Genomic DNA, 902,159 nt, shown 5'->3' with positions numbered 1-902,159 from the left:
GAGACCGCCGAGACCGAAGCCGCCGTAGCCGGGGGCCTCGTCCAGGGAGCCGAGGTAGGCGATGACGTCGCGCTTCTCCTCGGGCGAGAGGTTGCCGTTGGAGAAGTTGTCCATGGCCTGCGGGCCGGTGAGCATCGCCTCGTAGATGTACTTGGGCTCGACGCCACGGATCTTGGGGGCGTAGCCGCCGCGGGGCATGGCGCCGCCGGAGCCCTCGAAGTTGTGGCACGCCGTGCAGTTGGTGAGGAAGATCTGGCCACCGCGGACGATGGCCTCCTCACGCTCGGAGTCGCTGAGGCCCTCGATGCTGTAGTCGTCCTTGGTCGGGACCGACGGGCCGGGGCCGAGCGAGGCGACGTACGCCGCGAGCTGGGCGATCTCCTCGTCGGTGTAGACGACCTTCTTGCGGGGCGCCTGGGCGCCCGGCTGGGCCATCGGCATCCGGCCGGTGCCGACCTGGAAGTCGACCGCGGCGGCACCGACACCCACCAGCGAGGGGCCGATCTGGTTGCCGTTCTGGGTCTTCACGCCCTCGCCGTTCTGGCCGTGGCAGAAGGCGCAGCCGACGAGGAAGAGCTCCCGGCCCTTCGCCGCCTGGTCGGCGTCGCTCTCGGCCTGGTCGGCCTGGGCGGGGGAGAAGGCGGCGTACAGGCTGCCGGTCATCAGCAGCCCGAGCAGCAGCACGACGAGCCCGGCGAGCGGTCCGCGACGGTGGCGTGAGAGTCGACCGGCGGAGCGGTTCAGGAGACGCACATTGAGTCCTTGCTGGGAGTCCTGGTGGGGTCCGACGTGGGGATCACTTGACGAGGTAGATGGTCGCGAACAGACCGATCCACACCACGTCGACGAAGTGCCAGTAGTAGGAGACGACGATCGCGCTGACCGCCTGCTCGTGGGTGAACCTGCGGGCCATGAACGTGCGTCCCAGCACGAACAGGAAGGCGATCAGGCCGCCGGTCACGTGGAGTCCGTGGAAGCCGGTGGTCAGGTAGAACATCGTGCCGTAGGCGGAGTCCTGGATGGTCACGCCCTCCTTGACCAGGGAGGCGTACTCGGTGGCCTGGCCGCCGATGAAGACCGCGCCCATGACGTAGGTCAGCACGAACCACTCGCGCAGCCCCCAGCCCTTGATCTTGAAGATCGAGCCGGAGCGACCGACCTGGCCGCGCTCCGCGGCGAAGACGCCGAGCTGGCAGGTGAGCGACGACAGCACCAGGATCGTGGTGTTCACCGACGCGAACGGGATGTTCAGCTTCTCGGTGTTGGCCGCCCACAGATCCGGGCTCACCGCGCGGATCGTGAAGTACGACGCGAACAGGGCCGCGAAGAACATCAGCTCGCTGGAGAGCCAGATGATCGTCCCGACGCTGACCATGCTCGGTCGGTCGTGGTGCCCGTGCAGTCGGGATGCCGGAATCGCAGTTGCAGTCGCCACGGACGCCATTATGTCGTGGCGCGTCAACGAGGGCACCCCGACCCCCTCCTGTTGCGGGGTCGTAATGTTCACACCGTGCTGAGTGCCTCGTCCGTCACCCTCTGGGACGCCGCGGAGGCCCTTCCCAGGTTCACGTTGGGGCGGGTGTTCACGGAGTGGTCGCTCGAGCCGCTGCCCTTCGTCATCACGGTCTGGGCGGCGGGCCTCTACCTGCTCGGCGTGGTCACGCTGCGCCGCCGCGGCGACCGCTGGCCGGTGGGTCGGACGCTGTCGTTCGTGGTGGTCGGGATGGGGTCGTTCTACGTCGCCACGGCCTCCGGGCTGGGCGCCTACGACCTGACCCTGCTGAGCGTGCACATGGTCCAGCACATGATGCTCTCGATGCTGGTCCCGCTGGCGCTCGCGCTCGGCGCCCCGGTCACCCTCGCGCTGCGGACGCTGCCGGCCCGGCCGCGGGCCTGGCTGCTGGTGGTCCTGCACTCGCGGGTCGCCCGGGTGCTGTCGTTCCCGCCCCTGACGCTCGCGCTCTACGTCGTCTCGCCGTGGGCGCTCTACTTCTCCGGCTGGTACGACGCCTCGCTGCACTCGACGTACGTCCACGAGATGATGCACGTCCACCTCGTCGTGGTCGGTGCGCTGTTCTTCTGGCCCCTGATGGGCATCGACCCGGTCCCCGGACGGGTCGGCTACCCGGCGCGGATGCTGCTCGTCGTCCTCACGCTGCCGTTCCACGCGTTCCTGGGCGTCACGATCATGGGTCAGGAGGGCCTGATCGGCCACGACTGGTACCCCTCCCTCCACGACGGTCCGATGGGCTCCTGGCTGCCCGACCCGCACGACGACCAGCACCTCGCGGGCGGGATCCTGTGGGGCTCCGGCGACCTGATCGGCCTGGTGTTCTTCGGCGTGCTCTTCGCGCAGTGGGTGCGCTCCTCGATGAAGGAGGCGGCGCGCGAGGACCGGCGCCTGGACCTGCTCGAGGCCCGCGCGGCCGCACGCGCCTCTGGTGCGGCGGCGACCAGCCCCGTCACGCCCGGCGCGGACCGGTAGCATCGCCGCCGTGAGCGACTCGACCTCGACCCGGACCGCGCCCCTGAAGGTGCTCGTCTACAGCGACGACGTCAACACCCGCCAGCAGGTGATCCTCGCCCTGGGCCGTCGCCCCCATCCCGACCTCCCCGAGGTGGAGTACGTCGAGGTGGCGACCGAGCCCGTCGTGATCGCGAACATGGACGCGGGCCAGATCGACCTGGCGATCCTCGACGGCGAGGCCGTGCCCGCCGGCGGCATGGGGATCGCCAAGCAGCTCAAGGACGAGATCTACCAGTGCCCGCCCGTGGTGGTGCTGACCGGCCGCCCCCAGGACGCGTGGCTGGCGACCTGGTCGAGGGCCGAGGCCGCCGTGCCGCACCCGATCGACCCGATCCAGCTCGCCGAGACCGTGGTGACGCTGCTGCGCTCGCGCGTGCCCGCCACCAGCTGATGGCCCCGCGGGCCGCCCGAAGGACTCTGCGATGACCACCTGGCCCGAGGTTCTGGGCGCGCTCGTCGACCGGACCGACCTCTCCGCCGAGCAGACCGCCTGGGCGATGGAGGAGATCCTCGAGGGGCAGGCGACGCCGGCCCAGATCGCCGGCTTCGCCGTGGCGCTGCGCGCCAAGGGCGAGACCACCGAGGAGGTGCTCGGCCTCGCCGACGCGATGTATGCGCGCGCCACCCCGATCAGGGTGCCCGGTCGCCTGCTCGACATCGTCGGGACCGGGATGGACCGGTCGATGTCGGTCAACATCTCCACCATGTCGGCGATCGTCGCGGCCGGCGCCGGCGCGCTCGTGGTCAAGCACGGCAACCGCTCCGCCTCCTCGAAGTCCGGGTCCGCGGACGTGCTGGAGTCGCTCGGCATCCGCCTCGACCTGCCCGCCGCGCGCGTGGCGGAGGTCGCCTCGGAGGCCGGGATCACCTTCTGCTTCTCCGCCGCCTTCCACCCGGCGATGCGGCACGCGGCCGTCCCGCGACGCGAGCTCGGCATCGGCACGACGTTCAACTTCCTCGGCCCGCTGACGAACCCGACCCGTCCCCAGGCCCAGGCGATCGGCTGCGCCGACCTGCGGATGGCGCCGGTCATGGCCGGCGTCTTCGCGCGCCGTGGGCTCGACGCGTGGGTGTTCCGGGGCGACGACGGGCTCGACGAGCTCACGACCACGTCCACGTCGTCGGTGTGGATGGTGCGCGACGGCCAGGTCACCACGGCGACCGTCGACCCCCAGCGGCACGGCATCGCGCTCAGCAGCGCCGAGGCGCTGCGTGGCGGCGACGCCGCCCACAACGCCGCCGTGGTCCGGCGGCTGCTCGAGGGCGAGCAGGGCGCGGTGCGTGACGCCGTGCTCCTCAACGCGGGTGCGGCCCTCGCGGTGTACGACGAGGTCCCGGGCAGCGTCGACGACGCGCTCGCCGCCGGCCTGACGAAGGCGCGCGACGCCATCGACTCCGGCCGGGCGAAGGCCGTCCTGGAGCGCTGGGTGGCCGCGTCGGCCGCCTGACCTCCGCCGGGGACGTTGCCCGGTGTCGCGGAACGCGGACCCTGCGGTCAGGCCAGCTCGAGCACCCAGGAGTCGCCGTCGCGGCGGAAGCCGAGCCGGTCGTAGTAGGCGCCGACCATCGCCGGCGGCGTCACCACCCGGTGGAACCCGTGCTCGCGCAGCAGGCCGCTGCGCCGCCAGACGAACTCACCGGGGGAGAAGTCGCGGAACCGGGGCGTGACGTAGTCCAGCACCACCCGCGCCACCTCGCCCTCGGCACGCAGGAGCACCACACCGACGGTCTCGTCACCGGTGACGACGACGAAGGCGTGGTTGTCCGCGTCGGTCGGGTCCCACAGGAAGTCGGGCTGGAACTTCAGGATGTCGGCGCCGTGGATCCGCAGGACATGGCGGAGGTACTCGTCACCGGGCGCCACCTCCACGGCGCCGAAGACCGTCTCGTCGTGGCGCTGGCGCAGCAGGCGCACGATGAACCACACGTTGATGGCCGCGAGCACGGCGTTCATGCCCACCATCGGCCACACGCCGATGAGGGCGTTGAAGGCCAGCAGGATCAGGCAGGCCAGCAGGTTGAGCGTGCGGAACCGCAGCACCCGCGCCTGCAGCAGCGAGAAGACCAGCAGGGCGCTGCCGCCCCAGCCCAGGACGTCGAGCCAGTGGTCGGAGAACCAACCCACGTGATCAGTCCAGGCCGAGCGAGAACGCCGACTCCAGGTCGTGGCGGGAGTAGGCGCGGAAGGCGATGTGCGTCTCGGTCGAGGTGACCCCCGGGACCTTGTTGAGCCGGTCGGCGACCACGTTGGCCACGTCGTCGTGGTCGCGCACCCGCACCAGGGCGATCAGGTCGATCTGGCCGGTGACGGAGTAGACCTCGCTGACGCCCTCGAGGGCGGCGATCTCCTCGGCGACCTCGGGGATCCGGGCGACGTCGGCCTTGACGAAGACGATGGCGGTGATCACCCGCCGACCCTATCCGGTCTCGACCCGTCGGTCGCGGAACGCCGTCGCGAGGGCGACCACTAGCGCGCCGGCTGGTGCACGGGGGCGAGACCGCGCCGGTCGTCGAAGGGCACCAGCGACTCGCGCGACTGGTGCACGGCGTCGTGGATCGCGAGGTGCCGGGTGGCCCCGGCCACCGGACAGGTCCACTCGCCGTCGACCTCGACCAGCCTGATGCCCGGGGACTCCAGCCAGCGCAGGACCTTCTCGGTCTCCTCCGCGGTCGCCGCGGGCACCGGGCCCGGGGCGCCCGCGACGGTCTCGGCACTGGCCCGCAGCTCGGCGACGTACTGGTGGGCGTCGGCGCCGGGCGGGATGGTGCCGGCGGCCGCCAGCCGGCCGAAGCGCACGACGTGGACGGCCCACCGGCCGTCGTCCTCGCGGCGCGCGGCGACGACCTCGGGGCAGCGGGTGAGCGCGGAGAGCCGTTGGGTGCGGGCGGCGGCGCGCACGAACGCCGCGAGCCGGTCCCGGTGGATGCCGGCCTCCTCGAACCGCTCGTCGGCGGCCAGCGCGGCCATCCGGGTGTTGATGGCCTCGACCACCTCGTCGGGGCGGCGCAGCAGCGAGTCGCGCAGCTGGCGCACCACCGCGGCGTACGTCGTGGGGTCGACGCTGCCGTCGCAGGGGGAGAGGCAGCGCCCCATCTCGGCGAGCACGCAGGCGGCGCGGGACGGCTCGCGGGCGAGCCGGTCGGAGCACTGCCGGACCGGGAAGGTGTCGTGCAGCGCGGCGAGGCACTTCTCGGCGGACTTCTTCGACGAGAACGGGCCGAGGTAGTCGGCGTCGTCGTCGAGGACGCGTCGGACCAGCGACAGGCGCGGCCAGGGCTCCCGGGTGAGCTTGATGAAGTGGACCTTCTCGGGGAACCGGGAGCGCCGGTTGTAGCGCGGCTTGTGCTCGGCGATCAGCCGCAGCTCACGCACCTCGGCCTCGAGCGTGGTCGCACACTCGATCCCGTCCACCCGCGAGGCCAGTCCCACCATCTCGCCCATCCGCGAGCGGGTCTCGGAGGCGGTGAAGTAGGAACGGACGCGGGTGCGCAGGTCACGCGAGGTGCCGACGTAGAGGACGCGGGCGCGCTCGTCGCGGAAGAGGTAGACCCCCGGGGAGTGGGGCAGCGCCTCGGCGAGGTGGCGCTTCTTGCGCTGGGCGGTGGTGACCCGCGAGGAGAACGTCTGCAGCTCCTCCAGCGTGTGCACGCCCAGGCCGCCGAGCCGCTCCATCAGGCCGTGGAGCACGTCGACGGTGGCCCGGGCGTCGGACAGCGCGCGGTGGTTGGGCGTGGTGGCCGAGTTGAACACCCGGGCCAACGACGAGAGCTTGCAGTTCGGTGCGTCGTCGCGGGTGATGACCCGGCGGGCCAGCTTGGCCGTGTCGAGCACCTCGAACCGCGGCCACGGGCGGCCCTGCTGCTCGGCGAAGTGCTTGAGGAAGCCCACGTCGAAGGGGGCGTTGTGGGCGACCAGGACGGTGCCGGCGGCGAACTCCAGGAACGCCGGGAGCGCCGACTCGATCGGCGGCGCGTCGGCGACCATGGTGTTGCTGATGCCGGTCAGGACGGCGATGAAGGCGGGGATCTCGGCGCGCGGGTTGACCAGCGTCTGGAACTCCGAGAGGACCTCGCCGCCGCGCACCTTGACCGCACCGATCTCGGTGATCATCGAGCCGCCCTGGGCGGAGCCGCCGGTCGTCTCCAGGTCGACGACGCAGAAGGTGATGTCACGCAGCGGTCGTCCCAGCTCGTCGAAACTTCGTTGCGACTCCCACCGGGAAGGCGCACCGTGGGTGGCGCTGCTCATGTCCTCGACGCTAGAGGCGCGCACCGACAGTCCGCCGGCGACGCGCGGACTACCCTGTCGACGAGAGCCCGACCAGCCGTACGACCAGCCACCCGACCACCCCACCGGAGCGAGGAGTGCCGTGACCACCGTGATCCCCGACGCGGCCCACCGCTGGCGCTGCTCCGGCTGCGGCAACCTCACCCGCTTCGACGTGGCGCGCACGCGACGCACCCGCGAGTTCTGGCACTTCGACCTCGCCGGTGACCACCGGGTCGAGGAGACCGAGGTGGTCGCCGAGTCGGTGACCACCGTCGTGTGTCGCTGGTGCGGGCGCGACGACGCCGTCGAGCTGGTCCCGAGGGCCGAGCTCGTGGACGGCCCGGGGAACGGCCCGAGGAACGGCCCGAGGAACGGCTGAGCGTGACAGCCGTGTCCAGCACCCCGCCCACGCTCGGCGGGCTGCCCGACGCCGTGCGGACGCGCGTCGTGGCGCTCACCGCCGACGCCCTGCCCGACGTCGTGCGCCTCCCGCCTGCGTTGCGCCGGGTCGCCGGCTTCGCCCCGCAACGGCGGGCCCGGCTCGGGAGCACCGCGATCGTGGCGTCCCTGGAGTCCGACGACGAGTTCCGCGAGCGGGTGGGCACGCAGGTGCTCGGCCGCACGTCGTACGACGCGGCCGCGCTCGCCTCCGGGTCCGAGGCGGCCACCGGCGACCCGGTCGAGATGGCCGCGGTCGTCTGGCTGGTCCGCCCCGAGGGGTGGGAGGACGCGGTGGCCTCGCTCAGCCAGGACCTGCGCGGTCCCGACAGCGCGGAGCGGGAGGCGGCCGAGGCCGCGCGGCTGCGGGACAAGCTGGCCGACGCCGAGCAGGCGCTGCACGATGCGCGGGCCAGGCTGCGCGCCCAGGTGGAGGAGTACAAGACCGAGAACGCCTCGCTGCGCCGCAAGCTGGGTGAGTCGCGGAGCGCGGAGCGCGCGGCCCGGGCGGCGCACGAGGAGCTCGCGCGCGCCGTCGAGGAGTCTCGCGCCTCCGACGCGGACCGCTGGGCGAGCCAGGACAAGGAGCTGCGTCGGCTCCGGGCCCGGGTGGCGCAGCTGGAGGCCGAGGCGACGGCCGACCGGCGGGCGGCGCGCTCGGACCGCGACGAGGTGACCGTGCGGGCCCGGCTGCTGCTGGACACCGTGATCGACGCCGCCTCCGGGCTGCGCCGCGAGCTGGCGCTGCCGGGAGTGGAAGGAGCGCCGGGGGACCGCCTCGAGGCGGAGCTCACCCGGGTCGCCGAGGGCCGCGCGGCCGGGTCCGCGGCCGGTGGGCCGGCGCTGTTGGAGCGGATGCTGGCGATGCCACGTGCGCGGCTGATCGTCGACGGCTACAACGTCAGCAAGACCGCGTGGCCGACCTCGCCGCTGGACGCCCAGCGGACGCGGCTGCTGCAGGGGCTGGCTCCGCTGGTGGCCCGGTTGGGCGTGGAGACGACCGTGGTCTTCGACGCGGCGTCCGCCACGGCCCGCACCGTCGCCCCGGCGCCGCGGGGGGTGAAGGTCGTGTTCAGTCCCGAGGGCGTGATCGCCGACGACGTGATCCGCGACCTGGTCGCGGCCGAGCCCACGGGCCGGGTGGTCGTGGTCGTCAGCAGCGACCAGGAGGTCGCCGCCGACGTGGCCAGGGCGGGGGCGCGGGCCCATCCCGCGGAGGCGCTGGTCGGCCTGCTGAGCTGACCCGGGGACCGGCCCGGGGCCCTCGGCCGGGATGCCCGACACGCCGGGGCCCGGCCGACGCGGACCGGAGTGTCGGTGCCGGGTGGCAGCGTCACCGGCATGACGACGCGAATCGACTGCGACACCTGCGTGGTGCGTGGCCTGGCGTGCCACGACTGCGTGGTGACCGTGCTGCTGGGGCCGCCTCCCGAGCTGACCTTCGACGACGACGAGCGCCGTGCGCTCGACGTCCTGGCCGAGGGTGGGCTCGTGCCTCCCCTCCGGCTCGTCCAGCCGATCGCCGGCCGCGACATCGAGTCGGCGTGACCACAGTGACGAATGTGACAGGAGTGCGCTCCTGAGGACCGACCGTGGCCAGAAACACGGCACAACATGGGGAGGGGAGTTTGATGCTCCGCCGGACGCCCCACTAGTGTGTGGCGCTCAGGTGTCCGTGAACGTGGATCAGACCGGATCCACGCGGGCACCGCGCTGAGTCTCGGGCCGTCTCGGAGGCCTGGGAACCGGGGAACCAACCCATCTGGGGTGAATCGCCCGCAAGGCGCCGGCACTCGTGCCGGCGAGGAGCGGGAGTAGGGCCTGTCGTGCCCGAACCCGTCAGCTCACCCGGTAGGCGTACGACACGCAAGGGAGACCGCCCGCTCGTGCTGAACGGTCGGAAGCGCACCATCACGCGCCCCATCGGCGCTGCCCTGTCCGGACTCGCCCTCGCGGCCGTGGTGGGGGTCGTCCCCTCGACGCCCGCCGGCGCGGAGCCGAGCATCGACGACGTCAAGAGCCGCGTCGACACGCTGTACCACCAGGCCGAGCAGGCCTCGGAGCGGTACAACGACGCCCGGCTCGAGCTCAAGGAGCTCAACCACGAGCTGGTCTCGCTCAAGGCCGACCAGGCTCGCCAGGACAAGCGCCTCGGCGCCGTCCAGGAGCAGGTCAAGGACTCGATCGTGCGCCAGTACGAGGGTCAGAACCTGTCGGCGGTCGGCGAGGTCGTCGTGTCCGACGACCCCCAGGCGTTCCTGTCGCAGCTGTCCACCATGTCGGCGTTCAACGACATGCAGGGCCAGCTCTTCGACGACTACGCCACCGAGGCCAAGGCGCTCGACATCCGCCGCACGGCGACCGAGAAGCGCGCCGCCCGGATCGCGGAGCTGAAGAAGGGCCTCGCCGAGGACAAGGCGGCCATCGACGACAAGCTCTCCGAGGCCAAGTCCCTGCTCGGCAAGCTCGAGGCCGAGCAGCGCGACGCCGTCACCTCGCGCAGCACCACCCGCACGCCCGACGTCTCGGCCTCCGGCCGGGCCGCCGCCGCGGTCCAGTACGCCATGGCCCAGGTCGGCAAGGCCTACGTCTACGGTGCCGCCGGCCCGAGCGCGTTCGACTGCTCGGGGCTGACGATGATGGCCTGGGCGCAGGCGGGCGTGGCGCTGCCGCACTCCTCCAGCGCGCAGTACAACACCGGCCCGCACATCCCGGAGTCCGAGCTGATGCCCGGCGACCTGGTCTTCTACTACAGCCCGATCAGCCACGTCGGCATGTACATCGGCAACGGCATGATCGTGAACGCGGAGAACCCGAGCGTCGGCGTCAAGGTCACCAGCCTCCACGCGATGCCGTACGTCGGTGCGGTCCGCCCTGGCTGATCGCTTGTCCGTGAAGGCCGGTCGCCCCCTGGTGTGGGCGACCGGCCTTTCGCTGTCCCTGGTGCTGGTCGCGGCGCTCGTGGTCTGGCGGGTGCTCGACGACGACCCGTACGTCGCCACCCCCGCCGCCGGTCCGGCCGCGCGGGTGGAGCCCGGCGCGGCGGCCGCGACGCTGCACGACCTCGAGTCCGCGGTGGCCTCTCGCGACGCAGCCGCTGCGCGCGCCCTCGCGCCCGCCGACGACGAGGCGGCCGCCGCGTCGCTGGCCGCCGTGGTCGGAAACGCCCGTGCCCTGCGCGTCGAGGACTTCTCGCTGCGCTACGTGGACGAGGAGGGGGCCGTCTCGGCCGACGGGTCCTGGTCGGCCGCGGTCGCCGCGACCTGGCGGTTCGCCGGCTTCGACCGGGCCCCGGCCCGGGCCGAGGTCACCGTCCGCTTCGTGTCCGACGGCGACCGGGTGGCCGTCGACGGCTTCGGGGGCGGGGACCGCCGCGACCCGCTGTGGCTGCACGAGCGGCTCCGCGTGCTCCGGCCCCCGGGAGCCCTGGTGATGGTCGCCGGTTCGTCGCGGCAGGCCGAGCAGTACGCCCAGCGCGCCCGGGCCGCGGTGCCCGTCGTACGCCGTGTGCTGCACGGCTGGCGCGCGGGGCTCGTCGTGGAGGTGCCCGCCACCGCCCGCGACCTCGATGCGGCGCTGGCCGCCGACCCGGGGGAGTACGCCAACATCGCGGCGGTGACCGCCACGGTGGACGGGTCGCTGAAGCCCTCGTCGCCGGTGCACGTCTTCGTCAACCCCGAGGTCTTCGGCGACCTGCGCCCCCAGGGCGCGCAGGTGGTGATGAGCCACGAGGCCGTCCACGTCGCCACGAACGCGGCGACCAGCGGCATGCCGCTGTGGCTGCTCGAGGGGTTCGCCGACTACGTCGCGCTGCGCGACGTCGACCTGCCGCTGTCCACCACGGCCGGCCAGATCACCCGGCAGGTGCGCCGTGAGGGTGCCCCGGCCCGGCTGCCGGGGGCCTCGGAGTTCGACACCACCACCACCCACCTCGGCGCGTCGTACGAGAGCGCCTGGCTGGCCTGCCGCCTGCTGGCCCGGACCGGGGGAGAGGCCGCCCTGGTGCGCTTCTACGAGCGGGTCGATGCCGGCACCGAGCTCGGCCCCGCCCTGAGGTCGACCTTCGGCCTGGGCGTCGCCGAGCTGACCGCGCGGTGGCGGAAGCTCCTGACAGACTTGGCTTCGTGACCCCCGAGGACCGCAGGACGTCCGTCGTCGTCCTCGTCGTCGGAGGGGTCCTGCTCGCCGGGCTGGCCGCCTGGCTGGTGCCCTGGCACCCGGTCCCGGGCGGCACGCCCGGCCCCGCGGCCGCCGGCTCGGTCTTCACCCGGGCCCAGGTCGACCGGGCCGAGGCGTTCTCGTCCGGCGCGCGGTGGTGGAGCTGGAGCTCGCTGGCGATCTCGCTGCTGGTGGCCTGCTGGTTCGGGTTCACCCGGGTCGGCGCCGACCTGGTGGCCCGGCTGCGCGGCCCGTGGTGGTGGCGGGTGGTCCTCGCGGTGGTCGGCCTCGAGCTGGTCGGCCGGGTCGTGACCCTGCCGTTCGCGGTCCTGATGCACCGGCACCTGGTCGCCTACGGCCTGACCACACAGCCGTGGAGCGGCTTCGCCGCCGACGTGGCCCGCAGCGAGCTGGTCATGGTGGTGACGACCTCCCTCGCGCTGGTGGTCCTGGTCGGCTGCGCGCGGCGCTGGCGACGCGCCTGGCCGGCCGTGGCCGGCGGTCTGCTGGCCTGCCTGGTCCTCGCCGGGTCGTTCGTCTACCCGTTGCTGGTCGAGCCGCTGTTCAACTCGTTCACCCCGCTGCCCGACGGCGACCTGCGCACCCGCATCCTCGCGCTCGCGGAGGCCGAGCACGTGCCCGTCGACGACGTGCTGGTTGCCGACGCCTCGCGTCGTACGACGACCCTGAACGCCTACGTGTCGGGCTTCGGGGGCACCCGACGCGTCGTCGTCTACGACAACCTGGTCCGCGACCTGCCCGAGGACCAGGCGTTGTCCGTGGTCGCCCACGAGCTGGCGCACGCCCGGCACGACGACGTGCTGGTCGGCTCCGTGCTCGGCGCCGCCGGAGCCCTGGCCGGGGTCGGCCTGCTCGGGCTGCTCGTCGGGGCGCTGGGCCGGCGCCGGTCGATGGCGGACCCAGAGGTGGTGCCGCTGGTCCTGGCCCTGGTGGCCGTCGGGACGCTGCTGGCGAGCCCGGTGCAGAACACCGTCAGCCGGATGATCGAGACGCGAGCCGACGTCGACGCCCTCGAGGCCACCCACGACCCGACCGCCTTCGAGGCGATGCAGCGCGAGCTGGCGTTGAAGTCCCTGGCCGACCCGACCCCGCCCGCGTGGTCGCAGCTGTGGTTCGGCAGCCACCCCACGACCCTGACGCGGATCGCGATCGCGCGGCAGCTCGGCGCCGGTACGGCGGGCGAGCAGTAACCGGCGAGGAGCAGCCGGTCAGGAGTAGAGCGCGGCGACCTCGTCGCGGAACTCGCGCATCACCACGTTGCGCTTGAGCTTGAGGCTGGGCGTGAGCTGGCCGCCCTCCTCGGTCCACTCGTCGGGGAGGATCGAGAACTTGCGGATCGACTCGGCCTTGGACACCGCCTTGTTGGCCTCGTCGACCGCGGTCTGGATCTCGGCCTGCAGGTCGGGGTCGTCGAGCAGGTCGACGACCGAGCCGGACTTCCCGTGGGCCTCCGCCCAGGCCGGCAGGGACTCGGTGTCGAGGGTGATCAGGGCGCCGATGAACGGCTGGCCGTCGCCGACGACGACGCACTGGTCGACGAGGTGGTGGGCGCGGAGGCGGTCCTCGAGCACGGCCGGGGCGACGTTCTTGCCGCCCGCGGTGACCAGGATCTCCTTCTTGCGCCCGGTGATCCGCACGAAGCCCTCGTCGTCGACCTCGCCCACGTCGCCGGTGTGGAACCAGCCGTCGCGCTGGAGGGCCTCACGGGTGGCCTCCTCGTTGTTCCAGTAACCGGCGAAGACCTGGCCGCCCTTGAACAGCAGCTCGCCGTCGTCGGCCACCCGGACCGTGGTGCCCGGGAAGGGCCGGCCGACGGTGCCGATCTTGACGGCGCCGGGCACGTTGGCGCTCAGCGCTGCCGTGGTCTCGGTCAGGCCGTAGCCCTCGAGGACGGTCAGGCCGATGCCGCGGTAGAAGTGGCCGAGCCGGTCGCCGAGGGGCGCGCCGCCGGACACGGCGTACTCGCAGCGCCCGCCGAGGGCGTCGCGCAGCTTGGCGTAGACCAGGCGCGAGAACACCGCATGGCGGGCCCGCAGCGGCAGGGAGGGCCCGCCCCTGCCCGGCCTGAGCCGCCGAGGGACGACGCTGGTCGACGGGTCCTGGGCGCGGGACCACGCGATCGCGGTCTCGGCGGCCAGGTCGAAGACCTTGCCGCGTCCGTCGGCGGTGGCCTTCTGCGAGGCGGTGTTGAAGACCTTCTCGAAGACGCGGGGGACCGCGAGGATGAACGTCGGGCGGAACTCCTGCAGGTCGGCCAGCAGGTTCTTGATGTCGGCGCTGTGCCCGAGCCGGGTCCGCGACTTCACCGCGCCGATCTGGATGATCCGGGCGAACACGTGGGCGAGCGGGAGGAACAGCAGGGTGGAGGCGCCCTCGGTCGCGAACAGCCGCTCCATCTCCTCGACCGCGACGCCGAGCTCGAACATGAAGTTGCCGTGGGTGAGCATGCAGCCCTTGGGCCGCCCGGTGGTGCCCGAGGTGTAGATGAGCGTGGCGAGGTCGAGGGGCGTGGCGGCGCGGCGCCGCTCCTCGAGCACGTCATCGGCGATGTCCTGGCCCAGCCGGGTCAGCACGTCCACGGCGTTGTCGGCGATCGACCAGACATGGTTGAGCTGGTCGAGCTCGGCGCGCGCCTCGGCGACGCGGGCGACGTGGTCGGCGCCCTCCGCCACGACCGCCCGGGCGCCGGAGTCCTTCAGGATCCAGGCGATCTGCTCGGCCGAGGAGGTCTCGTAGACCGGCACGGTGACCGCGCCCGCGAACCAGATGGCGTAGTCGAGCAGCGTCCACTCGTAGCGGGTCTTGGAGATCAGGGCCACCCGGTCCCCGGCCTCGATCCCGGCCGCGAGGAGCCCCTTGGCGACCCCGGTCACCTCGGCGAGGAAGGTCGCCGCGGTGACGTCCTCCCAGCCCGCGGCGGTGTGGCGGCTGAAGACCACCGCGTCCGAGGCCTCCTGGGCGTTGTTCACCACGTCGTCGGTGAGGTTGCCCGTGGCCGGGACCTCGATCGTCAGGGGCGTGGAGAACTCACGCACGGTGCCTCCTCGGGCTGTCCCGCCGAGCGGGCCGTCACGGGCGACGGCGCGGCTGCAGCACTCGGGGAACGCGGGTCATCGACGGAGGTTACCGCTGCCGGACGGGCCGCTCGCATCCGGTACGCTCGCTCCCCGACGCGACCACGCGGCCGGGGCCGGTGCCCCTGCCGCGACGACGGACAGGCCCACCACCCAGCCGAGGAGCCCCATGGCCGAGCAGACGACGTCCTCGATCGAGATCGAGGCCGCTCCGGCCGACGTCATGGCCGTCATCGCGGACTTCGACGCCTACCCCCAGTGGGCCAAGGGCGTCCGCACCGCCGACGTGGTCTCCGCCTACGACTCCGGCGCGGCCGCCGGCCGGGCCGAGCAGGTCTTCTTCGAGCTCGACGTGTCGCCGATCAAGGACGAGTACACCCTCGCCTACGAGTGGGACGCCGACCGGACGGTCACGTGGACGCTCGTCGAGGGCAAGATGCTGCGCGCGCTCGACGGGGCCTACATCCTCCAGGAGCGCGCCAGCGGCCTGACCGAGGTGACCTACCGGCTCGCCCTCGACGTCTCCATCCCGCTGATCGGCATGCTCAAGCGCAAGGGCGAGAAGATCCTGATCGACACCGCGCTCAAGGGCCTGAAGAAGCGCGTCGAGACGCTCGGCTGACCCGGGCGGCGACCAGCTCACCGTGCGCATCCTCCTGTTCACCGGCAAGGGCGGCGTCGGCAAGTCGACCGTCGCCGCCGGGACCGCTGCGCTGGCCGCGGCCGAGGGGCACCGCACGCTGGTGCTCTCCACCGACCCGGCGCACTCGCTGGCGGACGCCTTCGGCGCCGAGGTCGGCCCCGAGCCCACGGCTGTCGCCGACCACCTCTTCGTGCAGCAGGTCGACGCGCAGCTGCGGTTCGAGCAGTCGTGGGCGGAGATCCAGCGCTACCTGCTCTCGGTGCTCGACGTCGCGGGCGTGGACCCGCTCGCCGCCGAGGAGCTGACCGTCATCCCGGGCGCGGAGGAGGTCCTCGCGCTGCTCGAGCTGCGCCTGCACGCGCTGTCGGGGGACTGGGACGTCATCGTGGTCGACTGCGCCCCCACCGCGGAGACGCTCCGGCTGCTCGCGCTGCCCGAGGCGCTCGGCTGGTACATGCACCGCGTGCTCCCTGTCGAGCGCCGCGTCGTCAAGGCCCTCAAGCCCGTCCTGTCGCGGGCCGCGGGGGTGCCGATGCCCGGCGACAGCGTCTTCGACGCGGTGGAGCGGCTGCACGCCGAGCTCGACGAGGTGCGGGCGCTGCTGTCCGGCCCGGACGCGAGCGTGCGGCTGGTCCTGACCCCCGAGAACGTCGTGCTCGCCGAGGCGCGCCGCTCCTACACCACGCTCTCGCTCTACGGCTACCGCGTCGACGGCGTCGTGGCGAACCGCGTCTTTCCCGCCGGCGGGAGCGACGACTGGCGCAACGGCTGGGTGAGCGCGCAGGACCAGGTGCTGGCGGAGACCGCCCAGTCCTTCGCGGGGCTGCCCATCTGGCGCTCGGTCTACCGCACGGGCGAGCCGGTCGGCGTGGAGACGCTGATCACCCTCGCCCGTGAGCTGTACGACGGCGACGACCCGCTGCGCGCGCCGGCCGGCGGAGGCCCCTTCCGCGTCACCCGCAACAGCCGAGGGGCGGTGCTGAGGCTGGCGCTGCCCAACGTCTCCCGTGCCGAGGTCGATCTCGCGCGCCATGGCGACGACCTCGTCGTGACCGTGGGGTCGTATCGTCGTCTCCTCACGCTGCCCTCGGGACTCTCCCGGCACCGGATCGCCGGCGCCCGGATGGACGAGGGTGAGCTGCAGGTGAGGTTCGAGGCGACCGGAGCAGGAGCACAGACGTGAGCGAGGCAGGCGGCCCGGGACCGGGCGACCCCACCTCCGGGGAGCACGTGGGCAGCGTCGCCGAGGAGGCGCTGAAGCTCGTCGGTGCGCTCTCGGACTGGGCGCGCGACCACGGTGCCGACCTCGGGCAGGGTCTCGGTCAGCAGGTGGGCGGCCTCGTCGACCAGGCGGTCGCCGCCGCCCACGACGTCGACGAGCACATCGCCACCGGTGCGCCCGAGTGCACGTACTGCCCGATCTGCCGCGCGGTGCACGTCGTGCGCCAGACCAGCCCGGAGGTGCGCGCCCACCTCGCCACGGCGGCCTCGTCGCTGCTGCAGGCCGCGGCCGGGATGCTCGCGACGGCGGTGCCGGACGAGGGCCGGGGCAACGACGCCGGGGTCGAGCGGATCGACCTGGATGACGACACGGACGGGGCCTGGCCCGAGGAGGACGACGAATGACGCTGGCCTGTGGGATCGACGTCGGTGGCACCAAGATCGCCGGCGGGGTCGTCGACGAGGACGGGAAGGTCCTCGAGGAGCTGAGGGTGGAGTCGCCGGCGACCGACGCCGAGGCGATCGAGTCGGCGATCGCCGACCTGGTCGCGCAGTTCGCGTCCCGGCACCGGATCGAGGCGGTGGGTGTGGGTGCCGCCGGGTACGTCGACAAGGCGCGCTCGGTGGTCCTGTTCGCCCCCAACCTGGCCTGGCGCAACGTGGACCTGCGAGCCGACCTCGAGAAGCGCGTCGACCTGCCGGTCGTCATCGAGAACGACGCCAACGCGGCGGCCTGGGGCGAGTTCCGCTTCGGCGCCGGCCACGACGTCGACGACCTGCTGCTCGTGACCGTCGGCACCGGCGTCGGGGGCGGGCTGGTGCTCGACGGGTCCCTCTACCGCGGTGCGTTCGGTGTCGGTGCCGAGATCGGCCACATGCGCGTCGTACCCGACGGGATCCTGTGCGGCTGCGGGAAGCACGGGTGCTTCGAGCAGTACGCCAGCGGCTCGGCGCTGGTGCGGGAGGTGCGGGCCGCCGCCACCCGGGGGTCCGCCTCGGCCGGGGGGCTCCTGGAGCGTGCGGGTGGCGACCCCCATCAGATCACCGGGCCGCTGGTCACCGAGGCGGCCCGGGCCGGCGACGCCTTCGCCGTCGGCCAGCTCGCCGTCCTCGGCACCTGGCTCGGCGAGGGCATCGCATCGCTGACCGAGGTCCTCGACCCGGCCGTGGTCGTCATCGGCGGTGGGGTCAGCGAGGCCGACGAGCTGCTGCTGGACCCGATCCGGGCCGCCTTCGCCGCGCAGATGCCCGACCGGGACTTCCGGCCCAGCCTCGAGATCCGCAAGGCGCGGCTGGGCAACCGCGCGGGCCTCATCGGCGCCGCCGACCTCGCGCGGAGCTAGCCGTGCCGCTGTTCATCGGCGTCGACGTCGGGGGCACCAAGGTGCTCGCCGCGGCCGTGTCCACCTCGGGCCGGCTGGTGCGCACCGCCCGCCGCTCGACCCCGGGCCGCAGCGTGGACTCCACGGTGGTGGAGGACGCGCTGACCGAGGCCGTCCGGGACGTCGCGCGCGGTCGCCGCGTCGACGGCGTGGGCATCGCCGCGGCCGGCTTCGTCGACGCGGCGGGGGAGCGGGTGATGTTCGCCCCGCACCTGCCGTTCCGCGGCGAGGAGGTCCGGGCCCGGCTGATGGAGCGCTGGGACACCACGGTCGTGCTCGACAACGACGCCAACTGCACGGCCCGGGCCGAGTGCGCGTACGGCGCGGCGCGGGGCGCCAGCGACAGCATCGTCGTGACGCTGGGCACCGGCATCGGCGGCGCCGTCGTCATCGACGGGCGTGTGCACCGGGGCAGCAACGGCATGGCGGGCGAGTTCGGGCACATGCAGGTCGTGCCGGACGGACTGCCCTGCGAGTGCGGCGGCCGTGGCTGCTGGGAGCAGTACTCCAGCGGCAACGCCCTCGCGCGCTACGCGCGGGCCCGGCTCGCGGGATCGGCTCGGCTGCAGGAGCTCTGCGGCGGGGACGCCGACCGGCTCACGGGCCCGATGGTCACCACCGCGGCCGAGGCCGGCGACGTGGTGGCGCTGGAGGCGTTCGCCTCCGTGGGGGACTGGCTCGGCGTCGGGCTGGCCAACCTCGTCGCCGCCTTCGACCCCGAGGTCGTGGTGGTCGGCGGCGGGCTGTCCGCGGCGGGAGAGCTGCTGCTGGACCCGGCGCGCACCGCGCTGGGCGGCTCGCTCGTCGGGGTGGGCCACCGGGTGGTCCCGCCGGTGCTGCGGGCCACGCTGGGGCCCGAGGCCGGCGCCGTGGGGGCCGCCGACCTCGTGCGGACCGTCGTACGCGGTGAGAGCCGCTTCTTCAGGAGCGCCGGTAGTCGGGGACGAGCTCTACGGCGAGCTGCTCGAGGAACAGCCCCACGTCTGTGACGATGCCGCGGGCCTGGGAGGAGCCGCGGTCGGCGAGCTTGGTGACGGTCGCCGGGTTGATGTCCACGCACACCAGCGGGATCGAGGCCGGCAGGATGTTGCCGGTCGCCACCGAGTGAAGCATGGTCGCGACCATCAGGCAGAACCCCACGTCGGTGAGGTGTGCCCGCATCGCGCGCTGGCCCTCGATGACGTCGGTGTGGACGTCGGGCAGCGGGCCGTCGTCGCGGACCGACCCCACGAGCACGAACTCCTTCTCGTGGGTGACCAGGGCGTGCATGATGCCGCCGGTCAGCACGCCGGACTCGACCGCCGCGCTGATCGAGCCCTCCTTGCGGATGGTGTTGAGGGCGCGGATGTGGTGCTCGTGCCCGTGCTCGACGCCGCTGCCCATCGCGAGGTCCACGCCCAGGCTGGTGCCGTAGAGGGCGGACTCGATGTCGTGGGTGGCCAGCGCGTTGCCCGCGAAGAGCACGTCGACGAAGCCCGCGTGGACCATCGCGACCATGGCCGGCGCGGCGCCGGTGTGGACGACGCCGGGGCCGCCGACCCAGAGGACCTTCTTGCCCGCGGCCTTCGCCTCGCGCATGCCGTCGGCGACCTGCCGCACGAGCACGGCCTGCGGCTTCTCCGAGGACACGTCGGACTCCATGAAGCCGAAGCTGCCCGCGGTCTTGTCGGGCTTCGGCACGCTCACCTGGACGCCCGCGGCGCCGCAGACGACGAGCATGCCGGCGCGCACGTCGGACATGGGCAGCGTGTAGACGCGGTGCGGCGCCCCGTGGGCGTCCCGCTCGAGCACCAGGCCGCAGTCCATCTCGGGGTTGCCGACGTTGAGCCAGCGTCCGTCGACGCGGACGCGCGTCTCGAGGTTGGTCGTGGAGTAGAAGCCGTCGGGGAAGACACCGTCGGTCTCAGTCACCGCCACGTCGGCCTCGCCGGGGTCGACCATGTTGACGCCGCGGGTCTGCAGCCGCATCAGGAGCCGCTGCAGCGCCTCGTCGTCGTCAGCGGTGACCGTGATGACCGCGTGGGAGGTGTCGTCGGTCTCCCGGCCGACGTCGAACCTGTCGATGGTGTAGTCGCCGCTGTACTCACGGATGTCGTCCAGCACCCGGGACAGGATGCCGTGGTCCATCAGGTGGCCGCTGATCTCGACGGTCTCGCTCTCGCTCACGGGGCGAGCCTAGGGCACGCGCGGGGCGGGCTCCCAGGGACTACAGTCGCGCGCCGTCGTCGAACGGGTCGCGCGGCTCTCGGGGCATCCGCACGACCAGGTAGACGAAGCCGCCGACGAACCACGCCACCAGCAGGTAGCCGATCCACGAGGTGAGGTGGAGCCCCGCGAGGAGCGCCACGAGCAGGATGGCGGGCGCGCCGAACACGCCGCCCCAGGCGACCAGCCGGTCGGGAGCCACGTGGGGGAGCGGTGGCGGGGGCGGCGGGACGAAGCGCTCGGCCTCCGGGTCCGGCTCGGGCTCCGGCTGGGGCCGCTCGACGTCACCGGAGGGGCCGGGGACGGGCTCGGCAGGCTCGACGTCGCCGAGCTCGGGACGGTCGCCGTAGTTCTCGACGATCGCGCGCCAGGCCTCGTCCTCGCTGTCGGGTTGCACGCGTCGAGGGTAGGTCCTGGCTGGGCACGGGACCACCGCACCCACCCCGTTTTCCTCAGGATGCGGTCACGCGGGCGACGAAGGCCGCGGCCTCGTCGAAGATCAGCTCGGCGTCGTTGTCGAGGGTCGCGACGTGGTAGCTGTTCTCGAGACGGCGGACCGTCACGTCGCGCGAGGACACCGCGCCCAGGATCTGCGGCTCGGAGGACTCGTCGACGACCTTGTCGACGGTCGAGCGGAAGTAGAGCAGGGGGGCGGTGACCCGCGGCAGGTCGGCCACCAGCGTCGGCCAGGCGCGGAACATCGAGTGCGCGGCCCGCAGCGGGGTGCGTTCGTAGCCGTGCTCCTCGACGCCGGGCTTCTTGATGTCGTTGGTGATGCCGGGGAACGACGGGACCACGTGCTTGAGGACCGGCAGCAGCTTCACGTCGAGGCGCTTGGTGGCCACGGCCGGGTTGACCACGACCACCCCCGCGACCCGGTCGGACCGGTCCGCGGCCAGCCGCAGCACCAGCGCGCCGCCCATGGACAGGCCGGCGACCACGACGGCGTCGTTCTCGGCGGCGAGCTTGTCGAAGGCGCGGGTCAGCTCGGCGTACCAGTCCGCCCAGGTGGTGCGGTTCATCTCCTGCCAGGTGGTGCCGTGGCCCGGGAGCAGCGGCATCTCCACGGCGTACCCGCGCTCGGCGAGGTGCTCGGCCCACGGCCGCATCGAGGCCGGCGAGCCGGTGAACCCGTGGCTGAGCAGCACCCCGACCCGGCGCCCGCCGGTCAGCTCGGGTCGGGCCGCGGCCGAGAGGGGGGAGTGGAGGGGGTCGATCGCCATGCGCTGATTGTGCCCCAGCGCACCCCTTCGCGCGCGCAGGTCCGGACGAGTGCAACTCGGCAGTAGGCTTCGCAGCAACGGTCCGATCGGGCGGCAGCGCAGGGTGTGGAGGTCAACGGTGTTCTACTGGTTCCTGAAGTGGGTCGCCCTCGGTCCGTGGCTCCGGCTGGTCTTCCGGCCGCGGGTCTCCGGCGCCGAGAACGTCCCCGCGGAGGGGCCGGCGATCCTGGCCAGCAACCACCTCTCGTACGCCGACTGGCTCTTCATGCCGCTCACGCTGCCGCGCCGGGTCACGTTCGTGGCCAAGGCGGAGTACTTCACCGGCCGCGGGGTCAAGGGGTGGCTGCAGAAGACGTTCTTCTCCGGCTCGGGCCAGGTGCCGATCGACCGCTCCGGGGCGGACGCCGCGGCCGGCGCGCTGATGTCGGCCAAGCGCGTGCTCGGCGAGGGCGGGCTCTTCGGCATCTACCCCGAGGGCACCCGCTCGCACGACGGCCGGCTCTACCGCGGCAAGACCGGGGTCGCCCGGCTCGCGCTGGAGACGGGCGTGCCGGTGATCCCGGTCGCTGTCGTCGGCACCGACGTGGTCGCCCCGCCCGGCAAGAAGTTCGGCTCGTTCACGCGCCCCGTCGTGCGCTTCGGGACGCCGCTGGACTTCTCGCGCTACGAGGGCATGGAGAACGACCGCTACATCCTGCGCTCGATCACCGACGAGATCATGTACGAGATCATGCGGCTCTCCGGGCAGGAGTACGTCGACATGTACGCCAGCCGGGCCAAGGAGGAGTCCAAGCGGCTGGAGAAGGAAGCCGCCGACGCCACCGCCGCCGACGCGCAGAAGAAGGCGTCCTGACCGCCACCCGTCCCGGACCGGTCACTCCCGGGTCCGCACCCCCCGGACCTGCTCCTCTGGGGTCGGGCCCGGCCGCGGTCGCCGTCGAGAGCCGGCTGCTGCGCGCCCTCGCCGTCCTGCGCGTGGTGGTCCTGCTCAACGCGGTCGCGCTGAACCTCTGGCGCGCCGACAACTTCGAGCACCCGGCGGCCGGTGTCGCGTGCGTGCTGGTGATGGTGGTGTGGACCGGCGTCGCCGTCTGGGCGTACGCCGAGCCTGCGCGGCGTACGCCTCTCCTGCTGGTCGCGGACCTCGCCGTGGCGGTGGCCCTGTTGCTGGTCTCGCCGGTGGTCAAGGGCGCGGACCTGCAGGCGACCATCCCCGGCTTCTGGGTGATGGGCGCGCTGCTGGCGTGGGCGCTGCACTGGCGGTGGGTGGGCGGCCTGGTGGCCGGGACCGCGCTGTCGGTCGCCGACCTCGCCGTGCGCACCCACCTCACCCAGGCCAACTACGGCAACGTCTTCCTGCTCATGGTCGGCGGCCCGGTGGTCGGGTTCATGTGCGCCTCGCTGCAGCAGATGGCCGACGAGCGTGACGTGGCCGAGCGCTCCGCGGCGGCCGCGGCCGAGCGGGCCCGGCTGGCGCGCGCCGTGCACGACGGGGTGCTGCAGGTGCTGGCGTTGGTCCAGCGGCGCGGCGCGGAGCTGGGCGGTGAGGCCGCCGAGCTGGGCCGCCTCGCCGGTGAGCAGGAGGCGGCCCTGCGGACCCTGGTCCGCAACCAGGACGCCGTCGGCCCGGCGCCCGCCGGGGCCGGTGGGCCGGTGGACCTGGCTGCCGCCCTGGCCCGGCTCGAGGCGACCCGACCGGTCAGCGTGGCCGCGCCCGCGGACGCAGTACCGCTGCCGGAGCCCGTGGTGCGCGAGCTGGTCGCCGTCGTCGAGGCGTGCCTGGACAACGTGGCCCGGCACGTCGGCCCCGACGCACCCGCGTGGGTGCTGCTCGAGAGCCTGCCCGACCGGCTGGAGCTGAGCGTCCGGGACGAGGGGCCGGGGATCCCGGAGGGCCGGCTGGCCCAGGCCGAGCGGGAGGGACGTCTCGGAGTGGTCGAGTCGATCCGGGGGCGCGTCGCCGACCTCGGCGGCACGGCCACGCTGACCACCGGCTCGTTCGGCACCGAGTGGGAGATCTGCGTCCCCCTGCGCTGAGGATCAGGCGCTGGTCGCCAGCAGCCGCGCCAGCTCGTCGCGGTCGTGCAGCCCGTCCCTCCCCGGTGGTGGGGGTGGGTCCGCGGGTGGCAGCCGGACCAGCACCTCGCGGGCGAGCGCGGTGGTCTCCGGGCGGGCGACGACCCGGTCGTCGTCCATCACCATCGCGGCGCGCAGGACGATCCGGAACAGGTCGGGGTCGTTGCCCGCGGCGCGCTCGAGGTCGCGGGGGGTGACCGGGTGGCCCTCCGGGAGCTCGACGTCGGGTGCGTTGGCCGGGGCCGGGGCGCCCTCCACGGCGGCACGGAGCTTGCGGCCCACCGCGGCGTCGGTCGCGGTGGCCTCGCGGTAGTAGACCGCGAGCACCCGCTGCTGCCAGGCGGCGAGGGCGAGCGTCGCGTCGTCGTCCGGCCCGGTCGCCAGCAGGTCGTGCAGCGCCCCCGCACCGGCCAGGCCCATGGCGATGCCGCGGCCCCGCGTGGGGTTGGTCATCGCCAGGGAGTCACCCACCTGGTGCAGGCCCAGCACCACCGGCCGGCCGTCGCGGACGGTGCTGCGGAGGCGGTTGTCGAGCGATCCCAGGCAGAAGACCGGGCTGGTCGGCTGCATCGCGTCGAGCCACGCCGCGAGGCCGGCGTTGCCCCGGGCCACGGCCGTGTAGGCGCCCTCGTCCCGGACCCGCTTGAAGAGCGGGTCGCCGTCGTGGACGCAGAGCGCGAGCATCGCGGTGTCGTTGTCGCCGAGGAAGAGCAGCTGCAGGAAGCTCGGGTACTCGTGGGCCTCGAGGTAGCCGCGGTTCGGTCTCGGAGCTCGCGCCGGATCGACCCGGAAGTGGCGGGTGTAGTAGCGCACCGTGCTCGGGTCCACCTGCTCCACCAGCGGGTGACCGAGCCCGGCGAGCCAGCCCGGCACGGGCGAGCGCCGGCCACCGGCGTCGACCACCACCTCGGCGTCAACGCGCCCGCCGTCCGCGAGGCCCAGGCCCCGGGCCCTGGGGAGCGGGCCGCTCTCGTCGAGGACCAGGCCGGTGGCGCGGGTGTGCAGCACCTCCACGCCCGGCTCCGCGGCCAGCGCCCGGCCGACCACCCGGTCCAGCGTGACCCGGCGGCAGCGCAGGGTGGTGAGCTCGTCGTCGCCCGGGCGGCCACCGTCGAGGAGCGGCGGGGGCACCATGTCGGCGAGCCGGACCACGGGGGCGCCGGCGTCCGTCACCGCCGCCGCCACGTCGGGAAGCCCGGTCGTCAGCTCGTGCCAGGCCCGGGCCATGAAGCCGTGGGCCTGCACCGCATGGGGTGCCCCGGGCCGCGGCTCGACGATGTCCCGGGCCGCGCTGAAGCGGCTGTGCTCGGGGTCGACCACGGTCACCTGCCAGCCGCTGCGGGCGAACAGCAGCGCCGTGGCGGCACCCACCACGGACCCGCCGAGCACGGCCAGCCGGGGCATGCTCCGACGGTAGGTCCGGCCTGCGGGGGTGTCGATGGTCCAGGTGGGCCACCCGGGGTCGCGCGCAGGGTACGCCGCCCGCCGTACCCTCACCTGCGTGACGATCCACAGCGAGCACCCGTTCCTGGACCCCGAGCCGGATCCGGTGCGCCGGTGGCGCGGCCGGCTCGGCGGTGCGGTCAGCCTGTGGACGTCCGGGGACGAGCAGGGGCGGGCGGGGCTCACGGTGTCGTCACTGATGGTCGCGGGCGGTGACCCGGCGCGGGTGCTCGCGCTGGTCGACCCCGACTCCGACCTCGCCGACGAGCTGGGACGGACCGGGCGGGCCGTGGTGCAGCTGCTGGGCTGGGCGCACCGCGACCTCGCCGAGGCGTTCGCCGGGACGGCGCCGGCACCGGGCGGGCCGTTCCGGACCGGGGAGTTCGGGCCGACCCGGTGGGGGCCGCGGCTGCTCACGGCGCCGACCTGGCTGGGCGTCGTCCTCGAGACGACGACCGAGGTCGGCTGGTCGAGGCTGGTCACCTGCACCGTCGAGCACGTGGAGGTCGGGGAGGACGACGTACCCCTCCTGCACCGGCGGGGTCGCTACAGTCGCGGCCAGTGACGGACTACCAGTGACAGGCTGCCAGTGACGAGCGGCCCGGGACGGGCGGGCGGCGAGGCGTGAGGGGCGACGGGGTGGACGAGCCGGTGAGGGTCATGGTGGTCGACGACCACCCGATGTGGCGCGACGCGGTCGAGCGCGACCTGGCTGCGGCCGGGTTCGACGTCGTCGCGGTCGCGGCGAGCGGGCGCGAGGCGTTGGTGCGGTTCACGGCCACGCGGCCGAAGGTGGTCGTGCTGGACCTGCAGATCCCCGAGCCCGGCGGCGTCGAGGTGACCGCCGAGGTGATCCGTCAGGACCCGGGCGCGCGGGTGCTGATCCTGTCCGCGTCGGGGGAGCAGGCCGACGTGCTGGCGGCGGTCAAGGCCGGCGCCACCGGCTACCTGGTGAAGTCCGCCTCGCGGGAGGAGCTGCTGGCGGCGGTGCGCCGCGTGGCCGCCGGCGACACCGTGTTCACGCCCGGCCTGGCCGGGCTGGTGCTCGGCGAGTTCCGACGGCTCTCGGGCGTCGGACCCGTGGCCGGCGACGACGACCCGGCCCACCGCCCGGAGCTGACCGAGCGCGAGACCGAGGTGCTGCGGATGGTCGCCAAGGGGCTGTCCTACAAGCAGATCGCCGAGCGGCTGGTGCTCTCCCACCGGACCGTGCAGAACCACGTGCAGAACACCCTGCGCAAGCTGCAGATGCACAACCGCGTCGAGCTGACCCGCTACGCCATCGAGCAGGGGCTCGACGAGCCGGCCGGGGAGCCGGGACGTGGCTGACCCGGAGCCGGACGCGCTGCTCGTCGTCGCCGACGAGCTCTACGGCCTCGGCCTGCCGGAGTTCACCCCGGCCCGCGACGCCCGCGCGAAGGAGCTGAAGGGCCCGGACAAGGAGCTCTCCGCCCGGGTCAAGGCGCTGCGCAAGCCGTCGATGGCCGCCTGGGTGGTCAACCTCCTGGTACGCCGCGAGGCCGAGCAGGTGGGCCAGGTGCTGGCGGTGGGTGGCGCACTGCGCGCCGCCCAGGCGGGCCTGGCCGGCGACGAGCTGCGGGCGCTGACCCGTCAGCGCCGGCAGCTGACCGCGGCCGTGACCTCGCGCGCCCGGGCGGTCGCGGCGGAGGCCGGGCAGAAGGTCACGCCGGCGGTGGCCGACCAGGTCGAGGCCACGCTGACCGCGGCGATCCTCGACGAGGACTGCGGACGCGCGGTGCGCAGCGGCCTGCTGGTCACCGCGCTCGCGGCCACCGGGGTGGACGCCGTCGACCTCACCTCGGCGGTGGCGGTGCCGGAGGCGCTCGGCTTCACGGCGACGCCCCGCGACGCCGAGCCCGCGCCGCGGCCCGAGCTGCACGTCGTACCCGACCCCGAGGCGGACCGGAAGGCGCTGGCCGCGGCCCGCGAGGAGCTGGCCGACGCCGACGCCGCGCTGGAGGCGGCCACCGGCGAGCTGGAGAACGCGTCGGCGAGGGTCGCCGAGCTCGAGGCGCGGGGGCTGCAGGTCCAGGGCGAGATCGACGAGCTGCGCCGACGCCTCGCCGCCCTCGAGGCCCAGGCCGAGGAGGTGGACGACGAGGTCGAGGAGGCCGAGGACGCCCGCTCCGAGGCCGAGTCCGCCGTCGCCGACGCCACCCGCCTCCGCGACGCCGCCGCGGCGGCGGTCGCCAGGTTGAACGGATAGTCCGGCACGCTTCTGACGTGACTGCACGGTCGTGACTCTCCTGATGTTCGATCAGTGACCCCGCAGACGTCAGAAACGTGCCGGACTATCCGGTCGGATCGGCTCGGGGGCGGTCCGGGTCGGGGTCGAAGCGACGGTCGAGCCGCCAGGTCCCGCGCAGCTCGTCGGTGGAGGACCAGACCCCGGTGCCGAGACCGGCGAGGAGGGCGGCCCCGTGGGCGGCGGTCTCGATGACGGCCGGACGCTCGACCGGGACGCCGGTCTGGTCGGCCAGGACCTGGCAGAGCAGGTCGTCGGCGGCGCCGTCCACCCGCAGCGCGGTGGGGGCCGGCAACGTCCCGAGCACGTCGCGCAGCCGCTGCACGGCTGCGCCGGTCTCGCCCAGCGAGCCCTCCAGCGCGTAGGTCAGCTCACCGACGGGGGAGCGCCAGGCCGGCGTCGACAGCAGTCCCGCACCCGGGCGTTGCAGGCTGGTGCCGGTGTTCGTCAGGACGGCCGACCCGGTGCCGAAGGTGCACGTGGTGTCGCCCTCGGCGAAGCAGGTCTGGCCGAAGAGGGCCGACTGCAGGTCGCCGGCGATGCCCGCGATCGGCAGCGACAGGTCGAGGAACGACCGGGGGTCGGTCGTGGCCACCTCGCCCCAGCTCGGCACCAGCTCGGGCAGCGCGTCGCGCGGGACACCGAACAACGAGCAGAGCTCGTCGGACCAGTCGCCCTCGGCCAGGTCGAGCAGCAGCGTGCGGCCGGCGTTCGAGACGTCGGTGACGTGGTAGGTCCCGCGGGTCATCCGCGTGACCAGAAAGGAGTCGACGGTGCCGACGGCGTACCTCCCGGAGTCCACCAGGGCCCACGTGTGCGGCTCGTGCTCGGCGAGCCAGGTCAGCCTGGTGCCCGGGAAGCACGGGTCCAGCCGGAGCCCGGTCAGCTCGGTCACCCGCTCCTCGTGGCCCGCGTCGCGCAAGCGGGCGCAGACGTCGGCCGTACGGCGGTCCTGCCCCCCGATCGCCTGGCGCGGCGAGCCGAGGGTCTCCCGGTCCCACAGCAGGATCGTGTCGCGCTGGTTGGTGATGCCGAGGCCGCGCAGCTCGCCCCCGTCGACCCGGCCGAGCACCTCGCGGGTGGCCGCGAGCGTGGCCTGCCAGATCTCCTCCGGGGCGTGCTCGACCCAGCCGGGGTGAGGGGAGTGCCGGCCGAGCTCCTGGTGGCCGGTGGCCACGACCGAGCCGGCCTCGTCGACGACGACCGCGGTCACGCCGGTGGTGCCGGCGTCGATCGCGAGCACGCTCATCCGTCGCGGCCCCCACGCACGATCGAGAGGATCCGCCGGTCGATCCAGGACAGGTCGGGCGCGACCCGCATCTCGTAGTTCTCGGTGCCGACCCAGGCGTGGAAGTCGCGGTGCCCGCCGGCCTGCGCGAAGTCCTCGAGCTCGCGCTCGATCTCCGGGGTGACCGGCACCTTCTCCTCCTCGGTCGAGGCGGTCAGGTAGAGGTCGCTGAGGTCCAGCAGCCGGGCCAGCTCGTCGATCGGGTCGCCACCGCTGGACCCGGCGTCGTCGACGCGCAGGTCGACCGCGATGTCGTCGAGCCCGCCGTAGCCGGCCCCCTCGCGCACCACGAGCAGCGCCGCCGACTGCCGGCCGCGGCTGTCGCCGCCGGCGGCATCACCCGCCGCCAGCGCGGCGAGCAGCCGCTGGGCCAGCGGGGTGTCCTCGGCCGAGGCCAGCCAGGCCTGCTCCATGGCCTCGACGACCTCCGCCCCGGCGAGGATGTTGCCCTGGATGGCGTAGCCGTCGCCGGTGACGCCGCCGGCCCAGTCGAGGCAGGCGTGCCCGGTGTGGGTGGCGGCGTTCCCGTCCAGGTCGACGATGCCGACCTGGCGGTGGTCGCGCCCCTCGTCGTCCTCCAGCAGCCGCTGCAGGGCCACCGGTGCGGTGGCCCCGTCGTCGAGGTGGGCGAGGGCCTGGCCCTTGTAGGCCACGTTGGCGTCGGCCTGGGTCGCGATCGCTCCGACACCCGCGACGGCCGCCGGGACCAGGGAACCCACGGCGAGGAACTTCGAGGCGACGGCGACACCCCAGGACTCACCGTCGGCGGAACGGGCCACGATCGAGAACGTCATGACGCGACCCTAGTGCGGACCCTGCGATATCCGCTTGCCCTCACCTGGGGTTGAACCAGGAGGATCCAGGGGTGCTCGACAGACTCGGCTTCCCCTCCGTCGGCGACCACCGCCGCTTCGTCACCGCGATCGCGGTGGACGCCGTCGGCAGCGGGGTCTTCATGCCCGTCTGCGTGCTGTACTTCCTGGTCACGACCGACTTGTCCCTCGTGCAGGTGGGTGCGGCGATCTCGCTGGCCTCGGCCGTCGCGCTGCCGGCCGGTCCGCTGCTCGGCGGACTCGTCGACAGGTACGGCGCCAAGCACGTGCTGCTCGCCGGCAACGCCCTGCAGGCGGTCGGCTACACGGCGTACCTGCTCACCGACTCCTTCGTCGCCCTCACGCTGTGGACGATCGTGGTCACGGTGGGACGCACGGCGTTCTGGGGCTCCTACGGCAACATCGTGGCGGCGATCTCGGTGCCCGGGGAGCGCGAGAAGTGGTTCGGCTTCCTCGGGGCGCTGCGCAACGTCGGGTTCGCCCTCGGTGGCCTGCTGTCGGGGCTCGCGATCACGATCGGCACGACCACGGCGTACGCCGCGGTGGTGGTCGCCAACGCGGCGTCGTTCGGGCTCGCGTTCGTGCTGCTGCTGGCGGTCCCGCCGACACCCCGGACCGGGCACCGCAGTCCCGAGGGCGCCTGGCGGGTGGTGCTCGGCGACCGGCCCTACCGGCTGCTGTGGTTCACGCAGCTGGCCTACTCCACCTCGATGATGGTGCTGAACTTCGCGATGCCGGTGTACGCCACCACGGTGCTCGGCCTGCCGGGCTGGGTCACCGGCGCCGTGTTCACGCTCAACACGGTGATGGTCGGCTTCGGCCAGGGCCTGGCGGTCCGGGCCATGACCGGCGCCCGGCGCTGGCGGGTGCTGGTGCTGACCAACGCCGTGTTCGCCTCGTCGTTCGTGGTCATGCTCGGGGCCAGCAGGCTCTCGGTCGCCGTCGCCACGATGGTCGTCCTCGTCGGGTCGGTGGTCTACACGGTGGGGGAGATGCTCGGCGGCCCGGTCCACGGCGCGCTCTCCGCGGAGGCGGCGCCCGAGCACCTGCGTGGTCGCTACCTCTCGCTCATCCAGCTGGCGTGGAACCTCGCCAGCACGATCGCCCCGGTGGCGTTCGCCTGGCTGCTGGACCGGGGGGCTGCGCCGATCTGGCTGGCCATGGTCGCGGTGGCCGTCGTCGGCGGCCTGCTCGCGAGCCGGCTGGGCAGCACGCTCCCGCACGCAGCGCGACCGGTCACGAACCACGCCGAGGAGGCGGTCGCGGCCTGACGCTGGTTTGTGTGCTCCGGCAGCGGGTAGGCCCGGGCTGTGCTGAACGACCTCTCGGGCCAGACCCGTGCCTACCTGTTCGGGCAGATGCTCGGCTTCGGGCTGATGTTCGGCAGCGTGCTCGCGGTCAGCCCGGATCGGCTCCGGCTGGTGGTCGCCCTGCTGGTCCTCGGGTTCCTGGTCGCGGTGGGGTCCGCCGTGGCGTTCACCCTCCGGATCCGTCGCGCCGACCGGGCCCTGCGTGCCGAGGTGGGTCGCGGGAGCGGCGAGATCGTGGCCGGCCGGGTGCCGGCCGTGCCCGTCCCGGCGCGCGTCGTACGACGGAGGGTCGCCCGCCGCTCGCCGGCGTTCGTGGTCGGCAGGGGCGAGCCGCTGCCCGCACCGGCGCTCGTGGTCGTCGCGACCGCGCTCGCGCCCGCGCCCGGGGCCGCGCGCCGGGTGGCCGCGCTGGTGCCCGCCGACCTGGGTCTCCACCTGCGCGCGGGCGGGCCCGTGCCGCTGGTCCTGCACCCGGACCTGCCGGACGTGGCCGTGCTGGACCCCGTGGCGACGCCCGACCGGCTCGCCGCGATCGAGGCCGACCCCCGCTGGCGCACGGAGCCGCTCCCCACCGACCGGTCCGTGGTCGGCGGCTGCCTGCCCGTCGCCGCAGCCGCGGTCCTGGGGCTGGTCGCGGGACTCGGGGTGGACGCCGCCGTGGTCGCGCTCGCGGGCTGAGCCGGGCTCTGGCCGGGCGCCCGCGCGCCCACTAGAGTCGAGAACTCCCTCTTGAACGATCAAACCGAGCAAACGATCCAACCGAGGAGTGCACATGCGTGTCGGAGTGCTGACCGGAGGCGGGGACTGCCCCGGACTGAACGCCGTGATCAGGGCGGTGGTGCGCAAGGGCGTGCGCCAGCACGGCTTCGAGTTCGTCGGCTACCGCGACGGCTGGCGCGGCCCGCTCGAGGGCGTGACCATGGAGCTCGGGATCGAGCAGTGTCGGGGCATCCTGCCTCGCGGCGGCACCATCCTGGGGTCCTCGCGGACCAACCCGTTCAAGATCGAGAACGGCGTCGAGCGGATCAAGGAGAACCTCGCCCGGGACGGCGTCGACGCGCTCGTGGCCATCGGCGGGGAGGACACCCTCGGGGTCGCCACCAAGCTGGCCGACCTCGGCGTGAACGTGGTCGGTGTGCCGAAGACGATCGACAACGACCTGTCCGGCACCGACTTCACGTTCGGCTTCGACACCGCGGTGAACATCGCCACCGAGGCCATCGACCGCCTGCACACCACGGCGGAGTCCCACCACCGGGTGCTCGTCGTCGAGGTGATGGGTCGCCACGCGGGCTGGATCGCCCTGCACTCCGGTATCGCCGGCGGCGCGAGCGCCGTGCTGATCCCCGAGCAGCCCTTCGACATCGACGCGCTGTGCGCCTACGTCGAGGAGCGTTTCGAGACGCGCTACGCCCCGATCATCGTGGTCTCCGAGGGCGCGGTGCCGGCCGAGGGAGGCGACATGACGCTGCTGACGGGGGAGAAGGACGCCTTCGGGCACGTCCGCCTCGGCGGCATCGGCGAGCGGCTCGCCTCGGAGATCGAGACGCGGACCGGCAAGGAGGCGCGTGCGGTCGTGCTGGGCCACACCCAGCGCGGCGGCACCCCGACCGCCTTCGACCGCTGGCTGGCCACGCGCTTCGGCCTGCAGGCCATCGACGCGGTGGCGGAGGGTGACTTCGGGAAGATGATGGCGCTGCGCGGCACCAAGATCATCCGCGTTCCCCTGATCGAGGGCACCGGCGAGCTCAAGCTGGTCAGCCCCGAGGAGTACGCCGAGGCCCAGGTCTTCTTCGGCTGATCCGTCACCCCCGGACCGGATCCTCCAGCTCGACCGCCAGCGCCCGGTGGTCCGACACGGGCAGCAGCGGTGCCTCCACCGCGGCTGCGCGGAACGGGCCGTCGACGAGCGCGTGGTCGAGCTGGCGGTCCGGCCGGTGGGCTGGGTAGGTCGCGACGTCGGCCAGGCTGCGCAGGCCGGAGATCAGCTCCACGCGCGCCCGGCCGGCGTTCAGGTCGCCGAGCAGCAGCAGCGGCCGGCGCGCGTCGGCGGTCTCCCGCACCAGGGCCCGCAGCTGGCGCCCCGTCGTCCAGGGCACGAAGGACAGGTGCGTGGCCACGACGGTGAGCGGCCCACCCGGGGTCGACGCGTCGGCCACCAGCCCCACCCGCGGCTCCTCGCGCCGCGGCGCGGGCAGCCGGACAGTGCGCCAGGCCCGGACCGGGAGCCTGCTGAGCAGGGCGATCCCGTACGCCGGGGAACCGGCCGGCTCCGTACCGGTCGTGGCCACCCACTCGCCCGGCAGTCCGGTCAGCGTCGGTGCGAACCGGTGGGCGAGGGCACCCATCGCCTCCGCCGCGACCGCCGTCAGGTCGACGCCGCCCGAGCGGGGCTGGTCCCGGTCGACCTCCTGCAGCGCGAGCACGTCGGCGTCGAGCGCGCGCACCGCCGCACCGAGGGCGCCCGGGTCCACGGGGCCGCGCGCACCGGCCCGGCCGTGCAGGATGTTGAACGTCGCGACGCGCATCACGAGCACGCTACGACGCAGTGCGGGTACGCCCCCGGGTGCCCGATGCTGGGGCTCACCCCGAACACACGCACGCACCCGCTGGAGGCACACTGATGGATCTCGGAATCAAGGGACGCACGGCGCTCGTGCTGGCATCCACGGGCGGCCTCGGCGCCGCGATCGCCACCGCGCTGGGTCACGAGGGCGCGAACGTCGTCGTCTGCGGGCGCAATGGCGAGCGCGCCGAGGAGCTGGCCGCCTCGCTGCCCTCGGCGATCGGGCTCACCGTCGACCTCACCGAGGACGGTGCGGCCGACGCCCTGCTCGACTCGACGCGCTCCGCGTTCGGTGACCCCGACATCGTGGTCCTCAACGGTCCCGGCCCCGCGCCGAGCCGGGCAGAGGACCTCGACGCGGACGGCGTCCGGGCGGCCGCCGAGCTGCTGCTCCTCCCACACGTCGCGATGGTCCGGGCGGTCCTCCCGGCGATGCGTACGCGGGGCTGGGGGCGGATCCTCGCGGTCGGCTCCAGCGGGGTCGAGGCCCCCCTGGCCAACCTCAGCGCGTCCAACGTGGGGCGCGCCGCGCTCGCGGCGTACCTCAAGACGCTGGCCTCGGAGGTCGCGTCCGACGGCGTCACCGTCAACATGCTGCTGCCCGGCCGGATCGGCACCGACCGGCTGACCCGGCTCGACGAGGCGGCGGCGGTCCGCCAGGGGCGGCCGGTCGAGGAGGTCCGGGCCGCGTCCCGGGCCGCGATCCCGGTGGGCCGCTACGGCGACCCGGCCGAGTTCGGCGCCGTCGGCGCGTTCCTGTGCAGCGCGCTGGCCTCCTACGTCACCGGCAGCCTGGTGCGCTGTGACGGGGGCCTGCTGGCCCATCTGTGACCAGCCATCGACGGGTGCCGAGCGCGCCGTACCTGAGGGAATCCTGAGACCGAGCACCCCCGGGGGGTTTCCGGCCCCCACCCGCCGGGGAAAACTGTCCGGTCAACCGGCCGAGCGTCGAGCCGGTCCGATCAGGAGGCGAGCATGACCAGCAGTGCCACCGAGGACGTGGACGTCAACGGGCGCGAGCCCGATCTGAAGCGGGTGATGGGGCCGGGGCTCCTCCTGCTGTTCATCGTGGGCGACATCCTCGGCTCAGGCGTGTACGCCGTGACCGGCAAGCTGGCCGGGCAGGTGGGCGGCATCGCCTGGCTGCCGTTCCTGGTGGCGTTCGCGGTGGCCACCCTCACGGCGTACTCCTACCTCGAGCTCGTCACGAAGTACCCGCAGGCCGCTGGCGCGGCGCTCTACACGCACAAGGCGTTCGGCATCCACTTCGTCACCTTCCTGGTTGCGTTCACCGTGGTGTGCTCGGGCATCACCAGTGCCTCGACGTCGGCGGGCCTGCTCTCGCAGAACCTGCTCATCGGGCTCGACGAGCTGCTGCCGGGCATCCCCACGGGTGACGGCGCGACGCTGGCCGTGGCGCTGCTGTTCATGGTGGTGCTGGCGATGATCAACCTGCGCGGCGTCGGCGAGAGCGTGAAGTTCAACGTGGTGCTGACGCTGATCGAGATGTCGGCCCTCGCGATCGTGATCGCGATCGGGTTCTGGGCGATCGGCAGCGGCGACGGCGACACGTCGCGCATCACGGTCTTCGAGAACCCCGACGACAAGGGCCTCTTCATGGCGGTCACCATCGCGACCGCCATCGCCTTCTTCTCCATGGTCGGGTTCGAGGACTCGGTCAACATGGTCGAGGAGGTCAAGAACCCGGAGCGGATCTTCCCGAAGATGATGCTCACCGGGCTCGGCATCGCGGTCGTCATCTACATGCTGGTCGCGATCTCCGTGGTCGCGGTCATCCCCGCCGGCGACATCGCCGCCCCGAAGAACCCCGAGGCCGGGATCCTGCTCGACGTGGTCCGGGTCGGCGCCCCCGACCTGCCGATCGACAAGATCTTCCCGTTCATGACGGTGTTCGCGGTCGCCAACACCGCCCTGATCAACATGCTCATGGCCAGCCGACTCATCTACGGCATGGCCACCCAGGACGTGCTGCCCCGCAGCCTCGGCCGCGTGTCGCGCAAGCGCCGTTCGCCGTACACCGCCATCGCGTTCACGACCGTGCTCGCGCTGGCGCTGATCCTGGTCGTGCGGCTGCAGGCCGAGAGCACCATCGTCGTGGCCCTGTCCGGCACGACCGCCCTGCTCCTGCTCGCGGTGTTCACCGTCGTGAACGTCGCCTGCCTCGTGCTGCGCCGCGACCCCGCGCGCGGCACCTTCCGGGCACCGACCGCGGTGCCGGTGCTCGGCGCCGTCTGCTGCGCCTACCTGCTCGGCCCGTGGGCCCGGCTGGAGGCCGACTTCATCCAGTACAAGATCGCCGCCGGCCTGCTCGGTCTCGGCGTCGTGCTGTGGGCGCTGACGTGGGCCACCAACCGCGGCGTCCGCGCCCAGAAGACCGGCTTCCGCGACATCGACCACCTGGAGGACTGACCCCTCGGGTAGTCCTCGTCACAGCCGTCTCGCCGGCGTCCCGCCAGTTCGGGGCGCCGGCGCGTCGCGCGTACCCTTGACCGGTGAGCACCCTTCGAGACGGCTCGTCCCTCGCCTCCTCAGGGACCGTCCCCGACCTGGCCGGCCTGCACGATCTCGGCCCGGCCCAGCAGCCGACGTACCCCGACAAGGGTGCCGTCGACGCTGCCGTCGCCCGGCTGCGCACCATGCCGCCGCTGGTCTTCGCGGGTGAGTGCGACGACCTCAAGGCCAAGATCGCGGCCGTGTCCCGCGGCGAGGCGTTCCTGCTCCAGGGCGGTGACTGCGCCGAGACCTTCGCCGGCGTCACCGCCGACAACGTGCGCAACAAGCTGCGCGTGCTCCTGCAGATGGCGGTCGTGCTGACCTACGCCGCGTCGGTGCCGGTCGTGAAGGTCGGCCGACTGGCGGGCCAGTACGCCAAGCCGCGCTCCTCCGACTTCGAGACCCGCGACGGCGTCACCCTGCCGGCCTACCGCGGCGACGCCGTCAACGGCTTCGACTTCACCGAGGCCGCGCGCATCCCGGACCCGCAGCGCCTCGTCGACGTCTACAACGCCTCCGCCGCGACGCTGAACCTGGTCCGCGCCTTCGTGACCGGTGGTTACGCCGACCTGCGCCAGGTGCACACCTGGAACACCGACTTCGTGCGTGAGTCGCCCGTCGGCCAGCAGTACGAAGCGATGGCCAACGAGATCGAGCGCGCGCTCACGTTCATGAAGGCGATCGGCGCCGACCCCGACGAGTTCCACCGGGTCGACTTCCACTCCAGCCACGAGGCGCTCGTCCTGGAGTACGAGCACGCGATGACCCGCATCGACTCGCGCACGGAGATGCCGTACGACGTCTCCGGCCACTTCGTGTGGATCGGTGAGCGCACCCGCCAGCTGGACAACGCCCACGTCGAGCTGCTCAGCCACATCCGCAACCCGATCGGCGTGAAGCTCGGCCCGACGACGACGCCGGACGACGCGCTGGCGCTGGCCGCCAAGCTCAACCCGACCAACGAGCCGGGCCGGCTCACGTTCATCACCCGGTTCGGCGCCGGCAAGATCCGCGACGGCCTGCCCCACCTGGTGGAGAAGGTCAACGCGGCCGGGATCGACGTGGCCTGGGTCTGCGACCCCATGCACGGCAACACCTTCGAGGCGTCGTCGGGCTACAAGACCCGCCGCTTCGACGACGTCATCGACGAGGTGCAGGGCTTCTTCGACGTGCACCGCTCGCTGGGCACCTGGCCCGGCGGCATCCACGTCGAGCTGACCGGTGACGACGTCACCGAGTGCGTGGGCGGCGGCGAGGAGCTGGCCGAGATGGACCTCGGCAACCGCTACGAGTCGGTCTGCGACCCGCGGCTTAACCGGGTGCAGTCCCTCGAGCTGTCCTTCCTGGTCGCGGAGATGCTCCGAGCCCGCTCGGCGTGAGCCTGCGAACGCCGGGCGCAGGCGAAGGGGGTTGAGCAAGCCCCGAGCCACGGGCGCGTCGAAACACACGGTCTGCGTTTGGATAGGTTGACGTCGTGATCGACCTGCGCAGCGACACCCTGACCCGGCCCACCGAGGCGATGCGCCGGGCGATGGCCTCCGCCGAGGTCGGCGACGACGTGTACGGCGAGGACCCGACCGTCGCACGGCTGGAGGAGCACGTGGCAGGCCTGCTCGGCCACGAGGCGGCGCTGTTCACCCCCACCGGCTCGATGGCCAACGTGCTCGCGGTCCGTTCGCTGGTGTCGGTGGGCCAGGAGGTGCTCTGCGAGGCCAGCGCCCACATCGCCCGCGCCGAGCTGGGCGCCCACGGCGCCTACACCGGGCTGACCATGCGGACCTGGACCCACCCGCGCGGGCAGGTCGACCTGCCGGCCATCCGCTCCATGCACGCCCCCGACATGGGGCCGTTCTTCGTGGCCACCGCGGCGTTCTCGGTCGAGAACACCCACAACTTCGCCGGCGGCGCCGTCCTCCCGCTGCAGGACCTGCGCGACCTGCGCGAGCTCGCCACCGGGCTGGGGGTCGGGATCCACATGGACGGTGCCCGGCTCTGGAACGCCCACGTGGCCACCGGCGTCCCGCTCGCGGAGTACGGCGCGGTCGCCGACGTGCTGGCGGTCTGCCTCAGCAAGGGGCTTGGCGCGCCGGTGGGCTCGCTGATGGTGGGCGGCGCGGACGCCGTCGCCGAGGCGCGGATCTGGCGCAAGCGGATGGGCGGCGGGATGCGGCAGGTGGGCATCCTGGCCGCCGCCGGCCTGCACGCCCTCGAGCACCACGTGGAGCGGTTGGCCGACGACCACGCGCACGCGCGGCTGCTGGCCGAGGCCTGCGGGGTGGACCCCGCCGGCGTCGACACCAACATCGTCGTCGTCCCGCGCTCCGACGCGACCGACTTCGTCGCCGCCGCCCGCGAGGCGGGGGTCCTGGTCTCGGCGGTCGGCCCGACCGCCGTACGCCTCGTCACACACCTCGACGTGACCCGCGACGACGCCGAGAAGGCCGCCGCCACGCTCGCCCGGCTCGCCTGATCCGCCGCTCACGCGTCGAACCGGCTCAGGAGGCCGGGCGTAGATTGCGGTATGACCAGATCCCGGCGCTGGGCGGTCGTCGCCGCCCTCGTGCTGCTGGTCGTGGGCGTGCCCCTGGGCTGGCAGGCGCGTCCGGCCGGGGATCCTTCGGTGGGCGCCGCCGAGCTGCTGGCCAGGGTCCGGGCTTCGGAGGACCGCGGCTACTCCGGGTACGTCGAGACCAGCGGGACCCTCCAGCTGCCGGTCACCGACCGGTTCACCGACATCGGGGCCCTCTTCGGTGAGCAGAACCGGCTGCGTGTGTGGTGGCGCTCCGCCGACCACTGGCGCGTGGACCGGCTGCTCACCGCCGGCGAGACGGACCTCGTCCACGACCTGAACCTCACCACCGAGTGGGACTACGAGCGCGGGGCCGCCCGGCGCAGCGTGGACCCCGGGATCCGGCTGCCCCGCACCGCCGACCTGCTGCCGACGACGCTGGCGCAGCGGCTGCTCGACGACGTCGACGCCGCGCAGGTGACCCGGATCCCCGCCGTACGGGTCGCGGGACGTGACGCGCCCGGGCTCCGGCTGGTGCCCGGCTCACCGCAGAGCAGCATCGACCACGTCGACGTGTGGGCGGACCAGGGGAGCGGGCTGCCGCTGGCCGTCGAGGTGTACGACGCCGCCGACGCCGGCCCGGTCTTCGCCACCCGGTTCCGCGAGCTCTCGACCACCGCGCCCGACCGGAGCCGCACCCGATTCTCCCCGCCGCCCGGCGCGGACGTGTCGTTCCAGGAGGTGCTCGACATCGCCGACGCCGCCGACCAGTTCGCGCCGTTCCTCCCACCCGCCTCGCTCGCCGGGCTGGCGCGGTCGGCGAGCTCCCGGGGCGCGGTCGGGGTGTACGGCGCCGGCCTCACCCAGGTCCTCGCCATCCCGCTGTGGAGCCGAGCCGCCGACCCCCTGCACGAGCAGCTGGACCGGACGCCCGGAGTCAGGTCGGTCGACGAGGGGACGGTGCTGCGGGTGGGCCCGCTCGGCGTCCTGCTCACCGACCGGATGACCAGCGAGGCCGGATACGGCGGGGGCTGGTTGGTCACCGGGACCGTCACCGACAAGACCCTGCTGACCGCGGCCGACGACCTCCTCACGGGCACCCGGTACGACGAGGACCGGTTCCCGTGATCCGCACCCGGGGGCTGACCAAGCGCTACGGCCGGATCGTGGCGGTCGCCGACCTCGACCTCGACGTGCGCGAGGGCGACGTCTACGGCTTCCTCGGCGCGAACGGGTCCGGGAAGACCACCACGGTGCGGATGCTGCTCGGGCTGGTGCTGGCGACGTCGGGCTCGATCGAGGTGCTGGATCGGCCGATGCCGCGATCGGGCCGGGAGGTGCTGCCGCAGCTGGGTGCGCTGGTCGAGGGGCCGGCGGCGTACCCCCACCTGTCGGGCCGGGCCAACCTGGCGCTCTTCGACGCGATGGGGCGCGGCGGGGGGCGCTCCACGCGGGCCGCCCGGGTCGACGAGGCGCTCGAGCGGGTGGGGCTCGGCGGCGTGGACAAGCGGCCGGTGCACGCCTACTCGCTGGGCATGCGGCAGCGGCTCGGCCTGGCGAACGCGCTGCTGCGTGCGCCCCGGCTGCTCGTGCTGGACGAGCCCACGAACGGGCTGGACCCCCAGGGCATCCACGAGATCCGCGACCTGCTCCTGGAGCTGAACGCGGCCGGCACGACCGTCTTCCTCTCGAGCCACCTGCTCGCCGAGATCGAGCAGATGTGCACGCGCGTGGGCGTGCTCGACGGTGGCCGGATGGTGCTCCAGGAGCAGCTCGATGTGCTGCGCCGGCCGACGGGGCGCGTGGTCGTGCACACGCCGGACGCCGACCGGGTCCGCGGCCTCCTGGACGGCCGGGTGGAGCACCAGGACGGCCACCGGCTGCTGGTCCGGGTGGAGGACGTCGCCGCGCTCAACACCCGGCTGGTGCAGGCGGGCATCAGGGTCGAAGGGCTGGCGCCGGAGCGGCGGACCCTCGAGGAGGTCGTGCTGGCGGCGACGGGACCGAGCGGGGACCGGGCCCGCGAGCGCAGTGGGCGCGAGGGCGGGGGGCCGGACCGGTGATCGCCGTCGAGCTGCGCAAGCTGGTGCTGAGCCGGCGCACCTGGGTGACGATCGCGCTCATCGACGCCCTGCCGACGCTGGTGGCGGTCCTCCTCGCCGTCACCGACCTGGGGCCGCGTCCGGGGACGGGGCCGGCGTTCCTGTCCGCCGTGCTCACCGACGGCAGCCTCTACCCGCTGGCCGCGCTCGGGATCGTGCTCCCGCTGTTCCTGCCCATCGCGGTGGCGATCACGGCCGGGGAGGCGATCGCGGGGGAGGCGCAGGCCGGCACGCTGCGCTACGTGCTGGTCCGGCCGGTCGGGCGCACCCGGCTGCTGGTCGCCAAGCTGGTGAGCGTGATGGCGTTCGTGGTCCTCACCGTGCTCGTGGTGGCCGTGACGGCGTACGTCGTCGGCACGACGTTGCTCGGCCGGGGCGACGTCGCGGCGGCGACCACCAGCGTGTCGGGCACCTCGCTCTCCACCCAGGAGCTGCTGGTGCGCACCGGCCTGGCCCTGGCCTACGCCATGCTCTGCATGCTGGGCGTGGCCGCGATCGCGCTGTTCCTCTCCACGGTCACCGAGTCGCCGCTGGGGGCTGCGCTGGGCACGCTGGCCGTGCTCATCGCGTCCACGATCCTGCTCACGCTGGACGCGGCCGAGGCGCTGCGGCCGTGGCTGCCGACCCGTTACTGGCTGGCCTTCGTCGACCTGTTCCGCGACCCCATCCTGTGGCGCGACGTGGTGCGCGGGGTTGCCCTGCAGGGGGTGTACGTCGTGGTCTTCCTCGCCGCGGGGTGGGCGAACTTCGCGACCAAGGACGTCACCGACTAGCCCTGGTCGGTCGCCTGGCCGCGGCAGACGCCCGGGCCGGGGACCTCGGGCAGGTCCGTGCCGAGCTCGAGGACGACCATCGCGTCGACGGTCGGGTCGCTCGGCACGTCCCCGTGGGCCAGCGTCTCGCGGCAGACCGACTGGACCGAGAACGCCACGGATCCGTCGAGGCGGCCGGACTCTGGTGGCACCACCACCTGGTCGTCGATCGTCCAGATCGACACCCACTCGGGTCCCGGTGGGGTCTCGTCCTCGGTCGCCAGCCGGCGCATCAGGTCGCTGTCGGGCGCCAGCTGCTGGCAGGCCGCGGGGCACGCGTCCGGCGCGAGGTCCCCGCCGAGCGCGGCGATGTCGGTGCCGTGGTGGGGGGAGGCCAGCGTGACCGCGCGGCGCACGACCTCGCCCCCGCCCTCCTCTGCGACCCAGAGCCGCACCACGACGCCGCCGGCGGAGTAGCCCACCACGTCGACGGACCCGGCGCCCGAGCGGGCGAGCACGCCCGCGGCGGCGTCGGCGAGCGCTCGGGCCTGGGCCTGCAGGTCACCCGTGCCCCCGTCGATGGCGGGCACGATGGTGACGTCGCGTCCGGCGTCCCGCAGGCGGGCAGCCAGCACCTCCAGGCCGTCCGTGGAGCCGCCGTAGCCGGGCACGAGAAGCACCGGGCCCGGGTCGGACTGGGGTACGGCGTGGACGGGCTCGTCCCGGCTGCGCGCCACGGCGACCGCAGCACCCGCGAGCAGCCCGGTGACCACGAGCGCGGCGAGGACGAGGAAGAACCGCCGGCGCGCCGGGGACAGGGCATCGAGCACGTGGCCAGTCTGCCCCCGGCGCGCTCAGCGCGTGCGGGTCACTCCTGCCCGGGCGGCGGCGTGATCGGTCGGATCCGGGTGCGGCCGTCGTCCGGTCCGGCGTCGGCCGGCGGCCAGGTGGGCTGCTGCGGCGACTGCGGGTTCGCGTGCGGCTGCGGCCAGGGGGTGCCCGGAGCGGGAGCCGGGTCCCCGGTCGGGGGCGGCGGGGGCTGGGTCGCAGGCTGCCAGCCCTGCTGGGCCGGCTGCTGCTGCGGCTCCCAGCCCTGGTGGGGGTGCTGGGCCTGCGGGTGCTGGGCCTGGGGGTGCGGGGCCTGCGGGGCGCCCGGCTGCCAGGCCGGGGGAGGACCGGCGGGCTGACCGGGGTTGGACTGCATCCGGCCGGCGAGTGCCGAGGCCTGCGCGCGCAGGGCGGAGCCGTCCAGGGCCCGGCTCATCAGCGCCACGAGGGCGGCGCAGACGAGGGCGAAGAGGGTGAGCAGCAGGGTCGCCTGCCAGCCGACCTGGCCCACGAAGTAGCTGCCCCGGTAGTCCTCCTCCTCCAGGCTGAGCCCGGCGTGCGCCGAGGTGACGCGCGACATCAGCGGCAGGGCGACCAGCAGCAGGGCCACGAACACGCCCAGGTTGCCGAGGATGCGCTGCGGCGCCGCGGTCTTGCGGGCCACCGCGAACGCGGCCAGGAAGAGCACGACGAGCATCACCACCGGCGCTGCCCACAGGCCGGGGGTGTCCTCGGCGTAGTGCGCGAGGTGGTGCAGCTCGCTGCTGTCACCGCCGCTGGGGCCGGACTCGTCCGAGGTGGCGCCGTACGCCGCCCCCGAGCCGAGCGAGATCAGCCAGAAGCCGCCGCTGGCGATCAGTCCGAAGATCAGCGCGATGCCCGCAGACAGGTCGTCGTCGGTGGGGTCGTTGTCGTGGAGGGTGTCGCCGGTGAAGATCAGCAGCAGCAGGCCGACGATGCCGGCCACGGGCAGCATCGCGAAGATGGTGCCGACGCCGTACAGCGGCGCTGCCGTCCAGTCGTGCACGCGCTGGACCGGTGCCGGCCACCAGTCACGCCGCGACGCGTAGAGGACCGCGACCAGGGTCACGAGCAGGACCAGGAAGGACAGGAAGAACGCGCCTGCGATGCTCGGTCCCCAGCTCGCGTCGAACCCGATCTGGCGCGATGCGAGCTCCGCGCCCCAGCCGCCGCCCAGCTTGTCGTTGTCGCCACGGAAGACGATCGCGAACAGCATCACCGCCAGGCCGAGGAGCAGGGAGGCACGAGCGGCGTCACCGATCGCGTCCGACACCCGCTGGTAGCGCTTGGTGACCCGGCGGAAGACCAGCGCCGCAGCCACGAGCGCGATGATCGTGACCGTCAGCGGGAACATGCCGAGGTGCGCGGACGCGCTCTCGTTCCCGAAGTCGAGGTCGAGGACGAGGTCCGCCCCGAAGGTCGCGGCCAGCAAGGTCGCCACCAGCGTGAGGCCGTTGTCGACACCGAAGTCCTCGGGCTTGGACATCAGGGCCAGCAGGGTGGAGAGCACGCCCGCGACGCCGAGAGCCGTGGCCGCGGTGAGGCCGGCGCCCAGCCAGTTGCCGACGAGGACCCGCTGCCAGTTGACCGAGGCCAGCGAGGGGGCGGTCGGCCCCTGGTGTGCGCGCTGTTCCGGATCCGGGGGTGAAGTCTGGGGCGCACCTTGGGGGGCGCCGTACGGCGCACCAGCCGGCGGCGGGGGCAGGACGGGCGGCGCGGCCGGGGGCGCCGTGGGAGGCGCCGCCATCGGGGCCGTGGGCGGAGCCGCGGGAGGAGCCGTGGGCGGAGCCGCGGGCGGGGCCGCGGGAGCGGCTGCCTGCAGCGGGGCGGTCGGGGTGTCCGAGCCGAGGGGCTGGCCGCAGCCGCCGCAGAAGCGACTCGTCTCAGGGTTCTCGGAGCCGCAGTGGGCACAGGTGGGCATGGGTTTCCCGTCATCACAGGTGAGATGTGTCGCGCGGAAGGCTATCCCGCGGGCACCCCGCCCAAACCCACGCGGCGCGCGGCCGGCGTACGCCGTTCTGAGGTGGATCCGCCCTCAGGCGGGCGCGCCCCGCAGCGTCACGTCGCTGATCGGGGTGTAGTTGCGCGCCGCGCGGCCCTTGCCCGGCTTGGAGACCGAGAGCAGCCGCAGCGTGACGGTGCGGGTGGTGACCGGATCGATGCGCAGGGTCTGCATCTGCATGGTGTCGCGCAGGCCCTGGGTGACGGTCGTGCCGTCGTCAAAGGCCCACTCGACCGTGAGGACGCGACGGTTGCCGTGGTACCAGTCCAGGCTGCGGCCGCGCTGGTCGGCGGCGACCTTGGCGTAGCCGTTGATCATGCCGACCGCGGTCAGCCGGGTGTCGGCGGGGAGCTCGAAGGTGATCTCCTCGCCCGAGCCGTCGCCGGCCATCCGCCAGCAGGTCGAGGCGACGCCGTCGAGCATGTTGCGGGCGTCGTAACGGACCATGTTGCCGCTGGTGTCCTGGTTGGGGGGCGCGGTCGCGGGCACCTTCGCGGTGGCCTCGCGCGCCAGGTCGCCGGGCTCGCCGGACGGTTGGTCGGGCGTCGGGGTGGGCTGCTTCCCGGAGCCACCGGGCTGCTTCTCGGCGGCCGGCCTCGCGCCGGCGCCCGCGGGCTGCTCGTCGTCACCGCCGAGGAGCAGCCAGCCGCCGAGGGCAGCCACCAGCGCCAGGACGGCCGCGCCGACCGCCCACGGGAGCCAGCCGCGGCCTCCACGCCGGCGCTGGTCGGCGGCCGGCTCGGGGGCCGGGACCACCTCGTCGGCGAAGAGAGGGAAGCGGGGGCCGTCGCCGCCCGTCGCAGGTGGAGGCGGTGCGGTGGGCGTGCCGGCGGGCCGCGGGCCGGCCGGAGGCGGGCCCGTCGGCCGCGGCGCGGCCGGTCCTGCGCCCGGGGGTGGCGTGGTCGGGGGTGGCGTGGTCGGGGGGACTGTGGTCGGGGGTGGCGTGGTCGGCACGGGCGGGATCCGACGGGTCGTGGTGCCGTCGACCGCGGGCCGCTCCGCGGTGCCGGTGCGCCAGTCATCGGGGGTGTCCACCTGGAGCCGCGGGATCTGCCGAGTGCGTTCGTCGTGGTCCTCGGCGACGTCGGCCCGGTGCTGCCCGGCGCCCGCGGCCGCAGCCTGGGGTCGGGGCTCCTGCGCCTGGGCGCCACACGCCGTGCAGAACCGGCCACCGCCGAGCTCGTGCCCGCAGCTCGCGCACGTATCCACGTCACCCTCCTCCGGTCGATCTGGTCCGCAGGCCAGCGTAGGGGAGTGCCTGATCCCGGGCCGCGGCTGTCTCCGCGGGCGGGCATCGGGGGCGGGTGGTAGGGGCGCTCGCCGGGTGCCGCCGGCTTCGGCTCCGGTCGTCGCCCGGCTTACGGGTCGGCGCTGCCGACGACACCTTGGCCTCCGTCCCGGCTCGGTGGTTGAGGTGCGAGGAGCGCCAGCGACGAAGCCTCGAAACCCCGCCGGCGGATCGGTGCCGCCGACCACCACCTCGGCCTCCGTCCTGGGCCGGTGGTTGAGGTGCGAGGAGCGCCAGCGACGAAGCCTCGAAACCCCGCTCAGGATGCACGACCCTCCGGCTTCCGTCCCGTCTCGGCGGTTGAGGTGCGAGGAGCGCCAGCGACGAAGCCTCGAAACCCCGCCCGGCGGATCGGTGCCGCCGACCACCACCTCGGCCTCCGTCCCGGGCTCGGCGGTTGAGGTGCGAGGAGCGCCAGCGACGAAGCCTCGAAACCCCGCCCGGCGGATCGGTGCCGCCGACCACCACCTCGGCCTCCGTCCCGGGCTCGGCGGTTGAGGTGCGAGGAGCGCCAGCGACGAAGCCTCGAAACCCGCCCAGCCGATCGGCGCCGCCGACGACCACCTGGGCCTCCGTCCCGGGCTCGGCGGTTGAGGTGCGAGGAGCGCCAGCGACGAAGCCTCGAAACCCCGCCCAGCCGATCGGCGCCGCCGACGACCACCTCGGCCTCCATCCCGGGCTCGGCGGTTGAGGTGCGAGGAGCGCCAGCGACGAAGCTTCGACAACCCCGCCCAGCGGATCACGTTGGGAGGGACTCGCGCGGTCTCCCCAGCCCAGAGATTTTACTCGAAAACATGCTCGGATAGTTGTAGAATGAGGCATGGCCGTTGACCCGACCCCGATCATCCACCCGATGGTGGGTGACGTCGGCGCGCTCGCCGCGCAGGTCGGGTTCCTGGCCGAGTACGACCCCGCCTACCTCGATGCCGCCGACAAGGAGGTCATCCTGGAATGGCTGGACCGGGCCGCCGAGCAGCTGGCCGCGATCCAGGCGCGGGTGTTGGCGAACGCCGAGGACCTGGCCGTCGCGACCGGGGACCGCAACGTCGCCGCCTGGGCCGAACGCACCCGGTGTGCGGACTACTCGACGGTGGCGCGCCAGGCCCGGCTGGGGCAGGCGTTGGACCGCCGTTGGCCCCAGCTGCAGGCCGCGTGCCTGGACACCCGCGTCAACCAGGCCCAAGCACAGGTGATCGTCAAGGCGCTGGACGGGCTGCCCGACCGGCTCGGCCCCGAGCTGAAGGCCAAGGCCGAGGCCCACCTGGTCGAGCAGGCCGCGCACTTCAGTCCCCGGGCACTGAAACGGCTCGGCGAGCACCTGTTGGAGGTCCTCGCCCCCGAGATCGCCGACGCCGAGGAGCAGCGGAAGCTGGAGGCCGAGGAGCGTGCCGCCCGCCGGACCACCCGGCTCACCATGCGGGTGCGTGGGGACGGGTCCACCGACATCGCGATCAGGGTCCCCGACCACGTCGCGTCCCGGTTGAAGGTCTACCTCGAGTCCCTCTCCGCACCCCGCCGTCAGGAACAGCACACTGGTGACAGTGAGGTGGAGCAACTCCCGTACCCGCGCCGGCTCGGGGAGGCGTTCTGCACCCTCCTCGAACAGCTCCCCACCCAGGCGCTCCCGCAGCACGGCGGCACCGCGACCACCGTAATGGTCACCATCGACCTCGACCAGCTCACCACCGGCCTCGGCGCCGCGGGGCTGGCCACCGGCGACCGGATCACCGCCGCCGAGGCCCGCCGGCTCGCCTGCACCGCCCAGATCATCCCCGTCGTCCTCGGCGGCGACTCCGAGATCCTCGACCTCGGCCGCTCGCGCAGGCTGTTCTCACCCGCGCAACGCAAGGCCCTGGTCATCCGCGACCGACGCTGCCGCGCCCAGGGCTGCGAGATCCCCGCCGCCTGGTGCGAAGCCCACCACGCCGAGACCCCCTGGGCGAAGGGCGGCAAGACCGACCTCAAGGACGGCGTACTCCTCTGCAACTGGCACCACCACCGCGCCCACGACCAACGCTTCACCACCGACCGGTTGGCCAACGGAGACGTCAGGTTCACCAGACGCACGTAGGCCGACCGCCGACCAGCGCAGACACAGATCCGACGGACCCGCAGCCGTGGCCCGCCGTACTCACGCGCCCGCAACCTGGCCGTGGCCGATGTGCCGCGAACGCTCGCCCTGCGCCCTAGGCTCCGGTCATGCCCGAGGACGTCGAAGCCGTGATCACCGAGCTCTTCGCCCGCCCGGCGCACGAGAAGCCGCGGGCCCGACGTCGGTCTGCACGCCGGCTGGATGGCATGGACCGGCTCGACCTCGGCGTCATCGCCGTCGACTACGGGGACGAGGATCACGCGTTCCAGATCACCGTCGAACGCGTGCCCCGTCACCGGTGGGAGCCCGAGCAGTCGTTGCGCATCGGTCACGTGGACGGGGTCGATGTGGAGCTCGTCGGGGTGACCGTCGACAACTTCGTGCACGTGCACCTGGTCGCTGTGCGTTCCGACGAGCGCGACCGGCTCACCCGGGGCTACAACGAGGCAATGGAGTGGTGGGCTGCCACGCCCAGGGAGGCTCGTGGAGAACTGCCCGAGGACCCGGCCGGCCGCCTGGCACGGATCACCATCAGGATCACGGACGATCTCGGCACGGTGTACGGCCTTGACGGTGGCGGATTCGGTGGGACGGGGACCGAGTGGGATGCGCGCCAGTCCTACCGCCCCCGACCGCCGGCCGATGCTCATGAGCTGTACCTCGAGCTGGCGGCTCCCGGCATGGCGGCGATCTCCCTGACGGTGCCCTTGCGATAGCGCGCCCGGACTGCGTGGCCGGCCCGTGTGACGAAGGCCCCGTGACGGCGACCCCCACCCGGATCACGATGGTGGAAACGCAGCACCCCGGGAAGGAGTCGAGATGAAGGCCATCGTGCAGCACCGCTACGGCGGGGCGGACGCGCTCTCAGTGGGGGAGGTGCCTCGACCCGACGTGGGTGAGCACGATGTCCTCGTCCACGTGGTTGCCGCCGGGGTGGACAGGGGTGCCCTGCACTTCATGACGGGGGAGCCCTACCTCATGCGGCTCGGGACGGGTCTGCGCTCTCCCCGGCAGGAGGTGCCCGGCGTCAGCTTCGCCGGTCGGGTCGAGGCGGTCGGCAGGGACGTGACCCGGTTCCAGCCCGGGGACGAGGTCTACGGCGCCGCGAAGGGTGCGTTCGCGGAGTACGTCGTGACTCCGGCGGACAAGGTGGCGACCAAGCCTCAGGGGCTCAGCTTCGAGGAGGCCGCGGTGCTGCCCTACGCGGCGTTCGCCGCCGTGCAGGCCGTGCGTGACCACGCTCGCGTGGTTCCCGGCGACCACGTGCTGGTCGTCGGCGCCACCGGCGCCGTGGGGAGCATCGCGGTCCAGACGGCCAAGGCGCTGGGCGCGGAGGTCACCGGTGTGTGCGGCACCCGGGGCATGGGCGTGGCCACGTCCTTGGGCGCCGACCACGTCATCGACTACACCCGCGAGGACTTCGCCGCCGGCGACCGCCGCTACGACGTCATCATCGACGTCTTCGGCCGCACTCCGGTCAGGCGGCTGCGGCACGCGCTGAATCGAGGGGGCCGTCTGGTGATCGTCGGCGGAGAGGGTGATCGGTGGATCGGGGGCATGAACCGGCAGCTCGCGGCCGCCATGCTCTCGCCGTTCGTCAGCCAACGTCTGGGCTTCTTCGTCGCGAAGGAGGATTCCCAGACCCTGGAGGCGGTCAACGACCTCGTCGTCGCCGGGAAGGTCCGCCCGGTGCTGGACCGCAGCTACCCGTTGGTCGCGGCCGGTGACGCCGTCAGGCGGTTGCAGGAAGGGTCGGGGTCGGGGCGGGTCGCGCTGGTCGTCTGACCACCGCGGGCCGCTCGCCCGGCCGGCGACGGAACCGTCACCAACGTCCCTGCCGAGTACACCTAGCCGCGGATCCGCTCGCGCGCGTCCAGCCGCCCGACGACGGGCGGCAGCCGGCGTACCGCCTGGGCCAGCTCGCGCAGCTCGGTGCCCTGCAGCGCCTGCGGTCCGTCGCACAGGGCGGTCTCCGGATCGGGGTGCACGTCCACGATGACCCCGTCGGCGCCGACCGCGATCGCCGCCCGGGAGAGGGGCACGACGAGGTCCTTGCGCCCGGCCGCGTGCGAGGGGTCCACGATGATCGGGAGGTGGCTGGCGGCCTGGACGACCGGTACCGCGGAGATGTCCAGGGTGTTGCGGGTGGCCGGCTCGAAGGTCCGGATCCCGCGCTCGCACAGGACCACGTCGAGGTTGCCGCGCTGGGCGATGTACTCCGCGGCCATCAGCCACTCCTCGATCGTGGCCGTCATGCCGCGCTTGAGGAGCACCGGCTTGCCGGCCTCGCCCACGGCCTGGAGCAGGCCGAAGTTCGCCATGTTGCGGGTGCCGATCTGCAGCATGTCCGCGTGCTCGGCCACCACCGGCACGTCGCGGGCGTCGACCACCTCCGTGACGACCGGCAGCCCGGTGGCCTCTCGGGTCCGGCTCAGGATCCGCAGCCCCTCAAGGCCGAGCCCCTGGAAGGCGTACGGCGAGGTCCGCGGCTTGAACGCGCCCCCGCGCAGCAGGGAGGCCCCGGCCGACTTCGCCATCCGGGCGGTCTCCAGGGTCTGCTCCGCGGTCTCGACCGCGCACGGCCCCGCGAGCAGCGTGAACGTGTCCGGGCCGATCGGCACCTGGTGGCCCTCCGGACCCACCCACACCGTCGACCGCTCGGGGTGGTGCTGGCGGCTGACCAGCTTGTAGGGGTCGGAGATCCGGTGCACGTCCGCGACGCCGGGCAGGGTGCGCAGGTTGAGGTGGTGGAAGGAGTCGATGTCCCCGACCAGGCCGATGATCGTGCGCACCACACCGGTGGAGACGAAGGCCTCGCCGCCGACCTCCTCGACCCGCGCGACCACGCGCGCGATGTCCTCGGGGGTGGCGTCCGGCGACATGACGACGACCATGGGCGGAGTCCTCTGCTTCGGGGCGACCACGTCGTCGGGGTCGGGGTACGTCGTCCCTGACGCTAGGCGAGGCAGGTGCGGCGCCGCCGGGGGAGCCCATGATGTGGACCCGCGCGGGCCACGGGTCAGACGGTGAGGTGCTGGACCTCGCCCTCCACCTTGCGACGCGGCGCCAGCTCGACCACCAGCATCGCGGCGAGCACGAGCAGCCCGCCGGTCAGCATCCGCAGGGTGAACGACTCGCCGCCGAGCAGGACCGCGAAGAACGCCGCGAACACCGGCTCCATGCTCATGATGATCGCGCTGCGGGTCGGCGGCAGGTGCGCCTGCGCCCACGTCTGGCCGAGCAGCGCCAGCGCCCCCGCGAACAGCGCCATGTAGACCAGCGACAGCCAGTCGGCGCGGGTCTGCGGCAGCACGATCCCGTCCGGCGCGGTCGCGGTCAGGCACACCAGCGCGATCACGACCAGCTGCACGATCGACATGCCGAGCGCCTCGTGCGGGGTGGACCAGGCGCCCAGCCCGACGATGTGCAGGGCGTAGAGCCCCGCCGCGACCAGGGTGATCGCCTCGCCGTACCCGACGGAGAGCCCGTTGAGGGTGAGGACGGCCAGCCCCGCCATTGCCAGCAGGACCGCACCCCAGGTCACCGCCGTGATCCGGGTCCGCAGCAGCACCGCCGCGAACACCGGCGTCAGCACGACGTACATCCCCGTGATGAAGCCCGACACGCTTGCGGCGGTGTGCGCCAGGCCGGCGGTCTGCAGGATCTGCGCGACGCCGTAGAGCAGCCCCAGCACGACGGCGCTGCGTCGTGCCCGGGGTGAGAGCCGCCCGACCGCGCGCGGCGCGACCACCAGGACCGCCACGCTGGCGACCGCGAACCGGACCGCGAGGAAGTCCAGGGTCGGGACCCGCTCCAGCAGGTCGTGGATCAGGAAGAACGTCGATCCCCACATCGCGGTGATCGCCAGCAGCGCACCGGTGGCGAGCAGGGAGGTACGACGGTTCATCCGGCGGCGGTCAGCGTCAGGGCCTGCCGGCGCAGCTGCTTGAGCAGCGGGATGTCGACGTTGTCGGCGTCCCGGGAGCCCGGCGTCTCCAGCACGAACGGCACGCCCGCCGTCGCCGGGTGGGCGAAGAGCTCCTCGAACGCGCCCGTGCCGATGTGGCCCTGGCCGATCAGCTGGTGCCGGTCCTTGAAGGCGCCGCGCACGTCCATGGAGTCGTTGGCGTGCACCAGCCGCAGCCGCCCGGGCCCGCCGATCTCGACGATCCGGTCGACGGTCGCGGTCGCGCCACCCGGCTCGTCGAGCGGGGCACCCGCCGCGAAGACGTGGCAGGTGTCCAGGCAGATGCCCGCCTTGGGGTGGCGGTCGAGCGCGGCCAGGTAGGGCTCGAGGTCGTCCACGCCCGCGCACAGGGACCGGCCCTGGCCCGCGGTGGGCTCCAGCAGCAGCCACGGCGCGTCGTCCCCGGCCACGGCGTCCAGCAGCGGCAGCAGGCCCTCGCGGACCTGCCGCATGGCGGCGGCGTACCTCGCCTCGCCCTCGGCCGGGTCGGTGGAAGGGTCGACGAACGAACCGGTGTGCACGACGACGCCCTCGGCGCCGATCTCGGCGGCACGCCGCAGGTTGTGGGCCACCGACGCGACCGACTTCTCGTAGGTGGCGGGCGTGGGGGAGCCGAGGTTCACCAGGTACGGCGCGTGGATGAAGGCCCGCATCCCGCGGCGCTCGAGCTCGGCCCGGAAGCGCGCGTCGTCGGCGGGCCTGCCGGCGCTCAGCGCCCAGCCGCGCGGGTTGCCGACGAACACCTGGATGGTCTCGCAGCCGAGCAGCTCGGCGTTGGCCAGCGCCCCGTCGACGAGCCCCTTGCCGACCAGCACGTGGGTGCCGATCGGGTTGCGGGCAGCGTGGTCCACGGTCGGGTCAAGGGGCATGGGAGAAGCCTAGGTCGGCGCGTCGGGCCGGACGGAATCGCCCTCAGCGGCCGGGCCGGCGCGGTCGCGACCGGGGTGGGATCAGAGGATGGAGAGCGTGATGGTCGACCCCTTGGGCACCATCGAGCCCGACCCCGGGTCGACCGAGTAGACGTAGCCGACACCGATGTAGTGGTCGTTCTCCTTCACCTCGACCTTGAAGCCGAGCGCCTCGAGCTTCGCGGTCGCGGCCTCGACACCGCTGGCGACCAGGCCGCCGGGGACCTCGACGAGCTCGGGCCCCTTGGACACCACCAGCGTGACGGTGTCGCCCCGGTGGAGCGTGCCGCTCGTGGGCGTCTGGGAGATCACGTCACCCTCGGGGACGGTGTCGGAGAACTCCCCGGAACCGCGGTCGACCTCGAGGCCCTTGGCCTGGAGCGCCTGCTCGGCCCGGTCGGCGTCCTTGCCGGTCCAGTCGCGGACCTTGATCGGCCGCGGGCCCTTGCTGACGATCAGGCTGACCGCGGTGTCCGGCCGCAGCGTGGTGCCGGCCTTCGGGTCGGTGCCGAGCACGGTGCCGTCGGGCACGGTCTCCGACCAGCGCTCGATGGTGCGGCCGTAGGACAGGTGGGCGCCCAGGATGGCGTCCTGGCCCTCGTCCTCGCTCATGCCCTTGGTGCGGGGTACGTCGTACCGCTCCTTGCCCAGCGACAGGACCACGGTGACGGTGCCGCCGTCGAGGACCCGGGAGCCGGCGTCGGGGTCGGTGTCGATCACCCGGCCCGCCGGCACGGTCTCGGAGTAGGCCTTGTCGCCCATCTCGGCGTCCAGCCCGGCCGCCTGGAGCTTCTCGACCGCGGCCGACCTCGCCAGCCCGATCACGCCCGGGGTGGAGGTGTAGCGGGCCCAGCCGAACCACCACGCGCCGGCGCCCGCAGCCGCGACGAGCAGCAGCAGGAGCACCAGCAGCAGCGGTCCACGCCGCGAGCGCCGCGGGCGTCGCGGCGTGCCCCCGCCGGGAGTCCGGGTGGGGGGCGCCGGAGGGCGCTGGTCGGGGCGCGGGATCAGGCTGGTGCGCTCCGCGGCGTCCTGCCCGACGGCGGCCGCGGCGGGCGCGAACAGGGCCGCGAGCTCGGCGCCGTCGAAGGGGTCGGGGGCGGTGTCGTGGCGACCCCGCGGGACCTGGACGGCCACGGTGTCGTCGCCCGCGGGCCGGGCCGGGGCGAGGTCGGCGGTGAGCTCGGGGTCGTCCTGCACACCGTCGGCGAGCGCGTGCGCGACCCGGCGCACCTGGTGCAGCAGCACGCCGGCGTCGGCCGGCCGCTGGGCGCGGTCACGCGCGGTGGCGCGGGCGACCAGCGCGTCGACGTACGCCGGGATGCCCGGGACGAGCCGCGACGGCGGCGGGACGTCCTCGTGCACGTGCTTGTAGGCGACCTGGATCGGGGACTCGCCCTCGTGGGGCTTGACGCCGGTGAGCAGCTCGAAGAGGACGACGCCGGCGGCGTAGACGTCGGCGCGCGCGTCGGAGCGGCCGTCGATGACGAGCTCGGGTGCGAGGTAGGAGACGGTGCCGATCAGCACGCCGCCGGTGGCGGTGTGCTGGGTGTCGGCGCTGACCGCCTTGGCCAGCCCGAAGTCGGCGACCTTGACCCGGCTCGCGCCGGAGCCGGGGTCGGTGGCGATCAGGACGTTCTCGGGTTTCACGTCGCGGTGGACCAGCCCGGCCCGGTGGGCCGTCGCGAGGGCGGAGAGCACGGGCTCGATGAGGGCCAGCGCACGCGCCGGGCTCATCGGCGCCTCCTTGCGGACCACGTCGCGCAGGGTGTGGCCGGGGATGAGCTCCATCGCCAGGTAGACGGTGCCGTCGTCCTGGCCCTGGTCGTAGACCGCCACCACGTTGGGGTGGGAGAGACGTGCGGCCGCCCGCGCCTCACGGACGAAGCGGGCCGCGAACTCCTCGTCGTCGCCCATGCCCGGATGCATGATCTTGACGGCGACGGTGCGGTCGAGGCGGAGGTCGGTGGCCTCGTAGACGCTGGCCATCCCGCCGCGGGCGATCCGCGGCCCGATCCGGTAGCGGCCGTCCAGGAGCCGACCTGTCGTGGGGTCGCCGACGACGGCGTCGGTGCCCATGGGGGCGTGCCGATCTGACTGCCGACGTGGCTGCACAGCGACCCTCCTGCGGCCGGATGGGGAAGGATCCGGTGGCCCAATCGTACGGATCCGGCCGCCTCGCCCCGCGTCCAGGCGGCTCCCGGCGTGGCGCGGGACACGCGGGGCCCGGCGGGGAGCCCCTCCGGGCGGATCGGTCCCGGCGGCCCGGTCAGGCCGGCGGGCGGCCCGCCTCGAGCCGGTTCTTGATGGCGAGCACGTTGGCCACGTAGTGCCTGGTCTCTCCGTAGAGACCGTGCGATCGCACGGCCCCCAGCCCCTGGTAGTACGCCGCCACCTGGTGGCGCCGGGAACCGGTCTCGTCGCCGAGGACGCGCAGCAGCTGGACACCCGCGGTGGCGTTGTCGGCCAGCCGGTGCAGGTGCAGGCGCCGGCCGGCGTACATCGACATCCACGAGCCGGTCGCGGGCAGGACCTGCATCGCACCGATCGCGCCGGCCTCCGAGCGCCGGTCCATCTGCCAGCCCGACTCCTGCCAGGAGACCGCGAGGGCGAGCTGGGGGTCGACGCCGTGGTGCACCGCGGTGCGCGCGACCGTACGCCGCACGGTGGCGGTCCCCGGGTCGGGTGTCGGCGCGCTGTGGTGCTGGTGGTGCCGCGTCTGGTGGTGGCTCTGGTGGTGCCGCGTCTGGTGGTGCCCGGGCGCATGGGGCAGCGCCGAGAGCACCTGCGGGATCTCGAGGTGCTGCCCGACCCGGATGCCGGCGCCGGACCCGAGGTGGTTGTGCGAGATCAGCTCGGCGGTCCAGGCGTGGTAGCGCACGGCCAGGCCGGTCACCGTCTCGCCCTGGCGCACGGTGTGGTCCAGGATCCGGCGGCCGGGTGGCAGGTCGCCGTCGGTGGCGCCGGCGGGCGTCGGCAGGAGCAGCAGGGTCAGTCCGGCCAGGCCGGCCGTGAGCAGTCGTCTCGTCGATGCCATCGGGGTCGACTCCCTTCGCGCCGCGCGGCACCCGGACCCGAGCGATCCGGTGGGGGAAGCCGCGGACGACGATCGACCGTAACCCGGCTGCTCCTGTGTCTCAAGTGACTGCAGTGACGGGGGAGCCTTCCGTCGGCTCGGGTTTTCGTCCCGGCACCGAGCAGTGGAAGAGTTGTCCCCATGAGCGAACCGAGACTTGCCGACGCCGACCTGGCCGCGCTGGTCCCCACCTGGCTGGACTGGGCCGAGGCCGCCCGCCAGCTCGGGGTCACGGTGGGCAAGGTGCGCACGATGATCCGCGACCACGAGCTCGCCGCGGCCGTCCCCGCCCCCCGCGCCGGCCAGCAGGTCCCGGCCGACTTCATCCAGGACGGCCTGGTCGTCAAGGGCCTGCCCGGCCTGCTCACCGTGCTGCACGACGGTGGGTACGACGACCGCGAGTGCATCGCGTGGCTGTTCACCGACGCCGACCTGCCGGGCCGGCCGATCGACGCGCTGCGTGAGAACCGTGGGTCCGAGGCCAAGCGCCGGGCCCAGGCGATGGCGTTCTGACCCGTTCCTGACGGGACGCCGTTCCCGAGGACGCCGCCCTCAGACGGCGCGGTCGGTGGCGGCGGAGGCGAGGTCGCGCAGCACGCCCCGGGCCCGCTCGTCGACCTCGGCACGGTCCAGGGCCGTGACCGCCCGGCCGGCGAGCTCGGAGATCACCGTCTCCACCTGGGCGTGCGCGCCGGAGGCGTCGATGATGCCGCGCAGCCGCTCCACGGCCGCGACGTCCAGCTGGGTGCCGAGCGAGGCGTGCAGCAGCTCGGCGTCCTCACGCCCGGCCGCGTCGAGGGCGAGGGCCACCAGCACCGTGCGCTTGCCCTCGACCAGGTCGTCCCCGGCCGGCTTGCCGGTGGTGGCGGGGTCACCGAAGACGCCCAGCAGGTCGTCGCGCAGCTGGAAGGCCTCGCCCAGCGGCAGCCCGAAGCCGCTCAGCTCGCGCATCGTGTCGACATCGGCCCCGGCCAGCGCGGCGCCGATGTGCAGCGGCCGCTCGATGGAGTACTTCGCCGACTTGTAGCGCAGCACGGTCATCGCCGCGTCCACGTCGGCCAGGCCGCGCGCCTGCACGGACACGTCGAGGAACTGCCCGGCGATCACCTCCGAGCGGCACCGGTCGAACACGTCCAGCGCGGGAGCCACCTGCGCGGCGGGCAGTCCGCAGCGACGCAGCAGCTCGTCGGCCCAGCTGAGCAGCAGGTCCCCGAGCAGGATCGCCGCGGCGGCGCCGTACTGCTCGGGCACGCCGCGCCAGCCGGCCCGGCGGTGGTCGGCCTCGAACTGGCGGTGCGTGGCGGGCCGGCCGCGCCGGGTGTCCGAGGCGTCCATCAGGTCGTCGTGGACGAGGGCGCTGGCGTGCAGCAGCTCCAGGGAGGCGCACGCCCGGATCAGGGCGTCCTCCTCGTCGGGACGGGACGCGACGCCGGGGGAGACCGCCAGGTGGCCCCAGTAGCAGAAGGCCGCACGGAACCGCTTGCCGCCGGAGACCGACGCCCGCGCCTCGTCCAGCAGCCGGGTCGCGTCGGGCCCGAGAGGGGCGAGCCGTTCGGCCTGCTCGTCGAGGAACGCGTCGAGCGCGACCTGCACGCGGTTCCGGAAACCGGCACTGTCCCACCCGCTGCTCGTCACGCCGACGAGGGTAGCCACGCCCTCTTGCCCCGTGGACAACGCCCCGGTGCCCGCGGCGCGGAACCTTAGACTCCAGCCATGACCGAGGACCGCGCCCAGAGCATCGGGGAGCTCATCCGCACGGGAGGACGATCGTTCTCGTTCGAGTTCTTCCCGCCCAAGGACGAGGCGGGCGAGGAGCAGCTGTGGCGTGCGATCAGCGCTCTGGAGCCGCTGCGTCCGACCTTCGTGTCGGTGACGTACGGCGCCGGCGGCAGCACCCGTGACTCGACCGTCCGGCTCACCGAGCGGATCGTGCGCGAGACCTCGATGACGCCCATGGCGCACCTGACCTGCGTCGGCCACACCCGCGGCGAGCTGGAGCGGATCCTCGACTCCTACTCCGCCGCGGGCGTGCGGCACGTGATGGCACTGCGCGGCGACCCCAGCGACGGGCCGCGGGCGCCGTGGACCGCGACGCCGGGTGGGCTGACCTACGCCAGCGAGCTGGTCGAGCTGGTCAAGGAGCGCGGGGAGTTCACCGTGGGCGTCGCGGCGTTCCCCGAGGGCCACCCGACCGCGGAGTCCCTCGACCACGACGCGGACGTGCTCGTGGCCAAGGTGCGTGCCGGCGCAGAGTTCGCGGTGACCCAGATGTTCTTCCGGGCCGCGGACTACTTCGGCCTCGTTGAGCGGGTGCGCGACCGCGGTGTCGACGTGCCGATCCTGCCCGGGATCATGCCGATCCTGAACCTCAGCGCCATCCGTCGCCAGGGCGAGCTGATCGGCGCCGACGTGCCCACCGAGGTGGTCGAGCGGATCTCGGCCCACGACGGGGACCCGGCCGCGGTGCGCGCCGAGGGGATCGCCGTCGCCGCGGAGCTCTGCGACGAGCTGCTGGCCGGTGGCGCGCCGGGGCTGCACTTCTACACGCTGAACCGCTCCAAGGCCACGCTGGAGATCTTCTCCGCCCTCAACGTCACGGTCTGAGCCCGGTTCCGGGCCGGATCTAGGCCGGGACCCGGCCGGTCAGACCAACCAGCCGGCCGGACTACCGCTCGGCGGGGCCGATCGCCTGGGCGACCAGCGCGGCGGACAGGCCGACGAAGGCCAGTCCGGACCCCGGGGTCGCGTGCGCGCCGGCGGCGTACACGCCCGGGACCGGCGTGGCGGGGCCCAGTCGGCGGCGCACGGTCGCCCGGCCCTGCCAGAGCACGCCGAGCGGCGAGCCGCCCCACTGCTCGACCAGGTCGCGTGGCGAGCGGTCCACCCGGGCGACGACCTGCCCGCGCACGTCGATGCCGTGCCGGGCCAGCGCGCGCAGCATGTCCTCGGCGAGGCGGCCGCGGCCGTGGACCGTCCACGCGGCGTGCCCCTCGGGTGCCCGACCGCCGGTGCGCACGACCAGCATCGGGTCACCGTGCAGGACGACCTCGGGGGGCAGGTCGGGCACCTGCCCCTCCAGCCCGACATGGGCGACCACCGGGGGGATCGCCGGCATGGTGCGCTCCACGAAGCCCGCGAGCGCCGGCAGCCGGCGCGGGTCGACCGCGCAGACCACCACGTCGGCCTCGACCTCGCCGTCGGCGGTCGCCACCGCCACGACCCGCCCGCCGCGCAGGACCAGGTCGGTGACCTCGGTGGAGGTGGCCACCTGCACCTTGCGGGTCTCGAGGCGGCGGCCCAGGGCGGCGGCGAGCTCGCCCATCCCGCCGGTCACGGTCCAGGCGCCGAAGCGCTGCTCGACGTACGCCGTCACGCCCAGCCAGGCGGGCACGTTGCGCAGGTCGTGGCCCTCGGCGACGAAGGGGTGGCCGGCCACGAGGCGGAGCCGCTCGTCCTTGAACGTCCGGCGCAGCCGCTTGTGCAGCACCTCCCGGCTGTCCAGCCGGGCCGCCACGTCGCGGGGCAGGTCGTCGGGTCGCCAGGGGCGCTCGAGATAGCCCTGGCGCAGCACCTCCCAGTCGTCGGCGTACGCCGCCGCGTGGTCGGCCCACCGCCGGCCGAGCCCGGGCTCGAGGGCGTCGAAGGCGGCGATCTGGGCAGCCCGCGAGCCACCGGGCAGCCGGACCGAGGTGTCGTCCTCGAACCGGTGCTCGCGGATGACGTCCAGCGGCACCAGCTCCAGCTCACGCTCGAGCGGCCGCCCGGACTTGCGGAACAGGTCGCGAACCACGGCGGGCAGCAGCGCGGCGTGCGGGCCGGCGTCCCAGGCGAACCCGTCCGCGGTCTCCTCGACCAACGCTCCGCCGAGCCGCGCAGAGCGCTCCAGCAGGGTCACCTCGTGACCGAGCTTGGCCAGCCGCGCCGCCGACGCCAGGCCCCCGAACCCGCCACCGACCACCACGACCCGCGCCATGGCGTCACACCCTACGGCCCGGGCTACGGCGTGGCCGCGGCTCCCGCCGTGCGCAGGTCCGGGGCCGCCTCGAGGTCGCCGAAGTCGGCGCCGTACTCGCGGTCCACGAAGCGCAGCAGCGCGAGGTTGACCTCGGCCAGCCGCTCCCCGGGCGCCAGCGCGACACCGGGGTCGACCTTGGCGAAGAACCCGGCGGGGGTGTCGGCGAGCACCAAGGTGCTGCCGGTCTCGGACGCCTCGCGGGTGAACTCGCGGCCGTCCCACCGCACCGGGTGCGAGAACGGGCCGCCGAGCGACACCCCCTCGCCGAACGCGACCGCCCGGCCGGCCCGCTCGGCGTCCATGAGGGCGACCAGGGCCTCGACGTCGGCGACGGTCAGCCCAGGGTCGACGCCGGCCACGAGGGCGGCCTGGAGGAACGTGAAGAACTGACGGTCGACCTCGGCGACCGTGGTCGCGCCCGCCGACATCCGGGTGTTGAGCTCCGTGGGGCGGAACCCGTCGACGGTGAGGACCCCGTCGACCCCGAACGCGCCGCGGTAGCCGTGTGCCCGCTGCAGGTGTGCCCCCACGCGGCGCACGACGTCGCGCATCTCCTCGCGGTCCTCGGGCGGCGGGTCCCAGGAGGTGCCGAGCCCGCCGTAGACGAACCGCCGGCGCACCGGGTCGCGCAGCATGGCGATCTCGACCGGGCGCAGCGCCGCCGTGCCGTCGGGGAGCACGAAACCGTGGATCGAGCACGGCACGCCGTCCAGGAACGGCATCACCCGCACCCGGTCGCAGCGCGGCCGGAAGAACCCCAGAGCCGCTGCCCGGTCGCCTCCGTCGCGGATCCAGCGCACGTAGTTGCCGCCGCCGTTGAAGCCGTCACGGGCGTCGCCGGACCAGACGGCGCCGAGCGGCCCGGCGAGCCGGTCGGTGGCGTCGTCGAGCGCGGTGTCGTCGACGGGCACGATGAGGTACGGCGCGTGGGCGACGCCGGTGGCGGCCCAGACCTCGTCGGCGAGCATCTTGTCCTCGAGCGCCAGGAACGAGGCCGGCCGGCCGCCCGTGACTGGACGTCCGAGGATCGGCTCGTCGGTGGTGACGAACGGAGTGGTGGACCAGATCCCGCGCCGGTCCGGGTCGAGCTCCTCCACCGCTGCCACCACGTGGTCCGGCAGGTTGTGGGCCAGCCGGTCGTGGACGCGGAGCTCGTCGGTCACCGACGCCGTCGGCGGCGGTGCGACCTCGACCACGACGCACTCGCCCTCGGCCGGGACCGGGCCCGCCCCGCGGGTGGTCGAGACGACGAGGACCGGGCAGCCCAGCTCGCGCAGCCAGCCGACGAGCGGAGTGAAGCCGGCCAGAACTCCCGGCCCGAGGAGGACCGGGCGGCCGGCGAAGAGCTCACCGAGGCGCGCGGTCGCCCGCGCCCGGGTGGCGGGGTCGGTGAGGTCGGTCGACGGCTCCATGCGCCGACGTTAGTGAGCGCGTGGTGGCCCGGCCACCGGAATACCGCCGCCCGGGCGCGGGTCGCCCCGACGCCGCCACCGGCGCCAGCCGCGCCGGACCAGCCGCGCGAGCAGGAGCAGCAGGAGCAGCCCGGCCGCCAGCAGCACCGCCGCGATCGCGGCAGCGGCGCGCGGGTGCTGGATCGCGAACCACACGACCGCGAGCACCACCACGTCCTCGGCGATGCTGGCGGTGATGTTGGTGACCGGCTCCGGCGAGGAGTTGAGCGCCAGCCGGCCGCCCGCCTTGGCGAGGTGGGAGAGCAGCGCGGTCCCGCCGCCGACGACGCCGAGGACCGCCTCGTCCAGGGAGTCGGCCTGCCCGGCGATCAGCACGCCCACCACGGCACCGGCGGTGGGGCGGACCGCGGTCGAGATCGCGTCCCACGTGGAGTCGACGTAGGGGATCTTGTCGGCGACGAACTCGAAGGCGTAGAGGAAGAACGCCACCGCCAGCACGTCCCAGCGGCCGACGGCGTCGGGGATGTCGGCGAAGCCGCCGACGCGGTCGGAGATGCCGAGCACCAGCACGACCAGGTAGCAGTTCACCCCGCTGGCCCAGCCGCTCGAGAACGCCAGTGCGAGTGAGTCCACGCCGGGAGTCTAGGAGCGCGCGGCCGCGTCCCGGGCTAGCAGGAGGACGTCACCCCGGAGTCCGGGACCGTCCACGGCCCGCAGCCGCTGGCGTCCGTGGGCGGCTCCGGGATCACCAGCACCGGGTCGGTACCGAGCTCGACGAGGTCGTCGACGGGCACCTGGAAGTCCGCAGTGGCCAGGTCCGGCGCGTGCATGGTCTCGCTGACATAGGTCACGAAGGTCTCGGAGTGGATCACCTTGGCCTCGCGCTGGAACCAGAGCCGGTCCGGGTCGATCTTGTCCAGCCGGTCGCGGGGCACCGCCATCCAGCCGGACCCGTGCATCGGGCGCAGCGCCATCACCTTCGTGATCGCCAGGCTCCCGCTCGGCCCCGCGGTCACGTCGCAGCTGAGGTAGTAGCCGCCGGACAGGCCGTCCTCGCAGTAGCGCCGGGCGCTGCCCTCGGCCTCGCTGCGGGCGTGGCTGAGGTCGATCGAGAGCTGGTGGTCGGTGCCGGTGCCGTAGGAGATCGACATGCCGCTGGCCTTGTCGTACCACTTCGGTGGCAGCTCGTTGCCCTGCCCGTCAAAGGCGCCGAACTCGCCCTTCGGCAGGTCGGGGACGCTGCGCCCGAACACCGCGGAGGCGTGCTCGTCGAGCAGCCGTGGCATCTGCTGGGGGTCGTAGTCCTGCAGCGCGCGGCGGGTGGCCGGGTCGACGGCGGTCGTCGGGCCGTTGCCGCCCGAGCCCGGCAGGACCTGCGCGGCGGTGACCCCTGCGGTCGCGACCACCGCGGCCGCGGCCACGCCCGCGACCAGGCGCTGTCCCCGGAGTCGTCGCCGGCCGGCCCGGAGCGCCGCGCCGGAGTCGGGGGAGTGGCCCGGCTCGTCACGGGCGACGTGCTCGCGCAGCAGGGTGGCCAGGTCGTCGTTGCTCATCGGGTCTCCTCGGTGGCGATCAGCTCGGGCAGGTGGCTGCGCAGGGTGTCCAGGGCTCGCGCGGTCTGGCTCTTGACCGTGCCGTCGGCGATGCCGAGGAGGTCCGCGACCTCGGCGACGGAGAGGTCGTCGAGGAAACGCAGCGCGACGATCGCGCGCTGTCGAGGCGGCAGCAGCGCCAGCGCGGCGCCGAGGTCCAGCGTCGTGGGCGGGTCGTCGCCGGCTCGGTCCGGCAGCTGGTCGGTCGGCGTCTCGGGCCGTCGGCGGCGCAGGTGCGAGAGGCACTCGTTGACGACGACCTTGCGTGCGTACGCCGTCCGGGTGCTGGAGTTCACGCGCGGCCACGCGGCGTACAGCTTGGCCATGCCCTGCTGGGTCAGGTCCTCGGCGAGGTGCCAGTCGCGCACCACGAGGTAGGCGGTGCGCCGCAGGCCGGAGCCGTGGACCGAGAAGAACTCCGTGAACTCCTGCTCACGCTGGTCGCGTCGCACGTGGGCTGCCTCCGGTCCGAGATGGGCGCCGCGCCACGGGTGGGCGGCGGTCTACCCGTTGTACGCCGCCCGCTGCTCTCGAGGTTCGCAGCGGCGGTGAGAATTCTCAGGCAGGCGCCCGGCCGGACTTCTGGGCCGTCTGCTGGGCCGTCTGCTGGGCCGTCTGCTGGGCCGTCTGCTGGGCCGTCTGCTGGGCCGTCTGCTGGGCCGCCTCTTGGGCCGCGGTGACCCGGGCGAGCGAGTCCGCGTCGCGGCCGACCACGGTGGTGCCGTCGGCGGCGGTGAGGATCGGGCGCTGGATGGTGGCCGGGTGCGCGACCATCGCCTCCAGCCACGCCGCCCGGTGGTCGGGCTCGCGGGGCAGCTCGATGCCCGCCTCGCGGGTCTCCTTCGGCCGGGCGACGTCCCACGGTTCGAGCCCGAGGCGCGCCACCACCTCGCCGAGCTCGGCCGCCGTCGGCGGGTCGTCGAGATAGCGACGCACGGTGTACGCCACGCCGGCGGCGTCGAGCTCCGCGGTCGCGGCACGGCACTTCGAGCAGGCGGGGTTGAGCCAGATCTCCATCGCTCGACGCCCCTCAGTCGACGTCGGTCTCGGTGGCCCCGGTGAGGGCGACCAGCTCGTCGTACGTCGTGGAGAACACCGCGGCGGGGTGGCCGGCGGCCGCCCACACCACGTCGTACTTCCGCAGCCAGGGGTCGAGGTAGGTCGGCACCGGCGCCGGGTGGCCGATGGGGGAGACACCGCCGATGACCTGGCCGGTGTGCTCGCGGACGAACTCGGGCTTCGCGCGCCGCAGCTCGGTGACGCCGATGCGCTCGGCGACCTTCGCGGTGTCGACGCGGTGGGCGCCCGAGGTGAGGATCAGCACCGGCGCGCCGCCGGCGTCGAAGAGCAGGCTGTTGGCGATCGCGCCCACCTCGCAGCCGAGTGCCTCGGCGGCGAGTGCGGCGGTGTGGACCGAGTCGGGGAGAATGACGATCTCGCCTTGGCCGCCACGGCGCCGGTGCTCGTCTCGAAATAGGGTGATCGTGGGGTGCTCGGTCGTCATACTGCGACCCTAGCCAGAGGCGGGGCCACCGGTCCGGTGGGTTTCGTGGTGCGTGCGCCGGCTGGTCCGGCGCCTGAGAGGAGACTGGATGAGTCGGCAGCAGCCGCGCTCGGTGAGCGGTGCGACCTGGGTCCTGCTGGGGTTGGTCCTGCTGAGCGGGTTCACGGCCCTGCTCACGGTCATCCTGCGTGACGACCTGGTCAGCTCCTGGGCGTCAGGGCACCCCGACTCGACGGGCGACCTCAAGCCGCCGGCGTTCGTGCCGGTGGCGATCGTGCTGTTCGTGGTGTTCGCGCTGCTGGCGGGCGTGCTGGCGATGTTCCTGCGCAGCGGTCACAACTGGGCGCGGCTCTCGCTGACCGCGCTGGTCGCCTTCATGGCCGTCGCGACCCTCGCCGGGCTGCGCAGCGACCCGCCCGCCCTGTTCGTCGTCCTCACGGTCGTCTCGGTGGTGCTCGACGCCGCCCTGCTGTTCTTCCTCTGGCACCGCGACACCAGCGCCTACATCCGCGGCGTCCCGCTGTCGTCGCGCGCCGTCACCCGGCGCTGACCGCGGCCGGCGCCCGGGGGCGCCGGTCATCCCTTGACGGACTGTCCGTGCCGAGGTGTAGCGTTCGGGGTGTTCGAACACGCGTTCGAACCCCGCTCGGCGGGGACGATCTCGACCCCGTCCCCGCCGGGCCGGCCGCAGACCTGCGGCCGGTCGGCGCGGGCCGGGGTCGGTGTCCGGGGTCGAGGGTGTGGTGAGAGGCGGCGGCCAGATGAGGCGGTACGACGACCCCGTGGAGGTCCGCAAGGGCTTGGTGACGGGCGTGGAGGGTCCCGAGCAGTTCCTGTGGCGCGGGCGGTTGTGGAAGGTGCGGGCCGTGGTCGCGCACTGGGTGGAGACGTCGCCGTGGTGGCAGTCGTCGGGAGCGCGAGCGGCGGTCGGTTCCGACGACGTGCCCCCGGGAGCTCCCGCCGGCGACCTGCTCGTCGAGCGGGAGATGTGGCGGGTCGAGGCCGGCCGGGGCATGGGGCTGGCGACCGGCTCCGGCGAGGGCGACGGCGGTGGCGTCTTCGACCTCTCCTTCGACTGGTCCGACGGTCGCTGGCAGCTCGTCGGCTGCGTGGACTGAGGGGTGGAGTCGATGAGCGTCCCCAACCCCTACGCGCTGCCGGCCACCACGCACTCCTACCTCGCCCGCTCGGCCGAGTCGCTGAGTGAGGCGATGGCCGCGACCGAGGTGCCCACCCGCTACGCCTGTGCCCACGTGGCGGCGCTGCGGGCCACGGCCGCCCTGCTGGCCGCCCGGGCGCACCCGGCGCCCACGCGGCGCCGCCCGCAGAAGAATGCCTGGGTGCTGCTGGCCGAGGTGGCCCCCGAGCTCGAGGAGTGGGCCCGGTTCTTCGCGGCCGGCGCCGGCAAGCGTGCCGCGGCCGAGGCGGGCTCGGCGCGTGCGGTCACCGAGCGCGAGGCCGACGACCTGGTCCGCGACGCCGACCGCTTCCTCGCGGTCGTCGAGCAGTGCCTCGGGCTGGTGCCGCACGCGCCGGCGCGCGGCCAGGTGGTGCGGCACGTGAGCTGAGCCCGGCCGGTCCGGGCCGGGTTGACGTCTCCTCGGGGAGGCGTAGACTTCAGGTGTTCGAACATGTGTTCGACAAAACAGTCAGGGTCGAGCCGGCTGAGCGCGCAGGAGGCGACCCGTGCCCGATCCCTTCCCCCATCTCCACGTGGCCTCGGGCTACTCGCTGCAGTACGGCGCGTCCCACCCGCACACGCTGGTCGAGCGGGCCGTCGAGCACGAGATGGACACCTTGGCGCTGACCGACCGCGACGGCACCTACGGCGCGGTGAAGTTCGCCAAGGCGTGCCTGTCGGCGGCCGTGCGGCCGGTGCTGGGGGTCGACCTCGCGCACCGGCCCACGCTCACCACGACGTCGTCCGGCGGGGCCGACCGGGCGACCGGTCCGTACGTCACCCCGGCCGGGCGCCCCCGGACCCCGGTGCGGGGCGGGGCGTTCCGGGACCTGCGGCTGCCCCGGGTGACGTTGCTGGCCAGCGGCCGGGCGGGGTGGGCGGCGGTGTGCCGGCTGGTCTCGGCCACCCACCTCGCCGGGGAGCGGGGGGCCCCGGTGCTCGACCCCGGCCTGCCGGAGGTGGCCGAGCTGCTCGGGTCCGGCGACCTGGTGGTGCTGCTCGGCCCGGCCTCCGAGCTGGGGGTGGCCGCCACCCGCCGCCGCGACGACCTCGCCGAGGCGGTGCTCGCGCCGTGGCTGGCCCGGGTGCCCCGCGAGAACCTCGTGGTCGAGCTGGTCTCCCACCGGCTCGGCGCGTCCGGTGCCGGCTGGGGGCCCGGGACCACCCCGCACGCCGCCCGGATGGCCGGCGCGGCCCGCCGGGCCGGGCTGGGGACGGTGCTCACCAACGCGGTCCGCTACGCCGACCGTCGCGACGCCCCCACCGTCGACATCCTCGACGCCGCCCGCCGGCTGGTCCCGCTCGACCGCCGACATGTCGATCGGGGCAACGCCGAGGGCCACCTCAAGTCCGGCAAGGAGATGGCCGAGGTCGCCGAGGAGATCTGCCGGCTCGCCGGGCTGGCCGCCGACCCGGCCCGCGAGGCCCGGCAGCTGCTGGCCCGGACCCGCGCGGTGGCGGACCGGTGCGCGCTCGACCCGCGCTCCGACCTGGGCCTGGGGGAGGTGCACTTCCCGGAGTTCGAGCTGGCCGCCGGGGGAGTCACCCCGCGGCCCACGCCGGGAGCAGGTCCGGCCGACGCCCTGCTCCGCGCCCGCTGCGAGGGCGCGGTCGGGGACCGCTACGGCTCGGGGCCGAGGCAGGTCGTGTGGAAGCGGCTCGACGACGAGCTGGAGACGATCCGCGAGCTCGGCTACGCGTCGTACTTCCTCACCGTCGGCGACGTCACCGACCTGATCCGCGAGATGGGGGTGCGCTGCGCCGCGCGCGGCTCGGGCGCGGGCAGCCTGGTCAACTACCTGCTCGGCATCTCCGGGGTCGACCCGATCCGGCACGGGCTGCTCATGGAGCGGTTCCTCTCCCCGCTGCGCCAGGCGCTGCCCGACATCGACGTCGACGTGGAGTCGGCGCGGCGGCTGGAGGTCTACGAGCGGGTCCTCGACCGGTACGGCGGGGAGCGGTGCGTGTGCGTCTCGATGATGGACACCTACCGGGTCCGCCACGCCGTCCGCGACGTCGGGGCCGCGCTCGGCATGCCGCCCGGCGAGATCGACGCGATCGCCAAGGCGTTCCCGCACATCCGGGCCCGCGACGCCCGGGTCGCCCTGCGCGAGCTGCCCGAGCTGCGGGCGTCGGGCCTCGGGGAGGAGCGGCTCGACCTGATGTTCCGCCTCGTGGAGCGGCTCGACGGGCTGCCGCGGCACATCGCGGTGCACCCGTGCGGGGTGCTGCTCTCCGACGCGACCCTGCTCGACCGCACCCCGGTGGAGGCGTCGTACGCCGGCTTCCCGATGAGCCAGTTCGACAAGGACGACGTGGAGGACCTCGGCCTGCTCAAGCTCGACGTGCTCGGCATCCGGATGCAGTCCTCGATGGCCCACGCGCTGACCGAGATCCGGCGCGTCGACGGGGAGGAGATCGACCTCGACGACGAGGAGCAGGTGCCGTTCGACGACCCGGAGACCTACGCGATGATCTCGTCCGCGAGGACCCTCGGCGTCTTCCAGATCGAGTCGCCCGGCCAGCGCGAGCTGGTCGGCAAGTCCGGCATCGAGTCCTTCGAGGACATCATCACCGACATCTCGCTGTTCCGGCCCGGCCCGGTCAAGAGCGACATGATCACGCCGTACCTCGACGTCAAGCAGGGCTGGAAGGCGCCGACGTACCTCCACGACGACCTGCGGCCGATCCTGGCGCAGACGCACGGCGTGGTGGTCTTCCACGAGCAGGTCATCGAGATCATCGCCCGGTTCGCCCGGATCACCAACGCCGAGGCCGACGAGAAGCGGCGCGCGCTCGGGGACTTCGAGGGGATGGCCGAGACCAAGCTGTGGTTCTTCCCCCGCGCCCTCGGCCACGGCTACCCGCTGCCCGTGGTCGAGGGGATCTGGAAGATCCTCGAGGCGTTCGCGTCGTTCGGCTTCTGCAAGGCCCACGCCGCGGCGTTCGCGCTGCCGACCTACCAGTCGGCCTGGCTCAAGGCGCACTGGCCGGCGCACTTCCTCGCCGGCGTGCTCACCCACGACCCGGGCATGTACCCCAAGCGGCTGATCCTCGAGGACGCCCGCCAGCTCGGCATCGCGATCCTCGGCCTCGACGTGAACGCCTCGGAGAAGGAGTACGTCGTCGAGCGACTCGGCGACGGCGCGTACGGCATCAGGCTCGCCCTGGCGGAGGTGAAGGGGATCAACGAGGGCGAGGTGGAGCGGATCGTGGCCGCCCGCCCCTACCCCTCGCTCACCGACTTCTGGCACCGCGCCCGGGTGTCCCGGCCGATCGTCGAGCGGCTGGTGCTGGCGGGCGGGTTCGACTCGGCCTACGGCATCGGCTCACCGCAGCCCGGCGAGGTGCGCCGCCGCGGCCGGGTGACCCGGCGCGACCTGCTGCTCCAGGTCGCCGAGCTGGACCGGCACGCGCGGGCCGTGGAGCGGGCCGGGCGTGGCCGCGGGCTCGCCCGGCGACGGGTCGCGACGGCCGGCGTCGCCGCCCGGGCCAGGGCCGAGGACGCCGCCGCCCGCAACAGCTCCGACCCGGCCGCCCGCGAGGGTGCCGCGGCGCTGGAGCGGCACCCGCTGGCCGACGCCGGGGTGTGGGCGAAGGCCTCCGCCCAGTCCCGGGCCACCCCGCCGCCGCGGCCGGTCACCTCGGTCCAGCTCGCCCTCGACCTCGGCGACGCGCCCGGGGAGGGCGGCGAGATGGTGAGCGGTCTGCCGGAGATGGACGCCGAGGAGAAGATGCGCGCCGAGCTCGAGATCCTCGGGCTCGACGCCAGCCGGCACGTCGTCGACACCTACGCCGGCTTCCTCGACGAGCTCGGGGTGACCCGCAGCCGCGACCTGCTGTCCCGGCGGAGCCGGGCCGAGCTGCTGGTCGCGGGGGTCAAGGTCGCGACCCAGACCCCGCCGATCCGGTCCGGGCGCCGGGTCATCTTCCTGACCCTCGACGACGCCACCGGCCCGGTCGACGCGACCTTCTTCGAGGACGCCCAGGGCCCCTACGCCGCGACCGTCTTCCACTCCTGGCTGCTGGTGGTCCGCGGTGAGCTGCGACGTACCGGCCGGCGGGGCGTCTCCCTGCGGGCCACCGGGTGCTGGGAGCTGCCGGCGCTGTTCGCGCTGTGGCGGGCCGGGGGCATGGACGCCGTCCACGAGGCGATGGCGGTCGTGCCGGACGGCTTCGCCGGGGTGGGGGAGGCGGCCGTCGCCGGCGCCGCGGAGAGCCGCGCCAGCCGGCCGGTCATGGCCCGCCCGCAGTCGTTCCCGGCGACGGGGGAGGGAGAGGAGCCCGAGCACCACCACAGCGCCGCCGGCGGGATGGGGCGGCGCCGGGTGCTGGTGCACTCCAGCGGCTTCAGGCTCTCGCCGTACGCCGACATCAAGCCGGCCGGAGACTCCACCAAAGACGTCGCGCGCAAGCTGTGGCACCGCAGCCCCGGGAGCGCCGGATGACTCCCCTAGGGTGTGAGGCATGCCAGCGAGTGATCGACCCAGCGAACGCCGGGGCGCTGCCCGGACCGCCGTGGTGTGGGAGGGCCTGCTCCCCGTGCTCGGGGACGACCCCCGCGACGTCCTCGACATCGGTGGCGGCACCGGCGGGTTCGCGGTCCGGGTCGCGGAGCTCGGCCACCGGGCCACGGTGGTCGACCCCAGCCCCGACGCCCTGGCCTCGCTGGACCGGCGCGCCCGGGAGCGCGGGGTGGAGGTCACCGGGCAGCAGGGCGACCTGTCGACCCTGCTCGACCTCGCCGGCCCCGACAGCGCCGACGTGGTCCTCTGCCACGGCGTGCTCGAGGTCGTGGACGACCCCGCCGCCGCGCTGGCCACGATCCGCGAGGTGCTGCGCCCCGGCGGCACCCTCAGCCTCCTGGTCGCCCAACGGCACGCCGCCGTCGTCGCCCGGGCGATGGCCGGGCACTTCGGTCAGGCCCTGGCCCTGCTCGACGACCCGGCCGCCACGGGTCGCTCCGGGCGTCGGTTCACCGCGGACGAGGCGACCGGGCTGCTGGCCGGCGCCGGCTTCGAGGTCGTCTCGGTGCACGGCGTCCGGGTCTTCGCCGACCTCGTCCCCGGGTCGCTGCTGGACCTCGAGCCCGGTGCCACCGCCGCGCTGGTCGAGCTCGAGCACGCCACCTCCGAGCGCCCCGAGTACCTCCCGCTCGCCACGCAGCTGCACGTGCTCGCCCGCTGACCCGGGCTGGGGTCGCGCCCTCCTGTCCATGTCGACGGGAGGATCGGCGTGACCTCCGCTGACGCTCCGGCCACGCCGATCCTCCACGTCGACATGGACGCCTTCTACGCGTCGGTGGCGACCCGCGACCGGCCGGACCTCTGGGACGTCCCCGTCATCGTGGGCGGTGGGAGCCGGGGGGTGGTCCTCTCGGCCAGCTACGCCGCACGGCAGTACGGCGTGCGCTCGGCGATGCCGATGACCCGGGCCCGCCGGGTCTGTCCCCGGGCCGTCGTGCTGCCACCCGACTTCGAGCTGTTCGGGCAGGTGTCGGCCTCGGTGGCCGAGAGCTTCCGGCGGGTCACCCCGCTGGTGGAGATGCTCTCCCTCGACGAGGCGTTCCTGGACGTGCGGGGGTCGACCCGCCGCCTCGGGTCGCCCCTGGAGATCGCCGAGCAGCTGCGCGCGACGATCCACGACGAGCAGGGCATCACCTGCTCGGTCGGGGTGGCCGCCGCGGTGGCGGTCGCCAAGCTCGCCAGCCGCCGGGCCAAGCCCGACGGGGTCGTCGTGGTGCCGCCCGAGGAGATCACGTCCTTCCTGCACCCGCTCGACGTCGGTGAGCTGTGGGGCGTGGGGGAGAAGACCCAGGCGATGCTCCACCGGCTCGGACTGGTCACGGTCGGCGACGTGGCACACACCCCGCTGCGGACCCTGCAGCGCGCGGTGGGCGACGGGCTCGGCAGCCACCTGCACGACCTGGCCTGGGGGATCGACCACCGGGTGGTCACCCCACGCCGGGGCCCCGACGAGCCCGAGCGCTCGATGGGCGCCGACGAGACCTTCGGCCGCGACACCGACGACCGCGAGGTGGTGCTGCGCGAGCTGCTGCGGCTCTCGACCAAGGTCACCGGTCGGATGCGGGTCGCGGGGGTCGCGGGACGCACCGTCACCCTCAAGGTCCGGTTCGCCGACTTCACCACGATCACCCGCTCCCGCACCCTGCCCGAGGCCACCGACGTGACCCAGGACGTCTACCGGACCACGGCCCGCCTGTACGACGCCCTCGGGCTGCAGCGGGCCCGGCTCCGGCTGGTGGGGGTGCGGGTCGAGGGGCTGGTCGCCCGCGAGACGGTCCACCGGCAGCTGGTGCTGGGGGAGCGCGAGCACGGCTGGTCGGACGCCGACCGTGCGGTCGACCGCGCGACCACCCGGTTCGGGTCGGCCGCGGTGCGCCCGGCGAGCCTGCTCTCCTGACACATTCCGGACGCGGAGAGGAGAGTTGGCACGAGTTGGGTACTAATTTCGTGAACCCGGCTACCGGGATCACCAGCCGCTGCCTAGACTTGAGCCAGGCCTAGGCCGCATCCGTCGAATGGCTTGAGTTAGACCCGTGGAGGACCCGGTGCCACTCTCCGAAGAGGAGCTCCGACTGCTCGAGCAGATGGAGCGCGCCCTCGTCGAGGAGGACCCCAAGCTCGCCTCGACCCTGCGAGGCACCTCGTTGCGTCGCTCGGCCCGTCGTCGGGCGATCGTCGCCGGCGTCTGCTTCGCCCTCGGCGTGGCGGTCCTGATGACTGGCGCGATCCTCTCCGGCAACGACTCCAGGTTCTGGGCGCTCGGCATCGTCGGCTTCATCATCATGCTCGGCTCGGCCACCGTCGCCGTGACCGCGGTGCGCGGCCAGCAGGGCCACGCCAGCGAGTCCCGCTCCGCCGGTCGGCCCGCCCACGGCTTCACCGTGATCGACGGTGGACGCACCGGCAAGACCAAGAGGTCGCGCCGGCACCATTCCTCGGGCACCTTCATGCAGCGCATGGAGGACCGCTGGCGTCGCCGCCGCGAGGAGAACGGCGGCTTCTGACCCGCCGACCCGTCGCTCGTCGACGCTGTCAGCTCTCGACCCGTCGTGAATTCACGACGGGTCGATGCGTTGTGCGGTGAAGCTGCGACGGGTCGATGCGTTGTGCGGTGAAGCTGCGACAGGTCGACGTGCTGTGCGGTGAAGCTGCGACAGGTCGACGGGTCAGCCGACGTGGTCGACGACGCCGCCGTACCGCGCCTGCACGGGCGCCTGGGCCCGCACGGCGTGCTCGCGCCGGCGCCCGGAGACGACCGTCCGCGGCCACCACTCGGCACGTCGCCGGGCGCCCCGGGTGGCACCTCCGTGCAGGGCCGCCAGGCAGGCCTCGGCGTCGGCTCGCAGGGCGTCGCCGGACGACGGCGTCCGCGAGTAGCGGGACAGCTCCAGCACCCCGACCAGCCGGTCCAGCGCGGCCACGGCCTCGGGTGCCACGTCGGCCCCGTGACGGGGGCGTTCGACGGTCTCCCGGTCCACCGGGGTGCCGAAGTGGCCGACCAGGCGCTGGCGCGTCTCCCGGGGTGAGCGGGCCTCCGGCCAGGGCACGCCGAGGTCGACGGCGCTCGCGCGCAGCTCGGCCCACACCTCCTCGATGCCCCCGCTGAGGCGGCGCTCGCGGCGGCTGCGGCGCACCGTCCGCGGAAGCAGGGCCAGACCGGCCACGACCACCAGGCCGGCGAGCCCGCCGCCCACCGGCAGCCACGGGAAGCCGGAGTCGCCGCCGGAGGCGGACCCCGCGGCGTCGGACTCGCTGGGGGAGAGGCTCTCGCTCGGGCCGCGGCTCGGCAGGCTCTCGGTCGGCCGGGACGCGGACGGGCTGAGGGTGGGGTCGTTGACCGGGACGTCCTGGGTCGTGTACGAGGGCACGGTGGTGCCGGCTCCGGCGGGCGTGGGCTCGAAGAGCACCCAGCCGGAGCCCGGGATGAACAGCTCGGGCCAGGCGTGCAGGTCGTGCGAGCTGTACTCCCACACCCCGGGACCCACCTCGTCCGGCTCCAGGAAGCCCACCGCGACCCGCGCCGGGATGCCGAGCGTGCGGGCCATCACCGCCATGGCGGCGGCGAACTGCTCGCAGTAGCCGGTGCGGCCGCCGTCACCGGTGCTGAGGAAGGCCACGAGGTCGTCGACCCCGTTGCCCGGCTGGGCGTGCAGGTCGTAGGTGAACTTCCCGGTGCTGCTGAACCAGTTCTGCAGCGCGACCGCCTTCTCGTAGCGGCTCGGGGCGTCGCGGGTCACCTCATTGGCGAGGGTGCGGACCATGGGTGGCAGGTCCTTGGGCGTCTCGAGGTAGTCCTTGCTCACCAGGCCGTACGACGACCCGGCGCGGGCCATGTCCGCGGCGTCCAGCTCGAGGTCGACGCCGGTCATGGAGTACTGCATGCCCGCCGTGGTCACCTCCTTGTCGCCGGAGATGAAGTCCATCGTCGAGGTGTCGTAGCGCCAGTCCCCGGAGGCCACGATCCGGCTGATCGGGGCCTGGGTGGGCAGCCACGACGAGGCGAACTCGCGGTTCACCGTCACGTCGTAGCCGTACTCGCGCCGCGGCACGGTCCCAGCGACACCCACCAGGGAGGGCATCTGCCCGTCGGCCGTGTTGCTCGACGGGACGTCGCGATCGCCGGAGCTCCACTCGTTGTCGGAGAAGCGGTTGAGGACCGAGATCCGCAGGTAGTCGGGGGCGGGGTCGTCCGTGGTCACGCGGACCAGGGGGATGTCCTCGGGCCGGCTGAGGTCACGGCGCAGGTCGATCATGGGGTTGCGGATCGAGATGTCGGACCCGCCGCCCGGGCCGCGTCCACCGTCGAAGACGTGCAGGTCGAGGGTCGGGATGAGCAGCGGCACCACGAGCGCGAGTGCGGTGGCGACGGACCCGATCGTCCCGGCGCTGGCACGGACGGCGCCCTGCGGCCCGAAGGTCGAGGATCCCGCGGTGTCCGGGTTCTCCACGAGCGGGCGGCCCCAGCGCGCGACCTGCTCGCTCTCCTGCAGGAAGAGCAGGGTCATGAAGCCGATCGCCGTCGGCACGAAGACCCACCACGAGACGCCGCCGCCGACGAGGCTGACCGGCACGCTGTAGAACATCAGGAGCGGGAGTCCCGCGAGCGGGACCCGGCGCAGCGTGCAGACCAGCACGTCCACGAGCAGCAGGCACAGCAGCCCACCGGGGATCAGGAGCGGGTGCACGCCGGGGGCGTCCGAGGGGACCGGCGCGGCGTACTGGTTGGCGGTGTCGACGGCGTCGGCGAACGCCTGGGTCATCCTGGACCAGGCGGCTCCGACCGGGAGCGGGGAGCCGCTGATGACCATGCTGCAGACCAGCCCGGAGACGACGACCTGCAGGCCCACGACGGCAGGGCCGGGGGCACGCAGCCACCGGGCGAGCACGCCGGTGCCCGCGACCACGACCCCGAGCAGGAACAGCGGGCCGAGGAACCGGCCGGGGACCGTCGTGAAGCTGGCCCACGACCACATCGCCACCCAGGTGGTGGCGGCCGCGGTGGCGGCGAGGAGGACGTCGGTGGCGAGGCCACCGCGGCGCGGGCTCATCGCAGCCCCTGGGCGGGTGCGGCCGGGCCACCGACCCGGGACAGCTGGGCGCTGCTGCGCCCCAGCTCCTGCCACACCTGGTCGAGCCGGTCGCGGGGGCGCAGCGTCGCGACCCGCCAGCCCTGCTGGGCCAGGAGCGGGGAGGCGCCGCCCTCGGCGGCGGGGGAGACCCACGCGTCCACGTCGAGCGCGATGGCGAGCGCCGAGCCGGCGTGCAGCTGCATCCGGCGGAGGATGGGTACGTCGACGGCCTCGACCTGGCCGAAGACCGCCACGGTCAGCCCGCCGTGCCCGCCCTCGGAGAGCCAGCTGGTGTCGAGCTGCGGCTGGTGCACGGCCTGCACCACGGCCAGCGCCTCGAGCAGCGGGCCGGTGTTCAGGTCGGAGTCGCGGAAGTGCCAGGCGCTGCTCGGCTCCTCGCCGGTGGCGGTGACCAGCCGGACCGTGAAGCCGCGCTGGCTCAGGTGGACGGCCACCGACGCCGCTGCGGACACCGCGGCCTCCAGGGACGAGGCGATGCCCTGGCCGCGGTGGGCGCGCAGCCGGTTGTCGAGGAACAGCGTGGCGCGGGACTGCCAGGGCTGCTCCTCGCGCCGGACCATCAGCTCGCCGACGCGTGCCGAGCTGCGCCAGTGCACCCGGCGCAGGTCGTCGCCACGGCGGTACTCGCGGACGGTCACATCCTCGGCGCTGCCCGTGGCGAAGGCGCGGGGCCGGTTGTCGCCGGACCCCGTCCAGGCGCCACCGAGCGGGATGCCGGGCAGCGGCACGGTGCGGGGGGTGACGGTGAGCGGGACGGTCGTGCGGAAGGAGCGGCCGAGCTCGACGAGGCCGAAGGGGTCGCTGACCCGGACCGTCATGGGACCGATGTCGAAGCGGCCGCGCACGTCGGACCGGACCTGGTAGCCGACCTGGCGGTGCCAGCCCTGGCCGATGCCGTGCAGGACGAAGCGGGGTCGGGTGCCGAGCACGTAGGGGACGTGGTCCTCCAGCAGGAGCACCCCGCTGGGCGTGCGCCCCTCGTTGGTCAGGGTCAGGCTGACCCGGGCCGGCTGGCCGGCGGCCACCAGCTGCGGTGTCACGGTGCGCACCAGGGCGAGCTTGTACCGGCTCCGGGCGATCAGGAAGGCGGTCACCAGCGGCAGCGCGAGGACCAGCACCCCGACCCGCGTCAGCGCGGACTGCCCGAGCAGCACGGCGCAGACGATCGCCGTGACGCCGGCAGCGAGGAACGCCCGTCCGCGGACGGTCAGGCCGGCGAGCGCCTCACGCACGGTTCCCCTCGGGAACGGGCACGCCGGCGACCACGCCTTCGAGGATGGCGGTCGTCGAGCGACCGCTCATCGCCGCCTCGACGCTGGGCAGCAGGCGGTGCGCCAGGACCGGCCGGGCCAGCGTGTGCACGTCGTCGGGCAGGACGTAGTCGCGCCCGTGGATCGCCGCCATGGCCTTGGCCGCCCGCACCAGGTGCAGCGTGGCGCGGGGGGAGGCGCCGAGGGTCAGCTCCTCCGAGCGCCGGGTGGCCGCGGTCAGCGCCACCGTGTAGCGCTGCACGGCGTGGGAGACGTAGACCTGGTTGACGATCCCGATCAGCTTCTGCACCTCGCCGGCGTCGGTGACCGACTCGAGGTCCTCCAGCGGGTTGCTGCCGGTGTGGGAGTCGAGCATGGCGAGCTCGGCCGCCTCGACGGGGTAGCCGACCGACACCCGCGCCATGAAGCGGTCGCGCTGCGCCTCGGGCAGCGCGTAGGTGCCCTCCATCTCGATCGGGTTCTGCGTCGCGATCACCATGAAGGGGGAGTCGAGCTGGTACGTCGTGTTGTCGACGGTGACCTGGCGCTCCTCCATGCACTCGAGCAGCGCCGACTGCGTCTTCGGCGAGGCCCGGTTGATCTCGTCGCCGACCACGATGTTCGCGAACACGCCGCCGGGGCGGAACTCGAACTCGCGGGTGTTCTGGTTGAACACCGAGACCCCGGTGACGTCGGACGGCAGCAGGTCGGGCGTGAACTGGATGCGCCGCACCGAGCAGTCGATGCTGCGGGCCAGCGCCTTGCTCAGCATCGTCTTGCCGACGCCGGGCACGTCCTCGATGAGCAGGTGGCCCTCGGCGAGCAGCACGACGAGCGCGGACGTCACGACGTCCGGCTTGCCCTCGATGACGCGCTCGATGTTGTGCCGCACCCGGCCGACGACCCGGGCGAGAGTCTCGAGGTCGGCACCTCCCGTGCTCGGAGCTCCCACTTCCGGTCCTTCCCAATCGTGCGCGCCACGCCCCCGCGGCGCCTGCGTCCCCACACCCAACCGTAGGGCGTCCCGGAAAGATACGCGGCCGGGTCGACACCACGTCCGACGTCGGTGGTCACGGTTTGGTTGCGGATTTGGTTCAAGTGTCCTCTGCCGGGAGCCCGGTGCACGAGCCGCGCACGACCTGGCGCTCCCCGTTCCTCCACCTTTCGCTCCACTTCCCCCCACCACGGGTGCCTGTCTCTCCCCACCGGCGCTCCACTCGCGGGTGCCAGGTGCACCGACAAGGCGTTGACCTGCGCAAACGGCGTACGTCCAGCGTCCTGCACCGCCGGGCTGAGCGGGGGAGCGGACCTGCCGAAATCATCCGAATCGGGCGTGGCAACACGCTCGATATGGTTGACGGTGGAGGGAAGTGGAGTAAAGTGGTGCGCAGTGGAGGAACCGCCCAGTCACAGGGTGGAGGGGAGGTGCTCGATGTTCTTCATGGGCACCTACACCCCGAAGCTCGATGACAAGGGGCGGCTGTTCCTCCCGGCCAAGTTCAGGGACCAGCTCGCGGAGGGGCTCGTGGTGACTCGAGGGCAGGAGCGCTGTCTGACGGTGTGGCCGATGGCCGACTTCGTCGAGCTCACCCGTCGGGCGCAGGAGGCTCCGGTCACGGTGAAGGGGGCGCGGGACTACACCCGCTTCCTGTTCGCCGGCGCCTCGGAGGAGACCCCCGACAAGCAGGGCCGCATCACGATCACGCCGATGCTGCGCGAGTACGCCTCGCTCGACCGCGACGTGGTGGTCATCGGGGTGATGAACCGGGTCGAGATCTGGGACCCGACCCGCTGGCAGCAGTACTCCGCGGAGCAGGAGGAGAAGTTCTCCGAGCTCAGCGAGGAAGTCTTCCCCGGGGTCTGACCCCACCCGCACCACCGCAGCAGCACAACTCCACAGCGATCCGCAGGGCGAGGTCTCGGGCCCGCTCCCTCACACCATCGTCATCTGGGGCACCTTCCCCGGTTCCAGAGGACGACTTCCCACCAGGGGAGCGGGCAGGGACCTGGTCCTGCGGATCCAGCAGTACTCACAGCACCTTTGGAGGGGGGTCGAGTCCATGAGCATCACACCAGTCGCACCGGTTCGCCGGGTGCGCCACCAGGCCCGCGAGGCCGCCACGCTGATGGCGTTCTCGGCCGCCACCTCCGTCGGGCTGGCCACCGCGCTCCTGCTCCTGACGAACCTGGGTCGGTAGGCGCCGCGACCATGAGCAGCCCCCGCCACGTCCCGGTCCTCCTCGACCGGGTCGTCGCTCTTCTGGCGCCCGCGCTCGAGCGCGACGGCGCGACCCTCGTCGACGCGACCCTCGGCCTCGGCGGTCACTCCGAGGCGGTCCTGACCCGGATCCCCGGCGCCCGCGTCATCGGCGTCGACCGCGACCCCGCCGCCCTGGAGCTGGCGGGGAGCCGGCTCGAGCCGTTCGGTGACCGGTTCACCGGCGTCCACGCGGTCTACGACGAGATCCCCGACGTCCTCGCCGAGCTCGGGCTCGCCCACGTCGACGCCGTGCTCTTCGACCTCGGGGTCTCCTCCATGCAGCTCGACGTCCGCGAGCGCGGCTTCGCCTACGCCGAGGACGCGCCGCTCGACATGCGCATGGACAAGACCACCGGTCAGACCGCCGCCGACGTCCTCAACACCTACTCCGCGGCCGACCTGACCCGCGTCCTGCGCGAGTACGGCGAGGAGAAGTTCGCGCGCAAGATCGCCGCTGCGATCGTCCGCGAGCGCGAGGTCGAGCCCTTCACCACCTCGGCGCGCCTCGTCGAGCTCCTGTACGCCGAGATCCCGGCGCCGGCGCGTCGCACCGGCGGCCACCCCGCCAAGCGCACCTTCCAGGCGCTGCGGATGGAGGTCAACGACGAGCTCGCGGTGCTGCGCCGGGCGATGCCGGCGGCCATCGAGGCGATCGGCACCGGTGGCCGCGTGGTGGTCGAGTCCTACCACTCGCTGGAGGACCGGCTGGTCAAGCAGGCGTTCGCCGAGGCCACCCGCAGCGACGTCCCCGTCGACATGCCCTTCGTGCCGGCCGGCCACGAGCCGACGTACCGCCTGGTGACGCGGGGCTCCGAGAAGGCCTCCGCCGAGGAGATCGCCGAGAACCCGCGCGCGGCGTCGGTCCGCCTGCGCGCCATCGAACGACTTGCCACCACCCGAGGAGACGCGTCATGAGCAGCCCTGCCGTCCAGTTCCGCTCCCGCATGCCGCGCATCGCGGAGGCGGCCGTCGAGCGGGCCCGGCTCACCGTCGTCCCGCGCCGGCGGGTCCGGGCCGCGCGCGTGCCGTTCGTGACCCTGGTGTCGCTGCTCCTCCTCGGTGGCGTCGTCGGGCTGCTCCTCTTCAACACCTCCATGCAGCAGGCGTCCTTCGCGGCGACCTCGCTCGAGGGCCAGGCCAGCTCGCTCTCGGCCCGCGAGCAGACCCTGCGCATGGAGCTCGACGTCCTGCGCGACCCCCAGCACGTGGCGGAGCAGGCCCGGAAGATGGGCATGGTCACCGCCGGCAGCCCGGCGTTCCTGCGGCTCTCGGACGGCAAGGTCCTTGGCGTGGCGACGCCGCCCGACCCGGCCCAGAACGTGCAGGTCGTCCCGCCGGCTCCGCAGCTGCCCGCGGTCCTGGACCCGGCGCCCACCTATGTCGACGCCCCGCCCGCCGACGACGGCGCGTCCTCGGGCTCGCGGGATGGCGGGGACGGTAGAAAGAACCACAGCAACAACTCGAGCAACAGGGACCACAAGAACAACGTGAGCCACAGCTCCCAGCGCTGAGACCGGAGACCCACGTGCGACCCACCCGCCCCCAGGGACCGGCCCGAGGATCGGCCCGAGGATCGGCGCAGCCCGGCCGCACCGGTCAGCGGCGGCCCCAGGGCAGCCTGCGCGGCTCGGCCCGCATCCGGCTGCGCGTCGGCTTCCTGGTGATCGCGATCATCCTGTCGGTCTTCGCCGGCCGGCTCGTCCAGCTGCAGGGCATCGACCCGAACTCGTACGCCGCGATGGCGGCCGCCGAGGGCATGGTCGAGGTCGCGCTGCAGGCCGAGCGTGGCGACATCCTGGACCGCAACGGCAAGCCGCTGGCCGACTCGGTCGACGGCCTGATGGTCGTGGCCGACCCGTACATGACCAGCGACCAGGCGCCGGAGCTGGCGAAGTTCCTAGCAACCCGTCTGAACATCGACTACTTCACGACGCTGAAGAAGCTGCGGGAGCCGGGCAGCCGCTTCGAGTACATCGCGCGCCGGGTGCCCGCCACGGTGGCGAGCGACGCGGTCAGCGCCGCCGCGGACGCGGGTTTCAAGGGGCTCGCGACCCGGCCCGACCCGATCCGCGACTACCCGGCCGGGGACGTCGGCGCGAACCTGGTCGGCTTCATGGGCACCGACGAGGCCCTCGGCGGCCTCGAGCGCACCTTCGACACCCAGCTCGCCGGCCAGGACGGCTCGGCCCGCTACGAGGTCGGCGGCGGCAACCGGATCCCGCTGGGCGAGAGCACCATCGAGCGTGCCGTCGACGGTCAGGACCTGCAGACCACGATCGACCTCGACCTGCAGTGGTACACCCAGCGCGTCCTGGCCCAGACGGTCCGCAACGCCCGCGCCGAGTCCGGCTTCGCGGTGGTGATGGACACCCGCACCGGCGAGATCCTCGCCGAGGCCGACGACCCGACGTTCGACGCCAACCACCCGCTCTCCTCGCCCGACGCCGACCGCGGCGCGCGGTCGATGAGCGACGTCTACGAGCCCGGCTCCGTGGAGAAGGTGCTCACGCTGAGCGCCCTCATGGACGCCGGCAAGGTCACGCCCCGCACGAAGCTCAAGGTGCCGGGGGAGCTGGACCGCGAGGACCGGCCGATCCACGACTGGTTCCCGCACGGCCTGATCCGTCTCACCCTGGCCGGCGTGATCGCCAAGTCCTCGAACATCGGCACCGTCCTGGCCGCCGACAAGTTCGACACGGGCGAGCTGCGGTCCTACCTGACGAAGTTCGGCCTCGGCCAGCGCACGGACATCGGCGTGCGCGGCGAGACGCCGGGCATCCTGCCGGCGGACAGCCAGTGGACCCACCAGGTCCAGGACCGCATCGCCTTCGGCCAGTCCCTCTCGGTCAACGCGGTGCAGATGGCCGCGGCCGTCAACACCATCGCCAACGGCGGCGTGCGGGTCTCGCCGAGCCTGATCCGGGGCTCCGCGACGACCGACGACGGCACCGTCGTGGGGACCGACCACACGACCACCCGTCGCGTCGTCAGCGCGAGCGCCGCCCGCGACATGGCGCACATGATGGAGCGCGTCGTCGACCCCGACGTTGGCGTCGCGCCCGCGGCCGCGATCCCCGGCTACCGGGTGGCCGGCAAGACCGGCACCGCGCAGCGTGTCGGCACCGCCTGCGGCTGCTACGACGGCACCTTCACGGTCTCCTTCGCGGGCTTCGCGCCCTCCGACGACCCCCGGTTCACCGTCTACGTGGTCGTCCAGAACCCCGGCAACGGGGGCGGCGGTGGCTCGGTCGCCGGTCCGGCGTTCGCCAAGATCATGAGCTACGCCCTGCGCCGCTACGCCGTCCCGCCGACCGGCGCCAAGCCCTCCCGGCTCCCCGTCGAGTGGTGAGGCTCACGGGCGCCCTCCGGGGGCTCGCGGAGCACCCCTCGACGGGCGATAGCCTCGCGTCGTGCTGAGCAAGGACCTGGTGGCGTCGGCCCGCCCGCGACATCCCGTCCGGACCCCTCTGGTGGACCTGGCCGGCTGGTTGGGTGACCAGCCGGACGGCACCGCTGTCGTCACCGGCGGCGACCTCGGTGACGTCGTGGTGACCGGCCTGTCGCTGAGCTCGCAGCGCATCCTGCCGGGTGACGTGTACGCCGCCCTCCCGGGCGCCCGCGCCCACGGCATCGACTTCGCGGGTGCCGCGGTCGAGGCCGGCGCGGTGGCCGTCCTGACCGACCCCGACGGAGCCGGCCGGTCGGCCGCGCGCTGCGGCGTGCCCCTCCTGGTCGTGGAGCATCCCCGGGCGCTGCTGGGTCGGCTCGCCGCCCGCGTCTACGGCGACCCGGCCACCGGCCTGCGGATGATCGGGGTCACCGGCACCCAGGGCAAGACCACGACCACCCGGCTGGCCGAGGGAGGCCTGCAGCAGGCGGGCGTCCCGGCCGCCGTGGTCGGCACCGTCGGCACCCGCGTGGCCGGCGTCGACCTGAAGACCGCGCTCACGACCCCCGAGGCGCCCGACCTGCACGGCCTCTTCGCGATGATGCGCGAGCAGCACGTCGCGGCGTGCGCCATGGAGGTCTCCAGCCACGCGCTGGTGATGGGCCGCGTGGACGGGGTGGTCTTCGACGTGGCCGTCTTCACCAACCTCGGGCGTGACCACCTCGACTTCCACAAGGACGTGGAGGACTACTTCGCGGCCAAGGCCTCGCTGTTCACCCCGGAGCGGTCCCGGCTCGGGCTGGTCAACGTCGACGACGAGCACGGCCGGCGGTTGGTCGAGGAGGCCGGCGTGCCGATCCGCACGTTCTCGCCCACGGGCCGGGAGGCGGACTGGCAGGCGGTCGACGTCGTGCTGGAGGCGACCGGGTCCCACTTCACCGTCCTCGGCCCCGACGGCCTCGCCGTGGACGCCGTCGTGCCGCTGCCCGGGGACTTCAACGTGGCCAACGCGCTCGCCGCGGTCGCTGCCTGCGCCGAGGCCGGCTTCGACACCGCCCGGGTGGCGGCCGGGATCGCGCGCGGCGGCGGGGTGCCCGGGCGGTTCGAGCGCGTCGACGCCGGCCAGGACTTCGCGGTGGTGGTCGACTACGCCCACAAGCCCGACGCGGTCGAGGCGGCGCTGCGCACGCTGCGGCCGCTCACCGACGGCAAGGTCCTGGTGGTGCTCGGCGCCGGCGGCGACCGGGATCCCGGCAAGCGGCCGATCATGGGCGAGATCGCGGCCCGGCTGGCCGACGTCCTCGTCGTGACCGACGACAACCCGCGCAGCGAGGACCCCGCGGCGATCCGCGCCGCCGTCCTGGCCGGCGCCCGCACCGGCAGCGCCGAGGTGCTCGAGATCGGCGACCGCCGGGCGGCGGTCCGCGAGGCAGTCCGACGCGCCCGGGCCGGCGACATCGTGCTCGTCGCCGGCAAGGGCCACGAGACCGGTCAGGAGGTGGCCGGCGCGGTCCACCCCTTCGACGACCGCGAGGTCGCCGAGACCTGCATCCGCGAGGAGATGGCAGCACGATGATCCCGATGACCCTGGCCCAGGTCGCCGCAGCTGTCGGTGGTCGCGTCGACGGCGAACCGGAGACGATGGTCACCGGCGCCGCCTTCGTCGACAGCCGGGAGGTCGTGCCGGACGGCCTGTTCGTCGCGGTGCCCGGGGAGCGCGTCGACGGCCACGACTTCGCCGCCCGCGCGGTGGAGGGCGGCGCCGCGGCGGTGCTCGCCAGCCGGCCGACGGGCGTCCCCTCGGTGCTCGTGGAGGACCCCGTGGACGCGCTGGGTCGGCTGGCGCGCCACCTGGTCGACGCGCTGGACGTCCCCGTGCTGGCGCTGACCGGCTCCCAGGGCAAGACCGGGACCAAGGACTACCTGACCCAGGTGCTCGCCACCGCCGGCCCGACCGTGGCGACGCGCGGCAACAACAACAACGAGATCGGGGTGCCGCTGACCGTGCTGCGCGCCGACCGGGACACGGCGTACCTCGTGGTCGAGATGGGTGCCCGGGGGATCGGCCACATCGCCTACCTGTGCGGCATCGCGCCCCCGAGGGCCGCGGCCGTGCTCAACGTCGGGACCGCCCACGTGGGTGAGTTCGGGAGCCGCGAGGCGATCGCGGTCGCCAAGGGCGAGATCGTCGAGGCGCTCCCGCCCGGGGGCACGGCGGTCCTGAACGCCGACGACGAGCTCACCGCGGCGATGACGAGCCGTACGCCGGCGCGCGTGCTCACGTTCGGCCGGGCCGGCGACGTCAGCTGGCGCGGCGTCGAGCTCGACGACCTCGGCCGTCCGTCGTTCGAGCTCGGCCACGAGGGGGAGTGGCAGCCGGTGCGGCTGACCCAGTCGGGGCTGCACCAGGTCGAGAACTCCGCGGCCGCCGCCGCGCTGGCCCTCGCGGTCGGGCTGTCCCTGGCGCAGGTCGCCGCGGGCCTCTCGGCGGCGCAGTTGGCGTCGCGGTGGCGCATGGAGGTCCAGGAGCGTCGCGACGGCCTGATCGTCGTCAACGACGCCTACAACGCCAACCCGGCCTCGATGGTGGCCGCCATCGACGCGCTGGTCGCGATCGGTGGCCGGCGCGGACGACGCACCGTCGCGGTCCTCGGCGAGATGAAGGAGCTGGGGGACCGTGCGGCCGACGACCACTTCGCCGTCGGCCGGGCCGCGGCCGAGGCGGGCGTGGACCTGCTGGTCGCCGTGGGGGAGCCCGCCCGCGGCATCGCGGTGGGAGCACGCGCGACAACCGGCTGGACCGGTGAGGCGAGGCTCACGGCGGGGCGTGACGAGGCACTGTCGCTCCTGCGGGAGAATGTCTCGGCGCACGACGTGGTCCTGGTCAAGGCATCGCGTGGTGCCGCGCTCGAAGCCATCGCCGACGGACTGCTCGAGGAAGAGGGAAACCCGCCCGTGACCCCAGAGGTGAACACCGAGGTGCCGAAGCCATGAGAGCCATCCTGCTGGGCGGCGGCCTCGCGCTCCTCATCTCCCTCCTCGGCACGCGCACCGCCATCCACCTCTTCACCAACTGGGGCTACGGCCAGGAGATCCGCGACGACGGGCCCACGACCCACCACACCAAGCGCGGCACCCCCACCATGGGTGGCGTGGTGATCATCCTCGCCACGGTCATCGCCTACTTCGCGGCGAAGCTGATCACCCAGAGCATGCCCTCGGCCTCGGCGCTGCTGCTGCTCTTCCTCTTCGTCGGCATGGGCCTGGTCGGCTTCCTCGACGACTTCATCAAGATCTCCAAGCAGCGCAGCCTCGGCCTGCGCAGCAAGGCGAAGATGATCGGCCAGACGGTCATCGGGGTGGTGTTCGGCATCCTCGCGCTCTCGCCGGCGCTCGAGGACGGGCGTGGCAAGACACCCGCGTCGGACCACATCTCCTTCATCCGCGACTTCGACAAGTTCACGGTGCCCGCGGTGGTGCTGATCCTGCTCTTCTGGCTGATCATCACCGGCACCAGCAACGCCGTGAACCTCACCGACGGCCTCGACGGACTCGCCACCGGCGCCTCGGTGATGGTCTTCGGCGCCTACACGCTGGTGAACATCTGGCAGAACAACCAGTCGTGTGCGATCTCCCCGAGCGGCACCTGCTACGAGGTGCGCGACCCGCTGGACCTCGCGGTGATCGCGTCCGCGATCACGGGTGCCTGCTTCGGCTTCCTGTGGTGGAACGCCTCGCCCGCCCGGATCTTCATGGGCGACACCGGCTCGCTTTCCCTGGGCGCGGCGCTGGCCGGCCTGGCGATCCTGACCCGGACCGAGCTGCTCCTGATCATCCTCGGCGGCCTGTTCGTCATGGAGACCGTGTCGGTGATGATGCAGGTCTCCTTCTTCAAGCTGACCAAGGGGCGCCGGATCTTCCGGATGACGCCGATCCACCACCACTTCGAGATGCTCGGCTGGGAGCAGATCACCGTGGTGATCCGGTTCTGGATCATCACCGGGCTCTGCGTGGCCACCGGGCTGGGCGTCTTCTACGCCGAGTGGGTGGCCGGCTCGTGAACCCCGACCACCTCGGCCGGCACGACTCCTGGGAGGGCGTGCGCGCGGTCGTCGCCGGCTTCGGCGTCTCCGGCTTCGCGGCGGCCGACAACCTCAACCACCTCGGGGCCACGGTCACCGCGCTCGACGAGTCCGACGGCGGCCCGGACAGCGACAAGCGCGAGAAGGCCGAGCTGCTCGAGGTGCTCGGCGCCACCGTCCGCCTCGAGCCGGGCGCCACCGCGACCCTGCCCGACGACGTGGACCTGGTCGTCACCTCGCCCGGCTGGAAGCCGTCGGCGCCGCTGCTGGCGCAGGCGCAGGCGCGCGGCATCCCCGTGTGGGGCGAGGTGGAGCTGGCCTGGCGGCTGCGCGACCCGAACCACCCCACGCCGTGGCTGTGCGTGACCGGCACCAACGGCAAGACGACCACCGTCCAGATGCTCGACGCCATCCTCAAGGCCGCCGGCCTGCGCTCGATCGCGGTGGGCAACGTCGGCCTGCCGATCGTGGAGGCCGTGATGGACCCCGAGCCGTACGACGTCTTCGCGGTCGAGCTGTCCAGCTTCCAGCTGCACTACACCGAGTCGATGGGCGCGGAGTCCGCGGCGGTGCTGAACCTCGCCGAGGACCACCTCGACTGGTACTCCTCGATGTCCGACTACGCCGCCGACAAGGGCCGCGTCTACGAGCGGGTCGAGCGCGCCTGCGTCTACAACGTCGCCGACCCCGAGACCGAGCGCCTGGTCCGCGAGGCCGACGTCCAGGAGGGCGCCCGGGCGATCGGTTTCACCCTGGGCATGCCGGGCGTGGGCATGCTCGGCGTCGTCGACGACATCCTCGTCGACCGGGCCTTCATCGAGCAGCGCGACACCAGCGCCGCCGAGCTGTGCACCCTTGCCGACCTCACCCTCCCCGGCCAGGCAGTGCCGGCCCCCCACTTCGTGGCCAACGCGCTCGCCGCGGCGGCGCTGGCCCGCAGCCACGGGGTCACCCAGGCCGCGGTCCGTGAGGGGCTGCGCTCGTTCCGGCCCGACGGGCACCGGATCGCGACCGTCGCCGAGCTCGACGGGGTCACCTGGGTCGACGACTCCAAGGCGACCAATCCCCACGCCGCCCAGTCCTCGCTGCAGGCCTACGACCCGGTGGTCTGGGTCGCGGGCGGGCTCGCGAAGGGGGCGCGCTTCGACGACCTCGTCCTTGCCGTGCGTGGCCGGTTGCGTGGCGTCGTGCTCCTCGGACGCGACCGTGACGTGATCGGCGCAGCGCTTTCGCGACACGCGCCCGATGTGCCGGTCATCGTCGTGGCCGACGGCGAGACTGGTCGGGAACATGGCCCCATGGAGCGCGTCGTGGAGGCCGCGGCCGAGTTGGCCCGACCCGGCGACACGGTCCTGCTGGCCCCCGGATGCGCCTCCATGGACATGTTCACCAGCTACGCAGCGCGAGGTGACGCGTTCGCCGCCGCGGTGCGCAGGAGACAGCAGCAGTAGGTCCGAGACAGGGAGGGGAACGCAGGATGACGACCGCGAACCCCGAGCAGTCCCGCGGCAAGGCCCACGCCACCGGCCCCTTGAGCTGGTACGCCGCTCTCCGGGACGCCCTGGACCGGCCGCTGACGTCCTACTACCTGCTGCTCGGTGCCTCGGCGCTGCTGCTCACGATCGGCCTGATCATGGTGCTGAGCGCGTCGAGCGTCTACTCCTACGAGAACAACGGCGGCGACTCCTACGCGGTGGTCAAGCGCCAGCTGATGTGGGTCGCCATCGGCCTGCCCGCCGCCTGGGTGGCCAGTCGGCTGCCGCAGCGAGGGATCCGCCGGCTCGCCTGGGTGGGCTACGGCGTCTCCGTCGTGCTGCTGCTGCTCACCGCCAAGTTCGGCGTGCTGATCAACGGCAACAAGAACTGGCTGGCGGTCGGGCCGATCGTCATCCAGCCCGCCGAGATCGCCAAGCTGGCGCTGATCCTGTGGGCGGCCCACGTCTACGCGCACAAGGACCGGCGGCTGGGCAACCTGCACCAGGTGCTGATGCCGGTGGTCCCGGGCATGCTGCTCGCCACCGGCCTGGTGGTGGTCGGCCACGACCTCGGCACCGCCCTGGTCCTGTTCGCGATCATGCTCGGGATGCTCTGGGTGGTCGGTGCCCCGGCCCGCTTCTTCGTGCTGTTCCTCTCGGTCGTCAGCGTGGCCGTGATCTTCCTGGCCTCCACGAGCCCGGAGCGGCTGGCGCGCATCACGAACTTCGCCGACCCGTTCAAGGACTTCCACGACACCGGCTGGCAGCCGGCCCACGGCCTCTACGCGCTCTCCACCGGCGGCTGGTTCGGCCAGGGCATCGGCGCCAGCCAGCAGAAGTGGGGCGACCTGCCCGAGGCCCACACCGACTTCATCTTCGCGGTGCTGGGCGAGGAGCTCGGCCTGGTCGGCACGCTGCTGGTGATCGGTCTGTTCCTCACCATCGCCTTCGCGGCCCTGCGCGTCGCCCGGGACACCAAGGACCCGTTCGTGCGCTACGCGACGTTCGGCGTCGTGGTCTGGCTGATCGGCCAGATGATCATCAACGTCGGCATGGTCCTCGCCCTGCTTCCGGTCATCGGCATCCCGCTGCCGCTGGTGTCGTACGGCGGCTCCTCGCTCATGCCCACGCTGGTCGCGCTCGGCCTGCTGATCGGGTTCGCCCGCCGGGAGCCGGACGCCGCTCGGGCGCTGGCCCAGCGTCGGCGCAGCCGCTCCGCGGGGCTCTCCGCCGGCCGGGTCACCGGGCGCGGTCTCTAGGTCCACCACCGGTAGGTTCTTCCCGATGCGCGTTCTTCTCGCCGGCGGCGGTTCCGCCGGCCACACCTCGCCCCTGCTCGCCACCGCCGACGCCCTGCGCCGGGCGGTCCCCGACGTGGAGATCACCTGCCTCGGCACCCCCCGCGGCCTGGAGAACCGGGTCGTCCCCGAGGCCGGCTACCCCCTCGAGCTGATCCCGCCGGTGCCGATGCCGCGCCGACCCGGTGCCGACCTGGTCAAGGTGCCCGCGCGCTTGCGCGGGGCGGTCAAGGAGGCGCTCGCCGTCATCGACCGGGTCCGCCCCGACGTCGTCGTGGGCTACGGCGGCTACGTCTCCGTGCCGGCGTACCTCGCGGCGCGACGCCGCAAGGTGCCGTTGGTCGTGCACGAGCAGAACGCCGTGCCCGGCCTCGCGAACAAGCTCGGCGCCCGCGTCGCCCAGCGCGTCGCGGTGAGCTTCCCCGACACCCCCCTGCCCAGGGCGGAGTACGTCGGCCTGCCGATCCGCCGGATGATCTCGCAGCTCGACCGGGCCGCGAGCCGGGCCGAGGCGCGTGCGTTCTTCGGGCTCGACCCCGACCGCCCGACGCTGCTGGTGACCGGCGGCTCGCAGGGCGCCACCCGGCTCAACCGGGCCGTGTCGGCGTCCGCCCGGGAGCTGGCCGGTGCCGGCGTCCAGGTGCTCCACGTCCAGGGCAAGCACGGCGGCGCCGAGCCCGAGCCCACCGACGTCCCCTACGTCGTGCTCGAGTTCGTCGACCGGATGGACCTCGCCTACGCCGCCGCCGACCTCGTGGTCTGCCGCGGCGGGGCCAACAGCGTCACCGAGGCGGCCGCCACCGGCCTGCCCGGCATCTACGTCCCGCTGCCGATCGGCAACGGCGAGCAGGAGCACAACGCCCGTCCGGTGGTCGACGCCGGCGGCGGGCTCCTGGTCGCCGACGCGGCGGTCACGCCGGAATGGGTCGCGGCCACCGTGCCCGCGTTGGCCGGCGACACCGACCGGCTCGCCGCGATGGGGGCGGCCGCGGCCGCCCTGGTGCCGCGCGACGCGGACGACAAGCTGGCCCGGATCGTCCTCGAGGCCGCGGGAGCGGTCCGATGAGGGTCCCGGTCCCCGACGAGATCCTGCCGGCCGACCGGCTCGGCCGCGTCCACTTCGTCGGGATCGGCGGCGCCGGCCTGTCCGGCATCGCCCGGATCATGCTGGCCCGCGGCATCGCCGTCAGTGGCAGCGACGGCGTCGACTCCCCGGGGCTGCGCGCGCTGGCGGCGCTCGGCGCCCGGGTCCACGTCGGCCACGACGCCACCCAGGTGCACGACAGCGACACGCTGGTCGTCTCCACGGCCGTGCGCGAGGACAACCCCGAGTACCTCGAGGCCGTGCGGCAGGGACTGCGGGTCCTGCCGCGGTCCGCGGCGCTCGCGTCGGTGATGGCCGGTCGGCGCGTGCTGGCGGTCGCCGGCACCCACGGCAAGACCACGACGACGTCGCTGCTCACGGTCGCCCTCCAGGCGTCCGGCGCGGACCCGACGTACGCCGTCGGCGGCGACCTCGCCCAGACGGGTGTCAACGCCCGGGAGGGCGGCGGCGACCTGTTCGTCGCGGAGGCCGACGAGAGCGACGGCGCCTTCCTGGTCTACCGCCCGCACGCCGCGATCGTCACCAACGTCGAGGCCGACCACCTCGACAACTGGGGCACCGAGGAGGCCTACCGCGCCGCGTTCGGGGAGTTCGTCGACCGCATCGACGCCGACGGCTTCCTGGTCTGTGTCGTCGACGACCAGGGCGCGCGCGACCTGGCGGCCACCGCCCGTGCGCGGGGCGTCACCGTGGTGACGGTCGGGGAGTCCGCCGACGCCGAGGTCCGCGCCTCCGGCCTCGTCTTCGAGGGCACCACCTCCGCCTTCACCGTGCACGACGGTGACGCCGAGCTCGGCCGCGTCACGCTGCAGATCCCGGGCCGCCACTACGTGCTCGACGCGCTGGCCGCGCTCACCGTCGGGCTGCGGCTCGGCCAGGACTTCGACGCCCTGCGGCGGGGCCTCGAGGGCTTCACCGGCACCCGGCGCCGCATGGAGCTCAAGGGCGAGGCCGGCGGCGTCCGCGTCTACGACAGCTACGCCCACCACCCCGTCGAGATCGCCGGCGACCTCCAGGCCGCTCGCGCGGTCGCGGGGGAGGGGCGCCTGGTGGTGGCCTTCCAGCCGCACCTGGTCTCGCGCACCCGCATCTTCGGCCGGGCCATGGGCGAGGCCCTCGGTGCGGCCGACGAGGTGGTGCTGCTCGACGTCTACCTCGCCCGCGAGGACGCCGACCCCGACGTGACCGGCGCGATGGTGGCCGACGCGGTGCCGCTGCCGCCGGAGCGGGTCGGCTTCGTCCCGGACTTCGACGCCGTGCCGGCCGAGCTCGTGCACCGGGCCCGCCCGGGCGACCTGGTGCTCACCCTGGGCGCCGGCAGCGTGACCGAGCTGGGCCCACGGGTCCTGGACCTGCTGCGAGGGGCGCCGGATGCGTAGCCCCGCGCGCCGCCGGGACGACGCAGCTCCCGCCGGGGACCGCACCGCCCTGCGCACCCGCCGCCGGTTCGCGCGTCGCCAGTGGGCGCGGCGCTGGCTGACGTGGAAGTACGTCGTGGCGCTGGTCGTCGTGCTGGGCCTGCTCGCCACGGGTGTGTGGGCCGTGTGGTTCTCCTCGCTGCTGGCCGTCCAGGGCGTGCAGGTCACGGGTGCGTCGACCCTCGGTGCCGCCCAGATCCGGGAGGCCGCTGCGGTGCCGACGGGGGAGCCGCTGGCCACCCTCGACCTCGGCGGCGTCCAGGCCCGGGTCGAGTCGCTCGCCGGCGTGCGCAGTGCCGACGTGAGCAGGCAGTGGCCCGACGAGGTGCTCATCACGGTGCACGAGCGGGTCGCCGTCGCCGTCGTCGAGATCGGGGGACGGGTGCGGGGCATGGACGCCGCCGGCGTCGTGTTCCGCGACTACCGGCACCCCCCGGCCGACCTGCCTCGTGTGCAGACGTCGACCGAGACGCACAGCGACGCACTGCAGGAGGCGGCCCGGGTCATCTCCGCGCTGCCGTCGGACCTGGCCGCGAAGGTGGACCACGTCGAGGTCGAGACCGTCGACCAGATCTCCCTGGTGCTCGGTGACGGGCGACGGGTCGTGTGGGGGAGCGCGGACGAGTCCGAGGAGAAGGCGCAGGTGCTGGCCGCCCTGCTGCCGCACCGGCACCAGGAGTACGACGTCAGCGTCCCGGGCCAGCCCACCACCACCGGCTGACCTTCCCCTCGCCCCTGGCCGCTCGTCGGCTGGCGCCACGGGCCGGTGCACGGCCCCGCGCAGAAATTCTGCACGGATCCGCGACGCGTCCGCGTGTCGGCGTCGATCCGTGCCGTGGCGTGCCTAGTGTCTTCACCACGACGAGGTTGACATAACTATAACCCTCAGCCTGAGGGTCAGGGTTCAGACCGAGTCGCTTCCCCACGAGACAGACCGAGTCGTCCGACGAACCGGACACGATCAGCGAGAGGCGAATCCGCCGTGGCAGCAGCACAGAACTACCTGGCCATCATCAAGGTCGTGGGCATCGGTGGTGGTGGGGTCAACGCCGTCAACCGGATGATCGAGGTCGGCCTCAAGGGCGTCGAGTTCATCGCGATCAACACCGATGCGCAGGCCCTGCTCATGAGTGACGCCGACGTCAAGCTCGACATCGGTCGCGAGCTGACCCGCGGCCTCGGCGCCGGCGCCAACCCCGACGTGGGCGGGAGGGCCGCCGAGGACCACGCCGACGAGATCGAAGAGGTCATCAAGGGCGCCGACATGGTCTTCGTGACCGCGGGCGAGGGCGGCGGCACCGGCACCGGCGGCGCGCCCGTCGTGGCCCGGATCGCGCGCTCGCTGGGCGCGCTGACCATCGGCGTCGTGACCCGGCCGTTCGCGTTCGAGGGCCGGCGCCGCGCCAACTCCGCGGAGGAGGGCATCGCGCGGCTGCGCGAGGAGGTCGACACCCTCATCGTCATCCCGAACGACCGCCTCCTCTCGATCAGCGACCGCAACGTGTCGGTGCTCGACGCCTTCAAGCAGGCCGACCAGGTGCTGCTCCAGGGTGTCTCCGGCATCACCGACCTGATCACCACCCCGGGCCTGATCAACCTCGACTTCGCCGACGTGAAGTCGGTCATGGCCAACGCCGGCTCCGCCCTGATGGGCATCGGCTCGGCCCGTGGCGAGGACCGCGCGGTCGCCGCTGCCGAGATGGCGGTCTCCAGCCCGCTGCTCGAGGCCTCGATCGACGGCGCGTACGGCGTGCTGCTCTCCATCGCCGGTGGATCCGACCTCGGCCTGTTCGAGATCAACGAGGCCGCGGCGCTGGTCGCCCAGGCCGCGCACGCCGAGGCCAACATCATCTTCGGTGCGACCATCGACGACGCCCTCGGCGACGAGGTCCGGGTCACGGTCATCGCCGCCGGCTTCGACGGCGGCCAGCCCAAGAAGCGCGACGAGGGCACCGTGCTGCGACGCGACGCCAAGCCGCAGCAGACCCAGGAGGAGACCCGTGCGGCCGCCGCGCAGGTCGCCACCCGGCGCCCCGAGGAGAAGGTCTCGGCCGGGGTCACCTTCCGTCCGTCGAACCCTGCTCCGTCCACCGAGCGCCGCGAGCAGGCGCCGGCTCCGGCTCCGGCGGGCCAGGGTCACCAGACGAGCCAGGCCAGCCAGCCCGCCCCGCCCGCCCGGCAGCCGCGACAGGTCCAGTTCGACGACGACGACCTGGACGTGCCCGACTTCCTCAAGTGACGGGTTGTACTCCCACCGCGACGCCCTCGGCCCCGTCGACCTGGCCTTCACGGACAGGTTCGGCGGGGTCAGCGGTGTCCCCTTCGACTCCCTCAACCTCTCGATCACCGGCGCGGACGACGAGTCCGCCCGCGCGGAGAACCTCCGCCGGGTGCTGGCCGACTTCGCGCCGGGGGCGGCCTTCGCCGACCTCCACCAGGTGCACGGCGCGCGGGTCCACGTCGTGACCGACGCCCCTGCCGAGCGGCGCCCGGAGGCTGACGGCATCGTGACCGACCGGCCCGACGTCGTGCTCGTGGTGCGCGCCGCTGACTGCGTCCCGGTGCTGCTCGCCGATCCGCGGGCCGGCGTCATCGGTGCCGCCCATGCCGGCCGACCGGGGCTGGCAGCCGGTGTCGTGCCACGCACGGTCGAGCGGATGCGCGACCTCGGGGCGCAGGAGATCACCGCCTGGGTCGGGCCGCACGTGTGCGGCCGGTGCTACGAGGTGCCCGAGGAGATGCAGACCCAGGTCGCGGCGCTGGAGCCGGCGAGCCTGGCCACCACCTCGTGGGGCACCCCTGCCCTCGACATCGGCGCCGGGGTCCGCGCCCAGCTCGAACGCGCCGGCGCCACCGTGGTCGACGTGTCGCGGTGCACCCGGGAGTCGCCCGACCTCTTCTCCTACCGGCGCGACGGCGAGGGGGCGGGGCGCCTGGCCGGGCTGGTCCGGCTGCGTCCGACCACCCTCGCCGAGGAGGCGTGATGAGCCGTCGCGAGCAGATCGCGGGCAACCTCGCCACCGTGCGGCGCCGGATCGAGGGTGCGTGCGCCGAGGCGGGGCGTGACCCCGCCGAGGTGCGTCTGGTCGTCGTGACCAAGTTCTTCCCCGCCTCCGACGTGCGGCTGCTCGCCGACCTCGGGGTGACCGACGTGGGGGAGAACCGCCACCAGGAGGCCCGGGACAAGGCCGCCGAGTGCGCGGACCTGCCCCTGGTCTGGCACTTCATCGGCGGGCTGCAGAGCAACAAGGCCGCGGCCGTCGCGGCGTACTCCCACGTCGTCGAGTCCGTCGACCGGGTCAAGCTCGTGGTGCCGCTGGCCAAGGGGGCGCACGAGCACACCCGCCCCCTGGACGTGCTGCTCCAGGTCAGCCTCGACCCCCCGGGTCGTGAGGGGCGGGCGGGCGCCGCGCCGGAGGAGCTCGACGCGATCGCGCAGGCGGTCGGGGACGCGCCGTCGCTGCGATTGCGCGGGCTGATGGCCGTCGCCCCGCTCGGGGAGGACCCGGGCGCCGCGTTCGGCCGGCTGGCCGGCATCAGGCAGGACTTCCTCGCCGGACACCCCGGGGCCGACTGGCTCTCGGCGGGGATGAGCGGGGACCTCGAGGAGGGGGTGCGGGCCGGTGCGACACACGTGCGTGTCGGCAGCGCGATCCTCGGATCGAGGCCCCGTGTCAAGTAGGGTCGAAACCACCAGGGAGCACCCGGGACACCGGGGGTTCGTGATCACCGGAAGGCAACATTCATGAGCGGCGCGATGCGCAAGATCGGCGAGTACCTCGGCCTGCTCGAGGACACCGGCCGGTACGACGAGTACGACGGTGAGTACGAGACCCAGGACGTGCCGGCCGTGGCGCCCGCGCGCGCGCCCAAGGTCCGCGAGCCCCGCCCTGCCCCCGTGTCCGACCTCGCCGAGCGGCGCCGCCCCGCGCCCGGGCCCACCGGAGTGGTAGCCGAATTGTCCAAGATCACGACCCTGCACCCGCGCACCTACAACGAGGCGCGCACCGTCGGCGAGAACTTCCGCGACGGCACCCCGGTGATCATGAATCTCTCGGAGATGGACGACAACGACGCCAAGCGTCTCGTCGACTTCGCCGCCGGCCTGGTGTTTGCCACCCGTGGCACCATCGAGCGGGTGACCAACAAGGTCTTCCTGCTCTCGCCCCCCAATGTCACGGTTGCCGCCGAGGACAAGCAGCGGATCGCCGAGGGCGGCTTCTTCAACCAGAGCTAGGACGCCCCCCACGTGCACGTTGCCGGACAGGTCATCGAGGGCCTGCTGTGGTTCTTCATCGCGCTGCTGTGGATCCGCTTCGTCGTGGACTGGGTGCAGGTCTTCGCCCGCTCCTGGACCCCGCGCGGACCGCTGCTGGTGCTGCTCGAGGTGGTCTACTCGATCACCGATCCGCCGATCCGCGCGCTGCGCCGGGTGATCCCGCCGCTGCGCCTGGGCAGCATCGCGCTGGACCTGAGCTTCCTGATCGTGATGATCAGTGCCTATGTGTTGTTGCGCATCAACCGCGGGATCTTCTTCTGATCACGCAAGCGCTATTGTTCGACCGGACAGTTCTACTTACTGCGATCAATGAATGGGTGAGGTCATGCCGCTGACGCCTGAGGACGTGAGCAACAAGCGCTTTACTCCCGTCCGGCTCCGCGAGGGCTACGACATGGGGGAGGTCGACCAGTTCCTCGATGAGGTGGAGGCCGAGCTGGCGCGGCTCACGAAGGAGAACGACGACCTGCGGTCGAAGTTGTCCTCGGTGCAGGCAGGCGGGGCCGCCCAGGCGCCCACGCCGGCCCCGGCTCCCGTGAAGCCGCCGGAGCCGAAGGTCGAGGAGGCTCCGAAGGTCGAGAAGGCCCCCGAGCCCGCCACGGTCTCGTCCTCGGTCGAGACCATCCGCGTCGAGACCGTGCCCCAGGCGTCCAACGCGGCCGCTCGCCTCCTGGAGATCGCGACCCGCAACGCCGACGAGCTCGTCGAAGAGGCCAAGAACGACGCCGACCGCATCGTCGGCGAGGCCCGGACCAAGGCCGAGCGCCTCGAGTCCGAGTCGAAGGGCAAGGCCGACCGCCTCGAGGCCGACGCCCGCACCCGCGCCCAGATGCTCGACTCCGAGACCGCCGAGCGTCGCCAGCAGATGTTCGGCGACCTGGAGAAGGAGCGCGACAAGCTCAACGCGGAGGTCGAGAACCTGCGCTCGTTCGAGCGCGAGTACCGCTCCCGCCTCAAGAGCTACTTCACCCAGCAGCTCGAGGCGCTGAACTCCGGCGAGACCGCCGCGCCGTCCGACGAGCAGCCCGCCCCGAAGCGGCTGCGCTCGATCCTCGGCGAGGACGACGGCTGAGTCGTCCTCCGTGGGGCCTCGGGGCCCCTGATCGCCCACCACGGCCGGCCCTCCGGGGCCGGCCGTGCGGCATTTCGCGGAGTGGCTCCTTTGAGACGGCCCGTTCCAGCGGCTACCCTCCGTCCACACTGTGGCTTCCGCCACGTGTGTCCCGGCCCGAGGGAGGCTGAGTTCGATGGCTCGCAGCACCCGCAAGTCGCTTGCCGGTCAGGCAGCCTCGGCCGCCCGCAAGGTGATCGGCAGGCGCTCGTCGACGACCACCGCCACCAAGGCGCCACCGAAGAAGGCGGCACCGGCCAAGAAGGCAGCACCCGCCGCCACGAAGTCAGCACCAGCGAAGAAGGCAGCACCCGCCGCCACGAAGTCAGCACCAGCGAAGAAGGCAGCACCCGCCGCGAAGAAGGCTTCGCCGGCCAAGAGGGCAGCATCCGCCGCCAAGAAGGCGGCGCCGGCCAAGAAGGCAGCACCCGCCGCCAAGAAGGCAGCACCTGTCACGCAGAAGGCGGTGCCCGCCAAGAAGGCGGCGCCGGCGAAGGCCGTGACGACCAAGTCAGCGCCGGCGAAGAAGGCGGCGAAGAAGACCGTGGCCCAGAAGGCCGCGCCCGCGAAGAAGGCGGCACCCGTGGCGAAGAAGGCAGCGCCCCCCAAGAAGACGGCACCAGTGAAGGCGGCACCCGTGAAGGCGGCACCGACGAAGGCCGTGGCGGCCGGGTCGGCGCCGGCGAAGAAGGCGACCGCGAAGGCGGCGCCGGCCCGGAAGAGCGCACCCACCAAGAAGGCGCCGGTCAGCGCCCTGGTCGTCAAGGAGGACGAGGAGGCCTGGACCAAGGCCGAGCTCGCCGAGGTCCTCACCGAGCTCCACGAGCAGCAGGCGCACAGCTCCGACATCGTGACCAAGCAGGAGAGCGAGCTCTCCGGGCTGATGCGCGATGCCGGCGACGGTGCCGGGCACGACCAGGCCGACCTCGGCGCCACGAGCTTCGAGCGGGACCACGAGCTCACCGTGCTCAACAACGAACGCGACAAGCTCGCCCAGATCGAGCGGGCGCTGGCCCGCATCGACGACGGCACGTACGGCGTGTGCGAGTCCTGCGGCAACCCCATCGGCAAGATGCGGCTCATGGCGTTCCCGCGTGCCACACTGTGCATGACATGCAAGCAGCGCGAGGAACGTCGCTGAGCGACGACACCGTCCCCGGTCCCACCCGATCCACGAGCCCCCGGCGAGCACGCCTGACCGTGCTCTTCGGCGCGGTGGCGGTGGCGGCGTACGCCGTCGACCTCACCACCAAGCTGCTCGCGGTGTCGCGGCTGACCGACCGCCCCGACGTGAAGGTGCTGGGCGACCTCCTGGTCCTCCACCTGACCCGCAACCCGGGTGCGGCGTTCAGCACGGGCACGGAGTACACCGTGGCCCTCAGCTGCGTGGCCATGGTGGCGGTGCTGGTCGTCGTCTACCTGAGCCGTCGCGTCGGCAGCGTCCTGTGGGCCGTCGCCCTGGGGCTGCTGCTCGCGGGTGTGGCCGGCAACCTCACCGACCGGATCTTCCGGGCGCCGGGGCCGCTGCGCGGTCACGTCATCGACTTCGTGATGCTGCCGCACTGGCCGGTCTTCAACGTCGCCGACATGTGCATCAACGTCGCCGCGGCGCTGATCCTCCTGCAGGCCTTCCGCGGGATCCGGATCAACGGCGAGCCCACCTCCGACCGGGAGGCGAAGTCCCGGTGACCACCGCTTCCGACCACCGGGTGCTGCCCGTGCCGGAGGGCCTCGCCGGGGAGCGGGTCGACGCCGCCCTCGCGCGCCTCTTCGGCCTCTCCCGCACCCGCGCCGCCGAGCTGATCGCCGCGGGCCACGTCCTCGTCGACGGGGCCGGCGTCGGCAAGAGCGACCGGGTCGTGCCCGGCTCGATGCTCGACGTGACCATCCCGGCGACGGTGGACCCGCTCGCCGTGGTCCCCGAGATCGTCGAGGGCATCAAGATCATCCACGACGACGACTCCATCGTCGTGATCGACAAGCCGGTGGGGGTTGCGGTCCACCCGTCGCCGGGCTGGTCGGGGCAGACGGTGGTCGGGCACCTGGCCGCGGCCGGGTTCCGGATCGCCACCAGCGGCGCGTCCGAGCGCCAGGGCATCGTCCAGCGCCTCGACGTCGGCACGTCCGGCGTGATGGTGATCTGCAAGTCCGAGCACGCCTACTCGCTGCTGAAGAACGCCTTCCGCAACCGCACCGTCGACAAGACCTACCACGCGCTGGTCCAGGGCCACCCGGACCCGTTCGAGGGCACCATCGACGCCCCCATCGGGCGCCACCCCCGGGCGGACTACAAGTTCGCGGTGATGGCCGACGGCCGACACAGCGTGACCCACTACGAGACCCTCGAGGCGCACCGGTTCGCGAGCCTGCTCGAGATCCACCTCGAGACCGGCCGCACCCACCAGATCCGCGTGCACATGGCGGCGCTGAAGCACCCCTGCGTCGGCGACCTGACCTACGGCGCCGACCCGGTCCTGGCCCGCAGGGTGGGGCTGGAGCGGCAGTGGCTGCACGCCGTACGCCTCGGCTTCGAGCACCCCGACAGCGGCGAGCAGGTCGAGTACGAGTCGTCGTACCCCGATGACCTCGCGCACGCGCTCGAGGTCATCCGTGACGCCCACTGACGGTGCGGCTCCTCTCGGAACCGACGCCGGGCCCGAACCGGTGGTGACCGACCTCTCGGTGCGGCGCGCCGAGCCGGCGGACGCCGCCTCGGTCGCGGGCCTCTACACGCGGGCGCGGGTCGCGGCCGTGCCGATGATGCCGCCCGCCGGGCACACGGGGGAGGAGGACCGCGCCTGGTTCGCCGGGCAGCTGGGCCGTCCCGACCTCGAGTGCTGGGTGGCCGAGCGGTCCGGCGAGCTGCTGGGCTATGCCCTGATCACCCCCGTCTGGCTCGACCACCTGTTCATCCGTCACGACGCGACCGGTCAGGGTGTCGGCACGGTGTTGCTGGACCTGGTCAAGTCGCTGCGCCCCGACGGCTTCTCGCTGTGGGCCTTCGAGTCCAACACCGGCGCCCGGCGCTTCTACGCCCGGCACGGCCTGGTCGAGCTCGAGAGGACCGACGGGTCGGGCAACGAGGAGCGCGCACCCGACGTCCGGATGGCCTGGCCGGGCACCGACCCCGACGGGTTCTTCCGGCTCCAGCTGGCCGATGTCGACGACCAGCTGGCGTCCCTGCGCGACCGCCGCGAGGCGCTGCTGGCGGCCCAGCGGGCCTGCTCGGCGTCGCCCGGGCGCTGAGCACGGACTGTCGGTGCGCCCTGCCATGCTGGACCGCACGGTTCGCGTAGGCTGGCCCTCTTCCCCGAGCTCGAGCCAGGCCACCGGCCGTGGCCGATGCTGCACGCCCGCACACGTCTGACCCCGAGGAGCGCCCGCGACGATGGCGACAGGTTCCCAGGACTCCTTCGTCCACCTCCACGTCCACACCGAGTACTCCATGCTCGACGGTGCGGCGAGGCTCGGGGCGCTGACCGAGCGCGCGGCGGAGCTGGGCATGCCGGCCGTGGCGATGACCGACCACGGCAACGTCTTCGGGGCCTACGAGTTCTACAAGAAGGCCAAGTCCGCGGGCGTGAAGCCGATCATCGGCATCGAGGCCTACTTCGCGCCCAACATCTCCCGCTTCGAGAAGCGCGGCGTGAACTTCTACGACGGCGGCCCCGACGACGTCTCCGCCCGCGGCGCCTACACCCACATGACCCTGCTCTCGGAGTCCACCGAGGGCATGCACAACCTGTTCCGGCTCTCCACCGGCGCCTGGCGCGACGGCTTCTTCAAGCACCCGCGCATGGACCGCGAGCTCCTCGCCCAGCACGGCAAGGGCATCATCGGCACCACCGGCTGTCCCTCGGGCGAGGTGCAGGTGCACCTGCGCTACGGCAACTACGACGCGGCCCGCAAGGCTGCCGGCGACTTCCAGGACATCCTGGGCCGGGAGAACTACTTCCTCGAGCTGATGGACCACGGGCTCCCCATCGAGAACCGGGTCCGCGACGGCCTGCTGCGGCTGGCCAAGGACCTCCAGATCCCGCTGCTGGCCACCAACGACTCCCACTACGTCAACCGCGAGGACGCCCCGTCCCAGGAGCACCTGCTCTGCATCAACTCCGGCAGCACCATGGACATCCCGGCCGGCGACGGCCCGGGCCAGCGCTTCGCGTTCTCCGGTGACGGCTACTACATCAAGTCCGCGGCCGAGATGCGCGAGCTGTGGCGCGACTTCCCCGAGGCCTGCGACAACACCCTGCTCATCGCCGAGCGCTGCGACGTGCAGTTCTCCGAGGCGATCGGCAAGTACATGCCGAAGTTCCCCTGCCCGCCCGGGGAGAACGAGGACTCCTGGCTGGTCAAGGAGGTCGAGAAGGGTCTCCACCACCGCTACCCGGGCGGCATCCCCGAGAAGGTCCGCAAGCAGGCCGAGTTCGAGATCGGCGTCATCACCCAGATGGGCTTCCCCGGCTACTTCCTCGTGGTCGCCGACTTCATCAACTGGGCCAAGGACAACGGCATCCGGGTCGGCCCGGGGCGTGGCTCGGGCGCGGGCTCGATGGTCGCCTACGCGATGCGGATCACCGACCTCGACCCGCTCGAGCACGGCCTGATCTTCGAGCGCTTCCTCAACCCCGACCGCGTCTCGATGCCCGACTTCGACATCGACTTCGACGAGCGTCGGCGCGGCGAGGTCATCAAGTACGTCACCGAGAAGTACGGCGACGACCGGGTGTCCTACATCGTCACCTACGGCACCATCAAGGCCAAGCAGGCCGTCAAGGACTCCTCGCGCATCCTGGGCTACCCCTTCGCGATGGGCGACCGGATCACCAAGGCGATGCCCGCCGCGGTGATGGGCAAGGACGTCCCGCTCCAGGACATCTTCGACCCGCAGCACAAGCGGTACGGCGAGGGCGGGGAGTTCCGCACCCTCTACGACGGCGACAAGGACGTCCAGCGCGTCGTCGACACCGCCATCGGGATCGAGGGCCTCAAGCGCCAGTGGGGCGTCCACGCCGCCGGCGTCATCATGTCCAGCGAGCCGCTGCTCGACATCATCCCGATGCTCAAGCGGCCGGCCGACGGCGCGATGATCACGCAGTTCGACTACCCGACCTGCGAGACCCTCGGCCTGATCAAGATGGACTTCCTGGGGCTGCGCAACCTCACGGTCCTCGACGACGCGGTCAAGAACATCAAGGCCAACCGGGGCGAGGAGGTCGTGCTCGAGGAGCTGCCGCTGACCGACGAGGCGACGTACAAGCTCCTCCAGCGCGGCGACACCCTCGGCGTCTTCCAGCTCGACGGCGGCCCGATGCGGGCCCTGCTGCGCTCGATGCGGCCCGACACCTTCGAGGACATCTCCGCGGTCGGTGCGCTCTACCGACCGGGTCCGATGGGTGCTGACTCCCACAACAAGTACGCCCGCCGCAAGACCGGCCGCGAGCCGGTCGAGGCGATCCACCCCGAGCTGGCCGAGCCGCTCGAGGACGTGCTCGGCGAGACCTACGGGTTGATCGTCTACCAGGAGCAGGTCATGGCGATCGCCCAGAAGCTCGCGGGCTACTCGCTGGGACAGGCCGACATCCTGCGCCGCGCCATGGGCAAGAAGAAGAAGGAGGAGCTGGACAAGCAGTTCGCCGGCTTCTCCGGGGGCATGAAGGAGCGCGGCTACTCCGACGCCGCGATCAAGACGCTGTGGGACATCCTGCTGCCGTTCTCCGACTACGCGTTCAACAAGGCGCACTCCGCGGCGTACGGCCTGGTGTCCTACTGGACGGCCTACCTCAAGGCCAACTACCCGGCCGAGTACATGGCCGCGCTGCTGACGTCGACCAAGGACGACAAGGACAAGTCGGCGATCTACCTCAACGAGTGCCGGCGGATGAAGATCCAGGTACTCCCGCCCGACGTCAACGAGTCGGCGGCCAACTTCACCCCGGTCGGCAACGACATCCGCTTCGGCCTGACGGCGGTCCGCAACGTCGGCTCGAACGTCGTCGACAAGATCGTCGAGGCGCGTGAGGCCAAGGGCCGCTACGAGGACTTCAACGACTTCATGGAGAAGGTGCCGCTGCTCGTCTGCAACAAGCGCCTGATCGACTCCCTGGCGCGGGCCGGCGCCTTCGACGACATGAAGCACAAGCGGCGCGCCATCGTGGCCATCCACGAGGAGGCCGTCGACCGCTACGTCGACTCGAAGAAGAACACCGACACCGGCCAGGACTCCATGTTCGACATGCTGGACGCCGCCGACGTGGGCTCCGCGGGCAACGCTGTCGAGGTGCCCGACCACATGGACGAGTGGGACAAGATGACGCTGCTCAGCCACGAGCGCGACATGCTGGGGCTCTACGTCTCCGACCACCCGCTGCTCGGCCTCGAGCACGTCCTGTCCAACGGCACCGACTGCACCATCGGCCAGCTGATGCTCGACGAGGAGCGCGCCGACGGCTCGCCGATCACGATCAGCGGGTTGGTCACCTCGGTGCAGCGCAAGATCACCAAGCGCGGTGACGCCTGGGGCATGGTCACCCTGGAGGACCTCGACGGCGCGATCGACGTGCTGCTGTTCCCGAGCGCCTGGCAGCTGGCGGGCCACATGGTGGCCGAGGACGCGATCATCACGGTCAAGGGCCGGCTGTCGCGCAGCAAGGACCAGCCCGAGATCATGGGCCAGGAGGTCTCCCTCCCCGACCTGACCGAGGGTCCGTCGGGCCCGGTGGTGATCAGTCTGCCCTCGACCCGCTGCACCGCCCCGGTGGTGGAGCAGCTGCGCGACGTGCTCGGCACCCACCCCGGCATGACCGAGGTCCAGCTGAGGCTGCTCAACCGGAACGCGACTACGCTGATGAGGCTCGACGATCGACTCCGGGTCACGCCGAGCCCCGCCCTGTTCGCCGACCTCAAGCAGCTCCTGGGACCTGGATGTCTGACCAGCTGACCGCGCCCCCGGCGCCCTCCCCGCGTGCCGACCGCGCGCGCTCCACGTGGTCCTTCCTCGCGCCCTACGCGGTGCAGGCGCTCCTCGCGGTGGCGATCCTGGCCGCGGTGGGCGCCCTCGCCGGCGTCCTGTGGGAGTGGTGGTGGAGCCCGCCCGTCGGTGTGGTGGTCCACCACCACTGGCTGCAGGACGAGGAGGCGCTGCGTGGCTCCTTCGACGCCACGGGGACCTACGTGATCGTGGCGGCCGTGGCCGGACTGGTGGGCGGTGCCGCGGTCGCCCTGCTGCTCGACCGCTCCGAGCTGGTGACCCTGGTCGCCGTGCTGGCGGGGTCGCTGCTGGGCGGCTGGCTGATGTACCGCGTGGGCGTCGCCCTGGGCCCCGCCGACCCGCGACCGCTCGCGGCGTCGGCCGCCGACGGCACCCACCTCCCCGCCCGGCTGGTGGTGTCCGGGCTGAGCCCCCGCCGGGTGTTCCCCGGAGCCGCCCTGCTCGGGGTCCTCGTCGTCTTCCTCGGCTTCTCGCGCAGGCGCGCGGCTGGCGGCTGAGAGGGGCTCCCGGCAGGTAGGCTCAGCGCTCGACGACACGACGGCGCCAGGGCCGTCGGCAGCATCAGGGGGTTCACGTGTCCAGCACCTTCCCGCCCGGAGGCCCGCAGGGCCCCGAGTACCTCGAGCAGGGCAGTGGCCGGCTCCCGTCCGAGCCCTCGGGCAAGTCCCGCAGCGGCCGGCGCGGCGCCGTGGTCGCCAGTGGAGCGATCGCCGGCCTGCTGCTCGTCGGCGGCGGCATCTGGGCGGCGACGTGGTACTTCGGTGCCGGCGCCCAGCCGGCCCAGGCCCTCCCGGACTCCACCCTGGGCTACGTCTCGATCGACCTCGATCCCTCCGGGGCGCAGAAGATCGAGGCGGTGAAGATGCTGAACAAGTTCCCGGCGATCAAGGAGCAGCTCGGCGTCAGCACCGACGACGACCTGCGCGAGCGGCTCTTCGACGAGATCCAGAAGAGCGGCGGCTGCGAGGACCTCGACTACGGCGACGACATCAAGCCCTGGCTCGGTGACCGCGCCGCCGTGGCTGCCGTCGACACCGGGGAGGACACCCCGGTGCCGGTGTTCGTGGTCCAGGTCAAGGACGAGGACAAGGCCGACGCCGGCCTGTCCAAGATCCGCGACTGTGCGGCCGGCGAGGGTGGTGACACCAGCGGCGGCTGGGCGATCGACGGCGACTGGGCGGTGATCGCCGAGACCGACAAGATCGCGCAGCAGGTCGTCGACGACGCAGCGGACGCTCCGCTGGCCGATGACGACGACTACAAGAACTGGACCGACGAGGTCGGCGACGCCGGCATCATCAACATGTACGCCGCGCCCGGTGCCGGCGACTACCTCGCCGAGAACTTCGCCGACCTGGGCGGCATGTTCGGCAGCTCCGACTACGCCACGTCGTGCGAGGCGCTGCCCGACGGCTCGACGGACCCGTTCTGCGACGACACGGGCATGGACTCCTCGACCGACACGGTCCTCCCCAGCGAGATGACCGACGCCCTCAAGGACTTCAAGGGCATGGCCGCGACCATCCGCTTCGACGACGGCGCCCTCGAGCTCGAGGTGGCCGGCGACCCGGGCGTGACCCAGAAGCAGCTGTACGCCAGTGACGCGGGCGCCGACGTCGTCTCGACGCTGCCCGAGGACACCGCCGCCGCGATCGGTGTGGGCTTCGAGGACGGGTGGTTCGCCGACGCGGTGGACCAGATGTCGTCGTACTACAACGGCGAGATGAGCGCCGAGGAGATGCTCAGCCAGATGGAGGACGAGTCCGGCCTCGACCTGCCCGACGACGCCGAGACCCTCGCCGGTGACGCGATGTCGCTCTCGATCGGCAGTGACTTCGACCCTGAGACGTTCTTCAACTCCGGCGACGGCAGCGGCGTCCCGGTGGCCGCCAAGATCAAGGGCGACGCCGACGGCATCGAGGGGGTCCTCGACAAGGTGCGCGGCCAGATGGGCGAGGAGGCCAACCTCTTCGGCTCCGACGCCGACGGCGACATGGTCGCGATCGGCCCCGACTCCGACTACCGGTCGCAGGTGCTGGAGGACGGCAACCTGGGCGACTCCGACGTCTTCAAGAACGTGGTCCGCGAGGCCGACAAGGCCAGCGTCCTGATGTTCGTGAACTTCGACGCCGGCGACTGGCTGGTCAACCTGGCCGGCGGCGACCAGGAGGCGACCGACAACCTCGAGCCGCTCGAGGGTCTCGGGATGAGCGCCTGGCAGGAGGACGACGCCGCGCACGCGGTGGTCCGCCTGACCACGAACTGACCCCAGCTTCCCGAACGGGGCGGCGACCCACAGGGTCGCCGCCCCGTTCTGCAGCCCCGCCGTTCCGTCGGTCGAGGAGCGAGCGTGAGCGAGCGTCCCCGCCGGTGGTCGAGCAGCGAGCGCAGCGAGCGAGTGAGTCGTCGAGACCCCGCAGCCGTGGCAGGACAGCGACAGGGGCGACGATTCTGGGCAGCACGGCAGGCCCGATGACCCGGTGGGTGCCGGGTGATCGGGCCTGCTGGTGCTTGGGTGCTCAGTTGGTGTCGAGCCGGATGGTGCCGTGGGGTGTGACGAGGTAGCTGCGGCCGTGGGGTCCGTGCCACTGATAGGTGCCGTCGGGTCGTCGCCGGTATCGCCATCGGCGGCTGGTCTTGGCTCGGTGATGTCGCCGGCACAAGGGTGCGAGGAGGTCGGGTGCGGTCTGGCCCGGTGGTCCGCCGTCGTCGATGGGGACGTAGGGCTCGATGTGGTCCAGGTCGGCGTGTCTGGCGTCGACGGGGCACCAGGGGAAGACGCAGTGCCCGTCGCGGAGGATGACGAGCTCGGCCATCCACGGTGGTGGGTCGTGCTCGTCCACCGCGCGGGTAGAAGCGAGGTCGATGACGGGTTGGATGGTGACCCGGGTGCGGCCGACCCAGTCCTTGATCAGGTCGATGGTGGCCGGGCCGAGCCGCTCGACCGTGCCAGTCGCCGTGCCGGCCCCTTCTCCGTCGGAGCCGAATGTCGGGCAGTTGATGGCGAGGTCGGCGAGGGAGAGGTGGAGGTAGAGCCGGGTCTTGGGCGGCCTTGGCTTCGCGGGGGTAGCGGGGGCTTCGGGCTGCTGTCCGGTGAGGGTGAGGAGGTCGAGGGTGGCCTGTTGGGCGGCGATGACGCCGAGGGCTTTGGCCTTGCGGATCTCGAGGTCGTCCTCATCGCCGAGTGCTTTGAGCTGGGCGGCCTGGTCGCAGACCAGGTCGTGGAAGGCGGTGAGGTCGAGGGTGTCGCCGGCGACGTCGAGGTAGCTGGTGCCGTCGAACTGGCTGGGGTGGTCGTGGCGGAGGGTGACGTGCCAGCCCTGCCGGCCGCGCTTCTCCTTGGCCTCGATGAGGTCGGGGTCGAACTTGGCGATCGCGTGCGCCACGGTCGTCTCGACCGCCTTCCACCCGCACGAGGACAATCGGGGGGCGAGCTGCTCGTCCACGTAGGCCGCGGCGGCCTGGGAGAGCTGGTGGGTGGCCTTGGCGACCTGCCGGGCCTTGTAGGGCTCGACCGCGAGGGCCTGGACGAGGCGCCAGATCCTCGGCAGCCGGAACTGCAGGTCGAGGGCGTCGGCGATCAGCGCCATCCCCACCTGGGTGGAGACCTCCAGGGTCGCGGCGAACGGCTCGGGCGCGAATGCCGCCAACGCCGGCGTCCCCTCCCCACCCAGCGACTCGTCGGTCAGCAGGACGCTGGGTCCGCCCCAGGTCGCCACTCCGGTGTCGGCGGTGGCGGGGTGCAGCACCGCCCAGTGCAGGGCCAGCCGGAGCTTGCCGCGCTCCTCGGCGCGTGCGCCCTGCTTGCGGACCTCGAGGAGCTCGAGCACGCCGCCTGCGTCGAGGTCATCGACCTCGACCGCGTCCCAGTTGGCGTCGGTTTCGAACATGAGTCCATGATCTCACCGACCGCCGACAGTCGACCCCCGGAAAGGGCCCGATCCGGGGGTTCTGGGGAAACCCGAAAGTAAAACTTTGGCCGCTACCGGCTCGGGGTCGCGGTCCTGCTTCGGGTGCCGGGGTCTCGACGACGCTCGCTGGCGCTCGCTGCTCAACCACCGGGGCGGACGGCGAGCCGGGAGGCAAGCTCGTGTCTCGGCGTACCCGTCCCGTAGTTGCCGAGACCGTCACCAGCCACGACCCGCGGGCCCGACGCGGGGGTTGAGGCCCTGCCCGCGCTGCGGGGGTCTCGACGACGCTCGCTGGCGCTCGCTGCTCGACCACCGAGGTGAGGGCTCGCTGGCGCTCGCTTCTCGACCACCGACGGCCGCCCACCGCGAGCCGGAAGTCGGGGAGGCAGTCCGCGCCACGACGTACCTCCCCCGTAGCTGCCGAGACCGCCACCACCCACGCCCCGCAGGGCCGACGCGAACAGCGGGCACTTCCTGCGCCGCGGGTCTGGACGACGCCCGCTGCTCACCCACCGGCGATGGGAGGCACCGAAGCGCTCACGCCCTCCTGATCGCCGCCGTGATCGCGTCAGTCACCCGGACCAGGTCGGCGGGAGAGATCTCGAGGTCCAGGCCTCGTCGCCCGCCGGAGACGAAGACGGTGGGGTGGTCGAGCGCGGTGCTGTCGACGACCGTGGGGTGGGGGCGCTTCTGGCCGATGGGGGAGATGCCGCCGGCGACGTACCCGGTGGCGCGCTCGGCCGCGGCGACGTCCGCCATGGCTGCCTTGCTGCCGCTCAGCGCGCGAGCCAGGGCCTTCAGGTCCAGCTGACCCGAGACGGGCACCACCGCAACCGCGAGCCGGCCGTCGACGGAGGCCATCAGGGTCTTGAAGACGCGCGCGGGGTCCAGGCCGAGGGCCTCGGCGGCCTCCAGCCCGTAGGACTCGGCGCGTGGGTCGTGGGCGTACTCGTGCAGGGTGAAGGGGATGCCCGCGCGGGTGAGCGCGACCGTGGCCGGTGTCCCGCCGGCTGACTTCTTCGCCATGCCGGGAGCCCTCAGTTGGGGGACCAGCGGGTCCGCGCCACCTCGGTGGCCGGCAGGGACGGGATGACGTTCATCGCGCGCAGCTCGCCGCGCAGCAGCTCGGTGACCATGACCAGCCGCTCCGCGGCGTCCTCGGCCTCGAGCAGCGCCTGCCGCTCGTGCATCGGCAGGGGAGCGACCGCCGCGAGCGTCCAGGAGAGGTAGCCGGGGTCCTTCGGCAGGCTGCCCGTGTAGGGGTCGCTGCGGATGTCGGTGAGCGCCATGCGGTACGCCGAGAAGGTCGCCCGCGCCCGGTCCAGGATCTCCTCGGGGACGTGACCCGGGGTCTCCGGCCGCTCGACGACGTGCCCGACCGGGAAGGTGCCGGTGGTGTCCAGCCGCTGCAGCTCGATCCGCTCCAGCCCGACGGCCACGATGTCGAAGGTCCCGTCGGGGTGCGGCTCCACCTCGGTGAGCTGGACCCGGCAGCCGACGCGGTAGAGCGACTGCGCCCCGTGGTCGCCGACCTCGTAGCCCTCCCGGATCCCGACCGAGCCGAAGACCCGGTCCGCCGGGTCCTCCACCCGCAGCAGGTGGTGGACCAGCGCGCGGTAGCGGTCCTCGAAGATCGTCAGCGGCACGCTCACGCCGGGGAACAGCACCGCGTTGAGCGGGAACATCGGCAGGGGAGCGGTCACACAGCCAACCTAGGGCACGCGGGGGCATCGTCCAGCCAACGTCGCGGGTTCGGTCGCGGCGCGCCGCCCTCGTAGAATCGGACCCATGATTCGCCGGATCGACCTGCGTGGAGCCGCCGCCGACGGCGCGGCTCCCGTCGACTACCGCGCCGCCGTGCCGCGCGCCGAGTTCGACGTCGAGGCCGCGATCCATGTCGTCCGCCCGATCTGCGACGCGGTCCGCGACCGCGGCGTCGAGGCGATCGCGGAGTTCAGCGCGAAGTTCGACGGCGTCGAGCAGACCGACATCGCCGTCCCGGCCGAGGCGATCCGACGGGCCCTCGACGAGCTCGACCCGGCCATCCGCGCCGGGCTCGAGGAGTCGATCCGCCGGCTGCGCGCCACCTGTGAGGCCGAGCTCGAGCGCGATGTCGTCACCGACCTCGGCCCGGGCGCCCGGGTCACCCACCGCAAGGTGCCGGTCCAGCGGGTCGGTCTCTACGTGCCCGGCGGCCTCGCCCCGCTGGTGTCCAGCGTGGTCATGAACGTCGTGCCCGCCCAGGTCGCGGGCGTCGAGTCCATCGCGTTGACCTCCAGCCCCCAGAAGGCCCACGGCGGCCTGCCGCACCCGACGATCCTCGCCGCCTGCGCGCTGCTCGGCATCGACGAGGTGTACGCCGTCGGTGGCGCCCAGGCGATCGCGATGTTCGCCTACGGCGCCGGCCCCTGCCGCCGCGTCGACCTGGTCACCGGGCCCGGCAACATCTACACGGTCTCGGCCAAGCGGCTGCTCAAGGGCCTGGTCGGCATCGACTCCGAGGCCGGGCCGACCGAGATCGCCGTCCTCGCCGACGACACCGCCGACGCCGCGCACGTCGCCGCCGACCTGGTCAGCCAGTCCGAGCACGACCCGATGGCCGCCAGCGTGCTGGTCACCCCGTCCGAGCGCCTCGCCGACGAGGTCGAGGCCGAGCTCGACAAGCAGGTCTCGGTGACCCGCCACGCGGAGCGGATCCGCACGTCCCTGGCCGGCCGCCAGTCCGGCATCGTGCTGGTCGACGACGTCGAGCAGGGCCTGGAGGTCGTCAACGCCTACGCCGCGGAGCACCTCGAGATCCAGACGGCCGACGCGTCGGCGGTCGCCGCCCGGGTGCGCAACGCCGGCGCGATCTTCGTCGGCTCCTACGCCCCGGTGAGCCTGGGCGACTACTGCGCCGGCTCCAACCACGTGCTGCCCACGGCCGGGTGCGCCTGCCACTCCTCGGGCCTGTCGGTCCGCGCCTTCCTGAAGTCGGTGCACGTCATCGACTACACGCGCGAGGGCCTGGCCGAGGTCGCCGATCACGTCGTCACGCTGGCCGAGGCGGAGGACCTGCCCGGCCACGGTGCGGCGGTCCGTGTCCGCTTCCAGGGCTGACGCCATGGGTGAGTTCCCACCGCTCCGCGAGGAGCTGCGCGGTCTCGCGCCGTACGGTGCCCCGCAGCTCGACGTGCCCGTCCAGCTCAACGTCAACGAGAACCCCTACGGACCCTCGCCGGAGTGCGTCGCCGACATCGCCACCGCGGTGGCCGAGGCCGCGGGCACGCTGAACCGGTACCCCGACCGCGAGTTCACCGAGCTGCGCGAGGCGTTGGCGGCGTACCTCTCCCGGGATCTCGACGGGGCTCGATCGACGAAGTCACGGATCGCGCCCGAGCAGGTCTGGGCCGCCAACGGCTCCAACGAGGTGATGCTGCAGCTGCTCCAGGCCTTCGGTGGCCCGGGGCGGGTCGCGCTGAGCTTCGCGCCGACGTACTCGATGTATCCCGAGTACGCCCGCGACACGATGACCGAGTGGGTCCAGGGCCGGCGCGAGGACGACTTCTCGCTCGACCTCGACCGGGCGCGTGCCCTGATCGAGGAGCGCCGCCCCAGCGTCGTGCTGCTGCCCTCGCCCAACAACCCCACCGGCACGGCCCTGCCTCCCGAGGCGGTCACCCTGCTGTGCGAGGCCGCGGCCGGGCACGACGGGATCGTGGTCGTCGACGAGGCGTACGGCGAGTTCCGCCGCAGCGGCACGCCCAGCGCGCTGGAGCTGCTGCCCGAGCACCGCAACCTCGTCGTCAGCCGGACCATGAGCAAGGCCTTCGCGCTCGCCGGGGCGCGGGTCGGCTACCTGGCCGCGGCGCCGGAGATCTGCGACGCGATCCGCGTGGTGCGCCTGCCCTACCACCTCTCGGCGGTCACCCAGGCCGTCGCGCTGGCGGCGCTGCGGCACGCACCGGAGCTGCTCGGCAAGGTCGACGAGCTGCGCGCGGAGCGGGACGCCACCGTGGCCTGGCTGCGCGGCCAGGGGCACACGGTCGCCGACACCGACGCGAACTTCGCGCTGTTCGGCACCTTCGCCGACCGCCATGCTGTCTGGCAGGGGCTGCTCGGCCGGGGCGTGCTGATCCGCGAGGTCGGCCCCGAGGGATGGCTCCGGGTGTCGATCGGCACCCCGGAGGAGATGGACACGTTCAAGAAGGCGCTCGTCGCCGTCACGGAGGAAGGACTCACATGAGCTCCCAGGGATCGGGCAGGGTCGCACGGATCGAGCGGCAGACCAGCGAGTCCAAGGTGCTCGTCGAGGTCGACCTCGACGGCAGCGGCCGTCACGACATCTCCACGGGCGTCGGGTTCTACGACCACATGCTCACCGCCTTCGCGCGGCACGCGCTGGTGGACCTGACCGTCCAGACCGAGGGCGACACCCACATCGACGCCCACCACACGGTCGAGGACACCGCGATCGTGCTCGGCCAGGCGCTGCGCGAGGCGCTGGGGGACAAGAAGGGCATCCGCCGCTTCGGCGACGCCACCGTCCCGCTCGACGAGGCGCTCGTGCAGGCCGTCGTGGACGTCTCCGGGCGCCCCTACTGCGTGCACACCGGCGAGCCGGACGCCCAGGCGTACGTCGCCATCGGCGGCGACTCGGGCCCGGCCTTCCAGGGCTCGCTGACCCGGCACGTGTTCGAGACGATCGCCTTCCACGCGCACCTCGCGTTGCACGTCCGGGTGCTCGCCGGCCGCGACCCGCACCACCTCGTCGAGACCCAGTTCAAGGCCTTCGCCCGCGCCTTCCGCGACGCGGTCGCCCTCGACCCGCGCGAGACGGGCGTCCCCAGCACCAAGGGCACGCTCTGAGCCCCCGGGTCGTCGTCCTCGACTACGGGTCGGGGAACCTCCGCTCGGCCGTGCGTGCCGTCGAGCGCGCCGGCGCCGAGGTGACCCTCACGGGTGACTTCGAGGCGGCCCTGGAGGCCGACGGGCTCCTGGTCCCCGGCGTGGGCGCGTACGCCGCGTGCATGGCCGGGCTGCGCGCGATCAAGGGCGACCGGATCATCGGCCGCCGGCTCGCGGGCGGCCGGCCGGTGCTCGGCATCTGCGTGGGCATGCAGGTGCTGTTCGCCCGCGGCGTCGAGCACGGGGTCGAGACCGAGGGCTGTGACGAGTGGCCGGGCGTCGTCGAGCGGCTCCGGGCGCCGGTCGTGCCGCACATGGGCTGGAACACCGTCGAGGTCCCGGCCGGGTCGCGCCTCTTCGAGGGCATCGAGGGCGAGCGGTTCTACTTCGTGCACTCCTACGGCGTGCGCGAGTGGACCCTGGAGACCAACGACCGCACCCGCGCGCCGCTGGTCACGTGGGCCGGCACGGGGGAGCCGCAGGACGGCGGTGACCGGTTCGTGGCCGCGGTGGAGAACGGCCCGCTCACCGCGACCCAGTTCCACCCCGAGAAGTCCGGCGACGCGGGCGCGGCGCTGCTGCGCAACTGGGTCCGGACCCTCGGGTGAGCAAGGAACGCCAGGCCCGTCGCGCCGAGCGCGAGCGCGAGGCCGCGATCAGGGCTGCCGCCCGGGCCCGCGAGGAGGAGCGTCGGCAGCGTTCGCTGGCCCGCCGCCGGGCGCTGACCGGCTGGCTGCCGAGCCCGCGGCGGACGCCGGGGCTGCTGGCCCAGCGCCGGCGCCGTGAGCTGACGTTCACGATCTGCCTTCTGGTCGCGGTCAACGTCCTCGTCTGGGTGGTCACGCCCGAGTGGGGGCTACGGATCCTGGCGGTGATGGTGAGCCTGCTCGTGGCGCCCGTGATCCACACCCTGCTGTTCCGCCGGCGATGAGACCCGGCGCCGACGTACCCGACCCCATACCTAGGATTTCCCCCATGGCTGACTACCTCGAGCTGCTGCCCGCCGTCGACATCGCCGGGGGCCAGGCCGTCCAGCTCGTGCAGGGCGTCGCCGGCTCGGAGAAGCGGTTCGGCGACCCGGTCGAGGCCGCGCTGCGCTGGCAGGAGGCCGGCGCGGAGTGGATCCACCTCGTGGACCTCGACGCCGCCTTCGGCCGCGGCCACAACCGCGAGCTGCAGGCGAAGATCGTCGGCACCCTCGACATCCGCGTCGAGATGAGCGGCGGCATCCGCGACGACGAGTCGCTGGCCGCCGCGATGGCGACCGGCTGCCGTCGCGTGAACATCGGCACCGCGGCGCTCGAGCAGCCGGAGTGGTGCGCCCGGGCGATCGCGGAGTACGGCGACCGGGTGGCCGTCGGGCTCGACGTCCGCGGCCGCACGCTCGCCGCCCGTGGCTGGACCCGCGAGGGCGGGGACCTGTACGACGTGCTCGCCCGCCTCGACTCCGAGGGCTGCGCGCGGTACGTCGTCACCGACGTCAACAAGGACGGCATGCTGCAGGGCCCGAACCTGCAGCTGCTCAGCGACGTGTGCGCGGCCACGGACCGGCCGGTCGTCGCCTCGGGCGGCGTCACCACCCTCGACGACATCCGGGCCCTGATGTCGCTGGTGCCCGAGGGGGTCGAGGGTGCGATCGCGGGGACGGCGCTCTACGAGGGCCGGTTCACCCTCGAGGACGCGCTTGCCCTCACGAGGCCGGTCGCGCCGTGAGCCTGGCGGTCCGGGTCATCCCGTGCCTCGACGTCGACGCGGGGCGCGTGGTGAAGGGGATCAACTTCAAGGAGCTCCGCGACGCCGGTGACCCGGTGGAGCTGGCCCGCACCTACGACGCCGAGGGGGCCGACGAGCTGACCTTCCTCGACATCTCCGCCTCCCACGAGGGCCGCGCCACCACGATGGACATCGTGTCGCGCACCGCCGAGGAGGTCTTCATCCCGCTCACCGTCGGCGGGGGAGTCTCCAGCGTGGCGGACGTCGACCGGCTGCTGCGGGCGGGAGCGGACAAGGTCGCGGTGAACACCGCCGCGATCAACCGGCCCGAACTGGTGGCCGAGATCGCGGACCGCTTCGGCAACCAGGTGCTCGTGCTCTCGGTCGACGCACGCCGGGTCTCGACAGGCTCGACCAGCGATTGCCCGTCGGGGTTCGAGGTCACCACCCACGGCGGGCGCAAGTCCGCCGGCCTCGACGCGATCGAGTGGGCCGCACGCGCGGCCGAGCTCGGTGCCGGCGAGATCCTGCTCAACGCCATGGACGCCGACGGCACCCAGGACGGTTTCGACCTCGACCTGATCCGCGCCGTGCGTCGCGAGGTCAGCATCCCGGTCATCGCCTCGGGCGGCGCCGGTCGCGTGGAGCACTTCGCGCCCGCTGTCGAGGCGGGTGCGGACGCGGTGCTCGCCGCGACGGTGTTCCACTTCGGCACGCTCCGGATCGCCCACGTGAAGGCCGCGCTCGCCGCGTCGGGCCACCCCGTGCGCTGACCGCCTCGGGTCAGTGGCTCAGAACGGGCCGCCGAAGTTCGGGCCGCTGGGGTTGTTGTAGTTCTCGACCTTGCCCTGGAAGGTCTGCACGTCGCTTCGGGCCTTGCGGTCGCTGATGCCGCCGCGACGTGGCCAGAAGGCGTACGCGCCCAGGCCCACGACGACCACTGCCACCAGAATCCACCAGAACATGTGCTTCCCCCGCTCATCCGCCGATCGGCTGCTGCCAGCGTATCCGCGTGCGAGCCGACGACCCGGGAGCTTCCCGGCGCGGTGTCACCCGCCGAGCAGCTCCAGCGGCACGTCGTACAGCCGTCGTCCCTCGGGGTGCGACACCCACAGGTGACCGTCCTGCAGGACGGCGTCGACGTTCTCGGTCGTCCTCGGCTGCGCGTCGAGCACCAGCTCGCCGGTGACCTCCTGCGTGCGGGCGTCGATCGTCCACACAGTCGGGCCCTGCTGGCCGACGACGTAGACCGTGTCTCCGTCAGCGACCACGGCGTCGGCGGTCGCGAGGTCGGGGAGGTCCGCCACCGGCGCCAGCGTCCGGGCGTCGAGCCCGACCACCCGTCCGTCGGTGGTGCAGGCGACCCAGAGCACGCCGGCGGCCTCCACCAGTCCCTGCGGTGACGTGCAGCCCGCGACGTCGCGGGTGGTCGCCCCACCTTCGGCGACCCGTGTCACCGACCCGGCGACGTAGCTGCTCACGTAGACGCCGTCCGGTCCGGCCGTGACCAGCCGCGGCCCGATCCCGACGTCGACCGCCTCGCCCGGCTTCCCGGTGGCGGGGTCCAGCGGCAGCACCCGGTCGCCGGCCTGGTCGACCACCCAGACGCGCTCGCCGTCGTACGCCAGGCCCTCGGGCTCGCTGCCGGCGGGCCGCAGCGTCGTACGCCGGTCGACCTCGCCGGTGCCGGGGTCGACGCGGACCACCGTCCCGTCCCCGATCACGCTGACCCACACGCCCTCGGGGGTGCCGACCAGCCGCAGCGGCAGCGACCCCACCTTCACCGTCCGGTCGCGGGACGCGAGCACCCGCCCGGCGTCGGGCAGTGCCGCCCAGACGTCCGCGCCGACCTCGGCGAGCCCCACCGGGCGGTCGTCGAGCTCGGTCACCGCCACGCCGTCCGGGACCGTGGCGGTGCTGTCCTCATCGGTCGGCTCGGCCGGGGTCGCCGGTGCATCGGTCGGAGTGGCGTCGCCGTTGCTGCATCCTCCGAGCAGCAACGACCCGACCAGGGTCGGCCCGACCAGGGCGGCGACCAGCGCCGGGACACGGGCGGGGACACGCGATGCGGACGGGGTGAGAGGGCCTCCCATGGACCGACCGTACGGCTCCCGGACCTCGGGCGTCCGGGACTCGCGGTCACGGTTCGGGCACGGCTCAGATCCCGAGGTCGGCCCTCCGCAGCCGCGCCACCCGCTCGGCCGGCCCGTCGAGCCGGATGTCGGCCACCCGGTTCCGGCCGAAGAGCAGCAGCACGATCTCGGAGGGCAGCCCGGTCACCACGACCGGGTCGTCCCCGCGCCGGAGCACTACAGTGGCCCCGGTGTCGGTGCGGCGCAGCTGCACCGGCACGCCGGCCGGCCGCACCAGGCCACGACCGGCGACCTTGATCGCCGACCACAGCCGGGACTGGTCGCGCTGGTCGAGCTCGCGGGCCTCCCAGCCGGGCTGCGCGCGCCGGAGGTCCTCGTGGTGCACGAAGTACTCCAGGGTGTTCAGGAGCCGGTCCACGGGTGGGAGGGCGTACGGCGTGAACAGCGGGTGGCGCAGCTTCTCGACCAGCACGGCGAAGTCCGCCCGGCACACCTTCGCCATCTCGTGCTCGGCGAGCCCCTCGAGGCGGGGGAGGGCGATCCCGAGCGCACCGAGGGGACGGTTCTCGCGCACCAGCAGGTGCGCGACGAGGTCCTTGGCGTCCCAGCCGTCGCACAGCGTCGGTGCGTCCTCGCCGAGAGCCAGCGCGGTGTCGCAGAGGGCGCGCCGTTCACGCCGGGCGAGGGAGGGGGTGCTCATGGTCGTGAGCATAGGTCGATGCCCCGCCGCGGACCGTGCGTGATTCGCTGGGTGTCGGTGACGGCGAATAGCCTGAGCCGGTGACAGACGTTCGGGTGAGGCGGCGCGGGTCGACGACGCGCGAGGGGTTCGCGGTGCTCGGCGTCGCGATCCGTCGGGAGCCCTGGATCTTCACGGTCTCCACCATCGGCAGCCTGCTGTTCGGCGCGCTCACCGTGGCCGACGCGTGGGTGCTCGGCTGGTCGACCGACCACGTGGTGCTGCCGGCGTTCGAGCAGGGCAGCATCGACGCGAGCCTGCTGTGGGCGGTGCTCGCGCTCTTCCTCGGCGTCGCGATCCTGCGTGCCGTCGGCATCGTGGCGCGCCGCCTGGGCGCCGGTGTCATGCAGTACCGCATGCAGGCGCACACCCGCCGCGCCGTGACCCGGCAGTACCTCTCCCTCCCCATGGAGTGGCACCAGCGCCACCCGACCGGACAGCTGCTCTCCAACGCGAACGCCGACGTCGAGGCCGCCTGGGGACCGATCGCGCCGCTGCCGATGGCGGTCGGCACCCTCGCGATGATGGTGATCGCCATCGCCCAGATGTTCTTCGCCGACGTGGTCCTGGCCCTGGTCGGCCTGCTCGTCTTCCCGGCGGTCATCGTCGCCAACCTCGACTACCAGCGGCTCGCGTCTCCGCTGATGACGCGTGCCCAGCAGCTGCGCGCCGAGGTCAGCGAGATCGCCCACGAGTCCTTCGACGGCGCCCTCGTGGTCAAGACCCTCGGGCGCGAGGAGGAGGAGACGCGGCGGTTCGCCGACCGGGCCCACGAGCTGCGCGACGTCAACATCCGGGCCGGCCGGGTGCGCGCGGCGTTCGACCCCATCCTGGCGGCGCTGCCCAGCGCCGGCGTGCTCGTCGTCCTCGCGGTGGGCGTCTCCCGGGTCCTGAACGGCGCCACCGACGCCGGTGACGTGGTCACGGTCGCCTACCTGCTCACCATCGTCTCCTTCCCGATCCGCTCCATCGGCTGGCTGCTCGGGGAGTTCCCCCGCAGCGTCGTCGGCTTCCGCCGGGTGACCGCCGTGCTGGAGGCGACCGGCGAGATGCAGTACGGCGACCGGTTCCTGGACCGCGACGCGGGCGGCGCCCGGCTCGTCGTCGACGGCCTGACCTACGCCCACGACCCGGAGCAGGGGCTGCTCGAGGACCTCACCTTCGAGGTCGAGCCGGGCCGCACGGTGGCGCTGGTCGGCGCCACGGCCTCCGGCAAGAGCACGATCACCACCCTGATGACCCGACTCGTCGACCCCGACGCCGGCCGGATCCTGCTCGACGGCACCGACCTGCGCGACCTGGCCCGCGGCGAGCTCGCCCGCTCGGTGGCGATCGTGCCGCAGACCGCGTTCCTCTTCGACGACACCGTGCGCGGCAACGTCACCCTCGGGGCCGACGTCTCCGACGAGGAGGTGTGGGCCGCGCTGCGTGCCGCCCAGGCGGACGGTTTCGTCGCCGCGCTGCCCGAGGGGCTCGACACCCGGCTGGGGGAGCGCGGCACCTCCCTGTCCGGGGGCCAGCGCCAGCGGATCTCCCTGGCCCGGGCGCTCGTGCGCCGGCCGCGGCTGCTGATCCTCGACGACGCCACGTCCGCGGTCGACCCGGAGGTGGAGGCGCGGATCCTCGAGGCGCTGCGCTCCGGCGACACCGGGGCCACCCTGGTGGTGGTCGCCTACCGCAAGGCCACGATCGGGCTCGCCGACGAGGTGGTCCACCTCGAGGGCGGACGGATCGTCGACCGCGGCACCCACCAGGAGCTGCTGCGCCGCAGCCCGTCGTACGCACGGCTCGTCAACGCCTACGAGCACTCCGAGCACCCCGAGGCGCTGCCGGACCACTCCGGCGAGCTGGCAGGAGACACCCAGTGACCGCCACGACCAGCGAGCGCACCAGCGGCACCCGGATGGACTCCGGTGAGGAGATCGCCGCGATCGAGACGATCCGCCGGGGCGTCGCCTTCTCCCCGGAGCTCAAGGAAGGGATCGGCTGGACCCTGGTGCTCGCGGTGCTCGCCTCCGTGGGCCAGGTGATCGTGCCGATCGCGGTCCAGCAGACGCTCGACCGCGGCCTGAACGGCCCGGACGGCCCCGACGTGCGTTTCACCGTGCTGATGGGCGTCGCGGCCTTCGTCGGGCTGATGGTGACCAGCTGGGCGTCGTACGCCATGACCAGCCGGCTGTTCACCGCCTCGGAGAAGGGGCTGGCGACGCTGCGGATCAAGGCGTTCCGCCACGTCCACGACCTGCCGCTGCTCACCCAGAACACCGAGCGCCGCGGCGCGCTGGTGGCGCGGGTGACCAGCGACGTCGACCAGGTCAGCCAGTTCCTCGTCTTCGGCGGCCTGATCTTCGTGGTCAGCATCGGCCAGATGCTCGTCGCCACGATCATCATGCTGGTCTACAGCTGGCAGCTCGCGATCGTGGTGTGGGTCTGCTTCGCGCCGCTCTTCCTCTCGCTGCGCTACTTCCAGCGCAAGCTCTCCGACGCCTACGGCACGGTCCGCCGCCAGGTCGGCCTGCTCCTCTCGGCGGTCTCCGAGCCGGTGGTGGGCGCGGCGGTCGTCCGGTCGTACGCCGTCGAGGACCGCACCCAGCGCCGGATCGACGACGCGATCGAGGCCCACAAGGCCGCGAGCACCCGCGCCCAGGGCTTCACGGCTTTCTCGTTCTCCCTCGGCGGGGTTTCCGCCGGCCTCGCGAACGCCGGCGTGCTCATCGTGGGCATCTGGCTCGGGTTCGCCGGCGACATCACGGCCGGCAAGGTGCTGGCGTTCGCGTTCCTGGTGACCCTGTTCGTCGGTCCGGTCCAGATGGGCACCCAGATCCTCACCGACGCGCAGAACGCCATCGCCGGGTGGCGACGGGTGATCGGCATCCTCGACACCCCCGCCGACCTCGTCGACCCCGGGCCCGAGGGCGAGACCCTGCCCCGCGGGCCCATCGACGTCCGCTTCGAGGACGTCACCTTCGCCTACCCGGGCGGGCCGCCGGTCCTGCGGGACGTCACCCTCGACATCGCCGCGGGCACCCGCGTGGCGATCGTGGGCGAGACCGGCTCCGGCAAGTCCACGTTCGCCAAGCTGCTCACCCGGCTGATGGACCCCTCCCAGGGGCGGGTCCTGCTCGACGGGGTCGACGTGAGCACGATCGCGCACTCCTCGCTGCGGCGCGGCGTGGTGCTGGTGCCGCAGGAGGGCTTCCTCTTCGACGACACGCTGCTCGCCAACGTCCGCTACGGACGACTGGACGCGGTCGAGGCCGACGTCCTGGCCAGCGCCGACGAGCTCGGCCTGGGTGACTGGCTGGCCGGCCTGCCCGCGGGGCTCGCGACGCGCGTGGGCCAGCGCGGGGAGTCGCTGTCGGCCGGCGAACGACAGCTGGTCGCGCTGCTGCGGGCCCACCTCGCCGACCCGGACCTGCTGGTGCTCGACGAGGCCACCAGCGCCGTCGACCCGGCCCTGGAGATGCGGATCGGCCGCGCGCTCGAGCGCCTGATGAGCGGCCGGACCTCGGTCACCATCGCGCACCGGATGTCGACCGCCGAGAACGCCGACGAGGTGGTCGTCGTCGACAAGGGCCGCATCGTCCAGCGCGGCCCCCACCGCGAGCTGGTCCAGCAGCAGGGCAGCGTCTACGCCGGTCTCCACGCCTCCTGGGTGGCCCAGCAGGGCGCCTGATCGTCGAGCTGGGCCGAAATCAGCGTTGAGCTGGGCCTTGTTCGGTGGGCGGTTGTCGCCCGCATCGAATCCGGCCCAGTTCGACACCGCATCCGGCCCAGTTCGACACCGAATCGGGCCCATCTCAACAGGCCCGCGATACTGGGAGGGTGACTTCCCTCGACCCCGCCATCGCCGGCCGACTGAAGCGTTCCCCCGACGGGCTGGTGCCCGCCGTGGTGCAGCAGCACGACACCGGCGAGGTGCTGATGCTCGGCTGGATGGACGACGAGGCGCTGGCGCGGACGCTCACGACCGGCCGGGCGACGTACTGGAGCCGGTCCCGGCAGGAGTACTGGATCAAGGGCGAGACCTCCGGCCACGTGCAGCGGGTCAAGGAGGTCCGGCTCGACTGCGACGGCGACACCATCCTGCTCCGCGTCGACCAGGAGGGCGTGGCCTGCCACACCGGCGACCGCACCTGCTTCGACGCCGACGTGCTGCTGGCGAGCGCCGATGACTGACCCCGAGACCGCAGGCGAGACCGCACCGGACACGGAGCCCACCTCGGAGCCCACCCCGGATCCCACCTCGACGCCTGCCCCGGGACCGCGCGACCCGGCGCGCCGTACGTTCGGGCCGGTCGTCCTCCTCGGCCTGGCCGGCGCCGGCCTGGCCGCGGTCGCCGGCAACAAGCCCTGGGCGCACGCGGAGGGTGGCTCCGCGGGCCAGCTCTCCTCGCTCGCCCTGTCGGTCGACTCCGGCAAGGCCCCGGCCGCCGGCGCCCTGGCACTGGTGGTGCTCGCGTGCTGGGGGGTGGTGCTGGTCACCCGCGGCCGGGTCCGACGGGCCGTCGCGCTGCTGGGTGCGGTCGCCTCGCTCGGCACCATCGCCGCGGTCGTCGCCGGGTGGTCGTCGGTGGTCGACTCGCTCCGCTCGGACTACGCCGCGGTCGGCATCACCGACGTCACGGTCTCCCACACGGGATGGTTCTGGGCAGCCGCGGCGGGAGCGGTGCTGTCGCTGGTGGCGACGGTGCTGGCCGTCCGCTGGGCGCCGGCCTGGCCGGAGATGGGCAGCAGGTACGACGCCCCCGCGGGCGGGCGTCCCGCGGCGGCGGTCGCGCCCGAGGAGCAGTCCAACCTCGAGCTCTGGAAGGCGATCGACGAGGGTCGTGACCCCACGGCCGGACCGATCGCCGAGGGTCGCGACCCGGGGGCCGGAACGGCTGAATAGACTGTGTCCCGCACGACCGACCCCCGCGTTTCGAGGAGCCTGCATGTCTGACAACCACGGCAACACCCCCGCAGCCTGGAGTGCTGTCGCGGTCGCGCTGCTCGGCTTCGTCGTGGGGGGAGTCGGTCTGATGCTGGACCCGATCAGCATGACGGTCTTCTGGGTCGGCGTGGCGCTCTGCGTCGCCTCGCTGGTCGTCTACGTCGTGATGGCCAAGATGGGCCTGAACGCCTCCAGCCACTGACCGTCGCCCGACGGGAGAGCCCGTGACCCTGCCTGTGACCGGCGCCACCGCACCGCCGCCGCTCGCGCGGCCCGGTCGCCTGCAGCGGCTGTCCCTGCCGCTGGCGGCGGGCGCGCTGGCCGTGGCCGGCACGGTGGCGCTCCACCTGCGTGATCCCCACACCTCCGGTTCGTGGGGTTTCTGCCCGGTCGCGCTGCTCGGGCTCAGCTGCCCGTTCTGCGGCAGCCTGCGGGCGGTCAACGACCTCACCCACCTCGACCTGGCCGCGGCCGCGTCGAGCAACCTGCTGCTGGTGGCGGCCGCGCCGGTCGTCGTGGCGCTGTGGGCGCGGCGCCTCGTGGCCTGCTGGCGCGGGGGAGCGGTGGTGGCGCCGGTGCGCGTCCCACGCGCGACCTGGCTCGCGTTCGTCGCGGTGCTGGCGGTCTTCACGGTCGCTCGCAACCTGCCGATGGGCGGCTGGCTCGCCCCCTGAGCCCCCGCGCCCACGCTCACCGTCCGGGTGAGAGGCTTGTCCCCACACCCTCGTACCGACCAGGAGGTCCCATGTCCGTGCTCGACGACATCGTCGCCGGCGTGCGGACGGACCTCGCCGCGCGCGAGTCCGAGACCCGCCTGGCCGACCTGCGCGCCGCGCTCGCCGACGTGGATCCGCCCCGCGACCCGATGCCGCACTTCCGCGCGCCCGGATCGAGCGTGATCGCCGAGGTCAAGCGACGCAGCCCCAGCAAGGGGGACCTGGCCGACATCCCGGACCCGGCCCGCCTCGCCGCGGCGTACTCCGCCGGCGGGGCCGGCGCGATCAGCGTGCTCACCGAGCAGCGCCGGTTCGGCGGCAGCCTCGACGACCTGCGCGCGGTGCGGGCCGCGGTGGACACCCCGATCCTGCGCAAGGACTTCATCGTCACCGAGTACCAGCTCGTCGAGGCCCGCGCCGCCGGCGCCGACCTCGCGCTGCTCATCGTGGCCGCGCTGGCCGACGACGAGCTGCGCCGGCTGTACGACGTGGCCGGCGAGCTCGGCCTGACCGTGCTCGTCGAGGTCCACGACGAGCCCGAGACCGAGCGCGCGGTCGCCCTGGGCGCGGAGCTGGTCGGTGTCAACGCGCGCAACCTCAAGACCCTCGCCGTCGACGGCGAGACCTTCGGCCGGCTGGCGCCCCTGATCCCGGACGACCGGGTCAAGGTGGCGGAGTCGGGCATCTTCGGCCGCGACGACGTGGTCCGCTTCGTCTCCGAGGGCGCCCGTGCGGTGCTCGTGGGCGAGGCGCTGGTCAAGGACGGGGACCCCGAGCAGGCCGTGCGAGCCATGACAGGAGTGCAGGCATGACGACCAACGTGGAGAGGCCGACCAGCTACGACGCGGACGCCCAGGGCTGGTTCGGTGGACCCGAGGCGGGGTGGGGCGGCCGCTTCATGCCCGAGGCCCTCGTGGCGGCCCTCGACGAGCTCACCGTCGCCTGGCACGACGCCATGGCCGACCCGACCTTCGTCGCGGAGTTCGACGCGATCCTGCGCGACTACGCCGGCCTGCCCAGCCCGCTCTACCTCGCCGAGCGGCTCAGCGAGAAGGTCGGCGCCCGGATCCTGCTCAAGCGCGAGGACCTCAACCACACCGGCGCCCACAAGATCCGCAACGTGCTCGGCCAGGCCCTCCTGACCAAGCGGATGGGCAAGACCCGCGTCATCGCCGAGACCGGCGCCGGCCAGCACGGCGTCGCCAGCGCGACCGCGGCGGCCTACTTCGGCCTCGACTGCACCGTCTACATGGGCGCGGTCGACACCCGTCGGCAGGCGCTCAACGTCGCCCGCATGCACCTGCTCGGCGCCAAGGTCGTCCCGGTCGAGTCGGGCAGCGCCACGCTCAAGGACGCGATCAACGAGGCGCTGCGCGACTGGGTCGCCAGCGTCGACCACACGGCGTACCTCTTCGGCACCGCGGCCGGGCCGCACCCGTTCCCCAGCATGGTCCGCGACTTCACCCGCGGCATCGGCGACGAGGCCCGGCAGCAGTGCCTGGACCGGTACGGCCGGCTGCCCGACGCCATCGCGGCGTGCGTGGGTGGGGGGTCGAACGCGATCGGCCTGTTCACCGCGTTCCTCGACGACCCCGAGGTCGCGATCTACGGCTTCGAGCCGGGCGGCGAGGGCGTCGACACCCCGCGGCACGCGGCCACCATCCACGCCGGCGCCAAGGGCGTCCTGCACGGCGCCCGCACCTACGTCCTGCAGGACGAGGACGGCCAGACCATCGAGTCCCACTCGATCTCCGCCGGCCTGGACTACCCGGGGGTCGGGCCCCAGCACGCCCACCTCGCCGCGACCGGGCGGGCGACGTACCTGCCCGTCACCGACGACGAGGCGATGCAGGCCATGGCGCTGCTGAGCCGCACCGAGGGCATCATCCCGGCGATCGAGTCCGCGCACGCGGTCGCCGGCGCGCTCCGGGTGGCCGAGCGGCTCGCGGCCGAGAAGGGTCCCGAGGCGACCATCCTCATCAACCTCTCGGGTCGCGGGGACAAGGACATGGGCACCGCGATCGAGTACTTCGGGCTCGGTGACCCCGACCAGGTCACCGAGGAGCCCGTGGGCGAGCCCGAGGAGGGTGAGGCGTGAGCACCGCACTGGCGTTCGAGAAGGCCAGGGCCGACGGCCGGGCAGCACTGGTCGGCTACCTCCCGGCCGGCTTCCCCGACGTCGCCGGCGGCATCGACGCGCTCCGGGCGATGGTCGACGCCGGGTGCGACGTGATCGAGGTCGGCCTGCCCTACAGCGACCCGGTGATGGACGGCCCCACGATCCAGGCGGCGGCGCAGCAGGCGCTCGACCTCGGCGTGCGGACCACCGACGTGCTGCGCACCGTCGAGGCGGTCGCCGCCACCGGCACACCCACCGTCGTGATGACCTACTGGAACCCCGTGGAGAGCTACGGACGCGCCAGCGGCCGGAGACATCAGGAGAGTGGCGTCGAGCGGTTCGCCGCCGACCTGGCCAGCGCCGGGGGAGCGGGTCTGATCACCCCCGACCTCACCCCCGACAGCGGCGGCGAGTGGATCGCGGCGGCCGACCGGCACGACCTCGACAAGATCTTCCTGGTGGCGCCGTCCTCGACCGACGAGCGCATCGCCATGACCACCGCGGCCTGCCGCGGCTTCGTCTACGCCACCGCGGTGATGGGCGTGACCGGCGCCCGGGCCACTACCAGCGACCTCGCCGGCCCGCTGGTCGAGCGCACCCGTCGGCACACGTCGCTGCCGATCGGTGTCGGCCTCGGCGTCAGCAACGGCGACCAGGCAGCGGAGGTGGCGTCGTACGCCGACGGCGTGATCGTCGGCTCGGCGTTCGTGCGCACCCTGCTGGACCACCCCGACGACCGGGCGGCGGGCCTGCGCTCGCTCCGGGCCCTCACCGAGGACCTCGCCGCCGGCGTGCGTCGTGCGTAGGGGGCCGGGGCGGCGCGCCCTCGCGACGGTCCTCGGCGTCGGCCTGCTCGCGCTGGCCGGGTGCGGCGGGGAGGCCTCGTCGGCCGGCGGTTTCAACGGCAACCGCCTCGACCCGCCGTTCGAGGTCTCCGGCATCCCGCTGACCGACACGAGCGGCGCGTCGTACTCCCTCACGAAGAGCACCGACAAGCCGCTCACCCTCGTCTTCTTCGGCTACACCCACTGCCCCGACATCTGCGGGGTGGTCATGGCCAACCTCGCCTCGGCGATGACCCGGCTCAGTGACGCCGACCGGGAGCGGGTCGACGTGGTCTACGTGACCACCGACCCCGCCCGGGACACCGAGACGGTGCTGGCCCGCTACCTCGAGCACGTGGACCCGGACTTCGTCGGCCTGACGGGCGACCTCGCCGACATCGTCAAGATCGGCAAGCCGCTGGGTGTCGGCGTGACCCAGGGCAAGAAGCTGCCCTCCGGGGGGTACGACGTCACGCACGGCACGACCATCACCGGCATCGACAGCCACGACGAGGCGCCCGTCTACTGGTCCCAGGAGACGTCGGCCGCGCAGTTCGCCCAGGACATCCACACGCTGCTCGCCCAGGGGGACTGACCCATGCTCACGGCGCTCTCGATCCCCAGCCCCTCGCAGGGCGTGTGGTACCTCGGCCCGCTGCCGGTCCGCGGCTACGCGCTCTGCATCATCCTCGGCATCGTCGCGGCCATCTGGATCGGCGAGCGGCGCTGGGTGGCCCGCGGGGGACGTGCGGGAGAGGTCAGCGACCTCGCGGTCTGGGCGGTGCCGTTCGGGCTGGTGGGCGGCCGGCTCTACCACGTGCTGACCGACCACGACCTGTACTTCGGCGAGGGCAAGCACCCCATCGAGGCGCTCTACGTGTGGCGTGGCGGGCTCGGCGTCTGGGGTGCGATCGCGATGGGCGCGCTGGGCGTCTACATCGGCGCCCGCCGCAAGGGGATCCGGCTGCTGCCGGTCCTCGACGCGATGGCGCCCGGAGTCCTGGTCGCCCAGGCCCTCGGGCGCTGGGGCAACTGGTTCAACCAGGAGCTGTTCGGCAAGCCGACCGACCTCCCGTGGGGCCTCGAGATCTCGCCCGACAACCGACCCGTCGGCTACTTCGACTACCAGACCTTCCACCCGACGTTCCTCTACGAGTGCCTGTGGGACCTCGGCGCGTTCGGCTTCGTCGTGTGGGCGGACCGCAAGTTCCGGCTCGGCCACGGTCGGGTGGTCGCGCTCTACGTGATGGCCTACACCGCCGGCCGGGGCTGGATCGAGATGCTGCGCATCGACGACGTGGAGCTCAAGGACGTCGGCGGGCTGCGGTTCAACGTCTGGACCTCGATCGTGCTGTTCGTCGCCGCCGCGATCTACTTCGTGGTCAGCACCCGGCGCCACCCCGGACGCGAGACCGAGGTCTACCGGCCCGGGCACGAGCCGGAGCCGGCCGAGGTGTCCGACGAGCCCCGGAAGACGCCCGGCACGGTCGACTGACCGGCGCCGGAAGCGGGGCCGCAGGCGGGACCGGACGGGGCTGTCCGTCAGGGGAACAGCCGGTGCTGCGGGGTCGAACTCGGTGGTAGCCTGAGGCCTCCGCTAGGGCCAATGTCGTCCCCTGCAACGCCTGACGCTGCATCTCACTTGCACGGCCGAACCGCCGGTCCGCCTTCCGGGGCAACCCGGGGGACGCGCCGGCACGACGACGGGAGAATGCCCGGTGCCCTACCAGCACGCATTCCCGCCGCCCCAGGGTCTCTACGACGCCAGCCACGAGCACGACGCCTGTGGCGTGGCCTTCGTCGCGACCCTGACCGGCAACGCCAGTCACGACATCGTGGCCAAGGCGCTCACCGCGCTCCGCAACCTCGACCACCGCGGCGCCGCGGGAGCCGAGCCCAACTCCGGCGACGGTGCCGGCATCCTCATGCAGGTCCCCGACGCGTTCCTGCGCGAGGTGACCCGTGAGGCGGGCTTCGAGCTGCCCGCGCCGTCCTCGTACGCCGTGGGCACGGCGTTCCTGCCCGGCGACGACGGGCAGGTGGCCAAGACCCGCCGGCAGATCGAGGAGATCGCCGCCGAGGAGGGCCTCGCGGTCCTGGGCTGGCGCGACGTACCCACCAACCCCGACATCCTGGGCGCCACCGCGCTGGGCGTGATGCCGGCCTTCAGCCAGCTGTTCGTCGCCGGTGCCGGCTCCCGCCTGACCGGGATGGCGCTGGAGCGCCTGGCGTTCTGCCTGCGCAAGCGCGCCGAGCGCGAGACCGAGGTCTACTTCCCGTCGCTGTCGTCGCGCACGCTCGCCTACAAGGGCATGCTCACGACCGACCAGCTCGACAACTTCTTCCCCGACCTCACCGACGAGCGGATCGCCTCGGCGATGGCCGTGGTGCACAGCCGCTTCTCGACGAACACGTTCCCGAGCTGGCCGCTGGCCCACCCGTTCCGCTTCATCGCCCACAACGGCGAGATCAACACGGTGATGGGCAACCGCAACTGGATGCGGGCCCGCGAGGCGCTGCTGAAGTCCGACCTGATCCCGGGCGACCTCGAGCGGCTCTACCCGATCTGCACCCAGGGCGCCTCGGACTCCGCGTCGTTCGACGAGGTGCTCGAGCTGCTGCACATGGGCGGTCGCTCGCTGCCGCACTCGGTGCTGATGATGATCCCGGAGGCGTGGGAGAACCACGCCGAGATGGACGCGAAGCGCCGCGCGTTCTACGAGTTCCACTCCTCGATGATGGAGCCGTGGGACGGACCGGCCTGCGTGGTCTTCACAGACGGCTCCCAGATCGGCGCGGTCCTCGACCGCAACGGCCTGCGCCCCTCGCGCTACTGGGTCACCGACGACGGGCTGGTCGTGCTGGCCTCCGAGGTCGGCGTGCTCGACCTCGACCCGGCCACGATCGTGCGCAAGGGCCGGCTGCAGCCGGGCCGGATGTTCCTCGTCGACACCGACGAGCACCGCATCATCGAGGACGAGGAGGTCAAGGCCGGCCTCGCCGCGGAGCACCCGTACGACGAGTGGCTGCACGCCGGCCTGATCCACCTCGACGACATCCCCGAGCGTGAGCACGTCGTGCACACCCACGCGTCGGTGACGCGGCGCCAGCAGGTCTTCGGCTACACCGAGGAGGAGCTGCGGGTCCTGCTCACCCCGATGGCGAACACCGGGGCCGAGCCGATCGGGTCGATGGGCACCGACACGCCCATCGCGGCGCTCAGCGAGAAGCCACGGCTGCTGTTCGACTACTTCGCGCAGCTGTTCGCGCAGGTCACCAACCCGCCGCTGGACGCGATCCGCGAGGAGCTCGTCACCTCGCTCAACGGCACCATCGGCCCGGAGGCCAACCTGCTCCAGCCGACGCCCGCGTCGTGCCGCCAGGTCGTCCTGCCGTTCCCGGTCATCTCCAACGACGACCTGGCCAAGATCCGGCACATCAACCGCGACGGCGACATGCCGGGCTTCATCACCCACGTCGCGCGCGGCCTGTACGACGTCGAGGGCGGCGGCGAGGCGATGGCGGCCCGGATCGACGAGATCTGTGCCGAGGTGTCCGAGGCGATCGCCGGCGGCGCCCGCATCATCGTGCTCTCCGACCGGCACTCCACCGCGGAGCTGGCGCCGATCCCGTCGCTGCTGCTCACCGGTGCGGTCCACCACCACCTGGTGCGGGAGAAGACCCGCACCCAGGTGGGGCTGCTGGTCGAGGCCGGCGACGTGCGCGAGGTGCACCACGTGGCGCTGCTGGTCGGCTACGGCGCGGCCGCGGTGAACCCCTACCTGGCCATGGAGTCGGTGGAGGACCTCGCCCGCGAGGCCCACTACGTCAAGACGGACGGCGAGAAGGCCGTCGCGAACCTGATCAAGGCGCTCGGCAAGGGTGTGCTGAAGGTGATGTCCAAGATGGGCGTCTCCACCGTGGCCTCCTACACCGGCGCACAGATCTTCGAGGCGGTCGGCCTGTCGCAGGCGGTGGTCGACCGGTACTTCACCGGCACCACCTCCAAGCTCGGGGGCATCGACCTGGACACGATCGCCGAGGAGGTCGCGCGGCGCCACGCCACGGCGTACCCCCGCGGCGGCATCGCGCCGGCGCACCGCGAGCTGGCCATCGGCGGCGAGTACCAGTGGCGCCGTGAGGGCGAGCCGCACCTGTTCGACCCCGAGACCGTGTTCCGGCTCCAGCACGCCACACGCACCGGCCGCTACGACGTCTTCAAGCAGTACACCCAGCGCGTCGACGAGCAGTCGCAGCGGCTGATGACGCTGCGCGGCCTGTTCCGCTTCAAGGATCGGCCCTCGATCCCGATCGAGGAGGTCGAGCCGGTCTCGGAGATCGTCAAGCGGTTCTCCACCGGCGCGATGTCCTACGGCTCGATCAGCCAGGAGGCGCACGAGACCCTCGCGGTCGCCATGAACCGGCTGGGCGCGAAGTCCAACACCGGCGAGGGCGGCGAGGACCCGGACCGTCTCCACGACCCCGAGCGCCGCAGCGCGATCAAGCAGGTCGCGTCCGGCCGCTTCGGCGTCACCTCGGAGTACCTCACCAACTCCGACGACATCCAGATCAAGATGGCGCAGGGCGCGAAGCCCGGCGAGGGCGGCCAGCTGCCCGGCCACAAGGTCTACCCGTGGGTGGCCCGGACCCGGCACTCCACGCCGGGTGTCGGCCTGATCAGCCCGCCGCCGCACCACGACATCTACTCGATCGAGGACCTGGCGCAGCTGATCCACGACCTGAAGAACGCCAACCCGCAGGCCCGCGTCCACGTGAAGCTGGTCTCCGAGGTCGGCGTCGGCACGGTCGCGACGGGTGTGTCCAAGGCGCACGCCGACGTGGTGCTGATCTCCGGCCACGACGGCGGCACCGGCGCCTCGCCGCTGACCTCGCTCAAGCACGCCGGTGGTCCCTGGGAGCTCGGCCTCGCCGAGACCCAGCAGACCCTGCTGCTCAACGGCCTGCGCGACCGGATCGTGGTGCAGACCGACGGGCAGCTCAAGACCGGTCGCGACGTCGTCATCGCGGCGCTGCTCGGCGCCGAGGAGTACGGCTTCGCCACCGCGCCGCTGGTGGTCTCGGGCTGCATCATGATGCGGGTCTGCCACCTCGACACCTGCCCCGTGGGTGTCGCGACGCAGAACCCGGTCCTGCGCGAGCGCTACACCGGCAAGGCCGAGTTCGTCGTGAACTTCTTCGAGTACATCGCCGAGGAGGTCCGCGAGCTGCTGGCCGAGCTCGGCTTCCGCACGCTCGAGGAGGCCATCGGCCAGGTCGACGTCCTCGACATCGCCGAGGCGGTGGACCACTGGAAGGCCGCCGGGCTCGACCTGTCGCCGATCCTGCACAAGCCCGAGCTCCCCGAGGGGGCCGCGCTGCGGAACACGACGGGGCAGGACCACGGCCTCGAGCGGTCGCTGGACGTCACCGAGCTGGTCCCGCTGGCGCAGGACGCGCTCGAGAGGGGCGAGCCGGTCCGGGCCCAGGTCGCGATCCGCAACGTCAACCGGACCGTCGGCACGATCCTCGGTCACGAGGTGACCAAGCGGTACGCCGGCGAGGGCCTCCCGGACGGCACGATCGACATCACGTTCACCGGCTCCGCCGGCCAGTCGTTCGGCGCGTTCGTCCCGAAGGGCATCACGCTGCGGCTCGAGGGCGACGCCAACGACTACGTCGGCAAGGGGCTCTCGGGCGGCCGGATCGTCGTACGCCCCGACCGGGCAGCGACCTTCGACGCGCGCGAGCAGATCATCGCCGGCAACGTCATCGGGTACGGCGCCACCTCGGGCGAGATCTTCCTGCGCGGGGTCGTCGGTGAGCGCTTCTGCGTCCGCAACTCCGGCGCCCGCGCGGTCGTCGAGGGCGTGGGCGACCACGGCTGCGAGTACATGACCGGCGGCATCGTGGTGATCCTCGGCCCGACGGGCCGCAACTTCGCCGCGGGCATGTCCGGTGGCTATGCGTTCGTGCTGGACCTCGACGAGGGCCGGGTCAACCACGAGCTGGTCGACCTGAACAAGGTCGAGGGCGACGCGGTCGACGAGCTGCACGCGCTGGTGACCCGCCACCTCGAGGAGACCGGGTCGACCGTCGCCGAGGAGCTGCTGGCCGACTGGCCGGCCGCCGTCGCGCGGTTCACCGAGGTCATGCCCAGTGACTACAAGCGGGTCCTCGACGCTCGCGCCGAGGCCCTCGAGGAGGGGCTCGACGAGGAGCAGGCCGCGGCCCGGATCATGGAGGTGCTCCATGGCTGAGCGAGGCGCGGAGACGGACTTCCAGCACAGCATGGTGGGCGGTTGCTCGCCGACGAAGGAGGCCTGCCATGGCTGACCCCAAGGGTTTTCTGAAGAAGGGCCGGGAGGTCGCCGAGCGGCGACCGGTCGACGAGCGGGTCCGGGACTGGAACGAGGTCTACCCCGGGAGCGCGGGGCGGGCGCTGCTGCCGATCATCACCGAGCAGGCTGGTCGCTGCATGGACTGCGGCATCCCGTTCTGCCACCAGGGCTGCCCGCTCGGGAACATCATCCCGGAGTGGAACGACCTGGTCTGGCGCGACGACTGGGAGGGCGCGATCGAGCGCCTGCACGCAACCAACAACTTCCCGGAGTTCACCGGTCGCCTCTGCCCGGCCCCGTGCGAGACCGCCTGCGTCCTGGGCATCAACCAGGACCCGGTCACCATCAAGAACGTCGAGGTCTCGATCATCGACAAGGCGTGGGAGTCCGGCTTGGTGCGGCCCCAGCCGCCGGAGTGGCTCTCGGGCCGCACGGTCGCGGTGATCGGCTCCGGCCCGGCCGGCCTGGCCGCCGCCCAGCAGCTGACCCGCGCCGGTCACACGGTCGCGGTCTACGAGCGCGCCGACAAGATCGGTGGCCTGCTGCGCTACGGCATCCCCGAGTTCAAGATGGAGAAGCAGCACCTCGACAAGCGCCTCGACCAGATGCGCCGCGAGGGCACCGTCTTCCGCGCCGGCGTCGACGTCGGTGGTGACCTGACCGGGCAGAGCCTCAAGGACCGGTACGACGCCGTCGTGCTGGCCATGGGCTCGACCGAGGCCCGCGACCTGCCGGTCACCGGCCGGGAGCTCGGCGGGATCCACCAGGCGATGGAGTTCCTCCCGCAGGCCAACCGGGTCGCGCTGGGCGAGGCTCTGCCGTTGGAGGAGGGCGAGGCCCAGATCACCGCGGAGGGCAAGCACGTCGTCATCATCGGCGGCGGCGACACCGGCGCGGACTGCCTCGGCACCTCCACGCGCCAGGGCGCGGCCTCGATCACGCAGCTGGAGATCATGCCCGAGCCTCCGGGCCAGCGTCCGGCAGGCCAGCCCTGGCCGACGTACCCCATGGTCTTCCGGGTCTCCTCGGCGCACGAGGAGGCGGGGGAGCGGGTCTACTCCGTCTCCACCCAGGAGTTCCTCGGCGACGAGGACGGCAACGTCCGGGCGCTGCGCCTGGTCGACGTGAAGTTCGAGGGCGGCAAGCTCGTCGAGCTCGAGGGCACCGAGCGGGAGATCCCGGCTGAGCTGGTGCTCTTCGCGATGGGCTTCACCGGGCCGGAGAAGGCGGGACTCGTCGAGCAGCTGGGCGTCGACCTCGACGAGCGCGGCAACATCGCCCGCGACGCGTCGTACATGTCGTCGGTGCCGGGCGTCTTCGTCGCCGGTGACGCGGGCCGCGGCCAGTCGCTGATCGTCTGGGCGATCGCCGAGGGCCGCGCCGCGGCCGCGGCGGTGGACACCTTCCTGACCGGCTCCACCACGCTCCCCGCGCCGATCAGGCCGACCGAGCGCCCGCTGGTCGTCTGAGGTCGGGCTGAATCGCCGGTGCACCGGTGACTCCTGACGTTCTCAGCCGTTGCATCGGCTGAGAACGTCAGGAGCTGGCTGAGAAGTACGTGCTGCAGTGAGTGTTGGAACGATCTAAGAACCCGCTAGGGTGAGGGACGTGCGTAGAGCCAAGATCGTCTGCACCCTCGGCCCGGCAACCTCCTCCCCGCGGCGCATCCGCGAGCTGGTGTACGCCGGCATGGACGTCGCCCGGCTGAACATGAGCCACGGCAGCCACGCCGACCACGCCGAGTCCTACCGGTTGGTCCGGGAAGCCTCGGACGCCAGCGGCCACGGGGTCGGCATCTTCGCCGACCTCCAGGGCCCGAAGATCCGCCTGGCGACGTTCTCCGAGGGGCCGGTGCTGCTGCGCCGCGGCCAGGAGTGGACGATCACCACTCGCGACGTCGACGGGAACGACAAGGAGTGCGGCACGACGTACGCCGGCCTCCCCGGTGACGTGAACGTCGGCGACCCGATCCTCATCGACGACGGCAAGGTGCGGCTGCGGGTCACCGCGGTCGAGGACCAGGACGTCCGCACCGAGGTGCTGGTCGGCGGCAAGGTCAGCAACCACAAGGGCATCAACCTGCCCGGCGTCGCGGTGTCCGTGCCGGCGCTGTCGGAGAAGGACATCGAGGACCTGCGGTTCGCGCTGCACCTGACGGTGGACTTCATCGCGCTCAGCTTCGTGCGCGACGCCAAGGACGCCGACGACGTCCGCAAGATCATGGACGAGGAGGGCGTGCGCCTCCCCGTCATCGCAAAGATCGAGAAGCCCCAGGCGATCGAGAACCTCGACGAGGTCATCGCCGCCTTCGACGGCTTCATGGTGGCTCGCGGCGACCTCGGCGTGGAGTGCCCGCTCGAGGACGTGCCGTTCCTCCAGAAGCAGGTCATCGAGAAGGCCCGGCTCAACGCCAAGCCCGTCATCGTCGCGACCCAGATGCTCGAGTCGATGGTGTCCAACCCGGCGCCGACCCGGGCGGAGGCCTCCGACGTCGCCAACGCCGTGCTCGACGGCGCCGACGCAGTGATGCTGTCCGGCGAGACGAGCGTGGGGGAGTACCCCGTCCACACCGTCGAGACGATGGCCAAGATCATCTCCGCGACCGAGCGGCACGCCCTCGAGCAGGACGGCCCCGGCCAGCTGCGCGAGATCGACTGGGACCCGCACACCAAGGGCGGAGTGATCGCCAAGGCGGCCGCGGAGGTCGCCGAGCGCGTCGGCGCGAAGTACGTCGTCGCCTTCACGCAGAGCGGCGACTCGGCCCGCCGGATGTCGCGGCTGCGCGGCCCGGTGCCGCTGCTGGCGTTCACGCCGGAGGCGGCGGTGCGCTCGCAGCTCGCGCTGAGCTGGGGCGTGGAGACGTTCAAGACGGCGTCCGTCGAGCACACCGACGAGATGGTCCGCCAGGTCGACGAGCAGCTGCTGCGCATCGGCCGGGTCGAGGAGGGCGACCTGGTCGTCATCATCGCCGGCGCGCCTCCCGGCATCCCGGGCTCGACCAACGCGCTGCGGATCCACCGGATGGGGGACGCCATCAACGGGGTCGCGCCCGCCTACCGTCGTAGCTGAGGATCGGCGCCGGGCCACTCGCGTCCGGCGACCATCCGGGTCGCCCAGTTGCGCACCCGTGAGCCGTCGGAGTGGAACAGGCCGCGCAGGAACTCGGCCGGGTGCTCCTCCACGATGTCCCGCTGCCAGTCCTCGAGCACGATGGGCCGCTCGTGCTTGCGGCCCGGACCGTGCTGCGGGAACAGGCAGGGCCAGTGCTTCCAGTGGGACTGGAGGACGACGCACCCGGGCGCCGGCACCCGGAACACCGGGCGTCCGGGATGCACGTGGGTGACGACGTCGACCACGTCCTCGATGGTCGCGGGGTACGTCGCGTCGCAGGTGATGCGCAGCGCGTAGTGGCGCGCGGCCCGGCTGACCTCCGACAGTGTCGCCCCGGTCGCCAGGTGCTCGAGCGCCTGCTCCTGGACATGGCGCGAGTACATGCGGGGAGGCTGCCAGGATGCGCCGACACCGCACGTCCGACGGGTGCCCCGGGTGGGATTCGAACCCACACTGGATGGTGTTTGAGACCACTCTCTCTGCCGTTGGAGTACCGGGGCCGGCGGAGCCAGACCTTATCCGATCAGAAATCGGTGAGAACTCTTGGGCAATCTCTACTAATCCGATAGACTTAAACTTCGGCAAGGATGGGGAGAGTGCCATGGTGAGGTTCTGGCTCTGGGGGCGACGGAGCAACGAGCGGGCGGTCGACAACGCCCGCAGCGCGGCGACCGACCTGAGCCGCCTGCGCGTCGAGCGCGACGAGGTCGAGATCTTCCTCGCCGAGCTCGGCCGACGGCGCACCGCCGCACCGCAGCCGGCCTGAGCGACGACACCGGACCGGGCGGCGCGGGTGGCCCCCGGCGGCTGCCGATAATCTTCTGCTCGTGACCGAGCCCGCAGCCGCCACCCCGCGCACCGTCGTCATCGCCGAGGACGAGGCGCTGATTCGCATGGACCTCGCCGAGATGCTCACCGAGGAGGGGTACGACGTCGTCGGCCAGGCCGGCGACGGGGCCCGGGCCGTGGAGCTCGCCGAGCAGCTCCGGCCCGACCTGGTGATCCTCGACGTCAAGATGCCCGTCCTCGACGGGATCGCGGCCGCCGAGCGGATCGCCGGTCAGCGCATCGCGCCGGTCGTGATCCTGACGGCGTTCTCCCAGCGCGACCTGGTCGATCGCGCCCGCGACGCCGGCGCGATGGCGTACCTGGTCAAGCCCTTCACTCAGGGCGACCTGGTGCCGGCCATCGAGATGGCGGTGAGCCGGTTCGCCGAGCTCAGTCAGCTCGAGACCGAGGTGGCCGACCTGCAGGACCGCCTGGAGACCCGCAAGGCGGTCGACCGGGCCAAGAGCATCCTGCAGCAGCAGCTGCAGCTCACCGAGCCCGAGGCGTTCCGCTGGATCCAGAAGACCGCGATGGACCTGCGGCTCTCGATGCGCCAGGTGGCCGAGGGGGTCGTCACCCACGGTCCCGGCATCGCCGGCTGAGGGCCGTCAGCAGCCACGCGCGCCGACGCTCATGACACGGCCGCGTGTCGCCGATGTCACGACTCGGTAAAGGCCGGAACGACTCGTCGTCTCGGCGTGGGGATGTGGCACGGCCCACGTTCTGGACCCCTAGACTGCCGGGCAGCGCCCGCCGGGTGCCTGGATCGGAGGACCGAGTTGACGTCTCGAAAGTCAGTCCATGAGCGGGGAGCGGAGAGGGGTGTTCGGCAGGGCTTCGCCGGCGTCGTCGTGACGCTGCTCCTGGCTCCGCTGGTCCTCCTGCTGGGTGCTCCACCTGCGAACGCGGTCGGCACCCTGTGCCTTCCCTCGCAGGACGCCGCCTGCATCGCGGGCACCGTGCGGTCCGACGAGGGCGTCGTCCCGGACGTGAAGCTGACGATCACCGACGAGGCGGGCAACGCCGAGGAGGTCACCACGGGCGACGACGGCAAGTGGAGCCTCCAGGTCAAGAAGGAGGGCCCCTACACGGTGGCGCTCCAGGAGGACAGCCTGCCCGACGGGACGGCCGTGTCCGGCAAGTCCGAGATCACCGTCCAGGCCAAGTTCGCCAAGACCGTCCCGGCACTGATCCCGGTGCGGACCTCGGCGTACGTCTCCTCGACGAGCAAGTTCGACGAGCTGATCCAGAGCTCGGCGAACGGCCTGCGGCTCGGCCTGCTGCTGGCCCTCGCCTCGATCGGGCTCTCGCTGATCTACGGCACGACCGGCCTCTCGAACTTCGCCCACGCGGAGCAGGTCACCCTGGGCGGCATCCTCGGCTACGTCCTCATCAACGAGCACGGGCTCAACATCTTGGTCGGTGGCCTGCTCGTCGTGATCCTCTGTGGCTTCACCGGCTGGTTCCAGGACCGGGTGATGTGGATGCCGCTTCGGCGTCGGGGCCTCGGGCTGACCCAGATGATGATCGTGACGATCGGTCTCTCGCTGGCCCTGCAGTACACCTTCCAGTACACCATCGGCGCGCGCACCGTCCGCGTCGTGCAGGACAACCCCTCGGTCCGCGAGATCGGCCCGATCACGATGACCAACCAGTCGTTCGTGGCGATGGCCATCTCGATCGTGGTCATCGCGGCCGTGGGCTACGCCCTGCTGCGGACCCGCGTCGGTCGCGCCACCCGCGCGGTGTCCGACAACCCGGCTCTCGCCGCCGCGTCCGGCATCGACGTGGACAAGGTGATCCGGCTCGTCTGGACCGTCGCCATGGCGCTCGCCGGGCTCTCCGGCCTGCTCTACGCCCTGGTCACCAACGGCATCAAGTGGGACTCCGGCCTGCAGATCCTGCTGCTGCTCTTCGCGGCCGTCACCCTCGGAGGCCTGGGCACCGCCTTCGGCGCCCTGGTCGGCTCGCTCATCATCGGCCTGGTCGTCGAGCTCTCCCCGGTGCTCGGCATGCCCGGTGACTTCAAGTACGCCACCGCGCTGTTGATCCTCATCCTCCTGCTGCTGGTCAGGCCCCAGGGTCTGCTCGGCCGCCCGGAGCGGGTCGGTTAGGAAGGACGCGTCATGGACACTCTCCAGTCGATTCTCAACTCGATGCTGCGCGAGGCGATCTCGCCGCAGACCGCTGCCGTGGCGATCGCCGCGATCGGCCTGAACATCCACTTCGGCTTCACCGGGCTGCTCAACATCGGCCAGTCCGGCTTCATGCTGCTCGGTGCCTACGGCTTCGCGATCTCGATCGGCCACGACCTCCCGCTCATCGTCGGCATCATCATCGGCTTCGCCGCCGCGTTCGTGTTCGCACTGGTGCTGGGAGCCCCGACGCTGAAGCTGCGCGGCGACTACCTGGCCATCGTGACGATCTCGGCCGCCGAGATCATCAGGTACGTCGGCAGATCGGCGCTGCTGACCGACTTCACGGGTGCGGCCCAGGGCCTGCAGGGCGTCACCTACCGCTCCCCGTTCAGCAACCTGTCCTTCTTCGGTGGCGGCGACTCCACGCTGAGCCCCTACAACTACCTCGACGTCGCGAACGGTGCGGGCTGGGTGCGCCTGATGGGCTGGCTGGTCCTGGTCGCGACGGTCGCCGGCATCGTGGCCCTGGTCCGCTCGGGCAGCCGCGCCGGCACCACCGCACGGCGTACGGCGGTCGGCGCCCTCATCGCCCTCGGCGTCTTCATGCTGTTCTTCCTGATGCCGGTGAACTACCAGAACACCGGTGTCAGCGGCTGGTGGGTCCGGTTCGTCGCCTGGCTGCTGGTGGGCGTCTGCCTGCTGGTGGTGTTCCTGCTGGTGCGCAGCCCCTGGGGCCGCCTGCTGCGCGGGATCCGCGAGGACGAGGACGCGATCCGCAGCCTCGGCAAGAACGTCTTCGCCATCAAGATGCAGGCGCTGGTCATCGGCGGTCTCTTCGGTGCCCTCGGCGGCATGCTCTACGTGCTGCCCGCCTCGGTGCAGCCCGACTCCATGGGCCGCTCGCTGACGTTCTTCTGCTACACCGCGCTGCTGCTCGGTGGCGCGGCCACCATCTTCGGGCCGGTGCTCGGGTCGATCATCTTCTACTCGGCACGCATCATGATCAAGGGCATCGCCAACGGCTACGTCCCCGACAGCATCATGAACGGCCAGCAGACCGAGCAGTTCTCCTACATCGTCGTGGGTGTGGCGCTGATGCTCATCGTGATCTTCCGGCCACAAGGGATCCTCGGGAACAAGAGGGAGCTGCGGTTCAATGTCTGAGTCAACGGTGAGCAGGTCCGACCTGTCCGACCCGGAGGCACGCCGTCTTCTGATGTCCGGGGTCGACACCTCGCCCGGGGCGGCCAAGCCCGACCCGATCCTGGTGGTCGACAAGATCGTCCGCCAGTTCGGCGGCATGACTGCGGTGGACGTCGAGCACCTCGAGGTCCAGCGCGGCATCATCACCGCCCTGATCGGCCCCAACGGTGCCGGCAAGACGACGTTCTTCAACCTGATCACCGGGTTCGACCGGCCGACGTCGGCGAAGACCGGGGCCCACTGGTCCTTCGACGGCTCGAAGCTGGACAAGACGTCCGCCTCGAGCGTCGCCAAGGCCGGCATGGTCCGCACCTTCCAGCTCACGAAGGCGTTGAGCCGGATGACGGTGATGGACAACATGATGCTCGGCGCCCAGGACCAGGCGGGGGAGAACCTCCTCAAGTGCGTCTTCCGGCCCCTGTGGAGCCGCCAGGAGCGCGAGATCGAGGAGAAGGCCAAGGAGCTGCTCGCGCGCTTCAAGCTGCTGGAGAAGAAGGACGACTACGCCGGCAGCCTGTCCGGCGGCCAGCGCAAGCTCCTCGAGATGGCCCGGGCCCTGATGAGCGACCCGAAGATGATCATGCTCGACGAGCCGATGGCGGGCGTGAACCCCGCGCTCACCCAGTCGCTCCTCGGGCACATCCAGAGCCTGCGCGACGAGGGCATGACCGTGCTCTTCGTCGAGCACGACATGCACGTCGTCCGGCACATCTCGGACTGGGTCAACGTGATGGCCGAGGGGCGGCTGGTGGCGGAGGGTCCGGCCGACTCGGTCATGTCCGACACGGCCGTGATCGACGCCTACCTCGGCGCCCACCACGACACCGACCTGGGCGACGACGCGCTGCTCAGCGACGAGGTCATGGAGGAGCTCGAGGCGCAAGTGGCCGCCGAGCGCGAGGAGGAGTCCCAGTGAGTGCAGAGCCCCTGCCGGGCAACCAGAAGGCGGTCGTCGAGGCGAAGGACGTCGTGGCGGGCTACCTCCCCGGCGTCAACATCCTCAACGGCTGCAGCCTGGTCGCCTACCCCGGCGAGATGATCGGGATCATCGGCCCCAACGGAGCCGGCAAGTCCACCCTCCTCAAGGCCATGTTCGGCCTGGTGAAGGTGCACTCCGGCACCGTCATGCTGGGGGACCGCGACATCACCAACCTGCGCACCAACCAGCTGGTGGAGATGGGCGTCGGCTTCGTGCCGCAGACCAACAACGTCTTCCCGTCGCTCTCCATCGAGGAGAACCTCCGGATGGGCCTGTTCCTGCGCCCGAAGAAGGTCTCCGAGCGGCTGGCCGCCATGTGGGACCTCTTCCCGGTCCTGCACGACCGGCGCAACCAGAGCGCCGGCGCCCTGTCCGGGGGCGAGCGCCAGTCGCTGGCGATGGCGCGGGCGCTGATGATGGAGCCGTCGGTGCTGCTGCTCGACGAGCCGTCCGCCGGCCTGTCGCCGGTGCGCCAGGACGAGACCTTCCTGCGCACCCGCCGGATCAACAAGACCGGCGTCTGCGTGGTCATGGTCGAGCAGAACGCCCGTCGGTGCCTGCAGATCTGCGACCGGGGCTACGTCCTGGACCAGGGCCGCGACGCCTACACCGGCACCGGCCGCGAGCTCGCCAACGACCCCAAGGTCATCGAGCTCTACCTCGGCACGCTGGCCAAGGACGTCGAGGAGGAGCACCCCAAGCACTGAGCCGCCCAGTCAGGTCCCAGGAGGTCGGAGCGGTGAAACGCCTGTCCGTCGTGCTGCTGGTCGACGCGCGAGGGAGGCTGCTGCTCCAGGAGCGCGATGAGCATGCCCCCGTCGCACCCGACACCTGGGGCATGGTCGGCGGACAGGTGGAGGCAGGTGAGGATCCCGAGCAGGCTGCTCACCGGGAGCTCGCCGAGGAGACGGGACTCGTCCTGACGCGAGGTCTGCAGCTCTGGCGTGAGACGACGTGGAGCTACCCATTCGCCGAGCCCAACCACTACTTCCTCTGGACCGCCCCCACCGACGCCACGGACGAGGACGTCGCGGTCGGCGAGGGTCGCCAGATCGTGTTCCTGGCGCCCGAGGCGATCGCGGGTCTCGCTCTCGGCGGCTCTGCTGCGTACTTCGTGCCCGCGTTCCTCGAGTCGCGGACGTACGCATCGCTGCGCCCTCTCGCCTGAAGGGCTGGGCGCGCCACCGAGCCGCCGGCCGCACGCAGAAGGGCCCCGGACCGTGAGGTCCGGGGCCCGACTGGTGTGTGTGTCAGTCAGACGAGCGTGCGGGTCAGGAGGATCCCTCGACCGAGTTGCTCAGCTCGTTCTTGTTGTCGCCGTTGAAGGTGTAGATGCCGATGAACGCCGAGGACGGGTCGTTCTTGTCGTTGATCGGACCGATGCCCGACGGGCCGGCGTACCGGATCTCCTTGCCTGCCTTGAGCAGGTCGAGGCAGTCGGCGTAGGTCTTGCACTCCTCGCCACCGGTCGCGCCGGAGACCGCCGCGTAGTTCTTCTGGATGGTCTCGGAGTCGGTCCCGCCGCCCTTCACCGCGGCGAGCGCGGCGAGGATGGTGGCGTCGTAGGACTCGGCACCGTAGGCGTAGTCGGTGAGCGGCTTGCCCTCGCCGACCTCGGCCCACCCGCTGAGGCGATCCTTGAACGCGGCGTCGGGGTCGGCGCCGGGGATGGTGCCCTGGGCGCCCTCGAGGGTGCCCTTCTCGAACGTCGAGCTGTAGTCAGCCGTGTTGCCGTCGGAGAAGTAGGTCTTCGACATGTCCCAGCCCTGCGAGGCGAGCTCGGGCACGATCTGCTTGGTCTCGTCGAACGCGAGCACCACGATGGCGTCGGGCTTGGACGCGAGCGCCGCGCTGACCTCGGACGAGAACGTCGTCTGGCCGGCCGGGAACTCGTCGCCGTCACCCTTGCAGCCGTAGACGCACTCGCCGCCGGAGCCCGTGATGGTCTCCTCGACGGCGTTGCGCAGGCCGGTGCCGTAGGTGTCGTTGAACACCAGGAAGGCAACCTTCTGGTAGCCGTCGGTGCTGATCAGGGTGCCGAGCGCGTTGCCCTGGATGCCGTCCGGCGGGGCGGTGCGGAAGTAGTACGGCGAGTAGCCGCTCAGGTCCACCGCGGTGTTCGCGGGGGAGACCTCGACGATCTTGTTGTCGGCGAAGGTGTCGACGACGTTCAGCGACACGCTCGAGGACGCGGCACCGATGACGACCGACGGCTTGTTGGCGATGAGGGTGCCGGCCGAGGAGGTGGAGACCGACATGTCGGTCGAGTCACCGGAGTCCTGGATGTCGTGGCAGGCCTTGGCGCCGTCGACGCCGCCCGCGGCGTTGATGTCCGACACGGCCAGGCCCACGCCCGCGACCTCCGGGGGACCGAGGAACGCGAGGTTTCCGGTGAGCGGCAGGATGCCGCCGACCCGCAGCGCGTCGGCGCTGGTCTGGCTGCCGGAGCACTTGTCGTTGGTGAACTTGTCGCTCGAGGAGGCCGACTCGGACGAGGACGAGGACGTCTTGTCCGAGGCGTTGGTGTCGCCGGAGTCGTCGGAGCCACAGGCGGTCAGGGCGAAGCTGAGCGCGGCGGTGCCGGCCATCACCCTGAGCCAGGTGGCGTTGGTGGATCGATTCACGGGGTGAACCTTTCTGTCGCGTGGAGGTGCACTTCTCCGCAGCCCGTCCCCGAGAGGTTGGGCAGGCGATGCCACGGTAGGTGCGGCTGGAGTGTGCCGGGTCACAGGGCACCCTGTCGTGACCGAACCGTTACCTCAATGGATCCAGGCCGCAAACTGCACGAAAAAGGGGGCGACGACCAGCGCCGGAAGCAGGTCGGCCACGGGGATCTCCCGCACCCGCAGCAGCCGGAGGGCCACGCCGACCAGCAGCAGGCCCCCGGTGGCGGTCAGCGCGGCGAGGTGCGGCGCGGGCAGCACGTCGCCGAGCAGGAAGCCCACCACGGTGAGGCTGCCCTGCACGGTCACCACGGTCACGACGCTGGCCGCGACCCCCCAGCCGAAGGACGCAGCGAAGGCGATCGCCGCGAAGCCGTCGAGGACCGCCTTGAGGAACAGCTGGTCCGCCCCGTTGCCGAGCCCGTCGTTGAGCGAGCCCAGGATGGTGAGCGGGCCCGTGCAGAACAACAGGGAAGCGGTCACGAAGCCCTCGATGAACCGGTGCCGCTCCACCGACCCGGCCTCGCCGGACAGTCGTCGCTGCAGCCAGCCGCCGAACCGCTCCACCCGCTCCTCGAGGCGCAGCAGCGAGCCGGCGATCCCGCCGACCAGCAGGGAGCCCAGCACCACCAGCATCGGGGCGCTCGACCCGACCGCGTCGGAGAGGTCGCCGTCGAGCACCACCATCGCGGACGTGCCGGCGATCAGCAGGGTGACGAGCCCGAGCGCATCGGTCACGACGTCGCGGGTGCGCACCGGCAGTCGGTTGCCGAGCAGGACCCCGGCGGTGGCCCCGACGAGGACGGTGAGGACGTTCACGACGGTGCCGATACCGGGGAACACGGGACTCCTCTGACAGGTCGGGGACCCTGAGCGTAGTCTCGCCCTTTGGAGTCGCGCCGCGGGGGACCGAGCGGCGCGACCACCCCCGGCACGACGGCCTGAAAGGCTGACGAGATGACCCGCTCACTGGTGGCGCTGCGCTGCGCACTGCCGTCCGACGCACCCCTGCTCACCGAGCTGTGGACCGAGGTGCTGCGACGGGTCGACCGCGAGGAGCAGCTGGCTGACCTGGTGACGATCATCGAGCGTGCCGCCGCGTCGCCGACCGAGCGGATCGTGGTCGCCGAGTACGACGGCGAGGTCGCCGGCGCCGTCCACCTGCAGGTCACGACGATGACGCCGCTGAACCTCGAGCCGACCGTGCTCGCGGTCTCGCCCCACGTCTTCCCCCAGTACCGCCGCCACGGCGTCGGCCGGGCGCTGATGGACTCGGCGGTGGCCTTCGCCGAGGACCGGGGGATCGGTCACGTCGCGACCGCGGCCGCGGCCGGCTCGCGCGACGCCAACCGGTTCATGGCCCGGCTCGCGCTGGGACCGCAGGCGGTGCTGCGGGTGGCGACGACCCACGCCGTACGCTCCAAGCTCACCGCGCAGCGGCCGGCCACCGCGCACCGCCACGGCGGCCGTCAGCTCACGCAGGTGCTGGCCGCGCGACGCTCGATGCGCCGCAACCAGTCCTCCACCGTGGGCGACGCCACCGGCTGAGCCCGTCCTCGGTCGAGCCCCTCAGCGGGTGAGCTTCTCCCGGGGGATCAGCGCGCAGGTGATCCGCGACGTGCAGACCCGGCGCCCCTCCTCGTCGGAGATGACCACCTCGTAGGTCGCCGTGCTGCGCCCGAGGTGCACCGCCGTGGCCACACCCGTGACGGTGCCCGAGCGGGCAGAGCGGTGGTGGGTGGCGTTGATGTCGACGCCGACCGAGAGCCGGTCGGGGTGCGCGTGCGCGGCCGAGCCCACCGAGCCCAGGGTCTCGGCGAGCACCACCGAGGCGCCGCCGTGCAGCAGTCCGTAGGGCTGGGTGTTGCCCTCGACGGGCATGGTGCCCACGACCCGCTCGGCCGAGACCTCCACGAGCTCGATGCCCATCCGCTCGTTGAGGCTGCCCATGCCCTCGGGCATGGAGGAGAGGTACTCGGCGACGGTGGTGTCGCCGGGCGCGGACGTGGTGGCGGGGTCGGTCATGGCGCCATTGTGGCGCACGCCGTTGCCGCCCCGGGGGCCGTCCCCGCCGCCGGATAGAGTCGCGCCGTGCCTGAGCTCGCCGCCACCCCGACCGCCACCGACCGCCCACGCCTGCTGCTCCTCGACGGCCACTCGCTGGCCTACCGGGCGTTCTTCGCGCTGCCGGTGGAGAACTTCTCGACGACCACGGGGCAGCACACGAACGCCGTCTACGGCTTCACCTCGATGCTCATCAACGTGCTGCGCGACGAGCAGCCGACCCATGTCGCGGTCGCGTTCGACGTCTCGCGCCAGGGCTTCCGGATGGACGAGTACCCGGACTACAAGGCCAAGCGCAACAAGACCCCCGACGAGTTCAAGAGCCAGCTGCCGCTGATCGAGGAGGTCCTCGACGCGCTGCACATCCCCTTCCTGAAGAAGGAGGGCTACGAGGCCGACGACATCATCGCGACCCTGGTCACCGAGGCGCTCGCCGCCGACCTCGACGTGCTCATCCTGACCGGCGACCGCGACAGCCTCCAGCTGGTGACCGACCACTCGACGGTGCTCTACCCGATGCGTGGTGTGTCCGACCTGTCGCGGATGACGCCCGAGGCGGTCGAGACGAAGTACGGCGTCCCACCGCACCGCTACCCCGAGCTCGCCGCGCTGGTGGGCGAGGACTCCGACAACCTGCCCGGCGTGCCGGGGGTGGGGCCGAAGACGGCGGCGAAGTGGATCGCCCAGTTCGACGGCCTCGACAACGTGATCACCCACGCCGACCAGATCAAGGGCAAGGCCGGTGACAACCTGCGGGCCCACCTCGGCGACGTGATCCGCAACCGCCGGCTCAACGCCCTGGTCCGCGACCTCGACCTCGAGCTGCACCCGACCGACCTCGCGGTCCGCCCCTGGGACCGGCAGGAGGTCCACACGCTCTTCGACAGCCTCGAGTTCCGGGTGCTGCGCGACCGCCTCTTCGAGACGCTCCAGTCCGAGGAGGAGATCGACGACTCCGGCTTCGAGATGGTCGGCGCCCGGCTCGGCTCGGGCGAGGTGGCCGCCTGGCTGGCCGAGCACGCCGCGCCGGGCGACCGGCGTACGGGCGTGACCGTGCAGGGCACCTGGCGCGCCGGCACCGGTGAGGTCTGGTCGGTCGCCCTCGCGGCCCAGGACGGCACCGCCGCCTGGTTCGACGCGGCCGAGATCACGCCCGAGGACGACACCGCGGTCGCCGGCTGGTTCGCGGACGCCGCGGCCGCCAAGGTGCTCCACGACGCGAAGGGCCCGATGCTGGCGCTCTCGGCGCGGGGCTGGCCGCTCGACGGACTGGTCTCCGACACCGCGCTCGCGGCCTACCTGGTCCGGCCCGACCAGCGCTCCTACGACCTCGCCGACCTGACGCTGCGCTACCTCAAGCGCGAGCTGAAGCAGGAGTCCCAGGACAGCGGCCAGCTCAGCTTCGACACCCTCGACGGTGCCGACACCGGAGCCGCCGACACCTCGATGCTGCACGCCCGGGCGGTGCTCGACCTCGCCGAGGCACTCGACGACGCGATCGAGGCGCACGGCGGTGCGCGCCTGCTGGCCGACATCGAGCTGCCGCTGGTGCACCTGCTGGCCCAGCTCGAGCGCACCGGCATCGCGGTCGACACCGACCACCTCGAGAGCCTCGAGAGCCACTTCGCGGGCGAGGTCAAGATGGCCGCGGACGACGCGTTCGCCGTGATCGGCAAGGAGATCAACCTCGGCTCGCCCAAGCAGCTGCAGGTGGTGCTGTTCGACGAGCTCGACATGCCGAAGACCAAGCGCACCAAGACCGGCTGGACCACCGACGCCGACGCGCTGCAGCAGCTCTACGAGAAGACCGAGCACCCGTTCCTGCTCGCCCTGCTGCGGCACCGCGACGTCACCCGGCTGCGGCAGACGATCGAGGGGCTGCTCAAGACCGTCGCCGAGGACGGCCGCATCCACACCACCTTCAACCAGACGATCGCCGCCACCGGTCGCCTCTCCAGCACCGATCCCAACCTGCAGAACATCCCGATCCGCACCGAGGAGGGACGACGCATCCGGGAAGGCTTCGTCGTGGGCGCGGGCTACGAGTCGCTGATGACCGCCGACTACAGCCAGATCGAGATGCGGATCATGGCCCACCTCTCCGAGGACGCGCTCCTCATCGAGGCGTTCCGGTCCGGCCAGGACTTCCACTCGATCACCGCCGCCCGGGTCTTCGACGTGCCGCCCGACGAGGTCAACGTCGAGATGCGCGCCAAGATCAAGGCGATGAACTACGGGCTCGCCTACGGCCTGTCCGCCTTCGGCCTGAGCCAGCAGCTGCGGATCGAGCCGAGCGAGGCGCGCGGCCTGATGGACGAGTACTTCCAGACCTTCGGCGGGGTGCGCGACTACCTCGCCGGCGTCGTGGACGAGGCGCGCCGCTCCGGCTTCACCGAGACCATCTGGGGTCGCCGGCGCTACCTTCCGGACCTGACCAGCGACAACCGGCAGCGGCGCGAGATGGCCGAGCGGATGGCGCTCAACGCGCCGATCCAGGGGTCGGCCGCCGACCTGATCAAGGTGGCGATGCTCAACGTCCAGCGCGCGATCGAGGAAGCTGGGCTGCGCTCCCGCATGCTGCTCCAGGTCCACGACGAGCTCGTGCTCGAGGTCGCGCCGGGGGAGCGGGAGCCGCTCGAGACACTGGTACGCCGCGAGATGGGCGCCGCCGCCGACCTCGCCGTGCCGCTGGACGTCTCGGTCGGCACCGGTCACAGCTGGCACGAGGCCGCGCACTGACCCACGCCGAGGGGCGCGGCCCGACCGGGGCCCGGGTCAGCCGGCCGGGCCCAGCGGCGGCTCGACCGCGGCCGGCTCCGTGCCGGTGCGGCGCAGGCCGAGCGCCAGCAGGACGACGAACAGCGTGGCGTCGACGAGGATCACGACGGTGAGCAGCTGCTCGAACTCCGTGGTGAGCAGCCCCAGCACCACCAGGGCCACCAGCGCGAGCCAGACCAGCAGCACCGACCGGTGCGCCTGGCGGGCCAGCACGGAGTAGACCAGCAGCTGCAGCATCGACAGCACCGTGCCGAGCACCGCGAAGACCGCGAGGTTGTCGGTGATCTCGGTGTAGTCCGCGCCGCCGACGAAGACCAGAGCCAGCCGCGGCAGCGCGGCGGCACCCAGCGTGACGGCGATGCCGATCCCGGCGACGACGCCCAGGCTGGTGGTCAGCGCCTGGCGTCGCTCGGCGATCGTCGACATCGACGGGAACGCCACGACGACGACGAACTGCGGCAGGAACAGCACGGCCTTGGTGAGGATCAGGCCGCCGGCGTACAGGCCCGCGTCGTGCTCGGGCAGCACGTTGCGCGCCACGATCACGTCGACGTTGGACAGGGCGAAGAACGCGAGCAGCACCTGGGAGTTGCGGAACGTCTCGATCATCACCGACCGGAAGCCGTGCAGCTCGCTGCTGACCCCGGGCTCCCGCTCCCGGCGCAGGAACCACCAGCCGGCGAGGACGGGTGCCACCGCGCCTAGCGCGGTGCCGATGAGGGCGTTGGTCTCGGTGGGGGACCACCAGATCAGCGCCGTGCCGATCACCAGCCGCGGCACGCCGCTGAGCACGTAGAGCACCGACAGCTGCCACCACCGGCGCTCGCCCTGCAGGATCCCGGCCTGGCCGCCCATGATCGTGAACGGGATCGAGGTCAGGGCCACCAGGGCGGCGGTGGGCAGGCTGTCGAGCCGCAGCAGCCGGTTGATGAGGGGGGTGAGGACCAGGAGCAGCACCGCGAGCGCGAGCGCCGCTCGGTAGGTGACGCCCAGGATGGTGCGCTCGATCTGCGCCACGTGGTCGGGATCGGCGGAGATCCGTCGGGCCGCGGTGGCCTGGAGCCCCAGCTGGAGCACCGTGACCACCAGCAGCGTGGCCATCAGGCCCGCGAGCGCGCCGTACGCGGGCGGGCCGAGCAGGCGGGCGGCGACCATCGTGAAGCCGTAGGTCGCGACGTTCATGATGCCCATCGCGACCGCGATCGATCCGCCCCCGCCCAGCAAGGTGGCCAGACGGCCGGATCGGGAAACCACGGGTGGAGCGTAGTGGGCGACCGGACACGCAGGTCTGCCCCGCCGCCTTCCTCGGAGTGTCCCGGCGGGGAGCGGGCTGCGGCGACGACCGTCTCTTAGACTCCGCGGGTGACTCTCCCTGGTGCCGTGCTCCGGTCGATGCGGCCGAAGCAGTGGACCAAGAACCTCCTCGTGGTCGCAGCACCCCTCGCGGCGGGGCAGGTCACCGACGCCGACGTCCTGACGGCGACCCTGGTCGCGTTCGTGGCGTTCTGCCTGGCGTCGTCGGCGATCTACCTCGTCAACGACTGCGCCGACGTGGCGGCGGACCGCCTGCATCCGCGCAAGCGCCACCGCCCGATCGCGGCCGGTCAGCTCGGCGTGCCGACGGCGCTGGCGGTCGCCGGCTGCCTGGCGGTCCTCTCCCTCGCCGCCGCCTTCGCGACCCGGTGGGAGCTCGGGGTCCTGCTGGTCGCCTACCTGGCCGCGCAGGCGCTCTACTCCTTCTGGCTCAAGCACGAGCCGGTCCTCGACATCACCCTGGTGACCGGCGGGTTCCTGATGCGCGCGGTCGCCGGTGGTCTGGCGGCGGGGCTGCCGATCTCCGACTGGTTCCTCCTGGTCGCCGGCTTCGGCTCGCTGTTCATGGTGGCGGGCAAGCGCTACTCCGAGCTGCACACCCTCGGCAGCGAGGCGGGCACGCGCCGCTCCCTGGTGCGCTACACCGACACCTACCTGCGGTTCGTCTGGAGCATCGCGGCGGCCGCGACCACGATGTCGTACTGCCTGTGGGCGTTCGAGAACTCCGGCAGCTCGCAGGTGCCCTGGCACACGCTCTCCATCGTCCCGTTCGTCGTGGGCCTGCTGCGGTACGCCGTCGACATCGACGCGGGTGAGGCCGCCGAGCCCGAGGACATCGTCTGGGGCGACCGGCTGCTGCAGGCGATCGGCCTCACCTGGCTGGTGCTGCTGACCCTGGGGGTCGTCGATGTCTGAGCACCGCGCGCTCTCCGGCTGGGGCGGCACCGCGCCCACGGTGGCCGAGGTGGTCTCGGCCGAGGAAGGCGGCGTTCCTGCGGTGGTGCGCGCGGCCGGGTCCCGGGGACTGATCGCCCGCGGCCTGGGCCGCTCCTACGGCGACCCGGCCCAGAACGCCGGGGGCGCCGTGCTCCTCCCGGTCACGGGGCCGGTGGACGTGGACGCCGCGACGGGCGTCGTGGTCGCTGCGGCCGGCACCAGCCTGCACGACCTGATGACCGTGCTGCTGCCGCACGGCCGCTTCCTCCCGGTCACGCCGGGGACCCGCTACGTCACCGTCGGCGGGGCGATCGCGTGCGACGTGCACGGCAAGAGCCACCACGTCGTCGGCAGCTTCGGTCAGCACGTCGACTGGCTCGAGCTGGTCACCGCGGACGGGGAGACCCGCCGGGTCGGGCCCGACACGGACGGCGAGCTCTTCTGGGCGACGGTCGGCGGCCTGGGCCTCACCGGGGTGATCACCCGGGCCGCGCTGCGGACGATCCCCGTGGAGACGTCGTACGTCTCGGTGACGACGACCCGGCTCCCCGACCTTCGCGCGACGATGGCGGCGATGCGCGAGACCGACGCCGACCACACCTACTCGGTGGCCTGGATCGACACCCTCGCCCGAGGTCGCCACCTCGGCCGCTCGGTCCTGTCCCAGGGCGAGCACGCGACTCGCGAGCAGCTGGGCGGGGGTGCGGCGCGCCGACCCCTCGCGACGCCCCGGGCGCCCCGGCTGGCGGCGCCGCAGCACCTGCCCGGCGGGCTGGTCCGGCCCCTCACGGTGCGCGCGTTCAACGAGCTCTGGTTCCGCAAGGCGCCGGAGCACCGCACCGGCGAGATCCAGTCGCTGTCGACCTTCTTCCACCCGCTGGACGGGGTCGGGGGCTGGAACCGCCTCTACGGCCCGCGCGGCTTCGTGCAGTACCAGTGCGTCGTGCCGGACGACGCCGAGGACGTCATGGCGCGGGTCCTCGAGCGGATCACCGAGCAGGGGCACGCGTCGTTCCTCTCGGTCCTCAAGCGCTTCGGGCCGGGCAACCCCGGTCTGCTGTCGTTCCCGATGGCGGGGTGGACCCTCGCCCTCGACCTGCCCGCGCACCCGGCGCTGACCGGGCTCCTCGACCATCTCGACGAGCTGGTGGTGACGGCGGGCGGGCGGGTCTACCTGGCCAAGGACGCGCGGCTGGCGCCGGAGCGGCTGGGCCGGATGTACCCCCGCCTCGACGACTTCCGGGACGTACGCCGACGCGTCGACCCGGCCGGCGTGTTCCGCTCGGACCTGTCCCGGCGGCTGGAGCTGTGACCCGGTGGATGTGGCCTCGATGAGGGAGAGACGATGATCAACGCGCTCGGACAGCCGCAGACGGTGCTGCTCCTCGGCGGGACCAGCGACATCGCGCAGGCGGTCGTGGCCGCCTGGGCGCGCACCTGCCGGCCCCACGTCGTGCTCGCCGCGCGGCCGGGACCGCGCCGCGACGAGGCGGTCGCGGGCGTCCGCGCCCTGGGCCTGACCGTGGACGCCGTCGACTTCGACGCCGAGCAGACCGACGCGCACCCCGGCCTGATCGACGACATCGCCCGCGAGCGGGACATCGACGTGGCGGTGGTCGCCTTCGGCCTCCTCGGTGACGAGGAGCAGGCCTGGCAGGACCACGACGCCGCGGTCTCCCTGGCCCGGGTCAACTACGTAGGCGCGGTGAGCGTCGGGGTCTGCCTGGCCGAGGTGATGCGGCGCCAGGGCCACGGTGTCGTGGTGGCGCTGTCGTCGGTGGCCGGCGAGCGGGTGCGCCGCTCCAACTTCGTCTACGGCTCCACCAAGGCCGGCATGGACGGGTTCTTCCTCGGCCTGGGGGAGGCGCTGCGGGGGAGCGGTGCCCGGGTTCTGGTGGTGCGGCCCGGCTTCGTGCGGACCAAGATGACCGAGGGCCGCTCGCCGGCTCCGCTGTCGGTGACGGCCGAGCAGGTCGCCGAGGCGGTGGTCGCGGGCGTGGCCCACGGCGACGACCTGGTCTGGGTGCCGCGGGCGATGCGCGGCGTGATGTCGGGGCTGCGCCACGTCCCCCGGCCGCTGTTCCGTCGGCTGCCCCTTTGAGATGGGCACTGTGAGCCGGGTCCAGTGAGTCGGACACCATGAGTCGGACGCCGTGAACCCCGTGCGGATGCTGCCGCGCGCCTGGGCCGTGGTCCTCCCGCTGCTGCTGCTGGGGCCGGCGCTCGGTCGGGGCTTCGTGCTCACCTACGACATGGTGTGGGTGCCCGACCTGGCGCTGCGCGCCGACTTCCTGGGGCTCGGCACCGCCCTGCCGCGCGCGGTCCCCTCGGACGCGGTCGTGGCGGTGCTCGACGAGGTCGTGCCCGGGATGCTGCTGCAGAAGCTGGTGCTCGTGGGCAGCCTGGTGCTCGCCGGGCTGGGGATCCTGCGCCTGGTCGAGCGGAGTGCGCTGGCGGGCTGCGTCGCCGTCAGCGTCTATGTCTGGAACCCGTTCGTGGTCGAGCGTCTCGCCATCGGGCACTGGCCGGTGCTGCTGGCGTACGCCGTCCTGCCGTGGCTGCTGGTCGAGGGTGCCCGCTACCGGCGCGGCGCCCGCGTCGCGCCGGCGCTGCTGCTGCTCCTGCCCCTGGGCAGCCTGAGCGCGAGCGCCGCGCTGCTCGCCTCGCTGGCGCTGCTGGTGTCCGGCGTCTCGCGTCGTGCGCCGCGGCGGAGCGCGGTCCTGGTGGCGCTGTGCGCCGCCGCGAACGCCCCGTGGGTGGTGGCCGGACTGCTCCACCTGTCCACGGCGACCTCCACGGGCGCCGGCTCGGTCTTCGGCCTCGGCGATGAGGGACCGCTCCCGGGGCCGCTGGCCGCGCTGAGCCTCGGCGGGATCTGGAACGCCGAGGTGGTCCCGGGCTCGAGGCAGAGCCTGCTGCTCACGATCCTGGCCACCCTCGCGCTGGTCGTGGCCGCCCTGGCGGGCGCCCGTCCCGCGCTCCGGCGGCTGGGGCGGCGTGACACCGCCTCGCTCGTCGCGCTGTGGGTGGTCGGCTACGCCCTGGCTGTGGTCACCTGGCTCGCTCCCGGTGCGACCGGCTGGGTCGCCAGCCACGTGCCCGGTGGGGGACTGCTGCGCGACGGCGGCCGGATGCTCGCGCTGTGCGCCCCGCTGACCGCGGTGCTGGTGGCGGCGGCGTCCGAACGACTCGCCGAGCGGCTGACCAAGCGGCCCGACCAGGGCCCGCGGGTCCTCGTCGGGATCGCCGGCGCGCTGCTCCCGCTGGCGCTGATGCCCGACGTGGCGTGGGGGCTCGGCGGGCGGCTCGAGCCCGTCGACTACCCGGCCGACTACGCACGGGCCCGGGCTGTCGTCGCGAGCAGCGCGGCGCCGGGCGACGTGCTGCTGCTGCCGTTCACCAGCTACCGTGCGCCGGCCTGGAACGGTGGCCACAAGGTGCTCGACCCGGTCGGGCGCTACCTCACCCGCGACTACCTCGCCAGCGACCAGCTGAGCGTGTCGGGTCGCGTGCTGGCCGGCGAGGACCCGAGGGTGCCCGAGGTGCTCGCGGCGCTGCGTGCGCCCGGCCCTGCGGCCCGGTCCCGCCGGCTGGCGGACCTCGGGGTCGGCCTGGTGGTCCGCGAGCACGACGTGGCCACGACCCGGGACTACGACGCCCCCGTCGCCGGCACCACGCTCCTCGACGGCGCCGACCTCGAGGTGGTGCGGCTCGACGAGCCGGTCGCCCGGCGGACGTCCTCGGTGGCGAAGGATGTCGTGACGGGCGCGGCCTGGGCAGCGTTCCTGCTGCTGCCGTTGGGCGGAATCGTTACCGTCGCTTGGCGAAGAACCCGCGTCGTAGCGGGTTCTCGGTCCCAGAGGTGATACTTTCCGTCCCGTAGAGGGAGGATCCACCGTGCACCCAATCCTGTTGTCCGTCGTCGGCATGGTCGTCGGCGGCACGCTGGCAGGCGTGACCCTGGTCGGCGTCATCGAGTCGCAGACCGACGGAGCCAGCAACTCGCCGGCCAACGTCAGCGAGCCGGTGATGGACTACGGGTCGACCCAGTAGGTCCGACCTCACTCCTCGACGGCGTCCTGGCTGTCGACCCTCTCGCCCCGCAGTGCGGACGCGACGACGTGGGCGAACGCGGACTGTGAGTGCCCCCAACTGAAGCGCACGCTGTGCAGGCGCGCGCCCTCAGCGAGCTCGCTGCGGCGTCGGGAGTCGCGCAGCAGCTCCCCGATCGCGTCGGTGAACGCCTGCTGGTCGTCCACGAGCAGGCCCGAGACGCCGTGCGCGATCGACTCACGGGTGCCGCCGGCGCTGGCGTAGGCGACGGTGGGGGTGCCGTGCGCGGCGGCCTCGCCGACGACCAGGCCCCACCCCTCCTTGACCGAGGGCAGGGCCATCACCCAGGACTCCTCGTAGACCTCCTGCTTGCGGACCTCGGACACGTGACCCTCGAAGACCACCGCGTCGCCGGCTCCGCGCTCGGCCACGTAGCGGCGCAGCTCGGCGTCCCACCAGCCGCTGCCGACGATCCGCAGGCACAGGTCCGGGAACTCCGCACGCAGGGCGAGGACCGCGTCCACGGCGTGCTCGACCTGCTTGTGCGGCACCAGCCGCCCCACCACGCACACCGTGGGGCGGGCGCTCTTGCGGGCCTGCACGGCCACCACCGGGTCGGTGCCGTTGTGCACGACCGCGACCCGGGGGCCGTGCACGCCGAGCCCGCGCAGCTCCTCCCGGGTGGCCCGCGACACCACGACGTACTGGCACCGGCGGTAGAGGTACGGCGCGAACCGGCTCTCGATCCACCAGCCGACACGTCCGGTGAGCCCGGGGTAGACGACCGGCCACTGCTCGCGGTGCACGTGGTGCACGAGCACCATCACCGGCCGCCGGGTGACCGCGGCGGCGAAGAAAGGCAGCCCGTTCTGGACGTCCACCACGGCGTCGACCCGACCGAACCGGCGGGTGGCCAGCAGGCGCATGCCCTGCAGGTAGACCGAGAGCTTCGACCCGCGGCGCACGTGCCGGACGCCGTCGACGACCTCGTCGGGCGCCCCGCCGGCGTACGCCGCGCTGAAGACCGTGACCCGGCAGCCTCGGGCGACCAGCCCGGCGGCGACCTTGGCCAGGTAGCGCTCCGCGCCGCCGCCCTCGGGGTTGCCGGTGTCGCGCCAGCTGAGGAAGACCACGTGCCGGCCCTCGAGCATGCGGGCGTCGGTCGTCGGCGTCGGCATCCGGCGAGGCTATCGCGGGGTCGGCGATGAGGCCGTCGGGACCCCGCCGGTGCTCGGATAGGGTCTGCGCCATGCCCACCCGCTCCACGCCGTCGCCGCGCGCGTGGACCCCGGACCTGCGCCGGTCGGTCCGGCTCTTCGGCGACTTCCGCGTCGAGCAGAGCGACCCCGACCGGTTCTACTCGGCGCTCGCCGAGGACTCGGTCGGGCAGCTGTCGACCTACCTCGACCTGACCGGGCGCACGGTCCTGGACGTGGGCGGAGGGCCCGGCTACTTCCGCGCGGCCTTCGAGGCCGCGGGCGCGGAGTACTGGGCCCTCGACGCCGACGTGGGTGAGCTGTCCGGCACCGGCACGATCGCCGCCGGCACGGTCGTGGGCGACGGGATGAACCTGCCGTTCCGCGACGCGAGCGTGGACCTCTGCTACTCCTCCAACGTGCTGGAGCACGTGTCCGACCCGTGGCAGATGGCGGACGAGATGCTGCGGGTCACCCGGCCCGGTGGGGTCGCCTTCATCTCCTACACCGTCTGGTTCGGGCCCTGGGGCGGCCACGAGACCGCCCCCTGGCACTTCCTCGGCGGCCGCTTCGCCCGGCGGCGCTATCTCGCACGGCACGGCCACGAGCCCAAGAACAGGTACGGCGAGTCGCTGTTCCCGGTCACCGTGCGGGCGGGTCTCGCGTGGGCCGGGCGGCAGACCGCCGGTGAGGTCCTCGACGTCGTGCCCCGCTACAACCCGCGCTGGAGCCACTGGCTCACCCGGGTCCCGCTCCTGCGCGAGCTGGTGACCTGGAACCTCGTCATCGTGGTGCGCAAGGCGTGAACCGGCCGGAGGAACGGCCGGCGCGTGCGTCGGCCACGTCGCGCTTGCGCATGTGGGGCTACGCCGCCGTGCTCACGGCCTTCTGCTTCGCGCAGTCCGCGGGGAGGATGGTCGCCGACACCAAGTTCGACCTGGTGACAGCGCCGGGCAAGTTCCTGCGCGGCGGCCTGCACCTGTGGGACCCGTCCGCGGCCTTCGGCCAGCTGCAGAACCAGGCCTACGGCTACGCCTGGCCGATGGGTCCGTTCTTCTGGCTCGGCAACGTGGTGCACCTGCCGCCGTGGGTGATCCAGCGCCTGTGGTGGAGCCTGCTGCTCTGCCTGGCGTTCTTCGGCGTCGTCAGGCTGGCCCAGCGGCTCGGCCTCGGCTCACCGGTCACCCAGGTGGTCGCGGGCTTCGCGTTCGTGCTCACCCCCCGGATCACGACCCTCCTGGGCGGCGTCTCCGTCGAGGTGTGGCCGATGGCGCTCGCGCCCTGGGTGCTGCTGCCGCTGGTGGCGGCGAGCGAGCGCGGGTCCGTGCGCCGCGGTGCCGCGCTCAGCGCGCTGGCGGTCGCGACCTGTGGTGGCGTCAACGCGGTCGCGGTGGCCGCGGTGCTGCCCCTGGGGCTGCTGTGGATCCTCACCCGCTCCGGTGGCCCGCGGAAGTGGCGGCTGCTCGGGTGGTGGGTCCTGTTCACCGGCCTCGCGACGGCCTGGTGGTCGGGACCGTTGCTGCTGCTGGGGCGCTACTCCCCGCCGTTCCTGGACTACATCGAGAACGCCACGATCACCACGGTCCCCACGGGGCTGGCGCGGACCCTCCTCGGCACGTCCGACTGGGTCGCCTACTTCGCCGGCATCGACTACCCCGCCGGCCAGCACCTGGTGACGACGCCGTTCCTGATGCTCGACGCGGCCGCCCTGGTGGCCCTGGGACTGGTGGGGGTGCTGCTGCGCAGCAACCCGCACCAGCGGTTCCTGACGCTGGGCCTGCTGGTCGGGGTGACCCTGGTCGGGTTCGGCTACTCCGGCGACCTCGCCGGGTGGTGGGCAGCGGACCGGACCGGCCTGCTCGACGGCGCGCTGGCGCCGTTCCGCAACCTGCACAAGTTCGACGTCGTGCTGCGGATCCCGCTGGTCCTCGGCGTCGCGCACGCCCTGCACCTGATCCCGCGGCTGCTCCGCGGGCCCGGCGCCCGGCCGGCCCTGCGCGCGCTCCAGGTGGCCACCGCGCTGGCCCTGGTCGCCCTGGCGCTGCCCTGGGCCCAGGACGAGATCGCGCCCCGCAACGGTGTGACGGCGGTGCCCGGCTACTGGTCCGCGGCGGCGGACTACCTCGCCGACGAGGACGACGGCTCGGTGGCCCTCGAGCTGCCCGCCTCGGCCTTCGGCGTCTACGACTGGGGCAACGTCCACGACGACGTGATGCAGGGGCTCGCGCAGAGCCCGTGGGCGGTGCGCAACGTCATCCCGCTCGCCCAGCCCGGCAACGTCGTGTTCCTCGACGCCGTCACCCGGGTGGTGGAGTCGGGCCGTCCCAGCGACACCCTCGCCTCCTTCCTCGCGGCCAACGGCGTGAGGCGGATCGTGGTCCGCAACGACCTGGCCCGCTTCCAGACCGGCAGCCCCGACCCGGCGTACGTCCGCAGCGTGCTGACCGCCTCGGCGGGCATCACGCCGGCCCGGTCGTTCGGCCCGAGGGTCGGCTCCGGCGCCTGGACGACCAGCGACGGGGGCACCCGGCTGGTCACGGGCAACGGGCTGGCGGCCCGCACCGGCTCCATCGACGTGTACGACGTCGCGGCGCCGGCCGGAGCGCGGCTGACCACCGACCCGCAGGTGCTGATGGGTGACCCGGGCAGCGGGCTGCGTGCCGGGCTGGCCGGATCGGGGCAGCGGGTCCTGGCCGAGGACGCGTCCGGCGACGAGGCCGGCCTGGTGCTCACCGACGGCGCCCGCCGCCGCGAGACGAACTTCGCCGCGGTCCGCTGGAACCGGTCGGCCACGATGTCGGCGGGTGAGCCCTACCGACTCAACGGACCCGAGCACAGCCACCGCTTCCTCGCCCACCCGGCCCGCTGGCAGACGACGGCCGTGTGGAGCGGTGACGTCAGCGCCGTCACCTCGACCAGCTCCGAGGCGTACGCCGACGCGCTGCCGCCGCTGCAGATCGGCTCCCACCCCGGGGCCGCCCTCGACCGGGACCCGGCGACGGCCTGGCGCTCGGCGCGCCAGGTGGACCCCACCGGCCAGTGGTGGCAGGTGGCGTTCGGCCACCCCACCGACGTCGCGCAGGTGCGCATCACCCTGCCTGCGGACTCGGCGCCGGTGCCGCGGCTGCGCCTCGGGTCCGGCGAGGACACGCTGGTCGTCGCCGCGCCCGCGCCCGGCCGGTCCCGGACCTACCGGACCGGTTTCACCGGCGCCACGGTGCTGCGCGTGACGGCGGCCGGTCGCGACCTCCGGCTGCCCGGGTCCTTCGGCCTGTCCGAGGTCGAGGTGCCCGGTGTCCCGGCGCAGCGCTACCTGCAGCTGCCCCGGGTCGACGACCGCTACCCCCTCGACACGATCTCGCTGACCCGGGACCCGGATCGCGCCGCCTGCGTGAAGGTCGGGCACGCGCTGCCCTGCGACGACGCGCTCGTCGCTCCCGGCGAGGACGGGGACGTGCTGGCGCGCCGCTTCACCCCGGCCTATGCCGAGGACTACGACCTGTCCGGCACGGTCTCGCTGCGCCGCACCACCGACGGACGCGGCCTGCTCCGCTCCGGCGTCGTCGCGACCGCGAGCGGTGACCGGGCCGCCGACGTCGCGGAGGGGCCGCTGGCCGCGGTCGACGGGAACCTCGCCACGACGTGGGTGACCGACGGTCCCCGGGAGCGCCTGCACGTCGAGCTGGGCGCGCCGCGCGTCGTGCGCGAGCTGCGGGTGCGGCTCAACCCCGCCGCCGCGTCGATGCCGACCCGGCTGCAGGTCCGCGCCGACGGACACACGCGCGTGGTCGACCTCGACGAGGACGGCCGGGCCCGGCTCCCCGGCTGGCGCACCGACTCCCTCGACCTCCGGGTGCTGACCACCGAGCCGGCCTTCTCCGTGGTCGGTCAGCAGTTCGTGGAGATGCCTGCGGGCATCAGCGGGCTCCGGGTGAACCGGGAGTCGCTCGCGTTCCAGACCGCGGTGCCCCGCTCGTTCGGCTGCGGCAGCGGGCCCTCGGTGCGTGTCGGCGACCAGGTCCTCCGGACCCGGCTGCAGGCCAGCACCCGGGCGCTGGTCCGGGGTGAGAGCGTGCCCTTCGAGGTCTGCGGCGGCTCCGACGTGTCCCTGGCCGCCCGCACCACCGACGTGCTCGCCACGCCCTCGAACCTGTTCCGGGTGGACTCCCTGCTGCTGCGCCGCACCGGGGCCACGACCGCCCCGACCACCCGGGACGTCCCGGTCGCGCGTGACGGCCGTGGCGAGCCGGTGTCCGTCACGGTGCCGGAGCGCTCGGGCGCGTCGCTGCTCACCGTGCCGCAGAACTTCAACGACGGCTGGGTGGCGACCTGGCAGGGCCAGGAGCTCACGTCCCAGCGCGTCGACGGCTGGAAGCAGGGCTGGCGGCTGCCCCCGGGCGCGGCCGGCAGCGTGCAGCTGACCTACCGCCCCGCGGGGACGTTCACCCTGCTGCTGGCCGTGGGGGCGGTGCTGGTCGGGGCGTGCCTGCTCGTCGTGGCGGGTTCGGTCCTGCGGGCGCGCCGCTCGCCGGCCCGGCGGGAGCTGCCCGCCCTCGGCACCGGGCGACCGGGGCTGCTGGACCTGACCGTGGCGGTGCTGGCCGGAGGCCTGCTCTGCGGGTGGTGGGGCCTGGTCGGGGTCCTCCTGGCGACCGCCGCCGGCCTCGGGCTGCGTCGGTTCCAGGGATGGCCGCTGCTGGCGGGGCTCGCGCTGCTCGTGGGCAGCCTGGCGCTGTCGTGGTCGGCGATCACCGACCGCAGCTGGGCGGTGGGCTGGAGCCAGGCGTGGAGCCTGGTGGCGATCTGCCTCGCGGTCGCGGCCCTGGCCGGCCTGCGTCGGTACGACGCCCTCCCGCACGTGCACCGGGCCGCCCCGCCGGCGGACTGAGCAGCGGACCGGCCGGCGGACCGACCGCCGCCCTACCTGCCCGCCCGCGACGGGGCCGGGTTCAGAGCACCGAGGCGCGCTCGGGGCGACTGGCGGTGTCGAGACGCGCGAAGAACCAGACGTTCTTGGCGCGCAGGATCGGCCGCTCGAACCAGCGGAAGGACGCCGTCGCCACCGGGATCGTGATCAGCAGCGTCGCGAGCGCGACGGTGATGAAGTGACCGGTGAAGATCTCGATGTCGAGGACCCGGAAGACCAGGTTCAGGAAGAACATGTGCATCGCGAACACCCCGTAGGAGATGTCGCCGAGCCACACCGGGACGGGGCTGCTGAGCTTGGCACGCAGCCACCCCTCGCGCTCCGGCCCGAAGACCAGCGGGAGCAGGAAGAACGCCCCGGCGATCGTGTAGAGCACCACCTTGGAGGCGGCCTCCCAGCCGCCCGGGGTGAGCAGCGTCCGCGGGCCGGCGACGGGCGAGCAGGCGATCGCGAACACGGCGGTGGCCAGGATCCAGCAGCCCGGCAGGTCCCGTCCGAGGCGCTCGACCGGGTGCTCGCGCGGGTGCACGACGAGGTCGGCCGAGAGTGCCGCGAAGCAGGTGCCGACCAGGAACCACGGCAGGTAGCCGGGCAGCCACTGGGCGTAGTGGCCCTCGTGGCCGGGGATCTGGGCCACGACGGCCTGCCAGACCACGCCGAGGATCCCGAGCACCGCCGCGCGGCCGTAGATCGTCGGCAGGTGCATGCCGTCGCGCTGCCGCCGGCCCCACACCAGTGCGTGGCACAGGAACGGCAGCAGCAGGTAGAACGCGACCTCCGTGCACAGGCTCCACATCTGCGTCAGCGAGCTGGCGAGCAGCTCGGGCCGGTAGAGCTGGGTCAGGGTCAGGTGGCTGAGCCAGTCCTGCCACGTGGCGTCGTCGTTGGCGGGGTCCAGGAGCAGGGAGACCACGACCACGACCCAGTACAGCGGCAGGATCCGCAGGGCCCGCTTCCACCAGAAGTGCCGCGTGGAGGGCCAGGGGCGCCCGAGCTCCCGGGTGAGGAAGTAGGGCCGGCTCAGCAGGAAGCCCGAGAGCACGAAGAAGAGCGTGACGCCGAAGTCGAGGCGGGCCAGCGCGGCCCCGGTCCACCCGTGGTTGATCTGGCCGGTGTTGAAGGCCGCGTGGGTCAGCACCACCATGATCGCACCGGCCGCGCGCACCGCGTTCAGCGTCGGGAAGGAGCGGTCCTGGAAGGTCACGGGGCGAACTCCGTCCTGGGAACTGGGCGGCCGACGGTGATGTCGTCCGTGCACAATGAGACACCCTCGGCCAGGGCGGAGAGCCCGATCTCGTCGAACCGGCCGCCGCCCGCGACGTACAACGCGTGCAGCCCTGCCTCGACCGTGGTGGTGTGGGTGACGTCGCCCGTGGTGATCCGCACCGGGCTGTCACCGGTGGCGATGTAGCCGATCCGGACCCACCAGCCGCCGTAGGCGACCGGGCCGTCGAGCCTGATCGTGACCGGCCGGTCGGCGACGCGGTAGCCGCACTCCTTGCGCGGGCCGGGACGGCCGCGGCGGGTGTCGGGCACGATCGTCGGCACCACCCGGCCGTGCTTGTCGACCATCGACAGGTGATCGGTGGCGACGTCCACGAACCGGGCCGGGCCGGGGTCGTCGTGGAGCAGGTGGCTCAGCGTGTTCTCCGGGTAGCCGAGACCCCACATGACCTGTGGCGGCAGGGTGCGGTCGATGAGCGGGACCGGGTCGTCCCGACGGGACAGTGCCCCGAGGAGCGTGTCGAAGTAGGGCTTGGCGGGCTCGCTCTCCTGCCAGTGGCGGACGTAGTCCGCGGAGGAGACGAGTCCCAGGGCCGCCACCACGCAGGAGACGGCGATGACGCGTTGCGGCTGGTCGAGCAGCGAGCTGGAGCGGATGACCTCGACACGCTCCCGCGCGCCGCGGATGGGCAGGGTCGCGCAGCCCAGCGCGATGGCGGACACGGCCGCCATCTCCGCCTGGAACCGGTAGTCCAGGCTGATCAGGGGACCCACGAAGGACGCCCTCGCGGCAACCACGAGAACGATGTTGCTGCCCATGAAGAAGGCGGGCAGCCACCAGGCGCGCAGGCTCCTGGCCCGCGTGCGGTGGAGCTCTCGCACCAGCAGGCACAGCAGCACGAAGCACAGCACCATGACGCCCCTGCCCGGGGTCGGCAGGGCCCACTGGTCCAGCTTCCACCAGGACTGGACGCCGCCCATGACGCCGGGCAGGTAGGCCTGGAAGACCATGTTCGAGACGACGCCCCCCAGCGCGCTGTCGCCCGCCCGCTTGGGGCTGAACGTCAGCGCGAACGAGGCGTAGAGGGCCAGGTAGGCGCCGCCGACGACGACGTACAGGCAGATGCCGGGGAGGTAGTCGCGGCCCAGGCTCCGCAGCCGCTGCGAGAGCCGGCCCTCGGTGAAGTAGTTCAGCGACACGATGGCGATGGCCCCGAACACCAGCAGGGTCTTCTCGTAGAACAGCAGTCCCAGGACCAGCCAGGCGCTGGTGGCCAGCGCGTGTCGGAACCGTCGGCTGCGGAGGTAGGTGACGTGGGAGGTCACCGCGCAGAACAGTGCGATCTGCATCGGCAGCTGGTTGACGCCGGCGGCCCACCAGATGGCCACGGGGACCGTGATGACCGAGAACAGGTAGACCGCGAGGGCGGGCAGGATCCCCGGCCGGCTGCCGAAGAGCTTGATGAGCAGCACCAGGAGGCTGAGATCGGCCAGGCCCTGCATGCCGAGCAGCATGGATGCCGTGACCCGGAAGTCGAACGGGGCGAACGTGTTGGCGAGCCAGGACAAGTACATGCCTCCTGGCATGACGTGCCCGGAGTACTGCCGCGCCGCCACACCCGGGCTCAGTCCCTCGTTCATCATCCGCGACATGAAGTTGAAGTCGTCGTAGTGGAACCAGGAGCCGTACGTCGCCCAGGCGCGGAAGGCGAGCTGGGCCACGATCATCGCCAGGGCCGCCTGCAGCACCCGGTCGTGCTCCAGCGCATGGGCCAGCCGGGACAGCCGGTGGCGGGTGCCCGTGGCCGCGGCCACGGCGGGGGAGGTGCGGGTGTGCGTTCCGGTCACGAGGTGGCCGCCACGGGGATGGGGACGCCGAGCGCGAGCTCGGCGACACAGGCGTCGCTGGAGCGTGGGTACCCGCTCACGGTCACCTCCTGGAACTCGCCGGACGCCTGGACGAACACGTTGTGCAGCCCCGCCGGCAGGTCGAGGTCGTGGACGTCGTCCCCGGCCGTGACCCGCAACGACAGCGCCCTGCGGCTGGCGTACCCCAGCTGGATCCACCATCCGCCCCCGATGACGGGTCCGTCGAGGGGGATCACCGTCCGTCGACCCTTGAGGGGGTAGCCGCAGCCCGTGCCGGGGACCATCTGCCGGGTGGGCGGCACCACGACGGGGGCGAGGTGGCCGCTGTCGTCGAACATGTAGAGCCGGTCGACGGCGTGCCGCGGGTAGGTCGTCTCGTCCGCGAACGGGCGCAGGACGTGGCTGTAGGCGTTCTCGGGGTAGCGGAACGCCCAGAGCAGGGTCTGGGGGATGCCGGTGTCGATCAGCGGCACGGGTTTGTCGTCGGCTGCGGCGAGGCTGCTGCGCACCGAGGAGATGTAGGCCTCCGTGGGGTTGCGGTCCTGCCACAGCTCGACGTAGCGGTCGCTCGAGGTGAACGCCGCGGCCGCGACGGCCAGGGAGAGGAGCACCACGAATCGCTGGCGCTCGTAGGGACGGGGCACGTCGGGGCGCACCTCGTTGACCTCGTCGGCGCCGAGCAGCGGCAGGAACGCCAGCCCGACGCACAGCACGAACAGCGCGCCCGACTCGGTCTGGTAGCGGTACTCGCGCGCGATGTCCGGTCCGACGATGTTGGCGCGCGCCGAGGCGAGCAGGGCGACGTTGGCCAGGAGCGTGAACATCAGCGGTGCCCAGGCCCGGCCGCTGCGGGTGCGCGTGCGGTAGGCGTAGAAGACGAGCGCGCCCACCAGCGCCCAGGAGACCAGCTGGACGAGCTGCGTGGGGTCGGCGAAGGAGCCGACCGTCAGGGGCTCCCAGGTGATCGGACCGCCCACCAGCCCGGGCAGCAGCGCCACGGCGACCAGGTTCCAGGCGATCGGGGACCACGGCTGGTTGCTGCTGTCACCGGGGGAGAAGTTGAGGCCGTACTCGACGTACAGGGCGAGGTACGCCGCCGCGACGACCGTGTGCGCCACGATGCCCGGGCGGTAGCGGGTCCACAGCGCGAGCAGCCGCTCGGGCGTGTTGCCCCGGCAGAACCAGCCCAGGGCGACGATCGCGTAGATGCCGAAGAGGAGCAGCGTCTTCTCGTAGAACGCCAGCCCGGCGACGGTCCAGGCGAGCGTGGCCACGAGGTGGCGCACCCGGGCGGTCCGCAGGTAGGCGAGGTGGGAGGTGAGCCCGAACGCGAGGGCGATCTGGAGGGGCAGCTGGTTGATCCCGGCCGCCCACCACAGTCCGGCGGGCAGCGTGAAGACGTAGCAGAGGTAGCCGGCCAGCAGCACCAGGACCAGCCGACGGTGCCCGAACATCGAGAGCAGCAGGCGGAGCATGCCGACCCCGGCCACCGCCTGCAGCACCAGCAGGGTGGCGGCCCAGGGCCACCAGTCGTAGACGGCCCAGTCGGTCAGCACCCACGCCGCCGCGAAGCCGGCCGGCATCAGGTGCCCGCCGTACGACTCGGTCAGGTAGCCGAGGTCGAAGGGCTGGTTCATCGCGCGCGACATGAAGGCGAGGTCGTCGAAGTAGAACCACGACCCCGCCAGCGCCCAGGCCCGGTAGCCGAGCTGGACGGCCACCAGCGCGAGACCGACCATGACGATCCTGCGGTCCGCGGCCCCGTTTCGGACGTACCGTAGGAGGCGGGCGAACACGGGGCGGACTATCTCACAGGTCCGCACCCGATTCCGGTGACGTCTGCTCGAGTGGCCACATGTGGCCCCTACTGACTGGTACGGTTCGAGCCGTCTGACGCTCCCGGGGAGGGGATTCGTGAAGTTCAAGTGGTTGGCGCCCGTGCTGGTCGCCCTCGGTGCCTTCTTGATCGTGGCGGCTGTCGTCGCGCAGGTGTGGGCGCCGGACAAGGTCAAGCGGACCCCCATCGACGTCAACACCACGACCTACCTCGAGGGGCAGGCCGACAAGCTCAACCCCGAGACGGGCAAGCTGGAGAGCTCCGACATCTACGCGATCGACGTGAACAAGTCGGACAGCGACAAGTCCGACGGTGACGTCGCCGTCTTCGTGCAGACCACGTGCGTGGTCGTCGACGAGGGCCAGGACCGGGTCTGCGTGGACGACAAGGACCCGCGCCTGATCACCGCCGAGATCGACACCTTCGCCACCGACCGGCACACCGCGGAGTCCGTCGCCAACGACGGCTACCTCCCGGACGACGCCGTCCAGCACGAGGGCCTGGTCAACAAGTGGCCCTTCGACTCCCAGAAGCAGACCTACCAGTACTGGGAGGGCACGCTCGGCAAGGCCGTCGACGCGGTCTACGAGCGGACCGACGAGGTCAAGGGGATCGAGGCCTACGTCTACAAGGTCACGACCAAGGACGCGAAGACCGACGTGCTCGAAGGGGTCCCGGGCGTCTACGACGACGTCAAGGAGATCTACGTCGACCCCAACACCGGCAGCATCCTCAACCAGGTCGAGAACCAGCAGCGCTACCTCGAGGACGGCACCAAGATCCTCGACCTGAACCTCGAGTTCACCGACGGCACCCAGCAGGCCAAGGTCGACGAGGTCGACGAGAAGTGGGGCATGATCCAGCTCGTCCTGAAGACCGTGCCGCTGGTGGGCTACCTCGTGGGCATCCCGGTCCTGCTGATCGGCATCGCGCTGCTGCTGCTCCAGCGACGCAGCCGCGGTGGTGACCACACCGCCACGGCGAGCGAGCCGCGCACCCCGGCGGGGACCGCGACCCGCTAGGCACCTAGCGCAGGTCGGCCACGAAGATGGCCGTGCCGGGGGTGAACTGGCCGCGCGTGCCGGACCAGCCGCCCCAGACCCGCTCGTGCCCCTCGGGCCACTCCGGCTCGAGGAGGCGGGTGAGCGCGAAACCGGCGTCGGCCAGCAGCCCCACCCAGTCGCCGAGCGTGCGGTGGTGCTCGACGTACGACACCACGCCGGTGGCGTCGTCGACCTCGACGTAGGGCGTGCGGTCCCAGTAGGACTGGCTGGCCAGCAGCCCGGCCTCCGACGGGTCGTCGGGGAACATCCAGCGGGTCGGGTGGGTGATGGAGAAGGCGAAGCGGCCCCCGGGCCGCAGCACCCGCGCGGCCTCGCCCACCGCCCGGTCGATGTCGCTGACGAACTGCAGCGCACCGAAGGACGAGAAGACCACGTCGAAGGAGCCGTCCGCGAACGGCAGGTGCGTCGCCGTCCCGAGCACCGAGGGCACCGTCATGCCGCTGTCCATGTCGATGCGCCGGGAGTGCTGGAGCTGGCGGAAGGACAGGTCGAGGCCGTAGCCGCGCCCACCCCGGGCGCGGACCCAGCGCGAGCACTGACCGGCTCCGGAGCCCACCTCGAGCACGTCGCGGTCGCGGACGTCGCCCAGGACACCGGCCTCCGCCTCGGTCAGGCCCTCGGGGCCCCAGACGAAGCCGACGTCGCCGAGGAACTCCCCGTGGGTGGCCTGGTACTCGTCGGCGTAGCGGTCCCAGTCGGGACCGTTGGCCCGCCGGGACTCGGCCTCGTCGACGGGGCGGCGCTCGACGCGGACGGGCGGGTGGCCGGATGACTGCTCGGCGCTCACGTTCGGCAGACTACTGCCATGGACCTCACCTCCCTGACGCCACTGGCCGGGGGCTGGTCCGGAGAGACGTTCGTCGCAGAGGTCGCGGGGGAGCGGAGCGTCGTACGCATCTATGCGCGCCCCAGCCACCGGGGCGATGCCGCGCACGAGGTCGACGCGTCCCTGCTGCGGCTGGTGCGTGGGCTGGTGCCGGTGGCGGAGGTGCTGGAGGTACGCCGCGCCGACCCGGCCACCGAGATGCCGGCGCTGCTCGTGACCTCGCACCTCCCGGGCGTGCGTGCGGAGGTCCTCCTGCCGGAGCTCGACGCCGACCGGCGCGCGGTCCTGGGCGCCCATCTCGGTGAGTTGCTGGCCGACCTCGGTGGCATGCCCCAGCTGAAGGCCGGCCCGTTCGTGGACGGTGACCTCACCATCGGTGCCTTCACGATCGACGGGCAGGCAGTGGACGGCCTGCCCGCGCTGGTCGAGCACGTGGAGCCCAGCCTGGGCTGGTGGACCCCCGAGGAGCTAGCCGGGCTCCGGGAGGTCGCGGTCGAGGCGCAGGCGCTGCTCGACACCGTGACCCGCCACTGCCTGGTGCACAGCGACTTCAACCTCAAGAACCTCCTCGTCGATCCCGAGACGCTCGAGGTGACCGGCCTCGTCGACTGGGAGTACGCCCACGCGGGGCACCCCTTCACCGACCTCGGCAACCTGCTCCGCTTCGAGCGCGACCCGGCCTTCGTCGACGCCGTGCTCGACGCGTACGTCGCCCGCCGCGGCGGTGACCCGGCCGAGGCGCTGGCCCTGGGCCGCGCGGCCGACCTGTGGGCGCTGCTCGACCTGGCCCCGCGTCGCTCGCAGAACGTCGTGGCCGAGTGGGCCGACCGGCTGCTGCGCGCGATCGCCCGGGCCGGCAGCCCCGACGTACCGCTCCGGGACGAGGCTCAGCCGTAGACGCTGAGGATGACCGGGAACGCTTCCTCGATGGTGGCGACGGGCACGACCTCGAACTCGATCCACGGGCCGTACTGCAGCGTCACCTTGAAGGTCTCGCTCGGGTCGTCATTGTCCTCGGAGACCACGAACCCACCCCGGCCGTCGAGGGAGGCGTAGTGGGCGATGGTGCCGGGGGCCGTGCCGATCTCCATGAACTGCTTGGTCAGCTCCCGCAGCTCGTCTGCTCCCAGCCCGTCGCGGAACCGGTAGGTCGTCATGTAGAGACGCTTCATGGGGTACCTCGCTGCTCCTCCGTGGGGTGCGAACGACTCACGCTAGGAAGGCCCGGCCGGGCGTCGCCAGAGGCGAAGGTCACGCTGCCGGGGTAGGGGAGCGCCGGTCCATGGTCGAGCAGCGAGCGGTCATCGGGACCCCCGCAGCGCGGGCAGGGCCGCCACGCCCGCGCCGGGCCTGCGGGTCGTGGGTGGTGGAGGTCTCGGCAGCTACGGGGGAGGTGCGTCGTGGCGCGGGCTGCCTCCCGGCTTCCGGCTCGCGGTGGGCACACCCGACGAGGGGCCGCGGACTCGAGCGGCCACGCCCTGAAAGTTTTACTTTCGGATATCTGCAGAATCCCCGGATCGGGCCCTTTCCGGGGGTGACTGTCGGTGGTCGGTGAGATCATGGATCCATGTTCGAAACCGACGCATCCGGGGAGCCGGTCGAGATCGAGGACCTCGATCTCGACGGCCTGCTGGGCGTGCTCGAATACAAGCGCCTCGAGTCCCGAGCGGCCGAGCGGGGCAAGCTGCGGGTCGCCGTCGAGTGGTGCGTGCGGCACCCCGCGACCGCCGACACCGGGGTCGCGACCTGGGGCGGACCCGGCGTGCTGCTCGCCGACGAGTCCCTGGGTGGGGACGGCACCCCGGCGTTGGCGGCATTCGCGCCCGAGCCGTTCGCCGCGACCCTGGAGGTCTCCACCCAGGCGGGGATGGCGCTGATCGCCGACGCCCTCGACCTGAGGTACCGGCTGCCCCGGATCTGGCGGCTCGTGCAGGCCCTGGCGGTGGAGCCATATCGGGCGCGGCAGGTCGCGAAGGCCACCCACCAGCTCTCCAGGGCCGCCGCGGCGTATGTGGATGAGCAGCTCGCACCGCGGCTCGCGTCGTGTGGGTGGAAGGCGGTCGAGACGACCGTGGCGCACGCGATCGCCAAGTTCGACCCCGACCTGATCGAGGCCAAGGAGAAGCGCGGCCGGCAGGGCTGGCACGTCACCCTGCGTCACGACCACCCCGGCCGGTTCGACGGCACCAGCTACCTCGACGTCGCCGGCGACACCCTCGACCTGGTCGCCTTCCACGACCTGGTCTGCGACCAGGCCGCCCAGCTCAAGGCCCTGGGCGATGAGGACGACCTCGAGGTCCGCAAGGCCAAGGCCCTCGGTGTGATCGCCGCCCAACAGGCCACCCTCGACCTCCTCACCCTCACCGGACAGCAGCCCGAAGCCCCCGCTGCCCCCGCGAAGCCAAGGCCGCCCAAGACCCGGCTCTACCTCCACCTCTCCCTGGCCGACCTCGCCACCGGCTGCACCACCACCGAGGGTGAGAGCACCGCGACTGGCACGGTGGAGCGGCTGGGGCCGGCGACCATCGACCTGATCAAGGACTGGGTCGGCCGCTCCCGGGTCACCATCCAGCCCGTCATCGACCTCGCTTCTACCCGGGCCGTGGACGCGCACGACCCGCCAGCGTGGATGGCCGAGCTGGTCATCCTGCGCGACGGGCACTGCGTCTTCCCCTGGTGCCCCGTCGACGCCCGGCGATCCGACCTCGACCACATCGAGCCCTACGTCCCCATCGACGAGGGCGGACCACCGGGCCAGAGCGCACCCGACAAGCTCGCACCCCTCTGCAGGCGACATCACCGAGCCAAGACCAGCCGCCGATGGCGATACCGGCGACGACCCGACGGCACCTACGAGTGGCACGGCCCCCACGGCCGCAGCTACCTCGTCACACCCCACGGCACCATCCGGCTCGACACCAACTGAGCCCCTGCAAGCACCAGCAGGCCTGATCACCCGGCACCCACCGGGTCATCGGGCCTGCCGTGCTGCCCACAGTCATCACCCGGCCGCTGCCCCGCCCGCCCGCGGTGGCCTCGACGACGCTCGCGGCTAGACCGCAGGCCCCCGCGGCCGGCGACCCTGCGTCTTGGTCGCCGCCCTGCCCGGTCGCGGAGGTCGCGAAGTACCCTTGCCATAGCGCCACGAGGCCCGCGTGGCCAGAGCCCTTCGCCGGTTGGACGCGGTGACACGCCGCGGCGTACGCTGGCTGTTGCGCCTGATGTCTGCCTGCGTCCCGGACGGAGTGGACTCTCGCTCGCTATCAGCCCCGTCAGTCCGGCGGGGCATCTCACCGGTAGTGAAACGCGACGTCCGGCGTGCCCGCACGACAACTGACCATCCAAGGATCTTTTTCCCTTATGACGAGCACCATCTCCACTCTTCCCGATTACGACGCGCCCCAGGTGGCGGTCAACGACATCGGTTCCGAAGAGGACTTCCTCGCCGCGATCGACGCGACCATCAAGTACTTCAACGACGGTGACATCGTCGACGGCACCATCGTCAAGGTGGACCGCGACGAGGTCCTGCTCGACATCGGCTACAAGACCGAGGGCGTCATCCCCTCGCGCGAGCTGTCGATCAAGCACGACGTCGACCCCTCCGAGGTCGTCGAGGTCGGCGACAAGGTCGAGGCCCTGGTCCTCCAGAAGGAGGACAAGGAAGGCCGCCTGATCCTGTCCAAGAAGCGCGCCCAGTACGAGCGCGCCTGGGGCACGATCGAGCAGGTCAAGGAGGAGGACGGCGTCGTCGAGGGCACCGTCATCGAGGTCGTCAAGGGTGGCCTGATCCTCGACATCGGCCTGCGCGGCTTCCTGCCCGCGTCGCTGGTGGAGATGCGTCGCGTCCGCGACCTGCAGCCCTACGTCGGCCAGACGCTCGAGGCGAAGATCATTGAGCTCGACAAGAACCGCAACAACGTGGTCCTGTCGCGTCGTGCGTGGCTCGAGCAGACCCAGTCCGAGGTCCGCCACGGCTTCCTGACCCAGCTCCAGAAGGGCCAGATCCGCAAGGGCGTCGTCTCCTCGATCGTCAACTTCGGTGCGTTCGTGGACCTCGGCGGCGTCGACGGCCTCGTCCACGTCTCCGAGCTGTCGTGGAAGCACATCGACCACCCGTCCGAGGTCGTCGCCGTGGGCGACGAGGTCACCGTCGAGGTCCTCGACGTGGACATGGACCGCGAGCGTGTCTCCCTGTCGCTGAAGGCGACGCAGGAGGACCCGTGGCAGCACTTCGCCCGCACCCACCAGATCGGTCAGATCGTCCCGGGCAAGGTCACCAAGCTGGTGCCGTTCGGTTCGTTCGTCCGCGTCGAGGAGGGCATCGAGGGCCTGGTCCACATCTCCGAGCTGGCCGAGCGCCACGTCGAGATCCCGGAGCAGGTCGTCCAGGTCAACGACGACGTCATGGTCAAGATCATCGACATCGACCTCGAGCGTCGCCGGATCTCGCTGTCCCTCAAGCAGGCCAACGACACCGCGGCCGCGACGGACGTCGAGGAGTTCGACCCGACCCTCTACGGCATGACCGCGACCTACGACGAGCAGGGCAACTACGTCTACCCCGAGGGCTTCGACCCGGAGACCGGCGAGTGGCTCGAGGGCTTCGAGGAGCAGCGCGCGACCTGGGAGGAGCAGTACGCCAAGGCGCACGCTCGCTGGGAGGCCCACGTCAAGCAGCAGGCCGAGGCCAAGCAGGCCGAGGTCGAGGCCGGCGAGGCCACGTCGTACTCCAGCGGCAACGACGACGTCAGCACCGAGTCCGAGGGCGGCTCGCTCGCCTCCGACGAGGCCCTGCAGGCGCTGCGCGAGAAGCTCACCGGCGGGGGCAACTGACCCACTGGCGGCTGACCGCCTGATCTGACACACGCCGACCCGCCCGAGATCCTCGGGCGGGTCGGTGTCATTTCACGACTGGTCGGCGGCGTGGAGGTCGGCGTACTCCTTGGCCAGCGCGATGACCGCGCCGCGGTCGGCCCGGCCGGGTTCCTGCCGCACCGACTCGATCTTCACGTCGATGTAGAAGTGGGTGTCGGGGTCGAGGACGATGGAGTCCGCCTCGCCGTCCTCGCCGAGGCTGATCATCCGGATGACCCCGGGCGGCCCGTCGAACATGTCGACGTGGTTGGGGTTCTTCTTCGTCTGGTCGTAGAACGACTCGAAGGCCTCGTCGGTGAGGTGGAAGGCCCGCAGGCTGAGCTCGGACGACTTCTTCTGGTTGATGTACAGGCACCAGTAGCGGCCGTCGCCGTCCTCGCCGCCGCGCGCGAAGTCGACCGCGCCGTACGCCGCGGAGACCTCCTCGGAGCGTGCCCCCGGGCAGCTCTCCGGGAGGTCGATCCTGGTCTGCTCCGCCAGCGGGATCTGGCTGCCCAGCTCCCGCAGCACCCGCACCAGGTCGCGGTCCTTGGTGCGGGTGTCGCCGTGCTTGATCGAGTTCAGCTTCTCGTCCACCGACACGAAGAACGCCGTGGAGCTGTTGAGGCCGATCGCCTGGCTCGAGGTGAAGTCGCCCGTCGTGAAGGCGGGATAGCTGAACGAGGGGATGCGGGTACCGCCGGCGCCCTCGAGCACCTTCTCGAGGTCGTGGGGGCGGAAGGTCTGGGGGAAGTAGCCCCACCTGATCCCGGGTGACTTCACGCCGTTGTCGTAGGTGATCTCGCAGGCGAACCGGGCGTAGTCGTCCAGGAGGAGGATGCCTCTCTGGGTCACGAAGTCGGCGGTCAGCACGACGTGCGAGCGCTGCTTCGCGGGGACCAGCGCCTCCCAGGACTTCTCCGGGGTCATCGCGCACGGGTCCAGCGGGGTCGGCTCCTCGGGGTCGGTCGAGGGTGACGCCGAGGATGACGCCGAGGAGGAGGAGCTGGCACCGGTGCTGCCGCGCGCCTCCGGCTCGGCATCCGAGCTGCTGCAGCCGGCCAGCGCCACGGCCAGCAGCGCGGTCATCAACGTCGTCCCCCGAAGCCTCATGCCGGCACGCTTCCCCCGGACGGGGGTGTCGAAACAGGTGCGGTCAGGGTTCCGCGGGGGAGCTCAGTGGGGCAGGGCGGGGGAGTGGAAGCGCGGGTCGTCGAGGTGGGAGCGCGGCGGGCGCTGGGGGCCGCGGCCGTCACGGACGGCCAGGCGGACGGTCTCTGCGCTCATCAGCACTGCCAGCGCCAGCAGGATCATCAGGAAGGTCATGGCAGTAAGTCTGCGCCGATCGAGATCCCGCCACCAGTGGCAGAAAAGTCATCGGGCGTTGTTTTTCTGCCAACCATGCGGCAGGCTGGCCCCATGTCCTCCAGCGTGACCAGCGTCGCCGTGCTCGTGCAGGACGGTGTCGAGCCCTTCGGCCTCGGCGCGATGTGCGAGGTCTGGGCCGAGCCCTACCACCCCGAGGACGACAACCCGGTCTTCGACTTCGTCGTGGCGACCCCGCGGCCGGGCCGGGTGCGTGGTCCCTCGGGCTTCGACCTCCACGTCGAGAACGGCCTCGAGGCGGCCGCCGACGCGGACCTGCTCTGCATCGCTCCCAAGCGCGACTACCTGGCTCCCTCGCCCGAGGTCGTCGAGCTGGTCGCGGCCGCGCACGCCCGCGGCGCCTTCGTCTTCGCGCACTGCACGGCGGCGTTCGTGCTCGGTGAGGCCGGGCTCCTCGACGGTCGCCGGTGCACGACCCACTGGCGCCACGTGGATGCCCTCGCCGAGCGCTACCCGCTCGCCCACGTCGACGAGAACGTCCTCTACGTCCAGGACGGCACCATCGTCACCGGGGCCGGCTCCGCCGCGGGTCTCGATGCCGCGCTGCACCTGATGCGCCAGCAGTTCGGCGCCCGCACCGCGGCTGCGGCAGCCCGCCGCATGGTCGTGCCGCCGCACCGCTCCGGCGGGCAGGCGCAGTTCATCGCCCGCGCGGTCCCCGACTGCGACGCCGAGACGCTGGGCCCGCTGCTCGCCTGGATCGTGGAGAACCTCGGCGACGACCTGAGCGTCGACGAGCTGGCCCGGCGCTCGCACATGTCGCCGCGCACCTTCGCCCGCCGGTTCCGCGCCGAGACCGGCACCACCCCGCACACCTGGGTGACCGCGCAGCGGGTGCAGGCCGCCGAGGAGCTGCTCGAGCTGACCGACCACTCGGTGGACTGGATCGCGGACGAGGTCGGTTTCGGCAACGCGGCCACGCTGCGCCACCACTTCACCCGGGCGCGGGGCGTGAGCCCACAGCAGTACCGCCGTACCTTCTCCGGGGCGGCCGCCGAGCGGAGCGCCTGACCGCGACCGTCGCCCCGTCCGGTTGTCACGGCCAGTTGTCACTGCCCGTGGACCGGCTGCCTACGATGACCGGGGTGGAAGGGGGCCGGATGTCGCGACAGCGCGCCCTGCCCGTCTACCTCGTCGTCCTCCTCCTGGGCCTGCTTCCCCTCGCCGCGGCCTGCCGGTCGGCCGACGATCCGGTCCGCATCCTCCTGGTGGGTGACTCGGTGACGCAGGGCTCCGCGGGTGACTGGACCTGGCGCTACCGGCTGGCCCAGCACCTGGTCGACGCCGACGTCCCGTTCGACTTCGTCGGGCCCGACGACGGCCTGCTCGACAACCTGACGGGGAAGCAGGGGTCGCACGCCTACGCCGACCCGGACTTCGACCAGGACCACGCCGCCCGCTGGGGCATGAAGTTCGTCGACCAGGACCAGCCCATCGGGGACCTCGTCGACACCTACCACCCCGACGTCGTGGTCGAGATGCTCGGCTTCAACGACCTCGCCTGGGACCACGCCGCGCCCGCCGACGTCATCGACCACGCACGCGATCTCGTGGAGGACGCCCGATCCGCCGACCCCGACGTCTCGGTGGTCCTCGGCGGGCTGCCGCAGACCTGGTTCCCGGGCGTCGAGGAGTACGACGCCGACCTGCAGGAGCTGGCGGCCGACCTCGACAGCGAGGACTCCCGGGTGGTGACGGCCCAGCCCGTCCAGCCGTACGTCGAGGACGTCGACACCTACGACCCCGCGCACCCCACGGCCACCGGCGAGGTCAAGATCGCCGCGGGGGTGGCCGACGCCCTCGCCTCCCTCGGGATCGGGAGCGACTACCCGCGCCCCCTCCCGGTCGTCCCGAACGGGCCGCGGGTGACCGCGGTGCTCTCCGCCGTCCCCGGTGACGGCGAGGCGACGCTGCGCTGGGAACCGCCGCCCGGGGCGACCGGCGAGACCGTGTGGAGGCGCGACGCCACCACCGGGGAGGACTGGGCCCGGCTCCCGTTCCCGGTGTCCGGGTCTCCCTGGGTCGCGGGCGGGTTGACCAACGGCCACCGCTACGAGTTCCGGCTGCAGGCCCAGAAGGGGTCCGCGGTGGCCGAGGACCTGTTCTCCAACGTGGTGTCGGTGGTCCCTGCCCGGCAGCGGGCCGAGCGCCCGGGAGCTACCGGCGGTCCATGAGGTCGGGCAGCCGGTCGCGGAGCACCTTCCCGGTGAGCGTGCGGGGGAGCTCGTCGACGAACGTCCACGTCTTCGGGCGCTTCGGTGGCGCGAGCCGCTCGCGGGCGTACGCCGCCAGCTCCTCCTCGCGGGCCGGGCCGACCACGGCGGCGCAGACGCGCTGGCCCCATTGCTCGTCGGGGACCCCGTGCACGGCCACGTCCTCAACGCCGGGGTGCTCGCGGAGCGCGTTCTCCACCTCCAGCGGGTAGACGTTCACCCCGCCGCTGATGATCAGGTCCTCGCGCCGGCCGTCGAGGTAGAGGTAGCCCTCGTCGTCGAGCCGGCCCAGGTCGCCCACCGTGAAGGCCGGGCCGTCGACGGTGCCACCCCAGGCCGCGGCCGTCTTGCCCGGGTCGCCGAGGTAGGAGAACCGGGCGTGCTGCGGCACGGTGCACCAGATGGTGCCGTCGTCGTCGACCGCGAGCGAGCGGCCGGGTCGCGCGCGCCCGACCGTGCCGGGCCGCTCGAACCACTCCTCGCTGCGGCAGGCGGTGAACTGGCCCTCGGTGGAGCCGTAGAACTCCCAGGTCGACCCCGCGGGGAACTCCGCGACCAGCCGGTGCTTGACCGCCACCGGGCAGGGCGCCCCGGCGTGCGCCACCAGTCGGAATGACGACAGGTCGGGCGTGCCGACCTCGTCCCAGTGGGCGAAGAGCCGCTGCAGGTGGGTCGGCACGCAGAACATCGTGGTCGGCCGCTCCTGCTCGATCGCGGCGGTCACCGTCGCCGGGTCGAACGGCCCCGGGACCACGATCCGGCCCCCGGCGAGCAGTGTGCCCATCGCGAAGCGGAGGGGTGCCGAGTGGTGGAGCGGGCTCAGCACGAGGTTGACGTCGGACGCGCAGAACCCCCACAGGTCGCGCTCCTCGGCGACCAGCGCGTCCGCCTGCTCAGGGCTCAGCAGCCCGCTGAACACGCCCTTGGGTGTCCCGGTCGTGCCGCTGGTGACATGGATCGGCCGACCTCGCGGCACGCCCCGCTGGGCGCCCGGCCCGGTCGGGCCCGTCGACACCCGCTGCGCGAGCGAGGCCAGCTGCTCGGGCGTCTCGACGACCAGGTCCGGGTCGAGGCCGACGAGGATGCCCTCGCGCTCGTACGCCGTCAGCCGCGGGTCGAGCGGGATCGGGAACACCCCGTCCGCGAGCAGTGCCATCACCAGGTCGACGTAGTCCGCCGACCCGGGCACCAGCAGGGCGACGCGCGACCCTTCGTGCAGCTCGACGTGGTCCACGCGTCGCAGCCTACGGCGACCCTCTACCCTCGCGGCATGCGTGTGGGACTGACAGGTGGCGTGGCCTCGGGGAAGAGCACGGTGTCGGCGATGCTCGACGAGCTGGGCGCGGTCGTCATCGACGCCGACCAGCTGGCGCGTGAGGTGGTGGCGCCGGGCACCGACGGCCTCGCGGAGGTCGTCGCCGCGTTCGGGCCCGAGGTGCTGACGACCGAGGGCGGGCTGGACCGGCCGGCCATGGGGGCGATCGTCTTCGCCGACCCGGAGAAGCGGCGGGTCCTGGAGTCGATCATCCACCCCCGGGTCAGGGCCCGAGGTGCGGAGATCGAGGCGGAGGCGCCCGCCGGCGCGGTCGTCGTGCACGACATCCCGCTGCTGACCGAGACCGGCCAGGCGGCGGCCTTCGACGCGGTGATCGTGGTGGACGTCCCGACCGACGTCCAGCTCGACCGGATGACCCGGCTGCGGGGGATGAGCCCCGAGGACGCCCGCGCCCGCATCGCCGCCCAGGCGAGCCGCGAGCAGCGGCTGGCGATCGCGACGTACGTCATCGAGAACACCGGGACGCTCGCGGACCTCCGTCGCCGGGTCGCCGAGGTCCACGGGCAGCTGGAACGACACTGACCCGCCCGGACAGCCGGGCGGGTCAGCGTGGGGGGCCAGTGGTCAGGCCGCCAGGTCGGGGTCCCCGAGGCGACGCAGCTTCTGCAGCGCCTCGCGCTCGAGCTGGCGGACCCGCTCGGCCGAGATGCCGTGCTTGGCGCCGATGTCGGCGAGCTTGTGCTGGCGCCCGTCGACCAGGCCGTAGCGCGACCGGATGATGTCGGCGGCCCGGTCGTCGAGCTGGCCGACGAGCGTGTTGAGGCGCTCGCGGGACTCGACGTCGAGGACCGTCAGGTCGGGGCTCGGGGACGTCTCCTGGGCCATCAGGTCGCCCAGCGAGGTGTCGCCGTCCTCGTCGACGGGGGAGTCGAGGCTGACGTGCTCACGGCCCCAGGCGATCAGGTCGAGGACCCGGTCCACGTCCATGCCGAGCTCGGTGGCGATCTCGTGCGGCTCCGGCTCGCGGCCGAGCTGCCGCTCGAGCGTCCGGCGGGCGCCGCCGACCTGGTTGAGCTCCTCCACCACGTGGACGGGGAGGCGCACGACCCGGGCCTGCTGGGCGATGCCGCGGGTGATGGCCTGGCGCACCCACCAGGTGGCGTAGGTCGAGAACTTGTAGCCCTTGGTGTAGTCGAACTTCTCGACCGCCCGGATCAGGCCGGTGTTGCCCTCCTGGATCAGGTCGAGCATCGGCATCTGCGCGCGGCCGTACTTGCGGGCGATGGAGACCACCAGCCGCAGGTTGGCGGTGATGAACGTGTCGACGGCCTTGCGGCCCTCCTCGGCCAGCCACTCGAGCTCTTCCTGCGTCGCGGACATCGGGGCGCCACCCTTGCGGCGGCCGACCCGGCCCTCGGCGAGCAGGTGCTCGGCCATTAGGCCGGCCTCGATGGTCTTGGACAGCTCGACCTCGCTGGCAGCGTCGAGCAGGGGGTTCCGCGCGATCTCGTCGAGGTACAGTCCGACGCTGTCCCGGCCCTCGATCTCGCGTGATCCGACCCGCGCGCCGACCGTTGCGGTGCGTGTCGTCATGGGCGCCCCTCCTCAGCTCCGTGGCCCGCCATCGGCAGCCCCACACGTCCTGTCCAACGCCCCGACGTACCCGGAGATTCCCGGACCTATCCCGACGGTTCGTATGAACTCTTCGTAGCCAAGGACGGTTGGCGATGGGTTGGAGTTGCGTCCCAGCGAAAATCTCAGCCAGTTCTCAGACGTCGGACCCGTCCGTCGCCGACCCGGCCGTCGGCGGGGACCACGCCGGGGTCGCGTCCGCGAGGCCCATCCGGTCGAGGATCCAGGCCAGCGTGAAGGCCCGGTCGTGCCACGACTTGTAGCGCCCGGAGACGCCGCCGTGACCCGCCGACATCTCGGTGCGCAGGAGGAAGTCCCGCCGACCGACCGCGGTGGCCCGCAGCCGGGCGACCCACTTGGCCGGCTCCACGTAGAGGACGCGCGTGTCGTTGAGCGAGGTCTCGGCCAGGATGGGCGGGTAGTCGACCGCCGCCACGTTGTCGTACGGCGCGTAGCCGGCCATGTAGGCGAACACCTCGGGGTCCGCCTCCGGGTTCCCCCACTCGTCGTACTCGGTGACCGTGAGCGGCAGCGAGGAGTCGAGCATCGACGTCAGCGCGTCGACGAACGGCACCCCGGCGACCACCCCGCCGAAGAGCTCCGGGGCCTGGTTGACGACCGCCCCCATCAGCAGCCCACCGGCCGAGGCGCCCTCGGCCACCAGGTGCTCCGGCGTGGTCCACCCGGTCTGGACCAGGTGCCGGGCGCAGGCGATGAAGTCGGAGAAGGAGTTCTGCTTGCGCATCAGCTTGCCGTCGTCGTACCACCGCCGGCCCATCTCGCCGCCACCACGGACGTGGGCGATGGCGAAGCCGGCGCCGCGGTCGAGGAGCGAGAGCCGGGGCTTGGAGAAGTAGGGGTCCATCGACATCTCGTAGGCGCCGTAGCCGTAGAGCAGCACCGGGATGGGGCGCGAGCCCCCGCCTTCGTCCTCGCGGGCGCCGCGGCGGCACACGATCGAGATCGGCACCTGCTCGCCGTCCTCGGCGGTGGCCCAGAGCCGGTGCTCCTCGTAGTCGGCCGGGTCGTAGCCGCCCAGCACGGGGGTACGCCGCAGCAGCGTCAGCTCGCGGGTGCGGACGTCGTAGTCGTAGACCGAGGACGGGACGGCCATCGTCGTGTAGCCGAGCCGGACCACCGGCTGGTGGTAGTTGGGGTTGCTGCCCGAGCCGACCGTGTAGACCTCCTCGTCGAACCGGACGAGGTAGTCGTCGGTGACCGGCTGCGCGGGGTCGTCGCCGAGCTCGAGGATGCGCAGCTGGGTCAGCCCTTCGCTGCGCTGGTGCACGACGAGGTGGCCCGCGAACGCGTCGACGTCCTCGAGACGCACCGCCGGGTCGTGGGGGACCAACGCCGTCCACCGCTCCACCGGGGTGGGCTCGAGCGGGGCGGTCGCGAGCTCGAAGTCGGGCCCGGTGGCGTTGTGCAGCACGAGGAAGAGGTCGCGCCCGGCGAGGACGCCGTGGTCCAGGCTGTACTCCAGCCCCTCGCGTCGCTCCGCGAACACCCGCCAGCCCTGCTCGGGGGCGTCGGCGTCGAGGTAGCGGTACTCGCTGGTGGTCTTCGACCCCGAGGCGATCACGAGGAACCGGTCGGTGCGCGTGCGTCCCACACCGACCCAGAACCGGCCGTCGGTCTCGTGGAAGACCAGCTCGTCGTCCGCCTGCTCGGTCCCGAGCCGGTGCCGCCAGATCTTGTCGGCGCGCCAGGACTCGTCGACGGTCGTGTAGTAGAGGTCGGTGCCCTCGCGGTTCCAGGTGGCCCCGCCGATCACGCCGGTGATCTCGTCGGGCAGCAGCCCTCCCGTGCCCAGGTCCTTGACCCGCACCGTGTAGCGCTCGTCGCCGGTGACGTCGGTGGAGTAGGCGAGCAGGGTGGCGTCCGGGCTGACCGCCGAGCCGCCGAGGGAGAAGAAGTCGTGCCCCTCGGCGAGGCTGTCGAGGTCAAGCAGGAGCTCCTCGCCGGGCAGCGCCGGCTCGCCGGCGGCACAGTGCTCCGCGGGGCGGGGCGGGGTCCAGTCGTCCTCGTCGTGCACGGGCACGCGGCAGGTGGCGCCGTACTCCCTGCCCTCGTAGGAGCGGCCGTAGTACCAGTGCCCCCGGACCCGGGTGGGGACCGAGAGGTCGGTCTCGAGGGTGCGCGCCTTGATCTCCTCGAAGATCGACTGACGCAGGTCGGCGAGGTGCGCGGTGCGGGTCTGCGTGTACTCGTTCTCGGCCTCGAGGTGGGCCCGCACCTCGGGGGAGTCCTTGTCCCGCAGCCACTCGTAGTCGTCGGTCCGGGTGGTCCCGTGGACCTCGCTGGTGACAGGTCGGCGCTCCGCGATCGGAGGGGCAGCGGGTTCGGTCGTCGCGGGGGAGTGCTCCATGGGGTCGAACCTAGCGCCGTGTCAGGCGGGCGGGTCGTCCGGCTCCTCCGGCACCCAGGCGCTGAGCACGGGGTCGTCGTCAGCGAACGAGCGGACCGGCCCTGCCGGCGACTCGGCCGTCTCGAACCGGACCGTCACCACCCCGCGGCCCGACCCCCACACCCAGCCCCGACCCAGCTCGGCGTGCACGACGTCCATGCCGGGTGCCCAGGTGCGGCGCTGACGGCTGGTCGGCACCAGCTCCTCCTCGGGCACCGCGTCGTCGGCCTCGTCGGCCTCGTCGCCGAAGAGGTCCTCCTGGATCCAGTCGGCGAGCCCGGAGACCCCGACCCCGAGCAACCGCACCCCTCCGGAGGTGTCGAGGTCGGTGAGCAGGCCACGCGCGAGCCGGGCGATCGTGGCGGTGCTGTCGGTGGGCGAGGCCAGCGTGGTCGACCGGCTCAGCGTCGTGAAGTCGTGGAGCCGGACCTTGATGGAGACGGTCCGGCCCGAGAGGCCGTGCTTGCGCAGGCGCTCGGCGACCTCGCGGGCCTGACGGGTCAGCAGTCCCTCCATCAGCCGGCGGTCGGTCAGGTCGGTGTCGTAGGTGCCTTCCACACTGACCGACTTGGCCTCGCGCTCCGGCACCACCGGCCGGTCGTCCTCGGCGCGGGCGAGGTGGAAGAGGCCGCCGCCGTGTGCCTTGCCGAGCAGCCGGACCAGCTCTTCGAGGTCGACCGACTCGAGGTCGGCGACGGTGTGGATGCCGGCCCGTCGCAACCGCTCGGCGGTCGCGGGCCCGACCCCCGGGATCACCGAGACGTGCATCGGGCGCAGCAGCGCCTGCTCGGTCCCGGGTGGCACGACCGTCAGCCCGTCGGGCTTGTCGAGGTCGCTGGCGACCTTGGCGATGAACTTCGAGGTCCCGATGCCCACCGACGCGGTCAGCCCACCGGTCGCCTCGTGCACGCGGGTCCGGAGGTCCTCGGCGAACGCGGTCACCGTGTCGACTTCGAGGTCGGGGAGCAGGGCGTGCTCGAGGTCCACGAACGCCTCGTCGAGCGAGAGCGGCTCCACGAGGGGCGAGGCGGACCGCAGCAGGGACATCACGATGCGGCTGGTGTCCCGGTAGGCGTGGAACCGCCCGGACAGGAACGCCGCGTGGGGGCAGCGGGACCGGGCCTCGCGGGTCGACATGGCGGAGCGGACGCCGTACTTGCGGGCTTCGTAGGACGCCGTCGCCACCACGCCGCGGCCACCCACGCCGCCCACGACGACGGGCTTGCCGCGCAGGGAGGGCTTGTCGCGCTGCTCGACCGCGGCGAAGAACGCGTCGAGGTCGAGGTGGAGCACCGAGGCGTGCGCGCGCATCAGCGGCCTCCGGGTCCGGCGGGCATGCGGGCAAGGTACCGCGGCCCACCGACACGGCCCGGACGGGCCACGAACCGTCCACAGGAAGCCCCGTCGCCGGCTCCCTCCACAGGTCTCACCGGACAGCGGCGTCGATGTCGGCACGGGCGGGGACCGTCCCAAGCATGACCACACCCACCACTCCCACCCAGCCGACCACCTTCGTCGCCCGCAGTCCCGAGGACGTGCTCGCGGCCGTCCCCGTCGTGCTCGGCTTCGTCCCGCAGCGCTCGATCGTCATGCTCACCTTCGGCGCCGCGGCCACGTTCCACGCCCGGGTCGACCTGCCCCCGCCCGCCCACGTCGACGGAGCGGTCGAGGCGCTCCTCGGGCCGGCGAGCCGCCACCTGGTCCGCGGCGTCGTGTTCGTCCTCTACTCCGACGACGCCGACCACGCGCGGCGGGTCTCCCGTGCGCTGGTGCGGGCCTTCGAAAGGGCCGGGATCGACGTGCTGGAGTCACTGCGGGCCGACGGCCGGCGCTGGTTCGCGCTGCTGCCCGGGCGTCGCGGCGTCCCGGCGCACGGCGTCCCCTACGACGTCTTGGCCCACCACTTCGTCGCGCAGTCGGTCCTCGACGGCCGGGTGACGCTCGCGAGCCGCGACGAGCTGGCCGCCTCACTGGCTCCGGACCCCGACCGCGCCACTGCCCTGGCCCGGCTGGCCGGGGAGGAGACGGTGGACCCCGGGCAGCTCGCCGCCGAGGCGGCCTGGGTCCGCGCCACGGTCGAGCGTCAGGTCGCCGCCGGGGCGGTGCCCACCGACGAGGAGGCGGCCCGGCTGCTGGGGGCGCTGCTGGACCTGCGGCTCCGGGACGTGGCGTGGTCGCTGATGACCCGGGAGAGCGCCCGCGAGCACGTCGGCTACTGGACCGACCTGGTCCGCCGCAGCCCCGACGACCTGCTGCCCGCCCCGGCCGCCCTGCTCGGCTTCGCGGCCTGGCTCGCCGGCCACGGCGCGCTCGCGTGGTGCGCGGTCGAGCGCTGCCAGGAGGTGGATCCCGGCTACGGTCTGGCCGACATCCTGGGTCGACTGCTCGACCACGCCGTGCCGCCGACCGCCTGGGACTTCGAGACCGGGTGGTCCGACATGTTCGACGACCCTGCCTAGCGTCCCGCACCGCCCGCACCGCCCGCACCGCGCGCACCGCCAGCAGCGCCTGCGCCGCCTGCCCCGGCTGCTGGCGGCTCACCCGCAGCGGGCGAGCGGCCCGCCGGGATCCGTGCTTACGATGCGCCATGGGTGTCCGCACGGTGGGCGTGGAGGAGGAGCTGCTGCTCGTCGACCCCGCCACCCGGCTGGCCAGCTCGCGATCGCGGGAGGTCCTCGCCGAGCACCACCGCGAGCACGGCGTGCGCCCCGTCCGGGCCAGCCACGGTCTGGACAAGGAGCTCTTCCAGCACCAGCTCGAGACCCGGACCGAGCCCGCGACCGACATCGCCTCGGTGCGGCAGCAGCTGCTGGTCGCGCGCACCATCGCCGGGCGGTCCGCCCGGCGAGTGGGCATGGCGGCCGTGGCCGTGGCGACCGTCCCGCTGGCCGAGGAGCCGCGGCTGACCCCGGACGACCGGTACGAGGACATGCTGTTCCGCTACGCCGAGATCGCGCGGCACGCCGGCACCTGCGGCATGCACGTGCACGTGGTGGTCGAGAGCGACGAGGAGGGTGTCGGCATCATCGACCGGATCGGCCCGTGGCTCCCGGTGCTCCGGGCGGTCAGCGCGAACTCGCCGTTCGCCGAGGGGCGGGACACCGGGTACGCCTCCTGGCGCTCGCAGGTGTGGTCGCACTGGCCCACCGCGGGCCCCACCGGGACGCTCGGCTCGGTGGCGGCCTACCGGCAGCTGTGCGAGGAGCTGCTGGCCTCCGGGGCGGCCCGGGACCCCGGGATGCTCTACTTCGACGCGCGTCTCTCCGCCCACCAGCCGACCGTCGAGGTGCGCGTGTTCGACACCTGCACCGACCTCGACGACGCGGTGCTGATCGCGGCCCTGGTGCGCGCCCTCGTCGAGCACGCGGCACGGTCCTGGCACCGGGGCGAGGACCCACCGCTGTGGCGGACCGAGTCGTTGCGGGCCGCCCACTGGCGTGCCTCCCGGGTCGGGCTCGCGAGCACGCTGGTGCACCCGGTCACCCGGAGGCTGGTCACGGCGCGGGAGGTGGTGGAGGCGCTCCTCGCCACGCTTGCCACCGAGCTCGAGGAGACCGGGGACGCCGAGCTGGTGCGGGCCGGTGTCGAGCGCGTGCTGTGGGGCGGGGGAGCGGTGCGGCAGCTCGAGGCCTACCGGCGGGCCGGGTCCCTCGACGGCGTGGTGGACGACCTGGTCGTGCGCAGCGAGCACGTCTGGTCCCGGGACGCGACGTCGGGGTGAGCCCGCCGCGGGGTGCCACACCCTAAGGTTTCGTCATGGGCGAAGAGGTGGACCAGCAGGAGTTCTCCAGGGCTGACCGGACGCGGCACCGGGAGAAGGTGCGTCGCTGCCTCGACGTCTTCGCCCGGATGCTCCGGGAGGCCCGGTTCGACACCGACGACCCGATGACCGGGCTCGAGGTCGAGCTGAACCTGATCGACGACCGGGGCGACCCGGCTCTGAAGAACGCCGAGGCGCTCGCGGCGATCGCCGACCCCGACTTCCAGACCGAGCTCGGGCAGTTCAACGTCGAGATCAACGTGCCGCCCGCCAAGCTCCGGGAGGGTGGGCTGACCACCTTCGAGGACTCGCTGCGGGCCAGCCTCAACCAGGCCGAGGAGAAGTCCTCCGACGTCGGCGCCCACATGGTGATGATCGGCATCCTGCCGACCCTCGCCGAGGGGCACATGAGCCTGGCGAGCCTGAGCGCCAACCCGCGGTACAAGCTGCTCAGCGAGCAGATCCTCAACGCCCGCGGGGAGGACATCACGATCTCGATCTCCGGGCCCGAACGGCTCGAGACGACCGCCGACTCGATCGTGCCCGAGGCGGCGTGCACCAGCACCCAGTTCCACGTGCAGACCTCGCCGGACCAGTTCCCGGCGTACTGGAACGCCTCCCAGGCGATCGCCGCGGTCCAGCTCGCGGTGGGCGCCAACTCGCCGTACCTCCTGGGCAAGCAGCTGTGGCGCGAGACCAGGATCCCGCTCTTCGAGCAGGCCACCGACACCCGCAGCGAGGAGCTGAAGGCGCAGGGGGTGCGTCCCCGGGTGTGGTTCGGGGAGCGTTGGATCACCTCGATCTTCGACCTCTTCGAGGAGAACGTCCGGTTCTTCCCGGCGCTGCTGCCGGTCACCGAGGAGGAGGACCCGCTCGAGGTGCTCGAGTCGGGCGGCACGCCCACGCTGCACGAGCTGCGGCTGCACAACGGCACGATCTACCGCTGGAACCGGCCCGTCTACGACATCGCCGCCGGGGTGCCGCACCTACGGGTCGAGAATCGGCTGCTCGCCGCCGGGCCGACTGTCGCCGACACCATCGCCAACGCGGCGTTCTACTTCGGGCTGGTCCGCGCTCTCGCCGAGAGCGAGCGGCCCCTGTGGTCCCAGATGTCGTTCAGCGCCGCCGAGGAGAACTTCCACGTCGCGGCGCAGCAGGGGGTCGAGGCCCAGATCTACTGGCCGGGAGTCGGGCAGGTCCGGGCCACCGAGCTCATCCTGCGGCGCCTGCTCCCGTTGGCGCGCGAGGGCCTGGCGTCGTGGGGCGCGACGACGGAGGAGAGCGACCGGCTGCTCGGGATCATCGAGCAGCGCTGCCTCACCGGGGTCACCGGCGCCGAGTGGTTCGTCCGCAGGATGGCCGACCGCGCCGACATGGACAGGTACGACGCGCTGCGGGCGACGCTGCTGGAGTACCGCCAGGGCATGCACACCAACGAGCCCGTCCACACCTGGGAGTGATCAGCGGGGGCGCAGCCGGCGCCAGGTGCGGGAGGCTCCGCTGCGCGGGTCCCACCAGCCGCTGCGGGTCACGACCACCAGCGTGAGCGGGAGGGCCGCCTCGCCGGCCGCGGCCCGGGCCGCGGAGAGCCAGGCGGCGTCGACGTCCTGCAGGGTGAGCTCTCCGGGGCGTGTCAGCCACACCAGCGGCGCGGCCGACCAGCCCCGTGCCCGCCGCAGCAGCGCCGCCATCACGTCGGTCCGCAGTCCGTGGTCGAGCAGTCCGTGGTCGACCACGGGGTCGAGCGGCTCGTGGTCGGGCGACACCTGCTCGTGCGGGTCCTCCGGCTCGTCCGCCTCAGGGGCGAAGAGCGCCTGCGGGCCGTCCGGGACCCCGACGTGGACCAGCGGGGCGTAGGTGCGCCGCGGCTCCGAGGCAGCGTGCTCCAGCACGGCACGGCGCAGCTGTGCCTGCAGCTCCCGGCCGATCGGCTCGACGATGCCCTCCACCCGGCCCCTTCCGACTGCGGTCCGACACGGTCTCGACCAGCCTGCCCGAACTCGACACCGGCGCGCGCGGCTCGTCCACAGGCTGCCCCGGAGCACGAGTTACCGGTAGCGTGAAAAGCACGGGCCGCGCATCCGCGGCCGACGCGAGACGAGGAGGGCCGATGGGGACCGTCGTGGTGGGCTACGTGCCGAAGCCGGAAGGCGATGCAGCGCTGAGCAAGGCGATCGACGAGGCGAAGCTGCGTGGCACCAAGCTCGTGGTGGTCAACTCGCACCGCGGCGGCCAGGAGTTCGACGGCGAGGCCGCGATCCGGGCCGAGAAGGACATGGACGCCGTGCGCGCCCGGCTCGACGAGTCCGGGGTCACCTACGACCTGCGTCAGCTGGTCCGGGGCTTCGAGCCGGCCGAGGACCTGATCAGCATCGCCGAGGCCAACTCCGCCGAGCTGATCGTCATCGGCCTGCGCCGGCGCTCGCCGGTCGGCAAGCTGATCCTGGGCAGCAACGCCCAGCGGATCCTTCTCGACGCCCACTGCCCCGTGCTGGCGGTGAAGGCGGGCGACTGACCCGGGTCGCGCCCCGGGCACAGCGGGGCCGGTCGAGCAGTTCGCAGCTCGTCGGGCCACCGGATGTCGAGAACCCGGGCGTGGCTCCGTCCCCGGGGCGAACACGGCCACGACGGGCCGTACCGCATCGAGGAGAACACGATGGCCAAGTACCTGTTGCTCAAGCACTACCGCGGCGCGCCGGCACCGGCGAACAACGTGCCCATGGACCAGTGGACGCCGGCGGAGGTGTCCGCGCACATCACGTACATGCAGGACCTCGCCGCCCGGCTCGAGGGCTCCGGTGAGTTCGTCGACGCGCAGGCGCTCGCCTTCGAGGGCATGTACGTCCGGTACGACGGCGAGGGCCGGCCGCCGGTGACGGACGGCCCGTTCCCGGAGACCAAGGACCTGATCGCCGGGTGGATGGTGATCGACGTCGACAGCCAGGACCGCGCCCTCGAGCTGGCCGGGGAGCTGTCCGCTGCTCCGGGCGCCGGGGGGAGGCCGATCCACGAGTGGATCGAGGTGCGCCCGTTCCTGGCCGAGCCGCCGACCATCACGGAGTGACGCGGTGGCGGACGAGGTCCTGCTGCGAGCCCTCACCCCGGCCGTGATCGGGATCCTCGTCCGCCGCGGGGCCGACTTCGCGGCGGCCGAGGATGCCGTCCAGGACGCGCTGGTCGAGGCGGTCCGGGTGTGGCCGGACGACCCGCCCCGGGACCCGAAGGGCTGGTTGGTCACGGTGGCGTGGCGCCGGTTCCTCGACGCGACCCGTGCCGAGGTCTCGCGCCGCCACCGGGAGGACCGCGTGACGAGCGAGCCGGCGCCACCCGCCGCAGCGAGCTCGGTGGACGACACGCTCCAGCTGTACTTCCTCTGCGCCCACCCGTCGCTGACGCCCACATCGGCGGTCGCGCTCACCCTGCGTGCAGTCGGTGGCCTGTCCACGCGGCAGGTCGCGCAGGCCTACCTCGTTCCCGAGGCGACCATGGCGCAGCGGATCAGCCGGGCCAAGAGGACGGTGTCCGGGGTCCGGTTCGACCAGCCCGGCGACGTCGCCACGGTGCTGCGGGTCCTCTACCTGGTCTTCAACGAGGGCTACTCGGGCGACGTCGACCTCGCCGCGGAGGCGATCCGGCTGACCCGCGAGCTGGCGGCCAGGATCGACCACCCGGAGGTGTCCGGGCTGCTGGCGCTGATGCTGATCCACCACGCACGGCGCTCGGCGCGCACCCGCGAGGACGGGAGCCTCGTGCCCCTCGCGGAGCAGGACCGGGGCCGGTGGGACACCCGGATGATCGCCGAGGGCGTCGACGTCCTCCAGCGGGCGCTGGCCCGTGACGACCTCGGCGAGTTCCAGGCGCAGGCCGCCATCGCCGCGCTGCACGCCGACGCCCGGACGGTGGAGGAGACCGACTGGGTGCAGGTCGTCGAGTGGTACGACGAGCTGGTGCGGCTCACCGACAACCCGGTCGCCCGCCTGAACCGGGCCGTCGCGGTCGGTGAGGCCGACGGTGCACGGGCCGGCCTCGCGGCCCTGAGCGGTCTCGACCCGTCGCTGCCGCGCCATGCCGCGGTCGCGGCGTACCTCCACGAGCGGGACGGCGACCTGGAGGGCGCGGCTCGCCTCTACGTGGAGGCGGCGCGGCTGGCGCCCAACCTGCCCGAGCGCGACCACCTGACGCGCCAGGCGGCGCGGCTCAACGTCGCCCTGCGCGGCTGACCCTGGCGGTCAGGAGGCGGGGGCCTCCGACAGGCGACCGTCGTGCTCGACGTACTCGCGACCGGTGACCGGGCACCCGAACCGGCCGCCCGAGAGGTCGTCGAGGGGCACGCCGGCGTGCCCGACCCAGCGCGACCGCCTGGCCGGCACCCCCGCCACCAGCGCGAAGTCCGGGACGTCCCGCGTCACCACGGCACCGGCCGCCACCATCGCCCACCGGCCGATGGTGATCGGGGCGACGCACACGGCGCGCGCGCCGATGCTCGCGCCCTCGCGCACGGTCACGCCGACCGCCGTCCAGTCGTCGGGACCCTTCAGCCGGCCGTCGGGGGTCACCGCGCGCGGGAAGGAGTCGTTGGTGAGCACGACCGCGGGGCCGATGAAGGCGCCGTCCTCCACGATCGCCGGCTCGTAGACGAGGGCGTGGTTCTGCACCTTGCACCGGTCACCGAGCACCACGCCCGGGCCGACGTACGCGCCCCGTCCGATCGTGCACCCGCGGCCGATCCGGGCGTCCTCGCGCACCTGGGCGAGGTGCCAGACCCGGGTCCCGTCGCCGATCGTCGCGGTCGCGTCGACGTCCGCCGACGCCGCGATGCGCTGCTCCGTGGTCCCCGTCATCGTCTCCCCTCCGCAGCCGGTCCCGCCGGACCGCCTCGGACCGACGATCGGCCGCCACACCGACGGTTGGGGCGGGCCGGTGGCGAAGTTCCCCACAATCGGGCACCGACCGGCTCGCCAATTTCAGGGAACGTGGCCGCCGGTCGACGCTGCGCGACGACCCACCGCGCGACGCTCTGCCTGCATGGGGCGAGGCGGGATCAGAGCGGCCGTCGTCCCGGCGTCGGACAGGGGGAGACCGGATGGGTGCCAGGGGGACCGGAACCACGGGGTGCGGCTGCGCATGACGCCGGCGGCCAGCGTGATCATTCCCGCCCACAACGAGGCGCGGGTGATCGGGCGCAACCTCGCGCTGCTCCGCCGCGGGGTCGACCCCGATGAGCTGGAGGTGGTGGTGGTCGCCAACGGCTGCACCGACGACACCGTGGCGATCGCGGAGCGGGTGCCGGGGGTGCGGGTGCTGGAGATCGTGCACGCGTCCAAGACCGACGCGGTCCGGTTCGGCAACCTGTCCACCGACGTGTTCCCCCGGGTCCACCTCGACGCGGACGTGGCGATGAGCGGCGCCGACGTACGCGTGCTCGTCGCCCCCCTGCGGGAGGAGGGGCTGCTCGCGACCGCACCCCGCCGGATGCTCGACCACTCCCGGTCGCACTGGCTCGTGTGCTGGTACTACGACGTCTGGGAGCAGCTGCCGCAGGTCCGCCGCGGTCTCTTCGGACGCGGGGCGATCGCCCTCTCGCGTGAGGGCCAGGCGCGGGTCGACGCCCTGCCGGACGCGATGAGCGACGACCTGCTGGTCTCGGAGGCGTTCGCGGACCACGAACGCCGCATCGTCGAGGGTGCGACCGTCACGGTTGTCGCCCCCGCCACGGTGCGCGACCTGGTGCGCCGACGGATCCGGGTCGCCACGGGCAACAGCCAGGCCGGGTCCCTCGGGATGCGGCGGCCCGAGTCGGTGACGTCGCCGCGGTTCCTGTGGCAGCTGGCCCGCAGCAACCCGCGTCTCGTCCCGCGCGTCGCCGTGTTCCTGGCCGTCGCCGTGGTCGCGCGCATCGCGTCCCTCCGGGCGGTCCGAGCCGGCGACTTCACCACCTGGCTGCGCGACGACAGCTCCCGGGCCTGACCGCTCCCGGTCGGCTCCGAGAGGCGTCTCCCCGGCATGTCCTGAGTGACGCCTCGGTGGGTGGCGTGCGCCAACCGGGGCAAGGTCCCCAAGTTCGGGTAACCGCGCGGCCGGGGCTACCGCTCGCAGGTCCGGACACGTGGAATCGAGGCATCGACGTCTGGCTAGAGGGGACACGGACAGATGAGATCGACGATCAGCCCTGCGCGACCACTTGGCGTTGCCGTGGTCGGAGCGGGGTACTGGGGACCCAACCTGGTCCGCAACTTCCGGAGCGCCGAGGACTGGCAGCTCGCCGCGGTCTGCGACCTCGAGCTCGAGCGCGCTCGCCGGGTCGTGGGGTACGACGACGCCACGGCCGTCACGGACCGGCTCGAGGAGGTGCTGGAGCGCGACGACGTCGACGCCGTCGCGATCGCCACCCCCGCCCGCAGCCACCAGGCGATCGCCGAGGCGGCGCTGCGGGCGGGCAAGCACGTGCTGGTGGAGAAGCCGCTGGCCCACGACCGGGCCTCGGGACAGGCCATGGTCGACCTGGCCGAGGCGCAGGGCCGGGTGCTGATGGCCGACCACACCTACTGCTACACGCCCGCGGTGCTGAAGATCCGCGAGCTCGTCGCTGCGGGGGAGCTGGGCGACATCCTCTTCGTCGACTCGGTGCGCATCAACCTCGGCCTCGTCCAGCCCGACGTCGACGTCTTCTGGGACCTGGCGCCGCACGACCTGTCCATCCTCGACTTCATCCTGCCCGGCGGCCTGCGCCCGGCGACGGTCTCCGCCGTCGGCGCCGACCCGATCGGCGCCGGAAAGTCGTGCGTCGGCTACCTGACCCTGCCGCTGGCCGGCGGTGGCATCGCCCACGTGCACGTGAACTGGCTGAGCCCGACCAAGATCCGGCAGATGGTCGTCGGGGGCAGCCGCCGCACGCTGGTGTGGGACGACCTGAACCCGCAGCAGCGGCTCAGCGTCTACGACCGCGGCGTCGACCTCGCCCAGCAGTCGGTCGATGCGGTGGACCGGGCCACCAGCCAGGTCTCCTACCGGCTGGGTGACACCTGGGCGCCGGCACTGCCCGAGCACGAGGCGCTCCGGGCGATGGTCGCCGACTTCGCGCTCAGCATCCGCGACGGTTCGGATCCCCGGACCGACGGCGCCGCCGGGCTGCGGGTGCTGACGGTGCTCGACGCCGCGCAACGCAGTCTCGAGGACGGCAGGCCGGTCGCCACGGACCTGATGGAGGCGGTCCGGTGAGCGCCCTGCAGGGAGCCCGGGTGCTGGTCACCGGGGGAGCGGGCACGATCGGCTCGACCATCGTCGACCAGCTCCTCGACGCCGGCGCCGGGCACGTGGACGTGCTGGACAACTTCGTGCGCGGGCGCTGGGAGAACCTGGGTGCCGCGATCGCCTCGGGGCGGGTGACGGTCGTCCACGGAGACATCCGCGACCGCGACGTGGTCGGGGACCTGACCCTCGGCAAGGACCTGGTCTTCCACCAGGCCGCGATCCGCATCACCCAGTGCGCCGAGGAGCCACGACTGGCGCTCGAGGTGCTCGTCGACGGCACCTTCAACGTCGTGGAGGCCGCGGTCGAGGCGAAGGTCGCCAAGGTCGTCGCCGCCTCGTCGGCGTCGGTCTACGGCATGGCCGAGGAGTTCCCGACCCCCGAACGCCACCACCACCACGCGAACGACACGTTCTACGGTGCCGCGAAGTCGTTCAACGAAGGCATGCTGCGCAGCTTCCGGGCCATGCACGGTCTCGACCACGTGCTGCTTCGGTACTTCAACGTCTACGGGCCAAGGATGGACGTGCACGGGCTCTACACCGAGGTGCTGGTCCGCTGGATGGAGCGCATCGACGACGGGCTCCCCCCGCTGATCTTCGGTGACGGCAGCCAGACCATGGACTTCGTCCACACGAGGGACGTCGCGCGGGCCAACCTGCTCGCGGCGGGGAGCGACGTCGTGGAGGGCGTCTACAACGTCGCCAGCGGCACCGAGACCAGCCTGCTGGAGCTCGCGGAGGCGCTGCTGCGCGTGATGGGGTCCGACCTCCACGTCGAGCACGGTCCCGAGCGCGCGGTCAACGGCGTCGTACGCCGGCTGGCGGACACGGGCGCGGCCAGTCGCGACCTGGGCTTCGAGGCCGAGGTCGGGCTCGAGGAGGGCCTGTGCGAGCTCGTCGAGTGGTGGCGGCCGCAACGTGCCGAGATCCGCCGCGGCCGTCTGACGGTGGTCCCGTGAACCGCGTCAACGTGATGCAGCCCTGGATGGGCGAGGAGGAGATCGCGGCGGTCTCCGAGGTGATCGCGTCCGGATGGGTGGCGCAGGGTCCCCGGGTCTTCGAGTTCGAGCACGCCTTCGCGACGAGCCAGGAGGCGGAGCACGCCGTCGCGACGTCGAGCTGCACCTCGGCGCTGCACCTCGCGATGCTGCTCGCCGGGGTCGGCCCGGGCGACGAGGTCGTGGTCCCGTCGTTCTCCTTCATCGCGACCGCGAGCGCGGTCATGAACGTCGGCGCCACGCCGGTCTTCGCCGACGTGGAGCCGGTGACCGGCAACCTGGTCCCGTCCACGGTCGCGCCCGCGCTGACGCCCAGCACGCGTGCGGTGATCGCCGTCGACCAGGGCGGCGTCCCGGTGGACCTCGTCGCGCTGCGCGAGCTGTGCGACCCGCTCGGTGTCGTGGTGGTCGAGGACGCCGCGTGCGGTGCCGGCTCGACGTACCGGGGAAGGCCGGTGGGGGCGGGCGCCGAGGTCACGGCGTGGTCGTTCCACCCGCGCAAGCTGCTCACCACCGGTGAGGGCGGCATGATCACCACCTCGAACGCCGAGTGGGCGGCGCGCGCCAGGCGGCTGCGCGAGCACGGCATGAGCGTGTCGGCCGCGGCGCGTCACGTCAGTGTCCTGGCCCCCGCCGAGGAGTACCTCGAGGTGGGCTTCAACTACCGGATGACCGACCTGCAGGCCGCCATCGGGCTGGTGCAGCTCGACCGCCTCCCGGAGGTGGTGCGACGGCGCCGGGAGATCGTGGAGGGCTACGCCAAGGTCATCGACGACATTCCGGGGCTGCGCCTGGTCGCCGACCCGGCCTACGGCACCAGCAACTTCCAGTCCTGCTGGCTGGAGGTCGACGAGGACCACGCGCTCGACCGCGACGGGCTGCTGGCCCGGTTGGCCGACGCGGACATCTCGGCTCGCCGCGGCATCATGTCGATCCACCGGCAGCCGGCGTACCGCGACGCTCCCGGCACGCGGTTGCCGCTGCCCGTGACCGAGCGGCTCACCGACAACACGCTGGTCCTGCCCGTCTACCACCGGCTCTCGGACTCGGAGCAGCAGCGCGTGATCGACGTGCTCACCCGCCCGTGGGACCGGCCGTGAAGTCTCCCTCGCACGCCGCGCAGGCGACGATCGGCTCCGCGGTGACCGGCACCGTGACCTCGATTCCCCCGCCCGACGAGCAGGGGCGGACCCGACCCGGGTACGACCTGGACCGCCTCGTCCGCCTGATGCGGTCGGCGGTGGCGGAGTGCGACCTCGACCTGGCCGGCCGACAGGTCCTGACCGAGTCGGCCACGGGGGCGTACGTCGTCACCCCGGTGATCGCCGCGCTGGCCGGTGCGTCCCGGGTGGTGGGGGTGACCCGGGGGAGCCGCTACGGGACGGTGGCCGAAGTGTGTCGCCAGACGATGGCGCTCGCCACGGCCGCGGGTGTTGCCGAGCGGATCGAGGTGACGGACCGCAAGCGTCCGGGCGACCTGGCCGCTGCCGACGTGGTGACGAACTCGGGCCACCTGCGCCCCATCGATGCCGGTGACATCTCGATCATGAAGGACAGCGCGGTCGTCCCCCTGATGTTCGAGGCGTGGGAGCTCCACGCCGGGAGGGTCGACATCGATCTCGACGAGCTTCGCCGGCGGCGGATCGCAACTGCCGGCACCAATGAGCGTCACCCGCACGTGGACGTGTTCTCCTACCTCGGTCCCATGGCGTTGTGGCAGTTGCTGGGCGCCGGGCTGGGCGTGCACCGTTGCCGGATCGTCGTCCTGTGCGACAACCCGTTCGCCTCCTACGTCGTGGGTGGGCTGCGCGCGGCCGGTGCCGACGTGACCGTGCACCCGAGGCTCGACGACCTCGTCGACGAGCCCTGCCCCGACGCGGTGCTCGTCGCTCTCACGCCGACGGGCAGGCCGGTGGTCGATGCGAGCGCCACGTCGATCATCGCAGAGCGCTGGCCGGGGACGACGGTCGTGCAGTTCTGGGGCGACCTCGATCGTGAGGCGCTGCGCGCGGCCGGTGTCGCCGTCTGGCCGCCGAGGGGGCCGCGGCCGGGGCACATGGGCGTCCTGCCGTCCGACATCGGCCCGGACGCGATCATCCGGTTGCAGACCGGGGGGTTGAAGGTCGCGGAGGTGCTCCTTCGTCCCGCCCACGAGCGGACTGCTCGGGACATGGCGTACGTCGATGCGGTCTGACGCCCGGATCCTGGTGCTCGGCACGGGACCGACCTCTCGGTCCGCGCTCGAGTCGCTGGCCCCACGCTACGAGGTCTGCGGGCTGGTGCGTCCCGGGCAGGACGAGGTCGTCACGTGGGCGCAGGGCCTGGGGATCGACGTGTTCGCGGACAAGCGGCCCGCCGCCGTCGCAGGGCTCGTCCGGCGCCTGGAGCCCGACGCCGTGGTGGTGTCGTCGTACGACCGGATCCTCGACCCTGACCTGGTCTCCCGGTGCCCCTTCGTCAACGTGCACTACGCGCCGCTGCCGCGCTACCGCGGTCGGGCCACCGTCAACTGGGCGATCATCAACGGGGAGACCCGGACGGCCATGACGGTCCACTGCCTCGAGCCGGAGCTGGACGCCGGCGGGATCCTGGTCCAGGAGCCCGTCGCGATCGGTCCGCGCGCCACGGTGGCAGAGCTCTACGAGCAGCTGAACCGCCTGCAGCGCGAGACCCTGGCCGACGCGGTCGCGCGTCGTCTCGCGGGTGATCGCGGCACTCCCCAGGACGAGGGCCTGGCGAGCTACTGCTGCTCGAGGGTTCCCGAGGACGGCGAGATCGACTGGACTCACTCGGCGGTCCGGATCGACCGCCTGATCAGAGGACTCAGCGGTCCGTTCCCGCCGGCATTCACCTTCGTCGACCTGCTTCGGGTGCACGTCCTGCGGGCGCACCCGGTCGAGACCGGGCAGCGGTTCGAGGGGGCTGTCCCCGGACGTGTCATCAGGGTCCGCCGGGCCTCGGGTGCGGTCGAGGTCCTGACCGGAGACGGTGTGCTCAGCATCGACGCGGTTGCCGGTGAGCAGGGCGCGGAGCTCGAGCCGGCGACCCTCATCCGGTCCGTGCGTGACACGTTGGGCATCCGACCCGGAGCGCTGCTGCGTCGGCTCGAGGAGCTGGAGGCCAAGCTCCACGCGGAACCCGGGTCCCGATGATGGTGCTGCGACCGCGACCGGTGCGAGGGCCGGGCTCGTGAGGATCCTGGTCTACCCCCACCTGATGGAGATCGGCGGCAGCCAGCTCAACGCGATCGAGCTGGCCTCCCGGATAGCGCGCCGAGGGCACGAGGTCGTCCTCTTCGCCCCACGGGGGCCACTGGTCTGCGTCGCTGAGGAGCTCGGGCTGGACGTCGTGCCCGTGCCCCGTGAGAACGCATGGCCGTCGGTGCGCAACGGCGCTCGCCTGCAGCGACTGGTCACCGAGCGTGGCATCGAGGTCGTCCACGGCTACGAGTGGGGGCCCGCGCTGGACGTCGCCTTCGGGGTGGAGTCCTTCGGCCGGATGGGTGTGGTGACCACCGTGCTGTCGATGTCGGTGCCCCACTTCCTGCCGCGCCACTCAACGCTGGTCGTCGGCACTGCGAAGCTTCTCGAGCGGCAGGCGCCACGCCGCCCCGGCCCGACCCTGCTGATGGAGCCGCCGATCGACACTGACCTCAACCGGTCGCGCGATCCGGCCGGAGCGCGCTCGCGGCTCGGTGTCCTGCCCGGTGAGCTGGTGGTCTCGGTGGTCTGCCGGATGACGAAGGACCTGGACAAGATCGACGGCGTGCTGGCGGCGGCACGGGTCTGCGGATCGCTGGCCGCCGAGGGTGTGCCCGTACGACTGGTGGCGGCGGGCGACGGTCCGGAGCTCGGCAGGCTCCGCCGGCTGGCAGCCGGCGTGAACCTCGGGGCCGGCCGCGACGTCGTCACGGTCACGGGTGGGCTCCTGGACCCGTCGGACGTGTACGACGCGGCCGACGTAGTCATCGGCATGGGCAGCTCCGCGCTGAAGGGCATGGCGTTCGGCAAGCCACTGGTCGTCCAGGGAACGGCAGGGTTCTGGCAGCTCTTCGACGAGAAGAGCAGGGACCTGTTCCTGGACCAGGGGTGGTTCGGTGACGGGGGAGCCGGGGCGGACGACCTGGTGGCCGCGCTGCGCCCGCTGCTCGCCGACCCCGGTCGGCGGGCCTTCCTGGGGAGCCTGGGGCGCGACCTGGTCACGTCGCGCTTCGGGCTCGAGGCGGCCTCCGACCGGCTCGAGGAGGTGTACGTCGAGGCGGCCGGTCGTCCACCGGAGCGATCGGTGCTCCGCAGGGAGCTGACCCGTACGGCGTACGAGTTCGCCAAGTTCCGCGCGGTCCGCTTCAGGCAGGAGCACGTCCAGCCGCGGTTGCGGGCGGCTCCCGTGGCCGGGAGCCGACGATGAGCAGCTCGTCGCGGGACCCCGGGCTGACGACGGCGGTGCGTCGCGGCGTGGCCTGGAGCGCGATGAGCAACGTGGTGCTTCGTGCCGGGTCGTTCGTGGTGGGCATCGTGCTCGCCCGGATCCTGACACCCGGCGAGTTCGGGGTCTACGCCGTCGCCCTGACGGTGCAGGCCGTGCTCATGACGTTGGCCGACCTCGGCCTGAGCGCGGACCTCATCCGCGCCGACGACCCGGAGCGGCGCGCGCCCACTGTGGGAGCGCTCGGCCTCGCCTCGGGCGGGGTGCTCGCGGCGACCATGGCGGTCACCGCCGGCGAGGTGGCGGGGCTGCTGGGCAGTCCGGAGTCCGCCGACGTGATCGCGCTCCTGTCGGTCACCCTGCTGCTGGCCGGTGCGGGGGTCGTCCCGTACGCCATGCTCCAGCGCGAGTTCCGGCAGCGGGCGCTCTTCGGGATCGCCGCCGTCGACTTCGTCGTCTCCACGGTGCTGACGGTGGGGCTGCTGCTCGCCGGGTGGGGCGTCATCTCGCTGGCCGTCGGCCGGATCGCTGCGCAGAGCGTGGCGCTGGCCCTCCAGTTCCGGGTCTCCGGGGTCCGTCCCCGCTACCGGGCCGACCGACAGGTCGCCCGGTCCGTGCTGCGCTTCGGTCTCCCGATCGCGGGGGCCAACATGCTCTCCTGGGCGCTGCTCAACCTGGACAACGTCGTGATCGCCCGACTCGCGGGACCGGTGGCTCTCGGGTTCTACGTGCTCGCCTTCAACGTGTCGAACTGGCCGATGAGTGCCATCGGCCAGGTCGTGCGCTCGGTGGCCCTGCCGGCCTTCGCGGTGACCCGGGACGGACCCTCGCGTGATGGTGACCTGGCCCGGGGCACGGCTGTGACCTGGGCGCTCGCCCTGCCGAGCGGGGTGGCGCTCGCCGCTCTCGCCTCCCCGCTCGTGCGCGTGGTCTATGGAGACCGCTGGGCCCCGGCCGTCCCGGTCCTGGTCGCGCTGGGCCTCTTCGGTGCCCTGCGAGTGGTGTTCGACCTCGTGGTGGCCTTCCTGCTCGCGAACGGCTCCTCCCGCTCGGTGCTCGCGATCCAGGCGCTCTGGCTGGTCGCGCTGATCCCGGCCATGGTGGTCGGTACCCGGTGGCAGGGCATCGCCGGCGGCGGCTGGGCACATCTCGTGGTGGCGGTCACCGTGATCGTGCCGGCGTACCTGCTGGCGCTGCGCCGCGTCGGCGTCCGCGTCAGGACCGTGCTGGCGGCTTCCTGGCCTCCGCTTCCCGCGGCGTTGCTGGCCGGCCTGGCGGGTCACTGGGTGAGCTCGCTCGCCGCCGACCCGGCGGCCGGCCTCGCGCTCGGTGCCCTCGCCGGTGCTGCGACCTACGGCCTGGTGCTCGGTCCCTGGCTCCGCGGCCTGGCGCGCGCGGCGGCGCCGTCGTACCTCGTGCCGCCGCCGCGCGTGAGCGTGGTGATCCCGTGCTACAACTACGCCGACTACCTGGCGGACGCGGTGGGCAGTGCGCTCGGGCAGCAGGGTTGCGACGTCGAGGTCGTGATCGTGGACGACGCGTCGACCGACGAGAGCCTGGCCGTCGCCCGGCGCCTGGCCGCGGACCCGCGGGTGCGCGTTCTGGCGCACGACACCAACCAGGGACCCGTCGACTCGTTCAACCACGGACTGGAGCGGGCGACGGGGGAGTACCTCGTGCGCCTCGACGCCGACGACCTGCTCACACCCGGCTCCCTCGCGAGGGCGGCCGCGGTGTGCCGCGCCAGACCCGAGGTCGGGCTGGTCTACGGCCATCCGATCCACTTCGAGGGGGACCCCCCGCCCGCGAGGACCACCGGGGCCAGGCTCCGCGTCTGGCGTGGCAAGGACTGGCTGGAGATGGTGTGCCGCACCGGAGTCAACGTCGTCACTGCTCCGGAGGCGTTCATGCGGATGTCCCTGGTGCGCCGGCTCGGCGGTCAGCGTCCGCTCGCTCACACGCACGACATGGAGATGTGGCTGCGCCTCGCTGCCTTCTCCGACGTGGCCTACCTCGAGGGGGTCGACCAGGCCTGGCACCGTGAGCACGCCGCGAGCCTGTCCCAGCAGGCGGGGAGTCCGCTGGGCCTGACCATCCTGCGGGAGCGGCTGGCGGCGTTCGACGTCCTGTTCGACGGGCCTGCAGGCTGCCTGCCTGAGGCGCCGCGCCTGCGGGCGCTCGCACGGCGCACGCTCGCCACCGAGGCACTCGAGCGAGCCTGCTACGAGTACGACCGTGGTCGGGCCCCCAGCCGCGACGTCACTCCGTTGCGTGACTTCGCGGCCGCCACCTGGCCGGACGCCCCCGACCTGCCGGAGTGGCACGCCCTGGCTGCGCGCGTGGAGCAGGGCGACCGCTGGGCTCGCCGACGGCCATGGCTGCGGCTGCTGCCGGTCCGCCGGACCCTCGACGACTGGTGGTGCCACCGCCGGTGGTCCAGCAGCGGCTTCTTCCGCCATCCCCGCACGACGGCCGTGGGCCGGCGGGTCAGGGCGCACCGATCCAGGCCGCCGGTGGGAGACACCGATCAGGCCGACCAGCTGGAGGGAAGCACCCCATGACCCGCGAGTCCCGTCCGCCTCAGGACGTCACCACCGTCCCGTTCCTCGACCTGCAGCTGCAGAACGACGCAGTGATGGACGAGGCGAGGGCAGCGATCGAGGAGGTCTGCCGTTTGGGCGCCTTCGTCCTGGGGCCGCGCGTCGAGCAGTTCGAGTCGGAGTACGCCGACTTCTGCGGCGTCGACCACTGCGTGGGTGTCGGGAACGGCACCGACGCGGTCGAGCTCGCCCTGCGCGCGGCCGGCGTGGGGCCGGGCGACGAGGTGGTCGTGCCGGCCAACACGTTCGTGGCGACGGCGGAGGCGGTGCTCCGGGCGGGGGCCGAGCTGGTGCTCGCTGACTGCGACGACGACCTGCTCATCGACCCCGAGGACGTCGCCCGTCGCGTCACTCCTCGCACCCGGGCGGTGATCGGCGTGGACCTCTACGGTCAGGTGGCGGCCTTCGAGCGGCTGCGTGCGGTGGTGGACGAGCGGGTCGTGCTGGTCGAGGACGGCGCCCAGTCCCAGGGCGCGGCTCGGCACGGCCGACCCGCGGGCTCGTTCGGACGCGTGTCGGCCACCAGCTTCTACCCCGGTAAGAACCTCGGGGCCTTCGGCGACGCCGGGGCGGTGACGACCGACGACGGCGCGATCGCCGAGAAGGTCCGCGCCCTGCGCAACCACGGCGGCGTCCGCAAGTACGAGCACGGCGTCGTCGGCACCAACTCCCGGCTCGACTCCATCCAGGCGGTGGCGCTGTCCAGCAAGCTTGCGCGCCTGAAGGGGTGGAACGACGAGCGTGGGGATGCGGCTGACCGCTACGCGCAGCTGCTGTCCGGCCTCGAGGAGGTCCGGCCTCCTCGCGTCGTCGATGGCAACGAGCACGTGTGGCACCTGTACGTCGTCCGGGTCGCCGACCGGGACCGGGTTCTCGCGCAGCTGGGTGCTGCCGGCATCGGGACGGGGATCCACTACCCCGCCCCGGTGCACCTCCTGCCCGGCTTCGCGCACCTCGGCATCGGAGCGGGTTCGTTCCCGCGCGCGGAAGCAGCGGCCCGGCAGATCCTGTCGCTGCCGATGTTCCCCGGCATCACCGCTCGCCAGCAGGAGCGTGTGGTCGAGGTGCTCCGCGCGGCTGTGGGGCGGCCTTGAACGCGCTGGGCGTCACGTGGACCGCGCCGGGAAGGCGGCTGGCCCAGCGGGTGGTGCGGCGGGCCTACCACCACCTCCAGGCCGGGACGCTGGACTTCCCCCTGCTCCCCGGCGAGGTGGCCGACTCGACGAAGCTGACCGACTTCAATCCGGTCCGGGTCCCTGCCGGTACGCCGCTGACGGTGGGATGGCTGTGCGCCCCACCGGGGGCCGGGTCCGGTGGCCACACCACGATGTTCCGCATGATCGAGGCGCTCGAGGCGGCTGGCCACCGGTGCGTCCTCCTCGTCCACGACCGGCACGGCGGTGACGTGGCGCGGCACCGGGCGGTGGTGCGCAGCGCCTGGCCGTGGGTGTCCGTGGACGTCGTGGACCTCGCGCACACCCCACCGCTGGACGCCTGCGTCGCCACAGGGTGGCCGACCGCGCACCTCCTCGCGCGCAGGCCCGACCGGGTGAGCAGGTTCTACTTCATCCAGGACTTCGAGCCCTTCTTCTTCGCCCGAGGTGCGGAGTACGAGCTCGCGGCCGACACCTACAGGTTCGGGTTCCACAACATCGCGCTGGGGTCGATGGTGCAGCGACGGCTCAGGGAGGAGGTGGGCGTGGTCGCCGACCTGGTGCCCTTCTCCTGTGACACGGAGGTGTACTCGTTGGCGAACGCGGGGCAGCGATCCGGCGTGGTCTTCTACACCAAGCCCGATGTCGCTCGACGCGGCTACCGGCTGGGGGCGTTGGCCCTGGAGGAGTTCCACCGACGCCACCCCGAGCAGGAGATCCACGTCTACGGAGAGCCGGCTCCCGACCTTGCCGTGCCGGCGACCCGGCACGGGCGCCTCAGTCCCCAGCAGCTGAATGACCTCTACAACCGGTCGTCGGCGGGCATCGCGATGTCGTTCACCAACATCTCCCTGGTCGCGGAGGAGATGCTGGCGGCCGGGTGCGTGCCGGTGGTCAACGACTCCCCGGACGCACGGGCGGACCTGCCCAGCCCCGCGGTCGTGTGGACGCCGGCGACCCCCGGGGCCGTGGCCGATGCGTTGTGCCGGGTGGTCGAGAGCTCGGCAGCGGGGCGTCAGGCGGAGCTCGCAGCGGCCAGCGTGCGTCGCGACAACTGGCGCGTGGCCGGCCGTGAGGTGGTCCGGATCATCGAGTCGGTGGTCCATGAACGGTGAGTACCGAGCACCGGGCACCGGGCACCGGGCGGCGTCGGCTCACCGAGGCACGAACCTGCCCGACATGCCGAGCTCGGGCGGTCGACTACCGGGGTGCACGAGTGCGCGGACGGAGGCGATGGAGTCGCGATGGCCTCTGAGTACCCACGAGAGCTCGCTCGCGATGCTGAGCAGGTAGTAGGCCAACGACGCGGTCCGGCCGTGGCGTCGGCTGAACAGGCGGACCCGGTTGAGGATCTGCATCGAGTGGATGCGGGGGCTCTGGCCTGACTGGCCGCCGATGTGGGTCGCCGTGGCCGTGGGGACGTAGCGCGTGACCCAGCCGGCATCGCGCGCGCGCAGGCAGAAGTCGGTCTCCTCGGAGTAGAGGAAGAACGACTCGTCCCACCCGTCCAGGGTGTCGTGACACCGGCGGTCCACGAGCAACACCGCCCCCAGCGCCCAGTCCGCGGTCTGCGGGTGCAGGTAGGCCTGGGGGTCGGTGACGTACTCGCTCAGCGCCGGACGCCCGGTGCCGCCGAGACCGAGCGCGCGGGGCAGCGTGGGCTCGCGGCGGAGCGACGGCACCAGCGTGCCGTCGCTCTCGAACACCTTCGGCGCGACGATGCCGGTGCCGGGCAGCGCGAGTGCCTCGACCAGCGTCCGGATCGAGCCGGGATGCATCCGCACGTCCGGGTTGAGCACCAGGATCGGCTCGCCCCCGCCGAGGTGCTCGACGCCGCGGTTGATGCCGGCGGCGTACCCGTCGTTGGCGGCACGGACGAGCTCGCAGTCGCTGCGGCCGGCGACGATCGTGCAGGTGTCGTCGGTGGAGGAGTTGTCGACCACGACCGTGCGCGACGACAGCCCGTCGAGCGCGGCGGGCAGGCTGTCGAGCAGGTCCTCGATGACGTGCGCGCTGTTGTAGGTCACGACCACGGTCGCCACGCCGGAGGTGTCTGCTGGCACAGCGACATGCTAGGTGCCGAAGACTGGGGACCTCAGCCGTTTGGGTCCGCAGCGTGGATGCCGCGAGGTTACCGTTGCGCGTGGTTTCCGTCCTCCTCGTGGCGCCGGGCGTCGACGCGACCGACGTCGGTGAGGCATGGGTCGCGCACCAGTGGGCCAGCCGTCTCAGCCGCCGCCACGACGTGACCCTGCTGACGCACCGCAAGCGCACCCGGGCCTCGGCGCGAGACCAGCTGCCGGACGTCGAGGTGGTCGAGTGGCTCGAGCCCCCTGTCATCGGCCGTGCCGAGCGCTTCAACAGCCTGGTCAAGCCGTGGTACCCCTACTTCCACCTGGCCTGTCGTCGCTGGATCCGCGCGGCCCAGAGAGCCGGCCGGACCTTCGACATCGGCCACCAGCCGGTGCCGGTGGCGATGCGGTACCCCTCGCCGCTTGCCGGCACCGGGGTGCCGTTCGTCATCGGCCCGGTCGGCGGGAGTTTGCAGACACCTCCCGGTTTCGCGGGCGAGGACACCGCGCCCTGGTACGTCGACCTGCGCCGACTCGACTCCCTGCGGTTGCGTGGGGACCCGATGCTGCGGCGCACCTACGAAGGTGCCGACATGGTGCTGGGCATCGCGCCGTACGTCGAGGAGTCGTTGGCGTCGTTGCGTGTGCGTCGCTTCGCCGTCATGAGCGAGACCGCGCTGGAGCGGCTGCCGGCCGCAGTCGACCGTTCCGGCCGCCAGGGACCGGTGCGGCTGCTCTTCGTGGGGAGACTGATCCGGACCAAGGGAGCACGCGACGCGATCCGAGCGCTGGCCCATCTCGGGGACCTCCCGGTGTCGCTCGACGTCGTCGGCGACGGCTTCGACCGCCCGGCCTGCGAGGCCCTGGTCCGTGAGCTGGCGCTGGGCGACCGGGTGACCTTCCACGGCTCGCAGCCGCGGGACGAGGTGGAGCGGTTCTACCGCGAGGCCGACGTGTTCGTGTTCCCCAGCTACCGCGAGCCGGGAGGCAACGTCCAGCTGGAGGCGATGGGGCACGGGCTACCCGTGGTCGTCGCAGACCGGGGCGGCCCGGCCGCGGCTGTCTCGGACGACTGCGGATTCCGCGTCACGCCGACGACACCCGTGGACTACGCCCGGGCGATCGCCGCTGCGTTGCGACCGTTGCTGGTGGACCCGCAGCTGCGCCGTCGGATGGGGGCCGCGGCCCGGGAGCACGTCGAGCGCACCGGCACCTGGGACCAGCGGGTCCGTCAGATGGAGACGGTCTGGTCCGAGGTCGTCGGGTCTCCCGTCTAGGCGTGGAAGCCGCGGGCCATGGCAGCTGCACGCTGACGGGCGGTGTCAGCGTGGTCGAGCAGGGTTGCCCGCCGTCCCACCGTCCACGCCTCGAGCGGGGTGCCCAGGAACGTTGCGTGGAAGCGGCCGGCGCGCAGGGCGGCCACGACGGAGGCGGGGCTGGGCCTGCCATCGACGTCGAGGACAGTGGCCAGGGGGTGGAGCTGTCGCCGGCGGTGGAAGTCCAAGGAGGCGACCGTCCCGACGCGCCAGGCGGCCGCGAGCTCGACAGCCGTCCTGGAGGGTCGCCAGCCGTCGTACTTGCGGTTCCAGGCCTCGACCCCGACCAGGTGGCGGCCCCACCCGGGGTCCACCGAGTCGAAGGCGTCATGACGTGCTGGATGTGCCAGTACGGCGGCTCCGCCATTCTCGCTCACCTCCTCGAGGAGGGAACCGATGTCGCGACCGTCGCCCAGATGGGGAAGGTCGCCCCACGCAGGCACGTGCACGACGTTGGAGGCGTCGCGGTACTCCATGCCCGGCACGACCAGGAAGTCCGCCGTGGAGAGGTCCGCACAGAGCCGCCGGTACCCCTCCCATGAGCCCTCGTCCATGCTCTGCGAGTGCTCGGCCGTCAGCGCGGCGTCGTAGCCGCACCGACGCAGTGTGCGCATGATGCGGGGGAGGTCCCAGACGCCGTCGAAGGACCAGGTCGAGTGCACGTGCACCGCCGCCCGGATCTCAGGCATCCTCCGCTCCCTTCGCGCGCTCGTACGGACCTCGCCATGGTGGCCGCGTGTCCATCGGGCCACTCGGCCGCGGCTACGAGGTACCCGGAATTGGTGGCACCGGCCCGACTTGGAACCACCTGACGACCCTGCTTCGTACGCTCGTCAACTCACGCACTCGTCCGCGTGGAGGGGGTCGCAGAAGTGCCGACCGGTCGCAGCATCACCCCGGTCCTGTCTGTGGACATGGACTTCGCTCGTTACGCCCGGGACCACACGCACGGGCGCACCCCGGACCGCTATCCCTACGGCCTGGAGTCGCTGCCTCCGGGTTGGGAGCTTCGCTACGCCGCTCCCCGCCTGACGGGGCGAATGACCGAGTGGCTGCGCCGAGCCGTCCGCAAGGTCACCGGTGCGGACGTCGTGGCCGCGTTGCAGCGCTCCCGGGCGATCCGTGACGCCGACGTCCTCTACGCGCACAACGAGGCCGACTATCTCGGAGCCGCCTTCGTGCTCAAGGTCTGGCGCTCGCGCCGGCCCTACCTGGTGGGCCACACCATCTGGCTCTTCGCATGCTGGGACGCGCAGCCCCGATGGCGACGCCTCCTCCACCGCTGGCTGATGTCCCGGGTCGACCTGTTCGTCTACAACGCCGCCCCGAACCTCGACCTGGGAGTGGAGATCTTCCCGCAAGGCACCCACGTGTATGTCCCCTTCGGCGTCTCTCCGGCCTTCGGGGCGCACGGCACCTGGTCGGGCGAATCCGCGCTGGTCCTCTCGGTCGGCAACGACAGGTCCCGCGACTGGGACACGCTGGCACGAGCCGTCGCACGGCTCCCGTCCCACCTCGAGGTGCGGCTCGCGACGAGCCACCGCCCGTCCGGGATGGAGCGTGCCGTCGTGCGTCCGACCGAGACGATCGAGGAGCTCTGCGAGCTCTACCGCACTGCGCGCTGCCTGGTCGTGGCGCTGCACGCGAACGCTCACGCCGGCGGCATCACCACGATCCTCGAGGCAGCGGCCGTCGGCACGCCGATCGTGGCCACGAGCGTGGGTGGCCTGGAGCGCTACTTCGCCGACGACCAGGTCTCCTACGTCCCGGAGGGTGACGACGAAGAGCTGCTCGCACGCATCCTGGAGCTGACCCAGGACCGCAGGGCTGCGGCCGGACTGGGAGCCCGGGCGCGGGCTGAGGTCGCGTCCTCGGGCTACACCAACGAGGCGTACTGGAGGCGGATCGTCGCCTGCATCGAGGCCCACCCACGGGTGGGACGGTCCGGGTCAACCTCCTCCGGGGGGCGTTCCACCGGCGTCAGGTCCTGACCCGGCGCGACGTGACGCTGCGCAGCGTCCCCATGGTGTCCTCCCACAGGACTGCCGCCCGACCCCGGCGAGCGTTGTAGAAGCGATCGCCCGGATGCCAGGCCAGCACGCTGCGGGCGGCACCGGGCAACGAGGGAAAGGTCTCGAGCAACGGATCCACAGGTGCACCGTCGCGTCGGGCCTGGTGCAGCTGCCGGCGGCCTCGCGCCACGAACGCGAGATGCAGCAGCTCGCGGCCGACGTGCCTGACCACCACGTGCGGCCCGACGGAGACAGGGGACGGACAGAAGGCAGGATCGAGCGCTGCGGCCACCGCCCAGGCCGGGTAGTCGAGCCCGCGCCGGGTAGCCAGCGCCATGCTGCCCCAGGCCCTGCCGTTCAGCTCCATGAACCAGTGTCGGCCGTCCCCGTCGGTCAGCAGCTCGATCATGAAGAGGCCGTCCCAACCGGCGTGTCCGATGAAGCGCCGCGCCGCGTCCTCCAGCTGGGGAGCCACGTCCACGGAGCGGCACGCGCTCGAGCCCGAGCCGGCGGGATTCATCATCCGGAGCCTGCGATGAGCGCTGAGGTTCATCACCTCGCCCCGACGGGCATGGCCGAACACTCCTGCTCCCGTCCCGAGGAGTATCGGCTGGACCAGTACCGGGTCGGTGCGTCCGACCATGAGGAGTGCAAGTGCCTCGCGGTTGTGGGCCACCGAGGACGCGCCCTTGCCGACACGACCGTCGCTCACCGTCACGGCCAGCGCGGACTTGGCGATCCACGGTCCGGGCTCGTCGAGGTCCGGCAATGGCTGCCGGGGTTGCAGGACGGTCGTGACCGGAACCAGCAGCCCGGCCGTCCGTGCAACTTCGATCTGCCGCTGCTTGTCGAGTGCGAGCAGTGCGTTCGACCCCGTCGGGCCCGCCACCGGCAGTCCGGTCTCCTGACGAACGTGATCGGCCACATCCACCGCCACGTCGTCGAAGGGCATCACGACGTCGCAGCCCAGATGTGTGGCCATCCGGCCGACCTGGCCGCACGTCGCGGCGTGGTCCAGCTCCGGGGGAGTGACACGGTGCAGGACGACTCGTGGGTCCCGCGCGAGGGCCGGGGAAGCTCCCTCCCGGGTGAATGCGTGGACGTCGTAGCCGTGGTCCAGCAGGTTCCAGGCGGACTCGATCGCAGCGAGCGACTCCGCGAAACCGACAAGTACGCGCGCCCCGGGCTGAGCGGTCACCTGAGGCTCTTGGCGAGGATGCGGACGTCGTTCCTGGCCCTGCGCCAGGCGGCTCGAGCGCCGATCAGCTGCCGCTCGACCGAGGCCACGTCGTCGTCTGCTCGGATGCTGAAGCGGGGCTGCAGCCACGTCCCCGGGTCGGCAGTCGCCCGGTCGCTGGTCATCACACGGCGGTATTCGCGCCTGCGCAGCTCACCGAGGACCCTGCGGTCGTAGCCGCCCAGGGGGCAGGCCGCCGTGTCGACCTCGGCCTCGAGGGCGGCTGAGATCACGTCTCGAGCGCGCCCGAGCTCTTCGTCCAGATCTGCATCGGAGATCCCTCGCCACGAGCGGTGGTGCATGCCGTGCGAACCGATCGACATCCCGGCGTCCCGCAGGGCGCGCACGTCCTCGACCGCCAGGCTTCCGGGCTTTCCGAGACGGGCGGCCAGGACGAAGAATTCCGCGGTCAGCCCGCGCTCGAGGAGCCCGGGCAACGCGGCCGTCAGGTCGGACGAGTTGCCGTCATCGAAGCTCAGCCGGACGTCGCTGCGGCCGGCAACGAGGTCGAGCACGTCCAGGAAGCTGCGCTCGTCGACCCAGTAGCCGGCCTCGCCCGGTTCCAGGGTGCGACCGGGCGCGCCGATGCCGTGGAAGCACAGGTTCACGACCTGTGAGGTCTTCCGGGCAGCCATGGTGCCTCGCAGGTGTCCGTTGTCGGAAAGGACCGCGCCCCCGTTGACCCGGCGCCGTTGTCGCGAGTCTATGAAGCGCCGGCAGCGGCGACTTCGCCCACGTTGGCGATTCGTCATCGTCGCCCGTCGAGTTCGATGGACACATCGGGGGAGGTGTGATGACGGTCGGCTTGCTGTTCGCCGTGGTGGTGCGACGTTGGTATGTCGCAGTCCTCGGCATGTGCGTCACGTTCGCCACCGCGCTCGCCGTGCATCAGGGTGCCGGCCTGTACTGGACCCAGGTCGACGTCGTCTTCCTCGCTCCCGCGAGCGCGCGCTACCCCAACAAGATCGAGCAGACCTTCTCGAGCCTCATCGTCACCGCAGGCATGGTCGAGGCACAGCTGAACAACGGTCACCGCATGGCGGCGACCTCCTCGGCGGGGGCCACGCTGGCCGGCCAGGGCGTGCGCGACGGACACCTCATCCGGGTGCCCAACTCCGGCGGGCAGTGGGCGCTCAACTTCGACCGCCCGGTGCTCGACGTGCAGGTCATCGGTCCGAACCGGGACGAGGTGCGGACGCGCTTGCGCGAGATCACCCGGCGCATCGACACCCAGCTCTACCGGATCCAGGCTCGAGACGGCGTCGCTCCGGGCAGCTTCATCACCACGACCTCGGCACCTGACAGTGCGCAGATCTTCTACCTCAACGGTCGCCCTGGTCGTGCGGCCGTGGCGACGCTGCTGCTCGGGACGGCCGCCACCGCGCTGGCCTGCGTCATCGTCGACGGACTGCTCCGCCGACGAGCCCTGGCACCGGGCCGCCGAGGTGAGCGGCTGCGGGAGTCGTTGCTCACCCGGTGACCGGGCCGCCGGCATCCGGCGCAGGGCTCAGCGGCGCCGGGCCCGCATGGGAGCTGTCGCGTCCTCCCCATTCCTTGCCGGTGTCGGTCCCGGAGTGTTCGCGGGCGGTCGCCGTCGTTCCGGTGCACCGGACCCGGGGCCCGCGGAGGTGGGCCGCTTCACCGCGGCGGCCGTCCTCGGTGCGGTGCGGCCGCGTCGAGCGGGGCCGTCACCCCCCCGGTCCGGTCGCCCCTCGTCTTTTCCCGTCCGCCCCGCTCGTCGCACGAGCAGGCCGTCCACGGCACCGATCAGGAACACCAGCAGGGCCAGTGTGCCGCCACCGACGGCGATGCCGGCGCGGATGCGTGCCTTCTGCAGGACAGTGGGCTCACTGTCGCGAGTGATCTCGATGGCGACGATCCGTGCGTCCGGTGCGATGCCGAGCCGCTCCTGCAGGTCGGCGAGCACCTTCGGAACCTGGTTGACCACGTCGCGCGCGAGCCGGGACGTCGCAGTCGAATGATGACCGGTGGTGGTGATCAGCAGGATCGGCGCACTGGTGGTGTAGTCAGGGGCCACGACGTAGTCCGCCTGGCCGCTGTCGATCGCAGCGTGCGTCGCGTCGCTGTTGAGTGCGCGGATCATGACACTGGTGACCTGGGTCAAGCCACTCAGTGAGAGGTAGCGGTTTGCCGTCGGGTCCTCCGTGCTCTTCGGAGGCACGAGCACGACGCTCGCCTCGGTCTGGTACGTCGGCGCGACGCTGTGCACGGTCAGTGCTGTCGCGGCGGCGGCCAGGAGCACCGCGACCAGCACGAGGTGCCAGCGCCGTCGGAGGCTGGCAAGGAGCTCTCGGGAGTTCATCCGGAGCCTGCCGAGGACTGATGTGTCTTGCAGTGCTGAGTCACGAGCTGGCGATCTCCTCGAGCGTCTCGTCCCACATGTTCCCGGACCATTGGTTGCCGGTGCCGTCCTCCCACTTGGCGACGGGTCCGTAGGAGCCGCCGTGGGGGAAGTACTTGCGGGAGATGCGGTTGTCGGTGATGACGATGTGGTGGGTGGTGCCGTGGGTGCCCTGGCCGCCGGCGTAGATGGTGTAGCCGCCGCCGGCGAGGAGGTTGTCGGTGATGGTGCGGTTGGCCTCGAGTCCGAAGTCCTGGAAGAGGCTGATGGCGTCGGTCTGTCCGTGGGGGTTGAAGATCGTGTTGTGTCGGATGGTCATGGGCACGGTGGAGCCGTTGGAGGTGGTGCCGTTGACGTGGTCGCCGGGCTGTTCGGCCAGGGCGTGGATGTAGCTGTCGGCGATGAGGCCTTCGTGGGTCTGGATGCCGGTGGTGGTGCGGGCGATCTCGGTGCGTCGGATGCGGGTGCCGCGGGCGTCGCCGTAGACGTCCTTGATGCCGACGAGGAGCCGGGGTCCGTCGGGGAGGATCTCGGTGTCGGTGATGGTGGCGTTGGTGCTGTGGATGAGGCCGAGGCCCCAGTCCTCGCCGGTGTTGATGATGCGGACGTTGCGGACGGTGACATCGTCGGCCCAGATGTTGAGGTGCCCGTGGATGATGGCGTTCTTGAAGACCTCGCCGTCGGTGCGCAGATCGACGTTGTCGTTGATGGTGCGCAGCTTCGACTCGCCCACGGTGACACCGGTGTTGGTCGCGTCGGGGTAGCCACACACGTGCGGACGCCACGCACAGTTCCGCTCGGGTCGGGGTTTCCCGGGCGCCGCTGAGGGCGAGCCGGCGGAGGGGCCGGCGGTCGCCGATGGTGATGCCTGGGCGGACTGGCGCGTCGCCGTCGGCTCGTCGGATCCGCTGCAGCAGGCCACCATCGACTGCACCGCGACCAGCCCGAGTGCCGCGGCTGTCAAGCGACTCACGGCACCACCACCACCTGTCGTGACGCGCGTTCTTCGACGCGGACGAGACGCCACTGCGCCCCCGAGACACCCAACACCAGGAACAGGAAGCCACCGGCCATCGGGAAGCCGAGTCCGTCGTAGAAGGCGAGGCCGAGTGCTCCCGCAGCGACCGACGCCATCAGGGCCTGGCCCAGCTGCTGACGGCCCGCTCCGGTCGAGGTCGTGCGCACCAGGCGAGAGCAGACCATGCCCGTGACGAGAAGTCCGAGGAACGCGGCGAGCCCGACGAAGCCGACCTCGATCATCAGCCCGAGGTACTGGTTGTCCAGGATCCGGTACTTCGGCAGGAACGTCGAGTAGCCCCGCCCGAAGAACGGGGAGCGGTCGATGAACTCGCCGGCGATGGCGTACGAGTCGACTCGTGAGATCGCGCTCGAGTCCGAGCTGATGCTGGTGAACAGGCCCGTCAGGGTGCCGAGCATGCCGGGGATGGTGACGAAGATGAAGGTGCCGAAGACGAGGAACGCACCCGCGGCCAACTTGCGCACCTGGGAAGGCCACGCGACTGCGACCAGGATGGTGCCGAGGGCCACGCACAGCAGCGTCGAGCGGGAGATCGCCAGCACCGCGGCGAAGTAGATGGCTGCCACGGGGTACCAGCGACGCAGCGCCCCGCGCGACGCGTCGGTCAGCGCGAGGTTGACCGCGACCGGCAACGCCATGGCCAGGACGGCGCCGAACTCGATCGCGTGCAGAGCAGTGCCCGGCGGGCGGTCGAACCCACCCCTCATGGTGACGGCGCCCAGGGCTTGCGTGGCGCTCAGGCCGGGGATGTGGATCCTGTCCACCAGGGTCTCGCCCGTGAAGAACTGGATGATGCCGACGGTTGCCTCGACACCTCCGGCGAACGCCACCCGACGCAAGAAGGTGTCCAGCCTTCCCGGGGAGGCTATGCCGTCGTTGGCGAGGAGCAGCACACCCAGCCAGGACAGCAGTACGACGACCCCCAGCTGCGCCGTGCTCGACTCCTCCGGGTCTATGGCGCGCGTCATCGCCACCACGTAGCTGATCGTGAAGGAAGCGAGCAGCAGGAAGGCGGCCGTCCGGACCGGTTGACGTCCCTGCCCCGAGGGCAGCGGACGGCGGACCTGCGAGTACCCCCACCATCCGAGGCATCCGAGCCCCACCAGAACGGCTGGAGCGCCCGCCCCGCCCACCGGCGCGATGACGAGGCGGGAGGGCAGTGCGACCAGCAGCACGAGGTAGAGGGTGAGCACTGACACCGCGTCGACACCGATGGGCGCCCGCGAGGGACCGGTGTTGCTCGACGAGTCCATCTCGGAGCCCCCTACAGATGCCTGCAGCCGTCCAGTCTCCGACGCTAGTCCGACCTCCGGGCTCGGGCTCCGGGACGCGGTGATTACCCCAACATGCGGTACCCGTTCGTCACCGCTCGGCGATGCGCTCCCCGCTGTCGTCCCAGACGTTCCCGGACCATTGGTTGCCGGTGCCGTCCTCCCACTTGGCGACGGGTCCGTAGGAGCCGCCGTGGGGGAAGTACTTGCGGGAGATGCGGTTGTCGGTGATGACGATGTGGTGGGTGGTGCCGTGGGTGCCCTGGCCGCCGGCGTAGATGGTGTAGCCGCCGCCGGCGAGGAGGTTGTCGGTGATGGTGCGGTTGGCCTCGAGTCCGAAGTCCTGGAAGAGGCTGATGGCGTCGGTCTGTCCGTGGGGGTTGAAGATCGTGTTGTGTCGGATGGTCATGGGCACGGTGGAGCCGTTGGAGGTGGTGCCGTTGACGTGGTCGCCGGGCTGTTCGGCCAGGGCGTGGATGTAGCTGTCGGCGATGAGGCCTTCGTGGGTCTGGATGCCGGTGGTGGTGCGGGCGATCTCGGTGCGTCGGATGCGGGTGCCGCGGGCGTCGCCGTAGACGTCCTTGATGCCGACGAGCAGCCGGGGTCCGTCGGGGAGGATCTCGGTGTCGGTGATGGTGGCGTTGGTGCTGTGGATGAGGCCGAGGCCCCAGTCCTCGCCGGTGTTGATGATGCGGACGTTGCGGACGGTGACATCGTCGGCCCAGATGTTGAGGTGCCCGTGGACGATGGCGTTCTTGAAGACCTCGCCGTCGGTGCGCAGATCGACGTTGTCGTTGATGGTGCGCAGCTTCGACTCGCCCACGGTGACACCGGTGTTGGTCGCGTCGGGGTAGCCACACACGTGCGGACGCCAGGCGCAGCCGGGCACCGACTGGACCCGGCTTGCTTGGCTGCGCCACCTGCCCGTGCCGTCTGCCGCCCGGAACACGGCCCGCAGGCGGTGCTGCCCGGGCCGCAAACGGTCCAGTCGAAGCGCGACCGAGGTGCGTGCATCCCGGTCCACCTTCGTCTTCGCGAGCACTCGCCCGCTGCTGGTCTTCACCAGCATCGTGCCCGCGGGATGATCCGGCGAGGCCTCGACGGCCGCACGGGCCCGAGGACGCACCGAGGAGGAGACCTTGGCGCGGATCCTCAGCGAGGTCGTGACGGACCGTGCCCGTGCGTCGGGGGAGGCCGCGGCCGTGCCGTGGGTGTCGGCCGCCGTGGCGTCGGAGAGCAAGAGCGTCGGAGAGCACAGAGCCGTGGCCAGTGCCGTGCAGAGCATCAACAGGCGGTGTGGGCGGAACAGGGGCATGCGGAACTCCCGGGCTGGACCGTCCGGCGCCGGGGAGTACGCCGGATGACCGCCGAGCCCGGTCTCAGGAGTGCTCGACCCTGCTGGGCGATCGCGGCCAAGAAACTAGCCCGATGCGGACCCGTGCCGGTGGCGACGTCCCCCAGATGGGGGATGGGCTGACCGTAGCCGTCAGACCTTGTCGGCCCAGATCAGATAGCTGCCGTACAGGGAGTGAGCCGGGACGAGCTCGCCCAGGACGCGGGAGATCCGCCCTGAGCCTCGCACCCGGACCGACCGGAAGCCGTGCATCTTCAACCGATGACGCAGCACCGGGATGTGGTGCTGCGTCAGGTGCCCAGGTCCGTACACGCTCATCCCCGACAGCCTCAGCCTGAGGTAGGCGGGGTTCGGCGTGGTCAGGAGGAGGCGACCGCCGACGGCGAGGACGCGCTGGAACTCGCAGAGGGTGGGGTCCACGTCGCGTGGATAGAGGTGCTCGAGGAACTCGCCCGCGACGATCGCGTCGACCGACCCGTCGTCCATGGGCAGGTCCGTGGTCGTGCCTCGGAGCGTGTGCGCGTAGACAGGGGGGAGTGCGTCCAGGCGGCTCTGCACCACGTCGACGCCCCACAGCTCGAGGCCGGGCCTGAGCGCCGCCATCGCCGCGCCACCGCGCCCCGTGCTGCACCCGACGTCCAGCACGGTCCTAGCCGACGTAGGCAGGTGTCGCAGGAACTGCTGGTAGCGCTCGACCGTGAAGACGTCGTGCTCGCCCTCGGGCTGCGTGAGGTTCTCTGCCTCGTACCGGTCGAGCGACGAGTCAGTCATGAGTGCTCCAGTCAGGGAGTCGGTGGCCCAGTCCGAAGAAGCTCTGCACGGCAGCCGCGATCCGCGAGGCGGCGTGCCCGTCGCCGTACGGGTTCACCGCCCGCGCCATGGCGTCGTACGCCGCCGGGTCGGTCAGCAGCGTGGTCACCTCGTCGACGATGCGCTGCTCGTCGGTGCCGACGAGGCGGACCGTGCCGGCGTCGACCGCCTCCGGCCTCTCGGTGTTGTCCCGCAGCACCAGCACGGGCTTGCCGAGGCTGGGTGCCTCCTCCTGCACCCCGCCGCTGTCGGTGAGCATGATCGTGCTCGAGGCCATCGCCCGCGCGAAGTCGGCGTAGCCGAGCGGTTCGGTGATCGTGACGTTGTCCATGCCCTGCAGCGGCGGCAGGAGCACCTCGCGCACGACCGGGTTCAGGTGGGCGGGGAGCAGGAAGCGGACGTCGGGGAACTCCTTGGCCAGCCTGGCCACCGCGGTCGCGGTCCGACCCATCGGGTCCCCCCACGACTCGCGACGGTGACTCGTGACCAGCACCGCCGGACCGCCGTCGAGGACATCGACGGCCGGGTCCTCGGCCGGGAGATCGAGCGAGAGCACCGCGAGGAGCGCGTCGATCACGGTGTTCCCGGTGACGACGACGTCGGCGGGGTCGATCCCGTCGCGCAGCAGGTTGTCGCGTGACAACGGGGTGGGAGCGAGGTGCAGGGAGGTGAGCTGCGAGGTGAGCCGGCGGTTCATCTCCTCGGGGAACGGGTTGTAGCGGTCCGTGGTCCGCAGGCCGGCCTCGACGTGGAAGACGGCGACCTGCTCGTAGAACGCGGCCAGCGAGGCGATGAAGGCCGTCGTCGTGTCACCCTGCACGAGTACGGCGTCGGGCCGGACCGCGCGGACGGACTCGGTGAGCCCGTCGAGGATGCGCTGGCTCATGGTGTGCAGCTGCTGGCGGGGCTGGATCACGTCGAGGTCGAGCTCCGGCACGATCCCGAAGAGCTCGTTGACCTGGTCCAGCATCGCCCGGTGCTGGCCGGTCACCGCGACCACCACGCGCAGCCCCGACACCTCGCGCAGCGCGATGACCACCGGCGCCAGCTTGATGGCCTCGGGCCTGGTCCCGTAGACCACCATCACCGTCGGCACTCGTCACCTCCACAGGCCGCGGGTGTCGTAGACGACCTTGCCCGCCAGCCGCGACCGGCTCAGCGAGCGGAAGTGGTCGTGGTCGGTCAGGAGGACCACGATGTCGGCCTCGTCGATGGCGGTCGAGGCGGGCTCCAGCCGGATGTTGGGGAACTCGGCCAGCTCCGCCGGCAGCACGTGCGACAGTGGCTCCGCGATCCGGATGTCGACCTCCGGGAGCGCGCGTGCGATGGCCACGACCACGTCGACGGCCGGGCTCTCGCGCAGGTCGTCGATGTTCGCCTTGTAGGAGAGCCCGAGACAGGCCACGGTGGGGTTGCGGAAACGCTCGGTCTTGCGCACGACCTGCTCGGCCACGTGCTGGGGCTTGACGATGTTCACCTCGCGCGCGGTGCGGATCAGCCGCGAGCGCTCCGGCGCCGCACCCACGATGAACCACGGGTCCACGGCGATGCAGTGCCCGCCGACCCCCGGGCCCGGGGTCAGCACGTTGACGCGGGGGTGGTGGTTGGCGAGGCGGATGACCTCCCACACGTCGAGCTGGAGGTCCTCGCTGATGAGGGACAGCTCGTTGGCGAAGGCGATGTTGACGTCGCGATAGGCGTTCTCCACCAGCTTGGCCATCTCGGCGCTCGCGGCATCGGTCAGGATGATCTCGCCCTGGGTGAAGACCCGGTAGAGGGAAGCGGCCTTCGCCGCGCATCGCGGAGTGACACCGCCCACGACCCGGTCGTTGGTGACCATCTCGATCATGATCCGGCCGGGCAGCACGCGCTCGGGGCAGTGCGCGACGTACACGTCCGGCACGCCCTCCGAGCTGTGCGGGAAGACCAGGTCGGGTCGCAGGTCGGCCAGCCACCGGCTCACCTTGTCGGTGGTGCCCGGGGGAGAGGTGGACTCGAGGACGACGACCTCGCCGCCGCGCAGCCGGGGCGCGATCTGGCCGACCGCTGCGCGGACGTACTGGAGGTCGGCCTGGTGGTCGCCCTCGAACGGCGTCGGCACGGCGATGATGAAGGCGTCCGCCTCGGGGGTCTCGGTCGTCGCGGTCAGCCGCCCCTGCGCGACGGCCCCGCTCACGGCGGCGGAGAGGTCCGGCTCGACGAACGGCACCTCTCCGTTCGCGACGGCCTTGACGGTGGCCTCGTTGATCTCGACCCCCACCACCTCGATGCCCCTCGTGGCGAGCACGGCGGCTGTCGGCAGCCCGATGTAGCCGAGACCGAGGATTGCGACGCGGCCCTCGAAGACGGAGTCGGTCATGGTGTTGCCCCCTTGAGATGGTGGATGCGCTTCGGCGCGTGCGGGTACGCCGGGCGCCGGTGGACCAGCTCGAGCACGACGAGCCCGATGAACGCGCAGTTGGTGACGAGGTAGCGGCGCCAGAGCCGACGAGGCTCCTGGGCCACCCGGTAGGCCCACTCCATGCCGACGCGCTGCCACGCGCGTGGGGCGCGGCGGGTGACCCCCGCGAGCACGTCGAAGGAGCCGCCCACGCCGTGCATCACGGGCACGCCGAGCCGGTCGCCGTGCTCGCCGAGGAAGATCTCTTTCTTCGGCGTGGTCATGCCCAGGAAGAGCATGTCCGCGCCGCTGGACGCGATGTCCTCGGCGACCCACGCCGACTCGGCATCGGTGAAGTAGCCGTCGCGGCTGCCGACGACCGTGACCCCGGGCCAGCGTCGGGCGATCTCCCGGCGGACCCGCTCCAGCACGTCCGGCCGGGCGCCCAGCAGGTAGACCCCGAGCCGGTCCCGGTCGGCGAGCGCGAGCAGCTCCTCGAAGAGGTCGATGCCGGTGACCCGCTCCGGGAGCGGTCGCCGGAGCACGTGGCTCGCCCAGACCACCGACTGGCCGTCGGCGACGAGCACGTCGCACTCGAGCAACGAGTCGCGCAGGACCGGGTCGGCGGTGAGCTTGGCGATCTTGGCCGCGTTGACGACACCCACGAGGCAGCGTTCCTGGCGGCGGATCGCCTCGCCGGCCAGGGCGACCGTCTCCTCGAGGGTGAGCGGATCCACCTCGAGGCCGAAGAGCACGCGGGGGTCGGTCCGGAGGTCACTCATCGGGCGCACCCCCTGCCCGGGTGCCCGGCACCGGTGGGAGCCAGGCGTAGAGCAGCCAGCCCAGCTCGTAGGGCCGGCACTCGTGGTCGACGACCGACGGAGGGAGCAGGGTGTCGATCCCGGGCGCGTGCAGCCCCGGGCGCAGCGCGGTGGTGAGCGCGCCGATGCCCCGGGCCGCCTTGGGAGGCTCCCGTCGGCCGACCTTGCGCCAGACCAGCCCGAAGCGGTCGCTGACGAGCTCCTCCACGACCTCGGGGTGCTGGTCCAGCCAGGCCAGCCCCGCCGCGACCTCGGTCCGGCGGTCGGCGCCACCGGCCTCCCACAGGTCGAGCAGGGCCATCGGGGCCATCGCGTGCTGGTGGACGCTGTAGACCGGGTAGCGCTCCACGATCCGGCCGTCGCGCGCGTCGTAGTGCCACCACCACTGGCCGGCCGGGCCCTGCAGCCGGCAGATCCGCGCCGCCGCCCGATCGGCCGCGGACAGCAGGTCGGTGCAGCCGGTGAGTCGCGCCGTCCGGGCCAGCGCCTGGAGGGGGTAGACCTGGTCGGCGAAGCTGCCCACGTGGGCCCGCCACCGGGGTTGCGTCCGGGCAGGCAGGACGTGCGCCCACAACCCGGAGCTGCCCTGCTCCCGCAGCAGCCGTGCCGACGCGGTCGCGACGAGCTCGTCGGTGTCCCCGAGCCGTGCCCCCGCCACCCCGGCGGTCAGCGACCAGGCCAGGTCCAGGGCCGGGATCGGTGCGGGGGAGGCGACGGCGGCGGCCAGCCGCGCGAGCAGGTGGTGCGGCAGCTCGTCGTACACCTCGGCGGCCGACCACACCGCGAGCGCGACGGCGCCGAGGTCGGCGCTCGTCTCGGCGCGCTCGACGACGAGCGCGGCCACGTCACGGGCGGTGCGCCCGTCGACCACCTCGCGCTGCGCGGGCGCGGGCAGGCGGCCCAGGCCGAGCGCCGCGATCGCGGCGTACCGCAGGTCGGTTCCTTCGCTGACGACACGCACGCCGGCACCACCGGGCAGCCCCCGCACGGTCCGGGCGAACTCGCCCGTGCCGGGCAGGTACGCCGCAGCCAGACCACGCGTCGACAGCTCCACGAGGCGGTCGACGCGCTTCCCGGCTGCTGGGTCGAGCTCACTGAGGGCCGGCACCCGTCCTGTGTCCGGCCCTATCCTGGTCGGCTCCCGCAGAAGCTGCTGGTCCATCGCTTTTCCTCCGTCGCAATCTCGGTCGCGGTCCCGAGGGCGACCAGGTGCTGCTTGATGGGTCCGGGGCCGATGGACTTCGCGGCGACCGTCGACTCGCCGGCGGCCGCGTGAGCGGCTGCCGTGGCGAGGAGGTGGCACAGGCGAGACATCGGTGTCCTTCGGAGAAACGGGGGGACGGTGCCCGGCGTGAGAACCGGCACCTGCTCTCATCAGAGACGGTCTGGACCGGGCTGGCAACCTCGAAATCGCGATTACCCACTAGAGGTGACCGGACGGCTACCCACATGAGGGGACGGGCCGCTGCGGCGCTCCGCGAGGGGCGTCCCCACGAGAGGGGAGACGTCATCACGGACCCTCACCGCCGGGGTGCGACCGCTCTGCCGGCCCTCGGACTGCGGCAGGATGGGCCCATGGCCATCCAGATCACCGGCGACCCCGCCGCCGACCAGGTCCTGACCGACAGCCCGTTCGCGCTCCTCGTCGGGATGATGCTCGACCAGCAGTACCCGATGGAGCACGCCTTCCGCGGCCCGGCCAAGGTGCTGGACCGGTTCGGCACCCTCGAGCCCGCGGCGATCGCCGCCGCCGACCCCGAGGAGTTCGCGGCGCTGTGCGCGACGCCGCCGGCGATCCACCGCTTCCCGGGTTCGATGGCCGCCCGCTTGCAGGCGCTGGCGGCCCTGGTCGAGGAGCAGTACGACGGCCGCACCGAGCGGCTGTGGACCGACGCCGCGACCGGCAAGGAGCTGCTCAAGCGGGTGATGGCGCTGCCGGGCTTCGGCAAGCAGAAGGCGCAGATCTTCGTGGCCCTGCTCGCCAAGCAGCTCGACGTCCGCCCGGAAGGGTGGGAGCAGGCCGTGGGCGACTACGCCGAGGACGGCTACCGCTCGGTCGCCGACGTCGTGGACGAGTCCTCGCTGCAGAAGGTCCGCGACTACAAGAAGCAGAAGAAGGCCGCCGCGAAGGCGGGATGAGACGCGGCGTTCGTCTCATGTCACGCGGGTGGCCCCGGGGTGAATGCCCGGTGATCACCGGCCCCGTGGCAGAATGACGACGCGGCCTTGACGTATCCGGGCCTCGCCGCGCCCACGTGGTCTGAACCGCCAGCTTACGAGAGGTGTTCGTGTCCTCGAACGCACGCAAGATGCTTCCTGCCGAGGTGCTGTCGCACCCTGCCGTCGTGGCCCTGGTCGAACGGGGCACCCCTACCGGCAGCCTGACGCCGGAGGAGGTGCGCCAGGCCAGTGAGGACGCCCGGGTCGAGCCCAAGCACCTCAAGGCGCTGCTGATGCACCTGAGCTCGCTGGGGATCTCGGTGCACGTGACCGCCTCGAGCACGCGTGCGGTCGCCGCGACCTCGACGCGCAAGACCACCACGGCCAAGACGGCCAAGAAGGCGCCGGCCAAGAAGGCGGCCGCCGCGACCCCTGCGAAGAAGGTCGCGGCCAAGAAGGCCGCCGGCGCGTCCGCGGACTCGGCCGAGGTCGAGGTCGCGGTCGAGGCGGCCCCGGTGATCGGACCGGACGGCAAGAAGATCCTCCCGGACCTGCCCGACGAGCAGTTCGAGAAGGACGTGAAGGCCGACCCGACGATCGAGGAGGACGAGAAGTCCGCCACCTTCGTCGTCTCCGACGCCGACGACACCGGTGAGCCCGAGCAGCAGGTCATGGTCGCCGGCGCGACCGCCGACCCGGTCAAGGACTACCTCAAGCAGATCGGCAAGGTGCCGCTGCTGAACGCCGAGATGGAGGTCGAGCTCGCCAAGCGGATCGAGGCCGGCCTGTTCTCGGAGGAGAAGCTCGCCAAGGGCGGCAAGATCTCCCCGAAGCTCCTCGAGGAGCTCGAGTGGATCGCCGAGGACGGCCGACGCGCCAAGAACCACCTCCTCGAGGCGAACCTCCGCCTCGTCGTCTCGCTGGCCAAGCGCTACACCGGCCGCGGCATGCTCTTCCTCGACCTGATCCAGGAGGGCAACCTCGGTCTGATCCGCGCGGTCGAGAAGTTCGACTACACCAAGGGCTACAAGTTCTCGACCTACGCGACCTGGTGGATCCGCCAGGCGATCACCCGCGCGATGGCCGACCAGGCCCGCACCATCCGCATCCCGGTGCACATGGTCGAGGTCATCAACAAGCTGGCGCGCGTGCAGCGGCAGATGCTCCAGGACCTGGGCCGCGAGCCCACCCCGGAGGAGCTCGCCAAGGAGCTCGACATGACCCCCGAGAAGGTCATCGAGGTCCAGAAGTACGGCCGCGAGCCGATCTCGCTGCACACCCCGCTCGGCGAGGACGGCGACTCCGAGTTCGGTGACCTCATCGAGGACTCCGAGGCGATCGTCCCGGCCGACGCCGTGTCCTTCACGCTCCTGCAGGAGCAGCTGCACGCCGTGCTCGACACGCTCTCGGAGCGCGAGGCGGGTGTCGTGAGCATGCGCTTCGGCCTCACCGACGGCCAGCCCAAGACCCTCGACGAGATCGGCAAGGTCTACGGCGTGACCCGCGAGCGGATCCGCCAGATCGAGTCCAAGACCATGTCGAAGCTGCGGCACCCGTCGCGCTCGCAGGTCCTGCGCGACTACCTGGACTGACCCTCCAGCCCGACGCACACGAATCCGGCCCGCACCCCTCGGGGTGCGGGCCGGACTGCGTCTGGAGACCGAGAGGTCAGCCGCGCGCCTTGGCGCCCTTGGCGTCGCGGCGCACCCGCCGGCGCAGCTGGAGGATCCGCAGGGTGCCGGCGATGGCGGCCAGGAACAGCCCCGCGGTGGTGGCGATCAGCAGGGTCACCGAGAGCGGGGCGGTGCCGTTCCAGCCGAGGAAGGCGACCTCGACGGTCTGGGTGTTCTGGGCGATGAAGATGACGAGCAGCACGAGCACGAGACCCAGGCCGACGACGGCGACCCAGATGCCGCTGGTCCGGGAACCACGCAGCGGGTCCTTCGTGGAGGTGCGACCGGCCTCCGGGCGGGTGGTCGGGGCGTCCGGTGAGGTGGTCGGGGCATCCGGCCCGGCGGTCCCGGCGGTGTGGCCGGAGTCCGGAGTCGTTGCGGGAGACGTGGGGGAGTCGTCGCTCATGCCTCATTCCTACCCGGTGGGCCCAGACTGCAACCCCGCACGGCTTCTGTGCATCTGAGCAGTGAGACACACACCGAACCCACAGGAGCAGCTCGCCATGAACCGCACCACCCGTGCCGCCCGCGCCGTCGCCACCGTCCTCCTCAGCGCCACCGTCCTCGGCGTCGCCGCCCCCGCGATGGCGGAGAAGGTGAGCGTCGAGGACCCGGCCGACGCCACCGCGTCGCTCAACGACGTACGCGGTGCCACGCTCGACCACCGCGAGGTGCGGGTGCGGGGCACGGTCTCGGTGACCGACCTGCGAGCGAGCTCCGACGGCGGTCCGGCGAGCATCCAGGTCTTCCTCGACACCGACCGGTCGCGCAAGGGGCCGGAGTTCCGGATCGCCAGCGGCCTCCAGGAGGGCACCGACTACCAGCTGTCCCGGATCCGGGGCTGGAAGGCCGTGGGTGGGCCGTTGAGCTGCGCCCACCACCTCAGCCTGGACAACGCCGAGGATGTGGTGAGGTACCGCGTCAAGCGCACGTGCCTGGGCACCCCGGACAAGGTGCGCGTCGCGGTCAAGATGTACGACGCGTACGACGCCTCGCACCCGGTCGTCGACTGGCTCGGCGGTCGGCGCGAGTTCACGTCCTGGGTGCGCAGCAGCTGACCGCCGGCTCAGCCGGCAGCGACCAGCGACACCGCAACCGCGCACACGCCCAGCCCGAGGGCCTGTGCGCGGTGCACGTGCTCGCGCAGCAGGGAGGCAGCCAGCATCACGGTGAAGGCCGGGTACAAGGACGTGATGACCGCGGTGACCGTGAGGTAGCCCCCGTGCGTGGCGACGAGGAACGAGCCGGTGGCCAGCGCGCCCAGCGCGCCGCTGACCAGGCCACCCAGTGCCCGCCTGTCCCGGGGCAGCCACGACGCTCGCAGCACGAGGGCCACCGTGACGATGGTCGCGCCGGCGACGAGCTGGTTGAGGGCCAGCGGCAGGAAGCCGGCCTCCTCGGGGATCTGGGCGAGCGCGGCGAACAGCGAGCCGAAACCGAGCCCGGCGAGGATGCCGTCGGTCAGCCCGGCGCCCAGGGGCCCCGGCCCGGTGGCCGGCTCCCGTGCGACCAGCCAGATGCCGGGCAGCGCGACGACGATCCCGAGCCACCCCAGCGAGCTGGGACGCTCACCGGCCAGGACGCCGACCACGACCGGCACCACGGCGGCGCCGACCCCGGACACCGGGGCGACCACGCCCATCCGGCCCGAGGACAGGCCCCGGTAGAGGAACGCCGTACCGAAGCCGTTGCCGAGGCCGGCGACCAGGCTCCACCCGAGGTCCGCCCCGGTCGGTGAGCCCGGGGTCACCAGGGTCAGCAGGAGGACGAGGGCGGCGCCGCCGAGCTGGGCGACCAGCGCCACCGACCAGGGGCTGACCCGTTTGGACGTCACGCCGCCCACGAAGTCGGAGAGGCCGTAGGCCACGGCTGCGAGCAGGGAGAGCAGGATCGGCACGGTCAGGTCACCGCCACGCCCACGACCCAGGCGCCCGTGGCGAGCAGGGCCGCGCACAGCTCGATCAGCACGCTGAGACCCACCGCTCGCAGCGAGGCCTTGGTGGACGGCCACGCCGCCGCCGACCCCACCCGGCCGAGCTCGGCGAGGTAGACGCCCACCACGAAGCCGAGGAGCAGGCCCACGACCGGCACCACGAAGAACCCGACCACGGCGCCGAGGGCGCCGCTCCACTGGGTCGTGGTGGGGATGCCGTCACGCTGGAGCCGGCGCCGCGGCACGACGTACTTCACCACGGCCGCGGTGCCGATCAGAGCGGCAGCCGCCAGCAGGACCAGCCAGGCGACCACTCCGCCCTCGGCGAGGGTCCAGACGAGGACGGCCCCCAGGACCAGCACGGAGCCGGGCAGCACCGGCACGAGGACGCCGGCCAGGCCCACCACGATCACCAGGGCGACGCAGACCTCCAGGCCAGTCACGGGGCACTCACGCGGCACAGCCTCGCACACCCCCGCAGCGTCATCGGCAGCGTCATCGGCAGGGTGATCGGCAGGGTCATCGGAAGAATGCCGACGGCCCCGGACATCGTGTCCGGGGCCGTCGTTCGGTCGAGGGTGGGCGGGTGTCGCTCAGGCCTCCGTGCCCGGCGCAGCGGCCGGCGTGTTCTGGAGCTTGTGCGTCTCGTCCTGGACGTTGGCCGCGATCTCGCGCAGCTTGTCGCCGTGCTCCCGCGCGTGGTGGGCGCAGAAGAGGAGTTCGCCGCCGGTCTGGAGCTCCACACGAAGGTAGGCCTGGGCGCCGCAACGGTCGCAGCGGTCCGCGGCGGTCAGCGCGGCGGAGCTGGGGGCAACTGCAGTGGTCACATCGGCCTCATTTCTGATCATCGTGTCTTGCTCAACGTAGTCGGCGGTGTGAAAGATTCCCCCGACGACGTGTTGCCGGACACGTCATCCAATCACGGAGTGTCTTCCCCTCCGTCCGGGTTCCCACACCTCGGGAACCCAATATTGGGGAGGAAGCTGTCTAGCCCTTTCGAGTGTGACGCCCGAGGGGGAGGAACGGATGCGAAAACCGGATCGGCATACCCGATTGTGGCCACATCGTGACGTCCCCCACGGTGGTGCCGTGCTGTTGACTCACCACCCACGGTAGTCCCGCCCTGGTCAGCCGACCGGCAGGCGAGCCTTCTGCGTCGCGCGGCGTGTCGCAGGTAGATTCGGGGCTGCACCACGACCGGATTTGCGCACGCTGGGAGCCGACGATCGACAACACGTACAACGCCGCACACCTCCTCGTCCTCGAGGGACTCGAGGCGGTCCGGAAGCGTCCCGGGATGTACATCGGTTCGACCGACACCCGCGGCCTGATGCACTGCCTGTGGGAGATCATCGACAACGGCGTCGACGAGGCGCTCGCCGGGCACGCGCACCGGGTCGAGGTGACCCTCCACCGCGACGACTCCGTCGAGGTGTACGACGACGGTCGCGGCATCCCCACCGACAAGGAGCCCAAGACCGGGCTGCCCGGTGTGGAGGTCGTGGCCACCAAGCTGCACGCCGGCGGCAAGTTCGGCGGCGGGTCCTACAACGCCACCGGCGGCCTGCACGGCGTGGGCCTCTCGGTGGTCAACGCCCTCTCCACCCGGATGGACATCGACGTCGACCGGTCGCCGAGCCAGCAGGGCCTGAGCTTCCACCGGGGACTCCCGGGTGTCTTCGACGGGGAGGGGCCGACGGCCGGCTTCACCGCCCAGTCCGGCCTGACCCGCAAGGGCGGCCGGGTCGCCAAGGGCCGCTCCGGCACCCGGATCCGGTTCTGGCCGGACCGGCAGATCTTCACCAAGGACGCGACCTTCGAGTTCGAGGGCCTGCTCGGGCGGGCCCGGCAGACCTCCTTCATCGTCCCCGGCCTCGAGCTGGTCATCCGTGACCTGCGCGGGGAGACACCGGTGGAGGAGAAGTTCCGCCACGACGGCGGCATCGCCGAGTTCGCCGAGTACCTGGCCCACGACGAGCCGGTCACCGAGATCATCCGGCTGCAGGGCATGGACACCTTCACCGAGACCGTGCCGCTGCTCGACGACAAGGGCCACATGACCCCGCAGGAGGTCGAGCGCGAGCTGGTGGTCGACATCGCCGCGCGGTGGGGCACCGGCTACGACACCGAGCTGCGCTCGTTCGTCAACGTGATCGCCACGCCCAAGGGCGGCACCCACGTGAGCGGGTTCGAGCAGGCGGTCACCAAGACCTTCAACGACGTGATGCGCTCGACCAAGGCGCTGAAGGTCAACGACGCCGACGTGATCAAGGACGACGTGCTCGAGGGCATGACCGCGGTCGTGACCGTGCGGCTGGCCGAGCCGCAGTTCGAGGGCCAGACCAAGGAGATCCTCGGCACCCCCGCCGCGCGCACCGTCGTGCGCAAGGTGGCCTCGGCGGAGCTGAAGAAGTTCCTCACCTCCACCAAGCGCGGCGAGAAGGCCCAGGCCAAGCTCGTGATGGAGAAGGTCGCGGGCGCGGCCAAGACCCGGATCGCGGCCCGCCAGCACAAGGAGACCCAGCGTCGGAAGAACGCCCTGGAGTCCTCGTCGCTGCCCTCGAAGCTCGCCGACTGCCGCGCCACCGACAACGAGCGCACCGAGCTCTTCATCGTCGAGGGGGACTCGGCGCTCGGCACGGCCAAGCTGGCGCGCAACTCCGAGTTCCAGGCGCTGCTGCCGATCCGCGGCAAGATCCTCAACGTCCAGAAGGCCTCCGTCGGCGACATGCTGAAGAACGCCGAGTGCGCCTCGATCATCCAGGTCGTCGGGGCGGGCTCCGGGCGCACCTTCGACCTCGAGGCCGCCCGCTACGGCCGGATCATCTTCATGGCCGACGCGGACTCCGACGGTGCCCACATCCGCTGCCTGCTGGCGACGCTGTTCTTCAAGTACATGCCCGACCTCATCCGCGAGGGCCGGGTCTACTCCGCGGTGCCGCCGCTGCACCGCATCGAGCTGTCCAACCCCAAGAAGGGGATGGACAAGTACGTCTACACCTACTCCGACGACGAGCTGCAGCGGAAGCTCGCGGAGCTGAAGAAGAAGAACATCCGCTGGAAGGACCCGGTCCAGCGCTACAAGGGCCTCGGTGAGATGGACGCCGACCAGCTGGCCGAGACGACGATGGATCCGCGGCGTCGTACGCTGCGCCGGATCACCGTGGACGACGCCGACGAGGCGGCCACGGTGTTCGAGCTGCTGATGGGCTCCGACGTGGCGCCGCGCAAGGAGTTCATCGTGCAGGGTGCCTACGAGGTCGACGTCGAGGCCCTCGACGCCTGAGCGCGGGACCGGCCGCTGCGAGCTCGCCCGGGTGGGCGAGCCGGCAGCGGCCGGACCGAGCCGTCAGTTCGCGGCCGGGGCGAACTCGCAGCTCACCCGCGGGTTGTAGTCTTCGAACATCCCGTGCGGGTTGTGCCGCCAGGCCCACACGTGGAGCTCGAAGAAGGCCGGGAGGCCGTAGCGGTTGCCCGCCTTGACCAGCGAGAACCGCTGCCCCATCAGGTGCGGCCGGCCGGTGGGGTGCGCCTGGCGCCAGGCGTCGCGGAACACGACGTACTCCACGGCGACCAGCTCCATGTCCCCGTCCTCCTGGGGCTCGTAGATGAGGAGCTCGGGCTTGAGCAGCCTGACCTCGGAGTCGCCGACCAGGGTGCCGTTGACGTAGTGGATGCCCATGGCGCCGGCGTGGGGGTCACCGCTGTCGATGCAGGCGATGCCCTGGGCGTCCTTGAGCTCGCCGTACCCGTCCTCGACGGCCTCGTCGATGTCGAAGTACGGCGCGGTCGCGAACCGCAGGCGGTCGAGCTGCGAGGGGTGGTGGGCGTCCGCGGCCGAGGCGGTGCCGGACATCAGCAGCGTGCCGGCGGCCAGGCCGACCAGCAGCCGCCGGAGCCCGGTGCTCACGACCCCTCCTTCACGAGGTGGACCTCGTCGGCCACCAGGCCGTGCGCCTGGCGGTGCACGGTGCTGGCGGCGTCGGGGGACGGTGCCTCGACGAGGCAGAAGACCTTGGCCCCCACCTCGTCGACCCAGTAACGGAGGTAGTTGACCTCGTACTTGTCCTGGACCTGCAGGTCGGCGGCGTGCGCCTTGGCGACGTCGTCCATGGTGACGCCGGGATCGAGATGGTGGACGTCCATGTAGAGCGGCATGAGGTGCTCCTTGGTGTGTGGGTGCCGGACAGCCACGACGCTAGGAGCCGGAGCGGGGGAGCGGATCGGGAGCGTCTCCCTAGGTTGTCGCGAGCGGCTCCCCAGATTGGGTCGGTCCGGAGATGTCGGCAGCGACCAGGTCGAGCCGCCTGGCCTCGTCGACCGCCTCGCGTCGGTTCGCGACCCCGAGCTTGCCGAGCACCGACGACACGTGGTGGTCGACGGTCTTCGCCGAGATGAACAGCCGCGCCGCGATCTCGTCGTTGGTCAGGCCCCCGGCGAGCTGCTCGAGCACCTCCTGCTCGCGCCGCGTGAGCCCGCACGGGTGGGCACGGGTGGTGGCGCGCACGCCGTTCGGGACCGACCGCACGCCCGCCTCGCGCAGCTTGCGTCGCGCCACGTCGGCGGTCGCGGTGGCCCCGAGCGCGTCCAGCCGGTCCAGGGCCTGCCGCCAGTGCTTCTCCTCGGGGGCGTCGAGGAGCGCGAGCGCCGCTTCGTACGGGCAGCCGCGCTGGTCCCACGCGTCGACCGCTGCGTCGACGTCCCCCGCGAGCTGGGCCGGGAAGGGTTGCCCGACCGTGCCCGGTCCGCGCGGCACACCCAGCCGTGCGGACCACACCGCTGCCAGCCCCCGCATCCAGGGGTCGACCTCCCCTGCGTGCGCCGTGGCCGCCTCGGCCTCGGCGCGCGCGGCCGCCAGGTCGCCCTCGAGCCAGCGCACCTCGGCCCGGGCGAGGCGGATCGGCACGAGGTACTGGGGTTCCCCCAGGGTCGTGCCGCCGGCGAGGGCCTGGTCGAGAAGTGGCCACGCGGCATCCGGGTGGCCGCGCCTGGCCCGGACCTGTCCCAGGGCGAGGAAGGTGGAGAGCTTGTTGATGGGCGACAGGTCCGTCCGCGCGAGGCGGGCCTCGGCGAGCTCGACGCACTCGTCCCAACGCCCGGCGACCTCGAGGAGGGTGGTCTGCGACGCCGCCAGGCAGTTGGCGTGGGTGCCGAGGTCGTGCCCCTCGCAGTACTGCAACCCGTCGCGGTACCAGCGCTCGGAGCGCACCAGGTCGTACTCGGCCAGCAGGCACGACTGGAGGTTCGCGTACGCCCGCGCGGCGGCCTGGTGCGCGCCGGCGGGGAGGGCGACGGCGAGCCCTCGTTCCATGTCGGCGAGCCACGGCCGTCCCGAGTTCACCAGGGCGCTCGCGCGGGTGATCAGGGCCTGGCTGACGACGGCGGGTCGACCTCGGCTCTCGGCGAGGGCGATCGCCTCGTCGGCCAGCTCGATGGCGGCGTCGTCCCGTCCGTTGAGCATGTACTGGGCCGCCAGTGACTCCAGGGCCTCCGCGAGCTCGTCGGACGGTCCGAGCGGGCGCAGGAGCTCGAGGCCCTCGAGCGCGGCCTGCTGGGCTTCTCGTCCCTGGCACAACCGGTAGTGGCAGGAGGACAGGTGCCGCAGGGTGTCGGCCTCGCGGACCCGGTCTCCGACGTCGCGCCAGAGGGCCAGTGCGGTCCGGCGCGCCTCGAGCGCCTCCTCCCACCGGTCGAGCACGCCCCACTCCGCCGCCAGGTGGTCGTGGAGCAGTGCGCGGGTCCGCGTGTCGGTCCCGTCGGCCCACCTCAGGGCGCGCTCGTACTGCTGGGCCGCCTCGCGGTGCGAGGCCAGCGCCGAGGCCCGCTCGCCGGCCGCGGTGGCGTGCCGGAGCACCGCGGTGGCGTCGGCCGCGCCCTCGGCGTGGTGGGCGAGCCGCGCCTCGTCCACGCCCTCCTGCGCCGTGAGGAGCGCGAGGACCCGGGCGTGCACGGGTGCGGCGCGGTGCGGTGGGACGGTCTCCTGGACGGCGAGGCGGGTGATCTCGTGCCGGAAGCGGAGGTCGCTGCCGTCCGCCACCAGCAGGCCGGAGTCCAGCAGCGCGTCCCAGGCGTCGGGCTCGGGCGCGACCAGCTCGTCGAGCAGGTCGAGGTCGGCGCGGGCACCGAGCAGCGACGCGGTCTCGAGCAGCCGGCGGGGGCCACGGTCGAGCCCGTCGACCCGGCCGAGCACGGCGTCACGGGCCGACGTCGGCAGGTGCTCCACGGCGCCGCTGCGCACCAGCTCGGTGACGAAGTAGGGGTTCCCGCCGGTCAGCTCGTGCACGACGTCGGGCTCGAGGCCGGAGCCGCGCGCCAGCTCCGCGACGGCGCCGGCGGACAGGCGGGGCACGTCGAGGCGACGGGTGCTGCGCTCGGTGGCCAGCTGCGCCAGGCAGCGGCGCAGCGGGTGGCCGGGCGGCACCTCGTCGTCGCGATAGGTCACCAGCAGCAGCACTGGTGTCCGGCGGATCCGGCGGGCGACGAACCGGAGCAGGTCGAGGGTCGCCTCGTCGGCCCAGTGCGCGTCCTCGACGACCAGCACGGCGTACGGCGTGCACCCGCCGAGGTCGGACAGCAGTGCCTGGAAGATCTCCTCCCGGGGCCGCTGGTCGGTGATCGCGGTGCGCAGGTCGCCGCCCAGCGTGGCCGAGATGTCCAGGAGGGGCCCCAGCGGCCGCGGCGTGTAGAGGCCGTCGCACGCACCCCACGCCCACACCGCGTCGCCCGCGCGCCTCTCGAGCTCCTCGACCAGCGCGGACTTGCCGACGCCGGACTCGCCGGAGACGAGCACCAGCCGGCCGTCACCCTGCCGGGCGTCGGCCGCGTACTCCGCGAGCGCCGCGAGCTGCGGACCCCGCTCGAGCAGACCCATGCAGCGGATTCTCCGCCTCGACACGCGAGAGCGGAAGGGGCCGGTTCAGGCGTCGACGGGGATCGGCTGCTGGATGTCGTGCCCGGAGCGGTGCGCCCAGGTCACCAGGGCGGCGATCACCACCACCAGGATGCCGGTGAGCCGCAGGTCGCCGAAGCCGAGGCCGCCGCCGATCTCGTGGTCCTTGCCGATCCAGTCGGCGAAGGAGGCACCCAGCGGTCGGGTCAGGACGTAGGCGGTCCAGAAGCACAGCGTGGCGCCGGCGCCCAGGCGCCACAGCACGAGCGGGACCAGGATGGCCGCCAGGAACAGGAAGCCGGAGGGCAGGAAGCCCAGGTCCATCGTCAGGCCGGTCAGGTCGCCCACGGCGGTGCCGAGCGCGAACGTCGCCAGCACCGTGGCCCAGTAGAAGCGCTCACGCCGGCGGGTGTCGATGTGGTGGATCGACAGGGTCCCCTCCGAGCGGTGCCACCAGGTGAACAGCACGGCGACGGCGACGGCGTACATCCCCGAGGTGACGTAGTAGGACAGCCCGGTCGCGACGTGCAGGATGTCGGCCATGATCGTGCCGAACACGGCCACCATCGAGACGCAGAACCAGTAGGTCGGTGCGTGGTACCGGTCGCTGCGCAGCTGCAGCCACAGGGCCAGGAAGAAGCCGCCGACGCCGATCACCCCGCCGAGCACGAGGCTGGCCTCGCCCAGACCGTCGGAGGCCGCCTCTCCCATGCCGGTCGTGAGGACCTTGATCACCCAGAACAGGGCGGTGATCTCGGGGACCTTCGCCGCGAGCGGCTCACGCAGGGGTCGGGAGTCGGAGGGAGCGGGCAGGGACCGGTGGGTCGTGGGGGAGGAAGTCACCCCCGGACGCTAGGGGCTGGTTTCTGACAGAGACCTGACCGCTGGGCGGCTAGACCTTCTGCTCGAGGCGACCGCTGTCGACGTCGTAGACGAAGCCCCCGACGAGGACCGACTCCGGGATCAGGGGGTGTGAACGCACCCGCTGGACGTCCTCCTCGAGGGCGGCGATCTGGTCCTCGACCACGTTGAAGCGCTGCCAGGAGACGTCCTGCCCGGCCGACTGGCCGACCCGGTCGTGCAGCTCCTGCTCGGTGTTGGAGGCCATCGCGCACCGGGTGTGGGGGACCACCAGGATGCGGTTCACGTTGAGCAGGTGGACGCCCAGCACCAGGGCCTCGAGCGCGGCGTCGGTCACCCGGCCGCCGGGGTTGCGGAAGATCTTGGCGTCGCCGGCGCTCAGGCCGAGCATGCGCAGCGGGTCGATGCGCGAGTCCATGCAGGTCACGATCGCCACGCCGGCGTGCGCCACGCCGTCGAAGCCACCGAGCTCGAAGTTCTCGGAGAAGTCCTTGTTCGCTGCCAGGAGGTCGTCGAAGTTCGCCACGGGACGACCGTATCGGACGCTCACCCGGCGGCCCGCAGCATCTCACCGGTCTCGACGGCGCGGGTCGTCGCACCGCGGAAGAGGACGAGGGCCAGCACGGCCGCGGCGACCGCGCACACCGCCGCCCCGGTGAAGACCGTGTGCTCCTGGGCGATGCCGGCGACGCGCAGGAGGTGCGTGAACTCGTCGCACCGTGTGGAGCTGCCGCACACCTCGCGGGCGGACGGCAGGTCGGCCTGCTCGGCGTAGTAGCGGCGCAGCCCGATCGTGGTCAGCGCGGAGATGCCGACCAGCATCCCGACCATCCGGGACACGACGACCAGGGCGCTGGCCAGGCCGTGCACGTCGTCGTCGGTGCTGGCCAGCACGGCCGCGTTGACCGGTGCCAGGGCGAGGCCGAAGCCGAGACCGCCGAGGACCAGCGCCACGTTGGAGGACAGGTCGTCGAGGCTGCTCAGCCCCCAGCGGCTCATCAGCCAGAAGCCGGTCGCCGCGAGCAGCATCCCGACCGCGGTCACGACGCCGGCGCTCGTCGTGCGGGTGAGGTAGCCGCCGACCACGGCCCCGACCGGCAGCGCGACGAGGAACCGGACCAGCACCAGGGCCGCCATCAGCTGCGAGTGGGGGTAGACGGTGGTGCGGGCGAAGATCGGGATGTCGATGAGCGCGGCGATCAGGGCAGCGCCGACGAAGAAGCTCACGGCCATCGCGCCCCAGGCGGGGGTACGCCGCAGCGCGCCGGGCGGCACCAGGGGGGTCGCGGCGCGGCGCAGGTGCAGCGCGAACGCGACCGCTGCGACGGCAGCGCCGAGGAGGTACCACCCGCCCTGGTCGGAGAAGACCTGCACCTTGGGGTCGGCGGTCGCGAACGCCAGGATCACGCCGGCCAGTGCGACGGCCAGGAAGAGCGCCCCCACCAGGTCGGCCTCCCGCATGCTGCGCCCCCAGCCCGGCAGGTCCACCAGCGGCCGGCTCGCGGTGAGGCAGCGCAGGACGAGCAGGGCGGCGGCCGCCATCGCCACCACCCCGACAGGGGTCAGCCAGCGGCCGTCGCCCGCGAAGGGGATGAAGATCTGGCCCCACGTCAGGTCGCGCATGATCGGGGTGGGCTGGACGAACACCAGGCCGCCGGCGACCAGGGTGAGCAGCAGCAGCAGTGCGCCGATGACGTCGGGGCGGCCGCCGGATGGGCGCAGACTGCGTCCGTCCGGCCGGATCCGTTGCGGTTGGGGACCATTCCGCAGGGTTTGGATCGCGGCGGCGAGCACGAGCCCGACCGCGAGGTTGACCAGGAAGATCGCCCGCCAGTCGGCCACCGCGAGCACCAGGGCGCCGAACAGCGGCCCGAGGACGCTGCCGAGCTCCTGGACGGCCGAGACGACACCGAGCGGCACGCCGCGGCGCTCGGCCGGGTAGAGGTCGGCCACCAGCGCCAGGGTGGCGGGCACCAGACCGCCACCGCCGACGCCCTGCAGGAAGCGGCCGGCGACCAGGGTCGGCATGTCGTAGGCCAGGGTGGTGACCAGCGAGCCCAGCGCGAACAGCACCAGCGCCGCGACCAGCACCGGCACCCGCCCGCGCAGGTCGGCGATCCGGCCGATGAGCGGCAGCATCGCGACGTACCCCAGCAGGAAGCCGGAGACGATGGGGGCGGCGCGCTGGAGCTGGTCGATCGGGATGCCGACGCTGTTCATCATGTCCGGCAGCGCGAGCACCACCACGTAGGTGTCGGCCGCGGCGAACGCGACGGCGACCGCCGCGAGCGCGAGCAGCACCCGCGGCTGACCGGTCACGGCGCGGAGATCTGCTTCTGCACGCCGTAGGAGTCGAACGTGATCGCGTAGGTCATCGGCTCGGAGTCGGCGTAGAACTCGCCGGTCAGGTCCGCCTCGCGCAGCTCGCCCTGGTCGGTGATGGTGTACGTCGCGTCGAACTCGCCTGAGGCGGTCGGGATGACGTTCTTCACGACGTCGCCCGAGACCGTGCCGGTGTACTCGGTGAGGACCTCGGCGTTGCCCTGGCCGCCACGGACGCTGTCGCCCTCCTTGACGTCCTCGGTGGCGGTCAGCAGCGAGGAGAAGCCGTCGTCGGGGCTCATCAGCTGCGCGGGGTCCGGGGCGCCGTAGTCGCCCGGGTCGATGTCCTGCCAGCCCGGCGTCAGCGGGAGCTGGACGTAGACCTTGCCGTCCACCGAGACCACGGGCACCTCGAACGCCTGCCCGGACAGCACGACCGTGATCGAGCCGTCGAAGGCCGGGTCGTGGGTGCCGATGCCCTCGGCCTTCTCGACGCCGGTCACCCCGTCGGGCAGGTCGTCGGTGGTCAGGCCGATGGTCACCCCGCTGGTGTCGTCGAGGGTCTTCTTGGCGCCGGCGAGCACCTCCTCGGGGGTCTTGCCGGCAGCCGTGGAGCTGTCGTCGCTGCACGCGCCGAACGCCAGCACGGCGGCCGAGGCGGCCGCGAGGGCGATGGCCCGGCGGGCACGGGTCTGCATGGGGTCAGCCTTCCACAACGGTGGGCGTCAGCCGGTCGGCGACCGGGCCGGCGCACGCGGCGATGGGCTGGCTGCCGGGGATCCCGGAGCCGTCGCGGCGGCCGTTGGCCTCGGGCAGCTCCACGGGCGCACCGCTGGTGGCCGCGGCACGGGCCGGGGCCGGGCCGGCCCAGGCGAAGACCAGCGCGTCCTCACCCTTGAGGAACCGGTGGCAGCGCACCCCACCGGTGGCGCGCCCCTTGGGCGGGTACTCGGTGAAGGGCGTGACCTTGACCGAGCCGGGCTCGGTGCCGGGCAGGGCCGTGGACGACCCGGAGGCCGTCACGACGACCGAGCCGGTCGGGTCGACCGCGCCGAACCAGACCACCTGCTCCCCGGCGGCGAGCCGGATCCCGGCGATGCCGCCGCCGGAGCGGCCCTGCGGGCGCACCGCGTCGGCACCGAAGTGGAGCAGCTGCGCGTCGGAGCTGATGAAGCACAGCGTCTCCTGGCCGGTGGCCAGGTCGAGCACGCCCACGACCTCGTCGCCGTCCTTGAGCGAGACCAGGTCCCACTCGTCCCGGTTGAGGACCTCGGGGTTGACCCGCTTGACCACGCCCTGCCGGGTGCCGAGCGCCAGGCCCGGCCCGTCGGTGGGCAGCGCGCTCAGGGCCAGGGCCCGCTCGCCGGCGTCCAGCGAGAGCACCTCGGACAGCGGCACGCCACCCTGCAGGTTGGGGTCGTTGGCCGAGGACGGGATCGCCGGCAGGTCCAGCACGCTCAGCTTGAGCAGCCGGCCGCGCGAGGTGACCACCCCGATCTCGCCGCGGGCGGTGGTGCGGACCGCGGAGACGACCACGTCGTGGTTGGTGCGCCCCCCGCCGGAGCCGAGCGGCTCGTCGGTCGTGGACCGGGCCAGCAGGCCGCTGGAGGACAGGAACGCGAAGCAGGGGTCGTCGGCGACCTCGAGCGGGACCGCCGCCGAGGTGACCGTCGTGCCCGCCGACTCCAGCAGGACCGTACGACGGGGGGTGCCGTAGGTCTTCGCGACCTCGGCGAGCTCGTCGGAGACGACCTTCCAGCGCAGCTTGTCGTCGTTCAGGATCGCGTCGAGCTCCTCGATCTCGCGACGCAGCGTCTCCTGCTCCTTCTCCAGCTCGATCCGGCTGAAACGGGTGAGCCGGCGCAGCTGCATCTCGAGGATGTACTCCGCCTGCGGGACCGAGAGGTCGAAGACCGTCATCAGCCGCTCCTTGGCGGCCCCCGCGTCGTCGCTGCCCCGGATGACCTGGATGACCTCGTCGATGTCGAGCAGGGCGATCAGCAGGCCGTCGACGAGGTGCAGGCGCTCGGCCTTCTTGTTGCGCCGGAACTGCGAGCGCCGCCGCACGACCTCGAAGCGGTGGTCGAGGAAGACCTGCAGCATCTCCTTGAGCCCCAGCGTGCGGGGCTGGCCGTCGACCAGGGCGACGTTGTTGATGCCGAACGTGTCCTCCATCGGGGTCAGCTTGTAGAGCTGCTCGAGGAGCGCCTCGGGGTGGAAGCCGTTCTTGACCTCGATGACCAGTCGCAGGCCCTTCTCGCGGTCGGTGAGGTCCTTGATGTCGGAGATGCCCTGCAGCTTCTTGCCCTGGACCAGCGTCTTGATCCGCTCGATGACCTTCTCGGTGCCGACGCCGTACGGCAGCTCGGTGACCACGATGCCCTTGCGACGCGGGGTCACCGACTCCACCCGGGCGGTCGCGCGCATCCGGAAGGTGCCGCGGCCGGTCTCGTAGGCGTCCCGGATGCCCTCGAGGCCGACGATCTTGCCGCCGGTCGGCAGGTCCGGGCCCGGGATGAACCGCATCAGCCCCTCGACGTCGGTCTTCGGGTGGTTGATCAGGTGGCGCAGGGCCTGGACGACCTCGACCAGGTTGTGCGGGGCGATGTTGGTGGCCATGCCGACCGCGATGCCCGTCGTGCCGTTGACGATCAGGTTCGGGATCGCCGCGGGCAGCACCGACGGCTCGAACTCGCGGCTGTCGTAGTTGGGCTTGAAGTCGACCGTGTCCTCGTCGATCGACCCCGTCATCGCGACGGCCGCCGGCGCCATCCGGGCCTCGGTGTAACGCATGGCGGCGGGGGAGTCGTCGGGCGAGCCGAAGTTGCCGTGCCCGTCGATGAACGGCAGCCGCATCGACCACGGCTGGGCCATCCGGACCATGGCGTCGTAGATGGCGCCGTCGCCGTGCGGGTGCAGCCGACCCATGACCTCACCGACGACGCGGGCGCTCTTCACGTGCCCGCGGTCGGGGAGGAGCCGCATGTCGTTCATCGTGTAGAGGATCCGGCGCTGCACGGGCTTGAGACCGTCGCGGGCGTCGGGGAGCGCGCGGGAGTAGATGACCGAGTAGGCGTACTCCAGGAACGACGAGCGCATCTCGTCGCCGACGTCGATGTCGAGGATGTGCTCCTCGAAGTCGTCGGGCAGCTCCTGTTTCTTCGTACGCGGTGCCATGCGGGTCATTCTCCAAGGTGTGGTCCAGCGAAACGTCGGGGGCACGCCGCATTCACGTGCGCACGCTAGATTTCGCCCCGTGACCGGCACCGAGGACACCCAGCAGGACCAGGTCCCGGCCGCCCCGCGCCACTGGGAGGCCGACGTCCTGCTCCGAGACGGGCGGACCGCCCACATCCGGCCGATCGGGCCGGCCGACGCCGAGCTCCTGGTCGAGTTCTACGCACGCGTCTCCGACCAGTCGAAGTACTACCGCTTCTTCTCGCCCATGCCGCACCTCTCCGACCGCGACGTCGCCCGGTTCACCCAGGTCGACCACGTGAACCGGGTGGCCTTCGTGCTCACGCTCTCGGGGCAGATGATCGCGGTGGGCCGGTACGACGTCGTACGACCCGGCGAGGCCGAGGTGGCCTTCCTGGTCGAGGACCGGCACCAGGGGCGCGGCATCGCCCAGCTGCTGCTCGAGCACCTCGCCCAGGCGGGCCGGGAGCGGGGGATCGAGCGGTTCGTCGCCGAGGTGCTCCCGGACAACAGCCGGATGATCCAGACCTTCCGGGATGCCGGCTACCGCGTCGCCAGCGAGTACGAGGACGGCGTGCTGGCCCTCGAGTTCCCCATCGAGCCGACCGACACCGCCATCGGCCTGATGATCAACCGCGAGCACCGCGCCGAGGCCGCGTCCATCGAGAAGTTCTTCAACCCGCGCTCGGTCGCGGTGATCGGCGCAAGCCGCCGGCAGGACACCATCGGCCAGGCGCTGGTGCGCAACCTGGTGATGGGTGACTTCACCGGCCGGGTCTACGTCGTCAACCCGAGCTCGGCGGCGGTGTCCGGCCTCCCGGCGTACCCCACCGTCGGCGACATCCCCGACGAGGTGGACGTCGCGATCGTGGCGGTGCCCGCCGACGCGGTGCAGGACGTCGTGCTCGACTGCGCCGCGAAGGGCGTGCACGGTCTCGTGGTCATCTCCTCGGGGTTCGCGGAGACCGGCGAGGAGGGCCGGCAGCGGCAGCGCCGCCTGGTGGGGCTGTCCCGCTCCTACGGACTGCGCCTCATCGGCCCGAACTGCCTGGGCATCATCAACACCGACCCGGCGGTCTCCCTGAACGCCTCGCTGTCGGGCGTGATGCCGCCGCGCGGTCGCGCCGGGTTCTTCTGCCAGTCCGGGGCCCTGGGCTCGGCGATCCTCGAGAAGGTCAACAACCGGGGCCTGGGCCTCTCGACCTTCGTCAGCGCCGGCAACCGCGCCGACGTCTCCGGCAACGACCTGCTGCAGTACTGGGAGGAGGACGACTCCACCGAGGTCGTGCTGCTCTACCTCGAGTCGATCGGAAACCCGCGCAAGTTCTCCCGCATCGCCCGCCGGGTGTCGCTGCGCAAGCCGATCATCGCGGTCCGCTCCGGCCGCACCACCCAGGGCGTGCCGATGGGCCACGCGGTCCGCAAGATCGCGGCCCCGCCGCAGGCGGTCGACGCGATGTTCCGCCAGGCCGGGGTGATCCAGGTCGACACCCTGGAGGAGATGTTCGACGTCGCCCAGCTGCTGGCCCACCAGCCGCTGCCGCGCGGGCGCCGGGTCGCCATCGTCGGCAACTCCGACGCGCTGGGCCTGCTGGCCGCCGACGCGGCCGCTGCCGTGGGGCTGGTCGTGAACAAGTCCGTCGCGCTGGGCGCCGAGGCCACCGCCGAGGACTTCGAGGACGCCCTCGACGCCGCCATCGACGACCCCGAGGTCGACTCGGTGGTCGCGGTCTACATCCCGCCGCTCAACGTGTCCGGCGAGGACGTCGCCAACGTGCTGGCGGCCGTCGGCGAGCAGTCCGACAAGCCTCTGGTCTCGTCGTTCCTCGGCGCCGAGGGCGTGCCGGAGCTGCTGCGGGTGCCCGACGTGGCCGGTTCGACGGCGGGCCGCGGCTCGGTGCCGTCGTACCCCGCCGTGGAGGCCGCGGTCCGCGCGCTCGCGCGCGTCGTGGAGTACGCCGTGTGGTTGCGCACCCCGGACGGCCCGCCGGTCGGGCCCGACGAGGTCGACCAGCCGGCCGCGAAGCGCCTGGTCAACGACCTGCTGCGTCGGCACCCGAACGGCGTCGAGCTGGACCAGTCCGACCTGACGGCGCTGCTGGGGGCCTACGGCATCGAGCTGTGGGAGACCCGGGAGGTGACGACCGAGGACGAGGCGCAGCGGGCGGGGGAGGACCTGGGCTGGGACGTCGTGCTCAAGGCGACCGCCGACCACCTGCGCGAGCGGCCCGACCAGGCGCACGTGTGGCGCAACATCGACACGCCCGAGGAGATGGTTGACGCCTGGGAGTCGCTGACGCACCGGATCACCGAGCCGGAGAAGGCCGGGTTCGTGGTGCAGAAGAACTCCACGCCCGGCGTGCCGATCGCGATCCGCAGCATCGAGGACCCGCTCTTCGGCCCGGTCGTGTCCTTCGGCATCTCCGGCCCGCTGATCGAGCTGCTGGCGGACAAGGCCTACCGGATCCCGCCGCTCGGCGAGCGCGACGCCGCGGCGATGGTCCGCGAGATCAAGTCCTCGCCGATGCTGTTCGGCTACCGCGGCAGCGAGGTGGTCGACGTCGCCGAGGTCGAGCGGCTGATCCGGCGGGTGGCCCAGCTGCAGAACGACCTGCCCCAGATCAGCTCGCTGGAGCTGTCGCTGGTGCTGGCCGGCGCGGAGGGGGCCACCGTCCTGACCGCCGCCGCCCGGGTGGACCCGGTGGCCGACCCGCGGTCGGACTGGTTCGTGCGCCGGCTGCCGGAGCACCCCGGCGACACCATCCCGGGCTGACGTCGCCACGCCGGGCCGGGTCCGGCGCGCACCGCGTGACAGACTGCAGCCATGCGCAGCCGCACCACCGACGACCGGGACCGCACCCTGGAGCTCCGGGACGCCATCAACCGCACCGGCTACTACCCCGAGGTGGTGGCCGACGGCGTGGAGTCCGCGGTCGCGGGGGAGCAGGTCGTGTCGTTCTTCGTCCACCACGAGCCGACGTTCGAGCGTGACGAGGTGCGCCGCCACCTGAGCGTGGTCGTGCTCACCCCGTCCCGGCTGGTCCTCGCGCACACCGACGAGCACACGGGCGACGACCTGCTGCCCGAGCCCTACACGTCCACCTCGACCGAGGCGGTGCGGCTCTCGGCGGTCAAGTCGGTGGTGGTGACCAGGATGATCGCCAACCCGACCTCCGGGCCGACGCCGCCCGCCGAGGCCGTCATGACGATCGGCTGGGGCGGGGTCAGCCGGGTGGACCTCGAGCCGGCCGGGTGCAGCGACCCCCAGTGCGAGGCCGACCACGGCTACACCGGTGTGCTCGCCTCCGACGACTTCTCGCTCCGCGTCTCCGCGGCCGCCGACGGCACCGAGGCGGTGGCCGGGCTGCTGTCGTTCGCCGAGTCCCTCTCCGCGCGGACGCACGGCGCGTGACCGTCACGGGGGACCGGCCCGGCGAGGCCGCGGGGTTCGTCGAGCCGCGCTACCACCAGCGCTCGCTGGGTGACGTGGTCCCCGCTGTCGCCGCGGCGCTCGGGGTCCCCCTGGGTGACGAGGTGACGGAGCTGCCGCTGCCGGCCGCCCCGGCGTACGTCGTCTTCCTCGTCGACGGGCTCGGTGCCCGGCTGCTGCAGCGCTACGCCCACGCCGCGCCGTTCCTCTCCAGCCTCCTCGACGAGCAGCTGCCCGGCACGGCCGGCGTGCCGTCCACGACGGCCACCAGCCTCACCTCGCTCGGCACCGGGCTCACGCCCGGGGCGCACGGCCTGGTCGGGTTCACCTCGCGGGTGCCGGGCACCGGCAGGCTGCTGAACGCGCTGCTGTGGGACAAGGACGTCGACCCGGTCGAGTGGCAGCCGCACCCGACGGCGTTCTCGCGGCTGCGGTCCACCGGCGCGAGCGTGACGGTCGTGAACAAGCGCGAGTTCGTCAACAGCGGGCTCACCATCGCCGCCCACCGGGGCGCGGACTACGTCGGGGCCGACAAGGTGGGCGAGCGGATCGCGGCGGCCGTCGCGGCGTCGTACGACCGCCCGTCGCTGACCTACCTCTACGACGGCGACCTCGACTGGACCGGACACCGGTACGGCGTCTCCTCGAGCCAGTGGCTGCAGCAGCTCTCCATCATCGACTCCGAGGCCGAGCAGCTGCGCGACGCGCTGCCGCCGTCGACCCGGCTGCTGGTCGTCGCCGACCACGGCATGGTCGACTCGCCGACCGAGGCGCGGGTCGACGTCGACGAGCACCACGAGCTGCGCGACGGCGTCGCGCTGCTCGGCGGCGAGGCGCGCTTCCGCCACCTCTACTGCCACCGGGGTGCCGTCGACGACGTCGTGGCGACCTGGTCGGCGGTGCTCGGCCCGCGGGCCGAGGTGATGAGTCGCGACACCGCCGTGGCGCGCGGCTGGTTCGGCGCGGTCGAGCCGGCGGTGCGGCCCCGGCTCGGCGACGTCGTCGTCGCCGCCCGGGGCGACACCGCCATCCTCTCGACGGCCGACTTCCCCTACGAGGCCACGCTGGTGGGCCTGCACGGTTCCCTGACGCCCGAGGAGATGCTCATCCCGATGCTGGTCTGCTGACGGCCGACTCCGTCACCGCAGGGTCATCCGCGGCTCGCCGTTCACCAGCCCGGTCCCGGCGATGGCGCAGCTGCCGCTGCGCGGTGCACCGGCGTTCCAGGCCTGGCGCACGCAGGAGCGGGTGGCCAGCTGGGCCCAGTAGTTCGGGTGCAGGGACTCCTGGATGTAGTAGGGGCTGCCCGAGCAGCAGGTCGAGACGGTGCGGATCTGGTTGACCCACTCGGTCCGGTCGACCGCGCCCGCCTGGGTCCAGGAGGTGAGCCCCTTCTCCTCGTAGAGCCCGACCGAGCTCTCGCACAGGCGGCGGCCGTTGAAGGCCTGGGAGAGGTCGAGGGTCCGCACGTTGCTCAGGCCGGCGTCGGCGGCGGCCCCGGTGACCGCGGCGTTGATCGTGGGCAGTGCCGTGTCGTTGGCCCAGTCGGCGTCGGCGTTCCAGAAGCCGCAGCCGCCGGTGGACTGGCGGGTGTAGCCGGACTCGGCGTACCGGAACCCGCTGCCCCGGGGCAGCGGCGACGGGTAGTTCTGCACGAGCAGCGTCCACGAGCCGTCCGCGTAGCCGGCGTTGCGCATGGCGGTGCGGATGTTCGTGTACGCCGCGGCGATGCGGGCGCGCACGGCGGCGACGTTGGCCGTGGTGAAGTTTGCGGTGACCGAGCTGTCGTCCTTGCAGTAGTCCTTGAACCAGGTGGGCGAGGAGAGGAAGTCGGTCACGCAGCTCTGCACGATGTCGGCGAAGTGGAAGTCGTTCCCGCCGATCGACACCGCGACCATGCGGACGTTGTGGGTGGTCGCGAACTGCTGGAGCGCCTTCGCCTGGCCGAGGTGACCGGCACCGTCGTCGTAGAAGTCGAGCCCGGGCTTGAAGTATGTCCCGGTGGTCGTCGCGGTGGTGGCGCCGGAGCAGGCCAGGTTGAGCCCGTTCACCCCGCCGCCGATGTAGGCCTCGGCCGCCTTGCTGCGGTGGCAACGCGGGATGCTCTCCCCGCTGCCGTTGTCGTAGTAGGCGGTGGACCCGAGCGCGTCCGCCGCGGTGGTGGAGCTGTTCGAGCTGCCGGCCCAGCGGCCGGCCTCGCCGCTGATGTAGGAGTCCCCGACGGTCACGACCCACGGTGTCCCGGCGCCGGGTCCGTCGGCGATCGCCGGTGTAGCGGGGGTGACGGCGACCAGGAGCCCGGTCAGGAGGGTGAGCAGCAGACCGGCGACGGCGCGGGTGGGAAGCGGCCGTGCGGTCGGGGGGCGCGGTGAGGACGACACGTGATCTCCCGAGAATGAGACGTGACCGTGGAGCGACGCCACCGGCGGCGGCACCGTCCAGCAACCTAGGGGGAGATCGGCCTCGGGCGGAAGAACCCGTTCCAGGTTCTCCCGGTCGCCGTCAGCCGAACGGCAGCGGCTCCGGGGCGAGGCTGACCGCCTTCGCGCGGGCGGCGGTCAGCCGGCGCCGGTGGTGCTGGCGGCAGAGCACCTCGTAGGCGATCTCGCTGGGCTCGGCCGGCCCCTCGCCCTCGGGCTGGTCGACGTCACCGACGACGACCTGGTCGCCCTCGACGACCATCACGCCGTTCTCGGTGCGCGCGTTGTGCGTCGCGCGCTTGCCGCACCAGCACAGCGCCTCGACCTGCAGGACGTTCATCCGGTCGGCGAGCTCCACGAGCCGGGCGCTGCCGGCGAACATCTCGCTGCGGAAGTCGGTGAGGATGCCGAAGGCGAAGACGTCGATCTGGAGCTCGTCGACGACCTTGGCGAGCTGGTCGATCTGGACGCGGGTGTAGAACTGCGCCTCGTCGCAGATCAGGTAGTCGATCCGGCCACCCTGGGTCAGCGAGCGCACCACGTAGTTCCAGAAGTCGAAGTCGTCGCCGACCTCGATCGCCTCGTGGGTCAGTCCCAGGCGGCTGGACAGCATGGCCTCGCCGGCGCGGTCCCGGGTGGTGAAGATCCGGCCGACCCGTCCTCGCGCGGCGTGGTTGTGGTTCGTCTGGAGCGCGAGGGTGCTCTTGCCGGAGTCCATGGTCCCGGTGAAGAAGTGCAGTTCAGCCACGGGGTCCGATCCTGTCACAGCCCGGACGCGCCGATCCCACCGGCGCGCGCCGCGGGCCGGGCCGGTCCGGCAGGATGACGCCATGACCGGCCCGCTGATCTCCGCCGCCGAGCTGCGCGAGCTGCTCGGCACCGTGACCGTGCTCGATGTCCGCTACCGCACCGGCGGGGCCGCCGGACCCGAGGAGCACGCGCGAGGCCACGTCCCGGGGGCGGTGTACGTCGACATGGACACCGAGCTGGCCGCGCCGCCGGGTGCGGGTGGGCGGCACCCCCTGCCCGACGCCGCGGTGTTCGAGGCGGCGATGCGCCGCGCGGGCGTCTCGGGGGCGCGGCCGGTCGTGGTGTACGACGACTGGGCGGCGCACGCCGCCGGCCGGGCCTGGTGGCTGCTGCGCTTCCACGGCCACCCGGACGTCCGGGTGCTCGACGGTGGCTGGTCTGCCTGGACCCGCGAGGGCGGCCCGGTGGAGACCGGGCTCGTCGACGGGGGAGTCCAGGGCGACTTCACCGCTGACCCCGGTCACCTGCCCGTGGTGGAGGCGGACCGGGTGCCCGAGGTGCCGGTGCTCGTCGACGCCCGTGCCGCTGAGCGCTACCGCGGCGAGACCGAGCCGATCGACCCCGTGGCCGGGCACGTCCCCGGTGCTGTGAACGTGCCGACGGCGCGCAACCTCACCGGGGACGGACGCTTCCGTCCCGCCGCCGAGCTGCGCGAGCTGTACGCCGAGGTCGGGGCCACCCCGGAGGCGGGCGTGCGCGGCGACGTCGCGGCGTACTGCGGCTCCGGTGTCACCGCCGTCCACGACATCATCGCGATGGAGGTCGCCGGCATCCGTGCCGGACTCTACCCGGGCAGCTGGAGCGGCTGGATCACCGACCCCGCGCGGCCGGTCGAGCGCGGCTGAGGTCCCGCGTCGATCTCCCGGCACCACCAGGCACGGTCACGGCGGCAGGATGTTGATGACCCGCGACAGCACCACGCCGATGACCGACACCGAGATCAGCGACTGCACCGCCATCAGCGCCTTGACCCGGTGGGTGAGCGGCAGGGTGTCGGTCGGGCTGAACGCCACCGCGTTGGTGAACGCGACGTAGAGGTGGTCGGGGAATCGCGGTTGCCACCCGGGGGCGGCCAGGCCTTCGGTGCCGGTCTGCGGGAACTGGAAGTCCGGGTACGGCCGCGGGTGGCTCCGACGAGCATCGGGCCCACCTCCGTCGAGCTGCCAGTAGCAGAGCCCGAACGTGACGATGTTGGTGGACAGCACGATGCCCGCGCCCACCAGCAGCTGCGTCACGGTCGCCGGCTCCTGTCCTGCGGGAGTGTGTCGGATGATCACGACGAGCAGCCGGGTGGCTGCGGCGGTGTTGGCGACGAGCAGGACGGCGACCAGGGTGAGCACCAGCGGCCGTGCCGCCCGCGGGACCGGCCCGGGCCATGCGGCGACCGAGAAGAGCACCAGCAGCACGACCCCTTCGACCAGCGGCACGATCAGCGGGGGCCCTTCGCGCAGCCGCGACGGCACCAGGACCTGCGGGAGGATGACGGCCACCAGGGCGATCAGCGGCCAAGCGTAGGTCTCCCGGGGCCAACCGCCCCGCCGGTCCGCGTCCGGTGCGCCGCCGTGGCTGCCGCCGTCCATGCCCCATCATGGGACGGGCAGCGGTTGCCCCGGGCGGATTTCGGTCCCGTCTGCCCTATTCGGGTCTCCTACCAGTGGATGCCCTTGAAGATCTTGGCCAGCATGATCTGCTCGGACTCGCGGGTGCCTCCGGCCTCGCCCCTGGCGGCGGCCGAGTCGGGGAACACGTGGTAGGCCATGTTGAGCAGCCGGAAGGACAGCTTCGGAGCGACCGTGTGGGCGATCGCGCCGGCGTTGCCGAGCAGGGTGTTGATCTCGTGCGGGCGCTCGACCATCGCCTTGACGACCAGGTCGGCGGCCTGGGCGGGCGAGATGGTGGGGAACTTGTCGTAGATCTTGGTCGGGGCGATCATCGGCGTCCGCACCAGCGGCATGTGGATGCCGGTGAAGGTGATGCCGTCGCCGACCAGCTCGGAGGCCACCACGTTGCTCCACGAGTCGAGCGCCGACTTCGAGGCGACGTACGCCGAGAAGCGCGGCGGGTTGGTCTGCACGCCGATCGACGAGATGTTCACGACGTGACCGCGCTTCTGCTCCTGCATCTTCGGGATCAGGCCCATCACCAGCCGGATCGCGCCGAAGTAGTTGAGCTGCATGGTGCGCTCGAAGTCGTGGAAACGGTCCTGGGACAGGCGCAGCGACCGACGGATGGAGCGACCGGCGTTGTTGACCACGAAGTCGATCGAGGGCAGCTCGGCGGACATCGCCTCGCACAGGCGGTCGATCGCCTCGAGGTCGGACAGGTCGCACGGGTAGACGTGGGCGGTGCCGCCGCGCAGCTCGATCGCGTCGCGGGTGTCCTCGAGCTTGTCCTTGCCGCGGGCGACGAGCACGGGGATGCCGCCGGCCTGCGCGACCTTCAGCGCCGTCACGTGGCCGATGCCGGAGGAGGCCCCGGTGATCACGACGTACTTCCCGGTGAGCGCCTCGCGGACCCGGGCGTCGCGGCCGGTCGACTGGTCGAGGTTCTCCTCCCAGTAGGACCACAGGATGCGGGCGTAGGACTCGAGGTCGGGGACGCCGATGCCGGAGCCCGCGAGCGCCTTCTCGGTGCGTCGTGAGTCGAAGACCGCGTTGAACGAGGTGTGGGCCAGCACCTCGGCGGGGATGCCGAGTCGACCGACGGTCTGGTCGAGGATCGCCTGCGCCGGGCCGGAGCGGACGACCTCGTTGAGGATGGTCAGGGGCCGCAGCGCGCGCGGCACCAGCCCGAGCGGACCGGACTGCGTCAGCCGCCGGTCGAGCGGGGTCGCGAACTGCGGCGCTCCCGCGGCCGCGCAGAACGCGTTGATCGTGTCCACGACCGGCTGCGGCTCGGGGTTGACGAGGTGGAACGCCTCCCCGTCGCGGTCGGGGAGGTGCGCGATGTGGTCCATCGCCGCGGCGACGTAGTCGACGGGCACGACGTTGGTGTCGCCGAGGTCGACGCCGACCAGCGGCAGCCAGGCCGGCAGGCTGTCGCGCAGCACCTTCATCAGCGGGAAGAAGTAGTAGGGGCCGTCGACCTTGTCCATGGCCCCGGTCTGGGAGTCGCCGACGACGATGGCGGGGCGGTAGACCCGCCACGGCACCGACGCCTCCTCCCGCACGATCTTCTCGGACTCGAACTTGGTGCGGTGGTACGGCGAGGGCAGCGTCTGGCCCTCGTCGAACATCGTCTCGTCGAAGCGGCCGTGGTAGTCACCGGCCGCCGCCACCGAGGACACCTGGTGGAAGCAGCCGGCCTGCAGCGCCTCGGCGAGCCCGAGGGCGTTGCGGGTGCCGCCGACGTTCAGCTGCTCGTTGGTCTCGTCGTCGGCGGTCATGTCGTAGATCGCCGCGAGGTGGAAGAAGTGGTCGATGCTGCCGCGGTGCTCGGTGACCCACTTCCCCGCCACACCGAGCTCGGGCTCGGCGAGGTCGCCGACGACGGGGACGACCCGGTCGGAGCCCCAGCGGCGGATCAGCGTCTCCATGCGCGCGAGCGAGCCCTGGCGGACCAGGACGAAGATCTCACCCTCGCGATGGTCGACGAGCTCCTGGACGAGATGTCGGCCGATGAAGCCCGTGGCCCCCGTGACGAAGTACGACATGGGCGGGAGACTACCGAGTGGTAACGCCGTTGGGCAGGGGCTGAGGTGTGACGGATGACGTCACACCCGGTCCCGGATCAGTCTGACTTGCCGCCGCCGAACATGATCTCGTCCCAGCTCGGCACCGAGGCCCGGCCCCGGCTCTTGCGCACCGGACGTCGCGCAGGAGCCTCCTCGGCCACGGTCTCCGGCTCCTCCGCGGCGACCTCGGCGGCCGGCTGTCCGGTCGCCTGCTCGGTCGCCTGCTCGGGGGTGGGCTCCGGTGCCTGGTCGCGTGCGGCGGCGTCGGCCGCCTCCTCGCGCAGGTCCAGCTCCTCGGCCGGCGGGGGCTCCTCGGTGAGGAACGCCTCCACGGGCTGCTCGGAGCCCAGCGCGGGCTCGGTGACCATCTCGATGGCGTCGTCGCCCAGCGGCAGCTCGTCCTCGGCCACCGCCGACAGCCGCCGGCGACGGGCCTGCTGCAGGTCGTCGTGGGGCTCGGCGATGCGGTTGGTGACGGCCACCTCGCCGAGCAGCCAGCGGGCGTCCTCGTTGTCGGCGGTGACGTAGTTGCCCGGGGCGTCGAAGGTGAACTGCGCATGGCCGGACCGCTTGGTCGAGGCGAACTCGCCGGTCAGGGCCCAGCGGCCGTCGTCGCGCCGCCACGCGTCCCACTCGACGGACTCGGGGTCGACGTGCTGCGAGCGCAGGTGGGCCGCGACGACGTCGCCCAGGGTGCGGGCGCCGCCGGCGGCCTGGTCGGCGGCCGAGCGGCGGCGTACCGAGGAGCGCTGGGCGCGGTCGGCGACGTGCTGCCGCTCGGCGAGAACGGGTGCGGCGAAGGCCATGATCTTGTCGACCGTGGTCTGGGCCGCCTGGGCGACCGCCTCCGGCGTCTCGCCCGCACGGATGCGGGCCTGGATGTCGCGGGGGCGGAGGGCGCTGTCCATCTGTGTCTCCAACTGACCGAGGCGTGCGTGGTCGCCGCGCAGTGCGGCCCGGAGCCGGGCGTCGATGTCGAGGGTGAACTCGACGCCCGCATCGCTGACCAGGAGCAGGCGCTTCCCGTCGTCGCTCACTCCTGCGAGCGTGAGGTGCGCCATGGGGGTCCGGCTCCTTGGGTTCCGTGTGGTGGATTCCGTGCTGGTCAGCGTGGTTTCTTCGGTGCGCCCGAGCCTACGCCAGCGGGGGAGCACGACGTGTCACCCCGGCGGCGCGCCCCGGTAACCTCCCTCCGTGGCGTCCGCGATCCCGGTCAGTGAGCCGACGACGACTCTCGTGGTCCTCGACCTGGTCGGCATCTTCGTCTTCGCGATCACCGGGGCCCTGGTGGGAGTCCGCAAGGAGCTGGACGTCTTCGGCATCCTGGTGCTCGCGGGCACGACCGGCCTCGGCGGCGGCTTCCTGCGCGACGTGCTCATCGACGCGACGCCACCCGCGGCTCTCGAGGACTGGCGCTACCTCCTGGTCCCGGTGGCGGCCGGGCTGCTGACCTTCTGGTTCCACCCTGCGGTCGGTCGCCGGGAGCGGGCGGTCACGGTCCTCGACGCCTTCGGCCTCGGGCTGTTCTGCGTCACGGGGACGCTCAAGGCGCTGGACTACGGCCTCGGCCCCGTGCCGGCCGCGCTGATGGGTATGGTCACCGGCATCGGCGGCGGCATGGCCCGCGACCTGCTCGCCTCGCGCGTGCCGGTCGTCTTCCGCGGGGAGCTCTACGGCACTCCGGCGTTGGCGGGAGCGTTCGTCACGGTCGCCGGCTCCCGCCTCGACCTCCCGGTCCTCGTGATCGCGACGGCGGGCGCGGGCGTCTGCATCGTCTGGCGCCTGGTCGCCCTGTGGCGGAACTGGCAGGCGCCGATGCCGACCGGGTCGGCGAGCGTCTGACCCGTCAGTCGCCCAGGACCCGACGCAGGTGGCTGTTGGTGAAGACCCGGTCCGGGTCGAGCCGGTCGCGCATCGACAGGAACTCCTCGTACCGCGGGTACACCGGCGCGAGGTCGGCGGCCGTGCGGGTGTGCACCTTGCCCCAGTGCGGCCGGCCGTCGTGGGCGCGCATGATCGCCTCGATGCCGGCGAAGTACGACGTGTGGTCGGCGTCGCGGTGCGTGTGGAACGCCAGGTAGAACGAGTCGCGACCGCCCGCGGTCGACAGGGGGATGTCGTCGGCCGGGGCGACCCGGATCTCGACGGGGAAGCTGATCCGCCAGTCCGAGGCGTCCACGGCGCGACGCGCCTCGCGCAGCGCGTCGAGGCCGGCGTCGCGCGGGACGGCGTACTCCATCTCGCGGAAGACGACGTCGCGGCGGGCGGTGAACACCCGGTGCGCGACGTCGCTGTAGCTGCGGGCGGACAGGGCGCGGGCCGAGAGGTTGTTGATGCGGGGGATCGCCCGGGGCACGCGGTTCGCGCCGGCGGTCAGGGCCCCGAAGAAGGTGTTGGAGAGGAAGTCGTCGTCGAGCCAGGCCCGCCAGCGAGGCAGCGGCCGGGCCTCGGAGAGGTCGGCGTCGAGCCGGTCGTTGCGCTTGGTGAGCATCCGGTCGGTGTGGGGGAACCAGTACATGTCGACGTGGTGGCTCTCCGCGGCCATCTGGTCGAACGACCCGAGCGCCTCGTCCCACGACATCGGCAGCTCGGTGGCCTCGAGCAGGAACAGCGGCTCCACCCGGAAGGTGATCTCGGTGAGCACCCCGAGCGCGCCGAGCCCGACCCGGGCGACGTCGAGGACGTCCGGGTTCTGCTCGGCGGTCGCGCGCAGGACCTCGCCGGTCCCGGTCACGAGCTCCAGCCCGGCGACCTGCGCGGCCAGCCCGGCGGCGACACCGCCGGTGCCGTGGGTGCCGGTCGAGATCGCGCCCGCCAGGGTCTGCTCGGCGATGTCGCCCATGTTGTGCAGGCTCAGGCCGAGCCGCTCGAGCTCGACGTTGAGGACCTTGAGCGGCGTGCCGGCCAGGGCCGTGACGGTCATCGCGTCGCGGTCGACCCCGACGATCCCGCTGAGTCGCTGCGGCCGCAGCAGGGTGCCCTCGGGGGCAGCGATACCCGTGAAGCTGTGACCGGTGCCGACCATCTTGACCGTGCCGCCGTCGGCGCGCGCCTTCTCGACCGCGGTCACGACCGCAGCGGTGTCCTCCGGCTCCTCGACCCACCGGGGGGTCGCCGACTCCAGCCCTGACCAGTTGCGCCACTGCTCCACGTCGCGAGCGTAGGCGATACCTGCCCGGCGCCGGCCGGGTTCCTGTGCAGTCCGCGCTCGCCGGTCACCGATGCGGGTGCCGCACGACGACCTCGCCGCCGATGCGTTGGGTGCCGCGCCGCCAGCCCTGGCTGTAGTCGACGTCGACGCCGGCCACGCGCACCCGTCCGGCGTGACAGGCCAGCCGGTCGCCTTTCCCGAACGGTGCGCGCCGGCACTTCGACTCGCGCCCGCTGGGGTGGTTGAGCGGCGGGTCGGCGGATCCGGTGGTCGAGCAGCGAGCGTCGTCGAGACCCCCCGCAGCCGAGGCGGAACTGCGATCTTGGGCAGCACGGCAGGCCCGATGACCCGGTGGGTGCGGGGTGATCGGGCCTGCTGGTGCTGGGGTCTCAGTTGGTGTCGAGCCGGATGGTGCCGTGCGGGGTGACGAGGTAGCTGCGGCCGTGGGGGCCGTGCCACTCATAAGTGCCGTCGGGTCGTCGCCGGTATCGCCATCGGCGGCTGGTCTTCGCTCGGTGATGTCGCCGACAGAGGGGGGCGAGCCGGTCGGGCGCGGTCTGGCCCGGTGGCCCGCCCTCGTCCATCGGGACGTAGGGCTCGATGTGGTCGAGGTCCGCATGCCGGGCGTCCACGGCGCACCAGGGAAAGACGCAGTGCCCGTCGCGCAGGATGACCAGCTCGGCCATCCACGCGGGTGGGTCGTGCTCGTCGACCGCGGTGGTCGTGGCGAGGTCGATGACGGGCTGGATCGTGACCCGGGATCGGCCGACCCACTCCTTGATCAGGTCGATGGTCGCCGGCCCGAGCCGCTCGACCGTCCCGGTCACCGTCCCGCCGTCGGTACCGTCGGGGCCAGCGGTCGTCGTGCACCCGGTGGCGAGGTCGGCCAGGGAGAGGTGCAGGTAGAGCCGGGTCTTCGGCGGCCGCGGCTTCATCGGCCTCACCGGTGTCGCGGGCCGGTCGCAGTCCTGTCCGGTGTCCTGTCCGGTGACCGATAGGAGGTCGAGGGTGGCCTGCTGGGCGGCGATGACGCCGAGTGCTTTGGCCTTGCGGACCTCGAGGTCGTCGGTGTCGCCGAGTGCTTTGAGCTGGGCGGCCTGGTCGCAGACCAGGTCGTGGAAGGCGGTCAGGTCGAGGGTGTCGCCGGCGACGTCGAGGTAGCTGGTGCCGTCGAACTGGCCGGGGTGGTCGTGGCGGAGGGTGACGTGCCAGCCCTGCCGGCCGCGCTTCTCCTTCTGGTCGATGAGGTCGGGGTCGAACTTCGCGATCGCGTGCGCGACGGTCGTCTCGACCGCCTTCCACCCGCAGGAGGCCAGCCGGGATGCGAGCTCCTCGTCCACGTACGCCGCCGCAGCCCGGGAGAGCTGGTGGGTGGCCTGGGCGACCTGCCGCGCCCGATAGGGCTCGACCGCGAGCTGCTGCACGAGTCGCCAGATCCGGGGGAGTCGGTACCTCAGGTCGAGGGCGTCGGCGATCAGCGCCATCCCCGCCTGGGTGGAGACCTCCAGGGTCGCGGCGAACGGCTCCGGGGCGAACGCGGCCACCGCCGGGGTGCCGTCCCCACCCAGGGACTCGTCGGCGAGCAGGACGCTGGGTCCGCACCAGGTCGCCACTCCGGTGTCGGCCGTCGCGGGGTGCCGCACGCACCACTCGACGGCGACCCGCAGCTTGCCGCGCTCCTCCGCACGAGCACCTTGCCGGCGTTCTTCGAGCACGCCCAGCAGGCCGTCGAGATCGAGGTCCTCGATCTCGACCGGCTCCCCAGATGCGTCGGTTTCGAACATGAGTCCATTGTCTCAGACGGCACCGACATTCGTCCCTGCCTGTGGACGCTTCGTGGCCCATCCGAGCAAGTTCGAAGGTAAAACTTTCGGGTGCCGGGCCCGGCCGCCGCGGACCGCGAGCCGGGAAGCGGCGCCGAGCGCGGCGTACCCACCGCGTAGCTGCCAAGGCCGCTGCCACCAGGGACCCGCAAGCCCGGCGCCGCGGCCAAGCCACTGCCCACAGGACGGAGCCCTCGAACGGGCATCTGCCCGGCGCTACTCGCCGACAGCGACCCGCGCCGCGTCCCGCGGCAGCGCCTGCGCAGCGAGCGCGGCGAGGGCGCCGGCCGCGAAGCACACGAGGTAGGCAGGCGAGGAGCCGTGGGCGTCGATGACGACACCGGCGAGGCTGGCGCCGGGGGCGACGCCGGCGACGAGGCCGGTCTGCATGATCGCCATGCCCTCGGTGCGCCGGCCCGCGGGGACGCTCTCCTCGGTCAGCGACAGGGTGGCGATCAGGGTCGGGGCGATCGCGAAGCCGCCGACGAGCAGGACCGCGGCCATCACCGGGATCGACCCCACCAGGGCCAGCGGCGCCATCGCACAGGCCATGCCGAGCGCGCCCCAGCGCACCCGGATCGCCGGGCCGCGACGCCAGCGGACGGCGCCGGTGGCGAGCCCGGCGAGCAGGCTCCCCAGCGCCCACAGCGCCAGCAGCGGCCCGGACCACCCCTGGTGCCCCTCCTCGGTCGCGAACGCGACCGTGGTCACCTCGGCAGCACCGAAGAGCGTGCCCAGGGCGGCCGAGACGATCGCCAGCGGGACGACGGTGGCCCACGGCATCGGTGGCCGGCGGCCGACGGAGCGGTCGTGGGGGTGCGCCGGGGGCTCGGTGGCGCGCTGCGCGCACAGGACCAGGGTCCCGCCGACGCAGGCGACCACGGCCACGACCAGGCCGGCCACGGGGTCCCAGGCGGTGGCCAGCACCGTCACCAGGATCGGGCCGAGCATGAAGACCACCTCGTCCGCGACCGCCTCGAGCGCGAAGGCCGTCTGGACGTCGGCGGACGAGTCCAGCGCGTGCGACCAGCGGGCGCGCACGCTGGAGCCGATCTGGGGGAGGGCCCCGCCGGCCACCGCCGCGGCGGCGTACGACGCCCCCACCGGCCAGTCCGCCTGGACCGACCAGACCAGCACGACCATGGCCGCGGCGAAGATCACGGCGGCCGTCGCGAGCACCCGTGCCTGCCCCAGCGTGTCCAGCAGCCGGCCCTGCAGGATCGCGAGCCCGGCGTTGGCGACCATGAACGCCGCGGAGACCGTGCCGGCGACGGCGTACGAGCCCGTGGCGGCGGAGACGAGCAGCACGATGCCCAGGCCGACCATCGAGATCGGCAGGCGCGCGACCAGGCCGGTCGCGCTGAACCGCAGCGTGCCGGGCTCGGACAGCACCCGGCGGTAGGACGTCACCATCGCGGTGAGAGTAGGTCCGCGGGGGCACGGTCGACCAATCGGATTCGCAGCGCTCCCTACGATGGGCGCATGCCGAGCAGCCCGAAGCCAGACACGAGCCCGTACGACGCCCTCCTGCTGGTGTCGTTCGGGGGTCCCGAGAAGCCCGAGGACGTGGTGCCCTTCCTCGAGAACGTGACCCGTGGCCGCGGCATCCCACGCGAGCGCCTCGAGGAGGTGGGCGAGCACTACTTCCTCTTCGGCGGCCGCTCGCCGATCAACGACCAGAACCGCGAGTTCCTGGCCGCGCTGCGCGAGGACCTCGCGGGCGCCGGGATCGACCTGCCGGTCTACTGGGGCAACCGCAACTGGGACCCCTACCTCACCGACACGGTCGCCAAGATGGCCGCCGACGGGGTGACCCGGGCGGCCTGCTTCATGACCAGCGCCTATTCGTCGTACTCCTCCTGCCGGCAGTACCGCGAGAACCTCGCCGACGCCGTCGCCGCCCAGGGCGAGCAGCGCGAGGACGTCCCGCGCCTGGACAAGCTGCGCCACTACTTCAACCACCCGGGCTTCGTCGAGGCGGTCGTCGACGCGACCCTCGCGGCGCTCGCCGAGCTGCCGGACTCCGCCCGCGAGGGCGCACACCTGGCCTTCGTCACCCACTCGATCCCGACGGCGATGAACGACACCAGCGGCCCCGAGGGCGGGGCCTACGTCACCCAGCACCGCAGCGTGGCCCAGGAGGTCGTGGACCGGGTCCGCGAGGAGACCGGGCGCCGTCACGCCCACGAGCTGGTCTTCTGCTCACGCTCCGGGGCCCCGCACATCCCGTGGCTGGAGCCGGACGTCAACGACCACCTGCGGTCCCTGAAGGACAAGGGCGCCCCCGGGGTCGTGATGGTGCCGGTCGGGTTCGTCTCCGACCACATGGAGGTCATCTACGACCTCGACACCGAGGCGATGGCGACCGCCGAGGAGATCGGCCTGCCGGCCCGGCGCGCGGCGACCGCCGGGGTCGACCCCCGCTTCGTCTCGGCCGTGCGGGACCTGCTGCTCGAGCGGGCCGCCGTGGAGCGCGGCGAGGAGCGTGCGCGTGCCGCCGTCGGCAGCCTGGACGCCCTGTGGGACCGCTGCCCCGTCGGCTGCTGCCCGAACCCCCGCGGCGAGCGTCCCGCACTGTGCGGGTCCGACCGGTGACGGGCGGCGAGGAGCTCGCCGCGCTCGCCCTCCAGGCGGCCCGCGCAGGAGCCGAGCTGGTCCGTGACCGGGCCGCCCGCGGCGTGACCGTGGCCGCGACCAAGTCCAGCGAGGTCGACATCGTCACCGAGGCCGACCGGGCCTGCGAGGCGCTGCTGCGCAAGCTCCTGCGCGAGGCACGCCCCGACGACGGCTTCTTCGGCGAGGAGGAGTCCGAGGAGCCCGGCACCTCCGGGGTCCGCTGGGTCATCGACCCCATCGACGGCACCGTCAACTTCCTCTACGGCCTGCCGCAGTACGCCGTCTCCATCGCCGCCGAGCGCGACGGCGAGGTCGTCGCGGGGGTGGTGCTCAACGCCGCGACCGGCACCGAGTACGTCGCCCACCTCGACGCCGACGGCAACGGCACGGCCACCCGCGACGGCCGGCCGATCGGCGTACGCGCCCCGGCGCCGCTGTCGCAGCGGCTGGTGGCCACCGGGTTCCACTACGACGCCGAGCTGCGCGGCATCCAGGCCCGGGCGATGGTCGACCTGCTGCCCCGGGTGCGCGACATCCGCCGCCTGGGATCCTGCGCGCTCGACCTGTGCCACGTCGCGGAGGGGAGCATCGACGCCTACGTCGAGGAGGGCGTCAATCTCTGGGACCACGCCGCCGGGGGACTGGTCGCGCGGGTCGCCGGGGCCACCACGGAGGTGACCCGGGGAGCGGGGGGACGGCACCTGATGGTGTGCGCCCCCTCACACGGGTTCGACGAGTTCCGGGCAGCGGTCCAGGAAGCGGGTTTTGTCGGCTGAAGGTCCCGAAATTCGGGGAATAGCGGCCCGTCACCGACTGTTCAGGCGACACGTCGTGGGACGGGTGTGCAACGGTCACCCGTGATGGTGCACAATCTGGCGCCGACGGCGGGGAAGAGACAACGTGTTGGGCCAGCCGCGTGGGGTGGCTGGCCTGGGGAGTGGAGTACGCATGGCGACCGACTACGACGCACCGCGCAAGAACGAGGACGAACAGTCCGAGGAGAGCATCGAAGAGCTCAAGGCGCGGCGTCACGACAAGAACTCCGGCAAGGTCGACGAGGACGAGGCGGAAGCCGCGGAGTCGTTCGAGCTGCCCGGGGCCGACCTGTCGCACGAGGAGCTCGCGGTCGAGGTGAAGCCCAAGCAGGATGACGAGTTCACCTGCATGAGCTGCTTCCTCGTGCACCACCGCTCGCAGCTCGCCGACAGCAAGAAGATGATCTGCAAGGACTGTGCCTGAGCGAGGCGAAGGCACGCTGACCTGAACGAAGAAGAAGGCCGCAACCCGAGCGGGGTTGCGGCCTTCTGGCGTTCCTGGGCGCCGGGTGGACCTCAGGTCGTCGGCGTCGGCGCCTTGTCGGCGTCCTGGTCGTCCTTCTGCAGGTCGGGCGGCAGGTGACCGGTCGACCGCGCGTAGTAGTGGGCCGCCTTGCGGGTGGCGAGCATGCGGGCGATCCCGATCGCCGTGCCGCTGACGGCGGCCCACAGGACCGCCTCCCAGACGTCCACGTCGGGATCGGCGGGGTTGGCCGGCGGGTTCTTGCCCGTGGCCGCCTTCCAGGAGGTGTTCAGCGTCTTCTTCGCCACCGCGGCCGCGCCGAGCGCGGCGGCCAGGGAGAAGACCGACCAGACCTTCGAACCAGATGCCATGGAAGGACCTTACCCAGCGGCGGGGCGGGTCATTCGGCCGCGGCGAGGGCGTGCAGCGCCCGGACCAGCTCCTCGGGGTGCCGGGTGCTGACCAGCCAGTACGGCGTGGGGTCGCGCGGGTCGGCGATCTGCACCCGCACCGCGCGCTTGAGGTAGGGCCGCAGCAGCAGGTAGGCACGGGCGTCGGCCTCGCGACCGGCGGTGCGCCGGGTCTCCTCGGGGTCCAGCGCAGTGGCCGTCCCGAGGTGGACGGCCTCGATCCGGGCGCGTCCGGCCCGGAAGACACCCTCCCGCACGCTGAGCCGTGCCGAGCCGTAGGAGAGCAGCACCAGCGCCATCAGGGCCAGGGCCGCCGCGGAGACGGCCCACGCGACGACCGCGGGCAGTGCCACGACCACGGCCAGCCACAGGCTGGCGACCAGCATCGTGCCCTGCACCCACCAGCGCAGCGGCACGCCCAGCCGCTCGTCGTACTCCACGGGGAGAACACTTTCACGCCGGAGTAGGGTCACCCGCCGTGACCCCCGGTGTTGAGCCCCACGACGACCCTGCCCAGGCGACCGCCGCCGATCTCGCGATCGAGGTGGTCCGCCTCGACGGCGACCTGCCGCTGCCGTCGTACGCCCATCCCGGCGACGCGGGAGCCGACCTGCTGACGACCGTCGACGTGACGCTGGCGCCGGGGGAGCGGGCGATGGTGCCGACGGGTGTCGCCATGGCCCTGCCGGTCGGGTACGTCGCGCTGGTGCATCCGCGCTCGGGGCTGGCCGCCCGGCACGGCCTCTCGATCGTGAACACCCCGGGGACCGTGGACGCGGGCTACCGCGGCGAGATCAAGGTGATGCTGATCAACCACGACCCGCACGCGCCGATCGAGCTGCGCCGCGGTGACCGGATCGCCCAGCTGGTGGTCCAGCGCGTCGAGCGCGCCCGGTTCGTCGAGGTCGGGGAACTCCCCGAGTCGGCGCGGGGTGCGGGGGGTTACGGTTCTACCGGAGGCTTCGGTCGGTCCTGACCGCGCCCCGGACCGAGGAGTGAGAGTGAAGTTCCGTCGTAAGTCCACCGAGACCGACGTCGCCGACGAGGCGCTGCTCGACGACGCGCAGGTCGACCCGGCCGCCGCCGTGGCCGGCCCGTACGACGTGGACGAGCTCCCGGACGACGGCGTGGAGCGGCTCGACCTCGGTTCGCTGCTCATCGAGCCCGAGGAGGGCCGCGAGCTGCGGCTGCAGGTCGACGAGGCCACCGGCGAGGTGCAGTCGGTGCTGCTGGCCGGCGAGGACGGCGCCGTCGAGCTGCGCGCGTTCGCCGCGCCCCGCAACGGCGACCTGTGGGAGACGGTCCGTCCGCAGATCGCCGCCGACATGGCCCAGCACGGCGGGACCGCCAGCGAGCGCGAGGGCCGCTTCGGCACCGAGCTGGTCTGCCGGATGACCGTCCGCCTCGAGGACGGCACCACCGCGACCCAGCCGTCGCGCATCATCGGCATCAACGGCCCGCGCTGGATGCTGCGGGCCACCCTCCTGGGCCGTCCGGCCATGGAGATGGAGGGCGCGGAGGAGTGGGAGGAGACCATCACCCGGGTCGCCGTCCGCCGTGGCCAGGGCGCCATGCCCGTCGGGGATGTGCTGCCGGTCGTGCTGCCCGAGGGCGCGCGCCGGGTCGACCCCCCGACCAGCTGAGCCCGGAGAGGTCCGCGTCATGCCCGAGAAGAGCCGCTTGCGCAAGACCATCAGCAAGTGGGCGAACACCGAGGACCAGCACGCGCGCGACCTGCGGCGCACGTTCGCGCACACGGGCGTGCTGCAGATCGCCGATGCGCCGGATCGGGAGCGGGTGCGGCTGCGCGGCACGCTGCGCACCGTGACCCTGCGCCCGCGCGGCGGGGTCCCGGCGCTCGAGGCGGAGCTGTTCGACGGGTCCGGGGTGATCACCGTGGTGTGGCTCGGGCGGCGCCGGATCTCCGGCATCTCGCCCGGTCGGTCGATGGAGATCCAGGGCCGGATCGGCCAGCACGACGGGCAGCGCATCATGTACAACCCCCGCTACGAGCTCATGCCGTGAGCGGGCCGATGACCGACCCCGAGAGCCACCCCCACGCGCGAGCAACGTCCGTCGACACCGTCGAGGCGGTGGTCCGGGCCCAGCTGAGCAAGGCGCTCGGCGGCCGCCGCGGGATGGTCGAGGCGGCGGTGCCGACGCTGCTGTTCACGCTCTTCTATCTCACGACCAAGGAGCTGCGGCTGGCGCTGGTCGTCAGCGTCGCCGCCGCGGTGGCACTGCTCGTCGTACGCCTCGTGCAGCGCTCGACGGTGCAGTTCGTCGTGAACGCGCTGGTCGGGATCGGCATCGGCTGGTTCTTCGTGACGCTCTCCGCTCGCAACGGCGGCGACGCCAACGACCAGGCGCTGGCGTACTTCCTGCCGGGCATCATCTACAACACCGTCTACACGGTGCTGCTCTCGTTCACCTGCCTGATCCGCTGGCCGGTGGTCGGCTTCATGGTCGGCAGCGTCACCGGTGACCCCACGGCGTGGCACCGGGACAAGCAGGTCGTCCGGCTGTGCACGCGGCTGACCTGGCTGCTGGTGCTCCCGTGCCTGCTGCGCGTGGTCGTCCAGGCGCCGCTGTGGATCGGGGGACACTCCGGGGCGATCGACCCGGACACGGCGGTCGCCGCGCTCGGCGTCCTGAAGATCGCCCTGGGCTGGCCGTTGCAGCTCGCGGCGCTGGGCGGCATGGTCTGGCTGCTCTCGCGCAACCGGACCCCCGTCACCGCCTGACGTCAGCCCCCGTAGCCGCCGTGGCCACCGGGGGCGAGCAGCCGCTCGAGCTGGTCCTCGACGTCGGCCGAGGCGACGAACAGCAGCTCGTCGTGGGCCTCGACCGGCTGCTCGGGGTCGGGCACGTAGACCTGGCCGTCGCGCAGGATCGTGACCAGCGCGCAGTTCTCCGGGAACGGGATCAGCCCCATCGGCTTGCCGACGTACGGCGACTCCGCGGGCAGCGTCATCTCCACCAGGTTGGCGTTCCCCTGGCGGAACGTGAACAGCCGCACCAGGTCGCCGACGGTCACCGCCTCCTCGACGAGTGCCGACATGATCCGCGGCGTCGACACGTTGACGTCGACGCCCCAGGCCTCGGTGAACAGCCACTCGTTGTTGGGGTGGTTGACCCGGGCGACCGTGCGGGGCACGCCGAACTCGGTCTTGGCGAGCAGCGAGGTGACCAGGTTGGCCTTGTCGTCGCCGGTCGCGGCGATGACGACGTCGCACCGGTCGAGCCGGGCCTCCTCCAGGGAGGACATCTCGCACGAGTCGGCGAGCAGCCACTCGGCGTCGGGGACCCGCTCGGGCTTGATCGAGGCGGGGGCCTTGTCGATGAGGAGGACCTCGTGGCCGTTGGTGATCAGCTCGCGGGCGATGGAACGGCCGACGGCACCGGCTCCGGCGATGGCGACGCGCATGGTCTCAGGACTCCTCGGGGCCGCGGTCGATGATCGAGTAGGCGTGGGCTGCGTTCTCCTCGCGCATCACCAGGTGCAGCAGGTCACCCTCCTGGATGACGCTGTCCTTGGTGGGCAGCATGCCCTCGCCGAGCCGGTCGATCCACGCGATGCGGCTCTGGGACTGGGACTGGAAGTCGATCGTGCGGTGGCCGATCCAGGCCTCGGTGACCGGGACCTGGTCGAGCCGGATGGTGCCGGAGGGGTCGCGGAAGTCGGGCTCGGCGCCCGCCGGCAGCAGCCGGCGCAGCACCTGGTCGGCGGTCCACTTCACCGTCGCGACGGTGGTGATGCCGAGACGCTGGTAGACCTCGGCGCGGCCGGGGTCGTAGATGCGGGCCACGACCTGCTGGATCCCGAACGTCTCGCGCGCCACCCGGGCGGCGATGATGTTCGAGTTGTCGCCGCTGGAGACGGCCGCGAACGCGTCCGCGCGGCGGATGCCCGCCTTCTCCAGGACTTCCTGGTCGAAGCCGTACCCGGTCACCTTGTCCCCGTTGAACCCGGGCCCGAGCCGCCGGAAGGCGTCGGGCTCGCTGTCGATGACGGAGACGGTGTGGTTGCGGTCCTCGAGACTGCGGGCCAGTGTCGAGCCGACCCGGCCACAACCCATGATCACGACGTGCACGGGGCAGACGCTACACGTCGGCTCGGGTGACCCGCGGGTGGCAACGCACGCTCTGCCCATCAATAGGTCTAGCCTTTCCGCTCGTGGGTGTCGGCGACGTTTCCAAGCGGATCCTGCTGGGGCGCAAGCTGCGCAGCTCCCAGCTGGGGGAGACGCTCCTGCCCAAGCGCATCGCGCTCCCGGTGTTCGCCAGCGACGCGCTGTCGTCGGTGGCCTACGCGCCGGACGAGGTCTTCATCATGCTGTCCCTGGCCGGCGCGTCGGCGTACGTCTGGTCCTGGAAGATCGGCATCGCGGTCGCGCTGGTGATGGCGGCCGTGGTGATGTCCTACCGGCAGACGGTGCACGCCTATCCCAGCGGCGGTGGTGACTACGAGGTCGCCACCGTCAACCTCGGTGCAACCGCCGGCACCACGGTGGCGAGCGCGCTCCTGGTCGACTACGTACTCACCGTGGCGGTGTCGATCTCGTCGGGCGCGCAGTACGCCGCCTCCGCGATCAGCGCCCTGAGCGGGCACGAGGCGACGTTCGCCTCGATCATGGTGCTGGTCCTGATGTCCATCAACCTGCGCGGCATCCGCGAGTCCGGCACGTTCTTCGCGTTCCCGACCTACGCCTTCATGATCGCCATCCTCGGGATGTGCGCCTTCGGCATGTTCGAGCTGGCCGCCGGCAACCTGCCGCAGGTCGAGAGCGCGGACCTCACCATCGAACCGGCACCCGGGTACGGCGGCTCCCTCACGACGTTCGCGCTGCTCTTCCTGCTCGCGCGGGCCTTCTCGTCGGGCTGTGCCGCGCTGACCGGTGTCGAGGCGATCTCCAACGGCGTGCCGGCGTTCCGCAAGCCCAAGAGCAAGAACGCCGCCACCACGCTGCTCCTGCTCGGCATGATCGCGATCACGATGATGATCAGCGTCATCGTGCTGGCCAAGCAGATGGGGCTGAAGTACGTCGACCCGAGCGACCTCGACCGGCTGACGCTCAACGGCGAGCCGCTCCCGCCCGGCTACGACCAGCACGCGGTCATCGCCCAGATCGCCCGGGCGGTGTTCATCGACTTCTCGCCGGGCTTCTACCTGGTCGTGACCGTGACCGGGATCATCCTGGTCCTCGCCGCCAACACCGCGTTCAACGGCTTCCCGGTGCTCGGCTCGATCCTGGCCCAGGACGGCTACGCGCCGCGGGCGCTCGGCTCCCGCGGCGACCGGCTCGCCTACAGCAACGGGATCGTCTTCCTCGCCGTCATGGCGATCGTGCTGATCCAGGCCTTCGACGCCGAGACGACGCGGCTGATCCAGCTCTACATCGTGGGCGTGTTCGTGTCGTTCAACCTCAGCCAGCTCGGCATGATCCGGCACTGGACACGACACCTGAAGACCGAGAAGGACCCGGCGGCGCGCCGGCACATGTACCGCTCGCGGACGATCAACGCCGTCGGCCTCAGCTTCACCGCCGTCGTCCTGGTGATCGTGCTGATCACCAAGTTCCTCGCGGGCGCCTGGATCACGATCCTCGCGATGATCGTCTTCTTCGTCATCATGCGCGGCATCCGCCGCCACTACGACAACGTCAACGCCGAGCTCGCGGCCGACGAGGAGGACAAGGTGATGCCCACGCGGGTGCACGCCATGGTCCTGGTCGGCAAGCTGCACAAGCCCACCCTGCGGGCGCTGGCGTTCGCCAAGGCGACGCGTCCCAACGTCCTCGAGGGCGTGTACGTCGCCGCCGACCCGGCGGCCACCAACAAGCTGCTGGAGGAGTGGGACGAGCGCAACCTCGGGGTCCCGCTCAAGGTCCTCCACTCGCCGTACCGCGAGCTGGTCAAGCCGATCGTCGACTATGCGATGGAGATCAAGAAGGCCAACCCTCGCGGTGTGGTCGCTGTCTACATCCCGGAGTACGTCGTGGGCCGCTGGTGGGAGCAGTTGCTGCACAACCAGACCGCGCTGCGGCTCAAGGGCCGGCTGCTGTTCGCGCCCGGTGTCATGGTCATCTCGGTGCCCTACCAGCTCCGCTCCTCCCAGATCGCCCGGGAGCGGGAGGAGCGCGAGCTCGCCCGCGTCCGCCCCGGTGACCTGCGCCGTGGCCAGGTCGGGGACCGCAGCCGGCGCGGACAGATCAACCGATGAGCCGCAGCCCACGCCAGCGCAAGGCCAAGGGCGCCTCCCGGGTCGGGCAGCGATTCGAGGCCGAGGTCGGCCCGGTCGCCCACGGTGGCCACTGCATCGTCCGGCTGCCCGAGCCCGAGGCCCGGGTGGTGTTCACGCGGCACGCGATCCCCGGCGAGCGCGTGGTCGTGCAGATCACCGAGGGCAACGACGGCGACCGGTTCTGGCGCGGTGACGCGGTGGAGGTCCTCGAGGCCTCGCCGGACCGGGTCTCCGCTCCCTGTCCCTACGCCGGCCCCGGGCTGTGCGGCGGGTGCGACTTCCAGCACGTCGCGCTGCCGCACCAGCGCGAGCTCAAGGCCGCGGTGGTGCGCGAGCAGCTCGCCCGCCTCGCGAAGCTCGACGTCCCCGTGGTCGTCGAGCCGGTCGCGGGTGACGAGGACGGGCTGCGTTGGCGCACCCGCGTGCAGTACGCCCGGACCGACGACGGCCGTCGCGGCATGAGGGTGCACCGTTCCAACGAGGTGATCCCGGTCGACGACTGCCTGATCGCCCGGACCGACGCGCGGGAGCCGTCGCCGGAGCTCGTGCACGAGACGGTCCTCGGCCGCGAGTTCGTGGTCTCGGCCGACGGGTTCTGGCAGGTGCACCCCGGCGCGCCGGCGACCCTGGTCGAGACCGTGCTCGAGCTGCTGCAGCCGCAGCCGGGCGAGAAGGTCCTCGACCTCTACAGCGGCGTCGGCCTCTTCGCCGCCTTCCTCGCCGAGCGGGTGGGGGAGCGCGGCCGGGTCGTGACGGTCGAGGGCAGCCGCACGGCCTGCGGCCACGCCCGCACCAACCTCGCGGAGTTCCGGCACGTCGTGGTCGCGAGCGGCTCGGTCGACCGCGTGCTGGCCTCGTCGTACGACGAGCCCTTCGACCTGGTGGTCCTCGACCCGCCCCGCGAGGGTGCCCGCCGGCCGGTGGTGGAGCAGGTCGTGGACAGGGCCCCGCGGGCGGTCGCGTATGTCGCCTGCGACCCGGCGGCCCTGGCTCGCGACCTGGCGTACTTCGCCGAGCGTGGCTACGTGTTGCGGACGCTGCGTGCGTTCGACCTCTTCCCGATGACGCATCATGTGGAATGCGTCGCATTGCTCACGAAAACCGGCTCTGACCTGCGGTGATGTGAACTGGGCCCTCGGGCGGGAGTCCCGAGAACGGGCCTTGAGGCTCACTTTGGGCTCACTTTGAGTTCTCGGGCTCGGTTTGTGACGTTCCGCCGCTATCACGGCTGTCCCTCGAACGAAGGGCGGTCTCAGCGGGTTGACGTCTGACGACCTGCAGTGGATCGCCGTCGCCATCGACGCCGAGGTCGCTGAGTCCACCCGCACCACCTACGCCTCCGTTTGGCGGAGCTGGGAGACCTGGTGCCGCCGGCACGGCCTGGTTCCGCTGTCGGCCGCCCAGGATGCCGTGGCCGCCTACCTCCGAGCGCGCCGAGGCCGGGCTCTGCAACGGCACCCTCGACGACGACTGCGCCGCGATCGCCCACCGCCACCACCCGGAGGGCTTCGGCGACCTGACCGCAGCCGCCGTCGTGCGACGTGTACGCCGCGGGCTGCGCCGCATCCTGGGCACCGCGCCTCGCCGCCAGGCACATCCGCTGGCCGTCGCCGAGCTCGCCCAGATCGTGGCGAGCATCGACCCCGCGTCCCGCATCGGCGTTCGCGACCGCGCCGTCCTCCTGCTCGGCTTCGCCGCCGCACTGCGCCCCAGTGAGATCGCCGCGCTCCATCTCGCCGACGTCGGCGTCGACTCGCACAGCCTGCTCATCACCATCCGTCGCTCCAAGACCGACCAGGAGGGGCAGGGCCAGATGGTCGGCGTCGCCGCCGGAATCCACGCCGCCACCGATCCCATCCGCGCCCTCCGCGCCTGACTCGACATCCGCCCCGCCGGGCCAGGGCCGTTGTTCACCCGCGTCCCGGCGACCCGCCCGATCACCCGCGACGGCATCGGGCAGCGCACCGTCAGCGACCTGGTCCGCAACCGCGCCACCGCGGCCGGACTCGGTGACCTCGGCGTCAGCGGCCACTCGCTGCGCGCCGGACACGCCACCACCGCCGCCGTCAATGGTGCCCCGAGCCACCGGATCGCCGCGCAGACCCGACATTGGGACCTGACCACGCTGTTCAGCCACTACATCCGACCCGCCGACTCACTCGCGACCACCACAAGCCGCGATCTCGGACTCTGACGGCTCGCCCCGGTCAATCGCGGCGGTCGGCCGACGCTACAGACGAGATGGGGGTCGCCCACCATGTCGGCACAATCGCATCGGTCGACACCTTCTTCGAAGGTCAGGAGCGGGTGGCCACCTCGCGAATCCTGATCTGCTTCGACGGCATGTCGACGTCATCGGGGAGTACCGGCGACTTCGCATGCTCAACTGTTGAGATGGAGGCCGGCACGCTCTTCAAGATGGGCGCGGTGTACGGCTTCGCAGTGGAGTGTGTCTACGGCATCGTCGCTGATCGCCAGTCGGCCGAGGCTCCCGATCTGGCCATCAAGGACTCGGCCGTGAACGCAGCCATCAAGGTGGCGGTCCGAGGCGCCGACGGCCGGGCAACTTCTGGAGCACGCGACGCGCACGAGCATCTGAGTGAGTTGGCTCTGTGAGCTGCCCGCTGTTGACCGGCCGGCCACCTGTGGGGTCCCTAGGTGGCCGCCGCCTTCACCTCCGGGTCGGGTGGGCGTCTTGCCGGCCGACGGATCTGAGGGGGCGCCTTGAATCGAGGTTGGAGTAATTCTCGTCAGCCCCTTCGCCCGCTGATGAGGGCTTGACTCTGCTGGACATCCCGTGGCCCAGAGCGATGGCGCGCCCACCCACAGCCTCCGGCACACCCGTGTGCTCACCCTTAGGGCCCGCCGGGCACATGGAGTTCGGACTCTTCGGCGTGCTGGCGGTGCGGGAGTCGTGTCCCGTGGCGGTGGAAGCGATGGGGACCAGCGTCGCGATGCCCGCGATCGCCCCGAATCTCCCGGTGGCCGGTCTTGAGGGGGTGGCGTTAGCAGGTTGAGGTGAAGAGACGCATCATGGACGGGTGCCGTCCTCGCCCGTGAACTCCGAGCTGATCGGGCGAGAGTTCGAGATCCAGCTTCTTCGTGAGGTGCTCGCCGCTGAGTCGAGGACCGCGCCATGCCTAGAGCTGTCCGGGGAAGCTGGGGTCGGCAAGTCGGTGCTTTTGGACGCCGCCCAAGTGATCGCCGAGGACGCCGGGTTCCGCGTACTGAGCGTGCGCGGCATCCAGGCCGAGTCCCAGTTCCCGTTCGCGGGTCTGCACCGGCTCCTGGGCCCGATCATGGCCACGGACGAGGTGTTGCCGGCGGCGCAGCGAGCCGCGTTGCACACGGCTCTTGGCCGTGGCGACGGGCCCGCGCCCTCGCTCTTCCTGACGGGCCTGGCGACGCTGACCCTGTTGACGGAGGAGGCCGCGAACCGGCCGGTCGTGGTTCTCGTCGACGACATGCAGTGGCTCGATGAGGCCTCCCAGACGGTCCTGGCGTTCGTTGCCCGCCGACTCAGCGATGACCCGGTGACGGTGGTGGCCACGATCCGTACCGGCCAGCCGCACCATTTCGCCGAGGTGCCGGCTCGGGTGCATCGGGTGCAACCGGTCGAGGAGAGGGCCGCCCGGCGCATCCTCGCATCAGTCGGCGAACCGCTCAGCGAAGCCGACCAAGTGCGGATCCTCGACCTGGCCCGGGGCAACCCACTGGCCCTCGTCGAGCTGGCGCGCTCCTGGCGGTCCGGGGGCCCGGCCCTAGCCGACGCGACGACCGGCGCCGGGATGCTGGTGCGCACCAGCGAACGGCTGCAGCGCTCGTTCGCGGGCCGCGCGCAGGAGCTTCCGGCCACGACGCGGGATCTGTTGCTGGTCGCCGCGCTGACCGACTCAGAAGACCTCGACGAGATCCTCGCCGCCACCACCGATCTCACGGGCCAGCACGTGACCGCGGATGCCGCCGACGCGGCCGTGGCCGCGGGCTTGATCTTCTACGACGCGGCCCATCTGCGGTTCCGGCATCCGCTGGTCCGCTCGGCAATCGTCGCCGCTGAGTCACCTGGCCGCCAGCAGCGCGCCAGCCGCTCCCTAGCGCGCGTCCTGGACGCGCAACCCGACCGGCAGGTCCGGTTCCTCGCCGCCGCCAGCAGCGCCCCCGATGAGGCGGTCGCCGCATCATTGGTTCGACAGGCGGACACATCCCTGGATCGGGGCGCAGTTCTTGACGCCGTCGCCAGCTTGGAGCGCGCCGCGCGGCTGTCACCGGACCCGCAGACGCGCGGGCGCCGGATGCTGGTGGCCGCTGAGCATGCGTTCGGGTTGGGCCGTAGCGACCTGGTCCGGCAGCTGGTCGGTGAAGCGTCGGCGGCTCCGCTGAGCGAGCTCGACCGCGCCCGGTTGGCGTGGCTGACCGAGATCTTCGACGACGGCGACCCAGGCGACATCGCACGGGTCCGGGAACTGTGCGCGGCCGCGACACGATCCTCACCGGCGGTGACCCGAATCTGGCGTTGAACCTGCTCTACGGAGCCGCGGTGCGCTGCTGGTGGAGCGGCGCCGGCCTCACAGCCCGCGAGGCCGTCGTTGAGGTGCTGCGCGCCTTGGGCCGCGACTCCGACCCGCGGGTCGCGCTCGCGTTCGCGGTCGCGGACCCGATCTCGAGCGGTCGTGACGTCGACCGTGTCCTGGCCGACTTGCCGGCGCTCGCCGGGGACGACGCCGATGGCTGGCGGGCGCTGGGACAGGCCGCCTGGGCGATCGGCGACAGCGCCCGGTGCGTCGACCTGCTGGATCGGGCAGCGGCCACGATGCGCGCCCAGGGCCGGCTGGGCGTGCTCGCCCAGGTGTTGTCCATCCAGGCCAACGCCCGCGTCACGCTCGGGGAGTGGGTCCAGGCCGAAGAGGGCGCGGTCGAGGCACGCCGGCTGGCTCGGGAGACGGGACAGCCGATCTGGGCGACCGGCTCGGAGAACGTCGCATCCATGCTCGCCGGCCTCAAAGGGGTCCCCCGGCCAGGGCTGGAGCTGACCGCGGAGGCTGAGGCGTACGCCCACGCGCGGGGCCTGGCCGACCAGCTCGCGTGCGTGGCCTTGGCCCGCGGGTTCGCGCACGCCGGCAGCGGGCGCCACGAGCAGGCGTTCGAGGAGCTGTGCAAGTTGTTCGACCCGGCCTCGCCCTACCACCACGAGCGGGAGTCGATCCACGGCCTGATGTTCTTCGCCGAGGCCGCGGTGGGCGTCCAGCGGGTGCCTGAGGCGCGGGAGGTCCTCGCGAGGATGGAGCAGCTCGCGACCGTCACGCCGTCGCCGTTGCTGCACGCGCACCTGCTCTATGCGCGACCGGTTCTGGCCGAGCCCGCGGCCGCCGAGGAGCTGTTCCGGGCCGCGTTCGAGGAGGATCTGACCCGTTGGCCGTGGGTCCGGGCCCGGGTCAACCTGGCTTACGGCGTGTGGCTGCGGCGGCAGCGTCGGCTCGTGGACTCGCGAGGGCCGTTGCGCGCGGCGCAGCAGTCGTTGACGCTCATCGGTGCCAAGCATTGGGCGGACCGGGCATCGACCGAGCTGCGCGCCGCCGGCGGAAGCCCTCAGGAGGTGGCCGCGCCGGCGGTGAGCCTGCTGTCGCCCCAAGAGCTGCAGATTGCTCGGCTGGCCGCGCAGGGCCTGTCCAACCGGGAGATCGGAGAGCGGTTGTTCTGCTCGACGCGCACGGTCGCCTCGCACCTGTACCACGTCTTCCCCAAGTTGGGGATCACCTCGCGCACCCAGCTAACGGCGCATGTGGCGACGTGGGCCGAGGGCCAAGCCGGCCACGGCGCCGACGGGGCTGGCGGCTGAGCTCTCGACCCGTAGCGTCGCGGGTCGGCACCCGCGCGTCACGGGCCATCGGCGAAGGGTCGCTCAGGCCGCCGATTCCGACGTGAGGAGCTGGGCAAGTTCGGTCCACTCCCGGACCGGGGCCAGTCCTCCCGGGCCGCCGGTGATGCCGGGGTCGGTGGAGAGCACGTGAAGTGCGACGTGGTCGGCGCCGGCGTCGAGGTGCTCCCGGACCCGTCGTTCGACGTCCTCGAGGCTGCCGTGGGCGACGAGGGCGTCGATCAGCCGGTCGCTGCCGCCGCCGTCGAGGTCGGCGTCGGTGAACCCCATACGGGAGAGGTTGGACCGGTAGGAGGGGAAGCCGAGGAACATGCCGACGCCGGCGCGCGCGGCGGCGCGGGCGCGGCTGGGGTTGGTGTCGAGCACGACCGCTTGGTGGGGCGCGATCAGGGAGGTGGCGCCGACCCGGTCGCGTTCCAGCGCGCAGTAGGCGGGCGGCACCAGGAAGGGATGCCAACCGGAGGTGCGGTCCGCGGCGAGGTCGACCATCCGGGGCCCAAGAGCGGCGAGGAGCCGCCGCTCGTGAGGGATCGGGGCGGTGCCGTCGGCTGTGGCCGCGTCGAGCTCATCGAGGTAATCGCTCATCGAGGCGGTCGGTCGTCCGTAGTCGCGGCCGGCGTTCGCGGCCGCGTGTGCATTGCTGATTCCCAGGCCGACGAGGGTTCGGGGCCCGTGTCGGGCGTCGAGGTCGGCGACTCTCCGGGTGAGGGTCGCAGCGGTCTGGCTCCAGATGGAGACGACGCCGAGGGCGACGTGCGCCCGGGGTGCGGCGCCGAGGAGGTGGTCGACGTCGTCGAGTACACCTCGACCGTCCAGGCCCGGGACCCACAGGGCCCGGTAGCCGAGCTCGTCGAGCGCAGAGACCGTGTCCAGCGTCTCGGGGCGGGGGCTGCGCAGCTCCATGCTCCACAGACCGACCGGGCCGATCGCGGCGCGAACGTCATTCATGCGCACTTCCTTCTTTCGGCCTCCGGCCGCGGTGGGCGGCTTCGGATGGCGCAGGGTGGTCAGGCCGAGCAGTGGTGGCTACGCCGCCGACGCATGCCTCGAGGGCGGCGCGATCGAGACGGGTGGTTCAGCGCAGATCCCGGAACCCGGCGCGGACCTCGGAGACGAACAGTTTCGGTTGCTCGAACGCGGCGAAGTGGCCACCGGCGCTGATGTCGTCGTTGAAGTAAACGAGGTCGGAGTACGTCCGTTCGGCCCACACGCGCGGTGCTCTGTAGATCTCCTTGGGGAAGATGCTGACCGCGACCGGCAGGTCGAGGGCGATGGTGACGAAGTCGTCGCCGAAGCTCTCGGCGTACAGCCGGGCCGAGGAGGCGCCGGTGTTGGTCAGCCAGTACAGCGAGATGTTGTTCAACACCCGGTCCGCACCAAGGCCCCGAGAGGGGTGGTGGTCGGTGTCGGACCACTCGCCGAGCTTCTCGTAGATCCAGGCGGCTTGGCCGCTCGGCGAGTCCGCGAGCGTGTAGCCGAGCGTCTGCGCGCGGGTGGCCTGCAGCGTCGCGTACGACGACTCGTGGGTGCCGTACTCGGTCAGCTGCGCGAGCGCGGCCTGCTCGGCGGGCGTCGGGGGGCCGTCTAGCGGCGGCGGGGCGAACAGGATGGGCAGGTTCAGGTGGATGCCGCGCAGGCCCGCGGGCCGCTGCTTGCCCAACCAGGTGGTGACACCGGCACCCCAGTCGCCGCCCTGGGCAACGTATTCGCGGTAGCCGAGGCGCTTCATCAGGGTGTCCCAGGCGGCCGCGATCCGGGGCAGGCCCCAGCCGGGTTCGGTGGGCCGGTCCGAGAGCCCGTAGCCGGGCAGGGACGGCACGACGACGTGGAAGGCGTCGGTCGCCTGGCCGCCGTGCGCGGTGGGGTTGACCAGCGGGTCGATGACGTCGAGGAACTCCACGATGGAGCCGGGCCAGCCGTGGGTCAGGACGATGGGCAGCGCGTTCTCGTGCGGAGACCGGACGTGGAGGAAGTGGATGCCGAGTCCGTCGATGAGGGTGCGGTACTGGCCGGTGCGGTTGAGGCGGCGCTCGAAGGAGCGCCAGTCGTAGCGGTTGCGCCAGTGCCGCAGCAGCGGCCGGATCTGGTCCTCGGGCGCGCCCTGGGCCCAGTCCGGCGCCGGGCCAGGGTCGGGCAGTCGGGTACGGGCCAGCCGGTGGTGCAGGTCGCGCAGGTCGCGGTCGGGCACGTGGAGACGGACTCTGCTGACGCCGGTGGTGGCCGGCGGGAGCAGCGCCTGTCCCGACGGCGTGGTCGGAACCCCGAGGGCGGGGCCGGCCCCGGTGACGGACAGGGCGGTGGCGGTGGCGCCGGCCGCGCCGGCCAGGCCGGTGGTCCGCAACAGGGTGCGGCGGTTCGGGGCGATGTTGGCCCGGGTGGACGGGTTGAAGCGATCGGAGGGGTGGGGCTCGGTCCTTGAGGTGTCCATATTGAGGCTCTTCTGTGAGGGAGCTCCCCGAGACGCTGCTCAGGAGGCGTGCTCGGACGGGGGTGCAGGAGGATGATCCGTAGCTGTCGGCCAGCGCGGCGGGCGGTCGCGCGCCGGCCGTGCGGAAGCGAGATGGACGGCAGGGGCGGCAGCGGCGGCCGGGTCAGCGGAGGGGGTCGAAGGTGGCGCGCAGCTCGCGGGCCATCAGGCGGGGGACCTCCCAGGCGGGGAAGTGACCGCCGCGGCCGACTTGGTTGAAGCGGATCAGGTTGTGGTAACACCGTTCGGCCCACACGCGGGGGCTGGTGATGATCTCGCGCGGGAAGACCGTGACGCCGACGGGAAGGTCGAGGTCAGGTCGAGTGGTGACCGGATTCTCCCAGTAGAAGCGGGCCGCGGAGGCGGCGGTCCCGGTCACCCAGTACAGGGTGATGTCGTCGAGGACCGCGTCGCGACCCAAGGCCTGCTCGGGGCCATGGTCGCTGTCGGTCCACGCCGCGAGCTTCTCGTAGATCCAGGTGCCGAGACCGATGGGTGAGTCCTCCAGGCCGTAGCCGATGGTCTGCGGTCGCGTCGTCATCTGCCGCAGGTAGCCGATGCCGTCGCTGGAGAACTGGTTCAGCTGCGCGAGCGCCTCGCGCTCCTCGGCGTCGGGTTGGTCACTGACCGGCGGGTCGAACAGGTAGGTGGGGAAGTTGGTGTGCATGCCGGCCAGGGCCGAGGGCCGCAGCTTCGCCAGTGCGTGGGTGACCCCAGAGCCCCAGTCGCCTCCGGCGGCCACGTAGCGGGTGTAGCCCAGGCGCTCCATGAGGACCTGCCAAGCGTGCGCGGTCCGGTCGACGCCCCAGCCGGTGACGGTCGGCTTGTCCGAGAAGCCGAACCCGGGCAGGGACGGGACCACGACGTGGAAGGCCTGGGAGGCCGGGGCACCGTAGCGGGTCGGGTTGACTAGCGGGTCGATCAGCTTGATCTGCTCGAACACCGATCCCGGCCAGCCGTGGGTCAGCACGATGGGGAGCGCGTTGGGATGGCGCGAGCGGACGTGGAGGAAGTGGATCCCGAGCCCGTCGATGCGGGTGCGGTACTGCGGAAACGCGTTCAGTGCGCTTTCGCCTCGTCGCCAGTCGTAGCCGTGGAGCCAGTCGTGAGCCAGGCGCCGAGCCCGCTCCAGCGGGACGCCTTGCGCCCAGCCGGGTGTGGTCGCGGCGTCCGGCCAGCGGATGTCGGCGAGCCGTCGCCGAAGATCGACCAGGGTTGCCTCCGGCACGTGCGCCCGGAACGGCGTCACCGCGTCGGTGGCACGCGGGAGGACCACCTCGGGCGCGCCGGCCAGGCTGCTGGCCGCCGCGGCCGGGGAGCCGAGCAGCAGCGGGCCCCCGAACGCGGCGACTCCGCCGGCGGCGCTCAGTCGCAACGCGTCACGCCGCTTCAGGCCCGCCGGGCCGTGGGAGGCCGGGGGCGCATCGACCGGTCGCACGCCACCGGCGTGCGGGTCCCGGGCGTGTGGGTCTGGTGTGTACCGATCCATGGTGGCGGTGTCCATGGCTGCTCCTTCGACTGGCAGGTGACGTCACCGCTCAGGCTTGCTTGCGAGCTCGGATCGGATCATCGGCACGATGACTGGGTTTCGGCTGACAAGTCGGAACCCAGCCCGGCGCGCCCCTGCGGTCCGGACCGCAGGCCCTCCCCGCGTCGACCCGCGGCGTCAACGCCCCAGGGGTGGCGTCGACGCGGCCGCAGCTCGCTGAGCGGACCGGACGTCGCCCTCTGCGCCGGGCGGCTGATGTGCCGGCGGCCGCCAGGACATTCCGGGTCCGGTCGGTGGCCGGGGGGCCCTTAACTCGCAGTCATGGGACTGATGGCACAGCCCTGGCCACGGCATGAGGTTGGAAGCCACGCGGCTCGCAGCCGATCGTCGAGCCCCCGTTGGACTCGGCCAGCACCGGCCATCGACCAGGCCGAACGAGCAGACCGAAGGTTGAGGAGTGCGGTGACTCGATCCATCACCCCCGAAGACGGCCGGACGGGTTCCACCAGCCCCGCGGTCCGGTTCGAGCGGCCGACGGGTGGGACCACCGGTCCGGCCGACGGCGCGCGGCTGTCCCGGCACGACTGGCTGGCGATGCTGTCGCTGTCGCTGGGCGCGTTCGTCGTGGTCGCAGCCGAGTTCGTGTGCATAGGGATCTTGCCGCAGCTGTCGGCCGAGCTCGATGTGACCCTGGGGACCGCCGGGCTGACGGTCTTGGTCCCGGGACTGGTCGCCGGCCTGAGCGCACCGCTGCTGGTGGTGTGGTCGGCCCGATGGGACCGACGCCATCTGGTGCTGGCGCTGGGGCTGCTGCTGCTCGTCTCCAGCGTGGTCGCGGCCCTGACCCCGACCTTCGAGGTTCTGCTCGCGGCGCGGGTCCTCGTCGGCCTGTCCTTGGGCGGGTTCTGGGCCGTCGTCCCTTCCATGGGGTTCCGGATGGCGCCACCAGGGTCCGGCCCCGTCGCGACGTCGGTCATCTTGGCGGGCATCTCGGTGGGCACCGTGATCGGCCTGCCGGCGGGACAGTTCGTCGGCGCAATGTGGGGGTGGCGGGCGGCGTTCTGGGCGACTGCCGCTCTCTCGGTCGTCGTGCTGGCGGCGCAGGCGCTGCTGGTGCCGCATGTGGCTGCCACTGCCGGGCTCCGGTTCGCCGCGTTCGGCAAGGTGCTCAGGTCCCCGATCGCACGGGTCGGCTACGTCGCGACCGTGCTCGTGGTGATCGGGCAGTTCGCGGCCTCGACCTTCATCAGCCCGTTCCTGATGGGACCCGCCGCGCTGCCTCCGGCCGCGCTCACCGCACTGTTCACCGCCTACGGGGTCGCCGGGTTCCTCGGCACCCTCCTCGGCGGCCGCCTCATCGTGCGCAGGCCCATCGGCACGACGGTGGGCGCAATGGCGTGCCTCAGCGGCGCAGTGGCGCTCACCGCAATCCTCGCCGACCAAGCCCTCGGGGTCGCCGTGACCGTGGCGTGCTGGGGACTGGCGTGGGGCATGGTGCCGCTGACGCTGCAGACCTGGACCATCCGGGCGCTGCCCGAGGCCTCCGAGGCCGCCTCGGCGGTCCTGGTGTGCGTCTTCCAGGTCTCGATCGCGGCCGGTGCCCTGGTCGGGGGCGCCCTGGTGGACCGGGCCGGCCTGAGGGTCGACTTCGCCGTGGCCGCCGCCACAGTCCTGGCCGGCGCGATCTACACCGCCGCGACGAGCCGGGTGGTGAACACCCGTGAACCGTGAGGGCTGCCTGAGGGTCGAGCTCTACCCGCCCACGCCCGCATCGGGCGGCCGCTCGACCGCGCTGTGCTCCGCAGGCTCGTGCTCAGCGGGCCGGTGCTCAGCGGGCCGGTGCTCTGCCGGCCTGGGTGGCGAGGGTTGCGGAGAAGGCGCTCAACGCCACCTCGGTGACCGCCAGCAACTCCTCGCGCGACACCCCTGCTGCGGCGTGGACCGAGTTCCCCTCGGCGACCACCATCACGAAGCGCGCCAGGGCCGCCGGGTCGGCGTGTTCGGGAAGGTCGCCCTCGTCGACCGCCCGGGAGAACCGCTCGGCCAGCAGGCGCTCACCGGCCAGTCGGCTCTGCGCGAGGAACTGCGCCACCGCCTCGTTCTCCGCCCCGCAGGCCGTCCCGCCCTGGATCGACAGACACCCGGTCGGTCCGGAGGGTCGGGTGATCGCCTCGGCGTTGCGGTGCAGCAGCGTGGCAGCGACCTGGGCCGCTGTGGGCTCGGCGAGCGCCTCGCGCGCGTAGGCCATGTCGACCTCGGCATACCGCTCGACCGCGCGACGGAACAACTGCTCCTTGTTGCCGAACGCGGCGTACATGCTCGGCCGATTGATGCCCATGGCGGAGGTGAGGTCGTTCAGCGACGTGCCCTCGTAGCCGTGGCGCCAGAACACCTCGATCGCCTTGTCCAACGCCCCCTCGACGTCGAACTCGCGAGGACGCCCTCTGCCGCGCTCCGTCACCGTCACTGTCACATCCTCCGAGCTCATCAGACCCGCCGCCGGCGATGAGGTCGGCCTCCGGGCTGCTCGCCGGTCATCGCGTCGCCCATCATCCACCACCCTTTCAGTACCGAACGATACGGATTTGAATGCGCGGCCCGAAACACCTACAGTACATAACTGTACCGCTCGATACACAAATCAAGGAGTTCATCATGGGACAGCTCACAGGCAAGACCGCCCTGGTCACCGGCGGCACATCCGGCATCGGCCTCGCCGCGGCCCGCCGCTTCGCAGCCGAGGGCGCGCACGTGTTCATCACCGGACGCCGTCAGGAGGCGCTGGATGAGGCGGTGGTCGCCATCGGCGACAACGCCGTCGGTGTCCGCGGCGACGTCAGCGTCCTGGAGGACCTCGACCACCTGATGGAGGTCGTCGAGGCGCACGGCCACGGCCTGGACGTGGTGATGGCCAACGCCGGCGGTGGGGAGTTCGCGCCGCTGGGGGCGATCACCCCGGAGCACTTCACCAACACCTTCAAGGGCAATGTGGGCGGCACCCTGTTCACCGTCCAGAAGGCGCTGCCGATCCTCAACGACGGGGCCGCGATCGTCCTGGTCGGGTCGACCGCCGCGAGCGCCGGCACCCCGGCCTTCGGCGTCTACGCCGCCTCCAAGGCCGCCATCCGCTCCTTCGCCCGAACCTGGGCCGCCGAGCTGGTCGACCGCAAGATCCGGGTCAACACCCTGATCCCCGGCCCGACCCACACCCCTGGCGTGGAGGGTCTCGCGCCCAGCCCGGCCGACACCGAGGCACTGCTGGGCAGCTTGGCATCGACGGTCCCGATGGGCCGGATGGGCCAGCCTGAGGAGATCGCGAGCGCGGCGCTGTTCCTGGCCAGCGACCAGAGCAGCTTCATGACCGGCGCGGAAATCTTCGTCGACGGTGGCGCCGAGCAGCTCTGACCGCTCAGCGCACGACGCCGAGGGGCCCAGCTTCTTCGGCAACGACCCCAGGCTGCCCGGCCCCGGACGGGCGCTCGAGGTGGACCGCGTGGGGCCTCCCGCTTCGGCGGGAGGCCCGACGCATGCGCGTTCGAGGTGTACCGGGCGCCCCCCCGGGGCTTCCCTCTACGCCTCTCCGGGCCTTCTCGCTCCGCGGGCAGCGAGGCCAGTCATCCAACCGATGCCTCGGCACGTCCGCGGCACGCACGCTCGGAGGACCGCCGGGAACAGCCCGGCGCACCCTGAGACGGAGGACACCACATGGAACCCGACCGCGCCGGTGCCCCGATACGGCCTGCGATGAAGCCCCTGCGGCATGTCCTGACCGCCACACTCGATGTCGCCTACTACGAGGACGGTCCGCCCGACGGGCCGCCGGTGTTGCTGCTGCACGGGTTCCCCTACGGCATCCACAGCTACGTCGAGGTCGCGCCGCTGCTGGCACGGGCCGGCTTCCGCGTCATCGTCCCGTACCTGCGCGGGCACGGACCGACCCGCTTCCGCGACCCGGACCGCATGCGGTCTGGACAGCAGGCCGCGCTCGGGGCCGACGTCGTGGAGCTGCTCGAAGCGCTCGAGATCCCGCGCGCCATCCTGGCCGGTTACGACTGGGGCGGCCGCGCCGCCTGCGTCGTCGCGGCACTGTGGCCGCACCGGTGCGCGGGACTGGTGTCGGTCAACGGGTACCTCATCCAGGACATCGCGGCCGCCGGGACGCCGCTGCCACCGGCGCTGGAAGCAGGATTCTGGTACTTCTTCTACTTCCTCACCGACCGCGGCGCCGCGGGACTCGCGGCGAACCGGCGCGCAGTCGCCGAGGTGATCTGGCGTCGCAACTCGCCCGCCTGGGACTACCCGCCGGCGGTCTTCGACGAGACCGTCGCCGCCTTCGACAACCCCGACTACGTCGACGTGGTCTTGCACTCCTACCGCCACCGCCTCGGGCACGCCGCGGGTGACCCGGTCTACGACGACGCGGAACGGCGCCTGGCCGCCCTGCCCCCGATCAGTGCTCCGACGGTGACCCTGGAAGGTCAGGCCGACGGGAACTTTCCCGCCACCGACGGCAGCGCCGCGGCCGCGCACCTGACGGGACCGCACGTGCACCGGCAGGTGCCGTCCGCCGGGCACAACCTGCCCCAGGAAGCACCCGGCGCCTTCGCCGACGCCGTCCTCGAGGTCGAGCGTCTGAGCGCCGAGACGCCACCGGTGGCCGACACGCTGCGTAAGTGAACCGGCGGCGGAGCGAGCAGCGCATGCCGACCGCGGTGGCGGGTATCGGGGACGCATGGCGCAGCTTCCCCTCATGGGTAGGGCCCAGGGAGCGTTCAACCTCGCCGGCGGCCTGTGGCCGTTGCTGCACCTGCGCAGCTTCGAGGCGGTCTTCGGCCCGAAGCAGGACCGTTGGCTGGTGCGCACGGTCGCGGGTCTGCTGGCTTGCGTCGGCTACGCCCAGGTGAGAGCCGGCACGGACGAGGGGTGGCCACACGCACGGCGCCTGGGTCTGGGAACGGCCACCACGCTCCTCACCATCGACGTGGTGAACGTCGCGCGGGGCCGGCTGCGCTGGACCTACGTGCTGGACGCGGGCGCCGAAGCTGCAATGCTCTCCGGCTGGGCGGTAGCCGGGCGCCACGACGCCCGGCGCACCGGTTAGATCCGGAAGCCAGCGGGTCGGCGGCCGGCCACCGCCCAGCACACCGACCCGCAGGGTCGCAGTCGAGGACTCCTCAGCGGGAGGCGTCCTCGATGACCTTCGCGATGACTCCGGGGAACGTCAGCATCGAGGCATGCGGTGCCGCGATGCGGGTGATGTGGGCGTGCGCACGGCGAGCCATGAACACCTGCGACGCGGGCGGGATGGCGGTGTCCTTCGTGCCGATCACGTCCCAGCTCGGGATGTGACGCCAGGCAGCCTTGGTGGCCGGCTCGTTCAACGCTGTCACGGCGACTGGTCGCTGGATGGCGGCCAGAGCGAGCGCCTCGGCCTTGCCGATGTGGGGGCCGGTGAACAGGGCGCGGTACTTCGCGGGCTGGACGTACAGGTCGACGCCCTTCTTGCCGTTGGGCAGGGTGAAGGGGCGTTCCAGCAGCGCGGCGCCGTACTGGCTGCCGGGGTACTTGTTGGTGAGCTCGGCGGCCGTCTCGCCGGGCAGCGGGATCTGGGCGTCGACGAACACCAGGCTCTGGACGTGGCGGTTCCCGGCTGCGGCCTGGGAGATCACCATGCCGCCGTAGGAGTGGCCCACCAGCACGATCGGCCCCTTGATGGTGCGCAGGAGGTCGGTGAGGTTTGCAGCGTCGCTCGCCAAGCCCCGCAGCGGGTTCGCGAACGCGACCACCGGATACCCCTGCTTCTGCAGTCGCCGGATGACGCCATGCCAGCAGGATGAATCGGCGTCCGCACCGTGGACCAGGAGGACGGTCGGCGCTCGGTGTCGGGCCGCCGCGGATGCCCCGATCGGGGTCACGGCGTCGGCGGTCACGGCGTGGGCGGTCACTGCGCCGGCGGCCACTGCGTCGGCGGCCACTGCGTCGGTGGCGGGGTGCTCGGTCGCGGTCAGCAGCGCCGCGATGGCGGCCGCGCCGGCGGCCAAAGCCGTCGCGCGTCGGCGCGGGAAGTGGTTCGTCATGGTGGTGCTCCTCCGTACGGGTGCCTCGATGCGGGGGTGTTGGGATGGCCGATGCGGGGCCGGGCTGGCTGGTGGGGTCAGGGGCGGGTCACGCGGACATGAACGGGCGCGGAGCGGATGCGGCGGCCACCATGTGGATGAGCTGCTCGGGGTGCGACATGCCGACGACGTGGGAGGCGCCGGGAACCTCGACGGTCCGCTGGGTGTTCGCGCGCTGCGCCATGATCTGGTGGGCGCCGGCGGGGATGTTGTGGTCGAGTTCGCCGAAGAGGAACCAGCTCGGCGTCGACTGCCACAGTGGGTTCGGGCCGGACGGCTCGAACAGCGCTGCTTCGGTGATGGGGCGCTGGGTGACGGCCATGGTCGCGGTCTGCTGCTTGGGGAGGTCGGCCGCGAACTGGGCGTGGTAGCGCTCCGGCGCGATGTAGGTGTCGGTGCCACCCCCGGGCAGCGGCACCCGCCGTAGGGTCTCGGCCAGGGTGCCGCCGGGAACGAGCGCGGACGCCTCCCCGCAGCTCTCGCCCGCTAGGAGGGCGAACCCGGCGACGAAGACCAGGCCGGTGACCTGCCCGGCGTCGGCTGCGACGTTGGTGATGACTGCGCCGCCGTAGGAGTGGCCGACCAGCACCACCGGGCCTTCGAGAGTGCGGACCAGGGCAGTGAGGTCAGCGGCGTCGGCGGCGACGCTGCGCAGGGGGTTCGCCCAGGCGATCACGCGATGGCCTGCGCGTTGCAGCGGCGCGATGACGCCGTCCCAACTGGAGGAGTCGGCGTAGGCGCCATGGATGAGGATGACGTTCGGTTCCATGTGAGCTCCAAGAAGGAAGTGACGGCAAACCAGTGCAGGCGCCGGGCCGGTGAGGCCCGGGTGCGACAGGGGTGCGACCCGGGACGGGCCGGGCGCATCGGAGAGCGGACGGTGAAGAGTGGAGGTTCAGCGTCACCGGACGGGTCCACCGGCGGCATCAGCCAACTGACTGATCCAGTGAGCCGGCCCGGGGAAGGCCCAGGTGCCGGCGTCCGGCACGGCGTGGTCGGTGCCCGGACCGTCGCGCGGGGACCTGAGCAGACCCAGCTTCGGTGTGCGCGCACGGCCACCCGCTCAGGGTCTCCAGGCCACCGGCGTGGGCCACCCGCTGGTGTCCGTGGACCAGTCATATGACCGATGGCGCCGGCCGGTGCGACGCGGACGCTAGTCGACGTGCAGGGAGCCCGCAGTTCAGGGCAGCCGCCCTGACCGAGGTCGAGACGACCTCGCCCCGAGCCGACCCGAGGAGCCCCGTGATGTCCCCTGAGAAGGTAAGCGTGGAAGCCGCAGCCCAAGCCTTCGCCGACGCGAACGCGAGTCCGCCGTACACCCACCAGCTCCCGATCGCGCAGACCCGTGAGGGGCTCAACACGCTGCAGTCCGAGCCGGTTCACGCGCCCGACGCCGACATCAGCGACCTGACCGTGCCCGGCCCCTACGGCGAGGTCAGCATCCGGATCGTCCGCACGCCCAACGCGCACGGGCCACTCCCGGTGATCTTGCACATCCATGGGCTCGGGTGGGTGTTCGGCGGCAAGGCAACCCACGATCGGCTGATGCGGGAACTTGCCGTCGGGAGCCGCGCTGCCGTCGTCTTCCCGGACTACAGCCTCTCCCCGGAGGCGAAGTACCCGACGGCGATCGAGGAGATCTTCGCGGTCGCGCGGTGGGTGACCAAGCATGGGTCCGAGCACAACTTGGACACCAGCCGGTTCGCGATCGTCGGGGACTCGGTCGGCGGGAACATGGCGGCCGCCACCACGCTCCTGGCCAAGCAGCGAGGCGGCGTGGACTTCGTTCAGCAGGTGCTCTTCTACCCCGTGACCGACGCCACCTTCGACACCCCGTCCTCACACCAGTTCGCTGAGGGCTACTTCCTGCGCCGCGACACGATGCAGTGGTTCTGGGACCAGTACATCGCCGACCCGTCGCAACGCAGCGAGCCCACCGCCTCCCCGCTGCAGGCCAGTCTCGCGCAGCTCTCCGGCCTGCCGCCGGCCCTCATCATCGTCGGCGAGGCCGACGTGCTCCGCGACGAGGGCGAGGCCTACGCCCACAAGCTCCGCCAGGCTGGGGTACCGGTCGTCTCGGTCCGCTACCAGGCCGCGATCCACGACTTCGTCGGCCTCAACCCGCTGCGCGTCACCGACGCCGCACAAGGAGCCCTCACCCAGGCGACCGCCGTGCTCCGCGAGGCGCTCGGCACCTAGACGAGCCCCTCGCCGAGCGTCCGTGCCTCAACGTCCTGCCCCCAGATGTCCTCGCCCGCCGGCGTCCCAGCCATGGCGCTGCCGGGCCAGCGCTCCACCCTCCGCCGCCCCCGCTTGAAGGAGCCATCTCATGACCGACCTCAGCACCACCGCACCGACCGTCGCTCTGGTCCACGGCGCGTTCGCCGACAACTCCGGCTGGAACGACGTCGTCGAGCAGCTCCAGGCCGCCGGCGTCGCCGTCCGGTCAATCGCCAACCCGCTGCGCGGCATCGCCGCCGACAGCAGGTACGTCGCCAGCGCCCTCCAGCAGATTCCCGGACCCGTCGTCGCGGTCGGACACTCCTACGGCGGCGCAGTCATCAGCAACGCCGCCACCGGCGTCGACAACGTCGTCGGCCTCGTCTTCGTCGCGGGCTTCGCCCCAGACGAAGGCGAAGTGCTCGGCGAGCGCGTCGGCGACTCCAAGGACAGCGTGCTCAACTCCGCGCTCGTGCCGCTGCGCTACCCCACGGCGGACGGCGAGGGCACCGCCACCGAGTTCGTCATCGACCCGGACGCGTTCCATGACGCGTTCGCCGCGGACCTTCCGCGGCAGCAGACCGACGCCATGGCCGTCGCCCAGCGGCCGGTCGCCGAAGCGGCGTTCACCGAACCGTCGGGACCGCCGGCCTGGAAGCATGTTCCGTGCTGGGCTGTGGTGTCGACCAAGGACACGGCCGCCGGCGCCGACGTCGTCCGGTCGATGGCGCACCGAGCTGGCGCAGGCGTCACCGAGGTCGACGGCTCGCACGTCATCATGATCTCCCAGCCCAAGGCCGTTGCCGACGTCATCCTCGACGCTGTACTCGCAACCCAGATGCGCGAGGAGGCCCAGGGATCCTGATGCGCCGGACCCGCACCCTCGCCCATCAGGTCCTGGCCACCGGTCGTTCAGTAGTCCCGGTGTAGTGCTCGCCGAAGCGGCCGCGGGCATGCGGGCCCCGGCGCGCACCCATCTGCCGGCGGGAACCCCACCGAGTTGGACCGACCTCGGCGATGCCGGACTGATCGGCGTCAACGTCCCGAGCAGTACGACGGCGATGGCTCGGGCATGCACGACCTGGCCGTGATCAGCCACCAGTTGAGGTTCGCGCGTGAGCTGAACATCGTGCATCCGCAGGTCCTCGTTGACGCAGCAGGCCCCGTCCTCAAGGCACTGGCCGCCGATCTTGGTTTCAGTCGGCTGGCGGTCTTCGGTACGGTTTCGCGTGGGACCGCGAGTCCTGATCCGACATCGATCTGATCGTCGAGTCGCCGCCGGATACGTCGTCGTTGAGTCCCTTCGGTTCAAGCAGCTGATCGAGCAGGTCCTCGGCCGTGAGGACGACCTGATCGACTACGGCGGCTTGAAGCTGAAGCTCGACGACGACATCCGGCGTGAGGCGGCGCTGCTTTGATGGAGCGCAAGGCCGCCAAGGAGCTCCTCCACATCCAGGGCTGGCTCGACCGCGTCGACGAGATCGTCGAGCGGGGCAAGGACCGCCTACCTCGCCGACGACCTGATGCAGGAGGCCGGCGACTCGCTGACGATGAAGCTGGGGGAGGGGGCCAACCGGCTCTCGAGGTTCGCGTCCTCGTGCCGTAGGGCGTCGACCGGGCGCTTGCGGTCGCGAATCGGAACTTGATCGGCTACCAGTGCGACGAGATCAACCGAGAGTTTGCCTTGCAAACGCTCTCGCGCGATCTGCCCGAATGGAAGCGATCGCAGGAGACGCAGCGGACGCAGCGATTGGCGAGGAGACACCCGGGACTGAGTGCACCCGATTGCCGGGTCGCGAGATTCAATCGCCACGCCCTCCTTCAACCCTCCAGAAACAGCCGGAAAGGTAGGGCGTCTCTCGTGTACGGTCGAAATCGTCAGCGAGGAGTCCTCGTCATCAACACGGAGGATCCGGCGGCATCCCGTAACGTTCGGTAGTGGTCGGCAAGGCGTCGGATCCAACCCAGAGGGTTGCGGTTCAAATTCTCCTCCGAGGTCGGCCAGAAGTCGGACACGACATGCTAGCGATGACCGGCCGGCAGTCCGTGCTCCTGGCGTCTTGTGCGCGCCTACGGCGACGAGGTTTTCGCCTCGCCCCCTGTAGTTGTCGGCGTCACTATCGGCGCGACGAACTGGTACGCCCCTGTCCCTTGGCCGTGGCGGAGTGTCTGCCGCCCTGGGGGGCACTGGGTGCGCACGACAACACGAACTGAGGCTGAAGGTCGTTGCCCAAATCAGATGGCGCAAGTCAGCTCGAACTGTTGCTTGCAGGCTGGGCAGCCTCATGCGCGTGCTGCGGACATTTGCGACCGTCGGCGCCCGTCGGCGGGAAGGCTCGGATTGGGCTCGCTTTGATTCGCAATCACCCGCAACTGGGCGCCGACTCCCGCGGGCGTCCGCAACGGCGTCGCCGCGGTCACGGGGGGCTCGTTCGGCCTCATGAGCGCAGGCGCCCGCAAGAGATCGCACTACGCTCAGCGTCATGTACGTCCCGATGACGCACCACGTCGAATGCGTCGCATTGCTCACGAAAAACGGCTCTGACCTGCGGTGATGTGATCCGGGCCCTCGGGCGTGAGCCCCGAGAACGGGCCTTAAGGCTCACTTTGGGCTCACTATGAGTTCTCGGGCTCGGATTGCGACGCCTCACTCCGCCCCTGTCGGTGGGCGCCGGTGGCGCTCGCGGACGCGCGGCGACCCGCACGGGGCGGTGAACTCTGAGTGGGGTTCTTGCGGGCCGGGCGCCGGAGACGGCACCTCGCCTCGGCCCCCGCGCGCCGAGCGCGTTCTCACAGCGCTGGCGCATTGATGATCGTCATCGGTCGTTCTGATGATCCATGGTCGCCCCGCTCACTTCGTGGTGCCTGCCGGTCCCATCTCGCGACTTCGGCCACCCGAAAGTCATTCGCGGAGTCGAGGACCTGCTGCCTGATGAGAACTTCGTCTACCCAGCCGCGGTGCCGAGGCGGCCGGGGAGTGACGCGACGCCGTGTTGAGGGGTAAAGGCACGCTTCGACTACGAAGACGCCAGCTGACGTCGACGTGCTGCTGGGTCGAGTGCCTGGCACCCGTCCCGTGCGACCCGAGGAGCTCAGCGGGTGGGGAGCCCGCCAAGGTCGGGTGACACTGCGGTCGAAGGAGTCGTGAGGACCTGCGCGCCCTCCTCGGTGATCGCGATGGTGTGCTCGGTGTGGGCGGTCCGGCAACCCGTCGCGCTGCGCAGCGTCCATCCGTCGGCGTCGGTGACCAGTTCGTCGGTGTCGGCCATCACCCACGGCTCGAGGGCGAGCATCAGCCCCGGCCTCAGCTTGTAGCCGCGCCCGGGCCGGCCGGCATTGGCGACATGGGGGTCCTGATGCATCGTCGACCCGATGCCGTGCCCGCCGAACTCGTTGTTGACGGCGTAGCCGGCCTCCGTGAGCGCGGTGCCGATGGCGTGCGAGAGGTCGCCGATGCGGGCCCCGGGTCGCGCGGCGGCAATGCCGGCGGCCAGGGCGCGTTCGGTGGCCGCGATCAGCGCCGTGCTCTCCGCGTCGACGGCGTCGCCGACGATGAAACTGATGGCGGCGTCGGCCGCCACGCCGTTGCGGACGACCGCAAGGTCGAGCGAGAGAAGGTCGCCGTCGGCGAGCCGCTGGTCACGGGGCCGTCCGTGCAGCACGGCGTCGTTGACGCCGGTGCAGATGTAGTGGCCGAAGGGTCCGCGACCGAAGCCCGAGGGCACGTAGTCCACGTAGCAGGACCGAGCGCCGGCCTCGCGAATCATCCGCTCGGCCCAGCGGTCGATGTCAAGCAGGTTCGTGCCGGGCGCACACCGCTGCCGTAGTTCCTGAAGGATGTCCGCCACCAAGGCGCCGGTGCCGGCGGCCTCGGCCAGCCTCGCCGGCGTCAAGATCTCGATCATCGTCAATCGTCCTCACGGCTCGTCAATCTCGGGAATACTATACCGGGAATACTATACCGGTACTATCATTCGACCATGGTCCGCCTCCCGTTGACGCCCGCGGAGCTCGACCGCGGGCGACGCCTCGGGTCGGTACTGCGTCGAGCGCGGGGGGAGAGGTCAATGGTGGACGTCGCGTTCGCCGCCCAGGTGTCACCCGAGACCCTGCGCAAGATCGAGTCGGGCCGCATCGCCACCCCGGCCTTCGCCACCGTCGCAGCCGTCGCCACAGCCCTCGGCCTCTCACTCGACGAGGTCTGGGCGGAGATCGCCCAGGCGCCCGATTCCGGTGCCAACGACTCCCGCGACGCCCTCACGGTGCCCCCAGTCCGGCACTAGTCCCGACTCCAGAGCCGGACGGCCGCGAATGATGGTGCGGGCGCTCTCTCGACGCGGCGAGGATCGTGTGCGTGGTGTCGTCCTCATGTCTCAAGACGTGTGCATCTCCGTTCGGAGCCGACCGGGCCCTGACCTGCGTGGGGCCGTGACGGTGCCCGGTCGGCGCGGCGGTCAGCTCGCGACGAATCGCAGGAGTGTCTCGTTGACCTCGTTGGCGTGCGTCCACAGCAGTCCGTGAGGAGCGCCCTCGATCTCGACGTAGTCGGCCTTGGGCACCAGGTCCCGGAAGCGTCGGCCAGTCGCGTCGACGGGCAGGATGTTGTCAGCGGTGCCGTGGAGGATGAGCGTCGGCAGGTCGGCGTCGCGGACCGCTGCGGTGTCGTCGCGGAAGTCCTCGATCCAGCTCGACACGACGGCATACGCTGCGACCGGGGCGCTGGCGGTGGCGGTGTTCCAGTTCGCGCGGACGACGTCCTCGCTGATCCGCGACCCGAGGGTCTGGTCGAGGTTGTAGAAGTCGCGGTAGAACTGGGTGAACCAGGCGTAGCGGTCGGTGCGGGCCACCGTCGCGATGGCGTCGAAGGCATCCTGCGAGAGCCCGTCGGGATTGTCGTCGCGCTGCACCAGGAACGGCTCCAAGGACGCGAGGAACGCGAGCTTGGCGACCCGGTCAGTGCCGTACGTCGCGATGTAGCGGGCCAGCTCGCCGGTGCCCATCGAGAACCCGACGAGCACGACCTCGCGCAGGTCGAGGGTCTCCAGCACGGTGCTCAGATCGGCAGCGAAGGTGTCGTAGTCGTACCCGGTACTGACCTTGGAGGACTGGCCGAAGCCGCGCCGGTCGTACGTGATGACGCGGTACCCAGCGGCGAGCAGCTCGCGCGTCTGACGTTCCCAGTTTTGACCGTTAAGCGGGTAGCCGTGGATGAGGACCACAGGCTGACCTGCGCCCTGGTCCTCGTAGTAGAGCTCGATCGGAGTGCTGTTCTCGTCTCCGACGGTGATGAATCCCATGATGTTGGTCTGCCTTTCAAGATATTCCCTGGTGTGGTCCGCGGTCAGCGGTCGACAACGACCGTGCCGGCGAAGCTGTCCATGGCGTGTGCCGTGGCCAGGTGGTTGTCGACGACCTGCGTGCGAGTGGCGCCGTCGTGGGTGACGCCGTGTCTTCGGGTCAGGGCATTACCGCGGTTGCCTCGACCTCGACGAGGACGTCCGGCTCGAAGAGCACCTCGACGCCGATGAGGGACGCGGGAGGCATCGGCATCGGGAGGCCGATGTCTTCGGCGACCGCGAGTACGCCTGCCATGAAGGTCTCGATCTTGTCCGGGGTCCACTGGGTGACGTAGAAGGTGAGGCGGACCACGTCGGAGAAGGATGCGCCGGCGCCGGCCAGGCCGATGGCTGTGTTGCGCAGCGCCTGGGCAACCTGCGCCGTGAGGTCGCCGGCGGCAACGGGCTCGTTGCCGCGCTGGCCGACCTGTCCGGCGACGTGGATGTGAGTTGTGCCGGTCGCCACGGCGACGTGGTGGTAGGGGGTCTGCTGCAGCATGCCTTGCGGGCTGATGAGGTTGGCGGTCATGGGCGTCTCCTTCGCTGGTGGTATCTCAGTGATACCTGGTGCACGCAAGGCACTTCAACTAGACCTGGTTTCATGGGCGAAACCACCGAGCGTCTCGACATCACCGGCGCGCACCGTGAGGTGCTCGGCCAGGTCCTCGACAAGTGGTCGGTGCTCGTCCTCGAGGAGCTCTGTGACAGGCCGCGCAGGTTCAACCAGCTCCGGCGCCTCATCCCCGTGACGCAGAAGTCCCTGACCGCGACACTTCGTCGTCTCGAGCGAAGCGGGATCGTTGAACGTGTTGTCATCAGCGACCGACCCGTCGCGATCGAGTAGCGCATCACCGCACTGGGCAAGACCTTGCGCGACCCGATCGATGCCATCTTGAGTTGGAGCGACGAGCACGTGAGCGAGATCGAGCAGGCGCGTACGCGCTTCGACGACGCAGCCGCTTGCTGAGACGTCGACCTGCGAGGTCGAACGGTCAGTACTTCTCGCGCACCCATGCGGGGCTCACGAGCTCAGTGACTGATGAGAGATGACGAACGGGGAACTGTCCGCTCGGGACTGCTGCTCGGGTGTGCAGGCCGGGGCCTGCACACCCGAGTGCGTAGGGACCGCTGCATGGTCGCCCGCCATTGCGACGGCGCGCGGCCCCGAGTGTGCAGCCGGTTGCTGGACAGGTCCTCCACCCCGGGATGTGTTCCTCTTCCGAACTCATTCAGATCGTGTCATCACACGATCTCGATGCAGGGTGGGCGTAGCGCCATCAAAGTTCCTCGGCCGATGCTATGCAGCGGCCCGCCGCTGCGCCACCGTGCCGACGCCGACGATCAACACCATTCCCTGGAACAGGTACTGCCAGTATGTCTCGAGGTCGAGCAGCGCGATGGCGTTGAACCCGATCGCCACCGTGATCACGCCCACGATGATGCCGACGATGTGGAACTGACCGTCCCGGAGCACCGCGGACCCGAAGAACGCCGCAGCGAAGGCCGCAAGCAGATTGCTGTCTCCCGCAGATACTGCTGCACTTCCCGTTCGGGTGGTGAGCAAGATGTCGGTCGCCGCAGCGAGCGTGGTTGAGATCACGAACCCGAGGACGCGCACTGTGTCGACACGGGGCGGAAGAACCGGGCTCGTCGCAGCACACGATGAGCACGTCGCGCACGCCGCGGTAGGCGAGCTCGGCGCAGACGCTTGCCCAGAACTTGGCTCATTCGCTGGCCTGGACCCAGATCCCGAGGATGTGCTTGATGCCCTCGATGTCGACGCCGACCGCGATGTGCGCGGGCCTTGTTGCGCACGTGCCCCCCGTCGCGAACCTTCACGATCAGCGCCTCCGGCCCCTGACCTGCGGATGCGCGGGGCAGGGACCTTCTCGCGTCCCGGCTTTGCGGCGCGACTCGACACAAAATCAACACCTAACACCGCCTGTTGGTCTCGTGGCTCCACCTAGTCGCTCGGTCAGGAGTTGCGCGGAGACTGGCCCGTCGGCCCGTTGGCCCGTCGGCCCGTTGGCCCGTCGGCCCGTTGGCCCGTCGTGGCCAAGTGCAAGACTGGCTTGCCCCGCAGGCGCTGCCCGTCGGCTACCCCCGGAGGCGACCAGCCCGGCTCCAGAATGTCGCGGAGCGTAACAAAGGCCGGAGACCCGGCGGCGACGGCAACAGACGATTCGCGACTGAGCTCCAGGTGGCCGACATCGACCTGCTCGACGAGCTCCTCCCCGGCCGCCGCCGAGTCATCGGCGCACAAGTGTCCTAGCGCAGGTGGCGCTGGTGAGCGGCGGAGCCGGCATCGGACTGCTGCCGGCGTACCTGGCCGACAGGCGACCCGAGCTCGTGCGCGTGCTTCACGATCAAGTCGTCGCCGACCTGACCTACTGGATGTCGGGCAGGCCGGCCAACCTGAGACGACCGGAGGTCGCGACGGTGATCCGTGCCTCGGCGCGCCGTGTCGGGGCGCCCGTGCGACAGGGCTGACACGGCGAGGCGCGTCCGGCGAACCGTCGGACGAGCCGCGGCCCGGCGGGCGAGGGTGCCGCCCGCCGGGCGCGTTCCGGGTGTCAGCGCGCCGACGCGTCGACGACGGCGGGCTCCTCCACTCGCGCGGCGTCATCGTGAGAGTGCCGGCGTAGTCCGGCGGTCAACAGGCAACCGGCGACGGTCGCGGCCGCCGCGACGAAGCCGGCGAGACGGAGCCCGTCGACGGTCTGGTCGGCGGAGTTCGCTACCGCGACGAGGATGCCGAGCCCCACGGCGGCGCCGATCTGCTGGGTGGTTGACGCCAGGGCCGAGGCGATGCCCTGCTCGTGCGGTGGAACGCCCGCCCCGGCGGCGGCGAACATCGAAGTCCACCCGACGCCCTGCCCGAGGCTGATGAGCGCGATGCCGGGCAGCAGCGCCACGAACGTGCCGTCCTCGGACAGCGCGAGCGCGAACGCGGCCATGCCCAGGCCCCCGGTCACCAGTGCGGCGATCAGTGACGGGCGGATGCCCCAGCTGCCGAGCGTGGACTCGGCGATGCGGGCGCCGACCATGCCCAGTACTGCGGCGGGGAGGAAGGCCATGCCGGTCTGGAGTGCGGAGTAGCCCAGGACGCCCTGCAGGTAGACGGTGAAGAAGTAGTACTGGGTGCCAAATGTGCCCATGAACACGAAGGTGATCCCCATCGCCGTGACCAGGCTGCGGTTCCTGAACAGACCGAGGGGCATGAGCGCGTGATCGGAGACCCTCTCGATCGCGATGAAGCCCAGGAGCAGGGCGGCCCCAGCGCCGAGGACGGCGAGCACCTCGGCGCTGCTCCAGCCGAGCTCCGGGCCCTGCACCAAGCCGTAGACGATGGCCGTCACGGCCAGGGTGCCAGACACGGCACCGGGCAGGTCGAGGCGGCGAGTGCGATCGCGGCGGCCGTCGGCCGGGAGCAGCCGGAGGCCAGCGACGGCCGCGACGGCGGTCAGCGGCACGTTGACGAGGAACACCGACTCCCACCCGAAGGCGCTGGTCAGCACCCCGCCGAGCAGCGCGCCGAGGGCCAGGCCGAGTGCGCCGGCGCCTCCCCACACGGCGAGGGCGCGGTTGCGGGCGGCGCCCTCCGCGTACTCGGTGGCGATGAGCGAGAGGGTGGCGGGCACCAGGAGCGCCCCGCCGACGCCTTGCGCGGCGCGGGCGGCGATGAGCAGTTCCTGCGAGGACGCGAGTCCGCCCACGAGCGAGGAGACGCCGTAGAGGCTGATGGCCAGCACGAACATCCGGCGTCGGCCGAGGAGGTCGGCGGCCCGACCCCCGAACAGCAGCAGGCCGCCGAAGGCGACCGCGTAGGCGCTGACGGTCCACTGCAGGCTCTGCTCGGAGAAGCCGAGCGCCCGGCCGATCTCGGGCAGCGCCACGTAGACGATGTTGTAGTCGAGGGCAGCGATGAACTGCCCGAAGGCGAGCAGCGCGAGCAAGCGCATGCCGCCGTTGGAGTGTTGCGCAGTCATGGAGGGTCCTTACGACAGTTGTAAGTGGTCAATCACTAACATCAGATCACGTACGTCGGCTCGGCCGCAAGCCGCCGTCGGCAGGACCGGTCGGGGCGTGCCCCTCGATGTGGTGGTTGAATAGCCACATGGTGACAATGCGGAGCGACGCGGACTCGCGCCGGGCCCAGGTCCTCGACGCGGCGGTGCGGGTGTTCGGCGCGCGCGGCTACTACGGGACCTCCACACAGGAGGTCGCGGCGGAGGCCGGGATCTCGCAGCCCTACATCTACCGCCTCTTCCCCGGGAAGGAGGCGTTGTTCGTCCAGGTCGTGAAGCACGTGTCCGGACGACTCCAGGCCGCGCTGGCCGACGGGGCGAGCGAGTCGCGCTCCGAGGACCCGCGCGACGTCCTCGCGGCCATGACCGCCGCCTACGACCGCCTGACCCGTGAGCGGGACCTGCTCATGCTGTTGCTGCAGGCCAACGCCGCGGCCGCGGTGCCGGCGATCCGCGACGCGCTGCGCGAGTGCTATGCCGAGCAGGTCGAGTACATGCGCACCGTCGCCGGCGCGAACGACGCCGAGATCCGGGAGATGTTCGGCCGGAGCCTCCTCGCGAACGTGATGGTGGCGATCGACGCCGACGAGATCGATGCCGCGTGGGTGCGCACCCTCACCGGCGCCCCGCCGGCCCGCCCGGGCGAGGCTCCCGCGCCGTCCTGACGGGGCGCCGACCCGCGCGGGGCGACCGCGAGGCGGCGATCGTGAAGTCGGCCTGACCGGGCCGGCACCGGCTCAGGCGTCCGCCGGCATCTTGATGGGGTTCCCGATCAGCTCGGCGTACCCGCGCCCGATGTCCTCCGGTGTCCACTCGCCGTCGTCGTGGTACCACCGGGTGACGTCGATGCCGAGGGAGAGCAATGCGAGGCCCGGCATCCGCGAGTCCTCCAGCGCGATGAGCCCGGCGGTGATGCCGGAGTCGAGCACCTCGTCGACACGGTTCCGGAGGGCTCGCCTGAGCACGGTCACCTCCTCGCGAGGGGCGGGCGTCATGGCCGCCATCTCGTACTGGATGACGCGCGCCGTCGTGTGGCACCGGGCGTGCGTGCCAGGAAGTGAAGTCGGCGACCGCAGCCCTTAGCTGGGCGACCGGGTTCGGGTGATCGTGTCGATGCTAAAGGCGTGCAGGTTGTCGAGCATCCGGACCGCCTCGTCGACCATGGTGTCCTCGGTCCAACCGTCTTGATAGTTGAGCCGGTACTCCTCGCCAAGGACGAACAGGTGTTCGTGTACGAGCGTCCGTCCTAGGCCCGCGACCGGAAGGTCACCGGTCACGGTCGGAACGCGCCTCGCAGCGCGTTCCTCACCTTCCTTTCGCCCTCTTCCGGGTGACATCACAGGCCGACGATCACGGACTTGGTCTCGAGGTACTCGTCCAGTACCTCATCGCCCTTCTCGCGGCCCCAACCAGACCCGTGCCAAGGACAAGGCGGCTAAGCCGAAGCCGAAGATGACCAAGGTCATCGACATCGAGGACGCGCCGCTCGAGCACATCTACCCGCAAAGCCCGCTGGCCGCTGACAAGGATCCGGCGCTGGAACCGCTCAAGCACGCGCTCGGCAACCTGACATTCGTCGGCACCACTGACAACGTGGCTGCTGGAGAACAAGCCCATTCTCGGCCAAGCGCAAGCTCTATTACGAGCCGAGCGAGATCGCCATGACCGCTGACCTCGCCAACAAGACGTCTTGGGCGAAGCCCGATGTCACGGACAGGCAGAAGGACCTGCTCGACCAGGCGGTACGGGTCTTCGTGGTCTAACTCGATGGGGTCCGGCCTGCGTTGCGGCCACTACCGAGGTGCGCCAGGCAGGCCCGCAGACGCCGTCCCAAGCGAGACGCGCGTGGGGTGCACTGGGTACGCACAACAACGAAAATCGGCGCCTGACGCTGGAACACGTTGAAAGTCGTTTCGTAGGTCAGGCGCCGTTCCAGGCACCTATGCGCAGGTCAGAGAAACCTGCGAATCAGATGTCGTAGTAGTGACTGACATCAGCGCGCAGACCCCGTCGGGACCGACGACCCCGACGCCAAGATGTACGACTGGACCAGCGCCAGCAACGAGCTGGACGGCGGTGCGTGCGAAGCCCGCGAGACGTCCGCCGTAGCGGCTCCGTTCGACGGCTCGCAGTGGCCCGAGCAGGTCACGCGGGGCAGGGGTCTGGCGTGCGGGTCGCTCTTCGTGCGCGAGAGGTCGGGACGCTTCTACGCCTGGCTGGCACCGCTCTCATCAAGCCCAGCATCGCGATCACCGAGCGCGCCGAGTGCGTGCCGCCTGCACCCTGCGAAGCCTGGAGAACACCGTTCTCGCAGGGACGGTGATGTCGCGTGCGTCCTGAGGCACGACGTCGGGGAGGACGAAGGCCAGGTCGCCGCTGGTGGGCGCGTCAGCCCGGCGGTCGAAGTGGCGGCTGTCGCGGTCGTCGGTCAGCCCGGTCCAGAGAGCGGCCCCTGCCACGGTCGCGAGCACGACGTCGGCGACGGCGACGAGAAGGAGGACGGTCGACCGCGGAGGTCGGCGGCGGCTGTCGGGGACGTCGCGCCATGTCATGACCACCCGTCCACGAGGATCCGGGTCGCCGCAGCGACGAGCTCGTCGTCGGTGTCGGCGTCGGGACTGTCGTGGGAGGTCATGACGACCACCACCCACGGCGCGCGCCCCGGCGGGTACACGACGGCGACGTCGTTGCGGATGCCGTACGACGCACTGCCGCTCTTGTCGCCGACCCTCCACGAGGTCGGTACGCCAGCCCGGACCAGTCCGGCGCCGGTGAGGCTGTCACCGAGCTCGTCGTCGAGGATCCGGCGGTCGGCGCGCTCCAGCGCGTCGCCGAACGTGATGGTCCGGACGACGCGGGCCAGGGCCCGTGGCGTGCTGGTGTCGCGCACCTCTCCGGGCTCCCAGTCGTTGAGCTCGGGCTCGACGCGGTCGACAGACGTGGCGGTGTCGCCGAGCTCGGCCAGGCGAGCGTCGACCGCGCGAGGCCCGCCTACGAGGTCGAAAAGCAGGTTGGTGGCGGTGTTGTCGCTCAGGGTGAGGGCGGCGTCGATGAGCTGACGGACGGTCATCCCGTCCTCGACGAACATCTCGGTGACCGGGGAGTACGGCACGAGGTCGTCCTCGGACCAGAAGAGCCGCCGCTCGAGGTCCTGGCTCGACAGCCGGTGGAGCACGGTGGCGGCGAGCGGCACCTTGACGGTCGAGGCCATCGCGAACCTCTCGCCCGCGCGGTAGCCGAGCGTCCGACCCGTGCCGGTGTCGATCGCCGCCACACCGAGGCGTGCGGCCCGACGCTCCTCAAGCCCGGCGAACCGGGACCGGATGCCCCGGGCCGAGGCCGGAGCCGCGGACGGCGCCTGCGCGTCGATCGCTGTCGCGTGCGCGGTGGCCGACCCGCTCGCGGCGTCGGTGGCACTCGGTGTGTGCTCGCAGCCGGCGAAAGTAGCGGCGGTGGCGAGGGCGGACAGAGTCACGAGGACCCTGCGGGTGCACAGGCGAAGGCTGACGTGGGGCATGTCGTGGTTCCTTGTCGTTCGAGGAGTGGTGGCTCAGGCAGGGGAGGAAGTGGGGCGCGAGGAGGTGGCGCGCCGTCGTTCGGAGGTCCAGACGAGGAGGACCATGCCGGCGTTGGCGGCGACGAGGAGCAGCAAGGACGCGTCGCCGGTGTCCGTGGCCCGGTCGATCGTGGTGTTGCCCCCGTCTGACAGCAGGTTCCCGACGACGCCCGCGAGGACGTTGTTGACCACGTGGAAGGCGATGGGTGCTTCCAGGCCGCCGCTGATGACGGCTGCCAGTCCCGTGCTCACCCCGACGACGACGAAGTACGCCGCCAGCCAGGGGTCGGTCGAACCGTGCATGGCAGCAAAGATGACTGCGGACACGGCGACACCGACGGTCACGGCGGGGGTCACGGCGCGGAACCAGCTGGCGACAGCGGGCATGAGGGCCGCGCGGTAAGTGAGCTCCTCGCCGATTGCCTGGAGGGGCGTGGTCAAGAGCGTGACGCACAGGAGGCCGACGGTCGTGCCGGTGACGGCGAAGCCGGACCAGCCCGTCGACTCCGGGGAGACCACCGCGGCCACCCCCAGAGCGGCGGCGACCAGCACGATCGCGCCGAGTCCGTACCGCACGAGCCGCCGACCGTCGAAGCCCCGTCGCCCCGACAGCAGCTCGCGCCACGGCACCCGAGCCAGCCGTGCCGTCACCAGCAGCGCGACCAGCCCGGTGAGGCCGATGCTGACGTTGACGCCTAGGGACTTGAGCGGCGTGAGCTCGGGGCTGAGCGGGTCGTCGCTGCCCTCGACCGCGCCGACCACCAGCAGAGCGAGCACCTGCAGGGCGATGAGAGTGAGGGGCAGGGCCACGAGGAGCAGCAGCGGCTTCCACCACGCCATCCGCAGGTGGGCCCCAAAGGGCCGTGGTTCGTCGAGCCGGGATCCTGCGGACGGCGGGGGAGTGCCGGTCGCGGTCTCGTGATCGTGCCTGGCTTCGGGCATGGTCATGAGGACACCTTTCCGAGGGAAGCGCAGTGCGCTCCGGTCTGCTGGGGGGACGTCAGAGGCGGTTCAGCCGGCCGACGATGTCGGCAGTGAGGCCGCGAGGGTGGTCGTGGGTGGTGAGCGTCATCCGCAGGGCGCCCGTGTGGGTCACGACTCCGAGGACGCGCTTCACCCTCATCGACGACAACCGCTGGACCTTCGAGCGCTCGGAGCGCTGGCTGGCGGAGCAGGCTGGGGCCGCGCTCGGCTGGACTGCTGACACGGGCGCGCTCACGTGGCCGCGCCGCTGTCGATCAGCCAGTGGTACTTCATCCGCAAGGCCCTTTCGACCGACCCGACGACCGCGCCGAGCCCCAAGGTGAGGTTCAGCCACGCAGGAAGCTGCACGGGTGAGTGGAAGGTGCCGAGCGTCGCGGCGATGGCGGGCACCTGCGAGATCGGCTCGGCCGCCTGGAGGGCTCCCAGCGCGACGCCGACGACCATCATGACCGCCGAGGTCGCACCGACGAGGGCGCTCGCGACGGGGTGGCGGTGCGCGAACCGCGCGCGGCGCCCCTCGGCGGACCCGGGGTCGGGTTCGAGCTGACGCGTCGTCCCGTCGTGGCCGACGAAGTGGCACCGCCGCAGCCCCGCGGGGCTCTTGCGGACCTCGATGTGACCGCCGTCGACCGGGAACCTCGCGGGCAGCTTGGACTCGAGGTACCGGATGCCGTCGAGGTACAGGCTTGCCCGCACCACGCCGTTCGCGTCCCCGCAGTGCCGCACCTCGATGGTGTGGACGATCGGGCGCCCCTCGTGCTCGAGTGTGATCGAGAGGAGGGAGCGCCGCAGCAACTGCCACCAGCGGAAGGTCCGGAGCGGTCGTCCATCTGCCGGCCGAGCGCGCCTGGCGAGCCGCCGATCGTTCCAGCGCTCACTCACCGGTCCGCGCCCCGGGTGGGCGTACACGCGGAACCAATCGTGCGCTCGAAGAGCTCCTCGACGCCAATGAGGGACGCGGGGGGCATCTGCGTGGGGAGCCCGATGTCTTCGGCGACCGCTTGTACGCCTGCCATGAAGGCCTCGATCTTGTCCGGGGTCCACTCAGCGACGTAGAAGGTGAGGGTGATGCCACTCGCCGTCGCGACATGGTGGTACGGGGTCTGCGGCAGCGTGCCTTGCGGGCTGATGAGGCGGGCGCTCATGGGCGTCTCCTTCGAATTTCGCTGTTGGTAGCCAGTGGATACCTGGTGCGTGGAGGGCACTTCAACTAGACTTGGTTTCGTGACCGACACCACCGAGCGACTCGACATCACCGCCGCCTACCGTGAGACCCTCGGTCAGGTCCTCGACAAGTGGTCGGTCCTCGTCCTCGAGGAACTCTGTGACCAGCCGCGCAGGTTCAACCAGCTTCGGCGCCTCATCCCCGTGACGCAGAAGTCGCTGACCGCGACACTTCGTCGTCTGGAACGGAGCGGGATCGTTGAACGCATCGTCATAAGCGACCGGCCAGTCGCGATCGAGTACCGCATCACCACGCTGGGCAAGACCTTGCGCGACCCTGTCGACGCCATCTTGATGTGGGTGGAGAACCACCTGGACGAGATCGAGCAGGCGCGGGCACGCTTCGACGACGAAGCAGTCACCTGAGACCCCGACTGGCCGCGACGTCGCCTCTCTCATAGGCCGGCCGGAACGTAGGGGCACTCGCGTCAACGATCGTCGCTGCTTGAGGCGTCCTCGCTGAACCCAATCGACACGAAGCATGGGATCGGCGTCGTACGGGCCCACGGAGACACGTCAGGGTCGATGTTTCCGCCGGGTTCAGTCCCGCTTCCGCACATTCGGTCCGAAAAAAGCCAGTCACCCGTCCCGGTTCGCACGAGAAGCCGACGTCGTCGACAGCGGTGTAGTCGCCGCACGTGCGGGTGAGCCCCTTTACTTCGATCATGTGGTCCAGCCTGCGGCACTGAGCTATGGCATACATCCGACCGTGGACCTGACCTGAGGGGTTCTTTAGTGGGGGGTTTCCTTGCACCTTCGGACCGTCAACCCGACCGGCGACAGTTGGGCGTCCGGCGGCAGCCGGGGCCACGCCAGTGGTTGGTAGCCGGCGATCTTGAGCCTCGGCCACAGCGGCTGCTTGGTGAGCAGCGCGCAAAGGCTTGCTCCGTCGGGGCGGGTTGACCAACCGCACGACATTGACCTGCAGTACCAATGCGCCCCGGAATGGGCGGTGATCCACCGGACAGACCCGCCGACGCGGTGATCGACGCGGTCGCCATGACGGAGCCCGACTCGGGCGCCGTGCTCAACCTGGCCGCGGCTGTCGAGCAGGCATTGCCCCGGACACGACTACACGACGCCCGACACGATGTCGTTCGGCGGGACCGACCACGCCAGCTGTCCGGGCGACCCGCCGTACGTCGGCGAGGCAACCGTCAGCAACACGCCGGCGCCCTCGCACTGCCCGGAGAACCGTTACTCCGGGACGCGCCGGCCGGCCCTCAGTGCCGCGGCTGTCGACAAGACCAGCAGCAACGAGGGCTTGTCCGTCGAGCGGTGAGCCCCATGCATGCCGGGGTCCCCGCTTGCACCTATCGCGACACTTCCCAATCAGTGGGGACGAACTTTGGCATGGCCAACTAGGCAAAAGGGGACTAGGCTCGCTGTGTGTCCATGACTCCTCGTTCCGAGCACCCCTGACCGTCATGGGGCGACCATGCGCATCCATTAAGCGTGGCCAAGGCGTACTCCCGGCTGGCACGCGGCGATGACGACTCTGATTGCTGGCTCCACGGCGCTTGCCAGTCGGCTTGAGCTTGCGCTTGCTCACGGGGATCCCGATGGGTACGTGCGGTGGGCAGAACTTGGTCTGGGTGTCTCAGTGGACGGGGTGTCGGCCGATCGCATGGCTGACATGCTTCGCGCAGTCCTGCGGAATGGACTGGTGCGTGCGGTGGTGGACGCCAACGATCCGTTTGCCGAAGGGGTATCTCCACTTCTGGAGACGGTGTGCGTCGACCTGGGGATTCCTCACGTGCGACTTGCGCCGACGTCCTTCGAGCAGCTCCACGACGCAAGCCAGTGGCACTGGGTCGACTCCCTCACCGAGGCTGCCGACGCCGCATGGCATGGTGCGAACACTCCAGTCGTCGCACTCGAGCCCTTGGCGTTGTGCGCCGGGCTAGTCGAGGCCGATGGTCGGAAAGCGGTGTGTCACCGCAGATTCAGCGTTGCCGACGGGCCACGCCCGCACTGGCTGCGCGAACCCGAGCGACCTGTGCACTCCCCGTCTCAGGCGACGCGGCTACTCGATGACGAGGCCGCCACCGTACTCATGACAAATGACTCAGGGGATCCACGGGTTCTGCAGTTGCTGGAGGTCAGTGGTCTCCGACCCCTTGAAGTCGTCATGATGCGTCGCCCACCGCGGTGGCGCGGGCTGGGCGGTGCAAGCGCGGTCGTGCATGACGTAGGTCAGGCGCTCAAGTGGCGAAACGCCGTGCTGTGAGCAGTGGACTCGGTACCACTGAACCGCTTCCTGATGATCGGACGGAGAAGAGACAACTGTTCGTTCATTGGGAAGGGGGAGCGCCTGTCCTCTGACGGTGCTGCCTTCCTGAGGATCGCTCTGTTCGTCGTCGCGACCCTCGACGCGACCCTCGACAATGTCGATACCGCCTCAAGTGCCGGCACTCGCTTTCCTACTCGGAGCCTTGGCGGGCCACATGACGCTCGCACTCTTCTTCGGTACGAGGCTCCTCAGGGTCTCGGGCGGCGCGGCGGATTGCCGGATCGGGTCGGCAACATCGCATGTTGCGCAACGGCGACGGTGGGTTTGGTGCACCTGGGGAGCGTCGCCCGCGGGCAGAGCCGACACGTCCGGGAGCCAACCGTGTCGCGAAGTATTGGGGATTCGGTGATGCAGAACGGGACGTTGTCGAGGCTCGCACATGCTGTCGCTGGCTGCCTGCGACTCGCGGTCGATCAGATGGTCAGGGACGCGGAGGAATTCGGCCCATCTCGTGTCTTTCGGCGCGTCCCGCCGCCAGCACAACAAGCTTCGAGCCGTGTTGCCTCGCGTCCCGGCCGTGCGAGGCGTATGTGGCGTAGCGGCGGACCCTCGTCCGGTCACTGACTGGGTAGCGAAGTTCGCCTCTCGCTCGATCGTCGACGCCGGTTGACCGGTGTCGTTGCACGAGTGCTTGCGCCGGGGAGGTGCTCACGTCTGATACTCCGAGGCCGGCGGCAGCCGTTGCTGGAGGTCGTGAACATGGTCTGACCGTTCGGGGGGCCGGACGAGGCGTCGGCGCGAAGGAAGCCGTGTCCAAGTGGTCGGAGAGTCCGACGTCGCCGGTGAGCCGGTGCCGGCCCGGCATGTCTCCGTCCTGGCAGTGAGGGTGGCAAGGATCGTCCGGTCGGTCCTGTCTATCGAGTTCGGTATGACTGTCGGGCTCTGCCAGCGGAGCCTCCGGGCGCCCCAACACCGTCGTCGCCGCGCTCGCCTGTGGCGGTGGGCTCCGACGAAGAACGCCGGCCGTCATTGGCAGTGGGTCCGAGATCGATTCCACAGCCTCGAGAGGGATTCGCCGCCCCGCCCGAACGTGTCTGGTCCTGAGGTTCGCTGTCGTTGGAAGCCTCCGCCGGCGGTAGGTGGAACGGATTCTGGCACCGGTCCGGCCTACCCATGCGCGGTCGACGGGACTCGGAACTCGTACTGCCACAACTGCCACACTTCCACGTGCACTCCGCCGGGGATTGGGTAGCTCTCAGGGCAGCGATGTGCTCCACCGTCCGGCGGGCCGTTGTGACCTTCGCCCACTTGGCTGCGAGCCGCACGACCTGGTCGTCAGCCAGGTCGCGGTGCACCACCCCGTCGGGTGTCACGAAACGCAGGAGGCCGTTGGCTTCGAGGGTGATCATCGGGGTCTCAGACGCCGCGGAACCGGTTGATCGCGGTGAGGTGCTTCTCGCGGAGCTCGGGATCGCGGACGCCGAGGCCTTCCTCGGGGGCGAGGCAGAGCACGCCGACCTTGCCCTGGTGGGCGTTCTTGTGGACGTCGAGCGCCGCCTGGCCGACCTCGTCGAGGCTGTAGGTCTTCGACAGGGTGGGGTGGATCTTGCCCTTGGCGATGAGCCGGTTGGCCTCCCAGGACTCGCGGTAGTTGGCGAAGTGGGAGGAGATGATCCGCTTGAGGTTCATCCACAGGTAGCGGTTGTCGTACTCGTGCATGTAGCCGCTGGTGGAGGCGCAGGTGGTGATGGTGCCGCCCTTGCGGGTGACGTACACGCTCGCGCCGAAGGTCTCGCGGCCGGGGTGCTCGAAGACGATGTCGATGTCCTCGCCGCCGGTGAGCTCGCGGATCTTGGCGCCGAAGCGCTTCCACTCCCGGGGGTTCTGGGCGGTGCCGTCCTCGTTCCAGAAGCGGTAGTCCTCCTCGGAGCGGTTGATGATCAGCTCGGCGCCCATGGACCGGGCGATGGCGGCCTTCTCCTCGTTGGAGACCACGCAGACGGGGGTGGCGCCGCCGTTGAGGGCGTACTGCGTGGCGAAGCCGCCCAGGCCGCCGGAGGCGCCCCAGATGAGCACGTTGTCGCCCTGCTTCATGTCGCCGCCGTTCTTGGAGACCAGCTGGCGGTACGCCGTGCAGTTCACCAGACCGGGGGAGGCGGCCTCCTCCCAGGTGAGGTGGTCGGGCTTGGGCATCAGCTGGTTGGCCTTGACCAGCGCGATGTGCGCGAGACCGCCGAAGTTGGTCTCGAAGCCCCAGATCCGCTGCTCCGGGTCGAGCATCGTGTCGTTGTGGCCGTCGGGCCCCTCCAGCTCGACCGAGAGGCAGTGCGCGACCACCTCGGCGCCGGGCTTCCACGAGTGGACGCCCGGGCCGGTCTGCAGCACGACGCCGGCGAGGTCGGAGCCGACCACGTGGTAGGGCAGGTCGTGCCGCTTGGCCAGCGGCGAGAGGCGGCCGTAGCGCTCGAGGAAGCCGAAGGTGGAGACCGGCTCGAAGATCGAGGTCCACACGGTGTTGTAGTTGATCGCCGAGGCCATCACCGCCACCAGCGCCTCGCCCGGGCCGAGCTCGGGCAGCGGGACGTCACTCACGTGCAAGCTCTTGCGGGGGTCCTTCTCCTTGGTCGTCATGCCCTCGAACATGTCGACCTCGTCCTTGCGCACCGTGACGGCGCGGTAGGACTCGGGCAGCGGAAGGGCGGCGTACTCCTCGGTCGAGGTGTCACCGGCGAGGATGGCGTCGAGGATCTTCTTCACAGGGTGGCTCCAAGGGATGACGGACGACTCTCAGATGTTCTCTCGCGGAAGATGCGGGTGGCTGCGACCTCACGTTCCTACCGGACTGTTCGTCTGGCACACTAATCTATGTCAAATCATGTCTCAAGGTGGTCGCGCACAACATCTCCATTGAGCGTCAGATGAAGAGTTGTTCACAACTCCTCTTAAGGCTGATCCATTCTGCGACGACAGTATTGCCATAACCAACTATGCCATGCTCCATTGTGCAGGGTGGAGTTCGGGCGCACCACTCGCGCGATCGGGCGGGTCGATATATGAGGAGTTCAAGGAACCTCCTCCACTCGCCCCCGTCGCTGGAACCGCATGGTCTGCGCGCGTATGTGCTGCAAGAAACGGCGATGGCTACTACGGATACGGATCGTAGGTGCCATCTCCTCGAGGCGCGCTGCCGACCACGCTGCGCTGGTCGGCAGCGCAGACAGCCATGTCTTGGTCTGACGGGGCCGGCGCCCGTGCTGTCGCGCAGGTCGGTGACCGATGACGAAGCAAGGACCACGAGAAGGAAGGTGCGACCCCTGTGGTGAACCTGACGCGGATCTACACGCGAGCCGGTGACGCCGGAACCACCAAGCTCGGTGACATGAGCTCGACGAGCAAGCTCGACCTGCGCCTCGCCGCGTACGCCGATGTAGATGAGGCGAACGCCCACATCGGCATGGCGCTCTCGTACGCGGCGCTCGACGAGGACGTCGAGACGGTACTGACGCACGTGCAGAACGACCTGTTCGATGTCGGAGCCGACCTGTCGTGCCCGGTCGTCCCCGACCCCGAGCACCCACAGCTGCGTGTCGGACTTGACTATGTCGAGCGCCTCGAGCGCTGGTGCGATCACTACAACCAGTCTGTGGCTCCTTTGCGGTCGTTCATCCTGCGCGGTGGCACGCCCGCCGCTGCAGCCCTTCATGTCGCGTGCACCGTCACGCGTCGTGCCGAGCGCTCGACGTGGGCTGCCCTGGACGAGCACGGGGAAACGATGAACGTGCTGGCGGCGAAGTACCTCAATCGGCTCAGCGACCTGCTGTTCATCCTTGGCCGGGTGGCCAACGGCGATCGAGGTGACATCTTGTGGGTGCCCGGGGGGCAGCGAAGCTGAGCACCAGCTGTGGCATCCGCGGAGTATGTCGGGTCAGCAGGCGCAAGAATCGCTGCGGCGCCGCTCGCCGCATCCGCCACGACGCCGACGCGCGTGGCTTGACGAAGTCACACGCCGCGTGAAATCCGCGGCGCGGCCCGCATCTCGCTCGAGCCAGTTTCGCCGCTTCTCGAGCGCTTCCGACATGCGTAGCCAGACAATCTGTGGACCAGCGCGATGGGATGGTGCTTCATCCTGCCATCAGGCCCCACGCTCCGCTGGCCGTCTGTCGGCAGAGCCTGTCCCACAAGCCTCACTCCAACACGGGCGCGTCAAACGCCTACTTCCCAAGAACTACGATCTTGGCTATTGTCCCATTCAGGCAGGCCAGTTGTTGGTTGAGAACGACGGCCTCAGTTCCTACGTCCTTTACATGTCCCGCCCTCGAGATGCCGAATGGAAGCGCACATGTTCGCAGTCCGCACCGAAGACGACGACGCAATGATCCGGTGTCGTCTGGCGCCAGCCGATGCCCGGTACGCGGGCGGCCTGGTCGCCGGGTCGACCGCAATGGAGATCTTCGCCGATCTGGAGACCGAGCTCGCACTCCGCGAGGGCGGCGACGAGGGCTTGTGCGTGTCCTATGAGTCCGTGGACTTCCTCGCGCCCCTACGGGTCGGAGACTTCGTCGAAGCCCACGCGCGCGTGGTCTCCAGAGGGAACACCAGTCGCAAGATCGAGGCGCACCTCTACAAGGTCGTCAGCGTCGATGAGGCCGGTGTTCGCATCCCCTTGCACGAACCGGTTCTGGCGGCCAAGGCCGTCGTCACCATTGTCGTGGGCCAGACCGTCGCGCGGCGGAGTGCCTGATGGGCACCCCTGTCAGCTGGAGCACGCCCTTCGGCACCGCGGGGAGTGGCTCAAGCTTCGGCGAGATCGCCGACAGGGAGGCGCGTCGTGTTCGCCCCTGACGACATTCGGGCGCTCGCCACCAAGGCAGAGGCCGGCTACTGGGGCCCGTTGGCCCGTGCCGTGACGATCGTGGAGAACAGCCCACCCTGGGACGTCACCGTCCCGACGACCGGGTCTCGCGCCCACATCGTCGGCGTCACCGGTCCGCCCGGTGCCGGGAAGAGCACCCTGACGGGACGACTCATCGAGTCGTGCGTGGATGCCGGCCAGCGCGTCGCGGTGGTGGCGATCGACCCCTCGAGCCCGCTCACCGGTGGGGCGGTGCTGGGGGACAGGTTGCGGATGGAGACCCACCTCGACGGCAGGCCCGGCGTGTTCGTCCGCAGCCTCGCGAGCCGGGGGTCCCACGGCGCCGTCGCCGGTGCGACTCGCAACATCGCGCGCCTCCTCGAGCTGTCAGGGCTGTTCGACGTGATCCTGATCGAGACGGTCGGCGCCGGCCAGACCGAGATCGCCATCGTGGAGGTCGCCGACACCGTGGTGCTGGTGACCGTGCCCGGGCTCGGCGACGCGGTCCAGACGATCAAGGCGGGACTCATGGAGGTCGCCGACATGTTCGTGGTCAACATGGCGGACCGGCCGGGCGCGTCCGAGACCGCCCGCCACCTGCGCCTGGCCGCCGGCAAGGTGAGCAACGTCCTGCAGACCACGGCGACCGAGGGCATCGGCATCGATGCGCTGCGCCAAGCGCTCGACGCGCGATGGACCCACCTCGGGGACGGTGACGCGCTCGACGAGCTCCGTCTCCAGAAGTGGGGGTCGGATGCGGCACTGATCGCCGAGGCATGGGTGGCAGCGACCGCCAAGGAACGCCCACACGACACCACCGAGACCATGAAGCAGGCCGTCGACGGCATTCTCAGAGAGGCATCACGACGATGGAACGCATGACCAGCACGTCCGTCGACCACGAGGCGGAGGACGCCAAGGTCGCCGCCTGGCGGAGCGGACCGCTCGCCTCCGACTACGAACGGGTCCCGCCGCGGCGCAAGGAGTACGTCACTCTCTCCGGTGCGCCGATCAACGACATCTACACCGCGGCCGACCTGAAGGACTTCGACGCCGGTCGTGACCTCGGGCTCCCGGGCGAGTACCCGTACACGCGAGGTGTCCACGCGAGCATGTACCGCGGTCGCCCGTGGACCATTCGGCAGGTGGCCGGCTTCGGACAGGCCGAGGACACCAACAACCGGTACAAGTACCTGCTGAAGACCGGCCAGACGGGACTCTCGACCGACTTCGACCTGCCGACCCTCCTGGGATACGACTCCGACCACGAGGTCTACCGTCGCGAGGTCGGCAAGATCGGCGTGGCCATCGACACCGTGGTCGACATGCACGCGCTGTTCGACGGCATCCCGCTGGACCGGATCTCGACCTCGATGACCATCAACCCGTCGGCGGCGATCCTGCTCGCGATGTACCGGGTCGTGGGTGACGAACGCGGGTTCTCCGGTGACGTGCTGACGGGGACCACGCAGAACGACATCCTCAAGGAGTACACCGCGCAGAACGAGTTCATCTTCCCGCCGCTGCCGGCGGTCGAGCTCGTCGTCGACACCATGGAGTACGGCGCCGACGTCATGCCGCGCTTCAACCCTCTCAACGCGTGCGGGTACCACATCCGTGAGGCGGGTGCCACGGCGGTGGAGGAGGTCGGCCTCACCATCAGCGCTGCGCTCTGCTATCTCGAGCACGCCGTCGCCCGTGGCATCGACCCCGACCGACTCGCCCCACGCGTCTCCTTCTTCTGGGACGTGCACAACAACTTCTTCGAGGAGGCGGCCAAGCTCCGCGCGGCGCGCCGTCTCTGGGCGCGGCTCATGCGCGAGCGGCTGGGGTGCAAGAACCCGAAGTCATGGCTGATGCGGGCTCACTGCCAGACCGCCGGAGTGTCGCTCACGGCCCAGCAGCCCTACAACAACGTCGCACGCACCGCCATGCAGGCGTTGGCTGCCGTGCTGGGCGGGACCCAGTCACTGCACACCAACTCCCTCGACGAGGCCCTGTCGATCCCCTCCGAGAGCGCGATCAAGATCGCCGTGAGGACCCAGCAGATCATCCTCGAGGAGACCGGCGCCGCCGACGTCGTCGACCCGCTCGGTGGCTCCTACTACGTCGAGTCGCTGACGACCCAGATCGAGGAGGACGCGATGTCGCTGATCGAACGCATCGACGCGATGGGCGGGATGATCGAGGCGGTCGAGTCCGGCTACGCCGGCCAGCTGATCGCAGATTCCGCGTGGGAGCAACAGGTCAAGCTCGAGAGCAAGGACGCGATCGTCGTCGGTGTCAACGACTTCGTCGACGACAGGGAGACGCAGGAGATCGAGATCGATCGGCCCGTTCCCGGGGTGATGGAACGACAGATGGAGCGTCTGGCGGAGGTCAAGCGATCACGCGAGCAGCGCCGGGTCTCGCGTGCCCTGCGGGCCATCGAGACGGCCGCCCCGAACCTCCACCACAACCTCATGCCGCTCATCGAGGACGCCGTCCGGGCCCGTGCGTCGGTCGGTGAGATCTCCGACGTCCTCCGTGGCGTCTGGGGCCAGCACCAGCCCTCCACCGTGTTCTAGAACCGTCCCGTCGGAAGAGAGAGATCCGTCATGAGCAACTCGTCAGCGAAGACATCCGCCCCCTTGAAGGTCGTGGTGGCGAAGCCCGGCCTCGACGGTCACGACCGCGGCGCCAAGGTGGTCGCGCGTGCCCTCCGCGACTCGGGGATGGAGGTCGTCTACACCGGCATCTACCAGACACCCCAGTCGATCCTGCGTGCAGTCGTGCAGGAGGATGCCGACGTCCTGGGCCTGTCGAGCCTGTCCGGCGCCCACCTCGAGTACGCCAAGGAGCTCGGCGAGCTCCTGCGCGAGCACGACCGAGCCGACGTGCTCTTCGTGGCCGGTGGAACGATCCCGCCCGAGGACGCCGAGGCACTCAAGACCTTCGGCGTGCACGAGGTCTTCGGTCCGGGGACCCCGACGGCCGTCCTGGTCGACTACATCTCGACCCACGCGCGGAACGTCGCCACAGCCTGAGCGGCGACGAGGCACAGCAGCGACCGGGCCACCGGTCGTCCTGCGTGTGCGACGTCGCGAGACCCATCGACGCCCCGTCCCTGACGACTGCCCCGAGGTACTGCTGCCATGTCCCACGACCACCGTGAGTCACCCACCGTCGCCGCACAGGCACCGATGGGGACGAGTGTGACTGCGCCCGAGCGTCTCCCCCGCCGAGGACCGGAGGGACGAGGACAGATGCCGCATACCGACACCGTGATCGCCCACCTCGGGGCCGTGGCCAGGGCGCATCCGGGTGATCCGGCGCTGATCGCCGATGGCGAGGTGTGGTCCTACTCCGAGCTGTGGGCACGGAGCGAGGCGATCGCTCGGGGCCTGCTCGGGCGGGGCCTGCAGGCCGGTCAGCGGGTGGGCATCCTCGGGCCGAACGCGCCCGCCTACGTCGCGACTTACCTCGGCATCATGCGTGCCGGCTGTGTCGCGGTGCCGCTCAACATGATGCTGGACGTGGTGTCCATCCGGGCCCAGCTCGCCATGGTGAAGGCACGGGCGCTCTTCGTCGGGAGGCTGCCGGACGGGATGCGGGAAGGTCTCGAGGACGCCTGCCCCCTGCTGGAGATGGCGGACCCTCCCAGCGGTCCGGGAGGGCCCCGCCTGCCGAGCATCGCGCCCGAGGCCTCCTGCAAGATCATGCTCACCAGTGGCTCGACGGGCCGACCGAAGGGGGTCGAGCACACGCACGGCACGATCTCCCACGCGGCATTCCAGTTGGCCTCCGCGTTCCCCTTCGACCGGTCGGACCGGGGCGTCGTCTTCCTTCCGCTGTACACATGCATCCCGGAGCAGGTGCTCCCGACCCTGGTCACCGGCGGATCGTTGGAGATCCTGCCGGGCTTCGACCCCGATCGCGTGGCAGACGCGTGCACCAGGGCCACGACCTTCGACGCGATCCCGACGGTGCTGAACCGTCTCCTCGAGCGCGCGCCGCTCCACAAGCTCGCGCGACTTCGCTGGATCCTCTTCGCGTCGGAGCCGATGCCGGTGCACCTCCTGCAGGCCTGGTGGGCGGCGCTCCCAGGGGTGGAGACCCACCAGTTCTACGGGATGACCGAGCTGCTGAACCTCACCGCGGCCTCACACGCGATGCTGCGCGCCGAGCCAGGGACGGTCGGCCGCGCGTTCCCCACCACGCGTCTGTCACTGGAGCCCGTGGAGGACTACACGGACGGCAGCGGTCACATCCTCGGCGCGAGTCCGAGTCGGATGGTGGGCTACATGGGCGACCCGGCGGTCACTGCGGGCGCGGTGACACCGGACGGGTCCATGCGGACCGGCGACATCGGCAGGATCGACGACCGCGGCCTGCTCTTCCTGACCGGTCGGCTCAAGGACATCATCATCTCGGGAGGGATCAACATCGCCCCGGCCGAGATCGAGGCCGTGGCGTTCCGACACCGCGGCGTGCAGGAGGCGGTCGTGATCGGCGTCCGGAGCGAGCGGTGGGGAGAGACTCCCGTCGTCGTCGCTGTCCCCAGGGCGGGGACGGACCTGACGTCCAAGGAGCTGCTGCGGCACTGCCGGGACGGGTTGGTGAGCTTCAAGCGGCCGTCGGCGGCCGCGGTGGTGGCGTCCCTGCCGACGACCGGTATCGGCAAGGTCGACCGCGCCGCGGTGAAGCGGCAGGTCGAGTCCGGCGAGATCCAGCTCGCGGTCAGCTGATCTGCCGGCCCAGCGTCGGCGGACGGTCGGGAGATCGACCCCGCCGGTGCTGCACACCACACGACCCTTCGACCGTCACACAGCCGAAGTCCACTGACAGGAGGACCCCATGTCGACGACGCGGTTCTGGCGAGCTGCCGACCAGCACCTGGTGCGATACGGCGCCAGGTTCACGCCCCGGATCATCGAGCGGGCGGCGGGGTCCTACGTGTACGACGACACCGGTGCGCCGATCCTCGACTTCACCTCGGGGCAGATGAGCGCCATCCTCGGTCACTCGCACCCAGAGGTCGTCGCGGCCGCGGCTGCGTCGATGTCGTCGCTGGACCATCTCTACAGCGGGATGCTCAGTTACCCGGTCGTCGACCTGGCCACGGAGCTGGCCGGCACCCTGCCCGCACCCCTGGAGAAGATGCTGCTGCTCAGCACCGGCGCGGAGTCCAACGAAGCGGCGCTGAAGATGGCCAAGCTCTACACCGGCAGGTACGAGATCGTCTCCTTCGACCGCTCATGGCACGGGATGACCACGGGCGCCGCATCCGCCACGTTCTCCGCGGGTCGCCGCGGCTACGGTCCACCGGTTCCCGGCAACCTCACGCTGCCGACCCCCAACGCGTATCGCTCGCCGTTCCGCCACGCTGACGGCTCCCACGACTGGGAGACGGAGCTCCGGTACGGGTTCGACCTCGTCGACCAGCAGTCCGCCGGAAGTCTGGCGGCGTGCTTGGTCGAGCCGATCCTCTCGTCCGGCGGCATCATCGAGACGCCGCCGGGCTACCTGGTGCGTCTCAAGCAGATGTGCGCCGAGCGGGGGATGCTGCTCATCCTCGACGAGGCACAGACCGGGCTCGGTCGGACCGGGCTCATGTACGCGTTCGAGCGAGCGGGTGTGGTCCCCGACCTGCTGACGCTGTCGAAGACGCTGGGGGGTGGTCTGCCGGTGGCCGCCGTCCTCACCAGCCCGGAGATCGAGCAGGTCTGCCACGACCGCGGCTTCCTGTTCTTCACGACGCACGTCTCGGACCCGTTGGCCGCCTCGGTCGCGCTCACGGTCCTTCGTGTCATCCAGCGCGACGGCCTCGCCCGCCGGGCCGAGGTCCTCGGAGGCCAGCTCGCCGCCCGGCTGACGGAGCTCCACGACACCTTCGAGGTGGTCGGGGACGTGCGCGGCGCGGGGCTGCTCCGCGGCCTCGAGCTGGTCGCGGACAAGGCGACGAAGGCACCGGCCGACAACCTCGGCAAGGCGGTGACGACGGCGTGCCTCGAGCGTGGTCTCCACATGAACATCGTCCAGCTTCCCGGCATGGGCGGCGTCCTGCGGATCGCACCGCCCCTGACGATCAGCGAGGACGAGCTGCACGCCGGCCTCGACATCCTGGGCGCAGCGCTACGAGACGTGACCGCGCCGACGGGCTGACCGTCACCGGTCCTCTGCGAGGGGCGCGAGGGCCCCGCGTGATCAGGCGACAACCACCAGAATCTAGGAGGGCGACATGCCCCACCAACAGGCCGATACCGCGGTCGTGGACCTGCACAACGACCTCATCCTCCTGGTCGACCACTTCGACCGTCGAGGCCGCCCGGACTACTTCGCGGAGTTCTGGCTCCCCGAGCTGCGAGCGGGCGGCGTCACCGTCCAGGTCCTGCCGATCTGCATCGAGGACCAGTTCCAGTCAGAAGGCGCGCTCCGCCGGACGCTGCTGCTGGTCGAGCGGATCCACACGCTGGCGGAGCGACACCCGGACGTGGTCGTCTGCCTCTCCGGTGCGGAGGTCGAGGCGGCGACCGCCAGCGGCAGGATCGCGCTCGTCATCGCGCTCGAAGGGGCCCACGGCCTCGGTCAGGACCCGGAGCTGATCCGCACCATGCATCGTGCGGGCGTCCGCGTGGCCTCGCTCGCGCACCTGGGACGGACGCACCTGGCCGACGGGAGCGGACTCGACGACACGGCGCGCGGCGGCCTGACGCCGCAGGGCTTCGAGGTCCTCGACGAGATGGAGAGGCTGGGCATGGTGTTCGACATCAGCCACCTCGGGGTCGCCGGCACCGACGACGTCCTCGCTCGAGCCCGACGGCCGCTCCTCGCGACCCACTCCGCATGCCGTGCCGTGACGGACATCCACCGCAACCTCACCGACGAGCAACTCAAGGGCGTGGCCGGGCTGGGCGGGGTGATCGGCGTCGCTGCCGCGATCCCGCCGTTCATCGATCCGGCCAAGCCGACTCCCGCGCGCGTCGTCGACCACATCGAGCACATCGCAGCGGTCACCTCGATCGACGCGGTGGGCCTCGGGCCGGACTTCGTCGACGACTACTACAAGGAGGTCCACGGCGGGGTCTTCGTCCCCGGGCTGGGGGACAGCTGGGACAGCGAGATCAGCCGCCCGTCGGACCTGCCGAAGCTGACCGAGGAGATGGTCCGTCGCGGCTTCAGCGACACCGACATCGCGAAGGTGCTCGGTGGCAACGCGCTCCGGGTGCTCGCCGACGTGATGGGCGTCGAGCGGCCCGCGCGCCCGTGATGCTGTTCACCACACCGCCGGCTGTAATGTCCTAGCAACGTATGTCACAACTGCCTGAGCTCGAGGAGACCCAGTGGAACCCCTGATCGACGGAGCGGCCCCCGGAGCGGAGACCCCGCTGGACGACTGGGACGCTCGGACCGACTCCTGGCGCGCGCAGTCCCTCCGCGCGGACCATGCCCAGATCGCCCCGCGCCGGGACGAGTTCACCACGCTGTCCGGTCTTCCGGTCAAGGACGTCTACACGCCGGCCGACCTCGCGGACGTGAGCGCTCACGACGACATCGGGCTCCCGGGGGAGTACCCGTTCACCCGGGGCCCACGGTCCAGCATGTATCGCGGTCGGCCCTGGACGATCCGCCAGGTGGCGGGCTTCGGGCAGGCCGAGGACACCAACAACCGCTACAAGTACCTCCTCGAGGCCGGGCAGACGGGTCTGTCGACGGACTTCGACCTGCCGACGCTGCTCGGCTACGACTCCGACCACCCGACGTTCCGCCATGAGGTCGGCAAGATCGGCGTCGCCGTCGACACCGTCGTCGACATGCACGCGCTCTTCGACGAGATCCCCCTCGACCAGATCTCGACCTCGCTCACCATCAATCCGTCCGCGGCCATCGTGATCGCGATGTACCGGGTGGTGGCCGAGGAGCGGGGGATAGCGGGCACCCTCCTGACCGGGACGGCGCAGAACGACATCCTCAAGGAGTACACCGCGCAGAACGAGTTCATCTTCCCGCCCCTCCCCGCGGTGGAGCTCGTCGTCGACACGATGGAGTACGCCGCCGACACCATGCCGCGGTTCAACCCGGTCAACGTGTGCGGCTACCACTACCGTGACGCCGGATCGACCGCCGTCGAGGAGGTCGGACTGACCCTCAGTGCGGCTCTGACCTACCTGGAGCACGCGGCGGCCCGCGGCATCGACGTCGACCGGCTGGCGCCGCGCGTGTCGTTCTTCTGGAACATCAACAACGACTTCCTCGAGGAGATCGCCAAGCTGCGGGCGGCCCGGCGACTGTGGGCGCGCATCACCCGCGAGCGGCTCGGCTGCACCAACCCCAAGTCGTGGCTGATGCGTGCGCACTGTCAGACCTCCGGCGTCTCGCTGACCGCCCAGCAGCCCTACAACAACGTCGCCCGGACGGCCCTGCAGGCCATGGCCGCGGTGCTGGGCGGCACACAGTCGCTCCACACCAACTCCCTCGACGAGGCCCTGTCGATCCCGTCGGAGAGCGCGATCAAGATCGCCGTGCGCACCCAGCAGATCATCCTGCACGAGTCCGGCGTGGCGAACGTCGTCGATCCACTCGGCGGCTCCTACTACGTCGAGTCGCTGACGACGCGGATCGAGGAGGAGGCCGCTGCGCTCATCGAGCGCATCGACGGGATGGGCGGGTCCATCGCCGCCACGGAGTCCGGCTACGTCAGCCAGCTCATCGCCGACTCGGCCTGGGAGCAACAGGTCAAGCTCGAGAGCGGCGAGTCGGTCGTGGTCGGCGTCAACGACTTCGTCGACGAGGACGAGACGCAGGTGATCGAGATCGACCGCCCGATCCCAGGCGTGATGGAGCGTCAGATGGCGCGTCTGGCCGAGGTGAAGCGCTCGCGTGACCAGCGCCGCTGCTCCGCCGCCCTGCGGGCGATCGAGTCGGCGGCTCCGGACCTCCACACGAACCTGATGCCGTTGATCGAGGAGGCGGTCCGGGCCCGCGCGAGTGTGCAGGAGATCTCCGACGTGCTGCGTGGCGTCTGGGGCCAGCACCCGCCGTCGACGGTGTTCTGAGCCATGCGCGATCCGTCCGACGCCCAGCCGGGAGGCCCTTCGTGACCAGGTTCCGCGAGATCCACCCGGGGATCGGCGAGTACGCACCCGGTCCGCTGAACGCGATCACGGACGTGGCCGGGGTCAGGGTCGGGCACACGACGATCATCGAGGGGGACGGGCAGCTGGTCCCCGGCGAGGGCCCGGTCCGCACCGGCGTCACCGTCGTGCACCCCCGAGCCGGACACGTGCGCGACTCCCCGTGCTGTGCGGGGACGTACACGCTCAACGGCAACGGCGAGATGACCGGCCTGGAGTGGATCCGGGAGAGCGGGCTGCTCACCACGCCCATCGGGCTCACCAACACGCACAGCGTCGGGGTGGTGCGCGACGCGATCGCCGCCCATGACAGCCGCACGTCGTCGGCCGGGGCCTACTGGTCGATGCCGGTGGTCGGCGAGACCTACGACGGCATCCTGAACGACATCCACGGCCAGCACGTCACCACCGACCACGTGAAGGCGGCTCTGGACTCCGCCAGCGGGGGACCGGTGGTCGAGGGGAGCGTCGGCGGCGGCACGGGCATGAACTGCCACGGGTTCAAGGCCGGCATCGGCACGTCCTCGCGGAGGCTGTCGGTCGAGACGGGCGGGTGGACCGTGGGTGTGCTCGTGCAGGCCAACCACGGAGCGCGCAAGGCACTGCGCGTCGACGGCGTGCCGGTGGGGAGGTTGATCCCCGAGAGCGAGGTGCCCGTGGCGACACTCGATGTCGGGGAGCAGTCGTTGCCCCCGGGCGCGGGCTCGATCGTCGTCGTGGTGGCGACGGACGCGCCCCTGTTGCCCGACCAGTGCCGCCGGCTGGCCACGGGCGCCGCGGTGGGCCTCTCCCGGTCCGGGGGCGGCGGATCCGACCCCAGCGGGGACATCATGATCGCCTTCTCGACCGGCAACGCCGACATCCCGGGGGAGTACTACCGGCCCGCCGTGCCACTGACCCACACCGCGACCGCGGTCCCGCATCAGCGGCTGTCACCGCTGCTCGAGGCGGCGGCAGACGCGACGGAGGAAGCCATCCTCAACTCACTGCTGGCCGCCGAGGACATGGTGGGTCGTGACGGCGTGACGTCCTACGCCATCGACCCGGCGCGACTGGCCGGCATCCTGCGGGAACATGTGAGCTGGCCGTCCGCTCGCTAGCGCGGCTGAGCCGGCTGCCCACGCCGGGTACCGGAACCGCGGCAGGACCATCGGGCGTCACGCGGCCTTGGCCCGCTGGAGCTCCTGCACCACGTCGGCCACCATCCTGAGCGACGCCACATCGAGGACGTTGCCGTAGTCGATGACGCGCACCTTGCCCTCAAGCTCCTTCTTGAGCTGGGGCAGCTCGCTCGGGATCACGACGAGGTCGACACCGTCCAGGTCGTCGTCCGTCGCGCCGTGCAGGACCCGGACGTTGGTGATGCCCGACTGGGTGAGCGAGTCCCGGATGCTGACGGCCTGGTCCTCGGAGGAGTACCAGATGCCGACCGTGCGGTTCTTCGGGACCTGCGCGATCTGCACCAGCGTCTGCACGTGTGGCGCCACCACGATGGCGACCACCTCCGTCTTGGGGCGTCGCATGAGCGCGCGGACCTCCGCGAGGTGGTAGAAGGTCGTCAGCACCAGGTCGGGACGCTCCGACTCCGGGTCGAACTCGCCCAGGACGAGCGGCCTGACGCTCATGCCCAGGTGCCCCTCGAGCTCCTGGGCGAAGTACGTCGACCGGTCCGCGTTGCACTCGACGAACGACACCTTCAGCAGATCGCCCTCCGCGCGCACGGCGAAATTCATGACGAGTGACTGGATCTCGGCCGGTTCGAGTCCCAGGGCCACGCACTCGCGGGCCGCCGCCTCGAGGACGTCGCGGGCCCGGTCGCGGGCCTCGGACGACGAACGGGCCTGCTCGCTGCCGACGACCACCATCCCGCTGCGGCGGCGGGACTCGACGAGGCCCCGGTCCCGCAGCTCCGCGTAGGCGTGCGCCACCGTGTTGCGGTTGATGTGGAGGTTGTCGGCGAGCAGTCGTGTGCTCGGCAGACGATCACCGTCGCTGAGCGCGCCGGTCTCGATCATGAAGGTCAGCTGGGCCACGATCTGCCGGTAGATCGGCATGTCGGAGTAGTGGCTCAGGTGGATGTTGTTGGTGACCATGGCAGACCGTCCTGTCGTTGTGCCCTAGCGACCAACCTACGCCACTACGACAGAAACCCTGCATCGAACCGCGAACTGGGCGCGGCGACGATTCGTGAACTATTGACATAGGTCACTATGTCATGGTTGGGTCGAAGGCCAGCCGGCGGTGGCGGACTCGCTGCCCCGCTCCTGCGTGAGCCGGGCGCGGGGGCGCCGCTCCCGCGCCGTCGCGCGCACATCCCTTCGATGCTTCGGGAGAGGCCACCATGCCGACACGCGAGCTGACGCCAGAGGACCTCGTGACGCTTCGCGGTGTGAGCGATCCCGAGGTCTCCGACGACGGAAGGCTGTCGGCCGGCGTCGTGCACGACCCGCCGCCACCCCGTGGTGAGCCCGCTCGGGCCGACATCTGGCTAGCCGTCGACGGGGCGGCAGCGCGTCCGCTGACCTCGGGTCCCGGGGTCGACACCCGTCCGCGGATCTCGCCGTCCGGTCGCCGCGTCGCCTTCATCTCCGACCGGATCACCACCGGGATGCCCAAGCTCTACGTCCTCGACCTCGACGAGAGCGGCGCTGCCGCCGGAGAGCCGCGCCTGCTCGAGAGCGTGGCCGGGATCGTCGAGGACCTGATCTGGTCGGAGGACGAACAGCGCCTGCTGCTCCGCACGGCCGACGAGGGGTCGGACACCGGCAACATCGGCGGCGCCCTGCGCTTCGCCGTCGAAGGGGGAGAGGACACCGACATCGTGGTCCGCCGCCCGGCGACCTTCTGGCGACGCATCGCCGTCGTCGACGTCGAGCGCGACGAGAGCGTGCAGGTCACTCCGGACGGGGAGACCGTGTGGGAGATCGGCTGGGCCGGTCGCGGCCCGGTCGCGGCCGTCATGTCGGCGGACCCGACCGAGAGCGGCTGGTACGACGCCCACCTCGCGCTGGTGGACCTCGAGTCGGGCAAGACCGAGACGGTGTACACCCCGGAGTTCCAGCTCCAGTCGCCGGCGCTCTCCGCCGACGGACGTCTGCTCGCGGTCATCGAGGGGCCGCAGAGCGACCGGGCCCTGCTGTCCGGGGAGGTCAGCATCATCAACCTGCCCAGCGGCCGGGTCGATCGGCTCCCACTCGACGTCGACGTGTCGAAGGTACGCTGGACGTCCGAGGGACGGCTGTTCTGGAACGGCCGGTCGTCGCTCGAGGCGGTCTGCGGATTCTTCTCGAGCGTCGGGTCGGCCTGGCGCGCTGAGGAGATCTGGCGCGGGATGGTGACCCTGGGGTCGCCGTACCTCCCGATGGTGGCGTGCAGCGCGGACGGGCGGCGGCTCGTCGCCCCCCGGCACGCCCACGGCGAGCCGGTCGAGCTGGCGGTGTGCGAGCGGAGTGACGCGGTGTGGACCTGGCGGCCGCTGACCAGCGTCAACGCGCACGCCGCGAGCTGGCCCGTCCCCGAGCAGCGCACCCACAGTTGGGTGTCCACCGACGGCACGGAGATCCATGGACTGCTCCTCCTGCCGACGTCCAGGTCCGACGGTGCGCCGCTGCCCCTCGTGGTCGTGCCGCACGGCGGTCCGACAAACGCCTCGTCGTCGGTGTTCGCGTCCGGCGCCCACGGTGGCGACGCGCTGCTGCTCGCCCAGGCCGGCTGCGCCGTGCTGGTGCCCAACGTCCGCGGCTCGGTCGGCCGCGGCCGGGACTTCATGGCCGCCAACATCGGCGACATGGGTGGCGGTGATCTCGCAGACCTGGAGGCCGGCGTGAGGTCGCTCGTGGACTCGGGCCTGGTCGACCCCGAGCGCGTGGGCATCGTGGGCATCTCGTTCGGTGGCTTCATGGCGGCCTGGGCCGCGGTGCGCAGCACGATGTTCGCCGCGTCCATCCCGATCGCCGGCATCTCGGACTGGCTGAGCTTCCACCACACGTCGAACCAGGGACGGATGGACGAGATCTTCCTCGCCGGCTCCCCGTACGACGTGAACGGCCGGCACTTCGAGCGGTCACCCGTGATGTACGTCGAGGGCTGCACGACCGCGACCCTGATCCTGCACGGGGACGCCGACCTCGCGTGCCCCATCGGCCAGGCCCAGGAGCTCTACCAGGGCCTCGCCGACGCCGGCGCCACCACCGAGTTCGTGACCTACCGGGGCGCAGGCCACGGCATGAGCGAGCGACAGCACCGGATCGACGTCCAGGAACGAATCCTGGAGTGGTTCACGACACACCTCGCGATCGAGGCCCCGGCTGGACGCCGAGTCTCGTGAGGGGCCCTTCTCCCCCCAAGAACGGAAGTGCTGGCATGACACGTCACATCCTCCACGACAGGTCGATAGCTCGCCGCGCCGCGGCGACCGCGCTCGTCCTCGCCCTTGGCACCCTGGCCGCGTGCTCCAGCGAACCGGCCTCGTCCGAGACGACCGCCGAGTCCTCGGTTCCGGTGCGGACAGCGGATCCCGGCGAGCCGGTCTCCGACCGGACCATCGATCAGCTCACGCTCGGCATCACGGGCAAGATCCCGCAGCTCGACCCCGTCGACAACATCGAGGCGGGGCTGTTGGTCAACATGAACGCCCTGGAGCCGCTGCTCCGCGTCGACGAGGAGGGGGAGATCCAGCCGTGGCTGGCCAGCTCGTACCAGGCGGTCAGCGACACCGTCTACGAGTACACCCTGCGCGAGGGAGTGAAGTTCTGGGACGGCACCGAGCTGACCTCCGAGGACGTGAAGTACAGCTGGGAGCGCTCGATCGAGGAGGACGGCCGCCCGGGGTTCGCCTCGGTCGACACGATCGAGACCCCGGACGACCACACGGTCAGGGTGACCCTCTCCCAACCCGACGCGGCCTTCCAGTACACCCCCACGCAGTTCTACGCGGCGATCTACCAGAAGTCCTTCGCCGAGCAGTCCGGCGACAAGTTCGGGCAGCCGGGCACGCTGGTGATGGGAACGGGACCGTGGCAGGTCGACAGCCTCAACCCCACCACCGGGATGAAGCTGTCGGCCTTCGAGGACTACTGGGGCGGTCCGCCTCCGATCGAGCAGGTCGACGTCAGGTTCTTCGCCGACGACAGTGCGATGGCCCTCGCCCTGCGGGCGGGCGAGATCGACCTCGCCCAGGGCATCTCGTCACCGGACGCGTTCGACGCCGCCGCCGGCGGTCACACCATCACCACCGTCCCGACCTGCGCGACGGCTCTCATCGCGATGCCGACCGACGTCGCACCGTGGAACGACGTCCACGTACGACGAGCGGTGGCGCACGCGATCGACCGTGAGGAGATCATCGCGGCGACGCGGGGTCGCGCCGGCGCCCCGCTCGAGACGCTCATCTCGCCGATGATGCTCGAACCGCTCGGCTCCGAGGACGAGGTCGAGAAGGCGTTGGACAGCCTCCCGCGCTATGAGCACGACGTCGAGAAGGCGAAGGAGGAGCTGGCGAAGTCCTCGGTCCCGGACGGGGTCAGCGTGGACTTCAAGGTGATGACGTCGAACTCGTCCGTGGCCGAGGTGGTCGCTGCCCAGCTGACGGAGGTCGGCATCGACACGACCGTCGTGGCGATGCAGGACACGGCGTGGTACGCAGAGATCGGCAAGGACGAGAAGCCGTTCACCTTCAGCGAGACCGGAGCCTGCACGCCGGACCCCAGCTGGGACGACGTCTTCCTCGCGACGGACGAGTCCGGCGCTCCCACGGGCATCAACGTCGCCTCCTACGCTCCCCCGGACGTCGTCGAGCTGCGCAAGCGAGGGCTGACCACCTCGGAGCCGGGCGAGCGTCTGCAGATCTACACCGACCTGCTGACCCGACTGGCCGAGGACGTGCCGTACGTGCCGGTCTACGCCGAGGGCGCCACCTACGCCTCAGCGACGTACGCCGTGGCGGAGTACGGCAGCTACGTCCTCAACTACCCGTGGCTCCTCAACCTCGTCCCCAGGTGAGGTAGCGCGAACCCAAGACCCCGACGGACCGCTCGGCCGCGAGGGTCCTGGAGCGTTCGGACGCTCCGTTCGATAGGCACAGCACTCTATGACAATAAGCCTCTGTGGCCCTTGACACACCTGGGGAGTCGCCCAATACTGACTGTCTGTTGTGGCATAGGACAATAGGCCGCTGACATCGGTCAGGCGGCTTGGTCACCACCCACCCCGGAGAGACGGAGTTCGAAATGATCGATGCGAGGAGAGCGTCCGGCTGGCGCCGACGACTGGGGCTGGCTGCGGCGTGCGCAGTCTCCCTGGCGGCGCTGGCGGCCTGCACGGAGAGCTCGGCGGGGTCCCGCGACGGATCCGCTGACGGTGCCGGCTCGACGGCCCGTACGGCCGAACCGGGCCAGGCAGCGTCGGACGAGGCGGTCGACCTGCTGACGGTCGGCATCCCCGGCCAGGTCCCCACGCTGAACCCGAACGAGAACATCGCCTCCGGGCAGTGGGTGAACGGCCTGGCCATGGAGACGCTGCTGAGGATCGACCAGGACGGCAACCTCCAGCCGTGGCTGGCCACCGACTGGGAGGTCGTCAGCGACACCGTCTACAAGTACACCCTGCGCGAGGGGGTGAAGTTCTGGGACGGCACGGAGCTCACTTCGGAGGACGTGAAGTTCGCCTGGGACCAACTCCGGGAGGGGGGCCAGCCCTTCTTCTCCGCGATCGAGTCCATCGACACCCCCGACCGCTACACGGTGGTGGTGAACCTCAGCAAGCCCAACGCCGCGTGGCAGTACACCCCGGGGCTGTTCTACTCCTTCATCTATGAGAAGGCGTTCTTCCAGCAGGAGCCGAAGACGTTCGGTCAGCCGGGTCGACTGGTGATGGGCACGGGACCGTGGCAGGTCGAGAGCCTTGCCCCCACGACGGGCATGGAGCTGTCGGCGTACCCGGGCTACTGGGGCGGGGAGCCGCCGATCAAGCGCATCTCCGTCAAGTCGTTCGCGGACGAGAACGCGATGGCACTGGCCCTGCGGGCCGACGAGGTCGACATCGCGATGTCGATCGCCCAGCCCAAGAACTTCGACGCCGCAGCGGGTGGTGACGTGACGACGACCGCATCGACGTGTGCCATCGCGCTGCTCGGCATGCCGACGCAGACGGCTCCGTTCGACGACGTGCACGTGCGACGCGCCGTTGCCTACGCGATCAACCGCGAGGACATCGTCGCGGCCAAGCAGGGCGGCGCCGGCGACCCACTCACCACGCTGATCCCGCCCTCGGTGCTCGCGTCGCTGGCCGACGAGGACACGGTCGAGGAGGCGCTGGACAGTCTCCCGACGTACGGGTACGACCTGGAGAAGGCCCGCGAGGAGATGGCCCAGTCCAAGGTTCCCGACGGCTTCGAGTTCGAGTTCCTGACGAACGGCATGTACTCGCGCGTCGCCCAGGTGATCGCAGCGCAGCTCGCAGAGATCAACATCGACGTCAAGGTCAACTCGGTGGGTGACACGGAGTACACGACCAAGCTCATCGGGGAGCCGAAGGAGCGGCCCCTGACCTTCAGCGAGACCGGCGCCTGCACCCCGGACCCGAGCTGGAACGACCTCTGGCTGGGCTCGGCGCCGGAGGGTGGTCCGTCGACGCTGAACTTCGCCAACTTCACCCCGCCCAGGATCGACGAGCTCCAGGACGAAGGGCTGACCACGCTCGACCCGGCCAAGCGCCTGGACATCTACACCGAGATCCTCGACATCGTCGGTACGGAGGTGCCCTACGTCCCGCTGTACGAGGAGGGCACGACCTACGCGTCGGAGGACTACGAGCTGCAGGACTTCGGCTCGTACTGGTCGAACACGCCGTGGGCCCTCAACCTGGTGCCCAAGCAGTAGGCACCCCGTCCATCGACGACCTGGCGGGTGGCCGGCACGCCGGCTGGCCACCCGCCGGGCAGGCTCGACGAAAGGCACGGTACGCAACGATGACCACCCATGAACCACGGGAGCGGACATGACCTCCCGTGACACGCTGCTCTTCATCACCAAACGGCTCGGCGCCATGGCGGTGCTGCTCGTCGTCCTCTCGTTCGGCGTGTTCTGCCTGACCTTCCTCGCGCCCGGTGACGCAGTCGACGCGCACCTCGGTCTGAGGCCCCGGACGCCGGAGCTCGTGGCGGCGCTGCGGGACAGGTACAACCTCGACGAGCCGTTCCTCGTGCAGTACTGGCTGTGGGCGCGCGATGCCCTGCAGCTCGACTTCGGGGTCTCCAGCCAGAGCACCCTGCCGGTCTCCGAGGAGATCAGCACGCGTCTAGGGACCTCGATGCTTCTCGCGGTCTACGGCTACGTCCTGGCCATGGTGCTCGGCATCGTGCCCGGCGTGTACGCCGCGCTGCGCAAGAAGAAGGCGATCGACCGCGGGCTCGTGGCCGGGGCAGTCGTCATGATGAGCATGCCGCCGTTCGTGCTCGGCATCCTCATGCTCTACGTCTTCGCGGTGCTGATCCCCGTCTTCCCCGCGTCCGGTCTCGGTGAGGGACTCGTCGACGAGCTCTACCACCTCACGCTGCCCGCGCTGACCTTGGCGTTCGCCGTGTCGGCGTTCCTGCTGCGGCACACCCGGTCCTCCGTGATCGGGGTCCTCGACCAGGACTACGTCGCCTTCGCCCGAGCCAGAGGGCTGAACTCGCGTCACATCCTGAAGCGGTACGTCTTCCGCAACGCTTTGATCCCGGTGGTGACGATCAGCGGTGCGATGGTGTCCTTCTTCGTGATCGGCGCGGTGTTCGTCGAGTCCGTCTTCTCGATCAACGGCCTCGGAAGCCTGCTGGTGTCCTCGGCGCAGAAGAGCGACATGCCGATGATTCAGGGCCTCTCGCTGCTGATCGCCGTCATCATCGTGACGGCCAACCTGCTCGCCGACATCGCCTACGTCGCCCTCGACCCGCGCATCCGACTCGGACGGAGCTCCTGATGGCTGAGATCTCGGTTCCTTTCGCCGGCCTCGACGACGAGCCCCGCCCGGGCCGTCGCTTCTCGCCGGTGGTCGTTCTGGGCAGCGCGTTCCTGGGGATCGTGGTGCTGCTCGTGCTCTTCGGCCAGTGGCTCGCGCCCCAGGACCCCTATGCACAGGACGTGCTCGGCAGCATGGCCGGCCCGAGCTCCGAGCACTGGCTCGGCACCGACGCCCTGGGACGCGACGTGTTCTCCCGCGTCGTGGTCGGCACCCGGTCCGCGATCATCGGCCCGCTGTGTATCGCCGTGGCCTCGATGCTGCTCGGCAACGTCCTCGGCCTGCTGGCCGGCTACCGGGGCGGCATCGTCGACTCGCTGCTGATGCGTTGGGTCGACCTCATGGTGGCCATTCCCTCGCTGCTCATCATCATCGTCGTGGCAGGTGCACTGGGGGGCGGTTACTGGATGGCGGTCGGACTGCTCATCGTGCTGTCCTTGCCGTTCGACGCGCGCGTCATCCGCGCGGTCGTCCTCGAGCAGACCCCGCGGCCCTACGTGGAGGCGGCCAAGGCGCTGGGCGTCCCGGACCGACGGATCATGCTCCAGCACATCTGGCCGAACGTCTCGAGCGCCGCCGTGACCAACGCCGTGCTCATGTTCTCGTCCTCGCTCATCGCACTCTCGGGGCTGTCCTTCCTCGGACTGGGCTCCCCGCCGGGCACGGCCGACTGGGGCCAGATGCTGGCCGAGAGCCAGACACTGCTGTTCACCAACCCGATCGCGGCCATCGCCCCGGGTGTCGCCATCGTGCTCACCGCCACGTCCGTCAACCTGCTCGGAGACCTGGTCTACGAGAAGATGTCCAACCGAGGAGTGAACCGGTGACCTCGTCAACCGAGACCCGCATGCAGGAAGCGAAAGCCGGTGGTGGGACGCCGCTCCTCAGCGTGAAGCAGCTGAGGCTGCACCGACCCGAGCTCGGTGTCGACGGAACCATCGTCGCCGGCATGGACCTCCAGCTCGGCGCGGGGGAGAGCATCGGCATCGTCGGCGAGTCGGGAAGCGGCAAGTCGATGACCGCGAAGGCGCTCACGGGACTGCTCCCGGAGAGCATCCGCGCCACCGGGTCGGCGCAGTTCCGGGGGCAGGAGCTGCTGGGCCTGTCGGAGAAGGAGTGGCGGGCGGTCCGCGGCCGGAAGATCGGCCTCGTGATGCAGGACCCGTTCACGATGCTCAACCCCGTGATCCGCTGCGGCGAGATCCTCGGGGAGTCCTTCGCGTCGGACCGGAAGATGAGCCGCGCCGACCGGCGCAGGGAGGCGATCCGTCGTCTCGCGGAGGTCGGCATCACCGACGAGTCGGTCGTGGACCGCTATCCCTTCCAGCTGTCCGGCGGCATGCGTCAGCGGGTCGCGATCGCGGCGGCGCTGGCACGCGACCCCGAGGTGCTGATCGCGGATGAGCCCTCGACGGCGCTCGACGTCGTGACCCAGCGCGAGGTCCTGGCCCTGATCAAGCGGATTCAGGTCGCCCGGGGCATGGGTCTGGTCCTCATCACCCACGACCTGCGGGTCGCGTTCGCCACCTGCGACCGGATCCAGGTGCTCTACGCAGGCTCCCTGGTCGAGGTCGGCGAGTCCCGGGACGTCCAGCAGGAGCCCCTGCATCCCTACACGCAGGGGCTGCTTCTCTCGGAGCCGTCGGTCGAGCAGCGGGTCAAGGAGCTCGTCGCCATCCCGGGGTCCGTACCGCCGGCAGGTGAGGTCATCGACATGTGCGCCTTCGCCACCCGGTGCGGGTGGGCGGCTCCGGAGTGCCGTGACGGTGTCCCGCCACTGCTCACCGTCGGGTCCGGTCGCGAGTCCCGGTGCATCCGGTTGCCGCAGATCAGGGGGGAGATGGCCCGGCAGCGTGTCCGGGCCGACGCCCTGGCGTACGTCCCGTCGGACCTCCGCTCGGACGAGGTCCTGATCGAGCTGTCCCACCTCGAGAAGGTGTTCGACGGGGCCCACGGGCAGGTGCGTGCCGTCGACGGCGTCTCCCTGACCGTGTGCGCCGACGAAAGCGTGGGCATCGTGGGCGAGTCCGGGTCGGGCAAAACCACCGTCGCCCGGATGCTGGTCGGCCTCGAGTCACCCACGGGCGGCGACATCACGATCGACGGCATCTCGGTGCGGAGCTGGGACGACCTGAGCCATCGCGACCGACGTCGTCTGCGGCAGTCCGTCCAGACCGTCTTTCAGGACCCCTACTCCAGCCTCAACCCCATGCGCACCATCGGCTGGGCGCTGGAGGAGGCCATCACGACCCACCACGGGCGGGCCAAGGGCCTCTCCGGCCAGGTGGCGGACCTCCTGGAGTCGGTGGGGCTGCCGGCGGCGTACGCCCAGCGTCGTCCGGCGGGCCTGTCCGGCGGCGAGCGGCAGCGCGTGGCGATCGCCCGGGCACTGGCCGTGCGCCCCCGGGTCCTGATCTGTGACGAGCCGGTGTCGGCACTCGACATGTCGGTGCAGGCGCAGATCATGAACCTGCTGGAGGAGGTGCGGGTCGAGCGTGGCATCAGCTCGCTCTTCATCACCCACGACCTCTCGATCGTCAGGCAGGCCTCCGACCACATCTACGTGATGCACCGCGGCAAGGTGGTCGAGTCCGGACCCACGACGACCGTGCTGGACAACCCCTCGGACGACTACACGACGCGGCTCCTCGGCGCGGTGCCGCGCGGCGAGGGCGACTGGCTCACGCCCGCGAAGTCATGACCCCCCGACCGTGCTGAGGCGGCGACGCATGATCACCGATGAGTCCGACCTGCGCATGCTCGAGCGCGCCCGACCCTCAGCCGCCTGACCAGCATGGGTGATCACCTGGTGCGTCACGATGACCTGGCAGCCCTCGACGCGGTCGGGCAGGCCGAGCTGGTCCGGCGAGGGACGGTGTCACCTCGCGACCTGGTCGACGCGGCCATCGACCGCATCGAACGACTCGACCCCCTCGTCGAGGCCGTCCTGCACCCCACGTTCGAACGGGCTCGGGAGCGAGCCAGCTCGTCCTCCCTGGAGGACGGGCCGTTCCGGGGAGTGCCGATCATCCTCAAGGACGTGCTGTGCGAGAGCGCAGGCGACCCCTACACCGCCGGCATGCGGTTCCTCGGGGACCGCGGCAACGTCTCGACGCACGACACCTACTTCGCGGCGCGCCTGCGGGCCGCCGGCTTCGTCGTCGTGGCGAAGGCGAACGCTGCGCAGCTGGCGATGATGCTCTACTCGACCGACGCCGAGTCCTACGGCATGTCCCGCAATCCGTGGGACACCGAGCTCGCGACGCTCGGGTCGAGCAGTGGCTCGGCCGCGGCCGTGGCGAGCGGGATGGTGCCCGTGGCGCACGGCAACGACAGCGGGGGTTCGATCAGGATCCCGGCTGGGGCATGCGGCCTGGTCGGCCTGAAGCCCTCGCGCGGGAGGAATCCGCAGGGGCCGGCGTTCAACGAGCTCACGTCGGCGCTCGCCGCCATGAACGTCGAGAACGTCCTCACCCGCTCCGTCCGCGACACGGCCGCGCTCCTGGACGTGACGTCGGGACCGGCTCCCGGCGACACCGTCGTGCCCCCGCGCCCGTCGCGCCCGTTCGCGGACGAGGTCGGTCGCGACCCGGGCCGTCTGCGCATCGGTGTCCAGAGCGCCCAGCTCCTGAGGTGCACGACCGACACGGACCCGCACTATCTGGTGGCCCTGGACGAGGCGGCACGCCTGCTGGAGTCGCTCGGTCACGATGTGGTGCATGTCGAGGCGCCCCACGTCGACGCCACGAGCCGGACCTGGCACGACGGCGTCCCTGCTCAGCCGGCGTTCATGTTCGCTGCACGCCTGCTCGACCGGTGGAGCGACGACCTCGGCCGGAGCCTCGGCCCGGACGACGTCGGCCCGCAGCTCCACCACGCCGCGCGGCTCGGGCGCGCCGCCTCGGGCGCGGCGTCGATCGAGGTCAACGAGTTCCTGCTCAACGACCTCCCGCGGGACATGGCGCTCTGGTGGGAGGCTCAGCAACTCGACCTGCTCCTCACGCCGACGCTCGCGATCCTGCCGCCTCCGTACGCCGACTTCATGCCGCCTCCTCACGGAACCTTCGAATTGCCCGAGTGCGACCCCATGCTGGGCGTCGAGCGGACCGGCGCGATCACCGCCTACACGGGGATCTTCAACTTCACTGGGCAGCCGGCCATCAGTCTGCCCCTGCACTGGACCGACTCGGGCCTGCCGGTGGGCGTGCAGCTCGCCGCCCGGTACGGCTGCGAGGCACTCCTGATCCGGGTCGCCTCGCAGCTGGAGACCGCGCGGCCCTGGAGCGAGCGCCGTCCACCGGTGTTCGCCTGACCACCCGACGCCGGGTCCGCACGGATCCGTGCCGAACAGAGAGGAAGCGTCACTCATGACCCTGCACGACCAGACCCGGAGCGCGACGAGCCAGTGGGAGACCCACCTGGTGCCGGTGCGCGACGGCCGCACCACGGAGGTGCTGACGTACGGCAGCGGCACGGAAGGAACGCTGGTCTTCCACTCGGGCACGCCCGGCGGGCTGGCTCCTCGCGACTACTTCGCCGAGGTGTGCGACGCGTACGGGCTGCGCTTCGTGATGGCGGCGCGGCCCGGGTACGGGCTTAGCTCGCCACGCCCCGGTCGCGTGGCAGCGGACGTCGCGGAGGACATCGCCGACGTCCTCGACCACCTCGGCATCGACACCTTCGTGTCCATGGGCTGCTCGGGCGGCGGGTGCCACACGCTGGCCTGTGCCGCCCTCCTGCCGGGCCGCTGCCTGGCTTCCGCGGCCGTGGTCAGTCCGGCGCCGATCGACGCCGACGGCCTCGACTACTACGCCGGGATGGGCGCGGAGAACGCCGAGGAGTGGAAGCTGGCCGAGCAGGGCCGCGACGCGGTGGCGCCGTGGCTGGAGCGTGCCGCCGCCGGGATGCGGGACCAGCCGATCGACAGCTTCGCCGAGCAGTACGGCGACTCGTTCCCCGCCGTCGACGTCGAGCTGATGGCGACCGGGTTCGGCACGACGATGCGGGCCAGCATGCAGAAGGCGATCTCCACCGGGGTCGAGGGCTGGCTCGAGGACGACCTCGTGCTGGTCACGCCGTGGGGCTTCGACCTGCGGTCGATCACCACGCCGGTGTCGGTCTGGGCCGGCAAGCAGGACCGGATGGTCAGCTCCGACCACTCGGTGTGGATCGCCCGGGCGGTCCCCGGCGCCGACCTGCACGTGCTGGCCGACCACGGACACCTCAGCGTGCAGGTGGCAGCGCTGGACGACATCGTCGCCGACCTGGTCCGCAAGTCCGCGTCCTGAGTCCCCGCACCGCTCGCCGGCCCCACCGGCCTCGCGAGCGGCCTTGCCTTGCCCACAACGGTCACGACGCCGCCCCGCCGAGCGGCGGGGCGGCGTCGACGCGTCACTAACCGGCGGCCGTGATGTGCGGGAGGGCCTCGTCGAACCGGTCGGCGACGGTCTCGGAGGGGAGCACGAGGCTCCGCGGTCGGGCGGCAGCGCCCAGGTCCGCGCCCCACGCGGCGGCACGTTGTCGCTGCAGGGGTGTCCCGTGGTGGTTCGGGTCGTCGAAGGCGCAGCCGCCCACGTTGTAGAAGGTCAGGAGGGCGTTGACCACGCGCTTGTCGTTCAGGGCGAGCCCCTTCTTGCTCACTCCGTAGTACACGGCCATGGCATCGGCCATCAGCTCGGTGCGGCGCGTGGCCTCGGCCGCGTCGGCAGGCCCGGAGTCGTAGGTGCCGAGCTCGAACTGCACCTGGTGGGCGAACTCGTGGGCCATCACCATCTCCGGGCCGACGTCACCGAGGCCCAGGTCGTCGTACGCGGTGAGCGTGCCGTCACCCATCACGATCTTGTCGGGCAGTGCGGCGAGCCACGGGTCGGTGAAGAGGTCGCCGGTGAAGGAGAAGGCGCCGAACGTCCAGAGCGGACTCTGGTACAGGTCGCCCTGCGTGGCCATGAAGTCCGCCACCGTCCTCGCCTCGGTCGTGATCTGCGTGCTCGTCATCGCCGGGATCGCTCCCAGCCTCACCATCACGGCCAGGCTGGCGGCGATCCGGTCGGCGTCGAGCAGGACGTCACCGTGCATGCCGACCACCTCGATGTCGTCCGACCTGACGTCGGACCAGAACCGTCTGAGGTCGCGGAAGGAGCTCCGCAGCTGGGGCCCCTGCTCGTCGAGCGCGTAGTCGGGGTCGCCGGGCCGGCTGAGGAACAGGGAGGCGTACGTCGGCACGAAGAACAGCGTGTCCAGGTGCTGGACGATGAAGGCCCGCTGCTCTTCCGACACCTCGGCGGCGAGCCGGGCGAAGTAGGCGTCCAGTGGGGTCGTCGTGCACTCGCTGGGCGCAACGGCCGCCTGGAAGGCCCGCAGTCCAGGGGGGTCGACGACCACTCGCCGGGCGGCCGTCGGTGACGACGTGGTCATGGTGCTCGCGGCGGTGGTGACGTTCGAGGTGGTGGCGGCATCCGCAGCGGTGGAGTTCAGCAGCGCTGCGGACATCACGGCCGAGGAGCCGAGCGCCACGATCATCCGGGTGGTTCGGTGCATGTGCGTTCCTTCGTGGGTTCGTCGTGGGGATGGATGCCTGGATCGGCTGGCTGGGTCACGCTCCTGCCCCCAAGGCGGCCAGCGCCTCGGCGTCCAGGGGGATGTCGGCGATGCGGTAGCGCGGTGGCTCCTCGTCCATGAGGTGCTCGACGAGGTAGTCCCAGCGCCGGCGGATCCAGTACGGCGCGTTGACCAGCAGGCTGTGCTCGGCGTTCGGCATGACGAGAAGGTCGAAGTCCTTATCGGCCGCGATGAGGGCATCGACGAGCGCCATCGTCTGGTGGGGCGTGACGTTGTCGTCCATCTCGCCGTGCACCAGCAGGAGCCTGCCGCGGAGGTTCCCGGCCAGCGACCTGTTGGCGTGGGAGGTGTAGTCGTACTCCTCGGCCAGGCCGAAGAACTTCTCGCCCCACCAGGCGTGGTAGGCGCTGTCGTCGTGGTCACCGGACGAGGAGACGGCGACTCGGAAGAAGCCCGGGGCCTCGAGCATCGCCCGTGTCGAGCCGTAGCCACCCCCGGAGTGGCCGAAGATGCCGACCCGGTCGAGGTCCATCCAGGGCCGGCTCTCCGCCAGCTGGTTGATCGCCGCCACGTGGTCGTCGACGAACTGCGGGCGGCCCGCGATGCGGGTGTGGTCCCGGAACGCCTGGTGCCGCAGCGCGGTGCCGCGGGCATCGACGGTGACCACCACGAACCCGAGCGCGGCGAAGACCGCTCCGGACCGCTCCGCGGTGGTCGGTCCACCGGACTGCGGGAAGCGCAGGGGAGTGGTGGAGACGTGCACCCCGGCGTAGATCTCGTCCAGCACGGGGTAGCGCTTCGAGGGGTCGAAGTCGTGCGGGAGGTAGATGCCGCAGTTGAGCTCGGTGACACCGTCGGCGGAGGTGACGGTGACGCGCTGCGGAGGCGTCCACCCGGCGGCGTACAGCGCGGACGCGTCGGCCTGCTCGAGCTCGAGGACGATGTCGCCCGTGGCGTCGCGCAGCACGGAGATCCCGGGCACGTCGTGACGCGACATCACGTCGACGAAGTACCGGCCGGAGGGCGACGGCCGTGCATCGTGGTCTAGGCCGTCGGCGGTGATGGTGGTGATCTCCCCGCCGTCGAGCGAGACCGAGCACAGCTCCTGCAGGTAGGGGTCGCTGCCGTCGCGTCCGGCTGCGGCGAACACGACGCGGCGTGCCTGCTCGTCGACGCCGATGATCCTGCGGACGACCCAGTCGCCAGAGGTCAGGGCGGTGGCGGCGCCGTCGGTCCCGTGGAGGTACAGGTGCGCCCACCCGGTGCGCTCGGACCAGAGCACCACCTCGCCGGTGCCCAGGACCTCGATGTTGCGCTCGTGGTAGTGCGGCCCGTAGAGGATGGTGGTGTCGCTGGCCTCCTCGACGAGCAGCGTGACGCCTCCGCCGACGGGGTCGAGCTCGTGGATGCGGGAGACCCGGTCGCCGCGGTCGCTCGTGATGAAGTGGACCTTGGTCGAGTCGTCGCTCCACCACACGAAGCCGAGCGCGAGGGCCGGGACGAACGGGGTGGCGACCGGATCGCAGTCCGCCGGCGTGATCTCGCCCGTCTCCGCGTCGAGGACGACGAGTGTCGCCTGGGCGAACCGGTCGTCGCCGACGGTCGGGTAGCGGTAGCTCATGAGCTCGGGCCGGCCACCGTCGCGCGGCGAGGAACGCACGAGGTGCGTGAGCTCCACCTCCCGCTGGTCGAGGCGGTGCGTGACGAGACGACGCGAGTCCGGCGACCACAGCACTAGGGGAGGCGGGGTGAACCCCAGGTTCTCCTGCATGACCTTCCCCGCGACCGCGTCGGTGGTGGCGCCGTACGCGTTGTCCTTCTCGCCGTCCGTCGTGAGCTGCCGCACCTCCTGGGTGGTGGTGTCGCGCAGGTAGAGGTTGTGGTCCTTTACCCCCACCGACCAGCGGCCGTCGGGCGAGCGTGCTTCCGACGGGTGCGCGGGGCCGAGGATCGTCGCGTCGTAGGTGTCGAGCGTGACCTCGATGCGCTGCTCGCCGACGACCACCTGCACGGCGCCCCCGTCGCCCCCGTCGACCACCTCGATGCCGACGAAGGGGAGGTCGTCGGCGTCGTACTCCTCGTCGAGGACGCGGCCGAGCGCTGCGGCCATCTGCTCGTGGTCGAACGCCGGCCGCTGGGTCCGCGCCTCCGCGTCCACCAGCACGAACCGGGCCCCGGACTCGCCCCGGTCGCGGTACCAGAAGGTCTCGGTGTCGCGGATCCAGGCGGGCTGGACCTGCCCGTGCAGCACCAGCCTCTTGAGGTGGTGGGGCAGCAACGCCTCCGCGTCCGCGTAGCGGCGGGCGAGATCGTCGTCGGTCACAGATGCTCCTGGGTGTCGGTCGTGGGGGTGATGGCGGACGGTGCGCCGTGCCTACGCCAAGGGGTCGAGCGGGACGTCGGCGAGCCGGTAGTCCGGAGGTGTCTCACCCAGCAGGTGCCGGACGAAGAAGTCCCACCGGCGGCGGACGAAGTAGGCGCGGTAGTGCATCAGGCTGTGGTCGGCGTTAGGGACGATCAGTAGGTCGAAGTCCTTGTTGGCCCGGATGAGGGCGTCGACGAGGCGCATCGTGCCGTGCGGCACGGCGTTGTCGTCCATCTCGCCGTGCACCAGCAGCAGCTTGCCCTCCAGCCGGTCGGCCAGGCTGGTGTTCGACTGGGCCTCGAAGTCGAAGTCGTCGACGAGGCCGAAGAACTTCTCGCCCCACCAGGCGTGGTTCACCCTGTTGTCGTGGTTGCCGCTCGAGGACACCGCGGCCTTGAAGAAGTCGGGCCGTTGGAGCATCGCCCGGGTGGAGCCGTAGCCGCCGGCCGAGTGGCCGTAGATCCCGACCCGGTCCAGGTCCATCCACGGGCGCGTCTGGCCGAGCTGGGCGATGGCAGCGGCGTGGTCGTCGACGAAGACCGCGTCGCCGGACCTGCGGGAATGGTCCTGGAACGGCTGCGAGCGCAGGGCGCTTCCACGGGCGTCGACGGCCACCGCCACGAACCCGAGGGCGGCGAAGGTCGCGCCGTGCAGCTCGCCGGTCATGGTGCCGCCGCTCAACGGGAAGCGCAGCGGAGCGGTCGAGATCTGGGGCCCGGGGTAGATCTCGTCGACCACCGGGTAGGACTTCTCCGGGTCGAAGCCGAAGGGCTTGTAGATCGCGCACCAGAGGTCGGTGACGCCGTCGGCGGCCTTCACCACGACCCTCTCCGGCGGCGTCCAGCCGGCGGCGTACAGCGCGGAGGCGTCGGCCTTCTCGAGCTCCATCACCACCGCGCCGGACCGGTCGCGCAGCACCGAGACCGGCGGGGTGTCCCAGCGTGAGCTGACGTCGACGAAGAACGCCCCTGACGGCGAGGGCGTGGACGCATGGTCGAGTCCGTCGGTGGTGATCGCGGTGACCTCACCACCGTCGAGCGACACCGAGCACAGCTGCTGCAGGTAGGGGTCGGCGTCGGGGTCGTGGCCACCCGCGGTGAAGACGACGCGACGGGCGTGCTCGTCGACGGTGACGACGTGGCGCACCATCCAGTCGCCCGATGTGAGCGTCGTGACCTCCCCGTCGTCGCCGTAGAGGTAGAGGTGTCCCCAGCCGCTGCGCTGCGACCACCACAGCACCTCGCCGCTCGAGAGGGTGCGCACGTTACGGTCCTGCTGCTGCGGCCCGTACAGGACGTGCGACTCGCTGGTCTCCTCGACCAGCACGGTGACGTCACCGGTGTTCGGATCGAGCTGGTGCAGGGCGCCGCGGTGGTCGCCGCGGTCGTTGGACAGCCAGTAGACCTTCGACTGGTCCGCCGACCACCACACCCAGTTGTAGGCAATCGCGGGGACGAACGGCATGAAGATCGGCTCGCACTTCGCGGCCACCGACGAACCCGTCGCCACGTCGACGACGAAGAACTCGGCGGTGGCCTGGTGCTCGTCGCCCGGGAGCGAGTAGTGGTAGGACAGCGCTCGCGGCCGGCCGCCGTCGAGAGGGGCCGAGCGCACGAGGTGCATGAGCCCGACCTCGCGCTGGTCGAGGCGGTGGGTGACGAACCGGCTCGAGTCCGGTGACCACACGACCTGGGGCGGAGCACTGGTGCCGAGGTTCTCGTGCTTCACGATCTCGGACACGGGGTCGGTCACGCCGCCGTAGGCGTGGCCGGCCGTCCCGTCGGCGGTCAGCCGTCGTACGGCATCGGTCGTCGTGTCGCGCACGTACAGGTCGTGGTCACGCTGGAAGACCGCCCAGCGGCCGTCGGGCGAGAGTGACTCGCCGGACCGGACCGGGCCCAACACCTTGATGGTGTAGTCGTCGAGCGAGGCCTCGAGCTGTGAGCGGCCGACCGCGAACCTGACCACCCCGTCCCGCGGCTCGATGGCGGAGAACGGCAGGGCCTGCGGATCGACGTCCTGCTCCACGACGGGGGCCAGCGCCGCCGCGAGCCGGGGGTGGTCGAAGGCCGGACGCCTGGTGCCGGCGGACGGGTCGACGAGGACGAACTCGTGGCCCGAGGTGGTCTGGTTGCGGTACCAGAAGACGTCGGTGTCCCCGATCCAGCCGGGCACGACGTTGAAGGAGGGGATGAGCCGCTTCATGGCGTACGCCTGCATGGACTCGGCCCGGGCGTACCTGGCCGCGAGGTCCCGGGTGGTCTCGGCACGTTCGGGCGCGGAGGTGGTCATCAGGCGACCGTCCCGTCGGCAGGCATGGAGGGACGGGTGCGTTCCAGCATCGTGAGGTAGGAGCCGCCCGCGACCAGGTCGAGCTCCTCCGCACTGAGTCCCCGGTCCGCGAGGCCCTCGAGCAGGGCGTTGAGCCGGCTGGCGTCCTCGAGGCCCTTCGGGCCCATCCGGTAGATGTCGGCGCCGTCGGCGCCGAGGCCGTAGGCGTTGTCGGGGTCCGCGCCGCTGAGGGCGGCCTGCAGCGCGGGGGTGAGCTCGTCGACGCTGGGACCCGAGAAGTCGGCACCGATCGAGAGGTGCTGGGCGCCGACGAGGTCGTAGATGTGCATGGCGTGGTCGAGCAGGTCCGCGAGCGTCGCGGCATAGGGGTCGGTGGTCACGTAGCCGCGGTAGGTCGTCAGCCCGACCACGCCGTGGCGCTCGGCGACCGCCCGGATCTGGTCGTCGGTCAGGTTGCGCGGGTGGGGGCACACGGCGTCGGCGTTGGCGTGGGAGACGAAGACGTCGCCGTCGTAGAGGTCGAGCGCGTCCCAGAACGACGCACGTGACATGTGCACGAGGTCGACCATCATCGGCAGCGTCTCCAGCTCCTTGAGAGTGGCCTTGCCCAACTGGGTGAAGCCCCCCTCGCCGGCGCGGTCGTTGCAGCCGGTGCACAGCAGGTTCTGCATGTTGTGCGAGAACGTGTGCGCGATGACCCCCAGCTCGGAGAGGGTGTGGAGGGCGTCGAAGTCACCGGCGAAGTTGATGTAGCCCTCGACCGACAGGAACAGCCCGAAGGATCCCGCGGGGCGGTTGTCGAACTCGGCGCGGGTGGTGCACAGCGTCAGCTCGCCCTCGGAGCGGTGGACCTCCGACATGAGCATCCCGATCGTCGGCCACTCGGAGACCTGCATGACGGCACCGGTCAGGCCGCCCTCGCGCCAGGCCGGTAGGTGCTCGCGCAGTACCTGCGCATGCGGGTCGAGGCGGTGGCCGTCCATGACCAGCCCGATGGTGGGGCCGACGTAGGTGTTGATCACGTGGTGTCTCCTGTGCGCGTGGAAGTGACTTGCAGTAGAGGTGGGGATCAGCCGACGAAGCGGGCGCCGCTGAAGAACGATGCACCCTCGCCGAGGCCGACGGAGCCCAGGCCGCTGACGCCCCAGTAGCTGCCGATCGGGGCGATGTCGGCCGGGGCCGACATCACGTGGTTGACCTTGATGAAGGCGGCTCGCAGCTCTCGGCCGACCTCGCGGGCCGCGTCGCGCCGGGCGCTGAAGACGTGCCCGCTCAGACCGTACGGATGGTCGTTGGCGACGCTGACGGCCTCTTCGAGGTCGCGGTAGGTCCGCACGAGCAGGACCGGCCCGAAGATCTCGTCGCGGATCCCGGCGCCCCGGTCGGCGAGGATCACGGTCGGTTGTGTGAAGTGACCACCCGCGGGGGGCAGCCGCCCGTGACGGTGGATCTCGCACCCGAGGTCGGCGAAGGCCGCGACCTGCGCCTCGACCTTCTCGCGGTGCGCACGGTTCGACAGGGGACCCAGCTGGCTCGCCGGATCGGTAGTGGCTGCGATCGTGACCGTCTCGAGCGCGGTCGAGAAGCGCCTCACGTAGTCCGCGGCCTGGTCCTCGGGCACCACCAGTCGCCGGGGCCCGGCGCAGTACTGCCCGTTGAGGAAGAGCATCCCACCAATGACCTCTTCGACGACGGTCGCGGGGTCGGCGTCGGACAGGACGACGACGGGGTTGTTGCCGGACAGCTCCAGGTTGGCCGGCTTGAGCTGGCGGGCGCACGCCTCGGCCACTGCCCGGCCGCCCTCGACGCCGCCGGTGTAGGAGACCGCGGTGATGCGATCGTCCTCCACGATGGACGCCCCGACACGTCGATCGCCGTGGAGGATCTGCACGACACCCTCGGGCAGGCTCGCCGCAACAGCGTCGGCGAAGGCCCCGGAGAAGTGCGGGGCCCACTCGGACGGCTTGACGATGACGGGACAACCGGCCACGAGGGCCTCGGACATCTTGACGATGGCGGTCGGCGCGGGGGCGTTCCACGGGAGGAACACCGCGACGGGGCCCCAGGGGAGCCGCCACTGGTCGGTGGGCCCCGCGCTCGAGTCGCGCTCCTCGTGACCGAAGCCGGCTTCGACCCGGGTCGCTGCGACGTCGAGCAGCGTCGCCGTCCCGGCCGTCAGCGCCGACGTGGTGGTGAGCGGCACGCCGCTGCCCAGGCTGTCACCCCGCCCGATCTCCTCGGCACGCGCGGTGAGCTCGTCGCGCAGCGACCGCAACGCCGTCGCCCGCTCGGTCGCGGGAAGGTGTGACCACGTGCCGTCGGCGTGCACCTTCGCGGCGGTCGCGACGGCACGCTCCACGCTCGCCGCCGAGCTCGCACGTTGTGCGAAGAGGTCGTCACCGGTGTCGGGATCGGTGAGCACGGTCTCCAGGTCCTCGCTCGGCACCGCGATCGTGCCGCCCACGAGCTCGCGCACGCGGCTGGAGCCGGACGTGGTCATGCGCGGACCTCCTGACGCATGGCGTCGGCGATCTTCTCGCCGACGAAGATGGCGGCCAGGTTGGTGTTGGCACGAGGGGTCCACGGCAGCAGGCTCGTGTCGGCGACGCGGAGCCCCGAGAGGCCCAGGACGCGCCCCGCCGGGTCGGTCACGCATCGCGGGTCGTCGTCGCGCCCCATCCGGCAGGTCCCGGTCGCGTGCACCGTGTCGGTCACTTGTGACAGGGCGAACTCGCCGAACTCGCTCTCCGACATAGTCATGTCCGGCGACACCATCGCCGATCCCAGGCCCAGGACGGTGCCCGCGCGCTGCACCTCCGGCTGCGCTGCGAGCTCGCGCAGCTGGTCGACGACGACGCGGAAGCGACGCAGGTCGTCCGGCTCCGAGAGCATGTTGAAGTCGACTCGCGGGTCCAGCGACGGGTCGGTCGAGACGACCGTGACCCGGCCGGTCGACAGGACGCGGTTGCTCCAGCCCACGATCCCACCGACGGGGACGCCGATGCCCAGGGCCCCCGGCACGGCGATCATCGCGTCGTTGGACTCGCGTCCCACGCCCGTGGTGAAGCGGAGGCACAGCTGGCCGCGGGAGGGCCGCGAGCCGTAGTCGAACACCTCGTGCAGGGCCACGCCCATCGACATGCCGGCGTGCTCCTGGAGGCCGTGGCCCACCGGCAGGTCCACGAGCGACTCGATGCCCAGGACGCGCAGCTCGTCGGGCCGTCCGACGCCGGACCGCTGCAGGATCGCCGGGGTGTGGATGGCGCCGGCAGCGATCACGACCTCCTCGGCCCTGACCTCGAGGGCCCGCCCCGCCACGATCACCCGGACGCCGATGGCACGCGTGCCGTCGAAGAGCACCCGGTCGACGAGGGCGTCGCCCTGCACCGTCAGGCCTGCGCGGTCCCGCGCCGGCTCGAGGTAGCCGTCGTTGGTCGAGACGCGGATCGTGCCGAGGCTGTTGAAGGCGTACGGCGACAGGCCGGTCGTGCCGGGGGCGTTGTGGTCGGGCGCCCACCCGTGGCCGAGCCGGGTGGCAGCCGCGTCGAGAGATGCCTCCAGGGTTGCGAAGTCCTCCCGGCGCGGGCGGCTGATCGGGATCGGACCGTCGTCTCCGTGGTAGGGCTCGGCGCCGAAGTCCTGGTCGGCCTCGAGCCGGTTGAGCAGGGGGAGCGCCTCGTCGAAGCTCCAGCCGGTGCAGCCGGCGGCCGCCCAGCCGTCGAAGTCCTCGACGGTCGGGCGGATGGCGAACAGGCCGTTCACGGACGAGCTGCCGCCGACGCCGCGGCCGCGGGCGTAGACGTGGGGCTCCTGGACCGTCGACCTCGTCGCCGTCAGGCGGGGGTAGGTGTGACTGCCGGCTAGGGCCGCCGTCGGCTGGATAGCGGCGGGCTCGATGCTGCGGATCTCGACCGGTGTGTCCGCCGACCGATAGTCCGGGCCGGCCTCCAGCAGCAGGACGCGACGCCCGTCGTCCTCGGTCAGGCGGGCGGCTAGCGCGGCTCCGGCGGAGCCGGCGCCGACGACGATCGTGTCGTAGTTGGGTGTCATCGAGGCGCTCCTGTGGTCAGGGAATCCGGGTCGTCGGACGGGGCCTGCGCGGTGGTGCGGCCCCCGAGGTGTTCGCCGAAGTGGCGTTCGATGGCCCGGTGGAGCGCCATGACGTTCTCCGGGTTTTGGAAGCCATGCCCCTCGTCGTCCGCGACGAGGTACTCCACCTGCACTCCCCGCGCGCTCAACGCCTCGACCACGTTGTCGGCCTCCGCCCTGACGACGCGCACGTCGTTGGCTCCCTGGGCCACCAGGAGAGGGGTGCGGACCTCGTCGAGCCTGGTGATGGGGGAACGAGCGCGGATCTCGGCCTCGCCGGCGGCGTCGCTCGGATCTCCCAGGTAGCGGTGGAAGCTGTGGGTGAGCTGCGGACGCACGAACTCCGGCAGGGTGCGCAGGAGGTTCCCGAAGTCGGAGACGCCGACGTAGTCGACGGCCGCGGCGAAGTGGTCCGGGGTGAAGGTCACCCCGACGAGTGCCGCGTAGCCGCCGTACGAGCCACCGAAGATGCCCAGGCGGTCGGGGTCCGCCCATCCCTGGGCCACCGCCCAGTCCGTCGCGTCGATGAGGTCGTCGTGCATCGCGCCGGCGAACTCGCCGATCGCCGCGGTGGTGTGGTGCCTGCCGTAGCCGGACGAACCCCGGAAGTTGACCATCAGCACGGCATAGCCGCGGTTCGCGAGGAACTGCGCGCCCGGGTCGAATCCCCACTGGTCGTGCCACCACGGTCCGCCGTGGACCTTCAGCACCAGGGGGAGGGACGTCGGCTCGACGCCGATCGGCAGTGTGAGGAAAGCGGACAGGGGCAGGCCGTCGCGCGCCGTCAGCGTCACGGCGGTCATCGGCGCCAGCTCCGCGGGGTCGAGCTGTGGGTAGGGCCGGAAGAGCAACCTGCTCTCGCCGGTCCGGTGGTCGTAGAGGTAGGCCAGTCCCGGCTCTCGGTCGTGCGTGAAGGTGGCGACCCAGAGGCGCTCGTCCTCGTCGGACGTGGCCCGGGCGAGCACCCCGTCGGACAGCGCTGACAGCGCCTCGTAGACCTCGGCGAACCTCGGGCACACGACCTGCCAGGTGGGGCGATCACCTACGAACCGTGCTGCCAGCACCTCACCGGTGGACGTGCTGGTCAGGACGGTCGGGGGATGGACCGGGCTGACCGAGGCGGCGATGCAGAGGCTGCGACCGGGCATCGCCGCCACGACGCTCCGCTCCCCGGTCTCCGTGTCGAGGCGGACCAGCCGTAGTTCGTCCGAGTCGCCGTACGCGCCGGTCAACACCCCCGTGCCGTCGGGCGTGACGACGAGGGGAGCCGGGCCGAACGGGTGCTCGTCACCGGGCAAGACGCAGAGCAGCCGCTGCCTGCCGGTGGACGCGTCGACGGCGCGGATCGCCCAGCCCTCCGGCACCGACTCGCTCGTCACCGCCTCCCCGCCCGGACCGAAGGCGTACGCCGTGGTCATCGAGTCGTTCTGCAGGTGCAGCGTCGTCTCGCCGGTGGCGATGCGGATCCGGAAAGTGTCGACGAACAGCGGTCGCCGGTTCATCGAGACGAGGACGGTGCCCGGGTCGGACGTGGGGGTGTTCACGGCCATGACCCGCGACCCCGGGCCCATGGGTGTCAGGTCGACGGCCGGATCGTCCGGCGCCTCGAGGTCGATGCGGTAGAGGTGCCAGTCCTCGTTGCCGTCCGTGTCCTGCTGGTAGAGCAGCCACCGTGGGTCGTCGGTCCAGTGGTAGGTCCTGATGCCGCGCCGGGTGTCGTGGGTGACGCACACGGCATCCTCGTGGTCCTGGTCGACACCGCGCACCCACACGTTGGTCCGGCCGTGCGCCGGCGCCAGGTAGGCCAGGCGCCTTCCGTCGGGCGAGATCGACGCCCCGCTGAAGGCGGGGTCGGCGAACATCTCCTCCACCGGGATCAGTCGAGGGGCGCGTGGGTCGTCGGCCAGCGTCACCCGCGCCGCTACCGCACGGCGGGACGGTGGGGTCATCGCTTCCCGCCACGCAGGATGGACAGGAACGTGAGCAGATCGGCGCGCATCTGGACGAGCGACGGCTCGTGGACGTACATCATGTGCCCGGCCTCGTAGCGGTTCATGGTCACGTTGGCGGCGCGCTCCGGCTCGAGTTGCATGTGGTCGAAGGTCAGCTCGGCGGGGAAGTACGGCGTGCCGACGTCGTAGTAGCCGCTCTGCAGCAGGACCTTGAGCTGGGGCGAGCGGTTCATGACCCCCCGCAGCACCGAGGCGACCTCGAGCTGGGGCGTCCAGATGCCGTTCTTCTGGCTCTCCCGGTGCCGCCACTCGGGGAACTCGGTCTGGTAGAGGTAGGGCAGGCTCGGCTCGTGGTCCCACCCCAGGTCCCGGTGGACGTAGGCGTCGAACGCCCTCGTGGCGGGAGCCACGATCGCCGACATGCTGGGGTCGTCCTCGAACGCCTCGCCGACGTTGTCCGACGACACCCCGACCCACCGGGTGTCCAGGCGTCCCACCGTCCGGCGCCGGTCGCGCAGCAGCTCACGGTGGAAGCGCCAGAGGTTCACCTGGAGGTTCGCACCGGAGACGTACGACGGCGACAGCCCGCTGAGCTCGGCGACCCGCCTGGCGATGCGGTCGCGCTCGGTGTCGGTGAGCCGGGAACCCTTGAGCAGGGCGACCGAGTACTCCTCGAGCGCGAACCGCTCGGCCTCCTCGACGACGTCCGTGAGCTCACCCTCGATGACACCGTGGTAGAGCGCGGTGGCGGCGTAGGTCGGCAGCATCCCGACGGCCCCGAGGTTGGGGCTGGCGCCGTCGCCGAACGTCGCGCCGGCGAGGTCCATCAGCGACGACGTCAGCACGATGCCGTCCACGGGCAGGCCGCGCGGGTACTCGAGGTACTCGGCCACGACGGGGGTGCGCAGCGTTCCGTAGCTCTCGCCGTGGAGGACGAGCGGACTCTCGCTGCGTCGCTCGCGCCGGGTGAACTCGGCCACGAAGTCGCCGATCGCTGCGGCGTCGGGGTCGATCCCGTGGAAGGTGACCGGGTCCTCGCCCGGGGCGAAGCGACTGAAACCGGTGCCCGGGGCGTCGAGGAACACCAGGTCCGCGACGTCGAGGATCGAGTGCTCGTTGTCCGTGAGCTCCCACCGCGAGTTGTCGTGGAGCACGTCGTTCTCGAAGACCACACGACGGGGGCCGACGCTGTACATGTGCAGCCAGATCGTCGACGACCCGGGCCCGCCGTTCCAGAGGAAGACGAGGGGACGGTCCTTCGTCGACTCCACGTCGCGGCGCAGGTAGGCGACGTAGAACAGGGCCATGGTGGGACGGCCGTCCTTGGCGTCGTGCAGCACCATCCGCCCGGCCTTCGCCGTGTATTCGACCGTGTGCCCGCCGATCGTGACCGTGTGGTCCGTGACGACCTGGTGGTCCTTGAGCGGCTGCCCGCTGGTCGTCGGGTCGGTCGCGGTGGCGGGGGCGAGGTCCGTGGCGGTTCCGGTCATGACGAGGACTCCTTGTGGTCAGCGAAGCGGGTGAGGTCGAGGGCGGTCGCGAACCACTGCTCCGGTCCCTTGAGGTGGCCGCCGTCCTCGTGGACGCGCAGCTCGACGTGGGGCACGTGGGCCGCGAGCCAGTCGCCGTGCGAGGCGGGCACGTTGACGTCGTTCCGGCCGTACTCGAGGATCACGGGCGCGCTGGCCTCGGACGGGTCGAAGCCCCAGGGGCTCCCGATGGCGATGAAGTCGTCGACGAACCCCCAGGGTCCTTGCCGCCCGGCCTCGACGAACCCGGCCGTGATGGAGGAGCCGAGCTCGCGCAGGACCGCCCGATCGGTTTCCGGGAGGTCCATGTCGGCGAAGACGTTGCCCGGGTCGGTGCGCGCCTGCTCGACGATCTCCTCCAGGTCGGGCCCCATGATCTCGGCGGCGGCCTCGCGGCCCAGCTGTGACGTACGGAACCGCTGGACGTTCTTCGGGTCCATGCCATCGAGGAACGCCTCACCCATCCGGTCGTACGGCGCCACCCCCACGTTGCAGTGCACGACGGTGCACCGGTCGGGGAGAGCAGTCGCCACGGCCAAGGCATGGGGTCCGCCGCCGGAGCCGCCCGTGACGGCGGTCCGCTCGATGCCGAGCGCGTCGAGCAGCGCCTCCACGTCGGCAGCGACGTCGAGCACCCGTCGGCCCGGTTGCGGGGTGGAGAATCCGTAGCCCGGCCGGTCGAAGGTGATCTGGCGGATGTGCGCCTCGATCAGCCGCTGGTGGACCGGGGGCCGGTTCATGCGGCTGCCGGGGGAGCCGTGCAGGGACAGCAGCGGAGTCCCGCGCGGGTCCCCCTGCTCCTCCCAGGCGAGGTCGCGCCCGTCCGGCCGAGTCAGGATCGGCATGGTCAGACCCCCTGGGTGGCGTCGGCGACGAACGTGGCGATGGCTGCTGTGAAGGCCTCGCGGCTCGGTTGCCAGGCATAGAACATGTGACCGCCGTCGTAGTGCTTGACGGTGATGCGATCGGCGACCTGGGGGTCGAGACGCATCAGGTTCCGCATCCGGTCGGACGCGTAGTAGGGCGTCACCAGGTCGTACCGGCCGTGCGTGATGAACGCCTTCATGTGGGGGTTGAGTGACATCCCGTAGCGGAAGTCGTCGACCGCGCCCTGCGTGAGTTGCACGTAGTGGCTGGCCTCGTCGTTCTTCCAGGCGAGGATCACGTCGGCGCTGAGCAGCTGGTACTCCCGATCGGTCCGCAGGCCGATCTCCGACCGCAGCAGCTGGTTCACTGCGGTGCCGAAGACGGGGCCGACGGCGGTGAGGGTCGGGTCGGCACCTGCGTAGGGCTCCCGGTCCGGGAACGGGTCGGGAGCCTTGACGGAGGCGTCGTACGCGCCCACCACCTGCTGCTCGTCGCGCAGCAGCTCCCGGGCGAACTGGCTGACGCGGACCCGCCCCTCGGCTCGGGCGACGAAGGCCCTGTCGAGACCGGTGAGATCGGCGTACCTGGCGATCACCTGCTCCCGCTCGGTCGTCGTCATGCTGCTGCCGCGGGCGAGGAACGTGGCGTAGGCCCCGGTCGCGAACTCCTCGGCTGCCGCCTGGACCTCCTCGACCGGAGTCCCGGGTGGGAAAGCGCGCGAGCGTCCGTGGTGGGCCGCCGCAGCGGCCATCGTGGGCAGGACGTCGATCCACGGCACGATGTTGTAGTCGCCCCACCCGAAGAACGTCGAGAGGTGTGCGGGCTCGAGCGCGGGGGAGATGAGGATCGACCCGCTGAGGACGACCCCGGTCTCCTGCAGCAGCCGGGTGAGACGCCCGACGCGGTAGCCGCCGTAGCTCTCGCCGGCGATGAGCACCGCAGCACCCCAGCGCGAGTTGTCGGAGAGCCACCGTCGGATGAACTCGCACATCGCCTGCAGGTCGCGTGCGGTGCTGAAGTACTCGTGCGGGTCGGCGGCATCGTCCTTCCCCTGACCCGGGGGCGGGTCGATCAGGCGGCTGAACCCGGTGCCGACGGGATCGATGAACACCAGGTCCGTGAACGCCAGCCAGGACTCGTCGTTGTGCACCAGTCGCGGCGGAGGGACCGGCATCGTCCCGTCGGCCGGGATATCGACCCTCCTCGGTCCAACCAGGCCGACGTGCAGGTACGCCGACGAGGCGCCGGGACCGCCGTTGAAGACGAAGGTCACCGGCCGGGCGGCGTCGGTGGTGGTGGCGACGTAGGAGGTCGAGAAGACCTCTGCGAGTGGCTTGTCCTCCTTGCGGAGGACGGTCCACCCGGAGGTCACGGCGTAGTCCAGCCCGTTCCAGGTGCCCGTCGTGCTCGCGCCGGGGGGTGGCTCGTGGGCGGTGGTCATGGGCAACTGGTCGTCCTCGGTCATTCTTCGTGCGCCTTCGTTCGAGGGGAGTCCCCCGAACGAGGGACGCAAGCAGGGACTGGGACCTAGGTCAGTGGTGCGATTTGTAACCTACTCAGATCAGCCAGATGTGGTCAAGGGTGCCTATGACGTCTCACTTGAGGACTTTTGTGGCCTAGTGTCATGGACCAACCCAAGCGTGCTGATCTACGGTTGCCCGATGGTCGTTCATGTGAGGGGCGTCTTCCTGCCCGACGAGGAAGAGCGGGATGCGTGGGTCGTGGCGGGTCGCCTCACCTTCGAGCGGCCGCCGGCCTCGACGAGGTCGGAGACGATCGCCTCGGCAGGGTGGGTGCTGCCGGGCTTCGTGGACGCCCACTGCCACGTCGGCATTTCCCCGCAGGGGCACGTGACCGATCCTGCGGACCAGGAGCGTCAGGCCCTGGAGAACCGTGCGGCGGGGGCCCTGCTCCTCCGGGACGTCGGGTCGCCGGTGGACACTTCCTGGATGGCGGAGCGGGACGACCTGCCCCGGCTGATCAGGGCGGGTCGGCACATCGCCCGGACCCGGCGCTACCTGCGCGACCAGGCCGTCGAGGTGGAGCCGGCGGATCTCGTGGCCGAGGCCGCCCGCCAGGCCGCTCGTTCGGACGGCTGGGTCAAGATCGCCGCCGACTGGATCGACCGCGAGCGGGGCGACCTCACGCCGACCTTCCCGGTCGAGACCCTCACCGCGGCGGTCGAAAGGGCCCACGAACTGGGCGCGCGGGTCGCCATCCACGCCTTCGGGGAGGAGGCGATCGACGACGGCATCACCGCGGGCGTCGACTCGATCGAGCACGCCACCGGACTGACGGACTCCGCGCTCGCGCGACTCGCCGGACGCGACATCGCGATCGTGCCGACCCTGATCAACATCGACCAGTTCGCCGCGATCGCCCGGACGGCTGACGCTCGCTATCCGCTCTACGCCGCCCACATGCGCGCCCTGTACGCCGCGTCCCGCGACCGGGTGGCTGCGGCCCATGACGCCGGGGTGCCGATCTTCGTGGGCACGGACGCCGGCGGGACGCTGCCCCACGGCCTCGTGCGCAGCGAGATCATCGCGCTCGTTGGAGCCGGCCTGCCGCTGGCGGACGTGATCGCGAATGCGTCGTGGCGGGCGCGGGCCTGGCTCGGGCTCCCCGGGCTGGCGGAGGGCGCGCCCGCGGACCTGGTCGTCTTCGACGCCGACCCTCGCACCGATCTGGCGGCGATGTACCGGCCACGTGCCGTCCTGCTCCGCGGGCACGTGGTCCTCCACGCCCGGGGCTGAGCGAGGAGCCGCGCGCGACGCGGGCGGTCTCAGGCGTCTGCGGTCCCCTCGGGTGGTGTGGGGGACTGGTGGTGCTCGGCGGCGAGCAGGCCCAGCGTCATCGGGGTGGCGATGGGCCGAGCTGCGAGCGTCTCGGCGGAGCGCGGGGTACCGCTCCACTCCGAGGTGAGGCAGGACACCGCGTAGCCGCAGACCCGGCCCTGGCACCAGCCCATGCCGGTCCGGGCCAGCAGCTTGACGCCGCGGGCGTCGGTGGCGCCCAGTCGCACCACGGCGCCGCGCAGCTCATCAGCCGTGACCTCCTCGCAGCGGCAGACGACGGTGTCCTGCTCGACGCGAGACATCCAGGTGGTCGGTAGCGGATGCGCCTGGTGCATCGCGGCCGCGAACCGTCGGGCCGCGGCGCGCTCGCGACGTCGACCTCGGTGGGCGTCCGAGACGCCGGCGGCTGTCGCGCCGGCGATGTCGCCCTCGACCACGGCGAGTGCTGCGCCTCCGACCCCACACGTCTCACCGGCGACGAGCACGTCGTCGACCGTCGTGCGCTGGTCGTCGTCGACCTGGACCACGAGCGAGCCGTCCTCGGCGATCCGCGTCGCACACCCCAGCGCCAGGGGCAGCTCGAGCTGAGGGGTGAAGCCCCAACCGACTGCCACCGTGTCACAGCTGATGCGGCGGGTCCGTCCGGCGCCGTCGATGACCGTGATCGCCTCCAACCGGTCACCTCCGTGCGCTGCGACCAGCACGGACCCTGTCGCCACCGGGATCCGATGCCGTGCGAGCGTGGCGACGTACCCCAGGCCCTCCCGCATCTTGCGCGGGTTCGCGGCCACGGTGCCGCTGTGGCCGAGCCACGCCCGGGGCGAGGCAGCCTCGTGCACACCGACCACGTCGGCCCCGGCTCGCGCGAGGCCGGCGGCGACGGGGAGCAGGAACGGGCCGGTCCCGGCCACCACGACCCGCCCGCCTGCCACGACACCGTGCTCCTTGAGCAGCGCCTGCGCCCCACCGGCGGTCATCACGCCGGGGAGGTCCCAGCCCGGGAAGGGGACCTGGCGGTCGTAGGCGCCGGTCGCGATGACCAGCCGTCGCGCCGAGACGGTCCGCAGGCGCTCTGCGGTCCCGGACCGGTCGATGGCCCGGATGTCGAACCGTCCGTCCTCGCGCGTGATGGTCCAGACCTCATGACGCGCGAGGTGGACGGTGGTCCCACGTGCGGCGTGGCGCGCCAGCAGGGCCGTCAGGTGCCGGTACGTGGACAGGTCGTGGTGCAGGTACGACGCGTCGTCGCGTCCGGCCACCGAGCCGGTGGGGTGGCGCCAGTACTGCCCGCCCGGACCGTGGCCGGCATCGACCAGGACGACGCTGGCGCCGTGGCTACCGGCACGGGTGCTGGCGGCGAGCCCCGCAGGGCCGGCACCGATGACTCCGACGTCGAAGACCGTCTCAGTCGACGAGGTCATCGTGGCCGGTCCCTTCCTGCGTGGTGATCTCCATGCCCACCTCAGCCGCCAGGAGGCACGCACGCTGGTTGGGGCGGCCGTCGGCCACCACGAGACAGTCGAAGCAGATCCCGATCCCACAGAACAGGCCACGCCGTCTGCCCGTGACCCGCGTCGTGCGCCAGGAACGGACACCTGCGGCGGTCAGGGCGGCGCCGACGCTCTGGCCCGGGACGAAGCCGATCTCAGTGCCGTCGAACCGCAGGGTCGCCCGGACGACCGGGTCGCTGGAAAGGCTCATGCCGAGACCTCCTGGAAGCGCACGGGGCTGAAGGGTCGAGGATCGACACCGGGTTCGTCGCCGGTGATCAGCTGGGACAACAGTCGTCCGGTCGCCGGAGCCAGGCCGATGCCGGCCCCTTCGTGGCCGCAGGCGTGGAAGACGCCGGGGGTGCGCGGGTCGGCGCCGATGACGGGCAGGTGATCGGGGCAGTAGGGCCGGAATCCGCGGTAGGTCCGCATCAGCGAGATATCGGCTAGGACGGGGAACAGCCGGACTGCCTGGGCCGCCAGGCGAGCGATCACGTCGACCGAGAGCGTGGCGTCGAAGCCGACCCGCTCCCGGCTGGCTCCGATCAGGACGGTGCCGCCGCGGGTGCCCTCGATGACGGTCGAGGTCTCGAGGGCTGCGTCGTCGCTGGCCACGTTGCTGACGTAGTCGGCGGAGTACACCTTGTGCCGCACCACGCGGGGCAGCGGTTCGGTCACGAGGACGAACCCACGCCTCGGCATGATCGGCACGGGGCCTCCGAGTCGCGCCGAGACCTGGCCTCCCCACGTGCCTGCGGCATTGATGACGGCAGCGGCGGGGAACCGTCGGTGACCAGCCACGACGCCGGTCACGGCCCCTGCGGCATCGCGCTCGACCCCGGTGACGGTCGTGCCGGTCTCGACCCGAGCACCACCGGCTCGCGCCGCAGCCAGCAGGGCAGCGGCGGCGAGGACGGGCTGGACCTGCATGTCGTCGGGGTAGAGCACGCCACCGGCGAGGTCGCCGGCGAGGTGAGGCTCGTGATCGCGGAGCTCGTCGGCGTGCACTTTCCTGGTGGTCACGCCGACCTCGTGTTGGGACTTGGCGAAGACGTGCAGGCCGCAGAGTGCCGGCTCGTCGGTCGCGACGACGAGTCCACCCTTCTCGTCGAGCTCGATCGCGTCTGGCCCGAGGTCGCGCGCGATGTCGAGCCAGAGCGAGCGCGACCAGATCGCCAGGTCGAGCTCGGGCCCCGGGCCCTTGTCGGAGACGAGGATGTTGCCCTCGCCCCGACTGGTGGTGCCGGCACCGATCACGCCACGCTCGAGGACCGTCACCGACAGGCCGGCGTTGGTGGCGTAGTAGGCGCACGCGGCTCCGACGATGCCGGCCCCGACGACGACGACCTCCATCACGCCGGAGCGATGGTCACGGTGTGCAGCGACGTGTAGAACTCCTGCGCGGCCTTGCCCTGTTCCCGTGGCCCACGGCTGGAGGCCTTCTCGCCCCCGAACGGCAGGTAGAAGTCCACGCCGGTGGTGGGTGCGTTCACCTTCACCATTCCCGCCTCCAACCGGTCAGCGGCTTCCAGCGCGCTGGCCAGGTCGCGGGAGTAGAGCGCTGCTGCGAGCCCGTGGGGCACGTTGTTGGCGACGGTGATGGCCTCGTCGAGGGTCCGGGCGGTCTGCAGCAGGCAGATCGGCCCGAAGACCTCCTCGCGCGCGAGCGGATGGTCGGCCGGCACCCGGTCGACGACGGTGGGGGCGACGAACCACCCGTCCCGGTCCGGCCGTGACCCGCCTGTCAGCAGCCGGCCACCGGCTCGTACGGCATCCGAGGCAGCGTCCAGGACCCGGGCGCGGGCGGCCTCGCCGATCACCGGCCCCACGGCGATCCCGGCATTGGCGGGATCTCCGAGCTGCATCGCCTCGACCGCGGCGACCAGAGCGTCGCGGAAGGCGGCGGGATCGCCCACGACGACGACCCGCTTGGTCGCGGTGCACTTCTGGCCGGCGAACGCCATGGCGGCTGCCGCGATCTGTCCGGCGGCCTTCTCGACGTCGGCGTCGGGAAGGACGACGGCGGGGTTCTGGCCACCCATCTCGGCCTGCACGGGCACCCCACGGTGGCTTGCGGCCCGGGACACCGTCCGGCCGGCCGCGAGTGAGCCGGTGAAGGAGACGACGTCCGCCTCGGCGACGACCGCCTGCCCGGTCTCCGCTCCTCCGGGGGCCGCGGTGAGGAGGGCGTCCGGGAGGAAGGGCGCGACCAGCTCGACCAGCCGAAGAGCACAGGCGGTGGCCTCTGGGGCCGGCTTGATGACCGCGGCGTTGCCGAACGCCAGCGCCGGCGCGACCTTCCACAGGGGGATCGCGAGGGGGAAGTTCCACGGCGTGATCACTCCGGCGACGCCGCGCGGACGTCGCCTGGTGAAGAGCAGCCCCTCGCCCGACGGTGCGTGGACCGCGCCCACGGGGTCGAAGACCTGCTGGGCGTAGTAGCGGAGGATCGCCACGGACCGGTCGACCTCGCCGCGCGCCTCAGCGAGGGGCTTCCCGACCTCTCGGACGACGAGATCGACCAGTCCGTCGCCGGCGGCCTGCAGGGCGTCCGCCGCGGCGCTGAGCGCCTGGGCGCGCACGGCCGCGGGCTCGGACCGCCACCCGAGCTGGGCGGCGCGGGCAGCGGCGAACGCGGACCCGATCTCGGCCGGGGTCGTGGCCGACGTCTCGACCACGACGTCATCGGGCCGTTGGGGGGAGTGGCTGGAGATCATGGGGCCTCCTTTGGCCTCAGAGGAGGAATCCGTTCGGGAAGGGGTCGTCGGGGTCGAGCACGTACTGCGCGGTGCCGGTGATCCACGCACGGCCGGTGATCGTCGGCACGACCGCCGTCCTGCCGTCTCCGAGCGAGGTCTCCTCGACGAGTCGACCGGTGAACGCGGTGCCGAGGAGCGACTCGTTGACGAAGTCACGTCCGACCGGCAGCTCGCCACGAGCGTGTAGCTGGGCCATGCGAGCGCTCGTCCCGGTTCCGCAGGGGCTACGGTCGAACCAACCGGGGTGGATGACCATGGCGTGCCGTGAGCGACGCGCATCAGAGCCCGGAGCGATGAGCTGCACGTGGTGGCATCCGGCGATGTCGGGCCGCTCGGGGTGGACCGGTCGGTCCTCGTTGTTGATCGCCGACATGATCGACAGGCCGGCGTCGAGGAGCAGGCGAGCCTGTGCGCGGTCGAACGCGAGCCCGATCTCCTCGAGCTGCACCATCGCGTAGAAGTTGCCGCCGTACGCGAGGTCGTAGCGCACCGTGCCGAGACCGGGGACGTCGACCGTGGCGTCGAGGCGTTCGCTGAACGACGCCACGTTGCGGATCGTCACTGACCGGGCGACGCCGTCCTGGACGGAGACCTCGGCCACCACCAGTCCGGCGGGCGTGTCGAGGCGGACGGTCGTCACCGGTTCGCTGACCTCCACCATGCCGGTCTCCACGAGGACCGTGGCGACGCCGATGGTCCCGTGGCCGCACATCGGCAGGCAGCCGGACACCTCGATGAAGAGGACCCCCCAGTCCGCGTCGGGTCGGGTCGGGGGCTGCAGAATCGCGCCGGACATGGCCGCGTGTCCCCGGGGCTCGTACATGAGCAGGGTGCGGACGTCGTCACTGTTGTCGAGGAACCACGAGCGGCGCTCGGCCATCGTGGCGCCGGGCAGCAGCCCGACGCCTCCCACGATGACGCGCGTCGGCATGCCCTCGGTGTGGGAGTCGACGGAGTGGAAGACCCGGCGGGACCTCACGCCCGTCAGCCCAGCCCGGCAGCGAGCGCCGACTCGGTGGCCGTGCGCACGGCTCGCTCCTGCTCGGGGAGGAGCGGCTGGCGCGGCGGCCGGGAGGGGCCGCCGGGGCGTCCGACGATGTCCATCGAGAGCTTGATCGCCTGCACGAACTCGGTCTTGGAGTCCCAGCGCAGCATCGGGTGCAGGGCACGGTAGAGCGGGAGTGCCGCCTCGAGGTCACCCGCCACGGACGCCTGGTAGAGCTCGACGGTGGCTCGGGGGAAGGCATTCGTGTAGCCGGCCACCCACCCCTTGGCCCCGGCGATCCCGACCTCGAGGACCACATCGTCGGTGCCGATCATGAGGTCCAGGCCGGGTGCGAGCTCGGCGATCTCGTAGCTGCGGCGTACGTCGCCGCTGAACTCCTTGACCGCCACGATCAGGCCCTCGGCGTGCAGCGTCGCGAGCAGCGCCGGGTGCAGGTCCACCTTGGTGTCGATGGGGTTGTTGTAGGCCGTGACCGGGAGGCCGGCCTTGGCGATCTCGCGGAAGTGCTCGAGCACCGCGCGCTCGTCGCCGCGGTAGGTGTTGGGCGGCAACGCCATGACCGCCTGGGCGCCGGCGTCGGCGGCCTGCTCCGCCCAGTGTCGCGACTCACGAGCACCGTACGCCCCGACGCCGGGCATCACGGTGAAGCCGTCGGGGGCAGCCTCCACAGCCACCTCGACCACCTTGGCCCGCTCCTCGGGCGTGAGCGCCTGGTACTCGCCGAGCGACCCGTTGGGCACGACTCCGTGGCAGCCGTTGTCCGCCAGCCACCGCACGTGCTCCGCGTAGGTGTCGAGGTCGACCGCCAGGTCGCCTGCGAACGGCAGGGCCGTGGCGACCAGCACCCCGTGCCATGGCTGCCGCGGGGACGAGGTGTGCTCTGTCACGGGTACTCCTGATCGGTTCGAGGCGAGGGCCCGGTCAACGGTCCGTCCGTCGAGGGCGTTGATCCAGAGTTTTACCGCTCTTTGCCATAGTTTGGCAACCGCTATGTGGCCCATTGAGATGGTGCAATTTCGCGGGGCGGGCTGGCGAGAAGGCAGGACGGACGACCCGACGCCGCTCCGCCGAGCGTGCGGAGCGGTGCCGGGCAGGCGCGGTTAGCCGCCCGCGACGATCATCGGCAGTGCGGCGTCGAACATTGCGATGACGTCCTCGGCCGTCAGGACGTGGCTGCGCGGCTGAGCCGCGGCGGCGAGGTCCGCGCCCCATGCGGCGGAACGCTGGCGCTGCAGCGGTGTCCCGTGGTGGGCGGGGTTGTCGAAGAGGCAGTCGCCGATGGAGTAGAAGCTCTGCAGGGCATCGACCACACGCTTCCTGTTGAGGTTCAGACCCTTCTTGTGGACCCCGTGGTAAGTGCCCATCGCGTCGGCCATCAGCTCGGTGCGGCGCGTCGCCTCGGAGCTGTCCGCCGGACCAGTCTCGAAGGTGCCGAGCTCGATCTGGATGTGGTGGGCGAACTCGTGGGACATGGTGACGCGGGGCCCGACGTCGCCGAGGCCCAGAGCGTCGTAGGTCGCCAGGATGCCGTCGCCGAAGACGATCTTGTCGGGCACGGCGGCGAGCAGGGGGTCGAGGTAGCCCTCACCGCTGAACGCGTACGCGTTGAGGGTCCACAGCGGGTTGTCGTGGAAGTCGCCCTGCGTCGCCATGAAGTCGGCGACGGTCTCGGCCTCGAGCGCGATCTGCGCGTCCGTCATTGGAGCGACGACGCCCACCTCGGCCATGGCCTCCAGGGTTGCGGCGATGCGCTCGGCGTCGAGTAGGACGTCGCCGTGCATGGCCATCACCTCGATGTCGTCCGACGGGACGTCGGACCAGAATCGGGTGAGGTCGCGGAAGGTGTGCTGGAGCTGGCGAGCGCGTGAGTCGAGCGCGTAGTCCGGGTCGTCCTCGGTCCCGAAGAAGAGCGAGTCGTACAGCGGCACGGACAGCATGTCCCGGTGTGCGCGAACGAATGCCAGCTGCTCCTCGGTCATCGCCGCGATGAGCCCGCCGACGTAGGCGTCGACCGGCGTGGTGGCGCACTCGGTGGGCGCGACCGCACGCTGGAACGCGTCCCGCGCCCTGTTCTCTACGAGGTCGTGGTTCCCGCCGAGGTCGTGGTTGCCTGAGGTGGCGCTGGGGGTCGCGGTCGCGGTTGCCGCTGCAATCGGGCTCATCAGGCCCAGTGACAAGACGATCGCGGCGCCGATCGCCACCAATCCTCGGTTGCTCCTGTGCATGCGCATTCCCTCCGTCGGGTCCGGACCAAGGGCGCGGACCAATTGTGTATTTACCCAGTAAGATAGGCCGAACGTGCCATATTGGTATAGTGCAAAAAATGGCTGTCAGGACTTGTCGATCTCGGGCCCGCCCAGCCCCTGCGGATGGAAGCGGTAACTGCCGCGGGGCGCGCTCGAGCCGGCGACGGCGCAACAGGGACGGGCCCCGTACGCGACGACGCAGAGCACGATGGCCACTGGTCGCACCGCCGACGAAGGGAGCAACGACGTGGAGCGTGAGCTGGTGGCTACCGCCTCCCGTCAACGCCGTCGCGTAGGCGCCGCAGACAACGAGCTCGTCCAGTCGGAGTGCTGGTTCACGACGTCGCCCGGGGGTCGCTGGACGTGGGCGGCAGGCGTTGTGCTCATGGAACCGGTCGGCGTCGTGCATGCCAAGCGGATGGGCACCCTCACGACGGCCTGCGGTCTAAGCGCGACATCATGGCGGAAGTTCTGGGACGCGCCTTTCACGCGGGCCTTCGCTCGCGGCGAGGTGGCGTGCGAACGCTGCGCGGCTGTCATCAGTGCACGCGTCTCGCGGCCGACCGCGGCTCGGCCATGAGGCAAGCCGTTTGTGAGGTGACTGGGCCCGTGCCGACCTGTCATTGGTGCGTCGCAACTCTCGGCCTACATCGCGTCGAGGGGGCGTCTGGCGACGTCATCGACCACCGTGGGGACGGCCGTCGTCGCGTCGCGTTCGGTCTCGGTCATGGCTGGGGCCTCTGGGGACCTGCTCGAGTCGAGCGCGACATCGAGCACTCGACGATCGCCGTGCCGCCACGGGGCGCCGAGACGCTCCTCGCCGTGTAAACCCCGGCCCATGGCTGACTTCGCCCACCGCAGGCGTCGGTCGCAACCCACGTCCCGCGCCCGGTGGGGAAGACTGTGGTCAGTTCGCCCGTCAAGTCAAGGAGCATGATGCAACGCACTGCCCCTGCGTGGGCGACCATCCTCGTGCTGTCCCTGTGCGGCATGGTCTCGGCTCTGCAGTTCACCTTGGTGATACCGCTCCTGCCCGAGTTCCCGCAGCTGCTGGACATCTCGGCCTCGGACTCCTCCTGGCTGGTCACCGCCACGCTGCTGACGGCTGCGGTGGGCACGCCGATCATTTCTCGGATGGCCGACATGTACGGCAAGCGGCGGATGTTGCTGGTCTCGCTCGGGGTGATGATCCTGGGCTCGGTGATCTGCGCGTCAGGGGTCTCGTTCGTGACGATGATCGTAGGGCGAGCGTTACAGGGCTTCGGTGCGGCGCTGATCGCGGTCGGCATCAGCCTCCTGCGCGACAAGCTCCCGCCTGAGCGCATCGGTACCGCGGTCGCGTTGATGAGTGCGACGATGGGTATCGGGTCCGCGCTCGGACTGCCGCTGGCGGGGGTGGTGAGCGACTGGCTGGGATGGCACTCGATCTTCTGGTTCGGGGCGGTGGCGGGCGCCGCACTGGTTGTCGCCCTGCTGGTCGTGGTCGAGGAGTCACCGGTGCGTACGCCCGGCCGGTTCGACGTGACCGGGGCGGTGGTGCTCTCGGCGGCCTTGGTCTGCCTCCTCCTGCCCATCTCGAAGGGACGCGCCTGGGGATGGGGCGAGCCGTTGGTCGTCGGTCTGCTGGTGTCCTCGCTCCTGCTGATGGCGGTCTGGATACCGCTGGAGCTGCGCGTCAACCAGCCGATGGTCGATCTGCGCACCAGTGCGCAGCGGCCGGTGCTGATGACCAATCTCGCCTCGATCTTCGCTGGCATGGCGATGTTCGTGAACATGCTCGTGACCGTGCAAGTGCTCCAGCAGCCGACCGCCACGGGGGCCGGGTTCGGCCTTGGCGTGACGGCTGCCGGGCTCGCGATGGTGCCGTCCGGGCTGGCGATGGTGGCGATGTCGCCAGTCTCCGGGTGGTCGTTGGCCCGGTGGGGAGGCCGCACGGTACTGCTCGCCGGTGCCGGGTTGATGGCCCTCACCTATGTCGGCCGCGTCTTCTGGGCCGACTCGGTGGTCGCGATCGTCATCGGCTCCACGCTGGTTGGGGTTGGCACGGCCCTGGCCTTCGCCGCGATGCCGACACTCATCATGTCCTCGGTCCCGATCACCGAGACCGCCTCGGCAAACGGTCTCAACTCCTTGGTCCGATCGATCGGTACGTCCCTGGCGAGCACCTTGGTCGCGGCGATCCTGGCCACCTACACGGTCGAGGTCGGCGGCGTATTCTTCGGCACCGAGCAGGCCTTCCAGATCGTGCTGGTGCTCGGTGCCGTGGCGGCAGTGATCTGTGTCGGGCTGACCGCTCTGATTCCGAGGGATCGTCGAACTCACCACGAGCGCGAACTCGCTCGAGCCCAGGGCGGGGAGAAGCAGGAGGCCGTGGTCCGTGGGCAGATCCGTCTGGCTCGCCCCGTCGACAGCGCTCGGGGCACGATTTTGGTATCGGTGCTGGGCGTGCACGGCAAACAACTGGACTGGAGCCGGGCCGACAACGCTGGCCGCTATTCGGTTGTGCTGCCCGGGCCGGGCACCTACGTGGTGATCGCGAACGCCATAGGTTGGGCGCCGGAGGCCACTGTGTTCGACTTTGCCGGTGGCGAGGTCGAGCAGGACCTCACGCTCGCTCACGAGCTGACCGTGTCCGGCGTCGTGACAAGCGACGGGCAGCCGGCTGCTGGCGCGCTGGTCGCGCTCAGCGAGGCGATGGGCAAGCAGGTCGGCTCCAGTCACTGCGACGACACTGGCCACTACGCCTTCCAACTCCCGCCGACCGGTCGCTACGTGTTCACCGCGTACGACCCCCACACCGGTCGTGCCCAAGCCCGCAAGGTCTCGCTGACGATCGAGTCAGAGGTCGTCGACATCGACATCCCGGTTGGAGCCACGCTGCAACCCCACTGACGCACCATCGACTGAATGGGCCCGGGTCCGCGGAGGCTCCGAGGTGGCGCTGCCGGCCGGCGCGGGGCGAGAGCCGATCCATTCCGGAGGTCGCAGTTTCAAACTCTGCCTGCGCTACAAAGTTCAGGCCCGGAATCTGCGGCTTCCGGGCCTGAAAGCAACTGGAGACTCAATCCATTGTCCACAAACTCGTCCTAAGACCCGGTCCGGGAAAACGCTCCGGGAGCCCGCTCCGCGAGTTGGGTGTGGACTCGGACCGGCGGCTGCGGAATGGCACGGAGACGATTGCGCACCTCGCGGACATGGAGACCAGCACAGCCGTGATGAGCGGCCTGGAGCCGCTGTTGAGCATCGAGGTGTTCTCTGGCAACCTCGGCGCGCCGATTTTCCTGAACCGCTACGCGAGCGCACTCCCCGGGTTCACAACTCACCATGGCGTATGAGGAGTCCGGTCGTTCGGTAAGGGATCAGGTCGGCCATGAGCACCGAGGTCGAGGTCCTGAGGACGCCAGGACAGCCAAGGATCAACTGGCCAACTCTGTAGAGATCCTCGTTGTCCCTAGCCGCAACCCGGCATGTGAGGTCCCAACCGCCGGTCGTCGCCGAGGCCTCCAACACCTCGGGTATTTCGGCCAGGGCGCGGACAGCTTCGGCGAGGAAGGCTTGCCTTACCTCTGCAGAGATGCTGGCCTGCACGCGGTAGCCGAGCTTGTCGACCGGCACGCGGTCGCTGTGCGGCCGCAGCATCCCCTGTTCCTCGTATCGGCTGATCCGATGCTGAACGGTTCGGCGCGCCAGGCCCAAGCGGCTCGCCAGCTCAATGACAGGTGCGCGAGCGCTTCGATCGAGGGCGAGGAGTATCCGGGCGTCGACGGCATCGAATCTGGCCATTCTGTTCACCTCCCACGAATGCTTCGCGGCATTCTTGCCATTCTGACCATTCTTCTAACTAGTGCTTGCCAGTGTGGGCAACCGTGCGCCGTACTGTTCCCGCGATGTGATCTCTTTGCAAGCCCTTGGTCGCAATTTGCGCAGCCCTGCGATCAGCCCTACCGCCCGCCCGTCGTGGTTCGGCAACCACCTTGAAATTGAGAAGAGCCCGCTTGAACACGATGCTCCCGACCCAGGCCCGCGAGTCGTTCCAGCTCTCAGACAAGTACGAAGCCGTCTCTGGTCGAGTGCAGCTGACCGGCATCCAAGCGCTGGCTCGGCTCCCGATCGACCAACACCGACGCGACCTCGTCGCTGGGCGGAGCGTGGGCACCCTGATCTCGGGCTACGAGGGTTCGCCGCTTGGCGGATATGACCTGGAGTTGGCGCGTCAGCGCGAGCTTCTCAATGCCAACGACATCGTTTTTGTGCCGGGCCTGAACGAGGAAGCGGCCGCGACTGCGATTCAGGGCAGCCAATTGGTCAACACGTTCGACCGGGCGACCCGGGACGGAGTTCTCGGCATCTGGTACGGCAAGGCGCCCGGTCTGGACCGAGCAACCGACGCGGTCAGGCACGGAAACCTGATGGGCGCTCACCCCTGTGGCGGGGCACTCGTGCTGGTGGGCGATGACCCTGCTGCCAAGTCCTCGAGTGTGCCGTGCGCTTCTGAGGTCTCCCTCATGGACCTGCAGATCCCATTCGTCTACCCCGCAGACTCCCAAGAGATCCTCGAGCTCGGGCGGCACGCGATCGCACTGTCTCGTGCGGCCGGGCTATGGGTTGGGATGAAGATCGTCACCGCGGTGGCCGACGGCTCCTCGACCGTGGACCTTGGCGCCGAGGAGGCCGAGCCGACACTTCCACGTGGCTCGGGCAAGCACCAGCCGAACTCGAGACTGTTGCAGCCCACGCTGGGCGTCATTGAGCGGGACCTGGTGACCACTCGTCTGCGAATCGCCGAGGAGTACGCCCGACTCAATCACATCAACAAGGTGGTCGGTCGCGGCGAACGAGACTCCGTTGGCATTGTGGCCGCCGGCCGCACGTACCGCGAGACGCTGGCGGCCCTCGCCCGTCTCGGCATCAGCGAAGACAAGCTGGAGCAGAGCGATGTCCGGCTGCTCAAGGTCGGCATGCCTTGGCCACTCGACCGCGAGACGGTACGCGAGTTCGCCGAGGGGCTCGACGAGATCGTGGTGGTGGAGGAGAAGCGCAGCTTCATCGAGTCCGCGATCCGCGACATGCTCTACGGCGAGCCCAGCACCCCTCGTGTGCTCGGGAAGACCGACCGAGGGGGCAACGAGCTGATGCCGGCGTACGGCGAGCTCGATGCCGACGTGATCGGCGTTCGGTTGGGCAAGCGCTTGAGGGCGCACGCCATCGCAGTGTCGGAGGAGTCCGACCCGCATCGTCCGGCCGGCCGGACGCAGCTCCAGCTCGCCCCACTCGCCAAACGCGGCCCGTACTTCTGTTCCGGATGCCCCCACAACTCCTCGACCAAGCCACACGGAGACGATCTGGTCGGTGGTGGCATCGGCTGCCACGCGCTCGTACTGATGATGGACGAGAGTCAGGTGGGCACTGTTACCGGCCTCGCCCAGATGGGTGGCGAGGGCCTGCAATGGATCGGTATGGCGCCCTTCACGGACCGCACCCACTTCACCCAGAATCTCGGCGACGGCACCTTCGACCACTCCGGGTCGCTGGCGATCCGCGCCGCTGTCGCGTCCGGGGTGAACATCACCTACCGGTTGCTCTTCAACTCCGCCGTCGCCATGACGGGTGGCCAGCGCGCAGTTGGCGCGATGGGCGTGCGACAGATTGTGGATGTCCTCAAGGCCGAGGGCGTCGCCAAGATCATCGTCACCACCGAGGACCTGAGCCGCTACAAGCGCCGTACACTGCCCGGCGACGTCCCTGTCTGGGACCGCCGACGCCTCGACGAGGCACACCGCGTCCTGGCTCAGATCCCTGGCACGACCGTGCTCATCCACGATCAGGAGTGCGCCACCGAGAAGCGGCGCAAGCGCAAGCGCGGCACCTTGGCGAGTCCTGGGACCAAGGTCTTCATCAACGAGCTCATCTGCGAGGGCTGTGGCGACTGTGGGAAGAAGTCCAACTGCCTCTCAGTGCAGCCCGTCCCGACCGAGTACGGCCGAAAGACGCGCATCCACCAAGCTTCCTGCAATGTCGACTACAGCTGCCTCGAGGGCGACTGCCCGGCCTTCATGACCGTCACCGGCGCTTCGACGACCAGGGCTCAGGCCTTGGCGACCCCCGTGCTGGAGAGCACAGAGCTGACCGACCCGGCTCCCTGCGTCCCCGTCGACGGATTCGGTGTACGCCTCACTGGGGTCGGGGGCACCGGAGTGGTGACGGTGTCCCAGGTGCTGGCCACCGCAGCGCTCATCGCCGGCTGGAGTGCTCGCTCGCTCGACCAGACCGGCCTGGCCCAGAAGGGGGGCGCCGTCGTCTCCGACATTCGATTCGACCGATTCGGTCGAGGTCTCTCGAACAAGCTCGCTGATGGCGAGTGCGACCTGTACCTCGGCTGCGACATCCTCGTGGCTGCCGACCCGGTCAACCTCAAGGCGGCTTCCCCCGAACGGACCGTCGGGGTGCTGAACACGGCCGAGGTTGCCACCGGGCGCATGGTCTCGGACGTCCGGCAGACGTTCCCGAACATCGCAGAGACCGCAGATCGCGTAGGTGCGCGAGTTCGGCCGGGTGTTGCGATGCTGGACGCCCGCGCGCTCGCCGTCGGACTGTTCGGTGACGATCAGTACGCCAACCTGTTGATGGTCGGGGTCGGTTTCCAGCTCGGTGCTCTGCCATTGCCGGCGACCGCTGTCGAAGAGGCGATCCGGCTCAATGGAGTCGCCGTCGACCGGAACCTGCAGGCGTTCCGGTATGGCCGAATGTGGGTGCTCGACCCGGTCAGGGTCACCCGTGCGGCGTCCGGGGGTCTCGACATGGCGGACCTCAGGGATGGCCCGGCGGGCCCGGGACTCCGGCCCTTGGTGACTCACCGTGCCGAGGAACTGGTCGCCTACCAGGATCGGACATACGCCGAGGAATTTCGTCGCGCTGTGGAGAACGTGCGCCTCGCCGAGGAGCGCATCGTCCCCGGCACCACCAAGCTTGCCGAGACCGTTGCTCGCCACCTGTTCAAGTTGATGGCATACAAGGACGAGTACGAGGTTGCGCGCCTGGCGTTGGACCCGCGCGTCGAGCGTGAGCTCCGGACCCAGTTCGGCCCCGGAGCTCGAGCCCAGTGGAACCTCCACCCGCCTGTGCTGCGCGCAATGGGCATGGACCGCAAGCTCAGGCTCGGGCCATGGTTCCGCCCGGCGTTCAGCACTCTCTATCGGTTGAGGCGGCTGCGCGGTACTCGTCTCGACCCATTCGGCCGAGCTCACGTGCGGGTCGTCGAACGCGAGCTTGTCACCGAGTACCTGGCGCTACTCGACGATCTCACAGGGCACTTGACGCCCGACAACCACGCAACCGCGGTAGAGCTCGCAGCCCTCCCGGACCTGGTTCGTGGTTACGAGGAGGTGAAGCTCGGCAACGTCGAGATCTATCGCGCCCGGATGGCCGAGCTCCGAGCCCGGTTCGTAGCCATCCCCAGGGCCTGAGTCCGGCAATCAGATCACCCGAGGAGAAACGCCCATGACGTACGAGCTGAGCTGTGAGCACGAGGAGTTCCGCCGCAGCGTCCGCGAACGAACGACCAACTGAGGAGGGACACGCATGAACAAGGTGGCGACGTCGGCCGCAGAGGCGGTGGCCGACATACCCAGCGGGGCGACGCTGTCGGTGGGCGGCTTCGGGGTGTGTGGCATCCCCTCGGTGCTGATCGAGGCGGTGCTGGACTCGGGTGTCGACGAGCTCGAGGCGGTGTCGAACAACTGCGGCGTCGACGACTGGGGCCTGGGACGGCTGCTCATGGCCAAGCGGCTGCGCCGGATGATCTCCTCCTACGTGGGGGAGAACAAGGAGTTCGCCCGGCAGTACCTCTCCGGTGAGCTGGAGGTCGAGCTGACGCCCCAGGGCACGCTCGCGGAGCGGATGCGGGCGGGCGGGTCCGGGATCCCGGCGTTCTTCACCGCGACCGGTGTCGGCACCCAGGTCGCCGAGGGCGGGCTGCCGTGGAAGTACGACGCCGACGGCAACGTGGTGGTCTCCTCACCGGCGAAGCAGACCCAGAGGTTCGCGACCGGGGAGGGGGAGAAGGAGTTCGTCCTCGAGCACGCGATCGTGGCGGACTTCGGGCTGGTGCGGGCCTGGAAGGGCGACCGGCACGGCAACCTCGTCTACCGCGACTCCGCACGCAACTTCAACCCGCTGGCCGCGATGTGCGGGCGGGTGACGATCGCGGAGGTCGAGGAGCTGGTCGAGCCCGGCGAGCTGGACCCCAACGACATCCACACCCCGGGGGTGTTCGTGCAGCGCGTGGTCGCGCTGACCCCCGAGCAGGCGGCGGACAAGCGGATCGAGAAGCGGACCGTGCGTCCGAAGGAGGACAGCTGACATGGCCGAGCAGCAGGGCTGGACGCGCGAGCAGATGGCGGCCCGGGCCGCCTCGGAGCTGCACGACGGGTCCTACGTCAACCTCGGCATCGGGCTGCCGACGCTGGTGCCCAACTACGTCGGTGACGACGTGGAGCTGGTGCTGCAGTCGGAGAACGGCATCCTCGGCGTGGGTGCCTACCCGGTGGAGGGTGAGGAGGACCCGGACCTGATCAACGCGGGCAAGGAGACCGTCACGCTGCGCCGCGGTGCGTCGTTCTTCGACTCCGCGACATCGTTCGGGATGATCCGCGGCGGCAAGATCGACGCCGCCATCCTGGGCGCGATGCAGGTCAGCAAGGGCGGCGACATCGCCAACTGGATGATCCCCGGCAAGATGGTCAAGGGCATGGGCGGCGCGATGGACCTGGTCCACGGTGCCAAGCGGGTGATCGTGCTGATGGAGCACGTCGCCAAGGACGGGTCGTACAAGATCGTCGAGGAGTGCTCGCTGCCCTACACCGGCCGCGGCGTCGTGGAGCGGATCATCACCGACCTGTGCGTCATCGACGTCACCCCGGAGGGGCTGAAGCTGGTCGAGCTGGCCCCGGGCGTGACCGAGGACGAGGTCCGGGAGAAGACCGAGCCGGAGCTCCTCGTCGGCTGAGCATCCCGGGCCGGGCCGCGGCCCTGTCAAGGACTGCGACGCCCGCGGCTCGATCCCGAGACGCGGGCGGGCGCACCTTCCATGCCCGGTCGCACCTGCGTGACCCATGAAGTCCCACCACCCTAGGAGCGGAAATGCAGCACATCCTTGAAGCGATCATGGCTGGCGACACCGCCGCCGACGACTTCGCGAACCTGGAGATTCCCGAGTTCTTCCGGGCCGCCTGGGTGGACAAGGAAGAGGTCGACATGTTCGAGGGCATGACGACCAAGGAGAAGGACCCCCGCAAGAGCTTGCACGTGAGTGACGTGCCGCTGCCCGAGCTCGGCCCGGGCGAGGCACTGGTGGCCGTGATGGCCTCGGCGATCAACTACAACACCGTGTGGACCTCGATCTTCGAGCCGGTCTCCACGTTCGGCTTCCTCGAGCGCTACGGCCGCCTCTCCCCGCTGGCCAAGCGGCACGACCTGCCCTACCACGTGGTCGGCTCCGACCTCGCGGGCGTCGTGCTGCAGACCGGCCCGGGCGTCCACTCGTGGAAGCCGGGCGCCGAGGTGGTGGCGCACTGCCTCTCGGTCGAGCTCGAGCACCCCGACGGCCACAACGACACGATGCTCGACCCCGAGCAGCGGATCTGGGGATTCGAGACCAACTTCGGCGGTCTCGCCCACGTCGCGCTGGTCAAGGCCAACCAGCTGATGCCCAAGCCCGAGCACCTCACCTGGGAGGAGGCCGCCTCCCCGGGCCTGGTGAACTGCACGGCGTACCGCCAGCTGGTCTCCAAGAACGGCGGCGACATGAAGCAGGGCGACAACGTGCTGATCTGGGGCGCCTCCGGCGGCCTGGGCGGCTTCGCCACCCAGTACGCCCTCAACGGCGGCGCCACCCCCGTCTGCGTGGTCTCCAACGAGGAGAAGGCCGCCATCGCCCGGTCCATGGGCGCCGAGCTGATCATCAACCGCTCCGAGGAGGACTACCGGTTCTGGAACGAGGAGGGCACCGAGCAGAACCCGCGGGAGTGGAAGCGCTTCGGCGCCAAGATCCGCGAGCTGACCGGCGGCGAGGACATCGACATCGTCTTCGAGCACCCCGGCCGCGAGACCTTCGGCGCGAGCGTGTACGTCACCCGCAAGGGCGGCACCATCACCACCTGCGCCTCCACGAGCGGCTACATGCACGAGTACGACAACCGCTACCTGTGGATGAACCTCAAGAAGATCATCTCCTCCCACTTCGCCAACTACCGCGAGTCCTGGGAGGCCAACCGACTCATCGCCAAGGGCAAGATCCACCCCACCCTGTCCAAGACCTACAGCCTCGACGAGGTCGGCCAGGCAGCCCTCGACGTCCACAAGAACGCCCACCAGGGCAAGGTCGGCGTCCTCTGCCTCGCTCCCGAGGAAGGCCTCGGCGTCCGCGATCCGGAGCTCCGGGCCAAGCACCTGACCGCGATCAACCGGTTCCGCGGCGTCTGACGTCAAACGCCCACGAGACGCTCCGGGTGTCAGAAGATGCGCCGAACCGACACGGCAAGCCCGTGTCGGTTGAGCAAACCGAGCGGAGGAGCAGCGACGCGACAGAGGGGAGCGCTCGAGCCGCCGACGCTCAACGGCCGCGCGCCTGGGCGCTCGTCGCGATGCCCGTGTTCGCTATGGCTTGGGGAGGCAACCATTTCACGCCGCTGCTCGTGCTCTACCGCGAGCAAATCGGCTACTCACAGACACAGGTGTACGGACTCCTGGCGGCTTACCTCCTCGGACTGGTGCCGGGCTTTCTCAGCGGAGGTCCCATCTCGGACTTGGTTGGCCGGCGCCTCATTGCCCAGGTGGCCATGGGGCTCGGCCTGGTCGCGAGCGTCGTCCTGGCACTCGGCGCGCATCACGTGACTATCCTCCTCGGAGGTCGCGTGTTGAGTGGTTTGAGCGTTGCACTGGCGATGGTCGTCGGGACAGCGTGGATCAAGGAGCTGTCAGCCGGGGCTGCCAAGCCGATGACTACCGCGCGCCGCGCATCTCTCACCCTCACCGGCGGCTTCGTCGCCGGGGCCGTCGCCTCTGGCTTGGTCGCTCAGTACCTTCCGGCGCCGACTATCCTCCCCTACGCCCTCCACATTGCCGTGTCGCTCGTTGCGACGGTGGGACTCGTCCTCGCATCAGATCCGCCGCGTCCTGAGCGGCAGCGGACCGAGGCGGCTGGCAGGCGGGGGAGTGTGCCGCCTGGGCAGCATTTCTGGGCGATGGCACTGCCGACAGCCGTGTGGGTCTTCAGCGCCCCTGCCCTTGGCTTTGCGCTGGCACCGACGTTGCTGTCGAAGAGCCTTGTCGAGGACCACGGGTTGGTGCTGGCGGCCATGCTGACCGGCGTCACTCTCGGATGCGGCACCGCGGTCCAACTGGCAGTGCCACACCTGGCGCGCATGACCGGAGGGCACCACAATGCGCTCGGGGCATGGTGGTTCGCGCTCGGTGCGGCCGTTCTTTCAGTCGACGCAGAGCATCCGTCGCTGCTGGTCACGATTGTTGCCGCTGGGACACTCGGCTGCGCTTTCGGGGTCAATCTGGTCGCCGGGTTGACCGACGTTCAGCGCAGCGCTCATCCCGGCAATCTGGCGACTCTTACGGGCATCTACTACGCCGTCGCATATGCCGGCTTCGCTCTCCCCGTCGTGATGTCGGAGCTGGAGGGTCTCGCACCGCTGTGGGTCCAACTCCTCGGGCTCAGTGGCCTCTCGGCGCTGACCGCTATCTACTTGTCCGTGGCCCGGCGGCGACTGCGAAGTCATCGCCAGGCAGTAACAGAGCGCCCGGCCGTGTCAATTTGATGCCCGGGCGAGACTTCGCAGCGGGTTCCCGCGTGCTGTGGAGGTACTTGGGTCCCTCGGCTTCATGAGGTCGTCGCCTCGCTGTATCTCTCCGTGGGGCGTGACGCTTGCGGCCCTCAAGCGTGGCGATTGCTGTGGGGCCGATTCGTCGCCCGCTGCCCGGTCAGGTGAGGTCTTCTGCGCGCTCGTCCGGTGACGGGCCCATCCCTGAGGGTCCGGCGGGTCAACCGCCGACGACGCAGTGCCGACACTGCGGAGTTGTCGGGAGAAGGTCAGCGGAGCCACATCTCCTCGTAATATCTCAAACTGCCTCTTACATATCTCAATGAGAACGGTTAGTGTGCTTAAGCACGTGACCCCGGTCACCCCGAGACGCCGGGCTCTGAGAAGGAGATGACATGAAGCTCGTTTGCACTGGAGTGCTCATCGGGTCGGTCCTAACCCTCGCCACCGCGTGCGGCAGCGCCGGGGGTGCGTCGTCGGCGACGCCGGAGACGCCCGTCATCCAGATCCCAGCTGACCCGGGCGTGCTCGACCCGCAGACGAGTCCTGGGAGCTGGGGCCGCCCGATGATGCGATTCGCCTACGACACCCTCGTCGCGGACGGCAAGGACGGCGTCGTGCCACAACTCGCCGAGTCCTGGGACGTCACACCGACCAAGGCGACCTTCACGATCCGCTCGGGCGTCACCTGCGCGAACGGTGAGGCCATGGATGCGAAAGCCGTGGCGGCGAACTTCGAGCGCCTCAAGGACCCGGCCGCAAAGGTTCCGTTCACTGCCTCGTTCCTCGGGTCGACTGACTACAAGGTCAGCTACGACGAGAGTGCCGAGACCGTGACCCTCGACCTGCCCCAACCGTTCAGCCCGCTTCTGTCCAACCTCGCGACCTACCCGCCGATGATCTGTCCAGAAGGGCTCAAGAACCCCTCCGAGCTCAACACCAAGTCATTCGGGTCGGGACCGTATGTGCTGACCGCCGCCAAGCCCGGGCAGTCGTACACATTCGATCGGCGCGACGACTACACCTGGGGGCCCGACGGGGCGACTGCGAAGAAGCTGCCGAAGTCGGTGAAGATCAGCGTCGTCGACAACGAGACGACTGCCTCGAACCTGATGCTGAGCGGTGACCTGAACCTCGGCATCTTCAGCACCCGTGGTGCCTACGAGCGGGTCGAAGGAAGTGGATTCACCTCGCAGACGGTGCCTGCCTCCGCGACGTACATGCACTTCAACTTCCTGAAGCAGGACAGCCCGATTCAGGACCTCGGCGTTCGAAGGGCTCTCGCCGAATCCGTTGACAGGTCAGCGCTCAGCAAGATCGCCACGGGCGCCGAGGACCAGACGAGCAACAGTGTTGCTCTTCCGCAGTCCACGTGTCAGTCCGACGTCACCGACGAGGGCTTCGTGCAGTACGACGCCGAGGCGGTCGAAGGAGACCTCGAGTCGGCCGGCTGGACCAAGTCCGGGAGCGGCTGGACCAAGGATGGCCGGCCGCTCAAGATCAATCTCCTTGTCACCGGCGCCTCCGGCGCCGGAAACAAGCCAGTGGCGGACTACGTCCTCGACGCCTGGAACAAGCTCGGGATCGACGTCAGTGTCGAGGACGTGGACCAGGCCACCGGCGTGGATCGACGGGCCGAGGGCACCTACGACGTCTGGCTCGGGGCGTGGACCAGCGTCTTCAATCCGGCCATCATCTCGCCGTTCCTCACCTCTCCGTCTTCGCCCAACTACTCCTACCTGGCGAACGATGACTACAACGCCCTGGCAAAGCAGGCGTACAACATGGACCCTGAGCAGACCTGCCCGGTCTGGGCTCAGGCCCAGACCGCCATCAACACGCAGGTCTCGATGGTGCCCGAGTACTACGACGCCACCCACTACGTGGCGACCAAGGGACTCAGCTTCGCGCCCTACAGGTCGTTCATCGATCCGGTCAGTCTCCGAGTCGACTCCTCCAAGTAGGGCCCCGCAGATGCGCGCTCTTCCTGACGCCGTGGGCCTGGTCGGCAGACTTGTCGCCAGGCTCGCCGGAGGACTACTCCTCTTGGCGACGGCAGCATTCATCCTGGTGCAGGCCATGCCGGGCGACCCGATCGTTCGCCTCCTCGGCGGCAACGCCTCGGAGGCAGACGCCGCGCGGGCCCGGTCAGCACTCGGCCTTGATACGCCACTATGGGAGCGATACCTGTCGTTCATCCAGGACGTGTTCACGCTTCACTTTGGGTCCTCCTTCACCGGCGAACCCGTGGGCTCCGTTCTAGGCGACCGGGCCCTGCACACGGCGACTCTCGCCGGAGCCAGCATGCTCGTAACCGCCGTTCTCAGCTTAGCCATCGGGCTCGGCGTGGCCGCAGCCACACAGGGCGAGCGTCACGCACCTGTGGCGCATGCCTTCACCAGCATCACCGGACTGCTGGCCGCTGTTCCAGCGTATGTGCTCGCCATGGGCCTCGTCGCAGTCTTCGCCGTGACGTTCACGATCTTCCCGGTGGCTGGCTCCGAAGGTCTGTCGTCCCTCGTCCTCCCCGTGCTCGCGTTGGCACTTCCCGCTACCGCCGTCCTGGCCCGCGTCGTGCGTGTCGAAACCCTTGGCGTGCTTGAGAGCGACTTCGTCCGGACCGCGAGGAGCAAGCAGATTCCGGCCTTCAGGATCTACATGCGGCACATCTTGCCCAACGTCATCACCGGCGCGCTCACCATCGGGGGCGTCATGTTCGGCTACCTGCTCGGAGGCAGTGTGATTGTCGAGAACGTCTTCCAGTGGCCCGGCCTGGGCACTGAGATGGTCAACTCCATCAACACCCGTGACTACCCGGTACTACAGGCCGCCATCATCTTCATCGGCATCGGCGTGCTCCTGGTGAACTCGTTGGTCGACTTGGCGCTCTTCGTCCTTGATCCGCGGATCCGGAGCGCACGATGAGCGGCGCCGAGGAATCTGGCGGGGGAGTGGGTCCCAGGCGCGGCCCTCTCACTGCACTCACCCGTACCGGGTCCGGGCGCCTGTCGCTCGTGCTGTTGGTCGTGCTCATCGCAGCAGTCGTTCTGTGCCCGGTTGTCTTCGCCGGGCAGGCTGCGCAGTCGGATCCCCTTCAGGCCCGTGCCGACCCCAGTTCGGCCCACCTGCTGGGCACAGACGACCTCGGCCGGGACGTGCTCGCCCGCGTGTTGTCCGCCACCAGGCTCACGATCCTCTTGGCGACCGGGTCGATTCTCCTCGCCGCAGTCCTTGGTTACGCTCTGGGGCTGGCGGCTGCCCTTGCCGGCGGTCGCCTCAAGCGAGCCTTCACCTTGGCGCTGAATCTGTGGCTCGCCTTTCCGCCCATCGTGGTGGCGCTCTTCGTCAGCACCGTCATGTCCCAGTCGACATCCAGTGCCGTCATCGCCATCGCGCTCGCCTACGCGCCGTTGTTCGCCCGCACGATGTTGAACCTCGCCTCTGGAGTCGTAGACCTCGACTACATACATGTCGCGAGGATGCTCGGGGTCGGCCCGGCCCGACGGCTGGTCCGACACATCGCACCCAATGTCGCCGGACCCTTGTGGATCCAGGTCACGACTGGCATCGGGGAAGCCATGGTCGCCCTCTCAGCGTTGAGCTTCCTCGGACTCGGTGTGCAACCGCCCTCCTATGACTGGGGAAGCCTGCTGGCCGAATACCTCGAGCGGATCTTCACCTCCCCGCTCGTCGTCCTCGGGCCCGCTCTGGCGATCACGCTCGTCGGCATTCTCCTCGCCTACGTCGGGGAAGCCGGCGCCTTGGCGATGGACCCGCGCCGGTGGACGTCCGGGGCGGCGCGCCGCCCCGGAAGGTCGCGAAGGTCACCCCAGCCAGGTGGCAAGCGTCGCCGACCCTCGTGGCGTGAGGGTCGGACAACCCTCACGGTCCACGACAAGGTTGCCGATGCCGCGTTGTTGGTGGTCGAGGGACTCGAGGTCCGATTCCCCTCCGGAGATGCTGAAGTGCATGCAGTGAAGGGAGTCTCCTTCGAGATCCGCCGCGGTGAGACTGTTGGCATCATAGGGGAGTCAGGCAGTGGCAAGAGCGTGACCGCCTCCGCCATCGCCCGACTTGTGCAGCGGCCCGGAGATGTCCGAGCCGACCGGCTCACGCTGAGCCAAGACGACCTGAGCGGGCCAATGAGCACGGAGCTGCGCCAGGTGCTGGGTACCCAGGTCGCGACCGTCTTCCAGAACCCGATGTCGGCTCTGACGCCCACGATGCGGATCGGTCCCCAGATGACGGAGGCAGTACGCCACCACCGCGGCTTGAGCAAGGCGCAGGCACGCGAACGCGCCCTCGAGGCGCTGGCCGAGGTCCAGATCACCGGTGGCCCGCGCGTTCTGAAGATGTATCCGCACCAGCTGTCCGGTGGGATGCGTCAGCGGGTCGTGATCGCGATGGGCCTGATGACCAGACCATCGCTGCTGATCGCCGACGAGCCGACCACAGCGCTCGACGTCACGATCCAGCAACAGATCCTCAGGCTTCTCAAGTCCCTCCAAACAGAGCACGACATGGCGACCTTGTTCATCTCCCACGACTTCGGAGTTGTGCGCGAGGTATGCGACCGAGTGCTGGTCATGCATGAGGGAGAGATCGTCGAGCGCCTCGACGTCGAGCGCCTCGACCAGGCAGCGCACCCCTACACGAAGTCATTGCTCGCAGCTGTCCCCCAGATGGACGCGCCACGGACGCGCGGCACTCTCGACGATAAGCCGAGCCGCGATCTGGTCGACACAGAAATGAGGAGTCGGTGAGCAGCCCGACGACGACCCTGCAAAGCAGCGCACTGACCGTTGAGGACCTCCACGTCAGTTTCGGCAGTGGGAAGCAGAGAGTGAGCGCGGTCCGTGGCGTCACGTTCGAACTGCACCCCGGCGAGACCTTGGGGCTCGTCGGCGAGTCGGGCTCAGGAAAGTCCACAGTGGCGCGAGCCGTCGCCGGCCTGGCGAAGCCCACCGCCGGCTCCGTCCGCAGGCCACCGGAATCTCGTCGCCGGGGCGTCCAGATGGTCTTCCAGGACCCGTTCTCCTCTCTGAACCCGCGCATGACGGTGCGGCAGACGTTCAAAGAGTCTCTGTCGCTGGTGCACAGTCACCGGTCGGTCGACGATGTCGCCGCCATGGTGCACCTCAGCCCAGAGCTGCTGGAGAAGTTCCCCCACGAGATGTCCGGCGGCCAGCGCCAGCGGGCCGCCATCGGGCGGGCCCTCGCCGTCGAGCCTGAGGTGTTGGTGATGGATGAGGTGACCGCGGCCCTTGACGTGTCCATCCAGGCCGCGATCCTGAGCGCGCTCGGCGAACTGCAAGAAGAACTCGGCTTCGCCGGTCTCTTCATCTCCCACGACCTCGCCGTCGTGCGACAGATGTGCGACGACGTGGCGGTCATGTACCTGGGTGAGTTCGTCGAACGCGCCGCGGCGTCCGAGCTGTTCGCCGCACCCCAGCACCCGTATACGCGGTCGCTGCTGGCCGCGATTCCGGGAGCTTCGCTGGAGTCGGCGAACGCTGGCGCGATCGGCGAGCCCGCTGACCCTGCCAACCCACCGTCGGGATGCCACTTTCACCCCAGGTGTCCGGTCGGGCCGAGCACACGACCGGACCGGCAAGTCTGCGTACGCGATGACCCAGGACCGGACGCCAAGACCCGGCTGCACTTGGCAGCCTGCCACTTCGCCGACGAGGCGACGTCATGAGAATGAGCGACCTGCCGAGGCTCCCAGCACTGGATTTGGCGGACCGCGCCGCCGCGCACCCGAGATCGATCCTGCCGATGTTGGGTGCCCCGATCGTGCCGATGCCCGAGCACGTGGTGGAGGCGGTCCGCCGCCAACAGTCACTGCGGCCGTTGCGGGAGTCCCGCGGCATTCCCGCGCTGCGGTCGGCGCTCGCGCAGATGCTCCGCGACCGCGACCACGTCCAGATCGACCCGGACACCGAACTCCTCGTCACCCATGGTGCAGGACACGGAATGAGTGTCGTGCTCGGCGCCTTCTGCGGCTCCGGCGACGAGGTCGTCGTGCCCGTCCCGACCTACTTCTTCGACGGCGCGATCGCACGGAGTGGAGCTCAACCGCGGTACGTCGCCTGCCGACCCGAAACCGGATGGGCCCTCGACCTCGAGGCGATCGAGAACGCCATCACTCCCCGCACCCGGGCGATCATCGTGTGCAATCCGGTGAATCCGACCGGACGTCTCCACGACGCGAGTGAGATCGATGCTCTGGTGCGGCTCGCTGAGCGGAACGGAGTCCTACTGATCTCTGATGAGTCCTTCAGCCACTACGTCTACGACGGCCCATTCGTGGCCGTCGCCTCTCGAGCAGCAGACCGGCGACACGTGGTCACGGTCCAAAGCCTGAGCAAGAACTACGCCTTCGCCGATTGGCGCGTGGGCTACGTCCACGCGGCACCGCAGTTGATCGAGGCTGTGCACCGCTGCTTCGAATGGGACGCGATCAACGTCGGATCCGTGCCACAAGCCGCCGCACTCGCCGCCATCACCGGACCGCAGCACTGGATCGACAGCCTCATCGCCCAATACCAAGCCAAACGCGACCTCATGATGGACCTGCTGGCATCGGCGGGGCTCAAGCCCGTGCAACCAGGCGCCGGCGCCGCCATCTTCACCCCACTCCCGTGCCCGGAACGGGGGCGCGCACTGGAGAACCTCCTCCTCGACCACGGCGTCGCCGCCCTGGCAGGAAGCTCGTTCCACGGGCCGGACGATCACGTCCGCCTCCTGTTCGGCGGCGAACACGCCGACCTCATCCAACTCGGGGCTGCGCTCGAGGCCGCTGTCCGCGCTGAGAAAGGAACCATCTCGTGAACCACGACCCGCACCCCAGCCCCCACGAGTCCGGCTGGCGACTCGGCGTCGACATCGGAGGAACGTTCACCGACGTCATCCTCCTCGGCCCCACCGGCGAGCTCCACACCGTCAAGGTGCTCTCGACGCCTCCCACCTTCGAACAGGGCGTCATCACTGCGCTCGAGGCGGCCTGCACCGAGGCAGGGTTGGCGCCGTCCGCGCTGTCCACGCTGCTCCACGGAACCACCGTCGCCACCAACGCGATCCTGGAGGAAGCCGGCGCCAGGACGGGCCTCCTCACGACGAGCGGATTCAAGGACGTCCTCGAGCTAGGCCGACTGCGGCGCCCCGCGCTCTACGACCTGCAGTGGGTCAAGCCCGAGCCGCTCGCCGCTCGCCACCTCCGCCTCGAGCTCGACCAGCGAATCGCAGCTGACGGTCGCGTCCTGACTCCCATCGACCCCTCCCAGGTAGAACGCGCCGTCGCCCGCCTGCTCGACGAGGAGGTCGAGGCGGTGGCCGTCTGCCTGATCAACTCCCACGCCAACCCCGACGAGGAGCGGCGGGTGGCCGACATGATCCGCACGCTCGCGCCCTCGCTGTACGTCACCGCCTCCGTCGACGTATCACCAGAGATGTACGAGTTCGAGCGGACGAGTACCGCCGTCGTGAACAGCTACGTCGGACCGGTCGTGCACGACTATGTCTCGCAGCTGGTGGAGAAGTGCCGTGACAGGGGCGTCGGCGCGGACCTGATGATCATGCAGTCCACAGGCGGGCTGCTCGAAGCGGACGTGGTAGTACGCCAGCCGGTCCAGATCATCGAGTCCGGGCCCGCGGCCGGTGTCATCGCGGTGCAGAACCTCAGCCGCGCCCTCGGGTTCGAGAACGTGGTCGCCTTCGACATGGGCGGCACCACAGCCAAGGCGTCCCTGCTCGAGAGCGGTGAGCCGTTCATCGCGGCCGACTACGAGGTCGGCGGCGGTATGAACGTCGCCCGCGGGCTCGGCAAGGGCGCCGGTTACGCGATCCGATTCCCCTCGATCGACATCGCCGAGGTCGGCGCCGGGGGTGGCAGCATCATCCACACTGACCCCGAAGGAGCCCTGCACGTCGGCCCCCAGAGCGCCCAGGCATTCCCAGGCCCGGCCTGTTACGGCCGCGGCGGCGACCGCGCGACGCTGACGGACGCAAACGTCGTGCTCGGCTACCTGAGCCCGGCCGGCCTCGCAGGCGGACGGGTCGAGATCTCAGCGGATCTCGCCGAAAAGGTGCTCACCGAGACCGGCGCCTCGTTCGGGATGGGTGCCCTGCACGCCGCCCGCGGCGCCTACCAGGTCGCGGTCAGCAACATGACCCAGGCCGTCAAGGCCGTGACGAGCGAGCGCGGCCGCGACCCCCGCGAGTCGGTCCTCGTGGCCTTCGGCGGTGCGGGGCCTCTCTACGGCGCGTACCTGGCCGAAGCACTCGGCATCTCGACCGTTGTGGTACCGCCCCACCCGGGCCTCTTCAGCAGCGTGGGTCTGCTCACGGCAGACATCGAGCGACAGCGCGTCCAGCCCTTCGGCGAGCACCACCAGGACCTCGGGACGTTGACCAGCGAAATCGGCGACATGGAGAAGGCCCTGGCCGACGAACTCGCCGTCCACCACACCGACCTCGCCGGGATGGAGATCTCCCGCTACCTCGACATGCGCTACCAGGGGCAACGGTTCGACCTGCGCGTGGCGCTCAGCGAGGGTCCGATCACCGCAACCTCTCTGGCGGCAGCGCGCAGCGACTTCCACGCCGAGCACAAGCGCACCTATGGCCGATCCGGTCCAGACGAGCTGGTCCAGATCGTCAACGTCCGGGTCGTCGCACGGATACCCGGTCCCGTCCAGATCCAGTCGGTCATGGCGCCATCGGTCAGCACCACCAACAGTGCAACCACAACCCGCTCCTGCTGGTTCGACGAGCACGTCGAGACCCCCGTCGTCTCGCGCGCCGCGGTCCGCGGTGAGGCGATGCCCGGCCCGGTCATCGTCGAGGACATGGACTCGACCGTCCTCGTTCCACCCGGCGCCACCTACCGGCGAGACGCCATGTCCAACATCATCATCGAATGGCCAGCACCCGCTGCGGAGCCGGCTGAGGGAGCGATCGCATGAGCACCACCACCCGTGTCATCAGCGACCCCGTTGCTTTTGAGGTCTTCAAGAACGCTATGGCGGGCCTGGCCGACGAGATGGCCATCACCATCCTGCGCACGGCACACTCTCAGATCGTCGCCGAAAGCATGGACTACTCCGCCGCGCTCTGCGATGCCAAGGGCCGCGTCGTCGCACAGGCGAACACCATCCCGGTCCACCTGGGCTCGGTGCCCGAAGCGATGGAGGCAATGCTGCGCGCGTTCGGCGAGGACCTGCACGACGGCGACGTGTACATCCTCAACGACCCGGATGACGGCGGCATGCATCTTCCGGACGTATTCGCAGTCATGCCGATCTTCGCCGGCAAGGACCTGGCAGGCTTCGCCGTCGCGGTGGCCAACCACGCCGACATCGGAGGATGGGCGCCCGGCTCGATGTCCGTGCAGTCCACCACGATCTTCGCCGAGGGTCTCCAGCTGCCTCCCACCCGGCTGGTCAGCCGTGGCCGGCTCGACGACGGCCTCATGCGGGTGATCTTGCGCAACGTCCGCGAACCCGACCTGTTCCGTGGCGACCTGGAATCGCAGCTCTCAGCTTGCAGCACAGGTGCTGACGGAATCCGAGCGTTGGTCGCCCAGCACGGGCTGGCCGGCTACAACTCCCTCAGCACCGAGCTCCTCGACTACTCCGAGAGCAGGCTGCGAAGCGCCCTCGCGGACGCCGTCGAGGGGACCTACTACTTCGAAGACCATCTCGATGACGACGGCCTCACTGACGAGCCCGTGACGTTCAAGGTCGCCGCGACGTTGTCCGAGGAGGGGTTGCACTTCGACTTCACAGGAACCTCAGGACAGGTCGGGTCGGCGCTCAACGCCACTGCGTCCTTCACGCGGTCGGCGTGCTACGCCGCCGTTCAGGCCGCTGCCGGAGGCGACGTCCCACCGAACAGTGGCATGTACCGCGCGATCTCATTCACCATTCCCGAGGCGTCGATTCTCCAGGGCCGACGGCCAGCGGCCCGTGGCGCGCGCGGACTCACCGGGCACCGCCTCATCGACGTCGCGCTGGGCGTGCTCGCCCAGGTCTTCCCCGGCCGCACCCCTGCCGGTGGAGATGGTGGGCCCAACTCGCTTGCCATCGGCCTCGTCGATGAAGACGGCACCTCCCGGGTTGTCTGGGACGTGATGTGCGGCGCATGGGGCGCCCGTTCCGACAAGGACGGCATCGACGGGTGCAGCCCCTTGGGGGCGAACCTCGCCAACACTCCAGTCGAGGAGCTCGAGAAGTCTGGCCTGGTACGCGTGGAGGGCTACGGTCTGCTGCCCGACACCGGCGGAGCAGGAAAGTTCCGCGGTGGCCTGTCCACGTTCCGCGACATCCGGCTCCTGGGGCCAGAGGCGCACTTGCAGGTGCGCTCGGACCGGCGGCGCTTTACCTCCTACGGGCTCGAACACGGCTCGAGCGGTGCGCCCTCGCTCAACCTCCTCATCGATGAGGCTGGAAACGAGGAACTCCTCCCGACCAAGCCGAACCAGCCGATGCGCTCCGGATGGGTACACCGCCACATCACCGCGGGCGGCGGGGGCTACGGTCACCCCTTCGATCGCGACCCGGTGCTTGTGCTCAAGGACGTCATCGCCGGGAAGGTGTCGCGTGCCGTGGCCGAAAGGGACTACGGCGTCTCCATCAAGGACGGGCGATCGATCGACCTCGAGCGCACCGAGATGCTCAGACGCGACCGCCAGGCCGGAGCGGGACGATGACCTTCCCGAGTCTCCAGCAGCCCGAGAACACGACTGCTGGGCGAACGCTGCGTGTCAGCATGGTGCAGACGGCGTTCACCCCCGCCACGTCCGGGCACGACCCGCGCGACGAGAACCTGGCCCATGCGCTCGAAGGAATTCGGTCAGCAGCGGACGACGGAGCTGAGCTCATCGTCATCGGGGAGCTGTTCCTTCAGGGGCCCGGCGGGTCGCAGTGGGCGTCGTACTACTCGACTCGGCTCGACGGATCCGACGACCACGTTCGCGAGCTCGAGCGAGCCGCAGCCGAGCTCGGCGTCCACATCGCCATGGGGTGCACCTCGTTCGGCAGCCCGTACGACGTCCACAACTCAGCCCTCGTCGTCACACCCGACCGTGGGCTCGTCGGTACGTACCACAAGGCTCACCTTGCCAGCTTCCCGTACGCCCGGGGCGTCTCGAACGAGCAGTCCTACTACTCGCCGGGGCGAGCCCTGAGTCCGATCGACACCTCGCTCGGGCGACTCGGCGTCCACATCTGTTACGACATTTTCTTCCCCGAGGTCGCCCGCACCCAGGCCCTCATGGGCGCCGACCTGCTGGTGAACCTCGCGGCCGCGGGCGAGGGGTTCGAGCACTACTGGGACCACCTGACTTGGGCACGAGCCACCGAGAACGGCTTGTGGTACCTGCTCTGCTCCGTTGTCGGAGACTCGCCGGAGCGCGGATACTTCGGCGGCTCGAGAATCGTCGCTCCTGACGGGACCGTCGTCGCCCGTGCCAAGGACGGCGTCGAAGACATCATCACCGCCACCATCGACCTGGGGGAGACTTCACGCATGCGCTCGCAGATCCACATGTTCTCCCAGCGACAACCGGGCATCTACCGGGTCGACGCCGACCCAGCGGCCAGGAGCAACTCGTGACCTCCGGCCTGCTCGTTGCGGACGTGCAAGCGGGCATCACGCGCGCCTTCGAGTTCTGCCAGCCGATGCTCCCGACACTCGTCGACGTCGTGGATCAAGCGCGCCAGGCGGAGATCGAGGTGCTCTTCGCCGTGTGCGCCATGAGACCCTCAGGCGCAGACCAGTCGCCGAGAAACCACGTCATGGCCCCGTTCTTCGCACTCGCTGATGTCTTCCACGAAGGCGGACCGGGTCCCGAGGTCGACCCCCGGTTGAGGAGACGCGAGACCGAACCTGTCATCACCAAGCGACGGGTCAGCGCGTTTCAGTCCAGCGAGCTGGACCTTGTCCTCCGGTCGCGCGGAGTGACCGAACTGGCCATTGCCGGCATCGCGACCAGTGCCGTCGTGCTCGCCTCCGCGCTCGATGCGGTCGACCTCGACTACGGGGTCACCGTGCTCAGCGACTGCTGTGCGGACCCCGATTCGGACGTCCACGAATTTCTGCTCTCACGGGTGTTCCCTGGCCGTGGCGTAGCAGTCTCATCCGGAGGAAGTTGGCTCCGGTCAGCGGCCGAGTGAGATGCTCGCGTTGGTCAGCGAGGGGCTGCTGATCAGCGCCTCGATGATCTCGCTCTGTGCCTCGCGAGTTCGTTGCAAGGTGAGCTGGTACGCGGCGGTGGGGTCGCCCTCGGCGATCGCGTTCACGATGGCGATCCGTTGGCCCGCGCGGCCCTCCGACCATGGCAGGTCACCCAAGGACAACCGCAGGACCCGCTCGAGATCGTTGAGAACGCCAACGAGCGAGGCTGCTAGTCGATCGTTGCCGCAGCAATTCGCGATGATGGACTGGAACTCGAAGTGGTCCCTGAGGTACTTCTCCACCCCGGCACGATCCGACGGGTACCGTTTCGCCAGTTCATGCTCCGACAGCTCGCCCAGGCGCGCGAGCATCGGCGCCGGAAGCGACCGTGCAGCCGCCATTTCAGCAGCCTTTGGCTCGATGATGGAGCGAAAGACGCAGAGGTCCTTGGTTGTGTTCAAGGTGACTGGTCGCACCAGATAGCCCGCACGCGGAATGGTCTCGACCAAGCCGTCATGGTGGAGTCGGACCAGGGCTTCCCGGACGGGGGTCTTGCTGACACCGAGCTGGTCGGCCAGTTTCGTCTCCGTGAAGGTTCCACCGGGCGTCAGTTCCAGTTCGATGATCTGCCGGCGGATCTTCTGGTATGCGAGCTCAGTCTGGTTGGACGTCGGCGAGCCTTCAGTGAATATGGCCGGTAGGTGAGGGAGAGAGGCGAGGTCGTACTCGAGCACTCGACCGTTCGCCGCGGAGGTCCCGTTGTCGGTGGCACGTCTGGGCATCGGCTGATCACGCAGACTCGAGGAACTCGGTGAGGATCCGGTTGTACTTCTCCGGGTTCTCCCAGTACATCGCGTGCCCTCCGCCCTCGTGCTCCTCGAAGATGACGATATCCGACTGTGGGATCGCCTCGTGGATGCGGACCATGTTCTGCCACGGATTCTTGCTCGCTCGTCCTCCGATGATCAGCGCAGGGACATCGATCAGGGGGACAGCGTCCCACCAGTCGCCATAGAGCGCCCAGCGAAGCAGCTTCGCGTGCGCGAGCGTCGGCATCTTCAACGTTTCTTCCACGAAGAAGTCGCGGGTCGCTTGATCGGCGGCCTCGCTCAAGAACTGGTCGCTGAAGCCACGTCGGTACTCGTCGCCGTCGGGCCCCTCCATCCGCTTGAGCACCTCGGCGGCCTCGTCCTCGCTGACGGCCCCGTCCGCCACGCACGCCGGTGCGTCGTCGGAGAGGACGACACGAGCGATTCCGGCACCGTCGTAGATCTCCCAATAGGTGAGGACGATCTTGCAGGCCGCGGAGTGGCCAAGGACCGTGAGCCGGTCGACCGCGAGGTGCGTCAGGAACTCATGAAGGTCACGAGCGAGGGTGGGGAAGTCGTAGCCCCGGGGCGGTGCGTCGGACTCGCCGTGGCCACGCGGGTCCAGGGCTATGACGCGGAAGCGGTCCCTGAGTCCGTCAACCTGCTTTTCGAACTTCGCGACCGAGCTGCTCAGTCCCGGCAGGATCAGGATCGCGGGGCCAGCTCCCTCGTCGATGTAGCGCAGAACTGTGCCGTCCCGAAGCGTGATCTCTGAGCGCTGGTACATTGAGATTCCATTTCCCTAGGGTGAGATATCACTCTAGCCAGCGGCCCACGGTTGGCCAAGAAGTTCCCGGTGGACCCGCCCGAGCGCGGGAGGGCCGTCACGACCATGGCCGTTCTAACGGTCGTACGCCGGACGTTCTGCTTGCACCGTGTGGCGGACGGCCGACTGGTCGTCCGCCGCGCGGGGTTCTGTCGTCGGTCGGCGTGGCGACGGAGGGTTGCCCCGGCCCGACTGCCGAGCGAGGCGGTCGGGCCGGGGGAAGGGCTCGAAGGTCATCCCTTGTGCGCGAACGAGGCCTTTCGTTCGGACGCGACCTCATTCCTGAACGTTGACCAGACATGGGTGTCCACGTCGAGAGCCTCGAGGAGGTAGGCGCCGACGGCGTCGGCTACGAGTGCGACGCGGGCTGGGTCGGTGTCGGTCGTCTCGCTCACGGCTTCTCCGGCGATGCCGCCGAGCGTGTGCTCCCCGTCGGGGAGCACCATCAGGCTCTTCGGCCCGGGGCTGAGCTCGTAGGCGTCGAGGAACCAGTCGGGTCCTCGCGTCGACATCTTCGACTGGTCCTTGTCGCCGGCGATGACGAGAGCCGGGGTGGTCATGGTGGTGTAGTCCGGCTTCATGAACGACAGGTGCTCCTGGGCGAAGGGCGTCAGGGAGTCGCCGGTGCCGGTCGCTGCGATGAGGACGCCGGCGCCGATGCCCTTGCGGGAGAGGTCCTCCTCCGCCTGGCCGGCCGCGTCGAAGACGCGAGCACCCAGGAGGGCGCCGACCGTCTGGGCTCCCCAGGAGTGGCCCACGAGCGCCACTCGCGACAGGTCGGCCCGGTCGGCGAGGCCCGCTTCGTCGACGGCATGGCCCAGGTGGTCGAGCACGGCGTGGAGGTCGGCGATACGAACCCGCCAGATGGTCTGGAACCTGGGATCGTCGAACCCGATCCCGTGGCGACGCGAGTCGAGGTGGGTGGGCTGGACGACGACGAACCCTGCGGCTGCCCACCGGTCGACGAGCGGCTCGTAGCCGTCCATCGACCAGGCGTTGCCGTGCGAGAACACGATGACGGGCAGGGCGTTGCCCTGTCTGGGTGCGGTGACCTTCACCTGCAGGTCTGCGTCGCGTCCGTCGAAGGGAACGGTGATCGGCTTGACCGCGATCGTCTGCTGCTGTCCGGGAGTCGGCATGAGTCGGCTTTCTGTTCAGGAGGACGTACCGCATACTTGACGGAACGTCGTTCCGCCACATTAGCGGAACAGTGTTCCGCGAACAAAGGTGAGCCGTGTCACGACATGTAGGGGCCCGCGAGGCCGGCGCCCGACGTACCCGTGAGACACTCCTGGATGCCGCGGCCCAGGTGTTCGTGGAGCGGGGCGTGCAGGCCCCCATCCGGGACATCGCGGGGCGGGCCGGATTGGGTGTCGGCACCGTGTACCGACATTTCCCGGACAGGGCCCAGCTCGTCATCGCCGTCTACCGTCATCAGATCGACGAGTGCGTCGCCCTCGCCGAGGAGCTGGAGGACTCGTCCGAGCCGGGGAAGGCTCTCGAGCAGTGGGTCAGCGCCTTCGTGGAGTTCCTCGTCACCAAGCACGGCCTCGGCGTGGCGCTGCAGTCGGACGACGCCAGCTTTCAAGGCCTGCATGCCCTCATGCTCGACAAGTTGGTCCCGGCGTGCGCGTGCTTGGTCGAGGCCGCCGTGGCGCACGACGAGCTGGACCCAGGAGTGACTGCCTACGCCCTGATGCGCGCGGTGGGCAACCTCTGCATCCTGGGACCCGGCTACGGGCGCGAGGACGCCCGGGCCATGGTGTTCCGGCTACTGGCCGGTTGCCGTCGGACGGACGGTTCATAGTTCAAGCCCAAGCCACGCAGGGGCTCGCGGCGGAATGCGCACATCCGAGCGACGAGGGCGTCATCGCCGCGCGTTCCTCGCCGCGCCAGACCCTCCGGTGTCCGCGGGTGGATTGGCAGAGCGATCCTGCTGGGTTCAGCGTCATCGGCAGCTGGACCGTGGGACTGCGGGCCGGTCCACTCGCCGGATCGTCACCTCTCGCGTCTTATTCGCGGGCGTCCACGGCTCCACCGACCCTGACACACCCTGTGGTAGCTCGACCCTTGGGCGTGGGGCCCAGGAACACCTGCGCCGGCGGTGACGCGACTGCCAGCGCCGGCGCACGTGAGAGCCTCGCCAATGCATCTCCTGAGTGGCACCTCCGCGGCGGTGACGCGAGCGTCGGGCGACCGTCCTCCAAGGGATGGCCGGGCTGGCGCTGCCCCCATAAGGCCGTCCTCCGGCCGCTGGCCCCCGTTTCACGCTCCATGCTTCCGCGGTCAGAGGAGGGAGCCATGACCGCTCCGCGCAAGGACCACCAAGGCAAGCCACCCGGACAGTGGTTGGCGAAGGCGGAGGATCCGCCCGCGATGTTGCCGCAGTCCGGCCTCCGCCGAGCAACCACATCCGGCCGCCGCGACGACATCGAGTGCTGTCAGATCACGCCTTGCCCGCGTCGTGCACGCAGATCGCCACCTGGACGCGGTTGACGACGTCCAACTTGTCGAACAATTGGGCGACGTGACCCTTCACCGTGGTGACCGAAAGGTGGAACTCCGTCGCGATCTCGCTGTTGCTGAGGCCGCGCCCGACCGCGAAGGCGACTTCCCGCTCGCGGTCGGTGAGCGCGGCGAGTCGGCGCTGTGCCTCACGCGCCCTTTCTGCCGTGTCGTTGTCTCTCAGGCGGGCGAGGATGGCACGCCTCACGGACGGTGACAGCATGGGCTCGTCGTCCGCGACGCGTCGGATGGCATCAACGATGCCGGGCGGCGGCGTGTCTTTGAGCAGGAACCCCTCTGCTCCGGCACTCAGGGCCTCGATGATGTGGGCGTCGGCGTCGAACGTGGTCAGCACGATGACTCGGGGCGCTCGTGGGCGCGCCAGCATCGCCCTTGTCGCCTGGAGGCCGTCCAGACGCGGCATCCGGATGTCCATCAAGACCACGTCGGGTCGCAGCGACTCGGCCTTCCTAACCGCGTCGCGGCCGTCGGCGGCCTCGCCAACGACGTCGATGTCGTCCGCGCCGCCCAACATCATGCTGAGCCCTGCCCGGACCATACCGTCATCGTCGACGACAAGGACCTTGATGGGCGGCTTGTTCAGGGCAAGATCAGGGTCGGTCACTGTGTCCATGGAACCCACGTCCTCACCACGAAATCGCCCCCCTCGCGACCGTACTCAAGTCGGCCTCCGCTCAGCTGAGCCCGCTCGAGCAGTCCCACCAGACCCAGCTCTGCGCCGGGAGTGGACGATCGCCCGAAGCCCAAGGCGTTGCGTACGACGACCGTGATGCCCTGCTTAACGGTGCCGGAGACCTCGATCTCGACATCGGCTCCCGGGGCGTGCTTGCCTGCGTTGGTCAGTCCTTCCTGGATGATCCTGTAGATCGTGCGACCTACACCCTCGGGCACTCCGGCGTCTGATATGTGGTCGACCCACGTGACGCGCATACCGGACCGACGAGACTCCTCGATCAGGCCGGCGAGATCGGTGTACGCGGGCTGGGGAAGCATTTCCAGCTCGCCGGCTTCATTGCGCAGCACCCCGAGCACGGCGCGCAGGTCGGTCAGGGCCAGGTGTGCCGACTCGCGGATCACGCCGGCGGTCTCCCGCATCTCGTCGCAGCTGAGGTCGTTCCGGTAGTTCAAGGCGCCAGCTCGAACGGCGATGCGGGAGATGCGGTGAGCAAGGACGTCATGCATCTCGCGGGCGATGCGGGTCCGTTCCTCGAGCCGGGACTGCGCGGCGCGCAGATCGCGCTCGCTCTCGGCCGCCTCAGCGCGACAACGCAGACTCCACAGCAGCTCGCGGCGCGACCCGATGTACATGCCCCAGGCCAGCGCTGCGGCGATGAGCGCGGCGTTGAGGAACGTGACGAGCCACCAGGGATCTGCTCGGGCCGACGGGTGGAGGTGCGTGAAGATCTCGCCTCCGACGACAGCGAGGGACCCGACCACGAGCATCGGCTGCCACCGACGACCAGTCGCGAGTGACACGGTCGCCAGGATGGCGGGGCCGGCAGCGAGTGACGTCAATGCCGCCAACGCTGTCGTTCCCACTGCGACCGTGACGGGCCAGCGCCGGCGGAGCGCCACGAGCGCGAACGCCGCTATCCCGAGCGCCACGTCGGCGACCCTGTCGATCGCCGAACGGTCCGCGACGTCCGTGAACCATGACACCAGGCTGAACGCGAGGGCCACCAAGAGTCGCCACTGCCCTCGCCACCCCAGGCGTCCAGCGGTTCTGGCACCCACCTTGGGAACCACAGGACCAGAGGTCACCGTGGCGCGGGTCATGAACGCGCCCCGTGCCGTGGGATTACACCGACCCGGCGCTCGCAACCGGGAAGCCCAAGACACGACATGGCCTGCATCATCTGGTTGCTCGACCACCGCTCACCACGCAGGCTGCGTTGGAGACGGTCTCGGCACCGGTTCTGCGCCAGAAGACGCGTCCAGGAGACCCGAGTTGACCCGGGCTTCGCCGTCGACGGATAGGCGTCGCCACCGGCGTGCGGACAGGCTCGGACTGGCCAGGACGCCCCCATGCCTTCAGCTCGAAGGGGAGAACAGGACCATGGTGATCACCGAACCGGCAACGGTGGCGGCGATGCATCCGGTGCCGACGTACAGACCGAGTGGCTTGTCACCTCTCTTCTGCGCCAAGAAGCCGAGGATGGCTCCGATCGGTCCCAGGATGATGGGTGCAAAGATGATGGCGGCAGTTCCAAGGACGATTCCGGCGATGCTCATGGCGCGGGCGGACGCGCCCGTCTGCTGGGGGATGTTGCTGCTCAAGGTCTCTCCTGATATGTGGTCGGAATCAGCCGGCGGGGCGGTAAGTGCTACTTGATCTCGGCTCGCATGACGCGGAGCCAGCCGGCGAGGAAGGGAAGAACGATCCAGATCAGGGCGGTGACGCCGATCTGAGCGAGCTGCTCGCCGGTGATGGTGAAGTCGCCATTGGTGAGGGGGGACTGGGCGGTCTGCAGATCGATCCAAGGAGCAATGTCCCACAAGGCCCGAACGCCGGTGAAGAGGATCGAGGCTGCGCTGGGCAGGACGAAGAGGACCACGATCGCTGCGGGGGTGTTGAGAAGGATCAGTCCGTACGCCACTCCCTGCAGGACGCCGAGCAGCTGAATGGCCAGGAAGAGCAGGAGCATCGGGGCGGTGACGTCGGCGAACCCGTCATCGCGTCCCGCCACCATGGTGGCGAGTGCGGCGACGATGACGGCACCGGCGAACGCGGCGAGTGCGAGGAGCGCGGCGGCAACGACCTTGGCGCCGATGACCTGGGTGCGTGACGGCGCCAGCGCGAAGGTCACGAGAGCGGTGCGCTGGCTCCATTCGCTGGTGACGAGCATGACACCGAGCACGGGAAGAAGGAAGCTCTGCGGGCCGGCGGCGAATCCGATGAAGTTGACGAAGGTCTTGTCGGTGTCCTCGCCGATGGCGTAGTAGAGGATCATGATCGAGGCCGTCAAGGCGAGGACCGCGGCGACGAGCCACCTTCCTGCGCGGGTGTCGACCGTCTTCTGCAGCTCGACCGAGACCAGACGCGAGAAGGAGACACGCTCAGTGGTGGTGAAGTCGAACCGGGGCAGGGTCTGTCCATCGGTGTTCGTGGTCATCGGCGGCTTCCGTTCGTGGTCGAGAGGGCGGCAAGCGACTCCGGGGCGGCAGCCGCGTCGCGCTGGACTGTGGAGGTGAGCTCGAGGAACAGGTCCTCGAGCCCCTTGGCGCCCTTGCGCAGCTCGGTGATGATCACCCCGTGCTTGACCGAGACCCGGCTCACGTCCGCAGCGCTGGCCGCGACGCGTAGCCCAGCGCCTTCGGGTGTCGAGTCGAATCCTTCCTTCGCGAGCGCTGCGGCCAGCTCGGCGTTGTCGTGAGCGGTCACTAGTGCGCTCGTCGTGGCGTCTGCGGCACTGAGACTCTGGATGTCGCCCTGTGCGACGATTTTGCCGCGCCCGATGAGGATGAGCTCGTCGGCAACCAGCTCGACCTCGTGGAGCAGGTGGCTGGAGAGCAGGACGGTTCCGCCGCGTCTCGCGTAGTCCTTGAGCAGGTCGCGCATCCATCGGATCCCGGCGGGGTCGAGGCCGTTGGCTGGCTCGTCGAGGATGAGGACCTCCGGGTCGCCGAGCAGCGCGTGAGCGATGCCCAGTCGCTGCTTCATGCCGAGGGAGTAGTTGCGCAGCTTGCGTTTCGCCTCGGACTCGCTGAGCGAGACCAGCGCGAGCATCTCGTCGACGCGTGATGCGGGCAGGCCCATCGTCCGGGCACCGATCCTCAAGATCTCTCGCCCGGTGCGCCCAGCGTGCTGCGCGCTGGCGTCCAACAGCACACCGACGTAGCGGCCCGGGTTGACGATGTCGTGGTAGTCGTAGCCGCCGATGGTCGCTTCTCCTCGGCTGGCGGTGGTGAGACCGATCATGATGCGCATGGTGGTGGTCTTGCCAGCCCCGTTCGGTCCGAGAAAGCCAGTCACTCGTCCCGGTTTGCAGGTGAAGCTGACGTCGTCGACGGCGGTGTGGTCGCCGTAAGTGCGGGTGAGCCCCTTGACTTCGATCATGCTGTCCAGCCTGCGGCACCGAGCGGCGGCGCACATCCGACGCTGGACCTGACAGGGGGGATCCTTTAGTGGGGGGTGCTCCCACACCCTCGAAGGGGTCGCTGGATGCGGGCGCTAGGCGGGGTGCTCATGGAACCGTTCGGCGTCCTACCTGCCAAGCGGATGGGCACACTCACGACGGGCTTCGGTCCAAGTGCGACTGCTTGGCGGAAGTCCTGGGACGCGCCTTTGCGCGGGCTGACGCTCGCAGCGAGGTGGCATGCGAACGCTGCGCGGCCGTCATCAGTGCTCGCGTCTGGCCCGGGTCGACACCTTCGTTGACCGCACAGCGAGCATCTCGCAGATAGCCACCTGACGCACGCCGACCCGCCCTACCTCAAACCCGCCCACTCCCGGGACGCTTCTCGGGAACGCCTGCGAGCCGCGTCGAGGCTCATAGGTCACATGCGCATGCCGCATAGAACGTGACACCTGAGGCTTCGACAGGAGACCGTCGTCCAATCAGTCTGGGACGCATGTTCTTCACGTACTCACGACTTCGCATCGCGGGAGCCGGAATGGCAGTCGCTGCCCTGATCACGATGCTGCCGGCAACTGCTCTGACGACGAGCTCGGTCCCGGTCGAGAAGTCCTCCGAAGCGAATCCCCACTCACCCAGCGCACGCGAGGTCCGCAAGGCGCTCAAGGAGCTCAAGGAGCTCGAGCGAACCAAGGACGCCCGGCTCGGCGTCTTCGCCCTCGACACCGGTACCGGGGCGACGGTGTCCTGTCGGGCCGACGAGCGATTCGCCCTTGCCTCGACGGTGAAGGTCCCCGTCGCGGGGGTCGTGCTTGAGCGGCTGTCCCGACGTCAGCTAGAGAGGAGGATCTTTTGGGATGAGGACGAGCTGGTCGACTACTCGCCGGTCACCGAGCCCTTCATCGCTGGTGGCATGACCGTTCGTCAGCTCATCGACGCATCGCTGACACAGTGCGACAACACCGCCGCCAACCTGCTGTTCGAACTGGCAGGAGGCCCCGAGGCCGTCGGCCGACGGCTCAAGGAGCTGGGCGACACAGTCACCTCGGTGGATCGAGACGAACCCGAGCTCAACGACTGGCGACCGGGCGAGACCCGAGACACCAGCACGCCGGAGGCGCTGGCCGGCACGCTCCAGCGCTACGCGCTCGGCGACGTGCTGAATGCTGGTGACCGACGGCTTCTCAATGACGAGCTCGGCGACAGTCTCACCGGTGCCGGCCTGGTCCGTGCCGGCGTCCCGCAGGGGTTGGCCCGTCGGCGACAAGAGTGGCAGCGCGTCCTACGGGACCCGCAACGACATCGCCATCGTGCGCCCCCCTGGGCGCGCCCCCTGGGTCGTCGTGATCATGACCTCCCACAAGGATGCCGACGCGCCCACCGACGACGACCTCGTGGCACAGGCAGCCAGCATCGTCGCCGACACCTTCACCGCCTAGGTGTCAGGCCAGAGAAGTTGCGCTTGGTGTCGGCGGGTGAGCCTCTCGACAGACGAAGGCCTCCGGTTGTGAGCACCCACGAGAAGGTAGCGCGCCTGCTGCGCGAGATCTCCGTCCCGCGCACGCGATCGCTTGTGTGGCCGTGGAGCCCAACGGGAGCAAGGCCGCAAGGGGATTCGCGCTCCGGGCCTCGACGTACACCCCGGTCACGGGAGAGCCAGCGACGAGGTCGGCTTCAGGTCAGAAGAACCGCGCGGACTCGCGGCTCGACAGCTGGTCGAGGGCGACCCGGCGCTTGCCGTTGGTGCGAAGGCCGGCACCACCGCGAACGCTGCGACGTTCGTCCTGCCGCGGCCGGCGAGTCAGCAACGACCGACCCCCCTTCGGGTAGCTCAGAGAACCCCTGTTCCCGGACGCCACGGGGATCTGCGCCGGTACCACCCGGGCGTGCGCGATCTCGAGGTCCTCCTGACGACGTCGACTAAGGGTAGACCGAGCGAGTGAAAGCCGCACTCCCGACGTCTCGTGCGCCTAGCGCACTCCAGACCTCGAAGGCGACCGGGTCACGTCGCGAGCCGTGGAAGCTGGCCGCCGGGGACTCGGTGTTCTCCGACGCGTGGAGCGGGCTCGTGCCTTGCGGGGTCGTCAGCCGGTCTGGGCCATACCGCCGTCAGCGAACAGCTCCACGCCGGTGACGAAGCTGGAGGCAGTGCTGCTCAGGAACACCGCGGCCGTACCCATCTCGCGCGGGTCCGCGAGGCGACCGAGGGGGTTGCCCTCACCCATCTTCGCCACCAATGCGTCGACCTGGTCTGCGCCGGATGCGTTGGCCAGCGCGGTTCGCAGTGACGGCGTGTCGACCGCTCCCGGGCTGAGTACGTTGATGCGGATGTTGGATCCCTTGAGCTCCTGGATCCAGGCGCGGACCATGTTGCGCAGTGCCGCCTTGGCGCCGCCGTACAGACTCATGCCGACAGGCGGCTGGATGGAGGCTGTCGAGCCCACGATCACGATCGTGCCGCCCTCCGTCATCAGGGGGAGGGCAGGCTGCACCGTGAACAGCACGCCCTTGACGTTGACTCCGAACACGAAGTCGAACTGCTGCTCCTGGATGGCGTCCACGTGGTTGCTGTTGCCTGCGCCGACGTTCGCGACGACCGCGTCGACGCGTCCGTGGGCGGCCTTGACGCCGTCGTAGAGAGCCTGCATCTGGGTCAGGTCAGTCACGTCAGCGTGAATCGCGGTGGCCTTCTCGCCGAGTGCAGCGGCGGCGGCGTCGAGGGTCTCCTTGTTGTTGTCCACGACCACCACGGTGGCGCCGTAGTCGATGAACTCCTGCGCGATGCCGAAGCCGACGCCCTGCGCGCCTCCGGTGATCACCGCGATCTTGCCGTCCAGGCGCATGTGCGTTGCGGGCTGCGTCGAAGACATGTCGAACTCCTCGTGCTTGCTGGTGCCCGGTGCCATCGGTCGATGAACCCCGGGAATGCGGACAGGTGTCCGGATTGAGTTCCACGGTAACGGACATGTGTCCGCTTATCAATCGGGGAGAGACCGATGTCCCGCCCCCACGTTCACGTTCGTTGCGAGTTGTTCGTGAGAGTGTCGGATCAGAGTTGAGGGCGCACGGCATCCATCACGAGGGCGAGCAGATGGTCGGCGCGTGCGACTCCTTGGTCGTCAGCTTCGACGCGCCACAGGAAGCCGACGAGCAGCAGGAGGTCGGAGGCTTCGATGTCGGGTCGGATCTTTCCCGCCGACTTGCCGGCGTCGAGCAGGATGGCGATGGCATCGACGACCGGCTGGTAGCCCTCGCTGGCCCGCTGCGAGTGAGTGGCGGACTGGAACGCGCTGGCCAGCCCGCGCTTGATTCGTCCGTAGTCCGCCAGCTGGTCGAGCCAGCTGCGCAGCGCGAGATCGGGGTCCAGGTCGTTGAGCAGGGCGGGTGCTGCTGCAACCAGGGCGGCCACGTCGCGGCGGTGGACCTCGAGCACGAGGGACTCGCGCGTGGGGAAGTGTCGATACAGCGTCCCCTGACCGATGCCGGCGCGCTTGGCGATGGAGAACATCGAGGCGTCGCCCGATTCTGCCAGTGCTTCTCGCGCGGCCTCGAGGATCCGGCTGCGGTTCATCTCCGCGTCGGCGCGCAACTTCGACGTGGCGGGCTTCTGCACGACGGCGTGTTCCCTTCTGTGGGTGATGAGTTCAAGCGGACATCTGTCCATTTCATCCTGACACATCATCTGCCAGCTGATGAGCCGAGATGCCAAGACATGCCTCGTCGGGCCACCGTGCGGCGGGGCTCCCGCTGACCCCTGCGAGCGCAAAACCCGAAGCCCCTTGGCCCGCCGGGCGACCGTGATCGCCCGGCGGGTAGCAAGGGCAGCCACTACCGGATTCAATGCGGCCGGCCGACGCGGAGGCCTGCCGTCACTTCCCGGAACTGCGGGGAACTGTGGGGCAGTGCAACGCCGACTGCGCTCTCACGATGGACTCACCTGGCGTACAGGCCAGCAGTCAGAATTTCTCGACCAGCCGGCCGATGTGTGCGTGGGCCACCCCGCGGGGGCTGCCGGCATCGCTGAGCTGCAGACCGTGTCGCGTCGGAGAGCGCGAAACGGCCCGGACCAGGAGACCAGACAGGTGGGGGGTCAGTTGCCGAACGCTGCGACCTACCTCAGCGCTGCCTTGTTGCGGTGAAGCTCTGTCTCGAGTCGCGCCAGGTGCTCGGTGAAGAAGTCGTGGATCTGCTCGGCTGCTTCGTCCAGGTACTTCGGCTCGTCGTACATCTCGTAGTGGCCAGCTCCGTCGATGACGCTGAGTCGACCCTTGTTGGGGGCCTTCTCCCACAGCTGCATGCCGTCGCTATAGGAGCCGGTGCTGCCCTGGCGACCTGCGAGGATGACCTGGAGCGGCTGGGTCAGCAGCTCGCTGGCGAGGTGGAAGGCGTCGAAGCCCAGGAGCAGGGCGTCGCTGCGGACAAGCCGACGGTTCGTGGAGTGGTCGTGGCGGCCTCGAGGCGTCCGGTAGTAGGAGACGGCTTGCAGGACGTCGACGTCGGTGATGCCCCACTGCTCGGCCTGCTCGAGGGTGTCGGGGATCCACGGGTCTCTGGCGGGTTCGCCACCGCGGGCCTCGAGGGTTCGCTGAGTGGCGACGGACTCCAGCCTCGTGCGGACTGCGCCGGGGGAGGTGTCAGCTTGGCGGAAGGCCCGACCGATGTTGACCGGCACGACGGTGCTGATGGCCTTGATGCGAGGCTCGGTCATGGCGGTGTGGACGGCGTAGCCGCCTCCGGCGCAGATCCCGAGCAGCCCGATGCGGTCGGCATCGACCGCGTCGAGTGTGGTCAGGAAGTCGATGGTGCTGCGTAGGTCCTCGCCGCGGGCGTAGGGGTCCTCGAGGTCGCGAGGGTCTCCTTCGCTCTGTCCCTGGTTGGCGGGATCGACGGCGATGGCGATGAAGCCTCGTTCTGCCAGCCGCGAGGCGTAGTTGGCGCCGATCTGCTCTTTCACGCTGCTGCCAGGCGTGCTGAGCACGATGGCGGGACGCGGCTCGCCCTCAGGCAGCTCGTCGGGAGTGTGGAGTTGGCCGGCGAGTCGAAGTGGCCCGCGGGGAACTGTGACGTCCTGGGTGGGCATGGTTGCCAAGTCCTCTCAGCTGCCGATCCGTTGCTAGCCTTGCTGGCAGCTTGTGTAGTTCGAATCTGCACGTATTACAAAACCACTGTAGTACGAAACTGTACCTTCGTCGAAAGGGAGCTGGTGGCCTCGGTCGATGCTGCGCAGATCTGGAAGCTCAATCACCGTCTACTGAGTCGGGTGATGAACGGGTGCGCTGCGCAGCTGGAGTCGCTGGGTCTGGAGACCAAGGAGTTCTTCGTGCTTGACGAGGTGGACTCGTGCCGGTACCCGGCGGAGCTCGCGGCGCGGCTGATGCTGCCCAAGGCGAGCGTGACCGTGTACCTGCGCAATCTGGTCGCGAAGGGTTTCGTTCGCCGCGAGATCGACGAGGAAGATCTGCGTCGCCACCGACTCATGACGACCGAGGCGGGCCGGACGGCGCTCGACGGCGCGCTCGCGGCCCTCGCCGCCGAGTTCAGCGGGATGCTTGACCGGCTGGACACGACCGAACAGGGCGACCTGGAGAAGCTCTTGGAGAAGCTGGTCGCCGAACCCTAGGAGGGATCTCGGCGAGGGGCCGAGTTCCGTGCTTGCGGCGCAGAGGTGGGACAGTCAGCGGTCGGGCCGGCTCTAGGTCAGGCCGGCTCAGGCCAAGGGACATGCACAGGTCGGGTGTTGTGCCGCAGGTCATCGAACAGGACCTGCGTGATCTGGCGGGACTCGACAAGGCAGTTGTCTGCGGCGCGCCCGTGACAGATGGCGCCGAGGGCTCGCAGCAGGGTCGTAGATGTCGTGGATCGGCTTGAGCTGGCTCCCCGCAGTCTGGGTAGCCAGGCGCGCTCTTTGCGACCTGTTGTGGACCGCGGAGGGTCGCAGAGACGTACCGACGCTACGAGTGGTTCGGACGCTAAGTTCGCAGGTCGGGGCTAGATTCCTCTGATGAAGGCAGTTGTCGGCAGAGGATCGCGCTCACGCTCAGGCTCATCGGCGTCTTCCCGATGCGATTTGGATCATGGGGGTCCGACCTCGCCGACCGGTCTTAAGGCTCTTTTGGGCTCACTTTGAGATCGCGGGCTCGGCTTCTGACGCCTCGATAGCGCCGCTGTGACGGCTGAGGGGCATGCAAACGGCCACAGACGGGCTCAGAGCGCGTCTGGCGGGCCCGGGAGCCACTCGTGGGCCCGCCGAAGGCCTCTCAGAGCCCGGGAGTGGGCCCCTCGTTCGTCTCGAGGCCTGGAGCCAGACGGTCGGTGGCGGCCCGGTAGTCGGGCACTACGAGCCTTCGGTTGATGTAGTGCCGCTCCGTAACCGCCTTGGACGTGTGGCCAAGCTGGTTCATGGCAGCCTCGGCGTCGTAGACCTCGTCGATCTCGGTTGCCACCGTTCGGCGGAAGGAGTGGGGCGAGACATCCTGGAGCGCGGCAAGGTCGGCGTAATCATCGAGCAGGCGAATGTGGCGCAGCCGACCCTGGACGTTGGTGGGGAAGTGCCAGGTGCCGTTGCGGGTAATGAACACCGCGTCGAGGTCGTTGGGTGTCTGCGCAACCTTGCGCCGGCGTAGCAGCGCCGCAGCCCAGTCCGGGAGCGCGATGGGACGGATCGCTGCGTGGGTCTTGCCATAGTCGACCCGCTTGCCTTTCGAGGTGATCTGGCCGGTCACCATCAGCCACGGGAACCACCCGTCGTCGTCCCGCCGTTCGGGCGGCGGCGTCAGCTCGATGTCGGACCATCGAAGGGCGAGCAGTTCACCGATTCGCATGCCGGTGGCGATGAGCATCTCGACGATGTCGGGCAGATCGACGCTCTTCGGACCGTTCCGCTTCTCGGCGCTGGCCCACTCGCGGATTGCGGCGCGAACGGCGTCCAGGTCCTTCACGGGAACAGGCTTCTTCTTGTTACGTGGCACAGGGACCGAAGGGACGGCCGTGGCCGGGTTGCCGTTGATCGCCTCGTGGAAGATCGCCATGTTGAACGCGCGCACGAGGACGCTGCGTATGCGTTTGCGCAGGTCGGGAGAGACGCCGGCGCTGTCTAGCGCGGCCTGGATGATCACCGGTCGCACGTGCCGGAGCTGGTAGGCGCCCAGCGGGTGCTCGGTCTTGTCGGGGTCGAGGATCCAGCGGACGTGGGAGCGGTAGTAGCCCAGAGTCTCCGAGCCTGGTCCGCCGTCCGCCTGCTCCATCTTCTTGAACCAGAGGTCGAGGAGGTCGTGAACGGTGTCGTCGGGCGCGAGCGCGCCGTCACCGAAGGTGCCGGTGTGCTCGACGAAGAACGCCTTGAGGTTGGCCCTCGCCTTGGTCTTGGTCTCACCGTTCTTGCGGTATTGCCGTACGACACCATCGACGTCGCAGTAGCGGGCGCGCGCCTGCCACGACCCGCTCTTCAATCGGAAGCAGCTGATCTCGCCGTAGGTGCCGACCATCAGCCGTTGTCTGGCCATTTCTCTCTCCTTCGTCCGCAGGCGAGCTATCCGGCGTCGGTCGGGCCGAGAGCAGCACCTCGCACGCGACTGGCACGGCGGCGGGTACGGACGACCTCGCGAGGCGGGTCCTCGTCGCTGTCCTCACCATCCGCGAAGGACTCCTCATGGGCACGCAGCCACCGGTCGAGCTCCGAGAGGCGGTACTTGAGGCGGCCACCAGCCTTGACAGCGCGCGGGCCATAGCCAGGACGGCGAACCCTCCACGTCAGAAGCGTCGCCTTGGGAACGCCGAGGTATCCGCAGGCGTCCTCAGTGTTCAGGAACGGGTCGCGCACCATCGCTACGGCGATGTCTGACGCGCTCAGGTCGGTCGACATTGGCTCTCCCTTGGTCGGCATGACTGCCTAGGTGCTCGGGAGCCGCCGATGGTGCGGGGGTTAGATGTTCGGGACATCGACGCCCCCTCCTTGCGTCGGACGGTGGATCAGCGCGGAGTGCAGGTCGACTCGCGTCGGTCCTGGGGTGGCAGTGGGCGGCTCGTTCTTGGGGCGCAGTCGCTCGCGGACGGTCTTCACGACGGCGAGATCGGTCGCCGACGTGACGGGTACGAAGCGTTCGCGGACCGGGCGGACCAGTTGTCCGCCCCCGCCGACAAGGCGCGGGAGCGTCACGCGCTTGAAGAATGCACCCTGCGCGACGCCATCTTCGATCACGTTGGCGATGCGGTCGTCGAGTCGGTTGAAGAGCAACTGGAACCCGGAGAGCACGCGTGGCTCGATGATCGTGTCGTGGGGGAGGGCTTCCAGTCGCGCGACGGCGTTCGCGCCTTCGGCCACGGCGAGTCCGCCCCTTCCGAGAAGCCCGCCGATCTCGCGTAGCTCCTTCTGCATGGCGAAGTAGGTCTCGGCGCGTTCTGCCCATCGCCCGGCGAGTCGTTCGTCGATGCGGGCGGCGTACGGCGCGAGGTGCGCGGAGACGAGGCGCTGAGAGTTCACGACGAGGCGAAGGTTGGTCGCGTTGGGCACGGACTTCATCCGGATCACGAGGTTGTGCTGGGCCTGCAGCACGCCGAGGATCCCTGGACGCACCGGTCCAGTGATGACCTTCGTCTTCGGTCGCCAGCCGAGGTGATCGATGGCGTAGTCAGGTTGACCGAGATTCACATCGAGCGCCGCAGCCAGCGATGCCCAGCCGAGACGAGCGCACTGGGCGAGCGGCTCCCACCCGGGTGTGTTCTTGTACCGCTGGTCGAGGACGACCAGGGCTTGGGTCAACGCGGCGACGTCGCCGACGAGCGCCTGGGCATGGGGTGCGGTCATCTGCGCGGACATCTGCTCGCTCGTGTCGTGTTCCGCGAGCGCCGCTGCGCGGGCGGCGAGGCGCCAGTGCTCCACCATCGGGGTGGCGTTCGGCGTGGCCAGTGCATCCGTCGACGCGGGGTGCGCGCTCGACCGCTGTCTTGCGAGGTCGATCGCCCGCGCCAGTTCGCTGGCTGTGGTCAGGTGGGAGCCGCTTGAGCCGACTGCCCGGAACGGGTTCGGCTGTGCCGGCGGCTTGTTGGAGAACGCGAGCGGGCTGGCCGCGCGCATCGCCTGGCCGAGCCAGACGAGCACGGTCTGCCGGTAGGTCCGGATCAGTCCACCGAGTTCTTCGCGAGCCTCGGGTGTCGCCCCGGTCAGCCGCTGCTGAACTCGGTGCTGCCGGAGAAGTGCCGCGAATTCTGTGCGCATCGCCGCGCCGGTCTCCCCGTACATCAGGGGCCGTCCACGGCGTACGCGTCATCGACCATCGCGATGATGAGCTCGATGGTGAGCGGGTCGATGCCGTACTGCTCGAGCTCTTCCAGCGCCGACGTGGCGACAGCCAGCAGAATGGCGCGGTCTTCGGTCAGCCCTTCTGGGTCTGCCGATGGGCAGTCGTCCTCGTGGATGCGATCGAGTTCGATGAGGACGCGCTCGTATGCCGACGAGACGTCGATGGTCGAGGCCCGATCTGCGAGCGCGGCGAGGAAGGAACGCGCTTGCGCCAGCGTCTGTGCGTGGGGGAGAAGCACGATCCACTCCTTTCGTGGGTGGAACGCCACCGTCGCCGGTTCGTCGAGGCGGGTCGCTGGAGGTTGCGAAGCCTGTGGAATGAAGGTGCGCGGCGGCGCCCATGAGGCGGGTCTGGCTCAGCCGAGGACGAACCGCCTGGCCACGGCCTCGGCGGCCTTCCGCTTACGCACGTCGGCGCGGACGACCTCCTCGAAGTCGCGCCGGCGGTCGGCGATGGCGACCTCGCCGCCGAGTTCCCCGGCCTCTTCGCCGGGCCAGACGGTCTGGCGGGTCGGGCGATCGCGATCGAGGCGCGTACCGCAGATCGCGACCCAGTCCCGCAGCCGATTACGCGCGTCCGCGAAGTCACGCATCCATGCGATCGGTGCCGACGGACTCGCGGTCTCGTGGTAGCAGCCGAGCCAGTGGGTGTGCAGGGCTGAGAGTTCCCAGACGAGCTCGTCGTGGCGATGCCAGCACGGCGGAACGATCGATGGCGGCAGTCCGAAGGTGACCTTCAGCCAGGTCACCCAGGCGTCAAGGTCATGCCACTCGCGGTCGGCATCCTCGGAGCCGAGGAGGTTCCAGTTCAGCGACTCTGGCGGACGCTCGAGGAGATCGGTGACTCCGCGGTAGTCGTCGTCGGGCTCGTCGTACATGCCCATGACCGACGGCCGCTCAGATCGCGATGGGAGGCGGCTCGGGCACCGGCGTCAGCGAGCGCTCCGGTGCCGCGTGGCGGCCGCGCTGCACGAGGTAGTCGGTCTTGTCGACGTTGTGGCCGATCTTCCTGGCGACGAACTTTTCCTTGATCACGCTGGCGCCGTCGCGGCTCTCGACCTCGTACTCGTGGATGTAGCCGCTCGCGACGAACGAGTCGCCCTTGCGGAACCGCGCGTAGGTCTCGCGGGCCGTGCTCTCGAACGCGACCATGTCGTGGAAAGTCGGGTCGAGCTTGGTGAAGCTCCCGTCGACCTCCTTGCGCCACTGCTCGACGCCGACGCGCAGCTGGCAGTACTCGGCGCCCTGCTTGGTGAAGTGGAGCTCCGGCGCTGATGCGACGAAGCCGACCAGGCTCATCTGGGTGGGGATGGACATTCTGACTCCTGAGTTGGGCAGCCCATCGTGCGAGCTGCGGTCAAGAGTTAGGTGCGAGCGCGAGGACAAGACTGTTGGAGCGGAGCCCATATTTGCGACGGTAAGACGCACCTGCGAAAGGTGCGGGATCCGATGTTTCAGGTTTCGCCGAAGGTTCTGCCGAGGCTTCGTGCTCGGGTCCGGATTGAGTCCAGGACGTGGGCGAGCGCGCCTGGTGTGGGTTGGTCGCGGGTGAGCAGGAGCAGGCTGCGGGCGACGGTGCCGTCGGCGACTTGGCGGATGGCCAGGGTGGGGTCGTCGAGGGGCACGGTGAGGCTGGGCATGAGGGCGACGGCTCTGGAGGTCCGCACGATGTCGAGCTGAATGTCGGCGTCGTTGGAGCGGTGTCGCAACTCGGGGTCGAATCCTCCGAGTTGGCGGCAAGCGGCCAGGACAAGGGCGTGGTGACCGGTGCCCGACGCCGAGGCCACCCATACCTCGTCGCGCAGGCTGGTGATGCTCACGGGTCGCCGATCCTGCGAGCGCGGGTGGTCGACGGGCAGCACTACTACCAGGGGTTCCTCGAGCAGGAGCTCCCGCCGTATGCCAGCGGGTCGGGGGCGAGGCTGGGCGGCGTACTCGTCGCTGATGACCAGGTCGAGTGTGCCCAGGCGAAGCTCCGGCAGGGCAGGCGCCAGCTCAATCTCGGTGAGCTCGAGCTGGATGCCGGGGTGTTCGGGCAGCAGGCCGGCGAGGGTCGGGATGAGCAGGTGGCGCATGGCGGACTGCAGCCCGCCGGCGCGGACGGTGCCGCGAACGTCCCCAGACAGGGCGGCCAGGTCCACGCGCGCCGCTTCCGCCGCGGCCAGGAGCTGGTCGGCATGGTCAGCGAGGACGCGTCCGGCATCGGTGAGCCGGACTCCGCGCCCAGCCCGCTGCAGAAGGGTCGTGCCGGCTTCCCTCTCCAGCACCGCCATCTGCTGGGAGATCGCTGATGGTGAGTAGCCCAGGGCATCAGCGACCGCCGCGAGCGTGCGCCGCTCGGCCAGCTCCCGCAGGATGCGCAGACGCTGGAGATCCCAGAGAACCATGCAGTAAGTCTAATGAGTCAGATCCATAAATCATCACTAGATCTGATCGTTGCCAGGGCGCACCCTTGTCCCATGGGTCCGGTGCTCATCCTCGTCTCCGCCACCTGCTTCGGCGCCATGGCGATCTTCGGCAAGCTCGCTTACGCCGCTGGGGTGCCGGCGCCGACCCTGGTTCTCCTGCGCTTCGCGGTGGCCTCCGCGATCCTGGTCACGGCAGTAGCCGTGGTCCGGCTCCGGTCGGGGCAGCCCGCCCTGCCAAGCGCGGCCGGGGAATCGCGACGACGCCTGGTCATGACCGCCCTGGCTCTCGGCGGTGTGGGGTACGCCGCGCAAGCGTCGTTCTACTTCGCCGCCCTGGAGCGGATCGACGCCGCGCTGGTAGCGCTGGTGCTCTACACCTTCCCGGTGCTGGTAACTCTGGCGTCGGTGACCTTGGGCAGGGACCGACTCACGCCGGCGCGCGTAGCCGCGCTGCTGGCCGCGACTTGCGGCACCGCCCTGGTGTTGGTCGGCGCCGGTGCCCTGTCGTTCGACACCGCCGGCGTCACCTTCGCTTTCGCCGCGGCTCTTACCTACACCGTCTACATCCTCGTCGGGGAGTCCACTGTCCAGCAGATGCCGGCCCTGACGCTGACGGCCTTAGTGATGATAGGGGCCACCCTGACGCTCGCCGCACGAGCGATGCTCTCCGGGGGGCTCGGCCTCGGCCTCACCCTCGCTGGCTGGGGCTGGATCGTCTGCATCGCCCTGGTCTCCACCGTCGTGGCGTCCACGACCTTCTTCGCGGGACTTCGCCGCACAGGCCCCTCGGCCGCATCCATTCTCTCGACCTTCGAGCCGGTCGCTACCGTCGGCCTCGCCGCGGCGATCCTCGGTGAGCGGCTCAGTGCCACCCAGACGGTGGGCGCCGGCTTCGTCCTCTCGTCCGTCCTGCTCGTTCAGCTTCGTCGTCGTCCTGTAGTCGACCTCCAGCGAAGGCTTGGATGAAGTCACCCGAGGCGGCTCCTTGGACCTCGGTAGCGAAGGTGAACTCGCCGAAGCGGCGGCTCATCAAGCGTTCACACTGCTTCGATCACTGCCTCTTGAAGAGGGATCGACGGAGGAACTCCTCCGACAGGTGCTACAGCTCGGCGCACTTGCGTACTGCTCGGACCGGTGGGCTGAGTTCCGTACCTGGATGCGCGAACGGGATGTCACCCCGGAGCGGTTCGTCCCTAGTAGCGAGCGATGGGACGCGCGGGTGCTCGCTGACCTCTGTCAACGCCGCCCGAAAATTGACCCCTTTTCGCCGGTTGAAAATTGACCCCCTTGGTGGTCATGGTTCTTCGGTTGTCGACGCCGGCACTCGGCCGAGGTCGCGGTCTTTGAGCCGGTAGGAGTCGCCCTTGAGGGCAACGACCTCGGCGTGGTGGACGAGCCGGTCGATCATCGCGGCGGCGACGACGTCGTCGCCGAAGACCTCGCCCCAGCGGCCGAAGGGCTTGTTGGAGGTGACGATCAGCGAGGCGCGCTCGTAGCGGCTGGAGACGAGCTGGAAGAACAGGTTGGCGGCCTCGGGCTCGAAGGGGATGTAGCCGACCTCGTCGACCACCAGCAGCGGGTAGCGGCCGAGCCGCACCAGCTCGTCGTGGAGCCGGCCGGCGTGGTGGGCCTCGGCGAGCCGGGCCACCCACTCACTTGCGGTGGCGAACAGCACCCGGTGCCCGGCCTGGCAGGCCCTGATCGCCAGGCCGATGGCGAGGTGGGTCTTCCCGGTGCCGGGTGGGCCGAGGAAGACCACGTTCTCGCGTGCGACGACGAAGTCGAGGGTGCCTAGGTGGGCGATCAGGTCGCGTTTCAGCCCGCGGGCGTGGTCGAAGTCGAACTCCTCCAGGCTCTTCCGCGCGGGGAACCGGGCGGACCGGATCCGGCCCTCACCGCCGTGGGACTCCCGGGCGGAGACCTCGCGTTGCAGGCAGGCGACCAGGAACTCCTCATGGGTCCAGGACTCCGCCCGAGCCCGCTCAGCCAACCGCGGCACCGCCTCCCGCAGCGTCGGCGCCTTCAACGCCCGGGTCAGGAAGCTCACCTCACTGGCCAGGTCGCGCTGCGCAGCAGCCGCGGTCTTTCGGGCGGTCATGATGCGAACCCGCCTTCACCGCCGAGGTCGATGCCGAGGGCGGTGTCGTAGTCGCCCAGCGGGCGTTGTTCGACGGCGAGCTCGGTCTCGGCGTCGCGGACCGGCCGCAACGCCCCGACGCGGGTCCGCCGCAGCGTCTTGGCGGCCTGCAGGTGCTCGGGGTCGGTGATCGTCTGGTGCCAGGCCCAGACCCGCTGGTGGTCGGCCACCACGCGGCCTTCGCAGAACACCTTGACCCGGTCCAGGTCGGCGACCACCTCGATGCGGCGGCCGATCACCGCGGGGTGGACGGAGTAGTCGTTGGAGTCCAGCCGCACGTAGTGGTCCCGGGCCAGCCTCGTCGAGTGCCGCCAGCCGACCGCCGGGGCGACCGGTGGCAGGGTGAGCATCGCTTGCCGATCGGCTGCGATCCGGTCGGTCGGAGCGCAGCCCAACGCGCGGCGGGTGCGGGCGTTGACCTGGGTCAGCCAGCCCTGCAGCTGGACGTTGAAGTCGGCCGGGTCGCTGAACACCCGCCCGGGCAGGAACGAGCGCTCCAGGTAGTCATGGGCACGTTCGATGATGCCCTTGTGCTCCGGCTCGGCCGGCTTGAGCACGATCACCTTCGTCCCCAGCACCCCGCGGAACGCCTGGCAATCGCCGGTGAGCTCGATCCGGCCGCCACGGTTGCGGCCAATCGCGCCCTCGCCGTCCCAGACCAACAGCCGCGGCACCGCCCCGAGCGCGGAGATCAGCTGCCACCAGCCGGCGAACAGGTCCTCGGCCCGCCGCGACGGGATCAAGATCCCCGACAGCCAGCGGGAGTAGCCGGTCACCATCGTCAACACCGGCAGCTGCTTGGGGCCACGGGTCTGCCCGAACCCGACCGGCAGCTGGATCGGTGGGAACCACAGGTCGCACTGGGCGATCTCCCCGGCCACATAGGTCGTCCGGCCCGCCGGGTCCGGCGGCAGGTAGGCCGGCCGCAGCTCAGCGACCCGCTCCTTGAACACCGTGATCCCACGCGTCCACCCCACGCGCTCGGCGATCACCGTCGCCGGCATCGTCGGCACCGCCGCAAGCTGCTGGCGGATCGCGTCCTCGAACGCATCCACCGCCGACCCCGCCGGCCGCCGCCGATACTTCGGCGGCGCGTCCGAAGCGATCGCGGCCCGCACCGTGTTCCGCGAGATCCCCAACGTCTTGGCGATCGTCTTGATGCCCAACCCCTCCGCTCGACGCAGCCGGCGGATCTCAGCCCAGTCCTCCACAGACAACAACTCCCTTCTCCTCTCGAGCTCGCTTGAGCTCGAGAGTCAGTGCGAAGGGGGTCAAAATTCGGCCGACGCTCCGGGGTCAGTTTTCAGCCGTCGCTGACAACCTCGGGCAGATCTGGACCCGCCTTCTGCGCAAGGATGGATGGGCCGATCTGGAAGGAGTCGCTGTAACGGTCGCGCGGCTTCGGGAGGAGCAACGCGAGAACGAAGAGCTGTTGTTCCAGGGGCAGGCGAACGCGGAAGCCACTCAAGCCTCCGGATGGCGGCTGGTCGCGCTTTACCACTGGGCTCGACTTTCTGAACTGGTGGCCACCTATTTGATGCAGGGCGAGCCATTCAGTGTCGCGACCGAACTCGATTTCCACTTCGATCGCGCCGTCGCCGCAGCCCAGCAGTCAGGCGATCCAGAATTCGTCGTGGTTCTGCGATGGCAGCGAGCAATGGCGCACCGAATGGTCGGTGGGTCTCTGTGGTCGATCACGCGGATTGGTCCTGAAATCAGAGCGGTCGTTGCAGATGCAACCCGCCACCGCTCGATGTTCGAGATGCTACCCCCACAGCGAGTTGCCATTCAGGAGCAAGGTCTGCTCGACCCGGCAAGTGCGGCGGTGGTCGTGGACCTACCGACAAGTGCTGGAAAGACGATCCTGGCTGAATTCAAGATCGTTCAGGCGGTCAGTCAGTTCAAGCAGGATCAGGGATGGGTGGCGTACGTTGCGCCAACGCGAGCGCTCGTTGCTCAGATCACTCGACGGCTCCGCAAGGACCTCGGGTCGAGTGGAATTCGTGTTGAAGAGCTCACCGCGGCGGTCGAGATCGACGATGTCGAATCGGCGATGCTCAAGGAACCTGCGTTCGACGTGCTGGTGGCGACGCCTGAGAAGCTCAACCTCGCAATCAGGAGCGGCGCGATTGACCGAACTCTCGCTCTCCTCATTCTGGATGAGGCACACAACATTGAGGATCAGGATCGCGGCATCCGGATTGAACTACTGCTCGCGACCGTCAAGCGCGATTGCCCGCAGGCGAACTTCCTGCTGATGATGCCGTTCGTTCCGAACGCCGACGACTTGGCGCGATGGCTCGCGCCTCAAACCGGCAAGAGCATCAGCCTCGCGTCAACCCCATGGCAGCCAAATGACCGGATGATCGGCCTCATAAGTGCTGAAGCGCCGCCAAGTGGGCGTGGTCGCGCTTGGAGCCTGTCATACGAGTCGATGCTGACGACGGGAACCTCGTTGGCGCTCAGCGCCAAGTACACGGTGGGTGCGGGGCCGCAGCTCGACCGCACGTTTTCGAGTATCAAGAAGGATCTTGGTCGACTCGCTGGCGCGGCAGCCTTCACCTTCTCCGAACGCGGTACGGCGATCGTCGTGTGTCCCCAGATCGCCACGGTTTGGAAAGTCGCATCTGAACTCTCCGAGAAGCTTCCTGTCATCGAGGACGACGACATCGCGGTCGTGCAGCGATTCCTCGCGACGGAGGTAAGTGACGACTACGCGCTGATTGAGTTGTTGCGCCACCGCGTGGGTGTTCATCATGCGGGTCTCTCGGACGAGACTCGCACGTTAATGGAGTGGCTGGCTGAGCAGGGAAGACTCCGAGTATTGGTCGCAACGACCGGCCTGTCGCAGGGCTTGAACTTTCCCGTCTCGTCGATCTTCCTTGCGAGCCGGCATCTGCCGGGCGCAGGATTTACTCGTGAGATGACCCCGCGTGAGTTCTGGAATCTCGCAGGACGTGCCGGACGCGTTGATCAGGACAGCATCGGTGTCGTCGGACTGGCGTGCAAGCCAGGCGATCGTCCGGCTCTCGCTGAGTTCCTGGCCACGCAGGCAGGGGATCTGGTCTCGCGCCTCGTAGTCCTTCTCAACGAGCTGGAGGACGCCGGGCGGCTGCTTGATCTCGACCGTGCAATCCACAATGACCAGTGGGCTGACTTCCGAAACTACGTGGCGCATCTGTTCGCTCAGAAGAAGAACCTAGACGCGGTGCTCGCCGAGACAGAACTCTTGCTGCGAAACACGTTTGGATACTCGACGCTGGCTGAGGCCGCCCCTTCTCAGCGAGACAAGGGCGTACGGCTGCTTGAAGCCACCCGGCGCTATGCCGAGGAACTCTCCCAGCATGTCGAGACCGCGACGCTCGCGGACAGCACGGGCTTCACGCCTGAGGGAATCCGGTCCGCGATGGCTGGCATGCGACAGATGGGCACCGCGCTTAGCGCGGAGGATTGGCAGCCTGACAGCCTGTTCGGTGACCCATCGTCAAGTGCACTCCCTGATCTGATGAAAGTGATGCTTCAGCTTCCGCAGATTCGAGACAGCATTGAGGAGCTCGCTGGAGTGGGCGGAGGCTCGGGCGATCGCGGCGCCCGCATCGCCGCAGACTGGGTCGCAGGAGTGTCCGTCCGGGAGATCGCCGAGCGCTATTTCGGTGATGCCCCGGATCCCACTGCAGCACTCACAAGCGCGACGAGGGCGATCTATCGGAACCTCGCGACCGCAGGAACCTGGGGTCTGTCGGCTCTTTCGAAGCTCCCGACGAGTGGAATCGACTTCGACGCGATCGGCGAGGCGGAGCTGCGGAACATCAATCTGCTCGGCGCCATGCTCTATCACGGGGTGAACACCGAGGCGGGCGTGGTGATGCGAATGAGCTCGGTTCCACGGGTGGTAGCTACATCCCTCGGCGAGGCCTTCGTTGCCGACCGCCCCGCTGAGGAGATCCGCCCTGCCGTCGCACGTTCCTTCCTGTCATCGCTCCGGGATGATCAATGGGCCCAGCATCTCCCTCGGGATGCGAAGCTAAGCGGCCCCGACCTAAGTCGGTTGTGGCGAGTTCTCTCAGGTGCACCCGAGACGACCTCTGCTGCCGACGCTCCCGCTCGGACAGCCGCTGAGTGACCGACCATTCGCGTGCGTGGTGCGCCGCGACGATGGACCAAGGGGAATTGCCGACGCAACCCCCGCGCCGACCGTGCCCGCAGCGCACTGCCTGCAGTCGATTGTGACCTCGCGAGCCCGACTGTTCGATGGCGCGGTTTGGGCGCGCTTTGAATCGCGGAGGGTCGCAGAGCGGTACCGACGCATCGAGCGCCTGAGGCCGCAATTCCACAGGTCAGCGGTTAGTTTCCTCTCATGAACGCAGTTGTTGGCAAAGGATCTCGGTCACGCTCAATACCGTCGGCGTCTTCCCGATGACTTCCCATGTGGAGTGCGTTGCGCTTCTTGTGAAAAGCGACTCCGGCCTGCGCTGATGCGATTTGGCTCTCGGCCTTGAGACCCGAGAAGAGGCCTCAAGGCTCACCTTGGGCTCACTTTGAGTTCTCCGGCTCGGTTTGTGACGCGCGCTCGGGTCCGTTGGCGAGCGAAGAGTGCCTGTCCACGCTGGAGGAGGACCACGCACGCCAGCTCCCGGATCTCTTCATCGGGGGTGCGCTCGGGCGGCTGCAGCAGATGAGCGGTGAGGACGTGTGCCTGCCCCTACCGGCCAACCGCTGGAGTGCCGACGACCTGATCGTGTCGGGCTACTGTTTTGGCTACCCGACCGCCACCACGGCCGCGTGCATCACGGGCGACCACGGCTGATCCGTCGGGGGGTGGTGAACGCAGGCCTTGGCCGCGGGACGCCGGGTCGCGAGGACTTCCGCCCCTCTCCCGGCCGGGGGGTGTGCGCCCCCGCCGACACTGTGATCTGGTGCACCGGTTCTAGCCCGCCCTGCGCGACCTGACCGACCTCTACCGGTACGGCGAGGCCGGCCGGGTTGAAGTCGGCGGCGCCTCCGGCCATGACAATATCGCCGAGCCCCGCGACCCCGGCGTGCTGGTCTGGGATCCGGACGCCACGTTGGTCACGGAACCGTCATACCCAGAGGTCGTCGGACTCGAAGACACCGAGCTTGCCTGTCTCGGATCGCCAAGTGATCCGAGCCCGAACGTCGACGCCGGGGACGCTGACAGTACTGGACTGCTCCCATCGCTCCTGTGCGGCTCGGGCCTCGGCTGCGAGCCTGATGCCGATGCGGTCGTGCGGCTGAATGGAGGAGAGTGGGCCTACCTTGCGACGGTGGGTGCCATCGTCGATGTCCACGACGAGTCGGACGTCGTGCGCGGCGTCGGCGCCAATGTTCTGGAAGGACACGGTCTCGCCGTCCCCGACTTCGCGGTGTTCCCAGACGACGTCTGCTCGGTCGGCGGCTTGGCGCTCGAGGCGGTCGGCACGTTCCTCGGCAGTGCGGGGCAGGTCGAGAGCCTGAGCCGCGAGCTGGTTCGCCTCGCCGGCGAGGCGATTGGACTCAGCAGCGCGCTTGTCCGCCTTCCGTGCTTGCCGGGCCGCGGCGCCCGCTGTGAGGGCGGTAGGAACGAGGATGATCCAACTGGCGAGTGCGGCCCATGCTGTGGGGCTCACGAACTGGCTCCGGGGAGCTGGCCCGTGATCATGGCGCTGGCCACGGTGAGGCCGACGGTGGCGCTGCTACGGAGCCAGGCGGCGGTCCTCTGGGCGTTGGTGCGAGTGCCGGAGTCGTCGGTGTTCTGGGCGATCTTGTCGAGCGCCGCGAGCATGCGGTCGAGCGCGGTCTCTGGTGTGGGCCACGCGCCGACGGCGTACAGGGCTGTTTGGGTGACGTCGAGGGCCACGTCGAGGGGCACGTCGCCGTTCCGGCGGGGGACGGACTTGGAGATGACGTGGCCGCCGCGCTTCAGGTGGGCGAGTGCGCGAAGGGCGTCCGAGTCGCTGAGGGAGAGCGCTTGGGCGATGTTGGCCCGGCCAGGCCCACCCGAGCGACGGTGTTGCCGGCCGTACCTGGCTCAGACCAGCACGTCGCGTCGGCGGAACCACCAGGCGCTCAGGAGCAGCGGGGGGACGCCGTAGACCACGCTGACGAGCAGGGCGTGCCAGATGGGTGCGGTGTCGACCGCCGTGCCGAGCGTCGTCTGCCAGGCCGTGAACTGGTCGGTGAGCAGCCAACGGGTGACGCTGACCGGGATGCTCGGCAGGAAGCCGATGATCTGGTTGGCGAAGCTGAAGACCAGCATGCCGACGATCGCGGCGCCGCTGTTGCGCGTGACGGTCGAGAGGAGGAAGCCCCAGGCGCTGACGGCGAGGAGTGGCATCGCGTAGATCCCGACCGCGAGCGCGATCCGTCCGAGCATCGTGCTCACGGCGATCTGGTGGGCACCGAGGGTGAACCCGGTGGGTCCCAGGGGGACCCCGCCCAGCGGCACGGGGTGCGCGCCGCCGGCGACGATGCCGATGAGCGTGCCGCTGATGGCGAAGAGCAGCAGGAGCGAGACGACGTACGTCGCCGTGGCCCCGGCCTTGGCTCCGAGCAGCCGCAGTCGCGAGGTGGAGCGGGTGAGGACGGTCTTGAGGGTCTGGTTGACGTCCTCGGCGGCCACGATGTCGCCGGCCACGAGCGCGGCGAGCAGCGGGAGCAGCACCAGTGACGAGAAGAGCAGCGAGATCAGGGGGAGCACCAGGCCGGAGGAATTGTAGGCCAGGGCGATGTAGACGTCGGGGTCGATCGCGTCCCCGGGGGAGGGCGGCGACGCCGGGTTGACGGCGAGGCCGATGGCGAAGGCAAGGGGGATCAGCACCGCGACCACGAGGCCGATGAGCGTGCGGCGCTGGGCGACCAGCTTCCTCAGCTCCCAGCGGTAGGTGCTCACGCGGCGTCCGTCGCCGCGTCGGCCGGGGTCTCGGTGAGGTCGAAGAAGAGCTGCTCGAGGGACGGGGCGCCCGGGAGCATCGCCAGGATGCCGATGCCCTCCTGGCCAAGGCGGACCGTGAGCCGCGCGGCGTCCGCGGGCTCCGCGCGGACCAGCAGGCTCCCTGTGTCGTCGGCGCGCAGGTCGACGCCCGCGAGATCGGAGCAGGTCGCCAGCGCTCGGCGTACGTCGGTCACGGTCAACCGGTAGTCGGCACCCCCGTGTCCCGAGCGAAGCTCCTCGATCGTGCCCGCGAACCGGATCCTGCCCGTGGCGATGATGGCGAGCTCGGTGCACAGCTGCTCGACCTCGCCCATCAGGTGCGAGGACAGGAGGACGGTGAGTCCGTCGTCGGCAAGCTCGCCGATCAACCGGCGCATGTCGCGCATGCCGCCGGGGTCGAGCCCGTTGGTCGGCTCGTCGAGCAGCAACAGCTTCGGTTCGCGGAGCAGGGCCGCGGCCAGTCCCAGGCGCTGGCGCATCCCCTGGGAGTAGCCCCCCACCTTGTCGTCCCCGCGGCCGTCGAGCTCGACGGTGCCGAGGACGTCCTCCACGCGGTCGTGGTGGCGGCCGCCGTCGAGGTCGGCCAGCAGGTGGAGGTTCCGGCGTCCGGAGAGGTAGGGGTAGAACGAGGGCGACTCGACGAAGCCTGCGACCCCGTCGAGGGCGTGGACGCCCTCGACCGACGGGTCGTGGCCGAAGAGCTCGGCAGCGCCGGAGGTGGGCCGGATCAGGCCCAGCATGATCCGCAGCGAGGTGGTCTTGCCGGCGCCGTTCGGGCCGAGGTAGCCGTAGACGGCGCCGGTCGGGACGGAGAGGTCGATCCCGTCGACGGCCACGACGCGGCCGAACTCCTTGCGTAGCTCACGCAGCCTGATGGCGGGAGAGCCCGCGTCCTGGGCAGCGGCCAGGGCCACGCGTGTGTCCACGCTGCCAGTGTGCAAGGGATCACCTGACCGCAACCTGAACGACGGCCGTCTGCAGGCTCAGTGGCTGGTCTCCTGGGGAACGGTGGTGACCGGCAGCCCGAGGTGCTTCAGTCGGTGAGGGAGGTCCTGGTGCGTCCACGCGGCCAGGTGATGTGTCGGGACCGACAGGATGATCTCGTCGATGGGCTCGTTGTTGATCGTCTCCTCTATGGCGTCCATCGGGTCGTGACGCACCGACACGGACCCGATCACGCGGCCGCCGGCGGCGCTCTCCAGGAGGGGCAAGGCTCGGTGCAGGGCCTCCTCCGCCGAGCGGGCGAGGTCGTGACGCTCCGGGTGGAGGAGATGAAGCTCCGCATGAGCCGGGTTCAGCACGACCACCCTGAACTGTGCGGGTCCCTCGAAAGCTCGACGCTCCACGGCGTCGAGGAGGGCGGTGGTGGGGTCGGCCCGGTCGGTGACGACCAGGATCCGGGCGATGACGTCCGACATGACGATCTCCTTGGGCTGGGTGATGACAGGTTTGTCAGAGCCGTTCGGCTTCGACCAGTTCGGTGCGGTCCTTGCGGGTGATCGTCAGGTAGACCACCACCGCGAGGATGGTGCCGAGGAACAACACGCTTGTCCCGAGGGTGCCCAGCCCCAGGCCGCCGTCGGCCTTCGGGGACGCAAGGAAGTCGCCGATGTTGGCGCCGAGCGGACGGGTGAGGATGTAGGCCAACCAGAAGCAGAGCACCGGGCCTGCTCCGAGTCGCCACGCGACCAGGACGGCGACGATGAGTCCCAGGGGGAGCAGCACCGAGACCCCGGCAGACCAACCGGTGAGCTCCAGCGTCCAGTCACCGACCGCCGTACCCAACGCGAAGGTCACCAGCACCGTCAGCCAGTACCAGCTCTCACGGGGAGTGGTCACGATGGTGTGGATCGACAGGGTTCGCTCCCGGGCGTACCAGATGCAGAAGACCGCTGCGAGCAGCACCGCGAAGACCGTCGAGCTGAGCCAGAGCGGCACGCCCCGACCGTCGGTGAGGTTGTCCGTGAGCAGGGTGCCGACCACGCTGATCAGGACGACGGCCAGCCAGTAGACCCCAGGCACGTAGCGGTCCAGTCGGAACTGCGCGACCAGGACCACGATGAGCGCGGCCGAGAACACCAAAGTGGTGTTGGTGAGGCCGAACCCTAGGGTCTCGTTGATGTAGTCGGCGAAGCTCTCCCCGACCGTCGTGCACAGGATCTTGATCACCCAGAAGTAGACCGTGATCTCGGGGACCTTGTTCAGCATCTGGCGACGCAGGGTCGTTTGGTATGTCGTCATCGCGACAGGATGTGGGCGAGCACCTGACCGCCACCTGAACGCGTGAGTCGACGACGATCAGCTCGTCCCCTCATGGTGCGTCGGCCGCGCCGCCGAGAGTCCTGGGGACTCCCGGCGTTCCGCGGGCAGCAGGAGCGTGACCCTCGTGCCGCTCGGCTCGAGTGCCAGGAGCAGCCGTCCGCCCTGTGAGGCAGCGAGCTCCCTGGCCATCGACAGGCCGAGCCGGCCCGGTGAGGACGTGTCCTCCGCCGGCCAGGTGAACGGCTCGGTACCCCGGTCCGCCACGTCGATGGCGACGGCGTCGCCACTCTCGCGCGCGGTCAGGGTGACGGTCCCCCGGCCGTGGCGGTAGGCGTTGTCGATGAGCACCTGGAGCACCTGACGGACGGCCACCCCGGAGGCCGCGGCCACGGGCGGATCCTCGATGACCAGCCGCAGCGGGCGGTCGACCGTGGCGAAGATCCCCTGCCACTGGGACACGCACTCGGTGAGGAGCCGGCTGACATCGAGGTCCGAGGACTCGCTGGGCGGCTCTCGCGTCAGCGCGAGGACGTCATCGATGGTCTGGGACAAGTGGTCGGCCGTGACCAGGGCCTCCCGGACGGCGGGGGCGAGTGCGGTGCCGCCAGCCGTCAGCCCGGCCTCGAGCTCGAGGCGCAGCCGGGTCAGGGGGGTGCGCAGCTGGTGCGAGGCATGGGCCGCGAAGGCGCGCTCGCGAGCGATCTGCTCGGACAGCCGCCCCGCGGTGGCGGCGAGGGCGTCTGCGGTCTGGTCGATCTCGGACACGCCGCTCATCGGCGGACGGACGGAGAAGTCGCCGGCACCCAGGTCCGTGGCCGCTGCAGCGAGTGCGCGCATGGGCACGGAGAGCCGCCGCGACTGCCAGAAGGCGAACGCGCCGGCACCGAGCAACGCCACCAAGGCGAGACCAGCGAGAGCGAGCAGATCCTTGACGACGGTGGCGCGGACCTCAGAGCGTGGGGAGGAGGTCCGGACGATGCCGATCACCTTCTCGTCCACGCTGACCGGGACCGCCTCGATGAGGTCGCGGTCGGTGCCGGCGTCTGCCACGGCACCGTGCGCTGCGACAGCAGCGTCGGCCTCGAGGCGGGAAGGTCCGGTGCCGACGACCCGCGCCCCGTCGACGGCGTAGAGCCCGGTGTCGATGCCGGCCGGTGGCCCTGGGAGCTCGACGGGATCTCCGTCCCGGAACGACGGCGACACCGTCACGGCGGCCTGCAGCGCCGCGCGTTCGAGCTCACCCCGCTCGTCGGTGACCGCGTTCCTCTCGATCGCCACGGCCAGCGGTACGCCGAGCAGTGCCACGGCGAGGACGACGGCCGACAGGGCTACGGTCAGGATCCGGCGGCGCACGTCCCCAGCCTCTCACCGAGACCCTGCGCGTCCCGGGTTCTTGCCGAACGCTGACCCGGCGCTGGCCCGGCGCTGTCCCACCGGTTCCTACGTTGGTGCCATGCGATCCACCCCCACCACCAGGGCCGGCGCCGTCGCGCTCGCCGCCCTCACCGTCCTCGCGGCCGGGTGCAGCTCGGGCACGTCCTCCACGAGCACCGCGACACCGCAGGCGGGTCCGTCCTCGTCGGCGGCCTCACCCTCCGGTGCCCCGTCTCCGAAGGCGTCCCGGTCGACGCCGTCCCCGACGCCGTCGGCTCCGCACGACACGGAGTTCAACCCGCCGGGAGACATCCCAGACAACGCGGTCTTCGTGGACCACACCGCACCGGGTTCCCGGGTGCACTTCACCGTGCCCGAGGGGTGGGCCGAGTCCGCCTCCGGTGGCGTGACGACCTTCACCGACAAGTACAACAGCGTGAGCATCGAGGTGCGGAAGCGGGCGAGCGCGCCGACGGTGGCCAGCGCGAGGAAGCACGACCTCCCGGAGCTGGCGAAAACGGTCCCGAACTACGCGCCGGGCGACGTCACCATGGTCACCCGCGCCCACGGCTCGGCCGTCCACATCACCTACCTGCTCGACTCGGCACCGAACCCGGTGACCGACAAGGTGGTGCGCGACGTGGCCGAACGCTTCGAGTTCTGGCACGCGGGCGAGGAGGCGATCCTGACCCTCACCGGCCCCGAGCACGCCGACAACGTGGATCCCTGGCTGACCGTCAGTGACTCGCTGCAGTGGAAGTGAACCGATGAGTCTGCGCGCCGACAACCTCTACCGCTTCTACCGCGCCGGTGACGACGAGACCCTCGCCGTCCAGGGGATCTCCCTCGAGATCCAGCCGGGTGAGGTCGTCGCCCTCTCGGGCCCCTCGGGATCCGGCAAGTCGACCCTGCTCGCTTGCCTGGCGGGCACCGACGAACCGTCAGGCGGGACGGTCTGGGTCGAGGGCAGCCGGATGAGCGGGCGCTCCGAGGCCACCCGTGCCGCGCTGCGCGGGCGCCACATCGGCACCATGGCGCAATCGGGCAACCTGCTGGCCCACCTGTCGCTGATCGGCAACCTGCGGCTCGCTCGGTGCATCGGCGGCGGCACGGCGAGCATCAAGGAGCTGTTGAGCGACCTCGGCATCGCCGACCGCGCGAGGGCGTGGCCCCACGAGCTGTCGGGCGGCGAGCTGGCCCGCGCCTCCCTGGCCGTCGCGCTGGTCAACGCCCCTGCAGTCCTGCTCGCCGACGAGCCGACCGGTGAGCTGGACGAGGCCACCGAGGCGCGGCTCCTGGCCCTGGTGCGGACCCGCGCCGACGCTGGGTGCGCCGTCCTGATCGCCAGCCACAGCCCCGCCGTGCGCCGCGCCGCCGACCGCGTGCTCCTCCTCGACGACGGGCGCCTCAGCGCATGACCACCTCACCCACCTCGCAGACGCGACCCGCGGAGGCCGACGACGGGACCGGTGAGGTCCTGGTCGTCTGCAAGGGCGCCAGCCGCACCTTCGGCACGGGGAACCTGGCCGTGGTGGCGGTGCACGCGGTGTCGTGCACGATCTCCTCGACGAGCCGGATCGCCCTGGTCGGACCCTCGGGCTCGGGCAAGTCAACGCTCCTGCAGCTGATGGCCGGCCTCGATGCCCCCACCTCCGGAACCATCAGCTGGCCCGCCTGGCCGAGGGGACCGTTCCAGGACCCCGCGCGCGCCGGTGTGATCTTCCAGGGTCCCAGCCTGATCCCGGGGCTCACCGCCGCGGAGAACGTCGCCTTCCCGCTACTGCTGCAGGGGATCGGCGACGGCGAGGCGATGTCGCGTGCGCAGGCATCCCTCGACCTGCTCGGCATCGGCTCGCTGGGGGACAAGCTCCCCGACGAGCTCTCCGGCGGACAGGCCCAGCGGGTCGCCGTCGCCCGCGTCGTGACCAGCGGCCCCCGGTTGATCTTCGCCGACGAGCCGACCGGCCAGCTCGACCGCGCCTCGGGGGACCGCGTGGTCGACGTCCTGCTCGAGGCCTCCGACCACCTCGGTGCCGGGCTGGTCGTGTCCACCCACGACGCCGCCGTGGCGGCGCGCCTCGGCGAGCACTGGCGGATGCGTGACGGCGAGCTGGCGGTGCCGGCATGATCCGGATCTGGCTGCTCGGCCTGCTCCGCCGCAGCCCCGCCCGGTTGCTGGCCGCGGCCGGCGGGATCGCGATCGCGGTCGCTCTCGTCGCCGGACTCGGCAGCTTCCTCGTGACGTCCCAGGCCACGATGACCCACCGCGCGGCCGCCCAGGTCGCCGTCGATTGGCAGGTCCAGGTCGCCGCTCACCGTGACCCCAGCGCCGTGCTCAAGGCCGTCACCGCGACCCCCGGCACCCTGACGGCGCTCCCCGTCGGCTTCGCCGACTCGCCGGGGCTGCGCGCCACGGCCGGCGGCACCACCCAGGACACCGGCGCCGCGAAGGTGCTCGGCCTCCCACCCGGGTACGCCGACACCTTCCCGCTCGCGATCAGGCTCCTGACCGGCAGCCTGGACGGACCACTCGTAGCCCAGCAGACCGCCGCCAACCTGCACGTGGCTCCCGGCGACCGCCTGGTCGTCAAGCGGGCCGGCGGCACGTCGTACGCAGTGCGCGTCGCGGGGGTCGTCGAGCTCCCGCAGGCCGACTCCCTCTTCCAGCGGGTCGGGGCACCGAGCCAGTCGCAGCCCGTGGCACCCCCGGACAACGTCGTCCTGCTGCCGGCCCCCCAGTTCGCCCACCAGTACGCCGCGCTGGCGCAGCACCGTCCCGATCTCGTGTCCACCCAGATCCATGCCGCGCGTGACCACGGCGCGCTGGCCTCGGACCCCTCGACGGCTTTCACGGCGGAGACCGGCGCGGCGAACAACCTGGCGGTCCGGACCAGCGGGGCCGCCGTCGTCGGCAACAACCTGGGCGCCTCGCTGGATGCCGCCCGCGAGGACGCCAGCTACTCGCGGGTCCTCTTCCTGTTCCTCGGCGCCCCGGGTGCGCTGCTGGCCGGCGCGCTCACGGCTGCGATCGCCCAGGCCGGCGCCGACCGTCGGCGCAAGGAACAGGCTCTCCTGCGGGCCCGGGGGAGCACTCCCTCGCAGCTCCTGCGGCTCGTCCTGGTCGAGGCGTCGGTGGTCGGCGTCCTCGGTGCCCTGCTCGGTCTGGGGATCGCGGCGACCATCGGGGCGGCGACCTCGTGGCCCTGGGACCTGGCCGCCGCCATCACTGGTCTGCTCATCGCGGGTCTGGTCCTCGCCGTACCAGCGGCTCGGGACCTCAGGTCGCTCTCCGCGGGCGAGGGTGCCCGAGAGCGCCAGCGCACCGGGCCCCTCTGGTTGCGCTTCGGACTGGACCTGGCGCTGATCGCCCTGGGGCTGGCCGTCTTTTGGGCCGCCGGCCGGAACAAGTACACCCTCGTCCTGGCCCCCGAGGGCGTCCCCACGATCTCCGTCAGCTACTGGGCCTTTCTCGCCCCGGCACTGGCATGGCTGGGTGGGGCCTTGCTCTGCTGGCGGATCGCGGACACGCTCCTGGTCCGGGGTCGCGCGCTGGTCGCCCTGGCCGCCGCCCCGTTCCTCGGCCCGTTGGCTCGTGCCGTCAGTGGGATGCTGATGCGTCAGCGTCGGCTTGTGGCCCGCTCCGCGGTCCTGGTCGCGCTCGCCCTGGCCTTCGCGATCTCCACGGCGACCTTCAACGCGACGTACCAGCAGCAGGCCGAGGTCGACGCCCAGCTCACGAACGGCGCCGACGTCACGGTGACCGAGTCCCCCGGCGCCGCGGCACGACCCGCCGACGCCGCCGCGATCTCCTCGGTCCGGGGCGTCCGGGCCGTCGAGCCGCTGCAGCACCGGTTCGCCTATGTCGGCAACGACCTCCAGGACCTCTACGGGATCAACCCGGCCACCATCACGCGGGCCACGACGTTGCAGGACGCGTACTTCCAGGGCGCCACGGCCGCCGAGTCCTTGGCCCGGCTGGCCGCCCGCCCCGACGCCGTCCTGGTGAGCGCCGAGACCGTCAACGACTTCCAGCTCAACCCCGGGGACCTGATCCGGCTCCGTCTTCAGGACGCGAGCACCCACACCTACCAGTCGGTCGCCTTCCACTACGTCGGGATCATCAACGAGTTCCCCACGGCGCCGAAGGACAGCTTCCTGGTCGCCAATGCGGACTACGTGGCCCAGCAGACCGGCAGCGACGCCGTCGGGACGTTCCTCGTCGACACCGGAGGGCAGGACGTCTCCGGGGTCGCGGCGCGGGTTCGTGCGGCGGTCGGCACGACCGGGAGCGTCGGCACCATCGACGATGCGCGAGGACTCGTCGGGTCCAGCCTGACTTCCGTCGACCTGGGGAACCTCACGCGTCTCGAGCTGGCCTTCGCCCTGGTCATCGCCGCTGCCGCGGGCGGACTCGTGATCGGGCTGGGGCTCGCCGAGCGTCGTCAGGCCATCGCGGTCGCGACCTCCATCGGCGCCACCCGACGGCAGGTCCGCCGATTCGGGTCGGCCGAGCCGGCCTTCGTGCTGGTCGTCGGGACCGTCTGCGGGATCGGCTCCGGGTGGGGCCTGTCGTACCTGCTGGTGAAGGTCCTCACCGGGGTCTTCGACCCACCACCCACAGCGTTGACCTTCCCCTGGCTCTACCTCTCTGCGCTCGTCATCTGCACCGTGGGTGCCGTCAGTGCCGTGTCAGTGGCGGTCATCGAACGCGCGCGGCGCCGGGCACGCCTCCTGCTCCGGGCGATCTAGGCTCAGGGCATGGCCGAGCTGCTGGTGGTGGAGGACGAGGAGAAGATCGGCCAGCTCCTCGTCTCCGCCCTGAGCGCCAACGGATACGACATGTCCTGGACCCGGTCCGGCGGCGGGGCCGTCGAGGCCGCCCGCCGCGGCTCGTTCGACCTGGTGCTCCTCGACCTCGGCCTGCCCGACCTGGACGGCATCGAGGTCTGCCGGCTCATCAAGCTGCACCAGCCCCAGACCCTCGTCGTGGTGCTCACCGCACGACGAGACGAGATGGATGTCATCGAGGGGCTCGAGTCAGGCGCCGACGACTACCTCACCAAACCCTTCCGGATGACGGAGCTGCTCGCCCGGGTGCGCGCGCACCTGCGCCGCGCCGCCGTGGGAGAGTTCGGCTCGCAGAGCTTCACGATCGGCGAGCTCACCGTGGACACCGCGGCCCGACGCTGCCTGATCCGTGGCCGCGAGGTGGCCCTGCGTCCCAAAGAGTTCGACCTGCTCGCGCGTCTTGCTTCCGACGCCGGCCGAGCCGTCACGCGCGAGGCGCTGATGGACGACGTCTGGGACCGCAACTGGTTCGGCTCCACGAAGACGCTCGACGTGCACGTCGCGGCGCTCCGTCACCGCCTGTCGGAGGCGGCCAGTGTGTTCGAGCCACCCGCCGGCGTCCCGGTCATCACGACCTTGCGAGGCCACGGCTACCGGCTGGAATCCACCGAGGGCGGCCACGCGACGTGATCGGCGTCCGGCTGCGGCCCACCGAGGAGACGCGGCCTACACGCCGGCGGCGGTCACGATCGCATCGGTGAGGAAACCGCCGACCAGACCGACGAGCAGCCCACAGGCGAGCAGGTCACTGCGCCGGGCCCGCGACGCGACACCGATCAGCTGGGTGATGACGTAGAGCAACGAACCTGCGGCCAGGGTCAGGAACACGACGCTCAGGGGCTCGCTGGTCACCGAGTGACCGATCAGCGTGCCCACGAACGTCGGTGCGCCGCCGATCGCGCCCAGCGTCAGCAGGAACCCCCAGCTCGGGAGCCGTGGCCGGCCGTCCCCGTCGACGTCGGCGGCCAGGGGCGCCACGATGCCGAAACCCTCGGTGGCGTTGTGCAATCCGAACCCGATCACCAGCATCAGGGCCAGGGCGATCTGGTCGCTCGCAGCGGACTGACCGATCGCCAGCCCCTCGGCGAAGTTGTGCAACCCGATGCCGACGGCGATGAGCAACGACAACCGCCGGGCAGCCGACCAGGAGGCCAGACCCCGCGGGGCATCGACCTCGCCCACCGTCATCGCGCCCGGTCCGTGCGGACGGGTGCTCCCCGCGGGGATCGCCGGGGTCCGCGCACCCATCCAGCGCTCGTAGAACACCAACGAGAGCAACCCGACACTGAGACCGGTGACCGCGAGAAGCCCGTAGCCGACCGCGGTGCCGAGGCCGCCGTTGCCCTCGTGGACGGACACCAGGGCGGTGTCGATCGGCTCCCAGGCCGCGGACAGCACGTCCCATACCAGGAACAGCAGTACCCCGACCGCCGCGGCATTGAGGAAGTGCCGGAGCGAGGGCGCCGGTGTGCGCAGCCTTCCGACGGGAAGGCCGAGCAGGATGGTGAACCCAGCGAGGAAGCCGAGCAACATGGTGGAGGGGAGGCCCACGGGTCGTTCCGTTCGAGAGGGTCCGGGCGGTCGGTCACCTTCAGATTAGGCATACCTAACCAACGGCGCAACGGCGCTGGCGGCGCAGTCAGGTTGGTGGCAGGTGCCGAGGCCGAGCCTGACGGAGTTGGTACTCGGTTCGGCCACTGGGTACTGACCAGACATGAGCCCCTGGCGGAACGGAGTATCTCGTGGTGCGTAGCTCCCGGCGACGGTCTGGGCTGTTCGCCGTCGCGGCCGCCGGCTGCTTCCTGACGGTGGCAGTAATCGCTGTCCTGGTCCACGCAGGCTGGACCTCCCTCGACGACGTCGACCGCGACTTCGGCACACCAGCCGAGGTGTGGTCGCTGCACCACGCAGGGGCCGTGACCATCCTGCTGGCCATCGAGATCATGTTCGGCACGATCGGGACGGTCCTCTACACGCTCCTGCTGCTGGGCGTGCTGTGGCGTGCCGGCCACCACAGGGCCATCGTCTGGACAGTCGTCGTGATGGTCGGGACGTCGGCCACGACCACCTGCATGAAGCTCCTGTTCCGCCGACAACGACCCCAGTGGGACGACTCCGTCCACACCCTGACCAGCTACTCGTTCCCATCGGGACATGCCTCGGGCATCGCCTCTGGCATGGGTGTGGTGGTCGTCCTGACGGCGTTGTACGTCCACCGGAACGCCGTGCGTCGCAGCGTGTTCACCGCGAGCGCCGCACTCGTCGTAGTGGTGGGTGCGGACCGGATCCTGCTCGGTGTGCACAACCTCTCCGACGTCCTTGCCGGCTATGCCGTCGCCGGGTGCTGGGTCTTCACGATGCTGATCGCCTACCCGCCTGAGCTGTCTCCCGCCACGCGTCGCGAGCCGCCGTCGGGCAGCCCGAGTCGCTCGATCGCCGAGGCGTCACGGTCCCACCACGGGTAGGAGCAGGAGGAACTCGGCACCGGCCGTGGGGTCTCCCAGCTCGAGCCGGCCGCCGTTGCGCTCGGCGAGGGTGCGCGCGATCGCCAGGCCGAGCCCGCTGCCGCCCGTGCGGCGCGAGCGGGCCGCATCGCCGCGGTAGAAGCGGTCGACGATCCGGTCCCGGTCCTGCTGCGGCACGCCGGGTCCGTCGTCGTGCACCGAGAGAAACGCCGCTTCGTGGTCGCACCACGCGCGGAGGACGACCGACCCGGCCGCGTGGGCGACGGCGTTGTCGAGCAGGTTGCGCACGATCCGGCGCACGTCGTCACGAGATGCGCTGGCTGGTGAGGCCGAGACCCCCGTGGTCTCGATGCGGACCGTCGAGCCGACGCGAGCGCGGGCGGCCTCCTCGAGGACGAGGTCGTCCAGGTCGACCGGGGTGGCCGAAGGAGGCACGGACGTGCTCTGGGCATCGACGGCGGCGAGGAACAACAAGTCCCTGACCAGCCGCTCCATCTCGGCGGTGGAGTCGATCAGGTCCCGCGCCAGGTCGGCGGCGCTCGCGCTCCCGTGCGCCGTCGCAAGCGCGACCTCCAGCTGCGCCCGTTGGGACGCCAGGGGGCTCTGCAGATCGTGCGAGACGTCGGCCACGAAGGACTGCTGCCTGACCTGTGCGGCTTCGAGGCGGCCGAGCATCGTGTTCATCGTCCGGGCCAGGCGGCCGACCTCGTCGTCGACGGTGCCGGCGGGGACGCGCCTGTCCAGCCGGTCCTCCGTGATGGCATCGACCTCGGTCCTGAGCCGGTCCACCCGGCGCAGGGCGCCACCCAGCACCAGCCAGGTGCCCAGCGCCAGGAGCAGCAGGACGGCCGGAGCCCCCAGGAGCAGCGCCGTGCGCAGGGCATGGCTGGCCTCCTGCACCGACTCCAGGCTGGAGCCCACGTAGACCGTGACCGGTCCGTCCACGGACGGGCCGCTGGCGGCCCAGAGCCGGTAGGTCTCGGTCTCGGCGTCGTCGGGTGCCCGGACGGTGCGGACCTCGGGTGCGCCGCCCGGTGCCGGTGCCAGCGTGGCGATGCGCGGGCGGCCGGCAACGTTGTGCGAGGCCGCGAGCACCCGCCCGTTGGCGTCCACGACCTGGGCGACGCCGTTGTCGTCGAGGGTGGTCAAGGTCGCCGGCAGGTCGCCGGAGGCGGCCAGCTCGAGGAGGTCCTGGACCCGCGAGCGGGCGAGTGCATCGGCGCCCGAGGTCAGGTGCGACTGCAGGGTCAGCATCAGGACCACGGAGGCCACCAGCAGGGTGACCCCGGTCAGGACGGTCGCGAGGAGCGTCGCGCGGGTGCGCAGGGTCAGGTGGTGCAGGCGTGGGGGCCGCATCCTCAGCCGCTGCCCGGGTCGAGGCGGTAGCCGACGCGGGGCACCGTCTGGAAGCTGACGCGATGGAGGGTCCGGTCGATGCGCAGGCGCAGCTGGCCGACGTACACCTCCACGATGTTGGGGTCGCCGTCGTAGCAGAAGTCCCAGAGGTGCTCGATGATCGTCGCCTTCGAGACGACGTCGCCGGCGCGGCTGAGCAGGAACTCCAGCAGTCCGAACTGGCGCGCGGTGAGCTCGACGGGGGTGTCCCCGCGCCAGGCCAGGTGCCGGGCGGGGTCCAGGCTGAGGTCGCCGGCGGTGAGCACCGCGGGCCGCTCGTGGCGCCCCCGGCGGACCAGTGCCCGGAGCCGGGCCGGGAGCACGACGAAGGAGAACGGCTTGGCCAGGAAGTCGTCCGCGCCGGCGTCCAGCGCGCGCGCCTCCAGCTTGGGACCCTAGTGTGCCGTCAACATCAGGATCGGGGTCCAGTCCCCGGCCTCGCGGCGTCGAGCGCACAGGGTGTCACCGGCGAGCTCGGGAGGCATCACGTCCAGCACGAGCACGTCGTAGGCGTTCTCTGCGGCGGCCCCTCGCCCTCGCGTCCGTCGAGCGCGACGTCCACGGCCTACTCCTCGCCCTCGAGCCCGCGCCGCAGCGCGCTCGCGAGCTGCTTGTCGTCCTCGACGACCAGGATCCGCATGCGAGCAGCGTGGCACGTCGTCGCTGAAGCGGTGCTGAAGGTGCACCGGGCGCGCCGGTGGTGCCGGTTGCGGCTTCAGGATGGCTTCAGCGACGACGCGGGAAGGGTGAGGGCACCACCAACCGGGAGCACCAACGAGAGGAGCACCATCATGAGGAAGCGCGTGATCATCGCGGCCGCCGGCATCGGCGCCACGGTCGCAGTCGTGGGCGGGGGAGTCGCAGTGGCCGGGAACGGCGACGACGGAGCCGTCAGCCACCAGTACACCCAGGAGCAGGCCGACGCCGCCACGAAGGCGGCGCTCGAGGCCACCCACGGCGGCACGGCCAACAGTGTCGAGACCGACTCGGAGAACGGCGCGACCTACGAGGTCGAGGTCACCAAGCCCGACGGGCACACCGTCGACGTGCGCCTCGACGAGAAGTACGCCGTCGTCGTGATCGAAGGGGACGGCGAGGGGCAGTAGCCCTCACGTCCACCGAGCCCCGACCGAGCTGCCGCCGACCACCAGGAGGAAGCATGAGCACCATCACGATCCGGAACAACGTGGCAGCGGCGGGGGTCGCAGCCATCGCTCTCCTGGCCGGGGGGAGTCCCGCGTACGCCGCGGAAACCGCTGCTGCGCCGCAGCACCACCACCCGTCGCCGAGCCACTTCACCCAGGGCCGCGTCACCAACCCCTACTATCCGCAGAAGCCGGGCACCGGGCTGATCTACCGCGGAACGACGGACGGCGAGCCCAGCCGAGACGTCCTGGTCGCCACCCACCGCACCCGGGTCATCGACGGCGTCCGGTGCCGGGTGCTGTTCGACCGGCTGTTCGTGAAGGGGGTCCTGACCGAGCGCACCCGCGACTATTACGCTCAGACCAAGAGGGGCACGGTCTGGTACTTCGGCGAGAAGACCGCTGAGCTCGATGAGGACGGCCACGTGACCAGTCGCGAAGGGTCGTTCCTGTCCGGTAGGGACGGTGCCGAGGCAGGGATCTTCATGCCCGCCCACCCCCGCGTCGGCCAGGCCTTCCACCAGGAGGACTACCCCGGCCACGCCGAGGACCGCTTCGTCGTCAAGAGCCTCGACGCGTCCGTAAGCACGCCATACGTGGGCAGCCAGCACGCCCTGCTCACCGCCGAGCGATCGGCGCTCGAGCCCGGGGTCGTCGAGCACAAGAGGTACGTGCGCGGCATCGGCGACGTCGCCGACAGCGACGTCAGGGGCGGCAGCGACCACCAGAAGCTGTGGGCAATCCGGCACCGGAGCGGTACCACGTACGGTCCGCATTGAGTCCGCCCGGCTCGCTACCAGGCGTTTATCCTGAGACTGGAAGCGAGGGCGAATCGCTCACCACACCGCGTGAATCGTTAGCTTTCGGCCCAGGACCGCAGTGGTCGCGACGCCCTCGATGGCGCCCAGAGGGCTCGGCTTCAAGTCTCTTCTGCCATGGCTTCGCACGTCCCGGCCAATCCCGAGGCGACCCCGCGCCGGATGATGCATTGACGTCCTGGCGCCCCGTTGCCCCGGTCGTTCGTCGGCGGGGGAGTGCAACGCCCGGAGATCTGCGGCTCCACTGGTGCAGGGCCGCGTCTGCGTTCCTTTGTGATCGTCGGACCTCGCCTGAGGCGAGGGCTCGGATTGGGCTCGCTTTGATTCGCAAAGGCCCGCAACGGGGCGCCGACGCCGGCGCGCGTCGAAACGGCATCGCCGCAGGTCACGGGCGCGTTCGGCCTCATGAGTGCAGGCGACCGCAAAGGACCGCGCTTACGCTCAGGGTCATGTACGCCTTCTCGATGACCCACCACGTGGAGTGTGTCGCGCTCCCGGAGCGCGAGGCGTGAGTGGCCCGTCGCTGAAGTACGCCCACGTCGAGCGGGAGCGGCGCTGGCTGCTGGACCCCGCCGCCGGGGTCCCGGAGTGCGACGACGTCCTGATGATCGTCGACCGCTACGTGGTCGGGAGCCGGCTGCGCCTGCGCGAGGTCGCGGAAGCGGACGGTGCGGTGGTGCGCAAGCTCGGGCACAAGGTGCGCATCGGCAAGGGGCCGCACGAGATCGCCTGCACCTCGCTGTACCTCGACGAGGCGGAATGGGGACTGCTGGCGGCGCTGCCCTCCCGTGAGCTGCGCAAGGAACGCCGTCGGCTCCGGGTCGACGGCCACATCGTCGCGGTCGACATGTTCGCCGGGCACTGTGCCGGTCTCGTGCTCGCCGAGATCGACGGTGCGCCGGACCTGGCGCCGGCGTCGGCGGGGCTGGCGCCCCTGGCCGAGGTGACCTCCGACGAGCGGTTCACCGGGGGAGCGCTGGCCAGCGCCACAAGGACCGAGGTGCAGTCACTCCTCGCCGACCACGGCCTCTGAGAGGTCGAGTCGGCGCAAACTCGGCGCCAAAACCCGTCGAGTCGGCGCAAAGTCGACGAGTTTGCGCCGACTCGACCGTGGACCGGGTTCCCTCAGTGCTTCGACATCATGTATCTTGACGTCAAGACATATTGTCGGCCGCGTCCGTGCGGAGGGGGGCTCCCTTCCCCGCTCACACACGCGGCGGCAAGATGGGCCCGGACCCACGACGAGCACTTCAACGAGGAGACGACTGATGGCCAGTCAGGACAGCTTCGGTGCCAAGAGCACCCTGGACGTGGACGGCAAGTCCTACGAGATCTTCCGGCTCGACGCCGTGACCGGCGAGGGCCTGGACGTGGAGTCGCTCCCGTTCTCGCTGAAGGTCCTGCTGGAGAACCTGCTGCGCACCGAGGACGGTGCCGACATCACCGCCGACGACATCAAGGCGCTGGCCGGGTGGGACGAGACCGCGGACCCCGACAAGGAGATCCAGTTCACGCCCGCCCGCGTGATCATGCAGGACTTCACCGGCGTCCCGTGCGTCGTCGACCTCGCCACCATGCGTGAGGCGATGGCCGACCTCGGCGGCGACCCGTCGAAGATCAACCCGCTCGCGCCGGCCGAGATGGTCATCGACCACTCCGTCATCGCCGACGTCTTCGGCACCCCCGAGGCCTTCGAGCGCAACGTCGAGATCGAGTACGAGCGCAACCGCGAGCGCTACCAGTTCCTGCGCTGGGGCCAGGGCGCCTTCGACGACTTCAAGGTCGTCCCGCCCGGCACCGGCATCGTGCACCAGGTCAACATCGAGCACCTCGCCCGCACCGTCTTCACCCGTGAGGTGGACGGCGAGCTGCAGGCCTACCCCGACACCTGCGTCGGCACCGACTCCCACACCACGATGGTCAACGGCATCGGCGTGGTCGGCTGGGGCGTCGGCGGCATCGAGGCCGAGGCGGCCATGCTCGGCCAGCCGGTCTCCATGCTGATCCCGCGCGTGGTCGGCTTCAAGCTGAACGGCGACCTGCCCGAGGGCGCCACCGCCACCGACCTGGTGCTCACGATCACCGAGATGCTGCGCAAGCACGGCGTCGTCGGCAAGTTCGTCGAGTTCTACGGCCCCGGCGTCTCCGCGCTGCCGCTGGCCAACCGCGCCACCATCGGCAACATGAGCCCGGAGTTCGGCTCCACGATCGCGGTCTTCCCGATCGACGAGGAGACCGTCAAGTACCTCAAGCTCACCGGCCGCAGCGACGAGCAGCTCGCGCTGGTCGAGGCCTACGCCAAGGAGCAGGGCCTCTGGCACGACCCGGCCGCCGAGCCGCGCTTCTCCGAGAAGCTCGAGCTCGACCTCGCGACCGTCGTGCCGTCGCTGGCCGGCCCCAAGCGTCCCCAGGACCGTGTCTCGCTCTCCGACGCCAAGGAGGCCTTCCGCACCGCCCTGGCCGACTACGTCGACGAGTCGGGCGAGGAGAAGGGGTACGACGAGAGCGTCGCCGAGTCCTTCCCTGCCTCCGACGCCCCGTCCCACGAGGGCAACGGGTCCGCCCCGCCGAAGGATTACCACTCCTCGGCGCCCAGCGACGGTGGACGCACGAGCAACCCGGCGCTGGTCGAGCTCGCCGACGGCACGAAGTTCGAGCTGGACCACGGCGCCGTGGCGATCGCGGCGATCACGTCGTGCACCAACACCTCGAACCCGTCGGTGATGATCGGTGCGGCGCTGCTCGCCAAGAAGGCCGTCGAGAAGGGCCTGCAGCGCAAGCCGTGGGTCAAGACGACGCTGGCGCCCGGCTCCAAGGTGGTCTCCGACTACTACGAGAAGGCCGGCCTGACGCCGTACCTCGACAAGCTCGGCTTCAACCTCGTCGGCTACGGCTGCACGACCTGCATCGGCAACTCCGGCCCGCTGATCCCCGAGGTCAGCCAGGCCGTCAACGACAACGACCTCGCGGTCGTCTCGGTGCTGTCCGGCAACCGCAACTTCGAGGGCCGGATCAACCCGGACGTGAAGATGAACTACCTCGCGTCCCCGCCGCTGGTCGTCGCCTACGCGCTGGCCGGCTCCATGGACGTCGACCTGTTCAACGACCCGCTGGGCCAGGACGAGGACGGCAATGACGTCTTCATGAAGGACATCTGGCCCTCGCCGTCGGAGGTGGAGGAGGTGATCGCCAGCGCGATCACGTCCGACATGTTCGCGACCGACTACGCCGACGTCTTCGCCGGCGACGAGGCCTGGCAGTCGCTGCCCACCCCCGAGGGCAAGACCTTCGCGTGGGACGAGGACTCCACCTACGTCCGGAAGCCTCCGTACTTCGACGGCATGCCCGACGAGCCCGAGGCGGTCACCGACATCGAGGGCGCTCGCGTCCTGCTGAAGCTCGGTGACTCGGTCACCACCGACCACATCAGCCCGGCCGGTGCGATCAAGAAGGACTCGCCCGCGGGCAAGTACCTCGCCGAGCACGGTGTGGAGCAGCGGGACTTCAACTCCTACGGCTCGCGCCGCGGCAACCACGAGGTGATGATCCGCGGCACGTTCGCGAACATCCGCCTGCGCAACCAGCTCGCGCCGGGCACCGAGGGCGGCTTCACCCGGGACTTCACCGGCGACGGCGACGTCACGACGGTGTTCGAGGCCTCGGAGAAGTACATCGCGGCCGGCACCCCGCTGGTCGTGCTCGCGGGCAAGGAGTACGGCTCCGGCTCGTCGCGCGACTGGGCCGCGAAGGGTACGGCGCTGCTCGGTGTGAAGGCCGTCATCGCCGAGTCCTACGAGCGGATCCACCGCTCCAACCTGATCGGCATGGGTGTGCTGCCGCTGCAGTTCCCCCAGGGCGAGAGCGCCGAGTCGCTCGGCCTGACCGGTGAGGAGGAGTTCTCCATCACCGGCGTCACCGAGCTCAACGAGGGCCGCACCCCCAAGACCGTCAAGGTCAAGGCTGGGGACAAGGAGTTCGACGCGGTCGTCCGCATCGACACCCCGGGTGAGGCCAACTACTACCGCAACGGCGGCATCATGCAGTACGTCCTGCGCAGCCTGCGCAAGGCCTGAGCTCCACGCTCGTCCGACGGCCCGTCGCCCCTCCGGGGGCGGCGGGCCGTCGTCGTACCCCAGACCGGGCATCCTGCGGCGCCGACCGGCTCGACCGCCCGTGGCGGTCGTACCGTGCCGTGATGGAGCCGGTCCGGGTCGTCCGTCGTACTGCCCTCGTCGTGTCCGTGCTGGTGGCCGTGGGGCTCACCGCACTGATGGCGTCGATCCACTACGACGTGGCCACCCACCTCGGCGACGAGGACCTCTGGTGGGCAGCGGGGTCGATCGTCGTGTGCCTGGTCCCCTGGGTACTCGTGCCGCTGCTGCTCAAGGGGGCAGTCATGCCGCGACTCGCGCTCGGGGCGGCGCTCGCCGCACTGGTGACGGTCGCCGTGTACGGCGCTGCCTGGGCCGGCGAACAGGTCCACGGGGAGCGGCTGAGGACCGAGAGCGCCTCCTTCACCTGCGGGCGCGGGGTCGACCCTCGGGTGGAGAGGGCACTGGCGGACCTGCCCAGACCTGCGCTGGTCCACGGGCCGGTCGGACGTGGCCCGAGCTTCTGCACGGCCGGCATCGACGGCGGCCGCGCGGCGTTCGTCTCCTTCCGGAGCGCTCTGCGCGGGTCCGGGTGGCGGGTTGTCGATGACCGCGGCGATCGCGTGGTGGTTCGGCGTGGAGCCGTGCGCGTGACGCTGCAGACCGTTCCAGGGATCGAGGACGCCGCCTTCTTGGTGGCCGAGGTGCCCCGGTGAGAGGCGGAGCCGATCACTCATGACGGATCGTCCCTCGCCCGAACGGGCCAGGCCGGTTGAGTACGCAGGCTCGGGCGGTGGGTGCTGTCCGCGCGGATCGTGGGCAGCATGAGCCACTTCCACGCCTCCGTCCTCCGTCGAGCCGGCCTGGTGCTCGGCTTCGGCCTCGCCGTGCTGCTCACCGCACTCGTGGCCTCGGTGGTCTACGGGGTGACGGAGGAGTACGGCGCGGGTGCCTTCGGGTCGCTGGTCGTCCCGACCTTGCTGAGCCTGACGCCCGTGGCCGTCACGGTCGCCCTGTGGCGCACCACCACGGGCCGGCGCCTCGCGGTCCTGGGTACCGCCGCCGTCGTTGCCGTGGGCGTCATGGGCGGAGCCGCGTGGGCCGGCGAGCGGGCGAACCGGCACCGTCTCGAGCACGAGAGCGCCACGTTCTCCTGCGACGGCTTCGTCGACGTCCGGGTCGACCGGGCGTTCGCGCAGCTGCCTCGACCGGCGACGATCTACGGGCCTCTCGAGGCGAGCCGTACGGGATGCACCGCCGGGATCGCCGGTGGGCGGGAGTCGTACGACGCCTTTCGTGCCGCGATGCTCGACGCCGGCTGGCACCTCGAGAGCACGGATCCCGACCGGACGGTGTTGCGGCAAGCCGGGCTGCTGGCCACCCTCTCCCTTGACGGGGGAGTGCAGCCGATGCTGCACATCGAGGCCGACCGGTGACAGGCGGAACCGATCACCCGTGCTAGGCATGACCTCGTGGACGGGGTCTCGTGGGACGTGGTGGCGCTGATCGGGGCCGTGACCTGCGTGGGTGCCTTCGTCCAGTCGGTCGTGGGGCTCGGGCTCGGGCTCCTGGTCGCGCCCGTGGTGGCGATGGTGGAGCCGAGCCTGGTCCCGGCGCTGCCGCTCTGGCTGGCGCTGCTGATCTCCGGGTCGATGCTGCTGGGGGAGCGGCGGCACGTCGACTGGGGCGCCCTGGCGTGGGCGCTGCCGGCGCGGGTGCCGGGGACCGTGATCGGCGCGTGGCTGGTGATCAGGTTCAGCGACCAGGCGATCGCGGTGGCCATCGGGGTGATGGTGCTGGTCGCGGTCGTCGTGACGCTGCGGACGGTGCACGTCCCGGTGAACCCCGCGTCGCTCTCGGTGGCCGGCGTGGTGGCGGGGGTCTCCGGCACCGCCACCTCGATCGGAGGCCCGCCGATCGCGCTCCTCTTCCAGCGCCGGGAGCCTGAGGTCGTGAGGTCGACGCTGTCGGTGTTCTTCTTCCTCGGCGTGGTGGTCAGCCTGGTCGGGCTGGCCTGGTCCGGCTCGCTCACGACCGCCTCGTGGCACCTCGGCCTGCTGCTGGCGCCGCTGGTCGTGGTGGGCGCCCTGGTCGGCGCCGGCGTGCGGGACCGGGTGCCCCGGGACGGCTTCCGGGCCGGGGTGCTGATGGTCTGCTCCGCCTCCGCCCTGGCGCTGCTGGTGCAGGCGCTGGTCTGAGGGACGGCCGTGGTGCGCGCCTCGTCGCGCAGCAGGCATGGAGCGGCTCCCGGATGGGCACACTCTCGAGCATGTCGACCCTCAAGCAGCATGTCGGGCAGGACTCCCGTCGTACCTCCCGCAGCGCGGCCGCCGTCGCAGGCACCCTCGTGGTGTCGTGGGCCGTCGTCCTCGGCGTCGTGGTCGGCTTCGGCTGGCTCATCACCCACCCGATGAAGGGCGCCGTCAACCCGTGGGACAACGACGTCTCCCGGTGGTTCGCCGACCAGCGGACGGGCGCGCTCGACCCCTTCGGTGACATCGGCACGCTCTTCGGCGAGACCATGACCGGGGTGGGCGTGGCGATCCTCGCCGCGATCGGCTTCTCCCTGTGGCAGCGCTCCTGGCGCCCTGCCCTCTTCTACGCGCTCGCCGAGGCCGGCATCGGCGGCTTCTACTTCGTCGCCACCCACGTCGACACCCGCCAGCGGCCGCCGGTCAAGATCCTCGACCCGGGCCTGGTGCCCGACCACAGCTTCCCCTCGGGCCACGTCGCGACAGCCGTGGTGGCGTACGGCGGCATCTTCGTCCTCACCGCGATCTACGCCCGTGCCGCGCGCAAGGTCGTGGCCGTCGTGCTGCTGCTGCCGCTCTTCGTGCTGCTGGCGCGGCTCTACCAGGGCGCTCACCACCTCACCGACGTGCTGACCAGCGTGGTCTACGCGAGCGTCTGGCTCCTGGTGGTCGCCAGGATGGTGCTGCCCGACCCCCACGAGGCGGACTCCTCCCGGACTTCCTGAGAATCTTCCGCCGGACACCCCTCCGGACGCACCGGTCGCGGCGTGTCCTCCTGTGAGACTTCCGCAGGAGGACCGATGACCACGCTGCACGACCGTCTGGCCGACCTGGCCGACGACGCTCCCGCGTCCCTGCCCGACCCCGGACTCTGGGACCGGGGGCGTCGCTACCACCGGCGCCGTCGCAGGGGCACGCTCGCGATTCTCGGGACCGCCGTGGTGGTGCTGACCCTGCTCGTCGCCGTCAGTGGGCAGCGGTCGGTCGTGGAGCCCGCGCAGGCCCCGGCCAGCGGGAAGATCGCACTGCCGGACCGGGTGTGGACGCCCAGCCCCTGGCTGCCCTCGACGGACCGACCGGGCCGGCTGGTCGCGGTGACCAGCGCAGACCGCGGGCGCTGGACCGGAACGGATTCCGGGGTCGTGGGCGTCTCCGCGGCAACGGGGGAGTACACCTTCCTCGACCTGGCCGGCGTCAACCCGGGCCACGCCAGCGACATCGCGCTCTCCCCGGACGGGACACGGGTGGCCTACTGGACGACGGGAGTCACCACCGGGACGCCCAACACATCGTTCAGCTCCGAGCCGGTCGCGGGTGTCGCCGTGCTCGACACCACCACCGGCAAGGTCGTCCGGCACCCCCTCGCCTCCGAGCACGGGCTCGAACCGGAGCTGCTGACGTGGGCCGACCGCAACACCCTGGTGTTCGGCGCCGGTCAGATCGTCGCCGGGGACGACGGGCCAGAGCGCGACCAGGGTGGGTACCGCTCGGGCCCGGTCCTGACCTGGCAGCCGGGGCAGGCCCCGGCGGAGCTTCCCCTGGGCGGGTCGGACGGTTCGGACGTCATCGCTGCCGGGCACGGGCGCCTGGTCGTCGATCGCTCGGACGAGGGCCGCGGACGAATGAGCCTCATCCATGTGGACGACTCGACGCGCGACCGTCCGATCTCGTTCGCGGTTCCGGACTTCAGGCGTGGGGCCCTGCTCCCGGTGGCGATCGACGCCACAGGGCAACGGGTGGCCCGCGTCGTGAACGGACGGAACCCCAACCGCATGCGCGCGGGCGACCTCGATCATCAGCTCGAGGTGCCCGGCTCCCGGGGGACGTTCGCCGTGCTGGGTTGGCTTGACGACGACACCGTCGTGGCCTGGCGCAGCCTGACGCTGGGAGGGATGCACGCAGGCCTCGTCCGAGTCTCGGTGAGCACCGGACGATCGCAGGTGCTGACTCGCTTCCCGGACTTCAACTGGGGGAACTTCCAGTTCGCCACCGACCTGCTCGACGCACCCACGGTGCACGCGCAGAAGCCACCGTCGCCCGCCGACCCCCGCGTGGTCACCGGTCTCGCGGTCATGATCGGGCTGGTCGCGCTGGGAGCGCTGGTCCTCTGGAGGCGACGTGTCCGGCCCTGATCGCGGGCAGGCCGGCTTCGAGGAGTACGTCGCTGCCCGCCGGCAGGCGCTGCTGCGCACGGCGTACCTCCTCACCGGCAGCCACGAGGACGCCGAGGACCTGGTGCAGGTGGCGCTGGTGAAGGCGGTCCCGCACTGGAGCCGGATCGCCGACCACCCCGAGCCGTACCTGCGCCGGATCCTGGCCCGGGAGAGCGTCTCGCGCTGGCGGCGCCGGCGCTGGCGGGAGGTGACCACCGACGTGCTGCCGGACGGACCGTCGCGCACGGGCGACCACGACGACCGGATGGCCCTGCGCGCGGCGCTCGCGCAGCTGGCGCCCCGTCAGCGCGCGGTGATCGTGCTGCGCTACTTCGAGGACCTGACGGAGCGGCAGACCGCCGAGACGCTCGGGATCGGCGTCGGCACGGTGAAGTCCCAGACCCGGGACGCTCTCGCACGCTTGCGACAGGTCGTCCCCGACCTCGACACCGCGGTCGCCTCGCTCACCCGGTGACGGCAGTTCGTGCCCGCTGACTACGGTGGGGCCCATGATCGTGGCCTTCAGCATCTCCCCGACCACCGGCGACGAGACCGGCGGCGTGTCCGAGGCGGTCGCCGCCGCCGTCCGCGTCGTCCGCGAGTCCGGGCTGCCCCACGAGACGAACGCCATGTTCACCAACATCGAGGGCGAGTGGGACGAGGTGATGGCGGTGGTGAAGCGCGCCGTCGACGTCGTCGCCGCGGTCTCGCCCCGCGTCGGGCTGGTGCTCAAGGCCGACATCCGGCCCGGGTTCGAGGGCCAGCTCACCGCGAAGGTCGAGCGGGTCGAGCGGCTCCTGGAGGGCTGATGGCGCAGCCCGCGCCACCGCCGTACGGTCCACCGCCGGGACCGCCACCGCCCGGCCCGCCCGCGCCACCGGCCCGGAGCAAGGTCCCCGTGGTGGTCGCCCTGGTCGCGGCCTTCGTCGTGCTGGCCCTCGCGGTCGCCGTGCCGGTGGCGGTCCAGCAGCTTCGTGCCCGCGACCAACCGGCGGTCGAGGCCGATCTCGACGCCGTGCAGGAGTACGCCGACCTGCGACGCGACCACACTTCGGAGGACGTCGACTACGAGCAGGTGCCGCCCGTGGGCGGGATGCACGACCCCGAGTGGCTCGACTGCGGTGCCTACGACGCGCCGGTGCGCGACGAGAACGCCGTGCACGACCTCGAGCACGGCACGGTGTGGATCACCTACCGGCCCGGACTCGACGGCGACGACGTCGAGACCCTCACGGACGCGTTGCCCGACAACGGCCTGCTCACGCCGTACGACGACCTGCCGGCGCCCGTGGTGGTCACCGTGTGGGGTGCGCAGCTGCGACTGACCGGAGCCGACGACCCGCGGCTGCCTCTGTTCCTGGAGGCGTACGGCGACGGGCACACCGCGCCCGAGCCGTTCGCCTCCTGCGCCGGTGGCACCCGCGACCCCGACGGGGGAGAGGGCGGCACGAGCATCTGACCGGGACCCCGGCCGCGTGCTCTCACGCCCGCCGGGCCACCCACAGCTCCTCGGCCGGCCACCTGCTCGCCCACGCGGCCGACACGATCTCGTAGAAGCGGTGGTCGCCGCTCTCCGGTGGCGCGAAGACCTCGTGCAGCGCCTCGACCACGAAACCCGCCATGCGCAGCAGTCGCAGCCAGTCCCCGTGGGAGGGGTGGAACTCGACGCCGCCTCCGGGCCAGTGGATGCGGTAGGCCTCACGATGGCCGCGAAGCAACCGCTCCTCCGCGACGCCCTCCTCCGCCGGCACGCACAGGGCCGACAGGTGGCTGTTGGTCAGGAACACCAGCCGCCCGCCGGGTCGCAGCAGCCGGGCCGCCTCCGGCAGCCAGCGCTCCGGGTCGCACCAGGCCGCGGCACCGTGCTCGCTGACGACCAGGTCGAAGCGCGCGTCCACCAGCGGGACCCGCTCCGCGTCCGCCTGCAGCAGCGGGAACGTCGGGCCCCTCCGACGCTGCAGCCGGCGCGCGGTCGTCAGCTGCTCGGCGGACAGGTCCACGGCCACCGGGGTGGCGCCGGCCCGGGCGAGCCAGGCGGAGAAGTACGCGGTCCCGCAGGCGAGCTCCACCACGTCGAGACCGCGTACGTCGCCGAGGACGTCGAGGCTCGCCTCCGGCACCGCGAACAGTCCCCACACCACCTCGCGTCGCGCCCACATGTCCGCCGCCGCGGCATCGGTGAACCGCTCGTTCATGACCGCCCACAGCGCCCTGTTGAGGGCGATCTCGGAGGCCCTGTCCTCCCGGCCTCCGGAATCGCTCACCCGCTCATGCTAGGTCGCTGGCATCCGCCCGGTCGGGGAGCGGAGGTCAGAGCTCCGGCGTGCGCATCGCCTGCAGCTGGGTCTCGGTGTCGTCGAAGCCGAGGGCCCGGTAGACGCGGATCGCGAGGTAGTCGGGATCGGCGACCATCACCAGGGTGTGGGCGCCCATCCGGTCGAGGGCGTACCGGCCGGTGGCGTGGACGAGCGTCCCGCACAGCCCCTGACCGCGGGCGCGGTGGTGGGTCTTCACCTCCTGGTAGCGCGCCAGACCGTCCGCGGCCGTGAACACCCCCATCGACGAGGCCAGCCAGCCGTCGAGGAACGCGCCGAACCACACCCCGTGCCCGGCCTCGACGTTGCGGCGCTGGGCGGCCGCCCTCCGGGTCGCGAACTGCTCGGTCATGTGCTCGTCCTCGCCGGCCATCGTCAGCGACACCTGCTGCGTCCAGTCGCCGTCGCCCTCGAGCGGGCGGATGGTGGCCGTCGCGTGGCGGTGCGGCGGCTCGTGGACGTCGTGGGCGGTCATCACGCTCGCGGCCTCGGTCGAGAAGCCGAGGTCGGCGAACGGCGACAGGTCGTCGGTGCTGCCCGTGGTGCCGTCCACCCCGAAGCTGCGGTGCCGTGCCTCGGGGAGCTCACGTTCGAACACGTCCAGCCATTGCTCGGCGGAGCCCGGCTCGGGCGGCGACGCCAGCAGCACGAAGTTGCCCCAGTAGAATGACGGGTTGTCGGGGGTCCGCACGACCAGGTGGGTGCCGTGGTCCTCGACACTGCTGGCGCCGAGCTGCAGCAGCGCGAGGTCGGTCCGGAAGCCGAGGGAGCGCACGTCCATGCGCTCGTTCTACACGCCCACCGGTCCACGCGGCGGCCGGTCGGACGACTTTCCCTCAGACGTCGGACAGGGGAGTGCGGTCGTCGGCGAGCCGGTCCGGGTCGACCTGGCTGCCGACCAGTCGGCGTACGTCGTCGATGGCGTCCCAGTCGTTGGCCTGCATGCCTGCCAGGACCGTGCTCCCCGACAGCCACCAGGCGGTGAACACGCGTCCCTCGACGTCGCCGCGGAGCACGACCCGGTCGTAGGCGTCCGGCGCCGCGTTGCCGACGTACTCCATCCCGAAGTCGTACTGGTCGGTGAAGAAGTACGGCATCGCGTCGGCGTCGGCCGACCCGCCCATCAGGTTGGCCGCCGCCACCTTGCCGTGCTGGATCGCGGTGTCCCAGTGCTCCACGCGCAGCGAGCGACCGAGGACCGGATGGTCGGCGTTGGCCACGTCGCCCGCCGCGAACACGTCGGCGTGGGAGGTGCGCAGGTGCCGGTCGGTGCGGATGCCGTTCTCCACGACGAGTCCGGCGCTCTCGGCGAGCTCGGTGTTGGGCTGCACGCCCACTCCGACGAGCAGGTGGTCGAAGACGGCGGTGCTGCCGTCCGCGAGCCGCACCTGCACCTCCTCGCCGTTGCCCTTGATGTCCTCGATCTGCACGCCGGTGCGCAGGTCGACGCCGTGCGCGCGGTGGAGCTCGGCCATCACGCCGGCCACCTCGGGGCCGAGCACCCGCAGCAGGGGCAGCTCGAGCGACTCCAAGACGGTCACCTCGGCGCCCGAGGTGCGCGCCGCGGCCGCGGCCTCGAGACCGATCCAGCCGCCGCCGACCACGCCGAGCCGGAACCCGTCCCCGAACCGGGCACGCAGCCCGGTCGCGTCCTCCATGGTCCGCAGGTAGCCCACCGAGCCGCCGCTCCCGTCGGCGAGCGCCAGCCGCCTGGGCCGCGCCCCGGTCGCGAGCAGCAGCCGGTCGTAGGGGATCGACTCGCCGGCCGCGTGCACGCGGTGCCCGTCGAGGTCGAGGCTCTCGACGTGGGTGGCGGTGCGCAGGTCGACCGCGTTGTCGGCGTACCAGCTCTCGGCGTGGAGGACGGCCGACCCCGCCTCCTTCTCGCCGAGCAGCACCGACTTCGACAGCGGCGGACGCTCGTACGGCGGGTGCGCCTCGTCGGCGACGAGGGTGATCTCGCCGTCGAAACCGCGCTCACGCAGCTCGGTCACGGCGGTGCCGGCGGCCAGACCGCCGCCCACGATCACGATGCGGTCCGTCATCGGGTGCCTCCTCGGGTCAGTGCCAGGAACTCGGCGCGGCTGGACGGGTCGTCGCGCAGGGCGCCTCGCAGCGTCGAGGTCACCGTACGCGCGCCCTGGGCACGGGCACCGCGGAGCGACATGCACGAGTGCTCGGCCTCGATCACCACGCCCACGCCGACCGGGGCGAGGCGTTCGAGCAGGTGGTCGGCGACCTGGGTGGTCAGCCGCTCCTGCGTCTGGGCCCGGCGTGCGAAGAACTCCACGAGGCGTGCGAGCTTCGACAGTCCCAGGATCCGGTCGTCCGGCAGGTAGCCGACGTGCGCGACGCCGACGAAGGGGAGCAGGTGGTGCTCGCACAGGGAGCGGACGGGGATGTCCTGGACCAGGACGAGCTCGTCGTAGCCGGCGCTGTTCTCGAAGGTCGTCAGGTCGAACTCGGGCACGGTCAGCATCTCGGCGTACGCCGTGACCAGCCGCCGCGGCGTCTCCACCATGTCGGCGCTCCCGACCGGCAGGCCGAGCGCGCTGAGCATCGACGTGGCAGCCGCTTCCGCTGCCTCGAGGTCCACCTCTGGGGCCGCCTGCGCCACTCGCTGGCGCCATCGGGAACGGTCGACGGTGTCCGTGGTGCGGGCTGTCGAGGGTGCCATGTGCGTCATGCCGGTTGCCCCTGCTTTCTAAAAGCGAATATACTGCACGTTAGAGAGTGGTGCCGGCAGCGTCAAGACCCCGGGAGGCGGCATGGGCGACGAGATCGAGGCGATCGCGGCCCTCGCCGACCCGGTGCGCCGACGGCTCTACGACCTGGTGGTCGCACGGGGCGGCGGGGTGAGCCGCGAGGAAGCCGCCTCGGGTGCCGGCGTGCCCGGCCACACGGCCCGCTTCCACCTCGACCGGCTCGTCGCGGAGGGGCTGCTGGACGTCGAGTACCGCCGGCTCACCGGACGCAGCGGCCCCGGCGCCGGCCGCCCCGCCAAGCTCTACCGGCGGGCTGCGCGCGAGGTCGCGGTGTCGCTGCCGCGCCGCAACTACGACCTCGTCGGATCGATCCTCGCCGCCGCCGCGGAGCGCACCCTCGGCGGAGAGCCGATGGCCGAGGCGCTGGGGCATGAGGCGTGGTCCCGCGGCCACGCGGTGGGTGCGGCGTACGACGGTGCCGAGGCCGCGGAGCTCGACCGTACGGCGGACGCCCTGGCGGCGGAGGGGTTCGAGCCGTCGGTGTCGGGCATCGAGCTGTGCCTGCGCAACTGCCCGTTCGACGCCCTGGCGCGGGCGCACACCGAGCTGGTGTGCGGGGTCAACCTCGGCTTCGTCGACGGCGTGGTCGAAGGGCTGGGCTGCTCGGGCGTCCGGGCCAGGCTGGACCCTGGCGAGGACCGATGCTGCGTCGTGGTCGTGGCAGGCTGAGCGCGCCGGTCGTGGCACGATCGGCCCGTGGACTCCGAGACTCGCAGCTTTCGCACCGGCGGCCGGGAGACGGTGCTGGACATCACCGCTGACTGCGCCGGCTTCGCCGACGGTCGCGGCGACGGGCTGCTGCACGTGTTCGTGCCGCACGCCACCGCCGGGATCGCGATCATCGAGACCGGCGCGGGCAGCGACGACGACCTCCTCGCCGCGCTCGACGATCTGCTCCCCGCCGATGACCGGTGGCGGCACCGGCACGGCAGCCCCGGCCACGGCCGGTCGCACGTGATGCCGGCGCTGGTGCCGCCGTACGCCACGGTGCCGGTGCTGGGTGGCCGCCTCGCGCTCGGCACCTGGCAGAGCATCTGCCTGGTGGACCTCAACGTCGACAACGCGGAGCGCGAGGTGCGGCTGAGCTTCCTCGCCGGTTAGCCCGACTCGACCCCACCCCCCACCCGACCCGAGACCGAAGGAGCGCGCCCCGACGTGAACCCGCCCCACTCCGACGCGATCTCCGTGCGGCCCGCTCGCCCCGATGACAGGGATGCGGTCCTGTCCCTCGTCGCCTCGGCGTTCGGTGCCGACAAGGGGCCCCTCGTGGCACAGCTGGTGTCCGCCTTGGAGGACACCGGCAAGGTCCGCGCGAGCCTCGTCGCCGAGCTCGACGGCAGGGTGGTGGGGCACGTGCAGCTCAACCACTCCTGGGTGGACGCGCGCGAGGCGCTGGTCGACGTGCTGGTGCTGAGCCCGCTCTCGGTCGCTCCGGAGCACCAGCGCGGCGGCATCGGCACCGCCCTCGTCGCGGCGGCGGTCTCGGCTGCCGAGGACCTCGGTTGCCCGGCGCTGTTCCTCGAGGGTTCGCCCGCCTACTACGGCGCGCGGGGCTTCGAGCGCGGCAGCGCTCACGGCTTCACCCGTCCGTCGCCGCGGATCCCGGACGCGGCGTTCCAGGTCGTCGTCCTGTCTGGCCATGAGTCGTGGATGACGGGTCCGCTCGTCTACTGCGAACCGTTCTGGGCGTACGACTGCGTCGGGTTGCGGGATCCTCACCTGACTGAGATCGAGATGCGGTTCGGCTGACGGTCTGGGCCCCCGCGGGCCTTGTTTCCGGCGGTGGCCTTCTCCGGGGGTGGCCTTGTTCCGGCGGTGGCCTTGTTCCGGCGGTTGCCGGGCCCTCTTGTTGCTGTGGCTCGCTGCTGGCTTCGTGTGGCCCTTCGCCGCGGACCGTGCGCCGTCGCTTGCTTCGCTGCGGCGCCGACCCCTCGCCGCTGGGGTTGGGCTCGGCTGCGGCGCCTTCGCTCGCTTCTACGCTCCTTGCGCGCGGTTCGCGGCTGCGGGCCACTCCTGGCCGGCTGCCTCTCCTTCGCCCTTTCTCTGCTGAGGTGGTTGTCGGTCCCTGAGCGTGCTCGAGCTCGGTGTCGTCCACTGCTGCCGCCGCCCCGGGTGCACGGTTGGCCTACTCGCGTCGGGGTCTTGATCTGGTCCACTGGTCGGGTGGGTGGCCGGGTCTCGGGGGTGGGAGGAACTCCGGCTTGCCGTCCTGGCTGCTGATTCGGACCTGCCAGGGGGTGTGGTGGACGGTGCGGTGGTGGTGTCCGCACAGCAGGACCAGGTTGTCCAGGCTGGTGTCGCCGCCTTCCGACCAGGGGGTGATGTGGTGGGCGTGGCCCATCACCGGGGGTCGGGTGCAGCTGGGGAAGGCGCAGTGTCGGTCGCGGCAGACCAGGGCCCGCCACAGGGCGGGGGTGACGAGCCGATGTGCCCGTCCGACGTCGAGGACCTCGCCCCTGCCACCGAGGGCGATGGGGATGATGTCGGCGTCGCAGGCCAGCCGCCTCACCACGGCCGGCGTCAGCTCCAGACCGTCGTCGGTCACACCCCCAACCGGGGTGGTGCTGCCGAGGGTGGCCCAGTCGATCCGGCCCCGCAGAACGTCGAGGGATGTGGTGACTGCGATGCGGGGGCGGGCGCCGTGGCAGTCGGGTGGGAGGTCGGTGGTCAGGGCGTGCCGGGCGGTCTCGACCAGCGCGTCCCACAACCGGGCGCCGTGATCGCGGGGGTCCTTCTCGACCTGGCAGTCCGGGTCATCCTCATCATCTGTGCCGGTGCCGGTGCCGGCGCCGGCGCCGGTTGTGGTGGCGGGCTGGGGCTTGGTGAGTGGGAGGAGGGCGGCCTTGATCAGGGCGGCGTCCTCGACCGTGCCGCGGCCGCGGAGTTGGATGCCGCCGGCGCCGTCCTCGGTGATCGCGAGGTACCGGTGGTGGTGCGCGGCCCGGTCCTCCCGGTCCAGCGCGGCCTCGAGCTTCCGTTCGGCCTTGTCCGGGTCCACCAGGACGGCGATGCGTTTGCCGACCGTGGCCAGGTCGGTGGCGTTCAACCGGCCCGCCTCGCCCAGCAGTGCGGCCTCGCCCGCGGCCCGGACGGTCGGGTTGAGGGGGAGTTTCTCGACGGCGGTCACGATCACCGACGCCTGCTCCGGCGAGATCGCACCCCGCGACAGCGCCGCGTGGGTGGTCGGGTGCTCGGTCACCAGGACTGTGGCCTGGCGGACGGTGCGGTGGCCCTCGGCGTGGTGCAGGCCGGCGAGGTGGGTGAACCACGCCGCGGTCGACCCCCACGCCAGCTCGGTCTTGGCGACCCCGCGGGCCTCGATCTCGGCCAGCACCGGCGCCTGCACGGCCGCGACCTGGCAGCGGACCTGCTCCAGCGCGGCGACCACGTCGACCAGCTCGTCACTGGTCTTCGCAGCCCACAGCACCTCGCCGAGCTGGGTGAGCAGCGCGGCCGCGGCGGCGGCCACCCCGGCGGGGCTGGTCGTCGTGTCGGTCGGCCGTTGCTCCATGACCTGACTCAACCAGAAAGCACCGACAGTCCCGGCCTCCTGACCTGTGGATATCTCGCTCAGCGAGATGCTTTCCGAAGAAAGTTTCGAGGACCAGTTGAACGCCTTGGCGGCGCTCTTGGGGGCAGCCGCAGGGACCCTCGCCGAATGGTCAGAGACTCCACCGGATCGGCCAGATTCGATGCGGTTGGTGACCAAACCGCACACCCCGAACCCGGAAGCCGGCGCCGGCCCAGACGGACCTCACCGGTAGCCAGCCAGGACCGCCACCGACGGCAGCCCGAGAGCCGGGAGCGAGCCGGAGCACGACCCCGACGCCAGCCGCCCGGCCGGGTCGCCCAGGAGGGGTGCCGAATGGTCACAGACAGCATCGGATCGCGCCGATCCGATGCGGTTGGTGACCAAACCGCACACCCCGAACCCGGGAGCCGGCGTCGGCCGAAGCGGACCTCCCCGTAGCCAGCCAGGACCGCAACCGAAGACGACCCGAGAGCCGGGAGTGAGCCGGAGCCCGAACCCGACGCCAGCCGTCAGGCCGTTCGTCGGATGGGTGCCGAATGGTCAAGGACCGCACCGGATCCGGCCGATCTGATGCGGTTGGTGACCAAACCGCAACCGAAACCCGGGAGCCGGCGCCGACCGAAGCCGACCTCCCCGGTAGCCAGCCATCACCGCCACCGGAAGCAGCCGGAGAGCCGGGAGGTGGCGATGACTCAAGCCGACCTGAACCGAACCCGACGCCGAGCCGAGCCCAGCCGAAGCCACCGCCGGCCGAGCTGCGGACGAACCACCCGCCACGCACGAGACGCGGGCCCCGAGGGTCCCCTAGCCTGCGGACATGGCCACCTTCATCCTCACGGTCATCGGCGATGACCGCCCGGGTCTCGTGTCGGAGCTCTCGGCGCCGATCAGCGCGCACGGCGGCAGCTGGGAGCGCAGCCAGATGGCGCGGCTCGCGGGCAAGTTCGCCGGGATCGTGGTGGTGTCCGTCGCCGACGAACGCAGCGAGGACCTGGTCGCCGACCTCAGGGCGCTCGAGGAGCAGGGCCTGCAGATCACGGTGCAGCGCACGGACGAGCAGGGGGAGCGGGATGCGGTGCGGCTCCTGCTCGAGCTGCTCGGTGCCGATCGTCCCGGCATCGTCGCGGAGATCTCGGCCTCCCTCGCCGCCCACCACGTCAGCATCGAGGAGCTCAGCACCGACGTACGCGACGCGCCGATGGCCGGCGGACGGCTCTTTGAGGCCACGGCCATCCTCGCGGCCCCGTCCACGACCAGCACCGACGCCCTGCGCTCGATGCTCGAGGGCCTGGCCGACGAGCTGATGGTCGAGATCAACCTGTCCGACGACTGACGGCCGACGCGCGGCAGGGCCGGGTGACCCTTGTCGGCCCGCGCGCACCCGCGCACGCTGGCGGGAGTCCGCATCTCGGGACCCGACAGCACGCGGGGGAGAGATGGAGGAAGCGATGTCCAGGGCATCGAGGTCAACGGCCGCCGAGAGCATCGAGGTCGAGGGCTACGAAGGTCACTTCCAGAACATGGACGACGGTTACACGGTCGCCTTCGAGAAGTACACGGCCGACGTCGACCTGTCGCCGTTCTTCAAGGGGCTGCCGGACGACCGGTGCCAGTGCGCGCACTGGGGCTACGTCGTCGCGGGCCGGCTGACGTTCCACACCAGCCGTGGCGACGAGTCGTTCGAGGCCGGCGACGCCTACTACGTGGGACCCGGGCACACACCGGTGCTGTACGCCGGCACCGAGGTGGTCGAGTTCAGCCCGACCGACGAGCTGGCGCGCACGATGGAGGTGGTCAGCCAGAACATAGCGTCGATCGTCTGAGTCAGCTCAGCCCAGCACCCGCCGCGCCAGGTCGACGTGGAAGTCCACCGCCAGCAGCAGGTCGTCGATGTGGACCCGCTCGTCGGCGTTGTGGAAGCCGGCCGCGAGCACCTCGGCCGAGGTGGCACGGAACGGGCTGAAGCCGTACGCGGTCCCGGTGCCGGCCGCGCGCAGGTAGACCGAGTCGGTGAAGCCGGTGCTCAGCATCGGCACCGGCTCGGCGTCGTCGCCGCCCGCGGCCAGCACGGAGGCGATCGCCTCCCAGAGCTCGGAGTCCGGGGGAGACGCGCTGCCGGCGATCAGCTCCTCCGGCCACTCGAGCTCGTACCGGAGGTCCGACCCGAGCCGGGCGCGGACCGCGGCCTCCACGTCGGCCTCGGTGGTGCCGGGCAGGATCCGGCAGTCCAGCTCCATCGCCGCGCGGGCCGGCATCACGTTGCGCTTGCGCGACCCCACCAGCAGCGTCGGCGCCATCGTGGTGCCTGCCAGGGCGGGCAGCGCGTGCGCCAGGACGGGGTGCAGCGCGGCCGCCCGGGCGATCGCGTCGTCGAGGTCGGTGACCGGCTCGTCCAGCAGCTGCTCCAGGGTCCGCTCGACGAGCGCCGACCGCACCCGCACGGGCATGCCGCGGCCGACCCGCCGCAGCAGCTCGCCGAGGAGGGGTACGGCGTTGTCGCCGATGTCAGGCGTGGACGCGTGGCCGGCCTCGCCGAGCGCGACGACCCGCACCGGGTAGGTGCCCTTCTCGCCGATGCCGATGGTCTGCACGGTGCGCCCGCCGGGCAGCGGGAGGCGTTCGCCGCCGCCCTCGTTGATCGCGAGGTCGGGCCGGATGTCCGGGCGGGACTCGAGCAGCCAGCGCATGCCGACGTCGGCGGTGCCGTCCTCCTCGTCGGCCACGGCCAGCAGCCACAGGTCGCCGCGCGGTCGGAAGCCCGTGCGCGCCAGCTCGGCCATCGCCACCGCACGGGCGGCGACCTCGTTCTTCATGTCGATCGCGCCGCGCCCCCACAGCCAGCCGCCCTCGTCGACGACGGCGGCGAACGGCGGGTGCGTCCAGTCGCGCGGGTCGGCGGGCACCACGTCCGTGTGACCGACGAAGGCCAGGGACGGCGCCCCGCCGGTGCCCGGGATCCGCGCGACCAGGTTGGCCCGGTCGGGGTCCCGCGCCACCAGCTCGCAGTCCACGCCGGCTCCCGTCAGGTAGTCACGCAGGTACGCCGCGGCCGCGGTCTCGTTGCCGGGCCTGCGGCCGAGCGCCGCCTCGCGTGCGTTGCTGGTGTCGAGCCGGACCAGCTGCCGGGTGACCTCGACGACCTCCTCGTGCAGCGGGTTCACGACGCCACCCCGAGGCGGTCCAGCACCCACGCCAGCACCTCGGCCTCGTAGGCCAGGTGCCCGAACCGGCCCGACGGCCCGACGTGCGCCCCGGCGCCGAGCTCGCAGCGGAACATGCAGCGCGGCGACCAGTCGGGGTCGGAGGCGCGGAGCGCGGCCACCCACTTGGCCGGCTCGTGCACCATCACCCGGGGGTCGTGCACGGCTCCGGTCACCAGCAGGTCGGGGCGCCCACCTGCGGGCGGGATGTTGTCGTAGGGCGAGTAGGCGAGCATCCAGTCGAAGTCCGCCCGCCGCCGCGGGTCGCCCCACTCGTCCCACTCGTTGACGGTCAGCGGGATCGAGGCGTCGAGCATGGAGCTCACGACGTCGACGAAAGGCACCTCGGCCACCACCGCGCGCCAGCGGTCCGGCCGCTGGCTCAGCACGGCGCCCTGGAGCAGCCCGCCGGCGCTCAGGCCGCGTGTGGCGAGGCGGGTCCCGTCGACGAGCCCGTCGGCGAGACCGTCCGCCACGGCGAGGTGGTCGGTGAACGTGTGCTGCTTGTGCTCGAGACGACCGTCGAGCCACCAGCGCCGACCGCCCTCACCGCCGCCGCGCACGTGGGCGTGGGCGTAGACCACGCCCCGGTCCAGCAGGCTCGGGAGACCGGGGTCCCACTCCGGCTCGAAGGTGTACTCGTAGGCGCCGTACCCGTAGAGCAGCGCGGGCGCCGTCCCGTCCAGCGGGATGTCCCGACGCCGCACCACCGTCGCCGGCACCGAGACGCCGTCCGGCGCCGGGAACCACAGGCGTTCGGTGACGTAGGCCGACGGGTCGTGGCCCGGCGCCTCCTGGCGGTGGACGTCGCGCTGGGCGCCGGTGACCAGGTCGACCGCCGACCACACCGGGGGCTCGACGTGCGCCTCGTCGACCACGACGACCGACGCAGCGGCGTACGCCGTGTTGCGCGCCAGCCGCAGCGACCCGCCGGCGAAGCGGCTGCGCAGCACGGTGCCGGGGCCGGCTGGGTCCCGGAGCGGGACGATGCGGAGCCGGTGCTCGAACCCGGCCCGGTGGCTCAGCACCAGATGGCCGGCGAAGGCGTCCACCCGCTCGAGCCGCTCGGCGGGGTCCTCGGGGCGCACCTCCTCCCAGGCGCCGTGGTCCTGGTCGCCCGCGCGCGGCACCGGGCAGGAGACCAGCCGCAGCTCGTCGGCGTCGTCGTCGGTCACCAGCAGCAGCCGGTCCGTCTCCGCGACGTGCTCGGCGCGGTAGACGACGCCGGTGCGACGGCCACCCACCGAGCGCGGGGGCGACTCGGGCTCTCGCGCGTCGATCGCCCACGTCTCCCCGGTGTCGCGGCTCTCGGCGAGCACCAGCACGACCGCGCCGCTGCGGCTGGCGCGCAGCGTGAGCTCGAACCGCTCGTCGGGCTCGGCGAGGACCAGCACGTCGTCGGCGACCGGCGTCCCGATCCGGTGCCGCCAGACCTGGTGGGGCCGGTAGGCCTGGTCGTGCACGGTGTAGAAGAACCACGCGGAGTCGGCGCTCCAGGCGCCTCCGTAGTAGGTCCGCGGGACCTCCTCGGCCAGGTCCTCACCGGTGCGCAGGTCCCGGAACCGCAGCCTGAACACCTCCTCGCCGGTGGTGTCGACGGAGTAGGCGAGCAGGTCCTCGTCCGGGCTGACGAGAGTCAGGCCCAGGTCGAGGTAGCCCGTGCCGTCCGCGAGCGACCCGATGTCGAGCAGAACCTCCGTGCCTACCGCAGATGTGCGATATCCGTAGCCAGACGCGCCCGCCAGAGACGAAATCTGTTTCAAATCGGTTTCATTACCGTGGATTTCCCTGACCAACTGACCGTAGTCACTTCCGGCGACGTGCCGGGTGTAGTAGGAAAACCTCGAGCGCCGCCACGTCGGGGAGACGTCGGCGTCAGGAACTCGGGACACCATCTCGGCCCGCAGGGTGGAGACCAGGGAGTGCAGATGCGCACACGCAGAGTCGTAGAAGGTCCGTTCGGCGGCAAGGTGCGCCAGCAGCTCCGGCGACGTGCGGCTCATCCACGCGTAGGGGTCCGGTCGGCTCACCCCGTGCTCGCGGTGCTCGAACGGCTCGGTGGGCGCCACGGGCGGCGTGATCGGGGTCACGGCTCGCAACGTACTCCTGCGCGCGTCCTTGGCGCGGGCGCGTTGCTGCTGGCGTGCCTCATCCCCGGTATGGCGATCGGGGGCGGCGCGGCGGCTCCGGCGGCGGCGGCCGACAAGACGACCTTCACGCTCGGAATCCTCAGCGAAGTCGACTCGTTCAACCCCTTCCTGGGTGTCCAGGCGGAGGCCTACGAGGCGTGGGCGCTGAACTACGACTTCCTCATCGGCTACTCGATGAAGGACATCTCGCCCGAGCCCGAGCTGGCGACGAAGTGGTCCCACTCCGACGACGGCCTGACCTGGACCCTCACCATCCGCGAGGGCGTGAAGTGGTCCGACGGCGAGCCCCTGACGGCGAAGGACGTCGCGTTCACGTTGAGCCGGATCATCGACGACGGTGGTCCCTGGGCCATCGCCTACGGCCCCTACCTCAAGGGCGCGACCTCGGCGACCGCGCCGGACGACACCCACGTCGTGCTCAAGCTGAGCCAGCCGATCGCCTCGCTCCCGCTGCTCCCCATCCCGATCGTGCCCGAGCACATCTGGAAGGACGTCAAGGTCGACGACCTCAAGAGCTACGCGGCGGAGCCGGAGAACGGCCAGCCCGTGGTCGGCTCGGGACCGTTCACGCTCGTCGAGGGCACGGCGGGTGGCTCGACGTACCGCTTCGAGAGGAACCCCTACTACTGGGGCCCGAAACCCCACATCGACGAGGTCGTGATGCGGGTCTACAAGAGTGCGGACCCGATGGTCCAGGCGCTGAAGAAGGGGGAGATCGACTTCGCCGAGGACATCTCCCCCCTGCAGGTCAAGTCGCTCCAGGGGGAGCCGGGGATCACGGCGCACTTCGGCAACGGGGTCTACTTCGACGAGATCGCGTTCAACACCGGCGCCGTCGACCCCGAGACCGGCCAGCCGAAGGGGGACGGCAACCCGGTCCTGAAGGACCCGAAGTTCCGGCACGCGCTCGGCTACGCGCTGGACAACCAGCTGATCGCGGACAAGGTGTTCCAGGGCGCCGCGGAGCCCGGTCAGACGATCATTCCGCCGTCGTACTCCGGGTGGCGGTGGGAGCCGAGCGCGGACCAGGAGTTCACCTTCGACCTGGACGAGGCCGCCCAACTGCTCGACGAGGCCGGCTACAAGAAGGGCTCCGACGGGCTGCGGACGATGCCCGACGGCAGCCCGATCGGCACCTTGCGCCTCGCGGCTCGCAGCGACGCGACGTCGGACACCTCGCTCAACACCATGGACTACTTCAAGGAGTGGCTCGACGAGCTCGGCATCAAGGCCGAGGTGGTCCCGTACACCTCCGGCCGGCTCACCGAGGTGATCCTCGACGGCAACTACGACGCCTTCGAGTGGGGCTGGTACGTCGAGGCCGATCCCGACGGCGTGCTCAGCTACTTCACCTGCGGCGCGCGCGGCGGCAACTCCGACTCGTGGTACTGCGACAAGAAGTACGACCGGATGTACGAGAAGCAGCACGTGGAGACGGACCACGACAAGCGTGTGGCCCTGGTGCAGAAGATGCAGGAGATGGTCTTCGAGGAGTCGCCGTACCTGGTCACCGTCTACCCCCAGACCGGCGAGGCGGTTCGCAGCGACCGGTTCGCGTGCTTCCAGCCGCAGCCCGACCCGGGCGGCGTCTGGCTGATCCAGTACGGCGGGCACAACTACACGTCGATGCGCCCGGCGGATCAGGCCGGTGACTGCGACGGGGTGACGAGTGCCATCGGGGCGACGGCGCCGGCCGAGAGCAGCAGCTCCAACACGATGTTCTGGGCGGTGACCGGCGGAGCTGTGGTCGTCCTTGCCGTGGCCGGTGCCGTCGTGCTCGTTCGACGCCGCGCGACGGTCGGCGAGCGCGAATGAGCCTCGCCACCGCGACCGAGAGCAGCGTCCTCCCGAGGCCGCGCGCGAGGCACCACGGGTACGGCAGGTACGTCCTCACGAAGGTCCTCGGCGCGATCGGGAGCCTCTGCTTCATGCTGGTGCTCAACTTCTTCCTCTTCCGCGTGATCCCGGGCGACCCTGCACGCACCTTGGGCCGCGGACGGTTCACGAACCAGGAGCAGATCGCGGAGTTCAACCGGACCTACGGGCTGGACGAGTCGCTGCCCCAGCAGTTCCTGACCTACCTGACCAACCTGGCGCACGGTCAGCTGGGCATCTCGCTGAAGTACCGGGCTCCTGTCTCGGAGCTGATCGTCGACCGGATGTGGCCGACCATCCTGCTGGTCGGCACCTCCACGATCCTGGCCACCCTGATCGGCGTCTGGCTGGGCATCCGGGGCGCGTGGAAGCGCGGCAGCATGTTCGACCGGGCCTCCACCGGCACCTCCCTGACGCTCTACTCGATGCCCGAGTGGTGGCTGGGACTGCTGCTCATCGCGGTCTTCGCGGTCGGGTGGGGCCCCATCCCGGGCATCTTCCCGACCGGCGGGCTGCACTCGGTCGACGCCGACCCCTCGAGCCTGTCGGGGGTGCTCGACACTGCCTGGCACCTCACGCTGCCCGTGATCACGCTGACCCTGGCCTACCTCGCAGACTACTCGCTGATCATGCGCAGCTCGATGCTCGACGAGCTGGGCGAGGACTACCTCACCACCGCCCGGGCCAAGGGGCTGCGCGACATCGTGGTCCGCAACCGGCACGCCGTCCCCAACGCGCTGCTGCCCACGACGACCGTCATCGCCATCAGCATGGGCTACATCGTGGCCGGGGCGATCACCATCGAGACCGTCTTCTCCATCCCAGGCCTCGGCCTCCTCGGCGTCGACGCGCTCGAGGTCCCCGACCTCTGGCTGCTGCAGGGCGTCTTCCTGGTCGTGTCGGCCGGCGTCATCCTGGCCAACCTGGCCGCGAACCTGCTCTACGGGGTCCTCGACCCGCGGGTGCGCACATGACGGCGGCAGACGGCACCACCGCAGGCCCGGTCCTGTCGGCCCGCCAGGTGGCCCGCCGGCGGCGACGGGCCTCCTTCGCGCGCGGCTGGCGTCTCTTCTGCCGCAACCGCTCCGGGCTGGCCGGGCTGGTGATCCTGGTGGTCTTCGTCGCGCTCGCCCTGGCCGCGCCGCTGCTGGCCTCGTCCGAGGGCCTCCAGGTGACCAAGGCGACCGGCGGTGTGCTGGAGCCACCGTCCTCGGAGTACTGGCTCGGCACCGACGACCAGGGCCGCTCGGTGCTGACCCTGCTGCTGTGGGGCGCGCGGATCTCGCTCCTCGTCGGGCTGGCCGCGACCCTGATCTCGATGGTGATCGGGACGCTGGTCGGGCTGACGTCGGGCTACTTCGGCGGCTTCGTCGGGTCCGCCCTGTTCCGGGTCACCGAGTGGTTCCTGGCGATCCCGTTCCTGCCGCTGGCGATCGTGCTGGCAACGGTGTTGGGCGCTTCGTTGTCCAACATCGTGTTCGTCATCGGGATCACCTCCTGGCCCAGCACGGCCCTGCTGATCCGGGCCCAGACGCTGTCGATCAAGGAGCGGCCCTACATCGAGCGGGCCCGCGTCCTGGGCGCCGGACGCTGGCACCAGATGAGCCGGCACGTGCTGCCCAACGTGATGCCGATGGTCTTCGCGAACACCACGCTCACGGTGGCGATCGCGATCCTGACCGAGACCACGCTGAGCTTCCTCGGGCTCGGCGACCCCACCCGGGTGTCGTGGGGGTCGATGCTGGACGACGCCTTCGCGGTCGGCGCGATCACCACCGGCGCCTGGTGGTTCATCGTGCCCCCCGGGATCTGCGTGGTGCTCGTCGTCCTCTCGTTCACGCTCATCGGCCAGGCGCTCGAAGAAGTCTTCAACCCGCGGCTGCGCGGAGGCCGGGCGATGCAGATCGCCGGCGGAGCCGGCGGAGGCGGCATGTGAACGGCCTGCTCAGCATGCGCGAGGTCTCGGTCACCTACCGCACCGAGACCGGTGACGTCCCCGCCGTCCGCGACGTCGACCTCGAGCTGGCGAGCGGCGAGATCGTCGGCATCGCGGGGGAGTCGGGCTGCGGCAAGTCGACCCTGGCCAGCACGATCCTGCGGCTGCAACCGCAGAGCGCGAAGGTCACCGGCGAGGTGCTCTTCGAGGGCCGGGACGTGCTCACCATGGGCTGGGGCGACCTGAGAGCCCTGCGCTGGGCGGGCGCGTCCATGGTCTTCCAAGGGGCGCTGCACTCGCTCAACCCGGTCCGCCGGGTCGGGGACCAGATCGCCGAGCCGATCCAGGTACACACCCCCGACGTCCCCGACAAGCAGGTGAAGGCACGGGTCGGCGAGCTGCTCGAGCAGGTCGGCCTGCCGGCTGCCCGTGCCCGGGCCTACCCTCACCAGCTGTCCGGGGGGCAGCGCCAGCGGGTCATGATCGCCATGGCGCTGGCCTGCCGGCCCCGGCTGATCGTCGCCGACGAGCCGACCACCGCCCTCGACGTGATGGTCCAGGCGCAGGTGCTGGGCGTGCTCTCGGCGCTGGTGCACGAGCTCGGGGTCGGCATGCTCATGATCAGCCACGACCTGTCGGTCCTCGCCGACCTGTGCGACCGGATCGTGGTGATGTACGGGGGCCGCGTGGTCGAGACCGGTCCTTCCAAGCTGGTCTTCAGCGAGGCCCTGCACCCGTACGCCGGCGCGCTGTCCGCGGCGTTCCCCCGTGTGGGCGATCCCGCGGCGCGGTTCGCGCCCTCCGGCCTCCCGGGGGATCCCCCCGACCCCGCGGAGCTGCCGCCCGGCTGCGCGTTCGCACCCCGGTGCCCGCGGGTCATCGAGGACTGCACCCGGGCCGTGCCCGCGCTGCGGTCGTTCGGCGACGACAGGTCGGCGGCGTGCATCCGGGTGGAGGAGGCGTCATGACAGGTCCGCTGCTGGAGGCCCGGGGGGTCAACGTCGAGTTCGTCACCCGCGGCGGCAACGTCGCCCGGGCCCTCGACGGCGTGGACCTGCGGGTCGGCGCCGGCGAGGTCGTCGCCCTGGTGGGGGAGTCCGGCTCGGGCAAGACCACGGTGGCCCGCACCCTGCTCGGCCTCGAGCGCCCGGCCTCCGGGCAGGTCGTCCTCGACGGTGAGCCGCTGACGTACTCCACCCGGAGGCTGCGCGGGCTGCGCCGCCGGGTGCAGATGGTGCTGCAGGACCCTGCCGGCGCGCTCAACCCACGCCAGACGGTCTACGAGTCGGTCGCGGAGGGTCTGCGCCTGCACGGGATCGTTGCGAGCGACCCGGAAGGGCACACCGAGGCCGAGCTCGTGGCGGCGGCGATGGCCTCGGCCGGGCTGCGACCCCCCGAGGCGCTGTTCCTGCGCTACCCGCACGAGCTCTCCGGCGGGCAGCGGCAGCGGGTCCTGATCGCGGGCGCCCTGGCCGTCGGGCCGGAGCTGCTGGTGGCCGACGAGCCGGTCTCGAGCCTGGACGCCTCGATCCGCGGTGAGATCCTCGCGCTGCTGCTCCGGCTGCGCGAGGAGCTCGGGCTGGGCGTGCTCGTGGTCACCCACGACCTCGGCCTGGCGTGGAACATCGCCGACCGGATCGCGGTGATGTACCTCGGCCGGATCGTCGAGTCCGGCCCGACCGAGGAGGTCCTGCAGGCGCCGCAGCACCCCTACACGCAGGCGCTGCTCTCGGTGGTCCCGGAGATGGAGGAGCTTCGCCCGGTGGTGCTCACCGGCGAGATCCCCGACCCGACCCGGATCCCGGGGGGCTGCCGGTTCCACCCGCGCTGTCCCGCGCTGCAGGACGGGACGGCCGCCGCCGAAGGCGTCGAGGACAGCTGCCGCGAGCAGCCGTTGGAGATCCTCCCCGCCGACCCGGCCGGGCACCACGTCGCCTGCCACCTCGCCCGGCTCCGCGCGTCCACCGGGCCGCGGACCGCCCCGGAGAGCCGGAGCCTGGCGTGAGCGCGCTGCAGGCCGCCCTGCCACGGGAGATGTACGTCGACCCGGCGGCCTGGCTGCGCGAGCGGGACCGGGTGCTCCACGGCGAGTGGTTCTGCGTCGGGCGCACCGGTGACCTCGGGCTGGTCGAGGGCGGCCGGGTGGCGGTCGTCGACGTGGCTGGGGAGTCGGTTCTGGTCACCCGCGACGAGGGCGGCGCCCTGCACGCGGCGTACAACGTCTGCCGACACCGCGGGTCGCAGCTGGTCCCGACCCAGCCCGGTGCGCCACCCGCCTGCGCGGCGGTCGGCGCGCTGCGCTGCCCCTACCACTCCTGGACCTACTCGCTGGCCGGCGAGCTGCTCCGCTCGCCGCACGCCGACGACGTCGACCCGGCGGACTTCTCGCTGCACCCGGTGGGCGTCGAGGAGTGGGAGGGCTTCGTGCTGGTGCACCTCACCCCGGCCGCGGCCGGGCCGGTCGGGGACGTGCTGGGCAAGGCGTCGGCCACTCTGCGCAACTACGCGATGGGCGACCTCGTGACCGGGCTGACGCTGACCTACGAGGTGGCCGCCAACTACAAGGTCGTCGCCGAGAACTACAACGAGTGCTACCACTGCGGGCCGGTGCACCCCGAGCTCACCCGGCTGGTGCCGGCGTTCGGTGGCGGCGGCGCCGGACTGGAGTGGGACGACGGCATCCCGCACCGCGAGGGCGCCTGGACGTTCACGACGACCGGCACCACGAGCCGGGCGCCGCTGCCCGGGCTCTCCGAGGCCGAGCGCACCCGCCACAAGGGCGAGCTGGTCCACCCGAACCTGATGCTCTCCTGCTCGGCCGACCACGTCGCGGCCTTCGTGCTGCTCCCTCAGGACGTGGCACGCACGCGCATCGACTGCCACCTGCTCTTCGCGCGCGAGGCCGTCGAGGACCCGGCGTTCGACCCGTCCGACGCCGCGGACCTGTGGGACCTGGTGAACCGGCAGGACTGGGCGATCTGCGAGTCGGTGCAGCGCGGCATGTCCTCGCGTGCCTACACCCACGGCTGGTTCGCGCCGATGGAGGACGACAGCGCCGACATCCGGCGCTGGCTGCTGCCCCGCCTGGATCCGGGGCACCACGATGGCTGAGACCTTCGACCGCGTCGTCGTCGGTCTCGGCGCGCTGGGCAGCGCGACCGCCCACCAGCTCGCGCGCCGCGGGCACAGCGTCCTCGGGCTGGAGCGCTTCGAGCTCGGGCACGACCGCGGGGCGAGCCACGACACGAGCCGGATCCTGCGGCACAGCTACCACACCGAGGAATACGTCCGGCTCACGCACGAGGCGTACGACGACTGGGCGCGGCTCGAGCGCGACAGCGGCGAGCGGCTGGTCACCGTCGTCGGCGGCCTCGACCTCTTCCCGCCCGAACCCGCGATCCCGATGGCCGACTACGTCGACAGCCTGACCGCCGCCGGTGTCGGCTTCGAGCTGCTCGACGTCGCCGGTGTCGCCGAGCGCTGGCCGCAGTTCTCGCTGCCCGACGGGACGGTCGGGCTCTTCCAGGAGCGGTCGGCAATCGTGCCGGCCGGCCGGGGCACGCGGGTGATGCAGCAGCTGGCGGTCCGGCAGGGCGCCGTGCTGCGCGACCGGTCCCCGGTCGAGGAGGTCCGCGACCTCGGACCCGCCGGCATCGAGGTGACCGCGGGCGGGGCGGCGTACCGGTGCCGGAGCGTCGTGGTCTGCGCCGATGCCTGGACCAACCGGGTGCTCGCCGGGCTCGGGCACCGGGTGCCGCTGACGGTGACGCTCGAGCAGGCGACCTACTTCGCCCCGCAGCGGCCGGTGCTGTTCGACCCCGGGCGGCTGCCGCTGTGGATCTGGATGGACGAGCCGTCGTTCTACGGCTTCCCCTGCTACGGCGAGCCGACGGTCAAGGCGGCCCAGGACTGCGGCGGACCACCGGTGGACCCGGACGCCCGCGGCGCCGAGGTCGACGAGGAGATGCTGAGGCTCCTGTCCGACCATGTGCACCGGATCCTGCCCGGCGCAGGGCGGCCGGTTCGCTCGCTGCGCTGCCAGTACACCCTCACGCCCGACCGGGACTTCGTGCTCGACCGGGTGCCCGGGCACCCTGCGGTCGTCGTGGGCCTGGGGGCCGCGCACGGGTTCAAGTTCTCGCCGACCTTCGGGCGGCTGCTCGCCGACCTGGCGACGCGGGAGCGCGACACCGTGTCGCCGACCTTCGCGCTGGACCGGCCGGCGCTCACCGACCCCGACCACGCGGCACACTGGCTGGTGTGACCCGGCGTGAGGAGGACGCGATGACCGGAGACCTGGCCCGCCTGCAGGACGAGGTCCGCGCGCGCGGTGGCGCGGTCCCGTCGATGCTGCCGGCGGCGGCGTACACCTCCTCCGAGGTGCTCGCCTTCGAGCGACGCCACCTCTTCGCCGGCACCTGGACCTGCCTCGGACGACTCGACGAGCTGCTCCCCGCGTACCTCGAGGGCAGGCCCGCGACCCAGCGGGCGGTGATGGTCGGTGACGTGTCGGCGCTGCTGACCCTGGACGGCGACCGCCTGCGGATGTTCGCCAACACCTGCCGCCACCGGGCCCACGAGCTGCTGCCCGACGGCGACGCGTCGGGGCGCCACTCGATGGTCTGCCCGTACCACGCGTGGTCCTACGACCTGGCCGGCGACCTGGTGGCGGCGCCCGGCTACCGGGACGAGCCGGGCTTCGAGCCGTCGGCGTACTCGCTGGTCGAGCTGCCGGTGGAGACCTGGTGCGGCTGGGTCTTCGGGCACGCGCTGCACCCGCTCGGCCATCCCGACGTGGTCCCCTTCGCCGAGCACCTCGGTGAGCTCGCCGGTGTCGTCGAGCCCTACCGGGCCGGGGACCTGCGGCTGGCCGACCGGCACACCTACGAGATCGCCGCGAACTGGAAGATCGTCGCGGAGAACTACCACGAGTGCTACCACTGCCCGCTGATCCATCCCGAGCTGTGCCAGGTCACGCCGCCCACGTCGGGCGACAACTACGACCTGCCCGGCGCGTGGGTGGGCGGCTCGATGGTGCTCCGCGACGGCATGGCCACGATGTCGCTGACGGGGGAGTCGGACGGCAACCCGATCCCGGGTGTCTCGCCGACCACCGTGGAGTACCTCCACCTGCTGCCCAACCTGCTGGTCTCCGCCCACCCCGACTACGTGATGGCCCACCGGCTGGTCCCGCTCGCCCCTGACCGCACCTGGATCGAGTGCTCGTGGTTCCTGCTGCCGTCGGCCGACGGCACGCTGCCCGACCCGGCGTACGCCGTGGAGTTCTGGGACATCACCAACCGGCAGGACTGGGCGGCGTGCGAGTCCGTCCAGCGTGGGCTGGCGTCCCCGCACTTCGCGCCCGGCCCGCTCGCCCCGGCCGAGGACGCGGTCGAGCGGTTCGTCCGGCTGGTCTCGCGGGCGTACGTCGGACTGCCGGTGCACGCGGACTCCGTCGCCTAGCGCGGACCCGATCGGGTGGTGAAGGGGCGGGCCGGCGTCCGGAACTTGCGAGTCCACACCCTCCCGGTCCAGACCTGGAGCTGGCCCGTCCGCTCGGGTGAGGGGTACAGGCCCGGTGGGTCGACGCCGCGGTCCGGCGCCGAGCGCACCCCGCCCCTGCCGTCGAGCACCCAGACGCCGCGGAAGTCCCACGGCTCCGCGTAGTTGACGCCCCGGCGACGGGTGTTGACTCCCCACAAGGCCCCGACGGTCAGTGGCAACGTGGTGTGGCCGGCGGCCAGCTCGTCCAGGAAGATGTCGGCCACGCGCGCCCGTGGTCGCAGGACGAGCAGCACGAACACCACCACGGCGCCGACCACGAGCAGGGCCGGTCCGGCGACCGGCTGCCACCGGTCGATCGGTCCGACGACCAGGGACGCGAGCAGGAGCCACGCGACGGCACCCACGGGGATCGTCGCCAGCCAGGTGACGAAGGCCCGCCGCGCCGTGCGCGGGAGCGGTGACGGCGGGGTCTCGGGCACCCGGGGCAGCAGGCCCAGGGCCCGCGCTGCGACGTAGCCGTCGACCTGACGTGGGTGGGGAGGTGGACCCGGCACAGGACCCCCTTCGGACGCGCGGCCGGGCCCCGGCCCGGTGAGCAGCCGTATCGTAAGCGCGCGGTCGTTCCGGCGCAGGCGATCTGCGGGGGATCTAGGGTGGCGACATGAGCAGCCCCGTGGTCGTCGTGGTCGGAGCCGGTCCCGGTGTCAGCGGGTCGGTGGCGCGCCGCTTCGCCCGCGAGGGGCACGACGTCGGGCTGCTCGGCATCGACGAGGCGCAGCTCGAAGAGCTGGCGGGCATGCTGCGCGACGGCGGCGTGGAGGTCGAGGTCGTGGTCGCCGACATCACCGACGTCGAGGCGTGCACCGCCGCGGTGACGCGGCTGGGCGAGCACTTCGGCCGGATCGACGTGCTCCACTTCAACCCGAGCGCCTTCCGTGAGAAGGACCCGCTGCACCTCACCGTGGCCGAGCTGCTCGAGGACGTCGCCCTCGGCGTCGGCGCGCTGCTGACCTCGGTGCAGGCCGCGCGCCCGTTCCTGCAGGCGGGCGGCCGGGTGACGGTCACCGGCAGCATGGCCGCCGACAAGCCGTGGAACCGGGCCGCGTCGCTGGGCGTGCAGAAGGCCGGGGTCCGCAACCTGGTGCGCAGCCTCGACACCACGCTCGAGCCCGACGGCATCCGCGCGGTCACCGTCACCGTCCGCGGCACCCTGTCCCGCGAGGGCGCATTCACCCCCGACCGGGTCGCGGACGCGCTCTACGACGCCGCCAACCAGGACGGGGAGTTCTGGGCGGTCGAGGTGCCCTACGAGGGCTGAGCCCGGATCCACCGCCGAGCGGGGACGTGCTCGCGCCAGGTGCGGTGCGAGACCGGCTCGCCGTCGAGCCGCGCCCAGGTCTCGATGACGACGTCGAGCCCGTCACCGGTGACCGCCACGTCCATCACCGAGCGCACGTGCACGGTGCTGCCCGGCCAGGTGAGCTCGAACGTGGTCTGGGCGTGGGCGCCCTGCGCGAAGGAGCGCCGGTCGACCACGACCTCGCCGAAGTAGTCCTCGCGTGCGCGGCCGTCGTACGGCGTGTCGTACTCCGACACCACGCGGGTCCGTGCGCTGGTGGTGCGGCGCAGCACGTCGTCGCGGATCTCCCAGGTGACGTCGTCCGCGCTCTCCGAGGAGTGCTCGGCCCCGGGGGTGAACGCGGGCGCCGGATGGTCGCCGACGAGCAGCGGCAGCTCCAGCGAGCCGCCGTGGACGGTCAGCGTCACGGGAGCCGGGGGAGCGACGGTGTTCGGCCAGTCGGAGCCCGCCACGCTGACCCGCAGCCGGTTGCCGGGGGACCAGGTGTAGGCGCAGGCGTCGAGGTCGAGGACGACGTCGTACTCCTCGCCCGGCACCAGTGGAGCGGGAGTCCCGTGCACGCCGTCGCGGAACGCGAGGTCGAGCGTCCCCCGCGCCACCAGCGCCGAGGTCCCGTCGGGAAAGACGTCGCAGAGCTTGACCGACAGCGACGCCGCGGGCGCGTCGGCGCTGACCCGGACCCGCACGCGCGGTTGGCCGAGGACGACGCCGTCGGGCGGGTCGGTGTCCCACGTCAGGGAGCGGACGTCGTCGGTGCGCTGGTCGGTCGAGAGCCCCCACGGCAGGTGGCCGGCGCAGTCGATCCAGGCGGCGGTGCCGACGTCGGGCAGGACCGGCAGCGTCCGTGGGCCGTCGAGCGGCACCCGGTGCGGTCGGGTCGGCGGCACCGACGGCAGCCGCAGCCAGTGCCCCTCGTGCAGGTCGAGGTCGGGCTCGGGCCGGGTGGAGGACCGCACGAAGACGTCGCAGTGGGAGTCGAAGGCAGCGGGCTCACGCAGCCACTGGTCGAACCAGCCGGCCATCTCGGTGTCGAGGTCGATCCGCGGGCCCGGCATCGCGTGGGTCGGGTCGGCGTGCGCCCACGGGCCGGCGAGCAGCCGGTGCGGGACGCCCTGCTCGGCGAGCGCCGCGACCGTGCGGAAGGAGTTGTTGCGGTAGCCGTCGGCCCAGCCCGCCACCAGCATCGTCGGGCAGCCGATCCGCTCGTAGCCCGAGCCGTCGGCGCCCAGCCGCACCGACCCGCCGCGCCAGTAGTCTCCGTGCGCGTCCTCGCGCAGCCAGGTCAGCACCCACGGCTCGTTGGTCGCGAGCCGTCGCTCCCACTCCGCTCGCCAGGTCTCCCCCCACACGGCCGGCACCGGCGGCAGCACGCACATCGGCGTCATGTAGTGGCAGTAGTCCACGAGGTCGACCAGCCGCAGCGCGCCACCACGCCAGTGCACGTCGTCGGTCCAGCGGTCGTCGCTGGAGTAGATCGCGCACACCGCCTTCAGGGCCGGTGGCCGCTCGCACGCCAGCTGCAGCGAGTTGAAGCCGGAGTACGACGTGCCGAACATGCCGACCCCTCCGTCGCACCACTCCTGCGCCGCCAGCCAGGCGATCACCTCGACGAGGTCGCGCTGCTCCTCGGGCGGGTACTCGTCCGTCGCGTCTCCCGACGACGAGCCGGTGCCGCGCACGTCCACGCGGCACACGGCGTACCCGAACCGGTCGCGCAGCACCTCGTAGCCGGTGGCGTACGACGACGTCAGGTCGTCCTTGCGGTAGGGCAGGGCCTCGAGCAGGCACGGCTGCGGTCCGGTGGAAGGGTCGGGGAGGAACAGCGTGGCGGCCAGCTCGACCCCGTTGCCGACGGGGATCCGGACCTCGCGCTGGGTGCCGGTCATGCGCGTACGTCGTCCAGCAGCGCGAGGACTTCCGAAGAGTGCAGGGACTCGCTCGTGTTGCCGTCGCGACCCGTCGTGGTCGGTGCGGTGAGCATCGAGTTGAGGACGGCCTCCTCGGCCGCCTCCACCACGGCCGCGAAGAGCGGGTCGAGGGCGCGTCCGGCGAGAGCGATGCGGTCGGGGGTGCCGTCGCGGTCCAGGCGCAGGCCGGTGCCGAAGCCCAGGAAGATCTCGCCGCTGCCGTGGTGGGCGACCGAGCCGGTGCGGGCCAGTCCGAGCCCGATGCGCCGGGCCAGGCGCGCGCAGGAGGCGCCGTCGACGGGGGCGTCGGTGACGACCAGGCCAAGGCAGGAGCCGGCGGGTGAGTCAGGGCCGGGGGCGGTCGCCGGCGGCAGCAGCCGGCCGACGGGCACCCCGGCCACGACGACCTGGTCGCGGGTGCCGAAGTTGGTGAGCAGCAGGACGCCGACGGTGTGTCCCTGTGGCGTCACCCGGGACGCGGTGCCGATGCCGCCCTTGAAGCCGAAGCAGGACATGCCGGTGCCGGCACCGACCGCACCCTCCTCCGGCGGTACGCCGGTGCCCCGGCTCGCCAGCGCGGCCGCCCGCGCGGCGCGGACGTCGTCGGCGATGACCTGCATACGGCGGCAGTCGTTGAGGTGGGAGTCGTCGCACTCCCCGACGATCGGGATCACCACGTCGTCGGCGACCTCGGCGTGCTGCTCGAGGGCGATCTCGCACGCCGCGTCGTAGACCCGTCCGAGCTGCATCGTCGAGGTCAGGTAGACCGGCGTCTCGGCCGAGCCCCACTCGGCAGCGGTCAGGAAGCCCGTGCACTCCCCGGCCCCGTTGAGGACGGCGCCGCCGGCCGGGACCGGGCGGTGGTAGGCGTCCTCGGCCAGCACCACGCAGGTGACCCCGGTGCGCGCGACGCCGCGGCCCTGCGGGGGTGCGGGCTCGTCGCGGTGCACGGTCGCGTGGCCCACGCCGACGCCGGCCACGTCGAGCACGGAGTTCGTCGGGCCGGTCGGCAGGCCCCCGGTCCGGAGGCCGAGGTCACGGGCGCGCGGCATGGGCCCATCCTGCCCGAGGCAGGCCCGCCGCGGTGCGATGCTGGCCCGGTGACTTCCGCTCCCGCGCGGGTCCCCGTGGTCTGGTCCGCGGACACCCGCCTCCACGACCCCCGGCACGAGATCTGGGTGGGCGCTGCCACCCCCGCGGTCGAGACGGCGGAGCGGGTCGACGCGATCCTCGCGGCGCTCGACGGTCACCCGCTCCACGAGGCCACCGGCCACGGGGGCGAGGTGCTCGGGACCGTGCACGACGCCGGGCTGCTGGCGTGGCTCTCCGGCGCAGCGGACGCCTGGTCGACGGGCCCCTACGCCGAGCTCGTCGGCCAGGAGCGGGTGGTGCCCTACTTCTTCCCCACGGCCGGGCTGCTCGCCGGCATGGCGCCCACCGCGCCGGTCGCGCTGCACGCGCAGGCCGGGCAGTGGTGCTACGACACGATGACCCTGGTCGGGCCGGGCACCTGGCCGGCCGCGCGGGCCGCCGTCGACTGCGCCCTCACCGCCGTCGACCTGGTCGCGGCGGGGGAGCGCACGGCGTACGCACTCTGTCGACCGCCGGGCCACCACGCGACGCCCGCGGCGTACGGCGGCTCGTGCTACCTCAACAACGCGGCGGTCGCGGCCGAGGCGCTGCGCCGGGTCGGCCACGACCGGGTCGCCGTGGTCGACGTCGACGCCCACCACGGCAACGGGACGCAGGCGATCTTCTGGACCCGGTCCGACGTGCTCTACGGGTCGGTGCACGTGGATCCGGGAGCGGGGTGGTTCCCCCACCTGTTCGGGCACGCGCACGAGACCGGCGCGGGGGAGGGGGCCGGCGCGAACCGCAACCTCCCGCTGCCCGAGGGCACCGGCGACGACCGTTGGCTGGAGGCCGTCGCCGGGCTGGCCGGCTGGGTCGCGGCGTCCGGCGCCAGGGCGCTCGTGGTCTCGCTCGGCGTCGACGCCGCCGCCGACGACCCGGAGAGCCCGCTGCTGGTGACCGCCGACGGCTACCGCGGCGCGGGTGCGGCGCTCGGTGGGCTCGGGCTGCCGACGGTCGTGGTGCAGGAGGGCGGCTACCACCTGCCGAGCCTGGGCGGCCTGGTCGAGGCGTACCTGCACGGGCACGCGTCCGCCTGATCCGGACGAGGCGCTCATAGGTCGAACAGGTGTTCGATCGCGAGGTATGCTCGTACGGTGCCCACGTACGTCGCCCCGCCCGGCTGGCCGGCCCCGGTCCGGCCGCCCGACGCCCCCGACTGGGAGCGGACCGCCCAGAACTGGCTGCTCGACATCTGCCCGCCGGAGTACCGCTCCTACCCGGCGCTGCGCCGGCACCCGGTCGTGCTCGCGCGGTTCGCGGTGGTGCACGTGGAGGCGCAGCAGGCGGCGGTGCGCCGGGGGCTCTCCGAGGCCCGGGCCGCGCTGCGCGACGTGGCGCAGCTCGACGTGGTCGAGGCGGCCGTGCAGACCTGGCAGGCCGAGGAGGCGCGGCTGCTCGGCGTGCGCCGCGCGGCGGGCCTGGTCGAGGAGGCGATCCGCGGGCGACGCTTCGTCGCGCGGCTGTGAGACCGTCCCGCGGGTCGCGCGGCGCCGTTAGGGTGGGGCATGGCCAAGCATGCGCACGGCTCCGGGCCCGACGAGCCGATCCCGGACAAGGTCTACGAGGCCGAGCTGGTCAGACTGCAGGCCGAGCTGGTCAAGGTCCAGGAGTGGGTGCGCGCGGAGAAGCAGCGCGTCGTCGTCATCTTCGAGGGCCGCGACGCCGCCGGCAAGGGCGGCACGATCACCCGGATCACGCAGTACCTCAGCCCGCGGGTGGCCCGGATCGTCGCGCTGCCCGCGCCGACCGAGCGCGAGAAGGGACAGTGGTACTTCCAGCGCTACATCGAGCACCTGCCGAGTGCCGGTGAGATCGTGCTGCTGGACAGGTCCTGGTACAACCGCGCCGGGGTCGAGTGGGTGATGGGCTTCTGCACGCCGGCGGAGTACCGCCGTTTCCTGCACCAGTGCCCGATCTTCGAGCGGCTGCTCGTGGAGGACGGCATCCTGCTGCGGAAGTACTGGTTCTCGGTGAGCGACCGGGAGCAGCAGAAGCGCTTCAAGTCCCGCCTCGAGGACCCGATGCGACAGTGGAAGCTCTCCACGATGGACCTCGAGTCCATCACGCGCTGGGAGGACTACTCGCGCGCCAAGGACGAGATGATGGTGCACACCGACATCCCCGAGGCGCCGTGGTACATCGTGGAGAGCGACGTCAAGAAGCGCGCCAGGCTGAACATGATGGCGCACCTGCTCTCGACGATCCCCTACACCGACGTCGCGACCCCGGTCCTCGAGCTTCCGCCACGTCCGAAGCCGAAGGGCTACGAGAGGCCGCCGCGGGAGCAGACGACCTATGTGCCCGACCACTGCGCCACGCTGACCTGATCCGTGGCCCGTCACGGTTGTGTGGACTGTCCGCTCTTGCCACGATTCGCACCCCCATGAGCGAGCGGCTTGAGGCACTCGTCTGCTGGAATGGCGGCCATGGAGCCCCGCAGGGATGACTCGCCGCCACCGTACTTCGGCGACCATCCGAACGGTGCCTACTGGACGGCCTTCCGCCCGGACGGCTCAGTCGATGGCGACGTCGACGCGGAGGAGGACTTCACCATCGAGGGCACCCGGCTTCGGATCATGTGGGACGAAGGCGCTGGACCGTTGTGGGGCGATGAGGGCCTGCTCCCGGACGATCCGCCCTGGCTGCGACAAGCGCTGGGTCTGAGTGACTCGCTGATCGCTGACCTGCTGGCATGGGTGCGCGACATGGACGCAGCCCGCGAGCGAGGCCAGTCGCAGGCACTTCTCAATCCTCGGGGGCTCCAACTCGCTGATCGCCTGCAGGCCGAGGTCGGTTCCCGGTTCCGGGTCCGATTCCACCCTTAGTCGGAGCGCCTCGGTGTCGGAGCAACGTCCGTGTCTGCCGCGATCCGGGCGAATGGGACACTCCTGGTCAGAGGCGGGTGTGGAGCACGGCGGCGCCCGGGCCGGTGAGCTCGCCGGGGTGGACCGGTCGGCCGGCGAGCACCAGCATCAGGGCTTCTGCGGCGCCACGGACCTCCGCGCCGCGGCCGTGCGCCCAGTCCACGTCGGTCGCGACCAGGCGCAGGCCGCGGATCCGGCGTACGACGCTGCCGCCCACCGGGATGGACGCCGGCCACCGGGTGTGGGCGAAGAGGTCGGCGGTCGGGACGAACGCCTCCGCCGGGATCGGCCGGTGGCTGTCGAGTGGGCGCCGGATGTCGAGCGGGTGGACGACCGCGTCCCCCAGCGCCGCGATGGGTGGCATGCCGATCGGCGTCGCCCCGCTCCTCGCGTCGGCGCGCAGCTGGTCGAGGATCGCGGCGGTGCCGCGCGTTGCGGCCCGGACCGCGCTGTCTGCGATGAACTTGTTGATCCGCAGGCCGGACCGCGCCAGCCCGCCCAGCGACTCGCCGACTCCCATCACCGGCGCCCAGGCCAGGTGGGCGGCCACGTCCTGCACCGTCCAGGCCGTGCACAGCGACCGCGCCGCCCACTGCTCGGGAGTGAGCGTCTCGAGGTACTCGATGAGTGCGAGGCGCTCGGACCGGATGACGCCGGACAGGTCGCTCATGCTTCGAGTGTCGGCCGGGCGCTCGGACGCGTCGAGGGTCCTTTGGGTGTGTGCAGGCCTGCTGTGGTCTGCGGCCGCGGTCGTCGAGCAGCGAGCGCCAGCGAGCGACGTCGTGACCCCGCAGCGCGGGCAGGGCCGCCACGCCCGCGCCGGGCCTGCGGGTCGTGGGTGATGGCGGTCTCGGCAGCTACGGGGGAGGTACGCCGCGGCCACTGAGGGTCTCCCGGCTTCCGGTTCGCGGTAGGCACCCGACGCACGGTCGCGACCCCGGGCCGGTCGCGCACCAAAGTTTTACTTTCGGGTTTCCCCAGGACCCCCGGATCGGGCCCGTTCCGGGGGTCGACTGTCGGTGGTCGGTGAGACCATGGACTCATGTTCGAAACAGACGCCAACTGGGATGCGGTCGAGGTCGATGACCTCGATGCAGGCGGCGTGCTCGAGCTCCTCGAGGTCCGCAAGCAGGGCGCTCGTGCGGAGGAGCGCGGCAAGCTGCGGCTGGCCCTGCACTGGGCGGTGCTGCACCCCGCTACCGCCGACACCGGGGTCGCGACCTGGGGCGGACCCAGCGTGCTGCTCACCGACGAGACCCTGGGTGGGGACGGCACCCCGGCGCTGGCCGCCTTCGCCCCGGAGCCGTTCGCCGCGACCCTGGAGGTTTCCGCCCAGGCGGGGATGGCGCTGATCGCCGACGCCCTCGACCTGCAGTTCCGGCTGCCCCGGATCTGGCGGCTCGTGCAGGCCCTGGCGGTCGAGCCCAATCGCGCGCGGCAGGTCGCGAAGGCCACCCACCAGCTCTCCAGGGCCGCCGCGGCCTACGTGGACGAGCAGCTCGCACCTCGCCTCGCGTCGTGTGGGTGGAAGGCGGTCGAGACGACCGTGGCGCACGCGATCGCCAAGTTCGACCCCGACCTCATCGAGGCCAAGGAGAAGCGCGGCCGGCAGGGCTGGCACGTCACCCTCCGCCACGACCACCCCGGCCAGTTCGACGGCACCAGCTACCTCGACGTCGCCGGCGACACCCTCGACCTCACCGCCTTCCACGACCTGGTCTGCGACCAGGCCGCCCAGCTCAAAGCCCTCGGCGATGAGGACGACCTCGAGATCCGCAAGGCCAAGGCCCTCGGTGTGATCGCCGCCCAGCAAGCCACCCTCGACCTCCTCACCCTCACCGGAAAAGACACCGACCGGAGCGCACCAGGGGCGGCACCCGCGAAGCCGCGACCGCCCAAGACCCGGCTCTACCTCCACCTCTCCCTGGCCGACCTCGCCACCGGCTGCACCACGACCGCAGGCCCTGGCCGTGGCGACGGCGGCACCGTGACCGGCACGGTGGAGCGGCTCGGGCTGGCGAGCATCGACCTGATCAAGGACTGGGTCGGCCGCTCCCGGGTGACGATCCAGCCGGTCATCGACCTCGCCACCACCCGCGCGGTGGACGAGCACGACCCGCCAGCGTGGATGGCCGAGCTGGTCATCCTGCGCGACGGGCACTGCGTCTTCCCCTGGTGTGCCGTCGACGCCCGGCATACGGACCTCGACCACATCGAGCCGTACGTCCCGATGGACGAGGGCGGGCCGCCGGGCCAGACCGCCCCCGACCGGCTCGCACCCCTCTGCCGGCGGCATCATCGCGCGAAGACCAGCCGCCGATGGCGATACCGGCGACGACCCGACGGCACCTACGAATGGCACGGCCCCCTCGGCCGCAGCTACCTGGTCACCCCCCACGGCACCATCCGGCTCGACACCAACTGAGCACCCCAGCACCCGCGGGCCCGATCACCCGGCACCCACCGGGTCATCGGGCCTGCCGTGCTGCCCACGATCACCGACCCGGGTCGGCGCCCCGACTCGGCTGCGGGTCTCGACGACTCACTCGCTCGCTGCTCGACCACCGGGTGGCGCTGGCTGGCGCTCGGATTTCGGCCACCGGCGCCCGCGGGGGGCACGACGCCGGCGGGGGGTCACGACGCCGGGCAGGTCACCGACAGCACGCGGACGTAGGAGCCCGAGCCGAACGGGCGGGAGACCTCGAGCAGGCCCGCGCGCACCTCGACCTTGCGTCCCTCCTCCCGGAGGCACGGCGGCAGCGTGCCGCTGCCGGTCCTGCCGCCGGCTCGCCAGACCACGTCGTCGAGCCGGAACGAGATCCTGTCGCCGTCGGGGGTGTCGACGTAGCCGGTGGGCACGTTCGCGGCCACCCGTTGGGCGGTGCCGGTCACGACGTGCGGGTGGTGGGCCGTCCACGGGCTGCGGACGCCGAGCGCGTAGCCGAGCGTGGCGAGGGCCAGCCCCAGGACCACGGCGACCGCGATACGCGGCCACGGCCGGCGTGCGGACGGCCGCGCGCCCGGCTCCGCGTGACCGGTGGACTCCCGCACGTCGCTCATGGCCCGAAGTATGGGCCAGGCGTGGCGCCCAGGCCTCCAAGTCGACACCAAGAGCCCTCCAAGAGCCCGGCGCGAGCCTTTCGTCATCAGGTCTCACACCTCTGACGGGAGAAGAACCGTGTCACGCATGCTCTACCGCCTCGGCAACGGCGCCGCGGCCCACCCCTGGCGGACCATCGCCGCCTGGCTGCTGCTCATCGGCGCAGCCCTCGTCGCTGCCGGCGCCTTCGGCGGCACTCCCCAGGACGACTGGGACGTCCCGGGCGCCCGCGCCCAGACGGGCATCGACCAGCTCCGCGACCATGCCCCCGGCGGGGGCGGCTCGTCGGCGCAGGTCGTTGTCCACGACCGCGACGGCGCCAAGCTCGCCACGGCGGACCTCCGCGACGTGGCCCGGAACCTGCAGGAGGTCCCGCACGCAGCGCAGGTCAGCGAGCCGCGGCTCTCCGACGACGGCGACACCGCGCTCTTCACCGTCACCTACGACGTGCCGACGACCGACCCCGACATCATGGGCAACGCCGGCGTCGACCAGCTCGAGAAGGCGCTCGCGCCGACGGAGGCCAGCGGCCTCCAGACCGAGCTCGGGGGCGAGCTGCCGGCGACCGGCGGCTCGGAGATGAAGGGCACCGGCGAGATGGCTGGAGTCGTGGTGGCCCTGGTGCTGCTCGTGCTCGCCTTCGGTTCCGTCGTCGCGGCCGGCCTGCCCCTGGTGGTCGCGTTCACCGGCCTCGCAGTGGGTTCGGCGGGAGTCACCCTGCTCGCGAGCACCATGGACGTGAGCACCTCGGCACCGATGGTCGCCACCATGGTCGGTCTCGGCGTCGGCATCGACTACGCGCTGCTGCTGGTCACCCGGCACGTCGAGTTCCTCGCCCAGGGCTACGACAAGCGCGTGGCCGCCGGCCGGGCCGCGGCCACGGCGGGACGCTCGGTCGTCTTCGCCTCGGCGACCGTGCTGGTGTCCCTCATGGGCCTGCGCCTCGCCGGCCTGTCCGTCTACGCGAGCTTCGGCTTCGCCACCGCGATCGCCGTGCTGTCCGTGATGGCGGCCGCGATCACCCTGGTGCCCGCCCTGTGCGGCCTGGCCGGCCACCGCCTGCTCCCGCGCAAGGTCCGCCGCGGTCGGGTCGACACCCGCAAGGTGCCCCTCACCGCCCGCTGGGCCGCGGGCGTCGCCCGCCGCCCGCTCCTCGCTGCGATGGCCGCGCTGATCGTGCTGCTCACGCTGGCCGCGCCCACCCTGGCGATGCGCACCTGGCCGCAGGACGGCGGCAGCAACAGCACCGACACCACCATCCGGCGCGCCTACGACCTCATCTCCGAGGAGTACGGCGCCGGCGCCAACGGGCCGTTCACGGTCGTGGTCGACAACGCCGCGGTGAGCCCGGCCCGGACGGAGGCGCTGGCCCAGCGCCTCGCCGACGAGCCCGGGATCGTCGGGGTGACGCCGCCGCAGACCACGCCGGACGGCGCCCTCACCGTCTTCGAGGCCCAGCCGGCGTACGGCCCCAGCGACGAGCGCACCAGCGACCTGGTCCGCACCCTGCGCGACGAGGTGCTGCCCGACGGCGCCGAGATCACCGGCACCACGCCGCTGTTCGCCGACATCGCGGTGATGCTGACCGAGCGGATCTGGCTGGTCGTCGGATTCGTGGTCGGCCTGTCGGTCCTGCTGCTGACCATGATGTTCCGGTCGGTGGTGGTGCCGCTCAAGGCGGCGGTCATGAACCTGCTGTCGATCAGCGCGGCGTACGGCGTGCTGACCGCCGTGTTCCAGTGGGGCTGGGGGAGCGGGCTGCTCGGCATGGACCACGCGGTCCCGGTGTCGAGCTGGATCCCGATCCTGATGTTCGCCATCCTGTTCGGCCTCTCGATGGACTACGAGGTCTTCCTGCTCTCCCGGGTCCGGGAGGAGTGGGAGGCCACCGGGGACGCGCGAGGCAGCGTCGAGCGCGGCCTGGCGTCCACGGGCCGGGTCATCTCGTCCGCGGCGGCGATCATGGTCGCGGTCTTCCTCGGCTTCGCCACCGAGGCCGACGTGGTGGTCAAGATGCTCGGCTTCGGCATGGCCGTGGCGATCGTCCTCGACGCCACCGTGGTCCGGCTGGTGCTGGTGCCGGCGACGATGACCATGCTGGGCCGCTGGAACTGGTGGCTCCCGGGCTGGCTGGACCGCCTGCTGCCGACCATCGAGGCCGAGGCCTCGGCTGACCTGTGGGACGAGCTCGACGGGCTGCCCGCCTCGAGGGAGACGGCGGAGTCCGAGGACGAGCGGACGCCCGAACCCGTCTGAGGCCCGTCCGCCTAGAAGGAGAACCGGTCCCGCTCGCCACGCAGCCACTGCGCGGCGAGCGGGACCCGCCACGTCTCGCACAGCTCCTCGGCGCGGTCGGCGTGCCGGGTGGCCAGCGCGCTCTCGCCGGTGGCGGCGGCCGCCATCGCCAGGAACATGTCCACCGGCCCGAGCGTGCTGCCGGACCCGGCGCAGCAGGGCCGGCCGGCCAGCCCCGCGAGCCGTTCGTACGCCGCCGCACCGAGCTCGCGGTCGCCGAGGCGCAGCGCCGACTCGGCCGCCATGCTCCACGCGAGCGCCGAGAACCAGAAGTCGCTCTCCATCGCCCGGACGACCTCGTCCCGGTGGGTCCGGTGGTACTCCTCGGCCTCCTCGACCCGACCCGCGCGACAGAGCAGGGCGACGATCGTGGTCGCGATCGGCAGGAAGGTCGTGCCGTCCAGCGTCATCAGGACCGACACCATCTCCTCGTGGCGCCCCTGCCACAGCATCTGTGCGAGGAACGCCCCGGAGACGGCCTCGTCGAACTGCGGGATCACCGTGGTGCGGCCCAGCTCCACCATGTGCTGCACGATCAGGTCGGCGCGCTCGTGCTCGCCGCGCATGGCCAACCACGACACCTCCAGCGAGTCGAGCACCATCTCGGCGTACAGGTGCCGCACCCGCCGGGCCTGCGCCCGGGTCTCCGCGATGCCGCGTTCCATCTCCTCGACCAGCCCGAGCTCGCCCTCGGCGACCGTGCGCAGCGTAAGCGCGGTGGCGAGCGAGAGGTCGTCTCCGCGGCTCCGGGAGATGGCGACGGCCTCGCTGGTGAGCTCGCGGCGCAGCGCTGCGGTGTCGGAGCGCCAGACCGCGATGGCGGCGCCGAGGCAGGCCCACAGCGTCAGTCCGGGGTCGTCGAGCCGACGGGCCATGGCGACCGCCTCGGTGGCCAGCGCCTCGCGCTCGGCCGGGCCGGTGCCGTAGTAGATCTCGCTGGCCAGCGCGAGCATGACCCGGCACCGACGCGGGTCGTCGCCGTGGGGGAGCCGGTCGAGGGCGTCGCGCAGCGCCTGGGTCACGACCGGGTCGACCTCGCCGTGCTGGGTCGACTGCCACAGCGCGTCGGTGCTGGTGATGATGCCGGCCTGCTCGAGCAGGTCGGGGTCGTCGAGCCGGCGGGCGTGCTGGATGGCCCGGTGGGCCACCTCCCGGACCCGCACCCAGTCGCCCACCCGGCGTTCGGCGTCGGCGAGCGCGACCAGCAGGTCGAAGCGGTCCCGGTCGTCGGCCGTGAGGTCGTCGGCCTGCACCTCCACCGCGCGCCGGAGCAGCTCCACGGCCTCCTCGTGGGCGTGCACGCGGGACGCGGCCGCCGCGGCGTCCAGGCAGGCCCGCCAGGCCCGGTCGGCGTACCGCGGACCACCCTCCAGCCAGTGCCGCGCCACCTCGGCCTCGTGCCCGGAGCCGCTGGTGAGCGCCTCCCCGGAAAGTGCTCGAGCTGCCCGCACGTGGATCCGGGCGCGCCGCGAGCGCGGCAGCGTGGCGAGCGCGGCGTCGCGCACCAGCGCGTGGGTGAAGCGGAAGCGGTCCACGCCGTCCTCGGCGACCAGGCCCGCGTCGGCCGCGGGCTCGAGCAGGTCGAGCACGTCGTCCTCGTCGGTGCCGTCGGTCGCGGCCAGCACGCCGACCTCGAACCGACGCCCGAGGACGCTGGCCGTGCGCAGCAGCTCGCGGGTCTCGTCGTCCAGCCGCTCCATCCGCCGGGTGAGCACCTCCTGCACGGCGACCGGCGGCTGCTCCTCGGCCAGCAGCCCCGCGAGGTCGCCGCGGTCCCCGGCGAGGCGGGCGTACTCCACGAGGAAGAAGGGGTTCCCGTCGGTACGCCGGCACAGGGCGGCCGCCTCGTCGCTGCTCGGGTCGGCGCCCGCGACCGCGGACACCACGCGACCGGAGTCCTCGCTGGTCAGGCCGCGCAGCTGGAGCCGCAGCGCGTGCCGCCGGGCGAGCGCCTCGGCCACCTCGGCCAGCGTCCCGGTCGGCGCCGGGTGCTCGCGCCAGGTCGCCACCACCATCAGCCGTGGCGCGCCCGCCCCGCTGGCACTCGCCTCGCCGAGCAGCCGCAGCACCCGCAGGCTGGAGGTGTCCGCCCAGTGCAGGTCGTCGAGCAGCAGGAGCAGCGGTCGCCGGGTCGCCGCCTCGAGGACGGTGCGCACGACCGTGTCCCACGCCCGGAAGCCGGACGTCGAGTCGTCGGCGCCGGGCTCGAGGACCGGCAGCTGGGAGCCGAGGCCGCCGAGCACCGTCGCCCACGGCCACAGCGCCGGGGCGCCGTCGTCCTGCGAGCAGCGGCCGGCGACCACCTGCACCCCACGCGCCGCCGCGTGGTCGGCGAGCTCGGCCGCGAGCCGGCTCTTGCCGATGCCGGGCTCCCCGGTGAGAGCGGCGAAGGCCGGCAGGTCCGGAGCGCGGCCGTCGGCCACGTCGCCGAGCAGCCCGGTGAGGGCCGCGAGCTCGGCCGTCCGGCCGGCCAGCGGCCACGGCGACGTACGACGGGGGAGCGTGACCGCCGGGGTCGGCGCGGCGCCGGGTGCGGCGGGCGCGCGCACCGCCTCCTGGCGGAGCACGGCGGCCTGGACGGCCCGCAGCTCGGGTCCCGGCTCGAGGCCGAGCTCCTCGTCGAGCAGTTCGCGCACCTCGCGGAGCGCGGCCAGCGCGTCCGCCTGACGTCCCGACCGCGCCAGCGCGATCGCCCGCAGCGACCAGAGCCGCTCGCGCAGCGGGTGCTGCCGGGTGAGCGACTCGAGCTCGGCCGTCGCGGTGGCCTCCCGGCCGAGCATCACCTCGGCGGCGCAGCAGCCCTCGTGGGCGAGCAGCCGCAGGTCCTCGAGGCGGGCGCGTTCGGAGACGGCCGCGGACGCGTCCCCGAGGTCGGCGTACGGCACACCGCGCCACAGCGCGAGAGCCTCCCGCAGCCCGGCGAGGAGCTGGTCGAGGTCGCCGGGCGGCTCGGGGTCGCGCCCCGAGCACAGCGCCTCGGTCAGCGGCCCCAGCCGGCGGTGGGCGGCCGCCGCAGCGGACTCGAACGCGGCGGCGTCGAGCTGGTCCGCGCCGACCCGCAGTGCGTACCCCGGCGGCTCGGTCACCAGCACGGCCGCCGGGCTGCGCAGCGGCCGGTCCGGCTCGAGGACCCGGCGCAGCCCCGCGACGTAGGCCTGCAGCGACGTGGACACCCCGGCCGGCGGATGGCCGGACCAGACCAGGTCGGCCAGCGTGTCCGCGGTGACGGCGCGCGGGTGGTGCAGGGCGAGGGCAGCGAGCAGCGCACGCTGCTTGGGTGTCCCCAGGTCGACCGCCGTGCCCTCGCGGGATGCGGCGGTGCTCCCGAGCACGCTGATCCGCATGCGTGAAGGATAGGGCGGATCGGCCCGCCCGCGGCGGGTTCGGCGACAGCCCGGGCCCGGCCGTTACGTTGACTCCATGCACCGCTTCGCCACCGTGATCCTCGTCGACCCCCGCGGCTGGCTGCTCCTGCAGGAGCGCGACGAGCACCCGGTGATCGACCCCGAGAAGTGGAGCCTGTGCGGTGGCCACCTCGAGCCCGGCGAGGAGTTCCGGGCCGGCGCGGTGCGGGAGCTCGAGGAGGAGACCGGCATCCGCGTGGAGCCGGACGAGCTCGAGCTCTTCGCCGAGCTCGAGGTGGTCCACGAGGCCTACGGCGGCGTCGACACGATGCAGGTCTTCGTGGGCGCCACCGCGCTGACCGACGACGACGTCGTGCTGGGTGAGGGCCGCCAGATCGTCTTCGTCGAGCCCGGGGCGGCGCGCGCCCTCGACCTGAGCGCCTCGGCCGCCCGCGTGCTGCCCTCGTTCCTCGACTCCGACCTCTACCGCAGGCTGCGCACCTGAACACGGCGATTCCGGTTGAAGGCCGACCGCGCGGGTGACAGAGTTGCGCGGCTGCCGAGGGGGAGAGCGCGGAGATGAGACTGAGGTACCGGCCGTTCCAGGCCATCGCGATCGCGACGCTGGCGGCGCTCGTCACCGCCTGCGCGGCCTTCGCGCCGCTCTACGACCGGGCGATGCGACAGGCGCTGACCGACATCACGGTCGAGCGGGCGGAGCCGGCGGTGTCCGGCCTGCAGCTGAGCGCGATCACGTCGGACCCCGGTCCGACCTTCGGGACGGTCAACCAGAACCCTCCGCCCTCGCCGGAGGAGGTCGCCGTCAAGGTCGACCCGGCGTTCCGTGGCTCGTTCCTCACGCCGATCCTGGGCTACTCGGGTGAGGCGACGGTCGAGCCGGGCGCCCGGACCGACCCCCGTGGCCTCCTCGTGTGGCGTGACGGTGCCTGCGAGCACGTGCGGTTCGTCGAGGGCGGATGCCCGGACGGGGTCGCCGACGTCGCGATCAGCGAGGCGGACGCGCGCAACTTCCACCTCGAGGTCGGTACGACGTTCAAGGTGGCCGGGCTGCCCGCCAACGGTGACCACGTCAAGGTGCCCACGATGAGGTTGACGGTGGCCGGTGTCTACCGCCAGCAGCCCGGCGACTACTGGTTCGGCCTCCAGCTCACCGGTCGCTCCGGCCTCGTCGACCCGACCCCGCCGAGCCACGTGCAGCACGACGTGTGGCTCACCGGCCGGGCGACGTTCACCGACCCCTCGCTCCCGCCGCTGAACGCACAGACGTCCACCGTCGACCTGCCGCTGGACCGGGAGCATGTCGGGGTCGACGACGTGCTCGCCCTGGCCGACGCCGTCGACCGGATGGCCGAGGAGTCGCGGCTCGACGACTCGGGCGTCATCGTCGACGTGCACTCCGGCCTCCCCAGCCTCGCAAAGGACATCCGCGACCAGACGAAGCAGTCGCGGGTGACCGTGCCGCTGCTGATGGCCCAGCTCGGCCTGCTCGCGGTCGTCGTGCTGTGGCTGGTGCTGCTGGCGGTCACCGAGCAGCGCCGGCCCGAGGTGGCGCTGGCCAGGTTGCGGGGACGCGGCCGTCGCGGTGCGCGGGGCCTGCTCCTCGGGGAGCTGCTGCCGGTCGCGCTGGTGGGCGTCGTGCCGGGCGCGGCCCTCGCCGTGCTCGGTGCCTGGGTCGCGCGCGGGCTGGTGCTGCCGGGCCACGCGCCGTTCGAGCTCGGCCTGCCGTTCGTGGCCGCGCTGGCGCTGGCCGTCGTCGTGCTCACGGGGGTCACCGTGCTCGCCGTCTCCCGGGTCGCCCGCGAGCCGGTCGAGACGCTGCTGCGCCGGGTGCCACCGCGGCGCACCAGCTGGGCCCTCGGTGTCGGCGACGCCCTCGTCGTGGCGGGCGCCGGTGCCGTCGTCGTGCTCTTCGCCACCGGCGGCCTCGACGGCCCGGTCGCGCTCGCGGCCCCCGGCCTGCTCGCCATCGTGGTCGGTCTCCTGCTCGCCCACCTCACCACCCCCTCGGCCGCGATCGTCGGCCGTCGCCTGCTCGCCCGCGGCCGGGTGCGGGCCGGCGTCAGCGTGCTCGACGCGGCCCGCAGCCCGGCGACCCGCCGGATCGTCGCGATGGTCACCCTCGCCTCCGCGCTGGCCGTCTTCGCCGCCGACGCCCTCACGGTCGGGGACCGCAACCGGGCCGCCGCGGCCGCCCAGGAGGCCGGTGCCCCGATGGTCGTGGAGGTCCGGGGCAACGACCTGCGCGCCGTGCGCGCCGCGCTCGACGACGTCGACCCCGACGGCCGGACGGTCACGCCGGTCGTCCGGGTGCTGGCGCCCGGCACCGACGGCGGCAGCGTCCTCGCGGTCGTGCCCGACGCGTTCCGGCGGATCGCCCTGCAGTCCGGCGCCACCCCGACGCCCGCGGCGGTCTGGGACCGGCTCGCCGTGCCCGACACCAAGCCGATCCCGGTGACCGGATCCCGCCTCTCCCTGGACGTGGACGACTCGACGCTCGCGTCGCGGCGCATCGACGGCAAGACCAACCCGGTCACGATCGGGCTGGACCTCGTCGACGCGAGCGGTGCCACCCTGCACACCACCCTCGGCCAGGTCGACGGCCCGACCGACCACGGCCGCCTCGCGACGGACGTCTCCTGCCGCGACGGCTGCTACGTCACCGCGGTCTGGGCCAGCACCTTGCCCGGCGCCACCATCGACGGTCGGGCAACCCTGCGGCACCTGGTCGGCATGCCCGGCGGCGACGAGGCCGCCATCGGGCCCGCTGGTCGCTGGACGGCGTACGACGACCCCGCCACCGGCACGTTCCAACCGCAGTCCACGAGCAGGGACCGGCTCACGATCGCGGTCCACAGCGAGGGGCCGGCGCTGATCTCGATGGCCCAGGCCTGGCTCCAGTCGGAGGCCCCGGCGCTGGTCTCGCGACCGCTGCCGGCGAGCGGCAGCGACCACCGGTTCACCACCGTCGGGCTCGACGGCGAGGAGCAGGCGGCCGTCGACGTCGGTGAGCTGCCGCGGGTGCCGGGCTCGCGCCCGGGCACCACCGTGGTCAACCTCGACGCGGTCTCGCGGGGCCGCGCCGTCGCCGCGACCGCCGTGATCCAGGTCTGGCTCGCCGACGACGACCCGGCGCTGCTGGCGCGGACGACGGACGCGCTGGCCGAGCACGGCGTCACGGTGGCCGAGACCTCGACCCTGGCCGGGACCCGACGCACCTACGACGAGTCGACGGCGGCCTGGAGCCTCCAGCTGGCCGTGGTGATCGGCCTCGCGGCACTGCTCATCGCGCTCCTGGTGCTGGTCGTCAGCGCCGTCAGCAGCTGGCGGTTCCGCGCTCGCGACCTCGCGGCGCTGCGGATGAGCGGCATCCCCGGCGGCTCGATCGGGACGATGGCGGTCGCGGCGCAGCTGCCCGCGGTCGTCCTCGGGGTGGTCGCCGGGACCGTCTCCGGCCTGTACGGCGCCCACCTCGCGCTGCCGATCGTGCCGCTGTTCGCGTCGGCACCGGAGGTGTCGACCCTCGACCTCGCCACCGCGTGGGGCGTGGTGGCGGCGGCCGCGCTCGGTGCGCTCATCGTGCTCGGGCTCGGGGCGGTCCTCATCGGCCGGGCCCTGGCCCGGCGCTCCGACGTACGACGACTCCGGGAGACGGTGTGAGCAGCGGGACCAGGGTCAGCACCCATCGGCTGGTGCACATCTACCGCTCCGAGGGCCACGAGGTGGCCGCGCTGTCGGGGGTCGACCTCGACGTGGCACCCGGCGAGATGGTCGGGCTGCTCGGCCCGTCGGGCGCGGGCAAGTCGACCCTGCTGAGCCTGCTCGCGGGCGTGTTCCGCGCCAGCGCCGGCAAGGTGTTCGTCGGCGAGCTCGAGCTCTCGGCGGCCTCGCCCCGCGAGCTGGACGAGATGCGTGCCAACGACGTGGCGCTGATGCTCCAGGGAGCGGCGCGGAACCTGCTGCCTTACTACTCGCCCCTCGACAACGTCCGGTTCGCCCAGGGCGCCGCCCGCAAGGCCGGGAAGGACCTCCCGGAGCCCGAGGACGTGCTCGCCCGGGTCGGCCTGTCGGCGGAGGCCGAGCGGCCGCTCGCGGCGCTGACGCCCGGCCACCTGCAGCTCGCAGCGCTCGCGGTCGCGATCGCGCCCCGGCCCGGGCTGCTGCTCGCCGACGAGCCGACCAGCCAGCTCGACCACCCGGCGCGCGACCAGGTCCTCGGCTGCATGGCCGACATCAACCGGGACCTCGGCACGACCGTCGTGATCGTCACCCACGACCCCGACGTCGCCGCCTTCCTGCCGCGCACGATCACCATCCGCGACGGTCGGGTCGGCGGTGAGGGCCGCTCGGGCGAGGAGTACGCCGTGGTCACCCCCGACGGCTTCCTCCCGCTGCCGGTGCACGTCCGCGAGGACCTCGCCCCCGGCACGCTGGTGCGCTTCCACCTCGTCGACGGCAGCTACGTCCTGATCCCCGAGCGAACCGAGGAGGCCGGCGCATGAGCGGGCTGCTAGCCGAGGGCGTCACCGTCCGGTACGCCGACCTGGTCGCCCTGCGCGACCTCGACCTGGACCTGGCCCCGGGCACGCTGGTCGCCGTCACCGGCCCGTCGGGGGCGGGCAAGTCCACGCTGCTGTGGGCGCTGGCCGGCGCGCTGGTGCCCTCGCAGGGGCGGGTGCGGTACGCCGGCACGGAGCTGGCGAGCCGCGAGCAGGCCGCGGAGCTGGGCGTGACCATCGTCCCGCAGGGCAACGGGCTGGCCTCCTCGCTGACCGCGGCCGAGAACGTCCTGGTGCCGCTGCTGTCCACCGGCGTGCGGGCGGCGGAGGCGCACCGACGCACCACGGACGCGCTCGCGCTGGTCGGGCTGGAGGAGTCCGGGACCCACCTGATCGAGGAGCTCTCGGGCGGCCAGCAGCAGCGGGTCGCGCTGGCCCGGGCCTTCGCCGCGCGGGCCGAGGTGCTGCTCGCCGACGAGCCCACCAGCGACCTCGACGCCGCCAACCGGGAGCGGACCATGACAGCGCTGCGCGCGGAGGCGGAGCGGGGCGCGATCGTGGTGATGGCGACCCACGACCCCGAGGCGGCCGGGCAGGCCGACGGAGAGCTCCACCTCGACGAAGGTGTCGCCTCCTGGCGCCGTCGACTGGTGTGATGTCCGGGTGACCACCCAGCGCACCCTCTCCGTGATCCCCGTCCCCGGCCCGGGCGCGGAGGACGTCGTCGTCGGCACCAGCGGCCCCGACGAGGGGGCGGTCTTCACCGGCACCGCCGACGGCAGCATCTGGCGGGTCGGCCACGACGGCCGGCGCCTCGACCGGGTGGCCCACACCGCGGGCCGGCCGCTCGGGATCGAGCTCGACCCCGACGGGCGGCTGCTGGTCTGCGACGCCCACCGCGGTGTGCTGCGCGTGGACCCCGCGACCGGGCTGGTCGAGCCGGTCCTGCACCGGGTGCACGGGCGGCCGATGGTCTTCTGCAACAACGCCGCGGTCGCGTCGAGCGGCGACGTCTGGTTCTCGGACTCCTCCACCCGCTACGGCATCGAGCACTGGAAGGACGACTTCGTCCAGGACACCCGCACCGGCCGGTTGCTGCGGCTGCGCCCCGACGGCGAGGTCCAGGTGGTGCTCGACGGGCTCGCCTTCGCCAACGGGGTGGCGCTGAGCCGGGACGAGGCGTTCGTGGCGGTCGCCGAGACGGCCGCGCGGACCGTCGTACGCCACTGGATCACCGGACCGCGGGCGGGACAGCGGGACCTGCTCGTCGACGACCTCCCGGGCTACCCCGACAACATCGCACGCGGCAGCGACGGCTCCATCTGGGTGACGATCGCCTCACCCCGTGACCCCGTGGTCGAGCGGATCCAGCGTGGCCCGCGCTGGCTGCGCCGCCAGGTGACCCGCATCCCCGTGAAGCTCCAGCCGAAGCCGAAGCAGACCGTCCGCGTGCAGGCGTACGACGACGAGGGCCGGCTGGTGCACGACCTCGACGCGCCGGCCGACGGCTACCACATGGTCACCGGGGTGCGCGAGCACGAGGGGCGGGTGTGGCTGGGCAGCCTCGAGGAGCCGGCCATCGCGGTTCTCGATCTCTGAGGCGTGCCGGATACAGTGAACGGTCGGCACCATCCACACACCTGATCCGGAGGACCCATGGGCTTGCTGGAGTCGATCTCGACCCCGGAGGACCTGAACGATCTCTCCGAGGAGCAGCTCGACACCCTGGCCACGGAGATCCGCGACTTCCTGGTCGCGACCTGCTCGCGCACCGGCGGTCACCTCGGACCCAACCTCGGGGTGGTCGAGCTGACGCTGGCGATCCACCGCGTCTTCGACTCCCCGCGGGACCGGGTGGTCTTCGACACCGGCCACCAGGCCTACGTGCACAAGCTGCTCACCGGTCGGATGGCCGGGTTCGAGAAGCTGCGCCAGGAGGGTGGCGTCAGCGGCTACCCGAGCCAGGCCGAGTCGCCGCACGACATCGTCGAGAACTCCCACGCCTCGACCGCGCTGAGCTACGCCGACGGCCTGGCCAAGGCCTACGCCATCCGCGGCGAGGACCGGCACGTGGTCGCCGTCATCGGCGACGGCGCGCTGACCGGAGGGATGGCCTGGGAGGCGCTCAACAACATCGCGATCGCCAACTCCAGCAAGCTGGTCATCGTCGTCAACGACAACGGCCGCTCCTACACCCCGACCATCGGCGGGCTCGCCAACGCGCTCACCGCGCTGCGCACCAACCCGCGCTACGAGCAGATCCTCGAGATGGTCAAGAAGCGCCTCAACGCGGTCAAGGGCGTCGGCCCGGCGGCGTACGACGCCCTCCACGCGATGAAGAAGGGCCTCAAGGACGCGCTGGCCCCGCAGGGCCTCTTCGAGGACCTCGGGCTGAAGTACGTCGGCCCCGTCGACGGCCACGACCGCGCCGCGCTGGAGCACACGCTCGCGCAGGCGAAGCGGTTCCAGGGCCCGGTGATCGTGCACGCGCTGACCCGCAAGGGCTTCGGGTACGACGCCGCCGAGCGCCACGAGGCCGACCAGTTCCACTCGCCCGGCCCGTTCGACGTCGACTCCGGTGAGGAGGTCCCGAAGGGCCGGATCTGGACCGACGTGTTCGCCGACGAGATCGTCCACATCGGCCAGCGCCGCAAGGACGTCGTCGGGATCACCGCGGCGATGATGCACCCGGTCGGGCTGCACCACTTCCAGGCCCGGTTCCCCGAGCGCACCTTCGACGTCGGCATCGCCGAGCAGCACGCCGCCACCTCGGCCGCCGGGCTCGCGCTCGGCGGGCTGCACCCGGTGGTCGCGGTCTACGCGACCTTCCTGAACCGCGCGTTCGACCAGGTCCTCATGGACGTCGCGCTGCACCGGTGCGGCGTCACGTTCGTGCTCGACCGGGCCGGCGTGACCGGTGACGACGGCGCCTCCCACAACGGCATGTGGGACATGTCGATGCTGCAGGTGGTGCCCGGGCTGCGGCTCGCGGCGCCCCGTGACGCCACGCGGCTGCGCGAGCTGCTCAACGAGGCCGTCGAGGTCGACGACGCCCCGACCGTGGTGCGCTTCCCCAAGGGTCCGCCGCCCGAGGACGTCCCCGCGGTCGGCAAGGCCGGTGGCGCCGACGTGCTGGTGCGCAAGGGCACCAAGGACGTGCTGATCGTGGGCGTCGGGTCGATGGCCACCACGGCCGTCGACGTCGGCGAGCGGCTGGTCGCGCAGGGCATCGGCGTGACGGTCGTCGACCCGCGCTGGGTGATGCCGGTCGACCCGGCCCTCGTGCAGCTGGCCCGCGAGCACCGGCTGGTCGTGTCCATCGAGGACAACGGCAAGATCGGGGGCGTCGGGGCGGTCCTGCTGCAGACGCTCAACGAGGCCGGTGTCACCACGCCGTTCCGCCTCCACGGCATCCCGCAGGAGTTCCTCGACCACGCCAAGCGGGCGGTCATCCTCGAGCGGATCGGGCTGACGCCGCAGGCGTTGGCGCTGTCCATCGTGGAGGACATCTCGACCGGTTCCCGGGACGGCATCACGGAGCTGGCGTCGGGAGAGTCGCTGGTCGAGTCCGACCAGCCGCTCTAGGCTCCCGCCATGCGACGTCCGCGACCTCCCCGCGGACGTCTGCGGCCGGCCCCGGCGCGGGTGCCCGTGCCGGTGCTCGCGCTGGTGCTCCTCGCCGGCGTCCTCACCGGCTGCACCGACGACGCCGGCAGCGCCCCCGCACCGGCCCGGGCGGCGTCGGTCCCGATCGACGTCGTCCGCGCCCTCGAGCGCTCGCTGGAGCGACGGGCCGACGCGGTGCGTCGGGGCGACCTCGAGGCGTTCGTCGCCGGCCTGGCGCGCCGCCCGGCGTTCGTCCGCGACCAGCGCACCTGGTTCGGCAACCTCGCCCAGCTGCCGCTGGGCCGGTTCGGCTACACGCTCGACCCCGGCACCCTGGTCCGCCACGGTGACGACTACTGGGTCGTGGTCGAGCGGCACCTGCAGCTGCAGGGCTACGACCCCCGTCCGGTGACCACGCCGGACCGGTTCCGGTTCACACCGGGGCGGCGTCCGGGTCACTACCTGCTGGCGTCGACGAGCGACGCGGAGTGGGAGCGGGCCCACGACGTGCGGCCCGCACCCTGGGACACCGGGCCCGTCCAGGTCCGCTCGGCCCCCGGGGTGCTCGGGGTCTTCGACGGGGCCAGCGTCGCGTCCGCCCCCGCCCTGCTCGACTCGGTCCAGGACGCGGTCGGCTCGGTCGCCGCGGACGTGCCCTACGCCTGGTCGCGGTCGGTCGTGGTCTACGCCCTCTCCGACGCCACGTTCCTGACTGCGCTCGCCGACGTCCCGGGCGACGAGCCCACGCGGGTGGGGGCCATCGCGTTCCCCGTCACCGCACGGCCCGGCGGCCGGGTGGTCGCCACCCGGGTGGTGCTCAACCCCCGGCTGCTGTTCGAGGACGACGAGGAGCGCGACCGGCTGCTGCGCCACGAGGTCACCCACGTGGCCGTCGGCACCCACGACGACCGCGCGCCGGTGTGGCTGGCCGAGGGCGTCGCCGAGCTGGTGTCCGTGCGCCCGATGGCGCCGCAGGACCGCCTGCTGCCCGACGCCGCCGTCGAGCAGGCCTCCACCGTCGACGACCTGCCCGAGGACGCGACGTTCAACGACGCGCGCTCCGCCGAGCACTACGCGGTGGCGTGGTGGGCCTGCGAGTACGTCGTCGACGCGTACGGCGAGGCGACCCTCTGGGACCTGGTGGACGCGATGGGCGAGGCAGGGGCCGACCCCGACGACGTGCTCCAGCTCCAGCTCGGATTCTCCTCGGAGGACCTCGCGGACAAGGCGGTGCGGATGATCGGGGCGACCTTCGGTCCACGCGGGCACGGGGGTCGTCGGGAGCCCTCATGAGCCGCTAGCGTCCTCCCATGGACGTCTTCCGGACCAAGAACGTCGAGCGCTCCATCGCCGAGACCGACGAGCCCGAGCACCGCCTCAAGAAGAGCCTCGGCGCCCTGGACCTCACGGTCTTCGGCGTAGGCGTGATCATCGGGGCCGGGATCTTCGTGCTCACCGGCACCGTGGCCGCGTCCAACGCCGGCCCGGCGGTGGCGATCTCGTTCGCGATCGCCGGCCTCGCCTGCGCGTTCGCGGCGCTCTGCTACGCCGAGTTCGCCTCCACCGTGCCGGTCGCGGGCAGCGCCTACACGTTCAGCTACGCCACGTTCGGTGAGCTCGTCGCGTGGATCATCGGCTGGGACCTGGTGCTGGAGTTCACCATCGGTGCCTCCGCGCTGGCGACCGGCTTCTCCGGCTACTACCAGAAGGTCGTCGACGGCACGCCTTTCGAGGTGCCCACGTCCTTGAGCTCCGCGGCCGACGGCACCGTCGACCTGCCGGCCGTCGTCGTCTCGTTGCTCGTCACCGCGGTCCTGGTCGGCGGCATCAAGCTCTCCAGCCGCCTCAACCAGGTCATCGTGGCCATCAAGCTGCTGGTGATCGCGGCGGTGATCATCTTCGGCATCGGCTACATCAGCGGCGACAACTACTCGCCGTTCGTGCCGCCGTCCCAGCCGTCGCCGGCGGGGGAGGGCGGCTTCCTGCACGCGACGCTGATCAGCTCCATCTTCGGCATCGACCCGGCCGTCTACGGCTGGGCCGGGGTGTTCTCGGGCGCCGCGATCGTGTTCTTCGCGTTCATCGGCTTCGACGTCGTCGCCACCACGGCGGAGGAGGCGCGCAACCCCCAGCGCGACGTGCCGCGCGGCATCCTCGGCTCGCTGGCCATCGTCACCGTGCTCTACATGGCGGTCAGCCTGGTGATCACCGGCATGCAGAGCTACAGCGACATCGACCCGACCGACGCCGCCCCCCTGGCCACCGCGTTCGACGCGGTCGGGCTGGACTGGATGGGCCGGCTGATCTCGATCGGCGCCTGCGTGGGCCTGATCGTCGTGGTGATGATCCTGGTGCTCGGCCAGACCCGCGTCGGGTTCGCGATGGCCCGCGACGGGCTGCTGCCCCGCGGCCTGGCCAAGGTGCACCCGCGCTTCGGCACGCCGTACGTCTTCACGATCATCACGGGCATCACCGTGGCGATCATCGGCGGCCTGGTGGACCTCGCCACGCTGGCCAACCTGGTCAGCATCGGCACGCTCTTCGCGTTCGTGCTCGTGAGCATCGGGGTCGTGGTGCTGCGCCGGACCCGCCCGGACCTGCCGCGCGCGTTCCGGACGCCCGCGGTGACCCTCGTGGCCGGGTGCGCGGTGCTGATGTGCGTCTACCTGATGCTCAACCTGACCGGCGAGACCTGGGTGCGGTTCCTGATCTGGATGCTGATCGGCTTCGTCGTCTACTTCGGGTACGGCGCTCGCCACAGCCGGGTCGGGCTGGCCCGGGCGGAGGAGCAGGCCTCCGCCTGACGACGTCCGGGGGGCGACTCAGACCACGCGCACGCGGGTGTGCCGGGTCGTGAACCGCCACACCTGCAGCGACATCGCCCGGCTCAGCCGGATGCAGCCGTGTGACTCGGCCAGGTTGGTGCCGAGGTACCAGTTGGGGTGCATCTGCGCGCCGTTGGACTGGTAGGTGGGGATCCGGTGGAAGCCGATGCCGCACGGCGCGAACCGCACGAAGTTCCACAGCCAGACCTGGCCGCTGGTGGTCGAGTTGCGCCGGATGCGTGCGGCGCGGCCACAGTAGGAGCCGGTGCCGTAGCTGCCCCGGTGCAGCACGGACGGGTTGTCGACGATCCCGCCCTGCGCCCGCACGCCGCCCTTCGGTCCGACCAGCCACACCCAGTTCTGACGCTGGCTGATCACGATCCGCCGACCCGTGCCCGACCTCGCGGGCACCGGCCTCCGGTCGCAGCGCGGCGCGGTGTCGGCGTACAGCCGCCGGCGCGTCGGCGCGTCGAGCCGCCCGGTCTGGGCCTTGCCGGTGCGGGACTGGAAGCGGATCACGGCCGAGCGGGTCCAGGGCCCGAGGTCACCGTCGGCGGGTCCCGCCGAGCAGCCGAGGTGGTTGAGCCGACGCTGCGCCTTCTCCGCCCAGGCGCTGCCGGCCGCGTCGGCGGGTGCGACGGCGAGGACGACCACCAGCGCGGTCGCGATCGCGGTGAGGCCGGCCAGCAGGCGGGGCAGCGGACGATCCATGGTGTCCTCCCGGGGAGGTCGAGGGGTGCGGGTGCACTCCTGTGATGCACCATCAAACCGCTTGGTTGCGGTCGCGCACAGGGTCGCCCGCCAGCCGGGCGACGGAGGTCAGTCGACCTTCATCTCGCCGAGCTCGTTCCAGTCGTCCTGGTCGACGCTCTGGCTCACGATCTTCGGCGTGGCCACCAGGTAGCCCGGCAGCTTCTGCTGGGCCGCCTTGAAGTGGTCGCTGTTCACGTGCGCGGCGCCGGCGTCGCCGTCGCGGAACGCCTCCACGAGCACGTACTCGTGCGGGTCGTCGAGGCTGCGGGACCAGTCGAACCACAGGCAGCCGTCCTCGGCGCGGCAGGCCTCGGTGAACTCGCGGCTGATCTCGGGCCAGTCCTCGGCGTGCTCGGGCTTGACCTGGAACTTCGCGGTGATGAAGATCATCGGCTCTCCTCCTCGGGGCGACGTGCGTCCGCCGGTACGACGACCGGCCGGCCCGATGCTACGGGCCGGCCGGTCGTCAGCGGGTTGGCGTGGGGTCAGTGGAACTTCTTGCCACTGACCTTCTCGCCGAGGCCCTCGCGGTCGAGCAGCATGGTCAGGCCGCCGTTCCAGAACGAGAAGCCCGCGCCGGTGATCATCGCGAGGTCGAGGTCCTCCGGGGCCGCCACGACGCCCTCGTCGAGCATCAGCCGCGCCTCCTCGGCGAGCCCCTCCAGCACGCGGGTGCGCACCTCGGCGGGCTCGAGCACGACCGGGTTCTCCGGCTTCTCCTGCAGCGCCTCGACCTCGGGGTCGATCGCCCCGTCGGGCCCGTAGTACGACGACTTCCTCGCCGCCACCGCGCGCTCGAGGGCGGGGGAGACGTAGAACCGGTCCGGGAAGGCCCGGTGCAGCGTCTCGTTGTTGTGCAGCGCGATCGCCGGGCCGACCAGGGAGAGCAGCATGAAGGGCGGCATCGGCGCGACCCCGGCGAACGCCGAGTCCGCGACCGGCACCGGCGTGCCCTCGTCGACGATCTTCCCGACCTCGCCCATGAAGCGGCCGAGCAGCCGGTTGACGATGAACGACGGGCTGTCCTTGACCAGGATCGTGGTCTTCTTCAGCGCCTTGCCGGTCGCGAACGCGGTGGCCAGGGTGGCGTCGTCGGTCTGCTCGCCCTTGACGATCTCCAGCAGCGGCATCACCGCGACCGGGTTGAAGAAGTGGAAGCCCACGACCCGCTCGGGGTGCTCGAGGTCGGCCGCCATCTCGGTGATCGACAGCGAGGAGGTGTTGGTCGCCAGGATGCACTCGGGCGAGACGACCTTCTCGACGTCGGCGAAGACGGACTTCTTGACCGACATCTCCTCGAACACGGCCTCGATCACGAAGTCGGCGTCGGCGAAGACCTCGCTCTTCTCGACCGAGCCCGAGACCAGCGCCTTGTGCCGGTTGGCCTTGTCGGCGTTGATGCGGCCCTTGCCGAGCAGCTTGTCGATCTCGGCGTGGACGTAGCCCACGCCCTTGTCGACGCGCTCCTGGTCGAGGTCGGTCAGCACGACCGGCACCTCGAGGCGGCGCACGAACAGCAGCGCGAGCTGGCTGGCCATCAGGCCCGCGCCCACGATGCCGACCTTGGTGACCGGGCGGGCCAGCGACTTGTCGGGCGCACCCGCGGGACGCTTGGCGCGCTTCTGCACCAGGTCGAAGGAGTAGAGCGAGGCGATCAGCTCGGGCGTGCGCGACATCGCCTGGAGGGCGTCGTCCTCGCGAGCGAAGCCCGCGTCGCGGTCGCCGTCGCGGGCGGCGTCGATCAGCTCGACGGCCTTCTTCGCCGCGGGGCTGGCGCCACCGGTCCTGGCCTGGGCCACCTGGTTGCCCCGGGCCACGGCGGCGTCCCACGCCTCGCCGCGCTCGATCTCCGCGCGCTCGACGGAGACCGTGCCGGCCAGCACGTCGGCGGCCCAGAGCAGCGACTGCTCGAGGTAGTCGGCGCCGGAGAAGCACGCGTCGGCCAGGCCGAGCTCGTACGCCGCCTTGCCGCCCAGCGTCTTGCCGTTGTTCAGCGGGTTCTCGACGATCAGCTGCACGGCCTTCTCCGGGCCGACCAGGTTCGGCACCAGGAACGCGCCGCCCCAGCCGGGGACGAGGCCGAGCATGACCTCGGGCAGGCCCAGCGCGGGGGCGCTGTCCATCACCGTGCGGTAGGTGCAGTGCAGGGCGACCTCGAGCCCGCCGCCGAGCGCCAGGCCGTTGATGAAGCCGAACGACGGCTTGCCACCGTCCTGCAGCTTGCGCATCACCGCGTGGCCGAGCTCGGCGATCACCCGGACGCCGTCCGGGCCGCCGCCCGCGATCGAGGTCAGGTCGGCGCCGGCCGCGAGGATGAAGGGCTTGCCGGTGACACCGATGGCGGTGATCTCGTCGTCGGCGAGGGCGGCGTCGATCGCGGTGTTCAGCGAGGTCAGGCCGCGCGGCCCGAACGTGTTCGGCTTGGTGTGGTCCTCGCCGTTGTCGAGGGTGATCAGGCCCATCACGCCGGCGCTCCGCCCGTTCGGGGAGGGGAGCGTGACCTTGCGCAGCTTGGCCTCGGTCACGCGCTCGGCGTCGGAGGAGATCTCCTGGGCGCGGGTCAGGAGTGTGTCGATGGCGGTCACGCGGCCGCTCCCTTCCAGTTGGGGTTCTCCCAGATGACGGTGCCGCCCATGCCGATGCCGATGCACATCGTGGTGAGGCCGTAGCGGACCTCGGGGTGCTCCTCGAACTGGCGCGCCAGCTGGGTCATCAGGCGCACGCCCGAGGACGCGAGCGGGTGGCCCATGGCGATCGCGCCGCCGTAGGGGTTCACGCGCGCGTCGTCGTCGGCGATGCCGAAGTGCTCGAGGAAGGCCAGCACCTGCACGGCGAACGCCTCGTTGACCTCGAAGGCCTCGATGTCGTCGATGGTCAGGCCGGCCTGCTTGAGGGCCTTCTCGGTGGCCGGGATCGGGCCGGCGCCCATCACCTCGGGCTCGACGCCCACGAAGGAGTAGGACACCAGCCTCATCTTCACCGGCAGGCCCAGCTCGCGGGCGGTCTCCTCGTCGGCGAGCAGCGCAGCGGTGGCGCCGTCGTTGATGCCCGCGGCGTTGCCGGCGGTCACCTTGCCGTGCGCGCGGAACGGCGTCTTCAGCGACGCCAGCGACTCCATCGAGGTGCCGGGGCGCATCGGCTCGTCGGTCGTCGCCAGGCCCCAGCCCTGCTCCGCGGACCGGGTCGCGACCGGGACCAGGTCGGGCTGGATCCGCCCGGCCTCGTAGGCGGCCGCGGTCTTGTCCTGGGAGCGGACGGCGTAGGCGTCGACGCGCTCCTTGGTGATCGTGGGGTAGCGGTCGTGGAGGTTCTCGGCGGTCTTGCCCATGACGAGCGCGTCGGGGTTGACGATCCGCTCGGACAGGATCCGCGGGTTGGGGTCGACGCCCTCGCCCATCGGGTGCCGGCCCATGTGCTCGACGCCGCCGGCGATGGCGACGTCGTACGCGCCGAAGGCGATGCCCGAGGCGGTGGTGGTGACCGCGGTCATGGCGCCCGCGCACATGCGGTCGATCGCGTAGCCGGGGACGCTCTGGGGCAGGCCCGAGAGGAGCGCGGCGGTGCGTCCGATGGTGAGCCCCTGGTCGCCGATCTGGGTGGTGGCGGCGACGGCCACCTCGTCCACGCGCTCGGGCGGGAGCGAGGGGTTGCGGCGCAGGAGCTCGCGGATGCACTTGATGACGAGGTCGTCGGCGCGGGTCTCGGCGTACTGGCCGTTCGCCTTGCCGACGCCGAAGGGTGTGCGTACGCCGTCGACGAAGACGACCTCTCGCAGCTGTCGGGACACTCTCGGGTCCTCTCACGGAACGGGGATGGGGATGGTGCAGGCCCACGTTACCCTGCGGTAACAACGGCGCGCAGGGGATCCCCCTGTGGGTGTCGTCACGACGGTCGGCCTCCGCGCCGTGGCCCCGCGGTGGGAATATCGTGGACGTGGCCGGTGCTGCCCAGCCGCAGCCCACCAACCGCCCCGGAAGGACGCCCCCGTGTCGCAGGAACCCCGTCTCGTGCACATCGTCGACGACGTGCCCGAGCTCGACGCCGTCGCCGACGCGCCAGGTCAGGAGCGCAGCCTGACGATGGTGCTCGTCCTCGACGGCTTCCTCGACGCCGGCAACGCGGCCGCCCGCGCGGCCCAGCACCTCGTCGACCTCGGCGAGGGGCCGGTGGTGGCGACCTTCGACGTGGACCAGTTCCACGACTACCGGGCCCGTCGTCCCGCGATGTCCTTCGTGCGCGACCACTACGAGGCCTACGACGCCCCCCGGCTGGTCGTCCGGCTGCTGCACGACGCCGGCGGCACGCCGTACCTCCTGCTCCAGGGGCCCGAGCCCGACAACCGCTGGGAGGCTTTCGCGCGCGCCGTCCGCGAGGTCGTCGAGCGGTTCGGCGTCACCCGGGTCGTGAGCATGGGCTCGGTGCCGATGGCGGTGCCGCACACCCGCCCGATCGCGATCACCCACCACGCCAACGACCCCGACCTGCTGATCGGCGAGAGCGCGTGGCGCGGCGAGCTGCGGATCCCCAGCAGCGCCCAGGCGCTGCTCGAGGTGCGGCTGGGGGAGTGGGGGCACGCCGCGATGGGCTTCGTCGCGCACATCCCGCACTACCTCGCCCAGCTCGACTACCCGAAGGCCTCCGCCGCGCTGCTGGAGCACGTCGAGAAGGCCGGCCGGCTCACCGTCGACCTCTCCGCCCTGCGGCTCGAGGCCGAGGAGCGTGAGCTCGAGATCGCCCGCTACCTCGCGGCCAACGAGGAGGTCAACGACGTCGTCCTCGCCCTCGAGCAGCAGTACGACGCCTTCGCGCGCGCCGAGGAGAGCGGCAGCAGCCTGCTCGCCGAGGACCAGCCGCTGCCGACCGGCGAGGAGATCGGGCAGCAGTTCGAGCAGTTCCTGGCCGGGCTCGACGGCCCCGACGCCGACCAGTCCTGAGCCACCACCGCCCGCGCCGCCCCACGACAGCGAGGAACCCCGTGTCCGTGCCTGCCACCGCCCTCGTCGACCTGCTCGACCTCGAGGAGATCGACGTCAACCTGTTCCGCGGGCGGCAGTCCGACACCGACCGGCAGCGGGTCTTCGGCGGCCAGGTGGCCGCGCAGGCGCTGATCGCCGGCGTGCGGACCGTCGACCCCGCGTTCGGCATCCACTCGCTGCACTCCTACTTCCTGCGGCCCGGTGACACCAAGGTGCCGATCGTCTACGACGTCGAGGGCATCCGGGACGGCCGCTCGTTCGCGACCCGCCGGGTGGTGGCGCGCCAGCACGGCCGGCCGATCTACTACCTGACCGCGAGCTTCCAGCGCGCCGAGGAGGGCCTGGAGCACCAGGACGGGATGCCGGAGGTGCCCGGTCCGGAGGCGGGCCTGAGCCTGATGGACCTGTGGGCCAGGCGGAGCAAGGAGGACGAGGCCGAGTCGCTGGCCAAGGAGTTCGCGTCCCTGGATGCCCGCTACCTGGGCAACTCGCTGGACGGCCTGGAGGAGGACCCGGCGCACCCGGCGCGGGCCCGGATGTGGGTCCGGGTCACCGAGGACCTCGGCGACGACCCGGTGCGGCAGCTGGCGGCGTTCACCTACGCCAGCGACATGAGCCTGCTCGGCGCCACGCTGGTGCCCCACCGGGCCGGGCCGCCCCAGATCCAGATGGCCTCGCTGGACCACACGATCTGGTTCCACCGGCCGTTCCGCGCCGACGAGTGGTGGCTCTACGACCAGTTCTCGCCCTCGGCCCAGGGGGCCCGGGGCCTGGCCCTCGGCCGGGTGTTCACCGAGGACGGCCGGCTGGTGGCGACCGTGGCGCAGGAGGGCCTGATCCGCCCGGTGGCACCGCGGCCGTGACCGGGCCCGACGCTGTGCGTCGGGCCCGGCGCCGTGCGGCTACCGCATGACCGCGCAGACGACCCACGGGCGCACCGAGACCTCGGTCGTGCTGTTGTTGAACCCCTCGACGACCCACCCGTTCGGTCGGATCGAGCCGTCGGGGTCGCCGGGGATGGCCGTGTCGACGATCTGACCGCCCTTGATGGTCGCCGGCACCGACGTGACGATCTGCAGGCCCTTGTTGGCGTCGGCGCCGCCGTCGTTCATGCCGAAGCCGCCACCGACCGCGTTCTTGCCGCGGGCGCACTGCACCCAGGACTGCTGCAGGGTCGCTCCCTGGTCGCCGGCCCACTGCTTGGTCGAGTTCGCGCCCTCGTGGAGCTGGGTGAGGCCGGGGTAGGGGCCGTCCGCCTCCAGGTGGTGCCGGAACAAGCCGCGTACGCCGGGCGCCAGCTTGGCGTTCGTGACGGCGTTGTCGTGGATGTCCACGGTGTGCACGGCGCCGTTGCGGATGTCGGCCGAGCCGACCGTGTTCGCGGCGACGGCTCCACCGACGCCACCGAGGGCGACGAGGATCGATGCGCCGGCGACGACGGCAGTCGTGCGGCTGTGCGTGAGCTTCTTGATGTCCATGGCCTTCTCCCTGTTGCGAAGGACGGGTGAGAACGGGTCTCCGACCCGTCCCCCTCACTCCATGCCGGGATCGTCAACGGGAGCAGGGGCGTTGGACCTCGCAGGCTCGGGACATCGGCCTCCGGGTCAGAGGGCCTCGGTCCGCCCGGCGAGGTGCGGGGCCCCCGACCGCGGGCTGCTCAGCGAGAACGCCCAGCCGGGTGCGGCGCCCGGCTCCTCGACCGCCCGCGAGCCGAAGGCCACCGAGCCCGGCAGCAGGATCGGCTTCTTGAACGCCACCTGCACGCGCACGGAGTCCGGGAGCCGGTTCTCGAGCATGGCGACGCAGCGCGCCTTGCTCCACATGCCGTGCGCGATCTGCCGCGGGAAGCCGAGCGCCTTCGCGGTCAGCGGGTAGAGGTGGATCGGGTTGTGGTCGCCCGAGACCGCGGCGTACCGACGGCCGAGGTCGGCGGGCAGCTTCCACACGATGCCGGTCGGGGGAGCCTCGGGCAACGCCGCACCAGCTGCTGCGCCGTCGTCGCCGGCCCCGCGGCGCAGGAACGTCGAGGTCTCCTCCCACACCAGCTCGCCGGCGGAGTGCGCGGTCGTGACCATGTCGAACACCCGGCCCTTGGCGTGCGCGCGGAGGTTCTCCGCGCGGGCCGTGACCTGCAGCCGCTCGGTGACCGCCACCGGGCGGTGCTGGGTGATGGCGTTCTCCAGGTGCACCGTCCCGATCGCGGGGAACGGGAACGACGAGTCGCTCATGATCGACATGTGCAGGCCGAACGCCAGCAGGTGCGGGTAGGTCAGCGGCACGCTGTCCTTGCGGGGGAATCCGCACACCCGGGCGTACGCCGCCACGTGGTCGGCGTCGATCGGCACGTCGTGCCGGGTCAGGGCCAGGTCGGGGAGCTCGTCGCCGGTCCTGCGGATCCCGGGCAGCACGTTGACGCCCGGGATCGACGGGAGGGCGGCCCGCAGCAGCATCGGCAGGCCGTGCGGCGTGCCCTCGACGACGCGGGGGGTCTGGCCGGTGGTGCTCATCAGGCGCCCAGCATCATCTGGCCGCAGACGCGGACCACGTTGCCGTTGACGGCGGTCGAGCCGGGGTTGGCGTACCAGGCGATCGTCTCCGCGACGTCGACCGGGAGCCCGCCCTGGGACATGGCGTTGAGCCGCTGGCCGACCTCGCGGGTCGCGAACGGCACCGCGGCGGTCATCTGGGTGACGATGAAGCCGGGGGCCACCGCGTTGACGGTGATGCCGTCGGTCAGCTCGTCGGCCAGCGAGTCCACGAGGCCGATCACGCCGGCCTTGGACGCGGCGTAGTTCGTCTGCCCGACGTTGCCGGCGATGCCGGCGATGGACGCGACGCCGATGATCCGACCGTTCGCGTTCACGACGCCCTGGTCCAGCAGCTCGCGGGTGATCAGCTCGGGGGCGGTCAGGTTGACGGCGATGACCGAGTCCCACCTGTCCTCGCCCATGTTGGCGAGCTTCTTGTCCCGGGTGATGCCGGCGTTGTGGACGACCACGTCGACACCGCCGTGCTTCTCCTTCAGGTGGTGCGCGATCCGCTGCGGCGCGTCCTTGGTGGTGATGTCGAGGGTGAGCCAGTCGCCCTCGAGCTCCTTCATGACGACCTGCAGCTCGCTGGCCGCCTGCGGCACGTCGACGCCGACGACCGTGGCGCCGTCGCGGTGGAGCACCCGGGCGATCTGCTCGCCGATGCCGCGGCTGGCGCCGGTCACGAGCGCGACCTTCCCGGCCAGCGGACGCTCCCAGTCGGTGACCTCGACGGGCTCCGTGGTGCCGGTCGCGCCGATCCGGATGACCTGGCCGGACACGTAGGCCGACTTGGGGGAGAGCAGGAAGGCGAGGGTGGAGGTGGTGGCGGCCTCGGCGCCCTCGGCGACGTACACGAGCTGGACGGCGCCGCCGCGGCCGATCTCCTTGCCCAGGCTGCGGGTGAAGCCCTCGAGCGCCCGCTGCGCGATACGCTCGCCGCCGCTGACCTGCTCCGGGGGCGTGCCGAGCACGACCACGTGCGGGCAGCTCTCGAGGCTGCGCAGGACCGGGGTGAAGAAGTCGCGCAGCACGTGCAGGTCGGCTGAGGAGGTGATGCCGGTGGCGTCGAGGACCAGGCCCTTGAACCGCGCCCCCTCCTCGGCCTGCGCCGTCGAGGCGATGCCGAGCAGGTCGAGCAGCCCGGGGAGCGACTCCGCGAGCCGGCCACGTCCACCGACCAGCACGGTGCCGTCGACGAGGGGCGCGCCCTCGGCGTACCGCTCCAGCGGGGTGGGGTTGGGCAGCCCGAGGTTCTTCACGAGCAGCTTGCCGATCGGCGTCTGCACGAAGCCCTGGTACTTGTCGCTCATGGGGGTGGGTTCCTCCGTGGTGTCGTCGTCCCGCGTGGTCGGGACCATCATGTAACTCGACGTGTAACTCAGCGTCCACATTTCGTGACGTGCCCCTCATAACCTTCACTCCCGCGCGGACCGACGCAAGGATGTCGCCCATGAAGACCGAGACCCGCCGCGTCGCCGTCCTCGGCGGCAACCGCATCCCGTTCGCCCGCTCCAACACCGCCTACGCGACCGCCTCAAACCAGGAGATGCTCACCGCCGCCATCGACGGCCTGGTGGCCCGGTTCGGTCTCGAGGGTGAACGGCTGGGCGAGGTCGTCGCCGGTGCGGTGCTCAAGCACTCGCGTGACTTCAACCTGACGCGGGAGGCGGTGCTCGGGTCCAGGCTGTCTCCCGAGACACCGGCCACCGACATCCAGCAGGCCTGCGGCACCGGCCTCCAGGCCGTGATCTCGGTGGCGAACAAGATCGCGCTGGGCCAGATCGAGGTCGGCATCGCCGGTGGCACCGACACCACGTCCGACGCGCCGGTCGCGATCAGCGACAAGCTGCGCAGGAAGCTGATGAAGGTCAACGCGGCGCGGGACACCAAGGGCCGCATCGCGGCGCTCGGCGCGATCCGCCCCGGCGACATCGGCCTGGAGATCCCGCAGAACGGTGAGCCGCGCACGGGGCTGTCGATGGGCGAGCACGCCGCGCTGACCGCGCTGGAGTGGCAGGTCGGCCGGGAGGAGCAGGACGAGCTCGCGGCCGCCTCCCACCAGCACCTCGCCGCGGCGTACGACGCCGGGTTCCTCGACGACCAGGTCACGCCGTTCCGCGGCGTGGAGCGTGACAACAACCTGCGCCCGGACTCGAGCGCCGAGAAGCTGGCCAAGCTCAAGCCGGTCTTCGGCAAGGGCGAGGCGGCGACCATGACCGCCGGCAACTCGACCCCGCTCACCGACGGCGCGTCGACCGTGCTGCTCGCCTCCGAGGAGTGGGCGCAGGAGCGCGGCCTGCCGGTGCTGGCCTACCTGACGGCCTACGAGACCGCCGCGGTCGACTACGTGCACGGCGGCGAGGGCCTGCTGATGGCGCCGGCGTACGCCGTCGCCCGGATGCTCGAGCGCGAGGGGCTCTCGTTGCAGGACTTCGACTACTACGAGATCCACGAGGCGTTCGCCTCGCAGGTGCTCTCCACGCTCAAGGCGTGGGAGGACCCGGTGTTCTGCAAGGAGCGCCTCGGGCTCGACGCACCGCTCGGCTCGATCGACCGGTCGAAGCTGAACGTGAAGGGCTCCTCGCTCGCCGCCGGGCACCCGTTCGCCGCGACCGGCGGCCGGATCGTCAACGTGCTGGCCAAGCTGCTGGCCGAGAAGGCGCAGGCCGACGGCCCCGGAGGGCGCGGGCTGATCTCCATCTGTGCCGCCGGTGGGCAGGGCGTCGTCGCCATCCTGGAGAGCTGACCCCGGGGCCGTCCGCGCCCGCCGCTCGCGAGGTCGTCCGCATCGTCCGCGGACGGTCGGGTACGGGGCGGGGCATGGAGGACGTCGTGGGTGCCCTGGGCAACGGCCGCTACGAGCTGCACGAGCTCGTGGGGTCGGGCGCCGCCGGGTCCGTCCGGCGCGGTCACGACACCCTGCTCGACCGTGAGGTCGCGGTGAAGATGCTGCGCGGCTCGGCCGACGAGACGGTGCGGGCCCGGATGCGGGCCGAGGCCCAGCTCGCCGGCGGGCTGCACCACCCCGGCATCGCCCAGGTCTACGACTACGGCGAGGAGCTCGCCGGGGGCGACCCCGCGCCGTACATCGTGATGCAGCTCGTCGAGGGCACCTCGCTGTGGCAGGTGCTGCGCGAGCGACGGACCCTGCCGCCGGCCGAGGTGATGGACGTCGTCGCCCAGGTCGCCGGGGCGCTCCAGGCCGCGCACGATGCGGGCATCGTGCACCGCGACCTCAAGCCGGCGAACATGCTGGTCACGCCCGAGGGGCGCGTCGTCCTCGTGGACTTCGGCATCGCCCGCACCGCCGACGCCGAGCCGCTGACGATGACCGGCACGATCGTCGGCACCGCCGACTACATCAGCCCCGAGCAGTCCCGGGGCGAGCCGGCCACCGGCCGGTCGGACCTGTACTCGCTCGGCATGGTGGCCTACGAGTGCCTGACCGGGCGCAAGCCCTTCCGCCGCGAGACCGACGTGGCCACGGCGCTGGCCCACCTGCGCGAGGAGGCGCCGCCGCTGGGGCCCGAGGTCCCCGTCGGCGTCCGGGCCCTGGTCGAGGAGCTGATCGCCAAGGACCCCGAGGCGCGCCCGGCGAAAGCCGCCGACGTCGCGGTCCGGGCCGCGGCACTCATGTCCCCCGAGCAGGCCGCGCCACCGGCCGCAGTGCGGCCACGACCACGCACGCGGCTGCGTCCGGTCCGGGGCCGCGTGATGCGGTCGCGTCGGGTGTACGTCGCCGCGGCGGTGCTGCTCGCGACGGTGGCGGGCTCGTTCCTCGTGGCCGCCCGCGACCCGGCCGCCCGGCACTCGGCCGTGCGCGTGCCGGACCTTCGAGGTGACCGGGTCGCCACCGCCGAGCGGCTCCTCGACAGCCGCGGGCTCGACGTCCGGCGACGGGTGACCGACGACCCGGACGCGCCCCGGGGCACCGTCCTCGACCAGGAGCCCCGGGCCGGTGCCCGGGCGGAGGACGGCGCCGTGGTCACGCTCGCCGTCGCGTCCGGCCGGACCGACCTGAGCCCGCGGGACGTGGTCGGGAAGCCGTACGCCGAGGCAGCCCGCACCCTCGTGCGCCTCGGGCTGGTGCCGGCCAAGGTGATGCGGACCCGCCTGTCCGGTGCCGGCGCCGTGGTGGGCGTGCAGCCGACCGGCCGGCTGCCCCTCGGCACCGAGGTCACGCTCGTGGTGGCGGTGGCACCGGGCTAGCCGTCAGTCCGGCGGCGTTCAGTCCGGATGGGCGGCCAGCGCGAGCGCGGAGGCGACGAGGTAGTCCTTGACCTGGTCGGGTGAGATCGAGCCGACGGTGGGCACGCCCGGCGCGGCCTCCTTGACCAGGATCCCGACCCGCGCCAGCTGGAGCGCGCCGAGCCCGCTGGCGTAGAGCGTGTTGGCGAGCAGCGTCGGGTCGGCCACGGTGAACGCGCCGCGCTCGACGCCGTACTCCAGCGCGCTGCCGAGCGTGGCCAGGCACGACGAGATGCCGCGCCCGAGGCGGAAGAGTGCGCTCTCCGAGATCTCCTCGAGCAGCTCCGGGCCGCTGCGCCGCATCAGGGCCTGGGCGCAGTCGACGAACGCCGGGTGGGCCAGGCCGTAGTCGACGAACGCGCCCACGATCGCCGCGAGCCGGTCCCGCGGGTCGTCGTGGGCGTCGGCCGCCCCGCTGAGCGCGTCGCGCAGCTCGTCGAGGTAGGTCACCAGGGTGAGCGCGAAGAGCTCCTCCTTGCCGGTGAAGTGCCGGTAGACGATCGCCCGGTTGATCCCCACCGCCCGGGCGATGTCCTCGATCTGGGCGTCCCGGACGCCGCGCTGGTCGAAGAGGGCGCGGGTGGCGGCCAGGATCTCCTTCTCGCGCTTGCGCCGCCGGGCGGCCGCGGCGGAGCGCCGGCCGTCCACCGCCGGCGGTTGCTGGGTCGACATGGGGACATCGTAGGACTGTGCAACTCGGAGTTGCACGCGCGTGTCACGGCTGTGACCGCCGGTTTGCGGTCGATCCGTTCCGCCCGGTGCGTCGGATCAACCGCGAAGCCGGCGGCTCACATGAACGCGCGCACCGTCTCGACGGTGTCGGCCTCAGCGGGGGACTTGTCGTCGCGGTAGCGGACCACCCGGGCGAAGCGCAACGCCATCCCGCCGGGGTAACGGCTGGACCGCTGGACCCCGTCGAAGGCGATCTCCACGACCTGCTCGGGACGCACGTGGACGACGTAGGAGGACCGGGACGTCTCGAGCTCGAGGAACCGCTCGGTCTGCCAGGCGAGCATCTCGTCGGTCATGCCCTTGAAGGTCTTGCCGAGCATCACGAAGCCCCCGGTCGCGGGGTCGCGGGCGCCGAGGTGGATGTTGGAGAGCCGGCCCTCGCGCCGGCCGCTGCCCCACTCCACGGCGAGGACGACCAGGTCGAGCGTGTGGACCGGCTTCACCTTGACCCAGCCGGAGCCACGGCGGCCGGCGTCGTACGCCGCGTCGAGGTTCTTGACCACCACGCCCTCGTGGCCGTCGGCGAGCGCGCCGTCGAGGAACGCGCGAGCGGCGGCACCGTCGGCGGTGACCAGCCGGGGGACCCGGTGGCCGGCCGGCACCAGCCGCTCGAGCGCGGCCAGCCGCTCGGCGCCGGGGGAGTCGAGCAGGTCCTGGCCGTCGAGGTGGAGCACGTCGAAGAAGTACGGCGTGACCGCCACGCCGGCGTGCTGGGCCGTGCGCGAGGCGGTCTCCTGGAAGGGGCGCGGGCGGCCCTCCTGGTCGAGCGCCAGCGCCTCACCGTCGAGCACGAACCGCGAGGCCGGCAGCGAGCGCGCGACCGCGACCACCTCGGGCAGCCGGGCGGTGATGTCCTCCAGCGTGCGGGTGGCGACGAGGACCTCGTCGCCGTCGCGGTGCACCTGGATCCGGATCCCGTCGAGCTTCACGTCGATCGAGACCGCCGCTCCTGAGCCGCCCGCCGCCTTGACCAGCGCGGCGTCGACGTCGGGGGCGCTGGATGCCAGCATCGGCAGCACCGGGCGGCCCACCTCGAGCCCGAAGCCCGCCAGCGCCTCCTCGCCGCCGGTCATCGCGGCCACGGTCACCGACACCGTCGACCCGGCGAGCATCGCCGCACGCCGCACCGACGGGAGCGGCACCCCCGCCGCCTGGGCCACCGCCTCCTGCACCAGCGCGTCGAGCGCTCCCTGGCGCACGGCGCCGGTGACGACACCGCGCAACCAGGCCTGCTCTCGCTCGGTGGCTTGCCCGAACAGCGTGGCCACCGCGGCCGCCCGCGCCGACTGCGAGCCGGCGCCGGCCAGCGCGGCGATGGCGTCGAACGCCTCGTGGACGTCGAGCACGGTGAGCGAGGGGGCGTCGGCCGGCCTCGGCAGGTCGCTGACCCCGCGCCAGCCCAGGCCGGTGCGCCGCTGCCGCAGGGTCCCGCCGAGGTAGGCCGTGACCGTCTCCACCTCCTCGGGGGAGGCGGCCGCCAGCAGGGTGGCGATCGCAGCGACCTTGGCCTTGCGGGACCGGGTGGCCGCGACGGCGTCGGAGGTGGCGACGAGGTCGGAGAGCAGCACGGCGCCATTGTGGCGCGCACCGCCGACACCGGGCGTGGGCTAGCGTGCTCGGGTGACGTCGGAGGCTGGCCTGACCCGTGTGTGGCGCCCCGGGTGGCCCTGCCCGGTGGGCCGGATGCTCCTGCACCGACGCCGCGGCGCCGGCGACCCGACGTACCACCTCGACGAGGCCGGGCGGCACTGGCGCGGGATCCGCACCCCCGAGGGGCCGGCGACCCTGGTGGTCCGATCCCGGCCCAGCGACGGCGAGGTCGAGGCGCAGGCGTGGGGCCCCGGCGCGGCCTGGGCGCTGGAGTCGGTGCCCGACCTGCTGGGAGCGGCCGACGACCCGAGCGGGTTCGAGCCCCGCCACCCGGTGCTGGTCGAGGCCTGGCGCCGGCACGGCGACGTCCGGATCGGTCGCAGCGGCCTGGTCGTCGAGTCGCTGGTGCCGGCGATCCTGGAGCAGAAGGTGACCGGCCAGGAGGCCTTCGCGGGCTTCCGGATGCTGGTGCACCGCTTCGGAGAGCGGGCGCCCGGGGCCGGTCACGAACGCCGCCTGTGGGTGCAGCCGGCTCCGGAGCGGATCCGGACCATCCCATCCTGGGAGTGGCTGAAGATGCACGTCGACCCGGCGCGATCGCGCACCCTCGTCGGCGCGATGCGGGTCGCCGACGCCCTGGAGCGGACCGCCTCGCTGCCCCACGAGGAGGCCGACCGGCGGCTGCGCAGCCTGCCGGGCATCGGGGTGTGGACCAGCGCCGAGGTCCGCCAGCGCGCCCACGGGGACCCCGACGCGGTCTCCTTCGGCGACTACCACGTCGCCAAGGACATCGGCTGGGCGCTGACCGGGACGCCGTTCGACGACGCCGAGCTCGAGGAGTTCCTCGAGCCGTGGCGCCCCCACCGTGGCCGGGTGCAGGCGCTGGTGGGCCTCGCCGGGCTGCACCGGCCGCGTCGCGGCGCCCGGATGTCGCCGCGCACGCACCTTCCGGCGTCCGTCACCCGTCGCGTCTCCCGCTGACGTCGCGTACCGACGGTACGGTGGCGCCGTGACGCCCGACCTGCACCAGCTGAGCACCGCCACCCGCGCCGAGGCGACCGCGTTCTTCGCCGACGTCGACCCCGAGTCGCTCGTCGCCGCCGTGCGTGCCACCCCGGACGACGACCTGCTCGCCCTGCTCGCCCGCGAGGAGGTCCGGACCGCCGCGGTCGCCGGCATCCTGGGACGGCTGCACGAGTACGCCGTCACCGAGCGGCTGGCGGAGCTGCGCGGCGTGGTGCGGTTCGACCTCGAGCGTCGCGGGACGTTGCTGGAACGGCACGGCCTCGCGTTCGACGCCGGCACCATGACCCTGCTCGCCGACCCGTCGGCCGGTGCCACCGACGTGGTCCTGCGCACCAGCCTGCTCCGCTTCGTGCGGATCGTGAGCGGCGAGCGCAACGCCGGCCTGGAGTTCCTCGGCGGCAAGCTCGACATCGACGGGGACGCCCTGCTGGCCCTCGCGGTCGGCGGCATCTTCCGAGTGCCCGGGACCGGCGCGGTGGCCGTGGACCCCACCGCGCTCGATCCGGTCGAGGTCGCCACGGTGCTGGGCGGCGTGCGCCACGACCACCTGCGCAAGGTGATGTCCTCCGGGTTCCGGTCCATCGTGCTCGGCGAGATCTTCCGGCGGCTGCCCGACTACGTGAACCCGCGCAAGGCGGCGAGGACCGACCTGACCGTGGGCTTCCGGCTGCTCGGCAACCCCACGGGCGAGGTCGAGCGGTACGTCGTACGGGTGGCCGGGGGAGTGGCGACCGTGACCGCGGGCGACGAGGGCGAGCAGCGCGACGCCACCGTCACCTGCGAGGGCCACGACTACCTGCGCCTTGCCACCGGCCACCTGAACCCGGTCACCGGCGTGCTGAAGGGGCAGCTGAAGGTCAAGGGCGACAAGGCCAAGGCGCTCCAGCTCAGCTCCGTGATCGACATCCCGCAGCCGCGCTGAGCGTCGACGAGGCGGAGGGCTCCCGAAAACTGGGGAACTTCCGGCCCCGGTCGCTCCCAGCCGTCGTGTCCGGCGCCGTCCGGTGCTGTGATCGTGCCCAGTGGATCGTGCCCAGTGCCGCCGCGTGGTGGCGCTGGGTCGGACGGGGGCTCGGATGTTCGGACACGGCAGGCTCATCGCTGCAGCCACCGCGGTCGGCGCGGCGGCGCTGGCAACCCTGGTGACGCCGGGGGCGACGAGTGGGGCGAGCGCTCCCACGGGGTCGTTGTACGTGGTGCAGGCGCTGCCGGGAGCCGCGGTCACGGTCACCGTCGACGGCCGTGAGAGGGAGGCCGGGGTCCCGGTCGGGCGGGTCCTCGGGCCCCTCCACCTGGCGGCGGGCACCCACCAGGTCGTGCTGACGTGGGACGGGGGCAGGTCGGAGTCCGGGGTCCGGGTCGGTGCGCGATCGACCACGGACCTCGTCCTGCACCGTCCTGCGTCCGCCCAGGGCGACCCCGTGACGACCAGCTACCGGGTCCCGACGCAGCCCATCGGTCCGGGCAAGGCCCGGCTGGTGCTGGCCCACACGGCGACGGTCCCGCCCGCGGACGCGCGCTTCGACGGCAAGGTCGTCTTCACCGACATCGCCAACGGCGAGTTCGCCCGGGCCGACGTGCCGGCCGGGTCGCACCGGGTGGCCCTCCTCCCGACCGGGGCCACATCCCACCCGATCCTCGGCCCGCTCGACCTGTCGCTGGCTGCGCGCACGGTCACCATGGTCTACGCGGTCGGCAGTCCCACGAACGGCTCGATGGACGTCGTCTCGCACGTCGAGGGGATCGCCGCGGACGGGACGGCGTTCCCGGTCCGGATCGACACCGGATCGGCAGGCCTGGTGGCCGGCGTCCCGGTCGCGACCTTCGCCCCGACTCCACCCCGATGAGCAGGGCCGGGAGGATGGCGCTGGTCGTGGCGGCGGTCCTGCTCGTCGGCTGCGACGGGGACGGGGAGGTGAGCTCGGGCGCCATGGGCTCGGCGACCGGGCAGCACGGCAGGACAGCGCACCCACCGACGCCCGCGCCGACGGCACCGCGGGCCGGGTCCGTCGCCCCCGCCCCGCCGCGGATCGTGCGGCTGCCGAGCGGACGGCACCTGTCCGTGCGTCCCGTGTCCACCCGGCACGGACTCCTCGACGTGCCGTCCGACGTCACCAGGGTCGGGTGGTGGAGGGGCGGGTCGCGCATCGGCGACCCGTTCGGTGCCACGTTGCTGGCGGCCCACGTCGACTCCACGGACCAGGGAGTCGGGCCGTTCGCCGAGCTGCTCCGCGTGCGACGGGGTGCCCTCGTCCGGATCAGCGGTCGCGGCCTCACCCAGGACTTCGCGGTCACCTCGCTGCGACTGGTCCCGCGGCGGGAGCTGGCGCGGCACGTCGAGGTGTTCTCGCCGCGTGGTCCCCGGCGTCTCACCCTCGTCACCTGCGCAGGACCCTACGTGCCCTCCCGCGGCGGCTACCTCGACCTGCTCGTCGTCACCGCCGCACCGACGACCGGTGCGCGTGAGGAGGCCGCGTCGTGACCGGGCCGTACCACGAGCCCCGGACGCGGGACCTGTCCGCGGCGTACGACGACGCGGTCGGGGACGCCTACGCGGACGAGGAGTCGTGGCCGCCCGACGACGCCGCAGCGCAGGCGGGGTCCGAGGACGACTGGGCCGAGGACGACTGGTTCGAGGACGAGTGGGAGGTCGTGCCCGAGGAGTGGCGGCGGGCTCCGGTGCCGGTGGGCAGATGGGTGCAGGCGAGCGCGGTGCTGGCGGCCGCCGTCGCGGTCGCGGTGCTGGTCTGGCTGGTGACCGCCGGTGGCGGGTCCGCGCCCGACGACGCTGGGCCGCCCGGGGCCGGCGCGCTGCCGCCCTCGCAGCTCCCGGCCTCAGGTGCGTACGTCGAGAGTCGCGTCCTGGAGTCCGGCGAGATCGTGGTGGACCAGTGGATCCGTGGTGATGCCCCGATCCGCACCCTGACCGTGCGCATCCCGAGCCTGCCGGGGACCGGGGTCGTCCCCCGTGCCTCGGAGGTGCGCCTCTTCGGGCAGGACGGCCGGGGAGTCCCCGGCCCCTCGGAGGTGGGCGATCGGCCGCGGACCTTCGTCCTCGCGCGCCCCACCGCCCTGCTGCACCTGACCTACCGGCTCGAGGGCGCGGTCGACAGGAGCGCGGACTCGACGACCGGACGGGCGCTGGCGAGGATCACCTCGCTGGACGTCGACTGGACACCGCGGTCAGGACCGGTGCGGGTGGCGGTGGTCGGGGCGGGCGTCCGCAACCTCGCCTGCTCCGGGGGGACGGTCCCGGCGCTGATGCCCAGGCCCTGCGGGGCGCCGCACGAGACGGGCTGGACCGTCCGGCTGGAGGGGGCGCGACGAGGGGACCGCGTGACCGCCCAGGTCGACCTGGGGGCGTCCGCCGCCGACGCCTCGAGCTGACGACGCCCGGCCCCGACGTGCCGGCCGCGGGGTCAGAGCAGCGGACGCAGCGGGGCGAGCACGAACTCGGTGAACTTGCGGTGCAGGTCGCGCGCCTCCCACTCACCGCTGGTCAGCTCGAGGCAGTTGGACTGGTCGACCTCGAAGATCTCCTCCATCGCCGCCGCCAGCGACTCGTCGATCACCTCGACGTTGATCTCGTAGTTGCCGCTGAGGCTGAGCCGGTCGATGTTGGCCGTGCCCACCGTGGTCCAGCTGCCGTCGATGGTCGAGGTCTTGGCGTGCACCATCGCGTCCTTGAAGCGGAAGATCCGCACGCCCGCGTCGAGCAGCTGGCTGAAGTAGCCGCGGGAGATCCAGTCGGCCACGATGTGGTTCGACTTCAGGGGCACGACCAGGCGCACGTCGACACCGCGCAGGGCGGCGCCCTTGATCGCGTCGACGAAGTCCTGGTCGGGGATGAAGTAGGCGTGGGTCATCCACACGTTGCGGCTGGCCCGGTTGATGGCCTCGAGGTACATCCCGCGGATCGGGAACATCCAGAGCCGCGGCACGTTGCGGTGGATCCGGATCCGGGGCTCCCAGGTGGAGGCCGTCTCCAGCAGCAACGGGCGTGCGCTGGCTCCGATCAGCCGACGCCGGTTGAGGTTCCAGAAGTCCGCGAAGGCGCGCTTGAGGTCCCACACGCCCGGGCCGGTGATCCGCAGGTGGGTGTCGCGCCACTCCGTCTCGTAGGGCGCGCCGATGTTGTAGCCGCCGACGAACGCGACCTCGTCGTCGACCACGAGGATCTTGCGGTGGTCGCGCCCGTAGCGGCGCAGGTCGAAGACCCGCCACCCCGCGGCGTAGACGGGGTAGCGCAGCACCTTCATGCCGGGCGGGAAGCGCTTGAACCTCGGTGAGACGACGAGGTTGGCGAAGCCGTCGTAGATGCAGTAGACCTCGACCCCGCGCTCCGCGGCGGCGGCCAGCGCCGCCTTGAACCGCTCGCCGATCTCGTCGCCCTTCCAGATGTAGGTCTCGAAGACGATCTGCCGCGTCGCGCCCTCGATCGCCGCGAGCATGTCGGCGTAGAGGTCCTTGCCGAAGGTGTACGTCGTGACGGCGCCGTCGCCGATGGGCACCGACCGCGGGGGCGTCACCGGGAACGGCCGGGGCTTCTTGCCGCGGCGGCGGTAGGAGTCCACGAGCGACATCCCGATCGCGACGGCGAGCTGGATCCCGACGACCGCCAGCAGCGTCCGGCGCGTCGCACGCAGCACCCGGTCGACGACGGATGGGGCGCGTGTGGTCACGGGGTCAATCTAGTCAGGCGGTCGGAACGGAGGCGGTGGAGCGGCCGAGAGGAACGGTCCGGGACGAGTCGGACGCCCGTCGAACGAGGACCTTCGGACCCTGCTCACGGACCGCGCCCGGGCGTGTACTGCCACTGGGAGGGGTGGGGAGCAGTGCCGCACGTGAGGGGTCACATCGACATCGCGCGCCCGGTGGAGGACGTGTTCGACACCGTCGCGGACCAGACCAGGGAGCCGTCGTACAACCCGGGCATGGTGAGCTCGCAGCAGATCACACCGGGGCCGGTCGGCGAGGGCAGCAGGTTCCGGGCGGTCGCCCGGACGGCGGGGCGCGAGGTCCCGATGACCATCGAGCTGGTGGACTACCTGCGTCCGCACCACCTCGGCGTGCTGACCAGCGTCGACGGCACGATCATCGACGGCACCATGGACTTCGTCCCGTGCGCCGGGGGCACCAGGATGTGCTGGGACTGGGACATCCGCACGACCGGGCGGGTCCGGGTGCTCGGGCCGCTGGTGGGCTACCTCGGGCGCCGGCAGGAGAGGCGGATCTGGGGCGGCTTGAAGCGCCAGCTCGAGAGTGACGGCGGACGACGGGAATAGGACTGTCGGCGGCGACGTTTAGGCTCGTCGTATGCGACCCGTGACCGATCTCGAGCGCCGTGTGGCGCCCTTCAAGGTCGTCTCCGACTACCAGCCCTCCGGCGACCAGCCCGCCGCCATCGCGGAGATCTCGAAGCGGATCGACGCCGGCATCGAGGACGTCGTCCTCCTCGGCGCCACCGGCACCGGCAAGACCGCGACGGTCGCCTGGGTGGCCGAGCAGCTGCAACGACCCCTGCTGGTGATGCAGCCCAACAAGACGCTGGCCGCGCAGTTCGCCAACGAGCTGCGCCAGCTCTTCCCGGACAACGCGATCGAGTACTTCGTCTCCTACTACGACTACTACCAGCCCGAGGCCTACGTCCCCCAGACCGACACCTACATCGAGAAGGACTCCTCGATCAACGAGGAGGTCGAGCGGCTGCGCCACTCGGCCACCAACTCGCTGCTGACCCGCCGCGACGTCATCGTGGTGAGCACGGTCTCCTGCATCTACGGCCTCGGCACCCCCCAGGAGTACGTCGACCGGATGCTGCGGCTGCGGGTCGGCGAGGAGCACGACCGCGACTCGATCCTGCGTCGGCTCGTCGAGATCCAGTACACCCGCAACGACATGAGCTTCACGCGCGGCACCTTCCGGGTCCGCGGCGACACGCTCGAGATCTTCCCGGTCTACGAGGAGCACGCGGTCCGCATCGAGTTCTTCGGTGACGAGATCGAGCGGCTGATGACGCTGCACGCGGTCACCGGCGAGGTGCTCACCGAGGACCAGGAGCTCTACGTCTTCCCGGCGACCCACTACGTCGCCGGACCCGAGCGCATGGAGCGGGCCATCCGCGGCATCGAGCTCGAGCTGGAGGACCAGCTGGCGAAGTTCGAGCGCGAGGGCAAGCTGCTCGAGGCGCAGCGGCTGCGGATGCGCACCACCTACGACATCGAGATGATGCGCCAGGTCGGGTCCTGCTCGGGCATCGAGAACTACTCGATGCACATCGACGGTCGCAGCCGCGGCTCCGCGCCGAACTGCCTCCTCGACTACTTCCCCGAGGACTTCCTGCTCGTCGTCGACGAGTCCCACGTCGCGGTGCCGCAGATCGGCGGCATGTACGAAGGCGACATGTCCCGCAAGCGCAACCTGGTCGAGCACGGCTTCCGGCTCCCGAGCGCGATGGACAACCGGCCGCTGCGCTGGGAGGAGTTCCTCGAGCGGATCGGCCAGACGATCTACCTCTCCGCGACACCGGGCGACTACGAGCTCGACAAGGTCGGCGGTGACGCGGTCGAGCAGATCATCCGCCCGACCGGGCTGGTCGACCCCGAGGTCGTGGTCAAGCCGACCAAGGGCCAGATCGACGACCTGATCCACGAGATCCGCACCCGCACCGAGAAGAGCGAGCGCGTCCTGGTCACGACGCTGACCAAGAAGATGTCCGAGGACCTCACCGACTACCTCCTCGACGCCGGCATCCGCACCCGCTACCTCCACTCCGAGGTCGACACCCTCAAGCGGATCGAGCTGCTGCGCGACCTGAGGCTGGGGGAGTACGACGTCCTCGTCGGCATCAACCTGCTGCGCGAGGGCCTCGACCTGCCCGAGGTCTCGTTGGTCGCGATCCTCGACGCCGACAAGGAGGGCTTCCTCCGCTCCGACAAGTCGCTGATCCAGACCATCGGCCGTGCCGCGCGCAACGTGTCCGGCCAGGTGCACATGTACGCCGACCGGATCACGCCGTCGATGGAGTCCGCGATCGACGAGACCAACCGCCGCCGGGCCAAGCAGGTCGCCTACAACAAGGCGCACGGCATCGACCCCCAGCCGCTGCGCAAGAAGATCGCCGACATCACCGAGATGCTGGCCCGCGAGGACGAGAGCACCCAGGCGCTGCTCGAGACCTGGGCCGGCACCGAGGCCAAGGGCCGCGCCGGCGGTGTGAAGGCCAAGCAGCCCGTGCCCGCGCTGTCGTCCAAGGACGCCGGCAAGCACGCCGCCGACCTGGCCGGCATGCCCAGCGCCGATCTCGCCCAGCTGATCCAGGACCTCACCGACCAGATGCGCAACGCCGCCGCCGAGCTGCAGTTCGAGGTCGCCGCCCGCCTGCGCGACGAGATCTCGGAACTCAAGAAGGAGCTCCGCCAGATGATGGAGGCGACGAAGTGAGGAGCAACCTCGACCGAGGAACGAGGTCGTGCGATTGCGACGAGCGAGGAGCATCGCGAGCGAAGCGAGCGGCGGCCACCACGTGATCTCTGGGTCTGTCGCGTGAGCGCAACACTCGGCCGCGCCTACGCCGTGTGGGCGGTCGGCCTGCTCGTCTACTTCCTCGCGGTCTTCCACCGCTCCTCGCTCGCGGTCGCGGGCCTCGCGGCCACCGAGCGCTTCGACATCTCCGCCGCCCAGCTGGCGACGTTCACGATGCTCCAGCTGCTCGTCTACGCCGCCATGCAGATCCCGGTCGGCCTGATGGTCGACCGGTTCGGCTCGCGCAGCGTGCTGCTCTGCGGCACCCTGCTGCTCACCGCCGCCCAGTGCGGCTTCGCGGTCGCGGACAGCTACGGTCTCGCGCTGGTCGCGCGGGTGTTCGTCGGCATGGGCGACGCGATGACGTTCATCTGCGTCCTCCGGCTGGTGAGCACCTGGTTCCCGGCCCGGCGGATCCCGCTGATGACCCAGATGACCGGCACGCTGGGCCAGCTCGGTGCCGTGGTCGCGGCGATCCCGATGACCTGGGCCCTCGGCCACCTCGGCTGGACCACGGCCTACCTCGCGGCTGCCTCCTTCGGCGTCGTGCTCGCCGCGGCCCTGCTCCTGGTGCTCCACGACAGCCCCGAGTCCCGACACCTGCGGGGGCCGCGGCTCTCGTTCGCGGCGGTGCGCTCCAGCCTGGCGGCGTCGTGGGCCCACCCCGGGACCCGGCTCGGGTTCTGGATCCACTTCTCGACGCAGTTCAGCCTCACCGCGCTGACCCTGCTGTGGGGCTACCCGTTCTTCGTCCGCGGCGAGGGCCTGAGCCCGACCACCGCCGGCAGCCTGCTGACCGTCCTCATCGTGGCCGTCATGATCGCCGGCCCGACCCTCGGGTGGCTGGTGGGCAGCCACCCCTGGCACCGCTCGTCGATGGCGCTCGTCATCGTGTCGACGATCGCGGCCGTGTGGACCGTGGTGCTCGCCTGGCCGGGCTCCGCGCCGGTGTGGCTGCTGGTGGTCCTGGCGCTCGTCGTGGGGGTCGGCGGCCCGGCCTCGATGATCGGCTTCGACGTGGGCCGGACCTCCAACCCGTCCCACCGGATGGCCAGCGCCAGCGGCATCATCAACCAGGGCGGCTTCATCGCCAGCCTGGTGCTGGTGGTCGCCATCGGCGTGATCCTCGACTGGCGCACCCCCGGCGACTCCACGGCGTACACGCCGTCCGCGTTCCGCTGGGCGATGAGCGCCCAGTACCTCCTCTGGGCGCTCGGCCTCTCCCAGGTCTGGCGCTACCGGCGCCGGGCGAGGTCGGTCATCAGTCGCGACGAGCTCTACGCAACCAGCTCGCCAGGGGTGGCGTGAGCAGCAGGATCACCAGCAGCCGGAAGACCTGCGCCGCCGTCACGTAGGTCACGTCCGAGCCGCTGTCGGCGGCCGTTGCCAGCACGGCGAAGAGACCGCCGGGGGTCGTGGCGAGGTACGCCGTGAGGCCGTCGACGCCCGTGGTCAGGCTGAGCAGGGCCCCGAGCCCCGCGCAGAGCCCGATGACCGCCGCGATGAGGGCGAGCACCAGCGGGAGCATCCGGGTGATCGCCGCCAGGCTGGCGCGGGTGAAGCGCAGCCCGACCTGCACGCCGATCAGCAGGTAGGCCAGGTCCTGCAGGGCCTCCGGCACGGCGGCGTCGCCGAGCCCCGACCAGCCGCCGGCACCGAGGACGACGGCCACGGCCATCGGCCCGAGCAGGGTGGCGGTCGGCACCGCGACCAGCCTCGCCAGCAGCAGGCCCAGCACGAGCGAGACGAGGGCGAAGACCACGTCGATGGGCCAGGGTGCTCCACCGGCGTCGAGCTCGCCCACACCGCGCTCGGGTGAGAAGACCAGCGAGGTGACCAGCGGCATCGCGAGCAGCACCATCAGCACCCGGAGGTACTGCACGACGGTGACCACCCGGTCGTCCGCCCCGAGCTCGTGCGCCACGGCGACGACGCCCGACGCACCCCCTGCGACCAGGGAGAAGACGCCCGTCACGGCCGAGACGTCGCGCCGCAGGGCGAGGACCCGCCCGGCGGCGAGGCTGAGCACCAGGGTGCCCAGCGTGACCAGCAGGATCGGCACGACGTCGGCGCCCATCCGGACCAGCCCGTCCAGGCTGACCAGCGCGCCGATGGTGACGCCGACCAGGCCCTGGCCGACCCGGAAGGCAAGCGCCGGCACCCCGAGGACGGTCGGGGACGTCAGGGCGTGGGCCATGCCACCGAGGAGGGCTCCGAAGAGCACCGGCGACGGGAGCCCGAGGAGCTCGAGGCCGATGCTCGTGGCCGCGGTGACGGTCAGGACGAGCGCCCAGCCGCGGGCACGGGAGCGGGTGGGCATCGAGATGATGGTAGTCACTAGGCTTCGGACCACGGATCCTCGTCTCGGGAGGCGCATGTGCAGTATCCAGGGCCATCGGCACCGTTGCGCGCCCTGCCCGACGGCATCGTGCGGGAGACCACGTCGCCCGAGCAGCTGGTCGTGGTGTGGGCCGCCCACGGCGTCGAGGAGCTGATGGGCGCCCTCGCGGCGACGGGGCATCTGCCCGTGCTGCTGGCGCCCCACGAGACCGTCGAGCTGGTCGAGGTCTCGGGCGCACCGGCGATGCTGCTGGTCGAGTCCGACCTGCTCGACGACGCGGCCGTCGCGGTCCTGCAGTCGGTCCGTTCGCTCTCGCCCCAGGTGCGTGTCTGCGTGCTCGCCGGCCCCGGCGCGGGTGCGCACGGCCTGCTGCGCGCGTTGCGCAGCGGAGTCTCCGAGGTTCTCGACCCCCGCGACGTCGACGGGCTGCAGCAGCTGCTCCGCCCGGCGCCGTCCGCATCGGCCGAGCGGGTGCTGGCCGTGGGCGCCCACCCGGACGACGTGGAGATCGGGTGCGCGGCGACGCTGCTCCGCCACCGCGCATCGGGCCACCCCGTCTCGGTGCTGACGCTGAGTCGCGGCGCGGTCGGGGGCCCACGCGAGACCCGTCGGCAGGAAGCGGTCGGCGCGGCCGTCGCAATGTCGGCCGAGCTGTTGATGGGCGACCTGCCGGACACCCGGATGGAGGACGCCCACGAGATGATCGGCCTGGTCGAGGGCGTGATCGCCGCGGTCGAACCCACGACCGTCTACGTGCACTCCAAGGCCGACAACCACCAGGACCACCGCGCCGTCCACGACGCCACCGTGATCGCGGCGCGCCGGGTGCCGCAGCTGTTCTGCTACCAGTCGCCGTCCTCGCGCAACGGCTTCGCGCCGACCAGGTTCGTCCCGGTCGACGACACCATCCACCAGAAGGTCGAGGTGCTCGCCAGCTACCGGTCCCAGTCGACACGTCACTACCTCGAGCCCGACCTCGTCGTCGCCAGCGCGCGCTACTGGGCCCGTCAGCTGACGCACGCGAAGTACGCCGAGCCCTTCGAGGTGGTGCGCGCCAGCGGGGCTCCCTCCTAGCAGGCCCTCGCTAGGGTGCGTCCATGACGACGATCGATCTGGGCAGGCCCGTCTCGGGTGACGTGGTGGAGCTGATCCTCGAGGACCACCGCCGGTTCGAGGCCCTGCTGCGTGACCTCCGGGACAGCAGCGCGGACCGTGACGCGGTGCGGCAGGCATTCGCCACGCTGCACGTCGCCCACGCCGAGGCGGAGGAGAAGCACGTCTACCCCCAGCTGCGCCGGAAGCAGGCCGTCGGCGAGCACGAGGCCGAGCACGGCAAGGAGGAGCACGCCGAGGGGCACGAGGCGCTGCTCGCCGTCCTCGAGCTCAAGGGCACCGACACCCAGGCCTTCGACGACGCGGTCGAGGAGCTCGCCCGGCTGGTCAACCATCACCTCACCGAGGAGGAGCTCTCGATCCTCAACCCGGCGCGCGACGAGGTCGGTGAGCGGGTGCGGGCCGAGCTCGGCGAGGCCTTCGCGACCGAGCGCAACGCTCAGATCGACGCCGGTTGCGGCAGCCTGACCAACGTCCGCCGGATCGTCGCCGACGCCCGCAAGGAGGGCCTGCTCGGCGACGAGGGCGACGCTGAGGACGACGACGAGGAGTGAGGGGGCGCGGGCTGTGGACGTGGAACGGATGCAGGCCCACTGCCTGGCCAGGCCGGGCGCATGGCCGGACAACCCCTGGGGTCACGAGCACCCCGTGATCAAGGTCGGCCCCGCGGAGGCCGGCAAGATCTTCGCGTTCCTCGGCGCGGACGGCGTCGGCGTCAAGGGGGGCCCGAGCCGCGAGGCGGCCGACGAGTGGCTGGACCGCTTCCCGGGGGCCGCCACGGTGATGGCCTACATCGGCCGCTCGGGGTGGAACAACCTGTCGTTCTCCGGCGACATCCCCGACGAGGAGCTGCTCGAGGCGGTCGACGAGTCCTACCGGCTGGTGGTCGCGAAGCTGCCCCGCAAGCACCGCCCCGAGGGCTGGGACGCCTGACTCAGCGTGGGATGACCGAGAAGAGCACCTTCTTCCGCACCAGCACCCACACGACCGCCAGCTCGCAGGTGTGCAGCACCAGCCCCTGCCAGACGCTGTCCCGGTCGAGCCCGGGGACGTTGTCGACGGCGATGACCAGGAACACGTGCACGATGAACACGTACAGGCTGGCCTGGCCGAGCGGGACGAGGAAGCCCCCCACCGCGCCGTGCACCGGGCGCCAGAAGGCCGTCAGGAACGCGAAGGCCACGATGGCGACGAGCGCGAGGTCGACGAGCCGGCCGGGCTGGAGGTCGACGCGGATGTAGAACCGGTCGTACAGGCCGGCGTAGGTGCCGGGGTCGAACGGGCCGAGAGGGAGCATCCCGCGGTGCGCCAGCCACAGCCACCCCAGCACCGCGGCGTACGCCGTGACGAGCAGCGCGCAGACGACCTTGCCGGCCCGCGTGGTCAGCGCGCCGACCACCTGGCGCCGGTAGTAGCCGAGCACCAGGCCGTGGACGAAGGCCACCTGCCAGATGAGCAGCGGGAACACGTCCTCGAACTGCGAGGGCAGCCAGTGCACGTCGTCCACGGTGCCGTAGACGTAGGCGCCCCACGAGAGCGCGAGCACCACCCACCACAGGCCCCGCACCAGCAGCCAGGAGAGCAGCGGCACCAGCGCGGTGAGGACGACGAAGAGGCCCAGCACGTTGAGCACCCACGGCCCCATGTGCAGCGTCAGCAGCTCGCGCACAGCGAACCACGGGGGCGGGTAGTCGAAGAGGTGCCGGGCGTTGGCGTAGAGGTCGTAGACCTGGCCGGCGGCCGCCTCGCCAGCTGCGCCGGTGCCGCGGTCGGTGAACGTGGTCACGACGGTCGCGTCGAGCCCCGGCAGCAGGCCGAGGACGAACACCAGCACCGTCACCACCAGCGCGACCAGGTAGATCTTCCGGGCGCGACGGAGCCGCAGCACGGCGGCCGGCCACTCGCCGAGGCGCTTGACCTGGCTCGCCTGGACCATGCCGAGGACGACGCCGGAGAGCATCACGAAGCCCTCCGCGCCGCTCACTGCGCCGAAGGCGTTGAGCGTGACGTAGGAGTACGGCCCGGCGAGCTCGGTGTGGGTGATCACGACCGTGCAGATCAGGAAGCCGCGGAAGAGATCGATGCGCAGGTCCCGGCTGGTGCTGCCGTCGTCGGCGTAGGACCAGGTGGGCGCGAACCGTCCCGTGGCGCCGCTGACGAAGAAGACGACGGCGAGCAGCACGACGCACAGCACCACCCAGCCCATCGAGTCGCCGAGGTGCTCGGCGTCCGGAAGGCGCCCCTGAGCGGTGGCCTCGTTGGCGGCGGCCTGGGTGATCTGCCGGGTGACCGGCCCGGTGTCGAGTCCGCTGGCGGAGACGTCGGAGCGGAGCGCCCCGGCGAGCCGGCCGGTGTGGGTGGCGCGCCACTCGACGAGCTGCCCGTCCACCTCGGCCTCCGGCCGCTTCACCTCGAGCCAGCTGATCGCGCCGATCAACGGGTGCGACTCGTTCGCGGCGAGGACCTGGCGCCACCAGGCCCGCTTGACGTCCAGCTCGTCGGCGCCGCCGACGGCGGCGTTGTAGAGCGCCCCCGTCTCGACCAGGACCGGCTTGCGGGCCGGCTGGGCGAAGCGGTCGTAGAAGGAGGCACGACGCGCGCGGTCGCCGTACCCCCAGCGCTCGTCGAGGCGCTGTGCGTACTCGCCGGGCCGGGGCACGGTGTTCGTGTCGACGCCACCGAACCGGTAGAGCGTGAGCCCGACCCAGTCGGTGGCCTCGTCGCCGGGGTAGTAGGGCCCGTAGGGGTCATCGCGCTCGTCGACCCGACCGTCACCGCTCGTGTCGAGCGCGTCCTCCTCGCGGGTGCCGGACGGATCGACGGCGCCGTACGCCTTGCCGAAGGGGTAGCCGGACCCGTACGCCGGGGCCCACACCATTGCGGCCTGGTCGGTGGCGGCGTGCACGGCATCCGCGACGAGGCGGAACGCGGGGACGTAGGCGCGCGGCTGCTGTCCCCAGGTGACCCAGGAGCCGTTCATCTCGGGTGCGAAGCGCACCAGGAAGAACGTGTCGAGCTCGCGGTGCAGGTCGGCGAGGGCCTCGCCGAGCCGGCGGGCGTCGGCCTCGTCCAGGTCGTCGAGGGGCACCTGGGGCTCGAGGTCGACGACCGCGACGGCCCCCTGGGTCGCCACCGACGCCACGGCGCTGCGCAGCGCGTTCTGGTCGTCGTCGCCCAGCGGATAGTCCACCGGGACGCTGTACAGCGACGGCTGGAGACCGAGCCGGTCGGCGTAGTCCCGGGCGTCGTCGTCGGGGAAGTCCAGTCCCGGGCCGAACCAGGGGTGCCCGGCGGCGGGGGAGGGGACGGGGTCGGGCGAGGGGTCCCCGTCGGCGACGGCAGCGGGCGACGCCCCCGTGAGGAGGGCGAGGATGATCCCGAGCAGCAGGAGGGCCGTCGCCGGACGGCGGTTCAGCCGGGCCTCCGCACGCACTGGAGCCGCCAGTGGTTGCGGCCCTCGACCCGGTCGTAGCTGAGGTCGTCCAGTGCGGACGCCGCGAGCGCGAGGCCGCGACCGGACTCGGCCATCTCGTCCGGCATGACGACGTCGCTGAGGTCGAGCGCCATCGGGAGGCCGTTGTCCGCGAACCGGGCGACGAGCTCGTCGTCGGTGGCCGCCAGCGTGACGTCGAAGCGACGTCGCTCGCCCGCCGCCTCGTCGTCGTGGTCGAGGCGGTAGGCGTGCTCGACGATGTTGGCGAGCACCTCGATGACCGCCATCTCGAAGCGCATGCGGTCGGCGTCGGACACGTCCGGGTGGTCGGACCACAGGTGCTCGAGCAGCGCGTGGACGAGGTCGAGGATCGAGGGATCGGCGGGAGCCGAGAGCTCCAGGCGGCCGGGGGCGCCGTCCGCCTCACTCATCGAAGGCGCCTTCGACGGTGTCGCGGGCCCGGAGGACCTTGTCGAGGTTGGTGAGCGAGAAGACCGTCTGCACCGAGGCCGTCGGCCGGGCGATGCGCAGGTCGCCGCCGGCCTGGCGCGCGGACTTCAGGCCCGCGATCAGCGCGCCCAGCCCGGAGGAGTCCAGGAACGTCGTCTCCGCCATGTCGACGACGATCCTCGTGGTGCCCGCCGCGACCAGCTCGCTCAGGATCTCCCGCAACCGTCGGGCGGAGACCATGTTGAGCCGGCCCTGGGGCGTGACCACCCCGATCCCGTCGGGAAGCGTCTGGACGGCGAACTCGATCATGGTGCTCCTCTGTGTCGGCGGCCGACCTGGTCGTCGGCCTGGTGGGGACGGGTTGTGCCGGAGTCGGTGGCCTCGGGCTCAGGCACCGATCCGGTCTCGGTCTCGGGCTCGAAGCCCCGGTAGCGGGCGGCCCTGATGATCACCGAGAAGATCGCGAGGTCGAAGGCGACCCAGACGAGGTTGAACGCGGTGCCGAGCGGCCCGGCCTGCCCGACGGCCACCCGGAAGACACCGATCACGGCCGCCACCACCAGCAGGCCCATGGCCCACAGCTGGGGGCGCACCAGGTGCCAGGCCGGGCCGGTGGGCTCCCGGCGGGTCTTCGGCGTGACCGCGAAGTCGAGGCTGCGTCCGAACCACACGTTGCCGACCGCGGAGGTGACCGAGCGGATCCAGGTCGGGAACAGGGCCAGCGAGTACTGCTGGCCGCGCCAGGTCGGTCTGCCGTTGGCGACCACGAAGAACAGCAGCTGGTTGACGACCAGGAACGGCACCAGCCGGACGAAGAACTCGAGGCTCAACGCGCGGACGGGCAGCACTCCGAAGGTCAGGTAGATCATGGGGGCCGCGAGGTAGACGATGGCCGCGAAGCCGGACAGGTAGCTCCACATGGTCGCGAAGTACATGAGCCGCTGGGCGATGCTGAGCCCCTTCTTCACCAGCGGGTTCTCGCGCAGCATCACCTGCACGGTGCCCTGGGCCCAGCGCAGCCGCTGGGTGAGCATGGTCTCGAGGTCCTCGGGCGCCAGGCCCCAGGCGAGGATCTCGTCGTGGTAGGCGGTGCGCCAGCCGAGCGCGTGGATCCGCATGCAGGTGGCCATGTCCTCGGTGACCGAGATGGTCGCCATCGGCATGATCGGCTGGGCCTCGCCGGCCAGGTCCACGTCGACCGAGCGGACCAGGGCCTCGACGGTCTCGATCGCGCCGAGCGGCGACCAGTCACGGTGCGCGAGGCTGTCCAGCATCGCGTCGTCGACCGTCGCGATGCTGCCGCCCTCGCTCTCGGTGAGGCTCTCCAGCTCGGCGATCACGGCGAGGTCCGCGCGGATGCTCTCGGCGTCGGAGGCCGCCATCCGGTGGCGGATCTCCTCGACCCGCTGCTGGAAGGTGAACGTGACGTCGAAGAGCGCGGCGCCCTGGCGCAGCTGGCGTCGGGCCTCCGACAGCGCGCCGCCGACCGCGTCGAGCGCCGTACGCAGCTCGACGTCGTCGCGTCCGAGCTGGCGGCGCGCCGAGCGCAGCACCGAGCGGGCCGTGCGCAGCGCCCGGTTGACGCCGAGCTCGACCTCCCCGACGTAGTGCGAGACCCCGAGCTGCATCAGCGCGTCCCGGCGGATCACGGCGTTGGAGCCGCAGAAGAACGCGGCGTTCCAGCCGTCCTTGCCCTGCTGGATCGGACCGTAGAACAACGGCGCCTGGCTGCCGAGCGGGTCCGACCGGGGGACGTTGACGAAGTACTGCGGCGTCTGGACGAGCGCCATCCGCTCGTCCTCGAAGTAGCCGAGCGTCCGGTCGAGGATGGTGGGCTCCGGCACCTGGTCGGCGTCGAGGATGAGCAGGAACTCGCCCTCGAGGCTCATCAGCGCGTTGTTGAGGTTGCCGGCCTTGGCGTGCCGCGGCATGCCCTCCCAGTCCGCGGTGCGGGTCATCCAGCCGATGCCCTCGGCCTCGGCGGCGGCGCGCATCTCGGGGCGGTTGCCGTCGTCGAGGATCCAGGTCCGGTGCGGGTAGGTGATCGCCTTCGCGGCCAACGCGGTCTTCATGACCAGCTCGACGGGCTCGTTGTACGTCGCGATGAGCACGTCGACCGTGCGGCCCGGCGGCGGGGGAGCCGGCTCCCCCCGGTCCTTGAGGCGCCACATCGCGAGGCCGAAGAGCAGGGAGTCCACGAGGCTGTAGGTCTCGGCGAGCACGAGGGGCACGGCGATCCACCACGCGTCCCAGTTGACCGAGAACAGCCAGCGCCAGGCGACGTAGTTGATGCCGAGGGCCGCGGTCAGCACCACGACGACCCGGATCACCGCCAGCCGGGCGGCGCTGGTCCCTGCGCTCACGACGCGCTCCGGTAGACGGCCACGGCCGTCACGTCGTCCAGCGCGACCCGGTCCTCGGTCAGCGTGGCGATGGCGGCCAGCACCTCCTCGACGCCGTCGTGCCGCGCGAGCAGGTCCCCCACGGGCTCGACCCAGGCGTCCGGGTCGTCGAGCAGGTCGAGCAGCCCGTCGCTGAAGAGCAGCAGCCGGTCACCGGGGCCGAGCGTCGTCTCGTGCTCGGTCCAGTGGTCGTCGGGGAGGACGCCGAGCGGGCGGTCCTGGCCGGCCAGCCGCTCGAGGGTGCCGTCGGCGTGGCGCAGCAGGCACAGCCCCATGCCGGCGTCGACGTACCGCAGCAGGCCGTCCTCGAGGTCGAGCGCCGACTCGAAGAGCGTCACGAACGACTCGCTGCGCTCGAGGTCGGGCAGCAGGCTGCGCGCGGCGTGGGTGACCGTGACCCCGAGGTCGGCGCCGGCGGTCACGGCGGCGTGCGTGCCGCGGATGGCGGCGCGGGTCCCGGCGCCGACCAGCGCCGCGCCGGTCCCCTTGCCCATCACGTCGCCGAGGCCGACGTGCATCACCCCGTGGGCGATCCCGTAGTCGAAGAAGTCGCCGCCGACGGCGAGCGCCGGACGACAGGTGCCCGCCACCGACCAGCCGTCGACCTGCAGGGTGGCGGCGGGGAGCAGCGACGCCTGCACCGCGCCCGCCTTGGACATCTCGTCGGCCGAGAGCAGCTCGCGCTCGGCCCAGACCGCGAGGTCGGCGAAGGCCGTGAGCTGCTCGGGCGAGAGCTGGCGCGGCTTGCTGTCGTAGATGCAGAAGGTGCCCAGGACGGTCCCGGACCGGTCCCGCAGCGGGTGCCCGGCGTAGAAGCCGACGACCCCGTCGGCGACCGCGGGGATGTCGCGGAACCGGGGGTCGTGGGCGGTGTCCTCGCTGACGACCACCCGACCCTCGACCTGCGCCCGGTCGCACAGGGTCTGCTCACGTGGAATTGCGTCGCCGTCGAAGCCATAGCTGCCCGGGAACCAGGCCCGGTCGCCGTCGACCACGGTGATGGCGGAGAACGGCACGCCGAAGACGGTGTGCGCCAACCGGGTGATCCGGTCGAAGCGTTCCTGGGGCCCGTCCTCCACGAGACCGAGCGCCTCGACGGCTCTCTGGCGGCGCTCCGCGTCGCCCGGTGCTTCCGCGGACGCGTTCGTCGGTGCGTCTGCGCCTGGGTGCGCTGCCTGCGACATCCTCGTGTTCCTGTCAGCCGAGCCTGGGAGCACTGCAGTCGACGGGGATGTTCCGAACCCCCGAGACATGCACGACGATATCGTCACGTCATCACCAATTCTCGGGAAGGAGCTCGGTGGACACCCAGCACCGCATCCTCGTCGTCGAGGACGACCCGGCCATCAGCGAGCTGATCGTGCTCGTGCTCGAGCAGGGCGGGCGCACGGTGACGACCGCGGAGACGGGCGTCGAGGCGATCGCCGCGGTCCGCGAGCTCGACCCCGACCTGGTCACGCTCGACCTCACGCTGCCCGACGCGGACGGCGTCGAGCTGTGCCGCACCATCCGTGGCTTCAGCGACGCCTACATCGTGATGATCACCGGCAGGAACGACGAGATCGACCGGCTGGTCGGGCTCGACGTGGGCGCCGACGAGTACCTCTCCAAGCCGTTCTCGCCCCAGGAGCTGCGCGCCCGGGTGGCGGCGTTGCTGCGCCGGCCCCGCCTGGGGCTGGCCGGTGCCCCGGCGGCAGCGGGGGACAGCAGCGTGGACCTCGGTGGCGGGCTCGTGCTCGACCTCGGTGCCCGGGTGGCGACGCTGGGGCCGACCCGGGTGCCGCTGACGCCCGCCGAGTTCGACGTGCTGGTCGCCCTGGCGACCCGGGTCGGCACGCCCATGGAGCGCTCGGAGCTGGCGGACGCGGTGTGGAACGGCGAGTCGATCGAGTCCGACTTCCTCATCGACGTGCACGTCGGCAACGTGCGCCGCAAGCTGCGCCGCGCGGGGAGCGACCACGAGTGGGTGCGCACCGTCGCCGGCACCGGCTACGAGCTCACCAGCCCCTGACGCCGCGGCGTCAGGGCCTCGCGCGGGCCACGGTGAGCCCCACCAGGCGCGCGACCACGAGGGCGACGTAGAGCACGCCCGCCACCTGCTCCACCATCACCAGCGAGCGGGCGTGCGCCATCACCGGGACCACGTCGGACAGGCCGACGCTGGTCAACGTGGTGAACGAGAGGAAGAGCAGCTCGAACCACGGCCGGTCGCCGGCACCCGCCGCGTTCACGAACGAGCCCGGCCAGATCACCTGCGTGGCGGCGTACAGGTAGGCGAACGCCCACGCCACCACGGTGAACGCGGCGCCGGTCGCGTAGAGCTCGTCGCGGGTGACGCGCTGGTCGGTGAACAGGTAGCGGATCATCCCGTAGGAGATGAAGAAGTAGAACGGCGCGTGCAGCAGCGCGTTGACCAGCACGATGGTGTCGTCCTGCGGGTCGACCGCCTCCAGGATCGTGGTCACCATCGCGGGTGCCCCGAAGATCACCGCCACCCAGGTCAGGGCAGGGGTGCGGCGCACGGCCCAGAGCGCGATGAGCACCACGAGCATGCCGACGACGCCGATGATGGCCCGGCCCGCCTGGTTCTGGTCGAGGAACGGGTAGGCGAGGACGGCCACCAGCTGGGCGGCCAGCAGCACCGCCGACGGGTGCGTGCGCACCAGCCGCACGCGGCGGGCCAGGTGGTCGGACATCCTAGGAACCCTCGTCCCCGGTCTCGGGCGGCCTGCGCTCCAGCTCCCTGGCCTGCTTCTTCTCCAGCCGGCGACGGTTCGACTCGATCATGTCGGGACGGCGCACCAGGGTCCGCAGCAGGTTGAGCGCGGTGCCGGCGATCACGAAGGCCGGCCAGAAGAACCCCCACTCACCCCAGTTGGTGGCCGCCCAGATCACCACGCAGACCAGGCTCGGGCCGACGAGGGCGAGCAGGGCGTCGCGGCGGTCCGACTCGTACTCCGCGACTGCGCGTCGCTGCAGCTCCTCGCCGGACAGCCGCGCCAGCTCTCCGGAGGGACGGGCCGACGGGGTCGCGACCAGGTCCGCCACCAGCGGTGGGAGCTCGCCGAGGGTCCGGGCCGTCCCGGCCGCCGTGCTGCGGCTGTCCAGCTCCTCGCGGTCGAGGCGGCCGTCGGCGTACGCCTCGGTCAGCACCTGCTGGACGACGCCACGGTCCGCGTCCGAGGCCCGCAGGCCGGCGCACGCCGGGTCCCGCGGGTCGTGACTGAAGGACGACCACAGATCCACGTCCGCATCCTAGGTAGACCCGGTACGGTTCCTCGACCAGGACATGTCGAACCCCGGAGGCGATTCGTGGACGTGACGCCGGGAGGTCGCTCGCGGGTCCGGCTCGACATCGTCCTCTCCGTGCTCGCGCTGCTGCTGGTCTGCGTGTGTGTCGTCGGCGCGGTCGGTGTGCGCACGACGCACCAGCAGCGCGCGGACGCGGCCGTGGAGCAGCAGCGGTACGGCGACGTGCTGGCCGCCGCGGAGGCGGAGGTCGAGGCGTTCATCAACATCGACCACGAGCACGCCCGGGCCAGCATCGACAAGGTGGCGGCCGGGGCGACCGGGACGTTCCGCGAGCAGTACGACAGCTCCTCCGCGGGCGTGGTCCGGGCCCTGCGGGAGAACCGGTCGGTGATGGACGGGCACGTCGACTGGGTGGGGGTGGTCGACGTCGCCGCCGACAGCGCCACGGTCATCGCGGCCACGACCGGGGCCGTCGCCAACCGGCACACCGGCGACCGGCCGGTGCCGCGCAGCTACCGGCTCCGGCTCGACCTGGTCCGGGCCGGTGGCGCGTGGCTGACCTCCGACCTCGAGTTCGTGGACTGACCCGATGAGGAGCGCCCGCACCACCCTGGCCCTGGCGATCGTCATCGTGCTGCTCACCGCCGTGGCCGCGGGGGAGGCGTGGTACCTGTGGCTCCGTGACGAGCCCGCCGTCTCGTCCGCCCGCCCGGTGGTGACCGGCCGGCTGGCACAGGAGGCAGCCGTCGAGGCGGCCTCCCGCGCGACCGAGGAGATCCTCTCGAAGTCCTACCGCGACTACGACGCCCAGGCCGAGCGGGCGACCGACAAGATGACGGACTCCTTCGCCGCGGAGTACCGGACCACGGTCCGCGACCTGCGCGACCGGTTCCTGGCGGAGCGGACCGACCTGCAGGTGGAGGTGGTCGACGCCGGGGTCGTGCGTGCCTCGTCGCAGCAGGTGCAGGCGCTGCTCTTCCTCGACCAGCACGTCAGCAAGGACGGCAAGGACCCGACGACCAAGCCGTACCGCGCGCTGGTCACGGTGGTCCACACCGAGCACGGCTGGCTGGTCTCCGACCTCGCGACCCGGTAGCCCGCACCCACACGAATCGGCCGCGCTGGACGCCCCGACGGCCGGGGATGGAGGAGGATCATGGACGTGGACACCGACCTGCTCGTCATCGGCGCCGGCCCCACGGGTCTGTTCGCCACCTACTACGCCGGGTTCCGTGGCCTGCGGGTCGCGGTCGTCGACTCGCTGCCCGAGCTGGGCGGCCAGATCACCGCGATGTACCCCGAGAAGCAGATCCTCGACGTGGCGGGGTTCCCCACCGTCAAGGGTCGCGACCTGGTCGAGGGGCTGGTCGCCCAGGCGACCACCGCGCACCCGGAGTACTTCCTGGACCGGACCGCCACCAAGCTGCGCCACGACGGCGACAGCGTGACCGTCGCGCTCGACGACGGCACCGAGATCCGGGCCGGCGCGGTGCTGATCACCGCCGGCATCGGGAAGTTCAGCCCGCGGCCGCTGCCCGCAGGGGAGGGCTGGCTGGGGCGTGGCCTGGAGTTCTTCGTGCCCAGCTTCGCGCCGTACGCCGGCAAGGACGTCGTGATCGTGGGCGGCGGCGACAGCGCCTTCGACTGGGCGCTGCACCTCGAGCCGGTCGCCCGGTCGGTCACCCTCGTGCACCGTCGCGACGCGTTCCGGGCGCACGCGCGCACCGTCGAGCAGGTGCGGGCCTCGGCGGTCCGCATCCTCACCAAGGCGGAGGTCACCGCCTTCAACGGCGACGGGGTCGTGGAGTCGGTGGACGTGACCGCCGACGGCGAGGAGCTGACCCTGCCCGCCCAGGCCGTGGTCGCCGCGCTGGGCTTCGTCGCCGACCTCGGGCCGCTCCAGCAGTGGGGGATCGAGGTCTCGAAGCGGCACGTGGTCGTCGACTCCGCCATGCGGACCAGCCTCGAGCGGGTCTTCGCCGCAGGCGACATCACCGAGTACGCCGGCAAGGTGCGGCTGATCGCGGTCGGGTTCGGTGAGGCGGCGACCGCGGTCAACAACGCGGCGGTGGCCATCGACCCGTCGGCGCACGTGTTCCCGGGCCACTCGAGCGAGGGGAGCTGACGTGGGTGGGCGCGCCGCGGTGCGGATGAGCGACCAGGAGGTCACCGACCTCCTGGCCGACAACCTGAAGGTGCAGGTGGCCAGCATCGGCCGGGACGGCACGCCCCACCTGACGACGCTCTTCTACGTCGTGCTCGACGGCGCGCTCGCCTTCTGGACCTACGCGCGCAGCCAGAAGGTCCGCAACCTCGAGCGCGACCCGCGGGTCAGCTGCCTCGTCGAGGACGGCACCGACTACTTCGAGCTGCGCGGGGTGTCGATGACCGGTCGCGCGGAGATCGTCCGCGACCACGACCGGGTCCTGGAGATCGGCTCCGCCGTCGCCGTACGCATGGTCGGCGCGACGAGCCTCGCCGACCTCGGCGAGCTCGGCCGGAGCACCGTCGAGGCGCAGGCCGCCAAGCGGGTGGCCGTCGTCGTCCACCCCGAGCAGGTCGCGACCTGGGACCACCGCAAGATGCGCTGAGCCGGAGAGGGCAGGTCAGTCCCGCAGCAGCAGCCGGACGGCGACGTCGAGCTGGCGCCCCACGTCGTCGGCGGTGGTGCGGCCGGTGACCCAGCCGACCAGCAGCGAGAGCCAGACGTCGCCGATCACGCGGGCGATGTCGACGTCGTCCTCGGTCAGCTCCTCCCGGTCCGGGTGCATCGCCCGGGTGAGCATCGTGCTGACGAGGGTGCCGACCGTCTGGATCTCGTTCTTCACCGACTCGTCGGCGAACATGAACGCGCGGGTGAGCGCCTCGGTGAGGTGGGGATCGGCCTGGAGGCCCTTGTTGGTGCGGGCGAGCAGGTGCATGACCCGCTGGTGCGGGGTGTCGCCGGCGATCGCCTTGTCGCGGGTCGCCGCCTCGGCGCGCTCGAACTCCCGGCCCAGCGCGGAGACCAGCAGGTGGATCTTGGAGGGGAAGTAGCGGTAGAGCGTCCCGAGCGCGACGTCCGCCTGCTCGGCGACGGCACGCATCTGGACGGCGTCGAAGCCGCCCTGTGACGCGAGGGCGATCGTGGCGTCGAGGATCCGCTTGCGGCGGTCCCGCTGTGCGGCCGATCCGAGGTCCTCGACCGTCAGCGAGCTGGCGCTGCCCACGGAGCCTCCCATCCGTCTCCCTCTCCGAGACGGTCCACCGAGCGGCTCGGTGGACCGGAGATCTAGGCTAGCAATCGGCGGGTCATAATAGGAACACGTTCCACTCAGTCCGGCCCGGACGCTCTCACCAGGAAGGTCGTGACGGATGCGGATCGCACTCCTGTCCTACCGGAGCAAGCCCCACTGCGGAGGGCAGGGCATCTACATCCGCCACCTCAGCCGCGAGCTGACGAACCTCGGCCACTCGGTCGAGGTCTTCTCGGGCCAGCCGTACCCCGAGCTCGACCCGGGGGTCGCGCTCACCAAGGTCCCCAGCCTCGACCTGTACCGCGAGCCGGACCCGTTCCGGATCCCGAAGCCACGGGAGTTCCGCGACCTCGTGGACGTCGAGGAGTTCCTGACCATGTGCACGGCCGGCTTCCCCGAGCCGAAGACGTTCAGCACCCGAGTCGCGAAGCTGCTGCGCGACCGCGTCGACGACTTCGACGTCGTCCACGACAACCAGGTGCTCGGCTACGGCATGCTCGAGATCGAGAAGATGGGGCTGCCGCTGGTCACGACCCTGCACCACCCGATCACCTTCGACCGGCGTATCGATCTTGCCGCCGCGCCCTGGCGCAAGCAGCTGTCGGTGCGCCGCTGGTACGGCTTCCTGCGCATGCAGGGCAAGGTGGCCCGTCGGGCGCGGAAGATCCTCACCCCCTCGCAGGCCTCCAAGCGCGACATCGTCAAGGACTTCGGGGTGGACCCCGAGCGCCTGCAGGTGATCCTGCTCGGCGTCGACGACGGCTTCGCACCGCCGACCGCGCCGCGGGTGCCGGGTCGGATCCTCGCGATGGCCAGCGCGGACGCACCGATGAAGGGCATCGCCACGCTGCTGGAGGCGTTCGCCAAGCTGCGCACCGAGCGCGACGTCGAGCTGGTGCTCGTCACCAAGCCGCAGCCGGGCGGCCGCACCGAGCAGCTCATCGACCGGCTCTCGATCGGCGACGCGGTCCGGTTCGTGCACGGCGTGAGCGACGCCGAGCTCGTCGACCTGATGGGGTCGGCCGAGATCGCGTGCGTGCCCTCGCTCTACGAGGGGTTCTCCCTGCCGACCGCGGAGCTGATGGCCTGCGCGACCCCGCTGGTGGTCTCCCGGGCCGGGGCGATCCCCGAGGTCGTCGGCCCCGACGGCGAGTGCGCCGACCTGGTCACCCCCGGCGACGTGGGCGAGCTGGAGTCGGCGCTGGCCGCGCTGCTCGACGACCCCGAGCGGCGCGAGCGGATGGGCGCCGCCGGGCGGCAGCGGGTGCAGGAGCTGTTCAGCTGGCGGGCCGTGGCCGCGGCCACCGCTGCGGCGTACGAGGAAGTGATCGCGGACTACCGGGCCTCGACCGGCTCGGCCACCGGAGGTGCATGACAGTGTTGACCGTCGACTTCGACCGCCTCGGGCTGCGCCCGGGGGACCGGGTGCTGGACATGGGCTGCGGCGCCGGCCGGCACGCCTTCGAGATGTACCGCCGCGGCGGTGACGTGATCGCGTTCGACCAGGACGCCGACGAGCTCTCCGGGGTGCGCGACCTGTTCGTCGCCATGAAGGAGGCCGGCGAGGTCCCCGAGGGCGCGGAGGCGGACGTCAAGGAGGGCGACGCGCTGTCGCTCCCGTTCGCCGACGGCGAGTTCGACCGGGTCGTGGCCGCCGAGGTGCTGGAGCACATCCCCGCCGACATCCAGGCGATCGACGAGCTGGTGCGGGTGCTGCGTCCGGGCGGGACGATCGCCGTCTCGGTGCCGCGCTGGTTCCCGGAGATCGTCAACTGGAAGCTCTCCGCCGACTACCACAACGTCCCCGGCGGACACATCCGGATCTACTCCGACAAGGAGCTGATCGGCAAGCTCACCAACGCCGGCCTCGAGCTCGAGGGCAAGGACTACGCCCACGGCCTGCACTCGCCGTACTGGTGGATCAAGTGCGCCGTCGGCGTCCGCAACGACGACCACCCGCTCGCCAAGGCCTACCACCGGCTGCTGGTCTGGGAGATCATGAAGCAGCCCAGGACGCTGCGGCTCGCCGGCAAGGTCCTCGACCCGTTGATCGGCAAGAGCATGGTCCTCTACTTCCGCAAGCCCGATGCAGGCTGACCTCCCCGCCTGGGTCCCCGGCCTCGAGGGCGTGCTGAGCGCCGCCGAGGTCGCCGAGACCGCGGCCTCGATCGCGGCGATGCAGGAGCCCGACGGGGCGGTGCCCTGGACGGTCGGTGAGCACACCGACGTCTGGAACCACGTCGAGTCGGCGATGGCCCTCCTCGTGGGGGGCCAGGTCGAGGCGTCGGACCGCGCGTTCGCGTGGTGCCTGGCGACCCAGCGCAACGACGGCTCCTGGCCGATGAAGCTGGTCGGCGGCGAGGTCGAGGACCACAGCGGCGAGACCAACATGTCGGCCTACCTGGCCGTCGGTGTCTGGCACAGCTGGCTGGTGCGCGGCGACGTCGACTTCGTACGCCGGCACTGGCCGGCCGTCCGCCGCGGCCTGGACTGGGTCGTCTCGATGCAGCTGCCCTTCGGCGGGATCGCGTGGTCCCGGGAGTGGGCGGACGGGCGCCCGGCCAAGGTCAACGAGGAGGCGCTGCTCGCGGGCTCCTCGAGCATCTACCAGTCCCTGCGGGCCGGTGTCGCGCTGGCCGAGCTCCTCGGCGAGCCCCAGCCGGACTGGGAGCTGGCGGGTGGCCGTCTCGGCCACGCCCTGCGCGAGCACCGGGACCTGTTCCTGGACAAGTCGGACTACTCCATGGACTGGTACTACCCGGTCCTCGGCGGTGCCGTGCGCGGCGAGCAGGGCCGGGCGCTGCTGCAGAGCCGCTGGGACGAGTTCGTCGAGCCGGGGCTGGGCATCCGCTGCGTGCGCCCCGACCCCTGGGTGACCGGCGCGGAGACCTGCGAGCTGGCGATGGCGCTGGACGCCGTCGGCGACCGCGAGAGCGCGCTCCGGCTGCTGATCGACATGCAGCACCTGCGCGCCGAGCAGGGCAGGTACTGGACGGGCTACGTCTTCCCGGACCGGGTCAACTGGCCGGTCGAGCACACGACCTACACCGCGGCCGCGGTGATCCTCGCCGTCGACGCGCTGGCGGACGGCACCGGCGGCGCCGGGATCATGCGCGGCACCACGCTGGCCGCGGACTTCCCGGAGGTCGGCCTCGAGTGCGGCTGCTCGCCCAGCGACCGTGCGGGCGACCGCTCAGGCGACCGGGTCGCCGGCCTCGCCGGCCGTCCGTCGTAGCACCCGCATCGAGCCGAGCGCCTCGACCTCGGTGAACGAGCCGCCGCCGATCGCGCGCAGGAAGACGTCGTACGGCGGCCGGCCGCCGTCGGCGGGGTCGGGGAAGACGTCGTGGATCACCAGCAGGCCGCCGGTCATCAGCCACGGCGCCCAGCCGGTGAAGTCGTTGTGGGCGTGCACCTCGGCGTGCCCGCCGTCGATGAACACCATCGACAGGGGAGTGCGCCAGTGCGCCGAGACCGTGGTGGACCTCCCGACCACGGCGACCACCTGGTCCTCCAGCCCGGCCCGGGCCAGGGTCCCGCGGAAGACCGGTAGCGTGTCCATCAGCCCCAGCTCGGGGTCGACCAGCGTGGGGTCGTGGTGCTCCCAACCGGCCTGGTTCTCCTCCGAGCCACGGTGGTGGTCGACGGTGAACACGGTCCCCCCGACCTCCCGGGCGGCGGCGCCGAGGTAGATCGCGGACTTGCCGCAGTAGGTGCCGACCTCCAGCACCGGCCCGTGCGGGAGCCGGTCGCGGGCCACCCGGTGCAGCAGCAGCCCCTCGACCTCGGGCATGAAGCCCTTGGCCGACCGGGCATGGGCGAGCAGGTCGTCGGGCATCGCGGTGGTCTCCGGCACGGCGCCACCCTAGACGGGCCGCGGGGGTCCCTCTGCCGGCCCGGTGGCTACGGGGCCAGGTAGGGGTCGGCCCAGGCGCTGATGATCCTCGCGGCCCGCCGGGCCTGGTTCTTGCCGGTGAGCAGGTGCTCGGTGCCCTCGAGCGACACGAAGCTCCGGGGGTGCCGCGCGGCGCGGAAGATCTGGCTGGCGTTCTCGATCCCGACGGTGTTGTCCGTCGGGGCGTGCATCACGAGCAGCGCCCGGCGCAGCCCGCGGATGCGCTCGTGCAGGTCCGCGGCGCGCACGTCCTCGATGAACGCGCGTCGCAGGGTGAGGGCCTTGCCGCCGACCGGGAACGGCGCCTCGCCCTCGGTCATGATGAGGTCGATGAGCGCGTCGTAGTTGTGCTCGACGTGCGCCGGCTCGTACGGCGCGCCGATGCTGGCCACGGCGCGGACGCCGTCGACGAGGTGGGCCGCGGCGATCACGGCGGCGCCGCCGAAGGAGTGGCCGACGAGCAGCCTGACGTCCCGGCCGGTCGCCTCCATGAAGCGGACCGCCTCCGCCGTGTCCTCCACCTTGTGGGAGAACGAGCCGTCGCCCCAGTCGCCCTCGGAGTGGCCGAGGCCGAGGTTGTCGAAGCGCAGCATGCCGATGCCCTCGCTGGCCAGCTGCTTGCAGATGCGGCTGGCTGCGGGGGAGTCCTTGCCGAGCGTGAAGCCGTGGGCGAAGACTCCCCAGCCGCGGACCGGCCCCTCGGGGAGGTCGATGATCCCGGCGAGCATCGGCCCGCTGGTGCTGGGGAAGGACACGCGTTCGGCCACGGTCGTCATCGTTCCAGACACCGCCGGCTCCGAGTCTCTAGTCTCGTCAGGGTGAACGACCTCCCAGTCCTCGACCCGGTCGACCAGCGCATCCTGGGCAGCCTGCTGGAGAAGCAGGTGACCGTGCCGGCGTCGTACCCCCTCACGGCCAACGCCCTGCGGTCGGCCTGCAACCAGTCGAGCAACCGGGACCCGGTGCTCGACCTCGACGAGCAGACCGTCGAGCGGACCGCGCGCGACCTGAAGGAGCGGGGGCTGCTGCGCATCGTCTGGTCCGACAGCGGCCGGCGGACGCTGAAGTACCACCAGACGCTCGACGAGCGGCTCGGCCTCGAGCCCGACGAGCGGGCCCTGCTCACGGTGCTGCTGCTCCGGGGCGAGCAGGCCCCCGGCGAGCTGCGCACCCGCACCGAGCGGCTGCACCCGTTCGCCGACCGCGGCGAGGTCGAGACCTGCCTGCGCCGGATGGCGGAGCGCCCGCAGCCGCTGGTGCGCCAGCTCGAGCGGCGGCCCGGGCAGCAGGACCCCCGCTGGATCCACCTGCTCGGCCCCGTCCCGCAGCAGGTCGCCGCCACCGTCACCCCCTCCGTGGACCGGGACGCCGTGCTCGCCGACGGTGCGGAGGCACGCGACGCGCGGGTGCGGTCGTCGTACGACGCCGTGGCCACCGCCTATGCCGACCACCTCGTCGACGAGCTGGCCGGGCTGCCGTTCGAGACCTGGCTGCTCGACCGGGTGGCCGCCCACGCCGACGGTCGTCCCGTGGTCGAGGTCGGCTCGGGGCCGGGTCACGTGACCGCCCACCTGGCCGTCCGTGGTGCCGAGGCGACGGGCATCGACCTCTCGCCCGCGATGGTGGACGAGGCCCGGCGCCGGTTCCCGGGAGTGTCGTTCGAGGTCGGTGACCTCCGCCGGCTGATGCGACCCGCGACGAGCTCGGGCTGGGCGGCGGTCCTGGGGTGGTACTCGCTGATCCACCTCGCGGCGGCCGAGCTCCCGGACGCGGTCGCGGCCCTGACCCGTCCCCTCGCCACGGACGGCTGGCTGGTGCTGGCGCTGCACGCAGGAGCGGAGGTCCGCCACGCCGACGAGTGGTTCGGTCACGAGGTCGACCTCGACGTGGTGCTGCACGAACCCGCGCAGGTGGTCGGGGTCGTGGAGGCCGCCGGCCTGGTGGACGTGGAGTGGTACCTCCGCGGGCCGGTCGCGGCCCGGGGTGAGACGACCGAGCGGTTGTACGTCATCGGGCGGGCCGCCTCATGACGCACGAGTTCGACAAGGACTACTGGGAAGAGCACTGGCGGCAGACGCACGACCGGCCGTCGTCAGGGTCCGTCGCCCCGAACCCGTACGTCGTCCGCGAGACCGGCGGCCTGGTGCCCGGCACTGCCCTGGACGCCGGCTGCGGCGAGGGCGCCGAGGCGAGGTGGCTGGCCTCCCGGGGCTGGCAGGTCACCGCGGCGGACATCTCCTCCGAGGTGCTCGCCCGGGCCGCTGAGCGTGCGGCGGAGGGCGAGGGAGCCGGTGTCGTGCGGTGGGTCGAGGCGGACCTGAGCACCTGGGAGCCGGATCGACACTTCGACCTGGTCGTGACGAGCTACGCCCATCCCGCGATGCCGCAGCTGGCGTTCTACGACCGCATCTCCAGCTGGGTCGCCCCGGGCGGGACGCTGCTCGTCGTGGGGCACCTCCACACGCCCGACGCCGCCGGGCACGACCACGAGCCTCCGGAGGAGGCCTCGGTCACGCTCGCGGACATCACCGCCCGCCTGGACGGTGCCGACTGGGAGGTGGTCACCGCAGAGGAGCACGTGCGTGAGGTCCCCGGCAACGCGGAGCCGCTGCGCGACGTCGTCGTACGCGCCAGGCGGTGCCGGACGTCGTAGCCGCACCTTGCGCCGTTCGACGGTGCGGCCCCAGGCACAGGAGCCTGCTCGTCGTCATGAGGGGTACAGGTCGAGCTCGAGGACGGGCTCGCCCTCGTGCACCTCGCCGGTGGGCGTGAAGCCGTACCGCTCGTAGAAGGGGCCGGGCGCCCTGGGGCCGACCACGTGCGAGACCAGGAGCACTCGGGCGTCGGGACGGGTGCGAACGTGCGCGACCACGAGGTCGAGCGCAGCGGTGCCGTAGCCCCGGCCCTGGAAGCGGTGATCGATGAGCAGCCGCCACAGGTAGTAGGGACCGAGGTACTCGGGATCGTCGACCGTGATGCCGTCGCTGATCATGACGAAACCGACGGGTTCGTCGTCGGCGTAGACCGCGCGGAACCAGGGCTTCGTGTCGGGGAGCTCCGCGGCCTCCACCAGCGACTCGGCGACACCGGCGACGTAGTCGGTCTGCTCGTCGTAGACCGCCAGTGCCTCGACGGCGGCGCGGTTGGCCTCGGTGATCTCGCGAAGTGACAGCACCGGCACGGTCTCGCTCCTGGGCCCAGTCAGCGCGCGTGCGCTGTGCTGGTGAGCATCGCACGGCACGACGACTCCGGGTGAGCGCCGCGGGGCAGCACGACGGGCCCGATGACCCGGTGGGTGCGGGGTGATCCGGCCTGGTCGTGCTTGCAGGGGCTCAGTTGGTGTCGTGCCGGATGGTGCCGTGCGGGGTGACCAGGTAGCTGCGGCCGAGGGGGCCGTGCCACTCGTAGGTGCCGTCGGGTCGTCGCCTGTATCGCCATCGACGACTGGTCTTGGCCCGGTGATGCCGCCGACAGAGTGGGGCGAGCAGGTCGGGTGCGGTCTGGCCCGGTGGCCCGCCGTCGTCCAGGGGGACGAAGGGCTCGATGTGGTCGAGGTCCGCATGCCGGGCGTCCACGGCGCACCAGGGGAAGACGCAGTGCCCGTCGCGGAGGATGACCAGCTCGGCCATCCACGCTGGCGGGTCGTGCTCGTCCACCGCATGGGTAGAAGCGAGGTCGATGACCGGCTGGATGGTGACCCGGGAGCGGCCGACCCAGTCCTTGATCAGGTCGATGGTCGCCGGCCCGAGCCGCTCGACCGTGCCGGCCACGGTGCCGCCATCAGCGGCACCTGCCGTTGTGGTGCAGCCGGTGGCGAGGTCGGCGAGGGAGAGGTGGAGGTAGAGCCGGGTCTTGGGCTGCCTTGGCTTCGCGGGGGCAGCGGGCACCTCGGGCTGCTGTCCGGTGAGGGTGAGGAGGTCGAGGGTTGCTTGCTGGGCGGCGATGACGCCGAGGGCTTTGGCCTTGCGGATCTCGAGGTCGTCGGTGTCGCCGAGTGCCTTGAGCTGGGCGGCCTGGTCGCAGACCAGGTCGTGGAAAGCGGTGAGGTCGAGGGTGTCGCCGGCGACGTCGAGATAGCTGGTGCCGTCGAACCGGCCGGGGTGGTCGTGGTGGAGGGTGACGTGCCAGCCCTGCCGGCCCTTCTTCTCCTTCGCCGCGATGAGGTCGGGGTCGAACTTGGCGATCGCGTGCGCGACGGTCGTCTCGACCGCCTTCCACCCGCACGAGGACAACCGGGGTGCGAGCTGCTCGTCGACATAGGCCGCGGCGGCTTGGGAGAGCTGGTGGGTGGCCTTCGCGACCTGCCGCGCGCGATAGGGCTCGACCGCCAGGGTCTGCACGAGCCGCCAGATCCGGGGCAGCCGGTACCTCAGGTCGAGGGCGTCGGCGATCAGCGCCATCCCCGCCTGGGTGGAGACCTCCAGGGTGGCGGCGAATGGCTCGGGCGCGAATGCGGCCACCGCCGGGGTGCCGTCCCCACCCAGGGACTCGTCGGCGAGCAGGACGCTGGGGCCGCCCCAGGTCGCGACCCCGGTGTCGGCGGTCGCGGGGTGCCGCACGCACCACTCAACGGCGACCCGCAGCTTGCCGCGCTCCTCCGCACGAGCACCTTGCCGGCGTTCTTCGAGCACGCCCAACAGGCCGTCGAGATCGAGGTCCTCGATCTCGACAGGTTCCCCGGATGCGTCGGTTTCGAACATGGATCCATGGTCTCACCGACCACCGACAGTCGACCCCCGGAAAGGGCCCGATCCGGGGATTCTGGGGAAACCCGAAAGTAAAACTTTGGTGCGCGACCGGCTCGGGGTCGTCGCGGCCCCGCGTCGGGTGCCTACCGCAAACCGGAAGCCGGGAGACCTCGGCGGCCGCGGCGTACCTCTCCCCGTAGCTGCCGAGACCGCCACCACCCACGACCCGAAGGCCCCGCGTGTGGCGGAGCCCCCGCTGGCGCTGGTGGGGAGAAGTCGCGAGGCCGGGATGGTCGCCTAGAGTCGGGTCGTGATCGTGGGACGGGGAACGCAACGACGAGCATGGCCCACCGCCCTGACGGCGCTCGCGATGGCCATCGCGCCCGCGCTCGGCGGAGTGGCGGCGGCCGAGGGCGGACGCGAGCGTGCGACGACGAACACCCGCTACGTGCGGGCCTTCGACGACGGAGCGGGCAACGTCCACTACAACCGCCCGAAGCGGCGGTACTCCGCGGAGCAGCGAGCCGCCGCCGACATCCGGCACGTCCGGATCTGGCAGCAGGACCACCGCGATGCGTACGTCAGGGTGACGATGCGCGGCGCCCTGCCCCGGTTCGCCCGAGCCCCGCGGTCGGCCTGGGACCTGTCGGTCTTCATGGAGCCGTCGAGACCGTCGCGAGAGCCCCAGGTCAGCGTCTATCTCCAGCCCGGGCGCAAGGCGCGGATCACGGCCTGGTGGGACGACAACAGTCACGAGACATGCAGGACTGCGGTGGAGCGCTCGAAGCACGGGCGCAGCTACACGATCTTCCTGCCCTGGCGCTGTTCCTGGTACTCGGTCGAGCGAGTCACGGTCCAGTCCTCACTCGACACCCGTGCCTTCATGGACGCCCCCGGGGCGCTCGACAGGCGGGTCGTGGGTGCGCGGCTGGACTGGGACGACGACCTCGGCCGGGATCGAGGCGGCTCTCAGTCGGACGCCACCCGACTCCCCTGAGGCCGGCGCAGAGCCAGCAGGGCGAGCCCCACCGTCAGCACGACCACCACCGCGAACTGGACCGTCGCGGAGCCGTACACGAGGTCGATCATCTGGGGCCCGACCAGGGCCAGCGCGGCGCTGCCCGCCACGCTGCCCAGCATCGCGACCGACGCCGGCCGGCGCAGCCTTCCGGCGAGCACGATCGCCGCCCCCCACGGGCCTGCGTAGACCAGCCCCATCGCGCCCCAGGACTGGAGGTCGCTCATGTCGGGGTCACCTGCGACGAGGGCCACGGGGAGCGCCGCGACCACGAGCACGCCGACCACCGTGCAGGCCCGCCGGACGTTGCGTCGTACGCCGCCCGCGAACGCGCCGTCCTCGACCAGCTGCCACAACGACAGCATCATCGCGATCGCCCCGGTGGTCGCGATGACCAGCGCCAGCCGCTGCAGCCGCACCGGGTCCCCGGCGTAGCCGCCCATCCCGAAGGCCGGCTGCCAGTGCTTGGCCGCCACCAGCCCCGTGCCCGTGAGCTGGGCGCCGACCACCGCCCCTGCGGCCGCGGCCGCGGACCGGGCGATCCTCGAGCCGAGCGCGGTGGCCACCACGACGCCGGCCGCGAGCCCCAGGCCCACCAGGACCCATGTCCACCACGGGTAGATCGAGGTGCCCGAACGCAGCCCAGTGGTGCTGAACGGCAGGCGCGGACGGGTCAGCGCGAGTCCCGCGGCGACGTTGCAGGCCGCGAGGGCCACGCCACGCGGCTGAGGGAGTCCGACCACGATCGGACGCTAGGGGGACTGGGGGAGCGCCGCCTCCGGAGCGGCAGTGGCGTACTGAGGACTGGGTACGCCGGGCGCCGGCTCCGGGACCGCCCGGCTCCCGGAGCGGGTCGCGCCGGTGCCCGCGGCGACGACCAGGACGACGCCGGCGGCGGCCAGGACGGACGGCACCTGGTGCAGCAGCACCAGGCCGACGAGGGCAGCGATCGCCGGCTCGAGGCTCATCAGCGTGCCGAACGCGGCGGTCGTGAGCCGGCGCAGCGCCAGCATCTCCAGGCTGAACGGCACCACCGGGAGCAGCAGCGCGAGCCCCAGGCCGACCAGGACCAGCTGCGGGGTTAGCGAGCTCGCGAAGCCCGGCCCGGCCACGGCGGTGGCGACCAGGCCGGCGACCGGCAGCGACACGGCCAGCCCCGAGAGCCCCTCGACGGCGTCGCCGACGGCCTGCGTGAGCAGGATGTAGCCGGCCCAGCAGGCAGCGGCACCGAGCGCGAGGGCCACGCCGCGCGGGTCGGCGCCCCCGCCCCACGGCTCGGTCAGGAGCAGCACGCCCACGAGCGCGAGCGCCGGCCAGGCGAGCTGGCGCGCGTCCCGGCTGCGGGCCACGGCGACGCCGAGCGGCCCGAGGAACTCCAGCGCGCTGGCGGTGCCGAGCGGGATCCGGGCGACCGCGCCCATGAACAGGATCGTCATGCCGCCGGTGACGACCCCCAGTGCCGCGGCGGCCGCCAGCGATCTCGGCGTCAGGCTGCTCGGCCGGGGACGCAGGAGTAGCAGCGCCAACGCGCCCGCGCAGGCCAGCCGCAGGGCCGCGGCGCCGTCCGCGCCCAGCCGGTCGAGCAGGCCCACCGAGGCGGCAAGGCCGAGCTGCACGCACGACATGGACGCCAGCGCCATGAGCGAGCCGGTGCGGGCCGAGGTGTGTCCGAGCGTGGTCATGGCTCCAAGTAGAGACGGTGACGACCGTTCACGTCCACGTGACTTCACTTGACGTACCGTTCATGAATCCTTGACGATCGGGTGATGGACCCGCGCCGGCTCGAGCTCCTGCTCCAGCTCTCCCGCCTCGGCTCGATGCGCGCCGTCGCGGACGTCACGGGGGTGACCACCTCGAGCGTCTCCCAGCAGATCGCGGCCCTCGCCTCCGAGGCCGGGACCGCGCTGCTCGAGCACGAGGGACGGGGAGTGCGGCTGACGCCTGCCGGCCGGCGGCTGGCCGACCACGCGGTCCACGTGCTGGCCGCGCTCGACGCTGCCCGCGCCGACCTGGATCCCGAGGCGACACCGCGGGGGACCCTGCGGGTCGCGGCGTTCGCCACCGCGATCCGTGAGGTGGTGCTGCCGGTGCGCCGCCGGCTCGCCGTGGACTCACCCGAGGTGCACCTGCGGATCCACGAGCACGAGCCCGCGGAGGCGCTCGAGCTGCTGGAGGGTGACGAGGTCGACCTCGCCATGACCTACGACTACAACCTCGCACCGACCCGGTTCGACTCGGCGTTCGTGCACCAGCCGCTCGGCGCCACGCCCTGGGGGCTCGGCGTGCCGTCCGCCGACGAACCGGCCGCGGGCAGCTCGCTGGCGGTCTTCCGGACCTACCGCGACCACGACTGGATCGTGAACTCCCGCAACACCGCCGACGAGGAGGTCGTGCGGACCGTCGCCTCCCTGGCGGGCTTCGAGCCCCGGGTCGTGCACCGGGCGGACAGCCTCGAGCTGGTGCAGGACATGATCGCCGAGGGCCTCGGCGTCGGGCTGCTTCCCGAGCCGGCGCCGACGATCCCGGCCGTCGCGCTGCTCCGGCTCGACGAGCCCGAGGTGACGCTCCGGTCGTACGCCGTCAACCGCCGCGGTCGGGACGCGTGGCCGCCGCTGGCCCTGGTGCTCGGCCTGCTGCGCGAGTGAGTCGCGTGCGTCAGCCGGCGTCCTCGGACGTGGCGTGCTCGCGCCGGTAGAGGTTCCAGTGCCAGTGCAGGTAGCGGTCGATCGCGCGGACGATGTGCGCCGACCGGATCGACGGGAAGACGTCGAACGCGTGCTGCGCGCCCGGCAGCTCGGCGTACACGACCGAGCGCTTGGAGATGCTGCGCAGCTTCTCGACGAAGAGCCGGGCCTGGTCGACCGGGACGAGCGTGTCGCGGGTGCCGTGCAGGACGAAGAAGTCCGGCGCGTCCTCGGTGATCCGCAGGATGGGTGAGCCGGCCTCGAAGATCTCCGGGGCCTCGCTCCAGCGCTGCTGCACGATCCGGGGCGCGAGGTAGGTGTCGCGCATCAGCTCCATGTCGCGCACCCCGGTGGAGCCGGCGAGGTCGTAGACGCCGTAGTGGGGAACGGCCACGGCGACGCTGGTGTCGGCGTCCTCGAAGCCGGGCTGCCAGGCGCGGTCGTGCGGGGTGAGGGCGGCCAGCGCGGCGAGGTGCCCACCCGCGGAGCCACCCGTGATCGCGAGGTACGCCGGGTCGCCGCCGTACTCCGCGATGTGCTCGCGGATCCAGGCGATCGCCCGCTTAACGTCGACGATCTGCGCCGGGAACGCGTCGCGCGGGGCGAGGCGGTAGTTGATCGCGACGCACACCCAGCCCTTGGCCGCGAGGTGCTGCATGAGCGGGATGCCCTGCTGGTCCTTGGACCCGAGGGTCCAGCCGCCGCCGTGGACCTGGAGGAGGACCGGTGCGTCGGCGAGCTGGGCTCCCGCGGGGCGGTAGATGTCGAGCAGCCCCCGCCTGCCGTGCCGGGGGTCGTAGGCGATGTCGCGCTCGACCCGGATCGCGTCGTTGCGCATCCGGAACGGGTTCACCAGCTGGCGCCACGGGGTGGCGAGGTCCGCCGGCGTGGGCCGGGTGTCGAGCGCCCGGACGTAGTCGGCGCCCAGCGTCTCGACCAACGCGTCCTCGGCCGTGGTGCGCACCCGTCGGCTCTGGTCGATCAGGAAGGCCAGTCCGGCGGTGCTGGCACCGGCCAGCACGAGCCCGGCCCGGTTGCGCCGGGGGTGGCGCGCGTGCGCGGCCGCGTCGGCGGCGGTGAGGGCGAGCAGGTGCGGGGCCAGCTCGCCGGTCAACCAGCCGGCCAGGAACGCCGGGATGCCGAACCTGAAGCCGGGCACCGGTCGGATTGCGTTCGCGGTGAGCGCAGCCGTCACGATCTGTCGGCGCAGGAAGGACATGCACCCGATGCTAGAACACGTTCTGGAATCCGGGTGTCGGGTCCGCTGGGTACCTTCGCGGCATGGGGAACGGCGTCTCACACGTCCGGCTGGTGCTGCCGCACCAGCTCTTCGTCGAGCACCTCGACGCGCCGCCGGGCACCACCTTCGTGCTGGTCGAGCACGACCTGATGTTCCGGCAGTACTCCTTCCACGCCCAGAAGCTGGTCCTGCACCGCGCCTCCATGCGTCGCTTCGCCGACCGGTTGCGTGAGGCCGGACGCGACGTCGTGGTCGTCGAGACCTCGGCGACGCGGACCTCCCGGGAGGGCCTGGACGCCGAGCTGCGACGGCTCTCCCCGCAGTCGGTCTCCGTCTACGACGTGGTCGACGACTGGCTCTCCCGCGACCTGCCCGAGGCGGAGGTGCTGGAGTCCCCGAACTTCCTCACGACCCGGGCCGAGCTCCAGGAGGCGCTCGGCGGAGGGGGCAGACGCGCTCGCATGCAGCACTTCTACGCCGCCCAGCGGCGCCGGCTCGACGTGCTCATGGACGGCGACGAGCCGGTCGGCGGCCGGTGGTCCTTCGACGAGGACAACCGCAGGAAGCTGCCCCGCGGGCACCCCGTCCCGCCGGTGCCCTCGCCCGACCGCCACCCCCACGTCGAGGACGCCATCGCGTGGGTCGGCGAGGACTTCCCCGACGCGCCGGGTGACGCAGCGGCCTTCGCCTGGCCCACCTCGCACGCGGAGGCGGAGGCGGCGTACGACGCGTTCCTGGCCGACCGTTTCGAGCAGTTCGGGCCCTACGAGGACGCCATCTCCCGCGACCACCCGCACCTGTTCCACTCCCTGCTGACCCCCGGCCTCAACATCGGCCTGATCAGCCCGCAGCAGGTGCTGGACCGGGCGCTCGAGGCGTCGGCCGACGGGCGGGTGCCGCTCGCCTCCGTCGAGGGGTTCGTGCGGCAGGTGATCGGGTGGCGCGAGTACATGCGCGCCGCCTACGTCCTGTGGGGCCGGCGGATGCGCACCAGCAACCGGCTCGGCCACACCCGACAGCTCGACGAGGGCTGGTGGACGGCCCGGACCGGGCTCGAGCCGGTCGACCTGGTGCTGGGCCGGGTCCTGGAGAGCGGCTACGCCCACCACATCGAACGGCTGATGGTGCTCGGCAACGCCATGTGCCTGCTGCGCACCGACCCGGACGCGGCGTACGAGTGGTTCATGGAGATGTTCGTCGACGCCTACGACTGGGTGATGGTGCCGAACGTCTACGCGATGAGCCAGTTCGCCGCCGGCTCGGCGATCACCACCAAGCCCTACGTCTCGGGGTCGAACTACCTGCGCAAGATGTCGGACCTGCCGCCGGGGGAGTGGCGCGAGGACTGGGACGCGCTCTACTGGACGTTCGTGCGCGACCACCACGACGTCTTCGACGCCAACCCACGCTCCCGGATGGTGGCCCGGCTGTACGACGGCATGGAGCCCGCGACGAAGGCGGGGCACACCCGACGCGCGGGACCGTGGCTGGCCTGAGGGGGAGGGAGGGCGTCCGGGGCGATCCGGTCAGGAATCGAGAAGCGCCGCGGTGGAGGCTCGCCTAGCGTTGCTGCAACGGCCGGCGCGACGCCGGGCCCCACGACGAGAGGGAGTCGAGCATGTCCACCAAGACCGAGTCGGATGGTTTCACCGCCGAGGAGCGGGCCGCGATGAAGCAGCGCGCCGCCGAGCTGCGTGCGGAGGGGAAGAAGGGCGCGAAGAAGGCCGACGGCCTGCAGGCGGTCCTGGACGCGATCGCGAAGATGGCGCCGGAGGACCGGGCGCTGGCCGAGCGGGTGCACGTGACGGTGATGGAGGCCGCGCCGGACCTGGCGCCCAAGACCTGGTACGGCATGCCGGCCTACGCGAACGCCGACGGCAAGGTCGTCGTCTTCTTCCAGGACGCGGGGAAGTTCAAGTACCGGTACTCCACCCTGGGCTTCCAGGACGCCGCGAACCTCGACGAGGGCGACCTGTGGCCGGTCGCCTACGCGCTGCGGGACTGGAGCCCTGCCGTGGAGAAGAGGGTCACCGAACTGGTCAAGGCTGCCGTCTCCTGACGCATCGCGGTCTCAGGTGGTGCCGACAGGCTCCGGCTCCGGCTCCGGCGCCTCAGGTGCCGGTCCGGTCGCGGGGGACCGGGATGGGGCGAGGGGAGACGGCTCGACGACCAGGATGCGGGCGAGCCAGGTGGGCAGCCACCAGTTCCACCGTCCGAACACGCTGACCAGCGCCGGCACCAGCAGGGCGCGGACGATGGTGGCGTCGATCAGGATGCCGACCCCCAGGGCGGTGCCGAGGACCTTCACGTCCGTGCCGGGGGACATCGCGAGCGCGGAGAAGGAGAAGAAGAGGATGAGGGCGGCGGACGTGACCAGACGCCCGGTCCTGCCGATGCCGGTGACGACCGCCATGGAGGTGTCCCCGGTGCGGTCGTACTCCTCGCGCATCCGGGCCAGGATGAAGACCTCGTAGTCCATCGACAGCCCGAACAGGAACGCGAAGATCACCACGGGGAGCCAGAAGTTGATGGCACCGGTGGCCGCGACGTCGAAGAAGGTCTGGGACCCGTGGCCCAGCTGCCAGAAGAACACGATCGCGCCGAACACCGCGGCCAGCGAGACCAGGTTGAGCAGGACGGCCTTGAGCGGCAGCAGCACCGACCGGAACGTGCGGACCAGCAGGACGTAGGTGATCAGGGCGATGAGCGCCAGCACGTAGGGGAAGTTGTCGTAGACCGCGCTGAAGTAGTCCTCGATCGTCGCGCCGACCCCGGTCACGCCCACGCCGCCATCGACGGTGGGCTCGACCGCCGCCCTGACGTCGTCCACGACGACGGAGCTGTCGCTGTCGACGGTGGCCTCGGTCGGCAGCACGTCGACGACCGCCTGGTCACCGCGGACGGTGCCGACGACCGCGAGCTGGACTCCGGCGACGTCGCGTGCCGCGTGCGCGGCCGCTTCGGCGTCCGCCGCCGGGACCAGCACCTCGATGGGGGTCAGGACGCCCGCTCCGACTCCGCCGTCGGTCAAGGTGCGCAGGGCGTCGTACCTCGGGCCGCTCTGGGCCAGGGACTCCAGGCTCGAGCCCGGCCCGATGGCGATCCTGGACACGGGGATGATCAGGAGCGTGAGCATCACGACGGCGGCGGCCGTGGCCACGAAGCGGTGCCGGACGATGACCCGCGCCCACGCCGACCAGCCACGCGAGGCCGTGCCCTCCTTGCGGATGCGGGGGTAGTCGATCCTCGGTCCGACGCTCGAGAGCAGCGCCGGCAGCAGCGTCAGGACGGCGGACACGCTGACGAGCGGGATGAGCATGCCCGCGACGCCCATGCTGCGCAGGGCCGGGACGGGGACGATGAGCAGCGCCAGCAGGCTGATGGCGACGGTCACCCCGGAGGCGAGCACGGCCCGGCCGGCGGTCCCCATCGCGACGACGACGGCGTCCTCGTTGCTGCGTCCGTGGGCCCGCTCCTCCCGCCAGCGCGACACCACCAGCAGCGAGTAGTCGATCGCGACGCCGAGCCCGATCAGCGCGATGAGGAACTGGACGATGATGCTGACGTCGCTGAACGTCGTCAGTCCGAGGACGAGCATGAAGGTCGTCAGGATCGACACCGCGGCGATGAGCAGCGGGAGCACGGCCAGGAACGACGCGTACACGAAGAGCAGCACGAGGAGCGCGGCCGCGGCGGCGAGCAGCGTCTCCAGCAGCAGGCTGGAGCTCTCCTGGTCACCGCCCGCGGACAGCAGGCCGTAGGAGGTCAGTCCGCTCTCGAAGCCCTGGGCGCCGGCGGCCTTCGCCAGCGCCGGGTCCAGCTGCGCCTCGATGTACGGACCGAACACGGTCGGCGTCGGCGCCTGGATCAGGGCGTACGTCGTGCGCCCGTCGTCGGTCACGAAGTCCGGGTCGTCGGTGCCGGCCAGGCCCACGACCCGCAGGTGGACGTTCGGCACGTCGGCCACAGCCGTCCGGATCACCTTGGCGACCGCTCCTCGGTCCTGCTCGACGGTGTGGCCCTGGGGGACCGTCACGACGGCGATGTAGCTGTCGAACGTGCTGACCCCGTAGGTGTCGACGAGCTTCTGCTCCGCGTTGTCGCCGGGCTGGCCGGGCAGGGAGAAGTCGAGCGACAGCCGGCCGCTGAGCTGGCTGGCGGAGAGGAGCCCGCCGAGGAACAGCAGCAGCCACAACGCGCTCACGATGCGACGGTGGTGCATGACGAACCGAGCGAAACGCTCCATGGGAGCTCCAGGTGAGTCCGATGCCACGACGTGGGAGGCGACTCACGGCTGTCTCGCGAGCTGCGGAGAGGATCGGGGATGGTGACCGCCCGATCGGCGTTTCTGTACGGCGTACAAACACTGTACGTTGTCCAGGTTCCCTGTCAACAGGAGGTGCGGAGCCGTGCCGGAGCCGAGGAAGGCGCGCCGGGGTCCGCGGCGCGCGTCGACCGAGGACGAGGTCCTCGATGCGGCGTTGGCCCTGCTGGACGAGGGTGGGGTCGAAGCCGCCTCGGTGCGGAGCATCGCGGCGAGGGTGGGCGTGGCCCCGAACGCCGTGTACACCTACTTCGCGGACAAGGCCGCGATCCACAAGGGGATCGTGGAGCGCCTCCTCGGAGAGGTCGACCAGGGCGTGTTCGCCGACCGGGAGGTGGCCTGGCCGCAGCGGGTCGAGTCGCTCGCCCTGGAGCTGAGGGCCAGGCTCACGGCGCACCCCGGGGCCGTCCCCCTCCTGATCAGCAGCCCGCTGGACGGTCCCCGCGCGCTCGCCCTCAACGAGCGGCTGCTGGAGCTCTTCGGGGACGCCGGCCTCGACGCCGCCGAGGCGGCCCGCGGGGCCTACCTGCTCATCGTCTACGTCTTCGGGTCGATCGCGCTGGACGTCGCCGACGTGCGCCGACCCGGCCCGCTCCCGCCCGAGCGCGACCGGATCCGGGTCCGACGAGAGGCGATCGGCCGGACCCCGACCGGGGAGTACCCCCGCACGGCCGCGGCCGCCGGGACGATCGCGGAGTACGTCTCCACCGAGCAGTTCGTCTGGGGGATCCACCGGATGCTGGAGGGGATCCTCGCCCGCACCCGCGGCGGCCCCTCCACTCTCAACGTATAGCGGACCCGGGGGCTTGCGGCAAGGCCCCCGGCAGGCCTCAGAATCGCCGATCGACGCCGGTGTCCCAGGGATCACCGGGACGCCGCCGCACGATCGGAGCCGATGACATGGACCCAGCGACCACCAGCGTGTTCGACCTCTCCGGCCGTCTCGCGGCCAAGGCCGACCCGGCGCTGGTCGCCCGCGACGAGCAACACTTCGCGGACCTCGCGAGCAGCCTCGAGCACTCGGTCGCCGACCTGTCCGACCGCCTCGACGCCGCGCGGCGGGCACCGGCCGGCAGCGGCCAGGAGGCGCTGGACCGGGACCAGGAGGTCCACCGGCTGACGGCCCGCCTGCGCACCCTGCGCCGGTACGGCGTGGACCTGTGCCTGGGGCACATGGTGCACGCCGACGACCCCGAACCGGTGTACGTCGGCCGGCTGGGCCTCTCCGACAGCACCGGTCGCCGGCTCCTGCTCGACTGGCGGTCACCCGCGGCCGAGCCCTTCTTCGGGGCCACCCACGCCGACCCGATGGGGCTGGTGAGCCGACGCCGCTACCGATGGACCCGCGGGCGCATCAGTGACTACTGGGACGAGGTGTTCACCGCCGAGGGTCTGCAGGGGCACGCGGCCGCGCTCGACGACCAGTCCGCCTTCATCGCCAGCCTGGGCGGCAGCCGATCGCCCCGGATGCGCGACGTGCTCGGCACCATCCAGGCCGACCAGGACGCGATCATCCGGGCCGGCTCCCGTGGGGCGCTGGTCGTGGACGGCGGGCCGGGCACGGGCAAGACCGTCGTCGCCCTGCACCGCACCGCCTACCTGCTCTACGCCGACCCGCGCCTGGGTCACCGCCGGGGCGGCGTGCTGTTCGTCGGCCCGCACCAGCCCTACCTGGCCTACGTGGCCGACGTGCTGCCGAGCCTGGGGGAGGAGGGTGTGCAGACCTGCACCCTCCGCGACCTCGTCCCCGAGGGCGCGACCGCCGTGCCCGAGCCGGATCCGAAGGTGGCCCGGCTGAAGGCCTCGGCGGCCATGGTGCGGGCGATCGAGCCGGCCGTGCGGCTCTACGAGGAGGCGCCGACCTCGGGCATGGAGGTCGAGACGCCGTACGCCGACATCTGGCTCAGCCCCGACGACTGGGCGGAGGCGTTCGACGCCCCGGATCCCGGCACCCCGCACAACGAGGCGCGTGACCAGGTGTGGGAGGAGCTGGTCTCCATCCTGGTCGACAAGGTCGACGAAGCAGGGGTGCCGCCGGACCAGCTCCGCCGGGCGCTGGCGCGGAACCGTGAGCTCGCTGCCACCTTCACCCGGGCCTGGCCGCTGCTCGACCCGACCGAGATCGTCGAGGACCTGTGGAGCGTGCCGGCGTACCTGCGCCGGTGCGCCCCGTGGCTCGAGCCGGACGAGGTGCAGGCTCTGCGGCGTACGGACGCGCGGGCCTGGACCGTGGCGGACCTGCCCCTGCTGGATGCGGCGCGGCTACGCGTGGGCGACCCCGACGCGCCACGTCGCCGGCGACGGCTGGAGGCCGAGGTCGCTGCCCAGCGAGAGGAGATGGCCGCGGTCATCGACCACCTGGTCGCGACCGACGACACCGAGATGAAGGTGATGTCGATGCTGCGGGTCGAGGACGCGCAGAGCGTGATCGTCGACGAGGGCGCCCTCTCGACCGCGACACCCGACCAGCTCGCCGGCCCGTTCGCGCACGTCGTGGTCGACGAGGCGCAGGAGCTCACGGACGCCGAGTGGCAGATGCTGCTGCTGCGCTGCCCGTCCCGGAGCCTCACGATCGTCGGGGACCGGGCCCAGGCGCGCCACGGGTTCACGGAGTCCTGGCGGGAGCGGCTCGAGCGGATCGGGCTCGAGCACGTCGACCTGGCGTCGCTCAGCATCAACTACCGGACGCCGGAGGAGGTCATGGCCGAGGCCGAGCCGGTCATCCGGGCCGCGCTGCCGGACGCGAACGTGCCGACGTCCGTGCGGAGCAGCGGTGTCCCCGTCGTCCACGGATCCGTGTCCGGGCTGCGGTCGGTCCTGGAGTCCTGGCTGGCCGAGCATCCCGACGGGATCGCCTGCGTCGTGGCCGTCGGTGAGGTGGCCGGCCCGCTCCCGGGGGCGGACCGTGTCCGGGTGTCGACCCCCGAGCTGTCGAAGGGGCTGGAGTTCGACCTGGTCGTGCTGGTCGACCCGGACACGTTCGGCGGCGGCATCGAGGGCGCCGTCGACCGCTACGTCGCGATGACCCGGGCGACCCAGCGGCTGGTCGTCCTCACGAGCCCGTGATCCGGGCTCAGGCGTAGCGGTGGCTCTTGGCCGCGTGGCCCTGCTCGCGCGTGCAGGTGCGCCCGCTGATGGCGCGGTGGCCGCAGAGCGTCTCCTCCGACGGCTTCACCTCGTCGGCGACCGGCGGCGCCTCCGCCCGCTTCCTGGGGGCAGCGGTCCTGGGTGCGACGGCCCTGGGGGCGGCGGTCGGCCCGCTCGCGCGCTTCGTCATCTGCTCGTAGCGGGCCTCGCGCATCGCGCGCAGGTCATCCATCTTGCTCATCGTCGGCTCACCCGGGCGACCCTACGGGCCACGGAGCGCGTTCCTCGCAGGCGCACCGCGGCCGGGGGGACGAGATGGGACGGGGCGTACTGTCGAGGGACGGAGCCGTTCAGGCTTCCTCTCAGAGAGATCCCCCATGAGCGACAAGTCGCCGCGCCAGTCCATGTCCAAGAAGACCGGCAAGTCCATCAAGGAGAAACGCGCCGAGAAGCGCAGCAAGGGTCTCGAGGAGACCCTCTCCGACAAGATCCACCCGACGAAGAAGAAGTGAGGCCGCGGGGCGCGGGTCAGCGGCGTACGCGGTAGCGCAGGTGGAGGACGCGGTCGCCCTCGATCACGACGTCCGGGTCCTCGAGCAGGTGCTGCGAGTCGACGTCCCCGAAGTACCTCTTGCCCCGGCCGAAGACCACCGGGACGACGTCCAGCCCGATCTCGTCCACGAGTCCGAGTGCGAGCGCCTGCCCGCCGACGTTCCCGGCGCAGACCGCGACCCCCCGGTCACCGGCGCGCTCCTTCGCCTCCGCGACGGCATCGGCGACGCTGTCGAAGAACGGGACGTCGGCCTCGGGGTGCCAGCCGTCCGGCTTCGGCCGGTGGGACACGACGACGAGGTGGTCGCCGGCCGGCGGCTCGGCCTCCCACCCGTTGGTGAGGTCGAACAGGTGCCGTCCCTGGACCGTGGCGCCGATGCTGCCCCACAACGAGCTGACGTAGGCGTGGGAGCGGCGGCTGATGCGGAACGGCGCGTGGCGCTCCTCGGCCGCGTCCTCGACGATCGGCACGTCGCCGTTGAAGTACCAGTCGAACAGGGGTCCGACCTCGTCGTGCTCGTCGGCGATGAAGCCGTCCACCGACACCACTGCGTGCATGATCACCGTCGCCATGTCAGTACGGACCGGCGACCGCGGGCAGACTCATCGAGGCGCTGCCCCGGGCGGGTCCAGGATGGCTCCGTCGACGGAGGGTTCCGGGTCCGGGATGCCGGCCCGCGGCACGGCCGGGTCGGCGGCGTGCGCGGCCGCCTCGAAGTAGCGCAGCAGCTCGACCGGGAACGGCAGCACCAGGGTCGAGTTCCGCTCGGCCGCCACCTCGACCATCGTCTGCATCAACCGCAGCTGGAGGGCACCGGGCGTCCCGGTCATCGCAGCGGCCGCCTGCGAGAGCTTCTTGGACGCCTGGAACTCCCCGTCGGCGGTGATGACCCGTGAGCGCCGCTCCCGCTCGGCCTCCGCCTGACGCGACATCGACCGCTTCATCGCCTCGGGCAGCGCGACGTCCTTGATCTCCACGCGGTCGATCTCGATGCCCCACGGTGCGGCCGGGCTGTCGAGCATCACCTCGAGGCCCTGGTTGAGCTGCTCCCGGTTGGACAGCAGGTCGTCGAGCTCGCTCTTCCCGATGATCGATCGCAGCGAGGTCTGGGCCACCTGCGAGATCGCGTACTGGTAGTCCTGCACCTCGACGACCGCCCGCACCGGGTCGTGGACCCGGAAGTAGACGACCGCGTCCACGCGCACGGTCACGTTGTCGCGGGTGATGCCGTCCTGCGCGGGCACCGGCATGGTCGCGACCTGCATGTTCACGCGCTTCATCCGGTCGACGAACGGGACCAGCATGGTCGGCCCCGGACGGCGTACCTCCTGCTGGGCGCGACCCAGCCGGAACACGACGCCACGCTCGATCTGCTTCACCACCCGGAAGCTCGCCGCGAGACCGGCGACGACGAGCACGACCAGAGCCAGCAGAACGATGAGCAGGACGTCCATGACGACCTCCGGGGACGAGTGGTGCCGTGCCATCGAGCGTACGTCGGCCGCGCCGCCGACGCGTCCCTCGACCGATGAGTTCCGCGAGCGGCACAGGTCGACAGGGCATGGGGAGTCGGGGAAGGGTGCGCACATGCTGAACGAGGTGGCCGACGGAGTCTGGGTCCGTCAGAGCGAGTGGGTCTGGAGCAATGCCGTCGTGGTGCGTGGGGAGAGCGGGCTGGTCCTGGTCGATCCCGGGATCGACGGGGCCGACCTCGACCAGCTCGCCGACGACGTGGACCGGCTCGGCATCCCGGTCGTCGCCGGGTTCTCCACCCATCTGCACTGGGACCACCTGCTCTGGCACTCCCGGTTCGGCGACGTGCCGCGCTATGCCACCGTTGCCTGCGCGGAGGCGGCCGGCGGGGTCCGCGAGCGCGCGCAGGAGATGGCCGCAGCAAGTGCGTCCGGTGTCCCCCTCGACCTGATCGGGCTCGTCACACCGCTGCCCGCGGACGGGGGACCGGTGCCCGGCGAGCTCGTCGAGCACGAGGCGCACGCGATCGGCCACGCTGCGGTCCTCCTCGCGGACCGTGGCGTGCTGCTCGCCGGAGACATGCTCTCCGACGTCCTGATCCCGATGCTCGACCCTCGCCGGCCCGGTCAGGTGGCCGCCTATGACGCCGCCCTCGACCGTCTGCAGGAGGCCGCCCGGCACGTCGACGTGGTGGTCCCCGGGCACGGCGCGGTCGCCCGGGGCCCCGAGGTGGCGGCCCGGCTGGCGGCGGACCGTGCGTACGTCGACGCGCTGGTGCGAGCAGTGGAACCGGTCGACGCGCGTCTCGAGCAGGACTGGCTCTCCGGCATCCACCAGGCGAACCTGGAGCAGGCCCGACAGTCGTCCGGCTGAGCCCCGGCCGACTGTCCTGAGTATTGAGGATCTTTACGAGGACCGGGCGCCCGCGGCGCCGAGTCGTTTCAGGATCGCGGGAGAACAGGAAAGTTGGTGCGGCCCCGTACAGGCCCGCCCACGCCGGTTTGCCGATCGACGTCGATGCCCCTTGGTCGCACCCCCGAGTCACACCAGGAGGACGACATGAAGACGCTCGCAACCACAGCAGCCGCCGCGCTCATGCTCACCGCTCTCGCAGGAGCCGCGACGTCCTCGGACGCAGCGGGGCCACCGGCGGCACGGAGCCAGCACGTCATGCGCGTCCTGAGCCAGAACATCGAGGCGCACGACCTGGGCGACCACCATCCCGCCGGCGCGGACCGGCTCCGGTCCCTCGCCACGCACAAGATCGTCGGCTACGAGAGCTTCTCCGGTGCGTTCGACCCGAAGACCGACCAGCTGCGCTTCTGGCTGGCCGCCGCGCTCAAGGGCGGGGTGATCATCAGCTACTTCGACCTCGACACGGAGACGACAGGGAACAGGTTCAGCGGCCGGATCACGAGTGGCACCGGCAAGTACCGCGGCATCGAAGGCACGATCCACGTGCGGAACACAGACAGCGGCCGCACGGTCTACACGCTGCGCTACACCCTCTGAAGCGCCGGGACGGCCGAGGCTGGGCGTGCTGCCGTCACCCCCTGGCGCGGTTCGCGGCGACTCAGGGGCAGCGTGATGCGCCGCGACGCGTGCGACTGACGGCAGACGAGGAAGGCCTCAGCAGTGGCGTGAAGTGGGTCCACGCACGTGCGCCGAGGTGTCGGTCGGGCGCCGCGTTCTGACCTGCATCGCTCCTCATCGCCAAATGCGGACGTCCAACAGACGGCGGGAGGAGCCCTCGTCGGGTCGTTGGACGTGTGGGCTTCGCGGATGGCTTCAGCACTTGGGTGCTGAACCGCTCGGGGCCGGACTGTCGGTGCTCCCGTCCAGCGTGCCTTGCGGTGTGCCGCGAGGCCGGGGGTGCCGACGCCGGCGTACTCCCGACCGGTCATCAACCTGACCGTCCCGATCCAGACCGTGATGGGGATCGGCGACGACCCCGGCGTCCTGGCCGACGGCACCGTCATCCCCGCCGGGCAGATGGTCGAGCTGACCAGCACGTCCTACAAGCCGACCGCCCCGATCTGGCGGCACGTCGTCGCCGAGTGGGGCAGCTGCTTCGAGCCGGCCTGCAAACGCGGCCGCACCGCCAAGCACGCCCCCGGCTTCAGCCTCGAGCAGCACGAGACGCGCCGAGGCCCGCGAGCTCGAGTGGGAGCACGGCTACCGCCTCGACCAGCTCGCCCTCTGACCGCGAGCGCGCGAGCGAGGAGCGTGGTGACGGACGCTGAGCGCCCGGGCGGGCCTGCGGCCGCCACCGTCACTGAGGGCTGACGGTCAAGCTGGTCACCTTGAAGCCACGAAGCTTGTCGCGGTCGTCGGGTGCGACGTCGCAGGTGAAGTCGACCGCGCGGACATGTCCGTGCTCTCCGTGTCCGACTGCCTGCCCGGTGACCCGGTAGCGACCTTCGCCGAGGCTGGTGACGGTGACGCCCACCTTGGCGGCGGTCGTCCCGGTGGGCGTCGTGCTGAAGCCGGCCTTCTCGTCGACGGGCCAGGAGCACTTCGCTGCGGCAACCGCTGAACGGTCGGGCTGGTCAGTGGCACAGCCGGTCAAGCCGACAGTCGCCACCGCCACGACAGCGCAGAACACGGCAGGGGTGGCCGCGCGCATGTCCATGGCGCATGGTTTCGCACATCCGACAGCGGTGCAGGTGATCGCGCAATTCCGACATCCCAGCGGCTCGTTCACGCCCGACCGAGATCGGTCGCCGACCTCAGAGACCGGTGACCGGATCGGGTGGCAACGGGGTGAACTTCTCGGGGCGGGTGCGCTCAGGCCGACGACGGTTCCGCGTCAGCGGACGGCAGTCCCGCTCGAAGTACGTGATGGCTGCCAAGGCCATCACGTGGTTGTGGGTGATCCGCTGATCCACGACCGGCAGCGGATACGCAGGTTCCTCGTAGTGGGCGGCGATGGCCTGGACGCTGCGAAGGTCGGCGTCGTCCATGGCGAGGGCGCGGTCTGCGAGCTCGTCCTCGCCGTAGGCCCAGAGACTCGCGGCGACCGCGCTCCTCGAGAACTGCACCCGGAGGCCGGGTCGGCCCTTCATGAGGCGGCTGAGCTCCGAGCGCTCCATCATGGCTCCGAGTGTGCCCCACGGCTCGAGAGCCCATCGCCGGGTCGAGGCCGCGGCCCGGCGGTGGTATCTCGGTTGCTGCGAGCCGGCGGGAGTCCCTACGGTCTGGGCCCATGTCATCGGTCAAGCAGGTCCAGGTCACCTTCGACTGCGCAGAGCCCGAGCGCGTCGCCCGCTTCTGGTGCGAGGCGCTGGGGTACGCCTTGCCGCAGCTGCCCGAGGAGTTCGCCACCTGGGCCGACTTCGATCGCTCGCAGCCGCCCGAGGAGCAGGGCTCGTGGTGCGCGTGCGAGGACCCCTCGGGGGTGGGTCCGCGGCTGTACTTCCAGCGCGTTCCCGAGAGCAAGACCGTCAAGAACCGGGTGCACCTCGACGTGCGGGTCGGCACCGGGCTCGCGGGGGAGGAGCGCCTGGCCGCGCTCGAGGCCGAGTGCGCACGCCTGGTCCCGCTCGGCGCGACACGCGTGGAGCTGCTGTGCGACGGCACCAACGCGTGCATCGTGATGCAGGACGTCGAGGGGAACGAGTTCTGCCTCGACTGAGCGAACGGACCTTCGACCGGGGAAAGGGACCAAAGTGACCGAGAGACCGCCGGAAGGTCTCCCGTCCGAGGACGGCCACGCTGGATGGTTCTCCTACGAGCCCCTCGACAATGCCACCCGGGGCGACGACGAGGACCCTGACGTCCAGGTGGTGCGGCTCAGGGCGGGCACCCATGCAGGTCCCTTCTGGGACGATGAGGGTCACCTCAGTGACGACTACGAGGAGCTGCGGAGGTGGATCGGCATCTCCCGGCAGCTGTTCGACGACGTCATGGCCTGGAACGACGACTTCGCGGCGAACCCCACCGTCCGGCGTGATGCCGGGTGGAGCGCTCGCCACCTGTCTGCTCGTCGAGCACTCACGGACCGGCTGCGACGCGAGGTCCGTCCGGGGATCGAAGTTCCCGAGCCGGTGGACTGACCCGTCCGGCTCGTGAACGGGCGACCACGAGGGCTGCGATGACGGGTCCACGGACGTTTCCCGCCAGAAGTCGCCACACTGGGCCCATGACGCCCGACAACGCGCCGCGCCTCCACCCGGGCACCGACCACGTCGAGTCGTGGTTCGTCCGCGCCAACGACCCGGCGGCACCGCGGGCGCTCTGGCTCAAGGCCACGGTGCTGACCCGCAGGGACGGGACCGGCACGGCCCAGGCGTGGTGCAGCGTCTTCGACCGGGACCGGACCGCAGGGTTCCGGTGCGACGTACCACTCGGGCAGGCGACCTTCGGGCCCGACGGGTCCAGCCGCGTCGGTCCGCTCGGGCTCGACCTCGAGCCCGACGGCGGGCGGTCACGAGGCGAGCTGACGTCGGGGCCGGCACGGGTGGCGTGGGACGTCTCGTTCGTCCGGGAAGGTGGCGCGCTCGGGTCACCGATGCGCCTGCTGCCGACCCGGCTCGTCGACGCCCGCGTCCCGAGGAACAAGCTGCTCACGCCGTTCCCGTTGGCCACCTTCGCGGGCAGCCTCACGTGGGTCGACGGCACCCGGGCCGGGGAGACGTGGGACCTCAGGGACTGGGTCGGCATGCAGGGGCACAACTGGGGCGCGGCGCACAGCCCCGAGTACGCCTGGGGCCAGTGCGTGTTCCCCGAGGACGAGGCCGTGGTGGAGGCCGCGTCGGGACGCATCGAGCTGGGTCGCCGGACCTCACCGCTGTTCTCGATGCTGGTGGTCCGCCGCGGGGACCGCGAGCTGCGCTTCGACCGGATCGTCGACCTGTGGCGGCAGCGGCCCGAGATCGACTTCCCGCGCTGGTCGCTGCGGGTGCGGGGCAGGGACGGCGAGGCCACGCTGGAGATGGAGGGGTCCCCGGACCGCATGGTCTGTCTGGGCTACGACAACCCGGCCCGCGCGAGGAGCTACTGCCTGAACTCCAAGACCGCACGGGTCCGCGTCGAGGTGCGCCCGCGGCGCGGGGCGGCGTACACCCTCACCAGCGAGCACGGGGGAGCCCTGGAGTTCCTGCAGCCGGTGCCGGAATCCCGGGTGCAGCCGGTCGTCTGAGCAATACTCGAGCGTGTGACCCGCACCCGGTGCTACCGCAACGGGGTCCTCACCGACGAGGGCTTCTCGCTCGACGACGTCTCCGAGCACCTCCACGACGAGTCAGCCGTGGTCTGGGTGGACCTCTGCGGCCCCGACCTCGCCGAGCTGCAGCACGTGGCCGACGAGCTCGACCTGCACTCCCTGGCGGTCGAGGACGCCGCCAGCGGCCGGCAGCGCCCCAAGTTCAACCGCTACCGCACGCACGACTTCCTCACGGCGTACGCCGTCCGTCTCGACACCGCCAGCGGGCAGCTGGTCACCGGGGAGGTCGCGGCCTTCATCACGCCGAGGGCGCTGGTGACGGTCCGCCCTGACGACAGCTTCCCCGTCGACGCCCTGGTGGCCCGCTGGGACGACAACGCCGACCTGACCAGGTACGGCGTCGGCGCCCTCGTGCACGGGTTGCTGGACTACGTCGTGGACAGCCACTTCGACGCGGTGCAGTCGCTCGACGACGAGATCGAGGCGCTCGAGGACCTGCTGTTCGACGACCGTCCGCGCGACCGCGACGTCCAGCGGCGCAGCTTCGAGCTGCGCAAGAGCCTGGTCCACCTGCGGCGCGTCGTGCTGCCGATGCGCGAGGTGGTCAATACCCTGATGCGCCGTGACGTCGGGCTGGTCCCGGTCGAGATGACGGCGTACTACCAGGACGTCTACGACCACGTGCTGCGCGCCGCCGAGTGGACCGAGAGCCTGCGCGACCTCGTCGCCACCATCGTCGAGACCAACCTGACGATCCAGGGCAACCGGCTCAACGTGATCACCAAGAAGGTCACCAGCTGGGCGGCGATCATCGCGGTGCCGACGGCGATCACCGGGTTCTACGGGCAGAACCTGCCCTACCCGGGCTTCGCCCGGCACTCGGGCTTCTACACCTCGACCCTGCTGATCATCCTCCTCTCCGGCGGGCTCTACGTCGCGTTCAGGCGTCGCGACTGGCTGTGAGGTGGCCGGAGAGCCAGTCGAACGCCTCCAGCGTGTGCCGGTTCCAGAACACGCGGGTGTGCGCGCCGTCGGCGAACGTCACCACCTCCGGCTCGGTCGGCAGCCGGCGTACGACGTCGCGCACCGCGTCGCGGAACGGGTCCCGGTCGCCGCACCAGACGCCCAGCGGGAGCTCGGCCAGGGGCGACAGGTCGGTGAGTGCCGGGTCGCCCAGGGAGACGGCCGGGCTGAAGAGTGCGGTCGCGCGCGACCAGGAGGGGTCGGCGAGGCCGAACCGCAGCGCGCCGTACCCGCCCCGGGACCAGCCCCACAGCGCGCGCCGGTCGGCGTCGTACCCGCGCTCCGCGAGCCAGCCGGGCAGCTCGTCGCGCAGCATCGCCTGCGGGTCGCCGTTGCCGTCCGAGACCCAGCCGGCCGGTCCGTCCTCGGTGCCGACGAGCACGAACGGCGGCGCCCCGCGCTCGACCGACGCCGTCACGAACCGCCCGAACCCGAAGCCGCGGAAGCCCTCGACGGTCGCGCTGGAGCCGTGCAGCACCACCACGACGGGCAGTCCCGCCCCGTCGCCGTGCCCGGCCGGGACGGCGGTGAACAGGCCCACCTCGCCGCGCATGGCCTGCGACCGCACGCTCTCCACCCGCACCTGCCCCTCGGCGGCGTTCGGGATGAAGGGCTCCGGCGTCAGCCCCAGCTCCTTCTTGAGCCGGAACGGTGCGACGCTCCAGGCGGCGGTCCCGATCGCGGCGGCCCCGACCGCGCCGACGCCGCCGGCGACGAGGCGGCGGCGGGTCAGCGTCCGCGGTCGGGCCGGGCGGATGTCGAGCTCGGGACTCATGGTGCTCGCAGGCTAGGGCGGAGCGCGGCGCCGGGACGTCGGCTGCCGCCCGAGATCACCAGAACTCGGGGTGCCCGGCGTGGCGCTCTCGCGCCGATGTCGGCGGCCTCTGGCAGGGTGCCCGCATGGCATCTCGCGCATCCAACTTCTGCATCGACGCCCACGACCCCTACGCCCAGACCATGTGGTGGGCGCAGGTGCTGGAGGACTTCGTCCAGCCGACCCAGTGGGAGAACGAGCCGGGGCAGGAGGAGTGCGGTCTCGCTGGTCCGGACGACCGCTACCTGCTCTTCCTGAAGGTCCCCGAGCCCAAGACCGTCAAGAACCGCATGCACATCTGCCTGCGGCCGACCGACCGCAGCCGGGACGAGGAGATCGACCGGGTCCTCGGCCTCGGCGCCACGCTGGTCAACGACCTGCGCGACGGGGACAAGGGCTGGGCGGTGCTCGCCGACCCCGAGGGCAACGAGTTCTGCGTGCTCACCCGCTACCAGCCGTCCGGGGGCTGACCACGGAAAGGGCCGACCACGGGGAGGCCTGACTACGGTAGGGGCATGACGTCGGAGACCGGTCGCAGCTGGCCGACCTGGGACCAGATCACCGACCTGGTGGGCGACCCCGGGGTGGATTTCGAGCTGTGGCCCGGCGAGACGGCGGAGGTGCACGCCGGTGATCCGGCCGGCCTCACCGCCGCCCGCCGCTTCCGCGACGTCCTCGGGCGCTTCGCCTCGGGGGTGACGGTCGTGACCGGCAGCAGCGACGGCCAGCCGGTCGGCCTGACCTGCCAGTCGTTCGCGAGCGTCTCGCTCGACCCGCCGCTGGTGATGTTCGTGGCGGCCAAGACCTCCCGCGCCTGGCCGCTGATCCAGCGCTCGGGCCACTTCTGCGTGAACTTCCTGAGCGCCGACCAGTCGCACCTGTCGAACGTGATGGCCAGCCGCGGCGTGGACAAGTTCGCCGAGGTGCCGTGGGCGGCGTCCCCGGCCACCGGCTCGCCGGTGCTGGACGGGATCCTCGGCTACGTGGACTGCACGATCCACGCCGTCCACGAGGCCGGGGACCACCACATCGTCGTCGGCCGGGTGCTCGACCTCGGCACCACCGAGCTCGCGGACCCGCTGCTCTACTACCGAGGTCGCTACACCACCACGGAGGGCTGACCAGCCCGCCGCCCGCGACTCAGTGGTCGTGGGGGTGGGGCGGGTGGTCCACGTTGACGGTGGGGATGCCCTCACCGGCGCGCGCGATCACCACGACCGACACGTCGTCGGTCGGGTTCATCTCCCGGTGGACCGTGTGGGCCGGGACGTGCACGAAGTCGCCGGGGTGCGCCTCGACGTACCCCTCCTGCCCCTCGAACTCCAGGCGCAGCACGCCGGAGACGACGTACAGGCTGGACTCGTTGGTGTCGTGGTGGTGCCAGCCCGAGGTGCTGCCCGGCTCGGTCTCGACCCGACCGGCCCACAGCCCCGGGGCCCGGAAGGCGAGCGTGCGGTGCATCCCCGGCGTCGGGTCGGCGGGGGTCAGCTCTGCCTGCTTCACGACACGGATCGGCTCGGTCACGGGATCAGTCTGCCGGGCTCGTCAACGGGTGGTGGTGGTCCAGGCAGCGGGCCGACGCCGGTGGCCACAGGTCCGCCCACGGTCGCGCCTCCTCCAGCTGTGCGGCGAGGCGGAGCAGCGTGGCCTCGCCGCCGAAGCCGCCCATGAGGTGCACGCCGATCGGGAGGTCGTCGCGGCTGCGGCCCAGCGGGACGCTCATCGCGGCACGCCCGGTGATGTTCGCGGCGATGAGGGGGAACGCCACGAAGGCGGCTGACCGCGCCTCGGCGAGAGTGGGATCCGCCTCCGAGGCGGCCATCTCGCCGAGGCGCGGCGGGGGTTCGGCGAGCGTGGGGGACAGCCACGCCTCGAACCCGTCCGGTCCGTCGTAGGCCGAGGCGACGGTTCTGGAGAAGGTCTGCAGGGTCGTCATCGCGATCAGGAGCTCGCCGCCACGGATCTCGCGGCCACGCTCCCAGTAGAGCCGGGTCAGCGGCTCGAGCGCGTCGGGCTCCGGCCACCGACCGGTCTCGGCCGCCCAGTACCGGATCACCCAGTCGAGGGCTGCGCCGTAGGTGCGGCCGATCGCGCTGCCCACCTCCGGGGTCAGCTCGGTCAGCTCGCGCTCGACCACGGTGTGCCCCAGCTCCTCGAGGAGGTCGACCGTCTCGTCCAGCGCGGCCAGGCAGTCCGGGTGCACCGGCCGCCCCTCGGCGGCCTGCCGGCTGACGGCGATCCGGAGCCGGCCGGGGGGCCGCCCGACCTCGCCCGCCCACGTCCCGGAGTGCGGCGGCGCCGGGTACGGGTCGCCGGGCGCCGGGCCGGCCGTGACGTCGAGGAGGGCGGCGCTGTCGCGCACCGTCCGGGTGAGCACGTGCTCGGCCACCAGGCCGCCGAAGATGTCGCCGTAGCGCGGACCGAGCGGGTTGCGGCCCCGGGTCGGCTTGAGGCCGAAGAGCCCGCACGCCGAGGCCGGGATGCGGATCGACCCGCCCGCGTCGTTGCCGTGGGCCACCGGGACCATGCCGCTGGCCACCGCGGCCGCCGAACCGCCGCTGGAGCCGCCGGTCGTGTGCGCCGTGTCCCACGGGTTGGCCGTTGCCGGGCCGTGCGAGGGCTCGACGGTGGGGGCCATGCCGAACTCGGAGGTGGCCGTCTTGCCGAGGACGACGAAGCCGGCCCGGCGCAGGCGTGCGACGTACTCCTGGTCGTGCCCGGAGACCACGTGGCGCAGGTACGCCGAGCCCTCGCGGATCGGCAGGCCCTCGACCTCGGCGCACAGGTCCTTGACCAGGATCGGGACCCCGGCGAAGGGCAGCGTCGGGTCGAGCGTGCGTGCGGTGTCGACAGCGCGGTCGAAGTCGGACACCACGAGGGCGTGCAGGACCGGGTCGAGCCGCTCGATCCGGGTGACGGCGTCGAGGACGAGGTCCACCGGCCGCAGCCGGCCCGAGTGCACGAGCGCGGCCTGCGTGCAGGCGTCGGCGAAGCCGGTCGCCAGGGGTCCGTCCGCGGCAGGCATCAGGGCTCCAAGCACTCCGGGATCGAGTCCGAGTGTCCGGTGGGCGTCTCCGTGTTGCCGTCCGGGTCCAGGATCTTGACCCAGGACACGTTCGGGAACTGCCGCAGCGTCGGCACGGCCTCGCCGGCCAGGGAGACGGTCGACCCGCCGCTGCTGCAGCCGCCGAGCATGCGGGTGCGCGCCACGCCGTCGAGGAAGCGGGGGCCGGTCAGCCCGGTCGCCCCCGAGCGGAGCAGCCGGAGGCCGTGGGCGTGCTCGACGGGCAGCGGTCCGGCGAAGAGCCGGTCGAGGACCCCACGCGCCTGCTGGCCGATCGGCACCGGACGGGTGCGGGGGACGAAGAACGGCGCCTGGTTGTCGACGACGTTGTCGCGGTCGAGGAACCAGACCTTGCGCGGGACGGTGCGGAAGCCGGCGCGCACGTCGACCACGACCCGGTCCGGGTCGCGCAGCTCGAACACGTGGACGCGTCTCTGCTTCGCCAGGCCGAGGCCGTACGTCGTGACCGACTCGAAGTCGCCGGACCGCACCGCGGTCATCACGTTGGGCAGCGGGAAGGCGACCCGCTTGGGGGCGGTCGGACCGGCTGCGTCGTGGGCGTCGGCCGGCTCGAAGCGCAGCGCGAGGATCGCTCGCCCGGCGATCCGGACCCTCGTGCCACGTGGGTCCGCGACCAGCCGCTTCACGTAGTGCGCCCGCACGCTGGTGGGCAGCCCGCCGCGGAAGTCGAAGACGACCCGGTCGAAGCCGCCTCCGGCCGGGGTCGTGTGGTGGGAGGCGCGGATGCCGACCAGGGTCGGCGCGGGTGTGGCGGCAGCGGGGGCGCCGGTCGCGGTCGGTGCCGCCGCCCCGGTCACCAGGCCCGCACCCAGCAGCACCAGCGGTGCCAGGAGACGCAACAGCTTCACGCTCCTACGGTCGGGGGATCCGCGGGCGGCGCGTCAGAGCCGAAGGTCCCGGCGAGCACGCGCCGGGCGCGGGTGGGGCCGCGGCAGGGGCCCGGCGACTTTTGCGTGTTGATGCAGTGCACAGTCCTGCACGTTCAATCCGTTGACCGGGTGTCGCCGTGGCGCAAGAGTTCCCGCGGCTTCCCTTCTCGGGTGGAAGACCTCCGGTGCAGACCCGGGCGGAGCCACACCCCCCAACCCTTCAGTGGGCTCCTGAGCGAGCCCGGAACAAGGAGTGTCGAGTGAGAAGACTCGTCGCTGGGGCTCCGCGGAAGCTGGCCATCGCCAGCTCCGCAGCCCTCGTCTCCGCCATGGTCGTGATGTCGGCTCCGTCCGGCAGCCAGGCGGCCGTGCCCCACCGCGCCGCACCCCAGGACGCCCGGGCCGCGGCTGCACAGTCCGCACGCGAGCTCGTGCAGGACCCGCCCGGGAAGCTGCACGCCGGCAAGCACGACGGCTTCCGGGCGCTCCCGGTCCAGTCGTCGGGCGGCCTGCAGTACGTCCCCTACGAGCGCACCTACCGTGGCCTCCCGGTCGTCGGTGGCGACTTCGTGGTGACCACCGACTCCGACGGCAACGTGCTCGGCACCACCGTCGCCCAGAGTCGGGCCACCAGGCTCGACTCGCTGTCGCCGACGGTGGCGAAGGCGAAGGCCCGGGCCACGTCGGCGCGCCAGGTCAAGGGCGCGCAGGTCGGCGAGACCCGCCTCGTCGTGCTCCAGCGCGACGGCTCGCGCCTGGCCTGGGAGACGATGGTCACCGGGACCCGGGCCGGCGAGCCGTCGCGGCTCTCGGTCTACGTCGACGCCCTGACGGGTTCGGTCCTCACGACCACGGAGCACGTGCTCGAGGGCACGGGCAACACCGCCTGGGCCGGCTCCGTCTCGATCCCGACCACGCTGTCGGGCTCGACGTACTCCATGAAGAACACCAACGCCGCCACCCTGGTCTGCCAGGACGCCGCCACCAACGTGACGTTCTCCGGCACCGACGACTCGTGGGGCAACGGGGTCGCCACCAGCCGCGAGACCGGGTGCGCCGACGCGTTCTACGCCGCCGAGCAGGAGCGCCAGATGCTCTCCACCTGGCTCGGTCGCAGCGGCATGAACGGCTCCGGCGGCTGGGTCCCGATCCGCGTGGGCCTCAACGACGTCAACGCCTACTACGACGGCACCCAGGTCCAGATCGGCCACACCCAGACCGGTGGCAAGTGGATCGGCTCCATCGACGTGGTCGCCCACGAGTTCGGTCACGGCGTGGACGACAAGACCCCGGGTGGCATCTCCGGCAACGGCACCCAGGAGTTCGTCGCCGACACGTTCGGCGCCGCCACCGAGTGGTACGCCAACAACGGCACCGACCGCCCCGACTACACCGTCGGCGAGCAGGTCAACCTGGTCGGCAACGGCCCGATCCGCTACATGTACAACCCGTCGCTGGCCGGCGACTCCAACTGCTACACCTCCTCGACCCCCACCGACGAGGTGCACGCCGCCGCGGGTCCCGGCAACCACTGGTTCTACCTGCTCGCCGAGGGCTCCAGCCCGAGCAACGGCCAGCCGTCCAGCCCGACCTGCAACAGCAGCTCGGTCACCGGCGTGGGCATCCAGAAGGCCATGAAGATCATGTACAACGCGATGCTGATGAAGACCACCGGCGCGTCGTACCTGAAGTACCGCACCTGGACCCTGACGGCCGCGAAGAACCTGTACGGCACCACCAGCTGCACGGAGTTCAACGCGGTCAAGGCCGCCTGGGACGCGGTCAACGTGCCGGCCCAGGCCGGGGACCCGACCTGCTCCACGGGTGGCGGCGGCGGCACCGGCTGCACCGGCCAGAAGCTCGGCAACCCCGGCTTCGAGACCGGAGCGGCCGCGCCGTGGTCGGCCTCGACCGGCGTCGTCGACAACACCACCAGCCAGCCCGCCCACTCGGGCAGCTGGAAGGCGTGGATGAACGGCTACGGCGCGACCCACACCGACACGCTCAGCCAGTCGGTGAGCATCCCCGCAGGGTGCAAGGCGACGCTGTCGTTCTACCTCCACATCGACACCGCGGAGACCGGCTCGACGGCGTACGACAAGCTGACCGTCAAGGCCGGCTCGACCACGCTGGCGACCTACTCCAACGCCAACGCGGCGGCGGGGTACTCGCTGAAGTCCTTCGACGTCTCCTCGCTCGCCGGGCAGACCGTGTCGATCAGCTTCAGCGGCAGCGAGGACAGCTCGCTGGCGACCAGCTTCGTCGTGGACGACACCGCGCTGAACCTGGGCTGACGCCGACCTGACTCGGCGGCAGCACCTCGGCGGCCGTCACGCTCCTGCCTGATCGGAGGGAGCGTGGCGGCCGCTCGCCGCGTAGGGGCCCGGCTGGACCGGGACGGGCGAGCGTCGGCCGGCCGTCAGAAGCACCACCAGCACGACCCAGGCCGCCAAGGTGCCCACAGCGAAGATCTCCATCAGCCAGTAGCTGAGGTCCAACATCCCCCGGGTGCGACCGAACAGCTGGGTCAGGAGGGAGATCTCGCTCTCCTCGGTGTCACCGAAGTCCACGCTCACCGCGCCGTAGAGGAACATGCCCACCCACACCCCCAGCTGCGCCCACGCCTGCGGCACGGAGAGGTGCCGCGGGCGTCCGGGCTGGGTGTAGGCGAGCACGGTGCTGGTCAGCAGCCCGACCAGCAGGATCGGCACCGCGGTGAGGAGGTAGATCAGGAAGAACCAGCCGCCCACCCCGAACACGATGCGGCCGATCCACACCCATGCCACGAGGACGAGGTTCACCGGGATCATCAGCAGCAGCGTGGTCCGCCCGAGCGTCGTCATGACGGCGACCCTAGTGGGCCGGCCGGGATATCCGGTGGCGCGTGCGTCCCGGTCGGGCGCATCCTCGAGGGATGGAGATCGTCGAGTTCGATCCCGGCGACCGCTCCGCGCTGCGTGACTTCGTCGCGGTCGCCAACGCGGCCCGGCGCGCCGACTCGCCGTGGGTGCACCCCCTCACCGAGCACGAGGCCGAGGGACGGCTCCGCCACGGCTGGGACCTCGACCCGGTCGTCCCGTTCCTGGCCGTCGCGGGTGGCCGGCCGGTCGGTTACGCGGAGTACGAGACGAGCGGGTACGACAACCACCACCTGGCCTGGGTGCGCTTCGACGTCCACCCCGACCACCGTCGCCGCGGGCACGGCAGCGAGCTCCTGGCCGCCCTGCTCGAACGCGCCCGCGCCGAGGGACGCACCACCGTGGGCACTGACGGCTGGGAGCACGCCGCGGCCACCGGGTTCGCGTCCCGGCACGGCCTGGAGTGCAGGAGCCGGGAGATCAACCGCCGTCAGGTCCTCGCCGGGCTGGACCGGTCCGTGCTGGACCGGCTGCACGCCGAGGCGACGTCGCGCGCGGCGGCCTACGAGCTCGTCCGGTTGGCCGGGCCGGTGCCCGAGGAGGAGCTCGACGCCTTCGCGGTGATGGTGGCGGCGATCAACGACTCGCCCGTGGACGACCTCGACCTGGAGGACGAGGTCTACTCACCGCGCCGGATCCGGGCCTACGAGGAGGCGCAGCGGCTGCGGGGAGTCCGCGTGCACCGGCTGTACGCCCGGCACCGCCAGACCGGCGAGCTGGCGGGGGAGACGATCGTGGGGGTCGACACGGAGCGGCCGCAGCTCGCGGAGCAGCACGACACCTCGGTCGTGCGGGCGCACCGCGGGCACCGGCTCGGGCTGCTGCTCAAGCTGGAGATGCTGCGCTGGCTGCAGGACGAGGAGCCGCAGCTGGAGTCGATCGACACGTGGAACGCCGAGAGCAACGACCACATGATCGCGGTCAACCACGCCCTGGGCTACCAGGTCCTCGGTCGGGCACTGCTCTTCCAGACGAGCGTCGGCGCCGTCCCTGCTCCGAGTGCTCGGGCAGGGGCGGCGCCGACGTCCGGCTAGACCTCCCGCGTCAGGGGGTGGCCTCGCCGTAGACCTCCAGCTCGGTCAGGTCGGTGTAGGTGCAGCCGGAGAACGCCCCGTCGGGGCAGCTCGTCGCGAAGTCCGGCGTCTGGTTGCCCAGGATCGTGAACCTCACGTAGCGCACCCCGGACGCGCCCGCGGTCGGGGACAGCAGGTTGATCCGGCCCCGGTCGTCGACCGTGAACGTGCCGGTCTGCGCCGTCGTCCACGTCGCGTTGTCCGGCGAGGTCTCGATCTTGAAGTCGCCGGTCGAGGCGCTGCCGCCGTCGCCGCAGGTGTTGGCCGGGTCGACGCCGAACTCACTCACGTCGACCTGACGGCCGAGGTCCACCGTCACGTGCTTGGGCACGAACACGTTCGTGGGTGCCTCGACGGCGCCCGTGAACGTGCTCCAGCCGGTGGCCTGGCTGTTGTCGATGGCCCGGTCCGGTCCACAGCCGAAGGGGGTGAAGTCCGGCCCGTTGAAGTCGACCACCGAGGCGCCTCCACTGGCGGCGGCCCAGTCGCGGCGGACCCCGAAGTCCTCGGTCGTGCCGCCGGCGGTCACCGTGACCTCGTGCTGCGTGGTGTCGTAGCCCGCGCCGCTGACCACGAGCTTGCCGTAGTGACCGACAGGGACGGGACCGAGGCTGTAGCTGCCGTCGTCGGCCGTGATCGCCGTGGGGTTGGCGATGCCGCCGCCACCCTGGAAGGCCAGGGTCACCGGGACACCGGCGACGGGCTGGCCGCTGTCCTGGTCGCGGACCACGCCGCTGATCGTGCCCGTCGCGGGGCTCGTCGGCGGCAGGTCGGTGCTGGCCGCCGGCGCGGAGTCGTCGCCGCCCAGGGATCCTGCGTAGAAGCCCATGCCGCGGTGGGCGAAGACCGACCAGATGCCCCGGTGGTGGTCACCGCCGAAGAGCACGGTGTCGGCGACCAGGATGGCGTTGCGCATGTCGAGGAACGACGGGTTGCTCGGCGCCAGCTCCATCGCGCGGGTCACCAGCGCCTCGCTCCTGCGCGAGCCGAGCCGGTTGCGCAGGTCCCACAGCGTCTGGGACCAGATCTCACCGTCGGAGTGGACCTCGGGCGAGCCGATCACCTGGGCGTAGTCGGCGTAGGTGTAGCCGCCGCTGTGCCCGGCGGCGCCGCCGTTGCAGCGCTCCGCGGTCGACCCCACGGCACAGTCGATCGGCTCGGTCCGGTCGAGCGCCACGCCGGCGCCGTCGTACTGGAAGAGGACCACGTCGACCTTGCCCGGCTTGTCCTTCTGGAGGCCCTTGGCGACCAGGTAGTCCATGGCGTACCAGTCGCTCCACGCCTCGCCCATCGCACCGGCCTGCACGCCACCGAGGGTCGAGACGCCGTTGGGGTCGACGACCAGCCGGTTCGAGAGGCCGTGGGTGTACTCGTGGTAGACGGTGTCGGCCTCGTCGCCCACGTTGGTGGGGGCGAAGGGGTCGCCGTCGGGGTACGACGTCCCGGGCTGGTGCTGGAGGTACATCTGCATCGTCGGCGCCATGCCGTCCGGGGGCGTGTCCATGTTGGCGTTGTCGATGTGCGCGCCGTCCGGCAGGCCGTGGTCGGTGTTCGCACCGTCGTCGGTCTGGGTGTCGACGAAGTCGCCGTCCTCACCGTGCCTGCCGAAGTTCTTGCGCTGGAAGTTGCCGGCCGCCTCGGTGAAGCCGATCGGTGCCTTCAGCAGGTGGTCGTGCCAGTTGTTGACGAAGAAGAACACCTGGGCGACGTTCTGCTTGCGGTTGGTGCGCCACGAGAACGGCTTGTTCGGGTTCCACGAGCAGGGGTAGGGGTTGTCGCAGAACGACACCTTCTTGAGGTGGAAAGGCTTGAGCACGTAGTTCCAGCGGTGGCCGGTCCTCGGCGGTGCCTCCTCGCGCTTCTGGGGGTGGTTGTCGTCGTTGACGTCGGAGTAGGCGTGCGAGTTGTTGCCGAAGAGGCGCTTGGCCTTGGCGCCGAGCCAGCCCCGCTTGGTGTAGTCGAACTTCTGCGGCTTGCCTCCGGGCCGGTGCCCGGGGAAGTAGGTCACGGCCTTGCCGCTGCTGCCCTCGGTCGAGGCGCGCTCGGCCGACAACGGCCGGCGGTAGAGGAGGCCGCCGGTCTCGGCGTCGAGGACGGTGACCGCGGGGTGGTCGGCCGACATCGTGATCGACTGCCAGGCCCGGTGGGTGCCGGCGCGGGTCACGAAGAGGACGGGTTCGGCGGTGTCGCGCGGGCCGGCGGCGGTGGAGCTCTCGCCGAGGTCGCGGCGCGCCGCGGCGATCGCGGCCGCCGGGGTGCCGAGCTTCGAGGACGGCGTGCGCGTCGGGGCCGACGCACCCGAGACGGGGGAGCCCCCGACCATCAGCAGCCGTCCGCCGCGCGTGACCGCGGCCTGCAGACCGTTGCCGAAGATGCGCTGGCCGCCGACCCGCTGGCTCCACGACAGGTGGTGGACGCCCTCGATGTCGCGGTAGTCGCGGCGCAGGCGGAAGGTGTCGAGGTCGCCGGAGGTGAGGCCGAGCGCGTCGTGGTTGGCGCGCACGTAGCCCATCGCGACCTTCGCGGGAGCCTTGCTGCTGCGACCGGTCAGGAACCCGTCGAGGTCCTCCAGGATCCGGACCGTCCCCGTGCTGCCGTCGTACTCCAGCAGGGCGTGGTCGCTCAGGGAGCGCTGGAGGGCGCGGGCGGCGGGCCGGGACGAGGCCTTGGTGGCCGCCCGCAGCTCGGCCGCGTGGGCGCGGTCGGTGGTGCCGTGGCGCAGGTCGAAGAAGCCCCGAGCCTCCGTCGGCCCGGCGGTGCGCGCCGAGCGCTCCGGCTGCGCCGTGCCCGGAGGGGCGCCACCGGCCCAGGACGTGGTGGAGGTGGCGACGCCCCCCGCGAGCGCCAGTGCTGCCGCGGCCAGCGCGGCGGTGGTGCGGATGCGGCGGCTGCCGCCCAGATGGGTCCCGCTCACGGGCGTCTCCCTCGTTCGGTGTGTGCCGGCTCACTCTCGCCCCGGGCGACCCGGGTGGCAAGAGGGGAGCCGGACATTCATCCGGACGGGGGAGGGGTGCTCAGCGCACCCGGTCGGTCACCGCGCGGTCAGCACGATCGGGCCGTCCTCGGTCACGGCCACGGTGTGCTCCATGTGCGCGCCGCGCGAGCCGTCACCGCTGCGCAGCGTCCAGCCGTCGGCGTCGGTGTAGATCTCGTCGGTGGTGTGCAGGAACCACGGCTCGATCGCGATCACCAGCCCGGGCTTGAGCGGGAAGCCGCGGCCGGGGCGGCCGTCGTTGGGGATGTGCGGGTCGCCGTGCATGGTGCGGCCCACGCCGTGCCCGCCGAACTGCGTGTTGATGCGCAGGCCGGCCGCGCGCGCCACGGAGGCGATCGCGTGCGAGATGTCGCCGATGCGGTTCCCGGCGGTGGCCGCCTCGATGCCCGCCGCGAGCGCCCGGTCGGTCACCTCGATCAGCCGCAGGTCCTCCTCGCGCGGGGTGCCGACGACCAGGCTGTACGCCGAGTCCGACACCCAGCCGTCCACGCTGGCGGCGAAGTCGACGCTGAGCAGGTCGCCGTCGCGCAGCACGTAGTCGTGGGGCAGGCCGTGCAGGACCGCGTCGTTCACGGAGGTGCAGAGCACCTTGCCGAAGGGAGAGGCCCCGAACGACGGGTGGTAGTCGAGGTAGCAGGACTCGGCCCCGCGCTCGCGGATCATCTCGTGGGCCAGGGCATCGAGGTCGAGCAGGTTGACGCCCACGTCGGCGGCCTCGGCGAGCCGGGTGATGACGTCGGCGACGAAGCGTCCGGCGGGACGCATCTCCTCGATCTGGGCAGGGGTGCGGAGCTCGATCACGCGTAGGAACCCTACGCTGGCGCCCATGCACGCCATCAGCGACCTCGTCCTCGGCACGATGTACTTCGGCACCCGGCTGGACGAGCGGGCGTCGTTCGCCCAGCTCGACCGGTTCGTGGAGGCCGGTGGCACCACGCTGGACACCGCGAACTGCTACGCGTTCTGGGAGTCGGGATCGGGCCGTGGTGGGCAGAGCGAGGCGGTCATCGGCCGCTGGCTCGCCGCCAACCCCGGGGTCCGGGAGCGGCTGGTGATCGCCACCAAGGTCGGCGTGGAGCCGACCGGTGACGGCGGCGTGGAGGGACTCTCCGCCGAGGTGGTGCAGCGCGAGGCCGCACGCAGCCTCGACCGCCTCGGGATCGACCGGATCGACGTGTACTGGGCGCACGGGGAGGACCGTGCCACCGAGCTCGAGGAGACCGTCACGGCGTTCGGGGCCCTGGTCAAGAACGGGCTGGTCGACCGGCTCGGTGTCTCCAACCACGCGACGTGGCGGGTGGAGCGGGCGCGCCAGCTGGCGGCCCGGCTGGCGGTGGAGCCCTGGACCGCGCTGCAGCTGACGACGTCGTACGTCGAGCCGCGGCCGGGCGCCGAGGTGCCCGGGAAGGGGCACCGGTTCGGGTTCGTCTCCGAGGAGACCCGCGACTACCTCGAGAACCACGCCGAGATCGAGCTGTGGGCCTACAGCCCGCTGATCCAGGGTGCGTTCGACCGCGCGGACCGGCCGCTGCCCGCGGTCTACGAGCACGCGGGCACCACTGCACGGCTGGCGGCGCTGGGGCGGGTGGCCGACCAGCACGGCGTGACGCCGTCGCAGGTGGTGCTGGCCTGGCTGCTCGCGGGCTCGCCGCAGGCGCGGCCGATCGTGGGGGTCAGCAGCCTCGACCAGCTGGACTCCGCCCTGGCCGCCGCGCGGCTCGAGCTGGCCCCCGAGGAGATGGCCGAGCTGGACGCACCGCGCTGATCCGGCCGGTGGGCCCGCCGCGCTCCTCTGCCCAGGGCAGATCCGCCCGCGGCGGATTCGCTGGAACCGGGCCGGTGCGGCGGTGACGCTGGGCACATGACCCAGACCGCACCCGAACGCCCGACCGGATCCCTCGACGACCAGCTCACCACCCGCCTCCTGCACCAGCGGATCATCGTCCTCGGGCAGGAGGTCGACGACGCGATCGCCAACCGCCTCTGCGCCGAGCTGCTGCTCCTGTCCGCCGAGGACCCGCACCGCGACATCAGCCTCTACATCAACTCGCCGGGCGGCTCGGTGTCCGCCGGGCTCGCCATCTACGACACCATGCGGCTCATCCCCAACGACGTCAGCACCCTGGCGATGGGGCTGGCGGCCAGCATGGGCCAGTTCCTGCTGTCGGCCGGGACCCCGGGCAAGCGCTACGCGCTGCCGCACTCGCGGGTGCTGATGCACCAGGGCTCGGCCGGCATCGGCGGCACCGCCATCGACATCGAGATCCAGGCGGAGAACCTCGAGCACACCAAGGACGTCATGATGGGGCTGATCGCCGAGCACACCGGCCAGCCCCGCGAGCGGGTCGAGGCCGACGCCCTGCGCGACCGGTGGTTCACCGCCGAGCAGGCCAGGGAGTACGGCTTCGTCGACCAGATCCTCACCGACGTCGGCGCGGTGACGCCGGCCCGGCCCGCACCGACCTTCGGGCTCCGGTGAGGCGGCCATGAGCACCTACACGATCCCGAGCGTGGTCGAGAAGACGCTGCGTGGCGAGCGCGCGGTCGACATCTACAGCCGCCTGCTCACCGACCGCATCGTCTACCTGGGCACCGAGATCGACGACGGGGTGGCGAACGTCGTGATCGCCCAGCTGCTGCACTTGGAGTCCGAGAGCCCGGAGACCCCGATCAACCTCTACTTCAACTCGCCGGGTGGCTCGGTGACCGCGATGCTGGCCATCTACGACACGATGCAGTTCATCCGCTCACCCGTCGCCACCACCTGCGTGGGGCAGGCCGCGTCGGGCGCCGCGGTGCTGCTCGCCAGCGGTGCGGAGGGACGCCGGAGCGTCCTCCCGCACGCGCGGGTGGTGCTGCACCAGCCCTCGGGGGGCGGCCAGGGCACCCTGCCCGACCTCGCGCTGCAGGCGAAGGAGATCGTCCGGTTGCGCGCGGAGATGGAGGCGATCCTGTCCCGGCACACCGGCCAGGACGTCGAGAGGCTGCGCCGGGACACCGACCGTGACCTGGTGCTCACCGCCGACGAGGCGGTCGCCTACGGGCTGGCCGATGCCGTGCTGGACAGCCGCAAGCTCCCGTCAGGGTCGGGAGCTGTTCACAGGGGGTAGATCTTGCCCTCGGTCTTCTCCCGGGAGCTCCGGGCTTGGCCGTCGTCGACGCCACGGTGCCTCTTGCCGCTCTGCCACCACACGACGGCGAGGAAGAGGACTGCCAACAGGATCAGGACCAGCCACGTCATGACGGCCTCCTCGGAGGAGAGGAACTTCCCTCGAGGCTACGCCGGTGCCTGCCCGGGGGGAATGGTCAGGCCGCGAGGCACACCGGCCCGCTCATCGTGCCGAGGCTCCGCGTGACCCGGCCGGTCAGGTCCACCAGGCGCAGCCCCAGTGCACCGGCGACCGCACCGAGGACCTCGGAGCTCGGTTCCTTGCGGCCGCGCTCGACCTCGGAGAGGTACTGCGTCGAGACGCCGGCGGCGTCCGCGACGTCGTGGAGCGTGCGCTCCTGGCGCTGCCGCTCGCCGCGGAGCTCGCGCCCGACCGCGTCCCGCCACAGCGGCTCCGGCGGGGCCGCGGCGGGTCGGGCCGGTGGACTCGGGAACGCGATCAGCTCACCCATGGAGCGAGGCTAGGCCCACGCGCGGCCGAGGGGCAGCCCTGTTCGCCGCCGGCGAACGGGCCTGGGCGTCTCGACTGTCGGTGCGCCGTTTCGACCTCCGTGCCGCCTCCGCCTAGCCTCGTGCGCATGCGCCGACGTGACCTCCGCAGGCCGATGACCCCGGAGGACGTCGAGCAGTCCCGGTTCGAGCCGGCGCGGCTCGGCGGGTCCTACGACATGCGCCAGGTCGACGAGTTCCTGGACGTCCTGCACCGGGGACTGGCGGACGGGCGGATGCCCGAGGGGCAGATGGAGACCACCCGGTTCGACCGGACCTGGCTGCGGGAGGGCTACCGCGCCCACCAGGTCGACCGGTTCCTCGACTGGGCCCGGGCCACGGTGCGGGCCGGCGCGGGTTCGGTCTACCGGCCACCGGCCCGCCGAGTCGTGCCCTCCTCGCCCATGGCCGTGGCCGGCCTCGCGTGGGCAACGTTCGTCGTCGGGGTGGCCGCCTTCACCTGGCTGCGGTGACGGCGCGCCCTCCGGGTGGGGAGCAGCGCCGCACCACGGCCGGAGGCGGTCAGCAGGCGCCGGCGTACCTGCCCCTGGTGGTGGGCGGAGCCTTGACCGACTTCTGGTTGGGTCGGTGCAGGTCGAAGTAGCGCAGCCAGTCCATCTGCATCCGGCTCTGGTTCATGCGCGCTCCTCGCGGGGCATCCATGCTGAACCGGACGGTGAAGGGGACGCCGGACAGCGCCTTCGGACGACGCTCGGTCCTGATCACGTGGGCGTCGACGAACCAGGAGATCCGACGGTGGGTGACCTCGACGCCGAAGGTGTGCCACCGGTCGTTGCTGAGGTTGAGGTGCTTGTGGGCCGAGAACTCGCGGTGGGCCAGGTTGCGGATGTAGAGGTGGGCGCGCCCGTGACCCGGCCGATAGGTCTCCAGGGCGACGTTGCGGGCGCCGCAGTGCTGGGCCCGGTCGCCCGCGGGGACGAGCTCGGTGCGCACGCGGTAGTCGGTGGCCCGCGTCGTGTAGCGGTGGGACCGCAGCCGGATCTCCCACCTGCCGGTCGCGTGTCCGCGGCGGTCCAGGAGCGCCCGGGTGTCGCCCCGGCGCGCCGTGTTGAGGGTGAGCATGCCGTGCTGGGGCCGCACGTTGCCGCGCCCGGAGACGTGCCAGTAGCGCTTGGTCCCCGCGTACTCGAACTCGTCCTGCCACTGGGGCCTGCCCCACTTGAACGTGCTCTGGGCATTGACCGGTCCCGGGGCCGGGCCCGCGTGGTGGGCCAGCGCCGGCGGGCTGCTCGGACCCGGTAGCAGGGGGAGCGCCAGCGCGAGAGCCGGCGCCAGGACGGTGAGTCGACGGGCACGGGGACGCAGAGTCATGCGCGCCAACGTAGGCAGGACCACGGGGGCGTTGGCAAGTCGTGGACCCTCATCCTGGTGAGGGTCGCGCCCTTCCGCGGCGTGCCAAGGTGGGCCCATGAACGACTCCCACGTCACCGCCCCCGTCTGCGTGGTCACCGGCGCCAACGGCTTCGTCGGAGCCCGGGTCTGCGCCGCCCTGGTCGCGCGTGGCGCGACCGTGCGTGCCGTCGTACGACGTGCCGGAAGTGCCCCGGTGCTGCCCGGGGTGGAGGAGCGGGTCGGCGACTTCACCGACCCGGGCTTCGCGTCCGCGGTGGTCGAGGGGGCGGGTTCGGCGGTCACGACTGTGCACCCGATGGGCAGCGACCGCGAGACCCAGCACCGGATCGGGGTCGAGGGCACCACGACGTTCGCGCGTGCGGCGGCGGCCGCCGGCGTCGAGCGCCTGGTCCACGTCTCGACGGCGGCCGTCTACGACCGCTCGCCCGGCGTCGGGGACGTCGACGAGTCCTCGCCGCTCGTGGACGACGGCGCCGGCGACTACGCGGTGACCAAGCGCGATGCCGACGCCGCCCTGGCCGGCGTCGAGGGGATCACGCGCGTCCTCCTGCGGCCGCCGGCGATCCTGGGCGCCGGCGAGACCTCGGTCTGGAACTCCCTGCGGCCGGCGGCCATCCGTGACGACGAGCGGGCGCGGCATGCCGTGCCCGGGCAGAGCTTCGCGTGGGTGCACGTCGAGGACCTCGTTGCCTTCGCCTCCGACATCGCGGTCGGCCGGGTGGCCGGCACGCCCGTTCCTGCGGACGGACCGGTCGTGGGGGACTGCACCGCGGTCAACGTCTCCGCGGGCCCGGCCACGCTGCGCGACTACTACGCGACCGTCACCGGGGCGCTCGGCGTGCAGCCGGTCTGGGACGACGCCCCGGCATGGACCGGCCGCATCCTGGCCGACCGGGCCCGCAGGTGGGGCTGGGTCCCCTCGGTGGACCTCGCCGGAGCCCTGGCGGAGCTCGAGGTCGGTCTGCATCGAGGGCAGGACTGAGGGCGGCCGGGTGGACGGAGGGGGCGACGACGGCGGCCGGTAGGCTCCACTGGCCGACCAGACCCGAGGTGAGACATGACGGCGAGCAGATCCGCCCGTGAGAGGAAGGCCGCCGCGGAGGCAGGCCCCCTGGCCAGGGTGAGGATCGACCTGGGCGAGGACCGGCAGTTCGTCTACAAGATCAGCTGCACCGAGTGCGTCGCCAAGGGGCACCGCAGCTGGTCGGCCTACCGGCCCGGCGGCGACAACGGCTTCATGGCCGCCATGGACCGCTGGATCTTCCACCTGGACGAGAAGCACCCGGGGAGCGACGCGCCGTGCCTGGCCTTCCTGCCGGCCGCGCAGCAGCGCCTCCACGAGCGGCGCGAGGCACAGCAGGGCCGCTGATCCTGCCGGGCGGATGAAATCGGTCGCCGACGCGGACGCCGCGCACGAGACTGCCGCCATGACTCTCCTCGTGCACCACGTCGCTGTCGACTGCCGCAACGCCTACGACCTCTCCGAGTGGTGGAAGCCGCTCCTCGGCTACACGGACGTCCCCGGCGACCCGAACGAGCCCGGGCACTCCGAGTGCGTGATCGTCGACCCCGATGACCGCCGCGTCGGCCTGATCTTCTGCGAGGTCCCCGAGCTCAGGACGGTCAAGAACCGGCTGCACCTCGACGTGCGTCCTGCCGGCGACGCGACCCGCGACGACGAGGTCGAGCGGCTGCTCGGGCTGGGCGCCACCGAGGTCGCCGATCACCGCAAGCCCGACGGACCCGGCTGGGTCGTGATGGCCGACCCGGAAGGCAACGAGTTCTGCGTCCTGCGCAGCGAGGCCGAGGTCTCGGCCTGGCAGGCCGCTCGCGGCGCCTAGCCCGGGCGGGCGCCCTGCCCGGTCCGCTGTCTAGTCCGGCGGGCAGCGAGGCGCGCAGGGAGGATTGAGACGGCACCGAGATGGGAACGCTCGCTTGCGAGCCCCCGTCCCCCTGGAGTCCTGCATGTTCGTCGTCGGACTGATCGCCGTGAATGCCGTGGTCGTCGCCATCCTGTGTCTCGCGTTCTGGAAGATCGAGGCCGCGCCGATGGCGCGCTACCGGCGGCACCGCGAGGTCCAGCACCGTCTCGACCACCTGCACGAGCACCCCGACGGCGCCACCATGGCCGACATCGAGGTGCTCCTGCGCCACACGCTGCCGGCCGGCCGGGCGGCAGCGGTCTGTGAGCTCGCCGGCGCACGGGGCGTCCCGACCCTGGTCCTGTGGACCTGGATCGACCTGTACGACGCCGAGCTGCTCGCGCTGGCCGTCGAGTCGGGCATGTCGCGCGACGAGATGGTGCACCGCGTGGCGACCGGCACGGCCCCGGACCGGCGTTCGCTGGAGATCTTCGCGGCGTTCCGCGGCGCGCTCGCCTCCTGAGCCGTCCCGGCCCGGGCGGCTACGGCAGGATCTTGTAGAGGTCGACCACCGTCTCCTGCGGCGCCGACTCGAACCCGCCCGCGATGCCCGCCTCCATGCGTGGCATCAGGACCTCGTCGCGGAAGCGCTCCCAGCTCTCCTGCGACTCGTGGACGGCCATGATCGTCCAGCCGCCCTCCGAGGGGCCGGCCGCGTGGAAGACCTGACCGTCGGGGAGGACATCAGCCGCGGGATGGACCGCCGCGATCGACGCCTCGTACTGATCCTTCGTGCCACCCGGGAAGTGATGAACGACTCCGTAGGCCATGACGGACCTCCCATTCCGATTCCGACGCTAGCCGGACGACCCGGCCGGGGCATCACTCGAACGAGGGAGGTCGGGGCCTCACCAGCCGCGGGCTCGCCACTCCGCGAGATGGGGCCGCTCGGCGCCGATCGTCGAGTCGTTGCCGTGACCGGGGTAGAACCAGGTCTCGTCGGGCAGCCGCTGGAAGACCTTGGTCTCGACCTCGTCGATGAGCTGGACGAACGCCGCCTCGTCGCCGAACGTGTTGCCGACGCCTCCGGGGAACAGGGAGTCACCGGTGAACAGGTGCGGGTGGCCGGAGGGGTCGTCGTACAGCAGTGCGATGGAGCCCGGCGTGTGGCCGGCGAGCGCGATCACCTCGAGGCTGCACTCGCCGACCGCGACCGTGTCGCCCTGGCGCACCTCGCGGGTGACCGGGACGCCGGTCTGCTCGGTGATGGCCACCGCGTCGGGTGCGCCGGCGACCACCGCGGCGCCGGTGGCGGCCACGACGTCCTCGAGGGCCCGGTGGTGGTCCCAGTGCTGGTGGGTGGTCACCACCGTGGCGAGCCCCTCGTCGCCGACGAGGGGCAGCAGCGTCTCGGACTCGGCAGCGGCGTCGACGAGCACCTGCTCCCCGGTCGCCCGGCAGCGGAGCAGGTAGCAGTTGTTCGACATCTTCTCGTCGACGGCGACCTTGGTGATGCTCAGCCGCTCCAGCTCGCGGACGTCGGGGGAGCCGCCCGGCTCCACCTCTCCCGTGTAGGTCACCATGCCCCGATTCCCGGCAGCTCGCCGTCGTCGCTCGTCAGTCCTTCGCCCGTCCCGCGTCCGGTGAGCCACCAGGCCAGGTCCGCGGTCGTCCCCGACACCGTAGGCCCTGCACCCGAACCGAAGGTCCAGGAGCGGTCCTGGTCGGTCGCCCGGGCGGTGAACGGGGAGTCCGAGGCGTCGCGGCGGCCCATGGAGTCGATGACCATCGCTGCGAAGCCGGTCGACCAGTCGCCGCGCGAGTAGCCGGCACCGAGGTCGGCGTGGTGGATCTCGACCTCCCGCAGCCGCATGTCCGGCACCGACGAGGCCGCGAAGGTGCGCCCCTCGGGGACCCGTTCGATCCGGGTCGGCCAGACGTCCTCGGGGATCGCCGCGAGCGCGTCGGCGAGGTCGGTCGTCGCCCCGAGGAGGCGGGTCCTCAGCTCGGCTGGCGCCGCCTGCGCGAGATCCTCGATGTCGCGGTCGCGACCCTCCTGCGAGGCGTACATCGGGATCGCCTCACCCTGCACGATGCCGCTGAGCGCCCCGGACAGCCCCTCGGCGTTGAGCACGAGGTGCGCGACGACGTGCGCACGGGTCCAGCCGGGCAGTCCGCTCGGCTCCGCCCACGCGGCGTCGTCGAGCTGGTCGACGGTGCGGATCAGGCGTTGGGAGGCCTCGGCGAGGAGGTCGGGGTCGGCGTACGCAGCGGGCATGGGCCCATCCTGTCGTGCGTCGTGCGTCACTTCCACCCACCACGCACTCACCCCCACGGGTGCGCGGGAGGAGGAATGTCGGTGGCCCGTGCCATTGTTGGGGCGTTCGAACCGACACCGACAGTGCCAGACTCAACTTTGCAGGGGATCGCCAGTGGCGGAGCAGCTGATCATCCGGGGGGCCCGGGAGCACAACCTCAAGGACGTCTCCCTCGACCTCCCGCGGGACTCCCTCATCGTCTTCACCGGCCTGTCCGGGTCGGGCAAGTCCTCGCTGGCGTTCGACACGATCTTCGCCGAGGGCCAGCGGCGGTACGTCGAGTCCCTCTCGGCGTACGCCCGCCAGTTCCTCGGCCAGATGGACAAGCCGGACGTCGACTTCATCGAGGGCCTCTCGCCCGCGGTCTCGATCGACCAGAAGTCCACGTCGAAGAACCCGCGCTCGACCGTCGGGACCATCACGGAGGTCTACGACTACCTCCGCCTGCTCTACGCGCGGGCCGGCCGGGCGCACTGCCCGACCTGCGGCGCCCCGATCGAGCGTCAGACCCCCCAACAGATCGTCGACCGCATCCTCGCGCTGGAGGAGGGCCGCCGCTTCCAGGTGCTGGCCCCGGTGATCCGCGGCCGCAAGGGCGAGTACGTCGAGCTGTTCCGCCAGCTCCAGACCCAGGGGTTCTCGCGGGCCCGGGTCGACGGTGAGACCCACACCCTCGACGACCCCCCGAAGCTGGACAAGCAGAAGAAGCACACGATCGAGGTCGTCGTGGACCGCCTCGCGGTCAAGGAGTCGTCCAAGCGGCGGCTCACCGACTCGGTCGAGACCGCGCTGAACCTCGCCGGTGGCCTGGTGCTCTTCGACTTCGTCGACCTCGACGCCAAGGACCCCGGGCGCGAGATGAAGTTCAGCGAGAAGATGTCGTGCCCCAACGACCACGCCATCGACACCGACGAGCTCGAGCCCCGGTCGTTCTCGTTCAACAGCCCGTTCGGCGCCTGCCCCGCGTGCCACGGCCTCGGCACCCGGATGGAGGTCGACCCGGAGCTGGTCGTCCCCAACCCGCAGGCCACCCTCGGCGAGGGCGCCATCCAGCCCTGGAGCCAGGCCCACGTCTCCGACTACTTCCTGCGCCTGATGGGTGCCCTGGGCGAGGAGCTGGGCTTCGACCTGAACACCCCGTGGGAGGAGCTGACCGCCAAGCAGCAGAAGTCGCTGCTCAACGGTCACCCGACCAAGGTCCACGTCGTCACCCGCAACCGCTACGGCCGCCAGCGGGCCTACTACGCCGAGTTCGAGGGTGTCCGCGGCTACATCGAGCGCCGGCACCGCGAGGCCGAGTCCGACACGAGCCGCGAGCGGTTCGAGGGCTTCATGCGCGAGGTGCCGTGCCCGACCTGTGGCGGCAGCAGGCTCAAGCCGGTCTCGATGGCGGTCACGCTGGGGGCGCGCGACCAGGGCGGACTCAGCATCGCCGAGGTCTGCGCCCTGCCGATCAACGAGACCGCCGACTACCTGCGCAACCTCGACCTGTCCGCGCGCGAGCGCCAGATCGGTGAGCGGGTGCTCAAGGAGATCCAGGAGCGGCTCAACTTCCTGCTCGACGTGGGCCTCGACTACCTCTCGCTGGACCGTCCCTCGGGCTCGCTCAGCGGTGGCGAGGCCCAGCGCATCCGGCTGGCCACCCAGATCGGTGCCGGCCTCGTGGGCGTCCTCTACGTCCTCGACGAGCCCTCGATCGGCCTGCACCAGCGCGACAACCACCGGCTGATCGAGACCCTGGTCCGGCTCAAGGACCTCGGCAACACACTGATCGTGGTGGAGCACGACGAGGACACCATCCGGGTCGCCGACTGGATCGTCGACATCGGTCCGGGCGCCGGCGAGCACGGCGGACAGGTGGTCCACAGCGGCAAGGTCGCCGACCTGCTCACCCACCCCGACTCGATGACCGGGCAGTACCTCTCCGGTCGCCGCGAGATCCCGGTCCCGGAGGTGCGCCGGCCGCGGACCAAGGGCCGCGAGCTGACCGTCCACGGCGCCCGCGAGCACAACCTGCAGAACGTCGACGTGACCTTCCCCCTCGGGCTGTTCGTGGCCGTCACCGGTGTCTCCGGCTCCGGCAAGTCCACGCTGGTCAACGACATCCTCTACACGTCCCTGGCCAAGCAGCTCTACAACGCCCGCGCCGTCCCCGGGCGGCACCAGAAGATCAGCGGCCTCGACCACGTCGACAAGGTCATCCACGTCGACCAGTCCCCGATCGGGCGCACCCCGCGGTCCAACCCCGCGACGTACACCGGGGTCTTCGACCACATCCGCAAGCTCTTCGCGGCGACCCCCGAGGCGAAGATGCGGGGCTACCTGCAGGGCCGCTTCTCCTTCAACGTCAAGGGCGGGCGCTGCGAGGCGTGCGCGGGCGACGGCACGATCAAGATCGAGATGAACTTCCTCCCGGACGTCTACGTCCCCTGCGAGGTCTGCCACGGTGCGCGCTACAACCGCGAGACGCTCGAGGTGCACTACAAGGGCAAGACCATCGCGGAGGTCCTCGACATGCCGATCGAGGAGGCGGTCGACTTCTTCGCGGCCGTCCCCGCGATCGCCCGCCACCTCAAGACCCTGGTCGAGGTGGGGCTGGGCTACGTCCGGCTCGGCCAGCCGGCGACCACGCTGTCCGGCGGCGAGGCACAACGCGTCAAGCTCTCCGCGGAGCTGCAGAAGCGGTCCACCGGCCGCACGGTCTACGTCCTCGACGAGCCCACCACCGGTCTGCACTTCGAGGACATCCGCAAGCTGCTGCTGGTGCTGGGCCGACTGGTCGACGCCGGCAACACCGTGCTGGTCATCGAGCACAACCTCGACGTCATCAAGACGGCCGACTGGCTGGTCGACATGGGTCCGGAGGGCGGCTCACGCGGCGGCACGGTCGTGGCCGAGGGCACCCCGGAGGCCGTCGCCGCGGTCCCGGAGAGCTTCACCGGGCAGTTCCTCGCGCCGCTGCTCGAGGGCAAGGAGGCCAGGCAGCCCACCCGACGGCTCTCGGCGGCCGCAGCCCCGGCGAAGAAGGCCGTGACCGGGAAGCCTGCAGCGAAGAAGACCACCGCCAGGAAGGCGACCGCCAAGAAGGCCGTGGCCCGCAAGCCCCGCAGCTGAGGAGCGGTTTCTCATCGAACTCTCATGCACCGGTCGAACCCCCGGCAGGGGTTCGACCGTAGTGTGAAGTTCAACCACTCCTGAGACGAAGGGCAACCACCGTGACCGAAGGACTGACCCGCCGCCACGCCCTCACGGGTGCCGCCACCGTCGGGCTGGGGCTCCCGATCCTGGCCGCCTGCGGCGGGGGTGGCGGCACGGCCACGGATCCCGGCTCGAACGCCCCCGCCGGCACCGACCTGGGCCCGGCTGCCGACATCCCGGTCGGGGGCGGGGCGGTCTTCGCCGACGAGAAGGTGGTCGTGACCCAGCCGGCGAAGGGGGAGTTCAAGGCGTTCTCGGCGGTGTGCACCCACCAGGGCTGCACGGTGGCCGAGGTCAAGGACGGCACCATCAACTGCCCGTGCCACAACAGCCACTTCTCGATCCAGGACGGCGCGGTCGAGTCCGGGCCCGCGCCCTCGCCCCTGCCCGCGGTGAAGGTGACGGTCAAGGGCGGCGAGATCAGGCTCGCCTGACACAATCCGCCCGTGCAGTCAGTCGCGGGGGCCTGGAGGTCGTTCGTCCGTTCCGCCTTCTGGGTGCTGCCGTGGCTGCTGCTGTCGGGTGCCGAGTCCTCCAGTCCGCGGGCCGTGATCGTCGCCGGCACGCTCTGCGGGGTCGCCTGGCAGCTGGTCCACCGGCGGGACCTGGTCGAGCGACTCACGTTCGTCGCGGTCCTCTGGGTCGCGCTGGCCGGCGTCGTCGCGCTGATGCCTCACGGGACGACGTTCGAGCCGGCGCCGACGACCAGCCTGGCAGCCATGGTCATGGGGCTGGTGGTCGCGGAGCAGGGTCTGCGTGCCCGCGACCGGCGCCGCCGGGACCGTGTGTGGCGGTCGGGCGGCACCTCGCCCGCCACGCCTCGTCCCGCGGCGAGCGCCGACGGTCCAGCCTGAGGTCGAGGACGAGCCGGGCCTCGTCGTACCGCCCCGCGCGGAGCAGCGCCGCGATCCGGGCCTCCTCCACGATCTCGCGCTGGGCGTCGGAGCCGCCGAGGCGGGGGAGGCCCGCGGTGAGCGAGGCCAGGTCGTCGGCGGCGGCCGAGCAACGACCGGCCTGCATCCGTGACAGTGCCCGGGCCAGCGGCTCCACGACCTCGCGGAAGGTCGGGTTGGCGTGCCCACGCGCCCAGGTCCCCAGCCGCGCCAGGCCCGGCCCGTCGCCGACCGCGAGCAGCACCACGGCGGCGTGCAGCGCGAGGAACGGCGTGGCGGGGCGCTCCAGGCCCTCGCGGCCGACGACGCCGGCCACGACGGACATCGGGGGCACGTCATCGGCGCCGGGGGTCAGTGCCCACCGGAACAGCAGCGACCCGGTGTCGACCAGCGAGCGACACCCGAGCCCGAGCTCCGGTCGCAGCTGGGTGTCGTACCGGCGCCGGACGGCGTCGAGGTCACCGATCGACAGCTCGTGCATCGCGGCGTGCCAGGAGAAGTGGCTCAGGCTCTCGCTCCCGGCACCGTCCCCGGTCACCCAGGAGTCCATCCACGACAGACCGGCCTCGTGGTCGCCGGTCTCGTAGTGGGCATGCGCCCGGGCGTGTGCCGAGTGGCCCGCGGCCGGCTCCTGGCGCAGCGACCGGCACGAGAGGGTCATCGCCTCGTCGAAGCGCCGCTGCTCCTGCCGGACGAACGCGAGCAGGCCGGTGAACCACCAGTCGTCGCCGTACGCCGGGACGGCCCTCTCGACGATCGCCCACGCCTCCTGCGGCACCTCGGTGACGCCGGCGAACGCGATGGTGGGGACGGCGGTCGAGAGCAGGAGTGCGTCGCGCGGGTAGGCCTCGAGGTGGGCCACCAGGGGAGCCGAGTCGCCCCGGACGTGGCGGACGACGGCGTGCACGTGGCTGCGCTCGCGGTCGCCGGCCCGGTGGGCGAGGTGCTCGGCCTGCCGCAGCCGGGCCGGCACGTCGACGGGGGCGCACATCTCGTGACCGAGCAGCGCCAGGGCGGCGTGCCCGAGCGCGAAGGTCGGGTCGTGGGCGATCGCCCCCGCGAACGCGTCGACCGCGCCCTCCTGCAGCCGCAGCAGCCGCCCCAGCCCGCGGTCGTACGCCGCGGCGGCCTCGCGGCTCGCGGTGAGCTCATATCCGTACCGGTCACGACAGGGCATGTAACTAAACTAAGACACTAGACAATGTTTCCGTGCTTCGACGGTGGGCGTTTCCCATCTTCGGGTGAGTGCGGGGCGCTTTCCCGGGCCGAACGTCCCTTGTCCCACGCGCGCCCCCGGCCCCCGCGCCCACGGGGCTGTCCCCACCGGACCGTAGGGTTGGGGCGTGCCTGCTCGACCGACGCGTTCCGCCCGGGGTCCGCTGTCCTACCGGCCGGAGCCCGGCTCGATCCCGACCCAACCCGGTGTCTACCGGTTCCGGGACGCCAAGCGCCGCGTCATCTACGTCGGCAAGGCCAAGAACCTCCGCGCCCGGCTCTCGTCGTACTTCCAGGACATCGGCAACCTGCACGCCCGCACCGCCACCATGGTGACCACGGCGGCGAGCGTCGAGTGGACCGTCGTCAACACCGAGGTCGAGGCGCTGCAGCTGGAGTACTCCTGGATCAAGGAGTACGACCCCCGCTTCAACGTGAAGTACCGCGACGACAAGTCCTACCCCTGGCTGGCGGTCACGGTCGGCGAGGAGTTCCCCCGCGTGATGGTCGGGCGCGGGGCCAAGCGCAAGGGCACCCGCTACTTCGGCCCCTACAGCCACGCCTGGGCGATCCGCGAGACCGTGGACATCCTGCTGCGCGTCTTCCCGATGCGCTCGTGCAGCAACGGCGTCTTCAAGCGCTCGGCCCAGATCGGCCGGCCGTGCCTGCTCGGCTACATCGACAAGTGCTCGGCGCCCTGCGTCGGCAAGGTCAGCCCCGAGGAGCACCGCGCGATCGTCGACGACTTCTGCGACTTCATGGGCGGCCAGACCCGACCGTTCATCCGCCGCATCGAGAAGGAGATGTACGCCGCCTCCGACGCGATGGACTTCGAGAAGGCCGCGCGGCTGCGCGACGACCTCGGGGCGATGGAGCGGGCGCTGGAGAAGCAGGCGGTCGTGCTCGGCGACGGGGCGGACGCCGACGTGATCGCGCTGGCCGAGGACCCCCTCGAGGTCGCCGTCCAGATCTTCTACGTGCGGGGTGGCCGGATCCGCGGCCAGCGCGGCTGGGTCGCCGACCGCGTGGACGAGGGCGGCACCCCCGAGCTGGTCGAGGACTTCCTGCTCCAGCTCTACGCCGGTGACGCCGACACCATCCCGCGGGAGATCCTGGTCCCGGCGCTGCCGCCCGACCTCGAGACGTTCGAGCAGCTGCTCGGCGACCTGCGCGGTGGCCGGGTCTCGATCCGGGTGCCTCAGCGTGGCGACAAGAAGACGCTGCAGGAGACCGTGGCGCGCAACGCGTCGCAGGCCCTCGCGCTCCACAAGACCAAGCGGGCCAGCGACCTCACCACCCGCAACCGGGCTCTCGAGGAGATCCAGAACGCGCTCGAGCTCGACGAGGTGCCGCTGCGCATCGAGTGCTACGACATCTCCAACCTGCAGGGCACCGAGGTGGTGGCCTCGATGGTGGTCTTCGAGGACGGCCTGGCCCGCAAGGGCGAGTACCGCCGCTTCGTGATCAAGGGGGTGGACGGCCAGAACGACGTCGCCTCGATGCACGAGGTGATCACCCGCCGGTTCCGCCGGCTGCTCGACGAGCAGGCCCGCTCCGAGACCGTCGAGGGGGAGGGCGGCCCGATGCTGGTCGACCCCGAGACCGGGCGGCCGCGCAAGTTCGCCTACGCTCCGGGGCTCGTCGTGGTCGACGGCGGGCCGCCGCAGGTCGCGGCCGCCCAGCGGGCGCTCGACGAGCTCGGCATCGACGACATCCCCGTCTGCGGGCTGGCCAAGCGCCTGGAGGAGGTCTGGCTGCCGAGCCAGGAGGACCCGGTCATCCTGGCCCGCTCCTCCGAGGGCCTCTACCTCCTGCAGCGGATCCGCGACGAGGCCCACCGGTTCGCTATCACCCACCACCGGTCGCGGCGCTCGAAGACCATGGTGGAGAGCCTCCTCGACGACGTGCCGGGCCTGGGGGAGGTGCGGCGCAAGACGCTGCTCAAGCACTTCGGGTCGCTGAAGAAGCTCCGCGAGGCCAGCGTCGAGGAGATCGCCCAGGTCCCCGGCATCGGGGTCCGCACCGCCACCTCCATCAAGGAAGCGGTCGCGGCCACCCGTGCCAACGGCCAGACTGGCCCGCGGCTGAGCGTCAACACCGCCACCGGCGAGATAGAGGAGTCCTGATGACCGCAGGCGAGACCCATCGCGGCGAGCTCGTGGTGGTCACCGGCATGACCGGGGCGGGGCGCAGCACGGCCGCCAAGGAGCTGGAGGACCTCGGCTTCTACGTCGTCGACAACATGCCCCCGAGCCTCCTGCGCGAGGTGGTGCGGCTGGTGGACGAGAGCCGGGGCACCGAGCAGCCCATCGCGGTCGTGGTCGACGTGCGCTCGGGATCGTTCTTCCAGTCCCTCCAGGCCAACCTCGCCCAGGGCGCCACCGGCCGGCACACCACGCTGGTGTTCCTCGAGGCCACCGACGACGTGCTCGTCCGCCGCCAGGAGGCCGCCCGCCGGCCGCACCCGCTGCAGGCCGGCGGTCGCCTGCTCGACGGGCTCCAGCGCGAGCGCAAGGTCCTCGCCGACCTGCGCAGCGAGGCGGACCTGGTCATCGACACCACGTCGCTGAACGTCCACCAGCTGACCGACCGGATCGCCGAGGCCTTCGGCACCCCCGACTCGACGCGGCTGGGCGTCACCGTCACCAGCTTCGGCTTCAAGTACGGCATCCCGGTCGACGCCGACTTCGTGGCCGACATCCGCTTCCTGCCCAACCCGTTCTGGGTGCCTGAGCTGCGTGCCGGCACCGGCCGTGACCCCGAGGTGGCCGACTACGTCATGACCCGGCCGGGCGCCGCCGAGTTCCTCGACGGCTACGTCCCGGTGCTCGCCGGCGTCGCCGAGGGCTACCTGCGCGAGGGCAAGCGGTTCATGACGATCGCCGTGGGCTGCACCGGCGGCAAGCACCGCAGCGTCGCGATGACCGAGGAGATCGCCCGCCGCCTCCAGGAGCAGGGGTACGCCGTCCGCGCCACGCACCGTGACCTGGGGCGCGAGTGACGTCGGCCCGCGCCCAGTCGGCCGTCGCGCTCGGAGGCGGTCACGGCCTGCACGCCTCCCTCCAGGCGCTGCGCCTGCTCGTCGACGAGCTCGTCGTGGACGACCTCACTGCGGTCGTGACCGTGGCCGACAACGGAGGGTCGTCGGGCCGGCTCCGCGGCGAGTTCGGCGTGCTGCCTCCGGGTGACCTGCGGATGGCGCTCGCGGCGCTCTGTGGCACCGACGACTGGGGCGCGACCTGGGCACAGGTGCTGCAGCACCGCTTCGCCGGCGACGGCCAGATGCGCGGGCACGTGGTCGGCAACCTGCTGATCGTCAGCCTCTGGGAGCAGCTCGGTGACCACGTGCAGGCCCTGGACTGGGTCGGGAGGCTCCTCGGGGCCACCGGACGGGTGCTGCCGATGGCGCTGACCCCGCTCGACATCGCCGCCGACGTGCGGGGGCTCGACCCCGCCGACTCCGCGGCGCTCACGACCGTGCGCGGCCAGGTGGAGGTCGCGACGACGGACGGCGACATCGTCGCGATCCGCCTCGAGCCCGAGCCGGTGGCCTGCCCCGAGGCCGTTGCCGCGGTGCGGGAGGCCGACTGGGTGGTGCTGGGGCCCGGCTCCTGGTTCACCTCCGTGATCCCGCACCTGATGGTCCCCGAGCTGCGCGAGGCCCTCGTCGACACCGACGCCCGGATCGTGGTGGTGCTCAACCTGGCCGAGCAGGCGGGGGAGACCCACGGCTTCGGTCCCGCCGACCACCTCGCCGTCCTGTTCGAGCACGCACCCGACCTCAAGATCCACACCGTGCTGGCCGATGCAGGCAGTGGTGACGAGCCCGCCGGGCTGGCCGAGGCAGTGGCGTCGTACGGCGCCGAGCTGGTCGTCGACGACGTGGCGATGGACGACGGGTCGCCGCGCCACGACCCGCACCGGCTGGCCGCTGCGTACGAGCGGATCATGTCCTCCGTGTGACCCGGGCGGCAGGGCGGGCGAGGGTTTCGACGGTGATTGACGAGCGTGTAAGGATTCCGGCATGGCGATGACGGCACAGGTGAAGGCAGAGCTGTCGAGCACCCAGATCACGAAGACCTGCTGCCGCAAGGCCGAGGTGGCCTCGATGCTGCGCTTCGCCGGTGGGCTGCACATCGTCAGCGGCCGGATCGTGGTCGAGGCCGAGCTCGACACCGGCGCCGCCGCTCGCCGGCTGCGCAAGGACATCGCCGAGGTCTACGGCCACCAGTCCGACGTGGTGATGGTGCAGGGCAACGGCATCCGCAAGGGCAGCCGCTACATCGTGCGCATCGTCAAGGACGGCGAGGCCCTCGCGCGCCAGACCGGCCTCCTCGACCAGCGCGGCCGGCCCGTCCGGGGCCTGCCCCCGGCCGTGGTCTCGGGCGGCGGCTGCGACGCGGTCGCCGCGTGGCGCGGTGCGTTCCTGGCCCACGGCTCGCTGACCGAGCCCGGCCGCTCCTCGGCCCTCGAGGTCACCTGCCCCGGTCCCGAGGCCGCGCTGGCCCTGGTCGGCGTGGCCCGCCGCCTCGGCATCCAGGCCAAGGCCCGCGAGGTCCGCGGCGTCGACCGCGTGGTGATCCGCGACGGTGACGCGATCGGCCAGCTGCTCACCCGCCTCGGCGCGCACGAGTCGCTGATGGCCTGGGAGGAGCGCCGGATGCGCCGCGAGGTCCGGGCCACGGCCAACCGGCTCGCGAACTTCGACGACGCCAACCTGCGCCGCTCCGCCCGCGCCGCGGTCGCGGCCGGCGCCCGTGTCGAGCGCGCCCTGGAGATCCTGGGCGAGGAGATCCCCGACCACCTGCGGCTCGCCGGCCACCTCCGGCTCGAGCACAAGCAGGCCTCGCTCGAGGAGCTGGGCCAGCTGCACGACCCGATCCTGACCAAGGACGCGATCGCCGGCCGGATCCGTCGCCTGCTCGCCATGGCCGACAAGCGCGCCGAGGAGCTGGGCATCCCCGACACCGAGGCCTCGCTGACCGCAGAGATGCTCGCCGACGAGGCCTGAGTCCCCCTATTCGGGGAGACGAGGCTGTTACCGGCACGTACTCCGATACGCGAAGTGGCGGGCGTCGCACGTAGCGATAGGGTCGGGACGACGCGGCACCCGGCACGACCGGGGGACCGCACCGCCAGCTCAGCTCACCGCAAGGAGCATTCGCAGTGACCGTTCGTGTAGGCATCAACGGCTTCGGCCGGATCGGCCGCAACTTCTTCCGCGCCGTGCGCGCGTCGGGCCTCGACATCGAGATCGTCGGCGTCAACGACCTGACCGACAACAAGTCCCTGGCCCCGCTGCTCAAGTTCGACTCGATCCTGGGCCGTCTCGACGCCGAGGTCACCGCCACGGCCGACGAGATCCGGGTCGGCGACCAGGTGATCAAGACCTTCGCGGAGCGCGACCCCGCGAACCTCAAGTGGGGCGACCTGGGCGTCGACGTCGTCGTCGAGTCCACCGGCTTCTTCACCGACGCGACCAAGGCCAAGGCCCACGTCGACGCCGGCGCCAAGAAGGTCATCATCTCCGCGCCCGCCTCCAACGAGGACATCACCGTGGTCATGGGTGTCAACCACACCGACTACGACCCGGCGAAGCACACCGTCATCTCCAACGCGTCGTGCACCACCAACTGCCTGGCGCCGATGGCCAAGGCCCTCAACGACGAGTTCGGCATCGTCAAGGGTCTGATGACGACGGTCCACGCGTACACCGCCGACCAGAACCTGCAGGACAACATCCACAAGGACCTGCGCCGCGCACGTGCCGCAGCGATCAACGTGGTCCCGACCTCGACCGGCGCCGCCAAGGCGATCGGGCTGGTGCTGCCCGAGCTCAAGGGCAAGCTCGACGGCTACGCGCTGCGCGTGCCGGTGCCGACCGGCTCCGCCACCGACCTCACCTTCGAGGCCGGCCGCGAGACCACCGTCGAGGAGGTCAACGCCGCCGTGGAGAAGGCCGCCGACGGCCGCTTCCTGAAGTACTCCACCGACCCGCTGGTGTCCTCCGACATCGTGACCGACCCCGCGTCGTGCATCTTCGACGCGCCGCTGACCAAGGTCATCGGCAACCAGGTCAAGGTCGTCGGCTGGTACGACAACGAGTGGGGCTACTCCAACCGCCTCGCGGACCTGATCTCCTACATCGGCGAGACCCTCTGACGCATGAGCGGCATCGACTCCCTGGGTGACCTGAGGGGCAAGCGGGTCCTGGTCCGCTCCGACCTCAACGTCCCGCTGGACGGCACGACCATCACCGACGACGGCCGGATCCGCGCCAGCGTCCCCACCATCCGCGCGCTGGCCGACGCCGGCGCGCGGGTGGTGGTGACCGCGCACCTGGGCCGTCCGAAGGGCGAGCCGGACCCGAAGTACTCCCTCGCGCCCGTCGCAGCCCGCCTCGGCGAGCTGCTCGGGGCCGACGTCGCGTTCGCGTCCGACACCGTCGGCGACAGCGCTCGCTCGACCGTCGAGGCGCTCGGCGACGGCCAGGTGGCGGTGCTGGAGAACGTCCGCTTCAACGCCGGTGAGACCAGCAAGGACGACGCCGAGCGCGGCGCGTTCGCCGACCAGCTGGCCTCGCTCGCGGACGCCTTCGTGTCCGACGGCTTCGGGGTCGTGCACCGCAAGCAGGCGTCGGTCTACGACGTCGCACAGCGCCTCCCGCACGCGATGGGTGGCCTGGTGTCGACCGAGATCGACGTCCTGCGACGGCTCACCGAGACCCCCGAGCGGCCCTACGTGGTCGTGCTGGGCGGTTCGAAGGTCTCCGACAAGCTCGGCGTCATCGACAACCTGCTCGGGAAGGCCGACAAGCTGCTGATCGGCGGCGGCATGGTCTTCACCTTCCTCAAGGCCCAGGGCCACGAGGTCGGCAGGAGCCTGCTCGAGGACGACCAGCTCGACACCTGCCGGTCCTACCTCGACCGGGCCCGGGAGTCGGGGGTCGAGATCCTGCTGCCGACCGACATCGTGGTCGACACGGAGTTCCCCTCCGGCGACCGCGAGCCGCAGCCCCGCGTCGTACCCGCCTCGGAGATCCCGTCCGACGCCCTCGGGCTCGACATCGGCCCGGAGTCGGCCGCCGCCTTCGCCGCCGCCCTGGCCGACGCCCGGACGGTGTTCTGGAACGGCCCGATGGGCGTGTTCGAGGTCGGCGCCTTCGCCGACGGCACCCGAGCGGTCGCCGAGGCGCTCACCAAGATCGACGGCCTCTCGGTCGTCGGTGGTGGTGACTCCGCGGCAGCGGTCCGCACCCTGGGCTTCGACGAGTCGGCCTTCGGCCACATCTCCACCGGCGGTGGCGCCAGCCTCGAGTACCTCGAAGGCAAGGAGCTGCCCGGCATCAAGGTCCTGGAGGACTGACCCCACCTCGTCGGACGTCCCACCCGTTGGTCAGCCCCACCCCGAAAGGATCCACTGACGTGGCTACCCGCACCCCCCTCATGGCGGGGAACTGGAAGATGAACCTCAACCACCAGGAAGCGGTGGTGCTGGTCCAGAAGCTCGCCTGGACCCTGGCCGACAAGAAGCACGACTTCGGCAAGGTCGAGGTGGTCGTGGTGCCGCCGTTCACCGACCTGCGCTCGGTCCAGACGCTCGTCGACGGCGACCGGCTCTCGGTGCGGTACGCCGCGCAGGACGTCTCCACCCACGACTCGGGCGCCTACACCGGCGAGATCTCCGCGGGCATGCTGGCCAAGCTGGGCTGCTCGTACGTCGTCGTGGGGCACTCCGAGCGGCGCGAGTACCACGCGGAGTCCGACGAGGTCGTCAACGCCAAGGCGCACAAGGCGCTCGACGCGTCGATGACGCCGATCGTGTGCGTGGGTGAGGGGCTGGACGTCCGCAAGGCCGGCGAGCACGTTCCGTACACCCTGGCGCAGGTCGACGGCAGCCTGGCCGGCTTCACCGCCGAGCAGGTCGCCGGCCTGGTAGTGGCTTACGAGCCGGTCTGGGCGATCGGCACCGGCGAGGTGGCCACGCCCGAGGACGCGCAGGAGGTCTGCGCGGCGATCCGCGAGCGGATCCGTGAGGTCCACGGCGACGTGGCCGCCGACGGCGTACGCATCCTGTACGGCGGTTCGGTCAAGGCCGCGAACGTCGCCGGGATCATGGCCAAGGACGACGTGGACGGCTGCCTCGTCGGTGGCGCGAGCCTGCAGGCGGACGAGTTCGGCGGTATCTGCCGCTTCTACGACATGCCGGTGCTCTGAGCGCCGGCGCGTGACGTAGGATTTCGGCTGTGACTCTCCTCTTCACCATCGTGCTCCTCGCCTCGAGCGCCCTGATGATCCTCATGGTCCTGCTCCACAAGGGTCGTGGCGGTGGTCTCTCGGACATGTTCGGAGGCGGCGTCTCCAGCTCGCTCGGCGGTTCCTCGGTGGCCGAGCGCAACCTCGACCGGCTCACGGTCGGCATCGGTGTCATCTGGTTCGCCTGCGTGATTGCCCTGGGCCTGCTCCTGGCCTACCAGAACTGAGAAAGGGAACCTTCCGTGGCTGGTGGAGGAAACGCTATTCGCGGTAGCCGGGTGGGGGCCGGCCCGATGGGTGAGGCGGAGCGTGGCGAGTCCGCCCCGCGCCAGGCCGTCACCTACTTCTGCTCGCACGAGCACCGTTCGGTGGTGACCTTCTCGGTCGAGGCCCAGGTGCCGGACTCCTGGGACTGCCCCAAGTGTGGGCTCCCGGCCGGCCGTGACGCCGAGAACGCCCCGCCGGCTCCCAAGATCGAGCCGTACAAGACGCACCTGGCCTACGTGAAGGAGCGTCGCTCCGACCAGGAGGCCGCCGACATCCTCGACGAGGCCCTGGCCCTGCTGCGCTCACGGCGCAAGTCCGGCGACCTCATCTTCTAGTCGAGTCGGCGCAAGCTCGGCGCGAGAACGGGTCGAGTCGGCGCAAGTTCGGCGCGAGAACAGGTCGAGTCGGCGCAAGCTCGGCGCGAGAACAGGTCGAGTCGGCGCAAGCTCGTCAGGCGATACGCCGTCCGAAGCGTCGTCGGGCCTCGCGCGCACCGGTCATGAGCAGCTCCTCGCAGTTCTGACCGACCCCGAAGAGGTTGCGGCTCGTGAAGGGCTGCACCAGCCAGCCCTCCGCGCTGACCTCCGCACGGCGGGTCCGGTCGTGGGCCTGCTGCTCGGGGGAGCTGTGCCACTCGTCGCCGTCGTACTCCGCCCCGAAGCGCAGCTCGGGACTGGCCAGGTCGAGGCGGGCCAGGAGCCGGCCGCCGCGGAAGATCTCGAACTGGGGCGTCGGCGGTGCGAACAGGCATCCGAGCCAGCGGAACCGGAGGACCGACTCCCCGGGCGACTCCGAACGGCCGTCCGCCAGCGGCGCCATGGCGCGCAGGGTGGTGATCCAGCGCATGCGACGGAAGCGTTCGATGTCCGCGAGCAGCTCCTCGTGGGTGAAGGCATTGAGCCGCAGCATGGCGTCGAGCGCGCTGATCGCCGGCTCGGGCCAGCGAACCCGGCCCAGGTCCCACGCGGTGCGCAGCGGCGTGGTGACCCGGAGACCGTAGAGCTCCACGACGTCCTCGGCCGTCAGGTTGCGCTCGCCGCTGGCAGCGAGGCCGTTCCTCAGCCGCCCGTTGCCTGAGGGGCGGAACACCGAGATCGGCATCAGCTCGAGGTGCTCGTTCGGTCGGAGGACCATCGTCGCGCCGTGCAGCCAGCCGGCGTGCCGGTCGCAGACGACGCAGTCCTTGGGTACGACGAGGTTGAGCGCCTGGGCCCGGAGCGGGATCGAGTCCCCGGCCTGGGTCGCGACGTACACGCCCTGCAGGAGGCGGCGCAGCAGTCCTTCCTGGCAGAGCTTGGTGAGGTTGTCGCGCGAGACACCCTCGTGTCTCGCCTGCCTCGTGGTGAACGGCATGTCCAGCGGAAGTGGGAACGAGTCGTCGAGGAACGGCTGCCCGAGATATCTGCGAATGTCCATGCCCACGAGCCTGTCCGGATCGGCGGCGGTGGCACACCCCGAGATCGGAATCTGTGGAGAACTCAGGCTGTTCGCGACGAGGTTGCGCCGACTCGAGCCTGTTTTGCGCCGAGCTTGCGCCGACTCGAGCTTGTTTTCCGACGAGGTTGCGCCGACTCGAGCTTGTTTTCCGACGAGGTTGCGCCGACTCGAGCCTGATTTGCGCCGAGCTTGCGCCGACTCGACCCTCTAGAGCGCGGAGGCCGAGGCGCGGTCGAGGAACCAGATCGTCTCCTCCGAGCCCATGACGCCGGCGGCGGGGATGTCGTGCACGTCCGCGCCGCCGAGCGCCCGGGCCACGGCGGTCGCCTTGGCGTCGCCGCTGACCAGGAACCACACCGAGCGCGAGCGGTTCAGGGCGGGGAACGTCAGGCTGACCCGTTGCGGCGGGGGCTTCGGGGAGTCGGTGACGCCCACGGCGATGCGGTCCTCGACGTCGAGCGCGGCGTTGCCCGGGAACAGCGAGGCCACGTGGCCGTCGGGCCCGACACCGAGCATGACCACGTCGAACTGGCCGCTGCCGTGCTCGCGCAGCGTGTCTGAGTACGCCGCAGCCGCGGCCTCAACGTCGGGGGCGTCCGCCGTGGAGGGCATCTCGTGCACGTGGGCGGGGTCGACCCCGACCGCGTCCAGGAGGGCCGAGCGGGCCTGGCCGGCGTTGCGCTCCGGGTCATCGGGGGCGACGAAGCGCTCGTCACCCCACCAGACCACGACCCGGGACCAGTCGACCTCGGAGCCGGGGGAGAGGCGAGCCAGCTCCCGGTGGATCGCGTCGGCGATGGTGCCGCCGGTCAGCGCGATCTGCGGGACGTGGCCGGCCGCCTGGGCGTCGGCGAGGCGGGAGAGCAGCTCACCGGCGACCGAGGTGGCCAGGGTGGTGGCGTCCTCGTGGACCTCGATGCGGGGGCTGCTCATGGCTTCACCCGCATCTTCGCGAGCCGACGCGCGGTGGCGGCGTACACGTCGTCCTCGTCGAGCCGGCGCAGCTCCTCGGCCAGCAGCTCGGGGAGCTCGCGGCGCTTGAGCGCGATCGGACGGTCCGGGCGACCGGGGGAGGTGAAGGTGGCCAGCTTGCCGTCCGGTCGGGAGATGCGGATCGGGCCCTCCCTGGTCTCGAGGACGACCTCGGTGATCCCCGGGCCGTCGGAGACGGAGCGCTCCACGTCGACCTTCAACCGGTCGCGCAGCCACGCGGCCAGCAGGTCCGCGCTCGGGCTGATCCGCTCCGAGGTCACCGACGCTGAGGAGACCTTCAGCTGGTGCTGGTCCAGGGACGCCGCGAGCAGGGCCCGCCACGGCGTGATGCGGGTCCAGGCCAGGTCGGTGTTGCCCTTGGCGTAGACCGTGCACTGGTGGTGGATCGCCTGCGCCCTGCCGCGCTGTGCGGCGGCCGCGTCGGTGATCCGGCGCTGCGCCAGGGCGCCGAGCGGGTCGGCAGCCGGGTCCTGCGGCGGGTGCGACGGCCACCAGACCGCGACCGGGGAGTCGGGGAGCAGCAGCGGCAGCACCACCGACTCGGGGTGCTTGACCACCTCGCCCTTGAGCCGGATCAGTGCGGTCTCACCCGTCCAGCCGTTGCCGGTGCCGACCTGGGCGTTGACCATCGCGTTGCCGCGACCGTCGCCGAGGATCACGCCGAGGACCCGGGCAGGGTGCTCGTGGGAGGCGGCCCGGGCCGCGGCCATGGCGCTCTCGGCGTCGTCCTCGTCGGCGACGATGATCAGCGTCATCACCATGCCCATCGCCGGGCTGCCCGCCCGGGTGCGGGCGCGGATCAGCTCGGCCGCGATCTGGGCGGAGTTCGTGTCGGTGAGCTCGATCATGTCAGGGTCGCCTCCAGACGCGTCCGTCGCGGGCCAGCATCTTGTCCGCCGACGGCGGACCCCACGTGCCGGAGGCGTACTGCTCCGGCTTCCCCTTCTTCGCCCAGTGCTCGAGGATCGGGTCCAGGATCTTCCAGGACAGCTCGACCTCCTCGTGGCGGGGGAAGAGCGGGGGGTCGCCGAGCAGGACGTCGAGGATGAGGCGCTCGTAGGCCTCGGGGCTCGCCTCGGTGAACGAGCCGCCGTAGACGAAGTCCATGTTGACGTCGCGGATCTCCATCGCCGTCCCCGGCACCTTCGACCCGAACCGGATCGTCATCCCCTCGTCGGGCTGCACACGGATCACGAGCGCGTTCTGGGTCAGCTCCTCGGTCGAGGAGGCTGCGAACGGCAGGTGCGGCGCGCGCTTGAACACGATCGCCACCTCGGTGACGCGACGGCCGAGCCGCTTGCCGGTGCGCAGGTAGAACGGCACGCCCGCCCACCGGCGGGTGTCCACGCCCAGGGTGACGGCGGCGTAGGTCTCGGTGGTGGAGGTCTTCTTGATGCCCTCCTCGTCGAGGAAGCCGGCCACCTTCTCACCGCCGGCCCAGCCCGCGGCGTACTGGCCGCGGGCGGTGGTCAGGTCGAGGCGGTGCGGCAGCACGACGCTGGAGAGCACCTTCTGCTTCTCGATGCGCAGGCTCTCGGCGTCGAACGACGTCGGCTCCTCCATCGCGACGAGGCACATCAGCTGCAGCAGGTGGTTCTGGATGACGTCACGCGCGGCGCCGATGCCGTCGTAGTAGCCGGCCCGGCCACCGATGCCGATGTCCTCGGCCATGGTGATCTGCACGTGGTCGACGTAGTTGTTGTTCCAGATCGGCTCGAACAGCTCGTTGGCGAAGCGCATCGCCAGGATGTTCTGGACCGTCTCCTTGCCGAGGTAGTGGTCGATCCGGAAGATCGAGCCCGGCGGGAACACGCCGTCCAGGATGCTGTTCAGCTCCCGCGCCGACTCCAGGTCGTGGCCGAACGGCTTCTCGACCACCACGCGACGCCAGGTGTCGCCCTTCTGGTCGGCCAGCCCGTGCTCCTGCAGCTGGCCGACGACGTCACCGAAGAACGACGGCGGGATGGCGAGGTAGAACGCGTGGTTGCCGCCGGTGCCGCGCTCCTCGTCGAGCTCCTCGATGGTGCGGCGCAGCCGGTCGAAGGCCGCGTCGTCGTCGAAGTTGCCCGGGACGAAGCGGAACCCTTCAGCGAGCTGCTGCCAGACCTCTTCGCGGAACTCGGTACGCGCGTGCGCCTTCACCGAGTCGTGGACGATCTGGGCGAAGTCCTGGTTGGCCCAGTCGCGCCGTGCGAATCCGACGAGGCTGAAGCCCGGGGGCAGCAGGCCCCGGTTGGCGAGGTCGTAGATCGCCGGCATGACCTTCTTGCGCGACAGGTCGCCGGTGACGCCGAAGAGCACCATGCCGCAGGGGCCGGCGATGCGCGGCAGCCGTCGGTCCTGGGGGTCGCGCAGCGGGTTGGTGTAGGTCACGCAAGAGCCTCTCGTACGACGTCGAGGTCGGCGGGGCTGCTGACGTGCAGCCGCAGCACCGGGCGCCCCTTCTGGGCGAGCACCTGGCCGTCGCCGACGGCCTGGGCAGTGAGGAACTCGTGGAACGTGAACGGCCGGTCGGGGACCGCCAGGTCGGCCTCGGGCTGGCCGGTGACCTGGAGGTAGACGCCGGTGGCCGGGCCACCCTTGTGGTACTGGCCGGTGGAGTGCAGGAACCGGGGACCCCACCCGAAGGTCACCGGGCGTCCGGTGCGGACGGCGAGGCCGTCGCGGACCGATGCCAGCGCGGCGTCGCGGTGCCGGTCGAGGTAGGCCTGCACCGAGACGTAGCCGTGCTCCCGGTCGAGCGCCGCGAACAGGGCGGCCACCGCGTCGGCGACGGTGGAGGTGCCTTCGGGCAGCCACCCCTCGGACGCGTAGACGGTCACCGGGCCGTCGACGAACAGCGGCGTCGGCGTCGTGCCGCCGCCGTCGAGCATCTCCCGGGCCGCAGCCTTGGCGCTCTCGACGTCGGGCTGGTCGAAGGGGCTGATGCCGATGACACGACCCGCGACCGCGGTGGCGTACTCCCACAGCAGCAGCTGGGCACCGAGCGGGGCGTCCACGTGCACGCCCCAGCCGGACGCGGGCCGGAGGTCGGGGCCGAACGCGAAGTGGGGTCCGAAGGTCCCCAGCACCTCGTCGGGCGTGCTGGGGGAGAAGTTGGGGGAGTCGAGGGCGTCGACGACGACCGGCAGGATGCCCTTGCCGTCCTTGCCCGTGGACTCGGCGATCAGCTGCTCGGCCCAGTCGCCGAGGCCGGCGAACGCCGCCCCCGCGCTGGCCAGCACGAGCTTGTCCGAGCCGGCCAGGTTCGCCGCGCCGAGCAGCGCACCGAGGCGCAGGCCGGGATTGTCGACCGAGTCGGCCTCGAGCACGGGGCGGATCGCCTCGGCCTCGTCGAGGAGGGTGGCGATGTTGGCGCCGGCCAGCCCGCTGGGGACCAGGCCGAAGGCCGTGAGCGCGGAGTAGCGGCCCCCGACCCCGGGGTCGGCCAGGAAGACGCGGTAGCCGGCCTCACGGGCCGACTTCTCGAGCGGCGAGCCGGGGTCGGTGACGACCACGATGCGTGCGGTGGGCTCGATCCCCGCGTCGGTGAAGGCCTTCTCGAAGGCGCGCTTCTGGCTGTCGGTCTCGACGGTGCCGCCCGACTTGCTGGAGACGACCACGACCGTCTCGTCGAGGCGGTCCTCGAGCGCGCGGCGGACGAAGTCCGGGTCGGAGGAGTCGAGGACGACGAGGTCGACGCCGTCGGCGGCGCAGATGACCTCGGGGGCCAGCGACGAGCCGCCCATGCCGCACAGCACGACCCTGGTCAGCCCACCCTGGCGGAGCTCGACCTCGAGCTCGGCGATGTCGGAGACCAGGGAGCGCGAGGTCTGGGACAGCGCAACCCACGAGAGCCGCTTCGCGGACTCCTCCTCGGCGGCAGGACCCCACAGGGTGGGGTCCTGCGCCGCGATGCCACTGGCGACCTTGTCGGCCACCAGCTTCTCGACGGTGCCGGCGAAGGCCGCCTCGTCGGGGTAGCCGAAGAACAGCTCGAACGCCGCTCCGGTCCCCTCTCCGTCCACGGTGTTCCAAGCTGTCTGGCTCATGCCTTGGCCTGTCCTGCCTTCTGCATCTGGCCGGTCACGGTCTCGACCAGCTCGGTCCAGGACTTCTTGAACTTGTCGACGCCCTCGGTCTCGAGGGCCAGGAGCACGTCGCCGAAGTCGATACCGACCGCGGCGAGCCGGTCGAAGACCTCTTGGGCCTCGACGGCCGTACCGGTGACCGCGTCCCCGCGGAGCTCCCCGTGGTCGTCGAAGGCCTCCATGGTCTTCTCCGGCATCGTGTTCACGGTGCCGGCGACCACGAGGTCGGTGACGTAGAGCGTGTCGGAGTAGTCCTCGTTCTTCACGCCGGTGGAGGCCCACAGCGGCCGCTGCGGGTTGGCCCCCGCGTCGGCGAGCACCTTCCAGCGGTCGGACGCGATGACCTCTTCGTACGCCGCGTACGCGAGGCGCGCGTTGGCGACCGCGGCCTTGCCGCGCAGCGCCAGGGCCTCGTCGGTGCCGATCGCCTCGAGGCGCTTGTCGACCTCGGTGTCCACGCGGGACACGAAGAACGACGCGACCGAGTGGATGCGACCGAGGTCGAGGCCGGCGTCGCGCGCCTGCTCGAGCCCCGTCAGGTAGGCGTCCATGACCTCGCGGTAGCGCTCGATGCCGAAGATCAGCGTCACGTTGACGCTGATGCCCTCGGCGATCGCCGCCGTGATCGCCGGCAGCCCCTCCTTGGTGGCGGGGATCTTGATCAGGGCGTTCGGCCGGTCGACCGCGCTCCACAAGGCCCGGGCCGACGCGATGGTGCCCTCGGTGTCGTTGGCGAGGTCGGGCTCGACCTCGATCGACACGCGACCGTCGGCCGGGGTCTCCTCGAAGACCGGCGCCATGATCTCGCAGGCGTTGCGGACGTCCTCGGTGGTGAGCTCGAAGACCACCCGGTCGACGTTCTCGCCCTTCTCGACGAGGCGAGCGACCTGGTCGTCGTAGCGCTCGCCGTCGGCGATCGCAGCGGCGAAGATGGTCGGGTTCGTGGTCACACCGACCACGGACTTCTCCTTGACGAGCTCGGCGAGGTTGCCGGTCTCGATCCGCTCCCGCGAGAGGTCGTCGAGCCAGATCGACACTCCCGCGTCGGCGAGAGCCTTCAGACGTTCACCCATGGTTCCTCCTGCAGTTCGATGTGGGATCAGTACCCCGTGCCGTGGTGGCCACGCAGGGGTCAGCTGCTGACCCGGATGCTGTCGCGGGCGGCGTCGGCCACGGCCTCGCCGGTGATGCCGTACTCCTGGTAGATCCGCGCGTAGTCCGCGGATGCGCCGTAGGTGTCGATGGACACGATCCGGCCGTGGTCGCCGACGATCTCGCGCCACCCCTGCGCGACGCCGGCCTCGACCGAGACGCGGGCTTTCACGGTCGGGGGGATGACGGTCTCGCGGTACGCCGCGTCCTGCTCGTCGAACCACTCGCGGCAGGGCATCGAGACCACGCGGGCGCGGATGCCGTCCTCGGCGAGCAGCTCGCGGGCCGCGACCGCGACCTGCACCTCGGAGCCGGTGGCCACCAGCACGACGTCGGGCAGCCCGCCGTCGGTGTCGATCAGGACGTAGCCGCCGCGGTGGACGTTGGAGGTGTCGCTGTAGCCCTGCTCGCCGCGCGGGAAGACCGGGACGTTCTGGCGGGTCAGCGCGATGCCGGCGGGACGGTCGGTGCGCTGGAGCACCGCCTTCCAGGCGGCCACCGTCTCGTTGGCGTCGGCCGGCCGGACGATGTCGAGGCCCGGGATCGCACGGAGCGCGGCGAGGTGCTCGATCGGCTGGTGCGTCGGCCCGTCCTCGCCGAGGCCGATGGAGTCGTGGGTCCACACGTAGGTGACCGGCAGGCCCATCAGCGCCGCGAGGCGGACGGCGCCCCGCATGTAGTCGGAGAAGGTGAGGAACGTGCCGCCGAAGACGCGGGTGCCGCCGTGCAGCGCGATGCCGTTCATGATCGCGCCCATGGCGTGCTCGCGGATGCCGAAGTGCAGCACGCGACCGGCCAGCGGGTCGCCGGACCACTCGTCGGTCGAGCGGTCCTTGGGCAGGAACGACTTGGCGTCCTTGATGGTGGTGTTGTTGGACTCCGCCAGGTCGGCCGAGCCGCCCCAGAGCTCGGGGACGCGGCCCGCGATCGCGTTGATCACGGCGCCCGAGGCCTTGCGGGTGGCGACGCCCTTGGGGTCAGCCTCGAAGGTCGGCAGGTCGTCGGCCCAGTCCTCGGGGAGGGTGCGCGTCTGGAGGCGCTCGAAGAGCGCGACGTCGGCGGAGGGCTTGGTCTTCCAGTGGGCGAAGGCGTCGGCCCACTCGGCCTGCGCCTGCTTGCCGCGGTCGACGGCGAGGCGGGTGTGCTTGATCACGTCGTCGGGGACCTCGAAGGTCTGCTCCGGGTCGAAGCCGAGCACCTTCTTGGTGGCCGCGACCTCCTCCTCGCCCAGCGCGGAGCCGTGTGCGGCGCCGGTGTTCTGCGCGTTCGGCGCGGGCCAGGCGATGATCGTGCGGAGCACGATGAAGCTGGGCCGGTCGGTGACGGCCTCGGCCTTGCGGATGGCGTCGTGCAGCGCCGGGACGTCCTCGGCGTAGCGGGTGCCGTCGTTGGTCCAGTCGACGGTCTGGACGTGCCAGCCGTACGCCTCGTAGCGCTTGGCGACGTCCTCGGTGAACGCGACGTCGGTGTCGCCCTCGATCGAGATCCGGTTGGCGTCGTAGATCACCGTGAGGTTGCCGAGCCGCTGGGTGCCGGCGAGCGACGAGGCCTCGGCGCTCACGCCCTCCTCGAGGTCACCGTCGCTGCACAGGGCGTAGACGTGGTGGTCGAAGGGCGACTCGCCCTCGGCGGCGTTCGGGTCGAGCAGGCCGCGCTCGCGGCGGGCGGCCATCGCCATGCCGACCGCGTTGGCGACGCCCTGGCCGAGCGGGCCGGTCGTGGTCTCGACACCGGCGGTGTGGCCGAACTCCGGGTGGCCCGGGGTCTTGCTGCCCCAGGTGCGCAGCGACTTCAGGTCCTCGATCTCGAGGCCCCAGCCACCGAGGAACAGCTGCGTGTAGAGCGTGATGGAGCTGTGGCCGCACGAGAGGACGAAGCGGTCGCGGCCGGGCCAGTGGGGGTCGGCGGGGTTGTGCCGCATGACCTTCTGGAAGAGCAGGTAGGCCACGGGGGCGAGGCTCATGGCGGTGCCCGGGTGACCGTTGCCGACCTTCTGGACCGAGTCCATGGCGAGGACCCGCGCGGTGTCCACCGCCTTCTGGTCGACGTCGGTCCAGTCCAGTCCAGCGGCTCTGCTCACGGGGTTCCTCTCGGTGACTGCGCCTGCTGACCACGAACGGGGCCAACGTCACAGGCGCGGGTACTCAGGCAGGGCCGAGCCTACTCAGTCGGCGCGATAGGATCGAACCCAGCAAGCACCTGCTCATGGTGACCCGCCCCACCCGAGGAACCCCGTGACCTACGTCGGCCAGTCGACCGCTGCTGCCCCGCGGCAGGACACGACCCCGGCGACGGTGCGTGACGTCGTCGCGGCGTACGTCGGGCTCACCAAGCCCCGCGTGATCGAGCTGCTGCTGCTCACCACCGTCCCCGTGATGTTCTTCGCGGCGCGCGGCATCCCCCCGCTCGGCCTTGTGGTGGCCACGGTCATCGGCGGCACCTTCTCGGCCGGCTCCGCCTCGGTGTTCAACTGCGTCTACGACCGCGACATCGACGAGCAGATGCGCCGGACCCGGCGCCGCGCGCTGCCACGCCACATCGTCTCGCCGCGGTCGGCGCTGGTCTTCGGCTTCGTGCTCGGGATCTTGTCGACCGCGATCCTCTGGGCGTGGGTGAACCCGCTCTCCGCGGTCCTCTCGGTCGCCGCCAACGCGTTCTACGTGTTCGGCTACACGATGGTGCTCAAGCGGCGCACCACCCAGAACATCGTCTGGGGCGGCCTCGCCGGCTGCTTCCCGGCGCTGATCGGCTGGACGGCCGTCACCGGCGAGCTCTCGTGGGTCCCGGTCGTGCTGTTCGCGGTGGTGTTCTTCTGGACCCCGCCGCACACCTGGGCGCTCGCCCTGCGCTACCGCGAGGACTACGCGAACGTCGACGTGCCGATGCTGCCCGTCGTCGCCCCCGCCCGGGAGGTGGGCAAGCAGGTCGTGCTCTACAGCTGGGTGATGGTGGCGACCTCGTTGCTGCTCTGGCCGGTCGCCGGCACCGGCCCGGTCTACCCGGTGGCCGCAGCGGTCCTGGGGGCCGTCTTCCTGCTCGAGGCGCACCGCATGTGGGCCCGCACGCGGGGCACCGAGGACCTGAGCGTGATCCAGCCGATGCGGCTGTTCCACTCCTCGAACCTCTACCTCTCGCTGCTATTCGTCGCGGTCGCGCTGGACCCCCTGCTCAGCCGCTGAACCGGGCTCCCCGGAATCTCCCGAAAAAAAGTCGGATCCGGGTGCAACCCTTCTGCGACTCGTCGCGTCTACACCTATGACGACGGTCGATCCTGTTCACGGGGGTGCAGGCGACCGTCGTCATTCATCGCCCGTGGTGGCCGGGGTGGTTCTCGCCCCGGCCCCCGGGCGTCCACCTCGCCGAGGCCGGGCCCCGTGGGGGTCAGCCTGGATCAGGCGGGCTCGCGCACCTGGATCAGCACCCAGGTCACGCTCGCGGAGATCAACGCCGCGCCGAGCATGTGGAAGCCGACCAGCACGATCGGCAGGTCGGTGAAGTACTGCACGAAGCCGATGCCTCCCTGGGCCACCTCGAGCGCCAGCAGGACCGCGACCGCCTGACGGGCCACGGTGCCCGCCCCGGTGGCGACCAGGGCGAGGAGCAGGCCGAGCGTGAGCCCGACGAACAGGAACACCGCGTCGGAGTGCAGCTGGCTGAGCTGCAGCGGGTCGAGGCCGTTGCGGGGGGAGTCCGCGTCCCCGGCGTGCGGCCCCGAGCCGGTGACGACCGTGCCGACGTACAGCACCGCCCAGGCAGCGGCGAAGGTCGCCCAGGCCAGGACCGTGAACCGTCCGTGCTCCGCCCGAGCGGGGGCCGGCCGGTCGATGCGCTGGAGGAACAGCACGGAGGCCCCGATGATCGCCAGCGAGCAGAGCAGGTGCAGCGACACGATCCAGGGGTTGAGGTCGGTGAGGACCGTGATGCCGCCGATCACCGCCTGCGCCGGGATGCCCAGCGCCATGACCAGCGCGATGCGGCGCAGGTCGCGGCGGCCGGACTGCCAGGCGGCGGCGAAGGTGCCGATCGCGACGGCGACGAGGACGTAGGTGAGCATCCGGTTGCCGAACTCGATCACCGAATGCACGTTGTAGGCGCCGTGCGGGGTGAACGACTCCTCGGTGCAGCGCGGCCAGGTCGGGCAGCCGAGGCCCGAGCCGGTCAGCCGGACCACGCCACCGGTGACGACCAGCACGCAGTTCGCCACCAGCGAGGCCCAGCCCCACCCCTTCAACCACTCGTCGAGACGGGTCAGGCGTGCGGTCACTCCCACGTGAAGGTCCTCGCGGTCAGGGCGGTGCCGAGCACGGCCCAGCCGAGCAGCACGCCGAGGTCGGTCCAGTCGGTGGCGCCGTGGATGAGGGCGGTGCGCATCGCATCGCCCAGGGCCCCCGACGGGAGCCACTGGACGAACGAGCCGAAGGCGCCGTACGCCGAGGCGGGCAGCACGACCGCGCCGCCGGCCATCAGCAGCAGGTAGACGAGGTTGGCTGCCGCCAGCGTCGCCTCCGCGCGCAGCACGCCGGCGACGAACAGGCCCAGCGCCGCGAAGGCGGCGGTGCCCAGCACGATCGCGAGCACCGCACCCAGCAGGCCCGGGTCGGGGTCCCAGCCCAGCGCGAGGGCGACCAGCGAGATCACCGCGACCTGGAGCACCTCCACGACCAGCAGCCCGCCGATCTTGCCGGCCAGCAGGCCGGACCGGGGGAGCGGCGAGGAGCCCAGCCGCTTGATCACGCCGTAGCGGCGCTCGAAGCCGGTGGCGATGGCCAGCGAGGTGAACGCCGTCGACATCACGGCCAGCGCGAGCACGCCGGGGGTGAACACGTCGACGGCCGGGTGGGAGAACGTGATGCCCATCCGGTGGGAGCCCTCGACGCCGCCGACCAGCACGATCACCGGGATGACGACGGCCAGCAGCAGCTGCTCGCCGTTGCGCAGCATCAGCCGCGCCTCCATGGCGGCCTGCGCGCGCACCATCCGGTGGAACGGCGCCGCGCCGGGCATCGGGCTGAAGGTGCCGTGGCCCTGGGTGCTCATGGGGTCAGCTCCCGTCCGGTCAGCTCGAGGAAGACGTCCTCGAGGTTGCGCTGGCCCAGCGTCAGGGACTCCGGCAGCACGTCGTTGGCCTCGCACCAGCCGGAGACCTTCGCCAGCGTGGAGGCGTCGGCGGGACCGCTCAGGACGAGACTCACGTCGTCGAGCTGGGTCACCTCGGCCTGTGCGCCGAGCGCGCTGCGCAGCGACTCCGGGGAGCCGGGCGGGAAGGGGCGGGTCACCACGAGGCGGATGGTGGCCGCACGCTCGTCCGACCGGCCGCGGGTCAGCTCCAGCGGCGTCCCGGAGGCGATCAGCCGACCGTGGTCGATGATGTGGATCCGGTCGGCGAGGCGCTCCGCCTCGTCCATGTAGTGGGTCGTGAGCACCACGGTGACGCCGTCGGCGCGCAGCTCCTCCAGCAGCTCCCAGGTGGCGCGCCGCGCCTGCGGGTCCATCCCCGCGGTCGGCTCGTCGACGAAGGCGATCTCCGGACGCCCCACGACGGCCATGGCCAGGCCGAGGCGCTGCTGCTGGCCGCCGGAGAGGCGACGGTACGGCGTGCGGCCGCAGTCCCCGAGCCCGAGTCGATCGGCGAGCATGTCGGTGTCGAGGGGGTGGGCGTGCAGCCGGGCGACGTGGCGCAGCATCTCCATGGCCCGCACGCCGCTCCAGGCGCCGCCGCCCTGGAGCATCACGCCGATGCGGGGGAGCAGGTCGGCCCGGTCGCGGACCGGGTCGAGGCCGAGCACCCGCACCTGGCCGCGCTGCGGGGTGCGGTAGCCCTCGCACGTCTCCAACGTGGTGGTCTTCCCGGCGCCGTTCGGGCCGAGGACCGCGGTGATGGTCGCCCGCTCGACCACGAGGGAGAGGCCGTCCACGGCGACCTTGTCGCCGTACCTCATCACCAGCCCGTCGACGGCGACGGCCGGGTCGGCGGGAGCGGGCTTCGACACGCGGTCAGTGTAGGGAGCGGTGGTGTGCCGGGCGGCCCGCGGGCGGCGCTCGTGCCAGGACCCGTGTGGCCCAGGTCTCAGCGGCCCGGGACCGGCCGGCTCAGATCTCGGCGGCCTCCGGGGTGTCGGTGTCCCCACCCCGGGAGAGGGTGCCGAACGCGGCCGGCGGCTCGCGCCACAGGCGCTGGCCGTCCTCGGAGGCGGCCTCGCCGACGGCCCGCCACACCCGCTCCGGCGTGCACGGCATGTCGACGTGGCGGACCCCGAGGTGCCGCAGCGCGTCGACCACGGCGTTCTGGACCGCCGGGGTCGAGCCGATCGTGGCGGACTCCCCGATGCCCTTCGCGCCGAGCGGGTTGAGCGGGGTCGGGGTCTCGGTGTTGGAGACCTCCAGGGCGATCGTGTCGGCGGTCGTGGGCATCGCGTAGTCGGCGAACGTCGAGGTCAGCGGGGTGCCGTGCTCGTCGTAGACGAACTGCTCCCACAGCGCCTGGGAGATGCCCTGCACGGCGCCGCCGTGCTGCTGCCCGGCCACGATCAGCGGGCTGAGCACCCGGCCGCAGTCGTCGACGGCGACGTGCCGCAGGGGCGTGACCAGGCCGGTCTCGGTGTCGACCTCGACGATCGAGACGTGTGCCCCGAACGGGAAGGTGGCGCCCTTCTGGGTGAAGTCGGTGTCGGAGCCCAGCCCGCCGTCGTGCTCGTGCGCCCAGGCCGCGAGCTCGGGCCAGCGCACACCGGTGCCGGCGACGCCCCGCACTCCGAAGACGCCGTCCTCCAGCACCACGTCCGCCGGGTCGGCCTCCAGCATCCGGGCGGCCACGTCGAGCGCCTTGACCCGCACCTCGTCGGCCGCCTGGCCCACGGCGTTGCCGCCCAGCTGGAGCGAGCGGGAGCCGCCGGTCCCGCCACCGGAGCGGACCAGTGCGGTGTCGGACTGGACGTAGGTGAGGTCCTCCATCGGGATGCCGAGCCGGTCCGAGGCGATCATGGCGAACGACGTGGCGTGGCCCTGGCCGTGGCCGGAGGTGCCGGCCATGATCGTGGCGGTGCCGTCCTCGTGGACGTGCAGCGACCCGAACTCCGAGCCGCCGAAGCCGGTGATCTCGACGTAGACCGCGATGCCGATGCCGAGCTGGCGCACCTCGCCGGCCTCGCGGCGCCGCTGCTGCTCGTCCCGGGCGGCGTCGACGTCGGCGATCCGGAGCGCCTCGCGCAGCGGCAGGTCGAAGTCGGCGACGTCGTAGGTGACGCCGGTCCGGGTCTTGTACGGAAACGCGTCCGGAGCGATCAGGTTGCGGCGCCGGATCTCCTCGGGGGCCAGCCCGAGCTCGTCGGCCGCCAGGTCCACCAGGCGCTCGAGCAGGGCCGCCGCCTCGGGCCGCCCGGCCCCGCGGAACGCCCCGACCGGGGCGGTGTTGGTCAGCGCGGCGATCGCGTCGTAGCGGATCTCGGGGATCTCGTAGGGCCCCTGGATCATCATGTATGTCGGACCGAGGGCGAGCGCGCCGCCGAAGCCGGCGTACGCCCCGCAGTCGCCCACGACCCGGACCCGCAGGCCGACGAAGCGCCCCTCGGCGTCCAGTCCCAGCTCGGCGTACTGCACCTGACCGCGTCCGTGCATCGAGAGCATCGCCTCGCTGCGGGTCTCGGTCCACTTCACGGGGCGGCCGAGGCCCCGTGCGGCGGCGATGACCGCGGCGTGGTCGGGGGTGATGCCGGCCTTGCCGCCGAACGCGCCGCCGACGTGGGGTGCGATGACGCGGACCTGTTCCTTGTCCAGCCCGGTCCAGCGGGCGATGAGATCGCGGGACAGGTGCGGCTGCTGGGTGGCCACCCAGACGGTCAGCCCGCCGTCGTTCGGCCCCTCTCCCGTCGGCTGGGCGAGGATCGCGTGCCCCTCCATCGGCGCGGTGGCGATGCGGTGGTTCTCCACCCGCAGCCGGACCACGTGCTCGGCTCCGGCCAGGGGGTCGGAGTGGTCGCCGTCCGCGCGGCTCGCGGCGATGTTGGAGCCGAGGGACTCGAGCTGCAGGGGCGCATCGGGCGCCAGCGCCGCCTCCATGTCCGCGACGACCGGCAGCTCGTCGTAGTCGACGTCGACCAGCTCGGCGGCGTCGACGGCCTGGGCGCGGGTCTCGGCCACGACCAGCGCGACCGGGTCGCCGACGTAGCGCACCGTGTCCGTCGCCAGCGCGGTGCGGGTGACCGCCTTGTTGACGTCGGCGAACGCCGGGACCGGACGGTCCCCGATGGTGGCGCCGGTGTGCACCGCGAGCACTCCCGGAGCGGCCTCGGCCAGCGAGGTGTCGACGCCGGTCACGCGGGCGTGCGCGAAGGGGCTGCGCACGAAGACGGCGTGGGCTGTGCCCTCGATGCGCTGGTTGTCCACGAAGGTGCTGCGCCCGCGCACCAGGTCGGGGTCCTCGACCCGCGGGACGATGTTCCCCAGCAGCGATCCCGGCATCCGCGTCTCCTTCTCGACGGCGACCCCGGACCCGGTCCGGACGTCCGCGTCGAGACTAGCGGGGCGTGGTGCGGGTCACGCCCGGCGGCGGATCAGCTCGGCGAGCACGTCGGGTTCGTCGCTGATGATGCCGTTGGCCCCGACGCCGATCGCGGTGTCCAGGGCGACGACGTCGTTGACCGGCCAGGTCATCACGACCTCGACGTGGCCGAGGAGCTCGGCGACGAGATGGCGGTCCAGCAGCGACAGGTGCACGGAGACGCCGTGGACCGGGCGCCGGCTCCGGACGCGTCGCCGCAGCCGGGCCAGCTCGACCCGGTTGCGTGCCGACAGCACGGCACGGACGTACGGCAGCTCGGCCACCACGTCGACGGTCGGCCAGTAGCGCCCGCAGACCAGGACGGGCTCGTGGGAGGCGACCTCGTGCAACAGCTCCGCGACCGCCGGCGCCGTGGAGCTGCGCCGACCCTTGATGTCGAGCATGAACGTCGTGCCGTGCCGGTCGGCCTCGAGCAGCTCGCGCAGCCCGAGTCGGGGGGCGGACGCCGACGCGAGCTCCCAGCGGTCCCACAGGAACGGCAGCGGGCCGGCGGTCTTGAGGTGCCGCACCTCGAGCCGGCCGCGGTGCTCGTGCACGTCACACTCGATGACGTCGACGCCCAGGGTGTTGGCCGCGTGCAGGCCGGCCAGCGAGTTCCCGGCCCGGTGCGCGATGGCGAGGGGCGTCATGTCGGCTCGTGCCCACGCCGGACGCGCCGCCGCTCCAGGGCCAGGGCGCACGCGTGCCCGACCAGGGCCAGCGCGATCCCGGCGACCACGTCGACCACGTAGTGGTTGGCGGTCGCGACGACGGCGAACGCCATCAGCACGGGCATCGCGCACCCGATCACCTTGAGCACCCGCGAGGTCGCGGCCCCGTAGATCGCGATCCCGACGAGGAGGTCCCACCCCGAGTGCAGGCTCGGCATCGCGGCGTACTGGTCCACGAACGCGGGAGGCTGCAGGTAGCGGTAGCTGTTCGAGCTCTCCGTCACCGTGTCGACCAGGCCGAGCCCCAGCAGGCGGGGAGGGGCCACGGGATAGGTCACGAACACCACCATGCCCATCGCCCCGGAGACGAGCATGCCGTCACGCAGCCGCAGGAAGTAGGGCCGGTGGCGCCACGCCAGCCAGACCATCGCGACGACGATGACCGGCCAGTGGCCCCAGATGTAGATCCAGTTGGCGACCGCCTCGGCGGCCTCGGAGGACTCGACCGGGCGCTGGAACGCCGCCTCGATGTGCAGGCCGATGCTCTTCTCGAACGCGACGATGTCGCGGCCGTGGGCCACCGCGACGTCCCGGGAGGCGTCGGTCAGTCCCCGGACCCGGAAGTAGACGACGAGGCCGAGGACGACCCACCCCGCCTGGCCCAGGATCCAGGGGAGGTTCGTCCGCCTCGCAGCAGTCACCCGGGACACGTGCATGCAGCTCCCCTGGGTACCTCGACGGCACGCTTGCCCTCACCATCCTCGGCGGAGACACGCGCCGCTGCTCAGGGCGAAGGTCCCCGATCCGGGGACCAACCGTCCGGTCGACCGGGCTCAGGCGAGCGCGGGGAGCGCCCTGCCGGTACGCCGCGCCGCGCGGCGGGTCAGGTAGAGGCTCACGCCGCCGAGGGCGAGCGCGGGCAGCCAGGCCACCGCCGCCTTCACGGCCACGGCGGCCGCCGCCGCGGTGAACGGCACCCCGAGCGCCACCAGGGCCGCGACGAGGGCCCCGTCACGCGGGCTCGCGCCGTTGGGACCGGGAACCGCACCGGCGATCTGGCTGGCGCCGAACGCGCCGAGCACCGCGAGGGGCGAGAGGTCGTGGCCGGTCGCGGCCAGGGTCCCGAGCAGGAGGGCCGCGATGGACAGCTGGTAGCCCGCGGACAGGACCAGGGCGTGCGCCAGCCGGCGCGGGGGCGGCAGCGGGCGGCGGGGCAGCAGGTCGGGACGCACCCGGCGCAGCACCAGGACCGCGACGACCGCCAGGAGGGTCACCACGCCCGACACCAGCAGCATGCGCACCGGCAGCGCGGTCCCGGCGAAGGCCACGAAGGCGGCCAGGCCGAGGGCGCCGACCAGCCGGTCGGTGCCGACGCTCACCAGTGCGTCGCCGCGGCCCAGGCCGGTGCCGGTCAGCCGGTGGATCCGCCACACGTCCGCGCCGACGTGACCGGGGGTGAGCAGGCCGAGCAGCTCGGACTCGGCGTACGCGCGCAGGTGCCAGCGCCGGCTCAGGTCGGCGTCGGTGAGGGCGCGCCAGCGCAACGGGCAGAGGAGGTACTTGCCGACGATCCAGGGGGCCAGCCCGAGCAGCACCGGCCACGGGCTGACGTGGGGGAGCCGGGGCAGGGTGACGGCGGGCACCAGGATGCTGACCAGGACGCCGAGGACCAGCACGGTCCTGGAGTGCACGACCTTGTGCAGGAGGGTGCGCAGCTGCATGGGAACCTTCCGGTGGACGCCGGGACGGGGGGAGCCGGTGTCGGGTCTCTACGTACCCACTTTCGAGTGAACCGGAACTCGTCAAGGCCCAGCACGGTCGATGGCCCATATGGGGTAGGGACCTGTGGCCCTTCTGGGGTACGGGTCCGGTGGTCGAACGGTAAGGCGACCCTTACTTGAACGGCCCTCGCCATTAACGGCACACTGGTGTTGTGGAATTCGACGAGAGGGCCCGTGGGGCCGACGACCAGCCGACGCGCCAGCGCGTCGTCCGGTCGATCCTCGTCAACGGCCCCTCCACGGCCGCGGCGCTCGCCGAGCGCCTCGACCTCACCCCGGCCGCCGTCCGCCGCCACCTCGACCAGCTGCTCGAGGAGGGCGCCGTCGAGGCGCGCGAGCCGCGGCACCTCGCGTCCCGGGGGCGCGGCCGCCCCGCCAAGCTCTTCGCGCTCACCGAGGCGGGTCGCGACGGATTCGACCAGCAGTACGACGACCTCGCCGTCCAGGCGCTGCGCTTCCTCGCCGAGACCGGCGGGGAGCAGGCGGTGCGGGAATTCGCGGACCGTCGCGTGGCGTTCGTCGAGGAGAGGTTCCACGACGTCCAGCGCGAGCAGCCGAAGCTGTCCCCGGCCGAGGTGCTCGCGCGGGTCTTCACCGACGAGGGGTACGCCGCGTCCGTGCGCGAGCTGCCCCGCACCGGGCCGCTGAGCAGCGCGGGCGGACCCAGCGCGGGGGAGCAGCTGTGCCAGCAGCACTGCCCGGTCTCCCACGTCGCCCACGAGTTCCCCCAGCTGTGCGAGGCCGAGACCGCGGCGATCAGTCGCGTGCTCGGCAGCCACGTGCAGCGGCTGGCCACCATCGCCCACGGCGACGGGGTCTGCACCACATGCATCCCCCACACGTCTCCACCCACCGGCAAGACGAAGGAGCAGGTCACCACATGACGACCATCGACGAGCGCAACCCCGAGCTCGAGGGCATCGGTCGCTACGACTTCGGCTGGAGCGACCCCGACGTCGCCGGTGCGTCCGCGCAGCGCGGTCTCAACGAGGCCGTCGTGCGCGACATCTCGGGCAAGAAGAACGAGCCGCAGTGGATGCTCGACCTGCGCCTGAAGGGGCTGAAGCTCTTCGGCCGCAAGCCGATGCCGACCTGGGGCTCGGACCTCTCCACGATCGACTTCGACAACATCAAGTACTTCGTCCGGTCGACGGAGAAGCAGGCGACCTCGTGGGAGGAGCTCCCCGAGGACATCAAGAACACCTACGACAAGCTCGGCATCCCCGAGGCGGAGAAGCAGCGCCTCGTGGCCGGCGTGGCGGCGCAGTACGAGTCCGAGGTCGTCTACCACCAGATCCGCGAGGACCTCGAGGAGCAGGGTGTCATCTTCCTCGACACCGACACCGCGCTGCGCGAGCACGAGGACCTCTTCAAGGAGTACTTCGGCACCGTCATCCCGGTGGGTGACAACAAGTTCGCCGCGCTGAACACCTCGGTGTGGTCCGGCGGCTCGTTCATCTACGTGCCGAAGGGTGTCCACGTCGACATCCCGCTCCAGGCCTACTTCCGGATCAACACCGAGAACATGGGCCAGTTCGAGCGGACCCTGATCATCGTCGACGAGGGCGCCTACGTGCACTACGTCGAGGGCTGCACGGCACCGATCTACAAGTCCGACTCGCTGCACTCCGCGGTCGTCGAGATCATCGTGAAGAAGGGCGGCCGCTGCCGCTACACGACCATCCAGAACTGGTCGAACAACGTCTACAACCTCGTCACCAAGCGCGCGACCTGCGAGGCCGGCGCGACGATGGAGTGGGTCGACGGCAACATCGGCTCCAAGGTGACGATGAAGTACCCCGCCGTCTACCTGATGGGCGAGCACGCCAAGGGCGAGACGCTCTCGATCGCGTTCGCCGGCGAGGGCCAGCACCAGGACGCGGGCGCCAAGATGGTGCACGCGGCGCCGTACACCTCCTCCTCGATCCTGTCGAAGTCGGTGGCCCGTGGTGGCGGCCGGACGTCGTACCGCGGCCTGATCCAGGTCAACGAGGGCGCCCACGGCTCGAAGTCCAACGTGCTGTGCGACGCGCTGCTCGTCGACCAGATCAGCCGGTCCGACACCTACCCCTACGTCGACATCCGCGAGGACGACGTGTCGATGGGCCACGAGGCCTCGGTCTCGAAGGTCTCCGACGACCAGCTCTTCTACCTGATGTCGCGCGGCATGGAGCAGGACGAGGCCATGGCGATGATCGTCCGCGGCTTCGTCGAGCCGATCGCCAAGGAGCTGCCGATGGAGTATGCCCTCGAGCTCAACCGCCTCATCGAGCTGCAGATGGAGGGCGCGGTCGGCTGACGCCGCACCGCCCCGCCGTCCCGCCCCCGGTGGTCGAGCCCGTCGAGACCACGACGCCCAGGAAAGAACTGACGAGTGACTGTGACTGACACCGCCCGCGAGAGCGTGGCCTCCTCCCTCGAGCTCGACAAGGTCGACTCGCACCTGCACCCCGAGGGCTCCTTCGAGGTGGCCGACCACCCCGTGCCCACCGGGCGCGAGGAGGTGTGGCGCTTCACGCCCCTGAAGCGGCTGCGCGAGCTGCACGCCGACGCCGACCTGTCCGGCACCCACGTCGGTGCCGAGGCGACGGCGCCCGAGGCCGTGCGCATCGAGGAGATCGACGCCGACAGCCCGCTGCGTGGCTCCAGCGGTCTGGTGCCGGTCGACCGGGTCAGCGCCCGGGTCTGGCACGAGGCGGCCCGCCGGTACGCCGTGACGGTGCCGCGCGAGACCGAGCTGGACGCCCCGGTGTTCATCGACGTCCGCGGCACCGGCATCGACACCGCCTCCTCGTCGCACGTCGTGGTCACCGCGGAGCCGCACAGCAAGGCCACCGTGGTGTTCCGGTTCATCGGCTCGGCCACCCTGGCCGACCTCACCGAGATCGTGGTCGGTGACGGGGCGCAGCTGACCGTCGTCAGCATCGACGACTGGGAGGACGACGCAGTCCACCTCGGCCACCGGCACGCGAAGGTCGGCCGGGACGCGACGTTCAAGCACGTCGACGTGTCCTTCGGCGGCAACGTGGTGCGCCACGACACGACCGCCGAGTACGCCGGCCCCGGCGGATCGGTGGAGATGCTCGGCATGTACTTCGCCGACGGCGACACCGACCACGGCGGCCAGCACATCGAGCACCGCCTCTTCGTCGACCACACCGCGCCCAACACGCGCAGCAACGTGGTCTACAAGGGCGCGCTGCAGGGCGAGGGCGCCCACACGGTCTGGATCGGCAACGTCCTGATCCGCAAGGTCGCCGAGGGCATCGAGACCTACGAGGAGAACCGCAACCTGGTGCTCACCGACGGCTGCCAGGCCGACTCGGTGCCCAACCTCGAGATCGAGACCGGCGAGATCGAGGGCGCCGGCCACGCGTCGGCGACCGGCCGCTTCGACGACGAGCAGCTGTTCTACCTGCGCTCGCGCGGCGTGGAGGAGGACGAGGCCCGACGCCTGGTCGTGCATGGCTTCTTCAACGACCTGATCCGCAAGATCGACGTCCCGGCGATCGAGGACCAGCTGCGCGAGACCGTCGAGGCCGAGCTGGCCAAGAACGTCCTCAAGGCCTTCCCGGGAAGCGCGGTCTGATGGCGTTCGAGCGCGTCTGCGCCACCGAGGAGGTCCGGGTCGACGAGGGCCTGGCCGTCCGCATCGGCGACCTCGACGTGGCGATCGCCCGCGACGGTGACGAGTTCTTCGCCGTCCAGGACCTCTGCTCGCACGCCGCCGTGGCGCTGAGCGAGGGCGAGGTGGCCGACTGCCAGATCGAGTGCTGGCTGCACGGCTCGCGCTTCGACCTGCGCACCGGCAAGCCCACCGGCCTGCCCGCGACGGAGCCCGTGACGGTGTTCCCCGTCGAGGTCCGTGAGGACGGCGTGTACGTCGACACCACCACCACCCTCAACGGCGTCCAGCCGTCCTGAACAACCCAGACTTCGATCAGACTTCGAGCAAGGAAGAGACACAGATGAGCACGCTGGAGATCAAGGACCTGCACGTCTCGGTCGACACCGAGGACGGCGCCAAGGAGATCCTCAAGGGCGTCACGCTGACCATCAAGGACGGCGAGACGCACGCGATCATGGGTCCGAACGGGTCCGGCAAGTCGACCCTGGCCTACTCGATCGCGGGTCACCCGAAGTACACCATCACCGGCGGCACGGTGACGCTCGACGGCGAGGACGTCCTCGCGATGTCCGTCGACGAGCGCGCCCGCGCCGGCCTGTTCCTCGCCATGCAGTACCCCGTCGAGGTCCCCGGCGTCTCCGTCGCGAACTTCCTGCGCACCGCCAAGACCGCGATCGACGGCGAGGCCCCCAAGCTGCGCACCTGGGTCAAGGACGTCAACAGCGCCCTCGAGCGCCTCGACCTCGACTCGACGTTCTCGCAGCGCTCGGTCAACGAGGGCTTCTCCGGTGGCGAGAAGAAGCGCCACGAGATCGCCCAGCTCGAGCTGCTCGACCCGAAGGTCGCGATCCTCGACGAGACCGACTCCGGCCTCGACATCGACGCGCTGAAGATCGTGTCCGAGGGCGTGAACCGCTTCCGCGAGCAGGAGGGCAAGGGCGTCCTGCTGATCACGCACTACACCCGCATCCTGCGCTACATCCAGCCCGACCGGGTCCACGTCTTCGTGAACGGCAAGGTCGCCGCGTCCGGCGGCTCCGAGCTGGCCGAGGAGCTCGAGGCGGAGGGGTACGACAAGTACGTCCGTCCCGCGACGGTCTGACCGGCCACACCACCCGCGCGTAGAGAGGAACACCCGATGGAAGGCCTGCTTCCGGAGCTGGAAGTCATCCGCAAGGACTTCCCGATCCTCGAGCGCGTGCTCGCGGGCGGCCACCCCCTGGTCTACCTCGACAGCGCGAACACCTCGCAGAAGCCGCAGGTGGTGATCGACACGATGGTCGACCACCTCGAGCGCCACAACGCGAACGTCGCCCGCGCCATGCACCAGCTCGGTGCCGAGGCGTCGGAGGCGTTCGAGAGCGCCCGCGACAAGGTGGCGGCGTTCATCAAGGCGCCCAGCCGCGACGAGGTGATCTTCACCAAGAACGCCTCGGAGGCGCTCAACCTGGTGGCGAACACCCTCGCGTGGGCCACCGGTGACCTCTCGATCGGGGCGGGCGACGAGGTCGTCATCACCGAGATGGAGCACCACTCCAACATCGTGCCGTGGCAGCTCCTCACCGAGCGCAAGGGCGCGACCCTGCGCTGGTTCGGCCTGACCGACGACGGCCGCCTCGACCTGTCGAACATCGACGAGCTCGTCAACGAGCGCACCAAGGTCGTCTCGCTGACCTGGGTCTCGAACATGCTGGGCACCATCAACCCGGTCGCCGAGATCGCGAGGCGTGCTCACGAGGTGGGCGCGATCGTCGTGGTCGACGCGTCCCAGGCCGCACCCCAGCTGCCCGTGGACGTGGTCGCGTCGGGCGCTGACCTGCTGGCCTTCACAGGTCACAAGGTCGTCGGCCCCACCGGCATCGGCGTGCTCTGGGGCAGGCGCGAGGTCCTCGACCAGCTCCCACCGTTCCTCGGTGGCGGCGAGATGATCGAGACCGTCCGCATGGAGCGGTCGACGTACGCCCCCGTCCCGCACAAGTTCGAGGCCGGGACACCGCCGATCGTCGAGGCCGTCGGTCTCGGTGCCGCGGTCGACTACCTCGGTGCCGTGGGCATGGAGGCGGTGCACGCGCACGAGCAGGCGGTGACGGCGTACGCCCTCGAGGGGCTCGCGACCGTGCCCGGGCTGACCGTGCTCGGCCCGCTCGACGCCACCCAGCGCGGCGGGGCGATCTCCTTCGAGATCGAGGGCGTGCACCCGCACGACGTCGCCCAGGTGCTCGACTCGCGCGGCATCGCCGTGCGCGCCGGTCACCACTGCGCGAAGCCGGCGCACGCGCGGTTCGGGGTGCAGAGCTCCACGCGGATGTCGTCGTACCTCTACACCACGCCGGGAGAGATCGACGCCCTCGTGGAGGGTCTCGAGTACACCCGTTCCTACTTCAAGCTGGGGTGACCGTGACGAGCCAGGATCTGGATGCGCTCTACCAGGAGATCATCCTCGACCACTACAAGAACCCTCACCACAAGGGCCTGCGCGACCCCTTCGAGGCCGAGGTACACCACGTCAACCCGACGTGCGGCGACGAGGTGACCCTGCGGGTGCACCTCGACGGTGACGTCGTCGGCGACGTGTCGTACGACGCCGTCGGGTGCTCGATCTCGCAGGCGTCGGCCTCGGTGATGACCGACCTCGTCATCGGCAAGAAGGTGGACGAGGCGTTGGCCATCCACCAGGAGTTCCTGACGCTGATGCAGGGCAAGGGCACCGTCGAGCCGGACGAGGACGTGCTGGAGGACGGCATCGCCTTCGCCGGTGTCGCGAAGTTCCCGGCGCGCGTGAAGTGCGCGCTGCTGGGCTGGATGGCCTGGAAGGACGCCACGGCCGCCGCTTCGGTGGCCGACGGCGCCGAGACCGCCGAGACCAAGGAGAGCAACTGATGACCGACCAGTCCGTCGACCACGCGGTCGACCACCCCGTGGATCACGGTGACCTGCCCGAGGTGCCCGAGGCCACGACCGGCGGCGGCACGTCGTCCGTCTCGGTCGAGGACGTCACCGAGGCGATGAAGGACGTCGTCGACCCCGAGCTCGGCATCAACGTCGTCGACCTCGGCCTCGTCTACGACGTCCACCTCGACGAGTCGTCCAACTGCGTCCTGGACATGACGCTCACCTCGGCCGCGTGCCCGCTGACCGACGTGATCCAGGACCAGACCAACAGCGCCCTCGAGGGCCTGGTCAACGACGTGGTGATCAACTGGGTCTGGATGCCGCCGTGGGGCCCGGACAAGATCACCGAGGACGGCCGCGAGCAGCTGCGGGCGCTCGGCTTCAACGTCTGAGGCGCGACCCCGCGAGGGACGAGCGGGGTTGCGAGCCGAAGTGGTCGAGGGAGCCCCGCGCCTGAGCTTGCGAGGCCGCGACGGGCGGCTCGAGACCTGAGTGCGACCCCGCGAGGGACGAGCGGGGTTGCCGGTAGTCCCTGACAGGACGACCTGTCCGCCTCGCTCCGGCCGTCGGCTAGCGTCGACCCGTGCCCGTCGTCCTCGTCCCCGCCGCCCGGATCGAGCGGTGGGTCCTCAACTTCAACGGCCGCCACGGCACGACCGGGCTGGCCGTCGCCGACGGTGCGCTGACCGGCGCGGCCTCGGACGGCTCGACGTTCAGGGCCCGGCTGCCGTTCGAGGGGCGGTACGCCGGCCTCCCGGACGCCTCCGGGTTCGCGGCGGCGGCGCGGGAGCTGCCGGACGACTGGGGCGTGCTCCTGGTCCGCAAGGGCGGCTTCGCCGTCGCCCGGCTGGCGGGGGAGGAGGTCGTGGACTCCAAGGTCGGCCAGCGCCACGTCCAGGGCCGGACCAAGGCGGGCGGTCAGAGCCAGCAGCGGTTCGCCCGCCGCAGGGACAACCAGGCCCGGCAGGCCTACGAGGCGGCCGCCGAGCACGCCGCCCGGATCCTGGGCGGGCTCGCGGGGCCGCTGGTCGCGGGCGGCGACCGGGCCGCGGTCGACGAGGTGCTGGAGGACCCGCGACTCAGGAAGCTGCACCCGGTCGAGCCGTGGCTCCCCGTGCCCGACCCGCGCCGCAGCGTCCTCGAGGCCGCGATCGGTGACGCGTCGGCGATCCGCGTCGATGTCACGAACGCAGGCGCCTCCAGCACCTAGCGTGGACGGTGTGACGCACCCGATCGAGATCGCCGGACTCGTCAAGACCTTCGGCAACACCCGGGCGCTCGACGGCCTCGACCTCGTCGTCGAGCAGGGCCAGATCCACGGATTCCTCGGCCCGAACGGATCGGGGAAGTCCACCACGATCCGGGTGCTGCTCGGCATGCTCCGCAAGGACGCGGGCGAGGTCCGGTTGTTCGGCCGGGATCCCTGGCGGGACGCCGCCGAGCTGCACCGTCGGCTGGCCTACGTCCCCGGAGACGTGAACCTGTGGCCCAACCTCACCGGCGGTGAGGTCATCGACCTGCTCGGACGGCTGCGCGGCGGTGTCGACGCGAGGCGTCGGGACGAGCTCGTCGAGCGGTTCGAGCTGGACCCGACGAAGAAGGGCCGCAGCTACTCGAAGGGCAACCGGCAGAAGGTCGCCCTCGTGGCCGCCCTCGCCTCCGACGTGGAGCTGCTGGTGCTCGACGAGCCGACCTCGGGGCTGGACCCGCTCATGGAGTCGGTCTTCCAGGAGCACGTCGACGCGTTCCGCGACAGCGGGCACACCGTGCTGCTCTCCAGCCACATCCTCGCCGAGGTGGAGGAGCTCTGCGACCGGGTCAGCATCATCCGGGCGGGACGGACCGTCGAGACGGGCACGCTGGGGGACCTGCGCCACCTGACGCGCACCTCGGTGCACGCCGAGCTCCGTGAGGCACCGGTCGGCCTGGACACGATGCCCGGCATCCACGACCTCGCGGTCGACGGGACCCGCGCCCGGTTCGAGGTCGACACCGCCGAGCTCGACCACGCGCTGGCGGTGCTGCTGCGGTACGGCGTCCGGTCCCTCGCCAGCCAGCCGCCGACCCTGGAGGAGCTCTTCCTGCGCCACTACGGCGACGACCTGTCGGCCGGGGCAGGTGCCGAGGAAGTGCCCCGGGGCAGCGCGCGATGACGGGAGCGCGGGTCTTCCTGCAGACGTTCCTGCGCCGGGACCGGTGGATGCTCGTGGCCTGGTCGCTCGGAGTCGTGCTGCTCTACTACAGCCAGGCGGTGAGCGTCGACGGCCTCTACACCAGCCAGGCAGAGTTCGACCGGGCCGCGGAGACCATGGGCCACAACGCGGCGTTCGTCGCGATGGCCGGCCCGGCCCGGGCGCTCAACACGATCGGGGGACAGGTCACCTGGCAGGCCGCGGCCTTCGGCGCCCTCGTGGCGGGGCTGATGAGCATGTTCCTGGTCGGCCGGCACACCCGCGCCGAGGAGGAGAGCGGACGCGACGAGCTGCTGCGCGCCGCGGCCGTGGGGAGGCACGCCCCCATGACGGCCGCGCTGGCCGTCAGCCTGGCCGCGAACGCGCTGCTCGGCCTGCTCGTCGCCCTGAGCCTGTGGTCCTACCCCCTGGCCGCGGCCGACTCGTTCGGCCTCGGTGCCGGCCTGATGCTGTGTGGCTGGTTCTTCACCGGGACCGCGCTGGTGGCCGCCCAGCTGACCGCGAGCACCCGGTCGATGTACGGGCTGTGCGGGGCCGTGCTCGGGCTCGCCTATGCGCTGCGGGCCGTCGGCGACGTGGGCTACCCGGTCCTGAGCTGGCTGTCCCCGATCGGGTGGTACCAGGCCATGCACGCGTTCTCCGGCCTGCGCTGGTGGCCGGGACTGCTGCTGCTCGCGGGGACCGCGGCGACCACGGCCGCGGCGTACGCGCTCTTCGACCGGCGCGACGTCGGATCGGGTCTGCTGGCGGCGCGGCCGGGGCCGGCGCGCGCCGGCCCCGGTCTCCGCGGCGCGCTCGGGCTCGCCTGGCGCCTGCAGCGCGGCGCGGTCGTCGGCTGGACGGCGGGAGTGCTGTTCGTGGGGCTCGCGTACGGCGCGATCGGCAACGACGTGGGTGACCTGATGGGCGACTCCCAGGCCTCCCGGGACCTGTTCGCTCAGGCGGGCACGGACCTCGTGGACGGCTTCTACGCGACCGCGTGCCTGATGCTCGCGCTCCTCGCCAGCGGCTTCGCGATCTCCAGCGCCCTGCGCCCGCGGACCGAGGAGGACGACGGCCGCGTGGAGGACCTCCTGGCCACCGCCCTGCCCCGCCGGCGCTGGCTGCTGGGCCACACGGCCGTCACCGTGGCCGGGTCGGGCTCGGTGGCGGTCGGGGCCGCGATCGGGCTGGGGCTCGGCTACGCGACCGTGACCGGCGACGCGGGCACGGCCGTGCGGCTCTCGGTCCCGGTGCTCGGCTACCTGCCCGCGGTCCTGGTGCTCAGCGGCACGGCCCGGCTGCTGTACGGCGTGAGCCCGCGCGCCGCGCCGCTGGCCTGGCTGCCGCTGGTGGTCGCGGTCGTGGTGATGTTCTTCGGTGAGCTGCTCCGGCTCCCGCAGTGGATCCAGGACCTCTCGCCCTTCGAGCACCTCGCCCTGGTGCCGGCCGAGAGCTTCCGCTGGGCGCCGTTCCTGGCCCTCGCGGCACTGGCACTCGCGCTGAGCCTGGCTGGACAGGTGGCCTTCGTGCGCCGCGACATCCGCTGAATCCGGCGTCGGCGGTGTCAGGATGGCAGCATGTGGCAGCCCGAAGCGGGGTGGCACCCCCTGCCCGGCGGGTCCGGCCCGTCGACCCTGGGCGTCTGGCGCGCCGTCCTGGGTGACCAGGCCGTCGTTGTGAAGCGCCTCGCAGCGCCCCGGGAGCACGACCCCGCGGAGCTCTCGGACCCTCGGCACTTCGCCTACTGGCGGCGCGCGGCCGACGTCGCGCTCTCGGGCCTCGTCGACAGCAGTCCCGGGCTCCGTGCGCCGCTCACGGCGGTGGAGGAGGACGTCGACGGGATCACCCTGACCCAGGCCTGGGTCGAGGACACCGCCAACAGCGGCCTGTTCGCCGCGCACGCCCTCGGGCGGTTCGCCGGCGCGCGGCTGGGCGGCTCCACGTGGCTGGCGCGCGACCAGCTGCGGGACCGGATGTCCCGGGTCGAGCGTCGTGGCGGCTGGCCCACGCTGGCCCGGACCACTGTCGCGGACGTCGCCGACCACCTCTGGCGCAGGCGCGAGGCCTGGCTGGGGGCGGTCGATCTGCTGCCCCAGGTGCCGCAGCACGGGGACCCGGTGCCCGCGAACCTGCCGGGCCGCGACGGTGACGAGGTGGTGGCCGTCGACTGGGGCACCCTCGGCTACGGGCCGGTCGGCGCCGACCTCGGCTACTACCTGCTGTCCGCCCGCGAGGAGTTCGAGCCGTTGCTCGACGCCTACCTGCTGGGGCTCCCGGACGGCCTGGCGGACCGGGACGACGCGGCCCTCGGCGCCCGCGTGACCGCGGTCTACACGGTGCTCAACCGGGCCGAGTGGGCGCTCGCCCGGGTCGCCGGGGGAGAGGGAGCACTGGCCGCGAAGTACCGGCACCCGGCGGTGGCCCCCCACCTGCGCGCCCTCCAGCGGCAGTTCCCGCTGATCGAGGCGATGCTCGCGGGCTGACCGTCGTCGCGGGCCGCGTGGCCCGGGCTCAGAGGTTGTCGGTGGCGAACGTGTCGCAGGCGTCCAGGCTGCCCTGGGAGAAGCCCGTCCGGAACCACCTCACCCGCGAGGCCGCCGAGCCGTGCGTCCACTGCTCGGGGTTCACCCGGCCGCCGGTCTCCTGCTGGATCCGGTCGTCGCCGACGGCGGTCGCCGCGGCGATGGCCTGCTGGATGTCGGCGTCGGTGAGGGACGAGAACAGCGGTTCCCCGGTGGCGTCGTCGGTCGTCGTGGCGCTCTTGGCCCACATCCCCGCGTAGCAGTCGGCCTGCAGCTCCAGGCGCACCGAGTCGCTCTGCGGGCCCTGCTGGGTCTTCACACGACCCATCGTGCCGAGCAGGTTCTGGATGTGGTGGCCGTACTCGTGCGCCAGCACGTAGGGCTCGACGAACGCGCCGCTGGGACCGTCGAGCTGCTTCTCGAGCACGGCGTCGAAGAAGGTGGTGTCCAGGTAGATCGTCCGGTCCACCGGGCAGTAGAACGGCCCCACCTCGGAGGTCGCCTGGCCGCATCCGGTGCCGACGGCGTCGGTGAACGTCTCCACCTGCTTCTCGGGGCGGAAGTCGGTGCTCGACTGGTCCGGCAGGGTGGCCGACCAGTAGGCGTAGAGCGAGTTCTCGACCGCCACCCGGGCACAGTCCGCGCTCTCGTTGGCGTCCGCGCCGGTCTTGCACCCGTCGTACCGCCCGGTGTCGGCCATCCGGCTGCTGTCGAGGTCGCCGCCGCCACCCGAGGGGAGGCCGGCGCCCCCGTCGCCCAGGCACTGGGTGAGCACGATGAAGAGCACGACGATGATCACGCCGCCGATGCCGCCCCCGGCCTTCATGCCACCCGGGATCGGGATGGCGCCACCGCCTCCGCCGAGCCCGCCGCCGCGTCGTCCGCGGCCGGCGTCGCCCATCCGGCTGGTGTCGAGGCGAGCCTTGGGGTTGAAGCGCATGGGGGTGACCTTCCGCGGGAGTGCTGACGGCCCGGCTCGTACCCCGTTCGAGGGGTGGGCAACCAGGCGTCCCGATATGACCGGGACCCCCGGCCGAACCTAGACTAGCCAGCCTCATGATCACCGCTCACCAGCTCGAGGTCCGTGCCGGCGCGCGGCTCCTCATGGAGAACGTCAGCTTCCGGGTCGCCGCCGGCGACAAGGTCGGGCTGGTGGGCCGCAACGGCGCCGGCAAGACCACCCTCACCAAGATCCTCGCGGGCGAGGCGCTGCCGGCCTCGGGCTCGGTCCAGGCCACCGGCGAGGTGGGCTACCTGCCGCAGGACCCCCGGATCGGCGACCCCGAGGTGCTCGCGCGCGACCGGATCCTGTCCGCCCGCGGGCTCGACGACGTCGTACGCCGCCTCCGCGAGGCCGAGGCCCAGATGGGCAGCGACGACCCGGACGTCAGCGAGCGGGCGATGAAGCGCTACGCGCGCGCCGACGCCGAGCTGCACGCCGGAGGCGGGTACGCCGCGGAGTCCGAGGCCGCCCAGATCGCCAGCAGCCTCGGCATCGAGGACCGGATCCTCGGTCAGCAGCTCAAGACGCTCTCCGGTGGCCAGCGCCGACGGGTCGAGCTCGCGCGCATCCTCTTCTCCGGCGCGGACACGCTGCTTCTCGACGAGCCCACCAACCACCTCGACGCCGACTCCATCGTGTGGCTGCGGGAGTTCCTCAAGTCCCACAAGGGCGGCCTGATCGTGATCAGCCACGACAACGAGCTGCTCGAGACCACGGTCAACAAGGTGCTCCACCTCGATGCCAACCGTGGCGTCATCGACGTCTACAACATGGGCTGGAAGGCCTACCTCACGCAGCGCGAGACCGACGAGCGCCGTCGCAAGCGCGAGCGGGCGAACGCCGAGAGCAAGGCCAAGACCCTCACCGACCAGGCCAACAAGATGCGCGCCAAGGCGAGCAAGGCCACCGCGGCGCAGTCGATGCTGAAGCGCGCCGAGAAGATGATGGCCGGCGTCGAGGGGGAGCGTCGGGCCGACAAGGTGGCCCGGATCAAGTTCCCTGCCCCGGCAGCCTGCGGCAAGACGCCGCTCACCGCCAGCGAGCTCTCGAAGTCCTACGGCTCCCTGGAGGTGTTCACCGACGTCGACCTGGCCATCGACAAGGGGAGCCGGGTCGTCATCCTGGGCCTCAACGGCGCCGGCAAGACCACCATGCTCCGGATCCTCGCCGGCGTCGACCAGCCCGACACCGGCGAGGTGATCCCGGGCCACGGGCTGAAGCTCGGCTACTACGCCCAGGAGCACGAGACCCTGGACACCGGCCGCACGGTGCTGGAGAACATGCAGAGCGCCGCGCCGCAGCTGACCGACACCGAGGCGCGCAGCGTGCTGGGGTCGTTCCTGTTCTCCGGTGACGACGCCAACAAGCCTGCCGGCGTGCTGTCGGGTGGCGAGAAGACCCGGCTGGCGCTGGCCAGCCTGGTCGTCTCGAGCGCCAACGTGCTGCTGCTCGACGAGCCGACCAACAACCTCGACCCGGCCTCCCGCGAGGAGGTGCTGGCGGCGATCCGCACCTACGAGGGCGCGATCATCCTGGTCACCCACGACGAGGGCGCGGTCCGTGCGCTCGAGCCGGACCGGGTGCTGCTGCTGCCCGACGGTGACGAGGACCTCTGGAACGACGACTACGCCGACCTGGTCTCGCTGGCCTGACCGGGTGCCCGACGGGCCGCCCGGCCGGGCGACCGGGGTCGTCGGAGCCGTCGGGGCCGTCGGCGGGCGCACCTAGACTCCGGTCATGACCCCTGAGGCCCTCTCCGCGGTCGGGCTGCGCTTCGAGCAGACCGGCCCCGTCGCCACCATCACCCTCGACCGACCGCAGGTCCGCAACGCGCAGACGCCGGCCATGTGGCGCGCGCTGGCCGAGCTCGGCGCACAGCTGCCGGACGAGACCCGGGTGGTGGTCCTCCGGGGCGCGGGCCAGAGCTTCTCGGCCGGGCTGGACCGCAGCATGCTCGAGCCGGGCGGGGCTCCGGTCGGGGTCGAGACCGTCGCCGACCTGCTCACGATGAGCGACGAGCAGATGTCCGCGACCATCGACGACTACCAACGGGGCTTCACCTTCCTGCGCGACCCGCGCTTCATCTCCGTCGCCGCCGTCCAGGGGCACGCGGTGGGCGCGGGCTTCCAGCTGGCGCTGGCCTGCGACCTGCGCGTCCTCGCCGACGACGCCCAGCTGTGCATGAAGGAGTCGGCGCTCGGGCTGGTCCCGGACCTGACGGGAACAAAGCCGCTGGTCGAGAGCGTTGGCTACGCCAGGGCGCTGGAGATCTGCGTGACGGCCCGGATGGTCGGGGCGGCGGAGGCCGTCGACATCGGGCTGGCCCTCGCGGCCGTCCCCGCCGAGGAGCTGGACGGATGCGTCGCAGACCTCGTGGGCGCCCTGACCGCACCGATGCCCGGTGTGGTCACCGAGACCAAGGCGCTGCTCCTCGGAGCGGCGCAGCGAGACCTCGAGGAGCAGCGTCGCCTGGAGCGTGAGGCCCAGGTGAGGCGGTTCCGGGAGGTGGCCCGCGTGCTGGCGGGCCGGTGAGGAGAGAACGTGTCGGGGATGCACGGAGCCGGCGCCGCGTGGCGCCACCTGCGGTCTGACCGCAGCGTCGTCAACAACCGCATCGAGCGCGGCACCGTCCGCCGGGTGCTCGGTTTCGCGCGTCCGCACCGCCGCCTGATCGCGTCGTTCCTGACGCTCACGGTCATCGACGCCGGGCTGGTCGTGGTCAACCCGCTGCTGGTGCAGCGGATCATCGACGACGGCATCCTGGGCAAGGACACCGGACTGGTCACCGTCCTGGCCCTCGTGATGGCCCTGGTCGCGCTGGTGAGCGCGCTGCTGACGGTGGGGGAGGGCTGGCTCTCCTCCCGGATCGGCGAGGGGCTGATCTTCGACCTCCGCACCCGCGTCTTCGGGCACGTGCAACGGCAGTCCCTGGCCTTCTTCACCCGCACCCAGACCGGGGCCCTGGTCTCCCGGCTCAACAACGACGTGATCGGCGCCCAGCGAGCGTTCACCTCGACGCTGTCCAGCACGGTCGCGAACACGATCTCCGTCTTCGTGGTCGGGGCCGCGATGCTGGCGCTGAGCTGGCAGGTCACCCTGCTCTGCCTCGCGCTGTTCCCGCTGCTGTTCCTGATCAGCCGGCTCGTCAGCGGTCGGCTGGCCGGCCTGACCCGCCAGCAGATGGACGGCAACGCCGACCTCGGCAACGCCATGACCGAGCGGTTCAACGTCGGCGGCGCGATGCTGCTCAAGCTCTTCGGTCGCCGCTCCGAGGAGGACGCGGTGTTCGCCGCGAAGGCGGCGACCGTGCGCGACCTCGGGATCCGGATCTCGCTGATCACGCGCATCTTCGCCGCCTCGATGATGGCGGTGCCCGCGCTGGCCACGGCCCTCGTCTACGGCGTGGGCGGTCACCTCGCCGTCGACAACGCGCTCACCGTCGGCACCCTGACCGCCCTGGCCACGCTGCTGCTCCGGCTGATCGGCCCCCTGCAGGGTCTCTCGAACGTCCGCATCGACGTGATGACCGCGCTGGTCAGCTTCGAGCGGGTCTTCGAGGTCCTCGACCTCCCGTCCCTGATCCAGGAGAAGCCCGACGCCGTCGAGCTGCCCCGCGGCGCCTCGAGCCTGGAGTTCGACCACGTCGCCTTCAGCTACCCGCGGGCCGACGCGATTTCGCTGGCCTCGTTGGAGGTGGTGGCCCGACAGGAGTCCCGGGAGAGCGGCCCGGTCCTGACCGACATCGGCTTCGTCGCCGAGCCGGGGCAGATGATCGCGCTCGTGGGCCCCTCCGGTGCCGGCAAGACCACCGTCACCCACCTCGTGGCCCGCCTGTACGACGTCGACTCCGGCACGGTCCGGGTCGGCGGCCACGACGTCCGCGACGTCACCCTGCAGTCCCTGGAGGACACGGTCGGCTACGTCACCCAGGACGCCCACATGTTCCACGACACGATCCGCGCCAACCTGCTCTACGCGCGCCCGGGCGCCTCCGACGAGGAGGTCTGGGCCGCCCTCGAGGCCGCCCAGATCGCGCCGCTCGTGCAGGCGCTGCCCGACGGTCTCGACACGGTGGTCGGCGACCGCGGCTACCGGCTCTCCGGCGGCGAGCGCCAGCGGCTCGCGATCGCGCGGCTGCTGCTCAAGGCGCCGGCCATCGTCGTCCTCGACGAGGCGACCGCCCACCTCGACAGCGAGTCCGAGGCGGCCGTGCAGCGGGCCCTCGACGCGGCCCTCGAGGGGCGCACGTCGCTGGTGATCGCGCACCGCCTCTCCACCGTGCGCAACGCCGACCGGATCTTGGTGCTCGAGTCGGGCCGCATCATCCAGTCCGGCACGCACGCGCAGCTGCTCGCCCAGGGCGGCCTGTACGCCGACCTCTACCGCACCCAGTTCATCGAGGACGTCCCGGTCGCCTGAGCCCGGCCCCCGGCCGGCCCGGGACGCTCAGCGGCGTCCGGCGGGACGGTCGCGCGTCTCCTTCTGGCGCTCGCGCTCGTACGCCGCCCGGACCGCCTGCTTCTTCGACTGCTTCGCGGCCCGCTTCTGCTTCCGCTCGGCCAGGACCTCGGCCCGCGTGGACGTCTCGCCGCGCTTGCCCGAGCGCCACTCGTCGTACATCAGGTAGAAGAACCCGAAGACCGCCAGCACGCCGAAGAACCACCACTGCAGGCCGTAGAAGAAGTGCGGCCCGTTGTCGAGCTCGGGCAGCTCGGCGCCCTCGAGGGGGTCGGCGGGCGCGGGGTCCTCGGACTTGAGGTCGACGAAGCCGCCGTACACCTCGCGGTCCAGCGTCCTGCCGATCTCCACGCTCGAGATCGCCCGCGTCGAGTGGTCGGACACCTCGGCGCTATCGGTGGCGTCGGCGCGCACCCAGCCCGTCACGGTGACCTCGCCGGACGGGGGCGAGGGGACGTCGGAGGGGTCCGTGCCCCGGTTGTCGGAGGGCATCCAGCCGCGGTCGACGAGCAGGGCGGTGCCGTCCTCGGTGACCAGGGGGACCACGACGTCGAGGCCGGACTCGCCGTCGCGGGTGCGGTAGCGGACCACCACGGTGTCCGCCTCGTCGTAGGTCCCCGTGGCGGTGACGACCCGCCACTCGTCCTGCTCGTCGACGGAGCGGTCCGGGGCGAGGACGTCGGCGACCGGGGCCGGGTCGCGAGCCTCGTTGGTCCGGATGATGGCGTTGCTCTGCTTGCGGTCGGCGAGCCGGTGGAACTGCCACTCGCCGAGCCACCAGGTGGCGTACGCCAGGAGCACCACGACGAGCGTGAAGAGCAGCCAGCGTCGCGAGAGCAGGAACCTCAGCGAGCGCACCCGTCGAGGCTATCCGGGGGGTGGGTCCGGACAGGTCGCAGGGTTCGGTGAGGTCGGACACGTAGACTCCGCAGGGTGACCGCACGCAAGCTCGAGGACCGTTACGGCAGGGTCGCGACCGACCTCCGGGTGTCGCTGACCGACCGCTGCAACCTGCGCTGCTCGTACTGCATGCCCGCGGAGGGGCTGGACTGGCTGCCCGACGACTCGGTGCTCACCGACGACGAGGTCGTGCGGCTGGTGCGGGTGGGCGTCGAGCAGCTCGGCATCCGCGAGGTCCGCTTCACCGGTGGTGAGCCGCTGGTACGCCGCGGGCTGGTCGACATCGTGCGCCGTACCCACGAGCTGGGCGTCGAGACCTCCCTGACCACGAACGCGCTGGGCCTGTCCCGCACCGCGGCGGCGCTGGCCGAGGCGGGCCTGGACCGGATCAACGTCAGCCTCGACACGGTGCGTGCGGAGACGTTCCACGAGATCACCCGGCGCGACCGGTTCGCCGACGTGGTCGCCGGTCTCGAGGCCGCCCGTGCGGCCGGGCTGGGGCCGATCAAGATCAACGCCGTGCTGCTGCGCGGCATCAACGACGACCAGGCGCCCGAGCTGCTGCGCTGGACGATCGAGCACGGCTACGAGCTGCGCTTCATCGAGCAGATGCCCCTCGACGCGCAGCACGGCTGGAGCCGCACCGGCATGGTGACCGCCGAGGAGATCTTCGGCCACCTCGAGCGCGAGTTCGTGCTGAAGCCGGTCGACGAGCCCCGGGGGAGCGCCCCGGCCGAGCTGTTCCTCGTCGACGGCGGCCCGGCCACGGTGGGTGTGATCGCGTCGGTCACGCGGCCGTTCTGCGGCGACTGCGACCGGGTCCGGCTCACCGCCGACGGCCAGGTGCGCAACTGCCTGTTCGCCCGCGAGGAGTCCGACCTGCGCGGGGCGCTGCGCTCGGGTGCCTCCGACGAGGAGATCGCCGAGCGCTGGGTGGTGGCCATGCGCGGCAAGCGCGCGGGCCACGGCATCGACGACCCGCTGTTCCTGCAGCCGGACCGCCCGATGTCCGCCATCGGGGGCTAGCGGATCCGCTGAGCGCGCTCGCGCCGTCAGTCGGCAGCGACCTCGGCGTACGGCACCACGTCCTTGAGGAACGAACGCGCACCGAGGAAGTCGGAGAGCGACTGCCGGTGCTCGTCGCAGGCCAGCCACGTCTTGCGGCGCTCGGGCGTGTGCAGCCGCGGGTTGTTCCACAGCAGCGCCCAGGCGGCGGGCGCCTGGCAGCCCTTCGCGGAGCAGGTGGGGATCTCGATCTCGGTCATGATCTCCTCACGAAATGAGACGGTGCCGGACAGCCACGGGGGAAGCCGTCCGGCACCGCTGCGAGCTGAGACGGGGGAGACCCAGCTCGCGTCGAGGATTCTGTCACGCGACGCGACGTTGTCAAATATGGTCCTGACCGGTGCGGCGCGCCGAATCCGAACCATCGGTGAGAGCGGGCCGGTCGAAACCGTGGTCCAGCAGCTCGAAGCCGTCGGATTTCGTCGCAGAATTGTTCGCCATCACCACCGCGATGTACGGCAGGATCAGCGCGCCGGCGATGAGCCACGGCCACAGCCAGTCGATCCCGGCGATCCCGGCGACGACCGCCCCGATGAAGCAGGCCGACCGGATGCTCATCGAGAGCAGGTAGCGCCGCTGCCGCGCCGCGATGTCCGCGGCCCGGCTCGACGCTGCCGTCGTGATGCGGATCGGCTCCTCGCGGTGCCGGATCGAGTCTCGGGCCATGGCCTCCATGGTACGTCGGTAGCCTGAGCCACCCACCCCTGCTCCGCCCCACGCACCTGGAGGCCACCATGACCAACCGCACCTACCGCGTCAGCGAGATCGTCGGCACCTCGCCCGACGGGATCGACCAGGCGATCCGCAACGCGATCGAGCGGGCCAGCCGGACCCTGCGGCACGTGGACTGGTTCGAGATGACCCAGGTCCGCGGCCAGGTCAAGGACGGTGCCGTGGAGCACTTCCAGGTCGGTCTCAAGGTCGGCTTCCGCCTCGAGGACGAGTGACGCGCCGTCCCGGCGTACGGCGGGTGTTTATGCCTACCCCGGGGTAATCGCTAGCGTCGTTGAACGTGAGCGAAGCCAACACTGAACCGGCCGGCCGCTCGGTCCTCGTGACCGGTGGGAACCGCGGGATCGGCCGTGCGATCGCCGAGGCCTTCGTGGCCAACGGCGACCGGGTCGCCGTGACCACGCGCAACGGAGGCGCCCCCGAGGGGGCGCTCGACGTGCGGTGCGACATCACCGACCCTGCGGCGGTGGAGGCTGCGTTCGCCGAGATCGAGGCCGCCCACGGCCCGGTCGAGGTGCTGGTCGCGAACGCCGGCATCACGGCCGACACGCTGGTCCTGCGGATGTCGGAGGACGACTGGTCCTCGGTCATCGACACGAACCTCACCGGCTCCTTCCGGCTCGCCAAGCGTGCGGCCAAGGACATGCTCCGGCTGCGGCGTGGCCGCATCATCTTCATCTCGTCCGTGGTGGGGCTGCTCGGCTCGGCCGGCCAGGTCAACTACGCCGCCTCGAAGGCCGGCCTGGTCGGCATGGCGCGCTCGCTGGCCCGCGAGCTGGGCTCCCGCTCGATCACCGCCAACGTGGTGGCGCCCGGCTTCGTCGAGACCGACATGACCGCGGTGCTCACCGACGACCAGCGCTCCGCGATCAAGACCCAGGTGCCCCTGGGCCGCTACGCCTCGCCCGACGAGATCGCCTCGGCGGTCACCTGGCTCGCCGGCGACGGCGCGGCGTACGTCACCGGGGCAGTCATCCCGGTCGACGGCGGCCTCGGCATGGGCCACTGACGGTCCCGACCAGCTCGACCAGCGGGGGCCGACCGGCTCCACCACCGAGAGGAACGACATGGGCATTCTGGACGGCAAGCGGATCCTGGTCGCAGGCGTGACGATGGACTCCTCCATCGGGTTCGCCACGGCGAAGGTGGCGCAGGAGCAGGGCGCCACGGTGCTGATCTCCAACTTCGGCCGTGCGCTCGGCATCACCAAGCGGATCGCCAAGCGGCTGCCGCAGGAGCCGGCGGTGCTCGAGCTCGACGTGACCGACCCCGAGCACCTCGAGCGGCTGCCGGAGCTGGTCCGCGAGCACGTGGACGGCCTCGACGGCGTGGTCCACTCCATCGCCTACGGCAACCCCGAGACGCTGCTGGGGGGCAAGTTCCTCGACGGCCCCTGGGAGGACGTCGCGCAGGCCGTGCAGGTCTCGGCGTACTCCCTGAAGTCGCTGGCCACCGCGTGCAAGCCGCTGATGGGGCGGGGCGGCTCGGTCGTCGGCCTGACCTTCGACGCGACGGTCGCGTGGCCGGCGTACGACTGGATGGGCGTGGCCAAGGCCGGGCTCGAGTCCTGCTCGCGCTACCTGGCCCGCGACCTCGGCCCGGACGGCATCCGGGTCAACCTGGTCTCGGCCGGGCCGCTGCGGACCCTGGCCGCCAAGGCCATCCCCGGCTTCAGCGAGCTCGAGGACATGTGGACCACCCGGGCGCCGCTCGGCTGGGACAACACCGACCAGACGCCGACCGCGCAGGCGGTCTGCGCCCTGCTCTCGGACTTCTTCCCCGCGACCACCGGCGAGATCGTGCACGTCGACGGCGGCTTCCACGCCATGGGGGCCTGAGCGCTACCGTTCGCGGGTGCCTTCCACGTCATCCGCTTCCCTGGTCGAGCTCCGGGTCCTCGAGGGGCCCAACCTGTACTTCCCCCGGGCGGCGATCAAGCTGACCCTGGACATCAGCGTCCTCGCGACCGCCTCGGAGGAGGCCGCCGCCCGGTTCGCCCGACGGATCGGGCTGCGCAACGCCCGGCCGGGGGCCCCGGACACCGGCTTCCGGCAGCGGTTCGCCGCCCGGGCCGTGGCCCGGCTGGTGCGCGCCGTGGCCCAGGAGTCGGGCACGGCCCGTCTCGCTGTCCGGGTCCGCCCGACCAGTGACCCCCACCAGCTCGTGGTGGCCTACCCCTGGCGGCACAGGGAGCGCGGGCAGGTGATGGGGCGCGCGGTGGCCGCGGTCCTCGACGCGCTGCCCGGCACCGACATCGACTCCGCGGTCAGCGAGGCGGCCGAGCGGGTCGCGGCCGCCGAGCCGGGCGCCGCGCCGCACACGATCACCCCGCGGGTGCCGGTCGTCGCCGTCACCGGCACCAACGGGAAGACCACGACGTCCCGGATGATCGCCCACATCGCCCGCACGTCCGGCAAGCTGGTCGGCTGGTCGAACACCGACGGCATCTACATCGACGGCGAGCTGGTCGAGGCCGGCGACTACTCCGGCCCCAGCGGTGCCGGGCGGGTGCTGGCCCACCCGGAGGTGCAGTTCGCGGTGACCGAGACGGCGCGCGGCGGCATCCTGCTCAAGGGGATCGGCCTGACCCGCAACGACGTCTCGGTGGTGACCAACGTGTCGGCCGACCACCTCGGGCTGCAGGGCATCGACACCGTCGACCAGCTCGCCGAGGTGAAGTCCGTCGTCCCGCAGATCACGCGCAAGGACGGCTGGGCCGTCCTCAACGCCGACGACCCGCGCGTGTTCGCGATGCGTGGCGTCATCAAGGCGCAGCCATGGGTCTTCTCCCGGGACCCCGACAGCCCCGCGATCCGCGAGGTCCTCAACGCGGGCGGCCGGGCCACCACGGTCATCGACGGCTGGGTGTCGGTGCTCGCGCCGTCCTCCGACCCGGACCCGCTGGTCGAGCTCGTCGACGTCCCGATGACCCTCGCGGGCCTGTCCCGCTTCAACGTCGAGAACACCCTGGCCGCCGCGTCGGCCGCGCTGGCGATCGGGATCCCGCGCGACGTCGTCGTCGAGGGGCTGCGCACCTTCCTGCCCGACCCCGAGCACAACCCGGGCCGGATGAACTTCTTCTCCATCGGGGAGGTCTCGGTCGTCATCGACCTCGCCCACAACGAGGCGGGTCTCGAGGCGCTGCTGGAGATCATGAACGGCGTACGCCGCCCCGGCGCCCGCCTGCTCCTCGCGCTGGGCGCGGTGGGCGACCGGCAGGACGACCTGATCGAGAAGCTCGGCGAGATCGGTGCCCGGGACAGCGACCTGATGGTGATCGCGCACAAGGACCGCTACCTGCGCGGCCGCCCGGTCGAGGAGCTCGACTCCCTCATGCGCGCCGGCGCCGAGCGGGTCGGCGTCACCGAGCTCGAGTCCTACCCCACCGAGGTGTCCGGCCTCGCCGCGCTCGTGGAGCAGGCGCAGCCCGGGGACGTGGTCGCGCTGATGTGCCACGCGGAGCGCGAGGCGGTGTACTCCTGGATCGCCGAGCACGGCGGCACCGCGGACGGTCCCGAGACGCTGGTGGCCAAGGTGCGGGCAGCGTCGCAGGACTCCCCGGCTGGCCGGTGACTCCTGTGCTTGTCGACCGTTGCAACGGTCGACAAGCACAGGACCTGGCCGACAACCTCAGCCGTCGGTGGGGTTGGCCGGGACGTAGTCGGGGTCGGCCGCCGGGGTCTCGGGGTTGATCGTCGAGCCCGCTTGCGCCTGGTGCGACCAGCTCTCGAGCTCGGCCATCACCGCGGCGTGCTTGTCCACGCACACGACGACCAGGTCGCCCCGGTTGGCCCGGCTCATCGCGTGCCGGACCGCCTCGATCTCCTCGAGGACCTGCTCGACCTGCTTGCAGCGCGACCCCTCGGCCATCGCGGCCTTGACCCCCTCGACGACCAGCCCGGCGGTGGCGCCGCGCTCGCGACCGCGCAGCGCGACGTCCTCGCGGACGATCACCACGTCGAAGTGCTGGGCCGCGATCTGCCCGAGCTCACGCATGTCCTCGTCCCGGCGGTCGCCCGCGGTGGCGATGATGCCGATCCGCGAGGGCCTCGCCAGCTCGTGGGAGGAGGCCAGCGACTCGCCCACCCGGTCGACGAAGTCACCCAGCATCTTCATGCCGGGCGCGTTGTGGCAGTAGTCGACGATGACGTTGACGCCGTTGACCTCGACCTCGTTCAGGCGACCGGGGGAGAGGTAGTAGTTCGTCGAGAAGCTGCGCAGGCCCTGCCGGATGTCGTGCAGCGGGGCCCCGGCGGCGAACGCTGCTGCGGCCGCGGCGAGCGTGTTCTGGACGTTCATCCGGGCGCGTCCGCCGAACGTCGCCGGCAGCAGGTGGGTCCACGCGAGCTGCATCTCGCGGCGACCGTGCCTGACGACGATCATCTCGCCCCGGTCGGAGGGCTCGAGGACCAGCGCCTTGCCGCCGCGGCGGCAGTGGGCGTCGATCATGTCGCGGACCTCCGAGCCCGGCTCCTCCATCGAGAACCACACGACCTGGCCCGAGCAGCGCCGGCGCATCTCCCGGACCAGCGGGTCGTCGGCGTTGAGCACGGCGTGGCCGTCGCGGGGGACCGCCTCGACCAGGACCGCCTTGACGTCCGCGAGCTGCTCGACGGTGTCGATGCCGCGCAGGCCGAGGTGGTCGGGCTGTACGTTGAGCACGACGGCCACGTCGTTGCGCTCGTAGCCGAGGCCCTCGCGCAGGATGCCGCCGCGGGCGACCTCGAAGACGGCGAAGTCGACGCGGGGGTTCTGCAGCACCATCCGCGCCGACCGGGGCCCGGAGGCGTCGGAGCGGATCACGAGGCGCTCGTCGATGACGACGCCGTCGGTGGAGGTCATGCCGACCTTGCGGCCCATGCCCTTGAAGATGTGGGAGATCATCCGCGACGTCGTGGTCTTGCCGTTGGTGCCGGTCACCGCCACGATCGGGATCCGCGACGTGGCACCCGGCGGGAACAGCATGTCCACCACCGGCTTGGCGATGAACTGCGGCTCGCCGATCGTCGGGTGGGTGTGCATCCGGAAGCCCGGCGCGGCGTTGACCTCGCAGATCGCCCCGCCGGTCTCGCGGACCGGCTCGGTGATGTCGGGACAGATGAAGTCGATGCCTGCGATGTCGAGGCCCACCATCCGGGCGGCCTCCTCGGCGATCTCGACGTTCTCCGGGTGCGCCTCGAAGGTGCGGTCGATGGAGATGCCGCCCGTGGACATGTTCGCGGTGAGCGCCAGCTTGACCACCGTGCCCTCCGGAGGGACGTCGGTCATCGCGAAGCCCTGCTCGCGCACCAGCTCGACCGCGGCGTCGTCGACCTTGATCCGGGTGAGCACCTTCTCGTGCCCGACGCCGCGCCGCGGGTCGGCGTTCGCGGTGTCGACGAGCTGCTCGACCGTGCTGATCCCGTCACCGGTGACCGACGCCGGGACCCGCTCGGCGATCGCGGCGACCTTGCCGTCGATGATCAGGCAGCGGTAGTCCTTGCCGGTCACGAAGGACTCCACGATCACGACGCCGCGGCGGGACTGGTCCCTGGCGATGTCGAAGGACTCTCGGACCTCCTTCTCGTCCTGGAGGTCCAGGCAGACGCCGCGGCCGTGGTTGCCGTCCAGCGGCTTCACGACGACGGGGTAGCCGATCCGCTCGGCGACGCGCACGGCCTGGTCGGCGGTGCGCACCGACTCCTGCTTCGGCACGGGCAGCCCGGCCGCACCGAGGAGCCGCGTGGTGAGGTCCTTGTCGGAGGCGATGTCGACGGCGATCGCGGAGGTCGCCGAGGTCATGGTGGCGCGGATGCGCTTGGCGTGGACGCCCTGGCCGAGCTGGACCAGGGAGTACTGGTTGAGCCGGATCCACGGGATGTCCCGCGAGACGGCCTCGTCGAGGATGGCCTGGGTCGAGGGGCCGAAGGCGGTCCGCTCGGCCCGCAGGATGAAGGACTCGAGCTCCTTGTCCCAGTCGAACTCGGGGTCGGCCTCGACGAGGTGGTTGACCAGCCGCACGGCCAGCTTCGCCGCCGCCAGGCCGACCTGCTCGTCGACGTACCCGAAGACCACGTTGTAGACGCCGGTGCGGCCCTTGACCTGCCGCGTCTTGCCGCGGCGTACGTCGTGGCCCACCACCTGCTGCAGGGCCAGCGCGCAGTGCTCGGCGACGTGGCCGAGCCAGGTGCCCTCGTTGAGGCGCTCCACGAACCCGCCCCGGCGACCGCGCGAGCAGGAGTGCTCACGCAGGCCCGGCAGCATCTGCAGGATGTTGTCGGTGAACCCGGGGATGGTGTTGGTGGGGAACTTCTCCAGGGAGCCGAGGTCGACCACGAGGTGGATCGCCCGGTCGTAGGACCACACGTTGGCGCCGCGGTAGACCCGCGTCTCGATGATCGCCAGGTCGGGGGTGGGGCGTTCGGTCATCAGGAGGCTCCGTCCTGCTCGTGGCCGGGCTGCCGGGGGGCGGTCCCTGCTTCGGTGTGGGGGGCGTCGGTGCGCGCTGCGGGCTTCTTCCTGCTGCGGGCCAGCCGCCGTCGCAGCGCGCTGGGCGAGGCGTCTGCGGCGGCGATGTCACGGGCGAGGTCACGCAGGTCCTCGCCCGCCTCCGCGAGGTCCGCCGCCTCGGCAGGGTCGACGTGACCTGGCGGCTGGACCAGCGAGCGGGTGGTGAGGTCGAACCGCGAGCCCTCGGGGAGGATGTGCAGCACCACGCCGCTGGCCAGCAGCGCGGAGGAGCGCCGGGCCTCGTAGGCGTTGGTGACGATCCGGGAGGGGTCGAACACCGTGACCGCGCCGCGCCCGACCACGCTGAGGACCTCACGGTCGTCCACGTGCTCGACGACGGCCGCGGTGTCCTCGTCGACACCGATCCCGAGCAGCTGGGGTGACTGGGCCACGATCATCAGCAACCGACCGTAGCGGTTGCGCTGGTCGAAGTGCTGGTCGATGACCGTCGAGTCCAGCAGGCCGAGCCCGGCGGCCACCTGGGTCATCCGCTGCTTGGGCGTCGATCCCGGCCCGCCGAACGCGACCATGTGGCTGGACTGGATGCTCGCGCCGGCGCTGGTGCCACCGACGACGACGCCCCGCTCGTGGGCGTCGGTGATCGCGTCCGCGAGCGGCGTCCCACACACGATCGCGGACAGCTTGAGCTGGTTGCCCCCGGTCATGAAGACGCCGGTCGCCCCCGCGATCCGGGCCGCGAGCTGGGGGTCGTGGGCCTCCTCCCGGCTCTCCGGGCGTACGGCGACCACGTCGGCGGCGCCGAGCTTGCGGAACAGCGCGTCGTAGACCTCGACCACCTCGGGACCCAGCGACGACGCGGTCGGGATCACGGCGATCCTGGCCCGCTCGCCACCGCTGGCGGCCACGAACTCCTTGAGGATCGCGCGCTTGCCGAGCTTGTCCTCGGCGCCGCCGATGATCATGAGGGGTCCTCTGGGCATGACAGGGAGGCTAGGGCATCACCCCGGGGTGGGGCATGACAGGTGACCGGCGGCATGTGAGAGTGCTGCCGTGCAGCAGCAGACGCGCCGGATCGTCGTCATCCGCCACGCCACGGCCGAGCAGCTGGCCGCCAGTGACATCGAGCGCGAGCTCGTCGAGCAGGGGCGCCAGGACGCGCTCGCGGCAGGCGCCTGGCTGGCCTCGGAAGGCGTCCGGCCCGAGCACGCGCTGGTGTCCGCCGCCACCCGCACCCGCCAGACCTGGGAGCTGGTCGCGAGTGCGGCCGGGTGGGTCCTCGAGGCCTGTGTGGACCAGGGGCTCTACAACGCGGGGCCGGAGACGGCCCTCGACCTGATGCGGCTCACGCCGGAGGCGGCCGGCACCCTGGTCGTCGTCGGCCACAACCCGACGATCGCCTACCTCGCCAACCTCCTCGACGACGGCGAGGGGGACCAGGACGCCGCCAACCGGATGGCGATGGGCTACCCGGCCGGTGCCGTGACGCTCTTCGAGTACGACGGCGTCTGGGCCGACCTGGACGCCGGCACCGCCCGCCTCACGGCCTTCCGCGCCGGCGGCGACTGAGCCCGACCGGCGCGACCGGGAGTCAGACCGGGGGAGCCGGCGTCACGATCCCGGCCTCGGCGTCGGCCGCCTCGATCTCCTCCCGGGAGATCCCGAGGAGGTACATGATGGCGTCGAGGTACGGCACGTTGACCGAGGTGTCGGCGGCGTCGCGCACCACCGGCTTGGCGTTGTAGGCGATGCCGAGCCCCGCGGCGTTCAGCATGTCGAGGTCGTTGGCGCCGTCGCCGATCGCGATCACCGACGCCTCGCTGACCCCGACCTCGGCCGCGAACTGGCGCAGTGCGGCGGCCTTGCCGGCCCGGTCGACCACGGCGCCCAGGATGCGGCCGGTGAGCCGGCCGTCGACGATCTCCAGCTCGTTGGCGCGCGAGAAGTGGATCCCGAGGTCCGCGGCGAGCCGGTCGGTGACCTGGCTGAAGCCGCCCGAGACGATCGCGAAGCGGTAGCCCAGCCGGCGCAGGGTCCGCACCATGGTGCGGGCGCCGGGGGCGAGCACGATCGCGTCGTACACCTCGTCGAGGGCGGACTCCTCGACCCCGGCGAGCAGCGCGACCCGGGAGCGCAGCGACTCCTCGAAGTCGATCTCGCCGCGCATGGCCGCCTCGGTGACCCGCGCGACCTCCTCCTCGCAGCCGGCGTGCGCCGCGAGCATCTCGATCACCTCGCCCTGGATGAGGGTCGAGTCGACGTCCATCACGATCAGGCGCATGCCGCGGCGCAGCAGGTTGGCGGGCTGCACCGCGATGTCGATCCCCTGCCGGGCGGCCTCGGCGGCCAGCACCGTCCGCAGTGCCTCGGGGTCGGTGCCCGACACGTGCAGGTCGATCGCGGTCACGGGGTAGCGCGCCATCCGCTCGATCCGGTCGATGTTGGCGCCCGAGTCGGCGATCCGGCCGGCGACGGCCGCCATCGACGAGGCCTTGAGGGGGGTGCCGATCACGGTGACGTGCGCCCGGCCGCCGCGGCGGCTCTTGTTGTCGCCGACGCCGCGCTCGACGTCGACGCTCATGCCCAGCGCCTCGGCGGTCTCCTCGACCGCGTCGCGGAGCTTCTTCCAGTCCCGCGGCGCGGTCACCAGCACGCCGAGGATGAGTCGGCGCCGCAGCACGATCTGCTCGAGGTCGACGACCTCGACCCCGGCCCGCGAGAGGGTCGCGAAGATCGACGACGTCACGCCGGGCCGGTCCTTGCCGGTGAGCGTGATGAGCAGGGTCTCGGGGGTGTGGTCGGTCATCGCCGCCGAGGCTATCGCCCGAGGAGGGGTCGGCTACGCGGGCGGCCACACCTCGGGCGAGCACGCGGCGACCAGGGCGCGCCGCCCCGCACGCTCGAGCGGCTGCAGCGCCGCCCGGCGCGCCTCGATCTCGTAGGCCGTGATGGCGCCGCCGTCGTCCTCGAGCGCGAGGTCCACGATCTCGACGGCCTGCAACCCGCGGGCGGCGAGCTCCACGCACCGGGGCGGCACGCCGTCGGGTGCCTCGACGTGCGGTCGGTGCCGCAGGTCGATCAACCGGTCGGCCACCTCGGGACGCCACCGGGCCACGTCGAGACGGGCCAGGCCGTCGGCGGTCTCCAGCAGCGCCGCGCGCAGCGTCCGGTCGGCCTCACCGACGTCGGGCAGCTGGCGGCGCTCGGCCGGGAGCGCGGTCCACGTGATGGCCGCCCCGACCCGGACCGGCACCAGGCCGACGGCGCCCCCGCCGGGCCCGGCGCCGGGGACCACCACCGCCTCGCCGGTCTCCAGGGCCGCGGCGTTGAAGTCGCGGGGCCCGCCCAGACCGACCGGGTCCCCGTCCACGGGCAGCGCGGCCCCGAACCCGTGCGCGCCCGCCGCGCGCAGCCTGCCCAGGCCCACCACGAGCGTCTCGGTGACGTCGTCGCCGGACACGCCGGCGCCGGTCAGGCCCGCCACTGCGTGGGTGGCGTCGCCGTCGAGCACGGCGTCGACGAGGAGGTCGGTCACGACGTGACCGCGCAGCCAGGACGTCGCCCACCAGGCGAGGCGGCAGGAGGCCGGAAGTGTGGTGCCCACGGCCGGGGAGGATACGCTCGCCGCTCTCTCGGGGATGGATAGGGTGACGCTCATGACCGCCGTGCTGGAGTTCGCCGACGTCACCGTCCGGCGCGGCCAGGCGACGCTGCTCGACCAGGTGTCCTGGACCGTCGAGGAGGACGAGCGCTGGGTGATCCTCGGTCCCAACGGCGCCGGGAAGACCACGCTGCTGCAGGTCGCCGCCGCCCAGATCCACCCGACCGCGGGTGTCGCCGGCATCCTCGAGGAGGTCCTCGGCACGGTCGACGTGTTCGAGCTGCGCCCCCGGATCGGGCTGACCAGCGCCGCGCTCGCGGAGCGGATCCCGCGGCACGAGCGGGTCCACGACGTGGTGGTCTCCGCGTCGTACGGCGTCGTCGGACGCTGGCGCGAGTCCTACGACGGGCTCGACCACGAGCGCGCCACCAGCCTGCTCGTGGAGGTGGGCGCCCAGCACCTGGCCGACCGCACCTTCGGCACCCTCAGCGAGGGCGAGCGCAAGCGGGTGCAGATCGCCCGCGCCCTGATGGCCGATCCCGAGCTGCTGCTGCTCGACGAGCCGGCGGCCGGGCTCGACCTCGGTGGACGCGAGGACCTCGTCTCCACGCTCTCGGTGCTCGCCATGGACCCCGACTCTCCCGCGACCGTCCTGGTCTCGCACCACGTCGAGGAGATCCCGCCGGGCTTCACGCACGCCCTGATGCTGCGCGAGGGCCGCGTCGTCGCCTCCGGGCTGCTCGACCACGTGGTCACCGAGGCGAACCTCTCGGCGACCTTCGGGATGCCGCTGGTGCTGAGTCGTGAGGACGGCCGTTTTGCGGCGCGTCGCCGACCGCGGCACCGATAGAGTCGACGACATGGACTGGCTGGGGGACAACCAGTGGGCGGCGTGGCTGGCACTGGCCGCCGCCCTCGGCGTGGCTGAGATGTTCAGCCTCGACCTGATCCTGATCATGCTCGCCGTCGGCGCGGTCGCCGGGATGCTCACCGGCCTCGTCGGTGGCGCGTTCGTCCTCCAGGTGCTCGTCGCCGCGGGTGCCTCGGTCGCGATGCTCGCGCTGGTGCGGCCGAACATCGTCAAGCGGCTGCACAGCGGGCCGGAGCTCCGGCTCGGTCACGGCAAGCTCGTGGGCCAGCGCGGCGTCGTCACCGAGCGGATCACCGCCATGGAGCCCGGCCGGATCCGCCTGGCGGGCGAGATCTGGTCGGCGGCGCCGTACGACGAGGACCTGACCATCACACCGGGCGAGACCGTCGAGGTCTTCGAGATCCGCGGTGCCACCGCCTACGTCCACCCCGTGCCGACGCTGGAGCCCTGAGCCCGGCACCACCCAGACCCCCGTGTCCTGATCCCATCAACCTGAGAGGAGCGCCATGACGGTCCTGTTGGTCCTGCTGGCGTTGCTGTTCCTGTTCATCATCGTGCTGCTCGCCAAGACGGTGCGGATCGTGCCGCAGGCACGGGCCGGCATCGTGGAGCGCTTCGGCAAGTACAAGCAGACGCTGCCCGCGGGCCTGAACATCGTGGTGCCGTTCATCGACCGGGTGCGCTACCTGATCGACCTGCGCGAGCAGGTCGTCAGCTTCCCGCCGCAGCCGGTGATCACCGAGGACAACCTGGTGGTGTCCATCGACACGGTCATCTACTTCCAGGTCACCGACCCGATCGCCGCGACCTACGAGATCGCCAACTACATCCAGGCGATCGAGCAGCTCACCATGACGACGCTGCGCAACATCGTCGGTGGCATGGACCTGGAGGAGACGCTGACCAGCCGCGACCAGATCAACTCCGGCCTGCGCGGTGTGCTCGACGAGGCCACCGGCAAGTGGGGCATCCGGGTCAACCGCGTCGAGCTGAAGGGCATCGACCCGCCGCCGTCCATCAAGGACTCGATGGAGAAGCAGATGCGCGCCGACCGCGAGAAGCGCGCCGTCATCCTCACCGCCGAGGGCCAGCGGCAGGCGGCCATCCTGACGGCCGAGGGCTCCAAGCAGTCCTCGATCCTGAACGCCGAGGGTGCGCGCGAGTCCCAGATCCTGCGGGCCCAGGCCGACCGGGAGTCCTCGATCCTGCGGGCGCAGGGTGAGGGCCAGGCCATCCAGACGGTCTTCCAGGCCATCCACGACGGCAACCCCGACCAGTCGCTGCTGGCCTACCAGTACCTCCAGATGATGCCGAAGATCGCCGAGGGCGGGGCGAACAAGCTCTGGATCGTGCCCAGCGAGATCGGCAAGGCCCTGGAGGGCCTGGGCTCCACGATGAACAACCTGCAGGGGATCCCCCAGCAGGTCGAGGGACCGAAGACGCGGGTCGACATGGGGAGCTCCGAGCCCGCGACGCTGACCGGCGCCGGCGAGGCCGGGGACACCGAGCTCAGGAAGGCCAACGCCGCGGTCGAGGCCGCGATCGCCGAGGCTGCCAGCGCGGCCAACCCCGGCAGGGGAGCAGCCGCGCTCGGCACCGACCCCGCGGTCGCCCCGGGCGACGTCCCGCCGGCCGACCTGCCGGAGGACCCGGAGGCACCCGCGACCCCGTGAGCCTGTTCGAGATGACGGCGATCCTGCTCGCAGGGGTCGCCGCCGGCACCATCAACACCGTGGTGGGGTCGGGAACGCTGATCACGTTCCCGACCCTGCTGGCGTTCGGTGTGCCTCCGGTGACCGCGAACGTGTCCAACACGGTGGGGCTGGTGCCCGGCTCGGTCTCCGGGGCCGTCGGCTACCGCCGCGAGCTGTCCGGGCAGCGCAGCCGGGTGCTGCGCCTGTCCGTCGCCTCCCTGCTCGGTGGCCTCGCGGGCGGGCTGCTGCTGCTGGTGCTGCCGGCGGAGGCCTTCGCGGCGATCGTGCCCGCGCTGATCCTGCTGGGCCTGGTCCTGGTGGTGTTCCAGCCCAGGATCTCGGTCTGGGTGGCGCGCCGGCACGAGGCCGCGGGCGGCCTGCCGCACCACGGTGCATGGTGGGTGTGGCCGGGCGTGCTGCTCGCCGGTGTCTACGGCGGCTACTTCGGCGCCGCCCAGGGCGTGCTGCTGATGGCCATCCTCGGCATCGGCCTCGACGAGGCGCTGCAGCGCCTCAACGCGGTCAAGAACGTGCTGGCCGCGGTGGTCAACGGGGTCGCCGGCCTGCTGTTCATCCTGGTCGCGGACGTCGACTGGTGGATCGTCGCTCTGATCGGCGTCGGCTCCATCATCGGTGGCCAGATCGGCGCCACGGTGGGGCGACGCCTTCCGCCGCTGGTGCTGCGGTCGGTGATCGTGCTGGTGGGCGTCGCAGCCCTCGCGGCCTTCCTCGTCTGAGCGGACGTGTCCCTGTCGGGATCGAGGCGTACTCATCGGCAGAGATGACGTGCGCCCCTCCGAGGGGACGTCATACGAAGCGGTCGGCTGGACCGCCGCTTCGTAGGACGTCCCCCGCAACGTCGTACGTCCTGGTCGCAGGAACAGCCACCCCGTACGACGTCCGCGCTGAACCTGGTCGTCAGGCGCGCGGACCTGCCGCGGCCCGAGCGTTCGCTGACGCCGACGCGAGACAGGGACGCGTGCCCACGGCCATCATCACGCCATGGACAGTTACGAAGCGGTGGTTGCCACGGCAGGCGACGGAACGCTGGAGGATGCAGGTCCTCTCGTGGTGGAGTTCCGGAATGCGCGCTCGAGGACGCGGGCACAGTTCTCGCTCGAGGAGTTCACCGGCGGACACCTTCTGCACCTGGCGGTGGCCGGCTGCGTCTACAACGACCTGATCAGAGAGGCCCGGGCCAGGGGAATCACCCTGTCGCAGATCAGGGTCTCGGCCGACGGCGGCTTCGCAGGGAGCCCTTGCGCGTCGACGGGCATCGAGTACCGGATCCATGTGGAAGGCGATGCTTCGAGAGCCGAGCTGGAGAGCCTGGTCGCGCACGTGGAAGAGATCGCTGAGGTGCCGTCTGCGATCCGTACCGGGGGCCAGGTGCGGCTCGCAGCCTCCGAGGTCGTCCCGACCGGAGGCTGACGCTCTTCTGGAGAAGTGCGTCCTGCCCAGACGTCGCAGACCGGTGTCGCACTCGTGCCACGCAGGGTGGCCCCTGGATCCGTGCGGGACAGGGACACCGGCGAGGGCGCCGTGCCCGCGGGAGGCCTCAGCCCTCGGTGACCACCCGCGTGCCGCCCGCAAACCTGTCGTGCCAGCCCTGACGGTCGACGCTGTCACCGTTGATCCCCACGGCGATCGCGACGACCGCGACCAGTGAGGCCAGCCCGCCCAGGACCCCGCCGACGAGCGGGATGACGCCGAGCACGCCGAAGGCCACCCAGATGTTGCGGCGCAGCGACTGCTCCAGCGTCGGGTTGCCGCCCTGTGGGCCGAGCACGTGCAGCCTCATCACCATCTTGCCCACGGTCTGGCCCCGACTCGACTCGAGCATGCCGAAGTAGGCGAGGTAGAGACCCGCGCCCAGGATCGCGGAGACCGCCGCGGCGCCGTAGTCACCGGTCCCGTAGCGGAAGCCTTCGCTGTCGCCGAGGATCGCGCCGACGACGATCCCGTACACCACGGTGCCGTTGACGACGGCGAGCAGGATGCCGTCGACGACGCGGGCGAGGAAGCGGTCCCAGAGCTCACCGGGGCGGGTGCCCGTCACCGGGCCCGGGGTGGGGCTCGTCGTGGGCTGACCGGGGCCGGGAGGCGGTGTCTGGCCGATCATGCTGGTCTCCTGCGACGGGCGCCCGGGTCGGGCGCGTGGCCACCAGCGTAGGTATCGCGGAGCCTTGCTGCCACCGGGGCGGTGTCCCGAGCCACGGTCAGCCGACGTACGCCGCGTGCCAGCGGCTGATCTCGTCGTACGCCGCGGCGCGCGGGCCGGGCAGCGAGAGGACGACGTCGTGGCGTGCCCCGGGGACGGCGGCGTAGGTGACGTGGCGGCCGATCGCCGTGGACCAGCGGCGGATGTGCTCGACGTCGAGGACGATGTCGTGGCTGTGCACGTCCTCGCCCATCGCGCTCGGCAGCGTCGACCGGTCCGAGCTGAGGACCAGGACCGGGCACCGGACGTCCAGACCCCGGTGCAGCTCGGCGTGGCCGTGCCGGATGGCCGCCAGCCAGCCCGCGAAGACCGGCCAGGACTTCAGCGGCTTCCAGCTGAGGTCGAACTCCCACTCACCGTCGTGGTCGCGGTGCAGGCTGCGGGCGTAGAGGCCGTCCACCCGGCGCGGGATCTCGCGCATCGGGCGACGGCGGCCGAGCTGCTTGATCACCGCGGTGCCGACCGTGCGGAGCAGGGCCGAGCCCTGGAGGTCGAGCCACGGCGAGTTGAGGACCATCCCCGCGAGCGCGTCGAGGTCACCACCCCGCTCGTGGGCCCACAGCGGCAGCACGAGCCCGCCGGTCGAGTGGGCACTGAGCACGACGTGGTCGTGCCCGTCGCGGTTGGTGATCCGCGACCACGCGGCGTCGAGGTCGGGGAAGTAGTCGCGGAGGTCGGTGATGAAGTTCGGTGTCTGGTGGGGGCGGATCGAGCGGCCGTACTTGCGCAGGTCCACGGCGTAGAAGTCGTAGCCGCGGGCGTTCCACCACTCGGCGTACCCGGTCTGGAAGAAGTAGTCCGCGAAGCCGTGCACGTGCAGGACGGCGCGCGAGCTCGGCGTGTCCGCCGGGCGCGACACCAGCGTCGCGACGACCGCGCCCTCGTCGTCGGGCGGGAACTCCATGGTCTCCGCGAGGTAGGGCTCGCCGAGGACGTCGGTGACCTGCTCCAGGGACATGGCCGCAGTCTCTCACCCGACGCACCGCCCCAGATCCGTGGTCCGCGTGCCCCCCGAGCGGCTGTGACACGCTCCGCATCACGCTCGCGACTCGCTCGCGGCACGGATCGCGAGGGCGAGCTCGGGCCGGTTGGTCGTGACCAGCCAGGCTTGGCCCGGGCGGAGCCAGTAGCGCAGCGCGCGGGGGCTGTCCACGGTCCACACGACCAGGGGGAGTCCCGCGCGGTGGGCGTGCCGCGCCACGCCGAGCCGGGCCAGCCAGTGCTGCGCGGCGACGGCGCCGGCCCCGGAGCGCTCGAGGCGGGCCGCCGGGAACAGCTGGTCGCGGCGCATCCTCAGCTGCGCACCGAGGGGCCGACCGGCGACCGACCCGCCCACGGACAGGGCGGTCCGTACGTCGCGACCGGCGGTGCGCGACCATGCCCGGACCGCGCGCACCGCCGCCACGCTGCCGGTGGTCACGAGCACGTTCTCCGCGCCCAGCGCCTGCACGGCCAGCGACGTCGCGAGCACGTGCGGCGCGGTGCCGTGCCCCGGGACGGAGGACCCCATCTTGAGGTCGAGGTGCACACGCGCGCGGCCGGCCAGCAGGTCCAGCGCGTCCTCGAGGGACAGCGCGTCCGGGGCCACCGAGGCGAGCTCCTCGGCCCCGAGCGCCTCGAGCGGCAGCCGCACGCCCTCCACCGACACCCAGGGCTCGTGGCTCAGCACCAGGCTGCCGTCACCCAGCCTGCGCACGTCGACCTCCACGTAGTCGGCGCCGCTCCCGGCCACCGCGTCTAGGGCGGCATGCGTGTTCTCCCTCGTCGGGTCCCCGCCCCAGCCGGCGCGGTGCGCACTGACGAGCACTCGCCTCGGGGGCGTGCTCCGGGTCACCGCGCTGCTGCTCGGGTGGCCGCGGCGCGCACCAGACCCGCCAGCAGGCCGACGTCGGCGGCGGTCTCGGGGTGCCACTGCACCGCGACGCAGAACCGGTCACCGTCGGTCTCCATCGCCTCGACGGTGCCGTCGGAGGCGTGCGCGGAGGCGACGTACCCGGGGTGCTCGCTCACGGACTGGTGGTGGTGGCAGCTGACGGTCAGCCGGTCGCCGACCAGGCTCGCGACCCGGCTGCCGGGGACCGTCCCCACCTCGATCGTGCCGTAGGCGTCGCCGCCCGGGCTGTGCTCATCGTGGTCGACCACGTCAGGGGTGTGCTGGTGCAGCGAGCCACCTGCGTGCACGGCCATCAGCTGCATCCCCCGGCAGATCCCCAGCACCGGGAGGCGGGCGGCGTCCGCGGCGTCGAGCAGCGCCACCTCCCACGCGTCACGGTCCTCGCGCCAGCCGGCGGTGCGGGGGTGCGGGTCCGCGCCGTACCGGGTCGGGTCGATGTCGGCGCCGCCGCTGATCACGAGCGCGTCGAGGCGGTCGACGACGTCGACCGCCGCCTCCACCTGGGCGACCGGGGGCAGCAGCAGCGGGACGCCCCCCGTCGACTCGACCGCGGTGGCGTACTGCGCGGGCAGCACGTCGGCGTGCTGTCGCCAGACGCCCCAAGCGGCGTGCTCGCGGTAGGTGGTCAGCCCGATGACCGGTGTGGCCACGTCGGCCTCCTCACAGCGGCGTGACGTAGGCGCCCGAGATGCCGCCATCGACCAGGAACGTGTTGGCGGTGATGAAGCTGGACTCGTCGGAGGCCAGGAACAGCACGGCGTTCGCCATCTCCGCGGGCTCGGCGAAGCGACCCATCGGCACGTGCACGAGGCGCCGCGCGGCACGCTCGGGGTCCTTGGCGAAGAGCTCCTGCAGCAGCGGGGTGTTCACCGGTCCCGGACACAGCGCGTTGACGCGCACGCCCTGCCGCGCGAACTGCACGCCGAGCTCGCGCGACATGGACAGCACGCCGCCCTTCGACGCGGAGTAGGAGATCTGCGACGTCGCCGCGCCCATCACCGCGACGAACGAGGCGGTGTTGATGATCGACCCCGATCCCTGCTCCAGCATGTGGGGGAGCGCTGCCTTGCAGCAGAGGTAGACGCTGGTCAGGTTCACCTCCTGCACGCGCCGCCACGCGTCGAGGTCGGTGTCGAGGATGGAGTCGTCCTCCGGCGGTGAGATGCCGGCGTTGTTGAAGGCGATGTCGACCGACCCGTAGGTGTCCTTCGCGGTCTGGAACAGGGCGTCCACCTGTTCCTTGTCGGTGACGTCGACCTTCACGAACGTCGCGAGGTCGGGCCCGCCCAGCTGGCCCACGAGCTCGTGGCCGCGCTGCTCGTCGATGTCGCCGATGACGACCTTGGCACCCTCCTCGACGAAGCGCTGCACGGTCGCGAGCCCGATCCCGGAGCAGCCTCCGGTGACGACGGCGACCTTGCCCTGGATGCGTCCTGCCATGTCTTGCCTTTCCGGTGGTTGGAGGGCGAGCGTCTCGAGACCCTCAGTGGGCGATGAAGACGTTCTTCTCCTCGGTGAACGCCATGGGCGCGTCCGGTCCGAGCTCGCGGCCCAGACCGGACTGCTTGTAGCCGCCGAACGGTGTCCAGTAGCGCACCGAGGAGTGGGAGTTCACGCTGAGGTTGCCGGCCTCGACCGCGCGGGCGACCCGCAGCCCACGACCGAGGTCGGCGGTGTAGATCGACCCGGAGAGGCCGTACTCCGTGTCGTTCGCGAGCTCGACGGCGTGCGCCTCGTCGTCGAAGGGCATCACGGCGACCACCGGACCGAAGACCTCCTCACGCCAGATCCGGGCGGACGGGTCCTCGGTCGTCACCACGCTCGGCGGCACCCAGAACCCCTCGCCGCCGGGCGTCGACCCGGCGAACGCCACCTCGACCTCGTCGAGGTAGCCCTGCACCGTGCCCTGCTGCTGGGCCGAGATCAGGGGCCCCATCTCGCTGGCCTCGTCGCTGGGGTCCAGCACCCGCAGGCCGGTCACCGCCGGCTCGAGCAGGGTCAGGAACTCGTCGTACGCCGTCCGCTCGACGAGGATCCGCGAGCGCGCGCAGCAGTCCTGGCCGGCGTTGTCGAAGACGGCGTACGGCGCGGCCGCCGCGGCGGCCCGGATGTCGGCGTCGGCGAAGACGATGTTGGAGCTCTTGCCGCCGAGCTCCAGCGTCACCCGCTTCACCTGCTCGGCGCAGCCCGCCATGATCCGCTTGCCGACCGCCGTGGAGCCGGTGAAGCAGATCTTGCGCACCAGCGGGTGGGTCACGAAGCGTTCTCCGACGACCGTGCCCTTGCCGGGCAGCACGGTGAGCACGTGCTCGGGCAGGCCGGCCTCGAGGGCGAGCTCGCCGAGGCGGATCGCGGTCAGCGGGGTCAGCTCGGCCGGCTTGAGCACGACGGTGTTGCCGGCCGCGAGGGCGGGGGCGAGGCCCCAGCCCGCGATGGGCATCGGGAAGTTCCAGGGGACGATGATCCCCACGACGCCCAGCGGCTCGTGGAAGGTGACGTCCGTGCCACCGGCGACCGGGATCTGGCGGCCGAAGAGCCGCTCGGGCGCGCCGGCGTAGTAGTTGAGGCAGTCGCGGACGTTGCCGGCCTCCCAGCGCGCGTTGCCCCAGGTGTGCCCGGCGTTACGGACCTCGATCTCGGCGAGCTCCTCGACGTGGGCGTCGACGACCGCGGCGAAGCGACGAAGCAACGCAGCCCGCTCCCCGGGCGCGACCGCACGCCAGGCGCCGAACGCCTCGTGGGCGCGCGCGATCGCGTCGTCGGCCTCCTCGAGGGAGGCGAGGGGGACCTCGGTGACCGGTCGGCCGGTCGCCGGGTTGAGCACGGTGTGGACCACCGCTCCGGTGGTCGAGCCTGTCGAGACCATCACAACCTCTCGAATCCGCGTCGGAGCTCCCAGTCGGTCACGGCCGCGTTGTAGGCCGCGAGTTCCACGTCGGCCATGTTGACGTAGTGGTCGACGACCTCGTCGCCCAGGGCCGAGCGCGCGATCGTGGACGCGTGGAACGCCTCCCGGGCGGCGGCCATCGTCGAGGGGACGCGCGGCCGGTCCGAGGTGTAGGCGTTGCCGACCAGCTCGTCAGGCAGCGGCAGCTCGTTCTCGATGCCGTGCAGGCCGCCGGCCAGCATCGCGGCCAGCGCCAGGTAGGGGTTGACGTCGGCGCCCGGGATCCGGTTCTCCATCCGGGCCGCCGCCCCCTCGCCCACCAGGCGTACGGCGCAGGTGCGGTTGTCGTGCCCCCAGGCGATCGCGGTCGGCGCGAACGACGCGTCCGCGAACCGCTTGTAGGAGTTGATGTTCGGGGCGTAGAGCAGGGTGAGGTCGGCGGCGGTGGCCAGCACCCCGGCGACGAACTGGTCGTAGAGCCGCGAGCGTCGTCCGGCCTCGGCGTCCCAGAACACCAGCTCGCCGTCCCGGCCGCGCAGCGAGAGGTGGATGTGGCACGAGCTGCCCTCGCGCTGGTCGTACTTCGCCATGAAGGTGATCGCCTTGCCCTGCTGGGCCGCGATCTCCTTGGCGGCGGTCTTGTAGACGGCGTGGTTGTCGGCGGTGACCAGCGCCTCGGCGTACAGGAACCCGATCTCGTGCTGGCCGAGGTTGCACTCGCCCTTCGCGCCCTCCACGTCGAGGCCCGCGTCGTACATGTGGTTGCGGATGCTGCGCAGCAGGGGCTCGGCGCGGCTGGTGCCGAGGATCGAGTAGTCGACGTTGTACTGGTTGACCGGCGTCAGGTCGCGGTAGTGGCTGTCGTGGGCCTGCTCGTAGGAGGTGTCGAAGGCGATGAACTCGAGCTCCGTGCCGGCGAGCGCGACCCAGCCGTGCTCCGCTGCCCGGTCGAGCTGCCGCTTGAGGATGGTCCGCGGGGACTGCAGCACGGGGGAGTGGCCCGCCCCGTCCGCGGCTGGCCAGACGAGGTCGCACTGGACCATCGCCGTGGCGGGCAGGTGCGTGAGGATCCGGATCGTCTGGTCGTCGAGGACGAACTCCATGTCGCCGTAGCCCTTCTCCCACGAGGAGATCGCGTAGCCGGCGACGGTGTTCATGTCGACGTCGACGGCGAGCAGGTAGTTGCACCCCTCGGTCCCGTGGTCGACGACGTGGTCCACGAAGTAGCGGCCGTGCAGGCGCTTGCCCTGGAGCCGGCCCTGCATGTCGGTGAAGGCGACCACGACCGTGTCGATGTCGCCGGCCTCGATCCGGGCGATGAGGTCACCCATGCTGAGGTAGCGGTGGTTGCGTGTTCTCAAGGCGCTCTCCAGACGTCGGGTCGGGTCTCAGCCCACCAGTCCGCGCAGCAGCGCGGCGGTGTCGTCGCAGTGTTCCTCCATGACCGTGCGTGCCCGGTCGGCCCGGCCGGCCAGGATCGCGCGGACCAGGGCCGCGTGCTGCCGGTCGGAGTGCGCGATGTTCGCCTCCAGGACCGGGATCGCGAGCAGCATCTCGTGCATCGTGGCCTGCACCGAGGTCACGGCCTCGACCACGCGAGGCGAGCCGGTGAGCGCGGCCACCGTCAGGTGGAAGCGTGAGTCGGCCTGACGGTGCTGGGCCGGCTTGCGGGCGGCTGCGACGGCCTCGTGCGCATCCTCGAGCTGGGCTCGTGCACCCTCGGTGAGGTGCACCCGCGCCGCGAGGTGGGCAGCGCCGGGCTCGACGATCCGCCGGAAGTCCAGTGCGTCCAGCCACTCCCGGCGTCGCTCCGGCGAGGTCCGCGCGGCCGCACGGGCCGAGGGCGTGCGCGGCTTGAGCGTCACCACGGTGCCGCCGCCGCGGCCCCGCCTGGTCTCGACCAGCCCGGCCTGCCGCAGGGCGGCCATCGCCTCGCGCAGGGTGGCCCTCGAGACGTTCAGCCGGGCAGCGAGCTCGCGCTCGGACGGCAGCGTCGACCCGAGCGGGTAGACCCCCAGACGGATCGTGGTGGCGAGCTGCTCCACGCATGCCTCGAACGCGTGCCGGCCACGGACCGGCCGCAGGACTGCCTCGGTGAGGTCGTGCTCCGGCGAGGCGGTCATGCCGCCATCCTCGGGTCGCCCAGAGGCAGTGTCAATGAACCAATGGTCTGAGTTCAGACCAATTTTACGTAACTGGTCCGGAAGGCTCTGGACGGTCGGTCGAGCCGGGTCTAGCCTCCCAGCAATCGTTGCTACGCACTCCGAGAAGGTGCCACATGCCTGAAGCACACGAACCCCTCGCGGAACACGATGTCCCACCGCACATGACGGAAGACGAGAAGCACCTGGCGAAGCTCGGGTACAAGCAGGAGCTCAACCGGACCTGGTCGGAGTTCTCCAACTTCGCCATCTCCTTCTCGATCATCTCGATCCTCGCCGGCTGCTTCACCAACTTCGGCGCCGGCTTCAACAACGGTGGGCCGATCTCGATCTCGTGGACGTGGCCGATCCTGGGCCTGCTGATCCTGATCATCGGATTCACGATGTCCGAGCTGGTCTCGGCGTACCCGACGTCGGGCGGCATCTACTGGTGGGCCTCGAAGCTGGGCGGCCCGGCCGCCGGCTTCTTCACCGGCTGGCTCAACCTGATCGGGCTGGTCGCGGTGACCGCAGGTGTGGCCTACGGCTGCGCAACCTTCATCGACCTGACCATCAGCACCTACTCGGACTCCTACGCCGCCGACTACTCGCTCACGCGGGTCTTCATCATCTTCGTGGTCGTGCTGGCGCTGATCTCGCTGCTGAACATCTTCAGCGGGCACCTGATGGCGATCATGAACAACGTCTCCGTCTGGTGGCACGTCGTCGGGGCGCTGGCGATCGTGGTGGTCCTGCTGCTCGTGCCCGACCAGCACCAGAGCTTCAGCTACGTGTTCACCGAACGCTTCAACAACTCGGGGTACGGCGGCGGCAGCACGAGCTCGCTCGGGTTCTGGTTCGCGATCGTGCCGTTCGGCTTCCTGCTGACGCAGTACACCATCACCGGGTTCGACGCGTCCGCGCACCTCTCCGAGGAGACGGGGGCCGCGTCCACGGCCGCGGCCAAGGGCATCTGGCGCTCGATCCTGTACTCCGTCCTCGGCGGCTACGTCCTGCTCCTCTGCGTCGTGTTCGCGATCCCGGACAACGCGCAGGGTCAGCCGGACAACGCGCTGGCCGGCTTGGGCGTGCAGCCGATCTTCCTGAGCGCTCTCGGGCAGAACTGGGCGACCCTGGTCCTGTTCATCTCGGCGTCGGCGCAGTTCTTCTGCGCCACCTCGTGCATGACGTCCGCCTCGCGGATGACCTTCGCCTTCAGCCGCGACGGTGCCATCCCGGGGTCGCAGTACTGGTCACGGCTGACGGGCAGCCGGGTGCCGGCGCACGCGGTGGTGGGTGTCGCCGTGGTCAGCGCCCTGCTCACGCTGCCCGCGCTGATCAAGGTGGACGTGGGCGGTACGCCGGTCCCGCTGGCCTTCTACGCGGTCACGTCGATCGCCGTCATCGGCCTCTACCTGGCGTTCGCGATCCCGATCTTCCTGCGCTGGCGGCACGGCTCCCGGTTCGACGTCGGGTCGTGGAACAACGGCTCGAAGTACAAGTGGATGAACCCGCTGGCCGTGGCCGAGATCATCATCGTGTCGATCTACCTGATGATGCCGTCCACACCCGCCGCCAACCCGTTCCGCGACGAGTTCGAGTGGAAGTTCCTGAACTACGCGCCGGTCGTGACGCTCGGTGCGCTGCTGCTGCTCACGATCTGGTGGTTCGCCTCGGCCCGGCGCTGGTTCACCGGGCCGAAGCACACGATCGACGAGACGGTCGTCGAGGCGTTCGACGCCTGACCCCGTCGTGCCGGAGGACGCCGAGCTGGAGGCCCTGCTGGACCGGATCCCGGTCCTGCAGGGCCTTCCGCGCACCGTGGCCGACCTGCACGGCGGGCTGACGAACCGCAACCTGCGCGTGCGGACACCCACCCGCGACCTGGTCGTCCGGCTGTTCCGGGGTGACGCCGACCTGCTCGGCATCGACCGCGACGAGGAGGCCCACAACACCCGGGCGGCGGCGGACGCGGGGGCGGGGCCCGCCGTCGTGGACTACCTGCCCGACCTCGGGGTGCTGGTCATCGACCACGTCGACGGCGTCACGCTGGACAACGACTCCTTCGCCGCGACGGGCATGGTCGAGCGGATCGCGGCAGCGTGCCGTCAGCTGCACGGGGGCCCCCGCTTCGCCGGCGACTTCGACATGGTCCGGCGACAGGCGCGCTACCTGGCGACGGTCCGCGAGCGTGGCTACCCCCTGTTCGCGGGGTACTCCGACTTCGAGGGGCACTTCGCTCGGCTGGCCGCCGCGCTCGCGGCGAGACCGACCGCCACCGTGCCGTGCAACAACGACCTGCTCGCGGCGAACTTCATCGACGACGGGGACCGCATCTGGGTCATCGACTACGAGTACTCCGGCAACAACGACGCCTGCTTCGAGCTCGGCAACACGGCCACCGAGTGCGACCTCGACGACGACCGGGTCGAGGCGCTGGTCCTCGCGTACTTCGGGAGGCTGACGCGGCACGAGCTCGCCCGGGTGCGGCTCCAGTCGGTGGTCTCGGAGTACGGCTGGTCGCTGTGGGGCGCGATCCAGGCGGCTGCCAGCCCCATCGACAACGACTTCCTCGCCTGGGGGCAGTCACGGTTCGACAAGGCCGCGGCCACCTTCTCCAGCCCGGCGTTCGCGCGGCTGCTCGAGGACCTGTGCCGTGACGACTGAGCCGGCACCGGGCTCGGCGCGCCGGCTGCCCGACCGGGCCCGCGTGGTCATCATCGGCGGTGGCGTCATCGGCGCCTCGGTGGCCTACCACCTCGCCCACCTGGGGTGGGACGACGTCCTGCTGCTGGAGCAGGGCACGCTCTCGTGCGGCACGACCTGGCACGCCGCCGGCCTCGTCGGCCCGCTGCGGGCGTCGGAGAGCGGGACCCGCCTGGTGCAGTACTCGGCCGAGCTCTACGCCTCGCTCGAGGCCGAGACCGGTCAGGCCACCGGCTACCGCAACGTGGGCGGGATCATCGTCGCGCGCACCGAGGACCGGATGGTCCAGCTGCGACGTACGGCGGCCAACGCGGCGGCGTACGGCCTGGACTGCGAGCTGATCAGCCCCGCACAGGCCCGGGACCGGTGGCCGGTCATGACGGTCGGCGACCTGCGCGGGGCGATCTGGCTCCCCGGCGACGGCAAGGTCAACCCGACCGACCTGACCATGGCGCTCGCCCGAGGCGCCCGGATGCGGGGCGCCTCGATCCTCGAGCGGGTCCGGGTGACCGGGTTCCGCACCGCGCAGGGACCGGGAGGACGACGGGTCGCCGGCGTCGAGACCGACCAGGGACCGGTCGAGGCGGAGGTGGTGGTCAGCTGCGCCGGCCAGTGGGCCAAGGCGCTCGGCGACCGGGCCGGGGTGACCGTGCCGCTGCACTCCGCCGAGCACTTCTACGTCGTCACCGAGCACATCGACGGCGTCCAACCCGACCTGCCGATCATGCGCGACCCCGACGGCTACACCTACTTCAAGGAGGAGGTGGGCGGCCTGGTCGTCGGCGGCTTCGAGCCGCAGGCCCGGCCGTGGCGCTCCCCGAACAGCCTCCCGCACCCGTTCGAGTTCCAGCTGCTCGAGGAGGACTGGGAGCACTTCGCAGTCCTGATGGAGCAGGCCGTGCTGCGGATCCCCGCCCTCGCAGACACCGGGATCCGCAAGTTCTACAACGGGCCCGAGTCGTTCACGCCCGACAACCAGTTCCTGCTGGGTGAGACCCCCGGGCTGCGTGGCCACTTCGTCGCTGCCGGCTTCAACTCCGTGGGCATCGCCTCCGCCGGGGGCGCCGGTCGCGCCCTGGCGGAGTGGATCGTGGCCGGTGAGCCGACCTCCGACCTGGTGGGCATGGACGTGCGCCGCTTCGCACCCTTCAACGCCAACAACCGGCTGCTGCGCGCCCGGGTCGCCGAGGTCCTCGGGCTGCACTACGCGGTGCCCTGGCCCAACCGGGAGCTGGAGACCGCGCGCCCGTTCCGCTGCTCCCCGCTGCACGAGCGTCTGGCCGCGGCCGGCGCCGTCTTCGGCTCGCGGATGGGGTGGGAGCGCCCCAACGTGTTCGCCCCGTCACCGGCCCGGGCCCGCCTCGACTACACGTGGGGCAAGCCGGCCTGGTTGGCCTGGTCGGCAGCCGAGCAGCGCGCCACCCGCGGCGACGTCGCCGTCTTCGACCAGACCTCGTTCTCGAAGTACGTCGTGCAGGGGCCGGGCGCGCTGGCGTGGCTGCAGTGGGTCTGCGCCGCCGACGTCGACGTGGAGCCGGGACAGGTCGTCTACACGCCCCTGCTCAACCGGCGGGGCACCTACGAGGCGGACCTGACGGTCACCCGGGTCGACCACGACGAGTTCCTGCTCGTCAGCAGCTCGGCGACCACCGTCCGGGACCTCGACTGGATCGGGCGGCACCGCCCCGACGGGTGTGCCGCGACGATCACCGACGTCACCTCGGCGTACGCCGTGCTCGGGGTGATGGGCCCCCGGTCCCGTGAGCTCCTGCAGCGGCTGACCGACGCGGACCTGGCAGACGAGGCCTTTCCCTTCGCAACCAGCAGGACCGTCCCGTTGGGCTTCGCGACGCTGCGCGCCACCCGGATGACCTACGTCGGTGAGCTCGGGTGGGAGCTGATGGTGCCCGTGGAGCTGGCGGCCGGCGTCTACGACCTGGTGCGCGCGGAGGGTGCGACGGACGCCGGGTACTACGCGATCGAGTCCCTGCGGCTGGAGAAGGGCTACCGCGCCTTCGGTCGCGAGCTGACGCCCGACGTCACCCCGGTCGAGGCGGGCCTGGTGTTCGCGACGGGGCTGGACCAGGTGTCCCCGACCGGCGAGCCGGTCGCGTTCCTGGGGCGGGACGCCCTGCTCTCCCATCGCGACCGGATGCGCGAGCCGGGACCGCGCCGACGGCTGGTGTCGTTCGTGGTGGCCGACGACCGGCCCATGCTGTGGGGCGGCGAGCTCGTGCTGCGCGAGGGACTGCCCGTCGGCCAGGTGACGAGCGCGGCCTGGGGCGAGGCCGTCGGTGCCTGCGTGGGCCTGGCGTGGGTCTCCCGCGACGAACCCGTCACGCCCGACTGGCTGGCGGCCGGCGACTTCGAGGTCGACGTCGCGGGCGAGAGGTACGCCGTCCGCGCTTCACTGCGCGCCCCCCTGGCCTGATCCGAGCGGCCACCGGGTCAACAGGGTCCACGGGCCGTTGTCGTAGCGCCACAGCTCCAAGCCCACGGCCAGCACCTCCTCCGGCCTGAACCGCGCGCGGAGCCGGTCGAGGGTCGCGCGGGCGACCTCGGGATCGACCTTGTTCTGCACCGTGACGTGGGCACGCAACGGCTGTCCGTCCTGGCGGGTCAGGTGGGGGCGCCAGCGCTCCTGCATCTGGCGATGGAGCTCGTCGAGCCGTGGGGCCCGGAGCCGGTAGGCGACGCCGCGCCCGAGCGAGAAGACGTCGGTGACCTCCACGTGGAACGGTGGCGTCGTGGCGAGCCCGCCGAGAACCTCCTCGGCGTCCTGACGCAGCGGCCCGGGGAGTGCGTGGAACAACGTGAGGTGCGCCCCGACCGCCGTGCGGCCACGCGGGAACAGCGCGGTCCGCTCGGCGTCGAAGCGTGCCTGGGCGTCCTGGTCGAGCTGGAGCGTCACGACCAGTGGGTGGTCGACCGGGGTCAACCCGCGTGCGTGTCCTTCTCCACGACCGGGTCGCTCGCGTCGCTCTTGGCGGCCTCCGGCTGCCCGCTGGGCATGTCGCCCTCGTTCTTGCTGCGGACGAGCTCCTCGATCTTCTTGCCGGACTCGGCGTCCACGTGGTGCCAGTACTGGAACGCGCGCTCGAGGACGTCACCCTCGACGCCCGCGAGCAGGTGCCCGGCGACGGTCTGCACGAACTGCTCGCGCTGCTCGTCGTCCCACACCTCGCGGACCAGCGCGCCGGCCTGGGAGAAGTCGTCGTCGTCCTGCCGCAACGTGTAGGCCTGCCGCACCATCGCCCCGTCGGCCTCCCAGCCGTCCGCGACCTCGCCGACGCCGTCGGCGTAGCCGCGACCGAAGGAGTTCGGGGCGTAGACCGGGTCGTCCGAGCGGTGCTCGTAGGCCATCGGTCCGTCCTGCGTGTAGGTGTTGATCTCCACCTTCGGGCGGTTGACCGGCAGCTGCAGGTAGTTCGGGCCGATCCGGTAACGGTGCGTGTCGGAGTAGGCGAAGGCCCGCCCGAGCAGCATCTTGTCGGGGGAGAAGCCGATGCCGGGGACGATCGCGCTCGGCTCGAAGGCAGCCTGCTCGATCTGGGCGAAGAAGTTCTCCGGGTTCCTGTTCAGCGTCATCGTGCCGACCTTGATCAGCGGGTAGTCGCTGTGCGGCCACACCTTCGTCAGGTCGAACGGGTTGATGCGATAGGTCCTGGCGTCCTCGTAGGGCATCGCCTGGATCGACAGCGTCCAGCTGGGGAACTCCTGCCGGGCGATGGCGTCGTACAGGTCGCGACGGTGGAAGTCGGCATCCTCGCCGGCGATGCGGGTGGCGTCGGCGTCGGTGAGGCCCTCGACGCCCTGGTCGCTGTGGAAGTGGTACTTCACCCAGTGCTTGTCGCCGGCCTCGTTGATCCACAGGTAGGTGTGGGAGCCGTAGCCGTTCATGTGGCGGAACGTCTTCGGGATGCCGCGGTCACCCATCAGGTAGGTCACCTGGTGGGCCGACTCCGGGTTGAGGCTCCAGAAGTCCCACTGCATGTTGTTGTCACGCAGGCCCGAGCCCCCGCGCCGCTTCTGACTGCGGATGAAGTGCGGGAACTTCATGGTGTCGCGGACGAAGAAGACCGGGGTGTTGTTGCCGACCAGGTCGTAGTTGCCCTCGCTCGTGTAGAACTTCAGCGCGAAGCCGCGGGGGTCTCGCCAGGTGTCGGGCGAACCCTGCTCGCCGGCGACGGTGGAGAAGCGCGCCAGCATCTCGGTCCTGACGCCCTGCTGGAACAGCGCCGCCTTCGTGTACTTCGAGACGTCCTCGGTCGTCTCGAGCTCGCCGAAGGCACCCGAGCCCTTGGCGTGCACGTTGCGCTCCGGGATGCGCTCGCGGTTGAAGTGCGCCATCTGGTTCAGGAAGTGCACGTCGTGGAGCAGGATCGGACCGTCGGGGCCGAGCGTGAGGCTGTTGCGGTCGCTGGGTGCGGGGGCGCCGTTGTCGGTGGTCGATCCCAGCTGCGCCTCCTGTGACGGGGCGGTGGCGACGGACGTGCCATCTGTCGGCTGCGGCAGGTCGGGCATCGGCTCTCCTCGGGGTTTGCTGGGGATGGGGCGGTTCCTCGACCCTGCCCCCGTTTCTGGAACGAGTCAAGAAAACCTGTCGGGGCGTGTCAGGCGGGTCCGGGGAACCGACGACAGCGGAGCAGCGGCCGTCACTGGCGACGCTGCTGCGTACCCGATCCGGCGCCCGTCAATCCCTGTCTGGACCGGCTCGTCTGGACCTCGCGCGGCAATCGGGGTGGCCTGGGTCACATCGCCGTGTCTGGGGGCGGTTGACGCCGTTTGGCCCTGCGGATCCGGGGGGACCTCCCGCCAGCACGGCGTCTCGGGACGCGCCGTGTGGACCGACCATCGATGCCGGGTGTTTCGCATCCGGCCGAAACAGGAGCTGTCTGCATGTCTCGACCGATCAGTGTCCGACGATCACTCGCCCTCACCTCCGCCGTGGTGATCACGGCAGGGGGTGCCTTCCTGGCGCCGGCCACCGCCGACCCGGGGCAGGGCAACGGTCAGGGGAACGGGCACGGCCAGGGCCAGGCGCACGGTCACCACCACGCGCCCGACCAGGCAAAGGACAAGAGCAAGGACCAGAGCAAGGACAAGGGGGGCAAGAGCGGCGGTGGCCACGGCAACAGCGGTGGCCACGGCAACGGGGGCAGCCACGGCAACGGGGGCAGCCACGGCAACAGCGGCAGCCACGGCAACGGGAACGGGAACGGCGACCCGGCCGGCAACAACGGCACCGTGAAGATCGCGCCGCTGGGCGAGATGGACTCCATCCCGAACAACACGCCGCACGTCGGCTGCTCTTTCGAGATCGAGTGGTACGGCTTCGACGAGGGCGCCGACGTGGTCTCGACGGTCAGCTTCGCGATGCAGGCCCCGACCTCCGACGTGTCGCTGTCCGTGGACGGGCCGCGCTCGGTGTTCGTGGGCGGTGACCCGGCCTCCGGTGCAGGCACCGACAGCGGGCTGGACGGGCGCGAGACCTACACGCTCTCCTTCGCCGGCGACCCGCACCCGAAGCAGGGCTACCACGTGAAGCTGACCGTGGCGACGCCGCGGTCGCAGGGCAACGACACCAAGACCAAGGTCTTCTGGGTCCAGCCCTGTGACGAGACCCCGGGTGCGGGCGGCGGGACCGACACCGACACTGACACCGGGACTGACACCGACACCGACTCGGGCACCGAGACGGCGGACGGCACCGACGGTGCGGGCGATGCCGCCGGGCCGCAGGTGCTCGGCACCCAGGCCTCGGCCGGCGCCGGGGACGCAGCAGGGGCGACCGCGGACGCCCAGAACGGCGACGTCCCCACGGCCGTCGACGCCGGCGAGGACGGACGGTCGGCCCTGGTCGACCTCATCCGCTCCCCGTGGCCCCTCGCCCTGGTCGGGCTGGGTGCCCTGCTGACCATCGCCGCCGTCACGCGCCGCCGCCACGGTGTCGACGCCGACGCCGCGGAGTGACAGCTCCGGCCGCGGCCGCCTCTGGGTGGCCGCGGCCGGTGTCGCGCTGGTGACCGCGGGGCTGCTGGCCTGGCTGCTCCAGGCGCCCACGGCGGGGGACACGACCCGTCCGCCCGGGGGCGCGGCCACCAGCGCCGGGCCGGACGACGGCGCAGCTCCCACGCCGGTGCGGGCTCCCCGGGTCCACGGTGCTCCCCGCCGGGTGCTGATCCCGGACCTGGGCGTCGATGCCCGGGTGCTCCCGGTGAAGGCGCCGGGCGGCACCCTGGTCCCGCCGAGCGACCCGCAGGAGCTCGGTTGGTGGGCCGGCGGGGCGCGGCCGGGCGCCGCGCGTGGGAGCGCGCTGGTCACCGGCCACACCGTCCACACCGGCGGTGGCGCGCTCGACGACCTCGAGACGCTGCGGCGGGGCGACGTCGTCACAGTGCGCACGGACCGGGGGACCGTCCGGTATGCCGTGCGCCGGGTCGCGGTCTACAGCAAGGGGTCCGTGGCCGACCACGCCGAGCGGTTGTTCAGCCAGGAGGTCCCCGGCAGGCTGGTGCTGATCACCTGCGAGGACTGGGACGGGCAGCGCTACCTGAGCAACGTGGTCGTCCTGGCGACGCCGGTCTCCCGCTGAGCAGGCGGCCGCACCGGGGACGACCGGCTCAGGCCGGCCGGATCCCCTCGGGCCGACGGCTGTGCACCCACACCACGAGGAGTCCGGCCACGAAGGCACCCGCGGTGCCCAGGGCCTCGTCGCCGAGGGTGTCCTCGTACGCCGTGTCGAGCTCGGTGCCGTGCCGGATGAAGGTGAACCACTCGCCGAGCTCCCAGCCGATCGCGAGCGCCGCGCCGAGTCCCGTGACGAGCGCCAGCGTGGCCCAGCCCGGCCGCACGCTCCGGCAGGTGAGCAGGCCGATGCCGGCGCACAGCAGCAGCCAGTTCGCGAAGTGGTTGAGGTCGTCCCACCAGACGACGGCGTCGTACAGGTCCAGGCTGTTGCCGGTCACGTCGACGAGGAACGGGAGCATCACCAGCGTGAAGGCGGCGTACGGCGGAACCGCGGCCCGGTCATGGCGCCGGACGACGAGCCACCAGGCGGCGGGGGCGACCAGCATCAGCAGGGGGTAGGCCACCAGCCGTGCGCCGAACGCCTTGTCGGCGAAGCGGTCGATGCCCGGCACCCACTCGGCCACGGCGAGCTGGGCGACGGTGAGGAGCAGGACGAGAGGGGGTGCCCAGGGGGCGACACGGCGGGTCACGAGCGGCATCCTGTCCGGAATACCGCGCGGGTCGCATGAGTTCTGGTACTCAGTTGCGGATTCAACCAATCTCCGCGCGGGACCAACGAGAGTGAGCGGGCATGCAGTTCGGCATCTTCACCGTCGGGGACGTCACCACCGACCCCACGACGGGGCGCACGCCGACGGAGCACGAGCGGATCAAGAACACGGTCACGATCGCCAAGAAGGCCGAGGAGGTCGGGCTCGACGTGGTGGCGGTGGGCCAGCACCACAATCCGCCGTTCGTGGCGTCCTCGCCGACGACCACGATGGCCTACATCGCCGCCCAGACCGAGCGGATCATCCTCTCGACCTCGACCACGCTGATCACCACGACCGACCCGGTCCGGATCGCCGAGGACTACGCCACGCTGCAGCACCTCGTCGACGGCCGGATGGACCTGATGCTCGGCCGCGGCAACACCGGCCCGGTCTACCCGTGGTTCGGCAAGGACATCCGTGAGGGCATCAACCTCGCCATCGAGAACTACGCGCTGCTGCACCGGCTCTGGCGTGAGGACGTGGTCGACTGGCAGGGGCGCTTCCGCACCCCGCTGCAGGGCTTCACCTCGACGCCGCGGCCGCTCGACGGCGTACCCCCGTTCGTCTGGCACGGCTCGATCCGCAGCCCCGAGATCGCCGAGCAGGCGGCGTACTACGGCGACGGGTTCTTCTCCAACCACATCTTCTGGCCGGCCTCGCACACCCAGCAGATGGTCGCGCTCTACCGACGCCGCTTCGAGCACTACGGTCACGGCTCCGCCGACCAGGCGATCGTCGGGCTCGGCGGGCAGGTGTTCATGCGCCACAACAGCCAGGACGCGGTGCGCGAGTTCCGGCCCTACTTCGACAACGCGCCGGTCTACGGCCACGGGCCCTCGCTCGAGGACTTCATGGCCCAGACCCCGCTGACGGTCGGGTCGCCGCAGCAGGTCATCGAGCGCACCCTCGGGTTCCGCGACTACGTGGGTGACTACCAGCGCCAGCTCTTCCTGATGGACCACGCCGGCCTGCCGCTCAAGACGGTGCTCGAGCAGCTCGACCTGCTCGGCGAGGAGGTCGTGCCGGTGCTGCGCAAGGAGTTCGCCGCCCTCAAGCCGGCGCACGTGCCGGACGCCCCGACGCACCGTGCCGAGGCTGCGGCATGACCCGGATCGCCGTGGTGAGCGCCGGGCTGGGCGTGCCGTCGACCACCCGCCTCCTGGCCGACCAGCTGGCCGCCGCGACCGCCGAGGCCCTCGACGGGCGCGCGCACGTCGACGTCATCGAGCTGCGGCCGCTGGCGCACGCGCTCGCCGACCACCTGCTGACCGGGTTCCCGTCCGGCGAGCTGGCCGAGGCCATCGAGACGGTACGACGGGCCGACGGGCTGATCGTCGTCTCGCCGGTGTTCTCGGCGTCCTACAGCGGCCTGTTCAAGACCTTCTTCGACGTGCTCGAGCCCGGCCTGCTGGACGGTACGCCGGTGCTGGTCGCGGCGACCGCGGGCTCGGCGCGCCACTCGCTCGTCCTCGAGCACGCGCTGCGCCCGCTCTTCTCCTACCTCCACGCCGTCGTGGTGCCCACCGGGGTCTTCGCGGCCACGGAGGACTTCGGCAGCACCGCCGACGGCCGGCTGGCCCAGCGGGTCGAGCGGGCCGCAGGCGAGCTGGCCGGCCTGGTCCTCGGCCGACGCGGGCTCCACGTCGTCCCCGCGCAGCCTGACGAGCTGGAGGACCCGGTCCCGTTCGACGAGCTGCTCAGGAGGGCTGGCTCGCCAACCACTCGTTGACGCGGCGCTCCGCCTCCGCCGGGTCGACGTCCTCCACCCGGGTCATCACGGCCCAGCGGTGGCCCCAGGGATCGAGCAGTGCGGCGTACCGGTCGCCGGTCACGAAGGTCGACGGATCGCCGTAGCCGTGTGCGCCGGCGGCGACCGCCGCGGCGTACACCGCGTCGACGTCCGGGACGTAGATCACGGTGGAGTGGTGGACGTCGTGGCCGCCCGACGGGGCGAGCAGGTGATGGTCGGGGGCGGGGTCGCTCAGCTGCATCCGTCCCGCGGGGAGCTGCAGCTCGCAGTGCGCCACGGTGCCGTCGGGACCGTCGTTGCGGGTGACCACTTCGGCGCCGAAGACCGAGGTGTAGAACTCGATCGCGGCAGCTGCGCCGTCGACGCAGATGAACGGGGTCAGGCTGGTGTAGCCCGAGGGCGTGAAGTGTGGCTGGCCGGTCGGGGTGCTCGTTTGGGTCGTCATGTCGGCGATCCTGCCTAGGCTGCCGCCGTGGGCTCTTGGACAAATGCGACAACCGCGCCCCCCGCGGTGGGCATCCTGCGCCCGGAGGTGCAGGACGCCGCCGTGCGGCGCGACCGCCTCGAGCCCGCACCGGAGGTCGCGGCCTGGGTCGAGCACTACTGGACCGTCGAGTGGGACCTGCGGGGCGCGCCGGCGTTCGTCGCCGAGGTCGTGTCACACCCATCGGTGCACGTCACGGTCGAGACCGGGAGCGAGCCACGGTTCGGGCACGTGCTCCCGGCGGGCCTGGTGCACGGCGTGATCACCCGGAAGTTCTCCCAGGAGATCGCCGGTGCCGGACGCGTGTTCGGGGTGAAGTTCCGGCCCGGCGGGTTCGGCGCGTTCACCGGCGCGGACGTCGGCGCCTGGACCGACCGGATCGTGCCGCTGGAGGCTGCCTTCGGGGAGCGAGCCGCGGACCTGACCTCCAGCGTGCTCGCGGAGCCGACCGACGCAAGGCGGGCCGGGGTGGCCGACGTGTTCCTGGCCGACCTGGTCCCGGCTCGCGACGGGCGGTACGACGACGTCCTCGCCGTGGTCGCCGACATCCAGGCCGACCCGGCGCTGACGACGGTGGACCGCGTCGCCCGACGGCACGGGATGTCCGAGCGGACCCTGCAGCGGCTCTTCCGTCGCTACGTGGGCGTAGGCCCCAAGTGGGTGCTGCAGCGGGCCCGGCTCCACGACGCCGTGGACCGGATCGACCGGGGCGGGTTCGACGACCTCGCCTCCCTCGCGGTCGAGCTCGGGTGGTTCGACCAGGCGCACTTCACGCGCGAGTTCACCGCCCTGGTCGGTCAGCCGCCCGCGGCGTACGCCGCACGCCGCAGGCCCTGACCGACCGGGACCGGCGTGCTCAGTGCTGGTAGGTGCCGTGCAGGATCGCGCGCCCGGCGGTCTTGAACGCCAGGTTGAAGGAGACCACGGCCGGCGAGGCGTCGGAGTCGACGCCGAGTGACTCCTCCTGCACCGCGTGCACGACGAAGAAGTAGCGGTGGACCTGGTCGCCCTCCGGCGGGGCGGCTCCCATGAAGGCCTTCGAGCCGCCGTCGTTGCGGCACATGAACGCCTTGCCCGGGAGGTCGGCGCCCTCCGCGCCCGCGCCGGTGTCGAGCGACGTGCAGTCGGCCGGCAGGTCGACCAGCACCCAGTGCCAGAACCCGCTCGGGGTGGGGGCGTCGGGGTCGAAGCAGGTGACGGTGAAGCTCTTGGTCCCCTCCGGGGCGTCGGCCCAGGACAGCTGCGGCGAGGTGTTCCCCTTGGCCGCGACCTGGTCGTCCCCGAGCGGCTGCCCGTCGGTCACGTCGGTGCTGGTCACGGTGAAGGACGGCACCGCGGGGAGCAGGTCGTAGGGGTTGGGGGACACCGGGCGGTCGAGGCTCATGGTTCTCCTTGTCGTCGGACCGGGCTGAGGTGTGGCCACGTCGCGTAACCGACACGACGGGCCGCTGCCAACCTAGTCCGGTGGGTGAACCGGGGCCACGGAGACGACCGCCGTCACGGCCATGATGGTGCGGTGGACGCCTTCCCGCCGTACCCCTCCGGCCTCCGGCTCGCCGGCCGACCCGTCGTGGTCGTCGGAGGTGGCCACGTGGCCCAGCGGCGGGTGCCCGCACTGCTCGCCGTCGGTGCCGTGGTCACCGTGGTCTCGCCCGAGGTGACGCCGGCGCTCGAAGGGCTCGTCGGCTCCGGCGAGGTGACTTGGGTCGAGCGCGGGTTCGAGGAGTCCGACCTCGACGGGGCGTGGTACGCCATCGCCGCGACCGACGACCGCGACGCGAACGAGCTCGTGTCCGCGGCGGCGGAGGAACGACGGATCTTCTGCGTGCGCAGCGACGACGCCACCCGGGCGAGCGCGTGGACACCTGCGGTCGGACGGCACGCCGGCGTCACCGTCGCGGTGCTCGGCAACCGGGAGCCGCGGCGCTCGGCCGCGGTGCGCGACGAGATCCTCGAGGGCCTGCGCGAGGGCACCATCGTCGCCCGGCACCAGCGCGACCGCCGTGCCGGCGTGGTCCTTGTCGGCGGTGGCCCCGGCGACCCGGACCTGATGTCGGTGGCGGGCCGCAAGGCGCTGATGGAGGCCGACGTCGTGGTGGCCGACCGCCTCGCGCCGCGCGAGCTGCTCAGCGAGCTGCCCAGCGACGTGGAGCTGATCGACGTCGCGAAGCTGCCACGGGGCCGGTCGGCCCAGCAGGAGGAGATCAACCGGGTCCTGGTCGAGCGTGCCCTCGAGGGCAAGCTGGTCGTGCGCTTCAAGGGCGGCGACAACTTCGTGTTCGGACGGGGCTACGAGGAGGTCCTGGCCTGTCGGGAGGCCGGCGTGCCGGTGACCGTGATCCCCGGCCTCACCAGCCCGGTGGCGGTCCCCGCCGTCGCCGGGATCCCGGTGACCCACCGGGGGGTCGCGCACGAGTTCACCGTCATCTCCGGCCACCTGCCCCCGGGCCATCCTGAGTCGTTGGTGAACTGGGAGTCCGTGGCCGGCATGTCCGGCACCGTCGTGCTCATGATGGCGGTGCACAACGCGCCCGCGATCGCGGCGGCACTCGTCGACGGTGGGCGCGACGGGGCCACCCCGGTCGCGGTCGTCTGCGACGGGACGATGCCGGGGGAGCGCACCGTGCTGTCGACGCTGGCGTCCCTGGCCCGCGACATCGAGGCCGAGCAGGTGAAGGCGCCGGCCATCATCGTGGTCGGTGGCGTGGTCGCGGTGGCCCATCCGCAACACTTCTCGGCATGAGCCAGCTGCTCGAGATCACCGACGTCGCCGATCCCCGCCTCGCCGACTACCGCGACCTGCGCGACGTCCAGCTCCGCAAGGCGATGGAAGCCGAGCACGGGCTCTTCCTCGCCGAGGGCGAGAAGGTCGTCCGCCGCGCTGTCGAGGCGGGCTTCACCCCGCGATCGTTCCTGATGGCGCCGCGCTGGCTCGACGGGCTGGCCGACGTGCTCGACACGACAAAGGCACCCTGCTTCGTGATGCCCGAGGCGCTGGCCGAGGAGGTGACCGGCTTCCACGTGCACCGCGGGGCGCTCGCGTCGCTCGAACGTCGGCCACTCCCGTCGCTGGAGTCGGTGCTCGCCGGCGCGCGCTCGGTTCTGGTGCTCGAGGACATCGTCGACCACACGAACGTCGGGGCGATCTTCCGGTCCGGCGCAGCGCTGGGCTTCGACGCGGTGCTCTTGGCTCCGAGGTGCGCCGACCCGCTCTACCGTCGCTCGATCAAGGTGGCGATGGGAGCCGTCTTCTCGACGCCGTGGACCCGGCTTCCGGACTGGTACGACGCCTTGCCCACGCTGTCGTCGTACGGCTTCACGACGGTGGCACTCACGCTCGCCGACGACGCCACCGCGATCGAGGAGTCGGTGGCCGGCCTCGACCGGGTGGCGCTGGTCCTCGGCTCCGAGGGGCACGGGCTCTCCCCCCGGTGGGAGCAGTCCGCCGACCGCCGGGCGATCATCCCGATGCGGGAGGGGATCGACTCCCTCAACGTCGCCGCGGCCACCGCCGTCGCCTGCTACGTGACCGCGCGCCGCTGACGCGCGGGCTCGGTACGACGGGCTCAGGTCCGGGCTCCGGTGCGTGAGCAACAGCACGGAAGGCGACGGAGGGCTGCGCCGCCCCCAGAGCCTAGGGGGCGCGGGGTTCGTCGGGCGCGGCGCCGGCCGCGGGCACGCGACCTGGTTGGTCGACCGCGAGCTCGAAGATGATCTCGAGCCCGTCCTCCTCGTCCCACTGCTCGCCGTTCTCGACGAACGGGTACTGCTCGACCAATGCCAGCGACGGCTCGTTCTCGGGGGAGATCGTGGCCCGGAGCGTGTGGACCGTCGGATCTGCCAGGGCGCGAGCGATCAACGACTCGAGTGCGGCCCGCGCGTAGCCACGGCGACGGTACGCCGGGTCCACGGCGTACCCGACCTCCACCATGCCGTCGCCGTTCGGGGCGCCGTGGAAGCCGGCCTTGCCGACCGGCAGCCCCTCGTCCTCGTCCCAGAGCACTCCGGTGACCCAGGCCGCGTCCTCCGGCCGCTCGACCACCTGGCTGGCGCGGTACCCCCAAGTCCGGACACACTCGGGACCTGCGAGCCACGAGGTCAGCGGGACCGGGGAGCTCGCGAGGGCGCGCTCGAGGTCACCGTCGGCCAGGGCGGCGAGCGTGGTCGCGTCGAGCTGGATGATCCGCACGTGGGGACTGGTCACGCAGCGAGTATGACCTCCGCGACGTACGTCTCCAGCTTGCTGTATCGACGTCGGCCCGGTCCGTCACCGGGCAGCGGGGGAGCGGTGGACGTGTAGCTGTGCCCGGTGGGTGTCGTGATCTCCGTGCTGTGGCGAGGGCCGGCGCGGGGCAGTGCGCGCCATCCCTGGGCGTCCTTGGCGTAGTTGCAGGCCTCGCACAGGCCTTGGCCGTTGGCGGCGCTGGTGTGCCCGCCATCGGCGCGTCGCGTGGCGTGGTCGTGGTGCCTGATCGGCGCCCCGCACCACGGGGTGCGGCAGGTGCCGTGGTCACGGATCTCGATCCAGCGGGCGAGTCCGCGCGGGAACCTGGTGGCGCGGGAGTCCATGGCGACCAGGTCGCCGGTGGAGGGGGCCGTGTAGACGCGGCGCAGCCACGCGGTGCGAGCGTCCGCGGAGCGCGCCACGTGGGCGCGTGCCCACTCCGCTGGCACGATGCCGTGCCCAAGGAGCTCGGCGGGCTCGTCGTCACCGGCCAGGAGGGTGCGATCCGTCATCACGAGGGTGACCTGGGTCGGGACCGGTTCGCTGGCCGGGCGACCGGTGGTCCGTTCGACGAGCGTGTCCGCCATGACCTGACCACGGGAACGGTCATCGCCCGCTGCGCGGGCGGCGTCTGCCGCGCGGGTGAGGGCGGCGTGCACGGCGACACCCTCCGCCACCGGAAGGAGGGCGGTCACCCATGACATCGTGTCGGGTGCGGGGCGGATGGTGACGCGGCGCTCTGTCTGCGCGTAGCCGATCCTGCGGACCACGGCCTCGGCATCGAGCCGGTGAGCGAGGCGCTGCGCCTCCCGGACGAGCTCGCGGTCGCCCATGGTCTCGAGGCGGGCGAGATTGCCGGCGATGACCAGGTCCACGTGGCGTCGGTCCTCGACGCGCAGGCAGGCGGTCTCCCGCACGAGTAGGGTCGCGCTCCACTCCGAGAGCACCCCGGCGGTCATCGCGCGCATGGTGTGCGGCATCTCCGAGGTCAGGACCTTGGCCAGTCCCAGGTGGACGGTGCCACGCTGGGGCGACTCACGGCGCGCCAGCGCGACCTGCGCGGCGATGCCGGCACCCTGCTTGTCGGGGCGGACGCCCTGGTCGCCGCGCGCGGCGCGGGTGGACGCATCGAGGGCCGCGGCCTCACGCGCCTGCGCGGCGGACAGGGCGTTCTTCAGCTCCTGCATCGCCCGGATCCGGTCGACGCGCTCCGCGTCGGAGGCGGCAGCGGGCAGCTCCGCGAGGGTGGTCATCCACCTCGCGAGCTCCTCGACGACGCCTGCCTGGGTCATGTCCGTGACGGTAGACGAGCCCTCCGACGGTCGCCGTCCGCTCTCCACAGACCCCGCGGCAGGGTCTCATCGCCACCGCACGGAGGACTGTCGCCCCGTCACACCGGCCAGGTCTCGGGGAACTCCTCCGCCGCCTTGTCGTGCTGCTTCTGCAGCTTCTTGCGCTGCTTGGTCGAGAGCCGGTCGCCGAAGACGGTTCCGAGCGTGTGGTCGGTCTCGTGCTGCAGGCAGCGCGCCAGGAGCCCGTCGCCGGAGAACTCCACCGGCTCGCCGGACAGCCCGGTCCCACGCACCTTTGCGAAGTCCGGTCGGGCGCACTCCACGAAGGCGCCGGGGAAGGAGAGGCAGCCCTCGTCGCCGTCGTCCAGCCTGCGGTCGCGCCCCTCGGGCAGCGTGAGCTCGGGGTTGCACACCACGCCCACGGTCCGCTCCCCGTTCTCGTCGGGGCAGTCGAAGACGAACACCGCCAGGTCCACCCCGATCTGGCACGCCGCGAGGCCGACGCCGTCCGCGGCGTACATCGTCGCCACCATGTCCGCCACCAGCGAGCGGAGCTCCTCGTCGTACGACGTGACCCGCTGCTGCGGTCGGTGCATCACGGGCGTGCCCCAGCGCGTCATCGGTCGGACCTTGCCGCCGTCGGGGAGGGGGCCGTACGGCGCGTGCTCGGGCTCAGGCATGGGGGCGATCCTAGAAGACGCCCGCCACCGTCACGACCGTCGGACCGCGCCCTGTGACCCGCGCCACGAAGGCACCTGTAGCCCGATGTGTAACTCCGAGTTACATTTGCCGCATGTCCCTGACACGGAGCTTCAAGAGCACGAGTCTCAGGCCCGGCGGCAAGCACGGGCTGTCCTCCCAGGAGTCGCGCGACCCGATCGGGTACGCCGTGGCCGCGCTCAGTCGCGTGGCGCAGAGCGACCTGATCGACCGGATCGGGCTGCGCAGGCAGGCCGAGCAGGCGGTCTTCACGGTCACGCGCAGCGGCTTCAAGACGATGACGACCGCCAGCCGGACCTTCACCAGGACCGGCAAGAAGGGCGAGCCGGGCGTGCGGGTGCCCTCGGCCGCGTCCCGGGGCGTCTTCGACCTGACCCCCACCGAGGACGAGCAGATGCTCGTCGACGTCGTGACCGAGTTCGCCGACGAGGTGGTCCGACCCGCCGCCGCCGACGCCGACGAGGCGTGCGCCGCCCCCGAGGCCGTGCTGAAGGCCAGCCTGGAGATCGGGTTGCCGATCCTCGGCGTCCCCGAGTCTCTTGGCGGCATCTCCGAGGAGCGGTCCGCGATGGCCGGCACCCTGGTCGCGGAGGCGCTGGCCCGGGGCGACCTGGGGCTGGCGGTCGCCACTCTCGCGCCCGGTTCGGTGGCGACCGCGATCGCGCTGTGGGGCACCGACGAGCAGCAGCAGACCTACCTGCCGGCGTTCACCGGTGACGACGTACCGGCCGCCGCGCTCGCCCTGAACGAGCCCACCGTGCTGTTCGACGTCCTGGCCCCGTCGACCACCGCCACCAGGTCGGACGACGGCTACGTGCTCAACGGCGTCAAGACGCTGGTGCCCCGTGGCGCCGACGCGGAGCTGTTCGTGGTGGGCGCCCGGCTCGACGGCGAGCCCGTCCTCTTCCTGGTCGAGGGCGGGACCCCCGGCCTGGAAGTGGAGCGCGACCCCGCCATGGGGGTCCGGGCCGCGGGCCTGTCGAGGCTCACCCTCACCGACGTGAACGTCCCCGGCACCGCGGTGCTGGGCTCGCTCGACGGCACGACGTACGCCGAGTGCGTGCGGCTCTCCCGCCTCGCCTGGTGCGCGCTGGCGGTCGGGACCGGCCAGGCCGTGCTCGACTACGTGACGCCGTACGTCAAGGAGCGCGAGGCCTTCGGCGAGCCGATCGCGCACCGCCAGTCGGTGGCGTTCATGGTCGCCAACATCGCCATCGAGCTGCAGTCGATGCGGTTGCTGGCCTGGAAGGCCGCGGCCCGCGCGGCCGCCGGCAAGGACTTCGCCCGCGAGGTGGCGCTGGCCCGCAAGCTGTGCGCCGACAAGGGCATGCAGATCGGCCTCGACGGCGTCCAGCTGCTCGGCGGCCACGGCTTTGTCAAGGAGCACCCGGTGGAGCGGTGGTACCGCGACCTCCGGGCCGTCGGAATCATGGAAGGTGCGGTGCTGGTCTGATGGCCATCAATCTGGACGACCCGAAGAAGTTCCGCCCACTGGCCGGGCAGGCGCACCAGGTCGCGATGAACATGCTCCGCCCGATCTCCCGGAAGTACGACCGTGCCGAGCACGCGTACCCCAAGGAGCTCGACATGCTCGCCGCGATGATCGACGGTCTCTCGGAGTCCGGCGCCGCGGAAGGGGCCGGCGCCGCGGGCGTGCGACGTGACGAGAACACCCGCGACGAGGGGGTGAAGAACGGCACCAACCTCGCCTCCGTCATGTCCATCCAGGAGATGTGCTGGGGCGACGTCGGCCTGCTGCTGTCGATGCCCCGACAGGGGCTCGGCAACTCCGCCATCGCCAGTGTCGCGGACGACGAGCAGCAGAAGCGGTTCGCGGGGGTGTGGGCTGGGATGGCCATCACCGAGCCCGGCACCGGCTCGGACTCGGCCAACATCAAGACCACAGCGACCCTCGACGGGGACGAGTACGTCATCAACGGCGAGAAGATCTACGTCACCTCGGGTGACCGGTGCGACGCCGTCGTCGTCTGGGCGACGCTGGACCGGTCGCTGGGGCGCGCGGCGATCAAGTCGTTCGTGGTGCCCAAGGGCACGCCCGGCATGCGCGTGGACCGCCTCGAGCACAAGCTCGGCATCCGAGCCTCCGACACGGCGACGATCATCTTCGAGGACTGCCGGGTGCCGAAGGAGAACCTCCTCGGCTCGCCCGAGGTCGACGTCAAGCAGGGCTTCGCCGGCGCGATGGCGACCTTCGACAACACCCGACCACTGGTCGCCGCAATGGCCGTCGGCTGCGCCAAGGCGGCCCTGGACCTCACCCGCGAGCTCCTCGAGCGCGCCGGCGTGCAGATCGACTACGACCGCCCCGCGGTCACGCAGTCGGCCGCGGCCGCCAAGTTCCTGCAGATGGAGGCCGACTGGGAGGCAGCGCACCTGCTGATGCTGCAGGCGGCGTGGATGGCCGACAACCGACAGCCCAACTCGCTGGAGGCCTCCATGGCCAAGGCGAAGGCGGGCCGGGTGGGCTCCGACATCACCCTCAGCTGCGTCGAGCTGGCCGGCTCGGTGGGCTACAGCGAGAACGAGCTGCTCGAGAAGTGGGCCCGCGACTCCAAGATCCTCGACATCTTCGAGGGCACCCAGCAGATCCAGCAGCTGATCGTCGCCCGCCGGGTGCTCGGCCTCTCCAGTGCCGAGCTGAAGTAGCGCCCGGCTCGCGCAGGAATGAGACGAGCGCCGGAGCATCGACCCGCACTGCGGATCGTGCTCCGGCGCTCGTCCGTGTGGGCGAGCCGGCGCTCAGTCCTGCTGGCCGCCTGCCGCCTTCGCCGGCGCCGTCGTGGCGGCCTTCTTCGAGGGGGCCTTCTTCGCCGCCGGCGCCTTCCTGGCGGGCAGCTTCGCGCCCGGGGTGTTCTTCGCGGTCGGCGCCTTCCTGGCGGTCGGCTTCTTCGTCGCGGGGGCCTTCGGCGCCGCGGGCTTCGGCGCCACGCTCGGGGCGATGTCGGCCGGGGTCACGTCCACCTCGCTCACGTCCGCCGCCGCATCGATGCTCGTCTCCGGCGCCTTGGAGCCCGTCTTCCTCGCTACCGTCTTCTTCACGGCGGGCTTCTTCACGGCGGGCTTCTTTGCGGCGGGCTTCTTCGCGGGCGCCTTCTTCGTCGGCGCCTTCTCGGCCACGGGCTCGCCTGCGGGCTCGGTCGCTACCGTCGTCTCAGCGGCTGGGGCCGGCACGCCGACCGGTGTGGTGTGCGGTGCTCGCGCCGTCGAGGGCGCCGGCCTCCGGCCCGGGAGCCGGGAGATCACGACCCCGCCCGCCGAACGCGTCACCTGCTCCGCGACCATCCGACCCAGGGCGACGGTGCCCTTGGCCTGTCCGACCGCCTTCTCCGCCGTGCCCCGGGGGTCCCGGAGGGTCTCGAGGGCGGTGTCCTTGATCTTGCCGAGCGGGTTCTTGTGGGCCACAGGGCCATCCCTTCGTCTGGTCGTCGGTTCGACGGTCTCGCGCTGTCAACGGCTCTGGTTCGAGTCAAGCACGCCGCCCGGGCATGAAGAAGGGCGGGTGCGCATGGTCTGCGCACCCGCCCTGGGGACGGTCGGTCGGTCGTGGGGGTCAGGAGATGGCCCGGAAAGGGTCGTGCTCGGCGAGCAGCTTGTCGACCCGGGCCTGGTCGAGGCGGGACACGACGTACTGGTTCTCCTGGGCGTCGCGAACGCACTTGGCGAGGGTGAAGGAGGAGGTGGTGAGGAACATGGTGCCGAGGCCGAGGAAGGCACGGATCCAGGGATCGACCGGCAGGTAGAGGACGGCGACGATCATGGTCAGCAGGGCGATGCCGAAGGAGACGCCGGCCTGCAGGAAGAAGGCGCTGGTGTTCTTGGACTGGTTCGGAGTGCTCATGGAGCAAGCCTCGCCTCCGGCCGGGGTCCGACAGATCCGTGTGGCTACTCGATCCGTCGCGGGCTGCCTGAGTACGTGTGCTCAGACCGGGCATAGTGACGGACGTGGCCGACTCCTCCCGCTCCGACCTGATCGTCGCCGTCCTCGAGGACGCCTTCGCCCCGCTGATGGAGGCCGACCCGGTCGCCTTCCGGGGCAAGTTCCGCAAGATGGCGGCCGACCCGCACGCCTTCTACCGCGGCAGTGCCTGCCTGTTCTACGCCGACGTCACGCCGGAGGAGGACCCGTACGCCGACGACCGGAGCGGTCGGATCTGGATCCACGGCGACCTGCACGTCGAGAACTTCGGCACCTACCTCAACTCCGACGGCCGGCTGGTGTTCGACATCAACGACTTCGACGAGGCCTACCTCGGCCGGTTCACCTGGGACCTGCAGCGGTTCGCCGCCTCCCTGGCCCTCGTCGGCTGGCAGAAGGCGCTGCCCGAGGAGGACGTCCGCCAGCTGATCGGCAAGTACGTCCGGTCCTACCTCTCCCAGGTCGACGCCTACCGCAAGAGCGAGGACGACAACGACTTCGCCCTCCACCTCGACAACACCCACGGCCCGATCAGGGAGGCGCTGGTCATGGCCCGGCACCAGCGGCGCGCCGACCTGCTCGACGAGGCCACGGTGCTCACCGACGGGGCCCGCATGCTCCGCGAGGACGGCTCGGTGAGGCGACTCGGCAAGAAGGAGCGGTCAAAGGTCGTGAAGGCCTTCGAGGCGTACCTGGAGACGATCCCGGAGGACAAGAGGTTCGACCGCGAGCTGTTCTACGAGCTGCGCGACGTGGCCGGGAAGTCGGGTTTCGGCATCGGCAGCGCCGGGCTGCCGGCGTACAACGTGCTGGTCGAGGGCTACAGCCAGGCTCTCGACAACGACGTGCTGCTGTCGATGAAGCAGGCGAACATCCCGGCGGTGAGCAGGTTCGTCGACACCAGCACCGTCGAGCAGTACTTCGAGCACGAGGGACACCGGACGGTGGTCAGCCAGCGGGCCCTTCAGGTGCACACCGACCCGCTGCTCGGCTACACCGAGCTCGACGGCGTGGGGTACGTCGTCTCCGAGGTCTCGCCCTACGAGGTCGACCTGGACTGGTCCGACATCACCGAGCCCGACGACATCGCGGCGGTCGTCGACCTGCTGGGCCGGGCGACCGCGAAGATCCACTGCGCCTCGGACGAGGACAGCTCCCAGGACCTGGTCGACTTCCAGGTCGAGGAGGCGATCGCGCAGAGCCTCGAGGGACGGCGCCGCGAGTTCACCACCTGGGTCACCGACTTCGGGACGGAGTACGCCACGCAGGTCCGCGAGGACCACGCGCTGTTCGTGGACGCGTTCAGGGGCGGTCGGATCGGGGTCTCGGCAACGTGATCCGGCTCGTGTCGAGGGGTGGGCAGACCTCGGGACGCCCGAGCAGGTAGCCCTGCGCGTAGACGACGCCGAGGTCGCGCAGTGCCTGCAGGTCCTGCTCCGTCTCGACGCCCTCGGCCACCAGGGTGGCGCCGGTCTGCGCGGTGAACCCGGCCATCGCCTGGCACAGGGCCCGTCGGCCGGGGTGGTGGGCGATGTCCTGGATGAGGGCACGGTCGAGCTTGAGGACGTCGGGGCGCAGCCGCACGATGTGCTCCAGTCCGGCGTACCCCGAGCCGGCGTCGTCCACCGCGAGGAGGGTGCCCGCCCGGCGCAGCGGCTCGAGCACGGCCTCGAGGTGCCCGTAGTCCTGGACGCGCGCGTGCTCGGTGAGCTCGAGCACCAGGCGCGGACCGTGCTCGCCGGCGAACATGGCAGCGATGGCCGGCGACCGGAGCAGCGCGTTCGCCGACACGTTCACCGACAGCAGCTGGTGCGGACCGAGCGACGGCAGGAGCGTGAGCGCCGCGCCCGCTGCGGAGCCCTCGAGCGTCGGGCCGAGGCCGACCAGGTCGGCCTCGTGGAACCAGCGTTCGGCGGTCCAGTCCCTGTGTGCGGGGAACCGGGCGAGCGCCTCGAAGCCACGCGTCCCACCGGTCAGGATGTTGCGGATCGGTTGCAGCGCGATGCGCGGACCCCCGGCTGCGACGATCTCGTCGACCCGCTCCCGCACGCCCCGGGTGCGCTGGTCGTGGGCCAGGAGGAACTGCAGGTGGCTCCCGATGAGCTCGGCGAACATGCGCAGCACCTCGAGGTCACGCTCGCGCAGGTCGGCGTCGGGCTCGCGGCTGAAGCAGCACAGCGTCCCGACGGGGACGTCGTCCGCGCCGACGAGAGCCACGGAGAGGTGGGAGCCGATCGGGAGGATCGTGGTGGCCTCGGTCCGGCGCAGCAGGTCCAGCGCGCCGGTGTCGCGGATCAGCTCGGGGATCCGCCCGTCGACGACCATCGAGCAGTAGGTCTCCTCGAGCGGGTCGCTGTCGCCCGGCTCGATCGGGGAGAACGTCTGGTCGGCGTCGACGTACTCGAACCAGCGGCGCCCGTCGGCGAACCTGCCGACGAACGCCACCTCCATGCCGAGGTGCGAGCGCAGCAGCGCGAGGCTCTCCCGGATGACCTTGCGCGAGTAGGACGGGCGACCGTCGGGCAGGAGGTCGTCCTTCGGCAGCGTCGCGAGCTCCATGCCCACCCCCCGAGCCGTGGGAACCGTGAGTGGCCGGGTGGTCCCGAGCCACGGTCGAGACGCTAGCGGACGCTCCGCGCCAAGTCAGGAGAACGCTCGATCGCAGGATCCGCGGCGCTCAGGCCGGGACCACTCCGGCAGCACCCGCGGCCTCGGCCCGAAGGTGGGCAGGCGCGCGGAACCCTGCCGCCACGAACGCGGCGTCGACGGCCCGCATCACGGCCTCGAGCCGCTCGACGGGCACCAGCGCGATCGCCGACCCGCCGAAGCCGCCGCCGGTCATCCGGGCTCCCACTGCGCCGGCCTCGACCGCGGTCTGGACGACGGTGTCGAGCTCGGGGCAGGAGATCTCGAAGTCGTCGCGCATCGACACGTGGGACGCCAGGAACTGTCGGCCGACCCCCGTCCAGTCGGCGGCCTCGATCGCCGCGACGGTCGCGGTCACCCGGTCGATCTCGGTCACGATGTGGCGGGCCCGGCGCCGGATCCGCTCGTCGTCGAGCGCCTCGACCGCGGCCAGGTCGGCCCGTCGCAGCGACGGCACGCCCAGCTGACGCGCCGCCTCCTCGCAGTCGGCACGGCGGGCGGCGTACCCACCGTCGACCAGCGCGTGCGAGACACGGGTGTCGGTCACCAACAGGGCCAGGCCCTCGGCCTCGAGCGGCAGCGGGACCGGGTGGGAGGTGTGGTCGTCGAAGTCGATGAGCAGCGCGGCCCCGGCCTCCGCGAGCATCGCGACGGTCTGGTCCATCCCGCCGGTCGGGGCACCCGCCACCTCACTCTCCGCGCGCATGCACGCGGTGACGAGGTCGCGGCGCACGCCGGGAGTGGTCTCGACGCCGAGCAGGTGCGCCACGGCGACCGCGACCGAGCACTCGAGCGCCGCCGAGCTGGACAGCCCGGCGCCGAGGGGGACGGTGCCGTCGACGAACACGTCGACACCCGGCACGTCGTGCCCTTCCTCGCGCAGCGCCCACAGGACGCCGGCGACGTACGACGCCCATCCGGTGACCGTCCCCGGCCCGAGGGTGTCGATCCGCCCCTCCCAGGGCTCGTCGTTCTGACGGCTGGCGATCCGCACCCGGCCGTCCTCGCGTGGGCCGACCGCGGCGTAGGTGGCGTGGGGGAGCGCGAGCGGCAGGCAGAGGCCTGCGTTGTAGTCCGTGTGCTCGCCGATCAGGTTGACCCGGCCGGGGGCGCGGCCGACGACGGCGGGCTGGTGGCCGAAGGTGGTCTCGAATCCGGTGCGCACGCCGCGGGCGAGGTCGTCCGGGGTGCCGGGCTCCACGAAGGACATGGCGGCCAGCCTAGGCTCTGCGGCATGACCGAGAGCGAGGGGATCTCACCGGAGCACGTCGAGCTCGCCCACCAGCTGTGCGACCTCGCCAGGCTGGGCCACGTGCAGCGGCTGGTGGCCTACGTCGAGGCCGGGGTGCCCGTCGACCTGACCGATGCCTCGGGCAACACGCTGCTCATGCTCGCGGCCTACCACGGACACGCCGAGACGGTGGACGCACTGGCCGGCCTCGGTGCAGACGTGGACCGGTTGAACGACCGCGGCCAGTCGCCCCTCGCCGGGGCCGTGTTCAAGGGCGAGGACGACGTGGTGGCGACGTTGCTGGCGCACGGAGCCGACCCGGACGCCGGGTCGCCGACCGCGCGGTCGACAGCGCAGGTCTTCGGCAGGGAGATGTTCGGTCCGACCCGCTGAGCCGCCTCGCGTAGATTCTCCCGTCGTGCAGTTCCTCCACGACACCACGCCCCAGCACGACCTGACCTACGACGACGTCTTCATGGTGCCCCGGCACTCGGCGGTCGGCAGCAGGTACGACGTCGACCTCGCCACCTCCGACGGCACCGGCGCCACGCTCCCGCTGGTCGTGGCCAACATGACCGCCATCGCCGGCAAGCGGATGGCCGAGACGGTCGCCCGCCGAGGCGGCATCACCGTCATCCCGCAGGACATCCCGATCCCGGTCGTCGCCGAGGTGGTGCGCTTCGTCAAGTCGCGGCACCGCCTGTTCGACACCCCGATCGAGCTGACCCCGCACCAGACCGTCGCGGAGGCGCTCTCGCTGATCCCGAAGCGCTCCCACCGCGCCGCGGTGGTGGTCCGGGACGGGCGCCCGGTGGGCGTCGTGTCCGAGGAGGACTGCGCCGACGTGGACCGGTTCGCCCAGGTCCAGGACGTGATGAACCCGCACCTGGTCACCGTCACCCCGGCGACCGACCCGCGGGCCGCCTTCGACGCCCTGCACGCCGCCAAGGCGCCGATCGCGGTCGCGGTCGACGACGACGGTCTGCTGCTCGGCGTCCTCACGCCCACCGGCGCGCTGCGCGCCACCGTCTACGAGCCGGCCGTCGACGCGTCGGGCGGGCTGCGGATCGCCGCCGCCGTGGGCGTCAACGGCGACGTGGCCCAGAAGGCCGCCGACCTGCTGGCGGCGGGCGTGGACTGCCTGGTCGTCGACACCGCGCACGGCCACCAGGACCGGATGCTCGAGGCGCTGGCCGCGGTGCGCGGGCTGTCGCCGCAGGTCCCGGTCGCGGCCGGCAACGTCGTCTCCGCGGAGGGCACGCGCGCGCTCATCGAGGCCGGCGCGGACATCGTCAAGGTCGGTGTCGGGCCGGGTGCGATGTGCACGACCCGGATGATGACCGGGGTCGGCCGGCCGCAGTTCTCGGCCGTGCTCGAGTGCGCCCGGACGGCGCGGGAGATGGGCCGCCACGTCTGGGCCGACGGCGGTGTGCGGCACCCGCGCGACGTCGCGCTCGCCCTGGCGGCCGGTGCGTCCTCGGTGATGATCGGCTCCTGGTTCGCCGGCACGCACGAGTCGCCCGGCGACCTGCTGCACGACTCCCAGGGACGCGCCTACAAGGTGTCCTTCGGGATGGCCTCGGCGCGCGCAGTGGCGAACCGCACCTCGACGGAGTCGGCGTTCGACCGGGCCCGCAAGGGGCTCTACGAGGAGGGCATCTCGTCCTCGCGGATGTACCTCGACCCCGCCCGGCCCGGCGTGGAGGACCTCATCGACCAGATCTGCTCCGGCGTCCGGTCCGCCTGCACCTACGCCGGGGCGACGTCGCTCGAGCAGTTCCACGAGCGTTCCGTCGTGGGCGTCCAGTCCGCGGCCGGCTTCCACGAGGGAAGGCCGCTCGCCACCAGCTGGTGACGAGCGGCCCTCGGGTCGTGCTCGGTGGGGGAGCGCCTCAGCGGGCGGGCTCCTCCGACTCCGCGTCGGGGTGACGCTCCACGGCGAGGACGAAGTCGTCCCCGTGCTCGGTGACACCCGCGACGACGGCTGCCTCGACGGCCTCCGCGGCGTACTTCTGGCGCACCATCAGCGGGTCGGTGCGCAGGTCCTTCACCAGCGCGACCGACAGGCCGATCATCACCAGGACGAACGGCAGCGCCGCCACGATGGTGATGGTCTGCAGGCCGGTCAACGCATCGGAGCCTCCGACGAGCAGCATCACCGCGGCCACGGCGCCGGTGGCGACGCCCCAGAAGATCACCGTCGGCTTGCTCGGCTCGATGGTGCCGCGCTCGGACAGGGTGCCCATCACGATGGACGCGGCGTCGGCGCCGGAGACGAAGAAGATCGCCACCAGCACCATCACGACGATGCTCGCCACCGTGGCCAGCGGGTAGGCCTCGAGCGTGCTGAACAGCTGCGACTCCACGCCGCCGGCGCCGGCGATGTCGGTGCCGGTCTTCTGCAGGTCGATGGCCGCGCCACCGAAGATGCAGAACCACACGAGGCTCACCAGGCTGGGCACCAGCAGCACGCCGGTGACGAACTGCCGGATCGTGCGGCCGCGCGAGATGCGCGCGATGAACATGCCGACGAAGGGAGTCCAGGAGATCCACCAGGCCCAGTAGAAGACGGTCCAGCTCTGCAGCCAGGTGTTGGTCTTGCCGCCCTCGGCGCCCGTGCGGGCGGACATCATCGCGAGGTCCTGGATGTAGCTGCCGATCGAGGTCGGCACCAGGTTGAGGATGAAGACCGTGGGCCCGAGGACGAACACGAAGAGGGCCAGCGCGATGGCGAGCACCATGTTGATGTTCGACAGCCACTGGATGCCCTTGGCGACGCCGGAGACGGCCGACAGGACGAACGCGACCGTCAGCACCGCGATGATGACGACCAGGATGCCGTTGCCGGTCCCGCCCCAGCCGCTGACGATCTTCAGGCCGCTGCGGATCTGCAGGGCACCCAGGCCGAGGGAGGCGGCGGAGCCGAACAGCGTGGCGAAGATCGCCAGCATGTCGATGACCTTGCCGGCGGGGCCGTTGGCGCGCTTGCCGAGCAGGGGCTCGAAGGCCGCCGAGATCAGCTGCAGGCGCCCCTTGCGGTAGACGCCGTACGCGATCGCCAGACCCACGACCGCGTAGATCGCCCAGGGGTGCAGCGTCCAGTGGAAGAGGGTGGTGGCCATGGCGTTCTGGGTGGCCTCGGGGTTGCCGGCCGCACCTGTGCCCGGAGGCGGGGTGGCGAAGTGGCTGATCGGCTCGCTGACGCCGTAGAACATCAGGCCGATGCCCATCCCGGCGCTGAACATCATCGCGACCCAGGAGACGGTCTTGAACTCCGGCTCCTCGTCGTCGCGGCCGAGGGTGATGTTGCCGAAGCGGCTCATGGCCAGCCAGATGACGAACACGACGAACGCGCTCGAGGTGAGCACGAAGAGCCAGCCGGTCTTGGCCATCGTCCAGGTCAGGGACTTGCCGGAGACCGTCGCCAGTGAGTCGGTGCTGACGAAGCCCCAGGCGAGGAACGCCACGGCGATGGCCGCGGAGACGCCGAAGACGACCTTGTCCAGGCCGGCTCGGTGGTGGCCCGCTTCCTCGACATGGACGTCGAGGGCCGGGTGGAGCTCGGTCTCGCCGGGCGGCGCCGTGTCCTCGGAGCTCACCCGGGGCACGGGTGGCTGGGTGGAGTGATCCTGCTGAGTCGTCACGTGTGTCGGCGCCGGTGGAGACGCCGCCTCCTTCGCTCGATCAGGTACGGGGAATGTTCGACCGTGCCAAGGCCCGAGCCTGAGCGCAATCTGAGAACGACACTTTCCCGGACCCGCGCCCGGTGAAACCGCTGGTCAGCCCAGAGTTTCCGGACGCGGGGTGATCTCGCGCACGCCGGCGCTCAGGAGCCGAACCGGTCCACGTAGGCGATCACCCGGTTGAACATGGTGCTGACCGTCGTCAGGTCCGCGAAGCCCGCCGCGGGCTCGTCGGCGAGCTCGTACAACAGCGGCGACGCCGCGGCCACGCCGTGCTCCTGGGCCACCCGAGCGCACACCCTGGCCGCATCGCGGACCGCGCCCGCCTCGACGGTCCACAGGGACTCGAAGACACGCTCGCGGTCCGGGACGTCGCCCTGCCCCGGCAGCTCCCAGGCGGTCAGCGCGACCGGCAGGTCGCGGGACTCGCAGACCACGAACCACTCCCGGCGCATCGGCTCGTCCGCCGCCAGCGCGACCGTCTCCAGCCGGGGGAGAGCCGGCGGGTCCGAGCCCTCGGGGAAGTCGGCGAACACCATGGTGGAGGCGGCCACCCGCGACAGCTCGGTCCAACGCTCGCGGGCGGACCGGAAGTAGCGATCGCGCTGGAAGCCGCCGAACAGGTGAGCACGCTCGGCCCGGGCGCAGAACTCGTCCTCGATGGCCCACGACAGCGCGAGCAGCGTCGACTTGCGCAGCCGCTGGGCGGCGAGCTGGGGGTGCCGGCGGCGAAGCTCCGCGAACACCGAGGGGGTCGCGGGCTCGGCCGCCGCCATCGCCTCGGCGATGGCCACGTCCAGGCGGACGCCGGCGTCGCGACGGCGTACGACGTGGTCGACCGCCGCCACGTGCCCCTCGTCGTAGCGACGGTGGCCGCTCTCGAGCCGGGCCGGGACCGGGAACCCGTGGCGGGACTCCCACATCCGCAGGGTCGCCGGGCTGACGCCGGTGCGGCGGGACAGATCCCCGATCGTGAGGGCCGAATCGTCGTCGACCCCTTGCGCGGGCGTCGGTGCTGTGGTCATGCTGAGGAACATACCTCAACAATCCGTTCAGGTATATGTCTAACTTCGGAGGCGATGGCGATGTCCATCAACAGCTCGGTCACCACCCAGTCCGTCGACGGCAGCAGCCCGGAGGTCGTCGACTGGACCGACCTCGGTCGCAAGATGTGGTCGTTCCTCACCGGCCGGGAGGCCGCCATCAACTACACGTTCGTCGACATGAGCGTCGAGGTCCCGCGCGACACCGGGTCCAACGCCCCCCGCGCCACCTGGAAGCTCAACGGAACCCTCCAGGTCACCACCAGCGACAACGCCACCGGCCAGGCCTGACCGGTGGCCGTCACCGTGCAGGTCCGCGCCGACCTCGACTTCGAGGTGACCGTGCCCGGGAGCGACCCGGTGCACGGGACCCTGCGGGGCGCCGGCAACCGCTTCGACCTCGAGGTCGACGACCCCGGAGCCTTCGCCGGCGGCCAGGACGCGCCGGCGATCCGCGCCCTCGCCACGGCGCTCGCCCGCCGCGGCATGGCCGTGCGGGTCATGCACCGGGGCAACCACCTGGTGACCTTCGGCGCGGTCCGTGCACCGTGGTGGCAGCGGCGGGCCACCGGCTCCCGGCACATCCGGCTCGGCAGCCTGCGCGGGGCCTGGACCTCCGCGCGGTCGCGCAGCCGGGACACCGCGCCGGTGCTGCCGGACCGCTCGCTCGCGCCACCGACCACCCTGTGGCCGCCGGCCCCGACGTTCCTGCGCCGCCCGCGCCGGAGGATCACCACCACCCACGACCCCGCCCGGGGTGGCGGGGCGCGGCTGGTGATGGTGCCGGGGTCGGAGGTGTGGCCGGGGGAGCGGCAGGCGGTCTTCTGGCTCTCCGACGGCGTGACGACCATCGGCAGCGAGGCCGGGTGCGACGTCACCCTGCCGCGACTGACGGCCCTGCACGCCGAGGTGGTGCACGACGAGGACGACGAGTTCGTGCTCGTCAGCCACGAACCCGACACGCGCGTCAACGGCGCCCGGGTCCGGCGGCAGGTGCTGCGCACCGGCACCCGGGTCCAGGTCGGGCCCTGGCTGCTGGCCTACTACCGGGAGGAGTACGCCGACCACGGCCGGCCCTACGGCGGCCGGATCGGCGGCGAGCTCGGCCACCAGCGGCCGCAGCCACCGCGGGACGCGCTCCAGTAGCTCGGGTCAGCCTCGCGAACTGCGCTCGGTCCGGCCCCGCACGATGCCGATGAAGGTCTGCACGCGGGGGTCCTCGTTGTCGACGAGCCACGCCAGCCCGACCTTGGTGGGCGGCAGGTCGCGCACCGGGCGGTACGCCGTGTCCTTGCGGTGGTGCAGGCGGGCCACCGACATGGGCAGGATCAGCACGCCGGTGCCGGCCGCCACCACCTCGACCGCGTCGCGGACCGACATGGGGGGCCAGTCGAGCTGCGCCGCCGACGGCGTCCAGCCCGACTCGTGGGGGAGCACCAGCTGCTCGTCGTCGAGGTCGGCGAGGTCGACCTCCTCGACCACCGTGGCCACGTGGTCCTTGACGACCACGACCACCGGCAGCTCGTCGTACAACGGGATGCAGTGCAGGCCGTCGCGGTCGACGGGCAGCCTGACCAGGCACATGTCGAGGCTGCCGTCGCGCAGGCCGCGCTCCTGGTCGTCCTGCTCGACCGGGACCAGCTCCAGCGGCTGGTCCGGGTGCCGCCGGCGCCAGGTCCCCGCCCACTTGTCGGGGGTCGCGCCGGTGACGAAGCCGATCCTGAACGGAACCTGAGGCGTGGACACCCCGGCAGGCTAGCCTGAGGTGATGAGCACACGGAGGAGGGCGGCACTCGGCGGCCTGCTCGCAGCGGCCCTGCTCGTCTCGGGGTGCAGCAACGGGGGCGGGAGCGGGAGCGGCGGCGACGCGCAGCACCCGGCCGCGAGTCTCGCCGGGGGGACCGCGACGCCGTCTGCCGGCGCGGCTTCCCCGGGGACGCAGTCCGGGACGCACGCCTCCTCGGCCGCGTCGCGGGTCCCCCGACCGCCGGCCAGGCGGGTCACCAAGCTGCTCGTGCTGGTGGTCGAGAACCACTCCCTGCGCCAGATGAGGACGGGGATGCCGTGGACCTTCCGGCTGGCGCACCGCTACGGCTACGCCACCCGTTACCACGCCATCACGCACCCCTCGCTGCCCAACTACCTCGCCATCGCCGGCGGCAGCACGTTCGGCGTGCGCGACGACAACAACCCCGTTGCCCACCAGCTGTCCGGACGTTCGGTCTTCGGCCAGGCCCTGAACCGTGGCAAGACCGCGAAGGCCTATGCCGAGGGGATGCCCTCACCGTGCTCGCTGACCAACAACGGCCCCGGCAGGTACGCCGTCCGCCACAACCCGTGGACCTACTTCACCGACGAGCGGGGCTCCTGCAACAAGCACGACGTCCCGTTCACCGCGCTCGCAGGGGACGTGAAGGACGGGGCGCTCCCCAACGCCGGCTTCGTGGCGCCCGACCTGTGCCACGACGCCCACGACTGCTCCCTGAGCGTCGCCGACGACTGGATGAGGTCGACCATCCGCACGGTGATGGACGGCCCGGACTGGGCCTCGGGACACCTCGCCGTGGTCGTCACCGCCGACGAGGACGACCGGCACAGCGGCAACCGGGTGCTCACGGTGGTGGTGCACCCCTCGCAGCGCGGCCACGTCGTCCGCAAGCCGCTCACGCACTACTCCCTGACCCGCCTCTACGACCAGGTGATCGGCGCCAAGCCGTTGCGGAAGGCGAAGAAGGCGACCTCGATGGCGAACGCCTTCGGCCTGCCGATGCCGAAGTCCTGATCCCGCGGGGCCGAGTGGCCCCGCGGCCCGGGCCGTTGGCCACTGCGCCGGCCCGTCTCCGTCCGCTGGACTGAGGACCATGAGGAGACTCCTGGTCCTGGGTGCCGGCACGGCCGGGACCATGGTGGCCAACAAGCTCCGGCGACGGCTGGCCGAGACCGACTGGAAGGTGACCGTCGTCGACCGCGACGACGAGCACCACTACCAGCCGGGCTACCTGTTCGTCCCGTTCGGCGGGTACGACCGCTCCGACGTCGTGCGCAGCAGGCACCACACCCTGGTGGACGGTGTCGAGCTGGTGCTGGGCGAGGTCGACCGGGTGCTGCCCGACGACGACGCGGTGCTGCTCGCCGACGGCCGCCGGCTCGACTACGACCAGCTCGTCGTCGCCACCGGCACCACCCCCCGACCGGACCAGACCCCCGGTATGAGCGGGCCGCTGTGGCGCCGCAGCATCTTCGACTTCTACACGCTCGAGGGTGCCGAGGCGCTGGCCGAGGCCCTCGCAGGGTTCGACCACGGGCGGCTCGTCGTCCACGTCACCGAGATGCCCATCAAGTGCCCGGTGGCGCCCCTCGAGTTCGCGTTCCTCGCCGAGGCCTGGCTGCGCCGGCGCGGCATCCGCGACCGGGTCGAGCTGGTCTACGTCACGCCCCTCGACGGGGCGTTCACCCGGCCCGTCGCCTCGGCGTACCTCGGTGGCCTGCTGGAGGACCGCAAGATCGCCGTGGAGGCCGACTTCCTGGTCGAGCGGATCGACGAGGAGCACAGCGCCCTGGTGTCCTACGACGAGCGTGAGGTTCCGTTCGACCTCCTCGTCACGGTGCCGCTGAACATGGGCGCCGACTTCGTGGGCAGGTCGGGGCTCGGGGACGAGCTCAACTACGTCCCGGTCGACCCGCACACCCTCCTGTCGCGGGCGCACACCAACATCTTCGCCATCGGCGACGCCAACGACATCCCGGCGTCGAAGGCCGGGTCGGTGGTGCACTTCTCGGTTGAGGTCTTCGTCGGAAACTTCCTGCAGCACGCCGCCGGGCTGCCGATGACGGGGTCCTTCGACGGGCACGCCAACTGCTTCGTCGAGACCGGGGACGACAAGGCGCTCCTCATCGACTTCAACTACGACACCGAGCCGCTGCCCGGCCGTTACCCGCTGCCGTACGTCGGACCGCTGAGCCTCCTCAAGGAGACCCGCGCCAACCACCTCGGGAAGCTGGCGTTCCGGCACGTCTACTGGAACGTGCTGCTGCCCGGGCGACCCGTCCCACTGCCCGCCCACATGTCCATGTCCGGCAAGCACGTCCCGTCCCAGGAGGCCTGAGATGCCCACCACGACCATCGAGGGTCACCACATCCAGGTCGACGCCGAGGGGTTCCTGACCGAGCCCATGGAGTGGACCGACGAGCTGGCCCGGGCGCTGGCCGCGCGGATCGGACTCGAGCTCACCGACGAGCACTGGAAGGCGATCCGGTTCGTCCGCCAGGACTTCGCCGACCAGGGCGAGACGGCCACCCTGCGGCGCCTCAACGTCGTGGGCGGCATCCCCACCAAGACGATGTTCGCCCTCTTCCCGCAGAAGCCGGCCAAGAAGCTGGCGTACGTCGCCGGGCTGCCCAAGCCCCGCGGGTGCGTCTGACCCTCGCCACGCCGCTGCCGTCGATCCCGCCGCCCATCCCGCCGATGCCCCTGACCCGGAGAACGACATGACCACCACCGACAGCCCCGACACCGCCGCGATCGTGCCGTCGTTCGGCGAGGCCGAGCCCGGGCGCAAGCTCGCCATCATCTGCTCCAAGGGGAACCTGGACATGGCCTACCCCGGGCTGATCCTGGCGAACGCGGCGCTGGGGGAGGGTGTGGAGACCCACCTCTTCTTCACGTTCTGGGGCTTCGAGATGATCAACCGCAAGACGATGGGCCACCTGAAGTTCACGATGCTCGGGAACACCGCGACACACCTGCCCCAGGGCCTCGGGGGCCTGCCCGGGATGACGGCGATGGCGACCCACCAGATGAAGAAGGCCATCGCGGACCTCGACGTGCCCGACGTGCCTGAGTTCCTGCAGCAGATCGTCGACTCGGGCGGCCACCTGTGGGCGTGCCGGATGTCGGCCGACATGCAGCACCTCGGCCTCGACGATCTCTACGAGGAGGTCGAGGACATCATCAGTGCCTCGGACTTCATCGAGAAGACGGCCGGCGCGCAGCTGCTGTTCATCTGAGCCCGAGCGGGACGCTCAGTCGGCGAGCGCCTCGACCACGACCCCGCCCAAGCGCGCCTCACCGATCGAGCACCCACGCCCGTCGACCCAGCAGCGGCCGGACGCCGTCACCTCCTCGCACGGGCCGATCTCCGTGCCCTCGTCGTCGACCAGGTAGGCCTCGAACCCGCCCGAGAACGACGTGTTGCGTCCCTGCACCCGGCGGCCGTGCGCGTCGGTCGTCCGCCCCGCGCACTCGTCGCAGACGGCCCGCGGGTACCGGTCCAGGTGGGCGGCCGGGAGGCCGCACAGCGGGCAGGCGTGGGTGTAGGCGCCGTGTCGGCCCGGCGGTCGTGGAGGCGCCATCAGGTGGTCGTCCGCAGCCAGCGTGCGCAGCGGGTCCCGCGGGGAGCGACGGAGCCGGAGCCACAGCCAGTCCGCGTAGTCGCGGTCGCGGTCGCTCGCCAGTCGCGGGTCTCCCACCGACGCCACGGCAACGCCGCGGCGCACCGCCTCGACGGCTGCCTGCTGCCACGGTCCGAGCTCGTCCCACTCGACGTCGCGGTGCCGGTGCCGGGCCCGCGCCAGCCACGCGTCCAGCTCGGGGCCGGGGTCGAGAGCCGACAGCAGCGAGCTGCCGCAGGTGCCGTCGTACGCCGCGACCAGCAGCTGCTCGCCGTCGGTGAACGCCACGCCACCGCAGGTCTCGTCGGCGTCGAACGCGGCGTGCGGGAAGCGGCGCAGGTCGCCGGGGCGACGCGAGGTGGCGCGGGCCCAGGCGATCGCCGTGTCGAGGGTCAGGGGGAGCTCGGGACGCTGCACGAGCTTCACCGTAGGCGAGGCCGGCCGGGCCACCAGAACCGGTCGCCGAGCACGGCCACGAGGGCCGGCACCAGCAGGCTGCGCACCAGCAGGGTGTCGAGGAGGACGCCGAAGCCGACGATCACGCCGAGCTGGGTGAGCACGATCAGCGGCAGCACCCCGAGCACCGTGAAGACCGCCGCGAGCAGCACGCCGGCGCTGGTGATCACCCCACCGGTGACGGCCAGGGCGCTGGCGATCGCGCTCCGGGTGTCCTCGCGCGCAGCCTCCTCGCGCGCCCGCGTGGCCAGGAAGATGTTGTAGTCGACCCCCAGCGCCACCAGGAACAGGAAGGCCAGCAGCGGCACGTCGAGGTCGAGGGCCGGGAAGCCGAAGAGGTGGTCGATCGCGAGCCAGCTCGCCCCCATGCTCGCGGCGTAGGTCGCCACCACGGTGGCGACCAGGAGCAGCGCCGCGACGACCGAGCGCAGCAGCAGGAGCAGGACGACGACAACGACGGCGAGGATGATCGGGATGATCACCGCCCGGTCGTGCTCGGCGGTGGCCCGGGCGTCGACCGCCTCGGCGTCGGCGCCGCCGACGAGCGCCGTGTCGCCGAGCGTGTCGCGCAGGGCCGACACGATCTCGGCGCTGCGGGCCGACTCGGGTGCGGCGTCCAGGGTGGCGTCGATCTCGGCCAGGTCCTCGGACTCGGGGCCGAGGCGCGCCTCGGCGACGCCGTCGGTGCCGCGGACGGCCGCGAGCACCTCGTCGGCGCGGTCCGGGCCGGTCAGCACGACGGTCGGCTCACCGGACCCCGCCGGGAACGCGCGGGCCAGGACCTCCTGCCCGGTGACCGCCTCGGGGGTGGCCCGGAACTGCTCGTTGAGGGACAGGCCGGTGGTGATGCCGAGGGCCCCGGCCGCACACGCCACGAGCACGGCGACGCTGGCGACCATGACCGGCCAGGGCCGGTGCACCACGAAGGAGCCGATCCGTCCCCACACGCCGGCCGAGGCGTCGCCGGCCTCGTCGCCCACGCGGGGCACGAACGGCCAGAAGAGGCCGCGGGGGAACACCACCATCGCCGCCGGGAGCACGACCAGCGCGAAGACGACCGCGGTGACGATGCCGATCGCACCGGCGTACCCCAGGCTCCGGAGGCCGGGGTCGTCGGCGAAGGAGAGGCTGAGCAGGGCGAGCACGACCGTGGTGGAGCTGGCGAGCACGGCTCCGCCTGCCTGGCGCAGCGCCAGTGCCATCGCGTGGGTCCGGTCCTCGAGGCGGTGCAGCTCCTCGCGGTAGCGGGCGATCAGGAGGAGGGCGTAGTTGGTGCCGGCGCCGAAGACGAGCACCGAGGTGATGCCGATCGTCGAGTCGTCGACGGTGAAGCCGAGCGTGTCGGTGCCGATGCCGACGAGCCGGGTCGCCACCTGGTCCGCGGTGCCGATGACCGCGAGCGGGACGAGCCAGAGCCACGGGCTGCGGTAGGTGATGAGGAGGAGCAGCGCCACCACCCCGGCGGTCACCGCCAGGAGGGTCGTGTTGGCGCCGTCGAAGACCGCGGCGAGGTCGACCTGGTAGGCCGGCCCGCCCGTCACCTGGGCGCGCAGCCCGTCCGGGAGCCCGGTGCCGACGATGCCGCGCAGGTCCTCCACCGCAGCCCGCAGGTCGGCGTCGGACAGCGAGGTCGAGAGCGGGACGAGGGCGATCGCCGCGGTCCGGTCGGGCGAGGGTGCCACGACCAGGTCCTGGTCGGGCTCGGCGCCCACCTCCTGCAGCCGGGGCGAGAGCTGGCGGATCGCGGCCAGGTCGTCGCGGCCGAGCTCCTCACCGCCCCGGTCGAAGACCACGATCGCCGGCGCCACGCCGCTGGAGGGCAGCTGCTCCTGCAGCCGGGCCACCTCGGTGGAGTCGACGCCGTCCGGGAGACCTGCGGTCGGGCCGTCCGCCTTGACGGGTTCCGGGCCCATCCCGATCAGCAGTCCGGCCGCCACCACGGCGGTCAGGATCACCAACCAGCGTCCGGCGACCCCGACCAGCCGGTCGAGCGGGCCACGACGGTGGAGGGCGTCCCGGGGCGGGAGCGTGTCGACGCTGCCCCGCGAGTTGTTCCTGTCCTCGAGTATTCCCATGACAGGAATAGTAGGATACGGCTGTGAACAGCAAGCCCGGGCCCGACCCAGCCGTCGCCGCTGCGGTCGTGCGGGCCCTGCGGACCTACTCGGGCGCGGTCGACACCTACGTCGAGTCGATGCGGCACGCCCACGAGATGCACCGCACGGACCTCTCCGCCCTCGCCGTCGTCATGGACAGGACGGCCCGAGGGGAGCCGGTCACCCCGCGTGAGATCGGCCGGGCCATCAACCTGAGCACGTCCGCGACGTCGGCGATGCTCGACCGGCTCGAGCGCGTCGGCCACGTCCGGAGGATCCCGCACCCCGAGGACCGTCGCTCGGTGGTCATCGAGATCACCGACTCCGCACGCCGGGCGGGCCGCGACATCTTCGGCCGGCTCGGTGCCGCGACCGAGGCCGTGATGGCGAACTACACCGACGACGAGCTGCGGCTCGTGACGCGGTTCCTCGACGATGTCGCCCGCGCCTCGCTGGAGGCGCGCCCCTGAGGTGTTCCTCAGGCGGGTTGCAGTGCCTCCAGCGTCCCCGTCCGGAGCGCCTCGACCATCGCCGCGTGGTCCCGCTCGGTCAGGTCGGCGTAGGCCTCCGCGAACTCCGCCATCGCCTCCGGCACGGTGTCGTCGTCGCCGAGGTACGCCGAGATCGCGACCGGGTCGCCCGACCGGGCGTGGGCGCGGGCCAGGGTCCAGCCGCACACCTCGCCGTACATCCGCATGCCGGACGGCGGCATCTGCTCCACGACCGCGGAGCCCTTCATGTCGCGCAGCTGCCGGACGTAGAAGTCGCGCTGCTGCCCGTCGATGCCGCGCACCCGCTGCCACCCCAGGAAGATGTCGCTGGAGGCCTGCATCAGCCGCTGCCCGGTGACCACCCGCTCGCCCTGGTTGTCCGGGGCGTCCGGCTCGACCATGTCGGCCGGCACCACGTCGGCGAGCACGGAGGGCTGTGCCTCCTTGACCTGCAGGAAGAGCGGGTCGCGGTCGTCCCGGCCCCGGAGCAGGACGATCCAGCACCGGGTGCCGACGCTGCCGACCCCGACCACCTTGCGGGCCAGGTCGACCGACTCGAAACGGTCCAGCAGGCGCCGACGCTCCCGGGGCAGGCTGGCGGCGTACTCCGTCAGCAGGACCCGCATCCACGACTCGAAGTCGGCCCGGTCCAGGTCGGGCAGCAGCTCGCGCACGGGGACGACCACCGGGGGATCGCTGCGGATCCGCATCGTGCCGTCGACGTTCTCGGCGAGCTTGGAGAAGGCCTTGAGGCTGTCGCTGGCGCGCGCCTTGGCCATGGCGGCGTCGAGGTTCTTGCGCTGCTTGCCGCTCATCTGGTCGGAGATGAGGTCGCGGAGCGCCTCGACCTCCAGTCGCGAGTACCAGATGTCGAGGGTCCGGCTGTGCGCGAACCGCTCCATCGCGTCCCGGTACCGACGTACGGCGGCCACGACGATCTTGCGCCGCTTCGACGCGCTGAAGTCGTTGCCCCGGCCGGCCACGGCCAGGCTTGCCGCGAGCCGCTTGACGTCCCACTCCCACGGACCGGGCAGGGTCTCGTCGAAGTCGTTGACGTCGAGGAGCAGCCGACGCTCGGGGGAGCCGAACAGCCCGAAGTTGGACAGGTGCGCGTCCCCGCACAGCTGCACCCGCAGCCCGCTCGTGGGTGAGGCCGCGAGGTCGAGCGCCATCGCGCGCGCCGAGCCCCGGAAGAAGGTGAACGGGGTGTCGGCCATCCGCGCGTGCCGCAACGGCACCAGCTCGGGCAACCGGGTCTGGGCCTGCTCCTGCAGCAGCGCGGCCACCGCGGGCCGGTCCACGGCGAGCGTGAGCTCGGCCTGGCGGGCAGGTGGGTGGATCTCGCGTGCCGCACGCCCCTGTGCCGTGCGCTCGTCCACGGTGAGGTGACGGTCCGCCTGATCGCTCATGGCCACGACCCTCGCCCGCCGGTCGCGGGGTGTCATCCCCCGCGCCGGGTGAGTCGCGCAGGCCCCCATGGTCCCGGCACGCGGTGACCTTCGAACCTCGCGGACGGACGGGGCGCGGGGGAGGCTCGGGTCGTGCAGGAGGTCCGGATCGACGCCGCTCCGCTGCAGCGCCTCGAGGCGCTGCTGCCCCCGGACCGAGTCCGGCTGCTGGAGAAGACCGCCGAGCGCGCGCGTGGCCTGCTGGCGGGGCGCACCGTGTGGAACTTCAACTCCACCGCCCGGGGCGGCGGCGTCGCCGAGATGCTCCAGGTGCTGCTCGCCTACGGTCGCGGGGCCGGCGTCGACACCCGGTGGCTGGTCCTGGCCGGCGACCCCGACTTCTTCCAGATCACCAAGCGGTTGCACAACCTGCTGCACGGCTCGCCCGGCGACGGTGGCGTCCTCGGCCCTCAGCAGCTCGCCCACTTCCTGGAGGTGAGCCGGGCGAACGCGGCCGTGGCACTGACCCTGGTGCGTCCGGGCGACGTCGTGCTCCTCCACGACCCCCAGACCGCCGGCCTCGTCGCCCCGCTGCGGGAGGCGGGCGCCCGGGTGGCCTGGCGCTGCCACATCGGTTCGGGCCTGGTCACCCGCGAGACCGAGAGCGGCTGGTCCTTCCTGCGCCCGATGATCGAGAGCGCGGACGCGTTCGTCTACACCCGCCCGCAGTACGTCCCGTCGTGGCTGGACCCGACCCGCGTGCACGTGATCGCCCCGTCCATCGACCCGTTCAGCACCAAGAACGCGGCCATGGAGCCCGTCGAGGTCGCTGCTGCCCTGCGCCAGGCCGGGCTGGTCGACCTGCCCGCCGACGCCGGCAGTCTCGTCTTCGGGCGGCGCGAGGGCGTCGCGGGCAGCGTGCGCGAGCACCACGACCTGCTCCTGGGGGACGACCCTGTGCCACGGAACGCCCGGATCGTGCTGCAGGTGAGCCGTTGGGACCGGCTCAAGGACATGCAGGGCGTGCTCACCGGTTTCACCCGGCACCTCGACCGGCTGCCGACCGACGCACACCTGGTGCTCGCCGGTCCCGAGGTCCGCGGTGTGGCCGACGACCCGGAGGGGGCCTCGGTCCTCGCCACCTGCCGGTCGATGCGTGACCAGCTGTCGGCCGCCGCCCGCGCCCGCGTGCACCTGGCCTGCCTGCCCATGGACGACGTCGACGAGAACGCCCACCTGGTCAACGCCCTCCAGCGGCACGCCGCCGTGGTGGTGCAGAAGAGCCTGGCCGAGGGGTTCGGCCTCACGGTGACCGAGCCGATGTGGAAGTCGCGGGCCGTCGTCGCCTCGGCGGTGGGCGGCATCGCCGACCAGGTCGAGGACGGCGTGAGCGGCCTGCTGCTGGGCAACCCGGCGGACCTCGAGGCCCTCGCCTCGGCGGTCGCCGGCCTGCTCGAGGACCCTCAGCGGGCTGCCCGCCTGGGCGCTGCCGCGCACGAGCGGGTGCGCGACTACTTCCTCGGGGACCGCCACCTGGTGCAGTGGGTGCAGGTCTTCGAGGACCTGCTGGGTCAGCAGTGAGACAGAAGACCCGGGCCGGCGTGACCGGGGACCCTGTGCCCCATGTCGGGCCGCGACGAGGCTCGACGTGTCGTGATCGCGGGGCTGCCAGGACCCGAGCGGAAGGTTTTCGATGGACGTTGAGCTGACGGCTCCGATCGTCGTGGGTGTGGACGGGACGCAGCAGGGGTTGCACGCCGTCCAGTTCGCCATGGGCGAGGCCAGGCGCGCGGGATGCGGCGTACGTCTCGTCCACGTGCTGCCCGAGCTCGCCGCGACCGCCTCCATCGTGCCGCTGGCCGGCTTCGAGATCTACGACGAGGTGGCACGCAAGATCATGCGGGAGGCCGAGACCGCCGCGCGGTCCGCCTGGGACGGCATGATCCCGCTCGAGAAGGTCACCCGCACCGGACGTCGGGTGCACGTGCTCGTGAAGGAGAGCGAGAACGCGCGGATGGTGGTCCTCGGCCACCGCGACCGCACCCTGCTCGGCAGGGTCTTCACCGCCTCCACCACCACGGGCGTGGCCACCTGGGCCCACTGCCCGGTCGTCTGCATCCCGATGGTGTGGCAGGCGGGCGACCGGGGCCAGGTGGTCGTCGGCGTCGAGGACCCTCGGCACGCGCACGAGGTCCTCTCCCACGCGTTCGTGGCCGCCAGCACCCGGGGCGCCCGGCTGCGCGTGCTGCACACCTGGAAGCTGCAGCGGCCGTACGACGAGGCCATCGTCAGCGCGCGCGAGGCCGACGAGTGGACAGCCTCGCTCGGCGAGCGGCTGCGGGAGGCGACCTCCCAGCTCCGAGCCGCCTACCCGGACGTCGACGTCGACCACGACGTGCGCCACCAGGACCCCGCCGCGGCCCTGCTGGGAGCCACCGAGGGCGCCGACCTGCTGGTGCTCGGTCGCCGGGGGCACGGCATGCCGGTGGGCCTCCCGCTCGGGTCCACGACGCGGGCCCTGATCCGGGAGTCGCGGTGCCCCGTGGAGATCACCCCCATGCACCCGGCGCGGCCGGAGATCGCCGCCGACCTCGCCCTGACCGAGGACGAGCTGTCTCCCCAGACCTGACCACCCCGCGGTCGGCCGAGCGGGTGGCTCTTCGGGACCTTGGTCCCTTTTGACGGTGCCCCCCGCCGGGTTGAGTGGACCGGGTGCTCCCGACCGGGCGCGCATGGTCATCGTGTGGGAGGAACCGATGGAGCCCCGACTCGTCCGCTGGGCGACCGCAGCCGCAGAGCGCCTCGCCGGCCAGGACGCCGCGCGCGAGAACGCCAGAGTCGCCGCGACCGCACTCGCCCGGGGACGTGTGGACCGGATCGAGGTCGAGCACTTCCTCGACCACCACGTGAGCAGCCACCCCGAGCGGGAGCGCGTCCTCGGCCGTCGGGAGCCGCACCGCGGCGCACGGTGAGCGAACGGCCCCTCCCGGGGGGACCGACGGCCCCTCCCGATCGTCAGCACTGCTGGAACGGTGGGGGACATGACCAGTGAAGAGCGCATCGCACGACTCGAGGGCCAGATCGAGGAGCTGCGGACCAGGCAGAGCGAGCTCCACCACCAGCTCGCCCAGGCACAGCTCGACCAGTGGCAGGCCAGGGTGGAGGACCTCGAGGTCCAGCTGCACCTGGCCTCCATGGAGGCCAACGACAGGGTGGAGTCCCTGATGCAGCAGGTGCGCAGCCGCTGGGCGGAGGTGCGCAACCAGCTCGAGGGGGCCACCTCGACGGCCACGAGCATCGGCGGCACCCTGCGCGAGGGCCTCGAGAAGGCGGTCAGGGACCTGCGCCAGGCGCTGCTCGACAGCCGGAACCGGCTCGCCTCCTGAGGACCGGGTGACGCGCGTCCCACGGGAGACGTGCGGGGAATGATTCGCGGCACTCCGGGGCTGACCCGGGGTAGGCAACCCGACCCTGGAGGAGAACGCCGTGAGCAAGATCCTGTTCGTCGTCACCGGAGCGCAGCACTGGACCCTCGCCGACGGGTCCCAGCACCCCACCGGCTTCTGGGCGGAGGAGCTCGTCGCGCCGTACCGCGCGTTCACGCAGGCCGGTCACGAGGTCGTCGTGGCCACCCCCGGTGGCGTGGTCCCCGTCGTCGACCAGGGCAGCCTCGCTGCGGACGCGAACGGTGGCCAGGAGAACGCCGACGCCATCCGCACCGAGCTGGAGAAGATCGACCAGCTCCGGGAGCCGCTCGCGCTCGGGGACGTCGACCTCGACGACTACGCGGCCGTGTTCTACCCCGGCGGCCACGGCCCCATGGAGGACCTGGCGGTCGACCCGACGTCCGGTGCGCTGCTGGGCGCCACGCTGGCGTCCGGCAAGCCGCTCGGGATCGTGTGCCACGCGCCCGCCGCGCTGCTCGCCACCGGCTCCGACGCCGGCGGCTCGCCGTTCGCCGGCTACCGGCTCACCGGCTTCACCAACGCCGAGGAGACCCAGGCCGGTCTCGCCGACAAGGCGAAGTGGCTGCTCCAGGACCGCCTGGTGGAGCTCGGCACCGACTTCGAGGAGGGCGAGCCCTGGGCTCCTCACATCGAGGTCGACCGCAACCTCTACACCGGGCAGAACCCCGCGTCGTCGGCTCCGCTGGCCGAGGAGATGCTCAAGGCGCTCTGAGCGTCAGCGCGGCTCCGGTCCGCCCGTCGGAACCGGCGGGCGGACCCGGATCGCCAGGACGGCCATGTCGTCGTGCTGCGGCTCGTCGCTGAACTCGGCCACGAGCCGCCGCACCCGGTCGGCCACGGCCTGGGCCGGCAGGTGCACCGCGCCCGCCAGCTCGACGTCGAAGGAGTCCTCGCCCAGCATGCGGTTGCCGTCCCGCCGCTCGAGCACGCCGTCCGTGACGGTCACCAGCAGGTCCCCCCGGTGCAGGATGTGGGTCTCGGCGACGTAGGCGACGTGGTCGACGACGCCGAGCAGCGTCTGCGCGGCGCCGAGCTCGCCGACGGTGCCGTTCGCCGAGACGTGGTACGGCGGGGGGTGGCCGGCGTTGACCAGCTCCAGCTGCACCTGCACGCCGTCGGGGCGCAGGATCCCGCACACCAGCGTCATGAACCTGGACCGCGTCCCTTCCTCGAGGATCGCGGTGTTGAGCCGCTCGAGGGTCGCGGCCGGCGGCAGGCCCGCGCGCACCAGGGCCTGGATGGTGTGTCGCGCGAGCCCGGTCACGGCAGCGGCCTCGGCGCCCGTCCCGCAGACGTCGCCCACCACGAAGCACCACGACCCGTTCCCGGTGGGGAAGAGGTCGTAGAAGTCCCCGCCGGCTGCGGCGCCCTCGCCTGCGGGCTCGTAGACGACGCCGACGTCCAGTCCGGGGACCGTCGGAACCGACGGTGGCAGCAGGCTCTCCTGCAGCGCTCGACCGGCCGCCTGGAGCGCACCGTGCGCGCGGGCGTTGTCGATGGCCAGGGCAGCCCGTCTCGCGACGGACTCCGCGACCAGCAGGAGCTCGCCGCGCAGCTGGTCCCCGTGGGCACGCCCCACGGTGAGCTGGCCGATGCGCTTCCCCCGCGCCACCAGCGGGATGCTCGTGGGGGAGTAGCCGACCACCGGGGTCGACCCGTCCGCGAGGTCGTCCACCGGGATCGCCTCGAGCGCCGTCCACAGGTCGTCGACCTGCGTCTCGTCCTCGTGCCAGACCTGCTGGAGACCCAGCTTCCCCCGCTCGTCGGCGAGGTGGATGGCGCACCAGCGACCGATCCGCGGCACCACCACCTGACCCGTGATGGCCATGGTCATGTCCTGGTCCAGCGACCCTGCCAGCAGGTCACCGGCCTCGGCGATGAAGCTGAGCCAGCCCCGCCGCTCGCGCTCGGAGGCCTGGAGCCGGCCGCGGTCGGCCGTGAGGGCGATGGAGTCGGCGAAGCGTTGCAGCCGGGCGGACGCGACGTCGTCGAACCCGCGCACCGAGGTCGACGCCGCCCCCAGGGCGCCGACCAGCTTGCCCTCGACCGTGAGGGGCACGACCACCAGGGACCGCAGCCCGGTCCCGTCCAGCAGCGGCACGTCGTGCTCGGCGAGGTCGGGCACCACGACCGGCAGCGCCGTGCTGCGGGCGTCGGGAGTGCCCGCCGCCCCGCGCGGCAGCCGGGTGCCCAGCAGCCGCTCGGGGAGCCCGCTCACGGCGACGACCTCGAGCTCGTCGTCGAAGTCGTGCGCCAGGAGGACGTACGTCGCGTCCGCCGCGACGGGGTCGCGGACCCGCTCGGCGGCCAGGGTGAGGTAGTCCTCGACGCCCAGCCGGACCAGGGCGTCGGGTCGCAGGCCGAAGGAGGCGGAAGCGGAAGCGGACGCCGGCGAGCCGGCGTCGGCGGAGACCTGCCGGGCAACCGGGGCGGGGTGCTCGAGCAGGGCGCGCTGCGCCTCGGCGACCATGAGCACGATGGTCTCCTTGCCGTCCGCGACCCGGGCGTGCGACGCGAACACCGTCTCGCTGCTCCCGTCGCGGCAGGCCACGGCGTAGCTGCCCTGCCAGCCGTGGTCGCCGGCCGGAGCGCTCCGGTCCTGCGGAGGCCGCCAGCCGTCGCCCCGGTCCAGCAGGTCGGCGTACCGACGCCCGACGACCTCGTCGGACCGCCAGCCGAGGAGGGCCGTCGCATCGTCGTTCCACGCGGTCACGACACCGGAGCCGGAGAGCTCGACGACGGCGACGTGGGTGCGCCGGGCCGGACCGGAGGCTCCGACGGCGGTGTCGCCGCCGGCGGCGCCTGGCTCGTGCCCGCAGACCACCCACACCCGCTTGCCGGTGCGGGTGTACTCCACGCCCCATGCGGTGGAGAGGCTGGTCGTGATCACGAGACCCCGCCCGTGCTCGGAGGTGTCCGGGGGCCGGCCCGGGACGACCGGGAGCTGGTGGCCCGGATGCTGGTCCTCGACGTCGATGCGGAGGTTCCGGCCCCGAAGCCCGAGGGTCAGCCGGGCGGTGGTCCCGGTATGGACCACCGCGTTCGTGACCAGCTCGCTCACGATGAGTGCCGCGGTGTCGGCGAGGTCGTCCTCGCCCCACTCCTCGAGGGTCCGCCGGGTGAAACGGCGCGCGTCGGCCACGGAGGACGCGTCCGCGACGAAGGACTGCTGCGCGCGCACCGGGAATGAGGTCATGGTCGCCTCGGGGGACGTTGGCGGAGTCCCCTCATGGTGACAGACTCAGGTCGACTGGCGACCGAGGAGATCCGGATGCCCACGAGCACGACCAAGAAGACGGATCGGCGCGAGGCCCGGCCGCGCCCCGAGGCCGACGGGGACATGGACGCCGCCCAGCTCAGGAGGCTCCTCGCCGCGCTGAACGCGATGCGTGACGGCAACTTCCGCAAGCGGCTGCCGGTCTCCGGAGAGGGGCTCCTGACGGAGCTGGCGATCGCCTACAACGACATCGCCGACCGGCAGCAGCACATCCTCTCGGAGCTGACCCGGGTGCAGCGCGTCGCCGGCCGGGAAGGGCGACACAGCGAGCGTCTCCAGCCCGGACTCGGCGAGGGCGGCTGGACCAGGTGTGTCGACGCCGCCAACAGCCTGGTGACCGACCTGGTCCGACCCACCGGCGAGTTCGCCCGCGTCGTCGCGGCCATGTCCGACGGCGACCTGACGCAGCGGATGGACCTGCGGCTGGACGGGCAGTCGCTGCGCGGCGAGCCGCTCCGGGTCGCGCGCAGCGTGAACGGCCTCGTGGACCGGCTCTCGTCGATCGCCGACGAGATCACCAGGGTGACGCGGGAGGTCGGCACCGAGGGCAAGCTGGGCGGCCAGGCCCGCGTCCGCGACGCCGACGGCAGCTGGAGGGACCTGATCGACGCGGTGAACACGATGTCGTCGCGGCTGACGGCGCAGGTGCGCGACATCGCCCTCGTGACGACCGCAGTGGCCGACGGCGACCTGTCCCACACCGTCACCGTCGAGGTGTCCGGCGAGATGGCACAGCTCAAGGACACCGTGGACCGGATGGTCGACCAGCTGTCGTCGTTCGCCTCCGAGGTCACCCGCGTCGCGCGCGAGGTCGGCACCGAGGGCCGGCTGGGAGGCCAGGCCGACGTGCGAGGCGTCTCGGGCACCTGGAAGGACCTCACCGACTCGGTGAACCTGATGGCGTCGAACCTGACCAGCCAGGTCCGCGGCATCTCCTCGGTCGCGCAGGCGGTCGCCCGCGGCGACCTGAGCCAGCAGATCACGGTGAGCGCCCGGGGCGAGGTCGCCGAGCTGGCCGAGACCCTGAACTCGATGACCGCGACCCTGCAGACCTTCGCCGACGAGGTGACCCGCGTGGCCCGCGAGGTCGGGACCGAGGGCATCCTCGGTGGCCAGGCCGACGTGCCGGGCGTGGCCGGCCGCTGGAAGGACCTCACCGAGTCGGTCAACTACATGGCCGACAACCTGACCGCCCAGGTGCGCGACATCGCGCAGGTGACCACGGCGGTGGCCCGCGGCGACCTCAGCCAGAAGATCACCGTGGACGTCAAGGGCGAGCTCGCCCAGCTCAAGAGCACCGTCAACGTGATGGTCGACCAGCTGTCGTCGTTCGCCGACCAGGTCACGCGGGTCGCCCGCGAGGTCGGCAGCGAGGGCATCCTCGGCGGCCAGGCCGACGTGCCGGGGGTCGCCGGGACCTGGAAGGACCTCACCGACTCCGTGAACTCCATGGCGTCCAACCTCACCAACCAGGTGCGCAACATCGCCCAGGTGACCACGGCGGTCGCTCGCGGCGACCTCAGCCAGAAGATCACCGTCGACGTCCGTGGCGAGCTGGCCGAGCTGAAGAACACCGTCAACACGATGGTCGACCAGCTCTCGTCGTTCGCCGACGAGGTCACCCGCGTCGCGCGTGAGGTGGGCGGGGAGGGCCGGCTGGGTGGGCAGGCGGCCGTGCCCGGTGTCTCCGGGACGTGGCGCGACCTGACCGACTCGGTGAACTTCATGGCGGGCACCCTCACCGCCCAGGTGCGCAACATCGCGGAGGTCACCACCGCGGTGGCCCGCGGTGACCTGACGCGCACCATCACCGTCGAGGCCCGCGGGGAGATCCTCGAGCTCAAGGACACCGTCAACACGATGGTCGACCAGCTCTCGTCGTTCGCCGACGAGGTCACCCGCGTCGCCCGCGAGGTCGGCACCGAGGGCCGGCTCGGTGGCCAGGCCGACGTGCACGACGTCTCGGGGACCTGGAAGGACCTCACCGAGAACGTCAACATGATGGCGGCCAACCTCACCTCGCAGGTCCGCAACATCGCCGAGGTCACCACCGCGGTCGCGCAGGGCGACCTGACCAGCAAGATCACCGTCGACGCCCGCGGGGAGATCCTCGAGCTCAAGAGCACCGTCAACACGATGGTCGACCAGCTCTCCTCGTTCGCCGACGAGGTCACCCGCGTCGCCCGCGAGGTCGGCACCGAGGGGATGCTCGGTGGCCAGGCCAGGGTGCCGGGCGTGGCCGGCACGTGGCGCGACCTCACCGACTCGGTGAACTCCATGGCCTCGAACCTCACCAACCAGGTGCGCAACATCGCCACCGTGTCCACCGCGGTCGCCCGCGGCGACCTCAGCCAGAAGATCTCGATCGACGCCCGCGGCGAGGTGGCGGCGCTGGCGAGCACCATCAACGCGATGGTCGACACCCTGCGTGCCTTCGCCGACGAGGTCACCCGCGTGGCCCGCGAGGTCGGCACGGAGGGCATCCTCGGCGGGCAGGCGCAGGTGCGCGGCGTGGCCGGCACCTGGAAGGACCTCACCGACTCGGTGAACTCGATGGCCGGCAACCTCACCAGCCAGGTGCGCAGCATCGCCCTCGTCACCACCGCCGTGGCGCACGGCGACCTGACCCAGAAGACGTACGTCGACGCCCGCGGCGAGATCCTCGAGCTGAAGACCACCGTGAACCGGATGGTCGACCAGCTCTCGTCGTTCGCCGACGAGGTGACCCGCGTGGCCCGCGAGGTCGGCACCGACGGGAAGCTCGGTGGCCAGGCCGAGGTCGCCGACGTCTCCGGCACCTGGCGCAAGCTGACCGAGAACGTCAACCAGCTGGCCGGCACGCTGACCACCCAGCTGCGCGCGATCGCGGAGGTCTCCACCGCCGTGACCCAGGGCGACCTGAGCCAACAGATCACGGTCGAGGCGCAGGGCGAGGTCGCGGAGCTCAAGGACAACCTCAACCAGATGATCGACAACCTGCGGGAGACCACCCGGGCCAACCAGGAGCAGGACTGGCTGAAGACCAACCTGGCGACGTTCACCGGGCACATGCAGGGCGGGCGGGACCTGCTCGACGTCACCCGGCTGATCGTCAGCGAGCTGACCCCGCTGGTCGGCGCGACGGCGGGGACCTTCTTCCTCGGCGAGACCGGCCCCGACGGCGGCCGGATGCTGCGCCGGATCGCGTCGTACGGCCACCGACCGCTCGCGGGCGTGCCCGACGCGTTCGCCTTCGGCGAGGGGCTGGTCGGCCAGGCCGCCGACGGTCGCGAGCGCATCCTCGTCACCGACGTGCCGGCCGACTACCTGAGGATCGCGTCGGGGCTGGGGGAGGGCTCGCCCCTGACCATCGTGATCCTGCCGGTGGTGTTCGAGGAGCAGGTCCTCGGCGTCATGGAGCTGGCGTCGTTCCGGTCCTTCAGCGTGGTGCACCTGCAGTTCCTCGAGCAGCTGATGGAGATCATCGGCGTCTCGCTGAACGCCATCATCGCCAGCTCGCGCACGCAGGCGCTGCTCGTGGAGTCGCAACGGCTCGCGGCCGAGCTGCAGAACAAGTCGGGGGAGCTGCAGACCCAGCAGCGCGAGCTGCAGCAGAGCAACGCCGAGCTGGAGGAGAAGGCGAGCCTGCTCGCCCAGCAGAACCGGGCCATCGAGATCAAGAACCTCGAGATCGAGGACGCCCGCCGGGCGCTGGAGGACCGGGCCGAGCAGCTCGCGCTCTCGTCGCGCTACAAGTCGGAGTTCCTCGCCAACATGTCCCACGAGCTGCGCACGCCGCTCAACTCGTTGCTGATCCTCGCCAAGCTGCTCGCCGACGACCCCGACCAGAACCTCAACGGCCGCCAGGTGGAGTTCGCCCAGACCATCCACAGCGCCGGCACCGACCTCCTGCAGCTGATCAACGACATCCTCGACCTGTCCAAGGTCGAGGCCGGCAAGATGGACGTGCACCCGGCGACGGTGGCCGTCTCCGGGATCGTGGAGTACGTCGAGGCGACCTTCCGGCCGCTCACCGCGGAGAAGGACCTCCGGTTCTCGGTGTGGGTCTCCGAGGACGTGCCGCCGACACTGGTCTCGGACCAGCACCGGCTGCAGCAGGTGCTGCGCAACCTGCTCTCGAACGCCGTGAAGTTCACGTCGTACGGCGAGGTCACGCTGGCCATCCGGCGCAGCACCGAGAAGAACTTCACGACCCCCGCGCTGACCGTCGCCGACAGCGTGCTCGCGTTCGACGTCACCGACACCGGCATCGGCATCCCACCCGAGCAGCTGCGCACGATCTTCGAGGCCTTCCAGCAGGCCGACGGCACCATCAGCCGCAAGTTCGGCGGCACCGGCCTGGGACTGTCGATCAGCCGCGAGATCGCCCGCCTGATCGGCGGCGAGATCCATGTCGAGAGCGAGCCGGACCGCGGCAGCAAGTTCACGCTGTACCTGCCCGTCCAGTACGTCGGCGGGCGCCCGGCCGGGCCGACGGCCCCGCTCGCCACGACGACACCCACGCCGACTGCCCAGCCCGTCGTCGGTGACCGGCTGCAGGAGCACGTCGAGGACGACGAGGGCGACGTACTGCCGGGGGACCGCGTCCTGCTCGTCGCCCTCTCCGACCCCGACCTGTGCCGGGCCGCGGTCGAGGTGGGACGCAGCCACGGCTTCAAGGTCCTCGCGACCGCCTACGCCGACCGGGCGCTGGCCGTCGCGGAGCAGCGGCAGCCCGACGGCATGGTGGTGGGCATGGACATGTCGTCCCACGACGGGACCTCGCTGCACCACCTGCTCAAGCGCCTCGACCGCACTCGCGACGTCCCGATGATCGCGGCGCACATGTCCGCGGCCGCCGAGACCACCCACCAGGCCTGGCAGGCGGGGTCGCTGGACGTGATCGAGGTGCCGTTCACGCGGGCCAAGGTCGACGCCGCGCTGGAGCACCTCGAGGGCTTCCTGGACCGGACCAAGCGCCGTCTCCTCGTCGTCACCGACGACGCGGGCAGCCCGGGTGCGGCCGTGGCGGAGCGCTTCGAGTCCTCGGGCGGGATCGAGGTCGAGATCGTCGGCACGCCCGAGGAGGCCGTGACAGCGTTCGGAGGAGCCCCCTTCGACTGCGTGCTCGTGGACCTGGGGCTGCCGGGCGGCGGCGGGTTCGAGGTGCTCCGACGCGTGCGGTCGCGCAAGCAGCTGCTGCACACCCCTGTGGTCGTCACCGGTGGCCAGGACCTCTCCCCGCGCGACGAGGCCCGCCTCGGGAAGTACGCCGAGCGGCTCACCCTCGCGCGCCCCGAGACCGACGAGGACCTGGTCCGGAGCACCGCCCTCTTCCTGCACCGCTCCGACGTCGCGAGCCTGACCGGGGAGGACCCGGGAGTCGAGAGGGACTCCGAGCGGGAGCAGGCGCTCGCGGGCCGCCGGATCCTCATCGTGGACGACGACGTGCGCAACGTGTTCGCCCTGACCAGTGCCCTCGAGCAGCACGGCATCGACGTGCTCTACGCGGGCAACGGCGAGGAGGGCCTGGGGATGCTCCGGCAGGAGCCTGACATCGACCTCGTCCTGATGGACGTGATGATGCCGGGGATGGACGGCTACACCGCCATGCGCGAGATCCGGAAGATGCCCACGTTCCGGGACCTGCCGGTGATCGCGCTGACCGCCAAGGCCATGCCCGGCGACCGGGACAACAGCCTGACCGCGGGCGCGTCGGACTACGTCACGAAACCGGTGGACGTGGAGCAGCTGCTGTCGGTCATCCGGTCGTGGCTGTCGTGAGCGCGTCCGGGCGCGCAAAGATCCTCATGGTCGACGACCGCCCCGAGAACCTGCTGGCGCTGGAGGCGATCCTCGGGTCGCTGGACCTCGACCTGGTGCGCGCGAGCTCGGGGGACGAGGCGCTGCGCGCCCTGCTCAGGGACGAGTTCGCGCTCATCCTGCTCGACGCCCAGATGCCGGGCATGGACGGCTTCGAGACGGCGACCCGGATCAAGCGCCGGACCCGCACCAAGGACGTCCCGATCATCTTCCTGACGGCCGTCGACAAGGACCTGAGCAGCTCCTACCGCGGCTATGTGGCGGGAGGTGCCGACTACCTCTCCAAGCCGTTCGACCCCTGGATCCTGCGCGCGAAGGTCCAGGTCTTCGTGGACCTGTGGGTGGCCGGGCGCGTGCAGGCGGAGCAGGCCGCCCTGCTCCGGGACCGCTCTGCGCCCGACCCGGCGCGCGACGCCGACGTGAGGGACCGCCTGGCCCGCCTGGAGGAGGCCTTGCGCGACCTCGAGTCGGAGGTGGCGGGCACCTCGCCCGGCGGGGTGGCGGCGCTGGCCAGGGTTCGCCACGAGGTCGAGGCCCTGCGCGGCAGGCTCGTTGGGGAGCCGGACCGACTCCCGGAGCACGAGGCCGAGGGTGCAGCCGAACGGCTCGGTTGACTAGGCCCCGTCGAGGAGCGGGCTCAGGTGGACGGTCGTCAGCGCCCGGGCGGCCTGGGCGGCACCCGCCGACAGCGCTGCCCCGGGCCCGGCACCGTCCAGGGTCGCGTGCAGGAACCCGGCCATGAACGCGTCGCCGGCCCCGTTGGTGTCGACGACCTCGGCCACCGGCGCGGCGGCGATCCGGTGGACGGCCCGGTCCCGGTCGACGGCGATCGCGCCCTCGGCGCCGAGCGTGCACACGGCGACCTCGGCGCGCTGCTCGACCAGGCTCCGCAGGAGGACGAGCGGGTCGGGCAGCTTGTCGGCGTTCATGAACACGTAGGACGCCGCGTCCCGGAACGGCTGGTGGAACTCCGTGACGCCGTCGTAGTCGTGCAGGTCGGTCCACAGCGGGACTTCGCTCCCGCGGAGCTCCTCGACCAGGTCCCGCGAGCGGGAGGAGAGGTCGACCACCAGGGCCTGCGCCCCGGGCAGTGCCCCCCGCAGGGCGGCCGGGGCGGGAGCCGGCACCGTGGCGGGGACGTCCAGGTAGAGCGAGACGCGTTCGCCACCCGGCCCCATCAGGTTCAGGTGGCGCTCGCTGGGGCCCTCGACCACCTCGGCCGAGACCGCGACCCCAGCTGCGGCGAGCGACTCGAGGATCGTGTCGGCCACCGGGTCGGTGCCCACGACGGTGTGCAGGACCGTCGTACGCCCCAGCTCGGTGAGGTGCAGCGCCTTCCCCGCCGATGTCCCGCCGAGGGTCAGCCGGTCGTCCCGGGCGAACTCCATGTGCGGGACGGGGCGGGGCAGCGCGTCGAGCCACACGACGTGGTTCCAGGACGTGGGGCCGCACACGATGACGTCGGGCAAGGCTTCCTCCACGGTGTCCGCGCCGGTCGGTCGCCGGCGTCGATGCCGAGAAGGGTAGACACCGCTCGGGACGGCCCCCGGGACCAAGTCCCCTAGGCGCCCCCACGCCCCGCGCCGAGGCTGGAGGAGCAGCGGGGGTCAACGCGAAGGGACGGACAGCCGTGGGCCAGCAGACCCAGGACCAGACCAGCACGACCTCGCCCGCCGGGGCAGCATCGGTGGCCCGGTTGTTCTACGACCGGGTCGCGGCGACGCCGGACGCCGAGGCCTACCGCTATCCCACGGCGCGGGGTTGGGAGTCGGTCACGTGGGCCCAGACGGGCGAGACGGTGCGGACCCTGGCCGCGGGGCTGCTGGCGCTGGGCATCGGGCGCGAGGAGCGGGTGGCGATCGCGAGCAGTACCCGGGTCGAGTGGTTGTACGCCGACCTCGCCGTCACGTGTGCGGGCGCGGCCACCACGACGGTCTACCCGACGACGGGCGCCGAGGACGTCGGCTTCATCCTGGCCGACAGCGGCTCCCGGATCGTCTTCGCCGAGGACGACAGCCAGGTCGAGAAGCTACGCAGCCAGCGCGAGCGACTGCCCGACCTGGTCCGGGTGGTCACCTTCGACGGCACCGCGGACGGCGACTGGGTCATCGGGCTCGACGACCTGCGGGCGCTGGGGGAGCGGCACCTGGCCGAGCACCCGACCGCGGTGGACGACGCGGTGGCGGCGGTCCGTCCCGAGGACCTGGCCACACTGATCTACACCTCCGGCACGACGGGCCGTCCGAAGGGGGTCGAGCTGCCGCACCGGTGCTGGACCTACATCGGCACCGGCGCGGAGAGCCTCCACATCCTGTCGATCGACGACCTGCAGTACCTCTGGCTGCCGCTGTCGCACTCGTTCGGCAAGATGCTGCAGGCGGTGCAGCTGCAGATCGGGTTCCCGACGGCCGTGGACGGCCGGGTCGAGGCGATCGTGGACAACCTCGCCGAGGTGCGGCCCACGTTCATGGCCGGGCCCCCACGGATCTTCGAGAAGGTCCACGGCAAGATCGTCCAGACGATGGAGGAGGAGGGCGGTGTCAAGGGCTTCCTCTTCACCTGGGCCTTCGGGGTCGGTGACCGGGTCTCCCGGGCCCGGCTCGAGGGTCGGCGGCCGGGAGCCGTCGTACGCCTCCAGCACGCGGTCGCCGACCGGCTGGTGCTCTCGAAGATCCGGGACCGCCTCGGCGGCCGGATCCGCTACCTGATCTCCGGCAGCGCGGCGCTCTCCCCGGACGTGGCCGCCTGGTTCCACGCCGCCGGGATCCTCGTGCTCGAGGGGTACGGACTGACCGAGAGCAGCGCCGGCGCGTGCCTCGTCCGTCCCCAGGACCCGGTGTTCGGCCGGGTCGGCCCCCCGATCGACGGCACGGAGGTGAGGACCGCCGACGACGGTGAGGTCCTCCTGCGAGGACCCGGCATCATGCGCGGCTACCACCACCTGACCGAGGCCACGGCGGAGGTGCTCAGCGCCGACGGCTGGTTCGCCACCGGCGACATCGGCGAGATCGACGAGCGCGGGCGGCTGCGGATCACGGACCGCAAGAAGGACCTGTTCAAGACCTCCGGCGGCAAGTACATCGCGCCCCAGTCCATCGAGATCCTGTTCAAGGCCGTCTGCCCGCTGGCCAGCCAGATGCTCGTGCACGGCGACGGCCGCAAGTACGCCACCGCGCTGATCAGCCTGGACCCGGAGGCGCTGGCCCAGTGGGGGCGGGCACAGGGCCTGCCGGACCAGGACTACCAGCAGCTCGCGACCAGCCCCGCGGTGCGCGCGTACGTCCAGGGCTGCGTCGACGAGGTCAACGGCCGGCTCAACCGCTGGGAGACGATCAAGGACTTCCGCATCCTCGACCACGACCTGTCGGTCGAGGCCGGGGAGCTGACGCCGAGCATGAAGGTCAAGCGCAAGGTCGTGGAGGCGGCGTACCGACCGCTGCTCGACGAGATGTACGCCGCCTGAGCGCGGTCAGGCCGGGACCCGGGCGAGCTCACGCAGCGCCGTGGCGGTGGTCTCGTCGGTGGGGTAGAACGTCTCGATCGCCAGTTCGGCGACCGTGACGTCGAGCGGGGTCCCGAAGACGGTGGTCGTGCTGAACAGCGACAGCTCGACGTCGCCCACGCGGCACCGCAACGGCACCACCAGGGCGTCCCGGTGCCGGCTGCCGTCCGCCGACCCGGGCAGCCCGCGGAGCTCCTCCAGCAGGGCCGCCAGCGTGGGGTCGCCGGTGGACTGCGCCTGTCGCTCGAGCCGACCGAGGAGGTGGGCGCGCCACTCCGCGAGGTTCGAGATCCGGGGAGCAAGACCGTCGGGATGCAGGCTGAGCCGCAGCACGTTCGCCGGGGGCTCGAGCAGGTGCTCGGCCACCCCGTCGAGGAGGACACCCGTGGCCCGGTTGGCGGCGACCAGCTCCCAGTGCCGGTCGACCACCACCGCCGGGTACGGGTCGTGCGCGTCGAGGATCCGGTTGATCGCGTCGCTGACCGCCGCCATCGGTGCGTCGCTGAGCCGGTGCTCGGGGTACGCCGGTGCGAACCCACCCGCCAGGAGCAGCTCGTTGCGCTCGCGCAGGGGGACGTCGAGGCTCTCCGAGAGGTGCAGGATCATCTCGCGGGTGGGCCGCGAGCGGCCGGTCTCGACGAAGCTGAGGTGCCGCGCCGACACCTGGGAGCTGAGCGCGAGGTCGAGCTGGGTGAGGCGCCGGCGCTGGCGCCAGCCGCGGAGCAGGTGGCCGACCGGCGGCCGCTGCTGGTGAGCGATCGTCATGGCCCGATTCCATCGCACCGGACGGCGCGGCGCGATGACCTCCCAGGTAATCGACCGGCCACCCGGCGTCGGGCCACGATCTCGGCACGACCGGCGCAGCGGGCGCCGCACCTACCGAGGGAGTGACATGACCGACTTCACCCAGCTGGTCCGCGACTACATCGACGCGTGGAACGAGACCGACGAGGCCGCCCGCACGGCGGTCGTGACCCGCCTGTTCGCGCCGACCGGCCGCTACGTCGACCCGCTCGCCGACGTCCAGGGCCCCGAGCAGATCGCCGCCACCATCGGCGCCGTCCAGGCGCAGTTCGCGGGGATGGTCTTCAGCCTGCACGACGACGTCGACGCCCACCACGGCCAGGCCCGGTTCCGCTGGGGACTCGGGCCGGCCGGGGCGGAGCCGGTGGTCATCGGCTTCGACGTCCTGCTGACCGACGCGGAGGGCCGTATCGAGGCCGTCCTCGGGTTCCTGGACCGGGTCCCGGCCGCGCTGTAGGTCGCCGGCCTCCCACGGGATGGCTCGTGCGGCGCCCGTCAGTACGGCGTCGTACGAGCCATCGCGAGCGCGCGCTGCATCGAGAAGGGGTCCGTCTGCATGTAGAGCCATGGGCGCCCGAACCAGAGGTAGCCGTCGACGTGGGCGCGGGCCTGCGCGCGCTGCTGCGCCGGGAGGCCCCAGCGGCGGGCACCCACGTGCGTCGTGGGTGGGATCCCGAGCGTCACGCACCGCCGCTCCTCGGGGGTCGAGCACACGGTGGCATTGTTCGGGTGGGACCCGCGGTAGTCGGAGAACTCGAACGGGCGGCCGTTCTCGGCGGTGTCGACGACGAAGTGCTTGCCCGGCAGGCCTCGGCGCGCCAGCTCCGCCACGACGCGGGTGCCGTAGGCGATGTTGTCCGCGGTCGAGGTGTAGTGGGTGGCGTTCAGCGCGAAGCCGCGCACGTGCTGGACCCCGGCCCGCTCGAGGATCGTCGCCGCGATGTCCGGCCGGCCCGCCGGCCAGTCCGAGGCGCCGGCGTCGATGTAGGTCGAGGTGTGCGCCAGACGCCCGAACCGGGCGGCGGCGTACGCGATGAGGCGCGACGGCAGCAGCGATCCGTGCGGCGCCTTGAGGGCCAGCGGCCCGTCGGGCTGCAGGACGATGGCGGCATGCGTGTCGTCCCCGACGGCGGCGGCGAAGGCGTCGATCCAGGCCTTGTAGGTGCGCCGCTCGCGGCGCGTGGGCAGCCGGTCGTCGACCTCGGCCTCCCAGGGGACCATCCGGAAGACGGTCATCTGCACGAGGACGTCCGGGTCGCCACCGGTGGCGTTGTCGATGTAGGTGTGGACCTTCTGCCCGATCTGGGCCGGGGTTCCCGACCAGGCGCCGAACCACTTCGCCTTCGGCCGCAGGGCGATCTTGGCGAGCAGCTCCTTGCGGCGCCCGGTGGCGTTCACCCACGGCTGCCAGGCCTGTTCCTGCGGCCCGAGGTAGACGCCCCAGGGGTGCCCGGCCAGCGGATTGGCCTCGGTCGTCCGCGACGTCGGGTCGGCAGACGGGCGTCCGGTGGCGGCCGGGCCGTCCAGCACCACCAGGAGCGCGACCAGCCCGAGCAGGCAGGCGAGCGTCCGGTGGGCGCGGGCGAGCGGTCGGTGGGGCGGTGCGGCGCAGAAAGGCATCGTCGGTCCTGGTCCGGGGGAGTCGTCGCCCCGAGTATCGGCCGTCGGACGGGCGAACGTGAGCGATCCCGAGGAACCGCTCCGGCGCTGTGCGGCGAGTGGCCCCTAGGCCGAGGAGACGACGGCAGGGCGGTCGTCGACCACGGTGACGGACAGCTCTGCCCTCGCCTCGCGTGCCACGAGGATCGGCAGGTAGGCCCGCACCCGGGCACCGTCGAGGTCCGCATGGATGCGGTCCACGCACTCCCGGACCCGGTCGTCGGAGATGTCGGGGAACGCCCGGCACAGGGATGCCACCACCTGGTCCATCGCCTGTCGCTCGTCCGCGTGCACACGACGATCGTCCCCGTGCCGGGTCGACTCCGACTCATCCGTGGGGAATGAGATCCGGGTGCCCGGCGCGTGTCCGGGCGTTGCCCCGAGAGGAGCCGGGACGCCCGGAGACGCGAAGGGAGGGCCCCACCGGGTGGGGCCCTCCCTTCGGTCGAGGAGCGGTCAGCTCGCGGTCAGGACAGGTCGAACCGGTCGAGCTCCATGACCTTCGTCCAAGCAGCCACGAAGTCGCGCACGAACTTGTCCGTCGCGTCCTCGCTGGCGTAGACCTCGGCCAGCGCGCGCAACTGCGAGTTCGAGCCGAACACCAGGTCGACGGCGGTGGCGGTCCACCGGAGGTCGCCGCTGGCCAGGTCCCGGATCTCGTAGACGTTCTCCTGCGACTCCGACACCTTCCACTGCGTGCCCGGGGCCAGCAGGTTGGAGAAGAAGTCGTTGCTCAGCACGCCCGGCCGGTCGGTGAGGACGCCGTGCTTCGCGCCGCCGACGTTGCCGCCGAGCGCCCGCAAGCCGCCGACCAGGACCGTCATCTCCGGAGCGGTGAGGCCGAGCATGTAGGCACGCTCCACCAGCAGCGTCTCCGGGTGCAGCTTCTCGCCGGCCCGCAGGTAGTTGCGGAAGCCGTCCGCACGGGGTTCGAGCACCGCGAACGACTCCACGTCGGTCTGCTCCTGGGTCGCGTCGGTGCGACCCGGGTGGAACGGCACCGTCACGTCGACCCCGGCGTCCCTGGCGGCCTTCTCGACCGCCGCGGAGCCCGCGAGGACGATCAGGTCGGCGAGCGAGATCTTCGCCCCGCCCGCCCCGTTGAACTCGTCGCGGATGCCCTCGAGCGCCTCAAGGACGGTGGCGAGCTGCTCGGGCTGGTTCACCTCCCAGCTGCGCTGCGGCTCCAGCCGGATGCGTGCACCGTTGGCACCGCCGCGCTTGTCGGTGGACCGGAAGCTGGCGGCCGAGGCCCACGCGGTCGAGACGAGCTGCTCGACGGTCAGGCCGGACTCGAGCACCTTCGCCTTGAGCGCAGCGACGTCCGCGTCACCGACCAGGTCGTGGTCGACCGCCGGCACGGGGTCCTGCCACAGCTGGGCCTCCGGGACCCACGGTCCGAGGAAGCGGCTGACCGGTCCCATGTCGCGGTGCAGCAGCTTGTACCAGGCCTTGGCGTAGGCCAGCGCGAACTCGTCCGGGTTCTCGAGGAAGCGGCGCGAGATCTTCTCGTACGCCGGGTCGACCCGCAGCGAGAGATCGGTGGTCAGCATCGTGGGGACGTGCTTCTTCGACGGGTCGTAGGCGTCGGGGATGATCGGCTCGGCGTCCTTGGCGACCCACTGCTTCGCGCCGCCCGGGCTGGTGGAGGGCTCCCACTCGTAGCCGAAGAGGATCTCGAAGTAGCGGTTGCTCCACTCGGTCGGCCGGTCGGTCCAGGTGACCTCGAGGCCGCTGGTGATCGTGTCGGCACCCTTGCCGGAGCCGTGGGTGCTCAGCCAGCCGAGACCCTGGCTCTCGAGGGGAGCTGCCTCCGGCTCGGGGCCGACGTGGTCGTCGGCGACACCGGCGCCGTGGGTCTTGCCGAAGGTGTGGCCGCCGGCGATGAGGGCGACGGTCTCCTCGTCGTTCATGGCCATCCGGGCGAAGGTCTCCCGGATGAAGTGCGCGGCCGCGCGCGGGTCACCGCTGCCGCGGGGGCCCTCGGGGTTGACGTAGATCAGGCCCATCTCGGTGGCGCCGACCTCGGGCGCCATCTCGGCGTCACTGACGTACCGCTCGTCACCCAGCCAGTCGTCCTCGGGGCCCCAGATGATCTCCTCGGGCTCCCAGACGTCCTCGCGACCGAACCCGAAGCCGAAGGTCTCGAAGCCCATCGACTCCATGGCGACGTTGCCGGCCAGCACCAGCAGGTCGGCCCACGAGATCTTCTGGCCGTACTTCTGCTTGACCGGCCACAGGAGGCGCCGGGCCTTGTCGAGGTTGGCGTTGTCCGGCCAGCTGTTGAGCGGGGCGAAGCGCTGGCTGCCGTCGCCGGCGCCGCCGCGCCCGTCGTGGATCCGGTAGGTGCCGGCGGCGTGCCAGCTCATCCGGATCATCAGGCCGCCGTAGTGGCCGAAGTCGGCGGGCCACCAGTCCTGGGAGGTGGTGAGGACGTCGATGATGTCGCGCTTGAGCGCCTCGACGTCGAGCTTCGCGAACTCCTCGGCGTAGCTGAAGTCCGCACCCAGCGGGTTGCCCTTCGGGGAGTGCGCGTGCAGCACCGACAGGTCGAGCTGGTTGGGCCACCAGTCCTTGTTGGTCCGCGGACGGCCGCCCGTCTTCGGCGTCGGCGAGTCGATCGCCGGGTTCTCGCTCTCGCTCCCGCTCGCGGTCGCCGAGTCGTGGGCGACCGGGCACCCGCTCGCCTCCGTGCGACCTGCGCCCTGGGCGCTTGCGTGCGGAGCGTTGGGGTCCTGGCTGTCAGTCATGTGCTTCCTTCCGGACGATCACTGAGGGGTTGGGACTGAGGAACAGGGGGGGCACAGGCCCCAGTAGGTGACCTCGGCCTCGTCGATGACGAAGCTGTGGTCCTCCACCGCGTCGAGACAGGGTGCTGCACCCACGGCGCAGTCGACGTCGGCGATGACGCCGCACGACCGGCAGACGACGTGGTGGTGGTTGTCGCCGACCCGGGCCTCGTAGCGGGCGACCGAGCCCGAGGGCTGGATGCGACGCACCAGGCCGGCTGCGGTGAGCGCCCGGAGCACGTCGTACACGGCCTGGTGCGACACGTCGCCGAGCTCGGCGCGCACGGCGCCGATCAGCGTGTCCGTGTCGGCGTGCGGGTTGTCGTGCACCGCCGTCAGCACCGCCACTCGCGGGCGGGTGACGCGGAGGGCGGCGTCGCGCAGCATGGGCTCGCAGTCCGGCCGCTCGCAGTCCGGCGTGGTGGGCATGGCCGGAAGTATGGTGCGCTTTCTGGAATCGATCAAGATTGACGCGCCGGGTGCACGCCAGCCGGGTGAACTGACTCCGGGCATCAGAGCCCGTGCGCGGCGAGGATCGCGGGCACGTCGCTCCGGGCGCCACGGGCGGTCGCGGCGGCGAACACCTCCGGGTCCAGCCGGGGCCGCACCATCTGGTCGCGGACCATCATCAGGTGGAAGAAGCCCGCCGTGTCGTCCATCAGCGTGCCGGCCGCCGCACCCACCAGCTCGGCGGCCTCCTCCCACTCGTTGCGACAGGCGGCCGCGCAGGCGAGCGCGAGGAGGCAGTCCGCGTCGGCCACCCGGCCCTCCGCCTCCGCGCGAGCGCGCGAACGACGCAGCTGGTCGACGTAGTCCTTGCCCTCCACGACGAGGGCGAGCGCGCTCCAGTACATCGTCAGCCAGTTCTCGCGCAGCCCGGTCGCCGCGAGGTCGCGCAGCTGCGCGTCCATCAGCCGGCGCAGCAGGGGTGCATCCCGGTCCACGAGGGCGAGCAGGCTGGCGGCCCAGTGGCAGAGGTAGCGGTCGTAGTCGCGCGCGCCCACGGTCGCCACGACGTCGCGGGCCTCGTCGGTCAGCTCCTCGCACGGCCCCTGCATGCGGACCGTCACCAGGCGGTAGCCGCGCGCCAGCCGGGCGAGGCCGGGCTCGCCGATCTCGTGGGCCCGCTGGACAGCCACCTCGAGCCTCCGGGTCGCGCGGGCGGGATCGTCCAGGTGGACCAGCGCCTCGTAGACGAGGACGACCACCGAGGCACCCGGGTCGTCGAGCCGCTCGGCCAGCCGCGCCGCCCGGGTGGCGGCCGCACGCATGGTGCGCGGTTCACCCGCCCCCAGGGCGACGTCGGCCGACAGCAGCAGCGCCCAGAGCCGGTCCGTGGCGTCGAGGTCGCTCCCCAGGAGCTCGCCGACCCATCGGCGGCCCTCGGCGTAGGAGACCGCGTTGCGCCAGAGCATGCTGATCGCGAGCGCGACGTCGACGGCGCCGGTGAGGTCGCCGCAGGCCAGGCTGGCCTCGAACGCCAGGCGGACGTTGTCGAGGTCGTCGCGGCTGCGCGCGGCCAGGGAGGTGGAGAGCCAGGCACCCGTCCGCGACGTCGCCGACGCCCGGCCCACGACATGACGTCGCAGCAGCTCGACGACCTCGTCGTGCCGGCCGGACTCGGCGAGCCGTTGGGCGGCGAAGAGCCGGATCGTCTCGAGCAGGCGGTAACGCCCGCTCGACCGCTCGTGCACGACGAGGCTCTTCGCGACCAGGTCGCCCACGACGTTCGTGACGACGGCGGGATCGGCCCCACCGCTGACGGCGACCACGGCGTCGAGGTCGAACGACGACGGAAACACCCCCAGCCGGTCGAAGACGTCCCTGTCCCGGTCGGAGAGCAGCCGGTAGCTCCAGTCGATCGTGGCCGCCAGCGCCGAGTGTCGAGCGCCGGCGCGGGGCCGGGCTCCCGCCAGCAGGGTCAGCCGGTCGTCGAGCCGCCGGACCAGCTCGTCGAGGCTCAGGTGCCGCAGCTGTGCGGCCGCCAGCTCGATGGCCAACGGCAGGCCGTCCAGCCGCGCGCAGAGCAGGGCGACCCTCGGGTCGTGGACCTCCGCGACTTCCGCACCGGCCGCGGCCGCCGCCCGATCGACGAAGAGCTCCGCGGCGCCCGAGCCCAGCGAGCCGATCGGGTGCACCGCCTCTCCGTCGACCCGCAGCGGTTCGCGGCTCGTGACCAGCACACGAGCCTCGTCGCCGGCGTCGAGGATCGCGTCGACGAGGTCCGCGCTCTCGTCCAGCAGGTGCTCACAGTTGTCGAGGACGAGCAGCACCGGCCTCGGTCCCAGCGTCGCCGCGAGCGCCGAGGTCCGGACCGCTCCCTCGCCCTGCACCCCGACCGCCTCGGCGACGGCCCTGGTCACCTCGTCCGCCTCGCGGACCGGCGCGAGCTCCGCGAGGACGACCTCGGCGTCGGAGCCGTCGTCGGTCTGCACCGCTCTCGCGTGCGCCAGGGCCAGCGTGGACTTGCCGGCACCGCCCGGCCCCGTGATCGTGACCACCCGGTGCCGCGTCAACAGGTCGGCAACCTCGTCGAGGTCCCGGCCCCGACCGATCAGGCGGTTCCGCGCGGCGGGCAGGACCGGTCGCGCCGGCAGCGAGTCCCCGGCGGTGCGCGCCCCGGCGGGCATCGCCTCGGCCTGCGCACGGAGCTGTCGCGCGGCCTCGGACGGCTCGACACCGAGCTCGTGATCGAGGACCTGTGCCATCCGGTCGAGGGCCTCGATGGCGTCGTGCCGTCGCCCCTGCCGCAGCAGGTCACGGACCATCTCGACCTGGGCGTCCTCGTCCAGCGGGTCGTCGGCCACGAGCGCGTCGTACCGCCCTGCCGCGCGCAGCACCTCCCGGTGCAGCAACCGGAGCCGGGCTCGAGCCTCCTCCGTCCACGGCTCGTAGAGGTCGTCGGGCAGCAGGGTGCCGGCGTACAGGGCGGCCGCGGCGGTGGCGGGCCTCGTGTCCCCGGCGCCGCGGGCCGCGAGGGCAGCCCGCTCGAAGGCCGCGACGTCGGCCTCGAGGTCGACGTCCGGGAAGAGGGCGACGGTGCCCTGGGCCACCACCACGCTGCGTGGCTCCCCGAGGGTGGCGCGTGCGTAGTGCGCCGCCGTGTGCAGCCGCGCTGCGCCGGTCTCGGGCGGCACGTCCGGCCACAGCGCATCGATGACCTGGTCGCGGTGGAGGCGGTGGGCCGGCTGCAGTGCCAGCAGCTTGACCAGCCGGCTGGCCGACTGACGCGGCCAGCCCCGGGCAGGCACGGACCGGCCGTCGACGACGACCTCGAACCGACCGAGCAGCCGAATCCCGACCCGCATCACCCTCACCCGGCAGCCGGTGCGGGCGGACCCCGCGCCGGCTGCTCCCATCCGACCACCTCGGGGAGGCACAGCCAAGGTCCACAGGGCCGCAGGTCCTCCTACGCCTCGACGGCCTCGCACGGACCGTCCAGGTCGTCCAGGCCGTCGAGGGCCGCCACCCGGCAGGCCAGTGCCACCACGGCACGGCGGTGCACGCGCGGCGGGTCGAGCAGCCGCAGCGGCCCGTCACCCTCCAGCAGGCCGTCGGCCAGGACCAGGTGGACGCCGAGCCGGGCGACCATCCGCCGGGACGCCTCGTTGCCGGGCAGCACCGAGGCGCGGACCCGACGTACGCCCCGCGCCGCGGCGACGGTCGTCACCGCGTCCAGGAGCATGGTGCCGATCCCGGCGCCGTGGAACGCGTCGGCGACCTCGAACGCGACCTCGGCGACCCCGGCGTCGTCCAGCAGGTAGCGCCCGATCCCGACCGGACGGCTGCCGATGACGGCCGCCCAGGCCACGTGGCGGTCGCCGTCGACATCCGCGAGCGCGGCCACCACCGTCGACGGCAGGCGGGTCATGGGCGTGAAGTAGCGCAGGGCCCTCGAGCCGGGGGACATGCCGTCGAAGACCGCCTCCAGCGGCTCGGTCTCGCCCCGTCGAAGCGGCCGCAGGGCGACGGCGCCGCCGTCGGGGAGGGGGACGGGGACGTGCTGGTCCGTCAGCCGCGACGTGGTGCGGCGGTGCAGGTGCCACGCGATGGCCATGACAGCTCCTTCAGGTGCGGGCGGCGAGGACCGCCGCGAGGGTGAGGTACGACGCGAGGCCGGCGGCCACGGCGACGAGCAGCGACCGACCGCGGTAGGCGAGCCAGAGCCCGAGGCCGACGGTGAGGGCGGCGATGGCCGGCGCGGTCACGGAGGCACCGGTGAGCGAGGCGTCCCGGTGCTGGACGACCGTGCCAACGGTCGTGGCGGCGAGCACCGCCATGCCCGCGCGGCCTGCGTGGACGGTGACCCGGTCGGGGATCCGGGCGGCGCCGAGGAGCGGGAGGATGCGCAGCAGCAGGCTGCCGGCGCCCACGAGGAGCACGGCCAGGGCGACCGTCATGACGTCACCGCCCCGGCGATGCCGCGGCCGGTCGCCAGGTCGGCGACGAGGCCGCCGGCGGTGCCGGCGACAGCGGCGGCGACGAGTGCCACGCCGGCCGACAGTGGCGCCGTGAGGACCGCGGAGAGTCCCGCCGCGGCCGAGGCCACCAGCACCGGGCGGTGCCGCAGCTGGGTGGCGACCGTGCAGCCGAGCACCAGCGCCGGCACCAGGGCGGCCGCTGGGGCGCCGCTCAGGACGTCCCCGCTCAGCGCGCCGGCGGTGACCATGGCGGGCCAGGCGACGAAGAGCGTGAGACCGGCACCGAGGTAGAAGCCACGCCGGCCGGTCTCCCGTGCCCGGGCCAGGGCCCACGGCGCATCGGTGAGCAGGACCCCGGCGAGCAGCCGCTGCGAGAGCGTGGCCGCCGCCCAGTCCGGCGCCATCGCCGTGGAGTACGCCGACAGCCTGGTCTGCACCAGGAGGCCGGCCGCGGCTGCCGCGACCCACCCCGAGCCCTGCGCCAGCGCGTCGAGCGTGACGAGGTGGGCGGCGCCGCCGTAGATCGTCCAGGTCGAGAGCCAGGCCGCGAGCGGGTTGTCACTGGCCGCCACCGCCGCTCCCACCAGCAGCGCGAACGGCGCGTACGCCAGCAGCAGCGGGAGCATCGCCCGCGCCCCTGCCACACCGTCCCGGTCGAGCGGGGTGGCTGGTCGGGACACCGCGGCCGTCCTCGTGGGGGAGGAGCGCCGGACCTCGTGGTCGAGGGCCCGGACCACGTCCTCGGTCACGTCGTCGTGCATCGCGGCCTCCAGGTCATCGGGGTGATGACCTCGAGGTTGCGACGGCGGGCTTCCCGCAACCTTCCCCGGGACGAGTGCGGGGGACGGGCGCGGGGAAGGTCGACGAGCGACCGACCTGCCCGGGACGCACGAAGGGCTCCCACCGATCGGTGGGAGCCCTTCTTCGTGGTGTCCGAGGGGGGACTTGAACCCCCACGCCCTAATACGGGCACTAGCACCTCAAGCTAGCGCGTCTGCCAATTCCGCCACCCGGACGAGTGCGGTGGAACAGTAGCAAAGGCCGGGCCGAATCCTTCAATCGGGTGCCCTCGCCCGCGGGTGTCAGGATGGGGCCATGGCTGCTCACACAGGGGACACCGAACAGGCAGGGCAGGACCGGGCCCACGACCCGGCCGGCGAGGTCGTCGAGCTGTGCCGCGACCTGATCCGCATCGACACCTCCAACTACGGTGACGAGGACGGGCCGGGGGAGCGGAAGGCGGCGGAGTACGTCGCAACGCTGCTCGACGAGGTGGGTATCGAGTCCCGCCTTTACGAGTCCGAGCCGGGTCGGACGTCGGTCGTCGCGCACTGGGGCGGAGGCTCGACCGGCTCGAGGCAGGACGCGCTGCTGCTGCACGGCCACCTCGACGTCGTACCGGCCGCCGCCGAGGACTGGCAGGTCGATCCGTTCTCCGGCGAGATCCGCGACGGCTACGTCTGGGGCCGCGGGGCGGTGGACATGAAGGACTTCGACGCGATGCTGCTCTCCGTCGTGCGCGCCCGCGCCCGCGCGGGACGGGTCCCCGAGCGCCCGGTCGTGCTCTGCTTCACCGCCGACGAGGAGGCCGGAGGCCACAAGGGGGCCCAGGTGCTCGTGGAGGACCACCGCGAGGAGCTGGAGGCCTGCACCGAGGCCGTCGGCGAGGTCGGCGGTTTCAGCGCCACCGTGCGGGGCCGCCGGATGTACCTCATCGAGGCCGCCGAGAAGGGCATGGCCTGGATGAGGCTGACCGCCCGCGGCCGCGCCGGCCACGGGTCGATGATCAACCGGGACAACGCCGTGACCGAGCTCGCCTCGGCGGTGGCCCGGATCGGCGCCCACGAGTGGCCGGTGCGCCTGACGCCGACCATGAAGACGCTCCTGGCCGCCGTCGGCGAGCTGGCCGGCACCGAGGCCACGCCCGAGAACGCCGAGGCACTCGTCGAGGAGTTCGGGGGAGCGGCGCGGATGCTCGGTGCGGTGCTGCGCAACACCACCAACCCGACCATGCTCGGCGCCGGCTACAAGGTCAACGTGATCCCCACCGAGGCGACCGCGCACGTGGACGGCCGGTTCCTGCCCGGCTTCGAGGACGAGTTCTTCGACACCCTCGCCGAGCTGTGCGGCGAGCACGTCAGCATCGAGTACGTGTCCAACCAGCAGCCGTGGGAGACGCCGTACGACGGTGACCTCGTCGACGCGATGAGCCGCTCGCTGCTGGCCGAGGACCCCGACGCGATCGTGGCGCCTTACCTGATGAGCGGTGGCACCGACGCCAAGCACTTCAACAAGCTCGGGCTGCGGTCCTACGGGTTCGCGCCGCTGCGGCTGCCCGCCGACCTCGACTTCACGGCGCTGTTCCACGGGGTCGACGAGCGGGTGCCGGTCGACGCGCTGGAGTTCGGGGCGCGGGTGTTCGACCGGTTCCTCGACCAGGTCTAGCGACTCGCTCCACACGCGGATTGGTCCCCAACCGCATCGATCCGGGCCCCGGACATGCGGTTGGGGACCAATCCGCACCCTTCAGGCGGTGCGGACCGCCCGGATGATCTTGCGCCGCAGCACCACGCGGCGGGTGCCGTCGGCGCCGATCCGCACCCGGTCCAGCTCCCAGCCGCCGTGCTCGGCGCGCTCGACGAGCAGCTTGGTCACCACGTTGCGCGGGAACTCGCGGGAGAACGTCACCCGGTCGAACTCCCACTCCACCCCCCGGCCCGGGGGTCGACGGAGGACGCGGCCGCTCATGTCAGTCCCCGGACACGTCGTCGAGGGCCTCGACGATCTCCGGCGGCAGGGTGAGCTCCTCGACCCCGAGGGCACCCTTGAGCTGGGTGGCGGTGCGGGCGCCGATGATCGGGGCGGTGACGCCGGGGCGGTCCCGCACCCAGGCGAGCGCCACCTCCAGCGGGGTCCAGCCGAGCCCGTCGGCGGCCCGCGAGACCGCCTCGACGATCTGGCTCGAGCGGTCGCTGAGGTAGGGGTTCACGAAGTTCGCGAAGTGCGACGAGGCGGCGCGGGAGTCCGACGGCGTGCCGGTGCGGTACTTCCCGGTGAGCACACCGCGGCCGAGCGGCGACCACGGCAGCACGCCCAGCCCCAGCGCGGCAGCGGCCGGGAGCACCTCCTGCTCGACCGCACGGTTGAGCAGGGAGTACTCCACCTGGGTCGAGGCCAGCACGGCCCGCCCGGGCACCGCCCGCTGCCAGGTGGCCGCCTGTGCGGTCTGCCACCCGGAGTAGTTCGAGATGCCGACGTACGACGCGCGCCCGGACGTGACCGCGAGGTCGAGCGCCGAGAGTGTCTCCTCGAGCGGGGTGTCGTCGGACCAGATGTGCACCTGCCACAGGTCCACGTGGTCGACGCCGAGCCGGCGCAGCGAGGCGTCGAGGCTGGTCAGCAGGTGACCCCGTGAGGTGTTGTACTGGCGCCCGCCACGGCTCGCGCTGATGCCGGCCTTGGTGGCGATGACGATCTCGTCGCGGGGGACCACGTCGCCCACGAGGCTGCCGATCAGCTCCTCGGACGCACCGCCGCCGTACCCGGCCGCGGTGTCCAGGAGCGTGCCGCCGTGCTCGACGAAGGCGATGAGCTGGTCGCGGGCCTCGTGCTCGTCGGTGTCACGCCCCCACGTCATGGTCCCGAGGGCGAGGCGGGAGACCCTCAGACCGGTGGCGCCGACGGACCGTTGCTGCATGGCGACAAATTAGCCGCCCCGCCCTCACGGGGCGCCTGCGGCTCGCCGGTCGGTACGGTGCGTACTCTGGTCGGCGGCCTCGCGGCCGACCTCCTCCCTGCCCTCCTGCCTCACCCCGGCGGGTCCCGATCCGAAAGCCAGGCGATGAACTACCTCGACGCCGTGATCCTCGGCATCGTGGAGGGGCTCACCGAGTTCCTCCCCGTGTCCAGCACCGGCCACCTCACGATCGTCGAGAAGATGCTCGGCCTCGACGTCTCCGACCCGGCGGTCACCGGCTTCACGGCCGTGATCCAGATGGGCGCGATCGCCGCGGTGATCCTCTACTTCGCCAAGGACATCTGGAACATCATCCGGGCCTGGTGCCTGGGCCTGGTCAAGCCGGAGTACCGCGGGCAGCTCGACCACCGGATGGGCTGGTACGTCATCGTCGGCACCATCCCCGTCGGCATCGCCGGCCTGCTGCTCAAGGACGTCATCACCGGCGACCTGAGGTCGCTGTGGGTCGTCGCCGCCGGTCTGGTCGGGTGGAGCGCGGTGATGTGGTTCGCCGAGCGCACGGCGACCCAGCTGCGCGGCGAGCGCGAGCTGGGCATGAAGGACGCGATCGTGGTCGGGCTCGTGCAGGTGTTCTCGCTGGTGCCGGGCGTGTCCCGCTCCGGCGCCACCATCTCGGCCGGCCTGCTGCGCGGCCTGGACCGGGTCACCGCCACCCGCCTCAGCTTCTTCCTCTCCATCCCGGCACTGCTCGCGGCCGGCCTCTTCGAGCTCAAGGACGCCCTCGGCGGCGACATCGGCGTCGGTGAGACGCTCGTGGGCACGCTCGTCTCGTTCGTGGTGGCGTACGCCGCCATCGCCTGGCTGCTCCGGTTCGTGGCGCACCACTCGATCGCGTGGTTCGTGCCCTACCGCGTCGCGCTCGGCCTACTGCTGCTGGCCCTGCTCGGCAGCGGCGCCATGACGGCGACCTGACGGGTGACGGGGTCCGGCGGGCCTAGAGCCAGCCGGACTTCTTGAACCACACCCACAGGCCGCCCGAGGTCAGCGCCATCAGGGCGATGGAGAACGCGTAGCCGAGGTGCCAGCCGAGCTCCGGCATGTGCTGGAAGTTCATGCCGTAGATGCCGGCGATGAGCGTGGGAGCCGCGACCAGGGCGACCCCCGCGGAGATCTTGCGCATGTCCTCGTTCTGCTGCACCGAGATCCGTGCGAGATGGGCGTCGAACGCCGTCGAGAGCAGGCTGTCGAGGCTGTCGACCACCTCGGCGGCCCGGACGAGGTGGTCGGCCACGTCACGGAAGAACGGCGCCGCCTCCTCGTCGATCCCCGGCACCGACCCGCTCGCGAAGCGACGCATCGGCTCGCGCAGCGGCAGCACCGCGCGGCGTACCTCCGCGATCTCCCTCTTGAGGGTGTAGATCCGCACCGAGTCGTTGGTGCGCGCGGGGGAGAAGACCGACTCCTCGATCTCGTCCACGTCGATCTCGAGCTCGCCCACGACGGCCGTGTAGCCGTCGACCACGGTGTCGCAGACGGCGTACACCACCGCGGCGGGGCCGTGGGTGAGCACGGCCTCGTCGGACTCGAGGTAGCTCCGGGCGCCGTGCAGGTCCGACCCGTAGCCGTGCCGCACCGAGACGATGAAGTCCTTGCCGATGAAGAGGTTCACCTCACCGGTCTCGACCGCGTCGTCCTCGTCGACGTACCAGAGCGTCTTGAGGATCAGGAACAGCGTGTCGTCGTAGCGCTCCAGCTTGGGCCGCTGGTGGGCCTTGAACGCGTCCTCGACGGCCAGCGGGTGCAGGCCGAAGGCGATGGCGACGTCCTCCAGCTCGGCCTCGGTCGGCTCGTGCAGGCCCACCCAGACGAAGTCCCCCTCGCCCTTCACGTGGGAGCGCAGCTCGTGCAGGTCCTCGCGGCCGCAGTCCACCTCGACCCGGCTCCCGCTGCGGTACAGAGCGCTGTCGACGATCACGGGCCGACCCTAGCCCCACTACGCTCCACGACATGGCAACCGTGATCCTGGTGCGACACGGCCGGACGACCGCGAACGCGACGGGCGTGCTGGCCGGGCGCACCGCGGGCGTGAAGCTCGACGAGACCGGCCACGGGCAGGCCGCCCGGGCGGCGGACCGACTGGCGGGGCTGCCGCTGGCCGCGGTCGTGAGCAGCCCGCTCGAGCGCTGCCGGCAGACGGCCAAGGCGATCATGGGCGCCCAGGCCGGCCCGCTCACCGTGGCGACCGAGCGCGGCATCACCGAGTGCGACTACGGCGAGTGGCAGGGCAGGTCCCTCAAGGACCTGGCCAAGGAGAAGCTCTGGGCCACGGTGCAGTCGCAGCCCTCGGCGGCCGCCTTCCCCGGGGGCGAGTCGCTGGGTGCGATGCAGGCCCGGGCGGTGGCCGCCGTACGCCGTCACGACGCCGCGCTCGAGTCCGCGCACGGCGCCGCAGCGGTGTGGGTCGCGGTGAGCCACGGGGACATCATCAAGTCGGTGCTTGCCGACGCGCTGGGCATGCACCTCGACCTGTTCCAGCGCATCAACGTGGACCCGGCCTCCATCTCGATCATCCGCTACACCCCGGCCCGTCCCTACGTGCTGGCGACGAACACCCACGAGGGCGACCTGTCCTGGCTGGCCCCCAAGCCGGGCCGCCGGACGCGGCGGGCGACCGACGCCGCAGTGGGAGGCGGAGCCGGACCGGCAGCTCCTCACCCGCGGCCCTGAAGGTGGTGCTGGGGCCACACCCTAGGGTGTTCCCATGGCACCCCTCGTCCACGGATTCGACCCGCCGGAGCGGTTCGTCGCGGGCACGGTCGGCCCGCCCGGCTCCCGCACCTTCTTCCTGCAGGCGCGCTCCGGAGCGCGGCTGGTCAGCGTCGCGCTGGAGAAGCAGCAGGTGGCGGCGCTCGCCGAGCGCATCGACGAGCTGCTCGACGAGGTGATGGCCAGCCAGCTCAACGACGCCATGATCCCCGCCGTCGCGCCGCTCGGCCTCGACGACGCCGACCCGCTCGAGCAGCCGATCGAGGAGGAGTTCCGCGCGGGCACCATGACGCTCTCGTGGGACCCGTCCGACGAGCGGGTGGTCATCGAGGTCTTCCCCTACACCGAGGCCGCCGTGCTCTCGCCCGAGCAGGTGGACGAGGACGTCGAGGAGCCCGAGCCCGAGGAGATCTTCCTGGTCCGCATCCCGGCCGGCACCGCGCGCGCGTTCGTCAAGCGCGCCGAGCAGGTGCTGGAGGCCGGGCGGCCCAGCTGTCCCTTCTGCGGCAACCCGATCGATCCCGACGGCCACCTGTGCGTCCGGGCCAACGGGTTCCGTCGCCGCGACCCGTGATCGACCTGGTGGAGGACGAGCTGGTCCTCCACGGCCGGATCATGCCCGCCTCGAACGCCACGTTCGTGGGCCAGATCGGCGACGTCCGCGTCGTCTACAAGCCGGTGGCGGGGGAGCGGCCGCTGTGGGACTTCCCCGACGGGTCGCTCGCCGACCGCGAGGTCGCGGCGTACCTCGTCTCCCGGGCCACCGGCTGGGACGTCGTGCCCGAGACGTGGCTGCGTGAGGGCCCGCACGGCCTCGGCATGGTCCAGCGCTGGCAGGAGCCCGACGAGACGCAGGAGGCGGTCACGCTGGTCCCCGAGGGCCGGGTCCCTCCGGGCTACCTGCGCGTGTTCGACGGGCTCGACGGGCACGACCAGCCCGTCACGCTCGTCCACGAGGACTCTGTGGCGCTGCGCCGGATGGCGGTCTTCGACATCGTGGTCAACAACGCCGACCGCAAGGGCGGCCACGTCCTGGAGATGGTGGGGGGACACCGCTACGGCGTCGACCACGGCGTCACCTTCCACACCGACCACAAGCTGCGCACGGTGCTGTGGGGCTGGCTGGGCGAGCGGCTGCGCGAGGAGGAGGCGGCCGGGGTGGCGCGGGTCCGCGAGGCGCTGGGCGGTGAGCTCGGCGACGCGCTGGGCTTCCACCTGACCGAGCTCGAGATCGACGCGGTCGCCCGCCGCTGCGACCGGCTGCTCGCGAAGGGGTCGATGCCGGCACCCCGCGGTGAGTGGCCGGCCATCCCGTGGCCACCCTTCTGACCGGCGGTGGCTAGGCTTCCGGGCATGCGATCGTGGCAGTCCCCGGAGATCCCCGCCCTTCCCGTCCCGGGTCCGCCCGTCGCCGTCCACGACACGGCCACCGGCCGCCTCGTCACGACGACGCCCTCGGGGCCGGCCCGGCTCTACGTCTGCGGCATCACGCCGTACGACGCCACCCACCTCGGCCACGCCGCGACGTACGTCGGCTTCGACCTGCTCAACCGGGCCTGGCGCAACGCCGGCCACGAGGTGACCTACGTCCAGAACGTCACCGACGTCGACGACCCGCTGCTGGAGCGTGCGGAGAAGGTCAAGGTCGACTGGGTCGAGCTGGCCGAGCGCGAGACCGAGCTGTTCCGCCAGGACATGACCGCGCTGCGGGTCGTCGCGCCGGCGCACTACATCGGGGCCGTGGAGGCCATCCCGATCATCATCGAGCTGATCCAGCGCCTCGACGAGCTCGGCGTGCTCTACCGCGTCGAGGACGACCTCTACTACTCGGTGACCGCGGACCCCGCCTTCGGCGAGGTGTCCGGCTGGGACCGTGAGGAGATGCTGCGGATCTTCCCCGAGCGCGGCGGCGACCCCGACCGTGAGGGCAAGAAGGACCCGCTGGACTGCGTCGTGTGGCGCGCCGAGCGCCCCGGTGAGCCGGCCTGGGACAGCCCCTTCGGCCCCGGCCGACCCGGCTGGCACATCGAGTGCACCGCGATCGCGATGAAGTACCTCGGCGCCGACTTCGACGTCCAGGGCGGCGGCAGCGACCTGGTCTTCCCGCACCACGAGATGGGTGCCGGGCACGCCCAGGTGGCCTCGCCCGGTGCGCGCTTCGCGCAGGCCTACGCCCACGCCGGCATGGTCGCCTACGACGGCGAGAAGATGTCCAAGTCGCGCGGCAACCTGGTCTTCGTCTCCGCGCTCCGCAACAGTGACGTGGACCCGATGGCGATCCGGCTGGCGCTGATGCGCCACCACTACCGGGCGGACTGGGAGTGGACCGACGACCAGCTGTGGACGGCCGTCGACGACCTGGCGCGCTGGCGGCAGGCGCTCGCCCTCGGTGCGGGCGCGCCCGCCCGACCGGTCGTCGAGGAGGTCCTCGCCGCGCTGGCCGCGGACCTCGACGCACCCCGGGCGGTCGCCGCCGTGGACCGCTGGGTCGCCGAGACCCTCGGGACCGACGGGCTCGCCGACACCAGCGACCCGGACGCGGCGATGACGATGCTGGCGGCGGTCGACGCCGCGCTCGGGATCTCGCTGTGGGTCGGGCGCTGAGCCCTCCGCTCAGCCCTCGGTCTCGTCCCCGCGGCGCTTGAGGTAGCGCTCGAACTCACGCGCGATGGCCTCGCCGGAGGCCTCCGGCAGGTCGGTGGTGTCCCGGGTCTCCTCCAGGGCACGCACGTAGTCGGCGACGTCCTCGTCCTCCTCGGCGAGCTCGTCGACACCCCGCTCCCAGGCGCGGGCGTCCTCGGGGAGGTCGCCGAGCGGGATGCTGACCTCGAGCAGGTCCTCGAGCTGGCCGATCAGCGCCAGTGTCGCCTTGGGGCAGGGCGGCTGCGCGACGTAGTGGGGGACGGCCGCCCAGTAAGACATCGCCGGCATGTCCAGCTTCACGCACGCGTCCTGGAAGACCCCCACGATCCCGGTGGGGCCCTCGTAGGTCGACTGCTCGAGCTTGAGCCGGTCGACCAGCTCCGGCTCGGTGGCCGTGCCCGTGACCGGGATGGGTCGGGTGTGCGGCGTGTCGGCCAGCAGCGCGCCGAGGGTGACCACCAGCTGCCCGCCGAGCTCGTCGCAGGCCGCCAGCAGCTCGGCGCAGAACTGGCGCCAGCGCATGTTCGGCTCGATCCCGCGGACCAGGATGATGTCGCGGTCGAGGTCGGGCGGTGACGCGATCGCGATCTGGGTGCTGGGCCAGGTGATGCGTCGGTGCCCGAGCTCGTCGGTCCCGACCACGGGCCGGTTGACCTGGAAGTCGTAGAAGTCCTCGGGGTCGATCGCCCCGACGATGCGGGCGTCCCAGACCTTGATCAGGTGGTCCACGACGGACGAGGCCGCCTCGGCGGCGTCGTTCCAGCCCTCGAAGGCCGCGATGACCACGGGGTCGATCAGGTCGGGTGCCTCGTCGATCTCGATCACCCTGCCAGCCTAGTCACCCGGGCCCGTCCGACGTGGTCGATGCGCGCCGGTACCTCCCATCGGGGATTTCGCCGTCCCCCGTGGACGGTGCCACGATGAGGGGGAGCCAGCATGTGAACGGGGTGTCCACGACGTGGACTGTCTTTCTAGGCTGGACGGGTGGCCGGGGAGCTCCGGGCCGCCGCCCACGAGAGGAGTCAGGTTGCCCCCGACATCGGCACAGGCGTCACCCTCGCTGCGTCCGGACGCGACCGAGGCGCTGACCGGGCTGCTGCGCGAGCGGATCCTCGTCCTCGACGGTGCCATGGGCACGCTGATCCAGGGCTACGAGCCCGGGGAGGCGGAGTTCCGCGGCGAGCGGTTCGCCGACTGGGCCTCGGACGTCAAGGGCAACAGCGACCTGCTCAACCTGACCCAGCCCGACATGATCAGGGCCATCCACCGGGAGTACCTCCTCGCCGGCGCCGACATCGTCGAGACGAACACGTTCACCGCGACGTCCATCGCCCAGGCCGACTACGGCATGCAGGAGCTCGCCTACGAGATCAACCTGGCCGGCGCCCGGATCGCGCGCGAGGCCTGCGACGAGGTCGCCACCGACGACCGGCCCCGGTTCGTCGCCGGATCGCTGGGCCCGACCAACCGCACCGCCTCCATCTCGCCGGACGTCAACGACCCCGGCGCCCGCAACGTCTCGTACGAGCAGCTCGTCGCGGCCTACCTCGAGCAGGCCCGCGGTCTCGTCGACGGGGGAGCCGACCTCCTCCTGGTGGAGACGATCTTCGACACCCTCAACGCGAAGGCCGCGATCTTCGCCCTCGAGACCCTGTTCGAGGAGCACGGGCGGCGCTGGCCGGTCATCATGTCGGGGACGATCACCGACGCGTCCGGGCGGACCCTCTCCGGGCAGGTGACCGAGGCCTTCTGGACCTCGGTGCGCCACGTGAAGCCGCTGGCCGTCGGCCTCAACTGCGCGCTCGGGGCCGCCGAGATGCGACCCTACGTCGCCGAGCTCGCCCGGCTGGCCGACACCTTCGTCTCCAGCCACCCCAACGCCGGTCTCCCCAACGCCTTCGGCGAGTATGACGAGTCGCCGGAGCAGATGTCCGCCGTCGTCGGCGAGTTCGCCAGCAGCGGGCTGGTGAACATCCTGGGCGGCTGCTGCGGCACCACCCCCGCGCACATCTCGGCGATCGCCGAGGCCACCCGGAGCGCGGCACCGCGGGTGCCGGCCGAGCACCGCCCGGGCATGCACCTCGCCGGTCTCGAGCCGCTCACCATCACCTCGGACAGCCTGTTCGTCAACGTCGGCGAGCGCACCAACATCACCGGCTCCGCGCGGTTCCGCAACCTGATCAAGGCCGGCGACTACGACACCGGTCTCACGGTCGCGGCCCAGCAGGTCGAGAACGGTGCCCAGATCATCGACGTCAACATGGACGAGGGCATGATCGACGGCGTCGCCGCCATGGACCGGTTCCTGAAGCTGGTCGCCAGCGAGCCCGACATCAGCCGGGTCCCGGTCATGGTCGACTCCTCGAAGTGGGAGGTCATCGAGGCCGGGCTCCGGTGCGTCCAGGGCAAGCCGATCGTCAACTCGATCTCGCTCAAGGAGGGCGAGGAGAAGTTCGTCGAGCAGGCCACCCTGTGCCGCAAGTACGGCGCCGCCGCCGTGGTGATGGCCTTCGACGAGGACGGCCAGGCCGACAACCTCGAGCGGCGCAAGGCGATCTGCCAGCGCGCCTACCGGATCCTCACCGAGCAGGTGGGCTTCCCGGCCGACGACATCATCTTCGACCCCAACGTCTTCGCGGTGGCGACCGGCATCGAGGAGCACGCGTCGTACGGCCTGGACTTCATCGAGGCGACCCGCTGGATCAAGGAGAACCTCCCCGGGGCGCTGGTCAGCGGCGGCATCTCCAACGTGAGCTTCTCGTTCCGGGGCAACAACCCGGTGCGCGAGGCGATCCACGCGGTGTTCCTGTTCCACGCCATCGAGGCGGGGCTGGACATGGGCATCGTCAACGCCGGCGCGCTCGCGGTCTACGACGAGGTCGAGCCGGAGCTGCGCACGCGCATCGAGGACGTCGTCCTCAACCGTCGCCCGGACGCGGCCGAGCGGCTCCTGGAGATCGCCGAGGAGCACAACCGGGCCGGCGAGGCGCAGGAGGCGGCGGCCGAGGAGTGGCGGTCCCTCCCCGTCGGCGAGCGGATCACGCACGCACTGGTCAAGGGGCTCGACGCCCACGTCGAGAGCGACACCGAGGAGCTCCGTGCCGCCATCGCCGAGCGCGGAGGTCGACCCATCGAGGTCATCGAGGGCCCGCTGATGGACGGGATGAACGTCGTCGGCGACCTCTTCGGCGCCGGGAAGATGTTCCTGCCCCAGGTGGTGAAGTCCGCCCGCGTGATGAAGAAGGCGGTCGGCTACCTGATCCCGTTCATCGAGCAGGAGAAGCTCGACAACCCGGAGTACGCCACCGCCAAGGAGACCAACGGCACCATCGTGATGGCCACGGTCAAGGGCGACGTGCACGACATCGGCAAGAACATCGTCGGCGTCGTGCTCCAGTGCAACAACTACGAGGTCGTCGACCTCGGGGTGATGGTGCCGGCGCAGAAGATCCTCGACACCGCGGTGGAGATCGGCGCGGACGCCGTGGGCCTGTCCGGACTGATCACGCCCTCGCTCGACGAGATGGTCAACGTCGCCTCGGAGATGCAGCGCCGCGGCTTCGAGATCCCGCTGATGATCGGGGGCGCCACGACCTCCCGCGCCCACACGGCGGTCAAGGTCGACCAGAAGTACGACGGCGCGGTGGTCTGGGTCAAGGACGCCTCGCGGTCCGTCCCCACCCTGGCCGCCCTGCTCAGCGACACGCAGCGTCCGCGGCTGCTCGCCGACATCAAGACCGACTACGACTCGTTGCGGGCCCGGCACGCCACCAAGCACGACCGGCCGATCGTCGCGCTGGAGCAGGCGCGCGCCAACCGGACCCCGATCACGTGGGACGGCTACCGGCCGCCCGCGCCACGCAGCCCCGGCGTACACGTCCTCGAGGACTACGACCTCGCCGAGCTGCGCGACTACATCGACTGGCAGCCGTTCTTCAACGCCTGGGAGATGAAGGGCAAGTTCCCCGACATCCTGAACAACCCGGCGACCGCCGAGACCGCGCGCAGCCTGTACGACGACGCGCAGGCCATGCTCGACCGGATCGTGCAGGAGAAGTGGCTGACCGCACGGGGCGTGTTCGGCTTCTTCCCGGCGAGCGCCGTCGGTGACGACATCGAGCTCTACACCGACGATTCCCGCAGCGAGGTGCTGACGACGCTGCGCAACCTGCGCCAGCAGGGCGAGCACCGCGAGGGCGTCCCGAACCGGTCGCTCGGCGACTTCGTCGCGCCCCGCGAGACCGGTCTGCCCGACCACGTCGGCGCTTTCGCGGTGACCGCCGGTCTGGGCGCCGAGGACCGGATCCTCGCCTTCAAGAAGGAGTCCGACGACTACTCGGCGATCATGCTCGAGGCGCTGGCCGACCGGCTCGCCGAGGCCTTCGCCGAGCGGCTCCACCAGCGGGTGCGCACGGAGTTCTGGGGCCACGAGCCCGACGAGCAGCTCGACAACGAGGACCTGATCGCCGAGAAGTACCACGGCATCCGCCCCGCACCGGGCTACCCCGCCTGCCCCGAGCACACCGAGAAGCAGACGCTCTGGGAGCTCCTCGACGTCCGGGCGACCACGGGCATCGAGCTCACCGAGAGCATGGCGATGTGGCCGGGTGCCGCGGTGTCCGGCTGGTACTTCTCCCACCCGCAGGCGCAGTACTTCGTCGTCGGTAGGCTGGGCCGCGACCAGGTCGCCGACTACGCGAGGCGCAAGGGCTGGACGCTCGCGGAGGCAGAGCGCTGGCTGTCCCCGAACCTGGGTTACGACCCCGAGGACTGAGCACGTGCACGACACCCACCGCCCCGACGCTGTCCTGTGGGACATGGACGGGACCCTGGTCGACACCGAGCCGTACTGGATCGAGGTCGAGTACGAGATCGCGGCGAGGTACGGCGGCACCTGGAGCCACGAGCACGCCCTGAACCTCGTCGGCAACGACCTGATCGAGTCCGGTCGCTACATCCGTGAGCACATGGGCATCGACGTGGAGCCCTCGCAGATCGTCGAGGAGCTGCTCGACGGCGTGGTGGAGCGCGTGGTCGACCAGGTGCCCTGGCGTCCGGGCGCGGTCGAGCTGCTCGCCGAGCTGGGCGAGCAGGAGGTGCCCTGCGCGCTCGTGACGATGTCCTACCGGCGCTTCGTGGCGCCGATCCTGCAGGCACTGCCGGACACGACGTTCGCCGCCATCGTCACCGGTGACGCCGTGACCAGGGGCAAGCCCCACCCCGAGCCCTACCTCAAGGCGGCGGCGCTGCTGGGGGTCGACCCCGCCCGCTGCCTGGCGGTGGAGGACTCCAACACCGGGGCCCGGTCCGCGGCCGCGGCCGGGTGCACCGTCCTGGTGGTCCCGAACCACGTGCCGGTGCTCGAGGGGGAGCGTCGGGTGTTCGCGGACACCCTGGCCGGCGCCGACCTCGTCCGGCTCTTCGCCACCGGTCGGGCCACGAGGGACTAGTCACCGGTCCTAGTACCACCGGACAATGGCATCATGCACCCCGTGCGTCCCACCATTGACCCCTCGGGGGTTAGACGCCGCCTCCTCACGTTCCAGGAGGCAGCCCTCATGTTCCGACGCGGTCCCGCCATCGTGTTCAGCCTCGTGCTGGGCGCAGCGGCCCTCGTCACGGCGCCCGGCGCCGTGGCGGGTGATGGCGGGATCGCGAAGGACAAGGACCCGTGCAGCGACTCCGCGACCGTCAAGCTGAGGGTCGAGCCGTACGGCGACGACCGCTTCGAGGTGACCGGCACCGTCTGGAGCGACGACGAGGACGTCTGGGACTGGCGCTTCCGCCACGACGACGACGTGTCCGCCAAGGGGTCGGTCCGCGCCAAGGACGACGACCGGTCCTTCCGGATCGTCCGCACCATGGTCAACTTCAGCGGCGAGTCCGACTTCATCGCCTTCCGGGCCGAGAACGACCGCACCGGCGAGGTCTGTCGCGCCGAGCTCACCTACTGACAGGACGCGCAGCCGTCCACCGCCTATCCTGAGGCCCGTCTCGAGGAAAGGCCGAAGGTGCGAGTGCTCAGGAGCCCGGTCACGCAGTTCCTCATCGTGGGTCTCCTGACGGTCGCCGGCATCGTCGTGGGCACCAGCTTCCTGGCCGGGCGGGCCGCGAGCGACGAAGCCATCGCCGAGGCGCGGGGGACCACCCGGGTCATCGCCGGCTCCGTGGTCGAGCCCGAGATCACCGCCGGCGTGGTCCACGGCAGGGCCGGGGCCATCGACCGTCTCGACCGCCGGGTCCTCGACCTCCTCGAGGTCGGCGACGTCCGCCACTTCGTCATCGTCGACGCGACCGGGCGCATCGTCTACGCCGACGAGATCTCGCGGATCGGCACGCCGGTCGACCTCGGTCCCAGCCAGCGCCGCGTGCTGCGCCACGGGGGCACCGGTTCGCGCATCGAGACCGCCCGGCAGGCCGGTCAGACCACGATCCCCGGCGTCGAGGCTCCCGGCCGGCTGCTGCAGACGTGGACCCGGATCCAGCCGGACGGGTCCGGCCCGCTGCTGTTCGAGGCGTACTTCTCCCTCGACGAGGTGGAGAGCCGCCGACAGGAGATCTTCTCGTCCTTCCGGTGGATCACCGTCGGTCCGCTGATCCTGCTGATCGCGATCGTGACGCTGATGCTGCGGTTCCTCACCGGACAGCTCACCAGCTCCTCGCGCGAGCGCGAACGGCTGCTGCGGGTCGCCATCGACGCCTCCGACGCGGAGCGACGCCGGATCGCGCGCGACCTCCACGACGGCGTCGTGCAGGACCTGGCGGGCACCGCCTTCTCCGTGTCCGCCCTGGCCCGGGACCCGGAGTCCTCACCGCAGAGCCGCGCCTCCCTGCAGCGGGCCGCCGGCTCGCTGCGGGACGGGCTCAAGGCGTTGCGGTCCCTGCTCGCCGAGATCCACCCGCCCGACCTGCGCGCCGAGGGGCTCGCGGCGGCGCTGGAGGACCTCATCGCGCCGGCCGGCCCGGCCGGGATCAATGCCTCGGTGAGCGTGGCGGGTGCCGAGACCGCCTCCGCCGCGCGGGCCGCGCTGGTGTGGCGGGTGGCCCAGGAGGCGGCGCGCAACGCGTTGCGGCACGCCGAGGCGTCCACCCTCGCGGTCACGGTGCGCGGCGACGGTCGCCGGCTCGTGCTCGAGGTGGTCGACGACGGCATCGGGTTCGACCCCGCCGACGTCCCGGTCGGCGACCACTTCGGGCTGCGCGGCCTCCGGAGCCTGGTCACGGAGGCCGGCGGCCACCTCGAGGTGCGATCCTCTCCCCGTGAAGGCACGACCGTGCACCTGGAGGTGGACGCCCAGTGAGCGCTGAGGACACCATCCGCGTCGTCCTGGTCGACGACCACGCCGTGATCCGGGCCGGGCTGCGGCAGCTGCTGGCCGGGACCTCCGACATCGAGGTGGTCGGCGAGGCGCAGGACGGCAGCGAGGCGCTCGAGGTGGTCCGCAGGCTGCGTCCCGACGTCGTGCTCATGGACCTGCAGATGCCCGGGGTGGACGGGGTCGCGGCGACGCGCCTGATCCGGAGCGAGGAGATCGGCGCCGACGTGCTGGTGCTGACGTCGTACTCCGACAGCGAGCGGATCCTCGCCGCCCTCGACGCGGGAGCGGTGGGCTACCTGCTCAAGGACGCCGACCCCGACGACGTGCTGCAGGGGATCAGGACCGTCAGCCGCGGCGGCTCGCCCATCCACCCGCGCGCGGCCCGCACGCTGCTGGGCGTGCGCGCGAGCTCCAACCAGGTGCAGCTGACCGGTCGCGAGACCGAGGTCCTGCGCCTGGTGCGTGAGGGGCTCGCCAACAAGCAGATCGCCCGGCGGCTCGAGATCAGCGAGCGCACGGTCAAGGCGCACCTGACCTCGGCGTTCGCCCGGATCGGGGTCACCGACCGCACGCAGGCGGCGGTCTGGGCGGAGCGCAGCGGCCTCTGACCCGGCCCGTTCGGCCCGGCCCGGCTCAGTCGCCCGACGGCACCGGGAGCTCGGGGATCTCGTGGTCCTGGCCGGGAGCGGCGACGTCGAGGGCGTCCTTGCTCGGCAGCGCCGGCGGGGTGCCGCCGTACGCCGGGCAGATCGCCTGGTGGGCGCACCAGGAGCACAGCCGGCCGGGGCTGGGGCGCCAGTCGCCGGACTCCTCGGCGAGCCGGATGGCACGCCAGATCGCCTCGACCTTGCGCTCGGTGGCGAGCAGATCGGCCTCGTCGGGCACGTAGCGCAGCATCTCGCCGCTGCCGAGGTAGACCAGCTGCAGCATCGCCGGGACCACGCCGCGGGTGCGCCAGATGACCAGCGCGTAGAACTTCATCTGGAAGAGCGCCTTGGCCTCGAACATCTCGCCCGGCGCGCGTCCGGTCTTGTAGTCCACGACCCGGATCGCGCCGTCGGGCGCGACGTCGATGCGGTCCACGAAGCCGCGCAGCAGCAGCCGCGAGTCGAGGAGGGCCTCGACGTAGAGCTCGCGCTCCGCCGGCTCGAGGCGCGTGGGGTCCTCGAGGGTGAAGTAGCGGTCGAGCACGACGCGGCAGGAGGCCAACCACGACGCCACGTCGGGCCCCGGGCCGTCGGCCTCCCCGTCGAACATCTCCGCGAGCCCGGGCTCCGCCTCGAGGAGGCGCTCCCAGGCCGGCACCAGCATCTCCTGGGCCGTGTCGGGGGTGCGCGTGGCGGCCGGGAGGTCGAAGAGGTCCTCGAGGACCTTGTGCACCACGGTGCCGCGCACGGCGTCGGGGGAGAAGGGCTCGGGCAGCCGGTCGATGGTGCGGAACCGGTAGAGCAGAGGACAGGTCAGGAAGTCGCCGGCCCGGCTCGGGGAGAGCGCACCCAGCACGTCCACGCCGTCGACGGGCGTCGACATCGGCTCGGCGGGGGAGTCCTGCTGCACGCTCATGGGACGCACCCTAGGCGACACCGCCGACAGTGGCGGCGGCCGCGGCGCCGCGGGTCCGGAGGGGGGTGTCGGATAGCCTCGAGTCGTGCCCGAACGTGTTCCCGACCCGGCCCCGGACCGGCCTGCGCCCGACGACGGGCCGCCGCGCCGCGATCGCGCTCCCGGCACCTTCAAGGTCGGCACCATCGCCGGCAGCGACGTGCTGGTCACCTCGTCGTGGTTCCTGGTCGCCGGGCTGATCGCGGTGGTGATGGCGCCGCGGGTCGAGGAGGTCTCGCCGGGGCTCGGGCTCGGCAAGTACGTCGCCGGCCTCGCGTTCGCGGTGGTGCTCTACCTCTCCGTGCTGCTGCACGAGGCCTCCCACGCCCTGGTGGCGCGCCACTTCGGCTTCCCGGTCACCTCGATCACCCTTCACTTCCTCGGCGGCATGACCGCGATCGAGGGCGAGGCACGGCGCCCCCGCGAGGAGTTCTGGATCGCCGTCGTCGGCCCCATCACCTCCGTGCTCGTCGGCGTGGCGTCCGTCGGCCTGTGGTTCGTCACGCCCGAGGGCCTGCTCAGGATGGCCGTCGAGGCGCTGGCCGGGGCCAACCTCCTCGTCGGCGTGCTCAACCTCGTGCCCGGTCTGCCCCTGGACGGCGGCCGGGTGCTGAAGTCCGCGGTCTGGGGCGCCACCGGCAACATGCACCGGGGCACTATCGTGGCCGGCTGGGGCGGGCGCGTCACCGCGGTGGCGGTGCTGGCCTGGCCGTTCCTCCAGAGCGTCGTGCTGCCCTCGGGCCGGGGCCCCGACCCGATCGACTACTTCCTGGCCTTCATCATCGCCGCGTTCCTGTGGTCCGGGGCCACCGCGGCGATGGCCTCGGCCCGGCTGCGTCGCCGGCTCCCCAACCTGGTCGCGCGCGACCTGGCCCGGCGCACCCTCGCCGTCCCCGACGACCTGCCGCTCGCCGAGGCCGTACGCCGCGCCCAGGAGGCCGAGGCCGGCAGCATCGTCACCGTCACCGGCAGCGGCCACCCCGTCGGCGTCGTCAACGAGGCGGCGCTGGTCGCCACCCCCGAGGAGCGGCGCCCCTGGGTCGCCGTGTCCACGGTGGCCCGGACCCTCGGCGACGGGCTCTCGCTCCCGGCCACCCTCAGCGGCGAGGAGCTCATCCTCGCCCTGACCCGCACGCCCGCCGCGGAGTACCTCCTCCTCGAGGAGGACGGCAGCATCTTCGGCGTGCTCGCGACGTCCGACGTCGACCGGGCGTTCCGGGCCTCCGCCCACTGACGCTCCCGACGGTCGCGTCTCGTAGGGTTCGGGCCATGTCCGACGTGGTGCCGAGCAGCCCTGACGAGGAGACCGGCCCCGCCGCCTCCGACGCCCCCGACGTGCCTCAGGAGGCCTGGTCAGGGGTGCACCGAGGACCGCTGCGCGAGGGCGAGTGGGTCCGCCTCACCGACCAGAAGGGGCGTCGCCACAACATCTGCCTGGAGTCCGGCAAGCGCTTCTTCTCCAACCGGGGACACTTCGACCACGACGAGCTGATCGGTCGCGAGGAGGGCTTCACGGTCACCTCCTCCGCGGGCGGGGAGTACCTCGTCTTCCGGCCCCTGCTCTCGGAGTTCGTCGTCTCGATGCCGCGCGGCGCCGCCGTCGTCTACCCCAAGGACGCCGCCCAGATCGTGGCGATGGCCGACATCTTCCCCGGCGCCCACGTCGTCGAGGCCGGCGTCGGCTCGGGCGCGCTCACCTGCTCCCTGCTGCGCGCGGTCGGGCCGTGGGGCCGGGTGTCGTCGTACGAGCGCCGCGAGGAGTTCGCCGACGTCGCCCGCCGCAACGTGGGCCAGTTCTTCGGCGCCCCCGACGGGCAGACCCACCCCGCCTGGACACTCACCCTCGGCGACCTCGCCGAGGCGCTGCCGGCCTCCGGGGAGCGCGTCGACCGCGTCATCCTCGACATGCTCGCTCCCTGGGAGTGCCTCGACGCCACCGCCGACGCCCTGCGACCCGGCGGGATCGTCTGCGCCTACGTCGCCACCACCACCCAGCTGTCCCGCTTCGTCGAGACGGTGCGCGTGCACGGCGGCTTCACCGAGCCGCAGGCGTGGGAGTCGCTGGTCCGTGACTGGCACGTCGAGGGGCTCGCGGTGCGGCCCGGCCACAAGATGATCGGGCACACGGCGTTCCTCGTCACCGCGCGCCGGATGGCCCCCGGCCAGAAGCCGCCCCTGAAGAAGCGGCGTCCCGCTCCGGGTGCGTACGGGCCCGACTACACCGGCCCTCGTCCCGCCGGGGTGCCCACCGACCCGGCTGAGTGACGAAGAGATGCGGATTGGTCCCCAACCGCATCGGATCGGACCTGGGACATGCGGTTGGTGACCAAACCGCATGCGCTCGGGGTGAACCGCGTCGGCCTGCTCGAGACGATGCGGATTGGTCCCCAACCGCATCGGATCCGATCCAGGACATGCGGTTGGTGACCAAACCGCATGCGTTCTCGTGCCCGGGTCGTCGCGAAATCGTGACCAACACCCCTGGTCTTCCTCTTCCGTCCGTCGCTCTCGCGGGTAGGGTCGCAACCACAGGAGGTGACGCTGATGTCGAACACGGAAGGCGTTTCCAGCACGGGTGGCCGCAGCCCCGACGAGCTCGCGAACCAGGTGCGCTTCCTGGAGGCCGAGGTCGTTGATCTCCGCCGCCGGCTGACGGACGCACCGGCCCACTCGCGCGGTCTCGAGCTCCGGCTCGCCGACGCGCAGCGCTCGCTGGCGGGCATGACCTCGCAGAACGAGCGTCTTGCCCAGACCCTGCGCGAGGCGCGCGACCAGATCATGAAGCTCAAGGAGGAGGTCGACCGGCTCGCGCAACCGCCCGCCGGCTTCGGCACCTTCCTCGCGCGCAACGAGGACGACTCGGTCGACGTGTTCACGGGCGGGCGCAAGCTCCGCGTCAACGCGAGCCCGTCGGTCGACCTCGACTCGTTGCAGCGTGGCCAGGAGGTCATGCTGAACGAGGCCCTGAACGTCGTGGCGGCCTTCGACTTCGAGCAGGTCGGCGAGGTCGTGATGTTCAAGGAGCTCCTCGCCGACGGTGACCGGGCCCTGGTGATCGCGAACGCCGACGAGGAGCGGGTCGTGCGCCTGGCCGAGCCGCTGCGTGGCGAGACCATCCGGGCCGGCGACTCGCTGCTGCTCGACTCCCGCGCGGGCTACGTCTACGAGAAGGTGCCCAAGTCCGAGGTCGAGGAGCTCGTCCTCGAGGAGGTCCCGGACATCGCCTACGAGTCGATCGGTGGCCTCGGCAACCAGATCGAGCAGATCCGCGACGCCGTCGAGCTTCCCTACCTGCACCCGGAGCTGTTCAAGGAGCACCAGCTCAAGCCCCCGAAGGGCGTGCTCCTCTACGGTCCGCCCGGGTGCGGCAAGACGCTGATCGCCAAGGCGGTCGCCAACTCGCTCGCCAAGAAGGTCGCGGCGAAGACCGGCCAGGAGGGGAAGTCCTACTTCCTCAACATCAAGGGCCCCGAGCTGCTCAACAAGTACGTCGGGGAGACCGAGCGCCACATCCGGCTGGTGTTCCAGCGGGCCCGTGAGAAGGCGAGCGGCGGCACGCCCGTCATCGTGTTCTTCGACGAGATGGACTCGCTCTTCCGCACCCGCGGGTCGGGCGTCTCCTCCGACGTGGAGAACACCATCGTCCCGCAGCTGCTCAGCGAGATCGACGGTGTCGAGCTGCTGGAGAACGTGCTGGTGATCGGTGCCTCCAACCGTGAGGACATGATCGACCCCGCGATCCTGCGGCCGGGCCGCCTGGACGTGAAGATCAAGATCGAGCGACCCGACGCCGAGTCGGCCCGCGACATCTTCAGCAAGTACCTCCTCACCTCGCTGCCGCTGCACGCCGACGACCTCGCCGAGTTCGGCGGGTCCCGGGAGGCCTGCGTCGCCGGGATGATCCGGGCGACGGTCGAGCGCATGTACACCGAGACCGAGGAGAACCGCTTCCTCGAGGTGACCTACGCCAACGGCGACAAGGAGGTCCTGTACTTCAAGGACTTCAACTCGGGCGCGATGATCCAGAACATCGTCGACCGGGCGAAGAAGATGGCCATCAAGGACTTCCTCGAGCACGACCAGCACGGGCTGCGGGTCTCGCACCTGCTCCAGGCCTGCGTGGACGAGTTCAAGGAGAACGAGGACCTGCCCAACACGACAAACCCCGACGACTGGGCGCGGATCTCCGGCAAGAAGGGCGAGCGGATCGTCTTCATCCGCACGCTCATCACCGGCAAGCAGGGCACCGAGCCGGGCCGCTCCATCGACACCGTCTCCAACACCGGCCAGTACCTCTGAGCCACCAGCACTCGGGTGCCGCCTCGTCGAGGTGGCACCCGAGTCTGTGTCTCACCCCGCCGGTTCGGTGACGTCGGCGACCGTGGCCCCGAGGGCGGCCACCAGCTCGACGGCGTCGACCGTGAGCGCCACGCCGTGTGCGCCGCCCCCGAGGCTGACCGTGCCGGTGACGGCCTGGTCGGCGATCACCGGCAGGGGGGTGGTGCTGCCCAGCGGGGTGATCGTGCCCCGCACGTAGCCGGTGACGTCGTACGCCGCGTCGGCGCTCGGCATCGACAGGCGGTTGACGCCGAGCAGGGCGCGCAGCTTGGGCCACGCGATCTCACGGTCGCCCGGCACCAGGACGAAGCGGTGGTCGCCCTCGGCCACCCGCACCACCATCGTCTTCACGACCTGGCTCGGGTCCACGCCGCGGGCGGCGGCGGCCTCCTCGAGGGACCGGACCGGGCCGTGCCGGGTCACCGCGAAGTCCAGGCCGAGCGCCTCGGCGGCCGCGACGGCTCGGGCGGAGTTGTCGGTCTCGTCGCTCACGCCGGCGAACCTACTCCGGTCGCCTGGCGGTGCCGAGGAACCCGTAGGTCCACGGCCGGGCCACGGCCGGCCCGGGGAGGTACTCCTGACGGAGCTCGGTGACCTGGAGCCCCGCCGCCTCGAGCAGGGCCGGCACGTCCCGGGTCAGGTGGCAGCCGCCGACCAGCCGTCGCTGCACGGGCTCGAGGCGGTGCTGCCAGCGGACGACCTGCGGGTCCGGGGCCAGGCCGTGCTCGAGGAAGTGGAACGTGCCCCCGGGCCGCAGCACCCGACGCACCTCCCCGAGCGCCGCCGCCACGTCGGGGATCGTGCACAGCGTGAACGTGGCCAGCGCTGCGTCGTACGACGCGTCGGGCGCCTCGAGCCGCTGTCCGTCCAGCCCGACCCGCCGGATCGGCACCGTCGCGGACCGGCGACGCGCCGCCGAGCGGGCCCAGCCGACCTCCGACGGCTCCACCGCGTTCAGCGAGGACACCTCGGCGGGCAGGTGGGTCAGGTTGAGGCCGCTCCCGAAGCCGATCTCGAGCACCCGGCCGTGCAGCCCGGTGCACGCGACGTCGCGGAAGCGACCGATCTCGTCGTTGGACAGTGACAGGTCGGTCAGCCGCGGCACGACCTGGGTGGACCACAACCCCATGTGCCCAGCATGCCCGCTGAGGGCCCCTCCGGGCCCCCCATCGCACGAACGAGGTACCCCATCCGGGTGATGCGGCCTGCCCCGGTTGTGTCTCCACGGATGACTCGAGCAGGCCGTGGTGGCGGGGACCTCTGGGGGAGTGGACTGGGCGGCGGCGCACAACCGGGTGCGCCCTCCACCCCCGGGAGAACCATGTCCATCACGCCATCCACCTGGCGCAGTGCGGTCGCCGTCCTCTCCGCGGCAGCGCTGCTGACCGTCGGTGCCGACGCGGTCAGCTACGCGGCCACCGGTCACAGCGTCCTGCTCGGCAAGTCCAACACCGCGAGCCGGTCGACGACCATCACGAACAACGGCAGCGGGCCCGCGCTCGCGCTCAGGTCCGGGAAGCGCTCGCCGTCGCTCTCGGTGACCAGCTCGAAGCTGGTCAAGCACCTCAACGCGGAACGGCTCGGAGATCTGAAGGTGAACCAGGTCGCGCCCACGACCACCCGCCTGCGCACGGGTACGGCGGGCGCACCCATGCCCGTGCCGAACCTCTACGAGGTGAGCGTCCCGACCGGCGACTACCTCGTGTCGATGTTCGGCCTCTACAGCAGCTCGGACGCCAACCCGTTCCTGGTCTGCACGCTGATCGACGAACAGAAGCTCCTCGCCAACGACATCACCGGCGCCCACCTGTACGAGTACCAGCAGGACACCGCCTACAGCGGACAGATCTCGCAGACGAACGTCGTGCACCTGAAGGGCAACCGCCCGCTCGTGTACGGCTGCAACAGCGACGCCGGCACCACGCAGCTGGTGCCGCTCACCATCAGCCTGCGCAAGGTCAACGGGGTGAAGTCGCGGACCGGCACCACCTTCAGCCCGCGCACCGCTCCGCACGTCTCGCGGCTGCTGCGCTGAGACCCGCGGGCCGGGTCGCTCGCCGGGCGAGCGACCCGGCCCGTCGTCGGTGCCACCACGTAGTCTCATCGCATGAGCGTTCGACGGGTGATGGGGACCGAGGTCGAGTACGGCATCTCCGTGCAGGGGCAGCCCCTGGCCAACCCCATGGTCGCGTCCTCCCAGGTCGTGAACGCCTACGCGTCGGCGACTGTGAAGGCCCGCCGCGCCCGGTGGGACTTCGAGGAGGAGTCACCGTTGCGCGACGCGCGCGGCTTCGACATGTCCCGCCAGATCGCCGATCCCTCCCAGCTCACCGACGAGGACATGGGGCTGGCGAACGTCATCCTCACCAACGGGGCGCGCCTCTACGTCGACCACGCCCACCCCGAGTACTCCACGCCCGAGGTCACCTCGCCGCTCGACATCGTCCGCTGGGACAAGGCGGGGGAGCAGGTCATGCTCGACGCCGCACGCCGGGCCGGGCAGCTGCCGGGCGGCGCGCCGATCGTGCTCTACAAGAACAACACCGACAACAAGGGAGCGTCGTACGGCGCCCACGAGAACTACCTGATGCGGCGCTCGACGCCGTTCGCCGACATCGTCCGGCACCTCACGCCGTTCTTCGTCAGTCGCCAGGTCGTGTGCGGCGCCGGTCGGGTCGGGATCGGCCAGGACGGTCGGGAGCACGGGTTCCAGGTCAGCCAGCGCGCCGACTTCTTCGAGGTCGAGGTGGGCCTCGAGACCACGCTCAAGCGGCCGATCATCAACACCCGCGACGAGCCCCACGCCGACCCCGAGAAGTACCGCCGCCTCCACGTCATCATCGGCGACGCCAACCTCGCCGAGGTGTCGACGTACCTCAAGGTCGGCACCACCGCGCTCGTGCTGGCCATGATCGAGGACCGGTTCATCACCCGGGACCTCAGCATCGACGGGTCCGTGGCGGCGCTGCGCGCGGTGTCCCACGACCCGACCCTGCGGCAGACCGTGAAGATGCACGACGGGCGCTCCCTGACCGCGCTGCAGCTGCAGCTGGAGTACCTCGACCTCGCCAAGAAGTACGTCGAGGATCGCTACGGCGCCGACGCCGACCCGCAGACCGTCGACGTGCTGGCCCGCTGGGAGTCCGTCCTCGACCGGCTCGAGCGTGATCCCATGCTGTGCGCGACGGAGCTGGACTGGGTCGCCAAGCTCAAGCTGCTCGAGCAGTACCGCCAGCGCGACGGTCTCTCGTGGGACGACGCGAAGCTGCAGCTGATCGACTACCAGTACTCCGACATCCGTCCCGAGAAGGGGCTCTACCACCGCCTGGTGGGTCTGGGGAAGATCGAGCGGCTGCTCGACGACCACTCCATCGAGGCCGCGATGCACGACCCGCCGGTGGACACCCGTGCCTACTTCCGCGGACGCTGCCTCGAGAAGTACGCCGACCACGTCGCGGCCGCGTCCTGGGACTCGGTCATCTTCGACCTGCCCGGCCGCGAGTCGCTGCAGCGGGTCCCGACCATCGACCCGTTGCGCGGCAGCCGGGCCCACGTGGGCGAGCTGCTCGACCGCTGTGAGACAGCCGAGGCGTTGTTCGCCGCTCTCACCCGCTGAGTGGATAGGGTCGGACCGAGCCGAAGGAGAGACATGGCACAGGAGCAGAAGCAACCGCGCAAGTCCTCGGAGACCGAGGAGTCGACCGAGGTCGCTCCGGAGAGCGACGTCGCCGAGCGGAAGGAAGCCCTCGACGACGACGTGGACGCGATCCTCGACGAGATCGACGACGTCCTCGAGACCAACGCCGAGGACTTCGTGAAGTCGTTCATCCAGAAGGGCGGCCAGTGACGGATCCCCGCCTGCCGGCTGCGTTCCTCCAGCCCGGCACGTCCTCCTTCAGCGACTTCCTCGCCGCCCAGGCGCCGGACCTGCTGCCGTCCCGGCGCGCCGTACCCCAAGGACACGCGGGCGACCTCGCCCCGCACGGCACGACGATCGTGGCCGCCACGTTCCCCGGCGGCGTCGTGATGGCCGGCGACCGCCGCGCCACCATGGGCAACATCATCGCCCAGCGCGACATCGAGAAGGTCTTCCCGGCCGACGAGTTCTCCGCCGTCGGCATCGCCGGCACGGCCGGGCTCGCGGTCGAGATGGTGCGGCTGTTCCAGACCGAGCTCGAGCACTACGAGAAGATCGAGGGCAGCACGCTCTCGATGGACGGCAAGGCCAACCGCCTCGCCGCGCTCATCCGCTCCAACCTCGGCATGGCCATGCAGGGCCTCGCCGTCGTCCCGCTCTTCGCCGGCTACGACCTCAACCACGGCCAGGGCCGGATCTTCAGCTACGACGTCACCGGCGGTCGCTACGAGGAGACGGCGTTCCACTCCGTCGGCTCCGGCTCGCTGTTCGCCCGCGGCTCCCTGAAGAAGCTCTACCGCGACGACTTCACCGCCGACCTGACGGTGCAGGCCGTCGTCGAGGCGCTGTACGACGCCGCCGATGACGACTCGGCGACCGGCGGCCCCGACATCACCCGCCGGATCTTCCCGGTCGTCCAGGTGATGACCGCCGACGGCGGGCGACGGCTGCCCGACACCGAGGTCGCTGCCATCGCCGACCGTGTCATCGCCGGCCGGATGAACCGCCCCGACGGACCGGCCGCCCAGCTCGAGGCAGGAGACCGCTGAGATGAGCATGCCGTTCTACGTCTCGCCCGAGCAGCTGATGAAGGACCGGGCCGACTTCGCCCGCAAGGGCATCAGCCGGGGACGCTCGGTGGTCGCGGTGCAGTACGCCGACGGCGTGCTGTTCGTCTCCGAGAACCCCTCCCAGGCGTTGCACAAGGTCTCCGAGATCTACGACCGGATCGCGTTCGCCGCGGTGGGCCGCTACAACGAGTTCGAGAACCTCCGGATCGCCGGCGTCCGGCTCGCCGACATGCGCGGCTACGCCTACGACCGCCGCGACGTCACCGGGCGGGGGCTCGCCAACGCCTACGCCCAGACCCTCGGCACGATCTTCTCCAGCGGCGGCGAGAAGCCCTACGAGGTCGAGATCTTCGTCGCCGAGATCGGCGACACGGCCTCCGACGACCAGATCTACCGGCTCACCTACGACGGCCAGGTGGCCGACGAGCACGGGTACGCCGTCATGGGCGGCCAGGCGGACACCGTCGGGCAGCACCTCAAGGAGCACTACACCGAGGGTGGTTCCCTCTCGGACGCGTTGAAGGTCGCGGTGGCCGCCCTGGGGCACACCGCCGCCGACAACGGCGCCAGCGAGGACCGCGTCATCCCGACCGAGGACCTCGAGGTCGCCGTCCTCGACCGCACCCGGACCCAGCCGCGGAAGTTCAGCCGGTTGCGCCCCGCCCGGCTCGACGAGCTGCTCGGTGAGCGGGGCCCCGGCACGCACGCCGAGCCGGAGCGCCTGGATGAGCCGAGCTCCGACGGTGAGCCTCCGGTGGCTCCTCCCGCCTGATGTTGCCGTTTGGTCCCCAACCGCATGGATCTGCCCCGGATCGATGCGGTTGGTGACCAAACCGCACGCCTGACCACGCCGGCAGTCATCCCCAGACCACCCCGCCGCATCCGGTGTCCACAGCCAGGCTGAGGCCGGTCGTCGACGTGCTCGCGAGCACGCACGCTCTCGTGCATGACTGGAACCGAATCCGACACCGATGCTGATGACGACGCGCCGATCCGCGGCGAAGTCCGCCTCGTCGACCACCGCCGCGTCGCGCACGGCCTCTACGTGAAGAAGCGGGAGGGGCTGGACGAGGACGAGGAGCTGGTCCGAGACCTGAAGGCCTTCCTCCTCGTGCTCCCGCAGGGTGCGGTGTTCACCCACGTGACGGCGGCGAGACTGCTGGGCTGGCAGCTCCCGCGCCTCCCCGAGCAGGTGCCCGTCTTCGCGGCAGTGCGGACGAAGGACAACAGGCCTCGACGCCCGGGCCTGATCTGCTCGCGCCTCGTGCGCGACCCGCAACCGATCGAGGCCATGGGACTCCCCGTGGACGCCCCGGAGGAGATCCTGCTGCGCGCGGCGCGTGACCTCGGCTCGCTGGACCTGGGGATCATGATCGACTCCGCCCGGCGCCTCGGCCACATCGACGAGGACCGGATGGAGGAGATCCTGGCCAGCAAGCGTCCGGGAGTCCGCGTGCTCAGGGCCGCCTGGGCGCTCTCGCACGCGAAGGCCGAGTCGGGTGGGGAGACCGTGTTGCGTCTCTTCCACACGGTCATCGACGTGCGTGTCACCCCGCAGGTCGACCTGTACGCCGACGACGGCCGCCACCTGGGCCGGGCCGACCTGTTGGTGGACGGGACACCCAACGTCCACGAGTACGACGGGGAGCACCACCGGTCGAAGAAGCAGCAGGCCACCGACCTGCGGCGCGAACGAGGGTGGTCAGGCACGTCGTACGTCCGACGCGGCTACGTGCTCGACGACCTGATCAACCACCCCTTGGTCCTGATGCACGAGATCGACCGGGCCCTGGGCCGGCCGCACTCGCTCTCCCGCCTCGCGAGATGGCGCCGGATGGTCGGGAACTCGATGTACTCGGAGGCAGGCCGAGAGCGGGTGATGAACAGGTGGCGCCGGCAGACCACCCTCGTCGATTGGTCAGCAACGGCATGAGATCGGCCCTGATGGATGCGGTTGGGGACCAATCCGCATCAATTGCGCCCCCGTCACCGATTCTCGGGGTCTGATCGGTGGTTGCGCCCACACGGACCACCAGCGTGCGCCTAGGCTGACGAGCATGGACCGGCGCATCTTCGGTATCGAGAACGAGTACGGCGTGACGTGCACGTTCAAGGGCCAGCGCCGCCTCAGCCCGGACGAAGTGGCGCGCTACCTGTTCCGCAAGGTCGTCAGCTGGGGCCGCAGCAGCAACGTGTTCCTGCGCAACGGCGCCCGGCTCTACCTCGACGTCGGCAGCCACCCGGAGTACGCCACCCCGGAGTGTGACGACGTCGTCGAGCTGGTGACCCACGACAAGGCGGGGGAGCGGGTGCTCGAGGGCCTGCTGCTCGACGCCGAGCAGCGTCTCCACGACGAGGGCATCGCGGGCGAGATCTACCTGTTCAAGAACAACACCGACTCCGCCGGCAACTCCTACGGCTGCCACGAGAACTACCTGGTCGGCCGGGCGGGGGAGTTCTCCCGGCTGGCCGACGTGCTCATCCCGTTCCTGGTCACCCGCCAGATCATCGTGGGTGCCGGCAAGATCACCCAGACCCCCCGCGGGGCCAGCTACAGCGTCAGCCAGCGCGCGGAGCACATCTGGGAGGGCGTCTCGAGCGCCACCACGCGCAGCAGGCCGATCATCAACACCCGCGACGAGCCCCACGCCGACGCGGAGAAGTACCGGAGGCTCCACGTCATCGTCGGCGACTCGAACATGAGCGAGACGACCACGATGCTGAAGGTCGCCAGCTGCGACCTGGTCCTGCGGATGATCGAGGAGGGCGTGGTGATGCGCGACCTCACGATGGAGAACCCCATCCGCGCGATCCGCGAGATCTCCCACGACGTGACCGGGCGCCGCAAGGTGCGGCTGGCCAACGGCCGCGAGGCGAGCGCGCTGGAGATCCAGGCCGAGTACCTCACCAAGGCCCGCGACTTCGTCGACCGGCGCGAGATCAGCACCCCGCTGATCGAGCGGGCGCTCGACCTGTGGGAGCGCAGCCTGAAGGCCGTGGAGTCCGACGACCTGAGCCTGATCGACCGCGAGATCGACTGGGTCATCAAGTGGAAGCTCATCGACCGCTACCGCGCCAAGCACGGCCTGCCGCTGGGTCACCCGCGGATCGCCCAGCTCGACCTCGCCTACCACGACATCCACCGCGGCCGGGGGCTCTACTACCTCCTGGAGAAGCGGGGCGCGGTCGCGCGGGTGACGACCGACCTGAAGATCTTCGAGGCCAAGTCGGTGCCGCCGCAGACCACGCGGGCGCGGCTGCGGGGCGAGTTCATCCGCAAGGCCCAGGAGCGCCGCCGCGACTTCACCGTCGACTGGGTGCACCTGAAGCTCAACGACCAGGCCCAGCGCACGGTCCTGTGCAAGGACCCGTTCCGGGCGTACGACGAGCGCGTGCAGCGCCTCATCGACGGAATGTGACCCGGCTGCCGGGTTCTCTCAGGCGCTGTGGATAGGGTGACCCGCGCTGTCCTGCACACTCTCCCGAAGGTGAATCTCGTGTCTCGACGACTTCGTCGCCTCTCGTCCGTCCTGCTGCCCGTCGTCCTCCTGGCGGGCCTGTCCGCCTGCGGCGACGACTCCTCCTCCTCCGCGCCCTCGCCGCTGGACGCCGTGTCGATCTCCGGCTCGCCCGGCGAGGAGCCGAAGGTGGAGTGGAAGTCCGAGCTCAAGGCCGACGGCGTCGACAGCACGACCCTCGAGGAGGGCGACGGCGCCGAGGTGTCCGACGGCGACCAGGTCAGCGCGCAGATCTGGATCGGCAACGGCGTCACCGAGAAGAAGGCGTTCAGCACCTACGACGCGGGCCAGCCGCAGGACCTGACCCTCGGCGACCAGCTGAGCCCGGTGTTCAACGACGCCATCTCGGGCCAGAAGATCGGCTCCCGCATCGCGGTCACCACGCCCGCCGACAAGGTCTTCGGTGAGGCAGGCAACCCGCAGATGGGCATCGGCAACAAGGACAGCGTCCTGATGATCATCGATCTGGTCGAGCCGCCGGCGGCGCCGAAGCCCAAGGACGTCGCCCCGTCGAAGCTCCCCGGCGTGATCGAGAAGAACGGCGAGCCGGTCGGGCTCGACTTCAAGGGGCTGCCGAAGCCGAAGGCCGACGGTGACCTCCTGCGCAGCGTCATCAAGGAGGGCAAGGGCGAGACGGTCACCGACAAGATGACCGTCACCGCGAACTACCTCGGCCAGGTGTACGGCGCCAAGGAGCCCTTCGACGAGAGCTACTCGAAGAAGCCGGTCCCGTTCTCCCTGCAGAGCGTCGTCAAGGGCTGGACCTACGGCCTGTCGGGCGTCAAGGTCGGCAGCCGCGTGCTCCTGCAGATCCCGCCGGACCTCGGTTACGGCGCCCAGGCGCAGGGCAACATCCCGGCGAACAGCACGCTCTACTTCGTCGTGGACATCATCAAGGCCAAGTAGCCACCGCAGTAGCCACCTGAGGGGGAGGAGCAGCAGATGAACGGGTCGGCGGCGCGCAAGAGCGAGCGCCTGCTCAACCTGCTCATCATGCTGCTCGTCCAGCGCCACTACGTGAGCAAGGACCGGATCCGCACGATTCTCTACCCGGGCTCCTCGCACGAGGGCTTCGAGAAGATGTTCGAGCGGGACAAGGAGGAGCTGCGCTCGCTCGGCGTCCCGATCGAGGTGGGCAGCATGGACGCCTACTTCGACGACGAGCCGGGCTACCGGATCCCGGCGGACCGGTTCGCGCTGCCCGACATCAGCCTCGAGGCCGACGAGGCCGCGGTCATCGGCCTGGCCACCCGGGTGTGGTCGCACGCCCGGCTGGCCGAGGCGACGACCGAGGCGGTCCGCAAGCTCACCGCCCTCGGCGTGCCGCTCGACGTGTCGGCGCTCGACATCGCCGAGCCGCGGCTGACGGCCGACGAGCCGTCGTTCGACGTGTTCTGGGAGGCGACGCAGGAGCGCTGCCCGGTCGAGTTCGAGTACCGCCGACCCGGCGAGACCACCACCACGACCCGGCACCTGCAGCCGTGGGGCGTCGTGCGCTACTCCGGCCGCTGGTACGCCGTGGGCCTGGACACCGACCGCGGCGAGGAGCGGGTCTTCCGCCTCTCCCGGGTCCAGGGCGAGGCCCGCCGGGTCGGCCGGCCAGGCTCGTACGACGTCCCGCCCGGCACCGACGTACGCGCCACCGCCCGTCGGCTGGCGCCCGCCCCGACCACCGAACGAGCCGTGGTCCTGGTCCGCTCGGGTGCCGGGCTGGCCCTGCGTCGCAACGCCGAGAACGTCGAGTCCGGCGTGCCCGGCCCCGACGAGCTGACCTCCTGGGACCGCCTGACGGTGTCCCGCAGCGGCCCCGGTCTCGCCGACGAGCTGCTCGGGTACGGCGCGGACGTGTGCGTGGAGGAGCCCGCCGACCTGCGTGACCGGATCGTCGAGCGGCTCTCGGCCGTGGTGAGCCGCGCGGGGGAGGGGGCCGCATGAGCGCCCGACCGCCCGTCCAGGCGGCCGCCAAGGACCAGGTCGCCCGCCTGCTCACCCTGGTGCCGTTCCTGCACGCCCGCGGCCAGGTCCGCCTCGACGAGGCCGCGACGGCCCTCGGCGTCGCCCCCGACCAGCTCGTCCGCGACCTCAAGGTCCTGCTGATGTGCGGGCTGCCGGGCGGCTACCCCGACGACCTGATCGACGTCGACCTCGACGCCCTGGAGGGGGAGGAGGGCGACGGGGTGATCCGGGTGTCCAACGCCGACTACCTCGCCCGGCCGCTGCGGCTCTCGCCCACGGAGGCGACCGCGATCATCGTGGCGCTCCGGGCCCTGCGCAACGGAGCGGGCGACGACACCCGCGAGGTCGTCGACCGGGCGCTGGCGAAGCTGGAGGCTGCCGCCGCCGAGGGCTCCGCGGCCGCGCAGATCGACCCCGGCGAGGAGCCGACCACCCCCGACCTGGCGCGCCTCGAGGCGCGGCTGCGGGAGGCGGCCGAGCAGCAGCGGCAGGTGCGGCTGAGCTACTACGTCCCGTCCCGCGACGAGCAGTCCGAGCGCACGGTCGACCCGCGCGGCGTCGTGACCGCGCACGGCTTCGCCTACCTCGATGCCTGGTGCCACAGCGCGGAGGCACCCCGGCTGTTCCGGCTCGACCGGATCCAGTCCGCGGAGGTGCTCGACGCCCCCATCGAGACCGAGCCGCAGGCCCCGCGGGACCTCGCGGACGGCCTGTTCGCCCGTTCCTCGGACACCACGAGGGTCACCCTCCGCCTCGACCCGGCCGCCCGCTGGGTCGTCGAGTACTACCCCGTGGAGGACGTCCGGCAGCTGAAGGGCGGCGAGCTCGAGGTCGACCTGCTGGTCGCCGACGACCGGTGGCTGCAGCGGCTGCTGCTCCGGCTCTCGCCGCACGCGCGGGTCGTCTCACCCCAAGAGTTCACCGACTCTTTCCACGCGTCCGCCCGCGCCACGCTCGGGCTCTATTCGTGACCCGGCGTAGACTTGTCACCGTTGCACCCCCCACGATGAGGACCTCATGATCACGCCAATGATCGCCAATCTCGGCACCACGGAGCTGCTGCTCATCCTGGCTGTCGTCATCCTGCTGTTCGGCGCCGCCAAGCTCCCCGAGCTCGCCCGCGGCAGTGGGCGTGCGCTGCGCATCTTCAAGGCCGAGACCAAGGGCCTGATGGACGACGACGAGACGCCCGGCAAGGCCTCCGGCCAGACCCCGGAGCAGCTCGAGATCGAGGCCCGACAGCAGGCCGAGCTCGACGCCCGCCAGGCCCAGCTCGACGCCGAGCGCGAGCGCCTGCGCCGCAACGACTCCGCCTGACCGGGCCCCTCGGTTGTCCATCGCCGGACTCGTCGACCTGCTCCGTGGCCGTCCCCACCACCCGGTGGGCGCTGACGGCCGGATGGCGCTCGGTGACCACCTGCGGGAGCTGCGTGCCCGGCTGATCCGGTCGGTGCTGTTCCTGGTCTTGGTCTTCGCGGTCGCCCTGGTCTTCTACGACCAGCTCCTCGACCTCGTGCTGAACCCCTACAACGACGCCCGCGTCCAGCTGGGGCAGAAGACGCAGACCACGGCGTACGTCGCCGGCGCCACCGGACCGCTGATGCTCCAGCTCAAGCTGTGCGGCGTGGCGGCCATCGTGGTGTCGAGCCCGTACTGGCTCTACCAGATCTGGGCGTTCATCGTCCCGGGCCTGCACGACAACGAGAAGAAGTGGTCGCGGATCTTCGCGGCCGTCGCCGGCCCGTTGTTCATCATCGGCGTCGCCACCGGCTACTACGTGCTGCCCAAGGGACTGGAGGTGCTGATCGGCTTCACCCCGGCCGGGCTCCAGAACCTCGTCGAGTTCGGGGAGTACTTCAGCTTCCTGACCCGGATGCTGCTGGTCTTCGGCATCGCGTTCGAGATCCCGCTGTTCGTGATCATGCTGAACCTTGCCGGCGTCGTCTCCGGCAAGGCGCTGGGGCGCTACCGCCCGTGGATCGTGCTCGGCACCTTCGTGTTCGCAGCGGTCGCGACGCCCTCCACCGACCCGTTCTCCATGCTCATGCTGGCCCTGCCGATGCTGGTGCTGTTCTTCGTCGCCGAGGCGATCGCGCGCGCGGTCGACCGGGCCCGGCACCGCAACAGCGGCAGCACCGACCAGTGGGCCGACGACGAGCTGTCGCCGCTGTGACAGCCCTGATGAAGGACCTGCTCCGGGACCTCGACCCCTTCGACCTCCCGGACTGGCTCGGTGTCTCCGACGTGACCTGGACGGCCCTGACCGGCGTGCGCAGCGGCCACCACGTCTCGGGCCAGCTGCACGCCGACGGCGACGACGGGACCCTGCACGACGTGCCCTGCGACCTGCTGGCCATCGATGAGGCCTACCCCGTGCCGGTCGCCAGCGACGACGTCCGCAAGCGGGCCCACCAGGCGTGGCGGCACGGCCAGATCCTGCTGCTGGAGCTCGAGGGCAGGCCGACCCTGGCCGTCCCCGGCACCTCGTTCAACGCCGACCTCGTGCTCGACGCGCTCAGCCGGCTGGCCAAGGCGGTGGGGAGCTCGGCCGACCACTTCGCGGCGCGGCTGCGCATCGGTGTCGAGTCGCGCCGCGGCGGCGCTCCCGGCCGCTAGGGTCCACCCCGTGGCCGGCAGCTCCCGCGAGATCGCGTTCCTGACCAACCCCACGTCGGGCAAGGGGCGCGGCGTCCGGGCCCGCGACGTGGCACTGCCCCGGCTGCGCGACGCGGGCCTCGCGGTCCGCAGCCTCGAGGGGCGCGACGCCGACGAGGCGCTCGACCTCGCCCGCCAGTGCGTCGAGGACGGCGTCGAGACCCTCGTGGTCTGCGGCGGTGACGGCATGGTGCACCTCGGCGTCCAGGCCGTGGCGGCCACCACCACCCGGCTGGGCATCGTCCCGGCCGGCACCGGCAACGACGTGGCCCGCTACTTCGACATCCCGCGCAAGGACCCGGCCGCCGCCGCGGACCGGATCGTCGCCGGGCGCACCCACACCGTCGACCTGGCGCGCAGCGGCTCGAAGTACTTCGTCACCGTGATGGCCGCCGGGTTCGACGCGATCGTCAACGAGCGCGCCAACAAGATGACCTGGCCCCGCGGCCAGATGCGCTACAACATCGCCACCCTCGCCGAGCTGCGCACCTTCGAGCCGCTGCCGTACACCCTCGACCTCGACGGCACCCCGCTGCGCCTCGACGCGATGCTCGTCGCGATCGGCAACGGTCCGTCCTTCGGCGGCGGCCTGCGGATCACCGAGGGCGCGATCCTCGACGACGGCCTCCTCGACGTGGTGATCATCAAGACCATGACCAAGCCGGACCTGGTCCGGACCTACCCCAAGCTCTTCAAGGGCACCCACGTCACCCACCCGCAGTACGAGCACCACCGGGTCCGACGCGTCACCGTGGCGGCCCCGGGCATCGTGTCGTACGCCGACGGGGAACGCTTCGGACCGCTCCCGCTGACGGTGGAGTGCGCACCCGGGGCGTTGACGGTGCTCGCCTAGTCCCACCACCTAGGGTGGAGCCATGAGCACGGCGGACGACCTCTCACCGGCCGAGCGTTACGCCGACTACCGCCGCGGGCGGCAGCACCCGGTGTTCCGCGACTTCGAGAGCCTCTACGACTTCCCCCTCGACGACTTCCAGGTGCGCGCCTGCAAGGAGATCGAGGAGGGCCGCGGCGTCCTCGTCGCCGCGCCCACCGGGTCCGGCAAGACCATCGTCGGCGAGTTCGCGATCCACCTCGCCCTGGCCACGGGCCGCAAGTGCTTCTACACGACCCCGATCAAGGCGCTCTCGAACCAGAAGTTCAACGACCTCGTGGCGCGCTACGGCCCGGACCAGGTCGGCCTGCTGACCGGCGACAACACCGTCAACGGCGAGGCGCCGATCGTGGTGATGACCACCGAGGTGCTGCGCAACATGCTCTACGCCGGCTCCCGGACCCTGCTCGGCCTCGGCTTCGTGGTGATGGACGAGGTGCACTACCTCGCCGACCGGGCCCGCGGAGCGGTCTGGGAGGAGGTGATCATCCACCTGCCGGAGTCGGTGGCCCTGATCTCCCTGTCCGCCACCGTCTCCAACGCCGAGGAGTTCGGCGAGTGGCTCGAGACCGTGCGCGGGGACACCACGACGATCGTCGAGGAGCGTCGTCCGGTCCCGCTCTACCAGCACGTGATGGTGGGCAAGCGGCTGCTCGACCTGTTCGCCGACTCCGACGTCGACGCCGCCGCCGGCTTCGTCAAGGAGGGGGCGCCGGTCAACGGCGAGCTGCTCAAGGTCGCTCGGGACGACTGGGCCAGCAGCCGGATGCGGGACCGGCGCTCGCCGCGCGACCGCAACCGTCGCGGCACCAGCAAGCACGCGGTCGGCAACGGCCGCCGGGTGTGGATCCCGAGCCGGTTCGACGTCATCGACCGCCTCGACCGCCAGGGCCTGCTGCCCGCGATCGTGTTCATCTTCAGCCGGGTGGGCTGCGACGCGGCCGTCACCCAGTGCCTGAACGCCGGGATCCGACTCACCTCCCCGGAGGAGCGCGACGAGATCTACGAGTTCGTGGAGGCCAGCTGCCGCAACCTGCCCGAGGAGGACCTGCACGTCCTCGGCTACCACGACTTCCTCGACGGCCTGACCCGTGGGGTCGCGGCGCACCACGCCGGGATGCTGCCGGCGTTCAAGCAGTGCGTGGAGGAGCTCTACGTGCGCGGCCTGTGCAAGGTCGTGTTCGCGACCGAGACGCTGGCCCTCGGCATCAACATGCCGGCACGCACCGTCGTCATCGAGAAGCTCTCGAAGTGGAACGGCGAGACCCACGCCGACATCACGCCGGGGGAGTACACCCAGCTGACCGGCCGGGCCGGTCGCCGGGGACTCGACGTCGAGGGGCACGGGGTGGTGCTCTGGCAGCCCGGCATGAACCCCCGCGAGCTCGCCGGCCTCGCCTCGACGCGCACCTACCCGCTGCGCTCGTCGTTCCGTCCGTCGTACAACATGGCGGTCAACCTGGTCCACCAGTTCGGTCGGGAGCGGTCGCGCGAGCTCCTCGAGCAGTCCTTCGCCCAGTTCCAGGCCGACAAGGCCGTGGTCGGTCTCGCCCGCCAGCTGCGCAAGAGCGAGGACGCCCTCGAGGGCTACCGGGAGGCGGCCACCTGCCACCTCGGCGACTTCATGGAGTACGCCGCCCTGCGCCGCCGCATCAGCGACGCCGAGAAGAACGCGTCGCGGGCGCGCCGGGCCGACCGACGCGAGGAGGTCCTCGAGTCGCTGGCTCGGCTCAAGCCCGGCGACGTCATCGACGTCCCGGCCGGCAAGTTCGCCGGGTACGCCGTCGTCATCGACCCCGGGATGTCCGCCGAGGGTCCGCGCCCGTACGTCGTCACCGCCGAGCGCCAGGCCCGCCGGCTGGCCCTGATGGACTTCCCCACCCCGGTGACCGCGCTGACCCGGCTGCGGGTGCCCAAGAACTTCAACGGCCGCAACCCGCAGATGCGCCGCGACCTGGCCAGCGCGCTGCGCTCGCGCACCCACGACCTCGCCCCGGCGTACCCCGGCAAGGGCAACGGCGGTGGCCGCAGCACCAAGCCCCCCGTGGACTCCGGCACCGAACGCGAGATCGCCCGGCTCCGCGACCAGCTGAAGGCGCACCCCTGCCACGCCTGCCCCGAGCGCGAGGACCACGCCCGGTGGGCGGAGCGCTGGTTCAAGCTCGAGCGGGACTCCGCGACCCTCAAGCGACGCGTGGAGCAGCGCACCAACACCGTGGCCCGCCAGTTCGACCGGGTGTGCGAGGTGCTCACCGCGCTGGACTACCTCGAGGGCGACACGGTCACGTCCCGGGGCCGCTACCTGCGCCGGATCTACTCCGACATGGACCTGCTGGCCGCCGAGTGCCTGCGGCACGGCCTGTGGGACGACCTGACACCCTCCGGGCTCGCCGCGGCGCTGTCGGTCCTGGTCTTCGAGGCCCGTCGTCCCGACGACGCCACCTCGCCGCGGATCCCCGGGGGACCGGTGCGGGACGCGATCGGGGAGATGGTGCGGCTGTGGGGCGAGCTCGACGCACTCGAGCGTGACCACCGCCTGGACTTCCTGCGCCAGCCCGACCTCGGCTTCGCCTGGGTCGCCTACCGCTGGGCCGAGGGGGACGAGCTCGACGACGTGCTGGGCGCCAGCGACCTCGCCGCGGGCGACTTCGTGCGCTGGATGAAGCAGCTGCTCGACCTGGCCGGCCAGGTGGCGGAGGCGGCCGGCGACCTGCCGCTGCGGAGCACCGCCCGTGAGGTCGTGGCGCGGCTGCGACGGGGCGTGGTGGCCTACTCCGGGCTGACCGACTGAGCGGCCGGACCGCCCCGAGACGGTCGGGTTCCGCAAGACCCGCAAGGTTCGCTCAGGACTGCGTCAACTCCCTGGAGGCACCGCGGACCAGCTCCTACGCTGGAGCCGGAAGCTCAGCCGGCGTCGCTCCTGAGTCCTGTGACCGGGTGGTGCCGGCGGTCCCGTGGGGTCGCACGGGAGGCAACAGGGGTATCCCCCCGTTGCGTCTCGACAACGCGGGTGGGCCTCTGCGCGGGACTGCTGATCACAGGTCCGCGAGCCGTCGGCGATGACCCCTCGCTGGTCGAGAGATCAGGACCGACACCTTCCGGGAACCGCTGATCCCCTGTCAGACGGTGACCTGCGAGGCCGGTGGGCGCCCACTGCGGTGGGCGTCCACCGGTCGCCGTCGCTGGTCCGCGCTAGCCGCGGGCCGCCTCCTGCACCGCGCGGTCGACCTCCACGTCGCCATTCACGAGGTTCCACTGCTGTCCCGCCGTGGCGTCCTCGTCGAGGACGGCCGCGACGACCGCGGCGACGTCCGCGCGGGTGACCTCGCCGCGCGCCACGTCCGGGCCGAGGGCGACGCGTCCGGTGGCCCGGTCGTCGGTGAGCCGGCCGGGCCGCAGGATCGTCCAGGTGAGGTCGCTGGCGCGCAGCGCGGCATCGGCGTCCCGTTTGGCCTCGACGTAGGCACGCCACACGTCGCCGGTGTCCTCCGGCAGCGGGTCGTCGACCCCGATCGCCGAGACCTGCACGAACCGGCTGATGCCCGCCCCACGCGCGCCCTCGATCGACTTCAGGCTGCCCTCGAGGTCGACGGTGCGCTTGCGCTCGATGTTGCCGTCCGGGCCGCCGCCGGCCGCGAAGACCACCGCGTCACAGCCCGAGAACGCCTCGGCGAACGCCGCGCCGTCCTCGCTCTCGATGTCGAGCAGGCGCACCTCGGCGCCGAGCCCCTCGAGCTCGGAGCGGTACTCCTCCTTGCGGACCAGGGCGACAGGGGTGTGCCCGCGGCGTACGAGCTCGGGGTGGAGATGGAGGGCCACCTGGCCGTGGCCGCCGACGATCGCGATTCGACTCATGCGCTCCACCGTACGGACCCCCCGCACACTCACCCCTCATGTCCGTTCCCGAGCGCCGAGGTGGTCGAGACATCCGGGTCCGCTCTCCTGCCGTCGGGTCTAGCGTGCGAAGGGCCCGTCACACTCGTCGAGGGAGAGAGCTGATGGCCGACCACACCGAGCTGCTCGTGATCGGGGCAGGTCCCTACGCGAGCTCCGCCGCAGCCCACGCCCGCGACCGCGGGATCGGCACCCGGATCGTCGGCCACCCGATGTCGTTCTGGCGCGACCGGATGCCGGCGGACATGTACCTCCGCTCCGGCCCGGACTGGCACCTCGACGCCAACGGTGAGCACACCTTCGAGGCGTTCTTCGAGGACCGTGGCCTCTCGCCCGCCGACCACAACCCGATCCCGATCGGGGTCTTCCTGGACCACACCGACTGGTTCGCGGAGCGCAAGGGTCTCGAGGTCGAGGGGCGCCTGGTGCGGGACCTGACCCGGCCGGACGACGTCTTCCACGCGGAGATGGAGGACGGTGAGGTGATCACCGCGGACAAGGTGCTGGCGGCGCCGGGCGTCGCACACTTCGCCCAGCTGCCGCAGTGGTACGACGCCGTGCCCGCCGACCGTCGCTCCCACACCAGCGAGCTGGTCGCGTTCGACCACCTCGCCGGCGCGCGAGTGGCCGTGATCGGCGGCCGGCAGAGCGCCTACGAGTGGGCGGCGCTGCTGTGCGACCACGGCGCGGAGCGCGTCGACGTCGTGCATCGCCATGACACCCCCGACTTCGCGAAGGTGAGCTGGGCCTTCGTCGACGACTACGTCGAGCAGACGTTGGCGACCCGCGGCTGGTGGCGCCGGCTGCCCGCAGGTGAGCAGGCAGCCATCGCCCGGGAGTTCTGGCAGGTCGGCCGGCTCACGCTGGAGCCCTGGCTGGTGCCGCGGATGCTGCCGGACGTCGTGCACCGGCACCCGCGCGACGAGGTCGCCGAGGTCGCCGGCGGCGACCAGGACGTCGTACGCCTCGCGCTGTCCGACGGCGACACCCTCGAGGTCGACCACGTGGTCTTCGCCTCCGGCTACCGGGCCGACCTGGCCAAGGTGCCGTACCTCGCCGGCGTGCTCGACCGGGTCTCGGTCACCGACGGCTTCCCGGACCTCTCCGAGGGCCTCGAGACGACCCTGCCGGGGCTCCACGTGACGGGCTTCGCGGCCACGCGCGACTTCGGGCCGTTCTACGGGTTCACGAAGGGCTGCCCGTCGGCGGCACGGATCGCGGTGGAGGAGATGCTCCGCTAGCTCGGTCCGTCGTTCGTCAGCGCCTCGACGAGCCGCTGGACCGGGCTCTCCAGCCCGTAGCGCTGCGCGAGGTCGAGCAGCCGCTCGGGATCGGCCGGGGTCCGGGGCAGCCCGGTGGCCGCGCGATCGAGGTCGAGGTCGCGCGCGACGGCGACGACCTGGGGGGCCACCTCGAGGTAGTCGGCCGCCTGCTTGATCTTCCCGCGCGGGCCGGGGCCCATGTCGGACCCGGGGTCGTGGGCGGCGGAGACGATGCCGTCGATGTCGCCGAACCGGCCGAGCAGGGTGGCCGCCGTCTTCTCGCCGACCCCCGCGACACCGGGCAGCCCGTCACTGGCGTCGCCGCGCAGGGTCGCGAAGTCGGCGTACTGCCGTGCGTCGATGGCGTACTTGTCGCGCACCCAGCCGTTGGTGACCCGGTCGTGCCGCCCGACCCCGCGCGCGATGTAGAGGACCCGCACCTCGGTGTCGTCGTCGACGAGCTGGAACAGGTCGCGGTCGCCGGTGACGATGTCGACCGGCTTGCCGGCCCCGGTCGCGAGCGTGCCGATCACGTCGTCGGCCTCGTAGCCGTCGGCGCCCACGACACTGATGCCGAACGCCTCGAGCACCTCGAGGATGACGGGGATCTGCACCTGGAGCGGGTCGGGGACCTCCTCGACGTCGGGGGCGGACTCGACCTCCGCCTCCACGCGGCGCGCCTTGTACGACGGCAGCAGGTCGACCCGCCACTGCGGACGCCAGTCGTTGTCCCAGCAACACACCAGGTCGGTGGGGCGGTAGTCGGTGACCAGCCGGGCGATGAAGTCCAGCAGTCCGCGGACGGCGTTCACCGGCGTGCCGTCCGGGCCCTTGATCTCCGGCACCCCGTAGAAGGCGCGGAAGTACATCGACGCCGTGTCGAGCAGCATCAGACGGCCCTGTTCATCCCTGGTCACGAGCCGCATCCTGCCACGCCCGGACCGCTAGTCTGAGCGGCGTGACCCCGGCCGACGTCGAACCCACCGACCGCAAGATCCTCGAGCTGCTCGCGGCCGACGGTCGGATGTCCTTCACCGACCTCGGCAAGGCCACGGGCCTGTCGACCTCCGCCGTCCACCAGCGGGTCAAGCGGCTCGAGTCCCGGGGAATGATCCACGGGTACGGCGCCACGATCGACCACGAACAGCTCGGACTGCCGCTGACCGCGTTCATCTCGATCCGCCCGATCGACCCCTCGCAGCCCGACGACTCACCCGAGCGGCTCCAGGACATCCGCGAGATCGAGTCCTGCTGGTCGGTGGCGGGGGAGGAGTCCTACATCCTCAAGATCCGAGTCCCCACGCCCGCCGACCTCGAGAACCTCCTCGCCCGGATCCGCTCGGCCGCGAACGTCTCCACCCGGACCACGATCGTGCTCTCCACGCCGTACGAGAACCGCTCGGTGGTGTAGCGCTGCAGGACTCCCCGGCTGGCCGGTGACTCCTGTGCTTGTCGACCGTTGCAACGGCTGACAAGCGCAGGACATGGTCGACAAGGTGGGCTCAGGCGATGAACGAACCGGGCCGAAAGAGTGCCCGGATCCGCGCTGCGGTGAGCTCGGGGTGGTAGAGGTCGGCCCATACGATCCGGATGCACCGCCAGCCGGTCAGCTCGCAGACGAGCTCTTCGCGTCGCTTCTCCCGCAGCACCGCATCGGTGACCGACTCGCCCGGCCTCAAGAACTGCTCGTACTTGATCCTGCCGTCGAACTCCACGAACACCCCGAGCTCCGGCCAGGCGAAGTCGACGCGCGCGACGACGCGCCCGGTCCAGTCCTTGATCTCGTACTGGGGGATCGGCATCGGCATCCCCTGCGCCCAGCACAGGAAGAGGAAGCGGGATTCCCCGACCGACTCGACACGTCCGTCGGCCAGACGTACGACGAGATCGCTGGTCAGGGAGTGCGGCCAGTACGTGCGCGTCTCGAGTGCGTTGACCAGAAGGTCATGGGAGGTCTCGCCGCGGTGGATCAGGTCGTTGACGGTCACCAGGCTGTGCTCGACGTCCGCGATCGTGGTGATGTCGAGAGCCGTGCGCGTGCCGCTGGTGATCAGCTGACCGTCCCGGCGGGTCACGTCGTCGAGACGCACCGCGCCGCGATGCTGCTTGACGCCGGCGGCGCTCCTGCCCGCGCGGCCGTCGGTCCGGGTGAGGTGCACGACGTCGGGGAGCTCCCACACGGCCGCGCCGAGCGCGTCGGCCGCGGTGGTGTGGGAGAGCAACACGTGGGTCCGGACGGTGCGCAGTGCCGCCTTGGCCCGGACACGACGCCGACCGACGTCGTCGAGAGCCGCCCACACGTCGGCCGGGACGAACGCGCCCGTTCGCACGCGCACCCACGCACCGTCACTCACCTGCCTGGCGATGGCGCGGTCGTCGTACCCCAGGGACAGCGCCTCGCGGCGCAGGAAGGCTCCGCACTGTGCGGCGATGGCTCTGAGTCGAGGATCCATGTCCCGGACTCTCGCCCGGATCGAGGCCGGCCAACCGGGCCCGGGCAGATCTGTGGAGAACCGGCGGGGGTTGTCGACTGTTCCCTGTGCTTGTCGACCGTTGCACTGGCCGACAAGCACAGGACTCCCCGGCCAGCCGGGGAGTCCTGCAGCAGAGCCCTACCTCAGAACGCCTGCAGCGCAGCGGTACGCCGCGAGGCCTCGGCCATCTCGGCGGCCTTGAGCGCCGAGGAGTCGAGGTCGGCGTGCTGGGCCCACCACTGCTGGCCAGACTCGGGCAGCGTGTGGATCGGGTCGTAGTACTCGTAGGTGCGCTCGAGCGCGGAGGGGTCGGCCGCCTCGATGGAGGTGCGGTAGTTCTTCGTCCAGTAGGAGATGCCGCGCTCGGTGTCGTAGTCGGCGAGCTGGTGCACCCAGCGCTTCCCGACGAACGGCACGTCGCAGACGATCCGCGGGGTCGCGAAGCCGGGGAGGTAGCCCATGATGTGGTGCTGCAGCCGCTGTGCGTCGGCGACCGAGACCCGCCAGTGCTCCGAGAACGGGATCAGGTCACACATGTAGAAGTAGTAGGGCATGATCTGCGCGCCGTCGAGGAGCCGGAAGCACAGGTCGAGCAGCGCGTGCGGGTCGGCGTTCACGCCGTTGAGCAGCACGCCCTGGTTGCGCACGTCGCGGATACCGGTGTCGAGCATCGCCCGGGTCGCCCTGGCCACCATCGGGGTCACCGAGTTGGCGTGGTTGGTGTGGGTGTGGATCGCGATCGACACCCCCCGGTCGCGGGCGATGGTCGCGACCCGCTCCATGCCGCTGCGGACGTCGTCCTGCAGCCAGTGCTGGGGGAGGCCGATCAGCGCCTTGGTGGCGAGCCGGATGTCGCGGATGTTCTCGATCTCGAGCAGCTTGGTGAGGAAGTCCTCGAGCCGCGGCCAGGGCATGTTCGCCACGTCGCCACCGGAGACGACCACGTCGCGCACCGACGGGGTGCGGCGCAGGTAGTCCATCATCTCGCCGAGCCGGTCGTTGGGCTTGCCCGCGAACTTCAGCTTGTCGATGACCGGAGTGGAGTTGCCGACCAGGTCCATCCGGGTGCAGTGGCCGCAGTACTGCGGGCAGGTCGGCAGCAGCTCGGCCAGCACCTTGGTGGGGTACCGGTGGGTCAGGCCCTCGGCCACCCACATGTCGTGCTCGTGCAGCGAGTCGCGGGTGGCGTGCGGGTGCGAGGACCAGTCGGTACGACGGTCGCTGAACACCGGGATCATGTAGTGCCGGATCGGGTCGGCGTAGAACGCCTCGGTGAGCGAGCCCGGGCCGGCCGGCACGTCGTGCGGGACCATCGTGTTCATCATCTGCGGCGGCACCAGCATCGACATGGTGGCCCGCTCGGCCTGGTCGCGCTCGAGGTCGGCGTAGAACCGCTCGTCGACGAGATCACCGAGCAGCTCGCGCAGCTGGCGGACGTTCTTGACGCAGTGGGCGCGCTGCCACTGCACCGACTCCCACTCCGCAGGCGTGACGTCCTTCCATCCCGGGAAGCGCGTCCAGTCGGGCTCGACCAGCTCGACCCGCTGGTAGGGGTAGGGCTGACCGGTCTCCAGACCGATGCTGGTCTCGATGCTCATGAGGGGCTCCTCCGATGAGGGGGTACGTCGTGTGGTGCGGCGTGTCAGGGCGGGCGTGTTTGTGTGAGCCACGCCTCCTCTGCCAGAGTACGAGGAGAATGTACGGCGCGTCCAATGCCGCGCCGCAAGACTTCCTGCCAAAGACCCCGAACGACGGAGGACTCACGGTCATGACCGCGCAACTCAGCGATCCCACCGGCCTGCACCGGGTCCTGGACGAGACGGTGGTGCTGCCGCAGGCCGCGCAGCGCCTCGACACCCGCCGCCAGCTGTGGCCCGACGAGGTGCGGATCCGGGTGGAGAAGCTCAACCTCGACGCGGCGTCGTACCGCCAGCTCGAGCGCAAGCACGCCGGCGACGGGGGAGCGATCCGCGCGGAGGTCCTCGACATCGTCGGCGCGCGCGGCAAGATGCAGAACCCCGAGACCGGCTCGGGCGGGATGCTCGTCGGCACCGTCGAGGAGGTCGGGCCCCAGTCGCCGCTCGGCCTGGCGGTCGGCGACCGGGTGGCCACCCTGGTCTCGCTGACGCTCACCCCGCTGGTCATCGAGGACGGGCTGCGCGGCTGGGACGGCCTGGGTGAGCAGGTGCCCTGCGACGGGTACGCCGTGCTCTTCGGCCGCTCGATCGCCGCGGTCATCCCCGACGACCTGCCCGCCGACCTCTCGCTGTCGGTGATGGACGTCTGCGGCGCGCCCGCGCTCACGGCCCGCGTCGTGCAGGGGTACGACGCCCCGACCGTCGCCGTGATCGGCGGGGGAGGGAAGTCCGGCTCGCTGAGCCTGGCCGCGGCCCGTCACGCCGGGGCCGCCCGCACCATCGGAGTCGTCCCCCACGAGCGCGAGGCGGCGCAGCTGCGAGACGCCGGCCTCGCCGACGAGGTCGTCGTCGCGGACGCGCGCAACCCGATCGGCCTCCGCGACGCGGTCACCGCCGCGGGCGGCCCGGCCGACGTCACCGTCGTCTGCGTGGACGTGCCCGGTTGCGAGGGTGGCGCGATCCTCGCCACGGCCGACCGCGGGACCGTCGTCTTCTTCTCGATGGCCACCTCGTTCTCGGCCGCCGCGCTCGGAGCCGAGGGGCTGGCCGCCGACGTCACCATGCTGGTCGGCACCGGCTACACGCCCGGCCACGCGGCGTACGCCCTCGAGCTGCTCCGCGACAGCGCCGGGGTCCGTCGCCTGTTCGAGGCGCGCCTCGCCCACGAGGCACCGGCGTGACCCGGACCCTGTTCCGCAACGGGGTGGTCCAGGGCGGCCGCCCCGGCCGGCGCGCCACCGCGCTGGCGGTCGAGGACGGCAGGGTCGTCTTCACCGGCGACGAGGACCGGGCCGAAGCCTGGGACGGCGCCGACGAGGTCGTCGACCTCGACGGCGCCCTGCTGACCCCGGCGTTCACCGACTCCCACGTCCACACCGTCCGCACCGGCTTCGCCCTGACCGGGCTCGACCTCGCGGGCAGCGCCAGCCTGGCCTCCGCCCTCGACGCGCTGGCGGCACACGCCGACCGGGCGCCGGAGGCGGGTGCGCTGGTGGGACAGGGCTGGGACGAGACCGACTGGCCCGAGGGCCGGCCGCCGACGGGGGAGGAGCTCGAGCGTGCCGCCCCCGGTCGGCGCAGCTACCTCACCCGCGTCGACGGCCACTCCTCGGTCGTCTCCCCGGCCCTGGCCGGTCTGGTCCCCGGCCTCGACCAGCTCGACGGGTGGACTCCCGACGGCCGGGTCGAGCGCGACGCCCACCACGCCGTCCGCGCCACGCTGGAGAGCCTGATCGCCCCCGAGGACCGGCTCGAGGCCGCCCGGGCCGCCTGCCGGGCGATGGCCGCCCGCGGCATCGTCGGCTTCCACGAGAACGCCGCCCCGCACATCGGCCCGGAGCACGAGATCGAGACGGTCCGGCAGGCCGCCGCCGAGGTCGGGCTCCGCGCCACCGTCTACTGGGGCGAGCTCCTGGCCGTCGACACCGCACGCCGGCTCGGTGTCGCGGGCCTCGCCGGCGACCTGATCTCCGACGGAGCGTTCGGCTCGCGCACGGCCGCCCTGAGCGAGCCGTACGCCGACCGGTCCGACACCTGCGGCCACGCCTACGTCACCGCCGAGCAGGTCCGCGACCACGTCGTGGCCTGCACCGAGGCCGGCATCCAGGCCGGCTTCCACTGCATCGGCGACGCAGCGCTCGAGGAGATCCGCGCCGGCTTCGAGGCGGCGGAGGCGAAGCTCGGCGCGGCGCGGATCCAGCGCGCCCGGCACCGTCTGGAGCACGTCGAGATGCCGTCGCCCGCCATGGTGGCCACCATGGCGCGGCTCGGGATCGTCGCCAGCGTGCAGCCGATGTTCGACGCCCTGTGGGGCGGGCCGGAGGGCATGTACGCCGCCCGCCTCGGCGACCGCTGGCGCGCGACCAACCCGTTCCTGGACCTGGAGACGGCCCCGGTCCGGCTCGCGTTCGGCTCGGACAGCCCGGTCACCACGCTCGGGCCGTGGGCGGCGGTCCGTGCCGCGGCGTACCACCACCACGACGGGCAGCGGCTGCCCGTCGCTCTCGCCTTCCGGGCCCACACCCGCGGCGGGGCGTTCGCGGCGCACGACGACGACGGCGGGTCGCTGCACCTCGGCGCCCGCGCCGACCTGGCCGTGTGGGACGTCCCCGGTGGTCTCACCGGCGACGACCTCCCCGACCTCACCCCCGGCACCGAGCTCCCGCGCCTGCTGCGCACGGTCTCGGCCGGCCGGACCATCCACACCAGCGACGAGCAGGACGCGGCATGAGCAAACTCGACCTCGACCCCACCACCGTCAAGCACGCCCGGTCCTTGGCCCGCAAGGCCGGCCGACCGATCGTGACCATGGCGAAGAAGCACACGACCGTCGCCGTCGAGCGTGCGACCCTGCGCCTGGCCGGCCTGGAGGGCGCCGACCCCGACGGCACGCCGTGGGTCAACCGGCTGCTGGACGTGGTCCGCGCCGACGTCGGCCTCGAGCACGGCGTGGCGCTGCCGGTCTGGGACGCGCTGCTCCGGGGGGAGGCCGACGACCTGGCCACCCTGGCCCAGAAGGCCTCCGCCGGTTCGGTCACCTTCCGGCTCCCCGAGGGCAAGGACGCCACCCGCGCCCGCACCGCCTCCCGGCGGCAGGTCGGCACCGGCATCAAGCGGATGGACGCCCGACGCACCGAGCGTGAGCGCCTGATCAAGAAGTACGGCGACGCCCCCCGCAAGCCCTGGATCTACCTGATCGTCGCCACCGGCGACATCTACGAGGACATCCCGCAGGCCCAGCAGGCCGCGCGCGAGGGCGCCGACATCATCGCGGTGATCCGCTCGACCGGGCAGTCCCTGCTCGACTACGTGCCCGAGGGCGCGACGCGTGAGGGCTTCGCCGGCACCTACGCGACGCAGGAGAACTTCCGCCTGATGCGCGCGGCCCTCGACGAGTCGAGCAAGGAGCTCGGCCGCTACGTGCGGCTGACCAACTACGCCTCGGGCCTGTGCATGCCGGAGATCGCCGCGCTCGCCGGCATGGAGCGGCTCGACATGATGCTCAACGACTCGATGTACGGCATCCTCTTCCGCGACATCAACCCGATCCGCACGTTCGTCGACCAGCGCTTCAGCCGCCAGGTCCACGCGCGCGCCGGCATCATCATCAACACCGGCGAGGACAACTACCTCACCACCGCCGACGCGGTCGAGGCCGCGCACACGGTCACCACCAGCCAGCTGCTCAACGAGTACTTCGCCAAGGAGGCCGGTCTCGAGGACTGGCAGCTCGGCCTGGGCCACGCCTTCGAGATCGACCCCGACATCCCCGACTCGTTCCGGATGGAGCTGGCCCACGCGCTGCTGGCCCGGGAGCTGTTCCCGAAGGCGCCGCTGAAGTGGATGCCGCCGACCCGGCACATGACCGGCGACGTCTTCCGCGGCCACCTGCTCGACGGCTTCTTCAACCTCGCCGGGGCCCTCACCGGACAGGGCATCCTGCTGGTCGGGATGATGACCGAGGCGGTCGTGACGCCCTGGCTCTCCGACCGCGACCTCGCCTTGCAGAACGTCCGCTACGTGATGAACGCCGCCGGCAACCTGCACGAGGACTTCCGCCCGGCGCCGGACGGCTTCATCGCCAACCGGGCCCGGCAGGTGCTCGCCGAGACCATCGAGCTGCTCGACGACATCGTGAGCGACTCCGACGCGGCCGGTGACCCGCCGCTGCTGGCGGCGATCGCCGACGGCACGTTCGGCCTGATGAAGCGACCCGCCGACGGCGGTCGCGGCCTCGACGGCGTCGCGAAGAAGTCCGGCGCCTACTACAACCCCGCCACCGAGCTGCTGGAGGAGAAGAAGTGAGCTCGAAGACCGAGGGACGCATCGTCCGCCCGTACGGCGACACGACCGGCGACGGGATGGTGCAGCTGAGCTTCACGCTGCCGATCCCACACTCGAAGGTGGCCGAGGGCGCCGCCGCCCAGCTGGCCAACAAGATGGGCATGGACCCCGCGCTGGTCGTGCACGCGAAGCCGATGGGTCCGGACTTCACGTTCTTCGTGGTCTACGGCCGGGTCCACCACCTCGTGGACACCAGCAAGGTGGAGGTCGTGGAGCGCGACTACCCGCTGCTGACCCCCAAGGAGGTCAACGCGGCGGTCAAGCGCTCGCTGCGTCGCCGCCTCACGGTCGTGGGCGCGTGCATCGGCACCGACGCCCACACCGTCGGCATCGACGCGATCCTCAACATCAAGGGGTTCGCGGGGGAGAAGGGGCTGGAGTACTACCGCGAGCTCAAGGTCGTGAACCTCGGCGCCCAGGTGTCCGTGCCCCAGCTGGTCGAGCGGGCCCGCGCCGAGAAGGCCGACGCGGTCCTGGTCTCCCAGGTGGTCACCCAGCGCGACGCCCACCTGCTCAACACCCGCGAGATGTCCGCGGCGTTCCGCGAGTCCTACCCGGCCGACAAGCGGCCGCTGCTGATCGTGGGGGGTCCGCGGTTCGACGAGACGATGGCCGGCGAGCTCGGCGTGGACCGCGTGTTCAGCCGCGGCACGACGCCCGGCGAGGTCGCCTCCTTCCTCGTCCACCGGCTCGCCCCCGCCCCGGAGAGGAAGGCCTCCTGATGACCGCTGAGCCCGGCACCCCGCAGGTCGGCACCACCGTCGTGCACCGCCGCTACGTCCCGTACTCCCACGCCCACTACGCGGGGAACCTCGTGGACGGCGCCTACAGCCTCGGCCTCTTCGGCGACGTGGCCACCGAGATGTGCATCCGCACCGACGGCGACGAGGGCCTGTTCGCGTCGTACTCCAACGTGCAGTTCCGAGCGCCGGTCCGCGCCGGAGACGTCCTCGAGATCACCTGCGAGCTGGTCAGGGTGGGCACCCGGTCGCGGGTGATGGAGTTCGCGGTGCACGTCGTCGCGCGCGGCGCCGCGACACCCGAGCAGCCCGGTGCGGCCGAGGTGCTGGCCGAGCCGGTGCTGGCCACCAGCGCCACCGGCACGGTCGTCGTGCCACCGCGTGCGTGACGCCGCGTCACCAGCCCTCGGCGCGTCGGGAGCGACACGCCGGGCCGGGCGCGTGAAACTTGGCAAAATCCTCGGCCGGCGAACCTGCCGCTGACCTGCACATTCGGCTGTTCGCGCAGGTCAGGAGGGTGTTGACATCCGCCCGGGAGACGATCCAAGGTAGCCCGTCCGCTCGTGCAGATCGTGGCCGGTGGACCGTCGTCCGAGTGGCCGTGGCGGAGGATGGGGTGCCACCCATCCCTTCGACCCGGTTCGCGGAGGACGGTCCGCTCCGCGAGGGCGGATACGGAGGGGATCCAGGCCCCCTAGACAACAGCTCGACCTCGGCAGCCGGTCGATCTCGGGTTGGTCCGAAGGGTCCGGGCCCCCTCCGGAGCTCTGCAAGCGGGACCACCCCGGGCGGCACGGGTACCTTTGCCCCCGTGCTGCTGCGGACGTCCCTCGCGCTGGTGGCGGGCGTCGCCCTGGCCCTGGCCTTCGAACCCGTCGCCCTCCCGGTGCTGGTGCCCGTCGCGGTCGCCGGCTACGTCCTGACCACGCGGGGTCTGCGCCCCGGGCGTGCCTGGCTCCCCGGCCTCGCCTTCGGCGTGGGGTTCTACTTCACGCTGATCTTCTGGATGCGCGCGGTCGGCACCGACGCCTGGATCGCGCTCGCGGCGATCGAGGCCCTCTTCTACGGCGCGCTCGGATCCGTGACGGCCGTCCTCACCCGGCGCCGGGCCTGGCCGCTGTGGTTCTCCGCGGCCTGGGTCTCCATGGAGATGATCCGCAGCTCCTGGCCGTTCAGCGGCATGCCCTGGGGGAGGCTCGCGTTCGCCACCGCTGACACCCCGGTCGCGGACGCCCTGGCGTACGTCGGCAGCACCGGCGTCAGCTTCCTGCTGGCCCTGGTCGGCGCCCTCCTGGCCCAGCTGCTGGTCGCCGCCCCGGGCCGCCGGCTGCGCGCCGCGGTGCTGCTGGGGGTCGCGGTCACGGCGAGCGGGATCCCCGCCCTGCTGCCGTACCACCCCGACATGGACGGCCAGGCCACCGTCGCGGCCGTCCAGGGTGACGTCCCGGGCAACGGCGACGACATCCTCTACGACTTCCGTCAGGTCACCCAGAACCACGTCGACGCAACCGTCGACCTCGCCGACGACGTGGCCGCGGGGCGGGTGCCGCGCCCCGACTTCGTCGTCTGGCCGGAGAACTCCACCGCGGTCGACCCGTTCAGCGACGCGCAGACCGCGGCCGGCATCCGCGCCGCCTCGAGCGCCATCGGCGTGCCGATCCTGGTCGGCGCGATCGTCGACGCCGGCCCCGACCACGTCCTCAACCAGGGCATCGTGTGGAACCCCGGGACCGGTGCCGCCGACCGTTACACCAAGTGGCACCCGGTGCCCTACGGCGAGTACATCCCGTTCCGCCGGTTCTTCAACGGCCAGAACTTCGGCCGGCTCGCGCTCATCCCGCGCGACATGCTCAGCGGCACCCGGCAGCAGCCGCTCAGCATCGCCGGCGTGCCGGTGGCCGACGCCATCTGCTTCGACGTGGCGTACGACGACGGGCTCTACGCCCAGCTGCGGCACGGCGCCCGGCTGGTGACCGTCCAGACCAGCAACGCGACGTTCATCCACACCTCCCAGATCGAGCAGCAGTTCGCGATCAGCCGGCTCCGGGCCATCGAGACCGGGCGCTGGGTGGTGGTGGCGGCCACCAACGGGATCACCGGCATCATCGCCCCCGACGGGAGCGTGGTCGACAGCGCCGGCGTACGCACCCAGGACGTGCTCGTGCAGCAGGTGGGGCTCGGCACCGGCACCACGCCCGCGGTGCGGCTCGGCGCCTGGACCGGACGGGCCTGCCTCGGGGTGACGATCCTGGGCCTGCTGCTGGAGCTCGTCCCGTATCGTCGGAGGCAGGACCGGCAGCGGACCGAGAGCACCCGGCGCCGGGAGGTTCCGGTGTCGGCGACGACCGAGGAACGACGGAAGGGCTGAGGGCCGCGCAGTGAGCATCGAAGGTCTCGGACAGGTCGTGATGGTGATCCCGACCTACAACGAGGCGCCCAACCTGGCGTGGATCGTGGAGCGCCTCCGGCGCGCCCAGCCCGGGGTCGACGTCCTCGTCGTCGACGACGACTCCCCGGACGGCACCGGACGCATCGCCGACGAGATCGCCGCGGCCGATCCGCAGGTGAGCGTCCTGCACCGGACCGCGAAGGGCGGCCTCGGGGCGGCGTACCTGCACGGCTTCGCGCACGCTCTCGCCGCGGGCTACGACGTGGTGGGGGAGATGGACGCGGACGGCTCCCACCAGCCCGAGCAGCTCGACCGCCTGCTCGACGCGCTCGGTGGCGCCGACCTCGTGATCGGGTCGCGCTGGGTCCCGGGCGGGTCGGTGGTCAACTGGCCGCGCCGACGCGAGCTGCTCTCGCGCGGAGGCAACCTCTACGTGCGGCTGCTGCTCGGCATCGGGGTCCGCGACGCCACCGCGGGGTACCGGTTGTTCCGGCGCGCGACGCTGGAGAAGATCGACCTGGCCTCGGTGCAGTCGACCGGCTACGTCTTCCAGACCGATCTGGTGGCCCGCACGCTGGCCCACGGGCTGACGGTCCGCGAGGTGCCGATCGAGTTCGTCGAGCGGGTGCGCGGTGACTCGAAGATGAGCGGCGCGGTCGCGGCCGAGTCGCTCAAGCGGATCACCGCCTGGGGCCTGACGGAGCGGGCGGACCAGGTCCGCCGCGCGGTGCGGAGGCGGCCGTGACCAGGCGTCGGAGCACGTTCACGTGGGTGCTGTTCGTGGCCTTCGTGGTGGTGCCCCTGGTCGAGATCTACGTGCTGATCCAGGTGGGTCAGGTCATCGGGCCGTGGTGGACGATCCTGCTGCTGGTGCTCGACAGCATCATCGGCAGCTGGCTGATCAAGCGGGAGGGCGGCCGCGCCTGGCAGGCGCTGCGCAGCGCCCTGGACAACGGGCGGATGCCCGCGCGCGAGCTCGCGGACGGGGCGTTGATCCTGATCGGCGGGACGCTCATGCTGAGCCCCGGGTTCGTCACCGACGTCTTCGGGATCGTGCTGATCCTGCCGTTCACCCGACCACTGGCCCGACGGTTGCTGACCCAGGTGGTCACCCGCCGGTTGCTGGCCTCGAACGCACGACGCCCCGGACCTGGATCCGGGGGATCCGTGGTCCGGGGCGAGGTCGTGGACGACTGAGCCCGTCGGTTCGAGCCCATCGCCCAGGGCGTCAGGGCCCTAGGCGGACGCCTTGCGCTTCTTGGCGTTGGCCCGGTGCAGGTGCGCGGGACCGATCTCGCCGCCGCGCAGCAGCTCCAGGCGCTCCTTGAGGATGTCCTCGAGCTCCTTCTCGGAGCGACGCTCCAGCAGCATGTCCCAGTGGGTGCGGGCCGGCTTCTCGGCCTTGACCTCGGGCTGGATGCCGGCGACGCTCAGCGCCTCGGCACCGCACCGCGGGCACTCCCACACTGCGGGGATGTCGGCCTCGACCGACATCGTGATCTCGAACTCGTGAGCCTGCGGACAGCGGTAGCCGACCTGCTGACGGGCCGCGAACTCGATGCCGCGCTCGTCCTCGAAACTCTGGCCCCCGAGCCGCGCCCCACGAAGTGTGCGCTCTGCCATGAGCCACCTCCCAAATCTCATTGCCCCCGTTGACATGACCGAGACGGCTCGGGGCTGGAGTCGTGACGTTGCACGACTCGTACCCCGAGGGTTGACGTCTCAATCCGTTCAACGGTAGTGGGCCGGAGAAGATTCCGACAATCGACGGCTATGGGCGCCGTCACACCGTCGCCCGGCGGCGTCAGGCGTTCGTCGGCACCTCGTTGCCCGCCTCGAGGATGCCCCGCCGGACGTCCACCCTCACCAGGAACACCAGGCCCAGGACGAACAGGAGCACCAGCGCGAGCAGCGCCGGCCGGTAGGAGTCGGTCCACTGGTGGACCAGACCGAAGAGCAGCGTGCCGATCCAGCTCGTCCCTCGCTCGCACGCCTGGTAGAGCGAGAAGTACTCCGCCTCCCGTCCTCGGGGGATGAGCTGGCTGTAGAAGGAGCGCGACAGCGCCTGGGTGCCCCCGAGGACGACCCCGATGCAGACGGCCAGGACGAGGAACAGCGCGAGGCTCTCGGCCGGGGTGAAGAACCCCAGCACCACGACGCCGAGCCAGACCACGAGGCCCCCGACGATCGTGCGGTGCGTCCCGACGCGGCCGGCGACCCGTCCGAACACCAGCGCACCGACCACGCCCACGAACTGCACGACGAGGAACGCCAGCAGCACCGTCGACTTCTCGAAGTGCAGCTCCTTCTCGCCATAGACGCTGGCGGCGTAGATCACCGTCTGGATGCCGTCGTTGTAGAAGAGGTAGGCGAGCAGGAAGGTGAGGGTGACCGGGAAGGCGCGCAGGTCCTTGAGGGTCTCCCACAGCTGACCGAAGCTCTGCCGCACCAGGCCACCCGACTCGGGCACCACGCCGGTCGGAGGCCGGTTGCGGACGCCGCGGACCGGGATGATCGTGAACACGGCCCACCACAGGCCGGCGCTGAACAGCGAGATGCGTACGGCGAGCTCCGTGCTGTCGGACATGGCGCTGAGCAGCCCGAAGTTGAGCGCCAGCAGCAGCCCGCCACCGAGGTAGCCGAGCGCCCAGCCGCGCGAGGAGACCTGGTCCCGCTCTCCGGGCTCGGCGATCTGGCACAGGATCGAGTCGTAGACCACCAGGCTCGCGCCCAGGAAGAGGGTGGCGACGACGAGCAACGCCGCACCAAGCAGCCAGTTGGTCCCGGTGACGAAGAACATCAGCATCGCCGCCACCGCGCCGGACCAGGCGTAGCCGCCCATCATCGTGGTCTTGCGCGCGGACCGGTCCGCGGCCGCTCCGACCACCGGGAGGACCAACGCCGAGAGGATCGTCGCGGCGGTCACCAGGTAGAAGACCAGCGAGCCGGGGGAGACCCCCACGCCGAGGACGTGCAGGTTCTCGGTGCACTTCCGGTCGTCGGTGGTCGCGAAGCCGCAGGCCGCCTTCTCCGCCACCGAGGTGAGGTACGGCGAGAACAGGACCGCGGCCGTCGTGGTGACGTAGGCGCTGTTGGCCCAGTCGTACCAGTACCAGGCGCGCTGCTCCTTGGCCCGCGTGAGCGGGGTCAGGTCGGCGAAGCCGGATGAGGCCGTCATGTCCGTTCCCTCCACAGGTCACGCTCGAGGAGCACCGCCTTGAGTATGTCCGTGCGGTCGCTCATCAGGCCGTCGACACCACGGTCGAGGAGCACCCGCATCTCCTCGGGGTCGTCGATCGTCCACACGTGCACGTGCTTGCCGGTGGCGTGCGCGCGACGTACCAGCCCTCGCGTCGCGATCGTGACCCGCCGGCGCCGGTGCGGGACCTGTAGCGCGGCCACCCGGCCCCGGGTGACCAGGTCGGCCAGCCGCCCGCTCGGCAGCGCCCGGAAGGCGACCACCTCCAGGGGATGGGCGCTGGTCGGGACCCGCCCGCGGGTGAGCTCGCGGAACGCGCGCAGCCGGCGCGGGGAGAAGCTCCCGACCAGCACCCGGTCCCACAGGCTGCGCTCGGCGACCACGTCGGCCAGCGCCGCCACCGCGCCGTCGGACTTCAGGTCGATGTTGAAGCGAGCGTCGGGGAACGCGTCGAGCAGCTCGGCGAACGTCGGCACCCGCTCCCGTCCGCCGACGAGCGCCTCGCCGATCTCGGCGTGGGTGAGCGACGCGATCGCGCCCGAGCGGTCGCTGACCCGGTCGAGGACCTGGTCGTGGAAGGCCAGCAGCACCCCGTCCCGGGTCACGTGCACATCGGTCTCGAGGTAGTCGAAGCCGAGCTCGACGGCGTGCCGGAACGCCGCCATCGTGTTCTCCAGCCCCTCCAGCTCGGGGTGGTAGGCGCCGCCGCGGTGGGCGAAGGCCAGCACGCCACCGCGGCGCAGGACCTCGTCGAGGTAGGGGCGTCCGGTGCGGGGTCGGGTCACGCCGAGAAGTATCGCGAACGCCGCCACGCCCGAGCCCCGGGGAGTCTGCGTGGATACCCACCGGTCACCGGGGGGAGAGCGGTAGCGTCGTCTCATGGAGACCCTGAGCTGCCCCCGATGTGGCGCCGAGATGGTGACCCGGTCGCTGACCGGGGCCGACGGCGAGGCTGAAGTCAGCAGTTGCCCCGACGGGCACGGCATCTTCCTGGCCCGTGCCGACCTGGGGAGCCTGATCGAGTCCGAGACCGACTGGCACCGCAACGCCAGCCAGCACACCGCGCCGATGCCGCGGATCACCGCGGACATGGTCGCGCCGCCGGCCTCACGCACTCCCGCCCGTGCGTGGGTGGAGACGCTCTTCAGCTGAGCGGCCCGACGGTCGAGCAGCCGCCTCGGTGGTTGAGGAGCGAGCGCCAGCGAGCGTCTCGAAACCACGCCCTTGTCGGTGGTTGAGGAGCGAGCGCCAGCGAGCGTGTCGAAACCACGGCCCGATCGGTGGTTGAGGAGCGAGCGGCAGCGAGCGTGTCGAAACCACGGCCCGATCGGTGGTTGAGGAGCGAGCGGCAGCGAGCGTCTCGAAACCACGCCCTTGTCGGTGGTTGAGGAGCGAGCCCCAGCGAGCGTCTCGAAACCACGGCCCGATCGGTGGTTGAGGAGCGAGCCCCAGCGAGCGTCTCGAAACCACGGCCCGATCGGTGGTTGAGGAGCGAGCCCCAGCGAGCGTCTCGAAACCATCCGACGGGGTCTCGACGCGCTCGCGCGCCCTCGTTCCTCGGTCGCGTCGCTTGCTCGACCTGGCCCGGCCGACGCGACGCGCTCGTGCCTCGCGCGCCGCTGCCGGGCTCAGCTCAGATGTCCCGGAAGGTCTCGATGTTCGCGCCGAGGAGGTTGAGCCGCTCGGCGAGGTCCTCGTAGCCACGGTGGATGACGTACGTCGACCGCAGCACCGAGGTTCCCTTCGACGCCAGCATCGCCAGCAGGATGACGACCGCCGGCCGCAGCGCGGGCGGGCAGACGATCTCGGCGCCGGTGAAGGACGTCGGGCCCTCGATCATGACCCGGTGCGGGTCGAGCAGCTTGACCTGGCCACCGAGCTTGTTGAGGTCGGTGAGGTAGATCGCGCGGTTCTCGTAGACCCAGTCGTGCAAGAGGGTCTGGCCCTGCGCGACCGCCGCGATGACCGCGAAGAACGGCAGGTTGTCGATGTTGAGGCCGGGGAACGGCATCGGGTGGATCTTGTCCAGCGGTGCGTGCAGCTCCGAAGGCCTGGTGGTCAGGTCGACCAGCCGGGTGCAGCCGTTGAGGGCGACGTACTCCTCCGAGCGGTGGTACTGGAAGCCCATCTCCTCCAGCAGCGCCAGCTCGATCTCGAGGAACTCGATCGGCACCCGCTTGATGGTGATCTCGGACTTGGTCACGATCGCGGCCGCGAGCAGCGACATCGCCTCGATCGGGTCCTCGCTGGGGGCGTAGTCGACGTCGACGTCGATGGTCTCGCAGCCGGTCACGGTGAGCGTGGTGGTGCCGATGCCCTCGACCCCGACGCCGAGCTTCTGCAGGAAGAAGCAGAGGTCCTGGACCATGTAGTTCGAGGAGGCGTTGCGGATCACGGTGGTGCCCGGGTGCAGCGCGGCGGCCATGAGGGCGTTCTCGGTGACGGTGTCGCCGCGCTCGGTCAGCACGATCGGGCGGCCCGGCTCGATCGCCCGGTTGACGCTCGCGTGGTAGCTGCCGTCGGTCGCCTTGACCTCCAGGCCGAAGGGACGCAGCGCCGCCATGTGCGGCTCCACGGTGCGGGTGCCGAGGTTGCACCCACCCGCGTAGGGCAGGTCGAAGCTGTCCGTGCGGTGGAGCAGCGGGCCGAGGAACATGATCACCGAGCGGGTACGGCGCGCCGCGGCCTCGTCGATGTTGCCGAGGTCGAGGTCCTTGGGCGGGATGATCTCGAGGTCGTTGTCGGCGTTGAGCCACTTGGTGTGCACGCCGAGGCTGCCGAGCACCTCGAGCAGCCGGTTGACCTCCTCGATGCGGGCCACCTTGCGCAGCGTGGTGCGGCCGCGGTTGAGCAGCGAGGCGCACAGGAGCGCGACGCCGGCGTTCTTGGAGGTCTTGACGTCGATGCTGCCCGACAGCGTGGTCGGGCCGGTCACCCGCAGGTGGGTGGGGCCGGCACCGAGGGCGACGATCTCGGAGTCGAGAGCCGCGCCGATGCGCGCCAGCATCTCCAGGGAGAGGTTCTGGTGACCCTTCTCGATCCGGTTGATCGCACTCTGGCTGGTGGCGAGCAGCTCGGCCAGCTGGTGCTGGGTGAGGCCCCGGTGCTTGCGGGCGTCGCGGATCAGATTGCCGATGCGGCCCTTGTATCCCTCGCTCATGGCATCACCGTAACTCACATGTGAGATATTGCAACAACCGCCATGCCGGCCCGTCAGCCCTCCACGATGCAGCACCTCACGGGTGCTTTGCAAAGATGGAGACCATGCGTGCAACCACAATCCATGCCCCCCGTGACATCCGCGTCTCCGACGTGGAGGACCCGAAGGTCACCGCCCCGACCGACGCCGTCGTCAAGGTGACGGCCGGCTGCATCTGCGGCTCGGACCTGTGGCCGTACCGCGGCGAGAACGACATCGACGCCGGCTCGACGATCGGCCACGAGTGCGTCGGCGTCGTCGAGGAGGTCGGCTCGGCGGTCACCTCGTTCAAGCCCGGCGACTTCGTCATCGTGCCCTTCGACCACTGCGACAACACGTGTGCGCACTGCCGTGCCGGCATGCAGGCGGCCTGCGAGAACCTCGGCTTCACCGCGAGCGGCCAGGCGGAGTACGCCCTGGTCACCCAGGCCGAGGGCAGCATGGTCAAGACCGACGGCATGCCCGACGCCTCCCTGGTGCCGTCGCTGCTCACCCTCTCCGACGTGATGGCGACCGGCTGGCACGCCGCCGTCGCCGCCGGCGTCCGCGAGGGCGGCACCGCCGTGGTCGTCGGCGACGGCGCCGTCGGCCTGTGCGGCGTCCTCGCCGCCGCCACCATGGGCGCCGAGAAGGTCATCGCGATGTCGCGCCACGAGCCCCGGCAGGCCATCGCCCGCAAGTTCGGCGCCACCCACGTGGTGGCCGAGCGCGGCGACGAGGGCGCCGAGATCGTGAAGGAGATCACCGGCGGTGTCGGTGGCGACGCCGTCCTCGAGTGCGTCGGCAACGACGCGGCGATGAAGCAGGCCTTCGCGGTGGCACGTCCGGGGTCCACGGTCGGTTTCGTGGGCGTCCCGCACGGTGTGGAGCTGCCGATCCGCCACATGTTCCAGAAGAACATCGGCCTCGCCGGCGGCATGGCGCCCGTGCGCCAGTACCTCCCCGAGCTGCTCAAGCTGGTCACCGAGGGCCGCATCGAGCCCGGCCTGGTCTTCGACAGGACGCTGCCGCTGGCCGAGGTCGCCGAGGGCTACCGCCTGATGGACGAGCGCGAGGCCATCAAGGTCCTCATCCAGCCCTGACCGGGGCCTGACGTGGTGATCCGAGCGGTCGTCCTCGACATCGGCGGGGTCCTCGAGGTCAACGACGACCGGCTCTTCCCGGAGCCGTTCGAGCAACGGCACGGCCTCGCGCCGGGTTCGGTCGACACGGCTTCGGCGTCCTTCCCCGGCCATCCCGGTCTCGGCGAGATCGGGATGGCCGAGGTCCGGGCGACCTGGCAGCGCGAGCTCCGGCTCTCCGGACCGCAGGTCGACGAGCTGGTCGAGGACTTCTGGCGCTGGTACGTCGGCACGCTCGACCGGCCGATGCGTGACTGGTTCGCAGGGCTGCGCCCACGGCTGCGCACCGGCATCCTCAGCAACTCGGCACCCGAGGCCCGCGAGCGCGAGCGGTGCTGGGGGTTCGAGGACGTCACCGACGACATCGTCTACTCCCACGAGGTGCGCCTGCTCAAGCCCGACCCCCGCGTCTTCGACCTGACCGCGACCCGCCTGGGTGTGGGCCCGACGGAGATCGTCTTCGTCGACGACCAGCCCGGGCACGTCGAGGCGGCCCGGGCGGCGGGCTGGCACGCCGTCGTGCACGTGGAGACCTCCCGGACGATCTCCGAGGTCGAGCGGATCATCGCCGAGCAGGGGCCTGACCGATCGCTCGCCGACGGGTCCGCCAGGGAGTAGGTTGCGTCGCGGCACCGCACGCGGCGCCGCCACGACAAGGAGGGCGTCATCAGCAGTGCACTGACCCTGGGACCGCTCGTGCGGTACGTCGACGACACCTCGGCGACCGTGTGGGTGGAGACCGCCCACGCGGGTGTCGTCACCGTCACGGCGGGGGAGCGCAGCGCCTCCGCGCACACGTTCGGCGCGCACGGTCACCACTACGCCCTCGTCGAGGTCACCGGGCTCACCCCGGGCACGCACACGGCGTACACCGTCGACGTGGGGGAGGAGCGGGTCTGGCCGCCCACCGAGGGCGGGGCCGCCGAGCTCCCGCCGTCGGTGATCGCCACGCTGCAGCCCGGCAAGCCGCTGCGGATGGCGTTCGGCTCGTGCCGCGTCAGCGTGCCGCACGACGAGCAGGGCAACAAGTCGTTCGGCATCGACGCGCTGCGCAGCTACGCGCTGCGGATGGCCGGCGTCACCGAGAGCACCGCCGACGACGACGAGCGCTGGCCCGACCTGGTGCTCTTCCTGGGCGACCAGGTCTACGCCGACGAGACCAGCGAGGCGATGCAGGAGTTCATCGCCGCCCGGCGCGACATCGACGAACCGCCGGGGGAGGAGCTCAAGGACTTCGAGGAGTACGCGCACCTCTACAAGCTCGCGTGGGGCGAGCCGGCCAACCGCTGGCTGCTCTCGACGCTGCCCAGCGCGATGATCTTCGACGACCACGACATCCGCGACGACTGGAACACCAGCTGGTCGTGGAAGCACAAGATGGAGGCCACCTCGTGGTGGCACGAGCGCATCGTCGGCGGGCTGGCGTCGTACTGGGTCTACCAGCACCTCGGGAACCTCGGCCCGCAGGCCCGTGCCGAGGACGCACTGTGGCAACGGATCACGACGTACGACGGTGACGGTGAGCTGGACGTCACCGAGGCGCTCGACGAGCTGGCGGACCGCGCCGACCAGCAGCCGGAGAGCTATCGCTGGAGCTTCGCGCGGGACTTCGACACGCAGGCCCGCCTGATCGTCGTCGACTCGCGTGCCGCCCGGGTGCTGAAGCCCGACGCACGCTCCATCCTCGACGAGGACGAGATGTCCTGGCTGGACGACCAGATGCGGGGCGGCTTCGACCACGTGCTGATCGGGACGTCGCTGCCGTTCCTGATGGCTCCCGGGCTGCACCACGCCGAGGCGTTCAGCGAGGCGATCGCCCAGGGCGCCTGGGGGAAGACCGTGGCCCGGTTCGGCGAGGTGATGAGGCAGGCGGCCGACCTGGAGCACTGGGCGGCGTTCGAGAGGGGCTTCCGGCAGGTCGCCGAGCTGACCCTCGACGTGGCCGCCGGGAACCGGGGGAGAGCTCCGTCGACGATCACGTACCTCTCGGGCGACGTCCACCACAGCTACGTCGCCGAGGCCGGCCCGGACCCGCACGAGCGGCGCCAGGTGGCGAGTCGGATCCTGCAGGCGGTCTGCTCACCCATCCGCAACCCGCTGCCGAAGGTCATGCACGTGGTGACGGCCGGCGCGGCACGACGCTCGCTGGGTGTCGTGGGCCGCGGTCTCTCACGCGCGGGCCGGGTGCCGCGGCCGCCGCTGACCTGGGAGGTCACGCACGGCCCGTGGTACGACAACAACCTCGCGATCCTCGAGCTGCGCCCTGCCGGGATCCGGATGTGGTGGACGGCCGGCGAGGTCGTCGACCGTCAGGACCGGCCGGTGCTGCGTCGCGTGGCGACGGTGGACGTCGACGCCTGAGGAATCGGCGCTGCGGTGTTCAGTGGCGCCGGTCAGTGGCGCCGGTCAGTGGCGCCGGTCAGTGGCGTCGCGCCGTGACCAGCGCCGGCATGGGCTCGCAGTCGCAGCTGTCTCCGCACGCCAGGTAGGTGTGGAGCGCGTGTCCGCACTGCGTGCACGGCATGTCGTGCGACAAGTGCGCGGTGTTGCTGTGGTGCTCGGCGGTGTCCCACATGGTCTGCACCTCCTCTCACCTGTGGTCGTTCCCCCCACGACGGCCGGCGAACCAGGGCTTCCCCCATCCTGGGGACAACCCCCGGGGTGGCGCCGGTCACCCGGCCGTCACGATGGAAGGTACGGACGGCGCGGGGGCGCACTTGACCGAATGCGGTACATATGCCGCACCTGGGGGAACGCGCATGACCCGTTCGGGCCATTCGATCCCGGCCCGCGTAGGCCAGCCTGATCAGGCGAGTTGGCTGGGGGAGTCACTTCGACCGCCGGTCGTCCCGCGCGTCGCGTGGACCCAGTCGGTGGCCGGTGGCAGCCTCCACAGGGTGATCGAGTTCGTCGACGAGGACCTCAGCGGCGCCCGGTTCCGCCACGTCCGGCTGGCGGGCGCCGACTTCCGGGTCGTCGACCTCAGGGACGCCCGGTTCCGGATGGTCGACCTGCGCGGCGTCGTGATCCGCGACGCCGAGCTGGTCGACGTCGACATCACGGGGGACATCGAGAACCTGCGCATCAACGGCGTCGACGTGGCACCCCTGGTGGAGGCCGAGCTCGACCGCAGGGACCCGGACCGCGTCAAGATGCGCCCGTCGGACGCCGACGGCTTCCGCGAGGCCTGGCGTGTCCTGGAGCCGCTGTGGGAGCAGACCGTGGCACGGGCCCGCGGGCTCGATCCCGAGCTGCTCCACGAGAGTGTCGACGACGAGTGGTCCTTCATCGAGACGCTGCGCCACCTGGTCTTCGCCACGGACGCCTGGGTGAACCGGGCGCTGCTCGGCGACCCGTCGCCGTGGCACCCGCTGGACCTGCCGCACGACGAGATGGTCGACAGCCCTCCGGTGCCACGTGACCGCGACGCCCGTCCGTCCCTCGACGAGGTGCTCGCGCTGCGCGCCGACCGGATGTCCACGGTGCGCCGCGTCCTGGACGAGCTCACCGACGACCAGCTGGCCGGAGCGACCGAGCCGGTCCCGGCGCCGGGCTATCCCGAACCGGAGTCGTACGCCGTGCGTCGTTGCCTGGGAGCGATCATCAACGAGGAGTGGCTGCACCGTCAGTACGCCGAGCGGGACCTCGACGTCCTGGAGGCCCGGAAGCCCTGACAAGCATCCATGAGGCGTGCAGTGGGCGGCGGGGGAGCACCTCGCGGGCCGGAGCCTCGAACATGCTCCACGCGTTGAGCAGGTCGAGTCCCTGCGCGCCTTCTCAGACGCCACCGGCGAGCCGTCGCCGTGGATCACCCGCGTCTGGTCCGGAACCGCGCGGATCGCGGCTCCGCGCGCCCACGCGCACGATCTCATGTCGGGCGATGCGAGCCGGACGAAGTGGCAGATAGCCTCAGCCAGCGGGGTGTGAGTTGTTCGGGAGCGCGATGGTGTGGGGGAGGATCTGGAGGGTGCGGTCTTCCCAGCTCGGGATCCAGAGGTATCCGTGGGTCTCGACGACGTTGAAGGAGCTTCCGCCCAGCGCGCGCGCATAGGTCACCTCCTGGTAGGGCCAGTCGGTGCGAATGAGCTCGCTGGTGTGGTTGGCGTAGTCGACGCCAACGATCAGCAGCGTGCCGTGGTGGGGCAGGAAGCTCTCCGCCGGGTAACCGCCGGTCGGGACGCGGGCGATGATCTTGTCGGTTACTGCGCTGATGGCGACCAGTCGATTGGACGGTCCGTATCGCGGGTTGCCCGCGCCGGGTCCTAGCCTGCCTGTGGTGGGGTAGTTCGACACCCAGACGTTGTTGCCGTCGATAGCCACCATGCCGGGCGAGCTCCGTGGGACGGGTTGCACCGGGATCGTGGCGAGGCGACGCCCGTCGGAGGGTCGTAGTCGGAGCACCGTCCCGGATGCGGTGCTGACCCACACGCCGTGCGAATTGGCGTCGAGCGCGACTCCGGCGGTGTTCGGCGGCGCGCCCGGCGGATGCGGATACGGCGATCTCCGGACGACCTTCTCCGTCGCCGGGTCGATCTTGACTGCGGCGACTTGAGTCGCCACCCACATGCCGCCCCCCGCGGGTGCGATCTCATAAGGGGCGGGCCCGACCTTGATCGTGGCCACGACCTCGTTGTGTTTGGGGTCGATCCGGCTGACCGTGCCGCTCTGGCCGTTGGTCACCCACATCGACCCGTATCCCGGATGTGCAGCGAGAGGGCCGGCGCCGACAGCGACAACCGCTCCCACCTTCCGGGTGGCCGGATCGTAGCGGACCACGTGGCCCGGACTCGGGTTGGTGGGCTGCCCCGGACCTACGCCGTCTGTCGGAGACCAGGTGGTGACCCAGAGCGAGCCGAAGCCGAACCCCTCGCCCGACGGACGACCGCCAGGGACAGCGATGACCTCGCCGAGCCCCGCGGCCTGCCCGGGCCGCACATGAGTGGTGCCCACCCAAAAGCCTCCGAGGGCTGCCGACGCGACCACGGCCAAGCCCAGCGCACGCACGCGGAACCTCGACCATCGCGGGGACAAGAACCGTTCAGGCGGGCCGGCCGAGAGGTATTCGCGTACTCCCGTCGGGCCCTCGATACGGGCCACATGATCAATGTAGGACGGGTGCTTGGACGAGTAAATCAGGGGACTGCCCACCGCTCGCTCATCGGCGTGAGCGTTCAGGCCATGGCGCCAGTGGCGTCCTGACATGCCGATGCGCGTGCAATGGTCCTTCCGGTGTCGGCGTCTGTGCGTGCGTCCGGTTCCGGTCGGGCCGGTGGACGGTGCTCGAAGTCGCCGGTCGTTCCAAACCTTCGTGGCTGCTGAGTGCGTCTTACCAGTTAGAGGATCTTTTCGGGCGGACTGTTTCCGGTGAACGAGGTGGTGATGGTGGTGCGAAACTCGCGGGAGGCCACCGCTTTCACCGAGTTCATGTCTGCGCGGTCCGCGACCCTGTTCCGGACGGCCTACCTGATCGTGGGCGATCACCAGCTGGCCCAGGATCTGTTACAGGAGTCACTGATCAAGACGTACGTCGCGTGGCCACGGCTTCGGGACGTCAGTAGCGCCGAGGCGTACACGCGCAAGACGATCGTCAACACTGCGATCTCGTGGCGTCGGCGTCGATCGTTCCACGAACGACCCACTGACGTGCTTCCGGACACGGCGGTGCCCGATCCAGGCGAGGCAGTCACGACTCATGCATCGATCGTCGCTCAGTTGCGCACCCTGCCACCGCGGCAGCGCGCCGCGATCGTGCTGCGCTATTACGAAGATCTGTCTGAGGCTCAGACTGCGCAGGTCATGGGCTGCTCTGTCGGCACGGTCAAGGCTCAGGTGTCCACCGGCCTGGGTCGGCTCCGGGACCGCTCGGGCGCGAACCTCGACACCGCCCCGCTGGACGACGAGGCGGTGAAATCATGATCACCAGTCTTCAAGACCTGCTCCGCCAGGACGCGGACCGGGTCGAGATCCCCACCCTGGACGCCGGCGACGTCATCGCACAGGGCGAACAGCGCCTGCACCGTCGCCGCATCACCGCCGTGCTGGCCTCCGTCACAGCTGTCGCGGTGATCGCCGTCGGCGGCATCGTCGCGGGCAGCGTGCAGCATCGGTCTGAGGGACCGGTCGACAAACCCAACAAGAACAAGACCTCGGTGCCGGTGACCCGGAAGATCCTCTACAGCGACGTCGACTACGCCGCCCCGGGGGACTCCGTGCGCTTCGGTGATCGCGTGGTCCACACCGGCAACGACTTCGTCCATCTGGACGTGACCGACGACGGGTTCCTCTACACCGACCGAGGCGGAGTGTGGTTCAGCGACGGCGGCACGCCTCAGCAGATCGGCTCACGTCTGTGTGCCGCTTCGCGCAACGGCGAGTTCTCGCACTTTGACAACCGCGCCGTGATGACGGCGAACAGCGGCTCCACTGCGGCCTGGTTCGACTGCACACAACCCGCAACCCCCACGCTGGTCGTCTACGACACCTCCTCCGGGCATGAGGTGGCACGACGGCCGGTTGCGTTCTGTGGCGAGGAGCTCTGCGAGCTTGTCGACGTCACCAGCGACTACGTGTACTTCAACCGAGGTCTCTACGTGGCGTATCCGCGGCCGAACTACAAGTTCGACCTGAGGACCGCGAAGCTGAGTCCTTCGTCGACGCAGGAGCACGCCGAGGACCTCAGGAGCCATCCGCGCGGGCTGGTCATCGGCGACTCGTGGCAGACAGGCAGGCCCACCGACGCGATCGGCCAGGGATTGTGGGTGGACGGGTCCCGCCTTGTTGTCCTCAACGAGAAGCCGGGGGCCGAACCGGTGCCGGCAGCAGCCTTCGACACCCTGACCCGGCAGCCGGTGAGGCTGGTCCTGCCCCGCGGCTACCACCATGAACTGGGCCCCATCGAAGGCCCCGGCGACTTTTCGCTCTTCGAGTGGCTCGATGATGACACCGTGGCGCTGGTCGGCGGGACAGGAGAGATCCTCAGTTGTCAGCTGTCGACGGGTCGCTGCGTCGTCACGGTGCCAGGACCGCGAGCGGGCGAGGTGCGCGTCATCCCCAACGGGCCACTTCCCGGCTGAGCCCTCACCACTGTTGAGGTGTATCTGACCGGCGACATGGTGAGGCGGGGGATGGTGGCGGGTCTGGGTGAGTGCACGGAGTGCGGCCGCCTCCCCATCCACCACGGCACAGGTGCATGCAGCGCTTGTAGCGCTTCGTCCGCTGCTCGTCCAGGAGGTCGACGTTCAGCCGTAGTTCCCGAAAGGCGGCAAACGATGCACACACGACACAAGACACATCGAAGAACACTCGTGACGCTCGCGGTCATCGCGGCCGCGCTCGCCGGATGCTCTGACGCAAACAGTGGTGATACAGCCTCGACAGGAAGAGCCGGCGACGCGACATCGGCGTCCGCGCCGACCACCTCAGCCGGAGCGACGTCAGCGACGACGCTGCCGTCCGGCGCCCAGAAGGTCGGCGAAATTGCTGAGGGCGGCCTCACGCCAGGGCGGTACGCGCTCCCGCCTGTTGGCCCCGGCAAGAAGCCGTTCGCGGTGGTCGACATTCCCGACGGATATGCCACCTGGGGGCCGTTCATCTACGCGAGCAAGCCGGCGGAGCCCGAGGACCCGCTTGCGATCGGGCTGTGGGTCGTCACCGGCGTCTACCTGAACCCGTGCGCGGAGTCGAACGAGGTGCCCACCACGTCTGTCGGTGCCATCGTCGACGCGCTCGTCCGGCAGCGCCTCACGTCCGCCACCAGGCTCCGCGAGGTCGACCTCGCAGGGTACCGCGGTAAATACGTCGAGGTCACGACGCCGACGGATCGCGACTACGCCAGGTGCGACGACGCCGAGCTGAACCTGTGGGAGGGACGGCCTGAGGGCGGCTACTGGACCAGGGAGCCTGGCATGGTGGAGAGACTCTGGATACTTGACGTCGACGGTCAGCCGATGGTGATCCAGATGGCTGTGCCCCCGTCGGCAACGGATCCCCAGATCCACGCCCTGACCCACATCGTCGAAGCCGCCACCTTCGAGACGCCCGATGCGTGACGTCTCTGTTGCCGCTCATCGCCAGATCCGGTCGTCTTGCTGGATCGCCGATAACTGACATTATGTCAACTTCTAGTCTGCGTATTGCATCGGATGAATCAATCGCGGGCGGCTGACTCACTGCCCCGCTGGCCGTACTTAACCCAGCTCTGACCAGCGGAAACGCAGCACCGAACGTCGTCGTAACGGCGTCAAACCGTGTGTGGCGGCGGAACGATCAGGCGTTGCGCGGCCACCGCGACACGCCGTTGACCTGCGCAAACACAGATGGCGTCTCATCAGATGCATCATGGAATCACTGGATGAAACCGGATTCTCGGGAGGATTTGATGCAGGTTGATGGCTCCGGACGGGTCCGCCTGGTCGAGTCGGTGCCGGTCCTCCGGCCCGACGAGCAGGTGCTCCAGAAGATGCTCGAGGGCTGGCGGAACCAGCAGCTGTCACGCAACCTGCAGTTCGCGACCATCGACCAACGGCTCCGGATGGTCGAGCGCTTCATCAGCCACGTCAACGAAGACCCGTGGAACTGGACGCCCGCGCTTGTCGAGGAGTTCTCGGCGGACCTACGCACCCAGAAGCACGTTGCCCACTCGACGCTGCGCGGCTACCACTCCGCGTTGCGTGCCTTCACTAGCTACATCAGCAATCCCGACTACGGGTTCGACGTCGTGTGCGAGCGGTTCTTTGGCACCCACCCGGCGCAGGTGTTCTTCGACTGGAACACCGCTCCCCACGTCCAGGAGTACGACGGACGCCCGAAGAAACGTCCGTACACCCGTGATGAGATCAGTCAACTCTTCGACCACGCCGACGACGAGGTTGAACGGATCGGCAAGTCGGGCCGCAAGGGCTGGCAGGCCGCCTACCGGGACGCGGTCATGATGAAGATCGCGTACGGCTACGGGCTCCGGTTCAACGAGTTGAGGCACCTGCAAACGGTCGACTTCGCCCGCAACCCACACGCCCGAGAGTTCGGCGCGTTCGGCGTCTGCAAGGTCCGCTACGGCAAGGCAAAGCGGTCCTCGCCGCACAAGCCGCGCAGCGTTCTCACTGTCTGGCGGTGGACGCCCGGCATCATCGAGGACTGGCTCGCCAACGGCCGCGGTGATCCGGGCACCCTGGATCTCTTCCCCAGCGAACGCGGCGGACTGGTCGTCGAATCGACTCTGATCCGACGGGTCCGGCGCTACTGCGAGGAGTTGGGATTCTCCGATGGGCTCGATCTCCACTCGTTCCGTCGTTCGTACGCCACTCACCTGCTCGAAGCTGGATGGGACCCGCGGTTCGTGCAGGACCAGATGGGCCATGAGCACGGGGCGACAACCGGCATCTATCACTTCGTGTCCGACGAGTTCAGGCGCTCCACGCTCAGGAGCGCCTTGGACCGTACGGTGAAGGAAGCCATGGCCCGCAAGACCGAGGACGGAACATCATGAAGCGCAAGGTCGACTACACGTGGCGCCTGGCCGAGCTGATGGCCGCCCGAGGCCTGCACAACACCACGGATCTCATTCCCCTGCTGGCCGAGCGCGACATCAATCTGTCTCGACCGCAGGTGTACCGGCTGGTGAACCAGCGGCCGGAGCGCGTCTCCCTGATGTTGATCGCGGCGCTGTGCGACATCTTCGAGTGCGAGTCGACGGACCTGTTCACGACGACGGCGACGGATGTACGCGTGCGCAAGACGGGCACCGCTTCCCCGCCGAACGTTGTCTCGCTCGACCGCAGCGTGCGGCCGCGGCGCGCAAACATCCTCGACGAGTAGCGCCAGGAGCATCGATGGATCCGAAGCCGGCGGGCCTCTCCCCTCGCTCGACCGTCCAGGGTCGTCCGCGCGCGACGAGCACTCGCGACGATCCGTGTGCTCGCTGCGGCCGGAACATCCCCAGGCTCGCAGCCAACTGGCCAGAAGGCCGACTCTGCAACATCTGCTACTACGACGCCGTGCACACCCGCGGAACCTGCCCAGAGTGCCTCCAGGATCGGCTCCTGCCGGGCCTGCGCGCCACCGATCGCCAGCCGATCTGCTCGACATGCGCTGAGATCCCCGTCGACTTCCACTGCGAGCGCTGCGACGTCGAAGCAGCGCGACATCGCGGACGGCTCTGCGTCCGCTGCGCACTCCGCGACGACCTCCACGCGCTGCTCGGCGGCGCGCCAAGCGATCCCGCACTCCTCGGCCTTGTCGATGCTCTCTGCGCGTCAGACAGGCCCGAGTCCATCCTCGTTTGGAAGCGGTCGGCCAAGGTCCAGGAACTGCTTCGCGGGCTCGGTAACGGCGCCATCGCCGCGTCGCACGAGGGTCTCGACTCCGTGCCCGGCAAGCCCGCCGAGCATCTCCGGGCACTGATGCAGCACCACGGTCTACTCCCCCCTCGCGACCCCTACCTGCCGCGCTTCGAGCAATGGATCGACGCCAAGCTCGACGGACTCCCCGACGAGGTACGGCAGCCAGTTCAGCACTTCGCCACGTGGCACCACCTGCGGCGCATCCGCGCCAAGACCGGGGCTGGCGCACCCACTCGCGGGCCAATTCACTCCGCGAAGCAGGAGATCACCGAAACGGTGAAGTTCCTCGTGTGGCTCCACGAGACGTATCAGCGCACCGCGGCCACCTGCACTCAGCAGGACGTCGACGAGTGGCTCGCGGCCGGACCGACGACGCGCAGTGCGATCAGGACGTTCTTCGTGGTCGCGAAGCAGGCGCGTCTCAACACGGCGGTGACTGTTCAGCACCGATCCGCGAAGAGCAGCCCATCTCTCAGTCAGGACCAACGGCTCGCCTGGATCCACGAGCTCCTCACGGGCACCAGCGAGTCACTCCCCTACCGCGTCGCCGGGATGCTCCTGTTGCTCTACGCCCAGCCGCTGGTCAAGGTCGTCACCTTCCCGACCAGCATCGTCGACGACGCCGACTCTGGGATGAGCATCGTTCTCGGCACGCATCCGACCGATGTTCCCGAGCCGTTCGCCTCGCTCATCAGGGAGCACCTTGCCGCACGGCCGAACCTACGCACCGGCGCCGGATCCGACAGCCCGTGGCTGTTCCCGAGCACGCTTGCCGGCCGCCACCTACACCCCAACACTGTCATGGACCGCCTCCGCGACGTGGGCATCAACCTCCTCGGTGCCCGCAACCGTGCCATCGGTGAGCTCGTCCTTGAATGCCCGCCCTCCCTGGTGGCAGAGGCGCTCGGTTACAGCGCCCAGGTCGCGTTCCTCCACGCCGACAAGGCGGGCGAGCCGTGGGCCCGGTACGCCGGCCGATCCATCAAGGCCACTTGACCGTTGGCACACGCCGCTCTTTGCCGCCGTCACCCGGAATGCGAGGATCCTCGTCGTGTCTAGCGAATCGCCCGACCACTGGGTCTATGTCGTCACGGACATCGAGGTCGACGGACCGTGGCCAGGGCCGAACTCGATGCGATCGTTCGCGTCCGTCGCCATCACCCTCGACGGCACGGAGCACGGGCGCTTCGAAGCCGTTCTCGAAGAACTGCCCGGAGCCGCACCGAACCAGCAGACCCTCGCGTGGTTCCAGTCGATTCCCGACGTGTGGGAGGCCGCCACGACCGATCCGGAACCAGCGCCCGATGTGATGGCCAGATACGCGAGTTGGGTGAAATCACTGCCCGGCCAGAAGTGCTTCGCTGCCTCGCCCTTGGCCTTCGACGGCCTGTGGATCGACTTCTACCTTCGCCGGTTCACTCGCTACGGCATCATCCAGGGCCCATACGAGGACGACCGTGTCTTCGATGGCACTGGCCTCTGCCTTCGGAGCTACGCAGCAGCCGTGACCGGTCGCCCTGCGTCGGAGATCTCGCCAGCGAGCTTGCCGACCGAGTGGTTCGGCGACGTACCGCACACGCACCGCGCGATCGACGATGCTCTCGGATACGCCAACCTCCTCGTCACCCTGGGACGGATGGCGCAGTCGGGAGAGCGCGATGCCTGAAGACACGCGAGTCGCAGTTCGGATCGTCCTCCTGGACCAGTCCAGCCGCGTGCTCCTCTTCGAAGGCCGGGACCTCTCCGACACCGGTGACACGGTCCGATTCTGGTTCACGGCCGGCGGCGGAGTGGACACGGGCGAGTCGCTCGCGGAAGCCGCGGAGCGCGAGTTGCTCGAGGAGACCGGCCAGGCAGGACTGACTCTGATCGGGCCCTTCCATCGCCGGGAATTCGACTTTCTAAACCACGGTCAGCCACAGCATCAGATCGAGCACTTCTTCGCCGCAAGGACGAACAACAGCGCGCTGAGCGCCCACGGATGGACCGAGCTGGAACAGCGAGCCGTGACCACGTGGCGATGGTGGTCGACCGACGACCTCACAAGCGCGGACGTACAGGTCTTCCCCGACAACCTGGTCGATCTCGTCCGACAGGCGTCTGAGCTCGTTCGCACTGAGGCGGCCAGCCCGCCTGGCGAGCTGTAGTCGGGTCAGGCGGCAGGGTCGTTGAGGCGCAAGATCTGAAGGCACTCGTCGGAGGTGAGGTCGGACTCCGCGAGGACCTTCTGGAGAACCGCAGACTTTCGAGCGATGTAGGTATCGATGTCCATGTCGGGCTCCGCTGCAAGCGCCAGCTTCACGGCTCCGTACTCGTCACGCAGATCTTCCCGCACACGAAGGACGTCGCGAACCGCGAGGTGGTTGCGGACGTTCAACGTGCCCGCCCGGCAGACATAGACGTTCCGCCGCGGGTTCGCATCAGGAGCATGGAAGGCCTCCCGATCGACAACTCCCAGATCGCCGCGGTGAACGTACCCGGCCGAACCCAGGGCGGCGACCGCTGCCGACATCTCCGCTCCGTCGACGATGACGTCGATATCGAGGATGGGCTTGGCCGCCAGCCCTGGCACTGAGGTTGAGCCCACATGCTCGACTCGCGCGGTCGCCAGTCCAGCGAGAGCCTGCTTCAGGTCGCCTGCGACCAGCGCAAACTGCGCAGGCCACGATGGCGAGGACGCGACCACTTCGATAGGCACTGGGCGATGCTAGCCGCCGGTCTCACCGGGTCTCATACCCGCCGAATACGCGCGGACTTGATACGCAGCCTGTCCACTACCGCTCGTCGTACTGCCGGATGAGGTTGCTCGGACGGTCCTGCGCCACTGCCCCGCCGACGTCTCATCAGCTCGTGCGGCGGAAGTCGGTGACGTCCGCGAGCCTCTCGAAGCCTGCGGACACGTAGGCCGCGACGCCGACGACGTTGCTGCTCGGGGTGCACACCGTTGCGCTGGACGAGCCCAGCTGCTGCAGTGCTGCGGCCGCTGCCACCGTGATGGCCCGACCGTGTCCGTGGCCGCGATGATCCCGATGGGCACCCAACGGCTCGATCAGGCCGGGTCGGCCGGGCCCCGCCGACCAGACCGTCGTCGCTGCGACGGCGTTGCCGTCCGGGTCGTACGCGACCAGGCAGCGAGCGCGGCGATAGGCCGAGGAGGCGGCCATCGTGTGCCAGCGGTCCACGGTGAACGTCGAGGTCGGGAACGACGCCCGCCCCACCGCGACCCGATCCTGCACGATGCGGTCGTCGATGTGGTCCGCGTCGAGGACCTCGATCCTGCGGCCACAGTCCTCCACCGGTGCGGCCAGGTCGCGACGTAGCGGGGTCCAGGGCTCGTCGGCCTCCCAGCCGCTGCGGTGGAGGAGATCGCGGAAGGCGGCACCGAACCGGGCCTCGACGGCTCCCCCACCGGCCGGCAGCACGTCGCGCCGCGGATCCGACAGGTCTGCCAGCAGCCGAGCCGCGAACGCCTCGTCCTCGTCGACGGTCGGCGCCATCGCCATCCGGATCAGACCGTCGTCGCGGTCCACGGTGCCGGCGGCCAGGATCTCCCCGTCGCGACGCCACACGCGGATCTCGGCGGCCAGCGCCTCGGCGCCGAACCGCCAGGCCCAGCCGAGGTCGCCGGGATGGAGCTGGACCGGCGCACCCTGCTCCTGCCAGAGCGCCACCGCCTCGACGACCTCGTCCAGCAGGGCGGGCGTTCCGGACTGCAGGGTGATCGACATGGGCCGATCCAACCCGACTCGAGCACTGGCGTGCACCGCGTTTTCGCCCGGCCCGGCGCTGATCAGCGGAGCCGCCGGGTCCACGTCGGAGGCGGCGCCGCCGAAGCCGTCAGTCGACCGCCGAGTCCTCGTACTGCGGGGTGAGCTCGTTCCAACGCGACTTCCAGCCCGGGGCCGGCGCCTGCTCGGACCAGCCGTCGGCGTGCGCGGGTGCGTCGCTGACGAGCGACCGTCCCAGGTCCTCGAGGTGGACCTGCCAGCCGGCACCGTAGAAGTGCAGGGAGTCGACCGGCAGGCCGCGCTCCTCGACCACCAGCCTGGTCCGCTCCCCCTCCGCGGTGAGCCAGGCCTCGATCTGGGACTCGTCGCCCGTGCCCGCCTCCGTCGTGAGCAGCAGGTGCTGCGGCGCGTCGCACACGTCGATCCTCACCGGCCCGCTCCAGGTGCTGGTGAACACGGCGTTCGCCGTCCCACCCTCGCGCAGGTCGCCGGAGACCTCGGCGATCCACCGTGCGAGCCGCTCGGGAGTGGTGCACGCCTGCCACAGGTCCTCGATGTCCGTGTCGTACACGTCTTCGACGCGCACCGCTCCACGGGTCTCGTCGAGCGCCCGCATCGTCCCGATGATCCTCATCTCCGTGCCTTCTTCCCTCGTGTGATCTCCGTGTGCAACGCATCGAGACGGTTCTGCCACAACGCGCGATACCCCTCCAGCCACTCGTCGACCTCGACGAGCGCCTGCGGACGCAGGCTGTAGATCCGTCGTTGCGCCTCCTGGCGCACGTCGACGAGCCCGGCCTCCCGCAGGACCCGCAGGTGGCGGGACACTCCGGGACGCGCGATCGGCAGTGCGTCGGCCAGCTCCCCCGCGGTCGCCGGGTGGGCCCGCAGGATCTCGAGCACCGTGCGGCGACTCGGGTCGGCCAACGCCTGCAGCACTGCGTCCATGCAGCGAATGTACCCCGTCGGTTACGTAACCGCAACGGTACACACGAGAGTCGGTGCTTCCGTTCCGAGCCAGGGCCTACTGGGGAGCTGGTCCGCGCGGCTGTCTGACAACGCCGACTCCACTCCCCTAGTCTGCCGCGCATGCTCTCCACGATGGACGTCCTGAACGAGCCGATCCGACAGCAGCTCGACGCCTTCCTCGACGAGCACCGCGCCGGCATCGGCGAGTGCCTCGACGGACTGACCGAGGAGCAGGCCCGGCGCTCGCTGGTTTCGTCACGGACGACCCTGCTCGGCCTGGTCAAGCACGCGACCTTCGTGGAGAAGGTCTGGTTCGACGAGGCGATCAGCTGCCGCTCCCGGGACGAGATCGGCATCCCGGCCACACCGGACGAGTCGTTCGCCCTGGAGGACTCGGACACCATCGCCTCCGTCCAGCAAGCGCACCGCGAGGCGTGCGAGGCGTCACGACGTGCCACCGCCCGGCTGGACCTCGACGACCTGGTGCAGGGCAACCGCCGCGGCCCCATCACGCTGCGCTGGGTCTACCTCCACATGCTGCGCGAGCTCGCCCAGCACAGCGGGCACGCCGACATCCTGCGCGAGCAGCTGCTCGAAGGCCGGCACCGGTGATTGCCTTCGTCAGGGTGTTCGGGCTCCGAGCGGAAGGGTGCAAGCAGTGACGGCCAACGACTACGACCTGTTCGCCGAGGCCTACGTGGCGCAGAGCGAATCAGGCTTGTTCAACCGGTACTACGAGAAGCCGGCGACGCTCGACCTCGCGGGGGACGTGTCAGGCCACCGCGTCCTGGATGCAGGCTGCGGAGCCGGGCCGCTGATGGCGTCTCTGCGAGCGAGGGGTGCCGTCGTCGCGGGCTTCGACCTGAGTGCGGCGATGATCGACCTGGCGCGGCGGAAGCTGGGCGCCGACACCGACCTGCGGGTGGCAGATCTGGCCGAGCCTCTGCCCTACGCCGACGCCGAGTTCGACGACGTGTTCTGCTCGCTCGCCCTCCACTACCTGGAGGACTGGTCAGGCCCACTGTCGGAGTTCCGGCGGGTGCTGCGCCCTGGTGGTCGGGTCTTCATCTCGGTGAACCACCCCGCCGCCTACGCGATCCAGTACCCAGAGGGTGACTACTTCGGGGTGACGAAGTACACCGAGGACTACGAGTTCGACGGCCAGACGGTCTACCTCACCTTCTGGCACCGTCCGCTGCACGCCATGGCCGACGCCTTCGCCGCCGCCGGGTTCCGCATCGCAGGCATCAGCGAACCGCCCGTTGCTCCGGACACCCCTGCTGACCTGATTCCACCGGGGTTCGAGGGCAGGTCCTTCATGGGCTTCCTGTTCTTCGTCCTCGCGCCCGCCTGACCTCGAGTCCTCCAGGAGAGGGCCCGCCGCAGCAGCGGCGCCGGCCTGGTCTGAGGCGTGCGCGGGAGCGATCGGCGTTCCTCAAGTCAGGGTCAGCCCCTGCCGAAGTCCATCACCGAGAGCCACCTCTCGTGAACCAGCCACGCCGTCCCCGTCGTCGTTGCATGCTGGAGCACCGACCCCCGCCCGCAGGAGAGCACCGTGCGACGACCCACCTTCGACGCCCGCGCCGTCGTCGCGCTGGTCGCGGGCCTGGCGCTGGCAGCCGTCTGCCTCCCGGGCCCGGCCGAGGCCGCCCGGATCGGGCGCCCCCGGTCCGCCCCTCCCCCGGCCCGCATCGTCGGGGTGGCCGTGCCCGGTGCCCCCACCGACCTCGGCGCCCTGGCCGACCTGACCACGAAGCTGGGCCGCGCGCCCGCCCAGGTCACGTGGTACGCCGCCTGGGCCACGACACCGGGCTTCGACGCGACCGGGGCCGCAAGGATCGCGGCGACCGGTGCGGTGCCGGAGGTCACCTGGGAGCCGTGGGACCCCGCGGCCGGGACCACCCAGCCGGCGTACACGCTCGACCGGATCGCCGGCGGCGCCCTCGACGGCTACATCTCTCGTTGGGCCCGCCAGATCCGCAGCTACGGCAAGCCGGTGGTGGTCCGCTTCGCCCACGAGATGAACGGCAACTGGTACCCGTGGGCGGAGGGGGTCAACGGCAACGGGTCCGGCGACTTCGTGGCCGCGTGGCGCCACGTCGTGGGCGTCTTCAAGGCCAACCGGGTCAGCAACGTCACCTGGAGCTGGGCGCCGAACGTGCCGTACGACGGCTCCACCCCCCTGTCCCGGCTCTATCCCGGCGACGCCTACGTCACACGGGTCGGCCTGGACGGCTACAACTGGTCGACGCTGCAACCCTGGTCGACCTGGCAGTCCTTCGGCGAGGTGTTCGGCCCGGGCCTGGCCGAGCTCGCCGCCCTGACGTCGAAGCCGGTCTACATCGCCGAGACCGCCTCGCCCGAGGTCGGCGGCGACAAGGCCGCGTGGATCGCCGACATGTGGTCGACGCTGGCCGCGCACCCCGAGGTCCGCGGCGTCACGTGGTTCGACTTCGACAAGGAGACGGACTGGCGGATCGACAGCTCGGGGGCCTCTCTCGCCGCCTTCGCCGGGGGGATGAGGAGCTTCTCCTGAGGCCTCGCGGTCACCCGTGCCGCAGCGGGGCCAGCAGCCAGCCCGCGCCCGTGACCAGGGTGGCCCCGGTCACCAGCAGGAACACTCCCACCCACGCCAGCCCCGGCAGTGGTGTGAGCCGGGCCAGCAGGTCGGCGTCGGAGTCCCGCGCCCGGCCACGCCTGCGTTGGTGCTGCAGCTCCAGCACGGGCCGGGGCGCGGCGAGCAGCAGGAACCACGTGCCGGTGTAGGCGGCTGCCGTCTGCACGGGCTCGCTCCCCCACCACGTCACGGCCAGCACCCCGAGCCCGGCGACGAGCACGGCGTACAGCCCGTAGAAGTTGCGGATCTGCAGCAGCAGGAGCGCCAGGAGCAGCAGCGCCAGCCACAGCACCGCCAGGGCGTGCCGCTCGCGGAGCAGGAACGCGGCGCCGAGACCGAGCACCCCGGGGCCGACGTACCCCGCGAACGCGGTGACTGCCATGCCGGGGCCGGTGCGTCTGCCCCGCGACAGGGTGAGCCCCGAGGTGTCCGAGTGCAGGCGGATGCCGGCCAGCCGGCGCCCGCTGAGCAGGGCCGCCACACCGTGCGAGCCCTCGTGGGCGATCGTCACCACGTGTCGCGTCACCTGCCACGCCGCCGGCAGGGCCACCAGGCCCAACGCGACGAGCGCGGTCAGGACCACGACCGGCAGGTCGGGACGGGGCTGGGTGCCCGCGACCGCGTCCCACACACGCGTCAGGAAGGGCTGCACGGGCGCAAGCCTGCCCGACCGCCGGGCTCAGCCCCCGTACGGGGCCGGTGGCGGGTCAGGCGAGCACGGCCCCGGCGTCGACGGCGCCCCCGTCGGACTCGATCGCCTCGACGAGGCGAGTGACGTCGGCGTCGGCGAGCGTCACGCCGGCCTCGCCCAGCCCCTCGCGGAGCTCCTTCTCCACCGTGCCCTCGGGAGCACTCTCCTGGTAGGACGACACCCGGTCGACGACGGCCTGGACGGCTTCGAGATTCTCGTGGCTCATGCGGCCCACCGTAGGCAGCCCACCCCAAACTCGACGCGGGCCACCTCACCCGAGGGGAGGACCCGCGCCCTTGCCCACCACGGCTAGCCTGCGCGGATGGAGCGGTTCTCGTTCAGGTTCGACCCCGCCTACCGGGCGCCCGCGCTGCTGTTCGGCATCATGCCCGCGACCGCGTGGGTGGAGGTCGACGACATCGAGCTCCGCGCCCGCTTCGGTCTCTGGCACCTGCGCACGCCGCGCAGCAACGTCGCAGGTGCCACGCTGACCGGCGGGTTCCGCTTCCTCAAGACCGCCGGTCCGGCACACCTCTCCTTCTCCGACCGGGGAGTGTCGTTCGCCACCAACGGCGAGCGGGCCGCCTGCGTGCGCTTCCACCGTCCGGTCCGGGCCATCGACCCGACCGGCCTCATCCGCCACCCCGGCGCCACGTTCACCGTCGCCGACCCGACCGGCCTGATCGCCGCCCTGGAGGACAGATGACCGACACCGACCGCCCTCTCCCTGAGCACCGCCGGCCCGAGGGCGTCACCGACGCCACCGTGGAGGCGCTCGGCAAGCTCTCCGAGGCGCTGGAGGTGGTCGAGCACGCGCGCGGCCACCTCTACGGGTTCCACCGCCTCTGCGGGACGGCGGACCTGGCCCTCGGCGAGGCGGTGGACCAGCTGCGCGAGGCCGGCCACACCGACCTCGCGGACCGGATCGACCGCGACCTGGTGGGGCGCAACATCGTCCACGGGCGCTGGAGCTTCCAGCTCGTCGAGGAGTACGACGACACCTACTACGCCACGTTCCGGACGCTGGAGAAGGCGGCTCGCGACGAGCTCGTGGGCGGGCGCCGGCACCTGTTCGAGGCCGAGATGAAGGAGGACCGGCGCACCCACGGCGCTCCCCACCACACCGCGACCCCGGACGACTCCGGCTCCCAAGGGGCAAAACCGGGTTCCTGACGGCGCTCCCGGCCCTAGGGTGTGACCTCCCGGCACGCCGGGAACACGCAGGACACGCAGGACACGCGGGGACACGGGGGAGGTGCGTGGATGGCCAGGACGCCGGACGTCCTCGACGATCCCACGCCCCTGGACTCCCCGGGTGTCGACGTGCGCGTGCGGGTCGCCTGGCTGCTGCGCGTCAGCCGGGCCGCGGGGATCGACGGGACCCGGGTGTCGGTGACCGAGATGGCCCACCGGCTCAAGGCTCACGGCATCCCCGCGTCCGCGCCCTCGGTCTCGGGCTGGGAGACCGGCCGGGTCTCCCCGGGCGTCGGGGTGCTCGAGGCGTACGAAGCGGTCCTCGGCCGGGACCCGGGCACGCTGCGGGGTGCCGTCGACGTGATCCGTCGCACCTACAGCCACGACCGCCCCCGGACCGCACCGACCCACGTCGACCTGGCCGCGCTCGACCGGGCCACCGAACGCGTGCTCGGCGCCCGCGCAACCAGCGGCATGGACTGGCTCCACTTCGCCGAGGCCGCGGTGGCCGTGACCCCGGGCCTGCCCACCAGGATGCTCCGCCCGATGCTGGACCGGCTGGTCAGCGAGCTGGGCAGATCCGTCTTCACCGCGTACGTCACGCGGTACGAAGCGCTCGCCCTGCTGCGCTGCAGCCAGTACGACGCCATGGTGCTGACCGCCATCCGGCGCTACGTCGAGGAGCCGGGCACCCAGGTCGTCGCCGACTGCCTGACGGCCGTGGCCGAACGCGCCGACGCCGCCTGTCTGACGCTGCTCGCCGACTGCCTCACCAGCGACGACCCGGTGCGCTCGCGCGGTGCGGCGCTCGGGCTCGAGACCTTCGCCACCGTCGGCACGCTGCCTCCGCGGGCGTGGAGCCGGCTGGTCGAGCCGTTCGTGTCCGCCGTCAACGACCACCTCGACGACCCCACCCGGCAGCTCCAGCTCTCGGTGCTGTGGGGCAGCCTCCCGGCGCCGGTGCGGGCCGACATCGCACCACGGCTGGCGCGTCGCATGGAGCCGGTCCCGACCCCGCGCCCGTGGGACGTCGACCGGCACGACCGGGAGCTGGCCTTCTGCTCCTCCCTCGCGGACGAGGTCTGCGCCGCGGCGGACCTGCGGCCCCAGCCCGTGCTGGCCCGTCTCCTGTTCGAGGGGCTCTTCGACTTCCGCAACACGCGCAACTGGACCTCGATGCTGCTGCTGATGGCCTCCCCGGTGCGGGCCGACCTCGCCACCCGGCTGGCCGCGACCGCCCACGACCACGAGGACGCGGTCATCCGCGAGGCGTGCGCGCGGCTGCTGATGGGGCTGGGGCACGCCGAGTCCACCCGCTTCGCCGCGGGCCTGCTCGACTCCGGCGCACCGGACCTGGCGGCTCCCGCGCTGGTGACGCTCGCGCACGCCGACGCACCGGTCCCCCACCGGACGCTGGAGGGACTGCTCGCGACCCCGGAGCCGGTGGACCGCCGGGCGCTGTACTACGCCGGGATGACCGGCCACCGTCTCCTCGACACCCTCGGGCGCGACCCCGAGCACCACCTGAGCCAGGGCGCGCGGTGGTGGCAACGCCACGGCACCATCGTCACGGTCTGACCGCCCGCTCCCCCACCCGCGGAGCGGCCGCTACGTTGGCCCCATGGGCATCCCGACGTACACCCTGAACGACGGCACCACGCTCCCCGCGATCGGCTTCGGCACCTACCCGCTCAAGGGCGAGGACGGCACGGCAGCGATCACGACGGCGCTGGAGAACGGCTACCGGCTGCTGGACACGGCGGTCAACTACGAGAACGAGCGCGAGGTCGGCGAGGCGATCCGCCGCTCCGGCCTGCCGCGCGAGGAGATCCAGGTCGCGAGCAAGATCCCCGGGCGCCACCACGCGTACGACGACGCGGTCGCCAGCGTGCGCGGGTCCCTGGAGCGGCTGGGGCTCGACCACCTGGACCTCGGCCTGATCCACTGGCCGAACCCGATCGTGGGTCGCTATCCCGAGGCCTGGCGGGCGCTGGTCGACCTGCGCAAGGAGGGGCTGGTCCGCTCGATCGGCGTCTCGAACTTCACCGAGGAGCACCTCGCCCGGATCATCGACGACACCGGGGTCACCCCGTCGGTCAACCAGGTGGAGCTGCACCCCTACTTCCCGCAGGAGCAGATGCGCGCGGTCCACGAGCGGCTCGGCATCCGCACGGAGTCGTGGAGCCCGCTCGGCAAGCGCCAGGCCCCGTTCACCGAGCCCCCGGTGGCGGCGGCCGCCGAGCGGCACGGTGTCTCGCCGGGGCAGGTGATCCTGCGCTGGCAGGTCCAGCTGGGCTCGATCCCCATCCCGAAGTCGGGGACCCCCGAACGGCAGCGGGAGAACCTCGACGTGTTCGGCTTCGAGCTCGACGACGCGGAGGTCGCGGCGATCACGGCACTCGGACGGGCCGACGGGCGCCTCTTCGGGGGTGACCCCGACACCCACGAGGAGCAGTGATGCCGGCGACGCCGTACCTCCGGGTCGACCTGGCCCGGCTGCGCCGCAACGTCGCCGCCGCGGCGGACCTCGCCCAGGGCGCCGGCGTCGCGCTCCGCCCGCACGTCAAGACCCACAAGTGCGTCGAGATCGCACGGCTGCAGCTGAGCGCCGGAGCGGTCGGGATCTCGGTGGCGACCGTCGGTGAGGCCGAGACCTTCGTCCGGCACGGCGTCGACGACGTGTTCGTGGCCTACCCGCTGTGGCTGGACGCGAGCTCGGCCGGGCGGCTCTCGGACCTCACCGGGGACGCCCGGGTGGCGATCGGCGTCGACTCGGTCGAGGGCGCGGCCAATGCCGGTCGGCTCCTCGGCGCCTCCATGGTCGAGGCGCTGGTGGAGGTCGACTGCGGCCATCACCGCAGCGGTGTGCTCCCCGGGGACGCGGGGCGGGTGGCCGCGGCCGCCGCCCGGACCGGGCTGCAGGTGCGTGGGGTCTTCACCTTCCCGGGACACAGCTACGCAGCCGGCGCCCTGGCCGCCGCCGCGGCGGACGAGGCAGCCGCCCTGCGTGAGGCCACCGACGCCCTGCGCGCAGCGGGGATCGAGCCGCGGGTCGTCAGCGGTGGCTCCACGCCGAGCCTGGCGTACTCGGACACCGAGACGCTCACCGAGCTGCGGCCGGGGGTCTACGTCTTCGGCGACGCCCAGCAGTGGGAGCTCGGCGCGATGCCGCCGGAGTCGATCGCGCTGGCCTGCCGCGCGACGGTGGTCAGCCACGCCGGTGGCCGGCTCGTGATCGACGCGGGCAGCAAGGTGCTCGGCGCCGACCGGCCGGCGTACGCCTCGGGGTTCGGGCGGCTGCCCGACCACCCGGACGCCCGGGTCGTGCTGCTGTCGGAGCACCACGCGGTCGTCGACCTCGCCGGCGCGTCCCTCCCCCCGCTCGGCAGCGAGGTCGACGTCGTGCCCAACCACGTGTGCAACGCGGTGAACCTGGTCGGCACGGTGTACGCCGAGGAGTCCGGCGAGCTGCGCCCCTGGCGGGTGGCCGCCCGGGGCCTGAACTCCTGAACCGCCCCCCTACCATCGACCCCATGCGCACGCGACCTCTCACCGCTTTGGCTGCCCTCACGGCCGTGCTGGCCCTCGCCGGCTGCTCGGACGACTCCTCGAAGGACGAGGGCAGCGCGCCGACGCGGGAGGCCACCGGCAAGGCGTGCACCTACAAGTCGGACGGCCAGCAGCCCGCCAAGGACGTCGACCTGCCGCCAGACCACGCGGCCGTCAGCGGCGACGAGGGCGTGACCATCAAGACCAACGTCGGCGACATCAAGGCCACCCTCGACGCAGACACGACGCCGTGCACGGTCAACTCGTTCGTGTCGCTGGCCGACCAGGGGTACTTCGACAACACCAGCTGCCACCGGCTGACCACCCAGGGCATCTACGTCCTGCAGTGCGGCGACCCGACCGCGACGGGTGCGGGCGGCCCCGGCTACTCGTTCCCCGACGAGCTGTCCGGCAAGGAGAAGTACGGGCCCGGCACCCTGGCCATGGCCAACGCCGGCGCGGACACCAACGGCTCCCAGTTCTTCATCGTGTACGGCGACAGCCCGCTCGACCCTGACTACACGGTGTTCGGCACGATCGACGACGCGTCGCTGCAGGTCGTCAAGGACATCGCAGACAAGGGCACCGTCGACGGCGGTCCCGACGGCGCCCCCAAGGACAAGGTGACGATCGAGTCGGTCACCGCCGAGTGATGCGCGCCTGACACCTCGGGGCCAGGGCCGGGGCCGGCGGAGCGCCACCGCGGTCGGCCCGACTGCAACCGATCCCGGCTCTGCCGCGTCCTCTGGGCAACGGGTCCCACCCGGTCGTCCGCACCCAGAGGAGCAGCCATGCGCACCCGCAGGCACATCGCAGTCACCGCCGTCCTCGCCACCCTCCTGCTCGGCGCTGGGTGTGGCGACACGTCGTCCCAGCGCGCTGCCGGCGGCGACACCGGCGTGCAGGCCGACAACGCGTCCGAGACGTCGGGCGACCCCGGCAGCCCGAGCACGTCCCCAGCCAGCGGCACCGGTCGGTTCGCGCTGTCCGGATCGTCGGCCGGGCCCTACGACTTCGGCAGCGACGTCGACGACGTGGTCACCGGCGTGAGCGAGCGGTTCGGCCGGCCCGACGTCAGCGTCGACCCGGTGCGCTTCCATCGCCGGGCCGGCCAGGACGAGTGGTTCGAGGACCGCGGCGACCCGCTCTCGCCGGCCTGGTACCACCCGGTGCTGTCCGTGAGCTGCTGGCAGGCACTCTGCCTCGTCTTCGGTGGTGACGCGGAGGACGACCTCGCGCTGCGCGGCTGGGAGCTGTCCTCGGTCAACCGCTGGGGCGACGGCGCGACGACCGACCCGACGTCACCCGACGTGGCCCTGGCAGGCACCGGGATCCGCCTCGGCGACCCGTGGCGGAAGCTGCACGCGGCCTACCCGGCCACCACCGTCGGGGGCGGCGAGGGGAACACCCTCGCGGTCCACGACACCCCGTGGGACGGGATCTCCGACGGGGTCGCGACCTGGCGGCTCTCCGGCCTGTGGGACTACGAGCGGCCGACCACGGCACCCCCGGGCGCGACCGTCACCCGCATCTCCGCCGGCGAGGGACCGGAGCCCGGCTGCTGCTGAGCCGTCCAGGGTGGTGACCTGAGGCCCACGCCGGCGCGCGACCTAGCCCTCGACGTACTCGACCGGCTCCCCGAGGGCGACCGTGCGGCCCACGGTGCAGAGCCGGTCACGGACCTGCTGGAGGGTGCGGGGCACCACCTCGCGCGCCCGGTCCCCGGCCTCCCCCTCCGGGAAGGTGACGTCGAAGCTGACGGTCAGGCCGACCAGGTGGCTGCCGTTCTCGTCGCGCACCTTGTGGCCGACGGCGGTCGCGTCGAACGTCTCCGCGGCCGCTCGCTTGCGGGTGACCAGGTCGAGGTCGATGGCCCCGCAGCCGGCGAGCGCCGCCAGCAGCAGCTCGACGGGCGTGAAGTCGGGATCGTCACCCGACCCGATCGGGAGCACTCCCCCGCGCCTGTTCGTCGCCTTGTAGCGACCGTCGCCGATCTTGGTCCGGTCGATGCGGCGCAGCGTGGGATCGGGGGTCTCGTCGGTCATGGCTCCAGCCTGCCAGACCGGATGCGCCCGGTTCGCGGGCACGTCGTACCGTCGGCGCATGCGCACCGTGTTCCGTTGTGACGACCCCGAGGTCAACCCCTACAAGCTGCTCACCGCCCTGGTCGTCCCCCGACCGATCGCCTGGATCTCGACCGTGGACGCCGACGGGGTCGGCAACCTGGCCCCGCACTCGTTCTTCAACGTGGCGTGCGCCCGCCCGCCGATCGTCTCGTTCACCTCCGTCGGCGACAAGGACACCCTGGCCAACGTGGTCGCCACCCGCGAGTTCGTGGTCAACCTGGCCAGCGAGCCGTTGATGTCCCAGGTCAACGACAGCAGCGCCCGGTTCGACCCCGACGTCGACGAGGCCGCGGCCCTCGGGATCACCCGGGAGGCGAGCGAGCTCGTGACCCCGCAACGGGTGGCGGACTCCCCCGCCTCCCTGGAGTGCACGCTCCACTCCACCCTCGAGCTCGGCGACTCGACCCTGGTGCTGGGCGACGTCGTGGCCATCACGGTGCTCGAGGAGGCCCTCGTGGACGGGCACCCGGCCATGGAGCACCTGCGGCCCGTCTCCCGGCTCGGGCGCGACGAGTGGGGGCTGCCGCCCCGGGTCGTGTCGGTCACCCGGCCCGACCGGCCGGACGACATCGCCCGGCGCTGAGCAGCCGGATCGTCTGACAGTCCGACGAACACGCCCGGACCGCGCCCCGGGCTTGCATCCCGCGCACGGACGGGGTCAGGGTGGAAGGGACCTGCACGCCAATCGGAAGGCGAGTCATGCTCACCCTCACCGAGAACGCCAGCACCATCGTCAAGGACATCACCAGCCAGCCCGGCCTCGCCGAGACCGCGGGCCTGCGCATCACCTCCGAGGACGCACCCGAGCCGACCTTCGCGGTCAGTGCGGCCGAGGCTCCCGAGCCCGGGGACCAGACCGTCGAGCAGGACGGTGCCACGGTCTACCTCGACCAGTCCGCCGCGGCCATGCTCGACGACAAGGTCCTCGACGCGGCCGTCGACCCGGCCGGCAAGGTGGAGTTCGCCCTGGGTATCCAGGCCTGACCTCCCCACGCAGCGCGAGACCCAAGCAGCGCGAGACCCCCGGAGCCTGAGGGCTCCGGGGGTCTCGTGTCGTTCGGCTCAGTCGGTCAGTGACCGCGTCGTCGGCCGGTACGACGCATCCCCCGCTCGCTCTTGCGGGCGAGCTCCATGTCGCGCAGGAGTGCGGCATCCCGGTCCGTGTGGGCCCGTCCCGTGACGATCCCGTAGGCCAGCTGCAGCGGCGTGCTCATGGTGCGCTCATCCCCTTCTCGGCCCGTCCGGGGCCTTCATTCGTGTAATAAGTAGTCTCGCCTGTTCGGCTCTTACATCCTACTGCTCCGGACGACCCCGTCGAACTCCGCGACGGGGTGATCTCGCCCACCACCCCGAGCACCCGGTCCCGAGCCCACGTCGGGCGCTGGCACCATCGAGGACATGGCTACCAAGACCCGCGAGATCCAGCTCGCCTCCCGCCCGTCCGGCTGGCCCACCGACGAGAACTTCCGCCTCGTCGAGGTGGAGCTGGCGGACCCGGGACCGGGTGAGGTGCTCGTCCGCAACACCTTCATGTCCGTCGACCCCTACATGCGGGGCCGGATGAACGACGTGAAGTCCTACGTCCCGCCCTTCCAGGTCGACGCCCCGCTCGACGGCGGCGCGGTCGGCGAGGTCGTCGCCTCCGGCGACGAGGGCGTGCCGGTCGGCGCGACGGTCCTGCACCAGGCCGGCTGGCGCGAGCACGCGCTGCTGCCGGCCCGGGCGGTCCGGGTCGTGGACGCCGAGCGGGTCCCCGCCTCGGCCTACCTCGGCGTGCTCGGCATGCCCGGGCTCACGGCGTACGTCGGGCTCACGCGGATCGCCCAGCTGCGCGAGGGCGACTCCGTGCTCGTCTCCGGCGCAGCCGGTGCGGTGGGATCGATCGCGGGACAGCTCGCGCGCCTGCTCGGCGCCGCGAAGGTCGTCGGCTCGGCGGGGTCGCAGGAGAAGGTCGACTGGCTCACCGGCGAGCTCGGCTTCGACGCGGCGGTCAACTACAAGGACGCGCCCGTCGCGAAGCAGCTGCGCGAGCACGGCCCGTTCGACGTCTACTTCGACAACGTCGGGGGCGACCACCTCGAGGCCGCCATCTCCCACCTGGACGACTTCGGCCGGATCGCGGCCTGCGGCGCGATCGCGCAGTACAACGACACCGAGCCCGCGCCGGGTCCGCGGAACATGATGATGTTCGTCAGCAAGCGGCTCACGCTGCGCGGGTTCATCGTGTCCGACCACGCCGAGGCGGCCGGCGAGTTCTACGAGCGTGCCGGTGCCTGGGTCGCCGAGGGGCGCCTGACCGCCCGCGAGACCGTCGTCGACGGCCTCGACCACGCCGTCGACGCCTTCCTCGACCTGCTGCGGGGCGGCAACACCGGGAAGATGCTGGTCAGCCTCTGAGCGGTACGCGCACGACGGGCCGGGAGCGTGCGCTCCCGGCCCGTCGTCGTCTGCTGCGTGTGCGTCAGGACGTCACTTGACGATCACCTTGACGTGGGACTCGCCGGTGACGACCTTGTCCAGTGGGGCCGTCGTCGCGGAGCGAGTGGTGCCACGCTTCTCCGAGTAGATGCTCAGCTCGACCGCCACCTGGTCGTTGCGGACCAGCGTGTCGACGTACTTCTTCGCCTCGGCGACCGAGCGAGGGTAGGCGTGCCGCGACCACGTGTCGTTGCCACCGATCACCTGGAGGCGACCCTGGGAACCCGAGGCGTTCGCGGGCAGCTTGATCTCCACGGGCACCGTCCGGGTGGCGGAGTCGGCCTTCAGCACGGCCCGCAGCTTCGGCGTGGAGCCCGCCCTGGCGAGGACCGGCGCACCCTTGCCGACCTTGACCCAGCTGCCGGCGACCTTCTGCTCGAGCCGGGCGACCTGCCAGGTGGAGTTGTCGTCGACCACCTCGGAGTCGGTGGTCACGTCGTCGATGGTCACCCCCGGCAGCACGCTGAGGGAGTAGACGAAGTCGGCCAGCTCGAAGGCCGAGTCGAAGGTGATGTCGTAGTTCGAGGCGTACCGGTCGGTGACCTGCAGGTCGAACGCCGAGCCGTCCCGGTCGTGCCCGGTGACCCGCCACGAGAGGAGCTCGGAGCCGGGGATGACCCCGTCCACGACCCGGTCGTGGTTGCCGACGAGCTCGTAGAACACCGTGCTGGCCATCGCCTGGGGCACGGTCACGTGGCTGGCACCGTCGCGCGAGCGGTCGTGGTAGGCCACCGTGGACGACACGTCGGACGTCGCCGGCAGCGCCCCCAGCGCACCGGTGATGCCGGTGAGGTGGTCGTCGGAGATGGTGCCAGCGGGCGCCCCGAGGTTGGCGACCTTGAAGGGCGCGCCCAGCGAGTCCTCCTGGACGTAGATCGCGTCGGCGGGGTGCAGCGACATGCTGGTCCTGCCGAGGAACGCCATCGGGTGGCCGAAGCCGACGACCTTGCCGTCACAGACCGACGTGGCCGTGCCGACACCGGCCTGGGTGACGTCGCCGTAGGACAGCGATGCCGCGAGGTTGCCGCCCGCCACGACGGTCTCGGGACCGGCGGAGGCCGGGTCGCCGGCCGCCTCGGCGGCGCCCATCCGGTAGGTGCTCCTCGGGAGCCACTCGTGCTTCGAGGCGCGCTTCTCGGCCTTGGCGAGGTGGCGGTCGCTGACGCCCGAGACGCCCAGCGGCATGGGGAGCTGGCTGAAGCCGTCGGCGGCCTGCGCGCGGGTGACGTCGCTGCTGCGCGCGATCATCCGCGCGGTGGCGGCGTCGACCGCGACGCGCTTGGCGGCCGGGGCCGCGGCGAAGTAGTCGTCCATGTCCTCGAACGGCGTCACGCCGGCCACCGGCGAGGGACCCCACGACAGCCCGTAGGCCACCGCACCGAGGAGGTTGCCGTCGGCGTCGTAGACCGGGGACCCGGACATGCCCTGCCAGATGCCACCCACCCGGTCGATCTCGTCCGACGACAGCCGGACCATCAGCATGTCGACGTCCGGGGCGATGCCGTCGTTCAGCACCCCCAGGACCGTGCCGGAGAAGGGCTCCGGCGTCGTGCCCGAGGTGACGGTCAGACCGTGGACCGGGTCGTCCTTGGCGACCCCCGAGACCGGCGCGGGCGTCGCGCAGTCGCCGGTGGGCGCGGCGGAGCCCGCCGGGCCGGTGCCGATGGCCGTGCCGGCCAGCGCAAGGCCCAGCGTGGCGGTGAGTGATGCCAGGGCACGGCCCCGGCGGTTGACAACGACTGGCTTCATCTAGCCACTCCCTCGTGATCCCGAAACTGGGCGTGACTGACGCCCCCAGTGACCACTATGACGCGCAGCAGGCCGACAAGGTTGCCTTTTCCCCGACCTGGTCCGCGCCGGGCTCGATGACCGTTCGCGGGCCGGGCATAGGGTGTGCCGCGTGACTGCCAGCCAGAGCCCTTTCCAGAGCCTCCAGCACACCGAGGCCCGCGCCCGCTTCGACCTGCTCGCCGTCGACTCCTACGACGTCCGCCTGGACCTCGCCTCCGACGAGGAGACGTTCGGCTCGGTCACGACGATCCGCTTCACCTCGCGGGGCGGCCGGACGTTCGTCGACCTCAAGCCGCTGCGGGTCAACGAGATCCGCCTCAACGGGACGGCGATCGACGTCGACCTCCTCGAGCGTGGCCGGCTCCCGCTCGAGACCGTCGAGGGCGACAACGAGCTGGTTGTCGACGCGGTGATGCGCTTCCGCAACGACGGCGAGGGCCTGCACCGCAGCGTCGACCCCGCGGACGGCCGTCACTACGTCTACGGCATGTCCTTCATGGATGCGGCGCCCAGCATCTTCGCCTGCTTCGACCAGCCCGACCTCAAGGCTCCCTACACCTTCCACGTCACCGCGCCCACCGACTGGGTCGTGATCGGCAACGCCCCCGGCACCCAGGTCGAGCCCGGCACGTGGGAGCTCGAGCAGACCCAGCCGCTGTCGACGTACTTCGTCACCCTGGTCGCCGGGCCCTACCACCTCGTCCGCGACGAGCACGACGGCATCCCTCTCGGCCTCTCCGCCCGGGCCAGCATCGCCAAGGACCTCGAGGCCGACGCCGACGAGCTGTTCACGATGACCAAGCAGTGCTTCGACGAGTTCCACCGGCTCTTCGGCATCCGGTACCCGTTCGGCGACTACCACCAGGCGTTCGTGCCCGAGTTCAACGCCGGCGCCATGGAGAACCCCGGCTGCGTCACCTTCCGCGACCCGCTGATCTTCTCCTCGCGGGTCACCCGCGGTCTTCGCATCCAGCGCGCCACGACCGTCGCGCACGAGATGGCCCACCAGTGGTTCGGCAACATCGTCACCCCGAAGTGGTGGGACGACCTGTGGCTCAACGAGTCCTTCGCCGAGTACATGGGCAACCGCGTCACCGCCGACGTCACGGAGTACTCCGACGCCTGGACCCACAACGCCTACGCCCGTCGCCAGTGGGGCCTGGTCGCCGACCAGCGCCCGAGCACCCACCCGGTCGCCGGCAACGGTGCCGTCGACGCGAGTGCTGCGCTGCAGGACTTCGACGGCATCTCCTACGCCAAGGGCTCGAGCATCCTCAAGCAGCTCAACGCCACGCTCGGTGACGAGGTGTTCTTCGCCGGCGCGATCGACCACTTCACCCGGCACCGCTTCGGAAACGCCACCATGCACGACCTGTTCAAGAGCTGGGAGTCGGCCGGCGCCCTTCGAGACGGCTCGTCCCTCGCCTCCTCAGGAGCCACCGTCGACCTGGGCGCGTTCACGAGCGCCTGGCTGCGCACCGCCGGACCGGACACGATCGTCCTCGACCGCGAGGCCGGCGTCGTGCGCCGCACTCCCCCGGCCGACCACCCGGCCGACCGCCCGCACACCTTCCGCGTCGCCACCGCACAGCCCGAGGGCACCTGGGACATCGGCTCGCTCAGCGTGACCGGAGACGAGACGGCGTACGACGTGCCCGCCGGCGCGGCGGTCGTGCTCGACCCCTACGAGGACACCTGGGCGCTGGTGCAGCCGGACGCCCCGACCGTGGCCGCCCTCAAGACGCTGCTCCCCGTCACCGACGACACCCGGCTGCGCGCCGGGATCTGGAACAACGTCCGCAGCGCCTTCCACAACGCCGCGATCGACCCCGCCGACGTGCTGGACCTCCTCGAGCTCGGCCTGCCCGTGGAGGACAGCGACGACGCCGTCTTCTACACGATGCCGTGGGCGCTGACGAAGGTCGTCTCCCTGGCGGCCGACCCGCAGGACGCCCTGCGGCGCATCAACGCGGCGGCGCTGGCCAAGGTCGCCACCTCCCCCGCGGGGTCGACCCTCCAGCTCTCGGCGTTCCAGGCCGCGGTCAGCAGCGCCACCGACACCGGAAAGCTGCGGGACTGGCTCGCCGGCCGCACGCTGCCCGACGGGATCGATCTCGACCTCGACCTGCGGTGGCGGGTCCTGGTCCAGCTCGCCGTGCTCGGCGAGATCGACCGGGCCGAGCTCGACGCCGCGCTCGAGGCCGAGCCGACCGCGCGTTCGCGGGTCGAGCACACCCGGGCGACGGCCTCGCTGCCGGACGCCGAGGCCAAGGCGTGGGCGTGGGCGCGATTCACCGGCGAGGTGGACGTGCCCAACTACGAGCTCGAGGCAGCCGGCACCGGCATGTGGCGCACCGGCCAGGAGCACCTCACCGAGGAGTACGTCGACCGCTACTTCACCGACCTGCCCCGCACCGTCGACGTGCGCAGCGGGTGGGTGCTCGCCGAGGCCGCCCAGTTCTTCTTCCCGACGACCTCGCTGACCGAGGAGACCGTGGAGAAGGCCAGGGCCCTGATCGCCCTGGACGGACTCGACCCGTCGATCCAGCGTCGGGCGGTGGACCTCACCGACGAGCTCGAGCGCCGGCTCGCCATCCGTCGGGCCTACCCGGGACGATGAGTGCCGTGAGCGAGCGTCCGCGCCGTCCGGGGCCGACGGTCCGCACGCGCGTGCGCGAGCTCACCGAGGACGGGGAGCGGCGCCACGAGGACCGGCTCGCCACCGAGGAGCCGCTCGAGATCCGGCTGGCCTGGCCGGGCACGCCCGCGCGCCGGGTGTGGGTCACGATGCGCACCCCCGGTCACGACTTCGAGCTCGCCGCGGGCTGGCTGCTGCACGAGGGGCTGGTGCGGCCCGGCGACCTGCGCGAGGTGGCCTACTGCACCGACGAGGACCTCGCCCCCGAGCAGGAGTTCAACGTCGTCACCGTGGCCCTGCACGGGCCTCCCCCGGCCGATCCCGGCCACCGGCACACCACGCTGTCGACCGGGTCGTCGGCCTGCGGGGTGTGCGGCAAGGACAGCATCTCCTCCGCGCTCGACGTCCCTCGCGCCGAGCCCTGGTCCGGCGAGCTGCCCGACCCGGCCGTCGTACGCCGCCTGCCGGAGCTGCTGCGCGAGCGCCAGACCGTCTTCTCCCGCACCGGCGGCGTCCACGCCGCGGGGCTCTTCACGGCGTCGGGAACGCCCCTGGTGGTGCGCGAGGACGTCGGCCGGCACAACGCCGTCGACAAGGTCACGGGCGCGCGGCTGCTGACCGGGGCACCACCGGCGGAATCCTGCCTGGTGGTCAGCGGCCGGGCCGGGTTCGAGCTCGTCCAGAAGGCCGTGGCCGCGGGCGTGGGTGCGCTGGTGGCCGTGGGTGCGCCGACGAGCCTGGCCGCGCAGCTGGCGGACGAGGCGGGGCTGGTGCTCTACGGCTTCACCTCGCCCCGCCGCTGCGTCCGCTACACCTGACCAGCTGGCGCCTACCTAAAGGGCTTAGGTTTTTGGCTAATTGCCTATGGCTCTTTACGATAGGGCGGTGGACAGCATCTCGGAGCGCGACATCCGCGCGTCGTTCGTCAACTGCACCCGGGGCGAGGTGTCGCGGATGCGCCTGCCCCAGGACCTCGACACGCGTCCCTGGGAGCAGCTCGACTTCCTCGGCTGGGTCGACCCCCGGTCCCCGCTCCAGGCCTACGTGGTCGTGCCGGTTCCAGACGCACGCCCGGTCGGCGTGGCGCTGCGGCGCAATGCCAGCGGCGACGGGCCCACCCGGTCGCGGATGTGCTCGCTGTGCGTGACGACCCACCCGGGGACCGGGGTGACGCTGATGGTGGCCGCCCGTGCCGGCCGGGCCGGTCGCGACGGCAACTCCGTCGGCGTCGACGTGTGCGCCGACCTCGAGTGCTCGCGGTACGTGCGGGGGCTCCTCCCCGCCCCGTCGCTCACCCGGGTGCACGAGACGCTCACGGTCGAGCAGCGTGTCGAGCGGCTGCGCCGGAACCTCCTCACCTTCGTGGGACGGCTGTGATGACCGGGGAGGTGCGGTCGTGGCACGGGCGGGGCTGAGCACCGAGCGGCTGGTCCGTGCCGGCGCCGAGCTCGCCGACGAGGTGGGCTTCGACCAGGTGACCGTGTCGGCGCTCGCGCGCCGCTTCGACGTCAAGGTCGCGAGCCTCTACTCACACCTCAAGAGCTCCGCAGACCTGCGGACCCGGATCGCACTCCTGGCGCTGGAGGAGCTCGCCGACCTGGCTGCGGCCGCGCTGGCCGGCCGCGCCGGCAAGGACGCGCTCACGGCCCTCGGGAACGTCTACCGGGACTACGCCCGCGAGCACCCGGGGCGGTACGCCGCCGCGCAGCTGCGGCTGGACCCCGAGACGGCGGCCGCCAGCGCAGGCGTCCGGCACGCGCAGATGACCCGGGCGGTCCTGCGCGGCTACGACCTCGACGAGCCCGACCAGACGCACGCCGTGCGTCTGCTGGGCAGCGTCTTCCGCGGCTACGTGGACCTCGAGCTCGGCGGCGGCTTCGACCACAGCGCCCCCGACAGCGAGCAGTCGTGGCTGCGCACCCTCGACGCCCTCGACGCACTGCTCCGCCACTGGCCGACGACCTGAGAGCCCCCATGACCCCCACCTGCACGAGCACCCCGCTGACCCCCGAACTCCTGCGCGGCGCGCTGGAGGTCGAGAGCACCGACCGGGGACTCCTCCCGCACCGGCTGCCCGGCTGGGCACGCGCCCAGGCCCGCGACGCCCAGCTCTCGCTGGCGGCGGCGCAGCCGTCCGGCGTACGCCTGGCGTTGCGCACGACGGCGTCCACGATCGAGCTGGAGACCCTGCCGACCCGACGCGCCTACGTGGGGGCGCCACCTCGCCCGGACGGGGTCTACGACCTGACCGTCGACGGCCGACTCGTCGCGCAGCGCGCGGCAGCGAGCGGCGCCACCCTCCTGATCGACCCGACCAGCGGCACCAGCCGGCTCGAGCCCGGCCCGACCGCCACGCTGCGCTTCGAGGGCCTGCCCGCTCGCGACAAGGTCGTCGAGATCTGGTTGCCGCACAACGAGACCACCGAGCTCGTCGCCCTGCGCGCCGATGCCCCGGTGCTGCCCGCCCCGGAGAGCGGCCGCCGGGTGTGGCTGCACCACGGCAGCTCGATCAGCCACGGCTCGGACGCCGCCAGCCCCACCACGACCTGGCCGGCGACCGCGGCCTCGCTCGCCGGGGTGGACCTGGTCAACCTCGGCCTCGGTGGCGGGGCCCTGCTCGACCCGTTCACCGCGCGGGTCATGCGGGACACGCCGGCCGACCTGATCAGCTGCAAGCTGGGCATCAACGTGGTCAACCACGACCTGATGCGGCTGCGGGCGTTCACCCCGGCCGTGCACGGGTTCCTCGACACCATCCGGGAGGGCCACCCGGAGACGCCACTGCTGGTCGTCTCACCGATCCTGTGCCCGATCCACGAGCACACGCCCGGACCCAGCGGACCGGACCTCACCGCGCTGGCGGAGGGCCGGATGCGCTTCCGCGCGCTCGGCGACCCGCAGGACACCGGCTCCGGGAGGCTCACCCTCACCGTGATCCGCGAGGAGCTGGCGCGGATCGTCGCCGAGCGGTCGGCGGACGACCCTCGGCTCCACCTCCTCGACGGCCGCGCGTTGTACGGCGAGGCGGACGCCGCGGCGCTCCCCCTCCCGGACGACCTCCATCCCGACGCGGCCACGCACCGCCTGATGGGCGAGCGGTTCGCCGAGCTCGTGCTCACCGGCACGGGCGCGCTGGCCGCGACCTGATTCCCGCGACCTGACTCCCGCGACCTGACACCCGCGGACGCGACCTCGGCACCTGCGGGGTCAGCGGTCGGCAGCCACCCGCTCCGCCAGCCGCGCCGCGGCCCGGGCCACGACGTCGGCGGTCTCCGGGTCGGCCGCCGCTCGTTCGGGGACCTGCCCGCCGAGCAGCCCGGCAGGCTGGGTCAGCCAGGCCCAGGCACGCCAGGGGTCCATGCCGGCCGCCAGCAGCGGCTCGAGCACCGCCTCGAGCTCGGGGCGCAGCTCGCCCCGCTCGTCGAGCTGGAAGCCCGGCACGAGGACACGCTCGTCCGCAGGCACGACCAGGAGCCGGTGGTCCCCGCTCGCCTTGTGCACCGCGAACCGGGTGGCCTCGACCGAGGCGCCACGCACCCGGGCCAGGGTCTCGTAGGTGAACCAGGGGCTGGCCAGCAGCTCGTCCCGCAGGCGTGCCTGCCGGGCGAGGAGCAGCAGCGGCACGGGTACGGCGTGCCGCGGGTCGGAGCCCTCGCTGTGCAGCACCCGGTCGAGCTCCTCGAGCCGGGCGAGCGACAGCGGCTCACCGGTGCCGTGCTCGGTCCACACGGGCCGACCCTGCGGGTCGCGGGCGAAGGAGGGCAGGCCGCTCTCGGCCAGGTGGGCGTCGAGGCCGAGCTCCTCCAGCCAGGTGGCCAGCCGCCCGCCGAGCTCGATCGTCCGCGGGTCGTCGGGCCCGCCGTCCTGCGATGTCATGGCACCAGCCTCGTGCACCCGGCCGGGCGGGCGCGAGCGACCCCGCCGACGCCGCGTCGCGGAGGCGCTGCAGGTCACATCCGGCGGTCCGGCGGCGTGGGGTGCGCCGGACTGTCGGTGGGGGTTCCTAGGTTGGTCGCATGCGCATCCTGCACACCTCCGACTGGCACCTGGGCCGGTCGTTCCACCGTGAGGGGATGCTCACCCACCAGGCGGCGTACGTCGACCACCTGCTCGACGTCGTCGCCGCCGAGCGGGTCGACCTCGTGGTCGTGGCGGGCGACGTCTACGACCGGGCGCTCCCCCACGTCGACGCGGTCCGGCTCGCCGACGACGCGTTGGGCCGCCTGGCCGCGTCGCGGGCGAAGGTCGTCATCACCAGCGGCAACCACGACTCGGCCCAGCGGCTCGGCTTCAGCTCCCGGCTGATCGATGCCGCGGGCGTCTTCATCCGCACCGACGCCGGCAGTGTCGGGACGCCGGTGCTGCTCGAGGACGAGCACGGCCCGGTGGCCGTGCACGGCATCCCCTACCTCGACCCCGACTCCGTGCGCGAGCCCTGGGGGCTCGGCGCCCGGTCGCACCAGGCGGCGCTCACCGAGGCCATGCGACGCGTCCGGACCGACCTCGAAGGCCGCCCGGGGACCCGCTCGGTCGTCCTCGCGCACGCGTTCGTCGCCGGGGACGCGGACGACGTGCAGTCCAGCGACTCCGAGCGGGACATCAGCGTGGGCGGGGTGTCGATCGTGCCGACGTCCGTCTTCGACGGGGTCGACTACGCCGCGCTCGGCCACCTGCACGGACGCCACACGCTCAGCGACACCGTGCGCTACAGCGGCTCCCCGTTGGCCTACTCGTTCTCCGAGACCACCCACCGCAAGGGGTCGTGGCTGGTCGACCTGGGTCGCGACGGCGTCACCGGCGCCGAGTTCGTCGAGGCTCCGGTGCCGCGGCCGCTGGCCCGGCTGCGGGGCACGCTCGAGGGCCTGCTGGCCGATCCCTCCCTGGCCGCCCACGAGGCCTCGTGGGTGCAGGTCACCCTCACCGACGACACGCGCCCCGCGCAGGCGATGGACCGGCTGCGCGCGCGGTTCCCCCACACCCTGGTCCTGGGCTTCGAGCCGGCCTCCGGCGACCGGTCCTCGGTGCCGACGGCGCGCCTGCGGGGCCGCAGCGACCACGACATCGCGCTCGACTTCGTGGCGGAGATGCGGGGAACCCCTGCGACCGACGAGGAGGCCGCGCTGCTGCGCACGGCCTTCGACTCCTGCTGCGAGGACCCCGACCTCGACGTCCTCGTGTCCGGGACAGGTGGCTGATGCGCCTCCACCACCTCGAGATCACCGCCTTCGGCCCGTTCGCCGGCGACGTCACGGTCGACTTCGACCACCTCTCCGACGCCGGGCTGTTCCTGCTCTCCGGTGCGACCGGCGCCGGCAAGACCAGCGTGCTCGACGCGGTCTGCTTCGCCCTGTACGGCGACGTGCCCGGCGACCGCGCCGCGGCCCGACGGCTCCGCTGCGACCAGGCCGCGCCCGGCGTGGCTCCGCGGGTGGTGCTCGAGGCGACCCTGTCCGGTCGCCGCTTCCGGATCGTGCGGTCCCCCGCCTGGGAGCGGCCGAAGAAGCGCGGCACGGGCGTCACCACCCAGCAGGCGTCGGTCACGATCAGCGAGCGCGTGGACGGCGCGTGGCGGCCCCTCTCGACCCGGCTCGACGAGACCGGCCACCTGGTCACCCGGCTGGTCGGCATGAACCTCACCCAGTTCACCCAGGTGGCCCTGCTCCCGCAGGGCCGCTTCCAGGCCTTCCTGCGGGCCCGCTCCGAGGAGCGCCACCAGCTCCTGCAGCGACTGTTCCGCACCGGCCGCTTCGAGGAGGTCGAGCGCTGGCTGCGCGACCACCGGCTCGCGCTGCGACGCGAGTCCGACGTCGCCCACCAGGGCGTGGCCGACCTGGTCAGCAGGATCAGCGAGACCGCGGACGTGCCGCTCCCCGCCGACTGGGACGTCCGCGACCTCCGCTCCCCGGCCGCGAACGGCGACCTGACCGCGTGGTCGACCGACCTGGTGCAGCTGGCGGTCACCGAGCGGTCGGCGGCCGACGACGACTTGTCGTCCACGGCCGCCGCCGAGTCCTCCGCCCGCGCGGCCCTCGAGGAGGGCCGCGCGCTGGTCACGAGGCGCCGGCGTCTCGATGCCGCCGCCGCCGAGCACGCACGGATGGTCGAGGGCTCCGACGAGCACGAGGCGGCCCGCACCTCGCTCGACGCGGCACGCCGCGCCGCCGCCGTCGCCCCGCTGCACCGGCTGGCTCGAGCCGCCGAGGCCGCGTCCGACCGCGCGGCCGCGCGGGCCCGGGCCGCGGGCTCGCTGGCCGCCGAGCAGCTGGGGGTGCTCGTGGTGGATGCCGAGACGCTGGCGTCAGCGGTCTCCGAGGCGACCGACGAGGCCGCCTTGGTCCGGTCGACGTTGCCCCGGGAGGCGCGCTGCCTCGAGGTCGGGGCCGAGCTGGCGCGGATCGACCGGCGCCACGACGCCGCGCGGGTGCGGCTCGACGAGCTGTCTGCCGAGCGGCAGGCGCTGCCCGCCCGGATCGCCGCGCTGCGCGCCGACCTCGCCGAGGCGACCCGGGCGGCCGGCACGGTCGAGGTCGCCGAGGGGCGTGTTCGGGACCTCCGGGCGCGGATCGACGCGCATCGACGAGCCGCCCAGCTCGACACCGACCTCGCCGCTGCCCGCGCGACGCTCGCCGACGCCGCGCACGAGGCGAGCCGGCTGCGCGAGGTGTGGCTCGACGTCCGGGAGGCCCGTCTGGAGGGCATGGCAGCCGAGATCGCCGGCGCCCTGGCCGTCGGGGCGTGCTGCCCGGTCTGCGGTTCCGCGGACCACCCGCACCGCGCCGTCCCCGTGCCCGGCACGCCCGACGCCGCCGCCGAGAAGCGCGCCCTCAAGGCCCTCGACGACGCCAAGGCCACCGAGCTGCTCCACCAGGAGCGGGTGCGCGAGCTGACCACCCTGCTCGCCGTGGCCCGCGACCAGTCCGGCGACCACCCCCTCGACGAGCAGGCAGCACAGCTCGAGGCGGCCCGCGCCCGGCTGGCCGAGCTCCAGGCGCTGTCGGCGCGGCGGGCCACGCTCGAGGGCGACCTGGGGCGTGCCGAGGCCGACCACGAGCGGCTGGACGGGGCGATCCGCGCGCTCGAGCTCGAGGTGGGGACCCTCACGACGTCGGCGGCCGCCCTGACCGCCGAGCTCCACCGGGTCCGGTCCGAGGTCGAGGGGCTGCTCCGTGGCACCGGCGCCCACGACCTGACGAAGCTGCTCGAGCTCACCCTGCGGCGGGCAGCCGCCGGGCGCGACGCCCTCGAGGCCCTCGCCGAGGAGGCCACGGCGGAGCGGGCGCTGGCCGACGCCCGGTCGGCGCTGGAGAGGGCTGCCGCGGAGGCCGGCTTCGCCTCGCCCGGCGAGGCTGCCGAGGCACAGCTGGGCGTCGACGAGCTGCGCGACCTCGAGCGCCGCATCCGTGACCACGACCAGCGCCTGGCCGCGCTCGCCGCCGTCCTCGACGAACCCGGCGCCGCCGAGGTGGCCGCCGCCACGCTCCCCGAGGTGGAGGTCCTCACCACGACGCACGCCGGAGCCCTCGAGGCCCTCGGCCACGCGCGGGCCCGGGCCGCGCGGGCCGTCGCCGGCCTCGAGCGCCTCCAGGTGCTGGTCACCGACCTGGCCGCCGCCCTCGACGCGTGGGCCCCGGTCCGCCACGATCTCGACCTGGTCAGCCGGGTGTCGAGCTTCGCGGAGGGCAAGGCCGCCGACAACCGGCTGCAGATGCGACTCTCGGCGTACGTCCTCGCCTACCGGCTCGCCCAGGTCGTGGCCGCCGCCAACGAGCGGCTGGCCACGATGAGCGACCGGCGCTACTCGCTGGAGCACACCGGGCGGCGGGGTGCCGGCGAGACCCGCGGCGGCCTGAGCCTGCTGGTCCGCGACGACTGGTCCGGGGAGGCGCGCGATCCCGCGACGCTCTCGGGTGGCGAGACCTTCGTGGCGTCCCTCGCGCTCGCCCTCGGGCTCGCCGACGTGATCACCCAGGAGGCCGGCGGCGCCGACCTCGACACGCTCTTCGTCGACGAGGGCTTCGGCTCCCTGGACGCCGACACCCTCGACGACGTCATGGACACGCTCGACTCGCTGCGCGACGGCGGCCGCGTGGTCGGCGTGGTCAGCCACGTCGCCGAGATGCGCGACCGGATCCCCACCCAGCTCGTCGTGACCAAGGCCCGGCAGGGCTCGACCCTGTCGGTGACCCGCTGATCCCTGCGGCTCGGGCTCAGCCGCCCAGGATCAGCACCCGGTCGATGGTCCCCTCCCGCACGCGATAGGCCACCAGGTAGCCCCGCGCCCCGGTGCCGGTGTGCACCACCTCGTGGTCCACGACCCAGTCCCGCTCTCGCAGCCGCTCCCGCACGTCGGCGTGCACGTCGGGGTGGTGGGCGAAGAGCTCGGCGTACTTCTCCCGCATCTCGGCGTGCCCGGACATCAGCGTCACACCTGCTCCGTCGACGATCTCGGCGCCGGTCGCGTAGCAGGCCACGAAGGCGTCGACGTCGTGGGCGTTGTACGCCGCCAGCTGGGCCACGACCGGGTCGTCCATGCCGTCATCCTGCGCGGGACCCGCTGGTCGGGGTACGGCAGAAGGTCCCCCGCCTGACGTGCGACCGCGCCGCCGCCCGACACCGGCACGTCGCTCCCGCCGATCCGGTGAGGGGGCGCGATAGGTTCCCTCCCATGAGCGCACCGGGACTCGACCCGACCTTCACCGCACTCCCCTACCGCAGCCTCGGGGACGCCGCGCTGGCGCGGGCCCGCGAGCTCGGTGTGAGCCACGCGGACTTCCGCTTCGAGCGCGTGCGCTACCAGCACCTCGGGGTGCGCGACGGCGTGCTGCAGGGCGCCAGCGACCACGAGGACCTCGGCTTCGCGGTCCGGGTGATCCACCGCGGGGCGTGGGGCTTCGCCTCCGGCGTCGTGCTGACCACCGACGAGGCGGTGCGCGTCGCCGAGACGGCCGTGGCGGTCGCGGTGGTCGCTGCCGGGATGACCAGCCAGCCGGTGGAGATCGCCCCCGAGCCCGTCCACGACGACGTCACCTGGGTGTCGTCGTACGAGCTCAACCCGCTCGAGGTGCCGGTGGCCGAGAAGGCCGCGCTGCTCATCGACTGGACCAACCGGCTGCGCACCGGAGCCGCGGTCGACCACGCCAGTGCCGACCTGCAGCAGGTGCAGGAGAACAAGTACTACGCCGACCTCGCCGGCACCCGGACCACCCAGCAGCGGGTGCGGATGCAGCCCGGCTTCGAGGCCATGGGCGCGGGCGCGGACACGTTCGACTCGATGGCCAGCATCGCGCCGCCGGTCGGACGGGGCTGGGAGTACCTCACCGACGGCAGTTACGACTGGGACGGCGAGATCGAGCAGGTGCCCGAGCTGCTCGCCGAGAAGCTGAAGGCACCCAGCATCGAGGCCGGCACCTACGACCTGGTCATCCACCCGTCCAACCTGTGGCTGACCATCCACGAGTCGATCGGTCACGCGACCGAGCTCGACCGGGCGCTCGGCTACGAGGCGAACTACGCCGGCACGTCGTTCGCCACCATCGACAAGCTCAACACCCTGCAGTACGGCTCCCCGGTGATGAACGTGACCGGTGACCGCACCGTCGAGCACGGCCTGGCTACCGTCGGCTACGACGACGAGGGCGTGCAGACCCAGTCGTGGGACATCGTCCGCGACGGCGTCCTCGTGGGCTACCAGCTCGACCGGCCGATGGCGGCGATGCTGCCCGAGCTCACTGCGTTGGAGCCTGGGCAGGGCCGCTCGAACGGCTGCGCCTACGCCGACTCCCCCGGCCACATCCCCATCCAGCGCATGGCCAACGTCTCGCTCCAGCCGGCCGAGGCTGGTCCCAGCACCGAGGAGCTCATCGGTCGCGTCGAGCGCGGCCTCTACGTCGTCGGCGACAAGAGCTGGTCGATCGACATGCAGCGCTTCAACTTCCAGTTCACCGGTCAGCGGTTCTACCGCATCGCCGATGGCGAGCTGGTCGGTCAGGTGCGCGACGTCGCGTACCAGGCGACCACGACCGACTTCTGGAACTCGATGGAGGCTGTCGGCGGCCCGCAGACGTGGGTGCTCGGCGGCGCCTTCAACTGCGGCAAGGCCCAGCCCGGACAGGTCGCGGCCGTCAGCCACGGCTGCCCGACCTCGCTGTTCCGCGGCGTCCGTATCCTCAACACCACCGACGAGGCAGGCCACTGATGAGCACCCCGAACGTCATGACCCCCCAGTCGCTGGTCGAGCACGCGCTGGCCACGACCAAGTCCGACCACTGCGTCTGCATCGTCCGTGACGCCACCAGCGCCAACCTCCGCTGGGCCAACAACACGCTGACCACCAACGGCGTCATGCACGGCGTGACCGTCACCGTGGTCTCCTTCGTCCACAAGGACGGCGGCACGGCCACCGGGTCGGTCACCGGCAGCGCGAGCTCGCAGGCGCAGGTGACCGCCCTGGTCGAGGCAGCCGACGCCGCCGCCCGGGCAGGAGCGCCGGCGGAGGATGCCAACGACCTGGTCGCGGGCGAGGCTGCGGTCGACTGGGACGACGCGCCCGTCCACACCGACATCCACGTCTACGACGCGTTCGCTCCCGCCCTGGGCGAGGCGTTCGGCCGGGCGTCGTCCGAGGGCCGGGTGCTCTACGGGTTCGTCAACCACGAGCTCACCACGACCTACCTCGGCTCGACGACGGGGCTGCGGCTGCGGCACGTCCAGCCCACGGGCCACTACGGCTGCACCGGCAAGACCGCCGACCTCACCCAGAGTGCCTGGGTGGGCGGGGCCACGCGCGACTTCGCCGACGTCGACGCGCTCGCGATGGATGCCGCCGTCGCCCAGCGCCTGGCCTGGGGGAAGCGACGGGTCGACCTGCCGGCCGGCCGCTACGACACGATCCTGCCGCCCACCGCGATGGCGGACCTGATGATCGACGCGTACTGGTACGCCGGCGCCCGGGTCGCCTGGGAGGGCCAGTCGGTCTACAGCAAGCGCGGCGTCGGCACCCGGATCGGCGACCAGATCGTCAACCGGGGCGTGAACCTCTTCTCCGACCCGGCGTACGACGGCCTGCAGTGTGCCCCGTTCACGGTGGCCACCACCTCGGACAACGAGCAGTCGGTCTTCGACAACGGCCTGCCGCTCGCGCACACCGACTGGATCCGGGACGGCGAGCTCACCGCGCTGCTGCAGACCCGGCACTCCGCCGCGATGACCGGCCAGCCGGTCACCCCGGCGATCGACAACCTCGCGCTGACCGTGGACGGCGCCACGGGCAGCGTCGCCGACCTGGTCGCCGGCACCGAGCGAGGGCTGCTGCTCACCTGCCTGTGGTACATCCGCGTCGTGGACCCGCAGAGCCTGCTGCTCACCGGGCTGACCCGCGACGGTGTCTACCTCGTCGAGGACGGCGAGATCACCGGAGCGGTCAACAACTTCCGCTTCAACGAGAGCCCCGTCGACCTGCTGCGCCGCTTCACGCACGCCTCCGCGACCGTGCCGAGCTTCAGCCGCGAGTGGGGCGACGACTACTTCTCGCGCACCGCGACCCCGGCGCTGCGAGTGCCCGACTTCAACATGTCCAGCGTCTCCCAGGCGATGTGAGCCGCGGCCCGGGTCGCACGAGCGTCAGCTGAAGAACCAGGCCAGCACGTTCTGGAGCGTGAAGACGGCGACCACGACCCAGGCGAGCACCATCGGCACCCACCCCCTGCTCACGCCCTCGCGCACCGACCGCCGTGCGTAGTGCGTGGTGACGAGGGCCGGGATCGTGAAGACGAGGACCGCGGGGTAGCCCACCGCGGCGGCGAGCCAGGCGGGGGCCTTGTCCTGCTCGAACGAGGAGTAGCCGTAGGCGCTCGCCAAGCCCTCCCCGACGGCGATCGCCGCGGCGCCCGACACGAGGAAGAGCAGCAACGACCACCAGGCCCGGTGGTGGTCCCGACGCCCCTGGGAGTGCTCACCGACGTGTTGTGCGGCCATCTCGCCCATGCCCGCATGCTGCCTCCGACGGCCCCCGTCCCGGCAGGGACCAACGACCCCCCGCACCCCGACGTCTGAGGATCACGCCAGCCACGACCGGCTCTTGCCGCGGGCCGCCCGCCGCCAGGTGCGCTCGAAGGCGTGGTCGAGCTCGGCGCACCGAGCCTGCTCGCGCGCGTGCAGTCGGCCCCAGATGAAGGAGCTCTCGCCGGCGTCGTCGGCCTCCGTCGCGATCTCGACGAGGTGGGCGCGGGTCACCACCGTGTCCTGGCGCTCGCCGAGGTGAGTGGTCAGCGTCTTCACCGACTTAACCAGGCGCCCGGCCTGCTCGGGCCAGACCGGCCGCAGGGTCTCCGCCGCGTAGCGGAGCCGCTTGGCGTCCTTGCGGGCCTGGTGCCACGCAGCGTCATCGGCGCCACCCTCGAGGACCTCGTCGACCTCGCGACTCAGCATCTTCCAGTCCCGGAGGACGCGGGAGCGCATCTTCTTCTTGGCCGGACGCGCGGCCGCGGCGGTCCACGGCGGGTCCCGGACCAGTCGCTCGAGGTCGTCGAGCAGCGTGAAGTAGCGGTCGGAGACCAGCACGGCCTCCACCCGGGCGCGTGCCGCCCGGCCGCGGGCGGCGTACGTCGTGCGCAGCCGTCGGCGAGCCGGGCCGCGCACCAGCGCCCGGGGCTCCTCCTCGAGCAGCGCCTGCACCAGCTCTCGCACCACCCGGGCGTCCCGTGACTCGGCGAGCTGCCGGCCGAACCACCGCAGCTCGTCGCGCAGCGGATCGGTCACCCCGCGGTCGACGAGTGGACGGAACGTCGCGAGCGCACCGCGGAGCCGCCGAGCAGCGATCCGCGCCTGGTGCACCCCCTCGGCCCGTCCGCGTCGGACCTCGGTGTCGTGGAGCAGAAGCGCCTCCACCTGCTCGGCGAGGCGCAGGTGCAGCACGTCCCCTGCGGGGCTGCCGGGACGGAGCTCGGGGACTGGCGCCGGCTCCTCGAGCCGGTCCCCCAGGACGTGCAGGATCTTGCGCGGGAGGTCGCTCAGGGGGACACCGGCGGACCGCATGAGGTCGGTCGTCGCGTCGAGGAGCCCCATGTCGCCGTCGACGAGCTCCACCTCCCACTCGCGCCAGGTCACCTCGGATCCGCGCTCGAGGTCGGTGCCGACCACCTCGTCGTCCGCGAGCTCGGCCAGCACCGTGCCGTCCTGCCGGAGCAGGGGTCGTTCGGTGCGCCGGGTGGCGATGGTCGCGACCGCCACGACAGGGTCCCCGCGGGTGCGGCCCCGGACGATGTCGAGGAGCCGCCGTGGGGGTGCCTTCGCGGCACGCAACGGCAGCCTGACCTCGTCGCGTCCCTTCGCGGCCGGCAGCTTCAGGTGCCAGCCCTCGTCGTCGCCGCCCTCCCGGCGACGCAGGGTCACGCCCGCGGACAGCAGGCTGAGGTCGGCCGTGTCGAAGTAGGTCGCGTCGAGCTGCTCGACCGCGGCGTCCCCGACCGCGACGACCCCGGGAAGGGAGGTCAGGTCCGGCATCTCGGCGTCGGGACCGGGGGCATAGGTGTTCTCGACCTCCCGGTGCTCCTCCATGGGTCAGACGTACCCGACACCGGCCGGTCGCACGCGCCGGGGCCGCGCGCGTACCCCGAGCGGAGTACGCGCCCGACGAGAGGTCTGGACCAGCACCGTCCACGCAACCAGCGGCCGCGCCGGGGCGTATCCCAGCCGTCCAGTCACGCACGACAACCCAGGAGCCCCACCATGCGCAGCACCCAGCTCACCCTCGGCGCCCTGGCCGCGGTCGCGACCTCCGCCCTCACCGGGCTGGGCATCGCGACTCCGGCCACGGCCGCCCCTTCACCCACCGCCCCCTCCTCCGCAGCCCGGGCGGAGACCACCACGACCCACGAGGTGGGCGACGTCATCGAGTGCACCGGCCGGATCCGGGGCCGATCGGTGTGGGCCAGCGTCTACGAGAACAACACCTACGCGAACGTCATCCAGGTCGTCATCGGGGACGACGGCAACCAGGTCGGCAACTCGCGTGAGGACGTCGACGGCTTCATCGACCACAAGCAGGTGCTCGGCGCCCTGAAGGTGGGCGGCAAGCGCGCCGTCATCGAGGGCCGCGCCGTGCGCGTCGGCGGTCGCGAGCAGGTCCACGAGGAGTACGACGACGCCGGCCAGCTGGTCACCGTCGACGGCTTCCACCGGGCGCTGGACACGGACCTCACCCTGACCTGGCGGCACCGGACACGCCCGCTGACCTGCGACACCGCGTTCCACTACGACCTGCAGGTGACCAAGGAGGACATCACCAGCTGATCCGCCGGCGTCAGCGACCCGGATGCCCCCCAGGGATGGGGGCGTCCGGGTCGTACGGCGTCCGGGTGTAGATGAACGTGGCCACGTCGAGATGGCTGACCGAGCCGTCGGCCCGGCGCACGACCTTCAGCTCCTCGCCGGCGTGGTAGCCCGAGGTGCCGATGATCCGCCCGTCGACGACCGCGAAGGTGTACTTCTCCTCGCCGGCCCGCGCGGCGACCAGCCGGTCGCCGTCCATCGCGAAGACGAACGGCGTGTTGCCCCAGTGCCACACGCCGAGGGCGTCCGTCAGCTCCGCAGGCACGACCGCCGTCGGTCGCCACGGGGACGGGATCGTCGGCTCGTTGCTCTCGAGCTCGTCGAGCAGGCCCACGGCCAGGTCGGCGGGCACCAGACCGGTGGTGGCGTTGGTGAGCACCACCGCGCCCGTGCGACGCGGGCGGTCCACGAAGCAGCCGGCGAGGAAGCCGGGCATCGACCCGGTGTGGCCCACCAGCATCCCCGAGCCCCCGGCCTGCAGCTGGAAGCCGAGGCCGTGGGCGTAGCCGAGCGCGTCGTCGCGGTCACCCGACTGCGGGTGCGAGGCGACCAGCAGCTGGTCGAGCCCGAGCACGTCGGGGTGCCCCGCGAGCAGGAAGGCGTTGTACGTCGCGAGGTCGGTCAGGGTCGCCCAGACCTGTCCCGCAGGAGCCATGGCGCCGGTGTCGGTGGCCGGCTCGTCGACCAGGGTCGAGGCGTAGGGGTGCACGCTCTGTCCCTGCGCGGCCGCCCCCTCCGGGAGGTAGGAGGTGCGGGTCATGCCGAGCGGGTCGAGGATCCGGGACCGCACGCACTCCCACCAGTCGACCCCGTGCTCGCGGGCCACGACCTCGCCGAGGAGCGCGAACCCGAGGTTGGAGTAGTGGAACTGCTGCAGCGCCGGGAAGATCTCGCCGGCGCCGTCGTGACCGTCGGCGAGCTCCTCCCAGGTCAGTCCCGCCGAGCGCTCCCACCAGGAGCCGATCGGCTCCGAGCGCATGCCCGAGTTGTGGGCGAGCAGGCTGCGGATGGTCCGGTCGGCGTAGGCCACGTCCCCCAGCCACGTGGCCGCGGGCTCGTCGAGACCGAGCCGGCCGTCCCGCACGAGCTGCAGCGCGAGCACGGCCGTCATGGTCTTGGTGATCGACCCGAGGCGGTACTGCACGTCGTACGGGTCGTGGCCGGGCACGGCGGCCTCGCCGTACGCCCCCGTCCACGCGAGCTCACCGTCGCGGAGGACTCCCGCGACCACCGAGGGCAGCCGGCCAGCGGCCTGGGCGGCGGCGAGCCGGGCCAGCAGCCGGCGCGCGGTGACGGGGGCGACCGTGCTCATTCGGCGAAGGCCTCCAGGGGCGGGCAGGCGCAGACCAGGTTGCGGTCGCCGTACGCCTGATCGATCCGGGCCACCGGCGGCCAGTACTTGTCCGGGTCGATGCCGGTCGGGAAGACGGCCAGCTCGCGGCTGTAGGGACGGTCCCACTCGCCGACCAGCGCGCGCGAGGTGTGCGGGGCACCGCGCAGCGGTGAGTCCTCGGGGGTCCACTCCCCCGCCCGGACCCGCTCGATCTCGCCGCGGATCGCGATCATCGCCTCGCAGAACCGGTCGATCTCGGCGAGGTCCTCGGACTCGGTCGGCTCCACCATCAGCGTGCCGGCGACCGGGAAGGACATCGTGGGCGCGTGGAAGCCGTAGTCGACGAGCCGCTTGGCGACGTCGTCGACCGTCACGCCGGTCTCCTTGGTCAGCCCGCGCAGGTCCAGGATGCACTCGTGCGCGACCAGGCCGCCGTGGCCGCGGTAGAGCACCGGGTAGTGCTCGCCGAGCCGCGCCGCCACGTAGTTGGCCGAGAGCACCGCGACCGCGGTCGCGCGGGTCAGGCCCGCGGCCCCCATCAGCCGGATGTAGGCCCACGAGATCGGCAGGATGCCTGCGGAGCCGTAGGGCGCGGCGCTGATCGGGCCGATGCCCTCCCGCTTCTCGGCCTCGGGGTGCATGCCGTGCGAGGGGAGGTACGGCGCGAGGTGCGCGCGCACCGCGACCGGACCGACGCCGGGACCGCCGCCGCCGTGCGGGATGCAGAAGGTCTTGTGCAGGTTCAGGTGGGACACGTCGCCGCCGAACTCGCCGGGGCGCGCGTAGCCGAGGAGCGCGTTGAGGTTCGCGCCGTCGACGTAGACCTGTCCGCCGTGGGCGTGGACGATCTCGCAGAGCTCGGTGATGGAGTCCTCGTAGGCGCCGTGCGTCGAGGGGTAGGTCACCATGATGGCGGCGAGGTCCTGCGCGTGCGCGTCGCACTGACGGCGCAGGTCGTCGAGGTCGACGGAGCCGTCCTCACCCGACTTGACCACGACCACCTTCATCCCGGCCATCACCGCCGACGCGGCGTTGGTGCCGTGCGCCGAGGAGGGGATCAGGCAGACGTTGCGCTCCCCCTCACCGTTGGCCCGGTGGTAGCCGCGGATGGCGAGCAGGCCGGCGAGCTCGCCCTGGGAGCCCGCGTTCGGCTGGATGGAGACCTTGTCGTAGCCGGTCACCTCGGCCAGCCAGCCCTCCAGCTCGGCGACCAGCCGGCGGTAGCCGGCGGCGTCCTCGGCCGGCGCGAACGGGTGCAGGTCGGCGAAGCCGGGCAGTGACACGGGCTCCATCTCGGTGGTCGCGTTCAGCTTCATGGTGCACGAGCCGAGCGGGATCATGCCGCGGTCGAGGGCGTAGTCGCGGGCGGACAGCCGGCGCAGGTAGCGCAGCATCGCGGTCTCGCTGTGGTGGCTGTTGAAGACCTCGTGCTCGAGGAACGGCGTGGTGCGCGCCAGCGACTCCGGCAGCGCTGCCACCGGCTCGGCGGCAGCAGGGACGACGCCGAACGCCGCGTGCAGCGCCCGGAGGGTGTGCGGGCCGCTGGCCTCGGAGAAGGACAGCCCGACGGTGTCCTCGTCGACCAGCCGCAGCTGGAGGCCCTCGGCCCGGGCGGCGTCCACGATCTTCTCGGCCCGGCCGGGCGCCTGCACGGTGAACGTGTCGAAGAAGCTGCTCGTCGGCACGGTGTAGCCGGCGGCGGACAGGGAGGCGGCCGCCCGCGCCGCCAGGGCGTGGGTGCGCTGCGCGATGCCGCGCAGTCCCCGCGGCCCGTGGTAGACGGCGTACATCGACGCGACGACGGCGAGCAGCACCTGGGCGGTGCAGATGTTGGAGGTCGCCTTGTCGCGCCGGATGTGCTGCTCGCGGGTCTGCAGCGCGAGGCGGTACGCCGGGCGGCCCTCGGCGTCGACCGAGACGCCGACGAGGCGTCCCGGCAGGTGCCGCTCGAGGCCCGGGCCGACCGCCATGTAGCCGGCGTGCGGACCGCCGTAGAAGAGCGGGACGCCGAAGCGCTGGGTGGAGCCGACGACCACGTCGGCGCCGAGCGCGCCGGGCGCCTCGAGCAGCGTCAGGGCCAGCAGGTCTGCGGCGACCACGGCGAGGGCGCTGCGCTCGTGCGCCGCCTCGATCACGGCACGGGGGTCCAGGATCCGGCCCGAGGCACCGGGGTACTGCACGAGCACGCCGCACAGCTCACCGTCGGGAAGGCCGTCGGACAGGTCGGCGACGACGACCTCGATCCCCATCGCCTCGGCGCGGGTGCGCACCACCTCGATGGTCTGCGGCAGGGCGTCCGCGTCCACCACGAAGGGGCCGGACGCCTTGCGGTTGCCGCGGCGTACGAGCGTCATCGCCTCGGCGACCGCGGTGCCCTCGTCGAGCAGGGACGCGTTGGCGGTGGGCAAGCCGGTCAGGTCGCCGACGACGGTCTGGAAGTTCAGCAGGGCCTCGAGACGGCCCTGGGAGATCTCCGGCTGGTACGGCGTGTAGGCGGTGTACCAGCTCGGGTCCTCGAGCACGTTGCGCCTGATCACCGGCGGGGTGACGGTGGCGTGGTAGCCCAGCCCGATCATCGGCTCCATCGGGTTGTTGGCCGCAGCCAGAGCCCGCAGCTCACGGGCCGTGGCCTCCTCGGTGAGGGGTGCCGGGAGGTCGAGCTCCGCTGCCGCCCGGATCCCGCCGGGGACGGCGGCGTCCATGAGGGCGTCGAGGGAGCTGAAGCCGAGCCGGTCCAGCATCGCGGCGACCTCGGCGGGACGGGGGCCGATGTGGCGCTCGGAGAACGGGAGGACCGCGTCGAGGCCGGAGTGGCGCTCGCTGTCGTGCGGGGTGTTCGGGGCGGACGCGTCGGTCACTGGAGGGGCTCCTCGGATCGGGGTCGATCGGGCTCCCTCCCCCTCTGTCACTCGTGGTTCACGAGCTCCAGAGTTGCCTCATCCGCACGGTCCTGGCGCCTGAGAGGTTCCGGGGAGGAATTGCCCCTTCGGCGCTCCGCTCCACGGGCGCTGCCCCCGGGCGGAGACTCTCCCGTGCGGGATAGTCGGCGCGCCCAGCCTAGCCGATGGGGTCAGCCGATCTTGCGGGCAGCGCGCCGTGCGGCCAGCTCGTCGCTCGCGCCGGGCTCCTGGTCCTCGGCGGTGCGCTCGCTCGGCAGCTCGGCGAGGGTGCCCTCGATCTCCTGCCAGACACCGCCGATGGCGATGCCGAAGACACCCTGCCCGCCCTGGAGCAGGTCGATGATCTCGTCGTTGCTGGTGCACTCGTAGACCGAGGCACCGTCGCTCATCAGCGTGACGCGGGTGAGGTCGTCGGTCCCGCGCTTGCGCAGGTGCTGGACGGCCGTGCGGATCTGCTGGAGCGAGATGCCGGCGTCGAGCAGCCGCTTGATGACCTTGAGGATCAGGATGTCGCGGAAGGAGTAGAGCCGCTGCGACCCGGAGCCGGCGGCACCCCGCACGGACGGCTCGACCAGGCCGGTGCGGGCCCAGTAGTCGAGCTGGCGGTAGGTGATGCCGGCGGCGTTGCACGCCGTGGGACCGCGGTAGCCGGTGTCGCTGGGCAGCGGGGACACGTCGTCGGCGAAGAGGAGACCCTGCTCCTCCGCCGCCTCCGCGGCGAGGGTCGCCTCGGGGCTGCTCGCCAGGTCCTGCTCGTTCTCGTTCACACGGTCCTCCGCGGGTCTACTCCGTTGTGCGTAACCCTCGGGGGAAGTGTGACCTGCCGGAGAGCCCGGTGTGACCACAACGGTGGAGTTACAACAGAGACAGTTCAAGGTATGCCCGACGATGAGGGTGGTCAACGACAGGAGCGGCGTGTCGCAACCCTCACCCTCTACTTGAGGGTGAGGGTGGTTGAATCACCGGTGCACCGGCGACTCCTGCACTTCTCAGGCGTTGCAACGGCTGAGAACGTCAGGAATCACCGGTTAACCGGCGACTCATCCAGGCTCGAAGGGCGCGCTGACGGGCCGATCCACGCGGGTCCTGACAACGCAGGACGTCAGTGGGCGTCGAAGTCCTCGGGGGTGACCTGGTCGAGGAACTCCCGGAACTTCTCGACCTCGTCCTCCTGCTCCGCGGGCACGGCGAGGCCGGCCTCGTCGAGCACCTCCTCGGAGCACAGGATCTTCGAGCCCGTCCGCAGCGCCAGGGCGATCGAGTCCGAGGGCCGTGCGCTGACCTCGGCGCCGGAGCTGAAGACGAGGGTCGCGAAGAAGACGCCGTCCTTGACCTCGGTGATCCGGACCTCGGTGAGCTGGTTGCCGGTGGCCTCGAGCACGTCCTTCATCAGGTCGTGCGTGAGCGGTCTGGGCGGGACCACACCCTGCTGGGCGAACGCGATCGCGGTGGCCTCGACCGCCCCGATCCAGATGGGGAGGTAGCGCTCCCCGGTCACCTCGCGCAGCAGCACGATCGGTGTGTTGGAGGGCATCTCGACCCGGACTCCCATGACATCGACTTCGCGCACACGCTCACCCTACTCCCGGTGTGGGTGAGCCCAGGAGGTGTCCTCGGCGAGGTTCTGGGCGAGGTTCTGGGCGAGGTTCAGGAGGACCTCAGGCCCGCCTTGACCAGGGTGGCGTGCAGCCGCACGGACAGCGCCGCGATCTCGCTGACCGCCTCCTCGGCACGGGCCTTGGCCGCGGCGTCGCGGCCCCGCTTGTGGGGGGCCACGACCTGCTCCACGAGCCCGACCTCCCGGTCGGCGGCGGTCTTGAAGGCCCGCAGGTGCCGGGGCTCGAAGCCGAAGTCGGCCAGGTCGCGCGCCGTCTTGGCGATCACCAGCGCGTCGGTGTCGTAGTGGCCGGTGCCGGGGCGGGCGCTGATCAGCCCGAACTGCTCGAGCTGGTCGAGCAGCTCCTCGGAGATCTCCGCGATCTTCACCAGCTCGCGACGCGAGAGGCGTACGTCGTCGCGCCGGGAGAACGACTCGGCGCTCGGCAGCCCGTCAGCGGCCAGCGCGACCCGGGGGACGGTCGGCACGACCCCCTCGATCGGCGGCGGCTCGAGACCGCGGTCGATCGCATCGAGGTGCTCGCCGATCACCTTGAGCGGCAGGTAGTGGTCGCGCTGCATCCGCAGCACGTAACGCAGCCGGTCGACGTCCTCGTGGGAGAACTTGCGATAGCCCGCCGGGGTCCGCTCGGGCTTGATCAGGCCCTTGTCCTCGAGGAAGCGGATCTTGGGGATGGTGACCCCCGGGAAGTCCGGACGCAGCCGGTCCAGGACCTCCCCGATGTTCATCCGCGCCCGGGAGGCCCCTGACGGCGCGGTGGCCGACGGCGTACCCATCCGGCCGTCAGCCGCTCGCGTGCCCGGAGAAGAAGACCAGACGGTACTTGCCGATCTGGACCTCGTCGCCGTCCTTGAGCTGGACCCGGTCGATCCGGTCCCGGTTGACGTAGGTGCCGTTCAGGCTGCCCACGTCGCTCACGGTGAACGTGTCAGCGGTCCGGTGGAACTCGGCGTGCCGGCGCGACACCGTCACGTCGTCGAGGAAGATCTCGCTGTCCGGGTGGCGCCCGGCGTTGACCACGTCGGAGTCCAGCAGGAACCTGCTGCCGGAGCCGGGGCCCCGCTGCACCACCAGGAGCGCGTGGCCCGAGGGCAGCGCGTCCACAGCGGCGGCGTCCACCGCGTTGAGCTGGCGGTCGGAGGTCTCGACCTTGTCACCGCCCAGGCCGATCGCGATGGTCGCGGTCGACTCCCCCGCCGAGTCCGGCGCGGGAGCGGGCGCGTCAGCGGTCACCAGACGGTTGCCGCACTGCGAGCAGAAGCGGGCGTCGTCGGGGTTCTGCTTGCCACACGCTGTGCAGAACGGCATCGGTCTTCCTCCGGATCGGGGTCGTCCGCCGACACCCAGCCACGGTCCAACCCTCAGGGCCGGGTTGAGGTTGACGGTTGACCCGAACCTATCAGTCCGACCAGCGGGTGCAAGGCGGGCACGCGGCGGGGTGGCGGCGGTGCGGCGGTGGAGCGGTCGGGTCAGCCCTCGAGCGTGGCCTGGTAGGCGTCGGAGTCGAGGAGCTCGTCGAGCTGCGACGCGTCGGCCGGGACGACCTCGAAGAGCCAGCCGGCGGCGTACGGGTCGTTGTTCACGAGCTCCGGCGTGGCGTCGAGCGAGTCGTTGCGGGCCACGACCTCGCCGGTGATCGGGGCGTAGATGTCACTGACGGACTTGGTCGACTCGAGCTCGCCGCAGGTGCTGCCGGCGTCGACGCTGTCCCCCACCTCGGGCAGCGAGACGTAGACGATGTCGCCGAGGGCGTCCTGGGCGTAGTGGGTGATGCCGATGCGCACCGAGCCCTCGTGCTCGCCGGGGCTGCGCACCCACTCGTGCTCGGTGGTGTACTTCAGGTCGTCGGGGTACACGGTGGCTCCTGTCGCTGGGGGGTCTCAGTTGACGGGCGGTGTGGCGTCGGACGCAGGTTACTGGGAGCCGTCCGGCTGGGCGTACTGCGGCTGGCTGGGCTCGACGACGCTCTCGATGTCGAGGGACTGGAGCTCGTCGATCTGCACGCTCTGGCCGTCGCTCTCGAACTGGGCCCGGGGTCCCTCGGGGAAGGTCATCCCCCCGGTGAGCGTGTGCGGCTCACCGATCACGTCGATGACGTACGGCGGGCTGAGTAGCGTCCCGTCGACGGAGATCCCGCCGACGGCCGACTCCACCGAGGTCTGCGCGACGACGCGGACCTTGCCGTTGAACTGCATCGCCTCGGCGCCGGCTGCCCGCAGCTCCTGGATGGTGTCGAGCATCGTGTCGACGTCCACGGGTGCGGTGTCCTCGGTGACGGTGACCCGGATCCCGGGACCGGTCACCGGGACCAGCCCGGCCATGATCGCCAGCGTGTCAGCCCGGTCCTGCGCCTGCGCCAGGGCCGCCTGCCGCGACTGCGTGCTGCTCTGCAGGTCGCGACGGGTGCTCTCGAGGCGCGCGATCTCGGACTCCGCTCGCTGCGTGGTGCCGGCGAGGCCGTTGAGCACGTCGATCAGGTCCTGCTCGCGCAGCCCGGCGTAGGTGTCGTCGACCTCGTTGGCGCGCACCTGGGTGACCGCGGCGAAGCCGACGACGGCCAGGAGCACGGCGACGACGACCTGGGCGCGGGAGGGCCGCAGCAGCGCCGTCAGCAGCCGCTGCCGGCCGGTGTCCGGCTCGTTCTCGTTGCGGGTCTCGGCGTCAGGCATGGAAGAGGTGGCGTCGGATCGCCGCGACGTTGGAGAAGATGCGGATCCCGAGGACGACGATCACGCCGGTGGACAGCTGGCCGCCGACCCCCAGCTTGTCCCCGAGGTAGACGATCGCGGCCGCGATCACCACGTTGCTGAAGAACGAGACCACGAAGACCTTGTCGTCGAAGATCCCGTCGAGGTAGGCGCGCAGGCCGCCGAACACGGCGTCGAGCGAGGCGACGACGGCGATGGGGAGGTAGGGCTCGAGCCCGAGGGGCACGTCGGGGCGGAACCACAGTCCCAGCAGGATGCCCACCAGGAGCCCGAGGGCGGCGATCACGGAATGGTCTCCTCGTTGTGACGTTGCTGGTCCCCGGCGGAGCCCTCGCGCACCGAGCGCAGCCGCGGGAACCGGGCCGCAGGCAGCCTGAGGTCGTCCTCGTTGCGACGCGAGTAGGCGAAACCCAGTTGCTGGGCCAGGCTGAAGAACTCGCTCCCCAGGGTGCTGTCGAGCAGGTTCGCCTGCAGTGTCCGGGTGTCCCCGATCGCCAGCACAGTGTACGGCGGCGTCAGCGCCCGGCTGTTGACGTGGATGGCGACACCGACGTTGCGGATCGCGCTCAGCACGGTGAGGCGGTAGCCGTTGATGGAGATCGCCTCGGCCCCCGCGGCCCAGAGCCCGTCGACCAGCTTGGCCAGGTCCTCGTCGCGGACCTGCTGGGTCGGGTCGCCGTTGGGTGCGTCGTCGACGACGATCCGCACGCCCTCGCCGTGGACCGGGCCGAACCCGGACACCGACTCGAGCCGGCGCATCCGGGTCAGCGCCTCCTGCTCGGTGCCGGTGACGGTGTTGAGCTGCTGCTCGAGCGCGACGTTGCGCTCGCGCAGCCAGACGATCCGGTCCTGCCGGTCGGAGACCGCGGCCCGCTTGGTGTCGATCTGCGAGATCAGGCTCGCCCGGCTGGCGTCGTTGACACCGGCGTTGCGCGAGGTCTGGACGGCGGCGGTCGTGACCAGGATCCCGAAGACCGCGACCACGATCGCGGCGGTGCGGTGCGGCCGCGCTCGCGGTGGGCGCGGGGCCCCGGCCGCACGTCGCTCGGCCACGTGGAGGTAGTCCTCGTCCAGCGACTGCTGGGTGATGAGGGTGAGCAGCGGCATCGTCACCCGTGCGGGCAGGCGCGGCTCCTCGCGGGCGACGTGGTCAGGCATCGCGGACCGCCGTACGTCGTTCCGTCGTCGCCAGCAGCTTGCGGACCTGCCAGGCGTAGAGCAGCCCGGCCCACCAGTAGAGCCCGATGCCCCACACCGCGAAGGCCCAGCCGAAAACCTTCGCCAACGTCGCCACCACACCCACGCCGTCACCGAGCAGCAGCAGCGGGAAGGCGTAGAGCAGGTTGAAGGTGGCGGCCTTGCCGAGGAAGTGCACAGGCAACGCGCTGTAGCCGCGGGTGCGCAGCAGCGGGACCAGCCCCCACATCAGGAGGTCACGCAGCGGGAGCAGGATCGCGATCCACCACGGGATGATGTCGCGCAGGGCGAGGCCCACGACCACGGCCAGGATGTAGAGCCGGTCGGCGACGGGGTCGAGGATCTGCCCCACCACCGAGGTCTGGTCGAGGCGTCGGGCCAGCCAGCCGTCCAGGAAGTCGGTGATGCCGGACAGCACCAGGAGGCCCAGCGCCCAGCCGTCGGCCTCGGGGACGAGCACCAGCCACAGGAAGACGGGGACGCCCGCCAGCCGGACCAGGCTGAGCAGGTTGGGCAGAGTCCACACGCGGTTCTCGCGCGTCGGTTCATCTGCCACAGGGACCTGCATTTCGCCGTGTTGCGGGGGAGCTCGGACAGGGGCCCCGTCGCCCCGCCGAGGACACCTTAGCCATCGGTCCGTCCACGAACGACGCGCGGCGCACCGGACGGGCTCGGCGGCGCGGTAGCGGGCTCGTCGAGGTGCGCGGCGTCCCGGATCTCGCCGACCAGCTCCTCGATCACGTCCTCGAGGGTCGCGAGCCCCAGCGTGCTGCCCTCGGCGTCGACGACCCGGGCCATGTGGGCGCCACGGCGCTGCAGGGTCTCGAGGGTGTCGTGGAGGCTGTCGTCGACGGTCACCGTCGCGAACGGGCGGATCCACTTGTCGTCGACCGGGCGCTCGCGCCGGGCCTCGTCGGGCTCGAGGACGTCCTTGATGTGCAGGTAGCCGAGCAGCTCTGCCCCCGTCCCCACGACGGGAAAGCGGCTGAACCCGGTGGCGGCGCACAGCGACTCGACGTCCGCCGCGGTCGACCCCCGCTGCACGGTGGTGAGGGTGGCGGAGGGCATCAGCACGGACTCGACGGTCTTCTCGGTGAAGCCCAGGGCACCTGCGAGCCGGTCGTACTCGTCGGCCTCGAGCAGCCCCTCGCCGCGCGACTCCTCCACCAGCGCCGCGACCTCCTCGCGGGTGTAGGTCGAGCTCACCTCGTCCATGAGGCGTACGCCGGCCAGCCGCAGCACCGCCGAGGCCACGGCGTTGATGACCACGATGACCGGACGCAGCACCTTGACGATGAACCAGATCGGCGGGCCCAGCGCGAGGGCGGCGCGGTCGGGGCCGGCCAGGGCGAGGTTCTTGGGGATCATCTCCCCCATCACCACGTGGAGGTAGACGACGATCGCCAGGCCCACCACGAACGAGATGGGGTGCAGGAACGACGTCGGCACGTGGGCGGCGTGGAGCACGGGCTCGATCAGGTGCGAGACCGCCGGCTCACCGACGGCACCGAGCACCAGCGAGCAGACGGTGATGCCGAGCTGGTTGACGCCGATGACCAGGGAGATGTTCTCCATCGCCTTCAGCGTCGTGCGGGCGAGCCGCGAACCCGCCTCGGCCCGTGGCTCGATCTGGGTCCGCCGGGCGGAGACCAGGGCGAACTCGGCGGCCACGAAGAAGGCGTTCCCGAGCAGCAGGAGGACGGCGACGGCGAGGGCGGCCGGGGCACTCATGACGCGTCCTCGGGCCGCGGCAGGTCGCCCTGCAGCAGCCGGAGCCCGACCCGGTCGATGCGCAGGCCGTCCATCCGCTCGACGGTCAGGACCGCCAGCTGCTCGCGGGGCTCCTCGGGGTCAGAGTTGTCGGGGACCGGGACCTCCGCCAGGTCGCCGGGCTCCGGCACCCGGCCGAGCACGCGCAGCACGAGGCCCGCGATGGTGTCGTAGTCCTCGTTCTCGGGCAGCGCGATCCCGGTGAGGTCCTCGACCTCGTCGGGGCGCAGCAGGCCGGACAGCGTCCAGCCGCCGTCCCGGCGCTGACGGGCGCGTGCGCCGAGGCGGTCGTGCTCGTCGGCGATGTCGCCGACGATCTCCTCGACCACGTCCTCGAGGGTGACGATGCCGGCGTGGCCGCCGTACTCGTCGAGGACGACCGCCATCTGGAAGCCGTCCTCCCGCAGCAGCGCCAGGAGCGGGTCGAGGCGCAGCGAGTCGGGCACCACGATCGGCTTGGCCACCAGGTGCTTGACCTTCGTGGTGGCCCGTTCGTGGACCGGCAGCGCCACGGCGTTCTTCACGTGGACGGTGCCGACCACGCTCTCCTCCGCGTCGAGCACGGGGAACCGCGAGTGGCCGGTCTGGCGGGCCAGCTCGATGACGTCGCTGGCGCGGTCGTTGACCTCGAGGCTGACCGTCCGCACCCGGGGAGTCATGATCTCGCCGGCGGTCCTCGACCCGAACTCCACCGAACGCTCCATGAGCTCGGCGGTGTCGGCGTCCAGGGTGCCCTGGTCGGCCGAGCGCTGGATCAGCGAGGCCAGCTCGGTCGAGCTTCGCGCGGAGCGCAGCTCCTCCTGGGGCTCGATCCCGAGCCGGCGGACGAAGGCGTTCGCGGAGCCGTTGAGCAGCCTGATCGGCAGCCGGTTGACCGCCGTGAAGGTGCGCTGGAAGCGCTGGGTGGCGCGGGCGACCTCCATCGGCCGGGCCAGTGCCAGGTTCTTGGGGACCAGCTCGCCGAAGATCATGGTCAGGATGGTGCTGAGCGTCAGCCCGATCCCTACCGCCACCGGTGGCACGGCACCCGGGGGCGTCCCCAATGCCTCGAGGGGTCCCTCGATCAGGGCCGCGATCGCCGGCTCCGCGAGGAAGCCGATGGCGAGGTTGGTGATCGTGATCCCGACCTGCGCGCCGGAGAGCTGGGTCGAGAGCGAGCGGAGCGCCTGCTGGAGCCCCTGCGCGCCGCTGTCGCCCTCGCTCGCCGCCTGCTCGACCTTGCTGCGGTCGACGGTGACGAACGAGAACTCGGCCGCGACGAACACGCCGCAGGCAGCGATCAGCAGCAGGGCTGCGGCCAGCAGGATCCAGGCGGTCATCGGTGCCCTCCCCGGGCGCAGGGCGCCGCACGGTGCGAGGGCGGGCGACTTTGGGAGCCGTCCATCGGAGGAGCTCGTGATCCTTTGCCGTAGAGGTCGTTCGGTCCCAGAACTCTACCGGCCATCCCCGGCTCCGCCCGCATCCCGCGAAGCGGTCTGTCGGCGCGTTCCCTCAAGAAGGGCCCGGGCGGCGCCGATGATGACGACGTCCACGCCCGCGTCGACACCCCCTCTGCCTCGCTGCCCGGGAGCCGGCACATGCCCAGCCACACCCCCGCCCACCACCGTGGTGACCCCCTGCTGTCCCGACGCGGGCGGCACCTGGTCGGCCGGCTCTCCTACGGGATCACGCCGGCGCTGGCCCGTCAGGTCCGCAGGCAGGGAGGTGCCACGGCCTGGTTCGACCGGCAGCTCTCCCCCGCGAGCATCACCGACAGGAGCGCCGACGAGCTGCGCTCCTGGTGGCCCAGCCTCGACCGCGCGCCGGCGGCCCTGTGGCGTCGCCAGGTCGACGGCACCGAGGGTGGCTGGGAGGTGATGGCCGACTACGCGCGCTGGGTGCTGCTGCGCCGGATGAGGTCGAAGCGGCAGCTGCACGAGCTGATGACGGAGCTGTGGGAGAACCACCTCAACGTCCCGGCCGTCGGTGACGCCCAGTTCGTCCACCGGGTCGACTACGGCGACACGATCCGCGCCCACGCGCTCGGCCGCTTCGAGGACCTCCTCCACGCGTCGATCACCCACCCGGCGATGCTGATCTACCTCGACAACGCCGTCTCGACCGCCAAGCACCCGAACGAGAACCTCGGGCGCGAGCTGCTCGAGCTGCACACGGTCGGGCGCGGCCAGTACGACGAGGACGACGTCAAGGACAGCGCCCGCATCCTCACCGGCTGGACGGTCGACCTGTGGAACACGTGGGAGCCGTCGTACGACCCCCGGCGGCACTCGCGCGGCACCGTGAGCGTGATGGGCTTCTCCGACCCCAACGCCGAGGCGGACGGGCGGGACCTGACCCGGCGCTACCTGTCCTACCTGGCCCGCCACCCCGCGACGGCGGCCCGGGTGGCCCGGAAGCTCGCCGTCAAGCTGGTCAGCGACGACCCGCCACAGGCCCTCGTGGACCGGCTCGCAGAGGTCTACCTCGACCACGACACCGAGATCGTGCCCGTGCTGCGCGCCCTGGTCGGCTCCTCGGCCTTCGCGGACGCCGTGGGCGCCAAGGTGCGCGACCCCGGCGAGGACCTCGTGGCCACCTACCGCGCTCTCGGTGTCTCCGTGGAGCGGCCCACCAGCGAGCGGAACGCCGCCAACCAGCTGCTCTGGCAGGTCTCCGACATGGGCACGACGCCGTTCGCCTGGCCGCGGCCCGACGGCCAGCCGATCGACAACGACTCGTGGGCCTCCCCCGCGCGGCTGCTGGCCTCGATGAGCGTCCACTACTCCATGTGCGGCACCTGGTGGCCCAAGGAGGGCATCCACTACCACTCCGCCGGCTCCTGGCTGCCCGCGAAGCGGGTCCGCTTCGACGTGCTGGTGGACCACCTCTCGCAGCGGCTGCTGCACCGCCGGTCGACGGCCCGGCTGCTGCGCGCCTGCTGCCAGGCCACCGGGCTCGGCCCCGACGAGGTGATCACCCGTGACCACCCGCTGGTGAAGTGGTCGATGGCGCGGCTGCTCACGACCTTCCTCGACTCCCCCTCGTTCCTGACCAGGTGAGCACCATGACGACGACCACCACCGCACCCTGCTGCCGCGAGTTCACCCGGCTCTCGCGCCGTGGCCTCCTCACCGGAGCCCTCGCCGTGGCAGGCAGCAGCACCGTCTTCGGATCGGCGGTCGTGCACGCTGCGGCCGCGGCCGCCACGCCCGCCTCGTCCGTGCTCGTGGTGCTGTCCCTGCGTGGCGCGGCCGACGGCCTCTCCCTCGTGGTCCCGCACGCCGACCCCGTCTACTACAGCGCCCGCCCGCGGCTGGCAGTCCCCGCCGACCGGCTGCTGGTCAGGGACGGGCAGTTCGGCCTGCACCCCGAGCTGGCGCCCCTGGTGCCGCTGTGGGAGTCGGGGCGGCTGGCGGCGGTCCACGCGACCGGGCTCCCCGCGCCCAACCGCTCCCACTTCGCTGCGATGGAGGAGGTGGAGGACGCCAACCCCGGCTCCACCACCCGGGTCGGTTGGCTCAACCGCCTGATCGGCACCGACGCGGACGGCTCACCTCTGCAGGGGTTCAACATGGGCGACGGCGCTCCGCCCGCCTCGCTGTACGGGCCCGAGCCGGTCATGGGCGGCGGCAACCTCGACGACGTCCGGATCGCCGGGGAGGACCAGTGGGACCACGGCGAGCGCCGGCGGTCGCTGCGCACCCTCTGGGACACCGACTCCTCTCCCCTCGGCCGCTCGATGCGGTCCGCCTTCGCCTCGGTCGAGTCGTTCACCCCCGTGCGCGAGACCAGCGCCGCACCGGCGCACGGCGCGGCGTACCCCGACGGTGACCTGGGTCGGGCGATGGCCGCGGTGGCCCGCGTGGTGCGTGGCGACGTGGGAGTCCGGGTCGTCACCGTCGACCACGGCGACTGGGACATGCACACCGGCCTCGGCACCGTCGAGCAGGGCCGGATGGTCCGCAACGCCGGCGAGCTTGCCTCGGCGGTCTCGGCGTTCTTCACCGACCTCGGGCCGCTCGCGGACAAGGTCACGCTGGTGACGCTCAGCGAGTTCGGCCGGCGGGTCGCGGAGAACGCCAACATGGGCCTGGACCACGGCTACGGCAACGTGATGTTCCTGGCCGGGGCCGGTGTCCGGGGCGGCAGCTACTACGGCACCTGGCCCGGGCTCCAGGGCGAGGTCGACTCCGACCTGCTGGTCACGACCGACTACCGCAGCGTCCTCGCCGAGGTCGTCGCCTCCCGCTTCGGCGCCTCGACCGGCACGGTGTTCCCCGGCTTCCAGCGTGAGCGGGTGGGCGTGATGGCCGGCCAGTAGGCGCCCGGCCGGCAGGACCTCAGTGCTCGAGCCAGGTGGCCGCCATGTCCCGGTCACCGTGCCCCGCCTGCACCGCGCGGGCGAAGTGGTCCCGCACCCCCGGCAGCACGCCGAGCTCGAGGCCCACCGACTGTGCGGCCTCGATGATGAGCCCGGCGTCCTTGAGCGCGCCCTCCAGGGCGAAGGCCGGGTCGAGGGCGCCGTCGAGCATCGCCGCACCCTTGAGCTGGACGTACGGCGCGTCCAGCGCGCCGCCGGCGACCGCCTCGAGGAAGAGGCGGGGGTCCAGGCCGAGCTCGCGGGTCAGGGCGAGGGACTCGGCCACGCCCTCGACGACGGTGAAGACCCAGGCGTTGGCGGCGAGCTTGAGGCGGGTGCCGGTGCCTGCCTCGCCGACCCACATCGTCCTGCTGCCGATCGCGTCGAGGACCGGAGCCAGCCGGTCGCGCACCTCCTCGGGTCCGGAGGCGAGGACGACCAGCGTGCCGTCCTCGGCAGGCTTCTTCGTGCCGAGGACGGGCGCGTCGACGAAGACCGCGCCCAGCTCGGCTGCCAGCTTCGCCAGGCGCGCGGTTCCGTCAACCCCCACCGTGCTCTGCTGCAGCCAGACCACGTCGTCACCGAGGGCCGACCTGGCCTCTTCCATCGTGTCCGCGACGCTGTCGGCGTCGAAGAGCATCGTGAGCACCACCTCGGCCCCGGCCACCGCGTCCGCGACGCTGTCGTGGACGGTGGCCACGTCGGCGAGGGCCTCGGCCCGCTCCCGCGTCCGGTTCCACACCTGCAGCGGGATCCCCGCCCCGGCGATGTTGCGCGCCATCGCGGCGCCCATGGTGCCGGTGCCGAGGAGTGCGACGGTGGGCTGGTCGGTCATGGGTGTCCTCTCGTGGGCGGTCGCTCGTCCCCGAACCTACGTCGCCGTCCCAGCACCGGGTCCAACGGCAGCGAGGTCCGGGACGAGGTGCCCTTACACAGAGCTGCAGCACCGGGCAGGGTGAGTCGCTGACACCCCGCCCGGGCGCCCTGCACCCCGCTGTGACGAGGAGAGCCGATGACCTACGACGACGACGTGGTGAGGGTGCTCGACCACGAGGAGTGCTGGGAGCTGCTGCGCGCGGCCGTCTTCGGCCGGCTCGCCTACGTGCTCGGCAGCGAGATCAACCTGGTGCCGGTCAACTTCGCCGTCGACGGCGACCGGTTGCTCTTCCGGACCGCCGAGGGCGACAAGCTGCTGGGCGTGGTGATGCACCCGGACGTGGTCTTCGAGATCGACGACCACGACGGACGCACGGCCCACAGCGTGATCGTGCGCGGCCGGGCACGGAAGCTGGAGGAGGACGAGGAGCGGCGGGCCGACGACATCGGTCTCAAGCCCTGGATCGGGACGCTGAAGTACAACGTCGTCGAGATCCGGCCGACGGCCATCAGCGGGCGGGCATTCGTCCTCGGCGAGTGAGCGGTACGGGCGGGCTCAGTGCCGCCCGGCGTGCTCGTGGACCGTCGGCGCCCGGTCGACGTACGACGTGAGCACGGCGCGCTGCTGCACCCGGTCGTAGGCCTGGTTCACCTGCCCGAGCTGCACGAGGGCGCAGGCGCCGGCGACCACCAGCACGAGCGCAGCGGCCGTGATGTGCACGATCTCCCGCATCCGTTCCCCCACAGGACGTGTGATGCCGGTCTCTTGAGCACCCATCATCGGTCCTGCTCACCTCCCCGGCCGGGAACCTCTCACGAACACGCGCGGCGTGTCGCGCCGGTCTGCACCGGTCCGGAGCAGGGCTCAGTCGGAGAGGGCGCCGATGCGCACCCGCTCGGCGTACGCCGGCACCACCGCGCACCAGCCGAGCTCGCTGTCGATCCGCTCGGCCAGCCGGGCCGCGGCGTGCGGCTCACCGTGCACGACGTACACGTCCTGGGGCGGCGTGGGCATCCGGCCGAGCCAGCGCAGGGTCTCGTCGGCGTCGGCGTGCACCGAGAAGTCCTGGACGTCGACGATCTCGGCACGCACGGGCACGTAGCGCCCGTGCATCTTCACCTGTCGGGCGCCCTCCTGGAGCTGACGACCACGTGTCCCCACCGCCTGGTAGCCGGTGAGCACCACGCAGTTGCGCCGGTCCGGCAGCTGCTCGGCGAGGTGGTGGACGACGCGGCCGCCGGTCGCCATGCCCGAGGCGGAGATGACGATGCAGGGCGCAGAGGGGCGGTTCAGTCGGCGTGAGGCGGTCGAGTCGTGGACGGCGTGCAGGTCGGTGTCCTCGAGGAGCTCGTGGTGGCCCCGCACCTCGTCCCGCAGCTGCACCGAGCCCTGGCCGAGAGCCCGCCGGTACACGGCGAGCGCGGCCAGCGCCATCGGGCTGTCCACGAACACCGGGACCTTCGGGATGCGGTTCTCGCGGACCAGCCGGGCGAGCTCGAGGATGACCAGCTCGGTGCGGTCCACCGCGAACGCCGGGACCAGCACGCAGCCGCCGCGGCCGATCGTGCGGCGGACCGCGGAGGCGAGGACGTCCGGGTCGCGCGGCGGGTGCCGGCGGTCGCCGTACGTCGACTCCACCACCACGACGTCCGCGGCGGGCGGGTCGGTGGGAGGTCGCAGCAGGGGGTGGCCGGAACGGCCGAGGTCACCGCTGAAGAGGACACCCGTGCCGCCCAGCTCGACGAGGGCGGTGGCCGAGCCGAGGATGTGCCCGGCCGGCTGCAGGGTCGCCCGCACCCCGGGCGCGACCTCGGTCGGGGTCAGGAAGTCCACAGGCTGCAGGAGCGGCAGGGTCTTCTCGACGTCCCCCGCGTCGTAGAGCGGTAGGGCCGGGTGGTGCCGGGAGTAGCCGACGTCGTTCGCGTACGCCGCGTCCTCCTCCTGCAGGCGGGCACTGTCACGCAGCACGATGGTGGCGAGCTCGGCGGTGTCGTCGGTGCACACGATGCGCCCGGAGAAGCCGTCGCGCACGAGCTTGGGCAGGTAGCCGCAGTGGTCGAGGTGGGCGTGCGTGACCACGACCGCGTCGATGCTGGCGGGGTCCACGGGCAGCGTCTCCCAGTTGCGCTGGCGCAGGTCCTTCAGGCCCTGGTAGAGCCCGCAGTCGACCAGCACCCGGCTGCCGTCGTGCTCGAGGAGGAAGCGACTGCCGGTCACCGTGCCGGCGGCTCCGAGGAAGGTGAGGACGGGGCTGGTCATGCGCCAGTGTCGGCACGCGTCCGACCGCGCGGACAGGGTCGTTGGTCATCGTCGGGCGCCGCCCCGGACCACTCCCCCGCGCCCGACCTGCCGCCGGCGGACGGGCCTGGTCGGGCCCGTGTCGGGAGCCGGATTCTGAACACCGGCGATGCTGCGATAGTGTTCACGCGGCCTTCCACCGAAGGCCTTCGGGCTGTGGCGCAGCTTGGTAGCGCACTTGACTGGGGGTCAAGGGGTCGCAGGTTCAAATCCTGTCAGCCCGACCGATGTGATGTCTCAGGACATCGCGGACACCCGGACCTGCGAACGCAGGTCCGGGTGTTTGCATTTCGGGTGCCGGCGGGTCCCTCCGGCTCCGTCCCCGACGGCCCTCACGCGGTGGCGGGGCGGCGGAAGAAGCCCCACCAGGACCTCGGCGCCACGGTCGGGCGGGTCCTGTCGGGGACATCGCTGACCTGTGCCTCTCGAGTCGCGTCCCGGGCTGCCCGAGCCGCTCCGACCCGGTCTCGCGCGTGGTCGAAGGCGACCAGCCGAGCGGTGTAGGGGTTGTATACGCACATGACGCCCTCCTGTCTGTTGGCCGATGGCCGCCGGCACCGACGACGCCCGCGCTAAGCCGCACCAGGGGAATCGGGAGATCGCCGTATCTTCTGTTGCGGCGCGCCTCAGATGCGTGTCCTGCACTGTGGGCCCCCGTGGTTGCCCCGCGGGATGTGAACCCACGCGACCTCAGCCATCAGCCCGGGGCGGACATCCACTCCAACCGGTACACACCACGGCCCAGTAGGAACAGGCTCAGCCCGGCCAGGAAGACCAGGATCACGGTGCGACCGTGCCTCTCGATGGCCCTCTGCACCATGCCGAGCAGGTCGGTGCTCGCTCCCGGAGCGAGCACGACCACGGACAACGGCGCCCACGCGGGCAGACAGGCGAGGCCGACCAGCAGCGCGGCCGCGACGAGCTTTCCCACCTCCGCCACGTTGCTCGCTGCGATCTCCTTGGACGCCGGCAGGAGGAGCGCGAGGGTGGTGATGTTCGTGGCCATCGACAACACGCCGAAGGCGTACGCCGCCGTCGGCCGCACGTCGTGCGGATGCGCCCGCGCGGGCCTGGGCCGGTGTGCGTGTCGGAGATGCCAGACGACCACGGCCAGGACGAGCAGGAGCAACGCTCCGCCCAGCCACAGGTCCAGCGTCGCATCGAGATGGGGCGTCGTGGGCAGCTGGAGGTGCGTGCCGAGCGCCAGCACGGCCGCGACGAGCAGGACCGTGACCGTCGCGGTGCCGGCGGCGTACGCAGCGGCCGCCGCAACACCTCGCCGGGTGCCGAGCAGCACCACCTGCTCACTGAGCATCATCGGGCTGACGGCCGCGGCCAGGCCCAACGGCAGCAGGAAGGCCAGCAGCTGGGGCACGCGACCAATATTCGCCCGGAGCCCGCCGGTCCGGCTATACCGACTTCGGGCGTAGCGGCACTTCGCGGCAGTGGCTTGACTGGCAGCCGGGCCGAGCCCACCTCTTCGGGAGCGCCGGGTACGGGGGCCTGCAGGAGGTGTGGATGACGCGCGCTCGATCGCCCCTCGCGCGATGGGTGGAGCACGCAGCCGACGTCAGCCGCGCACCCATGCGCAGCTTCCCGCCCGTGGACGTCCTGGAGCTGCTCTCCGACACCTTCGACGCCGTGGCCCGCTGGAGCTGGATCCGTGCCGACGGAACGTTCGGCTCGCGCGTCCTGCGCCCGCCGCCGGGGTGGCCGCCCGCAGAGCCGGTCGACCTCTGGGCCCCGGACCTGCTCGCCCGCTCCCTGCTGACATGGTTCGCCAGTGGCAGCTCGGCCGGCCCGATGCCCGCGGAGCCCGCGCGCCCCGCCATCGCAGAGGGCCTTCGGCGGGCCTGCTCGGACGATTCTCCCCGCGCGACGGAGCTGGTCATCCCCGTCACGGCCACGACCAGCGCCTGCAGCGCCTTCGTGCTCCGTCGCGACGAACGCGACCTCTCCGCGAAGGATCTGCTCGTGGCCCGGCAGATCCAGCCTCTCCTCATGCTCCTCGACCGGTTGGGCCGCGGGTCCGGGGACCCGGCGCGTCGCCGCGCAGCCCAGTGGGGGCTGACCCGGCGGGAGTCCGCGGTCCTGCGGCTGCTCCGCGACGGCCTGACCGCGGACGCGATGGGCCGACGTCTGGGCTGCTCACCCCGCACGGTCGGGAAGCATCTCGAGCACCTGTACCGCAAGCTGGAGGTGCGGGACCGGCTCGCCGCAATCCGCGCGACCGACTGCCTGGCCGACAGGTGGGAGCCGGCGCTCCCGTCGCACCCGGACGACCCGGGCCGGCTCCCCGCCGCATCGCTGACGTGGCTCGGCCCCGACCTGCTGATCGTCCGAGGACGACTTCTCGATGCGCCGAGCCCGACCGATGGGGTACGCGTGTCTGCGTATTCCACCGCCGCGCCTCGCGGCGGCACGCTCGGCTCACGACGAACTCAATCCCATCCGGGTCCGGTCCACGACGCGTGACCGTCCGGTCGGCAAAGGCGGGGGCCCTCCATGACCGTGCACCGTGACCACCGGCGCCGCCGGTCCGACGTACGCATCACGATCGCGCTGGGCCTCGTCGTGTGCCTGTCGGGCACCGGGCTCGCACGGGCCGGCGCCGCCGTGCCCGAGCCGGCCGCCGCCGCGACGTTGAGCGTCGCCGACCGCGCCCAGCAGGCCGGCATCTACCGCCTGACCAACGACCAGGACTCGAACTCGCTCGTCTTCGACTACGACAAGGACGGCGTGAGCGACCTCCTGCTCAGCCGGCACCAGCTCTACGGCACCGAGCTGTTCCGCGGGCGAGCGGACGGCACGTTCGTGCTGGCCAAGACACTGCCGCTTGCGGACCGGCACGGGTGCGACTCCGCGGACTTCAACGGCGACGGCTGGCCGGACTTCTTCTGCGCCGTCGGAGCCAAGCACGGCACCGTTGACGACAAGAGCAACGAGCTGTGGCTGCAGAACCCCACCACGCACGACTTCAGCAAGGTCGTCGGCGCCTGGGGCGCCGCCGACGGTGCGGGCCGGGGCCGGGACGTGGCTGCCTTCGACGCCAACCGCGACGGACGACCGGACCTGTTCGTCGGCAACGGCTACGGAAACCTCTACCCCAGCTACGACAAGCTCTTCATCAACGCCGGCGGCAGGTTCGTGGAGCAGGTGTCGGCCCCCATCAACAAGCCGGGCGGGATCTGCGTGGCGCCGGGCGACTACGACGCCGACGGCGACATGGACATCTACGTGTGCGGCACCCCCAACCACCTCTTCCGGCGCAACGCGGACGGGACCTACACCGACGTCGGCAAGGCGCTCGGCCTCGCTCCTCAACCGAGCCAGCAGGGTCGCGACGGGGACTGGGCCGACCTCGACCGGGACGGCCGCCTCGACCTGGTCCAGGTGACCCCGACCACCCTCAGCGTCTTCTACGGCAGGCCCGGCGGGACCTTCACCCGCGGCTACACCCGCACCCTGCAGAAGGGACGCAACTCGGCCGTCGCCGACGTCGATCAGGACGGCGACCTCGACTTCTACGTCGTCAACGGCCGCACCGCCGACGGCAAGGGGAACCTCCCCGACCTCCTGATGCTCGACAACGGCACCGGGCGCAGCTTCACCGACTTCGCCGGACTGCCGCAGGCCGCCAGCGGTGGCGGATCCAACGTCGCGGTCATCCCCCGCTACCTCGGACGCCCCTCGCTCGTGGTCACCAACGGCGACGACGGCGGCGACCAGTTCAAGGGTCCGCGGCAGCTGCTCGTGTTCTCCGGGTGACCGCGCGAAGGGGTCGGCGATGCCGAGGTTCGTCGGCGCAGCCGCCCCGGGCGCATACTGGACAGTGATGACAACTTCACCGGGCCCCCGGAAGCGACACCTCGCGAGCAGCCCCTTCAAGCCAGACCCCGTGCTGCCGATCGAGGAGTTCGCGCTCGACGACCTGGTTTCGCACGACTCCTACGGCATGGGGCGCGTCGTCAGCAGGGAGGCGCACGCGGTGACGGTCAACTTCGGCTCCCGGACCGTGCGCGTGACGAGCCCCTTCGACAAGATGTCGCGGCTGTAGCCGCCGGCCTCCCCGCGGGGCGTCAACGCAGACCCGGGCGCAGCACCCCGGAGGCGAGCAGCGCCCCCAGCGCCAGCGCTCCGGCCCAGAATCCGGTAAGCCAGCCGGAGAACTCCCCCAGCGGGAGCACGGGTTCCCAGCCCACGAGGGGGCCGACGACCAGCGGCATCAGCACCAGGCACACGACCACCGCGGCGACCGCGCTCCCGGGAGACGGCACCGCCCGGCGCGTGCAGAGGCCGGCTGCGCCCGCGGACAGCAGCACGCAGGCAACGCCCGCGGTCACCCACCCGACGCGGTCCGCCCCCACGCTCCGCGGCAGCGTGCCCACGACGACGAGCCAGACCGCCAGCGGTACGACGCCGACGGCGAGCCGCGTGGCGCGACGCCACCCCGCCCCCCGGGGCGTGACCGAGACGATCGGTGTGGCGGCCTCGTCGAAGACGAAGCCCGCCCCGGCGGTGCACCCCGCGAGAGCGGCCGGCAGCAGCACCGCGAGGAAGTCCGGCCAGCGGTGCCCCACCAGGGCTGCGCCGAGCCCGAGCGCACAGCACGCCAGCAGCGGGGTCCAGGCGACCCCGCGGCGGACGTACCAGAGACGCATGGGAGCTACGAGACCCGCGACGGCACCGGGTCGGAGGTGCGGTTCTCGGTGGTCCCGGTCGTCATCGACAGGGCCAGCGCGACCAGCCCGACAAGGACCACCCCGGCGAACACACCCTTGAGCCTGCCGGTGCGGGCGACCCGGTCGTGCCACACCGCGGCGATCACGGCCGCGGCACACAGGCAGAGCACGTAGACGAGGTAGAAGACCGCGTTGCCGCCGTACTGGACAGCGGTGCCGTCCGCGTTGGTGCCCGACTGGAAGGACGCCCACGGGGTCCAGAGCCGCCAGGCCGGGTGGCTGGTCTCCTCGGAGGGGAACTGTCCGACCATGTCGACGACCAGCACGACGACCACGGCGACGGCGGCTGCTCCCGGGAAGCGCAGCCAGCGGCCGACGAGGACGCCGAGCAGCCCCCCGCCCAGGCAGGCGACCGGACCGTTGGCCAGCAGCATCGCCCACACCTGGAGGTCGGGCATCGTGCCGAACCACCACTCCTGCGGTGCGGGTTCGCGCCAGGCCACCAGCGCCACCTCGACCAGCACCCACAGCAGCCCGACTGCGCCGGGGACCAGGCAGGCCAGGGCCAGCGCGAGCGTGCGCCGGGACTCCGTGCCGGGGGCCGCGTTCATCGCCTCGGCGGCGGCCTCGGTGGAACGGGTCTGCCGAGCCAGCACGACCAGGCTCGTCAGCCCCACGAAGAAGGCGGGGATCACCGGCCAGGAGAGCAGGTCGCCCGCGGGATCGGCGTCGCTCGCGTTCAGGACGCCCCAGAGGAGCAGGGCGAAGGCGACGAGGGTGGCGAGCAGGAAGAACGGGTTGCGGACTACGCGCCGGGCCTCGATCCCGGCCATGGCGGAGAGGCTGGGGCTGCCGGTCTGCAGGGATGCACGGGTGGCGGACATGGTGGGACTCCTCGGTGGGGTGTGTCAGGACAGTGCGGCGGCCGCCTGGTCGCCGAGCATCAGGAGGTACGCGTCCTCCAGCGTCGGCTCGGCCGAGTCCGAGCCCGGGGGTCGTGGTCCACCCACGACCCGGTGCCGTCCGGTGCCGGTCCGCCACGTCGCCACGCCGGTGTCGACGGCGTCGTCGCAGAGCCAGACCTGGCCGTCCGCCCTGGCGACGAGGTCAACCACGGACCCGTCGAACCGGACCTCCCCGCTGGCGAGCACCACCACCCGCTCGCACAGAGCGGCGACGTCCTCGGTCTGGTGCGTGGACAGCAGGACGGCCGAGTCGGTGCCGATCACCGACAGCGTGTGACGCAGCCGGGCCCGCTGGCTCGGATCCAGACCCGTCGTGGGCTCGTCGAGGACGAGCAACCGCGGCTCTCCCAGCAGCGCCTGCGCCAGGGCGACCCGGCGACGCTGGCCCCCGGAGAGCCGGGTGACCCGCTTGGTCGCACAGTCGGCCAGCCCGACGAGCTCGATGACCCGCCGCACCTCACTCGTCCGGCGCGCCTGGTCGTTCCACTCCTTGAGGACCGCCACGTAGTCGACGAAGCCGAACGTGGTCATGTCGCTGGGGAAGCCGAGCTCCTGGGGGAGGTAACCGAGCTCGCGCCGGATCTCGGTGAGCTCGGCCTGCGAGGCCAGCGGGTCACGGCCGAGCAGGCGGACCTCGCCGCGGTCGGGCGCGATGGAGGTGGCGACGATGCGCAGGAGGGTCGTCTTCCCCGCCCCGTTGGGCCCGAGCAGTCCCGTCACGCCACGGTCGAACGCGAGGTCGACGCCCTGGACGGCCACGGTGCCGCCGTACCTCTTGGTCACCCCGCGCAGGTCGACGGCGTTCACAGCGCTGCTCCGAACTGACGCGTCTGCCGGGAGCGCACGGCCAGCACGGCCACCGAGACCGTCGCCAGCGCCAGCAGGACGAGCTGACGGTCGAGGTCGACCGGCCAGGTCGGCGCCAGGTGCCGCGTCGAGGCCAGCACGACCGCGGACCACCCCATGGCCACCACGGCCGCGGCTGCGCGTGGACCCACGAAGGAAGCGATGGCGAGCAGCACGGGGATCATCGCCAGCGCCGGGCCCAGCCACGCGGCCGCCACCCACAGCGGGCCGGGCAGCATCAGGCCGAGCAGGATCGAGAAGGGCAGGCAGGTGGTCAGCACCGCGGCGGCGCGGACCAGGATCAGCCGGGTCCGGCCGTACGGCGAGGTCACGATGAGCGTCTCGAGGGCGTCGGTGGAGGGGCCGTACGACGCCGCGACACCGATCACCGGGACCAGGGGCGCGACCAGGAGGAACGGCCAGATCCGGTCTCCGGCGACCCGGGCGGCGACGAACGCGAAGGCCAGCGCGACCAGGCTGCTGGTCAGCCAGGCGGTACGCAGCGAGGCGGACGCGGTCAGCAGGACCGACGCCGGCTCGGAGACGCCCAGCCGCCGGGCCAGGCGGATGAACACGGGCTGGGCCGGGCGCTCCGTCTCGGTGCGGATGCCGTCCCAGGCCAGCGCCAGCGCGGACGCGTCGACCAGCGGACCGACCCGGGCGCGGCAGTCGGCGCACCCCACCAGGTGCTGCTCGACCGAGGTGCCCTCGACCGCGTCCAGGCGTCCGTCGACGTAGGCCTCCAGCCGCCCCTCGCCGACGTGCCACGTGTGCGTGCTCATCCCCACCCCTCCATCGGTTCCTGTGCCAGGGCGCGGCGCAGCTGCGCCTTCGCCCGGTGCAGGCGGGTCTTGACGGTGTTCTGCCGTACGCCGAGCAGCTGGCCGGCCTCCCGGGCCGTCAGCCCGTCCAGCACGACGGCCTGCACGACCGAGCGGAACTCGGGCGACAGGCTGAGCATGGCGCCGGCCAGGTCGCCGTACTCCACGTCCAGCAGGACCTGGTCCTCGGCGGCCGGCACGCTGCCCGCGCCCGCCCGGTCCCAGTCGGGGTGCAGCAGCACGTCCTTGCGGCCCCGCAGCCGGGACACCATGCGGCGGAAGGCGATCCCCCACAACCAGCCCGCCACCTCGCCGTCGCCGCGCCACTTCCGGGCGTCCTTCCAGACCGCGACGAACGTGTCCTGGAGGACGTCGAGCACCACCTCGCGGTCGTTGCACCGGCGGGTCAGCCTCGCCGTCAACCACGGGGCGTGCCGTTCGTAGAGCTCCCGGAGAGCGGTGCTGTCGCCGTCGGCGGTGTCCCGGACCAGCGCGGCGTCGCTGCGCTGCTCGGTGCTGCTCCCCCGGCTCTCCTGGCCCATGCCATCACTGTCGCACCGGCGAGCCGGAACGGTTCCCCGCTTCGTTGCAGATTCTTTGCCTCGGTGACGCCTCACGAGGTCGTGACCGGGATACGGTGCCCGGGTTTCCCATCCACAAGGAGATCACATGCAACTTCATGGTCGCCGTGCGAGCGCGCTCTCGGTGGTCGCGCTCACGTCGCTGGCTCTCGGGATCGGCACCACTGCCGGATCGAGCGCCACGGAAGCCACGCCGTCAGGCCACGACGCGAGGACCGCCTACCAGCACCTCGCGAAGTCCAAGGCCAAGGACTACATCAAGCTCGACCTGCTCGCCCTCAACGACTTCCACGGGAACCTCGACACGGTCCCGTCCACCAGCTCCAGCGGGCGCATCAACAACACGCCGGCGGGCGGCGCGGCGTACCTCGCCTCCCTGATCCGGCACGAGCGCAAGAGCTCGCGGGCCAACGGCGCCAAGCCGCTCACCGTGGCCGCGGGCGACCTGATCGGCGCCTCCCCGCTGCTCTCGGCCGCGTTCCACGACGAGCCCACGATCAAGGCGATGAACGAGATCGGTCTCGACGTGGCCTCCGTGGGCAACCACGAGTTCGACGAGGGCTACAAGGAGCTGCGCCGGATGCAGCGTGGCGGCTGCCTCGACGACGGTGCCGGCGCCAACGGGCAGGACTCCTGCCCGGGCAACCAGGGCTTCGACGGCGCGGACTTCCAGTACCTCAGCGCCAACGTCAAGTGGGAGGACCCGTCCGCGCACGGGCGTGACACGCTCTTCCCCGCGACCAAGATCTTCAAGGTCAAGGGCGTGAAGGTGGCCTTCATCGGCATGACGCTCGAGGGCACGCCCGCGATCGTCAGCCAGGCCGGCATCCAGGGGCTCGACTTCACCGACGAGGTGGAGACCGCCAACGCGCTGGTCCCCAAGCTCCGCGCGAAGGGCGTGAAGTCCATCGTCGTGCTGCTGCACGAGGGCATCTCGCCGACGGACGGAACGGCGTACAACGACTGCAGCACGCCCAAGGAGCCGGCGCCGGCCCTCGAGATCGCGAAGAACCTCAGCCCCGCCATCGACGCCGTGGTCTCGGGCCACACCCACCAGGCCTACAACTGCGTGGTCCAGGACCCGAAGGGCAACCCGCGCCTGCTCACCAGCGCGTCGTCGTTCGGCCGCATGGTGACCAAGCTGCACCTGCTGATCGACCCGAAGACCCGCGACATCGTGCGCCCGGCGGAGTACGCGCGGAACATCATCGCCCGCAACGACGCCTCCGTGACGCCGGCGCAGGACCTGCTCGACCTCATCGCGACGTACAAGACGCTGGTGGACCCGATCGCCAACAAGGTCATCGGCCACATCGCGCCGGCCGACCAGTCCGGCGACCAGATCAAGCAGGCCGCTGACGCAGACGGCGGTGACTCAGCTCTCGGCAACCTGATCGCCGACGCCCAGAAGGCCGACGACTCGGTCGTCAAGGACGGCAAGGCTCCGGTCATCGCGCTGATGAACCCGGGCGGCATCCGCGCCGACCTGGTCGAGAACGCCAACGGCGACGTCACCTACGGCGCTGCCTTCTCGGTCCAGCCGTTCAACAACTTCGTGGTCTCCATGGACCTGACCGGAGCCCAGATCAAGGCGCTGCTGAACCAGCAGTGGAACGGCGCCAACGAGGGCGCCGGCCAGAAGATCCTCCAGGTCTCCGGCCTGTCCTACACGTGGGACAAGTCGGACGCCGCCCTGCCCGACACTTCCGCGCTGGTGGGTACGGTGATGGTGGACGCCGACGGCGACCCCGCCACGCCGATGGTGGCGCTGGACGACGGGACGACCTACCGCGTCGTCGCGAACAACTTCCTCTCCGACGGTGGCGACAACTTCACCGTCTTCAAGGACGGCACCGACAAGCTGATCGGTGGCCTCGACATCGACTCGCTGCGCAAGTACCTCGAGGCAAACGACCCGGTGAGCCCCACGCTCACCGACCGGATCAAGCAGCAGGACTGACGCAGGATCCTCCACCCGCACGGCCCTCGCTCCCCGGAGCGGGGGCCGTGCTCCGTCTCAGGGGTTCCTGCTGAGCCGCTCGCCGGACACCTCGTCCTTCGGCGTTAATCCGCCGCTACGCCGCGATCGGGCGGACTGCGCGGGACGCCCCGAGGCGGTCGAGCGCCTCGCTGGCCGCGCGGTCACCGAGCCGGAACAGCTCGGTCGTGTGCGAGAAGTCGAAGACCGGACCGCAGTCGTAGCGCTCGTCGAGCTTGCAGCGCACGACCTCCGTGCCGTCGGGCAGGACCGGCTCCTCGCGGTTGCGCACGGAAGCCGACAGCGACGCGATCAGGACGTCGAGCGGGCTGCGCAGCCGACGGATCGTCGAGGGAGCCCTGGTCACGTCGAGGACCCACACCCGGTCACCGGGCCGGGCCACACCGACGGCCCCGGAGAGCGGGACGTTCTCGGCGACGCCGGCGTCCACGTGCGTCGTGGGGCCGCCCGGGCCGTTGAGGACCACAGGAGGGAAGATGCCCGGCAGCGCCGCCGAGGCCGCGAGCAGGTCGGGGATGTAGCCGCGGTCGTGGTGCACCGCGCGCCCGGTGGCGATGTCGGCCGTGGCGACCCGCACGGGGATGGCGAGGTTCTCGAGGTGATACGTCGGCACCCACTCGGCGACCATCCGGCGGAACCGGTCGGAGGAGAAGAGGTACGGGCGGCGCCGCGCCACGTTGACCACCACACCACGCCGGCGACCGCACAGCGTCTCCTCGCTCATCCCCCGCCACAGCTCGCCGAGCTCGTCGATGCCCGCGGCATCGGGGTGCGAGCCCACGAAGCAGGCGTTCACGGCTCCGACGGAGCCACCGATGAGCAGGTCCGGGACGACCCCCGCGTCCCTCAGGGTCCGAAGCATCCCCACCTGGCCAGCGCCGCGAGAACCGCCGCCAGAGAGGACGAAGATGTTACGTCCGGTCGGCATGGCGTGACGTATACCCGCGTGGTCGCCGGGTCGAACCACGGATTCCGTAGGTCTAGACCATCGATTACCCACAACCGGCCATGCCTTCTCGCCGGACCAGGCGTAGGACGGACCGAAGGGGCACCGGTCCCCTGCCCTCGGTGACGCGCACCGTCCGCCGCCGGGAGACTCACCAGGAATCGAGGACGGCATGAAGACCACTGCTGCAGCGCTGCTGCTCGTGACAGTACCCACCCTCGCCGGCGCCGCGGTCGTCCAGAACAGCGCGACCGCCGCCGTGACCACGCACACCAAGCACTACGTGCTCAAGGAGACCGCGTCGCACGAAGTCGGCAAGTACGACTTCACCGGCACCGACAGGATCCGGGCAGCCGGCACCGGGGAGGTGGTCGGCTTCGACAGCATCACGGGGCACTTCTACCCCAAGCAGAACCGCGTGATCATCCAGGCCGCCTTCGCCCTCAAGGGCGGCATCATCCTCGTCAAGGCGCACCTCGTGGGCGACGGCCCGAAGTTCACGGGCAAGATCGTGGGTGGCACCGGCACCTACAACGGCATCGACGGGACCGTGTCCGGGCGCGAGGCCAGCCACGGACGCACCTTCATCACCTTCGAGTACACCCTGTGAGCTCAGCTCGCTGAACCCGCGCGCGGCGGTGCGGACCGGCCTCCGGTCCGCACCGCTCGTGCTGCTGGAGCCTGCGCGCCCGAGGATCCCTGACCCCCTCCTCCGTCGGTGACGCCCCCTACGGATTGGGGAGATCCGCCCGTGGCACCGGCGTGGCGACTTGCACCCTGCGTTGCTCTCTCACCCACATTGGGTAGACATCCCGCATTTGCCCGGCGTCTCCTCCCCCCCGCCAGCAATCTCGTCCGCGGGGGGCGACAGTTCGCCCAGTCTCGGGCCCCGTCAGGCACGGAGGGGTCGGATGCGGAACATCCAGGCGCGGCGCAGCCAGCGTGGCGAGCGGGGAGCCGCGGCAGTCGAGTTCGGGCTGATCGCGCTCATCCTGTTCACGCTGCTGTTCGGGATCATCCAGTTCGGACTGTGGTTCTGGGCCTGGCAGGCCGGGGGCCACGCCGCCCGCGAAGCCGCGCGCGTGGCCGCGGTGAGCCCTTGCAACGACACCAAGATCAAGTCTGCCGGCGCGGAGCCGCTCAACGGCGCACCCGTGACGAACACCCCTTCCGTCGGCGTCGTCAAGCCACTGGTCAAGGTGGGCGAACCCATCACGGTCCGGGTGAAGTTCACGACACTTGACCTCGGATTCTTCCCCGGATTCACCGGCAACATCGACAAGAGCGCCACCTCCCGCATCGAGAACGTGCCGGCAGGGGGTTGCTGACATGTGCAGCCAGCCCTCCCGACGTGACGAGCGCGGAGCCGCCGCACTGCTGTTCGCGCTCCTCGCGACCTTCTTGTTCGGCGTGGGCGCGCTCGCGGTCGACATCGGCCATGCCTACGCCAAGAAGTCCCTGGAGCAGACCGACGTCGACGTGGCCGTCATGGCGGCTGCCGCCGAGCTGAACAGCTCCGGCGGCTGCAACGCCGAGGTCGTGGCCAAGGCGAAGGAGTACCTCACCAAGGCCGACAACGCGGTGCCCTCGCAGTACCCGATCGACCTCGGTGGCACCCCGGGCGACAAGGACGGCTTCATCAGCTGCAACAACTGGCGGGTCGACCTCTGGGCACCGGCCAGCCGGGTGGACTTCGCCCTGGCCGGCGCCATCCCCGGCGCGCCGACGGGCGTGGACGTCGGCGCCCATGCCGCCGCGCAGATCAAGGCGGCCCGCGCCCAGGCCACGCTGCCGTTCTTCGCGGTGCAGGGCTGCGACTACGGCCAGCAGAGCATCCGCAACGACAGCGGGCCCCAGCTGACCATCCCGACGCTGAACCCGGACTCGGCCCAGAACTCCAACGCCACCTTCACGATCGCGCCCGACAGCACACCGTCCGGGACGACGTCGCTGACCATCACGATCACGGGCACCCAGCTCAAGGACGTCACCGAGGTCGGCTTCACCGGGGCGGCCGGCCCGCCGTACCACTACACCGTGCCGGTCACGGCTCCCTCGACCAACTCGAACGCCTCGTTCACGGTTTCCGTGCCGAGCGCGGTCCTGGCCGTGGACGACACCTGGTACGTCCGCACGCTCTCCGGCACCAAGTGGTCCAAGCAGGCCAACGCGCAGCGCCTCACGGTCGGCCCGCCGAAGCTCTACTGCGACAACTCCAACGAGGGCAACTTCGGCACCGTCGACATCCCGCGCACGGACACCAACTCGTTCTCGCTGCAGTGGAACATGATCAAGGGCATCGAGCCCACGCTGGCCAAGGTCTCGGGCAAGACCGGCCAGTGCAGCGGCCAGCCCGGTGCCGTCGAGTCCAAGAACTCCCCCGTGAACGGGACCAACTGCCTGGCCACCGAGCCCGGCCTGAAGATCGCGGAGACCAACGAGGGCCTGATCACCGGCAAGGGTGGGCTCAAGGGTCGCCTCGACGCCAGCTCCACGAGCAACTGCAGCCGGAACCACGACAGCAGTCGCACGACGGCGACTGTCAAGGGCTTCAACATCAACGACGACCTGCTGACCTGCTTCATCACCAACGGGGCCAGCATCCAGAACTTGGTGAACGGTGACTCGGCCGGCACCCAGGCACTCTCGTCGGACATCTACAACTCACCACGGTTCTTCTGGATCCCGGTCCTCGACACCGACCCGTCCACCGGAAAGAAGTCGTGGTGGATCAAGGACTTCCGGCCCGGCTTCATCACCGACCAGAGCCTGAGCGCCACCCACAACGCACCCGGGACCATCAGCTCGCTCAACGGCCTCGTTTCCGACTCGCAGGGCATCACCGAGCTCAAGGTGATCCTCCTCAGCGACAAGGCCCTGCCCGAGTTCGCGCCGACCGTCGGCGGCGAGCAGGACTACACCGGCTCCGGCCCCAAGGCCCTGGTCCTCGTCGAATGACCGCACCTCAGACGCCCAGCACGACCACCATCCACCGACTCTCCAGCAGCTAAGGACAGACCCATGGCACGACGATCCATCCTCCTGACCGTTGCCTTCGCCATCGCGGCGCTGGGCACCGCGATGATCATCCTCTACGTCCAGGGCATCGACGCCCGGGCCACCGAGGGCCAGGCACGGGTGTCGGTGCTGACCGCCACCGACGTGATCGACACCGGGGAGTCGGTCGCCGACGCCCAAGCCGCCGGCAAGCTGGAGAAGACCGAGGTGGTCCGCGAGGACATGGTCGAGGGAGCGCTGAGCTCCACCTCCTCGATCGACGACAAGGTCGCCCTCGGCCCCATCTACCCGGGCCAGCAGATCATCGGCCAGCAGTTCGGTGCCCCGGGCTCCGAGGAGACGCTGACCATCCCCGACGACAAGCTCGCCGTCAGCGTGGAGCTCACCGACCCGGCGAGGGTCGCCGGCTTCGTCAACCCGGGCTCGTGGGTCGCGGTGTTCGCCTCCGCAGACCCCGAGGTCTACAAGCCCGACGGCAGCACCCAGAAGCTTCCGCAGTACACCCGGATCCTGCTGCCCAAGGTCCAGGTCATCGGCGTCGGCGACACCTCGGTGGCGTCCAGGACGACCACCGACGGCGACGGCAAGCAGACCACCGAGCAGATCCCCCGCACCATCCTCACGCTCGCCGTGGACCAGGACCAGGCGGAGAAGGTCATCTTCGCGGCCCGCAACGGTGACCTGTCCTTCGCCCTGCGCACCGACAAGTCCAAGGCCGTCGAGCAGCCGGGCGTGACCGCCAACCAGATCATGCCCGAGATCTTCCGTGGGACCGTGCGATGACTGCCCTGGTCGAGAAGGACCCGGTCCTGGCGGAGGTGCTCTCCGCCACCCTGGGCGAGTCTGTCACCGTGTTGCGGTCGGTGGAGGCCCTCGAGGCCCATCTGAGCAGCAATGCCGCTGAGTACGCCGCCGTGCTGGGGCCCTCGATCAGCGACGAGGCGGCAGCCTCGTTCGCGGCCCGCAACCGCATCGCCCGCCCGGCACTCGGCGTGATCCTGGTTCGTCCCGCCGTCGACAACGCAGTGCTGGCCGACGCTCTGCGGTCCGGCATGAGCGAGGTGGTCGAGACGGGCGACGCGACCGGCCTTCGCGATGCGGTGCACCGCGCTGCCGAGGTGGGTCGTGCCGTGTCCGAGGGCCTCGACCAGGCGACGAAGCCGGAGCACCGCGGGTCGCTGGTCACGGTCTTCTCGACGAAGGGTGGCGTCGGCAAGAGTCTGGTGGCGACCAATGTCGCGGCCGCGCTCGCCGACTCCGGCCGGCGGGTGTGCGTCGTGGACCTCGACATCCACTGCGGGGACGTGGCGATCATGCTCCAGCTCACGCCGCTGCACACGCTCGCCGACCTGGATCGGCTCAGCGGAACCATCGACGTGAGCGGCGTGGAGTCACTCCTCACCGAGCACTCCGAACGTCTCTCCGTCCTCGCCGCACCCGTCCAGCTGGGCTCCCCCGTCCCCGCTGAGCCGGTCGGCAGCTTGCTGGGCATCCTCAAGAGCCTCTTCGACGTCGTCGTCGTCGACACCTCCGGGATGTTCGACGACTACGTGCTCCCGGCCCTGGACCACAGCGACGTCGTGATCCTGGTGGGGACGCTGGACATCCCGTCGCTGAAGAGCCTCAAGCTCGCTGCCGGGACTCTCGACCTGTTGAACCTGCCGCGGGACAAGTGGCGCCTGGTCATCAACAGGGCCGACGCCAAGGTCGGGCTCTCTGCCTCTGAGTTCGAGGAGACGCTCGGCCTCAAGGCCGACCTGACCCTTCCGTCCAGTCGCGACGTGCTCGCCGCGGTCAACCGGGGCGAGGCCATCGTCCGGGCCAACCGGGGCCACCAGGTGAGCAAGGCCCTCGCCTCGTTCGCCGAGTCGCTCGCCGAGTCGTTCTCGGCATCCTCTCCTGAGCCGGAGGCCGCCGAAGCCGGCTCCCACTCCCGCCGGGGCGCGCCGCGCCGCGGCCTCCGCATCCGGAAGGTGGCCTGACATGTCTCTCTCCGAACGCCTGATCGCCGCGCAGCGCGATCGCACCCTGGCCGCCGTTCCCGCGGGCGGTGAGCCCGAGCACCGGTCGTCCAGCGCGACACCACGAACCAGGGTGGTCACCAAAGACCCCTTCGCGGACCTGAAGCGCGCCGTCCACGCGCAGCTCGTGAGCACGCTCGGACCGCAGCTGTACGACGTCAACATGACCCAGACCGAGCTCGAGCAGCAGGTCCGGGCGGCGCTCCTGACGGCGGTGGCCGGGACGAGCCAGCCGATGTCCGGTGCGGACCGCACTCGGGTCATCCAGGAGATCTCCGACGACATCCTCGGGTACGGCCCCCTCGAGCCGCTGCTGCGCGACCCCGAGCTCAACGAGGTCATGGTCAACAGTGCTCAGGACATCTTCGTCGAGCGTGGCGGCCGACTCTCGCGGGTGGACGTCGCCTTTGCGGACGAGGCACACCTGCGCCGCACGATCGACAAGATCGTCGGCAAGATCGGTCGCCGCGTCGACGAGACCAGCCCCATGGTCGACGCACGGCTCCCCGACGGCAGTCGCGTCAACGCGATCATCCCGCCGCTGGCGCTCGACGGGTCGAAGCTGACGATCCGGAAGTTCTCCGAGGACCCGTACACCGTCGAGGACCTGATCTCCTTCGACACGCTCACCCGGCCCGCGGCCGACCTGCTGGCCGCATGCGTGCGGGGACGTCTCAACATCCTGGTCTCCGGCGGCACCGGCGCCGGCAAGACCACGACGCTCAACGTGCTCTCGTCGTTCATCCCGGCCGACGAGCGGATCGTCACCATCGAGGACGCCGCCGAGCTGCGGCTCCACCAGGAGCACGTGCTCCGGCTCGAGTCCCGTCCGGCCAACATCGAGGGCAAGGGCGCGGTCACCATCCGCGACCTGGTGCGCAACTCGCTTCGCATGCGGCCCGACCGCATCGTCGTCGGAGAGATCCGGGATGCTGCGGCCCTGGACATGCTGCAGGCGATGAACACCGGCCACGACGGTTCGCTGTCGACAGTGCACGCCAACACCCCGCGCGACGCGCTCGCGCGCGTCGAGACGATGGTGATGATGGCCGGGATGGACCTTCCGGTCCGCGCGATCCGGGAGCAGTCGTCGAGCGCGATCGACCTGATCATCCAGCAGACGCGGCTCAAGGACGGCACCCGCCGCCTCACCGCGATCACCGAGGTCGTCGGCATGGAGGGCGACATCGTCACCCTCCAGGACGTCTTCCTGTTCGACTACCAGGCGGGGTACGACGAGAACGGGCGCGCGCTCGGCCACCTCCGGGCCACCGGGCTGCGACCCCGCTTCCTGGAGCGCCTGGCGGACCACAACGTTCGTGTCGACCCCACGCTGTTCGCACCAGCAGGAGCGCTCCGATGACCGCTCGAGTCCTGATCCGTGGGGCCGCGGCCGCTGCCGTGCTGGCCCTGGGCCTGGTCACGGCGCCCGCCCAGGCCGACTCGGGTATCGCTGTCGGGCACACCGAGACCACGGATGACGGCACTGTCTCGGTGCTCCTCGATGTGGACCTGCCGACCGGCACCACACCTGACCTTGCGAGCATCGACGTCCAGGTGGACGGGAAGCCGGTCGACGCGACGGCCGAGAGCGTGAAGGCCGGCCAGGTCACCCGGACGACCGTGCTGACCCTGGACGCGAGTGACAGCATGAGCGGGGCACGCATCACCGCGGCCAAGGCTGCGGCGAAGGCCTTCCTCGATTCGGCACCGCCGGACGTCAGGATCGGGCTGCTGACCTTCTCCGACAAGGTCCACGACGTCATCGCTCCCACGACCGACCGCGAGTCCGTCGCCGCCGCCATCGATGACATCAAGCTCACCCACGGCACGCACATGTACGACGCTGTGGTGCAGGCCATGAACCTGGCCGGGGAGGAAGGGGCCCGCAGCGTCCTCCTGCTCAGCGACGGCCGCGACACCGGCAGCGACAGCTCCCTCCAGCAGGCTGCGTCCGCCTCCAAGGTGCACGGCACCTCGGTGGACGTGGTCGCCCTCGACCAGAGCTCTCGAGACCGGGCCCTCGTCGCGAAGTTGTCGTCGGCCAGCGATGGACACCTCATCGACGCGGCCGATCCTGACGCCCTCCGCTCGGTCTTCACGGCCGAGGCGGACTCCCTGGCCCATCAGCTGCTCGTCCGCTTTCCACGCCCCGCGGGTGCCGCGGACGACGTGGAGCTCGCGGTCTCCCTGGGCGCCGGCGGCACGACCTACGACGACTCGGCGTTCGTGTCCCTCGGCAAGGTCGACGCTGGTGGCCCCACCGTCGTGGAGCCGGGACATGCACTCGTGGGGAAGGGGGCCATGCTCGCCGGCGCAGCCGCGCTGGGGGTCGGGCTCGCGGCGATCCTGGCTGTCGTCCTCATCGGATCGCGTGGGCAGTCGGATTCCCAGAAGCGGATCGGCGCCTATCTCGGCGAGACCGCTCCGAGTGCCGGACCGGCAAGCCTGAAGGAGTCGGCCGTCGCCCTGACCGGGAACTTCGTCAAGGGTGACTTCGAGACCCGCCTCTCCCAACGGCTCAACGCCGCCGGTATCTCCTTCACCGCGGCCGAGTGGATCCTGCTCCACGCCGGGATCACCGTGGCGTCGGGTCTGCTGGGGTTCGTGATCGGCGGAGGGGCGGCGGCGGTGGTCGCACTGCTCTTCGGTGCGCTGCTCCCCGCGATGTACCTCAAGTTCAAGCACAGCCGCCGCCTGGCGGCCTTCGGGGCGCAGCTGCCGGAGACCCTCACGCTCATGTCCGGCGGCCTCTCGGCCGGCCTCTCGATGGCTCAGGCCGTGGACACGGTCGTTCAGGAGGGCCACGAGCCCATGGCCGGCGAGCTCCGCCGCGCCTTGGTCGAGCACCGGCTCGGGATCGGCCTGGAGGAGACGCTCGAAGGCGTCGCCGAGCGGATGGAGAGCGAGGACTTCGGCTGGGTGGTGATGGCGATCCGCATCCAGCGCGAGGTGGGCGGCAACCTGTCCGAGATCCTCAACACCGTGGCTGACACCCTGCGCGAGCGGGAGTACCTCCGACGGCAGGTCAAGTCGCTGACCGCCGAAGGACGTCTCTCCGCATGGGTCCTGGGCGGGCTCCCGGTGGCCATGTTCCTCTACATGATGTTCGCCAACCCGGACTACGTGCGGGTGCTCTACACGACCCTCGTCGGCGGACTCATGCTCGGCGCCGCCGTGCTGTTCCTGACCATGGGCGCCTGGTTCATGTCACGACTCGTGAAGGTCGAGGTCTGAGATGTCTCCCACGATCATCCTGCTGGCCGGAGGGCTGCTGGTCTGCGCCGGCATCACCCTCTCCCTCTCCCTGGTCGGCGTCGTCACCACCGAACGTCGCGGCGTGGCCCGTTCGCTCGCCGCCATCCAAGCGATCACCTCGGCTCCGGACACACTCCGCACCGAGCTCGAGCGGCCGTTCACCGAGCGCGTCATCGCGCCGCTCGGGGAGCGGCTGATCGGAGTCGGCCACCGGCTGGCCAGGGCAGGGACCGCCGAGCGGATCCAGCACCGGCTCGACATCGCCGGAAACCCTCCGGCGTGGACGGTGAACCGGATCATCGGGCTCAAGGTACTGGCGATGATGGTCCTCGCCGGGATCTCCGAGCTGTACGTCATCGGCAGCGGCTCGCTCCTTCGGATGCTGGTGATCCCCGCGGCCTTGGGTGCCTTCGGCTACGTCCTGCCCAACATCCTGCTGTTCAACGCGGGCCAGAAGCGGGAGAAGCTGATGCAGCGGGCGCTGCCGGACGCCCTCGACCTGCTGACGATCTCGGTCGAGGCCGGCCTCGGTTTCGACGCGGCCGTGATGCGGGTGGCCCGCAACACCGAAGGCCCGCTGGCCCAGGAGTTCTCGCGCCTGCTCCAGGAGATGCAGCTCGGCGTCGGTCGCATGGAGGCCATGCGAGCGATGTCCGAGAGAACCACACTGGCGGAGTTCAAGTCCTTCTGCCTCGCCATGGTGCAGGCCGACCAGCTCGGCATCCCCATCGGCCGGGTGCTCCGCATCCAGAGTCACGAGATGCGGGTGAAGCGTCGGCAGCGGGCCGAGGAGAAGGCACAGAAGGTGCCCGTCAAGATCATGTTCCCGCTGATCATGTTCATCCTGCCCTGCCTCTTCATCGTCGTCATCGGGCCGGCAGCCATCCGCATGGTGAACGTGTTCGCCAAATGAGCACCCTCGCACTGCCCCAGCGACACCCGGGCCGCTCGCCATCCCCAGGGCCCGCGGCGCCGCGGTCCTCCCAGTCCTGGCGGCTCACCACCGCGGTCCGCGCGTTCGCCCTTGCCCTCGCCACCGGGCAGGTGCTCGACGCCGGCTTGCTCGACTCGGCCGCTGTGGTGCTGCTGGGGCTGACCATCGTCGGCGCCGCCAGCTGCGCGGCGGAGCTCCACGTCACCCGCGGTCGGACTCCGTGGATCTCGATCGCCGAAGGGATCATGGTCAGCCTCCTGGTCGGCAGCGCCGATCAGTCCGTCGAGCCGTTGCTGGTCTGCGTCGCCATTCCTGCCGTGGTGACAGGGATCAACCACGGCCGGATCGCCACGACGAACACCTCGCTCGCCAGCGGGCTCACCCTGGCCGCCGCCGTCATCACCGTGCAACCCCCGGGCCAGGCCTGGAACCGGATGAGCCTGGCCCTGCCATGGCTCGTGGTCGGGCTCGGAGCCGGCCTGCTGGCCGCAACCCAGACACGTTCCCTACGCCGGTTGGAGACGTCCCAGGCGCCGTACGCCGCGGCACACCGGCTCGTCGGACAGCTGCACACACTGGTGCGCGAGCTGCCCGTGGCACTCGACGTACCCACCCAGGCACGCGCCGTCCTCTCCGTTGTCCGGAACACGCTCGACACCGACCGGGCGGCGGTCCTGGTCCCCGGTCGCGGCGACAGGCTCGAGGTCGTGGCGGTGCAGGGACACCTCACCACCAGCGACGAGGACGCTGCCAGGCTCTGCGTGTTCTACGGGCAGCGTCTGCACCGCGACGGAGTTGTCGCTCTCCCTCTTCGAGTGGGCCAGCACGTGTTCGGCGCCGTCGTACTGGGTCGGTCGACCGTTCTCGCCCCAGCGCAGCTCGAAGCCCTGCAGAGTCAGCTCGACGAGCACGCGATCCGTCTCGAGACCGCACTGCTTGTCGACGATGTCCGTGCGCTCGCCACCTCCGAGGAGCGGAGCCGTCTGGCCCGCGACATCCACGACGGGGTCGCTCAGCGGGTCGTGTCCCTCGGCTACCTGGCCGACGACCTCGCAGCGCTGAGCCAGGACCCCGAGACCCGCCAAGGGGCAGAGGCACTCCGGGGTGAGGTCACCCGGATCATCAACGAGCTCCGGTTCTCCGTCTTCGACCTCCGCCACGACGTGGACCCTGGCGGCGGCGTGTCCGGCGCCCTGTCGGAGTACGTCCACGAGCTGAGCAGCCACAGCGAGTTGCGCGTGCACCTCACCCTCGACGAGCGCGGAGCGCGACTCGCACGCCGCGCCGAGAGCGAGGTGCTGCGCATCGCGCAGGAGGCGATCGGCAACGTGCACAAGCACGCCCGGGCCCTGAACGTCTGGGTCAGTCTCACCGTCGACGGCAACGACGTGCGACTGGTCGTCGAGGACGACGGCGTCGGCGGGGCAACACCCCGTGCCGGGCACTACGGCCTGCACACGATGCGCGAGCGCGCCGAGCGCATCAACGCCGACCTCACGGTCGACGCACGCCACGACGGCGGGACGGTCGTGACACTCCGTTCACGCCCGACCGTCACCACCACGAAGGGAGCCACCCGTCATGACCAACGTCTTGCTCGTCGATGACCACGAGCTGATCCGACAGGGCCTCGCTCGCGCCTTCGAGCGCGACGGATCGATGGATGTCGTCGGGCAGGCCGCCAGCGTCTCGGATGCCCTCGGAGCGTGGCGATCCCTGCGACCCGACGTCGTCGTGACCGACCTCCAGCTGCCGGACGGCACGGGACTCGACATCGTGCGAGCGATCCGTGCGGACAGCGCCGAGGTCGGCCTGGTCATGCTCACCATGCACAGCGGCGACGCCCAGATCTTCGCGGCCATGGAGGCCGGCGCGTCGGCGTTCCTCAACAAGGAGGCTCGCGGCAGCGAGGTGGTCGGTGCAGCCGCCCACGCCGCCAAGGCCCCGCGGAGCTTCCTCTGCAGCGGGCTGACCGGAGCGGTGATGCGACGTGCGTCGACCGCAGCGGAGCGCCTGTCCCCCCGTGAGCAGGAGATCCTCGAGCTCCTCGCCGACGGCCTCAAGGCAGCCGACATCGCGCACCGCTTGTACCTGAGCGAGTCCACCGTCAAGAGCCACATCACGCACCTCTACGAGAAGCTCGGCGCCAGCAACCGCGCCCAGGCGTTGGTCACTGCCATGCGCCGCGGCCTCCTCCTCGAGAACCTGTCCGCAGCGGGCTGACCAGGCCGCGGCCTCACGAGCCGCGGGTTCCCGTCGTGAGCGCGCCCCGCTGCCTCCCGAACTGCAGGCCGTGCCGCACCGAGTGACACGGCTTGCAGTGCGAACGACCCCGGTCGACTGGCGCCCGGGATCTCCAGTGAGATCGAAGCGCCATCTGCCGCTGAGCGACCCGCTCGGTCGGAGTCACTGTCCGGGGACGTCTCCTGTTCGAGCGAGGCGCTCGCGACTCAGGTACCGAACCGGCTTGCCCAGCGACTCCGCGTAGGCAATCTCCCGGCGGGTCGACTCGCCCAGGTAGCCGCCGGGATCTACGACGTACACCTCGTCAGCCATGCGAATCTTCTGGAAGTGCACACTGTCGAGACGCCCCTTCAGGTCCGACCCGTCTGCTGTCCAGTCGTAGTCCCGCAGATGGGAGAGGCTGAACATTCCGAGGCTGATCGCAACGCAACCTTCCATCATGAGCCGCTGGTTGACTCCCGCGAACTCAGCCTCGAACTTGGTCGAGCCGCAGAGCGTGACGACCTTCGCCTCACCCGTGAGCGACTGCTGCGCCTGCTGGTCCTCCATGAGGTTCAAGATCGGTGAACGGCACCACGGTTTGTGCCACCCGGTCGCCGTGGTGATGGTGTTTCTCAAACGACTTCATGGGCGTCAGGACCGTCCCCGGGCGTCCGTGGGCAGCAGCGCGGTGACAGCACGGTCCACGACAGCCGGCGCGACCCGCCAGGTGACGGCCTGGCTCGTGGGGTGCTCCAACATCCGTTCGGTCACCCCCTTCTCGTGGCTGGGGCCGGAACTCGCACCCACAGGGAGCCCCGTCAGGTCGATCGTCTCGACGCGCTTGGCACCCTCAACCAGACTCCCCAAGGGCACCGGGCGCACACCCGGTCGGCATGGACAGGTAGCTCCCATCCCCCGGACGGTCGAGGTCAGCGTGGCGGTTTGCCCACGACCTCGTCGGCGAGGTGGATCACGAGTCCGCGACTGCGTGGCGGGGCCGGCCCAGCGACAGGTGGTCCCCGAGACGGTCGTCGCGGTCCCCCGCCATCACAGGGGCTCATCGCCTGAACGCGACGTCGTGCCCCCGACCTGCCTCGGGACGGCCTGAGGTTCGGCGGGTCCCACGCCCCACCGGGACGCAGAGGGCGGGGCCCCGCCGAAGGTCCTTCACGCCTGGTCATGATCCACCTCCGAACATGGCCCGAAATGACTATGAAGTGGGAGCCGAGGAACCGATCCCCGTTGACGCAGAGAAAAGCAGAATTATCTCCAGACGGGTTCCAATGGGGGGGCTCGGAATTCATCACCAGCTTCATTCGATTCCAAAGGGGAATACCAATGATCGACCAGATGCAGATCTCGACCCTGAAGTTCATCTACTTCCTCAAGACCCAGTTCGAGGAGCGCAACGAGCGTGGCGCGACCGCGGTGGAGTACGGCCTGATGGTCGCCCTGATCGCTGCGGTCATCGTGACCACCGTCGGCCTCCTCGGCACCGCCATCAACACCAAGTTCCAGGCGGTGCTCACCGCCATCAACGCCGCGGGCTGATCAAGCAGCACGCAAGCCTCGAGGGGCCGGAGCCATGTCAGGGACGTGGCACCGGCCCCTTCGGCGCGCCTGAGTCGACCTTTCGAATTCGGCTTCTGTCCCGCCAAACACGGACAGCTACGGAAAGCCAACCCCGGGACATGGGACTTCTGGCATGTCCCGTATAGCCCGAAATGACCATCGGCCGCCAACCGAGTACCCGATTCGGGGGGCAAAATGCGGCGCAAGACTATTCACCAGACCAAGCTCCAAACGGGGGCAGGTAACCGCCGCCAAAACGAGTAATTCACCGACATTCCGAAGGGGACTTCCAATGTTCGACAAGATCCAGCTCATGGCCCTGATGTTCATCGGCGACCTCAAGGCGCGCCGCGACGAGCGCGGCGCCACCGCGGTCGAGTACGGCCTGATGGTCGCCCTGATCGCCGCCGTCATCGTGACCACCGTCGGGCTCCTTGGCACCGCTCTGGACGGCAAGTTCCAGGCCGTGCTCACCGCGATCAACGCCGCTGGCTGACAAAGTCCAGCACGACCGAAGGGCCGGTGCCGCCATCGAGCGGCACCGGCCCTTCGCTTCTCAGCTCCATCCCCTCCTGACAGCAGAGGAGACCGTCGATGTCCCCCTTGACTCGAGCGACGCCGCCAAGCACGCCCACGACCTCACCCGCCACCAGGAACGAGCGGGGCGCAAGCTCGGTCGAGTACGCGCTCCTCGCAGCCCTGATCGCCGCTGTCGCTGCCTTCAGCGCTGCCCTGCTCGGCATCGAGGTGAACGGACTCTTCCTTCAGGGACTCGCGGGATTCCCGTAGGTCGCCCCAGCGGAGGTCGAAGGGATGGACACCGTCCCGCGGCGCACGAGTCCGACGCGCGACCGGCACGGACGGAGCGACCAGGGGACCCGTCGCAGGCGGCCGCTCCCCACATCTCGGGCTCGAGGGCACGGCCGAACTCTCCGTCGGTAGGTCGAGGCGGCGTGAGATCCTCACGGCATGGAGATCGTGCCGACCGAACGGCCGAACGCCTACGTGCTCCGCGTCGACGGTGCCGACCAGTCCCACGTCGACCTCGACGACCCGACCAGGCTCGAGTTCGACTACGTGCGCAGGATCGGCGACGTGCTGGACGCGTGGCAGCCGGCCGGTGAGCCGCTGCGAATCCTCCACGTAGGCGGTGCGGCGATGACGCTTCCTCGGTACGTCGCCGCGACTCGACCCCGGTCGCACCAGATCGTGCTCGAACCCGCAGTCGCCCTGACCGAGCTGGTTCGCAGCGAGCTCCCGCTCCCCCGACGCAGCGGGATCAAGGTCCGTCCCGTCGACGGGCGCGTGGGCACCGCTCAACTTCGTGAGAACTCTACTGACGTGGTGATCCTGGATGCGTTCGACGGTGCCCGCGTCCCGGCGGAGCTGGTCACGCTTGAGTACATCGAGTCGGTGTCCCGGGCACTGACCAGCAGCGGCTGGTTCCTGCTCAACCTCACCGACCGCGCCCCGTTCGCCTGGACCCGGCGCGTGGTCGCCGGGCTCCGGTTGGTGTTCCCGGAGCTGATGGTGAGTGCAGAGCCGGCCACACTTCGGGGGCGCAGGTTCGGCAACCTCCTGGTCGTCGCCTCTCACGGGCTCGTCCCCATCGGGGCGCTCCAGCAACGAGCCGCTTCCTCGGCGGCGCCGTACCGGGTGCTGGACGCAGCCCAGGTCAGCAGCACACTCGGCGGCGGGGCAGCGTTCGTCGACGGCGACTGTCAACCTTCGCCGCTCACCGCGTATCGGTGACCATGGCGCCGTGGGCAATCGCGTGCGCCCCGACTTCCTACGGACTCAAGCCAGGCGCTGGAGCAGCTACGCGCGCAACGCTGTCGTCAGCCGGGGCGTGAACCTGCCCGCCTGCGCCACGTAGGACTCGTACTCCGGGAACGCCCCTCTGAGCACCCGCTCCTCCTGGTTGGCGCGATAGGCCTGCACCATCACGAAGAAGACGAACACCAGCGCCGTGTAGAGGTTCAGCACCGCCAGGACGGCCCCGGCGAAGCTGATGAACTCACCCACGTACAGCGGATGCCGCACCCATCGGTAGGGCCCGCTGCGTACGAGCTTGCGGGCATGGGGCACGACCCCGAAGCTGCGCCCAAGGTAGGCCAGTGAGTACACGGAGAAGGCGAGCCCCGACGTGATCAGCAGGATGGCGATCGCCATCATTCCCTCGCTGGTCACTGTCTGACCGCCGGCCAGGAGCAGGAAAGGGGTGAACGTGCCGACGTAGGCAGCCCATACCGCACGTCGCGAGCCGATCGACGCCTTGCTGGGCCGTCGGGTGAGCAACAGCGAGATCATCAAGACGTAGAAGCAGACCCTCAGCAGCTTGTGGACGACACTCAGGCTCGTTGACGCCTCGGACAAGTCCGAGGGCCAGCGGTCCCACAGGTCACCGATGCAGATCATCAGCAGCAGGACCAGGACCGGGACCAGGAAGAGGCGTTCGGTGTCCAGACGGCGGGTCCGCGCCTGAAGTTGACTCATGGAAACCCCCACATGGGAACTGCTCCGACGGTGTGCGCATCGCGACCAGCGATGCCGGCGGGAGCAAAGCTCGCTCAGCTTCGACCCCGTAGATCACGGTGTCGCGAGCGTTCCCGCCCGAGCAGGCCGACGACGAAGGCATCCCCAATTCTGATGACGGCACGTCTCGGCGCAGCGGGGCTCAGCGCACCTGCGCGCTGTCGTGCCCCACCCTCAACCCCGAGGTGTCCACGGCCACGAACGCCGACGCCGGGATCCGCTTGAGGTCGGCGACCAGCCGGTCCGGCCAGTGCCGGTTCCGCTCGCCCTGGAAGTACCACGGCGAACCGTTGTCGGCGAGGACGAGTCCGTAGGTCTTCATCGCGCGGATCACGGCCCGCGCCCCGGCCGAGAAGCCGCGGGCGGAGAAGCCCGGCTTCAACCGGAAGCGCGCGCCCATGGGCGGGTAGGCCCGGCGGTCCGTCGAGCCGGCGTCGTGCCGGGCCGGCCAGAGGTGGTGCCGGCTGGTGACATCGGTGGTGAACCGGATCGCGTGGTCCACGTCGCGCGCCTTCACCTCGTTCCAGCGCAGCAGCCCCGGGAGGATCGGCAGGCCGGCGGCGTCCGCGGAGGTCCAGCCGTCGGGCCGCAGGTCGTTGCTGGCCAGGGACCACACCGCGCCCGACCCGGCCCGCCACCGCCCGTCCCGAACCCGGGTGTCCCAGGTCTCGTAGAGCCGGCAGCTCCCCCGGTCCACGACCACGGCGTGCTTGTCCCCCGCCGAGCTCCTGCCACCCTCGATCCGCGTGTCGCGGCCCAGCGGGTAGCGGCCCCGGTCGCTCTCCGCGGCGTACCGGAACCGCACGTGCGCCCGGCGGTGCGCGTGCCCGACGACCGTCACCGGGATGCCGTAGCCCGGCCCGTCGCCGTACGACGGGCCGAAGTCGGGGTGCAACTCGCGCTCGGTCGACATGTGCGAGAGCCACTGACGGCTGCGCGCGTGCACCGGCAACCGGCTGACGTCGGCGTGCCAGTAGTTGTCGGCGGGGAACACACGGCAGGAGGTGCCCGCGAGCGGTCGGACGACGGGATCCGTCGTGGCGGCCGAGGCGGTCAGCGAGGCCGAGACCAGCAGGGTCGCGGCGAGGACTCCGAGCAGTCGCACGGGCTCACCCTAGCGGTCGCGTAGGCGCCCGATCAGCGGTCGAAGACCAACCGGTGCGCACCCCAGCCGAGCGCCCCGGCGCCGAGCAGCGCCACGCTGAGCCCGGCCAGCGGATCGCTGCCGAACCACAGGAAGCCGGCGGTCGCTCCCACGGCTCCCGCTGACGTGATGCCCAAGGCCCTCAGTCGTGCGTGCATCCCCTCGTCCCCCCGGTCGAGACCATCAGATCAGGCACGGCGCGATGGCTCACGCCGTCCCTGCCCCCGAACGATCCTCCGTCCGGGACCCGACGTCCTCCCCAGCGTTGGGGAGGTCAGCGCTTGCGCTTCTCCCGCGGCCGCTGGTTCAGCACGATGGGCGTGCCCACGAAGCCGAACTCCTCGCGCAGGCGACGCTCGATGAAGCGTTCGTACGACGCGTCGAGCTTGCCGCTGGTGAAGAGCACGAACGTCGGCGGTGCGACCGAGGTCTGGGTGCCGAACATGATCTTGGGCTGCTTGCCACCCCGGACCGGGTGCGGGTGCTCGGCGACGAGCCGCCCCAGGAAGGCGTTGAGCGACCCGGTGGAGATGCGCGTCTCCCAGCCTTCCAAGGCCTTGTCCAGCGCGGGGACCAGCCGGTCGACGTGCCAGCCGGTGCGGGCGGTGATGTTGATCCGGGGCGCCCACTGCACCTGGACGAGCTCGCGCTCGATCTCGCGCTCGAGGTAGTAGCGGCGCTCCTCGTCGACGAGGTCCCACTTGTTGAACGCGATCACCAGCGCACGTCCGGCCTCGCGGATGGTCTGGATGATCCGCAGGTCCTGCTCGGAGATGGTCTGGCCTCCGTCGATGACCAGGACGGCCACCTCGGCGCGATCGATCGCGGTGGAGGTCCGCAGCGAGGCGTAGTACTCGTGGCCGGAGGCCTCCTTGACCCGCTTGCGGATACCGGCGGTGTCGATGAAGCGCCAGGTCCGGCCCCCGAGCTCGATCAGCTCGTCGACCGGGTCGACCGTGGTGCCGGCGACGTTGTCGACGACCACGCGATCCTCCCGCGCGAGCTTGTTCAGCAGGGAGGACTTGCCGACGTTCGGCTTGCCCACGATCGCGATCCGGCGCGGCCCACCCACCTCGGCGTCCCGCTCGGGCGGCGGCTCGGGCAGCGCGGCCAGCACGGCGTCGAGCATGTCGCCCGAGCCGCGGCCGTGCAGGCCGGAGACCGGGTACGGCTCGCCCAGGCCGAGGTTCCACAGGCCCCAGGCCTCGGCCTCGGTGCGCTGGTCGTCGACCTTGTTCGCCGCGAGAACCACCGGCTTCTTCGAGGCCCGCAGGATCTTGACGACGGCCTCGTCGGCGTCGGTGATGCCGACCGTGGCGTCGACCACGAACAGCACCGCGTCGGCCAGGCCGACCGCGATCTCCGCCTGCGCCTTGATCCGCTCCGCCAGACCGCGGGCGTCGGGGTCCCAGCCGCCGGTGTCGACGACAGTGAAGGCGCGGCCGTTCCAGTTGGCGTCGTAGGACACCCGGTCACGGGTGACGCCCGGGACGTCCTCGACGACCGCCTCGCGGCGGCCGATGATCCGGTTGACCAGCGTCGACTTGCCCACGTTGGGGCGGCCGACGACGGCGAGCACGGGGACCGGGCCCAGCGCTTCGGGCTGTGTCCCCGAGTCGGAGGACGCCTCAGCGGCGGTGGACAGGTCGGGACCGTCGGTCATGGTGCTCCTTGCTCAGCGACCCCGGTGGCGGGGTCGGGTTCGACTTCTGCGGCGGGCAGCGGACCCGGCAGCTCACGGCCGGTCGACGCGCGCGCACGGTCCAGGTGGACCAGCATGTGCTCCCGTAGCAACACCGAGGTGCGCTCGACTTGTTCCTTCGTGCGCGGCCAGGCGACCGCCTCGAGGTGGTACGGCGACCCGAAGACGATGTCGACCACTCCCCCGCGGGCCGGCAGCGAGTCGGTGTGCCCGCCGGCCTCGCGGGTGCCGAGCATCGTGACCGGCACGACAGGGGCCCCCGAGGCGAGCGCGAAGTACGCCGCGCCGCGGTGGAAGCGCGCGAGGTCACCGCCGCCGCGGCGGCCCTCCGGGAAGATCCCGACGGCGCGCCCGTCGCGCAGCACCCGCAGGCAGGTCCGCACCGCCGCCGGGTCGGCGTGGAAGCGGTCCAGCGGGATCTGGCCCGAGGCGTGCAGGAAGCGTCCGAGCCGGCCTCGGAACATCTCGACCTTGGTCAGGGCGTGCACCGGCCTGGGCGCGAAGATCGCGAGCAGCGGCCCGTCGGCCACGCCGATGTGGTTGCTGGCGAAGATCACCGGCCCCGTGGCCGGCACCTCCTCGACGCGGTGCAGGCGCACTGCGAAGCGGCGGCGGATCACCGCGCGCGCCAGCGGGCGCAGCGGCGAGTACAGGAACAGGCGGACCGGGTGGCGCGACCGGTCGCTGCGCGGCGGGTCGAGGTGGGAGGTCCGGGACGACGCGGGCGTCACGCGGGCGCCTCCACCGCCTCCACGAGCGCGACCACGAGACCGATCACCTCGTCGAGCGTGTACGGCGTGGTGTCGATGTGCACCGCCCCGTCGGCCATCACCAGCGGGGCCGTGGCCCGGCCCGAGTCGATCCTGTCCCGGGCCAGCAGGGACTCCTGGGTGGCGGTCACGTCGGAGCCGCCCTCCTCCGCCGCGCGGCGGGCGGCCCGGGCGGCGGGGTCGGCGGTGAGGTAGACCTTGACCGGGGCGTCCGGGGCGACCACGGAGCCGATGTCGCGGCCCTCCACGACGATGCCGCCCGGCGCGGCAGCGATCACGGCGCGCTGCAGCTGGAGCAGCCGCGCGCGGACCTCGGGCACGGCGCTGACCGGTGAGACCGCACCGGTCACATCCTCGCCCCGGATGGCGGTCGCGACGTCAGTGCCGTCGACGGTGATGGTGGGCGCGAGCGGGTCGGTGCCGGACACGATCTCCGGCTCGGCCACCCGGGCCGCCACGGCCGCCGGGTCGTGGACGTCCACGCCCGCGTGCAGCATCCACCAGGTCATCGCCCGGAACATCGCCCCCGTGTCGAGGTAGCTCAGGCCCAGCCGGCTGGCGACCCCGCGGGAGGTGCTCGACTTGCCCGACCCCGACGGTCCGTCGATGGCGACGACCGGGCCCGCGGTGGGGTGCCCGGGAGTGGGGGCGCTGCTGGACACGGAGAGCCTGCCTTCGGGTCGACGACTGCGGAAAGTGCAGCCCGCAGCCTACCGGTGGGTCACCCATCCGCGGGATTCCAGAGAGGCCAGCAGGTGCTCCGCGCTCGCCTCCTCGACCAGCAGCTCCACGAGACCGACCGGACGCCCGGGGTCGTGGTCGATGTGGATGTCCTCGATGTTGACCTCGCTCGCGCCGGCGTCGGCGAACAGCCGCGCGAGCTCGCCGGGGTGGTCGGGCACGGACACGAACACCGAGCGCATCGGCCTTGTCGGACCGCCGTGCTTGCCCGGGATGGCCCGGGTTCCCTCGACCCCGCGGTCCAGCAGGGCCGCGAGATCCTGCCGCGAGCGCCGCGTGACCGCGTCGATGAGCAGCTCCAGCTGTCCGCGCACCTCGCCCAGCAGGCCGAGCACCGCCTCGGCGTTGCCGGTCACGATCTGCTGCCACAGGGCCGGGTCGCCGGCCGCGATGCGGGTCACGTCCCGGACGCCCTGCCCGGAGAGGGCGAGGTGGTCGGCCGGAGCGTCGGCGAGCCGGCCGGCGACGAGGACCGCGAGCAGGTGGGGCACGTGCGAGGTCCTGGCCACGGCCAGGTCGTGCTCGTCGGGCGCCATCGTCAGCGCGGTGGCACCGCAGCGCTCCGCCAGGGCGACCACCGTGGCGGTGGCCGCGGGGTCGGCACCGGCGTGCGGGGTGACGGCCCACGGGCGCCCGTCGAAGAGGGAGGCCGACGCCGCCAACGGGCCCGAGCGCTCCGAGCCGGCCATCGGGTGCGACCCGACGTACCGCTCGAGCCCGGTCGCTCCCCTCTCCTGCAGGCGGGCCAGCGGCTCGCCCTTCACGCTGCCCACGTCTGTCACCACGGCGTCGGGGTGCTCGGCGAGGGCCCGGGCGATCTGCTCCCCGAGCAGGTCGGGCGGCACGCAGACCACGACCAGGGCCGGCTCGGCGCCCTCCGGCTCGACCACGCCTGCGCCGAGCCCCGACGCCGTGCGGACATGCTCGCCGTTGACGTCGCCCAGCCAGACCTCGATCCCGTGCCTGCGCAGCGCCAGTCCGATGGAGGTGCCGAGGAGCCCGGCGCCCACGACGAGCACCGGCCCGCTCAGTTGGGCTCCCGGCTCACTCATCGTCGGGCACCGCGCGCACGCGGGTCAGGTCCCGGCGCAGCGCCGCGGCGCCGTGCAGGTAGACGTGCGTGATGTCGGCGCGCGGCAGGTCGGTGTCCACGTGCGCCATCATCCGGACCACCCGGGGCATCGAGCCCTCGATCTCGAGCTCGCGGGCGCACAGCAGCGGCACGTCACCGAAACCCAGGCGGCGAGCGGCGTACGCCGGGAACTCGGCGACCAGGTCGGAGGTGGCGGTGAAGATGACCGAGATGAAGTCGTCGACCTCGAGACCGTTGGAGTCCATCACGTCGGTCACCATCTCGGCGACCCGCTCGAGCATGTGGTCGCGCGAGTCCTCCTCGAGCTGGGTCGCGCCCCGCACCGCTCGCACTGCCACGTCTCCTCCAACCCTCGGATCCACTGCCGGCCCAAGGCTAACGAGACTGCTCGTGCCTCCCCCGGCCGCCCACCCCGTGGGCCAGTGAGACGTCGAGTCGGCGCAAGCTCGTCACAAAAGCAGGTCGAGTCGGCGCAAGCTCGTCACAAAAGCAGGTCGAGTCGGCGCAAGCTCGGCGGAAAAGCAGGTCGAGTCGGCGCAAGCTCGTCGTCTCTCTGCGCCGACTCGAGCAGCGTTTGCGCCGACTCGAGCCGATCTGGGGCGGCGTTTGCGCCGACTCGACCGCGCCGTCGGTCAGAGCTGGGCGCTGTCGAGCAGCACGCCCAGCTCGTCGAGGGTCAGCTCGCGCAGCTCTCCCGAGCCGAGACCCTGCAGCTGCACCGGCCCGATGGCCGTGCGGGTGAGCCGGCGTACGGGATGCCCGAGCTGGTCCAGCAGCCGGCGCACGATGCGGTTGCGCCCCTCGTGGATCACCAGCTCGACGATCGAGCGCGCGCCGTCACCGCGTCCGGACACGCTGATGATGCGCGCCTCGGAGACCGTGACCGGCCCGTCCTCGAGCGTGACGCCCTCGCGCAGCGTCCTGACGGTCGTCTTCGTGACCTCCCCGGCCACCTCGGCGACGTAGGTCTTGTCGACCTCGTACGACGGGTGCGCCATCCGGTGCGCGAAGTCGCCGTCGTTCGTGAGCAGGATCAGCCCCGAGGTGTCGGTGTCGAGCCGGCCGACGTGGAACAGCCGCTCCGGCCGCTCCGCGACGAGGTCCGAGAGCGTGCGGCGCCCCTCGGGGTCCGACATCGTCGAGACGACACCACGCGGCTTGTTCAGCACCAGGTAGACGTGCGGCGAGACCGGCGGCAGCCGCTTGCCGGACACCCTGATCACGGCAGTTGTCGGGTCCACCTTGGTGCCGAGCCGGGTGACGATCTCGCCGTCCACCTCGACCTGGCCGTCGAGCATCAGCTCCTCGCACTTGCGTCGCGAGGCCACCCCCGACTGCGCCAGCAGCTTCTGCAGCCGGATCAGCCCGTCGTCGTCGGTCTGCAACGTCACGAGGGCTCCGTCCCGCCGTCGGGCTCGGCGCCGGGCCCGGGTTCGGGCGTCGGGTGCGGGATCGGCTCGTCGACCGGTCCACCGCCGGCGAGCGCCTCGAGGTCGTCCTCGAGGTCGTCCATGTCAGGGAGGTACGGCGCCAGCTCGGGCAGCTCGTCGAGCGAGCCGATGCCGATCCGCTCGAGGAAGTAGCCGGTGGTGCGGTACAGGTTGGCGCCGGTCTCCCCGTCCTGGCCGGCCTCCTCGACCAGGCCGCGGGTCAGCAGAGTGCGCATCACGCCGTCGACGTTGACCCCTCGGATCGCGGAGACCCGGGCGCGGGACACCGGCTGCTTGTAGGCCACGACCGCCAGGGTCTCCAGGGCCGCCTGGGTCAGCCGCGCCTGCTGCCCCTCGAGGACGAACGCCTCGACGACGGCGGCGTACTCCTCCCGGGTGTAGAACCGCCAGCCGCCCGCGACGTTGCGCAGCTCGAAGCCGCGCCCCTGCTCGGTGTACTCCTCCGCCAGCCCCTCGAGGGCGACCACCACCTCGGCGACGGGGTAGCCGACCGCGCTCGCCAGCGCGACGGCGTCGAGCGGCTGGTCGGCGACCATCAGCACCGCTTCCAGCGCCGGCCGGAGCGCCGCCAACGGCACCTCGAGCGTCTCCTCCGCGGCGGCCTCCGCAGGGGCCGCGTCGGGGGTCTCCTGCTGGGCCGGTTCGGTGACCTGGCCGGTCTCACTCACGTCGTCTCCTCCTGGGCGGGGGCGGCGTCCTCGCCCGGGCCGGCCTGGGCCGGCTCGGGGGGCACACCCTCGAACTCGTCGATCTCGAACTCGTCGTCCTCGCTGCCGGTCCACCGCACGGTCAGCTCCCCGAGCGGCGTCACCTGGTCGAACGCGACCGCCCCCTCGCGGAACAGCTCGAGCAGCGAGAGGAAGCGCGCGACGGTGGTCAGGGTGTCCGGGGAGTCCCCGCAGAGGGACCGGAAGGTCATCGTGCCGGACCGGCGCAGCCGCTCCACCACCAGCGCTGCCTGCTCGCGGACGCTGACCTGGGGCGCGTGGATGTGGTGCAGCGACACCTCGAGGACCGGCTTCGGCTCCATCGCCTTCGCTGCGAGCGCAGCGAACTGCTCGAGCCCGATGCCGATCAGCACCTCGGGCAGCAGCGTCGCGAACCGCTCCTCGAGACCCACCGCCCTGGCGTGACGCCGCGACTCGACCGACAGCCGGCCGTCGAGGACCGCCGCCACCTGCTTGAAGGCCTTGTACTGGAGCAGCCGGGCGAAGAGCAGGTCCCTGGCCTCCAGCAGCGCGAGGTCCTCCTCGTCCTCGACGTCGCCCTGCGGCAGCAGCCGTGCGGCCTTCAGGTCGAGCAGCGTCGAGGCGACGAGCAGGAACGACGTCGTCTGCTCGAGGTCCCAGGTCGGTCCGGCAGCGCGCACGTGCGCGATGAACTCGTCGGTGACCTGGGACAGCGCCACCTCGGTGATGTCGAGCTTGTGCTTGCTGATCAGGCTCAGCAGCAGGTCGAACGGGCCCTCGAAGTTGTCGAGCCGGACCTCGAACCCCGGGGTGGTCTCGGAGGCCGGGGCCTCGGCCACGTCCGGCGCGGGCTGCGTCATGGGCGGGTCATTCCTGGGTCAGCCGCCGCACCAGCACGCTGTCGTCCCCGTTGGCCTCGAAGTCGGCCAGCACCAGCGCGACCGCCTCCCGGACCAGCCGGCCACGGTCGACGGCCAGCCCGTGCGAGCGGCGCAGCGAGAGCCGGGCGTGCTCGAGGTCGAGCAGCTCGTCGGAGGTGACGTAGACCGTCATCTTCTCGTCGTGGCGGACCCGCCCGCTGGGCTTGCGCGGCGCCCGGCCCCGGGTCCGCGGCCCGGCCGCGTGCTCCGCCGTGTGCTCCGCGGAGCGATCCGCCGGCTCGGGCTCGTCCGGGACGGCCCGCACCGCCGACTCAGCCGCCTGGCCCGGAGCCGGTGCCGGAGCGGACGACGACGCCGCCGACGGCTCGGGGGTCTTGACCGTCGGGCGGAAGAGGTCGTCAGCAGCCGGCAGGCTCACCCGTCGAGGCAACGGGCCAGCACCTCCCTCGCCAGCTGGCGGTAGGAGTCCGCTCCGGTGGAGCTGGAGGCGTACGTCGTGATCGGCTCACCGGCCACGGTGGAGTCGGAGAACTTGATCGTGCGCCGGATGACGGTGTGGAAGACCTTGTCGCCCCACGCCTGGACCAGCCGCTCCATGACCTCACGGCTGTGCAGCGTGCGGCCGTCGTACATCGTGCCGAGGACGCCGTCGATCTCCAGGCGAGGGTTCAGCCTCTCCTGCACCTTGTCGATGGTGGTCTTGAGCAGCGCCACGCCGCGCAGCGCGAAGTACTCGCACTCCAGGGGCACGATGACGCCGTCGGAGGCGGTCAGCGCGTTCACCGTCAGCAGGCCCAGCGAGGGCTGGCAGTCGATGAGGATGACGTCGTAGTGCTCGATCGCCGGGGCGAGCACCCGCTGCAGCGTCTGCTCGCGGGCGACCTCGTGCACCAGCTGCACCTCGGCGGCCGACAGGTCGATGTTGGACGGCAACAGGTCCATGCCCGGGACCCCCGAGGGCACGATGACCTCGTCGACGGAGACGTCGCGCTCCATCAGCAGGTTGTAGACCGTGAGGTCCATCTCGTGGGGGTTCAGCCCCAGGCCGACCGAAAGCGAGCCCTGCGGGTCGAAGTCGACCAGCAGCACCTTGCGGCCGTACTCCGCGAGCGACGCACCGAGGTTGATCGTCGTCGTGGTCTTGCCGACGCCACCCTTCTGGTTGCACATCGAGATGACCCGGGCGTGGCCGTGCTGGGAGACCGGCCGCGGCTCGGGGAACTCAGGCATCGGCCGGCCGGTCGGGCCCATCACGGGCTCGGCGGTCAGGACCTGTGCGGGCTGCACCGGTCGCTCGAACGGGAGGGGGTCGGACACGCGGTGCTCATCTCCGGAGGTGGGGGAAGGGGTGGCGGGCGGGACAGGCGGACGGACCAGAGGGGGCATCTCGGACGCGCTGCTGCCGAAGGACCCTGAGAACCTCACGCCATCGCTCATCTGCCGCTCCTCGACTGCCCGACCGGGCGCGTGGGCCCGGACACGGTGGTGGTTGGTCCCCTACATCCTGCTTTGTCGACACGGCGACATGTGGGCGACTCGCGGGCGACTCTAGGCCCGGGTTCGGAACACCAACAAGGCGGTACCCCCACCCACCCGGATCCGGACGAAATCTGTTGATGACGTGTGCACTCGGCCCGCGCTGGTTGCACAGGCAGCAGGCCGGCTGTGCACTGTCCTGTGGACAGCCGACGCCCGCTCCGGGCGGCGGGTCAGTCGCGCGCGGTGCTCTTCGGGGCGCCGTAGACCAGCGGCACGAACTCGGGGTGCTTCTGGATCCAGCCCTTGATGAAGGGGCACAGCGGCAGCACCTTGCGGGTGCCGGCCTCGCGGACGTCCTCGAGGGCGAACCGAGCGATCGCCGAGCCGACGCCGCGACCCTCGAAGCGGTCCTCGACCTCGGTGTGGGTGAACACGACGAGCTCGTCGGTCAACTGGTACTCCGCGAAGCCGGCGAGCTCGTCGTCGCACCAGCCCTCGTAGCGGTGCGCCTCGGCGTTGTGGACGGTCTTCACGTCGGACATGGCGCCACCCTACGGGTCGGGCCGGCGCTCGTGGTCACAGCCCGCACCTGCAGGCCGTGGTCAGCAGCTCGCCGGCCCACCGACGGCCCCCAGCGACCAGACCAAGGAAGAGCCGTCGCGGTCAGATTCAGCATGACCGACGATTTCTTCGACATGAATGTTGAACATCTGGGGTAGAACTTCTACATGACGTTGAATTCACTTCGGACTCGGCGGGCGCCGCTCCGTCTCGTCGCCCCCGTGCCCGACCCGGTCCAGGCTGAGGTCGCAGAGTTCTACGACCGCACCATCACCGCCGCCTGGCGGCTCGCGATCGGGCTGTACGCCGGCGACACCCGTCGCGCCGGCGACGCCGTGGTCGAGGCATACCGGAACGTGTGGGCGGCCGGCGTCCGTGACCCGGCCTCCCTCCTCCACGCCCTGGTCCTGGACGCCCGCATCGGCCGCGACCCCGTTCCGGCCTAGATCAGCCGCCCAGGCGACGCATCGCCGTCGTCCGCAGCACCAGCTCGCCGGACTCGTCGGAGGCGTCGAGGTCCACGTCGGCCTCGATCACCCAGTCGTGGTGGCCCTCGGGGTCGTGGATCGTCTGGGTGACCCTCCTGGTGCGACCGGACTTTTCGACCACCAGAAGGGACGGGCCGCGTGCGTCGCCGTCGAGCAGCACCCGGTCGTGCTCGTCGTAGTACTCCTCGATTGCCTCGTCCCAGGCCGATCTGGTCATCACGACCTCCGTAGGCGGGTCGGTGCGGTCTGCGGCCGCGCGCTCGAGCGTGATCAGCCCGTCGAGGTCGTCGCGCGCGACAAGCTCGACTCGCCGGAACATCGCGTTGCGGATCATCACCGCGAAGGCCCGCGACTGCTGGGAGATCGGCCGCGGCGGCGGAGGTGGCTCGTGGTGGGCCACGTCGGCCCGCACGTGGCCGGGGTCAATCAGCGCCTCCCACTCGTCGAGCAGCGAGGAGTCGGTCTGCCGCACCGTCTCCCCCAGCCACTCGACCAGGTCGTCGAGCTCCGGGGTCCGGTGCTGCTCCGGCACGGTCTGCCGCAGCGTGCGGTAGGCGTCGGTGAGGTAGCGCAGCACCAGCCCCTCGGAGCGGTTCAGCTCGTAGCGGCGTACGAAGTCGGTGAAGCTCATCCCCTGCTCGAACATCTCGCGCACGACCGACTTCGGCGACAGCGCGTCCTCCGGCAGCCACGGGTGGGTGCCTCGATAGATCTCGTACGTCGCCCCGAGCATCTCGGCCAGCGGCTGGGGCCAGGTGATGCTCTCCAGCAGCTGCATCCGCTCCTCGTACTCGATGCCGTCGGCCTTCATCTCCGCGACGGCCTCCCCGCGGGCGGAGTGCTGCTGGGCCATCAGGATCTGACGGGGTGCCTCGAGGACCGCCTCGACCACCGACACGATGTCGAGGGTGTAGGTGTCCGCCTCCGGGTCGAGCACGTCCAGCGCCGCGAGCGCGAAGTGCGCCAGCGGCTGGTTGAGCGCGAAGTCCACCGGGAGGTCGACGGTGAGGACGTAGCGACGCCCGTGCGCGTCGGGCTCGTCGAGGCGGGTCAGCACCCCGGAGCGCACCAGGCTGCGCGCGAGGCGTACGGCGCGCCGCGCCAACCGCAGCTGGCGGCGCCGGTCCTCGTGGTTGTCGGTCAGCAGCCGGCGCAGCACGGGGAAGGCGTCCTCCTCGCGGGCCACGACGTTGATGACCATCGCGTTGTCGACCTTCATCCGCGACACCAGCGGCTCGGGCACCCCCGAGACCAGCTTGTCGAAGGTCTGCTCGGTCCACACGACCGTGCCCTCGGGGGGCTTGCGCAGCTGCGCCTTGCTCTTCCGCTTCGCGCGCTTCTCGGGGCTCATGGCGGCGTTCTTCGCCTCGGCCTTGGCCTTGGCGCGCTCGTTCTCGATGACGTGCTCGGGCGCCTGGACGACCACGTAGCCGGCGGTGTCGAAGCCGGCCCGGCCGGCGCGGCCGGCGATCTGCAGGAACTCCCGGGCCCGCAGGATGCGCTGCCGGCTGCCGTCGAACTTGGCGAGACCGGTGAACAGCACGGTGCGGATCGGCACGTTGATGCCGACGCCGAGCGTGTCGGTGCCGCAGATGACCGTGAGCAGCCCGGCCTGCGCCAGCTGCTCCACGAGTCGCCGGTAGCGCGGCAGCATCCCCGCGTGGTGCACGCCGATGCCCTGGCGCAGGAGGCGCGACAGCGTCTTGCCGAAGCCGGCGCCGAACCGGAAGCCCGCGAGCCGCTCAGCGATCGCGTCCCGCTGCTCGGTCGGGGCCTTGGGGACCCCGGCACTGGGCGAGAGCAGCGACGTCGCGTGCTCCACGGCCGCCGCCTGGGTGAAGTGCACGACGTAGACGGGGGCCTGCTTGGTGGCGACCAGCTCCTCGAGCGTCTCCGCCAGCGGGGTCAGCGCCCACGAGAACGAGAGGGGCACGGGTCGCTCGGCGTCGGCCACCACCGAGGTGTCCCTGCCGTTGCGCCGAGTCAGGTCCTCCGCGAGGGTTGTCACGTCGCCGAGCGTGGCCGACATCAGCAGGAACTGTGCCTGCGGCAGCTCCAGCAGCGGCACCTGCCAGGCCCAGCCGCGGTCGGGCTCGGCGTAGAAGTGGAACTCGTCCATGACGACCAGGCCCACGTCGGCGCGCGCCCCCTCGCGCAGGGCGATGTTGGCGAGCACCTCGGCGGTGCAGCAGATGACCGGCGCGTCGGCGTTGACCGACGCGTCGCCGGTGAGCATGCCGACGTTCTCCGGGCCGAGGTCCTCGCACAGGGCGAAGAACTTCTCGCTGACCAGCGCCTTGATCGGCGCGGTGTAGAAGGACACCCGGTCGCTGGCCAGCGCGGCCGCGTGCGCGGCCAGGGCGACCAGCGACTTGCCGGAGCCCGTCGGGGTCGCGAGCACCACGTTGTTGCCGGCCAGCAGCTCGAAGACCGCCTCGTCCTGGTGGGGGTAGAGCTCGAGCCCGCGGTCGGCGACGAAGCCGACGACGGCGTCGTACACCTCGTCGGGGCTGGCCCCGACCTTCGGCACCCAGCCCATCAGTCCCTCGCCCGCGGGTGCGCGGTGGCGAAGACCTCGCGGAGGTTCTCCACGGTCACCAGCGTGTAGACCTGCGTGGTGGTCACCGACGCGTGCCCGAGCAGCTCCTGCACCACGCGCACGTCGGCGCCGCCGTCGAGCAGGTGGGTCGCGAAGGAGTGGCGCAAGGTGTGCGGCGAGACGTCCCGGGTGACCCCGGCGCGGTCCGCCGCCTTCACCAGCACGGCCCACGCGGACTGCCGCGACAGCCGGCCCCCGCGCGCGTTGAGGAACAGGGCTCCCCCGGCGGTCGACGCGGCGACCAGCTCGGGACGGCCGCGGACCAGGTAGGCCTCGACCGCCTCCCGGGCGTAGGAGCCGACCGGCACCAGCCGCTGCTTGCCGCCCTTGCCGCGCAGCAGCACCGTGCCCTCGACCGGGTCGAGGTCGTCGACGTCGAGGCCGACCGCCTCGGAGATGCGGGCACCGGTGCCGTAGAGCACCTCCAGCAGCGCCCGGTCGCGCAGCGCCAGCGTGGTGCCGGCCGCGCCGGAGGCCTCCAGGATCGCCTCGACGTCGGAGAGCGGCAGCGCCTTGGGCAGCCGCTTCGCGGGTGTGGGCGGCTTGACCGAGCCGGCCGGGTCCACCTCGGCCAGCCCGTCGCGGACGGCGAACCGGTGGAAGCCGCGCACCGCGACCACGGTCCGGGCGGCGGAGGTCGAGCTCAGCGGCGGGTGGTCGGGGTCTCCCTCGCGCAGCCGCACGAGGAAGTCGCTCACCGTCGTCTCGGTCACCGCCGCGAGGTCGTCGATCCCGCGCTCGGCGAGATAGCGCTGGTAGCGCCGCAGGTCGCGGCGGTACGACGTCAGCGTGTTGGCCGCCAGCCCCCGCTCGACCGAGAGGTGGTCGAGGTAGGTGCGGACGGCCCGGACCACGCTGCCGGTGGCAGGTGGAGCGGGCGCGTCCGCACCGTTGCTCGACGGGGCACTCGTCAAGGCCAGGTCAGCCCAGCACGCTGTCCAGCGACACCGCGTCGATGCCGACGGCCTCGCCGACCGGGGCGTTGGTCAGCTGCCCGGCGTGGGTGTTCAGGCCCAGCGCCAGCGACCGGTCGTCGCGGCAGGCCTGGGTCCAGCCCTTGTTGGCCAGCGCCACGGCGTAGGGCAGCGTCGCGTTGGTCAGCGCGTACGTCGAGGTGTTCGGCACCGCGCCGGGCATGTTCGCCACGCAGTAGAACGTCGAGTTGTGCACCTGGTACGTCGGGTCCGCGTGCGTGGTCGCGTGCGTGTCCTCGAAGCAGCCACCCTGGTCGACCGCGATGTCGACCAGCACCGAGCCCGGCTTCATCGCCGCGACCAGGTCGTTGGTGACCAGCTTGGGCGCCTTCGCACCCGGGATCAGCACCGCACCGATCACCATGTCGGCCTCGGTCACCTGCTGCTCGATCGCCAGCTTGGAGGAAGCCAGCCCGTGCACCCGGTTGTTGTAGCGCCAGAACGACATCCGCAGCTTGTCCAGGTCGGTGTCCAGCAGCGTCACGTCCGCGCCCATGCCCAGCGCGATGTTCGCGGCGTTCTGCCCCGACACACCTGCACCGATGATCACGACCTTGGCGTTGGCGACGCCGCCGACCCCGCCCATCAGCACGCCCCGGCCACCCTGGGCCTTGAGCAGCGAGTAGGCACCGACCTGGGGCGCCAGGCAGCCCGCGACCTCCGACATCGGGTACAGCAGCGGCAGCCCGCCCGAAGGCAGCTGCACCGTCTCGTAGGCGATGCCGGTGACCTTGCGGTTGATCAGCTCCTCGGTCAGCGGCTTGTCCGCGGCCAGGTGCAGGTAGGTGAAGAGGGTCTGGCCCTCCCGCATCCGGTGGTACTCCTCGGCGACGGGCTCCTTGACCTTGAGCACCATGTCGGCCTCGCCCCACGCGGCATCGGCGTCGGGCACGATCTTCGCGCCCGCGGCGACGTACTCCTCGTCGTGGATGGAGGAGCCCTCCCCGGCGCCCTGCTGGATGTACACCTCGTGACCGTGAGCCGTCAGCTCGTGCACGCCGATCGGCGTGATGGCCACGCGGTACTCGTGGTTCTTGACTTCCTTCGGGACGCCGACCTTCACCTGTTCACACTCCCTTGCGTGATGCCCGCCACACCCTTGTGGCGACGGCGCGAGACTACCCCCCGGCCATCCCCGATCCTGCCAGACCCCGGGCCCGGGCCATCAACACGGCGACCACCACCGGGGCATCCCCGATCCGCCCGTCCACGACAGCGGCGGCGAGGTCCTCGAACGGCACCCAGAAGGTCTCCATGTCGGCCTCCTCGTGCTCGAGCTCGAAGTCCCCGCGGTCGGCGGCGCTCAGGTCGCGCGCGAGGTAGAAGTGCATGACCTCGTTCGAGATCCCCGGCGAGGAGTACGCCGACGTCAGGTGGGTCCACTCCCCCGCCTCGAGCGACGCCTCCTCGAGCAGCTCGCGCCGGGCGACCTCGAGCGGGTCCTCCCCGTCGACGTCGCACAATCCCGCCGGGAGCTCGACGAAGCGTCGCTGCGCGGCGTGCCGGTACTGCCTCAGGCACAGCACCCGTTCCCGGTCGTCGACCGCCAGGATGATCACCGCGCCGGGGTGCTCGAGGACCAGCCGTCGGAACGGCTCCTCCTCGAGGTGACCGGGACGGTTGATGCGGTCGGAGCGCAGGGCCATCACCCAGTCGTCGCGGTGCAGGTCGGTGCTCTCGGCGACGGGCCAGGCCTCCGGCTCGTCGGTCAGTGACGGGGTCGGCATGATCGTGACGCTACCGTGCAGACCATCGGGCGCGACCGCCCGGAACCATCACGGAGGAGACGGCATGTCCATGGCCCTCGGCCACACCACGTCCGGTGTCCGCAGCCTGACCAGGGAGGAGGCCGAGGCGCGGGCCAGGCTGCTCGAGGTCGACCGCTACGACATCGAGGTGGACCTGCGCGGGCTCCTCGAGGGAGACGTCCTCGCGTCGACCTCGACCATCACGTTCCGCTGCCCCGAGCCCGGCGCCACCACCTTCGTGGACTGCGTCGCGGAGGTGCAGCAGGCGACCCTGAACGGCCGGGAGCTCGACCTGTCCACGGTGTCCGGCGGGCGCATCCCGCTCACCGACCTGGCCGCGGACAACGTGCTGGTCGTCTCCTCAGCCCAGACCGACACCGGGCGCGGCGCGGGCATCCTGCGCACCGTCGACCCGTCCGACGGCCTCGTCTACGTGTGGACGTCCTTCGAGGCCGACGACGCCCGCCGGGCCTGGGCCTGCTTCGACCAGCCCGACCTCAAGGCTCCCCACCGGTTCACCGTGCTGGCTCCCGACACCTGGACAGTGACCAGCAACGGCGCCCCCGAGTCCGTGACGGACCACGCCGACGGCGGCCGGCTCTGGACGTTCCCCGACACCCCGCCGCTCTCGACGTACGTCGTCGTGGTCAATGCCGGCCCCTTCCACGAGATCCGCGAGGAGCGCGGCGGCCACAGCCTGGGCCTCTACTGCCGCCAGTCGCTGAAGCAGTTCCTCGAGCGCGACGCCGAGGAGCTCCTCGACCTCACCGCGGCCGGCCTGGCCTTCTTCGGCGAGCGTTTCGGCCAGCCGTTCCCGCAGGAGCGCTACGACCAGGTGTTCGTGCCCAACATGGGCGGCGCCATGGAGAACTGGGGCTGCGTGACCTGGACCGACTCGGTCCTGCACCGCAGCGCCCCGACCTACGGCCAGCGGGCCCTGGTCGCCTCGGTGCTCCTGCACGAGATGGCGCACATGTGGTTCGGCGACCTGGTGACGATGCGCTGGTGGGACGACCTGTGGCTCAACGAGGCCTTCGCCTCCTGGGCCGCCACGTGGGCGGCCGTCAACGCGACGCCGTACACCGACGGCTGGGCGACCTTCCTGGCCGGGGAGAAGCTCGTGGGCTACCGGACGGACATGAGCCCGGCGACGCACCCCATCCGCGGCGACGTCCCCGACGTCGCGCAGGCGATGGCCAACTTCGACGCGATCACCTACGTCAAGGGCGAGAGCGTCCTCAAGCAGCTGGTCGCCTACGTCGGCGAGGACGCGTTCGTCGACGGCCTGCGCGCCTACTTCCGCGACCACGCCTGGGGCAACACCCGGCTCGCCGACCTGATGGCCGCGGTGGGTGACGCCGCGGGCAGGGACCTGGGCGACTGGACCGAGGCGTGGTTCGACCGCGCGGGCACCGACACGCTCGTCCTCAGCGGCACCCAGGTGGTGGCCAACGGCCCCGATGGCGAGGAGCCGCGGCCGCACCACCTCGAGATCGGCGTCTACCGCCGCGGCCGGAAGGGAGCCGGCCTCGAGAAGGTCGGCACGACGCACGTCGAGACCTCCGGCTCACGCACCCCCGTGGCGGACCTGCCCGAGGGCGCCGACCTGTACCTCCTCAACGACCAGGACCTGACCTTCGCAGCGGTGCGCACCGACGAGCGGTCGCTCCGCACGCTGCTGGACTCCGCCGGGCAGCTGCCCGACCCGCTCGCGCGCGCACTCGCCGTCTCGACGGCCTGGGACATGCTCCTCAAGGGAGAGCTGTCCACCGACGAGCTGCTGACCTGCGTGCTCGGCGTGCTGAGCACCGAGCGCAGCCCCGGCGTCGTCGAGCCGTTCCTCGCCCTGGCCCTGCGCGCGGCCGAGCAGTGGACCCCAGCGGTCTCGGTGCCGACCCAGCTGGCCCGCGTCGCCGACTCCGCGGCGGCGCTCGCCGAGCACACCGAGCTGCGCGCGGCCGCGCTGCGCACCCTCGCGGCCGCCGCCACCCGTGAGGACCACGTCGCCGTGCTGGAGGAGGCCGCCGCCGACGACCTCGACCTCGCGTGGAGGATCCAGGTACGCCGGGCGGCGCTGGGCGAGCACGACGCGGACGCGGTCGCGGCGCTGCTCGAGCGCGACCCCGACCCGGACGCCCGGGTGCGCGCGCTGGGCGTCACCGCGGCCCGACCGGAGGAGGAGGCCAAGGCGGAGGTGTGGGCCGAGGTCTGGGAGAAGCGCTCGATCCCCGCCGGCGCACCCCTGTCCGGGCTTGCGCAGTGCTTCTGGCGACCCGTGCAGCACGACCTGCTCGTGCCCTGGGCGCACCGCTACCTCGACGAGCTGACCGCGCTCGACGGCGGCGGGATGCTCGCCCTCGGGTCGCTCATGCGCGCAATGATGCCGACGACGGCCGACCAGGCCTTCATCGACCGCGCCCGGGCGATCGCGGACGAGCCCGGCCAGAACCCCACGGTCCGATCCACCCTGCTCGTCGGGAGCGACACGCTCGGCCGGGTGCTGCGCGCCCGCGGCTGAGAGTCGAGTCGGCGCAAGCTCGTCAGAAAGACGGGTCGAGTCGGCGCAAGCTCGTCAGGAAAACAGGTCGAGTCGGCGCAAGCTCGGCGAGCTTGCGCCGACTCGACGTGCTGCCTCAGTCCTCGTCGTCCTTGCGACGCAGCCCACTCTCGTCGAGGGGGAACCGCAGCTCCCTCTGTCGCTCGATCGCAGCCCCGACCAGGCCCGCGAACAGCGGGTGCGGCCGGGTCGGGCGCGAGCGGAGCTCGGGGTGGGCCTGGGTGGACACGTAGTACGGGTGCACCTCGCGGGGCAGCTCGACGAACTCGACCAGGCCCAGCTCGGGGTTGGTCCCGGAGAAGACCAGTCCGGCTGACTCCAGCTGGTCGCGGTACTGGTTGTTGACCTCGTACCGGTGCCGGTGGCGCTCCTCGATGTTCGTCTCGCCGTACGCCGCGCGCACCACTGATCCTTCGGCGAGCACGGCCGGGTACAGCCCGAGCCGCATGGTGCCGCCCAGGTCGCCGGCCCCCTCGACGAAGCTCTTCTGCTCCTCCATGGTCGCGATGACCGGCTCGGGGCAGTCGGGGTCGAACTCGGTGGACGCAGCCTTCTCCAGACCGGCCATGTTGCGGGCGTACTCGATGACCATGCACTGCAGGCCGAGGCACAGGCCCAGCGTGGGGATCCTGTGGGTCCGCGCGTAGGTGAGCGCCCCCAGCTTGCCCTCGATGCCGCGGATGCCGAACCCGCCCGGCACGCAGACGGCGTCGACGTCAGAGAGCTGCCGGGCCGCGCCCGCGGGCGTCTCGCACTCGTCGGACGGGATCCAGCGCAGGTTCACCTTCGCCTCGTGGGCGAAGCCGCCGGCACGCAGCGCCTCGCTGACCGAGAGGTAGGCGTCGGGCAGGTCGATGTACTTGCCGACCAGCGCAACGGTGACCTCCTCCTGGGGGTGGTGCACCCGGCGCAGCAGGTCGTCCCAGGTGGTCCAGTCGACATCGCGGAACGGCAGGTCCAGGCGTCGTACGACGTAGGCGTCGAGGCCTTCGCGGTGCAGCACCTTCGGGATGTCGTAGATCGACGGGGCGTCCGCGGCGGTGACCACCGCTTCCTCGTCGACGTCGCACATCAGCGAGATCTTCCGCTTGATGCTCTCGGGCAGCTCGCGGTCCGCGCGGCAGACCACCGCGTCGGGCTGGATGCCGATGGACCGCAGGGCGGCCACGGAGTGCTGCGTGGGCTTGGTCTTGAGCTCGCCCGAGGGACCGATGAACGGCACCAGCGAGACGTGGATGAAGAAGCAGTTGTCCCGGCCGATGTCGTGGCGGACCTGGCGGGCGGCCTCGAGGAAGGGCAGCGACTCGATGTCGCCGACGGTCCCGCCGATCTCGGTGATGACCACGTCAACCCCGTCACCGCCCATGGCGCGGATCCGGTCCTTGATCTCGTTGGTGATGTGCGGGATCACCTGCACGGTGTCACCGAGGTAGTCGCCGCGGCGCTCCTTGGCGATCACCGAGGAGTAGACCTGCCCGGTGGTGACGTTCGCGATCTGGCCCAGGTCGGTGTCGAGGAACCGCTCGTAGTGCCCGATGTCCAGGTCGGTCTCGGCACCGTCGTTGGTGACGAAGACCTCGCCGTGCTGGAACGGGTTCATCGTCCCGGGATCGACGTTGAGATAGGGATCGAGCTTCTGCATGGTCACGCGGAGGCCGCGTGCCTTGAGGAGGTTGCCCAGACTGGAGGCTGTCAGCCCCTTGCCCAGAGAGGAGGCGACGCCTCCGGTGACGAATACGTGCTTGGTGGGCGTCGGCTGCTTCACGGAGTTCCATCCTACCCGAGGGGAACCGCTCCGTCCGAACCCGACGCACCGAAGGAGCCACCCGGAATCTTCAGCGAACGGGCCAGTGCCAGCACGGTCGTGACCTGACCCACGGCGCTGTCGGCGCTGTCGACGGTCGTGACCTCATCGGCGACCGGCTCGCCCCGCAGGCCGCGCAGGTCGCCGTCGAGGCCCGACGCGGCATCACCGGCCACCACGACGCCGGTCGTCGTCGCGGCGAGACCGGAGAGCAGGCCGGACAGGATCGCGTCGTCCGCGCTGTCGTCGCCCAGCACCACCAGCAGCAGGGGCGCCCGGCTGGCGTTCTCGGGCGAGGTGACCAGGTCCGCGCCCGCCAGGCTCTGCCGGATCGACACGGCCTCGTCCGACGAGACGGCGTCGCCCGACACCGCGATCCCGAGGAGCTGGCCGATGCGGTCGTACGTCGAGGCGTCCGCCGGGACGGTCCCGTCGTCGAGCTGGGTCATCAGCTGGCTGCCCAGCGTGTCGACCAGCGACTTCTCCGAGGCGGCGACCAGCGCCGGCTCGGCGGCGTACGTGCCGGCGACCTTTCCGCCGGCAGCCTCGACCTGCGCCGCCAGCCCGCTCACCACGTCGCCGTCGGCGCCGGGCATGGTCAGCACCGACACGGTCTGCCCCTGCAGCCGGTCGCCGTACAGCGTCCCTGCGGCGGCGGTCGCGAAGTCGTCGCCGAAGCTCGCCACCCGCTGGGCGTCCTGGGCCCGGGCCCTGGTCTGCGCCGAGGCCGGGGTGTCGTCGCGGCCCAGCTCGCTGAGCGGTCCCCCGCCCAGGGCGACCCCGACCGCGAGGGCGAGGAACACGGCGACCAGCGAGACGACGTGGTGTCGGTAGGAGATCACGAGAGAGGTCCTTGGGCGTTGACGACGAGGGTGTTGAGGAGGTCGGAGAGCTGGGCCCCCAGGGAGTCGAACCACTCCCCGCCGACCGGTGTCACGGAGATGGCCACCGCCAGGGCGACCAGGCCCGCGAGCATCACGAGGTAGAGATGGCGGGGACGGACCCGGCCGCTGTAGAGCCGCGGCACCGCGTCGGCGTCGACGAGGCGAGGGCCGACCTTGAGCCGGGTGAGGTAGGTGCTGGCCAGGCCGGGACGCTGACGGTCGAGGAACTCGTCGAGCGTCGCGTGCAGCCCGACGCCGACGATGATCGACGGTCCTGCGCTGTCCGCGAGCACGACGGCCGCGTCCTCCGCGGTCGCTCCGGTCTCGAGACGGAGGGGACGTACGCCGAGGCGTTCCAGCTGCTCGGTCGCCGACCTGTCGCCACCCCGGTCGACCCGCACCACGACGTCTCGAGCTCCACGGAGCGTGCGCGCCGAGGGCCGATCCGCCTCGTCGGTCCGGGCGTCCAGCACCACGATGTCGGCTCGGTGACCCGCCTCGCGCAGGATCTCGGCGCCGCGCTCGACCCCGATCAGGACCGGCTGCTGCTCACGGACGTAGGAGCGGACCGCACGCAGCTGGGCGGCGTGGTCCGGGCCGGCGACGACCACGACCACGGGCCGTCCCTCGATCCGGGTCGACACCCGCGGCAGGCCGCGCCCGTGCAGGAGGAGGTCCTCCTCGCGGCGCAGGAACTCGGTCGTGTTGTGGGTGAACGTCTCGAGCTGGGTGGCCAGCCCGGTGCGCGCCTGCGCCATCTCCGCGCGGACGGCGTCGCCGCCGACCTCGCGGCCGGACGCGACCGGCTCGTCCTCGACGAGGACGGTGCCCTCGTGCAGCCGGACCCGGGACCCGTCCTTGACGGCACCGAGCCCGTCGAGGCCGATCCCGTCCACGAGCAGCACTCCCGCGTCCGCGAGCAGCTCGGGTCCGAGGTTGGCGTACCGCCCGGAGATCATGGGCGAGGCGTTGACCACGGCCACCACCCCGGTGTCGACCAGGGCCTGTGCGGTCGCGCGGTCCATGTCGAGATGGTCGAGGACGGCGATGTCGCCGGAGCGGAGTCGGGGCAACAGGCTGCGGGTGCGTCGCTCGACGCGGGCCGTGCCGACGATGCCGGGGGGAGCAGGGGCGGGGCGTTGTCGTGCGGGCAGCTTCATGACCGCCTCATCCTCCCAGCCCGGTGGGGGACGATCGGGGAACCCCTGCGGCCGGGCGCGTCGGCGCCGCGGGTCAGCCCCCTGGTCAGCCCAATGCCCGGGCCGGCTGGGCGACCTCGAGGAGCTCGCGCGCGTGCGCCAGCGCGGTGTCGGAGTCGGTAAGGCCGGCGAGCATGCGAGAGAGCTCGCGCTCCCGCTCCCCCGCGTCGAGGACGCTCAGGCCGGAGCTCGTGACGGTTCCGTCGTTGGACTTGGCGACCACGACGTGCCGGTCGGCGTACGCCGCGACCTGCGGCAGGTGGGTCACCACCAGCACCTGCGCGTCGCGGGCCAGCCGGGCCAGCCGGCGTCCCACCTCGACCGCGGCGGCGCCGCCCACACCGGCGTCGACCTCGTCGAAGACGAACGTCGGGACCGGGCTCGTGCCGGCGAGGGAGACCTCGAGGGCCAGCATCACGCGGGACAGCTCACCGCCGGAGGCACCCTTGTGCAGCGGTCGCGGTTCCGAGCCGGTGTTGGCAGCGAGGAGGAGCTCCACCTCGTCCACCCCGGAGGGGCCGAAGCGCAGCCAGCGCTCCCCCACCCGCAGCGGCGACCGACCGTCCTGGTCGGGCTCGTTGACCTCGCTCTGCCGGACCGCGACCTCGATGCGGGCGTGCGGCATGGCCAGCAGGGTCAGCTCGGCGGTCACCTCCTCGGCCAGCCTCGTCGCCGAGGACTGTCGCGCCTCGGAGAGCGCAGCCGCGGCCAGACCCAGCTCGAGACGCAGGCGCTCCTGCTCGACCCGCAGCTCCTCGATCCGCTCGTCGGTGTGGTCGAGCTCGAGCAGCCGGGTCGCCGAGGCCTGCGCCCAGGCCAGCACCTCGTCCACCGTGTCGCCGTACTTGCGGGTCAACGCCGTCAGCGCGGCCCGGCGCTCGGACACTGCGGCCAGGCGCGCCGGGTCGGTCTCCACCCGGGAGGCGTACGACGCCACGTCGGCGGCGACGTCGGACAGCAGGTAGGTGATCTCGGCGAGCCGGTCGGCGAGCTCGCCTGCCTCCGGGTCGTGCTCCCGCACCCCGTCCAGCTGGGTGCGGGCGGCCGCGGTGGTCGCGAGCGCGTCCGGCTGGTCCTGCTCGCTCGACAACGCCTCGCGCGCCTGCTCGGCGGCGGTGCGCAGGGTGTCGGCGAAGCCGAGTCGGGACTCCTCCGCAGCGAGCGTGGCGTCCTCGCCGGGCTCGGGCGAGACCGCCTCGATCTCGCCGAGCCCGAAGCGCAGCAGGTCGGCCTCCCGTGCCCGGTCCCGTGCCGTCGTGACGACCTCGTCGAGCTCTCGCTCGGTGGCCCCGAGGCGCTGGTAGAGGTCGGTGTAGGTGGCCAGCAGCTCGGCGGTGGCCTGCCCGCCGAAGCGGTCCAGGGCCTCACGCTGGGCCCGCGCGCGGAGCAGGCGGTGCTGGTCGGACTGTCCGTGGACCGCCACCAGCGGCTCGGCCACGTCCTGCAGCACCGAGACCGGCACCGCGGCCCCTCCGACGAAGGCCCGCGACCGCCCCTCGGCGGCCACGTTGCGCGCCAGCACGACCCGGTCGTCCTCGACCTCGCCGCCGGCGTCCTCCACCGCGGCGGCGAAGGGGGCGAGGCCGTCGACGCGGACCACACCTTCGACCCTGGCTGCCCTGGCACCCGACCGCACGGCGCCGCTGTCGGCACGACCGCCGAGCAGCAGGCCGAGGGCGGTGACGATCATGGTCTTGCCGGCGCCCGTCTCACCGGTGATGACGGTCAGGCCGGGTCCGAGCTCGAGCGTGGAGGACTCGATGATCCCCAGCGAGCCGATCCGGATCTCCTCAAGCATCGTGTCCCTCGGCCAGTCGGCGACGTCGTTCGCTCGAGCCGCGCCACCCCTCGACCGGCAGCCCGAACTTGGCGACCAGCCGGTCCGTGAACGGCGCCTCGTGGAGGCGGATCAGCCGCACCGGGCTGTGCCCGCGCCGGACCTCGATCCGCGCGCCGGGCGGCAGGTCCACCGCGCGACGGCCGTCGCACCAGAGCACCCCGGCGCCTTCGGTGCGCGCGAGCAGCTCGACGGCCAGCACGGACGTCGGCGCGACGACCATCGGCCGGGCGAAGAGCGCGTGCGCACTGATCGGAACCATGAGCAGGGCCTCGACCCCGGGCCAGACGACCGGGCCGCCGGCACTGAAGTTGTACGCCGTGGAGCCGGTCGGTGTCGCGCAGACCACACCGTCGCAGCCCCAGCGCGACAGGGGCCGGCCGTCGATCTCCACGACGACCTCGAGCATCCGCTCGCGGGCCGCCTTCTCGACGCTCGCCTCGTTCAGCGCGAACGTGCTGAACACGACCTCGCCGTCACGGTGGACGGTGACGTCGAGCGTGAGCCGCTCCTCGGTCGTGTAGCGCCGGTGCACGATCGCGTCGATGGTGGACTCGACGTCGTCGTGCTCGGCCTCGGCGAGGAATCCCACGTGCCCGAGGTTGACGCCCAGCACCGGCGTACCGCTGGCGTGGGTGAGCTCGGCGGCCCGCAGGATGGTCCCGTCGCCCCCGATCACGAGGGCGAGCTCGCAGTCGACCCCGGCACCGTCCTCGTCGGCCACGATCTCCAGCGGCGGGTCGAACTGACCGGTCTCCACGTCGAGGTCCTGTGCCTCGGCGGCCAGCAGCCGGACCGTGATGCCGTGACCGGTCAGTGCCTTGCAGAAGGCGCGCGCGACCTCGCGGGCCTCGTCACGCCCGGTGTGCGCCAGCAGCAGGACGCGGCGGCCCGTGACGTCGTCGGCCGTCTGGTCGGCTGGTCGGTGGTCGCTCACGGCTCCACCTTCTCACCCGGCACCCCCAACGGTGCGGCAGCCCGCACGACCTCCGTGATCCGGTCGGCGTCGATCTCGGCCGGGCCGCGGCGCAGCCACAGGAAGAACTCCACGTTTCCCGACGGGCCGGGCAGCGGGCTGGTCGTCACCATCCGTGCGCCCCACCCGCGGCGGGCAGCGGCATCCGCGACCGAGACGACGGCTTCGGCCCGCAGCGCCGGGTCGCGGACCACGCCGCCCTTGCCGACACGCTCCTTGCCGACCTCGAACTGGGGCTTGACCATGAGCGCCAGGTCACCCGACTCGGCAGTCACCCCGAGCAGCGCGTCCAGCACCAGCTCCAGCGAGATGAACGAGAGGTCGCCGACGACGAGGTCGACGGGGCCGCCGATGCTGTCGACGGACAGCTCTCGTACGTTCGTGCGGTCGTGCACGACGACGCGCTCGTCCTGCCGGAGCCGCCAGGCGAGCTGGCCGTAGCCGACATCGACCGCCACGACCTGAGCGGCGCCGTGCCTCAGCAGCACGTCGGTGAAGCCTCCCGTGGAGGCCCCGGCGTCCAGGCAGCGGCGACCCTTCACGACCAGGCCCGCGGGCTCGAAGGCCGCCAGCGCACCGGCCAGCTTGTGCCCACCGCGCGAGACGTAGTCCGGGCGGTCCGGGTCGTCGGCCACGACGATGGCGACGTCGGTGGTGACACCGGTCGCGGGCTTGGACGCCACGGCTCCGGAGACCTTCACGCGCCGGGCCGCGATCAGCTCGCTGGCGTGCTCGCGAGATCGGGCCAGGCCGCGTCGGACCAGCTCGGCGTCCAGACGCAGACGACGGGGTGGCACGAGATCAGGAGGGCCGGTCGGCCGGCGGTGCGGGCCGACCGGCGGCCGGCCTCTCGGGCCCGGGCTGGGAGTCGAGCGCCCGGCGGAGCTGCTCGTGGGCGGTCTCGAACACGCCCACGTGCTCCTCGATCGGCCGCTCCTCGAGCTCCTCCACAGCGGCGATGACGGCGTCGACGCTGTCCACGCCGGTCCGAACCTGCTCGGGCCGGGCGCTGTCGGGCGCCGGCTCGGCGGCGCCGGCCACCTGCGGGTCCTCACTCATGGGCCCGAGACTATCCCGCGTCGTGCCGGCTCACGGCAGCGGCGCTCGTACGTCGTCGACGCGAACCGGCTCCCCGGAGTCGTCGAGGTGGCGCCAGGCCGTCGCCGCGACCACGCGCCACCAGTCGGAGACGTCGCCATCGCCCTCGACGACGAGCCGGCCGCCCTCGACCCTCGCCGTCCATCCACCCAGAGCCGGGTCGCTCCCGTCCGCCTCGGGCGCGGCGTGCGCCTCCAGCAGCCCGGACAGGTCCGCGGCGACGTACGTCGGACGCTCCTCGGGGTCGGCCCCGACCAGCTCGTCGAGGCCGGTCACCCCCGTCATCACGAGCAGCGAGTCGAGGCCGGCGTTGACGGCGCCGGTGATGTCGGTGTCGAGCCGGTCCCCCACCATGAGCGGGCGGTCACCGCCCACGCGGCGCACCGTCTCGTCGAGCAGGGGCCGCTCGGGCTTGCCGGCGACCACGGGCTCGACCCCGCTGAACGAGGTCAAGGTCCTGACCAGGACGCCGTGCCCCGGCGCCACGCCGTACTCGGTGGGGAAGGTCAAGTCGGTGTTCGAGGCGACCCAGGGCAGGCCGTCCCGGATCCGTACGGCCGCCTGCATGATGTCGCGCCACACGACGTCTGGCCCGTAGCCGCTCACGACCGCCTGTGCCTCGTCGTGGACGGACACCGGCTTCAGATCCTCGGCCACCAACGCGTCCTCGAGCCCGGCGCCTCCCAGGAGCGCGACGTGCGCGCCCTGTCCGAACCGGTCCACGAGGAGGCGCGCGGCGGCCTGGGCCGAGGTGACCACGTCGGCGTCCCGCGCCTCGACCCCGAGCTCGCGCAGGTGCTCGGCCACCTGCTGGGGCGGCCGCGACGCGTTGTTGGTGATGAAGGCGAGCCGCATGCCCGCCTTGCGGGCCGCCGCCAGGTGGTCAGGAGCACCGGGCACGGCGTCCCCACCCACGTAGACCACGCCGTCGAGATCGAGCATGGCCAGGTCGTAGGCGTCGCAGAGCGGCCGGTCGGACGAGCCGAGCATGGAGACCTCCTCAAGGGTACGGACCTCGGGGCACCCTACGATGCTCCGATGGACGACAGCCTGGTGGTCACCCCGCCGTACCTGGCCGGGCCACTGCGCCTGCTGCCGTTCCGTGGCCTGATGCTGGCACCCACCCGCATCGGTGACCCCGGCGCAGCCCGGGCCTTCGCCCGACCCTACCGGGATGTGACGCGGCGACTCCGGCGCTGGGAGCAGCAGGGGCAGGTGCAGCACGACACCGAACCCGCCGTCTACCTGCACGAGTACACCTCGCGCGGGATCACCGTCCGGGGGCTGGTCGGCGCCCTCGACATCTCGCACCGCGCCCTGGACCGCGCCGACCGCGCTGTCTACCCCCACGAGGGCATCCACCCCCTGCAGGTGGCCGAGCTGGCCGAGCGCATGGTCGAGATGGAGATGAACCCGGCACCCATCCTGCTCGTGCACCGCGGGCACGCCGAGGCCAGGCAGATCATCCACGGGCTGCTGGCCACCCCTCCCGACCACGCCTTCACCGACCGCGGCGACCAGCAGCACCGGATCTGGGCGGTGCGGGACCCCGCCCAGCTCGCGGCCCTCGATGCAGCACTGGCCGATTCTCGGGCGCTCATCGCAGACGGCCATCACCGGTACGCCGCCTACATCCGGCTCCAGCAGCAGCACCCCGGTGGGGCCTACGACCTCGGCCTGGCCATGCTGGTCGACCAGGACGACACTCCCCTCTTCCTCGGCGCCATCCACCGGGTCTTCCCCGGCGTGGGTCTCGCGGATCTCGAGAGCGCCGCTGCCTCCAGGGGCGTGGGGTTCAGGACCTGCACCGAGGCCGAGGCTGTCGCCCTGCTGGGGCCCCAGACCTTGGTCGCCACCGACGGGAGCCACTGGGCCACCCTCCAGCTCGCCGTGCCGCGCACGCGCGCCGCCGTGGAGATCCTCCACGAAGAACTGGTTCCGGCCCTCGTGCACGACCCGGCCACGGTCGGTCGGCACCACTCGGTGGAGGACGCGATGGCGCACCTGGCGCAGGTCTCGGGGATCGCGATCCTGCTTCCCGCCCCCGACTTCGATCTGGTGCTCCGCATCGTCGCCGCGGACCGGCTGCTGCCGGAGAAGGCAACCTCGTTCCAGCCCAAGCCCAGCATGGGCGTGCTCATCCGCTCGCTGCGCGACGAGTGACCCGGCCCCCGCTCACCTCGATCTCGACCCGGGACGCCGCCGCCCCGCCGGCGCGGAAGAACCGCCGGCGCACGGCGCCGGTGATCTCGACCTGGTCCCCCTCGCGCCAGCTCGTCACCGACCTGCGCACCCGGCCGCCCCAGACCACGCACTCGAGGACGTCCACAGTCTGACGCGACCCGGCCCGGATGCTCTGCCGCGGCACGACGACCCGAAAGGTCCACAACGCATCACCACTGGGCAGGATCCGCTCCTCGGGCGCGGCCGAGATGCGCCCCACCAGGCGCACCTCGTTGACGGCAGCGACCTCGGGGTCGCCGGGATCCTGCTTCTTCTTCGTTGCCGGTGCGGACATCGCACATCACCTCCATGCACATCCCAGCGCCTGGCGGTGACATCGAGGTCGTTCGCCGGCGTGGCCTGTGCACGAGATCCGCCCTCGAGGGTCGCTGTGGACACTTGTCGGCTCCGGGCAGGGATGAATTGCTCTGTAAATGCAGGTAGGGCCACCCCGTGGGGGTGGCCCTACCTTGAATGTTTGTCCGGCGGCGTCCTACTCTCCCACAACCTCGCGGTTGCAGTACCATCGGCGCTGAAAGGCTTAACTTCCGGGTTCGGGATGGGACCGGGTGTTTCCCTTTCGCTATGGCCGCCGTAACTCTGGCGGAAACACACGCACCCAAAACCTTCGTTGGGGGTGTTTCCAAGCTCTTTGTTCAGTTGATCTGCTGAAGTGGAATTGTTTGTTCCACCTGGCCAACAATGGTTTGTTGGTTGGGAACTGCGTAGTGGACGCGGGCATCACCAGTCGATGTAGCCACATTGTGTTGTGGTGATGTGTGTGTGGGACAAGCCCTCGGCCTATTAGTACCGGTCGGCTGGGCATTACTGCTGTACACCTCCGGCCTATCAACCCAGTGTTCTGCTGGGGGCCTTACCCCATCGAGTGGGTGGGAAACCTCATCTTGAAACGTGCTTCCCGCTTAGATGCATTCAGCGGTTATCACTTCCGAACGTAGCCAACCAGCCGTGCCCCTGGCGGGACAACTGGCACACCAGAGGTTCGTCCATCCCGGTCCTCTCGTACTAGGGACAGCCTTTCTCAAGTTTCCTGCGCGCGCGGCGGATAGGGACCGAACTGTCTCACGACGTTCTAAACCCAGCTCGCGTGCCGCTTTAATGGGCGAACAGCCCAACCCTTGGGACCTACTCCAGCCCCAGGATGCGACGAGCCGACATCGAGGTGCCAAACCATCCCGTCGATATGGACTCTTGGGGAAGATCAGCCTGTTATCCCCGGGGTACCTTTTATCCGTTGAGCGACGTCGCTTCCACATGCCGACGCCGGATCACTAGTTCCGACTTTCGTCCCTGCTCGACATGTCTGTCTCACAGTCAAGCTCCCTTGTGCACTTACACTCAACACCTGATTGCCAACCAGGCTGAGGGAACCTTTGAGCGCCTCCGTTACATTTTAGGAGGCAACCGCCCCAGTTAAACTACCCATCAGGCACTGTCCCTGATCCGGATAACGGACCTAGGTTAGACATCTAGTACGACCAGAGTGGTATTTCAACGATGACTCCACAACCACTGGCGTGGCCGCTTCACAGTCTCCCACCTATCCTACACAAGCCGAACCAAACACCAATACCAAACTATAGTAAAGGTCCCGGGGTCTTTCCGTCCTGCCGCGCGTAACGAGCATCTTTACTCGTAGTGCAATTTCGCCGAGTCCACGGTTGAGACAGCGCCCAAGTCGTTACTCCATTCGTGCAGGTCGGAACTTACCCGACAAGGAATTTCGCTACCTTAGGATGGTTATAGTTACCACCGCCGTTTACTGGGGCTTAAGTTCTCAGCTTCGAACTTGCGTTCTTACCGGTCCCCTTAACCTTCCAGCACCGGGCAGGAGTCAGTCCGTATACATCGTCTTACAACTTCGCACGGACCTGTGTTTTTAGTAAACAGTCGCTTGGGCCTGGTCTCTGCGGCCATCACCGCTCCCACCGCTAGGGCGTTCACGGATCCGGCCCCCCTTCTCCCGAAGTTACGGGGGCATTTTGCCGAGTTCCTTAACCATGGTTTGCTCGATCGCCTTGGTATTCTCTACCTGATCACCTGAGTCGGTTTGGGGTACGGGCGGCGCGTAGCTCGCTAGAGGTTTTTCTCGACAGCATAGGATCATCCACTTCCCCCATACGGGGTCCCCATCACATCTCAGGCCCGACATCAAAGTCAGCCATCCGGATTTGCCTAGATGGCGCCCTACCTGCTTAGCCGTACACAACCATCGGTACGGTTGGACTACCTTCCTGCGTCACCCCATCGCTTGACTACTACCAGCTCGGGTCCCACGCTACGCCCAAGCGCCTCGCCCCGAAGGGTCCGGTCACCTGGGTTTCGGATGGTTAGCATCACCGGGTTCGTCATGGGCGCTACTTTGCCGGTACGGGAATATCAACCCGTTGTCCATCGACTACGCCTGTCGGCCTCGCCTTAGGTCCCGACTTACCCAGGGCAGATTAGCTTGACCCTGGAACCCTTGATCATTCGGCGGAAGAGTTTCTCACTCTTCATTCGCTACTCATGCCTGCATTCTCACTCGTGTCGCGTCCACCACTCGATCACTCGGCAGCTTCACTCGCGACACGACGCTCCCCTACCCATCCAGAGTTCTGAACCACGAAGGCTTGAATATTCTCTGAATGCCATAGCTTCGGCGGATGACTTGAGCCCCGCTACATTGTCGGCGCGGAATCACTTGACCAGTGAGCTATTACGCACTCTTTCAAGGGTGGCTGCTTCCAAGCCAACCTCCTGGTTGTCACTGCGACTCCACATCCTTTTCCACTTAGTCACCGCTTAGGGGCCTTAGCTGATGGTCTGGGCTGTTTCCCTCTCGACTACGGAGCTTATCCCCCGCAGTCTCACTGCTGCGCTCTCACTTACCGGCATTCGGAGTTTGGCTAACGTCAGTAACCTGGTAGGGCCCATCGGCTATCCAGTGCTCTACCTCCGGCAAGAAACACGCAACGCTGCACCTAAATGCATTTCGGGGAGAACCAGCTATCACGAAGTTTGATTGGCCTTTCACCCCTATCCACAGGTCATCCCCTCAGTTTTCAACCTAAGTGGGTTCGGTCCTCCACGTCGTCTTACCGACGCTTCAACCTGCCCATGGATAGATCACTTCGCTTCGGGTCTTGATCGTGCTACTCAAACGCCCTATTCGGACTCGCTTTCGCTACGGCTTCCCCACACGGGTTAACCTCGCAACACAACGCAAACTCGCAGGCTCATTCTTCAAAAGGCACGCCGTCACAACCCACAAGGGATCGCTCCGACGGATTGTAGGCACATGGTTTCAGGTACTATTTCACTCCCCGCCAGGGGTACTTTTCACCTTTCCCTCACGGTACTTGTCCGCTATCGGTCATCAAGGAGTATTTAGGCTTAACGGGTGGTCCCGCCAGATTCACACGGAATTTCAGGGGTTCCGTGTTACTTGGGATAACACTCAACAGTCACGGGCTTACCTCTACGGGGCTATCACCCTCTACGGCGCCACTTTCCAATGGACTTCAACTTCACCCGTGATTTCTCACTGTTCGACTCACCGGCAGATGAACCAGAATGCTCCCACAACCCCCGCTACGCAACCCCTGCCGGGTATCACACGCAACGGGTTTGGCCTCATCCGATTTCGCTCGCCACTACTCTCGGAATCACTATTGTTTTCTCTTCCTGTGGGTACTGAGATGTTTCACTTCCCCACGTTCCCTCCACACACCCTATATATTCAGGCGCGGGTAACTGGACATGACTCCAGCTGGGTTTCCCCATTCGGACACCCCCGGATCACAGCTCGGTTGCCAACTCCCCAGGGCTTATCGCAGGCTCCTACGTCCTTCATCGGCTCTTGATGCCAAGGCATCCACCATGTGCCCTTCATAGCTTGTCTCACAAACACAACACGACAACAACTACTACTACAAAGACACACACCAACACCCCCCAATCAAAGGGGCATCAGTGCACACACCACACACCAGCTCTCACCGGTGCGCGATGCAAGATGCTCGCGTCCACTATGCAGATCTCAAACAACAAACCCACCAAGCCCAACCCCACACCACCCAGGTGCGGGACCGGCCAAGGAGGCCCAGAAGACTCAGTTGCCTGATCCTTCAGGACCCAACAGTGTGCCAACCCCACCCCCAGCAGCGACCGCACCAGGTTCCACACCCACCAGCCGAAGCTGGACAGGCAGTACTGAGGCACGACCACCCACCCGGGGCGATCCTTCATCGACGATTCCACTAGTGAACACCACCAATGCCACCCAGACGCTTCGTGACCGAACGGCCAGCTGGATGTGCGGGGCATGTGCTCCTTAGAAAGGAGGTGATCCAGCCGCACCTTCCGGTACGGCTACCTTGTTACGACTTCGTCCCAATCGCCAGCCCCACCTTCGACGGCTCCCTCCCACAAGGGGTTAGGCCACCGGCTTCGGGTGTTGCCGACTTTCGTGACGTGACGGGCGGTGTGTACAAGGCCCGGGAACGTATTCACCGCAGCGTTGCTGATCTGCGATTACTAGCGACTCCGACTTCATGGGGTCGAGTTGCAGACCCCAATCCGAACTGAGACCGGCTTTTTGGGATTCGCTCCGCCTTACAGCATCGCAGCCCTTTGTACCGGCCATTGTAGCATGCGTGAAGCCCTGGACATAAGGGGCATGATGACTTGACGTCATCCCCACCTTCCTCCGAGTTGACCCCGGCAGTCTCCTATGAGTCCCCGGCATGACCCGCTGGCAACATAGGACGAGGGTTGCGCTCGTTGCGGGACTTAACCCAACATCTCACGACACGAGCTGACGACAGCCATGCACCACCTGTATACCGACTAAAAGGGGCTCTATCTCTAGAGCTTTCCGGCATATGTCAAACCCAGGTAAGGTTCTTCGCGTTGCATCGAATTAATCCGCATGCTCCGCCGCTTGTGCGGGCCCCCGTCAATTCCTTTGAGTTTTAGCCTTGCGGCCGTACTCCCCAGGCGGGGCGCTTAATGCGTTAGCTGCGGCACGGAACCCGTGGAATGGATCCCACACCTAGCGCCCAACGTTTACGGTGTGGACTACCAGGGTATCTAATCCTGTTCGCTCCCCACACTTTCGCTCCTCAGCGTCAGGACATGCCCAGAGAACCGCCTTCGCCACCGGTGTTCCTCCTGATATCTGCGCATTTCACCGCTACACCAGGAATTCCGTTCTCCCCTGCATGCCTCTAGTCTGCCCGTATCGGAAGCAAGCCATGAGTTAAGCCCATGGTTTTCACTCCCGACGCGACAAACCGCCTACGAGCCCTTTACGCCCAATAATTCCGGACAACGCTCGCACCCTACGTATTACCGCGGCTGCTGGCACGTAGTTGGCCGGTGCTTCTTCTGTACCTACCGTCACTTGCGCTTCGTCGGTACTGAAAGAGGTTTACAACCCGAAGGCCGTCATCCCTCACGCGGCGTTGCTGGATCAGGCTTCCGCCCATTGTCCAATATTCCCCACTGCTGCCTCCCGTAGGAGTCTGGGCCGTGTCTCAGTCCCAGTGTGGCCGGTCACCCTCTCAGGCCGGCTACCCGTCGAAGCCTTGGTAGGCCATTACCCCACCAACAAGCTGATAGGCCGCGAGCACATCCTCCACCGAAAAAACTTTCCACCAACACCACATGCGCAGGTTGGTCGTATCGGGTATTAGCCACCGTTTCCGGTAGTTATCCCCAAGTGAAGGGCAGATTACTCACGTGTTACTCACCCGTTCGCCGCTCGAGTACCCCCGAAAGGGCCTTTCCGCTCGACTTGCATGTGTTAAGCACGCCGCCAGCGTTCGTCCTGAGCCAGGATCAAACTCTCCGTTGAAAAACAACACCCACAACCACCCCAAAAAAGAGTAGCCGCGGGAAAAAGAGATGCCTGACAGGAGACACTGACAAATTGTCAGAATCATTGTCAAAGAAACCATCAACCAACACCAGGCAAAACCTAGAATCAGTCAACGGGGCATTACAAACTAATTCGTCGACTATGACACACTGTTGAGTTCTCAAGAATCAGACGCACACCGTCCCGACCCTTGCGGGCCAGCGGCGGGGCAACCTGCAGAAACTTACCGGTTCGGATCCTGCTCGTCAACTCGGGGCTGACCGGGCCGGATCTCCACTGCTGAAGCTCCTGGTCGAGGCGCGCCGCACCCACATCGTTCTGGCCTCTCAGCCTGGTGTGGGAGCCGCTTGCCGCGACGAGAAGAACAGTAGCAGCGCGTCGGCCGAGTGCCAAAATCAGTTCTCGTGATCGCGCATGCGGCGGACGACGAGGGGGTATAGGCGGCGCTCACCGGGGCTTCGCGGGTCGGTACGCGGAGACGCTCCGCTCCCCCGGGATCCAGAACCGCCAGGGTCGGTCCGGTGCTCCGCGCAGACCGACCCGGGGTCCCGTGGAGTACTCCCCGACCGGCTCCGCCAACGCCAACGTCAGGCTCCCGGAGGCGGTGAGGTCGACCCCGTCGTGCGTGAGCTCGATGCCCAGCGCCCGGCAGAGCCGCGCAGGTCCTCGGGCCAGGTCCCGGTCAGGCGCGCCGGGCCGGCGCGAGCGTGCGACGTCGATCCCTCCGACGACCTCGCCGGCCCGGACGAGCACCGCGCTCGCCTGCTCCTCGGGTCCGCAGACGATGTTGCTGCACACGTGCATGCCGTAGGTGAAGTAGCAGTACAGGCGCCCGGGCGGTCCGAACATCGTCGCGTTGCGGGGCGTGCGGCCGCGGTAGGCGTGCGACCCGGGGTCGTCCGGACCGGCGTACGCCTCCACCTCGGTGAGCCGGACCTCGACGTCGCCGTGACGGAGCACCGCGCCGAGCAGCAGCGGGGCGACCTCGATCGCCGGCCGCTCGAGCACGCTCCGCAGCTCGTCTGGCCCCACCATCGGCTCGCGGCTCCTCAGGAACCCAGGCGATCCCGGTGCGCGGCGACGGCACGGGTCAGCTCGTCGAGCTGCTCCCGCACCCGGTCGGGCGCGGTGCCGCCGCGCCCGTTCCGGGAGGCCACCGAGCCCTCGGCGGTCAGCACGTCGCGCACCGCCGGCGTGAGCTGCGGGGAGATCTCGGCGAACTGCTCGTCGGTCAGCTCGTGCAGCTCGACGCCCAGCTCCTCGCAGCGGCGCACACACGCTCCGGCCACCTCGTGGGCGACCCGGAACGGGACGCCCTCACGCACCAGCCACTCCGCGACGTCGGTGGCCAGCGAGAACCCCTGAGGGGCGAGCTCGGCCATCCGGGCGGCGTTGAAGGTGAGCGTCGCGACCATCCCCGTGAACGCGGGCAGCAGGACCTCGAGGGTGTCGACGGAGTCGAAGACCGGCTCCTTGTCCTCCTGCAGGTCGCGGTTGTAGGCCAGCGGGAGAGCCTTCAGCGTCGCCATGACGCCGCTCAGGTTGCCGATCAGGCGGCCGGCCTTGCCCCGCGCCAGCTCGGCGATGTCGGGGTTCTTCTTCTGCGGCATGATGCTCGACCCCGTCGACCAGGAGTCGTGCAGCGTCACGAAGTCGAACTCCCGGGTCGACCAGAGGATGACCTCCTCCGCGAACCGGCTCACGTCCACGCCCACCATCGCGGTCACGAAGGCGAACTCGGCCACGAAGTCGCGAGCCGCGGTGCCGTCGATGGAGTTGGCGCTGGACCCGGTGAAGCCCAGCTCGGCCGCCACGGCCTCCGGGTCCAGGCCCAGGCTCGAGCCGGCCAGGGCTCCCGAGCCGTACGGCGACTCCGCGGCCACCCGGGTGTCCCAGTCGCGCAGCCGGTCGACGTCGCGCACCAGCGGCCAGGCGTGTGCGAGGAGGTGGTGGGCCAGCAGCACCGGCTGCGCGTGCTGGAGGTGCGTGCGCCCCGGCATGATCACGTCCAGGTGACCGCGAGCCTGGACGGCCAGCGCCTCGGCCAGGTCGAGCACCTGCCCGGCGACGACCGCCGCGTGGTCGCGCAGGAACGCCTTGAAGAGCGTGGCCACCTGGTCGTTGCGGCTCCGGCCGGCGCGCAGCCGGCCGCCGACCTCCGGGCCGACCTCCTCGAGCAGCAGCCGCTCGAGCGCGCCGTGCACGTCCTCGTCGGAGGGATCCGGCTGGAGCGAGCCGTCGGCGTACCGCTCCCCCAGCGCGTCCAGGCCGCGGTGCAGCTCGGCCAGGTCGGCGTCGGTCAGCAGACCGGCGGCGTGCAGCACGTTCGCGTGGGCGTGCGAGCCCGCCAGGTCGTAGGGCGTCAGCCGCCAGTCGAAGTGCGTCGACCGGGACAGCGCCTCGAGCTCCGGTGACGGGCCGCCGGCGAACCGGCCGCCCCACAGCTTGCCCTCGTTGGTGGTCCCCATCAGTCGGTACCGAACTCCATGGCCGCATTGTCGAGGGCCTGGTCGCCGGTGTCGCCCTCCGCCGCGGGGTTCTGCGCGATCCGCGCGTAGCCGCCCGGCTCGAGCTCGCCGTACAGGGTGCCGTTCTCGACCAGCACCTGGCCCTGGTCCAGCGGCTGCGCGGCGTACGCCTCGAGCTTGTCGCGCGAGTCGGCGATGTCGAGGTTGCGCATCGTGAGCTGGCCGATCCGGTCGAGGGGCCCGAAGGCGGCGTTGTGGGTGCGCTCCATCGACAGCTTGTCCGGGTGGTAGGAGAAGTGGTCGCCGGAGGTGCGCAGGATCGTGTAGTCCTCGCCGCGGCGCAGGCGGAGCGTGACCTCGCCGGTGACCAGCGAGGCGATCCAGCGCTGGATGGACTCGCGCAGCATCAGCGCCTGCGGGTCGAGCCAGCGACCCTGGTAGAGCAGGACGCCGAGGCGCCGGCCCTCGGCGTGGTAGTTGGCGATCGTGTCCTCGTTGTGGACGGCGTTCAGCAGCCGCTCGTAGGCGATCCAGAGCAGGGCCATCGCCGGCGCCTCGTAGATGCCGCGCGACTTGGCCTCGATGATCCGGTTCTCGATCTGGTCGGACATGCCGAGACCGTGGCGACCTCCGATCACGTTGGCCTCGTGGACCAGCGCGACCGCGTCGTCGTAGTGCGTGCCGTTGATCGCCACCGGGCGGCCGGCCTCGAAGCGGATCGTGACGTCCTCGGTGGGGATCTCCACGGCCGGGTCCCAGAACTTCACACCCATGATCGGCTCGACCGTCTCCAGCGAGACGTCGAGGTGCTCCAGGGTCTTGGCCTCGTGGGTGGCGCCCCAGATGTTGGCGTCGGTGGAGTAGGCCTTCTCCTGGCTGTCGCGGTAGGGCAGGTCCCGCTCGGTGAGCCACTGGCTCATCTCGGTGCGGCCGCCGAGCTCGTGGACGAAGTCGGCGTCCAGCCACGGCTTGTAGATCCGCAGCGCCGGGTTGGCGAGCAGGCCGTAGCGGTAGAAGCGCTCGATGTCGTTGCCCTTGAACGTCGAGCCGTCGCCCCAGATGTCGACGCCGTCCTCGTGCATGGCCCGGACCAGCATGGTCCCGGTGACGGCGCGACCCAGCGGCGTGGTGTTGAAGTAGGCACGGCTTGCTGAACGGATGTGGAAGGCGCCGCACGCGATCGCGGCCAGACCCTCCTCGACCAGCTGGGTGCGGCAGTCCACCGCGCGGGCGATCTCGGCGCCGTACTGGAGGGCGCGGGCGGGGACACCGGAGATGTCGGGCTCGTCGTACTGCCCAATGTCGGCGGTGTAGGTGCACGGCACGGCGCCCTTGGCCCGCATCCAGGCCACGGCCACCGAGGTGTCGAGGCCGCCGGAGAACGCGATGCCGACGCGCTCGCCCTTCGGGAGGGAGGTCAGGACCTTGCTCATGAGTGATTCCTTGCGTTCGAGGGTGTCGACGGACCGACCGGGTCGGCCGTCGGGACGGGTGTGGGTCAGGGCGCCGGCGACGTGTGGCTGTCGGCCAGCGCCAGGATTCGTCGGGCCAGGCCGTCGCCGCCCACGGGGTCGCGGCTGATCAGGAGCACGGTGTCGTCGCCGGCGATGGTCCCCAGCAGGTCGGGGAGCTCGGACCGGTCGAACGCCGAGGCGAGATACTGGGCCGCGCCGGGCGGCGTGCGGAGCACGACCATGTTGGCGCTCGCCTCAGCGCTGACCAGCAGCTCCTCGAGCATCCGGCCGAGGCGGTGCGTCGCAGCAGCGGTCTCCCCCGGGGCCGCGGGCCGCCGGTCCCCGCCCTCGGCGGGGACCGCGTAGACCAGCGCGCCGGAGGCGGTGCGGATCTTGACGGCGTCCAGCTCGACCAGGTCGCGCGACAGCGTCGCCTGGGTGACCCGGAGCCCGCTCTCCGCGAGGAGGTCGGCGAGCTCGCCCTGCGAGCGCACCTCGTGCTGGGTGACCAGCTCGACGATGCGCCGGTGCCGCGCGTTCTTGGTCGTCGGCCGCAGGGACGCGTCACTCATCGCGCGCCTCCAGCAGCCAGGTGAGCACCGCCTTCTGCACGTGCCGCCGGTTCTCCGCCTCGTCCCACACCACGCTCTGGGGGCCGTCGAGCACCGCGGCGTCGATCTCCTTGCCGCGGTACGCCGGCAGGCAGTGCAGGACCACAGCGTCCGGCTTCGCGCCGGACATCAGGCGCTCGGTCACCCGGTGGGCGGCGAACACCTCGCTGCGCTGCGCGGCCTCGGACTCCTTGCCCATCGAGACCCAGGTGTCGGTGACGACCACGTCGGCGCCGGCGACCGCGACGTCGGGGTCGGGGACGAGCACGGCCGAGCCGCCGGTGCCCGCGGCGATCTTGGCGGCCGCCTCGACCATCTCGGGACCGGGCTCGTAGCCCTGCGGCGAGCTGACGCGCACGTGCATGCCCGCCGTGGCGCCGGCCAGCAGCCAGGAGTTGCCCATGTTGCAGGCACCGTCGCCGACGAACGCGACTGTCAGGCCGGCCAGGTCGCCCTTGTGCTCGCGGACGGTCAGCAGGTCGGCCAGCAGCTGGCAAGGGTGGAAGTCATCGGTGAGGGCGTTGACGACCGGCACGCCGGCGTGGGCGGCCATCGCCTCCAGCCTCGCCTGCTCGAACGTGCGCCACACGATGACCGACGCCTGCCGGCCGAGCACCCGGGCGACGTCCTCGACGGACTCGCGCACGCCGATCCCGGCCAGCGTCCCGTCGACGAGCATCGGGAAGCCGCCGAGCTCGGCGATGCCCGCGGCGAACGAGGCCTGGGTGCGCAGGGTCGGCTTGTCGAAGACCATCGCCACGGTGCGCGGGCCGGCGAGCGGACCGGGGTGGCGCAGGTCGTCGTACGGCGCGGCCTTGAGCTCGGCGGCGAGGTCGAGGATCCGGGCCTGCTCGGCCGGGCTCAGGTCGTCGTCGCGCAGGAGGTGCCGGGTCATGGCGCCTCACCCATGCCCTCGTCGAGGATCGCCGGCCAGGCGGCCAGGAACGCGTCGACGTCGGCCCGTGTCAGCACCAGCGGGGGCGCGAGCCGGATCCGGTGCGGCGTCGGGTTGTTGATGATGAAGCCCTGCCGCAGTGCGGCGGCGGTGACGTCCGCGGACTTCTCCCCGGCCAGGTCGAGGCCGATGAGCAGCCCCTCGCCCCGGACCTCGGTGACCCGCGGGTCGGCTGCCAGGCCGTCCCGGAGCAGCTGACCGACCTCGGCGACGTGGGCGAGCAGCCCGTCGTCCTCGATGGTGTCGATGACCGCCAGCGCGGCCGCGCACGCCACCGGGTTGCCGCCGAAGGTGGTGCCGTGGTTGCCCGGCTGCAGCAGGCTCCCCGCGTCACCCAGGGCGATGCACGCACCGATCGGGATCCCCCCGGCGAGGCCCTTGGCCACCGTGACCAGGTCGGGAGTGATGCCGGAGGGCTCGTGGGCGAACCAGCGTCCGGTGCGGCCGATGCCGGTCTGCACCTCGTCGAGCCACAGCAGGGCGCCGTGCCGGGTGGTGACCTCGCGGGCGACCTCGAGGTAGCCGGCCGGCGGCACCACCACGCCCGCCTCGCCCTGGACGGGCTCGAGCAGCACCGCCGCGGTCTCGTCGGTCACGGCCGCGGCCAGGGCGTCGGCGTCGCCGTACGGCACGAACGTGACGTGACCGGGGAGCGGCTCGAACGGGGTCCGGTAGGCCTCCTTCGAGGTGAGCGCGAGGGCGCCCATGGTGCGGCCGTGGAAGCCGCCCTCGGCGACCACGACGTGGGTGCGGCCGGTGCGGCGGGTGAGCTTGAAGGCGGCCTCGTTGGCCTCCGCGCCCGAGTTGGCGAAGAACACCCGACCCTCCGCCCCGAGGAGGGAGAGCAGCCTCTCGGCCAGCCGGACCTGCGGCTCGCTGGCGAAGAAGTTGGAGATGTGGCCGAGGGTGCCGAGCTGCCCGGTCACCGCCTCGACCAGCGAGGGGTGGGCGTGGCCGAGGGAGTTCACGGCGATGCCACCGAGGAGGTCGACGTACTCCTTGCCGTCGGCGTCCCAGACGTGGGCGCCCTGCCCGCGGACCAGCGTGAGCTTGGGCGGGCCGAAGGTGTTCATCAGCGCGCCGGCGTACCGGTCCTGCCAGGTCTTCTGCAGCGGCTGGTCGGTCACCTTCTGGCCTTCCTGATCTTGGTGGTCACCCCGGGCAGCACCTGGGTGCCGACGCCCTCGTCGGTGAAGAGCTCGAGGAGCACCGCATGCGGCTCACGGCCGTCGACGACCGTCGCGCGCGGGACGCCGTCCTGCACGGCCTTGAGGCAGGCGCCCATCTTCGGCACCATCCCGCTCGCCAGGGTCGGCATCAGCTCGGCGAGCGACTCGGGGCTGATCTCGTAGATCACGTCGTCGCTGTCGGGCCAGTCGCGGAAGAGCCCCTCGACGTCGGTGAGCACGAGCAGCTTCTCCGCACCCAGGGCGGCGGCGAGGGCCGCTGCGGCGGTGTCGGCGTTCACGTTGTGCACGCGCCCGTCGACGTCGGGAGCGACGCTCGAGACGACCGGGATGCGACCGGCCTCGATCAGGTCGACCACCGCCTCGGGGCGCACGTGGGCGACCTCGCCCACCAGGCCGAGGTCGACCTCCTCGCCGTCGACCACCGTGTTGGTGGGCTCGGCGGTGAACAGACCGGCGTCCTCGCCGGACAGTCCGACGGCCAGCGGCCCGTGCTCGTTGATCAGGCCGACGAGCTCACGCTGCACCTGTCCGACCAGCACCATCCGCACGACGTCCATCGCCTCGGGGGTGGTGACCCGCAGGCCGCCTCGGAACTCCGACTCGATACCGAGCCGGTCCAGCATCGTGGAGATCTGGGGGCCACCGCCGTGCACCACCACGGGCTTGAACCCGGCGAACCGCAGGAAGGCGATGTCCTCGGCGAATGCGCGCTTGAGGCTCTCGTCCGTCATCGCGTTGCCGCCGTACTTCACCACCACGATCTTGTGGTGGTAGCGCTTGAGCCAGGGCAGCGCCCCGGCCAGCGTCTCGGCCTTCGCCGGGTCGGCCGGCTTCGGCTGGTGGATCTTGCCGTCCGGGTGCAGGTCAGCGGGCAGGGTCTCGTCGTCGCTCATGAGGAGTAGGCGCTGTTCTCGTGGACGTAGGCGTGGGTGAGGTCGTTGGTCCAGACGGTCGCGCGCTCGGCGCCCGCCTTGAGGTCAATCGTGACGCTGACCTCGCGTGGCTTCAGGTCGACGGTCGTCGGGTCGGCGTGCGGCGTGGACTGCTTGCAGACCCACACGCCGTTCATGGCGACGTCGAGGTCGGCGGGGTCGAACGCGGCGTCGGTCGTGCCGATGCTGGCCAGGACGCGGCCCCAGTTCGGGTCGTTGCCGAACACCGCGGCCTTGAACAGGTTGCTCCGTGCCACGCTGCGCCCCACGGCGACGGCGTCGTCCTCCGTGGCGGCGTTGAGCACGGTGATCGCGATCTCGTGGTCGGCCCCCTCGGCGTCACGCAGCAGCTGCATGGCCAGGTCGGTGCAGGCCTGGGTCAGTGCCTCGGTGAAGTCGGGCAGGGAGGGCGTGATGCCGCTGGCCCCGCTGGCCATCACGGTGACGGTGTCGTTGGTCGACATGCAGCCGTCGGAGTCGAGACGGTCGAAGGACACCCGGGTGGCGGCGCGCAGCGCCGTGTCCAGGTCGGCGGCCGGGACGACGGCGTCGGTGGTGAGCACCACCAGCATCGTGGCCAGCTGCGGGGCGAGCATCCCGGCGCCCTTCGCCATCCCGCCGATCGACCAGCCCGCGCCCTCCACGACGACCTGCTTGCTCACCGAGTCGGTCGTCATGATCGCCTCGGCGGCGTCGGCGCCGTGGTCACCGAGGGCGGCGTACGCCGCGTCGACCCCGTCGAGGAGGTTCTGCCGGGGGTTCGTGAGACCGATCAGGCCGGTCGAGCAGACGACGACATCGATGGCGCCGATGCCCAGGTTCGACGCCACCTGCTCGGCCACCGCGTGCGTGGTCTGGAAGCCCTCGGCGCCGGTGTAGCAGTTGGCGCCGCCGGAGTTCAGCACGACGGCGCGCACGGTGCCGTCCTTGACGACCTCCTGGCTCCACAGCACCGGGTTGGCCTTGCAGCGGTTGCTGGTGAACACGGTCGCGGAGTCGTGCGTGGGCCCGTCGTTGACGACCAGCGCGACGTCCTTGGCGCCGGTCGACTTCAGCCCGGCGGGCACTCCGCTGGCCCGGAAGCCCCGGGGGGAGGTCACGCTCACTTCTTGCCCTTCTTTCCGCCGGTCGGGGTCACGGGCACCGCGGCCTCCACCTCGTGCCCGGCGTCGCGCCAGGCGTCCGCGGCGCGCGCGGCGTCCGCGGTGGGGACGAGCACCCAGTCGGTGTCGAAGGTGGAGAGCGTGAACACGCTGATCTCGGCCTCCGCCAGCGGGGTCAGCAGCTGGACGAGCACACCCGTGAGCGCGAAGTCGAGCGGGCCCTCGACGGCGAACGCCGTGAACGGCTTGTGGTGGACGGCCTTGGTCGGCACGCTGCGA

Annotated in this window: 841 protein-coding genes, 3 tRNA genes, 3 rRNA genes, 4 pseudogenes and 2 riboswitches (2 of these 853 cut by a window edge); of the genes and pseudogenes, 475 read left to right on the top strand and 376 right to left on the bottom strand. The window is 71.6% G+C overall.

Going from position 1 to position 902,159, the window contains the following annotated elements; translation table 11 throughout:
- Together qcrC and ctaE are read right to left on the bottom strand one after the other, a co-directional pair.
- Window positions 1–753, bottom strand: the 5' portion of a protein-coding gene (qcrC, locus tag ACZ43H_RS11140; protein WP_464590282.1) for a cytochrome bc1 complex diheme cytochrome c subunit. Its footprint begins 117 nt before the window's first position; the window shows 753 of its 870 coding nt (coding positions 1–753); its start codon is at window positions 751–753; its stop codon lies off the left edge, out of view.
- Between the two features lie 43 nt (window positions 754–796).
- Entirely contained in the window at window positions 797–1,444 is a 648-nt protein-coding gene (ctaE, locus tag ACZ43H_RS11135) for an aa3-type cytochrome oxidase subunit III (protein WP_464590280.1), read from the bottom strand.
- A 66-nt stretch (window positions 1,445–1,510) separates the two neighbouring features.
- Between ctaE and ACZ43H_RS11130 the strand changes: the two genes are divergently transcribed.
- From ACZ43H_RS11130 to trpD, 3 genes are read left to right on the top strand one after another with little or no spacing between them, the layout of a single operon-like run.
- Window positions 1,511–2,485: a cytochrome c oxidase assembly protein gene (locus tag ACZ43H_RS11130; RefSeq protein WP_464590278.1), complete on the top strand. Its 975-nt coding sequence runs from the start codon at window positions 1,511–1,513 to the stop codon at window positions 2,483–2,485.
- A gap of 10 nt (window positions 2,486–2,495) precedes the next feature.
- On the top strand, window positions 2,496–2,918 hold the full coding sequence (locus tag ACZ43H_RS11125) for an Rv3143 family two-component system response regulator (protein WP_464590276.1): 423 nt from the start codon (window positions 2,496–2,498) through the stop codon (window positions 2,916–2,918).
- A 31-nt stretch (window positions 2,919–2,949) separates the two neighbouring features.
- Window positions 2,950–3,975: an anthranilate phosphoribosyltransferase gene (gene trpD / locus ACZ43H_RS11120; protein WP_464590274.1), complete on the top strand. Its 1,026-nt coding sequence runs from the start codon at window positions 2,950–2,952 to the stop codon at window positions 3,973–3,975.
- 47 nt (window positions 3,976–4,022) lie between these two features.
- Here the strand turns inward: trpD and ACZ43H_RS11115 are convergent, their stop codons facing one another.
- The 3 genes from ACZ43H_RS11115 to ACZ43H_RS11105 are packed head-to-tail and all read right to left on the bottom strand — an operon-like array spanning window position 4,023 to window position 6,776.
- Window positions 4,023–4,652, bottom strand: coding sequence for a hypothetical protein (locus tag ACZ43H_RS11115; RefSeq protein WP_464590272.1), 630 nt, complete (start codon window positions 4,650–4,652; stop codon window positions 4,023–4,025).
- Between the two features lie 4 nt (window positions 4,653–4,656).
- Entirely contained in the window at window positions 4,657–4,935 is a 279-nt protein-coding gene (locus tag ACZ43H_RS11110; protein ID WP_379183768.1) for an Lrp/AsnC family transcriptional regulator, read from the bottom strand.
- A 59-nt stretch (window positions 4,936–4,994) separates the two neighbouring features.
- Window positions 4,995–6,776: a DEDD exonuclease domain-containing protein gene (locus ACZ43H_RS11105; protein ID WP_464590269.1), complete on the bottom strand. Its 1,782-nt coding sequence runs from the start codon at window positions 6,774–6,776 to the stop codon at window positions 4,995–4,997.
- 121 nt (window positions 6,777–6,897) lie between these two features.
- Between ACZ43H_RS11105 and ACZ43H_RS11100 the strand changes: the two genes are divergently transcribed.
- From ACZ43H_RS11100 to ACZ43H_RS11075, 6 genes are all read left to right on the top strand, one after another.
- A complete protein-coding gene (locus ACZ43H_RS11100) occupies window positions 6,898–7,176 on the top strand; it encodes a hypothetical protein (RefSeq protein WP_464590267.1) in 279 nt (92 codons plus the stop codon).
- An 11-nt stretch (window positions 7,177–7,187) separates the two neighbouring features.
- The gene (locus ACZ43H_RS11095) at window positions 7,188–8,477 is read left to right on the top strand and encodes an NYN domain-containing protein (protein ID WP_464590265.1); all 1,290 of its coding nucleotides are present in this window, start codon (window positions 7,188–7,190) and stop codon (window positions 8,475–8,477) included.
- Window positions 8,478–8,576: 99 nt separating this feature from the next.
- Entirely contained in the window at window positions 8,577–8,783 is a 207-nt protein-coding gene (locus ACZ43H_RS11090; protein ID WP_379183776.1) for a hypothetical protein, read from the top strand.
- A gap of 165 nt (window positions 8,784–8,948) precedes the next feature.
- Window positions 8,949–9,108: riboswitch (cyclic di-AMP (ydaO/yuaA leader) on the top strand.
- Between the two features lie 13 nt (window positions 9,109–9,121).
- Entirely contained in the window at window positions 9,122–10,117 is a 996-nt protein-coding gene (locus tag ACZ43H_RS11085; RefSeq protein ID WP_464590263.1) for a C40 family peptidase, read from the top strand.
- A gap of 4 nt (window positions 10,118–10,121) precedes the next feature.
- On the top strand, window positions 10,122–11,363 hold the full coding sequence (locus ACZ43H_RS11080) for a hypothetical protein (RefSeq protein ID WP_464590261.1): 1,242 nt from the start codon (window positions 10,122–10,124) through the stop codon (window positions 11,361–11,363).
- Window positions 11,360–12,604, top strand: coding sequence for a M48 family metallopeptidase (locus ACZ43H_RS11075; RefSeq protein WP_464590259.1), 1,245 nt, complete (start codon window positions 11,360–11,362; stop codon window positions 12,602–12,604). The genes ACZ43H_RS11080 and ACZ43H_RS11075 overlap by 4 nt, the downstream gene beginning before the upstream one ends.
- 18 nt (window positions 12,605–12,622) lie before the next feature.
- Here ACZ43H_RS11075 and ACZ43H_RS11070 read toward each other — a convergent pair whose 3' ends face one another.
- Entirely contained in the window at window positions 12,623–14,449 is a 1,827-nt protein-coding gene (locus ACZ43H_RS11070; protein ID WP_464590257.1) for an AMP-dependent synthetase/ligase, read from the bottom strand.
- Between the two features lie 208 nt (window positions 14,450–14,657).
- On the opposite strand from ACZ43H_RS11070, the gene ACZ43H_RS11065 reads away from it, so the two are divergent.
- Genes ACZ43H_RS11065 through ACZ43H_RS11045 form a run of 5 tightly spaced genes read left to right on the top strand, consistent with a single transcriptional unit; the run spans window position 14,658 to window position 18,723 of the window.
- Entirely contained in the window at window positions 14,658–15,110 is a 453-nt protein-coding gene (locus ACZ43H_RS11065) for an SRPBCC family protein (RefSeq protein WP_464590255.1), read from the top strand.
- A gap of 22 nt (window positions 15,111–15,132) precedes the next feature.
- Window positions 15,133–16,314: an ArsA family ATPase gene (locus ACZ43H_RS11060; RefSeq protein ID WP_464590253.1), complete on the top strand. Its 1,182-nt coding sequence runs from the start codon at window positions 15,133–15,135 to the stop codon at window positions 16,312–16,314.
- Window positions 16,311–16,757, top strand: coding sequence for a hypothetical protein (locus ACZ43H_RS11055; protein ID WP_464590251.1), 447 nt, complete (start codon window positions 16,311–16,313; stop codon window positions 16,755–16,757). The genes ACZ43H_RS11060 and ACZ43H_RS11055 overlap by 4 nt, the downstream gene beginning before the upstream one ends.
- Window positions 16,754–17,695, top strand: a complete 942-nt coding sequence (locus ACZ43H_RS11050) for an ROK family glucokinase (RefSeq protein ID WP_464590249.1) — start codon at window positions 16,754–16,756, stop codon at window positions 17,693–17,695. Before ACZ43H_RS11055 ends, ACZ43H_RS11050 begins: the two co-directional genes overlap by 4 nt.
- 2 nt (window positions 17,696–17,697) lie before the next feature.
- Complete coding sequence (locus tag ACZ43H_RS11045; protein WP_464590247.1) at window positions 17,698–18,723, top strand: ROK family protein; 1,026 nt, start codon at window positions 17,698–17,700, stop codon at window positions 18,721–18,723.
- On the opposite strand, the gene ACZ43H_RS11040 is transcribed toward ACZ43H_RS11045, so the two are convergent.
- Genes ACZ43H_RS11040 through ACZ43H_RS11030 form a run of 3 tightly spaced genes read right to left on the bottom strand, consistent with a single transcriptional unit; the run spans window position 18,656 to window position 21,162 of the window.
- Window positions 18,656–19,900: an ornithine cyclodeaminase, nickel-pincer nucleotide-dependent gene (locus ACZ43H_RS11040; RefSeq protein ID WP_464590245.1), complete on the bottom strand. Its 1,245-nt coding sequence runs from the start codon at window positions 19,898–19,900 to the stop codon at window positions 18,656–18,658. The genes ACZ43H_RS11045 and ACZ43H_RS11040 overlap by 68 nt on opposite strands.
- A 40-nt stretch (window positions 19,901–19,940) precedes the next feature.
- Window positions 19,941–20,336, bottom strand: a complete 396-nt coding sequence (locus ACZ43H_RS11035; RefSeq protein WP_464590244.1) for a hypothetical protein — start codon at window positions 20,334–20,336, stop codon at window positions 19,941–19,943.
- A 55-nt stretch (window positions 20,337–20,391) separates the two neighbouring features.
- The gene (locus ACZ43H_RS11030; RefSeq protein WP_464590242.1) at window positions 20,392–21,162 is read right to left on the bottom strand and encodes an alpha/beta hydrolase; all 771 of its coding nucleotides are present in this window, start codon (window positions 21,160–21,162) and stop codon (window positions 20,392–20,394) included.
- A 118-nt stretch (window positions 21,163–21,280) separates the two neighbouring features.
- Between ACZ43H_RS11030 and ACZ43H_RS11025 the strand changes: the two genes are divergently transcribed.
- Both ACZ43H_RS11025 and macS read left to right on the top strand, forming a co-directional pair.
- Window positions 21,281–22,015 (top strand): lysophospholipid acyltransferase family protein, encoded by a 735-nt coding sequence (locus ACZ43H_RS11025; protein WP_464590240.1) that lies wholly within the window; start codon window positions 21,281–21,283, stop codon window positions 22,013–22,015.
- 122 nt (window positions 22,016–22,137) lie between these two features.
- Complete coding sequence (macS, locus tag ACZ43H_RS11020; protein ID WP_464590238.1) at window positions 22,138–23,199, top strand: MacS family sensor histidine kinase; 1,062 nt, start codon at window positions 22,138–22,140, stop codon at window positions 23,197–23,199.
- A gap of 3 nt (window positions 23,200–23,202) precedes the next feature.
- Here the strand turns inward: macS and ACZ43H_RS11015 are convergent, their stop codons facing one another.
- Complete coding sequence (locus ACZ43H_RS11015; protein ID WP_464590236.1) at window positions 23,203–24,642, bottom strand: NAD(P)/FAD-dependent oxidoreductase; 1,440 nt, start codon at window positions 24,640–24,642, stop codon at window positions 23,203–23,205.
- Window positions 24,643–24,739: 97 nt separating this feature from the next.
- On the opposite strand from ACZ43H_RS11015, the gene ACZ43H_RS11010 reads away from it, so the two are divergent.
- The 3 genes from ACZ43H_RS11010 to ACZ43H_RS11000 all read left to right on the top strand — a co-directional run bounded on the left by ACZ43H_RS11010 (window position 24,740) and on the right by ACZ43H_RS11000 (window position 26,908).
- Complete coding sequence (locus ACZ43H_RS11010) at window positions 24,740–25,246, top strand: flavin reductase family protein (protein ID WP_464590234.1); 507 nt, start codon at window positions 24,740–24,742, stop codon at window positions 25,244–25,246.
- 95 nt (window positions 25,247–25,341) lie between these two features.
- On the top strand, window positions 25,342–26,010 hold the full coding sequence (locus ACZ43H_RS11005; protein ID WP_464590796.1) for a response regulator: 669 nt from the start codon (window positions 25,342–25,344) through the stop codon (window positions 26,008–26,010).
- The gene (locus ACZ43H_RS11000; protein ID WP_464590232.1) at window positions 26,003–26,908 is read left to right on the top strand and encodes a hypothetical protein; all 906 of its coding nucleotides are present in this window, start codon (window positions 26,003–26,005) and stop codon (window positions 26,906–26,908) included. Before ACZ43H_RS11005 ends, ACZ43H_RS11000 begins: the two co-directional genes overlap by 8 nt.
- An 85-nt stretch (window positions 26,909–26,993) precedes the next feature.
- Here ACZ43H_RS11000 and ACZ43H_RS10995 read toward each other — a convergent pair whose 3' ends face one another.
- Together ACZ43H_RS10995 and ACZ43H_RS10990 are read right to left on the bottom strand one after the other, a co-directional pair.
- Window positions 26,994–28,196 (bottom strand): FGGY family carbohydrate kinase, encoded by a 1,203-nt coding sequence (locus ACZ43H_RS10995; protein ID WP_464590230.1) that lies wholly within the window; start codon window positions 28,194–28,196, stop codon window positions 26,994–26,996.
- Entirely contained in the window at window positions 28,193–29,029 is an 837-nt protein-coding gene (locus ACZ43H_RS10990; protein WP_464590228.1) for a DUF1028 domain-containing protein, read from the bottom strand. The genes ACZ43H_RS10995 and ACZ43H_RS10990 overlap by 4 nt, the downstream gene beginning before the upstream one ends.
- Before the next feature lie 71 nt (window positions 29,030–29,100).
- On the opposite strand from ACZ43H_RS10990, the gene ACZ43H_RS10985 reads away from it, so the two are divergent.
- The 3 genes from ACZ43H_RS10985 (at window position 29,101) to ACZ43H_RS10975 (ending at window position 32,179) form a co-directional block, all read left to right on the top strand.
- Complete coding sequence (locus tag ACZ43H_RS10985; protein ID WP_464590226.1) at window positions 29,101–30,339, top strand: MFS transporter; 1,239 nt, start codon at window positions 29,101–29,103, stop codon at window positions 30,337–30,339.
- Between the two features lie 39 nt (window positions 30,340–30,378).
- Entirely contained in the window at window positions 30,379–31,056 is a 678-nt protein-coding gene (locus tag ACZ43H_RS10980; protein WP_464590224.1) for a hypothetical protein, read from the top strand.
- Between the two features lie 94 nt (window positions 31,057–31,150).
- A complete protein-coding gene (locus ACZ43H_RS10975; RefSeq protein ID WP_464590222.1) occupies window positions 31,151–32,179 on the top strand; it encodes a 6-phosphofructokinase in 1,029 nt (342 codons plus the stop codon).
- A gap of 4 nt (window positions 32,180–32,183) precedes the next feature.
- Here ACZ43H_RS10975 and ACZ43H_RS10970 read toward each other — a convergent pair whose 3' ends face one another.
- Window positions 32,184–32,906, bottom strand: coding sequence for an endonuclease/exonuclease/phosphatase family protein (locus ACZ43H_RS10970; RefSeq protein WP_464590220.1), 723 nt, complete (start codon window positions 32,904–32,906; stop codon window positions 32,184–32,186).
- 95 nt (window positions 32,907–33,001) lie between these two features.
- Between ACZ43H_RS10970 and ACZ43H_RS10965 the strand changes: the two genes are divergently transcribed.
- From ACZ43H_RS10965 to ACZ43H_RS10935, 7 genes are all read left to right on the top strand, one after another.
- A complete protein-coding gene (locus ACZ43H_RS10965) occupies window positions 33,002–33,775 on the top strand; it encodes an SDR family oxidoreductase (protein WP_464590218.1) in 774 nt (257 codons plus the stop codon).
- 144 nt (window positions 33,776–33,919) lie between these two features.
- Window positions 33,920–35,374, top strand: coding sequence for an APC family permease (locus tag ACZ43H_RS10960; RefSeq protein WP_464590216.1), 1,455 nt, complete (start codon window positions 33,920–33,922; stop codon window positions 35,372–35,374).
- An 83-nt stretch (window positions 35,375–35,457) separates the two neighbouring features.
- Window positions 35,458–36,837 carry a class II 3-deoxy-7-phosphoheptulonate synthase gene (locus ACZ43H_RS10955; protein ID WP_464590214.1) on the top strand — a complete coding sequence of 460 codons (1,380 nt, stop codon included), beginning with the start codon at window positions 35,458–35,460 and terminating at the stop codon, window positions 36,835–36,837.
- Between the two features lie 95 nt (window positions 36,838–36,932).
- On the top strand, window positions 36,933–37,928 hold the full coding sequence (locus ACZ43H_RS10950) for a threonine aldolase family protein (protein ID WP_464590212.1): 996 nt from the start codon (window positions 36,933–36,935) through the stop codon (window positions 37,926–37,928).
- 51 nt (window positions 37,929–37,979) lie between these two features.
- A complete protein-coding gene (locus ACZ43H_RS10945) occupies window positions 37,980–39,095 on the top strand; it encodes a LolA-like protein (RefSeq protein ID WP_464590210.1) in 1,116 nt (371 codons plus the stop codon).
- Window positions 39,092–40,030, top strand: coding sequence for an ABC transporter ATP-binding protein (locus tag ACZ43H_RS10940; RefSeq protein WP_464590208.1), 939 nt, complete (start codon window positions 39,092–39,094; stop codon window positions 40,028–40,030). The genes ACZ43H_RS10945 and ACZ43H_RS10940 overlap by 4 nt, the downstream gene beginning before the upstream one ends.
- Window positions 40,027–40,842: an ABC transporter permease gene (locus ACZ43H_RS10935; protein WP_464590206.1), complete on the top strand. Its 816-nt coding sequence runs from the start codon at window positions 40,027–40,029 to the stop codon at window positions 40,840–40,842. Before ACZ43H_RS10940 ends, ACZ43H_RS10935 begins: the two co-directional genes overlap by 4 nt.
- Here the strand turns inward: ACZ43H_RS10935 and ACZ43H_RS10930 are convergent.
- The 3 genes from ACZ43H_RS10930 to ACZ43H_RS10920 all read right to left on the bottom strand — a co-directional run bounded on the left by ACZ43H_RS10930 (window position 40,839) and on the right by ACZ43H_RS10920 (window position 44,881).
- Window positions 40,839–41,651, bottom strand: coding sequence for a lipase family alpha/beta hydrolase (locus ACZ43H_RS10930; RefSeq protein WP_464590204.1), 813 nt, complete (start codon window positions 41,649–41,651; stop codon window positions 40,839–40,841). The two genes, ACZ43H_RS10935 and ACZ43H_RS10930, sit on opposite strands and share 4 nt — an antisense overlap.
- Window positions 41,652–41,689: 38 nt before the next feature.
- Window positions 41,690–43,591, bottom strand: a complete 1,902-nt coding sequence (locus ACZ43H_RS10925; RefSeq protein ID WP_464590202.1) for a zinc-ribbon domain-containing protein — start codon at window positions 43,589–43,591, stop codon at window positions 41,690–41,692.
- A gap of 114 nt (window positions 43,592–43,705) precedes the next feature.
- Complete coding sequence (locus tag ACZ43H_RS10920) at window positions 43,706–44,881, bottom strand: NADase-type glycan-binding domain-containing protein (protein ID WP_464590200.1); 1,176 nt, start codon at window positions 44,879–44,881, stop codon at window positions 43,706–43,708.
- Between the two features lie 899 nt (window positions 44,882–45,780).
- Here ACZ43H_RS10920 and ACZ43H_RS10915 point away from each other — a divergent pair.
- From ACZ43H_RS10915 to ACZ43H_RS10905, 3 genes are all read left to right on the top strand, one after another.
- Entirely contained in the window at window positions 45,781–47,031 is a 1,251-nt protein-coding gene (locus ACZ43H_RS10915) for an HNH endonuclease signature motif containing protein (protein ID WP_464590198.1), read from the top strand.
- A gap of 128 nt (window positions 47,032–47,159) precedes the next feature.
- The gene (locus ACZ43H_RS10910; protein ID WP_464590196.1) at window positions 47,160–47,768 is read left to right on the top strand and encodes a hypothetical protein; all 609 of its coding nucleotides are present in this window, start codon (window positions 47,160–47,162) and stop codon (window positions 47,766–47,768) included.
- A 103-nt stretch (window positions 47,769–47,871) separates the two neighbouring features.
- Window positions 47,872–48,837, top strand: coding sequence for an NAD(P)-dependent alcohol dehydrogenase (locus tag ACZ43H_RS10905; protein WP_464590194.1), 966 nt, complete (start codon window positions 47,872–47,874; stop codon window positions 48,835–48,837).
- 62 nt (window positions 48,838–48,899) lie between these two features.
- Here ACZ43H_RS10905 and aroF read toward each other — a convergent pair whose 3' ends face one another.
- The 5 genes from aroF to ACZ43H_RS10880 form a co-directional block, all read right to left on the bottom strand.
- A complete protein-coding gene (aroF, locus tag ACZ43H_RS10900; RefSeq protein WP_464590192.1) occupies window positions 48,900–49,946 on the bottom strand; it encodes a 3-deoxy-7-phosphoheptulonate synthase in 1,047 nt (348 codons plus the stop codon).
- A 125-nt stretch (window positions 49,947–50,071) separates the two neighbouring features.
- The gene (locus ACZ43H_RS10895) at window positions 50,072–50,959 is read right to left on the bottom strand and encodes a DMT family transporter (protein ID WP_464590191.1); all 888 of its coding nucleotides are present in this window, start codon (window positions 50,957–50,959) and stop codon (window positions 50,072–50,074) included.
- Window positions 50,956–51,888, bottom strand: a complete 933-nt coding sequence (locus ACZ43H_RS10890) for a deoxyribonuclease IV (RefSeq protein ID WP_464590189.1) — start codon at window positions 51,886–51,888, stop codon at window positions 50,956–50,958. The genes ACZ43H_RS10895 and ACZ43H_RS10890 overlap by 4 nt, the downstream gene beginning before the upstream one ends.
- An 81-nt stretch (window positions 51,889–51,969) precedes the next feature.
- Window positions 51,970–54,006 carry a Stk1 family PASTA domain-containing Ser/Thr kinase gene (gene pknB / locus ACZ43H_RS10885; protein WP_464590187.1) on the bottom strand — a complete coding sequence of 679 codons (2,037 nt, stop codon included), beginning with the start codon at window positions 54,004–54,006 and terminating at the stop codon, window positions 51,970–51,972.
- Window positions 54,007–54,196: 190 nt separating this feature from the next.
- A complete protein-coding gene (locus ACZ43H_RS10880) occupies window positions 54,197–54,964 on the bottom strand; it encodes a transglycosylase SLT domain-containing protein (RefSeq protein WP_464590185.1) in 768 nt (255 codons plus the stop codon).
- 180 nt (window positions 54,965–55,144) lie between these two features.
- Here ACZ43H_RS10880 and ACZ43H_RS10875 point away from each other — a divergent pair, with 180 nt between their 5' ends.
- The gene (locus tag ACZ43H_RS10875) at window positions 55,145–55,516 is read left to right on the top strand and encodes an Rv2175c family DNA-binding protein (protein ID WP_464590183.1); all 372 of its coding nucleotides are present in this window, start codon (window positions 55,145–55,147) and stop codon (window positions 55,514–55,516) included.
- 39 nt (window positions 55,517–55,555) lie between these two features.
- Here the strand turns inward: ACZ43H_RS10875 and ACZ43H_RS10870 are convergent, their stop codons facing one another.
- Window positions 55,556–56,638 carry a polyprenyl synthetase family protein gene (locus ACZ43H_RS10870; RefSeq protein WP_464590181.1) on the bottom strand — a complete coding sequence of 361 codons (1,083 nt, stop codon included), beginning with the start codon at window positions 56,636–56,638 and terminating at the stop codon, window positions 55,556–55,558.
- A gap of 78 nt (window positions 56,639–56,716) precedes the next feature.
- On the opposite strand from ACZ43H_RS10870, the gene metF reads away from it, so the two are divergent.
- Complete coding sequence (gene metF, locus ACZ43H_RS10865) at window positions 56,717–57,607, top strand: methylenetetrahydrofolate reductase [NAD(P)H] (RefSeq protein ID WP_464590179.1); 891 nt, start codon at window positions 56,717–56,719, stop codon at window positions 57,605–57,607.
- 61 nt (window positions 57,608–57,668) lie between these two features.
- On the opposite strand, the gene ACZ43H_RS10860 is transcribed toward metF, so the two are convergent.
- The 7 genes from ACZ43H_RS10860 to ACZ43H_RS10830 all read right to left on the bottom strand — a co-directional run bounded on the left by ACZ43H_RS10860 (window position 57,669) and on the right by ACZ43H_RS10830 (window position 63,526).
- A complete protein-coding gene (locus ACZ43H_RS10860; RefSeq protein WP_464590177.1) occupies window positions 57,669–58,976 on the bottom strand; it encodes a phytoene desaturase family protein in 1,308 nt (435 codons plus the stop codon).
- Between the two features lie 23 nt (window positions 58,977–58,999).
- Window positions 59,000–60,430, bottom strand: a complete 1,431-nt coding sequence (locus tag ACZ43H_RS10855) for a hypothetical protein (RefSeq protein ID WP_464590175.1) — start codon at window positions 60,428–60,430, stop codon at window positions 59,000–59,002.
- Window positions 60,431–60,439: 9 nt separating this feature from the next.
- Window positions 60,440–61,063 carry a DUF4126 domain-containing protein gene (locus tag ACZ43H_RS10850; RefSeq protein WP_464590173.1) on the bottom strand — a complete coding sequence of 208 codons (624 nt, stop codon included), beginning with the start codon at window positions 61,061–61,063 and terminating at the stop codon, window positions 60,440–60,442.
- A gap of 35 nt (window positions 61,064–61,098) precedes the next feature.
- Window positions 61,099–61,983, bottom strand: coding sequence for a hypothetical protein (locus tag ACZ43H_RS10845; RefSeq protein WP_464590171.1), 885 nt, complete (start codon window positions 61,981–61,983; stop codon window positions 61,099–61,101).
- The gene (locus tag ACZ43H_RS10840; RefSeq protein WP_464590169.1) at window positions 61,980–62,474 is read right to left on the bottom strand and encodes a SigE family RNA polymerase sigma factor; all 495 of its coding nucleotides are present in this window, start codon (window positions 62,472–62,474) and stop codon (window positions 61,980–61,982) included. The genes ACZ43H_RS10845 and ACZ43H_RS10840 overlap by 4 nt, the downstream gene beginning before the upstream one ends.
- 106 nt (window positions 62,475–62,580) lie before the next feature.
- The gene (locus tag ACZ43H_RS10835) at window positions 62,581–63,039 is read right to left on the bottom strand and encodes an ArsC/Spx/MgsR family protein (RefSeq protein ID WP_464590167.1); all 459 of its coding nucleotides are present in this window, start codon (window positions 63,037–63,039) and stop codon (window positions 62,581–62,583) included.
- Between the two features lie 13 nt (window positions 63,040–63,052).
- A complete protein-coding gene (locus ACZ43H_RS10830) occupies window positions 63,053–63,526 on the bottom strand; it encodes a YbaK/EbsC family protein (RefSeq protein WP_464590165.1) in 474 nt (157 codons plus the stop codon).
- 88 nt (window positions 63,527–63,614) lie between these two features.
- Between ACZ43H_RS10830 and ACZ43H_RS10825 the strand changes: the two genes are divergently transcribed.
- The 7 genes from ACZ43H_RS10825 to ACZ43H_RS10795 all read left to right on the top strand — a co-directional run bounded on the left by ACZ43H_RS10825 (window position 63,615) and on the right by ACZ43H_RS10795 (window position 71,736).
- Window positions 63,615–64,076, top strand: a complete 462-nt coding sequence (locus ACZ43H_RS10825; protein ID WP_464590163.1) for a hypothetical protein — start codon at window positions 63,615–63,617, stop codon at window positions 64,074–64,076.
- Window positions 64,077–64,287: 211 nt separating this feature from the next.
- Complete coding sequence (locus ACZ43H_RS10820; RefSeq protein WP_464590161.1) at window positions 64,288–64,644, top strand: DUF6504 family protein; 357 nt, start codon at window positions 64,288–64,290, stop codon at window positions 64,642–64,644.
- Window positions 64,645–64,656: 12 nt separating this feature from the next.
- Window positions 64,657–65,094 carry an SAV_6107 family HEPN domain-containing protein gene (locus ACZ43H_RS10815; RefSeq protein WP_464590159.1) on the top strand — a complete coding sequence of 146 codons (438 nt, stop codon included), beginning with the start codon at window positions 64,657–64,659 and terminating at the stop codon, window positions 65,092–65,094.
- A 118-nt stretch (window positions 65,095–65,212) separates the two neighbouring features.
- Window positions 65,213–69,154, top strand: a complete 3,942-nt coding sequence (locus ACZ43H_RS10810) for a DNA polymerase III subunit alpha (RefSeq protein ID WP_464590157.1) — start codon at window positions 65,213–65,215, stop codon at window positions 69,152–69,154.
- A gap of 19 nt (window positions 69,155–69,173) precedes the next feature.
- Entirely contained in the window at window positions 69,174–69,893 is a 720-nt protein-coding gene (locus tag ACZ43H_RS10805; protein WP_464590155.1) for a methyltransferase domain-containing protein, read from the top strand.
- A gap of 48 nt (window positions 69,894–69,941) precedes the next feature.
- A complete protein-coding gene (gene dinB, locus ACZ43H_RS10800) occupies window positions 69,942–71,129 on the top strand; it encodes a DNA polymerase IV (protein WP_464590154.1) in 1,188 nt (395 codons plus the stop codon).
- 148 nt (window positions 71,130–71,277) lie between these two features.
- Window positions 71,278–71,736 carry a DUF3040 domain-containing protein gene (locus ACZ43H_RS10795; protein ID WP_464590152.1) on the top strand — a complete coding sequence of 153 codons (459 nt, stop codon included), beginning with the start codon at window positions 71,278–71,280 and terminating at the stop codon, window positions 71,734–71,736.
- A 162-nt stretch (window positions 71,737–71,898) separates the two neighbouring features.
- Here the strand turns inward: ACZ43H_RS10795 and ACZ43H_RS10790 are convergent, their stop codons facing one another.
- From ACZ43H_RS10790 to ACZ43H_RS10780, 3 genes are read right to left on the bottom strand one after another with little or no spacing between them, the layout of a single operon-like run.
- Window positions 71,899–74,280 carry a transglutaminase TgpA family protein gene (locus ACZ43H_RS10790; RefSeq protein WP_464590150.1) on the bottom strand — a complete coding sequence of 794 codons (2,382 nt, stop codon included), beginning with the start codon at window positions 74,278–74,280 and terminating at the stop codon, window positions 71,899–71,901.
- Window positions 74,277–75,554 carry a DUF58 domain-containing protein gene (locus ACZ43H_RS10785; protein WP_464590148.1) on the bottom strand — a complete coding sequence of 426 codons (1,278 nt, stop codon included), beginning with the start codon at window positions 75,552–75,554 and terminating at the stop codon, window positions 74,277–74,279. Before ACZ43H_RS10785 ends, ACZ43H_RS10790 begins: the two co-directional genes overlap by 4 nt.
- The gene (locus ACZ43H_RS10780) at window positions 75,547–76,524 is read right to left on the bottom strand and encodes an AAA family ATPase (protein WP_464590147.1); all 978 of its coding nucleotides are present in this window, start codon (window positions 76,522–76,524) and stop codon (window positions 75,547–75,549) included. The genes ACZ43H_RS10785 and ACZ43H_RS10780 overlap by 8 nt, the downstream gene beginning before the upstream one ends.
- Before the next feature lie 480 nt (window positions 76,525–77,004).
- Here ACZ43H_RS10780 and mraZ point away from each other — a divergent pair, with 480 nt between their 5' ends.
- From mraZ to ACZ43H_RS10650, 26 genes are all read left to right on the top strand, one after another.
- Window positions 77,005–77,436, top strand: coding sequence for a division/cell wall cluster transcriptional repressor MraZ (gene mraZ / locus ACZ43H_RS10775; RefSeq protein WP_379185155.1), 432 nt, complete (start codon window positions 77,005–77,007; stop codon window positions 77,434–77,436).
- Window positions 77,437–77,632: 196 nt separating this feature from the next.
- Window positions 77,633–77,770, top strand: a complete 138-nt coding sequence (locus tag ACZ43H_RS10770; protein ID WP_464590145.1) for a hypothetical protein — start codon at window positions 77,633–77,635, stop codon at window positions 77,768–77,770.
- An 11-nt stretch (window positions 77,771–77,781) separates the two neighbouring features.
- On the top strand, window positions 77,782–78,747 hold the full coding sequence (gene rsmH / locus ACZ43H_RS10765) for a 16S rRNA (cytosine(1402)-N(4))-methyltransferase RsmH (protein ID WP_464590143.1): 966 nt from the start codon (window positions 77,782–77,784) through the stop codon (window positions 78,745–78,747).
- Window positions 78,744–79,343: a cell division protein FtsL gene (ftsL, locus tag ACZ43H_RS10760; RefSeq protein ID WP_464590141.1), complete on the top strand. Its 600-nt coding sequence runs from the start codon at window positions 78,744–78,746 to the stop codon at window positions 79,341–79,343. The genes rsmH and ftsL overlap by 4 nt, the downstream gene beginning before the upstream one ends.
- Before the next feature lie 14 nt (window positions 79,344–79,357).
- The gene (locus ACZ43H_RS10755) at window positions 79,358–81,181 is read left to right on the top strand and encodes a peptidoglycan D,D-transpeptidase FtsI family protein (RefSeq protein WP_464590139.1); all 1,824 of its coding nucleotides are present in this window, start codon (window positions 79,358–79,360) and stop codon (window positions 81,179–81,181) included.
- A gap of 61 nt (window positions 81,182–81,242) precedes the next feature.
- A complete protein-coding gene (locus tag ACZ43H_RS10750) occupies window positions 81,243–82,796 on the top strand; it encodes a UDP-N-acetylmuramoyl-L-alanyl-D-glutamate--2,6-diaminopimelate ligase (RefSeq protein ID WP_464590137.1) in 1,554 nt (517 codons plus the stop codon).
- Window positions 82,793–84,214, top strand: a complete 1,422-nt coding sequence (locus ACZ43H_RS10745) for a UDP-N-acetylmuramoyl-tripeptide--D-alanyl-D-alanine ligase (RefSeq protein WP_464590135.1) — start codon at window positions 82,793–82,795, stop codon at window positions 84,212–84,214. The genes ACZ43H_RS10750 and ACZ43H_RS10745 overlap by 4 nt, the downstream gene beginning before the upstream one ends.
- A complete protein-coding gene (mraY, locus tag ACZ43H_RS10740) occupies window positions 84,211–85,281 on the top strand; it encodes a phospho-N-acetylmuramoyl-pentapeptide-transferase (protein WP_464590133.1) in 1,071 nt (356 codons plus the stop codon). The genes ACZ43H_RS10745 and mraY overlap by 4 nt, the downstream gene beginning before the upstream one ends.
- Window positions 85,278–86,753: a UDP-N-acetylmuramoyl-L-alanine--D-glutamate ligase gene (gene murD, locus ACZ43H_RS10735; RefSeq protein WP_464590131.1), complete on the top strand. Its 1,476-nt coding sequence runs from the start codon at window positions 85,278–85,280 to the stop codon at window positions 86,751–86,753. The genes mraY and murD overlap by 4 nt, the downstream gene beginning before the upstream one ends.
- Window positions 86,754–86,779: 26 nt before the next feature.
- Entirely contained in the window at window positions 86,780–88,036 is a 1,257-nt protein-coding gene (gene ftsW, locus ACZ43H_RS10730) for a putative lipid II flippase FtsW (RefSeq protein ID WP_464590129.1), read from the top strand.
- A 25-nt stretch (window positions 88,037–88,061) separates the two neighbouring features.
- Entirely contained in the window at window positions 88,062–89,141 is a 1,080-nt protein-coding gene (gene murG, locus ACZ43H_RS10725) for an undecaprenyldiphospho-muramoylpentapeptide beta-N-acetylglucosaminyltransferase (protein WP_464590128.1), read from the top strand.
- A complete protein-coding gene (murC, locus tag ACZ43H_RS10720) occupies window positions 89,138–90,559 on the top strand; it encodes a UDP-N-acetylmuramate--L-alanine ligase (RefSeq protein WP_464590126.1) in 1,422 nt (473 codons plus the stop codon). Before murG ends, murC begins: the two co-directional genes overlap by 4 nt.
- Window positions 90,552–91,319, top strand: coding sequence for a cell division protein FtsQ/DivIB (locus ACZ43H_RS10715; RefSeq protein ID WP_464590124.1), 768 nt, complete (start codon window positions 90,552–90,554; stop codon window positions 91,317–91,319). The genes murC and ACZ43H_RS10715 overlap by 8 nt, the downstream gene beginning before the upstream one ends.
- A gap of 261 nt (window positions 91,320–91,580) precedes the next feature.
- A complete protein-coding gene (gene ftsZ / locus ACZ43H_RS10710; RefSeq protein ID WP_464590122.1) occupies window positions 91,581–92,837 on the top strand; it encodes a cell division protein FtsZ in 1,257 nt (418 codons plus the stop codon).
- A gap of 4 nt (window positions 92,838–92,841) precedes the next feature.
- Complete coding sequence (pgeF, locus tag ACZ43H_RS10705) at window positions 92,842–93,582, top strand: peptidoglycan editing factor PgeF (protein WP_464590120.1); 741 nt, start codon at window positions 92,842–92,844, stop codon at window positions 93,580–93,582.
- Window positions 93,582–94,280: a YggS family pyridoxal phosphate-dependent enzyme gene (locus ACZ43H_RS10700; RefSeq protein ID WP_464590118.1), complete on the top strand. Its 699-nt coding sequence runs from the start codon at window positions 93,582–93,584 to the stop codon at window positions 94,278–94,280. Before pgeF ends, ACZ43H_RS10700 begins: the two co-directional genes overlap by 1 nt.
- A gap of 63 nt (window positions 94,281–94,343) precedes the next feature.
- Complete coding sequence (locus ACZ43H_RS10695) at window positions 94,344–94,835, top strand: cell division protein SepF (RefSeq protein ID WP_379185185.1); 492 nt, start codon at window positions 94,344–94,346, stop codon at window positions 94,833–94,835.
- Between the two features lie 12 nt (window positions 94,836–94,847).
- Window positions 94,848–95,138: a YggT family protein gene (locus ACZ43H_RS10690; protein WP_379185187.1), complete on the top strand. Its 291-nt coding sequence runs from the start codon at window positions 94,848–94,850 to the stop codon at window positions 95,136–95,138.
- 64 nt (window positions 95,139–95,202) lie between these two features.
- On the top strand, window positions 95,203–95,949 hold the full coding sequence (locus ACZ43H_RS10685) for a DivIVA domain-containing protein (protein ID WP_464590115.1): 747 nt from the start codon (window positions 95,203–95,205) through the stop codon (window positions 95,947–95,949).
- A gap of 175 nt (window positions 95,950–96,124) precedes the next feature.
- On the top strand, window positions 96,125–97,129 hold the full coding sequence (locus ACZ43H_RS10680) for a TraR/DksA family transcriptional regulator (RefSeq protein WP_464590113.1): 1,005 nt from the start codon (window positions 96,125–96,127) through the stop codon (window positions 97,127–97,129).
- A complete protein-coding gene (gene lspA, locus ACZ43H_RS10675; RefSeq protein ID WP_464590111.1) occupies window positions 97,102–97,677 on the top strand; it encodes a signal peptidase II in 576 nt (191 codons plus the stop codon). The genes ACZ43H_RS10680 and lspA overlap by 28 nt, the downstream gene beginning before the upstream one ends.
- A complete protein-coding gene (locus tag ACZ43H_RS10670; protein ID WP_464590109.1) occupies window positions 97,674–98,612 on the top strand; it encodes an RluA family pseudouridine synthase in 939 nt (312 codons plus the stop codon). Before lspA ends, ACZ43H_RS10670 begins: the two co-directional genes overlap by 4 nt.
- Window positions 98,599–99,234 carry an N-acetyltransferase family protein gene (locus tag ACZ43H_RS10665; protein ID WP_464590107.1) on the top strand — a complete coding sequence of 212 codons (636 nt, stop codon included), beginning with the start codon at window positions 98,599–98,601 and terminating at the stop codon, window positions 99,232–99,234. The genes ACZ43H_RS10670 and ACZ43H_RS10665 overlap by 14 nt, the downstream gene beginning before the upstream one ends.
- Window positions 99,235–99,376: 142 nt before the next feature.
- The gene (gene dnaE, locus ACZ43H_RS10660) at window positions 99,377–102,931 is read left to right on the top strand and encodes a DNA polymerase III subunit alpha (protein ID WP_464590105.1); all 3,555 of its coding nucleotides are present in this window, start codon (window positions 99,377–99,379) and stop codon (window positions 102,929–102,931) included.
- Window positions 102,916–103,479 carry a hypothetical protein gene (locus tag ACZ43H_RS10655; protein WP_464590103.1) on the top strand — a complete coding sequence of 188 codons (564 nt, stop codon included), beginning with the start codon at window positions 102,916–102,918 and terminating at the stop codon, window positions 103,477–103,479. The genes dnaE and ACZ43H_RS10655 overlap by 16 nt, the downstream gene beginning before the upstream one ends.
- A gap of 77 nt (window positions 103,480–103,556) precedes the next feature.
- Window positions 103,557–105,248, top strand: coding sequence for a DUF3352 domain-containing protein (locus ACZ43H_RS10650; protein WP_464590101.1), 1,692 nt, complete (start codon window positions 103,557–103,559; stop codon window positions 105,246–105,248).
- A 253-nt stretch (window positions 105,249–105,501) separates the two neighbouring features.
- On the opposite strand, the gene ACZ43H_RS10645 is transcribed toward ACZ43H_RS10650, so the two are convergent.
- The 3 genes from ACZ43H_RS10645 to ACZ43H_RS10635 all read right to left on the bottom strand — a co-directional run bounded on the left by ACZ43H_RS10645 (window position 105,502) and on the right by ACZ43H_RS10635 (window position 108,596).
- Window positions 105,502–106,872, bottom strand: coding sequence for an HNH endonuclease signature motif containing protein (locus ACZ43H_RS10645; protein ID WP_464590099.1), 1,371 nt, complete (start codon window positions 106,870–106,872; stop codon window positions 105,502–105,504).
- A 558-nt stretch (window positions 106,873–107,430) separates the two neighbouring features.
- Window positions 107,431–107,919, bottom strand: coding sequence for a Cys-tRNA(Pro) deacylase (gene ybaK, locus ACZ43H_RS10640; RefSeq protein WP_464590097.1), 489 nt, complete (start codon window positions 107,917–107,919; stop codon window positions 107,431–107,433).
- A gap of 11 nt (window positions 107,920–107,930) precedes the next feature.
- Window positions 107,931–108,596, bottom strand: coding sequence for an LON peptidase substrate-binding domain-containing protein (locus ACZ43H_RS10635; protein ID WP_464590095.1), 666 nt, complete (start codon window positions 108,594–108,596; stop codon window positions 107,931–107,933).
- Between the two features lie 85 nt (window positions 108,597–108,681).
- Here ACZ43H_RS10635 and hisD point away from each other — a divergent pair, with 85 nt between their 5' ends.
- The 7 genes from hisD to hisF are packed head-to-tail and all read left to right on the top strand — an operon-like array spanning window position 108,682 to window position 114,266.
- On the top strand, window positions 108,682–109,992 hold the full coding sequence (gene hisD, locus ACZ43H_RS10630; protein ID WP_464590093.1) for a histidinol dehydrogenase: 1,311 nt from the start codon (window positions 108,682–108,684) through the stop codon (window positions 109,990–109,992).
- A 4-nt stretch (window positions 109,993–109,996) separates the two neighbouring features.
- Window positions 109,997–111,118 (top strand): histidinol-phosphate transaminase, encoded by a 1,122-nt coding sequence (locus ACZ43H_RS10625; RefSeq protein WP_464590091.1) that lies wholly within the window; start codon window positions 109,997–109,999, stop codon window positions 111,116–111,118.
- A complete protein-coding gene (gene hisB / locus ACZ43H_RS10620; protein WP_379180004.1) occupies window positions 111,115–111,741 on the top strand; it encodes an imidazoleglycerol-phosphate dehydratase HisB in 627 nt (208 codons plus the stop codon). The genes ACZ43H_RS10625 and hisB overlap by 4 nt, the downstream gene beginning before the upstream one ends.
- Window positions 111,738–112,388, top strand: a complete 651-nt coding sequence (hisH, locus tag ACZ43H_RS10615; RefSeq protein ID WP_464590794.1) for an imidazole glycerol phosphate synthase subunit HisH — start codon at window positions 111,738–111,740, stop codon at window positions 112,386–112,388. Before hisB ends, hisH begins: the two co-directional genes overlap by 4 nt.
- Window positions 112,385–112,711, top strand: coding sequence for a hypothetical protein (locus ACZ43H_RS10610; protein WP_464590088.1), 327 nt, complete (start codon window positions 112,385–112,387; stop codon window positions 112,709–112,711). The genes hisH and ACZ43H_RS10610 overlap by 4 nt, the downstream gene beginning before the upstream one ends.
- A 44-nt stretch (window positions 112,712–112,755) precedes the next feature.
- Window positions 112,756–113,493 carry a bifunctional 1-(5-phosphoribosyl)-5-((5-phosphoribosylamino)methylideneamino)imidazole-4-carboxamide isomerase/phosphoribosylanthranilate isomerase PriA gene (gene priA, locus ACZ43H_RS10605; RefSeq protein ID WP_464590086.1) on the top strand — a complete coding sequence of 246 codons (738 nt, stop codon included), beginning with the start codon at window positions 112,756–112,758 and terminating at the stop codon, window positions 113,491–113,493.
- The gene (hisF, locus tag ACZ43H_RS10600) at window positions 113,490–114,266 is read left to right on the top strand and encodes an imidazole glycerol phosphate synthase subunit HisF (protein WP_464590084.1); all 777 of its coding nucleotides are present in this window, start codon (window positions 113,490–113,492) and stop codon (window positions 114,264–114,266) included. The genes priA and hisF overlap by 4 nt, the downstream gene beginning before the upstream one ends.
- Window positions 114,267–114,284: 18 nt before the next feature.
- On the opposite strand, the gene ACZ43H_RS10595 is transcribed toward hisF, so the two are convergent.
- From ACZ43H_RS10595 to ACZ43H_RS10585, 3 genes are all read right to left on the bottom strand, one after another.
- The gene (locus tag ACZ43H_RS10595) at window positions 114,285–114,458 is read right to left on the bottom strand and encodes a hypothetical protein (RefSeq protein WP_464590082.1); all 174 of its coding nucleotides are present in this window, start codon (window positions 114,456–114,458) and stop codon (window positions 114,285–114,287) included.
- 84 nt (window positions 114,459–114,542) lie between these two features.
- Entirely contained in the window at window positions 114,543–115,586 is a 1,044-nt protein-coding gene (locus tag ACZ43H_RS10590; protein ID WP_464590080.1) for an NHL repeat-containing protein, read from the bottom strand.
- Between the two features lie 64 nt (window positions 115,587–115,650).
- Window positions 115,651–116,286, bottom strand: a complete 636-nt coding sequence (locus tag ACZ43H_RS10585; protein WP_464590078.1) for a TIGR03085 family metal-binding protein — start codon at window positions 116,284–116,286, stop codon at window positions 115,651–115,653.
- Window positions 116,287–116,366: 80 nt separating this feature from the next.
- On the opposite strand from ACZ43H_RS10585, the gene ACZ43H_RS10580 reads away from it, so the two are divergent.
- The 14 genes from ACZ43H_RS10580 to pyk all read left to right on the top strand — a co-directional run bounded on the left by ACZ43H_RS10580 (window position 116,367) and on the right by pyk (window position 134,324).
- Window positions 116,367–118,193: an ABC transporter ATP-binding protein gene (locus tag ACZ43H_RS10580; protein WP_464590076.1), complete on the top strand. Its 1,827-nt coding sequence runs from the start codon at window positions 116,367–116,369 to the stop codon at window positions 118,191–118,193.
- The gene (locus ACZ43H_RS10575; RefSeq protein ID WP_464590074.1) at window positions 118,190–120,001 is read left to right on the top strand and encodes an ABC transporter ATP-binding protein; all 1,812 of its coding nucleotides are present in this window, start codon (window positions 118,190–118,192) and stop codon (window positions 119,999–120,001) included. Before ACZ43H_RS10580 ends, ACZ43H_RS10575 begins: the two co-directional genes overlap by 4 nt.
- A 149-nt stretch (window positions 120,002–120,150) precedes the next feature.
- Window positions 120,151–120,504, top strand: coding sequence for a phosphoribosyl-AMP cyclohydrolase (hisI, locus tag ACZ43H_RS10570; protein ID WP_464590072.1), 354 nt, complete (start codon window positions 120,151–120,153; stop codon window positions 120,502–120,504).
- Window positions 120,497–121,216: a Trp biosynthesis-associated membrane protein gene (locus ACZ43H_RS10565; RefSeq protein ID WP_464590070.1), complete on the top strand. Its 720-nt coding sequence runs from the start codon at window positions 120,497–120,499 to the stop codon at window positions 121,214–121,216. The genes hisI and ACZ43H_RS10565 overlap by 8 nt, the downstream gene beginning before the upstream one ends.
- A gap of 43 nt (window positions 121,217–121,259) precedes the next feature.
- Window positions 121,260–121,460, top strand: coding sequence for an HGxxPAAW family protein (locus tag ACZ43H_RS10560; protein ID WP_464590068.1), 201 nt, complete (start codon window positions 121,260–121,262; stop codon window positions 121,458–121,460).
- Between the two features lie 22 nt (window positions 121,461–121,482).
- Window positions 121,483–121,932, top strand: coding sequence for a DUF2752 domain-containing protein (locus ACZ43H_RS10555; protein WP_464590066.1), 450 nt, complete (start codon window positions 121,483–121,485; stop codon window positions 121,930–121,932).
- 71 nt (window positions 121,933–122,003) lie between these two features.
- The gene (trpC, locus tag ACZ43H_RS10550) at window positions 122,004–122,786 is read left to right on the top strand and encodes an indole-3-glycerol phosphate synthase TrpC (RefSeq protein ID WP_464590064.1); all 783 of its coding nucleotides are present in this window, start codon (window positions 122,004–122,006) and stop codon (window positions 122,784–122,786) included.
- Complete coding sequence (gene trpB, locus ACZ43H_RS10545) at window positions 122,783–124,072, top strand: tryptophan synthase subunit beta (RefSeq protein WP_464590062.1); 1,290 nt, start codon at window positions 122,783–122,785, stop codon at window positions 124,070–124,072. Before trpC ends, trpB begins: the two co-directional genes overlap by 4 nt.
- Window positions 124,069–124,899 (top strand): tryptophan synthase subunit alpha, encoded by an 831-nt coding sequence (gene trpA, locus ACZ43H_RS10540; protein ID WP_464590060.1) that lies wholly within the window; start codon window positions 124,069–124,071, stop codon window positions 124,897–124,899. The genes trpB and trpA overlap by 4 nt, the downstream gene beginning before the upstream one ends.
- Window positions 124,892–125,512 (top strand): SCO family protein, encoded by a 621-nt coding sequence (locus ACZ43H_RS10535; protein ID WP_464590058.1) that lies wholly within the window; start codon window positions 124,892–124,894, stop codon window positions 125,510–125,512. The genes trpA and ACZ43H_RS10535 overlap by 8 nt, the downstream gene beginning before the upstream one ends.
- 3 nt (window positions 125,513–125,515) lie before the next feature.
- A complete protein-coding gene (gene lgt, locus ACZ43H_RS10530; protein ID WP_464590056.1) occupies window positions 125,516–126,412 on the top strand; it encodes a prolipoprotein diacylglyceryl transferase in 897 nt (298 codons plus the stop codon).
- Window positions 126,413–126,635: 223 nt separating this feature from the next.
- Complete coding sequence (gene gltB / locus ACZ43H_RS10525) at window positions 126,636–131,174, top strand: glutamate synthase large subunit (RefSeq protein WP_464590054.1); 4,539 nt, start codon at window positions 126,636–126,638, stop codon at window positions 131,172–131,174.
- 68 nt (window positions 131,175–131,242) lie between these two features.
- Complete coding sequence (locus ACZ43H_RS10520) at window positions 131,243–132,724, top strand: glutamate synthase subunit beta (protein ID WP_464590051.1); 1,482 nt, start codon at window positions 131,243–131,245, stop codon at window positions 132,722–132,724.
- A 139-nt stretch (window positions 132,725–132,863) separates the two neighbouring features.
- Window positions 132,864–134,324, top strand: a complete 1,461-nt coding sequence (pyk, locus tag ACZ43H_RS10515) for a pyruvate kinase (protein ID WP_464590049.1) — start codon at window positions 132,864–132,866, stop codon at window positions 134,322–134,324.
- Here pyk and ACZ43H_RS10510 read toward each other — a convergent pair.
- Both ACZ43H_RS10510 and ACZ43H_RS10505 read right to left on the bottom strand, forming a co-directional pair.
- The gene (locus ACZ43H_RS10510; RefSeq protein ID WP_464590047.1) at window positions 134,309–134,749 is read right to left on the bottom strand and encodes a hypothetical protein; all 441 of its coding nucleotides are present in this window, start codon (window positions 134,747–134,749) and stop codon (window positions 134,309–134,311) included. The genes pyk and ACZ43H_RS10510 overlap by 16 nt on opposite strands.
- A gap of 44 nt (window positions 134,750–134,793) precedes the next feature.
- Window positions 134,794–134,866, bottom strand: a tRNA-Leu gene (locus ACZ43H_RS10505).
- 101 nt (window positions 134,867–134,967) lie between these two features.
- Between ACZ43H_RS10505 and ACZ43H_RS10500 the strand changes: the two genes are divergently transcribed.
- From ACZ43H_RS10500 to ACZ43H_RS10470, 7 genes are all read left to right on the top strand, one after another.
- Window positions 134,968–135,132, top strand: coding sequence for a hypothetical protein (locus tag ACZ43H_RS10500; protein ID WP_464590045.1), 165 nt, complete (start codon window positions 134,968–134,970; stop codon window positions 135,130–135,132).
- A 127-nt stretch (window positions 135,133–135,259) separates the two neighbouring features.
- A complete protein-coding gene (locus ACZ43H_RS10495) occupies window positions 135,260–135,796 on the top strand; it encodes an ANTAR domain-containing response regulator (RefSeq protein ID WP_464590792.1) in 537 nt (178 codons plus the stop codon).
- Window positions 135,797–136,045: 249 nt separating this feature from the next.
- The gene (locus ACZ43H_RS10490; RefSeq protein ID WP_464590043.1) at window positions 136,046–137,308 is read left to right on the top strand and encodes a branched-chain amino acid ABC transporter permease; all 1,263 of its coding nucleotides are present in this window, start codon (window positions 136,046–136,048) and stop codon (window positions 137,306–137,308) included.
- A gap of 12 nt (window positions 137,309–137,320) precedes the next feature.
- On the top strand, window positions 137,321–138,496 hold the full coding sequence (locus ACZ43H_RS10485) for a branched-chain amino acid ABC transporter permease (RefSeq protein ID WP_464590041.1): 1,176 nt from the start codon (window positions 137,321–137,323) through the stop codon (window positions 138,494–138,496).
- A gap of 7 nt (window positions 138,497–138,503) precedes the next feature.
- Window positions 138,504–139,451, top strand: coding sequence for an ABC transporter ATP-binding protein (locus ACZ43H_RS10480; RefSeq protein WP_464590039.1), 948 nt, complete (start codon window positions 138,504–138,506; stop codon window positions 139,449–139,451).
- Window positions 139,448–140,221, top strand: coding sequence for an ABC transporter ATP-binding protein (locus ACZ43H_RS10475; RefSeq protein WP_464590037.1), 774 nt, complete (start codon window positions 139,448–139,450; stop codon window positions 140,219–140,221). Before ACZ43H_RS10480 ends, ACZ43H_RS10475 begins: the two co-directional genes overlap by 4 nt.
- Before the next feature lie 32 nt (window positions 140,222–140,253).
- Window positions 140,254–140,682, top strand: coding sequence for an NUDIX domain-containing protein (locus ACZ43H_RS10470; protein ID WP_464590035.1), 429 nt, complete (start codon window positions 140,254–140,256; stop codon window positions 140,680–140,682).
- A gap of 103 nt (window positions 140,683–140,785) precedes the next feature.
- Here the strand turns inward: ACZ43H_RS10470 and ACZ43H_RS10465 are convergent, their stop codons facing one another.
- Complete coding sequence (locus tag ACZ43H_RS10465; RefSeq protein ID WP_464590033.1) at window positions 140,786–142,138, bottom strand: ABC transporter substrate-binding protein; 1,353 nt, start codon at window positions 142,136–142,138, stop codon at window positions 140,786–140,788.
- Between the two features lie 135 nt (window positions 142,139–142,273).
- Window positions 142,274–143,020, bottom strand: coding sequence for a DUF554 domain-containing protein (locus ACZ43H_RS10460; protein ID WP_464590031.1), 747 nt, complete (start codon window positions 143,018–143,020; stop codon window positions 142,274–142,276).
- 114 nt (window positions 143,021–143,134) lie between these two features.
- Between ACZ43H_RS10460 and ACZ43H_RS10455 the strand changes: the two genes are divergently transcribed.
- Window positions 143,135–143,725 carry a GNAT family N-acetyltransferase gene (locus ACZ43H_RS10455; RefSeq protein ID WP_464590029.1) on the top strand — a complete coding sequence of 197 codons (591 nt, stop codon included), beginning with the start codon at window positions 143,135–143,137 and terminating at the stop codon, window positions 143,723–143,725.
- Window positions 143,726–143,746: 21 nt separating this feature from the next.
- On the opposite strand, the gene ACZ43H_RS10450 is transcribed toward ACZ43H_RS10455, so the two are convergent.
- On the bottom strand, window positions 143,747–144,202 hold the full coding sequence (locus tag ACZ43H_RS10450) for a PaaI family thioesterase (protein ID WP_464590027.1): 456 nt from the start codon (window positions 144,200–144,202) through the stop codon (window positions 143,747–143,749).
- Between the two features lie 66 nt (window positions 144,203–144,268).
- Here ACZ43H_RS10450 and polA point away from each other — a divergent pair, with 66 nt between their 5' ends.
- Window positions 144,269–146,980 (top strand): DNA polymerase I, encoded by a 2,712-nt coding sequence (gene polA, locus ACZ43H_RS10445; protein ID WP_464590025.1) that lies wholly within the window; start codon window positions 144,269–144,271, stop codon window positions 146,978–146,980.
- A 36-nt stretch (window positions 146,981–147,016) separates the two neighbouring features.
- Here polA and ACZ43H_RS10440 read toward each other — a convergent pair whose 3' ends face one another.
- On the bottom strand, window positions 147,017–148,273 hold the full coding sequence (locus ACZ43H_RS10440; protein ID WP_464590023.1) for a lipopolysaccharide biosynthesis protein: 1,257 nt from the start codon (window positions 148,271–148,273) through the stop codon (window positions 147,017–147,019).
- A gap of 108 nt (window positions 148,274–148,381) precedes the next feature.
- Between ACZ43H_RS10440 and ACZ43H_RS10435 the strand changes: the two genes are divergently transcribed.
- Genes ACZ43H_RS10435 through ACZ43H_RS10415 form a run of 5 tightly spaced genes read left to right on the top strand, consistent with a single transcriptional unit; the run spans window position 148,382 to window position 153,322 of the window.
- Window positions 148,382–149,248: a decaprenyl-phosphate phosphoribosyltransferase gene (locus tag ACZ43H_RS10435; protein ID WP_464590021.1), complete on the top strand. Its 867-nt coding sequence runs from the start codon at window positions 148,382–148,384 to the stop codon at window positions 149,246–149,248.
- Window positions 149,241–150,581, top strand: a complete 1,341-nt coding sequence (locus ACZ43H_RS10430; protein WP_464590019.1) for an FAD-binding protein — start codon at window positions 149,241–149,243, stop codon at window positions 150,579–150,581. Before ACZ43H_RS10435 ends, ACZ43H_RS10430 begins: the two co-directional genes overlap by 8 nt.
- Before the next feature lie 33 nt (window positions 150,582–150,614).
- Entirely contained in the window at window positions 150,615–151,370 is a 756-nt protein-coding gene (locus ACZ43H_RS10425) for a decaprenylphospho-beta-D-erythro-pentofuranosid-2-ulose 2-reductase (RefSeq protein WP_464590017.1), read from the top strand.
- A 52-nt stretch (window positions 151,371–151,422) separates the two neighbouring features.
- Window positions 151,423–153,135, top strand: coding sequence for an MmpA family trehalose lipid delivery protein (locus ACZ43H_RS10420; protein ID WP_464590015.1), 1,713 nt, complete (start codon window positions 151,423–151,425; stop codon window positions 153,133–153,135).
- Window positions 153,136–153,166: 31 nt separating this feature from the next.
- Window positions 153,167–153,322 (top strand): hypothetical protein, encoded by a 156-nt coding sequence (locus ACZ43H_RS10415; RefSeq protein ID WP_379180080.1) that lies wholly within the window; start codon window positions 153,167–153,169, stop codon window positions 153,320–153,322.
- A gap of 8 nt (window positions 153,323–153,330) precedes the next feature.
- On the opposite strand, the gene ACZ43H_RS10410 is transcribed toward ACZ43H_RS10415, so the two are convergent.
- Window positions 153,331–154,500 (bottom strand): glycosyltransferase family 4 protein, encoded by a 1,170-nt coding sequence (locus ACZ43H_RS10410; RefSeq protein WP_464590013.1) that lies wholly within the window; start codon window positions 154,498–154,500, stop codon window positions 153,331–153,333.
- A 71-nt stretch (window positions 154,501–154,571) separates the two neighbouring features.
- Here ACZ43H_RS10410 and ACZ43H_RS10405 point away from each other — a divergent pair, with 71 nt between their 5' ends.
- Together ACZ43H_RS10405 and ACZ43H_RS10400 are read left to right on the top strand one after the other, a co-directional pair.
- Window positions 154,572–155,324 (top strand): class I SAM-dependent methyltransferase, encoded by a 753-nt coding sequence (locus ACZ43H_RS10405; RefSeq protein ID WP_464590011.1) that lies wholly within the window; start codon window positions 154,572–154,574, stop codon window positions 155,322–155,324.
- 50 nt (window positions 155,325–155,374) lie between these two features.
- Window positions 155,375–159,406, top strand: coding sequence for an alpha-(1->3)-arabinofuranosyltransferase domain-containing protein (locus ACZ43H_RS10400; RefSeq protein ID WP_464590009.1), 4,032 nt, complete (start codon window positions 155,375–155,377; stop codon window positions 159,404–159,406).
- Between the two features lie 61 nt (window positions 159,407–159,467).
- Here ACZ43H_RS10400 and ACZ43H_RS10395 read toward each other — a convergent pair whose 3' ends face one another.
- From ACZ43H_RS10395 to ACZ43H_RS10385, 3 genes are read right to left on the bottom strand one after another with little or no spacing between them, the layout of a single operon-like run.
- Window positions 159,468–160,649 carry an acyltransferase family protein gene (locus tag ACZ43H_RS10395; protein WP_464590007.1) on the bottom strand — a complete coding sequence of 394 codons (1,182 nt, stop codon included), beginning with the start codon at window positions 160,647–160,649 and terminating at the stop codon, window positions 159,468–159,470.
- A complete protein-coding gene (locus ACZ43H_RS10390; RefSeq protein WP_464590005.1) occupies window positions 160,646–162,517 on the bottom strand; it encodes a hypothetical protein in 1,872 nt (623 codons plus the stop codon). The genes ACZ43H_RS10395 and ACZ43H_RS10390 overlap by 4 nt, the downstream gene beginning before the upstream one ends.
- Window positions 162,514–164,277 carry a hypothetical protein gene (locus tag ACZ43H_RS10385; RefSeq protein ID WP_464590003.1) on the bottom strand — a complete coding sequence of 588 codons (1,764 nt, stop codon included), beginning with the start codon at window positions 164,275–164,277 and terminating at the stop codon, window positions 162,514–162,516. Before ACZ43H_RS10385 ends, ACZ43H_RS10390 begins: the two co-directional genes overlap by 4 nt.
- A gap of 175 nt (window positions 164,278–164,452) precedes the next feature.
- On the opposite strand from ACZ43H_RS10385, the gene ACZ43H_RS10380 reads away from it, so the two are divergent.
- Window positions 164,453–165,397, top strand: a complete 945-nt coding sequence (locus ACZ43H_RS10380; RefSeq protein ID WP_464590001.1) for a PorA family protein — start codon at window positions 164,453–164,455, stop codon at window positions 165,395–165,397.
- A 4-nt stretch (window positions 165,398–165,401) separates the two neighbouring features.
- On the opposite strand, the gene ACZ43H_RS10375 is transcribed toward ACZ43H_RS10380, so the two are convergent.
- Window positions 165,402–166,226 (bottom strand): class I SAM-dependent methyltransferase, encoded by an 825-nt coding sequence (locus ACZ43H_RS10375; RefSeq protein WP_464589999.1) that lies wholly within the window; start codon window positions 166,224–166,226, stop codon window positions 165,402–165,404.
- A gap of 18 nt (window positions 166,227–166,244) precedes the next feature.
- Between ACZ43H_RS10375 and ACZ43H_RS10370 the strand changes: the two genes are divergently transcribed.
- Window positions 166,245–167,162 carry a phosphotransferase family protein gene (locus ACZ43H_RS10370; RefSeq protein ID WP_464589997.1) on the top strand — a complete coding sequence of 306 codons (918 nt, stop codon included), beginning with the start codon at window positions 166,245–166,247 and terminating at the stop codon, window positions 167,160–167,162.
- Here the strand turns inward: ACZ43H_RS10370 and ACZ43H_RS10365 are convergent.
- Window positions 167,153–167,437: a DUF3303 domain-containing protein gene (locus tag ACZ43H_RS10365; protein ID WP_464589995.1), complete on the bottom strand. Its 285-nt coding sequence runs from the start codon at window positions 167,435–167,437 to the stop codon at window positions 167,153–167,155. The genes ACZ43H_RS10370 and ACZ43H_RS10365 overlap by 10 nt on opposite strands.
- A 395-nt stretch (window positions 167,438–167,832) precedes the next feature.
- On the opposite strand from ACZ43H_RS10365, the gene ACZ43H_RS10360 reads away from it, so the two are divergent.
- Window positions 167,833–169,191: an HNH endonuclease signature motif containing protein gene (locus ACZ43H_RS10360; RefSeq protein ID WP_464589993.1), complete on the top strand. Its 1,359-nt coding sequence runs from the start codon at window positions 167,833–167,835 to the stop codon at window positions 169,189–169,191.
- A gap of 434 nt (window positions 169,192–169,625) precedes the next feature.
- On the top strand, window positions 169,626–171,101 hold the full coding sequence (gene rpsA / locus ACZ43H_RS10355; RefSeq protein ID WP_464589991.1) for a 30S ribosomal protein S1: 1,476 nt from the start codon (window positions 169,626–169,628) through the stop codon (window positions 171,099–171,101).
- Between the two features lie 72 nt (window positions 171,102–171,173).
- Here rpsA and ACZ43H_RS10350 read toward each other — a convergent pair whose 3' ends face one another.
- The gene (locus tag ACZ43H_RS10350) at window positions 171,174–172,235 is read right to left on the bottom strand and encodes a hypothetical protein (protein WP_464589989.1); all 1,062 of its coding nucleotides are present in this window, start codon (window positions 172,233–172,235) and stop codon (window positions 171,174–171,176) included.
- 63 nt (window positions 172,236–172,298) lie between these two features.
- Window positions 172,299–172,448 (bottom strand): hypothetical protein, encoded by a 150-nt coding sequence (locus ACZ43H_RS10345; protein WP_464589987.1) that lies wholly within the window; start codon window positions 172,446–172,448, stop codon window positions 172,299–172,301.
- A gap of 93 nt (window positions 172,449–172,541) precedes the next feature.
- Here ACZ43H_RS10345 and ACZ43H_RS10340 point away from each other — a divergent pair, with 93 nt between their 5' ends.
- Window positions 172,542–173,519 carry a GlxA family transcriptional regulator gene (locus ACZ43H_RS10340; RefSeq protein ID WP_464589986.1) on the top strand — a complete coding sequence of 326 codons (978 nt, stop codon included), beginning with the start codon at window positions 172,542–172,544 and terminating at the stop codon, window positions 173,517–173,519.
- Between the two features lie 89 nt (window positions 173,520–173,608).
- Entirely contained in the window at window positions 173,609–174,682 is a 1,074-nt protein-coding gene (locus tag ACZ43H_RS10335) for a GDSL-type esterase/lipase family protein (protein WP_464589984.1), read from the top strand.
- On the opposite strand, the gene ACZ43H_RS10330 is transcribed toward ACZ43H_RS10335, so the two are convergent.
- Window positions 174,666–175,955: a class I adenylate-forming enzyme family protein gene (locus ACZ43H_RS10330; RefSeq protein WP_464589983.1), complete on the bottom strand. Its 1,290-nt coding sequence runs from the start codon at window positions 175,953–175,955 to the stop codon at window positions 174,666–174,668. The two genes, ACZ43H_RS10335 and ACZ43H_RS10330, sit on opposite strands and share 17 nt — an antisense overlap.
- 36 nt (window positions 175,956–175,991) lie before the next feature.
- Between ACZ43H_RS10330 and coaE the strand changes: the two genes are divergently transcribed.
- The gene (gene coaE, locus ACZ43H_RS10325) at window positions 175,992–176,579 is read left to right on the top strand and encodes a dephospho-CoA kinase (RefSeq protein ID WP_464589981.1); all 588 of its coding nucleotides are present in this window, start codon (window positions 175,992–175,994) and stop codon (window positions 176,577–176,579) included.
- Between the two features lie 42 nt (window positions 176,580–176,621).
- On the opposite strand, the gene ACZ43H_RS10320 is transcribed toward coaE, so the two are convergent.
- The 3 genes from ACZ43H_RS10320 to ACZ43H_RS10310 form a co-directional block, all read right to left on the bottom strand.
- Window positions 176,622–177,590, bottom strand: coding sequence for a sigma-70 family RNA polymerase sigma factor (locus ACZ43H_RS10320; protein WP_464589980.1), 969 nt, complete (start codon window positions 177,588–177,590; stop codon window positions 176,622–176,624).
- Between the two features lie 175 nt (window positions 177,591–177,765).
- Window positions 177,766–179,997 (bottom strand): S9 family peptidase, encoded by a 2,232-nt coding sequence (locus ACZ43H_RS10315; RefSeq protein ID WP_464589978.1) that lies wholly within the window; start codon window positions 179,995–179,997, stop codon window positions 177,766–177,768.
- 21 nt (window positions 179,998–180,018) lie between these two features.
- Window positions 180,019–181,347 (bottom strand): DNA polymerase IV, encoded by a 1,329-nt coding sequence (locus ACZ43H_RS10310; protein WP_464589976.1) that lies wholly within the window; start codon window positions 181,345–181,347, stop codon window positions 180,019–180,021.
- A 164-nt stretch (window positions 181,348–181,511) separates the two neighbouring features.
- Here ACZ43H_RS10310 and ACZ43H_RS10305 point away from each other — a divergent pair, with 164 nt between their 5' ends.
- From ACZ43H_RS10305 to ACZ43H_RS10295, 3 genes are all read left to right on the top strand, one after another.
- A complete protein-coding gene (locus ACZ43H_RS10305; protein WP_464589974.1) occupies window positions 181,512–182,495 on the top strand; it encodes a DUF4192 domain-containing protein in 984 nt (327 codons plus the stop codon).
- Between the two features lie 128 nt (window positions 182,496–182,623).
- Window positions 182,624–183,757: a carboxylate-amine ligase gene (locus tag ACZ43H_RS10300; RefSeq protein WP_464589973.1), complete on the top strand. Its 1,134-nt coding sequence runs from the start codon at window positions 182,624–182,626 to the stop codon at window positions 183,755–183,757.
- Window positions 183,758–183,792: 35 nt separating this feature from the next.
- Window positions 183,793–185,256, top strand: a complete 1,464-nt coding sequence (locus ACZ43H_RS10295) for a glutamate-cysteine ligase family protein (RefSeq protein ID WP_464589971.1) — start codon at window positions 183,793–183,795, stop codon at window positions 185,254–185,256.
- Here the strand turns inward: ACZ43H_RS10295 and ACZ43H_RS10290 are convergent, their stop codons facing one another.
- Window positions 185,257–185,745: a hypothetical protein gene (locus ACZ43H_RS10290; RefSeq protein ID WP_464589969.1), complete on the bottom strand. Its 489-nt coding sequence runs from the start codon at window positions 185,743–185,745 to the stop codon at window positions 185,257–185,259.
- 161 nt (window positions 185,746–185,906) lie between these two features.
- On the opposite strand from ACZ43H_RS10290, the gene ACZ43H_RS10285 reads away from it, so the two are divergent.
- The 3 genes from ACZ43H_RS10285 to ACZ43H_RS10275 all read left to right on the top strand — a co-directional run bounded on the left by ACZ43H_RS10285 (window position 185,907) and on the right by ACZ43H_RS10275 (window position 188,016).
- The gene (locus ACZ43H_RS10285) at window positions 185,907–186,311 is read left to right on the top strand and encodes a universal stress protein (RefSeq protein ID WP_379180136.1); all 405 of its coding nucleotides are present in this window, start codon (window positions 185,907–185,909) and stop codon (window positions 186,309–186,311) included.
- A 141-nt stretch (window positions 186,312–186,452) separates the two neighbouring features.
- Window positions 186,453–186,860: a YciI family protein gene (locus ACZ43H_RS10280; RefSeq protein WP_464589967.1), complete on the top strand. Its 408-nt coding sequence runs from the start codon at window positions 186,453–186,455 to the stop codon at window positions 186,858–186,860.
- Window positions 186,861–186,864: 4 nt separating this feature from the next.
- On the top strand, window positions 186,865–188,016 hold the full coding sequence (locus tag ACZ43H_RS10275; protein ID WP_464589965.1) for an RNA polymerase sigma factor: 1,152 nt from the start codon (window positions 186,865–186,867) through the stop codon (window positions 188,014–188,016).
- Between the two features lie 9 nt (window positions 188,017–188,025).
- Here the strand turns inward: ACZ43H_RS10275 and ACZ43H_RS10270 are convergent, their stop codons facing one another.
- Complete coding sequence (locus ACZ43H_RS10270) at window positions 188,026–188,637, bottom strand: acyltransferase (protein WP_464589963.1); 612 nt, start codon at window positions 188,635–188,637, stop codon at window positions 188,026–188,028.
- A 271-nt stretch (window positions 188,638–188,908) separates the two neighbouring features.
- Between ACZ43H_RS10270 and ACZ43H_RS10265 the strand changes: the two genes are divergently transcribed.
- From ACZ43H_RS10265 to ACZ43H_RS10220, 10 genes are all read left to right on the top strand, one after another.
- Entirely contained in the window at window positions 188,909–189,763 is an 855-nt protein-coding gene (locus tag ACZ43H_RS10265; RefSeq protein ID WP_464589961.1) for a glycosyltransferase family 2 protein, read from the top strand.
- Between the two features lie 225 nt (window positions 189,764–189,988).
- On the top strand, window positions 189,989–191,014 hold the full coding sequence (locus ACZ43H_RS10260) for a Gfo/Idh/MocA family protein (protein WP_464589959.1): 1,026 nt from the start codon (window positions 189,989–189,991) through the stop codon (window positions 191,012–191,014).
- Complete coding sequence (locus ACZ43H_RS10255; protein ID WP_464589958.1) at window positions 191,011–192,006, top strand: NAD-dependent epimerase/dehydratase family protein; 996 nt, start codon at window positions 191,011–191,013, stop codon at window positions 192,004–192,006. The genes ACZ43H_RS10260 and ACZ43H_RS10255 overlap by 4 nt, the downstream gene beginning before the upstream one ends.
- On the top strand, window positions 192,003–193,145 hold the full coding sequence (locus ACZ43H_RS10250; protein WP_464589956.1) for a DegT/DnrJ/EryC1/StrS family aminotransferase: 1,143 nt from the start codon (window positions 192,003–192,005) through the stop codon (window positions 193,143–193,145). Before ACZ43H_RS10255 ends, ACZ43H_RS10250 begins: the two co-directional genes overlap by 4 nt.
- Window positions 193,142–194,239 carry a hypothetical protein gene (locus ACZ43H_RS10245; RefSeq protein WP_464589954.1) on the top strand — a complete coding sequence of 366 codons (1,098 nt, stop codon included), beginning with the start codon at window positions 193,142–193,144 and terminating at the stop codon, window positions 194,237–194,239. Before ACZ43H_RS10250 ends, ACZ43H_RS10245 begins: the two co-directional genes overlap by 4 nt.
- Window positions 194,229–195,197: a methionyl-tRNA formyltransferase gene (locus ACZ43H_RS10240; RefSeq protein ID WP_464589953.1), complete on the top strand. Its 969-nt coding sequence runs from the start codon at window positions 194,229–194,231 to the stop codon at window positions 195,195–195,197. Before ACZ43H_RS10245 ends, ACZ43H_RS10240 begins: the two co-directional genes overlap by 11 nt.
- Before the next feature lie 37 nt (window positions 195,198–195,234).
- A complete protein-coding gene (locus ACZ43H_RS10235; RefSeq protein ID WP_464589951.1) occupies window positions 195,235–196,452 on the top strand; it encodes a glycosyltransferase family 4 protein in 1,218 nt (405 codons plus the stop codon).
- Window positions 196,449–199,031 carry an oligosaccharide flippase family protein gene (locus tag ACZ43H_RS10230; RefSeq protein ID WP_464589950.1) on the top strand — a complete coding sequence of 861 codons (2,583 nt, stop codon included), beginning with the start codon at window positions 196,449–196,451 and terminating at the stop codon, window positions 199,029–199,031. Before ACZ43H_RS10235 ends, ACZ43H_RS10230 begins: the two co-directional genes overlap by 4 nt.
- Window positions 199,028–200,164, top strand: coding sequence for a DegT/DnrJ/EryC1/StrS family aminotransferase (locus ACZ43H_RS10225; RefSeq protein WP_464589947.1), 1,137 nt, complete (start codon window positions 199,028–199,030; stop codon window positions 200,162–200,164). The genes ACZ43H_RS10230 and ACZ43H_RS10225 overlap by 4 nt, the downstream gene beginning before the upstream one ends.
- The gene (locus ACZ43H_RS10220) at window positions 200,161–201,339 is read left to right on the top strand and encodes a rhamnosyltransferase WsaF family glycosyltransferase (RefSeq protein WP_464589943.1); all 1,179 of its coding nucleotides are present in this window, start codon (window positions 200,161–200,163) and stop codon (window positions 201,337–201,339) included. The genes ACZ43H_RS10225 and ACZ43H_RS10220 overlap by 4 nt, the downstream gene beginning before the upstream one ends.
- 39 nt (window positions 201,340–201,378) lie before the next feature.
- On the opposite strand, the gene ACZ43H_RS10215 is transcribed toward ACZ43H_RS10220, so the two are convergent.
- Window positions 201,379–202,287: a glycosyltransferase family 2 protein gene (locus tag ACZ43H_RS10215; protein ID WP_464589941.1), complete on the bottom strand. Its 909-nt coding sequence runs from the start codon at window positions 202,285–202,287 to the stop codon at window positions 201,379–201,381.
- 80 nt (window positions 202,288–202,367) lie between these two features.
- Here ACZ43H_RS10215 and ACZ43H_RS10210 point away from each other — a divergent pair, with 80 nt between their 5' ends.
- On the top strand, window positions 202,368–203,573 hold the full coding sequence (locus ACZ43H_RS10210; protein ID WP_464589939.1) for a glycosyltransferase family 4 protein: 1,206 nt from the start codon (window positions 202,368–202,370) through the stop codon (window positions 203,571–203,573).
- Here ACZ43H_RS10210 and ACZ43H_RS10205 read toward each other — a convergent pair.
- Window positions 203,570–204,301: a CehA/McbA family metallohydrolase domain-containing protein gene (locus ACZ43H_RS10205; RefSeq protein ID WP_464589937.1), complete on the bottom strand. Its 732-nt coding sequence runs from the start codon at window positions 204,299–204,301 to the stop codon at window positions 203,570–203,572. The two genes, ACZ43H_RS10210 and ACZ43H_RS10205, sit on opposite strands and share 4 nt — an antisense overlap.
- Window positions 204,302–204,526: 225 nt before the next feature.
- On the opposite strand from ACZ43H_RS10205, the gene ACZ43H_RS10200 reads away from it, so the two are divergent.
- Window positions 204,527–205,603 carry a glycosyltransferase gene (locus ACZ43H_RS10200; RefSeq protein ID WP_464589935.1) on the top strand — a complete coding sequence of 359 codons (1,077 nt, stop codon included), beginning with the start codon at window positions 204,527–204,529 and terminating at the stop codon, window positions 205,601–205,603.
- Here the strand turns inward: ACZ43H_RS10200 and ACZ43H_RS10195 are convergent.
- Both ACZ43H_RS10195 and ACZ43H_RS10190 read right to left on the bottom strand, forming a co-directional pair.
- Window positions 205,593–206,606, bottom strand: a complete 1,014-nt coding sequence (locus tag ACZ43H_RS10195; RefSeq protein WP_464589933.1) for an ATP-grasp domain-containing protein — start codon at window positions 206,604–206,606, stop codon at window positions 205,593–205,595. The two genes, ACZ43H_RS10200 and ACZ43H_RS10195, sit on opposite strands and share 11 nt — an antisense overlap.
- Before the next feature lie 212 nt (window positions 206,607–206,818).
- A complete protein-coding gene (locus ACZ43H_RS10190) occupies window positions 206,819–207,496 on the bottom strand; it encodes a polysaccharide deacetylase family protein (protein WP_464589931.1) in 678 nt (225 codons plus the stop codon).
- A gap of 158 nt (window positions 207,497–207,654) precedes the next feature.
- On the opposite strand from ACZ43H_RS10190, the gene ACZ43H_RS10185 reads away from it, so the two are divergent.
- A complete protein-coding gene (locus ACZ43H_RS10185) occupies window positions 207,655–208,341 on the top strand; it encodes a hypothetical protein (protein WP_464589929.1) in 687 nt (228 codons plus the stop codon).
- 27 nt (window positions 208,342–208,368) lie between these two features.
- Here ACZ43H_RS10185 and ACZ43H_RS10180 read toward each other — a convergent pair whose 3' ends face one another.
- The 9 genes from ACZ43H_RS10180 to ACZ43H_RS10140 form a co-directional block, all read right to left on the bottom strand.
- Window positions 208,369–209,136, bottom strand: a complete 768-nt coding sequence (locus ACZ43H_RS10180; RefSeq protein ID WP_464589927.1) for a hypothetical protein — start codon at window positions 209,134–209,136, stop codon at window positions 208,369–208,371.
- Window positions 209,137–209,224: 88 nt separating this feature from the next.
- A complete protein-coding gene (locus ACZ43H_RS10175) occupies window positions 209,225–209,995 on the bottom strand; it encodes a hypothetical protein (RefSeq protein ID WP_464589925.1) in 771 nt (256 codons plus the stop codon).
- A 197-nt stretch (window positions 209,996–210,192) separates the two neighbouring features.
- Window positions 210,193–211,515, bottom strand: a complete 1,323-nt coding sequence (locus ACZ43H_RS10170) for an O-antigen ligase family protein (protein ID WP_464589923.1) — start codon at window positions 211,513–211,515, stop codon at window positions 210,193–210,195.
- Between the two features lie 109 nt (window positions 211,516–211,624).
- Window positions 211,625–212,848, bottom strand: a complete 1,224-nt coding sequence (locus ACZ43H_RS10165; RefSeq protein WP_464589921.1) for a right-handed parallel beta-helix repeat-containing protein — start codon at window positions 212,846–212,848, stop codon at window positions 211,625–211,627.
- A gap of 171 nt (window positions 212,849–213,019) precedes the next feature.
- Window positions 213,020–213,658 (bottom strand): class I SAM-dependent methyltransferase, encoded by a 639-nt coding sequence (locus ACZ43H_RS10160; protein ID WP_464589919.1) that lies wholly within the window; start codon window positions 213,656–213,658, stop codon window positions 213,020–213,022.
- Complete coding sequence (gene wecB, locus ACZ43H_RS10155; RefSeq protein ID WP_464589917.1) at window positions 213,651–214,793, bottom strand: non-hydrolyzing UDP-N-acetylglucosamine 2-epimerase; 1,143 nt, start codon at window positions 214,791–214,793, stop codon at window positions 213,651–213,653. Before wecB ends, ACZ43H_RS10160 begins: the two co-directional genes overlap by 8 nt.
- A gap of 3 nt (window positions 214,794–214,796) precedes the next feature.
- Complete coding sequence (gene wecC / locus ACZ43H_RS10150; protein ID WP_464589915.1) at window positions 214,797–216,056, bottom strand: UDP-N-acetyl-D-mannosamine dehydrogenase; 1,260 nt, start codon at window positions 216,054–216,056, stop codon at window positions 214,797–214,799.
- Window positions 216,053–216,859 carry a WecB/TagA/CpsF family glycosyltransferase gene (locus ACZ43H_RS10145; protein WP_464589913.1) on the bottom strand — a complete coding sequence of 269 codons (807 nt, stop codon included), beginning with the start codon at window positions 216,857–216,859 and terminating at the stop codon, window positions 216,053–216,055. The genes wecC and ACZ43H_RS10145 overlap by 4 nt, the downstream gene beginning before the upstream one ends.
- Complete coding sequence (locus tag ACZ43H_RS10140; RefSeq protein ID WP_464589911.1) at window positions 216,852–218,060, bottom strand: hypothetical protein; 1,209 nt, start codon at window positions 218,058–218,060, stop codon at window positions 216,852–216,854. The genes ACZ43H_RS10145 and ACZ43H_RS10140 overlap by 8 nt, the downstream gene beginning before the upstream one ends.
- A 413-nt stretch (window positions 218,061–218,473) precedes the next feature.
- Between ACZ43H_RS10140 and ACZ43H_RS10135 the strand changes: the two genes are divergently transcribed.
- Together ACZ43H_RS10135 and ACZ43H_RS10130 are read left to right on the top strand one after the other, a co-directional pair.
- Window positions 218,474–219,037, top strand: a complete 564-nt coding sequence (locus ACZ43H_RS10135; RefSeq protein ID WP_464589909.1) for an HhH-GPD-type base excision DNA repair protein — start codon at window positions 218,474–218,476, stop codon at window positions 219,035–219,037.
- Window positions 219,038–219,180: 143 nt separating this feature from the next.
- The gene (locus ACZ43H_RS10130; RefSeq protein ID WP_464589907.1) at window positions 219,181–220,650 is read left to right on the top strand and encodes an RNA polymerase sigma factor; all 1,470 of its coding nucleotides are present in this window, start codon (window positions 219,181–219,183) and stop codon (window positions 220,648–220,650) included.
- Between the two features lie 76 nt (window positions 220,651–220,726).
- Here the strand turns inward: ACZ43H_RS10130 and ACZ43H_RS10125 are convergent, their stop codons facing one another.
- A complete protein-coding gene (locus tag ACZ43H_RS10125; RefSeq protein ID WP_464589905.1) occupies window positions 220,727–221,137 on the bottom strand; it encodes a LapA family protein in 411 nt (136 codons plus the stop codon).
- A gap of 97 nt (window positions 221,138–221,234) precedes the next feature.
- Here ACZ43H_RS10125 and ACZ43H_RS10120 point away from each other — a divergent pair, with 97 nt between their 5' ends.
- On the top strand, window positions 221,235–221,789 hold the full coding sequence (locus ACZ43H_RS10120; RefSeq protein ID WP_464589903.1) for a hypothetical protein: 555 nt from the start codon (window positions 221,235–221,237) through the stop codon (window positions 221,787–221,789).
- Between the two features lie 8 nt (window positions 221,790–221,797).
- On the opposite strand, the gene ACZ43H_RS10115 is transcribed toward ACZ43H_RS10120, so the two are convergent.
- The 3 genes from ACZ43H_RS10115 to ACZ43H_RS10105 form a co-directional block, all read right to left on the bottom strand.
- Entirely contained in the window at window positions 221,798–222,628 is an 831-nt protein-coding gene (locus ACZ43H_RS10115; RefSeq protein WP_464589901.1) for an EamA family transporter, read from the bottom strand.
- Window positions 222,629–222,630: 2 nt separating this feature from the next.
- Window positions 222,631–223,107, bottom strand: a complete 477-nt coding sequence (locus tag ACZ43H_RS10110) for a DUF456 domain-containing protein (RefSeq protein WP_464589899.1) — start codon at window positions 223,105–223,107, stop codon at window positions 222,631–222,633.
- Between the two features lie 150 nt (window positions 223,108–223,257).
- Window positions 223,258–223,512 (bottom strand): DUF7455 domain-containing protein, encoded by a 255-nt coding sequence (locus tag ACZ43H_RS10105; protein WP_464589897.1) that lies wholly within the window; start codon window positions 223,510–223,512, stop codon window positions 223,258–223,260.
- Window positions 223,513–223,850: 338 nt separating this feature from the next.
- On the opposite strand from ACZ43H_RS10105, the gene ACZ43H_RS10100 reads away from it, so the two are divergent.
- A complete protein-coding gene (locus ACZ43H_RS10100; RefSeq protein ID WP_464590790.1) occupies window positions 223,851–225,950 on the top strand; it encodes a DNA gyrase/topoisomerase IV subunit B in 2,100 nt (699 codons plus the stop codon).
- A gap of 63 nt (window positions 225,951–226,013) precedes the next feature.
- Here ACZ43H_RS10100 and ACZ43H_RS10095 read toward each other — a convergent pair whose 3' ends face one another.
- The 8 genes from ACZ43H_RS10095 to ACZ43H_RS10060 form a co-directional block, all read right to left on the bottom strand.
- A complete protein-coding gene (locus ACZ43H_RS10095) occupies window positions 226,014–226,574 on the bottom strand; it encodes a hypothetical protein (RefSeq protein ID WP_464589895.1) in 561 nt (186 codons plus the stop codon).
- Entirely contained in the window at window positions 226,571–226,822 is a 252-nt protein-coding gene (locus tag ACZ43H_RS10090) for a DUF4242 domain-containing protein (protein WP_464589893.1), read from the bottom strand. Before ACZ43H_RS10090 ends, ACZ43H_RS10095 begins: the two co-directional genes overlap by 4 nt.
- A 79-nt stretch (window positions 226,823–226,901) precedes the next feature.
- Window positions 226,902–229,535, bottom strand: a complete 2,634-nt coding sequence (locus ACZ43H_RS10085) for an ATP-binding protein (RefSeq protein ID WP_464589892.1) — start codon at window positions 229,533–229,535, stop codon at window positions 226,902–226,904.
- 45 nt (window positions 229,536–229,580) lie between these two features.
- Window positions 229,581–230,396 carry a COG4705 family protein gene (locus ACZ43H_RS10080; protein WP_464589890.1) on the bottom strand — a complete coding sequence of 272 codons (816 nt, stop codon included), beginning with the start codon at window positions 230,394–230,396 and terminating at the stop codon, window positions 229,581–229,583.
- A gap of 49 nt (window positions 230,397–230,445) precedes the next feature.
- Entirely contained in the window at window positions 230,446–230,940 is a 495-nt protein-coding gene (locus ACZ43H_RS10075; protein ID WP_464589888.1) for a beta-class carbonic anhydrase, read from the bottom strand.
- A 20-nt stretch (window positions 230,941–230,960) separates the two neighbouring features.
- On the bottom strand, window positions 230,961–232,733 hold the full coding sequence (locus ACZ43H_RS10070) for an MFS transporter (protein WP_464589886.1): 1,773 nt from the start codon (window positions 232,731–232,733) through the stop codon (window positions 230,961–230,963).
- Window positions 232,730–233,434, bottom strand: a complete 705-nt coding sequence (locus ACZ43H_RS10065) for an LppX_LprAFG lipoprotein (protein ID WP_464589884.1) — start codon at window positions 233,432–233,434, stop codon at window positions 232,730–232,732. Before ACZ43H_RS10065 ends, ACZ43H_RS10070 begins: the two co-directional genes overlap by 4 nt.
- 4 nt (window positions 233,435–233,438) lie before the next feature.
- Window positions 233,439–235,913 carry a DNA gyrase/topoisomerase IV subunit A gene (locus tag ACZ43H_RS10060; protein WP_464589882.1) on the bottom strand — a complete coding sequence of 825 codons (2,475 nt, stop codon included), beginning with the start codon at window positions 235,911–235,913 and terminating at the stop codon, window positions 233,439–233,441.
- 79 nt (window positions 235,914–235,992) lie between these two features.
- Here ACZ43H_RS10060 and ACZ43H_RS10055 point away from each other — a divergent pair, with 79 nt between their 5' ends.
- Genes ACZ43H_RS10055 through ACZ43H_RS10045 form a run of 3 tightly spaced genes read left to right on the top strand, consistent with a single transcriptional unit; the run spans window position 235,993 to window position 240,491 of the window.
- Window positions 235,993–238,707 carry a bifunctional acetate--CoA ligase family protein/GNAT family N-acetyltransferase gene (locus tag ACZ43H_RS10055; protein WP_464589880.1) on the top strand — a complete coding sequence of 905 codons (2,715 nt, stop codon included), beginning with the start codon at window positions 235,993–235,995 and terminating at the stop codon, window positions 238,705–238,707.
- A 51-nt stretch (window positions 238,708–238,758) separates the two neighbouring features.
- Window positions 238,759–239,346 carry a DUF5998 family protein gene (locus ACZ43H_RS10050; protein ID WP_464589878.1) on the top strand — a complete coding sequence of 196 codons (588 nt, stop codon included), beginning with the start codon at window positions 238,759–238,761 and terminating at the stop codon, window positions 239,344–239,346.
- Window positions 239,343–240,491, top strand: a complete 1,149-nt coding sequence (locus ACZ43H_RS10045) for an alkaline phosphatase family protein (protein ID WP_464589876.1) — start codon at window positions 239,343–239,345, stop codon at window positions 240,489–240,491. The genes ACZ43H_RS10050 and ACZ43H_RS10045 overlap by 4 nt, the downstream gene beginning before the upstream one ends.
- Before the next feature lie 12 nt (window positions 240,492–240,503).
- Here the strand turns inward: ACZ43H_RS10045 and ACZ43H_RS10040 are convergent, their stop codons facing one another.
- Together ACZ43H_RS10040 and ACZ43H_RS10035 are read right to left on the bottom strand one after the other, a co-directional pair.
- Complete coding sequence (locus tag ACZ43H_RS10040) at window positions 240,504–241,745, bottom strand: SGNH/GDSL hydrolase family protein (protein WP_464589874.1); 1,242 nt, start codon at window positions 241,743–241,745, stop codon at window positions 240,504–240,506.
- A gap of 121 nt (window positions 241,746–241,866) precedes the next feature.
- On the bottom strand, window positions 241,867–242,532 hold the full coding sequence (locus tag ACZ43H_RS10035; RefSeq protein WP_464589872.1) for a thymidine kinase: 666 nt from the start codon (window positions 242,530–242,532) through the stop codon (window positions 241,867–241,869).
- Window positions 242,533–242,614: 82 nt separating this feature from the next.
- On the opposite strand from ACZ43H_RS10035, the gene ACZ43H_RS10030 reads away from it, so the two are divergent.
- Window positions 242,615–243,439: a sulfurtransferase gene (locus ACZ43H_RS10030; protein WP_464589870.1), complete on the top strand. Its 825-nt coding sequence runs from the start codon at window positions 242,615–242,617 to the stop codon at window positions 243,437–243,439.
- 36 nt (window positions 243,440–243,475) lie between these two features.
- Here ACZ43H_RS10030 and ACZ43H_RS10025 read toward each other — a convergent pair whose 3' ends face one another.
- The 3 genes from ACZ43H_RS10025 to sepH form a co-directional block, all read right to left on the bottom strand.
- Entirely contained in the window at window positions 243,476–244,174 is a 699-nt protein-coding gene (locus ACZ43H_RS10025) for a hypothetical protein (protein ID WP_464589868.1), read from the bottom strand.
- A 68-nt stretch (window positions 244,175–244,242) separates the two neighbouring features.
- Window positions 244,243–246,246: an SDR family oxidoreductase gene (locus ACZ43H_RS10020; protein WP_464589866.1), complete on the bottom strand. Its 2,004-nt coding sequence runs from the start codon at window positions 246,244–246,246 to the stop codon at window positions 244,243–244,245.
- 77 nt (window positions 246,247–246,323) lie between these two features.
- A complete protein-coding gene (gene sepH, locus ACZ43H_RS10015; protein WP_464589864.1) occupies window positions 246,324–247,328 on the bottom strand; it encodes a septation protein SepH in 1,005 nt (334 codons plus the stop codon).
- Between the two features lie 133 nt (window positions 247,329–247,461).
- Here sepH and ACZ43H_RS10010 point away from each other — a divergent pair, with 133 nt between their 5' ends.
- Complete coding sequence (locus ACZ43H_RS10010; protein WP_464589862.1) at window positions 247,462–248,109, top strand: trimeric intracellular cation channel family protein; 648 nt, start codon at window positions 247,462–247,464, stop codon at window positions 248,107–248,109.
- 4 nt (window positions 248,110–248,113) lie between these two features.
- On the opposite strand, the gene ACZ43H_RS10005 is transcribed toward ACZ43H_RS10010, so the two are convergent.
- From ACZ43H_RS10005 to ACZ43H_RS09995, 3 genes are all read right to left on the bottom strand, one after another.
- On the bottom strand, window positions 248,114–249,418 hold the full coding sequence (locus tag ACZ43H_RS10005; protein ID WP_464589860.1) for a D-arabinono-1,4-lactone oxidase: 1,305 nt from the start codon (window positions 249,416–249,418) through the stop codon (window positions 248,114–248,116).
- Window positions 249,419–249,807: 389 nt separating this feature from the next.
- Window positions 249,808–251,202 carry an HNH endonuclease signature motif containing protein gene (locus ACZ43H_RS10000; RefSeq protein WP_464589858.1) on the bottom strand — a complete coding sequence of 465 codons (1,395 nt, stop codon included), beginning with the start codon at window positions 251,200–251,202 and terminating at the stop codon, window positions 249,808–249,810.
- Window positions 251,203–251,457: 255 nt separating this feature from the next.
- Window positions 251,458–252,654 (bottom strand): MFS transporter, encoded by a 1,197-nt coding sequence (locus tag ACZ43H_RS09995; protein ID WP_464589856.1) that lies wholly within the window; start codon window positions 252,652–252,654, stop codon window positions 251,458–251,460.
- A 69-nt stretch (window positions 252,655–252,723) separates the two neighbouring features.
- On the opposite strand from ACZ43H_RS09995, the gene ACZ43H_RS09990 reads away from it, so the two are divergent.
- From ACZ43H_RS09990 to ACZ43H_RS09980, 3 genes are all read left to right on the top strand, one after another.
- Entirely contained in the window at window positions 252,724–253,836 is a 1,113-nt protein-coding gene (locus ACZ43H_RS09990) for a ferrochelatase (protein WP_464589854.1), read from the top strand.
- Window positions 253,833–254,633: an inositol monophosphatase family protein gene (locus ACZ43H_RS09985; protein WP_464589852.1), complete on the top strand. Its 801-nt coding sequence runs from the start codon at window positions 253,833–253,835 to the stop codon at window positions 254,631–254,633. The genes ACZ43H_RS09990 and ACZ43H_RS09985 overlap by 4 nt, the downstream gene beginning before the upstream one ends.
- 172 nt (window positions 254,634–254,805) lie before the next feature.
- Window positions 254,806–255,096, top strand: a complete 291-nt coding sequence (locus ACZ43H_RS09980; protein ID WP_464589850.1) for a DUF4193 domain-containing protein — start codon at window positions 254,806–254,808, stop codon at window positions 255,094–255,096.
- 92 nt (window positions 255,097–255,188) lie between these two features.
- Here ACZ43H_RS09980 and ACZ43H_RS09975 read toward each other — a convergent pair whose 3' ends face one another.
- Together ACZ43H_RS09975 and ACZ43H_RS09970 are read right to left on the bottom strand one after the other, a co-directional pair.
- Window positions 255,189–255,506, bottom strand: a complete 318-nt coding sequence (locus ACZ43H_RS09975) for a DUF4235 domain-containing protein (protein ID WP_379180247.1) — start codon at window positions 255,504–255,506, stop codon at window positions 255,189–255,191.
- Between the two features lie 29 nt (window positions 255,507–255,535).
- Window positions 255,536–255,985 (bottom strand): DUF3093 domain-containing protein, encoded by a 450-nt coding sequence (locus tag ACZ43H_RS09970; RefSeq protein WP_464589848.1) that lies wholly within the window; start codon window positions 255,983–255,985, stop codon window positions 255,536–255,538.
- A gap of 131 nt (window positions 255,986–256,116) precedes the next feature.
- Between ACZ43H_RS09970 and dut the strand changes: the two genes are divergently transcribed.
- The 4 genes from dut to ACZ43H_RS09950 are packed head-to-tail and all read left to right on the top strand — an operon-like array spanning window position 256,117 to window position 258,289.
- Window positions 256,117–256,521 carry a dUTP diphosphatase gene (gene dut, locus ACZ43H_RS09965; protein WP_464590788.1) on the top strand — a complete coding sequence of 135 codons (405 nt, stop codon included), beginning with the start codon at window positions 256,117–256,119 and terminating at the stop codon, window positions 256,519–256,521.
- Window positions 256,522–256,546: 25 nt separating this feature from the next.
- Window positions 256,547–257,188 (top strand): DUF3710 domain-containing protein, encoded by a 642-nt coding sequence (locus tag ACZ43H_RS09960; RefSeq protein ID WP_464589846.1) that lies wholly within the window; start codon window positions 256,547–256,549, stop codon window positions 257,186–257,188.
- Between the two features lie 19 nt (window positions 257,189–257,207).
- Window positions 257,208–257,570, top strand: coding sequence for an OB-fold nucleic acid binding domain-containing protein (locus ACZ43H_RS09955; RefSeq protein WP_464589844.1), 363 nt, complete (start codon window positions 257,208–257,210; stop codon window positions 257,568–257,570).
- Window positions 257,567–258,289 (top strand): DUF3159 domain-containing protein, encoded by a 723-nt coding sequence (locus tag ACZ43H_RS09950; protein WP_464589842.1) that lies wholly within the window; start codon window positions 257,567–257,569, stop codon window positions 258,287–258,289. The genes ACZ43H_RS09955 and ACZ43H_RS09950 overlap by 4 nt, the downstream gene beginning before the upstream one ends.
- 2 nt (window positions 258,290–258,291) lie before the next feature.
- On the opposite strand, the gene ACZ43H_RS09945 is transcribed toward ACZ43H_RS09950, so the two are convergent.
- Both ACZ43H_RS09945 and ACZ43H_RS09940 read right to left on the bottom strand, forming a co-directional pair.
- Window positions 258,292–258,972 carry a potassium channel family protein gene (locus ACZ43H_RS09945; RefSeq protein ID WP_464589840.1) on the bottom strand — a complete coding sequence of 227 codons (681 nt, stop codon included), beginning with the start codon at window positions 258,970–258,972 and terminating at the stop codon, window positions 258,292–258,294.
- Window positions 258,973–258,976: 4 nt separating this feature from the next.
- Window positions 258,977–259,699 (bottom strand): potassium channel family protein, encoded by a 723-nt coding sequence (locus ACZ43H_RS09940; protein WP_464590786.1) that lies wholly within the window; start codon window positions 259,697–259,699, stop codon window positions 258,977–258,979.
- A gap of 23 nt (window positions 259,700–259,722) precedes the next feature.
- Between ACZ43H_RS09940 and ACZ43H_RS09935 the strand changes: the two genes are divergently transcribed.
- The 7 genes from ACZ43H_RS09935 to ACZ43H_RS09905 all read left to right on the top strand — a co-directional run bounded on the left by ACZ43H_RS09935 (window position 259,723) and on the right by ACZ43H_RS09905 (window position 267,625).
- On the top strand, window positions 259,723–261,768 hold the full coding sequence (locus ACZ43H_RS09935; RefSeq protein ID WP_464589838.1) for an APC family permease: 2,046 nt from the start codon (window positions 259,723–259,725) through the stop codon (window positions 261,766–261,768).
- Window positions 261,765–262,910, top strand: coding sequence for a class I SAM-dependent RNA methyltransferase (locus ACZ43H_RS09930; protein ID WP_464589836.1), 1,146 nt, complete (start codon window positions 261,765–261,767; stop codon window positions 262,908–262,910). Before ACZ43H_RS09935 ends, ACZ43H_RS09930 begins: the two co-directional genes overlap by 4 nt.
- A 284-nt stretch (window positions 262,911–263,194) precedes the next feature.
- Entirely contained in the window at window positions 263,195–263,665 is a 471-nt protein-coding gene (locus tag ACZ43H_RS09925; protein WP_464589834.1) for a site-specific integrase, read from the top strand.
- A 30-nt stretch (window positions 263,666–263,695) separates the two neighbouring features.
- On the top strand, window positions 263,696–263,983 hold the full coding sequence (locus tag ACZ43H_RS09920) for a site-specific integrase (RefSeq protein WP_464589832.1): 288 nt from the start codon (window positions 263,696–263,698) through the stop codon (window positions 263,981–263,983).
- The gene (locus ACZ43H_RS09915) at window positions 263,899–264,405 is read left to right on the top strand and encodes a phosphorylase family protein (protein WP_464589830.1); all 507 of its coding nucleotides are present in this window, start codon (window positions 263,899–263,901) and stop codon (window positions 264,403–264,405) included. Before ACZ43H_RS09920 ends, ACZ43H_RS09915 begins: the two co-directional genes overlap by 85 nt.
- Window positions 264,406–264,845: 440 nt before the next feature.
- Window positions 264,846–266,306, top strand: coding sequence for an AAA family ATPase (locus ACZ43H_RS09910; RefSeq protein ID WP_464589828.1), 1,461 nt, complete (start codon window positions 264,846–264,848; stop codon window positions 266,304–266,306).
- A complete protein-coding gene (locus ACZ43H_RS09905) occupies window positions 266,255–267,625 on the top strand; it encodes a LuxR C-terminal-related transcriptional regulator (RefSeq protein ID WP_464589826.1) in 1,371 nt (456 codons plus the stop codon). The genes ACZ43H_RS09910 and ACZ43H_RS09905 overlap by 52 nt, the downstream gene beginning before the upstream one ends.
- Window positions 267,626–267,688: 63 nt before the next feature.
- Here the strand turns inward: ACZ43H_RS09905 and ACZ43H_RS09900 are convergent, their stop codons facing one another.
- The 3 genes from ACZ43H_RS09900 to ACZ43H_RS09890 form a co-directional block, all read right to left on the bottom strand.
- A complete protein-coding gene (locus ACZ43H_RS09900) occupies window positions 267,689–268,612 on the bottom strand; it encodes a TIGR03620 family F420-dependent LLM class oxidoreductase (protein ID WP_464589824.1) in 924 nt (307 codons plus the stop codon).
- A gap of 127 nt (window positions 268,613–268,739) precedes the next feature.
- On the bottom strand, window positions 268,740–270,092 hold the full coding sequence (locus ACZ43H_RS09895; protein ID WP_464589822.1) for an epoxide hydrolase family protein: 1,353 nt from the start codon (window positions 270,090–270,092) through the stop codon (window positions 268,740–268,742).
- Window positions 270,093–270,255: 163 nt separating this feature from the next.
- On the bottom strand, window positions 270,256–271,635 hold the full coding sequence (locus ACZ43H_RS09890; RefSeq protein ID WP_464589820.1) for an epoxide hydrolase family protein: 1,380 nt from the start codon (window positions 271,633–271,635) through the stop codon (window positions 270,256–270,258).
- Window positions 271,636–272,082: 447 nt separating this feature from the next.
- On the opposite strand from ACZ43H_RS09890, the gene ACZ43H_RS09885 reads away from it, so the two are divergent.
- Window positions 272,083–273,351 (top strand): MFS transporter, encoded by a 1,269-nt coding sequence (locus ACZ43H_RS09885; RefSeq protein WP_464589818.1) that lies wholly within the window; start codon window positions 272,083–272,085, stop codon window positions 273,349–273,351.
- A gap of 97 nt (window positions 273,352–273,448) precedes the next feature.
- Here ACZ43H_RS09885 and ACZ43H_RS09880 read toward each other — a convergent pair whose 3' ends face one another.
- The gene (locus ACZ43H_RS09880; RefSeq protein ID WP_464589816.1) at window positions 273,449–274,087 is read right to left on the bottom strand and encodes a TetR/AcrR family transcriptional regulator; all 639 of its coding nucleotides are present in this window, start codon (window positions 274,085–274,087) and stop codon (window positions 273,449–273,451) included.
- 188 nt (window positions 274,088–274,275) lie between these two features.
- Between ACZ43H_RS09880 and ACZ43H_RS09875 the strand changes: the two genes are divergently transcribed.
- From ACZ43H_RS09875 to ACZ43H_RS09865, 3 genes are all read left to right on the top strand, one after another.
- Window positions 274,276–275,025 carry an SDR family oxidoreductase gene (locus tag ACZ43H_RS09875; protein WP_464589814.1) on the top strand — a complete coding sequence of 250 codons (750 nt, stop codon included), beginning with the start codon at window positions 274,276–274,278 and terminating at the stop codon, window positions 275,023–275,025.
- Window positions 275,026–275,364: 339 nt separating this feature from the next.
- A complete protein-coding gene (locus ACZ43H_RS09870) occupies window positions 275,365–276,297 on the top strand; it encodes an alpha/beta fold hydrolase (RefSeq protein ID WP_464589812.1) in 933 nt (310 codons plus the stop codon).
- Window positions 276,298–276,370: 73 nt separating this feature from the next.
- Entirely contained in the window at window positions 276,371–276,721 is a 351-nt protein-coding gene (locus ACZ43H_RS09865) for a hypothetical protein (protein WP_464589810.1), read from the top strand.
- A gap of 73 nt (window positions 276,722–276,794) precedes the next feature.
- On the opposite strand, the gene ACZ43H_RS09860 is transcribed toward ACZ43H_RS09865, so the two are convergent.
- Window positions 276,795–277,697 carry an alpha/beta fold hydrolase gene (locus tag ACZ43H_RS09860; protein WP_464589809.1) on the bottom strand — a complete coding sequence of 301 codons (903 nt, stop codon included), beginning with the start codon at window positions 277,695–277,697 and terminating at the stop codon, window positions 276,795–276,797.
- Between the two features lie 88 nt (window positions 277,698–277,785).
- The gene (locus ACZ43H_RS09855) at window positions 277,786–278,505 is read right to left on the bottom strand and encodes an alpha/beta fold hydrolase (protein ID WP_464589807.1); all 720 of its coding nucleotides are present in this window, start codon (window positions 278,503–278,505) and stop codon (window positions 277,786–277,788) included.
- 497 nt (window positions 278,506–279,002) lie between these two features.
- On the opposite strand from ACZ43H_RS09855, the gene ACZ43H_RS09850 reads away from it, so the two are divergent.
- The 3 genes from ACZ43H_RS09850 (at window position 279,003) to ACZ43H_RS09840 (ending at window position 281,374) form a co-directional block, all read left to right on the top strand.
- Window positions 279,003–279,935, top strand: a complete 933-nt coding sequence (locus ACZ43H_RS09850; protein WP_464589805.1) for an alpha/beta hydrolase — start codon at window positions 279,003–279,005, stop codon at window positions 279,933–279,935.
- A 130-nt stretch (window positions 279,936–280,065) separates the two neighbouring features.
- A complete protein-coding gene (locus tag ACZ43H_RS09845) occupies window positions 280,066–280,821 on the top strand; it encodes an alpha/beta hydrolase (protein WP_464589803.1) in 756 nt (251 codons plus the stop codon).
- Window positions 280,822–281,185: 364 nt separating this feature from the next.
- On the top strand, window positions 281,186–281,374 hold the full coding sequence (locus tag ACZ43H_RS09840) for a hypothetical protein (RefSeq protein ID WP_464589801.1): 189 nt from the start codon (window positions 281,186–281,188) through the stop codon (window positions 281,372–281,374).
- 1,674 nt (window positions 281,375–283,048) lie between these two features.
- Here ACZ43H_RS09840 and map (ACZ43H_RS09835) read toward each other — a convergent pair.
- On the bottom strand, window positions 283,049–283,861 hold the full coding sequence (gene map / locus ACZ43H_RS09835; protein ID WP_464589799.1) for a type I methionyl aminopeptidase: 813 nt from the start codon (window positions 283,859–283,861) through the stop codon (window positions 283,049–283,051).
- A gap of 162 nt (window positions 283,862–284,023) precedes the next feature.
- On the opposite strand from map (ACZ43H_RS09835), the gene ACZ43H_RS09830 reads away from it, so the two are divergent.
- Window positions 284,024–284,239: a helix-turn-helix domain-containing protein gene (locus tag ACZ43H_RS09830; protein ID WP_464589798.1), complete on the top strand. Its 216-nt coding sequence runs from the start codon at window positions 284,024–284,026 to the stop codon at window positions 284,237–284,239.
- A gap of 171 nt (window positions 284,240–284,410) precedes the next feature.
- On the opposite strand, the gene ACZ43H_RS09825 is transcribed toward ACZ43H_RS09830, so the two are convergent.
- Window positions 284,411–285,253 carry an alpha/beta fold hydrolase gene (locus ACZ43H_RS09825; RefSeq protein ID WP_464589796.1) on the bottom strand — a complete coding sequence of 281 codons (843 nt, stop codon included), beginning with the start codon at window positions 285,251–285,253 and terminating at the stop codon, window positions 284,411–284,413.
- A 160-nt stretch (window positions 285,254–285,413) separates the two neighbouring features.
- Window positions 285,414–285,821, bottom strand: coding sequence for a RidA family protein (locus ACZ43H_RS09820; RefSeq protein WP_464589794.1), 408 nt, complete (start codon window positions 285,819–285,821; stop codon window positions 285,414–285,416).
- 72 nt (window positions 285,822–285,893) lie between these two features.
- On the opposite strand from ACZ43H_RS09820, the gene ACZ43H_RS09815 reads away from it, so the two are divergent.
- Window positions 285,894–286,136: a winged helix-turn-helix transcriptional regulator gene (locus ACZ43H_RS09815; RefSeq protein ID WP_464589792.1), complete on the top strand. Its 243-nt coding sequence runs from the start codon at window positions 285,894–285,896 to the stop codon at window positions 286,134–286,136.
- Window positions 286,137–286,589: 453 nt separating this feature from the next.
- Here ACZ43H_RS09815 and ACZ43H_RS09810 read toward each other — a convergent pair whose 3' ends face one another.
- On the bottom strand, window positions 286,590–286,892 hold the full coding sequence (locus ACZ43H_RS09810; RefSeq protein ID WP_464590914.1) for a hypothetical protein: 303 nt from the start codon (window positions 286,890–286,892) through the stop codon (window positions 286,590–286,592).
- Between the two features lie 49 nt (window positions 286,893–286,941).
- A pseudogene (locus tag ACZ43H_RS09805) lies at window positions 286,942–287,143 on the bottom strand (transposase); the annotation flags it as partial.
- 426 nt (window positions 287,144–287,569) lie between these two features.
- Between ACZ43H_RS09805 and ACZ43H_RS09800 the strand changes: the two are divergent.
- Window positions 287,570–287,782 carry a hypothetical protein gene (locus ACZ43H_RS09800; RefSeq protein WP_464589790.1) on the top strand — a complete coding sequence of 71 codons (213 nt, stop codon included), beginning with the start codon at window positions 287,570–287,572 and terminating at the stop codon, window positions 287,780–287,782.
- An 83-nt stretch (window positions 287,783–287,865) separates the two neighbouring features.
- Here the strand turns inward: ACZ43H_RS09800 and ACZ43H_RS09795 are convergent, their stop codons facing one another.
- Complete coding sequence (locus ACZ43H_RS09795) at window positions 287,866–289,281, bottom strand: MFS transporter (protein ID WP_464589788.1); 1,416 nt, start codon at window positions 289,279–289,281, stop codon at window positions 287,866–287,868.
- Between the two features lie 128 nt (window positions 289,282–289,409).
- Here ACZ43H_RS09795 and ACZ43H_RS09790 point away from each other — a divergent pair, with 128 nt between their 5' ends.
- On the top strand, window positions 289,410–289,985 hold the full coding sequence (locus ACZ43H_RS09790) for a TetR/AcrR family transcriptional regulator (RefSeq protein ID WP_464589786.1): 576 nt from the start codon (window positions 289,410–289,412) through the stop codon (window positions 289,983–289,985).
- Window positions 289,986–290,057: 72 nt separating this feature from the next.
- On the opposite strand, the gene ACZ43H_RS09785 is transcribed toward ACZ43H_RS09790, so the two are convergent.
- Both ACZ43H_RS09785 and ACZ43H_RS09780 read right to left on the bottom strand, forming a co-directional pair.
- On the bottom strand, window positions 290,058–290,315 hold the full coding sequence (locus tag ACZ43H_RS09785) for a hypothetical protein (RefSeq protein WP_464589784.1): 258 nt from the start codon (window positions 290,313–290,315) through the stop codon (window positions 290,058–290,060).
- An 84-nt stretch (window positions 290,316–290,399) separates the two neighbouring features.
- Window positions 290,400–290,597 (bottom strand): phosphotriesterase family protein, encoded by a 198-nt coding sequence (locus tag ACZ43H_RS09780; RefSeq protein WP_464589782.1) that lies wholly within the window; start codon window positions 290,595–290,597, stop codon window positions 290,400–290,402.
- A gap of 175 nt (window positions 290,598–290,772) precedes the next feature.
- On the opposite strand from ACZ43H_RS09780, the gene ACZ43H_RS09775 reads away from it, so the two are divergent.
- Window positions 290,773–290,985, top strand: coding sequence for a GmrSD restriction endonuclease domain-containing protein (locus ACZ43H_RS09775; RefSeq protein WP_464589780.1), 213 nt, complete (start codon window positions 290,773–290,775; stop codon window positions 290,983–290,985).
- 584 nt (window positions 290,986–291,569) lie between these two features.
- Here the strand turns inward: ACZ43H_RS09775 and ACZ43H_RS09770 are convergent.
- The 6 genes from ACZ43H_RS09770 to ACZ43H_RS09745 form a co-directional block, all read right to left on the bottom strand.
- A complete protein-coding gene (locus tag ACZ43H_RS09770; protein WP_464589778.1) occupies window positions 291,570–291,872 on the bottom strand; it encodes a hypothetical protein in 303 nt (100 codons plus the stop codon).
- Window positions 291,869–292,837 carry a class A beta-lactamase gene (bla, locus tag ACZ43H_RS09765; protein WP_464589777.1) on the bottom strand — a complete coding sequence of 323 codons (969 nt, stop codon included), beginning with the start codon at window positions 292,835–292,837 and terminating at the stop codon, window positions 291,869–291,871. Before bla (ACZ43H_RS09765) ends, ACZ43H_RS09770 begins: the two co-directional genes overlap by 4 nt.
- A gap of 33 nt (window positions 292,838–292,870) precedes the next feature.
- A complete protein-coding gene (locus tag ACZ43H_RS09760) occupies window positions 292,871–293,824 on the bottom strand; it encodes a lysostaphin resistance A-like protein (protein WP_464589775.1) in 954 nt (317 codons plus the stop codon).
- A gap of 52 nt (window positions 293,825–293,876) precedes the next feature.
- Complete coding sequence (locus ACZ43H_RS09755) at window positions 293,877–293,999, bottom strand: hypothetical protein (RefSeq protein ID WP_464589773.1); 123 nt, start codon at window positions 293,997–293,999, stop codon at window positions 293,877–293,879.
- A 92-nt stretch (window positions 294,000–294,091) separates the two neighbouring features.
- A complete protein-coding gene (locus ACZ43H_RS09750; RefSeq protein WP_464589771.1) occupies window positions 294,092–294,655 on the bottom strand; it encodes a hypothetical protein in 564 nt (187 codons plus the stop codon).
- A gap of 83 nt (window positions 294,656–294,738) precedes the next feature.
- Entirely contained in the window at window positions 294,739–295,005 is a 267-nt protein-coding gene (locus ACZ43H_RS09745) for a hypothetical protein (RefSeq protein WP_464589769.1), read from the bottom strand.
- Between the two features lie 79 nt (window positions 295,006–295,084).
- Between ACZ43H_RS09745 and ACZ43H_RS09740 the strand changes: the two genes are divergently transcribed.
- The 3 genes from ACZ43H_RS09740 to ACZ43H_RS09730 all read left to right on the top strand — a co-directional run bounded on the left by ACZ43H_RS09740 (window position 295,085) and on the right by ACZ43H_RS09730 (window position 297,314).
- A complete protein-coding gene (locus tag ACZ43H_RS09740) occupies window positions 295,085–295,450 on the top strand; it encodes a winged helix-turn-helix transcriptional regulator (protein WP_464589767.1) in 366 nt (121 codons plus the stop codon).
- Window positions 295,451–296,174: 724 nt separating this feature from the next.
- Entirely contained in the window at window positions 296,175–296,366 is a 192-nt protein-coding gene (locus tag ACZ43H_RS09735) for a hypothetical protein (RefSeq protein WP_464589765.1), read from the top strand.
- Between the two features lie 207 nt (window positions 296,367–296,573).
- Entirely contained in the window at window positions 296,574–297,314 is a 741-nt protein-coding gene (locus ACZ43H_RS09730; protein WP_464589763.1) for a precorrin-6A/cobalt-precorrin-6A reductase, read from the top strand.
- Window positions 297,315–298,733: 1,419 nt separating this feature from the next.
- On the opposite strand, the gene ccrA (ACZ43H_RS09725) is transcribed toward ACZ43H_RS09730, so the two are convergent.
- Window positions 298,734–300,074 carry a crotonyl-CoA carboxylase/reductase gene (ccrA, locus tag ACZ43H_RS09725; protein WP_464589761.1) on the bottom strand — a complete coding sequence of 447 codons (1,341 nt, stop codon included), beginning with the start codon at window positions 300,072–300,074 and terminating at the stop codon, window positions 298,734–298,736.
- A gap of 559 nt (window positions 300,075–300,633) precedes the next feature.
- On the opposite strand from ccrA (ACZ43H_RS09725), the gene ACZ43H_RS09720 reads away from it, so the two are divergent.
- From ACZ43H_RS09720 to ACZ43H_RS09675, 10 genes are all read left to right on the top strand, one after another.
- The gene (locus tag ACZ43H_RS09720) at window positions 300,634–301,209 is read left to right on the top strand and encodes a cob(I)yrinic acid a,c-diamide adenosyltransferase (RefSeq protein WP_464589759.1); all 576 of its coding nucleotides are present in this window, start codon (window positions 300,634–300,636) and stop codon (window positions 301,207–301,209) included.
- A 447-nt stretch (window positions 301,210–301,656) separates the two neighbouring features.
- A complete protein-coding gene (locus ACZ43H_RS09715; RefSeq protein WP_464589757.1) occupies window positions 301,657–302,058 on the top strand; it encodes a hotdog domain-containing protein in 402 nt (133 codons plus the stop codon).
- A gap of 87 nt (window positions 302,059–302,145) precedes the next feature.
- Entirely contained in the window at window positions 302,146–303,051 is a 906-nt protein-coding gene (meaB, locus tag ACZ43H_RS09710; RefSeq protein WP_464589755.1) for a methylmalonyl Co-A mutase-associated GTPase MeaB, read from the top strand.
- Entirely contained in the window at window positions 303,048–304,736 is a 1,689-nt protein-coding gene (locus tag ACZ43H_RS09705) for an acyl-CoA mutase large subunit family protein (protein WP_464589753.1), read from the top strand. Before meaB ends, ACZ43H_RS09705 begins: the two co-directional genes overlap by 4 nt.
- 30 nt (window positions 304,737–304,766) lie before the next feature.
- A complete protein-coding gene (locus ACZ43H_RS09700) occupies window positions 304,767–305,195 on the top strand; it encodes a cobalamin B12-binding domain-containing protein (protein WP_464589751.1) in 429 nt (142 codons plus the stop codon).
- 219 nt (window positions 305,196–305,414) lie between these two features.
- Window positions 305,415–306,896 carry a class I adenylate-forming enzyme family protein gene (locus ACZ43H_RS09695; RefSeq protein WP_464589749.1) on the top strand — a complete coding sequence of 494 codons (1,482 nt, stop codon included), beginning with the start codon at window positions 305,415–305,417 and terminating at the stop codon, window positions 306,894–306,896.
- Window positions 306,897–307,005: 109 nt separating this feature from the next.
- A complete protein-coding gene (locus tag ACZ43H_RS09690) occupies window positions 307,006–308,313 on the top strand; it encodes an aspartate aminotransferase family protein (RefSeq protein WP_464589747.1) in 1,308 nt (435 codons plus the stop codon).
- Between the two features lie 76 nt (window positions 308,314–308,389).
- On the top strand, window positions 308,390–309,418 hold the full coding sequence (locus tag ACZ43H_RS09685) for a dipeptidase (protein ID WP_464589745.1): 1,029 nt from the start codon (window positions 308,390–308,392) through the stop codon (window positions 309,416–309,418).
- 73 nt (window positions 309,419–309,491) lie between these two features.
- Window positions 309,492–311,204, top strand: coding sequence for an acyl-CoA mutase large subunit family protein (locus ACZ43H_RS09680; RefSeq protein WP_464589743.1), 1,713 nt, complete (start codon window positions 309,492–309,494; stop codon window positions 311,202–311,204).
- A 41-nt stretch (window positions 311,205–311,245) separates the two neighbouring features.
- Window positions 311,246–312,382: a DmpA family aminopeptidase gene (locus tag ACZ43H_RS09675; protein ID WP_464589741.1), complete on the top strand. Its 1,137-nt coding sequence runs from the start codon at window positions 311,246–311,248 to the stop codon at window positions 312,380–312,382.
- 57 nt (window positions 312,383–312,439) lie between these two features.
- Here ACZ43H_RS09675 and ACZ43H_RS09670 read toward each other — a convergent pair whose 3' ends face one another.
- Complete coding sequence (locus tag ACZ43H_RS09670; RefSeq protein WP_464589739.1) at window positions 312,440–313,375, bottom strand: GntR family transcriptional regulator; 936 nt, start codon at window positions 313,373–313,375, stop codon at window positions 312,440–312,442.
- Window positions 313,376–313,671: 296 nt separating this feature from the next.
- Between ACZ43H_RS09670 and ACZ43H_RS09665 the strand changes: the two genes are divergently transcribed.
- The 8 genes from ACZ43H_RS09665 to ACZ43H_RS09630 all read left to right on the top strand — a co-directional run bounded on the left by ACZ43H_RS09665 (window position 313,672) and on the right by ACZ43H_RS09630 (window position 325,567).
- A complete protein-coding gene (locus ACZ43H_RS09665; RefSeq protein ID WP_464589737.1) occupies window positions 313,672–315,609 on the top strand; it encodes a S9 family peptidase in 1,938 nt (645 codons plus the stop codon).
- A 35-nt stretch (window positions 315,610–315,644) separates the two neighbouring features.
- A complete protein-coding gene (locus ACZ43H_RS09660) occupies window positions 315,645–317,282 on the top strand; it encodes an ABC transporter substrate-binding protein (RefSeq protein ID WP_464589735.1) in 1,638 nt (545 codons plus the stop codon).
- Window positions 317,283–317,509: 227 nt separating this feature from the next.
- On the top strand, window positions 317,510–319,159 hold the full coding sequence (locus tag ACZ43H_RS09655; RefSeq protein WP_464589733.1) for an ABC transporter substrate-binding protein: 1,650 nt from the start codon (window positions 317,510–317,512) through the stop codon (window positions 319,157–319,159).
- A gap of 118 nt (window positions 319,160–319,277) precedes the next feature.
- The gene (locus ACZ43H_RS09650) at window positions 319,278–320,240 is read left to right on the top strand and encodes an ABC transporter permease (protein ID WP_464589731.1); all 963 of its coding nucleotides are present in this window, start codon (window positions 319,278–319,280) and stop codon (window positions 320,238–320,240) included.
- On the top strand, window positions 320,240–321,106 hold the full coding sequence (locus ACZ43H_RS09645; protein WP_464589729.1) for an ABC transporter permease: 867 nt from the start codon (window positions 320,240–320,242) through the stop codon (window positions 321,104–321,106). The genes ACZ43H_RS09650 and ACZ43H_RS09645 overlap by 1 nt, the downstream gene beginning before the upstream one ends.
- Complete coding sequence (locus ACZ43H_RS09640; protein WP_464589727.1) at window positions 321,103–322,980, top strand: dipeptide ABC transporter ATP-binding protein; 1,878 nt, start codon at window positions 321,103–321,105, stop codon at window positions 322,978–322,980. The genes ACZ43H_RS09645 and ACZ43H_RS09640 overlap by 4 nt, the downstream gene beginning before the upstream one ends.
- Before the next feature lie 93 nt (window positions 322,981–323,073).
- Window positions 323,074–324,591 carry an amidase gene (locus ACZ43H_RS09635; RefSeq protein WP_464589725.1) on the top strand — a complete coding sequence of 506 codons (1,518 nt, stop codon included), beginning with the start codon at window positions 323,074–323,076 and terminating at the stop codon, window positions 324,589–324,591.
- Between the two features lie 55 nt (window positions 324,592–324,646).
- On the top strand, window positions 324,647–325,567 hold the full coding sequence (locus ACZ43H_RS09630; RefSeq protein ID WP_464589723.1) for an alpha/beta fold hydrolase: 921 nt from the start codon (window positions 324,647–324,649) through the stop codon (window positions 325,565–325,567).
- Window positions 325,568–325,673: 106 nt separating this feature from the next.
- Here the strand turns inward: ACZ43H_RS09630 and ACZ43H_RS09625 are convergent, their stop codons facing one another.
- Genes ACZ43H_RS09625 through ACZ43H_RS09580 form a run of 10 tightly spaced genes read right to left on the bottom strand, consistent with a single transcriptional unit; the run spans window position 325,674 to window position 341,396 of the window.
- Window positions 325,674–326,816 carry a hypothetical protein gene (locus ACZ43H_RS09625; protein ID WP_464589721.1) on the bottom strand — a complete coding sequence of 381 codons (1,143 nt, stop codon included), beginning with the start codon at window positions 326,814–326,816 and terminating at the stop codon, window positions 325,674–325,676.
- A 55-nt stretch (window positions 326,817–326,871) separates the two neighbouring features.
- Window positions 326,872–329,160 (bottom strand): S9 family peptidase, encoded by a 2,289-nt coding sequence (locus tag ACZ43H_RS09620; protein ID WP_464589719.1) that lies wholly within the window; start codon window positions 329,158–329,160, stop codon window positions 326,872–326,874.
- Between the two features lie 51 nt (window positions 329,161–329,211).
- Window positions 329,212–331,494: a S9 family peptidase gene (locus tag ACZ43H_RS09615; protein ID WP_464589717.1), complete on the bottom strand. Its 2,283-nt coding sequence runs from the start codon at window positions 331,492–331,494 to the stop codon at window positions 329,212–329,214.
- A complete protein-coding gene (locus ACZ43H_RS09610; RefSeq protein ID WP_464589715.1) occupies window positions 331,494–332,516 on the bottom strand; it encodes a dipeptidase in 1,023 nt (340 codons plus the stop codon). The genes ACZ43H_RS09615 and ACZ43H_RS09610 overlap by 1 nt, the downstream gene beginning before the upstream one ends.
- A gap of 47 nt (window positions 332,517–332,563) precedes the next feature.
- Complete coding sequence (locus ACZ43H_RS09605; protein ID WP_464589713.1) at window positions 332,564–333,994, bottom strand: aldehyde dehydrogenase family protein; 1,431 nt, start codon at window positions 333,992–333,994, stop codon at window positions 332,564–332,566.
- Window positions 333,991–335,544: a GMC family oxidoreductase gene (locus tag ACZ43H_RS09600; RefSeq protein WP_464589711.1), complete on the bottom strand. Its 1,554-nt coding sequence runs from the start codon at window positions 335,542–335,544 to the stop codon at window positions 333,991–333,993. Before ACZ43H_RS09600 ends, ACZ43H_RS09605 begins: the two co-directional genes overlap by 4 nt.
- Window positions 335,541–337,532, bottom strand: coding sequence for a S9 family peptidase (locus ACZ43H_RS09595; protein ID WP_464589709.1), 1,992 nt, complete (start codon window positions 337,530–337,532; stop codon window positions 335,541–335,543). Before ACZ43H_RS09595 ends, ACZ43H_RS09600 begins: the two co-directional genes overlap by 4 nt.
- Window positions 337,529–339,025, bottom strand: a complete 1,497-nt coding sequence (locus tag ACZ43H_RS09590) for a S10 family peptidase (protein ID WP_464589707.1) — start codon at window positions 339,023–339,025, stop codon at window positions 337,529–337,531. The genes ACZ43H_RS09595 and ACZ43H_RS09590 overlap by 4 nt, the downstream gene beginning before the upstream one ends.
- Window positions 339,022–339,909: an alpha/beta fold hydrolase gene (locus ACZ43H_RS09585; RefSeq protein WP_464589705.1), complete on the bottom strand. Its 888-nt coding sequence runs from the start codon at window positions 339,907–339,909 to the stop codon at window positions 339,022–339,024. The genes ACZ43H_RS09590 and ACZ43H_RS09585 overlap by 4 nt, the downstream gene beginning before the upstream one ends.
- A gap of 2 nt (window positions 339,910–339,911) precedes the next feature.
- Window positions 339,912–341,396 (bottom strand): S10 family peptidase, encoded by a 1,485-nt coding sequence (locus tag ACZ43H_RS09580; RefSeq protein WP_464589703.1) that lies wholly within the window; start codon window positions 341,394–341,396, stop codon window positions 339,912–339,914.
- Between the two features lie 196 nt (window positions 341,397–341,592).
- Here ACZ43H_RS09580 and ACZ43H_RS09575 point away from each other — a divergent pair, with 196 nt between their 5' ends.
- Window positions 341,593–342,687, top strand: a complete 1,095-nt coding sequence (locus ACZ43H_RS09575) for an amidohydrolase family protein (RefSeq protein WP_464589701.1) — start codon at window positions 341,593–341,595, stop codon at window positions 342,685–342,687.
- Window positions 342,688–342,716: 29 nt separating this feature from the next.
- Here ACZ43H_RS09575 and ACZ43H_RS09570 read toward each other — a convergent pair whose 3' ends face one another.
- The 7 genes from ACZ43H_RS09570 to ACZ43H_RS09540 all read right to left on the bottom strand — a co-directional run bounded on the left by ACZ43H_RS09570 (window position 342,717) and on the right by ACZ43H_RS09540 (window position 350,146).
- The gene (locus ACZ43H_RS09570) at window positions 342,717–344,150 is read right to left on the bottom strand and encodes an FAD-dependent oxidoreductase (protein ID WP_464589699.1); all 1,434 of its coding nucleotides are present in this window, start codon (window positions 344,148–344,150) and stop codon (window positions 342,717–342,719) included.
- Window positions 344,134–344,430: a (2Fe-2S)-binding protein gene (locus ACZ43H_RS09565; protein ID WP_464589697.1), complete on the bottom strand. Its 297-nt coding sequence runs from the start codon at window positions 344,428–344,430 to the stop codon at window positions 344,134–344,136. The genes ACZ43H_RS09570 and ACZ43H_RS09565 overlap by 17 nt, the downstream gene beginning before the upstream one ends.
- On the bottom strand, window positions 344,427–345,572 hold the full coding sequence (locus tag ACZ43H_RS09560) for an NAD(P)/FAD-dependent oxidoreductase (protein WP_464589695.1): 1,146 nt from the start codon (window positions 345,570–345,572) through the stop codon (window positions 344,427–344,429). Before ACZ43H_RS09560 ends, ACZ43H_RS09565 begins: the two co-directional genes overlap by 4 nt.
- Window positions 345,572–346,936 carry an aldehyde dehydrogenase family protein gene (locus tag ACZ43H_RS09555; protein ID WP_464589693.1) on the bottom strand — a complete coding sequence of 455 codons (1,365 nt, stop codon included), beginning with the start codon at window positions 346,934–346,936 and terminating at the stop codon, window positions 345,572–345,574. Before ACZ43H_RS09555 ends, ACZ43H_RS09560 begins: the two co-directional genes overlap by 1 nt.
- Window positions 346,937–346,952: 16 nt before the next feature.
- On the bottom strand, window positions 346,953–347,957 hold the full coding sequence (locus ACZ43H_RS09550; protein WP_464589691.1) for a proline racemase family protein: 1,005 nt from the start codon (window positions 347,955–347,957) through the stop codon (window positions 346,953–346,955).
- A 5-nt stretch (window positions 347,958–347,962) separates the two neighbouring features.
- Complete coding sequence (locus ACZ43H_RS09545; protein ID WP_464589689.1) at window positions 347,963–348,871, bottom strand: dihydrodipicolinate synthase family protein; 909 nt, start codon at window positions 348,869–348,871, stop codon at window positions 347,963–347,965.
- A gap of 213 nt (window positions 348,872–349,084) precedes the next feature.
- Window positions 349,085–350,146: a hypothetical protein gene (locus ACZ43H_RS09540; RefSeq protein WP_464589687.1), complete on the bottom strand. Its 1,062-nt coding sequence runs from the start codon at window positions 350,144–350,146 to the stop codon at window positions 349,085–349,087.
- Window positions 350,147–351,166: 1,020 nt separating this feature from the next.
- Here ACZ43H_RS09540 and ACZ43H_RS09535 point away from each other — a divergent pair.
- On the top strand, window positions 351,167–353,122 hold the full coding sequence (locus ACZ43H_RS09535) for an MFS transporter (RefSeq protein ID WP_464589685.1): 1,956 nt from the start codon (window positions 351,167–351,169) through the stop codon (window positions 353,120–353,122).
- A gap of 420 nt (window positions 353,123–353,542) precedes the next feature.
- Here ACZ43H_RS09535 and ACZ43H_RS09530 read toward each other — a convergent pair whose 3' ends face one another.
- Window positions 353,543–354,013 (bottom strand): Lrp/AsnC family transcriptional regulator, encoded by a 471-nt coding sequence (locus ACZ43H_RS09530; protein WP_464589683.1) that lies wholly within the window; start codon window positions 354,011–354,013, stop codon window positions 353,543–353,545.
- A gap of 221 nt (window positions 354,014–354,234) precedes the next feature.
- On the opposite strand from ACZ43H_RS09530, the gene ACZ43H_RS09525 reads away from it, so the two are divergent.
- From ACZ43H_RS09525 to ACZ43H_RS09455, 15 genes and pseudogenes are all read left to right on the top strand, one after another.
- Entirely contained in the window at window positions 354,235–357,693 is a 3,459-nt protein-coding gene (locus ACZ43H_RS09525) for an indolepyruvate ferredoxin oxidoreductase family protein (protein ID WP_464590784.1), read from the top strand.
- A 115-nt stretch (window positions 357,694–357,808) separates the two neighbouring features.
- Window positions 357,809–358,588, top strand: coding sequence for a CoA transferase subunit A (locus ACZ43H_RS09520; RefSeq protein ID WP_464589681.1), 780 nt, complete (start codon window positions 357,809–357,811; stop codon window positions 358,586–358,588).
- Between the two features lies 1 nt (window position 358,589).
- Window positions 358,590–359,234 (top strand): CoA transferase subunit B, encoded by a 645-nt coding sequence (locus ACZ43H_RS09515; RefSeq protein WP_464589679.1) that lies wholly within the window; start codon window positions 358,590–358,592, stop codon window positions 359,232–359,234.
- Window positions 359,235–359,368: 134 nt separating this feature from the next.
- The gene (gene ccrA / locus ACZ43H_RS09510) at window positions 359,369–360,709 is read left to right on the top strand and encodes a crotonyl-CoA carboxylase/reductase (RefSeq protein WP_464589677.1); all 1,341 of its coding nucleotides are present in this window, start codon (window positions 359,369–359,371) and stop codon (window positions 360,707–360,709) included.
- A 26-nt stretch (window positions 360,710–360,735) separates the two neighbouring features.
- Entirely contained in the window at window positions 360,736–362,055 is a 1,320-nt protein-coding gene (locus ACZ43H_RS09505; RefSeq protein WP_464589675.1) for an MFS transporter, read from the top strand.
- A gap of 398 nt (window positions 362,056–362,453) precedes the next feature.
- Window positions 362,454–364,022 carry an ABC transporter substrate-binding protein gene (locus ACZ43H_RS09500; protein WP_464589673.1) on the top strand — a complete coding sequence of 523 codons (1,569 nt, stop codon included), beginning with the start codon at window positions 362,454–362,456 and terminating at the stop codon, window positions 364,020–364,022.
- A 31-nt stretch (window positions 364,023–364,053) separates the two neighbouring features.
- Complete coding sequence (locus ACZ43H_RS09495; RefSeq protein ID WP_464589671.1) at window positions 364,054–364,983, top strand: ABC transporter permease; 930 nt, start codon at window positions 364,054–364,056, stop codon at window positions 364,981–364,983.
- 89 nt (window positions 364,984–365,072) lie between these two features.
- The gene (locus ACZ43H_RS09490) at window positions 365,073–366,821 is read left to right on the top strand and encodes a dipeptide/oligopeptide/nickel ABC transporter permease/ATP-binding protein (RefSeq protein ID WP_464589669.1); all 1,749 of its coding nucleotides are present in this window, start codon (window positions 365,073–365,075) and stop codon (window positions 366,819–366,821) included.
- A gap of 119 nt (window positions 366,822–366,940) precedes the next feature.
- Window positions 366,941–367,258: pseudogene (locus tag ACZ43H_RS09485) on the top strand (ATP-binding cassette domain-containing protein); the annotation flags it as partial.
- Entirely contained in the window at window positions 367,232–367,759 is a 528-nt protein-coding gene (locus tag ACZ43H_RS09480) for an oligopeptide/dipeptide ABC transporter ATP-binding protein (protein WP_464590783.1), read from the top strand. The pseudogene ACZ43H_RS09485 and the gene ACZ43H_RS09480, both read left to right, overlap by 27 nt.
- 2 nt (window positions 367,760–367,761) lie before the next feature.
- Complete coding sequence (locus ACZ43H_RS09475) at window positions 367,762–368,892, top strand: pyridoxal phosphate-dependent aminotransferase (RefSeq protein WP_464589667.1); 1,131 nt, start codon at window positions 367,762–367,764, stop codon at window positions 368,890–368,892.
- Window positions 368,889–371,024, top strand: coding sequence for a hydantoinase/oxoprolinase family protein (locus tag ACZ43H_RS09470; RefSeq protein WP_464589665.1), 2,136 nt, complete (start codon window positions 368,889–368,891; stop codon window positions 371,022–371,024). Before ACZ43H_RS09475 ends, ACZ43H_RS09470 begins: the two co-directional genes overlap by 4 nt.
- A complete protein-coding gene (locus ACZ43H_RS09465; RefSeq protein ID WP_464589663.1) occupies window positions 371,021–372,769 on the top strand; it encodes a hydantoinase B/oxoprolinase family protein in 1,749 nt (582 codons plus the stop codon). Before ACZ43H_RS09470 ends, ACZ43H_RS09465 begins: the two co-directional genes overlap by 4 nt.
- Window positions 372,766–373,674, top strand: coding sequence for a carbon-nitrogen hydrolase family protein (locus tag ACZ43H_RS09460; protein ID WP_464589662.1), 909 nt, complete (start codon window positions 372,766–372,768; stop codon window positions 373,672–373,674). The genes ACZ43H_RS09465 and ACZ43H_RS09460 overlap by 4 nt, the downstream gene beginning before the upstream one ends.
- The gene (locus ACZ43H_RS09455; RefSeq protein WP_464589660.1) at window positions 373,671–374,234 is read left to right on the top strand and encodes a cysteine hydrolase family protein; all 564 of its coding nucleotides are present in this window, start codon (window positions 373,671–373,673) and stop codon (window positions 374,232–374,234) included. The genes ACZ43H_RS09460 and ACZ43H_RS09455 overlap by 4 nt, the downstream gene beginning before the upstream one ends.
- On the opposite strand, the gene ACZ43H_RS09450 is transcribed toward ACZ43H_RS09455, so the two are convergent.
- From ACZ43H_RS09450 to ACZ43H_RS09440, 3 genes are all read right to left on the bottom strand, one after another.
- Window positions 374,220–374,969 carry a GntR family transcriptional regulator gene (locus tag ACZ43H_RS09450; protein WP_464589658.1) on the bottom strand — a complete coding sequence of 250 codons (750 nt, stop codon included), beginning with the start codon at window positions 374,967–374,969 and terminating at the stop codon, window positions 374,220–374,222. The genes ACZ43H_RS09455 and ACZ43H_RS09450 overlap by 15 nt on opposite strands.
- 55 nt (window positions 374,970–375,024) lie before the next feature.
- Window positions 375,025–375,831 carry an alpha/beta fold hydrolase gene (locus ACZ43H_RS09445; RefSeq protein WP_464589656.1) on the bottom strand — a complete coding sequence of 269 codons (807 nt, stop codon included), beginning with the start codon at window positions 375,829–375,831 and terminating at the stop codon, window positions 375,025–375,027.
- Window positions 375,832–376,103: 272 nt separating this feature from the next.
- Window positions 376,104–377,009 carry an alpha/beta hydrolase family protein gene (locus ACZ43H_RS09440; protein WP_464589654.1) on the bottom strand — a complete coding sequence of 302 codons (906 nt, stop codon included), beginning with the start codon at window positions 377,007–377,009 and terminating at the stop codon, window positions 376,104–376,106.
- Between the two features lie 95 nt (window positions 377,010–377,104).
- On the opposite strand from ACZ43H_RS09440, the gene ACZ43H_RS09435 reads away from it, so the two are divergent.
- On the top strand, window positions 377,105–377,677 hold the full coding sequence (locus ACZ43H_RS09435; RefSeq protein ID WP_464589652.1) for a TetR/AcrR family transcriptional regulator: 573 nt from the start codon (window positions 377,105–377,107) through the stop codon (window positions 377,675–377,677).
- Window positions 377,678–378,316: 639 nt separating this feature from the next.
- On the opposite strand, the gene ACZ43H_RS09430 is transcribed toward ACZ43H_RS09435, so the two are convergent.
- From ACZ43H_RS09430 to ACZ43H_RS09410, 5 genes are all read right to left on the bottom strand, one after another.
- Window positions 378,317–379,009, bottom strand: coding sequence for a response regulator (locus ACZ43H_RS09430; RefSeq protein WP_464589651.1), 693 nt, complete (start codon window positions 379,007–379,009; stop codon window positions 378,317–378,319).
- Window positions 378,997–380,076, bottom strand: coding sequence for a sensor histidine kinase (locus ACZ43H_RS09425; RefSeq protein WP_464589649.1), 1,080 nt, complete (start codon window positions 380,074–380,076; stop codon window positions 378,997–378,999). The genes ACZ43H_RS09430 and ACZ43H_RS09425 overlap by 13 nt, the downstream gene beginning before the upstream one ends.
- 351 nt (window positions 380,077–380,427) lie before the next feature.
- A complete protein-coding gene (locus tag ACZ43H_RS09420; protein ID WP_464589647.1) occupies window positions 380,428–380,673 on the bottom strand; it encodes a hypothetical protein in 246 nt (81 codons plus the stop codon).
- Between the two features lie 47 nt (window positions 380,674–380,720).
- Window positions 380,721–381,509: an ABC transporter permease gene (locus tag ACZ43H_RS09415; RefSeq protein WP_464589645.1), complete on the bottom strand. Its 789-nt coding sequence runs from the start codon at window positions 381,507–381,509 to the stop codon at window positions 380,721–380,723.
- Complete coding sequence (locus ACZ43H_RS09410) at window positions 381,506–382,453, bottom strand: ABC transporter ATP-binding protein (protein ID WP_464589643.1); 948 nt, start codon at window positions 382,451–382,453, stop codon at window positions 381,506–381,508. The genes ACZ43H_RS09415 and ACZ43H_RS09410 overlap by 4 nt, the downstream gene beginning before the upstream one ends.
- A 515-nt stretch (window positions 382,454–382,968) precedes the next feature.
- Here ACZ43H_RS09410 and bla (ACZ43H_RS09405) point away from each other — a divergent pair.
- Window positions 382,969–383,676 (top strand): annotated as a pseudogene (gene bla / locus ACZ43H_RS09405) (class A beta-lactamase); the annotation flags it as partial.
- Window positions 383,636–383,779 (top strand): annotated as a pseudogene (locus tag ACZ43H_RS09400) (hypothetical protein); the annotation flags it as partial. The pseudogenes bla (ACZ43H_RS09405) and ACZ43H_RS09400, both read left to right, overlap by 41 nt.
- Window positions 383,780–384,556: 777 nt before the next feature.
- On the opposite strand, the gene ACZ43H_RS09395 reads toward ACZ43H_RS09400, so the two are convergent.
- From ACZ43H_RS09395 to ACZ43H_RS09385, 3 genes are all read right to left on the bottom strand, one after another.
- Entirely contained in the window at window positions 384,557–385,378 is an 822-nt protein-coding gene (locus tag ACZ43H_RS09395) for an SDR family NAD(P)-dependent oxidoreductase (RefSeq protein ID WP_464589641.1), read from the bottom strand.
- A gap of 143 nt (window positions 385,379–385,521) precedes the next feature.
- A complete protein-coding gene (locus tag ACZ43H_RS09390; protein ID WP_464589639.1) occupies window positions 385,522–386,181 on the bottom strand; it encodes a TetR/AcrR family transcriptional regulator in 660 nt (219 codons plus the stop codon).
- Window positions 386,182–386,583: 402 nt separating this feature from the next.
- Window positions 386,584–387,552 (bottom strand): alpha/beta hydrolase, encoded by a 969-nt coding sequence (locus ACZ43H_RS09385; RefSeq protein ID WP_464589637.1) that lies wholly within the window; start codon window positions 387,550–387,552, stop codon window positions 386,584–386,586.
- 123 nt (window positions 387,553–387,675) lie between these two features.
- On the opposite strand from ACZ43H_RS09385, the gene ACZ43H_RS09380 reads away from it, so the two are divergent.
- Window positions 387,676–388,092: a MarR family winged helix-turn-helix transcriptional regulator gene (locus ACZ43H_RS09380; protein WP_464589635.1), complete on the top strand. Its 417-nt coding sequence runs from the start codon at window positions 387,676–387,678 to the stop codon at window positions 388,090–388,092.
- Between the two features lie 637 nt (window positions 388,093–388,729).
- On the opposite strand, the gene ACZ43H_RS09375 is transcribed toward ACZ43H_RS09380, so the two are convergent.
- The 7 genes from ACZ43H_RS09375 to ACZ43H_RS09345 all read right to left on the bottom strand — a co-directional run bounded on the left by ACZ43H_RS09375 (window position 388,730) and on the right by ACZ43H_RS09345 (window position 394,157).
- Window positions 388,730–389,974 carry a tyrosine-type recombinase/integrase gene (locus tag ACZ43H_RS09375; RefSeq protein WP_464589634.1) on the bottom strand — a complete coding sequence of 415 codons (1,245 nt, stop codon included), beginning with the start codon at window positions 389,972–389,974 and terminating at the stop codon, window positions 388,730–388,732.
- 26 nt (window positions 389,975–390,000) lie between these two features.
- Complete coding sequence (locus tag ACZ43H_RS09370) at window positions 390,001–390,333, bottom strand: helix-turn-helix transcriptional regulator (RefSeq protein ID WP_464589632.1); 333 nt, start codon at window positions 390,331–390,333, stop codon at window positions 390,001–390,003.
- Between the two features lie 60 nt (window positions 390,334–390,393).
- Window positions 390,394–391,710 (bottom strand): hypothetical protein, encoded by a 1,317-nt coding sequence (locus ACZ43H_RS09365; protein WP_464589630.1) that lies wholly within the window; start codon window positions 391,708–391,710, stop codon window positions 390,394–390,396.
- Window positions 391,710–392,009, bottom strand: a complete 300-nt coding sequence (locus ACZ43H_RS09360; protein WP_464589628.1) for a hypothetical protein — start codon at window positions 392,007–392,009, stop codon at window positions 391,710–391,712. The genes ACZ43H_RS09365 and ACZ43H_RS09360 overlap by 1 nt, the downstream gene beginning before the upstream one ends.
- A gap of 117 nt (window positions 392,010–392,126) precedes the next feature.
- Complete coding sequence (locus tag ACZ43H_RS09355; protein WP_464589626.1) at window positions 392,127–392,648, bottom strand: hypothetical protein; 522 nt, start codon at window positions 392,646–392,648, stop codon at window positions 392,127–392,129.
- Window positions 392,649–392,667: 19 nt separating this feature from the next.
- Window positions 392,668–393,087: a single-stranded DNA-binding protein gene (locus ACZ43H_RS09350; protein WP_464589624.1), complete on the bottom strand. Its 420-nt coding sequence runs from the start codon at window positions 393,085–393,087 to the stop codon at window positions 392,668–392,670.
- Window positions 393,088–393,224: 137 nt separating this feature from the next.
- Window positions 393,225–394,157 carry a LysR family transcriptional regulator gene (locus ACZ43H_RS09345; protein WP_464589623.1) on the bottom strand — a complete coding sequence of 311 codons (933 nt, stop codon included), beginning with the start codon at window positions 394,155–394,157 and terminating at the stop codon, window positions 393,225–393,227.
- A 72-nt stretch (window positions 394,158–394,229) separates the two neighbouring features.
- On the opposite strand from ACZ43H_RS09345, the gene ACZ43H_RS09340 reads away from it, so the two are divergent.
- Complete coding sequence (locus ACZ43H_RS09340; RefSeq protein ID WP_464589621.1) at window positions 394,230–395,144, top strand: DMT family transporter; 915 nt, start codon at window positions 394,230–394,232, stop codon at window positions 395,142–395,144.
- A gap of 328 nt (window positions 395,145–395,472) precedes the next feature.
- On the opposite strand, the gene istB is transcribed toward ACZ43H_RS09340, so the two are convergent.
- The gene (gene istB, locus ACZ43H_RS09335) at window positions 395,473–396,276 is read right to left on the bottom strand and encodes an IS21-like element ISAau2 family helper ATPase IstB (protein WP_011776848.1); all 804 of its coding nucleotides are present in this window, start codon (window positions 396,274–396,276) and stop codon (window positions 395,473–395,475) included.
- Window positions 396,273–397,535: an IS21-like element ISAau2 family transposase gene (istA, locus tag ACZ43H_RS09330; RefSeq protein ID WP_043806887.1), complete on the bottom strand. Its 1,263-nt coding sequence runs from the start codon at window positions 397,533–397,535 to the stop codon at window positions 396,273–396,275. The genes istB and istA overlap by 4 nt, the downstream gene beginning before the upstream one ends.
- Window positions 397,536–397,558: 23 nt before the next feature.
- Between istA and ACZ43H_RS09325 the strand changes: the two genes are divergently transcribed.
- The gene (locus ACZ43H_RS09325; protein WP_464589620.1) at window positions 397,559–400,438 is read left to right on the top strand and encodes a DEAD/DEAH box helicase; all 2,880 of its coding nucleotides are present in this window, start codon (window positions 397,559–397,561) and stop codon (window positions 400,436–400,438) included.
- 456 nt (window positions 400,439–400,894) lie between these two features.
- Window positions 400,895–401,122 carry a hypothetical protein gene (locus ACZ43H_RS09320; protein WP_464589618.1) on the top strand — a complete coding sequence of 76 codons (228 nt, stop codon included), beginning with the start codon at window positions 400,895–400,897 and terminating at the stop codon, window positions 401,120–401,122.
- A 274-nt stretch (window positions 401,123–401,396) separates the two neighbouring features.
- Here the strand turns inward: ACZ43H_RS09320 and ACZ43H_RS09315 are convergent, their stop codons facing one another.
- The 7 genes from ACZ43H_RS09315 to ACZ43H_RS09285 all read right to left on the bottom strand — a co-directional run bounded on the left by ACZ43H_RS09315 (window position 401,397) and on the right by ACZ43H_RS09285 (window position 406,861).
- Window positions 401,397–401,942, bottom strand: coding sequence for a hypothetical protein (locus ACZ43H_RS09315; RefSeq protein WP_464589616.1), 546 nt, complete (start codon window positions 401,940–401,942; stop codon window positions 401,397–401,399).
- Window positions 401,939–402,184, bottom strand: coding sequence for a hypothetical protein (locus ACZ43H_RS09310; protein WP_464589614.1), 246 nt, complete (start codon window positions 402,182–402,184; stop codon window positions 401,939–401,941). The genes ACZ43H_RS09315 and ACZ43H_RS09310 overlap by 4 nt, the downstream gene beginning before the upstream one ends.
- Window positions 402,185–402,343: 159 nt before the next feature.
- Window positions 402,344–403,204 carry an ABC transporter permease gene (locus ACZ43H_RS09305; protein ID WP_464589612.1) on the bottom strand — a complete coding sequence of 287 codons (861 nt, stop codon included), beginning with the start codon at window positions 403,202–403,204 and terminating at the stop codon, window positions 402,344–402,346.
- The gene (locus ACZ43H_RS09300) at window positions 403,201–404,172 is read right to left on the bottom strand and encodes an ABC transporter ATP-binding protein (protein ID WP_464589611.1); all 972 of its coding nucleotides are present in this window, start codon (window positions 404,170–404,172) and stop codon (window positions 403,201–403,203) included. The genes ACZ43H_RS09305 and ACZ43H_RS09300 overlap by 4 nt, the downstream gene beginning before the upstream one ends.
- Window positions 404,173–404,229: 57 nt before the next feature.
- Window positions 404,230–404,664, bottom strand: a complete 435-nt coding sequence (locus ACZ43H_RS09295; protein WP_464589609.1) for a hypothetical protein — start codon at window positions 404,662–404,664, stop codon at window positions 404,230–404,232.
- A gap of 34 nt (window positions 404,665–404,698) precedes the next feature.
- On the bottom strand, window positions 404,699–405,487 hold the full coding sequence (locus tag ACZ43H_RS09290) for a COG4705 family protein (protein ID WP_464589608.1): 789 nt from the start codon (window positions 405,485–405,487) through the stop codon (window positions 404,699–404,701).
- A 57-nt stretch (window positions 405,488–405,544) separates the two neighbouring features.
- Complete coding sequence (locus ACZ43H_RS09285) at window positions 405,545–406,861, bottom strand: sensor histidine kinase (RefSeq protein WP_464589606.1); 1,317 nt, start codon at window positions 406,859–406,861, stop codon at window positions 405,545–405,547.
- 100 nt (window positions 406,862–406,961) lie between these two features.
- On the opposite strand from ACZ43H_RS09285, the gene ACZ43H_RS09280 reads away from it, so the two are divergent.
- The 5 genes from ACZ43H_RS09280 to ACZ43H_RS09260 are packed head-to-tail and all read left to right on the top strand — an operon-like array spanning window position 406,962 to window position 412,360.
- Window positions 406,962–407,645, top strand: a complete 684-nt coding sequence (locus tag ACZ43H_RS09280; protein WP_464589604.1) for a hypothetical protein — start codon at window positions 406,962–406,964, stop codon at window positions 407,643–407,645.
- Between the two features lie 4 nt (window positions 407,646–407,649).
- Window positions 407,650–408,300 (top strand): ABC transporter ATP-binding protein, encoded by a 651-nt coding sequence (locus tag ACZ43H_RS09275; protein ID WP_464589602.1) that lies wholly within the window; start codon window positions 407,650–407,652, stop codon window positions 408,298–408,300.
- Complete coding sequence (locus ACZ43H_RS09270) at window positions 408,297–409,010, top strand: ABC transporter ATP-binding protein (RefSeq protein WP_464589600.1); 714 nt, start codon at window positions 408,297–408,299, stop codon at window positions 409,008–409,010. Before ACZ43H_RS09275 ends, ACZ43H_RS09270 begins: the two co-directional genes overlap by 4 nt.
- Window positions 409,007–411,631 (top strand): FtsX-like permease family protein, encoded by a 2,625-nt coding sequence (locus ACZ43H_RS09265; protein ID WP_464589599.1) that lies wholly within the window; start codon window positions 409,007–409,009, stop codon window positions 411,629–411,631. The genes ACZ43H_RS09270 and ACZ43H_RS09265 overlap by 4 nt, the downstream gene beginning before the upstream one ends.
- A 9-nt stretch (window positions 411,632–411,640) precedes the next feature.
- Window positions 411,641–412,360 carry a response regulator transcription factor gene (locus ACZ43H_RS09260; RefSeq protein ID WP_464589597.1) on the top strand — a complete coding sequence of 240 codons (720 nt, stop codon included), beginning with the start codon at window positions 411,641–411,643 and terminating at the stop codon, window positions 412,358–412,360.
- A gap of 36 nt (window positions 412,361–412,396) precedes the next feature.
- Here the strand turns inward: ACZ43H_RS09260 and ACZ43H_RS09255 are convergent, their stop codons facing one another.
- Window positions 412,397–413,281, bottom strand: a complete 885-nt coding sequence (locus ACZ43H_RS09255) for a ZIP family metal transporter (RefSeq protein WP_464589595.1) — start codon at window positions 413,279–413,281, stop codon at window positions 412,397–412,399.
- Window positions 413,282–413,538: 257 nt separating this feature from the next.
- Here ACZ43H_RS09255 and ACZ43H_RS09250 point away from each other — a divergent pair, with 257 nt between their 5' ends.
- Window positions 413,539–414,195, top strand: coding sequence for a phosphatase PAP2 family protein (locus ACZ43H_RS09250; RefSeq protein ID WP_464589593.1), 657 nt, complete (start codon window positions 413,539–413,541; stop codon window positions 414,193–414,195).
- Here the strand turns inward: ACZ43H_RS09250 and ACZ43H_RS09245 are convergent.
- On the bottom strand, window positions 414,175–415,551 hold the full coding sequence (locus tag ACZ43H_RS09245; protein ID WP_464589591.1) for a sensor histidine kinase: 1,377 nt from the start codon (window positions 415,549–415,551) through the stop codon (window positions 414,175–414,177). The two genes, ACZ43H_RS09250 and ACZ43H_RS09245, sit on opposite strands and share 21 nt — an antisense overlap.
- Before the next feature lie 2 nt (window positions 415,552–415,553).
- Window positions 415,554–415,913 (bottom strand): winged helix-turn-helix domain-containing protein, encoded by a 360-nt coding sequence (locus tag ACZ43H_RS09240; protein ID WP_464589589.1) that lies wholly within the window; start codon window positions 415,911–415,913, stop codon window positions 415,554–415,556.
- 468 nt (window positions 415,914–416,381) lie between these two features.
- Here ACZ43H_RS09240 and ACZ43H_RS09235 point away from each other — a divergent pair, with 468 nt between their 5' ends.
- From ACZ43H_RS09235 to ACZ43H_RS09180, 12 genes are all read left to right on the top strand, one after another.
- The gene (locus ACZ43H_RS09235) at window positions 416,382–416,696 is read left to right on the top strand and encodes a PepSY domain-containing protein (protein ID WP_464589587.1); all 315 of its coding nucleotides are present in this window, start codon (window positions 416,382–416,384) and stop codon (window positions 416,694–416,696) included.
- Window positions 416,697–416,749: 53 nt separating this feature from the next.
- Window positions 416,750–417,514 (top strand): hypothetical protein, encoded by a 765-nt coding sequence (locus tag ACZ43H_RS09230; RefSeq protein ID WP_464589585.1) that lies wholly within the window; start codon window positions 416,750–416,752, stop codon window positions 417,512–417,514.
- 547 nt (window positions 417,515–418,061) lie between these two features.
- On the top strand, window positions 418,062–418,586 hold the full coding sequence (locus ACZ43H_RS09225) for a hypothetical protein (RefSeq protein WP_464589583.1): 525 nt from the start codon (window positions 418,062–418,064) through the stop codon (window positions 418,584–418,586).
- Window positions 418,587–418,821: 235 nt separating this feature from the next.
- Window positions 418,822–421,626: an aconitate hydratase gene (locus ACZ43H_RS09220; RefSeq protein ID WP_464589581.1), complete on the top strand. Its 2,805-nt coding sequence runs from the start codon at window positions 418,822–418,824 to the stop codon at window positions 421,624–421,626.
- A gap of 122 nt (window positions 421,627–421,748) precedes the next feature.
- A complete protein-coding gene (locus ACZ43H_RS09215) occupies window positions 421,749–422,360 on the top strand; it encodes a hypothetical protein (protein WP_464589579.1) in 612 nt (203 codons plus the stop codon).
- Window positions 422,361–422,468: 108 nt separating this feature from the next.
- Window positions 422,469–423,080, top strand: coding sequence for a hypothetical protein (locus tag ACZ43H_RS09210; protein WP_464589577.1), 612 nt, complete (start codon window positions 422,469–422,471; stop codon window positions 423,078–423,080).
- Between the two features lie 36 nt (window positions 423,081–423,116).
- Window positions 423,117–423,842, top strand: a complete 726-nt coding sequence (locus tag ACZ43H_RS09205) for a sulfite exporter TauE/SafE family protein (RefSeq protein WP_464589575.1) — start codon at window positions 423,117–423,119, stop codon at window positions 423,840–423,842.
- 71 nt (window positions 423,843–423,913) lie between these two features.
- Window positions 423,914–424,621, top strand: a complete 708-nt coding sequence (locus ACZ43H_RS09200) for a phosphatase PAP2 family protein (protein ID WP_464589573.1) — start codon at window positions 423,914–423,916, stop codon at window positions 424,619–424,621.
- A gap of 75 nt (window positions 424,622–424,696) precedes the next feature.
- Entirely contained in the window at window positions 424,697–426,028 is a 1,332-nt protein-coding gene (locus ACZ43H_RS09195) for a hypothetical protein (RefSeq protein WP_464589572.1), read from the top strand.
- Entirely contained in the window at window positions 426,015–426,524 is a 510-nt protein-coding gene (locus tag ACZ43H_RS09190; RefSeq protein ID WP_464589570.1) for a SigE family RNA polymerase sigma factor, read from the top strand. Before ACZ43H_RS09195 ends, ACZ43H_RS09190 begins: the two co-directional genes overlap by 14 nt.
- Before the next feature lie 34 nt (window positions 426,525–426,558).
- Window positions 426,559–426,858, top strand: coding sequence for a thiamine-binding protein (locus tag ACZ43H_RS09185; protein WP_464589568.1), 300 nt, complete (start codon window positions 426,559–426,561; stop codon window positions 426,856–426,858).
- Between the two features lie 89 nt (window positions 426,859–426,947).
- A complete protein-coding gene (locus tag ACZ43H_RS09180) occupies window positions 426,948–427,508 on the top strand; it encodes a DUF3105 domain-containing protein (protein ID WP_464589566.1) in 561 nt (186 codons plus the stop codon).
- Window positions 427,509–427,530: 22 nt separating this feature from the next.
- Here ACZ43H_RS09180 and ACZ43H_RS09175 read toward each other — a convergent pair whose 3' ends face one another.
- From ACZ43H_RS09175 to folE, 4 genes are read right to left on the bottom strand one after another with little or no spacing between them, the layout of a single operon-like run.
- Entirely contained in the window at window positions 427,531–428,313 is a 783-nt protein-coding gene (locus tag ACZ43H_RS09175) for a class I SAM-dependent methyltransferase (protein ID WP_464589565.1), read from the bottom strand.
- Between the two features lie 46 nt (window positions 428,314–428,359).
- Window positions 428,360–429,145: a GNAT family N-acetyltransferase gene (locus ACZ43H_RS09170; protein WP_464589563.1), complete on the bottom strand. Its 786-nt coding sequence runs from the start codon at window positions 429,143–429,145 to the stop codon at window positions 428,360–428,362.
- A gap of 55 nt (window positions 429,146–429,200) precedes the next feature.
- The gene (locus ACZ43H_RS09165; protein WP_464589561.1) at window positions 429,201–430,409 is read right to left on the bottom strand and encodes an NAD(P)/FAD-dependent oxidoreductase; all 1,209 of its coding nucleotides are present in this window, start codon (window positions 430,407–430,409) and stop codon (window positions 429,201–429,203) included.
- Complete coding sequence (gene folE / locus ACZ43H_RS09160; protein WP_464589559.1) at window positions 430,406–431,050, bottom strand: GTP cyclohydrolase I; 645 nt, start codon at window positions 431,048–431,050, stop codon at window positions 430,406–430,408. Before folE ends, ACZ43H_RS09165 begins: the two co-directional genes overlap by 4 nt.
- 82 nt (window positions 431,051–431,132) lie before the next feature.
- Between folE and ACZ43H_RS09155 the strand changes: the two genes are divergently transcribed.
- The 3 genes from ACZ43H_RS09155 to ACZ43H_RS09145 are packed head-to-tail and all read left to right on the top strand — an operon-like array spanning window position 431,133 to window position 432,878.
- On the top strand, window positions 431,133–431,798 hold the full coding sequence (locus tag ACZ43H_RS09155; RefSeq protein ID WP_464589557.1) for a helix-turn-helix transcriptional regulator: 666 nt from the start codon (window positions 431,133–431,135) through the stop codon (window positions 431,796–431,798).
- Between the two features lie 27 nt (window positions 431,799–431,825).
- A complete protein-coding gene (locus ACZ43H_RS09150) occupies window positions 431,826–432,230 on the top strand; it encodes a YjbQ family protein (protein WP_464589556.1) in 405 nt (134 codons plus the stop codon).
- A gap of 54 nt (window positions 432,231–432,284) precedes the next feature.
- Window positions 432,285–432,878 carry a GNAT family N-acetyltransferase gene (locus tag ACZ43H_RS09145; protein WP_464589554.1) on the top strand — a complete coding sequence of 198 codons (594 nt, stop codon included), beginning with the start codon at window positions 432,285–432,287 and terminating at the stop codon, window positions 432,876–432,878.
- A gap of 376 nt (window positions 432,879–433,254) precedes the next feature.
- Here ACZ43H_RS09145 and ACZ43H_RS09140 read toward each other — a convergent pair whose 3' ends face one another.
- The gene (locus tag ACZ43H_RS09140) at window positions 433,255–434,640 is read right to left on the bottom strand and encodes an HNH endonuclease signature motif containing protein (RefSeq protein WP_464589553.1); all 1,386 of its coding nucleotides are present in this window, start codon (window positions 434,638–434,640) and stop codon (window positions 433,255–433,257) included.
- A gap of 838 nt (window positions 434,641–435,478) precedes the next feature.
- Here ACZ43H_RS09140 and ACZ43H_RS09135 point away from each other — a divergent pair.
- Together ACZ43H_RS09135 and ACZ43H_RS09130 are read left to right on the top strand one after the other, a co-directional pair.
- Complete coding sequence (locus ACZ43H_RS09135; protein WP_464589551.1) at window positions 435,479–435,994, top strand: glycine cleavage system transcriptional repressor; 516 nt, start codon at window positions 435,479–435,481, stop codon at window positions 435,992–435,994.
- Window positions 435,995–436,109: 115 nt separating this feature from the next.
- Entirely contained in the window at window positions 436,110–436,484 is a 375-nt protein-coding gene (locus ACZ43H_RS09130; protein WP_464589550.1) for a cupin domain-containing protein, read from the top strand.
- 6 nt (window positions 436,485–436,490) lie between these two features.
- On the opposite strand, the gene ACZ43H_RS09125 is transcribed toward ACZ43H_RS09130, so the two are convergent.
- Both ACZ43H_RS09125 and ACZ43H_RS09120 read right to left on the bottom strand, forming a co-directional pair.
- Window positions 436,491–437,822 (bottom strand): M20/M25/M40 family metallo-hydrolase, encoded by a 1,332-nt coding sequence (locus ACZ43H_RS09125; RefSeq protein ID WP_464589548.1) that lies wholly within the window; start codon window positions 437,820–437,822, stop codon window positions 436,491–436,493.
- Complete coding sequence (locus tag ACZ43H_RS09120; RefSeq protein WP_464589546.1) at window positions 437,819–439,951, bottom strand: prolyl oligopeptidase family serine peptidase; 2,133 nt, start codon at window positions 439,949–439,951, stop codon at window positions 437,819–437,821. The genes ACZ43H_RS09125 and ACZ43H_RS09120 overlap by 4 nt, the downstream gene beginning before the upstream one ends.
- Before the next feature lie 69 nt (window positions 439,952–440,020).
- On the opposite strand from ACZ43H_RS09120, the gene ACZ43H_RS09115 reads away from it, so the two are divergent.
- The 8 genes from ACZ43H_RS09115 to ACZ43H_RS09080 are packed head-to-tail and all read left to right on the top strand — an operon-like array spanning window position 440,021 to window position 449,285.
- Complete coding sequence (locus ACZ43H_RS09115) at window positions 440,021–441,826, top strand: ABC transporter substrate-binding protein (protein ID WP_464589544.1); 1,806 nt, start codon at window positions 440,021–440,023, stop codon at window positions 441,824–441,826.
- A complete protein-coding gene (locus ACZ43H_RS09110) occupies window positions 441,823–442,860 on the top strand; it encodes an ABC transporter permease (protein WP_464589542.1) in 1,038 nt (345 codons plus the stop codon). Before ACZ43H_RS09115 ends, ACZ43H_RS09110 begins: the two co-directional genes overlap by 4 nt.
- Window positions 442,857–443,822 (top strand): ABC transporter permease, encoded by a 966-nt coding sequence (locus ACZ43H_RS09105; RefSeq protein ID WP_464589540.1) that lies wholly within the window; start codon window positions 442,857–442,859, stop codon window positions 443,820–443,822. Before ACZ43H_RS09110 ends, ACZ43H_RS09105 begins: the two co-directional genes overlap by 4 nt.
- Window positions 443,819–444,790, top strand: a complete 972-nt coding sequence (locus tag ACZ43H_RS09100; protein ID WP_464589538.1) for an ABC transporter ATP-binding protein — start codon at window positions 443,819–443,821, stop codon at window positions 444,788–444,790. The genes ACZ43H_RS09105 and ACZ43H_RS09100 overlap by 4 nt, the downstream gene beginning before the upstream one ends.
- Window positions 444,787–445,827, top strand: coding sequence for an ABC transporter ATP-binding protein (locus ACZ43H_RS09095; protein WP_464589537.1), 1,041 nt, complete (start codon window positions 444,787–444,789; stop codon window positions 445,825–445,827). The genes ACZ43H_RS09100 and ACZ43H_RS09095 overlap by 4 nt, the downstream gene beginning before the upstream one ends.
- The gene (locus ACZ43H_RS09090) at window positions 445,824–446,933 is read left to right on the top strand and encodes an aromatic ring-hydroxylating oxygenase subunit alpha (RefSeq protein ID WP_464589536.1); all 1,110 of its coding nucleotides are present in this window, start codon (window positions 445,824–445,826) and stop codon (window positions 446,931–446,933) included. The genes ACZ43H_RS09095 and ACZ43H_RS09090 overlap by 4 nt, the downstream gene beginning before the upstream one ends.
- Window positions 446,926–448,086, top strand: a complete 1,161-nt coding sequence (gene solA, locus ACZ43H_RS09085; RefSeq protein WP_464589534.1) for an N-methyl-L-tryptophan oxidase — start codon at window positions 446,926–446,928, stop codon at window positions 448,084–448,086. The genes ACZ43H_RS09090 and solA overlap by 8 nt, the downstream gene beginning before the upstream one ends.
- Before the next feature lie 20 nt (window positions 448,087–448,106).
- Window positions 448,107–449,285, top strand: a complete 1,179-nt coding sequence (locus ACZ43H_RS09080) for an aromatic ring-hydroxylating oxygenase subunit alpha (protein ID WP_464589532.1) — start codon at window positions 448,107–448,109, stop codon at window positions 449,283–449,285.
- Here ACZ43H_RS09080 and ACZ43H_RS09075 read toward each other — a convergent pair.
- Window positions 449,282–449,881, bottom strand: coding sequence for a hypothetical protein (locus ACZ43H_RS09075; RefSeq protein ID WP_464589531.1), 600 nt, complete (start codon window positions 449,879–449,881; stop codon window positions 449,282–449,284). The genes ACZ43H_RS09080 and ACZ43H_RS09075 overlap by 4 nt on opposite strands.
- A 107-nt stretch (window positions 449,882–449,988) precedes the next feature.
- Here ACZ43H_RS09075 and ACZ43H_RS09070 point away from each other — a divergent pair, with 107 nt between their 5' ends.
- Entirely contained in the window at window positions 449,989–450,645 is a 657-nt protein-coding gene (locus tag ACZ43H_RS09070) for an SDR family oxidoreductase (RefSeq protein ID WP_464589529.1), read from the top strand.
- Here the strand turns inward: ACZ43H_RS09070 and ACZ43H_RS09065 are convergent.
- Window positions 450,633–452,573, bottom strand: coding sequence for a CocE/NonD family hydrolase (locus ACZ43H_RS09065; RefSeq protein WP_464589527.1), 1,941 nt, complete (start codon window positions 452,571–452,573; stop codon window positions 450,633–450,635). The two genes, ACZ43H_RS09070 and ACZ43H_RS09065, sit on opposite strands and share 13 nt — an antisense overlap.
- A complete protein-coding gene (locus ACZ43H_RS09060) occupies window positions 452,570–453,646 on the bottom strand; it encodes a P1 family peptidase (RefSeq protein WP_464589525.1) in 1,077 nt (358 codons plus the stop codon). The genes ACZ43H_RS09065 and ACZ43H_RS09060 overlap by 4 nt, the downstream gene beginning before the upstream one ends.
- Before the next feature lie 48 nt (window positions 453,647–453,694).
- On the opposite strand from ACZ43H_RS09060, the gene ACZ43H_RS09055 reads away from it, so the two are divergent.
- From ACZ43H_RS09055 to ACZ43H_RS09040, 4 genes are all read left to right on the top strand, one after another.
- Window positions 453,695–454,765 carry a histone deacetylase family protein gene (locus ACZ43H_RS09055; RefSeq protein ID WP_464589523.1) on the top strand — a complete coding sequence of 357 codons (1,071 nt, stop codon included), beginning with the start codon at window positions 453,695–453,697 and terminating at the stop codon, window positions 454,763–454,765.
- A 57-nt stretch (window positions 454,766–454,822) separates the two neighbouring features.
- On the top strand, window positions 454,823–455,194 hold the full coding sequence (locus tag ACZ43H_RS09050; RefSeq protein WP_379180329.1) for a hypothetical protein: 372 nt from the start codon (window positions 454,823–454,825) through the stop codon (window positions 455,192–455,194).
- Window positions 455,195–455,233: 39 nt separating this feature from the next.
- Window positions 455,234–456,055 carry a polyphosphate kinase 2 gene (gene ppk2, locus ACZ43H_RS09045; RefSeq protein WP_464589521.1) on the top strand — a complete coding sequence of 274 codons (822 nt, stop codon included), beginning with the start codon at window positions 455,234–455,236 and terminating at the stop codon, window positions 456,053–456,055.
- A 99-nt stretch (window positions 456,056–456,154) separates the two neighbouring features.
- Window positions 456,155–456,553 carry a hypothetical protein gene (locus ACZ43H_RS09040; RefSeq protein ID WP_464589519.1) on the top strand — a complete coding sequence of 133 codons (399 nt, stop codon included), beginning with the start codon at window positions 456,155–456,157 and terminating at the stop codon, window positions 456,551–456,553.
- Window positions 456,554–456,620: 67 nt separating this feature from the next.
- On the opposite strand, the gene ACZ43H_RS09035 is transcribed toward ACZ43H_RS09040, so the two are convergent.
- A complete protein-coding gene (locus tag ACZ43H_RS09035) occupies window positions 456,621–457,262 on the bottom strand; it encodes a maleylpyruvate isomerase family mycothiol-dependent enzyme (RefSeq protein WP_464589518.1) in 642 nt (213 codons plus the stop codon).
- A gap of 372 nt (window positions 457,263–457,634) precedes the next feature.
- On the opposite strand from ACZ43H_RS09035, the gene ACZ43H_RS09030 reads away from it, so the two are divergent.
- A complete protein-coding gene (locus tag ACZ43H_RS09030) occupies window positions 457,635–459,017 on the top strand; it encodes an HNH endonuclease signature motif containing protein (protein ID WP_464589516.1) in 1,383 nt (460 codons plus the stop codon).
- 209 nt (window positions 459,018–459,226) lie between these two features.
- Here ACZ43H_RS09030 and ACZ43H_RS09025 read toward each other — a convergent pair whose 3' ends face one another.
- Window positions 459,227–459,652: a hypothetical protein gene (locus ACZ43H_RS09025; RefSeq protein ID WP_464589514.1), complete on the bottom strand. Its 426-nt coding sequence runs from the start codon at window positions 459,650–459,652 to the stop codon at window positions 459,227–459,229.
- Between the two features lie 127 nt (window positions 459,653–459,779).
- Between ACZ43H_RS09025 and ACZ43H_RS09020 the strand changes: the two genes are divergently transcribed.
- Window positions 459,780–461,948, top strand: a complete 2,169-nt coding sequence (locus tag ACZ43H_RS09020; RefSeq protein ID WP_464590781.1) for an MMPL family transporter — start codon at window positions 459,780–459,782, stop codon at window positions 461,946–461,948.
- 11 nt (window positions 461,949–461,959) lie between these two features.
- On the opposite strand, the gene ACZ43H_RS09015 is transcribed toward ACZ43H_RS09020, so the two are convergent.
- Window positions 461,960–465,331 (bottom strand): ATP-binding protein, encoded by a 3,372-nt coding sequence (locus ACZ43H_RS09015; RefSeq protein ID WP_464589513.1) that lies wholly within the window; start codon window positions 465,329–465,331, stop codon window positions 461,960–461,962.
- A 76-nt stretch (window positions 465,332–465,407) separates the two neighbouring features.
- Here ACZ43H_RS09015 and ACZ43H_RS09010 point away from each other — a divergent pair, with 76 nt between their 5' ends.
- From ACZ43H_RS09010 to ACZ43H_RS08975, 8 genes are all read left to right on the top strand, one after another.
- Window positions 465,408–465,836, top strand: coding sequence for an NUDIX domain-containing protein (locus ACZ43H_RS09010; RefSeq protein ID WP_464589512.1), 429 nt, complete (start codon window positions 465,408–465,410; stop codon window positions 465,834–465,836).
- Between the two features lie 74 nt (window positions 465,837–465,910).
- Window positions 465,911–469,009, top strand: a complete 3,099-nt coding sequence (locus tag ACZ43H_RS09005; RefSeq protein WP_464589511.1) for an FtsX-like permease family protein — start codon at window positions 465,911–465,913, stop codon at window positions 469,007–469,009.
- The gene (locus tag ACZ43H_RS09000) at window positions 469,006–469,851 is read left to right on the top strand and encodes an ABC transporter ATP-binding protein (protein WP_464589509.1); all 846 of its coding nucleotides are present in this window, start codon (window positions 469,006–469,008) and stop codon (window positions 469,849–469,851) included. The genes ACZ43H_RS09005 and ACZ43H_RS09000 overlap by 4 nt, the downstream gene beginning before the upstream one ends.
- Window positions 469,848–470,504 (top strand): ABC transporter ATP-binding protein, encoded by a 657-nt coding sequence (locus ACZ43H_RS08995; RefSeq protein WP_464589508.1) that lies wholly within the window; start codon window positions 469,848–469,850, stop codon window positions 470,502–470,504. Before ACZ43H_RS09000 ends, ACZ43H_RS08995 begins: the two co-directional genes overlap by 4 nt.
- A gap of 7 nt (window positions 470,505–470,511) precedes the next feature.
- Complete coding sequence (locus ACZ43H_RS08990; RefSeq protein ID WP_464589506.1) at window positions 470,512–471,447, top strand: SMP-30/gluconolactonase/LRE family protein; 936 nt, start codon at window positions 470,512–470,514, stop codon at window positions 471,445–471,447.
- A 57-nt stretch (window positions 471,448–471,504) separates the two neighbouring features.
- Window positions 471,505–473,433, top strand: a complete 1,929-nt coding sequence (gene dxs / locus ACZ43H_RS08985) for a 1-deoxy-D-xylulose-5-phosphate synthase (protein WP_464589504.1) — start codon at window positions 471,505–471,507, stop codon at window positions 473,431–473,433.
- Window positions 473,434–473,442: 9 nt separating this feature from the next.
- Window positions 473,443–474,747, top strand: coding sequence for a gluzincin family metallopeptidase (locus ACZ43H_RS08980; RefSeq protein WP_464589503.1), 1,305 nt, complete (start codon window positions 473,443–473,445; stop codon window positions 474,745–474,747).
- 17 nt (window positions 474,748–474,764) lie between these two features.
- Complete coding sequence (locus ACZ43H_RS08975) at window positions 474,765–476,258, top strand: amino acid permease (protein WP_464589501.1); 1,494 nt, start codon at window positions 474,765–474,767, stop codon at window positions 476,256–476,258.
- Between the two features lie 18 nt (window positions 476,259–476,276).
- Here ACZ43H_RS08975 and ACZ43H_RS08970 read toward each other — a convergent pair whose 3' ends face one another.
- The 4 genes from ACZ43H_RS08970 to ACZ43H_RS08955 form a co-directional block, all read right to left on the bottom strand.
- Window positions 476,277–476,990, bottom strand: coding sequence for a L,D-transpeptidase family protein (locus ACZ43H_RS08970; protein ID WP_464589499.1), 714 nt, complete (start codon window positions 476,988–476,990; stop codon window positions 476,277–476,279).
- Window positions 476,991–477,098: 108 nt separating this feature from the next.
- A complete protein-coding gene (locus tag ACZ43H_RS08965; protein ID WP_464589497.1) occupies window positions 477,099–477,422 on the bottom strand; it encodes a putative quinol monooxygenase in 324 nt (107 codons plus the stop codon).
- A gap of 95 nt (window positions 477,423–477,517) precedes the next feature.
- Entirely contained in the window at window positions 477,518–479,617 is a 2,100-nt protein-coding gene (locus tag ACZ43H_RS08960) for a 3-hydroxyacyl-CoA dehydrogenase NAD-binding domain-containing protein (protein WP_464589496.1), read from the bottom strand.
- On the bottom strand, window positions 479,614–480,819 hold the full coding sequence (locus tag ACZ43H_RS08955) for a thiolase family protein (protein ID WP_464589494.1): 1,206 nt from the start codon (window positions 480,817–480,819) through the stop codon (window positions 479,614–479,616). The genes ACZ43H_RS08960 and ACZ43H_RS08955 overlap by 4 nt, the downstream gene beginning before the upstream one ends.
- A gap of 199 nt (window positions 480,820–481,018) precedes the next feature.
- Here ACZ43H_RS08955 and ACZ43H_RS08950 point away from each other — a divergent pair, with 199 nt between their 5' ends.
- Window positions 481,019–481,966, top strand: coding sequence for a PAC2 family protein (locus tag ACZ43H_RS08950; RefSeq protein WP_464589492.1), 948 nt, complete (start codon window positions 481,019–481,021; stop codon window positions 481,964–481,966).
- A 41-nt stretch (window positions 481,967–482,007) separates the two neighbouring features.
- Window positions 482,008–482,871 carry an acyl-CoA thioesterase gene (locus ACZ43H_RS08945; protein ID WP_464589490.1) on the top strand — a complete coding sequence of 288 codons (864 nt, stop codon included), beginning with the start codon at window positions 482,008–482,010 and terminating at the stop codon, window positions 482,869–482,871.
- Window positions 482,872–482,910: 39 nt separating this feature from the next.
- On the opposite strand, the gene ACZ43H_RS08940 is transcribed toward ACZ43H_RS08945, so the two are convergent.
- The 3 genes from ACZ43H_RS08940 to ACZ43H_RS08930 form a co-directional block, all read right to left on the bottom strand.
- Window positions 482,911–483,486: a hypothetical protein gene (locus ACZ43H_RS08940; RefSeq protein ID WP_464589489.1), complete on the bottom strand. Its 576-nt coding sequence runs from the start codon at window positions 483,484–483,486 to the stop codon at window positions 482,911–482,913.
- Window positions 483,487–483,612: 126 nt separating this feature from the next.
- Window positions 483,613–484,515, bottom strand: coding sequence for a MaoC family dehydratase (locus ACZ43H_RS08935; RefSeq protein WP_464589487.1), 903 nt, complete (start codon window positions 484,513–484,515; stop codon window positions 483,613–483,615).
- On the bottom strand, window positions 484,515–485,849 hold the full coding sequence (locus ACZ43H_RS08930; protein ID WP_464589486.1) for a 3-oxoacyl-ACP reductase: 1,335 nt from the start codon (window positions 485,847–485,849) through the stop codon (window positions 484,515–484,517). The genes ACZ43H_RS08935 and ACZ43H_RS08930 overlap by 1 nt, the downstream gene beginning before the upstream one ends.
- 140 nt (window positions 485,850–485,989) lie before the next feature.
- Between ACZ43H_RS08930 and ACZ43H_RS08925 the strand changes: the two genes are divergently transcribed.
- Together ACZ43H_RS08925 and ACZ43H_RS08920 are read left to right on the top strand one after the other, a co-directional pair.
- On the top strand, window positions 485,990–487,285 hold the full coding sequence (locus ACZ43H_RS08925; RefSeq protein WP_464589484.1) for an acetyl-CoA C-acetyltransferase: 1,296 nt from the start codon (window positions 485,990–485,992) through the stop codon (window positions 487,283–487,285).
- 74 nt (window positions 487,286–487,359) lie between these two features.
- Window positions 487,360–488,748: a protein kinase domain-containing protein gene (locus tag ACZ43H_RS08920; RefSeq protein ID WP_464589482.1), complete on the top strand. Its 1,389-nt coding sequence runs from the start codon at window positions 487,360–487,362 to the stop codon at window positions 488,746–488,748.
- 18 nt (window positions 488,749–488,766) lie between these two features.
- Here ACZ43H_RS08920 and ACZ43H_RS08915 read toward each other — a convergent pair whose 3' ends face one another.
- On the bottom strand, window positions 488,767–489,459 hold the full coding sequence (locus ACZ43H_RS08915; protein ID WP_464589481.1) for a TetR/AcrR family transcriptional regulator: 693 nt from the start codon (window positions 489,457–489,459) through the stop codon (window positions 488,767–488,769).
- 116 nt (window positions 489,460–489,575) lie between these two features.
- Window positions 489,576–491,087 (bottom strand): ATP-dependent DNA ligase, encoded by a 1,512-nt coding sequence (locus ACZ43H_RS08910; RefSeq protein ID WP_464589480.1) that lies wholly within the window; start codon window positions 491,085–491,087, stop codon window positions 489,576–489,578.
- Between the two features lie 52 nt (window positions 491,088–491,139).
- Here ACZ43H_RS08910 and ACZ43H_RS08905 point away from each other — a divergent pair, with 52 nt between their 5' ends.
- From ACZ43H_RS08905 to ACZ43H_RS08885, 5 genes are all read left to right on the top strand, one after another.
- Window positions 491,140–492,090, top strand: coding sequence for a DNA-3-methyladenine glycosylase family protein (locus ACZ43H_RS08905; RefSeq protein WP_464589478.1), 951 nt, complete (start codon window positions 491,140–491,142; stop codon window positions 492,088–492,090).
- A 28-nt stretch (window positions 492,091–492,118) separates the two neighbouring features.
- A complete protein-coding gene (locus ACZ43H_RS08900) occupies window positions 492,119–493,057 on the top strand; it encodes an SCP2 sterol-binding domain-containing protein (RefSeq protein WP_464589477.1) in 939 nt (312 codons plus the stop codon).
- Window positions 493,058–493,211: 154 nt separating this feature from the next.
- Window positions 493,212–493,982, top strand: a complete 771-nt coding sequence (locus ACZ43H_RS08895; protein WP_464589475.1) for a DUF4397 domain-containing protein — start codon at window positions 493,212–493,214, stop codon at window positions 493,980–493,982.
- Complete coding sequence (locus ACZ43H_RS08890; RefSeq protein WP_464589473.1) at window positions 493,979–494,617, top strand: class F sortase; 639 nt, start codon at window positions 493,979–493,981, stop codon at window positions 494,615–494,617. The genes ACZ43H_RS08895 and ACZ43H_RS08890 overlap by 4 nt, the downstream gene beginning before the upstream one ends.
- A complete protein-coding gene (locus ACZ43H_RS08885; RefSeq protein ID WP_464589471.1) occupies window positions 494,614–495,522 on the top strand; it encodes a hypothetical protein in 909 nt (302 codons plus the stop codon). The genes ACZ43H_RS08890 and ACZ43H_RS08885 overlap by 4 nt, the downstream gene beginning before the upstream one ends.
- Before the next feature lie 32 nt (window positions 495,523–495,554).
- Here the strand turns inward: ACZ43H_RS08885 and ACZ43H_RS08880 are convergent, their stop codons facing one another.
- A complete protein-coding gene (locus ACZ43H_RS08880; protein ID WP_464589469.1) occupies window positions 495,555–496,817 on the bottom strand; it encodes a phospholipase D-like domain-containing protein in 1,263 nt (420 codons plus the stop codon).
- 162 nt (window positions 496,818–496,979) lie between these two features.
- Between ACZ43H_RS08880 and ACZ43H_RS08875 the strand changes: the two genes are divergently transcribed.
- The 3 genes from ACZ43H_RS08875 (at window position 496,980) to ACZ43H_RS08865 (ending at window position 500,967) form a co-directional block, all read left to right on the top strand.
- Window positions 496,980–497,420 carry an SRPBCC family protein gene (locus ACZ43H_RS08875; protein WP_464589467.1) on the top strand — a complete coding sequence of 147 codons (441 nt, stop codon included), beginning with the start codon at window positions 496,980–496,982 and terminating at the stop codon, window positions 497,418–497,420.
- 31 nt (window positions 497,421–497,451) lie between these two features.
- A complete protein-coding gene (gene uvrB / locus ACZ43H_RS08870; RefSeq protein ID WP_464589465.1) occupies window positions 497,452–499,578 on the top strand; it encodes an excinuclease ABC subunit UvrB in 2,127 nt (708 codons plus the stop codon).
- 102 nt (window positions 499,579–499,680) lie between these two features.
- Window positions 499,681–500,967 (top strand): MFS transporter, encoded by a 1,287-nt coding sequence (locus ACZ43H_RS08865; protein WP_464589464.1) that lies wholly within the window; start codon window positions 499,681–499,683, stop codon window positions 500,965–500,967.
- Here ACZ43H_RS08865 and ACZ43H_RS08860 read toward each other — a convergent pair.
- Entirely contained in the window at window positions 500,921–501,979 is a 1,059-nt protein-coding gene (locus tag ACZ43H_RS08860; RefSeq protein WP_464589462.1) for an AbrB family transcriptional regulator, read from the bottom strand. The genes ACZ43H_RS08865 and ACZ43H_RS08860 overlap by 47 nt on opposite strands.
- Window positions 501,980–502,063: 84 nt before the next feature.
- Here ACZ43H_RS08860 and ACZ43H_RS08855 point away from each other — a divergent pair, with 84 nt between their 5' ends.
- The 3 genes from ACZ43H_RS08855 to ACZ43H_RS08845 are packed head-to-tail and all read left to right on the top strand — an operon-like array spanning window position 502,064 to window position 504,046.
- Window positions 502,064–503,074 (top strand): PIG-L deacetylase family protein, encoded by a 1,011-nt coding sequence (locus tag ACZ43H_RS08855; protein ID WP_464589460.1) that lies wholly within the window; start codon window positions 502,064–502,066, stop codon window positions 503,072–503,074.
- Between the two features lie 23 nt (window positions 503,075–503,097).
- A complete protein-coding gene (locus ACZ43H_RS08850; RefSeq protein ID WP_464589459.1) occupies window positions 503,098–503,667 on the top strand; it encodes a hemerythrin domain-containing protein in 570 nt (189 codons plus the stop codon).
- Between the two features lie 28 nt (window positions 503,668–503,695).
- A complete protein-coding gene (locus tag ACZ43H_RS08845) occupies window positions 503,696–504,046 on the top strand; it encodes an MmcQ/YjbR family DNA-binding protein (RefSeq protein ID WP_464590779.1) in 351 nt (116 codons plus the stop codon).
- Window position 504,047: 1 nt separating this feature from the next.
- On the opposite strand, the gene opgC is transcribed toward ACZ43H_RS08845, so the two are convergent.
- Genes opgC through ACZ43H_RS08820 form a run of 5 tightly spaced genes read right to left on the bottom strand, consistent with a single transcriptional unit; the run spans window position 504,048 to window position 510,582 of the window.
- Window positions 504,048–506,546, bottom strand: coding sequence for an OpgC domain-containing protein (opgC, locus tag ACZ43H_RS08840; RefSeq protein ID WP_464589458.1), 2,499 nt, complete (start codon window positions 506,544–506,546; stop codon window positions 504,048–504,050).
- Complete coding sequence (locus ACZ43H_RS08835; RefSeq protein ID WP_464589456.1) at window positions 506,525–506,977, bottom strand: ATP-binding protein; 453 nt, start codon at window positions 506,975–506,977, stop codon at window positions 506,525–506,527. The genes opgC and ACZ43H_RS08835 overlap by 22 nt, the downstream gene beginning before the upstream one ends.
- On the bottom strand, window positions 506,970–507,305 hold the full coding sequence (locus tag ACZ43H_RS08830) for an STAS domain-containing protein (RefSeq protein WP_464589454.1): 336 nt from the start codon (window positions 507,303–507,305) through the stop codon (window positions 506,970–506,972). Before ACZ43H_RS08830 ends, ACZ43H_RS08835 begins: the two co-directional genes overlap by 8 nt.
- Entirely contained in the window at window positions 507,302–509,359 is a 2,058-nt protein-coding gene (locus tag ACZ43H_RS08825; RefSeq protein ID WP_464589452.1) for a glycosyltransferase family 2 protein, read from the bottom strand. The genes ACZ43H_RS08830 and ACZ43H_RS08825 overlap by 4 nt, the downstream gene beginning before the upstream one ends.
- Entirely contained in the window at window positions 509,356–510,582 is a 1,227-nt protein-coding gene (locus ACZ43H_RS08820; protein ID WP_464589451.1) for a PP2C family protein-serine/threonine phosphatase, read from the bottom strand. The genes ACZ43H_RS08825 and ACZ43H_RS08820 overlap by 4 nt, the downstream gene beginning before the upstream one ends.
- A 116-nt stretch (window positions 510,583–510,698) precedes the next feature.
- Here ACZ43H_RS08820 and ACZ43H_RS08815 point away from each other — a divergent pair, with 116 nt between their 5' ends.
- Window positions 510,699–511,409 (top strand): response regulator transcription factor, encoded by a 711-nt coding sequence (locus ACZ43H_RS08815; RefSeq protein WP_464589449.1) that lies wholly within the window; start codon window positions 510,699–510,701, stop codon window positions 511,407–511,409.
- Between the two features lie 10 nt (window positions 511,410–511,419).
- Here the strand turns inward: ACZ43H_RS08815 and ACZ43H_RS08810 are convergent, their stop codons facing one another.
- A complete protein-coding gene (locus ACZ43H_RS08810; RefSeq protein WP_464589447.1) occupies window positions 511,420–512,094 on the bottom strand; it encodes an ion channel in 675 nt (224 codons plus the stop codon).
- A 1-nt stretch (window position 512,095) separates the two neighbouring features.
- Complete coding sequence (locus ACZ43H_RS08805; protein WP_464589445.1) at window positions 512,096–512,644, bottom strand: DUF1707 SHOCT-like domain-containing protein; 549 nt, start codon at window positions 512,642–512,644, stop codon at window positions 512,096–512,098.
- Window positions 512,645–512,710: 66 nt separating this feature from the next.
- On the opposite strand from ACZ43H_RS08805, the gene ACZ43H_RS08800 reads away from it, so the two are divergent.
- Genes ACZ43H_RS08800 through ACZ43H_RS08785 form a run of 4 tightly spaced genes read left to right on the top strand, consistent with a single transcriptional unit; the run spans window position 512,711 to window position 515,241 of the window.
- Entirely contained in the window at window positions 512,711–513,235 is a 525-nt protein-coding gene (locus ACZ43H_RS08800) for a hypothetical protein (RefSeq protein WP_464589444.1), read from the top strand.
- Window positions 513,236–513,239: 4 nt separating this feature from the next.
- Window positions 513,240–513,746 carry a hypothetical protein gene (locus ACZ43H_RS08795; protein ID WP_464589443.1) on the top strand — a complete coding sequence of 169 codons (507 nt, stop codon included), beginning with the start codon at window positions 513,240–513,242 and terminating at the stop codon, window positions 513,744–513,746.
- Between the two features lie 60 nt (window positions 513,747–513,806).
- Window positions 513,807–514,775 carry an NAD(P)/FAD-dependent oxidoreductase gene (locus ACZ43H_RS08790; RefSeq protein WP_464589441.1) on the top strand — a complete coding sequence of 323 codons (969 nt, stop codon included), beginning with the start codon at window positions 513,807–513,809 and terminating at the stop codon, window positions 514,773–514,775.
- Window position 514,776: 1 nt separating this feature from the next.
- Window positions 514,777–515,241 carry a pyridoxamine 5'-phosphate oxidase family protein gene (locus ACZ43H_RS08785; protein ID WP_464589440.1) on the top strand — a complete coding sequence of 155 codons (465 nt, stop codon included), beginning with the start codon at window positions 514,777–514,779 and terminating at the stop codon, window positions 515,239–515,241.
- A 15-nt stretch (window positions 515,242–515,256) separates the two neighbouring features.
- Here the strand turns inward: ACZ43H_RS08785 and ACZ43H_RS08780 are convergent, their stop codons facing one another.
- Window positions 515,257–515,871, bottom strand: coding sequence for a TetR family transcriptional regulator (locus ACZ43H_RS08780; RefSeq protein WP_464589438.1), 615 nt, complete (start codon window positions 515,869–515,871; stop codon window positions 515,257–515,259).
- A gap of 133 nt (window positions 515,872–516,004) precedes the next feature.
- Here ACZ43H_RS08780 and ACZ43H_RS08775 point away from each other — a divergent pair, with 133 nt between their 5' ends.
- The 3 genes from ACZ43H_RS08775 to ACZ43H_RS08765 are packed head-to-tail and all read left to right on the top strand — an operon-like array spanning window position 516,005 to window position 519,121.
- Window positions 516,005–517,261: a glycosyltransferase family 4 protein gene (locus ACZ43H_RS08775; protein ID WP_464589436.1), complete on the top strand. Its 1,257-nt coding sequence runs from the start codon at window positions 516,005–516,007 to the stop codon at window positions 517,259–517,261.
- A complete protein-coding gene (locus ACZ43H_RS08770) occupies window positions 517,258–517,983 on the top strand; it encodes a class I SAM-dependent methyltransferase (protein WP_464589434.1) in 726 nt (241 codons plus the stop codon). The genes ACZ43H_RS08775 and ACZ43H_RS08770 overlap by 4 nt, the downstream gene beginning before the upstream one ends.
- Window positions 517,973–519,121, top strand: coding sequence for a prenyltransferase (locus tag ACZ43H_RS08765; RefSeq protein ID WP_464589432.1), 1,149 nt, complete (start codon window positions 517,973–517,975; stop codon window positions 519,119–519,121). The genes ACZ43H_RS08770 and ACZ43H_RS08765 overlap by 11 nt, the downstream gene beginning before the upstream one ends.
- Here the strand turns inward: ACZ43H_RS08765 and ACZ43H_RS08760 are convergent.
- Window positions 519,080–519,742 (bottom strand): class I SAM-dependent methyltransferase, encoded by a 663-nt coding sequence (locus ACZ43H_RS08760; protein ID WP_464589431.1) that lies wholly within the window; start codon window positions 519,740–519,742, stop codon window positions 519,080–519,082. The two genes, ACZ43H_RS08765 and ACZ43H_RS08760, sit on opposite strands and share 42 nt — an antisense overlap.
- Window positions 519,743–519,789: 47 nt before the next feature.
- On the bottom strand, window positions 519,790–520,548 hold the full coding sequence (locus tag ACZ43H_RS08755; protein WP_464589429.1) for an alpha/beta hydrolase family protein: 759 nt from the start codon (window positions 520,546–520,548) through the stop codon (window positions 519,790–519,792).
- Between the two features lie 51 nt (window positions 520,549–520,599).
- On the opposite strand from ACZ43H_RS08755, the gene ACZ43H_RS08750 reads away from it, so the two are divergent.
- Window positions 520,600–521,811, top strand: a complete 1,212-nt coding sequence (locus ACZ43H_RS08750; RefSeq protein ID WP_464589428.1) for a DUF480 domain-containing protein — start codon at window positions 520,600–520,602, stop codon at window positions 521,809–521,811.
- The gene (locus ACZ43H_RS08745; RefSeq protein WP_464589426.1) at window positions 521,808–522,434 is read left to right on the top strand and encodes a class I SAM-dependent methyltransferase; all 627 of its coding nucleotides are present in this window, start codon (window positions 521,808–521,810) and stop codon (window positions 522,432–522,434) included. The genes ACZ43H_RS08750 and ACZ43H_RS08745 overlap by 4 nt, the downstream gene beginning before the upstream one ends.
- Before the next feature lie 54 nt (window positions 522,435–522,488).
- Here ACZ43H_RS08745 and ACZ43H_RS08740 read toward each other — a convergent pair whose 3' ends face one another.
- Entirely contained in the window at window positions 522,489–522,962 is a 474-nt protein-coding gene (locus tag ACZ43H_RS08740; protein ID WP_464589425.1) for a GNAT family N-acetyltransferase, read from the bottom strand.
- A gap of 151 nt (window positions 522,963–523,113) precedes the next feature.
- Window positions 523,114–524,481, bottom strand: a complete 1,368-nt coding sequence (locus ACZ43H_RS08735; protein WP_464589423.1) for an HNH endonuclease signature motif containing protein — start codon at window positions 524,479–524,481, stop codon at window positions 523,114–523,116.
- Window positions 524,482–524,779: 298 nt separating this feature from the next.
- Here ACZ43H_RS08735 and ACZ43H_RS08730 point away from each other — a divergent pair, with 298 nt between their 5' ends.
- Window positions 524,780–525,466 carry a hypothetical protein gene (locus tag ACZ43H_RS08730; RefSeq protein ID WP_464589422.1) on the top strand — a complete coding sequence of 229 codons (687 nt, stop codon included), beginning with the start codon at window positions 524,780–524,782 and terminating at the stop codon, window positions 525,464–525,466.
- Here ACZ43H_RS08730 and ACZ43H_RS08725 read toward each other — a convergent pair.
- Window positions 525,439–526,230, bottom strand: a complete 792-nt coding sequence (locus ACZ43H_RS08725; protein WP_464589421.1) for a hypothetical protein — start codon at window positions 526,228–526,230, stop codon at window positions 525,439–525,441. The genes ACZ43H_RS08730 and ACZ43H_RS08725 overlap by 28 nt on opposite strands.
- A gap of 9 nt (window positions 526,231–526,239) precedes the next feature.
- Window positions 526,240–527,169: an EamA family transporter gene (locus ACZ43H_RS08720; protein ID WP_464589419.1), complete on the bottom strand. Its 930-nt coding sequence runs from the start codon at window positions 527,167–527,169 to the stop codon at window positions 526,240–526,242.
- Between the two features lie 84 nt (window positions 527,170–527,253).
- Here ACZ43H_RS08720 and ACZ43H_RS08715 point away from each other — a divergent pair, with 84 nt between their 5' ends.
- The gene (locus ACZ43H_RS08715; RefSeq protein WP_464589417.1) at window positions 527,254–528,132 is read left to right on the top strand and encodes a LysR family transcriptional regulator; all 879 of its coding nucleotides are present in this window, start codon (window positions 527,254–527,256) and stop codon (window positions 528,130–528,132) included.
- Between the two features lie 10 nt (window positions 528,133–528,142).
- Here the strand turns inward: ACZ43H_RS08715 and ACZ43H_RS08710 are convergent, their stop codons facing one another.
- Window positions 528,143–529,390, bottom strand: coding sequence for an alpha/beta hydrolase fold domain-containing protein (locus tag ACZ43H_RS08710; RefSeq protein ID WP_464589415.1), 1,248 nt, complete (start codon window positions 529,388–529,390; stop codon window positions 528,143–528,145).
- Between the two features lie 62 nt (window positions 529,391–529,452).
- Here ACZ43H_RS08710 and ACZ43H_RS08705 point away from each other — a divergent pair, with 62 nt between their 5' ends.
- Complete coding sequence (locus ACZ43H_RS08705; RefSeq protein ID WP_464589413.1) at window positions 529,453–530,907, top strand: cryptochrome/photolyase family protein; 1,455 nt, start codon at window positions 529,453–529,455, stop codon at window positions 530,905–530,907.
- A 122-nt stretch (window positions 530,908–531,029) separates the two neighbouring features.
- Window positions 531,030–531,470, top strand: coding sequence for an iron chaperone (locus ACZ43H_RS08700; RefSeq protein WP_464589411.1), 441 nt, complete (start codon window positions 531,030–531,032; stop codon window positions 531,468–531,470).
- A gap of 12 nt (window positions 531,471–531,482) precedes the next feature.
- On the opposite strand, the gene ACZ43H_RS08695 is transcribed toward ACZ43H_RS08700, so the two are convergent.
- A complete protein-coding gene (locus ACZ43H_RS08695; protein ID WP_464589410.1) occupies window positions 531,483–533,657 on the bottom strand; it encodes an MMPL family transporter in 2,175 nt (724 codons plus the stop codon).
- A gap of 163 nt (window positions 533,658–533,820) precedes the next feature.
- Here ACZ43H_RS08695 and ACZ43H_RS08690 point away from each other — a divergent pair, with 163 nt between their 5' ends.
- Window positions 533,821–534,528, top strand: a complete 708-nt coding sequence (locus ACZ43H_RS08690; RefSeq protein ID WP_464589409.1) for a TetR/AcrR family transcriptional regulator — start codon at window positions 533,821–533,823, stop codon at window positions 534,526–534,528.
- Window positions 534,529–534,635: 107 nt separating this feature from the next.
- Complete coding sequence (gene helR / locus ACZ43H_RS08685; RefSeq protein WP_464589407.1) at window positions 534,636–536,801, top strand: RNA polymerase recycling motor ATPase HelR; 2,166 nt, start codon at window positions 534,636–534,638, stop codon at window positions 536,799–536,801.
- 7 nt (window positions 536,802–536,808) lie between these two features.
- Here the strand turns inward: helR and ACZ43H_RS08680 are convergent, their stop codons facing one another.
- Window positions 536,809–537,063: a hypothetical protein gene (locus ACZ43H_RS08680; protein WP_464589405.1), complete on the bottom strand. Its 255-nt coding sequence runs from the start codon at window positions 537,061–537,063 to the stop codon at window positions 536,809–536,811.
- A gap of 136 nt (window positions 537,064–537,199) precedes the next feature.
- On the opposite strand from ACZ43H_RS08680, the gene ACZ43H_RS08675 reads away from it, so the two are divergent.
- Window positions 537,200–537,334: a hypothetical protein gene (locus ACZ43H_RS08675; RefSeq protein ID WP_464589403.1), complete on the top strand. Its 135-nt coding sequence runs from the start codon at window positions 537,200–537,202 to the stop codon at window positions 537,332–537,334.
- A gap of 16 nt (window positions 537,335–537,350) precedes the next feature.
- Here ACZ43H_RS08675 and ACZ43H_RS08670 read toward each other — a convergent pair whose 3' ends face one another.
- Together ACZ43H_RS08670 and ACZ43H_RS08665 are read right to left on the bottom strand one after the other, a co-directional pair.
- Window positions 537,351–537,947 carry a dihydrofolate reductase family protein gene (locus ACZ43H_RS08670; protein ID WP_464589401.1) on the bottom strand — a complete coding sequence of 199 codons (597 nt, stop codon included), beginning with the start codon at window positions 537,945–537,947 and terminating at the stop codon, window positions 537,351–537,353.
- Window positions 537,948–537,977: 30 nt separating this feature from the next.
- Window positions 537,978–538,862 (bottom strand): slipin family protein, encoded by an 885-nt coding sequence (locus tag ACZ43H_RS08665; RefSeq protein ID WP_464589399.1) that lies wholly within the window; start codon window positions 538,860–538,862, stop codon window positions 537,978–537,980.
- Between the two features lie 100 nt (window positions 538,863–538,962).
- Between ACZ43H_RS08665 and ACZ43H_RS08660 the strand changes: the two genes are divergently transcribed.
- The 3 genes from ACZ43H_RS08660 (at window position 538,963) to ACZ43H_RS08650 (ending at window position 541,134) form a co-directional block, all read left to right on the top strand.
- Window positions 538,963–539,721: an MBL fold metallo-hydrolase gene (locus tag ACZ43H_RS08660; RefSeq protein ID WP_464589398.1), complete on the top strand. Its 759-nt coding sequence runs from the start codon at window positions 538,963–538,965 to the stop codon at window positions 539,719–539,721.
- Between the two features lie 186 nt (window positions 539,722–539,907).
- Window positions 539,908–540,360 (top strand): hypothetical protein, encoded by a 453-nt coding sequence (locus ACZ43H_RS08655; protein ID WP_464589397.1) that lies wholly within the window; start codon window positions 539,908–539,910, stop codon window positions 540,358–540,360.
- 360 nt (window positions 540,361–540,720) lie between these two features.
- Window positions 540,721–541,134 (top strand): hypothetical protein, encoded by a 414-nt coding sequence (locus tag ACZ43H_RS08650; RefSeq protein ID WP_464589395.1) that lies wholly within the window; start codon window positions 540,721–540,723, stop codon window positions 541,132–541,134.
- On the opposite strand, the gene ACZ43H_RS08645 is transcribed toward ACZ43H_RS08650, so the two are convergent.
- Together ACZ43H_RS08645 and ACZ43H_RS08640 are read right to left on the bottom strand one after the other, a co-directional pair.
- Window positions 541,121–541,474, bottom strand: a complete 354-nt coding sequence (locus ACZ43H_RS08645; RefSeq protein ID WP_464589393.1) for a hypothetical protein — start codon at window positions 541,472–541,474, stop codon at window positions 541,121–541,123. The two genes, ACZ43H_RS08650 and ACZ43H_RS08645, sit on opposite strands and share 14 nt — an antisense overlap.
- Before the next feature lie 103 nt (window positions 541,475–541,577).
- A complete protein-coding gene (locus tag ACZ43H_RS08640; RefSeq protein WP_464589392.1) occupies window positions 541,578–541,943 on the bottom strand; it encodes a hypothetical protein in 366 nt (121 codons plus the stop codon).
- Window positions 541,944–542,053: 110 nt separating this feature from the next.
- Between ACZ43H_RS08640 and ACZ43H_RS08635 the strand changes: the two genes are divergently transcribed.
- The 4 genes from ACZ43H_RS08635 to ACZ43H_RS08620 all read left to right on the top strand — a co-directional run bounded on the left by ACZ43H_RS08635 (window position 542,054) and on the right by ACZ43H_RS08620 (window position 544,975).
- Entirely contained in the window at window positions 542,054–542,482 is a 429-nt protein-coding gene (locus ACZ43H_RS08635; protein WP_464589390.1) for a VOC family protein, read from the top strand.
- A 34-nt stretch (window positions 542,483–542,516) separates the two neighbouring features.
- Entirely contained in the window at window positions 542,517–542,903 is a 387-nt protein-coding gene (locus ACZ43H_RS08630; protein WP_464589388.1) for a hypothetical protein, read from the top strand.
- A gap of 86 nt (window positions 542,904–542,989) precedes the next feature.
- On the top strand, window positions 542,990–543,988 hold the full coding sequence (locus ACZ43H_RS08625; RefSeq protein WP_464589387.1) for a hypothetical protein: 999 nt from the start codon (window positions 542,990–542,992) through the stop codon (window positions 543,986–543,988).
- Window positions 543,989–544,003: 15 nt separating this feature from the next.
- Window positions 544,004–544,975: a magnesium transporter CorA family protein gene (locus ACZ43H_RS08620; protein ID WP_464589385.1), complete on the top strand. Its 972-nt coding sequence runs from the start codon at window positions 544,004–544,006 to the stop codon at window positions 544,973–544,975.
- On the opposite strand, the gene ACZ43H_RS08615 is transcribed toward ACZ43H_RS08620, so the two are convergent.
- A complete protein-coding gene (locus tag ACZ43H_RS08615) occupies window positions 544,953–545,810 on the bottom strand; it encodes an alpha/beta hydrolase-fold protein (protein ID WP_464589383.1) in 858 nt (285 codons plus the stop codon). The two genes, ACZ43H_RS08620 and ACZ43H_RS08615, sit on opposite strands and share 23 nt — an antisense overlap.
- A 125-nt stretch (window positions 545,811–545,935) precedes the next feature.
- On the opposite strand from ACZ43H_RS08615, the gene ACZ43H_RS08610 reads away from it, so the two are divergent.
- Both ACZ43H_RS08610 and ACZ43H_RS08605 read left to right on the top strand, forming a co-directional pair.
- The gene (locus tag ACZ43H_RS08610) at window positions 545,936–546,319 is read left to right on the top strand and encodes a VOC family protein (protein WP_464589382.1); all 384 of its coding nucleotides are present in this window, start codon (window positions 545,936–545,938) and stop codon (window positions 546,317–546,319) included.
- Between the two features lie 45 nt (window positions 546,320–546,364).
- Complete coding sequence (locus ACZ43H_RS08605; RefSeq protein ID WP_464589381.1) at window positions 546,365–546,970, top strand: flavin reductase family protein; 606 nt, start codon at window positions 546,365–546,367, stop codon at window positions 546,968–546,970.
- Window positions 546,971–546,989: 19 nt separating this feature from the next.
- Here ACZ43H_RS08605 and ACZ43H_RS08600 read toward each other — a convergent pair whose 3' ends face one another.
- From ACZ43H_RS08600 to ACZ43H_RS08590, 3 genes are read right to left on the bottom strand one after another with little or no spacing between them, the layout of a single operon-like run.
- Entirely contained in the window at window positions 546,990–547,373 is a 384-nt protein-coding gene (locus tag ACZ43H_RS08600; protein ID WP_464589379.1) for a cupin domain-containing protein, read from the bottom strand.
- Window positions 547,374–547,377: 4 nt separating this feature from the next.
- On the bottom strand, window positions 547,378–548,874 hold the full coding sequence (locus ACZ43H_RS08595) for an amidase (protein ID WP_464589377.1): 1,497 nt from the start codon (window positions 548,872–548,874) through the stop codon (window positions 547,378–547,380).
- Complete coding sequence (locus ACZ43H_RS08590; RefSeq protein ID WP_464589376.1) at window positions 548,874–549,782, bottom strand: AMIN-like domain-containing (lipo)protein; 909 nt, start codon at window positions 549,780–549,782, stop codon at window positions 548,874–548,876. Before ACZ43H_RS08590 ends, ACZ43H_RS08595 begins: the two co-directional genes overlap by 1 nt.
- Before the next feature lie 281 nt (window positions 549,783–550,063).
- Between ACZ43H_RS08590 and ACZ43H_RS08585 the strand changes: the two genes are divergently transcribed.
- Window positions 550,064–552,097, top strand: coding sequence for a M4 family metallopeptidase (locus tag ACZ43H_RS08585; RefSeq protein WP_464589374.1), 2,034 nt, complete (start codon window positions 550,064–550,066; stop codon window positions 552,095–552,097).
- A 36-nt stretch (window positions 552,098–552,133) separates the two neighbouring features.
- On the opposite strand, the gene ACZ43H_RS08580 is transcribed toward ACZ43H_RS08585, so the two are convergent.
- Window positions 552,134–552,646: a hypothetical protein gene (locus tag ACZ43H_RS08580; RefSeq protein ID WP_464589372.1), complete on the bottom strand. Its 513-nt coding sequence runs from the start codon at window positions 552,644–552,646 to the stop codon at window positions 552,134–552,136.
- 71 nt (window positions 552,647–552,717) lie between these two features.
- Here ACZ43H_RS08580 and ACZ43H_RS08575 point away from each other — a divergent pair, with 71 nt between their 5' ends.
- The gene (locus ACZ43H_RS08575; RefSeq protein ID WP_464589371.1) at window positions 552,718–553,755 is read left to right on the top strand and encodes a GNAT family N-acetyltransferase; all 1,038 of its coding nucleotides are present in this window, start codon (window positions 552,718–552,720) and stop codon (window positions 553,753–553,755) included.
- 10 nt (window positions 553,756–553,765) lie between these two features.
- Here ACZ43H_RS08575 and ACZ43H_RS08570 read toward each other — a convergent pair whose 3' ends face one another.
- A complete protein-coding gene (locus ACZ43H_RS08570) occupies window positions 553,766–556,708 on the bottom strand; it encodes a M36 family metallopeptidase (RefSeq protein WP_464589369.1) in 2,943 nt (980 codons plus the stop codon).
- Window positions 556,709–556,825: 117 nt separating this feature from the next.
- Window positions 556,826–557,590 (bottom strand): type I methionyl aminopeptidase, encoded by a 765-nt coding sequence (map, locus tag ACZ43H_RS08565; RefSeq protein ID WP_464589367.1) that lies wholly within the window; start codon window positions 557,588–557,590, stop codon window positions 556,826–556,828.
- Between the two features lie 25 nt (window positions 557,591–557,615).
- Here map (ACZ43H_RS08565) and ACZ43H_RS08560 point away from each other — a divergent pair, with 25 nt between their 5' ends.
- The 3 genes from ACZ43H_RS08560 (at window position 557,616) to ACZ43H_RS08550 (ending at window position 559,899) form a co-directional block, all read left to right on the top strand.
- Window positions 557,616–558,554 carry an aldo/keto reductase gene (locus ACZ43H_RS08560; protein WP_464589365.1) on the top strand — a complete coding sequence of 313 codons (939 nt, stop codon included), beginning with the start codon at window positions 557,616–557,618 and terminating at the stop codon, window positions 558,552–558,554.
- 96 nt (window positions 558,555–558,650) lie between these two features.
- Window positions 558,651–559,268: a ClpP family protease gene (locus tag ACZ43H_RS08555; protein ID WP_464589363.1), complete on the top strand. Its 618-nt coding sequence runs from the start codon at window positions 558,651–558,653 to the stop codon at window positions 559,266–559,268.
- A gap of 7 nt (window positions 559,269–559,275) precedes the next feature.
- Window positions 559,276–559,899 carry a ClpP family protease gene (locus tag ACZ43H_RS08550; RefSeq protein WP_464589362.1) on the top strand — a complete coding sequence of 208 codons (624 nt, stop codon included), beginning with the start codon at window positions 559,276–559,278 and terminating at the stop codon, window positions 559,897–559,899.
- Here the strand turns inward: ACZ43H_RS08550 and ACZ43H_RS08545 are convergent.
- Both ACZ43H_RS08545 and ACZ43H_RS08540 read right to left on the bottom strand, forming a co-directional pair.
- Window positions 559,887–560,030 (bottom strand): hypothetical protein, encoded by a 144-nt coding sequence (locus tag ACZ43H_RS08545; protein ID WP_464589360.1) that lies wholly within the window; start codon window positions 560,028–560,030, stop codon window positions 559,887–559,889. The genes ACZ43H_RS08550 and ACZ43H_RS08545 overlap by 13 nt on opposite strands.
- Window positions 560,031–560,095: 65 nt before the next feature.
- Window positions 560,096–560,410, bottom strand: a complete 315-nt coding sequence (locus tag ACZ43H_RS08540) for a helix-turn-helix domain-containing protein (RefSeq protein ID WP_464589359.1) — start codon at window positions 560,408–560,410, stop codon at window positions 560,096–560,098.
- 126 nt (window positions 560,411–560,536) lie between these two features.
- Here ACZ43H_RS08540 and ACZ43H_RS08535 point away from each other — a divergent pair, with 126 nt between their 5' ends.
- A complete protein-coding gene (locus ACZ43H_RS08535) occupies window positions 560,537–560,920 on the top strand; it encodes a DivIVA domain-containing protein (protein WP_464589357.1) in 384 nt (127 codons plus the stop codon).
- Window positions 560,921–560,969: 49 nt separating this feature from the next.
- Here the strand turns inward: ACZ43H_RS08535 and ACZ43H_RS08530 are convergent, their stop codons facing one another.
- On the bottom strand, window positions 560,970–561,779 hold the full coding sequence (locus ACZ43H_RS08530) for a hypothetical protein (RefSeq protein ID WP_464589355.1): 810 nt from the start codon (window positions 561,777–561,779) through the stop codon (window positions 560,970–560,972).
- A 97-nt stretch (window positions 561,780–561,876) separates the two neighbouring features.
- Here ACZ43H_RS08530 and ACZ43H_RS08525 point away from each other — a divergent pair, with 97 nt between their 5' ends.
- The 4 genes from ACZ43H_RS08525 to ACZ43H_RS08510 all read left to right on the top strand — a co-directional run bounded on the left by ACZ43H_RS08525 (window position 561,877) and on the right by ACZ43H_RS08510 (window position 564,206).
- On the top strand, window positions 561,877–562,803 hold the full coding sequence (locus ACZ43H_RS08525) for an NAD-dependent epimerase/dehydratase family protein (RefSeq protein WP_464589353.1): 927 nt from the start codon (window positions 561,877–561,879) through the stop codon (window positions 562,801–562,803).
- A 138-nt stretch (window positions 562,804–562,941) separates the two neighbouring features.
- Window positions 562,942–563,190 carry a hypothetical protein gene (locus tag ACZ43H_RS08520; protein ID WP_464589352.1) on the top strand — a complete coding sequence of 83 codons (249 nt, stop codon included), beginning with the start codon at window positions 562,942–562,944 and terminating at the stop codon, window positions 563,188–563,190.
- A gap of 58 nt (window positions 563,191–563,248) precedes the next feature.
- Entirely contained in the window at window positions 563,249–563,662 is a 414-nt protein-coding gene (locus tag ACZ43H_RS08515; protein WP_464589350.1) for a VOC family protein, read from the top strand.
- Window positions 563,663–563,786: 124 nt separating this feature from the next.
- Window positions 563,787–564,206: a hypothetical protein gene (locus ACZ43H_RS08510; protein ID WP_464589348.1), complete on the top strand. Its 420-nt coding sequence runs from the start codon at window positions 563,787–563,789 to the stop codon at window positions 564,204–564,206.
- Between the two features lie 19 nt (window positions 564,207–564,225).
- Here the strand turns inward: ACZ43H_RS08510 and ACZ43H_RS08505 are convergent, their stop codons facing one another.
- The 3 genes from ACZ43H_RS08505 to ACZ43H_RS08495 form a co-directional block, all read right to left on the bottom strand.
- Entirely contained in the window at window positions 564,226–564,513 is a 288-nt protein-coding gene (locus ACZ43H_RS08505) for a hypothetical protein (protein WP_464589347.1), read from the bottom strand.
- Between the two features lie 78 nt (window positions 564,514–564,591).
- Entirely contained in the window at window positions 564,592–565,266 is a 675-nt protein-coding gene (locus ACZ43H_RS08500; protein WP_464589346.1) for an MBL fold metallo-hydrolase, read from the bottom strand.
- On the bottom strand, window positions 565,260–565,961 hold the full coding sequence (locus tag ACZ43H_RS08495) for a maleylpyruvate isomerase family mycothiol-dependent enzyme (protein WP_464589344.1): 702 nt from the start codon (window positions 565,959–565,961) through the stop codon (window positions 565,260–565,262). The genes ACZ43H_RS08500 and ACZ43H_RS08495 overlap by 7 nt, the downstream gene beginning before the upstream one ends.
- 154 nt (window positions 565,962–566,115) lie before the next feature.
- On the opposite strand from ACZ43H_RS08495, the gene uvrA reads away from it, so the two are divergent.
- Window positions 566,116–569,115: an excinuclease ABC subunit UvrA gene (gene uvrA, locus ACZ43H_RS08490; RefSeq protein WP_464589342.1), complete on the top strand. Its 3,000-nt coding sequence runs from the start codon at window positions 566,116–566,118 to the stop codon at window positions 569,113–569,115.
- A 101-nt stretch (window positions 569,116–569,216) separates the two neighbouring features.
- The gene (locus tag ACZ43H_RS08485) at window positions 569,217–569,633 is read left to right on the top strand and encodes a Rieske (2Fe-2S) protein (protein ID WP_464589340.1); all 417 of its coding nucleotides are present in this window, start codon (window positions 569,217–569,219) and stop codon (window positions 569,631–569,633) included.
- Window positions 569,634–569,922: 289 nt separating this feature from the next.
- On the opposite strand, the gene ACZ43H_RS08480 is transcribed toward ACZ43H_RS08485, so the two are convergent.
- Window positions 569,923–571,269, bottom strand: coding sequence for a tetratricopeptide repeat protein (locus ACZ43H_RS08480; protein WP_464589338.1), 1,347 nt, complete (start codon window positions 571,267–571,269; stop codon window positions 569,923–569,925).
- 166 nt (window positions 571,270–571,435) lie between these two features.
- On the opposite strand from ACZ43H_RS08480, the gene uvrC reads away from it, so the two are divergent.
- The 9 genes from uvrC (at window position 571,436) to ACZ43H_RS08435 (ending at window position 580,164) form a co-directional block, all read left to right on the top strand.
- Complete coding sequence (uvrC, locus tag ACZ43H_RS08475) at window positions 571,436–573,433, top strand: excinuclease ABC subunit UvrC (protein WP_464589336.1); 1,998 nt, start codon at window positions 571,436–571,438, stop codon at window positions 573,431–573,433.
- Window positions 573,430–574,308: an RNase adapter RapZ gene (gene rapZ / locus ACZ43H_RS08470; protein ID WP_464590777.1), complete on the top strand. Its 879-nt coding sequence runs from the start codon at window positions 573,430–573,432 to the stop codon at window positions 574,306–574,308. The genes uvrC and rapZ overlap by 4 nt, the downstream gene beginning before the upstream one ends.
- Window positions 574,305–575,270, top strand: coding sequence for a gluconeogenesis factor YvcK family protein (locus tag ACZ43H_RS08465; RefSeq protein WP_464589335.1), 966 nt, complete (start codon window positions 574,305–574,307; stop codon window positions 575,268–575,270). Before rapZ ends, ACZ43H_RS08465 begins: the two co-directional genes overlap by 4 nt.
- A 61-nt stretch (window positions 575,271–575,331) precedes the next feature.
- On the top strand, window positions 575,332–576,318 hold the full coding sequence (gene whiA / locus ACZ43H_RS08460; RefSeq protein WP_379180546.1) for a DNA-binding protein WhiA: 987 nt from the start codon (window positions 575,332–575,334) through the stop codon (window positions 576,316–576,318).
- Window positions 576,319–576,473: 155 nt separating this feature from the next.
- Window positions 576,474–577,469, top strand: coding sequence for a type I glyceraldehyde-3-phosphate dehydrogenase (gene gap / locus ACZ43H_RS08455; RefSeq protein ID WP_464589332.1), 996 nt, complete (start codon window positions 576,474–576,476; stop codon window positions 577,467–577,469).
- 3 nt (window positions 577,470–577,472) lie between these two features.
- Complete coding sequence (locus ACZ43H_RS08450; RefSeq protein ID WP_464589331.1) at window positions 577,473–578,672, top strand: phosphoglycerate kinase; 1,200 nt, start codon at window positions 577,473–577,475, stop codon at window positions 578,670–578,672.
- Between the two features lie 80 nt (window positions 578,673–578,752).
- Entirely contained in the window at window positions 578,753–579,523 is a 771-nt protein-coding gene (gene tpiA, locus ACZ43H_RS08445; protein WP_464590775.1) for a triose-phosphate isomerase, read from the top strand.
- 29 nt (window positions 579,524–579,552) lie between these two features.
- Window positions 579,553–579,789, top strand: a complete 237-nt coding sequence (gene secG / locus ACZ43H_RS08440) for a preprotein translocase subunit SecG (RefSeq protein ID WP_464589329.1) — start codon at window positions 579,553–579,555, stop codon at window positions 579,787–579,789.
- A gap of 66 nt (window positions 579,790–579,855) precedes the next feature.
- Complete coding sequence (locus tag ACZ43H_RS08435) at window positions 579,856–580,164, top strand: RNA polymerase-binding protein RbpA (protein WP_464589328.1); 309 nt, start codon at window positions 579,856–579,858, stop codon at window positions 580,162–580,164.
- 115 nt (window positions 580,165–580,279) lie between these two features.
- Here ACZ43H_RS08435 and ACZ43H_RS08430 read toward each other — a convergent pair whose 3' ends face one another.
- The 7 genes from ACZ43H_RS08430 to tkt form a co-directional block, all read right to left on the bottom strand.
- On the bottom strand, window positions 580,280–581,245 hold the full coding sequence (locus tag ACZ43H_RS08430; RefSeq protein WP_464589326.1) for a type IV toxin-antitoxin system AbiEi family antitoxin domain-containing protein: 966 nt from the start codon (window positions 581,243–581,245) through the stop codon (window positions 580,280–580,282).
- Between the two features lie 228 nt (window positions 581,246–581,473).
- Window positions 581,474–582,199, bottom strand: coding sequence for a 6-phosphogluconolactonase (pgl, locus tag ACZ43H_RS08425; protein ID WP_464589324.1), 726 nt, complete (start codon window positions 582,197–582,199; stop codon window positions 581,474–581,476).
- Window positions 582,196–583,107 (bottom strand): glucose-6-phosphate dehydrogenase assembly protein OpcA, encoded by a 912-nt coding sequence (locus tag ACZ43H_RS08420; protein WP_464589322.1) that lies wholly within the window; start codon window positions 583,105–583,107, stop codon window positions 582,196–582,198. The genes pgl and ACZ43H_RS08420 overlap by 4 nt, the downstream gene beginning before the upstream one ends.
- 1 nt (window position 583,108) lies before the next feature.
- On the bottom strand, window positions 583,109–584,632 hold the full coding sequence (zwf, locus tag ACZ43H_RS08415; protein ID WP_464589321.1) for a glucose-6-phosphate dehydrogenase: 1,524 nt from the start codon (window positions 584,630–584,632) through the stop codon (window positions 583,109–583,111).
- Window positions 584,629–586,290: a glucose-6-phosphate isomerase gene (locus tag ACZ43H_RS08410; RefSeq protein ID WP_464589319.1), complete on the bottom strand. Its 1,662-nt coding sequence runs from the start codon at window positions 586,288–586,290 to the stop codon at window positions 584,629–584,631. Before ACZ43H_RS08410 ends, zwf begins: the two co-directional genes overlap by 4 nt.
- Complete coding sequence (gene tal, locus ACZ43H_RS08405) at window positions 586,287–587,402, bottom strand: transaldolase (protein ID WP_464589317.1); 1,116 nt, start codon at window positions 587,400–587,402, stop codon at window positions 586,287–586,289. Before tal ends, ACZ43H_RS08410 begins: the two co-directional genes overlap by 4 nt.
- 59 nt (window positions 587,403–587,461) lie before the next feature.
- Window positions 587,462–589,489, bottom strand: a complete 2,028-nt coding sequence (gene tkt / locus ACZ43H_RS08400; protein ID WP_464590773.1) for a transketolase — start codon at window positions 589,487–589,489, stop codon at window positions 587,462–587,464.
- A 226-nt stretch (window positions 589,490–589,715) separates the two neighbouring features.
- Between tkt and ACZ43H_RS08395 the strand changes: the two genes are divergently transcribed.
- Window positions 589,716–590,660 (top strand): heme o synthase, encoded by a 945-nt coding sequence (locus ACZ43H_RS08395; protein ID WP_464589316.1) that lies wholly within the window; start codon window positions 589,716–589,718, stop codon window positions 590,658–590,660.
- A 212-nt stretch (window positions 590,661–590,872) separates the two neighbouring features.
- Here the strand turns inward: ACZ43H_RS08395 and ACZ43H_RS08390 are convergent, their stop codons facing one another.
- The 7 genes from ACZ43H_RS08390 to ACZ43H_RS08360 form a co-directional block, all read right to left on the bottom strand.
- A complete protein-coding gene (locus tag ACZ43H_RS08390) occupies window positions 590,873–591,751 on the bottom strand; it encodes a COX15/CtaA family protein (RefSeq protein ID WP_464589314.1) in 879 nt (292 codons plus the stop codon).
- Window positions 591,742–592,518 carry an ABC transporter permease gene (locus tag ACZ43H_RS08385; RefSeq protein WP_464589312.1) on the bottom strand — a complete coding sequence of 259 codons (777 nt, stop codon included), beginning with the start codon at window positions 592,516–592,518 and terminating at the stop codon, window positions 591,742–591,744. Before ACZ43H_RS08385 ends, ACZ43H_RS08390 begins: the two co-directional genes overlap by 10 nt.
- Window positions 592,515–593,471: an ABC transporter ATP-binding protein gene (locus ACZ43H_RS08380; protein WP_464589311.1), complete on the bottom strand. Its 957-nt coding sequence runs from the start codon at window positions 593,469–593,471 to the stop codon at window positions 592,515–592,517. The genes ACZ43H_RS08385 and ACZ43H_RS08380 overlap by 4 nt, the downstream gene beginning before the upstream one ends.
- A 100-nt stretch (window positions 593,472–593,571) precedes the next feature.
- Complete coding sequence (locus ACZ43H_RS08375; protein WP_464589309.1) at window positions 593,572–595,938, bottom strand: xanthine dehydrogenase family protein molybdopterin-binding subunit; 2,367 nt, start codon at window positions 595,936–595,938, stop codon at window positions 593,572–593,574.
- 75 nt (window positions 595,939–596,013) lie between these two features.
- A complete protein-coding gene (locus ACZ43H_RS08370) occupies window positions 596,014–596,667 on the bottom strand; it encodes a glycerophosphodiester phosphodiesterase (RefSeq protein ID WP_464589307.1) in 654 nt (217 codons plus the stop codon).
- Window positions 596,664–597,389, bottom strand: a complete 726-nt coding sequence (locus ACZ43H_RS08365; protein ID WP_464589305.1) for a phosphatase PAP2 family protein — start codon at window positions 597,387–597,389, stop codon at window positions 596,664–596,666. The genes ACZ43H_RS08370 and ACZ43H_RS08365 overlap by 4 nt, the downstream gene beginning before the upstream one ends.
- A 132-nt stretch (window positions 597,390–597,521) precedes the next feature.
- Window positions 597,522–598,409 (bottom strand): lysylphosphatidylglycerol synthase domain-containing protein, encoded by an 888-nt coding sequence (locus ACZ43H_RS08360; RefSeq protein ID WP_464589303.1) that lies wholly within the window; start codon window positions 598,407–598,409, stop codon window positions 597,522–597,524.
- Between the two features lie 212 nt (window positions 598,410–598,621).
- Between ACZ43H_RS08360 and ACZ43H_RS08355 the strand changes: the two genes are divergently transcribed.
- The 12 genes from ACZ43H_RS08355 (at window position 598,622) to ACZ43H_RS08300 (ending at window position 609,646) form a co-directional block, all read left to right on the top strand.
- Window positions 598,622–599,353, top strand: a complete 732-nt coding sequence (locus ACZ43H_RS08355) for a helix-turn-helix transcriptional regulator (protein ID WP_464589302.1) — start codon at window positions 598,622–598,624, stop codon at window positions 599,351–599,353.
- The gene (gene sufB, locus ACZ43H_RS08350; RefSeq protein WP_464589300.1) at window positions 599,296–600,768 is read left to right on the top strand and encodes a Fe-S cluster assembly protein SufB; all 1,473 of its coding nucleotides are present in this window, start codon (window positions 599,296–599,298) and stop codon (window positions 600,766–600,768) included. The genes ACZ43H_RS08355 and sufB overlap by 58 nt, the downstream gene beginning before the upstream one ends.
- 75 nt (window positions 600,769–600,843) lie before the next feature.
- Entirely contained in the window at window positions 600,844–602,058 is a 1,215-nt protein-coding gene (sufD, locus tag ACZ43H_RS08345) for a Fe-S cluster assembly protein SufD (protein ID WP_464589299.1), read from the top strand.
- Window positions 602,058–602,393: a non-heme iron oxygenase ferredoxin subunit gene (locus ACZ43H_RS08340; protein WP_464589298.1), complete on the top strand. Its 336-nt coding sequence runs from the start codon at window positions 602,058–602,060 to the stop codon at window positions 602,391–602,393. Before sufD ends, ACZ43H_RS08340 begins: the two co-directional genes overlap by 1 nt.
- 44 nt (window positions 602,394–602,437) lie before the next feature.
- Window positions 602,438–603,199, top strand: coding sequence for a Fe-S cluster assembly ATPase SufC (gene sufC / locus ACZ43H_RS08335; RefSeq protein ID WP_464589296.1), 762 nt, complete (start codon window positions 602,438–602,440; stop codon window positions 603,197–603,199).
- Window positions 603,200–603,235: 36 nt separating this feature from the next.
- Entirely contained in the window at window positions 603,236–604,492 is a 1,257-nt protein-coding gene (locus tag ACZ43H_RS08330; RefSeq protein WP_464589295.1) for a cysteine desulfurase, read from the top strand.
- Window positions 604,493–604,494: 2 nt separating this feature from the next.
- The gene (gene sufU / locus ACZ43H_RS08325) at window positions 604,495–604,977 is read left to right on the top strand and encodes a Fe-S cluster assembly sulfur transfer protein SufU (protein ID WP_464589293.1); all 483 of its coding nucleotides are present in this window, start codon (window positions 604,495–604,497) and stop codon (window positions 604,975–604,977) included.
- A 125-nt stretch (window positions 604,978–605,102) separates the two neighbouring features.
- Window positions 605,103–605,381, top strand: coding sequence for a metal-sulfur cluster assembly factor (locus ACZ43H_RS08320; protein ID WP_464590771.1), 279 nt, complete (start codon window positions 605,103–605,105; stop codon window positions 605,379–605,381).
- 191 nt (window positions 605,382–605,572) lie between these two features.
- Entirely contained in the window at window positions 605,573–606,199 is a 627-nt protein-coding gene (locus tag ACZ43H_RS08315; protein WP_464589291.1) for an acVLRF1 family peptidyl-tRNA hydrolase, read from the top strand.
- Between the two features lie 10 nt (window positions 606,200–606,209).
- The gene (locus ACZ43H_RS08310) at window positions 606,210–607,142 is read left to right on the top strand and encodes an ABC transporter ATP-binding protein (protein WP_464589289.1); all 933 of its coding nucleotides are present in this window, start codon (window positions 606,210–606,212) and stop codon (window positions 607,140–607,142) included.
- On the top strand, window positions 607,139–608,710 hold the full coding sequence (locus ACZ43H_RS08305; RefSeq protein ID WP_464589288.1) for an ABC transporter permease: 1,572 nt from the start codon (window positions 607,139–607,141) through the stop codon (window positions 608,708–608,710). The genes ACZ43H_RS08310 and ACZ43H_RS08305 overlap by 4 nt, the downstream gene beginning before the upstream one ends.
- 30 nt (window positions 608,711–608,740) lie before the next feature.
- Window positions 608,741–609,646 carry a phosphotransferase gene (locus ACZ43H_RS08300; RefSeq protein ID WP_464589286.1) on the top strand — a complete coding sequence of 302 codons (906 nt, stop codon included), beginning with the start codon at window positions 608,741–608,743 and terminating at the stop codon, window positions 609,644–609,646.
- Window positions 609,647–609,674: 28 nt separating this feature from the next.
- Here ACZ43H_RS08300 and ypfJ read toward each other — a convergent pair whose 3' ends face one another.
- Window positions 609,675–610,625: a KPN_02809 family neutral zinc metallopeptidase gene (gene ypfJ, locus ACZ43H_RS08295; RefSeq protein ID WP_464589284.1), complete on the bottom strand. Its 951-nt coding sequence runs from the start codon at window positions 610,623–610,625 to the stop codon at window positions 609,675–609,677.
- 116 nt (window positions 610,626–610,741) lie between these two features.
- Here ypfJ and ACZ43H_RS08290 point away from each other — a divergent pair, with 116 nt between their 5' ends.
- The 3 genes from ACZ43H_RS08290 (at window position 610,742) to ACZ43H_RS08280 (ending at window position 615,107) form a co-directional block, all read left to right on the top strand.
- A complete protein-coding gene (locus ACZ43H_RS08290; protein ID WP_464589282.1) occupies window positions 610,742–612,340 on the top strand; it encodes an ABC-F family ATP-binding cassette domain-containing protein in 1,599 nt (532 codons plus the stop codon).
- A gap of 85 nt (window positions 612,341–612,425) precedes the next feature.
- Complete coding sequence (locus tag ACZ43H_RS08285; RefSeq protein ID WP_464589281.1) at window positions 612,426–613,220, top strand: enoyl-CoA hydratase/isomerase family protein; 795 nt, start codon at window positions 612,426–612,428, stop codon at window positions 613,218–613,220.
- Window positions 613,221–613,238: 18 nt separating this feature from the next.
- Window positions 613,239–615,107, top strand: coding sequence for an ABC transporter ATP-binding protein (locus ACZ43H_RS08280; protein ID WP_464590769.1), 1,869 nt, complete (start codon window positions 613,239–613,241; stop codon window positions 615,105–615,107).
- Between the two features lie 27 nt (window positions 615,108–615,134).
- Here the strand turns inward: ACZ43H_RS08280 and ACZ43H_RS08275 are convergent, their stop codons facing one another.
- Window positions 615,135–616,004: an SURF1 family cytochrome oxidase biogenesis protein gene (locus tag ACZ43H_RS08275; protein WP_464589280.1), complete on the bottom strand. Its 870-nt coding sequence runs from the start codon at window positions 616,002–616,004 to the stop codon at window positions 615,135–615,137.
- A 75-nt stretch (window positions 616,005–616,079) separates the two neighbouring features.
- On the opposite strand from ACZ43H_RS08275, the gene moaA reads away from it, so the two are divergent.
- Window positions 616,080–617,072, top strand: coding sequence for a GTP 3',8-cyclase MoaA (gene moaA, locus ACZ43H_RS08270; protein ID WP_464589278.1), 993 nt, complete (start codon window positions 616,080–616,082; stop codon window positions 617,070–617,072).
- 26 nt (window positions 617,073–617,098) lie between these two features.
- Here moaA and ACZ43H_RS08265 read toward each other — a convergent pair whose 3' ends face one another.
- Together ACZ43H_RS08265 and ACZ43H_RS08260 are read right to left on the bottom strand one after the other, a co-directional pair.
- Window positions 617,099–617,311, bottom strand: coding sequence for an acetone carboxylase (locus ACZ43H_RS08265; RefSeq protein WP_464589277.1), 213 nt, complete (start codon window positions 617,309–617,311; stop codon window positions 617,099–617,101).
- A 121-nt stretch (window positions 617,312–617,432) separates the two neighbouring features.
- Entirely contained in the window at window positions 617,433–617,777 is a 345-nt protein-coding gene (locus ACZ43H_RS08260; protein ID WP_464589276.1) for a DUF3099 domain-containing protein, read from the bottom strand.
- Between the two features lie 68 nt (window positions 617,778–617,845).
- On the opposite strand from ACZ43H_RS08260, the gene ACZ43H_RS08255 reads away from it, so the two are divergent.
- The 4 genes from ACZ43H_RS08255 (at window position 617,846) to ACZ43H_RS08240 (ending at window position 621,416) form a co-directional block, all read left to right on the top strand.
- Complete coding sequence (locus tag ACZ43H_RS08255) at window positions 617,846–618,058, top strand: dodecin (protein WP_464589274.1); 213 nt, start codon at window positions 617,846–617,848, stop codon at window positions 618,056–618,058.
- A 65-nt stretch (window positions 618,059–618,123) separates the two neighbouring features.
- On the top strand, window positions 618,124–618,852 hold the full coding sequence (gene fabG / locus ACZ43H_RS08250; protein WP_464589273.1) for a 3-oxoacyl-ACP reductase FabG: 729 nt from the start codon (window positions 618,124–618,126) through the stop codon (window positions 618,850–618,852).
- Between the two features lie 58 nt (window positions 618,853–618,910).
- Window positions 618,911–619,681, top strand: coding sequence for an enoyl-ACP reductase FabI (gene fabI, locus ACZ43H_RS08245; protein ID WP_464589272.1), 771 nt, complete (start codon window positions 618,911–618,913; stop codon window positions 619,679–619,681).
- 16 nt (window positions 619,682–619,697) lie between these two features.
- Window positions 619,698–621,416 (top strand): Mur ligase family protein, encoded by a 1,719-nt coding sequence (locus tag ACZ43H_RS08240; RefSeq protein ID WP_464589271.1) that lies wholly within the window; start codon window positions 619,698–619,700, stop codon window positions 621,414–621,416.
- Between the two features lie 57 nt (window positions 621,417–621,473).
- Here ACZ43H_RS08240 and cphA read toward each other — a convergent pair whose 3' ends face one another.
- Together cphA and ACZ43H_RS08230 are read right to left on the bottom strand one after the other, a co-directional pair.
- A complete protein-coding gene (gene cphA, locus ACZ43H_RS08235; RefSeq protein ID WP_464589270.1) occupies window positions 621,474–624,251 on the bottom strand; it encodes a cyanophycin synthetase in 2,778 nt (925 codons plus the stop codon).
- Window positions 624,251–625,273: a cyanophycinase gene (locus tag ACZ43H_RS08230; protein WP_464589268.1), complete on the bottom strand. Its 1,023-nt coding sequence runs from the start codon at window positions 625,271–625,273 to the stop codon at window positions 624,251–624,253. Before ACZ43H_RS08230 ends, cphA begins: the two co-directional genes overlap by 1 nt.
- Before the next feature lie 70 nt (window positions 625,274–625,343).
- On the opposite strand from ACZ43H_RS08230, the gene ACZ43H_RS08225 reads away from it, so the two are divergent.
- Window positions 625,344–625,859, top strand: a complete 516-nt coding sequence (locus ACZ43H_RS08225; RefSeq protein WP_464589267.1) for a SixA phosphatase family protein — start codon at window positions 625,344–625,346, stop codon at window positions 625,857–625,859.
- 22 nt (window positions 625,860–625,881) lie between these two features.
- Here the strand turns inward: ACZ43H_RS08225 and serB are convergent, their stop codons facing one another.
- The gene (serB, locus tag ACZ43H_RS08220; RefSeq protein WP_464589265.1) at window positions 625,882–627,096 is read right to left on the bottom strand and encodes a phosphoserine phosphatase SerB; all 1,215 of its coding nucleotides are present in this window, start codon (window positions 627,094–627,096) and stop codon (window positions 625,882–625,884) included.
- A gap of 33 nt (window positions 627,097–627,129) precedes the next feature.
- Window positions 627,130–627,894, bottom strand: a complete 765-nt coding sequence (locus ACZ43H_RS08215) for a hypothetical protein (RefSeq protein ID WP_464589264.1) — start codon at window positions 627,892–627,894, stop codon at window positions 627,130–627,132.
- Between the two features lie 52 nt (window positions 627,895–627,946).
- Here ACZ43H_RS08215 and ACZ43H_RS08210 point away from each other — a divergent pair, with 52 nt between their 5' ends.
- From ACZ43H_RS08210 to ACZ43H_RS08190, 5 genes are all read left to right on the top strand, one after another.
- Window positions 627,947–628,741 (top strand): ABC transporter ATP-binding protein, encoded by a 795-nt coding sequence (locus ACZ43H_RS08210; RefSeq protein WP_464589263.1) that lies wholly within the window; start codon window positions 627,947–627,949, stop codon window positions 628,739–628,741.
- Window positions 628,742–628,751: 10 nt separating this feature from the next.
- Window positions 628,752–629,213 (top strand): NfeD family protein, encoded by a 462-nt coding sequence (locus tag ACZ43H_RS08205; RefSeq protein ID WP_464589261.1) that lies wholly within the window; start codon window positions 628,752–628,754, stop codon window positions 629,211–629,213.
- Window positions 629,214–629,268: 55 nt separating this feature from the next.
- Window positions 629,269–630,435, top strand: a complete 1,167-nt coding sequence (locus ACZ43H_RS08200; RefSeq protein WP_464589259.1) for an SPFH domain-containing protein — start codon at window positions 629,269–629,271, stop codon at window positions 630,433–630,435.
- Complete coding sequence (locus tag ACZ43H_RS08195) at window positions 630,432–631,193, top strand: sulfite exporter TauE/SafE family protein (RefSeq protein ID WP_464589256.1); 762 nt, start codon at window positions 630,432–630,434, stop codon at window positions 631,191–631,193. Before ACZ43H_RS08200 ends, ACZ43H_RS08195 begins: the two co-directional genes overlap by 4 nt.
- A gap of 265 nt (window positions 631,194–631,458) precedes the next feature.
- On the top strand, window positions 631,459–631,887 hold the full coding sequence (locus ACZ43H_RS08190) for an OsmC family protein (RefSeq protein WP_464589255.1): 429 nt from the start codon (window positions 631,459–631,461) through the stop codon (window positions 631,885–631,887).
- Window positions 631,888–632,014: 127 nt separating this feature from the next.
- Here ACZ43H_RS08190 and ACZ43H_RS08185 read toward each other — a convergent pair whose 3' ends face one another.
- The 8 genes from ACZ43H_RS08185 to ACZ43H_RS08150 form a co-directional block, all read right to left on the bottom strand.
- Window positions 632,015–632,578 (bottom strand): RDD family protein, encoded by a 564-nt coding sequence (locus ACZ43H_RS08185; RefSeq protein WP_464589253.1) that lies wholly within the window; start codon window positions 632,576–632,578, stop codon window positions 632,015–632,017.
- A 97-nt stretch (window positions 632,579–632,675) separates the two neighbouring features.
- On the bottom strand, window positions 632,676–633,635 hold the full coding sequence (locus ACZ43H_RS08180) for an alpha/beta hydrolase (protein WP_464589252.1): 960 nt from the start codon (window positions 633,633–633,635) through the stop codon (window positions 632,676–632,678).
- A 78-nt stretch (window positions 633,636–633,713) separates the two neighbouring features.
- On the bottom strand, window positions 633,714–634,511 hold the full coding sequence (locus tag ACZ43H_RS08175) for a glycerophosphodiester phosphodiesterase (RefSeq protein ID WP_464589250.1): 798 nt from the start codon (window positions 634,509–634,511) through the stop codon (window positions 633,714–633,716).
- Entirely contained in the window at window positions 634,508–635,221 is a 714-nt protein-coding gene (locus tag ACZ43H_RS08170) for a gamma-glutamyl-gamma-aminobutyrate hydrolase family protein (RefSeq protein WP_464589248.1), read from the bottom strand. The genes ACZ43H_RS08175 and ACZ43H_RS08170 overlap by 4 nt, the downstream gene beginning before the upstream one ends.
- A 10-nt stretch (window positions 635,222–635,231) precedes the next feature.
- Window positions 635,232–636,011, bottom strand: coding sequence for a 3-oxoacyl-ACP reductase (locus ACZ43H_RS08165; RefSeq protein ID WP_464589246.1), 780 nt, complete (start codon window positions 636,009–636,011; stop codon window positions 635,232–635,234).
- Between the two features lie 43 nt (window positions 636,012–636,054).
- Complete coding sequence (locus ACZ43H_RS08160) at window positions 636,055–637,437, bottom strand: aldehyde dehydrogenase family protein (RefSeq protein ID WP_464589244.1); 1,383 nt, start codon at window positions 637,435–637,437, stop codon at window positions 636,055–636,057.
- A complete protein-coding gene (locus ACZ43H_RS08155; protein WP_464589242.1) occupies window positions 637,437–638,819 on the bottom strand; it encodes a glutamine synthetase family protein in 1,383 nt (460 codons plus the stop codon). The genes ACZ43H_RS08160 and ACZ43H_RS08155 overlap by 1 nt, the downstream gene beginning before the upstream one ends.
- Window positions 638,820–638,846: 27 nt before the next feature.
- Window positions 638,847–639,581, bottom strand: coding sequence for a FadR/GntR family transcriptional regulator (locus ACZ43H_RS08150; protein WP_464589240.1), 735 nt, complete (start codon window positions 639,579–639,581; stop codon window positions 638,847–638,849).
- 203 nt (window positions 639,582–639,784) lie between these two features.
- Here ACZ43H_RS08150 and ACZ43H_RS08145 point away from each other — a divergent pair, with 203 nt between their 5' ends.
- From ACZ43H_RS08145 to ACZ43H_RS08135, 3 genes are read left to right on the top strand one after another with little or no spacing between them, the layout of a single operon-like run.
- A complete protein-coding gene (locus ACZ43H_RS08145; protein WP_464589239.1) occupies window positions 639,785–641,344 on the top strand; it encodes an amino acid permease in 1,560 nt (519 codons plus the stop codon).
- A gap of 7 nt (window positions 641,345–641,351) precedes the next feature.
- Window positions 641,352–642,266 (top strand): phosphotransferase, encoded by a 915-nt coding sequence (locus ACZ43H_RS08140; RefSeq protein ID WP_464589237.1) that lies wholly within the window; start codon window positions 641,352–641,354, stop codon window positions 642,264–642,266.
- Window positions 642,256–644,736 carry a GcvT family protein gene (locus tag ACZ43H_RS08135; protein WP_464589235.1) on the top strand — a complete coding sequence of 827 codons (2,481 nt, stop codon included), beginning with the start codon at window positions 642,256–642,258 and terminating at the stop codon, window positions 644,734–644,736. Before ACZ43H_RS08140 ends, ACZ43H_RS08135 begins: the two co-directional genes overlap by 11 nt.
- On the opposite strand, the gene ACZ43H_RS08130 is transcribed toward ACZ43H_RS08135, so the two are convergent.
- Together ACZ43H_RS08130 and ACZ43H_RS08125 are read right to left on the bottom strand one after the other, a co-directional pair.
- Window positions 644,713–645,216, bottom strand: a complete 504-nt coding sequence (locus ACZ43H_RS08130; protein ID WP_464589233.1) for a 2'-5' RNA ligase family protein — start codon at window positions 645,214–645,216, stop codon at window positions 644,713–644,715. The two genes, ACZ43H_RS08135 and ACZ43H_RS08130, sit on opposite strands and share 24 nt — an antisense overlap.
- Before the next feature lie 23 nt (window positions 645,217–645,239).
- The gene (locus tag ACZ43H_RS08125; RefSeq protein ID WP_464589232.1) at window positions 645,240–646,829 is read right to left on the bottom strand and encodes a catalase; all 1,590 of its coding nucleotides are present in this window, start codon (window positions 646,827–646,829) and stop codon (window positions 645,240–645,242) included.
- 375 nt (window positions 646,830–647,204) lie between these two features.
- On the opposite strand from ACZ43H_RS08125, the gene ACZ43H_RS08120 reads away from it, so the two are divergent.
- Together ACZ43H_RS08120 and ACZ43H_RS08115 are read left to right on the top strand one after the other, a co-directional pair.
- Window positions 647,205–648,278: a hypothetical protein gene (locus tag ACZ43H_RS08120; protein ID WP_464589230.1), complete on the top strand. Its 1,074-nt coding sequence runs from the start codon at window positions 647,205–647,207 to the stop codon at window positions 648,276–648,278.
- Window positions 648,253–648,900 (top strand): class F sortase, encoded by a 648-nt coding sequence (locus ACZ43H_RS08115; protein WP_464589228.1) that lies wholly within the window; start codon window positions 648,253–648,255, stop codon window positions 648,898–648,900. The genes ACZ43H_RS08120 and ACZ43H_RS08115 overlap by 26 nt, the downstream gene beginning before the upstream one ends.
- A 28-nt stretch (window positions 648,901–648,928) precedes the next feature.
- Here the strand turns inward: ACZ43H_RS08115 and ACZ43H_RS08110 are convergent, their stop codons facing one another.
- Window positions 648,929–649,525 (bottom strand): DUF2238 domain-containing protein, encoded by a 597-nt coding sequence (locus ACZ43H_RS08110; protein WP_464589226.1) that lies wholly within the window; start codon window positions 649,523–649,525, stop codon window positions 648,929–648,931.
- Window positions 649,526–649,626: 101 nt separating this feature from the next.
- Between ACZ43H_RS08110 and ACZ43H_RS08105 the strand changes: the two genes are divergently transcribed.
- Together ACZ43H_RS08105 and ACZ43H_RS08100 are read left to right on the top strand one after the other, a co-directional pair.
- Window positions 649,627–650,694, top strand: a complete 1,068-nt coding sequence (locus ACZ43H_RS08105) for an LLM class flavin-dependent oxidoreductase (RefSeq protein ID WP_464589224.1) — start codon at window positions 649,627–649,629, stop codon at window positions 650,692–650,694.
- On the top strand, window positions 650,691–651,317 hold the full coding sequence (locus ACZ43H_RS08100) for an FMN reductase (RefSeq protein WP_464589222.1): 627 nt from the start codon (window positions 650,691–650,693) through the stop codon (window positions 651,315–651,317). Before ACZ43H_RS08105 ends, ACZ43H_RS08100 begins: the two co-directional genes overlap by 4 nt.
- Here ACZ43H_RS08100 and ACZ43H_RS08095 read toward each other — a convergent pair.
- Window positions 651,286–651,783 (bottom strand): VOC family protein, encoded by a 498-nt coding sequence (locus ACZ43H_RS08095; protein WP_464589221.1) that lies wholly within the window; start codon window positions 651,781–651,783, stop codon window positions 651,286–651,288. The two genes, ACZ43H_RS08100 and ACZ43H_RS08095, sit on opposite strands and share 32 nt — an antisense overlap.
- 27 nt (window positions 651,784–651,810) lie before the next feature.
- Between ACZ43H_RS08095 and ACZ43H_RS08090 the strand changes: the two genes are divergently transcribed.
- Window positions 651,811–652,659 (top strand): DUF6597 domain-containing transcriptional factor, encoded by an 849-nt coding sequence (locus tag ACZ43H_RS08090; protein ID WP_464589219.1) that lies wholly within the window; start codon window positions 651,811–651,813, stop codon window positions 652,657–652,659.
- A 19-nt stretch (window positions 652,660–652,678) separates the two neighbouring features.
- On the opposite strand, the gene ACZ43H_RS08085 is transcribed toward ACZ43H_RS08090, so the two are convergent.
- Window positions 652,679–653,206, bottom strand: coding sequence for a YbhB/YbcL family Raf kinase inhibitor-like protein (locus tag ACZ43H_RS08085; RefSeq protein ID WP_464589217.1), 528 nt, complete (start codon window positions 653,204–653,206; stop codon window positions 652,679–652,681).
- A 132-nt stretch (window positions 653,207–653,338) separates the two neighbouring features.
- On the opposite strand from ACZ43H_RS08085, the gene cobA reads away from it, so the two are divergent.
- Window positions 653,339–654,565, top strand: a complete 1,227-nt coding sequence (gene cobA, locus ACZ43H_RS08080) for a uroporphyrinogen-III C-methyltransferase (RefSeq protein WP_464589215.1) — start codon at window positions 653,339–653,341, stop codon at window positions 654,563–654,565.
- Window positions 654,562–655,365: a TrmH family RNA methyltransferase gene (locus ACZ43H_RS08075; RefSeq protein ID WP_464589213.1), complete on the top strand. Its 804-nt coding sequence runs from the start codon at window positions 654,562–654,564 to the stop codon at window positions 655,363–655,365. Before cobA ends, ACZ43H_RS08075 begins: the two co-directional genes overlap by 4 nt.
- A 91-nt stretch (window positions 655,366–655,456) precedes the next feature.
- Here the strand turns inward: ACZ43H_RS08075 and ACZ43H_RS08070 are convergent, their stop codons facing one another.
- The 3 genes from ACZ43H_RS08070 to def all read right to left on the bottom strand — a co-directional run bounded on the left by ACZ43H_RS08070 (window position 655,457) and on the right by def (window position 658,019).
- On the bottom strand, window positions 655,457–656,026 hold the full coding sequence (locus ACZ43H_RS08070) for a GNAT family N-acetyltransferase (protein ID WP_464589211.1): 570 nt from the start codon (window positions 656,024–656,026) through the stop codon (window positions 655,457–655,459).
- Window positions 656,023–657,339, bottom strand: coding sequence for an HNH endonuclease (locus tag ACZ43H_RS08065; RefSeq protein WP_464589210.1), 1,317 nt, complete (start codon window positions 657,337–657,339; stop codon window positions 656,023–656,025). The genes ACZ43H_RS08070 and ACZ43H_RS08065 overlap by 4 nt, the downstream gene beginning before the upstream one ends.
- A 98-nt stretch (window positions 657,340–657,437) precedes the next feature.
- The gene (def, locus tag ACZ43H_RS08060; protein WP_464589208.1) at window positions 657,438–658,019 is read right to left on the bottom strand and encodes a peptide deformylase; all 582 of its coding nucleotides are present in this window, start codon (window positions 658,017–658,019) and stop codon (window positions 657,438–657,440) included.
- Between the two features lie 113 nt (window positions 658,020–658,132).
- On the opposite strand from def, the gene ACZ43H_RS08055 reads away from it, so the two are divergent.
- Complete coding sequence (locus ACZ43H_RS08055) at window positions 658,133–659,512, top strand: acyl-CoA dehydrogenase family protein (RefSeq protein ID WP_464589207.1); 1,380 nt, start codon at window positions 658,133–658,135, stop codon at window positions 659,510–659,512.
- Window positions 659,512–660,726 carry an acyl-CoA dehydrogenase family protein gene (locus tag ACZ43H_RS08050; protein WP_464589205.1) on the top strand — a complete coding sequence of 405 codons (1,215 nt, stop codon included), beginning with the start codon at window positions 659,512–659,514 and terminating at the stop codon, window positions 660,724–660,726. Before ACZ43H_RS08055 ends, ACZ43H_RS08050 begins: the two co-directional genes overlap by 1 nt.
- Window positions 660,727–660,819: 93 nt before the next feature.
- Here ACZ43H_RS08050 and ACZ43H_RS08045 read toward each other — a convergent pair whose 3' ends face one another.
- Both ACZ43H_RS08045 and ACZ43H_RS08040 read right to left on the bottom strand, forming a co-directional pair.
- Window positions 660,820–661,482 carry a hypothetical protein gene (locus tag ACZ43H_RS08045; protein ID WP_464589203.1) on the bottom strand — a complete coding sequence of 221 codons (663 nt, stop codon included), beginning with the start codon at window positions 661,480–661,482 and terminating at the stop codon, window positions 660,820–660,822.
- 148 nt (window positions 661,483–661,630) lie between these two features.
- Window positions 661,631–661,918, bottom strand: coding sequence for a YiaA/YiaB family inner membrane protein (locus ACZ43H_RS08040; protein WP_180933203.1), 288 nt, complete (start codon window positions 661,916–661,918; stop codon window positions 661,631–661,633).
- Window positions 661,919–662,022: 104 nt separating this feature from the next.
- On the opposite strand from ACZ43H_RS08040, the gene ACZ43H_RS08035 reads away from it, so the two are divergent.
- The gene (locus tag ACZ43H_RS08035; RefSeq protein ID WP_464589200.1) at window positions 662,023–663,333 is read left to right on the top strand and encodes a DUF2252 domain-containing protein; all 1,311 of its coding nucleotides are present in this window, start codon (window positions 662,023–662,025) and stop codon (window positions 663,331–663,333) included.
- Here the strand turns inward: ACZ43H_RS08035 and ACZ43H_RS08030 are convergent.
- Together ACZ43H_RS08030 and galK are read right to left on the bottom strand one after the other, a co-directional pair.
- Window positions 663,299–664,555 (bottom strand): sensor domain-containing phosphodiesterase, encoded by a 1,257-nt coding sequence (locus ACZ43H_RS08030; protein ID WP_464589198.1) that lies wholly within the window; start codon window positions 664,553–664,555, stop codon window positions 663,299–663,301. The two genes, ACZ43H_RS08035 and ACZ43H_RS08030, sit on opposite strands and share 35 nt — an antisense overlap.
- Before the next feature lie 118 nt (window positions 664,556–664,673).
- Window positions 664,674–665,852 carry a galactokinase gene (gene galK, locus ACZ43H_RS08025; RefSeq protein ID WP_464589196.1) on the bottom strand — a complete coding sequence of 393 codons (1,179 nt, stop codon included), beginning with the start codon at window positions 665,850–665,852 and terminating at the stop codon, window positions 664,674–664,676.
- A gap of 24 nt (window positions 665,853–665,876) precedes the next feature.
- Here galK and ACZ43H_RS08020 point away from each other — a divergent pair, with 24 nt between their 5' ends.
- Together ACZ43H_RS08020 and ACZ43H_RS08015 are read left to right on the top strand one after the other, a co-directional pair.
- Window positions 665,877–666,266 carry an ankyrin repeat domain-containing protein gene (locus tag ACZ43H_RS08020; RefSeq protein WP_464589194.1) on the top strand — a complete coding sequence of 130 codons (390 nt, stop codon included), beginning with the start codon at window positions 665,877–665,879 and terminating at the stop codon, window positions 666,264–666,266.
- A gap of 82 nt (window positions 666,267–666,348) precedes the next feature.
- Window positions 666,349–667,728, top strand: coding sequence for a GuaB1 family IMP dehydrogenase-related protein (locus ACZ43H_RS08015; RefSeq protein ID WP_464590767.1), 1,380 nt, complete (start codon window positions 666,349–666,351; stop codon window positions 667,726–667,728).
- Window positions 667,729–667,765: 37 nt separating this feature from the next.
- Here ACZ43H_RS08015 and ACZ43H_RS08010 read toward each other — a convergent pair whose 3' ends face one another.
- Window positions 667,766–669,481, bottom strand: a complete 1,716-nt coding sequence (locus ACZ43H_RS08010) for a BCCT family transporter (RefSeq protein ID WP_464589192.1) — start codon at window positions 669,479–669,481, stop codon at window positions 667,766–667,768.
- Window positions 669,482–669,699: 218 nt separating this feature from the next.
- Entirely contained in the window at window positions 669,700–670,581 is an 882-nt protein-coding gene (locus ACZ43H_RS08005) for a DICT sensory domain-containing protein (RefSeq protein WP_464589191.1), read from the bottom strand.
- A gap of 60 nt (window positions 670,582–670,641) precedes the next feature.
- Between ACZ43H_RS08005 and ACZ43H_RS08000 the strand changes: the two genes are divergently transcribed.
- Both ACZ43H_RS08000 and ACZ43H_RS07995 read left to right on the top strand, forming a co-directional pair.
- Window positions 670,642–670,890, top strand: a complete 249-nt coding sequence (locus tag ACZ43H_RS08000) for a hypothetical protein (protein ID WP_464589189.1) — start codon at window positions 670,642–670,644, stop codon at window positions 670,888–670,890.
- A 3-nt stretch (window positions 670,891–670,893) separates the two neighbouring features.
- Window positions 670,894–671,745: an FHA domain-containing protein gene (locus ACZ43H_RS07995; RefSeq protein WP_464589187.1), complete on the top strand. Its 852-nt coding sequence runs from the start codon at window positions 670,894–670,896 to the stop codon at window positions 671,743–671,745.
- 6 nt (window positions 671,746–671,751) lie between these two features.
- Here the strand turns inward: ACZ43H_RS07995 and ACZ43H_RS07990 are convergent, their stop codons facing one another.
- The gene (locus tag ACZ43H_RS07990) at window positions 671,752–672,345 is read right to left on the bottom strand and encodes a LysR family substrate-binding domain-containing protein (RefSeq protein ID WP_464589185.1); all 594 of its coding nucleotides are present in this window, start codon (window positions 672,343–672,345) and stop codon (window positions 671,752–671,754) included.
- Window positions 672,346–672,367: 22 nt separating this feature from the next.
- Between ACZ43H_RS07990 and ACZ43H_RS07985 the strand changes: the two genes are divergently transcribed.
- From ACZ43H_RS07985 to ACZ43H_RS07970, 4 genes are all read left to right on the top strand, one after another.
- The gene (locus ACZ43H_RS07985; RefSeq protein ID WP_464589183.1) at window positions 672,368–673,381 is read left to right on the top strand and encodes an alkaline phosphatase family protein; all 1,014 of its coding nucleotides are present in this window, start codon (window positions 672,368–672,370) and stop codon (window positions 673,379–673,381) included.
- 79 nt (window positions 673,382–673,460) lie between these two features.
- Window positions 673,461–674,705, top strand: a complete 1,245-nt coding sequence (gene sqr, locus ACZ43H_RS07980) for a type III sulfide quinone reductase, selenoprotein subtype (RefSeq protein WP_464589181.1) — start codon at window positions 673,461–673,463, stop codon at window positions 674,703–674,705.
- 1 nt (window position 674,706) lies between these two features.
- Window positions 674,707–675,021, top strand: coding sequence for a TusE/DsrC/DsvC family sulfur relay protein (locus ACZ43H_RS07975; RefSeq protein WP_464589180.1), 315 nt, complete (start codon window positions 674,707–674,709; stop codon window positions 675,019–675,021).
- A 67-nt stretch (window positions 675,022–675,088) separates the two neighbouring features.
- Window positions 675,089–675,607 carry a DsrE/DsrF/DrsH-like family protein gene (locus ACZ43H_RS07970; RefSeq protein WP_464589178.1) on the top strand — a complete coding sequence of 173 codons (519 nt, stop codon included), beginning with the start codon at window positions 675,089–675,091 and terminating at the stop codon, window positions 675,605–675,607.
- 15 nt (window positions 675,608–675,622) lie between these two features.
- Here the strand turns inward: ACZ43H_RS07970 and ACZ43H_RS07965 are convergent, their stop codons facing one another.
- Together ACZ43H_RS07965 and ACZ43H_RS07960 are read right to left on the bottom strand one after the other, a co-directional pair.
- Window positions 675,623–676,408: a hypothetical protein gene (locus ACZ43H_RS07965; protein ID WP_464589176.1), complete on the bottom strand. Its 786-nt coding sequence runs from the start codon at window positions 676,406–676,408 to the stop codon at window positions 675,623–675,625.
- A gap of 5 nt (window positions 676,409–676,413) precedes the next feature.
- Window positions 676,414–678,522, bottom strand: coding sequence for an MMPL family transporter (locus tag ACZ43H_RS07960; RefSeq protein WP_464589175.1), 2,109 nt, complete (start codon window positions 678,520–678,522; stop codon window positions 676,414–676,416).
- A 23-nt stretch (window positions 678,523–678,545) separates the two neighbouring features.
- On the opposite strand from ACZ43H_RS07960, the gene ACZ43H_RS07955 reads away from it, so the two are divergent.
- A complete protein-coding gene (locus ACZ43H_RS07955; RefSeq protein ID WP_464589173.1) occupies window positions 678,546–679,013 on the top strand; it encodes a MarR family winged helix-turn-helix transcriptional regulator in 468 nt (155 codons plus the stop codon).
- Window positions 679,014–679,021: 8 nt separating this feature from the next.
- On the opposite strand, the gene ACZ43H_RS07950 is transcribed toward ACZ43H_RS07955, so the two are convergent.
- Window positions 679,022–680,443 carry a DUF2252 domain-containing protein gene (locus ACZ43H_RS07950; protein WP_464589171.1) on the bottom strand — a complete coding sequence of 474 codons (1,422 nt, stop codon included), beginning with the start codon at window positions 680,441–680,443 and terminating at the stop codon, window positions 679,022–679,024.
- Between the two features lie 132 nt (window positions 680,444–680,575).
- Here ACZ43H_RS07950 and ACZ43H_RS07945 point away from each other — a divergent pair, with 132 nt between their 5' ends.
- From ACZ43H_RS07945 to ACZ43H_RS07925, 5 genes are all read left to right on the top strand, one after another.
- Complete coding sequence (locus tag ACZ43H_RS07945) at window positions 680,576–682,003, top strand: glycosyltransferase (RefSeq protein WP_464589170.1); 1,428 nt, start codon at window positions 680,576–680,578, stop codon at window positions 682,001–682,003.
- Between the two features lie 112 nt (window positions 682,004–682,115).
- Complete coding sequence (locus tag ACZ43H_RS07940; protein ID WP_464589168.1) at window positions 682,116–683,051, top strand: universal stress protein; 936 nt, start codon at window positions 682,116–682,118, stop codon at window positions 683,049–683,051.
- A 127-nt stretch (window positions 683,052–683,178) separates the two neighbouring features.
- Window positions 683,179–683,394, top strand: a complete 216-nt coding sequence (locus ACZ43H_RS07935; protein ID WP_464589167.1) for a hypothetical protein — start codon at window positions 683,179–683,181, stop codon at window positions 683,392–683,394.
- A 69-nt stretch (window positions 683,395–683,463) separates the two neighbouring features.
- Window positions 683,464–683,808: a sll1863 family stress response protein gene (locus ACZ43H_RS07930; RefSeq protein WP_464589165.1), complete on the top strand. Its 345-nt coding sequence runs from the start codon at window positions 683,464–683,466 to the stop codon at window positions 683,806–683,808.
- A gap of 100 nt (window positions 683,809–683,908) precedes the next feature.
- Window positions 683,909–684,601, top strand: a complete 693-nt coding sequence (locus ACZ43H_RS07925; protein ID WP_464589163.1) for a type 1 glutamine amidotransferase domain-containing protein — start codon at window positions 683,909–683,911, stop codon at window positions 684,599–684,601.
- A 3-nt stretch (window positions 684,602–684,604) separates the two neighbouring features.
- Here ACZ43H_RS07925 and ACZ43H_RS07920 read toward each other — a convergent pair whose 3' ends face one another.
- Complete coding sequence (locus tag ACZ43H_RS07920; protein ID WP_464589161.1) at window positions 684,605–687,085, bottom strand: SpoIIE family protein phosphatase; 2,481 nt, start codon at window positions 687,083–687,085, stop codon at window positions 684,605–684,607.
- Window positions 687,086–687,160: 75 nt separating this feature from the next.
- Here ACZ43H_RS07920 and ACZ43H_RS07915 point away from each other — a divergent pair, with 75 nt between their 5' ends.
- The gene (locus ACZ43H_RS07915) at window positions 687,161–692,929 is read left to right on the top strand and encodes a HAMP domain-containing protein (protein ID WP_464589159.1); all 5,769 of its coding nucleotides are present in this window, start codon (window positions 687,161–687,163) and stop codon (window positions 692,927–692,929) included.
- 26 nt (window positions 692,930–692,955) lie between these two features.
- The gene (locus ACZ43H_RS07910) at window positions 692,956–693,582 is read left to right on the top strand and encodes a response regulator (protein ID WP_464589158.1); all 627 of its coding nucleotides are present in this window, start codon (window positions 692,956–692,958) and stop codon (window positions 693,580–693,582) included.
- Here the strand turns inward: ACZ43H_RS07910 and ACZ43H_RS07905 are convergent, their stop codons facing one another.
- On the bottom strand, window positions 693,583–694,437 hold the full coding sequence (locus ACZ43H_RS07905; RefSeq protein ID WP_464589156.1) for a carbohydrate kinase family protein: 855 nt from the start codon (window positions 694,435–694,437) through the stop codon (window positions 693,583–693,585).
- Between the two features lie 161 nt (window positions 694,438–694,598).
- Between ACZ43H_RS07905 and ACZ43H_RS07900 the strand changes: the two genes are divergently transcribed.
- A complete protein-coding gene (locus tag ACZ43H_RS07900) occupies window positions 694,599–696,431 on the top strand; it encodes an AMP-dependent synthetase/ligase (protein ID WP_464589154.1) in 1,833 nt (610 codons plus the stop codon).
- Window positions 696,432–696,437: 6 nt separating this feature from the next.
- Here the strand turns inward: ACZ43H_RS07900 and ACZ43H_RS07895 are convergent, their stop codons facing one another.
- Window positions 696,438–697,235, bottom strand: a complete 798-nt coding sequence (locus ACZ43H_RS07895; RefSeq protein WP_464589152.1) for a helix-turn-helix domain-containing protein — start codon at window positions 697,233–697,235, stop codon at window positions 696,438–696,440.
- Window positions 697,236–697,362: 127 nt separating this feature from the next.
- Between ACZ43H_RS07895 and ACZ43H_RS07890 the strand changes: the two genes are divergently transcribed.
- A complete protein-coding gene (locus ACZ43H_RS07890; protein ID WP_464589151.1) occupies window positions 697,363–697,731 on the top strand; it encodes a nuclear transport factor 2 family protein in 369 nt (122 codons plus the stop codon).
- Window positions 697,732–697,769: 38 nt separating this feature from the next.
- Here ACZ43H_RS07890 and ACZ43H_RS07885 read toward each other — a convergent pair whose 3' ends face one another.
- The 9 genes from ACZ43H_RS07885 to ACZ43H_RS07845 all read right to left on the bottom strand — a co-directional run bounded on the left by ACZ43H_RS07885 (window position 697,770) and on the right by ACZ43H_RS07845 (window position 707,159).
- On the bottom strand, window positions 697,770–698,894 hold the full coding sequence (locus tag ACZ43H_RS07885) for a glycoside hydrolase family 6 protein (RefSeq protein WP_464589149.1): 1,125 nt from the start codon (window positions 698,892–698,894) through the stop codon (window positions 697,770–697,772).
- Window positions 698,895–698,999: 105 nt separating this feature from the next.
- Window positions 699,000–699,227 carry a three-helix bundle dimerization domain-containing protein gene (locus ACZ43H_RS07880; protein ID WP_464589147.1) on the bottom strand — a complete coding sequence of 76 codons (228 nt, stop codon included), beginning with the start codon at window positions 699,225–699,227 and terminating at the stop codon, window positions 699,000–699,002.
- 173 nt (window positions 699,228–699,400) lie between these two features.
- On the bottom strand, window positions 699,401–701,683 hold the full coding sequence (katG, locus tag ACZ43H_RS07875; protein WP_464589145.1) for a catalase/peroxidase HPI: 2,283 nt from the start codon (window positions 701,681–701,683) through the stop codon (window positions 699,401–699,403).
- Window positions 701,684–701,701: 18 nt separating this feature from the next.
- Window positions 701,702–702,151, bottom strand: a complete 450-nt coding sequence (locus tag ACZ43H_RS07870; RefSeq protein WP_464589143.1) for a Fur family transcriptional regulator — start codon at window positions 702,149–702,151, stop codon at window positions 701,702–701,704.
- Window positions 702,152–702,234: 83 nt separating this feature from the next.
- Window positions 702,235–705,081, bottom strand: a complete 2,847-nt coding sequence (locus ACZ43H_RS07865) for an AfsR/SARP family transcriptional regulator (protein ID WP_464589142.1) — start codon at window positions 705,079–705,081, stop codon at window positions 702,235–702,237.
- 50 nt (window positions 705,082–705,131) lie between these two features.
- Window positions 705,132–705,779, bottom strand: coding sequence for an N-acetyltransferase family protein (locus ACZ43H_RS07860; protein ID WP_464589140.1), 648 nt, complete (start codon window positions 705,777–705,779; stop codon window positions 705,132–705,134).
- A gap of 10 nt (window positions 705,780–705,789) precedes the next feature.
- A complete protein-coding gene (locus ACZ43H_RS07855; protein WP_464589138.1) occupies window positions 705,790–706,122 on the bottom strand; it encodes an AzlD domain-containing protein in 333 nt (110 codons plus the stop codon).
- Entirely contained in the window at window positions 706,119–706,904 is a 786-nt protein-coding gene (locus ACZ43H_RS07850) for an AzlC family ABC transporter permease (protein WP_464589136.1), read from the bottom strand. Before ACZ43H_RS07850 ends, ACZ43H_RS07855 begins: the two co-directional genes overlap by 4 nt.
- 166 nt (window positions 706,905–707,070) lie before the next feature.
- A tRNA-Leu gene (locus tag ACZ43H_RS07845) sits at window positions 707,071–707,159 on the bottom strand.
- 79 nt (window positions 707,160–707,238) lie between these two features.
- Between ACZ43H_RS07845 and ACZ43H_RS07840 the strand changes: the two genes are divergently transcribed.
- Window positions 707,239–708,588, top strand: coding sequence for a M20/M25/M40 family metallo-hydrolase (locus tag ACZ43H_RS07840; protein WP_464589134.1), 1,350 nt, complete (start codon window positions 707,239–707,241; stop codon window positions 708,586–708,588).
- Between the two features lie 81 nt (window positions 708,589–708,669).
- On the opposite strand, the gene ACZ43H_RS07835 is transcribed toward ACZ43H_RS07840, so the two are convergent.
- Both ACZ43H_RS07835 and ACZ43H_RS07830 read right to left on the bottom strand, forming a co-directional pair.
- Complete coding sequence (locus ACZ43H_RS07835; protein ID WP_464589132.1) at window positions 708,670–708,891, bottom strand: DUF5703 family protein; 222 nt, start codon at window positions 708,889–708,891, stop codon at window positions 708,670–708,672.
- 1 nt (window position 708,892) lies between these two features.
- A complete protein-coding gene (locus ACZ43H_RS07830; protein WP_464589130.1) occupies window positions 708,893–709,840 on the bottom strand; it encodes an aldo/keto reductase in 948 nt (315 codons plus the stop codon).
- A 144-nt stretch (window positions 709,841–709,984) separates the two neighbouring features.
- Here ACZ43H_RS07830 and ACZ43H_RS07825 point away from each other — a divergent pair, with 144 nt between their 5' ends.
- The gene (locus tag ACZ43H_RS07825; RefSeq protein ID WP_464589128.1) at window positions 709,985–710,812 is read left to right on the top strand and encodes an undecaprenyl-diphosphate phosphatase; all 828 of its coding nucleotides are present in this window, start codon (window positions 709,985–709,987) and stop codon (window positions 710,810–710,812) included.
- Between the two features lie 22 nt (window positions 710,813–710,834).
- Here ACZ43H_RS07825 and corA read toward each other — a convergent pair whose 3' ends face one another.
- Window positions 710,835–711,815, bottom strand: coding sequence for a magnesium/cobalt transporter CorA (gene corA, locus ACZ43H_RS07820; RefSeq protein WP_464589126.1), 981 nt, complete (start codon window positions 711,813–711,815; stop codon window positions 710,835–710,837).
- Window positions 711,816–711,847: 32 nt separating this feature from the next.
- On the opposite strand from corA, the gene ACZ43H_RS07815 reads away from it, so the two are divergent.
- Genes ACZ43H_RS07815 through mshC form a run of 4 tightly spaced genes read left to right on the top strand, consistent with a single transcriptional unit; the run spans window position 711,848 to window position 715,210 of the window.
- Window positions 711,848–712,567: a histidine phosphatase family protein gene (locus ACZ43H_RS07815; protein WP_464589124.1), complete on the top strand. Its 720-nt coding sequence runs from the start codon at window positions 711,848–711,850 to the stop codon at window positions 712,565–712,567.
- A gap of 34 nt (window positions 712,568–712,601) precedes the next feature.
- A complete protein-coding gene (locus tag ACZ43H_RS07810; RefSeq protein ID WP_464589122.1) occupies window positions 712,602–713,180 on the top strand; it encodes a DUF3090 domain-containing protein in 579 nt (192 codons plus the stop codon).
- The gene (locus tag ACZ43H_RS07805; RefSeq protein WP_464589120.1) at window positions 713,177–713,935 is read left to right on the top strand and encodes an SCO1664 family protein; all 759 of its coding nucleotides are present in this window, start codon (window positions 713,177–713,179) and stop codon (window positions 713,933–713,935) included. Before ACZ43H_RS07810 ends, ACZ43H_RS07805 begins: the two co-directional genes overlap by 4 nt.
- A 24-nt stretch (window positions 713,936–713,959) precedes the next feature.
- Window positions 713,960–715,210 carry a cysteine--1-D-myo-inosityl 2-amino-2-deoxy-alpha-D-glucopyranoside ligase gene (mshC, locus tag ACZ43H_RS07800; protein ID WP_464589118.1) on the top strand — a complete coding sequence of 417 codons (1,251 nt, stop codon included), beginning with the start codon at window positions 713,960–713,962 and terminating at the stop codon, window positions 715,208–715,210.
- A gap of 9 nt (window positions 715,211–715,219) precedes the next feature.
- Here the strand turns inward: mshC and ACZ43H_RS07795 are convergent, their stop codons facing one another.
- Complete coding sequence (locus ACZ43H_RS07795; RefSeq protein ID WP_464589116.1) at window positions 715,220–716,074, bottom strand: PAC2 family protein; 855 nt, start codon at window positions 716,072–716,074, stop codon at window positions 715,220–715,222.
- A gap of 304 nt (window positions 716,075–716,378) precedes the next feature.
- Here ACZ43H_RS07795 and metH point away from each other — a divergent pair, with 304 nt between their 5' ends.
- The 5 genes from metH (at window position 716,379) to ACZ43H_RS07770 (ending at window position 723,176) form a co-directional block, all read left to right on the top strand.
- Window positions 716,379–720,023: a methionine synthase gene (gene metH / locus ACZ43H_RS07790; RefSeq protein WP_464590765.1), complete on the top strand. Its 3,645-nt coding sequence runs from the start codon at window positions 716,379–716,381 to the stop codon at window positions 720,021–720,023.
- Window positions 720,024–720,027: 4 nt separating this feature from the next.
- Entirely contained in the window at window positions 720,028–720,699 is a 672-nt protein-coding gene (locus ACZ43H_RS07785; protein ID WP_464589114.1) for an HAD family hydrolase, read from the top strand.
- 108 nt (window positions 720,700–720,807) lie between these two features.
- Complete coding sequence (locus tag ACZ43H_RS07780) at window positions 720,808–721,203, top strand: hypothetical protein (protein ID WP_464589112.1); 396 nt, start codon at window positions 720,808–720,810, stop codon at window positions 721,201–721,203.
- A 57-nt stretch (window positions 721,204–721,260) separates the two neighbouring features.
- Window positions 721,261–722,550 (top strand): sensor histidine kinase, encoded by a 1,290-nt coding sequence (locus ACZ43H_RS07775; protein ID WP_464589110.1) that lies wholly within the window; start codon window positions 721,261–721,263, stop codon window positions 722,548–722,550.
- A complete protein-coding gene (locus ACZ43H_RS07770) occupies window positions 722,547–723,176 on the top strand; it encodes a response regulator (protein ID WP_464589106.1) in 630 nt (209 codons plus the stop codon). Before ACZ43H_RS07775 ends, ACZ43H_RS07770 begins: the two co-directional genes overlap by 4 nt.
- A gap of 25 nt (window positions 723,177–723,201) precedes the next feature.
- Here the strand turns inward: ACZ43H_RS07770 and ACZ43H_RS07765 are convergent, their stop codons facing one another.
- Window positions 723,202–724,131: a RecB family exonuclease gene (locus ACZ43H_RS07765; RefSeq protein WP_464589104.1), complete on the bottom strand. Its 930-nt coding sequence runs from the start codon at window positions 724,129–724,131 to the stop codon at window positions 723,202–723,204.
- 85 nt (window positions 724,132–724,216) lie between these two features.
- Between ACZ43H_RS07765 and ACZ43H_RS07760 the strand changes: the two genes are divergently transcribed.
- The 3 genes from ACZ43H_RS07760 to arc all read left to right on the top strand — a co-directional run bounded on the left by ACZ43H_RS07760 (window position 724,217) and on the right by arc (window position 728,469).
- Complete coding sequence (locus ACZ43H_RS07760) at window positions 724,217–725,404, top strand: site-2 protease family protein (RefSeq protein ID WP_464589102.1); 1,188 nt, start codon at window positions 724,217–724,219, stop codon at window positions 725,402–725,404.
- A gap of 35 nt (window positions 725,405–725,439) precedes the next feature.
- A complete protein-coding gene (locus tag ACZ43H_RS07755; protein WP_464589100.1) occupies window positions 725,440–726,435 on the top strand; it encodes a tRNA (adenine-N1)-methyltransferase in 996 nt (331 codons plus the stop codon).
- Between the two features lie 279 nt (window positions 726,436–726,714).
- The gene (gene arc, locus ACZ43H_RS07750) at window positions 726,715–728,469 is read left to right on the top strand and encodes a proteasome ATPase (RefSeq protein ID WP_464589098.1); all 1,755 of its coding nucleotides are present in this window, start codon (window positions 726,715–726,717) and stop codon (window positions 728,467–728,469) included.
- A 51-nt stretch (window positions 728,470–728,520) separates the two neighbouring features.
- Here arc and ACZ43H_RS07745 read toward each other — a convergent pair whose 3' ends face one another.
- The gene (locus ACZ43H_RS07745) at window positions 728,521–729,000 is read right to left on the bottom strand and encodes an aminoacyl-tRNA deacylase (protein WP_464589096.1); all 480 of its coding nucleotides are present in this window, start codon (window positions 728,998–729,000) and stop codon (window positions 728,521–728,523) included.
- A 10-nt stretch (window positions 729,001–729,010) separates the two neighbouring features.
- A complete protein-coding gene (locus tag ACZ43H_RS07740) occupies window positions 729,011–729,637 on the bottom strand; it encodes a class I SAM-dependent methyltransferase (protein ID WP_464589094.1) in 627 nt (208 codons plus the stop codon).
- Window positions 729,638–729,829: 192 nt separating this feature from the next.
- Between ACZ43H_RS07740 and ACZ43H_RS07735 the strand changes: the two genes are divergently transcribed.
- The 15 genes from ACZ43H_RS07735 (at window position 729,830) to ACZ43H_RS07665 (ending at window position 745,027) form a co-directional block, all read left to right on the top strand.
- A complete protein-coding gene (locus ACZ43H_RS07735; RefSeq protein WP_464589092.1) occupies window positions 729,830–730,543 on the top strand; it encodes a hypothetical protein in 714 nt (237 codons plus the stop codon).
- Between the two features lie 72 nt (window positions 730,544–730,615).
- Entirely contained in the window at window positions 730,616–732,124 is a 1,509-nt protein-coding gene (gene dop, locus ACZ43H_RS07730; RefSeq protein ID WP_464589090.1) for a depupylase/deamidase Dop, read from the top strand.
- 33 nt (window positions 732,125–732,157) lie between these two features.
- A complete protein-coding gene (locus tag ACZ43H_RS07725) occupies window positions 732,158–732,355 on the top strand; it encodes a ubiquitin-like protein Pup (RefSeq protein WP_344154461.1) in 198 nt (65 codons plus the stop codon).
- Complete coding sequence (gene prcB / locus ACZ43H_RS07720; RefSeq protein WP_464589088.1) at window positions 732,352–733,194, top strand: proteasome subunit beta; 843 nt, start codon at window positions 732,352–732,354, stop codon at window positions 733,192–733,194. The genes ACZ43H_RS07725 and prcB overlap by 4 nt, the downstream gene beginning before the upstream one ends.
- 1 nt (window position 733,195) lies before the next feature.
- Complete coding sequence (gene prcA, locus ACZ43H_RS07715) at window positions 733,196–733,987, top strand: proteasome subunit alpha (protein WP_464589086.1); 792 nt, start codon at window positions 733,196–733,198, stop codon at window positions 733,985–733,987.
- Window positions 733,988–734,161: 174 nt separating this feature from the next.
- The gene (locus ACZ43H_RS07710; RefSeq protein WP_464589084.1) at window positions 734,162–735,148 is read left to right on the top strand and encodes a hypothetical protein; all 987 of its coding nucleotides are present in this window, start codon (window positions 734,162–734,164) and stop codon (window positions 735,146–735,148) included.
- A gap of 124 nt (window positions 735,149–735,272) precedes the next feature.
- Entirely contained in the window at window positions 735,273–736,634 is a 1,362-nt protein-coding gene (gene pafA, locus ACZ43H_RS07705; protein ID WP_464589082.1) for a Pup--protein ligase, read from the top strand.
- Window positions 736,635–736,712: 78 nt separating this feature from the next.
- The gene (locus tag ACZ43H_RS07700) at window positions 736,713–737,639 is read left to right on the top strand and encodes an FKBP-type peptidyl-prolyl cis-trans isomerase (RefSeq protein WP_464589080.1); all 927 of its coding nucleotides are present in this window, start codon (window positions 736,713–736,715) and stop codon (window positions 737,637–737,639) included.
- A 36-nt stretch (window positions 737,640–737,675) separates the two neighbouring features.
- A complete protein-coding gene (locus ACZ43H_RS07695; protein ID WP_464589078.1) occupies window positions 737,676–738,668 on the top strand; it encodes a helix-turn-helix transcriptional regulator in 993 nt (330 codons plus the stop codon).
- A complete protein-coding gene (locus ACZ43H_RS07690; protein WP_464589076.1) occupies window positions 738,665–739,660 on the top strand; it encodes a helix-turn-helix transcriptional regulator in 996 nt (331 codons plus the stop codon). The genes ACZ43H_RS07695 and ACZ43H_RS07690 overlap by 4 nt, the downstream gene beginning before the upstream one ends.
- Window positions 739,661–739,718: 58 nt before the next feature.
- Complete coding sequence (tatA, locus tag ACZ43H_RS07685; protein WP_464589074.1) at window positions 739,719–740,006, top strand: twin-arginine translocase TatA/TatE family subunit; 288 nt, start codon at window positions 739,719–739,721, stop codon at window positions 740,004–740,006.
- A 13-nt stretch (window positions 740,007–740,019) separates the two neighbouring features.
- Window positions 740,020–740,862, top strand: coding sequence for a twin-arginine translocase subunit TatC (gene tatC / locus ACZ43H_RS07680; protein ID WP_464589072.1), 843 nt, complete (start codon window positions 740,020–740,022; stop codon window positions 740,860–740,862).
- Entirely contained in the window at window positions 740,859–741,305 is a 447-nt protein-coding gene (locus ACZ43H_RS07675) for a hypothetical protein (RefSeq protein WP_464589071.1), read from the top strand. The genes tatC and ACZ43H_RS07675 overlap by 4 nt, the downstream gene beginning before the upstream one ends.
- Window positions 741,306–741,315: 10 nt before the next feature.
- On the top strand, window positions 741,316–742,197 hold the full coding sequence (locus ACZ43H_RS07670) for a diacylglycerol kinase (RefSeq protein WP_464589069.1): 882 nt from the start codon (window positions 741,316–741,318) through the stop codon (window positions 742,195–742,197).
- Window positions 742,198–742,219: 22 nt separating this feature from the next.
- Complete coding sequence (locus ACZ43H_RS07665; RefSeq protein WP_464589068.1) at window positions 742,220–745,027, top strand: DEAD/DEAH box helicase; 2,808 nt, start codon at window positions 742,220–742,222, stop codon at window positions 745,025–745,027.
- A gap of 401 nt (window positions 745,028–745,428) precedes the next feature.
- On the opposite strand, the gene ACZ43H_RS07660 is transcribed toward ACZ43H_RS07665, so the two are convergent.
- Window positions 745,429–746,091: an SDR family oxidoreductase gene (locus ACZ43H_RS07660; RefSeq protein WP_464589067.1), complete on the bottom strand. Its 663-nt coding sequence runs from the start codon at window positions 746,089–746,091 to the stop codon at window positions 745,429–745,431.
- A gap of 143 nt (window positions 746,092–746,234) precedes the next feature.
- Between ACZ43H_RS07660 and ACZ43H_RS07655 the strand changes: the two genes are divergently transcribed.
- Entirely contained in the window at window positions 746,235–747,371 is a 1,137-nt protein-coding gene (locus tag ACZ43H_RS07655; protein ID WP_464589066.1) for an FAD-dependent oxidoreductase, read from the top strand.
- Here ACZ43H_RS07655 and ACZ43H_RS07650 read toward each other — a convergent pair.
- A complete protein-coding gene (locus ACZ43H_RS07650) occupies window positions 747,368–748,282 on the bottom strand; it encodes a 5'-3' exonuclease (RefSeq protein WP_464590763.1) in 915 nt (304 codons plus the stop codon). The genes ACZ43H_RS07655 and ACZ43H_RS07650 overlap by 4 nt on opposite strands.
- A 68-nt stretch (window positions 748,283–748,350) precedes the next feature.
- On the opposite strand from ACZ43H_RS07650, the gene ACZ43H_RS07645 reads away from it, so the two are divergent.
- Window positions 748,351–748,803 (top strand): Lrp/AsnC family transcriptional regulator, encoded by a 453-nt coding sequence (locus ACZ43H_RS07645; protein ID WP_379180858.1) that lies wholly within the window; start codon window positions 748,351–748,353, stop codon window positions 748,801–748,803.
- Between the two features lie 91 nt (window positions 748,804–748,894).
- On the opposite strand, the gene ACZ43H_RS07640 is transcribed toward ACZ43H_RS07645, so the two are convergent.
- Window positions 748,895–749,845 (bottom strand): hypothetical protein, encoded by a 951-nt coding sequence (locus ACZ43H_RS07640; protein ID WP_464589064.1) that lies wholly within the window; start codon window positions 749,843–749,845, stop codon window positions 748,895–748,897.
- A gap of 164 nt (window positions 749,846–750,009) precedes the next feature.
- Window positions 750,010–751,464, bottom strand: a complete 1,455-nt coding sequence (locus ACZ43H_RS07635) for a KamA family radical SAM protein (RefSeq protein ID WP_464589063.1) — start codon at window positions 751,462–751,464, stop codon at window positions 750,010–750,012.
- Between the two features lie 170 nt (window positions 751,465–751,634).
- Between ACZ43H_RS07635 and kdd the strand changes: the two genes are divergently transcribed.
- From kdd to ACZ43H_RS07595, 8 genes are all read left to right on the top strand, one after another.
- Window positions 751,635–752,684 (top strand): L-erythro-3,5-diaminohexanoate dehydrogenase, encoded by a 1,050-nt coding sequence (gene kdd, locus ACZ43H_RS07630; protein WP_464589061.1) that lies wholly within the window; start codon window positions 751,635–751,637, stop codon window positions 752,682–752,684.
- Entirely contained in the window at window positions 752,681–754,234 is a 1,554-nt protein-coding gene (locus ACZ43H_RS07625; RefSeq protein ID WP_464589059.1) for an amidohydrolase, read from the top strand. The genes kdd and ACZ43H_RS07625 overlap by 4 nt, the downstream gene beginning before the upstream one ends.
- A complete protein-coding gene (gene kamD / locus ACZ43H_RS07620; RefSeq protein ID WP_464589057.1) occupies window positions 754,231–755,808 on the top strand; it encodes a lysine 5,6-aminomutase subunit alpha in 1,578 nt (525 codons plus the stop codon). Before ACZ43H_RS07625 ends, kamD begins: the two co-directional genes overlap by 4 nt.
- The gene (kamE, locus tag ACZ43H_RS07615; protein ID WP_464589055.1) at window positions 755,805–756,569 is read left to right on the top strand and encodes a lysine 5,6-aminomutase subunit beta; all 765 of its coding nucleotides are present in this window, start codon (window positions 755,805–755,807) and stop codon (window positions 756,567–756,569) included. Before kamD ends, kamE begins: the two co-directional genes overlap by 4 nt.
- On the top strand, window positions 756,569–756,976 hold the full coding sequence (gene kal / locus ACZ43H_RS07610) for a 3-aminobutyryl-CoA ammonia lyase (protein ID WP_464589054.1): 408 nt from the start codon (window positions 756,569–756,571) through the stop codon (window positions 756,974–756,976). Before kamE ends, kal begins: the two co-directional genes overlap by 1 nt.
- Before the next feature lie 422 nt (window positions 756,977–757,398).
- A complete protein-coding gene (gene lnt / locus ACZ43H_RS07605; RefSeq protein ID WP_464589052.1) occupies window positions 757,399–758,955 on the top strand; it encodes an apolipoprotein N-acyltransferase in 1,557 nt (518 codons plus the stop codon).
- Between the two features lie 40 nt (window positions 758,956–758,995).
- Window positions 758,996–759,721, top strand: a complete 726-nt coding sequence (locus ACZ43H_RS07600; protein WP_464590761.1) for a polyprenol monophosphomannose synthase — start codon at window positions 758,996–758,998, stop codon at window positions 759,719–759,721.
- The gene (locus ACZ43H_RS07595; RefSeq protein ID WP_464589050.1) at window positions 759,718–760,173 is read left to right on the top strand and encodes an FxsA family protein; all 456 of its coding nucleotides are present in this window, start codon (window positions 759,718–759,720) and stop codon (window positions 760,171–760,173) included. Before ACZ43H_RS07600 ends, ACZ43H_RS07595 begins: the two co-directional genes overlap by 4 nt.
- A 39-nt stretch (window positions 760,174–760,212) precedes the next feature.
- Here ACZ43H_RS07595 and ACZ43H_RS07590 read toward each other — a convergent pair whose 3' ends face one another.
- The 3 genes from ACZ43H_RS07590 to ACZ43H_RS07580 all read right to left on the bottom strand — a co-directional run bounded on the left by ACZ43H_RS07590 (window position 760,213) and on the right by ACZ43H_RS07580 (window position 762,960).
- Window positions 760,213–760,599, bottom strand: a complete 387-nt coding sequence (locus ACZ43H_RS07590) for an RNA polymerase-binding protein RbpA (protein WP_464589048.1) — start codon at window positions 760,597–760,599, stop codon at window positions 760,213–760,215.
- 181 nt (window positions 760,600–760,780) lie between these two features.
- Window positions 760,781–762,154: an MFS transporter gene (locus ACZ43H_RS07585; protein ID WP_464589047.1), complete on the bottom strand. Its 1,374-nt coding sequence runs from the start codon at window positions 762,152–762,154 to the stop codon at window positions 760,781–760,783.
- The gene (locus ACZ43H_RS07580; protein ID WP_464589045.1) at window positions 762,151–762,960 is read right to left on the bottom strand and encodes a glycerophosphodiester phosphodiesterase; all 810 of its coding nucleotides are present in this window, start codon (window positions 762,958–762,960) and stop codon (window positions 762,151–762,153) included. Before ACZ43H_RS07580 ends, ACZ43H_RS07585 begins: the two co-directional genes overlap by 4 nt.
- Window positions 762,961–763,054: 94 nt before the next feature.
- Here ACZ43H_RS07580 and ACZ43H_RS07575 point away from each other — a divergent pair, with 94 nt between their 5' ends.
- Window positions 763,055–763,327 carry a zf-TFIIB domain-containing protein gene (locus tag ACZ43H_RS07575; RefSeq protein ID WP_464589043.1) on the top strand — a complete coding sequence of 91 codons (273 nt, stop codon included), beginning with the start codon at window positions 763,055–763,057 and terminating at the stop codon, window positions 763,325–763,327.
- Window positions 763,328–763,808: 481 nt separating this feature from the next.
- Here the strand turns inward: ACZ43H_RS07575 and ACZ43H_RS07570 are convergent, their stop codons facing one another.
- Window positions 763,809–765,335, bottom strand: coding sequence for a helix-turn-helix domain-containing protein (locus ACZ43H_RS07570; RefSeq protein ID WP_464589042.1), 1,527 nt, complete (start codon window positions 765,333–765,335; stop codon window positions 763,809–763,811).
- 104 nt (window positions 765,336–765,439) lie between these two features.
- On the opposite strand from ACZ43H_RS07570, the gene ACZ43H_RS07565 reads away from it, so the two are divergent.
- The 4 genes from ACZ43H_RS07565 to ACZ43H_RS07550 all read left to right on the top strand — a co-directional run bounded on the left by ACZ43H_RS07565 (window position 765,440) and on the right by ACZ43H_RS07550 (window position 770,169).
- Window positions 765,440–766,456 carry a zinc-dependent alcohol dehydrogenase family protein gene (locus ACZ43H_RS07565; RefSeq protein WP_464589040.1) on the top strand — a complete coding sequence of 339 codons (1,017 nt, stop codon included), beginning with the start codon at window positions 765,440–765,442 and terminating at the stop codon, window positions 766,454–766,456.
- A 12-nt stretch (window positions 766,457–766,468) separates the two neighbouring features.
- Window positions 766,469–767,113 carry an HAD-IA family hydrolase gene (locus ACZ43H_RS07560; RefSeq protein ID WP_464589038.1) on the top strand — a complete coding sequence of 215 codons (645 nt, stop codon included), beginning with the start codon at window positions 766,469–766,471 and terminating at the stop codon, window positions 767,111–767,113.
- Window positions 767,114–767,191: 78 nt separating this feature from the next.
- A complete protein-coding gene (locus tag ACZ43H_RS07555; protein WP_464589036.1) occupies window positions 767,192–768,856 on the top strand; it encodes an alkaline phosphatase D family protein in 1,665 nt (554 codons plus the stop codon).
- Between the two features lie 536 nt (window positions 768,857–769,392).
- Entirely contained in the window at window positions 769,393–770,169 is a 777-nt protein-coding gene (locus ACZ43H_RS07550) for a DinB family protein (protein WP_464589034.1), read from the top strand.
- A 235-nt stretch (window positions 770,170–770,404) separates the two neighbouring features.
- Here ACZ43H_RS07550 and ACZ43H_RS07545 read toward each other — a convergent pair whose 3' ends face one another.
- Window positions 770,405–771,499, bottom strand: a complete 1,095-nt coding sequence (locus tag ACZ43H_RS07545) for a YncE family protein (protein ID WP_464589032.1) — start codon at window positions 771,497–771,499, stop codon at window positions 770,405–770,407.
- A 360-nt stretch (window positions 771,500–771,859) separates the two neighbouring features.
- Here ACZ43H_RS07545 and ACZ43H_RS07540 point away from each other — a divergent pair, with 360 nt between their 5' ends.
- The 8 genes from ACZ43H_RS07540 (at window position 771,860) to ACZ43H_RS07505 (ending at window position 778,979) form a co-directional block, all read left to right on the top strand.
- Window positions 771,860–772,411 carry a SigE family RNA polymerase sigma factor gene (locus tag ACZ43H_RS07540; protein WP_464589030.1) on the top strand — a complete coding sequence of 184 codons (552 nt, stop codon included), beginning with the start codon at window positions 771,860–771,862 and terminating at the stop codon, window positions 772,409–772,411.
- Window positions 772,408–773,568 (top strand): hypothetical protein, encoded by a 1,161-nt coding sequence (locus ACZ43H_RS07535; RefSeq protein WP_464589029.1) that lies wholly within the window; start codon window positions 772,408–772,410, stop codon window positions 773,566–773,568. Before ACZ43H_RS07540 ends, ACZ43H_RS07535 begins: the two co-directional genes overlap by 4 nt.
- A gap of 231 nt (window positions 773,569–773,799) precedes the next feature.
- Window positions 773,800–774,543, top strand: a complete 744-nt coding sequence (locus tag ACZ43H_RS07530) for a hypothetical protein (RefSeq protein ID WP_464589027.1) — start codon at window positions 773,800–773,802, stop codon at window positions 774,541–774,543.
- A 302-nt stretch (window positions 774,544–774,845) separates the two neighbouring features.
- The gene (locus ACZ43H_RS07525) at window positions 774,846–775,979 is read left to right on the top strand and encodes a tyrosine-type recombinase/integrase (protein ID WP_242703055.1); all 1,134 of its coding nucleotides are present in this window, start codon (window positions 774,846–774,848) and stop codon (window positions 775,977–775,979) included.
- Window positions 775,976–776,308 (top strand): helix-turn-helix domain-containing protein, encoded by a 333-nt coding sequence (locus ACZ43H_RS07520; protein ID WP_071416681.1) that lies wholly within the window; start codon window positions 775,976–775,978, stop codon window positions 776,306–776,308. Before ACZ43H_RS07525 ends, ACZ43H_RS07520 begins: the two co-directional genes overlap by 4 nt.
- A gap of 14 nt (window positions 776,309–776,322) precedes the next feature.
- Window positions 776,323–777,828 carry a recombinase XerD gene (locus ACZ43H_RS07515; RefSeq protein WP_071416680.1) on the top strand — a complete coding sequence of 502 codons (1,506 nt, stop codon included), beginning with the start codon at window positions 776,323–776,325 and terminating at the stop codon, window positions 777,826–777,828.
- Between the two features lie 55 nt (window positions 777,829–777,883).
- Window positions 777,884–778,498: a hypothetical protein gene (locus ACZ43H_RS07510; protein ID WP_071416679.1), complete on the top strand. Its 615-nt coding sequence runs from the start codon at window positions 777,884–777,886 to the stop codon at window positions 778,496–778,498.
- On the top strand, window positions 778,491–778,979 hold the full coding sequence (locus ACZ43H_RS07505; RefSeq protein WP_071416678.1) for an NUDIX hydrolase: 489 nt from the start codon (window positions 778,491–778,493) through the stop codon (window positions 778,977–778,979). The genes ACZ43H_RS07510 and ACZ43H_RS07505 overlap by 8 nt, the downstream gene beginning before the upstream one ends.
- A gap of 5 nt (window positions 778,980–778,984) precedes the next feature.
- On the opposite strand, the gene ACZ43H_RS07500 is transcribed toward ACZ43H_RS07505, so the two are convergent.
- From ACZ43H_RS07500 to ACZ43H_RS07485, 4 genes are all read right to left on the bottom strand, one after another.
- Window positions 778,985–779,530 carry a GrpB family protein gene (locus ACZ43H_RS07500; RefSeq protein WP_071416677.1) on the bottom strand — a complete coding sequence of 182 codons (546 nt, stop codon included), beginning with the start codon at window positions 779,528–779,530 and terminating at the stop codon, window positions 778,985–778,987.
- Between the two features lie 145 nt (window positions 779,531–779,675).
- Window positions 779,676–780,560: an N-acetyltransferase family protein gene (locus ACZ43H_RS07495; protein WP_464589024.1), complete on the bottom strand. Its 885-nt coding sequence runs from the start codon at window positions 780,558–780,560 to the stop codon at window positions 779,676–779,678.
- Window positions 780,561–780,669: 109 nt separating this feature from the next.
- Window positions 780,670–781,194: an SRPBCC family protein gene (locus ACZ43H_RS07490; RefSeq protein WP_464589023.1), complete on the bottom strand. Its 525-nt coding sequence runs from the start codon at window positions 781,192–781,194 to the stop codon at window positions 780,670–780,672.
- Entirely contained in the window at window positions 781,191–781,508 is a 318-nt protein-coding gene (locus ACZ43H_RS07485) for an ArsR/SmtB family transcription factor (RefSeq protein WP_464589021.1), read from the bottom strand. The genes ACZ43H_RS07490 and ACZ43H_RS07485 overlap by 4 nt, the downstream gene beginning before the upstream one ends.
- A 141-nt stretch (window positions 781,509–781,649) precedes the next feature.
- Between ACZ43H_RS07485 and ACZ43H_RS07480 the strand changes: the two genes are divergently transcribed.
- The 3 genes from ACZ43H_RS07480 (at window position 781,650) to ACZ43H_RS07470 (ending at window position 784,065) form a co-directional block, all read left to right on the top strand.
- On the top strand, window positions 781,650–782,141 hold the full coding sequence (locus tag ACZ43H_RS07480) for a DinB family protein (protein ID WP_464589019.1): 492 nt from the start codon (window positions 781,650–781,652) through the stop codon (window positions 782,139–782,141).
- A 46-nt stretch (window positions 782,142–782,187) separates the two neighbouring features.
- Window positions 782,188–782,883 (top strand): class I SAM-dependent methyltransferase, encoded by a 696-nt coding sequence (locus ACZ43H_RS07475; RefSeq protein ID WP_464589017.1) that lies wholly within the window; start codon window positions 782,188–782,190, stop codon window positions 782,881–782,883.
- Between the two features lie 201 nt (window positions 782,884–783,084).
- Window positions 783,085–784,065, top strand: coding sequence for a glycoside hydrolase family 26 protein (locus ACZ43H_RS07470; RefSeq protein WP_464589015.1), 981 nt, complete (start codon window positions 783,085–783,087; stop codon window positions 784,063–784,065).
- 10 nt (window positions 784,066–784,075) lie between these two features.
- Here ACZ43H_RS07470 and ACZ43H_RS07465 read toward each other — a convergent pair whose 3' ends face one another.
- Together ACZ43H_RS07465 and ACZ43H_RS07460 are read right to left on the bottom strand one after the other, a co-directional pair.
- Complete coding sequence (locus ACZ43H_RS07465; protein ID WP_464589014.1) at window positions 784,076–784,798, bottom strand: M50 family metallopeptidase; 723 nt, start codon at window positions 784,796–784,798, stop codon at window positions 784,076–784,078.
- A 55-nt stretch (window positions 784,799–784,853) separates the two neighbouring features.
- Entirely contained in the window at window positions 784,854–785,063 is a 210-nt protein-coding gene (locus ACZ43H_RS07460) for a hypothetical protein (RefSeq protein ID WP_464589012.1), read from the bottom strand.
- Between the two features lie 96 nt (window positions 785,064–785,159).
- On the opposite strand from ACZ43H_RS07460, the gene ACZ43H_RS07455 reads away from it, so the two are divergent.
- The 7 genes from ACZ43H_RS07455 (at window position 785,160) to ACZ43H_RS07425 (ending at window position 791,148) form a co-directional block, all read left to right on the top strand.
- A complete protein-coding gene (locus tag ACZ43H_RS07455) occupies window positions 785,160–785,543 on the top strand; it encodes a hypothetical protein (protein WP_464589010.1) in 384 nt (127 codons plus the stop codon).
- The gene (locus ACZ43H_RS07450) at window positions 785,540–786,010 is read left to right on the top strand and encodes a hypothetical protein (protein ID WP_464589009.1); all 471 of its coding nucleotides are present in this window, start codon (window positions 785,540–785,542) and stop codon (window positions 786,008–786,010) included. The genes ACZ43H_RS07455 and ACZ43H_RS07450 overlap by 4 nt, the downstream gene beginning before the upstream one ends.
- 90 nt (window positions 786,011–786,100) lie before the next feature.
- Window positions 786,101–787,609: a helix-turn-helix domain-containing protein gene (locus tag ACZ43H_RS07445; RefSeq protein WP_464589007.1), complete on the top strand. Its 1,509-nt coding sequence runs from the start codon at window positions 786,101–786,103 to the stop codon at window positions 787,607–787,609.
- Window positions 787,610–787,652: 43 nt separating this feature from the next.
- Window positions 787,653–788,489: an aldo/keto reductase gene (locus tag ACZ43H_RS07440; protein ID WP_464589005.1), complete on the top strand. Its 837-nt coding sequence runs from the start codon at window positions 787,653–787,655 to the stop codon at window positions 788,487–788,489.
- Window positions 788,489–789,541, top strand: a complete 1,053-nt coding sequence (locus tag ACZ43H_RS07435; RefSeq protein WP_464589003.1) for an alanine racemase — start codon at window positions 788,489–788,491, stop codon at window positions 789,539–789,541. Before ACZ43H_RS07440 ends, ACZ43H_RS07435 begins: the two co-directional genes overlap by 1 nt.
- A 23-nt stretch (window positions 789,542–789,564) precedes the next feature.
- Window positions 789,565–790,233, top strand: a complete 669-nt coding sequence (locus ACZ43H_RS07430) for a peptidylprolyl isomerase (protein WP_464589001.1) — start codon at window positions 789,565–789,567, stop codon at window positions 790,231–790,233.
- Window positions 790,234–790,371: 138 nt separating this feature from the next.
- Entirely contained in the window at window positions 790,372–791,148 is a 777-nt protein-coding gene (locus ACZ43H_RS07425; RefSeq protein WP_464588999.1) for a hypothetical protein, read from the top strand.
- A 42-nt stretch (window positions 791,149–791,190) separates the two neighbouring features.
- On the opposite strand, the gene ACZ43H_RS07420 is transcribed toward ACZ43H_RS07425, so the two are convergent.
- A complete protein-coding gene (locus ACZ43H_RS07420) occupies window positions 791,191–791,625 on the bottom strand; it encodes an OsmC family protein (protein ID WP_464588997.1) in 435 nt (144 codons plus the stop codon).
- 58 nt (window positions 791,626–791,683) lie between these two features.
- Between ACZ43H_RS07420 and ACZ43H_RS07415 the strand changes: the two genes are divergently transcribed.
- Window positions 791,684–792,289 (top strand): flavin reductase family protein, encoded by a 606-nt coding sequence (locus tag ACZ43H_RS07415; RefSeq protein WP_464588995.1) that lies wholly within the window; start codon window positions 791,684–791,686, stop codon window positions 792,287–792,289.
- A gap of 116 nt (window positions 792,290–792,405) precedes the next feature.
- Window positions 792,406–792,690 (top strand): Fe-S cluster assembly protein HesB, encoded by a 285-nt coding sequence (locus ACZ43H_RS07410; RefSeq protein WP_464588993.1) that lies wholly within the window; start codon window positions 792,406–792,408, stop codon window positions 792,688–792,690.
- Window positions 792,691–792,776: 86 nt separating this feature from the next.
- On the opposite strand, the gene ACZ43H_RS07405 is transcribed toward ACZ43H_RS07410, so the two are convergent.
- On the bottom strand, window positions 792,777–792,920 hold the full coding sequence (locus ACZ43H_RS07405; RefSeq protein WP_379180937.1) for a hypothetical protein: 144 nt from the start codon (window positions 792,918–792,920) through the stop codon (window positions 792,777–792,779).
- A gap of 184 nt (window positions 792,921–793,104) precedes the next feature.
- Between ACZ43H_RS07405 and ACZ43H_RS07400 the strand changes: the two genes are divergently transcribed.
- Window positions 793,105–794,103, top strand: coding sequence for an NADP-dependent oxidoreductase (locus tag ACZ43H_RS07400; protein ID WP_464588991.1), 999 nt, complete (start codon window positions 793,105–793,107; stop codon window positions 794,101–794,103).
- 72 nt (window positions 794,104–794,175) lie between these two features.
- Here the strand turns inward: ACZ43H_RS07400 and ACZ43H_RS07395 are convergent, their stop codons facing one another.
- A complete protein-coding gene (locus ACZ43H_RS07395) occupies window positions 794,176–795,933 on the bottom strand; it encodes a hypothetical protein (RefSeq protein ID WP_464588989.1) in 1,758 nt (585 codons plus the stop codon).
- Window positions 795,934–796,084: 151 nt separating this feature from the next.
- Here ACZ43H_RS07395 and pepN (ACZ43H_RS07390) point away from each other — a divergent pair, with 151 nt between their 5' ends.
- The 5 genes from pepN (ACZ43H_RS07390) to ACZ43H_RS07370 all read left to right on the top strand — a co-directional run bounded on the left by pepN (ACZ43H_RS07390) (window position 796,085) and on the right by ACZ43H_RS07370 (window position 801,760).
- A complete protein-coding gene (gene pepN / locus ACZ43H_RS07390; RefSeq protein WP_464588988.1) occupies window positions 796,085–798,595 on the top strand; it encodes an aminopeptidase N in 2,511 nt (836 codons plus the stop codon).
- Between the two features lie 5 nt (window positions 798,596–798,600).
- The gene (locus ACZ43H_RS07385; RefSeq protein WP_464588986.1) at window positions 798,601–799,431 is read left to right on the top strand and encodes a formate dehydrogenase accessory sulfurtransferase FdhD; all 831 of its coding nucleotides are present in this window, start codon (window positions 798,601–798,603) and stop codon (window positions 799,429–799,431) included.
- 67 nt (window positions 799,432–799,498) lie between these two features.
- Window positions 799,499–799,990 carry an FBP domain-containing protein gene (locus tag ACZ43H_RS07380; RefSeq protein WP_464588984.1) on the top strand — a complete coding sequence of 164 codons (492 nt, stop codon included), beginning with the start codon at window positions 799,499–799,501 and terminating at the stop codon, window positions 799,988–799,990.
- A gap of 19 nt (window positions 799,991–800,009) precedes the next feature.
- Window positions 800,010–800,579 carry a TetR/AcrR family transcriptional regulator gene (locus ACZ43H_RS07375; RefSeq protein ID WP_464588982.1) on the top strand — a complete coding sequence of 190 codons (570 nt, stop codon included), beginning with the start codon at window positions 800,010–800,012 and terminating at the stop codon, window positions 800,577–800,579.
- Window positions 800,580–800,587: 8 nt separating this feature from the next.
- Complete coding sequence (locus tag ACZ43H_RS07370; RefSeq protein WP_464588981.1) at window positions 800,588–801,760, top strand: GDSL-type esterase/lipase family protein; 1,173 nt, start codon at window positions 800,588–800,590, stop codon at window positions 801,758–801,760.
- 60 nt (window positions 801,761–801,820) lie between these two features.
- Here ACZ43H_RS07370 and ACZ43H_RS07365 read toward each other — a convergent pair whose 3' ends face one another.
- Complete coding sequence (locus ACZ43H_RS07365) at window positions 801,821–802,489, bottom strand: hypothetical protein (RefSeq protein ID WP_464588979.1); 669 nt, start codon at window positions 802,487–802,489, stop codon at window positions 801,821–801,823.
- A gap of 140 nt (window positions 802,490–802,629) precedes the next feature.
- Here ACZ43H_RS07365 and ACZ43H_RS07360 point away from each other — a divergent pair, with 140 nt between their 5' ends.
- Window positions 802,630–803,808, top strand: coding sequence for an exonuclease SbcCD subunit D (locus tag ACZ43H_RS07360; protein WP_464588977.1), 1,179 nt, complete (start codon window positions 802,630–802,632; stop codon window positions 803,806–803,808).
- Window positions 803,808–806,804, top strand: coding sequence for an AAA family ATPase (locus ACZ43H_RS07355; RefSeq protein WP_464588976.1), 2,997 nt, complete (start codon window positions 803,808–803,810; stop codon window positions 806,802–806,804). Before ACZ43H_RS07360 ends, ACZ43H_RS07355 begins: the two co-directional genes overlap by 1 nt.
- Window positions 806,805–806,820: 16 nt before the next feature.
- On the opposite strand, the gene ACZ43H_RS07350 is transcribed toward ACZ43H_RS07355, so the two are convergent.
- Window positions 806,821–807,144 (bottom strand): nuclear transport factor 2 family protein, encoded by a 324-nt coding sequence (locus ACZ43H_RS07350; RefSeq protein ID WP_464588974.1) that lies wholly within the window; start codon window positions 807,142–807,144, stop codon window positions 806,821–806,823.
- Window positions 807,145–807,278: 134 nt separating this feature from the next.
- Between ACZ43H_RS07350 and ACZ43H_RS07345 the strand changes: the two genes are divergently transcribed.
- The gene (locus tag ACZ43H_RS07345) at window positions 807,279–808,808 is read left to right on the top strand and encodes a TldD/PmbA family protein (protein ID WP_464588972.1); all 1,530 of its coding nucleotides are present in this window, start codon (window positions 807,279–807,281) and stop codon (window positions 808,806–808,808) included.
- A complete protein-coding gene (locus ACZ43H_RS07340; protein WP_464588970.1) occupies window positions 808,808–810,208 on the top strand; it encodes a metallopeptidase TldD-related protein in 1,401 nt (466 codons plus the stop codon). Before ACZ43H_RS07345 ends, ACZ43H_RS07340 begins: the two co-directional genes overlap by 1 nt.
- 24 nt (window positions 810,209–810,232) lie before the next feature.
- Here the strand turns inward: ACZ43H_RS07340 and ACZ43H_RS07335 are convergent, their stop codons facing one another.
- The gene (locus ACZ43H_RS07335) at window positions 810,233–810,595 is read right to left on the bottom strand and encodes a hypothetical protein (RefSeq protein WP_464588968.1); all 363 of its coding nucleotides are present in this window, start codon (window positions 810,593–810,595) and stop codon (window positions 810,233–810,235) included.
- 72 nt (window positions 810,596–810,667) lie between these two features.
- Window positions 810,668–812,167: a CYTH and CHAD domain-containing protein gene (locus tag ACZ43H_RS07330; RefSeq protein WP_464588967.1), complete on the bottom strand. Its 1,500-nt coding sequence runs from the start codon at window positions 812,165–812,167 to the stop codon at window positions 810,668–810,670.
- Between the two features lie 171 nt (window positions 812,168–812,338).
- Here ACZ43H_RS07330 and ACZ43H_RS07325 point away from each other — a divergent pair, with 171 nt between their 5' ends.
- Window positions 812,339–812,902, top strand: coding sequence for a hypothetical protein (locus ACZ43H_RS07325; protein WP_464588966.1), 564 nt, complete (start codon window positions 812,339–812,341; stop codon window positions 812,900–812,902).
- 10 nt (window positions 812,903–812,912) lie between these two features.
- On the opposite strand, the gene ACZ43H_RS07320 is transcribed toward ACZ43H_RS07325, so the two are convergent.
- From ACZ43H_RS07320 to ACZ43H_RS07260, 13 genes are all read right to left on the bottom strand, one after another.
- Complete coding sequence (locus ACZ43H_RS07320) at window positions 812,913–814,253, bottom strand: serine hydrolase domain-containing protein (protein WP_464588964.1); 1,341 nt, start codon at window positions 814,251–814,253, stop codon at window positions 812,913–812,915.
- Complete coding sequence (gene gcvP, locus ACZ43H_RS07315) at window positions 814,250–817,015, bottom strand: aminomethyl-transferring glycine dehydrogenase (protein WP_464590759.1); 2,766 nt, start codon at window positions 817,013–817,015, stop codon at window positions 814,250–814,252. Before gcvP ends, ACZ43H_RS07320 begins: the two co-directional genes overlap by 4 nt.
- A 194-nt stretch (window positions 817,016–817,209) precedes the next feature.
- Window positions 817,210–817,317: riboswitch (glycine riboswitch) on the bottom strand.
- 27 nt (window positions 817,318–817,344) lie between these two features.
- Entirely contained in the window at window positions 817,345–817,941 is a 597-nt protein-coding gene (locus ACZ43H_RS07310; RefSeq protein WP_464588962.1) for a MerR family transcriptional regulator, read from the bottom strand.
- Window positions 817,942–818,276: 335 nt separating this feature from the next.
- Window positions 818,277–818,744 (bottom strand): bifunctional nuclease family protein, encoded by a 468-nt coding sequence (locus ACZ43H_RS07305; protein ID WP_464588961.1) that lies wholly within the window; start codon window positions 818,742–818,744, stop codon window positions 818,277–818,279.
- Window positions 818,745–818,821: 77 nt separating this feature from the next.
- The gene (gene ftsR / locus ACZ43H_RS07300; RefSeq protein ID WP_464588959.1) at window positions 818,822–819,568 is read right to left on the bottom strand and encodes a transcriptional regulator FtsR; all 747 of its coding nucleotides are present in this window, start codon (window positions 819,566–819,568) and stop codon (window positions 818,822–818,824) included.
- Between the two features lie 7 nt (window positions 819,569–819,575).
- Window positions 819,576–820,100 (bottom strand): FHA domain-containing protein, encoded by a 525-nt coding sequence (locus ACZ43H_RS07295; RefSeq protein WP_464588958.1) that lies wholly within the window; start codon window positions 820,098–820,100, stop codon window positions 819,576–819,578.
- Between the two features lie 161 nt (window positions 820,101–820,261).
- Entirely contained in the window at window positions 820,262–820,648 is a 387-nt protein-coding gene (gcvH, locus tag ACZ43H_RS07290) for a glycine cleavage system protein GcvH (RefSeq protein WP_464588956.1), read from the bottom strand.
- Window positions 820,649–820,705: 57 nt separating this feature from the next.
- Window positions 820,706–821,461 (bottom strand): DUF881 domain-containing protein, encoded by a 756-nt coding sequence (locus tag ACZ43H_RS07285; protein ID WP_464588954.1) that lies wholly within the window; start codon window positions 821,459–821,461, stop codon window positions 820,706–820,708.
- Window positions 821,454–821,786 (bottom strand): small basic family protein, encoded by a 333-nt coding sequence (locus tag ACZ43H_RS07280; RefSeq protein WP_464588952.1) that lies wholly within the window; start codon window positions 821,784–821,786, stop codon window positions 821,454–821,456. Before ACZ43H_RS07280 ends, ACZ43H_RS07285 begins: the two co-directional genes overlap by 8 nt.
- Complete coding sequence (locus tag ACZ43H_RS07275; protein ID WP_464588950.1) at window positions 821,783–822,658, bottom strand: DUF881 domain-containing protein; 876 nt, start codon at window positions 822,656–822,658, stop codon at window positions 821,783–821,785. Before ACZ43H_RS07275 ends, ACZ43H_RS07280 begins: the two co-directional genes overlap by 4 nt.
- Window positions 822,651–823,265: a CDP-alcohol phosphatidyltransferase family protein gene (locus ACZ43H_RS07270; RefSeq protein WP_464588948.1), complete on the bottom strand. Its 615-nt coding sequence runs from the start codon at window positions 823,263–823,265 to the stop codon at window positions 822,651–822,653. The genes ACZ43H_RS07275 and ACZ43H_RS07270 overlap by 8 nt, the downstream gene beginning before the upstream one ends.
- A 56-nt stretch (window positions 823,266–823,321) precedes the next feature.
- Window positions 823,322–824,428: a hemolysin family protein gene (locus ACZ43H_RS07265; RefSeq protein WP_464588947.1), complete on the bottom strand. Its 1,107-nt coding sequence runs from the start codon at window positions 824,426–824,428 to the stop codon at window positions 823,322–823,324.
- The gene (locus ACZ43H_RS07260; RefSeq protein ID WP_464588945.1) at window positions 824,425–825,786 is read right to left on the bottom strand and encodes a hemolysin family protein; all 1,362 of its coding nucleotides are present in this window, start codon (window positions 825,784–825,786) and stop codon (window positions 824,425–824,427) included. Before ACZ43H_RS07260 ends, ACZ43H_RS07265 begins: the two co-directional genes overlap by 4 nt.
- Window positions 825,787–826,044: 258 nt before the next feature.
- On the opposite strand from ACZ43H_RS07260, the gene ACZ43H_RS07255 reads away from it, so the two are divergent.
- Window positions 826,045–827,505, top strand: a complete 1,461-nt coding sequence (locus ACZ43H_RS07255) for a DUF1800 domain-containing protein (protein ID WP_464588943.1) — start codon at window positions 826,045–826,047, stop codon at window positions 827,503–827,505.
- A gap of 5 nt (window positions 827,506–827,510) precedes the next feature.
- Window positions 827,511–828,767, top strand: a complete 1,257-nt coding sequence (locus ACZ43H_RS07250; RefSeq protein ID WP_464588942.1) for a DUF1501 domain-containing protein — start codon at window positions 827,511–827,513, stop codon at window positions 828,765–828,767.
- Window positions 828,768–828,786: 19 nt separating this feature from the next.
- Here ACZ43H_RS07250 and ACZ43H_RS07245 read toward each other — a convergent pair whose 3' ends face one another.
- On the bottom strand, window positions 828,787–829,641 hold the full coding sequence (locus ACZ43H_RS07245) for an NAD(P)-dependent oxidoreductase (protein WP_464588940.1): 855 nt from the start codon (window positions 829,639–829,641) through the stop codon (window positions 828,787–828,789).
- A gap of 177 nt (window positions 829,642–829,818) precedes the next feature.
- Here ACZ43H_RS07245 and ACZ43H_RS07240 point away from each other — a divergent pair, with 177 nt between their 5' ends.
- Window positions 829,819–830,223, top strand: a complete 405-nt coding sequence (locus ACZ43H_RS07240) for a pyridoxamine 5'-phosphate oxidase family protein (RefSeq protein WP_464588938.1) — start codon at window positions 829,819–829,821, stop codon at window positions 830,221–830,223.
- A 15-nt stretch (window positions 830,224–830,238) separates the two neighbouring features.
- On the opposite strand, the gene ACZ43H_RS07235 is transcribed toward ACZ43H_RS07240, so the two are convergent.
- On the bottom strand, window positions 830,239–830,415 hold the full coding sequence (locus tag ACZ43H_RS07235) for a hypothetical protein (RefSeq protein WP_464588936.1): 177 nt from the start codon (window positions 830,413–830,415) through the stop codon (window positions 830,239–830,241).
- A gap of 132 nt (window positions 830,416–830,547) precedes the next feature.
- Window positions 830,548–831,942: an MBL fold metallo-hydrolase RNA specificity domain-containing protein gene (locus ACZ43H_RS07230; protein ID WP_464588934.1), complete on the bottom strand. Its 1,395-nt coding sequence runs from the start codon at window positions 831,940–831,942 to the stop codon at window positions 830,548–830,550.
- A gap of 189 nt (window positions 831,943–832,131) precedes the next feature.
- Between ACZ43H_RS07230 and ACZ43H_RS07225 the strand changes: the two genes are divergently transcribed.
- Window positions 832,132–832,205, top strand: a tRNA-Pro gene (locus ACZ43H_RS07225).
- Between the two features lie 473 nt (window positions 832,206–832,678).
- Here the strand turns inward: ACZ43H_RS07225 and ACZ43H_RS07220 are convergent.
- Window positions 832,679–833,356 carry a GAP family protein gene (locus tag ACZ43H_RS07220; RefSeq protein ID WP_464588932.1) on the bottom strand — a complete coding sequence of 226 codons (678 nt, stop codon included), beginning with the start codon at window positions 833,354–833,356 and terminating at the stop codon, window positions 832,679–832,681.
- Window positions 833,357–833,499: 143 nt separating this feature from the next.
- On the opposite strand from ACZ43H_RS07220, the gene ACZ43H_RS07215 reads away from it, so the two are divergent.
- The 3 genes from ACZ43H_RS07215 to ACZ43H_RS07205 all read left to right on the top strand — a co-directional run bounded on the left by ACZ43H_RS07215 (window position 833,500) and on the right by ACZ43H_RS07205 (window position 836,038).
- Complete coding sequence (locus ACZ43H_RS07215; RefSeq protein WP_464588930.1) at window positions 833,500–834,456, top strand: helix-turn-helix transcriptional regulator; 957 nt, start codon at window positions 833,500–833,502, stop codon at window positions 834,454–834,456.
- A gap of 30 nt (window positions 834,457–834,486) precedes the next feature.
- Window positions 834,487–835,749 carry an FG-GAP repeat domain-containing protein gene (locus ACZ43H_RS07210; RefSeq protein ID WP_464588928.1) on the top strand — a complete coding sequence of 421 codons (1,263 nt, stop codon included), beginning with the start codon at window positions 834,487–834,489 and terminating at the stop codon, window positions 835,747–835,749.
- Window positions 835,750–835,816: 67 nt separating this feature from the next.
- The gene (locus ACZ43H_RS07205; RefSeq protein ID WP_464588927.1) at window positions 835,817–836,038 is read left to right on the top strand and encodes a hypothetical protein; all 222 of its coding nucleotides are present in this window, start codon (window positions 835,817–835,819) and stop codon (window positions 836,036–836,038) included.
- A 22-nt stretch (window positions 836,039–836,060) separates the two neighbouring features.
- Here ACZ43H_RS07205 and ACZ43H_RS07200 read toward each other — a convergent pair whose 3' ends face one another.
- From ACZ43H_RS07200 to ACZ43H_RS07180, 5 genes are read right to left on the bottom strand one after another with little or no spacing between them, the layout of a single operon-like run.
- Entirely contained in the window at window positions 836,061–836,642 is a 582-nt protein-coding gene (locus ACZ43H_RS07200; protein WP_464588925.1) for a hypothetical protein, read from the bottom strand.
- 5 nt (window positions 836,643–836,647) lie between these two features.
- The gene (locus ACZ43H_RS07195; protein WP_464588923.1) at window positions 836,648–837,547 is read right to left on the bottom strand and encodes a hypothetical protein; all 900 of its coding nucleotides are present in this window, start codon (window positions 837,545–837,547) and stop codon (window positions 836,648–836,650) included.
- A gap of 24 nt (window positions 837,548–837,571) precedes the next feature.
- Window positions 837,572–838,435: an ATP-binding cassette domain-containing protein gene (locus ACZ43H_RS07190; RefSeq protein ID WP_464588921.1), complete on the bottom strand. Its 864-nt coding sequence runs from the start codon at window positions 838,433–838,435 to the stop codon at window positions 837,572–837,574.
- The gene (locus ACZ43H_RS07185; protein ID WP_464588919.1) at window positions 838,432–839,256 is read right to left on the bottom strand and encodes a zf-HC2 domain-containing protein; all 825 of its coding nucleotides are present in this window, start codon (window positions 839,254–839,256) and stop codon (window positions 838,432–838,434) included. The genes ACZ43H_RS07190 and ACZ43H_RS07185 overlap by 4 nt, the downstream gene beginning before the upstream one ends.
- Complete coding sequence (locus ACZ43H_RS07180; RefSeq protein ID WP_464588918.1) at window positions 839,253–839,837, bottom strand: RNA polymerase sigma factor; 585 nt, start codon at window positions 839,835–839,837, stop codon at window positions 839,253–839,255. Before ACZ43H_RS07180 ends, ACZ43H_RS07185 begins: the two co-directional genes overlap by 4 nt.
- Window positions 839,838–839,964: 127 nt before the next feature.
- Here ACZ43H_RS07180 and ACZ43H_RS07175 point away from each other — a divergent pair, with 127 nt between their 5' ends.
- Complete coding sequence (locus ACZ43H_RS07175; protein ID WP_464588916.1) at window positions 839,965–841,836, top strand: bifunctional metallophosphatase/5'-nucleotidase; 1,872 nt, start codon at window positions 839,965–839,967, stop codon at window positions 841,834–841,836.
- A gap of 115 nt (window positions 841,837–841,951) precedes the next feature.
- Here the strand turns inward: ACZ43H_RS07175 and ACZ43H_RS07170 are convergent, their stop codons facing one another.
- Window positions 841,952–842,737, bottom strand: a complete 786-nt coding sequence (locus tag ACZ43H_RS07170; RefSeq protein ID WP_464588914.1) for a patatin-like phospholipase family protein — start codon at window positions 842,735–842,737, stop codon at window positions 841,952–841,954.
- Window positions 842,738–842,993: 256 nt separating this feature from the next.
- Here ACZ43H_RS07170 and ACZ43H_RS07165 point away from each other — a divergent pair, with 256 nt between their 5' ends.
- The 10 genes from ACZ43H_RS07165 (at window position 842,994) to ACZ43H_RS07120 (ending at window position 854,275) form a co-directional block, all read left to right on the top strand.
- Window positions 842,994–843,431, top strand: a complete 438-nt coding sequence (locus tag ACZ43H_RS07165; protein ID WP_464588913.1) for a hypothetical protein — start codon at window positions 842,994–842,996, stop codon at window positions 843,429–843,431.
- A gap of 301 nt (window positions 843,432–843,732) precedes the next feature.
- Window positions 843,733–844,149 carry a TadE/TadG family type IV pilus assembly protein gene (locus ACZ43H_RS07160; RefSeq protein ID WP_464588912.1) on the top strand — a complete coding sequence of 139 codons (417 nt, stop codon included), beginning with the start codon at window positions 843,733–843,735 and terminating at the stop codon, window positions 844,147–844,149.
- 1 nt (window position 844,150) lies between these two features.
- Window positions 844,151–845,779, top strand: a complete 1,629-nt coding sequence (locus tag ACZ43H_RS07155) for a hypothetical protein (RefSeq protein WP_464588911.1) — start codon at window positions 844,151–844,153, stop codon at window positions 845,777–845,779.
- 63 nt (window positions 845,780–845,842) lie between these two features.
- Window positions 845,843–846,622: a Flp pilus assembly protein CpaB gene (gene cpaB, locus ACZ43H_RS07150; RefSeq protein WP_464588909.1), complete on the top strand. Its 780-nt coding sequence runs from the start codon at window positions 845,843–845,845 to the stop codon at window positions 846,620–846,622.
- Window positions 846,619–847,821: an AAA family ATPase gene (locus ACZ43H_RS07145; RefSeq protein WP_464588907.1), complete on the top strand. Its 1,203-nt coding sequence runs from the start codon at window positions 846,619–846,621 to the stop codon at window positions 847,819–847,821. Before cpaB ends, ACZ43H_RS07145 begins: the two co-directional genes overlap by 4 nt.
- A 1-nt stretch (window position 847,822) precedes the next feature.
- Window positions 847,823–849,223 (top strand): CpaF family protein, encoded by a 1,401-nt coding sequence (locus tag ACZ43H_RS07140; RefSeq protein ID WP_464588905.1) that lies wholly within the window; start codon window positions 847,823–847,825, stop codon window positions 849,221–849,223.
- Window positions 849,220–851,097 (top strand): type II secretion system F family protein, encoded by a 1,878-nt coding sequence (locus ACZ43H_RS07135; RefSeq protein ID WP_464588904.1) that lies wholly within the window; start codon window positions 849,220–849,222, stop codon window positions 851,095–851,097. The genes ACZ43H_RS07140 and ACZ43H_RS07135 overlap by 4 nt, the downstream gene beginning before the upstream one ends.
- Before the next feature lies 1 nt (window position 851,098).
- Window positions 851,099–852,031, top strand: a complete 933-nt coding sequence (locus ACZ43H_RS07130) for a type II secretion system F family protein (protein WP_464588903.1) — start codon at window positions 851,099–851,101, stop codon at window positions 852,029–852,031.
- Window positions 852,028–853,659 (top strand): sensor histidine kinase, encoded by a 1,632-nt coding sequence (locus ACZ43H_RS07125; RefSeq protein ID WP_464588902.1) that lies wholly within the window; start codon window positions 852,028–852,030, stop codon window positions 853,657–853,659. The genes ACZ43H_RS07130 and ACZ43H_RS07125 overlap by 4 nt, the downstream gene beginning before the upstream one ends.
- Window positions 853,634–854,275: a response regulator transcription factor gene (locus ACZ43H_RS07120; RefSeq protein WP_464588900.1), complete on the top strand. Its 642-nt coding sequence runs from the start codon at window positions 853,634–853,636 to the stop codon at window positions 854,273–854,275. The genes ACZ43H_RS07125 and ACZ43H_RS07120 overlap by 26 nt, the downstream gene beginning before the upstream one ends.
- A gap of 183 nt (window positions 854,276–854,458) precedes the next feature.
- On the opposite strand, the gene ACZ43H_RS07115 is transcribed toward ACZ43H_RS07120, so the two are convergent.
- Window positions 854,459–854,845 (bottom strand): hypothetical protein, encoded by a 387-nt coding sequence (locus tag ACZ43H_RS07115; RefSeq protein WP_464588898.1) that lies wholly within the window; start codon window positions 854,843–854,845, stop codon window positions 854,459–854,461.
- Between the two features lie 771 nt (window positions 854,846–855,616).
- On the opposite strand from ACZ43H_RS07115, the gene ACZ43H_RS07110 reads away from it, so the two are divergent.
- Together ACZ43H_RS07110 and ACZ43H_RS07105 are read left to right on the top strand one after the other, a co-directional pair.
- The gene (locus ACZ43H_RS07110) at window positions 855,617–855,829 is read left to right on the top strand and encodes a Flp family type IVb pilin (RefSeq protein WP_464588896.1); all 213 of its coding nucleotides are present in this window, start codon (window positions 855,617–855,619) and stop codon (window positions 855,827–855,829) included.
- Window positions 855,830–856,142: 313 nt separating this feature from the next.
- On the top strand, window positions 856,143–856,346 hold the full coding sequence (locus ACZ43H_RS07105) for a Flp family type IVb pilin (protein WP_464588895.1): 204 nt from the start codon (window positions 856,143–856,145) through the stop codon (window positions 856,344–856,346).
- Here the strand turns inward: ACZ43H_RS07105 and ACZ43H_RS07100 are convergent.
- Window positions 856,330–856,593 carry a hypothetical protein gene (locus ACZ43H_RS07100; protein WP_464588893.1) on the bottom strand — a complete coding sequence of 88 codons (264 nt, stop codon included), beginning with the start codon at window positions 856,591–856,593 and terminating at the stop codon, window positions 856,330–856,332. The genes ACZ43H_RS07105 and ACZ43H_RS07100 overlap by 17 nt on opposite strands.
- A gap of 226 nt (window positions 856,594–856,819) precedes the next feature.
- Here ACZ43H_RS07100 and ACZ43H_RS07095 point away from each other — a divergent pair, with 226 nt between their 5' ends.
- On the top strand, window positions 856,820–857,602 hold the full coding sequence (locus ACZ43H_RS07095) for a spermidine synthase (RefSeq protein WP_464588891.1): 783 nt from the start codon (window positions 856,820–856,822) through the stop codon (window positions 857,600–857,602).
- Between the two features lie 66 nt (window positions 857,603–857,668).
- On the opposite strand, the gene ACZ43H_RS07090 is transcribed toward ACZ43H_RS07095, so the two are convergent.
- The 13 genes from ACZ43H_RS07090 to ACZ43H_RS07030 form a co-directional block, all read right to left on the bottom strand.
- Window positions 857,669–858,346 (bottom strand): methyltransferase family protein, encoded by a 678-nt coding sequence (locus ACZ43H_RS07090; protein WP_464588889.1) that lies wholly within the window; start codon window positions 858,344–858,346, stop codon window positions 857,669–857,671.
- Window positions 858,347–858,527: 181 nt separating this feature from the next.
- Entirely contained in the window at window positions 858,528–859,490 is a 963-nt protein-coding gene (locus tag ACZ43H_RS07085) for a hypothetical protein (RefSeq protein WP_464588888.1), read from the bottom strand.
- Window positions 859,491–859,803: 313 nt separating this feature from the next.
- Complete coding sequence (der, locus tag ACZ43H_RS07080; RefSeq protein ID WP_464588886.1) at window positions 859,804–861,192, bottom strand: ribosome biogenesis GTPase Der; 1,389 nt, start codon at window positions 861,190–861,192, stop codon at window positions 859,804–859,806.
- Window positions 861,189–861,962, bottom strand: coding sequence for a lysophospholipid acyltransferase family protein (locus tag ACZ43H_RS07075; RefSeq protein ID WP_464588884.1), 774 nt, complete (start codon window positions 861,960–861,962; stop codon window positions 861,189–861,191). Before ACZ43H_RS07075 ends, der begins: the two co-directional genes overlap by 4 nt.
- Window positions 861,959–862,663, bottom strand: a complete 705-nt coding sequence (gene cmk, locus ACZ43H_RS07070; RefSeq protein WP_464588882.1) for a (d)CMP kinase — start codon at window positions 862,661–862,663, stop codon at window positions 861,959–861,961. The genes ACZ43H_RS07075 and cmk overlap by 4 nt, the downstream gene beginning before the upstream one ends.
- 48 nt (window positions 862,664–862,711) lie before the next feature.
- Window positions 862,712–863,794: a prephenate dehydrogenase gene (locus ACZ43H_RS07065; protein ID WP_464588880.1), complete on the bottom strand. Its 1,083-nt coding sequence runs from the start codon at window positions 863,792–863,794 to the stop codon at window positions 862,712–862,714.
- Window positions 863,787–864,173, bottom strand: coding sequence for a chorismate mutase (aroH, locus tag ACZ43H_RS07060; protein WP_464588879.1), 387 nt, complete (start codon window positions 864,171–864,173; stop codon window positions 863,787–863,789). The genes ACZ43H_RS07065 and aroH overlap by 8 nt, the downstream gene beginning before the upstream one ends.
- 294 nt (window positions 864,174–864,467) lie before the next feature.
- Complete coding sequence (locus tag ACZ43H_RS07055) at window positions 864,468–865,226, bottom strand: pseudouridine synthase (protein WP_464588877.1); 759 nt, start codon at window positions 865,224–865,226, stop codon at window positions 864,468–864,470.
- On the bottom strand, window positions 865,223–865,954 hold the full coding sequence (scpB, locus tag ACZ43H_RS07050; RefSeq protein ID WP_464588875.1) for an SMC-Scp complex subunit ScpB: 732 nt from the start codon (window positions 865,952–865,954) through the stop codon (window positions 865,223–865,225). The genes ACZ43H_RS07055 and scpB overlap by 4 nt, the downstream gene beginning before the upstream one ends.
- Window positions 865,951–866,835 carry a segregation and condensation protein A gene (locus tag ACZ43H_RS07045; protein ID WP_464588874.1) on the bottom strand — a complete coding sequence of 295 codons (885 nt, stop codon included), beginning with the start codon at window positions 866,833–866,835 and terminating at the stop codon, window positions 865,951–865,953. The genes scpB and ACZ43H_RS07045 overlap by 4 nt, the downstream gene beginning before the upstream one ends.
- 7 nt (window positions 866,836–866,842) lie before the next feature.
- Window positions 866,843–867,286 carry a hypothetical protein gene (locus ACZ43H_RS07040; protein WP_464588872.1) on the bottom strand — a complete coding sequence of 148 codons (444 nt, stop codon included), beginning with the start codon at window positions 867,284–867,286 and terminating at the stop codon, window positions 866,843–866,845.
- A complete protein-coding gene (locus tag ACZ43H_RS07035) occupies window positions 867,271–868,173 on the bottom strand; it encodes a ParA family protein (protein WP_464588870.1) in 903 nt (300 codons plus the stop codon). Before ACZ43H_RS07035 ends, ACZ43H_RS07040 begins: the two co-directional genes overlap by 16 nt.
- 392 nt (window positions 868,174–868,565) lie before the next feature.
- The gene (locus ACZ43H_RS07030; RefSeq protein ID WP_464588868.1) at window positions 868,566–868,877 is read right to left on the bottom strand and encodes a GNAT family N-acetyltransferase; all 312 of its coding nucleotides are present in this window, start codon (window positions 868,875–868,877) and stop codon (window positions 868,566–868,568) included.
- Between the two features lie 240 nt (window positions 868,878–869,117).
- Here ACZ43H_RS07030 and ACZ43H_RS07025 point away from each other — a divergent pair, with 240 nt between their 5' ends.
- On the top strand, window positions 869,118–869,342 hold the full coding sequence (locus ACZ43H_RS07025; protein WP_464588867.1) for a hypothetical protein: 225 nt from the start codon (window positions 869,118–869,120) through the stop codon (window positions 869,340–869,342).
- 1 nt (window position 869,343) lies between these two features.
- Here the strand turns inward: ACZ43H_RS07025 and ACZ43H_RS07020 are convergent, their stop codons facing one another.
- The 4 genes from ACZ43H_RS07020 to ACZ43H_RS07005 all read right to left on the bottom strand — a co-directional run bounded on the left by ACZ43H_RS07020 (window position 869,344) and on the right by ACZ43H_RS07005 (window position 874,684).
- Entirely contained in the window at window positions 869,344–871,923 is a 2,580-nt protein-coding gene (locus ACZ43H_RS07020) for a DEAD/DEAH box helicase (protein ID WP_464588866.1), read from the bottom strand.
- Window positions 871,923–872,837 (bottom strand): site-specific tyrosine recombinase XerD, encoded by a 915-nt coding sequence (xerD, locus tag ACZ43H_RS07015; RefSeq protein ID WP_464590757.1) that lies wholly within the window; start codon window positions 872,835–872,837, stop codon window positions 871,923–871,925. Before xerD ends, ACZ43H_RS07020 begins: the two co-directional genes overlap by 1 nt.
- A gap of 67 nt (window positions 872,838–872,904) precedes the next feature.
- Window positions 872,905–874,020 carry an alanine dehydrogenase gene (ald, locus tag ACZ43H_RS07010; RefSeq protein ID WP_464588864.1) on the bottom strand — a complete coding sequence of 372 codons (1,116 nt, stop codon included), beginning with the start codon at window positions 874,018–874,020 and terminating at the stop codon, window positions 872,905–872,907.
- 55 nt (window positions 874,021–874,075) lie between these two features.
- Complete coding sequence (locus ACZ43H_RS07005) at window positions 874,076–874,684, bottom strand: NUDIX domain-containing protein (RefSeq protein WP_464588862.1); 609 nt, start codon at window positions 874,682–874,684, stop codon at window positions 874,076–874,078.
- A gap of 64 nt (window positions 874,685–874,748) precedes the next feature.
- Between ACZ43H_RS07005 and pepN (ACZ43H_RS07000) the strand changes: the two genes are divergently transcribed.
- Window positions 874,749–877,223 carry an aminopeptidase N gene (gene pepN, locus ACZ43H_RS07000; RefSeq protein ID WP_464588861.1) on the top strand — a complete coding sequence of 825 codons (2,475 nt, stop codon included), beginning with the start codon at window positions 874,749–874,751 and terminating at the stop codon, window positions 877,221–877,223.
- A 115-nt stretch (window positions 877,224–877,338) separates the two neighbouring features.
- Here pepN (ACZ43H_RS07000) and ACZ43H_RS06995 read toward each other — a convergent pair whose 3' ends face one another.
- From ACZ43H_RS06995 to ACZ43H_RS06960, 8 genes are all read right to left on the bottom strand, one after another.
- Complete coding sequence (locus ACZ43H_RS06995; protein ID WP_464588859.1) at window positions 877,339–879,027, bottom strand: CTP synthase; 1,689 nt, start codon at window positions 879,025–879,027, stop codon at window positions 877,339–877,341.
- Between the two features lie 11 nt (window positions 879,028–879,038).
- A complete protein-coding gene (locus ACZ43H_RS06990; protein ID WP_464588857.1) occupies window positions 879,039–879,908 on the bottom strand; it encodes a copper transporter in 870 nt (289 codons plus the stop codon).
- Window positions 879,905–881,110 carry a putative cytokinetic ring protein SteA gene (gene steA / locus ACZ43H_RS06985; RefSeq protein ID WP_464588855.1) on the bottom strand — a complete coding sequence of 402 codons (1,206 nt, stop codon included), beginning with the start codon at window positions 881,108–881,110 and terminating at the stop codon, window positions 879,905–879,907. Before steA ends, ACZ43H_RS06990 begins: the two co-directional genes overlap by 4 nt.
- Before the next feature lie 85 nt (window positions 881,111–881,195).
- Entirely contained in the window at window positions 881,196–882,947 is a 1,752-nt protein-coding gene (gene recN, locus ACZ43H_RS06980) for a DNA repair protein RecN (RefSeq protein ID WP_464588854.1), read from the bottom strand.
- Window positions 882,940–883,923 (bottom strand): NAD kinase, encoded by a 984-nt coding sequence (locus ACZ43H_RS06975; RefSeq protein ID WP_464588852.1) that lies wholly within the window; start codon window positions 883,921–883,923, stop codon window positions 882,940–882,942. The genes recN and ACZ43H_RS06975 overlap by 8 nt, the downstream gene beginning before the upstream one ends.
- Complete coding sequence (locus ACZ43H_RS06970; RefSeq protein WP_464588851.1) at window positions 883,920–884,759, bottom strand: TlyA family RNA methyltransferase; 840 nt, start codon at window positions 884,757–884,759, stop codon at window positions 883,920–883,922. Before ACZ43H_RS06970 ends, ACZ43H_RS06975 begins: the two co-directional genes overlap by 4 nt.
- A gap of 4 nt (window positions 884,760–884,763) precedes the next feature.
- Window positions 884,764–885,021 (bottom strand): hypothetical protein, encoded by a 258-nt coding sequence (locus ACZ43H_RS06965; protein ID WP_464588849.1) that lies wholly within the window; start codon window positions 885,019–885,021, stop codon window positions 884,764–884,766.
- A gap of 30 nt (window positions 885,022–885,051) precedes the next feature.
- On the bottom strand, window positions 885,052–886,050 hold the full coding sequence (locus ACZ43H_RS06960) for an HAD-IIA family hydrolase (protein ID WP_464588847.1): 999 nt from the start codon (window positions 886,048–886,050) through the stop codon (window positions 885,052–885,054).
- Window positions 886,051–886,098: 48 nt separating this feature from the next.
- Between ACZ43H_RS06960 and ACZ43H_RS06955 the strand changes: the two genes are divergently transcribed.
- Window positions 886,099–887,223 (top strand): DUF1015 family protein, encoded by a 1,125-nt coding sequence (locus ACZ43H_RS06955; RefSeq protein WP_464588846.1) that lies wholly within the window; start codon window positions 886,099–886,101, stop codon window positions 887,221–887,223.
- Here ACZ43H_RS06955 and ACZ43H_RS06950 read toward each other — a convergent pair.
- The 13 genes from ACZ43H_RS06950 to ACZ43H_RS06890 all read right to left on the bottom strand — a co-directional run.
- The gene (locus ACZ43H_RS06950; protein WP_464588845.1) at window positions 887,198–887,578 is read right to left on the bottom strand and encodes a single-stranded DNA-binding protein; all 381 of its coding nucleotides are present in this window, start codon (window positions 887,576–887,578) and stop codon (window positions 887,198–887,200) included. The genes ACZ43H_RS06955 and ACZ43H_RS06950 overlap by 26 nt on opposite strands.
- A 185-nt stretch (window positions 887,579–887,763) precedes the next feature.
- Window positions 887,764–887,880 (bottom strand): 5S ribosomal RNA (gene rrf, locus ACZ43H_RS06945).
- Window positions 887,881–888,067: 187 nt separating this feature from the next.
- Window positions 888,068–891,187, bottom strand: a 23S ribosomal RNA gene (locus tag ACZ43H_RS06940).
- 436 nt (window positions 891,188–891,623) lie between these two features.
- Window positions 891,624–893,143: ribosomal RNA gene (locus tag ACZ43H_RS06935) — 16S ribosomal RNA — on the bottom strand.
- Together the 16S, 23S and 5S rRNA genes form the textbook arrangement of a ribosomal RNA operon.
- Before the next feature lie 471 nt (window positions 893,144–893,614).
- Window positions 893,615–894,202 (bottom strand): DNA-3-methyladenine glycosylase, encoded by a 588-nt coding sequence (locus ACZ43H_RS06930; protein ID WP_464588843.1) that lies wholly within the window; start codon window positions 894,200–894,202, stop codon window positions 893,615–893,617.
- Window positions 894,203–894,216: 14 nt separating this feature from the next.
- Entirely contained in the window at window positions 894,217–895,635 is a 1,419-nt protein-coding gene (argH, locus tag ACZ43H_RS06925) for an argininosuccinate lyase (protein ID WP_464588841.1), read from the bottom strand.
- Complete coding sequence (gene argG, locus ACZ43H_RS06920) at window positions 895,635–897,068, bottom strand: argininosuccinate synthase (RefSeq protein ID WP_464588839.1); 1,434 nt, start codon at window positions 897,066–897,068, stop codon at window positions 895,635–895,637. The genes argH and argG overlap by 1 nt, the downstream gene beginning before the upstream one ends.
- A 65-nt stretch (window positions 897,069–897,133) precedes the next feature.
- Window positions 897,134–897,661, bottom strand: coding sequence for an arginine repressor (locus tag ACZ43H_RS06915; protein ID WP_464588837.1), 528 nt, complete (start codon window positions 897,659–897,661; stop codon window positions 897,134–897,136).
- Window positions 897,654–898,595, bottom strand: coding sequence for an ornithine carbamoyltransferase (gene argF / locus ACZ43H_RS06910; RefSeq protein WP_464588836.1), 942 nt, complete (start codon window positions 898,593–898,595; stop codon window positions 897,654–897,656). Before argF ends, ACZ43H_RS06915 begins: the two co-directional genes overlap by 8 nt.
- Entirely contained in the window at window positions 898,592–899,728 is a 1,137-nt protein-coding gene (locus ACZ43H_RS06905; RefSeq protein ID WP_464590755.1) for an acetylornithine transaminase, read from the bottom strand. The genes argF and ACZ43H_RS06905 overlap by 4 nt, the downstream gene beginning before the upstream one ends.
- Window positions 899,729–899,778: 50 nt before the next feature.
- Window positions 899,779–900,738: an acetylglutamate kinase gene (argB, locus tag ACZ43H_RS06900; RefSeq protein ID WP_464588834.1), complete on the bottom strand. Its 960-nt coding sequence runs from the start codon at window positions 900,736–900,738 to the stop codon at window positions 899,779–899,781.
- Window positions 900,735–901,883 carry a bifunctional glutamate N-acetyltransferase/amino-acid acetyltransferase ArgJ gene (gene argJ, locus ACZ43H_RS06895; protein WP_464588833.1) on the bottom strand — a complete coding sequence of 383 codons (1,149 nt, stop codon included), beginning with the start codon at window positions 901,881–901,883 and terminating at the stop codon, window positions 900,735–900,737. Before argJ ends, argB begins: the two co-directional genes overlap by 4 nt.
- Window positions 901,880–902,159, bottom strand: the 3' portion of a protein-coding gene (locus ACZ43H_RS06890; protein ID WP_464588831.1) for an ACT domain-containing protein. Its footprint extends 137 nt past the window's final position; the window shows 280 of its 417 coding nt (coding positions 138–417); its start codon lies off the right edge, out of view; its stop codon occupies window positions 901,880–901,882. Before ACZ43H_RS06890 ends, argJ begins: the two co-directional genes overlap by 4 nt.

Source organism: Nocardioides sp. DN36, from assembly GCF_055380375.1.
Note: the sequence above shows the minus strand (reverse complement) of the source record. Positions and strands in the feature narration are given on the sequence as shown.

What these genes read in the sequence shown, in the direction of transcription:
- ACZ43H_RS08640 (WP_464589392.1), bottom strand. Translation starts at nt 541,943, where the DNA reads ATGATGGAGCGCTCGGAGCTCAGCCGCCTCATGAAGGGCCGACCCGGC.
- ACZ43H_RS09410 (WP_464589643.1), bottom strand. Translation starts at nt 382,453, where the DNA reads ATGATCGAAGTCAAGGGGCTCACCCGCACTTACGGCGACCACACCGCC.
- ACZ43H_RS07860 (WP_464589140.1), bottom strand. Translation starts at nt 705,779, where the DNA reads ATGGCCATCGCGTGGCACCTGCACCGCCGCACCACGTCGCGGCTGACG.
- ACZ43H_RS10655 (WP_464590103.1), top strand. Translation starts at nt 102,916, where the DNA reads ATGTCTGACCAGCTGACCGCGCCCCCGGCGCCCTCCCCGCGTGCCGAC.
- ACZ43H_RS08085 (WP_464589217.1), bottom strand. Translation starts at nt 653,206, where the DNA reads ATGAGCCTCGACCGCCCGGTGTCCCCCAACCCCTACGACCTGCTCCCC.
- ACZ43H_RS08120 (WP_464589230.1), top strand. Translation starts at nt 647,205, where the DNA reads ATGTCTCGACCGATCAGTGTCCGACGATCACTCGCCCTCACCTCCGCC.
- rpsA (WP_464589991.1), top strand. Translation starts at nt 169,626, where the DNA reads ATGACGAGCACCATCTCCACTCTTCCCGATTACGACGCGCCCCAGGTG.
- ACZ43H_RS08715 (WP_464589417.1), top strand. Translation starts at nt 527,254, where the DNA reads ATGGACCCGCGCCGGCTCGAGCTCCTGCTCCAGCTCTCCCGCCTCGGC.
- coaE (WP_464589981.1), top strand. Translation starts at nt 175,992, where the DNA reads ATGCGTGTGGGACTGACAGGTGGCGTGGCCTCGGGGAAGAGCACGGTG.
- ACZ43H_RS10400 (WP_464590009.1), top strand. Translation starts at nt 155,375, where the DNA reads ATGTGGGGCTACGCCGCCGTGCTCACGGCCTTCTGCTTCGCGCAGTCC.
- ccrA (WP_464589677.1), top strand. Translation starts at nt 359,369, where the DNA reads ATGCAGCACATCCTTGAAGCGATCATGGCTGGCGACACCGCCGCCGAC.
- ACZ43H_RS08770 (WP_464589434.1), top strand. Translation starts at nt 517,258, where the DNA reads ATGACAGTGTTGACCGTCGACTTCGACCGCCTCGGGCTGCGCCCGGGG.
- ACZ43H_RS11090 (WP_379183776.1), top strand. Translation starts at nt 8,577, where the DNA reads ATGACGACGCGAATCGACTGCGACACCTGCGTGGTGCGTGGCCTGGCG.
- ACZ43H_RS11005 (WP_464590796.1), top strand. Translation starts at nt 25,342, where the DNA reads ATGGTGGTCGACGACCACCCGATGTGGCGCGACGCGGTCGAGCGCGAC.
- ACZ43H_RS07570 (WP_464589042.1), bottom strand. Translation starts at nt 765,335, where the DNA reads ATGAGCGAGGGATACAAGGGCCGCATCGGCAATCTGATCCGCGACGCC.
- fabI (WP_464589272.1), top strand. Translation starts at nt 618,911, where the DNA reads ATGGGCATTCTGGACGGCAAGCGGATCCTGGTCGCAGGCGTGACGATG.
- ACZ43H_RS07600 (WP_464590761.1), top strand. Translation starts at nt 758,996, where the DNA reads ATGGTGATCCCGACCTACAACGAGGCGCCCAACCTGGCGTGGATCGTG.
- ACZ43H_RS10715 (WP_464590124.1), top strand. Translation starts at nt 90,552, where the DNA reads ATGCGTAGCCCCGCGCGCCGCCGGGACGACGCAGCTCCCGCCGGGGAC.
- ACZ43H_RS08160 (WP_464589244.1), bottom strand. Translation starts at nt 637,437, where the DNA reads ATGGTCTCGACAGGCTCGACCACCGGAGCGGTGGTCCACACCGTGCTC.
- ACZ43H_RS09625 (WP_464589721.1), bottom strand. Translation starts at nt 326,816, where the DNA reads ATGCACCGAACCACCCGGATGATCGTGGCGCTCGGCTCCTCGGCCGTG.
- ACZ43H_RS07505 (WP_071416678.1), top strand. Translation starts at nt 778,491, where the DNA reads ATGCCTGAAGACACGCGAGTCGCAGTTCGGATCGTCCTCCTGGACCAG.
- argG (WP_464588839.1), bottom strand. Translation starts at nt 897,068, where the DNA reads ATGAGCAAGGTCCTGACCTCCCTCCCGAAGGGCGAGCGCGTCGGCATC.
- ACZ43H_RS07360 (WP_464588977.1), top strand. Translation starts at nt 802,630, where the DNA reads ATGCGCATCCTGCACACCTCCGACTGGCACCTGGGCCGGTCGTTCCAC.
- ACZ43H_RS08300 (WP_464589286.1), top strand. Translation starts at nt 608,741, where the DNA reads ATGTGGCAGCCCGAAGCGGGGTGGCACCCCCTGCCCGGCGGGTCCGGC.
- ACZ43H_RS09700 (WP_464589751.1), top strand. Translation starts at nt 304,767, where the DNA reads ATGAGCAACTCGTCAGCGAAGACATCCGCCCCCTTGAAGGTCGTGGTG.
- ACZ43H_RS08745 (WP_464589426.1), top strand. Translation starts at nt 521,808, where the DNA reads ATGACGCACGAGTTCGACAAGGACTACTGGGAAGAGCACTGGCGGCAG.
- ACZ43H_RS10320 (WP_464589980.1), bottom strand. Translation starts at nt 177,590, where the DNA reads ATGACGACACGCACCGCAACGGTCGGCGCGCGGGTCGGATCACGCGAG.
- ACZ43H_RS09535 (WP_464589685.1), top strand. Translation starts at nt 351,167, where the DNA reads ATGCAACGCACTGCCCCTGCGTGGGCGACCATCCTCGTGCTGTCCCTG.
- ACZ43H_RS08595 (WP_464589377.1), bottom strand. Translation starts at nt 548,874, where the DNA reads ATGCCTGCCGCGGACGGACCCCTGGCGACCGGCTTCGCCGACGCCTGC.
- ftsR (WP_464588959.1), bottom strand. Translation starts at nt 819,568, where the DNA reads ATGGGTACGCCGTCGGCCACCGCGCCGTCAGGGGCCTCCCGGGCGCGG.
- ACZ43H_RS10200 (WP_464589935.1), top strand. Translation starts at nt 204,527, where the DNA reads ATGGACTTCGCTCGTTACGCCCGGGACCACACGCACGGGCGCACCCCG.
- istB (WP_011776848.1), bottom strand. Translation starts at nt 396,276, where the DNA reads ATGACCGCCCGAAAGACCGCGGCTGCTGCGCAGCGCGACCTGGCCAGT.
- ACZ43H_RS08265 (WP_464589277.1), bottom strand. Translation starts at nt 617,311, where the DNA reads ATGACCGAGATCGAGATCCCCACCTGCTCCGCGAAGGGCTGCCAGGCG.
- ACZ43H_RS10280 (WP_464589967.1), top strand. Translation starts at nt 186,453, where the DNA reads ATGGCCAAGTACCTGTTGCTCAAGCACTACCGCGGCGCGCCGGCACCG.
- ACZ43H_RS07140 (WP_464588905.1), top strand. Translation starts at nt 847,823, where the DNA reads ATGTCTCTCTCCGAACGCCTGATCGCCGCGCAGCGCGATCGCACCCTG.
- ACZ43H_RS07155 (WP_464588911.1), top strand. Translation starts at nt 844,151, where the DNA reads ATGTGCAGCCAGCCCTCCCGACGTGACGAGCGCGGAGCCGCCGCACTG.
- ACZ43H_RS10335 (WP_464589984.1), top strand. Translation starts at nt 173,609, where the DNA reads ATGTCGCGACAGCGCGCCCTGCCCGTCTACCTCGTCGTCCTCCTCCTG.
- ACZ43H_RS09030 (WP_464589516.1), top strand. Translation starts at nt 457,635, where the DNA reads ATGTTCGAAACAGACGCCAACTGGGATGCGGTCGAGGTCGATGACCTC.
- ACZ43H_RS08255 (WP_464589274.1), top strand. Translation starts at nt 617,846, where the DNA reads ATGACCAACCGCACCTACCGCGTCAGCGAGATCGTCGGCACCTCGCCC.
- whiA (WP_379180546.1), top strand. Translation starts at nt 575,332, where the DNA reads ATGGCGATGACGGCACAGGTGAAGGCAGAGCTGTCGAGCACCCAGATC.
- ACZ43H_RS08100 (WP_464589222.1), top strand. Translation starts at nt 650,691, where the DNA reads ATGACCCGGATCGCCGTGGTGAGCGCCGGGCTGGGCGTGCCGTCGACC.
- ACZ43H_RS08605 (WP_464589381.1), top strand. Translation starts at nt 546,365, where the DNA reads ATGACGTCGGAGACCGGTCGCAGCTGGCCGACCTGGGACCAGATCACC.
- ACZ43H_RS11050 (WP_464590249.1), top strand. Translation starts at nt 16,754, where the DNA reads ATGACGCTGGCCTGTGGGATCGACGTCGGTGGCACCAAGATCGCCGGC.
- ACZ43H_RS07810 (WP_464589122.1), top strand. Translation starts at nt 712,602, where the DNA reads ATGGCACCCCTCGTCCACGGATTCGACCCGCCGGAGCGGTTCGTCGCG.
- ACZ43H_RS08545 (WP_464589360.1), bottom strand. Translation starts at nt 560,030, where the DNA reads ATGACGTGGCTGGTCCTGATCCTGTTGGCAGTCCTCTTCCTCGCCGTC.
- ACZ43H_RS09565 (WP_464589697.1), bottom strand. Translation starts at nt 344,430, where the DNA reads ATGAGCCTTTCCAGCGACCCGGTCGTCCGGGCGACCCTGCGGTTCGAC.
- ACZ43H_RS08480 (WP_464589338.1), bottom strand. Translation starts at nt 571,269, where the DNA reads ATGCCCTGTCGTGACCGGTACGGATATGAGCTCACCGCGAGCCGCGAG.
- ACZ43H_RS08260 (WP_464589276.1), bottom strand. Translation starts at nt 617,777, where the DNA reads ATGGCCCGAGACTCGATCCGGCACCGCGAGGAGCCGATCCGCATCACG.
- ACZ43H_RS08550 (WP_464589362.1), top strand. Translation starts at nt 559,276, where the DNA reads ATGAGCACCTACACGATCCCGAGCGTGGTCGAGAAGACGCTGCGTGGC.
- ACZ43H_RS10240 (WP_464589953.1), top strand. Translation starts at nt 194,229, where the DNA reads ATGCGGTCTGACGCCCGGATCCTGGTGCTCGGCACGGGACCGACCTCT.
- ACZ43H_RS10350 (WP_464589989.1), bottom strand. Translation starts at nt 172,235, where the DNA reads ATGAGGCTTCGGGGGACGACGTTGATGACCGCGCTGCTGGCCGTGGCG.
- cpaB (WP_464588909.1), top strand. Translation starts at nt 845,843, where the DNA reads ATGGCACGACGATCCATCCTCCTGACCGTTGCCTTCGCCATCGCGGCG.
- ACZ43H_RS09245 (WP_464589591.1), bottom strand. Translation starts at nt 415,551, where the DNA reads ATGCGGCCCCCACGCCTGCACCACCTGACCCTGCGCACCCGCGCGACG.
- ACZ43H_RS07065 (WP_464588880.1), bottom strand. Translation starts at nt 863,794, where the DNA reads ATGAGTGAGCCGGGAGCCCAACTGAGCGGGCCGGTGCTCGTCGTGGGC.
- serB (WP_464589265.1), bottom strand. Translation starts at nt 627,096, where the DNA reads ATGACCGACCACACCCCCGAGACCCTGCTCATCACGCTCACCGGCAAG.
- ACZ43H_RS09760 (WP_464589775.1), bottom strand. Translation starts at nt 293,824, where the DNA reads ATGACCATGCCCGAAGCCAGGCACGATCACGAGACCGCGACCGGCACT.
- aroF (WP_464590192.1), bottom strand. Translation starts at nt 49,946, where the DNA reads ATGGTCGTCGTCATGTCGCCGGACGCCACCCCCGAGGACATCGCGCGC.
- metF (WP_464590179.1), top strand. Translation starts at nt 56,717, where the DNA reads ATGACCGAGGACCGCGCCCAGAGCATCGGGGAGCTCATCCGCACGGGA.
- ACZ43H_RS09940 (WP_464590786.1), bottom strand. Translation starts at nt 259,699, where the DNA reads ATGGGCAGAGCGTGCGTTGCCACCCGCGGGTCACCCGAGCCGACGTGT.
- ACZ43H_RS10340 (WP_464589986.1), top strand. Translation starts at nt 172,542, where the DNA reads ATGTCCTCCAGCGTGACCAGCGTCGCCGTGCTCGTGCAGGACGGTGTC.
- ACZ43H_RS08525 (WP_464589353.1), top strand. Translation starts at nt 561,877, where the DNA reads ATGAACGACTCCCACGTCACCGCCCCCGTCTGCGTGGTCACCGGCGCC.
- ACZ43H_RS07185 (WP_464588919.1), bottom strand. Translation starts at nt 839,256, where the DNA reads ATGAGCACGCACACGTGGCACGTCGGCGAGGGGCGGCTGGAGGCCTAC.
- ACZ43H_RS07435 (WP_464589003.1), top strand. Translation starts at nt 788,489, where the DNA reads ATGCCGGCGACGCCGTACCTCCGGGTCGACCTGGCCCGGCTGCGCCGC.
- ACZ43H_RS07565 (WP_464589040.1), top strand. Translation starts at nt 765,440, where the DNA reads ATGCGTGCAACCACAATCCATGCCCCCCGTGACATCCGCGTCTCCGAC.
- ACZ43H_RS10495 (WP_464590792.1), top strand. Translation starts at nt 135,260, where the DNA reads ATGGACCTCGCCGAGATGCTCACCGAGGAGGGGTACGACGTCGTCGGC.
- ACZ43H_RS07215 (WP_464588930.1), top strand. Translation starts at nt 833,500, where the DNA reads ATGACGCGCGCTCGATCGCCCCTCGCGCGATGGGTGGAGCACGCAGCC.
- sufC (WP_464589296.1), top strand. Translation starts at nt 602,438, where the DNA reads ATGAGCACGCTGGAGATCAAGGACCTGCACGTCTCGGTCGACACCGAG.
- ACZ43H_RS07350 (WP_464588974.1), bottom strand. Translation starts at nt 807,144, where the DNA reads ATGGACGACCCGGTCGTGGCCCAGCTGGCGGCGTACAACGCCCACGAC.
- ACZ43H_RS09500 (WP_464589673.1), top strand. Translation starts at nt 362,454, where the DNA reads ATGAAGCTCGTTTGCACTGGAGTGCTCATCGGGTCGGTCCTAACCCTC.
- ACZ43H_RS07695 (WP_464589078.1), top strand. Translation starts at nt 737,676, where the DNA reads ATGAACGGGTCGGCGGCGCGCAAGAGCGAGCGCCTGCTCAACCTGCTC.
- ACZ43H_RS08765 (WP_464589432.1), top strand. Translation starts at nt 517,973, where the DNA reads ATGCAGGCTGACCTCCCCGCCTGGGTCCCCGGCCTCGAGGGCGTGCTG.
- ACZ43H_RS08965 (WP_464589497.1), bottom strand. Translation starts at nt 477,422, where the DNA reads ATGATCTTCATCACCGCGAAGTTCCAGGTCAAGCCCGAGCACGCCGAG.
- ACZ43H_RS10090 (WP_464589893.1), bottom strand. Translation starts at nt 226,822, where the DNA reads ATGCCGCTCTACATGGACGTCCACCATCTCGATCCCGGCGTCACCATG.
- rsmH (WP_464590143.1), top strand. Translation starts at nt 77,782, where the DNA reads ATGAGCAGCCCCCGCCACGTCCCGGTCCTCCTCGACCGGGTCGTCGCT.
- ACZ43H_RS09945 (WP_464589840.1), bottom strand. Translation starts at nt 258,972, where the DNA reads ATGCGCGTCGCCATCGCCGGAGCCGGTGCCGTCGGCCGTTCCATCGCC.
- ACZ43H_RS10050 (WP_464589878.1), top strand. Translation starts at nt 238,759, where the DNA reads ATGCGCAGCCGCACCACCGACGACCGGGACCGCACCCTGGAGCTCCGG.
- ACZ43H_RS09070 (WP_464589529.1), top strand. Translation starts at nt 449,989, where the DNA reads ATGAGCAGCCCCGTGGTCGTCGTGGTCGGAGCCGGTCCCGGTGTCAGC.
- ACZ43H_RS10485 (WP_464590041.1), top strand. Translation starts at nt 137,321, where the DNA reads ATGGACACTCTCCAGTCGATTCTCAACTCGATGCTGCGCGAGGCGATC.
- ACZ43H_RS07480 (WP_464589019.1), top strand. Translation starts at nt 781,650, where the DNA reads ATGCTCTCCACGATGGACGTCCTGAACGAGCCGATCCGACAGCAGCTC.
- ACZ43H_RS10205 (WP_464589937.1), bottom strand. Translation starts at nt 204,301, where the DNA reads ATGCCTGAGATCCGGGCGGCGGTGCACGTGCACTCGACCTGGTCCTTC.
- ACZ43H_RS09275 (WP_464589602.1), top strand. Translation starts at nt 407,650, where the DNA reads ATGAGTCTGCGCGCCGACAACCTCTACCGCTTCTACCGCGCCGGTGAC.
- ACZ43H_RS09235 (WP_464589587.1), top strand. Translation starts at nt 416,382, where the DNA reads ATGAGGAAGCGCGTGATCATCGCGGCCGCCGGCATCGGCGCCACGGTC.
- ACZ43H_RS08665 (WP_464589399.1), bottom strand. Translation starts at nt 538,862, where the DNA reads ATGGCACGGCACCACTCGTCCCCGGAGGTCGTCATGGACGTCCTGCTC.
- ACZ43H_RS08680 (WP_464589405.1), bottom strand. Translation starts at nt 537,063, where the DNA reads ATGAGCAAGATGGATGACCTGCGCGCGATGCGCGAGGCCCGCTACGAG.
- ACZ43H_RS10880 (WP_464590185.1), bottom strand. Translation starts at nt 54,964, where the DNA reads ATGGCATCGACGAGACGACTGCTCACGGCCGGCCTGGCCGGACTGACC.
- ACZ43H_RS08320 (WP_464590771.1), top strand. Translation starts at nt 605,103, where the DNA reads ATGAAGGACGTCGTCGACCCCGAGCTCGGCATCAACGTCGTCGACCTC.
- ACZ43H_RS07115 (WP_464588898.1), bottom strand. Translation starts at nt 854,845, where the DNA reads ATGGAGGACCAGCAGGCGCAGCAGTCGCTCACGGGTGAGGCGAAGGTC.
- ACZ43H_RS10895 (WP_464590191.1), bottom strand. Translation starts at nt 50,959, where the DNA reads ATGAACCGTCGTACCTCCCTGCTCGCCACCGGTGCGCTGCTGGCGATC.
- ACZ43H_RS08660 (WP_464589398.1), top strand. Translation starts at nt 538,963, where the DNA reads ATGCTGAACGAGGTGGCCGACGGAGTCTGGGTCCGTCAGAGCGAGTGG.
- ACZ43H_RS08515 (WP_464589350.1), top strand. Translation starts at nt 563,249, where the DNA reads ATGACTCTCCTCGTGCACCACGTCGCTGTCGACTGCCGCAACGCCTAC.
- ACZ43H_RS09650 (WP_464589731.1), top strand. Translation starts at nt 319,278, where the DNA reads ATGACCTCCCGTGACACGCTGCTCTTCATCACCAAACGGCTCGGCGCC.
- def (WP_464589208.1), bottom strand. Translation starts at nt 658,019, where the DNA reads ATGCCTGAGCCCGAGCACGCGCCGTACGGCCCCCTCCCCGACGGCGGC.
- ACZ43H_RS09645 (WP_464589729.1), top strand. Translation starts at nt 320,240, where the DNA reads ATGGCTGAGATCTCGGTTCCTTTCGCCGGCCTCGACGACGAGCCCCGC.
- ACZ43H_RS09525 (WP_464590784.1), top strand. Translation starts at nt 354,235, where the DNA reads ATGCTCCCGACCCAGGCCCGCGAGTCGTTCCAGCTCTCAGACAAGTAC.
- ACZ43H_RS07710 (WP_464589084.1), top strand. Translation starts at nt 734,162, where the DNA reads ATGACTGGAACCGAATCCGACACCGATGCTGATGACGACGCGCCGATC.
- ACZ43H_RS08535 (WP_464589357.1), top strand. Translation starts at nt 560,537, where the DNA reads ATGCGCCGACGTGACCTCCGCAGGCCGATGACCCCGGAGGACGTCGAG.
- ACZ43H_RS09630 (WP_464589723.1), top strand. Translation starts at nt 324,647, where the DNA reads ATGACCCTGCACGACCAGACCCGGAGCGCGACGAGCCAGTGGGAGACC.
- ACZ43H_RS09210 (WP_464589577.1), top strand. Translation starts at nt 422,469, where the DNA reads ATGAGCCACTTCCACGCCTCCGTCCTCCGTCGAGCCGGCCTGGTGCTC.
- ACZ43H_RS07205 (WP_464588927.1), top strand. Translation starts at nt 835,817, where the DNA reads ATGACAACTTCACCGGGCCCCCGGAAGCGACACCTCGCGAGCAGCCCC.
- ACZ43H_RS08510 (WP_464589348.1), top strand. Translation starts at nt 563,787, where the DNA reads ATGTTCGTCGTCGGACTGATCGCCGTGAATGCCGTGGTCGTCGCCATC.
- ACZ43H_RS10970 (WP_464590220.1), bottom strand. Translation starts at nt 32,906, where the DNA reads ATGCGCGTCGCGACGTTCAACATCCTGCACGGCCGGGCCGGTGCGCGC.
- ctaE (WP_464590280.1), bottom strand. Translation starts at nt 1,444, where the DNA reads ATGGCGTCCGTGGCGACTGCAACTGCGATTCCGGCATCCCGACTGCAC.
- ACZ43H_RS07885 (WP_464589149.1), bottom strand. Translation starts at nt 698,894, where the DNA reads ATGCCTTTCTGCGCCGCACCGCCCCACCGACCGCTCGCCCGCGCCCAC.
- ACZ43H_RS07170 (WP_464588914.1), bottom strand. Translation starts at nt 842,737, where the DNA reads ATGCTTCGGACCCTGAGGGACGCGGGGGTCGTCCCGGACCTGCTCATC.
- ACZ43H_RS11105 (WP_464590269.1), bottom strand. Translation starts at nt 6,776, where the DNA reads ATGAGCAGCGCCACCCACGGTGCGCCTTCCCGGTGGGAGTCGCAACGA.
- ACZ43H_RS07240 (WP_464588938.1), top strand. Translation starts at nt 829,819, where the DNA reads ATGACCTACGACGACGACGTGGTGAGGGTGCTCGACCACGAGGAGTGC.
- ACZ43H_RS10125 (WP_464589905.1), bottom strand. Translation starts at nt 221,137, where the DNA reads ATGAGCGACGACTCCCCCACGTCTCCCGCAACGACTCCGGACTCCGGC.
- ACZ43H_RS07400 (WP_464588991.1), top strand. Translation starts at nt 793,105, where the DNA reads ATGGCTACCAAGACCCGCGAGATCCAGCTCGCCTCCCGCCCGTCCGGC.
- ACZ43H_RS09010 (WP_464589512.1), top strand. Translation starts at nt 465,408, where the DNA reads ATGCACCGCTTCGCCACCGTGATCCTCGTCGACCCCCGCGGCTGGCTG.
- ACZ43H_RS09105 (WP_464589540.1), top strand. Translation starts at nt 442,857, where the DNA reads ATGACGGCGGCAGACGGCACCACCGCAGGCCCGGTCCTGTCGGCCCGC.
- ACZ43H_RS07275 (WP_464588950.1), bottom strand. Translation starts at nt 822,658, where the DNA reads ATGCCTGACCACGTCGCCCGCGAGGAGCCGCGCCTGCCCGCACGGGTG.
- trpB (WP_464590062.1), top strand. Translation starts at nt 122,783, where the DNA reads ATGACGACCAACGTGGAGAGGCCGACCAGCTACGACGCGGACGCCCAG.
- ACZ43H_RS07590 (WP_464589048.1), bottom strand. Translation starts at nt 760,599, where the DNA reads ATGGCAGAGCGCACACTTCGTGGGGCGCGGCTCGGGGGCCAGAGTTTC.
- ACZ43H_RS06965 (WP_464588849.1), bottom strand. Translation starts at nt 885,021, where the DNA reads ATGAGTGAGGACCCGCAGGTGGCCGGCGCCGCCGAGCCGGCGCCCGAC.
- ACZ43H_RS10820 (WP_464590161.1), top strand. Translation starts at nt 64,288, where the DNA reads ATGAGGCGGTACGACGACCCCGTGGAGGTCCGCAAGGGCTTGGTGACG.
- ACZ43H_RS08780 (WP_464589438.1), bottom strand. Translation starts at nt 515,871, where the DNA reads ATGGGAGGCTCCGTGGGCAGCGCCAGCTCGCTGACGGTCGAGGACCTC.
- ACZ43H_RS09980 (WP_464589850.1), top strand. Translation starts at nt 254,806, where the DNA reads ATGGCGACCGACTACGACGCACCGCGCAAGAACGAGGACGAACAGTCC.
- ACZ43H_RS07865 (WP_464589142.1), bottom strand. Translation starts at nt 705,081, where the DNA reads ATGGGAGCAGCCGGCGCGGGGTCCGCCCGCACCGGCTGCCGGGTGAGG.
- ACZ43H_RS08055 (WP_464589207.1), top strand. Translation starts at nt 658,133, where the DNA reads ATGTCCCTGACACGGAGCTTCAAGAGCACGAGTCTCAGGCCCGGCGGC.
- ACZ43H_RS09820 (WP_464589794.1), bottom strand. Translation starts at nt 285,821, where the DNA reads ATGACCGCCAACCTCATCAGCCCGCAAGGCATGCTGCAGCAGACCCCC.
- ACZ43H_RS07450 (WP_464589009.1), top strand. Translation starts at nt 785,540, where the DNA reads ATGACCGACACCGACCGCCCTCTCCCTGAGCACCGCCGGCCCGAGGGC.
- ACZ43H_RS09590 (WP_464589707.1), bottom strand. Translation starts at nt 339,025, where the DNA reads ATGACCGGAACCGCCACGGACCTCGCCCCCGCCACCGCGACCGACCCG.
- ACZ43H_RS07440 (WP_464589005.1), top strand. Translation starts at nt 787,653, where the DNA reads ATGGGCATCCCGACGTACACCCTGAACGACGGCACCACGCTCCCCGCG.
- ACZ43H_RS10425 (WP_464590017.1), top strand. Translation starts at nt 150,615, where the DNA reads ATGATCAACGCGCTCGGACAGCCGCAGACGGTGCTGCTCCTCGGCGGG.
- ACZ43H_RS07425 (WP_464588999.1), top strand. Translation starts at nt 790,372, where the DNA reads ATGCGCACCCGCAGGCACATCGCAGTCACCGCCGTCCTCGCCACCCTC.
- ACZ43H_RS09825 (WP_464589796.1), bottom strand. Translation starts at nt 285,253, where the DNA reads ATGGGATTCATCACCGTCGGAGACGAGAACAGCACTCCGATCGAGCTC.
- ACZ43H_RS10165 (WP_464589921.1), bottom strand. Translation starts at nt 212,848, where the DNA reads ATGCCCCTGTTCCGCCCACACCGCCTGTTGATGCTCTGCACGGCACTG.
- ACZ43H_RS10855 (WP_464590175.1), bottom strand. Translation starts at nt 60,430, where the DNA reads ATGGAGCCGTCGACCGACCTCACCGACCCCGCCACCCGGGCGCGGGCG.
- sufB (WP_464589300.1), top strand. Translation starts at nt 599,296, where the DNA reads ATGCATCCCCCACACGTCTCCACCCACCGGCAAGACGAAGGAGCAGGT.
- ACZ43H_RS08710 (WP_464589415.1), bottom strand. Translation starts at nt 529,390, where the DNA reads ATGTCCTTCCTGCGCCGACAGATCGTGACGGCTGCGCTCACCGCGAAC.
- ACZ43H_RS10065 (WP_464589884.1), bottom strand. Translation starts at nt 233,434, where the DNA reads ATGCAGACCCGTGCCCGCCGGGCCATCGCCCTCGCGGCCGCCTCGGCC.
- ACZ43H_RS10305 (WP_464589974.1), top strand. Translation starts at nt 181,512, where the DNA reads ATGACCACACCCACCACTCCCACCCAGCCGACCACCTTCGTCGCCCGC.
- ACZ43H_RS10560 (WP_464590068.1), top strand. Translation starts at nt 121,260, where the DNA reads ATGTCTGACAACCACGGCAACACCCCCGCAGCCTGGAGTGCTGTCGCG.
- ACZ43H_RS09415 (WP_464589645.1), bottom strand. Translation starts at nt 381,509, where the DNA reads ATGACCACGAACACCGATGGACAGACCCTGCCCCGGTTCGACTTCACC.
- ACZ43H_RS07110 (WP_464588896.1), top strand. Translation starts at nt 855,617, where the DNA reads ATGATCGACCAGATGCAGATCTCGACCCTGAAGTTCATCTACTTCCTC.
- ACZ43H_RS09515 (WP_464589679.1), top strand. Translation starts at nt 358,590, where the DNA reads ATGGCCGAGCAGCAGGGCTGGACGCGCGAGCAGATGGCGGCCCGGGCC.
- ACZ43H_RS09755 (WP_464589773.1), bottom strand. Translation starts at nt 293,999, where the DNA reads ATGAGGGTGAAGCGCGTCCTCGGAGTCGTGACCCACACGGGCGCCCTG.
- ACZ43H_RS09460 (WP_464589662.1), top strand. Translation starts at nt 372,766, where the DNA reads ATGACCTTCCCGAGTCTCCAGCAGCCCGAGAACACGACTGCTGGGCGA.
- ACZ43H_RS08705 (WP_464589413.1), top strand. Translation starts at nt 529,453, where the DNA reads ATGGGGAACGGCGTCTCACACGTCCGGCTGGTGCTGCCGCACCAGCTC.
- ACZ43H_RS09265 (WP_464589599.1), top strand. Translation starts at nt 409,007, where the DNA reads ATGATCCGGATCTGGCTGCTCGGCCTGCTCCGCCGCAGCCCCGCCCGG.
- ACZ43H_RS07145 (WP_464588907.1), top strand. Translation starts at nt 846,619, where the DNA reads ATGACTGCCCTGGTCGAGAAGGACCCGGTCCTGGCGGAGGTGCTCTCC.
- ACZ43H_RS07490 (WP_464589023.1), bottom strand. Translation starts at nt 781,194, where the DNA reads ATGAGGATCATCGGGACGATGCGGGCGCTCGACGAGACCCGTGGAGCG.
- ACZ43H_RS09385 (WP_464589637.1), bottom strand. Translation starts at nt 387,552, where the DNA reads ATGCCCACCCAGGACGTCACAGTTCCCCGCGGGCCACTTCGACTCGCC.
- ACZ43H_RS09705 (WP_464589753.1), top strand. Translation starts at nt 303,048, where the DNA reads ATGACCAGCACGTCCGTCGACCACGAGGCGGAGGACGCCAAGGTCGCC.
- trpD (WP_464590274.1), top strand. Translation starts at nt 2,950, where the DNA reads ATGACCACCTGGCCCGAGGTTCTGGGCGCGCTCGTCGACCGGACCGAC.
- ACZ43H_RS09365 (WP_464589630.1), bottom strand. Translation starts at nt 391,710, where the DNA reads ATGTACGGGGAGACCGGCGCGGCGATGCGCACAGAATTCGCGGCACTT.
- ACZ43H_RS10450 (WP_464590027.1), bottom strand. Translation starts at nt 144,202, where the DNA reads ATGACCGACCCCGCCACCACGTCCGCGCCCGGCGACACCACCGTCGCC.
- ACZ43H_RS10185 (WP_464589929.1), top strand. Translation starts at nt 207,655, where the DNA reads ATGACGGTCGGCTTGCTGTTCGCCGTGGTGGTGCGACGTTGGTATGTC.
- ACZ43H_RS07890 (WP_464589151.1), top strand. Translation starts at nt 697,363, where the DNA reads ATGACCGACTTCACCCAGCTGGTCCGCGACTACATCGACGCGTGGAAC.
- ACZ43H_RS07740 (WP_464589094.1), bottom strand. Translation starts at nt 729,637, where the DNA reads ATGGGGTTGTGGTCCACCCAGGTCGTGCCGCGGCTGACCGACCTGTCA.
- ACZ43H_RS09615 (WP_464589717.1), bottom strand. Translation starts at nt 331,494, where the DNA reads ATGACCACCTCCGCGCCCGAACGTGCCGAGACCACCCGGGACCTCGCG.
- ACZ43H_RS10455 (WP_464590029.1), top strand. Translation starts at nt 143,135, where the DNA reads ATGACCCGCTCACTGGTGGCGCTGCGCTGCGCACTGCCGTCCGACGCA.
- ACZ43H_RS07245 (WP_464588940.1), bottom strand. Translation starts at nt 829,641, where the DNA reads ATGACCGACCAGCCCACCGTCGCACTCCTCGGCACCGGCACCATGGGC.
- ACZ43H_RS09130 (WP_464589550.1), top strand. Translation starts at nt 436,110, where the DNA reads ATGTCCAGGGCATCGAGGTCAACGGCCGCCGAGAGCATCGAGGTCGAG.
- ACZ43H_RS09345 (WP_464589623.1), bottom strand. Translation starts at nt 394,157, where the DNA reads ATGGTTCTCTGGGATCTCCAGCGTCTGCGCATCCTGCGGGAGCTGGCC.
- solA (WP_464589534.1), top strand. Translation starts at nt 446,926, where the DNA reads ATGGCTGAGACCTTCGACCGCGTCGTCGTCGGTCTCGGCGCGCTGGGC.
- hisB (WP_379180004.1), top strand. Translation starts at nt 111,115, where the DNA reads ATGAGCTCCCAGGGATCGGGCAGGGTCGCACGGATCGAGCGGCAGACC.
- ACZ43H_RS10965 (WP_464590218.1), top strand. Translation starts at nt 33,002, where the DNA reads ATGGATCTCGGAATCAAGGGACGCACGGCGCTCGTGCTGGCATCCACG.
- ACZ43H_RS09855 (WP_464589807.1), bottom strand. Translation starts at nt 278,505, where the DNA reads ATGGAACCGAACGTCATCCTCATCCATGGCGCCTACGCCGACTCCTCC.
- ACZ43H_RS09995 (WP_464589856.1), bottom strand. Translation starts at nt 252,654, where the DNA reads ATGGTGACGTCCTACCGCCGGGTGCTGTCCGAGCCCGGCACGCTGCGG.
- ACZ43H_RS10835 (WP_464590167.1), bottom strand. Translation starts at nt 63,039, where the DNA reads ATGGAGATCTGGCTCAACCCCGCCTGCTCGAAGTGCCGTGCCGCGACC.
- ACZ43H_RS10360 (WP_464589993.1), top strand. Translation starts at nt 167,833, where the DNA reads ATGTTCGAAACCGACGCATCCGGGGAGCCGGTCGAGATCGAGGACCTC.
- ACZ43H_RS08980 (WP_464589503.1), top strand. Translation starts at nt 473,443, where the DNA reads ATGCGACGTCCGCGACCTCCCCGCGGACGTCTGCGGCCGGCCCCGGCG.
- ACZ43H_RS09135 (WP_464589551.1), top strand. Translation starts at nt 435,479, where the DNA reads ATGGCCACCTTCATCCTCACGGTCATCGGCGATGACCGCCCGGGTCTC.
- ACZ43H_RS07270 (WP_464588948.1), bottom strand. Translation starts at nt 823,265, where the DNA reads ATGCAGGTCCCTGTGGCAGATGAACCGACGCGCGAGAACCGCGTGTGG.
- ACZ43H_RS07910 (WP_464589158.1), top strand. Translation starts at nt 692,956, where the DNA reads ATGGTCGACGACCGCCCCGAGAACCTGCTGGCGCTGGAGGCGATCCTC.
- ACZ43H_RS08040 (WP_180933203.1), bottom strand. Translation starts at nt 661,918, where the DNA reads ATGAGCACTCCGAACCAGTCCAAGAACACCAGCGCCTTCTTCCTGCAG.
- ACZ43H_RS10995 (WP_464590230.1), bottom strand. Translation starts at nt 28,196, where the DNA reads ATGAGCGTGCTCGCGATCGACGCCGGCACCACCGGCGTGACCGCGGTC.
- ACZ43H_RS07940 (WP_464589168.1), top strand. Translation starts at nt 682,116, where the DNA reads ATGGACGTTGAGCTGACGGCTCCGATCGTCGTGGGTGTGGACGGGACG.
- ACZ43H_RS09795 (WP_464589788.1), bottom strand. Translation starts at nt 289,281, where the DNA reads ATGACTGCGCAACACTCCAACGGCGGCATGCGCTTGCTCGCGCTGCTC.
- ACZ43H_RS09465 (WP_464589663.1), top strand. Translation starts at nt 371,021, where the DNA reads ATGAGCACCACCACCCGTGTCATCAGCGACCCCGTTGCTTTTGAGGTC.
- ACZ43H_RS09395 (WP_464589641.1), bottom strand. Translation starts at nt 385,378, where the DNA reads ATGGCACCGGGCACCAGCAAGCACGAGGAGTTCGACATGTCTTCGACG.
- argB (WP_464588834.1), bottom strand. Translation starts at nt 900,738, where the DNA reads ATGAGCGACGACGAGACCCTGCCCGCTGACCTGCACCCGGACGGCAAG.
- ACZ43H_RS10830 (WP_464590165.1), bottom strand. Translation starts at nt 63,526, where the DNA reads ATGACGACCGAGCACCCCACGATCACCCTATTTCGAGACGAGCACCGG.
- ACZ43H_RS09595 (WP_464589709.1), bottom strand. Translation starts at nt 337,532, where the DNA reads ATGACCCCACCGTCCCGCCGTGCGGTAGCGGCGCGGGTGACGCTGGCC.
- ACZ43H_RS09375 (WP_464589634.1), bottom strand. Translation starts at nt 389,974, where the DNA reads ATGGCCAGACAACGGCTGATGGTCGGCACCTACGGCGAGATCAGCTGC.
- ACZ43H_RS07735 (WP_464589092.1), top strand. Translation starts at nt 729,830, where the DNA reads ATGTCCATCACGCCATCCACCTGGCGCAGTGCGGTCGCCGTCCTCTCC.
- ACZ43H_RS07855 (WP_464589138.1), bottom strand. Translation starts at nt 706,122, where the DNA reads ATGACGGTCGCCCTGGCCGTGCTCCTCGTGGGCGCCGGCAGCCTGCTG.
- ACZ43H_RS07320 (WP_464588964.1), bottom strand. Translation starts at nt 814,253, where the DNA reads ATGAGCACGGTCGCCCCCGTCACCGCGCGCCGGCTGCTGGCCCGGCTC.
- sqr (WP_464589181.1), top strand. Translation starts at nt 673,461, where the DNA reads ATGAGGAGACTCCTGGTCCTGGGTGCCGGCACGGCCGGGACCATGGTG.
- tatA (WP_464589074.1), top strand. Translation starts at nt 739,719, where the DNA reads ATGATCGCCAATCTCGGCACCACGGAGCTGCTGCTCATCCTGGCTGTC.
- ACZ43H_RS09355 (WP_464589626.1), bottom strand. Translation starts at nt 392,648, where the DNA reads ATGTACGACGAGCCCGACGACGACTACCGCGGAGTCACCGATCTCCTC.
- ACZ43H_RS07285 (WP_464588954.1), bottom strand. Translation starts at nt 821,461, where the DNA reads ATGCCTGACGCCGAGACCCGCAACGAGAACGAGCCGGACACCGGCCGG.
- ACZ43H_RS09785 (WP_464589784.1), bottom strand. Translation starts at nt 290,315, where the DNA reads ATGACGCCCGCCCCTCGCGAGGAGGTGACCGTGCTCAGGCGAGCCCTC.
- ACZ43H_RS09200 (WP_464589573.1), top strand. Translation starts at nt 423,914, where the DNA reads ATGTCGACCCTCAAGCAGCATGTCGGGCAGGACTCCCGTCGTACCTCC.
- ftsW (WP_464590129.1), top strand. Translation starts at nt 86,780, where the DNA reads ATGACGACCGCGAACCCCGAGCAGTCCCGCGGCAAGGCCCACGCCACC.
- ACZ43H_RS10385 (WP_464590003.1), bottom strand. Translation starts at nt 164,277, where the DNA reads ATGGTCGGTCTCGCGCTGGTGGCCGTCCAGCTCGGCTACCGGGCCTGG.
- ACZ43H_RS07410 (WP_464588993.1), top strand. Translation starts at nt 792,406, where the DNA reads ATGCTCACCCTCACCGAGAACGCCAGCACCATCGTCAAGGACATCACC.
- ACZ43H_RS07525 (WP_242703055.1), top strand. Translation starts at nt 774,846, where the DNA reads ATGAAACCGGATTCTCGGGAGGATTTGATGCAGGTTGATGGCTCCGGA.
- ACZ43H_RS08285 (WP_464589281.1), top strand. Translation starts at nt 612,426, where the DNA reads ATGACCCCTGAGGCCCTCTCCGCGGTCGGGCTGCGCTTCGAGCAGACC.
- kdd (WP_464589061.1), top strand. Translation starts at nt 751,635, where the DNA reads ATGACCGCGCAACTCAGCGATCCCACCGGCCTGCACCGGGTCCTGGAC.
- ACZ43H_RS09930 (WP_464589836.1), top strand. Translation starts at nt 261,765, where the DNA reads ATGAGCCGCAGCCCACGCCAGCGCAAGGCCAAGGGCGCCTCCCGGGTC.
- ACZ43H_RS09025 (WP_464589514.1), bottom strand. Translation starts at nt 459,652, where the DNA reads ATGAGCGACGTGCGGGAGTCCACCGGTCACGCGGAGCCGGGCGCGCGG.
- ACZ43H_RS08835 (WP_464589456.1), bottom strand. Translation starts at nt 506,977, where the DNA reads ATGAGTGAGGCGGACGGCGCCCCCGGCCGCCTGGAGCTCTCGGCTCCC.
- ACZ43H_RS07635 (WP_464589063.1), bottom strand. Translation starts at nt 751,464, where the DNA reads ATGAGCATCGAGACCAGCATCGGTCTGGAGACCGGTCAGCCCTACCCC.
- ACZ43H_RS07420 (WP_464588997.1), bottom strand. Translation starts at nt 791,625, where the DNA reads ATGACCGACGAGACCCCCGATCCCACGCTGCGCCGCATCGACCGGACC.
- ACZ43H_RS10145 (WP_464589913.1), bottom strand. Translation starts at nt 216,859, where the DNA reads ATGAGTGACCTCCGGACCGACCCCCGCGTGCTCTTCGGCCTCGAGGTG.
- ACZ43H_RS07975 (WP_464589180.1), top strand. Translation starts at nt 674,707, where the DNA reads ATGCCCACCACGACCATCGAGGGTCACCACATCCAGGTCGACGCCGAG.
- ACZ43H_RS07250 (WP_464588942.1), top strand. Translation starts at nt 827,511, where the DNA reads ATGACGACGACCACCACCGCACCCTGCTGCCGCGAGTTCACCCGGCTC.
- ACZ43H_RS08860 (WP_464589462.1), bottom strand. Translation starts at nt 501,979, where the DNA reads ATGCCCACCCGCTCCCGTGCCCGCGGCTGGGCGCTCGTCCTGACCGTC.
- ACZ43H_RS08775 (WP_464589436.1), top strand. Translation starts at nt 516,005, where the DNA reads ATGCGGATCGCACTCCTGTCCTACCGGAGCAAGCCCCACTGCGGAGGG.
- ACZ43H_RS07830 (WP_464589130.1), bottom strand. Translation starts at nt 709,840, where the DNA reads ATGCAGCAACGGTCCGTCGGCGCCACCGGTCTGAGGGTCTCCCGCCTC.
- ACZ43H_RS09170 (WP_464589563.1), bottom strand. Translation starts at nt 429,145, where the DNA reads ATGGACGTGCGCTCCCTCGGCTTCCGGACCGACCTCGCGCTGCTGCAG.
- dop (WP_464589090.1), top strand. Translation starts at nt 730,616, where the DNA reads ATGAGCGTTCGACGGGTGATGGGGACCGAGGTCGAGTACGGCATCTCC.
- ACZ43H_RS10225 (WP_464589947.1), top strand. Translation starts at nt 199,028, where the DNA reads ATGACCCGCGAGTCCCGTCCGCCTCAGGACGTCACCACCGTCCCGTTC.
- ACZ43H_RS08795 (WP_464589443.1), top strand. Translation starts at nt 513,240, where the DNA reads ATGAGGAGCGCCCGCACCACCCTGGCCCTGGCGATCGTCATCGTGCTG.
- ACZ43H_RS08995 (WP_464589508.1), top strand. Translation starts at nt 469,848, where the DNA reads ATGAGCGGGCTGCTAGCCGAGGGCGTCACCGTCCGGTACGCCGACCTG.
- ACZ43H_RS10805 (WP_464590155.1), top strand. Translation starts at nt 69,174, where the DNA reads ATGCCAGCGAGTGATCGACCCAGCGAACGCCGGGGCGCTGCCCGGACC.
- ACZ43H_RS10410 (WP_464590013.1), bottom strand. Translation starts at nt 154,500, where the DNA reads ATGCCGACGCCGACGACCGACGCCCGCATGCTCGAGGGCCGGCACGTG.
- ACZ43H_RS10500 (WP_464590045.1), top strand. Translation starts at nt 134,968, where the DNA reads ATGGTGAGGTTCTGGCTCTGGGGGCGACGGAGCAACGAGCGGGCGGTC.
- ACZ43H_RS07930 (WP_464589165.1), top strand. Translation starts at nt 683,464, where the DNA reads ATGACCAGTGAAGAGCGCATCGCACGACTCGAGGGCCAGATCGAGGAG.
- ACZ43H_RS11030 (WP_464590242.1), bottom strand. Translation starts at nt 21,162, where the DNA reads ATGGCGATCGACCCCCTCCACTCCCCCCTCTCGGCCGCGGCCCGACCC.
- ACZ43H_RS08930 (WP_464589486.1), bottom strand. Translation starts at nt 485,849, where the DNA reads ATGAGCGACAAGTACCAGGGCTTCGTGCAGACGCCGATCGGCAAGCTG.
- ACZ43H_RS08850 (WP_464589459.1), top strand. Translation starts at nt 503,098, where the DNA reads ATGACGACGATCGATCTGGGCAGGCCCGTCTCGGGTGACGTGGTGGAG.
- ACZ43H_RS08560 (WP_464589365.1), top strand. Translation starts at nt 557,616, where the DNA reads ATGCACGCCATCAGCGACCTCGTCCTCGGCACGATGTACTTCGGCACC.
- ACZ43H_RS10190 (WP_464589931.1), bottom strand. Translation starts at nt 207,496, where the DNA reads ATGGCTGCCCGGAAGACCTCACAGGTCGTGAACCTGTGCTTCCACGGC.
- ACZ43H_RS09815 (WP_464589792.1), top strand. Translation starts at nt 285,894, where the DNA reads ATGGGCGAAACCACCGAGCGTCTCGACATCACCGGCGCGCACCGTGAG.
- ACZ43H_RS07895 (WP_464589152.1), bottom strand. Translation starts at nt 697,235, where the DNA reads ATGACGATCGCTCACCAGCAGCGGCCGCCGGTCGGCCACCTGCTCCGC.
- ACZ43H_RS10510 (WP_464590047.1), bottom strand. Translation starts at nt 134,749, where the DNA reads ATGTACTCGCGCCATGTCCAGGAGCAGGCGCTCGAGCACCTGGCGACC.
- ACZ43H_RS07045 (WP_464588874.1), bottom strand. Translation starts at nt 866,835, where the DNA reads ATGACGCAGCCCGCGCCGGACGTGGCCGAGGCCCCGGCCTCCGAGACC.
- ACZ43H_RS09580 (WP_464589703.1), bottom strand. Translation starts at nt 341,396, where the DNA reads ATGACCGAGGACGACCAGTTGCCCATGACCACCGCCCACGAGCCACCC.
- ACZ43H_RS09350 (WP_464589624.1), bottom strand. Translation starts at nt 393,087, where the DNA reads ATGTCCATCCCCACCCAGATGAGCCTGGTCGGCTTCGTCGCATCAGCG.
- ACZ43H_RS10825 (WP_464590163.1), top strand. Translation starts at nt 63,615, where the DNA reads ATGAGTCGGCAGCAGCCGCGCTCGGTGAGCGGTGCGACCTGGGTCCTG.
- ACZ43H_RS11015 (WP_464590236.1), bottom strand. Translation starts at nt 24,642, where the DNA reads ATGCCCCGGCTGGCCGTGCTCGGCGGGTCCGTGGTGGGTGCCGCCACG.
- ACZ43H_RS07230 (WP_464588934.1), bottom strand. Translation starts at nt 831,942, where the DNA reads ATGACCAGCCCCGTCCTCACCTTCCTCGGAGCCGCCGGCACGGTGACC.
- ACZ43H_RS08890 (WP_464589473.1), top strand. Translation starts at nt 493,979, where the DNA reads ATGAGCAGGGCCGGGAGGATGGCGCTGGTCGTGGCGGCGGTCCTGCTC.
- pgl (WP_464589324.1), bottom strand. Translation starts at nt 582,199, where the DNA reads ATGAGCAGCCCCCGCATCGAGGTCCACGAGGACGCCACCACCCTGGCC.
- ACZ43H_RS08210 (WP_464589263.1), top strand. Translation starts at nt 627,947, where the DNA reads ATGACCGCCGTGCTGGAGTTCGCCGACGTCACCGTCCGGCGCGGCCAG.
- ACZ43H_RS08305 (WP_464589288.1), top strand. Translation starts at nt 607,139, where the DNA reads ATGACGGGAGCGCGGGTCTTCCTGCAGACGTTCCTGCGCCGGGACCGG.
- ACZ43H_RS07105 (WP_464588895.1), top strand. Translation starts at nt 856,143, where the DNA reads ATGTTCGACAAGATCCAGCTCATGGCCCTGATGTTCATCGGCGACCTC.
- ACZ43H_RS08075 (WP_464589213.1), top strand. Translation starts at nt 654,562, where the DNA reads ATGAGCCAGCTGCTCGAGATCACCGACGTCGCCGATCCCCGCCTCGCC.
- ACZ43H_RS07460 (WP_464589012.1), bottom strand. Translation starts at nt 785,063, where the DNA reads ATGAGCCACGAGAATCTCGAAGCCGTCCAGGCCGTCGTCGACCGGGTG.
- ACZ43H_RS07325 (WP_464588966.1), top strand. Translation starts at nt 812,339, where the DNA reads ATGCGCAGCACCCAGCTCACCCTCGGCGCCCTGGCCGCGGTCGCGACC.
- ACZ43H_RS10695 (WP_379185185.1), top strand. Translation starts at nt 94,344, where the DNA reads ATGAGCGGCGCGATGCGCAAGATCGGCGAGTACCTCGGCCTGCTCGAG.
- ACZ43H_RS08410 (WP_464589319.1), bottom strand. Translation starts at nt 586,290, where the DNA reads ATGAGCCAGACAGCTTGGAACACCGTGGACGGAGAGGGGACCGGAGCG.
- ACZ43H_RS07365 (WP_464588979.1), bottom strand. Translation starts at nt 802,489, where the DNA reads ATGACATCGCAGGACGGCGGGCCCGACGACCCGCGGACGATCGAGCTC.
- ACZ43H_RS09340 (WP_464589621.1), top strand. Translation starts at nt 394,230, where the DNA reads ATGGGTCCGGTGCTCATCCTCGTCTCCGCCACCTGCTTCGGCGCCATG.
- ACZ43H_RS10845 (WP_464590171.1), bottom strand. Translation starts at nt 61,983, where the DNA reads ATGAGCAACGACGACCTGGCCACCCTGCTGCGCGAGCACGTCGCCCGT.
- ACZ43H_RS07495 (WP_464589024.1), bottom strand. Translation starts at nt 780,560, where the DNA reads ATGTCGATCACCCTGCAGTCCGGAACGCCCGCCCTGCTGGACGAGGTC.
- ACZ43H_RS08645 (WP_464589393.1), bottom strand. Translation starts at nt 541,474, where the DNA reads ATGCGCGCGGCCACCCCTGCCGTGTTCTGCGCTGTCGTGGCGGTGGCG.
- ACZ43H_RS10365 (WP_464589995.1), bottom strand. Translation starts at nt 167,437, where the DNA reads ATGAAGCGTCTCTACATGACGACCTACCGGTTCCGCGACGGGCTGGGA.
- ACZ43H_RS07120 (WP_464588900.1), top strand. Translation starts at nt 853,634, where the DNA reads ATGACCAACGTCTTGCTCGTCGATGACCACGAGCTGATCCGACAGGGC.
- ACZ43H_RS06955 (WP_464588846.1), top strand. Translation starts at nt 886,099, where the DNA reads ATGGACGACAGCCTGGTGGTCACCCCGCCGTACCTGGCCGGGCCACTG.
- ACZ43H_RS09715 (WP_464589757.1), top strand. Translation starts at nt 301,657, where the DNA reads ATGTTCGCAGTCCGCACCGAAGACGACGACGCAATGATCCGGTGTCGT.
- kamD (WP_464589057.1), top strand. Translation starts at nt 754,231, where the DNA reads ATGAGCAAACTCGACCTCGACCCCACCACCGTCAAGCACGCCCGGTCC.
- ACZ43H_RS06960 (WP_464588847.1), bottom strand. Translation starts at nt 886,050, where the DNA reads ATGCTCGGCTCGTCCGACCGGCCGCTCTGCGACGCCTACGACCTGGCC.
- ACZ43H_RS07535 (WP_464589029.1), top strand. Translation starts at nt 772,408, where the DNA reads ATGATCACCAGTCTTCAAGACCTGCTCCGCCAGGACGCGGACCGGGTC.
- ACZ43H_RS08105 (WP_464589224.1), top strand. Translation starts at nt 649,627, where the DNA reads ATGCAGTTCGGCATCTTCACCGTCGGGGACGTCACCACCGACCCCACG.
- ACZ43H_RS08095 (WP_464589221.1), bottom strand. Translation starts at nt 651,783, where the DNA reads ATGACGACCCAAACGAGCACCCCGACCGGCCAGCCACACTTCACGCCC.
- ACZ43H_RS08385 (WP_464589312.1), bottom strand. Translation starts at nt 592,518, where the DNA reads ATGAGCACCCAGGGCCACGGCACCTTCAGCCCGATGCCCGGCGCGGCG.
- ACZ43H_RS09540 (WP_464589687.1), bottom strand. Translation starts at nt 350,146, where the DNA reads ATGAGCCCGATTGCAGCGGCAACCGCGACCGCGACCCCCAGCGCCACC.
- ACZ43H_RS08970 (WP_464589499.1), bottom strand. Translation starts at nt 476,990, where the DNA reads ATGGATCGTCCGCTGCCCCGCCTGCTGGCCGGCCTCACCGCGATCGCG.
- lspA (WP_464590111.1), top strand. Translation starts at nt 97,102, where the DNA reads ATGCAAGCAGCGCGAGGAACGTCGCTGAGCGACGACACCGTCCCCGGT.
- ACZ43H_RS09015 (WP_464589513.1), bottom strand. Translation starts at nt 465,331, where the DNA reads ATGCGGATCAGCGTGCTCGGGAGCACCGCCGCATCCCGCGAGGGCACG.
- bla (WP_464589777.1), bottom strand. Translation starts at nt 292,837, where the DNA reads ATGCCCCACGTCAGCCTTCGCCTGTGCACCCGCAGGGTCCTCGTGACT.
- ACZ43H_RS10625 (WP_464590091.1), top strand. Translation starts at nt 109,997, where the DNA reads ATGGGTGAGTTCCCACCGCTCCGCGAGGAGCTGCGCGGTCTCGCGCCG.
- ACZ43H_RS07370 (WP_464588981.1), top strand. Translation starts at nt 800,588, where the DNA reads ATGACCCCCACCTGCACGAGCACCCCGCTGACCCCCGAACTCCTGCGC.
- sepH (WP_464589864.1), bottom strand. Translation starts at nt 247,328, where the DNA reads ATGGCGCACCTCACGCTCGCAGGAGTGAGCGACGACGGGAAGCGCCTG.
- ACZ43H_RS10135 (WP_464589909.1), top strand. Translation starts at nt 218,474, where the DNA reads ATGGCCATCCAGATCACCGGCGACCCCGCCGCCGACCAGGTCCTGACC.
- ACZ43H_RS08200 (WP_464589259.1), top strand. Translation starts at nt 629,269, where the DNA reads ATGACGGTCCTGTTGGTCCTGCTGGCGTTGCTGTTCCTGTTCATCATC.
- ACZ43H_RS10140 (WP_464589911.1), bottom strand. Translation starts at nt 218,060, where the DNA reads ATGGACCAGCAGCTTCTGCGGGAGCCGACCAGGATAGGGCCGGACACA.
- ACZ43H_RS10520 (WP_464590051.1), top strand. Translation starts at nt 131,243, where the DNA reads ATGGCTGACCCCAAGGGTTTTCTGAAGAAGGGCCGGGAGGTCGCCGAG.
- ACZ43H_RS07090 (WP_464588889.1), bottom strand. Translation starts at nt 858,346, where the DNA reads ATGAGTCAACTTCAGGCGCGGACCCGCCGTCTGGACACCGAACGCCTC.
- ACZ43H_RS10700 (WP_464590118.1), top strand. Translation starts at nt 93,582, where the DNA reads ATGAGCCGTCGCGAGCAGATCGCGGGCAACCTCGCCACCGTGCGGCGC.
- ACZ43H_RS07005 (WP_464588862.1), bottom strand. Translation starts at nt 874,684, where the DNA reads ATGCCGACCCCGTCACTGACCGACGAGCCGGAGGCCTGGCCCGTCGCC.
- ACZ43H_RS09745 (WP_464589769.1), bottom strand. Translation starts at nt 295,005, where the DNA reads ATGAGCGCCCGCCTCATCAGCCCGCAAGGCACGCTGCCGCAGACCCCG.
- ACZ43H_RS07765 (WP_464589104.1), bottom strand. Translation starts at nt 724,131, where the DNA reads ATGAGCGTGCAGCAGGACTCCCCCGCCGAGCCGATGTCGACGCCCGTC.
- ACZ43H_RS08555 (WP_464589363.1), top strand. Translation starts at nt 558,651, where the DNA reads ATGACCCAGACCGCACCCGAACGCCCGACCGGATCCCTCGACGACCAG.
- ACZ43H_RS07175 (WP_464588916.1), top strand. Translation starts at nt 839,965, where the DNA reads ATGCAACTTCATGGTCGCCGTGCGAGCGCGCTCTCGGTGGTCGCGCTC.
- ACZ43H_RS09605 (WP_464589713.1), bottom strand. Translation starts at nt 333,994, where the DNA reads ATGACCACGTCCGGCTCCAGCCGCGTGCGCGAGCTCGTGGGCGGCACG.
- ACZ43H_RS08450 (WP_464589331.1), top strand. Translation starts at nt 577,473, where the DNA reads ATGAGCGGCATCGACTCCCTGGGTGACCTGAGGGGCAAGCGGGTCCTG.
- ACZ43H_RS08360 (WP_464589303.1), bottom strand. Translation starts at nt 598,409, where the DNA reads ATGCAGCTGCGCACCCTCCTGCACAAGGTCGTGCACTCCAGGACCGTG.
- ACZ43H_RS07985 (WP_464589183.1), top strand. Translation starts at nt 672,368, where the DNA reads ATGAGCACACGGAGGAGGGCGGCACTCGGCGGCCTGCTCGCAGCGGCC.
- ACZ43H_RS06950 (WP_464588845.1), bottom strand. Translation starts at nt 887,578, where the DNA reads ATGTCCGCACCGGCAACGAAGAAGAAGCAGGATCCCGGCGACCCCGAG.
- ACZ43H_RS09430 (WP_464589651.1), bottom strand. Translation starts at nt 379,009, where the DNA reads ATGGACACAGTGACCGACCCTGATCTTGCCCTGAACAAGCCGCCCATC.
- ACZ43H_RS08435 (WP_464589328.1), top strand. Translation starts at nt 579,856, where the DNA reads ATGGGTGAGGCGGAGCGTGGCGAGTCCGCCCCGCGCCAGGCCGTCACC.
- ACZ43H_RS07165 (WP_464588913.1), top strand. Translation starts at nt 842,994, where the DNA reads ATGAAGACCACTGCTGCAGCGCTGCTGCTCGTGACAGTACCCACCCTC.
- ACZ43H_RS07100 (WP_464588893.1), bottom strand. Translation starts at nt 856,593, where the DNA reads ATGCCGAGCAGGGCAGCGCTGAAGGCAGCGACAGCGGCGATCAGGGCT.
- ACZ43H_RS07950 (WP_464589171.1), bottom strand. Translation starts at nt 680,443, where the DNA reads ATGAGCGATCAGGCGGACCGTCACCTCACCGTGGACGAGCGCACGGCA.
- arc (WP_464589098.1), top strand. Translation starts at nt 726,715, where the DNA reads ATGTCGAACACGGAAGGCGTTTCCAGCACGGGTGGCCGCAGCCCCGAC.
- ACZ43H_RS09660 (WP_464589735.1), top strand. Translation starts at nt 315,645, where the DNA reads ATGACACGTCACATCCTCCACGACAGGTCGATAGCTCGCCGCGCCGCG.
- ACZ43H_RS09140 (WP_464589553.1), bottom strand. Translation starts at nt 434,640, where the DNA reads ATGGAGCAACGGCCGACCGACACGACGACCAGCCCCGCCGGGGTGGCC.
- ACZ43H_RS09370 (WP_464589632.1), bottom strand. Translation starts at nt 390,333, where the DNA reads ATGTCGACCGACCTGAGCGCGTCAGACATCGCCGTAGCGATGGTGCGC.
- ACZ43H_RS09060 (WP_464589525.1), bottom strand. Translation starts at nt 453,646, where the DNA reads ATGCCGCGCGCCCGTGACCTCGGCCTCCGGACCGGGGGCCTGCCGACC.
- ACZ43H_RS10745 (WP_464590135.1), top strand. Translation starts at nt 82,793, where the DNA reads ATGATCCCGATGACCCTGGCCCAGGTCGCCGCAGCTGTCGGTGGTCGC.
- argH (WP_464588841.1), bottom strand. Translation starts at nt 895,635, where the DNA reads ATGGGGACCACCAACGAGGGCAAGCTGTGGGGCGGCCGGTTCGCCGGC.
- ACZ43H_RS09270 (WP_464589600.1), top strand. Translation starts at nt 408,297, where the DNA reads ATGACCACCTCACCCACCTCGCAGACGCGACCCGCGGAGGCCGACGAC.
- ACZ43H_RS09220 (WP_464589581.1), top strand. Translation starts at nt 418,822, where the DNA reads ATGGCCAGTCAGGACAGCTTCGGTGCCAAGAGCACCCTGGACGTGGAC.
- ACZ43H_RS10230 (WP_464589950.1), top strand. Translation starts at nt 196,449, where the DNA reads ATGAGCAGCTCGTCGCGGGACCCCGGGCTGACGACGGCGGTGCGTCGC.
- ACZ43H_RS10060 (WP_464589882.1), bottom strand. Translation starts at nt 235,913, where the DNA reads ATGGCACCGCGTACGAAGAAACAGGAGCTGCCCGACGACTTCGAGGAG.
- ACZ43H_RS10890 (WP_464590189.1), bottom strand. Translation starts at nt 51,888, where the DNA reads ATGCCCCTTGACCCGACCGTGGACCACGCTGCCCGCAACCCGATCGGC.
- ACZ43H_RS09685 (WP_464589745.1), top strand. Translation starts at nt 308,390, where the DNA reads ATGCCCCACCAACAGGCCGATACCGCGGTCGTGGACCTGCACAACGAC.
- ACZ43H_RS08820 (WP_464589451.1), bottom strand. Translation starts at nt 510,582, where the DNA reads ATGTCGCAGGCAGCGCACCCAGGCGCAGACGCACCGACGAACGCGTCC.
- ACZ43H_RS06915 (WP_464588837.1), bottom strand. Translation starts at nt 897,661, where the DNA reads ATGAGTGACGCGTCCCTGCGGCCGACGACCAAGAACGCGCGGCACCGG.
- ACZ43H_RS10170 (WP_464589923.1), bottom strand. Translation starts at nt 211,515, where the DNA reads ATGGACTCGTCGAGCAACACCGGTCCCTCGCGGGCGCCCATCGGTGTC.
- ACZ43H_RS08420 (WP_464589322.1), bottom strand. Translation starts at nt 583,107, where the DNA reads ATGATCGAGCTCACCGACACGAACTCCGCCCAGATCGCGGCCGAGCTG.
- ACZ43H_RS09585 (WP_464589705.1), bottom strand. Translation starts at nt 339,909, where the DNA reads ATGCCGATCCTGACTCGGCCGGACGGGCGCGACCTCGCCTGGGAGGAG.
- ACZ43H_RS09445 (WP_464589656.1), bottom strand. Translation starts at nt 375,831, where the DNA reads ATGTACCAGCGCTCAGAGATCACGCTTCGGGACGGCACAGTTCTGCGC.
- ACZ43H_RS08790 (WP_464589441.1), top strand. Translation starts at nt 513,807, where the DNA reads ATGGACGTGGACACCGACCTGCTCGTCATCGGCGCCGGCCCCACGGGT.
- ACZ43H_RS09830 (WP_464589798.1), top strand. Translation starts at nt 284,024, where the DNA reads ATGGTGGACGTCGCGTTCGCCGCCCAGGTGTCACCCGAGACCCTGCGC.
- ACZ43H_RS08500 (WP_464589346.1), bottom strand. Translation starts at nt 565,266, where the DNA reads ATGGTGACCTACACGGGAGAGGTGGAGCCGGGCGGCTCCCCCGACGTC.
- ACZ43H_RS10915 (WP_464590198.1), top strand. Translation starts at nt 45,781, where the DNA reads ATGGCCGTTGACCCGACCCCGATCATCCACCCGATGGTGGGTGACGTC.
- ACZ43H_RS07415 (WP_464588995.1), top strand. Translation starts at nt 791,684, where the DNA reads ATGCGCACCGTGTTCCGTTGTGACGACCCCGAGGTCAACCCCTACAAG.
- argF (WP_464588836.1), bottom strand. Translation starts at nt 898,595, where the DNA reads ATGACCCGGCACCTCCTGCGCGACGACGACCTGAGCCCGGCCGAGCAG.
- ACZ43H_RS10315 (WP_464589978.1), bottom strand. Translation starts at nt 179,997, where the DNA reads ATGGAGCACTCCCCCGCGACGACCGAACCCGCTGCCCCTCCGATCGCG.
- priA (WP_464590086.1), top strand. Translation starts at nt 112,756, where the DNA reads ATGGCTGACTACCTCGAGCTGCTGCCCGCCGTCGACATCGCCGGGGGC.
- ACZ43H_RS10590 (WP_464590080.1), bottom strand. Translation starts at nt 115,586, where the DNA reads ATGGGAGGCCCTCTCACCCCGTCCGCATCGCGTGTCCCCGCCCGTGTC.
- ACZ43H_RS10990 (WP_464590228.1), bottom strand. Translation starts at nt 29,029, where the DNA reads ATGACGTTCTCGATCGTGGCCCGTTCCGCCGACGGTGAGTCCTGGGGT.
- ACZ43H_RS07335 (WP_464588968.1), bottom strand. Translation starts at nt 810,595, where the DNA reads ATGGGCGAGATGGCCGCACAACACGTCGGTGAGCACTCCCAGGGGCGT.
- ACZ43H_RS09165 (WP_464589561.1), bottom strand. Translation starts at nt 430,409, where the DNA reads ATGACGGACCGCATCGTGATCGTGGGCGGCGGTCTGGCCGCCGGCACC.
- ACZ43H_RS09280 (WP_464589604.1), top strand. Translation starts at nt 406,962, where the DNA reads ATGCGATCCACCCCCACCACCAGGGCCGGCGCCGTCGCGCTCGCCGCC.
- hisD (WP_464590093.1), top strand. Translation starts at nt 108,682, where the DNA reads ATGATTCGCCGGATCGACCTGCGTGGAGCCGCCGCCGACGGCGCGGCT.
- ACZ43H_RS07210 (WP_464588928.1), top strand. Translation starts at nt 834,487, where the DNA reads ATGACCGTGCACCGTGACCACCGGCGCCGCCGGTCCGACGTACGCATC.
- ACZ43H_RS08375 (WP_464589309.1), bottom strand. Translation starts at nt 595,938, where the DNA reads ATGCCGGGATCGCTGCTGGGGAACATCGTCCCGCGGGTCGAGGACCCC.
- recN (WP_464588854.1), bottom strand. Translation starts at nt 882,947, where the DNA reads ATGCTTGAGGAGATCCGGATCGGCTCGCTGGGGATCATCGAGTCCTCC.
- ACZ43H_RS07935 (WP_464589167.1), top strand. Translation starts at nt 683,179, where the DNA reads ATGGAGCCCCGACTCGTCCGCTGGGCGACCGCAGCCGCAGAGCGCCTC.
- ACZ43H_RS09440 (WP_464589654.1), bottom strand. Translation starts at nt 377,009, where the DNA reads ATGCCGACTCCCGGACAGCAGCAGACGATCGCGGTCAAGCCGATCACC.
- ACZ43H_RS09865 (WP_464589810.1), top strand. Translation starts at nt 276,371, where the DNA reads ATGGGTAGGGCCCAGGGAGCGTTCAACCTCGCCGGCGGCCTGTGGCCG.
- ACZ43H_RS08530 (WP_464589355.1), bottom strand. Translation starts at nt 561,779, where the DNA reads ATGACTCTGCGTCCCCGTGCCCGTCGACTCACCGTCCTGGCGCCGGCT.
- ACZ43H_RS08895 (WP_464589475.1), top strand. Translation starts at nt 493,212, where the DNA reads ATGTTCGGACACGGCAGGCTCATCGCTGCAGCCACCGCGGTCGGCGCG.
- tal (WP_464589317.1), bottom strand. Translation starts at nt 587,402, where the DNA reads ATGGGTGAACGTCTGAAGGCTCTCGCCGACGCGGGAGTGTCGATCTGG.
- ACZ43H_RS09690 (WP_464589747.1), top strand. Translation starts at nt 307,006, where the DNA reads ATGTCGACGACGCGGTTCTGGCGAGCTGCCGACCAGCACCTGGTGCGA.
- ACZ43H_RS09670 (WP_464589739.1), bottom strand. Translation starts at nt 313,375, where the DNA reads ATGGTCACCAACAACATCCACCTGAGCCACTACTCCGACATGCCGATC.
- ACZ43H_RS08610 (WP_464589382.1), top strand. Translation starts at nt 545,936, where the DNA reads ATGGCATCTCGCGCATCCAACTTCTGCATCGACGCCCACGACCCCTAC.
- ACZ43H_RS08150 (WP_464589240.1), bottom strand. Translation starts at nt 639,581, where the DNA reads ATGACCGCCTCGCCGGAGCACGACCTCACCGAGGCAGTCCTGCGGCCG.
- folE (WP_464589559.1), bottom strand. Translation starts at nt 431,050, where the DNA reads ATGACGCACATGGCACCCTCGACAGCCCGCACCACGGACACCGTCGAC.
- ACZ43H_RS10875 (WP_464590183.1), top strand. Translation starts at nt 55,145, where the DNA reads ATGAGCGAACCGAGACTTGCCGACGCCGACCTGGCCGCGCTGGTCCCC.
- mraY (WP_464590133.1), top strand. Translation starts at nt 84,211, where the DNA reads ATGAGAGCCATCCTGCTGGGCGGCGGCCTCGCGCTCCTCATCTCCCTC.
- ACZ43H_RS10770 (WP_464590145.1), top strand. Translation starts at nt 77,633, where the DNA reads ATGAGCATCACACCAGTCGCACCGGTTCGCCGGGTGCGCCACCAGGCC.
- ACZ43H_RS09790 (WP_464589786.1), top strand. Translation starts at nt 289,410, where the DNA reads ATGGTGACAATGCGGAGCGACGCGGACTCGCGCCGGGCCCAGGTCCTC.
- ACZ43H_RS10105 (WP_464589897.1), bottom strand. Translation starts at nt 223,512, where the DNA reads ATGATCAGAAATGAGGCCGATGTGACCACTGCAGTTGCCCCCAGCTCC.
- ACZ43H_RS07125 (WP_464588902.1), top strand. Translation starts at nt 852,028, where the DNA reads ATGAGCACCCTCGCACTGCCCCAGCGACACCCGGGCCGCTCGCCATCC.
- dnaE (WP_464590105.1), top strand. Translation starts at nt 99,377, where the DNA reads ATGGCGACAGGTTCCCAGGACTCCTTCGTCCACCTCCACGTCCACACC.
- ACZ43H_RS07850 (WP_464589136.1), bottom strand. Translation starts at nt 706,904, where the DNA reads ATGCACGACGACGTGACCGAGGACGTGGTCCGGGCCCTCGACCACGAG.
- ACZ43H_RS09520 (WP_464589681.1), top strand. Translation starts at nt 357,809, where the DNA reads ATGAACAAGGTGGCGACGTCGGCCGCAGAGGCGGTGGCCGACATACCC.
- ACZ43H_RS07355 (WP_464588976.1), top strand. Translation starts at nt 803,808, where the DNA reads ATGCGCCTCCACCACCTCGAGATCACCGCCTTCGGCCCGTTCGCCGGC.
- ACZ43H_RS08615 (WP_464589383.1), bottom strand. Translation starts at nt 545,810, where the DNA reads ATGAGTCCCGAGCTCGACATCCGCCCGGCCCGACCGCGGACGCTGACC.
- ACZ43H_RS09005 (WP_464589511.1), top strand. Translation starts at nt 465,911, where the DNA reads ATGAGACTGAGGTACCGGCCGTTCCAGGCCATCGCGATCGCGACGCTG.
- ACZ43H_RS07455 (WP_464589010.1), top strand. Translation starts at nt 785,160, where the DNA reads ATGGAGCGGTTCTCGTTCAGGTTCGACCCCGCCTACCGGGCGCCCGCG.
- ACZ43H_RS08830 (WP_464589454.1), bottom strand. Translation starts at nt 507,305, where the DNA reads ATGATCGAGTTCGCCGTCCAGACGCTTCCCGACGGGATCGGGGTGGTC.
- ACZ43H_RS09290 (WP_464589608.1), bottom strand. Translation starts at nt 405,487, where the DNA reads ATGACGACATACCAAACGACCCTGCGTCGCCAGATGCTGAACAAGGTC.
- ACZ43H_RS09215 (WP_464589579.1), top strand. Translation starts at nt 421,749, where the DNA reads ATGGAGCCGGTCCGGGTCGTCCGTCGTACTGCCCTCGTCGTGTCCGTG.
- ACZ43H_RS08580 (WP_464589372.1), bottom strand. Translation starts at nt 552,646, where the DNA reads ATGACGACGCTCGGGCGGACCACGCTGCTGCTGATGATCCCGGTGAAC.
- ACZ43H_RS07640 (WP_464589064.1), bottom strand. Translation starts at nt 749,845, where the DNA reads ATGGATCCTCGACTCAGAGCCATCGCCGCACAGTGCGGAGCCTTCCTG.
- ACZ43H_RS10645 (WP_464590099.1), bottom strand. Translation starts at nt 106,872, where the DNA reads ATGTTCGAAACCGACGCCAACTGGGACGCGGTCGAGGTCGATGACCTC.
- ACZ43H_RS09020 (WP_464590781.1), top strand. Translation starts at nt 459,780, where the DNA reads ATGCTCTACCGCCTCGGCAACGGCGCCGCGGCCCACCCCTGGCGGACC.
- murG (WP_464590128.1), top strand. Translation starts at nt 88,062, where the DNA reads ATGCGCGTTCTTCTCGCCGGCGGCGGTTCCGCCGGCCACACCTCGCCC.
- ACZ43H_RS09560 (WP_464589695.1), bottom strand. Translation starts at nt 345,572, where the DNA reads ATGGAGGTCGTCGTCGTCGGGGCCGGCATCGTCGGAGCCGCGTGCGCC.
- ACZ43H_RS07515 (WP_071416680.1), top strand. Translation starts at nt 776,323, where the DNA reads ATGGATCCGAAGCCGGCGGGCCTCTCCCCTCGCTCGACCGTCCAGGGT.
- ACZ43H_RS09990 (WP_464589854.1), top strand. Translation starts at nt 252,724, where the DNA reads ATGCCGAGCAGCCCGAAGCCAGACACGAGCCCGTACGACGCCCTCCTG.
- ACZ43H_RS10085 (WP_464589892.1), bottom strand. Translation starts at nt 229,535, where the DNA reads ATGGGTCTGCTCGAGCGGGGTCCGCAGCTCGCGGCGCTCGCGGAGTAC.
- mshC (WP_464589118.1), top strand. Translation starts at nt 713,960, where the DNA reads ATGCGATCGTGGCAGTCCCCGGAGATCCCCGCCCTTCCCGTCCCGGGT.
- ACZ43H_RS08370 (WP_464589307.1), bottom strand. Translation starts at nt 596,667, where the DNA reads ATGACGCCCCTCGCCATCGCGCACCGGGCCGGGAACTCGCTGGCCGGC.
- ACZ43H_RS08000 (WP_464589189.1), top strand. Translation starts at nt 670,642, where the DNA reads ATGTCCATCAACAGCTCGGTCACCACCCAGTCCGTCGACGGCAGCAGC.
- kal (WP_464589054.1), top strand. Translation starts at nt 756,569, where the DNA reads ATGACCGCTGAGCCCGGCACCCCGCAGGTCGGCACCACCGTCGTGCAC.
- ACZ43H_RS07755 (WP_464589100.1), top strand. Translation starts at nt 725,440, where the DNA reads ATGTCCGACGTGGTGCCGAGCAGCCCTGACGAGGAGACCGGCCCCGCC.
- ACZ43H_RS07920 (WP_464589161.1), bottom strand. Translation starts at nt 687,085, where the DNA reads ATGACCTCATTCCCGGTGCGCGCGCAGCAGTCCTTCGTCGCGGACGCG.
- ACZ43H_RS06930 (WP_464588843.1), bottom strand. Translation starts at nt 894,202, where the DNA reads ATGGTGGGGCCAGACGAGCTGCGGAGCGTGCTCGAGCGGCCGGCGATC.
- ACZ43H_RS08920 (WP_464589482.1), top strand. Translation starts at nt 487,360, where the DNA reads ATGGAGGACGTCGTGGGTGCCCTGGGCAACGGCCGCTACGAGCTGCAC.
- ACZ43H_RS10285 (WP_379180136.1), top strand. Translation starts at nt 185,907, where the DNA reads ATGGGGACCGTCGTGGTGGGCTACGTGCCGAAGCCGGAAGGCGATGCA.
- ACZ43H_RS09080 (WP_464589532.1), top strand. Translation starts at nt 448,107, where the DNA reads ATGACCGGAGACCTGGCCCGCCTGCAGGACGAGGTCCGCGCGCGCGGT.
- ACZ43H_RS09480 (WP_464590783.1), top strand. Translation starts at nt 367,232, where the DNA reads ATGTCCGGCGGCCAGCGCCAGCGGGCCGCCATCGGGCGGGCCCTCGCC.
- ACZ43H_RS09065 (WP_464589527.1), bottom strand. Translation starts at nt 452,573, where the DNA reads ATGACCGGCACCCAGCGCGAGGTCCGGATCCCCGTCGGCAACGGGGTC.
- ACZ43H_RS09040 (WP_464589519.1), top strand. Translation starts at nt 456,155, where the DNA reads ATGGAGCCCCGCAGGGATGACTCGCCGCCACCGTACTTCGGCGACCAT.
- ACZ43H_RS08505 (WP_464589347.1), bottom strand. Translation starts at nt 564,513, where the DNA reads ATGGCCTACGGAGTCGTTCATCACTTCCCGGGTGGCACGAAGGATCAG.
- galK (WP_464589196.1), bottom strand. Translation starts at nt 665,852, where the DNA reads ATGTCCTTCGTGGAGCCCGGCACCCCGGACGACCTCGCCCGCGGCGTG.
- ACZ43H_RS08735 (WP_464589423.1), bottom strand. Translation starts at nt 524,481, where the DNA reads ATGTTCGAAACCGACGCATCCGGGGAACCTGTCGAGATCGAGGACCTC.
- ACZ43H_RS09895 (WP_464589822.1), bottom strand. Translation starts at nt 270,092, where the DNA reads ATGGACACCTCAAGGACCGAGCCCCACCCCTCCGATCGCTTCAACCCG.
- ACZ43H_RS07135 (WP_464588904.1), top strand. Translation starts at nt 849,220, where the DNA reads ATGACCGCTCGAGTCCTGATCCGTGGGGCCGCGGCCGCTGCCGTGCTG.
- ACZ43H_RS07870 (WP_464589143.1), bottom strand. Translation starts at nt 702,151, where the DNA reads ATGCCCACCACGCCGGACTGCGAGCGGCCGGACTGCGAGCCCATGCTG.
- ACZ43H_RS10905 (WP_464590194.1), top strand. Translation starts at nt 47,872, where the DNA reads ATGAAGGCCATCGTGCAGCACCGCTACGGCGGGGCGGACGCGCTCTCA.
- ACZ43H_RS08050 (WP_464589205.1), top strand. Translation starts at nt 659,512, where the DNA reads ATGGCCATCAATCTGGACGACCCGAAGAAGTTCCGCCCACTGGCCGGG.
- ACZ43H_RS07970 (WP_464589178.1), top strand. Translation starts at nt 675,089, where the DNA reads ATGACCACCACCGACAGCCCCGACACCGCCGCGATCGTGCCGTCGTTC.
- dxs (WP_464589504.1), top strand. Translation starts at nt 471,505, where the DNA reads ATGGGCTTGCTGGAGTCGATCTCGACCCCGGAGGACCTGAACGATCTC.
- ACZ43H_RS09890 (WP_464589820.1), bottom strand. Translation starts at nt 271,635, where the DNA reads ATGGACACCGCCACCATGGATCGGTACACACCAGACCCACACGCCCGG.
- ACZ43H_RS09110 (WP_464589542.1), top strand. Translation starts at nt 441,823, where the DNA reads ATGAGCCTCGCCACCGCGACCGAGAGCAGCGTCCTCCCGAGGCCGCGC.
- ACZ43H_RS07130 (WP_464588903.1), top strand. Translation starts at nt 851,099, where the DNA reads ATGTCTCCCACGATCATCCTGCTGGCCGGAGGGCTGCTGGTCTGCGCC.
- ACZ43H_RS10685 (WP_464590115.1), top strand. Translation starts at nt 95,203, where the DNA reads ATGCCGCTGACGCCTGAGGACGTGAGCAACAAGCGCTTTACTCCCGTC.
- trpC (WP_464590064.1), top strand. Translation starts at nt 122,004, where the DNA reads ATGTCCGTGCTCGACGACATCGTCGCCGGCGTGCGGACGGACCTCGCC.
- ACZ43H_RS10910 (WP_464590196.1), top strand. Translation starts at nt 47,160, where the DNA reads ATGCCCGAGGACGTCGAAGCCGTGATCACCGAGCTCTTCGCCCGCCCG.
- ACZ43H_RS07690 (WP_464589076.1), top strand. Translation starts at nt 738,665, where the DNA reads ATGAGCGCCCGACCGCCCGTCCAGGCGGCCGCCAAGGACCAGGTCGCC.
- tkt (WP_464590773.1), bottom strand. Translation starts at nt 589,489, where the DNA reads ATGGACTCGGTCCAGAAGGTCGGCAACGGTCACCCGGGCACCGCCATG.
- pafA (WP_464589082.1), top strand. Translation starts at nt 735,273, where the DNA reads ATGGACCGGCGCATCTTCGGTATCGAGAACGAGTACGGCGTGACGTGC.
- ACZ43H_RS08810 (WP_464589447.1), bottom strand. Translation starts at nt 512,094, where the DNA reads ATGTCCGACCACCTGGCCCGCCGCGTGCGGCTGGTGCGCACGCACCCG.
- ACZ43H_RS10960 (WP_464590216.1), top strand. Translation starts at nt 33,920, where the DNA reads ATGACCAGCAGTGCCACCGAGGACGTGGACGTCAACGGGCGCGAGCCC.
- ACZ43H_RS08695 (WP_464589410.1), bottom strand. Translation starts at nt 533,657, where the DNA reads ATGGAGCGTTTCGCTCGGTTCGTCATGCACCACCGTCGCATCGTGAGC.
- ACZ43H_RS07960 (WP_464589175.1), bottom strand. Translation starts at nt 678,522, where the DNA reads ATGGGAATACTCGAGGACAGGAACAACTCGCGGGGCAGCGTCGACACG.
- ACZ43H_RS08125 (WP_464589232.1), bottom strand. Translation starts at nt 646,829, where the DNA reads ATGCCCGACCTGCCGCAGCCGACAGATGGCACGTCCGTCGCCACCGCC.
- ACZ43H_RS09845 (WP_464589803.1), top strand. Translation starts at nt 280,066, where the DNA reads ATGACCGACCTCAGCACCACCGCACCGACCGTCGCTCTGGTCCACGGC.
- ACZ43H_RS07665 (WP_464589068.1), top strand. Translation starts at nt 742,220, where the DNA reads ATGAGCACGGCGGACGACCTCTCACCGGCCGAGCGTTACGCCGACTAC.
- ACZ43H_RS10975 (WP_464590222.1), top strand. Translation starts at nt 31,151, where the DNA reads ATGCGTGTCGGAGTGCTGACCGGAGGCGGGGACTGCCCCGGACTGAAC.
- ACZ43H_RS10405 (WP_464590011.1), top strand. Translation starts at nt 154,572, where the DNA reads ATGCCCACCCGCTCCACGCCGTCGCCGCGCGCGTGGACCCCGGACCTG.
- ACZ43H_RS08030 (WP_464589198.1), bottom strand. Translation starts at nt 664,555, where the DNA reads ATGGAGCTCGCGACGCTGCCGAAGGACGACCTCCTGCCCGACGGTCGC.
- ACZ43H_RS08975 (WP_464589501.1), top strand. Translation starts at nt 474,765, where the DNA reads ATGGACGTCTTCCGGACCAAGAACGTCGAGCGCTCCATCGCCGAGACC.
- ACZ43H_RS07340 (WP_464588970.1), top strand. Translation starts at nt 808,808, where the DNA reads ATGAGCACCCCGAACGTCATGACCCCCCAGTCGCTGGTCGAGCACGCG.
- ACZ43H_RS08005 (WP_464589191.1), bottom strand. Translation starts at nt 670,581, where the DNA reads ATGACCACAGCACCGACGCCCGCGCAAGGGGTCGACGACGATTCGGCC.
- ACZ43H_RS10595 (WP_464590082.1), bottom strand. Translation starts at nt 114,458, where the DNA reads ATGTTCTGGTGGATTCTGGTGGCAGTGGTCGTCGTGGGCCTGGGCGCG.
- ACZ43H_RS10370 (WP_464589997.1), top strand. Translation starts at nt 166,245, where the DNA reads ATGGACCTCACCTCCCTGACGCCACTGGCCGGGGGCTGGTCCGGAGAG.
- ACZ43H_RS10020 (WP_464589866.1), bottom strand. Translation starts at nt 246,246, where the DNA reads ATGTCGTACTTCGTCACGGGGGCCACGGGCTTCATCGGCCGACATCTC.
- ACZ43H_RS07915 (WP_464589159.1), top strand. Translation starts at nt 687,161, where the DNA reads ATGCCCACGAGCACGACCAAGAAGACGGATCGGCGCGAGGCCCGGCCG.
- ACZ43H_RS10790 (WP_464590150.1), bottom strand. Translation starts at nt 74,280, where the DNA reads ATGAGCCCGCGCCGCGGTGGCCTCGCCACCGACGTCCTCCTCGCCGCC.
- ACZ43H_RS10345 (WP_464589987.1), bottom strand. Translation starts at nt 172,448, where the DNA reads ATGACCTTCCTGATGATCCTGCTGGCGCTGGCAGTGCTGATGAGCGCA.
- ACZ43H_RS09770 (WP_464589778.1), bottom strand. Translation starts at nt 291,872, where the DNA reads ATGACATGGCGCGACGTCCCCGACAGCCGCCGCCGACCTCCGCGGTCG.
- uvrB (WP_464589465.1), top strand. Translation starts at nt 497,452, where the DNA reads ATGCGACCCGTGACCGATCTCGAGCGCCGTGTGGCGCCCTTCAAGGTC.
- pepN (WP_464588861.1), top strand. Translation starts at nt 874,749, where the DNA reads ATGTCCATGGCCCTCGGCCACACCACGTCCGGTGTCCGCAGCCTGACC.
- pknB (WP_464590187.1), bottom strand. Translation starts at nt 54,006, where the DNA reads ATGGGCACCGACGCCGTCGTCGGCGACCCCACGACAGGTCGGCTCCTG.
- prcA (WP_464589086.1), top strand. Translation starts at nt 733,196, where the DNA reads ATGAGCATGCCGTTCTACGTCTCGCCCGAGCAGCTGATGAAGGACCGG.
- ACZ43H_RS07020 (WP_464588866.1), bottom strand. Translation starts at nt 871,923, where the DNA reads ATGGGCTGGGTGCCGAAGGTCGGGGCCAGCCCCGACGAGGTGTACGAC.
- ACZ43H_RS07405 (WP_379180937.1), bottom strand. Translation starts at nt 792,920, where the DNA reads ATGAGCACGCCGCTGCAGCTGGCCTACGGGATCGTCACGGGACGGGCC.
- lgt (WP_464590056.1), top strand. Translation starts at nt 125,516, where the DNA reads ATGCTCACGGCGCTCTCGATCCCCAGCCCCTCGCAGGGCGTGTGGTAC.
- ACZ43H_RS09925 (WP_464589834.1), top strand. Translation starts at nt 263,195, where the DNA reads ATGCCGTGGCCGCCTACCTCCGAGCGCGCCGAGGCCGGGCTCTGCAAC.
- ACZ43H_RS09115 (WP_464589544.1), top strand. Translation starts at nt 440,021, where the DNA reads ATGGCGATCGGGGGCGGCGCGGCGGCTCCGGCGGCGGCGGCCGACAAG.
- ypfJ (WP_464589284.1), bottom strand. Translation starts at nt 610,625, where the DNA reads ATGCGCTTCAACCCCAAGGCTCGCCTCGACACCAGCCGGATGGGCGAC.
- ACZ43H_RS08020 (WP_464589194.1), top strand. Translation starts at nt 665,877, where the DNA reads ATGACCGAGAGCGAGGGGATCTCACCGGAGCACGTCGAGCTCGCCCAC.
- ACZ43H_RS10860 (WP_464590177.1), bottom strand. Translation starts at nt 58,976, where the DNA reads ATGGCGCGGGTCGTGGTGGTCGGTGGCGGGTTCGGGGGCCTGGCGTCG.
- ftsL (WP_464590141.1), top strand. Translation starts at nt 78,744, where the DNA reads ATGAGCAGCCCTGCCGTCCAGTTCCGCTCCCGCATGCCGCGCATCGCG.
- ACZ43H_RS09635 (WP_464589725.1), top strand. Translation starts at nt 323,074, where the DNA reads ATGGGTGATCACCTGGTGCGTCACGATGACCTGGCAGCCCTCGACGCG.
- ACZ43H_RS09875 (WP_464589814.1), top strand. Translation starts at nt 274,276, where the DNA reads ATGGGACAGCTCACAGGCAAGACCGCCCTGGTCACCGGCGGCACATCC.
- ACZ43H_RS08915 (WP_464589481.1), bottom strand. Translation starts at nt 489,459, where the DNA reads ATGTCGACCCAGCAACCGCCGGCGGTGGACGGCCGGCGCTCCGCCGCG.
- ACZ43H_RS09975 (WP_379180247.1), bottom strand. Translation starts at nt 255,506, where the DNA reads ATGGCATCTGGTTCGAAGGTCTGGTCGGTCTTCTCCCTGGCCGCCGCG.
- cphA (WP_464589270.1), bottom strand. Translation starts at nt 624,251, where the DNA reads ATGACCGAACGCCCCACCCCCGACCTGGCGATCATCGAGACGCGGGTC.
- gcvP (WP_464590759.1), bottom strand. Translation starts at nt 817,015, where the DNA reads ATGCTGGACCGGCTCGGCTTCAGCTCCCTCGACGCCCTCATGGACGCC.
- ACZ43H_RS07650 (WP_464590763.1), bottom strand. Translation starts at nt 748,282, where the DNA reads ATGCTGCTCGACACGGCGTCGATGTACTTCCGCGCCTTCTACGGGGTG.
- ACZ43H_RS07780 (WP_464589112.1), top strand. Translation starts at nt 720,808, where the DNA reads ATGTTCCGACGCGGTCCCGCCATCGTGTTCAGCCTCGTGCTGGGCGCA.
- ACZ43H_RS08675 (WP_464589403.1), top strand. Translation starts at nt 537,200, where the DNA reads ATGAGCGACAAGTCGCCGCGCCAGTCCATGTCCAAGAAGACCGGCAAG.
- ACZ43H_RS07200 (WP_464588925.1), bottom strand. Translation starts at nt 836,642, where the DNA reads ATGCGTCTCTGGTACGTCCGCCGCGGGGTCGCCTGGACCCCGCTGCTG.
- ACZ43H_RS07825 (WP_464589128.1), top strand. Translation starts at nt 709,985, where the DNA reads ATGAACTACCTCGACGCCGTGATCCTCGGCATCGTGGAGGGGCTCACC.
- ACZ43H_RS08190 (WP_464589255.1), top strand. Translation starts at nt 631,459, where the DNA reads ATGGACAGTTACGAAGCGGTGGTTGCCACGGCAGGCGACGGAACGCTG.
- ACZ43H_RS07030 (WP_464588868.1), bottom strand. Translation starts at nt 868,877, where the DNA reads ATGTCCGACGTGAAGACCGTCCACAACGCCGAGGCGCACCGCTACGAG.
- ACZ43H_RS09295 (WP_464589609.1), bottom strand. Translation starts at nt 404,664, where the DNA reads ATGTCGGACGTCATCGCCCGGATCCTGGTCGTCACCGACCGGGCCGAC.
- ACZ43H_RS10925 (WP_464590202.1), bottom strand. Translation starts at nt 43,591, where the DNA reads ATGCCCACCTGTGCCCACTGCGGCTCCGAGAACCCTGAGACGAGTCGC.
- ACZ43H_RS09155 (WP_464589557.1), top strand. Translation starts at nt 431,133, where the DNA reads ATGGGCGACGAGATCGAGGCGATCGCGGCCCTCGCCGACCCGGTGCGC.
- mraZ (WP_379185155.1), top strand. Translation starts at nt 77,005, where the DNA reads ATGTTCTTCATGGGCACCTACACCCCGAAGCTCGATGACAAGGGGCGG.
- ACZ43H_RS10585 (WP_464590078.1), bottom strand. Translation starts at nt 116,286, where the DNA reads ATGAGCACCCCCTCCCTCGCCCGGCGTGAACGGCGCGCCCTCTGCGAC.
- ACZ43H_RS06905 (WP_464590755.1), bottom strand. Translation starts at nt 899,728, where the DNA reads ATGAACACCTTCGGCCCGCCCAAGCTCACGCTGGTCCGCGGGCAGGGC.
- ACZ43H_RS10310 (WP_464589976.1), bottom strand. Translation starts at nt 181,347, where the DNA reads ATGCGCGCGCACGCCTCGGTGCTCCACCTCGACCTCGACGCGTTCTTC.
- ACZ43H_RS07235 (WP_464588936.1), bottom strand. Translation starts at nt 830,415, where the DNA reads ATGCGGGAGATCGTGCACATCACGGCCGCTGCGCTCGTGCTGGTGGTC.
- ACZ43H_RS09600 (WP_464589711.1), bottom strand. Translation starts at nt 335,544, where the DNA reads ATGACACCCAACTACGACACGATCGTCGTCGGCGCCGGCTCCGCCGGA.
- murC (WP_464590126.1), top strand. Translation starts at nt 89,138, where the DNA reads ATGAGGGTCCCGGTCCCCGACGAGATCCTGCCGGCCGACCGGCTCGGC.
- ACZ43H_RS09570 (WP_464589699.1), bottom strand. Translation starts at nt 344,150, where the DNA reads ATGACCTCGTCGACTGAGACGGTCTTCGACGTCGGAGTCATCGGTGCC.
- ACZ43H_RS09095 (WP_464589537.1), top strand. Translation starts at nt 444,787, where the DNA reads ATGACAGGTCCGCTGCTGGAGGCCCGGGGGGTCAACGTCGAGTTCGTC.
- ACZ43H_RS10195 (WP_464589933.1), bottom strand. Translation starts at nt 206,606, where the DNA reads ATGGCCACACATCTGGGCTGCGACGTCGTGATGCCCTTCGACGACGTG.
- ACZ43H_RS10565 (WP_464590070.1), top strand. Translation starts at nt 120,497, where the DNA reads ATGACTGACCCCGAGACCGCAGGCGAGACCGCACCGGACACGGAGCCC.
- ACZ43H_RS10815 (WP_464590159.1), top strand. Translation starts at nt 64,657, where the DNA reads ATGAGCGTCCCCAACCCCTACGCGCTGCCGGCCACCACGCACTCCTAC.
- ACZ43H_RS09775 (WP_464589780.1), top strand. Translation starts at nt 290,773, where the DNA reads ATGACCAAGGTCATCGACATCGAGGACGCGCCGCTCGAGCACATCTAC.
- ACZ43H_RS09195 (WP_464589572.1), top strand. Translation starts at nt 424,697, where the DNA reads ATGACCACGCTGCACGACCGTCTGGCCGACCTGGCCGACGACGCTCCC.
- ACZ43H_RS07485 (WP_464589021.1), bottom strand. Translation starts at nt 781,508, where the DNA reads ATGGACGCAGTGCTGCAGGCGTTGGCCGACCCGAGTCGCCGCACGGTG.
- ACZ43H_RS08495 (WP_464589344.1), bottom strand. Translation starts at nt 565,961, where the DNA reads ATGCCCGCTGCGTACGCCGACCCCGACCTCCTCGCCGAGGCCTCCCAA.
- ACZ43H_RS07840 (WP_464589134.1), top strand. Translation starts at nt 707,239, where the DNA reads ATGGCTGCTCACACAGGGGACACCGAACAGGCAGGGCAGGACCGGGCC.
- metH (WP_464590765.1), top strand. Translation starts at nt 716,379, where the DNA reads ATGGGCACGCTGATCCAGGGCTACGAGCCCGGGGAGGCGGAGTTCCGC.
- ACZ43H_RS09230 (WP_464589585.1), top strand. Translation starts at nt 416,750, where the DNA reads ATGAGCACCATCACGATCCGGAACAACGTGGCAGCGGCGGGGGTCGCA.
- ACZ43H_RS10030 (WP_464589870.1), top strand. Translation starts at nt 242,615, where the DNA reads ATGACCGGCCCGCTGATCTCCGCCGCCGAGCTGCGCGAGCTGCTCGGC.
- ACZ43H_RS07585 (WP_464589047.1), bottom strand. Translation starts at nt 762,154, where the DNA reads ATGACGGCCTCATCCGGCTTCGCCGACCTGACCCCGCTCACGCGGGCC.
- ACZ43H_RS08575 (WP_464589371.1), top strand. Translation starts at nt 552,718, where the DNA reads ATGGAGATCGTCGAGTTCGATCCCGGCGACCGCTCCGCGCTGCGTGAC.
- ACZ43H_RS10120 (WP_464589903.1), top strand. Translation starts at nt 221,235, where the DNA reads ATGAACCGCACCACCCGTGCCGCCCGCGCCGTCGCCACCGTCCTCCTC.
- ACZ43H_RS07835 (WP_464589132.1), bottom strand. Translation starts at nt 708,891, where the DNA reads ATGAGCGGCCGCGTCCTCCGTCGACCCCCGGGCCGGGGGGTGGAGTGG.
- wecC (WP_464589915.1), bottom strand. Translation starts at nt 216,056, where the DNA reads ATGACCGACTCCGTCTTCGAGGGCCGCGTCGCAATCCTCGGTCTCGGC.
- ACZ43H_RS09575 (WP_464589701.1), top strand. Translation starts at nt 341,593, where the DNA reads ATGGTCGTTCATGTGAGGGGCGTCTTCCTGCCCGACGAGGAAGAGCGG.
- ACZ43H_RS09870 (WP_464589812.1), top strand. Translation starts at nt 275,365, where the DNA reads ATGAAGCCCCTGCGGCATGTCCTGACCGCCACACTCGATGTCGCCTAC.
- ACZ43H_RS07095 (WP_464588891.1), top strand. Translation starts at nt 856,820, where the DNA reads ATGGAGATCGTGCCGACCGAACGGCCGAACGCCTACGTGCTCCGCGTC.
- ACZ43H_RS09260 (WP_464589597.1), top strand. Translation starts at nt 411,641, where the DNA reads ATGGCCGAGCTGCTGGTGGTGGAGGACGAGGAGAAGATCGGCCAGCTC.
- ACZ43H_RS07430 (WP_464589001.1), top strand. Translation starts at nt 789,565, where the DNA reads ATGCGCACGCGACCTCTCACCGCTTTGGCTGCCCTCACGGCCGTGCTG.
- ACZ43H_RS08205 (WP_464589261.1), top strand. Translation starts at nt 628,752, where the DNA reads ATGGACTGGCTGGGGGACAACCAGTGGGCGGCGTGGCTGGCACTGGCC.
- ACZ43H_RS07660 (WP_464589067.1), bottom strand. Translation starts at nt 746,091, where the DNA reads ATGAGTCGAATCGCGATCGTCGGCGGCCACGGCCAGGTGGCCCTCCAT.
- ACZ43H_RS07260 (WP_464588945.1), bottom strand. Translation starts at nt 825,786, where the DNA reads ATGACCGCCTGGATCCTGCTGGCCGCAGCCCTGCTGCTGATCGCTGCC.
- ACZ43H_RS08845 (WP_464590779.1), top strand. Translation starts at nt 503,696, where the DNA reads ATGCAGGCCCACTGCCTGGCCAGGCCGGGCGCATGGCCGGACAACCCC.
- ACZ43H_RS11065 (WP_464590255.1), top strand. Translation starts at nt 14,658, where the DNA reads ATGGCCGAGCAGACGACGTCCTCGATCGAGATCGAGGCCGCTCCGGCC.
- ACZ43H_RS07255 (WP_464588943.1), top strand. Translation starts at nt 826,045, where the DNA reads ATGCCCAGCCACACCCCCGCCCACCACCGTGGTGACCCCCTGCTGTCC.
- ACZ43H_RS09185 (WP_464589568.1), top strand. Translation starts at nt 426,559, where the DNA reads ATGATCGTGGCCTTCAGCATCTCCCCGACCACCGGCGACGAGACCGGC.
- ACZ43H_RS08165 (WP_464589246.1), bottom strand. Translation starts at nt 636,011, where the DNA reads ATGGCAGGACGCATCCAGGGCAAGGTCGCCGTCGTCACCGGAGGCTGC.
- ACZ43H_RS07330 (WP_464588967.1), bottom strand. Translation starts at nt 812,167, where the DNA reads ATGGAGGAGCACCGGGAGGTCGAGAACACCTATGCCCCCGGTCCCGAC.
- map (WP_464589799.1), bottom strand. Translation starts at nt 283,861, where the DNA reads ATGATCGAGATCTTGACGCCGGCGAGGCTGGCCGAGGCCGCCGGCACC.
- ACZ43H_RS09955 (WP_464589844.1), top strand. Translation starts at nt 257,208, where the DNA reads ATGCCCGAGAAGAGCCGCTTGCGCAAGACCATCAGCAAGTGGGCGAAC.
- helR (WP_464589407.1), top strand. Translation starts at nt 534,636, where the DNA reads ATGGACCCAGCGACCACCAGCGTGTTCGACCTCTCCGGCCGTCTCGCG.
- ACZ43H_RS10160 (WP_464589919.1), bottom strand. Translation starts at nt 213,658, where the DNA reads ATGACTGACTCGTCGCTCGACCGGTACGAGGCAGAGAACCTCACGCAG.
- ACZ43H_RS09860 (WP_464589809.1), bottom strand. Translation starts at nt 277,697, where the DNA reads ATGACGAACCACTTCCCGCGCCGACGCGCGACGGCTTTGGCCGCCGGC.
- ACZ43H_RS08540 (WP_464589359.1), bottom strand. Translation starts at nt 560,410, where the DNA reads ATGGGTGAGCTGATCGCGTTCCCGAGTCCACCGGCCCGACCCGCCGCG.
- ACZ43H_RS10295 (WP_464589971.1), top strand. Translation starts at nt 183,793, where the DNA reads ATGGGCGAAGAGGTGGACCAGCAGGAGTTCTCCAGGGCTGACCGGACG.
- steA (WP_464588855.1), bottom strand. Translation starts at nt 881,110, where the DNA reads ATGAAGCTGCCCGCACGACAACGCCCCGCCCCTGCTCCCCCCGGCATC.
- ACZ43H_RS08180 (WP_464589252.1), bottom strand. Translation starts at nt 633,635, where the DNA reads ATGTCCCTGGAGCAGGTCACCGACGTCCTCGGCGAGCCCTACCTCGCG.
- ACZ43H_RS08065 (WP_464589210.1), bottom strand. Translation starts at nt 657,339, where the DNA reads ATGACCCAGGCAGGCGTCGTCGAGGAGCTCGCGAGGTGGATGACCACC.
- ACZ43H_RS10270 (WP_464589963.1), bottom strand. Translation starts at nt 188,637, where the DNA reads ATGACGGGGACCACGGAGCAGCGCATCGCGGCGTCGGCGGACGTCGAC.
- ACZ43H_RS10680 (WP_464590113.1), top strand. Translation starts at nt 96,125, where the DNA reads ATGGCTCGCAGCACCCGCAAGTCGCTTGCCGGTCAGGCAGCCTCGGCC.
- ACZ43H_RS07160 (WP_464588912.1), top strand. Translation starts at nt 843,733, where the DNA reads ATGCGGAACATCCAGGCGCGGCGCAGCCAGCGTGGCGAGCGGGGAGCC.
- ACZ43H_RS10945 (WP_464590210.1), top strand. Translation starts at nt 37,980, where the DNA reads ATGACCAGATCCCGGCGCTGGGCGGTCGTCGCCGCCCTCGTGCTGCTG.
- ACZ43H_RS09735 (WP_464589765.1), top strand. Translation starts at nt 296,175, where the DNA reads ATGTCGTTCGGCGGGACCGACCACGCCAGCTGTCCGGGCGACCCGCCG.
- ACZ43H_RS07345 (WP_464588972.1), top strand. Translation starts at nt 807,279, where the DNA reads ATGAGCGCACCGGGACTCGACCCGACCTTCACCGCACTCCCCTACCGC.
- ACZ43H_RS08670 (WP_464589401.1), bottom strand. Translation starts at nt 537,947, where the DNA reads ATGGCGACGGTGATCATGCACGCAGTGGTGTCGGTGGACGGCTTCATC.
- ACZ43H_RS08655 (WP_464589397.1), top strand. Translation starts at nt 539,908, where the DNA reads ATGAAGACGCTCGCAACCACAGCAGCCGCCGCGCTCATGCTCACCGCT.
- ACZ43H_RS07265 (WP_464588947.1), bottom strand. Translation starts at nt 824,428, where the DNA reads ATGAGTGCCCCGGCCGCCCTCGCCGTCGCCGTCCTCCTGCTGCTCGGG.
- ACZ43H_RS08625 (WP_464589387.1), top strand. Translation starts at nt 542,990, where the DNA reads ATGACGCCCGACAACGCGCCGCGCCTCCACCCGGGCACCGACCACGTC.
- ACZ43H_RS09730 (WP_464589763.1), top strand. Translation starts at nt 296,574, where the DNA reads ATGACGACTCTGATTGCTGGCTCCACGGCGCTTGCCAGTCGGCTTGAG.
- ACZ43H_RS08700 (WP_464589411.1), top strand. Translation starts at nt 531,030, where the DNA reads ATGTCCACCAAGACCGAGTCGGATGGTTTCACCGCCGAGGAGCGGGCC.
- der (WP_464588886.1), bottom strand. Translation starts at nt 861,192, where the DNA reads ATGACCGACGGTCCCGACCTGTCCACCGCCGCTGAGGCGTCCTCCGAC.
- ACZ43H_RS09530 (WP_464589683.1), bottom strand. Translation starts at nt 354,013, where the DNA reads ATGGCCAGATTCGATGCCGTCGACGCCCGGATACTCCTCGCCCTCGAT.
- ACZ43H_RS08935 (WP_464589487.1), bottom strand. Translation starts at nt 484,515, where the DNA reads ATGAGCACCACCGGCCAGACCCCCCGCGTCGTCGAGGGCACGCCGCAC.
- ACZ43H_RS08230 (WP_464589268.1), bottom strand. Translation starts at nt 625,273, where the DNA reads ATGCCCAGAGGACCCCTCATGATCATCGGCGGCGCCGAGGACAAGCTC.
- ybaK (WP_464590097.1), bottom strand. Translation starts at nt 107,919, where the DNA reads ATGGCGAAGAAGTCAGCCGGCGGGACACCGGCCACGGTCGCGCTCACC.
- ACZ43H_RS09695 (WP_464589749.1), top strand. Translation starts at nt 305,415, where the DNA reads ATGCCGCATACCGACACCGTGATCGCCCACCTCGGGGCCGTGGCCAGG.
- ACZ43H_RS09555 (WP_464589693.1), bottom strand. Translation starts at nt 346,936, where the DNA reads ATGATCTCCAGCCACTCCCCCCAACGGCCCGATGACGTCGTGGTCGAG.
- ACZ43H_RS08280 (WP_464590769.1), top strand. Translation starts at nt 613,239, where the DNA reads ATGCACGGAGCCGGCGCCGCGTGGCGCCACCTGCGGTCTGACCGCAGC.
- ACZ43H_RS08430 (WP_464589326.1), bottom strand. Translation starts at nt 581,245, where the DNA reads ATGGACATTCGCAGATATCTCGGGCAGCCGTTCCTCGACGACTCGTTC.
- ACZ43H_RS09475 (WP_464589667.1), top strand. Translation starts at nt 367,762, where the DNA reads ATGAGCGACCTGCCGAGGCTCCCAGCACTGGATTTGGCGGACCGCGCC.
- ACZ43H_RS08720 (WP_464589419.1), bottom strand. Translation starts at nt 527,169, where the DNA reads ATGACCACGCTCGGACACACCTCGGCCCGCACCGGCTCGCTCATGGCG.
- ACZ43H_RS09655 (WP_464589733.1), top strand. Translation starts at nt 317,510, where the DNA reads ATGATCGATGCGAGGAGAGCGTCCGGCTGGCGCCGACGACTGGGGCTG.
- tpiA (WP_464590775.1), top strand. Translation starts at nt 578,753, where the DNA reads ATGGCGGGGAACTGGAAGATGAACCTCAACCACCAGGAAGCGGTGGTG.
- ACZ43H_RS08145 (WP_464589239.1), top strand. Translation starts at nt 639,785, where the DNA reads ATGACGGAAGACGAGAAGCACCTGGCGAAGCTCGGGTACAAGCAGGAG.
- ACZ43H_RS07655 (WP_464589066.1), top strand. Translation starts at nt 746,235, where the DNA reads ATGGCCGACCACACCGAGCTGCTCGTGATCGGGGCAGGTCCCTACGCG.
- ppk2 (WP_464589521.1), top strand. Translation starts at nt 455,234, where the DNA reads ATGGCCAAGCATGCGCACGGCTCCGGGCCCGACGAGCCGATCCCGGAC.
- ACZ43H_RS07520 (WP_071416681.1), top strand. Translation starts at nt 775,976, where the DNA reads ATGAAGCGCAAGGTCGACTACACGTGGCGCCTGGCCGAGCTGATGGCC.
- ACZ43H_RS08015 (WP_464590767.1), top strand. Translation starts at nt 666,349, where the DNA reads ATGGTGCCCCGGCACTCGGCGGTCGGCAGCAGGTACGACGTCGACCTC.
- ACZ43H_RS09900 (WP_464589824.1), bottom strand. Translation starts at nt 268,612, where the DNA reads ATGAATGACGTTCGCGCCGCGATCGGCCCGGTCGGTCTGTGGAGCATG.
- ACZ43H_RS07445 (WP_464589007.1), top strand. Translation starts at nt 786,101, where the DNA reads ATGGCCAGGACGCCGGACGTCCTCGACGATCCCACGCCCCTGGACTCC.
- ACZ43H_RS10000 (WP_464589858.1), bottom strand. Translation starts at nt 251,202, where the DNA reads ATGTTCGAAACCGACGCATCTGGGGAGCCGGTCGAGATCGAGGACCTC.
- katG (WP_464589145.1), bottom strand. Translation starts at nt 701,683, where the DNA reads ATGACTGACAGCCAGGACCCCAACGCTCCGCACGCAAGCGCCCAGGGC.
- ACZ43H_RS07395 (WP_464588989.1), bottom strand. Translation starts at nt 795,933, where the DNA reads ATGAAGCCAGTCGTTGTCAACCGCCGGGGCCGTGCCCTGGCATCACTC.
- ACZ43H_RS10300 (WP_464589973.1), top strand. Translation starts at nt 182,624, where the DNA reads ATGGGTGTCCGCACGGTGGGCGTGGAGGAGGAGCTGCTGCTCGTCGAC.
- ACZ43H_RS07575 (WP_464589043.1), top strand. Translation starts at nt 763,055, where the DNA reads ATGGAGACCCTGAGCTGCCCCCGATGTGGCGCCGAGATGGTGACCCGG.
- ACZ43H_RS08635 (WP_464589390.1), top strand. Translation starts at nt 542,054, where the DNA reads ATGTCATCGGTCAAGCAGGTCCAGGTCACCTTCGACTGCGCAGAGCCC.
- ACZ43H_RS09035 (WP_464589518.1), bottom strand. Translation starts at nt 457,262, where the DNA reads ATGAGCGACCTGTCCGGCGTCATCCGGTCCGAGCGCCTCGCACTCATC.
- ACZ43H_RS07295 (WP_464588958.1), bottom strand. Translation starts at nt 820,100, where the DNA reads ATGCCGTTCTGCACAGCGTGTGGCAAGCAGAACCCCGACGACGCCCGC.
- ACZ43H_RS08940 (WP_464589489.1), bottom strand. Translation starts at nt 483,486, where the DNA reads ATGGACATCAAGAAGCTCACGCACAGCCGCACGACTGCCGTCGTCGCC.
- ACZ43H_RS07180 (WP_464588918.1), bottom strand. Translation starts at nt 839,837, where the DNA reads ATGGGCCAGGAGAGCCGGGGGAGCAGCACCGAGCAGCGCAGCGACGCC.
- ACZ43H_RS10025 (WP_464589868.1), bottom strand. Translation starts at nt 244,174, where the DNA reads ATGGACGGCGGCAGCCACGGCGGCGCACCGGACGCGGACCGGCGGGGC.
- ACZ43H_RS07195 (WP_464588923.1), bottom strand. Translation starts at nt 837,547, where the DNA reads ATGTCCGCCACCCGTGCATCCCTGCAGACCGGCAGCCCCAGCCTCTCC.
- ACZ43H_RS08340 (WP_464589298.1), top strand. Translation starts at nt 602,058, where the DNA reads ATGGCGTTCGAGCGCGTCTGCGCCACCGAGGAGGTCCGGGTCGACGAG.
- ACZ43H_RS08330 (WP_464589295.1), top strand. Translation starts at nt 603,236, where the DNA reads ATGGAAGGCCTGCTTCCGGAGCTGGAAGTCATCCGCAAGGACTTCCCG.
- ACZ43H_RS08185 (WP_464589253.1), bottom strand. Translation starts at nt 632,578, where the DNA reads ATGATCGGCCAGACACCGCCTCCCGGCCCCGGTCAGCCCACGACGAGC.
- ACZ43H_RS08925 (WP_464589484.1), top strand. Translation starts at nt 485,990, where the DNA reads ATGAAGACCGAGACCCGCCGCGTCGCCGTCCTCGGCGGCAACCGCATC.
- ACZ43H_RS10430 (WP_464590019.1), top strand. Translation starts at nt 149,241, where the DNA reads ATGTCTGAGCACCGCGCGCTCTCCGGCTGGGGCGGCACCGCGCCCACG.
- ACZ43H_RS07725 (WP_344154461.1), top strand. Translation starts at nt 732,158, where the DNA reads ATGGCACAGGAGCAGAAGCAACCGCGCAAGTCCTCGGAGACCGAGGAG.
- ACZ43H_RS08290 (WP_464589282.1), top strand. Translation starts at nt 610,742, where the DNA reads ATGATCACCGCTCACCAGCTCGAGGTCCGTGCCGGCGCGCGGCTCCTC.
- ACZ43H_RS07815 (WP_464589124.1), top strand. Translation starts at nt 711,848, where the DNA reads ATGGCAACCGTGATCCTGGTGCGACACGGCCGGACGACCGCGAACGCG.